The organism is Rhodococcus sp. PBTS 1, assembly GCF_001620025.1.
GTDB lineage: Bacteria > Actinomycetota > Actinomycetes > Mycobacteriales > Mycobacteriaceae > Rhodococcoides > Rhodococcoides kroppenstedtii.
On the sequence record NZ_CP015219.1, the window covers coordinates 2,343,617 to 3,260,659 of the forward strand.

Consider the following 917,043-nt stretch of genomic DNA (forward strand, 5'->3'; position numbering starts at 1 on the left):
TCGACCGTCGCCTCCTTCGCTCGCTCGGCGAGTGCCGTCGTGCACATCTGGTAGTCGATGCGCCATCCGGCGTCGTTGTCGAACGCCTTGCCGCGGTAGGACCACCAGCTGTACGGACCGTCCACCTCGGGGTGGAGTGCGCGCACCACGTCGACCCACGCTCCCCCGTCCCCGACGAGGGCGTCGAGCCACGCCCGCTCCGACGGCAGGAATCCCGACTTGGTGCGGTTGCCCTTCCAGTTCTTCAGGTCCCGCTCGGTGTGGGCGATGTTCCAGTCCCCGCCGACGATCACCTGCTCGCCCGACGCCGCGAGATCGGCCAGATGGTGCTCGAACGACGCCATGAAGCGCTCCTTCACGTCCTGCCGCTCGGTGTTCACCTCGCCCGACGGGAGATAGAGGCTGGCGACGGTCAGCGCCGGATCGACGTCGGTGGCCGCGAACCGGGCCTCGAGATACCGACCCGACTCCGCGAACTCCTCGTCGAAGCCGATCCGGGAGGACACGGACGGAACGCGGGAGAGGATCGCGACTCCGTTGCGGCCCTTGGCCGACGGCTCGGCCGACACGATGGACCAGGCGTCGGCGATGCCGTCGAGGCAGGCGCGGAGTTCCGCATCCGTCGCGCGGGTCTCCTGCAGGCACACCACGTCCGCGGACGAGGTCGCGAGCCAGTCGAGCATGCCCTTGCGGACGGCGGCGCGAACGCCGTTGACGTTGACGGTGGTGACGGTGCGAGACACGGCGACGAGGCTATCGGGCGTCGATCGACACCCCGGCGGGCGATGCGATCTCGCTCGGTCGGGCGCGCTTGTCCAGCGCCACCGACACGCTCAGCACCACCAGACCTGCCACCGCGAGACCCGCGCCGACCGCGGCGGGAGCGGTGTAGCCCAACCCCGCGGAGATGACCGCGCCGCCCAGCGCCGCACCGAGGGCGTTGGCGAAATTGAAGGCCGCGTGGTTCATCGACGCCGCCAGCGTCTGCGCGTCGGCCGCCACGTCCATCAGCCGCGTCTGCAGGCCCGGCACGATCGACGATCCGGCCGCGGCGATGAGGAACACCGTGATCAGCGCCGACACCGGGTGGTGCGCCGCGACGACGAAGCCGGCGAGCACGACCGCCACCGCCGTCATGGCGACGAACAGCCCGCGCACGAGCATGCGGTCGGCCAACCACCCGCCGACGTAGTTGCCCACCACCATGCCGAGCCCGTAGATCGCGAGCCCCAGGGGCACCGCGGCCTTGCTGAGACCGGTCACGTCGGTCAACGTCGTCGCGATGTAGGTGTAGACGGCGAACATGCCGCCGAAGCCGACCATCCCCACCAGCAGCGTCAGGAGCACCTGCGGGCGGCGAAACGCGCCGAGTTCGGTGCGGGTGTCGGTGGTCGGGAGCGCGTCGAGCCGCGGCAGCCACACGGCGAGCGCGGCCACGGTGAGCGCGCCGATGACGGAGACGACGGCGAACGCACTGCGCCACCCGACGGCCTGGCCCATCCACGTCGCCGCGGGCACTCCCACGACGTTGGCCACCGACAGCCCCATCATCACCAGAGCGACGGACCGCGCGCGCTTGCCCGGCTCCGCCAGGTGCGCGGCCACCAGGGCGGCGACACCGAAATAGGCGCCGTGGGGCAGTCCCGCGACGAACCGGGACGCCATCAGTTCGTGGAAGCTCGGTGCGAACACCGTGCCCAGATTGCCCGCGGTGAAGGCGACCATCAGCGCGAGCAGCAGCAGCCTGCGCGGCACCCGCGCGGCCAGCGCGGCGATGACCGGCGCCCCGACGACGACGCCGAGCGCGTAGGCGGAGATCACGTGGCCCGCCGTCGGTTCCGACACCGCCATGCTGCCGGCCATCTCGGGAAGCAGGCCCATCGACACGAACTCCGTCGTCCCGATGCCGAACCCGCCGAGCGCCAACGCCAGCATCGCACCGGTGCGTCGACGCCGTCGGGAGCGAGACGCCTCCACGTCGGTGATCGGGGGCGCGTCGGCCGACAGCACGGCGACGGAGGGGGGTGTCATGGCAGCGGTCCTTCGCGACGGAGGTGGTGGTGGGTGATCATCGGTACTGGATCGATTCAGAGCGTCCTGACGCAACGGACGACGCCCGAAGGGATCAGTCTGCTCGCCGGCGCCGGTCGTTCGCCAGTCGAAAGACCGTGAGATGGCACACCCGGCGGACCCGGGGTGCGTGCGTCCACAGCGCAGGTGTACACGCTAGGATTTCCGGCAAGGTCATGAGCGCCAGCTGTCAGCCCCGGCTAGCTGGCCGGCAACCCTCCAACCGCGGTGGGGTGCCCCGGGTGATGACCGGGTTACTCGACTCCGCGCACCACGCGCGGGACGTCGATGGCAAGCGCGGGTCCGTGTTCTCGGGCCCACCGACAAGGGCCGGCACCGCCGGTCCGCGACCGGCCACCGAACACGGTGGCCTCTCGGAGGTACTCCCATGTGTCGTAGCCCGCGATAGGCCCCGACCCTTCGTTCCCACGAATTCGGTTCGCCTCCGCGGTCTGCTCACGGGTGCCCGATTCGCACCGCGGCCGCGGTGTCCGCCGAGGCGAGTCGCCACCCCGTACGTCCTTCACGAGGAGCACGAGAACACATGACCGACCAAACTCCCGATGCCACCGGTTCCGACGTCGTCGACGCCACCGGCGCCCCCGTCGAGGATCCGGCGCTGAACTGGAGCTTCGAGACCAAGCAGGTCCACGTCGGCCAGGTCCCCGACGTCACCACTCACGCCCGGGCCCTGCCGATCTACCAGACCACGTCGTACACCTTCGACAGCACCGACCACGCCGCGTCGCTGTTCGGACTGGCCGAGCCCGGCAACATCTACACCCGCATCATGAACCCGACGCAGGACGTCGTCGAACAGCGCATCGCGTCCCTCGAGGGCGGTGTCGCGGCGCTGCTCGTGTCCTCGGGTCAGGCCGCGGAATCCCTCGCGATCCTCAACATCGCCGAGTCCGGTGACCACGTGGTGTCGAGCCCCCGCCTCTACGGCGGCACCTACAACCTCTTCCACTACACCCTGCCGAAGCTGGGCATCACCGTCTCCTTCGTCGAGGATCCGGACGATCCCGCCTCGTGGGAACGCGAGGTCCGCCCGGAGACCAAGGCGTTCTACGGGGAGACCATCTCGAACCCGAAGAACGACATCTTCGACATCCCCGGCGTCTCCGAGGTCGCGCACCGGCACGGCATTCCGCTGATCGTCGACAACACCGTCGCGACCCCGTACCTCATCCAGCCGCTGAAGCACGGCGCGGACATCGTCGTCCACTCGGCGACGAAGTACCTCGGCGGTCACGGGACCGCCATCGCCGGCGTGATCGTCGACGGCGGCACCTTCGACTGGACGCAGGGCCGGTTCGCGAACTTCACGACGCCGGATCCCAGCTACCACGGGGTGGTCTTCGCCGACCTGGGCGCACCGGCGTACGCCCTCAAGGCGCGCGTGCAGTTGCTCCGCGACCTCGGTGCGGCCGTCTCGCCCTTCAACGCCTTCCTCATCGGGCAGGGCATCGAGACGCTGAGCCTCCGGCTGGAACGGCACGTGCAGAACGCGACCGCCGTCGCGACGTTCCTGGAGGGCCGCTCGGAGGTGACGTCCGTCGCCTACGCCGGCCTGGAGTCGTCCCCCTGGTACCAGCGGGGTCGCGAACTGGCCCCGCGCGGCGCCGGCGCCATCGTGGCGTTCGAACTGGCCGGCGGGATCGACGCGGGCAAGCGCTTCGTCGACGCGCTGGAACTGCACAGTCATGTCGCTAACATCGGTGACGTGCGTTCCCTCGTGATCCATCCGGCGTCGACGACGCACTCGCAGCTGACTCCGGAGGAGCAGCTGGCGTCCGGCGTCACGCCCGGCCTGGTTCGCCTGGCCGTGGGCATCGAGGGACTGGACGACATCCTCGCCGATCTGGAGAAGGGTTTCCGGGCCGCCTCTTGACACTCGATGTTCGATCACCCGCTCGTCCGGCGGCGACCCTGCCGCCGCCGGACGGGCAGGTGGGTCTCGTGCCCGTCGGCGACGTCGTCCTCGAGAGCGGGGCCGTGATCCCCGATGTCGTTCTCGCCGTCCAGCGTTGGGGCGAGACGAACGCCGACCGGTCCAACGTCGTCCTGGTCGAGCACGCACTGACCGGCGACTCCCACGTCACCGGGCCGGCCGGAGACGGCCACCTGTCCCCCGGCTGGTGGACCGGAATGGTCGGTCCGGGCGCGCCGTTGGACACCGACCGGTGGTGCGTCGTCGCCACCAACGTTCTGGGCGGGTGCTCGGGCAGTACCGGTCCGTCGTCCCCCCATCCCGACGGCGGGTTCTGGGGTTCCCGCTTCCCTGCGATCTCCATCCGCGACCAGGTCGAGGCGGAGAGGCTCTTCGCGGACGCCGTCGGCGTCGACCGTTTCGCCGCCGTGGTCGGCGGCTCGATGGGCGGAATGCGGACGCTCGAATGGGTGGTGGGGCACCCGGACCGTGTCGCCTCCGCACTCGTGCTCGCCGTCGGCGCCCGCGCCTCGGCGGACCAGATCGGCACCCAGACCACCCAGATCGCCGCGATCACCGGAGACCGCGACTGGCACGGTGGCGACTACCTCGCCGCGGGTACCGCGCCCGAGCACGGGCTCGCGATCGCGCGGCGCATCGCCCACCTGACCTACCGGACGGAACACGAACTCGACACGCGGTTCGGCAACGCCTCCCAGAGCAACGAGGACGCGTACCACGGGGGCCGCTACGCGGTGCAGAGCTACCTCGAGCATCAGGCCGCCAAGCTGGTTCGCCGATTCGACGCCGGCAGCTACACGGTGCTGAGCGAGGCCATGAACCGTCACGACGTCGGCCGCGGGCGCGGCGGAGTGGAGGCCGCGCTGCGGTCCGTGCGCCTTCCGGTCGTGGTGGCCGGCGTCGACTCCGACCGGCTCTACCCGCTCCGTCAGCAGCAGGAGATCGCCGACCTGATTCCGTCCTGTGACGGGCTGCGCATCATCGAGTCGCGCGACGGCCACGACGGGTTCCTCACCGAGCCGGACGCCGTCTCCGCATTGTTGATCGCCACGATGACCCTGGCGGACGAGGCCCTGTCCGCACCGTCGCCCTCCTGACATACGAGTCTGTTTCCGGGCCATTCGTTCTGGGACACCTCACAGACCGAACTCCGGGACGGTCTCATAGCCCTCGAAGCAGTCTTCCGGTTTGTTAGCGTGAGGTTCGCAGCGCGCCCGCCGTGCTGTGTCGATCGCGAGTGCCGGGGGGAAGTCGATGACGGAGGGTGGGCCGGGAGTCGACCGCGCGCCGAGCGAGTGGCCCGACGAGCCCGGTGCGGAGTTCGAGGAGACCTTCGACCTCACGACGGCCCAGCGCGACATGTGGTTGCTGCAGGAACTCAACCCCGACGTCACCTTCGCCGTCGCGCACTACATGGAGATCCGCGGCGCCGTCGACATCGAACTGCTCGAGCGGGCCATGCGCATCGCCACCGTCGACACGGGGTCGATGCTCACCACACTCGTCACCGACGACGACGCACCCGGCGACGACGGCACGAGTCCGTCCGCGCCCACGGTGCGTCAGCGCCTCGATCGCGCGGTCATGGACATGGACCTCGACCACATCGACGTCCGCGACGAGCCCGACCCCGCCGAGGCGGCGGCGGACCTGATGACCGAGTTCACCCGGCCCGTGGACATGTACACCGAATCGCTGGGCTACACGGCGATCATCACTCTCGGCCCGGACCATCACTACTGGTACGCCCGTGGTCATCACGTCGCCATCGACGGGTACGGCGCCACCGTGGCCGCCGCGCGCACGGCCGAGGTCTACAACGCCCTGCTCGAGGGCCGCACTCCGCCGCCGTCCCGCGCCCGCCATCCCCGCGCGTTCGTCGAGGCCGAGCGGGCCTACCGGTCCTCGCCGCGGCACACCAAGGACCGGGCGTACTGGGCCGGTGTCGGACCCACCCTGGGCGACCCGGTGTCCCTCGCGGGGCGCACCGCGCCGCCGTCGGCGTACAACCACCGGTGCGACACCCTTCTGGGCACGGCGGCCGATCGCGCGGTCCGCGACGCCGTGGGTCGTTTCTCCACCACGCTCGGCGTGGTCGTGACGGCGGCGTTCGCCGCGTTCCTGTCGCGCGCGACGGACTCCGCGGACGTCGTGGTCACCCTGCCGATGGCGGCGCGGGTGACGTCGTGGATGCGGGAGTCGGCATGCATGACGGCCAACGCGGTCCCCGTCGGGGTGACGTGCGGCGGCGGTCGCACCGTGGGCGAGGTGATCACCGAGACGGGACACCGGGTCAGCGGCGCCCTGCGACACCAGTTGCTCCCCGCGTCGGAGATCGCCGAACTGCTCGGCCTGACCGGGGTGACTCTCGGACCCACCATCAACCTCATGCTGTTCGGCGAGCGCATCGTCCTCGGGGACGTGCCGGCCGATCTCGACCTGCTCACGTCCGGGCCGACCGCCGACATCGCGGTCACCGTCCACGAGAACCGCGCCACCGGACGGCTCCGCGTCGACCTCGAGGCGAACCCGGCGCTGTACACGGCGGACGACCTGGTGCTGCACAGCGAGCGGTTCGCGCGATTCCTGGTGGACTTCTGCACGAGCGACGCCGGGACCGAGGTGCGCTCCCTGCCCATGCTCGGCGACGGGGAGCCCGTCGCCCTCGCGTGGACGGCGCCGCGGGCGGTACCGCCCGCGTTCGCCACGTTCGCCGATCTGCTCTCCCGCGCCGACACCGTGGACGCGCGTGGTCTCGCCGTCGTCGACGGCCGGGTCTCTCTGACCCGCCACGAGCTGCGCCGACGATCGGATGCGCTGGCCCGCACACTGCTCGATCTGGGCGTCGGTCCCGACGTCCCGGTGGTGTCGGTCCTGCCGCGGTCGCACCTGTCCGTGACCGCGGTGCACGCCGTCGCCCGGTCCGGCGGGGTCCACGTTCCGGTCGATCCCGCGCTGCCCGCCGAGCGCATCGCCACCATCGTCGCCGACTGCGGCGCCGCGGTGGGCATCACCTCGCCCGACCTCGTGGACGAGCTGCCTTCCGGAGTGCAATGGGTGACCGTTCCCGCGGGCCCGACCCCGGCCGGGCCCGCACCGGACCTGTCGGACGCCACGCGGCCGGGCCCGGACCATCTGGCCTACGTCGTCTACACCTCCGGAAGTACCGGCACCCCCAAGGGTGTCGGCGTGACGCATCGCGGGCTCGCCGCCATGGCGACCGCGGCGATCGCCGCGCACGGTCTGCGACCCGGTCGACGGGTCATGCACTTCGTCTCCCCCGGCTTCGACGCGTCCGTGCTCGAGCTGGTCCTCGCCTTCGGCTCCGGCGGCACCCTCGTGGTGGTGCCCCCGGGTGTCCACGGCGGCACGGAGCTGGCCGACGTCCTGCGGTCCGGCCACGTCGACGCCGGTTTCGTCACGCCGTCGGCCCTGGCCACCGTGCCGATGACCGATCAGCGGGTGCTGACGGCCGTCGGGGTCGGCGGCGACGCCGTACCGGGCAGCCTGGTGGACGAGTGGTGTCCCGGTCGCCGCATGGTCAACGTCTACGGGCCGACGGAGACCACGGTCGCCGTCACGTTCGGTGAGTTGCAGGCCGGCCGGGAGGTCGAGTTGGGCGCGCCGTTCCCCGGAGTCCGGGCGGTGGTCCTCGACGCCGCGCTCCGTCCCGTCGCGCCCGGATGCGTGGGCGAGCTCTACATCGGCGGCGGCGGGGTGGCCCGCGGCTACCTGGGGCGGTCGGCGCTGACGTCCGAGCGGTTCGTGGCCGACCCGTATCTGCCCGGTGCCCGTCTCTACCGCACCGGTGATCTGGTGCGGCGCACCGCACGCGACACCCTGGTCCACCTCGGCCGTCGGGACCACCAGGTCAAGGTGCGCGGTTTCCGCATCGAACTCGGTGAGATCGAAGAGGCGCTGCGCACCGCGCCGCACGTCGCGGATTCCGCGGCGATCGTTCACGGCGTCGGAACGCGCCGCACGCTCGAGGCCTACGTCAGCCCGGCGGGTGACGAGCGCCCCGATCCCGACGACGTCCTCGACGCCGTGGCCCGGATCCTGCCGCCCTACATGCTGCCCAACCGGGTGACGGTGCTGGACCACATGCCGCTGGGCGTGAACGGCAAGATCGACCGCAAGCGACTTCCGGCGCCCCGCGCCCGCGACACGGCGGCGACGAGGCCGCCCGAGACGGAGCGGGAGATCCTGGTCGCGGAGGTCGTGGGCGAGATCCTGGACCTCGACGACGTGGCCGCCACCGACCACTTCTTCGAACTGGGCGGGAACTCGCTGCTGGCGACGCGGCTCGCGGCGCAACTGACGGAGCGGGCCGGCCGCACCGTCGGCGTCCGCGACGTCTTCACCCTCGCCACGGTCGAACGCCTCGCGCGTCGGCTCGACGACGAGCCCGTCGCGGACGACCGGCGACCGGGCCCGCGCCGCGGCGACCGGGAGGACCCGACACCGGCGTCGGCCGCGCAGCGTGGTCTGTGGTGGATCGAGCAGTTCCACCCGTCGTCGACGTACCACGTTCCGCTGGCCCTGCAGATCACCGGACCGTTCGATGCCGACGCGGCGCGGGCGGCGCTGCGGGACGTGGTGTCGCGGCACGAATCGCTGCGCACCGTGTTCCGCGCTCCCGCCGACGGCGAGACCGGGCCGATGCAGGTCGTGCGAGACGCCGCCGAGGTAACCGACTTGCTCGACGTCGACGGTGTCGAGGTCGAGCGCGCCGCGGACGTGACCGCGGCCCTGGGTCCCGCCACGGCCTCGCCCTTCGACCTCGCGACGGACCTGCCGTTGCGCGCACGGATCGTGCGCGTCCGGTCGGAGCCCGACCGACACGTCCTCGCCGTGGTGCTGCACCACATCTGCGTCGACGGATGGTCGCTCGGCGTGCTCGCCGCCGACCTGGCGACGGCGTACCTCGCGCGCGTCGTCGGCACCGCTCCCGCGTGGCCGGCCCCGGCCGTGCAGTACGCCGACGCCTCGGCGTGGCAGCGACGGGAACTCGGGTCGATCGACGATCCCACCTCCCGCATCTCGACGCTGCTCACGTGGTGGACCCGCACGGTGGCCGATCTGCCGACGCCGTCCGGGCTCGGCGCCGACCGGCCCCGTCCCCTCGTGCCGACCGGCCGCGGCAGCGTGGTGACGGCCCCGATCGGGGACCGGCGTCTCGCGGCCCTCGACGCCCTCACCTCCCGCACCGGCACCTCGCGATTCATGGTCGTGCACGCCGCGCTGGTTCTCGTTCTGCGCGGGCTCGGCGCCGGAGACGACGTCGCCGTGGGCACCGCCGTGGCCGGACGCGGACACGCGGATCTCGACGGCGTCCTGGGCATGTTCGTCAACTCGGTGGTGCTGCGCACCGCCACCTCCGGCGACCGCACCCTGGGTGAGCATCTCGCCGCCGTCCGCGCCACCGACCTCGACGCGCTCACCCGAGCGGACCTGCCGTTCGAGACGCTCGTCGACGCCGTCGATCCCCCGCGGTCGGCGGGCCGACACCCGCTCTTCGACGTCATGATCACCACGCGCACCACCCCCGACCTGCGCACGGCCGTCGGCGACGTCGTTCTCGAGCCGTTTCCTCTGGACGCCGGCCGCGCCAAGTACGACCTCGAGCTGGTGATCGACGAGTCCCCCGGCGCGCCCCTGCGTCTGGACCTCACCTACGCCGTCGACCTCTACGACCGCGGCACGGCGACAGCGCTGCTCGAGCGGGTCGTCGCCGTCGTCGACGCGATGGCCGCCGACCTGACGGTTCCGGTCGGCCGCGTGCCGCTCCTGCTGCCGCACGAGATCGCGGCGACGGTGCCGATGCGATCCCCGGAGCGCGAACCGCGACCGGTCGGGGTCGAGTGGACGCTGGATGCGCTGGTACGTCGGCACGCGGCGCTGACCCCGGACGCGATCGCCGTGATCGACGGTGCGCGCCGCACCACCTACGCCGAATTGGACGCGATGGTGCAGCGCGGCGCGGCTCGTCTGCTGGACAACGGTGTCTCCGCGGACAGCCGGGTCATCGGCCTGGTCCGGCGATCCACCGAGTCGGTCGCCGCCGTGCTCGCGGTCGCCCGCGCCGGCGGCGGCATCGTCCCCGTCGACCCCGACTACCCCGCGGACCGCCGAGCCTTCATGGTGCGCGACAGCAAGACTCTGCACGCGGTCTGCTCGGATCCGGCCGACGTTCCGAGCGACGGGTTCCTCTGGACCACCACCGAGGGGCTCTTGTCCGCCGAGGCCGTCCCCGCCGCGCGGGGTGCCGTGTCGGTGCCCCTGGACTGCACTGCCTACGTCACCTACACCTCCGGCACCACCGGCCGGCCCAAGGGCGTCCAGGTCACCCGACGCGCCTTCGCCAACATCACGCGGGAACTGGTGCGCGCCTACCGAGCCGACGCCACCGCGCGCGTCCTCGCGTTCGCCTCCCCCAGCTTCGACGCGTCGATGCTGGAACTGGGCCTCGCCTTCGGGGCCGGCGCCGCCCTGGTGATCGTCCCCGCCGGGGTCGTCGGCGGCGACGAGTTGACCTCGATCCTCGACGAGCACGCCGTCACGCACGCCTTCCTCACCCCGTCCGTGCTGTCGACGCTGTCCGCCGGCGACGGTCCGGTGCGCCGGCCCACCGTGCTGGGCATCGGCGGCGAGGGCTTCGGTGCCGACCTGCTCGCGGAGTGGGGACCCGGACGCCGGATCGTCGACATCTACGGCCCCACCGAGAGCACCATCTGCTCGCACGCGCCGCATCTCGCGGGCACGGAGGTCTCCATCGGCCTGCCCGTCTCCGGCGTGCGAGCGACCGTGCTGGGGCGCGACCTTGCACCCGTGCCGCCGGGAACCGAGGGCGAGCTGCACCTGTCCGGGGTGCAATTGGCCCGCGGCTACCTCGACCGTCCCGCTCTCACCGCCGCGCGGTTCGTCGCCGACCCCTACGGCCCGCCCGGCTCGCGGATGTACCGCACCGGCGACCTCGCCGTGTGGCGACCGACCCGGGACGGCCGACCCGACGTCCGCATCACCGGTCGCAGCGACTTCCAGGTCAAGATCCGCGGCCAGCGCATCGAACCGGGTGAGATCGACGCCGTCCTCACCGACGCGCCCGGCGTGGCCGGTGCCGTCACCGTCACCGCGCCGGGACCCGCCGGCGAGACCGTGCTCGTGTCCTTCGTCCACCCGGCGCCCGGTGGATCCGCCGCCGACATCGACGTCGCGCAGGTGATCGCCGTCGCCCGTCGCGGCCTGCCGCGACACATGGTGCCCACCGCGGTGGTTCCCGTGGATGCGCTGCCGCTGACTCCCGTGGGCAAGGTGGATCGGGCCGCCCTCCCGATGCCGGAGACCCTCGACACGCCCGCCCCCCACCGCGCACCCGGGACCGCGGACGAGAAGGTCGTCGCCGAGGTGCTCGCCACCGTGCTCGGCCGAGACCGGATCGGGGTGGACGACGACTTCTTCGCCCTCGGCGGGACGTCGCTCTCCGCGACCGTGTTCACCGCCGCACTCACCGAACGCACGGGTGTCCGGGTTCCGGTGCGCGCCGTGTTCGAGCACCCCACCGTGGCGAGTCTCGCCGCGCGGGGCGACCTCGTCGGGATCGGCAGCGCGACCGCGCCCCGACCGGTGCTGGATCCGCCCGACCGACCGGCGTCGGTGCCGCTGTCGTCGTCGCAGCTGGCGATGTGGTTCGCGAACCGCACCCCGGCCGCGTCCGCCTACGTGATCGTCTCCGGGTTGGCCGTGACCGGTCCGCTCGACGACCGCGCCGTCATCGCGTCGCTGAACGACGTCGTCGCCCGTCACGAGTCGCTGCGCACGGTCTACCCCACGGTGAACGGTGTACCGACCCACCGGGTGCTGGGGTCGGTCGAGGTCCCCGTCCGGGTGATCGACGCGTCCGACGTGGAGGTCGGGTCCGGTCCGCCCACCGACCGTCCCGAGGTGCACTCCGCGCTCACCGACCTCGGCGAGCGTCCCCTCGATCTCGCGGAGGGCCCCGTCGTCCGCGCGTGCATCGTCCACCTGGCGGCCGACCGTCACGTGGTGGGCATCGCGGTGCACCACATCGCTGCGGACGGCGAATCGGTCGCGCCCCTCACGGGCGATCTGATGCAGGCCTACGCGGCCCGCACGTCCGGCGCTGCGCCGCAGTGGTCGCGGCCCCCGGTTCAGTACATCGACCACCTCCTCGCCCGACGCGCCGCCCTCGACCCCACTCGAGCCGCCGCCTCGCTCGACTGGTGGCGGACACGCTTGGCGGGCATCGCCCCGGAGCACCCGGTCCGGCCGGACCTCCCCCGACCCGACCGGACGTCGGGGCGCGCGGAGTCGGTGAGCGTCGAGCTGTCGGCGTCGACCCGTCGTGCGGTACAGGCGCTCGCCGCGCAGCACCGCGCCACGGAGTTCATGGTGATCCACGCCGCGCTCGCCGCGGTCGTCGCGGCGGAGAGTCGCGCCGGCACCGACACCGACACCGTCGACGTGGTGATCGGCACCCCGCACGCCGGTCGGCACGCCGCCGGTCTGGAGACGATGGTCGGCATGGCCGTCGAGACGGTCGTCCTGCGCACCGCCGTCGACCGGACGTCGTCGTTCGCCGAGACGGTCGACGCGGTCCGCGACGCCGACCTCGGCGCGCTCGATCACGCCGAGACGTCGTTCGACGACGTCGTCGCCGCGCTCGATCCCCCACGTCATCCCGCGCGTCACCCCGTCGTGCAGATCATGCTGTCGGTGCGGCCCGAGCCTCCCGTTCACGTCGAACTCGGGGAGCAGACCGTCGCGGCCCTCCCGATCGCGCCACGATTCTCGGCCTTCGACCTGGTCGTCACGATGACCGCACGCCGCGACGGCGGCGCCGACATCGAGGTGACGTTCTCGCGCGAACTCTTCCTGCCGGCCACGGCGGGTCGCCTGGCCGCCGCGGTGCGCGACGTCCTGGCCCGGGGCACGACCGCACCGGAGACCGCGGTGGGCGAGCTCGCGGCCGCGCCCGTCGAGCGCGGCTCCACCCTGGCGGATCTCCTCGTCTCCGCCGCCTCGGACCGACCGCACCGGCCCGCGGTCTCCGCGTCGGACGGCCGCCGGACCTACGCCGAGCTGCTCGCCTCCGCCGATGCGCTCGCCGCCCGATTGCGGGCGGCCGGCGCCGGCCCCGGCGAGGTGGTGGCCGTCGCGATGGGCCGGTCCGCCGCGTCCGTCACCGCGTTCTGGGGTGTGGCGCTCTCCGGCGCCGCCGTGCTCCCCGTCGACCCCACCTACCCGCGCGAGCGCCTGCAGTACGTCCTCGGCGACGCCTCGCCCGTCCTCGGTCTGACCCGAGCGGTCGACGCGGTGTCGTTGCCCGACTCCGTGACGTGGTGGTCGCTGGACTCCGCCGGCGTACCCGTGGAGGAAGACGGGTCGGTCGCCGATACGGTGCCGGCACGGCCCGCTCGCGCGGACGACGTCGCGTACCTGATCTACACCTCGGGCACCACCGGTCGCCCCAAGCCGGTCGCGGTGCCGCATCGAGGCCTGGATCGCTTCGCGGCCACCCTTCGGTCCACGTTCGACACCGACCACCGCTCCCGCGTTCTGCACGTCGCGTCCCCCGGCTTCGACGCCGCGGTGCTCGAACTGCTGCTCGCGGTGGGCAGCGGCGCCGCGACGGTGGTCGCTCCGCCCTACGCGTTCGCCGGGTCGGCGCTGGCCGCCGTGATCGATCGGGAGCGGGTGGACACGGTCTTCCTGACGCCCGCCGCCCTGTCCCTGCTCGAGCCCGCCTCGGTGCCCACCGTGCGCACCGTGGGCACCGGCGGCGAGGCCCTGCCCGCCGCCGTGGCCGAGACGTGGGCCGCGAGGCACCGCCTGGTGAACGCCTACGGACCGAGCGAGACCACGGTCGCCGCGACGATGGGTGTCCAGCAGGCCGGTACCGCCCCGCACATCGGAACACCGGTGGCGGGCACGCGGACTCGGGTGCTCGGGCCCACCCTGGCCGAGGTGACGGACGGGGAGACCGGTGAGCTGTACGTGGCGGGCGCCGGTCTCGCCCGCGGCTACCCCGGTCGCCCGGCCGCCACCGCCGCGCGGTTCGTCGCCGACCCGGCGGGGCCGCCCGGCAGCCGGATGTACCGCACCGGTGATCTGGTGCGGACCCGGCTCGCCACCGGCCGCGCGCCGCGCGTTCTCGAGATCCTGGGCCGCTCGGACGCGCAGACCAAGATTCGCGGCGTGCGCATCGAACCCGCGGAGGTCGAGGCCGTGCTCACCGGCCATCCCGCCGTCCTCGGTGCCGCGGTGCTGGTGGAGGCCGGTGCCGACGGGTCGCTCCTCGTCGCCCACGTCTGCGCCCCCGGGGCCGACGAGTCTGCGATCCGGGACCACGCGGCCGCCGCGCTGCCCCGCACGCACCTGCCCGGCCGCATCGTCCTGCACGACCGGTTGCCGCTGACCACCCACGGCAAGGTCGACCGCGCCGCCCTGCGCGCGGTGGGTGCGGCGGTGCCGGAGACGTCGGTATCGGACGAGGTCCCGGTGGCCGTCCCCGCGCCGACGCCTGCGCCGGTGTCGGCGCCGGTGTCGGTGTCCGACGACGACGGGCTTGTACTGGAATCGATGCTCCGGGCCGCGTTCGCGGAGGTTCTCGGGGTGGACGACGTCCCCGCGGACGCCGACTTCTTCGCGCTGGGCGGCAATTCGTTGGCCGCGGTCCGGGTGCTCGACCTGGTGCGCGACCGGATCGGCGACCGGGTGAACCCCGAGGCCGTGGACGTCACATGGTTCTTCGATGCCGCGACACCGGCATCGCTGTCCGCTCGACTACAGGAGGCGATCGTGCTCGACGACGGAATCGACACCCGGGAGCGGGAGGCCGTCGCACCGCCGCCGGCTTCGGCGGCCGTCCAGCCGCCGTCGGCACCCGCGGCCGTCCAGCCGCCGTCGGCACCCGCGGCCGTCCAGCCGCCGACGGTGCCGGGTGCCGCCGCCGGTTCCCACCACCGTGCTCCGCGGCGTGCCTCGCGCTCCGCGCCGGCGGGCGCGTCGTGGGACGTGGTGCTGCCCTTGCGGTCCGGGGCCGACGACGTGGCGCCGCTCGTCTGCGTGCATCCCGCGGTGGGCCTGTCCTGGAGCTACGCGGGGCTGCTGCCGCATCTCGATCCCTCGGTACCGGTCATGGGACTGCAGGCACGCGGAATCGCCACGCCCGCACCGGAACCCGCCTCGCTCGGTGAAATGGCCCGCGACTACGTCAACGTCGTGCGCAGCGAGTTCCCGTCGGGGCCCTACCGATTGCTGGGATGGTCCCTCGGTGGACTCCTCGCTCACGCGATGGCCGTGGAGTTCGAGAAGCTCGACGAGGACGTCGACCTGATCGTGCTCGATGCCTATCCGATCCCGGCCGACATGCCGCGTACCGAGATGACCGTCGCCGCGCTGGTCCGCGACTTCGTGCCGCTCGACGCGGAGGTACCGGACGACCTCGACGTCGAGGGCGCGATCGCGTTGATCCGCGGCGTGGGCGGCCCCACCGCGCACCTGGACGCCGATCGGATGCGTCGTCTGCACGCCCGGTACCGGCTGTTCGTCGACCTCGGACACGCGCACACCCCGGGACGATTCGGCGGTGACCTGCAGGTGTTCTCGGCGGCCGTCTCGTCCTCGGGGGCCGACACCGGGCTCGGTCCGTGGGCGTGGCGCCCGCACGTCGCGGGCTCCATCACCGACACCCCCGTCGACGCGGCCCACAACGCGATGGGATCGGCCGAGGCGTTGGCCGTGGTCGCGCGTCGGCTCGGCGGGTTCCGATCCGCCACCGTCGGCACTCGATGACGGCCGTCGAATCGCGCTGGTCCTCCGACGCGGCGGTCGAGGTGAGGGGTCTGGTCAAGGACTACACCTCGCGGCGCGGCTCCCACCGTGCGCTCGACGGGATCGACCTCACCGCCGCCGCCGGGGAGGTCACCGCGGTGCTCGGTCCCAACGGTGCCGGGAAGACCACCACCGTCCGTATCGTCGGCACGTTGTCCCGGCCCACCGCGGGCACCGTCACCGTCGCGGGAGTGGACGCCGTCCGCGATCCCCGTCGGGTGCGAGGACTGATCGGGCTCTCCGGCCAGTACGCCGCGGTGGACAACAAGCTCACCGGGTACGAGAACCTCCGCATGCTCGCCCGCCTCTACGGGGCGAGCGCTCGCGACGCTCGCGCCCGCGCCCGCCAGCTCCTCGAGAGGTTCCGCCTGGACGACGTCGGGGCACGGCCGGTGTCCACCTATTCGGGCGGCATGCGACGCCGCCTCGACCTCGCCGGAGCCGTGGTCGCGCGCCCGCCGCTGATCATCCTCGACGAGCCGACCACCGGGCTCGACCCGCGGAGCCGTAACGACATGTGGGACATCGTCGCCGAACTGAAGGCCGAGGGCACCGCCATCCTGCTCACCACGCAGTACCTCGAGGAGGCGGACCGGTTGGCGGACGCGATCGTCGTCGTCGATCGCGGCGTCGTCGTCGCCCGCGGCACCCCGACCGAACTGAAGGAGCGGGTACGTCCACCGACCGTCGACGTCCGCCTGAGCCGGCCGGAGGATCTCCGCTTGGCCGCGGACCTGCTGCCCAACATGAATTTCCGCGTCCATCGCAGCACGGTCACGGACGGGTGGTTCACGGTGGACGGTCGGCACGGCAGCGCGGCGCTGGTCGAGGTGCTCGCCCGCCTGCACCGCACCGGAGTGGACGTGCGCGACGCGCGGATGAACGTCCCGGACCTCGACGACGTGTTCTTCGAGTCCACCGGCCGGGCCGCCGAACCGATCGGCGCCGTCGAGGCGGTCGGGTCCGGGAGGCCGACGTGACCGTTCACCGAGCCGAGCCCCGCACACCCGTCAACACCGGCGGCGAACCCCGGCATGCCCGCCGGGCGGCGTCGGAACCCACCATTCCCTCGATGCGTCCGCAGAACGTCCGCAGTTTTCTCGTGGACTGCCTGACCATGACCCAGCGGAACCTGCTCACCATCCTGCGGGTGCCGCAGTTGCTGCTCGGGGCGACGGTGCAGCCGCTGATGTTCGTGCTGTTGTTCTCCTACGTCTTCGGCGGCGCCCTCGGCGGACCGACCTATCGCGAGTTCCTCATGGGCGGCATCTTCACCCAGACGGTGGTGTTCAGCGCAGCCTTCACCGCGATCGGCCTCGCGACGGACAGCAAGGAGGGCATCGTCGACCGCTTCCACTCGCTGCCGATGTCGCGCGTGTCGATCGTGTTGGGTCGCACGCTGTCCGACACGCTCGTCTCGGTGGTCTCGATCGCCGTCATGATCTCGGCCGGATACGCCGTCGGCTGGCGGATACGGTCCTCGGTGGTCGACGCCCTCGGCGCGGTCCTGCTCCTCATGTTCTTCGGCTTCGCGATGTCGTGGCTGGGCGCGGTGGTGGGTCTGGTGGCCGGGACGGCCGAGAGCGCCCAGAGTGCGCTGATGATCGTGCTGTTCCCCATCACGTTCATCTCGTCGGCGTTCATTCCGTCGTCCACGCTGCCGGGACCGCTGCGGGCGTTCGCGCAGTGGAATCCGATCACCTCGGTGGCCAGATCGACGCGAGAGGCCTTCGGGAACCCGGTGTCCCCCTCGCCGGCGGTGCGCGAGCCGATCAACTGGGCGTCGACGCACCCCACGATCTACTCGATCCTGGTGTCGGTGCTGGTGCTGGTGGCTCTCGTGCCGGTGGCGCTGCGGGTGTCGCGATCCTCCGACGGGTGAGCGCCGCCTGACGAGAACGCGCTCAGTCGGTCCCGAGCGGGTCGATGGAGACGGCCAGCCACACCACCGCGCCGCCGACCAGGGCCAGCGAGAAGGTGTCGAACGCGCGCGACCGCACCGCGAGGATGCCCACCCGGTCCTCGGTGAGGAGAAGCCGCAGGCCCGCCGCGACCAGCACGGCGATGCCGAAGACGAAGGCGCCGCGACGCCAGCGGTCCGCGAGCACCAGCACCACCGCCGCGACGATGACGCCGACCACCACGAGGACGGGGATCTGGCGGCGCAACGCGGTCATGATCCGTCGGCGCCCGTACCGGCGGTGCGCTCGGCGCGTTCGACGACGTTGGACAGCAGGAACGCCCGCGTGAGGGGGCCGACCCCGCCGGGGTTGGGCGAAAGGAACCCGGCGACGTCCTCCACGCCCGCGGCGACGTCGCCGCGCAGGCCGTCCTCCGTGCGGGAGACGCCGACGTCGACGACGGCCGCACCGGGCTTGACCATGTCCGGCGTGATGAGCCCGACCACGCCGGCGCCGGCGACGACGATGTCGGCGCGGCGCACCTCGGCAGCCAGGTCGCGAGTTCCGGTGTGGCAGAGCGTCACGGTGGCGTTCTCGGATCGCCGCGTGAGGATGAGCCCCAGCGGTCGGCCGACGGTGACGCCGCGGCCCACCACCACCACGTGGGCGCCGGCGAGCGGCACGTCGTAGCGACGAAGCAGGTGCACGATGCCGCGCGGGGTGCAGGGCAGCGTCGACTCCTCGCCGAGCACGAGGCGGCCGAGGTTGACCGGGTGCAGTCCGTCGGCGTCCTTGTCGGGATCGACCCGCTCGAGCGCGCGGTTCTCGTCGAGGTGCTTCGGCAGCGGCAGCTGCACGATGTAGCCGGTGCAGGCGGGGTCCGCGTTGAGGTCGTCGATGACGGCGTCCAGCTCGTCCTGCGTGATGTCCGCGGGCAGGTCCCGGCGGATCGACGCGATGCCGACCTTGGCGCAGTCGTTGTGCTTGCCGCGGACGTACGCGGCCGATCCGGGATCGTCGCCCACCAGAACGGTGCCGAGCCCCGGGACGATGCCGCGGTCGCGCAGAGCCGACACGCGGGCGGTGAGGTCGACGAAGATCTCGTCGCGGGTGAGTTTGCCGTCCAGTCGCGTCGCGGTCACGGCGTTCAGTTTCCCACGCGTCGTCGGGCGGACGCGACGTGGCAGGCTGATCCGGTGTTTCGTCTGATGTTCCACGAGCCCCGCATCCCGCAGAACACCGGCAACGCCATCCGCCTGGTTGCCGGTACGGGGTGCGAGCTGCATCTGGTCGAACCCCTCGGCTTCGACCTGTCCGAACCGAAGCTCAGGCGTGCGGGATTGGACTACCACGATCTCGCGTCGGTCACGGTGCATCCCGACCTGGCGTCCGCGTGGGAGTCGTTGGCGCCGGACCGCGTCTTCGCGCTCACGGCGCAAGCGACGACGTCCTACGCATCGGTGCAGTACCGGGCGGGCGACGTCTTCCTGCTGGGCCCCGAACCCACGGGGCTCGCCCCCGAGGTGCTTGCCGATCCGCACGTGACGGACCGGCTCCGCATCCCCATGCTGGCGGGACGCCGATCGATGAACATCACCAATGCCGCGTCGGTGGTGGTCTACGAGGCGTGGCGCCAGCTCGGGTTCGAGGGCAGCGTCTGAGCGAGCCGGCTCAGGAGCGGCGGGCGCGGCGGCGGCGACGCAGCCGGAGCACTCCGATCACGAGCCCGACGACTACCGCGACGAGCACCACCCACGGCACCGCGGCGACGAGGAACAACCCCACCGCGGTGAGAGACCGTAGAAGAGCGTCCCAGCCGTCGGCGAAGGCGCCGCCGATGCCACCGCGGCTCGCGGTGTCGGTCTCGGTGATCTGCACCGATACGGCGGCGAGGTCGATCCGCTCCCGCAGGGACTGCTGCTGACCGCGCAGACTGTCCAACTCGCCCTGCCGGTCCGCGAGGGCCGTCTCGGCGGCGAGCAGGTCGGCGGTCGACGACGCGGTCGCGAGGAGGTCGCGCAGTCGGGTCACGGTGGCGTCGAGAGCGGCGATGCGGGCGTCGACGTCGATCACCTGGTCGGTGACGTCCGTCCGGTCCACGCCGACGGCGGTGACGCGGCCGATCGTGCCGAACTCGTCGAGAGCGGCGTCCACCTCGGCGGCCGGGACTCGGAGCGTCAGGGATGCGGAGGCGGGTCCGTCGTCCACCGACGGTGAGTCGGTGCGTGAGTCGACCCGGCCGCCGCGCTGCTCGGCGAGGTCCTGTGCGCGGTCCGCCGCGGCGATCGGATCGTCGGCGACGAGGGAGACGGTGGCGTTCACGACGTCCTCGCGGGTCGAGGGGACCTGCGAGCGCGCGGGGGCGGCCTCCGACAACGCGATGCCGGAGTCGGCGCCCGGGGCGGTGACGGCACTCGCGTCGCGCGATTCTCCGCCCGGCCCGAGTTCCGCGGCCCGCGTGGCACATCCGGCCGCCGTCAGCACACCCGCGATGCACAGGACGGCCAGGAAACTGCGCAGGATCGCCGGTCTCGGGAGCGCGGTTCTCATGGGCGCATCGTAGGCACGAGATCGGGCTCCGGGGACGATCCGCGCCCCGGCTCAGCGGAAGTCACGACTACGCAGCAACACCCGGAGGTCGAGGGGCTCGAGCTTGTCCGCCACCAGGGTGACCACACCCTCGGCGTTCTGCACGATGCCGCGGACGTAGAGCGCCTGCGAGAGCTGCGCGGCCTGTTTGTACTTGTGCCACACCCCCACCGAGCAGACCACGTTGATCATGCCGGTCTCGTCCTCGAGGTTGACGAACGTGACTCCGGCGGCCGTCGCCGGACGTTGCCGGTGCGTGACGGCTCCGGCCACCAGGACCCGGTCCCCGTCCGTCACCGACAGGAGGCGGTTCGCCGGGACCACCTGCAACTCGTCCAGCCGCTCCCGGAGGAACTGCGTGGGGTAGCTGTCCGGGGAGACGCCGGTGGCCCAGATGTCGGCAGCGGCGAGTTCCCAGGCGCTCATGCCGGGCAGCGACGGCGCTCGGATCGACGCCCCCACGGCGGGCAGGCGATCGGGACGCTCCGCGGCGGCGGCACCCGCGGCCCACAGCGCCTCCCGGCGGGTGATGCCGAAACACGCCAACGCCCCGGCCGTGGCGAGCGATTCCGCCTGGGCCACCGTCAGTTCCACCCGGCCGGTGAGGTCGAGCAGCGTGCGGAACTGCCCCTCGGCCCGAGCCGCGACGATCTTCTCGGCCAGGTCGGTGCCGATGCCTCGCACCTCGGCCAGACCGAGCCGGACGTCGAGGCCCGCGTTCTCGACGGTGGCGTGCGCGAGCGAGGCTCGCACGTCCGGGCCGTGCACCACCACACCGTGCCGGCGTGCGTCGGCCACCAGGGACTGCGGTGAGTAGAAGCCCATCGGCTGCGCCCGCAGCAGTCCCGCGCAGAACGCCGCCGGGTGATGGAGCTTGAACCACGACGAATAGAACACCAGCGACGCGAAGCTCTGCGAATGACTCTCGGGGAACCCGAAGTTGGCGAAGGCGTAGAGCTTGTCGAAGATGCGGTCCGCCTTGGGTCCGGTGATGCCGTGCAGGTCGCGCATGCCGGTGTAGAACCGCTCCCGCATCCGGTCCATCTTCTCCGGGCTGCGCTTGGACCCCATGGCGCGGCGCAGCTGATCGGCCTCGGTGGCGGAGAACCCCGCCACGTCGACGGCCATCTGCATCAACTGTTCCTGGAACAGCGGAACCCCGAGCGTGCGTTCGAGGGCGCGTTCGAGCGACGGGTGGTCGAACGTCACGGGCTCGAGCCCGTTCCGGCGCCGGACGTACGGGTGCACCGAGTGGCCCTGGATGGGACCGGGACGGATCAGCGCGACCTCCACCACCAGGTCGTAGAACTCCCGCGGCTTCAGCCGGGGCAGGGTGGCCATCTGCGCCCGCGATTCCACCTGGAACACCCCCACCGAGTCCGCCCGCTGGAGCATCTCGTACACCGCCGCCTCACCGAGGTCGAGCTCGGCGAGGTCCACGTGAATCCCCTTGTGCTCCTTCACCAGGTCGATCATGTAGTGCAGCGCGGAGAGCATGCCGAGACCGAGCATGTCGAACTTCACCAGGCCGACGGCGGCGCAGTCGTCCTTGTCCCACTGCAGGACCGTCCGACCCGCCATGCGCGCCCACTCGACCGGGCACACGTCGGCGATGGGGCGGTCGCAGATCACCATGCCGCCGGAATGGATGCCGAGATGACGAGGGAAGTTCTCGATCTGCGCCGCCAGCTCGAGGACGGGAACGGGGATGGTCGTCTCCCGCGACTCGGCGTCGAGGTCGGTCGCTCCCACGCCGGACCATCGGGTGATCTGCTTGCTCCACGCATCCTGCTGTCCCTGCGAGGCACCCAGCGCTCGCGCCATGTCCCGCACCGAGGACTTGCCTCGGTAGGTGATGACGTTGGCCACCTGCGCCGCGTAATCCCGGCCGTACTTGGCGTAGACGTGCTGGATGGCCTCCTCGCGGCGATCGGACTCGATGTCGACGTCGATGTCCGGTGGCCCGTCGCGTTCCACGGAAAGGAAGCGCTCGAACAGTAGGCCGTTGCGCACCGGGTCGACGTGCGTGATCCCGATGGCGTAGCAGACGGCGGAGTTGGCGGCCGATCCTCGTCCCTGGCACAGGATGTCGGCCCGCTTGCAGAACGCCACGATGTCGTGGACCACGAGGAAGTAACCGGGGAAGTTCAGCTGCTCGACGACCGTGAGCTCGTGTTCGATCTGGGCGTAGGCGGCCGGGTCCTCCTCCGGCGTGCCGTAGCGCCGCGCCGCGCCGCGGTAGGTCAGCTCGCGCAGCCACGAGATCTCGGTGTGGCCGTCCGGCACGTCGAACGGCGGCAGCTGCGGCGCGATGAGGTGCAGATCGAACGCGCACTCCTCCCCCAGTGCCGCCGCGCCGGACACGGCCGTCGGATACGGGGCGAACATCCGGTCCATCTCCGCTCCCGACCGCAGGTGCGCGCCCCCGAGTGGCGGCAGCCATCCCGATGCCTCGTCCAGGCTGCGCCGGGCACGCACCGCCGCCATCGCCATGGCCAATCGGCGGCGGTCCGGGCGGGCGAAGTGCGCGGCCGTGGTGGCGACGACGCCCAGCCCGTACCGGGCCGCGAGGCCGGCCAGCGCGTCGTTGCGCTCGTCGTCCTCCGGAACGCCCTGCGTGGTGAGCTCGACACTCACCCGGTCCGAGCCGAACCGGTCGATCAGATCCCGCAGCGCGGCGTCGGCCCCGGCGAGGCCGTCGCGGGCCAGGCCCGCACGGACACTGCCCTTGCGGCATCCCGTGAGGATCTGCCAGTGACCACCGGCGGCCTCGGTGAGCGCGTCGAGGCTGTACTGCGGGCGTCCCTTCTCTCCGCCCGCGAGATGCGCGGCGGCGATCTGCCGGGACAGCCGCCGGTACCCCTCCTGCCCGCGGGCGAGCACCAGCAGGTGGACGCCGTCGGGATCGACGGTGCCCGCTCTCGACTCCGCCGGGCCCGGGACCCCGGACAGCGCGCCGGACCCCGAGACGGAGTCACCGGCGAGGGACAGCTCGGACCCGAACACCGTCTTCATGCCGAGTTCCTTCGCCGCCTCGGCGAAGCGCACCACTCCGTACATGCCGTCGTGATCGGTCAGAGCGATGGCGCTCAAGCCGAGACGAACGGCCTCCTCGACCATCTCCTCCGGTTGCGAGGCGCCGTCGAGGAAGCTGAAGGACGAGTGCGCGTGCAGTTCCGCGTACGGCACCGCCGCGGCCGGGCGGCGCACCTCGCCCTCGTACGGCGAGCGCTTGCGGGACCACGCGGGGCTGTCCCCGCCGTCGCCCACGAGAGGATCGACCACCCTCGAACGTGGTTGGGGACGGCCGGAGAGCAGCCGTTCCATCTCCGTCCAGGTGGGCGGGCCGTCGTTCCATCCCACGTCTGCCCTCCCGTCTCCCCGCGTATCGCGTCCGGCACCGATTCGAACACGTGTTCGTATCGAGGACACCATTGCAGCACGGCCCACCGACACGTCGCAAACCCCGTTTCGCAACAGGACGAAACGGGCACAGAGGCACGATGGCCACCACCCCGAAGACCCCGACGGCAATGGTGTTCGCACCGTCGCCCCTGTTGACGATCACCCTCGACACCGCGCCGGGGGGCAACACCGAACTGCACGTCCACGCCGGCGGTCAGGGCCATTGGATCGCTCGCATGGCCGCCAACCTCGGTCTCGACGTCACCCTCACCGGCGCCTTCGGCGGCGAGAGCGGCGGCGTGCTGCGTGACCTGATCGCGCGGGAGAACATCACGGTCCGCGCCGTCGACCTCGGCACCGAATCCGGCTCCTACGTGCACGATCGCCGCGACGGGGAGCGTACGGAGATCGCGACCATCGACCCGCCGCCGCTCGCTCGGCACGCGCTCGACGACCTCTTCGGCCTCGCCCTCGAATGCGGCGCCGGTGCCGACATCGCCCTCCTCGGCGGCCCACACACCGACCGGGTCGTCCCGCCCGACTTCTACCGACGCCTCTGCAGCGACCTCCGCTCGCTCGGCACACCGGTGGTCGCCGACCTCTCCGGGGACACCGCCACCGCCGCCCTCGCCGGCGGTCTCACCGTGCTGAAGATGAGCCACGAGGATCTGATCGAGGACGGCCGGGCCGACTCCGAGGACCCCGACGATCTCGTCGGGGCCATGCGGTCCCTGCACGAGGAGGGCGCGGAGACCGTCGTCCTCTCGCGTGCCGCCGAACCGGCCCTCGCCCTCGTCGACGGCACGGTGTTCGAGGTGATCACCCCGCCGCTGGAGCAGACGGACCACCACGGCGCCGGCGATTCCATGAGCGCGGGCATCGCCACCGGCCTGGCGCACGGCGCCTCGATGGAGGAGGCACTGCGGCTCGGCGGCGCCGCCGGAACCGCGAACGTGACGCGGCGCGGACTGGGTACAGGACAGCGTGGACTGGTCGACACGGTCGCGCGATCGGTCGAGGTGCGACCGTTCCGACCGTGACGAGAACCGACGAGCCGACCGGGAGGTCACCGTGCGTGCCCTGATCACCAACGACGACGGCGTGTCGAGCCGCGGGATCGCCGTCCTGACGCGGGTGGCTCTCGCCGCCGGACTCGACGTCGTCGTCGCCGCACCGCACGAGGAACGCAGCGGCGCGTCCGCCGCCCTGTCCGGCCTCGAGGACGGCGGCCGGCTCCGCAGCACGCGCACCGCCGTCGACGATCTGGACGTCGACGCCTTCGCGGTGCACGCCTCCCCCGCCCTCATCGCCTTCGTCGCCTCGCGCGGCGCGTTCGGTCCGCGGCCCGACGTCGTGCTTTCCGGTATCAATCACGGTCCCAACACCGGGTCGGCGGTCCTGCACTCCGGCACCGTGGGCGCGGCGCTGACCGCCGTCACCCACGGCATCCCCGGTCTCGCGGTCTCGCTGGCCGGGTCGCCGGGCCGTGCGCAGGCCGACCCCCGGGACGACCCTCGGGTCGGCACGGACGCGTCCGGCCGATCCTGGGACACCGCAGCCGACGTCGCCGCCCGCGCTCTGCGCTGGTTCCTCGACCATCTCGACCCGAGCCACGTCGTCAACGTCAACGTGCCCGCGGTATCGCCGGCGGAACTGCGCGGCATGCGCTCCGCCCGGCTCGCGACCTTCGGCGCGGTGCAGGCCGAGATCGGCGATCGCGACGACGAGTTCGTCACCGTGCGGTTCGACGAGATCCACACCGAGAACGACGACGACAGCGACGCGAGTCTCGTCGCGCACGGGTGGGCCACGGTCACCGCACTGCGCCCGCCCACCGCGGTGACCGTCGACACTTCCGAGCTGGTCGACACTCCCGACTGACCGTCCGGTCCGAACACGTCACAGAGTTCCCTCGAGTCCGTTCACTACAGTCACGTCGGGGGTCAGTCGACGTACCACCTCGAGAGGGAGAACTGCTGTGACACGTTGGGCATCGTTCGTCGTGTCCCGGCCGTGGTGGGTCCTGATCGCCGCCGTCCTGATCGTGCTGACCGGCGCCACCTGGGGCCTCGGGGTGTTCGGCAAACTCAGCCAGGGTGGTTACGAGGATCCGGGCAGCGAAGCGGTCGCGGTGGCGCGCCAGATCCAGGGCCTGGGAACGGCAGCCCCGGACATCATCGCGATCTACACCGCCCCCGAAGGCCGCACGCTCGACGACATCGGTCCCGAGGTCACCGGGGTTCTCGACGCGTTCGAGGCGGAGGTGCAGCCGGAAAACGTCACGTCCTACTGGACCGCGCCCGCGGCGCAGAAGGAATTCCTCGAGTCGACCGACGGCACCAAGGGCCTCGCCACCGTCTCGCTCGGTGGCAGCACGGGCGTGACGCTCGCGTCGTTCGCCGACCTGCTGCCGAAGCTCGAGGCGCAGGGCATCGAGACGCAGTTCGCCGGAGCGTCCGTCGCCGGCATCTCCTTCAACACCCAACTCCAACAGGACCTGGTCCGTGCCGAGATCATCGCCATTCCGGTCACCCTGATCCTGCTGGTCTTCATCTTCGGCGGCGTGGTGGCCGCCGCGGTGCCGGTCGCCGTGGGCGCCCTCGCCGTGGCCGGCGCGCTGACCGTGCTGCGGGTGTTCACGGAGTTCACCGACATCTCGTCGTTCGCCATCAACGTCGCGTCGCTGCTGGGACTCGGCCTCGCCATCGACTACGGGCTGTTCGTCGTCAGCCGGTTCCGGGAGGAGCTACGCAAGGGCAGCGACGGTCACGAGGCCGCGAGGCGCACGGTCCTCACCGCCGGACGCACCATCGCGTTCTCGGGCCTGCTGCTCATTTGTGCGTTCGCCGGAATGCTGGTGTTCCCGCAAGCGATCATCCGGTCGCTCGGCTACGGCGCCATGGCCGCCGTCGGCTGCGCCGCAATCCTGTCCCTCACCGCGGTGCCCGCCGTCCTCGCCATCCTCGGACCACGCATCAACGCCATCACGTGGTCCCGTACCGCGTCCGATCGTGGCGAGGAACGCGCGCACCGGTTGTGGGGCGGCATCGTCACCCGCGTCATGCGCCGACCGGTGATCGTCGCCGCCGTCATCACCGGCGGCCTGCTGATCGTGGCGAGTCCGCTTCTGAAGACGACGCTCGGCGAGGTCTCCTACACCGCGCTCCCGCCGAACGATCCGGCGCGCGTCGCCTACGAGACGCTCACCGAGGACTTCCGCAGCACCGGCGACAGCGCCACCCTGGTGTTGACCGGCGACACCGCGCGCCCCGACGGGCCCGCGATCAACTCGGTGATCACCGCCACCCGCGGCCTCGAGGGCATCGAGAACGTCCAGTTCGGCACGGCGAGCGGCAACTTCGTGGTCATCGACGCGACCTTCTCGTCCGGCGTCGATTCCACCGAACAGCAGGAGGTGGTCAAGGAGATCCGGGCCATCCCGCAGCCGGCCGGCACCACGCTCACGGTGGGCGGCGCGGCCGCGCTGGTGCTCGACGGCAACACCGCGATCCTGAACTGGCTGCCGGTGATGCTCGCCATCATGGTGGGCTCGACGCTGGTACTGCTCTTCCTCGCGTTCGGCTCGGTGGTGCTGCCGGTGAAGGCGGTGGCCATGGCGGCCCTGAGCATGGCCGCGACGTTCGGCGCGCTGACGTTCATCTTCCAGGAAGGCAACGGCGCGTCCCTGCTCGGCGTGACCCCGGCCCCACTCGAGGCGACGTTCGTGGTGCTCATCCTCGCCGTCGTCTTCGGCCTGTCCACCGACTACGAGGTGTTCCTCATGTCGCGCATGGTCGAGGCCCGCACGGCCGGCGCCACCACGGAGGAGGCCGTGCTGGTGGGTGCGCAGCGCACCGGACGCATCGTCACCGCCGCGGCGCTGATCCTCATCATCGTCACCGGCGCGTTCGCGATCTCCGGCCTGTCGATCATGCGGTTCGTCGGGGTGGGCATGATCATCGCGCTCCTCATCGACGCGACGATCATCCGCATGTTGCTCGTACCGTCCCTGGTCAAGCTCATGGGCGAGGCCAACTGGTGGGCCCCGGCGTGGATGAAGCGGGTGCACGCGAAGGTCGGGATCGGGCACTAGATTTCTTCTCGATGTCACGAACCGACGCCGCATCTCGTCTCTGATATGTCGGCACATCGGAGAGGAACGACCATCGTGAGAATCGCAGTGGCAGGTGGAACGGGAACGACGGGACGACGGGTCGTGGACCACGTCCGGGACGCAGGACACGAGGCCGTGGTGCTGTCCCGGTCCGCCGGGATCGATCTGAGAGCCCCCTCGGGAGCGCTCGACGACGCCCTCACCGGCGTCGCGGCGGTGATCGACGCGAGCAACGTCACCACCCTGTCCCGGCCGGCGTCGGAACGGTTCTTCGGTGCCGTCACGCGCACGCTGCTGGACGCGGAATCCCGACTCGGGGTGGGGCATCACGTGGCGTTGTCCATCGTCGGGTCGGACCGCGTCGACACCGGGTACTACGCCGGAAAACGGCTGCAGGAGAAGCTGATCCGCGAGTCCGACGTGCCGTGGACCGTCGTCCGCGCGACGCAGTTCCACGAGTTCACCGACCAGACCCTGGCCATGACGCGGGGCCCGATCGCCGTGGTCCCGGTGATGCGGAGTCAGCCGATCGCCGTCGACGAGGTCGCGGCGTTCCTCGTCGAGGTGGCCGCGGCCGGGCCGCGGCGGGCCGTCGTCGAGATCGCCGGTCCCGCACCGGAATCGCAGGTGGATCTGGCCCGGCAGGTGCTGCGCGCCCGAGGATCGCGCCGCTTGGTCCTGCCCGTGCGCCTGCCCGGGTCCGCCGGTCGCGGCATGGCCTCGGGCGCCCTGCTGCCGACCGGCGACGTCCGCCGCGGCGAGCAGGATTTCGCATCCTGGCTCGCCGAGACCGCGTGACCGAATCCGCGTCCACCGACCTGGCCGAGGCGTTCCTGCGCGCCCGGCCGCGGTTGGTGCGCGTCGCCTACGCCGTCCTGGGCACCCTGGCCGACGCGGAGGACGTCGTGTCGGACTGTTGGTTCCGACTCGACGCGGCACATCGCGACCGGCCGATCGAGGACGTCGACGCGTGGACGACGGTGGTCGTCGCCCGCGCCGCTCTGGACGCACTGCGGTCCGCCCGGGTGCGTCGGGAGTCCTACGTCGGACCGTGGTTGCCGGAGCCGCACGTGGGCGACCCGATCCGCGCGTACGCCGTCGACGAGCCGGCGGACCGCGTCACGCTGGACGACACGGTGTCCTACGCCCTGCTGGTCGCCCTGGAGGCCTTGACCCCGGCCGAGCGCACGGCCTGGGTTCTGCACGATCTGTTCGCCGTCCCATTCGACGAGGTCGCCGTGACGCTCGGGCGGACGCCGGCGGCGGTGCGACAACTCGCGTCGCGGGCGCGCCGGCACGTCGCGGCGCGCGCACCGCGGATCGACGTCGATCCCCGCGACCATCGCCGCGCCGTCGACGCGTTCGTGCACGCCGCCGGCACCGGTGATCTGGCGTCGCTGATCGCGGTACTCGACCCCGACGTCCAGCTGGTCAGCGACGGCGGCGGCCTGGTCTCCGCGGCGCGTCGTCCGGTGGTCGGGGCGGACCACGTCGCCCGGTTCCTGCTCGGGATCGCGGCGAAGATCGGCCGGGGTTTCCGCGTCGACCCGCGTCGCATCAACGGCTCGACCGGACTGGTCGTCGTCGACGACGAGACGGTGCTCGGCGTCATGTCGATCGTCGCGGACACCACCGGCCGGGTGGTGCGCATCGACCTGATCCGGACCCCCGAGAAACTGCGATCCGTGCGGGCGAACCCGGCGGAGTGATCAGATGTCGAGGTGCTCGAGCACGGTGAGCGTCGGCGGGGCGACCAGCACGGTTCCGAGTTCACTCCGCCCCTCGGGCGACGCACGGAAGGCACGGTAGGCGGCGTCGTGCTCGCGGCTCTCCCACGTCTCGACGACCACGACGTGCGCGGGATCGTCGACGTCCGCGGTCACCTTGACGTTCAGGCAGCCGTCGAATCCGCGGGTGGCGACGAGCGTCTCGGCGAGGACGCGGTGCGCCTCGGGAAGGCGATCGGGATCGAGGCGGACTTCGAGCAGAGCGGTGACGGCCATCGACGACTCCTCGGTGAGTGCTGGGGTATCAGGGCGTGCGCAACCATCCTGGCACTCGGTCCCGAACGGCCCCGAACCACAGGGGCAGGAAGCCGCGCGAGAGGTAGAGCAGTGGGCCGATGGTGCCCGTCCACTTCACCGCTGCCAACACGCTCGACGTCGTGGCGGTGGCGTCGGTGATCCGCCGGGTGTCCTCGTGCATCCAGAGATTCACCACGTTCTCCGCGATGTCGGCCGTGGCGGCGACCGCGGGTGCGGCGAGGAGCACCGAGCGGGTGATCGGGGAGACGGGCAGCAGTTCGGACAGGCGCACGGCGGCGAGCCGCAGCGCCTTCGCGTACAGCACCGGGTGATGAAAGTTGGCGATGTAGCCCTTCCTCAGGTCGCGCGCCGCTCGCGGGCTCAGGTTCTCGATCACCGAGCGGTAGCGCGCACCCGACGGGCACACCTGCAGTTGCACGTACGCGGAGCCACCCGCCCCGGTGACGGTGATGAGGCTGTACTCGGAGACCCAGTACATGGCCGCCCGTCCGGCCAGTCGGGCATCGGTAGCGGTAGGGGTGAACGGCTCGGTCGACCGAGCAGGCAGCGACATGGCGCCGACCGTATCGGCGCGCCCGCCGAGGAACGCCCGGTCGATGCGGAGTCTGGACGGGTCACAGCCCGGCGAGGAACGGCTCCACCGCAGTCCTGAACTCCTCGAACCGATCTCGGTGCACACTGTGCCCGCTGTCGACCACGACCACCCGGCTGCGCGCGAGTCCGGCGACCGCGGCCGCGAGCCGATCCCGGTCGACCATGCCGGTGGGCCCGCCCACCACGAGGAGGACGTCCGCGGTCACGGAGGCCAACGCCGACCACCACGCCGGATCGGGCGTTCGGAACTGCGTGAGCGCGGGCGCCGTCATCGACCGATCGAACGCCAGCACCGCGCGCGGGTGGCGCACGATCGACGACAGCGCGTGCAACAACTACCGCGGCGACGGCGCGGCGCCCATGATCGGCGGCGGGTCGCCGGGACGCAGCGGCAGCGGAGCTTCCTCGACCACCAGCTTGCGCACCGCGTCGCCCCGGCGCTGCGCGACGAGCGTGGCCGTGTGTCCACCGAGCGAGTGCCCGACCAGGTCCACGCGTGTCAGGCGCAGCCGGTCCAGCAGGTCCTCGAGATCGTCCGCGAAGGCGGCGAAGGAGTAGTCCGCGGCGCGGCCACTGCGGCCGTGACCGCGGAGGTCGGGCACGATGACGCGCCGACCACGGCGGATCAGGCTCTGCGCGAACCGGTTCCACGTGGCGCCGTCTCCGCCCATGCCGTGGACGAGAACCACCGGCGAGTCCAGAGCGTCCTCGCCGCCGGAGTCGCGGTAGTACACGTGCGGACGGGTCGGACCGCTGCCGGTCGGGACGTTCTCGCGCGGGGCGTCGTCGGTACTCACCGAGCGTCACTGTACCCGGGGCCGGCGGTCGTCTCAGTCCCCGAGCAGGGGCACCGACGGCAGCTCCCGGCGTCCGAGGAGCACGCCGCGGGTGACGGCGGCGGAGCCGAACCGCCGGTGCACGCCGTCGAGCGCGGCGTCGAGTGCCGCCCGGCCGACGTGCTCGTGGCTGTGCTCCTGCTCGTCGGGAGGCGTGTCGTAGGGCAGTTCCAACTGCAGGGCCGAGCCGTCCTCGAGGTTGGAGACGGCCACGCCGACCAGGGTGAGCCCCTGCATGGTGATGGTGGACATCGCCGCCTCGAGCAAGGACCGCGCGGCCGTGAGCACGATGTGCGTGTCGGCGGTGGCGCGACCGAGGGTGGTCGACCGGGTGGCGCGGCTGAAGTCGTCGAAACGCAGCCGGAGGGTCACCGTCCGTCCCGCGCGGTGCCCCTTACGCATCCGGTAGGTCACCCGGTCCACCAACGCGGTGAGCGCGGCGTCGATCTCCGCGGGGTCCTTGTGCCGCCGCCCCAGCGCGTGCTGCGCGCCCACCGACCGTCGACTCCGGCCGGTGGTGACCCGGCGACTGTCGACCCCGTTGGACAACGCGTGGAGGTGGCGACCGGCGGCGGACCCGAGTACCGCGGCCAGCGCGCCCTCCCGCTCGGCGGCGAGCTCACCGATGGTGCGGATCCCCTGCGCGTGCAACTTGCGGGCGGTGACCTTGCCGACGCCCCACATGCGTTCCACGGGCAGCGGATGCAGGAACTCCAGTTCGCGGCCCGGATCGACCACCAGCAACCCGTCCGGCTTGGCGACGGCACTGGCGATCTTGGCCAGGAACTTCGTCCGCGCCACACCGACGGTGATCGGCAACCCGACGTCCTCGGCAACGGTGCGTCGTAGATCGGCCGCGATGTCGACCGGCGAGCCGGACAGTCGCGCCAGCCCCGTCACGTCGAGGAACGCCTCGTCGATGGAGATGCCCTCCACCAGCGGGGTGACGTTCTCGAACACCTCGAAGACGTCCTTGCTGGCCTGCGAATAGGCGTGCATCCGCGGGGGCACGACGGCGGCCTGCGGGCAGAGGGCGCGGGCCTGCCGACCGCCCATCGCGGTCTTGACTCCGTACGCCTTGGCCTCGTAGCTCGCCGCGAGCACCACGCCGCCGCCGACGATCACCGGCCGACCCCGCAGCGACGGATCGTCCCGCTGCTCCACCGAGGCGTAGAACGAGTCCAGATCCGCGTGCAGGACCGTCGCCTCGTGCAGCCGGTCGCGTGCCCGGGCGGCGCCGGTGACGCTGCGCCGATCGGACGAGTGTTCGTTCATTCGTAGATGCCCTCCACGAACCATCGTCCTCCGTCGTGCAGGACCAGCACCGCGCGCGCGTCCTCGAGCATCATCTGTGCCCGCGCCACCTGCCGCGCCGTGGACGCCGCACCCGGGTCCCACCACCGCTCGTCGACGCACCACGGGCCGGCCCACCCGTGCAGCGACCACGAACTCGACCCCCACGTCAGCACCGCCGGGTCCCGATCGAACATCCCCCGCTCGGTCACCCCGACCGGCTCCCCCGCCGCGCCCACCAGGGTGATCTCCGGACGCGTGGTGGTGAGGGCGGTGGGTGACGGCGACGGCAGCCGACCCGGCCAGGGTGCGGCCGGATCGGCGTCGGGAACCGGCTCGTCGCCCCACGGCACCACCGTCACCCGCTCGGCCGGACCACGGCCGCCGCTGAGCACGCCCACCTGCACCGCCTCCCCACCGAGCAGGCCCTGCACCCGCACCAACGCGCGTCGTGCGCGCTCGTCCTCGTCACCGACCCCACCCCACAGTCCGAGTTGCAGCGCGCCGGCGCTGACCACCTCGACCGGTTCGAGCCGCAGCACCACCACTCCGGCGGTGGGCTTGCTGCCGCTGCGCCCGGTGAGCCACCCGTCGAGTTGCCACCGCACCCGATCCGCGGTGCCCTCCGGGGTGAGCGGCTCGGCGCACCGCCAGGTGCGGGAGAGATGCTCGCCGTTCGCGGTACGGGCCTGCACCAGCAGCCGAGTGCAGGCGACCGCGGCCGCCGACAGCGCGACGTGCAACTTCTCCGCCAGCGCGCGGCCGGCGAACGCGGCGGCGTCCACCCGGTCCAACGGCGGGTCGCAGTGGTACTCGACGTCGAGATCCGGCGGCACCACCCGCGCCGACGGCGGACGTTCCGGTTCCCCCCGCGCGCTGCGATGCGCCGCCACGGCATCGGTCCCGAACCGCGACGCCACGTCGACCGGCGAGAGCGCCGCGAAGTCCCCGATCGAGCGCAACCCGAGCCGCACCAGCAGGTCCACCAGATCCACCCGGTCCGGCGCCGCGAGCGACGGCTCCGCCGACAACTCCGCCACCGGCAGCGGCGCGAGGAATCCGGCGCCGTCGCCGGCGGGCACGATCATGCCGTGCCGCGCGGCGATCACCGCCGTGGAGACCTCGTCGGCGATGCCCACCTGGCACTCCACTCCGACGGCGGCGACCGCGTCGACGAGGCGTTCGGCCGCGCTCTCCTCCGACCCGAAGTACCGCGCCGCTCCCCGCGCCGAGAGCAACAGCAGACCCGGACGCAGCACCTCGATTCCCGGAATCAGCTCGTCCACCGCGGCGGCCACCGGCTCGAACGACCGCGCGTCTCGGTCCGGATCCGCCCGTGCCACATGCAGTTCCGGGCATCGTGCCTGCGACTCGCGGCGCGTCCCGCCGCGCCGGACCCCGGCCGTCCGGGCCGTCGCGGAGCAGGCGACCACCCGATTGGCCGAGACGACGGCCACCGGCGCGGACGCGGGGACGTTCGCCGCGGCCGCCGCCGCGACCGCCGGCCAGTCGGGACACCACACGGCGAGCACCCGGGCGCGTCGTTTCTGCGGGCCGGTCACGAGACCGGTCACGACGACAACGCCGTCATCGTCGGACCGCTCTCCCGAGCGGTCGTCCACTCGACGCCCTCCCCCGCCGACGCGACGACGAGACGACCCGTGCGCGGCCGGATCGCCCGACCCTGCACCTCGACGCCCAACCGCACCGCCCGCACCCGCCCGCGACCGCGGCGATCCCCGGACCCCGGGCCGTCGTACCCGTCGACGCGCGCGGACAGGGTGAGTTCCGCCCCGTCCCACCGACCGTCGGTGACGACGAGCGTGGCGCCCTTGGCGCGGGCTCGCGCCACCACCGCGCGCGCCCGGGACGGCGGCACGGCGGACCCGCCCAGGCCGAGCACCACCAGATCGATACCGTCCAGCAACACGGCCGCCACCTCCACCGGATCCGACCCGGGATCCGGCACCAACGCCAGCCGGTGGAGCTGGGCGCCCATCTCCGCCGCCGCGAGCAGACCGAGCCGCGGCATTCCGATCACCGCCGCGTGCCGCCCGGACGCCGTGACCGACGCCAGGATGCCGGTGAGCAGCGAGCCCGCCCCGGACACCGCGACCACCGATCCGCGGGCCAGTCCGCCCTCCGGCAGCAGCTCCGACAACGCACTCGGGACCGGAAGGACGGGCCGGGTGGGGCGCTGCGCCGCGGTGGGCACGGGCTCGAGAACCGGGGCGGTGGCCGCGGACGTGACAGGGGCTGCAGGGGCTGCAGCAGCAGGGCCGGCCGCACCGCTGATGCGGCGCCGCAGCACGGCGATCCGCTCGCTGCGCGACAGACCGTCGAGACCGTCCAGATCGACGGAAACAGGCATACTCACTCCCCGGATCGAGACTCGGGGGAAGACCGAGAATTCGAACATGTTTTCGAACGATCTCCAGTAAAGCCGTCCGCCGTTCGAACGTCAAGGTGGCCCGTCGACGGGTTGTAGGAGCGGTGTGCGGTGGCCACGATCTCCGCCGCCGTCATCGGTTGGGCGTCGACGGAAACGACTTCGAGGAACTCGACATCGCCGAACAACCGCACGGGGTGACGTGGAAGGACGCCGGACCCGGCCGGGCCCGCACCGAGTGGGGTCACTACCGGCACGACGGCACGACGTCGGTGGTATGGGAGATGGCCGCACCACCGGGAGTCGGTGTTCGCCGACACCGTCCTCAAACCGCTGCTCGCCCCGCACGACGACCTGCCCCGCAAACGCCTCACCCTGATCTACCGGCCGTATTCGGCCGGGGATGCGGCGTAAAAGGTCGAGAAGCAGCACCGAGACGCCCTGCACGCCATCAACTCCCGCGGCGCCAAGATCAGCTGCCCGCGGAGTGTTCGAGTCGATCCTCGCCCGTGACGGCGAAGAACGCGCCGCCACCGAGCACCTACGCGACGGGTTGGCCCGCGCGTCGGACCCGCACCGGTTCCGCGACTACAACTACGACACCGCCGTGGTCAAGCTCGGCGACGCCCACGCCCGGCACCTGCTGTCCGTGACGCTGCCGACCGCCATCCACACCGCCGCGACCGGGCAGCGGGGGTGGGACGCCGCCGTTGCCGGTGTCCGCGACGTCCTCGCGCGCGGCGTCGACCGCAACATGGTTATCGACCTGCTCGGTGACCCCGACCTGCACACCGCCCGCAACGTTCCCGTCGCGATCCTCGCCCGCCTCGAGACCGTCGAGGTGCCCGAGAACGGGTCGACGCTGCCGGTGCTGCCGCCCGAGCACCCCGGCGCCGACTCCGAACTACGCGCGTTCGCCGAGAACACCGTCGCCGCCATCGTCGACCCCCGCGGCGCCGACACCCAGTGGGCGACGGACCTGCACTACACGCACCCGCAGCAGCAGGCGTATCGGAACGCGATGCACGCGCTCGTCGACGCCGACGCCCTCACCGCAGTGCGCCGCGCCGTTCCCGAGCGCGTCGCGGCCGCCCTCACCGACCGAGAATGGGCCGACCTCGCCCGCCGTGTCGTCGACACCGCACTGGGCGCCGACCCCGACACCCTCGATCTGCACCTGACCCGCTTCGACGACGCCGAACGAGACGCGATCCGCGCGGTCGTCGCCGACGTCGCCGAGACCGTCACCGGAACCGACCCGGATCTGACCGCCTACACCGACGAGCTGCGCACCTACCTCGGCCTGACCGACGGCTGCGAATCGACCGCACCTGCGGCCGATCCGGTCGACGCGGGACCGCGGTCCGCCCTCGGTGAGCGACCCGAATTGGTGCGCACCCCCGCGCACGCGGACCTCGACGTCGCCGCCGCTGCTGAGCAGATGCGACGCAACCCGATCCGCGCGCTGGACGACGACCGACTCGGCGCCGCCGCCGCGCAGACCCGCACGCGACTGGCCGGCCTCGACCGCGACGTCCGCCTCGCCGCCGCCGCCAAGACCGCCGCACTCGGAGGAAAGGCCGTCGCCGCCGCGCGCGAGGACATCGCGCAGACCATGGCGGCGGCGAAGGCCGTCCAGACCGCCGTCGACACGCGAGCACGGGCCGAGCGGGCTCAGGCCCGACTCGCGGCAGCTCGAGCGAGCGAACGTGCCGCACGGGAACCGGAGATGGGACGGTTCGGTCGACGCACCGTCGACCAGGACCGTCTCGCCGCCGCGACCGCGGAGACCGCGTTGTGGTCCGAGCGGGCCCGGTCTGCCGCCGCGGCCGCCGGCGCCGACCGCACGACGGGCGCCGCGGTCGAACAGATCCCCACCGCCGAGCTGCAACGCCGTCTGCGCGTGGCCGCCGTCGCCCGCACGCCCGTCAGCGGCGCAGCCGCCGCGCGCAGTGAACGCACCCGGCAGACCTACGGGGACGAGCTCGACCGCCGCAACGCCCTGTCGCCGGCCGACCGGGCCGCCGAGGAGCGAGCGCGCACCGCCACCGCCCACAAGCAGGAGGCCGAGCAACACCTGCGGGACCGCACGACCGGCCTCGACACCGACCGAAGCCGCGACGTCGGACCGGGCCTGTAGCGACCTGCGAGACCAGCTGGACTGTCGGGAGCAGTGTTTACCGTGACGAGGTGACCTCGCCGCCGCCCATACGACTGTCCGAAGCTTTCCGGCGTATGGCAGCGGACGCGTCCGACGTCTCTGTGGCCGCTGCATCACTGTCACTTTCCCGGCGGTCAGGACCGCGTCGACCGCCGCGACACGCTCCGACGCTACGTCACCGACCCACCAAGCCCCGAAGTCGACAACCACCGCCGCCGCCGCCACCGCACCGACGAGCATCAGGCAAGCCGCGACCGTGGTCCAGTTCACGCGGCGAAGCAGCGTCTCCTTCCCGGTGGACGGGTCGCCGGGCGACACGGTCTTGCCGCCCCTGGCCTGATCCGATTCCGCCACGACCTCGCCGTCACCGTCCGTGGGTGGAGCGGGCACCCATGCCTGCACCACGCTGTCGGGATTCGACAGCAGCTCACCGAGCCGCACAAGGCCGGCGCCGGGTACCCCGTCCACAGCGACCGCGTGCGAGACGACGAGCAGCAACCTGAACCGTCCTGGTCCTGATGGAGACTTCGTTCAGGCCACCTCGCGGTCGGAGGCGGCGGTGGAGCTGTTCTGACGGTAGTCGTTCTCGTACTCGATGGGCGAGGTGTAGCCGATCGAGGAGTGCACCCGGGTGGTGTTGAACCAGTGCACCCACGCCGCGGTCTCCCGCTCGACCTCCGCGCGCCCGGTCCACGACCGTTGGCGGTCGATCAGCTCCGACTTGTAGAGTCCGATCGTCGATTCCATCAATGCATTGTCGAGCGCGTCACCGACCGACCCGATAGATCCGGCGATGCCGGACTCGGCGAGAGCCTCGCTCAGGGCAATCGACGTATATTGCGACCCGGCGTCGCTGTGGAACACCAAACCCGTTGCTGTGAAAGCGAAGTCGGCCCGTCGGCGAGTGAACAACGCTTGCTCGAGGACACCGGTCACCAGCGGTGTCGCCTTGGTCGTCATCACCCGCCACCCCAGGATCCGGCGGGAGAACACATCCACGACGAAGGAGGTGTACACGAACCCTGCCAGCGTCCAGCAGTAGGTGAAATCAGCAACCCACCACTGATCCGGGCGGTCCGGCAGGGCCCATCGCCGGTCGATCAGGTCCGGATGCCGCGGCGCCCGGTCGTCGCGTTCGGTGGTGATCGTGCGCCGGCGGCCCCGCACCACTCCGACGGCTCCGCAGATACTCATAAGCCGGCCGACCTGATCACGGCCGACGTCGTGACCGGCACGTTTCATGGTGTGCCACATCTTGCGCACCCCGTATAGGCGCCGGTTCGCCACGAACATCGTGTGGACGGTGTTCGCGGCGTACGCCTCGACCAACGCGGCGGCGGAGACGGTGCCGCGCTTCTTGGCGGCGTAGTAGGTGGACGGGGCGATCTTCGTTCCGTGCTCGGTGAGCACGGAACAGATCGGGGCGACCCCGAATCGGTCGCGGTAGCCGTCGATGTAATCGACGATCACCGCAGTCGGCGGTCGACCTCCGCCGCCGCGAAAAACGCCGATGCTGTCTTGAGAATCTCGTTGGCCCTGCGCAATTCGGCATTCTCACGCTGCAACTTTTTCAGCTCGGCATCGCGATCGGATACCGTCGACGTCCCTTCGGGCAGATCGTCACGATCAATTCTGTCGATCCAATTGCGCAACGTCTCGGGTTTGACATCGAGCAACGCACCGACGTGCTTGCGAGCCGCCAGCTTCGAATCACCGTGCTCGGCGACCCGTTCCCGATACATCCTCACCGCCCGCTGGCGGGTCTCCTCGTCGAACTTCCTCGGTGCTGCCATGACTGCATTCTCCTGGTGAGATCACAGTCTCCACCAGACCCAGGACGGTTCAACCCGCCCTGGCTCGCAATGCGCTCGACGAAAGAACTCGGCGGATCGGTGAGCTGGTATCCGCTGCCCATCCGATCGTCGACGACGACGGTGCCGGTCTCGTCGACGCGGCACGGCACCTCGTCGGGGGGCACCGACGGCAATGCCTGGTCGATGGAGGCGAACCCGCGGTGACGGACGCCGTCCAGCAGCAAGGATGCGGTGTCGGCGATCCTCCACCCGTCGACCGACGGATTGACGGCTCTTCCCAGATGAGGGTGTAGGTCGGCCGGGCGCGTCGGTCCGCAGATAGACGTCGAGGTCTCCCGACGATGGAGGTTCCTACGCCATCCATCCGAAAGACCTCGACGTGACCGACGCTACCCCGCCGGCCGGCTTCGGCCGCCCTGACCTGAGCGCCTTCGCGTCTCATCCCAATCGACCCTGATCGAGTCTGCTGACCCCCTCGACGAGAACGCAGCGACATCACAGCCACCCAACCCCGACCGTCCGGGAAGCCGGGACACGTCACATGACTTGTGCTGCGGGCGTGTCGAGTGGGTCGTCCACGGGCGACGCAGAGGCGTCGACGCGACGTGCTGAGAGGTGGTTCCAGTCGAGCACTAGGACACTGGCTACAGGTATGGCGATAGGTCAGGAACGGCGTCGCTCCCGGCGCAGGAGGGAGCGCAGAGTCTCGGCGTTCGCGTAGCCGACCCGTAGCGCGATCTCGGCGGAGGTGAAGTCCGTGGTTGCTGAGAGGTGCCGAGCTCGTTCGATGCGAAGCCGTTGGACGAAGCCGAGCGGAGTGAGGTTGAGCGCCGCACGGACTCGTCGTTCGAGGGTGCGCCGGCTGGTGCCGAGCGACTGCGCGACGAAGGCGACGTTGAACGGTTCGTCCAGGCGGGCGCGCACGAAGCGTTCGAACTCGACGACGATCGGGTCCTCGTGCCGGAGATGTTCGTAGGCGACGAAGGCCGCCTGCGACGGACGCTCGTCGATGATGAGGAGCTTGGCGACATGTTGGGCCAGGTCGGGGCTGATCGATCGCACGAGTGAGAGCGCGAGGTCGATGTGGGCGAACGCGGCGCCGGCGGTGACGAGGTTCCCGTCGACCACGACCATGGTGTCGAGATCGAGGGCGACGGTCGGATAGCGCTTCAGGAACTCCGGCCCCAGGAACCAGCTGGTCGTCGCCCTCCGATGATGCATCCGTCCGGTCTCGGCGACAGCGAACACGCCGGTGCACGCCGCGGCGATCCGGGTGGTCGCCTCGTCGAGGCGCCCGAGCGAGGCGATGACCGAACGAGCATCTCGGCTCTGGAGGACGTCGTTGGTGGCGGCGGACGTGAGGGTTCCAAGCGCAGGGACGACGACCACGTCGAACTCTGCGGACTCCGACAGCGGGTGCTCCACCGACAGGGTCATCGATGCCGTCGTGGTCACTCGCCGTTTCGGTCCGAGGATGGCGAGTTCGATCGGGTCGATCCGCGGGTCGACATCGCCGCGGGCTCCGTCGGCCACCCGCACGATGTCGATGATCGACGCGATAGCCGAACCGAAGCAGCCGTCGATCGCGATCAGTCCGATACGCATGACGTAAACAATAGCAATACTGCCGTATACGCCACTTCTCACATGCCCTTGCTCGTCATACGCTGAACTCGTCCCACGAAGAATCCCGACTTCAAGGAGAACCCGTCATGTCCACACCCGCATCACTTCCGTATGCCTTCGTCGCCAAGATCGTCGCGGCCGATGGACAGCACGACGCGCTCGCCGATCTGCTCGCCGGCGCTGTCGCACTCGCCAACGAAGAAGTAGGAACGATTGTCTGGTTCGCGGTCAGGACCCACGCCGACACCTTCTGGATCTTCGATGCATTCCCCGACGAGGCCGCTCGCGACGCCCACGCCAACGGCGCCATCGTCGCAGCCCTGACGGCCAATCAGCACCTCCTCGGCGCAGCACCCGAGATCCTGCCGGCCGACGTCCTCGCGTCCAAGCTCCCGTAGTCCGCCCACTCACGTTCGCAACGCGAAGCACAACACGAGCGCTGTCGGTCACAAACTCAACAGGCAAACCGACGGGCGGCTCTGGAGCGGCTCGAGCCACAAAGCGCACGCCACATTCGAAGGAGCAATTGACGCTATCTATTCCTACAATCTCGTTGGACGACGCCAAACGTGTCATCGCGGCAGCAGAAGCTGAATCCAGCACGCAGGGTCAACCCAGTAACATCGCCGTCGTCGATGCCGGCGGCAATCTCGTCGCTCACGTACGGATCGACGGAGCGTGGCTGGGCAGCATCGACATCTCGATCAACAAAGCCTTCACGGCCCGCGCGTTCGACACAGCCACCAAAGACCTCGGCGACCTCGCCCAACCCGGTGAGCAGTTCTACGGCATCCACGCCTCCAACGACGGTCGGGTGATGATCTTCGCCGGTGGCATCCCGCTCGAGCGCGGCGGCCAGGTCGTCGGCGCCGTCGGCGTCAGCGGAGGAACCGGTGACCAAGACCAGGCCGTCGCCGAAGCCGCCGCCAGCGCCTTCTGAGACCGACCCGCACCGAACGCGGCCCCCGGCCGGCAGCCCACCCACCGAAGGAGCCGCACCATGCGTGCTCTCGTGTACCACGGTTGTAAGAACGTCTCAGTCGACGAGGTCCCGGACGCCAAGATCGAGCGACGTCGGTGTCGGGCAGAGCCGTGAGGCCAGCGAATCGCGCGACCACCAGAACCGAACCAGTACCGACCGTTTCACCGGAGCTTGCGGCGGCGTCGAAGCCGAGCAAGCTCCATTCCTTTAGCTCACCGCGCCCTCCTCCTCGCCGGTCCCGTCGTCGTCGAAGACGTTTCATGGGTCTGTGCGGAAGGTGTGCCGGCGCAGCTGTTCGTCAACGACGCGGTGAACTGCGATCACGTCCACTCGAGGCGCGACGCGGAGTATCTCATCAACGCGTTCGTCAACGGTGACGTCGACAGCGCATGGGGGGAGCTTGGCGGCGGCGCCCGGTATACCGTCATTTTTGACACGTGAGGCCGCAGCAGAACTTGCCGGTGGCACGGCTGGCGAGATCGATCCGCAGTAGTGGTGGTCAGATACCTCTGAACTGTGTGCGGGGTATCGGAACAGCATCTGCACTGCGGTTATGTCAATATATTAATTATCGGTAATGATTATCGTGGTCGATACGATGCGGGATCACCTGGCGGCTGCGACACGAAACGCAGGCGTCGACGCGATGTCGATCACTTGGTCGAGCGTCAGCACGCCGTCAGCGTTGACGTCGACCTGGAACCCGCCGGGAGCGTGAACGGTCACGCGCCGTACGTCACCGTGTTGTCGCACATCGAGGACGGTTCCGTCCGGTCGAGAGATGCGTTCGTCGACCTGGCCGGCGAAGCACGGCCCGGCGGATCCGCCAGTGTAGGCGACCTCGACTGTCAGCCATCCGGACCGCCCGTCCGAGTAGATGCTCCCTTGCGCACTCGTGTTGCTGCCGAATGCGGTCAGGGTTAGCGGCAGAAAGCGCAGGTCCGAGCCGAAGTTGTTCGTCGTTCGCACCGTCCCCGGTGGTAACGCCGACGCCAGCGCTGATGTCATGGCCTCGGCGCCGGCCGGAGTCGCCCAAGGTAGCGTCGCGTCGGGGTTCGGGACGGCACCAAAGTCACCACCGCCAGCAAAACCGCTGCCACTGAATGCGAAGTTGACCCGTTCAAACTCGTCCTCCGGAATGACCTCGCTACATCCGGGGATCGCGACCGTGTCGGACTGCAAGTGGTGGGTCAGACCCGCCGCGAGGATCCCGCAGGCGACAATGGCCGTGACTACAGCGACATCGACCTTCGCACCACCGTCACGCAAGATCCCGGCCACGTAAAGACCCTATCCGGCTGGTCCGCGAGTTGCTGGGGCACTTGCGTCGAAACGGCGCCCTGGTGCCCGCATCCTTGATCCCGCACCCACAGATAGCTGCGCCGCCGGCGTGGGCGCAGCAGTTCATCTTCGCAATGACCTCGACCATCGCCGACAGGTTGGGCCGCCTCGGCGACGACCGCGGATTCACCACCGACAGGCCGTCTCATGCTCGGCGCCGCCAGGAGGGTGCAGGGTCCACCCCTAGCTCACGTAGCGTCCAGTGCGCCTCGGCGGAGTTACGCGAACGCGTCGGAGTCGGTGACCGTAACCGAGCGCCACCTCGCGTATGACGTGGATATCAGCTGGCCTCCGGGTTTACCGGTGGCGTGCCGACCACCTCGCGGCCTGGATGAAGCATGGTCTGCAGGTGCGCCAAAGTAGCATTCGTCAGGCTGTCTGGGCCGAGGTTCACAGCGCATGCCCAGTCGGACTCCTGCGTCGACCATGCTCGGATCGGAGTCGGGTAGTGCCGTGTCCAGTTCACGGGGAGGATCCAGTCGTCGTCAGATCGTGCGCGCCGCCACAACCGGCCGGCACCGTTCTCGAAGTCGGCCTCGAAGCTGTCGGGGTGTTCGGGGTCGCGGCGCACCTCTGTCGGTGTGAAGTCGACCAGAACGTGTGCCTGGATACGTTCCGAGCTGACGTTGTCGGTTGCGTCCATCAGAGTGGTGTACGAGCCACAGCTGAATGAGCTTGCTGGCGTGTCGTAACCGAACGAAAGACGGCCACCGCGTGATTCTCGAAGAGACCGACCAAAGTCACTCGAGACAGGACCACACGATGACCACTGCCCACGATATCGACCTGCGCAAGCTTGTCGACGACCGACTCACCGGTGCCAGCCCTGACCTGCTGCGCGAACTGCTGGCGATGTTCCTCGACGCCCTGATGAGCGCCGAAGCCGACGCACTGTGCGGCGCCGGCTACGGCCAACGCTCCGATGAGCGGAGCAATACCCGCAACGGGTACCGGCACCGGGACTTCGATACCCGTGTCGGCACTCTCGACGTCGCCATCCCCAAACTGCGGCAAGGCTCCTACTTCCCTGATTGGCTGCTGCAACGCCGGAAGCGGGCCGAGAGGGCCCTGACCACCGTGGTCGCGACGTGCTACCTACTCGGGGTCTCGACCCGACGAATGGAGAAACTCGTCGACACCCTCGGCATCACGTCGTTGTCGAAATCGCAGGTCAGCGTCATGGCGAAAGAACTCGACGAACAGGTCGAAGCCTTCCGCAACCGGCAACTCGACGCCGGTCCCTACACGTTCGTCGCCGCCGATGCGCTGGTGCTCAAGGTCCGGGAGAACGGGCGGGTCGTCAACGTCCACACCCTGGTCGCGGTCGGCGTCAATGCCGACGGCTATCGCGAGATCCTCGGTATCGATGTCACCTCCGCCGAGGACGGCGCCGGCTGGCTGAGCTTTTTCCGCGGGCTCGTCGCCCGAGGCCTGTCCGGAGTGCAACTCGTGACCTCCGACGCCCACGCCGGCCTGGTGTCCGCGGTCGGCGCGACCCTGCCCGGCGCATCGTGGCAGCGATGCCGGACGCACTATTCGACCAACCTGATGGCGGTGACACCGAAAGCGTCGTGGCCGTGGGTGAAGACGCTGTTGCATTCCGTTTACGACCAACCGGATGCGGATTCGGTTCACGCGCAGTACAACCGGGTGATCGACGCCTTGGAGGAGAAGCTGCCGAAGGTGGCCGAGCATCTCGACGGGGCGCGAGCGGATCTGCTGGCATTCACTGCGTTCCCGAAGCAGATCTGGCGGCAGATCTGGTCCAACAATCCGCAGGAGCGGCTGAACAAGGAGATCCGCCGCAGAACCGACGTCGTCGGGATCTTCCCGGATCGGGCTGCGCTGATCCGGCTGGTCGGTGCCGTGCTCGCCGAGCAGCACGACGAGTGGATCGAAGGGCGACGCTATCTCGGACTCGACGTCCTCGCTCGCTCTCGTAGCGATAGGACCGCTCAGAACGTCACTGAGTCTGACGAGGAGGTGGTACCGGCTTTGACCGCATAACCCGACAACGAGGAATCACGCGACGACGTCGCACACCACCTCACGGGACTTGACCACGTTGTCACGAAACCACTGCATGTCGCGTTGCAATCGTTCCAACGAGTGCGCCTGCTCTTCGGCGAACACGTCTCGGGGCTTTCTCACCGGGCCGGTCCACACGAAAGTCGATTCGGCCACGTCCTCCGACACGATGCAGTCGATGTACGCCGCGCTACCTTCGTCGCTGTCTTGTCGCAGCACCGCCCCAGTCTCGGTGTCTATCGTCAGCACCATCGGTGAACCAGTGGCTCCGGTCTTCAACCCCACTCTCCAGGCTCGCCGCCCGATGAACTCGACCTCCTCGATAGGGCCCGTGGGGCGGGTGAGCCCCGGCCGCGCCCAATGCTCGACCGGCCGTGACACGATCAGATCCCGGCCAGGGTCATGTATCCGGGTGTTCAGTTCATTGGTCTCGATCGGATGGTCCTGACCAGCCTGAAACACCCAACACTTTTCGCCGTCGGCAATGAACAGCGGCTGCCCGTCGAGCAGCTCCATGCGTGTCTTGCGGCCAAGTCGGGTCAGGCGGACCCCGCCAAGTCCGAAACCCACATACGACGGAGCGACACCGTAGTGCCCGTCGTAGACATGTCGCGGACCGGTGTCCGCGTGAACTGCACGCACGACACCCGACACCGGCCGTTGAGGGCCGTCGACGATCTTCAGCAGCACCTCGACCCAATGCGTCACAGGTGCAGACCTTTCGGCCCGTCGGCCATTCCGGCGAGAACTTGCATCCGCTGCGTCATGGTGTCCTCCATAGTCGTTGTGTGCTGTCGGGGCGACAGGATCGGTTTGTCAGTCTGCTGTGCGGCAGGTGTTCTCGTGGTGCTTGACTACGGGAATGGTTCTGCGAGTTCTGGAAGACCCCGCGCCAGCCGTGTGGCTCACCCGCTCGGGGATTGCGTGGGACGTGCTCGCCGCCTTCGGACCCCACACCCTGTTCCCCGCGCATGCCCGCTTGCGATACATCCCCGACGACGGCGACGCCCGAGGCCGGAGATTCCGCCGCGACCCCTCGGCGAGCAGGGCGACGGCCCCGTCATCGCCGAACTGTGCGACCTGCTCTCCTCGGACACCGCGACGCCGCAACTCTGCTACTTCTGCCTGTGGGAAGGGTGGCCGGGAATCGACGAGACCATCACGCCGAATCCACCCGTCGTCGCCATTCCGAATCGCACCTACCACCTGTTCTCCGGCCCGCTGAGCGACGTCGGACAGTGGTGCGCTCAGCCCACTCCCGACATGCCGCCGCCGGCGTTCATCTGGCCGGCCGACCATGCCTGGTGTGTGGCATCGGACGTCGACCCGACGTGGGCCTACATCAGCGGAAACGAGGCGACGATCTTCCGACTCGTCGCCCAGACCCAACTCGACATCGTCGCGGCCGACCCGCCACGAGACCGTTGAGCACGACGAGGGGCGGAGATCCGACTCCTCGTGTCGGTCGGCGTCGCCGACCAGCACTCGTGTCGTGGTCGTCGCGGTTAGGGTGAGTCGATGGGCACGTCGCCGTTGTCGCACGAGCGCGTCTACGCCGCGCTGACCGCCCCGCCGACACCTGCGGATCAGCGTCCTGACGCCCCGTCGTGGTGGGAAGCCTCCGTCGTCGTCGTCATCACCGCCGTTGCTGCGGCAGCCTGCGCCGTCCTGCTGTACTCGCTCACCCCACCAGCGGCCATGATTTGGCTACTCGCCGCATCCGGCTGGCTACTGGTCATCCTCGGTGCAGTGTGGCTCGTTCTGACGATTGTGGGATGGGTTCGGTACCGAGCCTGGAAACTGTCGTCGATCGCCGTCGTCGTCGTGGCTGCGACTGTGGTCCTGGCCGGCATGTCGGTGCCGTTCACCGTCGGGTTCGCGATGTCGAGAAGCTCACTGACCGAGGTCGCAGAGGACTGCACCGCACCCAGCGGCGACCGTATCGGGGCGTACGTCTTTGAACCGTCCTGGGTCTGGTGGAGACTGTGATCTCACCAGGAGAATGCAGTCATGGCAGCACCGAGGAAGTTCGACGAGGAGACCCGCCAGCGGGCGGTGAGGATGTATCGGGAACGGGTCGCCGAGCACGGTGATTCGAAGCTGGCGGCTCGCAAGCACGTCGGTGCGTTGCTCGATGTCAAACCCGAGACTTTGCGCAATTGGATCGACAGAATTGATCGTGACGATCTGCCCGAAGGGACGTCGACGGTATCCGATCGAGATGCCGAGCTGAAAAAGTTGCAGCGTGAGAATGCCGAATTGCGCAGGGCCAACGAGATTCTCAAGACAGCATCGGCGTTTTTCGCGGCGGCGGAGGTCGACCGCCGACTGCGGTGATCGTCGATTACATCGACGGCTACCGCGACCGATTCGGGGTCGCCCCGATCTGTTCCGTGCTCACCGAGCACGGAACGAAGATCGCCCCGTCCACCTACTACGCCGCCAAGAAGCGCGGCACCGTCTCCGCCGCCGCGTTGGTCGAGGCGTACGCCGCGAACACCGTCCACACGATGTTCGTGGCGAACCGGCGCCTATACGGGGTGCGCAAGATGTGGCACACCATGAAACGTGCCGGTCACGACGTCGGCCGTGATCAGGTCGGCCGGCTTATGAGTATCTGCGGAGCCGTCGGAGTGGTGCGGGGCCGCCGGCGCACGATCACCACCGAACGCGACGACCGGGCGCCGCGGCATCCGGACCTGATCGACCGGCGATGGGCCCTGCCGGACCGCCCGGATCAGTGGTGGGTTGCTGATTTCACCTACTGCTGGACGCTGGCAGGGTTCGTGTACACCTCCTTCGTCGTGGATGTGTTCTCCCGCCGGATCCTGGGGTGGCGGGTGATGACGACCAAGGCGACACCGCTGGTGACCGGTGTCCTCGAGCAAGCGTTGTTCACTCGCCGACGGGCCGACTTCGCTTTCACAGCAACGGGTTTGGTGTTCCACAGCGACGCCGGGTCGCAATATACGTCGATTGCCCTGAGCGAGGCTCTCGCCGAGTCCGGCATCGCCGGATCTATCGGGTCGGTCGGTGACGCGCTCGACAATGCATTGATGGAATCGACGATCGGACTCTACAAGTCGGAGCTGATCGACCGCCAACGGTCGTGGACCGGGCGCGCGGAGGTCGAGCGGGAGACCGCGGCGTGGGTGCACTGGTTCAACACCACCCGGGTGCACTCCTCGATCGGCTACACCTCGCCCATCGAGTACGAGAACGACTACCGTCAGAACAGCTCCACCGCCGCCTCCGACCGCGAGGTGGCCTGAACGAAGTCTCCATCAGGACCAGGACGGTTCAAGGTAACTTGCGCCGCGGCGGCGTCGACCGCTGTTTTCCCTCACGCGCAGGCATTATGTATGTGGTTGCAAGACGTGGAACGCAACGTCCTTCGCGGGTATCTGATGCGCCCGGAGATCACGATGGCCGCCGCCGACGGCATCCGCCGGACTGTGCCGACGCACCGCGACTACTTCGACGACTTCCTCTTCACCGCGACAGCCATGGCGGTCGGTGAAGGCGACGGGTACACCTTCGTGCGTGCGTGCCTGGCCTACAGGTCGGTCGTGGGAGCCGAACTCGGCAGCACACCACCCCTCGTCCCGCCCGCCGTCGCCGCGGTCGTCTCGGACGTCGTCGGGAGGTTCGAAGGCCGCTCCCGCGCCGATCAGCGGGTTCCCCACCGCGGCAACATCACTCGCACGCAACTCGACCTCGCCGAGGAGATGTACTGACCCTCGGCGAGGACCTCGGTGACGGCCCCCACGCCGCAGGCGCACGCGTGCACAGCAGGATGCTCTCCGCTCGCATCGCCGACGGGTTCGTCCACCCTGTGGTCGGAGCCCACATCTGGTGCGACACCCCCGCAGCACCCGCCCGCCGGCCCGACTCCGGCCACGCCATCACCATCCTCGACGACGTTGACACCGCGGTCCGCACCTGGGCGGCGTCGCCGGCGGAACGTCCCGAGATCGAACGCGTCATTCTCGCCGCGGCCCACAGCGTGGGATGGAACCGATAACGGGCGACGCGCGAATGGGAGCATCCGGCCGGCCGACGGTGTCGCTGTTCGTCGAGTACGGCTCCGACTTCCCCGTGTGGCTGTTCGACTATCCCTTCGTGGGCCGACGGGGCCCGATGAACGTCGCGACCAACGAACTGCAGCTGAGCGGTGAACTCATTCAGCGGCTTCACCGGTTTCAACGCAACTTCGACGAGAACTACGATGCAGTGACGGGCTGGCGGACAACAGCGGCCGAGAGCTTCCATCACGACGAGGCGTCGGCGCTGCTGGCGACACTGCGCGACGAGGTCAAGCACCTGGACGTCGCCGTCACGGTCGAATTGTGAACGCATATCGCTCGGGTCCGTCACCGCCGATTCGCCGCTCGCACCAGCTCGCTCTGCGGAAGCCATGACGTCGGTGGGTGGTGTCGAGCCTCAGCGGTTGTGCGAACAGGTTCCACAGCGGCACTGTTTCGCGACGGCGGGATTCACTGTCCGTAGGTGTGCCGCAACTGGCCGTTGATCAGCCATCCGAGTCGCTTGCGCATCGTGCGGATCGCGTCATCGTCGGGCAACGGCGGATCGAGTAGCAGCGTGAACTGCAGATCGGTTCCGGACCCGGCGGACGCCAGCTCGAACCGAACCCGGGCGTCAGGACGCGCCGGCCAGATCAACGACCACACGACCACCGACGCGTGCTCGGACACCAGCACTCGCGGGGCCACTTCGTCGGCGAGTAGGTGCAGCCAAGGTCCGATGAGTTGGTCGGCCGGGATGGGCCAGGTCGTCGAACACGACGTGAGGCGGAGGAGGTTGGGTCCTGCGCCTGATTGCCACGGCCTCCATAGAACGAACCGTACGCGCTTGGGCTGACGGGACCTTCGCGCAACCCAGCCGACACACGTAAGCGCTTCTCGGAAACCCTGGCGTGGTCGAGAATGCGTCTAACGGGGCCTGTTCAAGTAGTCCTCGATTTCCTCGTCAGGAATGGTCCTGAAACCGCCGCCACCTTCGATCGGCGTCCATCGCTCCCCCGGGTTTCGGCCGGACTCAGCGTCACGCCTGAATTCTTCGTCCGTTTCGGGCGGCGGGGACTCGTCGACGTATGCCTCCTCCGGATCCGATTCCACCGGAGGACTGCCGCCCGGCTGCTTGTCCACCGACGATTCAGCCGCAGGCGGTGCAGAAGGGACTCCAGTGGGCTCGCCGAGGCCGGAAGAAGCTGTGACGGCGACAGCGCCGGCAACGGCGGCGAGGAGCACCGCTCCGACGGCTACACCCCATCTCGGGATACGAGGCATACCGCCAACTTACCGCGTCGCCTTGCCAATCGTTCGGTCTGCCTGGTTCACGGCGCCACCGGAAGCCCACAATGAGGCATGGAGCAACAGCGCACAGAGCTCGCCGAGAAAGACGTCGTGAAAGGTCAATGTGTTGTGTACACCGGACCTGACAACGCAGAAGAGATATATGAGGAATGGTCGCGTCCTCGAATTCTGACTGCAGGTCATCCCGGGAAAATCTACGATCCGTCCGTTCAACACATTCGTGTTGAGTGGGTAGGTCTAGAGCATGAGCCAATCAGCTACGCCACCGGCTTCTGCACTAACCGATCGGAAGTCGGGTCTGAAGGCCGGGCGTTCATACGTGGTCTGGCGAAAATATCTACAGAGGAGTACGAGGAACTAGCGTCGAAGGTTGTGCGAGGAACCCCGCGCGGAGAGGTTTGACTCTTACGCTGCCGGCGTTTCGAGACCTGCGGCGATCAACAGGCCGGTTCCCGCTCGACACCGCGCACCCGCGCCAAGCAGTGCGAACACTCTCGATCCTGCGTCGATGGGAACGCGACGAAACGGACCGCATGGCATCCTTGTCGCATGACCGAGCGAGTCGAAGAGGGCGCGCCTGCACAAAAGGCCGGCAATGAAGCCGTTGCGGCTGAAGCTTTCGACGCGCAACGGCGGTCGCGTGACGTGGTCTGGTCGCAGGGGGCAGCGCTTGCGCCTCTGTTCTTCTTCGGCATGTCTGTTCCGGCCAACGTCGTCCTCGCCGGTGCCCCAGCACACATCGGTGACGCAGTGACGACGTGGATGGTGCTCGGTGCGTTCTCCTTCGTGGTGTTCTTCGCACTTGCCGCGCTGTCGTTCGTTGGTGCGGCCAGGCTTCGGTCCGCCCATGGTCCTCTGGGCCGATGGCTCGTCTCGATCGCGGCGGCCGCAGCAGTACTGGTGCACACCGGGGTTGTCTTCTCCGTTGTGGAATCCGTTGCCGTTCCGGCGACCCGTAGTCCGGAAAGCTGGGCCCCGGAGCTAACCGCGAATGCTGCTGCGCTGGTCGTATTTCCGTACATCGTGGCCGCCGCGGCCAATGTGTATGTCCTGATTCGACTCTGGCGCCGTCACCGCGCGCCACGCGACGTGAGAGCGATCGAACCCGGGACCGATCCGAGAGCCTCGACCCCTCGCTGAACGAATACAGACCACCGACAGGACGAGGTGCACAACCGATGTGGTGCCACTTTCGCGGCGGAAATCTCGACCAGCACACGCTCGATGTCGACGACGGTGCTATCACCCCGTACCGCGGCACAGCGATGTGCTCACCCGACCAAGACCCGAATATGGTGGACTCGCACGGGATGTGCGTCTACGCCGACACCGGACGCACCGAACAGGTCGACGGGCGCACCGCTCGCGTCTTCGAGCACTACGGCGACTGGCGGAGCGTCAACCCGCCCCCATTCCCCGACGTCGTCGGGTCACAGGTGGACATGAACGGCAGTGCGCACCTGTCCGGCCCGGGGCACTGGTCCTACGCCGACTTGCTCGAGGATGTGTCGGCCGGCGACTGGGTGCGCCAGCACATTCGAGCATTCGACCACACGGTGGCTGCGCTCGTTCCGGGCACCTACGAGACGTACCTGCGCCTGCTGCACCCCGCGTGGGCGTACTGGGACAACAACTTCGACGGCACCCCGGTTCGCTGGAGCACCATCGCCGAGGGGCTCGGCGCGGTGATGCATCAGAGCATCGCATGGGGGTCGATGATCGAAACCGGCGTCCGGTCAGGCCGAGGAACCGGCAAAGGGGACCTTTGGCATCGCTCCCCGACCGCCGGCGAACTCCCCGCGAACGAAATCGCAGCACTCGCTGCTGCCCTCGCCGAACACACAACCACCCCCGAGGACTGCTACTTCGGATTCTGGGAGGGCCTGGGCATGACCGGAGTCCCCGTCAATCACCCCAGACTGACCTTGCCGAGTCGCGAGCACCTGCTGTTTCGCGGGACGGTCGTCGACGCGGGTCGAGAACTGCACGGGTTCACCCCGAGCGTATGGTGGCCCGCCGATCGGGCGTGGTTCGTCGCCTCGGACGTGGACCTCACCTCCACCTACATAGGGGGACCGACCGCGCTGATGAACGCCCTGTACGGGGAGGTCGACCGTTTCGAAGCCGTCGGCTCCTGGCGTGGCGCCCGGATCACGTGGGACTGCGACACCATCAATCCCCGGGCGGCGGGTCCGTACACCTACGGCTGAAGCGGTCGGCCAACATAATCTTTATCATCGGTAACGATCACTTCGTCAATAATTGGTAAGAATCTTAGGTCTGATCGTCCGGTTGTGTCAGAGGTCAAGCAGTGTGACACCGGCCAGGGTGCATCGGACGGTCCCCAATGGAGCCGTTCCGTCGCCGTTGTGAGTCAGTTCATGCTCATGAGGTTGTTCCGTGAGGAAAACGCAGCGTGGCCACGGTGATGAGTCACCGCGGCCACGCTGTCCGTTCCACCCGAATCCAAAAGGTGTCCGTTCCCCGTCGGCCGCAGACATGCATTGTATTGTCCGCGGTGATGCGGGCTGATTGGACGCGACGATCGATTGCACTTAGGCCTCGACGATGAAGAGCTCCATCATCAACCCCGAACGGTCGGCGGGGTTGCCCGGTGTCATGACGCGGTCGATGATGGCGTCGACGGGCAAAGGCTTTGGGATTGCCTCCAATCGATTGACGATCCGACCCAGCCGCAGGACGTCGCTCCGGTCCACGCACTCCAGAACGCGGCGCACATCATCGCCGCTTGCGACGAACGAACTCCTCCCTATCAGGGTGAGAGCGTGAGCAATCGAGATCCAATCGCGGACCTCGTGCATCTCCTGGAGAATCCGCTTCTCCAAGTCATTGTGCGACATGTACCTTCCAGACTTGACTCAACGACGGGACGTTGAAGTCGATCGCGTATCCGCCGGAAGTGCTGGTGGTGCGGAAATACGAAATCGTTCCGTCGTCGAGATCATATCGCGGGCCGGGCTCGATCGACGTGGTGTTGTCGGTGTAGCGAATTGACGCCTCACCGGAGGTGACCCGGCACCACACGTCCCACACTTCGTCGTCGTCGGCGACTTGCCACACCCGTCCATTCCTGGCGTACCAGGAATCGAGGCTGGTTCGGAGACTGTCGAAACTGTTCCAGCCGAAGTACCCGTTGCTGCAGAATCTGCCCCCGACCGAGCGTCTGTCTCCGTCGACGAATCCACCGACCTCGATGAACCCGGGTGACGCGAGGGGATTCGTCTGACGTAGTTGCCCGTTCTGAAACTGTTGCGTTAGTCCGCTGCCCGAGGGCTGCGGAGCGCTGGTCGGGTAACCGAGCGTGCCGCGTTCGTAACTGTCGAACGCCCACGTCAAGAGTCCGAATCCGGTGACCTCATGCGCTCCGTAGCTCGGGTGCCAATAGATGACGCCGCGTTCGAAGCGGGCCATGCGTCCCTGTCCGTCGGGGAGTCCGATCTCGTCGCCGGTGATGTAGCCGAGGACGCTGCCCCCCGGCGCGTTGCCTCCGATGGCGTTCCACTTGTCGCGGATGGGGCCGTTGCGGATGGCGGAGCCGATGGCGTTCTGAAACGAGACGTAGATCGCGCCCTGCTGGAATTCCTGGCGGCGGCCGCCGTCGGGGAGGACGATCTCGTCAGTGGTCGGGTAGCCGAGCCAGCCGCCTTCGTAGCCGTGAATGCCCCAGCGGTTGAGGAAGCTGTTGACGACGGGGTGGGCTCCGCCGGCGGCGGACCAGTAGATGGGTCCGTTGAGGAAGGTGACTCGTTCGCCGGTGTTGCCGGGGTTGACGATGTTTCCGCTGGACGGGTAGGAGAGGAAGCTGCCGGGTCCACCGAGGGAGTTGTACTTGTCGCGGATCTCGCCGCAGACGTTGAACCAGGACGGCCAGTAGACCTGGCACGCCACCGCAGAGCGGGAAGTGCGCAGCCGGGCCTCGGCGATCTCGGCGCGGTCGGCGTCTTCCTTGGTGAACGGTGCCGGGACTTCCTCACGATCGGACCGCATCTGACCGGGCACGATCGTGGACTTGGGATCTTCGGTGGGAGTCCAGTCGCGGTCGGGTTCTGCGGTCTTCGACGACAGCTCCGGATCCGTGGGCGCGACGGGTTCGACCGGGGCGGGGTCGGCGGGCAACGGCGCCGGCGCGAGCTCCGGCTCCGCCGTGGGCGCTGCGGTGGGCGCGGTCGTGCTCGGTGCGGTGCCCTGCGTCGTCGCCGGTGCGGCGGGAGCGGCTGGTGCCGTGGTCGCGGTCGTCGACGGCAGTGCGGCCGACGGGACGGTGGTGCATGCCGCGGGGGTCGTGGTCGCCGTGGTGGTGGCCGGCGGTGTCGTGGTCGTCGAAGTCGACGTGGTGGCCGGTGCACACGAATCCACCGGGGCCGGGACCTGCGGCTGGATCTGCGGTGCGGAGCTCGTCGGTGTGGTGGGGGTGGTTGACGGTTGCGCGGTGGCCACCGCTCCCCCGCCGGTGGCGATCAACGCGGCGATCATGCCCGCGGTCAACACACCGCGCGGGGAGCCGAGTGAGACAACGGTTTCGGCCGTGGCGGCCGACGAAGGATCGACATGAGAGCTGCTCTCTGCAGAAGGAACGCGACCGGTCTTCCCCGACCGTCGCCCCCGCATCCTCAGGGCAGAACCACACGAAGCGCAACTGCATCAATCAACCCGTATCGCCCACAACGTGACGATCGGTACTGAGGTGCGTTAAGAAACCGGCGGCCATTCCATTGGAAGTCCCGAAAAGCTGCGATTGTCAAACGACACGCTGAAATCGGGCTTGACACAGCATGTTTCGCCTCTCGCTGCGTGCGGTACCGCAACGGGCCAGTGACGAGACGCCGAACCCCGCGTGCTGTTACCGTCCGGAATGCCCGACTCCCCCACCGGTGCACCCGATGCCCGGCCCGTCGCCCCAGCGCCGTCTGGTGAGGGGGCTACCACTAGACCCGCAGGAGCTGCACATGACCTCGACGACCACCACCACCGGCAACCGCCGGAGCACTGCGAGTTCGCCTCGTAGCGGCCGCGGCGATCGGCGCCGCGCTCACCTTGACCGGTGCCGGCCAGGCCCTCGCGCAACCCGCACCCACCACCCCGCAGGCCACCTCGGCCGCGACGTGCCAATCGTTCTGGCCCTCCCAGCATCTGGTCTGCGGGGAGATCCTCGACCTCTACAAGTCCCTCGGCGGCCCAGCCGGCACACTCTCCTACCCCCAGGGTTCCGAGGCCCCCGCCGGCGACGGCGTCGGCACCCGCCAGGTCTTCCTCGGCGGCACCGTCTACTACTCCCCCGCCACCAGCGCCTACATCGAATAAACCGTCGGCGCCGTCGCGGTAGCCGGTCAGGCAGACCGAGAAGGAGACCGAGAGGCTCTGATCGTTGCCGACGAGCCGCTTCACATGTCGAAGTCGCAACCTACTTCGGGCCGACTGAGCCTGGGTCTCGTCCCGACCGTTGCGACGGCGGGACACCTAACGCTGACCCCCGCGACAACGCCCGGGCCGGCGGCAGGTCGCTGTTAGAAGCATGCCTCATCAGAATCACGAAAGGTTTACCGATGCGAACGCGCGCACGAACAGTCCTGATTGCCTCGATCGTCGCACCGCTGGCGATTGCCGCCTCCGGCACAGCCGCTGCCGCCGACCCAAGCGACATCACCTACGCCTACGAGGTCGTCGGAAACACCGTCACCAATACGATCACCAGCACGGCGGACGAGACAGTCCGGTGCGCCACGTCCCTCGCCGATGCCCCCGGCGCGGAACTGCCCCCGCTCGAAACCGTTCTGTTCGAACAGCACCAGCTCTCCGCCGCCGGCACCGCGGCCCCGGGGACCACGGTCACCCAAACAGTGCTCGACGTACCGCCCGGCTCCTACGTCGTCCTCGCGACGTGCATGCTCGGCGAGGCGGACACCACCCAAGCATGGTGGCTCTCGGACTACCCGGGACTTGCCGAGTTCGCAGGGAACCTGGTGCCCTGGAGTACCTACACCGTTCAACAGCAATCGACCGTGGTGACTATCAAGGAGGCGGCGCAAGAACCCGTGCTTCCCGAATTCGGAGATCTCACGGACGCGTTCGGGAGCTGACGCCGAGGCCGGGCCGTTCGGATCATTCCCGAGGTGCCCGGCTCGACGCCACCGGGTACGCCACGACCGGGGCGGGTCGACTGGCGCCTAGAGATTGCATTGAGCGGGAACCGCACCGTAAGCGGCGGCGGTGACCATGACGGCGAGCACGCATCCAGCAAAGCGGAACAAGGACCTCGGCAACACGATCGGGCTTCGGAGTCCACCCTACCGCGGGCTACGCCCGCCGGCTCTCGACCGGCTCCCGGCGATCGCCAAACCCGCCACTTTCGGCCCACGTCGACACTCCCCGTTGTCGGGGCTCAGCCTTTCGGGGGGTTCGGATCCTTTTTACCGATGGTGTCGGTGTTCCTGATCTTGTTGTTGTCCTTGCGGTGGTCCCGCACTTCGCCGCCGCCACTGCGTTCGGCGTACCCGGCGGCCGCGTCGTGCGCTTCCGCCTGCGTGTCGTAGCGCCCCGCGGGTCGTGAGGCACCAGCTCTCTTCGCCGTCCAATCACCGGAATCACGGTCGTACTGCACGTCGTAGTCAGCCATTTGCACTCCTCTGCGCGTGAACCTTCGCGCTCAATGTACCGACCGTGTCGTTCGGTGAGCGGTCCAAAACGGCAAGCGGCCAAGCCAGGCGGCGTGATCGTGTAGCAGTCGCCGTTGATCGGGATGTTACCCGAGTGGTCGACGGGCGTTCTCAGCTGCGGCTGCCGCTGTTCGAACCCAGGGTGTTCTCAGGCATCGCTGTCCTCAGCTTGAGGTCGACGGCAAGTTCGCGGGGTTCTCGCATCGCGGTAGAAGAGTCATCTGTACTTGTGGTCGCGTTTCAGCCGCCTACTATTGTAGGCATGCTGATTATTATCGCAGGATCTGGGCTGAGCGACTGTGTGAGCAGCGGCCCTGAATGCTCGGCTGGGCTAGATTGGGCTTTGATGAAACTAGCCTTTGTTGGGGTGATGATTTGCGTATGGTTTTTTCTAGCTGTCTACGTTGCGTCTGTTGCGAACAGCGAAGACATTGGTAAAAAGGGCGTGTTGGTGTCAGTTATTTCCGCCTGGGTAATTCCAGTACTAGGGGCTTTAGTTTACGTCTGGTTGATTAGAAAGAATCGCAGCCGTAAGAATGCAAGACGCAGTAGACATTGATTCAACGAACACATAATGCCTTGGCAGTCACCCTCGAAATCATATAGATTTGCCTGCATCTGGCGATTGCCAGTCGATTGGGCTCCCAACAGCAGCTGATAGGTGCAATGCGCCAGGACCGTCACCCGCGTCTTCGGTCCTGGCGCATCAGGCGCCCGTGCGATTTTACGTCTTACCTAATTTCGCATCACCTGATTCCTTGCGAATAGTAGTCCACGCTCGTGCCGTAGGTCAAGAATGGCTTCGCTATCCCGAGGCGCATTCCTTCGTACGCGTTGTTGACGGCGATCTGTGAAAGCGTGGGATATTCGTTGGTGTTACTAGCGAAGTCATAAATGTCCTGCACGTGACCTGCCTGCCGTGCCGTCCAGGCCTGTTGCCCGACCTGACCCGGAGACGCTATGACCGCGGTGGTTGACGACATCGTGAATCGCCCAAGCGCGAGCACGCAGTCTCCGTCGGAAGAGGCTACGTTCCTGACCCAAGGCCCTGAGACGATTACTTTAACCTTACTATTGAGTCGTCTAGCTTCGGCCACTGCTAATCGCACCGTTTCTAACTGATTGCTGCGCGCGATAATTCCGGTTGGAGTAGGCAGAGGCTCGTCCGGGAAGTTTTGTGTCTCGGAACGTAGGCATCCATACAAGAAATTCGGATCTACTCCGTAGTCAAAACCAGTCTGTTCGTAATAATGATCGAACAGTAGCCGCGTGTTGGGAGCATTTAGATAGGTGGACATAGCCGTTCCGGTGCCGGCCGCAATAGATCGGTTGGCCTCAGCCGCTTTGCCGTCGGGATCAACAAGCACATCATATTCGCTTAGATCCGGCGAGATGTCGTATGCTGGATGCTGTCCTGTGTCATAAGACTTAAATGTCGGGTCCGCTGAATTCGAGGCGGGTATGACAAGTCCCTGGAAAGATTGATCCGGTGAAATATAGATCGATCCGGTAGTAAAAGATTGCTCTGCGGACCCCGATTCCCCAATGCGTGGAACGGTGTCGGAAACTGGAGCCGTATTCGCCCCCTTCGTAGCCTGCTTGACTCCATATGGTCAGTGTTCGACCGTTGACCCAGTGCGCTCCATGGGTGGGATGCCAGTAGATGACGCCGTTCTGGAAGCGGGCCATCTGGCCTTGGCCGTCGGGGAGTGTGCGTTTGTGGTCTTCGGTGAGGTAGCCGAGGAAGCTGCTGCCGGGGGTGAGTCCGCCGACGCTGTTGTACTTGTCGCGCAGGGGCCCGTTCTGGATGGCGGAGCCGATGGCGTTCTGAAACGAGACGTAGATCGCGCCCTGCTGGAATTCCTGGCGGCGGCCGCCGTCGGGGAGGACGATCTCGTCAGTGGTCGGGTAGCCGAGCCAGCCGCCTTCGTAGCCGTGAATGCCCCAACGGTTGAGGAAGCTGTTGACGACGGGGTGGGCTCCGCCGGCGGCGGACCAGTAGATGGGTCCGTTGAGGAAGGTGACTCGTTCGCCGGTGTTGCCGGGGTTGACGATGTTTCCGCTGGACGGGTAGGAGAGGAAGCTGCCGGGTCCACCGAGGGAGTTGTACTTGTCGCGGATCTCGCCGCAGACGTTGAACCAGGACGGCCAGTAGACCTGGCACGCCACCGCAGAGCGGGAAGTGCGCAGCCGGGCCTCGGCGATCTCGGCGCGGTCGGCGTCTTCCTTGGTGAACGGTGCCGGGACTTCCTCACGATCGGACCGCATCTGACCGGGCACGATCGTGGACTTGGGATCTTCGGTGGGAGTCCAGTCGCGGTCGGGTTCTGCGGTCTTCGACGACAGCTCCGGATCCGTGGGCGCGACGGGTTCGACCGGGGCGGGGTCGGCGGGCAACGGCGCCGGCGCGAGCTCCGGCTCCGCCGTGGGCGCTGCGGTGGGCGCGGTCGTGCTCGGTGCGGTGCCCTGCGTCGTCGCCGGTGCGGCGGGAGCGGCTGGTGCCGTGGTCGCGGTCGTCGACGGCAGTGCGGCCGACGGGACGGTGGTGCATGCCGCGGGGGTCGTGGTCGCCGTGGTGGTGGCCGGCGGTGTCGTGGTCGTCGAAGTCGACGTGGTGGCCGGTGCACACGAATCCACCGGGGCCGGGACCTGCGGCTGGATCTGCGGTGCGGAGCTCGTCGGTGTGGTGGGGGTGGTTGACGGTTGCGCGGTGGCCACCGCTCCCCCGCCGGTGGCGATCAACGCGGCGATCATGCCCGCGGTCAACACACCGCGCGGGGAGCCGAGTGAGACAACGGTTTCGGCCGTGGCGGCCGACGAAGGATCGACATGAGAGCTGCTCTCTGCAGAAGGAACGCGACCGGTCTTCCCCGACCGTCGCCCCCGCATCCTCAGGGCAGAACCACACGAAGCGCAACTGCATCAATCAACCCGTATCGCCCACAACGTGACGATCGGTACTGAGGTGCGTTAAGAAACCGGCGGCCATTCCATTGGAAGTCCCGAAAAGCTGCGATTGTCAAACGACACGCTGAAATCGGGCTTGACACAGCATGTTTCGCCTCTCGCTGCGTGCGGTACCGCAACGGGCCAGTGACGAGACGCCGAACCCCGCGTGCTGTTACCGTCCGGAATGCCCGACTCCCCCCACCGGTGCATGGAGCGCCGCGCTCTCCCCCACCATCAATCGTCGCCGCGGCCGACGTCGACCGGATCGACAGATGTGTGCGTGTCCCGAAGCCTGTTCACGCGTCTCCGTGTCGCAGGCCAAAGGCAGGACATTGGGCCAGAGCGAGTGCTCGGAGCTTGCGAGGTGCAGGTGACGTAATCCGCCGTTATCGGCAGTGGTTGCCGGCGGCGTTACGGCCCTCCGATGTCGCCGGAGGTCAGCTCGATCCGGCGTCGACGCCGAGTACCCTTCTCGCAGCGTCGGCGGAGCTACTGCCGCGGGCGTAGGCGTCGGCCCGTAGAAGTGCCTCCGCGTCGGTGGTGCTGACTCCCCGGCGCACGGCCAGGACGCCGATCGCACGGTTCACCACATCGGCATCGGTCCCCGAGTCGCGGACCAGTCCGGACGAGACGGCCGCTCTATCGATCAGGTGGTTGAAACCCAGTATGGGCGGTCAACGACAGCAATGCCCGCGCGCGCGGCACTACGACGACCGCGCGCGCCGAGTACAGCTGCACCGAACCCAACGCGCAGCGCTGACGGGTAGCGTCCCCCACCATCGGCGCGGCGTAGACGCTGCGCACCCCGACGGCAGATAATTCGGTCGTCAGGACAGGCCACGGGTCGAGTTCGGCATCATGGGCAGTGCTCGACACCGAGCACGTCGTCACGGCCGTGTGGTGCGGACCGAACCCCAGGACGAACTGAACGTCGGCCATTGCGGCTGCGATGCTGTCGCTGGCGAACACCACCTGCCGGCCGCGGGTTCCTGCAGGACCGCCCGCGCCCAAACCGATGACGACCGCGGCACCGTCCATTTCGCACCACACCGTGCAGGCCTTGACCCATCGCCGCTCGATGCCGTCCACCTCCGCCTCGGGCCCGACGCCATCGCTCACGGACCAACACCCCCTTGCCACGAGGGACACGCCTCGCATCGTCATACCCGACCGCACGCCGCCAACACGGACACAGGGACGCGCCGAGTCGTCCGGTGTCCGCCCGATCACGGACTCCCGTCTCGGTGCCGGCGATCCCGCAGCTTCCCGGAGAGCCACCCAACGCAACCCATGGCCATCATCGCCTCGGACGGAGGCGGCGGAGGCCGACCCCGAACCGCGCGAGCCTAGTGGTGGATTAGGTTTGGCTTTCCTCATCGAGATGGGATGGTCATGGTTGTAGTGCGGCGCGTAGCAAGTGTGATGGTGGTGGTCGCTTTCCTCGCGGGATGCGGCAGTAACGCCGACGACTCAGGGCAGTCGACGACGCAGGACTCGGTGTCGATCGAGCATCAGTTCGGCACGACGCAGGTCCCGCGCGGCGTCGAGAACATGCGCATCGTGACGCTCACTGCGCCGGCGACCGACGCCGTCCTGGCAATGGGCCTGCAGCCGGTGGCCTACTCCTCGGCCGATGCCGTCGACGCCGCCTCCGCGCGGTACCCCTGGCAGGGCGAACTCGGTGACAACGTCCCGTTCGTACCGATCCCTGCCGCGGACACGCTGCCCGTCGAGGACATCGCCACGTACGCACCCGACCTCGTACTCGGCGACTTCGCCGTGTCGACCCCCGAGTCCTACGCCCGCCTGAGCAGCATCGCCCCCACGGTTCCGGCGATCGGCGCCACCGTCTCCTCCTACGACGCTCTCACCCGAATCCTTGGGGACATCCTCGGCCGCACCGCGGACGCCGACGCCGCCATCGCGCGAACCGACACAGCGCTCGCCGACACGGCCGAGGAATACCCGGCGCTGGCCGACAAGACCGCCCTTCTCGCGCAGTACATCCCGGCGACACAGCAGATCGTCGTGGTCGCCGATCCCGACGACGGAGCCACCAGCTTCTATCGCGCGCTGAACATGCAGATCCCTGACCTCGGAGCAGCCGGAGTCGCCAACGGCCGTCTCGTCGTCGGGCCCGAACGCCTCGACGTCATCACCTCCGACCTGGCGATCATGCTCGTCAACGGCGGCACCGTCGACCAACTCGAGGCGTTACCCGGATACGCTGAACTGCCGTCGGTGCGGAACGGAGCAATGGTGGTCACCGATCTGCCCACCATCGTCGCCCTGAACACCCCCAGTCCGCTCTCACTCCTGTACGCCCTCGACCAGGTGAGGTTGGCGCTGGCCGCTATCGGCCGCGAATGAACCCACCCAGGGTCTCGGCCCGGTCGGCTTGGACGCGGAAGACCTGGGCATCGACCCGCACGCACGGCTACCTCCACACCGCCGTCGCTGCGGCACTTCCGTGCCGACCCAGCGGGCAGCCGAACCGGAGTGCATCGACCCCGAACGCACTGTCGAGAGCGCGAATCACGACTGTCGAGCCGGTCGCGGTCTCGGATCATGTGGCAACATCTGGAGAAGGTGGACGTACCTGCCGCTCGCGCCCCGGTCGGGGGTTCGGTGAACACGTCGTTTCGACGATCGGCCATCGGAATCCGTCGGGAAGCAGCTGACCGCCGGTAATGCGAGCATCCGCAAACCGGCGCGCTTCCAGCGGAGGATCTCTGATGTCCATTCCCATCACCGTCGACGAAGCGAAGTCCGCAGCCCGCTCACTGCGGAAGTCCCTGGCCGAGTCCGGCGCCGCTCGGTTGACACACGCGCAGGCGCTGGAGGCTGTCGCTCGCACCGTCGGATTTCGCGACTGGAACAGCTGCAGTGCAGCGCTGCTGGGACCACGGCCGCTCGCGGCGGTACCGGTCCTGCGGGTGTACGACGAGGCTGCGGCACGACAGTTCTACTGCGACTATCTGGGGTTCGCGGTCGACTTCGAGCATCGTTTCGCCCCAGACTTGCCGCTGTACCTGCGTGTCGCGCGTGGTGGTGTGCAGCTGGACTTGAGTCAGCACCACGGGGACGGGACGCCGGGAACGGTGGTGTGGCTACCGACGGTCGATATCGCCGCGTTCCACCGTGAGCTGCGTCGACGAGACCACCTGACCACCATGCGACCCGGCATCGATCGTTCCGCACCTGGCGGACCGACCGTGGAACTGTTGGACCCGTTCGACAATGCCCTGCGTTTCTGCGAACCCGACGGCTGACACAGCGTCTACCAGCTCGCGAGTCCAGGGACCCGGACCGGTGGAAGTCAGGTGCGAAATTGCGCGTACCCGAAGCAGCGTGAAGAACGCCGGCCGCGTGATAGGCGAACCGGGACGCCGGATCGGGGGTTGTCCGTTGGGCAGCGGTGTCCTCGCTTCCGACGGTGACGTCGACGTTCCGAATCCATGGAAGCCTCGCGAGGTGATCGTCGTCGCCGGCTCTGCAGGGTTCGATCACCCGGGCACGAACACCGGGCGTCGAGCGCCTGCGCGACGAACTCGATCGACAGTCGAACAACGCCGGCGACACCGCTGAAGGACGGAGCGACCGATGACCGATCACGACTCGCCGGACCCCGCGTCGGTGTCCGGAGCGCGCGGCGGCGAACACGACGAGGACCTGAAAGCGGCGCTGCGCCGTGCCGATCCCGCGGGGTCGTTGCCGCCGCTGCCCGACGACGAAGTTCGACACGCCATCAGCGCAGCGTCTTCCTCACCCGCTCTCGCGCCGTCACCGTACGGTGCGGGCGGAAATTCGACCCGCCGCAGGGTCGCCGGGTGGTCCGCTGCCGCGGCGGCTGCTGTCGCCGCGGCCGCTGTTGCCCTGACCGTCACATCGACGGGTACCGATTCCGTGTCGACGACGGTGATCGCGGCGCCCACACCGAGCGTCGATGCGAGTCCGGGGCCGGCCGCGTCGTGCGCGGTCATCACCCCCGAGTCGTTGCGAGACGGTACCGTGCTGGCGTTCGAGGCCACGGTGGACCGTATCGAGGAGACCAGGTGTACCTCAACGTCGACACCCGCTACGTCGGCGACGTCGCGGAAGTTGTTCGCATCCCGCAGCAACGATCGGACCTGCCCTCGGAGATGACGCCGGGCGCTTTCGTGGTGGGGACGTCGTACCTGCTCTCCATCACGCCCGACGGATACATCGCCGCGTGCGGGCAGAGCGGGCCGGCCAGGGACGAACTGCGAGCGGTCTACGACGAGGCGTTCACGCCGCGCTGACGATCGACGGACTCCGGCCGACTCCGGGAAGGTCACGCGCTGCGAGACCATACCAACACGGAGGAACCGTCGAGGCGCGGCGAGGATCGACGGTGGCGTTATGGTGCGATTCATGACGACGCGGCGTTCTGTTCCGCGGCCGGGGGCGCCGGTGCGTGGTTCCCGCTCCGGTCGCCCGATCATGGCCGTGCTGGACCTACTCGGTCGAAGAGGTGCCCTCTCGGTTCTCGTTTCCCTCCAGCACGGCCCCGCGACGTTTCGAGATCTACAGGATCTCGCCGGCGATCTGTCGGCCAGCACGTTGAACACCCGGCTCAAGGATCTGCGTGAGGTCGGGCTCGTCGGACGGTCGGACGCCGGTTACGTGCTGACAGCCGACGGGAACGACCTGATCGAGGCCGGGCAGCCGCTGCTGCGGTGGGCAACCCGGTGGGCGGCGAGCATGGACGGAACATCCACCGTCGATCCGTGACCGGGCGCAAGACTCGTTCTGCTCTTGAAATCGAAGCACTTGTCGGTTTGACTGTCGCGGTGACCACATCGACATCGGGGCCGCGGTTCGTCGGCCTGCTGGGGGCGATCATGGCGTGGAACGTGGTGTCCACGACGTTGCATTACACCCACAACTTCCTCATGGCGGAGGATTACCCTCCGGTTTCGCCGTTCTTCCCCAACGCCACCGCGTACCGCGTGGGCATCGCCGTCTTCTGGCCGCTGCTGACGGCACTCGGCATCTGGGCGTTCCGCCGCTATCGATCGGGCAGGTTCCGTGGCGTCGCCTCCGCGTTGATCGCCTACGCCATGCTTGGATTCACCAGCCCCGGACACTTCTTCGGAGGCGTTCCCGATATCCCGCCGTTCTTCATGGCCACCATTTTCACGGATTTTCTCGGTGGCGCAGCGTTGTTGGCGTTCGCAGCTCATCTGATCGTCGGGGGGCGCCGAGTTCGAACGCAGGGGGCGGTATCGGCATGAGCGCGCGCCGCGTCCTGATCTACGGAGTGACCGGATACACCGGAGCGCTCGTCGCGGAACACGCCCTGGCCTCCGGGTTGGAGGTGGTGTGCGCGGGCCGCGACGAAGCGCGGACCGCTGCTGCCGCTCAGCGACTCGCCGCGCCGTTCACCGTCGTCGATCTCACCGACACCGCCGCATTGCGACGTGCGCTCGACGATGTCGACATCGTCGCGCACTGCGCCGGACCGTACGAACGCACCGCTGCACCGATGATCGACGCGTGCCTGCACACGGGCACGCACTACCTCGATCTGACCGGCGAGGCCGCTGTGTTCGATGCGGTGTACGCACGGCACGAGGAGGCGGTCGAGGCGGGGGTGACGCTGGTGCCCGGGGTCGGTTTCGACGTGGTCCCCACCGACCACCTTGTCGCCGCCGCGTCCGCGCTCCTCCCCTCGGCCACAACTGCCGACATCGCCGTCGTCAGTCGCGGCGGCTTCAGTCGAGGAACACTCGCCACCGTCGTCCTCGGACTGTCCGCGGGTAACCGTGTCCGACGCAACGGGCGCATCGAACCGGTGCCGCATGGACATCGAACGATGACGGTCGACCTTCCGAGGGGGAAACGCGCGTCGGTGGCCTCGAGTCCGCTCGGCGACCTGTCCTCCGCTGTGCGCACCGCAGGTCTGCGCGATGTCACCACTTTCGCCGCTGTCCCGGCAGCGAGGTCACTGCGTCGACTCGATCGACCCCTCCGAGCTCTCTTGGCCCTTCCCGGTGTCGTGCCGCGACTCGAATGCCTCCTCATGCGCGTTCCGGGGCCGTCGTCGAACGCGCGCTCCTCCTCTCGTAGCGCGGGATGGGTGCGACTGTCCGACGAGGACGGTCGCTCCATCGTCCGGTCGATCGAGGTGCACAACACCTACACCTTCACCGCGAGGTCGATGGTCCACGCCGCGGTTCTACTCGGTGCCGGTGGAATCCCCACCGGGTCTCACACACCGTCGTCGGCGTTCGGAGCGAACTTCGTCCACGACATTCCCGATGTGCAGGTGACCGGCGCGGGGCGCATTCCCGAGCCCACTCGGTAATACCGGTGCGGGCCCTGTCGGAGTTACTGGCGCACAGCACCTTCGCTGTCGTCCTCGGCGCTGCGGTCGTGTTGTCGTCACGCCCGTCGACCGACACGCCGCCGCGGGCCTGGCGGCTGGTGGCCATCGCCTCCGCCGGGCACACACTGGCCTGTCTGGTGCTGCTCGGTGTGGTGGCTGCCGAGGTGGCCGGTCACTCGGCCGACCGAGTGACGCTCGGCGACGTCGTGTCCGTTCTGCATTCGCTCGTGCCGGCGCAGGCCGCGCTGGCCGGAGCGGTGACAGGTGTGGTGACGACGGTGATCGCACTCGATGCTCTCGGCGGCGGATCGGGGTGGTCGCCCTGGACCGTGGCCGGGCTCGCCGGAGTGGCCACCGCGGTCTCGGCCACCGGGGGTCATCCCGGCACCGGTGTCGCCGCGATCGGGGCCGCGCTGCACACCGTCACCGCCGCCGTCTGGGTGGGCTCACCCCTGGCGGCGGTGATCACCCTCCGTCACGCCGGTGAGTGGTCGATCTTCCTGCGCCGCTTCACCCGTGTCGCGTTCTGGTGTGCGGCGCTCACCGGCGTCAGCGGCGTCGCACTCGCCGCCGCGTTCCTCACCCACCCGGCCGACATCGTCACCAGCGACTACGGGCGACTCGTCGCGGCCAAAGCCGCGGTATTCGTGCTTCTGCTGTGGGCGGCCCACCGCCTCCGGCGGCACTGGGTCGCGCCCGCGATATCGCCGACCACGCACGTTCCCCCGTCCGTCTCACGCCGCCGGGGCGTCCGACACTCTCTATCCCTCCTTTGCGCTGTCGCACTCGCTGCGTGGCTCGCCGCAACCCCGCTGCCGGCGTGAGGGCTACCCGACCGGGACACGTGAGCGTGTTTCGGCGATCTCCGCTGCCCGACGGCATCGTTCGGTGCAGCGGCTGGCCGGCCGGAACGATGTCACCTGCGCCATTCGTCGGCAGTCCGGGATCGAACAGCAACATAATCTCAATTATCGGTGCCGGTTGCCGAGCTCCTAGCCACGTTGGGTCGTGCGCGGGATGATCTGCGACAGCGGTACCGGCTCGTCTTTGAAGAACGGTTTGGCCCCGACCTCGGTCAGTCTTCCCGGCTGCCCTCCCCCGGACGATGAACCCGCGCAGGCGCGGGATTCGGCTGTTGGGTCGACCCGGGACGCCAGTAGGGCGGCGCAGCAAGCCGCTGCCACGGCGATGACAAACGAGGGCCCGATGTTCAACTGGAGATTGTCACGGTCATTGATCGGTATTAACCAACGTCGCCGCCCTTAGATCGGACACGTGATCGAATGTCGATATCACTGCGTTCTCGAAATTGCGAGGTCGCCAATTACGAAATCAATCGGGGAGGTCGTCACCGGAGACGGAGGAGGCGAGCTCGCGTAGTCGGTCTCGCGATTGGACCAGTTCATCGATCCTGGCGTCCAGACTAGCGAGCTGCTCGTCGATCTGCGACTTGACGTGATCTGGAATGTAGCGACCTGGGTTCTCGTGGGAGGAGGTCAGTTCGTTCATGTGCGGTAGCAACTGTCCGATCTGGTTGCTGTTCAATCCTGCGGCGTAGAGGCGCTGGATCCAGGCGACGCGCAACGGGGCGCAGTCGAGGAACTCGCGGTGATTGCCCGAGGTGCGGCTCGCGACAATCAATCCTTGCTCCTCGTAGTAGCGGAGGCTTCTTGCGCTCACGCCCGATGCCTTCACCAGATCGCCCATACGCACCGGCGGTCACCTTTCCGACTTGATTCTCACATCCATGTCAGATTCTAGGATGTATTCGAGTCACGACGAGTTCGGACTCGACGCCGGTGCGCTTGTCGAATCTGTCCGCGGACAGTGACGATGCGGCGCTGACCCACCCACCCGCGCAAACCGTTGACTCTGTAGGAGGCTGTCATGGGCCGTCACGGGCATTCCCGCGAGCGCGCCGTTGAGTTGGCATCTCAGCTCGAGCTGCGGGAGAAGGTCGGACTGGTGTCCGTCGCCATGACCATCGGTGATGACGCGCCGCGGGACGCGCTAGGGTCTGCCGCGTACTGCCCCGGTGTTCCACGCCTCGGTATCCCCGCGTGGGACGAGAGCGACGCGAGCCTCGGCGTGACCAACCCCAACCAGGTCAGGGGGGAGGAACCTGCCACGGCTTTTCCATCGCTCAGCGCCTTGGGTGCCACATTCGACCGTGACCTTGCGGAGGAGATGGGGCGTGCGCTGGGTGAGGAATCGCGTCAGAAGGGGTTCTCGGTTCAGTTGGCCGGCGGTGTGAATCTCGTGCGTGAGCCACGGGGTGGACGGATCTTCGAATACATCGGCGAGGACCCACTTCTCTCCGGCGTGCTTGCTGGTGCGCAGACCGCAGGCATCCAGGCCGAAGGCGTCGTGTCGACCCTCAAGCACTTCGCGCTGAACCCGCAAGAGACCGGTCGCGTGATGGTCAGTTCGACGATAACCGAGCAAGCTCTGAGGGAATCGGACCTCCTCGCGTTCGAGATAGCCCTCGAAATCGGCGGCGCCATGGCGGTCATGCCGGGATACAACATGGTGAACGGCAAGTACGCCAGTGAGAACCACTTTCTTCTGACCGAGGTGCTGAAGGGCGATTGGCGCTTTCCTGGCTTCGTCATGTCCGACTGGGGTGCCACGCACTCGACGGTCCACGCGGCCATGGCCGGACTGGATCGCCAAAGCGGGAGAGACTTGGACACCGAGCACTTCTTCGGTGATGCATTGATGCAGTCCGTGCAGCGCGGCGACGTGCCCGTGAGCCGCCTCGATGACATGGTGCTGCGCATCCTGACCGCACTCGACTCGGTCGGAGCGCTCTCCGAGCGTCGAAGGCCCGGCCCGGTCTCCTTCGCGAATCATGCGACGGTCTCGCGACGGGTGGCCGAGGCCTCGATCGTCCTGCTCGCCAACGACAGTTGCGCCCTGCCACTCGATCCGCTGGGCGGGCGCATCGCCATCGTCGGCCACTCAGCGCACATCGGCGTACTCGCCGGGGGCGGCAGCACAACCGTGACCCCGCCGGGCTCGGATCTCGCGCAGGGGCTGTCCATACCGCAGATGGATCTCCCCCGAGTTCACCACGCCCCGGCCCCACTGACAACGATCACCGCGGCATTCCCGGATAGGGAGGTGGTGCACGTGAGCCCCGAGGAATTGCATCTGCTCGGTGACGACGACGTCGCCGTCGTCATCGTCGAGAAGTGGTCCAGCGAAGGTGCGGACTGGCCTGACCTGTCACTGGGCGACGGGCAAGACGATGTGATCACGACCACGGCCGCACATGCCGGCACCACCGTCGTCGTTCTCGAGACAGCGGGACCGGTGCTGATGCCGTGGATCGACTCGGTCGATGCGGTATTGGCAGCGTGGTACGGCGGCGATCACGGCGCGGACGCGATGGCCAGGGTCCTCTCGGGTGACGTGTGCCCGGGCGGACGGGTCACGGTCACCTGGCCGCATGCCGAGTGCGACCTGCCCCGGCCTCGGATGACCGACCCGTCGACGACCACCTCGTTCCCGGGTGCACCGCGCAAGGGCGGTTATTTCGGCGTCGACTACGACATCGAAGGGGCCGACGTGGGGTACCGCTGGTACGAACGAGAGCGGCTGAGCCCGCAATTCTGGTTCGGGCACGGGCTTTCCTACACGACGTTCGACTACAGGGACATCTCGGTAGAGATCGGAGCCGGCGGTCTTCCCGTTGTTTCCCTCACGATCGAGAACACCGGGGATCGTGCCGGAGTCGAGACTCCGCAGGTGTACATCGCCCCGCCTGCCGGGCAAGGCCAGGACACCTTCAGGCTGGCTGCGTTCCACCGCGTTCGCCTTCACGCCGGCGAAGCGAGCGCCGTGCAACTGGTCCTCACCGAAGAGCGCGTTTACTCGTCGTACGACCCGGACGGGTCGCGATGGACGCGCGCGGCGGGTGACTACCTGGTTCGCATCGGGCGTCGCGCGGGACACACCGAGTTCGAGGCATGCCTTCGATTGACGTCACGAACTTGGGGATACGCCGATGCCAATTGAGGTCGGCCCACCCTTCGTCGGGGAAGAGTCTCACGAGACTGCCCGACCTTTCGCTCAGACGATGACCACCGCCGGCCCGGCCCCGAGCCGAACGGGAGCGGCCGCGGCCACAGGGTGTCGTCGGCGGGCAATCCGAGCACCCCGGCCGCGAAACCACGGAACCGACGTGGGTTCGCAGTTAGGCCTCCTTCTGGCCGCGTAAATAACGCACCTGGACGACCACTTGTTTCTCAAGCACACAACGAAAGGCAAAGCCATGGCTGCAACGAAACCCGAGGATTGCGATGTTTTACTCTTCCGCTATCTGGGCGAGAACGACCTGGAATCTGCTCTGTCACTTTTCGAAAATGATGCGGTATTCATTCACCCGGACGGTGTTGCCCACGGGCGCGACGCGATACGCGATCAGATCAGTGGGATGCTAACCGCGGACAGCTTGGACTGGCTGGAAGGGCCCGAAGCGTTCGTCGATGCATCAGGAACGCTGGCGTTCGTCCGGGGGAAGTGGTCGACGACGTTCACGAACTCCGACGGGTCTCAGACGATCTCGACAGGTAGGAACATCGAGGTCGTGCGGAAGCAGGCCGACGGAACATGGAAGTTCGTCATCGACCACGGGAACGCGGCCGACTGATCGCACGCAGCTGCGGCCTTGGCGTAGTCGAGCGGGCGCAACGATTGCCCGCTCGACTACGCCGCATCAATCGACCCGATTCGTCTAAACCCGCCGGGCAGCGCGATCGCGTACTCGGCGGGACGCAGACTTGTTGGCGCTCGGTCGACCCCAACCCGCAGCTGGGCAACATCAACGCAGCCCAGTCCGCGCTTGCTACGTGCCCGTCGATACTCGTCGCTCGGTTGCCCGACACCAGCGAGGAGTAGAAATGAACCTCGTTCTGTGGATCGTGGCCGGCGTGCTGGCGGCGACGTTCGGTCTGGCAGGCATCACCAGATCCCTCCGACCACGGGACACAAGCGACCCGAGTGCGCAAGCCACCCCGAATCCGAGACCCGCTCGGCGACCGGCGCCGGAAATCAATGCCCTCTCCATGCATCAACAACTTTCTGGACGTGCCCGTGGTTCGACGACCTACACCGTAGCCGGGGATGCAGTTAGGTTGATGGTCTGAGTGCGAGAGCAGAGGTAGCACTTCGGAAGTGTTCTGACTCCTCCGTAGGCACAGAACGCCCTAGCCGATTGACTGATCGGGGCTCGTCTAGTTCCCTACCACGGCTTACCGTACCTGATGGTTTCCGGGGTTAGAACCAATCTTCTAGTTTTCCTGTGGGCGGAGTTTTGCGACACCGAAGCTCTCAAAACATAAGACATACACGAGGGTCCAGAGCACCCACCAATCTATCCACCCGAGTGCGTTGCCGCTCAGGCGAGCGGTGATCGGCGGTTCATGTAATACGGATGACGCGGCGAAGAAGTAGTACAGAACAAAGGTCGCGATTCCGAGAACGAACGTCGTGACAATACGGGACACCACGTTGCGGGTCGCCGAGGCCGACGCCGGCATATTCCCGAAGCAAATAGCCCACAGGATCATCCAGAGTACCCAGCAGACTCCGATTTGCGCTGAGAAGATCGGCATGGTGGCGCCGAGTTCGGCCACGTCGTTCGGGCCGAGAACGAGGCGCGCCAAGGCTTGCAGTCCCAAGGCCGAGGAGCTCGGCCTGACCTGGCTCGCCGAGATCGGCGCCCACGGCACAACGGCGGCGCCATCGCCATCGGACACCCCCCATCGCTCACCTCGCACCACCTGGTACGGCCCCAGGCGTTCCGGCGGCCCCACCAGGGTTTTGATGCGCACGAACGTACTGTGCACTCCCCCACCGACAAATGCACTTCTTGCTTCGGACAGGGCGCTTCGTACCGTCCATCCAAATTGCTCGACCTCACGGCCTGCTTTCTGCCGGGCTGCGCGCGTACGCCCGACGTCGAACAACAGGTACGCGAAAGCCGTGGTGGAACTCGACAGAGCACAGTTCACCGCGACGAAGAGGACTTGTACCCGTGGCCAAGCAATACGTCGTCGAATTGACCGATGACATCGACGGAACCGCCATCGCCGATGGAACGGGAGAATCGATCAGCTTCTCGGTCAACGGGGTCGACTACAGCATCGACCTCAAGGACAAGAACGCCACCGAGTTCCATCGCAAACTCGACTACTACATTCAGCACGCCGAGCGTGTGGGTGGTCGTAAGCGCAAGGCCACCACACCGAAGCCGTCCGCGGCGGCCGAGTCGGCGCCGTCGACGAAGCGCGATCCCGAGCAGACCCGCGCCATCCGTGAGTGGGCGAACGCGAACGGTTACACCGTCAACTCCCGCGGCCGCATTCCCGCCGAGGTCGTCGAGGCCTACGACGCCGCGAACTGACCCCCGCCGTAACCCCCTTCGTCGCGCCGCGTCGCGACGCGGTGCTCGTGTGGTGGTCGTCGTGGCACCGACCCAGCGGTAGCCACGCCACGGTCAGCGGGCACTCAACGCTCCGGTGACGGTGGTCATCTCCGCGGCCGCGCGCCGCAGGTGCAGCACGGTGGTCTGATCGGGTCCGGCTTCCCACGGCACCGGTGGCCCGGACCGGGACCGCAGGTACCGCACGACGGACTCCACCGTGTCGGCGACCGCAGCCGCGAGCACCCGATACCCGGCGGCCGGGTCCTCGCAGGTGCAGTCGGCCAGTTGGAGCACGTCGCAGAGGTCGTCGAACGCGGCCCGCGCCTCCCACGCCGCGGTGCCGGCGTCGCGCCCGACCGCGGCGTACCAGCTCTCCGCGGCCCGGCACACGTGACCACGAGCGGTCTCGAGCGCGCCGGCAAGCTCCGGGTCGGCGTCGACGGTGCGGTGCACCAGCCGCAGCGCGAACGCCACCGTCTGCACGTCCGCGGGGGCGAGGTGATCGCCCCACGGCACCGACAGCAACGCCGCGGTGGCTGCGGCCACGGCCGCGGTGTCGCACCGGCCCGGTTCGGTGTGCTTGGTCTGCATCGGTCGCCCTCTTCCACGTCGGCCGTCGGAACCATTGTCGTCGATCACAAGGTGCTGCTCAGGATGCGATAGTTCGCCACTCTCCATGCGTCGTCGACCCGGTGCAGGGTGACGTCGGCGGTGTAGGTGGTGAACGGGGTGCTCTCCCGTGAGCGGTGCAGCACCGTCTGGCTGATGGTCACCGGCACCGTCGCCGAGTCCCCGTCGACGACCGTTTCCCCGGACGCCTCGACGGCGGCGGTGACGGTGTCGTCGAGGCGCGCCCACCCCGCCCACTCGCTGATCGGCCGCGGCGCCGGCGTCGGGGGTGTCGCGGCGGCGGTAGCCATCGGCCCGGTCAGGAACGCACTCTGCGCGTGGAGGGCGTCCCAGGTGGAGCCCTGCACCGACGGCTGCCAGGTGTAGATGCCGGCCATGACCACGGTGGCCACCGAGGTCGGATCGCCCAAGACGGGGTCGATCGCAAAGCCGGCGTCGGTACCGCCCCGCTCGCCCTCGCTGCGGGTGGTGCCGGTCAGAACGACCAGCGCGGTGCCGACCGCGATGAGAGCGGCGACGGCGACGGCCGCGAGGACCGCGCCGGCGACACCGGGTGCGCGGGAGGTGGTGCGGGAAGCAGGCATCGGTGTGTCCGTTCTGCTGTGGTCAGCGGGCGAGGTCGTAGGCGGCGGCGGTGCCGGTGATGGTGGTGACGTAGTTCTGTGTTTCTGCATACGGCGGGATGCCGCCGAACTGTTGGACGGCGCCGGGGCCGGCGTTGTAGCCGGCGAGCATCAACGCCACCGGATCACCGCTGATGGCACCGGATTCGATACCCGGCCGCAGCGCGCTCGCGACGGCGCAGTTGTAGCGGCCCTGCGCCATGACGGCGTCGACGACGTCGTTCGGGTCCCCGGCCCCGGCGGGTCCGGTGACCTGCCCGTTCTCGTCGACCGGGTAGCCGTAGGAGGCCCAGGTGCCGGGGAGGAACTGCGCGTACCCCTGCGCCCCGGACGGGCTGGTCAGCCCCGCGGTGAACCCCGACTCCTGTTCCAGTTGCGCGGCGAGGATCGCCGGGGACAGATCGCGGCACTGCGCCGCCGAGAGCGGCAACCACTTGGCGAACTCCGGCGGGATCTGCCCGGCGGCGAGGTCACCCGTGTCGCCCAACCCGCCGCCGGGAGCGGTGGTGCAGGTGCCGTTCGCCTTCGGCGCCGATCCGGTCCCGCCGGGGGCGGGTCCGTAGGTCTGGCCGGGTGCGGGCGGTCCGTGGCCGACGACGGTGACGTGGACGTGGTCGAAGTGGTTCTGCGTCGGTGATCCCCGGTCCTCCATGATGTTCGGCTCACCGGTGGTGGGGATGTATTGCTGACGCCAGATCATGTACTCGATCTGCAACACGTCGCGGTTGGCCCACAGGTAATCCTCGACCTGGTCGCCGAGGGCCTTTCCGTCCTCGGTGGACCAGTCGTCGATCATCACGTCGACCGCGCGGCCGGAAGGGTGGTCGTCGAATCCGCCGCCGTCGGCGCGCCACCCACCGATACGGGTGATCTGCGGAAACTTTGTATGGACGGCGCGGGCGACGCGGACGGTGTCGACCTGGAAGTGCTCCTCCGACCCGACGGAGGCGGGCAGCGCGGCCATCTCCGACGATCCGGAGGCGGAGACCGAGGTGTCCGGGGTGGACGGTTCCGACGGCGGCGACGGTGCCGACCCGGGCGCGCCGGTGCCGGGGTCGGCCGCGGCGGCGTAGTACGGGGCGGGGTCGATCGCGTTGCCGGGTGCCCAGCCGCCGGGGTGGTACTCGAAGTGCAGGTGCGCCCCGGTGGACTGGCCGTCGTTGCCCTCGTTGGCGATGTGCTGCCCGGCGGTGACCCGGTCCCCGACCTTCACCAGCACACCGCCCGAGAACATGTGGCCGTAGACGGTGGAGACGAGTTGGCCGTCGATGTTGTGGTCGAGGACGATCCAGTTGCCGAATCCGGACGCCGGTCCTGCCTTGGAGACGACGCCGTCGGCGTTGGCGTTGGCGTAGATGGGGGTGCCGATCGGGCCGGCGATGTCCATCCCGTTGTGCTGGGTTCCCCACCGCGCCCCGAACGGGCTGGTCACCTGCCCGTCGGAGGTTTTCATCGGCTTGGCGAACGACCCCGCCGGTACTCCACCGGCCGTCGAGCTGCTGCCGCCGCGCGGGATGCACGGATCCTCGGGTTCCGCGTCGATGGTGGTGACGAACAGGATCACGAAGAGCGCCGCCGCGAGGGCGGCGACCAACGCGACCGTTCCGCCCTTCTTCACCGCACGCCGCCGAACGGTGCACCGTCGAACGCACCGGTGCCGGCCTCGGCGGCGATGGAGCGGGGCGAGGCGGCGGCGAGCCGGTCGGACAAGTCACGGTTGACCCGCAGCAGGCGTTCGATCTCCGCTTCGGCGGCGCGGAGCTCGGCGACCACCTCGTCGGCCGCCGGTGCGCGGGAGGGCCCGAATTCGAGCTTGATCCACCGGTTCACGGTGTTGACGTGCGCGCCGATCTGACCGGCGATCGCGGTGACGCATTGGTCCCGTGAGGGGTAGTTCGGGCGGGAGGAGCGATACGTCTCGAGCGCCCACTCCTTGACCTCGGCGGCGTATTCGGCCCTCACCGGAGCACCTGCCCGGTCGAAGCGTCACCTGCAGCGGTGTCGAAGTAGTCGGCGAAGCGGGCGTTGGTGTCGTGGACACCGGAGTCGATCTCGAGGTCGGTGAACACCGTCTGGATAGGGATGCCGGGGGTGTTGTCCTTGGCCACTTTGATCAGGAACTTCCCCCGCCCGATCAGCGAGCGGGCGGTCCGCCGCTCGGCCGAGCGCAGTGCCGCGCCGCGGGACCAGGAGGTCACCATGTCCTGCTCGGCCGAGGTGAACTTCAGCTCGCCGGAGAGGCGTTCGACCTCACCGATGGGCAGGCCGCCGCAGACGACCATGCCGGCGCGGTCGATGAACCCCTTGGCGGTCTTGATGTCCGCTTCGGTGGGCAGGGTTTCGAGGTCGCGGCCGGTGTGGGTGATCATCAGCAGCCCGGTGGCGTCGGTGGGGTTCAGGCGGGAGATCTCGTTGACGCGGGCGACCATGCCGGGTCCGGCGCCGATGACCTGCCACAGCTCGTCGAGGGCGAGCAGGAACAACCGTTGCCGGTCCATGCCGACGTCGGCGAGCAGGTGCGCCGCCTCCACGGTCCCGTAGGCATCGGCCCAGCAGGAGAGCATCACCGCGGCCTTGAGGGCGGTATCGCCCCGGTCGAGGGAGGAGACGTCGATGCAGATCATGGGGGCGTCGAGGTCGAGGGGCTGGGAGGTGTGGTCGGCGAAGATCGTCCCCAACGGACCCGAGATCAGCGCACCGAGCGTCTGCATCAGCTCGGTGATGTGCGCCCGGTATCCGCCGCGGGTGGTTTGGTACGTCGCGCGCAGCATCGCCTCCGAGCCGGTGTCGATGCGCTGGTAGAGATCCCTGATCAGCGGCGGGTTCGCGTAGTCGAATCCACCGTCGGCGCCGTAGAGCTCGTCGAGGGCGATCCCGATGATGGAGTTCTCGAACGCCCGCACCGAATGGGTGTCGTAGCTAATCAGCTCGATCAACGCGCACACGGCGTTGACCTGCCGCGTCCGCACCGTCAGCTCCGCGGTGCCGAGCAGCTCCCCGAGATGCTCGACCCGCGCGGTGTCCCCGGCCGCGGCGGCGTCGGTGCGCGCGCTACGGAGTCGCACGACGGCGTGGCCGAGGGTGCCGGCGGCGAGGGGGTTGAGATGCCCGCCGCCGTGCCCGAGGGTGACGACCTGCCCGCCGAGCATCGTGGTCAGGGCCACGTACTCGGCTTTGATGTCCTCGGCGACGATCGGTGTTTGCCCCCACGCGGTGGCCCCGAGCAGCACTTTCCGGATCAGTGACGACTTCCCCAGCCCGGGGAGGGAGAGGACGAACATCGACGGGTTGGCGATGTGGTTGTCGCGGAAGTAGGCGAACGGATCGCACGCCACCGCTTCTCCGGTGACGGCGTGCTGGCCGACGATGGTGCCCGCGTTCGGGGCGGCCGCGCCGATGGCCCACGGGTTTAGCCCGCACAGCTGCACCGACGACGCCTCGTACTCGATCGGGGCGGGCACCGACGTCATCCGCCCGCCGCCGGCGCCCCGCGCCCCGTCCGCCGTGGTCGCCAGCGCCGACCGCCACGACGGGTCCGCGCGGTGCTTCCCCTGCGGCGCAGCGGTGGTGGAGCCGGAACCGGCATCGTCGCGGTGGGTGTTGCGCCAGCGGGCCAGTCCGATCCCGACACGGCTGAGCTTCGCCGGTTCGGGCGTCTCGCCGGCCTCGATGCGGGCGGCGAGGTCGGCGTAGTCGAGATCCGGGATGAACCCGCGCCGCAGCCGCAGCCGGGCGCGGGCGGCGAGCGATTCGGTACCCGAAAACCCCTGGTCGGACGCCTCGATCGGGACCGAGAGTCACGGAGAGCCACCGTCGGATAACCTCGACGCCGTGACGGATCCCCAGCCTTCCGGTGACGCCGCGACCCCTGCGCGCCGCACCCGCCCGGCCGTCGGACCCGACTATCTCCTGGCCGGTCGCTACCGCCTGGACAGCAAGATCGGCGGCGGCGGCATGGGCGCCGTCTGGCTGGCGAGCGACACCCTTCTCCGGCGCAAGGTGGCGGTGAAACAGGCCACCTCCACCGTCGATCTCGAGCCGGAGGCGGCGCGCGAAATTCGCGACCGCGCACTCCGCGAGGGCCGGATGGCCGCGCAGCTGAACAATCCCCATGCGATCGCCATGCACGACGTCGCGATCGACAGCGGCGAGCCGTGGCTGATCATGGAGTACCTGCCCGCCCGCAGTCTCGCTATGGCGCTCAACATCACCGAGACGTTGCCGCCGACCGAGGTGATCCAGATCGGCGCCCAGATCGCCGACGCCCTCACCGCCGCGCACGCCGCCGGCATCCTGCACCGCGACATCAAGCCCGGCAACATCCTGGTTGCCGACCGCGGCAGCGCCCTCGGCATGGTCAAGATCAGCGACTTCGGCATCTCCCGCGCCAAGACCGACACGCACGAGGAGAACAGCGCCGTCATCACCGGCACCCCGGCGTACTTCGCCCCCGAGGTCGCGCGCGGCGCGGATCCCACCGAGGCCAGCGACGTCTTCTCCCTCGGCGCCACCCTCTACACCGCCACCGAGGGGCAACCGCCGTTCGGCATCGACGCCGATTCCATCGCCCTGCTGCACCGGGTCGCCGGCGGTCGGATCACGCCGCCGCGGCGCAGCGGGCCCATGACGGCCACCCTGCTGCACATGCTCGAACCGGACCCGTCGCGTCGTCCGTCGATGGCCGAGGTCCGCGACCGCTTCGTCCGCCTGGCCGTCGGCAAGAACGGCAGCCCCTCCGCGGTGCTGAACACGCCGCTGCGCGCGCAGGACGGGCAGGTTCCGTTCTGGGCCTCCCGCGGAGCCCGGGTCCCGACGTCCACCCGCCGCGCCGAACGCATCCACGGCCGCACCATGACCGGTCTGCCGGCCGCTCCCACCGCCGTCCCGCTGGACCGGGTTCCGCGGCCGAGCGCCGACGGGACGACCCCCGACCGGGACGCACCCCGGCCCACGTACGCGCCGCCCCCCTTCGAACCGCCGACCCGCCGGTCGGGGCCGCCGGAGAACATGGTGCTGTGGCTCGGTGTCGGCGCGGGTGTCCTGGTGCTGATCCTGGTGCTCGTGCTGGTGCTCTGACCGACCTACCGGAGCATCAGGTCCACCACCAGCCCCCGATGGTCGGACCCGGCGATGTCGACGACGGCCAGGGACGTCGCGCCGACACCCCGCACCAGCACGTGGTCGATCCCCACCAGGGTTGGGTAGCTCTTGTCGGTGGGATAGGTCGGCACGATGCCCGCCCCGACGGCGTCCCCGACGTCCACGTAGCCGTCGGCCAGCAGCGCCCGGAACCGCGCGTGGGCGTGCGTGGCGTTGAAATCGCCGCCCACGATCACCGGCTCGGGAGAGCCTGCGGCCGTGCGGAGTTCGTCGCGAAGCATCGACATCTCCTGCGCCCAGACGGCCGTCGGCGTCGGATACGGCGGTACGGGATGCACGGCGTACACGCGGACCGGTCCCGTGCCGAGGTCCACGCGCGCGGTCACGCTCGAGAGCAGATAGCCGTCCAGTTCCCGGCCGTCGGTCACCGGAACGCGGCTGTAGATCCCGGCCCCCGCGCCGCCGGGGTAGGGCATGACGACGCGGTACGGCAGGACGTCGCCAATGCCCGCGTCGTCGAGGGCGTCGACGAACTCCGGGGTGAGTTCCTGCGCGGTCAGCACGTCGACGCCGCGGTCCCGCACGGACGCCACCAGGGCCGCCGGATCCGCCTCCCCCAGCATGACGTTGGCCTGCATGAGGGTGACCGGCGTGCCGGACGGGGAATTCCCGTCCGCGACGTACAGGGGCACCACGACCGTCGCGGCGATCGCCAGCACCAGCGCGGAGGCCCCCGCGATCCACCAGCGCCGGGCCGTGAGCGCGAGGAGCATCCCGACGACGGTGCAGCACAACAGGATCGGCGCGAACGACGCCGGTCCCACCACGATCATCCGGGGGACGTCGACCCCGGACGTCGCGACGGCCACCACCCCGGCGAGCAGACCGAGCACGGCGAGGACGGTCGCGACCGGGCGCAGTCGCCTCATTCGATCCGGCGGCGGTGGGCCCACCGGGTCAACGCGTTGCGGTTGGACTGCTGCGTCTTCCGCAGCACGTTGGACGCGTGGGTCTCGACGGTCTTGACCGAGATGAACAGCGTCTCCGCGATCTCCCGGTAGGTGTACCCGCGCGCGAGAAGGCGCAGCACCTCGAGTTCGCGCGGGGTCAACGAGTCCAATTCGGGGTCCAGCGCCGGTTCCGGCGCCGAGGACCGACCGGTGAAGGAGTCGAGAACGAATCCCGCCAGTCGCGGTCCGAACACCGCGTCCCCGCCCGCGACGCGGCGTACTGCGTCGGCCAGGTCCGCCCCCGAGATCGACTTGGTCACGTAGCCGCGTGCCCCCGCGCGGATGACCGCGATGACGTCCTCGGCGGCGTCGGACACCGACAGCGCGAGGCACACCGGGCCGTCGTCGATCGCCTGCAGAACCGCGACGCCGCCCCCGTCGGGCATGTGGACGTCGAGCAGCACGACATCGGGCTTCGTCGCGGTGATGCCGCGCACCGCGTCCGCGACGCCGCCCGCCTCGCCCACCACGGTGATGTCGTCGACCCGGCCGAGTTCGGCGCGAACCCCGGAGCGGAAGACCGCGTGATCGTCGACCAGGAAGACGGAGAAGGTGCGGGTGGCCGGGTCGGTCACGCGGATCGATCCTCTCGCTCGTGGTCGTGGTCACGACGGTCGTCGCGGTGGTGGTCCTCGACGGTGTCCTTCCGGCCGAGACCCCGCGGAACGACGATGCCGATCTCGGTGCCGCGGCCGGGAGTCGAGCGCACCTGCACGGTGCCGCCGCGGCGCTCGATGCGCCCCCGCACGCTCTTGGCGAGTCCCTGCCGGTCCGGCGCCACCGCGGCCGGGTCGAACCCGCACCCGCGATCGCGCACGTAGACCTCGACGGACTCCGGAGTCACCTCCGCATACAGGTCCACCGAGGCGACCTCGGCGTGCTTGGCGGCGTTCACCAACGCCTCGCGGGTCGCCCCCAGCACGGCGGTCGCGGCTTCTCGACCCAACCCGCCCGCCTCGGGTGTGTCGTCGAGGGGAAGATCGCCCACCGTCACCGGGTCGACGGTGATGCCGTAGTGGTCCTCGACCTCACCGGCGATGGTGGTGAGCGCGCGCACCAGGCTCGCGTGATCCTCCCGGCCACCGCCGAACAGCCACTTGCGCAGCTCGCGTTCCTGACTGCGTGCGAGCCGCATCACCTCGGCCGAATCGTGCGACTGCTTCTGGATCAGGGCCAGCGTCTGCAGAACCGAATCGTGCAGATGCGACGCGATGTCCTCACGTTCCTCGGTGCGGATGCGCGCCGCCCGCTCGTCACCGAGGGCGCGCCAGAGCCGCATCCACAACGGCACGGTCAGCAGCACGATGCCCACGACCGTGACGGCCACGGCGACGAACGAGGACTGCAGTGCCGCCATGTCCGCACGGGACAGCACGACGACGCACAGTCCGACCACGACGAGCGTGGCGCCGGCGACGATGCGCGCCCAGCCGAGAACCGTCGTGCGCTGTCCACGCGGCGACGCCGATCTCGTTCCGGCCGAATCGAGTTCACGCCACACCACCGTCGCGCCGACCGCGACGACGACCACCGGAACGACGACGGCCGAGGACAGCCCGATCGGGCCCGATCCCAGGACCAGTGCGCCGACGATGCCGAGGGCGGCCAGTCCCCACGCTCGACGCCGTTCTCGGCCAGTGGGTTTCGCGGTGTCGTCGCCCGCGGAGGTGAACACCCACAGCAGGGCGTAGGCGACGATGCCGGCGCCCGCCATCGCGCAGAGCACCGCGAACGTCGCGCGGACGCGGACCACGTCCACGGAGAGGTGATCGGCGAGTCCGCCTGCTACCCCGGCGATGACCCGCCCACCGGCACGGCGTCGCAGCTCCGGCGGTGCCGTGTCCGGGCGCGCCGACCCGGCGGGTACACGGGTCGACCCGGGAACGGGTTCGACGGCGGGCAGCGTGGACACGCCTTCGATCCTGACACGACGGACGGCGGAACGGTATCGGGGTTCACCCCCATGTCGCGGCGTCCGACGCGCGGTCCCGAATTCAGGGTTCGCCCCGATGTGCCGGGCGTCGGCGATCACCAGGATGAATGCCATGACCACGCCCACCGCTTCCGCGCAGCTGTCCGAGATCTGGCGAACCCGACCGTCCCGGCTTCCCGATGCCGGGCCCGGCATCGGCGTCGCCGCGGGTGTCGCGCACCGCTACCGGGTCGATCCGGTGCTGGTGCGCGTCGCGTTCGTCGTCTCCACCCTGTTCGGCGGTTCCGGCCTCGTGCTGTATCTCGCCGCGTGGCTGACGTTCCCCCGAGCGGGCGAGACCACGTCCGCCGCGGAGTCGCTGCTCGGACGCGGACGCAGCTCCGAGTCGCACACCACCGCCGTCGTCCTCGCGGTGGTGCTCGCGATCGCCCTGGTCAGCACCGGCCCGATCGGCGCCGGGTCGGGCCTCGTCTCGACGATCGCCATGCTGGGCGGCTGGTACCTCCTCCATCGTCGGACGCCGGAACCGCCGGCGGGCGTCGGCCCGCTCGTCGACCCCGGCGCGCACTGGCCCGCGACGCCGCCGGCGCCGGGAATGCCGCTGCCGCAACAGCAGTGGCCGGCGCCGCAGCAGCACTGGACGTCGCCGACGCCGCAGCAGTGGTCCCCGTACACCCGTCTCCCCGAGCGCTACGTTCCCGATCCGCAGCCCGCACGCGCCGCCGGGGATGCCCCGGTCTCCCTGAGCAAGGACACCGCCGACACCGCCGGGCCCACCGGCGCGACTCCGGCCGCACCGCCCTCCTGGGACCCGCTGGGCGTCGCGCCCTTCGCCTGGGATCTTCCCGAGCCCCGTCGTGCTGCCGTCCCGGCCGTCGCCGCACCACGGTCGTCGCACCTGACGTCCACCACGATCGGCATCGCCGTCGTCGCGTCGGCCGTCACGGTCGCCCTCGGCGCCGTGTTCGGAACCTCGTGGGTCTCCGCGACCACCGTCGGCGCCGTGGCCCTCGCCGTGATCGGGGTGGGGCTCGTCGTCGGCGCGTTCCGACGACGCGGCTACGGACTGCTCGTCGTCGCCACCCCGCTCGCCGGCTTCGTCGTCGTGTCCGCGTTGGTCGGCATAGACTCCGGTGCCCCGCGGATGGGCAACGTGACGGCGGCGCCGACGAGCATGGCGGCCCTGGCCGGCTCCTACTCGACGTCGGTCGGCAACGTCGACCTCGATCTGCGCGGCCTGACGTTGACAGAGGACCGCCGGATCCGCGTGGACACGTCGGTGGGCAACGCGAGCGTCACCGTGCCGCCGTCGATGAACGTGGTGGTGAACTGCGATTCGAGTGTCGGCAACATGGACTGCATCGGCAGCCCGGGCCAGCGCGTCGACGGAACCGACGGGGCCGACGCCCCGGTGCTCACCATCGACGCCGACACCGCACTCGGCAACGTGGAGGTCACCCGTGGCTGAGCAGACGCCCCGCGTCGGGGACGACTCTCTCGGCGACCCGACGGACGACCGTCGCCGGGGCCCGTCGATCGTGCTGCTCGTCTCCGGCCTGGCGACGACGGCCCTCGCCGCCGTCGTCCTGGCCGGGGTCGATCCGACCCCGTGGTTTCAGTGAGACGTGACCGGACCCGACCGGGCGGGACTCACTCCCACTCGATGGTGCCCGGCGGCTTGCTGGTCACGTCGAGCACCACGCGGTTGACCTCGCGGACCTCGTTGGTGATGCGGGTGGAGATGCGTTCGAGCACGTCGTAGGGCAGGCGGGTCCAGTCGGCCGTCATCGCGTCCTCGCTGGAGACCGGCCGCAGCACGATCGGGTGGCCGTAGGTCCGGCCGTCACCCTGGACGCCGACGCTGCGCACGTCCGCCAGCAGCACCACGGGGCACTGCCAGATCTGGGCGTCGAGCCCGGCGGTGGTGAGCTCTTCGCGAGCGATCGCGTCGGCGTGACGCAGGGTCTCCAACCGATCCGGGGTGACCGACCCGATGATGCGGATCGCGAGGCCGGGACCGGGGAACGGCTGGCGCGCGACGATCTCCTCCGGCAGCCCCAGCTCGCGGCCGACGGCCCGCACTTCGTCCTTGAACAGCAGCCGCAATGGTTCGACCAGGGAGAACTGCAAATCCTCCGGAAGACCGCCGACGTTGTGGTGGCTCTTGATGTTGGCCGTGCCCGTCCCGCCTCCGGACTCCACGACGTCGGGATAGAGGGTGCCCTGGACGAGGAAGTCGATGCTCTCCCCGTGCGCTGCGCTGTCGCCGAGCTCGGCCGACACGGCACCTTCGAACGACCGGATGAACTCGCGGCCGATGATCTTGCGCTTGGTCTCGGGATCGGACACGCCGTCCAACTCGCGCAGGAACGTCTCGACGGCGTCGACGGTCACCAGGCGTGCGCCCGTCGCGGCGACGAAGTCCTGCTGCACCTGCTCACGCTCACCGGCCCGCAGCAGACCGTGGTCGACGAAGACACAGGTCAACCGGTCCCCGATGGCGCGCTGCACCAGCGCGGCGGCGACGGCCGAGTCCACACCGCCGGACAGGCCGCAGATCGCCCGCCCGTCCCCGACCTGCTCACGGACCTGCTCGACGAGGGCGTCGGCGATGTTCGCGGCGGTCCAGGCGGGGGCGATGCCGGCGATGTCGTGCAGGAAGCGCGAGAGCACCTGCTGGCCGTGCGGGGAGTGCAGGACCTCCGGGTGGTACTGAACCCCCGCGAGTCGGCGGGCGCGGTTCTCGAATGCGGCGACCGGCGCTCCGGCGCTGGTGGCCACGACCTCGAAGCCCTCGGGTGCCTCGGTGACCGCGTCGCCGTGGCTCATCCACACCGGCTGCGTGCCGGGGAGCCCGTCGTGCAGGGTGCCGCCGGAGACGGTGAGATCGGTGCGGCCGTACTCGCGCGTGCCGGTGTGGCTGACGGTGCCGCCGAGCGCACCGGCCATGGCCTGGAAGCCGTAGCAGATGCCGAACACGGGAACGTCGAGGTCGAAGATCGCCGGGTCCAACTGCGGCGCGCCCTCGGCGTACACGCTGGACGGGCCACCCGAAAGGACGATGGCCGCCGGCTTCTTCGCCGCGATCTCCTCGACGGACGCGGTGTGGGGCACCACCTCGGAGAAGACCCGAGCCTCCCGGACGCGACGGGCGATCAACTGCGCGTACTGGGCACCGAAGTCGACCACCAGCACCGGGTTCGCGTTCCCAGTGGCTGCGGCAACCGTCTCGGTCTGGAGTGTCTCGTCCGTCTCGCTCACGCGGTCAGTCTAGAGAGCGCCGCATCGCTCACGCCGCGCCGGTGCTGCTGGGGACCCGGGTCTCCTGCTGCACCGCCGGGGTGCGGGACCCACTCGTGATCGCGACGATGGGCAGTCGCAGCGCCGCGGGCGCGTGCTCGGGCACGACGGGGCTGTGCGGGGCGATCGGCTGCAGCCGTCGGTACTCCTCGCCCTGCGCCGGACGCAGGTCCTCCTCGCCCTTGTTCGGCCACAGCGAGGCCGCCCGCTCGGCCTGCGCCGAGATGGTCAGCGACGGGTTGACACCGAGGTTCGCCGACACCGACGAGCCGTCGACGATGCTCAGCGTGGGGTAGCCGTGCACGCGGTGGTACGGGTCGATGACCCCGTCCTTCGCGTCCTCGGAGATCACGGCCCCGCCCAGGAAGTGGGCGGTGAGCGGGATGTTGAAGATCTCGCCCCACGTGCCCCCGGCGACGCCGTCGATCTTCTCGGCGATGCGGCGGGTGGCCTCGTTGCCCACCGGAATCCAGGTGGGGTTCGGCTCGCCGTGGCCCTGCTTGCTGGTGACGCGGCGGCCGAACGGCCCCCGCTTGGTGTAGGTGGTGATCGAGTTGTCGAGGTTCTGCATGACCAGCGCGATGATGGTGCGCTCGCTCCAGTGCCGGGTGTTCATCATGCGCACGAACCGGCGCGGGTTACGGCCCACCTCGCCGAGGAATTTCGCCCAGCGCGGCGTCCGGCCGCCGCCGTCGGTCATCAGCGTCTGCAGCAGGCCCATGGCGTTCGAGCCCTTGCCGTAGCGGCACGGCTCGATGTGCGTGTCCGACGTCGGGTGGAACGACGACGTGATGGCCACGCCGCGCGTGAGGTCCACCGAGGGATCGTGGGTCAGCTTGCCCGCACCGACGATCGACTCGGAGTTGGTCCGCGTCAGCCGGCCCACCGTGGGGGAGAGCTTCGGTAGCGCGCCGGAGTCCTTGTGCGCGTGCAGCAGCTGCTGCGTGCCCCACGTGCCGGCGGCCAGCACCACGTGCCGCGCGGTGTACTGCGTGCGGTCCTTGCGCACGCGGGCGCCGGTCCGCCGGGTGGAGACCACCCACGACCCGTCGGACTGCGGGGCGAGGTCGGTGACCGTCGTCATCGGAATCACCTCGGCCCCACCGCGCTCGGCCAGCCCGAGGTAGTTCTTGAGCAGCGTGTTCTTCGCATTGTGACGGCAGCCGGTCATGCACTCGCCGCACTCGATGCAGCCGCGCCGGTCCGGGCCCACCCCGCCGAAATAGGGGTCCGGGACGGTCTTGCCGGGCTCGTCGCCGAAGAACACGCCGACCGGGGTCTGGATGAACGTCTCCCCCACGCCCATGTCCTCGGCCACCGACTTCATGACCTCGTCCGCCGGTGTCATGTGCGGGTTCTGCACCACGCCGAGCATCTTCTGCGCCTGCTCGTAGAACGGGGTGAGCTCGTCGTGCCAGTCGGTGATGTGTGCCCACTGCTGGTCCTTGAAGAACGACCGCGGCGGCTGGTAGAGCGTGTTGGCGTAGTTGAGCGATCCACCGCCGACGCCGGCGCCCGCGAGGATCAGGCAGTCCCGCAGCAGGTGGACGCGCTGAATGCCGAAGCACCCGAGGGCCGGCGCCCAGAGGAACTTCTTCAGGTCCCAACTGGTCTCCGCGAATTCGTGATCCTCGAACCGCCGACCCGCCTCGAGCACGCCGACGCGGTAGCCCTTCTCCACGAGCCGCAGCGCGGTCACGCTGCCGCCGAAACCGGATCCGACGATCAGGACGTCGTAATCACGTGTGGGGGTCGACTGGCCACGCATGCGGGCACCTTTCGCCGGGATCGGTGAGGAACACCACTGATCCTAGCGTAGGTGTGAACGCCGGTGACAGAAACCGGCGGGGTTCGCGCTGCACTCAGCCGCGGATGTTCAGTCCCACCTTCTGGAACTCCTTGAGATCGGAGTAGCCCGACTTGGCCATGGACCGACGCAGTCCGCCGACCAGGTCGAGCGAGCCGAACGGATCCGTCGACGGGCCGAACAGCACCCGGTCGAGGCTCGGCCGATCGTCACCGAACGCGGCTTCGAGCAGCGCGCCGCGCGGCATCGACGGGTGTGCCGCCGCGGACGGCCAGTACCAGCCGCGGCCCGGAGCCTCCTCGGCCACGGCGAGCGGGGCACCGAGCACGACGGCGTCGGCACCGCACGCGATGGCCTTCGCCACGTGCCCCGACGTCGTGATGTCGCCGTCGGCGAGCACGTGCACGTACCGGCCCCCGGTCTCGTCCAGGTAGTCCCGACGCGCGGCGGCGGCGTCGGCGATGGCCGTGGCCATCGGCACGCCGATGCCGAGGACCTCGCCGGTGGTGGTCGCACCCTCGGTCGAGCCGTAGCCGACGATCACGCCCGCGGCGCCGGTCCGCATGAGGTGCAGCGCGGTGCGGTGATCGCTCACGCCGCCCGCGACGACGGGCACGTCGAGCTCGGCGATGAACGTCTTGAGGTTCAGCGGCTCCTCGCCGCCGGCGGACACGTGCTCGGCCGAGATGATGGTGCCCTGCACCACCAGCAGATCGACACCCGCGGCGACGAGACCCGGGGTGAGCGCGAGCGCGTTCTGCGGACTGACGCGCACGGCGACCGTCACTCCCGCCTCGCGCACCGTCGCGACGGCGGTGGCCAGCAGATCCGGCTGCAGCGGCGCGGCGTGCAGTTCCTGCAGGAACGCCACCGCGGCGTCCGCGTCGACCTCGCGGGAGGCGATGTCGGTGAGCCGCTCGATGGCTGCGTCGACGTTCGCGTGGCGCGCCCACAATCCCTCGCCGTTGACGACGCCGAGGCCGCCTCGCTTGCCGAGCTCGATGGCGAACGACGGCGAGACCAACGCGTCCGTCGGGTGGGCGACGACCGGGATGTCGAACCGGTAGGCGTCGAGCTGCCAGGCCGTCGAGACGTCCTTCGACGAGCGCGTCCGCCGCGACGGGACGATGTCGACGTCCTCGAGTTCGTAGGTACGACGGGCCGTGCGGCCCATGCCGATCTCCACCAGGTCGCGCACGCGCGTGCCTTCTTTCTTCGGGGTCCGACCCCCCAGCGGGTCGCTGTGAGGGTCGCTGTGGGGTCGCTGGGTGCAGCCGGAATCAGCGAGCGGTGTAGTTGGGGGCCTCGACGGTCATCGTGATGTCGTGCGGGTGGCTCTCCTTGAGACCCGCGGAGGTGATCTGCACGAACTGCGCCTCCTGCAGGTGCTCGACCGACGTGGACCCGGTGTAGCCCATCGCGGCCCGCAGACCGCCGGTCAGCTGGTGGATGACCTGCGAGAGCGGCCCGCGGAACGGCACCCGGCCCTCGATGCCCTCCGGCACCAGCTTGTCCTCGGCCAGCACGTCGTCCTGGAAGTACCGGTCCTTGGAGAAGGACTTGGCGGCGCCGCGGCCCTGCATCGCGCCGAGGGAGCCCATGCCGCGGTAGCTCTTGAACTGCTTGCCGCCCACGAGGATCAGCTCGCCGGGCGACTCGGCGGTGCCGGCGAGCAGCGATCCCAGCATGGCGGTCGACGCACCCGCGGCCAGCGCCTTGGCGATGTCGCCGGAGAACTGCAGGCCACCGTCGGCGATCACGGGCACACCGGCCGGCTTGCACACGGCGACGGCCTCGAGAATGGCCGTGATCTGCGGGGCACCGACACCGGCGACGACGCGCGTCGTGCAGATCGAGCCCGGTCCGACACCCACCTTGACCGCGTCCGCGCCGGCCTCGACCAGCGCACGGGCGCCGGCGCGGGTGGCGATGTTGCCGCCGACCACCTGCACCCGGTCGCCGACCTCGGCCTTGACCTTGCTGACCATCTGCAGCACCTGCGAGTTGTGGCCGTGGGCGGTGTCGACCACGAGCACGTCGACACCCGCGTCCGCCAGCAACATGGCGCGGGACCAGGAATCGTCACCGACACCCACGGCGGCACCGACCAGCAGGCGGCCGTCGCGGTCCTTCGTCGCCAGCGGGTGCTGCTCGGTCTTGACGAAGTCCTTGACGGTGATGAGGCCCGTCAGCATGCCCTTGCCGTCGACGATGGGCAGCTTCTCGATCTTGTGGCGGCGTAGCAGACCCAGGGCGGCGTCCGCGGTGACTCCTTCGCGCGCGGTCACCAGCGGCGCCTTGGTCATCACCTCCGCGACGGTGCGGGACTGGTCCACCTCGAAGCGCATGTCGCGGTTGGTGATGATGCCGACCAGTTCCCCGCGCTCGTCGGTCACCGGCAGGCCGGAGATGCGGAACTTCGCGCACAGGGCGTCGACCTCGGCGAGCGTGTCGGTGGGCTTGCACGTGACCGGATCGGTGACCATGCCGGCCTCGGAGCGCTTGACCACCTCGACCTGCGCGGCCTGATCCTGCGCGGAGAGATTGCGGTGCAGCACGCCCATGCCGCCGGCGCGGGCCATCGCGATGGCCATGCGGGCCTCGGTGACGGTGTCCATCGCGCTGGACACGAGCGGCACGCGCAGTCGGATGTCGCGGGTCAGCTGGCTCGAGGTGTCGACCTTGCTGGGAATGAGATCCGACGCGGCCGGAATGAGCAGCACGTCGTCGAAGGTGAGTCCGAGCATGGCCACCTTGTTCGGATCGTCGCCGCCGGTCCGGACCGCGGGTGCGACGTGGTCGGCGACACCGGACCCCGCCGTGCTCGAGATGTCGGGTGTGGTCATGTGAGCGGCCCCTCCTGAAGTGACGACGTGCCGTTCCGGCCGGTCCCGATCGTATCCGCCGCCCATGTCACGGAACGACCCGCATCGGTCCGTAGCGGTGGCGCGGACGGGCCCTCGCTGCGTACCGTGGTCGACGTGCGTGATCAATTGCCCCCCGGTCTCCCCCCGGACCCGTTCGCCGGTGATCCCGCCGACCCGTCGGCTGCTCTCGACGCGATCGAGCCCGGTCAACCCCTGGACCCGCAGGAGCGACTGGCCGTCGAGGAGGATCTCGCCGATCTCGCGGTCTACGAGGCGCTGTTGGCCCACCGCGGCGTACGCGGCCTGGTGGTGTGCTGCGAGGACTGCCAGCAGGACCACTTCCACGATTGGGACATGCTGCGCGCGAACCTGCTGCAGCTGCTGGTCGACGGCACCGTGCGTCCGCACGAGCCGGCGTACGACCCCATTCCCGACGCCTATGTCACGTGGGACTACTGCCGCGGATACGCGGACGCCTCGATGAACGACGCGTTGCACGGCGACGGCTTCGACGCCTGAGCCTCCCCCAGCACGACGAACGCCCACCGACCGCGAGGTCGGTGGGCGTTCGTCGTGTGGGCCGTCTCTAGTTCGGTGTCACGTCGCCGAGGTCCGGTGCCACCGTGGGCACGGTCGGCACGGTGGTGGGCACGACCGGGAGACGAAGGATCTCCGGCGGCACCGTCACGGTGGTGCTGGGCGCGGGCAGTCCCGGCAGCGCCGTGGGCAGCGGGAACGGCAGACCCGTCGGCAACGGCGGCAACGACGGAATCGACGGCAACGTCAGGTCCTGCGTCGGCAGCGGAATGTCGGACGGCAGCGGCGACAGATCCTCGGGGATCTGCGGAGCGTCCGGCACGGCGGTGTCCGGCGTGACCGGGGCCGCGGGCGGCACCGGAATCGCCGGCGGCGTCAGCTTGGACAGCTGCTCGTTGAGTCGGGTCCACCACCCCAGCAGCTCGGCACGCTGCTGCTCGTCCCGCACGGCCGGCGTCCGGGTGGCGGCTTCGGCGAGCAGGGTGCGCGCCTGATCGGCGTCACCACGAGCGAGGGCCGTCTCCACGTTCTGCAGCGCCGACGTGGTCTCCACGCGCGCTGCCGTGGATTGCGCCTCCTGGGTGAACACGACTTCCTTGACCTTCCACAGCGGGTCGCCCGGCTCGGCCCCGAAGGACACCGCGGACACTCCGCCGGCCAGGAACGCGACGGCTGCGGCGGCCCCGACGACCGGGCGCAGAAACCGGAGTCGACTGCGGGCACGGCCGCGGTCGGCCGCGTGGTGTGCTCGGTCCATGGCTGCCTGGATCTCGTCGAGCGAGGGACCGGCCGGCATGGGTGCGGAGACGATGTCCTCCCGCCACTCCGCCAGCAGCGCGGCCAGGCGGTACTCGTCCGCGTCCGCCGTGGCGACCGGGCCGTTCCCGGCGATCGCCTCGATGAGGGCGTCGTCCCTCCGCACGGCCATCAGATCGACGGGATCGTTCTCGTCGTCGAGCGACCGGTCGCGGTCCGCGCCGCGCCCCGTGTCACGGGCCATACTTGTCACCTGCTCCCACTACAGCCGTTTTCAGCTTCGCCAATGCCCGGTGTTGCGCCACACGAACGGCGCCCGCGGTGCTTCCCACCGCGGCTGCCGTCTCCTCCGCCGACAGCCCGACCACCAGGCGAAGCACCAGAATCTCGCGGTGCTTCTCCGGCAGGGTCGAGAGCAGCTCGGTCATGCGGCGTCCTGCCTCCGAGTCCAGCGCCCGTTGCTCGGGGCCTTCCTCGGTGGACATGACATCCGGAACATCGGCCATGGGTTCGGATTTGTTACGCGACGTACTGCGATGGGCGTCGGCGACCTTGTGCGAGGCGATTCCGTAGACGAACGCCATGAACGGCCGGCCCTGATCCTCGTAGCGGGGCAGCGCCGTCATGACGGCGATGCACACCTCCTGAGCGACGTCGTCGGCGGACATCTGCCCACGATCACCGGCGCCGACGCGCGCGCGGCAGTAGCGGACCACCATGGGGCGCACGGTCTCGAGCACGATGGCCATGGCGTTGCGATCGCCGAGGGCCGCCGCCGCGACGGCTGCGTCCAGCCGCTCGTCGGTGACGGTCATGAACTCACCCCCGCGCCGCTGCTCCCGACCCGCCCGTCGACCGGACGTGCTTCCCGGCCGACACCGCCGACCGGGAACAGACTCAGGATAGTCGGCGCGGAAGTTCGTGTGACCGAACAGTCCGCTTCTGCGCCGTAGCTCATCGGAACGGCCCACCCCGCGCACGCAGGATCGCCGCGAACCGGGCGCGATCCGCCGCGGCGATCGGGTCCCCCACCGCGTCTCCGATCGCCGCCGCCGCCCAGGCCAGCGGCAGGAAACCGCCGTCGTCGGCGTCCCGACGGGCTCGCTCCGCCCGTCGCCCCACCCCGTCTCGCCCGGCCACCAGCGCGGCCGCCGCGCCGACCACCGCCGACTTCACCCGGTGCCGCGGTGAGGCGAGGTCCGCGGCCAGTCGAGCGGCGTCGTCGGCCCAGAACTCCGCGGTGGCGCCGTCGCCGCGCGCCATGGCCAGTTCGGCGCGCACCCACCGACACCGCACGCCCGCGCGGTGCGCCTCTTCGTCCGGACCGCAACGGTCGAGGATCGCCACGGCGCGATCCAGCAGGACCTCGGCTCGTCGATACCGGCCGGGTCCGAGAGCGTCCGCAGCGAGACCCACCACCGCGTCCACCGCGGCCACCGTGGCGACGCGCAGCCCCACTTCGGCCACGGCCCGGCCGTCGAGGACGGCGGCCCGCGCGTGATCACCGCCCTGACGCACCAGGGACGCGCTCAGACACCAGGCCGACGACCGGACCACCGGGTCGGGCGAGACACACAGCGCGGCGGCCTCGGTGTGGGCGCGGGCGTACCACCCACGTCCCCCGACCTCCGCCGCGCGCCGCCAGGCCTCGAGATCAGTCACGAGAGCCACGCTAACGAGTCCGCCCTCCGGAGAGTTTTCCCAGTGTTCACACGGGGCGCCCCGAGCCGTGCAGTAACGCACGGTGGTCGCCGATGTGACGGCGGCGTTACGGGCGTGGCGCGGTGTCCGCGGCACCAGATCCACGTGACGGTCACGTTAAAAAATCGGCCGTGGACTGTGGAAATCACCACGAATCCGGACTGTTGACGCTCTTTCGGACCGCTTCGTACGGTTGCTCTGCTCCTGGTGAGAGGCCTCACCGGAGCCGGTGACCGTCGCCCCGCGAGATCCGCACACCACCGGTTGCCACCCGAACGCAGGAGGACGCCATGCCCCAGCCCGAGAACCTTCCCGGACCGAACGCCGACATCTGGGACTGGCAGATGCACGGTTCGTGCCGAGGCGTCGACTCGTCCGTGTTCTTCCACCCGGACGGCGAACGCGGGCGTGCCCGCGCGCAACGCGAGGCCCGCGCGAAGGAGATGTGCCGAGAATGCCCCGTGCTGCGACAGTGCCGGTCGCACGCCTTGGCGGTGAACGAGCCCTACGGCATCTGGGGTGGGCTCAGCGAGACCGAGCGCGACGCCCTCGCCCGCCGCAGTCGCCGACGCATCGCGTCCTGATCCCCCGCACGACGACCGAGACCCCACCGGATGGATCCGGTGGGGTCTCGTCGTACCGAAGGGGAAAGCCCGCCTAGTGGCTGTGGCCGTGCCCGTGGCCCTCGTCGCCCTCGTCCTCGACGGGCTTGTCGACGACGGTGGACTCGGTGGTCAGGATCATCCGCGCGACCGACGCCGCGTTGACGACGGCGGAGCGGGTGACCTTGACGGGGTCGATGACGCCGTCGGCAACCAGGTCGCCGTACGTGAGCGTCGCGGCGTTGAAGCCGGTGGTGTCCTCGGCGTCGGCGAGCTTGCCGACCACGACGGACCCGTCGACACCCGCGTTGGCGGCGATCCAGAACATCGGAGCCCGCAGGGCGAGGCGGACGGCCTCGACGCCGATGGCCTCGTCACCGGTGAGGCCCAGGCCGCCGGCCAGTCCGCGCGAGGCGTGGACCAGCGCGGCACCGCCGCCGGGGACGATGCCTTCCTCGACGGCCGCCTTGGCGGCGTTCACTGCGTCCTCGACTCGGAACTTGCGCTCCTTGAGGTCGGTCTCGGTGGCGGCGCCGACCTTGATGACCGCGACACCGCCGGCCAGCTTGGCCAGCCGCTCCTCGAGCTTCTCCCGATCCCAGTCCGAGTCGGTGGCCTCGATCTCGCGACGCAGCTGGGCGACGCGGTCGGCGATGGCCTCCGCGGTGCCCGCGCCCTCGACGATGGTGGTCTCGTCCTTGGAGACGACGACGCGACGAGCGGTGCCGAGCAGGTCGAGGCCTGCGTCCTTGAGCGTGAGGCCCAGGTCGGCGTTGATCACGGTGCCGCCGGTGACGACGGCGAGGTCCTCGAGGAACGCCTTGCGGCGGTCGCCGAAGAACGGCGCCTTCACCGCGACGGCCTTGACCGTCTTGCGGATGGAGTTGACCACCAGGGTGGACAGGGCCTCGCCCTCGACGTCCTCCGCGATGATGAGGACGGGCTTGCCGGCCTCGGCGATCTTCTCGAGCAGCGGCAGGAAGTCGGGCAGCGACCCGATCTTGTCGCGGTAGAGCAGGACGCGCGCGTCCTCGAGCACCGCTTCCTGGCTGTCGGCGTCGGTGACGAAGTACGGCGAGAGGTAGCCCTTGTCGAACTGCACGCCCTCGGTGACGACGAGTTCGGAGACCAGCGAGCTGGACTCCTCGACGGTGACGACGCCGTCGGTGCCGACACGGGTGAGTGCCTCGCCGACCATCTGTCCGATGACCTCGTCACGCGAGGACACGGTGGCGACCTGGGCGACGGAGGTCTCGCCCTCGACCGGCACCGCCGCGGCGCGCAGCGCCTCGGAGACGTGGTCGACGGCCTTGCCGATGCCGACGCCGAGCGCGATGGGGTTGGCCCCTGCGGCGACGTTCTTCAGACCTTGGCGCACCAGTGCCTGGGCCAGCACCGTCGCGGTGGTGGTGCCGTCGCCGGCGACGTCGTTGGTCTTGGTGGCGACGCTCTTGACGAGCTGCGCGCCGAGGTTCTCGAACGGGTCCTCGAGCTCCACCTCACGGGCGATCGAGACACCGTCGTTGGTGACGGTCGGTCCTCCGAACGCCTTCGCGAGCACCACGTGGCGGCCGCGGGGTCCGAGTGTGACCTTGACGGCGTCGGCGAGCTTGTCGACGCCCTTCTCCAGGCTGCGCCGGGCAGCCTCGTTGAATTCCAGTTGCTTGGCCATACGGCTGACGGCTCCTCGTCGGTCGGACGTAACGCAAGCCGCCCCGGGCCACTAGGGACACCGGGGCGGAGAGCGTGGGGCTTACTTGGAGATGACTGCCAGCACGTCGCGTGCGGACAGGATCAGGTACTCCTCGCCGGCGTACTTGATCTCGGTGCCGCCGTACTTGGAGTAGATGACGGTGTCACCCTCCTTGACGTCGACCGGGATGCGGTTCCCCTTGTCGGTCACGCGGCCTTCGCCGACGGCGACCACGGTGCCCTCCTGGGGCTTCTCCTTGGCCGTGTCGGGGATGACCAGACCGGAGGCGGTCGTCGTCTCGGCCTCGACGGCCTGGACGAGGATCTTGTCCTCGAGCGGCTTGATGTTCACGCCTGCCACGATGAGCCCTCCACTTTCACACGTTCGGTGTCGCGGCCGAGGGTCGTCCTCGGCCGTCGTGTCTTCATGTCCACCTGCGCGAGCAGGATCACTTGCCGTGACGCTGTGGGTCGACGTCCCGTCGTCGCGGGTGCCGGGCCGTCGTCCCTGGCGTCGACTAGCACTCTATACATGCGAGTGCCAGCACTCAACCTCTTCGACTGCCCGATATCTCGGCCATGCGCTCCCGCACGCGCGGGGCCACCTCAGTGCCCAGGAACTCGATGCTGCGCAGCACCTTCTCGTGCGGCAGGGTGCCCACACTGATGTGCAGCATGAACCGGTCCAGACCCAGCAACCGGGACATCGACACGATCTTTTCCGCCACCGTGTCCGGGGATCCCAGCACCAGGGATCCGGCCGGTGACCGCGCCGCGTCGAACTGCCCGCGGCCGAGCGGCGGCCACCCGCGCTCACGGCCGATGTGGGACATCGCCGTGCGGTACGGATCGAAGAACTCGGCCGCCGCGGCGTCGTCGGTCTCGCCGACGTAGCCGTGCGCGTGCACCGCGAGCGGTGTCGGGGGCTTGCCGAACTCGTCCAGCGCCCGGCGGTAGAGGTCGCCGAACGGCGCGAACCGGGCCGGCTCGCCGCCGATGATCGCCAGCGCCACGGGTAGTCCGTAGGACGCCGCCCGGACGACGGACTGCGGGTTGCCGCCCACTCCCACCCAGACGGGCAGCGGGTCCTGGTGCGCGCGCGGGTAGACGGTCTGCTCGGCGAGGGCCGGCCGGTGCCGACCGCTCCAGGTGACCCGGTCGGAGTTCGCGATCGCCACCAGCAGGTCGAGCTTCTCGGCGAACAGCTCGTCGTAGTCCTCGAGCCGGTAACCGAAGAGCGGGAAGGATTCGGTGAAGGAGCCGCGGCCCGCGATCACCTCGGCGCGGCCGGACGAGAGCTGATCGAGCGTCGCGAAGTCCTGGTAGACCCGCACCGGGTCGTCGGAACTGAGCACGGTCACCGCGCTGGTGAGACGAATGCGCGACGTGCGGGCCGCGATCGCCGCGAGCACGACGGCCGGCGCGGACGCCGCGAAGTCCGCGCGATGGTGCTCGCCGACGCCGTAGACGTCGAGGCCGACCCGGTCGGCCAGCTCCGCTTCCTCGACCACCTCGCGGAGCCGCTGCCCGTGGCTGCGAACGGTGTCGACCCCGACCTCGGGGTACGTCTCGGCGAAGGTCGTGATGCCCACCTCGAACGGCGCGGGGTCGGCATTCCGGGGGTCCGACTGTTCTGACACGCGGGTTCCACATCCTTTTTCTCGTCGCGACGAAGGTGCTCGTCGGAGCGGGTTCTCCCGCCGCCGACACCCACAACGTCGCGAAACGGACGCGCTATTTCGCGCGAAGTTCGGTAACGTTCCCATAACGGCGCTCGCGACGTCTCGTCGGCGTGCCCGCGACACGACCCGTCGAACGAATCGAAGGAGGTGCTCACACCGTGCCCCACGCCGGCAGTACTCGGCCCGACCCGGCCGATCGTCCCGCGACCACCCTCGGCGTCTCGGCCGGCTCCGAGGTGGTGTGCTGCGCCGTCCTCACGACCACCGAGACCGGCCGCGAGATCTTCGACTACCGCACCCTCACGGTCGACGGCGTCCGCTCGGACCCCGCGGAACTGGTCACCACCTCGCTCGCCCTGGCCACCGACCACCTGCTGCGTGACGGCGCGGCCGACCGGCCCCGCGTCGGCGTCGCACACCGTCCGTCGTCCCGGACGCGCCCCCTGCTCGCGGCATTGCGCAGGCACGACGCCTCCCTCTCCGGCGACAACCTGGTGACCGACATCGACGCCGCACTGTGCTGGCTCCGGCACACCGGCGAGGTGGCCCGGTTCGGCCACATCCTGCTCGTCGACGTCGGCGCGAGCGGAACCTCCGTCAGCGTCGTCGACCAGGTCGACGGAACCGTGCGCGCGAGCACCCGCACCGACGTGATGAGCGGACGCGTGGTCGAGCGCGCTCTCGCCGCGACGGTCGAGTCCCGGCTGCCGGCCGTGCACGTGCTCGACCGCGCGCTGGTGGCCGCCCGCCTGACCACCGCGAAGGAGCAGCTGTCCTCCGCCGACAGCAGCAGCGTCGACCTGCCCGGCGGCGAGACCGTCACCGTCACGCGTGCCGATCTCGAGGACGCGCTCGCCGCGCCGCTGCGCGTCTTCCGTTCGGCCGTCACCGACCTCGTCGAGACCGCGATCGTCCTCCACGGCGAATCGGCGCGACCGGACGCCGCCGCCGTGATCGGCGGAGGGGCGTTCGTTCCCGCCGTCGTCGACGCCGTCGCCGACACCGTCGACGTTCCCCTCGTCACCACCACCGAACCCGACGCCGCCGTAGCCAAGGGCGCAGCCCTGCTCGCGCGCACGCTGGCTCACCCGGCCCGGTCGACGGCGCCGTCGACGTCCGGCGTGCGGACCGCCGGTGCGGTCGCCGTCGCCTGCGCCGTGCTGGCCGTCGTCCTCGCCTACGGCGTCCAGGCGCTCACGCCGATCGACGGTCCCACCGTCACCACCAGCGCCGCCACCGGTACCGCAGACGAGCCCGCCGTGACCACGTCCACCACCGTGGACACACTGCCCGCTCCCCCGCCCGCCCTCACCGGCGGCTGGGAGGACCCGGGCGCGGCCGCCGCACCGCCCGCCTCCCCGTACGACTACACCGCGCAGCCGCCGCCGACGTACGACTACACCGCGCCCCGGCCGAGGCCGTCGACGCCCGCCCCGGCGACCTCCACGACTACCGCGAGCACGGGTTCGCCGACGCCGACCACCCCCAGCCTGCGACCGGCACCGGACCTGCCGATCATCGAGATCCCCGGATTGCCGGGTCTGCCGCCCTGGTGGGTCACGCCGCCGAGCACCGCCCCGGTCGACCCGGGTCAGGCGACGCCCGATCCGTCGGCCACCGCACCGACCGGCCCGACCCCGGTCACCACCCTCCCCGCGCTGCCGGACGGCGTCACGGCGGTGCCGGTGCCCCAGCCGAACACGGCGACGGTGCCCCTCGATCCCTCGACGCCCGCCCCCACCCCGTAGGAGGCGAGCCGGTCACGGCACGAGCGAGGTGGACACCGGCAGTCCCGGATCCGTCGCCGAGGTCAGCGCGGACGGCGAGGCGCCCGAGGCGGCGATGTGCGCGCCCAGGGTGGCGATCATGACGCCGTTGTCGGTGCACCGCCGCGGCGTCGGCACCCGCAGTGTCACACCCGCTGCGGCACACCGCTCCTCGGCGAGCGACCGGATCCGGGAGTTCGCCGTCGCTCCGCCACCCAATACGAGAGTGTCGATGCCGCGGTCCTCCAGCGCCCGGATCGCCTTGAGTGTCAACACGTCCGCCACGGCCTCCTGGAAGGACGCCGCGACGTCGGCCACGACCACCGGGGTCCCGGACCGCTCCGACTTCTCGATGTACCGCGCGACGGCCGTCTTGAGGCCGGAGAAGGAGAAGTCGTACCGCGCGTCGCGCGGACCGGTCATCCCGCGAGGGAAGGCGATGGCGGTCGGATCCCCCTGTGCGGCCAGGCGATCCAGTACCGGCCCGCCGGGATAGCCGAGACCGAGCAGGCGGGCCACCTTGTCGAAGGCCTCGCCCGCCGCGTCGTCGACGGTGCTGCCGAGTTCGACGATCGGCTCCGCCAACGACGACACCTCGAGCAGGTGGGTGTGGCCGCCGGAGACGAGCAGCGCGACGCACTCGGGCATCGGGCCGTGCTCGAGCGTGTCGACGGCGACGTGGCCGCCCAGGTGATTGACCGCGTAGAACGGCACACCCCACGCCGCCGCATAGGCTTTGGCCGCCGCGACACCCACGAGCAGCGCCCCCGCGAGACCGGGACCGATGGTCACCGCCACGGCGTCCGGGCGCTCGATGTCGGCTGCCGCGAGCGCCCGCCGCATCGTCGGCACGATCGCCTCGAGGTGCGCACGCGAAGCGATCTCGGGCACCACACCGCCGAACCGCGCGTGCTCGTCGACACTGGAGGCCACCTCGTCGGCCAGCAGGTCGCACGTCCCCGCCGCCGGACCGCTCTCGTGATACCGCACGATACCGACTCCTGTTTCGTCACAGGAGCTTTCAATACCCAGGACGATCACGAGGGCTGCCCTTCCGTCGAGCCGCCGGGTTCGCGGCGCATCGTGTACGCGTCCGCGCCCGAGGGGCGGTAGTAATTGCGGCGGGTGCCGACGACGGAGAATCCCGTCGATCGATACAGGGCCAGCGCGGCCTCGTTGTCCGTCCGGACCTCGAGGAACACCGGGCCGCCGTGCGCGTCGGCCGCCGCCAGCGCATCCGTCAGCAACGCCCGGCCGATCCCCCGGCGCTGCGCCGACGGATCGACACCGATCGTGTGGATCTCCGCCTCGGCACCGGACCCCGTGCCCAGCAACGCAATTCCGGCGTAGCCCACCACGCCGTCGTCGTCGTCACGCACGACGCGATATCGCACGTGCGGGCTCCGCAGCTCCCCGAGGAACGCCTCCTCGGGCCACGGCCCGTCACCCGGGAACAGGATCCGCTCGAGCCGAGCACATCCCGCCGCATCCGCCGGAACCATCGGCTCGATACCCGTCACGACCGCGCTGCACGATCGGCCGTGGCCACGGCTGCACGATCGGCCGTCGCCACGGCTGCACGATCGGCAGTGGCCACGGCTGCACGATCGGCCGTGGCCACGGCGTCGGGCCGGCGGAGATACTGCGGCACCGGCTCGTCCGGCCGATCCCCACGGCGAAGCGCGGCCGCCGCCACCGCGACCAGCGACTCGGGCGACGGGCTCTCGACCGGCTCGACGGGCAGGTCCACCATGTCGACGTGCGACGCCGACCCGGCGACCACCTCCGCCGCACCCACCTCGACGTCACCGGGCGCCGACACCGCCGGACCGGCCACCGCACGGCCCCCGACGAACCGAGCCCAGTAGACCTCCTTGCGTCGGGCGTCGGTGATCACCAGCACCTCCCGCTCGCCCGGCACCGCCGCGGCGATCGCGTCCAGACTCCCGACCCCGTGGACCGGCACCCCCACCGCGTCCGCGAACGCCATCCCCGTGGCCATGCCCACCCGCAGGCCCGTGAACGGGCCGGGGCCGATGCCCACCACGACCGCGTCGATGTCGGCGGGACCCACGCCGGCCTCGGCCAGGCACTCGACGATCTGCGGAGTCAACACCTCGGCGTGCAGGCGGGCGTCGACCGTCACCCGCGTGGCCAGGGCGACGGGGGCCGCGGACGGGTCGGCATCGAGCCGCACGAGACCGGCGGTCACCGCGGGCGTGGACGTGTCGACGGCGAGAACAAGCACGGATGTCCAGGTTACTCGCCCGGACCGCGGTTCCAGTGCCAGGTGGCCGTGCGGACGTCCGACTCCGGTTCCCGACGCAAGCGGATCAGCAGGTGGCGATCGGCGAGCGTCTCCGCCAACCCCTCGCCCCACTCGACCACGACCACCGAGTCGGCCAACTCGGTGTCCAGGTCGAGAGCGTCGAGCTCGTCGGTCGCCGACGCTCCGGTGCCCAAGCCCAGGCGGTAGGCGTCGACGTGCACCAGACCCGGACCGGTGTCCGACCCCGGCCGGTGGGTGCGCGCGATCATGAACGTGGGCGAGCTCACCCGGCCGATGACGCCGAGACCGCGCGCGAGACCCTTCGTGAACGTCGTCTTGCCCGCGCCCAGCGGACCGTCGAGCACCACGACGTCCCCCGCGACGAGCTCGGCGGCCAGCCGTTCGCCGAGCTGCTCGGTGTCCTCGGCGGTCGCGAGCACGGCCGTCTCCTGCTCAGCCAACCGTGACCCTCCTCGGCGACGCGTCGATCCGGCCGCTGCGCACCCGCGCGACCAGCCGGTCGAGGGCGTCGTTCACCTCGTCCGGGAACTCCAGCTGCACCAGGTGGCCCGCGCGCCGGACCCGCACCATCTCCGCGTGCGGGAGCATCTCGGACAGCTCGCGGGACTTGTCGAACGGGATCACCCAGTCGTCGTCCCCGCACAGCACCAGCGTCGCCACGTCGGCGATCACCGGGAGCGCCGCCCGCTCGTCGTGCAGCTCGAGTGCCTTCAGGAAATTGACCATGGTGGTGACCGACGTGTCGTGGATCATCTGCTCCGCGAACGCATCCAGCGCCGGAGAGACGGTGGTGCCGAACGACGCCGCCCGCAGCACCGGCGCGATGACCGACCGCACCGCACCCCGACCGAACTGCACCACACCGGGCGCGGAACGCACCGCGAGGCGGAACGCGTCGACGGCCGGGTTCTGCAGATTCCGGCCGAGTCCGGTGGTCGCGATGCCCGCCGCCGTCGTCGACACGAGGGCCACGCCCACCACGCGGTCGGCCACGGCATCGGGGAAGAGACGGCAGGCGGCGAGGACCGACATCCCGCCCATGGAGTGACCCACCAGGATCACCGGGCCCGTCGGCGCCACCGCCCGGATCACGTCCGCGACGTCGGCGCCGAGCCGAGGTATGTCGCAGTCCTCCGGCGCGACGTCCCCGGACCGCCCGTGACCGCGCTGGTCGTAGAACACCATCCGGACGTCGTCGCCCCACCGCGCCGCGAGGTCACGACGCTGGAAGTACCAGCACTCCATCCGCAGGCAGTACCCGTGGACGAAGACGACCGTCAGCGGAGCCGTCGTCGGCCCCACTTCCCGCACCGCCAACGGGACGCCGTCGCTCGCCGCGACGATGCTGCCGCGATCAAACTCCACCGCCGCGAAGTCCTCGGGTCGCTCGACGTCCGGCACCGGATCCCCGACGCGGCGGCGGACCGCGGCGATCCCGGCGACGGCCGCCACCGCCGCGACGCTCGCCGCACCGCCCACGATGCCGACCAGACGTGGGCCGATCACGCGGCACCACCGCGGTACGTGCGCTCGACCCGCCCGCGCACGCCCGTGACCACCTCGTAGTTGATGGTGTCCAGCAGCTCGGCCCAGTCCTGCGCGGACGGCTCATCGTGATCGCCCGGGCCGAAGAAGTAGGCGTCGTCGCCGACCTCGACGTCACCGTCCGGACCGACGTCGATCACCACCTGATCCATCGACACCCGGCCCACCGCGGGGTGTCGGCGACCGCGCACCGCGACCTCGTATCGGCCGGTCAACCCCCGGACGACGCCGTCCGCGTACCCGAGGGGCACCAGGGCGACCACCGTGTCCCGCGGCGCGATCCACTGATGCCCGTACCCGACGCCGCCGCCCGCGGGGACGTTCTTGAGCAACACGACGGTCGCACGCAGCGTCATCACCGGGCGCAGGTCGAACGATCCGAGGTCGGGGGCGGGCGAGAGTCCGTAGACGGCGATTCCCGGACGCACCAGGTCGTAGGCGAGGTCGGGGCGCAGCAGCGTCGCCGCCGAATTGGCCAGATGCCGCACCCGCGGTGCGACGCCCGCCCGCGTCATGGCGTCGACAGCGGCGTCGAACCGTCGCTTCTGCAGGTCGGTCACCGGGTCCTCGGGATCGTCGGCCGCGACCAGGTGAGAGAACGCCCCGCGCACGTCGAGCACGCCCCGCTCGTGCGCGAGGAGGTCCAGAGCCTCGTCGACCACGTCGGGCGCCAGACCCCCGCGGTTCATGCCCGTGTCGAACTTGACGCTCACCGTCGCCCGGCGCCCGGCCGTGCGCGCCGCCTCGGCGACCGCGGCGATCTGACGCGGGGTCGACACCCCGATCTCCACGCCGGCCTCGATCGCCGCACGGAAATCCGCGCCCGGGGCGTGCAGCCAACACAGCACCGGAGCGTCCACTCCGGCCGCGCGCAGGGCCAGACCTTCCCGCACCGTGGCCACACCCAGCTCCGTCGCGCCCGCCTCCAGGGCCGCCCGCGCCACCGGAACCGCACCGTGGTTGTAGCCGTCCGCCTTCACCACGGCCATGACGCCCGCCGCTCCCGCCCGGGCGGCCAGCACCCGCACGTTGTGGGCCACGGAGTCGAGGTCGATCACCGCCTCGGCCTGGGGACGGGCCGTCGTGCCGGCCGTCGGGGTCGCGGTGCTCACCGCGGTGATTCTGCCATTCCCGCCTCGCCCGCTCGTGCCCGCAAGGTGCCCACCGCGTCACGTACGGCGCTCAGCAGGACCGACGCCGAGATCGGTGCCGGGGCCGACCGGGACGATCCGCCGGCCGCGAGAATCGCCGCGAGCGAATGCGCCCGGGCGGCGGCGGTGGCCGCCACCAGCGGGGACAGACCCGCGGCCAACAGCGCCCCGGCCATGCCGGCGAGGACGTCCCCCGATCCTGCCGTCGACGACCACGACGACCCCGCCTCGTCGACCATCACCCGGCCGTCGGGATGCGCGACGAGCGTCGCGCGACCCTTGAGGAGAACGGTCACGCCGCGGTCGGCGGCCAGCGCACGGACGGCCGCCACCCGATCCGGTCCGGGGTCCGAGCCCGTCAGACGCGCGAATTCACCCGCGTGCGGCGTGAGCAGGGTGGGTGCGCCGCGCCCGTCGAGCAACTCGGGGCGCGCGGCGAGAACCGTCAGTCCGTCCGCGTCGACGAGCACCGGCAGATCGGTGGCGAGGATGCCCGCGAGGCGCTCCGCGGCGTCGTCGTCCGTCCCGAAGCCCGGCCCCACCACCCACGCCTGGACGCGCCCCGCCTCGTCGACGGACCGGGCCGTCACCACCTCCGGGTAGTGGTGGAGCACCTCGGCTCCCCCGGTCCCGACGTAGCGCACCATTCCGGCCGTCGCCGCCACCGCCGCGCCGGTGCACAGCACGCCCGCGCCCGGATACTTCTCGCTGCCCGCCAGCACGCCCACGACGCCCTGGCTGTACTTGTCGTCGTGCGGGCCGGGCACCGGCCACACCGCGCCCACCTCCGCGTCGTCGGCGCAGGCGAGCTCGGTCGTCGCGTCCGGCAACCCGATGTCGACCACCACGACCCGGCCGCACCGCGGCGCCGCGAGCAGATGGACCGGCTTGCGCACTCCGAACGTCACCGTCACCGCCGCGGACACCGCCGGGCCGTCGACTGCCCCGGTGTCGACGTCGACCCCCGACGGCAGATCCACCGACACGATCGGCGCCGTCACCGCACGGACGTGCTCGGCCGCGGCCGGCCGCAACGCACCCCGTCCCGACAGACCGACGATGCCGTCGACCACCAGATCCACCGCGCCGAGCCGCGGAACCACCCGGCCTCCGGACGCCGCGAACGCCGCGAGGCCACCGCGATGGGTCCGGTCGGGAGCCAGCAGCACCGCGGTCACCGCCACCCCGCGTCGTCGCAGCATCGCCCCGGCGAACAGGGCGTCGCCGCCGTTGTCGCCCGAGCCCACCAGCAACCCCACCGCACGCCCCGCGACGGCGCCGCACCGCGTCCGTAACTCGGCCGCGACCACCCCCGCCAGGCCGAACGCGGCGCGTCTCATCACCGCGAACTCGGGTGCCGCCGTGACGACGGGACGTTCCAGCGACCGGGCCTCGTCGGCGGTGAACACGTACTCCATGACCCCACCGTAACGAGGTCTAGCGTGGAGACATGGCCCGCTCCGAGATGCCCCACCGTCGCCTCGCCCTCGTCGGAACCGTGGCGGCGCTGGCGATCTCGCTCACCGCCTGCACCGAGGACCCGCCACCCGCCGAACGACCCACGGGACCGAACGTCGTCACCGTCGCCGACATGGCCTACAGCCCCGCCACCGTCACCATCTCCCCCGGCGACACCGTCACCTGGTTCTTCGACGACGACCGCATGGCCCACAACGTCGTCGGCATCGACAACGCGTCGTCGCTGCTGCACAGCCCGATGATCGCGGCCGGGCAGTTCAGCCAGACCTTCGACGACCCCGGCACCTACAACTACTTCTGTACCGTCCACCCCAACATGACCGGGGTCGTCATCGTGCGCTAGCAGCGCTACTCGACCGTGCCCTCGGGTCGATCCGCGCCGCTACTCGACCGTGTTCTCGGGTCGATCCGCTCCGCTATTCGACCGTGTTCTCGGGTCGATCCGCTCCGCTACTCGACCGTCACCGACTTGGCGAGGTTCCGCGGCTTGTCCACGTCGTACCCCCGCGCCTGCGCGACCTCCGCCGCGAACACCTGCAGCGGGATCGTCGACAGCAGCGGCTGGAGCAGCGTCGGCGCGGCCGGGATCTCGATCAGGTGGTCGGCGTACGGCCGCACCGTCTCGTCGCCCTCCTCCGCGATGACCACCGTGCGCGCCCCCCGCGCCTGGATCTCGCGGATGTTGCTCAGCAACTTCGAGTGCAGCACCGCCCGCCCCTTCGGCGACGGCATCACCACGATCACCGGCAAGCCGTCCTCGATGAGCGCGATCGGCCCGTGCTTGAGCTCGCCCGCCGCGAAACCCTCGGCGTGCATGTACGCCAGTTCCTTCAGCTTGAGCGCACCCTCGAGCGCCACCGGGTACCCCACGTGCCGACCGAGGAACAGCACCGTCGGCGACGTCGCCAGCTCGCGCGCGAGCGCCCGGACCGGCTCCACCGTCTCGAGGACCGACGCGACGTGCGCGGGCATGGCCTCGAGATCGCGGTACTCGCGCGCCACCTCGTCGGGGTACTTGGTCCCGCGTGCCTGCGCCAGCGCCAGGCCCACCAGGTAGTTGGCGGTGACCTGCGCCAGGAACGCCTTGGTGGACGCGACACCGATCTCCGGCCCTGCCCGCGTGTAGAGCACGGCGTCGGCCTCGCGGGGAATCTGCGAGCCGTTGGTGTTGCACACCGCCAGCACGCGGGCCTTCTGCTCCTTGGCATGCCGCACCGCCTCGAGGGTGTCGGCCGTCTCGCCCGACTGCGAGATGGCCACCACCAGCGTCGACCGGTCCAGCACCGGGTCGCGGTACCGGAACTCGCTGGCCAGCTCGACCTCGACGGGCAGACGGGTCCAGTGCTCGATCGCGTACTTGGCCACCAGGCCCGAGTGGTACGCGCTGCCACAGGCCACCACGAAGACCTTGTCGACGTCGCGCAGTTCCTGGTCCGACAGTCGTTGCTCGTCGAGGGTGATCCGACCCTTGTCGAAGTGCCCGAGCAGCGTGTCCGCCACGGCCGCGGGCTGCTCCTGGATCTCCTTGAGCATGAAGTAGTCGTGACCGCCCTTCTCGGCGGCCGCGAGGTCCCAGTCGATGCGGAACGGGCGGCCCTGTGCCTCGGTCCCGTCGAAATGCATGATCGAGTACCCGTCGGCGGTGATCACCACCACCTGGTCCTGACCGAGCTCGACGGCGTCGCGGGTGTGCTCGATGAACGCAGCCACGTCGGAACCGACGAACATCTCGTCCTGCCCGACGCCCACCACCAGCGGCGTCGACCGGCGGGCGGCGACGATGGTGTCCGGGTGGTCGACGTGTGTGAAGACGAGGGTGAACGCCCCCTCGAGTCGACGCAGCACCGCCAGGGCGCTCTCGACGAAGTCCCCTGCCGTCGGGCCCTCCGCGTACGCCCGGGCCACCAGGTGGACGGCGACCTCGGTGTCGGTGTCGGACGCGAACTCGACGCCCTCCGCCTCCAACTCGGCGCGCAGCGGGGCGAAGTTCTCGATGATGCCGTTGTGCACCACGGCGACCGTGGCATCGGCGTTGCGATGCGGGTGGGCGTTGCGGTCGGTGGGACGACCGTGGGTGGCCCACCGGGTGTGCCCCATGCCGGCGGTGCCGACGAATGTATCGCGGCCCAGATCGTCCAGTTCGGCGTCGAGGTTGGACAACTTGCCGGCCTTGCGCTCGACGGCCATGCCGCCCGCGCCGTCCAGAACGGCCACACCGGCGGAGTCGTATCCCCGGTACTCCATCCGCCGCAGCGCCTCCACCACGATCGGCAGCGCAGGCCTGTGTCCGACGTACCCGACGATTCCGCACATGGGCGACAGCCTACGTCGGTACGGACCGCCCTCCGGCCACCCACCGCGAGTCCCTCCCCCGCACTCGACGGGCTCGGATACGGTTGACGACGTGCCGAAGACGCAGAAGTTGGTCACCGACCTCGCCAAAACCGGTCCGCATCGCGTGGTCCGGGGTGACCTGGCGCTGGCCGGCCTTCCCGGTGTGATCTACGCACCCAAGGAGGGCACCTCCCTCCCGGCCGTCGCGTTCGCTCACGGCTGGATGTCGTCGTCGAAGAACTACGACTCGACTCTGAAGCACCTGGCCTCGTGGGGCTTCGTCGTGGCCGCGCCGAACACCCAGCGCGGTCCGGTCCCGTCCCACGCCGCTCTGGCCCACGATCTGACCGTCGCGCTCGACATCTGCGCGGGCATCCGTCTGGGCACCGGGGACATTTCCGTGCACCCGGACAAGCTCGCCGTCGTCGGACACGCCATGGGCGCCGGCGCCGCGGTCCTCGCCGCGTCGCAGCGGTCCGACATCCGCGCGGTGGCCGCTCTCTATCCCGCCCCCACCAGTCCGCGCGTCCTCACCGACGGGATCGCCGACGCCGTGACCGCACCGGCCCTCGTGATCGGCGCGCCGACGGAACTGAACTCCCTCACCGCCGAACCGGTGGCTCTCGCGGGCGCCCTCGGCGGCCCCACCGTGCTACGGGTGATCGACAAGTCCGTCGGCGACGGCATCGTCGAGGGCCGCAAGCTCGCGAGCTTCTTCGGTGTCGGCAACGCACAACCGAAGACCCGTAAGACCGTTCGCGCCCTCCTCACCGGGTTCCTGCTGCACCGTCTCGCCCGGCACGAGGACTACGAGGCCTTCTCCGACCCCGAGGTCGAGTTCAAGGGCACGCGGGTCCTCGACCCGAACGAGCCGACCGCCGACGTGCCCGTCAAGGGCGGGGCTCTGCGTCAGCTCAGCCATCTCGCCGGTCGCTGAGGCGCCGGCACCTCCCGACGGGCGTCGTCTCCCGCCACGGGCGTGGCTCGGTCACGCACCGAGCGCATGATGGGCTCGATCGCCGTTCCGTGACCGCCCGCTGCCCCCGGGTCGTCCGAGCGCGCGTCCGCGTCGCGGGCGGCATCGCGCCGTAGCCGCTCCCGCAGGCGCGCGGTGGAGCGACGATGGTCGGCGACCACCTCGTCGATCAGCGCTGCGACGGTCCGGTCGTTCACAGCGGCCCTGCCTCGGCCAGCGCCGGTCGGGGGCCCGCGGCCGGGGCCGGCCCGACCGGCGGGTCCGGCTCCGATCGCGGGGCGGGCGGGGCCGGGGCCGGCACATCCGGAACGCACTCGGCCGGCGCCCCCGGCGATGGCGGTGCGTCGACGGGTGTGGGCTCGGGAGGTGCCGGGTCGACAGGCGGCGCCGGGTCGACGAGCGGTGCCGGGGCGACGGGCGATGCTCGGTCGACGGGTGGTTCCGCAGGGTCGACAGGCGGTGCCTGGGTGGGCTCCGAACCGGCAACGGGGCCTGCTCGGAACTCGATCGACCCGTCGGCGTGCACCTCGAGACGAGCCCGATGACCGGCCCACTCCGCCTCCACCCGACCGAGGTCCGACGCGGGCGTCGCGTCGATCGGACTCCGGGCCCCCGGCTCCGACCCGCACTCCGGCTCCGACACAGGCCGGACCTCTGCGGACTCGCAGGGCGTCTCGACCGCCCCCTCGTCGCTGGACAGCACCAGGGACACGGCCTCGGCCACGGCCGTCCGCACCACGTCGGCCAGGTGATCGTCGGACACGGCGTTCACCGACGCGGCCGGCACCGACACCGACGCGGGTGCGGCGGAGACGGCAGGCACGGTCGACACGACGGATCCTGCCGGCGCCACCGGCCCCGGCTGCTCCGGTGCCGCGACGGCCGGCGCCGAGGGCGATCCGGTCCCCGACGGGACCACACACTGCTCCGCCGCCGCCGGCGTGGTCGGCAGGGGCTCGGTCGGCAGGGGCTCGGTCGGTAGCGTCACGGAGTCGACCACCGTCGGATACGGGTCGGTGCAGAGATCGTCGAGCGCCGCGTCGACCACGTCGAAGATGCGCTCGATCGCGGCGTGGCTCTCCGAGCACAGGTCGTCGAAGCTCGTGGTGGCCTCGTCGACCGCGGGAAGGAACACCCCGTCGACCCAGTTGCGGCACGCCGTCACCACGGCGTCGACCACCTCGGGGCGTTCCCACAGTGCCACCGGACCCCGAGCGGCGGCGGCGCCCAGTTCGGGAACGAGCGCAGTGAGTCGGTCCACGGTGTCGACCGACCACGTCGACGGATCCTGCGTCGCCCCCACCACGGTCGCGTGCGCGTCGTCGAGGTCTCGGCCGGCGACGTCGCGGCGGTCGTGATCGGCGGCCGCGACCGCCTTGTCCTGCACGATGGCGCGAAGCCCCTCGGCCGCGCGGTCGAGCGTGCTCGCGGCCAGCTCGAGGTGGTCGACGTCGAGCGAGGCCCTGGTCGACTGCGCCGCGAGCACGTCACCGGCCGCGGTCGCTGCCGCACCGGTCCAGACCGTCGTCAACCCCGTGGCCGCCTCGGTGCGCGCGGCGAGTTCCGCGCGCAGGGTCGTCGCCACGTCGCGGCACCGAGCGGCGTCCGCACGCAGCACGTCGGTATCGAGTCCGCGTTGCGCGTCGTACCGCGCGCACAAGTCCAGGTAGGAGAGGCCGGTCCCGCCGGCCTCGTCCCGCCAGGGCACCACGCGGTCGAAGAAGCGCAAGCCGACCGCCCCCTCGTCGAGAATTGCCTCGAGCGGGCCGCTCACCGGTCGCCACCCGCCGCCCTCAGCGACGCCGCCCCCGAGGAGTCTGCCGCTTCGGCGGACGCCACCGCCGTCCCGACGGCGTCCGCCGCCGACCGCGTCACGCGGTTCCACGACGCGAGACCGTCCGCGAGTTCGCGCAGTCGGGCGTCGATTCGCACGGCGCGCGCGCCGTGGTCGCGCCCGGCGTGCGCCGCATCGAACGCCCGGTTCGACAGCCCGCTCAGCGCACTCTCGGCCCGGTCCGCCGACTCGGTCATCGCGCGCGCCGCCGCCCTCGCCGCTGCCGGATCCATAGTCGTCTCGTCGCCCATCCACGTCCCCCGTCGTCGCCGACACCCTCGTGCCCCACCCGACTTGGACGCGCCGAGGCACCTCGGCGGTTCCACGGCTCTGCGACCGCCCCCGCACCGTCGCGCTACCGAGCGGTAACGTCCGACGCACAGCGGGTGACCGACACCGGCAAGAGATGTCGAGGAGACTCATGCGAATCGGGATGCAACTCAACTACTCGGGAGGCTTCGAGGAGACCGTCGAGGAGGTCGGCGCGCTCGAACGGGCCGGGATGGACATCGCGTTCGTTCCCGAGGCGTACTCGTTCGACGCGGTCAGCCAGATCGGCTTCCTCGCCGCCAAGACCTCCACCATCGAGTTGGCGTCCGGCATCTTCCAGATCTACACCCGGACCCCGTCGCTGCTCGCCATGACAGCGGCCGGTCTGGACTACGTCTCGGGTGGGCGCTTCGTCATGGGTATCGGCGCGTCGGGACCGCAGGTCATCGAGGGCTTCCACGGCGTCAAGTACGACGCTCCGCTCGGGCGCACCCGCGAGATCGTCGACATCTGCCGTCAGGTGTGGCGCCGCGAGAAGGTGCAGTTCGACGGGAAGTACTACCAGATCCCGCTTCCGGCGGACAAGGGAACCGGCCTGGGCAAGCCGCTCAAGCTGATCAATCATCCCGTGCGCGAGTCGATTCCGATCGTCATCGCCTCGCTCGGGCCGAAGAACGTCGCGTTGACGGCCGAGATCGCCCAGGGCTGGGAGCCGATCTTCTTCCATCCGGAGAAGGCCGAATCGGTGTGGGGCGACTCGCTCGCCGAGGGCAAGGCCAAGCGCGATCCCGCGCTGGGAGAACTCGACGTCTACGCGAGCCCCACGGTGGCCATCGGTGACGACGCCGATCAGTTCCTCCCGTGGATCAAGCCGCAGCTCGCCCTCTACATCGGCGGCATGGGCGCCAAGGGCAAGAACTTCTACAACGACCTCGCCGTGCGCTACGGGTACGAGGCCGAGGCGGAGAAGATCCAGGACCTCTACCTCGCGGGCAAGAAGGAAGAGGCCACGGCGGCGGTGCCCGACGAGTTGGTGCGGTCCATCTCGCTGATCGGCACCGAGAGCTTCGTGAAGGAGCGGCTGGCCGCGTTCGAGGCCGCCGGCGCCACCACCTTGAACATCCACCCGATCGCCTCCGACAGCGCGGGACGGGTCAAGCAGGTCGAACTGCTCAAGTCGCTCATCGGCTGACGCGGGACAGGCGACGGCCCGCGGGCGTCGCCGTCGGTCGGCCGGCTGTCCTCGGGCAGGACCGTCAGCGACCGACGGCGGCGACCCGCTCGGCGATGCGGCCGGCGAGCCGCTCGGCCGTATCGGTGTCGGCCGCTTCGACCATCACGCGCACCAACTGCTCGGTGCCCGACGGACGCAGCAGCACCCGGCCCTCGTCACCGAGCTCGTGCTCGGCCGCGTCGACCGCCGCGGTGACCTCGGCGGCGGCGGTCGCGGCCTGCTTGTCCTCGACCCGCACGTTGATCAGGGTCTGCGGCAACGTCCGCATCACGGAGGCGAGCTCGCGCAGCGACCGCCCGGTGGTCGCCATGCGGCTCATCACCTGCAGGCCGGTCAGGACGCCGTCGCCCGTGCTGCCGAACGCCGGGATCACGATGTGGCCGGACTGCTCGCCGCCCAGACCGTAGTCGCCGGCGCGCAGCTCCTCGAGGACGTACCGGTCGCCCACGGCGGTGGTCCGTACGGTGATGCCGGCCTCGCGCATGGCGAGGTGCAGACCGAGGTTGCTCATGACCGTGGCGACCAGCGTGTTCTGCGGCAGGGTGCCGGCGTCCATCATGGCCAGGGCGAGGATCGCCATGATCGCGTCGCCGTCGACCACGTCGCCGTTCGCGTCGACCGCGAGGCACCGGTCGGCGTCACCGTCGTGGGCGAGGCCCAGATCGGCACCGTGCTCGAGCACGGCCCGCTGCAGGACGTCGAGGTGCGTGGATCCGCAGCCGTCGTTGATGTTCAGCCCCGTCGGCTCGGCGTTGATGGCGACGACGGTGGCGCCGGCGGCGCGGTAGGCGTCGGGCGCCGCGGAGGAGGCCGCGCCGTGCGCGCAGTCGACCACCACGGTGATGCCGTCGAGGGTGGTGGGGACGGTCTTGGCGAGGTGGTCCTCGTAGCGGGACAGCCCGTCGGGGGCGGAGCGCACGCGACCGATGTCGGCCCCGGTGGGCCCGGAGGGGGCGGCGTCGAGCAGGGCCTCGAGGCGGTCCTCCTGCTCGTCGGCCAGCTTGACTCCGCCGGCCGCGAAGAACTTGATGCCGTTGTCGGGCATGGCATTGTGCGACGCGCTGATCATGACGCCGAGGGCAGCGTCGTACGCGTCGGTGAGGTAGGCCAGCGCCGGGGTGGGCACGACGCCGACGGTGAGGACGTCCATGCCGGCGGACGACAGGCCCGCCACGATGGCGGCTTCGAGCATCTCCCCGCTTGCCCGAGGGTCGCGGCCGACGACGGCGACGGGCCGGGACGCGGACCCGTCCGGGGCCGTGCTTGCGTCCGAGGCACCCAGGACGGCGGCGCCCGCGCGGCCGAGGCGAAGAGCGAGATCCGCGGTGACGTCCGCGTTGGCGAGGCCTCGAACCCCGTCGGTTCCGAACAGTCGGCCCATGGCGGTTACCTCTTTCGAGCGGTGGTACGGGTGACGCGAGTGGCGTACGAGCGGGTCCGACACGACGCAGGCGCCCGCAGCCGTCCCGTGAGGGACCGGCCGGAGCGCCTGCGTCGGGTGAAGTGCCGAGGAATCAGCGCTTCGAGTACTGCGATGCCTTGCGGGCCTTCTTCAGGCCGTACTTCTTGCGCTCGACCGCACGCGGGTCGCGCGTGAGGAAGCCGGCCTTCTTCAGCGCCGGGCGATCGTCCGGGGTGGCCTCGATGAGGGCACGGGCGATCGCGAGACGCAGGGCGCCGGCCTGGCCGGAGGGGCCACCGCCGTGCAGGAGACCGGTCACGTCGAAGCTCTCGGCGCGCTCGACCAGCACGAACGGGCTCTTGATGAGCTGCTGGTGCACCTTGTTCGGGAAGTAGTCCTCGAGGGTGCGGCCGTTCAGCGTGAACTGCCCGGTGCCCGGGGTCAGACGCACGCGGACGACGGCTTCCTTACGACGGCCGACGGTGGTGACGGGGCGGTCGATGTAGACGGCCGGACGGGCCGCTGCCTCGATGTCGGAGACGACCTCGGGATCCTCGACGGAGACGAACTCGTCGGCGATCTCGACGTTCTCCTCGGGGGCGAACTCGGCGGTCTCGGTCACGACGTTCTCGTCGACCGACTGCTCGGGGGTCTGCTCGGGGGAGGTCACTGGGCCACCTGCTTGATCTCGAACGGAACGGGCTGCTGAGCCGCGTGGGGATGGTCGGGGCCGGCGTACACCTTGAGCTTGCTGGCGATGGCCGTACCCAGCTTGTTCTTCGGGATCATGCCCTTGACGGCCTTCTCCACGACGCGGTCCGGGTTCTTGTCCATGACCTCACCGATGCTGCGCGCGCGCAGACCACCCGGGTGGCCGGAGTGGTGGTAGTGGAACTTGTCCGTCCGCTTGTTGCCGGAGATGGCAACCTTGTCGGCGTTGATGATGACAACGAAGTCACCGCCGTCGACATTCGGGGCGTAGGTGGGCTTGTGCTTGCCGCGCAGCAAGTTTGCTGCCTGGACGGCAAGGCGGCCGAGAACGACGTCGGTGGCGTCGATCACGTGCCAGGTCCGGGTGGTATCCCCGGCCTTGGGCGCATACGTGGACACGAATGACTTCCTTGTCTCATCGTCGATGTGCTGGCCGACGTCCGATCGGTGGTTCTCGGCGGCCAGTGGAGACCCGAGAGACCGGCAGACACGCATCGAGGTGACTGCATGTATCGAACGCCAACGGAGTACCTTACCGGCCCGCCGGATCGCAGGTCAAAACGCCGTCAGCGGCGAAGGGCATTGCACTCGATGCATCGACGGGCCGCGGGAAGCGCGTCCAGCCGAGCGTCCGCGATCTCGCGTCCGCATTTCTCGCACGTCCCGTAGGTGCCGGCGTCGACACGCCCCTCCGCTTCGTCGAGGTCCCGCAGGTCCTGCCGTGCGTCCCGCAGCATCGACGCCACGGCGGCGCGTTCGAATGCGATGGTGGACCCCTCCGGATCGTGCTCGTCGTCGTCGGTGGTCCAGCGTGAGCCCTCGACGATGGCTCGGTGCTGATCCTCGAGGGATGCGACGCGCGCCGTCGCCTCGGCGCGGGCGTCCGCGAGCCGGGTCCGGGCCACGGCGAGATCGACGGTCATGCAGGCGAGTGTGCCCGCACCGACCGACACGATGGCGTTCGTGACCGGCCCCGCCCCCCGACACGACCGTTCCCGCCGTCCGGCCCGAGATCACCCACCCGGGGCGACCGGGTTCCGAACGGCGGGAACGGTGAGCGACAGCTAGACGAACATTCCCCGATTGGCCGCCTCACGTGCCTGCATGTCGGCGTTCCCGCGGCTCACGGCCGTCCCGACCTGCTCGAGCACCTGATTCAGTTCGAGCGCGGCAGCATCCCACTGCCGCTGCTTGTCCTGGTAGGACTCCGACGCGGCGCCCTCCCAGTCGGCGACGAGCGGGGAGATGATCTGCCGCAGCTCGTCGAGCTTGGCATTGAGCGCGGCCTGCTTCGCATCGATCTGCGCACTGACCTGGTCGATCGCTCCGAACACGTACCTCATGTCGATTCCTTTCTCGATGGTGAACGGGACGCGTCAGAGGTTCAGCGACCCGGCGACGCTGACCGCCCGCGTGTTGTCGTCCTCGGCCGCGGCGTACGCGGTGCCGGACGCCTTGATGGAATCGCCGATGGCTCCCAGGGCGACCTGCAGCTTGTTGGCGCTGGTGTCCCAGCTGTTCATCACGCTCTGGAACGCGACCGCGGCCGCGCCCTCCCAGCTGCCCCCGACGCTCGCAACGTCGCCGCGCAGCTGGTCGAGCAGCGCCTTGACCTCCAGCGTGAGCTGATCGACCTTGCCTGCCGTGACCTGCATGGTCTCGACGGTGGTCCTCATCTGTGACATGTACTCCCCCTCGATGGCGTGGGTTCCGCGGTGTCGCACCCCCCTGCATCTGTATGGACGCCGCCCGCCGCCGAACGGTTCCCTCGGCCCGGCAACGATCCCGGTGGACCTCGAGACACGGAGTCACTGGACCGACAGGCCGGCCAGCAGTGCGTCGCACACCGGGGTGAGCACCGAATGGGTGCCCGGTCCGCCCTGACAGCCGACACTGATCTGCTCGCCGCGCGCGGCGAAGACGGTCCATCCGGCAGTCGTTCCGTCCGGCGCCGATTCGAGGTATTCGAGCTGCTGACGGCCGTGGCCTTCGGTCCGGTGCAAACCGTGGACCTGCCGGGAACCCTTGGACACAGCGTCGAGCTCCGCCTCGATCTCGTCGAGACCGAGGCCGGCGTCGATCTCGCGGACGACGAGAAGGATGCGCATCGGTGCGCCGTCGTCGGGGCGCAGTTCGACCCGGTCTGGACCGGGCTGCAGGTGCCAGCCTGCCGGGATGGACACGCCAAGTGCCCCCACGCGGAACGGCGTGCCCGTCGGTGCCGGCGGCTCGATCGACCGCCGCGGGTCGCTGGTCGGGGCCGGCTCGCTCGTCGGGGTCACCCGGTTCTCGACCGGCGCGGGTGCGGCGGTCCGGGCCGGTGATACGACGCGCTCGACGGCGGACGGCGTGCCCACCGGCCACAGCACCACCAGCGCGCACGCGGCGGCGGCCGCGGCGAGCAGAGCGGCCACCCCGGCCCCGATCCGCAGCGCAGGACGGTGACGGTTCGCCGGTCTCGCGGCCGCGACCCGGTCCGAGAGCCAGGCACCCCGGCGCGGTGTGGCGGCGTCGAGATCGTCGTCCCAGCCGATCGGAGCGTCGCTCCGCGGTCCGCCTGTCCCCGCGGCCGCGCCTCCCGCCGGGTCCGTGGGACGCTCCCCGGCTCGGGGATCGATCACGTGCATGCTCCGGGCGGCGACCGCGAGGGATCCGTCCTCGACCTCGATCACGGGCACCGCCACGAGTTCCGCCACCGAGTCCGTGGACAGCACATCCGCGGGGCCGTGCACGACGGCCCGACAGATCGGCAGCGTCGCAGTGACCTCCTGCCACGCTGCGGTGAGGGCGGCGTCGACAGCCACGTCGTCGACGACGGTCGACGGCACCAGCAGGCGACAATCCGTGAGCACCGGACCGGCCGTGGACGTTGGCTCGGCAACGACCGTCGACAGCGTCACCCGGGCGGGCGTCCTGTCGAGAACGGCTGTGCGACAACCACCATCGTGAGCACAGGGGGACGCCGCGGTCGCCGCGACCACCGCGCCGACGGCACTGTCGACCAACCGCATCTCACGCGCGTGGGGGCGGCCGGCCACCGAGAGCACCCCGCAGCGCACCGGCCCCCAGTGCGGTGGATGCACGAACACCAGGGTGTCCGACACCGAGCCCGCCGACCCTCCGACGCGGCACGCCCGCTCGATCAACGCGCTCAGTGCTTCCGACGCCGGAACGTCGTGGCCGTCCAGCGGTACCGAATCGTCCACCCTGCCGAGCACGTCGACCGTGGGCGCGTCCTCGTCGGCGACGACGACGCCCGCGTAGCGCGTCAGACCCGTCGACATCGATCGGACCGCGGTGCCGTCGGCCCACCACACCGCAGCCACGCCGACGGCCAGGCCGATCACGAGTCCTCCGAGAACACCGTCTGGACGACCCTGGACGACGAGCGGTCGACGAGAGTTCCGCGACCCGGCGGCTGGTCTGACGGGCGCACCGTGCCGAGCAGCACACCCTCGTCGCGGTTGCCGCTCATGATCAGGCCCGGGCTCGCCAGGTCGCGTAGTCGCGCCAGCACCGGCTCGTAGAGCGCCCGCGCCGCGCCGCCGGCCCGACGGGCGATCACCAGGTGGAGCCCGACGTCGCGGGCTACCGAGAGCAGGTCGAGCAGTTCCGCCAGCGGATTGCCGGTGGGCGTGACCACGAGGTCGTAGTCGTCCACCACCACGACGACGTCGGGTCCCGTCCACCAGGACCGCGCCGCGAGTTGTTCCTTCGTGGTGTCGGGTCCGGGCCGCCGGGCGCGGAGGTGCCGCGCGAGTTCGACCACCATCGGGCCGGCCTCCTCGGCCGACGACGCCCGTCCGGCGAGCCGGTCGTCCGGGACGACGTCGAGAAGTGTTCGGCGATAGTCGATCACGAGGACGCGCAGAGATGCGGCGTCGTTCGCCTCGACCAGACCCGCGCACAACGCGCGGAGAACAGCAGTCTTCCCGCACCGCCCGTCCCCGAGGACGAGGAAGTGCGGGTTCTCCGCGAGATCGAGGTGCACCGGGGCCAGGTCGTCCTCGTCGACGCCGATCGGTATGCGCCCGTGGAAGCCGGCCCCCACGGTCGATGGCGGCCACGTGCGTTTCGACCCTCCCCCGAACGCTCCCGCGAGGAATTCGGCGCGAGACAGTCGGTGCGGCAGCAACCGCACCGCGGGCGCGGCGGGGACGTGGGCCCACCGAGCCTGCACCCCGGCGACCGCATCGCCCACCGCACCGGTCAGGCCGGCGACCGTCTCCCTGCCGTCGGTCCGGGGAAGGGCGATCAACAGGTGCAGACCGGTCGAGGTCACACCGCGCCCGGGCCGGGCCGGCACCTTCGACGCCTGCGCCCGACCGATGTCGGAGTCCAGCGGGTCGACCAGCCGGAGCTCCACCCGCGTTCCGATCGCGTCCTTGACCGCGGGCCTGATGTCCGCCCACCGCCCGGCCGTGAGGAGGAGATGCACTCCGTAGGACAGGCCGGTCGTCGCGACGCGGGTGAGCGCGGCCTCGAGGGACTCGAAATCGGATCGCACCGTCGACCACCCGTCGATCACGAGGATCACGTCGGCGGTGTCGACGTCGGGCCGCGCAGGCCGAGAAGCCCGCAGTTCCGCCATGGACGCGATACCCAGCCGACGGAACAACTCTTCGCGGCGCCGGACGACCGCTGCGGTGTCGGCGACGATCCGCCGCACCACCTCGTCCTCGGTCCGACCTGCGACCGCGGCCACGTGCGGTAACCCCCGCAGCAGGGATACCGTGCCGCCGCCGAAGTCGAGCGCGACGATCCGGCATTCGCCCGGTGCATAGCGGCGGGCGAGAGCGAGGAGGACGGTAGCCGCAGCGGTGGACTTGCCCGAGTGGGGTCCACCGACCACGGCCACGTGACCGGCCGCGCCGGTCAAGTCGACCCGCAGCGGATCGCGACGTTGGTCGAACGGCCGATCGACGACGCCGATCGTCGCCGACAGCGAGCCGACTGCGGTGTCCGGCGTCGCGTCCGCGAGGGTGTCGAGCGCGACCGGCCGGTCCAACGGGGGCAGCCACACCCGATGGGCCGGGCGGCCACGACCGCGAACACGATCGACGACGGCAGCGAGAAGCGTCGGCGCCGGACCCGCGGTGGGGGTGTCGGCCGCGGGGCGAACCACCTCGTGGTCGAGACTCGGGGTCGACGCTCGCGGCACCGACCGGTCCGTCGCGGAGAACAGTCGCACCGGCGGGTGTGCACGAGCAGACGACGCTGCAGCCGGTGCGCCGGTGGTCCGTTCGACGGGGCCGGACACGAACGACGCGGTGAAGCGCACCGGATCACCCGCGTCGTTCTTGAGGAACCCGGCGCCGGGACCGCCGGTCAGGTGATACGCGTCGGGGACGCCCAGAACCGATCGGGATTCTCCGGGCGAGAAGGTCTTGAGACCGATGCGGTACGACAGGTGGGAGTCGAGGCCACGGAGACGCCCTTCGTCGAGTCGTTGACTCGCCAACAGCAGATGAATGTGGAGCGATCGACCCAGTCGGCCGATCGCGACGAAGAGGTCCGCGAATTCCGGGAACCGGCTGAGCAGTTCGGAGAATTCGTCGACCACGACGAACAACGCCGGCAGCGGATCCAGCGCCGCACCTCGTGCCCGTGCTGCCGCGTAGTCGGTGACGTTCGCGAAGTTTCCCGCGGATCGAAGCAGTTCCTGACGGCGGTTCATCTCTCCGGCCAGCGCGTCGCGCATGCGCTCGACCATGTGCGCTTCCTCGGCGAGGTTGGTGATCACCGCCGCAACCTGCGGCGCCTCCTCCAGCCCGAGAAACGTTGCGCCGCCCTTGAAGTCGACCAGGACCAGGTTGAGAACGTCCGGGGAATGCGTGGCGATCAAGCCGAGCACGAGCGTGCGCAGCAGTTCCGATTTGCCGGAGCCGGTGGCACCGATGCACAGACCGTGCGGACCCATTCCGCCTTCGGCAGCCTCCTTGAGGTCCAACTCGACCACGCCGTCGTCCTGGTCGAGACCGAACGGCACCCGCAGCCGCGCGCTCCCGGCACGACCGCGCCAGGCGAGGTCCGGATCGAGAAGCTCCGGACGCGTCATGCCGGGAAGGTCCGCCCAGGCACCCGAGGGCCGACGCGTCGAGTCGGCGGCGGTGGCCGACTCGATCCGGTAGCGAGCGATCGCGCGGGCCAGACAGGTCGCCGTCGCCACGTCCAGGGAGTCGGCACGGCCGAACATCTCGACGCCGACGCTGCTGCGCGCACCGAGACGATCCCCGTCCAGCATGAGTTCGAGTGTGCGAGTGGACTCCTCGTCGGCGAGTGCGCCCGGGCCGGTGTCGGCGGTTCCCGCGACCGACGCGAGCACGGTCACACCGCGTCGGCCGAGCACGCCCCGCACGACGTCGGGATCGTCGCCCCACCCGTCCGCGACGAGCAGGATCCGGACCGTGGCCGGAACGCGGGACAGCGCATCGACGGCCTCAGTCGCGGAGTCGAAGCGGAGCGTCTCCCGGGTCGCCCCGCCGATCGACGTCCGGTGGTGCGGAAGCCACTTGATCCAGTCCCACGCGGCGTCCTCGACCGGTGCGACGACGACCACGAGCAGATCGTCGGGCCCGTGAAAGGCCACCGTCTGCGCGACGATCGCGCGCATGACCGCCCGGCCCCGCTCCGACGACGGGACCGTCACCGCCGAGAAGGCCGACAGCGACACCGCGGTGGGCAGCAGCGGAACGATGGCACGCGCACGCACGAGCTCCCGCAGCATGGACGCGCACGCGGGATCGACGTCCTCCGCCGGTCCGGTCTCCGGCGGAACGAGCCGGGTCACGAGCCGTTGGTCGCCCAGGCCCACCCGAGCATGGAGGAAGTCCGGGTCGGCGGCACGCCGCTCCCACATGCGGGCGGATCCGGCCAGCGCGACCAGGGACGCCGGCTCGGGGTGCGCATGGTCGAGAGCGTCTCGTTGCGCCGCGGCGGTGCGCTCGATCTCTGCGCGGATGCGATCGAGATAGACGGCGTAGTCACGACGCGACTCGGCCAACTCGGCCACGCGCGACGACCCGCCTCGTCCTCCACTCGCGAACATCGCGAGCATCGACACGGCCATCATGATCGGGAAGAGCAGCGCCGTGGGATTGGCGGCCGCACCGGACGTCACCATGAAGACGACCGTGCCGACCATCGCGACCACCATCACCACCGGGATCAACCTGGTCACCGGACTCGCCGGAGTCACCCGCGGGACGTCGGGCGGCGCTTCCAGAACGACGTCGCCGGTCGGCACCGACGGCGCCGTCACCCGCGACGGCGGCCGAGCGAACCCCACCCGGGCGCCGTCGGTCGGCGGCGAACCACCCGGTCGTTCCACGTCGAGCGACATGCATTCCCCCCTCGTGATCCGTCGCCCCGTCGACGAATCGGCACGACACTAACCCGACCGTCCGACACGGGCTCGGTGATCGTCGCGGACCCGGGGATCGTTCGACGGCCCCGAACCGACCACTCGGACCGTGTCCGAGCCGTGTCCTATAGTGCTGTCGGGTTCCGTCGGGCGGCGTTCGGCCGCACGGGGACACGAGACCGTTCGGGGGGACAGGTCGATGAGTGGGCAACACGGCACGGGAACGATCGCGCGGGGGTCGACCGCGCCTGCTACCGACAGGGCGGTGGGGTCCGACGGCGCGGTCGGGGCCGGTACCGCGACAGTCGACATGCAGGATTCCGTGAGGGCGACGGTGGTGGGACTCGGCGTCGAAGCGGACGTGAGCATGCCCGCAGGTCTGGCGGTGGCCGCGGTGATCCCCGCGGTGCTGGACATCGTGCGCCCGCCCGGATCCGCACCGGACGAGGGCCCGTCGCGACGTGCGGTGGGCGCCCCCACGGCCCACGAGTTGTGGACCCTGTCGGGTCGGCGTCTGGACCGGTCGTCGTCGTTGACGGACAACGGTATTCGAGACGGGGACGTGCTCGTGCTGCGCCGGGCCGACACGATCTCCGCTCCGGTGGTGGACGATCTCGCAGTCGCGGTCTCGGAGCCTCTCCGCGCGGATCGGGCGCCGCGGCCCGCCGCAGTGACGGGACCGATCGGGGCCGTACTGGCGGCCGCGGCGGCAAGTGTGGTGGCCGTCGGCGACGGTGTCGCCCTGATCGCGCTGGGAGTCGCGATCGCCGTTCTCACCACGATCGCCGCCCACGTCTGCGCCACGATGTCCAGGGACCCGGGCCTGATCTGTTGTGCCCGGGGGTCGGCGTGTCTGCTCGCCTTCGGCGCGGGAGCCGCCGCCGTCCCCGGTCGCGATCTCGGTGCCGACGCCGTCCTGGGCTTCGCGGCGGTGGTCACCGTGTGCGTCCTGACCGCCGTGGCCGCGGGTCCGGTGGGACGGGCGACCTTCACGACGGTCACCACCGTGGCCGTGATCGGGACGATCGTCGGTGCCGTCGTCGCGTTCACGACGTTCCCTGCGGCGTCCGTGGCGGCCCTGACCGCGCTGCTGTGCACCGTCGCGGTCACCCGCGCCCCACGCCTCGCGGCGACCAGGGCCGGCATCCGCATCCCACCGGTTCCGCTCGGCGACGCCGCGGGGGGACCAGTCGGCGGATCGGGGCGCGTCGTGCACCGACACACCCCCGCCACCCGAGCCGCGGCCACCGCGACCGTCGACACCGACATCGACCTCGTCGCCGCCCGCGCCGCCGCAGCACGCGCCTACCTCACCGGGTATGTCACCGCGCTGTCCCTGGCGGCCACCACCGCGGCGGTGATCACGGCGACAGCAGACCTCGGCCGCGACATCGACGCGGCCCGAACCACTTTCGCCGCCCTCGTCGGCGCGGTGTTCTGTGCGCAGAGCCGCGGACACGGCGACCGCACCCGTGCCGCAGTCACGGCCGTGTGCGGCGCCTGCGTCGCGCCGGCGGTGTGCGTGGTCGGCGTGATCCTGCGTCCGGAGCTCGCCCTCGTGTGGCTCGGCGCGACAGCGCCCGTCGCCGCGACTCTCGTGCTCTGGGGGCTGGTCGCGCCCCGACGACGTTTCTCACCGCCAGTACGACGAGCGGCGGATTGGGCCGAGTACGCCGCGACGGGAGCGCTGGTGCCCCTGACGGTCTCGATCGTCGGGGCCCTGTCTGCGGTGCGCGGCCTGTGACGACCCGTTGTCGACAACGGGCCGTCCTGGCGGCCGCCCTGGTGACCGTGCTGACCGCCGCCCCGACGGCGGCGGCAACGCCCCCCGTCGATCCGCGGGCGCTGCCGACCGCGGACCCGATCGGCCCCGATGAGCCGACCGAGCAGCGAACTGCGTGTGCGACGGTTGCGGAGGCGGTGTTTCCCACGGTTCCGCCGCCCGCCCAGCGTGACCTCCGGTTCGCGGACGTGTGGCACCTGACCCGCGGCGCGGGCCAGCTCGTGGCCGTCATCGACACCGGAGTCGCGCGTCATCCGTCGTTGCCCGGTCTGCGCGCCGGTGGCGATTACGTCGATGCCACCGGTGACGGCACACAGGACTGCGACGCGCACGGCACCGTCGTGGCCGGCCTGATCGCGGCGCGCGACGACGCGTCGTCCGGATTCGCGGGCGGGGCGCCGGACGCCCGAGTGCTCTCCATTCGTCAATCGAGCTCCGCCTTCGCCGCCGTGCGCTCGGAACCCGACGCCGAGGACGGATCGACGTCCAGCGGTTACGGCAACGTGGACACGATGGCCCGCGCCGTGGTGGCCGCCGCCGACGCCGGTGCCACGGTCGTGAACATCTCCGAAGTCGCCTGTGCGCGTGCAGGATCACCGCTGGGCGACTCGGCCTTGGGCGCCGCCGTGCGGTACGCCGCCGTGGAGAAGGACGTCGTCGTGGTCGCGGCGGCGGGCAACCTCGACGGCCGCCGGTGTCGCGACCGGAACGACGTGGTCCGCGGCCCACGGGCGGACGACGCTCCGGTGCGCACCGTCGCCTCGCCTGCCTGGTTCGACGACTACGTGCTCACCGTCGCGTCGGTGGACCCGGACGGTCGTCCGTCCGCCTTCACCCTGGGTGGCCCCTGGGTGGATGTCGCGGCCCCCGGCACCGGCATCGTCTCGCTCTCCCCCACCGGACGTGGGTCGGCCACCGGCACGATCGACGCCGACGGGCGGGTCCTGCCGTTCGACGGCACCAGTTTCGCGGCACCGTTCGCCTCCGCGACGGCCGCCCTCGTGCGGTCGCGGTTCCCATCGCTCACCGCGTCGGAGGTGATCGACCGCATCGTCCGCACGGCACATGCACCGGCCGGCGGAGTCGACACCGCCGTCGGGTACGGCACGCTCGACCCGGTCGCGGCGGTGACGTCCACCGCGACGGACGTGACACGCCAGGCCGCGTCCCGGCCGCTCCCCGCCGTCTCGGTGGATCCACCGCCCGACCGTCGAGCGGCTGTCCTCGCCGTGTCCGCGGCCGGAGCCTGCGCCCTCCTCGTCGCCCTCGTCTCCGCACTGCGCGCCCTCCGGCGTCAGCGGCCAACGGACGCCCTCCGGCGTCAGCGGCCCGGCGACGCCGCCTCGAGCGGAGGTCCGTCGTGAGTGCGTCGAGCCGCATCCCCGTCGAGTGTGGGACCCGCCGGGAGCCGCGCGATCATGGACCACGGCACGGGTACGGGTTCGCCGAGGCCCAGCGCCGTGGCGTCCTCGTCCGTCGGCACGCCGTATCGAACCCCGGTGTCCGACACGTAGAACCGGCCGTCGCGCCTGGTTTCCGCGACCAGGGGGTCGGTGGCGATCACGAAGACGCCGGCCCCGGCGTCGAGCTCGACCCGATCGACGGCATCTCCGCCGCCGTCGGCTCCCGGCTGCACCACCGCGTCGGGGCGACCCGCCGGTACGTCGTCCCCCGTGGTCACGACGACCGGACCGGCCGCGGGCGACGACCATGCGGCGCACACGTTCCCGACGGCAGCAAGTTGCGGCGGAGTCTCGGGGAAGGCCGACACGTCCAACGGGCGCTCCGTTCGCGGTGCCCGCGCGATGACGTCCGGAGCGATGGCGTCGAGTCCGACGCGTCCCGCGGAATCCGAGAAGCGCAGGACCTGCGCCACCGCCGGGCCGACCGCCTGGATCCCGTCGGCGAGCGCCACGTAGTGCCGGCTGCGATCACCGAGATCGACCGTGACCACCGAGCCGACGCGTCGGTCGCCCAACGCATACGCCACCGGAGTGCCGACGCCGTCGATACGGGGAACCTCGAGCGGCCGCGACTCGGGCACGGAATCCAGCAGCGCTGCGGACACGCGCACGGGCAGCGCATCGTCGAGTCCGAGCGCGCGCATCAGCACGGTGTCCGCCGGGTCGAGGCGGGACCGGACGCCGTCGTGCAGGAGGTAGGTGATCCCGTCGCGTTGCCAGAGCACCGCCCCGCCGGACTGCCGGGGACCGGGCGTGTTCGGATCGGTCGGATCGGACGTCACCCCGACCGTGGTCGCTCCTGCCTCGCTCGACGTCGCGCCGCGGTCGCACACGGACCACACGGTGGCATCGGTGCGCACCGCGATGGAATGCGGGGCGTCGACGATGCCGACAGCCGCACCGCGCGGGCGCTCGGCGATGCGCTCGGTGGGGACCCCGACGGGGTCGTCGGGCCGACCGACGATCAGGCGCGCGGAGGCGAGCCCCGTCGTGGGATGCAGCACTCCGTCGAGCACGACGTAGAGCGCCCCCGTGTCGTCGTCCCGCACGATGTCGGCGTCGCCGATGGTGGGCGCAGGACGGAGGAAGGCGAGGATCCCGCATCCCGCGAGCACGAGCACCGCGATCACCGCTCCCACGGCCGTGGCGCGCGACGACGCGCGCATCGGATCGTGACGCATCGTCGAATCACCTTGCACGAGAGCGACATCGACTCGTCGTGTCGCAAATCGGTGCGCCCCGACCTGCCACTTCGTGACCGGCTCTCGTCCCATCGTTCCCCCACCTCACCGGCCCCCCGGCCGCCCGCGGACGCCCCCCGAGGCCGTCCGTGTTGAGGGCACAGTACATCGGCTCACCGGCCGCCGACGACGCCGCCGGGGCGGCCGATGCTCGACCGACCGACCACGCGCGGGTGACGACGGCGACTGCGGTGGGCACCCTCGTCGGCCTCGGCTCGGCCTCGATCGGCGCACCGACCTGGGCTGCGTTCACCGTCGGCGCGGCGGTCACCGCCGCAGTCCTGGTCGTCCTGGCCACGATGATGCCTCCGTGGTCGCGGGCGCGGACCACGACCACGCTGTCCCTGAACGTCGGCGGGCGGCCGACGGCCGTCGTCTGGGACGGCGGGACGGCGTCCGTGACGGTGGATCTGGCACCCACCCGCGCCGAAGGGTGGACCGTCCTGGACGGCGACACCGCCGAGCCGGACCTCGCGGTCCCCGTGTCCGCGTTCCTGTCTCGCACCATCGACGGGGACGAGGCCCCCGTCGACCTCGTGCTCGACACCGTCACCCGTCGCCCCGACCCCACGACCCGGCCCGGCGCGACGTACCTCCCGATCACGAGCGCTGCCGGCGCCGTCGCCGGGCGAACGACGCGTTTGACCCTGGTCCTCGACGTGGCGCACGCGGCACCGGCCATCGCCCGTCGTGGGGGCGGGTCGCCCGGCCTCGCGGCCGTACTGGGTCTACACCTTGGCCGACTCGAGCAGGTGGCGGCGGAGCACCACGTCGGATTCCGACCGCTCGACGTCGACGACCTCGATCACCTCGGTGTCGCGTCCGTGCCGTTGCGGTGGTGGACCGCGCCGATACGGCGCCGCACGGAGCGCACTGCGACCACCGCCGTCGCGCAGGCCGAGGCCGCGTCGTGGTGGCTCACCTCCGCGGGGTCGTCACCACGCGGTTGTCTGCTCGTCGGCTCCGACGACGAGGCTCGCAGCCTGCCCGGCACACCCCGAGCCCGAGTGCCCGCGCGCGGAGTCGGTCCCGCACACGGGCGACGCCCCGCGCGACTGCGCCCGCTGCACCCGGACGCGCTGGACACCGTCACCGTTCCCGTGGCCGGCTGCGGACAACTGATCGGGGTGCAGGACGACGGGCGCGGCGTGACCGTTCGTCTGTGGGGTCCGGGAGTGCGCCGTGTCGCCGTCGCGGTCGACACGTTCGTGCTGTTCCAACTCGTGTGGCGCGCCGTGGCCACGGGCGCAAGCGTCGTCGTACTCACCGACCGCCCCGCGGTGTGGAGGTCCGTGATCGCCGCCGCCGGCGACACGACTCGGTTGTCGGTCCGAGCGCCACACCAGGCGCCGGACCCGGGAACGGACCTGCTGGTGCGCGATCACGCGGGCGCCGACGGACCGGACGACCGCACCTGCGTCCTCACCACGACCGGCGACGACGACGTCGCGGACATCGCCCTGGTACAGGAGGGAGGATCCGACCGCGTCCGATGCCGCGTCGGCACCCGCACGACGACGCTGCGCCTGGTGTCCACGGCCGCGGAAACCGAGGTGATCGGCCGCGCGGCCTGGTGACCGCGCGGGCGACTACCGCCCGGCCCAGGTGGCCAGCTGTCCCAACATCCGGTCGGCAGCATCGGGGGCCACCTCGTCCGGAGTGGCCCCGTCGGCATCGAACGCTCGCTTGACCCGCACGAAGGACACAGCGTCGCGCACCGACACCATGTGCAGCTCGGCCACCACCTGCCGGAGCTGCTCCACCGCGCGCACACCACCGGCCATCCCGCCGTAGGACACGAACCCCACCGGCTTGCCGCGCCATTCGTGCTTCACCGAGTCCAACGCCAGCTTGAGCGATGCCGGATAACCGTGGTTGTACTCCGGGGTCACCAGAACGAACGCGTCGCACTCCCCTGCCCAGGCCGCGACCGCGTCGGGCCCGTCACCACCCGACAGATCCAGCGGCAGAACCACATCCGCGAGATCGAGCACGCGGACGTCGAAACGCCCGTCCGCTTCCGCGTGCCGGACGAACCACCGCGCCACCTTCGGGCCGACACGTCCCGCACGGACGCTGCCGACGATCACGCCGAGAACCGGAGCCATGACCCGGACCCTATCCGCAGCAACCGGGCGCCGACGGCCGCACCGCCCGCGTGGTCGCGTTGCGCTCCGCCAGCTCCGACGCCGCCGGATAGTCCACACGCACGAGCGACAACCCGTGCGCGGGAGCCACCGTGATCGCACTGGATCGGTCCGACTCCGCGAGCAGCGACGCCGGCCACGTCACCGCGCGTCGACCCTCCCCGACCGCGAGCACCGCGCCCACGAGAGACCGCACCATCGACCAGCAGAAGGCGTCCGCGCTGACGAACGCCGTCAGGTCGTCGCCGTCCTGCACCCACTCGAAGCGTTGCAGATCGCGGATCGTCGTCGCCCCGTCGCGCCGCCGGCAGAACGCGGCGAAATCGCGCAGGCCCAGCAGCCTCGTCGACGCGTCGTTCATCACCGCCACGTCCACCGACCGCGGCCACCCGACCACGAAGCCCCGCCGCATCGGCGCCACGCCGAACCGCGCGGTCGAGAGCCGGTACTCGTAGTGGCGTCGGAGCGCGGAGAACCGGGCGTCGAACTCCGTCGACACCTCGGTCACGTCCGTCACCCGCACGTCCGGCGGCAGGAAGCGCGACAGGCGCCGCACCAGCACCCCGAGGTCGGGCGACACTCCGGGTCGATGGGAATCGATGCGCAGCAACGCCTCCCGCGGCAGATCGAGATGCGCGACCTGGCCCTCGGCGTGAACCCCGGCGTCGGTGCGGCCGGCGACGACCAAGCGAACGGGCTGCCCGACGACGGTGCTCAGCTTGTCCTCGAGCACCCCGCACACCGTGCGCTGATCGCGTTGAGTGGCCCACCCCGCGAAACCCGTTCCGTCGTAAGCGATGTCGAGGCGTAAACGGACGAGCCCGCCACCGGAATCGGTGGCGGGCTCGTGCGCGGAGTCCGAAACGGACACTTACTTCTTGTCGGCCTCGTCGGCGTTGGACGCGTGGGCGTCCTCAGCCTCGACACCCTCGATGACCGCGTCGGCGTTCTCCACCTGAGCGTCCGTGGCGTCGGCCTCGACGGCCTCCACGACGTTCTGCTCGGCCGCGGCCTCGTCGGCAGCGGTCTCGTCGTTGGTGGCGGCAGCAGCCGGAGCGGCCTGCGATGCCTGCACGCGACGAGCGCGATCCGCCTCGGAGGACACCGTCTGCTCGCGAACGAGCTCGATGATGGCCTGCGGGGCGTTGTCACCCTTGCGGGGGACGGTCTTGATGATGCGGGTGTAGCCGCCGTTGCGCTCCGCGAAGTGCGGGCCGATCTCGGCGAACAGCGTGTGGACGACGTCCTTGTTGCGGATGTCCTTCATGACCTCACGACGGTGAGCCAGCGTGCCGGCCTTGGCGTGGGTGATGATCTTCTCCGCGTACGGACGCAGGCGCTTGGCCTTCGACTCGGTGGTGGTGATGCGGCCGTGCTCGAAGAGCGCCGTGGCCAGGTTGGCCAGGATCGCCTTCTGGTGCGATGCCGAACCGCCGAGACGGCGACCCTTGGTGGGCTTGGGCATGTCAAATTCTCCTGATCAGGTGCTCGGAACGCGTGCGCGTCAGAGCTGTTCGGTCTCGGCGTAGTCCTGCTCGGCTCCGTCGGCGTCGCTCACGCTGCCGTCGGTGTCGCTCCAGGTTCCGGTGGCGGCGTCGTACCCGGCAACGGTGCTGGGATCGAAGGTCGCCGGGCTGTCCTTGAGCGAGAGGCCGAGCGAGTGCAGCTTGACCTTGACCTCGTCGATGGACTTCTGTCCGAAGTTGCGGATGTCCAGCAGGTCCGACTCGGTGCGACCGACCAGCTCGCCGACGGTGTGCACACCCTCGCGCTTGAGGCAGTTGTAGGACCGGACCGTGAGGTCCAGGTCCTCGATCGGCAGACCGAAGGAGGCGATGTGGTCGGCCTCGGCGGGCGAGGGTCCGATCTCGATGCCTTCTGCTTCGACGTTGAGCTCACGGGCCAGCCCGAACAGCTCGACCAGGGTCTTGCCCGCCGAAGCGAGCGCGTCCCGAGCGGTGATGGAGTTCTTGGTCTCGACGTCCAGCACGAGCCGATCGAAGTCGGTGCGCTGCTCGACGCGAGTGGCCTCCACCTTGTAGGTCACCTTGAGCACGGGCGAGTAGATCGAGTCGACCGGGATACGGCCGATCTCGGCGCCCGAGGCCTTGTTCTGCACGGCCGGCACGTAGCCGCGGCCCCGCTCGACGACGAGCTCGATCTCGAGCTTGCCCTTGTCGTTGAGGGTCGCGATGTGCAGGTCCGGGTTGTTCACGGTGACGCCGGCCGGCGGCACGATGTCGCCGGCGGTGACGGTGCCCGGGCCCTGCTTGCGGACGTACATGGTGACCGGCTCGTCCTCGTCGGAGCTCACGACGAGTCCCTTGAGGTTCAGGATGATGTCGGTGACGTCTTCCTTCACCCCGGGGACGGTGGTGAACTCGTGCAGGACGCCGTCGATACGGATGCTGGTGACAGCGGCGCCGGGGATCGACGAGAGCAGGGTGCGGCGGAGCGAGTTGCCGAGGGTGTACCCGAAGCCAGGCTCGAGGGGCTCGATGACGAACTTCGAGCGGTTGTCAGCGATGACCTCTTCGGTCAGCGTGGGTCGCTGAGAAATGAGCATTGATGTCCTCCTGGGATGAGCGTCCGCTATATGACGCTCGTGGTGGGGGCGACGAACCGCCTGCGAGCCTTGCGCGCATCACGGGGATGCGCGCAAGGCTCACAGGGCGGGCACGTCTTACTTCGAGTAGTACTCGACGATGAGCTGCTCCTGCAGCGGGATGTCGATCTGCGCGCGCTCGGGCTCCTGGTGGACCAGGATGCGGAGGCGGTTCGGCACGACCTGCAGCCATCCCGGAACCGGACGCTCGCCGTAGGTCTCACGGGCGATCTGGAACGGGAGGGTGCTCAGCGACTTCTCGCGGACGTCGATGATGTCGTACTGCGAGACGCGGTAGCTGGGGATGTCGACCTTCTTGTTGTTGACCAAGAAGTGGCCGTGCGTGACCAGCTGGCGTGCCTGCCGACGCGTCCGGGCGAGGCCCGCACGGTAGACGACGTTGTCCAGACGCGTCTCGAGGATGCGCAGCAGGTTCTCACCCGTCTTGCCCTTGAGGCGGTTGGCTTCCTTGTAGTACAGGGAGAACTGCTTCTCCATGACGCCGTAGGTGAAGCGTGCCTTCTGCTTCTCCTGCAGCTGGAGCAGGTACTCGCTCTCCTTGATCCGCGCGCGGCCGTGCTGGCCGGGCGGGTAGGGGCGACGCTCGAAGGCCTGGTCGCCTCCGACGAGGTCGACGCGCAGACGACGCGACTTGCGGGTGATGGGTCCGGTATAACGAGCCATGTTCTGTTACTTCCTTCCCGCTAGACGCGACGGCGCTTGGGCGGACGGCAGCCGTTGTGCGGCTGGGGGGTGACATCGGAGATGGTACCGACCTCGAGGCCTGCCGCCTGGAGCGAACGGATCGCGGTCTCGCGGCCGGAGCCGGGACCCTTCACGAACACGTCGACCTTCTTCACGCCGTGCTCCTGCGCCTTGCGCGCAGCGTTCTCGGCCGCGAGCTGAGCAGCGAACGGAGTCGACTTGCGCGAGCCCTTGAAGCCCACGTGACCCGACGACGCCCACGAGATGACGTTGCCACTCGGATCGGTGATCGACACGATCGTGTTGTTGAACGTGCTCTTGATGTGCGCGCTGCCGTGCGGGACGTTCTTCTTGTCCCTGCGGCGCGTCTTCTGGGTCTTCTTCGGACCGGAGGTGCGTGACTTCGGGGGCATTACTTCGCCTTCTTCTTGCCGGCAATGGTGCGCTTCGGTCCCTTGCGGGTGCGCGCATTGGTCTTCGTGCGCTGTCCACGGACGGGCAGACCACGACGGTGGCGAAGGCCCTGGTAGCAGCCGATCTCGATCTTGCGTCGGATGTCGGCCTGCACCTCACGGCGCAGGTCGCCCTCGACCTTGAGCGACTCCTCGATGTACTCGCGGAGCTTGGTCAGGTCCTCGTCGGTGAGGTCCTTGCTGCGCAGGTCCGGGCTGACGCCGGTGGCCGCGAGGATCTCGTGCGACCGGGTACGGCCGATGCCGTAGATGTAGGTGAGTGCGATCTCCATGCGCTTCTCGCGCGGAAGATCCACACCGGCTAGACGTGCCATGTGGCGGTTCCTTCATTCGTGCGGAGGTCTGCTCCCGGTCCGTCCCCATACGTGTGTGCTCGGGGCCCCGGCCTCCGCGGCCGAGGGTGCACCACCCGCGTGTGGGTGGCTGGTGCTGGGAGGTCTTCTTCTGGCGGTGGTGCCAAGTAGATCTTCGAGAGGGGGTCGATCAGCCCTGACGCTGCTTGTGGCGCAGGTTGTCGCAGATGACCATGACCCGGCCGTTGCGGCGGATCACTTTGCACTTCTCGCAGATCGGCTTGACGCTCGGGTTGACCTTCACGTCTGTTCGATCTCCTGGTCGTGCCCGGCCCCCGTGACCGGCGAACCGGTGACGAGCTTCGGACATGGTTGATCCCCGGCCCGCGAGGAACCGGGGACTGCTGTTACTTGTAGCGGTAGACGATTCGTCCACGCGTCAGGTCGTACGGGGAGAGCTCGACCACGACGCGATCCTCGGGGAGGATGCGGATGTAGTGCTGCCGCATCTTGCCGCTGATGTGAGCGAGCACCTTGTGACCGTTCTCCAGCTCGATGCGAAACATCGCATTGGGCAGGGGCTCGACCACTCGACCCTCGACCTCGATTGCGCCGTCCTTCTTTGCCATGTCCTCCGCGATCCTGGCGTGTCACACCTAGAATTGACTTCGTCGTCACCGACTCGTGCAGGCACGCGTGAGCGCACCGACGTTCGATACTACCGGGTCCTCGACGGGCCTACCAAATGCGTCCGAACCGCGCCACCCTGCGGCCACCTTCGGCCACCCGGCGGCCACGGCATGCCGGCCGTCAGCCCGAGTGTCCCGCGTAGGTCCCGACGGACCAGTGCACGCCCTCCGGATCGAGCACGGTGAACCCGCGCCCGCCGTGATCCTCGTCGCGCAAGGCCTCGACGACGCGCCCCGCCGACTGCCGAGCGCGGTCGAAGATCGCCTCGACTGCGTCGTCGTCCACCGCGAGATAGACGGCGCCGATCCCGGCCGGCAGGCCGGCGATGACGCTGTCCTCGCGCACCGAACCGAGCATGACCCCGCCGGGCGCTCCCCCCGACCCGGTCCACCGGAGCTCCGCGTGGTCGACGCGGTCGCCTTCGCCGTACACCGCGACGGCCTCGAATCCGAGGACGTCGGTCAGGAAGGCGATGGCGGCGCGAGCGTCCCGGTAACGCAGGGCCGGCCACGTCGCGAAGCCGGGACGTGTCGTCGATGTCACCACCTCACGGTAGAACGGTGTCGACGGTGACGGAAGTGCGGAACGAGACGGAGCGTGATCGATGGGCGTGGTCGATGGGTGAGCAGCCGGGCCGGGTCGAGCGGGCGGTGTCGTCGGTCCTCGACAACGGGAGCCGGCTCCAGGCCCCGGCCGTCGAGAAGTACGTGTGGCGTCTGCGGCGTGCGCACCCCGAGGAGTCGCCCGAGCAGATCGTTGCGCGCCTGGAGAAGATGTTCCTCACCGCGGTGACGTCGAGCGGGGGCGCCGCCGGGGCGACGGCCGCGATCCCCGGCGTGGGCACCGTGGCCTCGATCGCCGCGATCGGCGGTGAGACCGCGTTCTTCCTCGAAGCCGCGGCACTGCTCACCCTCTCCGTAGCGTCGGTCCACGGGATCTCGGTGACGGACCACGAACGTCGCAAGGCCCTCGTCCTGGCCGTCGCGCTCGGGGATTCCGGCAAGGAGATCGTCCAACGCAGTCTCGGCCGTACCGGCAACGTCGGGAAGATGCTGTCCGCCGGCATCCCCGGCGGCGCCAACCTGTCCGGGTTGAACAAGCGACTGATCAGCTCGTTCGTCAAGAAGTTCGCGGCGCGGCGCGGGGCGGTCATGCTCGGGACCCTTCTGCCCGCGGGCATCGGTGCCGCCGTGGGCGGCGCCGGCAACCGCGCCCTCGGCAAGACCGTGATCGGCAACGCGCGGGACGCGTTCGGACCACCTCCGCCGGACTGGCCGGCCGGCAACCGGCCCGTGGCCACCGGGCCACGGTGACCGGCCCGTACCGGCCCCCGCCGGCTCTGGCAGCACGCGGGTTGAGCAAGGCCTTCGCGGGGATCGACGCCGTCCGCGACGTGTCCTTCGTCGTGCCCACGGGCTCCGTCACGGGTTTGCTCGGACCCAACGGCTCGGGCAAGTCGACCACCCTGCGCATGCTGCTCGGTCTGGTGCATCCCGACGCCGGCGAGGCCGACGTGGCCGGACGTCCGCTCGCGGCGCACGACGTTCCCGGTCGCGTCGTCGGCGCGGTCCTCGACGGCCGCGGCGCGCATCCGCGTCGTACCGCCCGCGCACACCTCCGGTGCCTCGCCCCCGTCGTGGGGGTCTCCGACGCTCGGGTCGAGGAAGTGCTCGCGCTGGTCGGCCTCCACGACGTCGCCCACCGGCGGACCGGCACGTACTCCCTCGGGATGCGGCAGCGGCTGGCCCTCGCGACCGCGCTGCTGGGCGACCCGGCGGTGCTCGTGCTCGACGAACCGGCCAACGGCCTCGATCCGCAGGGCATCGTCTGGCTTCGGGATGTTCTGACGGCCCGGGCCCGGTCGGGGCGGACGGTCCTCGTGTCCAGTCACCTGGTGCGGGAACTCGAGCAGACGGTGGACCATCTCGTGATCATGTCGGCGGGGCGCGTGGCGTTCCACGGCAGCCTGGCCGAGTTGGGCGCGCTCCACCCGCCGCGCACGCTCGTCGCGTCCGCCGACCCCGCGGCACTGGCTCTGGCTCTGGCCGCGGCAGGACACACGGACGCGATCCTGGGGGCCGACGGTCGTCTCGTCGTCACGGGGATGGGCGCCGACGGCGTGGCCTCCGTCGCGCGGACCGCCGGCGTTCCCGTGTTCGGAATCGAGACGGCGACGACGGACCTCGAACGGATCTTCCTGTCCATGACGGGCGCTCCCCCGCCGGTCCCGGCCGGACCGTCGACGGGAGTGCGGCGATGACCGTGGGTGCAGCCGAGCTGCTGCGGTCCGAGTTCCGAAAGGCGTTCTCGCTGCGCACCTGGTGGGCTCTGGGCCTGCCGCCGATCGTCATCGGCCTGCTGTCGGGTGCGATCTACGGCGCGATCGCCTCGTCGGACGTCCTGGCCGGAGTCACCGACGCCGACGTCCTCGCCGTCACCCTGACCGCAGCGGTCACGGTGGGTGCTGTCGTGTTGTTCGCCGCCGTCTTCGGGGCGGTGCACGTGGCCGGCGACCTGCGTCACGGGTCGTGGGCCACCTCCCTGATCGCCGTCCCTCGCCGTGGGCGCGTCGTGTCCGCGCAGCTCACGGTCAGCGCTGCGGTCGGAGCGCTCTACGCACTGCTGTCGGTCACCGCAGCACTGTTCTCGCTCACCGTCGTCGGCGGTGACGCGGTGGCCGTCTCGGGCTCCCTGGTCGCCGGCCTGCTGCCCGCCGCCGTGGTGGCGGGCGTGCTGTGGAGCGCCCTGGGTTGTGGGCTCGGCCTGCTCACCGGATCCCCCACGTGGAGTGCCGTGGCCCTGGTCGCATGGCTCCCGCTCGGCGAGTCGGTGGTGGCCGTCGTCGCGAGCGGGCTCGGCGCGGACGCGGCGGTGCGCCTGCTGCCGGGCCTGGCGACCGTCGGCATGGTCACGCTCGGGCGCGGCCCTACCGACCTCCTGCTTCCCTTCGGCGCCGCGATCGTGTGCCTGCTGCTGTGGGCAAGCGGGATGGCCGGGGCCGGATGGTGGCGCGCGGTGACGCGGGACGTCGAGTGAGCTCCCGAGTGAGGCCCCGAGTGAGCCGAGCACGAGCATGAGCGGGTTCGGTCATCGCGTCTGAGTCCGCCGGATGGATCCGGCGGCTCACCGCGGAGTGCCTGACCCATCGCCGTACCGCGGTGGGGGCCCTCCTCGTGACCTTCGTGGCCGCCGGGATCGACGTCTGCTTCCCGCTGCTCACCCGCATCGCGGTGGACGACGCCGCGGCGTCGCGGACGGAGACGCTCGGGGCCGTCGCCGCCGCGATCGTCGGTCTCGGTGTGGTGCGCTTCGCGTGTCAGTTCGGCCGGCGGCTGCTGGCGGGTGCGCTGTCCGTCGACGTCCAGCACGACCTGCGCCAACGGTTGATGGGAACGCTGCTCCGGCTCGACGGTCCCCGTCAGGACGAGATCGCGGTCGGTCAGGTGGTGTCGCGCTCGATCAGCGACCTGCAACTGGTGCAGGGTCTGCTCGCGATGGTGCCGCTGTCCGCCGGGGCGGTGCTGCAGTTCGTCCTGGCTCTCGGGATCATGCTGACGCTCTCCCCCGCGTTGACCCTGGTCGCGCTGGCGGTGGTGCCGGCCATGTCGATCCTCGTGGTGCGCCGACGGCCGCAGCTCTACGCAGCCACGTGGTCCGCCCAGCAGCGCGCCGCCGAACTGGCCGGTCACGTCGAGGAGACGGTCACCGGCGTGCGGGTCGTGAAGGGCTTCGGCCAGGAGAGTCGGGCGGTCGACGTCCTCGTCGACATCGGCCGACGGTTGTTCGCCGAACGCCTGCGAGCGGCGCGGGTCAACGCCCGGTTCGCTCCGGGCATGGCTGCGCTCCCCCAGCTCGGACTGGTGGGGGTCATCGCCCTCGGCGGGTGGTTCACGCTGTCCGGTGCCATCACGGTCGGCACGTTCCTCGCGTTCGCCAGCTACGTGATCACCCTCGCCGCGGTGACCCGCACGGTGACGTCGGTCGTGGTGATGGCCCAGCTCACGCGCGCCGCCGTCGAGCGGGTGTACGAGGTGATCGACACCCGGCCCAGCGACGACCGGCCCGCCGGCGCCGCTCCGACGCCCGTTCCGGACGGCCCCCTCGGACTCCGCCTGCGGGACGTCCACTTCGGCTACGCCAGTGGTCCACCGGTGCTGGCCGGACTCGACCTCGACGTCGCTCCCGGGGAGACGGTGGCCGTGGTCGGCCCGTCGGGAAGCGGGAAGTCGACGCTGTCGATGCTGGTCCCGCGCTTCTACCGACCGACGACCGGGTCGATCGAGCTGACCTCCCCGGCGGGAACGGCGAACATCGCCGACGTGGACGCCGCGGCCCTGCGCGGCGCGGTCGGCGTCGCGTTCGACGAACCGTTCCTGTTCTCACGGACGATTCGCGAGAACGTCGCCCTCGCCCGGCCGGACGCGAGCGACGACGACGTCCTCGACGCCATCCGTCGCGCCGCGGCCGAGGACGTCCTCGAGACGGTGCCCGGCGGTCTCGACGCGCGTGTCGGCGAGCGCGGGCTGACCCTGTCCGGCGGTCAACGGCAGCGACTCGCGCTCGCCCGCGTCCTGCTGGCCAGACCCCGCGTGATGGTGCTCGACGACGCGACGTCGGCCGTCGACGCGCACACCGAGGCGACGGTCTACGCGCGTCTCCGGGAGACCGGGTCCGGCCGGTCCCGACCCACGATGCTGGTGCTGGCCCACCGACGGTCGACGCTCACGCTCGCCGACCGCATCGTCGTGCTGGACGGGGGCCGGGTGATCGACTCCGGGACCGAGAGAGAACTCGACGACCGGTGTTCGCTGTTCCGGATGCTGATGTCCGCGGACGCCGCCGCCGACCGTGTCGGTTCTGCCGACCCGGACGCCGAGGTCGATCTGTGGCCGGACGCCGCGGTGCCCGACCGTCCGACGGCCACGGCCGGCCCGGCAGGCGGCGCTGGACCCGGCGCCCACGGGCCCGGATCCGCGCTCGGGGGCGCGATGGCCGGCGACGAGATCGCCGCAGCGGTCGCGGCCCTGCCCGAGGCAACGGACCGTCCCGACGTCGACGAGTCGGCCGCGCGCACCGACGAATCGACCTTCACCCTGCGTCGCACGCTGGCACCGGTCGCGGGCCTGCTCGCGCTCGTCGCGACGTTCCTGGCCTTCGATTCGTTCGTCACCGTCGCGTTCCCGTCGATCGTGCGCTTCGCCGTCGACCACGGCGCCGCGGAGCGGAACACCGCGGTCCTCGCCGGTGTCTCCGCGGCGGCACTGGCGTTGGTGGCGGCCGACTGGCTGGTGGTTCGTGCGCTCACCGTGACCACCGCTCGCGCCGGCGAGACGGTGCTGTTCTCGCTGCGGGTCCGCAGCTACGCCCACCTGCAGCGGCTCGGACTCGACTACTACGAACGAGAACTGTCCGGTCGCATCATGACGCGGATGACCACGGACGTCGACGCGCTGTCGTCGTTCCTGCAGACCGGGCTCTCGACGGCGATCGTCGCCGTGCTGACCGTGGTCGGGGTGTCGATCGCGCTCGTCCTCACGGACGGGGTGCTGGCGGCGGTCACGTTGTCGGTGGTGCCGGTGCTGGCGGTCGCGACGGTGATCTTCCGACGCATCTCCTCGCGCGCCTACGCCACGTCGCGCGAGCGCATCTCCTCGGTGAACGCGGACTTTCAGGAGAACGTGTCGGGCCTGCGCGTCGCGCAGGCGGCGCGGTTCGAGGACGAGGCCCGCGAGGCCTTCCGTGCTCGGTCGTGGTCCTACCGCGCGAGTCGCATGCGGTCCCAACGCGCCATCTCCGTCTACTTCCCCTTCATCACCGCCCTGTCGGACGTCGCTCTCGCCGCCGTCGTGCTGGTCGGGGCACGTCGGGTCGCCGACGGCAGCGCGACGCCGGGAACGCTGGTCGCCTTCGTCCTGTATCTCGGGTTGCTCTTCGGGCCGATCCAGCAGCTGTCGCAGGTGTTCGACAGCTACCAACAGGCCACCGTCGGACTCCGACGCATCGCGGCCCTGCTCGCGACGTCGAGCTCCCTCGAGTCGGCTGCCGACGACCTCGGCTCGGCCGAGGCCGACCGACCGGCTCCGGCGACGCGTCTCGTCGGCGACGTCGAGCTACGTGACGTGGGCTTCCGGTACGAGGGGGCCGACCGGGACGCCGTGCGCGACGTGCGCCTGTCGATCCCGGCGGGGTCGACGGTGGCCCTGGTCGGACGTACCGGCGCCGGGAAGTCGACGGTGGTCAAGCTCATCGCTCGGTTCTACGACCCGACCGCGGGTGCCGTCCTCGTCGACGGGGTGGACCTGAGAACCCGGCCACTGACCGCCTATCGCCGACGCCTCGGAGTGGTCCCGCAGGAGGCGCACCTCTTCGGCGGCACGGTGGCGTCGAACATCGCGTTCGGACGGCCCGACGCGAGCCGCGCGGACATCGAGGCGGCCGCGCGGGCGGTGGGGGCGCTGCCGATGATCGCGGCACTGCCGTCGGGCATGAACACCCCGGTCGGTGAGCGCGGTCGGGGCCTGTCCGCCGGCGCCCGACAACTCGTCGCGCTGGCCCGCGCCGAGCTGGTGGACCCGGACGTCCTGCTGCTCGACGAGGCCACCGCCACCCTGGACCCCGCCACCGAGCGCGCCGTACTGGACGCGAGCCGCACGATCACCCGACGCCGCACCGCGGTGGTGGTGGCGCACCGACTGGCGACGGCCGCCCGAGCGGACACCGTGGTGGTGGTGCACGACGGACGCATCGTCGAGAGCGGGCCGCACGCGATGTTGATCCGTTCCGGAGGTTTCTACGCCGAGCTGTGGGACATCACCGAAGGACGCGGATCGGCGATAAGTGATGCAGACCACATCGTCATCGGAGACGATGACTCGACCACACAGCGGTGAAGCCCGTCACACGGCCGACGCGGCGGCGCGAGCACCGACCGGAAGGTCTAACCTGGAGTGGCCGTGCGCTGAGCGAGAACAAGAAGGAAACGAGGCGAACACCTGCCGTGAGCAGCAGTTCTACTACACAGTTCGGACAGAACCAGTGGCTGGTCGACGAAATGTACCAACGTTTCAAGACCGACCCCTCCTCGGTCGACGAGAGCTGGCACGAGTTCCTCGCCGACTACACCCCCGAACAGAACGGTGGCGGCGATCCCGCGACCGGACGCGAGTCCACCAGCGGTGCAGCATCTTCCGGTAACGGCAGCGCTGCCTCCGCCCCGAAGGCCGAGAAGCCGAAGGCCGAGCCGAGCAAGCCCGCGGCCGAGAAGCCCGCCGAGCCGAAGGCCGACAAGCCCTCCGAGCCGAAGGCCGACAAGCCCGCCGCCCCGAAGGCCGAGAAGCCCGCCGTCAAGGCGGAGCCCGCGAAGGCGGCGCTGACGAAGCCCGCCTCCAAGGCCGCATCCGCCACGCCGGCCGCCAAGGCCGGCTCGTCCGACCAGAACGACCAAGCGCCCGCCGAGGACACCTCGAAGGTCCTGCGCGGCGCGGCGGCCGCCGTCGCGAAGAACATGTCGGCTTCGCTGCAGATCCCCACGGCGACCTCCGTGCGCGCGATCCCGGCGAAGCTGATGATCGACAATCGCCTCGTCATCAACAACCACCTCGCCCGCACGCGCGGCGGCAAGATCTCGTTCACCCACCTGCTCGGGTACGCGATCGTGCAGGCCGTGAAGGCGTTCCCCAACATGAACCGGCACTTCGCCGAGGTGGACGGCAAGCCGAACGCGGTGACGCCGGCGCACACCAACCTCGGTCTCGCGATCGACCTGCCCGGCAAGGACGGGTCGCGTTCGCTGGTCGTCGCGGCGATCAAGGGCTGCGAGGACATGTCCTTCACCCAGTTCCACACCGCATACGAGGACATCGTGCGCCGTGCGCGCGACGGCAAGCTCACGGCTGCCGACTTCTCCGGCGTGACCATCTCGCTGACCAACCCGGGCACCATCGGCACCGTGCACTCCGTGCCGCGTCTGATGAACGGCCAGGGCGCGATCATCGGCGCCGGCGCCATGGAGTACCCCGCGGAGTTCCAGGGGTCGAGCGACGAGCGCCTGGCGGAGTTGGGCGTCGGCAAACTGATGACGCTGACGTCGACGTACGACCACCGCATCATCCAGGGCGCGGAGTCGGGCGATTTCCTGCGCACGATCCACAACCTGCTGATCAGCGACGAGTTCTACGACGAGATCTTCCACGGTCTCGCCATTCCGTACGAGCCGATCCGCTGGCGTCGTGACCTGCCGACGGGCACCGTCGACAAGAACACCCGCGTCCTGGAACTGATCGCGGCGTACCGCAACCGCGGTCACCTCATGGCGGACACCGATCCGCTCATGTTCACCAAGGACAAGTTCCGGATGCATCCGGACCTCGACGTCATCAGCCACGGCCTGACGTTGTGGGACCTCGACCGCGAGTTCGCCGTCGGCGGCTTCCACGGCGAGGACCGGATGAAGCTGCGGGACGTCCTCAGCGTCCTGCGCGACTCGTACTGCCGCCACGTCGGCGTGGAGTACACCCACATCCTTGAGACCGACCAGGTGGCCTGGCTGCAGGAGCGGGTGGAGGCCAAGCACGTCAAGCCGACCGTCGCACAGCAGAAGTACATCCTGAGCAAGCTCAACGCGGCCGAGGCCTTCGAGACGTTCCTGCAGACCAAGTACGTCGGCCAGAAGCGTTTCTCGCTCGAGGGCGCCGAGTCGGTCATCCCGATGATGGACTCCGTGATCGACCAGTCCGCCGAGCACACGCTCGACGAGGTCGTCATCGGCATGCCGCACCGCGGCCGGCTCAACGTGCTGGCGAACATCGTGGGCAAGCCGTACTCGAAGATCTTCACCGAGTTCGAGGGCAACATGAACCCGGCGGCCGCGCACGGCTCCGGCGACGTGAAGTACCACCTGGGTGCCGAGGGCAACTACATCCAGATGTTCGGCGAGAACGACATCAAGGTCTCGCTCACCGCCAACCCCTCGCACCTCGAGGCGGTCGACCCGGTGCTCGAGGGCTTGGTTCGCGCCAAGCAGGACCTCCTGGACAAGGGCGACGGTCGCGACGGTTTCTCGGTGCTGCCGCTGATGCTCCACGGCGACGCCGCCTTCGCGGGTCAGGGTGTGGTGGCCGAGACGCTCAACCTCGCACTGCTGCGCGGGTACCGCACCGGCGGAACCGTGCACATCGTGGTCAACAACCAGGTCGGCTTCACGACGGCACCGGAGTTCTCGCGCTCGAGCGAGTACTGCACGGACGTGGCCAAGATGATCGGCGCGCCGATCTTCCATGTCAACGGTGACGATCCCGAGGCCTGCGCCTGGGTCGCGCGTCTCGCGGTGGACTTCCGTCAGAAGTTCCACAAGGACGTCGTGATCGACATGATCTGCTACCGCCGTCGCGGTCACAACGAGGGCGACGACCCCTCGATGACCCAGCCGGCGATGTACGACGTGATCGACACCAAGCGCAGCGTCCGCAAGAGCTACACCGAGGCGCTCATCGGCCGCGGCGACATCTCCCTCAAGGAGGCGGAGGACGCTCTCCGCGACTACCAGGGCCAGCTCGAACGGGTCTTCAACGAGGTACGCGAGCTCGAGAAGTACGCCCCGGAGCCCAGCGAGTCGGTCGAGATGGATCAGCAGATCCCGCACAAGCTCACGACGGCCGTCGACAAGTCGATCCTGCACCGCATCGGCGACGCGTTCGTGAACGTGCCCGACGGCTTCACCGTGCACCCCCGCGTGCAGCCGGTGCTGGACAAGCGTCGCGAGATGGCCTACGAGGGCAAGGTCGACTGGGCGTTCGGCGAGTTGCTCGCCCTGGGCACGTTGATCGACGAGGGCAAGCTCGTTCGCATGTCCGGCCAGGACACCCGCCGCGGCACCTTCACCCAGCGGCACTCGGTGCTCATCGACCGTAAGACGGGCGAGGAGTACACCCCGCTGCACAACATCGGCAGCGACAACCCGGGCAAGTTCCTGGTCTACGACTCCGCGCTGAGCGAGTACGCGGCCGTGGGCTTCGAGTACGGCTACTCGGTGGGCAACCCCGACGCGCTGGTGCTGTGGGAGGCGCAGTTCGGCGACTTCGTCAACGGCGCGCAGTCCATCATCGACGAGTTCATCTCGTCCGGTGAGGCCAAGTGGGGACAGCTCTCGGACGTCGTGCTGCTGCTGCCGCACGGCCACGAGGGTCAGGGCCCGGATCACACGTCCGGCCGTATCGAGCGCTTCCTGCAGCTGTGCGCGGAGGGTTCGATGACCGTCGCGGTGCCGTCGACGCCGGCGAACTACTTCCACCTGCTGCGTCGTCACGCCCGTGACGGCATCCAGCGGCCGCTGGTGGTGTTCACCCCGAAGTCGATGCTGCGCAACAAGGCCGCGGTGAGTAACATCGAGGACTTCACCGACGGCAAGTTCCACTCGGTGTTCGACGAGCCCACCTACGAATCGGGCGACGGCGATCGCTCGAAGGTGGAGCGTGTGCTCATGGTCAGCGGCAAGCTCTACTACGAGCTGCTGGCGTACAAGCAGAAGAACAAGCGGGACGACGTCGCCATCGTGCGCGTCGAGCAGCTCTACCCGATCCCGAACCGTCGCATCGCCGAGGCGTTGGACGGCTACCCGAACGCCACCGAATACCGGTGGGTCCAGGAGGAGCCGGCCAACCAGGGTGCGTGGCCGACCTTCGGTCTCGCGTTCCCGGAGCTGCTGCCCGAGCGCCTGTCGGGCATCAAGCGCGTTTCGCGTCGCCCGATGTCGGCGCCGTCGTCGGGGTCGAGCAAGGTCCACGCAGTGGAGCAGCAGGAGATCATCGAGACCGCCTTCAACGGCTGATCTTCTCGCAGACGAGAAAGGGCCGCACCCTGCGAGGGTGCGGCCCTTTCTCGTGGCGTGCGACGGCCGGTCAGGTCGCCGGCGCGTCCGGCAACGTGACGACCTGTCCGGCGAACGAGAGTCCGGCGCCGAAGCCGAGCAGCAGCGCGGTGTCGCCCTTCTTCGCCTTGCCGGTGCGCAGCAGTTCCTCGACGGCCAACGGAATGGACGCGGCGGAGGTGTTGCCGGCCTCGGCGATGTCGTTGGCCACCGGAATGTCCTCGGCGAGCTCGAGGCTCTTCGCCAGCAGGTCGGTGATGCGCGAGTTGGCCTGGTGCGGAACGAAGACGTCGAGATCGCCGGCCGTGATGCCCGCCTTGTCGAGTGCTTCGCGTGCCACCTTGGCCATCTCGAACGCGGCCCAGCGGAACACGGCGATACCCGTCATCGCGATCCACGGACGATCCGCGGTGGGATCCTCCTTCAGGTCGGCGAAGTACTGCAGCCAGTCCTTGTCCTGCCGGATCGCTTCCCACTGCGAGCCGTCGGAGCCCCACACGACCGGTCCTATGGCGGGCTCGTCGGTGAGGCCGATGACCATGGCACCGGCGCCGTCACCGAAGATCATGCGCGTGCCGCGGTCGTCGGGCCGAGTGGTGACGGACAGCTGCTCGACGCCGATGACGAGCACCTTGTTCGCCGTTCCGCTGCGCACCATGTCGGAGGCCGTGGCAAGTCCGTAGCAGAACCCGGCGCACCCGGCGCCGAGGTCGAACGCGCCGGGACCGTCGAGGCCGAGGGCATCGGCGACGATCGGGGCGGCCGGCGGACTCAGCAGCAGGTGGGTGGACGTCGCGACGATGATGCAGCCGATCTCGGAGGGATCGACGCCCGAATTCTCCAACGCGCGCCGACCTGCCTCGATGGACATGTAGACGACGTTCTCGTTCTCCGCGGCGAACCGACGGGACTCGATGCCGGTGCGCGTACGGATCCACTCGTCGGAGGAATCGATGGTGCGACAGATCTCCTCGTTGGTCACCACACGTTCGGGTCGGAACGCGCCGATCCCGAGAATCCCCGAGTGTCGCGTCTCGCTCGGAACTGTGATCTGCGCGCCCATCGACGGCCGTCCTCTCCTCATCGGTCTTCGGCGTGGACGCCGGAGTTCGTAGTGTGTCTCACGGTACTTCCGCCTCGGGGCACGCGGTGCACCGACGCCACGAAAGACCGCGGCGAGTTCTTCCCCTTGTATCGCTACGCCACGGTCGAGCGTTCCGCCAGCAGCGCCGCCGCGTCATCGGGCCCGAGCGCCACCGCCGGCAGGGCTCGGGTGAGCAGCGCGATCAGTTCGTCACGGGAGAGCAGCTCGTCGCGCAACCAGTGCACGGTGGCCTCCTCGCAGAAGGCGATCCATCCGCGGATGGCGAGGTGGATCAGCGGAGTCGGCTCGATGCCGACGAGCGGCAGCTGCGCGAGCGTGCGATCGACCATGGCGTCCCGCGTGCGTTCGAAGACCGCTCGCGTGGCCGGGTCGCCGCTGGCGGTCCCGCGCAACAGGGAGACGTAGGTGGTGCGGTTGGCGGAGACGTAGTCCACATAGGCGGTGAGCGTGGACATGAGCGTCTCGATCGGCCCGAGGCCGTCCGGGGGTGCAGTGGACTCGAGCATCTCCCGGCTGATGTGCTCGACGATGGCCAGGTGGTACTCGTCCTTCGACGAGAAGTAGTGGAAGAGCAGGCCGCGCGACACCCCGGCCTGATCGGCGATCTCGTCGACGGAGATCTGCGACAAGGGGCGACCGGAGAGCATGGAGACGCCCAGCTCGATCAGCTGCGCCCGACGCTCGTCGGGGCTCAGCCTGGTCCGTTTCATGACCCCATCCTACTGAATGTCGGTCAACAACTGTTGACCATTGCTCAACAAGGCTCTAATCTTCGGTGCATGAGTCATCCAGTAACAGATACCGACGCGGTCGCTGCACGGTACGTCGACACCATCATCATCGGCAGCGGCTTCGCCGGATTGGGCGCTGCGATCAAGCTCAGCCAGCAGGGCAACTCGAACTTTCTGGTGCTCGAGCGAGGCTCGGACGTCGGCGGTACGTGGCGCGACAACACCTACCCCGGTGCCGCCTGCGACGTGCCGTCGCACCTCTACTCCTACTCGTTCGCGCTCAACCCCGACTGGACGCGCTCGTTCTCCCGTCAGCCGGAGATCCAGCGGTACATCGAGAAGGTCGCCCGTGAGCACCGCGTGTACGACCGGCACGTCTTCGACTGCCACGTCGAGTCCGCGCGGTGGAACGAGGCCACGGCGCAGTGGGACCTCGAGACCACGCAGGGCGCGTTCACCGCGTCCAAGCTGGTATCCGCCGTCGGTGCGCTGAGCGAGCCGAACCTCCCGGACATCCCCGGTATCCGGGACTTCCGCGGCGACATCTTCCATTCCGCCCAGTGGGACCACGAGACCAGCCTCCGCGGCAAGCGCGTCGCCGTCATCGGTACCGGCGCGTCGGCCATCCAGATCGTGCCGGCCATCGCTCCCGAGGTCGCGCACCTCGACGTCTACCAGCGCACCGCCCCGTGGGTGCTCCCCCGCCTCGACCGCGAGTACACCGCGCTCGAGCGCGCCGCGTTCAAGTACGTCCCGGGCTTCCAGCGCCTCTCGCGGACGGGCATCTACGCCGCCCGCGAGACACAGGTCGTGGGTCTGGCCAAGGCACCCGCCCTGATGAAGGTGTTCGAGTTCATCGCACGCCGCCAGATCGCCCGCGGCATCAGCGACCCGGAGCTGCGTCGCAAGGTCATGCCGAACTTCCGTATCGGCTGCAAGCGCATGCTCATCTCGAACAACTACTACCCGGCGCTCAGCCGGCCCAACGTCGACCTCGTCACCGACGGCATCGCGGAGGTGCGCGAGCACTCCATCGTGACGAAGGACGGCACGGAGCGCGAGATCGACGCCCTGGTGGTGGCCACCGGGTTCCACGTCACCGACTCGCCGACCTTCCAGGGCATCTTCGGTCGGGACGGTCGCTCGCTCGCCGAGGTCTTCGACGAGCGCGGCCAGCAGGGGTACAAGGGTGCGGCCGTCGCCGGCTTCCCCAACCTGTTCTTCCTCGTCGGCCCCAACACCGGCCTCGGCCACACGTCGATGGTGTTCATGATCGAGTCGCAGCTGAACTACGTGATCGACGCGCTGAACACCATGGATCGTCACAATCTCGGCGTCGTCGAGGTGCGGCGGGACGTGCAGGACCGGTACAACAGTGACCTGCAGCAGAAACTCGGCAAGTCCGTCTGGCTCACCGGTGGCTGTGCCAGTTGGTACCTCGACAAGCACGGCAACAACACCACGCTCTGGCCGGACTTCACCTTCGAGTTCCGCCGCATCACGAAGCAGTTCGACCTCGAGGCCTACGACGCGGTGGCAGCCGCGGACCTGACCTCGGACGAGGCCGAGCCCACTCCGACCGCCGTCGGCACGCCTGCTCCGGACACCACCCGGAATTCCGACGATCCCGCCGACCTCACACCGAAAGCGACTGCACGATGAGCGAATTCCCCGGACGCGTGGCCGTCGTCACCGGCGCCGGCTCGGGCATCGGCCGCGCCCTGGCGCTCGATCTCGCCTCCCGCGGTGCCCGCCTGGCCCTGTCCGACGTCGATTCGGTCGGCCTCGCCGAGACGGTGGCCGCCGTGACGGCCCGCGGCGCCGAAGTCCGCAGCGACCACCTCGACGTCAGCGAACGCGCCGGCGTCCTCGACTACGCGGAGACGGTGCGCAGCCACTTCGGCGTGGTGAACCAGATCTACAACAACGCCGGCATCGCGCATCACGGCGACGTCGAGCGCACGGAGTTCAAGGACTTCGAGCGCATCGTCGACGTCGACTTCTGGGGCGTGGTCAACGGCACCAAAGCGTTCCTCCCCCACCTGATCGAGTCCGGGGACGGCCACGTCGTCAACGTGTCGAGCCTGTTCGGTCTGCTCGCCATCCCCTCACAGTCCGCCTACAACGCGGCGAAGTTCGCCGTGCGCGGGTTCACCGAGGCCCTGCGCCAGGAGATGCTGATCTCCGGCAAGCCCGTGCGGGTGACCTGTGTGCATCCCGGCGGCATCAAGACCGCGATCGCACGCAACGCGACGGTCACCGACGATCACGATCAGCGCACCGTCGCCGAAATGTTCGACCGCAAGCTCGCGCGGACGACCCCCGAGGCCGCGGCGCGCACCATCCTGACCGGCGTGCAGAAGAACAAGGCCCGCGTGCTCATCGGAGCCGACGCGAAGGCGCTGGACATCCTCGTCCGCGTCGCCGGTCCGCATTACCAGGACCTCGTCGCCAAGGTCACCGGACGCATCATGCCCAAGCCCGTGGCCTGACCTGTGCCCGTCCCGCCGATGTCGCTCCCCCTGCCCGTGGTCTCGCGGGCAGTGGGAGCGATCTTCCGTCTCGCTCTGTCGCCGCACCTCCCCACCGCGGTGCACCGACGCGTCCTCGAGCTCCTCGCCGCAGGGCTCCCCCTTCCCGACGGCACCGTGGCGCGCACCGGCCGGCTCGGCGGGGTGCCCGTCGAGTACGTGACGGTGGGCGCCACGACACGGCCGACGACTGTGGTCTACCTGCACGGCGGCGCCTACGTCACCGGATCGCCGCGGACCCACCGCGCACTCACCGCCACGCTCGCGCAGGACAGTGGGGCCCGTGTCGTCGCCGTCGACTACCGTCTCGCGCCGGAACACCCGCATCCCGCTGCCCTGGACGACGCGCTCGCCGTGGTCGACGCCCTGCTCGCCGAGGGGTCGACATCGTCCTCGCTCGCCGTCGCGGGCGACTCGGCGGGCGGCGGGTTGGCCGCGGCTCTCACCGGAGCCCTGGTCGACCGGGGAGTGCGACCGGCGTGTCTGGCCCTGATCTCACCGTGGACCGATCCCGCCGATCGGGACTTCCCCGCCGACCGTGATCTGTTGCTCGATCGCCGGTGGCTCGAGCGGTCGGCGGCCGACTACCGCGGTCATCGCGACGCCGCCGACCCCGGCTACGCGCCCGCGCACCGATCGCCGGTGGGTTTCCCGCCCACGCTGGTGCACGTCGGCGCGGCGGAAATCCTTCACCCCCAGGTCCTCCGCTACGTCGAGGCGCTGCGCGCCGCGGACGTTCCCACCACGCTCACCGAATATCCGGACCTGTGGCACGTCGCTCACCTGCAGGCCACTCTGACCGAACCGGCCCGCGAGGCGGTGCGCGAGCTCGGTGCGTTCGTCCGGGAGCACCTCGCCCGCGCCTGACGCCGACCACCTCGTCGACGAGCCGCGTCAGCGGCCCCCGGCTTCGTCCACCCACCGCTGCGCGACGGCGTCCGCGGGTTCGCCGGCCGCGACCCGCTCGACGGACGCGGCGAGGTCGGCGGTGGTCAACTCGCCCGCGACGGTCTCGAGCGCGGATGCCGCGGAGTCGTCGAGCGCGCCCTTGCGCACGATCGGAACGACCTCCTGCGCGGGAAACGCTTCCCCATCGTCGGTCAACGTCGTCTCGTCGGCCGCCGCCGGCGGAAGCGGCGCGGTGAGCGCGCGCCCCACGAGCACTCCGGCGTCCTCGCCCTCCCCCACCCGGGCACGGAAACGGCAGTCGTAGACGTCGGCCAGCGTCGCGAGCACCGCCTCGCCGTCCGGGACGTCGGTCTCGCCGCTCACTCGCACCGTCGCGTCGGCGCACGACGGGGCGAACGCGGACAGCGTCGCCGCCCCGGTCACCGCCGACGACGTCCGCACGACGACGTCGTCGGCGGCGGTGGCGGAGTCCGCGACCGTGAGCCAGTCCGGAAGCGACCGCGCGAGCGCCTCGTGCACGTCGTCGGACGACCGGGCGTCCGAGGACGGATCGAGCAGGGCGAGGGCCGCGCCGGAGAGGGTGGGCAGCACCGACGCCCGCGTGTCGTCGAGCGCGGCGAGACCGTCCGGCAGCCCGCGGGCGGGGACCACCACCGCGTCCACCCCCGCGCGCGCGAACGCCGCGCGGTAGATCGCGGCGAGAGTCGTCCCCACGGGAGAACCGGTGTCCGCCACGGTGATCGGTGTCGACGCGAGCAAAGCCGCGCCGCTCTGCGGCTCGGCGGTGCCGCAGCCGGTCACCGCCGCCGGGACGACGGCCAGGGTGACGGCCACCGCCACTGCGTGTCGCTTCACTTCGGGCTCCCTCGCCGTCGCGGGCGAATATGCGCCGACGCCTGTGTTTGTCGGTCTCTATCGTTACACTCGCCCGGTGAACACGACACGTCGCACCCGTCACCCTCGTCGCGGATCGGTGCGCCTGGCCACCACCGCCCTCGTCGCGTCCGCCGCGCTCGCGCTGTCGGCCTGCGGCGGTGGCGATTCGAATCCGCTGAGCAGTGGAGGCGAGGGCGGCAGCGGGGGTGACACCAACGCGATCGTGGTCGGTTCGGCCAACTTCACCGAGTCGGAGATCATTGCCAACATCTACGCGGATGCGTTGCGCGCCAACGGGTTCGACGCCAGCACGCGTCTGTCCATCGGCAGCCGCGAGGCGTACATTCCGGCGGTGCAGGACGGCTCGATCGACCTCATCCCGGACTACACCGGCAACCTGCTGCTCTACTTGGACCCCGAGGCGACGGCCACGGCGTCGGACGAGGTCTCCGCGGCCCTGACCGAGGCGCTGCCGGACGATCTGTCCGCCTCGACCCCGGCTCCGGCCGAGGACAAGGACGCGGTCGTCGTCACTCGCGAGACCGCCGAGCGGTGGAACCTGACCAACATCAGCGACCTCGCCCCCTACGCCGGCGAGGTCCGGTTCGGTGGTCCGCCGGAGTTCGCCGAGCGTCCGGTCGGCCTGCCCGGCCTGCGCGACAAGTACGGGGTCGACATCCCCGCGGCCAACTTCGTCCCCATCTCCGACGGCGGCGGGCCGGCCACGGTGGCGGCGCTGGTCTCCGGTGAGATCACGGCCGCGAACCTCTTCACCACCACGCCGGCCATCGTGGAGAACGACCTGGTGCCCCTCGCGGACCCGGACAACAACTTCCCGGCCCAGAACGTGGTCCCGGTCTACAACTCGTCCAAGGCCTCCGACAAGTTGACCGCAGTGCTGAACGCGGTGTCGGAGAAGCTCACCACCGTCGAGTTGCTGGCCCTGAACCAGGAGGTCTCGGGCGCGAACAAGACCGAGCCCGCCGCCGCCGCCAGCGCGTGGGTGGCCGAGCAGGGACTGGACAAGCCCGTCCAGTGATCCGCTTCGACGGGGTCACCAAGCAGTTCCCGGACGGCACGACGGCGGTCGACCGCCTCGATCTCGAGATCGTCGAGGGTGCGTTCACGGTGTTCGTCGGCCCGTCCGGGTGCGGCAAGACCACCTCGATGCGCATGATCAACCGCATGATCGCCCCGTCGTCGGGTCGGATCGAGGTCGACGGCCGTGACGTCGCGTCGGTCGACGCGGTGGCGCTGCGCCGCGGCATCGGCTACGTCATCCAGAGCGCCGGTCTCCTGCCGCATCGCACGGTCGTGGACAACGTCGCCACGGTGCCGGTGCTGACGGGCACGTCCCGCCGCCAGGCACGCCGCGAGGCGATGGCCGTGCTCGAGCGCGTCGGTCTGGACGCGTCCCTCGCCACGCGCTATCCGGCGCAGCTGTCGGGCGGGCAGCAGCAGCGTGTCGGGGTCGCTCGCGCGTTGGCCGCCGATCCGCCGATCCTGTTGATGGACGAGCCCTTCAGTGCGGTCGACCCCGTGGTGCGGGAAGACCTGCAGAACGAGATGCTTCGTCTGCAGGCCGACCTCGAGAAGACCATCGTCTTCGTCACCCACGACATCGACGAGGCCGTGCGTCTCGGCGACCGCATCGCCGTGTTCGGTACGGGTGGTGTCCTGCAGCAGTACGACACTCCCGATCGTGTCCTGTCCTCCCCCGCCACCGATTTCGTCGCGTCGTTCGTCGGTCGGGATCGCGGGTATCGCGGCCTGTCCTTCCGAGACGGATCGTCGGTGCCCCTGCACCCGCTCTCCACCACCCGCGCCGAAGCGGCCACCGAGGTCAGGCTCGAGCCGAGCGAGTGGGTGCTCGTGGTCGACGAGGCCGATCGGCCCCGAGGGTGGATGGACGTCACCGGCCTCGAGGGAGTGCGTGCCGGCCACTCGATCGACGAGTCCACGGCCGCGGGCGGTTCGTTGTTCCCGGAAGGCGGTGATCTGCGCCAGGCACTGGACGCGGCCATCTCGTCGCCCTCCGGCATCGGCGTCGCGGTCCGCCGCGACGGGTCGGTGCTCGGCGGCATCGACGCCACCGAGGTCCTCGCCGTACTCGCCGCGCAGCGCGGCACCGAGGCGAGCGAGCGCAGCCGAGCGTTCACCGAGTCCGGGCCGGCCGCCGGCTGATGCGCTGGTTGATCGACAACATCGACACCGTCCTGGACCTGACCAGGACGCATCTCTACCTCTCGCTGCTGCCGTTGCTGATCGGCTTGATCATCGCGGTCCCGGTCGGCTCGATCGTCCGGGGGTCGCAATGGGCGCGGCGGCTGACGCTGGTGGTCGCCAGCATCGCGTTCACCATCCCCTCGCTCGCGTTGTTCGTGACCGTGCCGCTCATCGCCGGCCTGCGCATCCTCGATCCGCTCAACGTCGTCATCGCGCTCACCGTGTACTCCACGGCGTTGCTGGTACGGGCCGTCCCGGAGGCGCTCGATTCCGTACCGCCGGACGTCGTGGACGCGGCGACGGCCATGGGGTTCGGCCGGTTCCGCCGTACCGTCACCGTGGAACTCCCCCTGGCGCTTCCGGTCCTGACGGCGGGCGTGCGCGTCGTCGCCGTCACCAACATCTCGCTCGTCTCGGTCGGGTCGGTCATCGGCATCGGCGGACTCGGACAGCTGTTCACTCAGGGGTATCAGCGCAATTTCCCGGACCAGATCCTCGCGGGCATCATCGCGATCGTGGTCCTCGCGCTGTTCTTCGATGCGGCGCTCTACCTCGTGGGCCGTCTGCTCACCCCGTGGACCCGGACTCGGCGCAGCAGTGGCAGCCGGGTCGTCACCGAAAGGTCCGCCGTGGGAGAGCCCACATGAGCATCGTGTCCGACGCCGTCGCGTACATCGTCGACGGAGCCAACTGGTCCGGCGGGACGGGAATCGGTACCCGTCTGCTCGAGCATGCCTGGTACAGCCTGGTGGCGGTACTGATCTCGGCGGTGATCGCCGTTCCCCTGGGCCTCGCCATCGGACACCTCCGACGCGGCGAGGTGGTCGTCGTGGGACTGGTGAACAGCCTGCGATCCCTGCCCACCCTGGGTGTGCTGACCTTCGCGGTGCTCGCCCTCGGACTGGGCCTCGTGCCCCCGATTCTCGCGCTGGTCCTGCTGGGCATCCCGCCCATCCTGGCCGGCACCTACGCCGGTGTCGCCAACGCCCCGGCCACCGTCGTCGACGCCGCCCGCGCCATGGGGATGCGAGAGCGCCAGGTGCTCTTCCGCGTGGAGGTGCCGGTCGCGCTGCCGCTGATTCTGGGCGGCCTCCGCAACGCCACCCTGCAGGTCATCGCGACGGCGACGGTCGCGGCCTTCGTCAACCTGGGCGGCCTCGGCCGCTACATCTTCGACGGGCTGGCGCTCTACAGCTACGAGCGGGTCGTGGTCGGCGCCATCCTGGTGGCCGTGCTCGCGCTCGTGGCCGACGGCCTGTGGGCGCTCGCCGTGTGGGCCTCGCAGCCCGGCACGGGACGCCTGCGCCGCACCCCGCGCGTCTGACGCGCGGGGTCGGCGGACCGGATCAGACCACGCCATCCCGTCGAGCCGCCTCGGCGACGGCGGCGGCCACGGCCGGCGCCACCCGAGGGTCGAGGGGGCTGGGCACGATGCGATCCGGCGCGAGGTCGTCGCCCACCACCGACAGGATCGCCCCGGCCGCGGCGAGCTTCATGTTCTCGGTGATACGCCGCGCTCCGGCGTCCAACGCTCCGCGGAACACACCGGGGAACGCGAGCACGTTGTTGATCTGATTCGCGAAGTCGCTGCGTCCAGTGGCGACGATCGCCGCGTGACGACGCGCGTCATCCGGGTGGATCTCGGGATCCGGGTTGGACAGGGCGAAGACGATGGAGTTCGGGGCCATCGAGGCGATCGCCTCGTGGGCGACGGTGCCGGCGGAGACGCCGATGAAGACGTCGGCGTCCGCCAGGGCCTCGGCGGTTCCGCCGCGCAGGCCGCGCGGGTTGGTGCGGGCGGCGAGGTCGGTCTTGACCGGAGTCAGATCGTCACGACCGGACTCGACGATGCCGCGCGAGTCGAGCACGACCACGTCGGCCACACCCGCGGCCAGCAAAATGTCGGCGCACGCGACACCGGCGGCCCCCGCACCCGAGATGACCACCCGCAGCGGCGCGAGGCCGCGGCCCTGCACGCGCGCCGCCCCCTGCAGTGCCGCGAGCACCACGATGGCCGTGCCGTGCTGGTCGTCGTGCATGACGGGGCAGTCGAGGGCGTCGATCAGCTTGCGTTCGAGTTCGAAGCAGCGCGGCGCGGAGACGTCCTCGAGGTTCACCGCGCCATAGCTGGGGCGCAACCGCACGAGGGTCTCGACGATCTCGTCGACGTCGCCGGTGTCGAGCACCAGCGGGATGGAGTTGAGCCCGCCGAACTTCTTGAACAGGGCGGACTTGCCTTCCATGACCGGCAGGGAGGCACGGGGACCGATGTCGCCGAGGCCGAGAACGGCGGAGCCGTCGCTGACGACCACCACGAGCCGCTCGGTCCAGGTGTACTGGTTCACCAGATCGCGGTCGGCGGCGATGGCGCGGCTGACTTTCGCCACCCCCGGCGTGTAGGCGATGGACAGGTCGCGGACCGTCTCGAGGGGAGCGGTGACGCCCACGTCGAGCTTGCCGCCGACGTGGCTGAGGAAGATCTCCTCGTCGGTGATGTCGGCGGTGGAGGTACCGGCGGATTCGGGCGCAGCGGTCATGGCGAACTCCTCGCGGAAGCGTGTCGGGACACGGGACGTGATCGGCATCGAGGCGCACACCGGTGATCGGTAACCCTGGCGGCGGGTGTCGAGCGGGGCGGCGCGGCGGTGGCCGCGCGCTGTCACGCCGCGGGTGGCGGCGCTACGAGTGGGTCCAGTGTGCCAGATCGACGACGGCCTTGTTACCCGAGAGTCAGTTCCGCCGCGACGCGCCCCGTCGGTTCCGCCGCGACGCTCCGCGTCAGTTCCGCCGCGACGCTCCGCGTCAGTTCCACCACTGCGTCCACAGCAGAGCCCCGGCGACGGCGAGGACGCCGAGGGAGCCGAGGACGGACAGAGCCCGGGTCCGGTGGTCGGCGAGGTGCTGGAGGACGAGGGCGGCGACGACGGCGACCACGTGCCAGGCGACGGTCGCGGTACCGGGGCCCGGGAATCCTCGGTCGTCACCGATGACGGCGGCGGCGATCACGACGGCGGTGAGGATCACCAGTCCGGCCGTGACGGATCCGCTGAGCGCCCTCATCGGCTGCTCCCCGGGAGCACCACGTCGATGCCCGTCGCCCGGTCGAGGAGCATGGCGTACTGCTCGGGGTCGGTGGTGCGGGCGGCGAGCGGGGTGGTCTTGTTGGTGCCGTGGTAGTCGCTCGATCCGGTGGTGATCAGGCCGTGCTCGCGAGCGATACCGCGCAGCAACTCGGTGTCGGCCGGGCCGTGATCGGGGTGGTCGACCTCGAGGCCGCCGAGCACCCCACTCCGCGCGAGGTCGAGGATGTGGTCGAGATGCAGGAGTCGACCGCGCTTCCGCGCCCTGGCGTGGGCGATCACGGAGACGCCGCCGGCGGCGGCGATCATGGCGACGGCGTCGTCCAGCGGGGTGTCGGTCTTCTCCACGTAGAACCGCCCACCGGTCTTCAGCAGGTCCTCGAAGGCCTCGCCCACCGTGGACACGACGCCGAGGTCGACCAGCGCGCGGGCGAGGTGGGGACGCCCTGCGCTGGGACCGGCGGCATCGAGGATCGCGTCGGCGTCGACGTCGTACCCGGCGGCCGCCATCTTGCCGATCATCCTGCGCAGCCGCAGTTCTCGCTCCTCACGCAGTCGCCGCCGTTCTTCCTTCAGCGCCGGATCGTCGGCGTCGAAGAGGTACGCGAGCAGATGCACCGTGACCGGGTCACCGTCCTCGCCCCGGCCGGTGCAGGACATCTCCATCCCCCGCACCAACGTCGGCGCGTCGGCGCGCGTGCGCACGGCCTGCTCGGCCTCGGCCCACCCTGCGGTGGTGTCGTGGTCGGTCAGCGCGAGCACCGTGACCCCGGCGTCGATCGCGGCCTCGACGACACCGGCCGGGCTGTCGGTGCCGTCGGACGCGGTGCTGTGGGTGTGCAGGTCGATGCAGTCGGACACGGGGCCCAGTCTGTCAGCCCGCCGGACCGAGGGTGGCCGCGGTCCGGGTGGGGTCGCGCACGTCGATCCCGGCCTCGGCCCAGGCCTCGCGCAACGCGTCGGCTCCGCGCAGTCGGACCCAGGCGGCCTCCGTGGCGGTGACAGGGACGGCGGCGAGGAAGCGCACGGGGTCCATCGGCTCGGCCAGGGGCAGGTCCTCGACGTCCGACTCCCCCAGCAGAACGGCGGTGAACGGGGCGCCCGGCCACAGCGGTTCCCCGGCGTCGAGGAGCGCGTCGGTGGTGAGGACGACCCCCTCCACCGCGGGTGCGGCGGCCAGCACGGCAAGGGTCTTCCAGACGTCGGTGACGGACGGATGGGCCAGGCGCAGCGTCAGAACCAGCTCCGCCCGCGGTCCGCGCACGGGGTCGGTCAGCGCCGCCGTCGGGTCGGTCATCGGGTGTCGGGCACACCCGACGCTGACGAGGCGCAGCAGCCCGTCCGATGCGTGACCGAAGAGCAGGACGTCGACGGGTTCGAGACCGAGGAACGTGCGCGACGCCGTCACCGGCGCGCCGCCCCACCGGGGCGAGACGTGTGCTCGTACTGCCTCGATCGGGGTGCGTCCCGCGTCGTCCACCACCGCTCCATACAACCACCCGCGTGCCGACGCGCCCGGTACGGTCGTCTGCGTGGTGCGAGTCCTGACTGTGTCCGACGAGGTCGTCGAGGGACTGTGGAACGCCCGACGGCTGCCCTTCGAGGTCGATCTGGTGCTGGGCGCCGGCGATCTGCCGTTCGCGTACCTCGAGCACCTGACCAACGTCTCGAACGCGCCCTGCGTGTTCGTGCCCGGCAACCACGACGCCGATCTCACCGGCTACTCGGCGGGCCGCGTCGGCTGGATGCGCGCCGGATTGCCCACGTCGTGGCCGGGTCCCAGCGGGGCGATCAACGCCGACCGGCGCATCGTCGCCGCCGCCGGGCTGCGCATCGCCGGTCTGGGTGGGTCGATTCGCTACCGCAACGGGCCGAATCAGTGGACCGAGCAGCAGCAGCGGCGACGGTCGGGCACGTTGGTGCGCACCGACGCCTGGCATCCACGACTGCGCCGGACCACCGACGCCGACGGGTCCTCTCGCGGGGTGGACATCCTGCTCACCCACAGCCCGCCGGCGGGCGTCGGCGACGGCGACGACGCACCGCACCGCGGCTTCCGCTGCCTGCACACGCTGACCGAGAAGCTCCGGCCGCAGTTGCTGGTCCACGGTCACGTCCACCCGCACGGCACCCGGCCCGTCGACCACGAACTGCACGGCGCGCTGGTGCTCAACACCGTGGGCTACGCCCTGTTCACCTTGACCCCCGGCGGCACGGAGCCGCCCGTGATCGAAAGACGCCGCCATGGTTCGTGACACCGGATTCCCCGCCGCCGACGCGCAGAACGACTTCTCTCGCCAGCGTCGCCGCGCGGACGTGGCGCGCCTGGTCGGGTGGCTCCGTCGGCAGCCCGACGACGTCAACACCATCCTGCCGTTCGACGAGGTGGTCGCCGCCCTCGGCCGAATGGGTGAGCGACGTCTCGGGTTGGAGGTGATCCGCGTCGATTCGATCGTCGGCAGTGTCGATCGCACCCGCGATTTCGACCGCTACTTCCGCCCGACGTCGGCGCGCACGCGAGAGCGCTGGCAACGCTTGGCGACGGCGTGGCGTCGCGGTGAGTCCATGCCGCCGATCCAGGTCTATCGGGTGGGTCCGATGCACTTCGTCATCGACGGTCACCACCGCGTGTCGATCGCGTGCGCCATGCACCACAGCACCATCGAGGCGTACGTGACGGAGATCGTCACCCGGATCTCCCCCGACGGCATCTCGAGCCGTGGGGACCTGCTGGTGAAGGACCACCGCCGGATCTTCCTCAGCCGGGTGCCGCTGACGGGGAAATCGCGCGACGCGATCGAGTTCACGGATCCGTGGCAGTACGCCGAACTGAGTGATGCGGTGGAGGCGTGGGGTTTTCGCCTGATGCAGGAACTCGGCGAGTTCGTCGATCGCCGGACCGTCGCGCGTCGGTGGTTCGGCGAGGAATTCCTGCCCGTGGTCCGCATGGTGCGCTCGGTGGGCGGGATGCTGACCCGTCACACGGACGCCGAGGCGTACATGTGGGTGGCGCGCGAGCGGTATCGCCTGGTGCGCAGCCACATCTGGAACGACGAGATCCTGGCCCAGTTGAAGGACAACGCGCCCCGCTGATCAGTGGGGCGCGTCGTCCTGGTTCACGGAATCAGAGCGTCAGGTTGGCTCCGGACTCGGTGTCGAAGACCTGCACCCGACGCGGGTCGAACCACAGGTCGATCTTCTCGCCGATGCGGGCACGCGACTCGGCGGCGACGCGGGCGACCAGCTGACCGGTGACGTCCGTGCCGGCGTCTGCGGCGAGCTCGTCCAGTTCACGCGAGGAGACGCCGGGGCCCTCGGCGGAGAAGTACACGTACTTGTCCGACCCCATCGACTCCAGCACGTCGACGCGGGCGGAGAACGTGCTGCCGTCGATCCGCTGGTAGGACTCCATGAGTGCCGCGTCCTCGAGGTGCTCGGGCCGGATGCCGACGACCACCTCGCCCTTCGCGTTCTTGCCGGCCACCTTCTGGCGGGCTTCGCCGTCCAGTGCGATGTCGCCGAGCGGGGTGCGCACCCCGGCGTCGGTGAGGGTGCCGGGGAGGAAGTTCATCGACGGCGAGCCGATGAAGCCGGCGACGAACAGGTTGCGCGGGTGGTCGTAGAGCTCCTGCGGCGAGCCGATCTGCTGCACCAGACCGCCGCGCAGCACCACGACCCGGTCCCCGAGGGTCATGGCCTCGGTCTGATCGTGGGTGACGTAGACGGTGGTGGTACCCAACCGGTTCTGCAGTTGCGCGATCTCGGTGCGCATCTGCACGCGCAGCTTGGCGTCGAGGTTGGACAGCGGCTCGTCCATGAGGAAGGCCTTGGGGCTGCGGACGATCGCGCGACCCATGGCGACGCGCTGACGCTGACCGCCGGAGAGGTTGGACGGCTTGCGGTCCAGGTGCTGACCGAGGTCGAGAATCTTGGCGGCTTCCTCGACCTTCTGGTTGATCTCCGACTTGCTCATCTTGGCGAGCGTGAGCGGGAACGCGATGTTGTCGCGCACCGTCATGTGCGGGTACAGCGCGTAGGACTGGAACACCATGGCGATGTCCCGGTCCTTGGGCGCGCGCTCGTTGACGCGCTCTCCCGCGATCCGCAGCTCACCGCTGGAGATGTCCTCCAGTCCGGCAATCATGTTGAGGGTGGTGGACTTTCCGCATCCCGACGGTCCGACGAGGATGATGAATTCCCCGTCGGCGATCGTGATGTCGACGTCGCTGACCGCAGCGGCGCCGTCCGGGTACAGCTTGGTCACCTTGTCGAGAACGATTTCGGCCATGGGTCTATCCCTTCACTGCGCCGGACGTCAGGCCCGCCACGATACGACGTTGGAAGAAGAGCACGAAGATGATGATCGGGATCGTGATGACCACTGCGGCAGCCGCAATGGATCCCGTCGGCTCCTCGAACTGGGAACTGCCGGTGAACTGAGAGATGGCTGCCGGCACGGTGACCGAGCGCTCGGTGGCCGTGAGGGAGATGGCCAGCAGCAGGTCGTTCCAGGCGAAGATGAACACCAGGATCGCGGCGGTGACGATGCCGGGGGCGGCCAGCGGAGCGATGACCTTCCGGAACGCCTGGCCCGGTGTCGCACCGTCCATCTTGGCCGCCTTCTCCAGCTCCCACGGAATCTCGCGGAAGAACGCCGAGAGCGTGTAGATCGCCAGCGGCAGCGCGAAGGTGATGTACGGCAGGATCAGGCCCGGCCACGTGTCGAACAGCCCCAACGCACGCTCGATGTCGAACAGCGGTGTCACCAGGGAGATCTGGGGGAACATCGCGATCAACAGCGCGGAGCCCACCAGCAGCTTCTTGCCGGGGAAGTCCAACCGCGCCACCGCGTACGCGGCCATGGTGCCGATGACCACGGCGATGAGCGTCGTGATCAGCCCGATGCCGATGGAGTTGATCAGGGCGCTGGTGAACTGCGACGTCTGGAAGATGCCCTTGTAGTTGTCCAGGGTCCACGTGGTGGGGATGAACTTGCCGTCCGCGATGTTCGCGACCGGCTTGAAGGACAGCGAGATGATCCACACCAGAGGAATCAACGCGTAGAGCAACACCAGCAGGTTGACGACGGACCAGCCGGCTTTGGTCTTGGTGGTGGCGGCCATGGGTCAGCGCCCTTCCGTGTCCGAGCCGGGTGCGGAGGCCCCGAACAGTTTGATGAAGACGAAGGCGATGATCGCGACGCAGAAGAAGATCAACACGCTGATCGCCGATCCGAGCCCGAGGTTGAACGCCCCGAACAGGTTGTTGTATCCCAGGATCGAGACCGAGCCGGTGTTGTTGCTGCCCCGGGTGAGCACGTAGATGTTGTCGAAGATGCGGAACGCGTCCAGCGTGCGGAACAGCAGCGCCACCAGGATGGCGGGCTTCATCAGCGGAATGATGATGCGCACCAGGCGAGTCCACGCCCCGGCGCCGTCCACCTGGGCTGCCTTGAGCAGATCGTCCGGCACCAACGCCAGACCCGCGAGGAGCAGCAGCGCCATGAACGGCGTCGTCTTCCACACCTCGGCGAGGACCACGATGGCGAGAGACGGGATCTGTTGCGTCAGAGGCGCACTGCCGTCGGGCAGCAGGTTGGCCAGGTAGCCCGTCTCGGGCGTCCAGGCGTAGTACCAGCTGTAGGCCGCGGCGACGGTCACGATGCCGTAGGGAATCAGGACCACGGTGCGGACCAGTCCGCGCCCGAAGATGGTGCGGTGCATGATCAGGGCGACCGCGAGACCGAGCACGAACTCGATGGCCACCGAGATGACCGTGATGACCACGGTGACGGTGAACGCCGTCCACCAGTAGCCGTCGGTGAGGACGGCGACATAGTTGGACAGGCCGACGAACTGCCGCTCGTCGGGGAACGCCAGGTTGTACTTCTGCAGGGACAACCAGAACGCGTAGATGATCGGGTACGCGGTGACCGCCAGCATCATGATGGCGGCGGGCGCCACCAGCAGCAGTCCCAGTCGCCGCTCGGCCTTCTTGCCCTCCGAGCGTGCCTCCTCGGCCTGCTTGGAATGCTTGTGCGGCCGCGCGGTGTCGGCGGTAGCGGTCACGGGATCAGCCCTTCCGAGTTCACGGCCTGCGTCACCAGGTCGGCGAGACGGTCGACGTCACCCACCGGGTCGATGGACTGCGGCGGATGCATCGCGTCGGTCAGCAAGATCGAGATCGCCTGGTACGCGGGCGAGACCGGCCGGACCGCGGCGCTCTCGATCGACCCGAGCACGCCCTCCCACGCCGGGTAGGCGGCCTGGAACTCGGGATCGTCGTACAGGTCCCGAATCACCGGCGGCACACCGCCGTCGACCGCGTTGTTGCGCTGGTTCTCACGGTTCGTGAGGCATTCCACCGCCTCCCACGCCTCGTCGGGATGCTCGGTGGTCTTGGCGACGCCGATGTTGAAGCCACCGATGGTCACCTTCGCCGGCTCACCGGGAACCACCGCCGGGTACGGCGCACTGCGGAAGACCTCGTTCACCGCGGCGTCCTGCTGATCCGCCGGCACCGACGACAGGTCCAGGAACGACACGCCACCGGCCGCGGCGTTCTCCTTCAGACCGGGAAGAACGAAGGGGTAGTTGACCTCCGCGAACATGGAGCCGGCCTCGACGCCGAGGCGGGCGGTGCCCTCGTCGCTCTGCGAGATGGAGGGATCCGCACCGGGCGCCGTCGCGACCGCCTTGATGATCGACAGCGCCTTCTCGGTCGCCGCGCGGTGCTCCGGAGTGTCGTTGAGGTTCTGCGTCGTCCCGTCCTCGCCGACCACCTGACCGCCGGCGCTCTCGAGGAGGGTGTTGAACCACACCATGTAGCCCTCGTACTGCCGCGCCTGGACGCCGATCGCGGCCGGCTGTCCTGCCGACGCGTTCTCGCCGGCGACGGCGACCAGGTCGTCCCACGTGGCGGGCGGCTGACCGTTCGGCACGAGATCCGGCCGGTACCACAGCAACTGGGTGTTGGAGTTCAGGGGAACCGCGAAGAGCTTGGTGCGCTCACCGGTGGCCGGGTCCAGCCACCGCGCCGTCTCCAGCGGGCCCTCGAGCACCGATCCGTCCTGCAGCTTCGCGGACAGATCGTCCGGCACGGGCAGAGCCCACCCCGCCTCGGCGAACTCCGCGGTCCACACGACGTCGAGCGTCATCAGATCGAGGGAGCGATCGTTGCCGGCCAGACGCCGGGCCAACTGCAGCCGTTGATCGTTCGCGCTCTTGGGCAGCGTCATCTGCTGCACGCGATACCGACCGCCGGACGCCTCGGTGCACGCCTGCGCCGCCGCGGCGTACTGCTCGGCGCCGTCGGCCGCGGTGTAGAAACTCAGCACGATGCCGTCGTCGGACGAACCACATCCGGCCAACAGCCCGCCTGCCACCACCACCGCGGCGCCCGTCGCCGCGAGTTTCCTCGCCCTGTACCTCTTCGGCACGACCGCCTCCTCTGCCGCAGAAGGAAGGCACCGGACGGGGCCCCGACTCCGCAGCGTGTGCTTCGTTGGACACGCATTCCCTGCGAAGGGGAACCTAGTCCACAGCAGTGCGGAAAATCGGGGCTTGCGACAAGTCCGTGACCCATTCGGTACACGGAGGGTCGCGGCGGGGCGCCGACGGGGTCAAATGGCCAGTCGCGCCAACAGATCCCGTGCCTTCTCGGCGGTCTTGGGCTCGCAGAGGACGTCGTACCGACCGGCGACCAATTGCATGGTCGAGGCGAAGTCGCGCTGGCCCTTCGTCGCGGCGTACGGGATGGAGGCCGAGATCAGGCCGAACACCACGCCGCCGAGGACGCCGACGAGCAGCGCGCTGAAGTAGTTGGTGTTGGTGATGATCGCCAGGATCAGGCCGAGGAACACACCCAGCCACGCACCCGAGAGGATGCCGCCACCAATGACTTTCGGCCAGGTGAGCCGCCCGATGACACGCTCGACCTGCATCAGGTCCACACCGACGATCGTGACGTCCTGGACCGAGAACTCCTGATCGGAGAGATAGTCGACGGCGCGCTGCGCCTCGGCGTACGTGGGGTAGGACCCGATGGGCCATCCCGACGGCGGTGTGGGCAGTCCCTGACCGGGCCGACCCGGCTGCGACAGAGGATTCGTCATACCGTCATTGTGCCCGGTCAGCATCGGGCGTGCCCTCGCCCGTGACCGACATCCCCGCGGCCCGTCCCGCCGCGGCGACCGCCCGGGCGATCCGGTGCCCGGCCTCGTCGACCATCTCGTCGCCCACCATGACCGCGCCGCGATGCCCGCCCTCCGCCGAGAGGTGCCGCGCGTACGCCTCCACGATCGCGACCGCACGGTCGAAGTCGTCCTGTCGCGGCGCGAAGATCTCGTTCGCGGCTTCGATCTGGGTCGGATGCAGCACCCACTTGCCGTCGTAGCCCAGCGCCGCCGCGTGCCGCGCCGAGGCCGCGAACCCCTCCGCGTCACGCACCTGGACCCACGGTCCGTCGACGGCGGCGATGCCGTGCGAGCGCGCCGCGACGAGGATCGACATCAGGACGTGGTGGTAGGCGTCGCCGTGCGCGAGGCCCGGCGGCTGCGCACCCACGGTGAGGGTGCGCATGCCGATGTCCGCCATGAAATCGCCGGGACCGAAGACCAGCGCCTCGACCCGCGGCGAGGCACCCGCGATCGCGTCGACGTGCAGAAGTCCCCGGGTGTCCTCGATCTGCGCGTCGATGCCGATGCGCCCCACCGGCAGATCCCGCTCGCGCTCGAGCTGGGTGAGGATCAGGTCCAGCGCCTGTACCTCGCCGGCCGAGCGCACCTTCGGCAGCACGATCACCTCGACCCGATCGCCCGCCGGTCCGACCACGTCCGTCAGGTCGCGAAGGGTGTGCGCCGTGGTCCAGTCGTTGACGCGCACCATCCGACGCTGCGGACCCCAGTCGTCGGCGCGGAGGGCCTCCACCACCGAGGCGCGCGCCGCGACCTTGGCCGCCGGCGCCACCGCGTCCTCCAGATCGAGGAACACCGCGTCGGCGGGCAGGCCCCGCGCCTTGCTCATCATCGTCGGGTTGCTGCCGGGGACGGCCAGGACGGAGCGCCGTAGCAGCGCCGAGCGGTCGGAGAGAAGGGTCACGACGCCGACCCTAGTCACCCGTTCGGCAGGTCGGATGCCCCGTCTACTCTTGCGTTCCATGGCTGCTGTGAACAAGGTGTTCGCTGCCCGACTCGCGGGTCTGGTGGTGCTCGGACCCGACGGCGAGTCGATCGGTCGCGTCCGCGACATCGTGATCACCGTGCGTATCGGCCGACAACAGCCGCGCGTCCTGGGCCTGGTGGTGGAGCTGGCCACCCGGCGAAAGATCTTCGTGCCCATGCTGCGCGTGACCGCGATCGAACCCACGTCGGTCACGCTCACCACCGGGAACGTCAGTATGCGGCGGTTCTCGCAGCGCACCGGCGAGGTCCTCGCCCTCGCTCAGGTCCTGGACTCGAAGGTGCGCACCGACGATCCGGACGCCGAGGACCTGCACGGCGTGGACGCCGTCGTCGTCGATCTGGGGATCGAGCAGACCCGCTCGCGCGACTGGGTGGTCTCGCGTGTCGCGGTCCGGCCGCATCGGACCCGCCTGGGCCGGCGCGGCAGCATGCACGTCATCGACTGGCAGAACGTCCAGGGTCTGACGCAGATGGATCTGTCGCAGCCCGGTCAGGGCGTGTCGCAGTTGCTCGCCCAGTTCGACGGGCTGCGGCCGGCGGACGTGGCGGACGCGATCCGCGACCTGCCGGAGAAGCGTCGCCTCGAGGTCGCGTTCGCACTCGACGACCAGCGGCTCGCCGACGTCATCCAGGAGATGCCCGACGACGACCAGATCGATCTGGTCCAGACCCTCGAGCCCGGCCGCGCCGCCGACGTGCTCGAGGCCATGGATCCGGACGACGCAGCGGACCTGCTGGGCGAGCTGCCCGAACCCGAGGCCGAAGCGCTGCTGCGACTGATGGACCCACAGGATTCCGAGCCGGTGCGACGGCTGCTCGAGCACTCCCCCGACACCGCCGGCGGTCTGATGACCCCGGAGCCGGTGGTGCTCAGCGCGTCGGCGACGGTGGCCGAAGCGCTCGCCCGCGTGCGCAATCCGGACCTGACGCCCGCGCTGGCGTCGTTGGTCTTCGTGGTGCGCCCGCCCACCGCCACGCCCACCGGCCGCTACCTCGGGTGCGTGCATCTGCAGCAGCTGCTGCGAGAACCCCCGGCGTCCCTGGTGGGCGGGGTCATCGACACGACGCTCTCGAGCCTGTCTCCCGAGGACGGCCTCGGCGCGGTGACCCGCTATTTCGCCGCGTACAACCTGGTCTGCGGCCCGGTGGTCGACGAAGAGGAGCACCTCATCGGAGCCGTGACCGTCGACGACGTCCTCGACCATCTACTGCCGGACGACTGGCGCGAACAGGAGCACGTGGGTCATGACTGACGGGGGCATCTCCGCGCGGCAGCGGCTGGACACCCCGCGCGGTTCGCGGCGTTTCCGGGTGGACATCGACGTCGACGCGATCGGTCGGACGGGCGAGAACGTCGCTCGGTTCCTCGGCACGGGTCGGTATCTGGCGATCCAGACCATCATCGTGGTGGTCTGGATTCTGCTGAACGTGTTCGCGCTCAGCCTGCAGTGGGATCCGTACCCGTTCATTCTGTTGAACCTGGCGTTCTCGACGCAGGCCGCCTACGCCGCGCCGCTGATCCTGCTGGCGCAGAACCGTCAGGACGACCGCGACCGCGTCTCGCTCGAGGAGGACCGCGCTCGCGCCGCGCAGACCAAGGCGGATACCGAGTTCCTGGCGCGCGAGCTCGCCGCGCTCCGCATCGCCGTCGGTGAGGTGGCCACGCGCGACTATCTGCGGCGCGAACTCGACGATCTCCGAGCGGTTCTTGCCGATCCCGCACTGCGGGACGAGCGCGCGCGCAAGAAGGCGCGTCGACGTGGCGAGGAACCGGACGAACAGACTCGTTTCGACCACAACGAGGACACGCGACGGTAACCTCGGTCACAGTGCGCATCGGGTCCTGTCGAATGCGCGCACGGTGATCGGTGGGGGTTGGTGCGTATGCGAGTCGGCGGCGTCGTGAGTGCGTCCGTGCTCCTGCTCGGGGCGGTCACGGTGGCGGCCGGTGCGGCCACGCCCAGCTCCGCGAACCGGTTCGCGTCACCCCCCACGGCCGTCGTCGCCGCGGCTCCCGTGCCCTCCCGCGACACCGCGGTGGGCCTCGTCGATCCGCCCGAGCGGTCGGCGACCACGTTCCGTTCCCCGGCGCCGGCCGCGCCCGTCGGTGCTCCGATGACGGCGGCCGGGGCACCGGCCGCGAACATTCTGGTCGGCGCCCTCGGCATCCCCGAACTCGTCCTCCAGGCGTACCGCGCCGCCGAGGCGCGCACGGCCGTGACGACGCCCGGATGCAAACTCCCGTGGCACCTGCTCGCCGCCATCGGGCGCATCGAGTCCGGTCACGCGGGCGGCGGCCGGACCGACGTCGCGGGCACCACCCTGACGCCGATCCTCGGACCGCCCCTCGACGGCCGGTCGGCGGCCGACGCGGTCATCACCGACACGGACGGCGGTGCGCTGGACGGCAATTCGACCCACGATCGCGCCGTGGGACCGATGCAGTTCATCCCCTCGACGTGGGCGGCGTACGCCACCGACGGCAACGACGACGGCAAAGCCGATCCCAACAACGTGTTCGACGCCGCCGCCGCGGCGGGAAAGTACCTGTGTTCGGGCGGTCTCGACATGACCAAGGCCGCGGACGCGACGGCGGCCGTCATGCGCTACAACAACTCGGCTGCCTACACCGCGAACGTGCTGTCGTGGTCCGCCGCCTACTCCGGTGGCGCCAGCCCGGTCCCCGGACGCATCGGTGACGTAACGCCGATCCCATCGCCCGTGGACGCGCTCGCGATCGCCGCGGCCGCACCCGGGGCCGCCGACGTCGCGCCGGGCGCCGATCCGACCACGACGAGCGCGCTGCCGACGACGCTGACTCCCGCAACCACCACTGCACCGCCGGCGTTCGGGATCGAGGGACTGCCTCCGCTGCCCACCTTCGAGCTTCCGGTCATCCCGTGCCTGCTCTGCCCGCCGGCACCGCCCGCCGAGGCGGCCACCGCACCGCCCGTCACGGACAGCACCGCCCCCACTCCATAACGGCCGGATAACAGAACGGCAACGGATACGGTACCCTCGCTCCCGGCACGTACACGTCGGAGCAGTCGCTCACGGATCACGAGTTCGGTGAGTGGCGAGGAGGTACATCAGTGGGTCGGCATCGCAAGAAATCGACTTCCGCACTACGCAGGAACTCGGTGATCGCGTTGACCGGCCTGCTCCCCGCGGGAGGTATCGCCGTCGCCAGCAGTTACGCCGCCGGCGCCGACATCCCCTTCCTGCAGACCCGCGCCGCCTCCCACGAGGTGCCGCTGGACGCGAGCCGCGTCGACGCTACCCCGGTCGCCGCCCCCACCAGCTCCGAGGCGCCGTCGCCTGCGCCCGAGCCCGCACCTGCACCCGTCGTCGATCCCGGCCCCGCCCTCCCGGAGAGCGTCGTCGCGCATCCGCTGGGTGTGCCGGCCGTCAACGTCGAGGCCTACCGGAACGCGGAGCGGATCCTGCACGAGACGCTTCCGGGCTGCAACATGTCGTGGTCCCTCCTCGCCGGCATCGGACGCGTCGAGTCCACGCACGCCAACGACGGCAAGGTCGCGCCGGACGGCACCTTGCTCGAACCCATCCTCGGGCCGCGTCTCGACGGCAGCCTGGCCGGCAACAACGTGATCTACGACACCGACGGCGGCGAGCTCGACGGTGACCCGGTCTACGACCGCGCAGTCGGGCCGATGCAGTTCCTACCCGAGACGTGGAAGCGCTACGCCACCGACGGCAACGGCGACGGCAAGGCCGATCCGCAGAACCTCTTCGACAGCGCCGCGACCACCGGCAAGTACCTCTGCGACGGGGGCCTGAACATGGCCGATCCCGTCCAGGCCACGCAGGCCATCCTGCGGTACAACAACTCGATGGCGTACGTCGCCAACGTGGTGGCGTGGTCCGTCGCCTACTCCACCGGAATCGCTCCGGCCGAGGGCGACCTGCCTCGCATCCACTAGGCCCGCATACCATCGGGGTATGCCCGCAGTCATCGAATCGGACGTCCGCAGCGCGCTCGCGCGTGTGAACGACCCCGAGATTCGCAAGCCCATCACCGAACTCGGCATGGTCAAGAGCGTCGCCGTCGGTGACGACGGGTCGGTCGACGTCGGCATCTACCTCACCACCGCCGGCTGCCCCATGAAGACCGAGATCAGCGACCGGGTCCGCACCGCCGTCGCCGACGTCGCGGGAGTCGGCGAGATCCGCGTCGAGCTCGACGTCATGAACGACGAGCAGCGCACCGAACTGCGGAAGTCGCTGCGCGGCGATTCGGCGGAGCCGGTCATCCCGTTCGCTCAGCCGGGTTCGCTGACGCGTGTCTACGCGGTCGCCTCGGGCAAGGGTGGAGTCGGAAAATCCTCCGTCACCGTCAATCTCGCGGCCGCCATGGCCGCCAAGGGCCTGTCGGTCGGCGTGCTGGACGCGGACATCTACGGCCACTCGGTGCCCCGGATGCTCGGAACCGATGCGCGCCCGACTCAGGTCGAGCGAATGATCATGCCGCCCGTGGCGCACGAGGTGAAGATGATCTCGATCGCCCAGTTCACCCAGGGCAACACCCCGGTCGTGTGGCGTGGCCCCATGCTGCACCGCGCACTGCAGCAGTTCCTCGCGGACGTGTTCTGGGGCGATCTCGACATCCTGCTGCTGGACCTGCCGCCAGGCACCGGTGACGTCGCGATCTCGGTGGCGCAGCTGATCCCCGGTGCCGAGATCCTCGTGGTCACCACCCCGCAGCAGGCGGCGGCCGAGGTCGCCGAGCGGGCCGGTGCCATCGCCCTGCAGACCCGTCAGCGGGTGGTCGGTGTCGTGGAGAACATGTCCTGGCTCGAGCTGCCCGACGGCACGCGCATGGACGTCTTCGGCACCGGCGGCGGGCAGGCCGTGGCCGACCGCCTCACCACGGCGGTCGGTGCCAAGGTTCCGCTGCTCGGGCAGATCCCGCTGGACACCGCCGTGCGCGAGGGCGGAGACGAAGGCGTTCCCATCGTTCTCGGCGCACCGGACACTCCGGCCGCTCGTGCCCTCACCGAGGTTGCCGAGAAGTTGTCCGTTCGCAGCCGCGGGCTCGCCGGCATGAGCCTCGGCATCGACACCACGCGTCACCTCTGACCCCGCGCCCCTCAGAACGGGGGTGGGGTGTCGTCCGGTGGGAGGACCCTGCGGAGTCGGTTGCGGTTTCGTTCCTATCGGCGGCGGGCGTGTTTCTGCTCGGTGCGTGGGGCAGGTCGAAGGCGTTCCACCGGTGTCGGTCTCGGTCTGTGTCCGTTCTCGGTGGGTGGGTCGCCGAAGACGATGGCGTCGAGTCCGGGGTGGATGTCGTGGCCGGTGAACGCCGGTCCGAGGACGGTCCGTCCGTCGGGGATGGTGATGGTGCGGATCAGCCGGCTCGGGTCGGTGGGGTCGGGGTATTGGTCGTCGACGAAGTCGGCGAACGTTTTCAGTAGGTGGTGGAAGCGGCATTTGGCGCCGAGTCCGGTCGCGCTGGTGCGCCCGCCCTTCTCGGGGTGGGTGTGGTCGTATTCGGTGATGTGGTCGAGGTCGCCGTCCCAGGCGGGTCGGTTGCAGCCGGGCCAGGTGCAGAACAGATCGCGCGCACGGATGGACGCATCGAGGGCTGCGGAGGGGCGGTAGGGGTTCGATGGTTGCGTCGCCGGCAGTGGGGTGTCGGTGCCGTCACCCAACGGCCGGATGATCGTGCCGGGGTCGGCGGCGAGGTCGCGGACGTGGGCGCCGGAGATGATCCCGATGCCGGGGAGGAACCCGACGCCGTCGACGAAGTCCAGGCCGACAGGCTCCTCGCATCCGTGCGGGCCCTCCTCCGCTTCGTCGCCCGGCTCCTCCTCGCCCGCCGCCTCGTCGTCCGCAATGATGTCGCCCGCCGCGTCGCCGCCCGCCGCTTCGGCGTGCGCAGTGACGTCGGGCTGATCCGGCGACACGGAGCCCGCCGCGACCTCGGCGTCGGGCGACACGGGGCCCGCCGCTACCTCGGCGTCGGGCGACACTGGTTGCGCGGCAACCGGATCGACCGAACCCGATTTCGTCACCACCGATTCCGTGAGGGTCGTGTCAGCGGCGGATTCGGCCTGAACTTCGAAGTCGGCGCCGGACGACACCTGTTGCGCCGCCACAGCTTCCGTCGATACCGAAGCGGCCGATGCCGACGCGGCCGAGCCCGAACCTGCGCCGGCGTCGGACTCGGCCGCAGGAGTGGACTCGGTGGTCGGTCGCGGTAGGTGCTGCGGTGACCGGCACACCCGCTCGTTCTCGGGCGCGGGGACGGGACCGGTGAGAGTGGTGGTGTCGGTGACCAGATGGATCACGATCCGCGGCGCGGTCGCCGCGAACTTGGTCAGGTCGATGTTCTTGTAGCGGCAGTCGGTGATGGGGAGGTCACAGTCGCACCCGAACTCGGTTTGAGTGATCAACGCGTAATGCGCATCGGACGCCCGCGCGGCCTTCGAACGGGTGTCCTTCGGGCACACCTGCGCGGCCAACCGTCGCACGGCCGCGTGGAGCGCGACGATGTCCTCCGCCGGCCGGGTGTCCGTCGCCGACGCCAAACCGTCACGGCCCATCTCGACGGTGAACTCCCGATTCCGCTTCGCCTTCTCCCGCCGGGCGCGGACGGCATCGGGATCACGGCGGTCGACCATCATGTCCACCATGGCCTCCATCCGCGCCGGCGACCACGACCCGGGTCTGCGGAGAGCACGGGCGATGTCGGCGTCCACCAACGCCGCGTAGCACTGCCCTTCGATCAGTTCGGTGCGGGCGACGATGGTGCGAATGTGATGCGGGGTGACCACCCCGTCCCGCAAACATTCCGCCACCCGAGGGAGTCGATCCCGCAGGGCGACGGCGTCGGTGAGCAGGGTGCGGGCCGCCCCCTGCGTGATCGACAACGTGGTGGCGATGGTGGCGGCGCAGCGGGTGTGCGCGTCGAGCTCGCGGCGGTCCTCGTCCTCGAACGGTTCCACCAGTTCGGCGTGCATGGCGGCGGCGAGTTGGTATTCGAACCACTTCAGGTACGCGACGCCGGCGGCAGCGTGGACCAGGGCGTCCAACGCCTGCGACGCGGGAAGGTCACAGGTAGCAGGCAGACCGAGGGCGGCGTGATCGAGCGCGGCCCACGGCACGGTGCTCGTCGCACCCGCCCCCACCTGCACACCCGCCATACCGTCGACCCCCCAGTCGCTCGTATGTTCGAGTGTACCGCCACCCACCGACACGGTCCATGACACCCACGCACGAACCGGGAGGCGTCGCAGATCGGGTGGCGCAGATCAGGTGGCGTCGGGATCGATCGGGGGTCGCTCGTTGCCGGCCAAAGAGTCGCGCGCGGGGTCCTTCGACAGCGACGGGCGCGCCGACGGGGACTGAGATCCGGTGGCGGACGCTCCCCCGGCGGGCTTGTCGAAGTTGCCGGTGAAGATGGAGTCGTCGCCGTCGAGGAGGTGCTTGGTCACCACGGCGCGCGGGGTCATCTTGCGAAGCTGGTTGAGGTCGGCGAGCGGCTTGCGGAGGTCGTCGAAATCGGTTCCCAGCTCGCTCTTGAGCTGAGCGCTGGCGCCGGACGCGTAGTCACGCACCTGACGCAGGGACTTGGTCACCCAGGTGACGGCACCGGGCAGACGCTCGGGCCCGAGGACGACGAGTGCGGCGATGAGGAGGACGAGCATCTCGCCCCAACCGATGTTCGCGAACACCGCTACAGCCTACGGGTCCGAGCCACGATCACGCGTCCGACGTGGGTGTGACGGTGATGTCCACGGTGCGACCCGATCGCACCACCTGTACCGGGATGGACTGGCCGATCTGCTGCTCCTGCACGGCGACCACGAGTTCGTCGGCGCCGGACACGGACCGGTTGCCCACCCGCACGATGACGTCGCCCTCGACGATGCCCGCCTGCTGCGCCGGACCGCCGGCCGTCACGTTGGCCACCCGGGCACCACTGAGTGCGTCGTTGACGACGGTGCGCGCGGTGACCCCGATGTCGGGATGAGTCATCGACCCGGTGCGGATGAGCGACTGCACCACCTCGGTGACGTCGTCGATCGGGATCGCGAACCCCAGCCCGACGGAGCCGCCGCTCTCGCTCCGGATCGCGGAATTGATGCCGATGACCCGTCCCTCGGCGTCGACGAGGGGGCCACCGGAATTGCCCGGGTTGATCGCGGCGTCCGTCTGGACGGCGTCGATGACCGCGTCGGTGTCGGTCCCTTCGCCGGAGAGCCGCACCGGTCGATCGAGCGCACTCACGATCCCTCGGGTGACGGTCTTGCTCAGACCCAATGGAGATCCGACCGCGACGACGTCGTCACCGACCTGAACGTCCTCGGAGCGTCCCAGCTGCGCGACGGTGAGGCCGGCGACGTCGGTCGACAGGACGGCGAGGTCGGTCTTGGTGTCGCGGCCGACGATGCGCGCCGGCACCTTGGTCCCGTCGGAAAAGGTGACCGACAGGGTCGCGTCGGGATTGGTGGCGGCCATCGAGATCACGTGATTGTTGGTGACGATGTACCCCGCGCCGTCGACGACGACGCCGGACCCGGTGCCGGCGTTCTCTCCGAACGTCTCCTGCACCGACACCACCGACGGCAGGACCGCCTCGGCCACCCGGGTGACCTGGCCGGGCGGGAGGTCGCTCCCCTCCTGCGCGAGCGTCACGCGGGAGCTCGTCAGCGACCCCCCGAGATCGGCGGCAATACTGCCGACCACGCCACCCAGCAGGCCGATGACCAGCGCCACCGCGGCGAGGGCGGCGAGCGCACGAGCGCCGACACGACGACCGAACAGCACCTCCCGGACGCCCAGCTTCTCCCCCGGCGCCAGGGGCACCGGATCCGGAGGTACCTCGGCCGGGAATACCGAGGTCACCGGTGCGGCCGGGTCACGCCAGGGATCGACCGGTGCGGGGATCTCCTCGGCCGGACCGTCGTCCGTCGGCTCCCGCATCAGGGACTCGGTCGCCCCCGGCGGACGTCCGAACGCCTCGGCGAGCATCGGGTCGGGCGGTGGCGACGACGGAAGACCGTCGGAGGTGCGATCCGCGGGCGCCGTGAACGAGCCGTCGACGCCGTCGGGACGCCCGAACGCCCGGGACGTGTGGGGATCGACGACGGGTCGATAGAGGGGGCGCGGCGGCAGCCGACGCTCGGCGTCGGTCCGATCGGCCGGGGCGTCCGTTCCGTCAGGCTCCACTCGCGCAGGCTACCGTCGCCGGAATCGGCCGGACAGGCCGGACGCGATCCCCCCGCGGAACGACGGCAGCGCGCCGGGGCGGCTGTCACCGGGAGCGCAGGGATGACGGTCGGGGATCTGGTGGAGGAGTCCCATGAGCGAACTCGGCATGGTCACCTGCTCCGACGACCGCAGCGCGATCCGCGCCTGCTGCTGCGCATCCACCTCGGCCGCGCAGTCCGGACACTGCGACACGTGGTGGGCGGCGCGCAGGTATGCGTTCATCCGCAGTTCGCCGTCGACGTACGCCGCCACGGCCTCGCTGGCGAGGTGATCGGTGGGGTTGAACTGACGACGCTCGCGAGTCATGGTTCTCCTCCACTGCTGTGCGCAAACTGCCGGTGCGGTGACGCTCCCTACGAAGATACTGAACGGACGGCGGGACGGATCAGTTCCCGCGTGACCCGGCCCGCGCACCGCTCTCGGTGCGGGTGGCGGCCAGGTGGTCTCGCAGGGCCTGTCGACCGCGGTGGATGCGGCTGCGCACCGTGCCGAGCTTGACCCCGAGGGTCGCGCCGATCTCCTCGTAGGACAGACCTTCGATGTCGCACAGGACGATCGCCGCGCGGAACTCCGGCGCCAGGGAGTCGAGGGCGGCCTGCAGGTCCGGGTCGAGGCGAGCGTCGTGGTAGATCTGCTCGGGGTCCGGCCGATCCGACGGCACCCGCTCGTAGTCCTCGGGCAGGGCTTCCATCCGGATGCGGCTCCGGCGACGCACCATGTCCAGGAAGAGGTTGGTGGTGATGCGGTGCAGCCAGCCCTCGAACGTGCCGGGCTGGTAGTTCTGCAAGGAACGGAACACGCGGATGAAGGTGTCCTGCGTCAGATCCTCGGCGTCCTGCGCGTTGCCGGAGAGGCGGTAGGCCAGACGGTAGACCCGATCACCGTGCTCGCGGACCAACTCGTCCCAGGACGGCATGGACGTGGCGTCGCCGGTGGCGTCGAAGACCGCGGTTCCGGACAGCGGGGCCTCGGTATGGGAGGTGTCGGCCAGGGAGGTGCCGGGCAGGGCGTCTCCGGACGCGGAGGTCTCGGCGGCATGTTCGCGTGCACTGGTGTTCATGTGATCCTCTGGGTCCTCCTGGTCGGGGGATCGACGATCGGCCGTCGGCTCTGGCCGTGATTCGGTGATGCGGACAACTCGGACTGGTGCCCGTTTGTTCCGGTACCCGTTTCTGCCACGTCCGACGCCGTGCGTGCGCTCCGGCGAACTCGCGTAGTAGAAGCATGACCGCCGCGGGTGTGCGACCCGTGTGAGAAAGCTGAGCGAGCCCTGAGAGTCCGAGCCGCTGCATCGTCCGCCGCGGGCCGGACCCCGTTCGCTACTGTCTGCGCTGTGACTGTCGACGCCGCGACGATGCTGACCTACGCCGAGAACTCCGTCGTCGAGGACGACGTGCTGGTGGCCGCGCGCGAGCGGGCCGACGATCTCGGCGCTGCCCCGGTCCCCCCGTCCGTCGGCGCGGCGCTGAGCATGTTCGCGCAACTGTCCGGCGCCCGCACCGTGGTGGAGGTCGGCACCGGCGCCGGTGTCAGCGGACTGTGGCTGCTCGACGGCATGCGTGCCGACGGCGTCCTGACCACGATCGACAGCGAACCCGAGCACCAGCGTGCGGCGCGGGAGTCGTTCCGCGCCGGCGGCATCGCCCCGTCGCGGACGCGGCTGATCAACGGCCGGGCGATGGACGTTCTCCCCCGGCTCGCCGACGCGTCCTACGACCTGGTCTTCGTCGACGCCACACCGCGCGACCACGTCGGGTTCGTGACCGAGGGCGTGCGCATGCTGCGTCCCGGCGGCGCGCTGATCCTGCACAACGCGTTGCTCGGCGGGCGGGTGGCCGACACGGCCGCGCGTGACGAGGCCACCGTCGCGGTCCGGGCCGCGGCACGGGCGATCGCCGAGAACGAGGCGCTCACCGCCGTCGTCCTGCCGCTGGGCGACGGCCTGCTCTGCGCCTCGCGCCTGCCGGAGTGACGCGCGGGAGCTAGATCCACACGCCCTTGCCGACGGCGACCACGCCGCCCGCCGAGACGGTGAACCGATCCTTGTCGCGTTCGCGGTCGACCCCGATGATCTCGCCGGGGTTCACCACCACATTCTTGTCCAGGATGGCGTTGCGCACCACGGCGTTCCGACCGATGCGCACCCCCGGCATGATGACGCTGCCCTCCACGGTGGCCCCCGCGTCGATCATGACCGACGAGCTGAGGACCGAATTCCGGACCGTGGCGGCGGACAGAATGCTGCCGGCGCCGACGATCGACTCCTGCGCCAGTCCGCCCTGGACGAACTTCGCGGGCGGCAAATTCTCGGCGGCGCCGCGAATGGGCCACCGCTTGTTGTAGAGGTTGAACACGGGGTGCACGGATACCAGATCCATGTGCGCGTCGTAGAACGCGTCGATGGTGCCGACGTCGCGCCAGTAGCCCTTGTCGCGCTCGGTCGCCCCGGGCACCACGTTGTCCTTGAAGTCGTACACCGACGCCATGCCGGCCTCGACGAGAGCCGGAATGATGTTGCCGCCCATGTCGTGATCGGAGTCGGTGTTCTCCGCGTCAGCCTTGATCGCGTCGACGAGCACCTTGGTGGTGAAGACGTAGTTGCCCATCGAGGCGAAGGTCGTCGTGGGATCGTCCGGCGTCCCCGGCGGATCGGCCGGCTTCTCGAGGAACTGCGTGATGTTGCCCGCGGCGTCGCTGTCGATGCAGCCGAAAGCCGTTGCCTCGCTGCGCGGCACGCGAATACCGGCGACGGTGACCCCGGCGCCGGAATCGATGTGCTGCTGCACCATCTGCTCGGGGTCCATGCGGTAGACGTGGTCCGCGCCGAACACGACGATGTACTCCGGATCCTCGTCGTACACCAGGTTCAGGGACTGGAAGATCGCGTCCGCACTGCCGGTGTACCACCGCGGGCCGAGACGCTGCTGCGCCGGCACCGGGGTGATGTACTCGCCGCCGAACCCGGAGAGCCGCCACGTCTGGGAGATGTGCCGGTCGAGCGAGTGGGACTTGTACTGCGTCAGCACGCACAGGCGCAGATAGCCGGCGTTGACGAGGTTGCTCAGGACGAAGTCGATGAGGCGGTAGGCACCGCCGAAGGGCACCGCGGGTTTCGCCCGATCCGCGGTCATGGGAAAGAGTCGTTTGCCCTCGCCGCCGGCGAGCACGATTCCGAGTACATGCGGCTGGGTCCTCACGAGTACCAACCTATCGGGTTGTGACGGGGCAGCGTCGGATATGGATCGAATGGACTCCGACGCGTTACGTTTCTCTCATGCGCGTCGCGATGATGACCAAGGAATATCCCCCGGAGATCTACGGCGGCGCCGGTGTGCACGTCACCGAATTGGTCCGGCGCCTGCGCGATCTGTGCGAGGTCGACGTCCACTGCACGGGCGCCCCGCGGGACACCGCGATCGTCCACTCCCCCGATCCGGCGCTGGCCGACGCCAACCCGGCCCTGACCACCCTGTCGAGCGGGCTGCGCATGGCCGCGGCCGCCGCGGAGGCGGACGTCGCCCACTCGCACACCTGGTACACCGGACTCGCCGGTCACCTGGCGGCGGAGCTCCACGGCATCCCGCACGTGCTCACCGCCCACTCGCTCGAGCCTCGCCGTCCGTGGAAGGCCGAACAGCTCGGCGGCGGGTACCGCGTCTCGTCGTGGTCCGAGCGGAACGCCGTCGAGTACGCCGACGCCGTCATCGCGGTCAGCGACGGCATGAAGGCCGACGTCCTGGACTGCTATCCCCGTCTCGATCCGGGCCGAATCCACGTGGTGCGCAACGGAATCGACACCGCCGTGTGGCACCCCGGACCCGCCGAGTCGAACGACGAGCCCGCCCTGACCTCCCTCGGCGTCCGCACCGACCGCCCCATCGTCGCGTTCGTCGGCCGCATCACCCGCCAGAAGGGCGTCGGGCATCTGGTGGCCGCGGCCCACGCGTTCGACCCGTCGATCCAGCTGGTGCTCTGCGCCGGCGCGCCCGACACTCCCGAGATCGCCGTTGAGACCGAGCGCGCCGTGGCCGAGCTGTCGGAGAAGCGCGGCAACGTCTTCTGGGTGCGCGAGATGTTGCCGACCGAGCAGATCCGCCAGATTCTCACCGCTGCTGCGGTGTTCGTCTGTCCGTCGGTGTACGAGCCGCTCGGCATCGTCAACCTCGAGGCGATGGCATGCGAGACGGCCGTGGTCGCGTCCGATGTCGGCGGCATCCCCGAGGTGGTCGCCGACGGCCGCACCGGCACCCTGGTCCATTACGACGCCGCCGACACCGGCGCCTTCGAGGCCGACCTGGCCGCCGCCGTCAACGCCCTGGTGGCGGACGAGGAGCGCAGCCGGGCCTTCGGCGTCGCGGGCCGCGAGCGTGCCGTCGCCGAGTTCGCGTGGGAATCGATCGCGCAGCAGACGCTGGAGGTCTACACGGCGGCCGGCCGGTAGACCGAGACGGTGACGGCGACGGTGACCTCGATCGGGGTCGGGAGGGCCGCCACGCGGGCCGCCAGGTCGGCGGAGCCGATGTGGCGTGCCGACGGGCCCATGCCGACCACGGCGCCGACCTCCTCCGGCGCCAGGGACATCGTGTAACCGACCGCACGGCGGTCCGCGCGGTCGAAGGTGCCGGCGAGGGAGTCGCCGAGTCGACGCGTCTTGTGCTCGTCCACCCGGATCAGGTCCAGCGCCGTCACCAGCTCCTGCAGGTGTCGCTCGGTGGGAGTGACCACGACCAGTCGGCCGCCGGGCGCCAGGACGCGCGCCAGCTCCGGCACGTTGCGTGGGGAGAAGATCGACAGCGCCGTGTCGATCACGCCCGTGCGCACGGGAAGTGCGGTCCACACGTCGGCGACGACGGACGCGGCACGCGGATGCGCTCGGGCGGCCCGCCGCGCGGCCGCCTTGGACACGTCGACTCCGACCCCCACTGCACTGTCGCCCACGGTGTCGAGGACACGCGCGAGGTACTGGCCCGTCCCGACCCCGACGTCGAGGATCCGGTGACCGTCCGCCACGTCGGCGACGGCATCCATGATCGGGTCGTAGCGGCCCGAGCCGAGGAACCGATCCCGCGCGGCCACCATCTCCGTGCTGTCGCCGGTGAACTTGCCGCCACCGCCGGACAGCAGGCTGACGTGCCCGCCCCGCGCGACGTCGAAGGTGTGGCCGCTCTCGCACAGCAGCGTGGGCGGGTCGGCGTCCAGTCCGGCGCCGCAGTGCGGGCAGGCCAGCAGGGCCACGGCCTCGTCGATCATCGGTGCAGCCTCCTCTCCGCTCGTGCAGGGCCCTGTGCCGGCGGCAGCCCCAGTGACGGCAACAGCCCCGCCGGAACATCCGACGGGGCCGTGCGCGAGTGCAGTTCGCTTCTCAGCCGGTGACGCCCTTGAGCTCGTCGCCCAGTGCGGCCGCCTCGTCGGGAGTGAGCTCGACGACCAGACGTCCTCCGCCCTCGAGTGGAACCCGCATGACGATTCCTCGTCCTTCCTTGGTCGCCTCGAGCGGACCGTCGCCGGTCCGGGGCTTCATGGCCGCCATCCTCTGCTCCCTCCAGATCTGCGCCGACCTGCTCCGCGCATGACATGTTCCTCTCGCGCTCCGCCGGGGTCCGGCGAGGTGCGTCACCATATTCTTCCCTATCGAACGGAACGACGGGGAACGGACACCCCCTTCCGCGCCCTGCGCACATCCCCTCCGCGCCCAGCGCACGCCCAGCGCACACCCCTCAGCGCGTCTGCGGAACCCAGCAGTCCTGCAGGTGGTCGTCGACCATTCCCGTCGCCTGCATGAGGGCGTAGGCCGTCGTCGGACCGACGAAGCGGAAGCCCCGTTTCTTCAGCGCGGTCGCCATCGCGGTCGACTCGGCCGTCACCGCCGGGACGTCGGCAGCGGTGATCGGCCGCGGACGCGGCGGGGGCGCGTAGGACCACAGCAGGGCATCGAGGTCGACGTTCTCCGACACCAGGACACGCGCGTTGGCGACCGTCGCGAGGATCTTCGCGCGGTTGCGCACGATGCCGGCGTCCGCGAGCAGCCGCTCGACGTCGTCGTCGCCGAACGTGGCGACGACGTCCGGGTCGAAGTCTGCGAACGCGGACCGGAACGCCTCGCGCTTGCGGAGCACCGTGATCCACGACAGGCCCGATTGGAACGCCTCGAGGCTGAGGCGCTCGAACAGAGCACGGTTACCGCGCACCGGTTGCCCCCACTCCTCGTCGTGGTAGCGCGCGTAGAGGGGGTTCTCGGCCGGGTCCGGAGACCAGGTGCAGCGGACCCGACCGTCGCTGTGGATCACGGGTCGGCCGGCTCCGGAGGGGGTGCGGTCCTGTCTCGCTCGGCGAGACGCGTTCGCAGCGAGTCGATCTCGTCGGCGAGACGGTCGAGGGCCCAGTCGACCTCGCCGCAGTCGTAGCCGCGCGGGCGCAGCCGGAACCGCAACGCGCGGACGTCGCGCCCCGTGACGCCCTGTGCGGGCAGCGCCGTGGCAGTGGTCTCGGGCGGGAGCGGTTCCATCTCCTCGCCCCGCCCGAACACCACCGAGGCGAGGAGGAACAGCACGACGGCCACGACCGCGATCGAGACGACGTACAGCAGGATCGTCACCATGGCGCCGATCCTGTCACGAGGGATGCGGTTCGAGTCACCGCGTGCGGTCGGCCCACGGTCGGACCGTGCGCATCGGCGGCCTGTCGGCGAGAGAGACGTCGGTGACCGAGGCGACGAATTCGCTTCCCTCCGGGCGGAACTGGGTGATGCCGACGCCGGAATCGGTGATCCCGGACCGGCCGAGCATGGTGCCGACGATCTGCCGACTCATGGCCCCCAACTGGTCGAGCGGGCGGTTCCGGTGCCGCCTCACCCCCAGATCCACCTGTCCGATCGCCCCGAGGCCGTACCGGTCGTAGGTGTCCATGAGCAGCCCGATCTCCACGCCGTACCCCGGCGCGAACGGCACCGCGGTCAACAGCTCGCGGGTGCCGGCGTACTCCCCGCCGAGCGGTTGCACGATGCCCCCCAGCTCCGGCCGCAGCGCGGCGAGCAGGGGACGGGCGACGAGTTCGGTGACCCGCCCGCCACTGTGGGCCTCGCTCGACCCGGCGAGCGGACGACGATAGAACCCTTTCACCAGATGCAGGCCGCGTCGGGTGAGCAACGGCCCGAGCAGCTTCGGGACGAAGCCCGGGTCCGGGTCGATGAGATCGGAGTCGACGAACACCACGATGTCCCCCGTGGTGGCGGCCAGTGACCGCCACAGCACCTCGCCCTTGCCGGGAGCAGTCGCGACCTCCGGGACCGCCTCCTCCCGTGTGACGACGTCCGCCCCGGCCTCCCGCGCGCGGGCGGCGGTGGCGTCGGTGGACCCCGAGTCCAGGACCACCAGTTCGTCGACGAGTCCTCCGACCAGCGGCGAGATGGAGGCGACGACGCCGCCGACGGTGGCTTCCTCGTCGAGCGCGGGCAGCACCACCGAGACGGTTCGATCGCCCTTCGCCGCGACGAGTTCGTCCACGGTCCACCGGGGATCGGACCAGGTGGTGCCGACGTCGGCGAGAGTGGGAACGGCCGACGAGGTCACGCGAGACCCCGCACCGTGCGAGCGGGCGGACGCGTTCCGGCGATCGCGGCGACCATGTCGACGACGCGTCGGGTGGGTCCGACCTCGTGGACCCGGAACATGCGCGCTCCGCGTTCGGCGCTCAGTGCTGTCGCGGCCAAGGTTCCCTCCAAGCGTTCGGCGAGTCCGACTCCCAGAGTCTCCCCCACGAAATCCTTGTTGCTCAGCGCCATCAGGACCGGCCATCCGCTGTTGACCAGACTGTCGACGTGCCGTAACAAGGCGAGCCCGTGGTGGGTGTTCTTGCCGAAGTCGTGCGTGGGATCCACCAGGATGCCGTCCTCGCGCACGCCGGCCTCGGCGGCGGCTTCGGCGGCGCGCGTCACCTCGGTCACCACGTCGTCCACGACGTCGGTGTACCGCACCCGGTGCGGGCGGGTGCGCGGCACGGCGCCACCGGTGTGCGAACACACGATGCCCGCCCCGACCTCGGCGGCCACGCCGACCAGATCGGGGTCGGCCCCCGCCCAGGTGTCGTTGATCAGATCGGCGCCCTCGGCGCAGGCCCGCCGCGCCACCTCGGCGCGCCAGGTGTCGACGCTGATCACCACGGTCGGATACGCCGACCGAATGGCAGCGACGAAGGGCACGACCCGTCGGGTCTCCTCCTCGACGTCCACGACGGCGCCTGGGCCGGCCTTGACCCCGCCGATGTCGAGGACGTCGGCGCCCTCGTCGACGGCACGATGCACGGCGGCCATCGCGGCGTCGTCGCCGAAGGTCGCTCCGCGGTCGTAGAAGCTGTCCGGGGTGCGGTTGACGATGGCCATCACCAACGCGCGGTCGGTTGCGACGGGACGGCCGCACAGAGTCGGGAACGGGTGCACCCGACCATCTTGCCTTCCCGCCGCACCGGCCTCGTTGGGCCCTGCGACGCTCAGCCCTTGGGCAGCTTGCCGCCGCCGACCTCGTCGACGTAGCCGTCGTAGAACTCGACGTAGCCGTCGGCCTTGCCCTTGAGCACGTACAGATCGCCGTCGCCGTCGCCGTACCCGGTCTTGCGCAGCTCGACCTTCTTGCTCTTGAAGGTGGAGGTGGCCTCGAGGGACTCGACCACCCGGACGAAGAGCGGCACCGCGTAGCTGGGCAGCGACTCGTACGCGTGGGCGGCGAGGGAGGCGCCGTCGAACTTCTTGCCGCTGCGCAGCGTCAGCGCCGCCATGCCGGCCTTGCCGTCGGTACCGGGGACGTCGACCCCGAAGACGACGGCCTGGTCGACGTCCGGGTGCGATCCGAGTGCGCCCTCGACCTGCGTGGTGGCGACGTTCTCACCCTTCCAGCGGAACGTGTCACCGAGCCGGTCGACGAACGAGACGTGGCGGAAACCCTGCTGGCGCACCAGGTCTCCGGTGTCGAACCAGCAGTCGCCGTCCTTGAAGCCGTCCTGCAGGAGCTTCTTCTTGGTGGCGTCCTCGTCGGAGTACCCGTCGAACGGTGCGCGGTCGGTGATCTTCGACAGCAGCAGACCCACGCCGCCGGCGGACACCTTGGTGAGCCGGCCGTTGCTGTCACGCTTGGCCTTGCCCGTCTCGTCGTCGTACTCGACCACGGCGTACGGCAGCGGACAGAACCCGGCCGTACGGTCGAGATTGAAGGCGTTGATGAACGCGATGTTGCACTCGCTGGCACCGTAGAACTCGGCGACGCGCGAGATGCCGAACCGGTCCTTGAATTCGTCCCAGATCTCCGGCCGCAGACCGTTGCCGACGATGAGCCGGATGGTGTTGTCCTTGTCGGTCGGCTTCTCGTCCTGGGTGAGCAGGTACCGGCAGAGCTCGCCGATGTAGGTGAACGCGGTGGCCTCGTTGGCCCGCACGTCGTCCCAGAACCGGGAGACCGAGAACTGGCGGCCGATGGCGATCGCCGCACCGGACGCGAGGACCGACGACAGCGACACCGTCAGCGCGTTGTTGTGGTACAGCGGGAGGCAGCAGTACAGCACGTCGTCCTTGCGGAGCCGCACACCCATGCTGCCCAGGCCGGACATCGACTTGAGCCACCGGAAGTGACTCATGAGGCTCGCCTTCGGCATGCCCGTTGTGCCGGAGGTGAAGATGTAGTATGCCTTCTCCTTGGCCTGGATCTCGGCCGTGACGGCGGGGTTCTCCGCACTGGCGGACTCGGCCAGCCGGTCGAGCTCGTCCGCGTGCAGCACCACCTTCTCCGGCAGGGCCTCGTCGAGGGAGTCGAGCGCCTCGAGGCAGTCCTCGTCGATGACGACCACCCGGGCGTCGAGGATGCCGAGGCTGTGCTCGAGGACGTCGCCGCGCTGGTTGAAGTTCAGCATGCCCGCGGTGGCGCCGAGCTTCACCGCCGCCAGGGCCACGAGCAGCGTGCGCATCGAGTTCTTGGCCAGCACGCCCACCACGTCGCCGCGCTGGACCCCCCGGTCCACGAGCACCGACGCGTAGCGGTTGACCAGATCGTTGGCCTGCCCGTACGTCAGGGTGTCACCTTCGAAGCGGACGAAGGGACGCTCGGGGTGCTTGGCCGCGGCACGCTGGAAGATGAAGCCGATGGACTCCTTGTCCGTCGGCTTGCGCAGGAATCCCGGCACTCCCCGGATCACCGTCGGCAGCGCCGGGGCCATCTTCGCTGTCGCGGTGGCGAGATCCAGCAATCCGATCTTGTGACGAGCGTCGGCAGCCATACGTTTCCTCCCTGACGAGCCGGCCTTCGTCTGTGTCCGGCTTGTGACGATGCTTACCTTACCGATTGGTAAGTTTCACCACACGTCACACGACGAGATTGCACGCGTCGAGCGCGGCGTCGACGGTGTCCACCCGAACCAGGCGAGCGAGGGACGACGGGGAGACGAAACCGGTTCCGGACAGACCGTCGAGCCAGTCGAGCAACGGCGCGAAGTGCCCCGTCGGGTCCAACACCACGACCGGCTTGGCGTGCATGCCGAGGTAGCCGGACGTCCAGGTCTCGAAGAGCTCCTCGAGCGTGCCGATGCCTCCGGGGAGAGTTACGAAGGCGTCCGCGCGATCGTCCATGATGCGCTTGCGCTCACGCATGGTCTCGGTGACGACCAACTCGTCGGCGTCGACGTCGGCGACCTCGCGTTCGACCAGCGCACGGGGGATGACACCCACGGTCCGACCCCCCGCCGCCCGGGTGGCACGCGCGACCGCACCCATCATCGAGACGTTGCCGCCGCCCGAGACCAGCGAGCCCCCCCGCCGGCCGATCTCGGTGCCCAGCGCGGTGGCCAGATCGAGGTGCCGTTGCTCGACCGGACCCGACGCGCAGTAGACGCAGACCGCCGTCACTGCCCCGCGCTCTCGTCGATCCACCGGACGACCTCGTCGACGTCGTCGGTGCACCGGATCAAGGCCACGTCGGACTCCGAAACGGTGCCCGCCTCGACCAGCGTCGTGGTGATCCACTCCAGCAGACCACCCCAGAATTCCGTGCCGAACAAAATGATCGGGAAGCGCGTGATCTTGCGGGTCTGGACGAGGGTCAACGCCTCGAACATCTCGTCGAGCGTGCCGAAACCGCCCGGTAGACAGACGAACGCCTGCGAGTACTTCACGAACATCGTCTTGCGCACGAAGAAGTAGCGAAAGTTCACCCCAAGGTCGACCCACGGGTTCAGGGACTGCTCGAACGGCAGCTCGATGCCGAGGCCGACCGAGAGTCCACCCGCTTCGCACGCGCCCTTGTTGGCCGCCTCCATCGCGCCCGGGCCGCCGCCCGTCACCACGGCGTAGCCCGCCTCGGCGAGCGCGGCGCCCAACCTGACGCCCGACTCGTACACCGGCGACTCCGACGGCGTGCGCGCCGAGCCGAACACCGTGACGGCGCGGGGCAGTTCGGCGAGCGCCCCGAACCCCTCGACGAACTCGCTCTGGATGCGCAGCACCCGCCACGGGTCGGTGTGCACCCAGTCCGAGGGTCCCCGATTGTCGAGCAGCCGTTGGTCCGTCGTCGAGTTCGCCCGAGTGCGGCGGTCCAGTATCGGGCCGCGGTAGCGCGCGGCCTGGCGATCCTGCGTCATGAGGGTGAGGTTAACGGCCCGACGCACCGCGTCCTGTGGTGAGGTGTCCGGTGGTGAGGTAGCGACGCAGGACGTCCGTCACGTGCGTGATCTGCTCGGTGGGCACGCGCTCGTCGCGCTTGTGGGCCAGATTGGGGTCGCCCGGCCCGTAGTTCACGGCCGGAATGCCGAGCGCCGAGAACCGGGAGACGTCGGTCCAGCCGTACTTGGCCCGGAACCGTCCCCCGGCCGCCTCCACCAGTGCGGCCGCGGCCGGCGCCGCGAGACCCGGCAGCGCCCCGGGCGACCGGTCGGTCACCTCGAGTCGCACGCCGTCGCCGGCCAGCACCTCCGAGGCGTGCGCCACGGCGTCGTCCACCGAGCGGTCCGGCGCGAACCGGAAGTTGACGTCGAGGGCCGCCTCGTCGGGCACCACGTTGCCCGCCACTCCCCCGACCACCCGAACGGCCTGCAGCCCTTCGCGATACACGCAGCCGTCGATGTCGACGGTCCGCGGCTCGTACGCCGCGAGCCGAGTCAGGACCGCGCCCAGCCGGTGAATCGCGTTGTCGCCCAGCCAGGATCGCGCCGAATGTGCGCGCACTCCCGTCGTCGTCACGCGGATGCGCAGCGTGCCCTGACACCCGGCCTCGATGAACCCGCCCGACGGCTCGCCGAGGATCGCGACGTCGCCGGCGAGCCACTCCGGCAGCTCGCGTTCGATGCGGCCGAGCCCGTTGGCGGTCGCCTCGATCTCCTCGCAGTCGTAGAAGATCAGCGTCAAGTCCGCGGCGGGGTCGGCCACGGTGGCCGCGAGGTGGAGGAACACCGCGTCGCCCGACTTCATGTCGACGGTGCCGCAACCGTGCAGGACGTCGCCCTCGGGTCCCCCACGCTCGCGCCGCGACGGCACGTTGTCGGCGATCGGGACCGTGTCGAGGTGGCCGGCCAGGATCACGCGCGTCGGCAGGCCGCGGTGGGTCCGCGCCAGGACCGCGTTGCCCGAGCGGATCACCTCGAAGCCGGTGGTCTGTTCCCGCAGGGCGTGCTCGACCGCGGCCGCGAGCGTGGCCTCGTCGCGGGAGACGCTCGGGACGTCCACGAGGGCGGCGGTGAGGTCGATCGGGTCTGCATGCAGGTCCAGGACCACGGGTGCGCTCACGATCGTCGACCCTACTGCCGTGCTCTAGGCTCGGGCACCGTGACCACAGGCGCATCGGCAACAGGACTCGCAACCATCACGACCTCGGGCACGGTGCTCGACACCTGGTACCCCGCTCCCGAACTGGGCGAGGTCACCGAGAGCGGTACCACCCGCCTGCAGGGCGCGGACGTCCCCGAGGACCTGGCGTCGCTGGTCGGTGCCGACGACGCGCGCGGCGTCGACGTCGTCGCCGTGCGCACCACCATCGCCTCGCTGGAGGACGCCCCCACCGACGCGCACGACGTCTACCTTCGCCTGCATCTGCTCTCGCACCGCCTGGTCGCGCCGCACGGGGTCAACCTCGACGGACAGTTCGGCCTGCTCGCCAACGTCGTCTGGACCAACCACGGGCCGGCCGCCGTCGACGGGTTCGAGGTCACGCGTGCGCGACTCAAGGCCCGCGGCCCCGTCACCGTCTACGGCGTCGACAAGTTCCCGCGCCTGGTCGACTACGTGGTGCCGACCGGCGTGCGCATCGGCGACGCCGACCGGGTCCGACTGGGCGCGCATCTCGCGTCGGGGACCACGGTCATGCACGAGGGCTTCGTGAACTTCAACGCCGGCACGCTCGGCTCCTCGATGGTCGAGGGGCGCATCTCCGCCGGTGTCGTCGTCGGCGACGGGTCGGACGTCGGCGGCGGCGCGTCGATCATGGGCACCCTCTCGGGCGGCGGCAAGGAAGTCATCTCCGTCGGCGAGCGGTGCCTGCTCGGCGCCAACGCGGGCCTGGGCATCTCGCTCGGCGACGACTGTGTGGTCGAGGCCGGGCTCTACATCACGGCCGGCACCAAGGTGACCGGACCCGACGGCACGGTGGTCAAGGCCGCGGCCCTCAGCGGGCGGTCGAACCTACTGTTCCGCCGAAACTCCGTCTCGGGCGCCGTCGAGGTGGTTCCGTGGAAGGGCACCGGAGTCGAACTGAACTCCATCCTGCACGCCAACGACTGACCGCGGGTACCGCGGTCGACAGATTCGGGGGGACCATGACCGAACCGCGACTCGAGACCGTCGCCACCGAGGACCTGAGCGAGCACGACGCACACCAGGCGGAAGCACTGGTGCGGGCGGTGTTCGGCAGCGAGTTCGAACCGCACGACTGGGTGCACGCACTCGGCGGAACCCACGTGCTGGCGCGGCTGGACGGTCTGGTGGTGGCGCACGCCGCGGCAGTGCCCCGGTTGCTCGTCCACGACGGCAAGGAGATCGACGGACGCTACGTCGAGGCCGTGGCGGTCGACTCCGACCGCCGCGGCACCGGACTCGGCCGCATCGTCCTCGACCGTCTCGAAGCGGTGATCGAGGACGAGGGTGCGCTGGGCGTGCTCAACTCGCTGCCCGGCGCGATCGGTTTCTGGGAGGGCCGCGGGTGGGTGCGGTGGCGTGGCCTGCTCGGGGTGGTCGGGAACGGCGAGGACCCCCGGCCGCCGGCCGACGGCGAGAACGTCATGGTGTTCCGCCCGCCCAGCAGCATCGACGTCGAGGGCACCCTGTGCGTCAACAACCGTGTGGGACCGCGCTGGTAGTCGCCCGTCCCGGCAAAACGTGAATTCCCGTTCCATCCTTGACACGTCCGCGGAACGGGCGTTCACTTCTTGCCGTGGTGTACCGACGAACCGCTGCGGTCCAGGAACGGCTGGACGCCGCCCGATCCCGGATCGTCACGGCCGCACTGTCCCTCGTGGCCGAACGCGGATACGCCGCGTGCGGGGTGGCCGAGGTCGCCGCCCGCGCCGGCATCGGCGTGGGCACCGTCTACCGCTACTTCCCCGGCAAGGGGGACCTGCTCGCCGAGGTCTTCCGTGATGCCTGCACCCGTGAGGTGGCCGCCGCGACGGCGGCCGGGAACCGTGCCGCCGCGACCGGCACCCACACCGACTCCGTGCTCGCCGCGGTCCGCACCTTCTGCGAGCGTGCCTGCCGCGCACCGACTCTCGCCTACGCCCTGCTGGCCGAGCCCATCGACGCCCTCGTCGAGACCGAGCGCCTCACCTTCCGGCGGTCGTTCGCCGACACACTCGCCGCAGCCATCCGCGCCGCCGTCCGAGACGGCGAACTCCCCGAGCAGGACGCGTCCCTGACGGCGGCCTGCCTCGTCGGCGCCATCGGCGAGGCGCTGGTGGTCCCCCTCGCTCGCGGAGACGTCGACGCCCGCGTGATCGACGCCCTCGAGACCGTCACCCTCCGCGCGCTCGGCGCACCGAATCCCGTCGTCAGGAGCACCACATGACCCCCACCCACACCGTCACCAACCAGGTCCCGCCGTTGGTCGAGTACGACGTCGCGGATCAGCCCGTGCTGCTCGAGGCGCTCCACCGCGAGGGGGCGGGCGACGCCGAGGCGGAGTTGCACCGAGTGGGCCGACTGGCCGGAAGCGCCCGCGCGCAGCGGTGGGGTGAGCTGGCCGAGGCCCATCCGCCGGTCCTGCACACCCACGATCGCTACGGCAACCGCGTCGACGAGGTGATCTACGACCCCGCCTACCACGAATTGATGCGCACGGCAGTCGATCTCGGCCTGCACGGCGCACCGTGGGCCGAGGAGTCGCCGCACGCGCACCTCGTCCGCGCCGCGACGTCGAGCGTGTGGAGCGTCGTCGACGCCGGGCACGGCTGTCCGATCTCGATGACCTACGCCGTGGTGCCGGCGCTGCGCGCGAACCCGGACCTCGCCGCGCAGTACGAGCCCCTGCTCACCACGCGGGTCTACGACCCGTCGTTCCGGCCGCCGCTGGAAAAGGGCGGGCTGATCGCGGGCATGTCGATGACGGAGAAGCAGGGCGGCTCCGACGTGCGGGCCAACACCACCACGGCCGTGCCGCGGCCGGACGGCACGTGGTCGCTGACCGGCCACAAGTGGTTCACCTCGGCCCCGATGTCGGACATCCTGCTCGTCCTCGCCCAGAGCGAGAGCGGGTTGTCCTGCTTTCTGCTGCCGCGGATTCTGCCGGACGGCACCCGCAACGCCATGGCCATTCAGCGCCTGAAGGACAAGCTGGGCAACCACTCCAACGCCTCGAGCGAAGTCGAGTACGACGGCGCCACGGCGTGGTTGGTCGGCGAGGAAGGCCGCGGCGTGCGGACCATCATCGAGATGGTCAACATGACCCGACTGGACTGCACGCTGGGCAGCGCGACGGGGATGCGCGACGCCACGGCGCGGGCGATCCACCACGCGACGCACCGGGCCGCGTTCGGCAAGCAGTTGGTGAACCAGCCGGCGATGCGCAACGTGCTCGCGGACCTCGCCGTGGAGGCCGAGGCCTCGACGACGGTGGCCCTGTGGCTCGCGGCACTCACCGACCGGGCCGCGGCGGGTGACGAGCGTGCCGCGCTGCTCCGCCGGATCGGGCTGGCGGTGAGCAAGTACTACGTGTGCAAGCGCGGCCCGGCGCACGCGGCCGAAGCGTTGGAATGCTTGGGCGGCAACGGGTATGCCGAGGAATCGGGCATGCCCAAGCTGTACCGGGAAGCACCGTTGCTCTCCATCTGGGAGGGCTCCGGCAACGTCGCCGCGCTGGACACGCTGCGCGCGGTGGCCCGTCAACCGGAGACGCTGACCGTGCTGTTCGACGAGCTCGACAGCGCGGCCGGCGCCGACGACGCCCTCGACGCGGCGGTGCGCCGGGTCAAGTCGGCGTTCACCGACGTCGCCTCGCTCGAACACCGCGCACGGCGCGTCGTGGGCGATCTCGCGCTGACCCTGCAGGGGTCGTTGCTGGTGCGGCACGGCCATCCCGCGGTGGCGGACGCGTTCACCGCCACCCGGCTCGGCGGCGACTGGGGCACCGTCTTCGGCACCCTGCCCACCGGGGTCGACACCGCCGCGATCATCGAGCGCAACACCCCGAAGGTGGGCGCGTGAGCGAGCGCCCGGCCGCCTGGCGGGACGGGTGGGACGAGGGTGCGGGCAGCGCGTTCGCCGAGCGCACCTCGCCGGCGGACGACCACCGTTACGCGACCCTGACCTACGAGGTCACCGGCCGCATCGCGCGGATCACTTTCGACCGGCCCGAGCGCGGCAACGCCATCACCGCCGACACGCCGCTGGACCTCGCGCACGCCGTCGAACGCGCCGATCTCGATCCGCGGGTCCACGTGATTCTGCTGTCCGGCCGCGGCAAGGGATTCTGCGGTGGGTACGACCTGTCGATCTACGCCGAGAACGGCGCGCGTCCGGCCGACGGTACGGACGGGTCCGGTGCGGAGGGCACCGCCCTCGATGCGACCGTCCAGGCGCGCAACCACGATCCGTCGCGGACGTGGGACCCGATGCTCGACTACGCCATGATGAGCCGCTTCAACCGCGGCTTCGCAAGTCTGCTGCACGCCACCAAGCCCGTCGTCGCCAAGGTGCACGGTTTCGCGATCGCCGGCGGCACCGACATCGCCCTCTACGCCGACCAGATCGTGTGCGCCGACGACGCCCGGATCGGCTATCCCCCGACGCGCGTGTGGGGCATTCCGGCCGCGGGCATGTGGGCGCACCGCCTCGGCGACCAGCGCGCCAAGCGACTGCTGCTCACGGGTGACTGTCTGACCGGGCGGCAGGCCGTGGAATGGGGCCTCGCCGTCGAATCGCACCCGGCAGACGAACTCGACGCGCGGACCGAGCAGTTCGTCGAGCGCATCGCGCAGATGCCGATCAACCAGCTGATGATGGTCAAGCTCGCTCTGAACAGTGCGTTGCTCGCGTCGGGGGTGGCGACGTCCACCATGATCTCCACGGTGTTCGACGGCATCTCCCGGCACACCCGGGAGGGGTACGCCTTCCAGACCCGCGCGGCGACGGTCGGGTTCCTTGAGGCCGTCCGCGAACGTGACGAGCCGTTCGGCGACGCCAAGCCTCAGGCGCGGGCGGCGACCTGACCGATCCGTCGCGGAGCGGCGTCGGTCATGAGGTCGACGAGCACGCGGGACACGCGCGGGTCGGACAGCAGGGCGAGGTGGCCCGTGCCGGGCAGGGTGTAGACCTCGGACACCGGACCACGCGCGCTGCGCAGGGTCACCAGCCCGTCCCCGACGGCGTCGGCCCACCAGGCGTGCGGATCCTCGGCCAGCGTCGCCTGCACGGCGACGTGTCGGATCCCCGGGGCCAGCGGAACGTCGGTGGCGAGCCGGAGGTCGTCCACGCCCCGGCTACGCACGTCCAGCAGGTCGGACCACACGGCGGTCTGCTTCACCCGCCGCAACGCGCGCGACAGGTGGTACACGCCGGTGGCCAGCGGGGCGCCCTCGTGCGGCGTGCCCAGGTAACAGGCCGTGTGCACCAGCGGTAACCAGGTGGCCCGGCTCGCCTCGACACCGCAGGCGCGGCGCAGCACCAGACCGCCCATGGAGTGCCCGACCAGGTCGATGCGCTCCACCGGAACAGGCCACGCCGTGACGACGCGGTCGAGCAGATCGGCCAGCGCCGCGCCGTTGTCGACGATGCCGGTTCCGGTGTTGTACCGCAGGCATACCGCCGAGATGCCGTGGGCGGCCAACGTCTCGCCGTAGCTGCCGCGACCGTCGTGCCGGTAGTACCACGCCTGTTCGGTCTCGCCGAGACCGTGGACGAGCACCGCGAGGTGCCCGGTCGCGAACGGGAACGCCGTCGTGAGCTCCGCCGTCTCGTTCGCGACGACGCGACGTCGGTGGTGCGGCCCCAGCTCGACGGCGAGGTCGTTCGCCTCCGCGACCAACCGGTCGCCGAGCAGCCCGTTCACCGCGCCCACCACCACCGATCCGGCCGCCGACGACGTCACCGCGTGCGAGACGGTCTCGTCCGGCAGCAGCTCGGACCCGACGGCCACCGCCTTCGCGACCGCGGCACTGCCACCCCGCACCGCGGCGTACACGGCGTCGGCGATGCCGTCGTTCAGCGTGCGGATCGGCGAGGCGGGCCGGCCCAGCACCCCGAACACGACGTCGTTCACCGCGCGATGGGTGCCCTGGACCGGCCGGGACAGGATGTCGACGGCCGAGGCCAGGACGGTCGCCGCGCCGGCCACCTCGTTGCGGCGGCGGGCGCGCGGGCTGTTCGAGTGCACACGTGTACTCTAATCGCGGTCGGCGACCTTCACCACGAGCTTGCCGAAGTTGCGGCCCTCGAGCAGTCCGAAGAACGCGTCGGGGGCGTTCTCGAGCCCCTCCACCACGTCCTCCCGGTAGCGGAAGCGACCGTCGGCAACCCACTCCGACACCTCGCGCTGGAAGTTCTTGTAGTGATCGCGGACGAACTCGTTCTGAATGAAGCCGCGCACGGTCAGGCTCTTGGTGAGCACCCGGGTGAAGAAGCCCGGCAGCCGGTCCGGCCCCTCGGGGGCCTGCGTGTCGTTGTACTGGGCGATCAGGCCGCACACCGGGACCCGGGCGTAGGTATTGAGTCGCGGCAGCACGGCACGCGCGACCGCGCCGCCCACGTTCTCGAAGTACACGTCGATGCCGTCCGGTGTCGCCGCCGCGAGCTGCTTCCGGAAGTCGTCGGCACGGTGATCGACCGCGGCGTCGAAGCCGAGCTCGTCGATCAGGTACGCGCACTTCTCCGGGCCGCCCGCGATGCCCACCGCGCGGGCGCCCTTGATCTTCGCGAATTGTCCCACCGCCGAGCCGACCGGCCCACTGGCCGCCGCGACCACCACGGTCTCCCCCTCCTTCGGCTGCCCGATCACGGTCATGCCCGCGTAGGCGGTGAACCCCGGCATGCCGAGCACACCGAGGGCCGTGGAGATCGGCGCGCGCTCGGGATCGAGACGACGCACCGACGCGGCGTCGACCACCTCGTGCGTCTGCCAGCCCGAGTAGGACAACACGACCGAGCCGACCGGCAGTGCGTCGCTGCGGGATTCGACGACCTCCGCGACGGTGCCGCCGCACATCACGTCGTCCAACGCGACGGGCTCGGCGTAGGACTCCGCGTCGCTCATCCGCCCTCGCATGTAGGGGTCGAGCGAGAGGTAGAGAACCCTCAGCAGCACCTGACCGTCACCGACCTCCGGGAGGTCGGCGGTCTCGGTGCGGAAGTTCTCGGCGGTCGGAGCTCCGGCGGGGCGGGAGGCCAGGACGATGCGTGTGGAGGTGGTCATGGCCACCGACGCTACTCCAGCAGTGCCTTGCGCACTTTTCCCATGGCGTTGCGCGGCAACGACTCCACGAACCGGACCTCACGCGGACGCTTGTGCGCCGAGAGTTGCTGCGCCACATGGTCGATCACCGCATCCGGATCGACGTCGGCGCCGCTGTCCGGGACGACGAACGCGACGATGCGCTGCCCGAGGTCGTCGTCCGGGAGACCCACCACGGCCACCTCGCCGACGCCCGGCACGCCGAGAATCGCGGTCTCCACCTCGCCCGCACCCACCCGGTAGCCACCGGTCTTGATCAGGTCGGTCGACTCGCGTCCGACGATGCGGTGGAACCCCTCCGCATCGATCGCGGCCACGTCGCCGGTGACGAACCAGCCGTCGTCGGTCCACGTCGCGGCCGTGGCCTCGGGCCTGCCGAGATAACCGTCGAAGAAGCGCCCGCGCAGCTGCAACGAACCGATGGACTCGCCGTCGTGCGGAATGTCGGTCCCGTCCTCGGCGCGCAGGCGGGTCTCGATGCCGCGCAACGGAAGTCCGACCCAGCCGGGCCGCCGTTCGCCGTCCGCGCGGGTGCTGACGGTGATCAGCGTCTCGCTCATGCCGTACCGCTCGATCGGCGCGATGCCGGTGAATGCGGCGAGCTTCTCGAACACCGGGACCGGAAGAGGCGCACTACCGGACACGAGCAGCCGTGCACGGCTCAGCGCGCGCGCCGACTCCTCGTCCGCCGCGATCCGCGACCACACCGTGGGGACACCGAAGTACACCGTGCCGCGCGTCGCCGCGTAGCGCTCGGGGGTGGGCTTCACGGTGTGCACCACACGGCTGCCGATGCGCAGCGAGCCGAGGATGCCGAGCACCAGTCCGTGCACGTGATAGAGCGGAAGTCCGTGTACGACGGTGTCGTTCGGCGTCCACGCCCACGCCTCGGCCAAGGCGTCCAGCCCCCGGGCCAGCGCGTCTCGGCTCAGTAGAACACCTTTCGGCGGCCCGGTGGTGCCGGAGGTGTAGAGGACCAGCGCAGTGCTTTCCCCCGCGGGCTCGGGATAGCTGTGCCACGACCGTGCGTGCATGCGCACCGGAACCGTCGGCAGTCCGCCGGCGTGCTCCGGCGCCACACCCAGCCAGGCCCGTGCGCCGGAATCGGCCAGCACGTGATCGAGTTCGGCGGGACCGGAATCCGGCGCCACCGGCACCACCGCGACACCCGCGATCAGCGCGCCGACCACGGCGACCACCGTGCGCGCCGTGGGCTCGGCCCACACGGCGACCCGGTCGACGCCGGCGATACGCTCGGCCACCGACGTGGCCGCGCCGATCAGGTCACTGCGCGAGAGGACGGTGTCCCCCACCGTGACGGCGTCCTCGACGTCGTCACCGCGCGCGACCAGGTAGGGGTTCAGCGATCGGAGCAGCACGTCACGACGCCTGCGAGACGGCCACGGAGACCTCGCACGAACACCCACCCGCGACCGCGACGCAGTCGACCACCAACGCGTGACGCTCCCGATGCGCGAGCACACAGCCCGCCTCGGTGCACTCGACGGTGAAGTCGCTGTGAACGACGAGGGTTCCGTGGCAGTGATCCAGCGACCCGGCGCAGTCGAGGCACGCGGGGTCGTGCGGCACGGAGTCGATCGTGACCTGATCCATGACTCCATCAGTACCACCGGCCACCGACACGACCGCCGTCCGACACGGCGGGCTGGTCGGTGACGGTCAGAACAGCACCGTGAGCAGCGTCGCAAGGGTCACGCCACCCAGCATGGCGAGGACCAGCACGGCGGCGACCAGTTTCACGCCGGACCGATCCCGGACCGTCGGCTCGGTCCATTCGTCGAACGCCTCGACGTCGACGCCGTCCTGGGCGACGTAGTGCACCTCGCCCGGCGGCTCCCAGTCGTCCCCCGCCGCGCGGATGCGGGATTCGAGCAGTGCCAGACGTTCCCGCGCCCGCGGTGGGTACGCGCGGGAGGGCGCGTTCATCGGCAGACGCCGCGCCAGCACCACCGACCGGTCGGACGACGCGGCGAACGCGGCCAGGGCGTCCCGCACGACGGGATCGGACTCGTCGCGGTCGGTGAGGAACCACGCCGCGCCGGCGCCGGCCACGTCGTCCATCGCCAGACAGGCGAAAGCGAGGAGGTCCAGCGCGGGTTGCGAGGCCGGTTCCCGCTCGAGCACCGCCCCCAGACGCTTGCGCGCGTTCCACGGTTCACCGCGGGCGAGGTCCTCCTGCACGCGGTCGAGGGCGCCCACGGGCCGCCTCAGACCGTCAGGCGCGCGACGGCGGCGGCGATCCGCTCGTCCGTCGCCGTGAGCGCGATACGCACGTGCTGCTCGCCGTCCGGGCCGTAGAACTCACCGGGGGCGACCAGGATTCCGCGGTCGGCGAACCACGACGCCGAGGCGCGCCCGGACTCGCCGCGCGTCGCCCACAGGTACAGACCGGCCTCGCTGTGGTCGATGCGGAATCCCGCGGCGGTGAGCGCGGCCGCCAGGGCCGTCCGCCGCGCGCGGTAGCGCTCGCGCTGTTCGGCCTCGTGCTCGTCGTCGGACAGGGCGGCCGTCATGGCCGCCTGCACCGGGAGCGGCACCATCATGCCCGCGTGCTTGCGCACCGCGAGCAGCTCGGCGACCAGGGCGCCGTCGCCGGCGACGAAGCCCGCCCGGTAGCTGGCGAGGTTGGACGTCTTGGACAGCGAGTGCACGGCCAGCAGACCGGTGTGGTCACCGCCGCTCACGTCGTCGGCGAGGATCGACACTGCCGGCGCGTCCCAGGACAGCCCCAGGTAGCACTCGTCGGACACCACCACCGCGCCGCGCTCGCGCGCGAACTCGACCACCTTGCGCAGGTGCGCCGCGCCGAGGACGCGCCCGCTCGGGTTCGACGGCGAGTTCACGAAGATCAAGGACGGGTTCTCCGGGCCGAGGCGGGTCAGCCCGTCGGCACGCAGCGTGCGCGCCCCGGCGAGCCGTGCGCCCACCTCGTACGTCGGGTAGGCGAGTTCCGGCACGACCACGAGATCGTCGGACCCGAGAGCCAGCAGCGTGGGCAGCCACGCGATGAGCTCTTTCGTTCCGATGACGGGGAGCACCGCGTCGTCGGCCACGCCCGCGATGCCGTAGCGACGCTGCAGAGCCGCCGTCGCGGCGGCCCGGAGTGCGGTAGTGCCGGCCGTCGTCGGGTAGCCGGCCTGCTCCGCGACCGATGCCAGCGCGTCACGGATGACCGGCGCCACCGGATCGACCGGGGTGCCGACGGAGAGGTCGACGATGCCGTGCGGGTGCGCCGACGCGGTAGTCTTCGCCTCCGCGATCGTGTCCCACGGAAAGACCGGGAGACGGTCCGACACGCGCCGCCGCGACACGCGCGTCGCGAGTCCGGCCGACGGCGCCTCGGTCACGCTCAGCTCTCGCCCATCGGCGGGAGCGACTTGATGAAGGGCGGGTCGTAGTCGGTCTTGCCGACCTTCGCCGCACCGCCGGGCGATCCGAGGTCGTCGAAGAAGTCGACGTTCGCGGCGATGTAGGCGGACCACTGCTCCGGGACGTCGTCCTCGTAGAAGATGGCCTCGACGGGGCACACGGGCTCGCAGGCGCCGCAGTCCACGCACTCGTCGGGCTGGATGTAGAGCATCCGGCCACCCTCGTAGATGCAGTCGACCGGGCATTCCTCGATGCAGGCCTTGTCCAGGACATCGACGCAGGGTTCGGCAATCGTGTACGGCACTGACGTTCTCCTTTAGCCTTTCCGAACTACGGGCGCGGACGTGCTGCGCCGCTCGATCCAGGTTCGACCCGACTTCGCCGCGCGGACGAGTGCGCCGCGCTCGCCGAAGTAGCCGGCCACCGCACCGACCACCGGCAGGTTACCGAGCCATCGATAAACGGTACGGCTGCGGGGTCGCTTGTCCAACTCGTCCGTCACCGCGCGGAGGATCTTGGTGACCGACCACAGCGTGGAGAGCAGTGCGAACGGGGATCGGGACAGCCGCTGCGAGCCGCGCTGCTCCTCCTCCGCGGCTTCCTGCGGAGCGGGGGCGTCCACCGAGGCCCCGACGGGCAACTCGCGGTTGCACAGCACGGACGCCAGCAGGCGGACCTGCTCGTCGCGATCGTCGATGCCGTACTCCCGGGCCACCGCCACCAGGACGATGGCCTGGTTGGCGAAGCCGAGCACGTCGCCCAGCGGCAGTCGCCGGGCCAACACGCCGAAGATGCCGGGGAACGCCACGGCGACCGTGCTGATGCCGCCGACGCGGCGGACCCACCAGTTCACGCGCTGGTCCACCGTCATGGACTCCCACGACTTCGTCCCCGGCGTGTCCGCCGCGTCGAAGACCTTGGCGACGGCGTTCAGGGCCGTGTCCACCGACCCGGTCGAGCCGCCGGTCCCGGCGTCGGTGAAGGTGCGCCGCTTGATGCCCAGCGGATCCCGATCGGCGAGCAGCTCGAGCATCGGGTCGATGACCCGGACGGCCGCCCGCAGCACACCGGCGACGCGCTGGTCACCCAGACGGTCGGGGCTCACGCCGCGGTCCGATCCGCGTAGGCGGTGGTGCGCTGCACCGCGGGCCGTCCGATGCCCGCTGCGATCTCGTGCAGTTCCGCCACCGTCTTCTCCGATCCGTGCTGCGATCCCGCCATCCGGCTGATCGTCTCCTCCATCAACGTGCCCCCCAGATCGTTGGCTCCGCCGGTCAACATCACCCGTGTACCCGCCACGCCCAATTTGACCCAGCTCGTCTGGATGTTGTCGATGCGGCCGTGCAGCATGATCCGCGCCAGCGCGTGGACCGCGCGGTTGTCGCGTTGCGTCGGACCCGGACGGGAGGCCCCGGCGAGGTAGAGCGGCGAGGACTGGTGCACGAACGGCAGCGGAACGAACTCGGTGAAGCCACCCGTCCGGTCCTGAATGCCCTTGAGCACGTTGAGGTGTCCGACCCAGTGCGACGGGTTGTCGACGTGGCCGTACATCATGGTCGAACTCGACTTCAGACCCACCCGGTGCGCGGTGGACACCACGTCGACCCACGTCCGCGCGGGCAGCTTGCCCTTGGTGAGCACCCACCGGACCTCGTCGTCGAGGATCTCCGCGGCGGTCCCCGGAATCGTGTCCAGCCCCGCCTCGCGCAACGCGATCAGCCAGTCCTCCACCGACTGTCCGCCCCGCGAGGCACCGTTGACGATCTCCATGGGCGAGAAGGCGTGCACGTGCATCGACGGCACACGGGCCTTCACCGCGCGGACCAGATCGGCGTATCCGGTGACGGGCAGCTCGGGGTCGATTCCGCCCTGCATGCAGACCTCGGTCGCGCCGAGAACGTGGGCCTCCCAGGCCCGGTCGGCCACCTCGCTCGCCGAGAGCGAGAACGCGTCCTCGTCCCCCTTGCGCTGCGCGAACGCGCAGAACCGGCAACCGGTGTAGCAGATGTTGGTGAAGTTGATGTTCCGGTTGACCACGTACGTGACGTCGTCGCCGACGGTGTCCCGGCGCAGGGCGTCGGCGAACGCCGCCACCGCGTCGAGCGCCGGACCGTCGGCCGTCGCCAACGCGAGGTACTGCTCGTCGGACAGGCCCGCCGGATCGTGCTCGGCCGCCTGCAACGCCGCTGCGACGTCGCGGTCGAGACGCTCCGGCGCGGTGGCCGCGCGCTCGGCCAACGCCGCGACCTGCTCGCGGACCGAGTCCCAGTCGCCGAACGCCGACCCGATGTCGCTGCGCGTCTCCGTGTTCCGGCCGTCGGTGTCGATGGCGGTGTGCAGGTCGGTCCGTCCGGTGGACTCCCAGACCTCGTCCGGTTCCTGCCACGGCAGACCGGTCGGACGGACGTCGGCCGCGAGGCCCGTGGCGGGGTCGGACACCGCGCGCACGTGGGCGGCGATCCGAGGATCGATCCACGGCGATCCGGCGCGGACGTACTTCGGTTGCGCCGCAGTGCGTTCGGTCAGGACGAATCCGGCGGCCGCGCTGATCTCGGCGAGGGTGTCGAGGTTCGGCCACGGCCGTTCGGGGTTGACGTGGTCCGGTGTCAGCGGCGACACCCCGCCCCAGTCGTCCACTCCCGCAGCGAGAAGCGACGCGCACTCGTCCGGCGACACCAGGTTCGGCGGTGCCTGGATACGCATCGCCGGGCCGAGCAGGATCCGGGCGACGGCGATGGTGGCGCGGAACTCCTCGAGGCCCGCGTCGGGCGCCGACCGCATCGCGGTGTCGTGCTTGGCCAGGAAGTTCTGCACGATCACCTCCTGCACGTGCCCGAACTGCTTGTGCGACGCGCGGATCGCGACGATCGACTCGGCGCGGTCCCGCACGGTCTCGCCGATTCCCACCAGGATGCCGGTGGTGAACGGGACGGTGAGACGGCCCGCGTCGGTGAGCACCTGCAGCCGCACCGCGGGATCCTTGTCCGGACTGCCGTAGTGCGCCTGCCCCTTCTCCTCGAACAGCCGACGCGACGTCGTCTCGAGCATCATGCCCATCGACGGCGCCACGGGCTTGAGCCGCGAGATCTCCTCCCAGCTCAGCACGCCCGGATTCAGGTGCGGCAGCAGACCGGTCTCCTCGAGCACCCGGATCGACATGGCCCGGAGGTAGTCGACCGTGGACCCGTAGCCACGGGACTCGAGCCACTCCGCGGCCTCGGGCCACCGGTCCTCGGGGCGGTCCCCGAGCGTGAACAGCGCTTCCTTGCACCCCAGTTCCGCTCCGCGGCGGGCGATGTCGAGCACCTCGTCCGGGTCGAGGAACATCCCTCGTCCCTCGGCGCGCAGCTTCCCCGGCACGGTCACGAAGGTGCAGTAGTGGCACGTGTCGCGGCACAGCCGGGTCAACGGAACGAACACCTTGCGCGAGTACGTCACGGTGCCCGGCCGACCCTCTGCCAGCAGCCCGGCATCGCGGACCCGAGCGGCCGAGGCGCACAGGTCGACCAGGTCCTCCCCGCGCGCGTGCAGCAGGGTGGTGGCCTCGTCGACACTGATCACCACGCCGTCGCGAGCGCGCCGCAGCGCGCGGCGCATCGCCGACGGGGTCGGGGCGGGCACCTCGGTTCGAGATCCCGCGTCGGTGCGTCCGGCGGTGTCGGTGCGCGCGGGTGTGGTCGGATCGGGCAACATCGTCACCGTCCGATCATGCGCCCTCCTCGTAGGGCCCGGCCACAGCAGGGGTGAACGACGTGTCCGACAGCACGACGCGACCGCAGCTCACCGTGCGCGACCCGGCGGAAAGGTTGGGCCCGCGCGCCGTCACGCTGTGGACCGTGGCCGCGGGTCTGCTGTGGGCACCGATTCTCCTCGGGCTCGTGGTGTGGGCCGTGCTCCTGGCCACGGTCGCGACCCGCCCGCTCTGGGCGCCGCTGCTGATCCTCGTCCCGATCGCGCTGGTGGCGGCCGCCGTCCACGTACTCGTCGTGCCCCGCTGGCGCTACGCGGTGCATCGCTGGGAGGTCAGCGACACCGCCGTCTACACCCGGACGGGCTGGTTCGACCAGGAACGGCGCATCGCACCGCTGAACCGGGTCCAGACCGTCGACACCGAGCGCGGGCCCCTCGAGCGCGCGTTGGGCCTGGCGACGGTGACGGTCACCACGGCGTCGTCCGCCGGCGCGGTGCGTATCGCCGCGCTGGACCTCGAGACGGCGGACCGGGTGGTCGCCCGCGTCACCGAGGCGGCGGCGCGCTCGCGGGGGGACGCGACGTGAGCGTGCCGGCACCCGAGAACTCGGCTGCCGCCGAGGCTCGCGAGGACGCGATGCCGTGGGCTCGCCTCGATCGCCGGATGCTGCTGGTGCACCCGGTCACCGAGGTGGTCCGGCTGCTGCCGGTCCTCGTGGTCTCCCTGGTGGTGGGCAGCACCAGCGGCAACCACCTCTGGAGCGCGATCGTGCTGGCCGTCGTGGTGGCTGCCGCGATCGCCCGCTGGGTGACCACCGGCTACCGGCTCGGCCCGGTGCACGTGCAGCTGCGCACGGGTGTCCTCCAGAAGAAGGTGCTCTCGATCCCGCGGGGCCGGATCCGCAGCGTGGACGTGCAGGCGGGGCCCCTGCACCGACTGCTCGGGTTGGCGGTGCTCACCGTGGGGACCGGTCAGCACGCCGGCAAGGGCGAGACGTTCGAACTGAACGCGCTCGACGCGCGCGTCGTTCCGGCGCTGCGCGAGGAACTGTTGGCGACGGCCGTGGCCCCACCACCCGATCCCGACGCCGGCGGAGACGTCCCCGCTCCCGCTGAGCGCGAACTCGCGCGCGTCGACCCGGCGTGGGTGCGGTACGCCCCGTTCACGCTGACCGGTCTCGCCGTCGTCGGGGCCGCGGCGGGACTGCTCGGGCAATCGGGCGCCGCCGGCGCCGTGGCGTCGTCGGCAGTGGTCGACGACACCTACCGCCGCGTCGTGTCGCTGGGCGTCGTCGCGGCGGTCGCGATCGCCGTGGTCGCCGCCCTCGTGGTCTCCAGCGCGATCGCCGCCGCGCGCTACCTCCTCGTCTACGGCAATCTGCGCGTGACCGACGACGGCGAGCGACTCCGGGTCGAACACGGTGTCCTCTCCACCCGTCACGCCAGTTTCGACCGCGCCCGGTTGCGAGGGGCGTCGATCCGCCGGCCGCTGCTGCTCCGGCTGGCCGGCGGCGCGCGCCTCGACGCGGTCATGACCGGGGTCAGCGCCTCCGAGCACGAGTCCTCGCTGATCCTGCCGCCCGCGCCGCGTGCCGCGGTGACGTCGACGGCGGCCACCCTGCTGCCCGACGCCGCGGACGCGGCGACCGCGCCGCTGACGGCGCACGGACCCGTGGCCCGACGACGACGCCTCACCCGCGCCCTCCTGCCGGTGGCGGCGGCCCTGGCGGCGACGGCCGGCTACGCGGTGAGTGGGCGGGCGGTACCGACGTGGGCGTGGATCGTGCTCGGACTCGTCGCCGTCGCCGCGATCGCGCTGGCGCTGGACCGGTACGCGGCCCTCGGTCATCGGGTCCGGCCCGGACTGCTGGTGACCGAGCACGGCAGCCTCGACCGCCGACGAGTCGTGCTCGACGCGCGGGGTGTCGTCGCCTGGACCGTGCGCCAGACCTTCTTCCAACGACGGGCCGGCGTCGCGACGCTCGTCGCCGCCACGGCGGCCGGAACCGGCGCCTACCGGGTTCTCGACCTACCCGTCGACCGCGCGTGGGCCATCGCCGAGGCGGCCGCGCCCGGCGCGACGGACGTCTGGGGCTGCGACCGATGACCCGCACCGGGCCGGCCGAACCTGCTCAGCCGCCGCCGCGCTCTCTCGCCGAACTCGACACCCGCGTGTCCGAGTGCCGCGCGTGCCCCCGGTTGGTGGAGTGGCGGGAGCGCGTCGCGCGCGAGAAACGCGCCGCGTTCCGCGACGAAACTTATTGGGGCCGACCGGTTCCCGGGTTCGGACCGCCCGATGCGCGGCTGCTGATCGTCGGACTCGCCCCTGCCGCCCACGGCGCGAACCGCACCGGCCGCATGTTCACCGGCGACCGCAGCGGCGACGTGCTCTACGCCGCCATGCACGCCGTCGGTCTCGCGTCGCAACCCACCGCGACCGCGATCGACGACGGACTCGAACTCGTCGGCACGCGTATCACGTCCCCGGTGCACTGCGCACCACCGGAGAACAAACCGACGCCGGCGGAGCGCGACCGGTGCCGGTCCTGGCTCGAGAGCGAGCTGCATCTCCTGGCTCCCACGGTGCGAGCCGTCGTGGTGCTGGGCGGATTCGGATGGCAGGCGCTGATGCCGGTGCTCGCCGGCGCGGGGTGGGACGTGCCGCGCCCGCGGCCGCGCTTCGGCCACGGCGCGCAGGTGACGCTCGCCCCGATCGCCCCCGATCTGCCCGAGCTCACCGTGTTCGGGTGCTTCCACGTCAGCCAGCAGAACACCTTCACCGGGCGCCTCACCCCGGCGATGGTCGAGGACGTGCTCGCCCGAGCCGCCGACGCTGCCGGGGTCTCGCGCAGCAGGTGAGTCAGCGCGCCCCGAGGGCGGTCAACCGTCGGAATCGCAGTGCGAAGAGCTGCACCACGGGCGGCAGCAGGCCACCGGCCAGGAGGACCAGCAGGCGCCAGTCGGCGAGCACGAGGACGTCGCCGCCGGGCCCGCCGAGCATCGCGAGGAGGAGGCCGAGGGCGAAGCCACCCAGCGGCAACGCCGCTCGGCCGCCGTTGTGCGAGACGGAGTACGCCACGCGGACGAGCAGAACGTTGACGGCCCCGGCGAGCAGGCCGCTCACCGGAAACGGGGTGCTGCCGAGGTACGCGGGCAGGAACAGGACCGCACCGAGAGCGCACAGGAATCCGTCGAGGGTGAGCGCGGCGAGGATGGCGGCCTTGACGCCCGTCACCACGGACTCTCCGGCGTGGCCGCTCACGCGGTCACCCACTCGCCGCCGGGACGGCGGGTCGTCAGCGCGGCGGGTAGCCGATGGAGGTGAGGAAATTGCTCACGGTGGTGGCGAACCCGGACACCGCGTCGAGGTAGATCGCCCGCTGCAGGTCCGCGGTGGGGCGCAGCGAATCGACGAACGCCACGATGGCGTTCTGCAGGTCGTAGTTGAAAATCACGCGATCTCCTGGTGACGGTAGGGCGAGATGTCGGCGCCGACGCCGGACCCCGCTCCGTGACAGCGCTCACAGCATAACCCGGCAGATTCCCCGTTTCGACGACGGGGTTCACGACACTCCCGCGAAGAGGTCCGTCTCACGGCCGGACGCGTCGACCTCGCCGAGGGTGCCGCGCACCAGCACGTACTGCTCGTCGGGCAGCACCGGCTGGGCGATGTCGTTCGACAGTGCGTAGGCGGTTCCCGCGTCGGAGACGGTGACCTGCGTCGCGTGGGCGCGCAGGGACGCCCGCTTGGCGTCCAGGACGTCCCGGACGTCGATGCTCGTCGTCACCTCACCGTCCGGAACACTCGGCAGCTCACCGGGTTCGGGCATCCGCCAGGTGTCCGGCAGGGGGCCGAGGGCGGCCAGTCCGTCCGAGAGTTGCGAGGCCCCGGTGACCGTCCAGTAGGCCTTGGCCACCGACCACGGCTCGCCCCGATCGGACGACGACGGGTCGGCGGCGCGGTCCAGGGCCGCCCCGGCGAGGCGGTGCACCTGCTGGTGGTCGGGATGGCCGTAGCCCCCCTCCGGGTCGTAGAAGACCACGACCTGCGGCCGAATATCCCGGATGACACCGACCATGGCGGAGAGCGCCTCGTCGACGTCCGCCCGGACGAAGGCCCGAGGGTGCAGCGCCGCCGGGGTTCCCGCCATGCCCGAGTCGCGCCACCGTCCCGCACCGCCCAGGAAGCGCGGCGGCCGCGCCCCAAGCGCCGCGAGCGCCACGGTCAACTCGTGAATGCGGTAGCCACCCAACTGATCCGCGCGATCCGCGGTCAGACCCGCCCAGCGGTCACCGATCACCTCGCCCTCCTCGCCCAGCGAGCAGGTGAGCACGGTGACGTCCACGCCGTCCCGACTTGCCCGGGCGATCGTGCCGCCGGTGGTGATGGATTCGTCGTCGGGATGGGCGTGGATCAGGAGCAGTCGGCGGGTCACGGAACCTCTCTCGCCCAGCGGTCGGCGTCACCGAAGATGCCCACCTCGATCGGACCGGTCAACGCGGCGCCGCTCACTCCGGGCCCCACGGCGACCACGGACGAGTCCTGGACGATCGGCAGCACGGTGTGCAGTGCCCACAGGCCCGGCTGTAGGGCCATCACCGCGGCGACCGGATCGGCCGCTGTCTCGGTCGCCGCGATCGCCGGGCCCAACGCGGGATCGCAGACACCGGACAGCGGGCCGACGACGGCGGCGTCCTCGGCGTCCGGACCGGTCACCTCCACGGGCGGCACAGCGGCGCAGCCGAACCGCGAGGCCAGCGCCGTGGCCGGGTCACCGCCGGCTCGCGACCACCCCACCACCGCGTCCACGGCGCCCGTCGCGAGCGCGGTGCCGTAGAGCTCCTCCGGGTCGAGCGGCGTCACCCGGGCGTCGACTCCCGCGTCGCGCAGTTGATCCGCGGCAGTGTTGGCCACTGCGACCGCGATGGCGTCGTTCTGCGGCGCGCCCAGCGTGAGGCTCAGCGGCTGCGCGCCCGAGACGAGCGGCGGCTCGGTCTCGGTCGTGGTGCTCGCCCCCGACGTCGGGGCCAGGGCGGGCGGCAACGGAACCGGGGTGAATCCCGCCGCGACGAGACCGGCGACGGCCTCCTCGCGCGGCAGCGGCGCGGGACGGGTCGGCGCGTACCCCGGCTGGGACGGGGAGACGATCTGCGCCCGGGCGGCCGAGACCCCCGCAGTGGCGCCCGAGGCCACCGTCGAGAGCAGGTCGACGTCGAGCAGACCCATGACGGACTGCCGCACCGCCGGATCGGCCAGTGCCGGCACCCGACCGTTGAGCGTGAGTTCCAGTGTGCGCGACCGGAATCGAGTGTCCGTCCGCACGTTCGGGATGGCGTCCAGTTGCGCCGTGAGCGACGGCCCACCGCGTACCTCGGCGAGTTGGGCGTCACCGGACCGCAGGGAATCCGCCACCTGCGCATCGGTTCCGCCGCGGCGCAACAGAATTTGGTCCGGCGTCGCGGGCGATCCCCAGAACCGATCGTTGCGCTCGAGCAGAATCTCGTCGCGGCCCCGGTCGACGGTGTCGATCCGGAAGTGACCACCCGAGACGGACACGTTGTCGCGCAGTCCCCGTTCGAACCCACCGGGCAGGTCCTTCAACAGGTGGGACGGAACCAGGTTGGTGAACAGTTCGCGCCACGCGGGATACGGACGCGAGAACACCACCGACACCGTTTTGCCACCGTCACCGGATTGGACGTCCTCGATCGCGGCGTAGCCCGCGGGGTCGACGACCCCGGGCGCATCGATCATCTGTTGCCACAGGTACCGGAAGTCCTCGGCCGCGATGGGCGCGCCGTCCGACCACTGCGATTCGGTCCGCAGCCGATAGGTGACGGTGAACGGCGCCTCGGAGGTGACGTCCGCGGAGACCAGGAGCGACGTGTCCGGCACCCACTCCGTGCGCGCACCGTCGACCGAGCGCACCGGGCGGAACGCGCTCGGAAACACCAGCGTCGACACGGCCGTCGTCGCCGGGGACTGATCGGCCGTCAGGTGCGGGTTGAATCCCGTTCCGACGTCGTCGATGGCGACCACCACCGGGTTGCCGGTGGCGGTCGGTGCGGCCGGGGGCGTGGTCGTCGCCGTCTCGGTGCTCTGGATGGCCGGCGGCGGGTCGGCGGTGCACGCGGTCAGGAGAGCGGCGGTGACCGCCAGCACCCGGACCGCGGGCATCGCCGCACGCGCGCCGACCACGTCAGAGAGCAGCCTTGTCGCGCGACTTCGCCCGCGACCGCTCGCGCGCACGCTCGTTGGAGTCCAGGTGCAGCTTGCGCACCCGCACCACTTCCGGGGTGACCTCGACGCACTCGTCGGCGGCGCAGAACTCCATGGCCATCTCGAGGTCGAGCTTCTTCGGCTTGGCCAGCGTCTCCATGACGTCCGCCGAGGACTGACGCATGTTGGTCAGCTTCTTCTCGCGCGTGACGTTGATGTCGAGGTCCTCCTGGCGCGGGTTGATGCCCACCACCATGCCCTCGTAGGTGTCCGCGCCCGGCTCGACGAAGAACGTGCCGCGGTCGGCCAGCTGGATCATCGCGAACGGCGTCACGCTGCCCTGGCGATCGGACACCAGCGACCCGGTGTGCCGCGCACGGATCTCGCCGGCCCACGGGGCGTACCCGTGGAAGACGGCGTTGGCGATGCCGGTGCCGCGGGTCTCGGTGAGGAAGTCGGTGCGGAAGCCGATCAGGCCGCGCGACGGCACGATGAACTCCATACGGACCCACCCCGCGCCGTGGTTGGTCATCTGGACCATCTTGCCCTTGCGGGCGGCCAGCAGCTGGGTGATGCCGCCGAGGTGCTCCTCGGGGCAGTCGATGGTCAGCTCCTCGTAGGGCTCGTGCGTCTTGCCGTCGACCTGCTTGGTCACCACTTGGGGCTTGCCGACGGTGAGCTCGAAGCCCTCGCGTCGCATCTGCTCCACCAGGATCGCGAGCGCGAGCTCACCACGACCCTGCACCTCCCAGGCGTCGGGGCGGCCGATGTCGAGAACGCGCAGCGAGACGTTGCCCACCAGCTCCTGGTCGAGGCGGGCCTTGACCATGCGGGCGGTCAGCTTGTGGCCCTGCACGCGACCGACGAGCGGGCTGGTGTTGGTGCCGATGGTCACCGAGATCGCCGGCTCGTCCACCGTGATGCGGTGCAGCGCAACGGGATTCTCCGGATCCGCCAGCGTGTCGCCGATCATGATCTCCGGGATGCCGGCCACCGCGACGATGTCGCCGGCCACGGCCACCTCACCGGGACTGCGCTCGACGCCGACCGTCTTGAGCAGCTCGGTGATCTTGACGGTCTTCACGCCGTCCTCGTTCATCCACGCGACGTTCTGACCCTTGCGCAGCTCGCCGTTGTGCACGCGGACGAGAGCCAGACGGCCGAGGAAGGCCGAGGCGTCGAGGTTGGTGACGTGCGCCTGCAGCGGCGCGTCGCTGCTGCCCTTCGGCGCCGGCACGTAGTTCAACAGCACGTCGAACAGCTCGTCGAGATTCTCCGCGTCCGGAGCCTGACCGTTCTCGGGCTGCTTCGTGGACGCCTTGCCCTCACGACCCGACGCGTACAGCACCGGCAGGTCGAGCGCGAGCTCCGCGGCCTCCGACGCCTCGTCGTCGAGATCCGACGCCAGGTCGAGCAGCAGATCGTGGCTCTCGGAGACGACCTCCTCGATCCGCGCGTCGGGACGGTCCGTCTTGTTGACCACGAGGATCACCGGCAGCGACGCGGCGAGCGCCTTGCGCAGCACGAAGCGCGTCTGCGGCAGCGGACCCTCGGAGGCGTCCACGAGCAGCACCACGCCGTCCACCATCGACAGGCCGCGCTCGACCTCGCCGCCGAAGTCCGCGTGACCCGGCGTGTCGATGACGTTGATGACCGTGACCGAACCGTCGGCGTGGTGCCGGTGCACCGCCGTGTTCTTGGCCAGGATCGTGATGCCCTTCTCCTTCTCCAGGTCACCCGAGTCCATGACGCGGTCGACCAGTTCCGCGCGGGCAGCGAACGCGCCCGACTGGCGAAGCATCGCGTCGACGAGCGTCGTCTTGCCGTGGTCGACGTGGGCGACGATCGCGACGTTGCGGAACGACGTGGGGGTGGTGGGGCTGGTCACGCGGGAATCTCCATCGTGTTCGAGTACGGGGCGCGTACGGCGGGTGAAGAGCAGGCGACTACCTCTCCCGGAGCACGCGCTGCGTCGCGAACGAGACGTGCGACTCGAAAAAGTTTACTCGGTCGGACCGGGTGACTGCGCTCACGCGGTCTCCGGTCCCCTCCGACCTGGACGCTCACGCGGTCTCCGGTCCCCTCCGACCTGGACGCTCACGCAGACCCATCACTCAGCAACACCACCAGATCGGCGATCCACTCACGGTCGGCGGGCACCCAGTCCACCTCGTGCAGGTCGCCCGCACCGACCCACCGCACCGCGTCGTGATCGAGCGCGTACGGCGTCCCCGCGACCCGCCGCACGGCGTAGGCCCGCAGGACGTGACCCGACGGCAGCGGCACGTCGACCCCCACCGGGTCGCCGACCGTGACGTCGATCCCGAGTTCCTCCCGCAGTTCGCGGACCAGCGCGTCCTGCGGCGTCTCCCCCGGTTCGATCTTGCCGCCGGGCAGTTCCCACCGGCCGGCCAGCTCCGGCGGCGTGGCGCGCTGGGCGAGCAGAACGCACCCGTTCTCGATCACCGCTCCGGCGACGACGGTCGCGGCGGCGGGCGGCGGTGGCACCATCGCAGTATGGCCGAACTGCTCACCGACGACGACGTCCGCCGCGTGCTCTCCGATCTCCCCGGCTGGTCGCGGGACGGGGACGCGATCACCCGCACCGTCACCTGCGCGTCCTTCCTCGCCGGCATCGACCTGGTGCGCCGGGTGGCCGACGCGGCCGAGTCCGCCGATCATCACCCGGACATCGACATCCGGTGGACGGCGATCACGTTCCGACTCTCCACACACTCCGCCGGCGGCATCACCGACAAGGACGTCACGCTCGCGCGGACGATCGACTCGCTGATTTCCTGACCGAGCGGCCGTGCGCGGCCACCACCCCGAACAGTCCGAGGGTGCCCACCGCGTACGCGGCGCCCGCCACCGCGAGGATCAGCGGACGGTCGATCTCCCAGATGGACGGCTGCAGGAAGCTCAGCACCCACGGCACGCCGACGAGGGTGACCACGAGCCAGTACCCGACCAGCACACGCACTCCCCGCGCGTGGCGCAGCGGCCCGTGCACGAGCCAGATCAGCATCGGCACGATCCACACCCAGTGGTGGGACCACGAGATCGGGGACACCGCGAGCCCCACGAAGGACACGATCACCAGCGTGCCCAGCCGATCGTCCGGTCCGAGCGCGCGCCACGCCGCCAGCGCGGCGAGGAGCAGGATCGCCACGGCGACGAGCCAGATCGGCCCCTGACCGACGTCGTGGCCGACCAGGCGGGAGAGGGCGCCGCGGAGCGACTGGTTCCACACCGATCCCACCGGTCCGATGCGATCGGCGTCGCCGAGCAGGGTGGTGAAGTACTCGGTGGCCGCGGACCCCATGAGCAGGAAGCTGACCCCGACGGTGCCGACGAAGGTCACCGCCGAGAACGCCGCCGCACCCCAGCGCCGCCGCGCGAGGAAGTACAGACCCGTGATCGCCGGGGTCAGCTTCACCCCGGCGGCGAGCCCCACCAGCGCGCCCGACACCCACCAGCGGGCGCTGCGCGCCGCGAGCATCGCCAGGAGAACGAGGAAGACGTTCACCTGGCCGTAGTCCAGGGTGGTCCGCAGCGATTCGGTCCACAGTCCGACGGCGGTCCACAGCAACGCGGCCCGACGCCACTCCACCGTGTTCGCCCGGTCGCCACCCACGAGGCCCAGGGCGATGCGAACGACGGCGTACAGCGCGAGGCCGGTCGCGATCATCCAGAGCGCGCCGACGAGCGGGAACGGCAGGAAGTGCAACGGGTAGAAGACGAGGGCCGCGAACGGCGGGTAGGTGAACGGAAGCGGAAAGTCCGGGGTCTCCTCCGAGTAGGTGAAGTCGTAGAGCGATCCGTCGAAGGCCGACGCCGACCCGTCCACGTAGACGTGCAGATCCACCCAGTTGCTGCCGTTGGGGGTGGCCACCGTCCACAGCACGCGCAGCAGCACCGTCACCACCAGCAGGGCGGGGGCCGCGCGAAGAAGCACGGGGAGCCGCGGGGCGGGGTTCGGAGCACTCACGGCAGGGGGTTCTCACGATCGAGAAGAGGGACAGGACCGTGCGCGAGGGTAGTCGGTGCGGTGACCCGCCCCGAAGGTCACGTCCGACGCACTGTCGCGCGTCACGGGTCCCAGCAGTCACAATCGCATCACTGTTCGCTCAAGCCCCATCCGTCGCTCTTATAACAGGCTAGCGTCGGGTACCCGCGCAACGACACGGTCCGAGCGCCCGAGCACACGCTGTACAACCGTCGAACGGTGTCATTAGAGTGACGTCGCCTGCCCGTCCACGACGGGCGGAGGGGGTCGTGGGCAGTCGTTCGAGCCGGCAGACGAGGAAGCGGGAACACCATGCAGACAACGGATTCGACACGCCGACGGGCCCGTCGACGCACGCGCAGCATGGTGGCCGGCATGGCTGTCGCCGCCGCCTGCGCCGTGGCCGCCCCCGGCGTCGCCGCCGCGCAGCCGGCGCTGCCGATTCCGAGCGACCCGCAGGTCGTCCCCGGCTACGAGGCGCTCGCCGCCCTCGCTCCGTCCCTGCTGGACGCCGCTGCCGTCGATGCCGCGAATCCCCAGAACGAGCTGCTCGCCCGCGCGAAGCAACTGCTCGACACCGCGCCGCTCTCGCCGGACGCCAAGCGGATCCTGACCTCGATCATCACGTTCCTGGACGGCAGCCGCGGCGGTGGTCCGGAGATCCCGCAGGACGGACCCGTCATCGCCCAGTTCCTCTACCCGACGGTCGGACGCGGGTGCATCTCCCCCACGGCCGATTCCGTGGGCGCCGCACTGGCGGTACCCGGCCCGGCCGAGCTGCCCCCGCCCGGACCCGCCGCGGGCACGGCGGGCTTCGTGTTCACGGCCCTCGGCACGGCGCCGCTCGCGGATCGCCAGGCCGCGCCGCTGACCGCCCAGTGGGTCAACGTCGACACCGGGAGGACCGGCGCGACCGTGCTCACCGGGGCCGCGAACATCAACCCCGACGGGCCCGCCACGCTGTCGGCGATCGCGGACACCGGGCGTGGCCGCGTCCTCGCGGCGATCTCGGGCTCCATCTCCACCGACGCCGGGATCACGTGCAGCTTCCTGCCCACGGTCGGCGCCTTCGTCGTGAACTGACGCCCCTGTCCGCAGAACCCGGACCGACGAGAAGACCGGTGGCCGAGTACGGCCACCGGTCTTCTCGTGTCGGGGGTCAGGAACCGAAGTACGCCGAGAACTGCGTGTAGAGCGCGCCGGCGATGGCGTAGAGCACGTCGATGAACGTCATGAGAATGCCTCCAGGGTGCGAATCAGGGTGGATGCAAGATCCGGTCGCGCGGCGGGGTCGCCGACCGGCGTCGTGGGAACCGAGGTGTCCGGTTCGGGCGTGACCACGTCGGCCGCGAGCGACCACTGTCCGTAGTCCGCCTTCAGCACCGTGTTGACGTCGATGCCGACGCCCTCGATGCGGCGCTTGTCGATCTCGATCTGGTGCAGGTGGGCGGCCGGGTGCACGAATCCCTTCGGGGTGCCCCAGTTGTGCTGCCAGTACCAGGATCCGAGTCCGGCCGCGGCGGCGAGGGTGATGGTGGGGGCGTTGGCGTACACCCCGGTGTTCTCCCGGCCGACGACGGAGTGCCAGCCGAGCAGGTAGGGCCCGATCATCGAGGCGAACTCCGCGGCCGTGGGGTTGTCGTCGATCGCGGCGTAGATCGGCCGGTTCGCGGGTCCGCCTGCAGCCATGTGCAATTCGAGTCCACGCGTCGCGTGCGTCACTCCGGCGTCGTACCCGCCGCGCCAGTCGGCGGTGGCCCCCTTGCCGAACTGGTAGCAGGACACCACCTGCAGACCCTCGCCCGTGAGGGCACTCGCCTCGGCGGCGGTCATCGGCTTGCCGGTCATCCACTCGGCGCCGGGGCGGCGGTCGGAGACGTACCGGATCGCTCCCACGTGTCCCGCGGCGGCGATGGCCGCGGCGGACGGAACGCCGGCTGCGTAGTCGACGATGGTGCCGAGACCGGGGTCCGCCGCGGCGACGGACCGTCCTGTCGCTCCGAGGCCGACGGCGACACCACCGACGGCCGCGTAGCGGAAGAGCTGTCGACGGGATACGTGCACGAGCACCTGCCTTCACGACTCGCCCGGCGCGCCTCCCCGGACGGACGACGACGGACTGCTAGCTTTCTCGGTTTCGGTCACTCCAGTGGCGCCGAGCCGCAATTGCACCACACACACCTCGAGGCTCGCCAGTCACTGCAGACACTCGACGACACGCTCCACGGCGTGTCGCAGGCGTGTCGCGTAGGCGTCGGGGTCGACGACTCCCGCGCTCGTCGTCACCGAGAGCGTCACGGTGTCCCCGATCCCGTGGATGCCGTGCGTCAGACCGACCGTCGGAGACAAGGCGGGGAAACCCGCCGTCATCAGGACCGGGTGACCGCCGAGCATCAGATCGGACGCACCGCGGTACACGCTCGACACGACGGTGTGCCCGCCCACCGTGGTCGGGACCGCCTCGAGATCGGCCCGCGCGACGTCCGCGCGGATCACGGCGGCCGGGACCGCCTCCGTCGCCCGGTCCCCCACCCCGAACGCCGGGTGGTCGAGCCGCCGACGTCGGTCGCGCAGCGAGTCGGCGATCGCCTCCGCGCGTCGGGAGAGGTCCTCGACGCCCGGGTGCAGATCGACCCCCGCGACGTGAAATGCGTTGCGAGCAACCGTCGTTCGAGACGCGGGCGGAATACTGATGGTGACCTCGGCGCCGAGGTCGTCGGGCACCTCCGCGCCCACGGCCTCGAGGTGGTCGGCGAGCGCCACCGAGATCGCGGTGAGCGCCGCGACGGTGACAGCGACGGGCCCACCGGACAGAGCGGTCCTCGGCAGGACCAGGCAGCGCAGCGCGAGGTCGCCGGACGCGGGGCGGGACAGCACAGTCGGAGTGCGGCCGACCGGGGGCGCCGGGAGCCGACCCGACGCGGTCGCCTCGCGTCGGTCTCGGTCGGCCGCGGCGGCGTCGCGCGCCCGTCGGGCCGTCCGCGCCACCCGCGCGGGGAATTCGAGCACGCCGAGCGCGGCGGCGATCGCGCCGGTCGGTGCCGCCGGTGGCTGCGCGGGGGTCGGCGGGTCGACGGCGAACAGTGCCCGCGCCGTCGCGGACGCTCGCGCGCCGTCGGCCAGCGCGTGCGCCACCTGCAGCACGGCCACGGAGGCGACGCCCGACGCGCCGGGCACGCCCGTGACCGCGGGAAACAGGTGCAGGCGCCACGGCGAGACGGTGGCGTCCACCTGGTCGGCGGTCGACGCCGCGACGCGATCGAGACACCCCTGCCAGTCCGGGGTGTCGTCGACCCGCACGAGATCGGGGGTCGGGGACCGCGGAACCCAGTACGGGTAGTCGAGCGCGGCCGGCGTCTCCCGCACCCGCACGCAGAGGTCCGCCACCGTCTCGGCCCGCGCGAGCAGCGCGCGCACCACCGACGGACCGTCGACCGCCCCGTCGAACGCGAAGAGCAGGAACTGATCACTGGCCAGCCGTCGGGACAGCCAGAACATCCGCGCGTCGACCGCGGTGAGGCGCGCTCCGGTCAGTCGCGGCGGCACAGGCAGAACAGGTGCCCCACCGGGTCCTGGAAGACGCGAAAGCCGGGATGGTCGGCGTCGTCGTCCACCGTGCGCGCGCCGATTCCGACGGCGTACTCGGAGGCCCCGTCCATGTCGTCCACGATCAGGTCGAGGTGGATGCGAATGCCCTCGCGAGGCCAGTAGAGGGGGACGAACTCGTCGGACTTCTGGAAGGCCAGCCCCTGGCCTCCGGGTCCGCGGACCACCGACCAGTCGGGGTCGTCCCGCTCGGACGGCCACCCCAGCAGGGCCGTGTAGAACCGCGCGAGGGCCTGCGGGTCCGGGCAGTCGAGGACCGTGTAGTCCATCTCGATCGTCGGACGGGACGCCGGGGAACCGGACGCGGACGGGGAGTCGGCAGTCATGTCCGGAGTCTAGGGACGCGGCGGCGGATCCGCCGCGACGCGCGGTCGTTCGGACTCGGTCCGAACATCCGCATCGCCCTCGGCGACGTCTCCCCCGGGCCGTCGCGCGTCGAGCACGATCCAGTCGGACTCCGGCCGCCACGGATCGAGCGACCACGTCGAGAAGCGTTGCACGGCGACGAACCCCACCGCCGCGAGGTCGCGCTGCGCATCGTCCGGCGAGTAGGCGCGATCGGTGGCGAAGCCCGCGATCATCCGGCCACCCGGCCGGAGGGCGTCGTACCACCGACGCAGGACCGTCGCCTCCGTGCCGGGGGCGAGGAAGACCAGCACGTTGCCCGCGGCGACGACGGCGTCGAACGACGCCGGATCGACGGGAACGGTGAGCAGGTCCCCCAGCACGACGTCGATCCCGGCGCGCGTCCGCGCCTCGGCCACCAGAACGGGGTCGAGGTCGACCCCGGTCACGCGGTGACCGCGACGCGCGAGTTCGGCGGCGAGCCGCCCGGTGCCGCACCCCGCGTCGAGAATGCGCGACCCGCGGGCGACGGCCGCGTCGACCATGCGAGCCTCACCGTGCAGGTCGGCGCCGGATCGTTCGAGTTCGCGGAACCGCTCGACGTACGCGTGCGAGTCGGCCGCGGAGCGTTCGAGATGCCACCGCGTCGGCGCGCTCATCGGTCGAGGTAGAAGCGTGCGGTCTCGGTGGCGACCGCCGCGACGACGTCGGCGAGCGGTCGGTCGTCCGGTGTCAGGGCCGCCACGGCGTCGGCCAGGGCGGCGTCGCGCAATCCCTTCTCGCGCAGCAGGTCCCAGGCCCGGCCGATCAGTCGCACCGATTCGGCGTGGGTCAGGTCCGGCCGATGCGAACGCAAGGCGGTGGCCGCCCAGTCGGGATCGAACGTCCCGCCGGGCGGCCCGAACACCCGCTCCCCCGTGGTGTACGGAACGGGGTCCGAAAGCTGCTCGCCGCGCGCGTCGTCCGTCACCCCGCCACGGTAACCCGCGTCAGGCCCCCGCGGCGGTCCCGGCGGACGACTCGGCTCCGGCCGACTTGGCGCCGGCCGACCAGGCGTAGGGCAGATCCTCGCCGTTGAGGACGTGCGCGCCCACCGAGCGGGCCTTGTAGAGCACCGGGTTGTGCACCGAGATGGTGCGGGCGTTGCGCCAGTGCCGATCGAATCCCGTGCGCTCGGAGACGATCGAGGCCCCACCCACCTCGAACAGCTGCGTCGTCGCGGTCAGCACCAGATCGACGACGGTGTTCTGCGCGTGCGCCGTGGACAGTTCGGCGCGGTCGAGTGCCTCGGCCCCGTCTTCGGCCCCGCCGGCCTCGACCGCCCGCGCGACGTCGGCCGCCGCGGCGAGCACCAGGGCGCGGGACGACCACGCCGCCGCCTCCAGTCGGCCGATCAACTGCTGCACCACCGGGTCGTGCCGCGGCAGGTCCGCCGCGGCATGGGTGTAGCTGCGCGTGCGCCCGCGAACCCAGTCGATCACGTCGTCCGCGGCGCGACGCGCGATCCCGGCGAGCACCGCGAGCTGCACCAACTGCAGGTACGCCGTCGCGTAGGTGCGGCCGGGGCCGCCGTAGCCCGGCCCGAGAAGGCGATCCGCCGGCACCTCGACGTCCGTGAAGACCGTGGTGCCGCTGACGGTGAGGCGCTGACCGAAGCCGTCCCAGTCGTCGCGCTGGGTGACGCCCGGTGCGTCCGTGTCGACCAGGACCGACACTCGCTCCCCGTCCAGGTCCGCCGCGACGAGGATGTGGTCGGAGTACAGGCTCCCGGTGCTGTAGAACTTCTCGCCGGTCAAGCGCAGGGTGCCGTCGTCGGCGCGGGTCACCGTAGTGCGGTACCGGTCCACGGCGCCCACACCCGGTTCGGTGATGGCGTTGCCGACGAGGGTGCCGCCGGCCACGGCCCGCAGCCACCTCTCGCGCTCCGGGCTCGGGTCGGCCGCGAGCTGGTCCTCGACGAAGCTCCAGTGCACGCGCAGCGCCTGTGGCAGGTTCGATTCGGCAGCGGCAAGGTCGATCAGGAGCGCGAAGAGCTGCTCCACCGAGGCCCCGAGGCCGCCGAACTCCACGGGGACGCGCAGCGCGCCGAACCCCGCCTCACGGAGCAGGGCGATCTCGTCGTGCGCCAGGCGGCGGTCGCGCTCGCGATCGAGAGCACCGGCCGCGATGCGCTCGAACACGGGCCGGAACCGGGCGGCGAACTCGGCATCGGACGGGCGGGTGGCTGTTCTGCTGTCGGTCACGGCGGGAACGATGCCGTCCCGCCGTGGCCCGTCACAGCATTGTGCTCGAGCCGATTCTTTCCGCCGCCGCGGGCTCTACGGTCCGTGCATGTCCTCGATCGTCGACGTGCTGACCCGGCTGGGCCTGGCCGATCGGGTGCCCGCCGAGGTGCTCGCCGATCCGCATGCGGCGCTGCTCCCCACCCCGATCACGTCCGACCCGTTCTTCGTGGACCCGGCCCCAGCCGACACGCCCTCCTCCGACGTCCCGCCCGGCACCGTGCTGCGCAGCCGCGAGATCACCGGCCTCGTACCCAGGCCGCGCACTCGCCTGCGTCAGTTCGCCGTCGCATCGCGCGACGCGCAGGGCCGCCCGGTCACGGTCACCGCCTCGCTCATGGAACCGCGACGCCCATGGCGGGGGCCGGGGCCACGTCCGGTCCTGGTCCACAACGTCGCGATCGACTCGCTGGGGCTGGCCGCGACGCCGTCGTACCGCCTGGTGCACGGGCTCGGCCAGGACTTTCCGGCGGTGGTTCCGCTGTGGCTGCAACGCGGGTACGCCGTGCTGATCGTCGACCACGAGGGCCCGCGGATGGCCTACGCGGAGGGCACCATGGCCGGGCACGCCGTGCTCGACGGGCTGCGCGGCCTGCCGAGCCTCGACGAGACGTACCGCGACAGTCCCGCCGTCATGTACGGCTACAGCGGCGGCGCCATCGCCACGGTGTGGGCCGCGCAGCTGCAGCCGCACTACGCACCGGAGGTGCCGCTGATCGGGGCGATCGCCGGCGGCACGCCGACGAACGTCGGGCTGTTGCGCGAGACCATGAACGGCACCATCGCGTCGGGACTGTTCGGCGCCGCGGTGATCGGTCTGGCCCGCGAACACGAGGCGCTGGCCCGCGAGTTCGGGCCCCTCGGGCTCTATCTCGCCACGCGCATCAAGAACCTGTCCGTGGTTCCGCTCGCTCTCGGCGGACTGGCGCGGCTGCCCCTGGAGGCACTCGCGCACGATCCGAACGTCTTCGACTCCCCCGTCGCGCGCGCGGTGATCGACGCCAACACTCCCGGAGCCGCCGCGCCGACCGTACCGTTCGCGTTCTACCACGGCGGGCGGGACCGCTGGATTCCCGAACACGGCGTGCGGACCCTGGCCGACGACTGGCGCGCGCAGGGTGCGGACGTCGAAGTCCGCCGCGTCGTCGGCGATCACTTCGTGGGGTCGGTGTCCGCCCTGCCGTTCGTGACGCGGTGGGTGGCCGCGCGATTCACGACTCGGTGAACAATCGAGTCTGCGACTCGGTGATCCACCACGCGGCGTAGGGCGGCATCCAGGACAGACCGGCATCGTCGGGTCCGATGACGTGGTGAGACAACACCTCTCGCGGATCGGCGACGTGGCGGGTGATGACGTCGTACGGCACCGGGCGGTGCTCGCCGGTCACGTTGACCAGGCCGAGCAGGGTTCCACTGGGGTGACGACGCAGGACGCCGAGCACGCCGTCGTCGAGACCGGGAACGAGGTCCACCGGCGCCTCGGCGTGCAGCATGGGCAGGCCGGCGCGGGTTCGCATGATGTGAGCGAGACCGTCGTACGCCCGCTGGGCGTCCGATCCCGGCTCGCGGCACGCGGCACGATCGGCGTCGGTGACGGCCGGTCGATGCACCCATCTGTTGTCGGCGGCGTGCGCGGGGTCGTCGGCCCACGCGGGGTCACCCGGGGACGCGATCTCGTCCCCGCTCCAGATCACCGGGATGCCGCCCCACACGGCGGTCAGCGCGTGGGCGAGGAACAGCCGGGCGAACGCGCCGTCGGGATCGCGACGCGACGGCCCGAGTCCGGTGAGCGCCGCCGTCGTGCCGCTGATGCGCCGGTCACCGGTGTCCGGATTGTGTTGGAAGACCAGACCTTCCGCCGGAGAGCCCGGGAAATCGCCCGTGTACCAGTCCGACAGGAACCGACGATGGCCGTCTCCGCTCAGGCCCACCGCGGCGGCGTCGCCGTCGTCGATGGCCCACCCGATGTCGTCGTGACACCGGACGTAGGTCACCCACGTCCCGCTGGACGGCGTGGGCGGCAGGGCGCCGAGTGCGTGTTCGGCCAGTCGGGTGGAGCCCGACGCCAGCATCGACCAGATCTGCACCATCAGGCTGTTGTGATACGCGACGTCCGATACCCGGCCCGTGTGCCGGCCCTGCCCGAGGTAGGGCAGCAGCTCGCGGGGTCCCACGATGGCCTCGGCCTTGAACAGCACTGCGGGCGCGGCCATTCGAGCCGTGGCGCGCAGTGCCTGCGTGATCGCGTGCACCTCCGGCTGGTTCTGGCAGTCGGTGCCGAGGCGCTTCCACAGAAAGGCGATGGCATCGAGTCGGAGCACCTCGACGCCGAGATTGGCCAGATACATCACGATCTCGGCGAACTCCACCAGCACGGCGGGATTCGCCCAGTTCAGGTCCCACTGCCACGCGTTGAACGTCGTCCAGACCCAGCCGTTCACGTCGTCGTCGAACGTGAAGTTGCCGGGCGCGAAGTCCGGGAAGACCTCGGGCAGGGTGCGCTCGTAGGCGTCGGGCGTCTCGCGATCGGGGTGGATCAGGAAGTAGTCGCGGTACGCGGCCTCGCCGGTGCGGGCGCGTTCGGCCCACTCGTGTTCGCGCGCAACATGGTTGAGGACCAGGTCGACGACGAGAGAGATGCCGCGGGACCGGAGGTCCGTGGCAAGGTCGCGCAGGTCGTCGATCGTGCCGAGGTCCTCGCGGACGGCCCGGTAGTTCCGAACGGCGTACCCACCGTCGTTGTCACCGGGGCGCGGGTCCAGAAGCGGCATGAGGTGCAGGTAGGTCACGCCCAGGTCGGTGAGGTGATCGAGGCGCTCCCCCACCCCCGCCAGCGTTCCGCCGTAGCGGTCGGCGTAGCACGCGTAGCCGACCATGTCGGGGCGGCGGAACCAGTCGGGATTCAGCAAGCGACGGTCGTCCAGGGCGTGCAGCTCGGCGGGCCGGGCCGCGAACCCCGCGGCCGCCGTCGTCACCAGCCGAGCCGCGACGTCGTCGGGCGACGGGTAGACGGCCGCGACGGCGTCGTGCAGGTCCGGCCACCACCGCTCGAGTCGCAGCGCGAACGCGTCGCGACGATGTTGCGGCAGATCGGCCAGAGCGGCGTCGACGAGGTCGGTGATCGCATCCGGAACGGCGCTGCGCGGCATGCGCGGATTCTGTCACTGGTTTGACCGTCGAGGCCGTAGGGGTACTGCGACGCATGGTCAACTTCGGAGAGATCAAACGCAAGCTCGACGCCAACGAGGACAAGGTCGAGAAGGGCCTGGACAAGCTCGGCGACGCGGCGAAGAAGAAGTTCGCGGGCCACGACTCGCAGATCGACCAGGGCATCGACCGCGCCAAGGACGCCATCGGGGAGAAGAACTCCGAGCGTCGCGACGCCCCGCCGGCCTAGTGGTTCCGCTGGGGGGACGCATCGGGGGCGTGCTGGACACCGCGCTCGACCTGGCGATCGTGCCGGGGTACAGCCGTGTCGGCTCCTGGGTGCGGCGTCGATTCTGGGCCGCGGACGCAGCGCCCTTCCCGGCGACGGTCGACGTGGTGGTCACCGGAGGCGGATCCGGGCTGGGTGCCGCGACCGCTCGACGGTTGGCCGAGCTCGGCGCGCGGGTGCATCTGGTGGGGCGCACGGAACGTCGCCTCGACGCGTCGGCGTCGGAGATTCGGCACACGGTGCCGGGTTCCGCCGTCGAGACGCATGTCTGCGACGTCAGTGATCTGGACGCCGTCGCCGCCCTCGGGACGGAGCTCGCGACCCAGGTGACGTCGCTGCATGCCCTGGTGCACTGCGCGGGAGTGATGCCGCCGTCACGGATCGAGACGGCGCAGGGGCACGAAAGCGCCTACGCAACGCACGTCCTGGGCCCGACCCTGCTCACCTACGCCGTGCGGCCACTGTTCGACGCCGGCTCGCGGGTCGTGTTCGTCTCGAGCGGCGGGATGTACGCGGTGCCGCTCACCAACGCGGATTTCGAGTACCGGACCGGCCGATACTCCGGCACGACGGCCTATGCCCGCACCAAGCGCATGCAGGTGGTGATGGCCGGGCTGCTCGGCGACCGCTTCGACGGACCCGACGATCCGGTGGTCCACAGCATGCACCCCGGCTGGGCGGCCACTCCCGGCGTGACCGATTCGCTACCGCTGTTCGACACGGTGATGCGACCTCTTCTGCGCTCGGCCGACGAGGGCGCGGACACCATCGTCTGGCTCACCGCCTCCGACACACCGTTGGCGACGACGGGCGGCTTCTGGCACGACCGAGCCCCGCGCCCGACCCACTATCCCCCGTGGCGACGCGACGATCCCGAGGTGCGCGCCGCTCTCTGGCGCGACGTGACGGCGGCGACGGGAATCGGCTGATCGGTCACCGTGCGCGGCGGACGATGTTCACCACGGTGCCGTCGGGTGCCCCAGCCGAGGTCGAACTCCACCTCGCTCAGGCCGAGGACGTCGCGATAGAAGGGGGGCCGCCGACGGGATGTCGGCGACGGTCAGGTTGGCGGTGATGCGGACGACTCCACGGCGACCTCCTCGCGCTCCGCGGGTCGAGATTGACATGGCGTTCGCGTGATCGACACGGGTTCGTGCGTGCATGTCATGGACTGTGTCGGTGGGTGGCGGTACACTCGAACATACGAGCGACTGGGGGGTCGACAACATGGTCGGGATGCAGGTGGGGACGCAGAACACGGCGGTGCCGTGGGCGGCGCTCGACCACACCGCCCTCGGTCTGCCCGCTACCACCGACCTCCCCTCCCCGCAGGCACTGGACGCGCTGGTCCACGCCGCCGCCGGCGTCGCGTACCTGAAGTGGTTCGAATACCAGCTCGCCGCCGCCATGCACGCCGAACTGGTGGAACCGTTCGAAGACGAGGACCGGCGTGAGCTCGATGCGTTCACCCGCTGCGCCGCCACCATCGCCACCACCATGTCGATCACGCAGGGGGCTGCCCGCACCCTGCTCACCGACGCCGTCGCCCTCCGCGACCGGCTCCCTCTCGTGGCGGAATGTTTGCGGGACGGGGTGGTCACCCCGCATCACATCCGCACCATCGTCTCCCGCACCGAACTCGTCGAAGGACAGTGCTACGCGGCGTTGGTGGACGCCGACATCGCCCGTGCTCTCCGCAGAGCGGGGTCGTGGTCGCCGGCGCGGATGGAGGCGATGGTGGACACGATGGTCGACCGCCGTGATCCCGATGCCGTCCGCGCCCGGCGGGAGAAGGCGAAGCGGAATCGGGAGTTCACCGTCGAGATCGGCCGTGACGGTTTGGCGACGGCGACGGACACCCGGCCGGCGGAGGACATCGTCGCGCTCCACGCGTCCGTGACGAGGTTGGCTGCGCAGGTGTGCCCGAAGGACACCCGCTCCAAGGCCGCGCGGGCCTCCGATGCGCATTACGCGTTGATCACTCAAACCGGATTCGGCTGCAACTGTGACCGCCCCATCACCGACTGCCGCTACAAGAGCGTCGATGTGGAGAAGTTCGCGGCGAATTCTCCGCGGATCTTGATCCACCTCGTCACCGACACCACCACTCTCACCGGCCCCGTCCCCGCCCCCGAGAACGAGCGGGTGTGCCGGTCACCGCAGCACCTCCCCCGACCGGATCTGGCCGTGGACACCTCCGCGTCGGTGACGACCGAACCGTCCGCGGCGGAACCCGTTGCGTCGGAGCCTGCTGCAGCAGAAACTGTTGCGCCGGAGACCGTTGCACAGGGAACCGTTGCTACTGAGCCCGTTGCGTCGGAAACGGCTGCGGCACCGTCGGTGTCACCGGATCGCGTCGACGTCTCTGCGGACCGTGATGCGGCCGCCAGTGACGCTGCGGTGGACCACACGAGGGGGTGCGAGGAGCCCGTGGGCCTGGACTTCGTCGACGGCGTCGGGTTCCTCCCCGGCATCGGCATCATCTCCGGCGCCCACGTCCGCGACCTCGCCGCCGACCCCCACACCGTCATCCGACCCCTCGGCGACGGCACCGACACCCCACTCCCCGCGACACAACCCTCGAACCCCTACCGCCCCTCCGCAGCGCTCGACGCCTACGTGCGTGCCCGAGATCTGTTCTGCACCTGGCCCGGCTGCAACAGACCCGCCCGGGACGGGGACCTCGACCACATCACCGAATACGACCACACCCACCCCGAGAAGGGCGGGCGTACCAGCGCGACCGGACTCGGCGCCAAATGCCGCTTCCACCACCTACTGAAGACGTTCGCCGATTTCGTGGACGATCAGTACCCCGACCCCACCGACCCGAGCCGATTGATCCGGACCATCGCCATCCCCGACGGGCGCACCGTCCTCGGACCGGCGTTCACCGGACACGACGTCCACCCCGGACTCGACGCCATCGTCTTCGGCGACCCACCCGACACGCCAACGCCGCGACGAGCAACGCCGGGCCTCACCGAACGCCGACGACCCGCCCCACGCACCGAGCAGAAACACGCCCGCCGACGACAGGAACGGAATCGCAACCGATTCCGCAGGGTCATCCCACCCGACAACACCCCACCCCCGTTCTGACCTCGGGCGTTCAGGTCGCGGCGGGATGCACCATGGAGACGACCGTCGGGCCGTCGGGAATGTGTGTCGTCGCGGTGAGACCGAAACCGCACCGCTCGTACAGGCGGACGTTGCGCGGGTCCGAGGTTTCTAGCGCGACAGGAATATCGGCCGGTACGGCGTCGAGGGCTGCGCGCACCAAGGAGGCACCGAGGCCGCGTCCGCGACAGCGCGGGTCCACGCCCAGAGTTTCCAGGGTCCACGACCCGGTCGGAGGCGGCGGCGTCACCGCCCCGGCGACCGCCTCCCACCGATCACCGTGCAGGGCCACCACGTCCTGCTGCATGCTCGTCGGCGGCTCCGGCGGATCAGGCGGGAGCAGCGCCACCACACCGGTGACGTCCGCGTCGGCCAGGACGATGCCGTGCTCACGCGCATACTGGAGGTAAAGACACTGCAGTCGAGTCAGTCGGACCGTATGGTCCTGCGCGGGAACGGCCCACCGAGTCCACGGGTAGTTCTCGAACGCGGTCGCGAGCAGCGCCGCGGCGTCGTCGAGGGCAGCGACCGGGAGCGGGCGAAGGGCAAATTCGGTGGAACTCACGAATCCAGTGTCCGACAGGAATAGTTCGTTCGGCAACGAGGTTGAAGCTTCCATGAAGAAGATCGGGTTCCTCTCGTTCGGTCATTGGTCCGACTCGCCGCATTCGCAGACTCGAAGCGCGGCCGACGTCCTGCATCAGTCGATCGACCTTGCCGTCGCGGCCGAAGAACTCGGTGCGGACGGCGCCTACTACCGGGTGCACCACTTCGCGAACCAACTCGCGTCACCGTTCCCGTTGCTGGCCGCCGTGGGTGCCAAGACCAGCCGGATCGAGATCGGCACCGGCGTCATCGACATGAGGTACGAGAACCCGTTCTACATGGTCGAGGACGCGGGGTCGGCGGACCTCATCGCGGGTGGCCGCCTGCAACTCGGCGTCAGCCGGGGATCGCCCGAGCAGGTCATCGAGGGCTACCGCTACTTCGGGTATGCCCCCGCGGAGGGCAAGGATCACGGCGACATGGCCCGTGATCACACCCGCATCTTCCTGGACCTGTTGGAGGGCAAGGGCTTCGCCCAGCCGAACCCGTCGCCCATGTTCCCCAACCCGCCCGGCCTGTTGCGTCTCGAACCGCACTCCGAGGGACTGCGCCAGCGCATCTGGTGGGGAGCCGGGACGCGGGCGACCGCCGAGTGGACCGCCCAGCAAGGCATGAACCTCATGAGTTCGACGCTGTTGAGCGAGGACACGGGTGTGCCGTTCCACGAGCTGCAGGCCGAGCAGATCGAGCGGTTCCGCAAGGCGTGGTCCGACGCCGGTCACCCGTTCGAGCCGCGAGTGTCCGTCAGCCGCAGCATCTTTCCGATCGTCGACGAGACCGACCGTATGTACTTCGGCCGCGAAGGTGGCAGTGGCGATCAGGTGGGCTATCTCGACGGCGGAAAGGCTCGCTTCGGCAAGACCTACGCCGGCACACCGGATCGGCTGATCGAGCAGCTCGCCCAGGACGAGGCGATCGCCGCCGCCGACACGCTGCTGCTCACCGTCCCCAACCAGCTCGGAGTCGACTACAACGCCCACCTGCTGGAGTCGATCCTGACGCACGTGGCCCCGGAGCTCGGCTGGCGGTGAGTCAGGCCGTTCCGACGTCCCGCTGAATCGCCCGGATCACGTCGCCCGGGACACCCCGGGTGAGCAGACCCGCTCCCAGGGGACCGGACGTGCTCGTTCCGAGGGCGGGCAGCCGCGCCAGGGCACGGCGTTCGTCGTCCTTCAGCCGGTCGAGTTGCCACCGCGTCTCCTGCGAGACCGCGTGGGGGTCGTCGGGACGCGCCAGGGCCACCGCCTTGGCCGCGTATCCGGCGGCCCCCAACGCGTGAGCGCCCATGTGCGCCACCGCCGACGCCTGGGCGACGGCCCGCGCAGCGGCCGCACCGGCGGGCGTCGTCGCGGATCGTGCCGCCGTCACCGGCTCCATCCGCCGAGCGATCTCGAGGGCCGCGGTGCTCTCGCCCCGGGCGTAGGCGCGCGTGCGGTCGAGAGCATTCCGCACCACCCCCACCGAGTCGTCGTCGGCGACGAACAGGTCGACCGCTCGACCCGCGCAGTCCGCAGCCCACCGCGCCAGGACGCGTCGATCGTCGTCGGACAGCGTTTGCGGTGACGGCATCCCGCGATCGTCCCACGCGGCACCCACCCGTCGTACCCTGTCACGATGGCGCTCGACGACGGCCCGTTCTACCACGGCACCAAGGCCCATCTGAGTCCCGGCGATCTGCTCACCGCCGGTCGCCGGTCGAACTATCGGCCCGACGTCGTCATGAACCACATCTACTTCACGGCCCTGATCGGCGGCGCCGGCCTGGCCGCCGAATTGGCCGCGGGCGACGGCGACCCCCACGTCTACCGGGTCGAGCCGACGGGCGAGTGGGAGAACGATCCCAACGTCACCGACAAGAAGTTCCCCGGCAACCCGACGCGCTCCTACCGCAGCCGGGACCCGCTGCGCGTCGTCGAGGAGATCCACGACTGGCCGCGTCTCGCCCCGGAAGCGTTGCGGCGGTGGCGCGACCGCATCGCCGTCATGCGAGACGAGCTCGCCGAGATCATCAACTGACCTTGCCCGTCACACGTTGAAGCGGAACTCCACCAATGTTGGTATGTCGACCACTCGCGCCGCCGTTCCACTGAATCCCCTGCGCCGTCTTGCCGGGCGGCGCTCTACCTGCGAATATCGCTCGACGCGACCGGCGGGCGGCTGGCCATCGACGGGCAACGGGACCTGTGCCGAGAGATCGTCGAGCGGCGCGGGTGGACCCTGGTCGGCGAGTTCGTCGACAGCTCGATCAGCGCCTCCGACGCCCGCAAGGTCCGCCCCGGGTGCGACGCCCTCGTCACCGCTTACGCCGAGGGGCAGTTCGACGCTCTCGTCTGTAACGACATTGACCGCCTCACCCGCCAGCCGCGACAGATGGAGGACTGGCTCGACGCCGCCGTCGACCACGGCCTCGCCCTCGTCACTGCGAACGGCGAGGCCGACCTGAGGACCGACGCCGGGCGCACGTTCGTCCGTGTGCGGACGGCGTCCGCACGGGGCGAGGTTGAGCGCAAGAGCGCACGCCAACGCGACGCCGCGTTCCAGAGGCGCATAACGGTCGGCCTCCGCTCGGCGTCAGACTCACCGGCTACACCCCAAGGGGTGAGACCGTGCCCATCGAGGCCGAGATCGTCCGACGAGTGTTCGCGTTGATTTACAGCGGCGAATCGCTCAAGAATATCGCCCGCACCCTCACCGACGAGGCCGCGCCGACGCGAGCTGTCCTGCGCGCCAGAGACAAAGGCCAGCCCGAGCCCGCCGCACGGTGGAACCCGAGCAGCGTCCGCGACATCTTGACCAACCCCCGCTACGCCGGGCGCGTGTTCTACAACGGTCAGGTGCTCGACGGGGTGCGGGGCGACTGGGAAGGTCACCGAGGAGGTGTTCGACGTGGTGGCGGCGCGCATGGCCGACCCGCAACGACGCACTCAGACGGGCACCGACCGCCGACACCTCGGATCCGGCCTGTACGTGTGCGATGTGTGCGGCGAGACCATTCGGGCGTTCGTCGGAGGCCAATATCGATGCAGGGACGCCCACGTCAACCGCGCCCGAACCCAGATCGACAAGTACGTCATCGACGTGATCACCGAGCGGCTGACTCGGCCGGACTTCGGCGCGCTACTCGCGCCCGATGACCCGTCGGTTGCACCGCTGCTCAACGAAACCGCGTCGTCTACGCGCTCGGATCGAGGCGGTGGCGGCTGAGTACGATGCCGACATCATCGACGGCGTACGGAGGCGGAAGAAGACGGACCACCTTAAGGCCGAAATGGCCGACGTCGATCGGCAGCTCGCCGCCCGTCGCAGCGGCTCAGCCCTCGGCGAGACCGCCGCCGCTGACAATTCCGCCGAGGCATTCGAGGCGGCCTCGCTCATGGGCCAGCGCGCGATCATCGACGCGCATTGCGAGGTTCGGCTGCGCCCGGGCACGCGCGGCTCGCGCACCTACCGGCCCGAGACGGTCAAGGTTGTCTGGCGGGGCTTATCGGCGGGCTATCGACGAGGGTTCACGATCCGGCCATTACTGTGCAGGCGTGGCCAGCGAAAACAACCAAGGTCGGGTATTTGCCGTGCGGTTCGTGCCGCCTGAGAGCGGCAGCCTGTTTGAGACGCCGACGGAACAGCTACGCGCACGTCTGACGCCGGGGGCGTCGAGCGAGAGCTACGGCCGAGAGTGGCGAATCGGTCGGGTTCAGACCCGCGACGATGTGTTAACTGGCCGACTTGGATTCTCGGGCGAGGGAGGCGTCGAGGAGATCTGGGACGATGAGGCGAAGGACTTTCGCGACCAAATCTCGTATCGAGGCGTGACCACTGTGTTCGCCGTTCACCTCGAACAGTTCACCGGGCTCGTGCAAGACCGCGCCCCCGCCATCAAGGTCGACAGCGCGATTCGCGCGTTGCGGCTGATCCTCAACGATGGAATCAAGGACAAGACCCTGCACTGGAAGGTCGAGGCATATCGGCGTAAAGCGACTCTGTCAGAGTGGCGTCGTAGTGTCACCCGCGTGACCAAGGTCCGATTCTCCCTCTCCGAGCCCAACCCATCGTGGAAGGGTTCGCGGAACGTCGAGGACCTTTTCAACGAAACCGGGTCGCGTTCGGCTACAGCAATTTTCGAGAATGCGCTCGGTCTCAACGTCGACGCCGAGTTCATCAAGCAGTCCCAGAATCATGTTGATCGCGGGTATGGCGATGGCCGCTACACCGGCGTTAAAGAGGGACCGAACGGCGAAGTCACCGAGTCGAAGTACAACTCAGCGATCGGAATTGAGGAACAGAACGACGAGCTAGCAGCAGACCCCAACGGCGAGGTCAATGTCGAGGTCATGCGATCTCACCTGTTGGAGTTGCCGCCGACGTCGGCCGTGGCGACGCTCGCTGAGTCTGACGAGACCGAGGAAGACGAGACCCCTGAGAGCATCCAGCAGGCCGACGACCACGCCGAAGCCGAGATCGAGGACCGCCTGTTACAGGGAAAGAGGGTCTACGACGAGGCCCACGAAGTGCTGGGCGATGACGACGCTGAAGGCGACTCCGACGAGCCCGACGGGGATGCCGAACGCGAGTTGCGTGAGCTACGAGAGATCGCCGACACCGCTCATCTTCCCGAATTGCCGAGCGCAGGGGACAATGGAGAAGGTGACGACGACAAGTAGCACCGCCCCGACCAAGCGCAGCCGACTGGCCGCGTGGTGGAAGGGCGTCGTGTCTGAGGCGCCTCAGATCGTGGGGTCGTGGGACTTCTACGTCGGCGTTCCCATCGGTATCGCGATCGCCTTGCCGACCGCACTGAGCGACGCCGTCGCCGCGTCGATGGGGTCGGCGTTCATCGCCGCTTGCGGTATCGCGGCGGCCATCGCAACCCTCGTCATCACCGCTATGACGGTCCTGATCGCGATCATCGGCCCCAACTACCGACTCCTGCTCGACAACGTCGCCGGTGGGGTGCCGGGGGTCTTGTGGCCATACAAGGTGGTTGCGGTGGGTGCGGTGCTCGCGAGCCTTTCCGCGCTGTGCCTCGGGATCGTGTGGCCGTTGGTGGTGTCGTTCCCGTGGTGGGCTACATGGGTGCTGGCCGCAATACCCCTGGCGCTGCTCGCGTGGTCGCTACTCGGGTGCGTCCAGGTCGTCCTTCAGGTCGCGCGCCACTTCTCTTACAACCAGCGCGCCGACAAGCTCGCCGCCGAGGTCGCCGACCGGCGCAAGCGGGCATAACGACCGCTACCCCGCATCGGGATTGACGTAGAGCGGCGGCTTCTCCAACCTGGGTCCGCACCACGTAGTGCAGGTTCACCAGGACGGCGATCACCGCGTCACGCAGCGCCTGGTGGCGCAGGTGTTTCGGGGTCACCGTGGCGGTAAGTTTGCCGATGCGGATCGGCTCAAACGGGGCGGCGTCACGGGCTCGCACCAACCACGCCACCATCGCTTTCGCGTCCTCGATCTTGACGTCGGGTTGCCGCCGGTCGGCTGAGTCGGTTGACGCAATACCGAGAGCCGCCTTCATGTTCGCGATGTACCACTCCTCGATCGCCGCCGCGCGGTCGATCGAGGCGGCCTCGATGAGCAGGTCGGACCCCTCTGGGTCCGTGCTCGGCTATGTGCAGGTGCAGCGCGCGCCGGGCGACCCGACCGGCGGACTTCGCCGCCCACGTCTCCAGCTCGGGGGTGCCGCCGAGGTCGCCGTCGGGGTCGAACTGGCGCTTGCGCAGATTGGCGACGACCCGACGCATGTGGAGCTGCGCGGCGTCGTCGAGGGGCACGGACTTGCGCGTGCTGTCCCACAGCTCCAACACCAGTTCGCCGATGCGGTTGTTGTATCCGGTACGCACCTGCGCCGGAACCGGCATACCGTCGCTGTGAACGCCGCGCCGGTACCGAGACTTCACGCTCTCCGGATACGCGAACTCCAGCCGCGCCACGAGCCCCTTGTCGATGAAGCGCTCATCCATCAGCGCCTTCTCGGCGGCGCTCGCTTGGGTCGCGACACACACGGTCAGCGCCGGGGCAACGAGCCGCGTCGAGCCCGAGCCCTTGCGGTCAACGGTGAAGGTTTCGTCGGTGTGTGCCCGCAAGAACACACCCAACGCGGAATCGTTCGAGTACCGACCGCGCAGGATCCCGAAGATCTCGCCCTCGGCGTCCGCGATCATCATCCGCTCGCCCTGGTCGGCCATGACCGCGACCAGCGACTCAGTGGTGCTGTCGGAGGCAATCAGCCTCGGGCAGGCCCCGCCGGGCTCGAATCGCCGACGACGGAGATGCCGTCGGTGTCGGTGTCCTCGCCGTCATCGGCTTCGTCTTCGGTGTCGGCGTCGAGGATCACGAGCGGTGCTTCGTTCCACCGGGCCACCAGGTCCGACTCAGCGGCGTGAAGCGGGTCGGTTACCACGGGCGGTACTACGCCCCCGGCGCTCACGCGATGCTTAGCCGGTCGATCTCGGGTCGACGTCGGCCGGTCACCGAGATCTCGACCAGCTCGCCCGATCTCGCCGACCAACGCTGAGCCGGGGCGTCTGCCTGGGCGAGAGCCGTGGCGAGACGCGCCCGCCCCGCACGTCGTGCGTCTACCTGGAGTCGGTAGCTGATTGATCGACGGTCACCTATCCTAATCGGTGAGCTCAGATAGACAACCTGCAGATCACGATGAGCTCAGGGCAAACCGTTCGTAATCTGAAGGTTTAGACCCTCAACCAGAACGCCGCCCGACGGTTGGACGGGGTTAACCTCGACAAGACCTTCATCGACCACGCGAGCGGCAAAGACACCCACCGCCCCAGCTCGGCGCGTGCCTCGACTACCTGCGCGAGGGCGACGAGCTGATCGTGCACTCGATGGACCGGCTCGCCCGCAACGTCGAGGATCTGCGCCGGATCGTGCGCGACCTGACCGGCCGGGGCGTGCGGGTGCGGTTCATCAAGGAGGGTCTGACCTTCACCGGCGAGGACTCGCCCAAGAGTCAGCTACTGCTCACGATGCTTGGGGCGGTCGCCGAGTTCGAGCGCTCACTCATCCTCGAACGCCAGCGCGAGGGCATCGCCGTCGCCAAGGCAGAGGGAAAGTACAAGTGCCGCAGGCCCGTTCTCTCCCCGGCCCACAGCTCAGCAGCTCGCCGACCGGCTGGCCGGGGGCGAGTCGGCGACGGCGCTGGCCGCTGAGAACGGCGTAAGCCGGGCGACGGTCCACAACGCACATGCGCGAGTGCCGGATAGCGCGTAGCCCCGCGATCTCGTCCGTCTTGTCAGGCCGCGCCCCATAGGATTAGCAGGTGACATCTCCCGGCAACCCTGGACTGTGGGCTGGCTATTGGCTTGACCGCCTGAATCCTTGGTCTCTAGCAGTGGCAGGGATTTCTCTGACCGTCGGCGGCGCTCAACTCCAGTGGCCCTGGTACCGCCTAGTGTTTGGTGGCGCTCTTCTGATTCTCGTCGGTGTCGCTATACCAGCCCGGGCCTATTTCACTGTCGAAGCGGTGTGAGGGGTAGAGGAGCTCGTCGAGCGCGCAATGGGCAAAGGCAGCGGAGCCCTCTACTCCGACGGCGACGACGCGATCAAGCTCTGGCACGCCCAGCCGACGACATGAGCCGGTCGGCGTAGCCGATGAGACTGGTGATCAGCATGAGAACCTGGATGCAGTTGCGCTTACTGAACTGACGCGAGGAGACGCCATGCACGCTCGCATGGCGCGAGTAGTAGTTCGGCACCTTGTCGCCCTTGTGCTTCCAGAACTGCTCGTGGGCGTTCCAGATCGGCAGCCAGACCATCGCCTCGTGGACACCCATCTCGTCGATGGCGCCCGGCACGTCCGCGCCCTTCTTCCGATTCGTGATGAGGCGTCGGGCGGCCTGGTCGGGGTAGAAGCGGTAGATGAGCGTGTCGAGCGTGACGGTGAACATCGCCTGGGCCGAGCGGAAGTGTCCAGAACGCATCGCGCCGAGCCCGTCGAGTACGAACTTCAGCTCGTCGCCGACTACGTCGCGGTTCGCCTGCTCAAGAACGGTAGCGCAGTCGTCGGTGATCGACTCGTAACAGTCGCCCAGCACCCGCCGACGGCCCGAGCGGTCCTGTGCCCGGAGCAGGCGGAGCGCTGTGCGGCCGCGCGGCACCAGGTAGAGCGGGATGCCCTCTTGCTCGAGGAACTCATGCACTTGATGGGCCTGGACCTCCCCTGCGTGGCTCCTCAGATTAGGCGGGAGGAGCGCACGGTTGAACCCGCTCAGTATCTCCGGGTCGAAGAGCGGCTTCAGGGAGCCGCGCAGCCCATCTAGCATCGCGGACTGCTGGCTCGCGATTTGCTTGAGCATCGACTCGATCGATGGGCTGACTCCGACGCCCTTCAGCGCCGGGAAGTCGATCATCGGAGCCGTGAACGTCGGTACGCTCACCACGATTGACGCCACCTGCGACTGGATCCGCTCGCTATACGGTTCGAGCGCATTCTTCACCAGCGCGTCGTAGTCCGGCAGCGCCGACTTCATCTGCTCTCGGATAGGAGCGAGCATCTTCGCGACTGCGGCATCCATGCTGGGCATCAAATACTGCGCGAACCTTGGCGGCAGTCGAAGCCTCGCCCCGACGTCCGCAGCAGAGTCTCGGTCTTGCTCGCTCTCCGAGTTGCGCTCCCTCTCTTGGGCAGGCTTGAGATCGTCCTCTCGATCATCGTCGTCGCGTGTCATGGCACTCTCCTCGTTGCCGCGCTCGCGCAAACAAATGCTGCATCATCGAGGCCGTTGTCAGCACTCTCAGAAACCATTGCGCACTTCAAGTCGCTGAGTCAGTAGCACCCAACTGCGCTGCGACGTGGGCGGCGAAGATCGGGTCGTCGTGGATGCGGGCGACGACGTCGTCGGCGATCTTGTCCACATCAAGAGGCCCGTCTGGGCCGTCGTACTCCACCGACTGCGCGGGCCACTGGAAGTCGATCCGCGGGGTGTATGCGCTCTCTCCGTCGTCGCCATAGGCGGTGAGGACATGATCAAAGACAAGCCGCACCTTCGAGGAGAAGATGTCGAGCGTGTAGGGAGTCTCGGGCAGCTCTTGGTCCAGGACTCGTCGGATCGTGCTATCGACGTCATTCATCACGTCGACCTTGCGACGCCAGTCCTGGACGAGCTTCTCGTGGAGGTGCACGAGAAGCTTCTGGGCGCTGGCCTTGACGGTCTCACGCTCCTCGTCAGTCAGGACGGGATTGGGTTGGGTGAGCAGGTCGAAGATCGCCAGCTCCTCCTCTGTCAGATCCTCGCGAGCGGATCGCTCCTCCTCATGGGTCAGAGTCTTCGACAGCTCGATGAGGCGGCGGAGGTACTCGTCGATGTTCACACTGCCCGCGTTGTAATCATTGATGAGCTGTTCGATCCGCTCCACAAGTTCGTATCGGGTCGGGTTCCGCGTCGCCGATGCGATGGCCTGCTGGCGCAACAGCTGCGCCAGTCGGTCGGTCTCGGCTCGTTCCCGTCCGGCGAGCTTGGCCGACAGACCTTCGAAGTCGATCTGTGACAGGTCAATGAGCGGATCGGGTTTGGTCCCCTCGGCAGCGGCTCGGATGACATATTCCTCGGCACCTACGGAGCGGTCGAGCAGTGCGTCCACCGCATCCGTGACCGAACCGAGGTCCGCCTCGGCCGGCCGTGTGACCTCCGCGATGCGCTCGGCGAGCACCCTGATCGCTGCGACGTTGCGTTGCTGCGCAGCAGCCTTGGGGTCGGGCAGGAGGGCCTTGAAGAGCTTCCGCACCTGGCGTGCCTTCTGCTGGAAGTCGGTGCGTGTGCCCTCGTCGACGAGTAGCGCCTCGACAGCTGCGTCGCGCTTGGCGACGTGGTCGAATCCTTCGGCGTCGCGCATCGCAGCAAGGTCGACTCCGACGCCGGTGCAGAAGGCGAACAGGTCGGCCACGGCAGCGTCCAGCTCGGCGGCGAGGGCGTCGATGATTTCGATCGGTGAGTCGCCGGCGTTCGCGGCCCCGTAGATCGCCAACGCCTTCTCCAGGTTCCGGAAGACACCGACGTAGTCGACGATCAACCCGTTGTCCTTCTCCGGGAAGACCCGGTTGGCCCTGGCGATCGTCTGCATCAACGTATGATTACGCATCGGCCGGTCGAGGTAGACCGTCGAGACACTGGGCGCGTCGAAGCCGGTCATCCACATCGCGCAGACGAACACGAGCCGCAGCGGGTCCTGGGCGTCCTTAAACTTCTCGGCCAGGTCCTCGCGGATCATCCGCTCGCGGTGCGGTCGGATGTCGAGGCCCTGTTCGTCAAGCATCTTCAGCTCGTTCTGGCTCTGCGAGACCACGACCGCCATGTCGGTGGTCTCCATGAGCTCGATCCGCGATGCCAGCCACGGACGCTCGAGCTCTGGCAACGCGTCATGCTCCGCCTTCAGGTCAGCCAGACGCTCGGTCCAGGCTTCTCGGACGAGGTTGTACATCCGCACGGCTGCGGCCTTGTCGAGCCCGACGTACATCGCCTTGCCGGTGAAGCCCCGGCCGACGAAATGGGTCACGAGGTCTTTGGCGATCGTCTTCAGGCGCTCAGGACGTGTCAGCAGCGTGTATTGCGTACCGAACGCCCGAGCGAGCTGGCCCTCGGCGTCCTCGTCGAGCTCGGCCTCCTCGAGGAGTTCGTTGAGTTCCTCGGAGAAATTCTCGTTGACCAGCTGCAGCTCGGGAATGCGGTTCTCGTAGTACAACGGGACCGTCGCGCCGTCCTCGATCGCGTCGCGGAAGTTGTAGACGCTGACGTAGTCACCGAACTGCTCGCGCGTGGCCTGCTCCTCACCGGCGATCAGCGGTGTGCCGGTGAAGCCCATCATCGAGGCGTTCGGTAGCGCAGTGCGCATGTTCAGGGCGAGTGTGTCGTACTGGCTTCGGTGCGCCTCGTCGGTGATGACGATGACATCCGAACGGGTTGAGAGAACCGGCATCTGCCGCTCCCCCAACGCCTTCGACGGCTGGAACTTGTGGATCAACGTGAACACGTACCGGTGGTCAGCCGCCAGCAGCTCACGCAGGTGCGCCACGGAGTCTGCGTGCACCCTGGCCTCGGGCGAGATCGCCCCGGCGTCGGCGAACTCCCCGTGAAGCTGAGTGTCGAGCTCGGTGCGGTCGGTGACCATGACAAACGTCCACCGGCCCGGCACCCGTCGCAGCACCTTCTGGCTGAACCACAGCATCGACAGCGACTTGCCCGAGCCCTGCGTATGCCAGAAGACTCCCAGGCGCTTATCCTGCTCAGCACGCGCCCGGTGCAGGTTCTCGATCGCCGCGTTGACTCCGAGGTACTGGTGGGACCGAGCGATCACCTTGATCAGGCCACCGGGACGCTCCATGTAAGCAACGAAGTTTTCCAGCAGGTCCAGCAGCACCGCCGGGTGGCAGGTGCCGCGCAGCGCGGTCTCCAGTGCGACCGCACCGCGGGTGCCGTGAGCGTCGATGACCTTCCAGTCGTTGAAGAATTCGAAGGACGAGTACGTGGAGCCGACCTTGGCCACGGAACCGTTGGAGAGCACCACGAAGCAGTTCGGGATGAACAGCTGAGGGATGGTGTCGCGGTAGTCCGTCAGATTGTTGTCGTAAGCCGCCTCGACCGACTCGTTTGGCTCCTTGAACTCCATCAGTACCAACGGGATGCCGTTGATGAACAGCGCCAGATCCAGCCGCCGGCTGTGCAGGTTGCCCTTGACCCACATCTGCTGCACCGCCAGCAAGTCATTGTTCGATGAATCCTTGAAGTCGAGGAACCGTAAGGTCTCAATCTGCTTCGTGCCCTGGTCGTCAGTCCACTCCGCCAGATAGCCGTCACGCAGCAGGTCATGGACTTCCCGATTGGCGCGGACCCGGTCCATGGCTGTGCGGTCATTCGTCAGCACCTCGATCGCCTCGTTGATAGCGATATCGGGCACGTATTCAGAGTTGATCTTGCGCATAGCAAGCCGCAGCCGGTGAACGAGCACGACATCACGTTGGGAGTCGCGCCCCAGGCTGCCCTCGGGTCCCAAGATCTCCTGGAAGGCGTCGACCGGAGTCCAGCCGAGCTCCGCCAGAAGCTCGATGCTCGGCTTCTCGACGTACCGGTACTCAGGACCCGTGGGAGTCATTACGCCACCTTCTCCGCGATCAGCGTGTCCAGGTTGAGCGACGACACGTCGATCTGCCCTGTCACGAGTTGGGGTAGCAGTAGATCGCGAATCGCTCCGAGTCGACTAGAGTGCTCCTCCAGTTTAGTTATGAGCGAATGGAGCAAGCCCACTTCACGACCAAATAAATGGGCTAGAGACGGTGGAGTCATCACCATTCTGATGTCCGCAAAAGTAGACTTGTTGATAATTGGTGTAGCCGATCCGGAAGCCATTCCTCTGATCCTCTCAGATGCGTGACTCAAGGCCTCATAAACATAAGACTCGGATGTTACCGAGTGATCAACGACAACTGAGTTCACCTGTTGGTTCGTCACCAACGGCTTAACAGCGAGGGTAACCTTGCCGATCGATCCGATAGATGAGAAGCAAACGGCACCCGCTGGCAGGAGTCGCGATTTGACACTAGCAACGCCCGCGTCTGAGAGATGCCGCGCGGGTCGGGCGTATAAGCGCCGCCATCCCATTTCGGTTGGGGTCAGGAATGGCGTATCATGTGCCTCCCCCCAGTAGCGTGGTTGCTTAGTCGACGGTGTAGCGCCAGTTACAATTCGACCAAAGGAACCGACTCGACCGACATGCCATCCCTCAGGGATTGGACCGAGAGCGGAGTCGACCATGGGCACATCGCCGTGGCCGGGGTAGCGGAACTTCACGAACCATTCTCGGTAAATGGCCCGCGCCATCTCCTCCAGCACCTCGATCCGCCTGCGGTTGTTCTCGATCAGATCGTCGATGCCTCCGAGGACTGCAGCTATGCGCAACTGCGTTGCATGACCAGGAAGACGAACAACCACCTGGGAGAATGTCGACTTGTTAATAATCGGCGTTGCGGCACCACTCGCAGACTGCGCGATAGAAGGAGCCATATGTTTGAGCAGGTAATAAAGGAACCGACCATCAGTGTTGGCATTCGGAATCACCGAGTTGACTTGCTGATTAGTCACCGACTCGGACTCGAGAAGGCAGACCTTCCCGATGGAACCGATACAGACGAAGGCTACTGAGTCGCGTGGTATCAGGCGCGTTCGAAGGCCCGCCAGGCCCTCAGCCGATAGCCATCTCTCAGGTCGCGGACGACGATCGCCTTCCGTCATATCGCTGGGAGTCACGAAGGGAGTCGACTCACCAAACCAGTTTGATTTGCGCGAGGGCGGGGTGCTTCCAGTTACGACCTTACCAAGATCAGCGATCGTCTTGGATTGCCACTCGCTCATATTTCAAGAACCCCTTGAAGGGCCACGTCGACCTTGGATCGCAGCACGTCGGCCTCGTCACTTAGCGCAGTGAATTCCTCGTACAACGCAGTGAGATCACCCATGAAGTCGACATCGCTCTCGTCGACGGCAGCCGTGCCGGTGTAACGGCCCGGGTTGAGGCTCCATCCTTGGGCTTCGATCTCAGCTCGAGTGGCGACCTTGCACAGGCCGCCGACGTCGACATACTTCCCGTCGGGGAAGTTCTCGGCCCCTAGCGCTTCGCTGCCGTCGACGGTCTCGACGTCCTCGCCACGGTAGAGCCGCACCACATTGGCTAGGAACTCGATCTGATCGGCTGTGAAGTCACGGTGGGCGCGGTCGATCTGCCGGAAGATGTGGCGAGCGTCGAGGAACAATACGGTGTCCTCGCGCGGGGTGCCGACCTTAGCCTTGTCAAGGAACCACAATGTCACCGGCAGGGTAACGGTATAGAAGAAGTTGGAACTAATCGCGACCATCACGTCCACGGTGCCGGACTCGATCAGTTGCTTGCGGATCTCCTTCTCAGAGTGGCCCGCGTCGCCTGCGGAGTTCGCCATGACGAAGCCGGCACGGCCGGTCGGGGACAGCGCGGCGTAGAACTGCTGGATCCAGAGGAAGTTGCCGTTATCGGCCCTGGGCAGGCCGAACGGGAACCGCCTGTCACCGGCGAGCTGGTCCTTCTTGATCTTGTCTACGTTGAAGGGCGGGTTGGCCATCACGTAGTCGAAAGCACCTACGGCGCTGTGCGGGTCCTCGTAGTAGCTGTTGGCCTGCCGGATGTCCCCGGACAACCCGTGCAATGCCAGGTTCATCTTGGCCAGCGGGACGGTGTCGTCGGTCTTTTCAACACCGAGAATCGAGAGTTGACGGCTGGCCGACTCGTTGTGGCGCTCGACGAACTTCGCACACTGGACAAACATGCCGCCCGACCCGCAGGCAGGGTCGAACACGCGCCCCTGGAAGGGCTCGAGGATCTCGACGATGAGCCGGACGATGGAGTACGGGGTGAAGTACTCGCCGCCGCCCTTCCCTTCCTGCGCGGCGAAGTTGGACAGGAAGTCCTCGTAGATAAATCCGAAGGCGTCACCCGAGAGCTGGGTGGGCAACGGCGCGAAGAGTCGAAGCAGCTCGATCAAGGTCGAGCGCTCGAGCTTCCGGTACCCGCGCGGCAGGATGTCCTTCAGCTCCGGGTTGGCTGCCTCGATGGCATTGATCGCATCGTCGGTGGCTTTGCCGATGTCATCACCCTCGGGAAGATCGACCAGGCTGGACAGCCGTGACTCGTCGGGGACGTAGAGCACCGATCTGGCCTTGTAGTCGGCGGCCGTCGCCGGGTTCCGAGCACTGGCCTTCGACTCGACCACCCCACGCACGGCCTCAAAGCGGCTCTCCGCGTACGCGAGGAAGACGAGCCCCAGGACGGGGTCGCGATACTGGACCGGGGTGAGCTTAGAGTTGGCCCGTAGTTCGTCGGCAGCCGCCCATAGAGTGGCTCGAACCTTGGCGAGATCGACTGTCTTCACTTCTTGCCCCCAGATGTTAATCCGCTACGGAACTCCACCACGTCTCCGTCGGCCATGACGTAGTCCTTGCCCTCCATGCGCACCTTGCCGGCGGCCTTGGCCGCGGCCATGGATCCGGCGGCGATCAGGTCGTCGTAGGACACCACTTCGGCCTTGATGAAGCCCTTCTCGAAGTCGGTGTGGATGACGCCCGCGGCCTGGGGAGCGGTGTCGCCTCGGTGAATGGTCCACGCCCGCGACTCTTTCGGCCCCGCAGTGAGGTAGGTCTGCAGACCGAGGGTGTGAAAGCCGGCGCGTGCCAGCGCGTGCAGCCCCGGCTCCGACTGCCCGATGCTCTCGAGTAGCTCCATGGCCGACTCGTCGTCGAGCTCGATCAGCTCGGACTCGATCTTGGCGTCGAGGAACACCGCGTCGGCCGGGGCGACGGCGGCACGCAGCTCGGCCACCTTGGACTCGTCGGTCAGCACCGACTCGTCGGCGTTGAAGACGTAGAGGAACGGCTTGGTGGTGAGCAGATTGAGCTCGCGGAGCAGCGACGCGTCGAACGTGTCCTTCACCGAGTACAGGGTCTTACCGCTGTCGAGGATGCTCTGCGCTTCCTTGGCCGCGGCCACCATCGGCGCTCGGTCCTTCTGCGTCCGCGCTTCCTTCTCCAGCCGCGGCACGGCCTTCTCCAGGGTCTGCATGTCCGCGATGATCAGCTCGGTCTCGATGACCTCGATGTCGGCGGCGGGGTCGACACGGCCGTCGACGTGCACCACGTCGTCGTCGGCGAACACGCGCACCACCTGGCAAATGGCATCGGCCTCACGGATGTTGGCAAGGAACTTGTTGCCGAGACCCGCCCCTTCGGACGCGCCCTTCACGATTCCCGCGATGTCGACGAACGTGACCGGCGCGGGCAGGATGCGCTCGGAACCGAAGATCTTCGCCAGCTCGTTAAGCCGCGGGTCCGGCAACGGCACGACACCCTCGTTGGGCTCGATGGTGGCGAAGGGGTAGTTCGCCGCGAGGACGTCGTTCCGAGTCAGCGCGTTGAACAGGGTGGACTTGCCGACGTTGGGCAGACCGACGATTCCGAGAGTGAGGCTCACAGAGAGAAGAGTCTAACGGTCAGTAGCTGTAGCTCGATCCGGCCGACACCGCCACCGCGATGATCACGACGTAGAACAGGATGAACAGCGCGAAGAGCGCCCCGAAGATGTAGAGCGAGTACTTGCCCAGCTGCTTCGTCCGTTCCGACGCGTAGTGCGCGCCCTGGTAGTCGCCGAGCGACCACCGCGGGAAAACGGAACTCGAGTGGTTGAACGCCGAGAACGCGAGCGGCCAGAAGAAGACGAGTGCGGCGACGGCCCACCCGGCGTTGGTGGGAGGCAGCGGCGGCGGACCGTACGGCTGCTGCGGGTACGCGGGCTGCTGCTGCTCGGGGTTCGGGAACGACGGCGTCTGCTGATAGCCCGCCTGCCCGAAGGACCCGGTCCCGACACCGGCGGTCGACCCCGTGCCCGGCGCGCCGCCGTCGGCTCGGTACTCGGGGTTGGGCTTGTACTCGGGGTGATCGGACACGAGGAGCATCGTAGGCCGTCCCGCGGGCGGACGACGCGGCGAAACAGGCGGCGTTGTCAGGTCGTGACACGGGCGCGCGCGAAGACCGCCACGAAATGTCGGTGCCCCTGCTTACAGTGTCCCCGATCACACGATGATCGCCCTTCCGACGCAGGAGCTCCGTAGATGACCGTCGTTTCCGACAGAGACAACCCCCACGTCGAGTTCGTCAAGAACGACGACGATCTGCCCCCGGTCGCGGTGGTCGATCGGACTCCGATGTCCGCGGCCAAGCGCATCATGTTCGTCCTCATCGGCATTCTGGGCGGTGTCGCCTGGACCATCGTCGCCATCGTGCGCGGGGAGAACCCCAACGCGGTGTGGTTCGTCATCGCCGCCGTGTGCACCTACATTTTTGCGTTCCGGTTCTACGCCCGCCTGATCGAGAACCGCGTCGTGCGGCCGCGGGACGATCGTGCGACTCCGGCGGAGATCCTCGAGAACGGCAAGGACTACCTGCCGACCGATCGCCGCGTGCTCTTCGGCCACCATTTCGCGGCCATCGCCGGCGCCGGCCCCCTGGTCGGCCCCGTCCTCGCCGCGCAGATGGGCTACCTGCCCGGCACCCTCTGGATCATCGTGGGCGTCGTCTTCGCCGGCGCGGTGCAGGACTACCTGGTGCTGTGGTTGTCCACGCGCCGCCGCGGCCGCAGCCTCGGCCAGATGGCCCGCGAGGAGCTCGGCGTGGTCGGCGGCACCGCCGCCATCGTCGCCGTGTTCGTCATCATGATCATCCTCATCGCGGTGCTGGCCCTGGTGGTCGTGAACGCCCTCGCCGAAAGTCCCTGGGGCGTCTTCTCGATCGCGCTGACCATCCCCATCGCACTGTTCATGGGCGTCTACCTGCGCTACCTGCGCCCGGGCAAGGTCTCCGAGGTCTCGCTCATCGGTGTGGTCCTGCTGCTGCTCGCGATCGTCGCGGGTGGCTGGGTCGCCGAAACCGACTGGGGTTCGGACTGGTTCACGCTCTCCAAGGTCACCGTCGCATGGCTGCTCATCGCCTACGGCCTTGCGGCGTCGGTCCTTCCGGTGTGGCTGCTGCTGGCCCCGCGCGACTACCTCTCGACGTTCATGAAGATCGGCACCATCGTCCTGCTGGCGGTCGGCATCCTCATCGCGCGTCCGGTGCTGCAGATGCCCGACACCACGTCCTTCGCCAGCACCGGCAACGGCCCGGCGTTCGCGGGATCGCTCTTCCCGTTCCTGTTCATCACCATCGCGTGCGGCGCGCTGTCCGGGTTCCACGCCCTGATCTCGTCCGGCACCACGCCGAAGCTTCTCGAGAAGGAGAAGCAGATGCGGATGATCGGCTACGGCGGCATGCTCACCGAATCGTTCGTCGCGATCATGGCCCTGGTCACCGCGTGCATCCTCGACCAACACATCTACTTCGCCCTCAACGCACCCACCGCGCTCACCGGCGGCACCCCGGACACCGCCGCGGAGTACGTCAACGGACTCGGCCTGTCCGGCGGCGACATCACGCCGGCCGAGTTGTCGCAGGCCGCGGCCGACGTGGGCGAGGAGTCGATCATCTCGCGCACCGGCGGTGCCCCCACCCTGGCCTTCGGCATGTCCGAGGTGCTGCACCAGGTCTTCGGCGGCGAGAGCCTCAAGTCCTTCTGGTACCACTTCGCGATCATGTTCGAGGCGCTCTTCATCCTCACCACCGTCGACGCCGGCACCCGCGTCGCGCGATTCATGCTCTCGGACTCGCTGGGCAACCTCGGTGGCCCGGCCAAGAAGTTCCGCGACCCCTCCTGGCGCGTGGGCGCTTGGATCTGCTCGATCGTCGTGGTCGGCGCCTGGGGCGCCATCCTGCTGATGGGCGTCACCGACCCGCTCGGCGGCATCAACACCCTCTTCCCGCTCTTCGGCATCGCGAACCAGCTGCTGGCCGCGATCGCTCTCACCGTGGTGCTCACCGTCGTGATGAAGAAGGGCCTCTTCAAGTGGGCCTGGATCCCGGGTGTGCCGTTGGTGTTCGACCTGGTGGTCACCATGACGGCCTCCTACCAGAAGATCTTCTCCTCGGTCCCGGCCATCGGATACTGGGCGCAGCACAGCGACTTCAAGGAGGCGAAGGCGCAGGGGCTCACCGAGTTCCGCACCGCCGCCACACCGGAGGCGATCGACGCCGTCATCCGCAACACCTTCATCCAGGGCACGTTGTCCATCGTGTTCGCCGGGCTGGTGCTGGTGGTCGCAGCGGCCGGGGCGATGGTGTGCATCAAGGCGATTCGGCAGGGCGGTCTGCCCAGTACCGAAGAGCCCGACGTGCCGTCGAAGATGTTCGCCCCCAGCGGGTTCGTCCCCACCGAGGCGGAGAAGACGGTGCAGGCCGAGTGGGACCGCCTCATCGAGTCCGGGGTGGTGGACCGTCCCGGCACCAAGCACGGCGGGCACTGAGCGTGGACGTCGTTCTCCGCTCCCTGCGCGGCGTGCACTGGTGGATCACCTCCGTCATGGGAGACCACGACTACGCCCGCTACGTCGACCATCTGCAGCGACGACACCCCGGCGCGCCCGTTCCCTCCGAACGGGAGTACTGGCGTCGTCGTCACGCGGAGGCCGACGCCAACCCGGGAGCCCGATGCTGCTGACGCCGCCGCTGACACCATGAGGTGGTGACCGCACCGCGCTGGACCACCACCGAGGCCGACCTCGACGTCACCGAGCCGTACGACGTCCGGTGGATGAGCTGGTTCCTCGCCGGTCACGCCGTTCCGGGCATGGAGACGGTGGTCGACGGGACCTACCGGCGCTCGCTGCGCCTGGCCCACGGTCCGGCCGTGGTGTCGTGTCGGCTCGACCGGCGCCGGGGTGGGACGGTCCTGCACGTCGCCGTCCGTACCGCGGACGACCGGAACGTCCCGGACGCTCTGGACCGGGTGCGCCTGCTCTACGGGACCGACGTCGATTCCGCCGACGCCGACGCGGTGCTCGCAGCGGATCCGACCCTCGCTCCCTCGGTCGCGGAGGCGCCCGGTATCAGGGTCCCCGGATCCGTGGATCCGTCGGAGACTCTGCTGCGCACCATGATCGGGCAGCAGATCTCCCTCGGCGCCGCGGCCACCCACACCGCGCGGCTGGTCGCGGCGCTCGGCGACCCGGTCGGTGACGACGCCGGGGCTCCCGAGCACGGCATCGTCCGCCTCTTCCCCGCCCCCGCTGCCGTGGCCGACAAGGGCGCGACCGTCCTGACCGGGCCGGCGCGGCGGGTCACCGCCATCGCCGAGACGGCGCGACGACTCGCCGACGGCGCGGTCGAACTGCACCGCGGGCGCCCGGCGACGGAACAGGAGGCCGACCTGCTCGCGCTCCGCGGCGTCGGACCGTGGACGGCCAGGTACGTGTCCATGCGTGTCCAGGGCGATCCCGACGTGCTGCTCGACACCGACCTCGTCGTGCGGCAGGGCGCTGCGCTGCTGGGGGTGGATCTCCGCGAGTCGGGGCGTTGGTCACCGTGGCGCTCGTCGGCCTCGATGCACCTGTGGCGGGTGGCTTTGCTCGACCGGGGCGCCTATCCGGCCGCGACCGGGTGAGGGATGAGAAAGCCGCGCCCGGGTACAGTGCAGGACGCAGGCGACCTTTCTCCTCGGGTCGGTTCGTGACCACCCCCAACGGGAAGGAACACCCCACCGTGGGAGAGAACGACGCAACCTCGTCCGCCGCCGGCGTCGCGGCCGACACCACGACCGACACCGAGGCCGGCCGCCCGCGCCGCGACCGATCCGCGCTCTTCGGCAGCGGCGGTGCGTGGCTCGCCAAGTGGTCGGCGATGCTCCTGGTCATCGCCGGAGCGTTGTGGGTCGGCGGCTGGCTGATCGGTCAGCTCTGGGTCATCGTGTTGCCGGTCCTGCTCGCGCTGATCGTCGCCACCGTGCTCTGGCCGCCCACTCGGTGGCTGCGGCGCATCGGAGCCCCACCCGCGCTCGCCGCGGTGACGTCGTTGCTCGGGTTCTTGGCCGTGCTGGCCGGCGTGGTCGCCTTCATCGTGCCGTCCGTCATGGACCAGGCCCCGGAACTGGCGGACAGCGCCCAGGAGGGCATCAACCAGGTTCAGACGTGGCTCGAGGGCCCGCCGGTGAACCTCGACGACCAGCAGATCGACAGCGCTGTGCAGGCTTTGGGCAATCAGCTGCAGGACAGCGGGGCGATGATCGCGTCCGGCGTGTTCTCCGGCGTCGCGACCGCCGGGTCGATCCTGGTGACGCTCGGCCTGGTGCTGGTGCTGAGCTTCTTCTTCATCAAGGACGGCCCGCGCTTCCTCCCCTGGCTGCACGGTCTCGCCGGACGCAAGGCGGGCGGGCACATCGCCGAGGTGCTCAGCCGCATCTGGGACACGCTCGGCGGGTTCATCCGCACCCAGGCGATCGTGAGCGCCATCGACGCGATCTTCATCGGTATCGGACTGCTGATCCTCGGCGTGCCGCTGACCCCGGTCCTGATGACGCTGACGTTCCTCGGTGGCTTCATCCCGATCGTCGGTGCGTTCGTCGCCGGCGCCCTGGCCGTGTTGGTGGCGTTGGTGGCCAACGGTTTCACCACCGCGGTGATCGTCCTCGTCATCATCCTCGCGGTGCAGCAGATCGAGGGCAACGTGCTGCAGCCGATCCTGCAGAGCAAGTCGATGAAGCTGCACGCGGCCGTCGTCTTGCTCGCCGTCACCGCCGGCGGTTCCGTCTTCGGCATCATCGGCGCATTCCTCGCCGTTCCCGTCGCGGCCGCGGCGGCCGTCCTGGTCCGGTACGTCAACGAGCAGATCGAGCTCCGGTCGGACGAGCACCCGCCCGCCAACGTGATCGCCGAGAAGGTGCACGACGATCTCGGGACCGAGGGGGACGACGCGCCCGTCGTCGTGCACGAGCACGGGACCCGCTTCGCCCCGGATCCGAGCCCGTCCGAGGACACGAACCGCACGACGGACAGCTGATCGTCAGATCGCCGGGGCGTGCACCCGCACCGTCGACCCGGTCCGCCCCCGCATCACCTCGAGTCGACTGGGGACGCGGTCGCGCAGTTCGCTGACGTGACTGACGATGCCGACCGTGCGACCGCCGGACCGCAGGTCGTCGAGCACGCCCATCACGGCGTCCAGCGACTCGGCGTCGAGGGTGCCGAAGCCCTCGTCGACGAACATTGTGTCGAGGGTGACGCCCCCGGCCTCAGCCGCGACGACGTCCGCGAGCCCGAGAGCGAGGGAGAGTGACGCGCAGAACGCCTCCCCACCCGAGAGCGTGCCCGCCGGTCGAACGACACCGGTGTAGTCGTCCCTGATGTCCAGGCCCAAGCCGCCGCGAGTGCCGCGCGGCCCGGCCTCGTCGGAATGCACGAACTCGAAGCGCCCCTCGGACATGCGCCGGAACCGCAACGACGCGGCCGCAGCGACCTCCTCCAGACGCGCGGCGAGGACATAGGACCGAAGCGACATCTTGCGGGCGTTGGCGCCGCGACCGGCGACGACGTCGGCCAAGGCTTCGAGTTCCTGCTGCCGCTGCTGCAGCGGCCCGATCGCGTCCGCCACCGACCACAGCTGAGCCGTCAGGTCCGCGAGTTGACGCGACCGGCGCTCGGCCTCGTCGGCGCTCGCCACGGCTCGGTCCAACGCCTCGCGGGTGGCGACGTCCACCGCGTCGACGGCATCGGTGTCCACCGGGCCGTCTGCCATCGCTGCGGCGACATCGGCATCGGCGAGTGCGGCGCCCGCGGCGGCCTCCTCACGCTCGGCGCGGGCGAGGTCGGCGCGCAGCCGTTCCCGGGCCTCCGCCGTGCGTGCGGCGGCGATCGCCTCGGCTCGTCCGGCGAACCCGGCCTCCGTCACCGCGTCGTCCACGTCCGCGTTCGCCCGGTCCGCCGCGGTGCGTGCCGCGGCGGCGGCGGTCCTGGTGTCGCGCACGGCGAGTGCCGCGTCGATGGCCTCCTCGACACCCCGGCGACGGTCCGCCACCGACGCCGAGGGTCCGATCGCCGACTCGACCCGCGCGGTGTCCTCGGCGATCCGGGTCTCGAGCGCGGTGAGTCGCTCGTGCGTGGACGCCAGCTCGGCCGACACGGCGGTGATGCGAGCCGCGGTCTCGTCGGCCTCGCGGTCGAGGGCCGCCCGCGCGGACGCGACCGCCTCGCGTCGGACCGCCCGCTCCTGCAGCCGCACCACCTCGGCCGTGGCGGCGTCGAGACGCTCGGCGAGCGCCGCGGAGTCGGCCGCGTCGTCGGGACCCAGGGCTGCCAGGGTCTCCCGCAGGTGCTCCACCCGTGCCCGCGCGGACACCTCGTCGGCCTCGGCCGCACTCTTGCGCGCCTCGGCCTCGCGCTCGTCCCGGAGATCGACGTGATCCTCCCGGCGCACGGCCGGCCTCGGGTGTTCGGTCGCACCGCACACGGTGCACGGCTCGCCCGCCGTCAGCCGCGCCGCGAGTTCCGCCGACATGGAGTCGAGTCGCCGTTCGCGCACGTCCAGCCACCGCGCGCGCAGCTCGTCGCAGTTGCGACGCGCAGCGTCGGCCGTCTCGACGGCCTCCGCGAGTCGACGCTCGATCCGTCGACGCTCCAGTCGCGCATCGACCGCGGCGGCGGCCTCCGCCCGACGCGACTCGGCCGACCCCAGAGCGGCCGCGGCATCGATACAGTCGGCGAGCTCGGCGTCCAGGCGCAGGCGGTCGGCCGGCACGGCATCGAGGCGAGCCCGTGCGTCCGCGAGCGTCTCCGTCAGCTCCCGCACGCGGTCGAGCGCCGTACGACGGTCACGGTCGGCACTCGCGCGGTGCCGCTCGACCTCGGCGACGCCGTCGAGAACGGCGATCTCCCCGCTCCAGTCCTGCACGGCTGCGTCGAGCCGCGCCGCGTCGTCCTCGGACGGCGGCCACGACAACGCCGCCACGACGTCGGCGGCGCGAGTCCTCGCGGCCGTGTCGACCCCCGCCGTCATCGCCGTCTCGGCGCGGTCGGCACGCCGGCGGGCCGCGTCGTACGCCGCGAGGCGACCGATCACGGCCTCGGCGCGACCGGCGGCGTCGAGCTCCTCGGCGCGACGCTCCCGGTCGGCACGACCGGCGGACAGCACGGCCAGGGCCGCCTGTGCGGCCTCGCCGCGGCGACGCGCGTCGGCACGGCGGTGCGCGTCCGCGGCCGCGATGCGGGCGGCGTCGTGGTCCGCGCGCGCAGCGGCCAACCTCGCCTGCTCGACGACGACCCGGTCACGGGCGTCCTCCGCCAGACCGGTGGCCCAGTCGACGACGTCGTCACCGACGGCGTGCTCGACTCCCGCCGCGGTGGCCACCTGAGCCGCGAGGCGGTCGAGAGCGTCCGTCCGGCCGGCCAACGCGTCGGCCCCGGCCCGCCGACGCTCGGCGAACCACTGCTCGACGGACGAGAATCGGTCGGTGTCGAAGAGTTGCTCGAGCAGAGCGCCGCGATCCTCGGTGCGCGCGCGCAGGAACCGCGCGAACTCGCCCTGCGGCAGCATCACCACCTGGAAGAACTGGTCGACGCGCATGCCGAGCAGCCGCTCGACCTCTCGCGCCACCTCGTCGATGCGCGTGAGGTTCTCGCCGTCCCCGTCCTCCCACACGAGCGAGGCGGACGCGTTCTGCTTGGTCACGCCGTCGCCTCGACGCTTGGGCCGCAGGTATTCCGGGGTGCGGGAGAGGGTGACGCGGCGGCCGCCCAGGGTGGCCTCGAGCACGACCCGCGGCGCGACACCCGCCTCGGCGTGGTCGGAGAGCAACCGCCGGTTCTCCCGACGGGACCCGGGGAGCACCCCGTAGAGGGCGAACGCGACGGCATCGAGCACCGAGGTCTTGCCCGCACCCGTGGGGCCGTGCAGCAGGAACAGCCCGTCCGCGCCGAGCCGGTCGAAGTCGACGTCGACCGATCCGCCGAACGGACCGAACGCCGTCACCGACAGTGCGTGGAGCCTCACGCCGACATCGCCACCGACCGGTCCTCCGCCGTCGCGGTCGACGAATCCTGCTGCGCCACGGCCGCTTCCACCGCGGCGTCGAGCAGCGCGCACTCGCTGTCCGACGGTGCGCTCCGCATGTCGGTGACGAAACTGCGCACGATGGCGGCGTCCGTCCGGCCGATCACCTTGTCTCGGTACCGGCCGAGGTCGGAGCCCACGGGCCGATGCCACTCGAGATGCACCGCGAACGGAAACCGCTGACGCAGAGCGCGCATGGCGTCCAGCGGCCGCACTGCATCGGTGAGCACCGCCGACACGTAGTGCTCCTCGGCCGCGGCGAACCGCGCGTCGGACACCAACTCGTCCAGCGTGCCCTCGAGCACGGACAGTCCGCGCACGACCGGGAGATCGATGCGCGTCACGTCGGCGAGACCCTGCGCGTCGAGATCGATCAGCCACACCGCCTTGCGGTGCGAACGCTCGCCGAACGAATACGGCACGGGGGAACCGGAATACCGCACATGCGGCTCCACTTCCTGCGGGGAATGCAGGTGCCCCAACGCCACGTAGTCGACCCCGGCGAACGCGCCCGCGGCGACGGTCTCCACACCGCCGACCGAGATGGACCGCTCCGATCCCGTCGCCTCGCCGCCGACCACGAAGGCGTGCGCGAGAACCACCGAGCGTGTCGATGCCGGCCGGTCCTGCATATCGGCCCGCACGCGACCCATCGCCGCCGCCAGGACGCTCGCGTGCGACCGGCCGCCCGCCACCCCGAGTTCCCGTGCGGTGGCGTCCGGTTCGAGGTACGGGATGCCGTAGAACGCGACGTCGCCGTGCTCGTCGGCCACGACCACGGGCTCCCCCACCGCGGCCACCGTGGTGAACACGTGCAGGCCGCCGGCCGCGGCGAACGAGGCGCCGGCGCCGAGACGCGCGGGCGAATCGTGATTGCCCGACGTGACGACGATGCGGGCACCGGCCGCCCGGATGCGCTCGAAAGCTCTGGTGCACAGGCGAACCGCGTCGGCGCTGGGCACCGCACGGTCGTAGACGTCGCCCGGAACGACCACGACGTCGACACCGTGATCACGCACGATGTCCGCCACCGCGTCCAGCGCACGCCGCTGATCGGCCAGCAGGTCGACACCGTGGAAGGTGCGCCCGATGTGCCAGTCCGAGGTGTGCAGGATCTTCATACGATCGACGCTAACGGAGGGGTACGACAGATCCCGGTCGACGCACGGACGGCCGCGAGCGCGACCTCGGTCACCGGTCGCCGTGTCGGTGGTGTCGGCCATGCTGTGCGCCATGACCGCCGTGACCGCACTCGTCGTCCTCGTCGCCCTCGCCGTGGGGATGGCGCTGGGCTGGTGGCTCCGCAGCGCGCGGGGTGACGTCGAACTCGCCCGCGCCGGCGAGCGCCTGGCCGCCGCCGCGGCCGGCGAGGACGCCGTCCGACGCTCGCTCGCGCTGCTCAACGAGGACGCGGCCCGCCGACACTCCGGAGCGATCGGGGAGAGCATCGCGCGGGTGGTCGACCCGCTGCGGGACGCCGTGGACGCCCTCGAGAATCACGTGCGGGTGGCCGAGCGGGACCGGGCGAGCGCCTACGCGGGACTGACCGAGCAGGTGGCCGGGATGCACCGGGCGTCCCGGCATCTCGCGTCGCAGACCGATCAGCTGGTCACCGCGCTCAGGGCGCCCCAGATCCGTGGGCGGTGGGGCGAGATGCAGCTCGAACGGGTGGTCGAACTCGCCGGGATGACGAAGCACTGCGATTTCGACACCCAGGTGGTCGGCGACGGCGTCCGGCCGGACCTCGTGGTCCGCCTCGCCGGCGGCCGCTCGGTCGTGGTCGACGCGAAGGTGCCGCTGGTGGCCTTCCTCGACGCGGCCGCGGAAACCGATCCGGAGACCGTCGACCGGCACCTCGAGCGCCACGCACGGCACCTACGCACCCACGTCGACGCGCTCGCGGACAAGAAGTACTGGCGCGCCTTCGACCCGTCGCCGGAATTCGTGGTGCTGTTCGTGCCGGGGGATCCCTTCCTCGACGCCGCGCTCACCCGCGACCGGGGCCTGCTCGAGCACGCGTTCACCCGCAACGTGGTACTCGCGACGCCGACCACCCTCGTCGCGCTGCTGCGGACCGTCGCCTTCACCTGGCGCCAGGAGAGCCTGGCGGAGGACGCCGCCGCCGTCGTCGCGCTCGGCCGGGAGCTCTACGAGCGCCTGGGGACGGTCGGCGACCACGTCGACAAGGTGGGCAGCCATCTCGGCAAGGCCGTCGACGCGTTCAACAGCGCGGTCGGCTCGCTGGACAATCGCGTGTTCGTGACCGCGCGCCGATTGCACGAGATGTCCCGATTCGACGGGGATCCGCCCACCGCGAGCACCGTCGACGTCCGTCCACGCGGCGTCGTCCGGTCCGCCACGCACACCACTGCGCCGTCGCGTCACGGGCACGCCGCCGAGGCCTCCGGGTAGATCGACGCTAACCTCGGTGTGTGTCGACCACCCAACACGCACGCTCGGGAGTGCCACTCGATCACCGCTCGGCCCTCCCCACCGTGCCCGGAATCCCCGCCTGGGGTGCCGTGGCGCTGGCGGCCGGCGCGTGTGTCCTCGGCTTCGCCCTCGACGCGATGCGAGCCGGGGAACCCGGCGCCACATTCGCCGTCCTCTACGTTCTGGGCTGCGCCCTCGCCGTGGTGGCCGTGCGCCGCAAGGGTCTCTTCGCCGCGATGGTGCAGCCGCCGCTGCTGATGATCGTCGCCGTCCCCGTCGCCTACCAGACCACCGGGGACGACGCCGGCAGCTCGCTCAAGGACCTCGTCCTGACCGTCGCGGTCCCGCTCGTCGATCGCTTTCCCCTGATGTTCCTCACCACGATGCTCGTGCTCGGCATCGGCGCGGCCCGACTCCTCCTCGACCGCCCGCACCCCGCCCGCACCCGCAGCACCGCCCCCCGCAAGACCAAGCCCCGCAAAACCGAGCCCCGCAAAACCGAGCCCCGCTCCCCGGAGAAGACTCGCGCACGGCGACCCGAGAAGACCGACCCGCGGCCCGACACCACCGGCCGCCGTTCGGGCGGCCGTGCGGAAACCCGTCGTGCTCGTGCCGACGCACCGGCGTCACGCCGGATGCGAGGGGCGCCGCGCGACGACGAGCAGGCGCACTCCGCCCCGGAGACCGGCCGTCGACCGCGCGTGGACGGCGAGCGTCGACGCGACCGGGAGCCGCGGCGGCAGGCGGAACCGACACGTCGTGCGGAACCGCGGCGGTCCTACGAACCCCGGCCCTACTCGGAGCCCCGGCCGTACCCCGAAGCCCGGCCGTACCCGGAAGCGCGGTCCTACCCCGAGCGCCGAACGGGGGCGGAGAACGTCACGCCGCATCCGACGCCGCGGGTGCGCTACCGGGACCGAGACCACTAGATCGACCCGGGGACACCGACCGCGGACCAGGTCGGTGTCCCGGAGCGTCAGACTCGAGCGCTGGTCCGCAGCTCTCGCGGCAGAGCGAAGACGAGGGTCTCGTTGGCCGTGGTGACCGGCTCGACGGAGCCGAAGCCGTGGTCGGCGAGCAGATCGAGCACGCCCCGCACCAGCACTTCGGGCACCGAGGCGCCGGAGGTGATGCCGACCGTCCGCACGCCCTCGAGCCACGCGGTGTCGACCTCCTTGGCGTAGTCGACGAGGTAGCTCGCCCGGGCACCCGCGGCCAGGGCGACCTCGACCAGCCGCACGGAGTTCGAGGAGTTCCGCGAGCCGACCACGATCACCAGGTCGCACTCGGGCGCCATCGCCTTGACCGCCACCTGGCGGTTCTGCGTGGCGTAGCAGATGTCGTCGCTGGGCGGGTCCTGGAGCAGTGGGAACTTCTCCCGCAGCCGCGCGACCGTGTCCATGGTCTCGTCGACGCTGAGCGTGGTCTGCGACAGCCAGATGACCTTGCTCTCGTCCCGCACGGTGACGGCGTCGACGCTCTCGGGTCCGTCGACCACCTGCACGCGGTCCGGCGCCTCGCCCGCGGTGCCCTCGACCTCCTCGTGCCCCTCGTGGCCGATGAGCAGGATGTCGAAGTCGTCCCGCGCGAAGCGCTTGGCCTCCTGATGGACCTTGGTGACCAGCGGGCACGTGGCGTCGATGGTGCGCAGGTTCCGTTCGGCGGCCGAGGCGTGCACCGCCGGGGACACCCCGTGGGCGGAGAACACGAGCAGCGCGCCCTCGGGAACCTCGTCCGTCTCGTCGACGAAGACCACGCCCTGATCCGTCAGCGTCTCCACGACGTGGCGGTTGTGCACGATCTCCTTGCGCACGTAGATGGGGGCGCCGTGCTTCTCGAGCGCCTTCTCCACGGTCTCCACGGCGCGGTCGACACCAGCGCAGTACCCGCGGGGCTCGGCCAGCAGCACGCGCTTGGGTCCGGTGTACTCCCCCTCCGTCGTCGCCCGCCGGGCGATGCCGAGGTCGAGAGCGATGGGCGCCGACGGCTCCGACGTCGCCGAAGGCACCGAGGTGGACGGGGTACTGGGCACAGCCGAGGACATGGCTCCAGGATACGTGGCCACCCCGACCGCCACCCGCTCGCGCGGCGACCCGACTGGGAAAACGGCGCGTCGTCGGGCACTCTGTGCATCATGATTCGTCCTCCCTTCGCAGCCCGAGTCGCGCTGGGCATCGCCGTCACGGTGGTGGAAGAGGCGCGGAGACTCCCCACCACGGCGTTCTCGCTGCCGATGACCGCCGTGAGCGAGGTGCTGCAGACCGCGATGCGCTTCCAGCAGACGGTCACCGAGCTCGCGATCAAGGGCGACCAGGTGTTCTCCCTGCTCGGCGGTCGGCCCGAGGAGCAGCCGGAGTGGGCGACGTTCGACGACGACGCGGCGCGTCAACTCGATGACGACCCGGCACGTCCGTCCGACGCCGGCCCGACGCCCGGCCGCTACACCGACGTCGCCGTCGACGCCCCGTCCCGGACCGCCACCGGGAGCGCATCCTCGGCCACCGACACGTCCGACGGCGACGCCCCGACGTCCGGCCGCTTCGCGTTGTACTCGACCCCGCCGTCCGAGGTGCAGCCCGCCGATCACGTGGCCGCCCCGACGCTCACCGCCGCCGACGCCCGGCCCGAGATCGCGGAGTACCTGGACTACGACGCGCTGACCCTCGCTCAGCTGCGCGCCCGCCTGCGGTCGTTGTCCGTCGACGACCTCACGGAGCTGCTCGACTACGAGACGGCCGCCAAGAATCGCGCCCCCTACCGGACCATGCTCGAGAACCGCATCACCACCGCACGCGCCAAGTGACGTCCCCACCGGTCAGTTCGCCGGAGAATCCTCTCCCCGTCCGCAGCGTCGCCACCAAGGTCGCCGGGTGGATCGACCGGCTGGGCAGCATCTGGGTGGAAGGTCAGCTGACCCAGGTGTCGGTGCGGCAGGGCACGCGCACGGCCTTCCTCACGCTGCGGGACCCGGCGGCCGACATGTCGCTGTCGGTCACGTGTTCGCCGATGCTCATCCAGTCCTCCCCCGTGCCGGTGGTCGAGGGCGCGCGCGTGGTGCTGTACGGCAAGCTCTCCTTCTTCACCGGGCGCGGCACCATCTCGTTGCGTGCCACCGAAATTCGCGCGATCGGCGTGGGCGAGCTGCTCGCCCGGATCGAGCGTCTGCGCGGCATGCTCGCGGCGGAGGGCCTGTTCGATCCACGCCTCAAGCGCCCCTTGCCGTTCCTCCCCCGCGCCGTCGGACTGGTCACCGCACGTGCGAGCGCCGCCGAGAAGGACGTGCTGTCGGTCGCCCGACGACGGTGGCCGGCCGTGCGGTTCGAGGTCCGCAACACCCCGGTGCAGGGCCCGTCGGCGGTGCCCGGCATCCTGCGTGCGATCGCCGAACTCGACGAGCATCCCGACGTCGACGTGATCGTTCTCGCGCGCGGCGGCGGCAGCGTGGAGGATCTTCTCCCGTTCTCCGACGAAGCTCTCTGTCGCGCCGTCGTCGCGGCCCGAACGCCGATCGTCAGCGCGATCGGTCACGAACCGGACAGCCCGCTGAGCGACCACGTCGCGGACGTGCGCGCCGCGACGCCCACCGATGCGGCGAAGCGAGTGGTTCCCGACGCCGAGGCGGAGCTGGCCCTGGTGGCGGAGCTCCGCGCCCGGAGTTCCGCGGCTCTACGGGGGTGGGTCGCCCGCGAGGCCCGCGGACTCGACGCGCTCCGGCACCGGCCCGTTCTCGCGGATCCGATGTCGGGACTCGATCGCCGCGGCGAGGAAATCGCGGAGATGCGCCGCGTCGTCCGCCGCGACGTGCGCCGCGCCGTCGCCTCCGAGAGCACCGCCGTCGACCACCTCCGAGCCCGATTGGTGACTTTGGGGCCGGCCGCGACGCTCGCCCGCGGCTACGCCGTCGTGCAGCGAGTGGTGCCGGGTGACGATCCCGAGGTCCTGCGCAGCGTCGCGGACGCGCCGCCGGGCACCCAACTGCGCATCCGGGTGGCCGACGGGTCCGTCACCGCGGTCGGGATGGGCCGGGTCGCCGCGCCGAGCAACGCGTCGGAGAGGATGGACCCATGAGCGAGACCCCGGTCGACGAACTCGGTTACGAGGCCGCCCGCGACGAGCTGGTGGACGTGGTGAAGGTGCTCGAGCAGGGCGGCCTGGACCTGGACGCGTCGTTGGCGCTGTGGGAGCGCGGCGAGGCGCTCGCCGCACGATGCGAGCAGCATCTCGCCGGAGCCCGCGCCCGCATCGAGGACGCGCTCGCCGGTCGCGACGACGACTGACGCGCCTCGACCGACGCGCCTCGCCCGACCGCGCCGTCAGCGCGGGTCGAGCACCGGTGCCGAGACGACGGCCGACGCCAGGGCGAGGAACTCGTCCTGGTTACCGGACCCGGTGATCAGCGCGCGGCTCCTTCCGAGGTCGGCGACCCAGAACGGCTCGGTGTTCTCGCCGCGGTAGACCACCCAGTCGGTCCCGGCCACGGATTCGACGCCCTGCCCCTCGGTCCGCGCGCCGTCCGTGCGGAAGCGCAGCAGGTCCTCCTCGCTCGCGTCGCTCTGCGTCAGGCCGAGGTAGCTTCCCGACGGCGTGACGAAGCCGACGGTGCTGACCGGCGAGTCCGACCCGGGGATCGACGGGCGCGACGCCGAATTGGGGATCCAGTCCGCGGGCACCTCGGGGCGGCGGATCGGGAAGTCGACCGAGTCGGCGTCCGCCTGCAGCGTGGCGCCCAGATCGATGCGGGGGACCTGTCCGGCCTCAGGGCCGCCGACGCGGAGCGAGCACTGCCCGGCGATGGCCGCGATCACCACGCAGGCGAGAAGCAGCGGGATCAGTGACCACGCCATGTCCTTGTTGTTCTGGAGGATCCTGGGTTTCTTCTCGGCCACGGAGTCCACTATCCCACCTGCCGACCTGCCGACGCCGCCGCGCAGGGTGTGATGCGACAATCACGGCACGTATCCCCGCCCGAGGAGGCACCGCGCACATGACGGCCAGCACCGACAGCTCCACCCCGATGGCACCGGACCGCAACCTGGCTCTCGAACTGGTGCGTGTCACCGAGGCGGGGGCACTGGCCAGCGGACGCTGGGTCGGACGCGGCGACAAGGAGGGCGGCGACGGTGCGGCCGTCGACGCCATGCGGCAGCTGGTGTCCTCGGTGTCCATGCGCGGCGTGGTGGTCATCGGCGAGGGCGAGAAGGACGAAGCCCCGATGCTCTACAACGGCGAGCAGGTGGGCAACGGGAACGGTCCCGAGGTCGACTTCGCCGTCGACCCGGTCGACGGCACCACGCTGATGGCGAAGGGCATGCCGAACGCGATCTCGGTCCTCGCGGTCGCCGAGCGCGGCGCGATGTTCGACCCGTCGGCCGTGTTCTACATGCGCAAGCTCGCCGTCGGCCCGGACTATGCCGAGGTCGTCGACATCACCGCCCCCGTTCGGGTGAACATCGAGCGCATCGCGCGGGTCAAGAAGGGATCGACCACCGACGTCACGGTCTGCATCCTCGACCGCCCCCGCCACGCCGAGCTCATCCAGCAGGTCCGCGACACCGGCGCCCGCATCCGGCTCATCTCCGACGGCGACGTGGCCGGCGCCATCGCGGCCGCCCGCCCGAACTCCCCGATCGACATCCTGCTCGGCACCGGCGGCACGCCCGAGGGCATCATCGCGGCGGCGGCCATGCGGTGCCTCGGCGGCACCCTGCAGGGAGCCCTCGCGCCGACCGACGACGCCGAGCGCCAGAAGGCGATCGACGCCGGTCACGACCTCGATCGCGTCCTGGTCACCGAGGACCTGGTGTCGGGCGAGAACGTCTTCTTCACCGCGACCGGGGTCACCGACGGCGACCTGCTGCAGGGTGTGCGCTACTCCGGCGGCGGCGCCCACACGCAGTCGATCGTCATGCGATCGAAGTCCGGCACCGTGCGCATGATCGACGCCTACCACCGCCTGGACAAGCTCCGGGAGTACTCGTCCGTCGACTTCGACGGCGATTCCGGCGCCGTCCCGTCCTTCTGATCCGATCCGCAGCTGTTCCGCAACCGACCCGCAACCGACGAGGCAAAGGTTCATGACTGATTCCGACCAGTTCCGCATCGAGCACGACACCATGGGCGAGGTCCGCGTTCCCGTGAACGCACTCTGGCGTGCCCAGACCCAGCGCGCCGTCGAGAACTTCCCCATCTCGGGACGTCCCCTCGAACGGACGCAGATCCGTGCGATGGGTCTGCTCAAGGCCGCGTGCGCGCAGGTCAACAAGGACCTCGGGCTGCTCGACGCGGAGAAGGCCGACGCCATCGTGGCCGCCGCGACCGAGATCGCCGACGGCAAGCACGACGGGGAATTCCCCATCGACGTGTTCCAGACCGGCTCGGGCACCAGCTCCAACATGAACGCCAACGAGGTCATCGCGAGCATCGCCAAGAACAACGGCGTCGAGGTCCACCCCAACGACCACGTCAACATGTCGCAGTCGTCCAACGACACCTTCCCGACGGCCACGCACGTCGCCGCCACCGAGGCCGCGGTCACCGATCTCATCCCGGCGCTGCAGTACCTCCACGAGGCGCTCGCGGCGAAGGCCACCGAGTGGAAGACCGTCGTCAAGTCCGGTCGCACCCACCTCATGGATGCCGTCCCGGTCACCCTCGGCCAGGAGTTCGGCGGCTACGCCCGCCAGATCGAGGCCGGCATCGAGCGCGTGCAGTCGGTCCTCCCCCGCCTCGGCGAACTGCCCATCGGTGGCACCGCCGTCGGAACCGGCCTCAACGCCCCCGACGGCTTCGGCCCGAAGGTGGTGGCCGAGCTGGTGAAGTCGACGGGTGTCGACGCGCTGACCCCGGCGAAGGACTCGTTCGAGGCCCAGGCCGCGCGCGACGGCCTCGTCGAGGCGTCGGGCGCCCTGCGCACCATCGCGGTCTCGCTGACCAAGATCGCCAACGACATCCGCTGGATGGGATCGGGCCCGCTGACCGGACTCGGCGAGATCCGTCTGCCGGACCTGCAGCCGGGCAGCTCGATCATGCCGGGCAAGGTCAACCCGGTGCTGCCGGAGGCCGCGACGCAGGTCGCGGCGCAGATCGTCGGCAACGACGCGGCCATCGCGTGGGGCGGCGCCGCCGGCGCGTTCGAGCTGAACGTCTACATCCCGATGATGGCTCGCAACCTTCTCGAGTCGCTCAAGCTGCTGGCCAACGTCTCCCGGCTGTTCGTCGACAAGTGCGTGGCCGGCCTCGAGGCCAACGACGAGCACCTCAAGCAACTCGCCGAGTCCTCCCCGTCGATCGTCACCCCGCTGAACAGCGCGATCGGCTACGAGGAGGCCGCGGCCGTCGCCAAGCAGGCGCTGAAGGAGAAGAAGACCATCCGCGAGGTCGTCGTCGAGCGTGGGCTGGTCCCGGACAAGCTGTCCGAGGCCGAACTGGACTCCCGCCTGGACGTGCTCGCGATGGCGAAGGTGCGCGACTGATCGTCCGCGCGGTGGTGTGAGAAGCGCCGAAAGAGGACAGTCGTGTGTGACTGATCACACTCGACGTGAGGACTCCTCATGAAGCGAACGTCCGCTGTCACCCTGCTCGTCCTCACCGCTGCCGGTGCCGCCCTCGCGGCACCGGCAGTGGCGTCTGCGACGCCCCTTCCCCCGGACGGGGTCTACGTCGGAACGGACCCGTCGGGCGCGCCGGTGCCCTTCTGGCAGGGCAAGACCATCACCGGTGGGGGCACGGCGGCGACCAACCGGGTGCTGGGTGCCGACGTCCTGCCGGCGGACGTCTACAGCGCCCCGTCCATCGCCACGGGCGCCGACGTGATCCACGTCGACTACGGGCGCCTCTCGCCCGCGCTGGGCGCTCTGGTGCACGACGAGATGACCGTCGACCCGGCGAACCCGAATCGGTACACCGGCACGGTCTACTTCGTCGGCTTCGGCGGCGCCGCGCCGATCGGCGGATTCACGCTCACACGGTGAGCGCGGTGAGCGCGCGGGCGGTGACCGCTCAGGCGACGCCGACTGCGGAGCGGAGCCGATCGCGCGCAGCCGCGGCGTCGTCGCCGAGACCGTCGAGGTCGAAGATGCCCCACGTCTCGAGCAGCGGCCGGACGACCTGCTCGGTCTGCACGGTCTCGTCGTAGAGACCGGCCTCGGCCAGCAGGGCCGTGCTGTTGCCGCGTCCGGGCAGATCCACCGACGGCAGGGAGAACGAGTCGACGGCGTCCGCGACGGCGAGCACGGTGCCGTCCGCATCGTGCCGGAGGGCCGCGGCGACGAGCGAGGCGAACAACTCGGCCTGCAGCGCGTCGTCGGTGGCGATGCGGTCGAAGATGGCCGACAGCAGGGCGTCCTCGCTGACGTCGGCACTGCGACGGTGGCGGACGGTCGCGGCCTGCTCGTCGAGCGCGAACTTGGCCAGGATGTGGACGGCGTGCAGCGACGGCGACCGGTACCCCGTGGTCATGTGCTCCACGCGAATGCGTTCGAGCTCGACGGGGTCCACGGCGCGCGTGGTCATGAGGTAGTTGCGCAGCACGATCGCGTGCCGGTTCTCCTCGGCCGTCCAGCGACCGATGAGCTTCCACCAGGTGTCGTTCGCCCGCAGCGCGAACGCGAGGTCCCGGTGGTACTCCGGCAGGTTGTCCGCCAAGAGCACGCCGACGGTGGCCGCGAGCACCTCGACGTCGGACAGCGACACCTGGTCCGGCGCCCAGTCCTCGCCGCCCAGGAACGCGAAGTTCCGGCCCGCGTCCCACGGCACGTAATCGTGCGGTTGCCACCCGTCGGCCACCTCGATGTGAGCCTCGAGGACTCGTGCGGCGTCCGATTCCAGGGCGGTCAACACGTCGTGGTCACTGGTGTCCATGCCCCAGAGAATAACGGCCGGACCAGCCCGGCTCGGAATCCTGACGCCCCTCCCCCCGTCTTTGGGTGACTCCCAGTCGACGGGCGCCAGGTTCTGGCCCCGGTCACACCATCCGCGGTGACCGGGGCCCCGGCACGTCCTCGTCCGCCGGCCCGAGATCGAGCCGGCCCGAGATCAGGCCGGTCCGAACTCCTCGAGCATGTCCGTCACCAGGGCGGCGATCGGCGACCGCTCGGACCGCGTCAGCGTCACGTGCGCGAAGAGCGGATGGCCCTTGAGCTTCTCGATCACCGCGGCCACGCCGTCGTGCCGACCGACCCGCAGGTTGTCGCGCTGGGCGACGTCGTGGGTGAGGACCACCCGCGACCCGGAGCCCAGGCGGGACAGCACGGTGAGCAGGACGTTGCGTTCGAGGGACTGAGCCTCGTCGACGATCACGAACGAGTCGTGCAGCGAGCGCCCGCGAATGTGCGTCAGGGGCAGCACCTCCAGCATTCCGCGCGCGGTGACCTCCTCGATGACCTCAGGACTCGCGAGACCGTCGAGGGTGTCGAACACCGCCTGCGCCCACGGGCCCATCTTGTCGCTCTCGCTGCCCGGCAGGTAGCCGAGTTCCTGGCCGCCGACGGCGTACAGCGGACGGAACACCACCACCTTGCGGTGGGTCCGACGTTCGAGCACCGCCTCGAGTCCGGCCGTCAGGGCCAACGCCGACTTGCCGGTGCCGGCCTTGCCGCCGAGGGAGACGATGCCGATGGACTCGTCGAGCAGCAGATCCAGTGCCACGCGCTGCTCCGCCGATCGGCCGTGCAGTCCGAAGGCCTCGCGCTCGCCGCGCACCACCTGAACCTGCTTGTCCGGCGTGACGCGCCCGAGTGCACTGGACGACCCACCGAGCAGACGAACGCCGGTGTGGCAGGGTAGATCTCGCGCCTCGTCCAGATCGACGACACCGTGCGCGAACAGCGTGTCGACGACCTCCCGCGACACCTCGAGCTCCGCCATTCCCGTCCACCCGGAGGGCACGACGTCGTGAGCGTGGTACTCGTCGGCCGGCAGGCCCACCGCACCCGCCTTGACCCGCAGCGGGATGTCCTTGCTGACCAGCACCACGTCTCGGCCGTCGGCGGCGAGGTTGAGCGCGCACGCGAGAATTCGCGCGTCGTTGGCGTCGGTGCGGAACCCGACCGGCAGCACGGTGGGGTCGGTGTGATTCAGCTCGACCTGCAGCGTGCCGCCGTCGACCCCGATCGGAACCGGCTGGTCGAGACGACCGTGCTCGATGCGCAGATCGTCCAGCATCCGCAACGACTCCCGGGCGAACCATCCCAGTTCGTGATGGTGGCGTTTGCCCTCGAGCTCACCGATGACCACGAGAGGCAACACGACGGCGTGCTCGGCGAACCGGGTCACGGCCCACGGATCGGAGAGCAACACCGAGGTGTCGAGGACGTACGTGCGGGTGGTGGCGGAGCGAGTTGCAGTCACTTCGGACTCCTCGAACGCCGCGCGGGCGCGGCGTGGTCGATCGCTGGACCGGAGGGTCTGCCGATGCCGACCGCCGACGTCGACGAGACCGAGAGTCCGGTCCCTTCTCGGGTCGTTGGATTCGACCATGTCGGAGACCTCCCGCACGGACGGCTTCCCCGCCGCCCGCACTGCCGACGCTACTGCCGCCACCGCACCCGCGGCCCGATCCGGCGTCGGGCGTGTCGGTGAACACCGTGTGACGACTTGCCCCCGGAACCGGCGCATTCGGTATTCGCCCCGAAACACGAGCCGACGCTGTTAGCGTCGCCGTCGTGCAGAACGCCCAGGAGATGCAGGAATTCGACGGCGCACAGGGAACGGTGGCGTACCGAGCGTGGCCGGTGCCGCGCCCGCCGCAGTTTCTCGTGCTGATCGCGCACGGGTACGGGGAGCATTCGGGTCGCTACGCGCACCTGGCCTCGACCCTGGTCGCGGCCGGTGCGGCCGTGTTCGCCCCGGACCACCACGGGCACGGCCGATCCGACGGGGACCGCGCCGTGGTCACCGACGTCGACGCCGTGGTGGCGGACCTGCACACCGTGGCCGAGCGTGCCCGCGCCGAGTACCCCGACCTGCCACTGGTGCTGATCGGTCACTCCATGGGCGGCCTGCTGGCCACGCGCTACGCGCAGACCCATCGCGACGAACTGGCCGCGTTGGTTCTCTCCGGCCCCCTCGTGGGGAAGATGGAGGTCTTCGCCGCACTGCTCGAGCTCGACGAGATTCCCGACGTCCCGATCGATCCGTCGGTGCTCTCCCGCGACCCCGAGGTCGGCGCGGCCTATCAGGCCGATCCGCTCGTGTACCACGGTCCCTTCGCCCGCGCGACGCTCGAGACCTTCGGCCGGGCCGTGGACACCGTGGCGTCGTCGGGCACGCTCGGCGACCAGCCCACCCTGTGGTTGCACGGCGGAGACGACCAGCTGGTGCCCTACGAGCCGACCGCCGCGGCCATGCCGTCGCTCCGGGGCGCGTCGTTCCAGGAGAAGGTGTACGACGGCGCCCGCCACGAGATCTTCAACGAGACCAACCGCGACGAGGTCGAGGAGGACGTGCTCGCATTCCTCGCCGAGGCCGGGCTCCCGCTGCGCAACCGGTAGGCGTCAGCCCAGCAGGCCCCAGTCCTCGAGACCGTCGTACAGCGGGAAGTTGCGGGCCAGCGCGGTGACGCGACCGCGGAGAGCGTCGGTGGCCTCGCCGGTGACCAGTGCGGTCGCGATGATGTCGGCCACCTCGGTGAACTCGGTGTCGCCGAAGCCGCGGGTGGCGAGGGCCGCGGTGCCGATCCGCAGACCCGAGGTCACCATCGGCGGGCGCGGGTCGAAGGGCACGGCGTTGCGATTGACGGTGATGCCGACCTCGTGGAGCAGGTCCTCCGCCTGCTGCCCGTCGAGGCGGGAGTTGCGTAGGTCCACCAGGGCGAGGTGCACGTCGGTGCCGCCGGTGAGCACCGAGATGCCCTGCTCGGCCACGTCGGCGCCGGTCAGACGCTCGGCGAGGATCGACGCGCCGCGCAGGGTGCGCTCCTGACGCTCCCGGAACTCGGGGGTGCCGGCGATCTTGAAGGCCACGGCCTTGGCCGCGACGGCGTGCATCAGCGGTCCACCCTGCTGACCGGGGAAGACGGCGGAGTTGAGCTTCTTCGCCCACTCCTTCTTGGCCAGGACGATGCCCGAGCGCGGGCCGCCCAGCGTCTTGTGCACGGTCGAGGAGACGACGTCGGCGTGCGGGACGGGCGACGGGTGCACACCGGCGGCGACGAGCCCGGCGAAGTGCGCCATGTCGACCCACAGGAGGGCGCCCACCTCGTCGGCGATCGACCGGAACGCGGCGAAATCCTGGTGGCGCGGGTAGGCGGACCAACCCGCGATGAGCACCTGCGGCCGGGCGTGGAGCGCCTGCTTGCGCACCTCGTCCATGTCGATGCGGTGGTCTTCCTTGCTCACTCCGTACGACTCGACCTCGTAGAGCTTGCCGGAGAAGTTGAGCTTCATGCCGTGCGTGAGGTGTCCGCCGTGGGCGAGATCGAGACCCATGATCTTGTCGCCGGGCGCGATGAGCGCCATGAGCACCGCGGCGTTGGCCTGGGCGCCGGCATGCGGCTGCACGTTGGCGAATTCCGCGCCGAAGAGCTCCTTCGCGCGGTTCCGCGCCAGGTCCTCGACGACGTCGACGTGCTCGCAGCCGCCGTAGTAGCGACGCCCGGGGTATCCCTCGGCGTACTTGTTGGTGAGCACGCTGCCCTGCGCCTGCAGGATCGCGCGCGGCACGAAGTTCTCCGACGCGATCATCTCGAGGGTGTCGCGCTGGCGGCCGAGTTCGCCGGCCATCGCCGCGGCGACCTCGGGATCGAGCTCCGCGAGGGACGCGGTCTCGATCGTGGACTTCACAGGTGCAGCGGTCATCGCGACGGTTCTCCAAGCAGCAGGACGAGCGGTCATCGGGGTCGAGCAGGCGTGCGACCAGTCTAGGCGCAGCCGATCAGCGCAATCCGGACGGGATCAGGGGTTCGTCGAGAAGTCGGGCGAACCGGGCGCTGCGCTCGTCGGCGGTGTCCGCGCGATCGAGCCACCCCCCGAGCAAGCGGTAGCCCTCGACGTAGGTGGAGATGTACGCCCGCCACAGCGGCGAGGTCAGGAACCGCAACGACTGGCGGGCCCGCTCCGACGTCGTCAGCGACCACCGCTCGAGGAACGACGCGACGTCGTCGTGGCTCCGGTGCTGATCGTGCAGCATCAACGCCGCGTCCTGCCGGACGCCGAGCAGACCCGCGGACGCGGTGTGCACCGCTTCGGCGCGCGCACCGTCGAATCGCAGGCCGAGATCGGCGTAGATCTCCTGCGCCCACGCTCCCCACCCCGGCCCGATCAGAGACTCGAGCGCGAGGTCCGCCAGCCCCTCCGCCATGAGGCACTGCGGGGTGTTGACCAGAAAGATCGTCTGCTCCTGCTGACCGGCCGTCGCCACCAGCCCGGCCTCCTTGCGGCAGTGCTCGGTGTGGTGGCCGGGATAGGACTCGTGTGCGATCAGCCGCGGCAGGTGCGCCATGTGTTGCTTCAGATCCGAGTTGATCGCCACCGTCGACCGGTAGTCGCCGAGGTAGTAGTTGAAGCCGGACCACGGCTTGTCCCCCACCACCTCGTAGGTGACCTGCTCGGTGTCGGGCAGCGGGTACCGGCGCCGCACCTCGTCCCGCAGGGCGCTCGAGAACGCCTCCACACACGCAGCGAGCCGCTCCGGCGGAATCTCGTCCGACGCGCGGTGGGCCCGCATGCGCTCGGTCAGCGAGCCCGCTCCGGGCAGCACCTCGTCCAGACGGTGATGGGCGGCCCGGTAGTCGTCCTGGTCGCCGAGCGCGATGTCGATGTCGAAGTAGGCGCGGACCTCGTCGACGAACCCGATCTCGTCTCCCGCCAGTTTCCGCGCGGAGCACTCGAGCGCCCGTAGATGGGCGTCGAGGAACGACGCGCGGTCGGCCGTGAGGTCGACCGCCGGCAGCGCGGCGCGGAGGTCGCCCGCCCGACGGGCCAGGGTGCGCGGGTCCGGCGTCGGCGCGCTCTCGACCGCGCGGCGCAGCGCCGAGTCACCGGTGAAGGCGTCGACGAAACCCTCTTCGAGCCGGTCGAAGGACAGTCCCAGCGTGAGGTACTCGGTCACGAAATCGTCGGCGTCCACGATGATCGACCCTACGTCGGCCCACCCGGGTTACGCCCGACCGCCGCCACCCGGCACTATTTCCTTCGGCACCGTTCGTGAATGGAGGCAGCGTGTCCCGGATGAGCGAGTCGAGTCCGTACGTGGAGTTCGATCGCCGACAGTGGCGCACGCTGCGCAAGGCGACCCCCCTCGTGCTGACCGAGGACGAGCTGACCGGGCTGCGCGGCCTGGGCGAGCAGATCGACCTGGACGAGGTCGCGGAGGTCTACCTGCCGCTGTCCCGGTTGATCCATTTGCAGGTCGCCGCGCGTCAACGTCTGTTCGCCGCCACCGCGACGTTCCTCGGCGAGCAGACGCCGGACCGCCAGGTGCCCTTCGTGATCGGCATCGCCGGCAGCGTCGCGGTGGGCAAGTCCACGACGGCCCGCGTCCTGCAGGCACTGCTCTCCCGATGGGAGCATCACCCGCGCGTCGACCTCGTGACGACGGACGGGTTCCTCTATCCCTCGGCCGAACTCATCCGTCGAGGCATCATGCACCGCAAGGGTTTTCCGGACTCGTACGATCGCCGCAAGCTGCTGCGCTTCGTCACCGAGGTGAAGTCCGGCGCGGAATCGGCGCGCGCGCCGGTGTACTCGCACGTCTCCTACGACATCGTGCCCGGCGCGTTCACCGAGGTGCGCCAGCCCGACATCCTCCTCATCGAGGGGCTGAACGTCCTTCAGACCGGACCCCGGCTCATGGTGTCGGACCTGTTCGACTTCTCGATCTACGTCGACGCCCGCATCGAGGACATCGAGCAGTGGTACATCAGCCGATTCCTGGCGCTGCGCAAGACGTCGTTCGCCGACCCGGCCTCACACTTCCACCACTATTCGGGGCTGTCCGACGAGCACGCCCGGATGGCGGCGGCGGACATCTGGCAGTCCATCAACCGGCCGAACCTCGTGGAGAACATCCTCCCGACCCGGCCGCGCGCGACTCTGGTGCTGCGCAAGGACTCCGATCACGCGATCAATCGGCTTCGGCTGCGGAAGCTCTGACGAGCCTCAGACGCCGAACCGGCGGTGCCGCCGCGCGAAGTCCCGTAGCGCCCGCAGGAAGTCCACGCGCCGAAACTCCGGCCAGTAGGCCTCGGTGAACCAGATCTCCGAGTAGGCGCTCTGCCACAGCAGGAACCCCGACAGCCGTTGTTCGCCGGACGTCCGGATCACCAGGTCGGGATCGGGCTGGCCCGACGTGTAGAGGTGGGCATCGATGGCGTCGACGGTGATCGAGTCCACCAGCGACCGACCGCCCAGTCCGTCGTCGAGCTTCTCCGTGACGAGGGATCGAACGGCGTCGGTGATCTCCTGCCGTCCGCCGTACCCGACCGCGACGTTGACGTGGGTGCCCGACCGGCCGACGGTCCGCGCGGCGGCGTCCTGCAGCCGGCGCGCCGACTCGGGGGGCAGCAGATCGAGCGTGCCGACGATCTTGACGCTCCAGTTCATCGACGGCCCGGAAATCTCCTCGACGACGTCGGTGATGATCTCGAGCAGCGAGTCGATCTCCTCCGGATCCCGACGCAGGTTTTCCGTCGAGAGGAGGTAGATGGTGGCCATGTCGATGCCGGCGAGGTCGCACCAGGTGAGCAGTTCCGCGATCTTCAGCGCACCCATGCGGTGGCCGTGACTGACGTCGGTGAAGCCGTTCTCGCGGGCCCAGCGGCGGTTGCCGTCGCACATGACCGCGATGTGCCGGGGATGCTGCGCGCCGTCGAGCTGTCGAACCAGACGACGCTCGTACAGCGTGTACAGCAGACCTCGAGCTTTCACCCGACTCCTCACCGTCTTGTCGACCTGGGGCACACGACCGAGGAATCACCCTACGCCCGTACCGGATTCTTCTCGGCCTCCCCGGGTAGTCGGTCCGTCGAGAAGGAACACCGTCGACCGCCCCGTCACCCGAGGAAGTGAGCCCCATGACCGTCGTTCGCGACACCACTGCCGATGTCGATGCCGTGTGGTCGGTGCTGACCGACGGGTGGAGCTACGGCATGTGGGTCGTCGGCGCCTCCCGTATCCGCGCGGTCGATCCGCGATGGCCGCACATCGGGTCCCGGATCCACCATTCGTTCGGGCTCTGGCCGTTCGTGGTCGACGACGTGACGGTGGTGCGCCGCATGATCGACCGCCGGGAGCTGGTCCTGGAGGCGCGGGCCCTGCCGGCCGGGCGGGCGGAGATCATCCTCCGACTGCACCCGACACCGACCGGGTGCCGGATCGAGATGATCGAACATGCCGCCTCGGCGCCCTTCGAGTGGGTACCCGATACCGTGCAACATCTCGCGGTGTACCCGCGCAACACCGAAGCCCTGCGTCGACTCGCCTTCCTCGCCGAACGCGCGACGCGGTGACCCCGGTCGTCACCGCCGACGCCCTCGTGATCGGCGCCGGCCACAACGGGCTGGTCGCGGCCGCGGCGCTCGCGGACGCCGGGTGGGACGTCGTCGTCCTGGAGGCGTCGTCGACACCGGGCGGCGCCATCCGCAGCGCCGAGCTGACGCCGGGCTACGTCAGCGACCTCTACAGCGCGTTCTATCCGCTGGGCGTCTCGTCGCCGGCGATGCTCGCGCTCGAACTCGACCGGGTCGGGCTGCGGTGGACGCACGCACCGCGCGCCTACGGGCACCCGCGCTCGCCCGACGACGAGGACGCGCCCGTCATCCATCACCGCCCGGAGGACACCGCGGCCATGCTGGCGCGGCACGATCCCCGCGACGGCGACGCGTGGATGCAGGTGGTCGAGCAGTGGAACCGGATCCGCGATCCGCTGCTGCACTCGCTGTTCGGCAGCGCGTTCCCCCCGGTCCGCGGCGCGACCCAGCTGTTCCGGCGGCTCGGGACGGCGGAGACGCTGCGATTCCTGCGTTTCGCTCTGCTGCCGGCTCGCGCCATGGCGCACGAGCTGTTCCACAGCGAGGCGGCGCGGTGCCTCCTGCTCGGCAACGCCATGCACGCCGACGTGCCCACGGACGCTCCGGCCAGCGGAATCCTCGGTTACCTGCTCACCATGCTCGCCCAGGACGTCGGCTATCCCGTGCCGGTCGGCGGGGCCGGCGAGTTGGCGGCCGCCCTGGTACGCCGGGCCGAACGACCCGGCGCGCGGGTCGTGTACGACGCGCCGGTGGTGCGTGTCGACGTCTCCGGCGGGGTGGCGACGGGGGTGCGGACCGCGGGCGGCGAGCACTATCGCGCGCGGCGCGCCGTGATCGCCGACGTCTCGGCCCCGGCGCTCTACGGCTCGCTCCTCCCGCACGACGCGGTGCCTGCGCGGGTCCACCGCGACCTCGAGACGTTCGAGTGGGACACCCCCGTCGTCAAGGTGAACTACGCGCTCGACGCGCCGATCCCGTGGCGGTCGGCCAGCCTGAACGGCGCGGGCACGGTCCACGTCGGCGCCGACGACGACGGCCTGGTCCGGTGGAACGCCGACCTCGTGACCGGCCGGATCCCGGAGCGCCCCTTCATGCTGTTCGGACAGATGACGACGGCCGATCCCACGCGCTCCCCGGCGGGCACCGAGAGCGCGTGGGCCTACACCCACCTGCCCCGCGGGGTCGTCGACGACGCGTCCGCCGATCTGTTGGCCGCGCGCGTGGACACCGTACTGGAGGAGCACGCGCCGGGCTTCGCGGCGTCGATCGTCGGCAAGCACGTGCAACGCCCGTCGGACCTCACCCGCTCCGACGCCAACCTGTTCGGCGGCGCCGTCAACGGTGGCACGGCGCAGATCCAGCAGCAGCTCGTGTTCCGCCCGTCGCCGGGCCTGGGGCGCGCCGAGACGCCGGTGCAGCGTCTGTACCTCGGGAGCGCGTCCGCGCATCCCGGCGGAGGCGTGTCCGGCGCTCCCGGCCTGTCCGCGGCGAAGGCCGCTCTGGCCGACTCCGGTCCGGTCGGTGCGGTTCGGCGGCGCGCCGTCGGGGCCCTGCTCGAACTGGTGCTCCGGTGAGCGGAGACACGGCCGCGCCTCGCGAAGTTACGCTAGCGTAGGTTCGTGACTGCTTTCGGGATCGACGAGCTGCCGGTCAAGCCCCGCATGCGGGGCTGGATCCACCTCTACGCCTTCGGCGTCTCCGTGATCTGCGGAATCGTGTTGGTCTCGGTGGCCCTCGCCGCGGGACCCCCCGGCGCCGGCCCCGCCGTGGCCGTCTACGCCCTCGCCACGTGCGGGCTGTTCGGCACCAGCGCCACCTATCACCGCGTGCAGTGGGCGAGGCCGCGGAGCCGCGTGTGGATGAAGCGCGCCGACCACTCGATGATCTTCCTGTTCATCGCCGGGAGCTACACGCCGTTCGCCGTCCTCGGCCTCCCCTGGTCGACCGGCAAGGTGCTGCTGATCGTGGTGTGGGCCGGCGCCGTCGCCGGTGTCGCCCTCAAGATGATCTGGCCCGCGGCGCCGCGGTGGCTCGGCGTCCCGCTCTACCTCCTGCTCGGCTGGGCGATCGTGCCCGTCGCCGGCACCCTGACCGACGCCGTCGGGATCGCGCCGATGGCCCTGCTGCTGGCCGGCGGCATCTTCTACAGCGTCGGCGGCATCCTGTACGCCACCAAGTGGCCCGACCCCTGGCCCACCACCTTCGGTCACCACGAGTTCTTCCACGCCGCGACGGTGATCGCGGCGATCTGCCACTACATCGCGGTGTGGTTGGTCCTGCTGCGCTGACCGTGACCGACGGCCGGTGGGGTCAGGCGCCGAGCAGAGCCCGCAGGTCCACCTCGTCGGTGACCGGCCGGTCGCAGACGAAGCCGCGGCAGACATAGGCGGTGTCGCGGCCGTCGACGGTCGGACGGTCCGCGAGCAGCGGCGTGGACTCCGGGCTGCCCGCCACCACCACCGTGCCGCCGGGGGCCTGCTGTCGGGCGAGGGCCGCCAACGTCGAGCTCGGGGCGGTCGTCGCGACCGCCACCTGCAGCGGTCCCGCCACGGCCGCCTCGGCCACGGCGAGCCAGTGCCCGGCCGACCGCGGAGCCCGTTCGAGCAGGATCGACGCGCGGGCCAGGGACAGGTCCGCCGCCTCGCGGTAGCGGGCCGCTCGCGCGGGATCGGTCAGCGCGGACACCGTCAGCAGGGCCTCCGTGAGGAGGGCCGCACCGGACGGCGTCGCCCCGTCGAGCGGATCCGACGGCCGGGTCACCAACTGCTCCGCGTCGTCGGCGGTGTCGAACCACGCGCCGGGCCGCTCCCGGTCGGCGAAGTGCGCCAGCGCCGTGTCGAGGACGTCCTGCGCGGCCGTCAGCCAGCGTCGCTCACCGGTGGCCTGGTGCAGCGCGGCCAGCGCCGTCGCCAGCGCCCCGTGGTCCTCGAGGACTGCCGCGGCGGCACCGACCTCGCCGCCCAGCGAGGCGCGGCGGAGCCGGCCGTCGACCACGTGACGCGAGACCAACGTCTCCGCGCACCGCGCCGCCGCCTCGACCCACGTCCACTCCCCCAGCGCCGCACCACCTTCCGCGAGCGCGGTGACGGCGAAGGCGTTCCAGGCGGTGACCACCTTGTCGTCGCGGCCCGGCTGCGGACGCGTCGCGCGGACGGCCGCCAGGCGTCCACGCACGTCGTCGAACCACGCGGCGTCGGCCGGATCGGCACGCAGTTGCAGAACCGACGTGCCGTGCTCGAAGGTTCCGTTGTCCGTCACCCCGAACAGCTCGGCGGCCGCCGCACCGTCGGCATCGCCGAGCGCGTCCCGCAGCTGCGCCGGCGTCCACACGTAGGTGAGGCCCTCGACGCCGTCGGTATCGGCGTCGAGCGCCGACGCGAAGCACCCGTCGTCGGTTCCGAGATCGCGAATCAGGAAGTCCGCCGTCTCCGCCGCGGCGCGGGCCGCGAGGGCGTCGCCGCGTCGGGCCGCGTGGGCGAGGACGCGCAGCAGCAACCCGTTGTCGTAGAGCATCTTCTCGAAGTGGGGAACCACCCAGTCCGCGTCGACGCAGTAGCGGGCGAATCCGCCCGCGAGCTGGTCGTACAACCCGCCGCGCACCATCGCCGCCAGGGTGCGGTCGAGCGTGGCCTCCGCCGCGTCCGATCCCGTCCGTTCGACGTGCCGAAGCAGCGCCTCCGCCAGGGCCGACGGCGGAAACTTCGGCGCCGGGCCGAACCCGCCACGCTCGGTGTCCTCGGCGGTGAGAACCCCGGCGACGGCGTGATCGAGCAGCGCGGCGTCCACGGCGCGCTCACCCATCGGCACGCCGGTCGATCCGCGCCGCAGTTCGGCCACGATCGAGGCGGACGCGGTGGTCACCTCGTCACGGCGGGTCACCCAGGTGTCGGTGATCGCGGTGAGCAGCTGCGGGAAGGACGGCATGCCCTGCCGGGGCGTCGGCGGGAAGTACGTCCCGCAGTAGAAGGGCTCGCCGTCCGGGGTCAGGAACACGGTCATGGGCCACCCGCCCTGACCGGTCATCGCGACCGTCGCGTTCATGTACACCGCGTCGAGGTCGGGCCGCTCCTCGCGGTCGACCTTGATGCAGACGAAGTGCTCGTTCATCAGGGCCGCCGTCGCCTCGTCCTCGAAGGACTCGTGGGCCATCACGTGACACCAATGGCAGGCGGAGTAGCCGATCGAGAGCAACACCGGCACGTCCCGCTCGCGTGCCCACGCCAGGGCGTCGTCGGTCCACTGCTGCCAGTGCACCGGATTGTCCGCGTGCTGGCGGAGGTAGGGACTGGTCGACTCGGTCAGCGTGTTGCGCGCGCGGGGATCCACGCCGGAGACGTTCCCCCGTGTGGACACCTCGAACCCGGTCAGCCGCGCGGATCGGGGCCGAGGCCGCCGCGGTCGGTGCCCTCGTCGGCCGCCTGGTCGGGGGTCGGATCGGTCGGCTCGAACGACGACGGCAGCTTCTTCATGTGCCCGTTCATCGACCGTACGAGCAGCGCCGTGCCCACCAGAAGCAGCGCGATGATCACCAAACCGACGGGCGACGCCTTGCCGAATTCCGGTCCCGTGGTGTTCTGGGCCAGGATCGCGAACCCCAGAGCGGTGGTCACGACGCGCCCTCGATTCCGGCGAAGAGGTCGTTCTCGGGCAGGGAGGTCCGCACTCGCGTCCGCGCGAGCTCGTACTCCTCCGTCGGCCAGAGCTTGCGCTGCAGTTCGGTGGGGACGGCGAAGAACCGGCCGTTGGGGTCGATCTGCGTCCGATGTGCGCGCAGCGCGTCGTCCCGGGCGTCGAAGAAGTCCGCGCATTCGACCTGGGTGGTGACCCGGCCCATGATCTCGTCGCGGTCCTTCGACCACTGCTCGAGCCACTCGGCGAACGGGCTCTCCTCCCCGCGGGCGAGCAGTTCGTCGTGGAAGAGCTGCATGCGCTGACGGATGAACCCGTGCGAGTAGTAGAGCTTCGAGACCTCCCACGCCGGGCCGGCGTCCGGGAACTGCTCGGGATCGGCGGCGGCCTCGTACGCCGCGACCGAGACCTCGTGGCACCGGATGTGATCGGGGTGCGGGTACCCACCCTTCTCGTCGTAGGTGGTCATCACGTGCGGGCGGAACTCGCGAACGACCCTCACCAGAGCTTCCGTCGACACCTCGAGCGGGACCAGGGCGAAGCAGTCCTCGGGAAGCGGCGGCAGCGGGTCACCCTCGGGCAACCCGGAATCGACGAAGCCGAGCCAGGTCTGCTGCACCCCGAGAACGGCGGCGGCCGCGGCCATCTCCTCGCGGCGCACCTCCGGGAGTCGCTCGCGGACACCCGGGATGTCCATCGCGGGGTTGAGAATGTCGCCGCGCTCACCGCCGGTGAGCGTCACCACGAGCACCTCGTGTCCCTCGGCCGCGTAACGCGCCATCGTGGCCGCACCCTTGCTGGACTCGTCGTCCGGATGCGCGTGCACTGCCATCAATCGCAGTCCGCTCACGTCAGCTCTCTTTCGCACGATGGTTCGTCCGTGCCCCGACCGGCGCACACTCCGATTGTCCCACTTCCCCACCTCCGGATTCGTCCGGGGCGCGGGGCCGGTAGGTTCGTCGTCGATGAGCACCACGCCCCCGACCGGTCGAGCCCTTCCCGAGGGTCGGTACCCCGAGGACCGCGGCCGCACACCGTCGCGGGTGCTCGCGGTGACGCTGACCCTGCTGGTCGTCGCCCTCGGCGTCGGGATCGCCTACCTCGGCTACACGAAATTCACGACGCCCGACATCGACGGCACCCTGGTGTCCTTCGAGATCGTGTCCGACGATCGGGTGGACGTGCGCCTGTCGGTCACCCGCGACGACCCGTCGGAGCCCGCCGTCTGCATCGTGCGATCCCGTTCGCGCGACGGCTCCGAGACCGGGCGGCGCGAGGTTCTGATCCCGGCGTCGCCGAACGGCACCGAGGACATCCGCACGGAGGTGATCACGTCGGCCCCGCCCGGGCTCGCCGACCTGTACGGATGCAGCCTGACGGTGCCGGAGTACCTCACCCGCGGGTGACGACGACGCGACGGTCCGGTGTCCGACGACGGAACTCCCGGGTCCGATTCGTGGTAAGTTCGTTTCGTACACGGCTCACGGGTTGAGCCGTGTATTGCTGCATAGACGGGTCCCACCGCCACCGTCCTCGACAGACCGGGGACGGCCGACCGGACCGGACGGGCCCGTCACCACGAGCCCGCGCGACGCGCGGGCTCGCTTTTCACGTGTGGGCGGCCCTCGGCCGCCGACGCCGTCCCGGCGCCGGCCGACACCGTCTGACAACGAAGGAGTGATCGAGATGAGCGAGACCCAGGTGACCTGGCTGACCCAGGAGTCGCACGACAGGCTCAAGGGCGAACTCGACCAGCTCATCGCCAACCGGCCGGTCATCGCCGCCGAGATCAACGAGCGTCGCGAGGAAGGCGACCTCAAGGAGAACGGTGGCTACCACGCCGCGCGCGAGGAGCAGGGTCAGCAGGAGGCGCGCATCCGCCAGCTGCAGGAGCTGCTCAACAACGCGAAGGTCGGCGAGGCGCCCACGCGGTCCGGCGTGGCCCTTCCCGGTTCCGTGGTGAAGGTCTTCTACGACGGCGACGAGTCGGACACCGAGACCTTCCTCATCGCCACGCGCGAGGAGGGCGCCCGTGACGGCAAGCTCGAGGTCTACTCCCCCAACTCCCCCCTCGGCGGCGCCTTGATCGACGCCACCGTCGGTGACACCCGGGAGTACACGCTGCCCAACGGCAAGACCATGAAGGTCACGCTCGTCAGCGCCGAGCCCTACCACTCCTGAGCCCCACCCGATCGAGCGCCTCGCCGGCCCCGTGTCCGTCGGACACGGGGTCGGTTCGCGTTCCCGGGGTTTTCCCGGGCATCGGGTCCATCCTGGCCGCACACCGCCGAACGACGACGGTCCGGTTGTGACGAGTCACGAGTCGCCCGGGCGGTGTAACGCTCGGTGGCCGCCGAAGCGATGCGATCTGTGGAGGTGCGACAACACATGACTCTCGCCACGAAGGCATTCGCCGGGTTCGACATCGACGGCCACCACGTCCGCGTGGTCGTCACCGACCCCACGCGCGTCATCGACGCCGCCGCGTTCGCGCGGGCCGAGCTCGACGCCGCCTGCGAGGTCTTCAGCACCGAGCGTTCCACGTCGGAGTTGCAGCGGCTCAACCGCTCCTTCGGCCGCACCGTCCGCGTCGGCGCTGCGTTCGCCGACCACCTGCGCATCGCCCTCGAGGCCGCCGAGTCCACCGACGGCGCCGTCGATCCGGTCCGTGACGCCTCGTTCCGCGAGGTCGAATTCGACGGCACCGCAGTGCGTCTCCCCGGATTCGCCACCCTCGACCTCGCTGCCACCGCACCCGCGGTGGCCGTGGCGCGAGTCGCCGAGACCGTCGCCCGCCGGTTCGGGTGCGGCGTCCTGGTCTCGATGGCCGATCACGTCGCCGCCGCCGGGCCCGAGCCTGTCCAGGGTTGGCAGATCACCGTCGCGGACGGCGCCGACCGCCGCGCCGTCACCCTCGCGTCGGGCAGCGTCGCCCTCACCCGCGAGGCCGCCGAGGTGGCGCGCCGGGTGGCGGAGCAGGCGGCGGCCGCGGTCTTCGCCGCCTGACCCGGCTCGGCCCGCCCTACTCCTGGACGGCGACCTCGAATCCGGCCGTGGCGAAGGCCGCGAGCACGGCTTCCCGGTGATCCGGTCCTCTCGTCTCCAGGGTCATCACGACCTCCACCTCGTCCAAAGCGAGACGCCCCGCGGTGCGGGCGTGGACGACGTCGACCACGCTGGCCGCGGCGTCCCGAGCCACACCGAGCACGCCGAGCAGTCCGCCGGGCCGGTCCGGAATCACGATGCGCACCGTGAGGTAGCGACCGGCGGCGCGCAGTCCGTGCGCCACCACATGGGTGAGCAGCAGCGGGTCGATGTTGCCGCCCGAGAGCACCGCCACCACGGGCCCGTCGCCCGGAATCTCCGACGGATGATCCATCAGGGCCGCGACCGCGGCGGCGCCCGCGGCCTCGACGATGAGTTTCGCTCGCTCCATGCACAGCAGCAGTGCTCGTGACAGGGCGTCCTCGCTGACGGTGAGCATGCGGTCACCGAGAGCGGAGACGTGCGCGAACGGAACGTCGCCCGGCCGGCCGACGGCGATGCCGTCGGCCATCGTGGACATCCGTTCGGCGGGCGTGGGCGTCCCGGCCGCGAGCGAGCTCGGCCAGGCGGCGGCCTGCGCGGCCTGCACACCCACCACCGGCACCGTGCGCTCGTCGAGCGCGACGGCGGCCGCGATGCCGGCGACCAGTCCGCCGCCCCCGGTGGGGACGACGATGGCTCCCACCGACGGCATCTGATCCAGGATCTCCCGACCCACGGTCGCCTGGCCGGCGACGACGTCGAGGTGGTCGAACGGGTGGATCAGCACCGCCCCGGTCTCCTCGGCGAACGCCAAGGCCGCCACCAGCGCGTCGTCCACCGTGGAGCCGACCTGGTGGATCTGCGCGCCGTAGGAGCGGGTGGCCACCAGTTTGGGCAGCGGCGCCCCTTCCGGCATGAACACCGTCGACGCGGCCCCGACTTCGGCGGCCGCCCAGGCCACCCCCTGCGCGTGATTGCCGGCGCTGGCGGCGACCACCCCGCGGGCTCGCTCGGCGTCGGTCAGGCCGGCGATGCGGTTGTACGCGCCGCGCGGCTTGAACGATCCCGTGCGTTGGAGGTTCTCGCACTTGAGCCAGACCTCACGGCCCGTGCGATCGGACAGGACACGGGAGGCCACCAGGGGTGTGCGGCGCATGACGGGGGCCAACCGCGTGGTAGCGCGGTCGAGCCCCTCTCGGGTCAACAGTTCCATGACCCGAACTCTAGAGCCGTCAGACCTGCAGAGCCGTGAGACCTGCAGAGCCGTCAGCCCAGCGCGTTCTCCAGGTCGGCCACCAGATCCGCCGCGTCCTCGATGCCCACCGAGAGCCGCACCAGATCGTCCGGCACCTCGAGCAGCGATCCGGCCGTCGAGGCGTGGGTCATCGCGCCGGGATGCTCGATGAGCGACTCGACACCGCCGAGTGATTCGGCCAGCGCGAACACCTCGGTGCGCTTGCACAGGTCCAGGGCCGCCTCGCGGCCGCCCTTCAACCGCACCGAGACCATGCCGCCGAAGCGGCGCATCTGGCGCGCGGCGACGTCGTGCGACGGGTGCTCCGGCGAGCCCGGGTAGATCACCGACGCGACGGCGGGGTGTCCCGAGAGCAGCTCGACGACACGCTCGGCGTTGTCGCTGTGCTTCTCCATGCGCAGGGCGAGCGTCTTGATGCCGCGCAGCGTCAGGAAGGCGTCGAACGGCCCGGGCACGCCGCCCGCGCCGTTCTGCAGGAAGGCGAACCCGGCGTCGAGTTCCTCGTCGTCGGTGACGAGCGCGCCGCCGACGACGTCCGAGTGACCACCGATGTACTTGGTGGTCGAGTGCAGGACGATGTCCGCGCCGAGGGTCAGCGGCTGCTGCAGGTACGGCGAGGCGAAGGTGTTGTCCACCAACAGCTTCGCACCGGCTCCGTGCGCCACTTCGGACAGCGCGGCGATGTCGCCGACGTTGAGGAGCGGGTTGGTCGGCGTCTCGACCCACACCAGCTTGGTGTTCGGTCGGATGGCCTCGCGCACGGCGTCGACGTTCGAGACCGGCGCCACCGAGTACTCGATGTTCCAGTGCGTGAACACCTTGTCGATGAGGCGGAAGGTGCCGCCGTACGCATCGTTCGGGATCACCAGGTGATCGCCCGGCCGCAGGACCGTCCGCAGGGCGCAGTCCGTCGCGGCCATGCCCGACGAGAACGCGCGCCCGTACCGCCCCTCCTCCAGCGCGGCGAGGTTCGCCTCCAGCGGTCGCCGGGTGGGATTACCGGTGCGCGCGTACTCGAACCCGCTGCGCATCCCGCCGACGCCGTCCTGGGCGAACGTGCTCGAGGCGTAGATGGGGACGTTGACCGCGCCCGTCAGGGGATCCGGCTCATATCCGGCGTGCACGGCACGGGTGGCGAATCCCTGCCCCGCGTTCGTCGACGCGGTCCGATCGGTGGACGCGCTGCTGTCGGTCATCTCGTCTCTCCCTCGTCGTGTGTCGCTCGTGGCGTGTCTAGCTGCCCGCGCTGACGAACCCGAGCAGATCGTGTCGGGTGATGACCCCGACGGGCTTGCCGTCCTCGACGACCATGACGGCGTCGGTGTCCCCGAGCTGCTTGGTGGCCGCGGTGACGGACTCGCCCGCACCGATCAACGGGAACGGGGCGCTCATGTGTTCCGACACCGCGTCGGAGAGGGCCGCGCGACCCTCGAACACGGCCGAGAGCAGATCCCGCTCGCTGACGCTGCCGGCGACCTCACCGGCCATGACCGGCGGCTCCGCCCCGACGACGGGCATCTGCGAGACGCCGTACTCGCGCAGGATCTCGATGGCGTCGCGCAGCGTCTCCGACGGGTGGGTGTGCACGAGGTCCGGCAGCGCGCCGGACTTGCCGCGCAGCACGTCGCCGACGGTCGGCTCGACCTTCTCGCCCTCGAGGGGGGTACGCAGGAAGCCGTAGGAACTCATCCACTTGTCGTTGAAGATCTTGCCGAGGTAGCCGCGGCCACCGTCGGGCAGCAGCACCACGACCAGAGCGTCGGGCCCCTCGCGCTCGGCGACCTGCAGAGCCGCCACCATCGCCATGCCGCAGGATCCGCCGACGAGCAGACCTTCCTCACGGGCGAGGCGACGCGTCATCTCGAACGAGTCGGCGTCGGAGACGGCGATGATCTCGTCGGGAATCGACGGGTCGTACGCCGACGGCCAGAAGTCCTCACCGACGCCCTCGACCAGGTAGGGCCGACCCGTGCCGCCCGAGTACACCGAGCCCTCGGGGTCGGCGCCGATGATCTTGACCTTCCCGCCGGACATCTCCTTGAGGTAGCGACCGGTGCCGGTGATGGTGCCGCCGGTGCCGACGCCCGCCACGAAGTGCGTGATCTTGCCGTCCGTGTCGGCCCAGATCTCGGGTCCGGTGGTTTCGTAGTGACTCTGCGGCCCGCCGGGGTTGGCGTACTGGTTGGGCTTCCAGGCGCCCTCGATCTCGCGCACCAGGCGATCGGAGACGCTGTAGTAGCTGTTCGGATCCTCCGGCGCGACGGCGGTCGGGCACACGACCACCTGGGCGCCGTAGGCGCGCAGGACGTTGCGCTTGTCCTCGCCGACCTTGTCCGGGCACACGAAGACGCACTTGTAGCCGCGTTGCTGCGCGACCAGGGCGAGTCCGACGCCGGTGTTGCCCGACGTCGGCTCGACGATGGTGCCGCCGGGCTTCAGCTCGCCGGCCGCCTCGGCGGCGTCGATCATCTTCACCGCGATGCGGTCCTTCGAGCTGCCACCCGGGTTGAGGTACTCGATCTTGGCCGCCAGCAGGGCCGATCCCGGGGCCACGACGGTGTTCAGCTTCACCAGCGGGGTGTTGCCGATGAGGTCGACGACGCTGTTCGCAATGCGCATGTGGCCATCATCCCAGACTCCGGCGCGCACCTAGAATCGGACACGTGACTGGGCAGGCGGGGCGTTCGACGGGAACCGGGTTCGGAGGCTTCGGGGGGTGGCGTAGCGCTGCGAAGGCCGGCGCGGCGACGGTGGTCGCCGGTTCCGGCGCGACGACCCTCTCGTGGGCGGCCTACCGCCATCTACTGGCCCAGGCCGCCGCCGCGCGCACCGTCATCGGCCGCACCACCGCGAAGCCGCCGGAGGCCGACGGCGTGTACGGGCCGGGCGACGAGCGACCGGAACGGTGGCGCCCCGGCGTGGCCGCGGATCTGCATCTGATGATCTTCGGGGACTCCACCGCGGCGGGCATGGGCTGCACCGCACCGCAGGAGGTCCCGGGCGTGCTGGTCGCGCGCGGTCTGGCGGACGAGACCGGGAAGCGAATCCGCTTGTCGACGAAAGCCATTCCCGGCGCGACGTCGAAAGGTCTCGAGGGGCAGGTCGACGCGATGCTGGTGGCGGGCCGGCCGCCGGACGCCGCGGTGATCTTCATCGGCGCGAACGACGTCACCAAGAAACACGCCGTCGCGGCGTCGGCGGCGCGATTGGGGACGGCGGTGCGCCGCCTCCGCGCCGAGGGCACCGTCGTCGTGGTGGGAACCTGCCCGGATCTCGGGGTGGTGACGGCGATCCCGCAGCCGCTGCGCAGCGTCGTCCGCACCTGGGGCCACCGGCTCGCACGGGCCCAGACGTCGGCGACCCTTGCCGCGGGCGGACATCCCGTCGCCCTCGCGGACCTGCTGGCGCCGGAATTCCTGGCCGCCCCGGACCGCCTGTTCTCCGCGGACCGGTTCCACCCGTCGGCGGCCGGATACGAACTGGCCGCGCGTCAGATCCTGCCCGTCCTCGCCGCCGCCTTGGGAGAGTGGTCGGGCGGTCCCCTGCCGACGCTGCCGGCCAGGTCGGAGGTCGCGGAACAGCGCCGGGTGGTGTCCCGCCTGACCGCCGCGGCCAACAGACGTGTCCTGCGGTGGGGGCCACGGGTTAGTCTCGACTAACAGAACCGTGTTCCACTATCGCGTCACACCACCGAGTTGTTCGAAGACGAAGGGAATCCCATGCCAGAGGCCGTGATCGTGTCCGTCGCCCGCTCCCCCATCGGACGCGCCATGAAGGGGTCGCTCAAGGACATCCGTCCCGACGACCTCGCCGCGCAGATGGTCGCCGCGGCGCTGGCGCAGGTGCCCGCCCTCGACCCCACCGAAATCGACGACCTGATCATGGGTGTGGGCCTCCCCGGCGGCGAGCAGGGCTTCAACCTGGGCCGCAACGTCGCGATCCAGCTGGGATACGACTTCCTGCCGGGCACCACCATCACGCGGTACTGCTCGTCGTCGCTCCAGACCACCCGCATGGCCCTGCACGCCATCAAGGCGGGCGAGGGCGACGTGTTCGTTTCCGCCGGCGTCGAGACGGTGTCGCGTTTCGTCAAGGGCACCTCGGACTCCCTCCCCGACACCCACAACCCCATCTACGCCGATGCGCAGGCCCGCACCGAGAAGCTGGCGCAGGGTGGACAGACCTGGTCCGACCCCCGCGAGGACGGCCTGCTGCCCGACGCCTACATCGCCATGGGCCAGACGGCGGAGAACGTCGCCCAGATCACGGGCATCACCCGCGAGGAGCAGGACCACTGGGGCGTGCGGAGCCAGAACCGCGCCGAGGAGGCCATCGCTCGGGGTCACTTCGAGAACGAGATCACCCCCGTCACCCTGCCCGACGGCACCGTCGTGTCGACCGACGACGGCCCCCGTGCGGGCACCACGTACGAGAAGATCTCGGGCCTGAAGCCGGTCTTCCGTCCCGACGGCACCATCACCGCCGGCAACGCGTGCCCGCTGAACGACGGCGCCGCCGCGCTCGTGATCATGTCGGACACCAAGGCGAAGGAGTTGGGCCTGACCCCGCTGGCGCGCATCGTGTCCACCGGCGTCTCCGGCCTGTCACCCGAGATCATGGGTCTCGGACCGATCGAGGCGTCGAAGAAGGCACTGGCGTTGGCCGGCAAGACGATCGACGACATCGATCTGGTCGAGATCAACGAGGCGTTCGCGGTGCAGGTCATCGGGTCGGCCCGAGAGTTGAAGATCGACGAGGACAAGCTCAACGTGTCCGGCGGTGCCATCGCGCTGGGTCACCCGTTCGGTATGACGGGCGCGCGGATCACCGCGACGCTGCTGAACAACCTCCGCGCGCACGACAAGCAGTTCGGCCTCGAGACCATGTGCGTCGGCGGCGGCCAGGGCATGGCGATGGTGCTCGAGCGCCTCAGCTGACGCGCCGGTCCCACCACCCGGTTCCCGACCAGGGTTGAACGCCTCCGGGACCGGGAATGGTGAGGCTCAGGTGCCCCGCTAGCACCCGGCGCCGGTGCGCGAGTCGAGCCCACGGCTCGGGCATCGCCGTCGCCCGGCTTGCTCCTCCCCCGGAACCACACCCCCGGAACGACACCCCCCGAACGACACCAGCCCCCGACCACGAGGTCGGGGGCTGGTGTGCGTGTGGAGCTAGTCGTTCTGGAAGTAGCTCAGCAGGCGCAGGATCTCGATGTAGAGCCAGACCAGGGTGATGGTGAGGCCGAGGGCCACACCCCAGGCCGCCTTGGCCGGAGCCTGGGCGCGGATGAGCTGGTCCGCCTGATCGAAGTCCAGCAGGAAGCTGAACGCGGCGATACCGATGCAGACGAGGCTGAAGATGATCGCGAGAGTGCCGCCGTCGCGCAGGCCGAGGCCGCCGGGGGTGAAGAACGACGCGATCAGGTTGCCGAGCATGAGCACGACGACGCCGATGAGAGCGCCGACGACCATGCGGGTCAGGCGGGGCGTGACGCGGATGGCACCGGTCTTGTAGACGACCAGCATGCCGAAGAACACACCGAACGTGCCGAGCACCGCCTGCGCGATGAGTGCGCTGCCTCCGACGCCGCCGAACTGGATCGAGGTGAACATCAGCGACAGCGCACCGAGGAAGAAGCCCTCGAAGGCCGCGTAGGCGAGCACGATCGCCGGGTTGTCCATCTTGCGACCGAAGGTGGCCACGAGGACCAGGACGAACCCGATCAGGCCGCCGCCGATGACGAACATCGGGGCCAGACTCGGATTGTTGCTCGCCATGACGTAGGAGATGATCGCCGTCACGGTGAGGACGCCGAGCGTGACACCGGTCTTGGTGACCACGTCGTCGATCGTCATGGCCCGCTGCGAATCCGCGGTGGTGTACGGCTGCGGGGCCGGCTGACCGAACTGCTGGGTGGCCGCTCCGGCACCGGCGGCGGCCGAACCGAAGGAGGCGTACCCGCCCCCCGTCTGCTTGGGCAGATTGCGGAACACCGGGTTGCTGGAAGTGCGCACCGTGTCTCATCCCTTTCGTGTGTGGATCGACTCCGCTCGCCGTCGGCGGCGGTGTCGGTCGCCTGTCGAACCGTTCAACGCCCGGCCCCGCCGGAGAGTTCCCGGCGGCCGGACATCGATCGGACAAAACGGACTGTACTAGGGCGTGGCCCGCCGAGGCGTGTCGAAGCCCGAGTGGGGCGTGGGTTTCGCCCCTCGGCCGACCGGAAACAGAACGGGAATGAGTATCGAAGACGGCGGCATCGAAGACGGCCCGGGCGACACCCTCGATCCGAGCGAGAGCCTGGATTCCGACGAAGTGCGCGGAACCGACGACGTCGACGACGTGGTGACCCCGCCGGACTCCTGGGCCGAGGCGGACAAGTTCGGCACCACGGAACGCGAGGCGCGCGACGGCGAGTCCCTCGACCAGAAGCTCGCCGAGGAGGTCCCCGACGTCCAACCCGAGGACGCACCCGACGTCCCCGTCGCGGCAACGCCCGACGACGACCTGACCGAGGACCTCGTCGACCGCGTCGTGGACAGTCCCGACGAGAACGACTACATCGCAAGAGACGACGGGACCGACGCGGCGGATCCGGAGAAGGACGCCGAGATCGTCGACGGCGTCGTGGTGGAGAACTCGGCGTCGCACCGAGGACAGATCGACGGCACCCCCGAGGACGCGGGGTCCTTCTTCGAGTGACCGTCACACCCGCACGCTCCGCGTGACCGTCACACCCGCACGCTCCGCGTGACGACGAATTTCGGGGTTCGGTCCACGATCTCCGTCGGACCGACGGTGCGCGCCAACAACCCTCGGTAGTGCAGGTGACCGTTGTAAACGGTCCACATCTCCCCACCCGGCCGCAGGACCCGCGCGGCGGCGCGGACGAGTTTCTCCGCGCCGCCGGTGTGGACGGCCGTGTGCTCGTGGAACGGCGGGTTGCACAGCACCACGTCGACACCGGCGTCGGGCTCGTCGGCGAGGGCGTCCTCGCGTCGCACGGTGAGGGTCACCCCCGCCAGGTCGGCGGTCGCCCGCGCGGACGCCACGGCGGCGGCGGACCGGTCGCTCGCGATCACCTCCGCGTTCGGCCGAGCGCGGGCGGCCGCGATCGCGAGCAGCCCGGTGCCGCAGCCGAGGTCGACCACCCGGCGGGCGTCCGGCGCGATGCGATCGACGTGTCGCAGGAGCACGCGGGTGCCGCGGTCGAGGGCGCCGCTGGCGAAGACGGCGCCGTGGGCAACGACGGTCAGCCCGAGTTCGGGCACCGTCGTGCGGGCGGGGTACGTCGGCGGGTCCGTGCGCACCGGTCCGCGCGCGATCAGTCCGCGCGACTTCTGGGCGGCGCGGGTGGCGATCACCTCGCCGAAGCTGCGCGCGAGCACGTCGTTCATCGACCGTGACATGTGCTTGAGCCGGCCCGCGGAGTACACCGTCACCGCCGGGTCGGCCCAGCGCGCCACGGTTTCCGCGATCTCGGTCAGCTCGGCGAGGCTGCGCGGCAACTGCAGCAGGACCACGCGTGCACCCCGCACCAGCGCCTCGTCGAGTCCGTGACTGCGGTACGCCGACGCCAAACCCAGCCGGGCGGCGTTGCGCGCCGTCGCCTGCTCGCCGGTGATCGGATCCTGATGCACCCGCATTCCGGTGAGTCCGTGTGCGGCCGCGGCGCCGAGGGTCAGGGCCCCGTACCGATCGCCGATCACCGCCACGCGGTCGCCGTCCACCTCGGCGAGCGCCGCGTCGGCCTCGGTGAGGATCAGGCGATCGGACGCATCGACGGCGGTCAGATTGTCGGCCTCGACGTCGGGTGCCCGACGCAGGGACGCGAGGACCTCCGCGACGTCTGTCATGACTGCGATCCTCGCACTCGGGATCGCCCGGCTTGAACCGGCTCGTGAGGGGGCATGTCTCGGTGATGGGAATCACCGTGGCCGTCACCGGACCGACCGGCGAGATCGGGATCTCGACCGTCGACGCACTCGAGCGCGACCCGGGTGTCGAGCGGATCCTGGGCATGGCCCGTCGACCGTTCGACCCGGCTGCGCACGGGTGGACCAAGACGGAGTACCGCCAGGGCGACATCCTCGACCGTGCGGCGGTCGAGGATTTCGTGGCCGACGCGGACGTCGTCGTGCATCTCGCGTTCCTCATCATGGGCTCGCGTACCGAGAGCGCCCGCATCAACCTCGAGGGCACTCGGAACGTCTTCGAGGCGACGGTGGCGGCGCCGCGCCCGACGCGTCTGGTCTACACCTCGTCGGTGGCCGCGTACGGCTACCACCCGGACAACCGCACCCCGCTCACCGAGGACACTCCCACGCGCGGGTCCGCGGAGCACTACTACTCCGAGCAGAAGGCCGAACTCGAACGAGTGCTCACCGAGGTGACGGGCGGGTCCGACCTCGAGGTCTTCGTGCTCCGACCGTGCATCGTCGCGGGCCCGAAGGCACCGGCACTCGCGGACTCGATGCCGTGGCGGCAGCTCGCGTCCGCGCTGCCGGGCCCGCTCGGAACGCTGGTCGGCAAGGTCCCGGGGCCCGTCTTCCCCGATCCGGGCCACCCGCTGCAACTGGTTCATCACGACGACGTCGCGGCGGCGATCGCCGTCACCGTCACCACCGACGCCGAGCCGGGCGCGTTCAACATCGCCGGTGACGGGACGGTGACGTTGTCGACGGTCGCCTCCGCTCTCGGCGCGATACCGGTCCGGGTCCCGGCCGTGCTGGGCACCGCGGCCTCGGCGACGCTGCGACGACTGCCGTTCGTTCCGTCGTTGGTCGAGTGGATTCACGTCGCCCGGACGTCCGTGGTAATGGACACCTCGAAGGCCAAGCGCGAGCTGGGGTGGCATCCGCGGTACTCCTCCAAGGCCACGTTGGACGAACTCGTCGCATCGCTCTGATCGGGTCCTGCTAGGTTGAGCCGACTTGAACACCGTTCAAGTCGTCCGTCGACCACCACAGGAGCCCCGGTGTCCTCGTCCCGCTCGACCGCCCGTGACCTCGCGCAGATCGCCGTGTTCGCCGCCCTCATCGCGGCCCTGGGACTCCCGGGCGCCATCACCGTCGGCATCAGCGGCGTCCCGATCACGCTGCAGACGCTCGGCGTGATCCTCGCCGGCGCGGTGCTCGGGGCACGCAAGGGCGCCGGCGCCGTCCTCGTGCTGCTCGCCCTCGTCGCGCTCGGCCTGCCCCTGCTCTCCGGAGGCCGCGGCGGACTGGGCGTCTTCGCCGGGCCGACGGTCGGTTATCTCGTCGGCTGGGTCGTCGGTGCGTTCGTCATCGGTGCCGCGACCCGGCTGATCGTTCCCCGGTACCCGTTGTGGGCCGGGCTGGCCGTCAACGCCGTCGGTGGCATCGTCGTCATCTACGTCTTCGGTGTTCTCGGACTTCTCCTGCGCACCGATCTCGGCGTCGGCGCGGCCATCGCCTCCACCGGCGCCTACATCCCCGGCGACCTGATCAAGGTCGTCGTCGCCACCGTGGTCGCCAAGGGTGTGCACCGCGCCTACCCGGGTCTGATCGCGCCGCGACGCACGACGACCGCGGTGTGAGCGACCCCGTCCTTCTCGCCGCGCGTCGCACCCCCGTCGGCATCGCGGGTCATGCGTTCCGCGATGTCACCGCGGCCGATCTGGCCGCGGCGGTGATCGACGACGTGGTCGGCCGGGTGGCGCACCTCGGCCCGATCGACGACGTCGTGCTCGGCAACTGCCTCGGGCCCGGCGGCGACGTCGCCCGCGTCGCCGCTCTGCAGGCCGGCCTCGGCCATCGCGTCCCGGGAGTCACGGTGGACCGGCAGTGCGGATCGGGACTGGACGCCGTCGGGCAGGCGGCGTCGCGGGTCCGGGCCGGTGATGCGGACCTCGTTCTCGCCGGCGGCGTCGAGTCGGCGAGCTCCGCCCCGTGGCGCTTCCGACCGCCGGTCGGCGACGAACCTCCGACGCGGTACACCCGCGCGCCGTTCACCCCGGCCGGAACGCCCGACCCCGACATGGGTCCCGCGGCCGACGATCTGGCCCGTGTCCTGGGCATCACCCGCGCGCAGCAGGACGCGTACGCGGCCCGCTCGCACAGTCTGGCCGCGGCCGCGAATTTCTCCGCCGAGATCGTGCCGGTGCGCGGCGAGACGCGGGACCGCCGCATCCGTGCGGGACTGACCGCGGAGCGGCTGGCCCGACTGCCCGCCGCGTTCGGCGAGGGCGGGACGGCGACGGCGGGCAACTCCTGCGGGATCTCGGACGGCGCCGCGGTGCTGGCCGTGACGACGCGCGATCGGGCCGAGGGCCCGTGCCTGGCGGTGCGCTCGTGGGCCGTCGCCGGTGCGGACCCGGCGCTGCCCGGCCTGGCGCCGGTGCCGGCGATCGACGCGGCGTTGCGACGGGCCGGCTGCACGGTCGACGACGTCGGCACGATCGAGATCACCGAGGCCTTCGCCTCGGTCGCCCTCGCCGTGATCGATCGGGCGGGCCTCGATCCGGACCGCGTGTGTCAGGGCGGCGGCGCGATCGCGCTGGGTCATCCGTGGGGCGCGTCGGGGGCGCTGCTGCTCGTGCGGTTGGCTGCTCGTATGACGCGTGGCGACGGACTCCCCTCGGCGCTCGGGCTGGCGGCCTGCGCGATCGGCGGCGGCCAGGGCATCGCCATGGTCGTCGAGAGAATCGACGCGTGACGGGGACACGGCATGAGCGAGATCCGGTTCGAGAACGTCCGGCACGGCTACGGCGACCGGCCCGTGCTGCGCGAGGTGACGCTGACGCTCACCGAGCGGCGCATCGGCATCGTCGGCTCCAACGGGTCGGGCAAGTCGACGCTCGCCCGCATGATCAACGGCCTGGTGACACCGACGTCGGGACGCGTGGTGGTCGACGGACTCGACGTGGCGAAGAAGGGGGCCGCGGTCAGGCGACGGGTGGGCTTCGTCTTCACCGACCCCGACAACCAGATCGTCATGCCGACCGTCGCGGAGGACCTCGCGTTCTCGCTGCGCCGCAGCGGCGCGTCGAAGGCCGAGGTCGCCGACCGTGTCGCCGAGACGCTCGAGCGATTCGGCCTGGCCGGACACGCCGATCACCCCGCCCACCTGCTCTCCGGCGGGCAGAAGCAGATGCTGGCCATCGGCGCCGTGGTGATCCGCCGACCGGAGATCCTGGTGGCGGACGAGCCCACCACCCTGCTCGACCTGCGCAACACGCGACTGGTGGGCCGCGTGTTGGCCGATCTCGACCTGCAGCTCGTCGTGGTGACCCATCACCTCGATCTGCTCGCCGGCTTCGATCGCGTCGTCGTCGTGCACGACGGGGGCATCGCGTTCGACGGACCCCCGGCGGAGGCGATACCGGCGTACCGGGGCCTGCTCGAATGATCGGCCTGTACCGGCCGGGCACGTCTCTCCTGCACCGCCTGCCCGCAGGGGTCAAACTGCTGCTGCTCATGGCCGCGGTGATCGCGATCCTGATCCTCGTCCGCCGGCCCGTCGACGTCGCCGTCGCGCTCGCGGGGGTGACCGCCGCGTACGCCGTGGCGGGGTTCGGTCCACGCGTCCTCGTCGCGCAGCTGCGGCCGCTGCTGTGGATGATCCTGATCATCGCGGCGTTCCAGGTGTGGCTGACCACGCCCGCCCGCGCGACCGTCGTGTGCGGCGTCCTCCTGGTGACCGTCGGGGCCGCGGGGCTGGTGACGCTGACCACTAGAGTCACCGCGATGCTCGACACCGTCGGCCGAGCGCTCGGGCCGCTGCGCCGGGTCGGCGTCGACCCCGATCGGGTCGGATTGCTGCTCGCGCTCACCATCCGCCTGGTGCCGGTGCTCACCGACATCGTCCGGGAGGTGTCGGAGGCGCGGAAGGCGCGCGGTCTGCAGTGGTCGATCGCGGCGCTGGCCACGCCCGTCGTGGTGCGGGCGTTGCGGACGGCCGATGCCCTGGGCGACAGCCTCGTCGCGAGAGGCGTGGACGACGGCGTCGAGAACGACCATGACGACGGGGACGGGGACGACGGTGATCGGTGAGCCGATCGACGCCCGCATCGGGCGGTGGGCGCGGAACCGGCCCGACGCGGTGGCCGTGGTGGATGCGGCGGGGTCGACGACGTACCGCGAGCTGTGGGAGGCGTCGGGCCGTCTCGCGGCGAGGTGGGTCGGCCACCGACGTACCGCGGTGTTGCCGTCGTCGGACGTCGGGTCGGTGGCGGCGGTGGTGGGTGCGATCCGGGCCGGGTCGTCGGTCCTGCTGCTGCATCGGCACCTGACCGCGGATCGCCTGGCCTCGGTGTTGTCCGTCGGTGGGCCGCGGGAGGTGGTGGCCGCGCGGCGCCTGCACGCGCGCCTGCGACGGCTCGGGTACGCCGGTCCGCTGGTGACGCCGTCGGATGCGGCGCGGGGCCGGGGCGTCACGCTCTCCTCGGTCGACGAGAGCGCGGAGCTGCTGGCGGGGCTGACGTCGGGAACGTCGGGCCGGCCGAAGGTGTTCGTGCGGTCCCGGTCGTCCTGGTCGCGCACGCTCGATCGCAGCGACGAGGAGTTCACGATCGACGCCGAGTCGCGCGTCGCGACGCCCGGCGTGCTCGACCACACGCACTTCCTGTACGGGGTGGTGCACGCGCTGGGCCGCGGGGCGGCGGTGGACCTGCGCCCACTGTCCCCCGGCGGGGGCGCCGATCCGACCCACCTCTACACGGTGCCCACCCTGGCCGTCGACGTCGTCGCCGGACTCGGCGGCCCACTGCGGTCGGTCCGAGAAGTGTTGTCGTCCGGGGCGTTCTGGCCGGAACCGGCGCGTGCGTCGCTCGCCGCTCGACTCCCCGGTGCGCGCATCGTGCACTTCTACGGGGCCTCCGAACTGTCCTTGGTGTCAATCGCGGCCTCGGACGAGGCGGTCCCGGTCGGGTCGTCGGGACGGGTGGTCTCGGGCGTCGACGTGCGGGTCGCCGACGGCGTGGTGCACGTGCGCAGCGACATGGTGTTCGACGGCTACCTCACCGACGACTCGTCGCTTCCCGTGGGCGGTCCCGTCGGTGGCTGGTTCGACGTCGGCGACCGCGGCCGCGTCGAGGACGGCTGGCTGTTCCTGTCCGGTCGCGTGTCGGACACCATCTCGCGTGGGGCGTTGAAGGTCGAGCCCGCGGACGTCGAACGGGCGCTGCTCTCGCACGCCGGGGTCGTCGAGGCGGCCTGCGTAGGTGCGCCGCACCCCCGGATGGGGGCGGTTCCGGTGGCAGCGATCGTCGCGGACGGACCGGTCGATCGCGCCGCACTGTGGCGACACCTCCGAGAGTCGTTGGACGTGCCGTCGCGACCGACCCGAGTGGTCGTGACCGACGCGCTCCCCCGCACACCGCGCGGGAAGCTGGACCGGCCCGCGGTGCTGGCGCTGATCGATAGGCTGAGCGAGTGACCCCGACCGCGGCGCCCGACGCCGAGATGCCGTCCGACCTCCTCCGCCACGCCCGCGCGGCGCGCGGGTTCATGCCCGACGACGAGGGCCTCGCCCTGCACGCCGCGGCGCGCGAATTCCTCGGTGGCGGTGTCGGTGTCGAGATCGGGACGTACTGCGGCAAGTCGACGATCTATCTGGGCGCGGCGGCCCGCGCGACGGGCGGACGCATCGTCACCGTGGACCACCATCGCGGGTCGGAGGAGCATCAGGAGGGGTGGGAGTACCACGACCGGTCCCTGGTCGATCCGGCCGTGGGCAAGCTCGACACGCTCGGGGCCTTCCGCCGCACGGTCGCCGACGCCGATCTCGAAGACGTGGTGGTGGCCGTCGTCGGCCGGTCGGCCGACGTCGCGTCGTTCTGGCGCACGCCACTGACGTTCCTGTTCGTCGACGGCGGCCACACCGAGGCCGCCGCGTCGACGGACTACGAGGGCTGGGCGCGGTGGGTGCAGCCGGGCGGAGCGCTCGTCATCCACGACGTCTTCCCCGACCCCGCCGACGGCGGACGCCCGCCGTTCCTGATCTACGAACGCGCCCGCGCCAGTGGGCAGTTCACCGACGTGCGCGCCGTCGGGTCGCTGCGGGTACTGGTGCGCACCGACGGTCAGCCGGGCACGCCCGCGGGGTAGGACTCCCCAGCGCACCCGCACCGACGGTGCGCCCCGGACAACCCGGTGGGGAGGTCGTCGCCGCGGAAGATGCCCGACGCCGGGGTGGCGCGGGCGAGCGCGTCCGCGGCGAGGATGACCGCGCCGGCCGTCCACGTGGTCCGTTCGACCGGCCATCGCTTGCCGTCGGCGTAGACGAGGCCGGTCCAGTACGCCCCGTCGTCGTCGCGCAGATGCTGCATGGCGCCGAACAATTCGAGCGCGGCGTCGTCGTCGCCGAGCGCATCGAGGGTCAGGACCAACTCACACGTCTCGGCTCCGGTGACCCACGGCCGGTCGTCGACGCATCGGATGCCGAGGCCCTCCACCACGAAGTCGGACCACCGAGCGCCGATGCGGCGCCGGGCCTCCGGTCCGCGCACCGCGCCACCCAGGATCGGGTAGTACCAGTCCATCGCGTACGTCGTCTTCGGCACGAAGGCGTCGGGATGGTGCCGCAGGACGTGACCGAGCCGGCCGACGGCGACCTCCCAATCCGGTTGCGGGTCACCGATGTACGCGGCGAGCGCCAGAGCGCAGCGCAGACTGTGGTGGATGCTGGCGTTGCCGGTGAGCAGGGCGTCGACGTTCGGTCCGTTGGGCCCGGCCGCCCAGCCGATCTCCCCCCGGTCGGTCTGGAGCGACAGCACGAAGTCGACGGCCCGCTGCACGGTGGGCCACAGCGCGAGCGCGAACGCGTCGTCGCCCGTCACCAGGAAGTGATGCCACACTCCGACCGCGACGTACGCGCAGAAGTTGGTGTCCGAGCCCGCGTCCTCCACGACGCCGGCGCGGGTCTGCAGCGGCCAGGACCCGTCCTCGCGCTGCGTGCGCCGACACCACTCGTAGGCGGCGTCGGCTTCCTCGGTGAAACCGGCCGCCGACAGCGCCATCGCCGCCTCCACGTGGTCCCATGGGTCCTCGTGGCCCGCGGGCGACCAGGGGATGACACCCGACCGGAGCTGGACTGCGGCAATGGATTCGGCGGTGTCACGACACTGCTCGGCCGTGAGCACCCCGGGGACGGCGGGAACGTCGGGGGTCGGCCGGCTCACGACGCCGCCTCGTCTCCGTCGGCCTGCGGGGCCGGCGGCTTGCGGAGGTAGATCACCACCGACTTGCCGATCACCGGGTCGAGCAGGCGCTCCGCCCAGCGCGTCGCCGCGGGGGCTTTCATCATGTCCCACACCAACATCGAGTGGTAGGAGCGCACGAGTCGGTTGTCGTTCTCGTTCACACCCACCGCGCACTTGAGCCACCAGTAGGGAGCGTGCAGTGCGTGGGCGTGGTGCGTGTGCGTGACCTCCAAGCCGGCGTCGCTCAGAGCCTTGCGCAGGTCGCTCGCCCGGTAGATGCGGACGTGGCCGCCCTCGTTCGCGTGGTACTCGTCGGACAGCGCCCAGCAGATGCGTTCGGGCAGCCACCGAGGCACGCTGACCGCCACGGTGCCGCCCGGCCGGACGACGCGGGCGATCTCGGCGATGGCGGCGCGATCGTTCGGAATGTGTTCGAGCATTTCGGAGACGACGACGCCGTCGAAGTGACCGTCCGGGAACGGCAGGGCGAGCGCGTCTCCCACCACCGTCTCCGCGGAGGCCGATGCGGGCACCTGCCCTTCGGCCTCCATCGCGCCGAACATGACCTTCACCTCGTCGAGCTCCGCCGCGTTCTGATCGAACGCCACGACGTGCGCACCGCGTCGGTAGAGCTCGTACGAGTGCCGACCGAGGCCGCACCCGATGTCGATCACCCGGTCACCGGCACCGAAGCCGAGTCGGTCGAAGTCCATCGTCAACATGTGCGGCGTCGCTCCCTCTCGTGCTGCGCGGCGATCGCCGCGCGATAGACCTCCACCGTGGCGGCGGCGACCGCCGGCCACGAGAACGTCGATTCCGCTCGCGCTCGACCGCGCTGCCCCATGGCGACGCGACGGTCGGGGTCGTCCAGTGCGGCGGCCAGCGCCGCGGCGAGCGCCTCGCTGTCCCCCGGCTCGACGAGGTCGGCGCACTCCCCGTCCGGTCCGACCACCTCGGGAATCGCCCCCGTGCGACTCACCACCAGGGGCGTACCGCAGGACATGGCTTCGACGGTCGGCAGCGAGAAACCCTCGTACAGGGACGGAACGCACGCCACCTCGGCCCCCGCCAGGACGGTCGCGAGTTCCTCGTCGGTCAGGCCGGCGTGGACGGTCACCGCGTCGCCCAACCCCAGCCGCTCGATGGTGCGACGCGTCGGGCCCGCCGGATCGATGGTCGACACCAGGTCGACGGTGACGTCACGTTCGGTGCGCAGTTTCGCCACGGCCTCGAGCAGGTGCCGGACGCCTTTCAGGGCGACGTCGGCGCTGGCGACGGCGACGATCCGTCCCGGTACCCGCTCCCCGCGGGGCCGGAACACGGTGGTGTCGACCCCCAGCGGAATCACCGACACCACGTTCTCTCGCACCCCGAACGCGTCGACGATGTCGTCGGCCGAGCTTCGCGACACCGTGATCACGTGTCCGACCCGACGCGCGACTCGCCGCTGCATCGCGAGGAATCCGTACCACCGCCGCAGCGTGATTCGACGCCGCCAGGACGCGGCGGCGAGGTCCAGGTCTCGATCGCGGGTGATCGGGTGATGAATCGTCGCCACCCAGGGTCGCCGGAGGCGCAGCAGTCCGTAGCTCAGCGACTGATTGTCGTGCACCACATCGAAATCCGCCGCGCGACGCCGGAGGAGACGGGCCGCCCGCAGGCCGAACGTGAGGGGCTCGGGGAAGCCCGCGGTCCACATGGTCAGGACCTCGAGCACGTCGATCCAGTCCCGGATCTCGGAGGGCCGGGGCGTGCGGAACGGGTCCGGTTCGCGATACAGATCGAGGCTGGGAACGCGGGTCAGCGTGATCCGGGGGTCGAGCACGGGGTAGGGCTGCCCCGAGAACACCTCGACGGTGTGGCCGGCATCGATGAGCGCCTTGCCGAGCCGAGCGACGTACACGCCCTGACCACCCACGTGGGGCTTGCTCCGGTACGACAGCAGAGCGATGCGCACGAGCCTCCCCGACCGTCGTGGTGCACCGGCACGTCCATGTCCGGTGTGCGACTTGTCTACCACCCGAGCACGGACCGATCGCGCACTCACCCCGGCCTCCGGGACTTTCCGGTCGTCGCCGGGTTCGTGCGTGCGTGTCGTCGACTCTGTCGGTGGGTGCCGATACACTCGAACATACGAGCGACTGGGGGGTCGAAGGCATGGGCAGTGTGCAGGTGGGGGCAGGTGCCGTTCCGTGGGCGGCGCTCGATCACGCCGCGCTCGGCCTGCCCGCCACCACCGACCTCCCCTCCCCGCAGGCGCTGGACGCGCTGGTCCACGCGACGGCGGGGGTGGCCTACCTGAAGTGGTTCGAGTACCAGCTCGCCGCCGCGATGCACGCCGAACTGGTGGAACCGTTCGAGGACGAGGACCGGCGTGAGCTCGACGCGTTCACCCGCTGCGCCGCCACCATCGCCACCACGTTGTCGATCACACAGGGGGCTGCCCGCACCCTGCTCACCGACGCCGTCGCCCTCCGCGACCGCCTCCCTCGGGTGGCGGAATGCCTGCGGGACGGGGTCGTCACCCCGCATCACATCCGCACCATCGTCTCCCGCACCGAACTCATCGAAGGGCAGTGCTACGCCGCGTTGGTCGACGCCGACATCGCCCGTGCTCTCCGCAGAGCGGGGTCGTGGTCGCCGGCGCGGATGGAGGCCATGGTCGACACGATGGTCGACCGCCGTGATCCCGATGCCGTCCGAGCCCGGCGGGAGAAGGCGAAGCGGAATCGGGAGTTCACCGTCGAGATGGGCCGTGACGGTTTGGCGTCGGCGACGGACACCCGGCCGGCGGAGGACATCGTCGCGCTCCACGCGGCCGTGCGACGGTTGGCCGCGCAGGTGTGCCCGAAGGACACCCGATCCAAGGCCGCGCGGGCCTCCGATGCGCATTACGCGTTGATCACCCGAACCGGATTCGGGTGCGACTGCGACCGCCCCATCACCGACTGCCGCTACAAGAACATCGACCTGACCAAGTTCGCGGCGACCGCGCCCCGCATCGTGATCCATCTGGTCACCGACACCACCACCCTCACCGGCCCCGTCCCCGCGCCCGAGAACGAGAGGGTCTGCCGGTCACCGCAGCACCTCCCCCGACCGGATCTGGCCGTGGACACCTCCGCGTCGGTGACGACCGAACCGTCCGCGGCGGAACCCGTTGCGTCGGAGCCTGCTGCAGCAGAAACTGTTGCGCCGGAGATCGTTGCACAGGGAACCGTTGCTACTGAGCCCGTTGCGTCGGAAACGGCTGCGGCACAGTCGGTGTCACCGGATCGCGTCGACGTCTCTGCGGACCGTGATGCGGCCGCCAGTGACGCTGCGGTGGACCACACCCGCGGGTGCGAGGAACCCATGGGCATGGACTTCGTCGACGGCGTCGGATTCCTGGCCGGCATCGGCATCGTCTCCGGCGCCCACGTCCGCGACCTCGCCGCCGACCCCGGCACGATCATCCGGCCGTTGGGTGACGGCACCGACACCCCACTGCCGGCAACGCAACCGTCGAACCCCTACCGGCCCTCCGCAGCCCTGGATGCGTACATCCGTGCGCGGGATCTGTTCTGCACCTGGCCCGGCTGCAACCGATTAGCGTGGGACGGCGACCTCGACCACATCACCGAATACGACCACACCCACCCCGAGCGGGGCGGGCGTACCAGCGCGACCGGACTCGGCGCCAAATGCCGCTTCCACCACCTACTCAAGACGTTCGCCGACTTCGTCGACGACCAGTACCCCGACCCCACCGACCCGAGCCGATTGATCCGCACCATCGCCATCCCCGACGGGCGCACCGTCCTCGGACCGGCGTTCACCGGACACGACGTCCACCCCGGACTGGACACCATCGTCTTCGGCGACCCACCCACCGCGAGCAGGCTGACGCCCAAACCGGTAGAACGCCAACGACCCGCTCCACGCACCGAGCAGAAACACGCCCGCCGCCGACAGGAGCGAAACCGCAACCGACTCCGCAGGGTCATCCCACCGGACGACACCCCACCCCCGTTCTAGAAACGTAGGGCGCTCAGGCGACGTCGTCGATCGTCGGCCGTCGTACAGCTAGAGCGGCAACGCCGTCTCTCTGGCCGCACCGACGGCTGCCGGTGGGGTGACGCGACGGAACCATTCGGTGCCGAACACCACGGCCAGGACGTCACGCTCCATGGCCAGGAAGGGCCCGAAATCGCCGATCTGCGACTCGTGCACCTGCATCGCGGCGCGCTTGGCATCGAGCACGGCCGTCACGTCCACCGCGGTGGTCAGTTCCGACTCCGGCAGCCCGAACGCCTCCACGTCCGGACGCGGGCCCGACTGTCCCGTCTGCCCTGCCTCGGCACCGTCCGGCTGCTCGTTCCAGGCGGGGTTGGCCTCCATCAGCATGCGCATGTGGTCCCGGTTCATGGTTGCCTCGTAGACGTACGGCACTCCGGCGAGGGCACCCGCCCGGGTGCCGACGTGGTGTACCTGCACGTGGTCCGGATGCCCGTAGCCACCGTTCGGGTCGTACACCGTCAGCACGGTCGCACTTTCCTCGCGCAGCACCTCGGCCAGCGTCGCGGCAGCCTCCTCGACGTCCACCGTCGCGAACGCCCCGGGAGCCGTATTGCCTTCCGTCCCGGCCATTCCCGAGTCCGCGTAGCCCAGGTTCACCACGCGATGCACCCCGAGCACCGCAGCCGAGGCCGCCACCTCGGCCTGCCGTCGTTGCACCAGCGTCTCGCCCTCGTCCAGCAGCCCGTCCGGCACCTCGCCCAGCGCCCCGTCGGTGGCGGTCACCAGTACCACCCGGTGACCGGCGTCGGATGCGGACCGCATGACACCCCCGGTGCCGAAGACCTCGTCGTCGGGATGCGCGTGGAAACACACCAGCGTGCTCATCGCCCCATCGAAGCACAGCAGACGGCGGGCGAGGGTTCGACCGCCCGGCGTCCGGGAACGCCGTGTCCATGAGCAACGACACCACGGTCGACGACGTCTGGGACGACTGGAAGGACGCGGTCAATCTCACTGCCAAGCAACTGGACGAGTGGCTCGACACCGACGAATCGAAGTCCGTCGGCGATTCCTCCGACGGCGAGTCCACCGGACACGCCATGGGCCGGGAGATCGTGCGAATTCTCGGCACGAAGAAGGCGGACCTCACCGACGACGACGCTGCGAAGATGAAGAAAGTGGTCGGCTACGTGCACCGCCACAGCGCCCAGGGGCCGAAGAAGGACGTCGAGAACTCGCGGTGGCGGTACTCGTTGATGAACTGGGGGCACGACCCGCTGAAGTAGGCCCGCCCCAGCCACTCTCGTAGGCGAAGCACGGCATCCGACGCCGGTTCGGGCGAAGTATTCGTAGCCGACCCGGCGAAGTATTCGTAGCCGACCCGGCTGTGGATGTTTCCGAAGATCGGATACGGTCAATTCCACGACCACGTCCGGGTGTCGATTCTCCGGTGTCGTGCTTCGCCGTTCATCCACCAGCGGCTGTCCGTTGTCGAGACCGCAGCAGGGATGGATGTCTCATGAGAGTTGCCTTGGTGTCCGCGCACGCCGATCCTCGGGCGCCCCTGGGCGGAATCGATTCCGGCGGTCAGAACGCGCACGTCGACGCGCTGGCGGCGGCGTTGACCGGCCGCGGTCACAGCGTGACCGTGTACACCCGATGCGCCGACCCCACCGCCCCGTCCGAGCTCGACACCGCCGGCGGTTACCGCGTGTCGTACGTCCCCGCCGGGCCGCCGGGGCCGCTGGCGAAGGAAGACCTCGTCCCGCATCTCGGTGATTTCGCCGACGGGCTCGCGAGCCGCTGGGCGATCGAGCGACCCGACGTCGTTCATGCCCACTACTGGACGTCCGCTTTCGCCGCGCGGCTCGCCACCCGCTCGCGTCCCGTGCCGACCGTGGTCACGTTCCACACGTTGGCCGAGGCGGCCCGACGGAACCGCGGTGATCGCAGTCCCGACACCGTCGCCCGCGGCAAGGTGGAGAAGCTCCTCGCGCGCACCGCGACCCGGGTGGTGGCCACCGCGTCGGAGGACGTCGGCGACCTTGTTCGTCTCGGCGTTCCGCGCCGGTCGATCTCCGTGATCCCGGCCGGCGTCGACCTGGACACGTTTCGTCCGGCCCCGATCGCTCCGAGCGGTCGTCCGCCCCGGCGGCACCGTCTCGCCGCCGCGGGACGATTGGTGCCGCGCAAGGGATTCGATCTGACCATCGCCGCTCTGGCCGCGATCCCCGACGCCGAGCTGAGCATCGCCGCGGGTGCGAACACCGACGTCGCGTCCGACCCGGAGGCTCGGCGGCTGACCGACCTCGCACGCACTCACGGCGTCGCCGATCGTGTACGTATCGGTCCCATCCCCCGCGACCGCATGCCGGACTTCTGGCGCGCCGCGGACCTTGCCGTGTTCACCCCCGGGTACGAGCCGTTCGGCATCTCCGCGGTCGAGGCCATGGCCTGCGGGACGCCGGTGGTCGCCTCGGCGGTCGGCGGGTTGCTCGACACGGTCATCGACGGCGTCACCGGGGTCCTGGTTCCGCGGCGCAGCCCGGGTGCGGTCGCCGAGGCTGTCCGCCGTCTGTTTAACGACGACGGCCGTCGCACCGGGTTCGGGATGTCGGCGGCGGACCGGGCGCGGGCGCGGTACTCGCTCGAGCACATCGCCCTGGACACCGAGCGCGTCTACACGGACGCGCTGCCGGAGCCGGCGGCCGACGACGACCCCGAGGGCGCCGAGGGCACCGACCGCGCCGTGGCCCCGACCGGCCGACTCGACCCCGTGCGGTGAGGGCTGCTTGAATGGTTGGTCGAACGCAGAGCCCGTACGTACGGGCCGGGAAAGGCAGGATGTCGATGTCGGTCGCCGAGAACTCCACGGACTCGTTCCGTGTCGACACCGAATTGCAGAACGGGGCAGCGATCCTCACGGTCGTCGGAGAACTCGACCTGGCGACGGCGCCGATCCTGCAGGACGCGGTGGACGCGGTGCGGGGCGAAGCCACCGAGGCGCTCGTCGTCGATCTCACCGGAGTCGAGTTCCTGGCCTCGGCCGGCATGACCGTGCTCGTCCAGTCCCATCAGTCCGTTCCCGACGGCGTCGTCTTCTCCGTCGTGGCCACCGGTGCTGCGACCGCCCGCCCGCTGCAGCTGGTGGGCCTCGACGAGACGTTCCCGATCCACGCGTCCCGGCAGGACGCCCTCGCGGCCACGGGCGACGCCCGTCGGTCCGATTTCGCCTGACCGCCGCTTCGAGGTGAGGGACCCACGATCCGGGGGTACTACTCCCGCTGTGATCGACGCCGAGACCCCGATGCCGGGGCCCGAACCCCTGGTACTGACCGACCTCGACGCCGACCCGCGCCGCATCTCCGACGTCCGTGTCGTCCTGTCCCGGTGGCTGTCGGCCGGAGCCGTCGAGCCCGACCGGGTGCCGGACGTCGTCCTCGCGGTGTACGAGGCCATGGCCAACGTCGTCGAACACGCGTACACCTCGTCGTCCCACCGCGGGGTGTTCGACCTGCGTGCGGAGCACACGGCCGATTCCGGTCGACTCGAGATCGCCGTCCGTGATCACGGTGCCTGGTCGTCCAGCGAACCCGGCCCCCTCCGCGGGCGGGGACTGCCGCTCATCGAGACGCTGACCGACGACGTGACGGTCACGTCCGCGGCCACGGGCACCGAGGTCGTCATGCGCTGGGACCGTGCCGACGCGGTCGGCGTGCGGGGTGCACAAAGCTCCCGCGATCTCGTAGACTGAGGCCGCACGACAGCACGTCGAACTCGCACCGACCGGGGTTCCGCCTCCTCCAGACCCGGGGAGAGCACTCGCTTTCGCTCTCTGTCCACCCTGGAGGCATCATGACCGCTCTGCACGATTCCCCCGTCGACCCTCCCGACCTCGAGGTCCGGTCGTCCACGACGCCCGATCCCGCCGCCGTGGTCGAGACCGCTCGCCTCGCCGCGATCTCCCGCTACGACGTTCTGGGCAACCCACCCGACGGCGCGTTCGATCGCATCGCCCGTCTGGCCGCGCGGTGGATGGGCACAGCGTTCGCGTCGGTCACCATCGTCGACTCGGATCACATCTGGTTCGCCGCCCGCCACGGCGACGGCATTCCGGACCGCGTCCCGCGCGAGGACGGCCTGTGCTCCTCCGCGATCGCGCACGACGGGGTCTACGTCGTCCCCGACGCTCGGTGCCACGGCCCGGCCGCGAGGAATTCTCTCGTGCACGGACAGGCGGGTATCCGGTTCTACGCAGGCGCCCCGATCGTCACGGCAGACGGCCACCGGCTCGGGACCGTCAACGTCTTCGACACCGTGGCCCGCGATCCCGCCGACATCGCCGACGTCGACGTGCTGGCCGACCTCGCCGCCGTCGTGGTGGACGAACTGGAACTGCGCCTGTCCGCGATGACCACGGTGCGGGACGAGCGCGCCCTGCGTACGCGTGCCGAGTCGGACACCGTCGAGATCACCGACTACGCCGCCGTGCTGCAGCGCACCCTGTTGCCGCCGTCGTTGCCCAGAATCGACGGCCTCACCCTCGCGTCGCATTATCACGCGGTCTCCCCGCTACAGGTGGGCGGCGATTTCTACGACGTCTTCGCGCTCGGTGACGGCCGATGGGCGTTCTTCCTCGGTGACGTCCAGGGCCACGGGGCCGGCGCCGCGTCGGCCACCTCGTTGGTTCGGTACACCCTGCGCGCGGCCGCGCTGCACCAGCCGGATCCCGCGGAGGGTCTCGCCGAGCTCAACCAGGTGCTCATGCTCGACCCCACGCAGAACCGGTTCTGCACCGTCCTCTTCGGTATCGCGACACCCGACCCGCGCGGCGGTTTTCGCATCACGTTGGCCACCGGCGGACACCCACCGGCCCTGCTCCTCGATCCCGACACCGAGGACGTTCACGAAATCCGTTCCAGTACCGGCATGTTCGTCGGAGCCCTGGAGAAGGCGAACTTCAGTGCGTGCAGCTTCCGGCTCGCCCCCGGGCAGACGCTGCTGCTCTACACGGACGGCATCACCGAGGCGCGTCCGGACGGGCGCACCATGTTCGGCGAGGAGGGACTCGTCCACTTCGTGCGGCAGCGTCTCGGACGTCCGGTCGACGACGTGGTCGAGGACCTCGTCGACCTCATTCCCGGACTGCGTCCGATCGACGACATCGCGTTGCTCGCCCTCGGCGCCTGACGGTCACTAGCGGGCGCGCTCCCGCCCGTGGTCGCGCAGCAGCCGAAGTGAGTGCTCGATGGTCGCCGCGAGCACCTCGGGCGGATCACCGTCGAACACTACTCGTTCGGCGGTGACCTCACCGTGGTCGGCGAGGCCGAACCACACCGTCCCCGCCGGCACGTCTTCATCGGTGTCCGGCCCGGCCTCGCCCGTCACGGCGACCGCCAGGTTGGCACCGGTCAGGTCAGCCACCCCGGCCGCCATCGCGCGGGCGGATGCCTCGCTGACCACCGGCCCGTCGGGGACGCGCAGCAGACCGTGCTTGACCTCCTCCGCATAGGCGACGACGCCGCCGCGGAACCAGCGGCCCGACGAGGGAGCGCGACCGAGGTTGGCGGCGATGTTCCCCGCGGTGAGCGACTCGGCCGTGGCGATGCGCAGGCCGGCGCGGTCGGCGAGGTCGGCGATCTCCGCACACAGGTCCTCGAGGTCGGCGTCGCTGTCGACCCGTTCCTCCGGCTGCGCGGCGTCTCCCTCGATGCGTTCGGTCGACATTCGGGTCGTTCCTCCTCGGGCGGTGACGTGGCGGGCCGATCGAAGCCCCGAGGCTCACGGCTTCCCCGGCCGACCGAGCGCAAACACCCTCGGCGAATCGCGGCGAACGGCGCTAGCGTTGACCCATGAGCAGCCTTCGAGACACCATTCGCGCCGAACTGAACGTCCGGTCCTCCATCGACCCGGCCGCCGAAATCGACTCCCGCGTGGCGTTTCTCGCGGATTACGTCGCGGCCACCGGGACCGCCGGCTTCGTGCTCGGCATCAGCGGCGGTCAGGACAGCACCCTCACGGGTCGGCTGTGTCAGCTGGCCGCGGAGCGGGCACGCGAGGCCGGACACGACGTCCGATTCCTCGCGGTGCGTCTGCCCTACGGGCAGCAGGCCGACGAGGACGACGCCGTGATCGCCCTCGACTTCATCCGACCCGACGAGACGGTGCGCGTCGACATCAAGGCCTCCGCCGACGGCGCGGGCACCGCCGCGGCCGCCGCGTTGGGCGTCGACCGGCTGCGAGACTTCGTGCGGGGCAACATCAAGGCCCGTGAGCGCATGGTCGCGCAGTACGCCCTGGCAGGCGAACGCAACCTCCTGGTGGTCGGGACCGACCACGCCGCGGAGGCCGTCACCGGCTTCTACACCAAGTACGGTGACGGCGGCGTCGACCTCGTTCCCCTCACCGGTCTCACCAAGCGGCAGGGCGCGGCGCTGCTGCGCGAGCTGGGCGCGCCGGAGAGCACATGGAGCAAGGTCCCGACGGCGGACCTCGAGGACGACCGCCCCGCCCTTCCCGACGAGGAAGCACTCGGAGTGACCTACGCGCAGATCGACGCATATCTGGAGGGCGAGGACGTGCCCGACGACGCCGCGACGACGATCGAGAGCTGGTACGTCAGGACCCGGCACAAGCGCACGATGCCCGTCACCCCGTCGGACACCTGGTGGCGCGAGACGCACTGAACCGATTCCGGTTGCGCAGGGGACGCGGATCGTGTGTCGACACGCCCGAATGCGGGTAACAATCGTGGCGAGCGCTCGAAAAACGTGGCGTCGAAGTCATCCGCCACGCGGGTGCTCGGGAGCTCTTCTCGTTCGGGAGCTGCCGGCGATCACCCGTGCCGACGGATGCGAGGCACGTCGACAGGAGTTCACCCCATGACCCTGCACATCGAAGAACCGTCGCCCCGCGAACCGGGGCGTGCGCCGTCCGGACGTGACACCGCTCGCGAGGTCGAGACGGTGGTCTGGTCGGACGACGGAGCGACCCAAGACTGGTGGGAGAGTGTGATGTCCCGCTGCACGTCGTACGTCCCCCAACGTGACCGCCGACGTCGTGCACCGCGTCCGCCCTCGGATCGCGCCTGACCGACCGCCGACGTACCACCGCTGACGAACGAACGCCCCGGATCCGATCGGATCCGGGGCGTTCGTCGTTCGCGAGCCGTCGCGGGCATCGATCACTCGACGCCGACGACCTCCTTGGCGATGGCGGCGATCCGCGTCTGCGCGGCGGAGACGACGCTGTGGCGGTTCTTGTGCTGCTCCTCGTACGCGAGGACCGTACGGACGTCGGCGGGTGCGTCGAGGTCCTTGATCGCGGCGACGGCCGCGGAGACGTTCAAGTCGTCGTAGCCGTCGACGGGCAGCTCGTCGGCGGACAGCGAACCGGTGGCCGCGCGGGCCTTGTGGATCGCGTCGGCGACGCCCTCGGCGCCACCCTCTCGCGTGGTCTCCTCGGCGGCCTCGAGCGCCGAATCGCGGCTCGCCACCAGCGTGTCCACGGTGAGCTCGCCGGCCTTCTGGCCGCGGCCGAGCAGCTCGGCCACCTTGGTGGGCACCTCGCGTGCGGTGTCGACAGCACGGTCGACGCTGCGAGCGGACCACGTGACCGGCGTGTTGATCAAGCGCACGGCAGCGCCGGTGGCGGCCTGAATCGGCGTACGACGCAGGGCGGCCGGGCCACCGAGGGCGTCTTCGGCCAGGACGGTCGTGAGCCAGTCGACGGTCGCGGAGTGCGCGTCGATCAGGCTGTCGGCCAGCGAGACGACGGCGGTGTCGTTCGTCGCGGTGGCCAGCGCCTTGACGTACCGGGCGCGGTCGAGCAGCTGGTGCTCGAGCGCGAGGTCACCGAGCAGGGCCTCGTCGAAGGGCTGCGCCTGCTCGGCCACGGCCTTCAACGCGGCGGTGAGGCGGCCGAGCAACGGTGCGACGACGTCCGGGGTGCTCCCCAGATCGCGGATAGCGGTCGCGATGCGCTCGGATCGGGTACGTCCGTTGGCGGCGTTCTCCTCGAGCTCGCGACGCACCGCATCGGTTCGGGCCTGGACGACGCGGGTCTCGGCCACCTGCACCTCGGTGTTCGTCAACTGGAGCAGGGCGCGCAGCTGCGCGACGAGGGTTCCGCGCTGGGTGTCGATCGAGATCTGTGCCATGGTTTGCTCGAACTCCTGACGTGTCGTCGGGTGCCGCGCACGACGCGCGGCGTCGAATCGATCGGTCAGGGGTTACCTCTCGGTAGGAACGGGAAAACCCCGGTGTGGTCGACGCCATAGCAGACGGGCGCGTCCACCGCCACACCGGCCCCTGCGGTTCACAGCCGCCCCACGAGAGGTGACCGACATGAGCACCGACAGCACCGACCTCCCCGACCTCGACGCCGTTCAGGACACGATCGACGAGGCGAAGCGCGCCGCGGAGAAGGCCCCCACCGTGGACGCCCCCGACGGTCCCGCCGGCAGCAACAGCACCGATCCAGCCGGCGCGGACCAGGATCGCCTCCACGACACCGACGACGGGCCGGGTGAGCAGACGGCGGACGCCGCCGAGGCGACGCTCGACGAGTTCGGTGGCGGGGAAACGACCTCCGACGAAGGGTCGACCGAGAACGGCGGGGGCGGTCAGGGCGCTGCCTGATCGTCCCGGACCGGTGACGAGTCGAACGATCGGGCCGACAGTCGCGCGAACGCGTCGAGCAACGGCACCTGACCCACGAGGATCTTGCGCCGCGCCGTCTCCAGGTCGAACCACGCGACCCGGTCGATCTCCGGAACGACCATCGTTCGTCCCGACCGCGGGGGCCACACGATCTCCGCGTCGTTCGACCGCAACGTCGCCGGATCGAAGTCCCCGCGGACGGCGAACGCGGTGACGTACTTCGCGCGGGACTGGGCAACGGTCCCCAGGTCGTGCCACGGCCCGGTCGGCGGGGGCGAGCCGAGTTCCTCCTCGAATTCGCGCGCAGCGGCGGCGGCCGGGCCCTCGGCGGCGGGGTCGAACTCGCCCTTGGGCACCGACCAGGCGCCGTCGTCCTTGCGCGCCCAGAACGGGCCGCCCGGATGGGCGAGCAGCACCTCGGGCGCACCCTCCGCGCCGAGACGGTGAACCAGGACGCCGGCGCTGTGCTTCATCTCGTCGATGCTAGGCCCGGTCGATGTCTCCTCCGGCGGGCTCGATCACGATCCCCCCGGGTTTTCCGCGTCGTCTCACGGGTAGGTCGTGCGCGGGCCGATTCTCGCCCGACGAGAACGGCACCGGTAGCACCGATCACCGACGACAGCCGAGGAGCTGACATGACCGACGTCGCCTCACAGGGCTCGCCCCCGTCCGACGACCGCGGACACCTGACCGACCGTCAGGGCCATCCGATCTACGACAACCAGAACCAGCGCACCGTGGGGTCGCGCGGTCCGGCGACTCTGGAGAACTACCACTTCCTCGAGAAGATCAGCCACTTCGACCGGGAACGCATCCCCGAGCGCGTCGTCCACGCGCGTGGCGCGGTGGCCTACGGGTACTTCGAAGCCACGGGCACGTGGGGCGACGAGCCCATCGCGAAGTACACCCGCGCGAAACTGTTCTCCGAGAAGGGAAAACGGACCGATCTCGCGATCCGCTTCTCCACCGTCATCGGCGGGCGGGACTCGTCGGAGGCGGCGCGTGATCCGCGTGGTTTCGCGGTCAAGTTCTACACCGAGGACGGCAACTGGGACCTCGTCGGGAACAACGTCGGCGTGTTCTTCATCCGCGACGCGATCAAGTTTCCCGACGTGATCCACGCGCTCAAGCCGGATCCGGTGACGTTCCGGCAGGAGCCCGCGCGCATCTTCGACTTCATGTCGCAGACCCCCGAGGCCATGCACATGCTCGTCAATCTCTTCTCCCCGCGCGGCATTCCGGCCAATTACCGCACGCAGCAGGGCTTCGGCGTCAACACCTACAAGTGGGTCAATGCCGACGGTGAGACCCACCTGGTCAAGTACCACTGGATCCCCAAGGCCGGGGTGGCGTCGTTCACCGAGGAGGACGCGGCCGCCACCCAGGCGACCGACCTCGGACACGCCTCGAAGGACCTCTACGAGCACATCGAGCGCGGCGATTTCCCGGAATGGGAACTGCGCGTGCAGTTGATGAGCGACGACGAGCACGAGGAGCTGAACTTCGACCCGCTCGACGACACGAAGGTGTGGCCGGAGAACGACTTCCCGCCCAAGGTGGTGGGCCGCATGGTGCTGGACCGGAACGTGTCCAACCACTTCACCGAGAACGAGCAGATCTCCTTCGGCACCGGTGTCCTGGTCGACGGACTCGACTTCTCGGACGACAAGATGCTCGTCGGACGCACGTTCTCCTACTCCGACACCCAGCGGTACCGTGTCGGACCGAACTACCTTCAGCTCCCGGTCAATCAGCCCAAGGCGCGGGTGGCGACCAATCAGCAGGGCGGGTCGATGCAGTACTCCGTGGACGACGTCGGGGCGAACCCCCACGTCAACTACGAACCGTCGATCACCGGCGGGCTGCACGAGGCGCAGTACCCGACGCACGACGAGCAGGGCCCGGAAATCCGTGGCCGGCTCACACGCAAGCGCCTCGAGCGGACCAACGACTACGAGCAGGCCGGTCAGCGGTACCAACTCATGGATGCGTGGGAACAGGACGATCTGGTGGCCAATCTGACCGCCAACATCTCCGAGGCCACCCGCGAGGTGCAGGAGCGCATGGTGTGGCACTTCCTGATGTGCGACGACGAGCTCGGCGCGCGGGTGGGCGACGGCCTCGGCATCACCGCGGACGACGTGCGCGAGCTGCCACCCCTGGCGTCGCAGACACTCTCGGACGTCGAGGAGGAGCGCCGGTCCAACCTCGGAAAGAACGGGCCAGGCGACGTCACCGGTCTCACCATGACCCACTGCGTCCCGAACGAGCACGTGGTCGTGTCCCGGTAAGTCCGGACAACCGATCTCTGGACAACACCGGGGGCCGGGTTTATCGTCGGAAGTGCCCGTACACCTGGTTCTCCTCGAAGGTTGGTGGTGCCCATCGACGAGTCGACATCCGTTGCCGCGCATCGTCTGTCGAGTCCGCCGTGGACGTCGACGGGCCATGGAGCGCAGCGCTGAACCGCAAGAAAAGCAACACCGGAATTCACAACCATCCGATCACCGCGAAGCCCCCCGGTAGCGAGCTACCGGGGGGCTTCGTTCGTGCCGAGTCCGTGCTGCGTGTGCCGGGTCAGCCGGCGTTCGGATCGAGCGTTTCCTTGATGTTGCCCATCACACCCTTCTCCGTCCCGAGCGCGGCGTTCGAGGGCTCGCCCAGACCGCCGTCGTACGTGGCGTACAGCTTGGGATCCGGCGGCGGCCCGCTCTGCACGTTGCCCAGCGGCTGCGGGTCGGCGAGGAACTTGTTCTCGTGCCGCCCGTCCGGTGCGGTGCCGTGTGCCCAGCGACCCTTGTCGGACTCGGTGCCGTCGGACAGGTGCCAGAGCGTGCTCGCGTGCTCCTCGTACTCCTCGTCGAAGAGGTCGTTCGGCGCGACCACGCCCTCGAGGCCGTCGGCCTGCAGTTCCTCGATCGCCGCCAGCCACATGTTCTGGTGGTAGGTGTCGCGGGCGAGGTTGAACTTCAGCATGGCCTTCACGCCCGGATCGTCCGTCATGTGCCACAGACGCGCGGTCTGCACTCGGCCCTGCGCCTCGGCGGCGACGTTGGCGCGAAAGTCGGCAAGGAGGTTGCCGCTCGCGACGATGAAGCGGCCGTTCCAGGGCACACCGTTGCTGTCGGCGAGGTTCGGGCCCCCGCCGGACACGATGGCCTGCTGCGGATCCATGCCGCCCATGACGGCGGCGACGACCGGATCCATCGACGCGTTCTTCGTGGACTCGGTGGCGGGGGCCCCTTCGAGGAGGCGCGCGACCATCGTGGCGATCATCTCGACGTGACCGATCTCCTCGGTCGCGATGTCCATGATGAGGTCCTTGTACTTGCCCTTCATGCGGCAGTTCCAGCCTTGGAACAGATACTGCATGGTGACGGTCATCTCCCCGTAGGCACCGCCGATCAGTTCCTGCAGTTTGCGGGCGTAGACGGGGTCCGGCTTCTCCGGCGCGACGTCGAACTGCAGGTGGTCCGTGTGACGAAACATGGGTGTCTCCCGACTGTGGGACGAACGTGTGATCGTGCTCGGCCTGTCGGGTGGTCTCCATCCAGGCGAGCCTCTCGGACGCGGGGCGGCTACCCGAGGCCGAACCGGGCAAACGGTGCACGACAACGTTTCCTGCGCCGGAGTAACGACCCGATCGTCGGGTACACCCGCCGGATGAACCCTGCCCGACCCGACGCCGATTCCCCTGCGACCGCCCCTGATTCGGCCGACGGGGCGACTCCCCTGAAGTCCGCGATCACCGGGAAACTGCTGTTCGTCTTCATCCTCGGCGACGTCCTCGGTGCCGGTATCTACGCGCTCGTCGGGGAGATCGCCGGTGAGGTCGGCGGCGCGGTCTGGGTGCCGCTGCTCGTGGCTCTCGCGATGGCGCTGCTGACGGCGTCGTCGTACGCCGAACTGGTCACCAAGTATCCGAAGGCGGGTGGCGCGGCGGTGTTCGCCGAGCGCGCGTTCCGTCGCCCGGCGGTCTCCTTCCTCGTCGGGTTCTCCATGCTCGCCGCCGGTGTCACCAGCGCGGCCGGCCTGTCCCTCGCCTTCGCCGGGGACTACCTCGGCGTCTTCCTCGACGTCCCCACCGTCCCGGCGGCGTTGGTGTTCCTCGGGGTCGTGGCCCTGCTCAACGCCCGCGGTATCAAGGAGTCGATGCGCGCCAACGTGGTGATGACCGTCGTCGAGGTGAGCGGGCTGATGCTCGTGGTCGCGTTGGCGGCCATCGTGGTCGGGCGCGGTGACGGCGATCCCGGACGCACCCTGGAGTTCACGGACACCGCGAGCCCGGCGGTGGCCGTCCTGGCCGCGGCGTTGCTCGCCTTCTATTCCTTCGTCGGATTCGAAACCAGCGCCAACATGGCGGAGGAAGTGCGGGACGTGCACCGGGTGTACCCGCGGGCACTCTTCCTCTCGCTCGGCGTCGCGGGCGCCGTCTACGTCGCCGTGGGACTCGCGGTCAGCGCGGTCGTGCCGTCGTCGGACCTCGCCGAGACCTCGGCCCCGCTCCTGGCCGTCGTGTCGGCGGCGGACGTCGGGGTCCCGGACCGGCTGTTCGGCTCGATCGCGCTCGTCGCCGTCGCCAACGGCGCGTTGCTGACCATGATCATGGCGAGTCGGTTGACGTACGGCATGGCCCGGCAGCGGCTGGTGCCGAGCGTCGCGGCCCGAGTCCTGCCGCGTCGCCGCACGCCGTGGGTCGCCATCGTCGCGACCACCGCCGTCGCGATGGTCCTGTGCGCCACCGGCACCGTCGCCGCGCTCGCGGAGACCGTCGTGTTGCTGCTGTTGGTGGTCTTCGTCAGCACCAACCTCGCCGTTCTGGTCCTGCGCCGCGACCGGGTAGACCACCCGCACTTCCGTACCCCGGTGGTTCTCCCCGTGCTGGCGCTGATCAGTTGTGTCGTCCTCGCGACGCAGCAGACCGCAGACACCTGGTTGCGCGCGGGCATCCTGCTGGCCGTGGGCGCGGTGATCCACCTGGGACTGCGCGGTGCACGCGGGCGGAGTTTGGAAAACTCCGAAACCGTCAACTCGTAGCCGCGAGAAGCTTCTCGAGCGACGAAAGGTCTGTGCGATGGCAATCAACGACGACGACATCACCACCTCCGGTTCGGCCGGCGGCGAGGGCCCGGCCGACGGCGGCTCGAACCCCGGCGGCCACGACGGCGGCGCCGACGGCTCGGCCTCGCCCACCGAGGGCCCGGCCGACGGCGGCTCGAACCCGGGCGGCCACGACGGCGGTGCCGACGGCTCCGCGGCGTCCGGTGAGGGCCCGGCCGACGGCGGCTCGAACCCCGGCGGCCACGACGGCGGTGCGGACGGCACGGCTTGAGCCTGCAGCACGACGAGCAGCGCGGACCGGATCACCGGTCCGCGCTGTCTCGTCTCACCACCCTGGAGCGGCGCGACTTCGCCGACCGCCATTGGGGTCGAGCACCGCTGCTGACCCGCGCGGCCGACCTCCCCGGGTCCTTCGACGACCTGTTGACGGCCGACGCCGTCGACGAGTTGATCTCCGAGCGCGGCGTGCGCACGCCGTTCGTTCGCATGGCCAAGGACGGCACCCTCACCGATCGATCCCGGTACACCGGCTCGGGTGGGTTCGGCGCCGAGGTCACCGATCAGTTGGACTCCGCCGGCGTCCTCGCCGCGTTCGCGGAGGGACACACCCTGGTGTTGCAGGGGCTGCACCGGTTGTGGCCGTCGATCATCCGGTTCTCCGGCGATCTGGTCGAGGAGATCGGGCACCCCGTCCAGGTCAACTCGTACATCACCCCGGCGTCGAGCCGCGGCTTCGATCCGCACCACGACGTACACGACGTGTTCGTTCTGCAGATCGCCGGCGAGAAGCGCTGGATCCTGCACCCGCCGGTGCACGAGCACCCGCTGGCGGATCAGCCGTGGACCGATCACCGCGAGGCGGTCGCCGCGCGGGCCGCGGAACCGCCCACTCTCGACACGGTGCTCCGACCCGGCGACGCGCTCTACGTCCCGCGGGGCTGGATCCACTCCGCGCAGGCGCTGGGCGCAACCTCGATCCACCTCACCGTCGGTATGTCCGCGCTCACCCGGCACGACCTGCTGCGCCAGGTCGTCGCAGCACTGGCCGACGACGCCACGTTCCGCGCCCCGCTTCCCCTCGGCTTCGACGCGACCGACCCGGCGGCCGTCACCCCGCACGTGGTGTCCGTCCTGTCCGATCTCGCCGCCGCGGCGGGCGAGGTCGACCCGGCGCTCACCACATCCGTCGCCGAGCGCGTGCGGCGACGTTTCGCCGACGTCACCCGGCCGGCGCCGGTGCGCCCGCTCGCCACCGTCGACGCGCTGGCCGCGCTGGATGCGGCCACACCGGTCCGTCGTCGCCCGGGGCTCGTCGTGCGGACGGACACCGACACCGAACGCGTGCATCTGCGGAGTCGTGGAACGACGATCTCGCTGCCGATCGAGTGCGCCCCCGCGCTGGACGCCCTGCTCGGCGGGAAGACCCTGACCGTCGGCGACCTTCCCGGCCTGGACGGGGACGACGGCGCGGTCGTGGTACGCCGTCTGGTCCGCGAGGGCGTACTGGTGATCGGAGCCGACGATCGCTGAGGTGACCTCTATTCTGGAGCGGGTGAGAACAACCTCGCCGGAGTTGGTGGTCCTGGTCGACGACGACGGAGTCGCCGTGGGAACGCAGGAGAAGGCCACCGTCCACCACGAGGACACACCGCTGCACCTGGCCTTCTCGAGCTACGTGGTCGACGCCGACGGGCGGGTCCTGGTCACGCGGCGGGCCTGGGAGAAGATCACCTGGCCCGGCGTGTGGACCAATTCGTGCTGCGGTCATCCCGCCCCCGGTGAGCCGCTCGACCGCGCCGTGCTTCGGCGTCTCGCGCACGAGCTGGGTATCGACGCCGACGCGGCCGATCCCGTGCTGCCCCGGTTCCGCTACCGCGCCGTAATGGACAACGGGGTGGTGGAGCACGAGATCTGCCCGGTGTTCCTGGTTCGCTACGACGCCGCCGTCGTCGACCCGCGACCAGACGAGGTGGCCGAGCACCGGTGGCAGACCTGGACGGAGATCGTCGACGACGTCGCGAGCGGAACCAGCGAACTCTCGCCGTGGTGTCAGGATCAGGTGCGGCAGTTGCAGCAGCTGGGGCCGGACCCTCGGTCCTGGCCGGTGAGCGACGCGGCGCTGTTGCCGCCCGCGGCGCGGCCGCTGTGACCGACGGCGTCGGCAGTCTTCTCCTCCGGGCGATCGACCGACTCTCGCACGCGCTGGGACGCTCGTCGATTCTGGCCGACAGCACCTTCGACCACGACGCACACCCCTGGCTGCTGACGGCCGAGGAACGCGGGAACCCCGACACGCGCATCCGCCCGTGGACCGAGGGCAACGCCTGCCGCACCCTGGTGCACGGCGCCACGTACTTCCAGGTGCTCGGCGAGCACCTCGCCGCGGCCGGTCCGGGCGATCTGGTGCTGTTCACCGATTGGCGTGGCGACCCCGAGCAGGTTCTCGGCGACTCCGGGCCCACCGTCGAGGACGCCCTGAGCGACGCGGCTCGCCGCGGTGCGGCGGTCCGTGGACTGATGTGGCGCTCCCACAGCGGACTGCTCGGCTACACCGGAGACAAGAATTCGTCGTTGGCGGTGGCGCTCGAGGACGCCGGCGGTGAGTGCGTCCTCGACCAGCGGGTGCTGGCGTTCGGGTCGCATCACCAGAAGTTGGTGGTGCTGCGCTCCCCGGACCGCGCGGACGGCAACGTCGCGTTCGTCGGCGGCATCGACCTCGCACGCGCGCGGCGGGACGACGCACGGCACCACGGCGACCCGCTGTCGCGGCCGTTCCCGCCGGAGTACGGCGAGACCCCGGCCTGGCACGACATCCAGCTCGAGATCACGGGCCCGGCCGTGCGCGACGTCGAGGACACGTTCCGCGAGCGGTGGGAGGACCCGGCTGCGCTCTCCCGCCTGCCGTGGCACGTCCTCACGGATCTGGTGCGCCGGCATCGGCGCGAGCCGTCGGTACTGCCGACGGAGCTGCCCGATCCGCCCGCGTCCGGAACCTGCACCGTCCAGCTGCTGCGCACCTATCCCCGACGTCGCCCCGCGTACCCGTTCGCGACCGACGGCGAACGCAGCGCCGCCCGGGCCTACGCGAAGGCCCTGTCCCGGGCGGAACGCCTCGTGTACATCGAGGATCAGTACCTGTGGTCGGTCGACGTCGCTCGCGTGTTCGCGAGCGCACTACGACGCTCGCCGACTCTGCGCATGATCGTGGTGGTGCCACGCCACCTCGACGACGACAGCGCCGTGACGATTCCCCCGTCACTGCTCGGTCACGCTGCGGCACTGGACATCCTGCGGAGCGCGGGGTCGGATCGCGTCCTGGTCCTCGACATCGAGAACGACGAGAGCGTGCCGGTCTACGTGCACTCCAAGGCGTGCGTGATCGACGACGTGTGGGCCGCGATCGGCAGTGACAACTTCAATCGCCGTTCTTGGACCCATGATTCGGAGCTGACCGCCGCGGTGGTCGACACCGAGCGCGATCCTCGGGAGCCGGTCGACCCCGGCGGGCTGGGTGACGGCGCTCGGGTGTTCGCCCGCGAGCTCCGACTGGGACTGTTGGCGGAACACCTCTCCCGCAAGGGAATCGACGACACGTCCGATCTGCTCGACCCGGACGCGTGCTTCGACGCCGTCGCCCGCAGCGTGTCCGCCCTCGACCACTGGCACGACGGCGGTCGTCGTGGGCCCCGCCCGGCCGGGCGACTGCGTCGACACGCCATCGAGGTTCCCCCGGTGTGGAAGCAGCGGGTGTTCTCGTGGCTCTACCGCGTGGTGGTCGATCCGGACGGACGGCCCTGGCGACTGCGGTTCACGCGACGGTTCTGACGCCGATCGCGGACCGGCTCCGTCGTTTCGCCGGGCCCGCACCGGGTATCAGCCGACGATGAACGCGGCACGGGACATCGATCGGCACGCAGCGGAACTGGGCATCGATCACCTCAAGCCGGATCAACGACGCGCCGTGGAGGCCTTGCTGGCCGGGTGCGACGTGCTCGGGGTGCTCGCCAGCGGGTTCGGCAAGTCCGTCGTGTACCGCGTCGCCGCGACGATGCTCGACGGAGTGACCGTGGTGATCTCGCCCCTCATCGCGCTCCAGCACGATCAGGTTCTCGCCGTGGCCGACACCGATGCCGTCACGGCTGTCGCCATCCACTCCGGACTTTCGGCCTCCCGCACGGAGAAGGCGTGGCGCCGCGTCGCCGACGCCGAGACCGGAGTGCTCCTCTACCTCACGCCCGAGCAGGCAGCTCGGCCCGAGGTGCGGGAGCGTCTGACGTTCCTGTCCGTGGGCGCCGTGGTCGTCGACGAGGCCCATTGCATCGCCGCCTGGGGTCACGACTTCCGCCCGGCCTACCTCCGCATCGCCGAATTCGCGAACGCCGTCGGGCGGCCGCCGATCCTCGCGTTGACGGCCACGGCGCCGCCGCCCGTCCGCGACGAGATCGTCGCGCGGCTCGGGCTGACGGAGCCCTTGCTCGTCCTGGGCGACGTCGATCGCCCCGGCATCCATCTCTCGGTTCGTCATCACGCGCACGCCGACGACGTGGTGAGCGCCGTCGTCCACGACGTGGTCGATCTCGCGCGTGGCGCCGGGACGGGCCTGGTCTACACCGCGACGCGCGCCGCGACGACGCAGTACGCGGACCTGTTCGCCCAGCACGACGTTCGCGCGCTCGCGTACCACGGTGGACTGTCGGCCAGGGACCGGAACGAGGTCCACCGACGCTTCGTGAGCGGCGACGTCGACGTCGTGATCGCCACGTCCGCGTTCGGGATGGGCATCGACAATCCGAACGTCCGCTTCGTCGTCCACGCCGCACCGCCGGATTCTCTGGAGCGCTACTACCAGGAGTTCGGTCGCGCCGGACGAGACGGAGAATCCGCCCGGGCCATCCTGCACTACCGCGCGGAGGATCTCGGGCTGCAGAATTTCTTCGCCGTTCGCCGGCCGAACCAGAAAGTGGTCCGCACGGTTCTGCGCGCCGTCGTCGCCGCGACGGATCCGCTGCCGACGGACGCGATCACCGCGCTGCCGTCGGTCAGCGCCCGCTCGGCGGGAACTGCGCTCGACCTGCTCGAACGCGTCGGCGCCGTGCGGTTGAACCGCGGTGACGACGGGACTGCCGGATGGGTCGACCTCGACTCGGACGTGCGCGCCGTGATGAGTCGGGTCCGCGCCGCTGCCGAGGCGGAGGAGTCGGCCGCCACGTCGCGCGTGGAGATGATGCGGCACTACGCCGAGGCCGGACGCTGTCGGCGACGGATGCTGCTCGAGTACTTCGGCGCGGCACCGGACGACGCGACCGACGACGATCGGTGCGGCCGGTGCGACTCCTGCGAGTCGGGACGCGCCGACCGGACGGCCGCGGCAGCCGGCTCGGGCAGCGCAGACCTCGGTCTGGCGCCCGGTGACCGGGTGCGTCACGAGCAGTGGGGCGAGGGCGAGGTGGTCTCCGTGGAACCGGACCGCGTGACCGCGCACTTCGACGAGCAGGGCTACCGCACGCTGGCCTCCTCGGTCGCCCGTGACCGCGATCTGCTGAAGCCCGCCTGAGCGTAGGAAACCGGCCCCGGGCGCGTCGTGACCCACGCGAACCGTCCGCAGGTTCTTTTGTGCCCGTACCCGAGCGAGGCCCCTCTCAGCTGGCCTAGGTTTCCTGAAGACGGGCCCGTCGAGAGCACGGAGGGCGGCCGTCGGACGAACCCCACCAGTGAGGCGAGGCACGGTACATGACGGATCTGAAGCCCTTCTACAAGAACGTGCAGTCGCACTACGACCTCTCGGACGACTTCTTCGCGCTGTTCCTCGATCCCACCTGGACCTACAGCTGTGCGTACTTCGAGCGCGACGACATGACGCTCGAAGAGGCTCAGCTGGCCAAGATCGACCTGGCACTGGGCAAGTTGGGCCTCGAACCGGGGATGCGACTGCTCGACGTGGGGTGCGGCTGGGGCACCACCATCATCCGTGCGCGCGAGAAGTACGACGTGGACGTGGTCGGCCTGACGCTCAGCGAGCACCAGTTCGGACGGGTGCAGAGCCGGCTCGACGCCCTCGACGGGGACCGCAAGGCCGAGGTGCGACTGCAGGGCTGGGAGGAATTCGACGAGCCCGTCGACCGCATCGTGAGCATCGGCGCCTTCGAACACTTCCGCCGCGCACGCCACGTCCCGTTCTTCGAGAAGGCGTACCGCCTGCTGCCCGACGACGGAACGATGCTCCTGCACACCATCGTCGGCTACGGACTGGACGACCTCGCCGAGATGGGCGTCGCCGTCGACAAGCGCGACGCGGTGTTCATGCGCTTCATCATCCGCGAGATCTTTCCCGGCGGGGAACTGGAGCGACCGAAGACCATCCAGGAGCGGGCGCAGTCCGTCGGCTTCTCCGTCGATCGCGTCCACTCCCTCCAGCAGCACTACGCACGAACCCTCGAGACCTGGACCGAGAACCTCGAGGCCCGCAAGGACGAGGCGCTCGAGATCGGTGGCCAGGAGGTCTACGACCGCTACATGAAGTACCTGAGCGGCTGCGCGAAGCAGTTCCGCCGCGGCACCATCGACGTCATGCAGTTCACCCTGTCGAAGTAAGAGATCCCCAGCCGGAACGGCGCGCAGCAACTCACGCTGCGCGCCGTTTTCGCGTCCCGCGGCGCGGGTAGGCCTCCGGGAGACGGAGACGACCCGAAGGAGCGCACCATGCCCGCCACCGACGACGACGGCAACGCCAAGGAATCCGAGTTGCCCTCGACACTGCAGAAGTCGGACGACAAGGCGCAGCGGACCTACGCCGAGGCGCTCGACTCCGCCGAGGAGCAGTACGACGACGAAGCCCGCGCCCACCGGGTCGCCTACGCCGCACTGAAGCACACCCACGAGAAGGTGGGCGACCACTGGGAGGAGAAGGACGACTACGGGCCCTCCGACGAGCGGGCGAAGAGCGGCGGCCCGAACCCCAGCGGGGAGAGCAAGGAAGGCGTGGACGCCAACGCCTCGAAGAAGCACCTCGAGGACGTGGCGAAGAAACTCGACGTCACCGGCCGCTCACGCATGAACAAGGACGAGTTGGTCGACGCGATCGAGAAGGAGAACCGTCGGCAGACGGACCGGAACCGCTGAGTCGGCGAACTCGTCACCTGGTCAGCGTCGCTCCGATCATCCGGGAACTGTTGCCCACCACCAGAATCGACGACGCGTTGTGCAGCACCGCCGCGAGCACCGGTGACAGCGCCCCGCCCGCCCCGACGATCAGCCCGACGGCGTTGACGGCGATGGCGAGCCCGTAGTTCTGCCGGATCACCCCGACCGAGGCGCGCCCGAGGGCCCGGACGTCCAGGAGGCGCTCCAGGTCGTCGCCGGCCAGCGCGATGTCGGCCGTCTCGACGGCGACGTCGGTGCCGGCGGCGCCCATGGCGATGCCGATGTCGGCCGCCGCGAGCGCGGGCGCGTCGTTGGTCCCGTCGCCCACGACGGCGACCAGGTGACCCTCGGCCTGCAGTCGGCGCACCACCTCGAGCTTGTCCTCGGGCATGACCTCGGCCTGCCAGTCGTCGATGCCCAGCTCGGCGGCCACGGCCGCGGCCGTGTGGGGGTTGTCGCCGGTGAGCATGACGATGCGGCGCACGCCGTCCGCCCGCAGAGCCCGCAGGACGGCGGCGGCGTTCGCCCGGACCTCGTCGCGCAGGCTGATCAGGCCCACCAGCTCGCCGTCCACCGCGAGCAGCAGCGGCGTTTCCGCCCGCTTCTGCAGACGCTCGACCCACTGTGCGGCGTCGGCGGTGACCGCCACCCCTTCCCGTCCGAGAAGGGACGGGCCGCCGAGCAGCAGCGTGCGCCCGTCGGACACGGTGCGCATGCCGAGCCCCACCAGCACCTCGCACTCCTCGTGCGGCGGGATCTCGATGCGCCGCTCCTCGGTGCTGCGAATCACGGCTTCCGCCAACGGATGTCGCGAGTGGATCTCGGAGCTGGCCGCGTAGGCGAGCACCTGTTCCGGCTCCCACGCGGGCGAGAACGCGATCACGTTGGTCACCACGGGCCGCCCGACGGTGACGGTGCCGGTCTTGTCGAAGACCACCGCGTCGATACGGCCGGCGAGTTCGAGATGCGAGCCGCCCTTGATCAGGATGCCGCGTCGTGCACCGTTGCCGATTGCCGCGCTGATCGCCGTGGGGGTCGACAGGCCCACCGCACACGGGCACGCAATCAACAGCATCGTCATCGCACGCCGGACGTCGCGGGTGATCACCAGCGTCACGGCGGAGAGCAGGAACGACGCCGGCACGAAGCGCCGGGAGAAGGTGTCGCCCACGGTCTGGATGGGAGCCCGGTCCTCCTGAGCCTGCTCCACACGCTCGATGATGCGGCCGATGGCCGTGTCGCGGCCGACGGCGGACGCGCGGACCACCAGGCGTCCCCGCACCACCACCGAGCCCGCGGACACGCGGGCGCCGACGGTGGCGGTCACCGGCAGGGTTTCCCCCGTGATGGCGGACTGATCGATCACCGCGTCCCCGTCGACGACGACGCCGTCCACGGGAACGCCGACGTGGTCGTGGACGACGATCTCGTCGCCCACCTCGAGGGTGTCGATGTCCACGGACACCTCGGACCCGTCGGCGAGGCGGACCCACGCGGTGTCGTGCGTGCCGGAGAGCAGCTCGGAGATGGCACGACGGGTGCGGCGCAGCGTGAGTTCCTGGAGGTACTCGCCGATGTTGAGCAGCCAGAGCACGGTCAGGGCCACGACGTTCTCGCGCAGAATCAGGCTGGCGACGGTCGCCGCGGACACGAGCGCGTCCGTCCCGGCCGCCCGCTCGCCGGCCAGCGATCGCACGGCGCCCTTCAGGAAGGGATAGCCGGTGAAGATGGTGACGCCGGTGGCCACCAGACGGCTTCCGGGTCCCAGCATCGGCGGTCGACGCAACCCGTACCGGCGTACACCGAGGAGGAGGAGCGCCGCGCCGCCGATGGCCATGCGCAGCAACTCGGTGGACCCCACATCGGCCGATCGCGGTGTGCGCGAACCGATCTGGGGCACCGGAAGATCACGGACCGCCTCGACCGCCGCCACGACGGTGTCGCGGTCGGTGCGGGTGCGCGAGTACCAGACGACCACCGACGCCGTGCGGGGATAGGCGTGGACCGCCCGAACTCCGACGGCCGCCGCGACCGCGTCCTCGACCGCGATCGCGGCGGCCGCGCTCCCGGCGATCCAGTCGGCGCGCAGGCGCAGTCGCCCCCCGCCGTCGGAAAGAATCACTTCAGTGGTCGTGTCCGTGCCCGTGCGCGTCGGCCGACGGCGGACGCACCTCCTCGCCCATCCGGTCCTTGGCCTCGGCGACCACGTCGGACACCGCGAGCCGAGCCGACTCGGCGCGCACCTCGGCCCGGCGGACGCCGCGCAGCCCGACCTCGGTGACCCGCACCGCGGCCTCGCGCACCGGCGCCCGGTCGTAGGCCTTCTTCACGCCGTTCCAGGCGGCGACTCCCACCACGCCGGTGACGACGGTGGATGCCGCCTTGGCGATCAACGGGCCCAACATGACAAGCGCCTCCTCGTACACGGTCTCGACAACGCGAGACGGACAGTACCGGCCCGCGTCGTGGTTTGCGCGGGCGTCGAGCACACCCTACAATCGACAACGATTGTCACTGTCGTGTGGGGTCGACCGTCCCCGACATCCCCCGGATCTGCGGAAGGACCTCCCCCCGTGCTGGACGTTGCCGACCTGACCGTCTCGGCGGGCCGGACCACCCTCGTCGCCGGTGTGACGTTCTCGCTCTCCGCCGGCGAGCGCGTCGCCCTGGTCGGACGGTCCGGATCCGGGAAGTCCCTCACCGCGTCCGCCGTCGCCGGATGCCTCGCCCCCGATCTCACGGTGCGCGGGTCGGTCCGGGTGAACGGCACCGACGTGGCCGGCGTTCCGATCGCCCGTCGGCCCGCGCAGGCGCGCGCCGCCCTGATCGTCCAGGACTCCGCGGCCGCGCTGGAACCGGTGACCACCGTGCGGCGACATCTGGGTCTGGCGCTGCGCGCACGGCATTCGGACGCCGAGACCCGGACCGCCGCAGCCGAATCCGTGCTCCGCGCCGTGGACCTGGAGCCGGCCGTGATCGGCCCGCGCCGGCCCGCCGAACTGTCGGGCGGCCAACGCCAACGCGTCTGCATCGCCCTCGCCCTGGTCTCCGATGCTCCCCTGCTCGTCGCCGACGAGCCCACCACGGCGCTCGACGTCGTCAGCGCACGTACCGTCGTCGACGCGGTGCGGACCGCCGCCGATCGCGGCCGCGGTCTGGTGTTCGTCACCCACGACCTCGCGATCGCCGCGGCGCTCTGCTCGCGGGTCGTGGTGCTCGACGCGGGGCGCGTGGTCGAGGACGCCCCCGTCCGCGACGTGCTCACCCGCCCGGCACACGCGGTGACGGCGGATCTCGTCGAGCGGGCTCGCGCCCTGTCGCTGCCGTCGTCCACCGCCCTCGCGTCGTGAACCTCGGTCCCGCCGTCCCCGGGTCGACGGCCGACGGGCTCGTCGCCACCCGACTCACCGTGCGCTACGGAACCACGACGGCCGTCGCCGACGTGACGGTCCGACTCGCCCCGGGCGAGCGCGTCGCCCTGGTCGGGGCATCGGGATCGGGCAAGTCGAGTGTTCTGCGCGCGCTGCTGGCGCTGCGCGCGCCGGACGCCGGCGCCGTCACCCTGGACGGTCGGCCCGTCCACCCCGGATCGGCGCGTCGTCTGCGGCCGTTCCGACGCCAGGTGCAGTTCGTCCCCCAGGACCCCGGAGCGTCCCTCGACCCCCGCAGCACGGTGGCCGCCGCGGTGTCCGCGCCGCTCCGCTGGCTGGGCGTTCCGACCGACCGGCGCGCCCGCACCCGCGAGGCGGTGGAGTCCGTGGGCCTCGAGTCGTCGATCCTCGCGGCGCGGATCGATCGGCTGTCCGGCGGACAGAAGCAACGGGTCGCCCTGGCCCGCGCCGTGGCCTGTCGTCCGCGGTATCTGCTGGCGGACGAACCCGTGAGCGGACTCGACGGCGGCACGCGCGACGTCGTGCTGTCCGTTCTCGACCGCCTCGGCACCGGCACCGGCACCGGCACCGGCACCGGCATTCTCCTGGTCACACACGACCTCGCGGTGGCGGCGCGGATCGCGACCCGGCTGATCGTCATGGCGAACGGCCGCATCGTCGACGACGGGCCGACGACCGAGCTGCTGACCGCGCCGACGCACCCGACCACCCGCGCGCTCGTCACCGCGGTCCCCCGCCTCGCCGTCGCGGCACCCGCGCCCTGACCGCCACCGTTCCGGCTTCCGCGCCCTGACCGCGACCCCCCCGATCCGCTCGCTCACCACCCCACCTTCAGGAGAACACCCATGGTCCGGCTCCGCCGACCCCTGCTCGCCACCGTCGCCGGCGGAGCCGCGGCAACCCTGCTCGCCGGCTGCTTCTCGGCCGCCGCGCCGGCCGGTTCCGATGACCGCCTGCGGCTGGCCATGTTGCAGCCACCGCGGTCGGCCCTGTCCCCGTTCAGCGACGACGCCTTCAAGCTGTCCCGGTGGTCGACGGCCGAAACCCTGGTCACACTCGACGATCTCGGTGAGGCGCAGCCCGCGCTGGCCACCGCGTGGAGCCGGGTGGACGAGCGCACCTGGTCGTTCGACCTGCGTCCCGACGTGCGGTTCCACGACGGGTCGACGCTCACCCCCGACGCCGTGGTGACGATGCTGAGCGCAGCCACCGCCGCAGCGCCGAAGCCGCGCATCCTCGACGGAGTCGAACTCACCGCCGACGTCGTCGACGAGGACACGGTGACGGTCGCCACGGCAACGCCGGATCCCCTGGTGCCGCAGCGGTTGTCGAGCCCCCAGCTGGCCGTGCTCGCACCCGCCGCCTACACCGGGGACGGACCGGTGGACCCGATCGGTCACGGCACGGGCCCGTTCGTCCTCACGGCCGTGAACGGGACGTCCACCGCCACCCTCGACCGCAACGACGACTACTGGGGTGAGCCGGCCCGCCTCGCCGGCATCGACGTCGACTTCGTCCCGGACGGCACGGCCCGCGCGGCCGCGTTGCGGGGCGGTACCGCCGACGTGGTGGAAGCGGTCCCCGTGTCGCAGGCCGCATCGGTGGATCCCGCACTGGTGCACGAGGTTCCGATGCCGCGCACCAACACGCTCTACCTGAACAATCGCACCGGGGTCTTCACCGACCCGGCGCTCCGTGCGGCCGCACGGGAATCCGTCGACGCCGCCCGCATCGTCGATCAGGTCTACGAGGGCCGTGCGGACGTCGCGCGCGGACTGCTCGGTCCCGCGATCCCCTGGTCGGCCGACCGCCCGTCGCGCACGCCCGCACCGGCGGGAGATGCCGCGGGACAACGCATCACCCTCGCCACCTTCACCGACCGGGCGGAACTGCCCGAGGTGGCGGTGCTGCTGCAGCAGGCCCTCGAGGCCCGGGGCTTCGTCGTCGAGCAGGTGGTGCGCGAGTACCAGTTCATCGAGGCCGACGCCCTCGCGGGCGCGTTCGACGCCTTCGTGCTGTCCCGCGCGACGGTCCTCGATTCCGGCGACCCCGCCGCGTACCTCTACTCGGACTTCGCGTGCGACGGCTCGTTCGGCATCGCCCAGTTCTGCGACCCGGCGGTCGATCGCGCGCTCGCCGACGCCGCCGCCACCGAACCCGGTCCCGCCCGCCGGTCGGCCGTCCTCGAGGCGGAGCGGCTGATTCTCGAGCGGGACGCGGCGGTGCCGATGCTGCACGAGCGCGTGATCCAGGGCGAGTCGAGCCGGGTGTCCGGAGTGGTTCGCGACCCCCGCGAGCGCGCCCTGATCACGGCCGACACCGCCCTGTCGTGACCGCCACGCTCTCGCGCGTCCTCACCGCCGCGGCGCTCCTCGCCGTCGTCGGTCTCCTGCCGTGGCTGTCCGGTCGCGATCCCGCCCTGTCCATCCTGCGGGCCCGGTCGGCGGAGCAGGAACCCACCCCGGAAGCTCTCGACGCCGTCCGTGCAGATCTGGGGTTGGCCGACGGACCGGTGGCGATCCTGCTGCGGTGGCTCGGCGGCGTCGTGCGCGGCGACTTCGGGACGTCGTGGAACACCGGTCGCGACGTCCTGCCGGGCGCGGTCGCCGCCCTCGGCGTGTCGGCGACGTTGATGGCGTGCGCCGCCGTCGTCGCCGGGCTCGTCGCCGCCGCGCTCGTCGCCCCGGCCCTGCGCGCCGGTGTCACGGGAGCGCCGCGGCGATCGTCCGGTCTCGCCGCCGCCGCACTGACGGCAACGCCGGAATTCCTGCTGGCCTCCGTCGGCGTGGTCGTCGGCAGCCTGTACCTGGCACTGCCGCCCTACGGGTGGACCGGACCGCAGTCGGCGATCCTCCCCGCGCTCGCCCTGGGCCTGCCGGCGGGCGGGTTGATCGGTCGGCTGCTGGCCGACGCCGTGTCCTCCGCCTGCACCGAGCACTGGGTGGTCACCTGGACCGCCGCCGGGATCTCGCGTCGTCGCACGGCCGGGGCCGTCCTCCGTCGTGCCGCCGCCGCGGTCACGTCGCAGGTGGCCCTCGTCGCCGTCGCGCTGCTGGGCGGGGCCGTCGCCGTCGAGCAGGTCTTCGCCATTCCCGGGCTCGGCCGCACGATGCTCGGCGACGCGCGGTCGCAGGACCTGCCCGCCATGCAGGCCGACGTCGTGCTGCTCCTGCTCGTCAGCGTCGCGTTCGGCATCACCGCCGCGGTCGTCCGACGGGCTCTGCTGGGCGCGTCGATCCACGACGCGGCGGTGCCCGTGCCCACGACCCGGTTCGTGCGCCGACGACGCCACGTCGTCGTCCCCGTCGTCGGCGCCCTCGGTGTCCTCGCGATCGTCGTCGCGGGATGGTCGCGCGACCCCTACGCCGCGTCGACGGCGAAATACGCCCGGCCGTCGGCGTCGGCCCCGTTCGGCACCGACGCGTCCGGTCGGGACGTCCTGGCCCGCGTCGCGCACGGTGCCGTCGGCACGATCGGCACGTCCGTGGCCGTGCTCGGGGCGGCCGTCGTGGTCGGACTGGTGCTCGGCTGTGCGCCGCGCCTGTTCGTCGGACCGATCGAGGTCTCCAACGCCGCGCCGCCCGTCGTCACCGGGGTGCTCGTCGCCTCGATCTGGGGGCCGAGCGCCGCCGCCGCGGCGCTGGCGGTGCTGCTGGTGTCCTGGGCACCGCTCGCCGCGCACACGGCCGCCCTCGTCGCGGAGGTCCGCGCCCGCCCGTACGTGGCCGTCCTGCCCTCGCTCGGGGCGAGCCGCGGTCGCATCCTGCTGGGCACGGTGCTCCCGGCCGTGATCCCGACCGTCGTCCGGCACGCTCTGCTGCGACTGCCGGGGGTGGCGCTGGCGCTGGCGGCCCTCGGATTCCTCGGGCTCGGCCCGACGCCGCCCAGTCCGGACTGGGGCCTCGTTCTCGCGGACGGTGTCGCCGCCGTCGAACGCGCCCCCTGGGTCGCGGCCGCGCCGCTGGTGTCGTTGATCCTGGTGTCGATCACCGCTGTCGCCGCGTCGTCGCTCGCGTCCGGTCCGGCCCGGTGGTTCACCGGGCGCGGCGGTGCTTCGGTAGGGTCGGGCGCCGTGCCGACCCCCGCCGCCGCGTCGCTGTGACCCCCGAGACCGCCGAGACCGTGCCGTCGGCGCGTCGTCGATCCCGTTGGGCGCGTGCACTTCCCGTGGCCGATCTGCGCGCCGCGTCGGCCACCGTGCGCCTGCTGGTACTCACGCAGCTGGCGTTCAACGTCGGGTTCTTCATGGTGTTGCCGTATCTGTCGGTGCACCTGACGGGTGATCTCGGACTCGGCGCGGCGACGGTCGGGGTGATCCTCGGCGTGCGCACGTTCTCGCAGCAGGGGTTGTTCTTCCTCGGCGGCACGCTCGCCGACCGGGTGGGCATCAGGCCGGTCGTCCTGACGGGGTGCACGATTCGCGTGGTCGGCTTCGTCGGGCTGGCGTTCGCCGAGTCCCTCGTCGCCGTCCTGGTCGCCACCGTGCTGGTCGGAGTCGCGGCGGCGCTGTTCTCCCCCGCGGTGGAATCCGCCGTGGCCGTGGAGGGTTCGGTCAGCGAACGAGCGGGCGGACAGAGCCGACTGGACGCGTTCGCCCTCTTCACGGTCTGCGGTCAGATCGGCTCCTTCACGGGACCGCTGATCGGGTCACTGCTGCTGCTCGTCGATTTCCGCATCGCGTGCCTGTGCGCCGCCGTCGTGTTCGTCGCCGTCACCGTCACCCACGCGGTGATGCTGCCGGCACGCCGGCCGGCCGAGTCGACGACGTCGTGGTTCGAGGACTGGCGAATCGTCGCGCGGAACCGGCTGTTCCTCGTGTTCGCGCTCGCGACCAGCGTCCAGCTCGTCGCCTACAACCAGCTCTACCTGCTGCTGCCGTTGCAGGTCGATCAGGTGTGGGGCTCGCAGGCCCCTCTCGGCTGGCTGTTCGCGGCGTCGTCGCTGCTGGTGGTCGCGGCGCAGATGCCCCTCACCCGAGCCGCCCGTCGACGGCCGCTGCGGGCGGTCCTCCCCGCCGGGTTCGTCGTCATGGGCGCGGCGTTCGGCGTCGCCGGCGTGGCCGCGATCCTCGGCGCAACCGGATGGGCCGGCTTGATCGGACCGGCACTCTTCGTCGTCCTGCTGACCCTCGGGCAGATGATCGCCATGCCGTTCGCGCGCGACCTCGTCCCCGTCCTCGCGGGTGACCGCACGCTCGGGGCCTACTACGGATTCCTCGCGTCGGCGGGCGGGATAGGCGTCCTGGTGGGGTCGGCGGGGCTCGGCGCGGTGGTCGACGCCGTGCCCGACACCGCGATGGGCCACGCCGCGCCCTGGCTCCTCGGCGCGGCTCTCCCCCTCGCAGCCGCCGCGATCCTGCGGTCCGTCGCGGTGCGCGTCGATCCCGTCAGGCAGCCCTGACACGTCGACACCGTCAGGCAGCCCTGACGATGTCCCGACCGGTGAGCATCTCGGTCTCCGACGCGATGTGGTCCCACACGTCCGGGGTGACGTCCCGGTACAGGCTGTCGCGGTCCCACCACATCATGCGGGTGCGGTAGCGCTCGTCGGGGTAGGCCGCGGGTGCGATGGAGTCGACGACGCGGCCGCCGCCGGACTCCCACCGACGCAGCACGTGGTCGGCTGCCGTCGCCATGACGAAGCGCGCTCCGGTGAAGACCATGGTGGGCAGGGCGGTGCGCGACAGCAGGGCGGACAGCGCACCGGGCGACTCGGCGGACGCCGAGACGAAGGCCGACTTCATCTCGACCACCCCGTCGTGCAGGCGGTCGGAGATCAAGGCCTCCACCTTCGAGCGGTCGGCGTTGCCCTCCCATTCGACCAATGCGTGCGACTGCTGCGCCGACAGGTACGGACCCTGTCCGCGCACGCCGGCCACCACCGCTCCGGACCGGTCGACCGCCGCGAAGAACACCGCGGTGTCCCGTCCGTCGCGGACGCGCGCCGCATCCAGAGCCACCGACACTCCGTGCCGCGAGTAGGAGGCATCCGCCGCGTCGAGATACTCCTCCCACAGGGCGCGGTCCATGGCGGGCGTGCTCATCACGAGCGTCGTCCCGCTGGCGCGATCCTCGAGACGGGTCGCTCCCCGCGACGCGCGGGTCGCGAACCCCGTGGCGCGGGCCGGAAGGGTGAGCGGTGAGAGGGGGGCGAGAACGGTCACGGTGATCTCCTGGCGACAACGGGCACGGACGTGCCGGATCGCCGACATCGGCGCCCGACCGAACAATTCGGGCAGCGCCCGAATGGTTCACACACCGATTGTCCCGCCGACCGGAGGATCGGCCGATTCATAGGGAGATGTCACCAACTCCCGCCAGGCTGCGCGCAGGAAGTCGGGCCGACACCACGGGGTGCTCGCTGATTATGCCCTATAAAACGGGCTGTGTGACTGTTCTGAGGCACCAAAGAAGGACAGCGTTCACCACAATCGAGCAGCGGACCGCCGAACGGTACCGACCCGTGGGAATGGTTCACGGCGCCGGCGGTCGGCGTCGCAGCAATGGCGCGACAAATGCGGCCGGGACGAGCATTTCGCGCACGCCCCGCCGTTCGCGAGGGAACAGCGGCGAGCGGTCAGGACCGGCGGGACACCGGCAGCAGGGGCAGCCGGCGGCGAACACGGCCGACCGATCCCGCCCCGGCGCGCACGGAGTCGGCGATCATGGCGTCGACGGTCGCCTCCGCGTCGGCCTTGTTGTCCCCGATGCCACCGGTGGCACCGCGTTTCGCCCAGCCGACCACGTACGTTCGCGGCACGAGGGAACCGTCTGCCCGCGTCACGCGGCCGTCCTGGTTCCGGACGGTGCCGCGGTCCTCGTCGAACGGCACACCCGGCAGAGGCGCACCGCGGTATCCGGCCGCCTGCAGGACGAGGTCCGCGTCGACGGTCACCGGGGTGCCGTCCGTCGCCTGCGCCGTGAGGCACAGGCCGCCGCCGTCGCCGGTCTCGAGACCGCGGGGGTCCACTCCGAAGGCGAAGACGATACGACGACCGTGGCCGGCGGATTCGAGTGTCCGACCGAGATCGGCGAGCTCGAGGACCGGCGCGTCGGCGAGCGGTGCGGCCGACGCCGAGAACGGCAGCGCCGCGACCGCGTCGGCGGCGCCGGGTCCCGCGATCGACACGGGGACCTCCGTCCGCGAGACCAGGGCCTGGCATTCGGGTCGGGTGAACGCGGCGTGCTCGGGCCCGCGCCGTGCGAGCACGACGACCTCGGCCACGTCGGCCTCGCGCAGGGCCGCCAGGGCGTGCGGCGCGATCTCGGTGTCCACCAGGGACTCCGGGTCCGCGGTGAGGATGCGCGCGGCGTCGAGTGCGACGTTGCCGTTGCCGACCACCACGACACGGCGCACCCCGCGCAGGTCGACGGCATCCGCCGCGACGCCCGGGTGCCCGGTGTACCAGCCGACGAGGGTGCGGGCACTGAAGGGATTCGGGCCGTCCGCCTCGACCCAGGGCAGTGTGCGGTCGCGGTCGGCGCCTACCGCGACGACCACCGCGTCGTGCGCGGCCCGGATCGCGTCGACGGATGTGCCGACGCCGACCTCGACCCCGGTGCGGACCGTCACGCGCGGATGCGCGAACAGCGGCCGGAAGTGTTCACCGATGCGGCGAGTGCCGAGGTGGTCGGGCGCCACGCCGAACCGGGCGAGTCCGCCCGGCACCGCGAGGCGTTCGTAGAAGGTCACCCGCGCGTTCGTCTGACGCAGGATTGCCGTGGCCGCGTAGCACGCAGCCGGACCCGTCCCGATCACGGCCACCGAGTCCAGCGTCACGTCGCCGATGTTCGGCAACGGGAAACGTGGTGCGCCCCAGGCATTGTCGACGGGACGGTCCCGGTAGTAGTCGGCGTTGAGGTCCGCGTACACCTGCTGCTCCGGCGTCAGACGGTTGACCCGCGTGATGGCGTCGACCGGGCACGCATCCGCACAGGCTCCACAATCGATGCACGAGCGCGGGTCGATGTAGAGCAGATCCGTCGTGCCGAAGTCCGGTTCGTCGGGCGTCGGATGAATGCAGTTGACCGGACACACCGACAGACAGGACGCGTCGTTGCAACAGTTCTGGGTGATCGCGAAGGCCATGGGTGACGCCTCAGAGCATGTGCACGGTGCGATAGATCGCTGCCGCCGGCGTGGTGAGCAGTCCGCAGTCGGCGAGGAACGCCATCAGGTGCTGGCTCGAGGTCCGCATCATGACGTGGTGGTGCGTGTTGGCCTTGGCCGCGCGCACGGCACGGTCGACGTCCAGCCCGGCGGCGGCGTAGACGTCGCGGCTGACCATGTTGGACACGATGACTCGCGCCGCGACGGCGATGAGCAGCGCGGCCGACCGGCGACGCAGAGCGGAGGTGCCCACCATGTGCTCGCGCATCTGCGCGCGGGCGAAGGTCATGTGGCGCGATTCCTCGACCACGTGGATCTTGCTGGTGGTGCGCACGAGCGGCAGGACGTTCTCGCCCCGCATCCAGTCCCGCTGCATGACGTCGAGAACTTCCTCGGCGACGAGGATCCCGCCGTACGCGGCCTCGGACACGGCGATGGTCTTGAAGAGGCGGCCCAGCTCACGGCTGGCGCGGCGAGGGACATAGGCCTCGATGCCCATGGTGCGGCACGCCCGGGCGAACATCAGCGAGTGCCGGCATTCGTCGGCGATCTCGGTGAGGGCGAACTGGAAGTCGGACTCGGCGTACTTCCCGCAGTACTGATCGCGGAGCACCATCTGCTGCAGGATCATCTCGAACCAGATGCCGGTGCTCATGATGGACGCGACCTCGTGGCGGGTCAGCGTGATGCGCTGCTCGTGCGTCATCTCGTCCCACAGCGGGGTGCCGTAGAGCGTGCTCCACTCGGGGTTCAGACCGAAGTGGTCGGGGTCCAGCGGGGCCTCCCAGTCCACCTCGGACATGGGGTCGTACGACAGGGCGGCGGCGGAATCGAGCAACCGGGCCGCGACGTCCTCCGGCTCGCGGCCGTGGTCGGCCCCGGTGACGCGGCCGACATCGGCCCGGGTGGCGGGATCGAGCGTGCTGGTCATGAACGCGTCCTTCCGTACGGCACCGGTCGTCTGTAGATGTGACGGACATTATCAGATACTTGCCGTCACGGACACCGGCGCCGCTGACCCGCAGGTCAGCCGGGTCGAGACCTCCCCCGTGACCGTCGCCACCGCTCGATGTCGCGGCCCATCGGCGTCGTCGGCGCGGTGTCGTACAGCCACTCGCGCGCGATGGCGCCCCAGTTCGCCGTCGCGCGCAGCTGTCCGAGAATGCCGAAGGTCAGGAAGTCCGTCCGGCGCGAGAACACGTGCTCGGGCGGCAGCCACTGCTTGGTCATCGCCCCGAAGTTGCCACTGCGCGGGTCCACCGCGAGGACGAAGCAGGCTCCGGCCATCTCGGGCGTGACCGTCACCCGCCGGTCGGTCAGGCTGAGCTCCGCGGCCGCGGACACGTAGTCGAGACAGTCCTGCGGCTCCACCCGGGCCGCGGGATCGAGGATGCCGCGCTCGGCCAGCAGGCGATGCAGATCGTCGCCACGCCCCTCCACGGCGGCGCGGAGACAGTCCCGCTCGAACCTGATGTCCGACGCACTCATGTAGATGTAGAGACCGAAGTCGACGAACGTCACCCGACCGTCCCGAGCGAGGAGCACGTTGCCCGGGTGGGGGTCGCCGCAGAACTCGCCCAGGGTGTGCAGCGATCCCACGTAGAAGCGGAAGATCGTCTCGCCGATGCGGTCCCGTTCCTCGCCCGGCAGCTCGCGGATGCGCTCGAAGGGCACCGCGTCCACGAATTCCGTGGTGAGGACGGCCTCCCCGCAGTGCGAGGCGACGACGTCGGGCACCGCGAAGTGCGGGTGGTCACGGAAGAGATCGGCCGCCCGGCTCTGCGTCCGCGCCTCGGCCGGATAGTCGAGTTCCGCCTCGAGATTGCGCCGCAGTTCCTCGACCACCGCCTTGGAGGACAGCATCGGCATCGACGCCGGCAGCAGCTTGACGTAGAACGACAGGTTCTTCAGGTCCGCCCGCACCGCGGCGTCGATCCCGGGGTACTTGACCTTCACCGCCACCACGCGCCCGTCGGGGAGCACCGCCCGGTGCACCTGGCCGATGGACGCGGCCGCGATCGGGACGGGGTCGAACTCCGCGTAGAGCTCGACCACCGGGGCGCCGAGATCGGCCTCGATCACGGCGCGGACGTCGTCGAACGCCACCTTCGGCGCGCGATCGAGCAGGTCGGCCAACCGTCGCTGGAACTGGTCTCGATGCTCCTCGGGCACGAAGGCCAGATCGAGCGTGGAGAGCATCTGACCCAGCTTCATCGCGGCGCCGCGCAGCCCGCCGAGCACCGTGACCAGGCGTTCGGCCGCGCGCACCGCCTCCTTCTCGGCCAGCGCGTCACGGAGCTCGTCCGTCCGCCCCGCCATGCGTACCCGCAGGACCGCACCTCGGGCGGTCCGTCCCGCGACCAGGCGTCCCACCTCGGCTCCTCTGACCACCCGTGACGTGGGCACCTTGTCCGACACGCGGCCCAGTATCGCCCGGGAGATCACACGAGACGAGGGTCCCCGCCCTCTCGATCGGACAGACAACGCAGACAACGCATTTCGGACGCGTCGTGTCGCAGCTCACATTGGCGCGATCGGCCGCAGCGGGCATACGTTTGCTTAGGTAACGACTTCTGGGAGGGGAAGACATGACCACCACCGCATCGCGCGTGACCACCGCCGCACCGGATCCGGCCGTCTCCGAGCGCCTCGCCGCGGCCGCGCCCGATCTGCACCGCATGATCGAGACGGTCATGACCGAGTACGCCGACCGCCCCGCCGCGGCCGAGCGCGTGCGGCGAGTGGTCACCGACGTGTCCGGACGACGCCGGACCGAACCGGTCGCGGACGTTGTGACCCTCACCTACGCCGACCTGTGGTCGCGCGCCGGCGCCGTGGCTCGCCACCTCGTCGACCACGTGGCGCCGGGGGGTGTTCTCGCCACCCTCGGCTTCGCGAGCAGCGACTACGTCGTCGCGGAGCTGGCGACGGTGCGGCTCGGCGCGGTGGCACTGCCGCTGCAGACCGGCGCGAGCGTCGACCGACTGGTCGACATCGCCGCCGAGGCCGGGCCGACGGCCCTGGTCGTCGACAGCGAGCACCTGCGCACCGCGGCCGCGCTGGCGACCCGATCCGACATCGCCGCCGTGGTCGTCATGAATCACGACGCCCGGGTGGCCGACGATCTCGACCGCCTGGCCGAGGCCCGCGCCGCCGTCCCCGACGGCGTCGAGGTCGTTCCCCTCGTCGACGTTCTCGGCCGCGCCGCGGGAGAGGACGCACCGACTGTCGACCTGCCGACCCTCACCCCCGATCCCGACCGACTCGCCGCCCTCGTCTACACCTCCGGCAGCACCGGAACTCCCAAAGGCGCCATGCACACCGACGCGCTCGTCGCTCGGCAGTGGGCGGCGAACCTGCTCGACGGCACCGGACCGTTCGGCGCACCCGACGCCGGGCCCGGCCCCGTGGTGGCACTCGACTACCTCCCGATGAGCCACCTCGCCGGCCGCGCGCTGGTCACCTCCACCCTGGCGGCGGGCGGCACCGTGCACTTCGCCGCGACGTCGGATCTGTCCACCCTGCTCGACGACTTCGCCCTCGCCCGGCCCACCACCGTCCTCCTGGTCCCCCGGGTGTGCGATCTGGTGCGGTCCGAAGCGGACGCTGCCGTCGACCGGCGCGCCCGCGAGACCGGGCGCACCGCCGACGAGGTGCGCGCGCAGGTGCACGCCGACCTGCGCGATCGTGTCTTCGGCGGCCGGGTTGCGTCCGCCGTGGTGGGCACCGCACCCGCCACGCCCGACGCCGTCGCGACCGTCTCCGACGTCCTCGGCGTGCCGGTCCACGACATGTACGGCTCGACCGAGGCCGGACACGTCCTGGTCGACGGCGTGCTGATGCGTCCCCCGGTACTCGACTACCGCCTCGAGGACGTGCCCGAACTCGGCTACTCCACCGCCGACCGGCCCCACCCGCGCGGCGAACTGCTCCTGCGGACCGCGTCCCTGACGCCCGGCTACTACCGCCGCGCCGACGCCACCGCCGGCGTGATGACCGACGACGGCTTCTACCGCACCGGCGACGTGTTCGCCGAGATCGGCCCGGACCGGTTGCAGTACGTGGACCGCCGCAAGAACGTGGTCAAGCTCGCCCAGGGCGAGTTCGTCGCCCTCTCCCACCTCGACGCCGTCTACGCCGCCTCCGACGCGGTGGACCAAATCCACGTCCACGGCGACGGCACCCGCTCGTACGTTCTCGCCGTCGTCGTTCCCGCCGCCGGACGTACTCCGCGTGACGTGATCACCTCGCTGCAGGAGATCGCCCGCCGCGAGGGGCTCGCGTCCTACGAGGTTCCCCGCGACGTCGTCGTCGCGGACGAGCCCTTCACCACCGCGAACGGACTGCTGTCCGGCGCCAACAAGCAACTGCGACCGGCCATCTCGGCCCGGTACGCCGACGCCCTCGAGGCGCGCTACCGGGAGATCGACGGTGGCGGCCGGGACCGTCTGCAGGCCCTGCGGAGCGACGTGGCGACCACCCCCACCGTCGACGTCGTGCGCCGCGCGGCGGCCGGGCAGCTCGGCCTCGCCGAGGAGGACGTGTCGGCGACGGATCGCTTCACCGACCTCGGCGGTGACTCGTTGTCGGCGGTGTCGTTCGGCGCGATCCTGCGCGACCTGTTCGACGTCGAGGTCCCGGTGACCGCCGTGGTGTCCCCGACGGCCGACCTCGCCGCCGTCGCCGAGTCCGTCGATCGTGCGCGGGCGACCGCCGAGTCCGGCGACACCGCGTCGACGCTCACGTTCGAGAGCGTCCACGGCACCGACCCGGACGAGGTCCTCGCCGACGACCTGACGCCGGAGCGCGTTCTCGGATCCGACTTCTCGGCCGCTGCGCGCAGAGCCGAGGGTCCGCGACAGGACGTCCGGACCGTCCTGGTGACCGGCGCGACCGGGTACCTGGGTCGGTTCCTGCTGCTCGACTGGCTCGACCGCATGGACGCCGTCGACGGTCGGGTGGTGACGCTCGTGCGGGCACGCTCGGTCGAGGACGCCCGCCGGCGGCTCGACGCCACCTTCGGGGCGACCGGCGATGCCCGTGGTGTCGAGGCGGGCGACCACGCGGTCGACCCGGAGCTGATGGACCGGTGGACCTCCCTGGCGGACCGCCGCCTCGACATCGAGGTCGGCGACGTCGCTCGCCCGCGTCTGGGGCTGTCCGACGAGCGGTGGGATCGACTGGCGCACGACGTGGACCACATCGTGCACCCCGCGGCCATGGTCAACCACGCGCTGCCGTACCGAGAGATGTTCTCCCCCAACGTCGGCGGTACCGCCGAGGTGATCCGCCTGGCGACGACCCACCACCTCAAGCCCGTCGACTATCTGTCCACCGTCGCGGTGGCCGCCGGCGTCGCCTCGCTCACCGAGGACGGTGACGTCCGGCTCGAGAGTCCCCGCCGGTCGCTGGGCGGCGAGTACGCGAACGGGTACGCCACGTCCAAGTGGGCGGGTGAGGTGTTGCTGCGCAACACCTTCGACGCGGTGGGTCTGCCCGTCACGGTCTTCCGGTCGAACATGATTCTCGCGCATCCGCGCTGGCGCGGTCAGGTCAACGTGCCGGACGTGTTCACCCGCACCCTCGCGTCCGTCGCGGCCTGCTCACTGGCACCGCGGACCTTCTACGCCGCATCGGGGGCCGAGCGGCCGCGGGCTCACTACGACGGACTACCGGTCGACTTCACGGCTGCCGCGATCGCGGAACTCGGCTCCCGCGACCGTCGGGACTTCCGGACGTACCACGTGGTCAACCCGCACCACGACGGCATCTCGTGGGACGTGGTGATCGACTGGCTCGAGGACGCGGGAGTGTCCGTGGAGCGGATCGACGACCACGACGAGTGGTACCGCCGGTTCCACGACGCGTTGAGCGCACTGCCCGAGCCGATGCGGTCGCACTCCGTGCTTCCCCTGATCCACGCCTACCGGGAGCCGACGCCGCCGCTCGACGGCTCCCCGATCCCGGCCGAGCGTTTCCGCGCCGCGGTTCGCGAGTCTCTCGCCCCGCGGTGGAGCGACATTCCGCACCTCGGACCGGATCTCGTCGCCAAGTACGTGCGAGACCTCGAGGCGCTGGACATCGTCGCGCTGCAGCGGGCCTGACCGGTCGGACAGCCGGGCACACTCAGCCTACGGAGCGGCCGAGCCCGATCAGCCGACGGAGCGGCGGCGCCCGATCAGCCGACGGAGCGGCGGCGCCGAGAGCGGAAGGCGTCGAGGCCGTTGCGGCGGGCGGCGCCCACCAGGGCCCGGACTCGCGAGTGACGCGGGTCCGGGTCCAGCCCGGCGCCCATGCGGTGCAGCTGATCGGTGTGCCACTGCAGGTCGAGCACGCCGTCCACCGTGCGCACCGCGCGGCGGGAGCCGAGGCCGCGCGGTACGGGTACCGACGTGTTCGCACTGGTCAGGGTCGACACCGTGCCGTCGAGCAGGCCGCGCGCGGCGTCGGGGTCGGTGGCGGTGGGTCGGCCGAGGCCGATGACGTCGCAGGCACCCGAGGCGAGGGCCGCATCCATCGCCGCCCGCGTGCGGAACCCACCCGTCACCGCCAACGGCACGGCCCCGGCCAGTTCGCGCACCGTCGCCGCGTACTCGAGGAAGTACGCCTCGCGAGCGACCGTCGATGCCGCCACGCCCTTGCCCACCATCGCCGGGGACTCGTAGCTGCCTCCGCTGATCTCGAGCAGGTCCAGACCCGATGTCGCCAGCATGGCGATCACCGCGCGGGACTCCCCCTCCTCGAACCCTCCACGTTGAAAGTCCGCCGAGTTCAGTTTGAGTCCCACGGCGAACGCCGGGCTCACGCGCTCGCGGACCCGGGCGACCACCTCGAGCAGGAACCGCGCACGGTTCTCGATCGAGCCACCCCACCTGTCCGTGCGGCGGTTGGTGTGCGGCGAGAGGAACTGCCCGATGAGGTAGCCGTGGGCACCGTGGATCTCGACGCCGTCGAACCCGGCGCGCTCGGCCACCGCGGCCGTCGTCGCGAAGCGCTCGACGATGTCGACGATCTCCTCGTCGGTCAGCGCCCGCGGCGCCGGAATGCCCGGGATGTCGAGGCCGACGGCCGAGGGCGCGACCGTGCGCCCCTCCGTGGTGACCGGATTCCCCTGTCGGCCGGGATGATTGATCTGCATCCAGACGGGGGTGCCGTGCGCTCCGGCCACCGCCGCCCAGGACCGCAAGGCGTCCAGATGCCGATCGTCCTCGACGGCGACGTTGCCGGGTTCCCCGAGGTAGCGTGCATCCACCATGACGTTGCCGGTGAGGATCAGACCGTACCCACCCGCACCCCAGCGTCGGTAGAGCCGCTCCAGCCGCTCGTCGGGCGCCCCGGTGGTCGCCGCGAGCGATTCGCTGAGCGCCGCCTTCATCGTGCGATTCGGCAGCACCGCGCCGCACGGCAGGGTCAGCGAGTCGGGCAGGGACACACGCTCGGGCAGGGCGGCGGACACGGGCGACCTCTTTCGGGCGGGGACGGGACGGAATGCGCTCAGTCGGTGGCCACGCCGTGCAGGACAATGTCGACGGCGGCGGCCACGACCTCGTCCGTCGGCGTCTCGCCGTACATGAGCACGGGGCAGATCACGGCGCCCGAGAACATGGCGACGGCCGCGTCCAGGCGGGTGCCACCGGCGACGCGTCCGAGCACCGTGCGTACCACCGACTCGCCGTCGGCGACGAGGCGCGTCCGCACGCGGGCGATGTCGTCCTCGGTCGCGCCCCAGTGCGCGAGGGCCAGCAGGATGCGATCGAGCCGGAGCGAGAGGACGGCGTCGCGGAAGACCGTCATCTCGCCGATCAGGTCGGCGCGCAGGTCGCCGGTGGGCGTGTGGTGCGGCATCTCCCCCAGCACGTCCAGGGCAAGCCCCAGGAGGTCGACGCGGGACGGCCAGTGGGTGTACAGCGTGGTCTTGGAGTAGCCGGCGACGCGGGCGACCGTCGCGTGGGTGACGGCGTCCCACCCCTCGGTGGTCAGGACCTCGAGGGCGGCGGCGGACACGTCGGCGCGGGTTCGCGCGACGCGGGCGTCCTCGGCGGAGGTTTGGTTTCGACGCCGATCGTCGATGCTGTGATCGTCGAGAGATCCGTCCACGCCGTTCGTCACCTCCCTCACCTGCTCGCCTCGTGAGAGACGAAGGTACGCGAATCCCCGACCGACGCCTGTTCGGCATTCTCAGTTGAACGGCTGGTTCAGTACTGTACTGTGAGTCACGATCAACCGACCGTGACTCGAACCGTTTCCACCCCACCACGTTTCGCGGCGCATCGGCGCCGCCGCGCAGGTGTCCTCCGGGGACCGGCGCGTCACCGAAGGAAGGTCCTCGATGTCCGCCATTCTGTTCGGCTCCATCAGCACGCTCGCCGACACGTCCGAACTCCAGCGCACCGCGTTCAACGACGCGTTCTCCCAGCACGGCCTCGACTGGTCCTGGTCGCGCGAGGACTACCGGTCCATGCTCGGATCCAACGGCGGCGCGCAGCGCATCGCCGACTACGCCGAGACCCGCGGAGAGGACGTCGACGCCGCCGCGGTGCACGCCACCAAGTCCGAGAAGTTCCGTAGCCTCCTGTCCGAGCGCGGCGCCACCGCGCGCCCCGGTGTCGCGGAGACCGTCGAGGCGGCTCGCGCCTCCGGCACCAAGCTCGGGTTCGTCACCACCACGTCGGCCGAGAACGTCGAGGCCGTGCTCTCGGCGCTGGCGCCGACGGTCGCCCGCGAACACTTCGACGTGGTGATCAGCGCCGACGACGCGCCGCAGGGCAAGCCGGACCCCGCGTCCTACCAGGTGGCGCTCGAGCGTCTCGGCGAGTCCGCGGACGACTGCGTCGCCGTCGAGGACAACGAGGGCGGCGTCGCGGCCGCCACGGCCGCCGGCATCACCGTCGTCGCCTTCCCCAACGAGAACACCGCCGACGGCACCTTCACCTCGGCCACCGAGAAGGTCGAGTCCTTGGACCCCGCCCGTCTCGAATCCCTGACATCGGCGCGATCCTAGGAGAATCAGCAGTGAGCAACATGCAGGCACAGGTCACCTCGAGCGACCGCAGCTTCCACGTCGAGGGATACGAGAAGATCGAATACGACCTCGTGTACGTCGACGGCGTCTTCGACACCGCGAACACCGAGCTGGCGGACAGCTACCGGCCCTACGGCCGCGTGCTGATGGTGGTCGACGAGTCGGTGCTGGAGCACTACGGCGACCGGATTCGCGCGTACTTCGACCACTTCGGCATCGACCTCACCGTCGTCGAGGTGCACATCGCCGAGACCGCGAAGTCCCTCGAGACGTTCGAGCGCATCGTCGGCGAGTTCGACTCGTTCGGGCTCGTCCGTACCGAGCCGGTGCTCGTGGTGGGCGGTGGCCTCACCACCGACGTCGCCGGATTCGCCTGTGCCAGCTACCGCCGCAACACGCCGTACATCCGCATCCCCACCACGCTGATCGGCCTGATCGACGCCTCCGTGTCCATCAAGGTCGCGGTCAACTACGGCAAGCACAAGAACCGTCTCGGCGCCTACCACGCGTCGCAGAAGGTGTTGCTGGACTTCGGTTTCCTCGCCACGCTGCCCGAGGACCAGGTCCGCAACGGCATGGCCGAGCTCATCAAGATCTCGGTGGTGGGCAACCTCGAGATCTTCGAGATGCTCGAGCAGCACGGACCCGATCTGCTGCGTACACGCTTCGGTCACGTCGACGGCACCCCGGAGCTGCGGGACGTCGCCCACCGCCTGACGTACCAGGCGATCGAGACCATGCTCGAACTCGAGGCCCCCAATCTGCACGAGATCGACCTCGACCGCGTCATCGCGTTCGGGCACACGTGGAGCCCCACACTGGAACTGACGCCGCCGGCGCCGTTCTTCCACGGACACGCCATCAACATCGACATGGCGCTCTCGACCACCATCGCCGAGCAGCGCGGCCACATCACGGCGGCGGATCGCGACCGCGTTCTCGGGGTCATGAGCAGCATCGGTCTGGCACTCGACTCGGACCACCTGACGCCCGAGCTGCTCACCGACGCCACCGCGTCGATCCTCAAGACGCGTGACGGCATCCTCCGTGCTGCAGTGCCCGCACCCATCGGCACCTGCGCGTTCCTCAACGATCTGGGCACCGACGAACTCACCGATGCCCTCACCCTGCACAAGAAGCTGTGCCTCGAGTACGACCGGGACGGCGACGGCGTGGACATGTACACCGCCGCCGAGGACGCCGTGGACGCGACCGCGGGCACCGGCGCTCGGGGTTCGGTCCGGCGTTCGTGACCGACGCGCCCCGGCCCGTCACCCCCGTCTCCCTCGTGGCCGCCGAGCTCACCGACCTCTGTCGGACGCTCGACGACGACACGGTGGGGGCGGAGGCGGCGGGCCGTCTGCGTCGGGTCCGGGACCTCGCAACCGGCCTGGACCCGTACCTCGACGCGATGACCACCCCGCCCTCGTCCGCGCTGGCCGACCTCGAGGAGCGGACGCGACGCCACGTCTGGTCCGAGGGCCCGCTGGAGCAGGAGATGCTCTCCGGCCACCTCGAGGGGTGGTTCCTGCGCTTCCTGGTCGGCATGACCGGCGCGCGGGACGTGCTGGAGATCGGCATGTTCACCGGATACTCCGCACTGGCCATGGCCGAGGAGCTTCCGGACGGCGGACGGGTGGTCGCCTGCGAGGTCGACGACAGCGTCGCCGACTTCGCGCGCGCGTGCTTCGCGGCCTCGCCCGTCGGCGATCGGATCGACGTCCGCGTCGGTCCGGCGGCCGACACGTTGGCCCGCGCCGCTCGGGCGGGCGAGTCGTTCGATCTGGTGTTCGTCGACGCCGACAAACCCGGCTACGCCCGGTACCTGGACCTGCTCCTCACCACCGATCTGCTGAGACCGGGCGGGCTGATCGCGGTGGACAACACGCTGCTGCAAGGCGAGCCCTACTGCGGTGCCACCACCCCGAACGGCCGCGCCATCGCGTCGTTCAACGAGGCCGTCGCCGCCGACCCGCGCCTCGAGCAGGTCCTGATCCCGCTGCGTGACGGGGTGACCCTGATCCGTCGTGCCCGCGTGCGAGAGCAGCCGTCGTGACCGGCGCGGCCCGGACGGTCGCGGTCCTCGCGGCGCTCACCCTCACCGCCCCGGTGGACCTGCTGATCGTTGCCGGCGCACGGGTGTTCGGCCGTCGCACCCCGCTCGCGCCGTCGTCACCGCAGGTGGCGCGCACCGTGCTGGTGAACGGCGGGAAGATGACGAAGTCGCTGCAGCTGGCCCGGTCCTTCCACGCTGCCGGACATCGGGTGGTGCTGGTGGAATCCGCGAAGTACCGGTGGACGGCACACCGCTTCTCGCGTGCGGTCGACGCGTTCCACGTCGTCCCGGAGGCGTCGGACCCCGGCTACGTCGACGCCCTCGTCCGCGTGGCACGCGCGGAGAACGTCGACGTGTTCGTCCCCGTGTCGTCCCCCGCGTCGTCCGTGCCCGACGCGGAGGCGGGCGCCGCCATGGGCCCGTCGGTGGACGTGGTCCACGCCGATCCGGAGACAATCCGACGAGTCGACGACAAGAACCGATTTGCCGACGCCGCACGGGAATTCGGGGTACGGGTGCCGGAATCCCATCGCCTCACCGACGCCGGGCAGATCGCCGAGATCGACCTTCCGCCGGGCCGGGACTTCGTGCTCAAGCGGATCGCCTACAACCCCGTCGGTCGGATGGATCTGACGCCGCTGCGCCGCGAGACCCCCGAGGCCAATCTCGCCTTCGCGCGTGGCCTGGGCATCTCCGAGGACGATCCGTGGATCCTGCAGGAGTTCGTCACCGGGCGCGAGTACTGCACGCACGGCACGGTGCGGAACGGGTCCCTTCAGGTGTACGGGTGCTGCGAATCCTCGGCGTTCCAGATCAACTACGCCATGGTCGACAAGCCCGACATCCTCGACTGGGTGGAGACGTTCGTCGCGAAACTCGGTGTCACCGGCCAGTTCTCGTTCGACTTCATCGAGAACGGGGACGGCGAGGTATTCGCGATCGAATGCAATCCGCGCACCCACTCCGCGATCACGATGTTCCACGACCACCCGGACGTCGCGGCGGCGTACCTCGGGTCCGAACGCGACGTGATCACCCCGCTCCCCTCGTCCCGCCCCACGTACTGGCTGTACCACGAGGTCTGGCGGCTGCTGACCGAACCGCGTCGTCTCTCCCGGCTCCGCACCATCGCACGCGGGCGGGACGCGGTGCTGACCGGATGGGATCCGTGGCCGTGGTTCCTTCTCCACCACCTGCACGTGCCGTCGCTGCTGCTGGCCAACCTGCGCTCCGGACGCGGGTGGAGCCGGATCGACTTCAACATCGGCAAGCTGGTCGAACAGGGCGGTGACTGACGTGGCCGCACCCCGGCGTGACCGCACCACGGTGCTGCATCTCGTCGGCTCCGCCGTGGACGAGTTCCATGCCGACCTCTCCCGCGTCTACGCGGCCGACGCGCTGCGCACGCTCGACGATCCCGCGCGGTTCCGCACGATCGTCGCGTCCGTCGACCCGGACCGGACGTGGCGCTTCGCCGAGGACATGGCGGGACTCGACGGCGCCACGCCGCTGCCCCTGTCCGACGCCGTGGCGCACATCGAGTCCCTGGGCGTCGACGTGATTCTCCCGCAGATGTTCTGTCTGCCGGGGATGACCACCTATCGCGCGCTGGCCGACCTCCTCGGAATCCCGTTGCTGGGCAACGGGGCCGACCTGATGGCCCTGACCGCGGACAAGGCGAGGACACGCGCCGTCGTCGCCGACGCCGGCGTTCCGGTACCCACGGGCCGAGTCCTCACCGCCACCGGCGAGCCCGAGGGGACGCGGCCGACTCCGCCGCTGCCGGCCGTCGTCAAACCGGCCGACTCCGACAACTCGGTCGGGGTCACCCTCGTGCGCACGCCGGAGGAGTTCGACGCCGCCGTGACCGAGGCCTCGCAGTTCTCCTCGCGTGTGCTGGTGGAGGACTACGTCGAGCTGGGCCGCGAAGTACGCTGCGGCGTGGTGGTTCTGGACGGGGAACCGGTGTGCCTGCCGCTCGAGGAGTACGCGGTCGACGCGGCCACGGCGCCCATCCGCACCCGCGAGGACAAGCTCCGGCGCTCGGACGACGGGGAGCTCTACCTCGCAGCGAAGACCGTCGACCGCGCGTGGATCGTGCCCACCGACGATCCGGTGACGGCCCGCGTCCACGACCTCGCCCTCCGCGCCCACGCGGCCCTCGGCTGCCGGTTCTACAGCCTGTTCGACTTCCGCATCGACCCCGAGGGCAACCCGTGGTTCCTCGAGGCGGGCCTCTACTGCTCCTACGCCCGCGGCAGCGTCGTGACCACCATGGCCGCGGCCGCGGGGATCGACGCCCGCACCCTGTTCGATCACGGACTGCGAGAGGTGGAGCGGCTCACCGGATCTCGCGTGCTCCGCCCCGACGACCACGCCGATCGGCCCGAGAAAGGAACCCCGTCATGAAGACCCACGCTCTCGACCCCGTGGGGGTGGACGTCAGCGACGCCCGCATCCAGGACCTCACCGACGACCGGATCGACGAGGTCCGCCACCTCGCGGCCGAACACGGCGTGGTGGTGTTCCGCGATCAGGAGATCGACGACACCGCCTTCGAGGAGTTCCTCCGACGTCTCGGCGCGCCGGTGTTCACGCAGGGCGAGACGCCGGTCGACGGTCACCCGGACCTCAACGTCATCACCAACGCCGGCCGAACCACCGCCCCGACGTCGACGTTCCACGTCGACACCAGTTACGTCGCCGACCCGCCCGCCTACACGGCGCTGCGGGCGGTCACGGTGCCCGAGTCCGGCGGACAGACGCTGTTCAGCAATCAGTACCGAGCCTGGGACACCCTGCCGGAGGACCTGCGTGCGGACCTGTCGACGCGGACGATGACGCACGTCGTCACCGGTCTCGACCTGCCGGACGACGCGGAGACGTCCGCCGAGCATCCCGTGGTGACGGTGCATCCGATCACGGGTCGGTCGTCGCTGTTCCTGTCCACGCCGAAGCGGTGCGCCGCGATCAGCGGGCTGTCGGCGGACGAGACCGCGGAGACCGTGGCGCGGCTCTACGAGCACTCGACGGCCGACGAGAACGTGCACCGTCATTCCTGGCGGCCCGGCGACGTCGTCCTGTGGGACAACCGGTGCGTCATGCACCGCGCGGACCACTCCGGTGTGGTCGGCGAGCGCACGATGCATCGGGGCATGGCCACCGACGGCCGCCTCACCGCAGCACCGCACGCCCCTCGCTGATCACCAGATCACGGAACGCGGCGGCCTGCGGCGGCAGGACGCGGTCGGACCAGACCATCCCGATCCGACGTTCGGCGTGGGCGTCCGACAACGGCAGATCGACGGTGTGCGCCTGCACCGGTTCCGACGGGCGGGCCTCGGGCGGAAGCACGCTGACGCCCAGCCCGGCACCGACCAGCCCCCGGACGGTGTGGATGTCCTGCCCCTGGAAGGCGATGGCGGGAGTACTTCCCGCAGCGCGCCACAGGACTTCGTGCACGGATCGAATGCCGTATCCGTGGGCCATCGTGACCCACGGCTCGTCCGCGACGTCGGTCACGGCGCGCGGAACGTCGGGGCGATCGGCGAGGCGGTGCCCGGCGGGAACCACCAGGACGAGACGTTCGGAGAACAGCTCGGTCGATCGGTCACGGTGCTCGTCGCCGAGCGCGACGAACGCGACGTCGCTCTCGCCTCGATCGAGTCGGGCCAGGCAACGATCACGGGCACCCTGGTCCAGCTCCACCGTGACACCCGAACGGTCCCGTCTGAACCGCTCGATCAGGCGGGGGACCACCCGCTCACCGAGGGTGTTCTGGAACGCGATGGCCACCCGCCCTCGCACACGCGCGTCCTCGTCGGCCATCGCCTCGAGGCCGGTCTCGATCTCGCGGACCGCGCGGGCGAGATAGGGCACCAGCACGTGACCGGCGGGCGTCAGCGCGATGCCACGGCCGCGCCGTTCGACCAGGTCGACCCCGAGCGCGGCGGCGGCGCGCGCGAGGTGGCGGCTCACGGTGGGTTGCGGAACCCCGAGGAGATGGGCGGCGTCGGTGACGTGTTCGGTCTCGGCGACGGCGAGCACCGTACGCACGAGCGGGAGGAGTGCATCGATCTCGGTCCTCATCGACCTCACCGTACGCGACTGAATGGGTTACCGAACATTCATGCATTGGACGTATGCGTCCGAGATACCTACCGTCGGTTGACGTGACCGAACGGACGACGCTCCCCCCGACCGCGGCGGATCGAGACCAGGACTGGGACGGGCACCCGCGGGGCTCGCGCGCCTACCGACGCGTCGTGGTCGCGCTGCTCGCGGCCGGTATCGCCACGTTCGCCCAGCTCTACTCGGTCCAGGGCATCCTCCCGCTGATCGCGTCCGATCTCGGCATCACCCCGTCGCAGTCGTCGCTGGCGGTCGGCTTCGCGACGGTCGGGGTCGCGGTCTCGGTGCTGCCCTGGTCCGTGGTCGCCGACCGCCTCGGCCGGGTTCGCGCGATGAGCCTGTCCGTCGTCGCCGCGACCGTGCTCGGACTGATCGTCCCCCTGTCCCCCTCGTTGCCGATGCTGCTCGGCGTCCGCTTCCTCGAGGGCATGGCTCTCGGCGGGTTGCCCGCCATCGCCATCGCCTACGTCTCGGAAGAAGTGCATCGGCGGCACACCGCGGTCGCCGCGGCCACCTACGTCTCCGGCACCACGATCGGGGGGCTCCTCGGCCGGGTGGTCGCCGCACCCATCGCCGAACACACCGACTGGCGTCTCGGCACTCTCACCGTCTCGGTCATGGCGGCGGCCGCGGCGGCGGCGTTCCTCGCGCTCGCGCCGCAACCGCGTCGTCCGCTTCCCGCCCGCGACGACGACACCCGACTGCGGGACAAGATCCGCGCCAACCTGGCCGACCGCGGCATGCTCGCGCTCTACGGGCAGGCGTTCCTGCTCATGGGCGGATTCGTCACCGTCTACAACTACCTCGGGTTCCGGCTCGAGGCGCCGCCGTTCGGACTTCCCCAGTCGGTCATCGGCCTGCTCTTCGTGGCCTACCTGTCCGGCACGGTGTCCTCACGGGTCGCCGGGCAACTCGCCGGTCGCCTCGGGCGACGCGCGGTGCTCGCGGGATCCACGGCCGTCATGATCGCCGGTGTCGCCCTCACCGCGGCGTCCTCGCTCGCGGTGATCCTCTCCGGGCTCGTCGTGTTCACCGTCGGCTTCTTCGCCGCGCACGCCATCGCGTCGGGCTGGACGGGCCACCGCGCCACGGTGGGCCGCGCCCAGTCCGGGTCGCTCTACAACCTCTTCTACTACGCCGGCTCGTCGGTGATCGGGTGGACCGGCGGCCTGGTGTTCCAAACCGCCGGCTGGACCCCGATGGCCCTGTACGTCGCCGCCCTCGCCGTGATCGCGGCAGGGTGGGCGGCGGTGGCGCTGCGCGCCGATCGCTCCTGAATCAGGACCGCCCGGGTTCGTCGCCCACCAGGTCGAGGGCCGCGCGCACGACGGAATCGGTGTCGATGCCGTGCCAGCGGTAGACCTCGTCGAGCGAGCCGACCTGACCGAACCGGCTGACGCCCAGCGAGATCGACTCGACGCGGTTGACGGTCGCGAGGAAGGCCAGCGTGTGCGGGTGCCCGTCGAGCACGGTCACCATCGGCACGGCGCGCTCCGCCGGGAACACCCGATCGAGAATCCAGGACGATCCGTCCTGCACACCTCGGCGGGCCTGCACCGCCTCGAACAGCAGGCCGGGGCTCGTGACGCAGACGACGTCGGCGTCGATGCCGAGACCGGCCAAGCGATCCGCGGCCGCGAGCGTCTCGGTCATGAGGGCGCCCATGCCCACCAGGGTGACCGCCGGGCGCTCGGCTCGGCGCAGTAGATACGCACCCGCCACGACGTGCCGCCGTCGGCGCTCGCGGGCGGCCGGATCCGTCGGCACCGCGGCGAGCGACTGGTCCACCGGACGGGTCGACAGACGGAGGTACGACGAGGTGCCGTCGGGACGGCCGAGCTGCGCCATCGAGGCGAGCAGCGTCCATTCCACGTCGACGGCGAAGGCCGGCTCCCAGGACACGCACCCGGGCTGCTCCAGGCCGACGGACGGGGTCGTGATGGACTGGTGCGCACCACCTTCGGCGGCGAGGGTGACGCCGGACGGCGTGCCCACCAGAATCGACTGACCACCGGCGTAGATGCCGTAGGACCAGGGTTCGAGGGCTCGCTCGACGAACGGGTCGTACAGCACGCCGATGGGGAACAGCGGCTGACCCCACCGGCTCCACGTGGCGCCGAGCTCACCGATCAACCCCACCAGGTTGGTCTCGGCGATGCCGAGTTCCATGTGCTGACCGGTCGGCTTCTCCCGCCAGTGCATGATCGTCTCGGGGTCGTCGGCGAACCAGTCCTGGCGCTCCTGCGGCGACCACACCCCCACCTTGTTGAGCCAGCCCGCGAGGTTGGTGGTGCTGCTGACGTCGGGACTCACGGTCACCACCCGCGCCGCCGCGTCCGGCGCGGAGCGGGTCAGGTCGAGCAACACCCGACCGAGCGCCGCCTGCGTCGTCGACGTTCCCGCCGGGGTACGACCGAAGTCCGCCGGCACGGTCGGCGGGGCCGCGGCGGATACCGCCGTCCGTCGCAGTCGACCGGCGGTGTCGGCACACAGCCGCCCGGCGCCGGAGTCGGCGTCGGGGCGCGTCCAGGGATTCTGCGGGTCCCGGCCGAGCTCCGCCGCGAGATCCTCGAACTGCTCGACGGTGAGCAGCGCCGAGTGGTTCTGCGGGTGCCCCTCGGTCGGGAGGCGGTGGCCCTTGATGGTGTAGGCGATGATCACCGTCGGGCGGGTGTCGTCGATCGCGTGGAAGGCGTTCCGCAACGCGTCGAGATCGTGGCCACCGAGGTTGCGGAACGCCCGCACCAGCTCGGCGTCGTCCACGTCCGCGACCAGCGCCGAGATAGCCTCGCCGTCGGCGCCCTCGCCGGGCAGTCGGGAGCGCAGTTCGTCGGCGTCGCACCGCAGGAGACGCTGGTACTCGGGATTGGACATGCCGACGATGCGGCGGCGCAGGGCGTCGCCGCCGGGGCGGGTGAACAGCGCCTCGAGCAGCGCGCCGAACGCCACGGTGAGCACCTGCCACCCCGCGGCCCCGAACATCGCTTCCAGGCGCCCGGCGGCGATGTTGGGCACCACTCGGTCCAGCGACTGTCGGTTGAGGTCGACGATCCACACGATCTCGCCCAGCTCGGCCACGGCCGGGTCGAGAATGGCTTCCCAGACCGCGCCCTCGTCCAGTTCCGCGTCGCCGACCAGCGAGTACTGACGGCCGGTCGCGGGCACGTCGTGGCTCACGGTGTCCGGTCCGCCGAACGCGGTGTCGACGTAGCGCCGCGCCATGGCGCCCCAGATCGGTGCGGTGGCACCGATGCCGACCGAGCCCGTGGAGTAGTCCACCGGATCGGGGTCCTTCGCCCGGCTCGGGTAGGACTGCAGCCCGCCGAACTCGCGCAGCGTGGTCAGGTAGCGCTGGTCGAGCTCACCGAGCAGGTAGTTGATCGCGTGCAGGACAGGCGACGCGTGGGGCTTGACCGAGACGCGGTCCTCGGGGCGCAGCTGCTCGAACCACAGCTCGGTCATGATGGTCACCAACGACGCGCTGGACGCCTGGTGGCCGCCGACTTTCATGCCCGAGGGATTCGGACGAACCCGGTTGGCGTGGTGGATCATCGCGGTGGCGATCCACAGCACGGAGTCCTCGACGTCCCGCAGCACGTCGCGCTCGGGCGAGGCCACCCCCGGCCGCGCCCGCACCTCGATCGCGCTGCTCGCGTCCGTCGTGTCCATCGTGTCCGTCATCCCAACCCCCTGATCGTGTACGGCCTGCGCAGAACGCAATCCTCAGTCGATCATTACCGGCCAGTAGGAACAACAGTGCGCGCAACGATTGCGCAGAATGACACACACTGCCGTGGCCCCCGACGGGAAACCACGGCAGTGTGCGCAAGAGGAACGGTTCTCACTCGACCGTCATCTCGCCCATCTCGTTCCACCCGGTGGCCTCGATGGACTCGCTGATGATCTTCGGCGTCGACGCCAGCGCCTTCGGCAGCTCCTCGGTCGCCTTCCGGAAGTGATCGCTGTTCACGTGTGCACCCCCGGCCTCACCATCGCGGAAGGCCTCCACGAGCACGTAGGTGTTCGGCTCCTCGAGACTTTTCGACCACTCGAACCACAGGCAGCCCTCCTCGGCGCGGGTGGCCGCGGTGAATTCGGCAACGTGGTCCGGCCAACGGTCGGTCCAGTCGGGCTTGGTGGTGAACTTGACGACGATGAAGATCACGGGGCGCTCCTGTGGGGTCGGTGTCCGAGCTGTTCTCGACTGAAGGGGATTCGCGGCCGGCGTGACGCTCGGCCGAGTCGGTCACGGTGTGAGAATGGCCCGGCCGCGGACCCGGCCGGCGTCGAGATCGTCGATGGCGGACTGAAAATCGTCGAGGGCGTATTTCGCCGTGTGCAGCACCACCGCGCCGCGCGCAGCGAGTGCCATGAGGTCGCACAGGTCGTTGTAGGACCCGACCAGGTTACCGACGATGTTCAGCTCGGCCGAGACGATGTCGATGGTGGGGACGTCGATGTTCTCGCCGTAGCCGACGACGTAGTAGTCGCCCGCCTGCCGCAGCATCGCGACACCCTCGGCGGTCGCTCCGCCCTCGCCGACGAAGTCGATCACCACCTCGGCGCCGACACCGCCGGTGAGGTCACGCACGGCCTCCACCTGGCCGCCGTCCGCCACGACGCCGTGGTGCGCGCCGATGGTCTCGGCCAACGCCACCGCGTCCGGGTTCCGGTCGACCACCACGATCTCGGCGGGGGTGAGCGCCGTCAACACCTGAATCCCGATGTGCCCCAGTCCACCGGCCCCGATCACGACCACACGGTCCCGCGGAGTCAGAGTGCGCGAGGCCTTGGCGACGGCGTGGTACGCGGTCAGTCCGGCGTCCGCGAGGGCGGCGACGTCGGCGGGTTCGAGCGAGTCGTCGATCTTCACGACGCTGCGTGCCGACGTCCTGAGATATTCCGCGTACCCGCCGTGGGTGTCGATGCCCGGGAACTGGTTCTGCTCGCAGTGGACGTCGTCACCGGATCGGCAGGCGCGGCAGAAACCGCAGGTGATGAGCGGGTGCACGATCACTTTGTCGCCCTCGGCCACGGTCGTGACCGCGGACCCCACCGCGTGTACCCACCCGGCGTTCTCGTGACCGATGGTGTACGGCAGCGTCACCTGCGATTTCTCCGCCCACTGCCCCTCGAGGATGTGCAGATCGGTCCGGCAGACACCGGCCCCGCCGATCCGGACGATCACGTCGAACGGGCCCGTCGGCTCGGGTACGGGCAACTCCGTCATCTGCAGTTTCTCGTGGTAGCCCACGACCTGTACGGCGCGCATCGAGCTCATGGTGTGGTGTGTCCTCTCGGGAGTGAGGCCTGAGTCAGGCCGAGATGGTGGTGCGGTCGGGGTCGTCGTACCGCGTCCGAAGCAGGCCACGGCAGAAATGCGCATTCCCTTCGATCGAAATGCGGGTGGAACGCGCGCGGCGCAGAGCCAGTTGAACGTCGAGGCCGACGTAGCCCGCGCCCAGGTGGTCGACCATGACCGGTGCGTCGGGGCGGGTCGAGAGGCCGATAGCCGACCGTCGGTCCAGCAGTTCGTCCGTGGTGCGCCCCGGCGGCAGATCACCGAGGACGACGGTGGCCATCTCCTGCGGACTGCGCCACGGGTGCGCCGCCATCAGGGCGGTCAGGCTGCGTTCCATCGCCGCCACGTGCGCCTTGCGTCGGAAGATCGTTCGCAGCTCCTCCAAGTCGTCCTCGGCTTCGTGACCGAACGTTCCGCGGTAGCCCGCGTCCGTCGCGAGGCCGGCGTTGATGATCGCCGAATCGTGGTGGTCGTCGAGCGCGACCGACACCGACCGTGTCCAATCCAGCTCCGACAGAGCCGTCTTCGCGTCCGACGCCATGAGGTAGGCGAAGTTCGGCGCACAGAAGGACGTGGGGAGGCGCAGGTGGACGGCAACGTCGCCGTCGTCGGATACCGCCAACGACGCCACGAAGTCGAGATCGGTCACGGGCTCGTCGAGTTCGGGGTCGATCACCGTGTCCAGCGCCCGCCACACGTCCGCCCGGCGAGAGTCCGTGCGCGGGGAGTTCGCGGTCATGCGCCCACCAGGTCGTCGGCGACGCGATCCGCGCCGCGGGGGCCTGTCGCGGTCTCGTCCGCGTCGGCGACCCGCAGATGGGCCGGCACCTCGATGTCGTACATCGCAGCCGCGTTCAGCCCCAGGATCTTGCGCTTCTGGTTCTCGGTCAGCGCCGGGTACTCGGTGAGCTCCGCGGGGATCTCGAAGTCGACGAAGCTCTCGACCAGCCATCGGGGCGTCCACAGGGCGTAGTCGCTGGAGAACTGGATGCGGTCCTCCCCCACCCAGTAGAGCAGCTCGCCGAGAATCTGCCCGAAGTACTTGGGGCGGGTGAACATGAAGGGCATCGCCACGGCGAGACCGGCGTGCACGTTCGGCTCCTGGGTGGCGATCCAGCAGAAGTCTTCGAGGCGGGGCAGACCGCAGTGCTCGACGACGAAGTTCAGATCGGTGAAGTCGGTGGCGATGTGGTCGACGTCCGCGACGTCGAAGGCGTCCCGGTCGAGCGGTCGGATGGTCGGGCCCTTGTGCACGTGGATGTTGCGGATGCCGACCTCCCGGCACACCTCGAGGTAGCGGCGGGTCCAGTCGTCGTCGAGCTTGTATCCGCGGGAGTCGCCGTGCCATTCGGCGGTGTAGAGCTTGACGCCCTTCAGGCCGAACCGTTCCGCATCCGCGCGGAGCTGGTCCAACCCGGCCTCCCCGTTGCGGGGATCGAAATTGTGGTTGTAGGTCAGCTTGCCGGGGTTGGCCTGCGTGAGTGCCCACGCCTCCTCGGTCTGCCCGAAACCGTCGACGTAGAACTCCCCGAGCCGAGCCGGCTGGAAGATCGCGTGATCGACGTAGCCGTCTTCGAACAGGTCCTTCATGAACCGCTCACCGCCCTGGTACAGGTACTCCTCGTACGTCCAGAGCTCGCTGTCCGGCGACAGATTGCGGTGATAGTCGTAGAAGCAGTCGATGAACTGCTTTCCGTGGACGTTGCGTTGGTTCTCCGGTCGCGCGTCCCACAGCGCCACATGCGCGTCGACGATGAAGTAGCTGGTGCCGTCCTTGGTGTACATCCGGGCTTCCCTTCCCGTGTGACTGTCGCCACACCTTCGGGTGCACACGCTAGGAGCCCCCCGCACCCGTCGACAGGCCGTCGGCGTCTCACATTGAGACGGCTCGGAATGCGCGGAACTGTAATGTGGGTCACATGCAGGTAGGGGCATACGACGGGGAGCGGGACGCTGTCGGCGCACCCGTCCCACCGCGTGTGCGGGCGTCCTGGGAACGAAGCCAGTCGTACGGCATCCCGGTGGACGCAGTCGAACCGACGTTCACGGGAACCCGATCTCCCGGATCGCTCTTCCACGAGTGCGGCGACGCCGTCCTCGCGGACCTGCACCGGTCGATGACCACCGAGCCCGTCGGGATGATGCTCACCGACGCCCACGGCGTCGTCATCACCCGCCTCAGCGGCGATCGGGCGCTCCTCCGCGCGCTCGACGCGGTCCACCTCGCCCCCGGGTTCGGCTACTCCGAACGCGAGGTGGGCACCAACGGCCTCGGACTCGCGCTCGCCGACCACGCGCCCACCCTGGTCCGCGCGGAGCAGCACTACTCCCGCACACTGTCCGGATTCACCTGCGCCGCAGCCCCGGTCGTCGATCCGGCGACTGGCCGACTCGACGGCGCCGTCAACCTGACCACGTGGTCTCGGTCCTCCAGCGAGTTGCTGCTCACCCTGGCCCGGGCCGCCGCCGGCACCATCGCGGCGACCATGCTGAGCCGCGGCTCGTCCGGACCGGCTCCCACCCGACCACGTCGCTCGCTCTTCCGCGTCGACCACGGACTCGGCCGCGCCACCGAAAATCTCGGATCCGATTGGACGGCAACCGTCACCGCCACCCGAGCAGCACTGATCGCCGGCCGCGTCGTGGCCGTCGTGGGCGAACCGGGCACCGGACGCGCCACCGCCGCCGAGATCGCGGCCCGGCGCGCCTGGCCCGATCACCGCGTCCTCACCGCGGGCGCACCCGATCCGGACGACGCCGAGTCCTGGTTGTCACTGTGGGATTTCGAGGCCGGACGGGCGGACACCGTCGTCGTCGTCCGCGATGTGGACGCCCTGCCCACGTACGTTGCGGACCGCCTCGCGGCGGTTCTGCTCACCGGTCCCGGAGCCACGATGCCGGTGGTCGTCACGGCGGAGAACCTCGCTGCAATACCGGCCGCGTTCACGACGGCGATCACCGCGGCCGTGCCGCTCTCACCGCTGCGCGAGCGACCCGGCGACGTCGCGCCCCTGGCCCACCGAATCGCGCACGGCGTCCGCGGACGCGACGTCGCCTTCACGGCGGCGGCGATCCGGGTGCTGCAGCAGTTCTCCTGGCCGCAGAACTGCGCCCACCTCCGCCGCGTCGTCGAGGACGTGGTCCGCCGGGTGGACGTCGTCGACGTTCCCGCCCTCCCGGCCGAGCTCGTCGTCGACTCCGGCGGTCGCCGACTGTCGACCATCGAGGCGTTCGAGCGCCGCGAGATCGTGCGAGTCCTGGCCGACGGAGCCACGATGGCCGCCGCGGCCGAGCGACTCGGCATGAGCCGCGCGACGCTCTACCGGAAGATCAAGTACTACCGGATCCCCGCACGCTGACCCCGACCGGGCCCCGACGCACGAAACCCCGCGACGACGGCGCCGCGGGGTTCGGTGACGAGTGACGAGATCAGGCCGTCGCGCGCCGGGGAAGCTTCCAGTCGGGACGCACCCAGTGGCAGGTGTACCCGTTCGGGATGCGCTGCAGGTAGTCCTGGTGCTCGGGCTCCGCTTCCCAGAAGTCGCCCGCCTCCGTCACTTCCGTGACCACCTTGCCCGGCCAGATGCCGGAGGCGTCCACGTCGGCGATGGTGTCGAGGGCGACCTCCTTCTGCTCCTCGCTCGTGTAGAAGATCGCCGAGCGGTAGCTGAGGCCTACGTCGTTGCCCTGTCGGTTCTTCGTCGACGGATCGTGGATCTGGAAGAAGAACTCCAGCAGATTTCGGAACGACGTCCGCGTGGGATCGAAGACGATCTCGACCGCCTCGGCGTGCGTGCCGTGGTTGCGGTAGGTCGCGTTCGGGACGTCGCCACCGGAATAGCCGACCCGCGTCGACAGCACGCCCGGCTGCTTGCGGATGAGTTCCTCGACGCCCCAGAAGCATCCGCCCGCCAGGATCGCGGTCTCGGTCGCCGTTCCCGTTGCCTCGGCCATGTGTGACTCCTCCTCGAAGGTCGGTTGGGTGCACTCGGTTCGTTGCACACTGCGCACCGTCTCCCCGTCGAACGTTCGGACGGGGTCCGCTTGTTCCGCTCCCTCGACCGCCACGCCGCCCGTCGCCGGGCGTGCTAACTTGCTGGCGTCTTCAACGTTCGTTGAGAACTGGTGACGGAGGCCCCGGGGGGGGGAGCTGTGATTCGGTCGACCGCGCACGACGGTGGTGCGGAGCGTGCCCAAGCGCTCCACCTCGACGTCCACGACGTCCCCGTCGCCCAGCAGCCATCGTGGGTCGCGCGCGTACCCGACGCCGGCCGGTGTGCCGGTGGCCAGCAGATCCCCCGATCGGACGCCGACGGTGCGCGAGATCAGCGCGAGCGTGTCGCCCACGGAGAAGATCAGATCGTCGGTCGACGCGTCCTGCACGGTGACGCCGTTGACTCGCGTGCGTATCCGCAGCCCGTCGCGCAGGTCCCCCACCTCACCGGCCGGCACCAGCGGGCCGAGCGGGCCGGATCCCTCGACGTTCTTGCCGAGCGTCCACTGGGACGTCCTCTTCTGCGCGCCACGGGCCGTGATGTCGTCGAAGGTCGAGTAGCCCACCACTGCAGCGAGGGCGTCGTCGGCCGACGCGGCGGCGAGGTCGGCGCCCACCCACGCCACCACCTCCCCCTCCCAGTCCAGCCCGTCCTCGTCGGCGGGGATCTCCACGACACCGTCGCCGACTCCCAACGACGACGTCCATCGCGCGAAGATCGTGGGGAATTCCGGCAGGGGGTCGCCGGAGTAACTCCCCTCGGCGTGATGTCGGGCGTAATTCAGGCCGACGCAGAACACGCGGGCGCTCGGGAGGACCGGGGGAACCAGCACGACGTCGGTTCGGCGAAACGACGGGCCGACGGCGCCGCGCGCGAGATGGCTGCGGGGGTCCGACCAGAACGCGTCGAGTTCGGCGACCACCGCGATCTCGTCGCCGCCCTCGGCACCCCGCAGTTCCGCCACCTCCACCGGACCGCCCGCCGTCCGTCGTATTCCCACGAAGCGCATGTCGTCGTCCCCCGTTCTCCCGGTCGTCGTCTCGACCGTGGTGCGCGGACCCTACGACGCGCCGTCGTCCGATTCGGGTCGTCGACCGTGTCCACCGGGACGAGGTCGCGATGACCGGGGACTTCCGTCGCTATCTCTTTCCGCACGATCATCCCCGGCTGTCCGAGATTCGGGGCCTGGACGCCGCCGAGTACGCGCGGGTCGCGAGCCGCCCCGGGACCTTCACCGGCGGACTGATCGCCGGCTGGACTCCGCTCTACCGCCGCCCGTTCCGCGGCGTCACCGAGAACGGGACACTCCGGCGCGACGTGCACCTGCCGACCCCGGCCCGGCCGTCGGAAGCCGCCCCCGTCGCGGCGATGGTCGACGCCGCCGAGGCCCTGCTGAGCATGCTCGCCGAGAGCGACCGCACGCGACTGTGTCGCGAGGTCGACGCGGTCGAGTGGCAGACCTGGGCCAATCCGGAGTTCCTGCAGTTCGACACCGGCATCCGCCTCGAGCGGACCACCGGCGCGGTGCGCGCCGCCGTACTCGATCTGGTCCGGGCGTCGCTGTCTCCCGACGGATACGAGACCGTGCGGAACACGATGCGTATCAACGGTTTCCTGGGCGAGACCGTCGACCTGCCGACCATCCTCGGCGAGTGGTCCTACAACGTCGCCCTATATGGGCGACCGCACCTCACCGAGCCGTGGGGGTGGCAACTGTTCGGTCACCACCTGGCCGTGAACTGCCTCGTCGTCGACGGACGCATGACCATCGGCCCCGCCTTCCTCGGCGCCGAACCCGACGAGATCGACGCCGGACCGCACGCGGGGGTGCGTACCCTCGGCCGCCACACGGCGGCGATGCGGCGGGTCATGGCGGCGCTCGATCCCGCCCAGCGTGCCCGCGCCACCGTGTACCGGCACATGGTGGACCCCGCGATGCCGCCGGGCCGCGTGCATCCGGGCGACGAGAGGCATCTCGCCGGAGCGTTCCAGGACAATCGCGTGATCCCGTTCGAGGGCATCCGCGTCGCGGACACGACCGAGACCGCCCGGCACGCCGTCCACGATGCCGTCGCGGCGTTCCTCCACCTGCTGCCGGACGGGCCGCGACGTGCCGCGTTGCGGGACATCGCCGTTCACCGCGACGAGACCTGGTTCTGCTGGATCGGCGGCCACGGCGAGCGGGACGTCTTCTACGCCCGCATCCAGTCGCCCGCGATCCTGCTCGAGGTCGACCATCACTGCGGCGTCTTCCTCGACTACGACGAACCGAAGCCGTTCCACGTCCATACGGTCCTTCGCATCCCCCACGGCAACGACTACGGGCGCGCGTGGATCCGACACCGGCGACAGAGCGCGTCGCCACACTCGTGAGGAGAGTCCCCTGGCCGACATAGGACGTGCGTCCCTGATTCTGGACACGCTCGCGGAGAGCCGAACGATGTTGTCGCTCACCGAACTCGCGCGCCGTACCGGGCTGCCCCGGTCCACCGTGCACCGGCTGATCCAGGCCCTCGAGGGCGAACTCTACGTCGTGCGGGATCCCGGCCGACGCGGGTATTCGCTGGGGCCGGGGCTGCTGAAGTTCGGTGTGGCAGCACACTCGCGTCTGGTCTCGAGCAACCGACGCTCGTTGGCGACGCTGGCGCGAACCACCGGGGAGAACGTCGATCTCGCGGTGTTCAGCGGACGCGAGGTGGTCGTCGTCGACCAGGTGGAGTCACCGGACCGGGTCCGCTCGGCGACGGAAGTGGGGCGTGCCTTCTCCCTGCACGCGAGTTGCCTGGGCGTCGCGCTGATGGCCCTGCTCCCGGACGACACCGTGCAGACGTTGCTGTCCGGGCCCCTGACACGCTTCACGGAGCACACCGTCACCGATCCCGACGTTCTGATTCGGCGCATCGAGGACGTCCGCAGCACGCGGATCGCGGTCGACCGGGAAGAGCACGACCTCGGAATCTGCGCCGTGGCCACCGCCTTTCGCGGGCAGACGGGTGCGCTCCAGGCCGTGTCCGTGGTCATGCCGTCGTCCCGCTTCCGGCTCAAGCAGTCCCGGGCCATCGAGGGGCTCGAGCGACTCAATCCGGATCTCGCCTGAGGTCGGCATCCTCGACTTCGTCGTTGCGGTCCCGCCGGCCGGGACGACTTCCGTGACCGATCGAGTTCGCTTCGCCATCCTCGGGGTATGTCTTCCTCCACTCACGATCGCGAATTCGACGCGGCCACCCGGTCATCGGACGATCCACTGCGTGCCGACCACGACGTGCTGGTGGTCGGCTACGGTCCGGTCGGCAAGGTCGTCGCCGCGCACCTCGGCGCGCGCGGTCACCGGGTGCTCGTGGTGGAGCGAGCCGACTCGGCGTATCCGCTGCCCCGCGCCGTCACGCACTGTTCCGACGTCGCCCGGATTCTGCAGTCGGTCGGCCTCGCGCCCGATTCGATCCCGCACATCACCGAGCCGTACGACGCGATGTACGTCTGGACCAACGGCGCCGGCGAGACCCTCGTGGAGGTCGACTGGAGTGGACGCGGCGAATCGGATTGTTACAACACGTATTTCTTCGACCAGCCCTCCCTCGAACACGCTCTCGACGAGGTGGTGGCGTCCGGGCCCCGGGTCGAGGTGGTGCGTGGGGCGGAGGTGACGGCGCTCGTCGACGGTCCCGATGCGGCTGTGGTGACGGTGCGCCGTCGCGGCGCGGAGGGCGGGGACGGCGGGGACAGCGAGGACAGCGAGGTGCGCGCCCGATACGTCGTCGGCGCGGACGGGGCGCACAGCACGGTCCGTGCGGCGATGGGTCTCGGATGGCACGACGACGGTTACGCGCACGACTGGTTGGTCGTCGACGTCGAACCCGGTGCCGGAGCGTCGTGTCCGACGGGCGCGACGCAACGATGCGACACCGATCGTCCGTCCACCATGGTTCCGGGTGGTCCCGGCCGGCGTCGGTGGGAATTCATGCGACTGCCGGGCGAGGACGCGGACACGCTGAACACTCCCGACTCCGCGTGGGCACTCCTCGCGCCGTGGGGGCCGACCCCGGAGACCGCCGAGCTCGTGCGGCACTCCGTGTACACGTTCGAGGCCGGCTGGGCCGAGCGGTGGCGCCGCGGGCGCGTCCTCGTTGCCGGCGACGCCGCCCATCTCATGCCGCCGTTCGCCGGCCAGGGCCTCGGCGCCGGTCTGCGGGACGCCATGAACCTGACGTGGAAGCTCGACGCCGTTCTGCGCGGTGTTGCGTCTCCCGATCTTCTCGACTCGTACACCACCGAGCGACAGCACCACGCACGGGCATTCGTCGACTTCTCGGTCTCGCTGGGGAAGGTCATCTGCATCACCGACCCCGACGAGGCCGCCGAGCGAGACCGACGACTGCAGGCCGATCACCGCGCCGGGGACAGGCCGAGACCACCGCGCCCCGGCCTCGGTCCCGGCCTGCACGTCGGCGAGCACGGCGGCGCGTTGTCCCGGCAGGGGCGGGTGCGGACCCCCAGCGGCACAGGTCGTTTCGACGACCTGCTGGACGGGCCGGGCGCCCTGCTGTTGCGTCGAGCCGAGGACGCGCCGGAGCTATCGCCCCAGGACCGTGTGGACCTCGCCGCACTGCACGTGACCGTGGTGGCCTTGTCCGGAGACGGGTCGGCGGCGCGGACCGCGGACGTCACGGTGGTCGAGGACGTCGACGGCACCTACACCGCGTGGTTGGACGAGCTGGCGGCCGACGTGGTGCTGGTGCGGCCGGACTTCCACCTCTACGGCACCGGGTCCGCGGGTGACGCCGGAGCACTCGTCCGCGGCTTTCTCGAGGGGGTGCGCGAGGGGAGGTCGGTGGATGCTCGCCCATGCGCAGGATCGACCCGATGACAACTGCGTTCGGCCGCGGCCAGTCAGGACGCGTTGTTCGCATGGTGTGCGAGCCCTCGCCGGCCTCCCTCCATCAAGGGCATGGCTGAGTCATCACCGACGCCGACGTGGCGGCTGATCGAGCGCCGGAGAGTGTCGACCGATGACCGCGAACAGTTCGGACCACTGTTCAGGGGAGAGATCGCGCGGTAGTGCCGTGCCCCGGAAGCGTTGCTCCGCGAGCCACTGTCGGACCACGGGTCCGCCTGACCGGCCGGCCACCTGCGGCAGAATCTGCTGTAGTCCGTGGCCCTTGCCCGTGAAGAGAGCGTGGACGAAGGTGCTGTAGTCCCGCCGGAGTGCGGGGGCGACGAGTGGAACGGTTCGCCGCGCAATGGACATCAACCCCGCATCGACTCCGGGCCGTGGAGTGAACGCCGACGCGGAAACACGGCCGACCAGGCCGAACTCGTACCACGGCCACCATTGAGCGGTCATCATCGTCGCGCCACCGACCGCGGCGCGACGACGTGCAACCTCCCATTGCACGAGCAGGACCGCTGCCGTCCAGTGCTCGGCGTGCAGGATGCGCCGCAACATCGCGGTGGTGTGATGGAAGGGCAGGTTTCCCACGATGGTGTGGGGCGCTCGGGGCAGCCGGTATCGCAGAAAGTCGCCGTCCACGACTGTCGTACTCGAATCGACACGATGTCGAAGTTCGTGCGCGTGACGCGGATCGATCTCGATTGCCGTGATCGGCCGGCCCAGCGACTGTAGTGGCAGTGTCAATGCACCACTGCCGGAACCGATTTCGACGATCGGGCCGTCGGTTCGAGATACAAGATCGACGATGATGTCGATTGTCGGGCGGTCGGTGAGAAAGTTCTGGCCGAGCTCGTGGCGGCCGGCTCGATAGGTAGGCACGAGTTACATCACTCCGGGCACTAGTGGGGTAGCCCGGGCAGCTAAAATACGCCGCCCAGCAGATTCGGATGCTGAAGGCGACGGAGGTTACGACTCTGGATCTCCGCCGCTAGAAGCGGCGGATCTTCGTCACTGCGATGCTCGTGATTCCCACGAGCCGGATTTTAACATGACGTCCACTTCTCGACTCGACCGTCGCGATCGACGCCCTGCGGCCTTGCATGCGTGTCGGCAGCTCGAACTGTGATCGATTTTTGTCGGTGGGTCGACCTACACTGGGGTCATGTCGTCGGGGGGCGGCGGGAACGGACCCGCACACACAACACCACCATCGCTGCACGCACCGGTGGATGCACCGGTCTCACCGGTCACCGCGGCGCGAGCCGCCCTGGCCGGGGCGATCGCCGACCTCGCCGCCCTCGACACCCGCGGAACCGGCATCGAAGACCTCCTCGCCCTTGTCATCGACTCCGAACACGCCACCCGCACCCTCACCGGCCTCGGCCAGACCTGGCTGCACCGCTCCGTCCAGGCCGGAGCATTCACCGACACCGGCCTCACCTGCGCCGACGCCCTCTCCGGCCTCCTGCACATCGACCTCCCCGACGCCCGCACCCGCCTGCGCCGCTCGATGCTGCTCACCGACCAGACCACCCTCACCGGAGACCCCCTCCCCGCCCGCATGCCCGGCACCGCCGCCGCCCTCCGCGACGGAGACATCTCCCTCGCCCACGTCACCGTCATCGACAAGTTCCTGCGTGAACTCTCCCCGGCCGTGGACACCGAGACCCGCGAGCGCGCCGAACAGCAACTGGCCGACCTCGCCCGCGGCATCACCCCCGCCACCCTCCGCCAGGCCGCGACCCGCCTCGCTGGCTGGATCGACGCCGACGGCGCCCTCACCGACCCCGCCGACCGACGCCGACGCCGCTCCTTCCGCATCTCCGGCCCCGACCGCCACGGCATGCACACCGTCGTCATCGTCTGCGACGCCGAAGGCGCTGCCACCCTCGAACTCGTCTGCGAGACCCTCGGCAAACCCGGCGTCACCCTCGACAGCAACGGCCACGGCGACACCGAGCACGACGGCGAGACCGGCGACAACGGCGACGGCGACACCAGGGACGCGGCCGAGGCAGCCGCCGCTGCCGCGGCGGCCGCGGCGGAGCGGGTGCGCGACCCCCGCACCGCCGCCCAACGCGACTACGACGCCGTCTTCACCGCCATCACCCGCACCCTCGCCCGCCGCGACCTCGGCACCACCCACCGCGGCCTACCCATCTCCCTCATCCTCACCACCACCGTCGCCGACCTCGCCGCCCGCGCCGGACTCGCCCTCACCGCCGGCGGCACCGCCCTCCCCATCGCCGACCTGCTCACCCTCGCCGGCAACCACCCCGACGACCTCGACACCTGGCTGTGCATCACCGACCTGCACCACCGACCCCTCCACCTCGGCCGCAGCCGCCGCACCGCCAGCACCGACCAACGCCTCGCCCTGTTCGCCACCGACCACGGCTGCACCTTCCCCGGCTGCACCACCCCCGCCACCCGCACCCAGGTCCACCACGTCACCGACTGGGCCGACGGTGGCACCACCGACATCGAGTACCTCACCTACGCCTGCGACCGCCACCACCGACAGATCCACACCGGACCCCTCGGCTGGGCCACCACCACCGCCCCACCCGGCCACCGCTGGGCCGGCCGCACCCTCTGGCACCCACCCGCCCTCGCCGACCCCACCAGAGAAGGCCGCGTCAACCACCACTTCCACCCCGGCGACCTCCTCCGAGACCCCGACCCCGGGCCGATCCCCGACGGCACCTGACCGGCGGGACCTGCACTACCACAACCGAACACGACGAACCCCCGAACCGGAACCCGGTTCGGGGGCAGGAGTCGTGAAGTCTCGGGTCGTGCGGACCGTCGATCAGGCCCGCATGCTGACGTCCTTCGTCTCCGTCAGCTTCAGAGTGCAGCCGATGCTGAGGACCGACAATGCCGCCAGCATGACGCCGACCGCGATGCTGCCGTAGGCCGCGGTGAGCGGCGCGGCCAACAACGGCGGGATCGCGCCACCGAGGACACCGGCCAGGTTGTAGCCCAATCCTGCACCGGTGTACCGGAATCGGGTCTGGAACAGCTCGGGCAACAGAGCGCCGGTGGGACCGTAGGCGATACCGAAGATCGTCAACGTCACGCACATGGCCAGGACGTAGAGTCCGGCGGACCCGGTGTCGAGGATCGGGAACAGCGCCAGCGTCCACGGGACCGCGACCACGCAGGAGATGAGGATGACGCGCCGTCGTCCCACCCGGTCGGAGTACGCCGCGGACAGGGCGATGGCGATACCGAACACCACGGCGCCGATGATGCCGGTGATCAGGACGAACGGTCGGTCGAAGCCGAGGGTCTTGGTCCCGTAGCTCGTGAGGTACGCGGTGCCCATGTAGAAGAGGGAGAAGAGCGACGCCAACGCGCCGGCCGCCAGCAGGACTTCGCGCTTCTGGACGTGCCAGGCGTCCAGGACCGGGAGGCGCCGCGCCGCGGGGGCGGGTGCGTCGGCCACCGCCTCGCGGAACACGGGAGTCTCCTCGATCGCGAGGCGCATGTAGAGGCCGATGAGAACCAGAACGGCGCTGAACAGGAACGGGATTCGCCAGCCGTAGTTCAGGAAGGTCTCGTTGGTGTCCCCGAACACGGCACCGGTCACCAGGAACGTCGCGCTGGAGAGGATGAACGCCGCCGACGGGCCGAGCTGCGGGAACATCGCGTAGAAGCCGCGTCGCTTCGCCGGGGCGTACTCGGCGGTGAGGAGCGTGGCGCCGGCCCATTCCCCGCCGACGGCGAAGCCCTGCCCGAATCGCAGGAGCACCAGGATGATCGGCGCCGCGACGCCGATGGTCTCGGCGCCGGGCAGCAGCCCGATGAGGAAGGTCGAGATGCCCATCAGCAGCAGCGTCGAGATCAGCGTGCGCTTGCGACCGATGCGGTCGCCGAAGTGGCCGAAGAGCACCGCGCCCGCGGGACGGGCGATGAACGCGACCGCGAAGGTGGCGAAGGAGGCCACCGTGCCGGCCGTGGAACCGAGGGCCGGGAAGAACACCGTCGGGAACACCAGGGCGGCCGCGGTGCCGTAGATGAAGAAGTCGTAGAACTCGATCGTGGTGCCGATACCGCTGGCCACGGCCACCTTGCGGACGCTGGTCGTCGGCGGTGTGGTGGGCGGCGTGACCGGACGCGCGGTGGCGTCGTCGGGTGACACAGTCGTCATGGTGCTCCTGCTCGAAGGTGACGGAACGGGCGAAGTGGTCAGGACGGTATGTGAGCCACGCCATACCCCACTACCCCCGGAAGAGGGGGTCCTCCGCACCGCCCGCACGCACCCGCGGCCCGTAATTCGGATGCGCCGAGCACGCACAGTCTGTCAGCATCGTTGTCGTCCGGCTTTCACTCGCAGACAACGAGCCTGCAGCACAACGACATTCGACGAACGGAGGTGCCGCCGTGACCTTCCTGCCACCCGAGTTGTATCTCGCCGAGCATCACGCCGAACGTGAGCGTCACCTGGTCGCCGCCGGCCGCCGGCGGCAAACCCGCGCATCCCGACCGCGCCGGCGCGCAGGCCTGCGCCTCCGCCCCGCTCAGCCGACGGAGGCGTCGGCCTTCGTCGGCGAGCCGGCCTTCACCGGTGACGCGGCGGAGCCGCGACCCGCGCTGTCGGCTTCGTCCGCTCCCTGAGCGATCGGGCGCGACGCCGCCGACCCGCGCCCGACGAAGAACGACGCCCCCACGGCGACCAGGGACACGACCCCGCCGAACAGGAACGCGGTGTGCACGCCGGCCTCCGACGCGGCGACGGCGTCGGCGCCGTCGGTGGCCCGTGCCGTCGCCGTCGTCGACATGACGGTGACGAACAGCGCGGTGCCGGCCGCACCGGCCAGCTGCTGCATGGTCGAGAAGATGGCGCTGCCGTGCGAGTAGAACTGCGGCGGAACGGATCCGAGCGACGACGTCATGAGGGGCGTCATCATCGTCGCGAGTCCGAGCGACATCACCACGTGGATGGCGACGACGGTGCCCTGGGTGGACTGCGCGTCCAGGCTCGTCATCGCCCACAGTGCACCGGACACGACCATCGAGCCCGGGATGACCAGCGGCCGAGCGCCGACGCGGTCGAACGCGCGCCCGACGAAGGGCGCCAGCAGACCCATGGCGAGACCGCCGGGGAGCAGCGTCAGCCCGGTGGCCAGGGTGTCGAGGCCGAGCACGTTCTGCAGGTACATCGGTAGGAGGATGAGCGCGCCGAAGAGTGCCATCATCGAGATGGCGATCATGCCGAGTCCGACGGAGAACGCCGGCGTCGCGAAGGGGCGCAGATCGAGCAGAGCCGTTCCCGCATCCTGGCGGCGACGTTGGCGGATCACGAAGAACGCCAACGCGACCAGCCCTACGCCCAGCGGGATCCAGACGGGCACCGCGGCTCCCTCGGCCGAGTGTCCGATGCTGCTCAGTCCGTAGACGATGCCGCCGAACGCGAAGGCCGACGCCACGACCGAGACCACGTCCAGCGGGGCGCGGCGGGTCTCGGTCACGTTGCGCACGAGCGCGAGTCCGAGGCCGGTGGCCAGGAGCCCGATGGGCAGCACGAGCCAGAACATCCACCGCCACCCCAGCGCGCCCAGAACGACCCCCGAGATGGTGGGCCCGACGGCGGGCGCCACGGCGATCACGATGGAGATGACGCCCATCATGCGCCCACGCCGCGATTCGGGGACGAGCGAGAGAACCGTGGTCATGAGGAGCGGCAACATGATCGCGGTGCCGGCGGCCTGGATCACGCGCGCCGCGAGGAGCACCTCGAAGCCCGGTGCGAGGGCGGCAAGCAGGGTGCCGGTGACGAACGACGTCATGGCGGCGGTGAAGACCTGGCGCACCGTGAAGCGCTGGAAGAGGTAGCCGGTGGTCGGGATGACCACGGCCATCGTCAGCAGGAACGCGGTGGTCAGCCACTGCGCGGTCGACGCGCCGATCGACAGATCCGTCATGAGCGTGGGAAGGGCGACGCTCATGATCGTCTCGTTGAGGATCATGACGAAGGCCGCGACCACCAGCACGCCGATGAGCAGCGCGCTGCCGGGCGCCATCCGCTCGTCGGTCGAGTCCGCGGCCGGTGTCGTGTCGTGTTCGGTGGTGCGCACGCGCGATCCCTCTCCAGTCGTCGAGCCGCGATCCTCGTGGGTCGCCTCGCTCGGTGATAGTCTGCGTCTACCTGACAGTGACTGTCAAAGTGATACTCACAACCGCCGAACACCGATACTGCCCGACAGATTCCCGCCGAGGAGTGGCGATGGACCTCCGCGAACGACGCCGCGAAGCGACGCGCGTCGAGATCACCGACGCCGCCTTGACCCTGGTCGAGCGGCACGGCTTCTCGGCGACCACGGTCGAGGACATCGCCCGTGAGGCCGGCGTCTCCCCGAGCACGTTCTTCCGGCACTACGCCACCAAGGAGGATTCCGTCCTCCGCGGCGACACCCTGTTCGAGGCGGAGATCGACGGCTGGCTCACGGGCGCCGCTGCCGAGGACGTCACGCTCGCCGCACTGGAGGATCTATCCCGGCGATCGTTCGCACGCCTCGCGTCGGAACCGGCGGACGTGCGGGCCCGCCTGCTCCGCACCCGTCGTCTCGTGGCCGCCGATGCTCATCTGCGATCCGCCGCTTTCGCTGCCGACGCGATGGCGATGTGTCGGCTCACCGACCGCGTCGCCGACATCCTCGGCGGCACCGACGCCCGGCGCTACGCCCGGCTGCTCGTCGAGGTGGCCGGCACCACCGCGCGCGTCGCGTTCGACGCGTGGGCCGAGGCCGCCGAGACCGACCCCCGGGCGGACCCCGTCGGGCTCTACGACGGGGCGACGGCGAATCTTCGGCGCCTCGTTTCCGACCTTCCCGGCAAATCGGACGAAGACCGATCACCGGTCTGATTCTCGCCCCGAGGACGGGGGTACCGGCGAGCCATGAGCACCGCCGAGACGCCCGATCGCATCGCCGAACCCTGGGGTGCGCGAACCCCGTTCGCCCGTGGTGGCGTCTGGCCGGCGCGGGTGGACACCGTGCTGGCCGAGGGGGTCACCGAGGACGACGTCGAGAGATGGGTGCAGTCGGCGTCCGTCCTGCATTCCAACGGTGACGCGATGGACATCGCCGTCCGCGACGGGCGCATCGTCGGCGTTCGCGGCCGCGCCGTCGACCGGGTGAACCGAGGACGGCTGGGCCCGAAGGACCTCTACGGATGGCAGGCCAACGCCTCACCGGACCGTCTCACCCACCCCCTGATCCGCGTCGACGGTCGCCTCGTCCCGACGGACTGGGACACCGCGATGAGCCGCATCGTCGATCGCACCCGCGCCCTGCTGAACACCCGAGGACCGGACTCGATCGCCTTCTACACCAGCGGGCAGCTCTTCCTCGAGGAGTACTACACGCTGGGGGTGATGGCCCGCGGCGGTGTCGGCACCAACCACGTCGACGGCAACACGCGACTGTGCACCGCGACGGCGGCGGAGGCCCTCAAGGAGTCGTTCGGCAGCGACGGGCAACCGGGGTCCTACACCGATGTCGACCACGCCGACACGATTGCGTTGTTCGGCCACAACGTCGCCGAGACGCAGTCCGTTCTCTGGTCGCGCATCCTGGACCGGCTGGACGGACCCACTCCCCCGGCCGTGCTGTGCGTCGACCCCCGCCCGACTCCCGTCGCCCGCCGCGCCACCGTCCACCTCGCCCCGCGGCCGGGCACCAACCTCGCGCTGATGAACGGCTTGCTCCGTGAGGTGATCGCGCACGGATGGATCGACGAGGCCTTCGTCCGTGCGCACACCGTGGGGTTCGACGCGCTGCGCCGCACGGTCGAGCCCTGGACGATCGGGAACGTCGCGGCCACCTGCGGGCTGGACCCAGACGACGTCCGTCGGGCCGCGAGACTGATCGGCACCGCGGAGACTCTCCTGTCGACGGTTCTGCAGGGGTTCTATCAGTCGAACCAGGCCACGGCGTCCGCCGTGCAGGTGAACAACCTGCACCTTCTCCGCGGCATGATCGGTCGACCCGGGTGCGGGTTGCTCCAGATGAACGGCCAACCCACGGCCCAGAACACGCGAGAATGCGGGGCCAACGGCGACCTCGCCGGATTTCGCAACTGGGCCAACTCCGACCACGTCGCGCAACTCGCGGAGCTGTGGAACGTCGAGCAGGACTTCCTGACGCACGACGGCCCGCCGACCCACGCGATGGAAATCTTCCGCCTCGCCGAGCAGGGAGATCTCGGCCTGCTGTGGATCAGCGCCACCAACCCGGCGGTGTCGCTTCCCGAACTCGCACGCATCCGACGGATCCTCGGCCGGGAGGGGACGACCGTCGTCGTGCAGGACATGTTCCTCACCGAAACGGCAGCCCTGGCGGACGTGGTCCTCCCCGCCGCCGCGTGGGGCGAGAAGACGGGCGCGTTCACCAACGCCGATCGCACGGTGCATCTGTCCGACAAGGCCGTCGAGCCTCCGGGTGAGGCGCGGGCGGACCTCGACATCTTCCTGGACTTCGCCCGCCGCATGAACTTTCGCGATCACGACGGCGGGCCGTTGATTCCGTGGACGGATCCCGAATCGGCGTTCGCCGCGTGGACCCGCGCCACCGCCGGTCGGCCGTGCGATTACACCGGGCTGAGCCACGACGCGCTGCGCGGCGGCAGCGGAATCCAGTGGCCCGCGACCCCGGACCGCCCCGGCGGCACCGAGCGCCTGTACACCGACGCGGTGTTCCCGACGGCGGCGGACACGTGCGAGACCTACGGGAAGGACCTGATCTCGGGTGACCCGATCGACCCTGCGCGCTACCGCGATCACGATCCCGACGGACGCGCCCTCCTGCGGGCGGTCCGGTACGTGCCGGCCGTGGAGACCCCGGACGCCGAGCACCCGTTCCACCTGATCACCGGCCGCACGATCTACCACTTCCACACCCGCACGAAGACCGGCCGCGCGCCGGAGCTGAACCGGGCGGCCCCGGAGGTGTGGGTCGAGATGAACGACAGCGACGCGGTCCGGCTGGGTATTCCCGAGGGCACGATGCTGGAGGTGTCGTCACCGCGCGGCGCCGTCACCGCCCGGATGCGCCGCACGGACATCCGGCCCGGTGTGCTCTTCCTGCCGTTCCACTACGGCTACTGGGACATCGATGGTCAGGACGCCGACGGCACCGGCGAGCACCCCGAAGTCCGCCGGGCCGCGAACGAGCTGACACCCACCACGTGGGACCCCGCGTCCAAGCAGCCGCAGTTCAAGACCGGGGTGGCGCGGGTGCGGGTGGTCGACGAGGGCTGAGCGGCACCGGTCGAGCAGCACCGACCGAACCGGTCACCCGAACTCCCCCGCCTCGGCCCAGGCCGCCCGCTCGGCGCCGAAGGCCGCGGACTGCAGCGCGCGGAAGTCGTCGATGGGCGCCGCGTTCTCGGCGAGGAACCGCTCGTGCTCGGCCAGGGAGAAGGTGCCGTCGGTGACGTCCACCCCGGGCCCCCGCCCGGCCGCGAGATCCGCCCGCAGATCCGCGAGCTCCTCGGTGGACACCGGATACCAGGAGATCCGGTCGAAGAAGCGCAGCAGCCAGGGCGTGCCCTCCTCGAAACCCGGTGCGGTGGAGGGGTGCCGGTGGTTCCACACCTGGGTGGTGCGCCCGACGAACTGGTAGCCCCCCGGCCCCTCCATGCCGTAGATGCAGAGGTACGCCCCGCCGATCCCGACCGCGTTCTCCGGGGTCCAGGTCCGCGCCGGGTTGTACTTGGTGGTCACCAGGCGGTGCCGGGGATCGAGCGGAGTCGCGACCGGCGCACCGAGATACACGTCGCCGAGACCGAGCACCATGTACTCCGCGTCGTACACGGTGCGGTACACGTCGTCCACCGAGTCGAGACCGTTGACGCGCCGGATGAACTCGATGTTCCACGGGCACCACGGTGCGTCCGCCCGCACACCGTGCATGTACCGCTCCGTGGCCTCCCGCGTGGACGGGTCGTCCCAGGAAAGCGGCAGGCGCACAGTGCGGGACGGCACCACCAGCTCGGTCGCGTCGGGCAGGGCGTCCTCGAGCTCCTCGAGCAGACCGGTCAGCCGCGGGACGGACAGCACGTCGGGGTCGACCTTGATCTGCAGCGAGCGGATACCGGGCGTCAGATCGCGCACGCCCGTCGCACCCTCGGCCACGAGCGCCTCGTGGAGCGCGTGCACCCGCGCGCGCAACGCGAGATCGAGTGTCATGGAGCCGTATTCGACGAGGACGTTGTCGTCACCCGACCGTCGGTACGTCACCGGAACGGCCCCGTCGCGACGCACGAGGACGCCGTCGTCGCCGTCGCCGCCGGCGGAGAAGACCGCGGGTGACGACGCGCGTCGAGCGACCCCCAGCTCGCGGATCGACGCCGCGTGGTCACCGCGCACGGCCACGAAGCGGACGGTGTCCCCCGGACGGAGCTGGCCCAGTTTCCACCGCTCGGCGGCGACGACGGTGACCGGGCAGACGAAGCCGCCCAGCGACGGCCCGTCGGGGCCCAGCAGGATGGGGGTGTCGCCGGTGAAATCCAGCGCGCCCACGGAATAGGCGTTGTCGTGGATGTTCGACGGGTGCAGCCCGGCCTCGCCGCCGTCCTCTCGCGCCCAGGTGGGCCGCGGTCCGATCAGACGGACACCGGTGCGGTCGGAGTTGAAGTGCACCTCGTAGTCGTGCCCCAGGACGGTCGCGATGTCCTCGCGGGTGAAGAACTCCGGCGCCCCATGAGGCCCCTCGGTCACGGCCAGCTCCCACCGGTGTCCCAGCGCGGGAACGTGATCGGACGGGATCCGCCAGGGCGGAGCGACGACCGCGGCGCCCCCGCCGGAGAGGACGTCGCCCGCCGCGAGCACCCGGCCGCGGTGCCCGCCGAACGTGCCCAGCGTGAACGTCGACGCGCTGCCGAGGTGGACGTCGCCGTCGATGCCGCCCCGGACCGCGATGTACATCCGCAGGCCCGCGCCCGTCGCGGTGCCGACGTCGACCACCGAACCGGCGGGGACCGTGACCGGCGTCCACGGATCGACGGCCGTGCCGTCGACGGTGACGGGCGCCGACGCTCCGGTCACGCAGACCGTCGTCGTGGTGTCGAAGCGCAGCGCCGGCCCGGACATGGTGGTTTCCAGACCCGCTGCCCCCGGGTCGTTTCCGACGGCCTGATTGGCCAGGCGGAAGGACAGGTCGTCCATCGGTCCCGACGGCGGGACACCCACCTGCCAGTAACCGGTGCGTCCGGGCCAGTCCTGCACGGTGGTGAGCACGCCGGGGCGCTCCACGGTGATCTTGACGGTCACGATGCCTCCGCCGGGGACGTGACGATCATCCGCACCGGGGTGGGGTCGAAACCGTTACACGGATTGTTGATCTGGGGGCAGTTGGACACCAGCACCAGAACGTCGCGGTCCGCGCGCAGGGCCAGTCGCTTCCCCGGAGCCGACAGCCCGTCGACGATGCCCAGGGCCCCGTCCGGATCGACCGGAACGTTCATGAAGAAGTTGAGGTTCGGCACCAGATCGGCCTTGCCGAGCCCCCACCGCATCCCCTCCGCGAGGAAGTTCTCCACACACGCGTGCTGGTGGGCGGTGTGGTGGCCGTACCGCAGGGTGTTCGACTCCTGCGAGCAGGCGCCACCGAGCGTGTCGTGGCGCCCGACCTCGTCGGCGACGATCGTCACGAGCGGCTCGGACTCGCTGTCGCGCAACACGCTTCCGGTGGTGAGCACGATGCTGCCCTGCGCCGTGATGGTGGTCGCCGCGCTGTAGCGCACGGTGTGGTCCTCGGCGGCGTAGATCAGGGTGTCGACGGCCTGGTTCCCGGCGAGGTCGACGATCGTCAGGACGTCGCCCGCGGCGACGACGGCCGACCACGGTCCCCGCGCCGGAGCGATCTCGTCGCGGACGACGTCGCCGCGAACCAGGGCGAGGTCGACGGCCGGGCGGGTGTCGAGGGTGGCGGTCATGCGTGGGCCTCCAGGGCGGTGACGAGCGCATCGGTGTTGGCCAGAGCGCGGCGGTATTCCGGTTCGGCGAGAGGGAGTTCGGCCTCGGTGGCAGGCGCGACCCATGCGAGCACCTCCAGGTCGGTGGTGTCGTAGGTGAGCGACGGATCGAGCGGGTGCGCGGCGTTCGCGACGGTCACCACCAGCGGCACGTGAATTGCCAACTCCACCATTCGATCCGGGCCGGCGGAGCCGAGACCGATCAGGCGACCGTCGTCGTCCACGCGGACACCGTGGAAGAAGCTCACGGTCGGAGGGAGGTCCCGCGGGGACAGCCCGTTCTTCGCCAACCCGAGCAGCAGCAGCTCGCGTGCGGCGGGAGATGCCGAGTGCGCCTCCCCCGCTCCGTATTTCGCCGTGTTGCCTCGGCGAGTCGAGGCACCGCACAGCGCGTCGTGATGCCCGGACGTGTCGGCGACGACGGTGGCCAGCACGCGACCCTGGTCGCCGAGCAAGGGATGCCCGGCGCCGAGGTACGCCTGCCACGGCACCTTGACCGTGTCGGCGGTGCTCAGCCGCTCCCACGGCGCGTCCGCACGGTGCAGCATCAGGTGGGCGCAGGCGCGGCCGTCCAGGTCGCGCAGACGCAGTCGGGTGCCGCGGCCGAGCACGCGGGTGGTGTACCGGCCGCCCGGCACCGTCTCGGCCCAGGTCAGTGCGGCGGGATCGACGCCGACGGGCGGTGTCGGCCAGTTCCGGGCGGGCACCACGGGCATCGGGCCGGCGCCGAGCGCCTCCTGCTCGCGGGCGTGCGCCTTGGCGGCGGCGGTGGTCGAGGTCATCTCAGGCTCCGATTCGAACGGGGTTGGGGTGGGTGCGGCCGCGCGGGAAGCAGGCGACGCCCACGGCCACGACGACGGCCACGGTCACCGGGGCGGCCCACCGCAGCAGCGGGTACTCGCCGGTGGGGTCGAAGATCTCGGCCCGCGGCCAGGACAGGTTGATCACCATCACCGCGCCGTAGACGACGGCCAGCAGGTTGACCGGCAATCCGAAGCGTCCGAGCGTGAACAGCGGGGCCCCGGCGGAGTCGACGTTCGCCGTCGGGTGCGGCCAGCCGCGCAGTCGCCGCAGCAGGAGCGGCACGGTCACCATCATGTAGGCGAGGTAGATGAGGACGATGCAGACGGACGAGAGCGTCGTGAAGATCGCGGAATTGCCGACGTTGAGGACGAGGACCAGGACACAGGTCGCCCCGATGAGGACCGCCGGCGCGATCGGGGTGCCGGTGGTCGTGTTCACCGTCGACAGCAAGCGCGAGGCCGGCAGGCGCCCGTCGCGCGCCATCGAGAAGAGCAGGCGCGTCGCCGCGGTCTGGATGGCCAGCGTGCAGATGGTGATGGCGATGACCACGTCGATGAGCAGCACCGTTCCCCACGGCGAGGACAGCACGGCCCCGATGACGTAGGGCAGGCCCTCGGCGGCGAGACGACCGTCGGTCAGGCTCGGCGCCGCCATGAGGGCACCGACGATCATCAATCCGCCGCCCAGCGCGGAGGCCGACAACGCCAGTCGAATCGTGCGGGGCGCGACCTTGCGCGGGTTCTTCGTCTCCTCCGCGAGTTCTCCGGCCGAGCCGAATCCCACCATGACGTAGGCGGCCATGAGGCCCGAGACGATCCAGGCCCCGATGTAGCCGGAATCGACTGCGGCACCGCCGGTGTCGAACACCACGGTCGGCGGCCGCTGCGCGTGGGTGAGGAACACGCCGACGATGGCGACGACGCCCACGATCTCGCAGGTCACGCCGATGGAATTGATGCGGGCCATGACGTTCACGCCGATGGAGTTGATCGTCGTGGTGATCACCAGCAACGCCGTACCGAGCACCACCGCGTTGGCGGCGCCGTCGCTCGAGGTCAACGCGGTGTCCGTACCGACGAACTGGAAGCCGCTCCAGATCGACGGCAGTACCACCTGCAGGGCGATCGCCGCCGCGGCCGCGGTGACGATCTGGGCGATCACCATGAACCAGCCGGCGAACCACCCGACGATCTCGCCGCCCATCCGCCTGGACCACTGGTAGATCGCCCCCGAGATCGGGTATCGCGCAGCCAGTTCCGCGAAGCAGAGCGCGACCATGAACTGGCCGAGGAACACCACCGGCCAGGTCCAGAAGAACGCCGGCCCGGCGAAGGAGAAGCCGAGACCGAAGAGTTGGAAGATCGTGGTGAGGATGGAGACGAAGGAGAAACCGGCGGCAAAGGACGCGAACGTGCCCAGACCGCGGTGCAGTTGCTGGTCGTAGCCGAAGTCGCGCAGGTCGTCCGCATCGTCCTGACGTCCCGGCGGGAGTACTGCTCTGCTCATGGTGGGCCTTCTGCGAAATGGTGCGGTACCGAACGGCCTCGTCGCCTCGGTAACTGTCGCTTGACAGTCAAGCGAGGTTCGAGGTCGCAATGGTGACGGCGATGTATCCGTTTCGAGTCCGCGTGTTCCGACTGTGTTACCGCTGTGTCGGTGGTGTCACCGAACCCTCACCGACGGCGCCGGCGGTGGCACGATGGGTCGCGTGACCGCGAGCGCAGGACGTCCCCGCATCGGCGAACGCCGTCGACCCGGCGCCACCACTCGGGACGAGATCCTGGACGCCGCAGCGGAACTCTTCACCATCGGCGGTTTCACCGCGACCAGCACGCGCGCCGTGGCCGACGCGGTCGGCGTGCGCCAGGCCTCGCTGTACAACCACTTCGACAGCAAGGACGCCATCCTCGCCGCGCTGCTCGCCGGCACCGTGGAACCGCCGCTGCACTTCGCGCGGACCGTGTGCGAACGCACCGCCGATCCGGTCACCCGCGTCCACGCGCTGGCGTGGTTCGACGCCCGGCACCTCTCCTCGGGACGGTGGAACCTGGGCGCCCTCTATCTCCTGCCGGAGTTGCGCGCGGACCGGTTCGACACCTTTCGCGCCCGCCGACGCGAACTCCGTGATCTTTACGTCGACCTCTCCGCCGACGCGGTGCGGACGATCGGCCGACTGCCCGCCGACGACGTGGTCGCGCCGACGATGCCGTTCCGCCTCGTCGAATCCGTCATCGCCGCTCGGTGGGACGACGAGCCCGCCCCGGGTGTCGACGCGGCCGCCGGTGTCGACGCGGCCGCCGGTGTCGACGCGGCCGCCGCTGCCGTGGCGGACGCGGCCGTCCGGGCACTCGGCGCTTCCGAATTTCCGGCGGGTCTACGACGACGGTCCGCCGCCCTCGTCGGTGACCTCGCGACCGAAAGCGTCCGGATCGTGCCCACCGACGGGACGCAGGGCGCGCAGGAACACGGGCAGGAACGGGCGGGCTGACGCGGCACCGGACGGCCGGAACGGCGCCGAATCACGCGCGGCCTGCACCCAGTCCGCGCGGGCGACTCCGGACAGATCGAGGCGGTGGTCGGTGCCGCGCAGCAGGTGGTGCAGGAACGTCGTCGCGGCCCGGCCGTTGCCCTCGCGGAACGGGTGGATCTGGTTGAGGTCCGCGTACGTCCGGGCGAGGAGGAAGGCGAGTCGGCCGTGGTCCGCGCCCGCCCAGTCGGCGGCCAGGACGTCGGCGTGCAGATCGATCAGGTGGTCCCAGATCGCCGACGAGCGTACGAACGTCGTTCCGCCCCTGCCGATCTCGACCGTGCGCACCTGCCCAGCCCAGGCGTAGACGTCCTGGAACAGGTGCCGATGCAGCGCGGGCAGTGCGTGGATGCCCTCACCGGGGACAGCAATCCGCCCGCCGTGGAACTGCACCAGCCGTCGCGCGCTCGCGAGCGCCTCGGCTCGATGCAGTTCGTCGTCGTCGGTGATGCCGAGGACGTTGCGGAGCACGGTGCCGGACTTCTGCAGGTACACGTCCCGCCGCCTCAGCCGGTCCCGGAGCGCGACTCGCGGCGCACGCCCCGGCGACGGGAGGTCGACGGCCGACGGCGCAGCCTCGGCGTCGCGACGGAGGACGGCGACCTCCGCCGGTGTCGGCGACCAGCCCTCGAGGCGGACGGCGTCCAGCGCCGCCGCGACCGCGAGCGGCAGGGCGGAACGGCCCGAAGAATCGGGCGGGTCGGAACGGCCCCCACTCATGGAATCGCGAGACCTCGGCGTACCGCCGTGACCTCGCGGGCGGCGCTCGCCAGCACACTGCGGGTGACGGGGGTGGTGTCGGCGACGGGCAGGAGGTCGTCGGCGGGGTGCCCGGCGCGCAGCCGGTCCGCCTGGTGGGTGATGCGGATGCGTTGCACCTGGTCGAAGGCGCGGGCGAGGGTCCGGGCGTCGTCCTCGCGCAGGCCGCCGGACGCGGCGGCGCGGGAGAGACGGGCGGGCGTGCTGCGCGCGGCGTCGGGCGGCGTGTCGGCGCACTCGAGGTCGACCCACCGCGCGAGGGACACGATCGCGGAGATCACCGTGTCCTTGGGATCGACGGCGGTGACGCGACGGAAGAGGCTGTCGCGCAACCGCAGTCGTGGATATTCGCGCGTGGCCTCGCGGCCCATCAGTCGGCGTGCTCGGTCGTCGCCGGACAGCGCGGCTCGCACGTCCACCGGAAACGGTGACGCCGAGCCTCCGACGGCGGTGGCATCCGCGAGCAGCGACAGCATGATCACGGCGCTGTCGTCGAAGGGATCGCTCACCCACCCCCGGACGGCCGCCGCCCAGTCCGAGGCCGTTCGCACGAACCGTCGCTGGGACACCAGGGCATGGTGCGGGTCGGGGCGCAGACCGCAGCGGCCCAGCAGTCGGTGGACCGCGGCGCCGTGCGCCGTCACTCGGCCGACCTCGACGCCGTCGGCGATCACCGCGGCCGTCTCGACGTCGGACGACGGCAGCGATTCCCGACGCCCGACGCTGCCGAGCACGAACCACTCCACCCCCGGTTCGGGACGGAGCGCGACCGCCCGCGCCGTCGCCGTGCGCACCAGATCCGCGTGGGCGGCGGCGACGTCGATCGGCGACGTCCGCACGGCTTCGAGCTCGACGATCACCGGCGCGATCGCGGCGCACGCCGCCAACAGGGCGTCGTCGTCTTCGGCCGTCGCGATCCGCCGGCTCGCCGCACCCCGGGCCGCGTACGCAGCGGCGCGGGCGGAGGAGACGGACACGGTGTCACGCTAGTGCGCGCGGTCGCTGCGCGCCGTCCGGCGCAGTCGGTGACTCGACGCAGTCGATGTCACCTTGCCGACGTCACGTCGACGCGGTGACCTCGTTGCTCTCGCGTCGCCGAGCCTGCAGTCGACGCACCTTCAGCGCCGTCGCCGAGCCGACCAGCAGCACGCCGACCGCGAGAACCGCCCCGCCCACGACGAACATGGTGCGGACCGGATGGGCGTCGTCGAGACGCGCGCCGACCGCCGCCCAGAACACGGCCAACGCGACGAACATCGCGAGGACGTAGAGCGCGGATCTCCGGGTGGTCACAGTGGTCGCTCCTTCGTCACCCCTGATCGGACCCTGCCCCTGATCGGACGGGCCCCTGGTCGGACGGGATCGAGTACCCCCGCGAGCGCCGATCTACCCGGCCGAACCCGGGCCGGTTCTAGACTGCTGGGGCAATGGTCGACCGCAGGCAGTTCCTCCGGGCCGGCGTCGGCGCGTTCGCTGCCGCCGCGCTGTCCGGCTGCGCGTCCACGGCGCCGTGGCAGGCGGCGTCCGGCACTCTGAGGATCGCGGCGGGCAATCCGGGTGCCGTGTTCGACGAGTACGGACGGGCCCTGGCGGACGAGGCCCGGGTGGCCATGCCGTCCCTGGACGCCTCCGCGGTGACCACCGCCGGCTCCGTGGCCAACGTCCGCGACGTGCTGGACGGGTCTGCCGACGTCGGGTTCTGCCTGGGCGACACCGCCACGTCGGCCGTCGCCGGACACGACCCCTTCGACGCACCGATGCCGATCGTCGCGGTGGCGCGCCTGTACGACAGTTTCCTGCAAATCCTGGTCCGGCAGGACTCCCCCGTGCGGACGCCGGCCGATCTGGTGGGCCGGCGGATCGTCGGCGGCGAGGTCGAATCCGGAACGCGGTTGGCCGTGTCACGCTGCCTGGAGGCGGCCGGCCTCGGTCCGGACGACGTGCGCTACGCACCGCGGTCGCTCACCGACGCGGCATCGGACCTCGCGGCCGGCACCGCCGACGCCGTGGCCTTCGTGAGCGGTTTCCCCATCACCGCCCTCGTCGAGCTCGGCACGCGGGTGCCGTTGCGCGCGTTGGACATCGGCGGCCTCGTCGACCCGTTGGTGGAGCGGTGGGGGCCGAGCTACGTCACCGGTCCCCTCCCCCGCGGCCCCTACGGTCTGCCCACGGACGTCACCACGGTGAGTATCAAGACCTACCTCGTCGCCTCCCCCGCCCTCGCCGAGGACACGGTGTACGGGCTGGCCTCGGTCCTGTTCGACCGGCAGGACGCCGTGGCGAGGCGAGCACCGACCGTCCGCCAACCCACCGTCGCCGCCGGGATGTTCACCGCGCCGGTAACGCTGCATCCGGGTTCGCTGCGCTGGTTCCGGGACCGGGACGCGCGGGGAGGGTCGTGACGCACCGCAGCCCCGGGTGCGCGGCCTCGATCACCACGGAGCCGCCGGCGTCGCGCACGCGCAGCACCAGGATGGACAACCCCAGGCCGGTGCCGTCGACGTCGGCGTGACGCGGCAGTCGGTGGAACCGCTCGCCCAATTCCGCCGCCTCGCTATCGGTGAGACCGGTGTCGGTGAGATCGGTGTCGGTGGGACCTGTGCTGGAGGAACCGGTGTCGGTCGGGCCGCCGTGATCGCGCACGGTCACGACGTACCGGCGCGCGTCCCCGGTTCCGGTGCGCTCCAGCGTGATCTCGACGGGCGAATCCGGCGCGTACTTCGCGGCGTTGTCGAGCAGCGTGTCGACGATCGTCGGTACCAGGTCCTCCTCGAGCACGGCCGGAGCCTCGGTCTCGATTCCGGTGACCCGCAGTCGGCCGTCGAAGAGCGGCTCCCACAGCGCGATCCGCTCGCGGATCTGCGCCGCCACGTCCACGGGCACGCGGCGGCGGTCGTGCCCGCCCGCGCGGCTGACCTCGATGACACCCTCGAGGGCGCGCGCCATGCGATCCGCCTCGGCGAGAACGGGTTCGACGGCAGGATCGTCGGCGGCCAGGCCGTCGAGCCGGAGCCGCATGGCCGTCAACGGGTTGGCGAGCTGGTGCGAGACATCCGCGATCAGGTCGCGCTGCTGGCTCCGCGAGTACTCGACGGCGCGGGCCATCTCGTCGAAGGACGTGGCCAATCGTCGCAGCTCAGGCGGGCCGGCGTGCTCCGCCGCGCCCGGACGACGGCCGCTCGCGAGCGTCTGCACCCGTTCGGTGAGCTGGTCCACGGGCCGAACCACCCACGCCACCAACGGAACCCCGACCAGGAACGCCACCAGCGCGAGCAGAGCGATTCCGCCGGCGACGGCGACGGCGAGCCGGGTGGCGACGTCGCCGCGCGGCCCGGCGGTGTCGACGACCATCACCACCGCACCGAGGATCTGCGCGTCCCGCCCGATGGGCGTGGCGACGATCAGCGGGTCGGTTCGCCAGGGCCACAACGCGGACGGCGCCGTGGTGGGGGTACCCGTGAGAGCCCGCTGCACCGCGTCGTCGTACCGCGGGTCCGACCCCACGGGGGCTTCGGCCCCGAATGCGAGAGTGCTGCCGTCGGGACCGATGACGGCGCTGCGCGTGCTGCCGGTGACCGCGTCGTACCGCGCGAGATCGGGACCCAGCAGGGCCGGCGCGCCCGATGCGGAATCGTCCACCAGCGCGGCGAATCGGGTGGCGGCGGCCAGGCGCTGTTCGTGCAGCGTGACCGCCCGCTCCTCCGCGTACGCCGTGACGAGCGGGGCGATCAGCGCCGTCAGGACCGCGGCCGTCAACGTGATCGCCAGGATCAGCAGTCGGCGCCTCATTCCGGTCTCGTACTCGTCTCGTCTCGGTCCGTCGTCACCACGAGTCGGTATCCGACGCCCCGCACCGACTCCACCGCCGCGAGGTCACGCAGTTTCGCGCGCAGCGACGCCACGTGTACGTCGAGGGTGCGCGACGCGCCCACCCACGTCGTGTCCCACACCTCCTCAATGAGCGCCGCCCGGCTCACCGGCCGACCGGGCGTGCGGGAGAGGGCGACCAGCAGTTCGCTCTCCTTCGCCGTCAGCGCCCGCGGCGTCCCGTCGGCGCCCCAGATCTCGCGGGTGTCCGGATCGAAGCGGAACCCGGGGTCCGGCGCCGCCGGAGTCGCGGCCCGTCCCACCGTGCGTCGGACGACGGCGTCCATCCGGGCGAGCAGGACGGGGACGCTGTAGGGCTTGGTGACGTAATCGTCGACTCCGGCCCGCAACGCCCCCACCACGGCGTCCTCGTGACGACGCGCGGTGAGGGCGACGATCGGGACAGCCGAGGTCTCCCGGATCCGCCGACAGACCCACAGCCCGTCGTGATCCGGCAGGCCCATGTCGAGCAGGACGATGTCCGCGTCGGCGACCAGATCGAGTGCCGCGGTGCCGGTCGCGGCGTGACGGACGGACCACCCCTGCCGGCGGAGGGCGTGGGTGAGGGCGTCCGCGACGCCGAGATCGTCCTCGACGACGAGCACCTGCACGGGCTCACCTCCAGGTGTCGAACCTAGCGCACCGTGACCTCGTCGCGACGCGCGAGCTGTTCCCGGTCGAGGTAGGTCTGCTGCCGGTTCTTCAGCACGAAGACGTAGACCAGGAGCGAGATGCCGATGGCGACGGTGACGTAGATACCGAAGGCGTCGAGCGCGTCGTTCTCCTTGGCCGTCTCGTAGATCACCGGAGCCGTGCCGCCGAACATGGAGTTGGCCAGCGCGTATCCGAGGCCCAGCCCCAGAGCGCGGATGTGCGCGGGGAACAGCTCGGCCTTCACGATGGCGTTGATCGAGGTGTAGCCGGTGAGAATGACGTACGTGCCGGCCAGCAGGAGGAACGACACCATCGGCGTCTCCACCTTCGGGAGCAGGTTCAGGAAGGTCCAGGACCACAGGACACCGGCGACGCCGAACCCGACCAGGAGCGGCTTGCGGCCGATCTTGTCGCTGAGCAGACCGCCGAGGGGCTGGATCAGCATGAGCAGCACCAGCGCGGCGAGGTTGATCCACGTGGCGGTCATGCCGCGGTCGGCATAGGTGCTCTTGACGATCAGCGGGCCGTTGACGCTGTAGGTGTAGAAAGCGACGGTGCCGCCGAGGGTCACCAGGAAGCACACCAGCAGCTGCTTGGGGTACGCGGTGAACAGCTCGGTCATGGAGCCGCGGCGCTTGTCCTCGGTGTCGGTCTGCAGCGACTCGTCCATCGCACGGCGGAGGTAGAGCACCACCACGGCGCCGACGGCACCGATGAGAAACGCGATGCGCCAGCCGAACTCGCGGATCTGCTCGTCGGTGAGGAACGCCTGCTGCACCAGCAGGGTGACCTGGGCGAGCACGTGGCCGCCGACGAGGGTCACGTACTGGAAGGAGGAGAAGAATCCGCGCAGGCCCGGAGTCGCGGCCTCGGACATGTACGTCGCGGACGTGCCGTACTCACCGCCGGTGGCGAAGCCCTGCAGCAGTCGGCACAGAACCAGGATCACCACCGCAAGGGAGCCGATGCTCTCCGCGGTCGGGGTGAGCGCGATGAGCAGCGAGGCGCCGGCCATGACCGAGATGGAGAACACCAGCGCGGGCCGACGGCCGTGGCGGTCGGCGAAGCGGCCGAAGAACCAGGATCCGATGGGGCGCATCACGAAGGTGACCGCGAAGATCGCCATGGTGTAGATGCCGGCGTTGGGCTCGCCGTCGGCGAAGAAGCTCGACTGCAGGTACGAGGCGAACACGGTGTAGACGTAGACGTCGTACCACTCGACCAGATTGCCGAGCGAGCCGCGCACGGTGTTGAACACCGCGCGTCGGGTGGACGGTGCCGGGTTCGGAGACCCTGCGGAACGCGCCGGTGCGCTCATGGTGGGTGCCTTTCGGTCCGAGAAGGCCTCCCGGGCGGGCGACCTCGACACCGAACCCTAGGTGTGATCCCGGTCATGCTCCGCGGTCCGTTCGGGGTTCTTTACAGACACTTTGCATTCCGCCGGTGCCCGGTACATGCACTCCGCCGGGGTAGCTCAGATGTCCAGGATCGCCGAGGCGATGGTGAAATACACGATCAAACCGGTGGCGTCGCAGAAGGTCGAGATGAACGGTGTCGAGAACACCGCCGGATCCACCCCGATTGCCTTGGCGCACAGCGGCATCACACCGCCGACGGCGGCGGCGATGGTGCACACCGCCAGCAGCGTCGCGCCGATGACCAGGCCCAGATGCCAGTCGTAGACCAGCCCGGCGACCACGAATCCCAGGGCGCCCAGCAGGGCGCCCATGGACGCGCCGACCCGCACTTCCCGGAACAGGACCCGACCGAGGTCGCGGGTGCGGACGTCGCCGACCGCGAGCGCGCGGGTGACGGTGGTGGCGGCCTGCGACCCGGTGTTGCCGCCCGTGCCCGTGAGCAGCGGAATGAACAGGGCGAGCGTCACCACCGCGGACAACGTGTCCTCGAAGATCTCGAGCACCTGCACGGTGAGCACCGCCGACACGGCGAGGACGAGCAGCCAGACCACGCGCGAGCGCACCAGCGTTCCCACCGGTGTGGACAGGTAGGGCCGGCGCAGCGGTTCGGAGCCACCTGCGCGGGCCGCATCCTCGTCCTCGGCGTCCTCGAGAATCCGGGCGGCGGTGTCGACCGTCAGCACCCCGAGCACGCGACGTTCGGAATCGGTGACGACGACGGCGGCTGTGCGGTACTCCAGGCACAGCCGAGCCGCGACCTCCGCGTCGGTGGTGGCCGTGACGGTCGGCGCGTCGGCGACGAAATCGCCGACGCGAACACCGGGCTCGGCCGTCGCGACGTCGCCGAGCGTGACGGACCCGGTGCACACCAGCGTGTCGTCGGCGACCGGGAGCACGTGGACGGTCGCCGCGTCCCGGCCGTCGCGACGCACCGCAGCGAGCGCCTCGGCGGCCGTCGTGTCGGGCCGTAGCCGGACGTACTCCGGGCTCATGCGCCGGCCGACCGAGCCGCGGGGGTAGCCGAGCATGGGCGCGGTCAACGTGCGCTCCCCGTCGGAGAGCCCGGACAGCAACCGGCGGGCGACCGACGCGGGAAGCTCGTCGAGCAGTTCCACACGGTCGTCCGGGTCGAGGTCCTCGAACAGGGCCACCACGTGGTCGTCGCGCAGCGCGTCGACGAGTTCGCCGCGCAGAGGCGGGTCGAGGCTCTCGAAAACGCCGAGGGCGGTGTCCTTCTCGATGAGCCGGAACAGCACCGCGCGATCGTCGGCGTCGAGACGTTCCAGCAGGCGCGTCACCTCGTGCTCGCGCAGATCGGACAGCAGATCCGCCAGGCCGGCGAGGTCGTGATCGCTCAGCAGGGTGCGCGAGCGGGTGATCCGCTCGTCCAGGGAATCGGTCACCCGGTCAGGCCCAGAACGCGCCGAAGCGGTAGACCACGAGCGCGCCGACAGCGACGAGCCAGGCCACCGGAGGCACGACGGCGTTCACGGGCGCGGTGAGCGCACGCGCCGACACCGGTCGGGACAGCACTCCGTGGTGCAGCGTGCGCAGCGTGACGAACCAGAAGACGGCCACCGTCGACACCCACACGGCCATGCAGTACGGGCACAGCGCGCCGATGACGTACAGGCTCTGGAACAGCAGCCAGTGCACGAAGACGACGGCCGCGGTGAGCCCCACCTGCAGCCCCGCCCAGTACCAGCGGCCGAATCGAGCGCCGGACAGCAATGCCGCCCCGCTGGCGAGCACAGCGGTGAACCCGATGATGCCGAGCAGCGAATTGGGGAAGCCGAACACCGCGGACTGCGCCGAACCCATCACCGACCCGCAGTTCACGACGGCATCGATGCTGCACGACGGCACATAGGTGGCGTCGGCCGCGAGGGCGAACTTCTCCACCGTCAGGACGAACGACGCGACGAGCCCGACGACGCCCGCCACGATCATCAGCCACGGCAGCGCACGAGGGAACGGCGTCGCGGTTCCTGCGTCCGGGCGGGTTCCGGCGTCGGTCGACGCCTCCGGCGGCGTGGCGGTGGTCATGGCACCCATCGTAGGAGGCCCTACGCTGCCGCGGTCTGTCCGCAGATCCCGCACTGCTCGACCGTGACCCGCTTCCACCGCAGAACGGGCACGAAGAACACCGTCAGCTGGTTGTACTGGCGCATGCGCGCCCACTGGCTGGTGTTGTGGCAGCGCGGACAGGTGTGGACGCCGCCGGCGCCGAGCTGTCGGCGCTTGCTGCCGTAGCCGAAGAAGAAGAGCATTCCGCCAGCGTAGGCGTCACCACGGACACCGACCTCAGCTGTGACGGGCTCGCTCCTCGTAGGCGCGCCGCGCCCCCTGGTCGACGGCGCCGAGGAAGACGTCGTCGGCGCCGAGTGCACGGGACATCGCCTCGGCGAGCGGTCGCGGAAGGAACTTCTGACTCACCACGGCCGCCCCGAACAGTCGGGTCACCCGCACGCGGGAACGCGGCCTGTCGACGAGGGACACGACGGCGCGGGCGATCTCCTCGGGCTCGGCGTTGCGAAAACCTCGCGCCCCCGAGGTGCCAGCGGTGAGTTCGGTGTTCACGAACGACGGCATCACCAGCGAGAACTCCACTCCGGTTCCCCGGTGCTCGAGGCGGGCGGCATCGGTGAAGCCGACCACCGCGAACTTGCTGGCGCAGTAGGTCGCGAGACCCGGCGAATAGGTCTCACCGGCCGCGGAGGCGATGTTGACGATGTGCCCGCGTCCGCGCGGAAGCATCCGTCGCGCAGCCAGTTTCGAGCCGGTGATCACGCCGAGCACGTTGATGTCGAGCACACGACGGGTCACGGCGTCGGGCTCGTCGACCACCCGCCCGACCGGCATGATGCCGGCGTTGTTCACCAGCACGTCGAGAGGCCCGAAGGTTGCCTCGACCCCATCGAGGAAGCGGTCGAACGACTCCGGATCGGTGACGTCGAGAGTGTCGTGATGGACGCGGGTGGCGTCGGTGGTCGACTCCAGCGCCGTCGCACCCTCCTTCACCGCGACGTCGTCGATGTCGCCGATCGCCACCCGGGCTCCCCGCGCGAGGAACGCGGCCGCGGTGGCGTGCCCGATGCCGCGGGCACCGCCGGTGATGGCGACGACTCGCCCCGTCAGGTCGGTGGTCATGGGCACGCACTCCTCGGATCGGACGGCGGCGCACGCCTGTGACCTGCGCCATGTTCTAGCATCGTGGCACAACAGGACCCGACCGTTCTTGGCCTCGTCGGTCAACACCGGCCCCTGTTGTTGTACTGGGAGGACAACATGACGCCCGAGCTCGACGACGCCGACCGGTGGGTCCACATCCTGGTCACCGAGACCCTCGCCGACGACGCCGTGGCCGCCGTCGTGGCCCGGTTCGACGCCGCGATCGCGGCCGACGTCGCCGCCCTCACGGTCGATCGGGAACTGCGCCGCGATCTGCACGCCAGCAACGTCGCCCAGGCGCGGGCGTTGCTGGGGTGGATCGTGAGCGACTCCGACGAGGTGACGCCGCCGCCCGCGGCGCACGAGCTGGCCCGGACCGTCGCTCGCCGCGGCCTCCCCCTGAAAGTGCTGATGCAGATCTACCGCGCGGGCCAGACGGTGCTGGTGCGCCACGTCGCCGAGGTCGCGGCCGAGCGCGTCCAGGATCCGAACCTGGTGCCCGGCATTCAGATTCGCCTGCTCGAGCGCGCGAGCCGATGGATCAACGTCTCCCTCGAGATCCTCACCGACACCTACGCCGAGCAACGTGAACGGGACCTGCGCGGTGACGTCGCCCGCCGGGTCGAGACGGTCCGGGATCTGCTCTCCGGCGAGCTCGACGACGCGGAGGTCGCCTCCCGGCGTCTGAGTCACCCCATCGGGACCGAGCATGTCGCGTTCGTGCTGTGGACGGAGGGCACGGAGCCGGTCGATCTCGACGCTGTCGCCCGCCGGATCGTTCCTCCCGACGCGGGCGGGCTGCTCACGACGCCGGCCGGGTCACGAGCCCTGTGGGGGTGGGCGTCCGGTCGGTCGCCCGAGGTACTCGACGCGCCGTCGTCACCCGGGTCCGTCCGTCTCGCCGTCGGCGAGCCGGGTGCCGGCACCGACGGCTTCCGGCGCAGCCACCTCGACGCGGTCGCCGCGCAGTCGGTGTCGGAGACGACGGGCGCGAACCCCACCGTGCGGTATCGCGACGTCGAGATCACCTATCTCCTGCGCGGTCACCGACGCGCGGCCGACGAGTTCGCCGCGCGCCACCTGGCCGGTATCGACGGCGACGATCCCGTTGCCCTCCGCGTGCGCCGGACCCTGTCCGCCTACCTGCGCCACGACCGCAGCCTGGACGCCGCTGCTCGCGAACTGGGCGTGCATCGCAACACGGTGCGCTACCGCGTGCAGCGTGCGGAGAGCCTCCTCGGGCGTCCCGTCGGCGGCCCGAGCCGCCTGGCCGTGGAACTCGCCCTGCTCGTGCGGGACGGCGCGCCACCGAAACGGACATAGGAGACAATCCGGCCGATAGTCTGACGGCACCGCCAGCACGAGGAGGAGCCATGACGAACGTCGAGGCCGACCGATCGGACAGTTCCGGCACCGAAGGCGAGGGCGACACCCGATCCGACGGCGAGAAGGCCGAGGCCCTGCCTGCCGGACGCCGCACGCGCCAGTGGGTCGGACTCGGAGTCGGCCTCGCACTGGCCGTCCTCGTATACGCGGTCATGCCGTCGGATCTCGATCACTCGGCGCGGCTGACCGCCGCCACGGCCGTCCTGATGGGCGTGTGGTGGATGACGGAAGCGATCCCGATTCCCGCCACCGCGCTGCTCCCCCTCATCGTGTTCCCGGTCCTCGACAGCGACGTCGCGGTCGACGACGTGGGCGCGTCCTACGGCAACAACATCATCTTCCTCTTCATGGGCGGGTTCCTCGTCGCACTCGCGATGCAGCGGTGGAATCTGCACCGGCGCATCGCGTTACGCACGGTGCACGCCATGGGCACCAAGCCCACGATGGTCGTCGCAGGCTTCATGATCGCCACCGGGTTCCTGTCGATGTGGGTGTCGAACACCGCGACCGCGGTGATGATGATTCCCATCGGCGTGTCGGTCCTCGTGCTCGTCCTCGACATCGGGGCCGAGGCCGGTGTCGGCTCAGACGCCGAGGACGCGTCGGGCGAGCCCCGGACGTCGTCCGCCGATTCCGTCACCGAGGCCGTCGTGAAGAGCAACTTCGGAACGGCCCTCATGCTGGGCATCGCCTACGCGGCGTCGATCGGGTCGTTGGGCACCATCATCGGGACCCCGCCGAACACCCTCCTCGTCGGGTATCTCCAGGGTGAGGGCATCGACATCGGATTCCTGGACTGGATGATCGCCGGGGTACCGCTCGCCGTGATCCTCCTCGTCATCGCGTGGTTCCTCCTCACGCACGTCCTGTTCCGTCCGGAGATCGACGACATCCCCGGCGGTCGGGAACTCATCGCCGACGAACTCGGGAAGCTCGGTCCGATGGCGACGGCCGAGAAGCGGGTCGCCGCCGTGTTCGCCGCCGCCGCGGGGTCCTGGGTCGCGGTGCCGCTGGTCTTCGACGAGCCACCGGTGTCCGACGCGGGCATCGCGTTGATCGCCGCCGCCCTGCTCTTTCTCCTGCCCGGCGGGTCGGCTCCGGGCGTCCGACTGCTGGATTGGGAGACCGCCGTCAAACTTCCCTGGGGCGTCCTGCTGCTCTTCGGCGGCGGACTCGCACTCTCCACGCAATTCCAGCGCAGCGGCCTGACGGACTGGATCGGCAGTGTCGCCGCAGGCCTGGACACCATTCCCGTCATCGCCCTGGTGGTGGTCGCGACAGCCGCCACGATCTTCCTGACCGAGATCACCAGCAACACCGCCACGGCCGCGACGTTCCTCCCTCTCGCGGGCGGCGTCGCACTCGGCATGGGTCTCGACCCGCTCGTCCTCACGGTGCCGGTGGCACTTGCGGCCACGTGTGCGTTCATGCTGCCGGTCGCCACACCGCCGAACGCCGTCTCCTACGCCAGCGGATACGTCACGATCGGCCAGATGATGCGGGGCGGACTGTGGCTGAACGTCATCGCGATCGGGCTCATCACCGCCTTCTCGTACACGCTGTTCGCCTGGACGCTCGGCGCGTGACCCGCCGCGTCCCGCGCACCATGGGCCGGTAAGGTCGCCGCGTGACGACGACGGGAGGCAGCATGCGCCTGCGCGGCGTCGTCGTCGCCGTCTCGTCCGTTCTCGTCACCGCTGCGGCACATGATCTCGGTGGAGCGTCGGCCCCCTCGCAGTCCGCGGCCGTCGCCCTGCTCGCGGTGTGCCTCGGAGTGGGGTGGATCGCCTCGACGACGCGGCTCGGCACCGGCCGACTGGTCGCAGCCCTCGTCGCGGCGCAGGTGCTCGGACACTTGACCCTCGTCACCGTCGACGGTCATCTGCACGGGCCGCTGCTCGATCCGCGCATGGCCGTCGCCCACGCGGTCGCCGTCGGAGTCTGCGTCGTCGCCGTCCGCGGCGCCGAGGTCGGCCTCATTCGGGCGGCCCGCGCGATGCGCCGCATCCTGCCTGCCGTCCTCGTCGTGGTTCCGGTCGACACCGACACCATCCGACCACCTCTGCCCGTTGCGCGCCGGAGCTCGCCCAGCCGCCTGGTCGATCTCTCGGGCCGAGGCACTCGCGGCCCACCCGCTCGATTCCGCTAGTCACCTTCCCCCTGCACCCGACGCCACCGGCGCTCGGGTGACCTCTCGTGGTCCGGACGTTCTCCCGGCCACGCCCGACGGAATCGAGTCGTACCCATGTCCACACCCGAGAAGATCGAGCCGACAGCCGATCTCGCTCCCCCACCCGCACGCCGCTGGCGGCCGCTGATCCTCCGCCTGCACTTCTACGCCGGCGTCTTCGTCGCCCCGTTCATCCTCGTCGCCGCCGTGACCGGCGGCCTCTACGCGATCGCGCCGACCCTCGAGAGCGTCGTCTATCGCGACCTGCTGCACACCGACACCACCGGCCCTGCGCTCCCGATCTCCGATCAGGTCCTCGCCGCGCAGGCCGAGCGGCCCGACCTCACCGTCGCCGCCGTCCGCCCGGCCACCGAGGCCGGTGACACCACCCGCGTGATGTTCACCGACCCGAGTCTCGGCGAGTCGAAGCGCACTGCCGTGTTCGTCGACCCCGCCACCGCCACCGCCGTCGGCGAGTCGACGGTCTACGGCTCGTCCGGCTCACTCCCCCTGCGCACCTGGCTCAGCGAGTTGCACCGCACCCTCCACCTCGGCGAGGCCGGTCGTCTGTACAGCGAACTCGCCGCGTCCTGGCTCGGCGTCGTCGCGCTCGGCGGGCTGTTCCTGTGGGTGGAGCGCTACCGGCGTCAGCAGTCCCGGTCCGGCGCGCGGTTGTTCACCGTCGATCGCACCACCCGCGGTCGGCGCCGCACCGTGAACCTGCACGGAGCCGGGGGCGCCTGGATCGTCGTCGGGCTGGTCTTCCTCTCGGCCACCGGTCTGACGTGGTCGGCCTACGCGGGGGCGAACATCGGCGACGTCCGCAGTGCGCTGAGCTGGACCACGCCGACCGTCGACACCGACCTCACCGGTCACGCCGGGCATTCCGACGACGAGCACGCGGGCCACGTCGGGCACGGGACGTCGGACGTGGCGACGCCGACCGTGCCGGTCGACGTCCGGCAGATCGACGGCGTTCTCGCCGTCGCGCGGGCGAACGGCATCACCGGCCCCGTCGAGGCGTCCATCCCCGCGTCGAGCGACACGGCGTTCCAGGTGTCGCAGCTCCGAGATCCGTGGGTCTTCTCCACCGATTCGATCGCGATCGACGGTACCTCCGACCGGGTGGTCGACGTGCAACGGTTCGTCGACTGGCCACTGGCCGCCAAGCTGACCACGTGGGGCATCAGCCTGCACATGGGGGTGCTGTTCGGGCTCGTCAGCCAGCTCGCGCTGCTGGCGCTGGCCGTGGTGCTGGTGGCCGTGATCGTGGGCGGATACCGAATGTGGTTTCAGCGCAGGCCCTCTCGATCCGGGGGTGCGCCGGTGGGACGTCCGCCACAGCGGGGCACGCTCCGCCGTCTGTCGCCGGGCGCTCTGATCGGACTGGTCGTGGTCACCGTGGCGATCGGGTGGTTCGTGCCGCTCCTGGGCCTGTCGCTGCTGGCCTTCCTCGCGGTGGACGTCGTGACGGGCCGTCTGCGACGCGCCTGAGACCAGCGGGCTCGCACGGTGATTCACCGTGCGAGCCCGTCTCGGCTCAGGAACGCGGACGGTACCGGCCTCCGCGCATCAGCTGAACGGAGTACCCGAGGACCGCGATCGTGTACGCCACCACGGGAACGACGAGCGCCCACAGCGCCACGGACTTCTCCGTCGTGACACAGACCGCCATGAGCCAGGAGAGCAGCACCACGGTGGCCGTGCCGATCCATTCGAGGTCCTCGGCCAGCAATCGGTGCAGCTCCGTCCTGTTCTCCGGCGCCGTCCAGAAGGCGTGCGCCTCGGCCGACGGGAGGTTGATCAGTCGCGCCGGGACACGCGGCAGAAACCGATGCGCGGAAAGGAAAGTCGCCGCCAGCGCACCGCCGCCGCCACCGAGCACACCCACCAACGTCCAGACGGAACCGACCCTCGTCACCGCGCCGGACCCGTCGACGCGCAAGGCCACCGGGCCGTCCGCGGTCGAGACGGCCCACAACGCCGTCGCGGCGAGTACCACGACCGAGAGCCACAGCGCTCGTCGAGACCACCGGCCCTGGCTCGTGTCCATGATGGAGGTCTATCACAGCGTGCCGCGTGGCCCTCCGATGCAAATGTCCGGCGTTGTCCCGATCTCCGGCTCATGTCGTGGCGGGTGTCGGAGGGTCTCGATACAATCGAACACATGAGCGATCGGGGGGTCGGCGCGGTGGGCGCGGCGCAGGTGTGCAGTGTGCCGTGGCCTGAGCGTGATCACGCCGCGTTGGGTCTGCCGGTGTCGTTCGACTTGCCGGTGGTCGGGCACCTCGACGCCCTGGCCGACCTCGCCGCGGGGGCGGGGTATCTGGAGTGGCGCCGCTACCGGCACGCCGCGGCCCTCCACACCGAACTGGTGGTGCCGGAGGAAGACTACGACGAGCGGGCGGTCGATGCGTACGCCCAGTGCGCCGCCCGCATCGCCACCGCCCTGTCGGTCTCGCAATACGTCGCCGAACGACTCCTCGACAACGCCGTCGCCCTGCGGGACCGGCTGCCGCGGGTGTTCGAGTGCCTGCGCGACGGAGTGGTCTCCCCGACTTTCATTCGCACCATCGTCTCCCGCACCGAACTCATCCACGGCCGCCCGTACCAGGCGTTGGTGGACGCCGACATCGCCGCCGCACTGCGGAAGCCGGGGTCGTGGTCCAAGGCGCGGGTGCGGGACCTGTGCGACCAGATGGTCTACCGCCGTGATCCCGATGCCGTCCGGGAACGGCGGGAGGAAGCGCTCAAGGGGCGGTGCTTCTTCACCGAGGCCGGTCTCGACGGGATGGGAACGGTGGGGGCGACGATGTCCGCCGAACGCGCCGCCATCGTCGCCCGCGTCGTCGAGAGACTGGCCTCGCAGGTGTGCAAGCCCGACAGTCGCACCAAAACAGCGCGGGCATCGGACGCGCTGTTCGCGTTGGTCAAGCACGCCCCGTTCGGCTGCGACTGCGCCCGCCCCGAGTGCGCCTTCCAGGTCGTCGATGCGGACGAGGTGGCGGCGAACGCGGCACGAATCGTGATCCACGTCGTCACCGACACCACCACCCTCACCGGCCCCGTCGCCGCGAACACCACCGCCGCCGCGACCACCACCGCCGAAGCCGCGGCACAGTCGGCTGCGCACCCACAGACTCGCGACGGCAACCCGACCGCAGTTGCGGCAGAACCGGCGGCCGTCGACGCGGCTGCGACGGATGAGGATGCGGCGGTCGCCGCTGCTACGACCAACCAGGTCACGACCGACGAAGCTGTCGTCGACGTGATCGCAGCCGACGAGGCTCCGGTGGAGGAGGCTATCGCCGATGCCGTTGTGGCCACGGCGGTCTCGATCGACGAGGTTGCGGTCGAGGAGACAGCGGCGGTCGAGGAGACAGCGGCGGTCGAGGATCTTCCGGTTGACGAGGCACCGGCGGACGTCGAGCCCGAGCTGGTCGACGGTGTCGGATTCGTCGCCGGGCTCGGCATCATCTCCGGAGCCCATGTCCGCGACCTCGCCGCCGACCCCGACACCCTGATCCGCCCGCTCGGCGACGGCACGGACACTCCACTGCCGGCGACCCAGCCGGCGGATCCGTGCCGACCTTCGACCGCGTTGGACACCTACATTCGCGCCCGAGACCGGTACTGCACCTGGCCCGGCTGCAGCACACCCGCCTGGGACGGCGACCTCGACCACATCACCGAATACGACCATGCCCACCCCGAGCGGGGCGGGCAGACCTCGGCGACCGGGCTCGGCGCGAAATGCCGGTTCCACCACCTGCTGAAAACGTTCGGCGACGTCGTCGACGACCAATACGACGACCCCGACCACCCGGGCCGGATCATCCGCACGGTCACCATCCCCGAAGGCCGCACCGTCCTCGGCCCGGCGCACACCGGGTTCGACACCCACCCGGGCCTGGACATGATCGTCTTTGGCGACCCACCCGCGACCGGGCCGATGCCACCCGGCACCGAACCCACCCGCCCCGCCCCACGCACCGAGCAGAAACACGCCCGCCGCCGGCAGGAACGCAACCGAAACCGCCTGCGCAACAACCTGAGAGGAGTCCGACCACCCGAACCCGACGATGCACCACCCCCGTTTTGAGTAAGCACCGGTCGCGCGGGGAACGCCGACGTGCGAGAGACCTCGCGCGCCACTCCGCCCGGGGTCTCTACGATCGACGACATGACCGGGGGGCGAATTCGACGGACGTGGCTCGTGGCGATCGGCATCGTCGCCGTGCTGATCGCGGCAGGGGTGATCACCGTTGTGGCGGTCTCGGGTGGACTCGGGTCGAACGACGACAGCACGCTCGCCGTGCCCGCCGAACCCCGGCTTCTCGTCGTCGGCGACTCGTACGCCGAAGGCATCGGGGCGGAGGATCCCGCTGCCGACAACTGGGCGCGGTTGGCCACCGACCGCCTGGCGGAACTGGGATGGCAGACACGCATCGACGCGGCCGGTGGCACGGGATGGACGAACGGCGCGGGCGGGCCGAACACGTACGGCGAGCGTCTGGCCCGCGCTGCGCAGAACGACGACTTCGTGCCGAACGTCCTCGTCTTGCAGGGTGGCGCGAACGACTACCAGAGCTCGCCCGACGTCGTCGGTGACGCGGTGGCATCGTCCATCGAGCAGGCCCGGCGCCAGTGGCCGGGAATCGAGGTGGTGGTCTTCTCCTCGTCCGTCCCGTTCGGCCTCACGGACCGGGCGGTGCCGCTCAGCACGGCCATCGCCGACGCCGCCGAGTCCGCAGGCGTGCCCGACATCAACCCCGTTGCGGAGCAATGGATGACGGCGGACACGGCTGCGGACTACACGGCGGGCGACGGGACCCACCTGACCACGGCGGGCTACGCCTACGTCGCGGACCGGTTCGTCGCCGATTTCTCGGCGCTGTTCGGCCTCGACCGGTGAGGAACTACCGGGCGGCGGAGGCGAACGGGTAGTCCGTGTACCCCTCGGCGCCGGAACTGTAGAACGTGCTCTGATCCGGCGTGTTCAGCGGCAGGTCTTCCTTCCAGCGGTGGACCAGATCGGGATTGGCGATCGCGGGCCGACCGACCACCACGGCGTCGCCGACGTTGTCGTCGACGATGGCCAGCGCCTCGTCGCGAGTCGTGATCTCTCCGAAGCCGCTGTTGACCAGGAACGGGCCGCCGAACGCAGTACGCAGGTCCTGGACGAGCTCGCCCGCCGGATCCTTGTGCAGCACACTGAGGTACGACAGGCCCAGGGGTGCGATCCGGTCGACCAACGCACGGTAGGTAGCGCGCACGTCCGCGGGATCGGTCTCGAGCGCGTCCTGAATGTTGTGTTCGGGCGAAATGCGAATGCCGACGCGGCCGGCGCCGATCGCGTCGACGACCGCCTCCACGACCTCGGCCACGAATCGCGCGCGGTTCTCGGGAGAGCCGCCGTAGGCGTCGTCACGCTGGTTGGACGCGGGTGAGAGGAACTCGTGCAGCAGGTAGCCGTTGGCGGAATGAATCTCGACACCGTCGAACCCGGCGGCGATCGCGTTGCGCGAGCCCCGCACGAACTCCTCGATCACGGACGGGAGCTCATCGGTGGTCAGCGCGTGCGGAACGGGGTACGGCTTCTTGCCGTCGTACGTCCGGGTCTCGCCCTCGATCGCGATGGCGCTGGGCCCGACCACCTCGTGGCCGCCGGTCGTCGCCTCGTGCGTCACTCGTCCGGCGTGCATCACCTGCGCGACGATGAGTCCACCCTCGGCGTGCACCGCGTCCGTCACGGCCTTCCAGCCGGCGAGCTGCTCGTCCGTCACCAAGCCGGGCTGGCCGGGGAAGCCCTGACCGGCGTGGCTCGGGTACGTGCCCTCGCTGACGATCAGCCCGAGGCTGGCGCGCTGGCGGTAGTGCTCGGCCACCAGTGGACCGGGGATGCCCTCGGGACCGGACCGCACCCGCGTCAGCGGCGCCATGACCAGGCGGTTGCGCAGGGCGAGGTCCCCGAGGGTGACGGTGGAGAACAGCGACATTGGTTGGCCCTTTTCCTCGACGACGGATCAAAGGTGCGCAAGGCGCACCGAGTCAGGCCAACCCCGCCGCCACGCAAGGCCATTCCCGGACGAGACGGGGGTCACGTCTCGCGACTTACTGAGCATCGGTTCGACGACTTCGCACGGGGAGGGGCCGCACCTACGTGGCCCGTGGACCGCACCCGTGACCTCACCGGTCCGCGCGTCGACATCGGCCCGTCCAGCGAGGGCTCCGTGATGCCCCTCGAGAAATTCGTCTGGCAGTTCGACGGCTACTGGTCCTCACCGGTGATTCTCGGGCACAAGGTCTCTCTGTGGACCCCGATGCGAACCGGCGGGCACAGCCTGATGGCGTACGAGACGTCGGCCGGCGGACCCACCGCCACCGTGACCGTGAATCCCGCAACCCCCATCGGCCCCGTCTGCATCGTGGCGCCCTGACCGTGCCCCCAGTCGGACTCGAACCGACAACACAAGGATTTTAAGTCCTCTGCCTCTGCCAATTGGGCCATGGGGGCCGTCGCGCGCACCCACCCTAGCGGCCGGAGGGCGGCTCAGGTCGAGCGACCGACTCCCAGCAGCCCGTCGAAGGCGCGCATGCAGATGTCGTACACGGTCTCGGCGTCGACGGCCCGCTCGTCGACCCAGTCGATGCACGTGGCGCGCACGAACGCAATCCAGCCGCGCACCGCCAGGGCGACAGCGGGATCGTCCCGCGCATCGGGACCGAGCGCGTCGAGGATGCGTTCCTGCTGCACGCGAAGATCGTCGGCCATGATCGATTGGATGTCCTCGTCCGCCGACAGGGCGCCACGGTTGACCGCGCGAACGCCGTGTTCGTGGGTGTCGACGTGGTGGATGTAGGCCCGCAGACCGTCGCCCACCTGCCGAGCCACGGGCAGCGACGTGTCGGGTGCGGTGGTCTCGAGCATCCGCGCCGATTCCAGGCGGATGATCTCGGCGAAGAAGTCCCGTTTCGACGAGAAGTAGTGGTACATCAGGCCTTGCGACACCCCGGCGAGGTCCGCGACCTCGTCGATGCCGACGTCGTCGTACGGCCGCGTCGCGAACAACCGGGTTCCGACGGCCAGCAGCTGTGTCCGCCGCTCGGTCGGCGTCAGACGCTTACGCGGACTGGTCATGGTGCCGCCGACCCTACTCGGCGGACCCCTTGACAGTCGTGGCCTCCCGAGTAGCGTCCGGTGTTGAACCGGCCTTCAACAAGCCTCGAGAAAGGGCCCGCGCCGTGGTCACCACCCTCGCTCCCGACGTCTCGCTCCCCCACCCGCCCCGCCGTCTCCCGGTGCTCGGCGACGTCATCGGCATGAACGTCACCACCCCGGTGCAGGACGCGGTCCGTCTCGCGCAGGAACTCGGGCCGATCTTCGAGCGGGTCGTGATGGGCAACCGGTTCGTCGTGGTCAGCGGAGTCGATCTGGTGACGGACCTCAACGACGACACCCGCTTCACCAAGCATCTCGGTCCGGCGGTCGAGGGCCTGCGTTCCATCAGCGGCGACGGGCTGTTCACCGCGTACTCCGACGAACCGAACTGGCGCAAGGCGCACGACCTGCTCCGGCCCGCCTTCACCCAGGCGGCCATGCGCACGTACCACGACACCATGGTCGAAGTGACCCGGGATCTGTTGTCGTACTGGCGCACTCGCGACCGAGTCGACGTGTCTGCGGACATGACCAAACTGACGCTCGAGACCATCGGCCGCACCGCCTTCAGCTACTCCTTCGACGCCTTCACCCGGTCCGAACCGCACCCGTTCGTCGGCGCCATGGTGCGGACGCTCACGCACAATCAGCGGCGCGAGGTCATCCGCGTGCCCATCCTCACCGACCTGTGGTTCCGGAACCGCGACCGTCGCAACGAGGAGGACAAGGCCTTCCTTGCCGGTGTCATCGACGACATCGTGCGCACCCGACGCGATCACGGCGTGGGCCAGGAGAACGACCTGCTCGACATCATGCTCACCGCCGCTCGGGACGCGGACCCCAATGCGCTCGACGAGGTCAACATTCGTCACCAAATTCTGACATTTCTCATTGCAGGCCACGAAACGACCTCCGGCGCATTGTCGTTCGCGCTGTACTACCTGTCCCGCGACCCGGAACTGTGGGCGCAGGCGCGCGCCGAGATCGACGAGGTCTGGGGCGACGGGCCGCCCGCGTTCGAGCAGGTGGCCAAGGCCCGCCTGGTCCGACGCATCCTGGACGAGGCCCTGCGACTGTGGCCGACCGCACCCGGATACGCGCGGCAGGCGTTGACGGACACCGTCATCGGCGACGGCTACCGCATGAAGAAGGGCGACTGGGCGATGATCCTCATCCCCGGCCTGCACCGTGACCCCGTGTTCGGGGAGAACACCGAGGAGTTCGACCCGGACCGCTTCCTCTCCGCGGCCGTACGCGCTCGGCCGGCGCAGGCGTACAAGCCGTTCGGCACGGGTGAGCGCGCCTGCATAGGCCGACAGTTCGCGGTGCACGAGGCGATGATCGCGCTCGGCACGGTCCTCCAGAACGTGGACGTGCGGCCCGATCCGGACTACCGACTCCGCATCGAGGAGCGCCTGACGCTGATGCCCAAGGGCTTCGAGCTGTCGATCTCGCCCCGCAGGCGGTGAATGGAACTCACGGCGAGTAGAACCGCTGACACGTCGACCGCCGTCGAGAAGTCTGCACGGGAGCCCGTCCCCTCCCGTCAGGAGAACCCGTGTCCCGCGAATTGCACCTCGCCGGCTTCCTCATCGCCTCCCACGTCACGCATTCCCACGCCGCGTGGCGCCACCCGGCGTCGGAAACCGACTATCTGAGCCCGGACTACTACACCCGCGTCGCCCGCACGCTCGAGCGCGGCACCTTCGACTTCCTCTTCTTCGCCGATCTGTTGGCGACGCCCGTCCGCTACGGCGACGACATCGCGGTTCCGCTCCGCAGCGGCACGCAAGCGTCGGCGACCATCGACCCGTCGTTGGTGGCGGCCACACTCGCGTCGGTGACCGAGCGCATCGGACTCGCGATCACCACGTCCACCACCTACTTCCATCCCTACGAGGTCGCCCGCATCTTCGCGACGCTCGACCACCTGTCGCGAGGTCGGGCGGGATGGAACGTGGTGACGTCCCTGAATCAGGCCGAAGCACAGAACTTCGGGCAGCTCGACCATCTGCCGCACGATCAGCGGTACGACCGCGCGCACGAGTTCCTCGAGCTCGCCTACGACCTGTGGGGCAGCTGGGACCGTGACGCGCTGGTGCAGGACAAGGGCACCGGGGTCTTCGCCGACCCGAGCAAGGTGCGCACCGTCGATCACGACGGGCGGTTCTACAGGAGCCGCGGCCCGCTGACGGTGCCGCATTCCCCGCAGAGCCGGCCGGTGATCTTCCAAGCCGGATCATCCTCGACCGGGCGGGATTTCGCGGCGCGATGGGCGGATGCGATCTTCGAGATCGACCCGACCCCCGAGGGACGACGGGCGTACTACGACGACGTGAAGTCCCGCGCGTCGAACCTCGGCCGGAACCCCGACCACCTGAAGATCTTCCCGTCGTTCGTTCCGTTCGTCGGCGAGACCGAGTCGATCGCCCGAGAGAAGCAGGCCTTTCACAACGAGTTGGCCGATCCCATCTCCGGACTGATCACCCTCTCGGTCCACACCGATCACGACTTCTCGCAGTACGACCTCGACGCCCCGGTCACCGACGTCACCGTGCCCGGCAGTCAGGGGCTGTTCGACCTCGCGCGTCGCCTGAGCGATCGGGACTCGTTGACCCTGCGGGACGTCGGCAAGCTCTACGCGCAGGGGGTGCTGCTGCCGCAGTTCGTCGGCACCGCCTCCGACATCGCCGATCTGATCGAGGAGGGCTTCCACGGCGGCGAGGCGGACGGCTACATCCTGTCGGCCACGCAGGCGCCGGGCACGTTCGACGACTTCGTCGATCAGGTGGTGCCGGAGCTGCGGCGGCGCGGTTTGTTCCGCACCGAGTACACCGGAACGACCCTGCGCGAGCACCTCGGCCTTCCCGCCGCGAGCCTCACCCCCACGCCCCGGGCGGTGGCGGCTCCGGCCTAGGACGAATCGTGGACTCCGAGCCCCGGATCGCAGGGCTCGGATTCCACGACCACGCGGTCAGTCGGCGTCGGGGTGCGGCACGTTCTGCTCGTCGACGACGGCGCCGCGCTCCTCCTCGTGCGACGAGTCCCGCGGGCCGTCGTTGCTCCCGCTCGACGGAACGGCGTCGGCAGCGTCACTGGGCATGGTCATCGGAGCCTCCTGGTGCGATGGGGTACTGCACTGTCATGCCCGCGGACCGGTAGGACGAACCGCCACGGCCGTCAGAGACCTGCCCGATCCGCCCCGTAGGTGGCTTGCGACAAGGTGAAACCCTCGTACATCAGCTGATCGATGAGGCCCTGCCGGGAGAACGACGTGAATTCCAGATAGTTCTCGGCCGACTTCGCCGCCTGTTCGTCGTAATCCGGCGAGAGGTAGTCGACGGCGAACGTCGCGTCGGCAGTCGAGAAGTCCTCGTACTCGAGTTGGTCGATGAGACCCGACCGTGAGAAGGCGGTGAAGGACAGGTAGTTCTCGGCCGACCGGACGGCATTACGCTGCGCGGCAGTCATGCCCGACGACGGCGCGGCGGTCGGTGCTGCCGCGGGGGCCGTCGAGCGAGGGGGCGCCGTCGTCACCGGGACGGTCGTCACCGGCACGACGGGGCGAACCGGTTCCGTCGTCACCGGACTCAGGGGCGGTGTGGTCGTCGTAGTGGGCACGCTCGACGAGGTCGTCGTGACCGCCGAACGCGACGTGGTCGCCGAGGCGGCCGCCGTGACATCGGTGTCCGCCGGTCCGCCCACGGCGGCACCGATCGCGACGGCCACCAACGCCGCCGCCGCAACACCGCCCGCGATCCACGGCCACTTCTGGCGCCGCCGCGCAGCAACCGGCGGTGGGAAGGTGCTCCCCTGGTCGGCCGCGTGCAGAGCGGCGGTCCACTGCTGCCCGTCCCACCATCGGAGATAGGGCGAACCTTCGGGATCCGGGTGCCAGCCCGGTGGCGGTGTCATGCCGGATTCACACCCGATAACGAACCAAACGTTACCGTCGGGCTCACTCCGGACCCGTGGCCACCGGGCGGTCCGGGTCCGACGACCACGCCGACCAGGATCCGGGGAAGAGGGCGGCGTCGATCCCGGCGAGGGCGAGCGCGGCCACCTCGTGCGCGGCCGTGACCCCCGACCCGCAGTAGACCCCGACGGTGTCCCCGGCTCGAATTCCGATGTCGGCGAATCGTTCTCGCAGCTCCGCCGGGGAGCGGAACCGTCCGTCCGCGCCCACGTTGTTCGCGGTCGGGGCGCTCACGGCCCCGGGGATGTGACCCGCCCTCGGGTCCATCGGCTCGACCTCACCGCGGTACCGCTCCCCCGCCCGCGCGTCGAGCAGCACGCCGGGAAAATCGGCTGCGTCGTCGGCCGTCAGCGTCGGCATCGCCCCCGGCCGGAGCACCACGTCACCCGTCGCACGCGAGGTCTCGTCGCCGGACCGGATTGGCAGGCCCGCGTCCTGCCAGGCGGTCAGTCCGCCGTCCAGCATCCGCACGTCGTCGTGCCCCGCCCACCGCAGCAGCCACCAGGCGCGGGCCGCGGCCTGGTTGCCGGTCGCGTCGTAGACCACGACGGGTGTGTCCGCGCCGATCCCCCACCGCCGCGCCGACGCCTGCAGCTCGGTGATGTCGGGGAGGGGATGCCGTCCGTCCGTTGCGACGCCGGCGCCCGAAAGTTCGGTGGGTAGGTCGACGTAGATCGCGGTGGGGATGTGATTGTCGCGGTAGCGCTCGTGGCCGTCGGTGCGCCCCAGAGCCCACCGGACGTCGAGCAGGACGGGTGGGTTCCGATCGATCGACGACGCCAGCTCGGACACGCTCACGAGGATGTCGGTCATGGCCCCGAGCCTAGGACGCGCCAGGCGTCCGCGCCCGGCCGCTTGCCAAGACGGAAAGTCGGTGGTTCACTTTCCGTATCGGAAAGACACTGTTCCAGACCGAGGAGGCACGATGAGCGACGACTTCTCCCCCGCCGACGCCCTCGCCGCAGTGCAGGCCCAACGCGACAAGCTGGCCGAGGATGCGGCGTCGCCGCGCGGCTACCACCTGATCCTCGCGCTGGCGGCCGGCGTTCTGATCGCCTCTCCGTTCTGGGACAGCCTCTGGGTGGTCGCCGTGGTCTACGTGGCGTTCTTCCTGATCCTGTGGGGTCTGGTCACCTGGTACAAGCGCGCCAAGGGCATGTGGATCAACGGTCTCGACCAGCGCCCCGCACGCGTGTACTCGGCCACGGCCGGCGCGATCGGTGGCGGCGGGTTCGCGGCGTCCCTGGTGGCGGAATGGTTCCTGCACTTGCACGGCGCAAGCCTGGTCCTCGCCGTGATCGCCGTGCCGACCATGACCTGGCTCGGCTACCGCTGGGACGCGGCCTACGAGCAGGAACTGCGGGAGTCGGCGTGACGGTCACCCCCGCATTCGATCCCGTCATCCACGCGCCGCTCCGGCTCCGGATCTGCGCCCTGCTCGCGCCGGTGACCTCGATGGAGTTCGCCACCCTGCGCGGTCACCTGGACGTCAGCGAATCCGTGCTGAGCAAGCACCTCAAGACGCTCGAGGACGCCGGCCACATCCGGATTCGCAAGGCCACCAGCAACTCCCGTGTCCGCACCAGCGCCGCGATGACACCGGAGGGCAGAGCTGCGTACGACGCACACGTGGCCGAACTCCGACGCATCGTGGGAAGCTGACCCGATCGTCCATCGCCGACAGGGCACCGTTCGCGTACCCACCCAGAGATGCGCCGTGGGCGACCCGCGGTCTCTGTTACCGTACTCGTCGGTCGGTACCCCGGCTTTCGTTTCTCGGAGCCATCACACACTTCGTCGAGGATCACGTGGCGCGCAAGCACATCAGCAACACAACTGGCCCCCTTACGGTTCGCGATTTCCGCGCCACGTCTCGCCGGACCGAGGTAACGGTCGACCTGGGATCGCGATCGGTGGACGTCTGGACCGAGAGCAACGTACCCGTCGACACCACCGCCACCCCCTGGCTTCCGACTCTGACGGTCACGATGTCCGACCACGACATCGACACGCACTGGCCCGCCGACACCGAGGTGGACGGTGACGCGTTGGACGGGGCGGGTCGCGCGCTCGACCTGCTGACCACGTGGTATCCCGATGCCCACGGCGGACGCCACGTCGGCGTTCGCCGGAGGGCCGGCGTACCCACGCCCGAACACCGCGGCGTCGCCTGCTTTTTCTCCGGCGGCGTCGATTCGTTCTATTCGACCCTCCGCAACCTCGACGAGATCACCCATGTCGTGCTGGTGCACGGACTCGACATCAGCCTCGACAACACCGAGTTGTGGGACGAGACGGTGCGTCGAACCGCCATCGCCGCAAGAGATCTTGACAAAGAGTTGATCCTGGTCCGCACCAATATCAGGAAGCTGCATCACAAATTCGGTCCGAATTGGCAGCATCGAGCGCACGGAGCGTTTCTGGCGCACATCGCGCTCGTCCTCGCACCGCACGTTCATCGCGTCTACATCCCGGCATCAAAGGACGACAGCCGACTCATTCCCTACGGCACCCACCCCGAACTCGACCCTCTGTGGTCGAGTTCGGACGTCGACATCGTGCACGACGGCACCGACCGGCGGCTTCGGAAGTTGGAATTGCTGGCCGAGTCCGCCCCGGCCATGGCCCATCTGCGAGTGTGCTGGTGGAATCTGTCCACCGACTACAACTGCGGTCGGTGCGAGAAATGCCTGCGAACGATGATCGGGCTCGACATTCTGTCGGCCCTCGACAGATGCAGCACCCTTCCGCATCGCATCGACCCACGGGAAGTGCGGCGCATGTACCTCACAGCCGGTGGCGACGGTGGACGGATCTACGCCGGCGAGAATCTCGAGGATCTTCAAGCGCGCGGAGCGGGCGACTCCGAGATCGCGCATGCACTGTCCTTCGCACTGCATCGCGGGCGCATCCGCAATGCGCTGGTGACGGCCCGTTTCGTCCGTCAGATCATCAGCGGGATCCTCGGACACTGGTGCCGGAACGCTTTCCACTGGGCGCGGTACGGCACCGCACACGGTGAACCGCTCGCAGACGGACCTCCGTCGACCTGACGGCTTGCCCGTCTACCGCACCGCCAGTTCCAGGGCGATCCCGTCGAGAATGTCGTGCTCGCTGACCACCAACGAGTCGATCCCCGACTCGGCACCGATGTGGTCGGCCAGCGCGGCGGTCACCAGCGACCCACCACCGATCACGTCGACCCGGCCCGGATGCATCGACCCGATGGCCGCACGCTGCTCCCGCGTCATGCCCACCAGCCGGTCGCACACCTCGTGCAGCTCTCCGAACCCGATGCGCGACAGGTGAATACGGTCCGGGTCGTAGGACGGCAGATCCTGCGCGACCGCCGCGATGGTCGTCATGGTGCCGGCCACGCCCACCCAGGTCCGCGCCTGCGCGACCGGTACCGCCTGGAACGCCGGCGCCAGACGCTCGGCGACGAACTCCCGCGCCGCACCGATCTCGGCCGCAGTGGGCGGGTCGGACGCGAGGCACCGCTCGGTCAACCGCACGCATCCGATGTCGGCCGAGTGGGCCGCGCTCACACCGGACGCGTCGCCGAGAACGAGCTCAGTGGATCCCCCGCCGAGATCGACCACCAGGAACGGGCCGTCGGCCGAATCGAGATCGCCGACCGCGCCCGCGAACGACAATCGCGCTTCCTCGTCGCCCGTCACCACTTCGGCGACGGCGCCGGCGGCCACAGGTTTCAACAGCCGAGAGGTCATGTCGAAGAACAGGTCTCGGTTCGCAGCATCGCGGGTAGCGGACGTCGCCACCATCCGCACCGCGTCGACCCCACCGAGCCCGCCGATGATGTCGACGTACTCCGCCAACGCCACGCGCGTGCGCTCGATCGCCTCGGGGACGAAGGCACCCGTGGCGTCGACTCCCTGCCCGAGCCGCACGACGCGCATCTCGCGCGCCAGGTCACGCAGCCCGGTGGCGCCGGCCTCGACGTCGGCCACCAACAGTCGGATCGAATTGGTGCCGCAGTCGATCGCCGCGACCCTCACGAGCGGAGGTCCTCGATCGTGGGCCACTCCGCCGGCAGCGCGGTCCCGCGCAGCGGACCCTCCGCGGCCAGAGCCACCGACTCGTCACCCAGAGGGTTCACCCCCGGCCCCTTGGCCAGTGAGTGGGCCATGAGCACGTGCAGGCACTTGACACGGTCCGGCATACCGCCGCCGGTGAAGGTGGTTCCGAGAGAACCGATCTCGTCGCGCTCGGCGAGGTACGACTCGTGGGCGCGGCGATAGTGCGCCGCGAGATCGGCGTCGGTGCCGAGACGCTCGGTCATCTCTCGCATGACACCGGCGGACTCCTGACGGGACGCTTCGGCGGTGAGCCGCGGGTCCGTCAGGTAGTAGAGCGTGGGGAACGGCGTGCCGTCCGGCAGCGTCGGCGCCGTCTTCACGACGGCCGGCCGACCGTCCGGGGTGCGATAGGCCACCGCGAGCACACCACGAGGCTCACGGCCCAGTTGCTGCGCGACCACCGCCAGATCCTCGGGGGACACGTCGGTCATGACGAGAGAACTTCCTTCGATCGAACGGGCATGAGCGCCGGTCGGCACTGTCAGCGCGGCACGGTCGCGGTGGACCACAACTCGCTGTACCAGGGGCCGGGGGGAGGCGGAGGCGGATCGTTCGCGATGTCGGATCGTGCTCGCGCGCCGGGCAACTGCACCTGGTACGGCGTCTCGCCGGGCATCACGAAGCCGAGCCGCTCGCGCGCCTGGGCGGTGATGTACGCGGGGTCGTCGCTCTGGTCCTTGCGAATCTGCAGGTCCCGCACCCGTTCCTCGAGCACGACCCGCTCGGCGGCGACGTCGGCCGCATCCGACCGCTGGGAGACGTAGGTGCGCAGCGGGTACGCGAGGGTCAGCGCCAGCGCGCACACCACCACGGCGAGAATCACGGCTTTGCCGGTGGACAAGCCGAGGAAAGTGCGTTCGCCGCCCCCCTCGGCGCGTCCCTGCCGACCTCGTCGGCCGACCAGGGCCGCGCCGTCGGTGAGGACGTCGTCGACCAGCCCGGCCACACCCCGCGCGCCCGAGCCCCGCCGCCGGGTGGACCGACCGGGACGGTCCCCGCGCCGCGACGATCGGCCCTCGGGCCGCGCCGCGGGACGGTTCCCGTTCCGGTCGGACGTCACCGCGATCAGTCCTTGGCGAAGTCGAGACGCGGGAACGCCAGGTCCCCGGCGTAGCGCGCGGCGTCGCCGAGCGCTTCCTCGATGCGCAGGAGTTGGTTGTACTTGGCGACGCGCTCGCTGCGGGCGGGCGCGCCGGTCTTGATCTGCCCGCTGCCCACGGCGACCGCGAGGTCGGCGATGGTGGTGTCCTCGGTCTCGCCGCTGCGGTGGCTCATCATCGTGCGGTAGCCACTGCGGTGCGCGAGCTCGACGGCATCGAGGGTCTCGGTGAGGGTGCCGATCTGGTTGACCTTCACCAGCAGTGCGTTGGCGGCACCCTTGACGATGCCCTCCTCGAGGCGCTCGGGATTGGTGACGAACAGATCGTCGCCCACCAGCTGCACGCGCTCGCCGATGCTGTCGGTGAGGGCGACCCAGCCGTCCCAGTCGTTCTCGTCCAGCGGGTCCTCGATGGACACCAGCGGGTACTGATCGAGCAGCCCGGCGTAGAACGCGGACATCTCCTCCGACGAGCGGGTGGTCCCCTCGAAGGCGTATCCCGTTCCGGCGGTGTAGAACTCGGTGGCGGCGACGTCGAGCGCCAGCGCGATGTCGGAGCCCAGCGTCAGCCCCGTCTTGCCGATGGCCTCGGCGATCAGATCGAGCGCGGCCGTGGTACCGGCGAGGTCGGGCGCGAAGCCGCCCTCGTCACCGAGACCCGTCGACAGTCCCTTGCTCTTCAGCACGGACTTCAGGGCGTGGTAGACCTCGGCGCCCCAGCGCAGCGACTCCTTGAAGGTGGGTGCGCCGACGGGCGCGATCATGAACTCCTGGACGTCGACGCCGCTGTCGGCGTGCGCGCCACCGTTGATGATGTTCATCATCGGCACCGGCAGGACGTGGGCGTTCGGTCCGCCGAGGTAGCGGAAGAGCTCGAGGCCGGCGGACTCCGCGGCACCCTTGGCGACGGCGAGCGAGACGCCGAGCAGCGCGTTGGCGCCCAGCCGCGACTTGTCGGGGGTGCCGTCGAGGTCGAGCAAAGTCTGGTCGACGGCGCGCTGCTCGATGGCGTCGAGACCGATGACGGCCGGAGCGATGTCGTCGAGCACCGCGTTCACGGCCTTCTGCACACCCTTGCCGCCGTAGCGATCGCCACCGTCACGCAGCTCGACGGCCTCGTGCTCGCCGGTGGACGCACCGGACGGGACGGCGGCGCGGGTGAGCGTGCCGTCGTCGAGCGCGACCTCGACCTCGACCGTGGGGTTGCCACGGGAGTCGAGAATCTCGCGAGCTCCGACCTGTTCGATGATGGCCACGACTGAACTCCTAGCAAAGCGATGGGCGGACCTGACACGGTTCGCAGACAGACTAGCCGCCACGCCGTCCCGCCCGACGCCCGACGCGCAGGGCCGTCGACCCCGCTACGGCGACGTCCCCACCGAGTACGCCGCCGCCGCGTCGCGTACGTCCCGCGCGTAGGCGCCGGATCGGTTGTAGGCCAGCAGCGCTCGCTGCCACCCCTCCGGGGTGGTCAGGTCCCCGCCCGACGCGCAGAGATACCGGCCGGCGGACAACGCCGCGTCGTCGAGGGTGTCGGGATCGGCCCGACCGTCGCCGTTGGCGTCGACTCCCCACTTCCGCCACGTCTCCGGGATGAACTGCATCGGCCCCATTGCCCGGTCCAGGACCGGGTCACCGTCGAGTTCGCCGCCGTCCGTGTCACGAATCTCGGCGTTCCCCGCGGTGCCGTCCAGCGGAACCCCACGGATGGGCGGCGACACCACCGAGTCGGGCCCGACGGTCGACCCGCGGAAGGTGCCGTGCCGGGACTCGACGTAGCCGATGCCCGCGAGCGTGGTCCACGCCAGTCCGCACTCGGGCGCCGAGCGCGCCATCACGGCGGCGGCGTGGCCATACGCCTCGATCGCGGTTCGCCCCACCCCCGTCGAGTCGGCGATGGGAGCGGCCCAATCGGCGAGCAGGTCCGCGGTGCGACCGGGCCCGTCGACGTCGATCGCGGGGACGGGAACGCCGGGCGCGGGCGGGACGCCCTCGGGAATCTCGACGCGCGGCCCGGTGGTGGTTCCGCATGCCGTCAGCACCAGCGTGCCCGTCACGACCGCGACGAGCGCCGCCCGGGATCGGTGGGGGCCGACAGGGTCACGGAATCGGTCGCGGCGGCGGGATGCGGGCACGGTCCCATCATCCCGAGCGAAGGTAATAGGACCCTAAAGAGAAGCAAAAAACCAGGTCCAGGGCTGTTTTGACGGGCCCGACCGTGTAGCTTCCTCGCTCGGACAAGGTTTGCCTAACCTCCGATCTCTCCGATCCATCTCCGTCAGCCCATCGTCGATCCCCCCGGGAGCCGCAGTGTCCGTCGTCCTCGCCGCCGCGTCGACACCCGGCGTCGCCACCCAGATCGCCGGCAGCGCCCTCATCGGGCTCCGCGAGGGCCTCGAAACCGGCATCGTCGTGACGATCCTCGTGGCGTTCCTGGTGAAGTCGAACCGTCGCGACGCTCTGCGGTGGGTCTGGACCGGCGTGATCGCCGCCGTCGCCATGGTGATCGGCGTGTTCGCCGTCATCCACTGGGGGACCTCGACCGTCACCGGCCTGACGGCCGAGATCGTCGCCGGCGCAGCATCGCTGGTCGCGGTCGCGATCGTCACCACCATGGTCCTCTGGATGCGCCGGGCCGCCGCGACGATCTCCGGGACCCTGCGCACCGGGCTCGCCCGCGCCCTCGACGTCGGCCCCGCCGCCCTGGTGTCGCTGTCGTTCCTGGCCGTCGGCCGCGAAGGCATCGAGACCGCCCTGCTCATGGTCGGGTACGCCGAGAACGCGGCAAGCAGTCCCTGGCCGCTCGTGGGGCTGCTCGTCGGCATCGCGATCGCCGCCGCCCTCACTGTCGCTCTCTACGCCGGCGCCATCCGCATCGACCTCGCCCGTTTCTTCCGTTGGACCGGAGTCGCGTTGATCGCGGTCGCCGCCGGCATCCTCGGCTACGGCGTCCGCGCACTCCAGATCGGCGGCGTCGTGCCCGGCGGTGACGCGATCGTATTCGACCTCGGTTCCTGGTGGGACGCCGGCAGCTGGTACGGCACCCTCGTCGCCGGCGTCCTCAACCTGCGTCCCGATCCGACGGTGCTGCAACTTCTCGCGTGGGCGACCTACCTCGTCGTCGTCCTCGCTCTCTTCCTCCGGCCGACGCCCGTGCCCGCCGCACGCTCGGCCGCGCCCGCCCCCGCCGCGTCCTGACCGCACCACCGAGCACTTCCCACCCGCTCCGCACCCGCCCGAGTCCCTCCCACCCGCTCCGCACCCCGCCCGAGTCCCTCCCACCCGCTCCGCACCCCGCCCGCCTCGAAAGGCATCACCCATGTACGCCGCCCGTCGACGGACCGCCCTGGCCGTCTGCCTCGCCCTGCCCGTCGTCATCGCCGGCTGCACCGCCAAGACCCCTGCGGACGCCTCCGCCGACGGCGAGATCGCCGTCGAGGCCACCGACTCCGCCTGCACCGTCGCCCGCTCGGAGGCCGCCACCGGCCCGTCGACCTTCCGCATCACCAACAGCGGGTCCTCGGTCACCGAGTTCTACGTCTACGGCGAGGGCGACCGGGTCATGGGCGAGGTCGAGAACATCGGCCCCGGCCTGTCACGGCAGCTCGTCGTCTCCCTCCCCCAGCCGGGGACGTACCGCACCGCATGCAAGCCCGGCATGGTGGGCGACGGGATCCGCGGCGACTTCGTCGTCACCGGCGACGCCGTGACCAGGGACGACGACGGCGCGCTCGCCGATGCCGCCGACGGCTACCTGCGGTACGTGCGCGCGCAGACCACCGCCCTGCGCGAGACGACGGGCGGGTTCGTCGACGCCGTCGTCGCCGGGAACGTCGACTCCGCGAAGGCGCAGTACCCGCTGGTCCGGACGTACTACGAGCGCATCGAACCCGTGGCCGAGAGCTTCCCCGACGACCTCGATCCGCGCATCGATCTGCGCGAACCCGACGTCGAGCCCGGCGATCGGTGGACCGGCTTCCACCGCCTCGAGAAGGATCTCTGGGCGCAGGGCCTCCAGCCCGACACCGCCGAGATCGCCGAGCAGTTGCGGTCGGACGTCGACGAACTCGTGCGCGGAGTCGACTCGGCCGACTTCGTCCTCGACCCGGTCACCGTCGCCGGCGGCGCGCAGGGCCTGCTCGACGAGGTGGCCCAGACCAAGATCACCGGTGAGGAGGACGTGTACTCGCACACGGACCTCTACGACTTCCAGGCCAACGTCGACGGGTCGCAGGCGGCCGTCGCGGCCCTCGACCCGATCCTGCGCGCGAAGGACGCCGAGCTCGCCGACACCATCGCTGCGCGCTTCGCGGATCTCGACGCGGAGTTGGCCCGATACCGCACGGGCGAGACCTTCGTCTCGTACGACACCGTGACCGAGCCGCAGCGCCAGCAGCTCTCGCAGAAGATCGACGCGCTGTCGGCGTCGGTGAGTCGGGTGCAGGGAGTCGTCGCCGGTGCCTGAGCTGTCCCGGCGCTCCGTCCTCGCCGGCGCCGGGCTGGGCGCGGTCGCCGTCGGGGCGGGGGTCGCTCTGGGACGCGGAACCGCCCCCGACCCGGCGACCGTCGCGACGGCCGGCGCGGCCGACACCGTGGTGCCGTTCCGCGGCGCCCATCAGGCGGGCATCGTCACCCCCGCGCAGGACCGCATGCACATGACGGCGTTCGACGTCACCACCACCTCGCGCGCGGACCTTCTGGACCTGCTGCGCACGTGGACCCGGATGGCCGAGCGGATGACCCTCGGCGCGGAGGCCGAGCCCGGCGGCGTCGTCGGCGACGGGCCGTACTCCCCGCCGAGCGACACCGGCGAAGCCCACGGCCTCGCCGCGGCGCACCTGACTCTGACCATCGGATTCGGACCGAGCCTGTTCGACAAGCTCGGCCTCGCCGACCGCAGACCGGCGGCGCTGCAGGAGCTTCCGCGCTTTCCCGGTGACGCGCTCGACCCGGCGCGCAGCGGCGGCGACCTGGTGATCCAGGCCTGCGCCGACGATCCGCAGGTGGCCGTGCACGCCGTCCGCAACCTCGCCCGCGTCGCCTTCGGTACGGCGTCGGTGCGGTGGTCGCAACTCGGGTTCGGCCGCACGTCGTCGACGTCGACCACGCAGGCGACTCCGCGAAACCTCTTCGGCTTCAAGGACGGGACCAACAACGTCAAGGCAGAGGACATCGCCGCCGTCGAGCAGCACGTGTGGGCGCGATCGGGCGACGGCATGGACGGCGGCAGCTATCTCGTCGCGCGGCGCATCCGCATGCGTATCGAGCCGTGGGATCGGTCCGTGCTGGGCGAGCAGGAACGCGTGATCGGGCGCAGCAAGGGCACCGGCGCGCCTCTCGGATCCACCGACGAGTTCGATCCCGTCGACCTCGCGTCCACCGCGATCGACCGCGACGCGCACGTCCGGCTCGCCTCGGCCGAGGCACTGGGCGGCATCCGCATCCTGCGCCGGGGGTACAACTTCACCGACGGCACCGACGGATTCGGCCATCTCGACGCCGGGCTGTTCTTCGTGGCCTTCTGCGCCGACCCCGGCGCGCAGTTCGTCCCCATGCAGCAGGCCTTGGCGCGCCACGACGCGCTGAACGAGTACATCTCGCACGTCGCGTCCGGCGTCTACGCCTGCCCACCCGGTGTCGCGGAGGGGCGTGACGACGACTTCTGGGGTGCCTCGCTACTCGCCTGACACACCGTGGCCGGGAACGTCACCGGGCCAGTACTTGGTCCACGCCGGGCCGTCCAGATCCGTCGGACGGAGGCCGTCCATCGCGGCGGCGCGTTCGGCCGCACGCACGTCGGCGGCGAACGCGGTGACCCGGCGACGCAACCCGTCCTCGGCACTGTCGCCGCCGTGGTCGGGCGAGACGTCGATGCGCACGGCCAGGACGTCCTCGGGAACCAGCTCGGTAGGCAATCCCGCCCGGACCGCCCGAGTGGTCACCTGCTGGGCCAACGCGAGCGCCGGCTGACCGAACGCCACCCCGTCGAGGCAGGAGCCGCGCACCTTCTCCGCTGCCTTGCGCTCCTCCCATGCCCGTTCCTGCGCCGCGATGTCCACCGGTGCGCCCGAGGTGTCGGACAGGTGGGGACTGCGATGGGTCAGCTTGGCCACCAGTGTCGCCGCGACGTCCTCGATGTCGAACGCGTCGCTCTCGGCGTCGGCGGCGATGCGGGCATGGAACAGCACCTGCAAGAGCAGGTCGCCGAGTTCCTCCCGGACCGCGACGGCGTCGCCCGACTCGATGGCGTCGAGGAGTTCGTAGGTCTCCTCGAGGAGGTAGGTGCGGAGGGAGTCGTGGGTCTGCGTCGCCTCCCATCCACCGAGGGTGCGCAGCCGATCCATCACGTCCACGGCCTCCGCGAGCGCACCCGGCCGACGCTCGGCGGTCGGCCGATCACGAGCCTCGACGACGTCCTCGCCTCGATCGATGCGCTCGCGCACGTCGGGGTTGTCCCGGCTGGTGCTGACGAGTACCTCGGGTCGATCGTCCGGGGTCGTGGACGTGTGCGCGGCCAGCCGCCAGCGCACCGAGACGGGAACCTCCTCGGTGAACCCGACGGGCTGGTTCAGCAGCGCGATGGCCTGCACGGGAACGAGGGTGGGTCGCAGCGGGTCCAGCAGCAGAACCGTCACCGATCACACCCCACTCGGCTGCTCCACCCGGACGGAGCCCGCCGGTCGCCCGTCGAGTGCGAGCAACGCGTCGGCGACGAACTGGAGCAATTCCTCGTCGCGCACACGGGCCGAACCGACTCCACCGCCCGCGACCCGCGGGATGGGGATCTGCACCGTGCCGGTGGTGGCGCGGTACTGCGCACTGGGGTAGAGCCGCTTCAACCGTAACTGCTTGGAGTCCGGCAGGTCCATCGGCGCGATCTTGACCATCGTGCCGGCCACCGAGACGTCGACGATGCCGTACTCGCGGCACAGCATCCGGAGGCGCGCCACGGCGACCAGACGCCCGACCTCGTCGGGGATTGGCCCGTACCGGTCGGTGAGCTCATCGATCACCGCCCCGATCTCCTCCTCGTTCTGCGCCGCCGCGAGCTTCCGGTACGCCTCGAGTCGCAGCCGATCGCTGGTGACGTAGTCGGGCGGGATGTGCGCGTCGACGGGCAGGTCGATGCGCATCTCCTTCGGCGCCTCGTCGGTGGTGACGGGCCGGCCGTCCGCCACCGCGCGGTAGGCCTCGACCGCCTCCCCCACCAGCCGGACGTACAGATCGAATCCGACGCCGGCGACGTGACCCGACTGCTCCGCGCCCAGAACGTTGCCCGCGCCGCGGATCTCGAGGTCCTTCATCGCGACGGCCATGCCGGCGCCGAGGTCGGAGTTCTGCGAGATGGTGGCCAGGCGGTCGTACGCCGTCTCGGTGAGCGGCTTCTCCGCCGGATACAGGAAGTACGCGTAGCCGCGATCACGACTGCGCCCCACGCGACCGCGGAGCTGGTGCAGCTGCGACAGCCCCAGGGAATCGGCTCGCTCCACGATCAGCGTGTTGGCGTTGGAGATGTCCAGACCGGTCTCGATGATCGTGGTGCACACCAGAATGTCGTACTCGCGCTGCCAGAAGCCCTGCACGGTCTGCTCGAGCGTGTCCTCGTTCATCTGGCCGTGCGCGACCACCACCCGCGCCTCGGGCACGAGCTCGCGGATCCGCGCGGCGGCCTTGTCGATGCTGCTGACCCGGTTGTGCACGTAGAACACCTGACCGTCGCGCAGCAGTTCGCGGCGGATGGCCGCGGCCACCTGCTTGTCCTGGTACGCCCCGACGTAGGTGAGCACGGGGTGCCGCTCCTCGGGCGGGGTCAGGATGGTCGACATCTCACGGATCCCGGCCATGCTCATCTCGAGCGTGCGGGGAATCGGCGTCGCCGACATGGTGAGCACGTCGACGTGCGTGCGGAGCGCCTTGATGTGCTCCTTGTGCTCGACGCCGAAGCGCTGCTCCTCGTCCACGACGACCAGGCCGAGGTCCTTCCACCGCACACCCGTCTGCAGCAACCGATGCGTACCGACGACGATGTCGACGGTGCCCTCGGCCAGTCCCTCGAGAATCTCGCGGGACTGGGCGGGATCGGTGAAGCGGGACAGCCCTCGCACGGTCACGGGGAAGTTGGTCATGCGCTCGGTGAACGTCTGCAGGTGCTGCTGTGCGAGCAGCGTCGTCGGCACCAGCACCGCGACCTGCTTGCCGTCCTGGACGGCCTTGAACGCCGCCCGCACCGCGATCTCGGTCTTGCCGTAGCCGACGTCGCCGATCACCACGCGGTCCATGGGCACCGGCTTCTCCATGTCCGCCTTGACCTCCGCGATGACCGTCATCTGATCGACGGTCTCGGTGAAGGCGAAGGCGTCCTCCATCTCCTGCTGCCACGGCGTGTCCGGACCGTATGCGTGACCGGGCGCCGCCTGGCGCGCGGCGTAGAGCTGCACCAGCTCGCCAGCGATCTCGCGAACGGCCTTGCGCGCCTTGCGTTTGGTGTTGGTCCAGTCGGACCCGCCCAGCTTGCTCAGGCTGGGCATCTCGCCGCCGACGTAGCGGGAGAGTTGGTCGAGCGACTCCATGGGGACGAACAGTCGGTCGCCCGGGTGGCCGCGCTTGGACGGCGCGTACTCCACGACCAGGTACTCACGCCGGGCGCCGCCGACGGTGCGTTCGACCATCTCCACGAACCGGCCGATGCCGTGCTGATCGTGCACCACCATGTCCCCGGCGGTCAGGGCCAGCGGATCGACCTGGTTGCGACGCTTGGCGGGCAGGCGGCGGCCGTCACCCGCGGCGGCCACTCGGTTGCCGGTGAGATCGGCCTCGGTGACCACGACCAGTCCCGCGTCGCGCAGGATCACACCGCTCTGCAGCGATCCGCAGAGCACCGCGACGGTGTCCGGGGTCGGTTCCATACCGGGCTCGAGGTGGGTGCCGGGGACACCGGCCTCCCGCAGCCGTTCCACGGTGCGTTGCGCCGTGCCCGCTCCGGCCACGACGACGGCGACGCGCCCGCCCGTCGCCAGGTGGGCCGAGAACTGCTGGAACAGCGCGGCCAGCGCCTCCTCCGACCCGCGCACGTCGGGCGCGGTGTCGACGGGCAGGACGATCTCCTCGTCCGACCCGGACGCCAGCGGGCCGAGCGTCCACCAGGGGCGCCCCGTCGCCTCCACGGACTCGCGCACCTGCCGCAGCGAGCGGTACGCCGACGCGCTGAGGTCGAGCCCCGACGCCGGCGCGCCGTCCTGCTCGCCGTGCAGGCCACTGGTATCGAGAGCCTCCGTGTCGAGCGGCGCCGCGGCGCCGATGCTCGCGGCCGTCCACGACGCCTCGAGGAATTCGCGACCCGTTCGCACCAGATCGGTCGCGCGCGTCCGGACCTTCTCCGCGTCGCACACCAGCACGTGCGCACCGGTGGGCAGAGCGTCGGTGAGCAGTTCCAGGCCGCCCGCCTTGAGCACGGGCAGCAGCGCCTCCATACCCTCCACCGGGATACCGGCGGAGATCTTGTCGAGCATCTCCACCAGAGCGGCGTCGGACGCGTTGTTCTCGGCGAGCAGGGCGGCGCGACGGCGCACGTCCTCGTCCAGGATCATCTCGCGGCACGGCGGCGCGATGACCGAATCGACCGGAGCGTCCGGAATGGAACGCTGGTCGGCCACCGAGAAGGCCCGCACGTCGGTGACCTCGTCGCCCCAGAACTCCACGCGCACCGGATGATCCGCCGTCGGCGAGAAGAGATCGAGAATGCCGCCGCGGACCGCGAACTCGCCGCGCTTGCCCACCATGTCGACGCGGGTGTAAGCCAGCTCCACCAGCCGGGTCTGCAGGTCCTCGAAGTCGGTCTCGGTGCCGACGCGCAGTCCGATCGGTTCGATCTCGCCGAGACCGCGCGCGATCGGCTGCAGGACCGAGCGCACGGTGGTGACGACGACGCGCAGCGGTACGCCGTAGTCCGGGTCCTGTGGACGCGCGAGCCGCCGCAGCACCTCGATGCGGCGGCCGACCGTGTCGGCTCCCGGCGACAGGCGCTCGTGCGGCAGGGTCTCCCACGACGGGAACTGGGCGACGGCGTCGCCGAACATCTCGCCGAGCTCCGCCGTGAGGTCGTCCGCCTCCCGTCCGGTGGCCGTGACGACGAGCACCGGTGCGGCCTGCGCGACGGCGGCCGCGACGAACGAGCGGGCGGCCGTCGGCGCGACGACGGTGGCGGTGGGCCGCCCCGCGAGCTCGGTGATGCGGCGGAAGGACTCGTCGGACAGCGCGAGGCGGACCAGCCCGGACAACCGGCCGTCGGCCACCGGCGGTGAGGTGTCCGCAGCGGTCGGCGCAGGAGAGGACGAGGAAGAGGACAAGAACGAGCTCCTGACGGACATCGACGTGGCGCGGCCCGCACCTCACGCAGCACGCGGTGCGGCGTGCCGTGCTGCGTCGGGCGGTACCACGATTCTAGGAGCCCACACCGACAGCCCGACAACGGCGATCGGGTGCCGTCCTCGAGACAGCGGCGATCAGTTGCCGTACTTCAGCACCCGGCGCGCGGCGAACTCGCGGAAGTAGTCGAGCTTGGTCGGCGGCACCAGGGACGGCAGCAGGTAGTGCCACAGCCGTTCCATCCGACTGGACATGCGGTCGGTGCTGTCGGTGGCCACCGCCACCATGTGCGCCCCCACGATCACCTCGAGGAAGAGCATGCCCGTGGTCTCCGCGTCGAGGTCGGGCAGCAGATCGCCCTCCTCGAGGGCCCGGCGGGCGAGTCCGGTGTGGTACTCGGTCCACGTCTCCAGGATGTTCTCGCCGGTACCGCGGTAGTCGCCGATCTGGTACTCGAGCCGGAACATCGCCGCCACCATCGGATCGGTCACGGCCATGTCGACGGTGATGTAGGAGACGCCGATCTCGGCCTCGAGGGCCGGCACTCGGCCGTCGTCGAGCGTCGCGCACGCCGCGGTGAGGCGGCGGACGCCCTCGTCGATGACCGCCCTTGCCAGCTCTTCCTTCGATCCGAAGTGGAAGTAGAGCGCACCCTTGGTCACCTGGGACTGCGAGATGATCTCGCTGAGGCTGGCGTTCGCGTAGCCGAGGCGCAGGAACACCGTCGCGGCACCGGCCAACACCGTGTCCCGGGTGATCTCGGCGCGTGCCTGTCTGACCATGCGATCCGCCTCGAAAGTGTCTGCAACGAACGGTGGGTCCGATCGGACGCCGTGTTCGACACCCGTCGGCACACCGAAACTGTGAACGGTGCCAGAAAACGGTACCACTGCACCTGTACCGGACCCGAGCACTCGTCCCTCGGTCTCGGCCGACATGTCGGAGCGTGCGCGGCGTTCGGATCCAACCTGCGCCTTACGCCGGACGACCCGATCAGGCCCCCAACTGCGGATCCGCCTCCAGGTTGGTCAGACCGTTCCAGCACAGGTTCACGATGTGCGCGGCCACCGCCTCCTTCGACGGCGTGCGGTCGTCGAGCCACCACTGCGCCGTCATCGACACCATGCCCACGAGGGCCTGGGCGTAGAGAGGCGCGGTGTCCGGATCGATGCCGCGGCGGGAGAAGTCCCCCGCCAGGATGTGGCCCACCTGGCTCACGGCGTCGTTCAGCAGCGAGGAATAGGTGCCCTCGGCGGCCGCCACGGGCGAGTCCCGGACGAGGATGCGGAACCCGTCGGTGTGATCCTCGACGTACGTGAGCAACGCCAGCGCCACCCGTTCCACCCGGACACGCGATCTGTTCTCCGTGAGCGACGACGTGATCATCGACAGCAGCGTCGACATCTCCCGATCGACGACGACGGCGTACAGGCCCTCCTTGCCGCCGAAGTGTTCGTAGACGACGGGCTTGCTCACCTGCGCGCGCTGGGCGATCTCCTCGATCGACGTGGCCTCGTACCCGCGCTCGGCGAAGAGCGTGCGGCCGATCTCGATCAATTGCGCCCGGCGTTGCGTCCCGGTCATCCGCACCCGCGGGCCGCGCTCGGGAGTCCCGGCGTTCGACGACGTCATGGGTTCACTGATACACCACACGGGTCGCGTCGGGGTTTTACCCGCCGGGGCACTTCGTGCGAGACTCCTTCCGCTCGGTGCACGCCGGCCGAGGCTGTGATCCGCCGTGGTGTAATGGCAGCACCTCTGATTTTGGTTCAGATAGTTCAGGTTCGAGTCCTGGCGGCGGAGCTCACTGTCTGAACATCCCCGAGGAGTTTCATGTCGTCGAAGGTCGCCGTCGTCGTGCTCGCCGCAGGTGCGGGGACACGGATGCGATCGAAGACACCCAAGGTGCTTCACCGACTGGCCGGTCGCTCCATGCTCGCCCACGCCCTGCACGCCGCGGACGGCGTGGATCCCGATCATCTGGTGACCGTGGTCGGCCACGACCGCGAGAAGGTCGGCGCCGCGGTCGGTGAGCTCGCCGAGTCCCTGGGGCGGACCATCGACATCGCTGTGCAGCACGAGCAGCACGGCACCGGTCACGCCGTGCAGTGCGGACTCGCCTCACTCCCCCGGGACTTCTCCGGCACCGTCCTCGTCACCGCGGGCGACGTTCCCCTCCTCGACGCCCACACTCTCCGGGCGCTGCTGCACGACCATCGCTCCTCCAGCGAGACCGTCGCCGTGTCGGTACTGACGTTCGTCCCGGCCGAGCCCAACGGCTACGGCCGCATCGTGCGGGACGCGCAGGGCCGGGTCGCCGAGATCGTCGAGCACGCCGACGCCACCCCCGAGCAACTGCGCATCACCGAGGTCAACTCCGGCGTCTACGCGTTCGACGCCGACGCCCTGCGGACGGCGCTGGCCTCGCTCGGCACGGACAACGCCCAGCACGAGCTGTACCTGACCGACGTCTTGAAGATCTCCCGCTCCCACGGGCTGCCGGTGTTCAGCACCCAGCTCACCGATCCCGATCTGGTGCGCGGGGTCAACGACCGCGTGCAGCTCGCCGAGGTCACCCGCACCTTGAACGAGCACATCCTGGCCCGCCACATGCGCGCCGGGGTCACCGTGATCGACCCGGCATCGACCTGGATCGACATCGGGGTGATCATCGGGCGCGACGCCGTCCTGCACCCGGGCACCCAGCTGCACGGCACCACCGAGATCGGCGAGGACGCCGTCGTCGGACCCGACACCACCCTCACCGACGTGTCCGTGGGACCCGGCGCCAGCGTGGTGCGCACCCACGGCAGCGAGTCGACCATCGGACCGGGCGCCGTCGTCGGGCCGTACACCTACCTCCGGCCGGGTACCGAGCTGGGCACCGCCGGCAAGCTGGGGGCGTTCGTCGAGACCAAGAACGCGGCCATCGGTGCTCACTCGAAGGTCCCGCATCTGACCTACGTCGGCGACGCGACCATCGGCGAACACTCGAACATCGGCGCGTCGAGCGTCTTCGTGAACTACGACGGCGTCGGCAAGTCCCGTACCGAGATCGGATCGCACGTGCGGACCGGCTCGGACACGATGTTCATCGCCCCGGTGCGGGTGGGCGACGGGGCCTACACCGGCGCCGGGACCGTGCTGCGCCATGATGTACCCGCAGGTGCGCTGGCCGTGTCCGGTGGTCCGCAACGGATCATCGAGGGCTGGGTGCAGAAGAAGCGTCCGGGAACGCCGGCGGCGGAGGCCGCCGAACGCGCCCGTTCGACCGAGGATCCACACGTGCACGAATCGAAGGACGGCGAGTAGAGCAGTGACCACAGCCAACTGGACCGACAACCAGAAGAACCTGATGCTCTTCTCCGGTCGCGCTCATCCCGAGCTCGCCGAGCAGGTGGCGAAGGAACTGGGCATCGAGGTCACCCCGCAGACCGCCCGCGACTTCGCCAACGGCGAGATCTTCGTGCGCTTCGAGGAGTCGGTCCGCGGATCGGACGCCTTCGTCCTGCAGAGCCACCCGTTCCCGCTGAACCAGTGGCTCATGGAGCAGCTCATCATGATCGACGCGCTCAAGCGCGGCTCCGCCAAGCGCATCACCGCGATCCTGCCCTTCTACCCCTACGCCCGGCAGGACAAGAAGCACCGCGGCCGCGAGCCCATCTCGGCCCGACTGGTGGCCGATCTGCTCAAGACCGCCGGTGCCGACCGCATCATCACCGTCGATCTGCACACCGATCAGATCCAGGGCTTCTTCGACGGCCCGGTCGATCACATGCACGCTCACAGCCAGCTCGCCGACCACATCCGCGAGGGCTACAGCCTCGAGCACATCACCGTCGTCTCGCCGGACTCCGGACGCGTGCGCGTGGCCGAGAAGTGGGCCGACTCGCTGGGCGGCGCTCCCCTCGCCTTCATCCACAAGACGCGTGACCCGTTGGTGCCCAACCAGGTCAAGTCCAACCGCGTGGTCGGCGAGGTCGAGGGACGCACCTGCATCCTCATCGACGACATGATCGACACCGGCGGCACCATCGCCGGCGCGGTCAAGGTGCTGAAGGAAGCCGGCGCGGGCGACGTGGTCATCGCCGCCACGCACGGTGTCCTCAGCGACCCGGCCGCCGAGCGACTCGCGTCGTGCGGCGCCAAGGAGGTCGTGGTCACCAACACCTTGCCGATCAGCGACGACAAGCGCTTCGACACCCTCACCGAGCTGTCGATCGCACCGCTGCTGGCCCGCACCATCCGCGAGGTCTTCGAGAACGGCTCGGTCACCAGCCTGTTCAACGGCAGCGCATAGTCCGTCCGCGGCTCGGCGCGGGGGGGTCGCCCTCGCGCCGAGCCGCGCTCAGCCCTCCCGACGCGCCGCGAGGACGGCGAATCGACGATCTGCGTCGGTCCAGAAGCGGTCGACCACGAAGCCGGCCGCGGCCAGTTCGCCCGTGATGGACTCCTCGCGGAACTTGGCGGAGATCTCGGTGCGCATCTCCTCGCCCTCGTCGAAATGCACGTCGAGCCCCAGGGCCTCGATCCGAACGTCCTGTGCGCGGGACGATCTCAGGCGCATCTCGATCCACTCGTGCCGGTCGTCCCACACCGCGACGTGTGCGAAGGACTCGGGATCGAACGTCGCGTCCAGAGAGCCGTTCAGGACCGACAGCACGTTGCGGTTGAACCGCGCGGTCACGCCTGCGGCGTCGTCGTACGCCGGCACCATCACCGCCGGATCGACCACCAGGCCCACACCGAGCAGCAGGAACTCCCCGGCGTGGACGGTGCGTCCGATCTCGGCGAGGAACTCGGCGCGCTCCTGCGGCACCAGGTTGCCCAGGGTGCCGCCCAGGAAGGCCACGGTTCGCCGTCCTCCGGCGGGCAGCGATCGCAGGGTGTCGGTGAAATCGCTGACCACACCGTGGATCTCGAGCTCCGGGTAGTCGCGGACGAGATCCTCCATGGCCCCGGTCAGCGCCGACGGGGACACGTCCTGCGGGACGTATCGCCGCAGCGATCCCTCCGCGGTGCCCGCCGAGAGCAGCAGCCGGGTCTTGTCGGACGATCCCGACCCGAGCTCGACCAGGACCTCGGCGCGGGTGAGCGCGGCGATCTCGTCGGCGTGCTCGGTGAGCAGGCCCCGCTCGGTGCGCGTGGGGTAGTACTCGTCCAGCTCGGTGATGAGCTCGAACAGCTTGCTACCGGTGGCATCGTAGAACCACTTGGGCGGCAGCCACTTCGGGGTGGCGGTGAGACCGCGCAGGACATCCGCGCGCAGTGACGCACGCACGTCGGCATCGGTGAGGTGAACGTCGAGCGTCGGCGCAGCCATGGTGGAACCCTTCGGGTCGGTCGAGACGGTGGGAGGCGGGGGCAGAAGTCGAGGTGAGCAGCGGGGTCAGCGATCGAGTGGTGTGACCTCCAGCGCGCCGACCGCGGCGGTCACGATCGACCGATCCGGAACGGCACGCCAACTCGGGTCGTCGTCGGTCGGTTCGGACGCGACGACGGCCGACTCACCGTCGACGCGAACCGAGAACGCATGATGCACCGCCGTGGCCCACAGCGTGCGGCCGTCGGAGAGCAGCAGGTTGAGCCGGGATCCGGGGGCGGCGGCGTCGACGTCCCGCACGAGACCCGCGAGCGCCTCCCCCGGTTCCTGCCGACCGAGCCTGTGCTGCAGCACCGTCCAGAGCGCGGCGGCGTCCGTCGGAGCTGCGAGGCGAAGGAGGTCGACCGTCGGAACGTCGGCGGCAAGGGCGGCGAGACTGTGCGGCCACCCGGTGACCACGCCGTTGTGGCTGAACGCGAACGTTCCGGCCACGAACGGAGCGCACGCCGAGCGGTCGACCGGCATGCCGACCGTCGCCGACCGGATCGCCGCCAGTACGGCCGTGGACCGCACCGACGTCAGTGTGTCGGTCACGGCGGGGTCGGTCCAGATCGGCATCGGATTGCGGTAGTGCCCGACACCGCCGTCCGTCCACCACGCCGCGCCGAACCCGTCGGCGTTGACGGTGCCGCCGCCGCGCATGTCGCGCGGCGCCCACGACTGCTGCATCAGGGACGAGGTGCCGGCGGTGAGGACGTCACCGACCGATCGGGCGGGACCGAGGTAGCCCAGGTGGCGACACACTCAGGCGACTCCCACGTCCCGCGCACACCGGAACCCCGAGAAGATCTGCCGACGGATGGGGTGGTCCCAGTTGCGGAACGTCGACCGGATCGCCGTCGGATCGGTGCCGAAGGATCCGCCGCGCAGCACCTTGTAGTCGCCGCCGAAGAACACCTCGGAGTACTCCGGGTACGGGAACATCTCGAATCCCGGATACGGCTCGAAGTCCGACGACGTCCACTCCCAGACGTCGCCCATCAGCTGCTCGACCCCGAGCGCCGACGCCCCGTCCGGATACGCACCCACGTCGGCCGGTTCGAGGTGTCGCTGACCCAGATTGGCGTGGTGCGAAGCGATCTCGTCGTCTCCCCACGGGAAGCGACGCGAGCCGCCGTCGGCCGGATCGAGGCGAGCGGCCTTCTCCCACTCCGCCTCGGTGGGCAGGCGTTTGCCGGCCCAGCGCGCGTAGGCGTCGGCCTCGAACCACGACACGTGTACCACGGGCTGCGCCGGACGGACCGGCACGCGGCGGCCGAACACCCGCCGCCACCACGTCCCGTCCGGGTCCTGCTCCCAGAAACCGGGCGCGATCAGACCCGCCTCGCGGCGGTGCTGCCAGCCGCGCTCGGTCCACAGCTCCTCGCGGTCGTAGCCGCCGTCCGCCACGAACCGCAGGAAGTCGCCGTTGGTGACCGGCACCGCGTCGATCGCGAAGGTCTCCACGTGCACGGTGTGGGCGGGACGTTCGTTGTCCAGCGCCCACGGATCGGTGTCGGTCCCCATCTCGAACGGCCCGCCGGGGACGATCACCTCGAGGTCTCCGTCGGCGGGAACCTCCGCCCGCGGCGCGTCCGGCGCGTGCAGGACCGCCGGACCGGTCCGGAGTTGGTGGGTGGCGAGCATGGTCTCGTCGTGCTGCTGTTCGTGCTGGGCCACCATGGCGAAGACGAACCCGTTCTCGGTGAGCCGACGCTCGTCGAACGTCGTGTCCTGCAATGCCTCTCGCGACAGCTCGCGTACCCGCGCCACGTACTCGCGCGCCGCGTCGGGCGTGAGGAGCGGTAGTCCCGGTCGCGTGGACCGGGCGTGCCGGAACGCGTCGTACAGATCGTCGATGTCCCCGAGCAGCGGGGCGTGTCCGCCGACGTCCCGCGCCAGCCACAACTCCTCCTGGTTCCCGATGTGCGCGAGATCCCAGACCAACGGACTCATCAGCGGCGACACCTGTTCGCGCAGACCGTCGTCGTCCAGGCAGTCGGTCAGCGCGGCCGTGCGGGCACGGCTGCGATCGAGCATGTCCTGCAGTCGCTCTCGCAGGACCTCGGTGTCGGTGGTCCGGACGGGGTCGGTGGTGGTCACCGGGCGGCCTCCTTCGTGAACGCGTGGGTGGACGAACGGGACTCTCCGGGGGCGAGACGGGCAGCACAGCGCTCGGCCGCGGCCTGCAGACGGTCGGCGACGAGGCCCACCGACGCGGCCGCCGCCACCGCGAGCACGGCGGACGCCGCGTCCGCGAGCGCGGCGTCGGCCAGACCGAACCGGGCGGCGTCCTCCCACCGGTTCTCGGTGCCGAGCACGGCCGCGCGCGCCGCGGCGCGGACGGACTCGTCCGCGACGAGGGCGGCCACGGCATGGATCGGTACGTCCCACAGCCCGTCGGGCTGACCGTCGAGGTAGCGCACCTCGAGGTGACCGCCGGCCCGGACCAGCGGGAACAGCGTGGTGAGGTGGTAGTCGAGATCCGCCGTGGTGGGGCGGCGCTCTCCAGGGCCCACCACGTCGTCCAGCGCGCCCGCCATCCACTGCGCGAACGTGGTCTCGCGCGGCGGAGACTGCAGTCGGCTGCCCACGCGGATGCACAGCAGCGGGACGTCGAGGGCCCACCGCGCGTAGTCGACGACGGGGTCGACACCGAGTGGCACCCGCGTCCGGGTCCGGTCGAGTTCGAACCACGTCCGCATGCGCTGTGACGCCCACGGCTCGGCGGGCACCCCGGCCAACACGGGTGTGGCGGCGAACGCGGCGAGGAGCGCCGGCCCCACCGCGTGCAGGGTTTCCCAGCGATCCCGAATCTCGGCTCGATCGCGCCCCGCGTCCACGCTGATCTGCACGGCTGCGGTGTTGCACATCATCGCGCGCCCGAACGGTCCGACCGTGTCGAAGCGCGACTCCATCGCGCAGTAACGCGGCAAGGTCAGCAGACGCTCGGGATCTCGCGCGACGTCCGCGCCGCCGGTGCCGAGGGTCACGCCGTAGGGCGCGAGCAGATCCTGCAGGCGGTCGGTGTCGCGCCGCACGGCATCGACCACCAGGTCGGCCGACGCGGCCGGGGCGGAGGACAGTTCGAGTTGGCCACCCGGCTCGACGGAGACGACGTTTCCGGAGCGGAGGGGCAGGGCCGGGGAATCCGGACGCAGTGACGCGGGGGTGTGATCACCGAGCGCGGCGGCCAGCAGATCGAGCGACGGGCGGGACCCGTCGGGAAGGGACGTGAAGAACTCGAGTTCGGCACCGACCAGCGCGGGCGGGCCGATCTTGAAACACACTCGCTCGAGGTAGGCCTCGGCGACGGGGCGCGAACCGAGTTCGCTCGACGCGGTCATGCCTCGACGCTAGCGCGCCGGACCGACATAGTCTTCGAGGCGATGGAAAAGAACTCGTCGTCCGTAGTCGACACCGTGCTCGCCGAGACACCCGCGGCCGCCCGCGGCGTCTTCCTCGACAGCGCCGGCTCGTCCCTGCCGCCGCGGGTGGTCACCGACACCGTCGTCGACCACCTTCGTCGCGAAGCGGAGATCGGCGGGTACGCCGCGGCCGCCGAACGCGCGGACGACCTTCTCGCCGTCCGCGGCTCGGTCGGTCGTCTGCTCGGCGCGCCCGCCCACACGATCGCCCTGTCCGACTCCGCGACCCGCGCCTGGTGCGACGTCTTCTACGCCGTGCCGCTCGCACCCGGTGACCGCATTCTTCTCTCGCCCGTCGAGTACGCCACCGGGGCCGTCGCGGCCCTCCAGCGCGCCCACGCCACCGGAGCGGTGGTGGAGCAGCTGCCCGCCGACGACACCGGGGCGATCGACGTCGCGGCGCTGGGGCGCGTGTTGGACGAGCGGGTGAAACTCGTGTCGTTGGTGCACGCCCCGACCAACAGCGGCCTGATCAATCCGGTGCGCGAGGTGGTCGACGCGGCCCACGCCGTCGGGGCACTGGTCCTGCTCGACGCCTGCCAATCGGTGGGGCAGGTCGACCTCGACGTGCGCGAGCTCGGTGTCGACGCACTCTCGGCCACCGGCCGCAAGTGGCTGCGCGGACCGCGCGGGACCGGGATGCTGTACGTCGCCGAGCACCTGCTCGACGGGCTCGAACCGCGATCGCTGGATCTGCACAGCGCCACCTGGACCGGGCCCACCTCCTACGAGATCGTCCACGACGCACGACGATTCGAGACCTGGGAGCACGACGTCGCCGCCCGGCTCGGCCTCGGCGCCGCCGCGGACCACCTCCTCGCTCTCGGTCCGGACGTCGTCGAGGCCGCGGTCCGCGACCGGGCGGACCATCTGCGCGCCGAACTGGACGCGCTCCCCCGCGTCACCGTGCAGGACGCCGGGTTCCGCCGCCCGGGCACGCAACTGTCCGGCATCGTGACGTTCACCGTCGACGGCGTCGACCCCTACGAGGTGAAGTCCCGCCTGGCGGAGCAGGGTGTCACCGTCACCGTCAGTCCGCGGTCGTCGACACTGCTCGACATGACGGCGCGTGGTCTGGACGCGGTGGTGCGGGCGTCGCCCCACTGCTTCCTTCGGACCGACCAGCTGGACGCGGCCGTGTCGGCCGTGGCGGCGCTGCGGTAGGTGCGCGCAGCACCAGCGCCACGGCCACCGCGCACAGCGCGAGACCCGGGACCGTCGCGAGGCCGAGCCTGTCTCCGAACATCGCCCAGCCCCAGATCATCGTGACGGGCGGGGTCAGGTACAGCAGGGCGCTCGCCGCGGTGGCCCCGCGGCGTCCGATGACGACGAAGTAGCTGCCGATCGCGAAGAAGGTCGAGAGCACCACGGTCCACCCGACGGCGAACCAGAACCCGCCGTCGGCCGGGGGCAGGGCGTCGCCCGCCGCGAGGCTCCATGCGAGGAAGAAGACCGCGGCGGTGGCGGACTGCACGGCGAGTCCCACCGTGATCGGCACCGGCTCGGAATTTCGGGACTGCAGCAGGGTGCCGACCGACAGCGAGACGGTCCCCCCGACGGTAAGGGCGTACGCCCACCACGGCGCGTCGCCGCCGAGATTGCCGCCGACCACCACCGCCACCCCGACGATGCCGAGGAGCAGTCCCGCCGCGGTGCGCCCGCCGATGCGTTGGGCGAGGAACGCGGCGGCGAGGGCGGCCACCACCATCGGCTGCAACGCGGCGATCAGCGCACTGAGTCCGGCGGACACCCCGTACTGGACGCCGGTGTAGATCCCGCCCAGGTACAGACACTGCATGACGACGCCGAGTCCGATCTGGCGGCGCACGGCCGCGCGGGACACGCGCTGCGCTCGAACGAGGACCACGGCCCCGAGGACGAGGGCGGCGACGACGAAGCGCCACGCCAGCACGGCGTGCGACGAGGCGGTGCGTGTGCCGAGCTCGGCGCCGACGAAGCCCGAGCTCCAGGTGACGACGAGCAGGGCGGCCAAGGGGGCGTCTCGTGGGTTCACGCCAAGAGGTAACCATACAGGTCTGTATACTCGCAGTGTCCTGTTATCTCGACCGACGGGAGCCTCCCCGGTGCGCACGATTCCCGACCCCGCCGCCGCCCTCACGCCGGCCGGCGAACGCATCCACGACGTCGCGGCCCGGTTGTTCTACGAACGCGGCATCCGCGCCACCGGAGTCGATCTCGTCGCGGACGAGGCCGGCACTACCAAGAAGACCCTCTACGACCGGTTCGGCTCGAAGGACGGGCTGGTGGCCTTCTATCTCGGTCGTCGCCGACTGCGGTGGCAGCGGTTCGTCCTGGACCGGCTGGACGGCGTCGCCCCGGGACTGCCACGCATCCGGGCCATGTACGACGCGCTCGAGGAGTGGCTCGCGGATGCCTCCCGCGGGTGCGGATTCGTCAACGCCCACGCCGAGATCGCCGGCACCGACCACCCCGGCCTGGCCGTCGTGCACGCCGAGAAAGCTTGGGCGCGTGCGCTGTACGTCGAATTCTCCCGCGACGCCGGAGTGGCCGACCCCGAGATCGTCGGCACCGGACTGTTCCTCCTCCACGAGGGGGCGGTGGTGGCGTCGACCGCCGGCGGCGTCGCCGACGCAATCGCGGTCGCTCGGCAGTCCGCGCGAGCGCTGATTGCCGGGGCCGTCGCGGCGGCGTCGCCCGGGGCGGCGGATTCGGTGGTCGCCGAGCCCGTCCGGTAAGGTGTTCCAGGTTGTCTCGGCGAGGGTGCCCGGGCCACGGACCCGTCCGAGGACCGACACCGTGATCGACGCAGGCACGGCCCGTCTCTCGGCCGTCCTCGTCCGTGTCCGCGCCGGACAAGTCGTACCGCCGCACACGCCGTCATTCGAGGAGTTCCACCATGGCTGACACCAACGTTCTCACCGCTGCGCTGCGCACCGAGTTCGGCAAGGGCGCTGCCCGCCGCACCCGTCGCGACGGCCAGGTTCCCGCCGTCCTGTACGGCCACTCCACCGATCCGAAGCACCTCGCCCTGCCCGCTCGGGAGTTCGCGGCCGTGCTGCGCGCCGACGGCGTGAACGCCGTCGTCGAGCTCGACATCGACGGCGAGAAGCAGCTGGCTCTGACCAAGTCGGTCGTCGTCCACCCGATCAAGAACTACATCGAGCACGCCGACCTGCTGGTGATCCGCCGCGGCGAGAAGGTCACCGTGGAGATCGCCGTCACCACGACCGGCGACGCCGCCCCCGGCACGCTGGTCACGGTCGACACCAACGCCGTCGAGATCGAGGTCGACGCCACGCAGATCCCCGAGCAGTTCGAGGTGTCGGTCGAGGGCGCCGAGATCGGCACGCAGATCCTCGCCTCCCAGCTCGAGCTGCCGTCGGGCGCCACCCTGGTCACCGACGGCGAGACCCTGCTGGTCAACGTCGTCGAGGCCCCCACCGAGGCCGAGCTCGAGGCCGAGGGTGCCGGCGACCTCGCGTCGAACGTCGCGGCCGAGGAAGAAGAGGCCGTGGAGGACTCCTCCGCTGCCGACGAGGCCGCCGCGGCGGACTCCGACAACTGATCTCAGCCCCACCCGCACGGCGCGCTCTCCGCACGGAGAGCGCGCCGTGCGTCGTTCCCACCCGAGACGAGGCGACATCATGAGCAGTTCCGCAGCCGGACCGATGGTGGTGATCGGCCTCGGCAACCCGGGCTCGCAGTACGCGAAGACGCGCCACAACATCGGCGCCGTCGTGCTGGACACCCTCGCGGCCAGGGCGCACGGGTCGTTCTCGGCGCACAAGCGCAGCAACTGCGACGTGCTGTCGGCCCGGCTGGGCGACCGCGCGGTGGTGCTCGGCAAGCCCCGCTCGTACATGAACGAGTCCGGCGGCCCGGTGGTCAACCTGGCCCGGTTCCATTCGGTGGCTCCGACCGACGTGATCGTGGTGCACGACGAGCTCGACCTGGACTTCGGCGTCGTCCGACTCAAGCGCGGCGGCGGCGAGGGCGGCCACAACGGGCTGCGCTCGATCTCGAAATCGCTGGGCACCAAGGACTACGTCCGGGTGCGCGTCGGTATCGGCCGCCCGCCGGGTCGCATGGATCCCGCGTCGTTCGTCCTGAAACCGTTCGCCGCCGCCGAACGCGACGAGATCGCGGTGAGCGTCGAGGACGCTGCCGACGCGGTCGAACTGGTGGTGCGCCTGGGCCTCGAGGATGCCCAGAACCGCCTCCACGGCCCCTGATCGGCCCGTCCGTTCCGCGTAGTCTGCAGATGCCGCCGTCGTCTCCTCGACGGCGCGCGCCCGATCGAGAAAGGCCCCCGTGAGCACCCCGTCCGATCTGTCACCGACCGCCGAGAGCGCCCCCGCCGCACCGAAGAACCTGCGTCGGGAGGTCGACCGCCGACGGACGTTCGCGGTCATCTCGCACCCGGACGCGGGCAAGTCGACGCTGACCGAGGCGCTCGCGCTGCATGCCCGCAAGATCTCCGAGGCGGGGGCCATCCACGGCAAGGCGGGCCGCAAGTCGACGGTCTCGGACTGGATGGAGATGGAGAAGGCCCGCGGCATCTCCGTCAGCTCCACCGCCCTGCAGTTCGACTACGCCGATCACACCATCAACCTCGTCGACACCCCCGGCCACGCCGATTTCTCGGAGGACACCTATCGGGTTCTCACCGCCGTGGACGCGGCGGTCATGCTGATCGACGCCGCCAAGGGTCTCGAGCCCCAGACCCTCAAGCTCTTCCAGGTGTGCCGCCACCGCGGCATCCCCGTGGTGACGGTGATCAACAAGTGGGACCGTCCGGGCCGCACGCCCCTCGAACTGCTCGACGAAATCGACGAGCGCATCGGTCTGACCCCCACCCCGCTCTTCTGGCCGGTGGGCATCGCCGGCGACTTCCGCGGACTGCTGGACGTGACCGCCGGCGAGTACATCCACTTCACCCGGACCGCCGGCGGCGCGACCATCGCGCCCGAGGAGTTCCTGGACGCCGACGCCGCTGCGGCGCGTGAGGGCGACGAGTGGACCACGGCGCTCGAGGAGAGCGAGCTGTTGGTCGAGAGCGGTCAGCAGCACGACGAGGAGGCGTTCCTCGCCGGGCGCACGTCGCCGGTCATCTTCGCGTCGGCCATGCTGAACTTCGGCGTCCACCAGATCCTGGACACCCTGGTCTCCTTCGCCCCGCCGCCCGGGCCGCGTCCCGACGTCGCCGGCGGCGCCCGCGACGTCACCGACCCGTTCAGCGCCGTGGTGTTCAAGGTCCAGGCGGGCATGGACACCGCACACCGCGATCGCCTGGCGTTCATGCGGGTGGTCTCCGGTGTCTTCGAGCGCGGGATGGTGGTCACCCACGCACAGACCGGCAAGCCGTTCACCACGAAGTACGCACTGACCGTGTTCGGGCGCGAGCGCACCACCGTGGAACACGCCTATCCCGGCGACGTCGTGGGTCTGGTCAACGCGACGGCCCTCGCGCCGGGCCACACGCTCTACGCCGACCGCAAGGTCGAGTTCCCTCCCATCCCCTCGTTCGCGCCGGAGCACTTCTCCATCCTGCGAGCCGAGAGCGCCGCCAAGTACAAGCAGTTCCGACGCGCGGTGGACCAGATGGATTCCGAGGGCGTGGTGCAGATCCTGCGCAACGACCTGCGCGGCGACGCCTCGCCCGTGCTCGCCGCCGTCGGCCCCATGCAGTTCGAGGTGGTCGCGGCGCGCATGAAGTCCGAGTTCGGCGTCGAGGCCCGCATGGAGCCGCTCGGCTACTCGCTGGCCCGCCGGACCGATGCCGAGTCCGCCGACGAGCTGGGCCGTCAGCGTGGGGTCGAGGTGTTCACGCGCAGCGACGGGGTGTTGCTTGCCCTGGTCAGCGACAAGTGGCGGTTGCAGTACATCGAGAAGGAGCTGCCGCACCTCACGCTCGAGCCGTTGGTGGCTGCCGCGGACTGAGGGGGTCGGGGGGCGCGGGGGTTCGGGGACGCGGGGGCGCGTGGCTCGAACCCCATGCCTCACTGCACACAGGTCGGACGTCTCGGCGGGATCCCGGCAAACCGGACGACTGCTGTGCAGCCCGGCAGGTGGGGCTCGACGGACCACGGCCCGTCGTCGTGTGATGTCACCACGAGACATCCCGTGAGTTGGGCTCATTACCAGCCATTGGCTGCATATCTCGGACGAATAACGCGCCCGTGGTACTTTTTGCCGTGTCGAACGTACTCGAAGTCCGTTTTCGTGCGTCGACACGGCGGGGGACCACGTGGTCGTCCGCCCCGCGACACCGCACACCTCACGACGATGGAGCACTCCAAGCATGAACGACGGATCAGGTGGGCCCCTCACGGGCGTCAAGATCGGCAAGGCCCCGGCCCACAGGTCCACCAGGACGCCCTCCACCACCGCAACCCCGACCAACACCAGCGAGGCCGACGTGACCACCAGTGACCAGATCTCCGAGCACGCTCTGCCGGGCAGTTCCTCGGCGACCAACGGCGGATCGAACGGGAGCAGCTTCTCCGGCGCATCCCGCCACCCCAGCCCGGATCGCCGCACCGCGATGGGTATCGCGTCCATCCGCATCGCCGGCCGGCTCACTCAGAACGAGCTGACCAGCCGCGACACGCGTCCGATGGACACCTCCAACGGACCCGACGAGCTGCTGCAGCTGCTCGGCGAGTACCTCACCTCCGGCGGTCTCTCCAGCCCCGAGCTGCACGTCCGGTCCAACGGCACCACCGTCGTGCTGGACCTCACCAACCCCGCGAAGGGCTTCCGCTGATCCGAGCGAGTCACCGCATGCGAACGGCCCCCGGTTCCACTGGAACCGGGGGCCGTTCTGCTACGAGAGTCGGGTCCGAAAGCTACCCGTCATCGCGAGGGGATCAGGCCGGGGGCATGAGCACCGAGTCGATGAGGTAGACGGTCGCGTTGGCGGTCTGGACGCCACCGCAGACGACGTTGGCGTCGTTCACCTTGAGGGCGTCGGTCTCGCCGGTGACGTTGACCTGCTGGCCCTCGACGGTGGTCTGCTCGCCGTCGATGTCGGACGGTGCGATCTGGCCGGGCACCACGTGGTAGGTCAGGATCTTGGTGAGCAGCGCCGAGTCGGTCTTCAGCGTCTCGATGGTGGCCGGGTCGATCTTCGCGAAAGCGTCGTCGGTCGGCGCGAAGACGGTGAACTCGCTGCCGTTCAGCGTGTCGACCAGGTTGACCTGCGGGTTCAGCTGGCCGGAGACGGCCTGCGTCAGCGTGGTCAGCAGCGGGTTGTTCGACGCGGCCACGGCGACCGGGTCGGCAGCCATGCCGCTCACGGAGCCGGCGCCGTCCGGAACCTGCTCGGCGTACGCGGCGCAGCCGGGTCCGACGAGGTTGGAGGCGGGGTCGGCGGAGCCGGACGCCATCGCACTCGAGGTCATCGACTGTGCGGACGTGGTCATCTCGGCCATCGACGACGTGGCGGCGTCGGTGGTGCTGCCGCCGTCGTCGGAGGAACAGGCGGACAGGCCGAGAACGGCCACCGCCGCGAAGCCGACGGCCATTGCGCTCTTGCTCTTCGTGACGCTCATTGCGAAACCCTTCTCGTTGTGTGAACCGAGTGCTCAGTGGCCCGTGTGCTCGGTCACTGTCGGTTGTGTCATCTACTCTTCGGAGCATCCCCACAGGGGGGATTGGTGCATCTGTCGGAAAAAACTCGAGCCGCTCCGAATCGGACGAGTCGGACATACATCACCGCAGGTGGAGGCAATTTTCCTCCCCCGCAGTCGATCTCATTTTCTGGGATCCACCCGGTTCGGACCGACGCCCGCGGGCAGGTTCTCGGGCGGGCAGTTCTCCTGCACGGCGGTGAACCATCCGCTGTAGTGGAACAGGCGTCCCAGTGTTCGTCCGCGCACCTCGATGTCGATTCTGTGCCGCCCCTCCTTCTCGTCCCACCACTCTCGGCCGAAGGTCTCCGCCGACAGGAGAGCGGGCGGCTTGATCGATCCACGGGGCGCGAGGAAACGCGGTGTGCCACTGGTCAACCGGAGGCCACCCTCCTCGTCCGCCGCGCACGACGTCGAGACCACCATGTCCGGTCCGGCCCCGATGTAGTCGAGCGCGTCGCCCTCGGGATCTCGCACCATCACCGAATCGAGCGACACCTCGCGCCCGGGAAACTGGAACCGTCGGACGAAAGCCAGTGTCTCCCTTCCCAGCTCGTCCACGTAGGCATAGTTGGCGATCGTGAAGGGGATGTTCTCCCCCGCGCTCGCGGGCACCATGCGCCGCGCACCACCGAGCCACAGCGCCGGCGGCGGGAGCAACCGTGAGTGCTCGATGGTGTCCATGACCCCGGTGCCGAACTGAGCGACGTGATCGTCCGAACCGAACCCGAAGCGCCACTGCACTTTCGGATGCAGGCGATCGAATTCCGGCCCCATCACCGCGGACACGACGGACGGCATCGGCACACTCCTCCTCCGCGCGACCGACCGGACACGCGACGATGGTGTACCCCGTCTGGTTCGAAACGACACGGCGCCCGACACCGCACCGACGCACGGCGCCGTGAGAACGGGCCTCAGCCCAGCTCGTCCGCCAGTTCCATCCAGCGTTCCTCGACGGCGTTCTTCTCGGCGACGACGGTGTCGAGCTCGGCTCCGAGGGTCTGCACTCGGACGGGATCGGTGGCCGCCTCCGCCAACGCCGCGTGCAACGCCTTCTCGCGATCGTCGAGCTTGACCAGGGACCGTTCGAGCCGCGACAGCTCCTTGCGGGCGGCGCGTTCGTCCGCACTGCCCTTGACGGACGACGCCGACGCCGCCGCCGACGCGCTCGCGGCAGGTGCCGAGGCCCCGGCGGACCGCCCGGAGCCGGCGTCGACCGCGTCGGCGAGCTGTGCCCGACGGCGGAGGTACTCCTCGATGCCCCCGGGCAGGTTGGTCAGTCGACCGTCGCCGAACAGCGCCCACGTGGAGTCGCAGATGCGCTCGACGAGGTACCGGTCGTGGCTGATGACCACCAGCGTCCCCGCCCACGAATCGAGCAGGTCCTCGAGCTGCTGGAGGGTGTCGATGTCGAGGTCGTTGGTGGGCTCGTCGAGCAGGAGCACGTTCGGCTCGGACATGAGCACGCGCGTCAGCTGCAACCGTCGGCGCTCGCCGCCGGACAGGTCACCGACGGGCGTCCGCTGCCTCGCCGGGGTGAAACCCAGCCTCTCGGCGAGCTGGCCGGCACTGATCTCCTTGTCGCCCAGTTGGATTCGCTCGGCTACGTCCTGCACCGCCTCGAGCACCCGCATGTCCACCGGGAGATCGTCCAGTTCCTGCCGGAGCCAGCCGATGCGCACGGTCTGCCCTTCGATGCGGCGACCGGCCGCGGGATCGAGCTCCCCGGCCAGGGTGCGCAGCAGCGTCGTCTTGCCCGAGCCGTTGACGCCCACCAGGCCGACTCGCTCCCCCGGCGCGAGACGCCAGGTGAGGTCCTCGACGAGAACGCGGCCGTCGGGCGTCGTCAACGTGGCGTCCTCGAGTTCGACGACGACCCGCCCGAGGCGCGTTCGGGCGAAGGAGGCCAGCGCAACCGAATCGCGCGGCGGGGGCACGTCGGCGATCAGCGCCTCGGCCGCCTCGATCCGGTAGCGCGGCTTGGACGTGCGCGCGGGCGGACCGCGGCGCAGCCAGGCCAGCTCCTTGCGGGCGAGGTTACGACGCCGGTCCTCGGCGGCGTCCGCCTGTCGCGCGCGTTCGGCGCGGGCGAAGATCCAGTCGCCGTAGCCGCCCTCGTACGTCTCGACGCGCCCGCCCACGACCTCCCAGGTGCGGGTGGCGACGGTGTCGAGGAACCACCGATCGTGTGTCACGACCACCAGCGACGACCGGCGTCCGCGCAGATGCTCGGCCAGCCACTGCACACCCTCGACGTCGAGGTGGTTGGTGGGCTCGTCGAGCACCAGGAGGTCGAGGTCGCGCACCAGCGCCGCGGCCAACGCGGTGCGCCGCCGCTCGCCTCCGGAGAGTTGCTCGACGGGCGCGTCCAGCCCGAGGCCGGTGATCCCGATGCCGTCCAGCACGCTGCGGATGCGGGCATCGCCGGCCCACTCGTGCTCCGCGACACCGAGCGGAGCGAGCACGACGTCTCCGACGGTGGAGCCGGGCGGCAGCACACCGCGCTGGGTGACGACGGCCATGCGGAGGCCACCGACGCGGCTGACCCGGCCCGAGTCGGGCTCCTCGATGCCCGCCAGGACCTCGAGCATGGTGGTCTTGCCGCCGCCGTTGAGACCGACGACGCCGATGCGCTCGTTCTCCTGCACGCCCAGCGACACGCGTTCGAGCAGCGGCTTGACCCCGAACGACTTCGAGACCTGTTCGAGGTTGACGAGATTGGCCATCAGGAACGTCCTCGTTCGTCTCGGGTGACGCGGGCGCCGGGCACCGGCCCGGACGCGACGCGCACCGTGCGGCACACCCCGGCGCCGGACAGTTCGGCGCCGACCTCGACGGCGTCGTCGGCGGACGCGCACAGGAACGCGCAGGTGGGACCGGAACCCGACACGATGCCGGCGATGGCGCCCGCGTCGATGCCGGCGCGCAGCGTCCGGCGCAGGTCCGGGCGCAGGGACAGGGCGGCCGCCTGAAGATCGTTCACCAGCAGCGGACCCACGCGGGTGGGGTCACCCGACGCGAGCGCCTGCATCAGTTCGTCCGGATCGCCGGCGCGCGGCGGGGTGCCGCGCTCGCGCAGCCGATCCAGTTCGCGATACACCGATGGGGTCGACAAGCCGTCCTTCGCCAGGGCCAGAACCCAGTGAAACGTATTGCGGGACAGCACCGGAAGCAGCTTCTCCCCGCGTCCCGTTCCGACGGCGGTCCCGCCGGCCACCGAGAACGGCACGTCGCTGCCGAGCCGGGCCGCGAAACCCATGATCTCGGCGCGGGACAGGCCCAGTTCCCACAGTTCGTCGAGCGCGACGAGGGTGGCGGCGGCGTCGGCGCTCCCCCCGGCCATGCCGCCCGCGACGGGAATGCCCTTGTCGATCGTGATCGCGACGCCGGGCGCGCGGCCCACGGCCTCGGCGACCATGACGGCGGCCCGCCAGGCGAGGTTGCCCGAATCCACGGGTACCGACGCGGCGTCGTCGCCCCGCACGGTGACCGACATGCTCGGAGCGCTGACCACCGACACGTCGTCCACCAACGACAGGGCGTGGAAGACGGTGGTGAGATCGTGATAGCCGTCCGCGCGCAGATCACCGACGGCCAGGTGCAGGTTGACCTTGGCGGGGGCGCGAACCCGGACGGGCCGCGTGACGACGGTGAGCACGACGAACCACTCTAGTCGGGGCCGGGTCCGGGACCCGCATCAGGCGGAGTCGGGGCCGGGTCCGGGACCCGCATCAGGCGGAGTCGGGGCCGGGCCCGGGACCCGCATCAGGCGGATCCCGAGTGCCGCCCCGGTCAGGACGAGGTGGCCGCCAGCCGCACGAACGCGGCGGCGTCGAGCGTCTCGCCGCGCGCCGACGGGTCGATCCCGGCCTCGACGAGGCGACGCTCCGCCGCGGCGGCTCCGCCGGCCCATCCGGCCAACGCCGCCCGCAGGGTCTTGCGGCGCTGCGCGAAGGCGGCGTCGACGACGGCGAACACCGCCCGTCGGGTGTCCTCGTCCTGTGGCCACGGCGGCGTCGCGTAGCGGTCGATGCGCACCAGACCGGATTCCACCTGCGGGACGGGCCAGAACACGCTGCGTCCCACGGCTCCGGCGCGGCGAACGACACCGAAGAACGACGCCTTCACCGACGGGACGCCGTAGATCTTGGACCCCGGGTCGGCGGCCAAGCGGTCGGCCACCTCCGCCTGGACCATCACCAGCGCGGTGCGCAGGCTCGGCAGGGTCGAGAGCAGGTGCAACAGCACCGGCACGGCCACGTTGTAGGGCAGGTTGGCCACCAGCGCGGTGGGGTTGCCCGGCACCTCGTCCGGCCGCACGCGCAGCGCGTCGGCCTCGATCACGGTCAGCCGGTCCGCCCGCGAGCCCGCGCGCTCCGCGGCCGTGATCGGCAGGCGCGCAGCGAGAGGAGGGTCGATCTCGACGGCGACGACGCGGTCGACCACGTCCATCAGGGCCAGCGTCAGGGACCCGAGTCCCGGACCCACCTCGAGCACCGTGTCGTCCGGCCCGACGCCGGCCGCGGCGACGATGCGCCGCACGGTGTTCGCGTCGTGGACGAAGTTCTGGCCGAGCGTCTTGGTGGGCCGCACGCCCAGCTCTGCGGCCAGGGTGCGGACCTCGGCCGGGCCCAACAGGCGCACTTCGCTCGACGACACGGGTGCCGAGCCTACTGCGCCGAGAGCCGACCGCTCGCGGCTCAGCGCAGACCGAGCTTGCTGGAGCAGGACGGCCAGGCGCCCCAACCCTGCGTCTGCTGCGTTCGGGTTGCGACGGCGATCTGCTCCTCGCGGGTGGCGAGGTCGGCGCGGGGGGCGTACTTGAGACCACCCTGCCGCTCCCAGGTGTTCTGGTCGAACTGCACGCCGCCGTAGAACCCGTTGCCGGTGTTGATGGCCCAGTTACCGGTCGCCTCGCACTGGGCGAGGGCGTCCCAGGTGGCGCCGTTCTGCACGGGCGGTACCTCCGTGCCCGGCTTGGCGCCGACGCGCACGACCTTCGGCACGGCGGGAACGGTGACGTCCGCGTCGACGAGCGTGCGGCCGGTCTCGACGCCGTTGACCAGCGTCACCTCGTACGTCGCGTTCTGCTCGCCGGGCGCGCCGGCCGATTCCTCGACGGTCCGCGACATGTTCATCGTCGGGTCCTCGATACGCTGGTCCGGCGGCGGCACGGCCTCGGTGAGCGTGCGCACTTCGGTGCGCTGGCGGGTCACGGCGATCTGCTGGCCGTCGGTCAGCGGGGTGTCGGCGGAGGGCTCGACGGTGTCCTGCTGTTCGAGCGGTGCACCGGCGGCCGCGAGGAACTCGCCCACGGTCGGGGCCGCGAGGCGCAGCGGCGCGGGCTGCGCGGCACCGTCGACGAGTGTGACGGACTTGGGCAGAACCACCTCGACGGTGCCGCCCTCGAGCGGGATCTGCTGATCCTCGGGCTGGTCGATGTGCACGTCCGGAGCGATACCGAGCTCGCCCTTGGCCTCGGCGACGGTGCTCGCCGTGGTCCACACCGACGACGGCGCACCGTCGACGAGCAGCGTGACCTCGCGGGCCCGCTTCAGCGTCACCGTGTCGCCGTCGGTGATGGCCGCGTCCGCGGCGGGTTCGACGACGTCGCGCTCGGCCGGGACGTATCCGGCCGCGGCGAGCGCGCCGCGGGCGTCGGTGCTCATGGTCGACAGCGAGATGCGCTGCCCGTCGACGTCGACGGTGACAGTCTTGTGCCGGACGACGGCGACGGACGCACCCACCACGAGGGTGAGGAGGAGTGCGGCGACGGTGGCGTACAGCAGTCGCGAGCGTGCGGAGTTGAGGCGGGCTACGTGAGACATGTGCTCACGGCATCGCGAAGGGTCACGAGAAGATCACGCACGAGAGGTCCTTGCCGGTGAAACGATCCCGCTCGCGTCGCGGCGGACACGAACCAGGGCTTGCGGTCACGATACGGTAACGGACGTGCGTCGCCCCGGCAACTTCGGACGGTGCGCGTACGCTCCGCGGCTTCTTACCGATCGGTAATAAGAGTCGTGGCCCCGGAGGGGTTTAGTGTCCGACCCGTGAACTCGACCATCCCACCCGTGCGTCGACTGTCCGTGGTCGCCGCCCTCGTCGCCCTCCTCGCGCTCGTGCTGGGCCCGACCGCGCAGGCGCAGCCCGCGCCGCCGAGTCCCGTCGAGGGCCGCACGTTCACGATCGCCACCGACGTCACGTTCGCGCCGTTCGAGTTCCAGAACGCCGACGGGCAGTTCGTCGGTATCGACATGGACCTCATCCGGGCGATCGCCGAGGATCAGGGGTTCTCCGTCGACATCCGGCCGCTCGGCTTCGACGCGGCGCTCCAGGCCGTCCAGGCCGGCCAGGCCGACGGCGTGATCGCCGGCATGACCATCACCCCGGCTCGTGAAGCGGTGTTCGACTTCTCCGAGCCGTACTTCGAGTCGGGCGTTCAGATGGCCGTCCTCGAGAACTCGTCGATCACGTCGTACGAGGACCTCGCCGGCCAGCAGGTGGCGGTCAAGAACGGCACCGAGGGCGCGGACTTCGCCGAGTCGATCAAGGACCGGTACGGGTTCACGACGCGCTACTTCGCCGACTCGGCGAGCATGTACGACGAGGTGCGGACCGGGAACTCCGTCGCCGTCTTCGACGACTACCCGGTGCTGCAGTACGGCATCACGCAGGGCAACGGACTGAAGACGGTCACCGAGAAGGAATCGCCCAGCAATTACGGATTCGCCGTCAACAAGGGCGCGAACGCCGATCTGCTCGCGGCGTTCGACACCGGTCTGGCCAATCTGCGCTCGTCCGGTCAGTACGACGAGATCCTGAACACCTACATCGGCGCGGGCGCCGAGGAGACCGACAACTCCATTCCGGGGCTGATCAAGACCGAGTACAAGGAGCTGCTGAAGGGTCTGTGGCTCACCGTGGTCCTCACGGTGATCTCCATCGTCATCGCCCTGATCCTCGGTGCGATCTTCGGCCTCTTCCGCGTCAGCACCAAGGCCTGGCTGCGGGCGATCGGGGCGACCTACGTTGCGATCTTCCGCGGGACCCCGCTGCTGGTCCAGGCGTTCTTCATCTACTTCGGCATCCCGGCCGCGCTCGGGTTCACGATGACGGCCTTCACCGCGGGCATCATCACGCTCTCGCTCAACGCCGGTGCGTACATGGCCGAGATCGTGCGCGGCGGCATCCTGTCGGTGGACAAGGGCCAGATGGAGGCCTCGCGCAGCCTCGGCATCTCCTACCTGACGTCGATGCGCAAGGTGGTCATGCCGCAAGCCATCCGCACCATGATCCCGTCGTACATCAACCAGTTCGTCATCACACTCAAGGACACCTCGATCCTGTCCGTGATCGGCCTGGCCGAGCTCACGCAGTCCGGGCGCATCATCATCGCCCGCAACTTCCAGTCCTTCAACATGTGGCTGATCATCGCCGTCATGTACTTCGTCATCATCATGGCGCTGACGATGCTGTCGAACCGTCTCGAGAAGAGGATCAACAAGTGACCAGCACGGAGAAGTCGGACGCGGGACAGTCGGCCGCCGAGGTCAAGATCCGCGCGACCGGCCTGAAGAAGGCGTTCGGCGACCTCGAGGTGCTCAAGGGCCTCGACGTCGACATCCACTCCGGCGAGGTGGTGTGCGTGATCGGGCCGTCGGGCTCGGGCAAGAGCACGTTCCTGCGCTGCCTGAACAAGCTCGAGGACATCACCGGTGGCACCGTGGTGGTCGACGGATTCGATCTGACGAACCCGAAGGTCGACCTGGACGAGGTGCGTCAGCACATCGGGATGGTGTTCCAGCACTTCAACCTGTTCCCGCACATGTCGGTGATCGAGAACGTCATGCTCGCGCCCGTCGAGACCAAGCGGGCCGACAAGAAGTCGGCGCGGGAGAACGCCCTGCGGCTGCTCGACCAGGTCGGTCTGGCCGAGAAGGAGAACGCCAAGCCGGCCCAGTTGTCGGGTGGGCAGAAGCAGCGCGTCGCGATCGCCCGCGCGCTGGCGATGAATCCCGACATCATGCTGTTCGACGAGGCCACCTCCGCCCTGGACCCCGAGATGGTCGGAGAGGTGTTGCAGGTGCTGCGCGATCTCGCGAAGGGCGGCATGACCATGGTGGTCGTGACGCACGAGATGGGTTTCGCCCGGGAGGTCTCGGACCGTGTGATCTTCATGGCCGACGGGTACATCGTCGAGGAGGGCACGCCGGAGCAACTGTTCGGTGACCCGCAGAACGACCGCACCAGGGACTTCCTGAACAAGGTTCTCTGACGACAACCACGGTGCCGCCGGGCCGATCCCGTCCGGCGGACACCACGAAAGGCGCGCCATGACCGACGAGCAGGAACTCATGCAGAAGATCGTCGCGACGATCGACGCCCGGCTGGGACAGGAGACGTCTGGCCTGCAGAACGAGGTCCCGCCCGGTGCCAGCGCGCAGTCCGACGACGAGGACGGTGAGCGCGGCCCCCTCGGCCGCGACTACCACCTGGCGGGCAAGTACGCCCAGGCTCTCGCGATCGGTGAGGCGCAGGTGATCGACCGGGCCGAGTTCGACCGCCTGGTCGAGACCTATGGCGAGGACGCGAAGTAGGTCGCTCGTGGCCCGATCGTGACCTTCGGGTTGCTAACGATCGGCACGTGACCGGCGACACATCGGTCATGACCATCACCACCGGTGCCGTTCGAGTCGTCGTGCTCGCGGCCTGCGCGGCCGTCGCCGCGGCCTGCGGCGGCCAGACGGGCGGAACCGCCCTACCGGCCCCGGCCGACCCGACGACGTCCGTCGCTGCGGCCCCCTCGTCGACTCCCGCCGCCGCGCCGTCGGCGTCGGACGTCCCCACGCCGGGGCCCACGTTCACCGAGACCGTCACCGTTCCCGCCCCGGCTCCCGCCGGTCCCGTGCCGTGCGTGGACCCGTCGTCGTCGAACGTCCGGGCCGCGGTGGCCGACCTCGGAACCGATTCGCAGGGCGGGCGTTTCGTAATCGACGATCACACGACGGGCATCAGCTCCGACGGGTGCCCGTCACTGGAATGGGCGCGCGCCACGGGCACCGGCATCCAGAACGGCACCGTGCAGTCCCACGTCCTGTTCTTCACGAACACCGGGTCCTACCTGGGTACGGCCACGTCGGATGCGTACAGCTACACCTCGGTGGTCGGGGCCTCCGACGACACGGTCACCGTGCGGTACCGGTGGCTCTCCCCCGACGACGCCAACTGCTGCCCGTCCAACGAGTCGTACGTGACGTTCAGCCTGGTCGGCGGAAACACCATCGTGCCCGACGGGCAGTTCCCGCCGCGGCCGTGACCGGCCGGCCCTGCGCGGCGCGTCAGAGCCGCAGGTAGATCTCCTCGTTGACCCGCTCGGCGATGCCCTGCAGGCGGCTGCGTCGGTGGGCGCCGGCGATCGCGTCGTCGAGGGCGGCGAGCACGGACGGGTCGTCCCCTTGCTCCCGGAGCCGATCGCGGATCCACTCCACGCGATCCGTGTGCTCGGGGGCGAGGGGCATGGCGCGGATGGTCTCCGGGGACACGTCGGGTGAGAGGGCCGCGCTCGATCCGCCCGCCACCCGGATGCACAGAGCCGTGCTGACGCACTTGAAACAGCGCTCGCAGTTGTAGGTCTCGGCCTGCTCCTGATAGCAGACGCGCAGGAACCGCATCGCCGGCGCCCAGTCCGCGATCTCGGCGATCTTGGTGGGCCGCCATGCATCGTCGTCGTCGTGCACGATGCGCACACGCGACGACGACCACAGCGGATCGACGTACGGGTGCGATCCGTGGCGGCTCGTTATCGGCGGGCTGCTGGGCACGATCACCGCCGACAGGGTCGGGGCGAGGCACAGCGCGACATGGGCCAGAGCCGGACCGAAGTACAGCCGGGGCCACGGCACGCGCAGGGGATCGCTGACCCGTCGCACCGTCGTCCGGACGACGATCAGCTCCTTGCCCAGCTCCGTCGCGGCTGCTCGGGCCCGCTCGGTGGCCAGTGCCGCCGCCGACCCGTCGTGCTCGTCGAGGTCCATGCCCAGCACGAAGATCAGGTGGGTGATCTCGTCCCGGTGCTTGCGCACGGCGTGGAAGGAGTCGACGCCGAGGCTGAAGAAGCAGCCGACGCCGCGCCCGTCGCGGGGGACGCGGACGATGTCGTTCCCGGCGAGGCCCGCCTCCATCGGCACGGCGTCCACCTCCGGGAACCAGGACGCGAACATCGCACCCGCCGCGGCGGCGCCCGCGCGCTGCTCGCGGTCGACGTGCCCGGTCACGCCCGTTCCCGCCCGCAGCTCGAGGGAATCCGCCACCCGCATCGCGAGGGCGTAGGTAGCGGGAACCCAGGGCGCGACCCCGGTGTCGATGGGCACCGAGGCCGAGGTCTCCGCGGTGAAGTGGCCGCGTCCGGTGTCCAGACGCACCGCGGTGCCGTGGGCATCGCGCTGCTCGACCGTGGCGATCATCGGTCGGCGCGGGCGGCGAAGGGGAATCACGAGCTGTGTTGTATCACAACGGCAGGGTGGGCCGGACGGCGAAACCGACCGGTCAGGTCAGCCGGTACACCCGCTCCGCCGTGGCCGTCGCGGACGCCGCCGCGGCCTCCGGATCCCGCCCGGTGATCCCCGCGAAGGCACGGGCCGTGTAGGGCAGACAGTAGGGCTCGTTCGGCGCCCCGCGGAACGGGTGCGGAGTGAGGAACGGTGCGTCGGTCTCGAAGAGGAACTGCCCGTCGGGAACCAGCTGCGCGGCTTCGCGCAACTCGTGCGCGTTGCGAAAGCTGACGGTGCCGGAGAAGCTCAGAACGTATCCGGCCTCGACGCAGGCCTCGGCCATCTCCGGACCGGAACTGAAGCAGTGGAAGATCACCGTGTCCGGGGCGCCCTCGTCCAGCAGCACCGCCAACAGGTCGTGATCGGCCTCGCGGTTGTGGATCATCAACGGCTTGTGCAGTCGCTTCGCGAGGTCGATGTGCCACCGGAAGCCGTCGACCTGCTCCTCGACGGTCGCGCAGCCGTCGAGCTTGCCCGGCCAGTAGTAGTCCAGTCCGGTCTCCCCCACCGCGACCACGCGACGATCCCGGGCGAGCGACTCGATCTCCGCCTTCACCTCGTCGGTGAGGACGTTCGCGCGTGTGGGATGGATGGCGACGGCGGCCCACACCCGTGTATCCCAGTGCGCCGCCTCGACCGCGAAGCGTGCGGCGTCGAGATCGTCCGCCACCGTGACCACGCGCGAGACCCCGACCGCCTCGGCGCGGTCGAGAGCCGCGGCCACACCGGCCGCGTCCGTCGCACCACAGGCGTCGAGGTGGGTGTGCGCGTCCACGAGCGGGACCAGCGGGGCAGGGGCATCCGGGGCGGGACGGTCTTTCGGCACGAAAGATAGAGTATGCGCACCATGACTGCTACTTCCGATGCTCCGGTGAACGCCGCCGGCCGCCCGCCGTTCTACATCACCACCGCGATCGCGTACCCGAACGGCACCCCGCACATCGGGCACGCCTACGAGTACATCGCGACCGACGTGCTGGCGCGGTTCAAGCGTCTCGACGGCTACGACGTCCGGTTCCTCACCGGCACCGACGAGCACGGGCTGAAGATGGCGCAGACCGCGGCGAAGGAGGGTCTGAGCACGGCGGATCTCGCGCGACGCAATTCGGACGCCTTCCAGGCCATGCAGGAATCGCTGGGCATCACGTTCGACCGCTTCATCCGCACCACCGACGCGGACCACCTCGAGGCGAGTCGCACTCTGTGGCAACGCATGGCCGACCGGGGAGACATCTACCTCGACACCTACAGCGGGTGGTACTCCGTGCGGGACGAGGCCTACTACGCGGAGAGCGAGACCACGCGGCTGGACGACGGGTCGCGCATCGCGACCGAGACCGGAACGCCGGTGGAGTGGACCGAGGAGTCGACGTACTTCTTCCGACTCTCGGCGTACCAGGACAAGCTGCTCGCGCTGTACGAGGAGCGTCCCGACTTCGTGCTCCCCGCCACCCGGCGCAACGAGGTGGCGAGCTTCGTCGCGAGCGGACTGAAGGATCTGTCGATCTCCCGGTCGACGTTCGACTGGGGTGTTCCGGTGCCGGGCGACGAGGCACACGTGATGTACGTGTGGGTCGACGCCCTCACGAATTACCTGACGGGCGTGGGCTATCCGGACGTCGAGGGCGACGCGTTCCGCACCTACTGGCCCGCGGACGTGCACATGATCGGCAAGGACATCGTGCGTTTCCACGCCGTGTTCTGGCCCGCCTTCCTCATGTCCGCGGGTATCGAACTGCCGAAACGGGTGTTCGTGCACGGCTTTTTGACCAACAAGGGCGAGAAGATGTCCAAGTCGGTCGGCAACGTGGTCGATCCCGCGGCGCTGATCGCCGACTACGGCCTGGACGCCGTACGGTTCTTCCTGCTGCGCGAGGTCTCGTTCGGCCAGGACGGCAGCTACAGCCACGAGGCCATCGTCACGCGCATCAACGCCGACCTGGCCAACGAGTTGGGCAATCTCGCGCAGCGATCCTTGTCGATGGTGGCGAAGAACTGCGACGCACGCGTACCGACGCCGGGGGACTTCACCGACGCCGACGAGGCCATGTTCGCGCACGTCGCCGGTCTCGCGGATACCGTTCGGGCACACATGGATCGGCAGGAACTGCACCTCGCGCTGGAGGCGATCTGGTCCGTTCTGGGCGAGACCAACCGCTACTTCTCCGCGCAGGAGCCGTGGGTGCTGCGCAAGACCGACCCCGAGCGCATGGCCACGGTCCTCTACGTGACGCTCGAGGTCCTGCGCGTCGCGGTGATCCTCACTCAGCCGTTCATGCCCGATTCCTGCGCGCGCCTGCTCGACCTGCTGGGGGTGTCCGATCGCGACTTCGCTTCTCTCCCCACCCGTCTCACCGCGGGTGTCGAGTTGCCGAAACCGACGGGCGTCTTCCCGCGCTACGTCGAGCCCGACGTGGACTAGACCCGTGTAAATCCGTCAGGCGAGCTTCTCGAGCTCCTCGAGGGCCGTGTCGAGGTGAGTCAGCATGCGCTGCAACGACGGAACGCTCCGGCGGTCTCCCACCAGCCCGAAGTTGACGTTGTCGGCGTTGGTGGCCAGCGTGATGTTGAGCGCCTGCCCGTCGAGCACGATCGACGCCGGGTAGACGCCGTCGAGACGCGCGCCGTTCCAGTACATCTCGGTCTTCGGCCCGGGAACGTTGGAGATGATGACGTTGAAGGGCGGCGGGGTGTTGCGCACGAAGCCCGGCACCGGCGTGAGCAGAAGCGGAGCCATCACCGCGGCACCGTATCCCAGCGCCTGCAGGGGGCTGAGGTTCCGCATCATCGCCTTGGAGTCGTTCATCGACCGTACGACGGCCGCGAGCCTGCGCTCGGGATCGGGCTGATCGGTCCCGAGATTGCAGAGCACGGTGGTCACCGCGTTGCCGCCGGAGGCGTCCGCGCCGGCCTCGCGCATCGACACGGGCACCATGGCCACGAGGGGCTGGTCCGGTAGTGCGTTGCGGTCGATGAGGTAGGACCGGAGCGCGCCCGCGCACATGGTGAGCACGACGTCGTTCAGCGTGACGCCCAGTGCCGAGGCGACGTCCGTCATGCGCGTCTTCGACCACTGCTGCGACGCGAAGCGCCGCGCACCGCCGATGGGAACGTTGAGCATGGTGTGCGGCGCGGTCAGCGGCAACACCATGTCGTTGCCGCGCAACTTGTTCCACCCGATGCGGGCCGCCGCCGGCCCCATCCCCGCGAGCTCACCGGCCGCTTTGACACCGGTCGAGACCGCCGCGAGGGCGCCGCCGCCCGTCGTCGCGACCGCCGAGCTCTTCTTCTTCCTGAACAGGGCGGGATCCCAGATGGGACCGCAGTCCCGACGGTCCGGATCCGGCGTCAGGGTCTTCTCGAACAGCTTCAGGGCCGACACCCCGTCGACGAGGGAGTGGTGGATCTTGCTGTAGAGCGCCAGGCGACCGTCCGCCAACCCCTCGATGATGTGCAGCTCCCACATGGGGCGGTGCCGATCGAGGGGCGCGCCGTGTTCGGCGGAGACGTAGCGCAGCAGCTCGCGCACACGCCCGGGTCGGGGCAGCATGATGCGGCGAACGTGATGTTCGAAGTCGAGATCGTCGTCGAAGATCCACCGCAGGGTGCCCATGACATTGACCGGCGGGGCCGGACGTTTGCGGAACAACTCGTAGACATCGGTGGCCGCTTCGAAGGTCTCGTAGACCTTCTGCCCGAACGTCTCCTCCTCGCCGTCCGGCGGCACGAAGAGTTGGAGCCCGCCCACGTGCATGGGGTGCTCTCGCGTCTCCGCCACCAGGAACATGGATTCGGTGACCGGCATGAACGGCATCGACGCACCCTCTCTCGGCCCGGCGGCACGGCGCGATCGCCCCGCTCACCTGCCCCTTCACCATGCTCTCCGCAGATAACGAACGCGCAACGGAACGGTCGACGCACGGTCACGGTGTGACCCCGATTACAACGGATGTCTCGAAACGTGTTTCATGGTGGCGTGCCGGTGCGATCCCCTCTGCAGAGAAGGACCAGAAGGATTCGACGGAGCACCCGGACGAGCACGCACCGGATGAGCAGACAACGGAGGGCCGCCAGATGAGCATCGCCTCGGCCGAGATGACCACGTCCCTGCGACGGAACGCCGGACGCGCGGCGTCGCACGGCTACGGGGTCACACCCGTCGACCGGCAGGACTTCGTCGGCACCAGCGTGCAGGGCAGGGCCCTGGCCACGTATCTGCGCACCACCGTCCGTCCGTTCCTGGGCCTCTGGGCCCACACCCACTCGCTTCCCTGGCCCACCGGGCTCGTCGATCAGGCCGGGCGCCTGCTCCCGCCGGTGGGAACCACCCGCTGCACCCCGGTGAAGCTCGACAACTGCCGCGCCGAATGGGTTCACAGCGACCGTCCTCGCCGCCTCGGTCCCACCGGTCGGTCCGAGACTCCCCGTCGCCGCGCCGATCGGGACCGCGTGATCCTCTACCTCCACGGCGGTGCGTTCGTCGTGTGCGGACTCAACAGCCATCGACGCCTGACGTCGCGCATCGCCCACACCACGGGCGCCGACGTCCTGTCGATCGACTACCGCATGATGCCGCGCAACCCCATCTCGCACGCCGTCGAGGACGGCGTCGACGGCTATCGCTACCTGCTCGACTCGGGGTACCTGCCGGAACAGATCTTCATCGCGGGCGACTCCGCCGGTGGCTACCTGTCCTTCATGGTCTCGCTCGCGCTCACCTCGCTGGGGCTGCCCCAGGCCGGCGGCATCATCGCCCTCTCCCCCCTGACGGACCTCGATCCGAGCCGGAAGATGGCCCACCCCAACGCCGCCCGCTGCCCGGTGTTCCCGGCCGGTGCGGTCCCCGCGCTGACCGCGCTGGCGGACAGCGTGGAGGCGCGCATCGTCGTCGAAGGAAAGCGCGGACCGCGTGTCTGTCCGGTGAACGCCGATCTGAGCGACATGCCGCCGGTGCTGTTGCAGGTCGGGTCGAACGAGATGGTCTACGCGGACTCCGAACTCATGGCGGATCGCCTGGCCGAGGCCGGTGTCGACTGTCGACTTCAGGTGTGGGAGAACCAGGTTCACGTCTTCCAGGCCGCCGATTTCGTCCCCGAGAGCGGACGGGCCATTCGTGAGATCGCCGCGTTCGTCGACGAGCGTGTCGCCTCGCGGGGACGGACGTCCGCCATCCGGCCGGGCGCATAAGCGCCCCGGTACGGGTCACCGTCGGTTACATTCACGCGCATGGCAGTCAGTGGCAGCAGAGAAGTCGACATCGAGGCTCCCCCGGCGGACGTGCTCGCCGTGATCGCCGATCTGGAGGGCCTCCCCGCCTGGTCCTCCATCCACAAGAAGGTCTCGGTCCGAGAGCGTGACGACGCCGGACGCCCGCTCGTCGCGGAAATGACAGTGGCCGTCATGGGCATCACGGACGAGCAGGTGCTGGAGTTCGCCTGGACCGACACGTCCGTGTCGTGGAAGGTCGTGGAGTCGACCCAGCAGAAATCCCAGACCGCACGCTACGACCTCACCGAGACCGACCGCGGCACCCACCTGACCTTCGAGATCACGCTCGACCCGAAGATCCCGGTCCCCGGTTTCATCGTCAAGCGTGGCACCAAGACGGTACTCGAAACCGCGACCGACGGGTTGCGCCAGCAGGTCGTCGGCTGAGCGGCACCGACTACCGAGACCGGGCGGCCAGAACCGCTTCGTAGAGAGCGCGTTTCGACACCGTGCCCGTTCCCTCGGCCTGCTCCTCGGCCGCCACGCGTGCGCAGGCGTCTTTCAAACCCACCCCCTGGCTCACCCACTTCTCCACCGCGTCGACCAGGTCCTCCGGATCGGCCGCGGTGGGCGTCGCTCCGGCAAGCACCACGGTGATCTCGCCCCGCACCCCCTCCGCGGCCCACTCGGCCAGGTCTGCGAGGGTGCCGCGCCGGACCTCCTCGTAGGTCTTGGTCAGTTCGCGGCAGACGGCGGCGAGGCGCTGGGGACCGAGAACCTCCACGGCGTCCGCCAGGGTGTCGGCCAGGCGGTGCGGCGCCTCGAAGAACGCCACCGCACGCTGTTCGGCGACCAGCGTGCGCAGCCACGCCTGACGCGGACCCCGCTTGCGCGGAGGAAACCCGTCGAAGCAGAACCGCTCGACGGGCAGACCCGAGAGCGCCAACGCCGTCGTCACCGCCGACGGTCCGGGCAGGCACGTCACCGGCAGATTCGCCTGCGCGCAGGCCGCCACCAGGCGGTACCCGGGATCGCTGACGGACGGCATCCCGGCGTCCGTCACCAGCAGCACCCGCTGCCCGGCCCTGATCTCCTCCAGCAGGCCCGGGATCCGATCGGTCTCGACCTGGTCGTAGAAGCTGACGACCCTCCCGGCGATCTGCACGCCGAGGGCCGATGCCAACGCCTTGGTGCGGCGGGTGTCCTCGGCCGCGACGACGTCCGCGGTGGCGAGCGCCTCCCGCAGCCGCGGCGACGCGTCGTTCGGATCGCCCATGGGGGTGGCACCGAGGATCAGCACGGCCGTCCTCTCTCGTCGTCCGGTCGACCGGTCGGGCCCGGCGACACTCGTCCTCCCTAGCCTACGATCGAACGGTGACCCTGCTGACCGCGCGCACCGATCCTGCGCCACGGTCGACCCCGGCGGCCGTCGCCCCCGGCCCCCTGACGCCCGTCGAGACGTTCGGTCCCACCGATCGTCTGCGCGGCTGGGTGGTGACCGTCGTCGTCACGGCGATCGCGGCGGTCACACGCCTGGTGATGCTGGGCTACCCCACCGACGCCGGCACCCCCGTCTTCGACGAGAAGCACTACGCACCGCAGGGGTACCAGGTGCTCACCGGAGGCGGGATCGAGGACAACCCCGGCTACGGGCTGGTGGTGCACCCGCCCGTCGGCAAGCAGTTGATCGCCGTCGGCGAGGCCGTCTTCGGCTACACCGGGTGGGGCTGGCGTCTGTCGTCGGCCGTCTTCGGCATTCTTCTCGTCCTGATGGTGGTCCGCATCGTGCGACGGATGACGCGCTCGACCCTCCTGGGCGCGATCGCCGGCCTCCTGCTGATCGTCGACGGCGTCGCCTTCGTCTCGTCCCGCGTGGGGATGCTCGACATCTTCATGACCCTGTTCGTCGTGGGTGCGTTCGGGGCGCTCGTCCGCGACCGTGACGACGTGCGCGAGCGACTGGCTCGCGTCGCCGCGCAGGGCCGCATCGAGATGTCCACGCTCGGGCCCCGCCTCGGCGTGCGCTGGTGGCGTTTCGGCGCGGGCGTCCTGCTCGGCCTCGCCTGCGGCACGAAGTGGTCCGGGCTGTACTTCGTCGCCTTCTTCGGCCTGCTGAGCGTGGCGTTCGACCTCGCGGCCCGGCGGCGGTACGGAGTGGTCCGGCCGTGGCGCGGCACGGCCGTCCGCGACGTCGGCCCGGCCCTGTACGCGCTGGTGGCCGTTCCCGTCGTCGTCTACCTCGCCACCTACACCGGGTGGTTCGCCAGCGAGACGGGCGTCGATCGTCACGCCGTGGGCACCGACGTCGGTGCGGGAGGGCCGTTCTCGTTCGTTCCCGACGCCCTGCGCTCGCTGTGGTACTACAGCGGCAACGTCCTCGAATTCCATGCGGGCCTGACCAATTCGGCCGGCAACCGCCATCCGTGGGAGTCCAAGCCGTGGACGTGGCCGATGGGGCTGCGGCCGATGCTGTACTACTACGCCGACGGTGACACCGTCGCCGGCTGCAGTACGCCGGGCAGCTGCGTCAAAGCGGTGATGCTGATCGGGACACCGGCCCTGTGGTGGCTCGCGCTACCGATGCTGGCGTGGGCGCTGTGGTGCACGGTCGCGCGACGGGACTGGCGCTACGCCGCCGTGCTGGTCGGCTACGGCGCCGGCATCCTGCCCTGGTTCCTCTCGCTGGACCGGCAGATGTACTTCTTCTACGCGACCGCGCTCTCGCCGTTCCTCGTCATGGGCCTGACGTTGGTGATCGGGGAGGTGATCGGCCGCGCCCGAACGGGACGGCGACGTACCCTCGGCCTCGCCCTGGCCTCGGGGTACGTCGCCGTCGCGATCGCGAACTTCGTGTGGTTGTGGCCCGTTCTCACCGGCCTGCCGATCACCGAGACGCTGTGGCAGCAGCAGTTGTGGCTGCCCAGCTGGCGGTGAGAGCGGCCGTCAGAGCTCGAGAACGCCGTCTTTCTCCCGGCGTCGGCGCCGTCGCACGTGGGTGAGCACGGCGGGATCGTGGGAGAGGTCGCGATAGAGCGAGACCGACAGGCCGATCATGACCACCACGAACGGGGCGGCCGCGATGATGGTCATGGTCTGCAGACCGTTCAGCGCGTCCGACCCGCCCGTCCACAGGATGATCGCGGCGGTGGCGCCGGTAATGGCACCCCAGAAGACGACGACCCAACGGCTCGGTTCGAGGGTGCCGCGCTGGCTCAGCGTGCCCATCACCATCGACGCGGCGTCGGCTCCGGAGACGAAGAAGATGGCGACGAGCACCATCACGACCACCGCGGACAGCCCGAAGAGCGGCAGGTGCTCGAGCATGCCGAACAGCTGCGACTCGCTCGAGCCACGGGCTGCGAGGTCGATGCCGTCGCGTTGCTCGGAGATCCCGGCGCCGCCGAACACCGAGAACCACAGCAGGCTGACGACGCTCGGCACCAGGATGACGCCCACGATGAACTGGCGCACGGTGCGGCCGCGGCTGATGCGGGCGAGGAACATGCCGACGAAGGGGGTCCAGGACACCCACCAGGCCCAGTAGAAGATGGTCCACGACGACAGCCACGACGCGGTTTCGGGGTTGCTCGACGCCGCGGTGCGCGCCGACATGTGGAAGAGCTGGCTGACGTAGTCGCCGATCGTCGTCGGGATCAGGTTCAGGATCAGCACGGTGGGCCCGAGCACGAACACGAAGATCGCGAGCACGAGCGCGAGCACCATGTTGATGTTGGACAGCCACTGGATGCCCTTGGCGACGCCGGACACCGCGGAGGCGACGAAGGCCAGCGTGAGCAGCGCGATGACGGCGACCAGCAGCAGGGTGCCGGGCTCACCGAGCCAGCCGAGCACCTCGACGCCCGAGCCGATCTGCAGGGCACCGAGGCCGAGCGACGCGGCGGTGCCGAAGAGCGTCGCGAAGATCGCGAGGATGTCGATGACCTTGCCGATCGGGCCCTCGGATCGACGGCCCAGCAGCGGGAAGAACGCCGACGAGATCAACTGCCGACGGCCGCGGCGGTAGGTGCTGTACGCCACCGCGAGACCCATCACCGCGTAGATGGACCACGGATGCAGACTCCAGTGGAACATGGTGGTGGCCATGGCGTTTCCGACGCCACCGTCCGTTCCCGGCGGCGGGGTGACGAAGTGTTCGAGCGGCTCGGCGACACCGTAGAACATCAGGCCGATGCCCATGCCGGCGCTGAACATCATCGCGATCCAGCTAACGGTGCGAAATTCCGGCTTCTCGCCGTCCTTGCCCAGCGGGATCCGTCCGTACTTGGACACGGCCAGGTAGAGACAGAAGAGCACGAATCCGGTGGCGGCGATGATGAACAGCCAGCCGAGGTTCGTGACCAACCAGTCGAGGACGGATCCGGTCACGCTCTCGAGGTTCGCGGGTCCTGCGAGACCCCACACGATGATCGCGGCGACGACGGCGGCCGTCACGCCGAACACCGTCCGGTCCAGACGTGGAGCGGTCGCCGCGGGTGGGTCGACCGGTGGCGAGTCGGTGGGCCCGAACGACGCCGACGGCACCGACGGGGCAGTCGGCGCGGGAGCGTTACCGGACGGATCGGTCTCCTTGGACATGGTCATGACATGTCACGGTGCTCGCTCCCGCGGCGGTAATCAAGTCACCGTGCGGCGCGGGACCGGGACCGCCCGCGCCCGAACACTCCGTCGAGGCTGAAGGACCCGGCGCCGACGACGGCCAGCAGGAGCGCGCCCGCACCCAGTCCGACCACCAGTTCCCAGCCGCCGTCGGTGACGAAGACGCCCTTGTCGAGGTGAACGAACACCAGTGCGCCGATCATGTCGATCAGGAGGAGCAGTCCGACCACCGGAGTGAGCAGACCCACGATCAGCAGTCCGCCGCCGACGAGCTCGACGAAGGTGGCGAAGTACGCGGAGAACGTCGGGAACGGGATGCCCATGCCCTCGAACCCGGCGGTCGTGGCGTCCAGTCCGTTGGTGTTCAGCTTCTGCCAGCCGTGGGCCACGAAGATGACACCGAGGGCGACACGGGCGACCAGGGCGGCGAGGTCTCTGACGACAGGACTGTTCACGGGAGTTCCTTCGGGATCGGGGATGCGAGCGGGTACACCGTGGCACAGCTGAGTTGAAGCGTCAACTTCGACCGAACATCGCGTCGCCGGGGACTACTGCGCCGCGTCGAACGCCGTCCGCACCCACCGCACGGCCTCGTCGTCCTCCACCCCGGCTCGACGCGCAGCTCGCGCGTACTCCGTCGCCGCGGTCTGCACCGCGGCGACCGCGGGGTCGTCCCCTGCGGCCACGAACGTGCCCGACCGGCCCCGCGTGACGACGACGCCGTCCTGCTCCAGCTCGCGGTACGCCTTCGCGACGGTGTTGGGGGCCAACCCCAGATCGGCCGCGAGGGCCCGCACCGTGGGGAGCCGGGAACCGGAGATGAGTACGCCGGAGCGCACACCCCGGACGATGCCCGAGCGCACCTGCTCGAAGGGAGCCTCGTCCGTCGACAGGTCGATCGGCAGACTCGCCCCGTGCGGGGCCTCACGCTGGGTCACGACTCCTCCTGCTGCATCATCCCGGTCCGGCGTCCCGGCCCGGCGTCATACTGGTGCGGTGACCGTCACCGTCTACCACAATCCCCGCTGCTCCACCTCGCGCACGGTCCTCGCCACGGTGCGCGAGTCCGGCGTCGAGCCCACCGTCGTGAAGTATCTCGAGACGCCGCCGGACGAGGCCACCCTCCGGCGCCTGATCGACGATGCCGGGCTCACGCCGCGCACCGCTGTCCGCACGCGCGAGAAGCTCTACGCCGAGCTCGGTCTGGCCGACGCGGACGACGAGACCGTGCTGCGTGCGATGCTCGAGCACCCGATCCTCATCGAGCGCCCCTTCGTCGTCTCGGACACCGGAACCGTCCTGGCCCGGCCGGCCGCCACGGTGTCGACCGTGCTCTGAGTAGTTCTCTCTCCGGCGCCGTCAGCTCCGCAGGCTGTCCCTCGACACCGGGCACGACATGCAGCGCGGTCCACCGCGGCCGGAGCCCAGCTCCGATCCCGCGATGCGCAACACCTCGATGCCCGACGCCTCGAGGCGGGCATTGGTCTCGACGTTGCGCTCGTAGGCGACGACCACCCCGGGCGCGAGGGCAAGAGTGTTGTTGCCGTCGTCCCATTGCTCGCGCTCGGCGGTGACGCTGTCGAGCCCGGTGTCGATGACGCGGAGTTTCCCGATGCCCATGGCGTCGGCAGCCGCGCCGAGGAACGGGTCGGCACCGGTGATGCTGACGCCGTCGTCCTCGCGGCGAATGGTGAAGGCCGACAGGGAGTCTCGGATCGCGGGGTACATCACGACGGCGTCGGTGTCGACCATGGTGCACACCGTGTCCAGATGCATCGACGCGCGCTCCTGGGCGATGGGCACCACCAACACGGTGTGCGCGAGGTCGTCGTCGAAGAGGCTGCGCGCCAACGCTTCCGCGCCGGCGGGGGTGGTCCGCTCCCCCACCCCGACGGCCACCACTCCGGGCGCGAGCAGCAGGATGTCGCCGCCCTCGACGGGTGCGGTGTGGGACTCGTAGGCGCGGCGGACGCCGAGGAAACGCGGGTGGAACGCGTAGACGATGTCGGTCAGCGACGTCTCCCGTGACCGCGCCCGCAGCGCGAGCGACGTGATGGCCACCCGCGAGCCGATCCAGAAGGACGAGTCGCGAGTGAAGAGCAGATTGGGCAGCGGCTCGATGACGAAGTCGGCGCCGTGGTGCATCCGCCGCACCAGCGAGATGCCGGCGCCGTCCCCGACCGGCAACTCGTCGAAGGTCATGCCCGCCATGAGGACCGTCGCCAACTCCGCCGCCGGAAGTCCCCGCAGGTAGGTGGTGAGATCGCGGGCGAGCACGTGGCCGAGCCGTCGGGGATCGACCGCCGCCGCCACGCCCTGCACTCGGGCCGCGCCGCTGTGGTCGAGCGTCTCGGTGAGCAGGTCGCCGAGCAGCAGCACCTCCACGCCGCGCGAGGCGAGCAGTTCGGCGAAGGCGTCGTGCTCGTCGCGGGCGCGGTCCACCCACGGCAGCCCGTCGAAGAGCAGCTGATCGTTGTTCCGTGGGGTCAGGCGACGCAGCTCGTCGCCGGGTCGATGCAGCAGCACCGTCCGCAGCGTGCCCACCTCGGAATCCGCCCCCAGCGGGGCGCCCGGCCTGTCGGGTGCGGTCATGCACCGACGGTAGTCCGTCGGTGCCGCCCTCACACGGCGGACGTCACTTCAACAGGCGGGTGAAGTAGTCGTTCGCCGCCTGCATCGCGATCTCGTACGGCAGGGCGAACTTGCGCTGCACCCAGAACGCGAAGCGAATGTCGTTGCCGGAGTAGACCAGGAAGTGCCCCCGCTCCATGCCGCGGAGGATGGCCAGGGCCACGTCCTGCGGTTCGGCGGCCCGGTCGTGGAAGTGGTCCTCGAGTCGGCGCACCTTCGGATCGGCGCGATCGACACCGGCGATGCGCACGGTCTCGACCAGTGGAGTACGGACCGCGCCGGGGACCACCAGCGAGACCCCGATGCCGTGCCGAGCGAGATCGAAGCGGAGCACCTCGGAGACGCCGCGCAGCCCGAACTTGCTGGCGCTGTAGGCCGCGTGCCATGGGAACGCCAGCAGGCCGGCCGACGAGGAGACGTTGACCAGGTACCCGCCGCGCCCGGCCGCGATCATCGCAGGGACGAAGGTCTGGATGACGTGGATCGGGCCCATGAGGTTGACCTCGACCAGCTGGCGCCACTGCTCGTGCGGCATGGTCTCCACGGTCCCCCACGCCGAGATCCCCGCGACGTTCATCACGACGTCGACGGCACCGTGCGCCGCGTGGACGTCCCCAGCGAAGGCGGCGACGTCGTCGTACTGCGAGATGTCCAGCGCGCGAGAGAAGTCGACGACGCCACCACTCGCCTCGACGTCGCGCACCGTGGCGGCCAGGCCGGCCTCGTCGATGTCGGTGAGGATCAGGCGACCGCCGCGCTGCGCCACCGCCTGCGCGGTGGCCCGCCCGATTCCGCTGGCGGCACCGGTGACGAGCACGCGGCGGCCGTTCACCGTGCGCCGCTTCCGCGTCGCGCCGCGACCTCGCAGCCTGCCCAGGACCACCACCGGTTCACCCCTCCTCGTCCACCGCCGCGCGTGCCGGCGGCCGCGTCGACCCTACCGAGCCGACGCGTCCCGGCGGGCCGACTTGTCAGACGCACCAAAGGGGGCGAAACTCGGACGCACCATGGCACTCGTCTCGAAAGGCTTCGTCGGGCGTCGACGCGACGACGACGGCCGTACCCCACCGGGTCAGTATCTGACCAAGGATTTCCCCGTGCTCGCGATCGGGCCGTCACCGTCCGTCGCGACCGACACGTGGACGTTCCAGATCACCACCGAACGCGGCGAGAGCCGCACGTGGACGTGGGACGAGATGGCCGCGTTGCCGCACGAGCGGCCCACCGTCGACATCCACTGCGTGACCAAGTGGTCCAAGCTCGACACCACGTGGACCGGCGTCTCCCTCGACGTGCTCCTCGGCGGGCTCGAGACCGACGCACAGTACGTCGTCGTGCACGGGTTCGACGGGTACACCACCAACCTCCCCCTCGAGGACCTCCTGGGCGGAAAGGCATGGCTGGTCACGGAATTCGACGGCGCGCCCCTCGCCCGCGAGCACGGTGGCCCCGCGCGTCTGCTGGTGCCGCACCTCTATTTCTGGAAGTCCGCCAAGTGGGTCTCGCGCATCGAACTCACCGAGCAGAACGAGCAGGGATTCTGGGAACGCGGCGGCTACCACGACTACGGCGACCCCTGGCGCGAGCAGCGCTACCAGGGCGACTGATCGCCCCATGGCCACTGCCCTCTCCGGCGCCAAGCCCTGGCTGGTCGCCACCGTGGTCGAACGGCGTGCGGAAACGCCCACCGCCGCCACCCTCGTCCTCGACGTCGACGGGTGGACCGGTCATCACGCCGGACAGCACCTCGACGTCAAACTCACCGCCGAGGACGGATACAGCGCGCAACGCAGCTACTCGATCGCCTCGGCGCCCGACGGCACGCCGCGCATCGAACTCACGGTACAGACCGTCGGCGACGGCGAGGTCTCGCCCTATCTCACGTCGGCGCTCGAACCGGGCGACCGAGTCGAGGTCCGCGGGCCCATCGGGCGCTGGTTCGTGTGGCGTCCTGCGGCGCCCACCGGCCCACCGTCCCCGCCGGTGCTGCTGGTGGGCGGCGGATCGGGCATCGTCCCGCTGCGCGCGATGGTCCGAGCCCGCACGGCGGCGGTGCCGTTCCGGGTGCTCTACTCGGTCCGCGAACCGGCCGAGGTGTACTACGCCGACGAGTGGGCGCACCCGCGCCCTGGTGTGGACGTCACGCTGATCCACACCCGGCGCGCTCCGGTCGCGTCACGCCGACCCGTCGGCCGGATCCAACCGGCGGACCTCGACGCCCACGGGTGGCCGGCCGAGTTCGAGCCCGACTGCTACGTCTGCGGACCGACGAGCTTCGTCGATGCCGTCGCGGACATGCTCGTCGACCGCGGGCACGCCCCCGGCCGGATTCGCACGGAACGCTTCGGACCGAGCTGACGGCTCACGTCCGGGCTCAGAGCCGGGTGGCCATCTCCTCACGGAACTCGTTCACCGTGGCCTCCATGCGGTCGGCGTCCTCGGTCTCGCCGCGACGTCGTGCGTCGTCGGCGCGGGACTGCATGACGGCGATGGCCTTGCGCAACTCCGCATCCGACATCCGGTGCGTGCTGTTCGTGGTGGCGGTGGGGTTCACGACGACCTCCTGACGGCTGATCTGCGACCTGCCGTCCAGTGTCCTCCGTCACAGCGCACCGCGCCAGAGGTCGCGCCGGGTCAGCTGTGCGCGTCGGCCTCCGCGCGCGCGTCCTCCTGGCGACGGACGAAGCTCGACAGGCTGCGCGAGGCGAACTCGCGGAAGTACGGCAGCTTCGCCGGCGGCACCAACGACGGCAGGATGGTGTGCCAGACCTGCTCCATACGGACGGCGGCGCCGTCCAGACGAGCCGTGCCCTCGGCGACCATGAGAACGCCGCTGAGCATCTCGGACACGAGGCACGACGCCGTCTCCGCGTCCAGCGAGTCGATGACGTCGCCGTGCTCGATGGCCCGCTCGAAGAGGTGGGAGAAGATGTTCTGCCACGTGGCGAAGACGCTGCCGCGGCTGGGATCCGGCGCGTCCACCTCGAGCTGCAGGCGGTACATGATGCGGACCAGGTTGTCCGTGTTGGCCAGATCGAGCACCGAGTACGTGATGCCGATGACGGATTCGAGTGCGGGCGAACGGCTGTCGACCATGCCGGAGCACGCGGCGGTCACTCGCTCACGGCCCTCGTCCACCAGTGCACGCGCCAGTTCCTCCTTGGAGGCGAAGTGGAAGTACAGCGCGCCCTTGGTCACTCCCGATTCGGCCGAGACCTGGCTGAGCGTCGCGGTCGCGTGACCGACACGGAGGAAGAGATCGGCTGCCGCTCGCAGCGCTGCCGACCGTGTCGCCTCTGCCCGAAGTTGCCTGACCATCTTCCGTCTCCCCACTCTGCTCGCGTCCGCGATCGCGTCCATCACCGGAGCGATGCTCGCGTCGATCCCGGAGCGAACGTTCTGCTCGCGGCCCGACGCCGCGTTCGCATAGTTTAGGCACAACAGTCCGAGAATCACGGATCGTGAATGGAAGACTGGATGGCGTCACAACAGCTACCGCGTGAAAACAATCGTCGATACCGATTCGCGGCGAGATACCGGTCACGGCGTCGGAAATCGACTCTCGATTTGAATTCGATGAGGTTTCGAGCGGGACAGCGACGGCTACCGTAACAGTACGGACACGAAGATCTCCACGTTGCCGTCCGCCGCCAGACACTCGAATTCCGGCCCGCCGGCGCGCGTCACCCCACCGTCCGCGACGGCCTCCTCGACCTGCGACCACGCGTCCTCCGTGCGGTCGGGCAGGGTCATCGAGGCCTCGAAGACCGCGAACGCACCGGCGGGGACGGTGACGAACACGTCGCCCACCGGCACGTCCTGCACCTCGGCCCGCGGGACACCGACCACCACGTTCGAGACGCCGCGCTGGTCCGGCAGGTACACCGTCCAGATGTCGGTGCCCGCGGGCTCGCGCTCACGGATGCGCTCACGGAGGAACGTCACCAGATCGCTCGCGCTGCTCTCCGGTCCGGGCTCGACACCCGGCGCGACCAAGCCCGCGACGATCGTGGTCGGCCGAGCCACCAGACGGAATGCCATCACCGACTCCCGGAGGTGTCGACGGGGACGAACATCTCGATCTTGTACGCGTGCGGATACACCTCGAATTCACCGGTGTACGCGCGTCGGAAAGAACGGTTTTCCTCCGCGTGGGAAATGTCCTTCCAAATGGTTGTCAGGACCCGCGGAAAATTGCCCACGGCCGAGAACTTGGCATAGGTTCCGGCGGGAATTCGGGCCACCACGTGTCCGTCGCGTACGTTCCCGGCCGCGGTGCGATACCCGACGATCTGAGTGCTGTAGGAACCGATCGCCGGGACGTAGTCCGTATAGATCGATCCGAGCGGTTCACCGATGTCCTGGTTGAGAATTCCCGACCAGGCACGTTCGAGATTCGTGTCGTAGAGCGACCCCAGGGCGCGTTTCGGGCTCCGGACGGGGAGTCCCGCGACCCACGTCTCCTCCAGATCCACGAATTCGACTGACATGACGTACTCCCGGGGACGAGGTGGCAACGCGCGACGTGATCACCCGCTCCGAACGCTCGGTTCGCCCTTCGGCCCCGCGCGACGGGACGAACCGAGACCGTGGAATCACGACGCGCCCACACCATACCGCGCAGAGTCCCGAGAGAAGGGACCGCCCGTTACGAATCAGGCCATTCTCGATGCCACCGGAACCAACTCCGGCGCCGGCGGCACCGAACGGCGCGACTGCACCACCGCGGCGCCCGCGAGAATGGCTGCGCCGCCTGCGATCTGGGTGAGCGAGACCGTCTGTCCGAGCAGCCACCACGCCGAGAGGACAGCGCAGACCACCTCGAGCAGAGCCACCACCGACGCCGTCGACGCACCGAGGCGACGCGTTCCCATGATGCCGAAGACGTAGGCGAGCACACCGCTCACGGCGGCCAGGATCGCGGCCGCCACCCACCAGGGAGCGACGTGGCCGCCGAGGGCGACGTCCGACGTCGACGCGCGAAGAGGGACCAGACCGACCACCCCGGCCACGGCCACGAACACCGAGCCGACGACGAGGCCGCCCGCCGAGAGCACCAACGGGTCGACGGCGTCGTCCTGGCGCGCGGAGATCACGAAGTAGAAGGCCAGGCACACGGCGGCGCCGAGGCCCCACGCCACGCCGATCGGGTCGAGCACGGCGCCCTCGAACACATCGAGCACCACCAGGGCGCCGCCGAACGCCAGGGCGACCCCGACCAGCGTCGTCGGATGCGGCCGTCGACGCGTCGTGGCCCACAGCCAGCCGATCACGAGCACCGGGCCCAGGTACTCGAGCATGAGCGCGACCCCCACCGAAAGATGCTGGATCGCGTTGAAGTAGCAGACCTGGGCGCCGGCCACGGCGATGACGCCGTAGGTGACGACGACGGCCGGGGCACGTCGGATCGCCGCCAGGGCGCGGCGGCGAACCAGCAGGACGATCGGGACCAGGAGGAGCGCACCGCCCACGATGCGGGCGAGGACGGCGGACTCGGGCGACCAGCCGGCGTCGGTCAGACCCTTGGCGATCGGCCCCGACATCCCGAACGAGACGGCGGAGATCAGCGCGAAGGCGAGGCCCGAGCGAGAGGAGAGCATGCGACGACCTTTCGAGCCCGCAGGGCATGTCATGACCGAACCGGTAGATTGGTCATGACAGTACGGTCGACCCGAGTCAGGAGTCAAATGCTTTTTGCTCATGACACCCGTGCGGCGCTGGTCTGGGCCGCCGCGCTGGTCAACACGGCCGCGAACGGCGAGGAGGGCCTCCCGGACGTTGCGGCCCTCACGGCCGTGCTCGACGAACACGAGTGGACCGGTCGACGGGACGGCACCGACGCCGAACTCGTCGCCGTGCGCTCGGTTCGGCCCGCTTGGCGGGAGCTGTGGGCGGAAACCGACGCGGACACCTTGGCGCCGCGGGTGAACGACCTGCTCGAGAGCTCGCGGGCACGACCCCGCCTCACCCGCCACGGAGACTGGGGCTGGCACCTGCACGTCAGCGACGACGACGCCCCACTGTCGGACCGCATGAACGCCGAACTGGCCGTCGCGCTCGCCGACCTCATTCGTGCCGACGAACTGGGCCGGCTCCGCTTCTGCGAGTCGCCGGACTGCGACGCGGTGTTCGTCGACCTCTCACGCAATCGCTCGAAGCGGTACTGCGACACGGGAAATTGCGGCAACCGCGCGAACGTCGCGGCGTACCGGGCGCGGAAGCGGGGCTGAGTCTGTCGGTGGGGTCTGCTTCCCTGTCGGCCATGGTCACTCGGGGTGGGGAGCCGGCGCTGCCGGAGGCATGTGTCAGGTGGTGCGGGTCGCGGTCCTACGAGGTCGACGTGCTCGACGACATGGCGCACGTCGAACTCGAATGGTGGAACCGCCACCTGCGGCAGCACCGCATTCCGGTGCACCTTCCCGGCCGCACCGCGGACGGCGCCTGGACGAGCGAGGGCGACGCCCATCTCCCCCGACGCGACCTCCGCGCGTCGGCGTCGACGTTGCGTCGGTACGGCGATCCGGAGTTGGTGCGCCTCTACCTCTGCCTCGCGTGGTTGGCCGGAACGCGCGAAGTCCGCCGCGTCCGGCGTTTCGCCGACGTCCGCGCGCTCGGCGTGCCGTCGCCGCTCGCGCCGATTCGCGACGGGCTGGCCATGTTCCGGCGAGAACCGGCACTGGTGGACGTCGGCCCGCACCGCACCTGGTCGGGGTGGCCGCAGACCCCGGGCGTGGGACCGGTGCCCATGTCGCTCTACGCCTGGGCCGTCTGCGACGACGGCACCGCCGGCTGCCCGCAGGTGGTCGCACAGGACGGACTCTCCGCGCTGGTCCGACACGGATGGTCGGAGAAACCCTCCATCGAGGGACTCACCCTGACGCGCTACCACCGCTACTGCAGCGTGCTCGAGCGTTGGGCTCGACAGGCGGCAGTCCGGCCCGAGCTGGTCGAGATGTGGTTGGTGCGGTCGTGGCAGGACAGGGCGCCGACCCTCCACGACTCGGTGCCGCGGTTGATGTTCTGAGAATGGGGCCGGGTCGGCGCCGTTCACTCGACACGTCGTCGACGCAGTCGAGCGTTCATGCACAACAACAAGGGGGGAATACCGTGAATGCCCAAGCCTGGGTGACGCTGGTTGTCGGGGTTCTTGCCGTCGTCGGGGTTGCTATGACGGTCCGACAGCGCACCGTTGCCGACAGGCGCGCGCAAGCGTGGCAACGGATTGCCTGGTGCCTTGATCACACTGTGGGGGACAAACCGGTCGAGGTCGAGCTGGGTTGGGACATCTACGGCACAGTTACCGAATCCCCGCTCGTCACGAACACGGAGAAGGGGCTGTTGAAAGTCATTGCGGAGCGCGCCGCTCTTGCGCTGGCGGACGGCGTCGAAACCGAGGACACTCGGATTGAGAACGACCGAGAGGGGAGCCTCGATGACAACAGCTGAAAGTCGCCGCAGTTGGACACCCGAGGAGCGTCGCCGCGTTGCTGCTGCCGCTGCACGCGCCTCGATCACCATGCGTGAGCGCGATGGGGACGTTGTTCCTCAGTGGCTCCGCGACGTCGTGGACGGGAAGCCCATCTCCAAGACTGATGTCCCACGCTGAACCGCCCCTCACTGGTTCCCTCGAATATTGGCCGACTGCTCAGAGCCGGTCCAAAGGTGGCGCCCATGAGCTTCTCCGAACGGTGGCGGGCCTCGGATGAATCGCAGAAGGTCACTTGTTTCCACCAAGGTATTCGAGCGAACCCAAGTCCCGCGAGTCACACTCCTCTGCCCAGCCCGGGAAGCCCACCGCCTAATGCTCTGATGCTGACCGATTTCAGCTCGCCGACAGGTGCCGTCGTCTTGGCCCGACCGTTTTCGTCCAACTTGCCGCCGGGGTCGCGGCGTTCGTATCGCAATCCACCAGGGCCCGGTGAACGGAGTGACTCGAGCGCCCGCCGACGGGCGGCCACCAGTTGCTGTTCCCGCGCCTGTTCCCGACGTGCTCGCGCGTCCGGTCGGCCGTCGAGCGCTGCCAACAGGCCCCTGATCTCGGACAACATCCTGCGACGGTGAACTTTGCCCACGTTCTTGGCTCGGGCCACGTCTCCACGGAGCAGCAGCAGGTCTCGACGCATCGTGTTGATGTGACCCCGCCGCTTGTCGTGCGAATCAGGCGGCTGCTTCAGATCCCGCACACGTCGCCGAGCATCGCCGATGGCAGTGCTCAACGTTTCCGCTTCCGTACTGGCCTGACGCATGAGCTGGACCATAGGCGAGATCGCTGCCGCAACCGTACGAAACGGTCAACCGGCCTGGTACTTTTTCGTACGAATGTCGGGGGACCGCCGCGCGCGTCACCGATCCCCGAGCCTGCTGGCAAGCCGCGGAGCCGCCGCACAGAAAAACCGCTGCCCGACTCGCGGACAGCGGTTTTGATCTGGTGGAGCTGAGGGGAATCGAACCCCTGACCTTCTCGATGCGAACGAGACGCGCTACCAACTGCGCCACAGCCCCTGGTACTTCTGCCCGGCGGACCGGACGAGAAGAACTGTAGCAGCCCGTCCGGGCCGCTTGTGAACGCGTCCCTACTCTCCGGCCGCCCGACGCATCCGGACGTCGAGGTGCTCGTCGCCCACCGCGTCGTCGTAGTGGTCCAGGTGGTCGAAGGCCGGGTCCTCGTCGTCGACCTCGAGCACCACGGCGCCGGGGCGACGCAGACGCTCGGGGGTGAGGCGCAGCTCCGGATCGGTGGCCGACTCGACGCCGAGGCGGGAGCGCTGCAGGCGCTGCATCCGTCGTCGACGAATGTCTTCCTCGATGCGCACCTGACGGCGGAGGTAGAACAGGTACGCCCCCAGCCCGACGACGGTGACGCCGAAGACCCACCAGAACAGCGGCGCCGCAAGGAAACCCAGCGCCGCGGACATCACGATGACGAACACCGAACCGAGAACAGCCCGCTGACGGAACGAGTAGCGAGCAGCGCGGGCGATGGCGTCGGCCTCGGGGTCGAAGCCGCCGCGACCGCGACGCCGGGGCACGAAGTCGTCGGCGAAGTACTCGTCGTCGTGCTCGGCCTCGTGCTCGTCGGTCTGCATGGCTTCCTCCGGATCGGGCGAGTCGGTGGGGTCGTCCGAGATGCGGACATCGCTGGAGTGCGTGTCGGTGGGTTCCCAGTCCGGGTCACTGCGATGACCGGCGGCGGGTCCGCGCTCCCCACGCAGAACCGCCCCACCCCGGTGAAGGACGCGGGTGGCGAGCGCGACATCGGTGGTGCGGCGAATCCGAGGCCGCGACTTCACCAGCATGGGCACCAGCACGAACAGCCAGATGGCGACGAGGCCGATCCAGATCACCGAATTGGGCACGTACACCACCTCCTGCCGCCGAATGACACTCGTGTGAGATTCGCTCGTCAGCGTAGTGGGGGCGCCGCGACACGCCACGCCGACGCGCCGGGTCCGAGTGCACTCATGTCACATCAGTCACAGGGAGGACAGATCCGCATATTCCCGCGCTGCCACCTCGCTCCGGCGCTGCACGTTTCCAGCGCGCGAGCACAACCGCAGCGCGGGAACCTCTGGGGGGCCGCTGGAACCGTCAGGGGGAACGCGAGGGGGGAGAACGACCCGTCCTACCGCGGCCAGGACGCCCGACCGCTCCGCACGAGCACGTCGCACACCGTCCCCGGCACCTCCCCGACGGTCATGGCGACCAGCAGGTGGTCCCGCCAGGCCCCGTCGACGTCGAGGTAGCGCTTCAGCAGCCCCTCCTGGCGAAAGCCGACGTTCCGCAGAACCGCTTGCGACGCTTGGTTCTCCGGCCGCACGGTCGCCTCGATGCGGTGCAGCTTCGCCGGCCCGAAGCAGTGGTCCAAACCCATCGCGAGGGCGGCGGTGGCCACTCCCCCGCCGCCGGCGTCGCGCGCCACCCAGTACCCGATCCACGCGGAGCGCAGCGCGCCGCGCACGATGTTGCCGACGGTCAACTGCCCGCAGAAGGCGCCGTCGAGCTCGATCGCGAAGGGCATCATGGTGCCGCGCCGGGCCTCCGAACGCAGCGACGAGTACAGCGGCGGCCACGACGACATCGCGTGCCGAATCTCCCAGGGCGCTTCCCCGGTCGGCTCCCAGGGTTCGAGGTGGGCGCGATTGTCGAGCCGTGTCCGCGACCAGGCCGACGCATCTCGCAGTCGGACGGGTCGCACCGTCACCGACCCGGCGGACACCACGAGGGGTCCCAGTTTCGCCGGCCACCCGGGGTGAGCCGACCACGATCGCGCCATGGACCGAAAGCTACCGCTCAGCCCCGCTGCGCGAGGAAGGCGACCTCGACTTCTTCGCCGGTGCGCACCTCGGTGACGTCGGCGTCGACCATCACCAGACAGTTGGCCTCGGCGAGGGTCGCGAGGAGGTGGGACGAGCTGCCGGGCGCCCCGCCGAGTGCCTGGACCAGGTATTCGCCCGTCCCCTCGTCGCGCATGAGCTGGCCGCGCAGGTACGCGCGACGCCCGGCGATCGACGTGATCGGTCCGACGGTGCGGGCGGTGACGATGCGTCGCATCGGTTGCCGACGACCGAGGGCGATGCGCACCAGCGGACGCACCATCACCTCGAACACCACCAGCGCGCTGACGGGGTTGGACGGCAGGAGGAACGTGGGGACCTCGTCCCGGCCGAGCTGGCCGAAGCCCTGCACCGATCCCGGATGCATGGCGACGCGGCCCACCTCGATGTCGCCGAAATCCTCGAGCGCAGCGCGGACCGTGTCCGACGCGGTGCCGCCGACGGCACCGGCGATGACGACGATCTCGGACCGAATGAGCTGGCCCTCCACCACTTCTCGCAATCGAGTGGGGTCGGAGGAGACGATGCCGATGCGGTTGACGTCGGCGCCCGCGTCCCGTGCCGCGGCGGCGAGGGCGTAGCTGTTGACGTCGTACACCTGGCCCTGACCGGGGGTGCGTTCGATGTCGACGAGTTCGCCGCCGAGCGAGATCACCGAGAGCCGCGGGCGGGGATGCACCAGCACCTTGTCGCGGCCCACGGCGGCGAGCAGGCCCACCTGCGCCGCCCCGATGATGGTGCCGGAGCGCACGGCGACGTCGCCGGGTTGCACGTCGTCGCCGATGCGCCGCACGTAGTCGCCGGACCGAACGGGAGCGAGGACCTTGATGCGGCCGCGCACCAGTTCGGCGTGGTCGGTCGGGAGGACGGCGTCGGCGAGGGTGGGCAGCGGAGCGCCGGTGTCGACGCGGACCGCCTGGCGCGGCTGGAGCCGAATGGGTTGACGCGAGCCGGCGGCGACGTCGCCGACGACGGGCAACGTGATGTCCACCGGCTCGTCGTTCTCGTCGACGGCGGATCCGGCGGCCGCGATGTCGACGCTACGAACGGCGTACCCGTCGATGGCGGCCTGATCGAAGCCGGGCAGTGGGCGCTCGGTGACCACTTCCTCCGCGCAGAGCAGGCCCTGCGCCTCGGAGATGGCGACCCGCACCGGCCGGGGAGCTACCGCCGCAGCCGTCACTCTCGACTGCTGCTCTTCGACCGAGCGCATCCGCACCTTCCATCCGTCGACCGGCGCGTCACTCGTAGGTGGTGAGCTCCGGTGCCCAGCTGTCGCTCAAGCGCTCCTGGAGCCACTCGCGCAGTGCCGGGCCGTAATCCTCGCGTTCCAACGCGAAGTCAACCGCAGCACGAAGGTATCCCCCGGGATTTCCGAGGTCGTGTCTCACCCCACGGTGGACGACGACGTGGACCGGGTGGCCTTCCTCGATGAGGAGGGCGATGGCGTCGGTGAGCTGCAGTTCACCGCCGGCGCCGGGCTCGATGCGTCGCAACGCGTCGAAGATGGCCCGGTCCAACAGGTATCGGCCCGCGGCGGCGAAATTGGACGGCGCCTCCTCCTTCGCGGGCTTCTCCACCATGCCGTTCACCTTGAGCACGTTGGGGTTCGACGCGTCGGGCACGACCTCGGTGTCGAAGACGCCGTACGACGAGACCGCGTCCTCGGGTACCTCGATGGCGCACAACACCGACCCGCCGCGCTTGGCGCGCACGCGGGACATGACGTCGAGCACGCCGCGCGGCATCACCAGATCGTCCGGCAAGAGCACGGCGATGGCGTCCTCGTCGTCGTCGAGCGCCTCCTCGGCGCACGCCACCGCGTGCCCGAGTCCCAGCGGCTTCTGCTGGACGACGGACTTCACGTCGAGCAACTTGGGCGCGACGCGCACCTTCTCGAGCAGCTTGAGCTTGCCGCTCTCCTCGAGCTTGTTCTCGAGCACCAGGTCCTCGACGAAGTGGGCGACCACACCGTCCTTGCCGGGCGAGGTCACGATGACCAGCCGCGCGGCCCCACCTTCGGCGGCCTCGCCGGCGACCAGTTCGATACCGGGTGTGTCCACCACGGGCAGCAGTTCCTTCGGCACCGTCTTGGTGGCGGGCAGGAAGCGCGTGCCCATACCGGCGGCGGGCACGACGGCTGTCCGGAAGGGCGGATTCTTGCCGCCGGTCTCGGACCCACTGCCTGCTGCACTCATGCGCCTGTTTCCCATCCTTGTAGAACGCGAACTCCGTTCGCGAAGCCCGATCGCGAAGACCCTAGGGTTTCCCCCGTGACCGACGACGACAAACGCGCCTGGCGAGACCGCATCCGGGCCGCTCGACGGGGCCTGGACGACGGGTACCGCGCGGACGCGTCAGACGCACTCTCTCACGCCGTCGGGACTTTGGCCTCCCGTGTCCGCGAGCGTGGTGACGGAGCCCTGGCAGCGTACGTACCGATCGGTCGAGAGCCCGGGTCGACGGCCATGCTCGACGCCGCGATGCGCACGGGCGTCGCCGTGCTGCTGCCGATCGCGGGTGATTCGGGCCCGATGTCCTGGGCTCGCTACACCGGCCCGAACTCGCTGGTCCTCGCGCGCCACGGTCTGCTCGAGCCGTCGGGGCCGATCCTGCCGCCGGCCGCGATCGGCGATGCCGCGGTGATCCTGGTGCCGGCCCTCGCGGTGGATCGCCGAGGCGGACGACTCGGCCGCGGGGCGGGCTTCTACGACCGCACGCTGCACCTCGCGGCGTCCGATGCGTGGCTGGTAGGCGTGGTGTACGACGACGACCTGGTGGACCGGCTGCCCACCGAGGACCACGACGTGCGGATGACCCACGTCCTGACGCCGGGCGGCGGCCTGCGACCGCTGCCGCTGGAATGAGCGGAATGCATCGCCGCTGGTGAGCGTTGCTCGATTGCCGGGGTTGGCACTGTCGGTTGTAGAGTGCCAATCAGGTCCGACCACGGAGGAAACGTGCCTACCTACTCTTACGCCTGCACCGAGTGCGACAACCGGTTCGACATCGTCCAGTCGTTCAGCGACGACTCGTTGACGGTCTGCCCCCAGTGCTCCGGCAAGCTGCGCAAGCTGTTCAACACCGTCGGCATCGTCTTCAAGGGCAGCGGCTTCTACCGCAACGACAGCCGCGGCAGCTCGAGCAGCAGCGAGTCCGCCGGGTCCGACTCCAGCAGCAGCAAGGAATCCTCGTCGAGCAGCGACAAGTCGTCGGGGTCGTCGGCGTCCTCCACCTCGAGCTCGAGCGGCAGCACCGGCAGTTCGAGCAGCAGCTCCAGCACGAGCAGCACCGCCGCCGCAAGCTGATCCTCCGCGTCCCGGGGACAAGCCGTCGGTTGTCCCCGGGCACCTCGGACCGACCGCGACGAGCCGTGGCCGTCTCCTAGCGTTCGGCGCGTGACGCCCCGCTCTCCGCTCTCGCCCCGCCTCCTCGATCGCCTCCCGGCCCTGTCGCCGCGGCTGACCTCGCCCGCGTCGCGACGGGTGATCGCCGGTCTTCTCGTCGTCCTCGCCCTCGTCGCGGCGGTGCGCCCCGATCCCGACCGCCGGACGATCACCGTGGTCACCGCGACCGACGACCTGACGCCCGGCGTCGTCGTCACCGCCGATCAGGTGCAGATGACGGCCGTCGAGGACGACACCGCGCCGACCGCTCCCCTGACCGCCCTCGCCGATGCCGTCGACCGCACCGTCGCCGGGCCGGTTCGCGCCGGGGAGATCCTCACCGACGTCCGGCTGCTCGGCCCGGAGCTCGCTGCCGCGGGCACGACGGACGACGACGCCCGCATCGTCCCGGTGCGCCTCGCCGATCCTTCGGTGGCCGACGTCCTGCGGATCGGTGACGTCGTCGACGTCGTCCGGGGCGCCGGTGACGTGTCCAGTGGTGAATTGCCCTCGACCCCCGACGTGCTGGCCGACCACGCCCTCGTCGTGCTCGTCTCGGAGGCCGGCACCGCGACGTCCCGACGCGAGCGGGTGGTGTTGATCGCCCTGCCGGCGGCCGCGGCCACCCGCGTCGCCGCGGCGTCGTTGACCGACGCTCTCACCGTGGTGGTGCGCTAGGCTTCTCGCGCCGTTCGGATCGGGTCCGAACTTCCCGATCCCACAGACGCAGTCCTAGCGAGGGGTGAGGTGCATGCTCAAGGGTTTCAAGGATTTCCTGCTCCGCGGGAACGTGGTTGACCTGGCGGTCGCCGTGGTGGTCGGCGCGGCGTTCACCGCGATCGTCACGGCCTTCACCAGCAACATCGTCAACCCCCTGATCGCGTCGATCGGGGCGAGCAGCGATCTCGGATGGGGTTTCTGGATCCGCGCGGGCAACGACGCGACGTTCGTCAACCTCGGCGCGGTGATCACCGCGGTCATCAACTTCGTCATCATCGCCGCGGTGGTGTACTTCGTGCTGATCCTGCCGGTCAACACGGCCAAGAAGCGCTTCGCCTCCAAGAAGGAGAAGGCGCTCAGCGATCAGGACATCCTCATCCAGATTCGCGACCTGCTCGCCGAGGGGCGCGCCGACGGCGTCACCACCACCAAGGACGGCGGCACCGGCCGGTCCGCCGGTGGCACGACGCCGGGCAGCACCCCCACCAGCTGACCCCGAGACGGACGAAGGCCCGATCCCGCTGCGGCGGGATCGGGCCTTCGTGTGTTCGGGTCTCGGCTCGAGCTCAGTTGAAGCTCAGCAGCGGGAAGTCGTTGAGTTGGATCGGAGTTCCGTCTGCGGAGCAGGCGTCGGCCACCGCAGTCGAGTTGGCGACGAAGGCCTTGCCCGACTCGCTGTCCGGCTCACTCAGCTCCAGCGAGTCCTGCGGAAGGGCACCGATGAGCGTGCTCAGGGCGCCCTCGACGTTGCCGGTGGCGGTGTCGGCCAGCGGCTGGAACTTCTGCAGTTCCTCGGTCTTCGCGTCGGTCCACAGCTGCACGTCGGAGTCGGCGGGGCCGGCCTTCACGAGGGCCGTGAACTCGTTGTAGGTGGTCTCGAATTCGCTGCAGGCCGACGCGTTCTCGCTGTTGCCGCCGGACCCGGAGTCACCGCCCCCACAGGCCGCCAGGCCCAGGACGGCGACCGAGGCGACGCTCGCGGTGAGAAGACGAGTGGACAGAGAAGTCATGTCACCCATTCAACCTCACCGACTCGGGCCCGAAGACGGTGGGGCGGTGCAGGATCGGGCACCTCGTGACCGTCGACGACGAGCGCTGCGCACCGTTGTCGAGTGTCCTCGAGCGCCGGTCGGCCGGTCCCCGTCGACACAGCCCCGAACGCGACGAAGCCCCACCGATGATTCGGATGGGGCTTCGTGCGGTGTTCGAGTTCTGCTGCAGCAGAGGACTACTCAGCAGCCGATCCGGCCGAGGGCTGGATCAGTTGAAGCGCCACGGCTGGCCGAACGTGGTGGCGACGTCACCGTTGTCGGAGACGACCTGCACGTAGGGGCGGACCGAGACGTTGCCGGCGATGTTGGTGGCGGTGCCGTGCAGGTTGGCGATCTGGATCTCGGTGTGAGCACCGGACGCAGCACCCGACGCGACCTCGACGGTCTCGATGCCGGGGCCCGGCTCCAGGGTCACGCCGACGCCGGCCTGCGGGAGGACGTCGGACAGCGTGAAGTCATCCGAGGAGATCGACAGACCGGGGGTCGTGTAGTCGAAGGTGAGCTCGCCACCGAGCGAGGCCGGGTAGCCGACCTGGTAGCCGATGGTGACGGTGCCGGAGAAGTCCTCGGCGTCGGGGCCGGTGACGTCGACGATCGCGCGACCGTTGTGGAACCACTCGCGGGTCAGCGGGCTGCCGTCCAGCGGGAAGACGGAGTTGATGAAGGTGTCGCTCTGCGAGACCGTGATGGTGTTGCCGCCACCGTCGACCACCGAGTTGGAATCGTCGACAGCTGCCGAGGCCGAACCGGAGCCGACGACCAGGCCGACGACTGCGGCGCTGGCAACCACTGCTGCACGCACGGACTTCTGAATCCTCATGTATTTCCTCATCATGTTCGTCCCGGCACGTGTGTGCGCCGGGTGCGCTGTCGGGCTCTCGGATCCTCCCGAACGGCCGCTGGCGAGCAGACCGTATCAGGCGGCGACGGCGAGTTCTTGACTCGCGCGTCGTGTCTGAGCAGGACCACGAATCCGACGCAGTCTCGTATCGATTCAGCGTCGGCCGATGAACCTGAACGGAACCTTAGAGGGCAGGCGGGGGGCTGACAACACCTACGACGCGACACGACGACGCAAAGTCACGCCCGTGTGTTTCGCCCTTGTGAACTCCCGACACAACGTCTTTCGTTGCGCAACGACGGGTGCACGAACGCGGCCGATCGGAAAGAACACGGGGTCTTTTTCGGGTCACGGCGCGTGACATGCGACTTTTTTGGGTCACGAGTGAGCGGAAGTGCCGTCACGCTGCGGTCACGAGTCCCATGAGTCACATCTACCCCCCGGTAGGTTCGACCTGAACGCCTCGCTTCCGGAAAACATTCGGTGAACTCCGGCGGAATCGCCGGGGTCACTGTGGCACCTCACAGTGACGCACATCACACCACAATCAATCATTCGTAGTGCGGCGGCCGCTGCGAACGCCACCAGTCGTCGCCGCCGCGCGCCCGCTCCGACGCCTCCGGAGCGTCGTCGGACGTGGGCTCGGGAAGGACGTCGCCGAAGACGCGATCGAGCCGGGCCCGTCGTGCACGGGCCCGGCTCGCATCGTTCGTCCGGTCGCCGGTCTCGTCCGGCTCGTGATCGGGAATCTCAGCCGTCCAGGCTCGACAACTCACCGATGACATGAGCGGCCAGGGGCGTGAGGGTGGCCATGCCGTCGCGGACCGCGGCGCGGCTCCCCGCGAGGTTGACCACGAGAGTGCTGCCGGACACTCCGGCGAGTCCGCGCGACAGACCTGCGTCGAGAGAGCCGGCCGCCAGACCGGAGGACCGCAGCGCCTCGCTGATGCCCAGCAGTTCGCGGTCCAGGACCTCGGCCGTCGCGTCGGGCGTGACGTCGCGCGGCGACGTCCCGGTTCCGCCCACCGAGACCACCAGGTCCACCCCGCCGATCACGGCGGTGTTCAGAGCGTTGCGCACGTCGACCTCGTCGTTGCTGACCACCACGACACCGTCGACCAGGAAGCCGGCCTCGGTGAGCAGTTCGGTCACCAGCGGTCCGGTCTGGTCCGCCTCGCCGTTGGCGGTGCGGTCGTCGACGACGACCACCAGAGCACGACCGGCGACGGGTGCATCCATGTTCATATCGCTCACCGTAATGCCCGGGCCGTCGGGCGCAGAACCCGAGACGAACTCCACGTGCCCGACCACCGGCGTCAGATGCCCGCTGTCACGGACGAAGCGCGGCCCTCGCATCAGTTGCCTCCGCTCGGAGCGGTCCCGAGGGTCACCGAGACGGTGTTGGACCGGCCGCCCTGCTCGTAGGTGACGGAGACCTGATCACCCGGCGCGTGGGAGCGCACGGCCGCGATGAGGGCGTCGCCGCTGGAGATGACGCGGTCGTCGACCTTGGTCACCACGGCACCGGTGGGAATCCCTGCCTGCGCCGCGGGCCCACCGTCGGTCACACCGAGCACGGTGGCTCCATTGGCGTCGTCCCGACTGGGCACGCTGATGCCGATGATCGCCTGTGTCGCCTTGCCGCTCTGGACCAACTCGTCGGCGATGCGGCGCGCCTGGTCCACCGGGATCGCGAAGCCGAGGCCGATCGACCCGCTCTGCGACTCCGCCGAACTCGCGCCGGCGCCCAGGGTGGCGATGGCGCTGTTGATGCCGACGAGCTTGCCGCTCATGTCCACCAACGCGCCGCCGGAGTTACCGGGGTTGATGGCGGCGTCGGTCTGGATCGCGTCGATCACGGTCGTCTGGTCGGTCGACTGCCCGGACGTCGCGACGGGACGGTTCAGCGAGGAAATGATGCCGGAGGTGACCGTGCCGGCGAGTCCGAGCGGCGAGCCGACTGCGACGACGCCCTGGCCCACCTGCAGGCCGTCCGACGTTCCCAGCTCGATGGGCTGCAGGTCGCTGCGACCCTGCGCCTTGATCACGGCGATGTCGGAGGACGGATCGGTGCCGACGACGGTGGCGCCGGCCGTGCTGCCGTCATTGAAGCTGACCTCGAGCCGAGCACCCGCGCCGGCGCCGGACACCACGTGATTGTTGGTGAGGATCAGTCCGTCGGAGGACAGAATCACGCCGGACCCCTCCCCCTCGCCGGTGCGTCCGGTCACCTGGATCTGCACGACGCTGGGAACGACCTTCGCCGCGACCGCCTGCACCGACCCGTCGGGGGCGTTGGCCGCCTGATTCGCTTGCGTGACGGGCTGATTCAGCGCGTTGGTCACGCCGCCGTTCGACGAGCCGGTCGCGAGCGCGCCCACCGCGCCGCCGACACCACCGCTCAGAAGAGCGAGTGCGACAGCACCGGCGACCAGCGCAGTGCGCCCCGGCTTGCGCTGGGACGGCTGGGGAGTCGTGGCCGGACCGGGCGCGCCGTAGTACTGCGGCGCCTGCTGGTACGGGCCGAACTGCTGAGTGGGGTGCTGCTGAGTGGGGTGCTGCTGACCGTAGGCCGAACCGCCGTACTGCTGGGTGCGGGGGTCGGACCCCCCGTAACCGCCCCACCCACCCTGCGGGTGCTGCTGCGGGGATCCCGTACCGGACGTCCGGTCGTCGGATCCACCCTGCGCGGGGTTCCCGGGGGCACCGGACGCGTTCTCGCGGTTGCCCTCACCGGTGTTGCGGTCGTCGCTCATGTCTCACTCCATCGTCCTACCGGCTGTCGTTCTTCGACGCGGGCCGGTCAGTTCACCTCGTCTGCAGTCGACGATGCCGGGTCGCCCTGAGAGGGGACTGAGCCCGCCCTGTCGGGGTCCTGTGAGTTCACGGTCCCGCCCGGTCGCCCCACGGTCGCTGATTCCCCGGGGAGCACGATCCGAATCAGCGTCCCGCCCCACCGGGAGTCCTCGACGGCGATGGTCCCGCCGTGCTTGAGCACCACCTGACGCACGATCGCCAGACCCAGCCCGGACCCGGGCATCGACCGCGACGCGGTGGATCGGTAGAAGCGCTCGAAGACCAACTCGCGCTCGTCCGGTGCGATGCCGGGACCGGCGTCGGCGACGGTGAGTTCGAGCAGCCCGTCGTCACGCGCGAGCATCTGTAGATCGACGGTCGCCCCGGCCGGACTCCACTTGGCGGCGTTGTCGAGCACGTTCAGCACGGCGCGCGAGAGTCCCGCGCCGTCGCCGTAGAGGATCCAGGGCGTCACGACGGCGTCGAACGTGACCTCGTTGCGACGCCGACGGACGCGTTCCAGGCTGCGTTCCACCACGTCGGCCATGTCGACGCGTTCGAAGACGTCCTCGGGAGCGTCCTCGCGCGCGAGATCGACGAGGTCCCCGACGAGGGTGGACAGTTCCTCGATCTGGGCGACGACGTCGGCCCGCAGTTCGGCCATGTCCTGCTCGGGGATGCGCGGCGCGCCGGGCTGACCGGAGGCGATGAGCAGTTCCATGTTGGTGCGCAGCGACGTCAGCGGAGTGCGGAGTTCGTGGCCCGCGTCGGCGACCAGCCGGCTCTGCCGTGCCCGCGACTCGGCCAGTGCCCGCAGCATCGTGTTGAAACTCTCGGTGAGCCTGGCCAACTCGTCGTTGCCCGTCACCGGAATGGGGGTGAGGTCGTCGGTGCGGGCGACCCGCTCGGCGGCGGCGGTGAGACGGCCGATCGGCCGAAGTCCCGTGCGCCCCACCGTGGTTCCTGCGACGGCGGCGAGGCCGATGCCGCACCCACCGACGATGAACAGCACCCAGGCGAGGCGCTCGAGCACCTCCCCGGTCGGCTGGAGCCGCTGCGCGATGACGATGGTGCTGCCGTCCTGCGTGCGGTCCGCGAGCACCCGCGCGCCCGCGACGGTCCGGAGCGAGGTGTCGCTGCGGCCGAGGGCGACGTCCATCTCCGGCTCCCCGATGGGCACCGTCGATCCCGGCGGGGTGTACTTGGTCAGGTCCGAGAAGATCAGCGCGACACTGACATCGGTGCTGTAGAGCGTCGCCCCGGCGACGTAGCGAGGATCGAAGGCGACCAGGTTGGTGTCGATCAGCGAGTCCGCGCGCGTCCGAAGTTGATTGTCGACGTCGTCGTACAGGGCGCGCGAGACCACCGCGTACGCGGCGAGGGCCATGACGGCCACGGCGACGGCGACCACGGAGGCCGCCAGCAGGGTGACGCGCCACCGCAACGAGACCGACCGGGTGAGCGGCATCGGCGGGCGCATGTGCGGCGACGCAGCGTCACCGCGGCGGCCGTGGGCGGCCCGGCCGAACGGTGGGCGCAGGCTCACGGCGGCGTTTCGCGCAGCACGTACCCGACGCCGCGGACAGTGTGGATGAGTCGCGGTTCACCGTCCGCCTCGGTCTTGCGTCGCAGATACCCGACGTAGACCTCCAGGGCGTTGCCCGACGTCGGGAAGTCGTATCCCCAGACCTCCTCGAGGATGCGGCTGCGCCCGAGCACCCGGCGGGGGTTCGCGAGCAGCATCTCGAGCAGCGAGAACTCGGTGCGAGTCAGGCTGATCGGCCGCTCGCCGCGGCGCACCTCACGCGTGACGGGATCCAACGAGAGGTCCGCGAACGTCATGGTCTCGCTGTCCGGCCCCAACTCTCCCCCGGTACGGCGCAGCAGCGCCCGCAAGCGAGCGAGCAGTTCCTCGAGGGCGAACGGCTTGGGCAGGTAGTCGTCCGCGCCGGCGTCGAGGCCGGCCACGCGCTCGGACACCGAGTCCCGCGCGGTGAGCACCAGGATCGGCAGGTCGTCGCCGGTGCTGCGCAAGCGGCGACACACCTCGAGACCGTCGAGACGCGGCATCATCACGTCGAGAACCAGTGCGTCGGGTCGGTCGGACGCCACCTTCTCCAATGCGTCGAGACCGTCGGACGCGAGTTCGACGGTGTAGCCGTTGAACGTCAGCGAGCGGCGCAGCGACTCGCGCACCGCACGATCGTCGTCGGTCACCAGAATGCGCATGGGATCAGTGTGGCCCGAGCGACTGAGACATCGCTGAGAGGGCCCCGCCCGAACACGACATCGCTGAGAGGGTTGGAGCTCAGGGTCGGGCCCGGCCGAAGAGTCCGTTTACGAAGGCGATGGCGTCGGGCTGCGAGTCCCGGAACGCGGCACTGTGGTCGCCGGGGTAGGTCCGGAACGTGAGCGGCTCTCCGTTGGCCGTCATCGCCGCGGCGAGCGAGAGCGCACTCGGCGCGGGGACGTCGACGTCTGCGAGGCCCTGACCGATGAACACCGGCCGGTCGTAGCCGGACGTCGGCACCCCCATGTAGCCGTTCAGGACTCCGTAGAGATCGGGAAGCTGCGCGAGAGGCCGCGAGAACAGATCTCCGAGCCGTAGCCCGCGGACCTCCTCCTCGAACGGGACGGCGCACACCGTCTCCGCACGGTCGACCCACTCGCGTCCGAGCGGGGTCAGGTAGGAGTCGAGGTCGATGTCCGGGCGCGCGCTGCGCAGCCCGGCGAGGATGTAGAGGACGTACTCCGTCAGTCCGTCGGAGATCGCGACGGGCGGCACGCCGGGGCCCAGCGGCAGCAGGGCGAGCTCGATGTTGGCGGGTACGCCGGTGCCGACCGCGCCGCGGAAGTCGAGGTCCGGGGCCTGGAACTGCGTCGCGTAGCGCGCGGTGGTCACCGCGGCGCCGCCGCCCTGCGACTGGCCCACCACCGCCCAGCGGTTCGACAGCTCGGGATGCAGAGCGCGGGCCGCGGCGACACTGTCGACGACGCTGTGGGCCGAGGTCTTCCCGTCGAGATACGGATGGACACCCGGCGTGCCGAGGCCGACGTAGTCGGTGGCAACGATCGCGTACCCCTCGTCCAGCCACCGCTGCAGGTACGGGTAGTCCCGCTCGGGGAGGGTCGGACCGATGACGGACGGTGCGCAGTCGTCTCCGAGACCGGACGTGCCGTGCGCCCAGGCCAGCACCGGCCACCCGCCCTCGGGCGGGGTGCCGGCGGGCAGGTAGACGCCGCCCGTGCTCAGGGCCGGCCGGTCCTGCGGGCCGACGGTCCAGTAGGTGATGCGCCGCGCATCGGCGCTGCCCGGGATCGGCGCCGGGGACGGTGCCGACGCGACGAGCGTGCCGGGCGGTGCGGTCGGTTCGGCGGCAGCCACGGACACCGGGACGAGGGCGAGCGCCGCGGTCGCGGCGGTCACGAGCAGGGCTGATGCGACGCGGTTCGGCACGGCGTCACAGTATCGCGTCGGTGGCGAGGGCGGGCCGGCTCTGCGACTCTGAACGCCATGGGGGAACGGAACATCGAGTGGTACGACAGGCCCGCCGCGAAGCGGGCGCTTCTTCTTCTGGCCGCGGCCGCATGGGCGGCGATCTCGCTGCCCTCGGCGGTCGACCGCGCCCTGACCGAACGCACACCGTGGACCGTCGGCATGGCAACGCTCGGCGTGGTGCTGGCGATCGTTCTGGTCGTCTCGCTGTGGCGCCGCGCCGAACCCGTCCCGACGCTGCCTCCGGCCGTCGATCCGGCGCGGGTGCCGACGGCCGATGTCGATCGAGCGATCTCGTCGACCGCGTCTCGGGTCGAGGCCGTCTCCGCTCTCCGTGCGCGGCACCGCGGATTGGGCATCGCCGAGGCCTCGCTGCTCGTGAACGACCGTCACCCGGGGGCCGTCGACTACTAGAACAAGTGTTCGATTGTCGGTACCCTGAGGACATGGACGTCGCAGCGCATCAGGTGGCAGTGAAGGTCGCGGAACTGCAGGCCGTCGCGGCGGAACTCGGCGCGCTCGACGATCATCGGGTCGAGCTCGGCGCCCGCCTGGTGGACCTCGAACACTGGTTCCGCCGGGTGGGGTGCGCGGAACTGTCCGACTCCGCTCTGGAGGTCTTCACGCGGCGTTACGTGGGTCGCGCGTGCGAACTGGCCGACGGGCTGCGCGAGTAGACCGACCACAGGGGTAACCGTGACCGCGCGACACACCTATCGTGACGCGCGTCATGCCGACCGAGGCGGGGTGGAGTCGCCCTCAGTTCGATGAAAACCACCGCGCCGCGGGCAATCATGTGAGCAGAGCGGTGGCCGCCACGGCGCCGCCGACCCGCACACCAGGAGGCACCCATGATCGCATTCGCACTGTTCGGTGCGGCCGCGCTGGCCGTCGCCCTGCTGTCCGGTGGACGCGATCTCGACTTCGCCGGACGCCAGACAGCGGAGCAGTACCGTCGTCGCTGAGGGTCACCGACCGGCGTTCGGTGGATACCGCCGGGTAAAATCCCGGACTTCGGCCAGCGCCGGTTTCGGCGTGTAATCGCGCCGCACGATGCCAAAATTGTCGTCGAGAACCGACTCGTCCGTTCCGTTGTCCCGAATTGCGTAGACGAACGACGGCCCCAGCCACGAATTCCCGACGGTCGCATTCAGCAGAATGCGGACGGTCGTCGCCTGCGCGTCCTCCGACACCGCGCCCTCGGCCGAGCCGGTCGGCGCTCCGACGGCCGTCATCCACACCGGCTTCGCGGCGTCGCCGCGGGCGACCATGACGTCGCGTATCGGCCACAGCACCATCGCCGAATTCCCTCCCGCGTCACCGGCGGCCGGCGCGTCGCTCGGCAGGCCGGGGAACGTGAACGGGTGCACGTTGAGCGCATCGGCGTACCGCACCGCCCCCAGCTCGTACAGCGCTAGAACGAACGCGACGGCCGGTATGCCACCGCCCGCAGCGGACCCGGGTGCCATCCCGCCCGACACCACCACGGCATCCGGATTCGCGCGCGTGATCGCGCGATGAGCCCCACGCAGCATCAAGGCGTAGACGACGGGATCCGGCGCCGGCTTGAAGTAGGTCGAGAGGTTGGGCTCGTTCCACACCTCCCACAACGAGATTCGGTCGCGGTAGCGCTCGGCGGCGGCCCCCGCGAACTCGGCGAAACGGCGGGGGTCCGCAGGACGCCCGTACTCCTCCTCGACGGCCGTGGCCACGCGCGCCCACTCCGGCGCATAGGTGACGATGCCGAGAACACACATGCCGCGCGCGGTGATCGCGTCGACCATGCGGTCGGGAACACCCCAATCACGGTTGCCGCGAACCGGTTCGACCACCGACCAGTCGACGTCGATACGCACCGCGAACATGCCCGCGTCCCGCGCCAGCTCGAGTTCCCGCGCCAGATCCGCATCGGAGAGACCACCGAACAACGCTCCGGGTGATCCCCCCACCTGCGTGGACCCCGACGCCGTGGTGCAGTTCGTCGGAGCCTGCGCGGCCGCGAGGCCCGGGCGAAGCGGGGAGAGCGCCGCGAACGCAACCAGGAATGCCGTGAGGACGACGCAGACCCCCACGCGTCCACGCCGCGCTGTCACGTCGCCGATGCTACCGCGCCGTGTCACGGCAAATGTTCACCGCAGAATGCACGGAGTCTGCATTAGCATCGGAGCAATGACATCCGGAATGGCCGGCTTCGACGACCGCCTCAACGAGGTACTCGCCCAGCAAGCCGACAAGAGCGGTGAATCCGTGGACGCCTACGTGCGACGTGCCGTGGTCACGCGACTGGTCAAGGAACTGGCGGACGACGCCGATTCGGACCTCGGCCGCATGCTCCGCGCGATGCGGGACGCGCAGGACGCGGCGCCCACCGACGGCACCGACGGCACCGACGCCGCCGGCGACACCGACGACGGTATTCCGTTCGACTCCGTCATTCGTGACGCCGCTCGCCTGCAGGCGCTCCGCGACACGGGCCTGCTGGACACTCCGCCGGATCCGAAATACGACCGACTGGTCGCCATGGCTGCGGACGCACTCGGGGTGCCGATCGCAGCCGTGTCCCTGGTGGACGACAAGCGTCAGTTCTTCAAGGCGGCAGTCGGTCTCGGTCCCAACGACGACCGCATCACGGAGATGCCCGTGGGCCGGTCGGTGTGCCGCTACGCGGTGGAGTCGGGTCAGCCGCTCGTGGTGGAGGATGCCCGCTCCGATGAGATGTTCGCGGACCATCCGGGGGTTCTGGACGACACCTGGGTGTCGTATCTGGGCATTCCCCTGCTCGACGACAGCGGTCATGCCCTGGGCACGCTCTGCGTGTGGGATCAGCAGCCGCGGCAGTGGACCACCGGCCACATTCAGATCCTCAAGGATCTCGCGTGGATCGTTCGGGAACAGATCTTCGACTGACCGTCGTTCCCGACCCGAAGCCGATCACCAGCGGCTTTTTCTGTCTTCCGGTCCTTTTCTCGTAATGGCCTCGTGACCATTCATGGGCGTGTCCCATCCTTTATGGGATAAGCTACGAATTGTTGTGAGGCCATCGACGAACCCGTACGGAGAAAAGCTGGTGTCCGACACACTGGAGTCGCGAAAGACGTTGTCAGACAACGGCTTCTTCACGACAGAACCGAGAGTTCACTCGCTCGCGGATCGACTCCGGGCCGACCCTGCCTACACCGCGCTGTCGGTGGCCGGGGACGTCGTGGCCGCCATCCTCGCCATCCTCGTGGCGCGGAACTGGCCCGGCTCGGGCGGCATCGACCACGGCTGGGTGCCGTGGCTCTTCGTTCCGCTCCTGCTGCTCCTGCTCGCGTCCCGGTCGATGTACCGGCGAGGGCTACGGCGCAACTTCCTCGACGAGATCGGGCCGGTGCAGACGTCGGTCGCCCTGTCCGTTCTGTTGATCCTCGCCCTCCTCATCACCCTCGGCACCGAGTACCGCCCCGGCGTGTTCATGGTCCGGGTCTGGATCGCCGCCGCCGTCCTGGTCGCCCTGGCCCGCTTCCTCCGCACGACGATCCAGCGTTACCTGCGCGTCCGGGGCAAGTCGAAGGCGCCGACGTTGATCGTCGGCGGCGGACCGATCGTGCACCAGCTCGCCGCACGCATGAAGCAGTTCCCCGAGTACGGCCTCGACCCGGTCGGCGTCCTGGACAAGGCGCCCGTCCACGGCGTCCCGTCCGATGCGCCGGCAGAGTTCACCGTGCCCTACCTCGGGATGCCGAGCGACCTCGACGCCGCCGTGAAGGCCACGGGGGCGGAAGAACTCATCGTGGCCTTCGCCGACGTTCCGACCGAGCAGTTGGTCAAGACGATCAGGGCGGCGCATCGCAACAAGATGCGGGTCTGGGTGGTTCCCCGCCTCTTCGACACGGTGGGTGTGCGCACCCGCGTCGAGCACCTCGGCGGCCTCCCGCTCATGGTTCTCCCGCACGTCGACCCCAAGGGCTGGCAGTTCCTGTTCAAGGGCGCCATGGACCGCACCCTCGCGGGCCTCGGAGTCCTGGCGCTCTCCCCCGTCTTCCTCACGCTGGCGATCCTGGTCAAGCTCAGCTCACCGGGCCCGATCTTCTTCTCCCAGGAGCGCATCGGCCGCGACGGAGTGCCGTTCGGCTGCTTGAAGTTCCGGTCGATGCGACCGCCCCGCGCGTCCGACGCCGACTTCCAGCTGACCGAGGGGGCCGCCCCCGGTGGCGTGGAGGGCGTGGATCGACGGACGAAGATCGGCAAGCTCATGCGTCAGACGTCCCTCGACGAGCTGCCCCAGCTGCTCAACGTGCTGCGAGGCGACATGTCCCTGGTGGGGCCGCGCCCGGAGCGACCTGCCTACGTCGACCTGTTCGAGATGCAGATCCGTCGCTACGGCGAGCGGCACCGCGTCAAGGCCGGGGTGACCGGGTGGGCGCAAGTGCACGGCCTGCGCGGGCAGACCTCGATCGCGGACCGCGCGGAGTGGGACAACTACTACATCGAGAACTGGTCGCTGGCGCTCGACATCAAGATCCTGTTCCTCACCGTCGCGGCCGTGTTGAAGAAGGCCGAGGACTGACGGTGATCCGGTGATCACCACGGCGATCGCCGTCCTCGCCGCCCTGCTCGTCGCGATCGCCGCCGTGATCGTGGCCAGGGCGGTGTACTTCCGTCCGCAGCTCGGCGTCCTGCTGCTGGCGGCGTTCGTCCCGCTGAACGGACTCCTGGTGATCCTGCCGCTGCCGGGGATCGTGTCCGGGTGGAAGGAGGGCTTGCTCCTCTACACCTTGATCTGCGCCTGGCTCCGCCGCCGCCGTGTTCCGGCCGGCGAGGTGGTCGCCCCGACCATCCTGCTGCCCTGGTGGCCGGCCGCGGCGGTGTTCGTCGTCTTCGGCGTCGCCTCGGCGCTGATCTCGTTCGGCGTCATCGGATTCGTCGGTATCAAGGTCACGTTCTTCTACCTGCTGCTCGTCGTCGTGCTGTGGCTCGCGCCGTTCGACGCGCGTGACCGCGACCGTCTGGTGAGCGTCCTCATGGGCATGGGCGCCTTCACCTCGCTGGTCGGCATCGCCCAACTGCTCGCGGGACCGGCCTTCCTGGTCTCCCTCGGTTACGAGTACGGCACCCAGGTCCGCACGTCGGGCGGGTTGCTGCGCGTGTTCTCGACGTTCAACCTGCCCTTCCCCTTCGGCCTCTACGTGATGCTCTCGCTGCTCGTCGGTGGTGCGGTGGCGCTGGCGAATCCGTCACGACGACGGAACCTGCTGTTCCTGTGCTTCGCCCCGGTCATGGTGGTGGCCATGTCCACCGCGATCGTGCGCGCGGCCATCCTGGGACTCGCGGTCGGCGCGATCTACATGATCGTCATCCGCTTCCGGGCGCTCGCCGCCCCGGTGATCGCGGTCGCCGTGCTCATCGGGGCGATCCTGCCGTTCGTCCCCACGATCACGTCCGTCTTCTTCTCCTCGTCCAGCCTGAACGAACGGTCCGGGCGGTGGAACGAGGTGATCGAGAAGATTCGGACCCACCCGTTCGGGGAAGGCCTGGGGTCGAGCGGCGCTGCGGCGGACCGGATCTCGACAGCGCAGGGCACCGTCTTCTCCGGTCTGTCCACGAACTACCAACCGGACAACTACTACGTGAAGACGGCGCTCGAGCTGGGCCCGATCGGTCTGTGGGCCGTGATCGCCCTGCTGCTGTCCTCGCTGCTCTGGTGCACCCGACTGTCCCGGACCCTGCCGGGACAGGACGGCGCGCTCACGCTGGGCGTCGGAGCGTCCATCGTGGCGTCGCTCTTCGCGTCCCTCGTGGCGACGTACTTCGAGATCTTCCCCATCGACGTGTATTTCTGGCTGTTGTTAGGAGTAGTGGGATGCGCCGCAGCACAACACGAATCGTCTACGGGGCGCTCGCCCTCCGACCGGGCGGCTCCGGCGTCCAGACCTACATTCGCGAGCTCCTGAACGAGCTGCCCGGCAAGCTGCCGGACGCCGAGCTCGCGGCGGTGGTGCAGAAGGACGCCGTCGGCGACCTGCCCGCCGGCATCGAGCCCCTGCCGCGGCCGGTGAGCGACGGCGTCGTTCGAGCCGCCCTGGGCGCGTTGCCCGTCGGGGCGCACGACATCGTGCACGGTCTCGACGTCGACCTGCCGTTCGGCACCCGCGGCGCGACGGTGGCGACGGTGCACGACGTGTCCGTCATCGACATGCCGTCGGCGTCGTCCCGGCTGCGCGCCGCGGGCGAGCAGCGCTTGGTGCGTCGATCGCTGCGCCGAGCGGATCTGCTGATCGCGGTGTCCCAGTTCACCGCCGACCGCATCGAGGCGGTGTCCGGCCGTCGGGCCGCCGTCGTGGAGCTGGCTCCCGCGGCCTGGGCCACCCCGCCGGAGCCCGCCGCGATCGAGGCGGTGCGGGCCAAGTACGGCCTTCCGGAGACCTTCGTGATGCAGGTCGGCACGGTCGAGCCCCGCAAGAACGTCCAGCTCGTGGCCGACGCCGCCGAACAGCTCGGGGTGGCGTGTCTGCTGGCCGGTGCCGGGTCGACCGGGCCCTCGAAACCGCGGTACGCGACGGGTCTGGGATACGTCGACGTCGAGGACCTGCCCGCCCTCTACGCCGCGGCGACCGTCACCGCCTACGCCTCTCGGTACGAGGGCTTCGGGCTGCCGCCGGTGGAGGCCATGGCCTGCGGCGGCGCCGTCGTCGCCAGCGCGGTCGGCGCCTTGCCCGAGGTCGTCGGCAAGGGGGCGGTGTTACTCGAGAACGAGCGGCCCAGCGCCTGGGCGGAAGCAATGGGGCCGTTGCTGTTCGACGAGACCGCCCGCGCCGACCTCGTGACCGAGGCGGGCCGGGCGATGGCCGACCTGACATGGGAGCGGACCGCCGAGCGCACCGTGCAGGCCTACCGCGACGCCGGTCTGATCGCGTAGGACGACGGCCGTGGACGAGAACCCCGATCAACTGCCACCGGACGTCACCGCCGAGGCGGAGCGCACGTCCCCGGACTACCGCGCGCTCGCCGCCGATCCGAAGGCCGCGGCCCGCGCCACCGCCGCGGTGCTGGCGTCGCGCGTGATCGTCGCCGGTCTGGGCTGGGCCGGCAGCGTCGTCGTCGCCCGATCGCTCGGCGCCGAGGAGTGGGGCCAGTTCAGCTTCGTCTTCGCTTTGCTGGGCCTGATGTCGGTGGTGACCGACCTCGGCGTCGGACGCGTGGTGCTGGCGAAGCTGATCGACGACGATCCCGACGAGATCGCCCGCACCGCATCGTCGTTCCTCGCGTTGCGGACCGTCCTCGGGCTCGTCGGCTACGTCCTGGCGGTCGGCTACGTCGTGGTGCTCGGCTACCCGGGCGAGGTGGTCCTGGCGACCGTGCTCGGTGGCCTGGTGGTGGTGTTCGCGACGCCGTCGCACGCACTGTCCGTGCTGTTCCAGGCACGCCACCGCATGCTGCTGGTGGCGGTGGCCGAATCGGCCGGTCAGGTACTCCAACTCGCCCTGACGGTGCTGGCCGCGGTGTTCGCCCCGACCCTGTTGATCTTCGTCCTCCCCGCGGTGGCCAACGAGGCGTTCCGCGTGGTCACCAAGGGACTCGCCGTGCGGCGACGCTCGGTCGGACTGCGCCCGTCTCGGCACCTCGACGTCCACCGGTGGGGTCCCTATCTGCGCGAGGCGATTCCGCTCGCCATCGGCTTCGCGCTGACTATCGCGATGCTCAAGATCGACGTGCTCATGCTCAGTCTGCTGGACACGTTCGACGCCGTCGGTCTCTACTCCATCGGCTACAAGTTCTCCGACATGATGGACACCATCGCACTCGCCGCCGTGGCTCCCGTGAGCACCCTGCTGGTGGCCGCGTGGCCGTCGGAACTGCCGACCTTCCGCAAGCGAACTCGCACGGCCGCACTGGCGTTCGCGACGTTCGGCGGGGTGGCGGTGGCCGCGTTCTGGCCGTCGGCGGATCCGCTGATCCGCCTGCTGTACGGCGATCGCTTCGTCCCCGGCGCCGACGCGGCGAGGTTGCTGGTGCTCGGCGCCGCGGTGATGAGCCTGATCCTGCTCGGCGTGTTCCTGCTCGCGTCGGCGTCGAAGCAGCGCCACTACCCGGCCGTGGCCCTCGCCGGACTGATTCTCAACGTGGTGCTCAACCTGGTCCTCATCCCCCGCTACTCCTACACCGGGTCCGCCGTGGCGACGGTGGTGACGTTCGCCGTGACCGTGGTCGCGCTGTGGGTGGTCATCGGCCGGACGATGCCGGTGTCCGGGTTGCTGCCGGTCGCGTCGATCGGCGTCGTCGCCGTCGTCACCGCCGCGGTGGCGGCGCTCGGGTCCCTGCTCGAATCCGCCGCTCCCGCCTGGTGGTTCCCGATCTCGGTGGTGGGCGCCGCCGTCGTCGGCGGCACGGGATTCCTGCTGCTGCGGAGGCAGTCGTGACGGCGCCGGTGATCCTGGTGGCTCACACCGCCAACGTCTCGGGCGCGGAGAAGATGCTGCTCGCGGTGCTCGGGGAAGCCCGGCGAGCCGGCCGTCCGGTGACCGTGCTGTGCCCGCCGGGCGCGCTCGCCGACGCCCTGCCCCCCGAGGTGCAGCACGTGTCGATTCCCGACCTCGGTCTCGGCGGCCAGGGCGGTGTCGCGCGCGTCGCCGCCGGCGGACGCATGCTCGCGCGGTGGGCAACCGCTGCGCGCGTCCTCCGGCGCACCGCGCGTCCGACCGCCGACGGCACTCGGCCCGTCGTGGTGGTCAATTCGCTCTTCGCCCTGCCCGCGGCGCGGCTGGCCGGCCGGGGCGGCGGGCTGCCCGGCGGGGTCTCCTGGCTGGTGCACGACGCGGTGCCCGGCGGTCGGCAGCGCGCGGTCGCGAGACTCGGTCTCCCCGGTATCGACCGCGTGGTGGCCTGCACGGAGGCCGCTGCGGCCCCCGTCCGCGCGTTGGGCGCCGACGTGCGGGTGGTCCCCTACGGGGTGCGGTGGCCGGTGGCGGACTTGCGCGGTGCGCGCCACCGTCCGCCGGTGGTGGGAATGCTGGCCCTGCTCACGCCGTGGAAGGGACACCGAGTTCTGCTCGACGCCGTCGCCCGGTTGGACGGCGTGATCGTGGAACTGGCCGGTGGCAGCTTCTCCGGCGACCAGGCGTACGTCGACGAATTGCGCTCGCGCGCAGAGCGACCGGACCTGGCCGGCCGCGTCCGCTTTCTCGGCCACGTCGATCCCGACACGGTGATGGCCGGGTGGGACGTGGTCGTGTCCTCCTCGGTCCTGCCGGAGGCCGGCCCGCTCTCGGTGCTCGAAGCCATGGCGCACGGCCTGCCCGTGGTGGCCTCCGCTCACGGCGGGCCCACCGAATTCCTCACCGACGGTGCGGGCGTGCTGGTTCCGCCGGGCGACGCCGACGCCCTCGCCCGGGAGATCGCGGCGCTCCTCGCCGACGACGAACGCCGGGCGACGATCGGCGGACGCGCTCGCGCCGCCGTCGCCGACCGTCACGACGTGGCGACGACACTCCCGCACCTGCTGGACGCCCTGACGGCGGTGAGCCGATGAGGACCGACGGCACGGCTCCCGAAACCGGTCGACTCGGCGGTTTTGCCGACCGTTTCCGACCGGCCACCGACGGCGGGCCGACGGGGCGGTTCACCTACCGCGAAAGCCCTGTGCCCCTGCGTAGTATCGGCGTTGCACACGTGCTGTCCCGTGCGACACGAGACGACGCTGCGCGGCATCGTACGACGCCCAGACCAGTGACGGACAACCCCGGGAGATTCGGTTGGCGCCCATAGACGATCCCGTTCACCGCGGTGACGTGCCGCCGCCGATCGACCTGGCCGGGCACATGAAGGAACTGGGTCGCGCCGTCGTGCCCGCCCTGCTGATCGCGCTGCTCGTCGGCGCCGGCGTCTACGGCCTGCGTGCGTTCGCCACCGAGAAGCAGTACGCCGCCACGGTCACCACCGAGATCGTGCCCTCGGGCGAGGTCATCCCCGGCGACGCGTTCATCGAGCAACTCCGCGCGCCGTTCATCGGGCTCGCCGCCGACAACGACGTCCTGCAGCAGGTGGTCTCCCAGACCGACACCGGATGGACCGCAGCGGAACTGGCCTCGCACCTCGAGCTGGCGCCCGGAACGTCACCGGCCCTGCTGGACTTCACCGTCACCGCCGACTCCCCCGAGCAGGCACTCGACGTCGCCCGCACCACGGTCACCACCGTGGCGCAGGCGGCCGGCGCCAACGCCGCTCGGGACTCGCAGAGCAGCCTCGAACAGGTCCAGGCCTCCATCGCGGCGGAGGAAGCACGCATCGCCCAGCTCATCCCGGGCGACCCGTCGCGGACGGCCGCCGAGCAGTCCCTCTCCCAGCTGCGCGACCAGGCGACGCAGTTGCAGACCACCGGGAGCGGCGACCGGCTCGTGGTGCTCGCCGTGCCGGAACCCAGCGACACCCCGGTCTCGCCGTTGCCGGTCTCGGAGGCCTCGGTGGCCGCGATCGCCGCGTTCATCGTGGCGGCGGAACTGATCGTGCTGATCCGCAGCCGCATCGGGCGCAAGCCCCGTCGAGCCTGGGCGCGCCGCATCGCGCGCAAGTACCGCGCCCGCTTCGATCCCACCGTCCGCGAAGGCCTTCCGCCCGTCGTCGCCGCAGCCGTCGCCACGGCGGAACGGGGCAACGGCAGCGGCGCGCGCCACGCCCGGCACGGCTCGTCGCCCACCATTCTCGTTCTCGTCGGCGACGACGCCCGCTACCCCGCGCCGATGTCGACGGGCCCGGACGGGCACGCCCGCCACCCCGACGCCCTGGTGGGTGCCGACCTCACGGGTCAGTGGTGGACGTACGTCGACGCGAGCAGTGTCGACACCGCCGTGGTGCTCGTCTCGGAGGGCGGGTCGGACCGCAAGGCCGCCGAGGCCGCGCTGCGCCGCCTGTCCGAGTTCCAGATCCCCACCCATCTGGTGGTCCAACCCGCCGGCAGCGCGAGCCGGCCCGCTCCCGCGTCCGTGCGACGCCCCGACAGACAGGTCGAGGACAATGCCCAACGATCGTAGAATCGCCGTCGTCCACGAGCGGCTCACCGAGATCGCCGGCTCCGAGCACGTCGTCGAGCAGTTGTCGATCCAGTGGCCGCAGGCGCAGGTGCACGCGCCCATCGCGCGTCCGGAAGGCATTCCGGCCGGGCTGAGTTCGCCGCCCCACACCACGTGGCTCAACCGCATCTACGACGGGATCGGGCAGCGTTCCTACGCCCCGGTGCTGCCGCTCATGCCGCTCGCGTTCCGGCGTCTCCCGCTTCGCGACGTCGACGCCGTCGTGGTCAGCCACCACGCCTTCGCGACGCAGACCGTGCACGCCACGGACGCCCCGGTGATCGCGTACGTACACAGTCCGGCGCGGTGGGCCTGGGACAAGGAGTTGCGCGCCGGCGAGGGCGGCGGGAAGGCGGGTGCGGCCATCCTCACCGGCCTGTCCGCAGTGGCTCGCCGCTGCGAGATCGGCGCCGCGCCACGGCTGCGCACGGTGGTGGCGAACTCGTCGGCGGTCGCCGAGCGCATCGCGAACTGGTGGGGACGCGACGACGCGCTCGTCGTCCATCCGCCCGTCGACACCGAGGGCTTCACGCCGGATCCGTCCGTCGAGCGCGAGGACTTCTTTCTCCTCGCCGGCCGGCTGGTTCCCTACAAGCGCCCCGACATCGCCATCCGCGCGGCGGCGAAAGCCGGTGTGCGACTGGTGGTCGCGGGCGACGGCCGGGCGATGGATCAGTGCCGTGCTCTCGCGGGCCCGGACACCGAGTTCCTCGGCCGGGTCTCGCACGAGACGCTGCTGCACCTGCACCGCAGTTGCCGCGCCCTGCTCATGCCGGGCATCGAGGACTTCGGCATCGTGCCGGTGGAATCGATGGCGACGGGCACGCCGGTGATCGCACTCGGCGAGGGCGGCGCACTCGACTCCGTCCTCGACGGACGGACCGGCATCCACGTGGCACCGGGCTCCGACGAGAAGATCGTCGACGGGTTCGCGGAGGCGATGCGGTCCTTCGACCCGTCGACGTTCGACCGGGCCGACATCCGGTCGTGGGCGGAAGGGTTCTCGCGGGCCGAGTTCCGCCGCAAGATGCAGGAGGTCGTCGATGCCGCGCTCTGATCGACCCCGGTACACCTCCACTCCCCTGGATCGCACCTTCGTGCCGGCCCGGTCCATCGCCGTGCTCGGGCCGATCTCGGGCGTCACCGCCGACGCCGTGCGCGGCGTTCTGACCGCGGCCCGGTCCGCGTCCCCGACCTCCCGCATCGCGCTCGATCCTCGTGCGGATCAACGCGTTTGGGCGTATCGCGACGACGTCGCCGGTGGGGTCGCCGTGACCGAACGGCCCGATCTGCCGACCGACGATCTCGGCGAGCTCATGAACCGCATCCGCGAGCGAGACGGCGCGCGACTGCCCGTCGAGGTGATCCTCTGCGGGGACTACACGGTGGTGGACTACTCCCACGGCGTCGGGGACGGGCAGTTCGGCACCCTGCTGGTCGGAGTCGCCGCCGGCGATCCCGACGGCACTCTCGCCCCGACCCTCGCACCCGCGTTGCCGGCCGGCGCCACCCGGCGTGCCCTGTGGCGCCACTTCCGCGAGAACCCCCGCGCCGTCCGGGATCTGCGCCGCGTCCGCGCGGACCACGCCCGCCCCGACACCGCCGACGACGGGGTGCCCACCCGCACCGTCGACAACTGGGCGAAGACCAAGACCTGCCGTGCCGAGTTCATGACCCCCGAGGTCTCGGCCGCACTGGAGGCGTGGGCGCGCGAGCACGCCCCGGGCGCGACGGCGGCGTCCGTCACCGTCGCCCTGGTGAACGCGGCGCTGCGCGCCGAGCAGGTGGCGCTCGACGATCACGTGATGATCCTCTTCAACTGCCGGCGCTACCTCGCCGAGAAGGACCGGACGGGCCACGGCAACTTCGCCATCGGCATTCCCGTGCGCGTCGGCGCCGGTGCGACGCCGGGCCTCGTGGCCACCGTGATGAAGGACGTCATCGACTCCGGCTGGCCCCTGGCCGTTCTCGGGGCCTCGGAGGCCCGGAGCGCGCTCACCCGGCACCGGATCGCTCCGGTGGCGGACGACACCGGCACCGTCACCGTGCCGGACCGACTGCGCCTCGCGGTCAGCGACCTCGGCAACCTCACCGGCCTGTACCGCCACCTCGACTTCGCCGACGACGGACGCCCGGCGCAGATGACGGCGACGCTCGAACCCGACGGTCCGGACGGCATCACCGTCCTGGTCTCCCGGCTGAACAAGGGACGCACCCTCGCCGCGACCTTCTGCGCCGACATGATCGACCCGAACGTGGTCACGCGAGCGTTGCGGCGGGCGTGCCTCGATCCCGTCGCCCTGCTGCGTCACGGGGAGTGAGCCGTGGGGTCGCCGGTTCGGGTGCTCGCCGCAGTGGCGACGCTCGTGCTGGCGGCGTCCTGCACACCCGGCGGCGAGGTACGGCCACCGAGTTCGACCACCCTGTCACCGGCGGCCGCAGACCCCGGTGAGTTACTCGAACCGCCGGAGGACTTCGTCGGGTACGCCGCACTCGACGACCTGACCTCCGCGGCGGTCACCGTCCGTTATCGCTCGACCTCCGCGCGTGACGGCTCGCCGACGGCCGTGACCGGAGTGGTGTTCGTGCCCAACGGAATTCCGCCCGCCGGCGGGTGGCCGGTGGTCGCCGTCGGGCACGCCACATCGGGGACGGCGAGTCGATGCGCCCCGTCCACGCACACCGGCCTGCTGGGGTCGCTGCCGACGGTGTTGCCCTTCCTCGCCAACGGCTATCTCGTCACCATGACCGACTACGAGGGGCTCGGCACCTCCGACGAGCACCCATACCTCGACGCCCGCACGGCCGGCTACAACGTGCTCGATTCGGTGCGTGCGGCGCGCGCCGTGACCGGCGACGCCGGGGCGCGCTGGGTGGGCTACGGGGTGTCCCAGGGCGGTCAGGCCGTCTGGGCCGCCAACGAAGCCGCGGCGAACTATGCCGGCGAGCTCTCTTTGCTGGGCACCATCAGCGCGTCGCCGGCCACCGACCTGTCCCCCATCGTCGACGAGATGACGGAGGGCACGCTCACCGAGGAACAGATCGTCGTCCTGCCCTCGCTGATTCGCGGACTGCAGGTGGTCCATCCCGACCTCGTCCGATCCGATTACCTCCGGGGGCAACTCGCGGATCGAGCCGACGTGTTCGCCGCGTGCGAGGGCGAGAACACGGCCCTGCAGGCCGACATCGCCGCACGCACGACGCCGGCCGACTACGCGCCCGTCGACGACGCTGCGGCCGACCGCCTACGGGATTGGCTACGCCAGGCCCGAGTGCCGACGTCGACCGCGTCGGCGCCGATGTTCGTCGGCTACGGCGAGGAGGATCGACTGACGTTGCCGCAGTGGACCATCGACGCGGCGCGCGAGGCGTGCGAGCGGGGTTCGACGGTGTTGTTGCGGGGCGCACCAGGCCAGGGACACGGCATTCTCGACTTCGGGGTGGCCCCGGCCGAGTGGCTCCGGGACCGCTACGCCGGGACGCCCGCGCCGTCGTCGTGCGCCGAGGTGCGCTGACGCGCCCGGTGTCGCTACTCGCGCCACTGCCCCGATGGTGTCGCTACTCGCGCCACTGCCGCTCGAACGGCAGGCGCCAGGTGTGCGGGGCGACCAGACCGTGAATTGCGTTGGGCCCCCACGACCCCGGCTGATACGTCCGCACCGGCGGCGGGTTCTCCACCAGCGGCGTGGAGACCTCCCACAGCCGTTCGATGCCCTCGGCCGTGGTGAACAGCGTGTGGTCGCCGAGCATCGCGTCGAGGATCAACCGCTCGTAGGCCTCGAGGGCGTCGTCGGCGGACTCGGTGTCCTCGAGGGCGAACTGCATGCTGGCCTTGTCCAGGCGCATGCCGGGGCCCGGGCGCTTGCCGTAGAAGGACAGCGAGACCTTCGAGTTGTCCGTCAGATCGAACGTCAGATGGTCCGGACCCTGTGCTCCCACACCGGAATTCGCCGGGAACATCGACTTGGGCGGTTCCCGGAACGCGATGGAGACGATGCGCTGGCCCTCCGCCAGCTTCTTTCCGGTCCGCAGGTAGAACGGCACGCCCGCCCAGCGCCAGTTGTCGATGTGCACTCGCAGGGCGACGAAGGTGTCGGTCTCGGAGTCCGGCGCCACGCCCTCCTCGTCGCGGTACCCGGCGTACTGCCCGCGCACCACGTCGGACGGCTCCACCGGCAGCATCGACCGGAAGACCTTGTTCTTCTCCTCGCGGATGGCGTCGGGTTCGAGCGCGGTGGGCGCCTCCATCGCCACGAACGCCAGAACCTGGAACAGGTGGGTGACCACCATGTCCTTGAACGCGCCGGTGGCCTCGTAGAACCCGATGCGACCGTCTAGACCCAGCGTCTCGGGCACGTCGATCTGCACGTGCTGAATGAACGTGCGGTTCCAGATGGGTTCGAAGAGGCCGTTGGCGAAGCGGAAGGCCAGGATGTTCTGCGCCGGCTCCTTGCCCAGGAAGTGGTCGATCCGGAAGATTTGGTCCTCGGCGAAGGTCTCGTGCACCGCCGCGTTGAGGTCGCGGGCGCTCGCGAGGTCGGTGCCGAACGGCTTCTCCATCACGATGCGGGACCGCTCGACCAGCTTCGCCCGACCGAGCATCTCCACCACCGACAGCGCGGCCGCCGGCGGAACCGACAGGTAGTGCAGGCGCTCCACCCGCATGTCATTGTCGCCACCGTCCGCTCGCAGCGCCTCCTCGGCCCGCTCGACGGCCGCGGCGAGTGCCTCCGGCCCGTCCTGCTGCGAGACGTAGGTCAGGCGCTCCTCGAACCGGTCCCACTCTTCCTGCGACGGCGACCGCGCCGAGAACGTCTCCACGGCCGTTTCCGCCAACGCCCGGAACTCCTCGTCGGTCATCGATTCGAGCGAGGTGCCCACGATGCGCAGGCGGGGAGCGAGATCCGACAGAACCAGATGCATCATGCCCGACAGCAGCTTGCGTTTGGCCAGGTCACCGGTGGCTCCGAAGAGAACGACCACCTGCGGGCAGGGAGCGGACAGCGGTGGGGCGAACCGGGAGGACGTCACCGCCCACATGGTTCCACACAACCCGCGGACGGGCCGGTCGTCGGATCGTCACCCGGGGGTCCGCGAACGCTTTACACTGTACGAGTAACCGATATCGGAAGGGAACGCACAGAATCATGGCCGGGATGTCCACACACCGGTCGCACCGCGCATGACGGTCGACGCAGCATGACGACCCGGGACGAGTTGTTCCCCGGTACCGATCCCACGGCGACCGCGCACCGCGAGTTCGACTGGTCCTCCACCTCGCTCGGGCCCGTCGAGCAGTGGCCCGCGGCCCTCGTCTCCGCCATCCGCACCGTGCTCCCGTCCGAGGTGGGCATGCTGCTGTGGTGGGGCGACGATCTGGTGCAGATCTTCAACCACGCCTACACGCCCATGGCCGGCGAGCTGTTCCCCAAGGCCGTCGGACAGCGCGCGCAGGACTGCTGGAACTTCGCGTGGGACGCCATCGGCCCGCTCGCGGACGAGGCGCTGAGCGGCACGGCCGTCCACCGGCGCCGGGAGAGGTTTCTCCTGAACCGCTTCGGCTACGTCGAGGAAACCTACTTCACGTTCTCCTACAGTCCCATCTTCGGTGACGACGGCGGCGTGAACGGAGTCTTCGTCGCGACGTCCGACGTCACCCAGGAGGTTCTGACCGAACGTCGGCTCGCCACGCTCCGCGATCTGGGGACCGTGTCGGTCACCGCGGACGCCGGGGTGGCCAGCGTGTGTCGTGCTGCGGTGGCTCGGCTGTCCGAGAACCCGGACGACGTTCCCTACGCTGCTGCCTTCCTCGGCACCGACGACGGGCCGGCGCAGGTGGCCTCGTTCGACACCGCCGACGGGGTCCTGCGCACCGCGGACCTCCGCGAGGTGACGTCCCGCGTCGCCGCGTCGGGCGTCGCCGAGACCGTCGCCATCGGCCCGACCTCGGCGCTGGTGCAGCCTCTGCTGGCGTCGTCGGACGCGCCCACGGGCGTGCTCGTCACGGGAACCAGCGAACTCCGACGCGTCGACGACCAGTACCGCGTCTTCCTCGAACTCGTCGCCGCGCGCATCACCACCGCGCTCACGGACGCCCACTCCTACGCGGCCGAGCGGCGTCGTGCCGAGCAGCTCGAGGAGCTGGACGCGGACAAGACCCGCTTCTTCGAGAACGTCAGCCACGAGTTCCGCACCCCGCTCACCCTCATGCTGGGACCGCTCGACGCGGTGCTGTCCGACGCGTCCGGCCACCTCGACGACCGCCACGTCCAGGCCCTGCAGTCCGCCCGTCGGTCCGCCCTGCGCCTGCAGAAGCTGGTCGACACGCTGCTCGACGTGGCCCGCGCCGACGCCGGGGAGATGCGCCCCGATCCCGAACCGACGGACGCCGCCGCATTGATCGGCGACGCCGTGGGCCTGTTCCGGGACAGCACCGACCGCGCCGGGCTGGAGTTGACGGTCGACACCGACACCGGGGGCGCCCTGCTGGACCTCGATCGCGCACTGTGGACGCACCTGGTGATGAACCTGGTGTCCAACGCGGTCAAGTTCACCACCGAGGGATCGATCCGCGTCACGCTTCGTTGCCCCGTGGCGGACGACGGATCACGACGACTCGTCCTCGAGGTCGCCGACACCGGACCCGGCGTCCCCGAGTCGGACCGACGGAGGATCTTCGAGCGCTTCTATCAGGTGTCCGGGGTCACCGGCCGCAGTCGCGAGGGATCCGGCGTCGGGCTGTCCCTGGTGTCGGACATCGTCACCGCCCTCGGCGGCACCGTCGAGGTCACCGAGAACGTCCCCCGCGGAACGGTCTTCACCGTCGCGGTTCCGGCGACGGTCGCCACCGCTGGGCCGGACGCCGTGACGCCGACGGATCTGGTCACCGAACTCGGTGCGCGCTACGTCGGCGAGGCCGAGCAGTGGCGGCCGGTCGGGTCGGACGAGGCGCGATCGACGCAGGCCCCGCCGACGGACGGACAACGACGGGTCCTTCTCGTCGAGGACAACGCCGACATGCGCCGGTACGTCACCGGCCTGCTCGAGGACCAGGGGTGGCACGTCACCGCGACCGACGAGGTCGACACCGCCCTCGCGACCGCGCGGGCGACTCCGCCCGACATCATCGTCAGCGACATCATGCTGCCGGGGCGCAGCGGACTGTCGCTCGTGGACGAGGCACGCTCGGACGGGCGGTTGGTCCGCGTGCCGATCGTGCTGGTGAGCGCCCGCACCGGGTCCGCGCAGGTGATCGAGGGTCTGCGCATCGGGGCCGACGACTACGTGGTCAAGCCGTTCCAGCCGGCCGAGTTCGTGGCCCGGGTGCGGGTGCATCTGGAGCTGGCGCGACTGCGCGAGCAGTTGCTGGGCGACGCGCAGCGCGAGATCTCGTCCCTGCGCATCGCGTTGGACAGTCGCAGCGTGCTGAGCCAGGCGGTGGGCCTGATCATGGCTCAGGAGAACGTGGGACCGGACCGCGCGTTCGAGATCATCGCCAAGCGCAGCCAGACCGACAACGTGAAGGCCCGCATCCTCGCCGCGCAGGTGGTGGACGACTTCGTGCGCGAACTGGACTGACTCGGCAGGCGCGATGACCGACCGCAAACCCCACGACATCTCGATCGAGACCTGGGTCGACCGGCAGATCCGGTCGGCGCAGGAGGCGGGTGCGTTCGAGAACCTGCCCGGGGCGGGCAAGCCGATCCCCGCGTCGAGTACCGACGAGTTGGCCTGGGTGCGGGGGTATCTGCGGCGGGAGAATCTGCCGTCCGACGCGCTGCTGCCCACCCCGCTGCGGCTGCGCAAGGAGATCGAGAACCTGCGGGACACGGTCGCGGGTCTGCGGACCGAGGACGCCGTACGGGCCGAGGTGCGCGAGCTGAACCGGCGCATCATGGACTACCTGCGCATCCCGGTCGGGCCGGTGATTCCGGTGTCGCGGGTCGACGTCGACGCCGTTGTCGCGCAGTGGCTTCGAGACCGGGACGCGCTGGTCCGCGCTAGGGCGGAGGCGCGGCGCGCGCAGCCAGCACCCGCTCCGTCACCGGCTCGACGACGCGGGCTGCGATGGGGCCGACGACGGCCATGATCAACACGTAGGCGGTGGCGAGGGCGGCCAGATCGGGCGGGACCGCACCTGCTGCGACCGCGAGACCAGCGATGACGATGGAGAATTCGCCCCGCGCGATCAAGGCGGCTCCGGCACGCATCCGGCCGAGCGGCCCGACGCCGAGACGACCGGCGGCCCAGGCACCGGTGACCATCTTGGTGATCGCGGTCAGCACGGCCAGGGCGGCCGCGTAGCCCAGCACGGGCGGGATCGCGCGAGGGTCGGTGTTGAACCCGAACACCACGAAGAAGACGGCCGCGAACAGATCCCGCAGCGGTTCCAGGACGCGGGTCGCCGCCTGCGCGGTGGTGCCGGACACCGCGATACCGAGCAGGAACGCCCCGACCGCGGCCGAAACCTGCAGGGCGGACGCGAGTCCGGCGACGAGCAGCGCGGCCCCGAACACTTTCAGCAGCATCACTTCTCGGTCCGGGCCGGCGAGCAGCGCGGACACCACGCGTCCGTATCGCAGGGCCACGAGAAGCACCACGGAGACCACCAGCAGGGAGATCCCGACGGCCTCGGCACCGCCGAGGAGCGTCACCCCGCCGACGACGGCGGTGAGCACGGGAAGGTAGAGCGCCATGGTGAGGTCTTCGAAAACGAGGATCGACAACACCACCGGCGTTTCCCGGTTGCCGAGACGGCCGAGATCGGTGAGTACTTTCGCGACGATGCCCGACGACGAGATGTACGTGACGCCCGCGAGGACCAGGGCGCCGACCGGACCCCACCCGAGCATCAGGGCCACCACCGCGCCGGGGCCCGCGTTGAGGACGATGTCCACCACGCCCGCGATCCACGAGCGGCGCAGTCCCGTCACCAGTTCCGCCGCCGTGTACTCGAGACCGAGGAGCAGGAGCAGCAGGACCACGCCGATCTCGCTGGCGAGTTCGGTGAACTCGTCGATGCCGTCGAGGTCGACGATCCCGCCCTTGCCGAAGAACAGGCCCGCCACCAAGTAGAACGGGATCGGCGAGAGGCCGACGCGTGTGGCCAGACGCGCGAGCAGGCCGAGCGCGAAGAAGACCGCCCCGAGCTCGGTGAGCCCCAGCGCGGTCTCCCCCACGGTCAGCAGCCGAGGATCTTGGCGGCGTGATCGAGCCCTTCGGTGGTGCCGACGGCGACCAGCAGGTCACCGGCGACCAGGGTGAAGTCCGGAGCGGGCGACGGCTGCACCTGCCCGGCCCGCATGACCGCCACCACCGACACCCCCGTGCGGGTGCGCATCGCCGTCTCCCCGAGCGTCCGGCCGTCGAACCGCGAACCCTCCTGCACGGGAAGCTGCCGCGTCCGGATGCCGGGGAGCTCGCGGTGTTCCTCGCCGAGCTGCGCGACGAGCTGCGGCGCGCCGAGCAGGTTGCCCAGCGCCGCCGCTTCCTCGTTGCTCAGCGTGATCGATGCCTGCGTGGTGTCCGGATCGTCGCGCTTGGACACGATCAGCTCGTTGGTGCCGTCCTTGCGGGTGATCACCCCGATGCGCCGACCACCGGCCAGTGCGAAGTCCTTGCGCACCCCGATACCGGGCAGCAGGGTGACGTCGACGTTCATGCGGTGATGCTAGCCCTCACCGCCGCAGCGTCAGCGTGGATCGACAGGCGTCAGCGCGGATCGACCAGCCCCAGCCGGACGGCCTTGACCAGCCGTCGGGGAACGCGGTGGGTCACCCCGTCGACCGTCACGGTCACCAGGTCGGGCGGCGTCGCCTTCCACTGGGCGCGTCGGCTGCGGGTGTTGGACCGCGACATCTTCCGTTTCGGAACGGCCATGGCTCAGCGCCGCTTTCCGTAGCGCCGCTCGAACTTCTCCACGCGGCCCTGGGTGTCCATGACGCGCGCCGCACCCGTCCAGAACGGGTGCGACTCGTTGGTGACGTCGACGACCACCAGCGGGTAGGTGCGGCCGTCGGTGTACTCGACCGTGCGGTCGCTGGTCATGGTGGATCGAGTGAGGAACATCGAGCCGGTGCCCGAGTCCTGGAAGACCACCGGGTGGTAGTCGGGGTGGATGCCGTTCTTCATTCGCGTGCCTTTCCGGTGTTGCGCGGGAGGGTGGATTCGGTGGTGCTCGCGCGGGGCTCGTCGGTCTCGCACGGGTCCTCGTGGTACTGGCCGAACGGGTCCTCCCAGGTGGTCCAGCTCCCCGGATCGGCCAGTTCGGCGTCCGTGAGCAGCGCGTCGGTGAGGACGCGATGCACGTGCTCGGGGTCGGCGCCGGCGAGCAGCACGACGAGCGACTGGGCGCGGTCGCCGTACTCGTCGTCCCACCCCAGCGCCGCCATCGCCCGTCGGGCGACGGACACGTCGTCGTACTCGGGGGCGTCCATCGCCGCGAGCCACCGCCCGGCGGCGGCGATGCGCAGACCGCCGCCGGCGGACTCGAGCCAGAGCACCGCGTCGGGCTGCGTGGCCACCCAGAGTCGGCCGCGGGCGTGGACGACGTCGTCGAGCAGGACGTCGACCGCCTCGTGCAGTCGGCCCGGATGGAACGGACGACGATCGGAGATCTCGAGCAACTGCACTCCGCAGTCCTCGGTGAGCGGCGGGGCGCCGTCGAGCAGCGGGGCGTGCGCGTCGTCCACCGCACCACGACGTGACGACGCCGGCACCGCGGCGAGCAGGTCGGCAGGCGTCTCGTTCACCGCGATCCACGTGGTGGCCGCCCGCGGCGCGAGGCGAGCGAGGACGGCGGTGAGCCGGGCCGCGGTCCAGCGATCCGGCGCGGTATCGGCGACCACCAGCACGTCGGCGTGACGCGCGTTGCCCACGGTCACCTGCGCGACGGTGCGGTCGTCGTACGCCGACATCGGCTCGTCGCCGGTCGCGTCACCGAGGAACGACGCCGCGTCGACGCATCCGACCACGGCCTCGATCCGGACGTCGTGACCCGCGGGGGCGTCCACCCGGCCGACCATGCCCGTGACGACGGTGTTCTCGATCGCCCAGCACAACGCCTCCGCTTCCAGCAGGGGGTCGAGGCGCACGACGATGCGGCGCACCGCGGCGTCGTCGGCGAGCGTGCGCAGCAGCGGCAGCAGATCCATACGCAGCATGCAGTCGACGCAGCAGCCCGCGACGCCGAGAGCGACGTCGCGCACGCGGGCCTGGCCGTCGGCGTCGACGCGCGTGGTGCGCCGGGTGACGACGCCGGCCTCGACGCCGCTCAGATCGTGGTGGACGACGGCGGTGCCGGGCTCGGCAAGGGACGTGGTCACCGCCTCGAGCGGCCCGCGCGGTCCACAGACCAGCACGAGCGGGGTGCGATCGACCGTCATGGCATCCTTTCGACAACGATTGTCATTACCGACGGTTCAGCGTACAGTCCACCGACCGAAACGACAATCGTTGTCGACAAGGAAGGCTCGACCATGTCCGCGCACTGCGACGTCACCGGACGCGCACCCGGCTTCGGGAAATCGGTGTCGCATTCTCACCACCGCACCTCACGACGCTGGAACCCCAACATCCAGAAGAAGACGTACTTCGTCCCCAGCCTCGGCCGCCGCGTCACCCTCACCGTGTCCGCCAAGGGCATCAAGACCATCGACCGCGACGGCATCGACGCCGTGATCGCCCGCCTGCGCGCCGACGGACGGAAGGTCTGACATGGCGAAGAGCACCGACATCCGGCCCGTCGTGAAACTGAAGTCCACCGCCGGGACCGGCTACACCTACGTCACCCGCAAGAACCGACGCAACGACCCCGACCGGTTGGTGCTGAAGAAGTACGACCCCGTCGTGCGTCGGCACGTCGATTTCCGCGAGGAGCGCTGATGGCCAAGAAATCCAAGATCGCCCGAAACGCTCAGCGCAGCGTCGTCGTCGAGCGGTGGGCCGAGCGTCGTCGCGAACTGAAGGAGACCATCCGGCGCCCCAGCACCTCGGACGCGGACCGCACCGCCGCCCTCGCCGCCCTGCAGCGTCTGCCGCGTGACGCGAGTCCGGTACGATTGCGCCGACGCGACGCTGTGGACGGACGCCCTCGCGGGCATCTTCGCCAGTTCGGACTGTCCCGCATTCGCGTTCGCGAGATGGCACACCGTGGAGAACTCCCCGGCGTCCACAAGAGCAGCTGGTGACAGCGCACGCACCGACACGAGCCGGGAAGTAGGAGCACCACATGGCAGTCAAGCGAGGCCCGTCCAAGAAGGACCGCGCCGAGGCGAACCGCAAGCCCAAGAAGAACCCGCTCATCGCGGCGGGCATCACCGAGGTCGACTACAAGGACGTGAACCTGCTCCGCCAGTTCATCTCCGACCGCGGCAAGATCCGCAGCCGCCGCGTCACCGGCCTCACCCCGCAGCAGCAGCGGCAGGTGGCCACCGCCGTGCGCAACGCCCGCGAGATGGCGCTGCTGCCGTTCACCACTCGGTGACACCGACGACGTAGGAGGGTGTGGCCGGCGACGTGTCGGGAGTAGTCGCCGGGTTCACCGTCATCTTCGTGGTCATCGCCGTGGGCTACGTCGTGGCCCGCACCGGGGTGCTCGGCGCCCACGGCGAGTTCGTCCTCGGCCGCACCGTCTTCTTCGTCGCCACCCCGGCGCTGCTGTTCGACACTCTGTCCACCTCCGACCTGTCGGTGGTCTTCTCGTCCACCCTGGCCATCACCGCGGTCAGCGCGTCGGCGATCGGTGTCCTCGCCTTCGTCGTCGCGCTCCTGCGGCGACGCCCGGCACCCGAGGCCACGGTCGCCGCCCTCTCCGCGTGCTACGTCAATGCGGCCAATCTCGGCATCCCCATCGCGGTCTTCGTCCTCGGTGACGCATCCTTCGTCGCCCCGTTGCTGCTCTTCCAGATCATGGTGCTTTCCCCCGTCGCACTCGGCATCCTCGACGTCACGACGTCACCCGGGCGCGCCTCGGCCCTGTCGATCGTCGCCGCGCCGTTCACCAACCCCATCGTGCTCGCCGGGCTCGCCGGCCTCGCCCTCGCCGTCACCGGTGTCACCCTGCCCGCGCCGGTCGCGGAACCGTTCGCCCTTCTCGGCGCCGTCAGCGTCCCCGGCGCACTCCTGGCGTTCGGCATGTCGCTGCGCGGCGCACGCGTACTCCAGCGCGGCGGGGGCACCCCACGATCGGACGTCCTGCTGGCAGCCGGGCTCAAGACCGTCGCCCTGCCCGTCCTCACCTACGTCCTGGCACGGTGGGTGTGGGGAGTCGAGGGTGACCAACTCTTCGCCGTCGTCGTCATCGCCTCGCTCCCGACGGCGCAGAACGTGTTCGTCTACGCCTCCCGCTACGGCCGCGGCGTCGTCCTCGCCCGCGACACAGGCTTCGTCACCACCGTGCTCGCCATCCCCCTCATCGCCGCCGTGGCCGCCCTGCTCGCCTAGGGGCGCGAAAAACTTTCGCTACGGTGGAGGTCATGAAGGCGCTCGCGGTCGGACTCCTGCTCTGCCTGGCGCTCGCCGCCTGCAGTTCCGGCTCCGCCGAAACCGCCGACCCCGACGGCGCGGGAGCCAGCCCCACCGACATGGTGCCGGTGCCCGGCGCCCCTCCCGTGCCGCACGAGGTACCGATCGATCAGTCCGGCACCACGTTTCGCCCCGAGCCCGCCCTCGTCTTGGCGCAGTCGACACCGTTCGAGGCCTGGACCCCGCTGCCCGGCAATCGCATCGCGGTGCACTTCGTCACCGGCTCCCCCGAGTGCTACGGGGCCGACGCGACCGTCGCCGAGACCGAGCGTGACGTGACGATCACCGTCCGTACCGGCCGCCTCGCGGCCGCGCAGGACAAGACCTGCATCATGATCGCCGTCGTCGGCACCATGGAGCTCGACCTCTCCGCCCCGGTGGGCGACCGCACCGTGCGGAACGGAACCTGACCTACCTCCGCTTCCGCGACGACAGGTAGTCGCTGACCACCGCGGCACCCAGACCGTCGAGGTCCGGGGCGATCACGCGGCCGCCCACCCGGTGGGCCATGCGATCCACCACACGCGCCAACCCCGGATCGTCCCCGAGCCGGAAGATGGTGACCTGCGCGCCGATTCGGGCCACGGTGTCGAGTTCGCGCACCGTCAATCCCAGCGTGCGCGCACTCGGCGGATAGTCGAACATCGCGTTGCCGTCCGGCTCGAGGTGCGCCGTCGGTTCGCCGTCGGTTACGATCAGCACCACCGGCTGCGCGTTGGGGTGCCGACGCAGGTGGCGCACCGCGAGCATCAACGCGTGGTGCAGGTTGGTGCCCTGGTCCCAGGCGCCGTCGAGTCCCGCCAGCTCAGACGGGGTCAACGTCTGTGCGTGGCGACCGAATCCGATCATCGTCAGCGCGTCGCCCCGGAACCTGGTGGACACCAGATGGTTCAGGGCCAGGGCCGTCTGCTTCATCGGCACCCACCGACCCTCCATGACCATGGAGAACGAGGTATCGACGAGGAGCGCGACCGCGGCCTGGGACCGCTGCTCGGTCTCGGTGATCTCGACGTCCGTCACCGCCAGCCGCACGCCGACCGCCCCCGTCTCGGACCGCGGTTCCGCCGCGGTGCGCAGGACGGCGTTAGTGACCGTCCGCACCACGTCCCAGGGTTCGGTGTCGCCGAACTCCCACGCGCGGGACGCGCCCGTGGGCTCGCCCATCGCACCCGCCCTCCGGGTGTCGCGCTCGCCGCGTCGCGACGCGAGGGATCCGGCCACGTCGCGCAGGGCGGCCTGACCCAACTGCCGCATGGCTTTCGGGGACAGGCGCCACTGACCGTCGGCACCCTTGTCGAGGAATCCTTCCTGTTGCAGCGCCTTCTCCAGGTCGGCCAGCATGCGTGCGTCGGCGGCAGCCTCGGGCCCGAGTTGCCGCAGGAGCGCGTCGGCGTCGATGTCGTCCAACGCCGCACCGTTGTACTGCTGGGAGAGTTGATCTCCCAACTCCTCGAGCTCGGCGATGTCCTGCAGCATGCCGGTCCCGTCGCCGAGCCCCATGCCCTGCTGCCCCCGGAAGTTCTGCGACCCGTCCCAGTCCTCACCGGGCCGGGCGGACTGCAGATTCGCGTCCAGTCGAGCGAGCTGGTCCATCAGGTCCGGACTGCCGAAGGCCTGCTGCGCCAACGCATCCAGCTCGGCACGCTGATCCGCCGAGAGGGAATTGCGCAGCCGCTGCGCCGCCGCCGACCGCTGGGCCAGGGCGTCGATCAGCTCGTCCACGCTCTGCGGGTTCTCCGGGAAGAACTCGCCGTGCTCGGCCATGAAGTCACGGAACTGCTGGTCGGTGTCCTCCCCGCGCGCGTGGGCGTCGAGCAGATCGTTGAGGTCCGAGAGCATCTGCTGCACTCGGGCGCGGTCCTCCTCCGTGGCGCCCTCGAGCGCCTGCTTCATGCCCTGGAAGCGTTGGTCGAGCACCTCGCGGCCGAGCAGGTCCTTGATCTTCTCGTAGTTCTCACGGGCCTCGGAGCTGCGCCAGCCGTAGTCGGTGAGCTCCTGCACGGCCTGCGCGGTCGACGGCGGCAACTCGGCGAGCTGCATCTCCGCGAATCGGGCGTCGTCGTCCAGCGCCCTCGCCAACGCCTTGCGCTCCTCGAGCACCGCCTTGTCGAGCAGCTCGCGGACCTCCTGGAGGGTGCCGTCGAGGTTGCGGTTCTTCAACAGTTCCCGGCGCTTCCGGTTTGCGCGCGCCGCGAGATCGTCGAGCCCCCGCATCGATCGTGTTCCGCGGCGGAGCATCTCCTGCAGAGCCCGCCGCGGCGACGAGCCCTCGAGCACGTCGCGGCCGATGGTCTCGAGCGCTTCGCGCAGATCCACCGGCGGCGCAAGAGGATCCGGACCGTCGACGTACGGGCCGTAGCGGGTCGACCGGGTCGGCCGGTCGGGTGAGCGGGCCATCAGCTGTACACCGTCTGCCCGTCGTCGGCGGTGTCCTTGCCGATACGCCGCGCGAGATACAGACCCTCCAGAGCCAGTTCGAGGGCGGACGCCCGCTCCCCCACCGAGGTCGCGCCGAGCCGCTGGGCGACCTCGTCGACCACCGGGAGGTCGGGAAGCGCGTCGAGCAACGCCTTCGCCGTCACGCGGGCGCCGGTGACCACCGGCTCGCCCTGGTCGATCGCAGTCACCAGCGGGCCGAGATCGATGCCGCCCAACGACTCTCGCGCCGTGTCCGCGGTGGCACGACGCAGCAGGTGAGTCAGCACCTCTATCTCGCGACCTTCCTCGCCGGATTCGAACTCGACCTTGCCGCGTAGGACGTCGACGACCGTCGTCGTGTCCACCGGCCGTGCCACAGGGTCGTCCTCCCCCAGCACGGCGGCGCGGTGGATCGCGGCCGCGCCCACCGTCTCCGCCGCGGCGACGGCGAATCGCGCCGAGACGCCGGACCGTTGGTCCACCGAGGGCGATTCGCGCAGCAGCCTCGTGAAACGGGCCAGGACCTCCAGAACGTGCGGCGGCACGTCGGCGGACAGGTCCGCCTCCTGCTCGATCACCGAGATCTCGTCGGTGAGCAGAAGCGGGTAGTGCGTGCGGATCTCCGCACCGAACCGGTCCTTGAGCGGGGTGATGATGCGGCCGCGGTTGGTGTAGTCCTCGGGGTTCGCGCTGGCCACCAACAGCACGTCGAGCGGCAGCCGCACGGTGTAGCCGCGGATCTGGATGTCGCGCTCCTCCATGACGTTGAGCAACGACACCTGGATGCGCTCGGCGAGATCGGGAAGCTCGTTGATGGCGACGATGCCCCGGTGCGTGCGCGGCACCAGGCCGTAGTGGATGGTCTCGGGGTCGCCGAGGCTGCGGCCCTCGGCCACCTTGACGGGGTCCACGTCGCCGACGAGGTCGGCGACCGAGGTGTCCGGCGTCGCCAACTTCTCGGAGTACCGCTCGCTGCGGTGACGCCAGGCGACGGGAAGGTCGTCGCCCAGTTCGGCGGCGCGGCGGATCGACGCGGGCGTGATCGGCTCGTACGGGTGCTCGCCGAGCTCGGATCCGTCGATGACGGGAGTCCACTCGTCGAGCAGGGTCACGAGGGTGCGGAGAAGTCGGGTCTTGCCCTGGCCGCGCTCGCCGAGCAGCACGACGTCGTGCTGCGCGAGCAGGGCGCGTTCGAGTTGCGGGAGGACGGTGTCCTCGAAGCCCAGGATGCCGGGCCAGGCGTCACGCCCGTCGCGGAGGGCGGCGAGCAGGTTCTCACGAAGTTCGGTCTTCACAGATTTCTGGACATGGCCCGACGCGCGGAGTTCACCGAGTGTGGTCGGACGGTCGATGCTCGAGGTCACATCTCCAACGTACGAGCCGGACGGCGATCCGGCACGCCCGCGCTCAGTGACCGGTCTGATCCATCAGGTCCTTGCCCTCCGCGTTCTTCACGCGCTTGCGTTCGAACAGGACGAGGGCGAGGCCGGCCGCCCACAGGACGACGGTCGCGGGAAAGAGAATCATTGCCCACCCCGAGAAGCCGTAGCCGGCCGCGACCAGGGCGGATCCCAGCGCACCCAACCCCAGGGCGATGAGGAAGTATCCCGGCCAATTTCGCGCGTCGGCGATCGCCTCGCCCGCGTGGGCACGCATCGTCCGTTCGTCGTCCCGCGGTTCGCGCTCCTCGCTTCCCTCGGCTTCGCCGTCTGGCGCCACTCGGTCCGGAGTCATGCGCCGCGTCTACCCTGGCGAAAACCGGACCAAACCCCCTGCGACGGTTCTTCGGTAGCGTCGTCGGATGTGACCACGACCAGTGCCTACGACTTCACCGCCACCACCATCGACGGCGAGCCCGTCGACCTCGCGGAGTACCGCGGGAAGCCGCTGTTGATCGTCAACACCGCCTCGCAGTGCGGATTCACACCGCAGTACGAAGGCCTCGAAGCGCTGCACCGCACCTACGGCCCGCGCGGGCTCGTGGTGCTGGGGTTCCCGTGCGACCAGTTCGGCCACCAGGAGCCGGGTGATGCCGAGGAGATCAAGAACTTCTGCTCGCTGCGGTACGACGTCACGTTCCCCCTTCACGAGAAGATCGACGTGAACGGCGACGACGCCCACCCGCTGTACCAATGGCTGCGGAAGCAGAAATCCGGGGTGCTCGGCAACCGCATCAAGTGGAACTTCACCAAGTTCCTGGTGGACGCCGACGGTCAGGTGGTGGATCGCTTCGGACCCACCACCAAGCCCGAGAAGCTCGCCGACCCGATCGAGAAGGTGCTGACGGCCTGATCATGGCCGGATCCGATCCGACGATGGAGGCGATCACCGCCGCCGTCGTCCGCGGTCGCGGTGGCGACGTCGACGGCGCGCGGTCCGACCTCGAAGCCCTGTGGTCCGAGATCGGGGTGGGCGGCGACCCGTTCCATCGGTGCACGCTGGCGCACTACCTCGCCGACCTGTACGACGACGCCGCGGTGGCCCTTGTGTGGGACGTACGCGCCCTCGACGCTGCCGACGCGCTCGGCGACGAGCGGGCGCAGCAGCACCACGCGAGCCTGCAGGTGGCAGCCTTCTATCCGAGCCTGCACCTCAATCTTGCGGACAATTTCCGCCGACTCGGCTCCTTCGATGCTGCCGCGGACCACCTCGCCCGAGCCGAGGATCGCTGCACGGCGCTGCCCGACGACGCGTACGGGGAAATGATCCGGTCCGCCGTCGCGGACGTGCGACGGGCCGTGGTCGCGAGGAGCACCGAACGCCGCGGGAGTGCGCCCGGTCCCTGATACCTGATTCCGTCCCGGTTTCCGGTCGTTGGGGCGGCGGGTGTCGGTGGGGGCCACTACAATCGAACACATGAGCGATCGGGGGGTCGGCGCAGCAGGCGCGGCGCAGGTGGGGGGTGTGCCGTGGCCGGCGCGTGACCCTGCCGCGCTGGGTCTGCCGGCGTCGTTCGACCTGCCAGTGGATGGGCATCTCGACGCCCTGGCCGACCTCGCTGCGGGGGCGGGCTATCTGGAGTGGCGCCGCTACCGGCACGTCGCCGCCCTGCACACCGAACTGGTCGTCCCCGAGGAGGACCGCGACGAGCGGGCGGTCGACGCGTACGCCCAGTGCGCCGCCCGCCTCGCCACCGCTCTGTCGGTGTCGCAGTACGTCGCCGAACGCCTCCTCGACAACGCCGTCGCCCTGCGGGACCGCCTGCCGCGGGTGTTCGAGTGCCTGCGCGACGGGGTGGTCTCCCCGACTTTCATTCGCACCATCGTCTCCCGCACCGAACTCATCCACGGCCGCCCGTACCAGGAGCAGGTGGACGCCGACATCGCCGCCGCGTTGCGGAAGCCGGGGTCGTGGTCGACGGCGCGGGTGCGGGACCTGTGCGACCAGATGGTCTACCGCCGCGACCCCGACGCCGTCCGCGAACGCCGCGACGACGCACTGAAAGGGCGGTGCTTCTTCACCGAAGCCGGACTCGACGGGATGGCGACCGTGGGAGCGACGATGTCCGCCGAACGCGCCGCCATCGTCGCCCGCGTCGTCGAACGCCTGGCCGCGCAGGTCTGCAAGCACGACAGTCGCAGCACGGGTGCGCGGGCGTCGGATGCGCTGTTCGCACTCGTCAAGCACGCCCCGTTCGGCTGCGACTGCGCCCGCCCCGAGTGCGCGTTCGCGGCGGTCGATGCGGACGAGGTCGCAGCGAACGCAGCACGCATCGTCATTCACGTGGTCACCGACACAACCACCCTCATCGGACCCGTCCCCGCGAACACGGCGGCGCACCCGCAGGCGCAGAACGTGGAGACGACGGCAGTCGCGGCAGATCAGGGCGTCGCCGACGAGGTCACCGTGGAAGAGGTCGTGGTCGACGAGGCTGCAGCCGTTGCCGTAGAGCCCGAGGCGGTCCCGGTCGACGAGGCAGCGGTCGGGGAGGCTGCGGCGGAGCCCGAACTGGTCGACGGGGTCGGGTTCGTCGCCGGGCTCGGCATCATCTCCGGAGCCCACGTCCGCGACCTCGCCACTGACCCCGGCACGATCATCCGCCCGTTGGGAGACGGCACCGACACCCCACTGCCCGCGACCCAACCCGCCGACCCGTACCGACCCTCAGCCGCGCTCGATGCGTACGTTCGCGCCCGAGACCGGTACTGCACCTGGCCCGGCTGCAACCGACCAGCGTGGGACGGCGACCTCGACCACATCACCGAATACGACCACACCCACCCCGAGCGGGGCGGGCAGACCAGCGCGACCGGACTCGGCGCCAAATGCCGCTTCCACCACCTACTCAAGACGTTCGCCGACTTCGTCGACGACCAATACGACGACCCCGACCACCCCGGCCGGATCATCCGCACGGTCACCATCCCGGAAGGACGCACCGTCCTCGGACCCGCGTACACCGGGTTCGACACCCACCCCGGCCTCGACGTGATCGTCTTCGGCGACCCACCCACCAACGGCAAGAACACGTCTTCAACACACCGCACCCCGACACCGGACAGCACAGAACCCACCCGCCCCGCCCCACGCACCGAGCAGAAACACGCCCGCCGCCGACAGGAACGCAACCGAAACCGACTGCGCAACAACCTGAACGGGGTCCGACCACCCGAACCGGACGACGCACCACCCCCGTTCTGACGCGCCGCTCGGCGGCGCGTCGGAACGGGCGTCGGCTAGTGCGCGAAGTGGCGTGAGCCGGTGAGGTACATCGTGACGCCCGCATCACGGGCGGCGGCAATGACCTCGTCGTCGCGAATGGATCCACCCGGCTGCACCACCGCGGTGACGCCGGCCGCAGCGAGGATCTGGAATCCGTCGGGGAAGGGGAAGAACGCATCGGACGCTGCCACCGCACCGCGGGCGCGATCACCGGCCCGACGCACGGCGAGTTCCGCCGAGTCGACCCGGTTCACCTGCCCCATACCCACACCGACGGACGCCCCACCCGAGGCGAGGAGGATCGCATTGGACTTCACTGCGCGGCAGGCGCGCCACGCGAACTGCAGATCGGCGAGTTGCGCCTCGTTCGCGGGCTCGCCGACCGCGAGGGTCCACCCCGACGGGTCGTCGCCGTCGGCGTCGAGGAGGTCGCGATCCTGAACCAGCAGACCGCCGGAGATCTGCCGGATCTCGGGAACGGCCGCCGGCGCCTCCGCGATGAGGACACGAATGTTCTTCTTGCGCTGCAGAACCGGCAGTGCACCGTCGGCGTAGGACGGCGCAATGATCACCTCGGTGAAGATCTCGGCGACCTGCTCGGCCATCTCGACGGTGACCTCGCGATTCGCGGCGATGACGCCGCCGTAGGCACTCACCGGGTCGCAGGCGTGCGCGTTGCGGTGCGCCTCGGCGATGGATCCGCTGTGCGAGACGGCGATGCCGCACGGGTTGGCGTGCTTGATGATCGCGACAGCGGGCGCATCGTGGTCGAACGCCGCACGCCACGCGGCGTCACCGTCGGTGTAGTTGTTGTACGACATCTCCTTGCCGTGCACCTGCTCGGCCTGCGCGATGCCGGAACCGGACGTCGCGTCCACGTACAGCGCCCCGCCCTGATGCGGGTTCTCGCCGTAACGCAGCACCGAGGCGCGCTCGTAGGTGGCGCCGGTCCACGTCGGGAACGCCTCGTCGGCGGCCGAGTACTCCGTCATCCAGGACGCGACGGCCACGTCGTACGCGGCGGTGTGCTGAAAAGCCTGCGCCGCGAGCCGGATTCGCTGCTCAAGGGTGAAGCCGCCCGTCGTCACCGCGGTGAGGACGTCGTCGTACCGAGCGGGGTCGACCACCACGGCGACCGACGGATGGTTCTTCGCCGCGGCGCGGACCATCGACGGACCACCGATGTCGATCTGCTCGATGCACTCGTCCGCCGACGCGCCCGACGCCACGGTGTCGGTGAACGGGTAGAGGTTCACCACCACGAGCTCGAACGCGGGGACACCCAATTCCTCGAGCTGCGCCACGTGCTCGTCGCGACGGGTGTCGGCGAGGATGCCGGCGTGCACACGCGGGTGGAGGGTCTTGACCCGGCCGTCGAGCGTCTCGGGGAACCCGGTCAGCTCCTCGACCGGCGTCACCGGAACGCCGGCATCCGCGATGCGCTTGGCGGTCGACCCGGTGGACACGATCTCGACGCCCGCGGCGTGCAGGCCCGCGGCCAGCTCGTCGAGGCCGCTCTTGTCGTACACGCTGACCAGAGCGCGCCGGACGGCTCTGCGGTTCACGGGGCTAGTCACTGGGAATCTGGGCCTTTCGTCCATCGATGATGACTCCGCGGGCGGCGACGGCGGCGACCACCTCGATCAGTAGACGCCGCTCGACGATCTTGATGCGCTCGTGCAGCGACGACTCGTCGTCACCCACGAACACCGGAACGGCTTCCTGGGCGAGGATGGGGCCGGTGTCGACCCCCTCGTCCACCAGGTGCACGGTGGTGCCGCTGACCCGCACGCCGGCGGCGAGGGCGTCCCGCACAGCGTGCGCTCCGGGGAACGACGGCAGCAACGCGGGATGCGTGTTGAGGACCCGACCGCCGAAGCGGGCCAAAAAGGTCGGGCCCAGGATGCGCATGAATCCCGCGCTCACCACGTAATCCGGCTCGAAATCCGCCACTGCAGTGGTGATCGCGCGGTCCCACTCGGCGCGGTCGGCATAGTCCCGCGGACAGATCCGGGTCGCTCCCAGAACGGTCTCGGCCGGGCACTCACGGTCGACGACGACGCCCACCACCTCTGCGGAGAAGTCGGGCTCGGCCGCGGCGTCGACGAGCGAGCGGAGCAGCGACCCGGCGCCCGACGCCAACACCACCACGCGAGCCGCGGAGGCTCGGTGGGACGTCGCGGGCGGAGCAGACAGCGCTCTTCTCCTCGGCTTCGAACGACGGTACGGGGCGTCCCGAAGCCTAGACGCCCTTCGATTCCGGCTCGTCGGGGAGGTCGACCACCTCGGCATCGACGACGTCGGTCGTCCCGTCGGCAGAGACGACGTCGGTCGTCGCGTCGGCGCCGGCCGGGTCGGACTCCTCGGTGTCGGACTCCTCGGTCTCGGAGGATTCGACGGGTTCCGCGCTCTCCGGCTGCTCGACGGCCGGGCCGGCAGGCAGCGCGGCGATCGCGTCGCGGGGTTCCGACGCACGGTCGGCGTCGGACGCCTCGTCGGCCGGGTCGTCCCACCCGTGCACGTCGTGCCGACGCAGGAGGTACGCCGCGATGCCCGCGGCGACGACGCCCACCACGAGGCACCAGGTGAAGGCCGTGACGGCGAACAATGCGACATCCGCACCGAACCGGCCGAAGGTTCCGACGACGCCCCCGGACACCGCCGACACCGCCGCGCACCCCAGCGCCACCAGAACAGCGGCCAGAGAGGCTGCGCGGAGCGCGTCCGGGAGGGTCGCGGTCGCACGTGCGGCCGCCCGTCCGAGCACGATCGCGGCCACCGCGGGGATCACGAGCAGAACCGGCCACCAGATCGGGGCCGACGATTCCGGCAACGCCGCCAGCACGGGCACCGCGGGGAGCTCACCTCCGGTGGTCTCGAACACGCTGACCGACGCGGCACCCGCGGCCGCCGACGCCCCGCTCACGACGGACGCCGCGGCGACGACGACGTTCGGCAGATAGAGAACGGACAGCGCGGTCAGTCCGAGCGCTCCGCCGACACCGCCTCCGGCCTCCAGGACGGCACCCATGGTGGACATCGACAGCGCGAGCGACACGACCACCGTCACAGCGCCGCCCGCGACCAGAACCGCTCCGGCACGAGCCGCCGGGCCGGCGGCCGCGAGCGCCCAGGCCGGGAGATCGAGGCGGTGCACCGGCGTCGGCCACGTCCCGCGTACACATCCCAGAGCGGCGCCCAGGCCGTGGACCAGCAGGACCCACCCGACCGTGGCCAGGAAGCCGGGGGTGCTCATCGCGATCACGGTGGACGCGTCGCCGATCATCGCCAGCATCACCACCGCCATCGCGAGCGGTCCGCCGAGCGCGGCGGCGACCACCCACACCACGTCGCGGCGTGACGACGACGGCGTCACCGCACGCGCCACCTGGCGCGCCACGCCGCGGATCAGCAGTGCGGTGGGGAGAATCGGCAGCAACGACAACGTGGCGCCCGCGATGCCCAGCGGCACCTGATGGACGGCCAGCCAGGTCCCCGCGAGCGCGCCGAACGTGCCCGTCAGATCGCTGCCCGCCAGGACCAGCGTCAACACCACGACCACCGACACCACGGCCAACAACACGCCCGACGGCCGGAACGCGACCCCCAGGAGCATGCGGGCATCGTCGGGCGACGGCATCAGACGGGTGCGCGCAGAGGCGTCACGATCGAGTAGCGAAGTCATCGCGGACCAGAATCCCACCGACGGCGGCCCGGGTGGTCCAGGCGCGCCGTCGGTGGTCGAGCGTCAGGGGCGGTCGCGGTCCTCGACCGGTTCGAACGCCCGAGTGGAGTCCGAGGACGGGCCATCGGACGGCCCGGCCGAACCCGACTCCGTCGGGCGGGGTGCGTACCCCGGCTGGCCGTAACTCTGCGGCCGGCCGTAGCTGCCGGACGGCTGGTCGTAGCCGCCCTGCGGTTGCCCGTAGCCCTGCGGCTGACCGTAGCCACCCTGCGGCTGTCCGTAGCCCTGCGGCTGCCCGTAACCACCCTGCGGCTGGCCGTAGCCCTGCGGCTGACCGTAACCCTGCGGCTGACCGTAGCCACCCTGCGGCTGCCCGTAACCCTGCGGCTGACCGTAGCCACCCTGCGGCTGCCCGTAACCCTGCGGCTGACCGTAACCCTGCGGCTGACCGTAACCCTGCGGCTGCCCGTAACCCTGCGGCTGCCCGTAGCCACCCTGCGGCTGCCCGTAACCCTGCGGCTGCCCGTAACCCTGCGGCTGGTACCCCTGCGACCGATCGAACGCCGACCCACCGCCAAATGGAGACTGCTTCGGCGTCCGCTTGTTCGGCAGGCTCACCACGCCGGCGTCGAGAAGCACCAGGGCCACCGACGACGCCGCCTGCACCAGGCCGAGGATCAGCACGAGGATCGCGCCGATGCCCACCCCCACCTCGATGGTGGTGAACGGCGTCTCGATCGAGCCGGCATTGAACAGCTGAAAGACCAGGGTGAACACGCCCGCCACCGACAGGCCGGCGACGACCGGCCACGGTGCGACCTGCTTGGGCAGGAGCGACAGACCGACCACGACGGCCGCGGCGAGGAACAGGGCTACCGATGTCGCATCACCGACACTGCGCTCGAAGAAGTTGCTCGACTCGCCCTCGAGCGTGAACTGGGCGGCGAGCCCGAGCACGAACGCGAGCACGCCGGTCCCGAGCACCGCGAACGAGGCGATCCGCCGCACGGACCGCAGGGCCGCGTCCTTTCTTTCGGCGGTCGACGCGTCGTCGTCCGCGCTGCTTGCGCCGTCGGTCCCGCCGTCGTGACGCTCGGATGACGACGCACCGGCGTCGCCGTGATCGGCACGGCCCGGGTCCGTGGTGGGCACCGAGGACGTCGGCACCGACGCGGTGGGCACCGACACCGTCGGCTCGGAGCCGACCGGGGGCTGCGTCGAGCCGGTCGGCTCGTCCCCCGGTCGGCGGTCCGATTCACCTGGCTGAAGACTCATCCGAGTTCGTCCTCCTGTTCGTGGGGCGGCCCCGTGATCGGGAAATGTCGTCCGCCACCCTACGGAACATTCGGAGGCGAGGTCAGGCCGCGCCGACTCGCTCGCGATCGGTCGACCGGGCTGCCTCGATCTCCCTGACCAGCGGCAACACCCGCTCGCCGAAGTACTCGATCTCCTCCTGGAAGTGCAGGAATCCGCCCAGGATCAGGTCGACGCCCCGATCCCGATAGTCGACGATGCGCTCCGCGACCTGCTCGGGCGTTCCGATCAGCTGCGTCTTGAAGCCGTCGTTGTACTGCACCAGGTCCTCGAAGGACGAGTCCGCCCACATACCCTTCTTGTCGCCGGTGGAGTTGCCGGCCTGCTGCACGGCGCCGCGGAATCCCTCCACCGCAGGGCGATTGGCTTTCTCCACGATCTCCCGGAGCACGTCGCGCGCCTCCTTCTCCGAGTCGCGCGCGATGATGAAGCCGTTCAGCCCGAACTTGACCTCCCGATCGTGCGCCCGAGCCACCTCACGAACGTCGTCGATCTGTTCGGTGATGCCGTCGAAGTCCTTGCCGTTGGAGAAGTACCAATCGGAGTACCGACCGGCGTTCTGCCGTGCGGCCGTGGAGTTTCCGCCCTGAAACAGCTCGGGGTTCGGCCGCTCGGGCGTGTTGAGCGGCTTGGGCTTGAGCGTGAAGTCGTGGATCCGGTAGAAGTCGCCGCGGAAGTCGACGTCGTCCTCCGTCCAGATCTTGCGCAGCACCTGGAGGAATTCGGCGCTGCGGCGGTATCGCTCGTCGTGCTCGAGCCACGGCTCGCCGAGGTGGGTGAATTCGTCCTTGAACCAGCCGCTCACGACGTTGACCGCGAAGCGCCCGCCGGACAGGTGGTCCGCCGTCGCACCGAGCTTCGCCAGAACCCCCGGCTGCCACAGGCCGGGGTGAACGGCCGCGATCACTTTCAGCCGCTCGGTGGCCAGCAACAGGGCGAGGCTGAAGCTGGTGGACTCGTGCTGATACTCGGCGCCGTAGCTCGCCTCGTACCGCACTTGGCTGAGGGCGTACTCGAAGCCGTTGTTCTCCGCGGTCTGCGCGAGCTTCTTGTTGTACTCGAACTCCCAGCTGGTGCGCTGCTCGATGTCGCTCGTGACCAGGCCCCCGCTGACGTTGGGGACCCAGTACGCGAACTTCACGGCGTCGGCAATCTTCTCGGTGCTCATGTCTCTCGTTCTCGTCGGTGATGAAAGTCGTTGCTGGACAGCGGTTCAGGAGTACCAGGTGGGTGTCGGCAGTTCGCCGGTGAGCACGTGGCGACCGACCTCCCGACGCTTGTAGAACACCGGATCGTGCAGCGTGTGCGTCCGCACGTTGCGCCAGAACCGGTCGAATCCGTGACTGGAGGCGGTCGCCCGCGCGCCCAGGGCCTCGAAGATGCCGGCGGTGATCTCGAGGGCGACCTCCGTCGCGCGCGCCTTGGCCGCCGCGACGCGGACCTCGTGCTCCCCGCGCTCGGCCTCCGTGACCGAGTCGGCGCGGTCGTGGAGCTGTTGCTGTTCCGCCGCAACGGCATCCGCCAGCGCCTCGACTGCCCACAGCTTGGCGGTGTAATCGCCGTAGAGGTCGACGATGTAGGGCTCGTCGAGAGCGTTGTCGACCGTCGAGTGCAACCACGCCCGCGTGGTGGTGCGGGTGTACTCGGCGGCGCTGTCGAGGGCGCCGCGCGCGATGCCCAGGTAGAAGTTGACGAAGACCAGCTGAATGATCGGCACGTTCAGCGTGTTGTAGACGCGCGGCTGGAACACCTTGTCGACGAAGCCCGCCGCCGAACTCCAGTCCGTGCGTACGTTATCGATGGTGACGCTGCCGCTCTCGGTGCGCCGCTGACCGATGTTGTCCCAGTCGTCGTGGAAGGTCAGACCCTCGGAGTTCGACGGCACGATCGCGAAGATGTGGGTGTCCGTGCCGGACAGGACGCCCTCGAGAACCGTGACGTCGGAGACGCGGCTGCCCGTGGAGAACGTCTTGGCACCGTGGTAAACGAGGGTGTCGCCCTCGTCCGCGATCTCGACGTCGTTGTCGCGCGGATTGACCGCGCCGCCGAAGAACCACCGGCTCTCTGTAGCGGCCTGCTCGACCGCGGCGATCTGCTCGGGCGTGCCCACCAGTCGGGCCGCCCAGAACCACAGCAGGTGGTAGCCGTACAGCTGGCCGATCGAGCCGTCGGCCGTCGCCACCTCACGAATGAGTCGGTACGCCGTCTCCCAGGTCTGGCCGCCCCCACCGAACTCCACCGGCCCCAGCACCGTGGCCAGTCCGGAATCCTTGAGCAGCGCCACCTCGGCAAGCGGTGGTTCCGTGCCGCGGTCGCGGGCGACGGCATCCTCCGCCAGGATCGTCGCCACGTCGCGTGCGCGGTCGATCCACTCCTCGGGTGTGGTCGGTGTGGTGGTCCAGCGCCCCCCGGCACCGGTCCCGCTCGGTCGGTTCTCGGTGATCGTCATGCCCGGCAGTACACCGGGAAACGGCCGCCCGGCGACAGCATTGCGATCGGGGTGATTCGTACTGTTCGCCAGAGCGCCGAAGGCCGGTCCCCCTTGTGGGAAACCGGCCTTCGCGCGTCGCAGACGGTGGAGCTGCTTACTTCTTCTCGAGGATCTCCCGCGCCAGAGCGGCGGTCTCGGACGGCGTCTTGCCGACCTTGACGCCGGCCGCCTCGAGGGCGTCCTTCTTGGCCTGGGCGGTGCCCGACGAGCCGGAGACGATGGCACCGGCGTGGCCCATGGTCTTGCCCTCCGGTGCGGTGAAGCCGGCGACGTAGCCGACGACCGGCTTGGTCACATTGGCCTTGATGTAATCGGCCGCACGCTCTTCCGCGTCGCCACCGATCTCGCCGATCATGACGATGATCTCGGTCTCGGGGTCCTTCTCGAACGCCTCGATGGCGTCGATGTGGGTGGTGCCGATGACCGGGTCGCCGCCGATGCCGATGGCGGTGGAGAAACCGAAGTCACGGAGCTCGAACATCATCTGGTAGGTCAGGGTGCCCGACTTCGAGACCAGGCCGATGGGGCCCTTGCCCGCGATGTTGGCCGGGGTGATGCCGACCAGCGCCTCGCCGGGAGTGATGATGCCGGGGCAGTTCGGCCCGATGATGCGGGTCTTCTCGCCCTTCTCCACGTTGTAGGCCCACGCGTAGGCGCTGTCCTGCACCGGGATTCCCTCGGTGATGACGACGAGCAGCGGGATCTCGGCGTCGATGGCCTCGACGATGGCGTCCTTGGAGAACGCCGGCGGCACGAACGCGATGGAGACGTCGGCGCCGGTCTTCTCCATGGCCTCGGCGACGGAGCCGAAGACGGGGAGCTCGACGTCGGAACCGTCGGCTGCCTTGTGCGACACGGTGGTTCCGGCCTTGCGGGCGTTGACGCCGCCCACGACCTGCGTACCGGCCTTGAGCATGAGGGCGGTGTGCTTGGTGCCCTCGCCGCCCGTGATGCCCTGGACGATGACCTTGTTGTTCTTGTTCAGGAAGATCGACATTGTGTGTTCAGCCCTCTACTTCGCAGCCAGCTCGGCGGCCTTGTCGGCGCCCTCGTCCATGGTCTCGGCGAGCGTCACCAGCGGGTGCGCGGCGTCGGCGAGAATCTTGCGGCCTTCCTCGACCTTGTTGCCGTCGAGGCGAACCACCAGCGGCTTGTTGGCGTCGTCGCCCAGCTTCTTCAGCGCACCGACGATGCCGTTGGCGACGGCGTCGCATGCGGTGATGCCGCCGAAGACGTTGACGAACACGCTCTTGACCTGGTCGTCGCCGAGGATGACGTCGAGACCGTTGGCCATGACCTCGGCCGAGGCGCCGCCGCCGATGTCGAGGAAGTTGGCGGGCTTGACGCCGCCATGGGCCTCACCGGCGTACGCGACGACGTCGAGGGTCGACATGACCAGCCCGGCGCCGTTGCCGATGATGCCGACCTGTCCGTCGAGCTTGACGTAGTTCAGGTCGTTGGCCTTGGCCTTCGCCTCGAGCGGATCGGCCGCGTCGGCGTCCTCGAACTCGGCGTGGGCCTTCTGGCGGAAGTCCGCGTTGGCGTCCAGGGTGACCTTGCCGTCGAGGGCGAGGATCTGATCGTCCGGCGTACGCACGAGGGGGTTGACCTCGACGAGGAGGGCGTCTTCCTTGATGAAGACTTCCCACAGCTTCTGAATGGTGTTGGCGGCGGCGTCCAGCACCTCGGCGGGCAGCTTGCCGGCCTCGGCGATCTGTCGCGCGAACGCCAGATCGACACCCTTGACGGCGTCGACGGGGATGCGAGCGAGGGCGTCCGGGTTTTCCTCGGCCGTCACCTCGATCTCGACGCCACCCTCGACGGAGCACATCGCCAGGTAGGTGCGGTTGGTGCGGTCGAGCAGGAAGGAGATGTAGTACTCCTCCGCGATGTCGCTCGCCTCGGCGACGAGGAGCTTCTTGACGACGTGGCCCTTGATGTCCAGGCCCAGGATCGCCTCGGCGTTGGCTTCCGCCTCCGCGACGTCCTTCGAGTACTTGACGCCGCCGGCCTTGCCGCGGCCACCGACCTTGACCTGCGCCTTGACCATGACCGGCTTGCCGATTTCCTCGGCGATCGCGCGGGCACCGGCCACCGTGTCGGTGACACGTCCGGCCGACGTCGGAACTTCGTGCTTGGCGAAGAGTTCCTTCGCCTGGTATTCGAAGAGATCCATCAGCTCACCATCTCGTCTGCGTTGACGCCCGCTCGAGGGGTAGGAGCGGGTCCGACCAACGACAATAACGACCGGCCCGGAGGCCCGGACAACACCCCGTGTCCGTTGTGCTCCATCTCACCGACCAGCGCGAATGCTACTCGTCGGTACGAGTGAGCAGGCCGCTGAGCAGGGCCGACACGATTGCACCGACGCCCGTGATCGCGGCGCCGACCGCAGCGCCGTCCACGATCGCCGCGAGGGCGAGGCCGCCCGCTCCCACCGTCGTACCGACGGCCGCCGCCACGGCGCGAGAACGCCGCGCGCGCAGCAGGATCGCCGCCGTCGTCACCACGACGGCCGCGAACACCACGCGGCCCCACACGTCCCATCCCCACGGCCACGTCCCGATCCAGCCGCCGAGCCGTCCGTCGACCGACCGCGCCGGCAGCAGCGACCCGACGACGATCAGGACGGCCGACGTCCAGGCCACCGCGCGGACGAGCAGTGGCCGCTCGGCGGCATCGGAGTCGACCGGATCGGAGCCCCCCGCGGCGGCGAGTGCCGGCGCAGCCACGACGGCGGCGAGTACGGACAGCCCGAGGAGCCATCCACCGAGCCCGGGCCGCACCCCGTCGACGCCGACGCCGAGCACCACCGCCTGCAGCACCACCGCCACGAGAGCGACGTGTGCCGCCAGGATCGGTGCCGATGCCGGGCGGACCGACGGGGCGAACTCCGACAGACACAGCAGCACCCCCACCGTGGCCACGACGACGCCCGACACGGCCACCGCGCCCAGCCCCGCGATGCGCGGAATCGGCCCGCTCGCGGCCAGGACCGGCAGCACGGACCCGGCCCCCGCCGCGGCCGCCGAGAGCAGGAGGAGTGAGCCGGCGACCAGGCGGGCGTTCGGTGCTCGTCGCGGCCGCTCGGCTGCCCGTCGACGCTCCCCCGCCGCGTCGGTGCGATTCGGCCGAGCGGCGGTGCGATCCGGGCGAGCCGCGGCGAGGAGGAGCGCCGCCCCGACGAGCCCGAGCCAGGTCCCCGGTCCGACGTCGATGCGATCGCCGGCCGTGGCGGCCGCCGGGACACGCGGGACGACGACGAGGAGCACCGACAGCGCGACGCCCACCAGCGCTCCACGGGTGACGTCCCGTCGTGGCGACGTGGCCGCCAGGGCGACGACCACGAGCACCGCGAGCGCGGCGAGGACGTACCCCAGGGCGAGCGAGAGCGGCGCACCCAGAACGGACGGCGCCAGGAAGACGGAGTCGGTGCTGACATAGGCCGGCGACACCACGGCCGCGGCCGCACCCGCCGCACCGAGAAGGACGAGCACCCCGCGCCGGGGTGCGTCGTCGACCGCGACGGACGGACGACGGGCCAGGGCGACCGCGGCCAGAACGCCGGCCACCACGTACGCGGCGTGGCCGGCGAGGAGCGCCACCGAACCGACCGTCGGGGACGGCGCCGCGGCCGCCGTCGGCCGGAAGAGGTCCAGTCGGTCCGCGTCGAGGGCTCGGGCGAACAGTTGCAGATCGGTCACGGCGAGGCCGAGAGCGACGGCTCCGACGGCGGCCGTCGCGGCGAGGCCGAGATCGGGCCGTGACCGACGGCTCCCGAGCACCAGCGCGAACACCAGCGCCTGACCGACGACGATCGCAACGGTCGAGCCGATCACCGGCCCGGCGAGGACGGGCGACGCGACGCCCACGACGGACGCGGCAGTCACCGCGACGGCACCGACCAGGACGAGGGCGGCGGACCACGGTTCGAGCGGCTTCGTCACGATCGACGACGGTATCGGTGACCCGATCGCTTCGGTCGTTCTCTCGAGTTCCACCAGGTGGCCTTGTGAGCCACCTCACATATTCGGGCGGGACAGCGGATCGGCTTGCGCAGCCTGCGACCGTTTCGTTACCGTCGCCGAGGCTCACATCACGAGCAGGTCACGGCTGAACCACCGCGACATTCCACGGGTTCACGATCAGGAGGACGGCAGCTCTTGCAGCACCACCGCACTCCGTTCACACCCAGCCGCTTCGTCGGCGACAACGCCTCCGGCGTTACTAACGTTCCCGATCTCTCCCCCGTCGACACCTCCAGTCCGTGGGACCGCGATCACGAAGGCGACGACTACGACGCCACGACCCCCGCCTGGTCCGCGGCCACGCGTATCGACGACGCACCGCGTCGCCGCCGGTCCGTCCCCGCCACCCAGTTCCTCGTGGCGGCCACCGACCCCGACACCGTCGACGAGGTCGCCCCGCGTCGTACCGGCGCCCACCGCATTCCCGCTCCGCCGACCGCCCTCAAGGGCCGGGTTGCCGTCGTGGCCGTCGCCGCCGGCGCCGTGGTCTCCGCCGGGCAGGCCGCCGTGGCCGGGAACCAGCCCGCCGAGCGCAGCGACGTCTCCGAGTACGCCCTCGCCGCCGGTCAGGCTCCGGCCGCCGCAGCCGGGGTCGTCGACGCCGGCGCTCCTGCGATCCTCGACACCGCAGCGCCCACGTCGGACAGCCTGCCCACCGCCACGTCGACCGGAGCGCCCATCTCGGCGCCGTCGAAGTCCGCGGCACCGCAGATCCTCAACGTCGCCGCACCCGTGGACCTGAGCCAGTTCGATCAGCTTCTGGCCAAGGGGCAGCGTTTCCTGGCCGAGCGCGAGGCGCGCGAGGCCGCCGCCCGGCGCCCGCTCTTCGCTCTCCCGGCCCTCGGTACCTACACGTCCGGCTTCGGCGCCCGCTGGGGCACCCTGCACGCCGGCGTGGACATCGCCAACGCCATCGGTACCCCCGTCTACGCGGTGGCCGACGGCACCGTGATCGATTCCGGCCCGGCGGCGGGCTTCGGACTGTGGATTCGCCTGCAGCACGCCGACGGCACCATCACCGTCTACGGCCACATCGACTCGTCCGAGGTCCAGGTGGGTCAGACGGTCATGGCGGGCGACGAGATCGCGAAGATGGGCAACCGCGGCCAGTCCACCGGCCCGCACCTGCACTTCGAGGTGCACCTGCCGGGCGAGAACAAGATCGACCCGCTCCCCTGGCTGGCCACCCGCGGCATCAGCCTGGGCCCGGCCGGCGACTGATCGCCGGCCCGCTCCCCTCGTCTACAGCTTGACCATCGGCACGCCGCCGATCAGCATCATCTTCACCCGTCCGGCCGTGCCGAAGTCGATGAGCACCATCGCCCGCTGACCGGTTCCCTCGGATTCCACCACCGTGCCCAACCCGTACTTGTCGTGGCTCACGCGATCGCCGACGGCCAACGACAGCACGGTGTTCGACGCGCGCGCCTTGCCGAAGCCGGGAGTCGGCGTCGAGGACGGCGACGAACCACCCGACCAGCCCCCGCGGGGATTGGCCGTCCAGTCGCGCTGACGGCCAGAGCCGAAACCGCCGCGCATTCCGCCACCACCGACGCCGGGATCCTCCCGCTTCCAGTCGATCAGGTGCTGCGGAACCTCCTGCAGGAAACGCGATTCCGGGTTCTGGATGGGCTGTCCCCATGCCGAGCGCATGATCGCGCGAGTCAGATACAGCCGATGGCGAGCGCGGGTGATGCCCACGTAGGCCAATCGGCGTTCCTCCGACAGCTCGGCCGGGTCGCCGAGCGCGCGCATGTGCGGGAACTGGCCGTCCTCCCACCCGGTGACGAAGACGACGGGGAACTCGAGCCCCTTGGCCGTGTGCAGCGTCATGAGGGTGACCACGCCGTCCCCGTTGTCGGGGATCTGGTCGGTGTCCGCCACCAGCGACACCCGCTCGAGGAACGCCGCCAAGGACCCCGGCTCGGCCTCGCCCTCGGTGTCGCGGTCGGAGTCCGTCTCGGCGTCCAGGTCCTCGAGACCCTCGGCGTTGCGCGCGTCCGCGCTGAATTCCCGCGCAACGGAGACGAGTTCGTTGAGGTTGTCGAGCCGCGCCCCGTCCTGCGGATCGGAGCTGGCCTCGAGCTCCGCCCGGTAGCGCGTGCGATCCAACACCGCTTCGACCACGTCGCCGATGTCGGCGACGTCGTTGCCGTCGGCGTCGACCTGGTTCATGGTCGACCGCAGTTCCTCGATCATCTCGACGAACGAGCCGATGGCGTTCTGAGCGCGGGTGCCCAGCAGCGAGACCTGTCCCGCCGCCGCGTCGAGCAACGCCTGGTTGAAGCTGATGTTCTTCCGCTCGGCGTGCACGGCGACGCAGGCCTCGGCCCGATCACCGATACCGCGACGCGGGGTGTTGAGGATGCGGCGCATACTCACGGTGTCGTCCGGATTGGCGAGCACCCGCAGGTAGGCCACGATGTCGCGGACCTCCTTGCGCTCGTAGAACCGCACCCCGCCGACCACCTTGTACGGCAAGCCGAGCCGCACGAAGATCTCTTCGAGCGCACGCGAGTTGTTGTTGGTCCGGTAGAAGACGGCGACGTCGGAGTACTTGAGGTCGGTGCCGTCGACCAGACGGTCGATCTCCGATGCGACGAACCGCGCCTCGTCGTGCTCGTTGTCGGCGACGTACCCGACGATCTGCTCGCCCTCGCCGGTGTCGGTCCACAGCCGCTTCTCGCGCCGACCGGTGTTGCGCGCGATGACCGCGTTGGCCGCCGACAGGATGGTCTGGGTGGAGCGATAGTTCTGCTCGAGCAGGATGGTCCGGGCGTCCGGGTAGTCGCGCTCGAACTCCTCGATGTTGCGGATGGTGGCGCCGCGGAACGCGTAGATCGACTGGTCCGCGTCACCGACCACGCAGAGCTCGCTCGGCGGCACACCCTCGCTCGACTCGCCGTCCGTTCCCACCAGTTCCCGCACCAACATGTACTGCGCGTGGTTGGTGTCCTGGTACTCGTCGACCAGGACGTGCCGGAACCGCCGACGGTAGTACTCCGCCACGTCCGGATGCGTCTGCAGCAGCGCGACGGTCTCGCCGATCAGATCGTCGAAGTCGAACGCGTTGGCCGCCCGGAGCCGCTGCTGGTAATGCGTGTAGACCTTCGCCACGATCGCGGGCAGCTCCGCCGTGTCCTGCTGGGCGTCCGCGACGGCGCGATCCGGATCGATCAACTCGTTCTTGAGGTTGGAGATCTGCGTGGCCAGCAGACGGGCCGAGAACTTCTTCGGGTCCAGCTCGAGATCCTTGCCGATCATCGTGAGCAGGCGACGCGAATCGTCGGCGTCGTAGATGGAGAAGTTGCTGTTGACGCCGGGAAGCAGCGCCGCCTGCGCACGCAGGATGCGCACGCAGCTCGAGTGGAAGGTGCTCACCCACATGTAGTGCGCGCGCGGACCCACCAGCTGAGCCACCCGCTCGCGCATCTCCGCGGCGGCCTTGTTGGTGAACGTGATGGCCAGGACCTGACCGGGAGCGACGTCCCGCTCCGCCAGCAGATAAGCGATGCGCCGCGTGAGCACCGCCGTCTTGCCCGACCCGGCGCCGGCCACGATGAGCAGCGGCGACCCGGTGTGCACCACCGCCTCGCGCTGCTGCGGATTGAGGCCCTCGAGAAGGTGCTCGGAGGACGGGGCCGACCGGTGGGTGCGCGCAGGAGACGTCGTGTTCATCGTGCGTCCAGGCTACCGCCGCCCACCGACACCCCGATCCCGCCCGTGCGAGGGGCATACTGGTCGAGGCTCGGTAACGGAGTCACCGAGACGCGCGACACACGTCGTGACAGGAGGAATCGACATGAGTACTTCGCACACCACCCACGACACCGGCGTCGACGTTCCCACCACCGAGGCCGAGATCACCGAGCTGCGCAAGGAGATCGACCGCCTCGACGCGGAGATCCTCGCCGCCGTCAAGCGCCGGTCGGAGGTTTCCCAGATCATCGGACGCACCCGCATGGCGCAGGGCGGACCCCGCCTGGTCCACACCCGCGAGATGGCCGTGCTGCAGCGCTTCAGCGACCTCGGCCAGGAGGGCCACACCCTCGCGATGCTGCTGTTGCGCCTCGGCCGAGGTCGCCTGGGCTGAGCGCCCCCGATCAGGGCAGCGCGATGTACTTGGTCTCCAGGTACTCCTCGATGCCCTCGCTGCCGCCCTCCCGGCCGAAGCCGGAGGCCTTGATGCCGCCGAACGGCGCGGCCGCGTCGGAGATGACGCCGCGGTTGACGCCCACCATGCCGGTCTCCACCGCCTCCGCCACCCGTAGTGCACGGTCGAGGCTCTCGGTGTAGATGTACGACGCCAGGCCGAACTCGGTGTCGTTGGCCGCGGCGATGCCGTCGTCCTCGGTCTCGAAGCCCTGTACCGCGAGGACCGGTCCGAAGACCTCCTCGGCGAGGATGCGCGCGTCGCCCGGAACGTCGGTGATCACGGTGGCCGGATAGAACCAGCCCGGGCCGTCGGGGACGGACCCGCCGAGCGCGACCGTCGCCCCCTTCGACGCCGCGTCGTCGACCAGTTCCGCGACAGTGTCGCGCTGGTCGGAGTTGATCAGCGGGCCGAGCTTGGTGTCCGGATCGCTGCCGCGCCCCAGCGTCATGTCCTTCATCTTCTCGGTGACCTTCGCGACGAACTCCTCGCGCACCGAGTTCTGGACGTGGAAGCGGTTGGCGGCCGTGCAGGCCTCGCCGCCGTTGCGCATCTTCGCCAGCATCGCGCCCTCGACGGCCGCGTCCAGATCGGCGTCGTCGAACACCACGAACGGCGCGTTCCCGCCGAGCTCCATCGACGTCCGCAGCAGGTTCGCCGACGACTTCTCCACCAGCATCCGGCCCACCTCGGTGGATCCGGTGAACGTCAGCTTCCGCAGCCGCGGGTCCTCGAGCAACGGCCCGGTGACCGCCGAGGACTTCGACGTGGGCAGGACCGACAGCACGCCGGTGGGCAAACCCGCGTCCTGGATCAGCTTCGCCAGGTAGAGCATGGTGAGCGGGGTCTCGGAGGCGGGCTTGACCAGAATCGTGCAGCCGGCGGCGAGAGCGGGACCGATCTTGCGCGTGCCCATCGCCAGCGGGAAGTTCCACGGCGTGATCGCGAGCACCGGGCCGACGGGCTGCTTGGTCACCAGGATGCGACCGTTCCCGGCGGGCGCCGGGGTGTACCGGCCCGCGATCCGGACGGCTTCCTCGGAGAACCACCGGAAGAATTCGCCGCCGTACTTCACCTCGGCCTTGCTCTCGGCCAGCGCCTTGCCCATCTCGAGCGTCATCAGGAGCGCGATGTCGTCCGCGTGCGCCGAGATGGACTCGAAGACCGCGCGCAGGATCTCGCCGCGCTCGCGGGCGGGCGTCGCGGCCCATCCCTTCTGCGCGGCGACCGCGGCGTCGAGCGCCCGAGCGGCATCGGCGGGACTCGCGTCGGCCACCGAGGTGAGCACCTCGCCCGTCGACGGGTCGCGCACCTCGAACGTCGCACCGTTCTCGGCGTCGACCTGCTCGCCCCCCACCCACAGCTTGGTCGGCACCGACGCGATCAACTCGCGCTCCCGTCGGCTCTGCTCCTCGGTCACCTCGGCCGTTGCTGACACACCGTCTCCTCACGTCGTGCAGGTGGGCACCGCGTTCGCACACCACCCTCGTACCGCAGTCATACCCCGACCGCTCGCGGCGAACACGATTAGGGTCGAGTCATGAGCGCCGACACCCCCACCGATGCCGTCCGTGCCCGACTCGCCGACCACCACGCCGCGCTGGCCGACCGCCATCTCCGGGACCTCTTCGCCGACGATCCCGCGCGCGGCGCCGACCTCACCGTCACCGTGGGCGATCTCTTCGTCGACTACAGCAAGCACCGCGTGGATCGCGAAACCCTCTCGGCCCTGGTCGATCTCGCGCGGGCCGCCGACGTGCCCGGTCGTCGCGACGCCATGTTCGCCGGTGAGCACATCAACGTCTCCGAGGATCGCGCGGTGCTGCACACCGCGCTGCGGCTGCCGCGCGAGGCGACCCTCGAGGTCGACGGCCAGGACGTCGTCGCCGACGTCCACGAGGTGCTGGACCGGATGAGCGACTTCGCCGATCGGGTGCGCAGCGGCGAGTGGACCGGCGCGACGGGCGAGCGCATCCGCACCGTGGTCAACATCGGCATCGGTGGGTCGGACCTCGGTCCCGTGATGGTCTACGCCGCGCTGCGTCACTACGTCGACGCGGGCATCACCGCACGCTTCGTCTCCAACATCGACCCGGCCGATCTCGTCGGCACCCTCGCCGATCTCGACCCGGCGACGACGCTGTTCGTCGTCGCCTCCAAGACGTTCGGCACCCTCGAGACGCTCACCAACGCGACGGCGGCGCGGCGGTGGCTGACCGACGCGCTCGGTGACGACGCCGTGGCGCAGCACTTCGTCGCCGTGTCCACCAACGCCGAGAAGGTCGGGAACTTCGGCATCGACACCGCGAACATGTTCGGCTTCTGGGATTGGGTCGGCGGGCGCTACTCCGTGGACTCCGCGATCGGGCTGTCGGTGATGATCGCCGTGGGACCCGACCGGTTCCGGGAGTTCCTGGACGGCTTTCACCGCGTCGACACGCACTTCCGCGAGGCCCCGCTCGAGGAGAACGCGCCGCTGATCCTGGGCATGCTCGGCGTCTGGTACTCCGAATTCTTCGGCGCGCAGTCGCGGGCGGTGCTGCCGTATTCCGACGACCTCGCCCGCTTCCCCGCCTATCTCCAGCAGCTCACCATGGAGTCCAACGGCAAGTCGGTCCGGCTCGACGGGTCCCCGGTGGTCGGCGACACCGGCGAGATCTTCTGGGGCGAGCCCGGCACCAACGGCCAGCACGCGTTCTACCAACTGCTGCACCAGGGCACCCGGCTGGTTCCCACCGATTTCCTCGGATTCGCCGAACCCACCGACGACCTCCCGACGGCCGACGGCACCGGAAGCATGCACGACCTGTTGATGAGCAACTTCTTCGCGCAGACGAAGGTGCTCGCGTTCGGGAAGACGGCGGAGGAGATCGCCGCCGAGGGCACCCCGGCCGAGCTGGTGCCGCACAAGGTGATGCCCGGCAACCGGCCGTCGACGTCGATCCTCGCGCCGCGCCTCACGCCGTCCGTGGTCGGCCAGCTCATCGCGCTGTACGAGCACCAGGTGTTCGTCGAGGGCGTGATCTTCGGGATCGACTCGTTCGACCAGTGGGGCGTCGAGCTGGGCAAGACGCAGGCGCAGGAACTCACGCCCGTCCTGACCGACGAGGCGGGGCCGGGAGACGATCTCGATTCCTCGACCGCGTCGCTGGTCCGGTGGTACCGGGCGGCCCGCGGGCGCTGAACGAGACGAGACCGCGCCGGTCCGTCGGGTCGGGGGTCTGACGGACCGGCACGGTCTCGCTCACCATGTCGTCACGGCGTGGCCCCGCGTTACACCCCGCGGCGAACACGTCGGAAACCGTTCGTGAACAGTCACGTTGGATGGCGGTCGGCGGTACGGTCGTGTCATGAACGTGACCGTCGAACGCCGTGGCCCGGTGGTCACGGTCATCCTGGATCGTCCCGACGTCCGGAACGCCGTCGACGGGCCCACCGCGGCGGAACTGGTCGCCGCGTTCGAGGACTTCGACGCCGACCCCACCGCCGCCGTCGCCGTCCTCCACGGTGCGGGTGGCACTTTCTGCGCGGGCGCCGATCTCAAGGCGCTGGGGACCGACCGATCGAATGTCGCCACCGAGCACGGTGACGGACCGATGGGACCGACCCGGATGGAGCTGTCCAAGCCGGTGATCGCCGCGGTCGCCGGCCACGCCGTCGCCGGCGGTCTGGAACTGGCGCTGTGGTGCGACCTGCGGGTGGTCGAGGAGGACGCCGTCTTCGGGGTCTACTGCCGTCGGTGGGGGGTGCCGCTGATCGACGGCGGCACTGTCCGGCTCCCGCGGCTCATCGGCGAGTCGCGCGCGATGGACATGATCCTCACGGGCCGCTCGGTGGACGCCGCCGAGGCATTGTCGTTCGGGCTGGCCAACCGCGTGGTCCCGACGGGCACCGCGCGCGCCGCGGCCGAGGAACTCGCGGAGCAGCTCGCCGCCCTCCCCCAGACGTGCCTGCGTCGTGACCGCCTGTCGGTGCTCGAGCAGAACGGACTGAGCACCGCCGACGCGATCGTCGCCGAGTTCCGGCACGGGGCGATCTCGCTGGCCGACGCCGCCGCCGGCGTGCAGCGATTCACCGCCGGGGCCGGTCGGCACGGAGCGCCCGCCGAGTGACCCGACTGTCCGTCGTCGACGAGATCTTCCTGCGCACCCACCGCGGATACGGCATACCCGTTGCCATGCAGGGCATCTGGGTGTTCGACGAGCCCATCGACCGTGCGGCGCTCGACCGGGCCGACCTCGAGCTCGGCCAGGGCGCGCTCGGAGTGCGCATCGTGCGCCCCCGGATTCCCGGCGCGCGGCGACGCTGGGTGCGCGCGACCGACCCGGCCGGGGTGACGTGGAGCGACCCGATCACCGACGTCGCGGCCTGGGCGGACCACTGCGCCGACGTGCCGCTCGACCCGGAGTTCGGTCCGGGGTGGCGACTGTCGGCCGCGCCCCACGGCACCGGGACGGCGGTGTCCGTGGTCTGCTCCCACGTGGTCGCCGACGCCCGCGGCCTGATCGCGGCCGCCACGGCGGCCGTCTCCGACGCCCGTCCCGAGCCGAGCCACCTGGTCGACGACGAGCACTCCGACGAGACCGGAGCCGCTGATCTCCGGGACGCCGCGACCGTGCTCGGGCGGGTGATCGGGCGGACCGCCGCGGCGTCGGCATCGTTGGGGGTCGATCCCGACCGCCGTGCTGACCTGCGCCGATACCTGGCCGCGTCGCGCAGCACCCCTGGCGCCGCCGGTCGGAGTGTCCCCCGCACGCCGCCGGTGGGCTGGGCGCCCGTCTCCGTCGTCGCGGACGTGTCGGCGGCCGATTTCGAGGCGCGGGCACAGGGCGACGGCGGCACCCCCAACGTGCTGTTCCTCTCGATCGTCGCCGGGGTGGTGGACCTGCTGCGGCGCGGACACGGTGCGCCCGTCACGCTCGGGGTGCCGATACGGGTCGAGGCCGGCGGCGCCAACGCCCTGTCCGTCACCGCCGTCCGCGCGGCGCCGGACACCCCGCTGCCGGACGTGCGCGCTGCGGCCCGCACGGCCTACCGGCACCCGCTGACGGCCCCCGCCGGATTTCCCGACGAGTTGCTCCACGTCGTCCCCGATCGGTGGGCCGCGGCGTTGGCGCCGTCCACCGGTCGTCGGGATGCGTTGTGCTCGAACATCGGCGACCTCCCGGACGCGGTGCGGCACATCGGTGGGATCACCGCCCAGCGGGTGGCCACTCGGGCGATCCACCCGGGGCTGCGCTGGGACCAGGCCGCAGCGTCGCCGACGGTGCTCTCCGCATACGTCAGCCGATGCGCGGGTACGTACACGGTGTCGGTGGTGGTCACCGACCCCACGGCGGCACACACCTCGGCCGCCGTACGCGAGGCCGTCACCGCTGCCGCCGCGCGGCACCAGTTGACGCCACGGTTCTGGTGAGCGGACCGTCCGCTCACTCTCGACGGAAGGACCCCCTCATGGCCGAGCAGGATCTGCACGCCCGGATCACCGAGCTGATCGACACCGAGCATCGGCTCCGCGCACGCGCGGAATCCGGGGAGATCGACCCGGCCGAGGAGCGCGCGGAGCTGCAGCGTATCGAGGAGTCGCTGGACCAGTGCTGGGACCTGCTGCGTCGGCGGCGCGCACGCCGCGACGCCGGGCTCGCGCCGGAGGACGCGGAGGCGCAACCGGTCACGCAGGTGGAGAACTACCTGCAGTGACGGCTCGGTCAGGCGGATCCGACCAGGCGATCCGTCAGACGCCGGGGCAGCACCCGCAGGACGACGTCCACCGCCCGCCAGGTGAGTCCCGGCAACGCCGCCCGCGTGACTTCCTTCTCGATGGCGTCGACCATCGCGGACACCCCGGCGTCGAGCGTCGACATCATCCGGCCCGTGTCGCCGGCGCGCGCCGACATGTCGGTCGCGACGTATCCGGGCAGCAGCGTGGTGACGCGGATCGGCGTGCCGCGCAGTTCGGCGACCAGCGCTTCGCCCAGGGCCGAGACCCCCGCCTTCGACGCCGAGTACACCGCCTTCGAGCCCGGGAGCCCGCGGTCGGCACTGATGGACGACACCAGGACCAGGTGACCGGCGTTCTGCTCCCGGAACACCGCCAGCGCCGCCTCGATCTGGGAGATGGCGCCGACGAAGTTCGTGCGTGCGGTCTCGAGGTTCGCGTCCGCGCGTCCCGTGCCCAGGCGCGCACCCTTGCCCAGCCCGGCGTTCACGATCACCCGATCGATGCCGCCCAACTCCCGGCGCAGCGCCGCGAACCCGTCGACCACCGAGTCGTGGTCGGTGACGTCCACGGCCGCCACCGCGACGGTGATGCCGGGGTGAGCGCGGACGAGCTCGTCCCGCAGCGCGTCCAGCCGATCCAGGCGCCGAGCGCACAGCCCCAGGTCACGGCCCTCGGCGGCGAACCGCCGGGCCATCCCTTCGCCCAGTCCCGAACTCGCTCCCGTGATCACGATTCGCGTTCTCCCCATCGGGCGAACCTATACCGACGCCCGATCCACCATCCGCCCGATCGACACGGAGGACTCCTGAGATGACCGACACCTACGACGTGATCGTGCTCGGTGGTGGGCCGGTGGGCGAGAACGCCGCCCAGTACGCCGTCGCGAATTCCGATCGCACCGCCGTGATCGTCGAGCACGAACTGGTGGGCGGCGAGTGCTCCTACTGGGCATGCATGCCGAGCAAGGCGCTGCTGCTGCCGGGGTCGGTGCTGGACCAGGCGCGCAACATGCCGGGGGTGGCCTCGCTGGTCGGGGACCGCACCCTCGACGTGGACGCGGTGCTCGCACGCCGCGACTCCTACACGCACCGTCTGGACGACTCGTCCCAGGTGGAGTGGGCGGAGAGCGCCGGCATCGACGTGGTCCGCGGGCACGGCCGGCTGGCCGGCGAGAAGACGGTGACCGTGGGTGACCGCACGCTGACCGCGCGTCACGCGGTGGTGCTGGCCACCGGTACCACCGCCGCCGTGCCCCCGATTCCGGGTCTGCGGGAGGCGCGTCCGTGGACCTCGCGTGACTCCACCAACCTGAACGAGGTGCCGGACCGGGTGCTGATCCTCGGTGGCGGCGTCGTCGCCTGCGAGTCGGCCACGTGGCTGCTGGCGCTGGGCGCACGGGTGACGATGGTGGTGCGCAGCGGACTGCTCGGGACCTCCGAACCGTTCGCCGGGACCGCGGTGGCCGACGCGCTGATCGCGGCGGGCGCCGACATCCGCACCGGAGCCACGATCGCGCGAGTCGACCGACCCGACGCCCGCGACACCGGCTACGGCCATGTCCACGGCGGGCCGGCCACGGTGACGATCGAGTCCGACAACGGCACCGACACCCTCGAGGTCGACGAGATCCTCGTGGCCGCCGGACGTCGTCCGGCGACCGACGATCTCGGACTCGACACCGTCGGGCTGACCCCGGGCGGGTCCGTGCCGGTGGACGACGCGTTGACCGCCGTCGGGGACTGGCTGTACGCCGCAGGGGACGTCAACGGACGTGCGCTGCTCACCCACATGGGCAAGTACCAGGCCCGCGTCTGCGGCGACGTGATCGCAGCGCGCGCGGACGGCCGCCCCACCGACTCCCGTCGTCACCGGGCGACGGCCGACCACGGCCAGGTTCCGCAGGTGGTGTTCACGACGCCGGAAGTGGCGTCGGTGGGGCCCACGGAAGGGGCAGCCCGCGAAGCGGGTCGGGACGTGCGGACCGTCGAGACCGACATCGCCGTGGCCGGCTCGTCGCTCCGGCAGGACAACTTCTCCGGTCACGCCAAACTGGTGATCGACCGGGCGTCGGACACCCTGCTCGGTGCGACGTTCGTCGGGCAGGGGGTGGCCGAGATCCTGCATTCGGCCACCGTCGCCGTCGTGGGCGCGGTTCCCCTGGACGTGCTGTGGCACGCGGTTCCGTCCTACCCGACGACGAGCGAGATCTGGTTGCGGCTCCTCGAGGAGGCGCGCGAGCAGTAGACCGGCTAGTGCCTCAGCGGCTGCGCACGCCGCACCGAGTCCGCGGCGCGAGCGGCGTCGAGCGGCACGGGCGAGTGCACGACGCCCGGACCGACGCGGAGAACGCCGGATCCGAGGACGCCGGCGCGCAGCCCGCCCCGGCCGATCAGGGCCTTGCGGGTGCCGTCGACGACCATGCGGTCCATCCACGCGCAGGGGTGCGCCGGGCGTCCGCCGCGGAACCGCACCGGACCGTCGCCGGTGTCGACGGCAAAGTCCTCGCCGCGGAGCGGATCCAGCTCGAGGCCACGCGTGACGATGTTGCGTCGGGCCACGGACACTGCGCCGTTCTCGCCGTTCTCGCCGTTCGCGGCAGTGATCGCCGCCTCCCACGCCTCGATCGCCAGGAAACTGACGGCCGCCTCGGTGTGCGCACGCACTCCGAAGAACCGGTCGCCCCGGATGCCCTTGCCCTCGACGACCTCGACGGATTCCGGGAACAGGGTGGGGACGTCGGCGGGCCCGTCCGCGCTGCGTCCGAAATAGGCATGTGACGGCGCCACGAGCAGCTGCACGATCTCGAGCGGATAGGTGAACGTCATCGTCGGTGAATGTAACGCAGCATCACGTACAGTCGGCCGAATGGGGCAGGGAGACACCGAGACCATCGTGACCACCGCCGACGGGCCGATCCGCGGACTCACCCGCGGGTCGCTCTCGCTCTTTCGCGGCATTCCGTACGCCGCGCCGCCGGTCGGACCGCTGAGATTCCGTGCGCCCCGGCCCGTGGAGCCGTGGACGGAGGTGCGCGACGCCACCCGGTACGGCGACGCGTCGATCCAGGACACTGCGCGCTCCCCCGTCGGCCCGGTCCGCGGGCAGAAGGCCAGCGAGGACTGCCTGACCCTCAACGTCACGGCACCGACGACGCGCTCCACCACGCCGCGACCGGTGATGGTGTTCGTGCACGGCGGCGCGTACCTGGTGGGGACGTCCGCGACGTCGCTGTACGACGGCTCGTCGCTGGTGCGGCGGGGCAACGTCGTCTACGTGTCGATGAACTACCGCCTCGGCGCTCTCGGATACCTGAACTTCGGGCAGTTCTCGACGCCCGAGCGTCCGTTCGAGGGCAACCTGGGTCTGCGCGATCAGATCGCCGCGCTCGAGTGGGTGCAGCGCAACATCGCCGCGTTCGGCGGCGATCCGGACAACGTCACCCTCTTCGGCGAGTCCGCCGGCGGCAACGCCGTCACCACGCTGGTGGCCACCCCGTCGGCGCGCGGTCTCTTCCACCGCGCGATCTCGCAGAGTTCCGCGCCCGGCATGGTCGCCACCCGCGAGCGCAGCGAGGGCTGGGCCCGTGACTTCGTCCGCCTGCTCGGCGGGACCGAGGAGACCGCGGTCGGCGTGCTGCAGAACGCGTCGAGCAAGGATCTCGTGGACGCGTCGCGTCGCCTCAACGCGAAGGTTTTGAAAGAGACGCCGGGACTGATCCCGTTCGGCCCCAACGTCGACGGCGACGTGGTGCCCACCGCTCCGCTCGAGGCGTACCGGTCCGGCGCGGCGCACGACGTTCCGATGATCATCGGCAGCAACGAACACGAGGGCACTCTCTTCTCGCGCTTCCTCGACGCGCTGCTCACCAAGGCTCCCCGGATCGACGCCTTCTTCGCCGCCACCGATCCGTCGGCGAAGGACCGCATCCTCGCGCAGTACCCCGGATACCCGAAGGGCTTGTCCGCCATCGACTTCGGCGGTGACATCACGTTCTGGCGACCGTCGCTCGAACTCGCGGACGCGCACTCCGAGCACGCACCGACGTGGGTCTACCGCTACGACTACGCGCCCCGGCTGTTCGACCTGCTGAAGTTGCACGCCACCCACGGGTCCGAACTCCTCGCCGTGTTCGGCGCGTATCGGTCGCGGTTCGGCAAGCTGATGACGATTCTCGGCGACTGGGGCAGTGCCCGCCGCATCACCGACGAGGTGCAGCGTCAGTGGCTCGCATTCGCCGCCACCGGCGAGCCGGGGGCGGAGTGGACCCGGTACGAGGTTCCCCGGCGCGCCACCCGCATCCTCGACACGACCTCGCGGATGGAAAACGATCCGCTCGGGGAGCGCCGTGCGGCGTGGGAGGGCTTCGACGGCTGGGACGCGGCGTCCGACGAGTCGTCCCAGGACTTCCGGTCCAGTTCCGCCGGGTAGCTACTTGACCAGGCGGGAGAGCCGGCGGTCGGCCAGGATGCGGCCGCCGGTCTGACACGTCGGGCAGTACTGGAACGAGCGGTCGACGTAGGACACCTCGCGCACGGTGTCGCCGCACACCGGGCACGCCTCGCCGGTGCGGGCGTGCACGGCCATGCCGGACCGCTTCTCGCCCTTGAGCCGGGCGGCGTCCTGACCCACCGATCGCGCGACCGCGTCGAGCAGGATCCGCCGCATGGTCTCGTACAGCTCGTGCACGGCCTCGTCGGTCAGGGATCCGGTCGTGGCGAACGGCGACAGCCGCGCCGCGTGCAGGATCTCGTCGCTGTAGGCGTTGCCGATCCCGGCCAGCACCTGCTGGTCGACCAGCACGGTCTTGAGCCGAGAGCTCTTCGCGCGCAGCAGATCCGCGAACTGCGGCTCGCCCACCGCGAGCGCGTCGGGACCGAGGCGGGCGATGCCCGGCACCTCGTTCGGGTCCCGCACCACCCACACGGCCAACCGCTTCCGGGTTCCCGCCTCCGTCAGGTCGAACGCGGGTGTCGACCCTTCGGGGGTGAACAGGTGCACGCGCAGCGCCAGCGGCCCCTTGCCCGGCTTGGGCGCGGCCGACGACGGGTTGTCGGTCCAGCGCAGCCACCCGCCGCGCGAGAGGTGGGTGATCATCCACAGGCCCCCGGCCTGCACCCCGAGGTGTTTGCCGAACCGGGCGGCGTCGGTCACGTCCTGGCCCTGCATCGCGGTCAGTGGCGGATCGAACGTTTTGAGGACGCTGAGAGCGGCGACGTCGATGCGCCCGATCACGGCTCCGAGGGCGTGATCGCGCAGGAAGCTCGCGAGAGCCTCCACTTCGGGTAATTCCGGCACCGACCCGAGGTTAACGGCCGATCGGCCGCCTGACCAGGTACGTGTCCATGACCCACCCCGCGCGTCGGCGCAGGTCCGCGCGCGCCCGCATGATCTCCTCGCCGACGTCCGACACCCGACCGGCCAGCACGACGGCGTCCGGCGTGCCGAGGTTGGCTCCCCAGTGGACGTGCCAGTCCGGCAGTGCCAGGAATCCGCAATCCGAATCGAGCATGACGACGACGGCGTCGACACCGTCCGGCACGCCGTCCTCGCGCAGCCGCCGCCCGGTGGTGGTGAGCACCGGCTCGCCGACGCGATTGAGGACCGTGCCGTGGGCGGCGGCGAGGGCGGACGGACTGGTCACCCCCGGGGTGACGCGGACCTCGAACGGATCGTCCAGCCGGGCACGGACCCGGTCGACGACGCGCAGGGTGCTGTCGTAGAGCGACGGGTCACCCCACACGAGCATGCCGCCGACGGCATCGTCGGGCTCCGCGGCGAGGAGGTCGCCGAGGGCCCGCGCCCGCGCTTCGTGCCAGGTGTCGACGGCGGCGTCGTAGTCCCGCGGCGTGCGGTCGCGCGGCGGGTCGACGAACTCCACCACCCGATGAGGACGACGCACGTGCTCGTCGAGGATGCGGGTGCGGACGTCGACCAATTCCTGCTTGGCCGAACCCTTGTCGATCAGCACGAAGACGTCGACTTCGTTCATCGCCTTCACGGCCGCCACCGTCACCTGGTCCGGATCGCCGGCGCCGATACCGATGACGTGCAGGAGCCTCATTCGGGCCAGCCTAGGGTGCGCGCCTGATTCTTTGGCTGCGCGCCTAGTCTGGTCGCATGGCCGCCACGCCCTACGAGGATCTGCTCCGCCACGTTCTCGACCACGGCACCCCGAAGTCCGACCGCACGGGAACCGGCACGCGCAGTGTCTTCGGTCATCAGATGCGGTTCGACCTCGCCGAGGGGTTCCCGCTGGTGACCACCAAGCGGGTGCACCTCAAGTCCATCGTGCACGAGCTGCTGTGGTTCCTGCGGGGCGAGTCGAACGTGGCGTACCTCCGTGAGCACGGGGTGAGCATCTGGGACGAGTGGGCCGACGCCGACGGCGATCTCGGCCCCGTCTACGGGGTGCAGTGGCGCAGTTGGCCCACCCCGTCGGGCGAGCACATCGATCAGATCTCGCAGGTGATCGACACGATCCGCCGTGATCCCGATTCCCGACGCATGGTCGTCTCGGCGTGGAACGTCGCGGACATCCCGCGGATGGCGCTGGCGCCGTGCCATGCGTTCTTCCAGTTCTACGTCGCCGACGGCAAGCTCTCCTGCCAGCTCTACCAGCGCAGCGCCGACATGTTCCTCGGGGTGCCGTTCAACATCGCGAGCTACGCGCTGCTCACCCACATGGTCGCGGCGCAGACGTCGCTCGAGGTGGGCGAGTTCGTGTGGACCGGCGGGGACTGCCACATCTACGACAACCACGTCGACCAGGTGCGTGAGCAGCTCACCCGGGCGGCGTACCCGTTCCCCACGCTCCGGCTGGCGCCGCGGGACTCGATCTTCGACTACACCTACGAGGACGTCGAGGTACTGGACTACCGGCACCATCCCGCCATCAAGGCACCGGTGGCGGTGTGACCGTCGGGCTGATCTGGGCGCAGGATCGCCACGGCGTGATCGGCCGGGACGGCGGCATCCCCTGGCGTGTGCCGGAGGACATGGCGCACTTCCGCGAGGTGACCGCCGGCGGCCGCGTCGTCATGGGCAGACGCACGTGGGACTCGCTGCCCGACCGCTTCCGACCCCTGCCCGGCCGCACCAACATCGTGCTCAGTCGGGACGCGTCGTGGGCCGCCGAGGGCGCGGCCCGGGCGGCGTCGCTCGAGGAGGCGCTCCTCGGCGGCACCGACACCTGGATCATCGGCGGCGCCGAGATCTACGCCCTCGCCCTCCCGCACGCCGACGTGCTCGAGGTGACCGAACTGGATCTGGAGGTCGACGGCGGCGACGCGGTCGCTCCCGAAATTCCGGACGAGTTCGTCGCCGACGCAGGCGACCGGCAGGAGAGCACGTCGGGCGTCGGGTATCGATTCGTGCGCTACCACCGTCGTTCTCGCTGATTGCGGCGCGCCGTCCGTGATACTCGGACGGTATGGACAAGAAATCGTTGACCGCCGTGGCGCGGCAGCAGCTGAAGCTCGCGCAGTCCGCCACGAGTGGCCGCAGTTCGCAGACGGTGTACGGCGGCCACCAGCGCAGCCTGCGTCAGACCGTGGTGGGACTGTCCGCCGGGCAGTCGCTCGCCGAGCACGATCTCAACGGCGAGTCGACCGTCCTGGTCCTCAGCGGTCAGCTTCAGCTCCGCAGCGGTGACAAGTCGTGGAAGGGTTCGGCCGGCGACCTCCTCGTCGTCCCCGACGCGCGGCACAGCGTCGAGGCCGTCGAGGACGTCGCCTTCCTGTTGACCGTCGCGATGTAGGTCGCGAACCGGCTCAGACCGACAGCACCTCACCGCGTTCGCGCTCGCGGGCGAGCGCGCGGTCGCGGGACTCCTCGAACTTCACCGCTTGCTTCTCGAGGTCGGCCAGGAAGTCCGCGACCACCTCGCGCAGACGCTCGCCCTCGGGCCCGAAGTCGGTGCGCTCGAACAGCTTCCACTTGCGCAGCACGGGCATGATGACCTCGTCGAGGTGCTGGCGCAGGTCGTAGATGCCGTACTTCGCGATCAGCACCGCGTTGCGGCGGAAGTCCGGCTGGTTCAGTCCCGGCATCTGGAAGTTCATGACCACGTCCGCGATCGCCTTCATCGTCTGATCGGGCGCGAGCTCGATCGCCGACGCGCACATGTTTCGGTAGAAGATCATGTGCAGGTTCTCGTCGGCCGCGATGCGTGCGAGCAGTGCATCGGCGATGGGATCGTTGCAGGCCTTGCCCGTGTTGCGGTGGCTCACCCGCGTCGCCAACTCCTGGAACGTCACGTAGGCGACGCCGTGAAGCAGGTTCGCGCCCTCCATCGGCGAATCGATGCCGACCGTCATGTGCTCCATGCGGGCCTGCTCCAGAGCCACGGGATCGACGCTGCGGGTCACCACCAGGTAGTCGCGCATGGCGATGCCGTGGCGGTTCTCCTCCGCGGTCCAGCGCCCCACCCACGTGCCCCAGGCGCCGTCCATCGAGAAGTTCTCGGCCAGGCCGCGGTGGTAGGACGGCAGATTGTCCTCGGTCAGCAGGTTGGTCACCATCGCCGCCTTGGCCACCTTGGACAGGGTGGACTGCTCCGGAGACCAGTCGTCCCCACCCAGCATGGCGAAGTTCCGGCCGTCGCTCCACGGGATGTAGTCGTGCGGGTTCCACGGCTTGGCCAGGTCCAGGTGGCGCTCGAGATTCGCCTCGGCCACCGGCTCCAGCTCGCGCAGCAGTTCGATCTGAGACAGCGGTCGCATGTCGTCTCCCCCGGATTGTCGTCAGCGCCGAGAACAGGCGCCGACACTCGACGCTAGGAGCGGGTGACGACGCGCATCGAGACCTTGCGGTGATGTTGGGAAACATCGCAGCACGCGCGCAAGGCCGCTGGACGCCATCACAGCCACCCCGTCAATCGGACGTTAACCACTTTACGTCCCGGTATTACCCCTACAATCTGAACCAACGCCCCGTTTCAGGCCGTCGGGACCGCCTCCGGTCCCGGATGCCGATGATCCCGGTCGACGGAAGGAACCCTGCACGTGAGTGTCGACAACACGCTGGACAACGCCCCTCGCCGCACCGCCGCGCCCGCACCCGCCTCTCGTGGCACCTCGGCCGGCGTGTCGCTGCGGGCCGACGTGACCGAGTTGACCGCCGCGTGTCTCTCGCTGGCCGTGGGGGCCGCCGACAGCACCGCACCGACCGACCAGGACATCGCGGAGCTCGGTGCGCGCGCCGCCCAGTGGGCGCGTGAGGGCGTCCCGCTAAGGGCGGTACTCGCGGCGTACCACGAGGGCGTCCAGATGGGGTGGGATCTGGTGGCCGAGCGGGCGGCGAACAACGGCACCGCGCAGCTGGCCAAGGCGGCCAAGGCCTTCGTCGGGCTGTTCGATCGCATCTCCACCGCGGCGTCCGCCGCGTACGTCGACGAGCTGCAGGCCGTGGCCAGCGAGCACCACACGGCAGCCCACACCGTCGTCACCGCACTCCTCAGCGGCCACAACGCACGCTCGGTCGCCCGCCAGTCCGGTATCGAGCTGGCCGATTGCTACACCGTGCTCGCGGTCTCGATCGGCGCGCACGCGGACGAGTCCAACCCCTCGCTCCCGCGGCCCATCGTCGCGCGTCGCAAGCTGCGCCGCGTTCAGGCGGAGTTGGCGACGGCCTGCGAGCGCTCGCCGTTGTCGATGCTCAGCTCCGAGGGCGGCACCATCCTCATCCCCGGCGAACACGACGACGAGTGGGTGTCCTCCCTGGTCTCCCGCCTGTCCGCCGCCGCGGACGCGCCCGTGACCGCGACCGTCGCCGTCAGCGCGGCCAACGACGTGCCCACCAGCTCCGACCAGGTCCACGAGCTCCTCGATCTCGCCCAGCAGCTGCGCCGGCCGCCCGGCGTCTACCGCATGACCGACCTGGTGCTCGAGTACCAGCTCACCCGCCCCGGACCGGGCCGGGCGTACCTCTCGCGGGTGCTGACGCCGCTCGACAACTCCCCCGAACTGCTCGAGACCCTCGAGATCCACATCCACCACGACCTCAACCGCCAGCGGTCGGCGCGGCAGTTGCACCTGCACACCAACACGGTCGACTACCGGCTCAAGCGCATCGCTCACCTCACCGGTTTCGATCCCACCCGCCCGTCCGGCATGCGCCACCTGCAGGCGGCATTGGTGGCACGGAAGCTGGAAGCCATCGCGCCCAGCGCATGATCGGGGCTGCGCCGACCCGGTAGAGTGCGATGCGCACGCCGGGTCGGCCCTCGTAGCTCAGGGGATAGAGCAACCCTCTCCTAAAGGGTAGGTCGCAGGTTCGAATCCTGCCGAGGGCACCACCAAAGTCTTGTTCGGTGCAAGAAAAACTTGTTAGCGGGGACCCGCGCACACACCCACCCCCGGTACGCGGAGGCGTCAGTCTGGGTCCGATTTGTCGGTACCGCTCGGTACGATTCCCCCATGGCATTCGACGCGCACGTACTCGAGATCATGATTTCGACCCCCGGTGACACCGCCGATGAGGTGGCCACCGTGAAGGACGCCCTGCACGGCTGGAACGCGGACCGCGCTCCAGGTGCACAGACGATTCTGCTGCCGAGGTTCTGGAAGACGGACTCGGTCCCCGGGCTCAGCCCCAGTGGCGGGCAGAGTGTGATCAACTCTCAATTGGTGGACAACGCCGACATCGTCATCGCGCTGTTTGACAGACGGTTGGGGCAAGAGACGGACACTGCCGTGTCGGGGACCGCCGAGGAAATCGCGCGCGCTGCTGATGCAGGCAAGCCGGTGCATGTGTACTTCTCAGATGAGCCGATTGACCGGAGCAAGTTTGATGCTGACGAGTACGCAAGGCTTGAAAAGTTCCGAGCAGAGCTGCAGGCCAAGGGCCTGCTAGGGGTCTACAGCAGCCTGACCGATCTCGCGTACAAAGTGCGCAGCGCCGTAGAGAGCGACTTAGGTGGCTTGGGGTTGGGCGCACCCTCTGTGGTGCGCAAGGGCGAGCACGCGCTGCCACGCGTGCGGGTGGAAAAGGAGAAAGAGCAGTACTCCGACAGCAAAGGCAGGGTGAAGACGCGGACGAAATCATTCCTGGTGCTAGAGAACAAGAGCCAAAGTCTCACCGCTGAAGGTCTCACGATGAAACTCGGAGACGAGTTGCGGAGCACCCTGATTAGGGACAGCGACGACCCGATCGACCTGCCGCCTTTTGCGGAACTTCGTTGGCCGCTAGTTCTGCATATGGGAATGCCCGACCAGGTAATTGTAGAGCTGAAGTGGACCGAAAACGGGACGGCGGAATCCCTCAAGCAACCAGTCACATTGTGATGCCTCCACCGCGACTGGCGCTAGTCCTCGGCGACTAGTACACCGAGCTATGCGCCGTTTGTCAGCGCTACGAACACGTTCCGGAAAGGGACGAGGAGCACGACGCCCAGATCGAGTTCGACGGCGACTGGCACGGCTTCGTCCCAGAGGCTGTTGATGGGCACGCCGTCCATCGTCTTGACCACCACGTCACCGGTCTGGTGCTAATCGCCGGGATCGCCACAGAAGATCGGCTCAATGCACTTTGCAGGAATGCGGCCTGGGCCGGTGGTCCACGGGTCGGGTTGAACCGTCCTGGGTCTGGTGGAGACTGTGATCTCACCAGGAGAATGCAGTCATGGCAGCACCGAGGAAGTTCGACGAGGAGACCCGCCAGCGGGCGGTGAGGATGTATCGGGAACGGGTCGCCGAGCACGGTGATTCGAAGCTGGCGGCTCGCAAGCACGTCGGTGCGTTGCTCGATGTCAAACCCGAGACGTTGCGCAATTGGATCGACAGAATTGATCGTGACGATCTGCCCGAAGGGACGTCGACGGTATCCGATCGCGATGCCGAGCTGAAAAAGTTGCAGCGTGAGAATGCCGAATTGCGCAGGGCCAACGAGATTCTCAAGACAGCATCGGCGTTTTTCGCGGCGGCGGAGGTCGACCGCCGACTGCGGTGATCGTCGATTACATCGACGGCTACCGCGACCGATTCGGGGTCGCCCCGATCTGTTCCGTGCTCACCGAGCACGGAACGAAGATCGCCCCGTCCACCTACTACGCCGCCAAGAAGCGCGGCACCGTCTCCGCCGCCGCGTTGGTCGAGGCGTACGCCGCGAACACCGTCCACACGATGTTCGTGGCGAACCGGCGCCTATACGGGGTGCGCAAGATGTGGCACACCATGAAACGTGCCGGTCACGACGTCGGCCGTGATCAGGTCGGCCGGCTTATGAGTATCTGCGGAGCCGTCGGAGTGGTGCGGGGCCGCCGGCGCACGATCACCACCGAACGCGACGACCGGGCGCCGCGGCATCCGGACCTGATCGACCGGCGATGGGCCCTGCCGGACCGCCCGGATCAGTGGTGGGTTGCTGATTTCACCTACTGCTGGACGCTGGCAGGGTTCGTGTACACCTCCTTCGTCGTGGATGTGTTCTCCCGCCGGATCCTGGGGTGGCGGGTGATGACGACCAAGGCGACACCGCTGGTGACCGGTGTCCTCGAGCAAGCGTTGTTCACTCGCCGACGGGCCGACTTCGCTTTCACAGCAACGGGTTTGGTGTTCCACAGCGACGCCGGGTCGCAATATACGTCGATTGCCCTGAGCGAGGCTCTCGCCGAGTCCGGCATCGCCGGATCTATCGGGTCGGTCGGTGACGCGCTCGACAATGCATTGATGGAATCGACGATCGGACTCTACAAGTCGGAGCTGATCGACCGCCAACGGTCGTGGACCGGGCGCGCGGAGGTCGAGCGGGAGACCGCGGCGTGGGTGCACTGGTTCAACACCACCCGGGTGCACTCCTCGATCGGCTACACCTCGCCCATCGAGTACGAGAACGACTACCGTCAGAACAGCTCCACCGCCGCCTCCGACCGCGAGGTGGCCTGAACGAAGTCTCCATCAGGACCAGGACGGTTCAAGTTTACCGAACACAGGGCGGCAAAATGAGGGCGGGTCGTCGTCACTGAGGTCTCCAAGAGGCAAGGGGTTGGTCAACTTTGCCGCACTGCGGAATTACCGGTCGACCCCTGGCCTGACGGTTTGAATCGACGACCCTCCATCGGCACCAGGCGGGCCCGCCGCTGCCCCAGCGCTGTGCGGGCCACAATAAGCACCCCGGCGGCACAGAACCACCCCGGTCACCGGCCGCGTGCCTCAGTCGGACCCAAGTATTCCTCACACTAGACCACGCAACATCAGTGCACTTGAGACCGGTTTTTGCGACTATGCGCAGTGCGTCACCGCCGGTGGCTGTTACTAGAAAATTACCCAGCGGCACTCTGCTGGAGGGTAGGTCGAAGGTTCGAATCCTGCCGAGGGCACCACGTTCTGTGCTTACGATGCGGCGATGACGCGACTCGCCGCTCTTCTTGCCTCCGTGGCCGTTCTGTTGGGTCTGTGCACTGCTGTCGCGTCCGCCGAACCGGCGACCACCACGTGGCTCTGTCGGCCCGGCGACACCGGACCGTGCGGCGGGGGCAGCGACAAGCCGGTCGACTGCTTCTACGTCTACCCCACGGCCTCACTGCAGCAATCGGTCAACGCCGATCGCGCGCCGTCGCCCGAACTGGCTGCTTTGGCCGCTGTCCAGGCGCGGCCCTTCGACGACGTGTGCAACGTCTGGGCACCCACCTACCGTCAACTGACGCTGCGCAACCTGGCGACGCTCGACGGTCCGTCTCGCGACGCCGCCCTTGCCCTGGCGTACACCGACATTCGAGCGGCGTGGGACGAGTACCTGGCGATCCGTGGCGACGATCGGCCCGTCGTCCTGGTGGGCCATTCACAGGGAACCAGGATGTTGCGAAACCTGCTGCGGGACATCGAGTCCACCCCCGCACGAGACGCGCTCGTGTCGGCACTGCTCATCGGCGCAACGATCACCGACGACGACTTCAGCACCCTCGCACCGTGTTCCGCGCCCGGGGACACCGGATGCTTCGTGGCCTACTCCACCTACAACCGCCCGCGTCCCGCCGACGCACGCTACGGCGGCCCGACGGCCGTGTGCACCAACCCGGCTGCGCTCGGATCCACCGCCCCTGCAGCACTGCGTGGCCCGATTCCCGGCATCACAGCGCGGTGCGACGCGGACAACGTCCTGCGCGTGGAGGGTGGAATCAGCGGAAGTCTCCCGACCGTGCCCGACGCAACGTGGGGACTGCATCTGCTCGACATCACCCTGGCGCAGGACAGTCTGGTCGACCTGGTCCGGACCCAGAGCGCGGCGTTCCTCGCGCGGTAGGCGGCTCGACGCGGTGTTTGTCGTACCCCTGTGTCATGGTGTCGGTGACACGAATTCGGGGGGATTCACGTGGACCAACTGCTTGCCGGTGACGGGTTGTCGCCGAACGACATTCGACGGTTCCTGACCCGCATCGCGGCCATCGTCGTCGACGAGGTAGTCCAGGACGGTGGGGCCGTGGGGACTACAGACGACGCTGCGACGGCGATCGACACCATCACCGCGCTCGAGGAGTTGAAGGCCGCCGCAGCGGGCGCGCAAGCCGTCCTCACCACCCGGGTCGCCGACACCATCCGCCAGCAGCGCCGCGACGCCCCCATCCGCCACCACGACCACATCCGACCGCACGAGGACGGCGGCCCCACCACCGCCGACAACGGCCTCGGGCTGTGCGCCGCCTGCAACCACGCCAAGCAGGGCGACGGGTGGACCACCACCAGAACCAGCGACCCCGACGGGAACGACCGGCACACCGTCGAGTTCCGCACCCCCACCGGCCATACCTATCGGTCCATTTCCCCGTCCCTTCCGATCCCCTGGAAACGGGCGGGCTGAATGACGAAGGAAAACGGGTGGCCTGATTGTTCCGGCGTGCATAATGCCCCGGTGAGTCCATTGTCGGCCAAGGATGCGGCGTTCTTCTATCCCTGGGTTCACGGGTCGCCGTCCTCGACCGACCAGCATCTGGTGTACGCCTTCGCCTGGCCCGAGAACGGCGGGAGTCCGGTCGACGCCGTTCGCGACCAATTCGCCCGTCGGTACCACCTGGCGCCGTTCTTTCATCGGCGTCTGGAACGGGTGCCGGGGGACCTCGGCCATCCTTTGGTGCGAGTTGACCCGACCTTCGACCCCGCACGGGTGGTCGGTCGCCGCGTCGACAGCTGGCGGGACGCTCTGTCCGCCGTGGGCGACATCGTCCGCGTGCCGCTGGACGTGCGCTACCACCTCTGGGAGGTGACCGTGCTCGACGGATTCACCGACGGCCCCGAGGGCGCGACGATGCTGGTGGTGGTGCATGCGTCGCACTCCCTGTGCGCCGGCTTCGGGCTGTCCCTCTCGGTGCAGACGGTGCTCTTCGACGCCGACGTTCCGACGCCCGATCTGCCCGACCCCGACGTCCGATCGCCACGCCGGGCCGCACTGCGCGGTGCCGCTCGAATCCCGGCGGACGCGGCTCGATCGGCACGGTCGGCGCTCGCGTTCCGCCGGCACGGGGACGTCGACCCGCCCCGGACCACGTCGCCACTGGTCTTCACCGCCGTGCCCGGCCGCGACCGGGCCGTGGAGATTCTGGCCGTCGACGCCACGGGCGTCACCGATCCGCTGTCGAAGACCCTGGCCGCGATCTCGTCGTCGATGGCCGACCACGCTCGACCCACGGTGACGTGCAGGCGGCCGCGTCGCTCGGTGCGTACGTGACTCTGGTTCTGCCGCCGTCGATTCCATGGTCGTCCACCAACCGCTTCGTCTCCGCGGCCATCCCGTTCCACGCGGACGTCGAGGACACCGTCGACCGTGCCCGCGCGATCCGCGCCTCCGTCTCGGAGACCCGCAAGCGGATGTTCACGCCGGAGTATCTCGCTCGGTACGAGGTGGTGGAACATCTCCCACCCGCAGTGGTGTCCCGGCTGATCCGTCGCGGCGTCCGCCGACCGCACGCGGACGGACCGGTCGGCGGGCACACCGTCGTCAGCACGGCGGTGCGACCCGCGACGGCACTGGGCGGACTGGGACCGGCCTATCGTTTCTCCACGGGCTTCCCCATGCTGACACCCGGAATCGTGTTGACGCACAGCGTCGCCGTGATCGGCGACCACGTCACGATCGGCCTGCTGACGGACCCGAAAGTCCTGCCCGATTTCGCCGGATACTGCGCGCGCCTGCGCGAGGCCGTTCGGCGAGACGTCGGTCACATCCACTGACGGGCTACACTGGGTCTCGCTGCCGCGCTCTCGTTCGCGGCGTACGTCGTGGAATCAGCACGAACTTTTCTTACGGCGATCGATACTGCCCACCGGCAGTCTCGCCATTCTGTGCCCCGTCAGCGGGGCGCTCCGATGCCCGAAAGGCACTCGAAATCTTCATGACTGTCACTTTTGCCGACCTCGGCGTGAACGACCGCCTCGTCCGCGCCCTCACGGCCGCGGGTATCACCGCGCCGTTCCCCATCCAGGCCGACACCCTGCCCGACACCCTGCGTGGTCGCGACGTCCTCGGACGCGGAAAGACCGGCAGCGGAAAGACTCTCGCGTTCTCCATCCCGATGGTGGCGCGCCTGTCCGAGACCGCGTCCCGGTCGCGGACCCCCAACCGCCCGCGCGGCCTGATCCTCGCTCCCACCCGTGAGCTCGCCACCCAGATCGCGGCCACGCTCGAGCCGCTGGTGCTCGCGTCGAATCTCCGCGTCACCACCATCTTCGGTGGGGTGTCGCAGAACCGTCAGGTGACGGCCCTCGATCGCGGCGTCGACATCGTCGTCGCCTGCCCGGGCCGCCTCGAGGATCTGATGAAGCAGCGCCACGTGTTCCTCGACGAGGTCGAGATCACCGTGCTCGACGAAGCAGACCACATGGCCGATCTCGGCTTTCTGCCCGGCGTGACGCGCATCCTCAAGGCCACCCCGTCGCAGGGGCAGCGTCTGCTCTTCTCCGCGACGCTCGACAACGGCGTCGACAAGCTGGTCAAGCAGTTCCTGTCCAACCCGGTCCAGCACTCGGTGGACGAGGAGAACTCCCCCGTCGCGGCGATGACGCACCACATCTTCGAGGTCGGCGGCGCCGATGCGAAGAAAGTCCTGGTCCAGCGCCTCGCGTCCGGTGAGGGCCGCCGCATCCTGTTCATGCGTACCAAGCACCAGGCACGCAAGCTCGCGCGGCAGCTGACCGAGGCCGGCATTCCGTCGGTCGATCTGCACGGCAACCTCTCGCAGGCCGCCCGTGACCGGAACCTCGCCGCGTTCTCGGCCGGCGACGCCCGCGTCCTCGTGGCCACCGACGTGGCCGCCCGCGGCGTGCACGTCGACAACGTCGAGCTGGTGGTCCACGTGGATCCGCCCGCCGAGCACAAGGCGTACCTGCACCGCAGCGGTCGTACGGCCCGCGCCGGCAGCGCCGGTGACGTGGTCACCGTCGTGCTGCCCGAGCAGCGTCGTGACGTGGCAGTGCTGCTGCGCAAGGCGAAGATCGACGCCGCACCGCAGCGTGTGACCGTCGACACCCCCGCCGTGGCGGAGCTCGTCGGTCCCCTCGCCGCGTACGTGGCACCGGCCCCCAAGGAGCCGGCGCCCGCGCCCAAGACTCGGGGTCCGCGTACCGGCGGCGGCCAGCGGTCCGGTCAGCCGCGCACGGGACAGCAGCCGCGGTCGCGCTCCTCCCGCGGCGGGCATGCCGGCAACTCCGGTCGCCGCGGCGGACGTCCGACGTCGGCGCGCAGCGAATCAGCCGGTTACCGGGGCTGATCGCCGCGCGATTCCGACGCTGAGCACCGCCGCCACGGCGCAGAGCCCTGCGGCGCCGAACCAGGCGGCGGTGTACTCACCGGTGGCGTCCCGAATTGCCCCCGCGGCGACGGACGCGGCGCCCGCACCGATCTGGTGCGCGGCGAAGACCCACCCGAACACCAGGGGCCCGCGGTCGCCGAACACCTCGCGACACAACGCGATGGTGGGCGGCACCGTGGCCACCCAGTCGAGTCCGTAGACCACGACGAACACCACGATCGACGGGTGCAGCGCGTCCGACAGCAGGGTGGGCAGGAACAACAGCGCCACCCCGCGGAACGCGTAGTACGCGCCGAGGAGCAGGCGCGGATCGACCCGGTCAGTGAGCCATCCCGACGCAATGGTCCCCGCGATGTCGAAGATGCCGACCACCGCGAGCAACGTCGCCGCGGTGGTCTGCGGCATGCCGTGATCGTGCGCGGACGGCACGAAGTGCACGCCGACGAGCCCGTTGGTGGTGGCCCCGCAGATCGCGAACCCGACGACCAACGCCCAGAACGTCCGCACCCGTGCGGCGTCGAGCAACGCCCGTACCGCGCGTCGGGCCGGGTTGCCGACGACGGCCCGCGCGGGCGGCTCCTCCGTCGCCCCGTACGGCAGCACCCCGACGTCCGACGGACGGTCGCGCAGGAACCGCGCGACGAGAGGAACGACGGCGAGCGCACCCCCGGCCACCACGAGCGAGGCGGTGCGCCACCCTGCTCCCTCGGCGAGCCAGGCGACGACGGGCAGGAAGATCAGCTGGCCGGTCGCGCTGCCCGCGGTGAGGATGCCGGAGACCAACCCGCGCCGGGCGACGAACCATCGGTCGGTGACCATCGCCGCGAACACCAGAGCCATGGAGCCGGTGCCCAGCCCGATGAGCAGCCCCCAGGTCAGCAGAATCTGCCACGGCGAGGTGACCAGCACGCTCAGCGCGCTGCCCGCGGCGACGACCGTCAGGGCGATCGTCGTGACCCGGCGGATGCCGAAGCGCTCCATGAGGGCGGCCGCGAAGGGCGCCGTGAGCCCGAACAACAGCAGGTTGATACCGACCGCCGCGGACAGGACCGCCCGCGACCACCCGAACTCGTCCGTGATCGGCACCATGAGCACGGACGGCGCCGCGCGGAAGCCGGCCGCACCGACCAGGGCGAGGAACGCGACGGCGGCGACGATCCACGCGGGATGGAGGCGTCGGTCGGTGCCTCGGCGGGCGACGACGGTCACACACCGCTCCTTCCAGCTCCGGCGATTCGGACACTCGGTGGCACACTCGACGGAGTGACGGTTCGGGCTGACAGGAGACTACATCCGGAGGAAACGGCCACCGGCTCGGTCATGACGGCCCTCGCCGTCGCGTTCACCGTCATCGGCGCCGTGATCCCGGTGGCGGGTGCCCTCCAGATCGTGGCCATCGTCCCGCTCGCCGTCGTCGCTCAACGCCATCGCCTGCGCGCGCTCGCCGTCGCGGGAACCGGCGGGGTGCTGGTGGCGTTCGTCGCCGGCGGGTTCTCCTCCGCGCTCACCATGACGGTCACCGCCGTCCTCGGCGGTGTGGTGGGCAGTGCCGTGCGTCGCCGTCGAGGATTCGGCACCGTGCTGCTGTGGTCGACGGTCACCGGCACGGTGGTCGGCGGGCTCTCCGTCCTCATGCTCCTCCTGCTGTCCGGACTGCGCGACCTCTTCCTCGGAGTCCTCGAGAACAGCATCCGCGGCACGGCCGACCTTCTCGGCCGGGTGCTGTCCGCCGACCGGGTGTCGCAGATCGTCGGCGACGCGGTCGCGGTCGGCATCGGGTACTGGTGGGCCTTCGTCTTCACCTCCGCCGTCTTCTCCACCGCCGTCAGCGGCGCCGTCGCGTGGTGGGTCCTGCGCGCCACCCTGACCCGACTCGGCGAGCTGGAATCCCGCGGCGTCCTGCCCGACGCCGCCACCGCGGAGTCCACGCCCGATCCCGTGCCGCTGCGCCTGACGGGAGCGACTTACCGCTATCCCGGCCACGATGTCGACGCGCTCGGTCCGCTCGATCTCACCGTGGTGCCGGGCCGCTTCTACGCGGTGGTGGGCGCCAACGGTTCCGGCAAGTCGACCCTGGCGCGCATCCTCGTGGGCGCGAGGCCCACCGGCGGCCGCGCCGATCGGCCGGGATCCACCGGGCTGGGCGCCGTCGGCGGGACGGCGATGATCCTGCAGCATCCCGAATCGCAGATCCTCGGCACACGCGTGGCGGACGACGTCGTGTGGGGACTCCCGCCGGCGTCCGCGCCGTCGCGCGAGCGTGTCGACGCCCTCCTCGCCGAGGTCGGTCTGGCCGGCTACGGCGATCGCGACACCTCCGGGCTGTCGGGCGGCGAACTCCAGCGACTCGCCGTCGCCGCGGCCCTGGCCCGTGAACCGAAACTCCTGGTGGCCGACGAGGCCACCGCCATGATCGATCCCGCCGGCCAACGCGAGTTGGTCGCGCTCCTGGCCGAGCTGCCGCGTCGTCGACACCTGGCCGTCGTCCTCATCACCCATCGCGCCGGCGAAGCCGCCTTGGCCGACGAGGTGGTGCGACTGCATCGCGGCCGCCGCGTCGTACACGATCCGACCTGGATGTCCGGGACCGCACCGCCCTACGGCGCCGTTCCGGTTCTCGGCCCCGACGTGCTGGTCCTGCGCGGCGTCGGGCACGTCTACAACCGCGGAACCCCGTGGGAGCGCCGCGCGCTGGCGGGTGTCGACCTCACCGTGCGACGGGGCGAGGGCCTGGCCGTCGTGGGCGGCAACGGATCCGGCAAGTCGACGTTGGCGTGGATCCTGGCCGGCCTGACCACGCCCACCGAGGGCACGTGCGAGGTGAACGGCAAGTCCACGTCGAAGGCGGTGGGGACGGTGGCGCTGTCCTTCCAGCACGCGCGTCTGCAGCTGCAGCGTCGCACGGTCGCCGAGGACATCGAGGCGGCGGGCGGCGCCGGCACCAGCGGGACCGACGTCTCGGCGGTGCTCGACACGGTGGGACTGCCGCGGGAGATCGCGGGCCGACGCGTCGACGAACTCAGCGGCGGTCAGATGCGGCGCGTCGCACTCGCCGGCCTGTTGGTGGGCAAGCCCGACGTGCTGGTTCTCGACGAGCCGCTGGCCGGACTGGATCCACCCGGCCGCCGCGAGATCACGTCGCTGCTGGCCCATCTGCGGTACCGCGGCCTGACTCTGGTGATCATCTCGCACGATCTGGAGATGCTGGACACCGTGCGCTCCCGCACGGTGGTCCTGGACCAGGGCGTGCTGCGACCCGCGGGTCAGGAGGCGCGTCGATGAAAGGCACGCTGCTGCGGGAGCTTCCGCTCTCGACTCCGATGCACCGACTCTGGGCGGGCACCAAACTGGTGGCCGTCGCCGTGATCTCGGTGTCGCTCCTGGTGTGGCCGACGTGGCCGATGGTGGGCGCGATCGCCGGACTGCTGCTGGTCGCCGCGGTGGTGGCACGAGTTCCGTTGCGCGCGGTACCGATTCCGCCGTGGTGGCTGTGGGGACTGGTCGCGTTCGGCGCGGCGGTGAACGCCGTCGTCTCCCCCGAGGCGGTGTGGCTCTACGCCCGCGGCATCCTGTTCGCGGTGGTCCTGCTGTGGGCGACGATCACGATGGCCTGGACGACGGCGATGGCCGACGTCGCCCCCGCGTTCGCGACCCTGCTCGCACCGCTCCGTAAACTCGGTGCGCCGGTGGACGATTGGGCCGTCTCGACGGCCCTGCTGCTGCGTGCCCTGCCGATGCTGCTCGACGACGTCCAGGTACTGGTGGCCGCCCGACGCCTACGTCCGCGGAAGGGAACGCGCAACGGCAAGGCCCAGGACACGTTCCTGATCGACATCATGGCGGCGATCGTCTCCGTGGCGATCCGGCGGTCGGCGGACATGGGCGAGGCCATCGCGGTGCGCGGCGGCACGGGATCGATCACCGCGACCCGCGCACGGCCCGGTCTGCGCGACGCCGCGGCCACGGCGATCGTGATCGCGGTCTGCGTCGCGGGAGCGGTGTCGTCCTAGAGCCTGACCCTCCCGACGGCGGGTCAGGCGAACAGGCGCTCGAACGTGTCGAGCGACGAGTCGATGTCGCCCTTCAGCGCGCGTGCCACACCCGATCCGACGGGGCCGAACAGCGGTGCGCCGCCGAGGTCGATGCGCATGGCCAGTTCCGTACCCGCGCTCTTCTCCGCGACGGTCAGCGTGAGCGAGACCTTGACCCCGCCCTTGCCGGACCCCTTCAGCGCCAGTTCGCGAGGGGGCGCGTACTTCTGGACGGTCCACGCCACCCGGTTGCGCAGACCCTTCACCGAGACCACGGACGAGATCTGCGTGCCCTCACCCAACTCGTCGGGAATGTCGCTGCGCCAGCCGTCGTGAATGGAGAGCCACTCCTCGTACCGGGAGAGATCGGACGCCGCGGCCCAGGCCGCGTCGGGGGACAACGGAACGACGCGGACCACCTCGAGTTTCGCCACGGCCGCAACACTAGCCGGTGGGGGAACTCGCGGTGGCCCGCGTCGCGAGAACTCGAGCTAGTGCGCCACGACCTTCTCCACACCGACACCGGTGAACGAGCGCACCTCCATCTCGGCGGCCTTTTCCTTGCTCTCGTTGTCCTTGCTCGTCAGCGTGCCGATGGCACCGAGCAGGAACGCGAGCGGGATGGACACGATGCCGGGGTTCGACAGCGGGAACCAGGCGAAGTCGGAGCCGGGGATCATCGCGGTCTTCGAGCCGGACACGGCCGGGGAGAAGACGATGAGCACGATCGTCGAGATCAGGCCGCCGTACATGCTCCACAGCGCGCCGCGGGTGGTGAAGCGTCGCCAGAAGAGCGAGTACAGGATGGTCGGCAGGTTCGCTGCCGCCGCCACCGCGAAGGCCAGGGCCACGAGGAACGCGATGTTCTGACCGTTGGCCAGGATGCCCAGGCCGATCGCGAGAAGGCCGATCACGACGGCGGTGATGCGCGAGACCTGGACCTGCTTGCGGTCGTCCACCTCGCCCTTCTTGATGACGCTCGCGTAGATGTCGTGCGCGAACGACGCCGAGGCGGTGATGGTGAGGCCGGCGACCACGGCGAGGATCGTCGCGAACGCGACGGCCGAGATGATGCCGAGCAGGATCACCCCGCCGAGCTCGAAGGCGAGCAGCGGTGCGGCGGAGTTCTGACCACCCGCCGCGGCGAGGATGCGGTCCGGGCCGACGATGGCCGCGGCGCCGTAGCCGAGGACGAGCGTGAACAGGTAGAAGGCACCGATGAGGGCGATGGCCCAGACCACGCTGCGTCGTGCTTCCTTGGCCGTGGGCACGGTGTAGAAGCGCATGAGCACGTGCGGCAGACCGGCGGTGCCGAGCACCAGGGCCAGGCCGAGCGAGATGAAGTTCAGCTTGGAGGTCTCGGATCCGCCGTACTGCGCACCGGGAGCAGCGACGTCGCGGGCGGCGACGGCCTCGCTCGCGGAGCCGGACACCATCTCCTGTGCACTGCCGATGATGGTCGAGATGTTGAAGCCGAACTTGGCCAGCACCAGGATCGTCATCAGTCCGGCGCCGGTGATGAGCAGCGCGGCCTTGATGATCTGCACCCAGGTGGTGCCCTTCATACCGCCGACCAGGACGTACACGATCATGAGGACGCCGACGACGGCGATGACGATGGACTGACCGGTGCGGTCGGAGATGTCGAGCAGCAGTGCGACCAGACCGCCCGCGCCGGCCATCTGGGCCAGCAGGTAGAACAGCGAGACGGTCAGCGTCGACAGTGCGGCCGCGGTGCGGACCGGGCCTTGCTTCAGACGGAAGCTGAGCACGTCGGCCATGGTGAATCGGCCGGTGTTGCGGAGCATCTCGGCGACCAGGAGCAGGGCCACGAGCCACGCGACGAGGAAGCCGATGGAGTAGAGGAAGCCGTCGTACCCGTAGACGGCGATGGCGCCGGCAATACCGAGGAAGCTCGCCGCCGAGAGGTAGTCACCGGCGATGGCGACGCCGTTCTGCGGGCCGGAGAATCCGCCGCCGGCGGTGAAGAATTCGGCGGAAGTTGAGTTCTTCTTGCTGGCCCGGATGACCACGACCATCGTGACGATCACGAAGACCGAGAAGATGGAGATGTTGACCAGGGGGCTGCCGACGGTCTCGGCGGCCGGCGCCTGCGCGAGCAGACCCACGCGATCGGAGAGTGTCACTGGGGGGTTCCTTCGAGTTCGGCGCGGATGGCGGCCGCCTTGGGATCGATCTCACGGTTGGCGAACCGGACGTAGATGCCGGTGATCACGAACGTCGTGACGAACTGAGCGAGGCCCAGCAGGAGCCCGACGTTGATGTTGCCGAACACCTTGGTCGCCATGAAGTCGTGCGCGTAGGCGCCGAGGAGAACGTAGGCGAGGTACCAGACGAGGAAGAACGCGGCCATCGGAAAGACGAAGCCGCGCAGACGGTTCCGCAACTGCTGGAACTCCGGGGAGTTCTGCATGTCGACGAAATCCTGCGGGGTGGGGGTGCGGCGCTCGGGCGTCGCTCCGGGTCGAGCATCGGCGGCTGTCACAGGGACTCCTACGGGTGAGGAAAGCTACTGCGCAGAACCTAGTGAGACCGCGGTCACACGAACAAGACCGTGGCCCGTGTCACACGCCGAAGGGCAGCGCGGTGCGCCGAGCGGTCGGCGAGCCACGGTGAACGGTCACCGCTCGTCACCGCCCTCGGAGCCGCTCCTCGCCCAGACCGAGTCGCTCGGGAGCATGCATGGCGGACATGATGCGACCGATCCCGGCCGGCACGGTCCGCCGCGTCAGCACCGACACCGCCACCATCACCGCAAAGGCCGTGGGCACGCTGACGGCCGCGGGGTAGTCGACGACGGCCCGCGCCCAGCCTCCCAGCACGGTGTCCGGCACTCCGCCGAGCACGGCCGCCGTGGCGGCGCCCGTCGAGAGCAGCCCGCCCACGACCAGTCCGGCCGCGGCGCCGGCGGGCGTCAGGCCTCGCCACCAGATACCGAGCACCAGCAGCGGACAGAGCGTCGAGGCCGCGACCGCGAAGACGAGCCCGACCGTGCGGGACAGGTCCAACGTCACCAGTCCCACCGACAGGGCGAGCGGCCCCGCACCAGCGACGATCGCGGCGATCCGAAAGTCCCGCACTCGTCCGCGGAGCACGTCCGTGCTCAGCACGCCGGCGATGGTCACCAACAGACCCGACGACGTCGACAGGAACGCCGCCATCGCCCCCGCCGCCACCAGCGCGGCGAGGGCCGTGCCGACCGCCCCGCCGATCGCCGCGGACGGCAGCAGGAGCACCGCCGCGTCGGACGCCCCGGTGATGAGCAGCTGCGGGACGTACAGGCGGGAGAACACGCCGAGCAGGGTCGGGAAGAGATAGAAGAGCGAGAGCAACCCGACGACGGTGAGGGCCGTGCGCCGCGCTGCCGGGCCGTCGGGATTGGTGTAGAAGCGCACCAGCACGTGCGGCAGACCCATCGTGCCGAGGAACGTCGCGAGGATCAGCGAATAGACCTGATAGAGCGGGAACGGCCCGCCGAAACCGTTGCCCGGAGCCAGCCACGAGGACCCTTCGACCGGTGCGCCGGAGACCACCGGCACCGGCGACCCGGCCGGAAGCTCCAGCGTGGTGCCCGACGCCAGCGTGTGGTCACCCGCCGCGAGCGTGACCGGGCCGTCGACCGCGGCGTCGTCGATCGTGCCCCGCACGACGACGGGAAGGTCCGACGCCACCTGCACCACCACGTCGGTACTGATCTCGACGGTGGTGGCCGCCTCGACGGACGGCGGTGCGGGCGTGCCCATCTCGCGTGCGTCGCCCACGAAGTGGACGGCGAGGACCAGCGCCGGAACGGCGACGGCGGTGAGCTTGAGCCAGTACTGAAACGCCTGGACGAACGTCACCGACCGCATCCCGCCGCCGACGACGTTGGCGATGACGATCAGGCCGATGGCGGCCGCCCCGACCCAACTCGGTACGCCCAGAAGGATGTTCAGCGTCAGACCCGCACCCTGGAGCTGCGGGACCAGGTACAGCGCGCAGATGCCCGCGACCACCAACATCGCCAACGTGCGCACACGCCGTGACTCCAACCGGAACTCGGCGAAATCCGGCACCGTGTAGGCGCCGGACCGGCGAAGCGGCGCGGAGACGAAGAGCAGCAATCCGAGGTAGCCCGCCGTGAAACCCAGTGGGTACCAGAGCGCGTCGGCACCGTACTTCGCGATCAATCCGGCCACGCCGAGGAACGACGCCGCCGACAGGTACTCCCCCGACACCGCGGCCGCGTTCCAGCGGGCACCGACACTGCGGGAGGCGACGAGGAAATCCGACGTCGTCCGCGCGAGCCGCACCCCGTACACACCGACGGCGACGGTGGCGACGGCGGACGCGATCACCGCCGCCACGGTCGCGGCGCTCACCACGTCAGGGCCACCGGTCGTCGACCAGATCGGCGAACTCCTGCTCGTTGCGTCCCGCCGCCCGCACGAACGCCACCCCTACCACGAGCAGCACGGGATAGGCCGCAACGGCGAGGATCCACCAGGGCACTCCCACACCCCACAGGCGCGCGGTCCCCGCCGCCGGCGCGACCACCCACAGCAACGGAATCAGCCCGACGAGCAGCACCACCACCGTGGCCATGCGCAGGGCGAGCGCGAGCTGGGCACGAATCAATCCGCGCACCATCGCCTCGCCGACGGCGGTCTGCTCCTCGACCTCCACCCGGGTGCGCACGATGCGAGCACCGCGGCGCGTGGCGAGCACGACGCGTTCGCGCGGCGGCGGCACGTCAGCTCCCGCGACCGACGAGCGCAGCACGCGGCCCCCGCACCACGCGGTCGCGCAACTCCCGGGTGTGCCGCCGACTGACCGGCAGCTCGACGGGCGGGCACTCCCCCTGACCGCGCAGGCACACCACCACGCCGGAGCCGACCGTTCGGGTGCCGCCGATGCGAGCCACCGACACCAGGTACGAGCGGTGCACGCGCAGGAACCCGTGATCGGCCCAGCGCGCTTCCAGTGCGGACAGTGCGATGCGCACCAGATGCGTGCCCGTCGTGGTGTGCAACCGGGCGTAGTCGCCCTCCGCCTCCACCCACAGGACCGTCGACCGCGGCACCATCGTGGTCACGCCGCCCAGTTCCACCGGGATGACGTCGTCCGCGTCGGCGGCGGGCGCTGTGGAGGTGGGCCCGGGCGCGGACCCGGCACGCTCGACGATGCGGCCGACCGCCTCCGCCAACCGGGCGTCGCGGAGGGGCTTGAGCAGGTAGTCCACGGCGCCGATCTCGAACGCGGCCACTGCGCGATCGTCGTGCGCGGTGACGAACACGACGGCCGGCGGCGTCGCGAAGTTCCGCAGCACCCCGGCCAGCTCGAGACCGTCGAGACCGGGCATGTCGATGTCGAGGAACACCGCGTCGACGGGCTCGTCCCGCAGGAGTCGCAGCGCGGTGGTCGCGTCGGACGCACCCTGCACGGCCTCGACCGACGGGTGCCGACGCAGCAGGTACAGCAACTCGTCGAGGGCGGGCCGTTCGTCGTCGACGGCGAGCAGGCGAAGTCCGTGATGGTCGGTCACAATGCGTCGATCGTGCCATGTCCTCTCGTACCGAGTGAGTGACTCGGCGGGTTTGCCGTGCGCGCTCGGACGGTCGGCGGATCAGGGCGCGCGACGACCCAGCAGGGCAATGCCGATTCCGGCGACCAGGACGGTCCCGACGACGATGCCCAGCGGCAGCACGACGTCGCCGAGCAGCGAGGTGGTCGGGGCGTCGAGTGGGGTGTAGGCCGTCCACCCGACGTCGCGGACGGCGGGAACGGAGACCGCGAGCGGGACGGCCAGGCCGAGCGCCCATCCTGTCGCCGTCGGCGTGCGCACGACCGAGGCGAACAGGAAGGCCGCCGCCGCGGGGAGCACCAGCAGGCCCGCGACGAACCAGAGGTTGTCCCACGGCGGGCCGTCGGCAAGCGAGGTCAGGCAGACGAGGACGAGCACCCCGATACCGACACTCGGACGCGGCCACCGCCGGCCCAGCGCCGCCCCGAGCACGATCAGTGCCAGCAGCACGACGATGCTGCCGATCGTCCATGCCGGGCCGGCCGCGACGTCGATCGCGACACCGGCCGCCGTCGACGCTGCTGCGAGCACCGCCGTGCCCGCCAGGATCGGCACGACGACACGGCCCGGAATCGGAGTGGATCGTCGGTCGGGAGCCGCCGGAAGGTCCGACCGCAGCGTCGTCCACACCCACGCCACCGCGGTCAGCGCGGCCACAATCGGCACGACGACGGGCGTCGGCTGTTCGGAGGCGAGGACGTACTCGGCGTAGCGGCCCGGGACCTCGCGTCGGCCGGGGTCCAGGCTCTCGACGAGTCCCCCGACGAACAGCCCGCCGACGGTCGCTGCGGCGAGCCAGGCGCGCCGAGCGGACGTCGCCCCGGCCAGGACCGACGCCGCGCCCAGCAGTACGCCGCCGGCAATCGTGCCGATCGGCACCGCCATGTCCGGAGACGCGGCCAGGAGCGACGCTCCGGCCGTCAGTGCTGCGCCGATCCCGGTCGCACTCGCCAGCGCCGCCCGCCGGACGAGTGCGGCCACCAGACCGGCGGCGATCACGGCGCCCGCGAGGACGACGACACCCGAGTCCACCCCGCCGATCGATCCGGCGGCGACGACTCCAGTCGTCGGCTCCCGCGTCAGGAGAACGGCCGCGAGGAATCCGGACAGGACGAGGGCGACCGTCGCTCTCACGCCCGCACCCCGGGCCGGAACTTCGGCACTCGCATGCTCACCTTCGTCCCGGCGTCGGGCGCCGTCTCCACGACCAGGCCGTAGTCGTTTCCGAAGGCCGCGCGCAGCCGGTCGTCGACGTTGGACAGGCCCACGTGCACACCGTCGGCGGCGCCGAGGTCGCCGGAACGCAGGAGTTCGGGATCCATGCCCACCCCGTCGTCCTCGACGCTGATCGCGGCGTCCGTGCCGGCGTCGGCGGCGACGATGGTGATGCGCCCTCGCCCGCGTCCGGCCACACCGTGCCGCACGGCGTTCTCCACCAGCGGCTGCAACGCGAGGAACGGCACGACGACGCCCAGGACCTCCGGCGCGATCTGCAGAGTCACGTCGAGCGAGTCACCGAAGCGGGCGCGTTCGAGGGTGAGGTAGCGATCGATGTTGCGCAGCTCGTCCGCCAACACCGTGTATTCACCGGCGGACCGGAAGGAGTAGCGGGTGAAGTCGGCGAACTCGAGCACCAGCTCGCGCGCGCGGTCCGGGTCGGTCCGCACGAACGACGCGACCGTGGTCAGGGCGTTGTAGATGAAGTGCGGGCTGATCTGCGCCCGCAGTGCGCGGACCTCGGCACGGTCGAGGCGCGCCCGGCCGGCGTCGAGTTCGGCCAGCTCGAGCTGCTCGCCCACGTACCGGGCCACTTCGGTGCAGACGCCGAGCAGGCCCGGTCCCGGTTCGGCCGCCGTCACGACGCCCAGCACGCACACCACCCCGGCCGACTCGGTGAGCACCGGCTGGACGACGACGGACCGCGTGGCCCGTCGGACCAGCACCCGACGTTCGGTGTCGATCGCCCGACGCGCGGTGGCCGGGAAGTCCGCGGTCTCCTCGTCGGCGGGCCCGTTCACCGCCAGCACCGTGCCGTCCGGGCCGGCGACGATCACCGCGTGGGCGCCGGTCAGGGTGCGCAGGTGGGGTGCCGCGTCGGCGGCGGAATCGGCGTCGAGTCCGCGGCGCAGCGGACGCGCGGCGGACGACGCCGTCGACAAGGCCGCGTGCACGGCGCGTTCGGTGGTCGTGGTGAGCGGCCGCGTTCCTCGCCGCGTGATGACGACGACGGCGGCGACCACCGCCGCGACGATCGCGACGAGCACCACCGCCGTCGTCGCGGTCACGAGAGCAGGTCACACGTGTTCGCCGACGGCGTCCCGACGAAGCGGTCCGTCACCCACGACACCGCCTCACCGGTGGCGGCGGAATCGGCGTGGCCCTGATCGGGTCGGAAGCGGAAGTCCAGGCGGTCACCCCCCGCACACGCGGCACGCGACGCCTCCTCCGTCCAGTCGGGTTCGATGAGAGTGTCCCGGCCGCCGACCAGCACCATCATCGGGGCGGTGGCACCGGACTGCGGAAGTGCGTTGCGACCCAACCACTCCCGCATGGCGGCGTAGGCCTCCGGCGAACTCGGGCGAACGTCGTCGGGACCGATGGCGGCCACGGCCGTCAGCTTCTCGGCGGCCAGCGGACCGGTGCAGGCGAGCAGGACGTCCTTGCCCGCGAGCAGCCCACCGGACAGGAAGTCCGAATCCCGGAACTGCGGGTAGGACACCAGGAATCCCTCGACGACGAACGGCAGGATCCCGCGCTGCGGCAGCGTGAGGTCGCCGAGCCCCTCCGGCGGGGCGATCGCACGGAGGTCGGCCGCGGGCGAGAGGTTGGCCGTCCCCACCAGTTCGAGGCCGTCGCCGTACGTGGCGGCCATCTCGTTGGCCGCCCACGAGGCCTGTCCACCCTGCGAGACGCCGACGGCCGCCCAGCGAGTCCCGGTGCCGGGCACCACGTTCCGCGCCGCACGCACCGCGTCGATGACGTCGTACCCGGCGGAGGGCGCATCGAGGTAGGGATGCGGTCCGGGGCTGCCGAGTCCCTGGTAGTCGCTCACGGTCACCACGGCGCCGCGCTCGAGGAACGGCGTGACCATACCGATGGCGCCCAACAGGTTCGGGTACAGCGACGGCGCGCACTCGTCCGTCACGCCGGTGGTGCCGTGCGCGATGGACACCACGGGCCATCCCCCCGCGGGGGGCAGACCACCGGGGACGAAGACGGTGCCCGTGACGTCCACGCCGCTGCCGTCGATCCCGGAGGTCGACCGATAGGTGATGCGATGCGCAGTGGCGCCCAGCGCCGTGACGCTCTGATCCACCTGACCCAGCACCACGTCCGAGGTGACGGCTCCGCGCTCGTCACCCTGCGGCGCAGGCGTGGTGGGGGCGGCCGTGGTCGTGCCGGAGGACGACCCGGCGGCGGACGACGACGTCGAATCCGCCCCGCACCCCGCCACGGCCAGCACCGCGGCCGCCGCGATCGTCCCGAACGTCCGGCGGTACCGCACTTCCGTCAGCCCCTCTCGGTGGTGAATCGCTGCAACCGGGTCTCGGTGGCCGCCTGCTCGATGTCGAGCCCGTCCAACACGGTACGCAACACCTCGTCGTCCAGTTCGCCGCGATCCCGCGCGTCGAGCAACGCCTCGCGCTGACGGACCAGCACCGTCCGTCGCCAGCGATCGAACGCGGCGCTGGTGGCCGAGAACCGGTCCGCGGGCTGCTCCTCGTCCTCCGTCTCGTCGGCCTCGAGGCGGGCGAGGGTGACCCGTCGCACGCGGTCGACCACGCCCTCGGCGTCGGTGCCCTTCAGCGATCGCCGTGCCTCGTCGAGGCAGTCGACGACGGCCCGTCGGGAGATGCGGCGGGCCAGGGCGCGTTGCTCCTCGACGTACCGGATCTCGGCGGGGTCGGCGATGTCGAGGCGCCGGATGACCATCGGCAGGGTGATGCCCTGGATCAGCAGGGTCCCCACCGCCACGGTGAACGCGATGGCGGAGATGACGCCGCGGCCGGGGAAGTCGGCGCCCGAGGCGGTCACGAACGGCACACCGGCCGCCGCTGCCAGGGTGACCACCCCGCGCATGCCGGCCCAGGACAGCACCAGGGTCTGCGTCCAACTCAGCTCGGAGTGCGGTCGAGACCGAATCCTGCCCACCACCCGTCGCAACGCGGTGCCGACGAACAGCGCGAGGGGCCGGACCGCCATGACCAGGAGCAACACGAGCAGGCCATACAGGAAGACGTGGTGGACGGGGAGTCCCTCCCCGCGCAGATCGTCGACGACGAACTTCAGCTGCAGACCCATGTACGCGAACACGAACGTCTCGAGCACCAGGTCCAGCGTCCGCCACACCTGCCGTTCCTGGATGCGGGTGGGGATGGCGTCGGAACTGCGCGCCGACCCCAGAACGAATCCCGCCGTGACGACGGCGAGCACACCGGAGGAGTGCACCTGCTCGGCCGCGAGGTACGCGGCGAAGGGAACGATGATGCCCAGAACGGTCTCGAGGGCGCTGTCGGCCAGGTGCCGCCGCACGAAGCGCACGACCCGCCCGACGATCCACCCGACGCCGATACCCGCGGCTACCTCGTAGGCGAAGAACAACACCGGCGGTTCGAGGTCGATGCGATTGCCCGTCACGGACGCGACGGCAATGGTGAAGAGCGTCAGCGCGGCGGCGTCGTTGACCAGCGACTCCCCCGTGAGGATGGACATCATGCGGTGCGGGAGGCCGAGCCGCCGCCCGACGGCCACGGCCACGGCCGACACTGCGTCGGGAGGCGCGACCACCGCCCCCAGGACCAGGGCGGCGCCCAGCGTGAGTTCGGGAACCAGCCAGGACGAGAAGAAGCCGACCGCGACGGTGGTGATCACCACCAGGCCGACGCCGAGTCGCACGATCGCCCGCAGGTTGCGACGGAAGGACGCGAAGGAGAAGTCGATCGCCGCCGAGTACAGCAACGGCGGAAGGATCACGCCCAGAAGCAGTTCCGGGTCCAGAGCCGGCCGCGGCAGGCCGGGGACGAACGAGGCGACCGAGCCCACCGCCACCAGGACCAGCGGCACCTGAAGGTCGAGCCGACGCGCGAAACCCGCGACGACGACGGCGCCCGCGACCACGAGAAGCAGGAGCCAGCCGTCCATGCGGATCGACTACCCGAGCGCCGGTGATCTACCGGGTCACTTGTCCGGGATCGCCTTCTTCGCGGCGTCCTGCACCTTGTCGATCTGCTGGGCGTACTTGCCGCCGGTCTTCTTGTCCGCGAAATCGGCGGCCTTGTCCACGGCCTGCTCGATCTTGTCGGAGTTCTGCGCAGCGGCCTGCTTGCCCTTGCCGATCAGCTTCTTCAACTCGTCCGCGAATGCCATGGCGCCCAGTTTACGTCGTCCACCACCGGCGACCCGGTTGCGGCCGGATCAGATCCACGCGCTGGCCCACCATCGGAACCACCACGGGCGTCGACACCGGGTCCGCCGCGGCGAGCAGCCGCTCCACCGGTTCGGCCCAGGAGTGGAACGCCAGGTCGAACGTGCCCCAGTGGACGGGGAGAAGGACACCGGCGTCCGATCGACCGCCCTGAAGGTCTGCGTGCGCCCGGACGGCCTCCTCGGGGTTCATGTGGATGTCCGGCCACCGCACGTCGTACGCACCGATGGGCAGGAGCGTGAGATCGAACGGTCCGAGGCGGGATCCGATGTCGCCGAACGCCTCGGTGTACCCGGTGTCCCCACCGAAGAACGCGCGATGCTCGGGACCGACCACCGACCACGACGCCCACTGGGTGGTGTCGCGCGCGAAGGTGCGGCCGGAGAAGTGCCGGGCCTCGAGACAGGTGATGCGCAGCCCGGCGACGGCACTGCCGTCGTTCCAGTCCAGTTCGACGATCCGGTCCTCCGGCACCGCCCACCGCCGCAGGTGCGCGCCCACGCCCAGGGGAACCAGGAACGGCGCCTGCTGGGTTCGGACCAGCGTGGTGACGGTGTCGCGGTCCAGGTGGTCGTAGTGGTCGTGGGAGATCAGGATCGCGTCGATCGGGGGAAGCGCTTCGAGCGCAACGGGAACGGGATGCAGACGCGAGGGTCCCACCACGCGCGACGGGGACACGCGGCGACTCCACACCGGATCGGTCAGCACGCGGCGGCCGTCGATCTCGACGATCACCGACGAGTGCCCGAACCAGGTGGCCGCGAGATCCGCGGCGTCGGCCGGTGCGAGCGGGGTGGCCAGTGGGACCGGACGCGGAGGCTTGCCGCGATCGCCGCGACGCAGCATCGCCATGCCGATGCTCGCCTGCTCGGCCGGATCGACGACGGACGCGGGCGCGGTGTTGTGGAATCTGCCGTCCCGATAGTGGGACGACGCGGCCGCGTAGGGCCGCACCGCCGCCCGGCTCGCCCCGAGCGACGACGGCACTCCCCGCGCCGCCGATGCCACCCATGCCGCGCCTGCCGCCGCCACCGCGGCGGCCACGGCCGTTGCGATCCTCACCTGCTACCTCCCCTGGAACACCGGGTCGCGCTTCTCCCGACGTGCGGTGCGCGCCTCGACGGCGTCCTCGCTGGCCCAGGCGGCCCGATACGCCTCCTGCTGGGCCTCGGTGTCCGGGGCGCGGGTGCCGTCGTCGTTGAACACGAGCTTGAGGTGCCGCAGCGACAGCGGCGCGAGGGTCGCGATGCGGTCGGCCCACTCCTGAGCGTCGCTCGGCTCGCCGAGGCGGTTGGCGAGTCCGCAGGCCAGGGCCTCCTCCGCGGTGAGCCGCTCCGCCCCCAGGAGCACGGTGCGCGCCGGGCCTCCGCCGGCCAGCGACGTCAACCGGCGCACCGTCCAGGAATCGACCGCGATCGCGAGCCGGGTGGAGGGAATCGCGAAGAACGCCGACGGCGACACCACCCGCAGATCCGCCGCCAGTGCGAGTTGCGTGCCCGCGCCCACCGCCGGTCCGTTCACGGCCGCCACCACGGGAATCGGCAGCGTCTCGATCGAACGGTGCAGCGCCACCAGTGCTTCCGGGAACTCGGTGGCGGCGATGTCCCCGCTCAGGTCCGCTCCGGCGCAGAAACTGCTGCCCTGACCGGTGATCACGACGACACGGACCGCGTCCGCCGGCGCGGCTTCGACCGCCGCGCGCAGTTCCCGGCACAGCTCGGCGTTCAAGGCGTTGCGCCGCTCCGGCCGTTGCAACTCCACCGTCAGGACGCCTCCGCGCCGACTCGTTCCGATCACGTGCCGAACCTACCTGCTGTACTGAACGCATGCAGGAGGCTGTGCGCGAGGTCGAGGTGGCGGTGATCGGCGCCGGGCAGGCAGGACTGTCGGCGTCGTACTTCCTGCACCGCGCGGGCCTGACCGGACCGGACGGCCACGTCGTCCTCGACGGCTCGCCGGGGCCGGGCGGGGCGTGGCAGTTCCGGTGGCCGTCCCTCACGCTGGCCACCGTCAACGGCGTGCACGACCTGCCCGGGCTGCCGTTCGCCGAGACGCTCGGCGAGCACGACGATCCCGCCGCCGTCCCCGCGTCCAAGGCGGTTCCTAACTACTACGCCGAGTACGAGCGACGGTTCGATCTGCCCGTCCGGCGGCCCGGCCGGGTGTCGGTGGTCTGCGATCGCGAATCCCGCTACCGCGTCGAGGCCGAGGGTGGGGTGGTGTCGGCCCGCGGGCTGATCAACGCCACCGGAACGTGGGAGCACCCCTTCGTTCCCGTCTACCCGGGCGCGGCGACCTTCCGCGGACGCCAGCTGCACACCAAGGACTACGACACCGCCGAGGAGTTCCGCGGACAGCGCGTCGTCGTGGTCGGCGGAGGCATCTCGGCCGTCCAGCTGCTCGACGAGATCTCGCAGGTCACCACCACCACGTGGGTGACCCGCCGCGAACCGCGGTTCACCGAGGGCGAGTTCGGCCCCGAGCAGGGGCGGGCCGCCGTCGCCCGGGTGGAGGAACGGGTGCGCGCCGGTCTGCCTCCCGGGTCCGTCGTGTCGGTGACAGGTCTGCTCCTCACCCCGGCACTGCGCGCGGCCCGTGATCGCGGTGCGCTGCAGCGGCTCCCGATGTTCGACGAGATCACGCCGACGGGGGTGCGGTGGGCCGACGGATCGACGCGTGACGCCGACGTCATCCTGTGGGCCACCGGATTTCGCAGCGCGCTCGACCACCTGGCGCCGCTGCGACTGCGGGAACCCGGCGGGGGCATCGTGCTCGACGGGGCCGTTCCCACCCGCGTCGCCGCGCGACCGACTGTCCATCTGATCGGCTACGGTCCCTCCGCGAGCACCATCGGCGCCAACCGCGCCGGCCGGGTCGCCGTCCGAGAACTACTGACCGAGTTGGGGATTCGATGACCGCCGTTCTGCGCCTCGACGGACTGGCCGCGTACCGCGGCGAGCGCACCCTGTTCTCGGGCCTCGACCTGACCGTCGGACCGGGTCAGGTGGTCGGACTGGTCGGCGCCAACGGTGCCGGCAAGTCGACCCTGCTGACCATCGCGGCGGGGGTGTCCGACGCCGAGTACGACGGCAGCGTCACCCTCACCCCGTCCGACGCCACGGTGGGCTACCTCGCCCAGGAACCGGGCACCGTTCCGGACGAGACGGTCGCGGCGTTCCTGCAGCGGCGCACCGGTGTTCGCGGCGCCGAGGATGCGATGAACGCCGCCGCCGACGCGCTGGGCAACGGCGACGGCGAGGACACCTACACCCCCGCTCTGGAACGCTGGCTCGCGCTCGGCGGTGCGGATCTGGCCGAGCGGACGGACGCGGTGCTCGCCGAACTGGGCCTCTCGGTGGACGTCGACGCGCCTATGACCTCGCTCTCCGGCGGTCAGGCCGCTCGGGTGTCGCTCGCGGCGATCCTGCTCGCCCGCTACGACGTTCTCCTGCTCGACGAGCCGACCAACGATCTCGACCTCGCCGGACTCGACCGGCTCGAACGGTTCGTGGCCGACGCCCGGTGCGCCGTCATGATCGTCAGTCACGACCGAGAGTTCCTCGCCCGCACCGTCACCGGCATCGTCGAGCTCGACCTCGCCCAGCAGCGCATCGCGGTGTACGACGGCGGGTACGAGGCCTACCTCGTCGAGCGCGCCGTCGCCCGGCGTCACGCCCGCGAGGAGTACGAGGCGTACGCCGACACGCGTGCGGGACTCGAGGACCGCGCCCGCATGCAACGCAACTGGCTCGAACACGGCGTGCGCAACGCGCGTCGCAAAGCCACGGACAACGACAAGGCCGGACGCAAGGTCCGGGCCGAGTCGACCGAGAAGCAGGCGGCGAAAGCCCGTCAGACCCAGCGCCGCATCGAGCGACTCGAGGTGGTGGAGGAGCCGCGCAAGGAATGGGAACTGCGGATGGAGATCGCCGCCGCGCCCCGCAGCGGATCCGTGGTGGCCACGCTGCGCGACGCGGTGGTCGCGCGTGATCGATTCCGGCTCGGGCCCATCACCGCGCAGATCGACGCCGGCGACCGCATCGTCGTCACGGGCGCGAACGGATCCGGGAAAACGACTCTGCTGCACCTGATTCTGGGGCGGGTGGCGCCGACGTCGGGCTCGGTGAGCCTCGGATCGGGTGTGGCGATCGGGGAGATGGACCAGGCACGGTCGGCCTTCGCCGGCGATAGGTCGGTGGCCGAGGTGCTTTCCGCCGCGGTGCCGGAGTGGCCGGATGCGGACGTGCGCACGCTCGTCGCCAAGTTCGGGTTGCGGGGCGACGCGGCGCTCCACCCGGCGCACACCCTCTCCCCCGGTCTGCGGACCCGGGCGAGCCTCGCCCTGCTGCAGGCGCGCGGGGTCAACCTGCTGGTGCTCGACGAGCCGACCAATCACTTGGACGTTCCCGCGATCGAGCAGCTCGAGGCGGCGCTGACGACGTACGAGGGCACGCTGCTGCTGGTGACCCACGACCGTCGGATGCTGGACGCGGTGACCAGCACGCGGCGCTGGGTCGTCGACGAGGGGCAGCTGCGCGAGAACTGACCGTTTCGCCGCACTGCTTGACAAGTCGTTGTGTTTTTACAACACTTCGATACATGAGCCCGGTCAAACGGGGAACAACCCTCCCCATTCACAACCGCATCGGCGTCCTGCGCGCCGAACGGCACATGACGCGAGCGCAGCTTGCCGACCTGGTGGAGGTCAATCCCCAGACCGTCGGCGCGCTCGAGCGTGGTGATCACTACCCGAGCCTCGACCTCGCCCTGCGCATCTGCGACGTCTTCGACCTCCCCGTCGAAGCCGTCTTCTCCCGGACCGAGTTCGGCCCCCTGTCGGCCGAGGTCTACCGACGCCCGACCACGACGGAAGGTGACCGATGAGCGACACCGCGTTCGAGCGCTACCAGGCACGACGCGCTCGGAAGTACCTGCAGCGCCAGGAACAGACCGCACGCTGGCTGCCCGGGTGGCGCACGCACGCCCGGCGTCGGCTGCTCGTCGTCCTGCTGGGCGTCGTCTTCGCCGCCATGATCGTCTCGGGGGTGATCGCGGCGCTCGCCCCGACTCCCGGAGTCCTGATCTTCGCCGGACTGTGCCTGGTCTTCACTCCGGTGTGGACGTCGCTGCAGATCGTCTCCGACCGCGGAGACAGCCCCACCGGCGCGCTCGACGAGCGAGAGTTGGCTCAGCGCAACGAAGCTCGCTCGCTCGCACTGACGGTCACCCAGACCCTCACCCTGATCCCCGCGTTCTACCTCTACCTCGGGTCCCGGTGGGAATGGATGGACGGCACCACCCTCGCGACGTCGGGTTCGATCCTGGTGCTCGCGTGCCTGTTGATCGGCGGCTGCAGCGCCACCGCCGTGTTGGCGTGGACACGACCCGATCCGGACCCCGAGGATGAATCGGACACCTATCGAAAGGGCACGGCATGAACGGCTCCACCCTCGAGATCGACGGACTGCGCAAACGTTACGGAGACACCGTGGCGCTCGACGGCGTCGGCTTCACCGTCCACCCCGGCGAGGTCTTCGGGTTCGTCGGCAGCAACGGCGCCGGCAAGACCACCACGATGCGCATCACCCTGGGCGTCCTCTCCGCCGACGCGGGCGAAGCTCGGATCGACGGGCGACCCATCGACCTCGAGGTGCGCCGCACCGTCGGCTACATGCCCGAAGAACGCGGTCTCTACCCGAAGATGAGGGTGGGCAACCAACTTCGGTACCTGGCCGAGCTGCACGGACTGTCCCGGTCCGACGCCACCGCGGCCGTTCAGCGGTGGACCGAGCGCCTCGGCATCGAGGGCCGCGTGAACGACACCGTCGACTCGCTGTCCCTCGGCAACCAGCAGCGCGTCCAGCTCGCCGCCGCCCTGGTCCACGACCCGGCCGTCCTCGTGCTCGACGAGCCCTTCTCCGGACTCGACCCTGTCGCCGTCGACACCATGAGCGACGTCCTGCTCGAGAAGGCGAACGCCGGTGTGCCCGTGCTGTTCTCCAGTCACCAACTCGACCTCGTACAGCGTCTCTGCCACCGCGTCGGCATCATCGGCGGCGGACGCATGAAGGCCGTCGGGCCCGTCGACGAACTGCGCGGCCGGGACGGCACCACCCTCACCGTCCACGCCCCGGACGCCCCGGCCGGCTGGGCCGACCACCTGCCCGGCGTCACCACCGTCTCGCACGAAAACGGGCGCACCGCACTGGCACTCGGCGAGAACGCCGACGACCAGGCGATCCTCGCCGCCGCGCTCGCCACCGGACCCGTGCACGAATTTGCCCGCACCCTGCCCTCCCTCACCGATCTGTACCGAGAGGTCGTCGCATGACCGAGCAACTGTCCTCGCGCCGCGCCATCGCGCTGGTGGCCCGTCGTGAATTCGACGTCCAGGTCCGCAAGAAGAGTTTCCTGGTCTCCAACGCCATCGTGCTGCTCGTCATCGTCGGCGGCATCGTCGCCTTCTCCCTCTTCTCCGGCGGCGACGGCGACACCGAGCGCACCCCCGTCGGCGTCGTCGGCAACACCGCCCTCGGCGCCACCATCACTGCCGTCGGCGACCAACTCGGCACGCCCGTCGACGTCCGCGCTCTGACCGACGCGGACGACGCCCGCGCTCAGGTCGAGAACGGCTCCGTCGACGTCGCCGTCGTTCCCGGACAGGCCGGGGCCGTCACCGCCGTCACCAAGGAGGACGTGACCGGCGGCCTGAAGACGGTGCTGGACACCGCCGTCGCCACGCAGGCGCAGAACGACGCACTCACCGCCGAGGGCGTCGATCCTGCCACCGTGGCGAGAGCAGCCGCCGGAGCCACCGTCACCGTCGACGCCCTCGACCCGCCCGACGAGGACCGCGGCCAACGCCTCGCCCTCAGCTTCGTCGCCGTCATCCTGCTCTACACCCAGATCATCACCTTCGGCATGTACGTCGCCATGGGCGTGGTCGAGGAGAAGTCGTCCCGCGTGGTCGAACTGCTGCTCTCGACCGTGCGGCCGCTGCAGCTGTTGTGGGGCAAGGTGCTCGGCATCGGGGCCGTCGGCCTGGTGCAACTCGCCGCGTACGGTGCCGCGGGCCTGATCGCCGGCACCGCCACCGGAGTCCTCACCGTCACCGGCGCCGCCGTCGGCGTGTTCGTCTCCACCCTCGGCTGGTTCGTCCTCGGCTACGCGTTCTTCGCGGTGCTCTACGCCGCCGGTGGGTCCATGGTGTCCCGGCAGGAGGACGTCAACTCGACCACCATGCCGTTGCTGATCGTCATCCTCGCCATGTTCTTCGCCGCCTTCACCTCCATCGACGACCCCTCCGGCACCCTGCCGACCGTGCTGTCCTGGATCCCGCCGTTCTCCGCGATCCTCATGCCGCTCCGCATCGCCGCCGGGGTGGCCGAGCCCGTGCAAATCGTGGGCACCATCGCGCTGATGATCCTCGCGACCCTCCTCCTCGCCGTCGTCGCCGCGAAGGTCTACCAGCGCTCCATCCTGCGCATCGGGCGGACCGTGTCGTGGAAGGAAGCACTCGGGCGCTGAGCCGTGTGGTCGGGTCGCGGTCGGTGGTGCCGGCCGTGGTCCGGGTGGGGGTCCCGCGCAGGTTGCAGTCACCTTCACCGGTTGCAACCTGCGCGCGTGACCAGAACCCGCGCAGGTTCCGCCACCCCCGGTGGCTGTGGTTCAGTCTCAACAGGGCGCGCCCGGCGCCCGGATCGGAGGCGTGGTGGTGAGGCCCACCGTTCTCGTGGTGCAACCCGACCCGCGGGTCGGCCTCGACAGGTTCGAGGCGTGGCTGCGGCAGTTGGGGGTCGACCTGGACGTGGTGCGCCCCTACGACGACGAGGTCGTCCCCGAGGTCGGGGTGCACGACGGCATCATCGTGCTCGGCGGGTACATGAACGCACTCGACGACGAGCGGTATCTCTGGCTGGCGAGCATTCGCGCGCTGATCCGTGCGGCCGCGGCGACGGACGTTCCCACCCTGGGCATCTGCCTCGGTGGTCAACTGGTCGCGGACGCGCTCGGCGGGCAGGTGACGGTGGGCGACGGGCCGTCGGAGATCGGGGCGGTGCGGCTGGACCTGACCGACACCGACGACGATCCGCTGTTCTGCGAGTCGGGGCCGTCGATCCTCGTCGCCGAGCACCACTACGACCGCATCGCGCGACTGCCCGACGGCGCCCAGCTACTGGCCTCGTCCGACCGGTACGAGAACCAGGCGTTCCGAGTGGGTCGGGCCGTGTGGGGAGTGCAGTTTCATCCGGAGGTCTCGCCCGGGCGCTTCGAGCGCTGGGTCGCGGACTCCCGCACGGCGGCACCCGACGACGCGGACCGGCTCACCGCCGCGTTCGCGGACCTGGTGGCGAACGACGCGCTGATCGAATCGGATTCGGCCGTCCTCGCGCGCCGGTTCGCCGACGTCGTGCGAACTCACCGACACGCCCGGGCGTCCGCGTCGGTCGGTGCCGGAGCGGAGCGATGACCGGACAGAAGGCGCGGATGCTCGCGGGTGAGCCGTACCGCGCGGACGATCCCGAGCTGCAGGCCGACGCACTGCGGGCGGCGGAACTGCTGCACACCTACAACCACTCGGCGCCCGGGGATCCCGCCGCACGCCGGGCGCTGCTCGAGGAACTGCTGGACGAGGTGGGAGACGACGTCGAGATCCGGCCACCCCTGCAGGTGGACTACGGATACGGAATCCGTATCGGGCCAGGCACGTTCGTGAACTTCGGCGCCGTGTTGCTCGACGTCGGCCGCATCACGATCGGGGCGGACTGCCAGATCGGGCCGAACGTGCAACTCCTCACCGCGACCCATCCCCTCGAGCCCGCGGCCCGACGTGCGAAGTGGGAGTCCGCGGAGCCGATCACGCTGGGCGACAACGTGTGGCTGGGCGGCGGCGTCATCGTGTGCGCGGGCGTCACGATCGGGGAGAACACCGTGGTCGGGGCCGGGGCCGTCGTGACGACGGACCTGCCGCCGAACGTGGTCGCGGTCGGCACGCCGGCGCGGGTGGTCAAGGACCTCCCGACGGACTGATCAGGACCCGCGGAGCGACGCCACCACGGCCTCCACGCGGCGGGCGCGGGTATCCGCCCGCTTCGCGTCCGCGACGGAGCGGGCGTGTTCCTTGCGGGCCGACGGGGCGAGCGCGTCGAACGCCGCCCGCAAGCCTTCCGCGTCCAGGGCCTCGGCGAGTTCGGTGGGGACGTCGACCTCGCGCGGTTGTTCGTCGAGTTCGACGAGCGCGTCGACGGTCTGTCCCGCCTCGACTCCGAGTTCCGCACGCACGGCCTTGTTCAGCCCGACGAGATTCTCCCCGCCCATGCGGCCGATCCGGACACGGACGGTCACTCCCCCGATGGTCACCCGCACGGGCGGGGTCTTGGCAGCGCCGAGCGTCGCGACCTGCTCGTCGGTCAGGACGATCGCCGCGGCCGGACCGCGACGGGCGAGTTCGGTGGTCAGACGGAGGCCGGTCACGCGGCACAACCTAGCGGAGCCGACGCCACCGCGCGCGGGATACTGCTTCCCGTGACGGTCTCCGCGCGCGCACTGATCGACCTCGTCGTCGACCCCGGCACCTACGTCTCGCTCGACGAGCCCCCGACGCACGGGTCCGCGTCCGACGCCTACCGCGCCGATTTGCGACGCGCCCGCGAGCGCAGCGGAGTCGACGAGTCCGTCCTCACCGGCGACGCGACCGTCGGCGGGACGGCGGTGACCCTGATCGTCGGCGAGTTCTCCTTCCTGGCGGGCTCGATCGGGCACGCCGCGGCGGAACGCATCACCGCCGCGATCGAGCACGCCACCGCCCGGGGTCTACCGCTGATCGCCTCGCCGTCGTCGGGCGGAACCCGGATGCAGGAGGGCACGGTCGCGTTCGTCCGGATGATCACCGTGTCCGCGGCGGTTACCGCGCACCGGGCCGCGGGGTTGCCGTACCTGGTCTATCTCCGCCATCCGACCACCGGCGGGGTGTTTGCCTCCTGGGGGTCGCTGGGGCATCTGACGTTCGCCGAACCCGGTGCGCTGGTGGGCTTCCTGGGTCCCCGCGTCTACGAGGCTCTGTACGGCGCACCGTTCCCCGAGGGCGTGCAGACGGCGGAGAACCTGGCCCGGACGGGCGTGCTCGACGCGGTGATAGAGCCGGCGGCGCTCCGCGACACGCTCCGCCGCGTGCTGGCCGTCACGACGCCGGGCGGGCTGCCATCGGCCGATGCGACACCGCCGCCGACAGACGACACCGTGCACGCCGCCTCGGGGAGCGCCTGGCAGTCCGTGCTCGAGAGTCGTCGACCCGACCGTCCCGGGCTGCGGGAGTTGCTCGCCGTCGCGGCCGACGACGTGACCCTGCTCAGCGGCACCGGCCACGGCGACGTCGACAGCACCGTGGTGTCCGCGCTGGCACGGTTCCGCGGCCGTCCGTGCGTCGTCTTCGGGCACGACCGCGCGGGCCAGACACCCGATCGCACGATGGGCCCCGGCGCGCTGCGCGAGGCTCGTCGGGCGATGCGGCTGGCGGAGGAGCTGCGGTTACCACTGGTCACGGTGATCGACACGCTCGGCGCGTCGCTGTCCCGCGAGGCGGAGGAGCGCGGTCTGGCGCCGGAGATCGCCCGGTGCATCGCCGATCTGGTCACCCTGCGCACGCCGACGGTGTCGGTCCTGCTCGGACAGGGCACGGGCGGCGGGGCCCTCGCCCTGCTGCCGGCGGACCGCACCGTGGCGGCCGCCCACGCCTGGCTCGCCCCGCTGCCGCCGGAGGGGGCGAGCGCGATCGTCCACCGGGACACCGCTCATGCCGCGGAACTGGCCGAGGCACAGGGCATTCGGGCCACGGATCTGCGGGCGACCGGGATCGTCGACACCGTCGTGGACGAGGGCACCGACGAGGGCACGGCCGCAGGGGACTTCCTCACCCGGATGGGCGACGCGGTGGCGCGCGAACTCGCCGCGACGACGGCGCTGGGCGAGGACGCGCGCGCGGCGTCACGACGACGACGCTTCAGGCACCTCGGCGTCAGGCCCGCGCCCGGTGGCGCCTGACGGCGTCTCGGTTGGAACACACGGTGCCGCAATACCGTTGGCGGCCGGTCCGGGAGAAGTCGGCGTAGACCCGGGTGCAGTCGGCCGCGGCGCAGCGCCCCAAGCGGTGCATCCCGCGGCCCACCAGGTGCAGCGCGGTGCCGACGCTGACGAGCGCGCGGACCACGTCGGCGAGCGGTAGATCCGGGTCGCGGTAGTGCAGATGCCACCCGTCGCCGGCGTGATCGGTCAGGCGCGGGTACGCCGAGGTCTGCGCGAGCAGGGCGTTGAGCGCCTCGGCGCGCCGGGTGTCCGTGGGGGCGTCGACGACGCCGAGCCACTCGTCCAGGAACGCGCGGGCGCGGCCCAGATCGGTGTGGGCGGAGACGGTGTCGTCGGACATGCCGGCGGCGAGACACCGCTGTTCGAAGTCGGCGACCGTCGCGGGCGGATCGTTCACCAGATCGACGGCCATCCGCACCGCGTACTCGCCGTAAGGGTTGAGATGCACAAGAACATTACAGCAGACTCGGCGTCATGACCACCATCGCCTGCCTGCATCGTTGGACCGAGCTGTCCCGGCACCCGACCAGCGAGGGTGTCGTGATCTACGAACGGTGCCACTGCGGCGAGAACCGCATCGTGACAGCAACTCTCGTGCGGTCGGTCACGACGGCGTAGGACCGGTCAGGAGGACGTCGTGGCACGACAGATCAGGACGACGTGGTCACGATGGTCGGGACCATCACCGCCACCGCCACGGCGGACCACACGTCCTCGACGGCCTTGCGCACGGCGTCCGAGGCCCACTGCCCCTCGGCGATCTCCGCCGCCCGCTTCTTGATGGACCGCTTGTCCGCACCCGGGAAGACCTTCGGCACCGCGTCGATGGACGACAGCAGTGCCACCAGCGCGCAGGTCCGCGCGTCGGGGTCCCGGCCGTCCACCAGCACCCAGTGCAGCGTCTCGCGAACCTGCGCCTCGTGCGCCGTGTCCCGGGCGGGCCAGGACGTGGTGGGGAAGAGCCCGAGCACCCGCCCCTTCTGCTCGTCGACGAAGCCGCGGTCGATCACCCGCGTCAGCACTCTCTCGTGCATAGCCTTGTGCAACTTCTCCACGGCGCTCTTCGGCGTCATGGGCCGTTTGGCCCCGTCGATCGCGGCCACGGCCTCCTGGAGGATCGGCTCGTCCGGTCGCGGACCCCGCACGGCGAGTCGCCCCTTCTTCACGTCCTCGCCGTCCTGCGCGACCGTGACCACGCCGGACATCGCGAGTTCGAGGATCACGGCTCCCGCCACCGCCCGCGGAAACTTGGTGCTGTCGACCACGGGCTTTCCCGAGCCGTCGTCCAGCAGAAGCAGCAGCAGATCCTCGGCGATCAGGGTCATGGCTCGACCATACGGACCCCCGACGCGGAACGGGAGGACTCGACGCGACGGACCGGCCGACGCGATCCGGACGACGCCGGCGCGAAACGGATAGTGCCCTCGCCGGGCCGTCCGTAACGTCCGCCGCCATCAGTGATCCACGACACGTGATCGGCCCCGATCGCGTCGTCACACGGATGGAGGAGGACGAATGACAGCAGTCGATCTCACCGGGCGGACCGCCGTCGTCACCGGCGGCGCCACCCTGCTCGGGCGGGGCGTCGTCGCCGCCCTGGCCGAGTCGGGTGCCACCGTCGTGATCGCCGACATCGACGACGAGAACGGCGAGCGCGCGGCCGCCGAGGCCGGTGAGTCGGTGACGTTCCGGCACCTCGACGTCACCGACGACGCGGCGGTGACGGCGTTCGTCGGCGCCGTCGTCGATGCGCACGGAGGACTCGACATCGTGGTCAACCTCGCCGCCGTCTACCTCGACGACGGGTTCGCCACCCCGCGGGCCGACTGGCTGACCGCCCTCGACGTCAACGTGGTGTCCATGGTCGCGCTGGTCCAGGCCGCCCACCCGCACCTGGCGGCCTCACCGCACGCCGCCGTCGTCAACTTCACGTCGATCTCGAGTTCGGTCGCGCAGACCGGGCGCTGGGTCTATCCCGCGTGCAAGGCCGCGATCGCGCAGCTCACCCGCTCGATGGCCATGGACCTCGCCCCCGACGGCATCCGCGTCAACTCGGTCAGCCCCGGGTGGACGTGGTCCGCGATCATGGACGGCCTCTCGGGCGGCGACCGCGCGAAGACCGACCGCGTGGCCGCACCTTTCCATCTGACCGGGCGCGTGGGCGATCCGCGGGAAGTCGGCAACGTCGTCGCCTTCCTCGCCTCCGACGCCGCCTCCGTCGTCACGGGGGCCGACTGGGCCGCCGACGGCGGCTACTCCGCCATGGGCCCGGAACGTGCCGTGCCCGCCATTCCCCAACTCGCCGAACAGGATCCCGCATGACCACCACACCTCGACTGCTCGTCGGCATCGTCGGCGCCGGTTTCGCCGGCCTGTCCTCCGCGCGCGTCCTCAGCGAACTCGGCCACGATGTCGTCGTCTGGGAGAAGGCCCCCGACGTCGGCGGCGTGTGGAGCGCCACCCGCCGCTACCCGGGCCTGAAGACCCAGAACAACAAGGGCACCTACGCCCTGTCCGAGATGCCGATGCCGAAGCACTACCCGGAATGGCCCTCGGGAGAACAGGTTCAGGCCTACCTCGAGGACTACGCCCGGAAGTTCGGCATCCTCTCCGCCGTCGAATGCGACACCGAGGTGGTCTCCGCAACCCCCGCGGCGACCGGCGGCTGGGACGTGACGACGGCGAGCGAGAGAGGCAGCGACACACGCCACGTCGACCACCTCGTGCTCGCCAGCGGCATCTTCTCCGAGCCGTTCGTCCCGCCGTTCGAGGGCCGGGAGGACTTCCTCGCCGCCGGTGGCGAGATCATGCCCGCGGGCGATCTCCACCACCTCGGTCAGGTGGCCGGCAAGCACGCGATGGTGGTGGGCTACGGAAAGTCCGCCTGCGACATCACCGTCGAGGTCGCCGGCGTCGCCGCGTCGACCACCGTCGTCGCCCGCGAGCTGCTGTGGAAGCTCCCCCGCAAGATCAAGGGCGTCCTGAACTACAAGTACCTCATGCTCACTCGGCTCGGCGAGGGCATCTTCCGCTATCACACGGTCAGCGGTGTCGAGCGCCTGCTGCACGCGCGGAACTCCCTGATCGCCGGCGGCATGGTCGACAGCGTGGGCTCGGTGACCACCAAACAGTTGCAGCTCGAGAAGCTCGGCCTGATTCCTCTGGGCACGTTCGCCGACATCGCCCGCGCCACCGTCTCGTTGGTCAGCGAGGGCTTCTTCGAGGGCGTCGCCGACGGGCGCATCGACGTTCGTCGTGACACCACCGTCACCCGACTGCTCGAGAAGGACGGACACCCGCACGCCGAACTCTCCGACGGCTCGGTGATCCGCACCGACGTGATTCTGGCCGCGACGGGGTGGCGCCAGACCATCCCGTTCCTGCCGGACGAGGTGTTGAACCGGTTCACCGACGAGCGTGGCGATTACGTGCTCTACCGCCAGATCCATCCGGTGGGGGTGGAGGATCTGAGCTTCGCCGGCTACAACTCGTCGTTCTTCTCCCCGCTGTCCGCCGAGGTGTCGGCGCTGTGGATCGGCTCCTTGCTCGGCGGCAACCACACCTTGCCGAGCGACGACGACATGCGTCAGCAGGTGGCCACCCGTCTCCGGTGGATGCGCGAACGCACTCGTGGGAACCACGCGCGTGGCACCAACGTCATTCCGTTCTCCGTGCACAACATCGACGAGACGCTGTCCGACATCGGCCTCGGTGTCTCGCGGCTGACCAAGGCGAAGGAATGGCTCCTGCCGGTGAACCCGAGTGACTACCGTGACATCGTGCAGAAGCTGAAGAAGCGAGTGCGGCGGTGACAGCAGCCCGGACCGGTCCCGCGGCGGCGGAGACGGTCGACGCCGTCGTCGTCGGGGCGGGCATCAACGGCATGGTCGCCGCCGCGGAACTGGCGGGCGCCGGATGGTCGGTGGCGCTGGTCGACGAGCGAGATCGGTTGGGCGGCTTCGTCGCCTCCGACGAACTGACGCTCCCCGGTCACGTCCACGACACCTTCAGCTCCTGGCATCCGCTGTTCGTCACCGGCGGTGCGTACGCGGACCTCGGACCCGATCTGCACCGCCACGGCCTGGCGTATTCCAACACCGACGGTGCGGTCACCGCCGGGATCTCCGACCGCGGCACGGTGGTGGCCCACCGCGATCCGACGGTGACGGCGCAGTCCTTCGAGCACGACGACGACCGACGCGCGTACGCCGACATGCTGGCCGAGCTGGAGTCGTGGGCACCGCACGCGTTCGGTGCGCTGGGATCGGAACTGCGGCCGGTCGACCTGGCCCGGCTCGGCGCCGGCGCAGTGCGCGCGCTCGGACGCGACGGCAGCACGGACTTCGTCCGGGTCGCGCTGCAGAGCGGACGAGGTTACGTCCGAGAACGGTTCCGCGGCCGGGAAGTCGACCAGTTGTGGTCGCCGTGGCTCCTGCACGCAGGCCTGTCCCCCGATCACGCGACCGGCGGGCTGATGCTGCCGATCATGGCGTTCAGCATGCACGCCGCCGGCCTCCCGGTGGTCACCGGCGGCGCCGGGGAGTTCACCGCCGCGTTCGGACGGCTGCTCGCCGAGCGGGGAGTCACCGTGGTCACGGGAGAGCCGGTGTCGCACATCGACGTCGCCGACGGCCGGGCGGTCGGGGTCCGCGTCGGCGACCGCCGCATCGCCGCCCGGCGGGCCGTGCTCGCGTCGTCCTCCACGCCGCGTCTGTACCAGGAGATGCTGGGTACCGACGTCGCTCCGACCGCCGGCCGACGCGCCGCGGCGCGCCATCGTCCCGGCCGGGCCGCGATGCAGATCCACCTCGCGCTCGACCGCCCGGTCGAGTGGACGGATCCGCGTCTGCGGGAGGTTCCGCTGATCCACGTCGGCGACGGCGCCGGGAGCACCGGAATCGCCTGTGCTCAGGCCGAAGCCGGGCTGCTGCCCGCCGATCCCACCGTGGTGGTCGGTCAGCAGGACGTGCTCGATCCGTCTCGCAGCCCGGCCGGCGCGGCCACCCTGTGGGTGCAGCTGCAGGAGGTGCCGTGGGCGCCGATCGGCGACGCCGCCGACTCCGTCGCCGCCGACGGGACCTGGACCGAGACCGTCACCGCCGCCTACGTCGACCGGGTTCTGGGCCGCATCGAGCGGTACGCCCCGGGCCTGCGCGAGTCCGTGACCGGCACGGCGGTGCTGACGCCGGCGGACCTCACCGCCGCCAACGCCAATGCGGTGCACGGCGATCCGTACGGCGGCGCGGCCGAGATCGACCAGTCCCTGCTGTGGCGGCCCGGGACCGGCACCGGGCACCGCACCGGCATCGACGGACTGTTCCACATCGGGGCGTTCACCCACCCGGGTCCCGGATTGGGCGGGGGCTCCGGCCATCTCGTCGCCCAGCAGCTGATCGCCCCCTCCCCGACCACCCGCGTCGCCACCCGGCTGCGCGGTCTGACCGAAAGGTTCCGACCATGACCACCACCCTGGACAGCCTGCTCACCGACCTCGCCTCGGGTGCCGTCCACGTCGTCGACCTCACCGCCCCGCTGTCGCCCTCGACGCCGGTCCTGCAGTTGCCGGCGCCGTTCGCGAACACCATCCCGCTCTCCCTCGAACCGGTCAGCAACTTCGACGACGACGGTCCCGGCTGGGGCTGGAACAACATCCACACCGGTGAGCACACGGGAACGCATGTCGACGCGCCGGCACACTGGGCGACGGGCCGCGACGGACACACCGTCGACACCATTCCGCCCGGCCGGTTGGTCGGCCCCGCGGTGGTGCTCGACTTCCGTGACGAGGTCTCCCGCGATCCCGACTTCCTGCTGGAGCCCGCTCATCTCGACGCGCACGTCGCCGAGCACGGTCCGTTGCCGGACGGCGCCTGGCTGGTCTTCCGGACCGGCTGGAGCGCCCGCAACCACGACGCCGACGCGTTCCTCAACGCCGACGACTCCGGTCCCCACACCCCCGGCGTCTCCGTGGCGGGCGCCGAGTGGCTGGCGGCGTCGTCGATCACCGGTTTCGCCGTCGAGACCGTCGGGGTCGACGCCGGCCAGGCGGGCGGCATGGACCCGATGTTCCCGGTGCACTACCACCTGCTCGGCGCCGACAAGTACGGCGTGACGCAGCTGCAGAACCTCGACCGTCTGCCCGCCACCGGCGCCGTCCTGGTGGTCTCCCCGCTGCCGATCGTCGGCGGAACCGGTTCGCCCGCACGCGTTCTCGCGTTCGTTCCGGGGGCGGCATGAGCACCGCGACGACCCCCGCGACGTCGGCCGTGAAGCCCGCCGTGTCCACCGCCACGGTCGCCGACGTCGTCGCGGAGGTGCTGACCGAGTTGGGGGTCGGCCACGCGTTCGGGGTGGTGGGCAGCGGCAACTTCGCCGTCACCAACGCCCTCATCGCGCGAGGCGTGCCGTTCACCGCCGCCCGGCACGAGGGCGGCGCGGCGTCGATGGCCGACGGCTACAGCCGCTTCGCCGCCCACCCGGGCGTTCTCACCCTGCACCAGGGATGCGGACTGACCAACGCCGTCACCGGAATCGGCGAGGCGGCGAAGAGCCGCACACCGATGATCGTGCTCACCGCGGACGTCGCAGCGTCGTCACGCCTGTCGAACTTCCGTATCGATCAGGACGCGCTGGCCCTGTCGGTGGGCGCGGTGCCCGAGCGCGTGCATTCCGCCGAGACGGCGGTCGCGGACGTCACCCGGGCCTGGCAGACCGCCGTGCACGGACGCCGCACCGTCGTGGTGAGCCTGCCGCTCGACGTGCAGGCCGCACCGGCCCCGGCGTCGACGACGGTGCGCCGACCCGTCGCCCCCGCCCCGATGCGGCCTGCGGAGTCGGCGGTCCGGGAGTTCGCCCGGCTGATCGCGGAGTCGGAACGACCGGTCTTCGTCGCCGGCCGCGGCGGTCGGAACGCGGGAGCCGAGATCGCCGCGCTGGCCGATCACGTCGGCGCGCTCGTGGCCACGTCGGCCGTCGCGAACGGCCTGTTCCGCGGGCACGAGTTCGATCTCGGCATCTCGGGCGGGTTCTCCGCGCCGCTGACGGCCGAGTTGATCTCGAACGCCGACCTGATCGTGGGGTGGGGGTGCGCGCTGAACATGTGGACGATGCGGCACGGGTCGCTCATCGGGGCCGACACGGCGGTGGTGCAGATCGACGACACCGCCGAGGCTCTCGGTGCGCACCGCCCGGTGACGCTCGGCATCCACGGGGACTGCCGGACGACGGCCGTCGACGTGCTGTCCGCCGTCGGTGACACCGCGCAGCGCTACCGGACGTCGGACGTGTCCGCCCGCCTCACCGAGAGTCGCTGGTGGAACGACACCCCCACCGAGGACCTGTCCACCGCGGACACGATCGACCCGCGCGTGTTCTCGGCCGAGTTGGACCGGCTGCTGCCGGCCGAGCGCCTGGTCGCGATCGACTCGGGCAATTTCATGGGGTACCCGTCGACCTACCTGCGCGTGCCCGATCACCACTCGTTCTGCTTCACGCAGGCCTTCCAGTCGATCGGGCTGGGGCTGGCCAGCGGGCTCGGCGCGGCGCTCACGCGTCCCGACCGGCTGCCGGTGATCGGCACCGGTGACGGCGGGTTCCTCATGGGGATCGCCGAGCTCGAGACCGCGGTGCGGCTGGGCACCCCGCTGGTGATCGCGGTGTACGACGACGCCGCGTACGGCGCCGAGGTCCACCACTTCGCCGGGCCCGAGCACGCCGACGACGACGTCGACCTGTCGACCGTCACGTTCCCGGACGTCGACCTCGCCGCGGTGGCGCGCGGCTACGGCGCCACGGGCGTCACCGTGCGGACGACGGCCGACCTCGCCGCGGTGGCCGCATGGCTGCAGTCCCCGAAGGGTGTCCTGGTGATCGACGCCAAGATCGCGCCGGACGGCGGCGCCTGGTGGCTCGCGGAGGCGTTCCGAGGGCACTGACCGTGCGCTGTATGACAGCTTTTCGACGATCGAAACATCGACGCAACAGTCGCTTGGTATGATCGGGGTCACACTCGAGGAGATCGAGGGAGGACCATGACCACGCTGCTGCGTCGCCACCCGGTGCTGGCCACGACCGATCTGGACGAGGCCCGCACCTCCGTCGGCGAAACCTTCTGTCCGCACGGTCTCACCGTCACCGACCGACGCGGCGCCTTGTCGCTCGTGCACAACGCCGCGTCGGTCGGCTCCATCGGCATCAACTACCTCCGTTACGGCGACGAAGTGCGCATCACCCCGGGCACCTTCGGCTCGTTCTACCTCGTCCAGATCCCGCTCAGCGGTCGCGCTCGGGTGCGCGTCGGCGACACCGACGTGGTGTCGGACCGACGGTTCGCGTCCCTCCCCTCGCCCACCCTGCCCGTCGACATGGTGTGGTCCGCCGACTGCGAGCAACTCCTGGTTCACATTCCGCGCGACGCGGTGCAATCCGCGGCCGGCACGGACGAGCCGGTGATCTTTCACCCGCTCGTGGATCTGGCCGCGCCGACGGTGGCAAGTTGGATGCGGTTGGTGCGCTACGCCTGCGACGAAGTGGACGGCGAGTCGGGGCTGTTGAACTCACCCCTGGCCGCCCGGCATTTCGAGCAGGTGATGGTCGGCGGACTGCTGGCCGCTCAGCCCAACACCAGCACGCACGGGCCGCGAGCGGACGAGACCGTGGTGACCTCGCGTGCGGTCCGGCACACCCTGTCTCTCATCGAGGAGCATCCCGAGAAGTCCTGGCGCGTGGCCGATCTGGCCGCCGAAGCGGGGGTGAGCGCCCGGACGCTCCAGGCGTCCTTCCATCGGGAGCGCGGCACCACCCCGCTCGAGGAGCTGCGCCGCGTTCGGCTGACCAGAGCCCACCAGGACCTCGTCGCCGGCGGACCCGGCGCGGAGAGCGTCACCGAGGTCGCGGCCCGCTGGGGCTTCTTCCACCTCGGCCGGTTCTCACAGGCCTACCGGGCCGAATTCGGCGAAAGCCCCTCGCGCACACTGGCGAGCTGACCGCCGAAGCGTTCCGCCCACTCGGGCGGCCAGGCGCACGCCTGCCCGGTGGACCGATCGATGTGCACCACGACGTAGGAGCCCCGGGCGGCCACCACGGCCTCGCGGCCGTCGAACGCCGCACCCCGCACGGTGAAGTCGAATCGCAGGGACGACGATCCGACGCGGGCGACGGAGAGCTCCGTGGTCACCTCCTGCCCGAAGTACAACGGGGCGAGAAAGTCGACCTCGTACCGCACCCGCGGAACCCGCGGGAAATACACCGAGCCGAGGCCCCACTCGCGGACGAGTGCGGCCTCGGCGGATTCGACGAATCGAACGACGGTGCTGTTGTGGTAGATCCCGGCGGCGTCGGTGTCCATCCACTCGACTCGGGACCGGTAGGAGAACGTCACGGCACGTTCCTACCCGACGGGGACGGCCGTTCGCGCCGGCGCCGGGGTCCACCGCACGTGCGTCGTGTCGTCGGCACCGTCCCGCAGCAGCGACAGCCGCGGCGGCACCTTGTCGGTGCGCGACGTCGGCGGCCGGCGCCGGCCCGCCTTCCACGGCAGCGGCCACGACGCGCCCGCTCCCGTCCAGTCCTGTTCGGCCGCCGCGTGCAGCGTCCAGTTGGGGTCGTAGAGATGCGTGCGGCCCAGGGCGCAGAAGTCGGCGCGGCCCGCCAGGAGAATGGAATTGACGTCGTCGTAGGACGAGATCGCCCCGACGGCGATCACGGCCACGCCGGCCTGCGCGGCCACCTCGTGACGGATCCGATCCGCGAACGGCGTCTGGTAGGACCGCCCGAACGCCGGCGTCTCGTCCTTCGTCACCTGCCCGGTGGACACGTCGATCGCGGCGGCGCCGTGCGCGACGAACGCCCGCGCGATCTCCACGGCGTCGGTGACGGTGTTGCCGTCCGGCGCCCAGTCCGTCGCAGACACGCGGACCGTCACCGGGATCGACGACGGGACCGCGGCGCGGACGGCGTCGAACACCTCGAGCGGGAAGCGGAGTCGATTCTCCAGCGACCCACCGTAGGAGTCGGTGCGGTGGTTGGCGATCGGCGAGAGGAACGACGACAGCAGGTAGCCGTGCGCCGCGTGCACCTCGATCAGATCGAAGCCGGCCGCGACGGCCCGCTCGGCCGTGGCGACGAAGTCCCGCACCACGGCGTCGAGATCGGCACGCGTGGCCTCCCGCGGCACGTGGCACCCGTCGCCGTAGGGCAGTGCGGACGGGCCGATCACCTCCCAGTTGCCGTCCTCGAGCGGCTGGTCGATGCCGTCCCACATGAGCTTGGTAGAGCCCTTGCGGCCCGAATGTCCGATCTGCACACCGATCTTCGCGGCGCTGTTCTCGTGGACGAAGCGCGTCACCCGCGCCCACGCGTCCCGCTGCTCGTCGGTCCAGAGGCCGGGGCACCCGGGGGTGATGCGGCCCTCGGGCGAGACGCAGGTCATCTCCGTCATCACCAGTCCCGCGCCGCCGAGCGCCTTCGAGCCCAGGTGCACCAGGTGGAAATCGGACGGCACACCGTCCGTCGCGACGTACATGTCCATGGGCGAGAGCACGATGCGGTTCGCCAGCTCGAGCTCGCCGATCCGGCCCGGGACGAACATGGCGGGAGCGGACTCGACTCCGTTTCCGGCCGCGAACCGCGACTGGACCAGCGCCGCGAAGTCCGCGTCCCGCTCCCGCAGGTTGTCGAACGTGATCCGGCGCGAGCGCGTCAGCAGGTTGAAGACGAATTCCGTGTCCGCCTGATCGGCGTACAGGCCGATGTTCTCGAACCACTCGAGCGAGGCCTGCGCCGCGCGCTGCGTGCTCTCGACCACCGGCTTGCGCTCCTCCTGGTAGGCGGCGAGCGCGGTCTCGATGTCGGCGTGCTCGTGGACGCACGCCGCCAGGGCCAGGGCGTCCTCCATCGCGAGCTTCGTCCCGGAGCCGATGGAGAAGTGTGCGGTGTGGGCGGCGTCGCCGAGCAGCACGACGTTGCCGTCGAACCACCGCTCGTTGCGCACCGTGTGGAAGTTCAGCCACTTCGAGTTGTTGGTCAGAATCTCGTGGCCGTCCAGCGTGCCGGCGAAGATCTCGCGGATGCGCTCGACCGCGTACTCGTCGGAGACCCCGGGCGGGAAGTGCTCGTGCTCGGTGCGATCCAGACCCGCACGGCGCCAGACGTCCTCGTGCATCTCCACAATGAACGTGGAGCCCTGGTTGGAGTACGGATACCCGTGGATCTGCATGGTGCCGAACTCGGTGTGGGCGACGATGAACTGGAACGCCTCGAACACCTTGTCGGTGCCGAACCAGATGTACTTGTTGTCCCGGCGGTCGAGGGTGGGCCGGAAGACGTCCTCGTACCGCGTGCGGACCGCGGAGTTCAGTCCGTCGGAGGCGATCACCAGATCGTAGGTCCGCCGCAGCGTGTCCGGATCCGGCGCCTCCGTCGAATACTGCACGGTGACACCGAGATCGGCGACCCGCCGCTGCAGTACCTTCAGCAGTTCCTTGCGGCTCATCGCGGCGAAACCCTGGCCGCCGACGGTGTAGGACCGGCCGTCGACCTCGACGTCGATATCGGTCCATCGAGCGAAGAGTCGCTCCATCTCGTCGTGGACCACCGAGTCCGCGCCCTCGATGCTGCCGAGCGTCTCGTCCGAGAACACGACGCCGAAGCCGAAAGTGTCGTCGTGAGCGTTGCGCTCCCACACGTCGATGCGGTGGGTGGGGTCGAGCTGCTTGGCGAGAGCGGCGAAGTAGAGCCCACCGGGCCCGCCGCCGACGATGGCGATCCTCATGACCGTGCCTCCTGGTCCGCCGGCGCCTCGAGGGCCTGCCGGAGCTTGAAGTGTTGGAGTTTGCCGCTCGAATTGCGCGGCAGGGTGTCGACGAAGCGAATCCGGCGCGGGTACTTGTACGGCGCCAGTTCGGCTTTCACGTGATCCTGGATGGACCGCACCGTCTCCTCGGTGCCCGATACGCCGTCGCGCAGGACGACGAAGGCACTGACGATCGATCCGCGATCCGGGTCCGGCTCGCCCACGACGGCCGCTTCCATCACCGCCGGATGGCCGTCGATGCAGGCCTCCACCTCGGGTGCGCCGATGTTGTACCCGGACGAGACGATCATCGAATCGGTGCGGGCGCAGTAGAAGTAGTACCCGTCCTCGTCCCGGTAGAAGGTGTCCCCGGTGATGTTCCACCCGTTCTCGACGCGCTCGAACTGACGGTCGTCGGCGAGGTACCGGCATCCGACGGGCCCGATTACCGCGAGCCGACCGGGCGTTCCGTCCGGCACCGGCTCGCCGTCGTCGCCCAGGATCGCCGCGCGGTACCCGGGCAGCGGCTTGCCGGTGGAGCCGGGGCGAGGCGCGTCGGCCGCCGCCGTCGACAGGAAGATATGCAGCAGTTCGGTGGCCCCGATGCCGTCGATCACCTCGAGGCCGATCTCGTCGCGGATCCGGGTCCACACGCCGGTGGGGATGTGCTCGCCGGCGCTGACGGCGACGCGCAGGCCGGCCAGCCTGGACAGTTTGTCGGCCTTGATGATCTGCCGGTACGCGGTGGGCGCGGTGGCCAGCACGGTGACCTTCTCCGCCTCCACCAGATCGGCGAGGGCCGGCGGGGTGACGGCGTCGGTCAGCAACGCGCACGCCCCCGCACGCAACGGGAAGACGACCAACATGCCGAGGCCGAAGGTGAACGCGAACGGTGCGGTGCAGGCCACCACGTCGTCGCTGCGCAAGCGCAGACCCCGAGACCCGAACGTGGCGTCGATGGCCAGGACGTCGCGGTGGAAGTGCATGCAGAACTTCGGCGTTCCGGTGCTGCCGGACGTCGGGGCGAGCAGGGCGACGTCGTCCGCCGCCGTCTCGACCGGCACGAAATCCGTGGGCTTGCCCGCCGCTCGGGCCACCAGATCGTCGGCGTCCGGTCCACCGACCGGCACCACCACCAGATCGGGAGCGGAGTCGTCACGCACCGTCCGGACGTCGTCGACCGCCCGGTGGTCCACCAGTGCCACGGTGGGGCGTGTCTTCTCGACGATCGGCCCGAGCTCACGCGCTCGAAGGGCGCTCATGACCACGACGGCGACACCGCCGGCCTCGAGCACCGCCAGCCAACAGGCCACGGCCAGAGGGGTGTTCGGGGATCGGAGAAGAACGCGGTTGCCGGGCTGCAGGTTCAGGTCCTCGGTGAGCACCCGCGCGATCCGATGGGTGTGGTCGCGCAGGTCCCCGAGCGTCCATGCGGTGCCGTCGGGAGTCCGCAGGGCCGGGCGGTCCGCACCGAAGCGCTCCACGGCGCGCTCGATCAGTTCCGCCCCGGCGTTGAGCCGATCCGGGAACTGCAGCTCGGACGTGGTGAATTCGAGCGTCGGCCACAGCTCGGCGGGGGGCAGGTTGTCGCGAGCGAAGGTGTCGACGTACGCGCTCGGCGACAGCGCGTCGGGGCCGGTGGTCCCGGTGGGGACGGTCACTGTCGGGTCGGTGTCGATGACCCGCGCTGCGGGGTCGGTGTCGATGACCCGCGCTGCGGGGTCGGCGGCGAAATCCGTGCTCATGTCACGGCTCCTTCCGAGTCGGGTCGATCATGCCTTCCTGGACGACAGTGGCCAGGTGAATACCGTCCGGGGTGAAGAATCGTCCGAGTCCGACACCGCGACCGGCGTCGGCGGACAGGGCCTCCTGTGTGTAGAGCAGCCACCCGTCGAGATCGCCGGGGGCGGGAGCGCGGTGGAACCACATGGCGTGGTCGAGGCTGGCGGTGACCAGACCCGGCTCGGCCCACGGGTGACCGAGAGCGCGCAGGACGGGCTCGAGAATCGTGTAGTCACAGGCGTAGGCCAGGGCCGCGACGTCGCGCTGCGCGTCGGTCAGGCCCGGCACCGGACGCAGTGCGTCGAACGGACGAATCCACAACGCCTGGTGCGGATCCCGCCCCCCGTCGACCTCGAGGTAGATCGGCCCGGGCACGTGGCGCATGTCGACCCCGCGCCCGCCGCTCCAGTACTGCTTGCTCACCTCGGTCATCGACGCGTCGTGGGTCACGGGGCGGTCCGCGAGGTACTGCGCGGACGACGGGAGGTCGTCGGGAGACGGGAGGTCCACGGGGGCGACGCTCGCCGTCGAGCCGCTCTCGCCGCCGGCGGCGAACGAGGCCAGGGCCAGATACGCCGTCTTGCCGTTCTGCAGTGCCCGCACCTGCCGCGTCGCGAAGCGCCGTCCGTCGCGCACGATCTCGACGTCGTAGTGCACCGGTGCCCCGATGTCGACCGGGCGCAGGAAGTACGAGTGCATGGAGTGCAGCGTCTTGCCGTCGGTGACCGAGCGGAGCGCCGCCGCGGCTGCGGCCGCGACCATGTCGCCGCCGTACGCCTTGGGCCACGGGCACGGTTGCGTCACCGCGGTGAACGCCAGATCCGCCGCGACCGGGTCCGCCGGCGTCAGGGTGATGGCGTCGGTGACGACGGCGGAGGTCGGGGCATCGACGGTGGTCACGGCCGGTCCAACCAGTTCGGCAGCGACTCGTCGGCGACCGCGGGGAGGTTCACCACGATGTTGTCGGGGGTGCGGGTGGTGAGCCAGTGCAGCGGCTCGGTGCGGGAAAGGTTGCATTCGATGTGGGGCATGAACGGCGGCACGAAGACCCAGTCGCCTTCGTCCATGTCGATGTAGTCCTGGTAGTCCTCGCCGAAGTAGATGCGGGCGCGGCCGGAAAGGACGTAGCCGCCGGTCTCGGCCTCACCGTGGTGGTGGGCGAGGGAGCGGTAGCCCGGCTCGTTGCTGACCTTGCCGTACCAGATCTTCGTAGCGGGGGTGTGCTGCGGGCCGACGCCGGAGATGCGCGTGGCCCCCTCCGTCTGGCCGGTGCGGCCGTCCTCCTCGCCGGCACGGGTGACCACGGGGATCACGCGTCCGCCCTCGCTCGCGTACTGCGAGTTGTCGCCCTCGAGGACGTAGTCGGTCTGTGCGGTCATGGCTGGTCTCCTTCGGTCGGCGAATTCTGTCGGGTGGTGCGAATGACGTTGCGGAGCAGTCCGATCCCTTCGATCTCCGTCTCGAGGACGTCGCCGTCGGCGAGCCAGCGGGCCGGGTCGCGGGACATGCCCACGCCGCCCGGCGTGCCGGTGAGGATCAGATCCCCCGGCCGCAGCACGGTGAAGGTCGAGACGTACGCGAGGAGATCGGCACTGTCGAAGACGAGGGTCTTCGTCGAATCCCGTTGCACCTCATCGCCGTTGACCCGGCAGGTGATGGTCAGGCCGGCGGCGGGATCGACTTCGTCGGGAGTGGCGACGACGGGCCCGACGGGCGTGGTCGCGTCCCAGGCCTTGCCCTGGAACCACTGGAGGGTGCGTCGCTGCCAGTCACGCATCGAGATGTCGTTGGCCACGGTGTATCCGAGGATCGCGGCCTCGGCCTCGGCCCGGGAGGCATGCCGAATCGGTCGGCCGACCACCACGGCGAGCTCGGCCTCCCAGTCCACCTGCGCGTCGTCCGGCACGACGATGTCGTCCGTCGGGCCGATCAGCGTGTCGGCGAACTTCGCGAACAGGGTGGGGTACTGCGGGCGATCGCGGCCGGTCTCGGCGATGTGGTCGCCGTAGTTCAGGCCGCAGCAGATCACCTTGGTGGGAGTCGGGACCGGCAGCGTCATGGCGTCTCCCGGTCGATGGGGTCGCGGCGGTTCATGTAGCGAGTTTTGCACGACCGTCGCAAGTACGCAATAGATCGGTTAGGCTCGATCCGACGGCACCCCACCGAGACGAAGGATCGACATGACGCACCTGCCCGTGAACCCCGCCGCCCTGCCCGCCCCCAGCGGCTACTCGCACGGCACCCTCGCCGGCAACACCCTCTACCTGGGCGGTCAGACGGCGCTGGACAAGAACATGCGCATCGTTCCCGGCGGCATCGTCGAGCAGTTCCGGCAGGCGTTCGGCAACGTCCTCACCACGCTCGCCGAGGCGGGCGGACAGCCCGAGGACCTCGTCAGCATCACGATCTTCCTCACCGACATCCCCGACTACCAGGCGCAAGGCCGGGAGATCGGACGCGTGTGGCGGGAGCTCGCCGGCCCCGTCTACCCCGCGATGGCGGGCATCGGCACCACCGGGCTATGGCAGCCCGAGGCGCTCATCGAGATCATGGGCACCGCCGTCATTCCGGAGGATCGGGTGCAGCGGCCCACAAATTGAACTCCACCTCACGACCGAACGGTGGTGCACTCTTCCTTCACTGTCGAAGACCGCTCGTGCTCACTCCACTCGTCATCACCGGCGGAGGACTGCTGATCCCCCATGTTCGCCACCTCGCCGACACCGGCCGCGGTGTCGTCGGGTTGGTCGCCAACGCACTCGTCATAGTCGGTGCGATCGCCGTCGGCGCTGTCGTCACAGGCGGACTCGTCGCGGGCGCGGCCGTGCTCGCGCTGATCGCGTCCGCATGCCTGTTGGCCATCCCGCTCGCGCTAGTCGGACGGCAACGGCAGCAAGGGCACCTTGCGCGCCGCTACTACCGACCCTCGCGCCACCCCACCAGGTGACGCTTGTCGAACAAGTCCCGTGAGTAGATCGCGGACGCCACGACCGCGACCGCACCGATGCCCACCGCGTACCGCCAGTAGTCGGCCACCGCCGTCTCCTCCTCCCCGATCCACGCCATGAACACCAGCACCATCACCGCGACACCGACACCGGTCGGGACAGCCACCATTACGGCGCGCACCCAACTCGGCGCGGTCGGGGCCAGCACGCGCATCACCGCCCGGACTGCGAGCCCGACGAGAACGGCTGTTCCTCCGAGGAGTGTGCACACCACGACCACCAGGACTGGGACGCCCGCGGCCACCAGCACGACGAGTCTGCCGAACTCCCCGAGGTCGATCCCGTTCGACACGATGACAACACCGATCGCGACCAAACACGCGGCGATGGTGCAGAACGCCGGCCAGAGCATCGCCTGCACCCGCCAGCTCAGCCCGGTGCGGCGATAGCGAGGGTCGTCGGGGTCGGGCACGCCTTCGAGCCTTCCATGCCGCCGCGCGATATCGTCGGTATCCGACCGTCGACGAGGGTCACGGTCGACATCACAGGTCGTCGCATACCGCGCGTCCAAGCCGCCGCTGCTGCGGTAGTGCATGGTCGGCCCATGTGTGCGGCCATCGACGCTCACACGAGGGCCCTCACGTCCTCGATCACCACGCTCGACAACGACACCGTCCTCGCGCGCGCTCACGCCGCGGGCGACACCCGCACCAGTTACGTCGAACCTTTCTTCGACGCCGCAGTAGCCGCCTTCGCTTTGCACTTTGCGGCAGACACCGCACTGGCGAAGACATACAACGACGCCGTCGAAGCCGGCCGAATCGCAATCCGCCGGACCGCCCGCGCCGCGCAAAACGACGCGGCGGGCGGCGAGACGCCCCGCCCGCCCGGCGAGGGACACACAATTTCACACTCATGCGCCGGCGACTGCGCAGTGCGGGAAAAAGCCCGCCGACCAGGGGGTGGTCAGCCGGCTCGACTAGGTGCTACCGCGGCGAGGGTTCGTCGTCAGGCGGGTCGGGCTTCCGATAGTCGTCCAATGGCTGCGCCCAACGAGCACGCATGGCTCGATCTTCTTGCAACCAGCGGAGCACCATTCTCGATGTCTCCCTGTCGATCTCCTCGGTGCTCGCTCCCTGCTCTATCAACTTTCTCCGCACCTGGCGTATCTCCTCGCTCCGCTCAGCATTCAACTCGAACGAACGTTGCTCGTTGACAACGCGCCGAGCGTCGGCCACCGCGACCCGCTGCTGCTGAATGCGGGCCCGTCGAGACTTTCGGAGAACAGACGATACGGAACTCGCAAGAGCAACAAGAATCGAGACCAGGGATCCCACCAACGAAAACACAGTGCCCGCCAGTCTGTCCGTGACCGCAAACGAGAAGGCGATCACGAACAGAAATAAGCCTACAGATATGGACCAGCCATAGATCGCGCCGCCATTCTGAACAAAGCGCTCTTTCCAGCGCGCCCGAAACGTACTCTGGTCGGCCTTGAGTCGTCGATCGAAGTCAACCAGCTCCCGCGCGATAGCGCCGATGACGACGTCGTTCCGATCGACCCCCGCCGGCATGTTCTTCGCAATGTCCACTAGGTTCTTCAACCGCTCGTGCGGCGTCTTCCGAGCGTTGCGCGTCGCAATCCACGCCGTCACCAGTACGAACACCGCCGGCGCGACCACGAACCGCACCCACTCGCCCCACCCGTTCATGCGCGCATCATGGCAGAACGGTTCGACAGTCGCCGCCGAGCGGATCGACCGTGCGCAGCGATGCGCAGTGGGGGCTGCCCCCCCGGTCCCGGACCCCAGTTGAACGCTGCCGAACGAACACCCCTCCCACGCTCAACTTCACGCCCCCGAACCGTCAGCGGTGTTCTCAGCGCCCCGAATCCACCCCACTAGGGTTCGACCCAAAACATTCCACGAATCTGCGCCATGTTCTCCGCACGCCGAGCATCCGACACCGGCTGAGCACGCTTGAGCGCCAGCTATCACACCGGTGCAGGTTGCCGACGACGAACACGCATAACCGCGCAAAGTTGGCCGGGCGTCAGGTACTCAGTGCTGTTGACCCGGCGGCATTCCCAAAAGTCGGTTACACTTTTGGGTGTGCGGATCACGGTGTTGTCCAGTGCCCTGGCGCATGGCATCACCGACGACGAGATCCGCGCCGTGATGTCGTTTTACGTCGCGCGGATCGCGTTGACGCCGCGAATGGTGGGGGCACAGCCGTTCCTCTACATCGCACCGGCGGCCGCCGACGAACCGTGGATCGAGGTCATCGCCGACCTGCTCGACCCCGAAGTGGCGGTGGTGTTCCACGCGATGATGCTGCGCCCCGCTCTCGTCGCCAACCTCGAGCTCGACCAGCTCATCACCCCGATCTACAGCCGCCAACGACGATGACGAGGAGAAAGCTCATGGCAGACCCGGTACGCGAGGAGGACTACGGGGCAATGGCTGACGACTACGCCACCACCCCACCCACCTCCGACGAAGTCGTCGCCATCGACGTCAACCCAGCAGCACTGGCCATGGGGCGCCCCCGTGACGGCGCCGGCAAAGGCCGCAACACGCCGGCTATGTCCGTCCGATTCCCCGCCACCATGCGCGCCGACATCCACCGCCGCGCACAAGCCGACGACGTCCCCGACGCCGATATCGTCCGACGGGCCGTCGACGAATACCTCCACCGCCATCCCGTCACCTGAGACGCCACAAAAGTGTCGTTCACCAGGTCACCGACCACGTACCCGCACCGCACCCGCGGCGGCCGACGGGTGCCGACGTGACGGGTCGGCTTCGGACACCGTGGCGGCGCGTCGCCGCGGTGACGCCGGCCATCGTGGTGGCCCTGCTTCTCTGGGTCTACTTCCAGGACATCGTGGGCAACGGCCTGAACCCGGGGACGTGGTGGTGCATCGAGCACTACGGGTTCCCCGCGAACTTCGACTACATCGCGCACACCGGTGCGGAGCGGATCTGGTCCGGTGTCGCCGACTGGTGGAGCTGGACACGGCCGGGGATGACGTGCAGGTTCACCGACGTCGTCACCAAGGCCTCGGTCGAGGTTCGACCGCCCGCGTCGCGGAGCGTAGCGGCGGCGGTGCTCTGGCTGGCTCTGGCCGGCGCCACCGCTGTTCTCATCGTTCTGCGGCGGACGCGACGGAGTTGATGTGCCGATCCGATAACTCACCTGCCGAGCGCATCGGGCTGTGCGGCCATCATCGACACCACGTCGTGAGGAGTGAACCGTACGGAGTGCTCGTCGGATTGGGAGCGTCGACGACCACCTTCTCATGGTCGTCGGTCGGGCTCTACCCATAGGTGGGGCGCTGATCCTCGTCGGTGTGACCGCCCCGGGACGCGAGTCGATGCAGCGGCGGTCACGCCGCCGAACCGGTGATCGCTGACCGTCCGGCCAGTACACGGAAGCGCAGAACAGCGCTGATCGCACCGACCGTGGCGACGAAGATCAACGGTGCCAATCCGGTCTGGTCGTCGTCCGGAAGCACCCGATGGTACGCGAACATCGCGGCGGCGGTGACCGCGCCGACGACCACACCGCCTGCGAATCTGCACAGGTGCTTCGAACGCCCGGGTCGGTCGAATAGCCCGACCTTCTCGACGCCGGCACACGCGAGCGCCGACGCCAAACCGACAGGAATGCCCTGGAAGACACCGAAGAAGACGAAGCCGAGGGCGAGCAGGACGGCGCCGGGGCTGGACACGATCCCCGACCAGCCGTGCCCCGCCACAACGAGCGAGACGCTGTAGGCGACAGCGACGGGTAGACCCACCGTCGTCCCCCGGCGCAACTGCCCTGTAGCCACATGGTGAGCGTACGGACAGGCCCGGCATCGTGACCCGAACAAACCCGCTTGGACAGCAGCATCCATTCGTGTCGACGCTGCGTTTCGGGTGGCTGAACGGAACTCGGGGGCGGTCCTGCGCGGCGGCGATCTCGCCGGCCGACTGCGGGGGGGCGTGCCGGCCCGAGGCCAGGGGCGTCGGACGGCGAGGCGTCCCCGTGTGCTGCAGGCCTTCTCACACGACGGCAGGGCGTGGCGAGAGGCGCACAGCTACCGCGGCGCGGGAGCCTCGTCCACGTAGGCGTGCGCCGGCTTCTCCAGCAGCTCGCGAATCGACCCGAAGAGGTTCCTGGCCGCGGCGCCCGGCCACGGATCGGGCAGCAGGCTCGCGGGGAGGCCGGGATCACGGTAGGGCAGCCGTCGCCACGCGGTGAGCACGCGCACGTAGTCGGCGAACGCGGAGGCAGGGTCCGCGGCGGGATCTGCAGCACGCCACCGCTCCGCGATCGGGGTGACGCGGGAGACGAAGCGTCGATAGGACGAGGCGAGCTCGTCCAGGTTCCACCACTGTCCGACACGGTCGGCGGCCTCACCGGACATCAGACTGCTGCCGGTGAAGACGTCGGCGTAGCTGTCGAGTCCCGCCCGCGCGAGGACGACGCGGCAATCCTCGGCCAAGTGAACCGGGGCGATCCACACTCCCGACGTGACGTTGCCGAAACCCATGCCGGACAACCGGGTTCGGAGTGCGTGCCGGTTCTTGCGTTCGCTCTCGGGCACCGAGAACACGACCATGACCCACTCCTCCCCCGTCTCGGGGGGCGGCGAGAAGATGCGGCGATCACCGAGGGCGAGGATCTCACGCGCGACGTCGGACAGCGCGTAGCCGGCGGTGGTGCCCCGCTTCTCGGCCACGAGGATGCCCCGTCGCTTCAGGCGCGAGACGGCCGAGCGCACCGCCTGGGCGTCGACCCCGAGCGGTTCGAGCAGCCGGATCAGCGTGCCGACCCCCACCCAACCGCCGAACTCGCGTACGTAGAGGCCGAACACGGTGACGATGAGGGACCGCGGAGGCGCCCCCTCGGGGCTGCCGTAGGCGCCGTCGGTGTCGGCAGCGAGGCCGGTCGCGAGATCGTCGGCGGCGGCGAACTCGGCCTCCGCAGCGCTCTCTCGGACACCGGTCATGCGAACATCGAACCACGCGCGCTCCCGGCAATTACAGTCGGAGTCATGACCGAATCGGGTGCCTACCGCCGGGCGTACGACGCCGCCGCCGCCGATCCGGACGCCTTCTGGCTGGACGCCGCGACGGCCGTCGATTGGGACGTGCCGCCCACACGCGCCCTCGATTCGTCGCGTCCGCCCTTCTACCGCTGGTTTCCGGACGGCCGGCTCAACACCTGCGTCAACGCCCTCGATCGCCACGTCGCCGGTGGTGCCGGTGACCGGGTCGCCCTGATCCACGATTCGGCGATGACCGGCACCCGGGCGTCGTACACCTACGCCGAGTTGCTGGACCTCGTCGCCCGCTTCGCCGGCGTGCTGCGCGAGCACGGTGTCGGCACCGGTGACCGCGTGGTGATCTACCTGCCGATGATTCCGGAGGCGGTGATCGCCATGCTGGCGTGCGCCCGCCTGGGCGCCGTGCATTCCGTGGTCTTCGGCGGATTCGCCGCCAAGGAACTCGCCGCCCGTCTCGACGACGCCGCACCGGTCGCCGTCGTCACCGCCACCGGCGGCCTCGAACCCGGCCGCACCGTCGACTACGTCGAGCCCGTCCGCACAGCGTTGAACCTGTCCACGGCCTCGCCCTCGGCGGTGATCGTCAAGCGGCGCACCGAGATTCCCGCGGACGTGCCGGACGACTGGGTGGACTTCGACGACGCCCTGGCCGCCGCGTCGCCCGCCGATCCGGTCTCGGTGGCGGCCACCGATCCGCTCTACGTGCTCTACACCTCCGGCACCACGGGCAAGCCGAAGGGCGTGGTGCGGGACAACGGTGGTCACGCCGTCGCCCTGACGTGGTCGATGCGCGCGATCTACGACATCGGGCCCGGCCAGGTCATGTGGACCGCGAGCGACGTCGGGTGGGTCGTCGGCCACAGCTACATCGTCTACGGCCCGCTGTTCGCCGGGGCGACGACGGTGCTGTACGAGGGCAAGCCCGTCGGTACCCCGGACGCCGGGGCGTTCTGGCGGGTGATCGCCGATCACGGTGTGCGCGTACTGTTCACGGCTCCGACCGCACTGCGGGCGATCCGCAAGGTCGACCCCGATGCCGCCTTGCTGGCCGACCACGACACCAGCTCGCTCGACGCACTGTTCGTCGCGGGCGAGCGCCTCGACCCGGACACCTTCGCGTGGGCGTCGCGGGTCCTGGACCGGCCCGTCGTCGACCACTGGTGGCAAACCGAGACCGGGTGGCCCATCTGCGCCAATCTTCGTGGCCTGGAACCCATGCCGATCAAGGCCGGTTCCCCCACCGTGCCGGTTCCCGGCTTCCGGGTCGCCGCGGTCGACGCCTCCGGTGACCCCGTGCCCGCCGGGACCGAGGGATCCATCGTGGTCGAACTCCCCCTGCCGCCCGGCACGCTCACCGGACTGTGGAACGACGACACACGCTTCGTCGAGTCGTACCTCTCGGCGTTCGACGGGTACTACCTCACCGGCGATTCCGGGCTGATCGACGAGGACGGGTACCTGACCGTCCTGGGCCGCACCGACGACGTCATCAACGTGGCCGGGCACCGATTGTCCACGGGCAGTATCGAAGCCGTCGTCGCCACGCATCCGGCCGTCGCGGAGTGCGCGGTGATCGGCGTGCACGACGAGACCAAGGGGCAGAAGCCGTCGGCCTACGTCGTACTCAAGGCCGGCGCCGACATCACCGAGGACCAGCTGCGGACCGACCTGATCGCGGCCGTCCGGGCGGACATCGGCGCCGTCGCCTCGTTCAAGGACGTCACGGTCGTGGCCGCGCTGCCGAAGACGCGCTCGGGGAAAATTCTGCGCAACACCATGCGGCAGATGGCCGACGGCGCGGAGGTGGTGGTCCCGTCCACCATCGAGGACGCCTCCGTGCTCGACGCTCTGGCCGAGGCGTTCCGCGGGCGGGTGTGAATCCTGTGCAGTAATCCGCGTTCAGTGCCGATTACTGCACACGATCGGTCGGTACCCTCGGTCGCCATGGACACCTCGTGGTGGGAGCTGCCGGACGTCCTCCCGGTCACCGTGAACGGGGCATCGGTCGCCACCGTAGCGCTCGGTCCGGACGCGCGGGACGCTGCGGGCGACGTGGTGTTCTGTCACGGCACCCCGTGGTCCTCGGCGGTGTGGGGAGCGGTCGCCCGCCGCGTCGCCCGCACCCACCGGGTCTTCCTCTGGGACATGCCCGGTTACGGCCGATCGACGATGCACCCCGACACCCCGATCGACCTCGCGGCGCAGGGATCGAGACTCGCTGCGCTGCTGGACCACTGGGGGCTCCATCGCCCGCACCTGGTGGCGCACGACGTCGGCGGCGCCGTGGCCCTGCGCGCGCATCTGCTCCACGACCGAGACGCCGCGTCCGTGTTCCTGTGGGACGTGGTGACGCTGGACCCGTGGGGCTCACCGTTCTTCGCGCTCGTCCGCGACCACGTCGACGTGTTCTCCGCCCTTCCCGAGCGACTGCACGGCGCGCTGGTCCGCGAGTACATCGCGGGGGCGGGCGCCCGGCTGACGACGGAGTCGATCGAGCGTCTGGCCGCCCCGTGGCTCGGTGACGCGGGCCGACTCGCCTTCTACCGCCAGATCGGCGCGTTGCGTCCCGAGCACACCCGCCCGGTGGTCGCGCGGCTGGCGGACACGCGGTGCCCGGTGAGCATCGGGTGGGGCGAGGACGATCCGTGGATCCCGGTCGAGCAGGCGCAGCGCCTGGCGGACGCGCTGCCGGGGGATCCGCCGGTGACCATCCTGCCCGGCGTGGGGCACCTCGCCCCGGTCGAGGCGTCCGAGCAGGTGGCCGAGACCCTCCTGGCCCACCTGCGCCGCGTCAGTCCTTGATGGCCGCGAACCGCCGCAGCGCCTCCTCGCGCTCGTGCTTGTGGTCGACGATCGGCTCCGGGTAGTCCTCCGGCCGCCCGTCCTTCAGGGCGTGAACCGCTTTGCCCTCGACGCCGCGCAGTTCCGGCACCCACCGGCGCACGTAGTCACCCTGCGGGTCGAACTTCTCCCCCTGCGTGGTGGGGTTGAACACGCGGAAGTACGGCGAGGCGTCGGTGCCCGTGCCCGCCGTCCACTGCCACCCGTGCTGGTTGCTCGCGATGTCGCCGTCCATCAGGTGCTGCAGGAAGAATCGCGCACCGCGCCACCACGGCAGGTGCAGATCCTTGACCAGGAACGACGCGACGATCATGCGCACGCGGTTGTGCATCCAGTTCTCCGACACCAACTGGCGCATCCCGGCGTCGACGATCGGGAAGCCCGTGCGGCCCTCGCACCACGCGTCGAACAACTCGTCCGCGTGCTTGCCGGAGTCCAGTTCGATCTTGTCGAACCGCTTGTCGTAGTTCTCGCGGGCGCTGTCGGGACGCTGGAACAGCACGTCGGCGTAGAAGTCGCGGAAGCACAGCTCGCGCCGATACGGTTCGGCCGCTTTGCCTTTCAGGTCCGCGAGCAACGTCCGCGGGTGGATCATCCCGTACTTGAGGTACACCGACATGCGGCTGGTGCTGTCGAGATCGGGCCGGTTGCGCTCGTCGCCGTAGCCGCTCGCCCGATCGTCGACGAAGTCCTTCCACGCCGAGAGCGCTTCCTTCTCCCCGATCTCGGCGTCGACGTGATGCTTCTCGCTCGGAACCTTCACGCGCCGAGGCCCTCCCGAGACGTCGCCGGGGTCGATCCACGACGCCGTGGACGCCGACGTGTCCGCCGGGTCCCGCCAGCCGTGTTCCTGCCACCGCTTGTAGAACGGCGTGAACACCTTGAAGGGGTCGCCGTCGTCCTTGGTGATCCGCCCCGGGGAGACCGTGTACGGCGAGCCGGTGAAGACCAGGTCCACCTTCTCCCCCACCTGCTCGTCCCGACGTCGTCCGTACGGTCCGAAGTCCTCGCTCGCGTGCACGGCCTCGGCCCCGACGGCCTTCGCGACCTTCGGCACCGCCGTCCCCGGGTCGCCCTTCACCACCAGCAATCGGCCGTCCAGCGCCTCGTCGAGGGACCCCAGGGCGCGGTAGAGCACGTCGCGGCGCGCGGCGCCGGCGGGATCGAGCAGCGCCGGGTCGAGCACGAACAGCGCCAGCACGTCGCCCCCGGCCTCCGCGGCGTGCGCGAGCGCGGGGTGGTCGCCCAGCCGGAGGTCGCGACGAAACCACAGGACGGTGGGCGCGGTGCTCATGATGGGAGTTCGTACCCGAAATCCCCGCGCGACGAACACGGCAGAATGGCCCCGTGCCCGATTCCGCCACCGTCCTCGTCGTGGACGACGACGCCGACGTCCTCGCCTCCCTCGAACGCGGACTCCGCCTCAGCGGGTTCACGGTGATCACCGCCCCGGACGGCGCCGTGGCACTCGACCTGGTCGAGGCGCGGCGACCCGACGTGGTGGTCCTGGACATGAACATGCCGGTGCTCGACGGCAGCGGGGTGGTCTCCGCGCTGCGCGCCCGCGGCAACGAGGTACCGGTGTGCGTGCTCAGCGCGCGCAGCTCGGTCGACGACCGGATCGCCGGCCTCGAGGCCGGTGCGGACGACTATCTGACCAAGCCGTTCGTTCTCGCCGAACTCGTCGCCCGCATCAACGCGATGCTCCGGCGCCGGACGGTCCCGGCCGAGGAGCCCGACGGCGCCGTCGTCGTGGGACCGCTCACCGTGGACGAACCGGGTCACCGCGCGATCATCGCCGGTCGCACCCTCGACCTGACCAAGCGGGAGTTCGAGTTGCTCGCCGTGCTCGCCCGCAACCACGGTGTCGTCCTCAGCCGCGAGCGCCTGCTGGAACTCGTCTGGGGTTACGACTTCGTGGCCGACACCAACGTCGTCGACGTCTTCGTCGGCTACCTGCGCCGCAAGATGGAGGCCGACGGCACGCCGCGCGTTCTGCACACGGTCCGCGGCGTGGGGTTCGTGCTGCGGCCCGGAGCATGAGGCGCGCGTTCTCGCTGCGCGCCCGTGTGGCGGCGGCGACCGCCCTCGGGGCGATCATCATCGTCTCGCTCATCGGCTGGTACGTGGCCGCGGCGATCTCCCGGAACAACGTGCTCCAGCTGGACCGGCGGCTGGAACTGGCGTCCGACGTGGTCGTGCCGCGGGCGCAGACGTTCGAGATGTTCCTCGGCTTCCTCGGCGAGTCCGAGGCGTTCGGCATCACCATTCGGCAGAACGGCACCGTCCGGGCGAGCACGCAACCGGAGCTGCCGGCGCTCGGACCCGGGTCGACGACGGTGGACGTCGACGGGGTGCCGTTCCGCGTCTACACCGCCGACGTCCCCACCCGCGCGGGCGCGACCGTGTCGATCGCGGTGCCCCTGTCGGAGGCCCAGGACATCACGGACGACCAGCAGTGGCAGGTGCTGCGGGCCGGCGTCCTCGCCGTCGGCGCGTCGACCGTGCTGGGCTGGCTGCTCGGCGGCCGCGCCGTGCGGCCGCTGATGCGGCTGACCCGCGACGTCGCGCGCGAACCTCCCGTCCCGCCGCGGCGGTCCACCGGGGTGCGGGAAGCGGACGAGCTCGCCGCCGCCGTGGCGGACATGCTTCAGCGCGTGGAGGACGCCCGCGCGCGCACCGAGAGCGCCCTCGAGACGGCCCGTGACTTCGCGGCGGTGTCGGCACACGAACTGCGGACGCCGCTGACGGCCATGCGCACCGACATCGAGGTCCTGCGCACCCTCGATCTCTCCGACGAGCAGCGGCAGGAGATCCTGGCCGACCTGCAGCGCACCCAGGGACGCGTGGAGACGACGCTCGGAGCGCTGGAGAAGCTGGCCTCCGGCGAATTGACGACGGCGGCCGAGCGCGTCCCGATGGACGCCGTGGACGTGGCCGATCTGGTGGCGCGGGACGCGGCCCGCTCGGTGCCCGGCGTCGCGGTGCGGGTGGAGGCGACGGAACCCGTTCCGCTGCACGGCCATCCGGCCGGTCTGCGGCTGGCCCTGGACAACGCCGTGCGCAACGCGGCCCGTCACGGCCGAGCGAGCACGGTGGTGATCGGCGTCGAGCGCACGTCGACCGGTGCACGGATCGTGGTCGACGACGACGGCACGGGCATCCCGGAGGCCGAACGGGAGCGCGTGTTCGGCCGCTTCGAGCGGGGCGCGGGAGCGGCGCCGGGCGGCTCGGGACTGGGGCTGGCCCTGGTGGCCCAGCAGGCTCACCTGCACGGCGGAACCGCACGAATGGAGGAGAGCCCGCTGGGCGGGGCACGCGTGGTGCTCGAGGTCGGTGAGGACCCCGGGCCGATCAGGCGTTCAGCAGATCGATGACGAAGACGAGCGTCTTGCCGGACAGCCGGTGGCCGGCGCCGGCGGGACCGTAGGCGAGCTCCGGCGGGATGGTCAGCCGGCGACGGCCGCCGACCTTCATGCCGGGAATGCCGTCCTGCCACCCCTGGATCAGACCGCGCAGCGGGAAGGTGATGGACTCGCCGCGGTTCCAGGACGAATCGAACTCCTCGCCGGTGTCGAACTCGACGCCCACGTAGTGGACCTCGACGGTGCCGCCGGGCTTCGCCTCCGCACCGTCGCCGACGGTGATGTCCTCGACCACGAGATCGGTGGGCGGCGGGCCGGGCTGGAACTCGATCTCGGGCTTGGTCACGACATTCTCCTCGTCTGACCGGGCGGGCGCCCGATCGCGAACTGCGGTGTTCGTACCGAATCACCCTAACGCGGTTGTCGTCAGCCGATCGGCGACGGCATGCGTTCGACCGTGTAACCGCAGGTCGAGCGGCGGTCCAGGACCGGATCGTGCAGCTCGACGCGCCAGGACGAGGCGAACTGCTCGACCCCCGGAGCCATCTGGACGGTGCCGGAGAGCAGGACGGTGCCGGCGCGGAAGAGATCGCGCTCGGCGAGCGCGTCGAGCCAGTGGTCGGGCGTCAGCAGGTCCGCGAGCGACGCGTCCTGGATGAGGACGTCGTCCGCCCACGCGCGCAGTGTGATGCGGTCGAGATGGTCCGCGACCTCGGTGAGTTTCCACGCCGTCTCGCCGAGGACGTCGGGCGAGGCGTTCTTGCTCCACGCCACCCCGTGCACCTCGAGCTCGCGGTCGGTGTGATCGCACGCCACGGTCAGCAGGACGTCGTCCCGAGTGTCGCCGGTGACGATCAGCGCCCACTCCGCCTCGCCGGACGTGCGCCCGTGCTGGACCGCCACCGACGACGTCTGCTGCGCCAGGTAAGGCGAGACGGGGTAGAGCGCCGGCGTGGTGGTGGGAGCGGGCACACCGAGCTCCGCCAGTTCGGCGATGTGGGCGGCCACCTCCTCCTGGTTCCGGCCGGCGTATCCGGCGTTGAGGAGGGCGTGGACCTCGACCGTCCGGGTACTGCCGTCGGGCAGAGCGAAGGTGAGGGTGGTGGCGTCGGTCATGAGCGGTCTCCGTTCAGGTGTTCGTCAGAGCTGGAATCTCGTGAAAACTCTGTGTTTCGTCTGCGCCCGGGGCTTGCGCATACGTTCTGTATACAGCAAGTATATGACCTACGACACCCCGAAAGGAACTTCATGGACGCCACCACACACGACGGAAGGCAGACAGGGCGGCCCGACCGCAAGTCCCTGACCAAGGCTTTCGCGGCCAGCCTGACCGGCACGGCCCTGGAGTGGTACGACTTCGCGGTCTACTCCGCCTCCGCCGCGCTGATCTTCCCGATCATCTTCTTCCCCGAGTCCGACCCGCTCACGGGAACTCTGCTCGCGTTCTCCACCTATGCCGTCGGCTACGTCGCGCGCCCCGTCGGCGGATTCGTGTTCGGCCGGCTCGGCGACGTCATCGGACGCAAACAGCTGCTGGTGATCACCCTGCTGCTCATCGGCGTCACGACGTTCCTCATCGGACTCCTGCCCGGCTACGCCAGCATCGGCGTCGCCGCACCAATCATCCTGGTGCTGCTGCGCTTCGCCCAGGGTGTCGCCGTCGGCGGCGAATGGGGCGGCGCCGTGCTGCTGTCCAGCGAGTACGGCAATCCTCGGCGCCGCGGATTCTGGTCCTCGGCCGCTCAGATCGGCCCGCCCGCCGGCAACCTCATGGCCAACGGCGCTCTCGCCGGCCTCACGTTCGCCCTCACCGAGGAGCAGTTCGAGTCCTGGGGCTGGCGCGTGGCGTTCCTGTTCTCCGCGGTGCTGGTCGGCTTCGGACTCTGGATCCGCCTCAAGCTCGAGGACACCCCCGTCTTCAAGGCCATCCAGGAGAGCGGCGACCGACCCGAGGCGCCGGTCACCGAGGTCTTCCGCACGCAGACCCGTCCGTTGATCGCGGCGATCCTCTCCCGCATCGCGCCCGACGTGATCTACGCGCTCTTCACCGTCTTCTCCATCACCTACGGCGTGTCCAAGCTCGGGTTCGTCCGCAGCGAGGTGCTGACGGCCATCCTCATCGGCTCCGCCTTCCAGCTCGTCACCATTCCGCTGGCCGGTGCCGTCAGCGACGTGATCAACCGCCGGCTGGTCTACGCCGTGGCGGCCGTCGGCGGCGTCGTGTGGGTCGCCGTGTTCTTCCTGCTCATCGGCGGCAACTCGTTCGGCATGCTCGTGCTCGGCGTTGTGGTGGGCCTGACGTTCCACTCGTTCATGTACGGCCCGCAGGCGGCCTTCGTCACCGAGCAGTTCTCGCTGCGCCTGCGGTCGACGGGCGCGTCCCTGGCCTACACCATCGCCGGAGTCTTCGGCGGCGCCATCGCACCGCTGATGTTCACGTTCCTGCTGGACCGCTTCGACAGCTGGGTCCCGGTGTTCTTCTACATCGTGGTGACCGGCGCACTGACCGTGGCCGGACTCGTGCTCGGGCGCGGTCCCGACCCGGCCGAGGAAGAGCAATACGTCGCGCGGAAGCTCAGCCCCGCAACAGAATCCGCGTCGTGACCGTCAGGTGTGCATCGATCGCCTCCGCCGACGCGGCGGCATCGCCGGAGCGAAGGGCGTCGACGATGGCCCGGTGCTCGGTGCACACCTGATGTTTGCGGTCCGGAGCGCCGAACAGGGCCGACAGACCGGCCCGCAGCTGCCGCGCGCGCAGTCCGGCGTACGTGTGGGAGAGCAGTTCGCTGCCCGCCGCGTCGATGAGGTGTTGATGGAACGCGCCGTCGAGGGCGATGAACGTGCGGGCATGATCCTCGGCGGCGCCCTCGCTCAGCGCTTCCTGCTGGTCGAGGGTGTCCGACATCCGCTCCACCGGAACGGTTCCCGCCGTCAGACACAGATCGGCCGCGTGCCGTTCGAGCACACCGCGCAGATCCATCAGCTCCCCGATCTGACGGCCGGACATCGGCGGGACGTACGCCCCGCGACCGCGGACCATCTCGATCAGCCCCTCGGACACGAGCAGCAGGAGCGCCTCGCGCACCGGCGTCCGCGAGACGCCGATCTGCGACGCCAGCTCACCCTCGTTGAGAAAAGTCCCCGTCGCGGCCGGCGACGACAACACCTGGTCGCGCAGGTAGGCGTACGCGCGCTCGCGGCCCGACAGTTCGTGCATACAGTATGTATACCCGAGCATCCACCACCCGTGGTCGGTCGTCGACCGTCCGTCCCCACGTCAGGAGTGTTCCATGAAGATTCGTCTCGCTCAGGTCACCACGTCGCGCGACCCGAAGGAGAATCTCGACATCGTCCGCGACGCGGTGCGCAGCGCGGCCGACGCCGGGGCCCGACTGTGCGTGCTCCCCGAGGCGACCATGCGCCGCTTCGGTGGGTCCATCGTCGACGTCGCCGAGCCTCTCGACGGGCCGTGGGCGACGGCGGTGCGCGCGGCCGCCGACGAGGCCGGCATCACCGTGGTGGCGGGCATGTTCACCCCCGCCGCCGACCACGGTGACGGCGAGTCGGGTGCCGCCGAGCGGGTCCGCAACACCCTCCTGATCACCGGCGGCGGTGTCGAGGCCTCGTACGACAAGATCCACCTCTTCGACGCCTTCGGATTCGCCGAATCCGACACCGTCGCACCGGGATCGGATCCCGTGGTGGTCGACGTCGACGGCGTCGGCGTCGGCTTCGCGACGTGCTACGACATCCGGTTCCCCGGCCTCTTCCAGACCCTCGCCGATCGCGGCGCCCAGCTGATCGTCGTCCCGGCGTCGTGGGGTCGCGGACCCGGCAAGGTCGACCAGTGGACGTTGCTCGCCCGCGCCCGCGCGCTGGACTCGACGACGTTCGTCGCCGCGTGCGGCCAGGCCGACCCGGCGGCGTCGGGCATCGAGATCACCGGCACCGCCCCCGTCGGGATCGGGCATTCGATGGTGGTCTCCCCCACCGGGGAGATCCTCGACGAGCTCACCGACGCACCCGGCGAGCTGACGATCGACCTCGACGTCACCGACCTCGAGGCCGTGCGCCGGAACCTCCCCGTCCTCGCGAACCGCGTCTTCTGACCCACCGCACACGGATAAGGGGGCACCGGCCGAAGCCGGTGCCCCCTTATCCGTGTCGCGCGTGGTGTCAGCTGCGCCCGTCGATGCCCTCGTAGGCACGCTCGGTGTAGCCGGTGTAGATCTGACGCGGACGGCCGATCTTGCCGTTCGGGTCCTGGTGCATCTCCTGCCAGTGCGCGATCCAGCCGGGCAGGCGGCCCAGCGCGAACAGCACCGTGAACATGCGCTCCGGGAAGCCCATCGCGCGGTAGATCAGACCGGTGTAGAAGTCGACGTTCGGGTACAGCTTGCGCTCGACGAAGTAGTCGTCGTTCAGGGCGACCTCTTCGAGCTTCATCGCGATGTCGAGCAGCTCGTCACCGGAACCCAGCTTCTCGAGGATCGAGTGCGCGGTCTTGCGAACGATGGCCGCACGCGGGTCGTAGTTCTTGTAGACGCGGTGGCCGAAGCCCATGAGCTTGACCCCCGCCTCCTTGTTCTTCACCCGGTTCAGGAAGTCGGCGCTGTCGCCGCCCTCTCCCTGAATGCGGTAGAGCATCTCGAGCACGGCCTGATTGGCACCGCCGTGCAGCGGGCCCCACAGCGCGTTGATGCCGCCCGAGATGGACGTGAACAGGTTGGCATCCGAGGACCCCACCAGGCGCACCGTCGACGTCGAACAGTTCTGCTCGTGGTCGGCGTGCAGGATCAGCAGCATGTCGAGGGCCTTGACCAGCTCCGGATCGGCCTCGTACGGCTCGGCCGGGAAGCCGAACGTCATGCGCAGGAAGTTCTCGACGTAGCTCTTCGAGTTGTCCGGGTACAAGAACGGCTGACCGACCGACTTCTTGTACGCGTACGCCGCGATGGTCGGCAGCTTGGCCAGCAGACGGATGGTCGAGAGCTCGACCTGCTCGGGATCGTCCGGGTCCAGCGAATCCTGGTAGTACGCCGACAGGGCGTTGACCGCCGAGGACACCACCGGCATGGGGTGCGCGTTGCGCGGGAAGCCGTCGAAGAACCGCTTGAGGTCCTCGTGCAGCAGCGTGTGCCGACGGATGCGGTCGGTGAACGCGTCCAGCTGCTCGGTGGTGGGGAGCTCGCCGTAGATCAGCAGGTAGCTGACCTCGATGAACGAGGACTTCTCCGCCAGCTGCTCGATCGGGTACCCGCGGTAGCGCAGGATGCCCTCGGCACCGTCGATGTACGTGATCGCCGACTTGGTGGACGCGGTGTTGACGAACCCGCCGTCCAGCGTCGTGTATCCCGTGTTCGCGAGCAGCTTGCCCAGCTCGATACCGTCGTTGCCTTCGGTGGCTCGCGCGATGGTCATCTCGTGTTCGCCACCGGGGTAGATCAGCTTGGCGGTGGCGGCGTTGTCGGCATTCTCAGCGGGCACGAAGGGTCCCTCTCGAGCTCGGTGGTAACGGAACTTGTGGTGTCGGAGATAAAACCTAGCCGTCGGTGACCTCGGACGCCCACGGAGGGTCCGCCCCCGGCCGCGAAACGGTGATCGCGGCGGCGCGAACCGCGAACTCCGCGGCCCGTCGCCACGCGTCGTCGTCCAGCCCGCGCAGCGCGTCCGGACCGTCCACGCCGTGCCCGGTGAGGTGGTGCAGCATCGCGCCGTGCACCGTGTCGCCGGCGCCGATGGTGTCTGCGACCTCGACCGTCACCCCGTCCACCGACACCTCGCCGCCCGCGGTGACCACCGTGATGCCGTCACCGCCGCGGGTGATCACCACGGCGGTGACGCCCGCCGCCAGCCAGTCCGCCGGCGTCGTTCCCGACGGGCCCTCCGCCAGCCACGCCGCGTCCTCCACGGACACCTTGAGCACGTCCACCGACGGCAACCACCCGCGGAACCGCAGTCGATACCCGTCGCCGTCGGTCATCGCGGCCGGTCGGATGTTGGGATCGAGCATGGTCACGACGCCGTCGTCGTGCAGGCGGGCGAGCAGCGCGGCGTAGACCGACGCGCCGGGCTCGTAGAGCAACGACAACGTCCCGAACGACGCCGCGGTCACCGACTTCGGAATCGTCGCGGGCTCCTCGACCAGCCGGTCCGCCGTGCCCTCGGCGTAGAACGAGTACTCCGCCGAGCCGTCGGAGCCGAGCGTGGTCAACGCCAGCGTCGTGAGCTCCGGGCCGCGCTGCAGCACGTCCAGGCCGACGTGCGACGCCTCGAGCCACGCGACGAGGTCCCGCCCGAACGGGTCGGTGGAGATGCGCGAGAGGAACTGCACGTCGGACCCGAGACGGCCGAGGGCGACCGCGACATTGAACGGTCCGCCGCCGAGCCGCGGCGCGAGCGTGGGGCCGCCGTCCTGCGGCACCAGGTCGACCAGGGCCTCGCCGCACACCAGGATCGTCACGACGCGCTCCCTGCTCCGTCGGTCGCGACGCCCAGTCCCCACGCGCCCGTCCACGTCTCCCCCGGTGTCAGGACGACGAGGTCGACGCCGGAGTTCAGGGCGTCCGGCGGGCACGTCATGGGCTCGATCGCGAGCGCCCGGCCGCGATCCGGATACGCCTGATCGTGCGCGGGGTCGGCCGTGAAGACCTGCACCCACGGGAACTGTGCGTCGGTCCACACGACCGTGGCCGGGCCGTCGGGCGGCGTGAGGTACTGGCGCGACCTCCCGTCGGCGTCCGGCACCAGCGCGCTGAACGGGGTGTCGAGCCACACGCCCGCGAGGCGCCGTGGCGTGGCGAAGTCGGCGTCGGTGCCGCCGACGGGGACCGGGCCGCCGGCCGGCAGGTTCCGCTCCGGATCGAGCGGCAACCGCACCCCGGCCGACAGGTGCAGCGTGCACTCGTCGAGCGGCGCGTCCCCGGCCCGGGCGAAGGCGTGGACGCCGAGGCCGAACGGCGCCTCGGTGTCGCCGAGGTTGGTCGCGGTGTGCGTGACGGTCAGCCCGTCGTCGGCCAGCGCGTGGCGGACGGTCAGGCGCAGCGGGAACGGCCATCCCGGCTCACCGCCCACCTCGATGGCGTGCGTGACGGACGAGTCGGTGCGGTCGACGACGTCCCAGTCCCGACGGCGGACCAGACCGTGACTGGCGTTGTTCCGCGCCGCCTCGGTGATCTCGAGACGGTGCGTCGTACCGCCGAAGGCGAACTCGCCGTCACGCGTGCGGTTGGGCCACGGCGCCAGGACCAGACCGGCCGACAGCGGCGGCTTCTCCCCGGCGGGCCAGGTCTCCGTCAACGCCCGCCCCGACCGCTCGAGCAGGCGCAATCCCGCTCCCCGCCTCGCGACGTCGGCGCGGTACTCGCCGTGGGCCAACGCGGTGGTCGCGTCCTCCGGTGCCATGGCAGCACGCTACCGCGATCGCTACAGTCGACGCGGTGTCCCTTGCTCTTCCCGCACCCGGTCCGGTCGAGTCCCCGGCCGTGACCCCGCGGTGGTTCGACCGCACCGTCGTCGACATCGTCGTCGTCGTGGCCGCGCTGGTCGTCTTCAACCTCACCGCCCACTTCGCTCCCACCCCCGTCGCGGTCGCGGCCGTGCCGGTGGGTGCGCTCCTGCTCGTCGCCTTCGCCCGCGCCCGCGGGGTCCAGTGGGCCGATCTCGGACTGCGCAATCTCGGCCGGGGTGCCCGACACGGCGCCGCCGCTGCAGCCGTCACGCTGGCCGTCGTCGCGATCGCGGCCTCGATTCCCCTCACGCAGAGCGCATTTCTCAACGAGCGCTACGGCGTGAACGTCGGCGCCACCCTCGTGGCCGCGCTGATCATCATTCCCCTGCAGACCGTCATTCCCGAGGAGCTCGCGTTCCGCGGCGTCCTCCACGCGAAACTGTCCCGGCGCTTCGGTTTTCGCGGCGTGGCGATCATCGGGTCCCTGCTGTTCGGGCTGTGGCACGTCGCGTCGTCGCTCGGTCTGACGGTGGGCAACGACGGGTTCTCGGCCGTGCTCGGCACCGGGCTGTTCGGCCAGATCGTCGGCGTCTGCGGCGCCGTCGCCGGCACCACGATCGCCGGTTTCGTCTTCACCTGGCTGCGCCATCGCGGGCGCAGCGTGCTCGCCCCCATCGGTCTGCACTGGGCGCTCAACGGCGCCGGCGCGCTCGCAGCACTCACCGTGTGGCAGATGACGCACTGACCTCCGTTCCGGACAGCTCCAGCCGGTTCGCCAGATCCTCGACGACCCGGTCGAAATAGCGATCGGTGTCCGCCGTGACACCCACCAGATGGCCGAACCGGTCGAACGACACGGCACCGAAGACGGTGATCCACGCGCTCAACGTGCGTTCCACCAGGTCGTCGTCCAGGACCGCCGCGCTCGCCTCGCCGCTGGTCTCGCGCACGAACGCGCGCACGGGTTCGTACAGATCGGTGCGCGCGCCGGACCCGTCCCGCGGCCGAGCCAGCCGGTCCTCCACGACGATGCGCACCAGTACCGCGGTGGGGCGTGTCGCCGGGCCGACGGTGTCCCGCGGGGCGGAGTAGCCGGGGACGGGTGAGCCGTAGAGCAGGGCGTACTCGTGCGGGTGCGCGGCCGACCAGTCCCGGATGGCCGCGCACGCCGCACGCCACCGGTCCCGCGGCGATTCCTCGGGGCGATCCGCGGCCTCGACGGCGGCGCCCAACTCGTCGTAACACGCGACGATCAACGCCGTGAGCAGGTCGTCCCGGCTGGCCACGTAGCGGTACACCGCCGACGAGACCTTGCCGATGTCCCGCGCCACCGCCCGCAGCGAGAGCGCCGCCGGACCCACCTCGGCCAGCTGCCGCCTCGCCGACGCCAGGATCTCGGCGGTCAGCTCGTCGCGGGCCCTCTCCCGTGCCGTGGTCATGGACCGAGCCTAACCGAGAGCAGTGCTCTTGACACTCGAGAGCAGTGCTCTCATTCTGGTGCCGAGAGCAGTGCTCTCCCTTTCCGAACAGGAGCTCACCATGTCCGATCGTCACGTCGTCGTCGGGGCCGGTCCCGTCGGCACCCACCTCGCCCGCCTGCTCGTCGCGCGCGGATCCGAGGTGGTCCTCGTCAGCCGCCGCGGAGTCGGCGTCCCCGGCGCCACCGCCGCGGCCCTCGACGCCGCCGACACCGACGGCCTCACCGCCCTCACCGAGAGCGCCGTCGCCCTGTACAACTGCGTCAACCCCGCCGACTACACGCAGTGGCGCGCGGTGTGGCCACCGATCGCCCGGTCGCTGCGGACGGTCGCCGAACGCACCGGCGCCGTCCTCGCCGTCACCGGGTGCCTCTACCCCTACGGGCCGGTGCCCGGCGGCGTCATGCGCGAAGGCATGCCCGATGCCGCCACCGACGCCAAAGGCGTTCTGCGCGCGCAGATGTGGGCCGAGCTTGCCGACGCGCACCGGGCCGGCACCCTGCGCGCCGTCGAGGTACGCGCGTCCGACTACATCGGCACCGGCGTCGGCGCCAACGGCCACGTGACCCGCGTCCTGCCCGCCGCCCGCGCCGGCCGGACGGCATGGGTGATCGACGCCGCCGACGTTCCGCACTCCTTCACCGACGTCCTCGACGAGGCCCGCGCCCTGGTCGCCGTCGTCGACGACCCGTCGACCTGGGGACAGGTGTGGCACGCGCCCACCAACCCGCCCGTGACGCTGCGACGCGCGATCGGCGACGTTCTCGATACGGCCGGGATCCCGCCGGTGCCGGTGCGCGTGATTCCGCGCGTCGTCACGCGGGCCGGTGGGCTCGTCGTCCCGATGATGCGCGAGCTGAACGAGCTGTCCTACCAGCGCACGCGGCACTACGAGATCGACTCGACCCGGTCGCAGGAGGAGCTCGGCCTCGCGCCGACGCCGTGGAAGGAGGTGTGCCGCCGGACGGGCCTGTGAGTCAGGCCGCGGCACCCACCCGGTACTTCACGAACGCCGGGATGGCGAACGCCGCCACCGTCACGCCCACGATCACCAGCACGCCGCCGCCCGCCGCCGCGGCCGCCGTCCCCACCAGGAACGCGGCCGCGCCGTGCAGGACGTCGCCCACCCGAGGCCCGCCGGCGACCACCACGATGAAGACGCCCTGGAGCCGACCGCGCATGTCGTCGGTGGCCACGGACTGGAGCATCGAGCTGCGGAAGGCCGCGGAGATCATGTCCGCGCCGCCGCCGAGGGCGAGGAATCCCAGCGCCGCGTACAGCGCCCAGCCCCGCTCGCCGACCGTGGCCAACGCGATCGACACACCGAACCCGATCATCGCGACGCCCCACACGACGATGCAGGCGATCACAGCGACCCCCTGGCGTCGTACTCGCGGGAGCCAGCCCGAGAACACGCCGCCCAGCACCGCACCCGCCGACAGCGACGCGAACAGCAGGCCGAGCACCAGACCACCTTCCGCGGGATCCCCGAACGTCTCGGTGGCCACCTCCGGGAACAACGCCCGCGGCATACCGAAGACCATCGCGACGATGTCGACGACGAACGACGCCAGCAGCACCTTCTGGGTGGCCAGATACGCGAAGCCCGCGATCACCTCGCGCAGACCCGCGCGGCGGACGTCGCCGGTGGGCGGAATCGGCGGCAGCCGCAGGACCGCCCACAGCGTCACCGCCAGGGCGACGGTGTCGATCAGGTACAACGTCGGCAGGCCGAACGCGGGGATGAGTGCACCCGCCAGCATCGGACCCGCGATCGCGCCGAAGTTGAACACGGTCATGTTCAACGAGTTCGCGGCGGGCAGATCCTTCGCGTCGATCAGGCGCGGGATGATCGCACTGCGCGTGGGCTGGTTGACCGCGAAGAATCCCTGTTGGACGCCGAGGAGGATCAGGACGACCCAGACGTTGTTCGTCCCCAGATGCGCCTGCAACCAGAGCAGGAACGAGGTGGTGCCGACGCCGATCGTGGTGATGGCGAGGAGCGTGCGGCGGTCCATCACGTCGGCGAGCGCGCCGCCCCACAGACCGAAGACGATCAGCGGCACCAACGCGAACGCGCCCGCCAGCCCCACGTATGCCGAGCTGGAGGTGATCCGGAAGATCTGCTGCGGCACCGCGACCACCGACAACTGTGCCCCGATGACGGTGACCACGCCGGACGCCCACAGCCGCCGGAAGTCCCGGTTCCTCAGTGGAGTGGTGTCGGCGAGAACGCGACTCACGGCTGGAGGCGGACCACGGCGCCGTCTCGGGGCGTGATCCGCAACCGGTTGTGCAGCCTGTTGTTCCGTCCTTGCCAGAACTCCACCGTCTCGGCCGCGATCAGGTAGCCGCCCCAGTGCGGCGGCACCGGGACCTCGCCGCCCTCGAACCGTCGCGTCACCTCGGCGAGTTGCCGTTCCAGCTCTGCCCGTGAGGCGATGGGCCGCGACTGCTCCGACGCCCACGCCCCCAGCTGCGACCCCCGCGGGCGGGTCGCCCAGTACGCCGCCGTCTCCTGCTCCGACACCCGCGTCACCGGGCCGCGCACGGTGACCTGCCGCTGGATCCCGATCCACGGGAACGTCGCCGACGCGACGGGACGACCCGCGAGGTGACCACCCTTCTCCGAGGTGTGGTTGGTGTAGAAGACGATGCCGTCGTCACGCATCTCCTTGCACAGCACCGTCCGCGTGGCGGGCCGCCCCTCCCCGTCCACCGTGCCGAGCACGATCGCGTTCGGCTCCGGCAGCCGCGCGTCGATCGCCTGCTGCAGCCACGATCGCGCGAGCGCGAGCCACCCGCCGGCCAGATCCGCCTCGGTGACATCGGCGTCGCCGCCGTAGGCGACCCGCATGTCGGCGAGGTCGACGCGCTGGGATTCGTCGTTCACTCGTCGGAAGGTACTCCCGGCGTCCGACACGCGAAGCGCAGCACTAGGGTGCGATTCATCGGGCCTGTCCGCCGGCCCCACGCACGAATCGAGGTCTTGCGATGGCACCGACGTTGCCCGAGAACTTCTCCCCCGGTCTCGAAGGCGTCGTCGCCTTCACCACCGACATCGCCGAGCCCGACAAGGACGGCGGCGCACTGCGCTACCGCGGCGTCGACATCGAGGACCTCGTGGCCCGCGGCGTGACGTTCGGCAACGTGTGGGCGCTGCTGGTCGACGGCCGCTTCGGCCCCGGACTGCCGCCCGCCGAGCCGTTCCCGCTGCCCATCCACACCGGCGACGTCCGCGTCGACGTCCAGGCGGGACTCGCGATGCTGGCCCCCATCTGGGGGTACCAGCCGCTGCTCGACATCGACGACGACACCGCCCGCGAGAACCTCGCCCGCGCCTCCGTCATGGCCCTGTCCTACGTCGCGCAGTCCGCCCGCGGCATCTACCAACCCGCCGTTCCCCAGTCGCGGATCGACCAGTGCGCCACCGTCACCGAACGGTTCATGACCCGATGGAAAGGCGACCCGGACCCCGCCCACACCGAAGCCGTCGACGCCTACTGGGTCTCCGCCGCCGAGCACGGCCTCAACGCATCCACCTTCACCGCGCGCGTGATCGCCTCGACGGGCGCCGACGTCGCCGCGTCGCTTTCCGGAGCCATCGGCGCCATGTCCGGACCGCTGCACGGCGGTGCGCCGGCCCGCGTGCTGCCGATGATCGAGGAGGTCGAGCGCACCGACGACCCCCGCGGGCTGGTCAAGGGCATCCTCGACCGCAAGGAGAAGCTCATGGGCTTCGGGCACCGGGTCTACCGGGCCGAGGACCCCCGCGCCCGCGTCCTGCGCGCCACGGCCCAGCGACTGAACGCTCCGCGCTTCGAGGTGGCCGCGGCGCTGGAGCAAGCTGCCCTCGCCGAGCTGCGCGAGCGGCGCCCGGACCGCGCCATCGAGACCAACGTCGAGTTCTGGGCGGCGGTGATCCTCGACTTCGCCGAGGTGCCGGCGCACATGATGCCCGCCATGTTCACCTGCGGCCGGACCGCCGGCTGGTGCGCGCACATCCTCGAGCAGAAGCGGCTGGGGCGGTTGGTGCGGCCCGCCGCCGTCTACACCGGCCCCGAGCCCCGCTCCCCCGAGTCCGTGGAGGGGTGGGCCACCATCGCGTAGGGCGGCTCCCCGGTTGTGGTGCGGCGCCCCGGATCGGGGGCGCCCGATCGGAATCGGGGCGCCGTTCACCAAGTCCGAGGGTCCGGCAACGCGGCCGCGAGCTCGAAAGCACGACGGATACGCTCGGCCAGGGCGTGCGGCGCCGCCAGATCCGCCCACACCCAGCGGACGACCACCCAGCCGTGAGAGCGGAGGAGGTCTTCCCGGCGCTTCTCCTCGAACAGCACCCGCCTCGGCGTACTCCCCGTCGGTACCAGCTCCGAGTACTTCACGAAACCGTCGAACTCCCCGATGACGCCCACGTCCCAGAGGAAGTCCGGTCGTGCGAGGAAGCGGCCCGACTCGTCGTACAGCGCCACCTGCAGCCGTGGTGGCGGGAACCCCATCGCATGCAGCATGACTCGACTGCGCGACTCACCGACGCTGCCGCTCAGTCCGTCGAGGAACGTCACGACCCGAGTCGCCGCCCGCCGCCCCGCGCGAGAGCCGACCGCCACCGCGTCGTGCACCTCGGCAGCCGTCACCGCGCCCGATCGCACTGCGGAGTCGCCGACGCAGACGGCCGCTTCGAACGACAGGGTCCGACCGAGATCCGCCACGGTGCGTGCGACGGTCGTGACCGGGAGGCCGTCGACCGTCGTCACGTGGTCGCCGGGCAGAGACGCAGCATGCAGGTGCCGGCGCGTGGTGCGCTTGCCTCCGCGCGGACGGTCGACGGTCGTGTGCACCAGCGTGAGGTCGGGATTCCACAGACCGAGACGGTGCACGACCGCCGCCGACTGATGACTGACCACCGAGCGATCGCCCGTCACGGCGGCCCGGATGTCGTCGAGGTGCCTCTGCTCCGGAGACATCCCCTCCCGACGAGCGGCGTCCGCGTAGACACCGGGCCGAAGGCGGACCAGGGTGCCGTCGCCAACCGCGCGCCTGATGCCGTCGTCGGTGGTCCCCAGCGCCAATAGTTCCCGGCGCGTCCACAGCTCGCCGTCCCGTGTTCCCATGTACTCAGCCTGAGCCGCCGCGGTCGTACGGCGGGCTCGCCCGAACCGACCTGTGGAACGGCTCCCCGGTTGTGGACCGGCGAACCCGATCGGAGGCGCCGGAACGAAACAGGGGTGCCGTTCACCCGACCCGGGGCGGACCGCACCGGGGCGCGGGACCTGCACCGACTACCCTGAGGGCGCCGGTACCGCCACGACCATAAGGACTCATCGACACATGGCCGACAACCTGACCATTCCTGCCGACCTCAAGCCCGGCGACGGACGCTTCGGGTGCGGCCCGTCGAAGGTTCGTCCGGAGCAGTTGCAGTCCCTGGTGGACGCGGGGGCGTCGGTGTTCGGCACCAGCCACCGCCAGAAGCCGGTCAAGGACGTGGTGGGACGCGTGCGGGACGGCTTGCGCGAGCTGTTCGCCCTGCCCGACGGGTACGAGGTGGTGCTGGGCAACGGCGGCACGACGGCGTTCTGGGATGCGGCCGCGTTCGGCCTGATCCGCGAGAAGTCGCTGCATCTGAGCAACGGTGAGTTCAGCAGCAAGTTCGCGTCGGTGGCGAAGGCCAACCCGTTCGTCGGGGACCCGATCGTGGTGACCGCGGAGCCGGGCAGCGCGCCCGAGCCGACGTCGGACCCGTCGGTGGACCTCATCGGCTGGGCCCACAACGAGACGTCGACGGGTGTGGCCATTCCGGTCTCGCGTCCGGCCGGGTCGGAGAACGCGCTGATCGCGATCGACGCGACGTCGGGTGCGGGCGGTCTGCCCGTGAACGTCGCGGACTCGGACGTCTACTACTTCGCGCCGCAGAAGAACTTCGCCGCCGACGGCGGTCTGTGGGTCGCGCTGATGAGCCCGGCCGCGCTGCAGCGCGTCGAGGAGATCGCCGCGAGCAAGCGCTGGGTGCCGGACTTCCTGTCGCTGCCCATCGCGATCGACAACAGCACCAAGAACCAGACGTACAACACCCCCGCGGTCGCGACCCTGCTGCTGTTCGCCGACCAGATCGAGTGGCTTAACGGCAAGGGCGGCCTGGACTGGGCCGTGCAGCGCACCGCGGATTCGTCGTCGCGCCTGTACGACTGGGCGGAGAAGTCGGAGTACGCAACGCCGTTCGTCACCGACCCGGCGCACCGCTCGCAGGTGGTCGGCACCATCGACTTCGACGAGAAGGTCGACGCCGCCGCCGTCGCGAAGACGTTGCGCGCCAACGGCATCGTCGACACCGAGCCGTACCGCAAGCTGGGCCGCAACCAGCTGCGCGTGGGCATGTTCCCGGCGGTGGAGCCGGACGACGTCAGCGCCCTGACGGCCTGCATCGATCACGTGGTCTCCCACCTGTCCTGACGGGTCTGCGTGTCCCCCCGGCGGATGCATCGAGGTGCATTACAGTCGGGGGGAGGTGCAGTGCGAGGGCCCGAGCCGAAGGAGTGATCGTGCGAGAGATCCACGTGATCGGCCTGGCGTCCGACGGCAAGTTCATCGTGTGCGCCGATTCCTCCGGCGAGAAGTTCCGTCTCCCGGCCGACGAGAAGTTGCGTGCCGCCGCTCGCGGTGACGCCGCGCGACTCGGACAGATCGAGATCGAGATGGACTCTCTCATGCGACCGCGCGAGATCCAGGCGCGTATCCGATCCGGCGCCTCCATCGAGCAGGTGGCCAAGGAATCCGGCATGCCGGCCTCGAAGATCGAGCGCTACGCGCACCCCGTGCTGCTCGAACGGTCCCGTGCAGCCGAACTGGCGCAGCAGGGCCATCCGGTGCGCCCCGACGGCCCGGCGGTGATGACCCTCCTCGAGATCGTGACGCAGGCCTTCCGGGGCCGCGGCCACACCATGGAGTCCGCCGAGTGGGACGCCTGGCGGGACGAGGACGGACACTGGATCGCGCAACTGACCTGGCCCGCGGGGCGTCACACCAACACCGCGCACTGGCGGTTCCAGCCCGACGCGCACGGCGGAAGCGTCACCCCGCTCGACGACGCCGCCTCCGAGCTCGTCGACCCCGATTTCGGTCGGCAGTTGCGCGGCCTGGCGCCGGTCGCGGCCGTGCAGGATGCGCCCTCGCAGCAGACCCTGGACGACTACTACGGCGTCGATTCCGACAGCGACCGGGAGGACGCGGCCGTCCTGGACGCCGCGGCGGCCCCCTCCCCGAGCGAGGACGCGTCCGCCGGCGCGGAGACGGCGGACGACTCCGCCGAGGACGCATCCGACCGCGATCCTCGCCCCAAGCCCGCACCCGCGCACCCTGCAGCGAAGGACAAACGGGGCAAGCCGTCGATGCCGTCGTGGGAAGATGTGTTGCTGGGAGTCCGCAGCAACGGTCGCTGACGCGCCGAGACATCCGGACGACGAGGAAGGGGCGCCCGGTGGGGGTGGGTACAGCAGCGTTGTGGTTCGTCGATGCGGTGGATCCGAGTGCGATCCTGCGGCCGGGAGTCCGGTCGAGTCACGACGCCGCGGCGGCCGTCGCGCGACGCCTGCATCCCGGCCTCGAACCGGACCTGGTCGGCATGGCGCCGCTCACGGCGTTCGGGGTGGCGTCCGAGCCGGATCGGGTCCTGGTCGGGTGCTTTCCGGGAGTGACCGTGGTGTGCGCGGCGGAACCCGCCGCGGTGCGCCCGTCGACGGTGTCCGAGACGTGGCGCACGCTCTCCCCCGCCCGCACGGTGTACCTGGTGGCCTCCGAGCGCGAGCACGCCTGGGGTGCGTTCGCGCAATGGACCGACGGCACGCTGCGCCGGTCGTTCAGCGCGGGCCCGACGTACATCTTCGAGGACGAGGGCCTGCCGCAGCCATGGGAGCGTCCGTTCTGGTCCGGCGAGCACCCGCTGCGCTTCGACGGCGACTACCCGGATCCGCAGGCGCTGCCGTTCCACCCGCAGGAGTTCGCCGATGCGGCGGGCGCGCAGTGGCTCGGCGTCCGCATGATCGGTGGCGCGCAGGACGGCGACGTCGATCCGACGTCGGTTCTGTTGTGCGACTTCGTGATGCGTGATCCGGCCGCGCGGCCCGCACCGAACTCGGCGCCCGCGTCGTCGGGGACGCAGTCGACCACGGACGACCAGCCCCGCAAGCGCGGGCTGTTCCGACGGCTGGTGGGCTGACCTACCCCGTCCGCACGCGCTCGTAGAACGCCATCGCCGCGGCGGTCGCGACGTTGAGCGAATCGGTTCCCGGCGCCATGGGAATGCGGGCTCGAATGTCCGTGGCGCGCATGGCATGTTCGGTCAGGCCGGGTCCCTCCGCGCCGAGGAGGAGTGCCACCTTCTCGCCCGTCATCGCCTCCGCCAGCGGCACGGCCTCCGGGTTCGGCGTCAACGAGATCAACTGGAATCCGGCGTCACGCACCTGCCCCAGACCGCGCGGCCAGTCCGGCACGGTGGCGAACGGCACCCGCAGCACGTGGCCCATCGACACGCGAACGGACCTGCGATACAACGGATCAGCCGTCGCACCTCCGAACAGGACGGCGTCGGCGCCGAGACCCGCGGCGTTCCGGAACATCGACCCGAGGTTCTCGTGGTCGTTGACTCCCTCGAGCACGGCGACCGTCCGCGCCCCGTCGAGCACGGCGGCCAGCTCCAGCGGCGGCGGGCGGTGCGCCGCGGCGAGCACGCCCCGATTCAAGTGGAAGCCGACGGCCTCGGCCATGATCTCGGCGGTGGTCCGGTAGAACGGCACGTCGACCCCGTCGAGGTCCTCCGCCAACTCGGTCAGCCGCCGGTCCACCCCCAGCAGCGAGATCGGCTCGAAGCGGGACGCGAGGAGTCGCTGCACCACCAGCACCCCCTCGGCGATGACCAGGCCCTTGCCGCCGGGCAGATCCGGCCGGCGGTCCGAGGAGTTGAGATCCCGGAAGTCGTCGAGGCGGGGATCGGCGGGCGAGGTGATGTCGACGACGTGGACCACGCAGGTGATTCTCCCACCGGACGATCCACCCGACGCACGCGCCCGATAGTGTTCCGTCTCGATGACTACCGACGACACGATCACCCTCCGCCTGGCCACCGAGGACGACTGGGACGCCATCGCGCTGCTCGATGCGCACGCCTTCGGCGAGCACCAGAACAGCGAGGACATGGCGGAGACCAAGCTCCTCACCGCGTCGTCGGAGATCTTCCTCGCCTGCGACGGCGATCTGCCGGTGGGCGTCACGATGCACTTCCCCATGGACGTCACGGTTCCGGGCGGCACCACGCTGCCCGCGACGGGCGTGTCCTGGGTCTCGGTCGCGCCCACGCACCGTCGTCGCGGCATCCTGCGCCGGATGTTCACCGCGCAGCACGAGCGGTTCGAGGAGGCCGGCAAGCCGCTGTCGGTGCTCACCGCGAGCGAGGCCACCATCTACGAGCGGTTCGGATACGGCCCGGCGACGCAGGGGGTCACGTACTCGATCGACCGCCGATTCGCCGCGTTCCGCCCGGACCTCCCCCCGCCCGTCGGCGCGCGTCTGGTGACCAGCGAGCAGGCCCGCGAGCTGCTCCCGGACATCCACCGCCGGTGGCAGCAGCGCACCCCGGGCGCCCAGCCGATGCCGCAGACCCGGTGGCAGCGCTTCTTCGCGGACCGGAAGAACGCCCGCGGCGGCTTCTCCAAACTGTTCTTCGTGGTCCATCCCGACGGCTACGTGGCGTTCCGGCGCGGGTACCGGGTGGGGACGGCGGGAGCGCAGGACGCGCGCATCGTCGACTTCCGGGCCGTGACCGACGAGGCCCGGTCGGCGCTGTGGCAGGTGCTGTGCGGCATCGACCTGGTGGAAACGTTCGAGGTGACCCTGCCGGTCGGCGATCCGCTGCTGACCCTGCTCACCGATCGGCGGGTGCCGCAGGTCCAGTCGGTGAAGGACGGCCTCTGGGTGCGCCTCATGGACGTGCCGGCGGCCCTGTCCGCGCGGACGTACGCGGTGGACACCGATCTCACCGTGGCGGTGGAGGATCCGTTCCTCAACGCGGGTGGGGTGTTCCGAATGGTCGTGCGCGACGGTCACGCCGACGTGGTGCGGACCGACCGTGAACCGGACATCACCGTGTCCTCGTCGGTCCTGGGCAGCCTCTACCTCGGGGCGCATCGCGCGCGGCAGTTCGCCGCCGCGAACCGAGTGCAGGCCACCAGCGAGCGGGCACTGCACGAGTTCGACCTGACGTTCGGCACGCCCCGTCAGCCCGAGATCGGCTGGTTCTTCTGATCCGGTACGGCCACTCCAGCCGAGTCCGCTGACGTCGCGCGCGCCCCGCGGGTGACGACGACGGCCGCCACGGTTCCGGCGACGACAGAGACGATGCCGCCGAGGACCAGCGGTGCGCGCGGGTCGAGGACGTCCGCGGCCCAACCGAGGATGGGACTGCCGATCGGGGTGCCGCCGAGGAAGCACAGCATGTAGATGCCCATGACCCGCCCCCGCATGTCCGACGGGACGGTGGCCTGCAGAATGTTCATGGCCACGGTGGAGAACGTCAGCTGGACCAACCCGGCCGGAATCAGCAGGGCCGCCACCGCCCAGAACGCGGGAGCCAACCCCGCCGCCGTCTCGAAGATCCCGAACACGATGGCCGAGGCGACGAAGAGGCGGAGCCCGGGCGTGCCGCGTCGCCGGGCGGCGAGGGTGGCGCCGATGAGCGTGCCGACGGCGAGCACCGTCGAGAGCAGCCCGTAGGCGTCGGCGTCGCGGCCGAAGGTGTTGCGCGTGATCACCGACAGCGCGAGCGGAAAGTTGATGCCGAAGGTCGACACGACGGACACGGTCGCGAGCACCACACAGAGATCGCGCCGGCTCGCGACGTAGCGGAACCCCTCGCGCACCTGCCCGGACTGTCGGGGCGCGCGGTCGACGCGGAAGAGTTCGTCGGTCCGCATCGCCGCCAGACCGGCGAAGACGGCAGCGAAGGACACCGCGTTGGCCAGGAAGACCCACCCGGTGCCGACGGCGGTGATGGCGACGCCGGCGATGGCGGGACCGACTATGCGGGCGAGATTGAACGTCATCGAGTTCAGACCGATGGCGTTCGGCAGTCGGTCCGGTCCGACCATCTCGATGGTGAACGACTGCCGCACCGGGGCGTCGACGGCGGACGAGCATCCGAGCAGCAGGGCCAGCACGTAGACGTGCCAGAGTTCGACGACGCCGCCGACGTCGAGCAGGCCCAGCACCAGACCGAACACGGCGGCGGCGGCCTGGGTGCCCATGAGCAGCCGACGCTTGTCGTAGCGGTCGGCCAGCACGCCGCCCCACACGGAGAGCACCAGGGTGGGGCCGAACTGCAGGGCCATCACGATGCCGACGGCGACGGCGTTGCCGTCGGACAGCGTCAGGACCAACCAGTCCTGGGCGATGCGCTGCATCCATGTCCCGATGAGCGAGACGATCTGCCCCGAGGCCCAGAGGCGGTAGTTCCGGGTGTGCAACGCGTCGAAGAGCGACGGGCGGTCTGTGGCCCCCGACGATCCCCGCCACAGCCGGAGTCGAGGAGATCGTTGCACTCCCTAAATATTACTCCGACTCGTTGACGATGGCCGACATGATGTCGACCGTCCGTCGCACCGCCGCGAGCTGCTCGGCGTCGAGTCCGCGCAGTTGCTCGGTGAGCCACGCCTCGCGCGCGTTGACCTCGTCCTCGATGACCTGCCGACCGGCATCGGACAAGGACACGATGATCTGCCGCCCATCGGTGGGATGCGGAATGCGGTCGACCAGCCCCAGCTCCCCGAGCGAGGCCACCACCCGCGTCATCGACGGCGGCTGCACCCGTTCTTTCGCCGCGAGCGTGCCGGGCGTCATCGCCCCTTCTCGCGCGAGCGTGGCGAGCGCGGACAGCTGCGTCAGGGTCACCTGGCTGGTGCGACGGCCCCGCAGGTGACGCGTCAGGCGCACCACGGCCAGGGAGAGGTCGCCGGCCAGTTGGCGCAGTTCCTGAGGCATCGCAACAGAATAGCGGGACGACTCAGGCCAGGGCGTCACGGATCGGGCCGACGGCGAAGTACAGCGCGAACAGGACGGCGACGATCGCCATCAGCGGGTGCACCGAGCGGATCTTCCCGCGCCCGATCGCCAGCACCACCCAGGTGACGAAGCCGACGCCGATGCCGTTGGCGATGGAGTACGTGAACGGCATGACGACGATCGTGAGGAACGCGGGCAGCGCGATGTGGAACTTCGAGAAGTCGATGTCGGCGACCTGGCCGATCATCAGCGCGCCCACCACGACCAGCGCGGGCGCGGCCGCCTCGATCGGCACCACCGAGTAGAGCGGGGTGAGGAACATCGCCGCCAGGAAGAGCACGCCGGTGACCACGTTGGCCAGTCCCGTGCGCGCCCCCTCCGCGATGCCCGACGCCGACTCGACGAAGACCGTGTTCGACGACGCCGATCCCGCGCCGCCCGCGACGGCGCCGACACCCTCGACGACGAGGGCCTTGCCGACGCCCGGCAGCGTGCCGTCCTTGTCGGTCAGCCCCGCTTCCTTGCCGAGTCCGGTCATCGTCCCCATGGCGTCGAAAAAGTTGGCGAGCACCAGCGTGAACACCAGCAGGCTGGCGGCCAGCACCCCGATGCGCGTGAACGCGCCGAGCAGGTCGACGTCGCCCACCAGCGACAGATCCGGCAGATCGATCACCACGTCCGGCAGCTGCGGCACGCTGAGGTTCCATCCCTTGGGGTTCACCCCCGCCGACGCGCCGGTGTCGGTGACGGCCTCGACGATCGCGGCGACGACGGTGGTGACGACGATGCCGATCAGCAGACCGCCCCGCACCCTGCGCGCCACCAGGATTCCCATGAGCAGCAGTCCGAAGACGAACGTCACCGTCGGCCACGACGCGATGGACCCGTCGATACCGAGCCCCACCGGCACGGTGGTCCCGGCGGCGTCGGGAATGCGGCGGACGAAGCCCGCGTCGACCAGACCGATGAGGGCGATGAACGCGCCGATGCCGGCAGCGATGGCCGCTTTGAGTTCGCGGGGAATGGCCTCGAAGACGGCGGTGCGGAACCCGGTGAGGGCCAGGATCACGATGATGATGCCGTCGATGACCACCAGGCCCATCGCCTCCGGCCACGTCACCTGCGGCGCGATGGTGACGGCCAGCAACGTGTTGATGCCCAGGCCGGCGGCGATGGCGAAGGGATAGTTGGCGACGACGCCGAACAGGATGCTCATGACGCCGGCGACCAACGCGGTCACGGCCGCGACCTGCGGCACCGGAAGAATGTTGCCGAGCACGTCGGTCTTCGCCGCGGCGTCGTCGGCGGAGAAGCTGCCCAGGATCAGCGGATTGAGCACCACGATGTACGCCATGGCCACGAACGTGACGACGCCGCCGCGGATCTCCGCCGAGAGCGACGATCCTCGATCGGTGATCTTGAAGTACGAATCGACGAAGGAGGTCGCTCGAGACATGGAGAGCAGAGTAGGCCACGAGTAGCGTTGCCGCCGTGTCGGTACCAGGTGACGGCCTCACTCCTCCGCCCGCGATGCCCGCCCGGTGGACGGACCCGGCGCCGGTGATCGGCGGGGGCACCGTGGCCTTCGCCGCCGCGGCCGTCGCGGCCACCGTCGCCGAGTGGTCGATCGCGCCCACCGCGTGGGCGGGAACGGCGTTGGGCGCCCTGGGTTTCGGGCTGTTCGCTCTGCAGCGCCGGGCGGCTCGCCGCGGCCGTCGGACCGCGCAGAAGGGGCTCGTTCCCCCGCCGGTGTGATCGGCCTCATGTGATCGGCGGCACGGCGAAATGCCCTCTGACGTGCGCAAACTCACCCCTGTGCGCCTTGAGTAACCTGCCGGAAACATCGAGAATGGTTATGTCAGTTCGGGAACCGGACGGGCACCGTCACACACGAAATCAACCATGAGGTCAGCAGAAGTGAAGTACATCGACACGTTCCTCAACCGCCGCCGCCACGTTCGCGCGCTCCGCGATCTCTACGCTCGCGCGAATTCCGTCGGCAGCCCCTCGATGCGGGACGAGCTCCTCGTCATCGCACAGCGTCGCTGACGCTCTATGTCACAGCGTCGCTGACGCTCTATGTCACAGTGTCGCTCGATGTCGCAGCGCCGCTGAGCGACGCACGGAGGGCGAGAGTCCCCCACAGCGCCCCGAGCGCCCACCCGGCCAGCACGTCCGTGCACCAGTGGGCGCCCAGGTAGAGGCGCGAGAATCCGATGAGCAGCGTTGCCGCCGTGAGAACGGCGGCCGCTGCTCTTCCTCGTTTCCGGGCCCGGTCACCGGGTGACCCGACCGACCGGCGAGCGAGCAGACCGCGACCGATCAGCACGATCGCGACCGCGGCCACCATCGCCGACATCATGGCGTGTCCGGACGGGAACGACCAGGTCGACAGGTCCACGAGACGTTCCGGAGTCGGAGGCCGAGTCCGGCGCACCGCGTACTTGATCCCGTTCATCAGTCCCCAGCCGAGCAGCATCACCGCCAGGGTGGCCAGAGCCGCCCGGCGGCTCCCCCGCCGCCACACGATCGCCGCGAGGATCACGGTGAGGACGGCGACGCCCACGGTGTTGCCGACCGTGGTGACGACGGTCATCACGTCGGTCACCCACGGCGTGCGGTGGTCGACCATCCACGTCAGGACGGCAGTGTCGAGCCCGTTCATGCCGTCGGTCATCGCATTCTCTCCAGGTGCATCGTGCCGTCGGGGTCGACCCAGTACGGCACCCGCCGCTCCCCGATGCCCGCCGCGGTGACCAGCAGTTCGTCGTGGACGACGACGTCGGACGGCAGAGTGAGGGACGGCAGCGCCCGGGTCGCGGCGGCAGCGTACGCCGCCAACATCGGATCGTCGGCCACGGCGACGACGTCACCGGCATCTCGAACCGTCACCGCCACGGCGTCGGTGGTGTCGAGGTCGAGCAGGTCCGCCACCGCGTCCGGATGCGCGCCACCGGGAACGGCGCGGTCGGGCGGAATCACCGCGATCCAAGCCGGTCCGCCGAGCACCGTCACGTCGTCGGCGGACACCACCAGGCCGGCGAGGGTGCGGACCTCGGCCGGAGGGTCGACGTCACGCACGTCGACGCGGCCGGCCGCGACGGCTTCGCCCAGCGCGGCATAGGCCGCGAGGACGACGCCGGGACGCACCGCACGATCAGGGTCGGCGAGTCGTGCGAGCAGGGCGCGCGCGGTGGCGGCGTCGTCGACGCGGTCGTGGGCCCACAGCGCGGGGACGGCGGTGGCGCGCACCGCGGGAGCGACGTCGAGGACACCCGCGAAGACGTCGTCGCCCGGTCGGCGCAGCAACCCGAGTGGTGTGCCGTCGATCTCGGCGTGGCGCCGGAGCCACCACGCGGTGTACCCGTTCCGGTCCGTCAGCAGCGGCGCGAGGGTCGAGTCGCCCACCAGGAGGTCGAGCGCGGCACCCCACCGGTCGGGATCGACCCACTCGAGGTCGCGGACGGCCCGCACGTCCGCGGGCTCGCCGTCGACGGAGTCCCACCAGGCGTCCTCGTCGTCGAGGTCGTGGTCGGGGCCCAGCGGCGTGTCGTCGACGACGGTGCCGAAGGTGGTCCCGACGCCCACCACCCGGAGGGCGTGCGCGCCGTATCGCTCCACCAGGCTCGGCTCGACCACGCCGAACGGATGGTCGTCGCTCAGCACCGCCAGGACGGGCGCGTCGGGCAGCAGCAGTTCGTCCGCCGCGCGGTCCGCGCCCGCCGCGTCGCGCAGCGGGAGTTCCCCGAGCCCGGCGACGACGGTGTGCTCGGGCACCAGACTCGCGACGGCGAGCACCTCGTCCACCAGGGCGTCGGGAACCCCGTCCGGGTCGACGAGCCGCTCGGCGAGAACGGGGTCCGCGAGCAGATCCACCGCCCGCGCGGGGGTCGCGCCCAGGCGTCGCAGCAGGGGATTCACCGCGTCGGGGTGGGCCACCCGCGCCCAGCTCACCGCCCCCACCCGTTCCTCGGCGACGACGACGGTGCGGGGCCCGGTGACCGTCCGACCGTCGGTGAGCGGCACCGGCATCGCCGCGCACTCGGCCACCTCGCTGCCGGGCAGCAGCACGTCGACTGCCGCGTACACCGAGCGCCACCACGCGGGCGCGCGATCCAGACCGGACAGCGCGTCGACCACCTCCGCGGGGCGCAGGACGCGGACCCCGACACGCGCGAGCGTGCGCGCGGCATCGCCGTCCGACACGGCGGGGTCGACGAGGCCGGGAATCACGTCGGCGAGCAGCGCGGCGAGCTCGTCGGTCAGGCGGTCGACGACGGTGGCCGCGCCGGGCCGATACGCCCGACCGTCGACACCCGGGACCCAGGCGGTCTCCGCGAGCTCGGCCGCGAGGGCCTCGCGAAGGGCCCCGTCGACGACCGACGCGGGCACCCCCGGTCGGGGGACGGCGAGGGGACGCTCCGCCGGCGGCAGGTCCGCCACCAACGCGCCGTACCCGTCCGCGAGCGGTCTCGGATCGACGCCGGGGAGGATCCGGCGACGATCGGGCTGCATCGCCACGTCCGCGACGACGACGGCGGGCAATGTCGTCGTCTCGTCGGAGCGGGTCGGTGCGCGCAGCACGTCGGTCTCGACCGGACGGACGTCGCCGTTCGCGCTCACGGGCAGGTACCAGGTGGCGTGCGGGGCGGCGCCGCGAAGGTAGGACCGCTCCCCGACCGTGACCGTGGTCCAGGCACCCGGTCCGTCGGTCTCGACGCGGCGACTCTCGCGCTCCCCGACGGTGATTCGGCCGATGGCCGGCAGTTCGAGAAGCAGGTCGGGCGCCTCCGCGGACGCGGCGTCCAGGACCGCCTCGGCGTCGGCGACGTCATGAAGGACGATCTCGGTGTCCCACCCCGAGTCCGGTGCCGCGTCGCTCGGCCAGGGCAGGCGGAACATCGGCACGTCGAGACCGCGTGCAGCGAGGACGGACTGGTCGATCCCGTTCTCCTGCAGCGTGTCTCGCGTGGCATCGGCATCGAAGACGACGGACCCGGCGCGCGAGCGCACCTCCACCCGAGCGGTCAGGGCGCGCACGGCGGTGAATCCGACGCCGTACCGCCCGACGTCGCCACCGCCCTTGTCGGACGCGCGCAGCGCCGACAGTGCCCGCACTCCCGAGACGGTCAGCGGCGCACCGACGTTCGCGCAGTGCAGGGTCGAGCCCACGAGTCGCAGCGCCACCCGGCCGGGGACGGCAGCGCGACCGGCGGCGTCGGCCGCGTTCTGGACGAGCTCGGTGACGGCGCGGTCGCGATAGCCGCCGACCACCAGATCGTGCTCGGCCGCCGCGTCCTCGATCAGCCGGGTCGGCGACGACGCCCAGGCGTCCAGCACGGCGCGACGCAGCGCGGCCGTACCGAACGGGTCGGTCACTCCGCGGAAGTACCGGCGTCGGACGGGGTGGACTCGGCAGCGGCGGACTCGGCAGCGGCAGGCGCGGCCTCGGCGGGTGCGCTGTCGGCGGCTGCGGTCCGCGGCAGGGACACCACCTCGAGCGCCCCGTCGTCGTACGCGTCGAACGCGGGAGAGCCTGCGCCCGTGGGCATCTCGGTGTCCGAGTGCGCGCCGCAGCCGTACTCGGCATGCACCACCCGACCGTCGGCGGCGAGCTCGTTGCCGCATACCCCGAACGCCGCGCTCAGCGAACCCTGCAGCAGCAGGAAGAACCCGCACGTCCCGCAGTGGGCGGGGGCCGATCGAGCCATCGCCGCCTCGGGGCCGAACTCGCTCTCGGCCCACCGCTCTGCGGTCTCCAACCGACCCTCGCGGCTCATCACCTGCGGCCGGCCCAACCCCAGCTCGAGGGCGACGTCGTCGACCGCCGGATCACCCGTCGCGCGATAGCCCGGCACCAACCGGACGTCGTCGTGCCGCGGCGGCAGCAGATCACCCGGGGACAGGTCACCCGGGCGAATGCGCTCGTCCCACGGCACCCATCCCGGGGCCACCAGGGCGTCGGGACCGGGCAGCAACGCGAGTTCGCTGACCGTGACCGCCTCGGCGTCCGCGGGGGCGGCGACGACGACGGCCCACTGCCACCCGCCGTACCCGGGCAGGTCGGCGGCGAAGCGGTGGATGGCGGCGGCGTCGTCGACGGCCTCCACGCCGAGGTGCGCTCCCACGGGGCCCTCGCCGGCATCGACCGCGGCGGCGCGCGCCACGTCGACCGCGTCGGCGAGCAGCGGGCGGATCTCGGTCACGGACGGAGCAGTCACGTCGACCATTTTGCAGCATCGCTGCTTGGATGGACCGATGCGGTCCGGCAACCATGCTCCCCCGACGCGGGCCCGTGCCCTCGTCCGTGCCCTCGCCCGCGTCGTCACGACCCTCGTCGCGGGTCCCGTTCTCGTCGCCGGATGTTCGCCGGCGAGCACGCCCGCCACGCCCGTCGGGCAGGCCGAGCGCCTCGAGGTCCGCATTCTCGCCACCGAGCCACACGATCCGACCGCGTTCACCCAGGGCCTCGAACTCGACGGCGACCGACTGCTCGAGGGCACGGGCCGCTCGGGGCAGTCGCGCATCACGGCGACCGACCGCGCGACCGGCGAGGTGCTCGCCCGCGACGACCTCCCCGCACCCCTGTTCGGCGAGGGCATCACCCGCGCCGGCGACGTCGTCTGGCAACTCACCTGGCGCGACGGGATCGCCGTGGTGCGCGATCCGGACACGCTGACGGAGCTGCGGCGGGTGACCTACGACGGCGAGGGCTGGGGCATCTGCGCCACCGACGACGCATTGATCACCAGCGACGGGTCGGACACTCTCACCGTGCGCGACCCGGTGTCGTTCGCCGTCCGCTCCACCCAATCGGTCACCTCCGCCGGGCAGCCGGTCACCGCACTCAACGAACTCGAGTGCACGCCGGACGGCGTGTGGGCCAACCGCTGGAAGACCGACGAGATCGTCCGCATCGACCCCGACTCGGGCGAGGTGACCGCCGTCGTCGACGCCGCACCGCTGCGCGCGTCGCTCGATCCGGACGCCGACGTCGACGTGCTCAACGGGATCGCCGCCGTGGACGGCACCGACCGCTTCCTCGTCACCGGCAAACTCTGGCCGACCATGTTCGAGGTGCAGTTCGTTCCCGCCGACGCGTGACGGACTCCGCCGGGGCATCGGTGACACCGGGCTCGCATGGGGAACAATGGAACCCGTGACAGGCCAGGGAGGTGACCACCCGCAGAACCCGGAGCGCCATCCGGGATGGGACAACTACTCGCCCGCCGAGCCGCGACCGACTCGCGGCGCGCGGCGCACCCCGTTGCCGCCCCTGCATCCCGTCGGCGAGACCCCCACCCCTCCCGAGTCGGGGACGCACCGCGACGAGGGAGCAGCCGGTCCGCGACGGCCCGCTATGCCGCGCAAGTTGACCGTCACCCGCGTCGCCGCCCTCCGCAGCCGCGAGATCACCGGCAAGGGCATCGCCACCTTCCGCCGGGCGGCCACCGCCGACGGCGCCGACAAGTCGGGCCTGACCGCCCTGACGTACGCCACCATGGCCAACTTCGCGTGCGACGCCGCCATGGCGGTCGCGCTCGCGAACACCCTGTTCTTCTCCGCCGCCACGGGCGAGGACAAGACCAAGGTCGCGCTCTATCTCCTCATCACCATCGCGCCGTTCGCGGTGATCGCGCCGCTGATCGGACCGATGCTCGACCGGCTGCAACGGGGCCGTCGGATCGCGCTGAGCACGTCGTTCGCCCTGCGCGCGGTCCTTGCGGTGGTGCTGGTCTTCGAGTTCGACTCCTGGCTGCTCTATCCGGCAGCCCTCGGCATGATGGTGCTGAGCAAGTCCTTCTCGGTGCTCAAGTCGGCGGTGACCCCCCGTGTGCTGCCGCCGGACATCGACCTGGTGCGGGTCAATTCCCGCCTCACCGTCTTCGGCCTGGTCGGCGGCACCATCACCGCCGGGGCCGTCGCCGCCGCCATCGCGTTCGCGCTGGGCTCCGCCGGGGCGCTGTGGTTCACGTTCGCGCTCGCGCTCTTCGGCGCGTGGCTCGCGATGCGCATCCCGTCGTGGGTCGAGGTCACCGAGGGCGAGGTGCCCGCCACCCTCGGCTATCACGCCGACGCCGACACCGAGTCCCTCGGTGTGGTCCCCGCGCCGTCGAAGCGACGCCAACCCCTGGGCCGCGAGGTCCTCACGGGCCTGTGGGGCAACGGCACCATCCGCGTGCTCACGGGCTTCCTCACCCTCTACATCGCGTTCGTAGCCAAGTCGAAGACCGAGCACGAACCACTGCAGCAGGCCCTCATGCTCGCCCTCGTCGGCGCGGCGGCGGGCCTGGGGAACTTCGCCGGCAACGCCGCCGGCGCGCGGGTCAGGCTGGGTCGACCGTCGGTTCTGGTGGTGCGGTGCACCGTCGCGGTCACCGTCGTCGCCGTCCTCGCCGCCGTTCTCGACGGCCTCGCCACCGCCGCCGTCGCGGCCCTCGTCGCGGCCGCCGCGAGCGCGCTGGCGAAGGTCTCGCTGGACGCGTCGCTGCAGAACGACCTGCCGCCCGAGTCGATCGCGTCGGGCTTCGGACGCAGCGAGACGGTGCTCCAGCTCAGCTGGGTCCTCGGCGGCACCCTCGGTGTGCTGTTGCCCACCGAGTACTGGATCGGCTTCACGGTGGTCTCCGTGGTCCTTACCATCGGGCTCGTGCAGACACTCCTGACCCACCGGGGAACGACGATGCTCCCCGGATTCGGCGGCAACCGACCCGTTCGCGCGCATCAGGAGGTGGCGCGGCCCGACCACGTCACGCACCCGACGACCGACCGCGGCGGCGTTCGATGACCACCCGGCGCGTCCTGCTGGCCGTCGGCGCCCTCGTGGCCGTGGTCGGCGTCGCGTTCGTCTGGGTGGTCGGCCGCGCGATCGTCGACGCGCCGGAACGGACGCCGCGGATTTCGGCGTTCGCCGACGGCCGCTTCGCCGAAGTCGAGCCGTTCCGGTACTGCCCGGTGCAGGAACCGCTGTGCGAGTACGAAGGCAGCACCGCGGTCCTGCCGGTGCGCCCCGGTCACCCGCTGCAGCTGTCCCTGCCCGGCGAGATCTCCGACAGCCCCTGGGGTTTCGCGGCCGTCTACCAGGACCCCGAGACCGGCGAGGCCCTCGAGGCGGACGACTACTTCGCCCCCGGAACACGGAACACCCTCACGGTCGAGCCCACGCGGGACGGCCTCGACCTGGTCGGCGTCGAGGTGCGTCTGCCGTCCGGCGTGATCGACGTGGACACCAATCAGGAGGAGATCGTCAGCCACGCGATCTGGTCCATCGCCACGACCCGCGAGGGCCAGGGCGGCGACAGCGGGGACGGCGGGACCGGAACCGCCGAGGACGGCTAGGTCAGCTGTCGAGCTCGCGCGCGACCGCCCGGACCACCTCGGAGATCTTCTGGGCGGTCTTGCGGTCGGGGTAGCGCCCCTTGCGCAACTCCGGCTGCACCGTCGCCTCGAGCAGCGTGATCATGTCCTCGACCATGCCGTGCAGCTCGTCCGGCGAGTGCCGCTTGGCCGCTGCGTCCTTGCGCGCCGCGGCCGCCGCGTTCTGGCGGAGCGACGGAGTGGGATCGAGCACCTTCAGCGACAGCGCCTGCGGCCCGCGACGGCCCGCGGCCATCCCGAACTCCACGCGCTGGCCGGCCTTGAGCGAGTCCACACCCGCCGGCAGCGCGGACGCGCGGACGTAGACGTCCTCGCCCTCGTCCTGCGCGAGGAAGCCGAAGCCCTTGTCGACGTCGTACCACTTCACCTTGCCGGTCGGCACCGCTCTCACCCGTTCGTCTCGTCGTGTTCGACCGGTTGTGCTCGTCCGGTCGTGATCGTCCTGTCGTGTTCCGCACTGCTCGCCGACCGCAGTACGACTGCGGCGCAACGACAAAGCGCGCCTCACGCGCCGACCGGGGTCGGCGGGAAGACGCGACTGTGATCATGGTACTCCGGCCCCGACTAGGCTCTGCCGCGTGACCGCCTCGACCCGCACTCCCCCGTTGCTCCTCGCCGCGCTGATCAGCTTCGGCCTGGGTGTCCTCGCGATCGTGTCGATGTTCGTGATCATGCTGGTGTCCGACCTCTCGCCCGGCATCTGGCTCTACCTCGCCGCGATGCTGTGCCCCCTGGGGCTGCTGCTCGGACTGGTGCACGCGCTGCGTTCCGGTCGTCGCGCTCGGTAACCCGCCCGCCGACCCGCCCGCCGACCCGCCCGCCGACCGGCCCGCCGACCCGCCCGCCGCGCGGCATACTGGACCGATGCGGCTGCTGCTCAACATCGTCTGGCTGATCTTCGGTGGGCTGTGGTTGGCCCTCGGCTACTTCCTGGCCGGCATCGTCTGCTGCATCCTGATCGTCACCATCCCCTTCGGACTGGCGGCGTTCCGCATCGGCGCGTACGCCCTCTGGCCGTTCGGCCGCACGGTGGTCGACCGCCCCACCGCCGGGGTCGCGTCGCTGATCGGCAACGTCGTCTGGATCGTCGTCGCCGGGATTTGGCTCGCGATCGGGCACGTGATCACGGCCGTCGCGATGGCGATCACCATCATCGGGATCCCGCTGGCGCTGGCGAACCTCAAGATGATCCCGGTGTCGCTCATGCCGCTGGGCAAGGACATCGTGAACACCGACGCGTACGGGCCCGGCGCGGTGCGGCCCGGACCGTCCTACGCGAAGGGTCGCGTCGGGTAGAAGAGCCGGTCTCCCGCGCCCGTCGCGCTGCGCGAAAAACCCGCACGTACGGTCTAGAGTGCTGTGCGTGATACCGAAGTCCTCGCCGATCCGTACCTTCGAATCACATCGAGTCTTCGTCGCCGCGACGATCGTCGGCGCGGTCGTGGCGGTGATCGCGCACGATCGACTGATCCCGTTCGACGTCCCCAAGTTCGGGCTCTTCCGCTTCGGTATCGACGCCCTGGTCTACCGCGCCGGCGGCGCGACCGTGTGGACGTCGGCGCCGCTCTACGCGCACGACCTGGTCGGCGAACTGCCGTTCACCTATCCCCCGTTCGCGGCCGTCGTCTTCGCCCCGCTGGGCCTGGTGTCCGAGGCCACCACACACCTGATCTTCTGGCTCGGCAACCTCGTGCTGATCTACCTGATCGTGCGGTTCTGCTGGCTGCACCTGGGGTTCCGCGACGACCGCAGCCTGCACGTGGTCTCCGCGGCGCTGACGGTGATCGTCACCTGGCTCGAGCCGGTGCGCATGACGATCTGGCTGGGACAGATCAATCTGGCTCTGCTCGCCCTCGTCCTCTTCGACCTCGGCCGGGGCGAGCGCAGCCGGCTCCGCGGCATCGGCGTCGGCATCGCCACCGGGATCAAGATGACGCCGGGGTTGTTCCTGATCCACCTGGGTCTGACCCGGCAATGGGGCGCGCTCGTCACCGCGGTGGTCACCGCGGCCGCCACCGTCGTCGTCGGCTTCGTCGTCCTGTTCTCCGACGCCGCGACGTACTGGTTCGGCGCGATCTCGGATTCCTCCCGGATCGGAGACATCACCTCGGGAGCCAATCAGTCGCTGCGGGCGTCGGTGCCGCGATGGTTCGGCGTGGCCGACTCGAACACGGTGGCGTGGATCCTCGTGGCGGCCGTCGTCGCGATCGCCGGACTGCTGGTCGCGGCCGCCGCCCACCGCCGGGGCCTGCCACTGCTCGGCCTGATCGTCTGCGGCCTGACGGCGCCGCTGATCTCCCCGTTCTCCTGGGGCCACCACTGGGTGTGGCTGCTCCCGCTGTTCCTCGTCTGCGTGGACGTGGCCCTGCGCTCCTCGTCGCCGCTCGCGTGGTTGCTTCCGGCGGTCGCCGCCCTGCCACAGATCGCGTGGTTCTGGGTAGCCCCCGGTGACGTCTACGCCATCGGGACGTTCATGCTGCCGCCGTCGTCACGTCTGGAGGGCGTCGCCTTCCAGACGGTCTACCCCACCACCGGGGTCCTGGTGATCATGGTGGTCGCTCTCGTCCTTCGCTTCTGTGACTTCCCTCACATCACGAGTCGGTCACGGAGCGATGACGAGACGGGTGTCGACGCCCTCACGGGCTCTCATCTGCACGAACCCGTACCCACTCCTCACAACGCCCGCGCGACGCGCCGACCAGCGGACGTTATGGAACGGTGACATCACTGCCCGTTTCGTAATAGTGTCCCCTTCGGCCGGAACACACGGCCACGTTCGACCCGCCGCGCTCAACCTCGTCCCGCGGGAATCGAACGGACATCACGGACCGAAGTCAGGGGCGAGGGCGGGGGACCCACCACGTCCTTCTTAGATGACCGGCCGACCGTCGCACCCCACCGGGAGCGGCGCGGCCTCGGGGTGAAGCCTCGCCCGTTCCAAGCCGGGAACGACGCGGGGCCGGGCTACCTCTCAGCCCGAATCCGACAGCTGACCTCGCAGGCGCGTGTGGAGAGGAAACAACGAACATGGGACGTCACCGCAAGCCGAGTACCGCAGGCAAGACCGTCGCCAAGGTCGCCGTCACCGGCGCCCTGGTCGGCACCGCCGGCGTTGCCTTCAGCGGCACCGCCACCGCGGCACCCGACTCCGACTGGGACCGGCTCGCACAGTGCGAGGCGGGCGGCAACTGGGGCATCAATACCGGCAACGGTTTTCAGGGCGGACTGCAGTTCTCGCCCAGCACCTGGACCGGACACGGCGGCGGCGAATTCGCTGCCACCGCCAACCAGGCCTCGCGCGAAGAGCAGATCGTGGTGGCCGAGCGCGTGCTCGAGTCGCAGGGCTGGGGCGCCTGGCCCTCCTGCTCCGCCAAGCTCGGCCTGTCGAGCGCCCCCACCCAGCGTGACGCACCGGCCCAGACGGCGCCCGTGCCCGCGCCGGCTCCCGCCCTCCCGGACCTGACCAGCGTCCCCTCCACCGAGCAGGCGCTGCAGGGACTGACCGACCTCGTCCGGACCGTCACCGACGATCCCGCCGTCGTCGAGTTCGTGCGCTCCGCCGTCGCCGACCCCCAGGTGTCGGCGTTCATCGAGGCGAACCAGAACCTGCTGCCGCGCTGATCTCCCGCGACACGACGACGAAGGCCCCGCACCGATCGGTGCGGGGCCTTCGTCGTGCCGACTGCTCGGCGGGCTGCGCGTTCGTGCCGACTGCTCGTCGGGCTGCGGATCAGCGGTTGATGACGGTGTGCGGGTGCGCGTAGGGCAGGGACTCGGGCGGCAGCGGGAACTCGATCTCCTCGCCGTAGGGAGAGAGATTGCCCGCCCGGGCCGAGGTCAGTTCCGTCACCGCGTGGTCGTCGTCGCCGTTGCCCTGCGGCCAGCCCGGATCGACGTAGCGCTTCTTCTCGTTCTTCGCCATACCTCATTCTGGCATCGACCGGTCCCGGCGTGGGTAACGACCCGGTCACTCCCGGACCGGGGAGTCCCGGCCCCGGCCGGGCATGTCGCACCCACGTTCTACGCTCGATCACGATGAGCACCGATCCGGGCGAGACGCCCCCGCTCGCGGACTGGCTGGCCGCGCGCAGCGACGAGGAGCTGGGCGAGCTGCTGCGCCTGCGTCCCGACCTCAGCGTTCCGCCCCCGGCGACGTTCGACATCCTCGCCGTGCGCGCGGAACAGCGCGCGTCGGTGCTGCGCGCGGTCGAGGACCTCGACACCCCCACCCTGACGGTGCTCGAACTGCTGCTCTTCGAGCAGGGCGACACCGCCGCCGTCCCGCGGAAGCGCCTCGACGCGCTCGTGAACAAGCAGGCCACCAAGAAGGCCGTCGACGCCGCGCTGGCCACCCTGCGGTCGCTCGCGTTGGTGCGCGGGACGACGGACCTGCGGACCGTGTCCGCGGCCCGGGACGCACTGCCGTGGCGCGTCGGTCGTTTCGTGACCGCCGATCGCGGCCTCACCGAGGAGTCCGTCGCCGCGGCGCTCGAGCAGATCGACGACCGCCGGCGTGAGCTGCTCACCACCCTCTCGCGGTCGAGCAACCTCGGTCGCACCCGCGACGCCGCACCGGGCACCCCGTCGGACCGTCCCGTCCAGCAGTTGCTCGCGGCCGGGCTGCTCGGTCGCGTCGACCACGAGACGGTCGAGCTCCCCCAGCAGGTGAGCCAGGTGCTGCGCGGCGAGCCGGTCTCCGACCCGACCAGGCTCACCCCACCGCCCGCCGAGCGCGAGATCCAGAACCCGCGGGACGTCGACGCGGCTGCCGCGGGCGAGGCGCTGGAGTTGCTGCGGCTGTGCGAGAACGTGCTGGCGGCGCTCGGCAGCACGCCCGCTCCCGCACTGAAGGCGGGCGGGCTCGGAGTGCGCGAGCTCCGCCGGATCGCCAAGACCTGCGACCTCGACGAGACGCAGGCCGCGTTCCTCGTCGAGCTCCTCGCCGCGGCGGGCCTGCTCGCCTCCGGCGCCCCGGACCCGTCGCCGCCGTCCGACACCGACGATCACTGGGCGCCCACGTCCGCCGCCGACGCCTGGCTCGCCTCCCCGCCCGCGGTGCGGTGGGCGGCGCTGGCCGGTGCCTGGCTCGACCTGCCGCGGCTCCCGTGGTCGGTCGGCATGCGCGACGCCAACGACAAGCCGATCGCCGCGCTGTCCGACGAGGCCCGGTCCGTCGCCGCGCCCCGTGACCGCCGCGTCGTCCTCGGCGTCCTCGCCGACCTCGACGCCGGCGTCACCGTCGGCCGGGACGACGTGGTCCGCATCGCCACGTGGCGACGGCCGCGTCTGGCCGGCCGGCTCACCCGGCACGCGGTCTCCCGCTACCTCGACGAGGCCGGGGGTCTGGGCATCCTCGGCCGCGGAGCGGTGTCGACGCCCGGACGCGCTCTGCTCGCCGACACCGACCGCGACGCGGCCGCGGCCGCGATGGCGGACGCCCTCCCCGATCCCATCGACCACGTCCTGGTCCAGGCCGACCTCACGGTCGTCGCGCCCGGCCCGTTGACGCCCGAGTTGGCCCACACCATGGCCACCGTGGCGGACATCGAATCGGCCGGCGCCGCCACGATGTACCGGGTCGACGAGAACACGTTGCGCCGGGCGCTGGACGCCGGCATGTCCGCCGCCCAGCTGCACGGGTTCTTCGGCGCACGGTCCCGGACGCCCGTCCCGCAGGCTCTGACCTACCTGATCGACGACGTCGCCCGCCGGCACGGCCGCCTGCGCGTCGGCATCGCGTCGTCGTTCGTCCGGTGCGAGGATCCGGCGCTGCTCGCCGAGGTCCTCGCCTCGCCGGCCGCCGAGGCGCTCGCGCTGCGCGCGCTCGCTCCCACCGTGGCGGTGTCGCAGGCCCCGCTCGGCGACGTGCTCGAGGCCCTGCGCAGCGGGGGTTTCGCGCCCGCGGGCGAGGATTCGTCGGGCACCATCGTCGATCTGCGTCCCCGCGGCGCCCGGGTCCCCGTGCGCCGGAACCGGTCCGCGTATCGCACTCCGGTGGTGCCCACCGCGGACCAACGGGGACGGTTGGTCGCCGAGATGCGGGCCGGCACCAAGGCCGCCACCGCCCGGCGCACCGAGGGCGTCCGAGCCGACGGCACGCGGGCGAGCGGCGCGGCCACCATCTCCCTGCTCCAGCGCGCCGCGATCGCGCGGGCCGCGGTGACCATCGGGTACGTCGACGCCGCCGGGGTGTCGAGCCAACGCGTCGTGGCCCCGGTCAGCGTCGGCGGGGGTCGGCTCGACGCCTGGGACGAGGACGCTGGGACCATGCGGCAGTTCACCCTGCACCGCATCACCTCGGTCGATCTCGTCGATCGGTGATCGGTCACACGGTCGTCGTCCGTCCGTGAACGGGCACAATGGAGTGGTTGCGCTGCGACCGGACCCGGTCGCGCGTGTGAGGAGAGTGAATCAGTGACCGACGGACCACTCATCGTCCAGTCCGACAAGACGCTCCTGCTCGAGGTGGATCACGAGCTCGCCCCGCAGGCCCGCGCCGCCATCGCCCCGTTCGCCGAACTCGAGCGTGCGCCCGAGCACGTCCACACCTACCGCGTCACCCCGCTCGCGCTGTGGAACGCGCGCGCCGCCGGGCACGACGCCGAGCAGGTGGTCGACGCCCTGGTCACGTACTCGCGGTACGCCGTGCCGCAGCCGCTGCTGGTCGACGTCGTCGACACCATGGCGCGCTACGGCCGCCTGCAGCTCGTGAAGTCGCCCGTCCACGGCCTCTGCCTGGTGAGCCTCGACCGCGCCGTGCTCGAGGAGATCCTGCGCCACAAGAAGATCGCCCCGATGCTCGGCGGACGCGTCGACGAGGACACCGTGCTGGTGCATCCGAGCGAGCGGGGCCGCCTCAAGCAGATGCTGCTCAAGGTGGGCTGGCCCGCCGAGGACCTCGCGGGGTACGTCGACGGCGAGGCCCACCCGATCGACCTCGACTTCACCGGCGGTCACTGGGAACTGCGCGACTACCAGCAGATGGCCACGGACTCCTTCTGGGCCGGCGGATCCGGCGTGGTGGTCCTGCCCTGCGGCGCCGGCAAGACCATGGTCGGTGCGGCCGCGATGGCGAAGGCACAGGCCACGACGCTCATCCTCGTCACCAACACGGTGGCGGGCCGGCAGTGGAAGCGCGAACTGATCGCGCGAACCTCGCTCACCGAGGACGAGATCGGCGAGTACTCGGGCGAGCGCAAGGAGATTCGCCCGGTCACCATCGCGACCTACCAGGTGATCACGCGCCGCACCAAGGGTGAGTACAAGCACCTCGAGCTGTTCGATTCGCGCGACTGGGGCCTGGTGATCTACGACGAGGTGCACCTGCTCCCCGCGCCCGTCTTCCGGATGACGGCCGACCTGCAGTCCCGCCGTCGGCTCGGTCTCACCGCCACGCTGGTCCGCGAGGACGGCCGCGAGGGCGACGTGTTCTCGCTGATCGGGCCGAAGCGGTACGACGCACCGTGGAAGGACATCGAGGCGCAGGGCTGGATCGCGCCCGCGGACTGCATCGAGGTGCGGGTGACGCTCACCGACGCCGAGCGGATGGCGTACGCCGTGGCGGAACCGGAGGAGCGGTACAAGCTCTGCTCCACCGCGCACACCAAGATCGCCGTGGTGAAGTCCATCCTGGACAGGCACCAGGACTCGCCGACGCTGGTGATCGGCGCGTACCTCGACCAGCTCGACGAGCTCGGCGCGGCCCTCGACGCCCCCGTCATCCAGGGATCGACCAAGAACAAGGAGCGCGAGGTGCTGTTCGACGCGTTCCGACGCGGAGAGATCAGTCGACTCGTGGTGAGCAAGGTGGCCAACTTCTCCATCGACCTGCCCGAGGCCTCGGTGGCCGTGCAGGTGTCGGGGACGTTCGGATCCCGCCAGGAGGAGGCCCAGCGGCTCGGTCGACTGCTGCGTCCCAAGCACGACGGCGGCCAGGCACACTTCTATTCGGTGGTCTCCCGCGACACGCTCGATGCCGAGTACGCCGCCCACCGGCAGCGATTCCTCGCCGAACAGGGGTACGCCTACCGGATCACCGATGCGGACGACTTGCTGGGACCGGCGATCTGACCGTTCTGGCAGGATCGTCTGTCGACCCAACAGCGCGAGGAACGGCGAGCGAGTGCGGCATTTCGAGTTTGCGGTGGACCACGGACACGCCAAGGCGGTGAACGAGACCCTCGGGGACGTCCGGCGTCTCCGCGTGTCGTCGATCATCGTCGGGTTGCTCTTCGCGGCCGGCGCGGTGTGGCTCTACCTGCGGCACTCCCCCTGGTCGTACATCCTGGCCGCCGTCCTCGCGGTGGCCGCCGTGATGTCGTGGTGGGTGTCGGTGTGGGCACCGCGGAAGGTCGGATCCATCGAGGACCTGTACCGTCGCGGCCCGCTGGTTCCGGCCATGGTGTCCGAGACCCGCCCGCGTGGCGCGACCATCCTCGCCCTGATCGACATCGCCAAGCCCGAGACGGCGGTGCCGCACTACGCCCTGGTGGTGCGCAACGTCCGCGCTCTGCCGGGGCACACTCTCACCGAGGGCGAGCGGGTGCCGTCCGTGGCCGTGCTGAGCGATCGCAACACCTCATCGACCGCCGAGACGTGGCAGTTGGTCAGCCCCATGCCCATCGCGTGGGGGACGCGGGACCGCGGGGTGCTCCGCCGGGCCGTCGACGCCGTCGACCCGGTCGAATGGCAACTGCTGCGGAAGAACCTGGCCGTGTCGGAGAAGGTGCGCGGAGCCGAGAACGAGCGCATGCTGATCGACCCCCACGACCTGCCGGCCGAGCTCCTCGAACGGGGCGACGACGCATGACCGCAGCTCGCACCGTCCCCCGCCTGCGCCCCTTCGCCTCCACCGTCTTCGCCGAGATGACCGCCCTAGCCGGCCGGTACGACGCCGTCAACCTGGGCCAGGGTTTTCCGGACACCGACGGGCCGCCGCGCATGCTCGAGGTGGCGCGCGAGGCCATCGCCTCGGGATTGAACCAGTACCCGCCGGGACCGGGCATGCCCGTGCTGCGTCACGCGATCGCCGACGACCGCCGACGCCGCTACGGCCAGGACTTCGACCCGGACACCGAGGTGCTGGTCACCGTGGGTGCCACCGAGGCGATCAGCGCCACCGTGCTCGCGCTCGTCGAACCGGGTGACGACGTCCTGCTGATCGAGCCGTACTACGACGCCTACGCGGCGGCGGTCGCCCTCGCCGGGGCGACCCGGCGGACGGTGCCGCTGGTGTCGGACGGCGACCGATTCGTGCTCGACGTCGACGCGTTGCGCGCCGCGGTCACCCCCGCGACCCGCATGATCGTGGTGAATTCGCCCCACAACCCCACCGGCACGGTCTTCTCGCGCGCGGAGCTGACGGCGATCGCCGAGGTGGCCTGCGAGCACGATCTGATCGCGCTCACCGACGAGGTGTACGAGCGGCTGGTCTTCGACGACGCCGAGCACGTGCCGCTGGCGACGCTGCCGGGCATGGCGGACCGCACGATCACGGTCTCCAGCGCGGCCAAGACCTTCAACGCGACCGGGTGGAAGACGGGCTGGGCGTGCGGACCGGCGCCGTTGATCGCCGCGGTCAAGACGGCCAAGCAGTTCCTCACGTTCGTCGGCGGCGCGCCGTTCCAGCCCGCGGTAGCGCACGCGCTGACGGAGGAGGGTGACTGGGTGGAGACGCTGCGCACCGACCTGCAGCGCAAGCGCGATCTGCTGTCCACGGCGCTGACGGAGGCCGGCTTCGGCGTGAAGCAGAGCGCGGGAACGTATTTCGTGTGCGCCGATATCGCACCCCTCGGCGAGACCGACGCGGACGCCTTCTGCCGTGCGCTGCCCGAGCGCATCGGCGTGGTCGCCGTTCCCGTCGACGCGTTCGTCGACCACCGCGAATCCTGGTCCACCCTGGTGCGATTCGCTTTCTGCAAGCAGGACGAGGTGTTGCGGGACGGCGCTCGCCGCCTCGCTTCCGTGCGACGGGCCGACTAGGCGCGCGATGGAGAACCCGGCGGCACCGACGGTCTCGGTCGAGTTCGTTCGTATCCCCGTGCTGCTGGCCGGCGAGACGGGCGTGGACCTGTCGTCGTGCCTGCGCGCCGCCGACATCGATCCTCGGATCCTCGATCGGCCCGACGCCCGGCTGACGGCCGACCAGGTCACGCGGCTCACCCGCGCCCTGTGGCAGATGACGGGCGACGAGCTGATGGGACTCGGCGCGGAACCCGTGCGCCGCGGCACGTTTCGGGTCATCTGCCTGACCATGATCCATCGGCCCGACCTCGGACGGGCACTCGAGCGCATGGTGGACGTCAGCCGCGTGTTCGCCGGTGTTCCCCGATCGGTGCTGCTCCGGGGCGGCGGGCGCGCGCGGCTCGAACTGGCGCCGACGCCGCCGATGATCGGGGCGCACCTGTCCCCGGAATCGGCCGCGGCGGCCAGCCGCCTGCAGGCAGAGTTCGTCCTCATCCTCTGGCATCGCTTCTCGGCGTGGCTGATCGGACGTCGTCTGAAGCTGACCGCGGTGCACCTGCCCTTCCCCGAGCCGGGCTACCCGTCGTGGCGGACGTACGACGACATCTTCGGCGTCCACGTGACGTTCGGCGCGGAGGTCGGCGCCCTCGAATTCGACGAGGCGGTCCTCGCGTCCCCGCTGGTGCGGAACGAGGCCGATCTGGAGGACTACCTCCGAGAGTCGCCGAATCTCCTGTATTCCGAACGGGATTACGGCTCGTCGGCGTCCGCGGTGGTCCGACGCGCCCTCGCCCTCGGGGCGTCGGGTCGGGCGACGAGCACGGCGGACATCGCCGCGATGCTCTCCATCAGCGTCCCCCACCTGCGGCGGGTCCTGCGTCAGGAAGGCACGTCGCTGGGCCGACTGCGCGAGGACGTGCTGCGCGACGCCGCGATCGCCGGACTCGAACGGGGGGAGACCGCCGAGGAGCTCTCGGCGCGGCTCGGGTTCTCGGAACCGAGCGCCTTCCGCCGCGCGTTCAAGCGGTGGACCGGCCGGACGCCCGGCTCCTACCGGGACGGCGCGAGCGCCGACAGCACGAACTCCGCGGCCTTCTCGCCGATCAGCACCGACGGGGCGTGAGTGTGGCCGCGGATGATCGTCGGCATGATCGACGCGTCCGCCACCCGGAGCCCGTCGAGACCGCGCACCCGTAGCTGCGGGTCCACGACCGACCGCTCGTCCGTGCCCATCCGGCAGGTGCCGACCGGGTGGTAGAGCGTGTGCGACATCGTCGCCACCGCCAGCTCGACGACCTCCTCGATGCTCGCGCCCGCCGGCGCGACGGGCCGCACCAGCTCGCCGAGGCGTGACCGGAGGGGCTCGGTGGCCGCGATCTCCGCGCTGCGCAGCAGTCCCGCCGTGAGCGCGGCGTGGTCGGCGCCGTCGGGATCGGAGAGGTAGCGGGGATCGATTACGGGCTTGTCCGCGGGATCGGCGGACCGCAGGGAGATCGTGCCGGTGCTCTTCGGCTTCAGCAGGATCGCGCCGAGAATCGCGGCGTGGGCGGTGGCGGGGACGAGGCCCTCGTCGAAGAACGGGGCCGGAGCGAACAGCAGTTCCAGGTCCGGCAGGTCCAGTCCGTCGTGGCTGCGCACGAAGCCGTAGGCCTCGGCGACGTTCGAGGTGAGCATGCCGCGCCGCCGCACCAGGTAGTTGACCAGCGACGGCACCTTCTCCACGGCGAACAACGTGTCCGACTGCACCCCGTACCCGAGAGCCGAGACGAGGTGGTCGAGCAGGTTCTCCCCCACCTCGGGCACGTCACGCACCACCTCGATGCCGTGCTCGCGCAGGTGTGCCGCCGCGCCGACGCCGGAAAGCATGAGCAGCTGGGGGGTGTTGACTGCGCCGCCGGAAAGGATCACCTCGCGCCGGGCGCGGACCACCTGGCGTCGCCCGTTGCGCTCGTACTCCACCCCGACGGCGCGTGTCCCGTCGAAGACGACCCGCGTCACCAGGGCCTCGGTGATCACGTCGAGGTTCGGCCGCGACGACGCCGGGCGCAGGTAGGCGTCGGCGCAGCTGAAACGGGCGCCGCGCTTCTGCGTCACCATGGTCTGCGTCATGCCCTTTGGTGTCGGGAGGTTGGCGCGCTCGGTGGACAGACCGAGAGCGGACGCCGCCTCGAGGTACGCCGCCGTGATCGATCGCGGGCTGCGCTGGGCGGACACGCGCAGCGGACCGCCGCGCCCCTCGTCGTTCTCCGTCGCCCCCTCGATGTCCTCGATGCGGCGGAAGACCTCGACCGCCGACTCGAACGACCAGTCCGCGCCGGCCGCCTCGGCCCACTCGTCGTAGTCCGCGGCGAACCCGCGCACCCACATCATGGCGTTCAGCGAGGACGATCCACCCAGCATCTTCCCGCGTGGCCAGAAGATGCTGCGGCCGGCGAGTCCGGGCTGCGGTTCGGTGTCGTAGTTCCAGTCCAGCTCGGACCGGAACAGTTTCGAGAAGCCCGCGGGAATGTGGACGAACTTGTTCTTGTCCTCCGGCCCCGCCTCGAGCACGACCACGTCGATGTCCGAGGCTGCACTGAGCCGGTTCGCCAGCACGCAGCCCGCGGATCCGGCACCGACGACGACGTAGTCCGCGATGCGGGTGGTGTCCACCATGGGTCGAGTCTGCACTCCGCGTCCCGTCCCGGTACCCGGAATCGCGCGATCCGAACATTCGTTCGATCGAGCGCGTATCATCGGTCGCATGACGTACGCACTGCAGGCGTCGCTGTTCGACGACGCCGCCGCGGGCCCGTCGCTCGCCGCCCTCGCGGACGCGCGGCGCACGCACCTCGGCGACGGCGCCTGGATCGACCTGCTCCCCGGGTGGATGAGCGGGTCCGACGCGGTGTTCGACGCACTGGTGGCCGACGTGCCGTGGCGCACGGAGAGACGGCCGATGTACGACCGGGTGGTGGACGTGCCGCGGCTCGTCTCGTTCTTCCCCGACCCGGACCGGCTTCCCCACCCCGCGCTGACGGACGCACGCGCGGCCCTCGACCGGCACTACCGTGCCGAACTCGGGGAGGACTTCGCGACGGCGGGACTGTGCTTCTACCGCGACGGCCGGGACAGCGTGGCCTGGCACGGTGACGACGTCGGCCGCGGCGCGACCGAGGACACGATGGTGGCGATCCTCTCGCTCGGCGCGGCGCGATCCCTGCTGCTGCGACCGCGCGGCGGCGGGCCGTCCCGGCGGGCCACGCTGGGCCACGGCGACCTGGTGGTGATGGGCGGCTCCTGCCAACGCACGTGGGAGCACTGCATCCCCAAGTCCACCAGGCCCACCGGCCCGCGGATCAGCGTGCAGTTCCGTCCGCACGGCGTGCGCTGACGGCATCCGCCAGCATCCGCAACGCGTCCTCGGTGGCCGCCCAGCCGAGGCAGGCGTCCGTGATCGACTGTCCGCGAACGAGAGTCGACACGTCCGCGGCCAGGTCCTGACGGCCCTCGACCAGGAAACTCTCGATCATGACCCCCGCGACGAAGCGATCGCCGGCAGCGAGACGATGCGCAACGTCGCCGAGCACGTCCGTCTGGCGGCGGTGGTCCTTGGCACTGTTGCCGTGACTGGCGTCGATCACCACGCGCGGACGGCGTCCTGCGGAGATCAGCCGGCGGGCGGCGTCGTCGACCGAGGCGGCGTCGTAGTTCGGGCCGGACGCACCGCCGCGCAGGATCACGTGGGCGTCGTCGTTGCCTCCCGTGGCGACGACGGCGAGTCGGCCGTCGTCGTCGACGCCCGGATGGACGTGCGGAGCCGCCGCCGACCGGACGCCGTCGACGGCCACCTGGACGTCGCCGTCGGTGGCGTTCTTGATTCCGACGGGGAGAGGAAGCCCGCTCACCATCTGGCGGTGGATCTGACTCGCCGCGGTGCGGGCGCCGATCGCGCCGTAGGCCACGAGGTCGGCCAGGTGCGGGGCGAGTGTCGGGTCGAGGAATTCGGTGGCCACCGGCAGTCCCCGCTCGACCACGTCGGCGAACACCCCACGGGCCGTGGCCAATCCGGCCCCGAGATCGTGCGATCCGTCGAGGCGAGGATCGGACAGCAGACCCTTCCAGCCCACCGTGGTGCGAGGTTTCTCGACGTAGACGCGCATCGCGACCACCAGCCGGTCGCCGAGCGTCGTCGCGATCGGCGCGAGGCGGTCGGCGTACTCGAGGGCGGCGGGGACGTCGTGCACGGAGCACGGACCGACCACGACCGCGAGGCGGTCGTCGTCCCCGCGCAGGGTCCGACGCAGGGCGGATCGTGCGTCGTCGACCCGGGCGGCCGCGGCCGCCGACAGCGGGACGGCACGACGCAGGTCGCGCGGAGAGGGCAAGGGCACGGCGGCCAGGCGCGGAGCCTGGTCGAGCAGAACGGTCACGGTGGAATCCTCAGGGAAAGGACCGGACACGAACCGGATCACACACGCCGAGCGCGAGCCGGTTCAGCCGGCTCGTCGGGTGGGAAGGGGTCAGCGCAGCAGTTCGCCAACCGTGCCCCCGAGGGCCGGCCTGTCGAACCAAAAATATGCGCGCTGCACGGAAGGGACAGTACACGACGGGCCGCGTGGGAGGATCGGTCGATGACGGCCTCGGGCACCTCCTCGCTTTCCCGCATGCAACGCAGCACGGCGTTCGAGCGCGCGGCCCGCGCCGGTCACGCCGTGAGCGGCGTCCTTCATCTGCTCATCGGGTGGATCACGATCCGCCTGGCGTTCGGACAGGGTGGCAACGCCGACCAGTCCGGGGCGCTCGCGGAGCTCGCGTCGAAACCCGGTGGGCGCGTGGCCCTCTGGGTTGCCGTCGTCGCCTTCGTGGCGTTGGCGCTGTGGCGCGTGACCGAGGCGGTGGTCGGCAAGAAGCGCGAATCGGGGTCGGACACGGGCGATCGCCTGAAGGCGGCGGCACTGGCCGCCGTCTACCTGGCGTTCGCGTGGTCCGCGTTCGGGTTCGCGCGCGGATCGGGTCGATCGAGCGGGGAACAGAACGCGGGCATCACAGCTCGCCTGATGCAGTCGACCCCCGGCAAGGGCGTCCTGCTGATCGCCGCCGCCGTGATCGTGGGGGTGGGCGTCTACCACGTCTACAAGGGGGTCTCGACGAATTTCCGGGACGACCTCGACGGGTCCGTCGGGCGCGGCCTGACGTGGCTCGGCATCGCCGGATACACCGCGAAGGGGATCGCCCTCGCCGGGGCCGGTCTGCTGGTCGCCGTCTCGGTCTTCACCGCGGATCCGAGCAAGGCCACCGGCCTCGACGGCGCGGTGAAGACTCTCGGCGCGCAGCCCTACGGACAGGTGCTCCTGGTGCTCGCCGGACTCGGCATCGGCTTGTACGGGATCTACGCCTTCGTGCTGGCGCGGCGCGCCACGATGTGACCCGTCGGAGCGCGGGAAAGGTAGATCGGTTGTGCACAACTGAATTGTGCGCTACCTTCATGGAGTGACCGACGCCCTCGCCCTCGACGCGCAGCTCTGCTTCGCGCTGTACTCGGCATCACGGGCCACCACGGCGGCGTACCGGCCGCTCCTGGAACCGATGGGCCTGACCTACCCGCAGTACGTGGTCATGCTCGCGCTGTGGGAGCACGACGGCGCCTCGGTCCGGGAGCTCGGCGACCGCCTGGCTCTCGATTCCGGCACGCTCTCGCCGCTGCTCAAGCGCATCGAGAGCCTCGGGTTGATCACCCGTCGACGCGACAGCGCCGACGAACGACGCGTCGGCATCCACCTCACCGACGCGGGACGCGCGCTGCGCGAGCAGGCGCTGCCCGTCCCCGAGTGCATCGCCCGGCAGTCCGGCCTCACCGCCGAGGAAGGCGCGCAGTTCGTCCACCTGCTCCGGCGCGTGGCGACGTCGTTACGCGCGCAACCCGACAACACCCACCCCGACACCCCCCACCCCGACACCCCCCACCCCGACACGACGGAGGAACCCCGATGAAGACGCTCTACACCGCAGAGGCCCTGGCCACCGGCGACGGCCGCAACGGACACGGCCGCACCACCGACGGTCGCATCGACGTCGACCTCGCCACCCCGAAGGAACTCGGCGGCGCCGGCAACGGCACCAACCCCGAGCAGCTCTTCGCCGTCGGCTACGCCGCGTGCTTCCACTCGGCGCTCCGACTGGTGGCCGGGCAGCAGAAGGCCGACGTCAGCGATTCCTCCGTGGGCGCGAAGGTGAACATCGGCCCGACCGACGCAGGCGGTTTCCAGCTCTCCGTCGAGCTCGAGGTGACACTGCCGAACCTCGACCACGACACCGCGCAGGCGATCGCCGACAAGGCGCACGAGGTGTGCCCCTACAGCAACGCCACCCGCGGCAACATCGACGTGACGGTCACCGTCACCGACGACTGAGACGCCGTCACCGACGACTAGAAGGTGTAGGTCACGCCCGTGAGCTTCTCGGACCTCTCCCAGAGCTCACGGGCGGTCCGCTCGTCGCGGGACGCCTTGTTGGACCCGACTTTCTTCGGGTGCCCGGCGACCTCGAACAGTCCGTCCGGCCCGTAGTACCCGCCCGGCGTCACCGAGGGGTCCGTGGCCGCGAACAGCGCCGGCAGCGATCCCATGTACGCGCTCTGCGCGAAGAGCTTGTCGCTGATGTTCGAGAAGAAGTCCTGATACGACTCGGTCCGGCCGGTCAGCTCGGTCTTGGAGTACCCGGGGTGCGAGGCCACCGCGGTGATCGACGATTCGGCCGCGCGCAGGCGACGGTCCAGCTCGTACGTGAAGAGCAGGTTGGCCAGTTTGGACTGCCCGTAGGCCGCCCAGCGGCTGTACTTCCGGTGCTCGAAGTTCAGGTCGTCGAGCTTCAGGCCGGGGATCTGGTGGGCGAAGCTGCTCATGGTGACCACGCGATCCTTCACGCGATCGAGCAGCAGGCCCGTGAGGGCGAAGTGACCCAGGTGGTTCGTGCCGAACTGCATCTCGAACCCGTCGGCCGTCCGCCCGAACGGCACGGCCATGATGCCCGCGTTGTTGATCAGCACGTCCACCTCGCCGGTGTTCTCCGCGAACTCGCGGACCGACGCGAGGTCCGCCAGATCGAGGCGACGCACCTGCGCACGGTCCCCGATCTCGGCGGCCACCGGCTCGGCCTTGGCGACCGTCCGGCACGCCAGGATCACCGTCGCGCCGGCGCGGCCGAGTGCCTTGGCCGCCTCCGCTCCCAGTCCCGAATTGGCCCCCGTGACGAGGAACGTCCGCCCCTTCTGGTTCGGAATGTCCGTCTCGACCCACTTGTGTTTCGCCACTGCGTCCCCCTGATCGTCGGTATCGCACCGCAGCAACGCTGCCGCGGGCGGTCTCGACCCTACCCGGGGAGGCCGCTGTTCGGGGCGGACCTGCCCGACCCACGGCATCGGGGCAGCGCGCGCCTAGGGTCGTCGAATGCCCGCTCCGCTGCCCGTGCGCGACGGGCTCAACCCCACCCGCATTCGCATGCCCGACCCCCCGGCGTCGTACCCGACGGTCGTGGCCTACCTGAAGGCGCGCTTTCCCGACGACGCCGACGCCCTGGCCGCGAAGATCGACGCCGGCGAGGTGGTCGACGCGCGGGGCACCCCGATCACCGCGACCACGCCCCTGGTCCCCCGCGCCGACGTGTGGCTCCACCGTGACCCGCCCGCGGAGCCGGAAGTGCCGTTCGCTCTGCCGGTGCTGCACGCCGACCGCGACCTGGTGGTGGTCGACAAGCCGCACTTCCTGGCGACCACCCCACGCGGGCGGTTCGTCGTCCAGTCCGCTGTGGTACGCCTGCGTCGAGAACTCGGCAACGACGAGCTCTCCCCCGCGCACCGCCTCGACCGACTCACCGCCGGCGTACTCGTCTTCACCGCCCGCCCGGACGTCCGCCGGGCCTATCAGGAGATGTTCGCCGCACGCGCGGTGACCAAGGTCTACGAGGCGGTCGCCCCGGTCGGCGACGTCCCGAGCCTGATGCGCAGCCGCATCGTCAAGACCAGGGAATCGCTGCAGGCCCGCGAGGTGCCCGGTGAGGTGAACGCCGAGACCCGCGTCGAAATTATCGACACCGCAGGCGATCTCGCGCTGTACCGGTTGCGTCCGACGACCGGGAAGACGCATCAGCTTCGGGTGCATCTGGCGTCGGCGGGAATCCCGATCGTCGGGGACTCCCTGTATCCGGTGCCTCGCGAGGTGGCCGTCGACGACTACCGCGATCCGCTGCGTCTGCTCGCGCGCAGCATCGCGTTCGACGATCCGATCACAGGCGCACCGCGACGCTTCGAGTCCGCGCGGACCCTTCCGCCGTTTGGACCGCCAACCGATGGGAGATCGCCGCGAGGGTGACCAGCCCGAGCGCGAGGTTCGTCAGCGCGGCGAAGCCGATCTGCGCGAAGTCCACGAGCGCGCCCAACAGCGCGTAGATCAATGCGGCCACTCGCAACCACCGCAACGGCCAGAGGGCATCGGTGCGGTGCAGCGCGATCACGGCCGGCAGTCCCAGCGCCACGGTCAGACAGGCGGTGATCCACAGAATCCCGCCGGACACCGTCATGCGCTCGACCGTCACCTCGAGATCGTCCGTCGCGACGTCGACGCCGCCCGTCGCCAGGGCCACCGCTCCACCGATCACCCCGACGATCGCGCTGATCACCATCAGCCACGCGAGCACCGGCACCCACCGCGGACTCCGCACCCAGCGCGGCAACCGCCGACGCAGGTGGTAGCGCAGTCCGGCCGCACCCGCCGACACCGGTGCGCTGCGGCGCAGCAGCACCTCGAGCCCGGCGACGACGTCGGGGTCCGCCCCGGCCTCGCGTGCCCGGCCCAGCAGTTCCAACCCCTTCTCGCGGCGGTGCGCGGGGAGCCCGCCGGCGACACCGTCCGCGGCGATGGCCGCGGCGTTCGCGAGACATTCACGCGGCGTCGGCTCCGCCGCGTCCCGCAGCAACCGCGTCGCCACCAGGACCAGCACCACGGTGACGTACATGATCTCGGCCGCCGGTCCGTAGAAGTAGTCGTTGTCTCTCGTGACGAACTTGCCGACCTCGTCGAGGAACAGGCCGAACCCGATCCCGCCCAGCACCACCGCGACCACGCGCGCCCCGAAACCGAGGAACAGCCAGCCGATCACCAGCGCCGCCATCATCCCCGCCCCGCCCCACAGGGCGTGCGCGATGTGCAGGGTGCCGTTTCCCACCTGCGGGTAGTCCATGATCTCGAGGTAGGCCCGCGTGATCAGGATGGTGGCGACGGCGACGATCACGAAGGACTCGACGGCGGAGGTCCCGTGGGCACTGCGCACCACCGTGCGTCCGCCGCCCCGCGTCCGTCCCCGCGGAGTGGACCGGGTGTCGTCGACCGGGGTTGTGGTCATCGCCAATTATGGGCACCGTTCTCGCCCGACGGTCTCGATCCGGTGAGTCCGGCGTCGGTAGACTGCGCCGATGAAACTCGCCGCCACCGTCGTCACCGCCGCAGCCGCCCTCACGCTCGTCCTGTCCGGGTGCAGTTCCGAAGACCAGCAAGCCGCGCAGGACACGGCGGGCAACATCGCCGAGAGCGCCCAGAACGCCGCCGAGGGCGCGGTGAGTTCGGCCCGCTCCGCCGCGCCGGGCCTCGGATCCAGCGCGGAAAGCCTCGGCGACCGAGCGGGATCGGTGTTCGACGACGCCAAGCGGGCCACCTTCGTCGCCGCGTACAAGGCCCAGTTCTCGGCACTGTCCGAGGGCAAGTCCGACGAGGAGATCGAGGCCTTGCTGGGCGGGATCTGCCAGCAGATCTCGGACGGCAAGGACGAGGCCGAGATCAAGACGGACATCGAGGCGCAGGCCACCAACAACGGCAACGCCCCCAGCGCGGACGAGGCCGGCCGCATCTTCGACCAGGCGAAACTCGCCTGCCCCTGATCGTCGCCGCGAGGTTGTCGGCGGGGCGGGTTAGCGTCGCAGCATGACCGCCCACCCCGCCCGCGCAGCATGACCGCCCACCCGGCCGCCTCGTGCACCGTCCGCCCCTCCGCAGGGTGTCCGGGAGTCGTGCCCCCGTACCTGCTGCAGCGGCTCGCGTCCGCACCCGCCGAGCGCAGCGCGCGGCTCGACACCGCGCCGTCCGTCGCGGAACGCACGCTCGCACTCGACGCCGAACTGCGGCTGCGCCGTGACGGGGTGCGCGCCGGGGCGGCACTCGGGTCCCGCGGCGCCGTGGCGGGCCGTCTGCAGCGCACCGTCGCCGACGCGAAGGGAACGCAGACCCTGCCCGGCGACGTCGTCCGTCGGGAAGGCGAGCCCGCGGTGGGCGATCCGGCCGCGGACGAGAGCTACGACGGGCTCGGCGTCACCTACGCGTTGTTCGACGAGGTGTACGGCTGGTCGAGCCTGGACGGTCGCGGACTGCCCCTCGATGCGACGGTGCACTACGGCGAGCAGTACGACAACGCGTTCTGGGACGGCAGCCGCATGGTGTTCGGCGACGGGGACGGCGAGGTGTTCACCCGCTTCACCGTCTCGCTGTCGGTGATCGCGCACGAACTCGCGCACGGGTTCACGCAGTACACCTCGCAGTTGGAGTACTCCGGACAGTCCGGAGCGCTCAACGAGTCCATCTCGGACGTCTTCGGCGTCCTCGCCGAGCAGCGTGCGCGGAACGAGAACGCCGAGGACGCGTCGTGGCTGGTCGGCGAGGGCCTGTTCCTCCCCGACGTGCAGGGCAGCGCACTCCGGTCGATGCTGCGCCCCGGCACCGCGTACGACGACGACGTGCTGGGGCGCGATCCCCAGCCCGCGGACATGGCCGGGTACGTCGAGACCGCCGAGGACAACGGCGGCGTCCACATCAACTCCGGCATCCCCAACCGCGCGTTCGCCGAGGCCGCCGTGGCCCTCCGCGGACCGGCCTGGGACCGTCTCGGCCAGGTGTGGTTCGACACCTGCACCGGCGGGACCCTGACGCCCACCGCGGACTTCTCCGCCTTCGCCGCCGCCACCGTCGCCGCGGCGACGACGCGGTACGGGGCCGGGTCCGACGTTCACCGGGCCGTCCTGCAGGGGTGGACTACCGTGGGCCTCGGGCAGGGTCTCGAGCAGGGCGGATCCGACGCTCCGGACGAGGTGAGCAGGAGGACGTGACGTGGACATCGTGGTGGTGCGCAGCGGCGGCGTGGCGGGGATGACCCGACGCGCAGCGGTGGACACGACCACGCTGGGCGACGCCGCCACCGAGTGGGAACACCTCGTACAACAGGCGATTCCGCAGATCGTCGACCTGCCCGCGCAGGCCGATCAGCGCGTCCGGGACGCCTACTCCTGGACGCTGGAGATCGGCGAACACCGATGCGAGACACCGGATTCCGCCCTCACCGGTGCACTCCGGGAATTGGCCGAGCGCACCCTGCGCGAGGGCCGTCGGCCGCGCTGACCCGCTCGCCCGGCTCGCGTCAGCTCAGCAGCCGGGCCACCTCGGCCGCCGCGCGCCCACCCGAGACCAGGGCGCCTTGAATCGAGGGTGTGTCCCGATGATCGCCGGCCACGAGCACGCGCTCACCCGTCCGCAGCGGTCGTCGGAGCGGCGTTCCGGCGGCCTGGACCGGCAGCGCCCGTGTCACGTCGTGATGGACGATCACCCGCCACGAGGCGGTCGAGGTGGCCCAGAGGCGGGTCAGTTCGGCGCGCACGGCGGCCTCCTCCGCGGGACCGGCGTCACCGAGCAGCGTCGTCGCCTCCACGAGGGTGCGGCCGGGTGGCGCGTAGCCCGGGGCGATGGCGCTCAGCTGCGCGGTGTTGACCACGACACCCCCCGCGCCCGAAATGCGGAGGAACGCATCGGGTTCCAGCCCGTCGGCGTCGAACCACCACGTCGACAGACCTCGCATCGGCGACGTCGCCGCCGCCGTCAGATCGGCGGCGTCGCTCGCGTCCGTCGCGATCACCACCGCCCGGGCCCGTAGCGTCGCGCCGTCGGCGACACCGACTTCCGGCACCGCGCCGTCGGTGACCCGCTCGACGCGGGCGGAGTACGTCACGTCGACGCCCTCGGCCCGCGCGAGCTGCTCGGGGAAGGCCTGCATGCCGCGGTCGGGAACACCGGGCGTCGCCAGCAGGAAGCTGCGCAGCACCAATCGGACGTAACGATCCGAGGTGTCGCCGACTCCGTCGGCGAGGACGCCGCTGAGGAACGGCGACAGAATCGACTCACGGAGGGGTCCGCGCACGCCGAGACGGTCCCAGTCCGCGGCGAGGGCAGCGTCCGGAGCGGACTCGAGCCGCCGAACCGGGCCCAGCGCCGGCAACGCCCACCGCGCGGCGCCGACCACCGCCCGGGGGCGCACGAGCCCCAGGCCGACGGCCGAGCGCACCGTCGCAGCGAGCAGTCCGGGGTGGCGAGTGGGGTCGGCGAGGGTGCGGGACCGACCGGACCCGTCGACCACCCGCACTCCCCGTCCGGCGGTGCGCAGATCGAGAGCGTCGACGTCGACGTGGCGCCGCACGGCCGGATACGACGGGTTGAGCAACTGGAAGCCGCGGTCGCACCGGAACCCGTCGACGACGTCGGTACGGATCCGTCCGCCGGGGGCGGTGTCGGCCTCGAGAACGCGGGCGGTGAGTCCTCGGCGGTGCAGGGCGGCGGCGCAGCGAAGTCCGGCGATGCCCGCCCCCACCACGATGACGTCGGCGTCGATGTCGCTCATGGGATGTCGATACCCCGCCGGCGCTGTCGGCTATCGAACCCGGATCCAACCCCTGAACGACGAACGACCACCTGCGCGAGCAGGTGGTCGTGGATCGTGGTGGCCAGAGCCGGGATCGAACCGGCGACCTTCCGCTTTTCAGGCGGACGCTCGTACCAACTGAGCTACCTGGCCGAGGATGTCCGATCGAACTGCTGGACACCGGTTGTGCACATGTCTTGCGACCCTGACGGGACTCGAACCCGCGACCTCCGCCGTGACAGGGCGGCGCGCTAACCAACTGCGCCACAGGGCCTTGCTGTACTGCTGGTGAAACCGAACTGTTGTGTAACTCGAACTGCTGTCGTGCTCGCCCGGAGAACCTTACTGCATCTCCCGGCCGGAACAAATTCGCTCCGTGTCGGGGGTTCCCGACCATCTCGGTGCTGTCACCACACCGACACGTACCCCCTACGGGATTCGAACCCGCGCTACCGCCTTGAAAGGGCGGCGTCCTAGGCCGCTAAACGAAGGGGGCCCGCCGGATTGCTCCGGCCTCACCCTCCGGCGCGTGCCGTTGGGAGCTTCGATAGCTTAGGACACCGCCGCTTCGACTTCCAAATCTGCAGGTCGGAGGGCAATTCGGGGGTCGGGACCCCCGCAGGCGTCAGGCGTCCGCGCCCACGGGGGCGAGCACGTCACGCCACCCGCGGGAACGCCAGCCGTCGAGCCACTCCGGCGACGCCATGGCCATCAGGAGGACCTCCAGTGACTCCTCGAACAGTGCGGCCAGATCGGTCTCGTCGGCCGTCAGGTCGGACATGTACCGCTGGCCGGCGAGGGAGGTCACCAGAACGCGGGTGAACTGCCGGGGATCGATGTCCGGACGCAGCAGGCCCTCGCGGTGCGCTTCCGCGGCGAGATCGGACGCCGTCTGCCCCCAGATCGCCCCGGCACCCTCGCGGATGGTCGCGTAGAACTCCGGCTCGATGATGAGACGGAACTCCGCGCGCACGACGACACTCTCGTCGAAGGATCGCGCCAGTTCCACGATGCGGGAATGCAGCCACTCGAGGGCGTCCACACCCGCGGGGCGTGGGGTCGACATGACCTCGCGGTACTTCTCGCTCGCGGTCTGCAGCACCGCGCGCGCCAGGTCTTCCTTGGAACTGAAATGGAAGTACATCGCGCCTTTCGTGGCGCGGGACCCTTCCAGAATCGTGTTCACCGACGCGGCGGTGTACCCGCGCTTGCTGAACTCGTGGGCCGCGGCCTCGACGATCGCCGCACGGGTCCGTCGGGCGCGTTCTTGCTGTGCCATTGCGCGTGTGCCTCCGAATTGGGCGCCTCGCGGCGCCGTGAAAGTGACGCGAGCGTAACCGACAATCCTGAGAACTCCCTCGAACCCGCCCGAAAACAGCCCGAGTGTGCCAATTGATCGGTCGGCCCGGTCGATGCATTCGGTTCCGCGGTCACATTCGAGAACGATTCGTCGTGTCCGGAAAGTCCGAATACCGATGCGCGCGAACGGCTGTGTGCGCGTATCCGACTTCAGAGTACGCGCCCGCCCCGGCCGTCGCGGGCGTCCGCGCGATGCGCCGGCGCCGCGTCCCGCCAGGACCGATCGGACAAGCCGCGGGCGCCGATCGGTCCGACCGTGGCGATGAGTACACTTCTGCCACGTCCGCCCCTGCGGCGGCGACGTCGGCCCCTATAGCTCAGTTGGTAGAGCTACGGACTTTTAATCCGCAGGTCCCAGGTTCGAGCCCTGGTGGGGGCACCGTGAACGGCGGCCGGACCGAGGTGCGCACACCCCCGGCCGCTCCTCGATCGCACAGCGCCGATCGTCGGTCTTACGGATATTTCACAGCCGATTCGGCTGGTCGGCCGGGCTTATACTCGAACCGGTCGGCACGCAGCCCCGTAACCGAACTCGGCGCCCGTTCGACGAGTGTTATCGAGACACGCATTCGGGTCGCCGGCGCGGCGCACGTCGCACAGCGAGGCCCGACGAGACGCCCCACGGCGCGGTTACGGTGCCGTAGGCTGTTTCGGATCGACATCGACACGGAGGATTGGCATGGCACGGGATCTGACCCAACTCGAGCTGCTCAGCGAGTTGCAGCCGGTTGCGGAGGAGAACTTGAACCGGCACCTCTCCATGGCCAAGGAATGGCACCCCCACGACTACGTCCCGTGGGACGAGGGGCGTAACTTCGCCGCGCTCGGCGGCGAGGACTGGTCGCCCGAGCAGTCGCAGCTGGACGAGGTTGCCAAGGCCGCCATGATCACGAACCTGCTCACCGAGGACAACCTGCCCTCGTACCACCGCGAGATCGCGGAGAACTTCTCGCAGGACGGCGCGTGGGGCACCTGGGTGGGCCGGTGGACGGCCGAGGAGAACCGCCACGGCATCGTCATGCGCGACTACCTGGTGGTGACTCGCGGTGTCGATCCCGTCGCCCTCGAGAACGCCCGTATGGAGCACATGACCAACGGCTTCGCCTCCCCCGCCGGGGAGAACGGCGACCAGATGGGCTTCCTGCACTCGGTCGCCTACGTCACGTTCCAGGAGCTCGCCACCCGCGTCAGCCACCGCAACACCGGCAAGGTCTGCAACGACCCCATCGCCGACCGCATGCTCCAGCGCATCGCGGCGGACGAGAACCTGCACATGATCTTCTACCGCAACCTCTGCGGGGCAGCGCTCGATCTCTCGCCCGACCAGGCGCTGAAGGGTGTGTCGGACATCGTGCAGAACTTCGTGATGCCCGGCGCGGGCATGCCGAACTTCCGACGCAACGGTGTCCTCATGGCCAAGCACGGCATCTACGATTTGCGCCAGCACCTCGAGGACGTGGTCATGCCGGTCCTGCGCAAGTGGAAGATCTTCGAGCGCACCGATTTCGGCGCCGCCGGCGAGCAGACCCGCGACGAGCTCGCGGCGTTCCTCGAGAAGCTCGAGGGCCAGGTGCTCAAGTTCGAGGAGCAGCGCGACCGCATGCTCTCTCGAGAGGCGGCGAAGCGGCAGGCCGCTCAGGCCTCCTGACCTCCGGCCACCGGGCGTCGTCTCGGCCGAACTGGCCGTGACCGCCCCGTGACCCGTATTCTCGGTGATGCCCGGCCCCCGTCCGACGGCGGCCGGGCATCGTTCTGTCGACACGCCGACTCCCCCGTCGGCCCCCGAGTGCGTTTGGTGCGTGATGTCCCCATGGCTTTGCAGATCGGTTCGTTGACGCTGCGCAGTCCGGTGGTCCTCGCCCCCATGGCCGGCGTCACCAACGTCGCGTTCCGCACCCTGTGCCGCGAGCTCGAGGACGAGCTGACGGGGTCGACGTCGGGGCTGTACGTGTGCGAGATGGTCACCGCGCGCGCACTCGTGGAACGTCAGCCCGCCACGCTGCACATGACCACGTTCGGCCCCACCGAGACGCCGCGATCCCTGCAGCTCTACACCGTCGACCCGCAGACCACGTACGACGCCGCGAAGATGATCGTCGACGAGGACATGGCCGATCACATCGACATGAACTTCGGCTGCCCCGTGCCGAAAGTGACCCGCAAGGGCGGCGGCGCGGCCCTGCCGTACAAGCGCTCGCTGTTCGGCGCCATCGTCGCCGCGGCGGTGCGCGCCACCGAGGGCACCGACATCCCCGTCACGGTCAAGTTCCGTATCGGCATCGACGATGCGCACCACACTCACCTCGACGCCGGACGGATCGCGGCAGGCGAGGGCGCGGCCGCAGTGGCCCTGCACGCACGGACCGCCGCTCAGCGGTACTCCGGCACGGCCGACTGGTCGGAGATCGCGCGGCTCAAGGACCACGTGCGCGACGTGCCGGTCCTCGGCAACGGCGACATCTTCCACGCCGACGACGCCGCCCGGATGATGACCGAGACCGGGTGCGACGGCGTCGTCGTCGGGCGGGGGTGCCTCGGTCGTCCGTGGCTCTTCGCCGAACTGTCCGCCGCGCTGCGCGGCACGGAGCGCCCGACGCCGCCGACCCTCGGCCGAGTCGCCGACATCATGCGTCGGCACGCGGAACTGCTCGCCGACCACCACGGCGAGGACCGCGGACTGCGAGAGATGCGCAAGCACGTCGCCTGGTACATGCGGGGCTTCCCCGCGGGCTCGGATCTGCGGCAGAAGATGGCCACCGTCTCCACGCTGGTGGAGCTCGACGGTCTGCTCGACCAGCTCGATCCCACCGTGCCATTCCCCCCGGACGCCGAGGGTCCCCGCGGACGGCAGGGCTCGCCTTCGTCGGTCGCGCTGCCCGACGGGTGGCTGGACGACCCGGAGGACTGTGCCGTCCCCGCGGGCGCCGATCTGATGCACTCCGGCGGATGATCGCTAGGATTGCGTCGATCGCGCGACCTGCGGTCGGTGCACGAGAGGGAGACCGCACGCGTGGGTGACGACGACGAGACGCGCGCACCCGGCGTCGGCCGACGTGCCCCGTGGGAACGTCCGATCTCCCGGCTTCACGATCCGGAGTCCGGCACGAACTCCTCGCCGGAGTCGTCCCGCGACGACGAGGCGAGTGCCGACGTCCCGGCGCCGACTCCTCGAAACGGCCCCGCCGACACCCCTGCCCCGACCGACGATGCGGACGCCCGCCTGTCCGTCGCGGAACTGGTCGACAAGGTCGCCCGCATCACCTCCCGCCGTCGGGACGGTGCGGGCGAGGACGCACCCGCCACCACCCCGCCTCCCACCCCGGCACCACCCGCGCCGACCCCGACTCCCGCACCGCCGGTCGAGAACGGGTCCGCATCGGCGACCGAGGACGACCCCACCGTCGTGCTTCCGGCCGCCGCGCCCCCGCGCAAGGGACCCGAAGCGGTGGGCACCGTCGCACCGCCCGCCCTCACCCGGCTCGCCCTGTCGAAGGCCCGCAAGCGGGCGCGGATGCGGCTGGCCGGCCGCGTGTCCGTCGCCTTGGTCTCCGTGCTCGCTCTGCTGCTCACCGGCATCGTCTGGGGCTACCTGCGCGCCACCGACCGCGGCTTCGCCCAGGTGTCGGCGCTGGACACCGAGTCGACGGACGTCGTCGACGCGCCGGGTCAGTACGGCGACGAGACCTATCTCATCGTCGGCACCGACACCCGTGCCGGTGCCAGCGGTGAGGTCGGCGCCGGCACCGAGCTCGATGCCGAGGGCGCCCGGTCCGACACCGTGATCCTCATCAACATTCCGGCCGATCGCAGCCGCGTGGTCGCGGTGTCGTTCCCCCGCGACCTCGACGTGACGCGACCGGAGTGCCAGGCCTGGGACTCGACCACCGGCGACTACACCGACGAGGTCTATCCGGCGGCGGACGGCGACAAACTGAACGCGACCTACGCGCTCGGCGGCCCGAAGTGCCTGGTCAAGGTCATTCAGAAGATGTCCGGTCTGCGCATCGGGCACTTCGTCGGCATCGACTTCGCCGGTTTCGAGTCCATGGTGGACGAGGTCGGCGGCGTGGACGTGTGCACCACGCAGCCGCTGATCGACGACGAGCTCGGCACCATCCTCGCCACGACCGGCGAGCAGCGGGTGGACGGGCGCACCGCGCTGAACTACGTCCGTGCCCGGAAGGTCGAGGCCGAGGGGACGGGCGATTACGGCCGCATCAAGCGTCAGCAGGTCTTCCTGTCGTCGCTGCTCCGCTCGGTGCTGAGCAACCGCGTGCTGTTCGATCCGGGCAAGCTCAACGGGTTCGTCACCGCGTTCACGCGTGACACCTTCGTCGAGAACGTGAAGACGGCGGACCTGCTCACGCTCGGCAAGTCTCTGCGCGGGGTCGACGCAGGGGCGGTCACGTTCCTCACCGTTCCGACGGCCGGCACCACGTACTACGGCAACGAGATTCCGCGGACCGACGACATCGACGCCATCTTCCGCGCGATCATCGACGATCAGCCGCTGCCGGGTGAACAGCGCGCACCCGAGACCGCTCCGACGACTCCGGATTCGACGGACACCCGCGCCGTCGCCACGACGCCGCAGGTCTCCCTCGATCCCACCGCGGTGTCCGTGCAGGTGTCCAACGGCTCCGAGGTCGGCGGGCTCGCGGCTACCACGGCGGACTCGCTCGCGGCATACGGCTTCCAGATCGTGGGCACGGGCAACGCCGACGCCACGACGACCGGCCCGACGGTGGTGCGCTACGGACCGGGCTCGATCGCGGAGGCCGCGACGGTTGCGAGCGCTCTTCCCGGTGCCGTCCTGCAGGAGACGACGTCGCTCGGCGGCATCGTCGAGGTGATCCTCGGCGGCGCCGACGCCGGCACCGTGACCGCGCCCACCCCGGTCGGCGAGACGCTGCCGACCTTCGACACGGCCGTCGACGGCGCCCCCACCGACGTGGCGCTGCCGAGCGACCTCACGGTCACCAACGCCGCCGACGCGACCTGCATGTAGTCGGCTGCGCGGCATTCACCCGCCGTTCACCGCCTGCATCCCGGCCCGATCATCACCCGGGCCTAGAATCGGACCATGCGCGTGGCTTACAACGAACAGATGACCGAGCTCGCCGACCTGCTCGGCGAGATGGCCGGGCTCGCCGGTCAGGCCATGGAGCGGGCCACGCAGTCCCTCCTCCAGGCCGATCTCCGCATCGCCGAACAGGTGATCGGCGACCACGAGCGCATCACCGATCTCAGCGCCCAGGCCGAGGAGCGCGCGTTCGCGCTGCTGGCCCTGCAGGCCCCCGTCGCCGGCGATCTCCGGTCCGTGGTGTCCGGCATCCAGATCGTCGCGGACATCGACCGCATGGGTGCACTCGCCCTCCACGTCGCGAAGATCGCCCGTCGTCGCCACCCGGCGCACGCCCTCCCCGAAGAGGTCAACGGTTACTTCGCCGAGATGGGACGCATCGCCGTCGCGCTCGGCGCGTCGGCGCGCGAGGTCCTCGAGACGCGCGACCCCGAGCGGGCCGCGAAGCTCCGCGAGGAGGACGAGGCGATGGACGATCTGCACCGGCACCTCTTCAGCGTCCTGATGGACCGTGAGTGGAAGCACGGCGTGGCCGCGGCCGTCGACGTGACGCTGCTCGGCCGGTTCTACGAGCGTTTCGCCGACCACGCCGTGGAAGTCGGTCGTCGCGTGATCTTCCTCGTCACCGGTGAACTGCCCTCCGACATGCCGACGCCGCCGGCGCAGCACGTGGGCTAGGTCACCCACCCGGTCCGGCTCGTCCGGGCCGGGCCCGCCGGTTCGCCGGCCGCCACGAGCACGAGAAAGGGCGCCCCTCGCGAGAGGGGCGCCCTTCGTCGTCGAGTGTCTAGCCGAAGCGGCCGGAGATGTAGTCCTCCGTGGCCTTCTTCGAGGGGTTGGAGAAGATCTTCTCGGTGTCGTCGATCTCGATGAGGTTGCCGGGCTTGCCGGTGGCCTCGAGGTTGAAGAACCCGGTCTGGTCGCTGACGCGGGCCGCCTGCTGCATGTTGTGCGTGACGATCACGATGGTGAAGTCCTTCTTGAGCTCACCGATCAAATCCTCGATCGCGAGGGTCGAGATGGGATCGAGCGCCGAGCAGGGCTCGTCCATCAGCAGGACGTCCGGCTGCACGGCGATCGCGCGCGCGATGCACAGACGCTGCTGCTGACCGCCGGAGAGGCCGCCGCCCGGCTTGTCGAGCCGGTCCTTGACCTCGTTCCAGAGGTTCGCGCCCTTGAGGGAGTTCTCGGCGATCTCGTCGAGTTCCTTCTTGCTCCGGCCACCCTGCAGCTTGAGCCCGGCCACCACGTTGTCGCGGATCGACATGGTGGGGAACGGGTTCGGGCGCTGGAACACCATGCCGATGGTGCGGCGGACGCCGACCGGGTCCACGCCCGCGCCGTAGATGTCCTCGCCGTCGAGCTTCACCGAGCCCTCGACGCGGGCACCCGGAGTCACCTCGTGCATGCGGTTGAGGGACCGCAGCACGGTCGACTTGCCGCAACCGGACGGACCGATGAAGGCCGTCACACTGCGCGGCGGAACGGACAGCGTCACGTTCGACACGGCGTGGAACTTGCCGTAGTAGATATTGACGTTGTCGAGATCGAGACGTTTGGCCATGACGAAGTCCTTCGGTCAGAAACTCTTGGGGGCGAAGAAGCGGGAGACCAGCTTCGCGCCGATGTTGAGCACCGCGACGATGAGGATGAGGGTGAGTGCAGCGCCCCACATCCGCTCGCTGGTGAGCGCGGCCGTACCGGCCTTCTGCAGGTCGACCATCATGAGCGGCAGCGAGGTCTGCGGCCCGGCGAACAGGTTGAAGTTGATGGCGGTGGCCGATCCCACCAGGATCAGGACCGGCGCCGTCTCCCCCATCACGCGCGCCAGCGCGAGCATGATGCCGGTGACGATGCCGGAGAGCGCCGTCGGCAGCACGATCTTGGCGATCGTCTTCCACTTGGGCACCCCCAGGGCGTACGAGGCCTCACGGAGGTCCTGCGGCACGATGCGCAACATCTCCTCGGCGGACCGCACGATCACCGGGATCATGAGGAGCACGAGCGCGAGGGACACCGCCAGACCGGAGCGGTCGAAGCCGAACGTGGCGATCCACAGCGCGTAGACGAACAGCGCGGCCACGATGGACGGCACGCCGGTGAGGATGTCGACCATGAAGGTGGTCGCGCGGGCCAGGCGGGTGCCCTGCCCGTACTCCACCAGGTAGATCGCCACGAAGATGCCGATCGGGATGGAGATCAGTGCGCAGAACAGGCCCTGGAGCAGGGTGCCGACGATCGCGTGGTACGCGCCGCCGCCCTCGCGGAACGGCGTGACGCCGGCCTGCGAGTACGTCCACCAGTCGGCCGTGGCGACGGCGCTGATCCCCCGCGAGACGACGGTGTAGAGCACCCACACCAGCGGAACGAGGGCGATCAGGACGGCCAGGGAGACCAGAACCGTCGCAGCGCCGTCGGACGCCTTGCGACGGGCGGACACACCCTGGAAGGTCGGTTCCTTGACGGGCCGGTCCATGGTGGCGGTTCCACCGGTTGTGCTCGTGTCGGCCACGGTCAGTCCTTCTTTCCGGCGATGGCGGCGCGGGCGCCGGCGTTGACGAGGAAGGTCAACACGAACAGCACGAGTCCGGCGGCGATGTACGCACCGGCCTGCAGCTCGTTGTTGAACTCCGCCGCGGCCAGGGCGATCTTGGTGGCGAAGGTGTTACCGCCGTCGAAGAGCGTCCAGCCGAACGTCTGCTGCGTGCTGCGGATGATGATGTAAAGCGCGATGGTCTCGCCGAGCGCGCGGCCCAGGCCGAGCATCGACCCACTGACGAAGCCGGACTTGCCGAACGGGATCACCGTGGTGCGCACCACTTCCCACCGGGTGGCACCCAGGGCGAGCGCGGCCTCGATCTGCCCCTTCGGGGTCTGCACGAACACCTCGCGGGTCACCGCGGCGATGATCGGCAGGATCATCACGGCGAGGACGATCGCGCCGGTGAAGATGGTGCCGCCACCGGCGATGGACACGGAGCCGGTGGCGAACAGCGGGATCCACGACAGGTTCTCGTTCAACCACTCCGCGACGGGCGAGATGGCCGGAGCCAACACGTAGAGGCCCCAGAGGCCGAACACGATGGACGGCACCGCGGCGAGCAGGTCGATGACGTATCCGAGCGGACCGGCCAGACGCTTCGGCGCGTAGTTGGTGAGGTAGATCGCGATGCCGAGAGCGACGGGCATCGCCAACACGAGCGCGACGATCGACACGGTCGCGGTGACCAGGAAGAGGTCACGGACACCGAACAGCATCGCCGAGGTGTCCGACGTCGACCACTGGCCGTTGTAGGTGAAGAAGTTGACCGTGTTGTTCTGCAGCGCGGGGATCGCCCGCCACAGCAGGAACGCGCCGATGGCCGCGATGAGAACGATGACGAACACACCCGAGCCGGTGGCCAGAGTGGAGAAGACACGGTCACCCGGGCGGGTGACCGTCTTGTTGCTCTTGGTGTCGGGCACTGGCGTCGGCGCTTCCGTCCTTCGAGCGACGCCGGCCGTGGTCGACGTGGCCGGAGTGACGTCGCTGATCGAATGAGTGTCGCTCATACCGCTCACAGTCTCGTGTCGTGGGGGTACGGCGTCGCCTGCACCGTGATCCGTGGTGTCGGGCACGGTGCAGGCGACGACCAGTGTGTCAGGAAATGGCGTTGATCGCGGTCACCAGACGCTCCTTGAAGGCGTCCGGCAGCGGCACGTACCCGGCCTCCTCGAGGCCTTCCTGGCCCTCGTTGGCGGCGCTGAGCAGGAACGACTTGACCGCAGCCGAGGTGTCGGCGTCGTAACCGGCCGAGCACACGATCTCGTAGGTGGCGAGCACCAGCGGGTAGGAATCGGCCTCGCTCGAGGTGAAGAGCGCGTCGGTGTCGAGCACGAGGTCGTTGCCCTCGCCCGAGAAGGTCACGGCGTCGATGGCACGTGCGGCGGTCTCGCTGCTCAGCTCCACGGGGCCGGAACCGAAGTCGAGGCGCGCGGTGGCGAGGTTCTCCTGGTCGGCGAAGCCCTTCTCGACGTAGGTGATCGAGCCCGGGGTCGCGGCGGCGGCCTGGGCGACACCGGACGAACCGTTGGCGCCTTCGCCGACTCCACCGGCCCAGTCGGAGCTGTGGTCGAGGGTCCAGGACTCGGGCGCCGCGTCGGAGAGGAAGCGCTGGAAATTGTCGCTGGTGCCCGAGGAATCGGAGCGGTAGATCGGGGTGATGGCCGTGGACGGCAGGGACACGCCCTCGTTGACCGCGGCGATCGCCGGATCGTTCCACGTGGTGATGCGGCCGGTGAAGATCTGGGCGACCAGATCCGGCGTCAGCACCAGATCGTCCACACCGTCGAGGGTGTAGGCGACGGCGACGGGGCCGAAGACCAGCGGGAGGTTCCAGGCGGGGTTGCCGGCGCAGCGCGTGGCGGCGTCGGCGGCCTGCTGCTCCTTGATGGCGGAATCGGAGCCGGCGAAGTCGACCAGGCCGGCGACGAACTGGGTCCGGCCGTTGCCGGAACCGCTGACGGTGTACTCCACGGCCTGACCGGCGCAGACGCCCGAGTAGACCGAGGTGAAGTTGGACATCGCGTTCTGCTGGGCCGACGAACCCTCACCGGTGATCGGACTCTTGCCCTCACAGGTCGCCGCGGACTCGCTGCCGCCGGCGGCCTCGACGTTCGCGTCGCTGCCACATGCGGCCAGCGTCATGCCGCCGGCGGCCAGGACACCCAGAAGGGCAATGCTGCGCTCGAGCTTCACCTGTCTCCTCCAAGACCAGCCCGCTGCGGTCGGTTGTCGACCGGCGGGCGCGAGAGATGCGGTGACGTGACCGCAACGGACAACACGCGCTGCCCGACGCGAAAGGTAAGGGGCCTGCGTGGACGAATTCCCGCGCGCATGTGAACGGAAGGTGAACAGGCGGACGTCGAGCCCGATTCCGGGTGCGATCTCCGTCTCAGCGACGGGCGTACGCGGTGTCCGTGTGGAAGCGGGTGAAGCCGAGCCGATCGTAGGTGTGCACGGCCGCGGCGTTGTCGGCCTCGACGTAGAGCAGCACCGCGGGCAGACCCGCGTCGACGAGGTGGCGAACACCGGCGAGCGTCAACACCCGCCCGAGTCCCCTGCCCTGCTCGGCCGGGTCGATCCCCACGACGTACACCTCGCCGAGCGCCGGGTCGGACCCCTCCGGCGGATGCACCTTGGTCCAGTGGAACCCGAGCAGCCGGGTGTCGTCGTCCGCCGGGGTGGCGACGAACAGTCCGGCCGGGTCGAACCACGACTCGGCCTTGCGCTCGTCGATGTCCTCCTGAGTCCACCCGCCCTGCTCCGGGTGCCAGGAGAACGCGGCGTTGTTGACCCGCAGGATCTCGGCGTCGTCACCGGGGCGGTAGGTCCGCACGACGATGCCCTCGGGCGTCGTCGGCTCCGGCAGCGCCTCGGTGGACGGGCGACGCATCTGCAGCAACTCCCGCGCGACCACGAGATCGAGCCGCTCGGCGACGCGCTGCGCCGCGGGCAGGTCACCGTGCGCCCACACCCGCGCCGCCGGGCCGTCCAGGACGTGGTCGACCAGGCGGGTCCCGACGCCGTGACCCCGGTGATCGGGGTGGACGACCAGTTCGGCGATCTGCGGCGCCGAGTCGGTCGCCGGGGCGACGACGGCGTACCCGACCGGCACGTCGTCCCGGACGGCGATCACGTGGCGGTCGTCGCCTCGGCCGTCCAGTGCCCGCACGGCCTGCTCGGAGAGCGGGGCGGTGCCGTCCACGGCCGTCGCGCGCCCGATCGCGTCGCGGATCGCGGCACGCTCGTCGTCGGTGGGGCGTCGGTCGGCCAGGGCGACGGTCACGTGAGCAGCTCGTTCCGGGGGTCGGTGCGGGCGTCGGTGCGGGATTCGTCGGAACCCGCGAGATCGTCGTCGGCGACAGCATCGGTGCCGTCGTCGTCCGCCGGGTCGGCGCCGCCCTTGCGGGCCGACGGCCGCACCGCCTTGTAGCCGACGTTGCGGACCGTGCCGATGAGCGACTCGTACTCCGAGCCGAGCTTGGCGCGCAGCCGTCGCACGTGCACGTCGACGGTGCGGGTGCCGCCGAAGAAGTCGTATCCCCAGACCTCCTGCAGCAGCTGAGCGCGCGTGAAGACACGGCCGGCGTGCTGGGCCAGGTACTTGAGGAGCTCGAACTCCTTGTAGGTCAGGTCGAGCGGCCGTCCCCGCAGTCGGGCCGTGTAGGTGCCCTCGTCGATCACCAGCTCGCCGAGGGTGATCCTGCCGGTCGCCTCCGTGTCCGCCACGCCGCCGTGCCGACCGGCCGACAGCCGCAACCGCGCGTCGAGCTCGGCGGGACCCGTGGTGGGCAGCAGGATGTCGTCCACACCCCACTCGGAGTTGACGGCCACGAGCCCGCCCTCGGTGAGCACGGCCACCACGGGAACGGAAGATCCGGCCGCCCCGAGCAGACGGCAGAGGCCGCGCGCCGCCGCGAGGTCGGTCCGGGCGTCGACCACCGCGACATCCGCGTTGCCCGCCTCGAGCAGCGACGACACGTCGGCCGGCACGGGGCGGACGTGATGGGCGAGCAGGGACAGGGAGGGCAGCACCGAATCCGGGTTCGCGTCGGAGGTCAGCAGCAACAGCTCCATGCGGCCCTCCTCTCCCGGTGTGTGCGCCGAGGGACAGACTAGCCTGTGGCACGGGCGATGCCGGGTCACGGCAGCCCCGCCCGACCGAGCCGGACGGGTGCACGGCCGAAGAGGAAGGACCGCAGTGCGCAAACTGATCGTCGGGCTCGTCGCCCTGGTGGCCGTTCTCCTGGCCGTCGATTTCGGCGCCGCGGCCTACGCCGAGTACCGCGTCTCCCGGGCGCTGCGCGACGGCGGCGATCTCGTGTCCGATCCCGACGTCACCGTGCACGGTTTCCCGTTCCTCACGCAGTTCGCCGACGGCCGGTACTCCCGCGTGGAGATCCGCGCCCGCGAGGTCCCGACGCCGTACGTCGAGAAGACCACGATCGAGGCCACCCTGCGTGACGTGCGCATTCCGCCGTCCGACCTGGTCGACGGCGCCGTGCGCACCGTGCCCGTGGGCGAACTCGACGCCCGCGTTCGGATCGACGCCACCGACCTCGGTCGCTTCCTGGACATCCCCGATCTGCAGGTCTCGGCACCGCCCGCCGACCGCTCCGACGGCACGGGCGGCTCGGGCGGATCCGGCGAGACCACGGCGGGCGCGGTGGTCCTCTCCGGCACCGTCCCGGTCGGACCGATCGACACCGCCGTCAGCGTGACCGCCGAACTCCTGCTCGACGGCGACGGTGTGTCGATCGTCGCAACCGATCTGTACTTCGGCCCGGAGGGCCGGGCGGACTACACCGTTCCCGACTTCCTGAAACCGGCCGTGCTCGGTCTGTTCACGCGCACCATCGACACACAGCAGCTTCCCTTCGGTCTGCGCCCCACCGAGGTGCGAGCCGAGGGCGGACAGATCGTCGTCGAGGGCGAGGCCGACGACGTGACGGTCGACCTCAGCGAGATCGGGACCTCGTGACCGGGATCCTGGTGCTCCTCGCGGTCGTCGCGATCGCCGTGCTGATCGGGCTGATCGTCCGGCGACGCGACGGGGCCGTCCGCGCGGGCCGAGGCGCCGGGCCGGACGACGCCCGTCGGCGGGCCCTGACCGCCGCCGGTGCCGCCGAGGGGTCGGTGACCGTGCTGCACTTCTCCGCCGACTGGTGCGGACCCTGCAGCGCGGTGCGCCGCGTGGTGGCCGCGAGCGTGCAGGCCCTCACCGACGACGGCCACCGCGTCCGCGACGTCGAGGTCGACATGGAGGACGACCCCGCCCTGGCCCGCGATTTTCGCGTCATGTCCCTGCCCACCACCGTCGTGCTGGATGCGAACCTGCGCGAGCGCTTCCGCGCGTCCGGCGTGCCCGGCTCGGCCGATCTGCGGGCCGCCGTCCTGGCCGCCGCGGCGCCCGAGCGGGACTGACCGAGAGACGGTGGTCACCACCCGCACTGCCGGGACGGCGCGGACGTGCGTACGATGGGCGCCGTGATCGCCAGCCGCGAGCTTCTGCTCACCCGACGCCGCACAGTGGATCTGTGCCGCCTCGGCGGCTGTTGCTGCCGCTGCCGCTGAATCACCGGCTCTCCCCGCCGACCGCACTCGCGTGCGACGCGCCCCGATCGGGCCCCTCCCGCGACGGCCTCGGTGTCCCGGGGACGAGCATCCCGACACCCCGCCGCACGGCCGTGTGTCCCCTCCCGGTTCGCAGCCCATCCCGCAGGAGCATCCCGCAGTGTCTCTTCATCACCCCGACTCGACCCGACTGGAGTCGTCCCGTTCCGTCCCCCGCGTCGACGTGCGCGGTCCCCGTACCGTCGCGTGGGTCACCACCGCGGTGCTGGCCGTCGTCCTCCTCCTCGCCGGCGGGAGCACCGTCGCCGCGGCCGTTCTCCTCGGCGTCCAGGCCGTCGTCTTCGCGATCGGCGCGCTCCGCGGCCCCGCCGGGCACCCCTACGGCGTCGTGCATCGCACCCTCGTGGCCCCCCGGCTCGGTCCCGTGACCGAGACCGAGCCGGTCCCGCCGCTGAAGTTCGCGCAGGCCGTCGGGTTCGTGTTCGCCGCCGTCGGCACCGTCGGTTACGCGGTCGGCGTCCCGGCTCTCGGCTACGTCGCCACCGGCTTCGCCCTGGTCGCGGCCATCCTCAACGCCGCCTTCGGCGTCTGCCTGGGCTGCAAGCTCTACCCGCTCGCGAGCCGGCTCCTCCCGGCGCGCACCACCGCTGTTCCCTCCTGACCCGACTCCACCTCCCGAGCACCGACCGCATCACCGAAAGGAAAACCATGGCCCGCTCCGACGTCCTGGTCTCTGCCGACTGGGCCGAGCAGAACCTGAACGCCCCGAAGACCGTGTTCGTCGAGGTCGACGAGGACACCAGCGCCTACGACGGCGGTCACCTCGAGGGCGCCGTGCGCCTCGACTGGAAGAAGGATCTGCAGGACCCGGTCCGGCGTGACTTCCTCAACCAGGAGCAGTTCTCCGATCTGCTCTCCGAGCGCGGCATTGCCAACGACGACACCGTGATCCTCTACGGCGGCAACAACAACTGGTTCGCCGCGTACGCCTACTGGTACTTCAAGCTCTACGGCCACCAGGACGTCAAGCTCATCGACGGCGGCCGCAAGAAGTGGGAGCTCGACGGCCGGCCGCTGTCCAAGGACACCGTGGAGCGCGAGCGCACCCAGTACGAGGCGCAGACCCCGGACCTGTCCATCCGCGCGTTCCGCGACGAGGTCATCGACGCCATCGGGACCAAGAACCTCGTCGACGTGCGCTCCCCCGACGAGTTCTCCGGCAAGATCCTCGCCCCCGCGCACCTTCCGCAGGAGCAGGCGCAGCAGCGCGGCCACGTCCCCACCGCCATCAACATCCCGTGGAGCACCACCGCCAACGAGGACGGCACCTTCAAGGACGACGATGCCCTCGAGGCGCTGTACAAGGAGAAGGGCTACGACGACGAGAAGGCGACCATCGCCTACTGCCGCATCGGCGAGCGCTCCAGCCACACCTGGTTCGTGCTCAAGGAGCTGCTCGGCAAGCAGGATGTGAAGAACTACGACGGCAGCTGGGTCGAGTACGGCTCCCTCGTCGGCGCCCCCATCGAGCTGGAGGTGCGCTGACCATGTGCGGAGCACCCGTCCAGGGACAGACCCTGCCCGCCGGAGTCGACGTCGAGAAGGAGACCGTGATCGTCGGTCGCGTCCTCTCGGCCGAGGACCAGCAGCCCGTCGGCGGCGCGTACGTGCGCCTGCTCGACGAGTCCGGTGAATTCACCGCCGAGGTGGTCGCCTCCGGAACCGGCGACTTCCGCTTCTTCGCCGCCCCCGGCACGTGGACCCTGCGTGCACTGTCCTCCACCGGCAACGGCACGGCCACCATCGCGCCCGAGTCCGCCGGCGTGCACAGCGCCGACGTGCTCGTCGCCAAGTAGCTCGACCGTCACGGCAGCTTCACCAACGCGGCAGCTTCACCAACACAGCAGCCCCGCCCCGAACGATCGGGGCGGGGCTGCTGTGCTTCCCGGGTCGGCGCTATTTACCCGGCTCCGCCGGGATGCCGAGCGACTTCAGGATCTCGTCGAACGTCGTCGGGATCGATTCCTGCTCCGGCGCCGGCGGCGCGAGGTAACCCGGGTTGACGGGCGGGATCACCCGCGGCGCACCGGATTCCGACGGCGCAGCGGATTCTGCGGGCGCGGCGGGAGCGGGCGGGGCCTCGCTCTGCTCGCGGGCGAGGTCGGTGATCCAGCGGATCATGCGCTCGCTCTCCCAGTCACGGCCGTTGTCGGGGAAGTTGTCCCAGTAGTAGAGGTGCTGGACGAACCCCAGTTCGAGGTACGGCTTCTCCCACAGCTGCGGGATGTCGGCGTTGTCCTCGGCGAATCCCTCCGCCTCGGCGGCCAGCTTGGCCTCGACGATCGGGCGGCCGGGACCGAGCGCCCACTGCACGGCGTCGGACACCTCCTGCGGCGACGGCAACGGTGGTGTCGGGCTGGTGTCCTCCGTCCGATCGGACACGCGGAGCATCACGTCGAGGACCGACTCGTCCGAGGTGGCGAAGTCCGGATCGGTGAACACGTGGGCGATGGTGCGTGCCGCGAGGTCGGACGCCGCGGCCGCGAAGTCCGTGAGCAGCAGACCGGGCGCCGCGAAGGTGAAGTGCATCTGCCCGAAGACGTTCGCCGCCAGCGGAAGGATGCCGAGCCGCAGCGGAGCGTCGCAGGCGATGTCGCCCGGCCGGCAGAACCACTTCATCTTCGGCGTGAGAGTGCCGTAGTCCTTGGGCTCCGACGACATGAAGCCGCCGCCGGACGGTCCCGGCTGCCCGAGCGACGGCGTTCCGGCCGGCCGGTAGGGATCACCGACCAAGGCGACGCCCGCGATGTCGTCACTGGTCACCGAAGCGGTGGCGGGGCGGGAGCCGATGTCGACGGCGAGCCGCTCCATCACTTCCGCGCCCACGCTGTAGCCGAGCAGGACGAACTTGGTGGAACTGCCGCACTTCGCCTTGTTCTCCTCCAGGAACCGGTTGGTGCCGGCCAGAGCCTCGCGCACCGACTCCTGGTAGGTCGGCACGATCTCGGTGGGGCTGACACCGTAGGTCGAGGAGTAGGGAACGTAGACCCAGCCGACGCGCCCCGGGTGATCGGCGTTGGCCTCGCCCGTCGGGACCGTGACGTTGCCGGTCCAGTTCGACCACGGCAGCCGGTCCACCTCGTCGAGCGGGTTGCGGGTCGACTCGGAATCCGTGGCTCCGGTGACGGCGACGATGAGCACGTCCGGGCAGTCGAGGGCGTAGTTGTTGGGGTCGACGTCGATCTTCGTCCCAGCCCCGAAGACGTCGAGGATCGACTCCACCGGATCGTCCCCGAGACCCAGGGGGTCGGACGGCGTGATCGGTGCCGCGAGCGCCGTCGCGCCCCCCGCCGACAGCAGCAGCGTCGCGGCGACGACCCCCGTCCGTCGTCCCGCCGCCGTCCACCACGTCCTCGTCACGCGCATCGAAACCGATCGTCCTTTCCGGGATACACCTCGGGCGCGAACGGGCCCGCGGCCGGGCGCAGCGCCCGATCGGTTCGAACCCTATGAGAGATGCAGGGGCGACGGATGCGAGCCGATTTGTCAGATGACACAAGGTTCACGACTCGAGGTTCGATCCGGCCGATCAGGGAAACGAGCCCCGCGACCGACCTCGGCCGGGCCGTACGGCCGTGGGTGTCTACACTGGGACCGTGGTCATCTTCTTCGAGGTACTCCTGGTACTGGCGTCGATCCTCATCGCCTGGTTCTCGCTCTACGTCGTCTACCGCTTGGTCACCGACGAGTCGTGAGTGACCGGCTGAGCGGCGACGAGGCAGTCGCTCGCGCCGAGGAGCGCGCCAAGCAGACCGCGACGCGCAACATCCCGTCGCTTCCGGACCTGCCCGCGCCCGCCGATACGGCGAACCTGCGCCTGGGCGAGGACATCTCGCCGGCGATGCTGGCGCTGCTTCCGCTGGTCGGGGTGTGGCGCGGCGAGGGCGAGGGCCATGACGAGCAGGGTGACTACCGGTTCGGTCAGCAGGTCGTCGTGAGCCACGACGGCGGCCCGTACCTCGTCTGGGAATCCCGGAGCTGGCGGGTGACCGACGACGGCGCCTACGCGGCCCCCGATCTGCGCGAGTCCGGCTTCTGGCGCGTCAGCGGCAGCGACGCCGCGGGCGCCGAGAACCCCGAGACACTCGAACTGCTGCTCACCCACTCCTCGGGTGTGGTCGAGCTCTACTACGGCCACGCCCGGAACCAGTCGTCCTGGGAGCTGGCCACCGACGTCGTGATCCGCAGTACGTCCGCCGCGTTGGTGGGCGGAGCCAAGCGGCTCTACGGCATCGTCGAGGGCGGCGATCTCGCCTACGTCGAGGAGCGCGTCGGACCCGACGGCGACCTCTCTCCCCGGCTGTCCGCGCGCCTGGAGCGCTACGCGGGCTGACCGTCTTCGGCGTCGGCCTGCTCGGTGTCGGTCTGCTCGGTGCTCTCGTTCTCGATCTTCCCGTCCTCGTCGACCATGTCCGCGAAGGCGGTGCCCGACACCGTGCCGTCGGTCCCCGGGAGCGTGACGGTCTTGCGCGCCCCGGTCTCGTAGCGCTCGTTGAGGCCGTCCATCTTCTCCCCGGCCCTGTCCAGATCCTCCTGTGAGAGTTCGGGTCCCACCGTCTCGTCGGTCTTCTCGGTGCTGTTCTCCCGGGTCTGCTGCTCGTCGGCGCTCATGAGACGAGCGTGACACACGCACGCACCGGACGGAGGCGATTGCTCGGTCTGCGATGACCGGGCACAGCCCGGGCGAGCCCGAACAGGAAGCGGCCCCCGAGCCGTACCGGGTGGGCATCTTGCGAGAAGACGCGCACCGGGTCTCGGTCTGGACGGACCGAGGGCTCGGGGGCCGGGTAGCTACCTGGTATTCGCCCGCCGCTCGCGCGGAGATTCCGGTGAATACCGTCAGCGGGTGCGGCTAGCGGGCAGCCACCTCACGTGTCCATAAGTCATACAACTTCGAACCACCTCCTCTCTCGTGTACCGACGACGCTACGCCCGCCCGAGCGGAGTCGGCAACGACTTTTTCTCCCGGTGAACAGGAGAGGGTCCGCACTCCGGCCGGAACCGGACGGTGGGTGATCACCACCGCCGTGGTCGCCGGATCCAGCAGGCCGGACCCCGGGTCGAGCAGTGCGGCGAGCAACCGCGCCGAGCTCGCGTCGTCGAGGTGCTCGGTGGGCTCGTCGACGATGACGACGGGTGCGCGGGACACCACGACGCGGGCCAGCAGCAACCGGCGACGTTGCCCTCCCGAGAGGGACCGGTCACCCCCGACGAGAACCGTGTCCGGCCCGTCGGGCAACGCACGCACCCACGCGCCCAATCCCGTCGCGTCGAGGGCGGCGAGCGCCTCGTCGACGCCGAGGTCGCCCCGGACCACTCGAAGATTCTCGAACACCGACGTCTCGAAGACCCGCGCATCCTCCGCGAAGAAGGTCACCGCGGCGCGAACGTCGGCCGGGTCGAGGTCGGACAGGGTGCGTCGACCGGTGGTGGCGTCGCCGAGGCTCACCGTGCCGGCCACGGCGGGCAGCAGGCCGGCGGCCGTCAGCGCCACCGAGGTCTTTCCCACCCCGCTGGGACCCACCAGGGCCACCCGCTCGCCCGCAGCGATCGTCGTCGTCATCGGCGCGGTCCCTCGGTCGGTCGCATATCCGGCGACGACGCCGTCGAGCACCAGCTCGGGACGCGCCGTGGCGAGCCGCGCACCGGGAACCGGCGGCTCCGGCGTCGTCGTACCGCTCCCGATCAGGTCCACGATGCGCCGCGCCGCCAGTCGGCCGCGCGTCACGGCGACCGCGGCGGCGGGGAGGACCGACGTGGCCTCGAACGCGGCCAGCGGCACGAGGACGACGATCGCGAGCGACATCGGGGACGTGCCCCCGGCGAAGGCCGTGCCGGACCCGTACGCGACCGTCCCGACCAGCAAGGCCCCGACGACCGCGACGCCCGTCGCGAGCGGCCCCGCCGCAGCAGCGAGAGCGGACCATCGCGCGGCGCGATCCTCCGCGGCCGCGACGTCACATCGGGCGGCCGCGGCGCGGGCGCGGACGTCCGCCAGTCGACCGGCGACGCGCAGTTCGGCGGCGGACTCGATCGCCAGGACCGTGGACGCTGCGGCGTCCGCACGGGCGCGGGCGTGATCGGCGTCGTCGTCGGTCTGCGCGCGGGCGGTGAGGATCGGCGCCACGACGCCCGCGAGGAGAAGACACCCCGCGAGGATCGCCGCGGCGGCCGGCGAGAACGCGGCGAGCAGTCCGACCGACGCGACGGCGAGCACGGCGGCGACCGCGGCCGGCACGAGCGCGCGCACGACGACGTCCCCGATCGCGTCGACGTCGTCGCCGGTGCGGACCACGAGATCCCCGCGGCGCAGTCGCCAGGCCGCCGTCGACTCCCTCTGAGCGAGAGCGCGATACAGCGCTGCGCGCAGGGCGACCGTTCCGCGGAGTGCGACGTCGTGGGTCGCCAGCCGTTCGAGATACCGGCAGATCCCGCGGCTGATGCCGAGCGCGCGCACCGCCACGACGGCGACGGACAGGTGCAGGACGGGCGGCATCTGCCACGCCCGGAGGATCAGCCACGCGGACAGCGCCGACAGGGCGAGCGCGCTGCCGAGCGTCGCGACCCCGGCGAGCACGGACCACGCGATGCGGCGACCGTCGAGATCGGCCAGGGCGAGGACGCGGCGGAGGTCGGTCATCGCGAACTCCACACCGGTGCGTCGGTCACGCTCACCACCCGGTCCGCGGCGGCCAGCACGTCGGGGGTGTGCCCCACGATCACCACCGTGCGCCCCGCGGCGGCGAGGCGGACCAGCGCCGCGAGAACAGCTGCGGCACCGGCGGAGTCGAGGTGAGCGGTGGGCTCGTCGAGCAGCAGAACCCGCGCCGACGACGCCAGGGTCCGCGTCAGGGCCAGGCGTTGCCGCTCCCCCAGCGACAGGCCGTCGCCGCCGTCGCCCAACCGGGTGGCCCACCCGTCCGGTGCGGACGCCACCACGGCGTCGAGACCGGTGGTCGCCGCGGCGGCGGTGACGAGGTCGTCGTCGTCGCACCACACGTTGTCGCGGATGGTGCCGGCCGTGATCGCGGGGCGTTGGGGCAACCACGCCACCGACGCCCACCACCGCTCGAGGTCGAGGTCCGCGACGTCCACGTCGCCCACCGTGACGCGGCCGCGATCGGGTTCGGTGAGGCCGAGCGCGACGGTGAGCGCGGTCGATTTGCCGGACCCGTTGGGGCCGGTCAGCACGGTGACCTCGCCGGGCCGGCACTCGGCGGACAGCTCGTGGGGTGCCGGGCCGTCCCATCCGTCGACCGTGACGCCGTACCATCGAAGCGGTTGTCCGACAGGCGGATCGACGGTCCCCGTTCGTGGTCGTTCGGCGTCCTCGTCGAGCAGCGCGAACACGCGATCGGCCGCCTCCGCGCCGTCCTCCGACGCGTGGAAGGCGGCACCCACCGCGCGCAGCGGGAAGTAGATCTCCGGGGCGAGGATCAGCGCGACGATGCCGGGGGCGAGCTCCATCTCACCGCGCACCAGCCGGAGACCGATCGTGACCGCCACGAGCGCGACTCCCAACGACGCGAGCAGTTCCAGCACCATCGAGGACAGGAACGCGGTGCGCAGCGCGCGCATCGTGGTGCGGCGGTGGCGATCGCCGAGCTCGGCGACGCGCTCCTCCGGACCCTGCTCGCGTCCGAGTGCGCGGAGCGTCGGGACGCCGGCGAGCAGGTCGAGCTGGCGCCCGGCCAGTGCGGCGGTGGCGTCCAGCGTGCGACGCGAGCGTCCCTCGGTCAGCCGGCCGATGAGAATCATGAACACCGGGATCGTCGGCAACGTCACCGCGACGACGACGGCCGAGAGCGGGTCGAACCACGCCACCACCGCCAGCGCCGCCGGTGTCACCGTGGCGGCGAGGAGCAGCGACGGGACGTAGTCGGTCAGGTAGGGCCGCAGGCCGTCGAGGCTGCGCGTGAGCACCGTGGTCCATTCCGCGCGCCGGTGGTCGAGACGCCGGTCGGGCACACGCGCCGCGGCGTCCAGCGCGTCGGCCGTGAGGTCCTGCACCACCCGCGTCGCCGAGCGGTGCGCGGTGCGGGCACGCAGATGCGTCGCGACGACACGGCCGAGCACCGCGACACCCAGGATCGTGAGTTCGACGGTCCAGGCGCCGGGCGTCCGTCGTGCCGGATCGGTGACCACGCCGGCGAGGATCGTGCCCACCGCGATGGCAATCACGACCACGCAGACGGTGGTGACCAGGGACAGCCCGGTCGACACGAGCAAGTAGCGACGACCCGCCGCGGACCGGCTCCACAGACGCGGGTCGACGGGCCCGCGCCGGCGACGTCGGGTGGTCATCGGGCCAGCCCGATGGACTTCGGAATGTCGGCGACGGACAGTCGGCGCCGGAAGACCCAGTAGGTCCACGCCTGGTATCCGAGCACCACCGGGGCGACGATCACGGTCGCCCACCCCATCACCCGCAGCGTGTACTCCGACGACGACGCGTTCTCGACGGTCAACGACCAGGCCGGATCGAGGGTCGACGGCAGCACCGCGGGAAACAGCGAGGCGAAGAGCAGGACGACGGCGCCGGCGATGGTGACGGTGGTGCCGAGGAACGCCCACCCATCCCGGCCGGCGTGCGCGGCGACGACGGCGGCGAGCAGCGCGGCCACCGCGACGCCGACCAGCCACCAGGTCCAATCCTTGCCGTACGCCAGCTGGGTCCAGAGCGCGAAGGCGCCCGTCGCGGCCGTCGCGGGCAGGGCGAGTCGCCCGGCGAGCGCGGCCGCGTCGCGGTGCACGTCGCCGGACGTCTTGAGCGCCACGAACACCGCGCCGTGGAACAGGAACAACAGTGCCGTCGTCGCGCCGCCGAGCAGGGCGTAGGGGTTCAGCAGATCGAGCAGTCCGGAGACGATCTTCTTGTTCTCGTCGACGGCGACGCCGCGCACGATGTTCGCGAACGCGACGCCCCAGAGCACCGCCGGTACCCAGGAGCCGATGCCGATGCCCAGATCGCAGCGGCGCCGCCAGACGGGGTCGTCGATCTTCCCCCGGTACTCGATGGCGCAGATGCGCAGAATGAGGGCGACCAGGATCAGCAACAGCGGCAGATAGAACCCGGAGAAGAGCGTGGCGTACCACTCGGGGAAGGCGGCGAACAGGACGCCGCCCGCGGTGATCAGCCAGACCTCGTTGCCGTCCCACACCGGGCCGATCGTGTTGAGTACCACGCGTCGTCGCTTCTCGGTGATCTCGGCCGTCGGGCCGCGTCCCAGCATCGGCATGATCATGCCGACGCCGAAGTCGAAGCCCTCCAGCACGAAGTAACCGACGAACAGGACGGTGACGAGGACGAACCAGAACTCGGGGGTGGCCATGGCGGTGCTCCTAGTACGCGAACGACAGCGGGCGGGCCGTGCCGTCGGAATCGTCGGTGTCGTCGGCCTCGGCGTGCGGGTGACGATCGTGTTCCAGCGGCCCGGCCTGCACGTAGCGGCGCATGAGGCCGAACCACACGGCCCCCAGCGCCGCGTAGACCACCGTGAACGTCGCGAGCGAGGCGACGACGAGGCCCACCGGGTGGTCCGACACGCCCTGGTCCACGGTCAGTCGGATCGCGTCGACGCCCGTCGGGTTGGGGGCGACGATCCAGGGCTGACGACCCATCTCGGTGAAGATCCACCCGGCGCTGTTGGCCAGGAACGGCGTCGGGATCGCGAGCAGCGACAGGCGAGAGAACCAGCGCTGGTCGGGAATTCGGCCGCCCCGCGTCACCCACAGCCCGGCGAGCGCCAGCGCGGCCGAGCCGGCAGCGAGGCCGATCATGGCGCGGAACGCCCAGTAGGTGACGAAGAGATTGGGCCGGTAGTTGCCCGGTCCGTACATCTGCTCGTATTGCGCCTGCAGTTCGGTGACGCCCTGCACGGTGGCACCGGTGTCGCTCTCGGCCAGGAACGAGGTCAGGCCGGGGATGGCGACGATGTGCTGCACGCTGTCGCAGTCGTTGTGCGTGCCGATGGTGAGGATGGAGAAGGACGCGCCGGTCTCGGTGTGGCACAACGATTCCGCGGAGGCCATCTTCATGGGCTGCTGGTCGAACATGAGCTTGCCCTGGATGTCGCCGGTGACCGCGAGGGCGGCTCCGGAGACGATCATGACGACGAAGGCCAGGCGTGCGGCGGGCCGGAACATGCTGCGTGCGTCGAACTCCGGGCCCGTCTCACCGCGACGGGCGCTGCGCACCATCCACCATCCGGCGATCCCGGCGACGAAAGTCGCTGCCGTGAGGAAGGATCCGGCCACCGCGTGCGGGAACGCGGCCAGCGCGGTGTTGTTGGTGAGCATGGCAACGATGTCGACCAACTCGGCCCGCCCGGTATCGGGGTTGTAGATCGCCCCCACCGGATGCTGCATCCAGCTGTTGGCGGCGATGATGAAGTACGCGGAGGCGTTGACGCCGATCGCGACCAGCCAGATCGTCGCCAGGTGCACGAGTTTCGGCAACCGGTTCCACCCGAAGATCCACAGCCCCAGGAAGGTCGACTCGAGGAAGAACGCCACGAGTCCCTCGAGGGCGAGCGGCGCTCCGAAGACGTCGCCGACGAAGCGCGAGTACTCCGACCAGTTCATGCCGAACTGGAACTCCTGCACGATGCCGGTGGCGACGCCGAGTGCGAAGTTGACCAGGAAGAGCTTGCCGAAGAACTTGGTGAGTCGGTACCACGAGTCCTTGCCCGTGATCACCCACATCGTCTGCATGGCGGCGACCAGCGGGGCGAGCCCGATGGTCAACGGAACCAACAGGAAGTGATAGACGGTGGTGATGCCGAACTGCCACCGGGAGACATCGAGTGCGTCCATGGCCAACTTCTCTCGCGGACCGCAGGTCAGGGCTGTCGGCCTGCACTCCGGACGCTACTACTACGCGTAGTAGTAAAGCGACGGACTGTGTCCGCGGTCATGGGCGACGCGCGTCACCTCACGGGTTGCGACGCGCGGGAGTCAGCGGGAGATCGCCGTGTCCACCAGCTCGCGCACGGTCGCGTCGAGCGCCGTCTCGCCGTACACCGTGTCGCCCAGCGTGTGGACCTTCGCGGCCAGGGTGATGGACGACACCATCCAGACACTGTCGGCCAAAACGAGATCCGCGACGCGGAGCGGCGCCCGACGGCAGGTGAACCCGGCCGACCCGGCGACGTCGTAGAGCGCGTCGACGGTGGTCCCCGGCAGCACGCCGTGCTCCACCGGTGGCGTGGTCATGACCCGGTCCGTCACGGCGACCACGGTGGAACGCGGCCCCTCGAGGACGTAGCCCTCGGCGCTGCGGAAGATCACGTCGTCGAATCCCGCACGCTGCGCGTGCCGCAGTGCGGCCATGTTCACCGCGTAGGACAGCGTCTTCGCCCCCAGCAACGTCCAGGGCGCGGCGCCGGCCACGTCCACCGAGTACCCCCGAGCCAGCGTCAGCGCCGACACCCCGGTCGTGCGTGCCGACGCCACGCGCGCGGGGACCGCCGAGACCGTCAGCAGCGCGGTCTCGCCGCCGTCGCCGTCCTCCCGGCCGCGGCTGAGGTAGAGCCGCATCGCGCCCTCCTCGGCGGCGCCCCAGGCCGTCGCGGCGATGCCGATCGCGCGAGTCCAGGCGTCGACGTCGGGCTCGGCGAGGTCCACGGCCGCCGCCGACCGCCGCAGTCGCGCCAGGTGGGCGTCCACCCGGCAGGCCTTCCCGCCGCGTACCAACAGGGTCTCGAACACCCCGTCGCCTCGGACGGCACCCAGGTCGTCGGCGTGCAGGACCGGACGGGTCGGATCGAGGACGTCGCCTGCCAGGGTCACCACGACGCGGGAGCTCATGGCGTCAGGGTAGTGCCGGGCGACCGACGCCCCCTCCACCCGACCACGACACGCTTCTAGACTGGGGCCGTGGCCGCCGCTTCCGATCGCCCGTTAGAGCCCTCTCCCGTTCTCGGCCGTCCGGGGGCCGTCGCCTCCCCGGCCGAACTTCCCGACCACGGCACCGCCTGGCACTACGGCGACCCGTTCGGTGAGCAGCGTGCTGCCGCGACCTCGGTCGCGGTAATCGACCGCAGCACCCGCGCGGTCCTCGCCGTCACGGGCGAGGAGCGCCTCACCTGGCTGCACACCATCTCGTCCCAGCACATCGCGTCGTTGCCCGACGGACGCTCGGCGGAGAACCTGAGCCTGGACGTCAACGGACGCGTCGAGGACCACCTGGTCCTCACCGACCTCGACGGAACCACGTGGATCGACACCGAGGCCGCGCGCGGTCCCGCCCTGCTCGGGTTCCTGACGAAGATGGTGTTCTGGTCCAAGGCGGAGCCGCGGGACGGCGGCGAGCTGGCCGTGCTGTCCCTGATCGGCCCGCAGGCCCCGTCCGTGTTGAGGGCGGTGGGGGCGCCGGTGCCGGAGCTGCCGTACGACGCAGCGAAGCTGCCGGGTACAACAGCGGCGGTATTGCCGGACGGCGGCTTCGTCCGCCGCATGCCGTGGCCCTCCCGCACCGACTCGTTCGACGTGCTCGTTCCGCGAGATCGTCTCGAAGAATGGTGGGCGACGTTCGTCGTCGCCGGTGCGCGGGAAGCGGGCAGCTGGGCGTACGAGGCGTTGCGGGTGGAGACGGTCCGCCCCCGCCTCGGTCTCGACACCGACGAGCGGACCATCCCGCACGAGGTGGGCTGGATCGGCGGCGTCACCGAGTTCGGCGCGGTGCACCTGGACAAGGGCTGCTACCGCGGGCAGGAGACCGTCGCCCGCGTGCACAACCTGGGCAAGCCTCCCCGCCGACTGGTGCTGCTGCACCTCGACGGGTCCGCGGACGGTCGCCCCGAGACGGGTGACGACGTCACCGCGGAGGGCCGGACGGTCGGCCGCGTCGGCACGGTGGTGGACCACTTCGAACTCGGCCCGATAGCACTCGCCCTGATCAAGCGCGCTGTCCCGGTGGACACCGCGCTGACCGCGGGCCCCTGCGCGGCCTCGATCGATCCGGACTCCTACGCCCCGGACACCGCGATCCAGGCCGGGCGCGCCGCCGTCGACCGACTGCGCGGGCGGTGACCACCTCCCAATCGACGGATCCGGTGCCGACGGGCCGTCTGCTGGACGTCTGCGTGGTGCACACGCTCCACCCGCTCTCGCGGCCTGCCGTCGTCGACTCGGCGATCGACAAACGTCCCGTCGCGGGACCGGTCGAGGTCACGGAACTCGGACTCGTGGGCGACCGTTCGATCGACGTGAAATTCCACGGTGGAGCCGATCAGGCCGTGTACGCCTACGACGACGCCGAAGCCTCGCGGTGGGCGACCGAGCTCGGCCGGCCGGTGCCCGCCGGCTGGTTCGGGGAGAACCTGCGCGTGTCCGGTGTGCCGGTGACCGACGCCGTCGTCGGCTCCACGTGGGCCGTCGGCACCGCCGTGCTCGAAGTCACCATTCCGCGTCGGCCGTGCGCGACGTTCGCCCGCTGGACCGAGGAACCGCGCTGGGTGAAGCGCTTCACCGAGCGGGGCGACGTGGGGACCTACCTCCGCGTCGTCCGCCCCGGACACGTCGGCCCGGGTGACCTCGTCGAGGTCACCGGCGTGCCCGATCACGGCGTCACGGTGCGCGATCTGTTCGTCGGCAGCTCGGTCGCGGCGATGGACGCCCTGCTGGACATCGAGGGTTTCGCCCCCAAGGTGCACCGCGAGGCGCGGGACATGGCGGCGCGGGCGAGACGACGCGCGGCGCCACTCGATCCGGTGTGAGCGCGTCGGACTTTCGCACGCTATTGTGTGGGACAGGAAGAACACACAATCAGACGGGGCCGCCAAAAAATCCCAGGCCGCCCCGCTATTCGCGAGGGGGTTAGCCATGGGCCGCGGCCGGGCTAAGGCAAAGCAGACCAAAGTTGCACGTGAGCTCAAGTACAGCTCACCGTCGACGGACTTCGAATCTCTCCAGCGAGAGCTCGCAGGCTCCCCCGACTCGCACCGGAACGGACTCGCCGACCGGGAGCCGTCCCGGTACGAGGACGACGAGTACGAAGATTGGCGGCGCTGACTCCCCCATACCGACGCACCACGTGCGGGGCACTCCCTGGAATTTCAGGGGTGCCCCGCACGTCGTCGTGAGACGGCCCGTCCGTCAGATCGCGTAGTCCCGACGGGTGTGCTGCACGCCGATCCAATGGTCGGTCGTGAACTCGTCGATGGCCCACTCGCCGCCGAATCGGCCGATGCCGGAACCCTTCTCACCGCCGAACGCGGTGTTGGGCTCGTCGTTGACGGTCGTGTCGTTGACGTGGGTCATGCCGGCGTCGATGCGCAGCCCCACCCGCACCGCACGCTCGACGTCGCGCGAGAACACCGCGCTCGACAGCCCGTACTCGGTGTCGTTCGCGATGCGCACCGCATCGTCGTCGTCCCGCGCACGGATCACGGTGGCGACGGGGCCGAACACCTCCTCGGCGGCGGTGGCGAAGTCGTTGGTCCCCAGCAGCAGATGGGGGCCCAGCACGCGTCCGGCGGGACCGGACCGTTCCCCACGGACGCGGACGTCGGCGCCGTCCTTCTCGGCGCGCTCGACGAGGTCGAGGACGTGGCCGAGCTGATCGTCGTCGATGATCGGACCGATCTGCGTCGCCGGGTCCTTCGGGTCGCCGGTGACGAGCGCCCGCACCCGCTCGGTGAGACGGTCCACCACCTCGTCGTACACGGCGTCGGCGACCACCACGCGATTGGTGGCCATGCAGATCTGGCCCTGGTGGAAGAAGGAGCCGAACGTGGCGGCGTCGACGGCGGCCTCGAGGTCGGCGTCGTCCAGAATCAGCAGCGGGCCGTTGCCGCCGAGTTCGAGCGCGCGCCGCGTCATCGGGGCCGTCGTGGCGATGTGCTCGCCGACGGGCGTCGACCCGGTGAAGGACACGAACCGGGTGAGCGGGTGGGTGACCACCACGTCGCCGAGTTCGCGGCTGGGCCCGATGACCACCGACAGGACGCCGGGTGGGAGTCCCGCTTCCTCGAGGATCTTGGCCAGGAGCAGACCCCCGGTGATCGGGGTGGTACTCGCCGGCTTGAGCACCACGGCGTTGCCGAGCGCGAGGGCAGGAGCGACGGACCGCGCCGACAGTTGCAGCGGGAAGTTCCAGGGGCTGATGACGGTGACGACCCCCAGCGGCCGCTTGTACACCCGGTTCTCCTTGCCGGGGATCAACGCGGCGGGCAGGATCGCGCCGGCCGCCCGCGTGGGATAGCTCGCCGATTCCAGCAGAACGGCCCGGACCGCCGTCCATTCCCACTCCGCACGAGGCCGGATACCGCCGGCCTCGCGGATCAGCCAGTCGACGATCTCGTCCCGGCGGTCCTCCATGATGCGCGCCGCGCGGTGGAAGACCTCGGCCCGTTCGGTGGGCAGGGTGGCGGCCCAGTCCGGCTGCGCGTCGGCGGCGCCGCGGAAGGCCGCGTCGGCGTCGTCGGCGTTGGCCAGCGGAAGGCGCACGAGAACGTCGTCGGACCAGGGGTCGACGTCGTCCGCCGTCTCACCCAGCCGGCCGACGCGCCACTGGCCGGCGATGGGCATGGTGTCGAATCCGTCGTAGGTCATGGCCGACGGGTGCCCGTGAGGTCGGCCGGGAAACGGCCGGCCGCACCCTAGAAGCGCGGGTGGTTGCCCACGAGGACGGCCCGCTCGTCCGCCCCGTTGTCGGCCTTGCGCACCGTGCCGAGGGTCCAGCAGTCGATATGGCGGGCCGTGAGCACGGCCATCGCGCGGTCGACATCCTCAGGAGCGACGACGGCGACCATGCCGACCCCCATGTTGAACGTCTTGTCCATCTCGGCGCGGTCGACACGGCCGCGCTGGGCGATCATCGCGAAGATCGGCGCGGGCGACCACGTGCCTCGATCCAGCTCGGCGACCAGGCCCTTCGGCATGACACGGGCGAGGTTGGCGGCCAGTCCACCGCCGGTCACGTGGCAGAAGGTGCGCACGTCGGTCTCGGCGGCGAGCGCGAGGCAGTCCTTGGCGTAGATGCGGGTGGGCTCGAGCATCTCCTCGCCGAGCGTGCGGCCGAACTCCTCGACGTGCCCGGTCAGCGACATCCGGCTGATCTCGAGCAGCACCTTGCGGGCGAGCGAGTAGCCGTTGGAGTGCAGACCGGAGGAGCCCATGGCGATCACCACGTCGCCGGGCCGCACCCGGTCCGGACCCAGCACGTCGTCCGCCTCGACGACGCCGACGCCGGTCGCGGAGAGGTCGTACTCACCGTCGGCCATCATGCCCGGGTGCTCGGCGGTCTCGCCGCCGAGCAGGGCGCAGCCGGCCTGGACGCAGCCGTCCGAGATACCGGCGACCAGCTGGGCGACGTGCTCGGGGACGACGCGGCCGACCGCGATGTAATCCTGCAGGAACAGCGGTTCGGCCCCGCACACCACGAGGTCGTCGACCACCATGGCGACGAGGTCGATGCCGACGGTGTCGTGCTTGTCCAGGGCCTGGGCGACGGCGAGCTTGGTGCCGACGCCGTCGGTCGAGGCGGCGAGCAGGGGCTCGCGGTACCCGCCCTTGAGCGCGAACAGGCCCGCGAACCCGCCGAGACCACCCATGACCTCGGGCCGCGTCGCCCGCTTGGCCAGCGGCGCGAACAACTCGACGGCGCGGTCACCCGCCTCGATGTCCACCCCCGCTGCCGCGTACGACGCGCCTCCCGAGGACGGGGCGCTGCCGTGCTGGTGGGTCTCGTCGGTCATGGGTGTGGCGCTCCGTAACTGCTGTCGTGGTGCGACCCGGAATCCGAGCCGAATGCGCCCTTACGGTACCGGAGCACCCTCACGGGCGGTCCCGCGTGACCCTCGGCTCGGGAATCGCCGCGATCAAGCGGCGGGTGTACTCCTCGGCGGGCTCGCGCAGGATGCGCGCGGGCGTGCCCAGTTCCACGACGGCACCGTGACGCAGCACCGCGACCCGGTGGGCCAGGCGATCGACGACGGCCAGGTCGTGGCTGACGAACAGGCACGCGAACTGCAACTCCGTCTGCAGCTCCTCGAACAGGTCCAGCACCGCCGCCTGAACGGAGACGTCGAGGGCACTGGTGGGCTCGTCGGCCACCAGCAGGTCCGGCTTCAGCACCAGCGCGCGAGCGAGCGACGCGCGTTGCCGCTGACCGCCGGAGAGCTCGTGGGGATATCGGGCGTCGGTGCCGGACGGCAGCTTCACGGCATCGAGCCACTCCCGCACGGTGCGCTCGATCTCGGCCTTGCCCACCCCGTGCACGATCAGCGGCTCGGCCACCGCCTTCCCGACCGTGAGCCGAGGGTTGAGGGAGGTCGACGGATCCTGGAAGACGAAGCCGAACCGCTTGCGCAGCGCCTTCAGGTCCTTGCCGCGCAGTCGACCGACGTCCTGGCCGAGCACCTCGACGGTGCCCGACGTCGGCTTCTGCAGGGCTGCGACGCAGCGCCCGATGGTCGACTTGCCGGAACCCGACTCCCCCACCAGGCCGAGCGTCTCGCCGCGGTGCAGGTCGAACGTGACGTCGTCGACGGCGCGGAACACCGGTTGGCCGATGCCGCCCGGGAACTGCACGGTGAGGTCGCGCACCGAGAGCACCACCTCGTCGGAGACGGCGCGGTCGGCCACCACCGGGTCGAGGGTCGGCACGGCGGCGAGCAGCGTGCGGGTGTACTCGGCCGACGGGGACTCGAACAGGTCGTGCACGGTGGCCTCCTCGACCACTTCCCCGTCCTTCATCACCACGACGCGATCGGCGATGTCGGCCACGACGCCCATGCTGTGCGTGATGAGGACGATCGCGCAGCCCAGCCGGTCCTTGAGGTCGCGCAGGAGGTCCAGGATCTCGGCCTGCACGGTGACGTCGAGGGCCGTCGTCGGCTCGTCGGCGATGATCACCTTGGCCTCGCAGGAAATGGCGATCGCGATCATGACCCGCTGCTTCTGCCCGCCGGACAGCTCGTGCGGGTAGTAGCCGAAGCGACGCTCCGGGTCGGGCAGGCCGACCAGCTCGAGCAACTCGACCGCGCGGCGGCGTGCGGCCTTCTTGTCCATCCGGTTGCCGTCGGGACCGGGATGGGCGCGCAGCGCCTCGACGATCTGGTAGCCGACGGTGAAGAGAGGGTCCAGCGCGCTGCCCGGCTCCTGGAACACCATCGCCACGTCGCGGCCGCGCAGCTGCGCCCACTGCTTGTCGCCGAGTCCGGTCACCTCGCGGTCGCCGAGGGTGACCGAGCCACGTACCGATGCCGTGGAGGGCAGGAGCCCGATGGCGGACCGCACGCTGACGGACTTGCCGGACCCGGACTCCCCCACCACGGCGAGCACCTCACCCGGGCGGACGTCGAAGGAGACCCCGGAGACGGCGCGGACGGCGCCGGCGTCGGTGGCGAAGGTGACCGACAGGTCCGTGAGGGTGAGGGCTGGCGTGGTCATGATCCGTCCTTTGCCCGACGGCGCGTACGCAGCACGGGATTGAGAGTCTCGCTGACGGATTCGCCGACCATGGTCATGCCGAGCACCACGAGCACGATGGCCGTGCCGGGGAAGATCGACGTCCACCAGATGCCGTTCGAGATGTCCGGCAGTGCCTTGTTGAGGTCGTATCCCCACTCCGACGCCGACGTCGGTTCGATGCCGAACCCCAGGAAGCCCAGTCCGGCGAGCGTGAGGATGGCCTCCGCACCGTTGAGCGTGAGGATCACCGGCAGCGTCTGCGTGACGTTGGCGAGGATGTGCCGGAACATGATGCGCAGCGGGCTCGCCCCGGTGACCCGGGCGGCGTCGACGTACGGCTCGGTCTTCACCGACACCGTGGCGTTGCGCACCACCCGGAAGTACTGCGGCACGAACACCGCGGTGATCGCGACCGCCGCCGACAGCACGCCGCCGAAGCTGCTGGACTGCCCGCCGGCCACGACGATCGAGACCACCACGGCCAGCAGCAGACTCGGAAAGGCGTACATCGCGTCCATGAACAACACCAGCACGCGGTCGACCCAGCGCCCGATGTAGCCGGACAGCAGTCCCAGGGGCACCCCGACGGCGATGGAGAGCACCAGGGACACGCCGATCACCAGCAACGCCGTGCGGGCGCCCCACACGACGCGGGAGAAGACGTCCTCCCCGCGCACCGACGTGCCGAAGAGGTGGTCGGCGCTCGGTCCCGCCTGCCGGGCGAACTCGACTCCGTCCGAGGACGTCTGGGAGAACCCGTAGGGCGCGATGATCGGGGCGAAGACGGCCATGATCACGAACGCGGCCACGAGGATCAGGCCGATGACGATGGTGGCCTTCTGCAGTCCGGCGCTCGACCGGACGATCGCCAGACCCGGCACCCCGCGCCGACGCTTCGGCGCCTCGATCTCGCCGACGGTTACTTCGATGGTCATCAGAACCTCACTCGCGGGTCGACGAGCGCCACGATCGCGTCGGTGAGGAAGCTGATCACCGCGACGACGATGGCCAGGAAGGTGACGATGCCCTGGACGGCGACGAAGTCCCGCGCCTGCAGGTAGCGGGCGAGCTGGTAGCCCAGGCCCTGCCACTCGAAGGTGGTCTCGGTGAGGACGGCGCCGCCGAGCAGCATCGCGATCTGCAGTCCCATCACGGTCACGACGGGGATGAGCGCGTTGCGGAACGCGTGCCGACGGGCGACGGTGCGCGCCGCGAGTCCGCGGGCGCGCGCGGCGTCGACGTACCCGGCCTGCAGGGTCTGCAGCAGGTTGACGCGCACCAGACGCAGGAACACCCCGGCCGTGAGCAGTCCGAGCGCGATCGCCGGAAGGACGGCGTGCTTCAGCACGTCGACGGTGTAGGAGGGCTCGCCGTAGAGGATGGAGTCGATCAACAGAATGTTGGTCTTCGGCGAGACGTTCTGCAGCGCCAGTTCGACGTCGGTGCTCGCCCGACCGGCGACGGGAAGCCAGCCCAGTTTCACGGCGAACACCAGCTTGAGCAGCATGCCGACGAAGAACACCGGCGCGGCGTAGAAGAGGATGGCGAGGATGCGCAGGGTGCCGTCCGAGAAGGAATCCCGACGCGTGGCGGCGTAGAACCCGAGCGGGATCCCGACGGCGAAGGCCACGAGCAGCGCCCAGAACGCGAGCTCGAGCGTGGCGGCGCCGTTGGTGATCAGCACGCTGCTGATCTCCTGGTTGTTGGTCGCGGCGCGACCGAAGTCACCACGCACCAGACCGGTGAGGTACTCCCAGTACTGGACCAGGATGGGCCGGTCGTAGCCCGCGGCGGCGCGGCGCTCGGCGATCTGGTCGGCGGGCAGCCGCCCGCCGAGGGCGGCACTGATGGGGTCTCCGAGCACGCGCATGAGGAAGAAGACCACCGTGACCAGGATCCACGCCGTCGGCACGATCAGCAGGAACCGGATCACGAGATAGCGGGCGAGCGCGCCGTAGCGTGACGACGCGCTCGCCCGTGACTGCTTCCCCACCGACGCCTCGTTCGGCGTGGTGGCGGTCATGCTCAGCCCTTCGCGATGGGCGTGAAGCGGAACTTGAACGACGCGTCGAGGGTCTCGTCGACGCCGCTGACGGAGTCGGTCGAGACCGCGATCTGCTTGCCTTCGAGCAACGGCAACGTCGAGACGTGGTCCTGCGCCATCTTGGTCTGGATCTCCCCGATGATCTCGCTGCGACGAGCCTCGTCCGTCTCGGTGCGCTCGGCGTCGATCAACGCCGTGATCTCGGGGTTGTCGAAGTGGTTCTGCAGGAAGTTGTCCGGCGCGAAGAACGGCGTCAGGTAGTTGTCGGCGTCCGGGAAGTCCGGGAACCAGCCGAGCTGGTACACGGGGTAGGTGTCCGCGACGCGCTCCTTGTTGTAGGTGTTCCACTCGGTCGACTGCAGGTTGACCGTGAACAGGCCGGTGTCCTCGAGCTGCGCCTTGACCGCGGCGTACTCCTCGGACGAGCTCGAGCCGTAGTGGTCCGGGTTGTACTGCAGGTTCACCGCGACGGGCGTCTGAACGCCGGCGTCGGACAGGAACTTCGCGGCCTCGTCCGTGTTCGGCGACTCGCCGTAGATGTCCTTGAACGCGGTGTTGGCACCCTCGAGTCCGCTGGGGACCACCGACCAGGCCGGGGTGAACGTGCCCTTGTAGACGTTCTCGGACAGTGCGTCACGGTCGACCGACGCCGCGACGGCCTTGCGGATCGCCAGCTTCTGCTCCGGGGTTCCGCCGGGCATCGTGTTCAGGTTGAACACGACGTAGCGCAGCTCGCCGCCGGGTCCCTCGTGCACCGTCAGGCCCTCGGTGCCCTCGAGCGACTCGATGTCGGTCGGGGTGAGCGACCGCCACGCGACGTCGATGGACTTGTTCTGCATGTCCAGCTTGAGGTTGTCCGCGCTGGTGTAGGTGCGCAGCGTGACCGCCGACGTCTTCGGTGTGCCGAGCGCGCCCTGGTAGCCGTCGAATGCGGAGAAGCTCACCAGGGAGTTCTTCTCGTAGCTGTCGATCGAGTACGGACCGGCGAACGGCTTGCCGGCCACCACCGCGTCGTCGTCGAGGATCGCGTCGGCCGAGAACACCTGCGAGTCCACGATGGGTCCGGTGTTGGTGGCGAGCACCTGCGGGAAGGTCTGGTCGTTCGGCGCCTTCAGCGTGAACTCGACCGTGCGGTCGTCCGGAGCGGCCACGGAGTCGAGGTTCGCGAGCAGCGAGGACGGCCCGTTGGGGTCGTCGATGGAGACGATGCGGTCGAAGGAGAACTTCACGTCCTCACTGGTCAGGGCGTTGCCATTGGCGAAGGTCAGCCCCTCCTTCAGCGTGCACGTGTACACGGTGGGCTGGCTGAACTCGCAGTTCTCCGCGGCATCGGGCTGCAGCTCGTCGCTGCCGGGCGCGTAGTTCATCAGGAACGGATAGACCTGGTTCATGATGGTGAACGAGCCGTTGTCGTACGAGGCGGCCGGATCGAGCGAGTAGACCTGGTCGGTGGTGCCCACCACCAGGGCGTCGCCGGCGGCCTCGCCACCCTCGCCGCCGCCGTCGGTACGGCCGGAACCGCAGGCCGCCGCCGTGAGGGCGGCTACGGACATGAGGGACACGGCGGCGGTTCGGGTGCTGAACACGCGCGCGGTGCGTCCTCGGGAGGGCACGCTCATGGTGGGTGATCCTTCGTTCGTCGTCGCACGGCAGACGGATGTCGTACGACAGTGCGTTTCGGTGAACGGGAGATTACCGAGACGGTGTGACAGCCGTGTGTCGAATGCGTAATTCAGTCATGACCGGTCCCTACCGGTAGGGCTGTCGGCCTGTCCGACCGGAGGCGTCGACCACCCGCTCCCCCCGCGGCGACAGCCGGTAGCCGATCCGCAGGCTCTCCGTCAGACCGAGCGCCTTCAGGCGCCGCACCCGCGGCTTGAACACGTCGCGCTCCAGCCCCAGCCGCGCTCCGAGATCCGCCGACAGCACCGCCGGGTGATCGCGAATCAACTCCAGCGTCGCCCACGCCCACGGGGTCTCCGCTCGCGCGTCCATCGCGTCGACCTTCGCGCGCAGGGCGGCCAGCTCGTCGTCGGTGAGATCGTCCTCCTCGCGCAGGGCGATCCGCGGATCCTCCCCGCCGAACGACACCTCGATCCGCCACACGGGATCACCGTCGCCGCCGCGAAAACCCTTGCGCAGCTGCGCAACCGACGTCTCCCCGGCCGCCCGGGCGTCGTCGTCGGTCAACGTCGCGGGGTCGACCTCCGTGATCGCGTCGACGACGATCACGCCGGCCGGCGTGTGGATCCACGTCCCGACCTTGACGCGACGTTTCGACCACCGCCGGTACTGCACGCGCACCGTTCCGGCGGCGATGGCCTCGGCGACGGCGCGACGGATCAGCACGGCGTCAGGGGCGGGAGAGCGCGCTCACGTTGTCGTCGTCGGCGGGAGCGTCCAGCCCCGAGGCCGAGGCGAACAGCTTCTCGAGCACGCTCTTGCCCATCGCGGTCTCCTTCGGGAGCGGGATGGGGTAGTTGCCGTCGAAGCACGCCGCGCACAGCCGGGTCGAGGGCTGCTCGGAGGCGCCGATCATGCCGTCGATGGAGATGTAGCCCAGCGAGTCCGCACCGATCGCCTGACGCACGCCCTCGAGCATGCCGTCCTCGGAGTCCATGCCGTTGGCGATCAACTCGGCGGGTGAGGCGAAGTCGATGCCGTAGAAGCAGGGCCACCGCACGGGCGGGGAGGCGATGCGCACGTGGATCTCGAGGGCGCCGGCCTCACGCAGCATCCGAACCAGGGCGCGCTGGGTGTTGCCGCGGACGATCGAGTCGTCCACCACCACGAGACGTTTACCGCGAATGACCTCGCGCAGCGGATTCAGCTTGAGCCGGATGCCGAGCTGGCGGATGGTCTGCGAGGGCTGGATGAAGGTGCGGCCCACGTAGGCGTTCTTCATCAGACCCTGACCGTAGGGAATGCCCGACCCCTGCGCGTACCCGACGGCCGCGGGCGTGCCGGACTCGGGAACCGGGATGACCAGGTCGGCCTCGGCCGGGTGCTCCTCGGCCAGGCGTCGGCCGATCTCGACGCGCGTCGAGTGCACCGACCGACCGCCGATGACGCTGTCAGGGCGCGCGAGGTAGACGTACTCGAAGACGCACCCCTTGGGCTCGGGGGCGGCGAAGCGCGACGAGCGGACGCCGTCGGCGTCGATGGCGAGCAGTTCGCCCGGCTCGATGTCGCGGACGAACGAGGCACCGACGATGTCGAGCGCCGCCGTCTCGGATGCGACCACCCAGCCGCGGTCGAGGCGACCGAGCGAGAGCGGGCGCACCCCGTGCGGATCGCGAGCCGCGTAGAGGGTGTTCTCGTCCATGAACGTGAGGCAGAACGCACCCTCGAGGGTGGGCAGCAGCTCCATCGCGGCCTGTTCGATGGTGCTGTCGGCCGCGCCGTGGGCCAGCAGCGCACCCACCACGTCGGAGTCCGAGGTGGCACCGGTGCCGCGAGGGCGACCCATGATGCCCGCCTCCCGCGCCCGGTCGGACAGGGCCGCGGTGTTGACCAGGTTGCCGTTGTGGCCGAGCGCCACGCCGCTGCCCGCGGCGGTGGTCCGGAAGATCGGCTGCGCGTTCTCCCACGTGGTGGATCCGGTGGTGGAGTAGCGGCAGTGTCCGATGGCGACGTGGCCGTTCATGGCGGCGAGGGTCTGCTCGTCGAACACCTGGCTGACCAGGCCGAGGTCCTTGAACACCAGCACCTGCGCGCCGTCGGCGACGGCGATGCCGGCCGCCTCCTGGCCGCGGTGCTGCAGCGCGTAGAGGCCGTAGTAGGTCATCTTGGCGACGTCCTCGCCGGGCGCCCACACACCGAAGACGCCGCACTCCTCGCGGGGCTCGTTCTCCGGTCCCTCGAGATCGGGCGTGCTCAGCAGGTTGGGGCTGTGGACCGAGAGATCGGCACGGGTCACGACAAGCTCTCCCTAGGGGCCGGCGAGGGGTTGGGACGATGGTCGCACGTGGACAGCGCAGAAGCGATTCCAGTGATCGAGTCTACGGCGCTCGCCGGGCGCAACCGTCGGACCGCCCGACTTGTTCCCCGTGTGCCCGATTCCGGCAGGCATGATGGAGACCATGGTCGGCAGACTTCCCCTCGGCGTGACGCCCGAGCAGCCCGGCGAGGGCCAGGAATCGGTGTGGGACTACCCCCGCCCGCCCCGACTCGAATCGTCGACGCGGCACCTGGTGGTGCGGTTCGGCGACGCGGTGATCGCGGACAGCACGTCCGCGTATCGCGTTCTCGAGACCAGCCACCCTCCGACGTGGTACGTCCCGCGTGACGACGTCGATGCCGCGCGTCTGCGTCGATCCCGCGCGCGATCGACGATGTGCGAGTGGAAGGGCGCCGCCACCTACTGGGACGTGCTGGGCGACGACGGCGCCGTCCTCGAGGCCGGCGCGTGGAGCTACGAGACGCCGACTCCAACGTTCGCGGACATCGCCGGCGCCCTGTCCTTCTCCCCCGCCCAGCTGACGTGCGAACTCGACGGGGAGGTCGCCCGGGCCCAGGAGGGCGGCTTCTACGCCGGGTGGATCACCTCGGACGTGGTCGGCCCCTTCAAGGGGATTCCGGGCAGCTGGGGGTGGTGACGATCGGCGAGTCCGGCGCGAACGACCGCTACGCGCACTCCGACGTCGCCGAGCGGTCTCGACGCGAGAAGGCCGTCGCATTGGCGCGCTACTTCTGGGACCGCGGCATCGATTCCGGTGAGCTCGCCACGATGCCGGCGGCCACCCGTCGCAAACTGGCGCGCGCGGCCGACCTCAATCCACCGAGTACCGACGAGACCTGGACGGTGGTCGCCGGGCTCCTCGACGAGAAGGACGCATGGGCGGCCGGGCGAGCCGAGGAGACGCGGCCGCACCGGGACGAGAAGATCCTCTGGGTCAAGCCCCCCGTCCGTCCCTGGTGATCACGCCGCACCCAACAGACGCAGCACCGCCGTCACCGCGGCCGCGCCGACCACGACGACGACGAACGGGGCTCGGCGCCAGGCGAGGACGGCGGCCACGAGCACACCGGCCGGGAGGGCGAATCCCGACGCCGTGACGCCGGCCGGAAACGCGGACGTCGCGACCAGCGCGACGAAGACGACGGCCACCGCGACGTCCAAGGTCCGTTCCGCGGCGGGAGTCAGAGTCCGCCTGCCGCGCAACACGATTCCGCCCAGCCGGAGCAGGTAGGTGCCGGCCGCGAGTCCGAGTACGCCGAGGACCAGGACCGTGGCGCTCGCCGTGCTCACGATGCGCTCCGCTCTCGGCGGAGCACGATCGGCACCACCACGGCCAGCGCGACCACCACCGACACCCCCGCGGGCACCACCGTGTTCGCGAGGAGCGCGACGACGGCTCCGGCGAGCGCCGCGCGCCGTGTGATGCGGTCGCGCAATGCCGGCATCACCAGGGCGAGCACGACGGCGGGGAAGGCGGCGTCGAGTCCGAGGGCGTCGGAATCGGCGACGACGGACCCCACCGCGGTGCCGACCAGCACCCCGAGATTCCACAGCACGAACAGCACGATCGAGGAGAACCAGTAGGTGCGACGTCGCCCGGCCGTTGTGGTCGCCGCGGTGGCGAAGGCGACGGACTCGTCGGTCACCAGATGGGCCCCGAGAAGACGGGTGGCCGCCTTGTCTCCCAGCAAGGGAGCGACGGAGAACGCCAGCGGGGTGAGACGGCCGTTGATCAGGAGCGCGCCGAGCGCGGCGGCGAGCACGGTTCCGCCCGAGGCGAGGACCCCGACGAAGACGAATTGCGACGCGCCCGCGAAGACGACCACCGAAAGCAGGACCGGAAGCCACCACGGGAGGCCCGAGGCCACGGCGATGGCGCCCAGCGACGCTCCCACCAGGGCGTCGGCCAGGCACACCACCAGGATGTCTCGCACCGCGACGTCCGGATCGTGCCGGATCGTTCGCATCATCGAACGCATGACTCCTACGATGAACGGTAGCGGCCCGGTTCGTCAAGACGAACGATCGACGCATGTGCCGAACGGTGTGCCAGAATGGTCGCCGTGCCGTCCGACCGCGCCCCCATCGCCGCGATCGCCGCCTCCCTGGTGCGCGAGCGGCGTCGTACCGGCCTGTCCCTCGCGGAGGTCGCCCGCCGCGCCGGAATCGCCAAATCGACTCTGTCGCAGCTCGAATCGGGCACCGGCAACCCCAGCGTCGAGACGCTCTGGGCGTTGTCGGTGACCCTCGACGTCCCGTTCGCCCGGTTGGTCGAACCGACCCGCCAGGAGGTACGCCTCGTGCGCCGCGGCGAGGGTCCGGCCATCGCCTCCGACGCGGCCGAATACAGCGCCACACTGCTGACGTCCTGCCCGCCGAATGCGCGTCGGGACGTCTACCTCATCGCCGCCGATCCCGGCAGCCCCCGCCTGTCCGATCCCCACATGCACGGCGTCGTCGAACACGTGGTGCTCGGCACCGGCCGCGCGCGCCTCGGGCCGGTGGACGACCCGGTCGAGCTGCTCCCGGGCGACTACCTCTCCTACCCCGGCGACGTGCCCCACGTCTTCGAGGCTCTGGAACCGGGTACCACCGCGACCATGATCACCGAGCAGTACTGACGCGCCGGGGTCACACCCGGACGAGCGGCAACCAGTGCGCCACCTCGCCGGCCCGCCCACCGGACGCCGTCACCCCCGCACCCCGCACGGCGTCGGCGAACTCGGTCCGGCCGGTCACGAGCAGCAGCCACGTCCGCGGATCGCACTCCACCACGTTGGGCGGCGTGCCGCGCGTGTGCCGGGGCCCGACGATGCACTGCACCGCGACGAACGGCGGTACCCGCACCTCGACACTCGATCCCGGCGCGGTCTGCTCGAGCGTCCGGGCGCTGAGCCGCACGGCGGCCGCGAGCTCGGCGCGAGGAGGCTTCGGGACCGACGGGTCGTCGAGCCAGGCGGACACCGCGATCAGCGACGCTCGGAGTTCGGCCGGGTCCACGGTTTTCGAGGGTGCCACGGCTCCGAGTGTTCCACCCCCGCCGATCGACCTGCGTCACCGTCCACATATCGGTCGAATTGACGGGATCCCGTCTATCAGGCGCAGTTGTGGACGCTCAGGCATGCCGCACGGTGCCCACCGGGATGTCGAACCACACCCAGCGGGCGAGCGAGACCTCCCCCGCGCTCGTCACACCCGCTCCTACTTCTCCGGGCCGTCGGCGTCGGCGTACTCGACCATGACCGCGCGGATGCGCTCGGTGTCGGCCTGCGTCCAGCCCTCCGGCGCCGCGACGGCCGCGAATCCGTCGAGCACCGTGGTGCCGTAGTTGTGCCCGTGGCCGTCGGGCACCCCGGCCGCGTTGGTCAGATCGGCACTCACCTGCCAGAACGTGACGAACGGGAACCACCGCATGCTGGGCAGGCGGTCGTACCCGGGCGGTTCGGCCAGCCAGTCGGGCCGCTGGAACAGCAGGTCCGGCGTCCACCACACGATTGGGTCGGACGGGTGCTGGATGTACAGCACGCGTGGGAACGGCCACTCGCCGGACAGCGCCTCGACGTCACGGGTGCTGTCCGCGAAGCGCATGAGCAGGCCGCCGGCGTACACGGGTTCCACCTCGGGGGTCCCCGGGTCGCGGCGGTCGACGTAGGTGGACCAGATGCGGTTGGAATTGGGCGGCCCCACCCACAGCACGCCGTCGACGGTGCTGCGGATGTCCGCGATGTCGGCGAAGGCTCCCTCGCCGGCCTGCGTGCCGAGGCTCTCCCCGTAGACGTACAGCTTGGGCCTGGTCGGGGCGGGCTCCTGTTCCCAGCGCGCGTGCACCCGGTCGATGAGGTTCTTGCCCGCGGCGGCCGCCTTCTCCCGGTCGGCGAGGAAGGAGATCCAGCTCGGCAGGTAGGAGTACTGCGACGCCACGAGAGCCACGTCGCCCTCGTACATCAGCTCCACCGCGCGCGCCGCCGTCGGGTTGACCCAGCCGGTGCCCGTGGTCGGGATGACGACGACGGCCCGACGGGAGAACGCGTCCGTGCGGTCGAGCTCCTGGATCAGCAGATCCATACGCTCGTCGGACGTCTCGGCGCTCTCGAGGCCCGCGTACACCCGGATGGCCTCCTTCGACTCACGCCCGGTGGCGCGGCGCATCTCGTCGGCGTCGAGTCCGCCGGAGACGAAGTTGCGGCCCTCGAAACCCAGTGTGTCCCAGTCGACCACCGAGCCGGGCCCGCCGGACCGCTCCGGGACCGTCGGCTGTTCGGCGCCGTCTCGGGTGTTGCCGTTCTGCGTGCTGAACACCGAATTCGCGATGCTCATGGTGCCGCGCAGCAGCACACCCTGCACCAGCGTCACCAGGACCACGATCACCAGGACGAAGCCCACCAGGTTGGCCACCCACTGCGGCAGACGGATCAGACGCAGCAGGTTCCGCACCAGGAAGCGACGGAAGTCGCGGATCACCCGCCAGAGTCCGATGAGCACGCCGGCCACGACCACGCTGATGATGCCGGTGCGGATGAACCCGGTGCTGGTCAGCCCCTCGGCGTTCATGAGCGCGGCGAGTTGGCGCTGCCACTCGGCGGAGGCGTAGAGCATGACGGCACCCGCCACGAACCCGACGATCGGCACCGCCACCACGATCGCGCGCTCGACACGTGCGGGGAGCGGCCACCAGGGTTGCTGCCGCAGCACGGTCCGCAACATCACCCAGCCCACGGCCACACCGACGCCGTAGCCGATCGCGGCGGTGATACCGCTGACGATCCCCTGGAACAGCCACCCGCGCGGCAACAGCGACGGCGTCAGGGACCAGCAGAAGAACAGCGCTGCGAAGGCGATGCCGGTGACGTCCAGCCGAAGGAGTCCCCAGGCCCACACCACCGCGGGATGCTTGCGCACCGTGTGCGTCGCCGTGGCGAGCACGTAGGCGGGCAGCTCCTCGAACGAGTGCGGCCGGGGGATCTCGTCCTCGGCGCCCGCCCCACCCCGTTCCGGTGACCGCGTGGAGGTGTCGGTCACCGGACGGCTCGGGTCGGCCGGAACCCTCGACTCAGCCGAACAGCTTCGGCAGTGTCGATCAGCCGAACAGCTTCGGCAGTGTCCCCTCGAACGCCTCGCGGAGCTCGGCCAGCGGCACGGTGAACTGCCCCTGGAACTCCACCTCGTCCGACCCCTCGTCGGCCACGCCGATCCGCACCCACGGCAACCCCCTCGCACTGCACATTCCCGTGAACCGGGTCTCCTCGGTTCGAGGAACGGCTACGAGTACCCGCCCGGACGATTCCGAGAACATGGTCACGAACGGGTCCACGTCCTCGGGCAGCAGAATGCGGCATCCGGACTCGCCGGCGAGCGCGGCTTCGACCACGGCCTGGGCCAACCCGCCCTCGGACAGATCGTGCGCGGCGCTCACCAGGCCGTCGCGGCTGGCCGCGGTGAGGATGTCGGCCAGCAACTGCTCCCGGGCCAGGTCGACCCGCGGGGGCACGCCGCCGAGGTGGTCGTGGATCACCTGCGCCCAGATGGAGCCGTCGAACTCATCGTGCGTGTCACCGAGAAGGATCAGCGTCTCCCCCGGCTCGAGGCCGAGTCCCGTGGGGATGCGGCGATGAACGTCGTCGAGCACACCCAGGACGCCGACGACGGGGGTCGGCAGGATCGGCGTCGATCCGGTCTGGTTGTAGAAGCTGACGTTGCCGCCCGTGACCGGAATGCCCAGTGCCACACAGCCGTCGGCGAGTCCGCGCACCGCCTGCTGGAACTGCCACATCACGCCCGGGTCCTCGGGCGAGCCGAAGTTCAGGCAGTTGGTGACGGCCTTCGGCGTCGCGCCGGTGGTGGCCACGTTGCGGAACGCCTCCGCGAGCGCCAACTGCGCACCGCGGTAGGGGTCGAGGGCGGTGTAGCGGCCCGAGGCGTCCGTCGCGAGCGCGATGCCGCGGCCGGTCTTCTCGTCGATCCGCACCACACCGGCGTCGGCGTGCTCGGCCAGAACGGTGTTGCCGCGCACGTAGCGGTCGTACTGCTCGGTGATGAGCCGACGGCTGCAGAGCTGCGGCGAGGAGATCATGCGCAGCAACGTCTCCCGCAGCTCCACGGGGGTCGACGGGCGCGGCAGTCCCTCGGTGGTGTTCGCCACCAGCGCATCCTGAGCCGCCGGGCGCTGCACGGGCCGCTCGTAGACCGGACCCTCGTGCGCCACGGTGCGCGGCGGGACATCGACGACGGTCTCGCCGTGCCAGGTGATCTGCAGGTTCTCGCCGTCGGTAACCTCACCGATGACGGTGGCCAGGACGTCCCACTTGGCGCAGACGGCCATGAACGCGTCGACGTTCTCCGGCGTGACCACGGCGCACATGCGCTCCTGGGACTCGCTCGAGAGCACCTCCGCGGGCGTCATTCCGGTGGCGCGCAACGGAACGCGATCGAGCTCGATGTGCATGCCGCCGTCGCCCGCGGACGCCAGTTCCGAGGTGGCGCAGGACAATCCGGCGCCGCCGAGGTCCTGGATGCCGACGACGAGCTTCTGCTGGTAGAGCTCGAGGCAGCACTCGATGAGCACCTTCTCGGTGAACGGATCGCCCACCTGGACAGCGGGCAGCTTTCGCCGACCCTGTGTCTCGTCGAAGGTCTCCGAGGCCAGGACGGACACGCCGCCGATGCCGTCGAGCCCGGTGCGCGCGCCGAACAGGATGATCTTGTTGCCGGTGCCCGACGCGAACGCCAGGTGCAGGTCCTCGGTGCGCATGACGCCCGCGCACAGGGCGTTGAGGAGCGGGTTGCCGGCGTACGAGGCGTCGAAGACGGTCTCGCCGCCCACGTTGGGCAGGCCCAGGGAGTTGCCGTACCCGCCGACGCCGCGCACGATGCCCTCGAGCACCCGGCGGGTGTCAGGCGCGTCCGCCGCACCGAACCGCAGCTGGTCCATGACCGCGATGGGCCGTGCGCCCATGGCCATGATGTCGCGAACGATGCCGCCGACGCCGGTGGCGGCGCCCTGATACGGCTCGATGTACGACGGGTGGTTGTGGCTTTCCACCTTGAACGTGACGGCCCAGCCGTCCCCGACGTCGACGACGCCGGCGTTCTCGCCGATGCCGGCGAGCATTCCGGCCCGCATCTCGTCGGTGGTGGTCTCGCCGAAGTACTTCAGATGCACCTTGGAGGACTTGTAGGAGCAGTGCTCGCTCCACATCACCGAATACATGGCCAGCTCGGCGTCCGTCGGGCGGCGACCGAGGATCTCCTTGATGCGGGCGTACTCGTCGTCCTTCAGGCCCAACTCGGCGTACGGCTGCGCCACGTCCGGATCGGCGGCAGCGGCGGCGACGGTATCGACCCGAGGGGTCGACTCGACAGACACGATGGGTGGGTCCTTCCCTCGGGCAGGAAATGCCGGTACGCGAGAACGACGGTGATTCTACGGCCCCGGTCCGACGGTCTCGCAGCCCGTCAGACGCCCAGGAACGCGGCGAGCGCGTCGGAGTACATCTCGACGTCGTGCGCACCCATCAGTTCCCGGGCCGAGTGCATGGCCAGCTGCGGTGCGCCGACGTCGACCGTCGACAGACCGGTGCGCGACGCGGCGATGGGACCGATGGTGGATCCGCACGGCAGGTCCGCCCGGTGGACGTACCGCTGCAGCGGGACGTCGGTACGCTCGCACGCCTGCGCGAACGCCGCCGCCCCGACGGCGTCCGTCGCGTAGCGCAGGTTCTGGTTGACCTTGAGGACGGGCCCGCCGTTGATCTCGATGCGATGCGACGGCTCGTGCCGCGCCACGTGATTGGGGTGCGTGGCGTGCGCCATGTCGCCGGAGGCGTGGATCGAGGCGGCCATGGTCCGGAAGAAGTCCTCCCGAGAACCGCCGCGCGCCAACACGATCCGCTCGAGGACGGTGTTCATCAGATCGGAGTGGGCGCCGCGGTCGGACATGCTGCCGACCTCCTCGTGATCGAACAGCGCGAGAACCGGCACCACGTCGTCGGCCTGGGCGGCGGCGGTCACCAGCGCCTCCGTGCCCGCGTAGCAGGTGCCCTGGTTGTCCAGTCGCGGCGAGCTGACCAGGTCCTCCGACAACCCCACGACCGCAGCCGGATTCAGGTCGTGAGTCATCAGCTCCCACCCGAGCACGTCGGCGTCGTCCACCCCCGCCTCGTCCGCCACGAAGGCCAGGAAGGAGCGCGGGGAGCGACCCGTTCCCCACACCGCGTCGAGATGATTCTGCGGGTCGGGATGTACGCCCTTGCGGTCCTCGGACAGGTGGATGGCGAGCTGCGGGACCCGCAGGATGGGCCGGTCGATCCGCACGGCCACCTCCCGCACCCCCGCGCCGTCCCGGACGCCGAGGCGGCCGGAGATCCCGAGATCGCGGTCCAGCCAGGAGTTCAGCCAGGCGCCGCCGTAGGGCTCGAGGGCCACCATCTGCCAGCCGGCGGAGTCCCGATCGGGATGCTGCTTCACGCGCAGGTTGGGGCTGTCGGTGTGGCCGCCGACGATGCGGAAGGGGGCGTCGGGCGCCCGCTCGGTGGACCACGCGATCAGCGAGCCGCCGCGCACCACCAGATAGCGGCCGGGGTCGGTGGGCCAGGCGTCGGCTTCGGCGAGTTCGACGAATCCATGCGCGGCCAGTTCGGCGGTCACCGTGGCGACGACGTGGAAGGGCGAGGGCGACGCGTTCACGAAGGAGCAGAGGCCGGACGCGGTCGCGGAGGTGAGGGACGCCATGAGCACCGATCGTAGAGAGGACAGGCCGGGAAACGACGATGCCGGGTCCACCACGAGGGTGGACCCGGCATCACCGAGAGACGGAGGCTCAGCTGAAGAAGCTCAGTCCGTCGAGGAAGCTGCCGGCGCCGCCGAAGATGTCGGAGAGGGCGCCGAGGAAATCGACGAAGTCAGCGAGGTCGGTGATCATGATGTCTCCCTTTGTGAGGTCGGTGGGCTTGTGCCCGCACATAAGTAATTCACAGGAATGGCGAGCTCGCAACAGAACGCGTGTCGCCCATGTGTGACCTGAGTCACCTCATGAGTCGATCCGTGTCCCGCCCGACTCACCACACGGTCAGCTGAAGAAGGACAGCGCCGAAACGATGGTGCCGAGCGCGGTGACGAAGTCCGAGAGATCTTCGAAGGACGAGAAGAGGTCGGTCAGGGAGGACGACACGGGCGGGCTCCTTCTGTGGAGGTCGGGGCGAGCACCACGCTCGCCTGCGTCAGTAAGTCACACGAAGATCACTGCCGCAACAGCAATATCTTCTGTTCACTTTCACAACACGTCGTCGCCACCGACTACCGTCGTGCTCGCGCCCACACACCCTCGATCAGTTCCAGGAGACAGCCGTGTCCGACCACCCGGCCCCACCCGCGTCGACCGAACCGGACTGGGTGGCCCACGCCGTCTGGTGGCAGGTCTTTCCGCTGGGCTTCACGGGCGCCGAGCGGGAGAGCGCGCCGCTGACTCACCGGCTGCCGCACGTGGAGTCGTGGCTCGACTACCTGATCGACCTCGGCTGCAACGGGCTCGCGCTCGGCCCCGTCTTCGCGTCGTCGACGCACGGGTACGACACCGTGGACCATCTGACCGTCGATCCTCGCCTCGGGGACGACGCGGACTTCGACCACCTCGTCGCGGCCGCCCGCGAGAAGGGCGTCCGGATCCTGCTCGACGGCGTGTTCAACCACGTCGGCCGTGACCACCGGTGGGTGGTCGACGCCCTGCGCGACGGGCCCGATTCGTCGGCGGGACAACGTATTCGGTGGTCCGGCGACCACCCCGAGTCGTTCGAAGGGCACGACATCCTGGTGGCGTTGAACCACCGGAATCACGAGGTGCGCGATCACGTCGTCGAGATCATGACCCACTGGCTCGCCCGCGGGGCTGACGGGTGGCGACTGGATGCGGCGTACGCCGTCGACCCGTCGTTCTGGGCCGCGGTACTGCCGCGGGTGCGCGCCGAGCATCCGGACGCCTGGTTCGTCGGCGAGATGATCCACGGCGACTACGCCGCGTACGTCGGCAAGTCGGGCGTGGACTCGGTCACCCAGTACGAGCTGTGGAAGGCCACCTGGAGCGCCTTGCGCGACGGCAACTTCTTCGAACTCGCCCACGCCCTCGGCCGGCACGACGCGCTGCTGCCGACGTTCGTGCCCGCCACGTTCGTCGGCAATCACGACGTCACCCGCATCGCGTCGACCCTCGGCGACGACCGGGACGTCGACATCGCGACCGCGCTGCTGTTCTTCGTTCCCGGCACGCCCACCGTCTACTACGGCGACGAGCAGGGGTTCCGCGGCGTGAAGGAGGACCGCGTCGGGGGCGACGACGAGATCCGCCCCACGTTCCCCGCCACGCCCGCCGAGCTGTCCCCGCTGGGCCTGCCGCGCTACCGGGTGCACCAGACGATGATCTCGCTGCGCCGCCGCTTCCCGTGGCTGCGCACCACCACCGTCGACGTCGAAACGCTGACCAACACCGCGCTCACGCTGCGCGCGACGCACGACGGCACGACTCTGCGGCTCGCCTCGAATCTCGGTGACGACGCAGTCACACGCCCGGGCGGCGACGTCCTCGCCGCCGCGGACGGCGTCGCCGACACCCTCCCGCCCCACACGTGGGCGGTCGTCCAAAGCTAGCTCAGGCGGATACCACCGCGTCGAGCGCGGAGTAGAAGATGCCGAGCCCGTCGTCGCTGGGGCCGGTGAGGGCCTCGGTGGCGTGCTCCGGGTGCGGCATGAGGCCCACCACGCGTCCGTTCTCCGAGGCGATGCCGGCGATGGCGCGCTGGGAGCCGTTGGGGTTGTCACCGGCGTAGCGGAACACCACGCGGCCCTCGCCCTCCAGTTCGTCGAGTACGGCCTGCGAGGCCTGGAAGCGGCCCTCCCCGGACTTGAGCGGAACCAGGATCTCGGCGCCCGCCTCGTACCGCGACGACCATGCGGTCGCCGTGTTCTCGACCGTCAGCCACTGATCACGACAGGTGAAGTGCAGGTTGGCGTTTCGCGTCAGTGCACCGGGCAGCAACCCGGCCTCGCACAGCACCTGGAACCCGTTGCAGATGCCGAGCACGGGCAGCCCGCCCCGGGCGGCGTCGACCACGGCGGTCATGACGGGCGCGAACCGGGCGATCGCGCCGGCGCGCAGGTAGTCGCCGTAGGAGAAACCACCGGGCACGACGACGGCGTCCACGCCCTTCAGGTCGGCATCGCCGTGCCACAGGGCGACGGCCTCGCCACCGGCGAGGGTCACCGCCCGGGCTGCGTCGATGTCGTCGAGCGTGCCGGGGAAGGTGATGACGCCGATGCGGGCGCCCGTCGCAGCAGTCACAGCCGGGTCACCTTCCACTCCTCGATGACCGTGTTGGCCAGGAAGGTCTCGGCGATGGACTCGAGCGTGGCGTCGTCCACGTCGTCTCCTACCTCGAGCTCGAACCGCTTGCCCTGGCGGACGTCGGAGATGCCGGCGAAACCGAGACGCGGGAGCGCCCCGACGATGGCCTGCCCCTGGGGGTCGAGAATTTCCGCTTTGGGCATGACGTCGACTACGACACGGGCCACGGTGGGTGCTCCTGAACATCGGGGGTGAGCGTGCAGGCAAGTTTAACCGCCGCGCACACCACCTCGCGTCCGCGGTCCGCCGCGCCCGACCCGGCGCATACTCGGGTGATGGAGCTGACTCACTTCGGACATTCGTGCATCCAGGTCTCGCTCGAGGGATCCACCGTGTTGTTCGACCCCGGGGCGTTCTCGCACGGGTTCGAGGGCATCACCGGGCTCGACGCCATCCTGATCACCCACCAGCACGCGGACCACGTGGACACCGATCGGCTGCCGGCACTGCTCGAGGCCAACCCGGGTGCCGCGCGGTACGCGGATCCGCAGACGGCGGAGCAGCTCGGGGACGGCTGGACAGCTGTGCACGCGGGTGACGTCCTGTCGGTGGGCGATCTGCGGATCACCGGCGCGGGCGGCACCCACGCCACCATCCATCCCGACGTCCCGCTGATCGACAACATCGCGTTCCTGCTCGGGTCGGCGGACCGTCCGGGGCAGCTGTATCACCCCGGCGATTCGCTGTTCGTGCCCGACACCGCCGTCGAGGCACTGGCACTGCCCGCCGCCGCGCCGTGGATGAAGCTCAGCGAGGGCGTGGATTTCCTGCGTGCCGTCGCACCGCGTGTGGCGTTCCCCATCCACCAGGCCGTCGTCTCGCCCGAGGCGCGCGGTTTCTGGTACGGCCTCTACGACCAGTTGTCGCCCGAGGCAACCGAATTCCGCACCGTCGACGAGGAATCCGGCGTCACGATCTAGCGGGCCAGCGCGCGGCCGGCGGCGCGACCGGAGAAGATGCAGCCCCCGAGGAACGTCCCCTCGAGGGAGCGGTATCCGTGCACGCCGCCGCCGCCGAACCCCGCCACCTCACCGGCGGCATAGAGCCCGGGGAACACCGATCCGTCCGCACGCAGGACCTGAGAGTCGAGGTTGGTCTCCAGGCCGCCCAACGACTTTCGGGTCAGCAGGTGAAGCTTGACGGCGATCAGCGGTCCGTTCGTGGGGTCGAGCATCTTGTGGGGCGAGGCGATGCGGGCCACCCGATCACCGCGGTACTTGCGTGCGGCGTGGATCGCCGAGACGGACAGGTCCTTGCCGAAGTCGTTGTCCATCTCGCGATCCCGGGCCACGAGCAGGGCTTCGATCGCCGCGGGGTCGAGCTCGACGTCACCGATCTTGTTCATCCCGGCGACGAGTTCGGCGACGGAGTCGGCCACCACGAAGTCCTCGCCGCGAGTCTTGAACGCCTCCACCGGGCCCGGGGCGCCGGGTCGCACCCGTTCGAGAAGCTTGCGCACGTCGCGGCCGGTGAGATCGGGGTTCTGCTCCTGCCCCGAGAGCCCGAACTCCTTCTCGATGATCTTCTGGTCCAGCACGAACCACGTGTAGTCGTGGTCGGTCGAGACGATGTGCTCGAGCGTGCCGAGGGTGTCGAATCCGGGGAAGAGCGGCGCGGGCAGCTGGTGTCCGGTCGCGTCGAGCCACAGTGAGGACGGGCCCGGCAGAATGCGGATGCCGTGGTTCGGCCAGACGGAATCGAAGTTGGTGATGCCCTCGGTGTAGTGCCACATGCGATCCTCGTTGATCACGTGACCGCCTGCGCGCCCGGTGATCTCGAGCATGCGACCGTCGACGTGCGCGGGGACGCCGGAGAGCATGTGCCGCGGCACCCGACCCATGCGCGTCGGCCAGTTCTTCTTCACCAGCTCCCAGTTTCCCCCGATGCCGCCGGAGGTGACCAGGACGGCGTCGGCCCGGATCTCGAAGTCGCCCACCACGGTTCGCGACGACGACACCCCGCGTGCGACCGTCGTCGGCTCCAGGACCGCCCCACGGACGCCCGTCGCGGCGCCGTCGGTGACCACGACCTCGTCGACACGATGGCGGAACGCGAAGGTCACGGAGCCGCGCTCGACACCCTCGCGCACGATGCGCTCGAAGACCTCGACCAGGCCCGGTCCGGTTCCCCAGGTCAGGTGGAAACGCGGGACGGAGTTGCCGTGGCCCGTCGCCCCGTAACCGCCGCGCTCGGCCCACCCGACCAGCGGGAAGACCTTCCAGCCCCGCTCTCGAAGCCAGCTGCGCTTCTCCCCCGCCGCGAAGGCGACGTAGGCCTCCGCCCACTGCCGCGGCCAATGGTCCTCGGGGCGATCGAACGTCGCCGCGCCCATCCAGTCCTGGAGCGCCAGATCGTACGAGTCCTTGATGCCGAGGCGCCGTTGCTCGGGGCTGTCGACCAGGAAGAGACCACCGAAGGACCAGAACGCCTGGCCGCCCACATTCGCCTCGTTCTCCTGGTCCACGAGGATCACCCGCTTGCCCGCCTCCACCAGTTCCGCGGTGGCCACCAGCCCCGCGAGTCCGGCCCCCACCACCACGACGTCGGCGTCACGTGTCATGTCACCCAGCGTAGAACGTCATCGCGGCGGGTACTGGGCGGTCAGATGCATCCGCTCGCCCTGGGGGCCGAAGATGCCGAGGTACTCCACCGGCCGAGCGTCCGCGGAACCGAACCAGTGCGGCAGGTGGGTGTCGAACTCGGCCACCTCCCCCGGCTTCAGCACGACGTCGCGGTCCCCGAGAATCATGCGTAGTCGCCCGCTGAGGATGTAGAGCCAGTGGTAGCCCTCGTGGGAGTGCAGGGTCGGCTCCGCGACGGGCGGACCGGCCGGGACGATGGTCTTGTACGCCTGCAGGCCGCCCGGTCGGCGGGTCAGCGGCACCACGATCATCCCGTTGTGGCGCTTCTCCGGCTTCAGGTGGACCCGCGGGTCACCGGTCTCGGGGGCCTCCACGATCTCGTCGAGCGGCACCTCGTACACCTTCGCCAGGGGCAGCAGCAGTTCGAGGCTGGGCTTGCGCTGACCCGACTCGAGCCGCGACAGCGTGCTCACCGGGATGCCGGTGCGCTCGGCGACGACGGAGAGTGTCACGTCGGCCTTGCGTCGCAACGCCCGTAGCCGAGGCCCGATCGCCGAGAGCACCGCGTCCACGTCGTCCGTACCGTCGTCCATGCGTCCATTGCAGTTTCGGCAACAAAGTTTGTCAAATGCGCGATACGTCGTCAGAGTGGCAGCCATGACCGCACACACCCAGTCCGCCCCCCACTCCCTGTCCGACGCCGACGTTCTGGTGATCGGCGGCGGCGCCGCGGGCCTGAGCGCAGCACTCATGCTGGGCCGTGCCCGTCGCCGCGTCGTCGTCCTCGACAACGGCACCCCGCGCAACGCGCCCGCCTCGCACATGCACGGCGTGCTCGGCCGCGACCACACCTCCCCGCTCGACTACCTGAAGCACGGGCGGGCCGATCTGGACCGGTACGACGTCCGCGTCGTCGACGCCACCGTCACCGATCTCGGCGGCCACGCCGGCCACTTCACCGCCACCACCGACGACGGCACGACGTTCACCGCCCGCCGGCTGATCGTCACCACCGGACTCACCGACCACCTGCCCGACGTGCCCGGCCTGGCCGAGCGGTGGGGTCGGGACGTCGTCCAGTGCCCGTATTGCGACGGCTGGGAGGTCCGGGACCGCCGCATCGGCGTCCTCCGCACGTCGCCGATGAGCCTGCATCACGCCACGCTGTGGCGGCAGTGGACGGATCGCATGGTCTACCTGACCGACGGCGCGGAGCCGACCGAGGACGAGCGCACGCGACTCGGCGCGCGCGGTGTCGACATCGTCACCACGCCGGTCACGTCCGTCGAGACCGCCGACGACGCCCTCAGCGGTGTCACCCTGGCCGACGGCACCGTCGTTCCTCTCGACGCGCTCGCCGTGGGGCTGCGCTTCAGCGCCCGGAGCGAACTGCTCGCCTCGCTCGGCCTGCACGCGGTTCCCCACACGATGGGTCTCGGCGAGGTGATCGAGGCGGATCCGACGGGTGCGACGTCCGTCCCCGGAGTTCGCGTGGCGGGCAACGTGTCCGACCCGTCGGCCACCGTGATCGCCGCGACGGCGCAGGGCTCGTTGGTCGGTGCGCACACCAACCTCGAACTCGTGATGGAGGAGACGGACGCCGCGGTCGCCCGCAGCGGCGAGAGGCCGACGCTCGACGGGGCGTTCTGGGACGAGCTCTACCGCGAATCGGACCGTCGATGGAGCGGAAATCCCAACCCGCCGTTGACCCTGGTGGCCGCGCCGCTGACACCGGGGAGGGCTCTGGACGTCGGCTGCGGCGAAGGTGCCGACGCCGTGTGGTTGGCCCAGCAGGGCTGGGAGACAACGGGTGTGGACATCTCGGCGGTGGCGGTGGACCGGGCGCGAGACCTCGACGATTCCGTCACCTGGGAGACCCGCGACCTGGTGCACGATCCGCTGCCCGAGGAGTCGTTCGACCTGGTGACGATGCACTACTTCGGCATTCTCCGCTCCGACGGAGACGACGCGGTGCGTAGGCTGGCCGCGACCGTCGCGCCGGGCGGCACGCTGCTCATGGTGAGTCACGCTCGCGTACAGGGTCATTCGTGGATCGGCTTCGAGCCGACGGACTTCTGGTCACCCAGCGAGGTGGGCGCCGTCCTCGACCCGGCCGAGTGGGAGATCCGGGTCGACGAGACCAGGCCCCGTCCCGCACCGCCCGCCGGAGCGGGTGGGCATCACGTGGACGACGAGATTCTGGTGGCCGTGCGGCGCACGCGGTGATGACAGCCGTGCGTCGCACGCGATAAAGACAGCCGTGCGGCGCACGCGGTAGTTCTCGGTCAGGCGGCCGACGACCGGGTCCGCGAGATCCATTCGTAGCGAGCGGATTCGGCGCCGTGGAAGCACGCGAGGTCCACGGCGTCGAGCATCGCGGTCCTGGGGCCTGGCCGGCCGAGTTGCTTGGCGCTGACGGACAGTCGCACCACGCCGCCACGACGCGCGACCCGGCCCGCACCCATCACGAGGGCGCGGCACCACCACGGCTCGGACGTTCCCGGCTCCCACACGTAGCCACCGGACCCGGCGCCGAATCCCTCCCCGATGCCGAACACGCGGCTGCGCACCACGGTGCCGCGGTCGAGGTCGGAGATTCCGGTCAGGCCCGCGTACAGGCGGAATCCGACCGCCGGGAGTGCGGAGATCGCACCGGGCGAGGCGACCCACCGCGGCGGGGCGAAGGCGCGGGTGCGCAGGCCGATCTCCTCCATGACGCGGTCGGCAGCCCGCAGACGAAGGCCTGCCTCGTGCGCGGGAAGGACGGCGAATTCGGCGCGACGACGCTTGGTCGCTGCCTGGTCGTACCCGTGCAACACGATCGCATCACCGTGCTCGCGTCGGGCCCGGAGCCAGTCCTGCGTCTCGGGGTCGCGAGTCAGCCGGTACTTGTCCTTGAGGCGCGGCGCCACGAGCAGCGAGAGGGACAGGTTGCGACGGTCCATCTCGGCGGCGAACTCGGCGGCGGCGTCGCAGGTCTCGTCACGGATTCCGGAGACGGACACGATCAGACGTGCGGTCATGAGAAAACCGTCGCACACCGAGGTGTACGACGGTTCGTCTCACGCGTGAACTCCCGACGAACGCCGGGAGGACGTCGGCGCCGGTCAGAGCGTCGGGACCGGGAGCACCTTGTCGATCGCGGCCAGCACCTCGGGGGCGTCCGGCTCCGTGCGGGGACGGAAGCGGGCCACTACTTCGCCCTCCGGCGAGACCAGGAACTTCTCGAAGTTCCACTGGACGTCGCCGGCCTCGCCGTCGGCGTCCGGTGTCTGCACCAGATGCTCGTAGACGGGGTGCCGGTTCTCCCCGTTGACGTCGATCTTCTCCATCAGCGGGAAGGTCACGCCGTAGGTGGTCGAGCAGAAGGTCTCGATCTCCTCCGCCGAGCCGGGCTCCTGGCCGCCGAACTGGTTGCACGGGAAACCCACGACCGAAAGGCCGCGGTCGGAGTAGTCCTTCGCCAGCTTCTCAAGGGCGGTGTACTGCGGCGTCAGGCCGCACTTCGATGCCACGTTGACCACGAGCACCGCTCGGCCGCTGTACTCGTCGAGCGACGTCGGCGCCCCACCCAGGGTGGTGATGCCGATGTTCTGCAGTTCTGTCATGCGGTCACAGTACCGATGAGTAACCCCCGGGACGACCGGGTGGTGCCGCAGACCCTGGCGGGCCGTCGATTCGTGCGTGCGTGTCATGGACCGTGTCGGTGGGTCCCGGTACGCTCGAACATACGAGCGACTGGGGGGTCGAGAACATGGTCACGACGCAGGTGGGGGCAGGTGCGACGCCGTGGGCTGCGTTGGACCACATCGCGCTCGGCCTGCCCGCCACCACCGACCTCCCCTCCTCGCAAGCGCTGGACGGGCTCGTCCACGCCGCCGCCGGGGTCGCGTACCTGAAGTGGTTCGAATACCAACTCGCTGCGTCGATGCACGCGGAGTTGGTGGAGCCTTTCGAGGACGAGGACCGGCGTGAGCTCGATGCGCACACCCGCTGCGCCGCCACCATCGCCACCACCATGTCGATCACGCAGGGCGCCGCCCGCACCCTGCTCACCGACGCCGTCGCCCTCCGCGACCGGCTCCCTCTCGTGGCGGAATGTTTGCGGGACGGGGTCGTCACCCCGCACCACATTCGCACCATCGTCTCCCGCACCGAACTGATCGAAGGGCAGTGCTACGCGGCGTTGGTGGACGCCGACATCGCCCGTGCTCTCCGCAGAGCGGGGTCATGGTCGCCGGCGCGGATGGAGGCCATGGTCGACATGATGGTCGACCGCCGTGATCCCGATGCCGTCCGCGCCCGGCGGGAGAAGGCGAAGCGGAATCGGGAGTTCACCGTCGAGATCGGCCGTGACGGCTTGGCGTCGGCGACGGACACCCGGCCGGCGGAGGACATCGTCGCGCTCCACGCGTCCGTGACGAGGTTGGCCGCGCAGGTGTGCCCGAAGGACACCCGATCCAAGGCCGCGCGGGCCTCCGATGCGCATTACGCGTTGATCACTCAAACCGGATTCGGCTGCAACTGTGACCGCCCCATCACCGACTGCCGCTACAAGAACATCGACCTCACCACATTCGCGGCGACCGCGCCCCGCATCGTGATCCACCTCGTCACCGACACCACCACCCTCACCGGCCCCGTCCCCGCCCCCGAGAACGAGCGGGTGTGCCGGTCACCGCAACACCTCCCCCGACCGGGTGTGGACCACGCAGCGGTCGAGGGCGATCCCGTAGCGAGCCCGACCTCGGCCGAGTCGGTCGCGGCCGAACCGATTGTGTCGAAACCCGTTGCTACGGGCTCCGCCTCGGCCGAGTCGGTCGCGCCTAAAACGTCCGGGACAGAACCCGCTGCTGCCACGGAACCGTCCGCGTCGGAACCCGTTGCTACGGAAACGGTTGCGGCGCCGTCGGTGTCACTGGATCGCGTCGACGTCTCCGCGGACGCTGATGAGACCGCCGCCGTCCCTGCTCATACCTGCGATGCGGACGCCGCCGACGATGCGGAGGACCACACCCGCGGGTGCGAGGAACCCATGGGCATGGACTTCGTCGACGGCGTCGGATTCCTGGCCGGCATCGGCATCGTCTCCGGCGCCCACGTCCGCGACCTCGCCGCCGACCCCAGCACGATCATCCGGCCGTTGGGTGACGGCACCGACACCCCACTGCCGGCAACGCAACCGTCGAACCCCTACCGGCCCTCCGCAGCCCTGGAGGCGTACATCCGTGCCCGCGATCTGTTCTGCACCTGGCCCGGCTGCAACCGACCAGCGTGGGACGGCGACCTCGACCACATCACCGAATACGACCACACCCACCCCGAGCGGGGCGGGCGTACCAGCGCGACCGGACTCGGCGCCAAATGCCGCTTCCATCACCTGCTCAAGACGTTCGCCGACTTCGTCGACGACCAGTACCCCGACCCCGCCGACCCGAGTCGGCTGATCCGCACCATCACCATCCCCGACGGGCGCACCGTCCTCGGGCCGGCGTTCACCGGGCACGACGTCCACCCCGGACTGGACGCCATCGTCTTCGGCGACCCACCCACCGAAACCGGACACAGACCGAGACCGACACCGGCAGAACGCTTCCGACCCGCCCCACGCACCGAGCAGAAACACGCCCGCCGCCGACAGGAACGGAACCGCAACCGCCTCCGCAACGCGATGAAGCACCACCCACCCGACGACACCCCACCCCCGTTCTGAGGGGTTGGGGCCACCACGCCGAACGTGGAAACGGCGGGTGCACCCTCCGATCGAGGGTGCACCCGCCGTGGTTCGGTGCGGTCCCGGCTCGTGGCCGGGCGGTGGACCTAGCTCTTGACCAGGTCCGGCTTGGTCTCCGGGTCGCGGGCTTCGCCGTGTCCGTCGTCGACCATCGTGGTCTCGTCGAACGGGAGCTTGCCGTCGAGCACGTCCTTGACCCGAGCGTTGTCGATGGTCTTGGTCCAGGTGCCCACCAGCATCGTGGCGACAGCGTTGCCGGAGAAGTTGGTGACGGCGCGAGCCTCGGACATGAACCGGTCGATACCGACGATCAGGCCGATGCCGTCGAGGAGCTCGGGGCGGTGGCTCTGCAGGCCGCCGGCCAGGGTGGCCAGGCCGGCACCGGAGACGCCGGCTGCACCCTTCGAGGCGATGATCATGAACAGCAGCAGCGAGACCTGCTCGCCGATGGAGAGCGGGCTGCCCATGGCGTCGGCGATGAAGATCGACGCCATCGTCAGGTAGATCGCGGTGCCGTCCAGGTTGAACGAGTACCCGGTGGGGACGACGACGCCGACGGTCTGACGCTGGACACCGACGTGCTCCATCTTGGCGATGAGGCGGGGCAGAGCCGACTCGGACGACGAGGTGGCGACGATGAGCAGGTACTCGCGGCCCAGGTACTTGCAGAGCTTGAAGATCGAGACGCCGGAGACGAAGCGCAGGATCGTGCCGAGGATGCCGAAGACGAAGATGGTGCAGGTCAGGTAGAAGGCCAGCATCAGGGTGGCGAGCTGGATGACCGCGTCGATGCCGGTGTCCCCGACCACCTTGGCGATGGCACCGAAGGCGCCGATCGGGGCGAGCCACAGGATGCCGGCGAGGATGCGGAAGACGAGCTTCTGGATCGAGCCGATGCCCTTGAGGATGCCCTCGCCCTGCTTGCCCATGGCCTGCAGACCGAAGCCGACGAGCAGTGCGACGAAGAGCGTCTGCAGCACGCTGCCCGCGGTGAGCGACGAGAGCAGCGAGGTCGGGATGATGCTCTGGATGAAGTCCATGGTGCCGCCGGCGCCCTCGGCCTGGCCGACGAGCTTGTCGACGGCGGCGCTGTCCGACTGGATGTTCAGGCCGTTGCCGGGCTGGATCAAGTTGCCGACCACCATGCCGATGGCCAGGGCGAAGGTGGACATCGCGATGAAGTAGCCGAGCGCCATGCCGCCGACCTTGCCGACGCTGGCGGCTGCCTTCACCGAGCCGATGCCGAGCACAATGGTGCAGAAGATGACGGGGCTGATCATCATCTTGATCAGCGAGACGAACATGGTGCCGAGGACACCGAACTCGGACGCGGTGTCCGGGGCGACGAGGCCGAAGATCACACCGCCGACGACGGCGACGATCACGGCGCTGTAGAGCCAGTGGGTCTTGTCTCGCTTCTTCTTCGGCGGCGGAGTCGGCGAGGCGGGTTCGACGTCGTGCGTGGTGGTCATGTTCTCGTCCTTAGAATCGAGGCGTGAGGTGAGTCACGCGGTCTGCAGAGAACTGTGGTGCACCGCGTGATCCCAGTCACGAATCTGTTCATTACGTTCACGTTGCGCGGGGTTGCACACAACCCCACCGGTGAACGACGACTCACCGAAAGGTCGTCTTGACCAGCACGAATGCCCGACGGCGACGTCGGTCGCGCAGCGTTGCCCGGAGATTGTTCCTGGGGCAGCTCGCCGTGGTGACAGTGCTCGTGGCCATCGGTGGCATCGCCGTCGTTCTGGACGAGCGTGCGCTCAGCGACGAGGCGACGCGTCACGAGGTGACCGCGATCGTCGAGTCGCTCGCGACGTCCCCGTCCACGGCGGAGGCCATCGAGTCCCCCGATCCCACCGCGATCCTGCAACCCGTCACCGAGGAGATCCGGCGCGCCACGTCCGTCGACTTCATCGTGGTCATGGCGCCCGATCGCACCCGCTTCACCCACACCAACCCGGAACTCATCGGCGGACAGTTCACCGGGTCGATCGACCGGGCCCTGGCGGGCGAGACGTTCACGGAGTCCTACGAAGGTTCGCTGGGCCCGTCCATCCGGGCGGTCACCCCCGTGATGGACGACGGCGGCACCCTGGTCGGGTTGGTGTCCGCGGGCGTCACCCGCGCGCGCATCTCGGACCGCTTCGTCGCCGGCCTGCCCGTCGTCCTCGCGGTGGTGGCGGCGGCGCTGGCCGTCGCCGTCGGTGCGTCGTGGATTCTGAACCGTCGGCTGAAGAGTCAGACGATGGGACTCGCCCCGGACGAGCTCCGCAGCATGTACGACCATCACGACGCCGTCCTGCACTCCATCGGCGAGGGCCTGCTCGTGTGGGGACACGGCGACGAGGCGGAGGTGGTCAACGACGAGGCGCGGCGCCTGCTCGACCTCGAGAGCGACACCGTCTCCCGCCGGGACCTGCCGGAATCGCTGCGCGGACTGGGCGATTCCTCCGTGCGCGACGAGATGCACCTGACGTCGACCCGCGTCCTCGTGGTCAACCAGAACCCGGTGATTCGCGGCTCGCGACGCCTCGGCACGGTGACCACCGTCCGCGATCACACCGAGCTGCAGCGCGTGCTCGGTGAACTGGACTCGATGACGTCGTTCGCCGAATCGTTGCGCTCACAGGCGCACGAATCCGCCAACCGGCTGCACACGGTGATCACGATGGTCGAACTCGGTCGCACCGAGCAGGCCGTCGAGTTCGCCACCCAGGAACTGGCGTTGTCGCAGAACCTCATCGACCGCCTGATGAGCACGGTGCAGGAACCGGCGGTGGCCGCGCTGCTGCTCGGCAAGGTCAGCCAGGCCGCAGAGCAGGGTGTCGAACTCACCGTCACCGAGGACACCGCGCTCGCGGACACCGACGCCGTCGCGCGTCGGGAATTGGTCACCCTGGTCGGCAACTTGATAGACAATGCGATCGACGCGGCCAAGCAATCCGACGAGGCGTGGGTAGAGGTGAGTGTGCGCGAGACCGACACCGATGTGGTGGTGGAGGTGGCCGACAGCGGGCCCGGTATGGATGCCGACGCTCTGGCCCGCGCACGCACCCGCGGCTACTCCACCAAGTCCGGATCCCGCGGCCTCGGCCTCGCCCTGGTCTCCCAGGTGATCCACCGTCACGGCGGCACCCTGTCCTCGGACGCCTCCGCCGGGTCCGTCGTGACCGCCACCGTTCCGCTCGGATCGCTGCGGTGAGCAACGGTGACGTGCGGGTCCTGGTGGTCGACGACGAACCCCTGATCGCCGAAGCCCACTCGAGCTACGTGGGGCGCGTCCCCGGTTTCACCGTGGGTGCGGTGGCGCACTCGGGCGCGGGCGCCCTCCGCGCCGCGACGACGGCCATCGCCGACGGCGATCCGTTCGACCTGGTTCTCCTGGACATCGGGCTGCCCGACGCGAGCGGGATCGACGTCGCCGCCGCCCTCGGCGGTCTGCGGCCCGGTCCCGACGTCATCGCCATCACGTCCGAGCGCGATCTCGCGGTGGTACGTCGGGCCGTCGCCCACGGCATCGTGCTCTACCTGCTCAAGCCCTTCACGTTCGCCGCGTTCCGGGACAAGCTCGAGCGCTACGGGGAGTTCCGCTCGGCCCTGCAGGGCGGCGAGACGGCCGTCAGCCAGCGCGACATCGATCGGGCGATGGCGTCGCTGCGGACCGCGGACGAGCGGGCATCGACGCCGAAGGGCATCGCCCCGCAGACCCTGACCGAGATCTCGAACACCGTCCGCGCGACCCCCGACGGCGTGGGCGCGTCCGACGCCGCCGCGGCGGTCGGCGTCTCCCGCGTCACCGCGTGGCGTTACCTCGAGCGCCTGGCCGACGACGGGTTGGTGGAGCGGCACACCGAGTACGGCCGGGCGGGGCGCCCGCAGGTGCGCTACCGCTGGCGTTAGACGGGCACGACCCGACGCAGGAAGGCGAGCTGGTCCGCGATCACCGTCTCGAACGCGTCGCCGAGGTAGATGTCGAAGTGGCCGTAGGGGTAGAGGAGCACCTCACCGCGCGGCGCCTTATCCACGTGTCGGAGGGTGGCGCGTGCGGGAGCCACGGTGTCGGTTCCGCACACGCAGAACAGGGCCGGGCAGGACAGCTTCCTCGCCGACCGACCCGGGAAGTACCGGGTAATCTGCAGCGCGAAGCGTGCGGCGACCGCATCGACGAAATCGAGTCCCTCGGGCCGGAGCGCACGGTAGCCGCTGTCCGCGTCGTCGGCGGCCATCAGCGCCTTGCCGCCGCGCGGGGCGGCGAGCGGGACCAGCACCGGCGGGGCCTTCCGCGCCGCGGCCACCACGTCGCGCACCACGGACGGCGCGATCTTCAGGGTGGAGACGAACGGGGTGGCCAGGGCGGAGGCGAGCCCGTCGGTGAACGGGCACTGCGAGACGACGGCGGCGATCCGACCGTCCCGAGCGGCCACCTCGATGACGTGGCCACCACTGAAGGACGAACCCCAGAGAACGACGCGGGACGAATCGACGCCGTCCAGCCGGCGGGCGTACCGCACCGCCGCCGCCCAGTCCGCGAGTTGACGCTCGATGTCGAGAAGTTGCCGCGGCTCTCCCTCGCTGGCGCCGAAGTGGCGGTAGTCGAACACGAGGCACGCGTACCCGTCCGCGGTGAAGCGCTCCGCGTACGCGTCGAGACGCATTTCCTTGACCCCGCCGAGGCCGTGGGCCAGCACCACGATGGGGACGGACGCGTCCGCCGCCGCCTCCGGCCGGTAGAGCCAGGCCGCGCACCGATCGTCGCCGGAGGGGAACTCGACGTCGATTCGTGTCACTGCGGCACCCTCCCGATCGGAACTTACTCGGGAGTCAGTTTGACCCCTCCTGCGCCGGATCGGCAACCTGCTCGGCCCCGGTTCGGGAGATCACCCAGGCGTACTCGAATGCGACCTCGCGCCATTGTTCGTACCGTCCGCTGACCCCACCGTGGCCCGCGTTCATCTCCGTCTTGAGTAGAACGGGTTCGCTGCCGGTGTTCCTCGCCCGCAACGCCGCCACCCACTTGGCCGGCTCGACGTAGAGCACGCGAGTGTCGTTCAACGAGGTCACGGCCAGGATGGCCGGGTAGTCCTTCGCCTCGACGTTCTCGTACGGCGAGTACGACTTCATGTAGTGGTAGACCTCGGCGTCGTGCAGCGGGTCACCCCACTCGTCCCACTCGATCACCGTCAGGGGCAGGGACGGATCGAGGATCGACGTCAGCGGATCCACGAACGGGACATTGGCGAGAATCCCAGCGAACAGCTCCGGCGCCATGTTGGCCACCGCGCCCATGAGCAGGCCGCCGGCGCTGCCGCCGTCGGCGACCAACTGCGCCGGGGTGGTGACGCCGGTGTCGATCAGGTGGTGGGCGGCGGACACGAAATCGGTGAACGTGTTCTTCTTCCGCAGCATCTTGCCGTCGTCGTACCACCGGCGTCCCATCTCGCCGCCGCCGCGCACGTGCGCGATGACGAACACGATGCCGCGATCGAGCAGCGACAGGCGCGACACCGAGAACCCGGGGTCCATGCTGGCCTCGTAGGAGCCGTAGCCGTAGAGCAACGTCGGCGCCGGACCCGTCACGTCGCGACGGGCGATGACGGACAACGGGATTCGCGTGCCGTCCGCGGCCGTCGCCCACTCCCGCTTCTGGGTGTACCGCGCCGGGTCGAAGTCACCGAGCACCGGCTGCGACTTGCGCAGGATGCGCTCGCCCGTCGCCGGGTTCAGGTCGTAGACCTGGGAGGGCGTGATGAACGAGGTGTAGCCGAACCGGAGCAGCGGAGCCGACCACTCGGGGTTGGCGCCGAGACCCACCGAGAACAGTTCCTCCTCGAACTCGAGCTCGGCCGGCTCGCCGTATCCGTCCGGGCCGAGCGGCCACAGCGCCATCCGCGGCACCGCGCCGCGGCGGTACGAGAGCACGAGATGCTCGGCGAACGCGTCGACGTCCTCGAGCCGGACGTCGTCACGGTGCGGCACCAGCACCGTCGTCGCCGTCGGGTCGCTCACCGGGGCGTCCACCAGGACGAAGTTGTCCGCCTTGGTCCCGTCGACCTCGTCGTTGTGCAGGATGAGGAAGCGGTCCTCACCGGCGACCACAGCGTGCTCGACGTGGTATTCGACGCCCGTGCGACGGGGCAGGATCACCCGGAACTCGCCGCTCGGATCGTCCGCCTCGAGGTAGTGCATCTCGGTGGTGATCTTCGAACCCACCGAGATCAGCAGGTACTTCTCGCTCCGGGTGGCGCCGAAGGAGACCCAGAACGCCTCGTCCGGCTCGTGGAACACCACCACGTCCTCCGACGTCGGGGTGCCGACGCGGTGACGCCAGACGCGGTCGGGCCGCCAGGACTCGTCGACGGTCTGATAGAAGAGGAACTCCCGGTCTCCCGACCACGTCGCGCCGGGCGCCGCACCCTCGATGACGTCGGGCAGCAGGTCGCCGGTGCCCAGGTCCTTGATCCGCAGCGTGTACCGCTCGTCGCCCGTCGTGTCCTCCGAGTAGGCCAGCAGCGAGCCGTCGCGGGTGAGCGCGAACGCCCCGAGGGAGAAGAAATCGTGTCCCGCGGCGAGCACGTTGCTGTCGAGCACCACCTCTTCGCCGGGGATGTCGACCCCCACCTCGAGCACGGGCGGATTCCAGTCGTCCGGCGCGGCGACCGGGCAGCGGCACTGCACGCCGTAGCTCTTGCCCTCCGCCGTGCGGCCGTAGTACCACCAGTCGCCGCGGCGGGTGGGGACGGACAGATCCGTCTCCTTGGTCCGCGACTTGATCTCCTCGAACACCGCGTCCCGCAGCGGCTGCAGGTGCGCGGTCTGCGCCTCGGTGTACGCGTTCTCCGCCTCGAGGTAGGCGATCACCTCGGGATCGGACTTGTCGCGCAGCCACTCGTAGGGGTCGACGACGACGTCGCCGTGGTGGCGTCGCTCGGTCGGGACCGTGGCGGCGACGGGCGGCTGCAGGGGTGTCACGGGCGGACCCAATCGTCGAAGGACAGGCCCGAGACGGTCTCGTAGGCCTCGATGTACCGAGCGCGGGTGCGCTGCACCACGTCGTCCGGCAGTGGCGGCGGCGGCGCGTCACCCGTTCTGTCCCAGCCCGATTCGCCGGTCAGCCAATCGCGGACGATCTGCTTGTCGTAGCTCGGTTGCGTCCGGCCGGGTTCGTACCCCGCCCGCGGCCAGTAGCGCGACGAGTCGGGCGTGAGCACCTCGTCGGCCAGGATCAGCGTCCCCGTGGCGTCGACCCCGAACTCGAACTTGGTGTCGGCGAGAATGATTCCGCGCGACTCCGCGTGGTCGGCCGCGCGGCGGTAGATGTCGAGGGTCGCGGTGCGGAGGGCGTGTGCCCGGTCCGCACCGACGGTCGCGACGACGGTGTCGAAGTCGACGTTCTCGTCGTGCTCGCCGAGCGCCGCCTTCGCCGCCGGAGTGAAGATGGGCTCCGGCAGCGCACTGGACTCGACCAGGCCGTCGGGCAGCGGCACACCGCAGACACCGCCGGTGGCGCGATAGTCGATCAGGCCCGAGCCGGTGAGGTATCCGCGGGCGACGCACTCCACCGGCACCATGTCCAGCGAGCGCACCACCAGCGCGCGGCCGAGAACCTCCTCCGGAATCCGCGGGTCGTCCGGCCCGCCGGCGAGGTGGTTCGGCACCCCCAGCAGGTCGAAGAAGAACACGCTCATCGCGGTGAGCACCCGACCCTTGTCCGGAATCGTCGTCGGAAGCACGTGGTCGTACGCCGAGATGCGGTCCGACGCGATCAGCAGCAGGTGCTCGTCGTCGATCCGGTGCAGCTCGCGCACCTTGCCGGCGGCCAGATGGGGATAACTCGACAGTGAGGGTCGCACGTCGACCGACACTAGTCGCGGGGCGCGCGGGACCGCGGTTCGGGCGTCTGCCACTCTCGGGTGCGTGGCGAGCGAATCGGGAACGGCCGACGTCGGATTTCGGTCCGAACGCGGGCCGATCCTGGCGGCCCTGATGCTCTGCAACTTCCTGGTGGCCCTGGACACCACGATCATCGCGACGTCGGTCCTGACGATCGTGGGCGAACTCGGCGGCTTCGGGCAATTCCCCTGGCTGTTCTCGGTGTATCTGCTCGCGCAGGCGGTGACCGTCCCGCTCTACGGCAAGCTCGCCGACCTGTTCGGCCGCAAACGTCTGGTGCTGTTCGGCATCGCGGTCTTCCTCGCCGGGTCGATCCTGTGCGGACTGGCGTGGTCCATGCCGTCGCTCATCGTGTTCCGTGCGATCCAGGGCATCGGCGCCGGCGCGGTGCAACCGATGGTGCAGACCATCGCCGGGGACATCTACACCGTCCGCGAACGCGCGAAGGCCCAGGGCTACCTCGCCAGCGTCTGGGCCGTGGCCTCGCTCGCCGGCCCGAGCCTCGGCGGACTCTTCTCGGAATTTCTGTCCTGGCGGTGGATCTTCTTCGTCAACGTGCCGCTCTGCATCGTCGCCGCCGTCGTCCTGGCGCGGCGTTTCGACGAGACCGCTCGGCCCCGCGTCGCGCACCGCATCGACTACGCCGGCGCGGCGCTGCTCACCGTCGGCGCGGGCGCGGTCGTCCTCGGGTTGCTCGAGGGCGGACGGTCCTGGGCGTGGGCCTCCGGCACCTCGGTGGCGGTGTTCGGACTCGGGGTGGTGACGCTGCTCGCCTTCGTCGCCGTCGAAACTCGGGCGCCGTCGCCCGTCCTCCCACTCTGGGTGCTCACCCGCCGGGTGCTGCTCGCCACGAGCGCCGTGGCCGCCGTCATCGGGTCCGTCGTCCTGGTGATCACCACGTACGTGCCGACGCTCGTCCAGGGCGTCCTCGGCCTCGGCGCGCTGGCGGGCGGATTCACCCTCGCGCCGTTGATGCTCGCGTGGCCGGCCATGTCGTCCCAGTCCGGCCGCGTGTACCTGCGCATCGGGTTCCGCCGCACGTCGGTGATCGGCGCGTCCGTCGTGGCACTGGGTTCTCTGCTCACGCTCCGCTGGTCGGAGTCGTCGTCGGTGTGGGAGGTGGCCGCGGGGTGCCTCGTCCTCGGTACCGGCATGGGGCTCGTCGCGAGCCCGGCGCTGATCGCCGCGCAGTCGTCGGTCAGCTACGCCGAGCGCGGGGTGGTCACGTCGACCAACACCTTCGCCCGCAACATCGGTAGCGCGGTGGGCATCGCGGTGTGCGGGGCCATCGTCAACGCGACCGTGGGCGACGATCCACGGCCCGACGTTCTGGCCGACGGTCTGCACCTGGTGTTCTGGACCGTGGTCGGCGGGGCGGTGCTGCTGCTCGTCGCCGCGGCGGCGATGCCGGGCGGACGCGTGGCGTCACCGGAGAGCCGGGACTGACGGGGGCGCTGCGGGACTAGAGACCGACGCGCTCGAGGAGTGCTTCGAACTCCTCCTGCGCCTGCGCCTCGCTCCGCCCCTCGCGCAGCGCGCGGTTGTAACCGGCGAGTGCCATGCGCTCGTACCGCTTGTACTTGGCCAGCCACTCCTCGGCGCGCTCACGCCAGTAGCCGATGGACGAGCAGTGCTTGGTGTCGAATCCCCACTGCTTCCGGGCGATCGCGCGCACCGCACGCGACGCGCCGGCCTCACCGGCGAACCACAGGTAGCCGACGCCGTCGGGACGCTCGAACGACGACACGGCGTCCACGAGCGCGGTCGGCGTCACGCCGTTGCCGGTGCCGACGATCCACTCGACGGTCACGTCGCCGCGGGTGACGAAGTCCTGACGGTCGGCCTCGTCGAGAATCTCCAGGACGACGTGGGCGCGATCGCCGGGGGGGAGCTGCTCGAGGGCGCGACCGACGGCCGGCAGGCCGGTCTGGTCGGCGACGAGAAGCTGCCAGTCGACGTCCCCCGGAACGCGATACCAGGACCGCGGACGGGACAGCACCACCTGATGGCCGGGCCGGGCGGCGCGCGCCCACTCGGCGGCCACACCCACCTCGTGCAGAACGAAGTCGACGGTCATCGTGGTGGCGGTCCGCGACCGCACCGTGTAGTTGCGGCACTCCGGGCGCACCGCGAGGTCGTGATAACCCCACACGCCGCCCACCTCGGTCATCCTCGGCAGGACGTCGTCGACAGTGGGCGGGAAGTAGACGGTGACGCATTCGTCCGGAGCGGACAGGCCGACGTAGTGCTCGAGGTCCGGGCCGCCGAACACGACGCGGATCATGGAGGGCGACAGTTGCTCGACGTACTGGACGATCGCCGGATAGCACCCCGGTTCCGTCTCGGTGATCGCGTCGAGCTCCAACGCTGTGGACATCGCACCTCCCCCGTCTGCTGGGCTACCGCCACCGGATGCCCGGCTGCAAGGTAAGCCTAACCATCGCCGGGCGGCTCGTGCAATGGGGCGCCCTCACGGGTGGGTACCCGCGCGTCAGTTCTCCGAACAGTCCGGGACGTCCACGGTCGCGGTGCCGTCGAGGGTCTGCGGCTGCATCGGCACGCGAGCCGCCCCCGGCGCCGTCGGTTCCAGGAGCTCGAGCACCACCTCACGCGTCTGCCCGGGCTCGACCACCAGCGGGGTGTAGAACGCGGGATGATTGCGCTCTGCGCCGGTCAACATCACCACCGGACGACCGTCGATGGTCGCGCGCGCCAGGGCGGACCCGGTGGTCGTGTAGATCGTCACCACCGACCTGTTGGTGCCGGGCGGACCCTCGTAGGCCGTCGTCTCGTTCTGCCGACCCGCGATGTACACGGGATAGTCCTGCGCCGGCGCCGTGTTGGTCACGGTCGCCGTCACCCGGGTCCGACGACGGTCGCCCGCACACCCTTCGGCGGTGTAGGTCACGTCGCGCTTCAAGTAGTAGTCGAGCTTGCCGCCGGCGCCGTTGTTGACGACCACCGAGGCGTACGGGGCCGGATCGTCCGGCACCTCGTGGGCGATCTTCGTGCCCGACAGCACCTGCTGGACCTGCTCGTCGGCGCTCCACACCGCGGTGTGCCCCTCGCCGACCCCCCGGCCGATCGCGTCGAGCAACGCCTGGGGGTTCGACACCGACCCGTCGAGCTTCGCGAAGACCCGTGCCGCGATCTGCTGCAGGTACTCCTTGCGCGCGGCGTTGTCGTCCTGGAACCGGAAGTAGGCCTCGGACTGCGTCTTGTTCACCACGTTGTCGCCGGTGATCTGTTCGCCGTCGGCCAACGTCACCGGACCGACCACGCTCAGGATGTAGCTCAGTGCCACCGGGTCGGTCGCCACCACACCGTCCACGACCTGGCCGGATTCCTGTTGCCAGATGGACTGCAGGATTCGCCCGGTGTAGGGGAAGTGCGGGCTCAGATTGGCGTTCTGCCAGTTGGTGGTCGCGTCGTACTGATTTCCGTACGCGCGCTGGAAATCGGGGCCGAGGTCGATCGGCTGGTAGCGGCCGCGCAATTCGGTGTTCGGTGCCAGCTCGTCGAGCGAGATCTTGCCGCGGTCCGCCGTCACCACGGCGAAGCCGCCCATGAGCCCGCCCGTGCCGCGCGACTCGGCGTTGGTCTGGAAGGCGAAGAAGTAGTTCTTCGGGCCGTCCTCCCCCAGCATCGTCGGCAGCACCTGCGCAGCGAGCGAGGTGTTGGTGACCAGACCCGCGAGATCGGCCACCTGATCCTTGAGCTGCACCCCGGCGTCGGAGACCTGCGGAATCCAGGTGTCGGTGGGCGTCTGCTCCAGATCCGCGTTCACCCGGACCGTCGCCGCGGCGATGGACTCGAGCGCCGGTGCGGCCGTGCGGAGAGCTGCCAGGTCGATGGTGCCGTCGTCGGCCCGCAGTTCCGTCGGGTTGAGAGCGGACCCGACCTCGCTTGCCGGACGCAGCACGTCCGCGGTCAGCGACCGGACGGAGTCGGCGAGCGAACCGACCACCGTCAACGGCTCACCGAGCCCCGGCACGGCTGCGACGACGCGCCAGATGGGCGACGTCGTGGCGTCGACCGCCGTCGTCGACGACTCGACGGCGGCATCGGCCGCGGCTCGGCCCTCGTCCGGATCCCCCTGCAGGATCGCCGTTTTCGCCCGCTGCGCCTCGTCCCGCGCCGCAGTCAGTCCGCTGTACGCGGAGTACAGCGTCCACGCGAACCAGAGCAGCAGCGCCACCAGGACGACGAGGATGCCGACCACCCACCATCGCCGACGAGGACGGGGACCGCGGTCCGAACGGCCCGACCTCGAGTGCGCTGCAGTGGTCACGGACGACCCAGTCCGCGGTAGGTCCACCCGGCGTTCCGCCACAGTTCGGGGTCGAGGCAGTTCCGCCCGTCGACGATGCGCTTCTCGCGTACGACACCGTCGAGGTCGGCCGGGACGAGGTCGCGGAATTCGCGCCACTCGGTGAGCACGAGTACCACGTCCGCACCGCGGCACGCCTCGAGCGTCGACGCCGAGTAGCCGAGCGTGGGGAACAGCGTGCGCGAGTTGTCCATCGCCTTCGGGTCGAACACCGAGACGCCCGCACCCTGCAGCTGCAGCTGACCGGCGACGTTGAGCGCCGGAGAGTCGCGCACGTCGTCGGAGTCCGGCTTGAAAGCGCAGCCCAGCACGGCCACCCGAGCCCCGAGCAGCGTGCCGACCTGCTCGCGCACCACGTCGACCATCGCGGTCCGCCGCCGCATGTTGATGGTGTCGACCTCGCGCAGGAACGTCAGCGCCTGATCGGCGCCGAGTTCACCGGCGCGGGCCATGAACGCCCGAATGTCCTTGGGCAGGCACCCGCCGCCGAAGCCGATGCCTGCGTTGAGGAACTTGCGGCCGATGCGGTCGTCGTGACCGATCGCGTCGGCGAGAACGGTGACGTCGGCGCCGGCGGCCTCACACACCTCGGAGATGGCGTTGATGAAGGAGATCTTGGTCGCGAGGAACGCGTTGGCGCTGGTCTTGACCAGCTCGGCGGTCGCGAGGTCGGTCACCAGGAACGGGATGCCCTCCCCCAGCAGCGTCGCGTAGACCTCACGGGCGACGTCCTCGGCGCGGCCAAGACGGTCGCGATCGACGCCCAGCACCAGCCGGTCCGGGTGCAGCGTGTCCTGCACCGCATGGCCCTCCCGCAGGAACTCCGGGTTCCACGCCACCTCGAGCTGGTCACCCGCGGGCGAGAGCTCGCGGGCCCGGGCGCCAAGCCGCGCGGCCGTGCCGACGGGCACGGTCGACTTGCCGAAGATCACGGCCGGACCGCTGATCAGGGGCGCGAGATTCTCGATCACCGAGTCGACGTAGGTGACGTCGGCGGCGAACTCGCCCTTGCGCTGCGGCGTGCCGACCGCCAGGAAGAAGACGTCGCCGAACTCGGCGGCCTCGGCGTACGACGCGGTGAAGCGGAGCCGTCCCGCCTCGATGTTCCGGGTCAGGACCTCCGGCAGACCGGGCTCCCAGAAGGGAACCTCCCCCGCCTCGAGTTTGGCCAGCTTGCTCGGGTCGACGTCCACTCCCAGGACCTCGTGCCCCAGGTCCGCCATGCAGGCGGCGTGCGTCGCCCCCAGGTACCCGGTTCCGATGACGACGATGCGCGTACTCACCCGAGAACCGTAAGGGGTGCGCGCCGGGCTTTCCACCGGAGCGGTCGGTTCTCGGGCAGCCCCTAGAGAATCGGCGCCGGGGTGTAGCGAGCAGCCTCCGGATATGCCTCGGTGAGCCGGGTGACGGCGTCGACCACGGCCGAGACCTGCGCGGGCGCCGCGCCGACGAAGACGGTGCGGTCGGCCAGGGCCGCGTCCAGTTCCGCGCGGTCCAACGGCAGTCGATCGTCGTTCGCGAGTCGGTCCAGCAGGTCGGGCTCGCGGCCCTCCTCGCGCATCGCCAGCGCGACGGCGACGGCATGTTCCTTGATGGCCTCGTGGGCCGTCTCCCGGCCGACACCCGCACGCACGGCGGCCATGAGGACCTTGGTGGTGGCGAGGAACGGCAGGTACCGATCGAGCTCGTTGGCGATGACGGCCGGGTAGGCCCCCAATTCCGCCAGCACCGTCAGGAAGGTCTCCATCATCCCGTCGACGGCGAAGAAGGCGTCGGGCAACGCGACGCGGCGCACGACGGAGCAGAAGACGTCGCCCTCGTTCCACTGCGCACCGGCCAGTTCGGCGGCCATCGACGCGTAGCCGCGCAGGACCACCTGCAGACCGTTGACCCGCTCGCACGAGCGGGTGTTCATCTTGTGGGGCATTGCGGACGAACCGACCTGGCCGGTCTGGAAGCCCTCGGTGACCAGCTCGTGGCCGGCCATGAGTCGCACGGTGTGAGCGAAGGACGACTGCGCGGCGCCGATCTGCACCAGCGCGGAGACGACGTCGTGGTCGAGCGAGCGGGGGTAGACCTGGCCGACGCTGGTGAAGACGTGTGCGAAGCCGAGGTGCTCGGCGACCGCGGTCTCGAGGCGGGCGAGCTTGTCCGCGTCGCCGCCGAGGAGGTCCAGCATGTCCTGAGCGGTCCCCATCGGCCCCTTGATGCCGCGGAGGGGGTAACGGTCGATCAGCTCGCGCAGCCGCGTGAGCCCGACGAGCATCTCGTCCGCCGCCGAGGCGAACCGCTTGCCGAGGGTGGTCGCCTGGGCCGCGACGTTGTGACTGCGGCCCGCCATCACGACGTCGCTGTACTGCGCGGCGTGCTCGGCGAGACGCGCGGCCACGGCGACGCCGTGGGCGTGCACGTGCTCGAGCGAGCGCAGAATCTGCAGCTGCTCGACGTTCTCGGTGAGGTCCCGGCTGGTCAGACCCTTGTGGACGTGCTCGTGTCCGGCGAGCGCGTTGAACTCCTCGATGCGCGCCTTGACGTCGTGTCGGGTGACGCGCTCCCGGTCCGCGATGGAGTCCAGGTCGACCTGCCCCAGCACCCGCTCGTAGTCCGCGACGGCCTCCGCCGGAACGTCGACACCCAGCGTCGCCTGGGCGCGGAGCACCGCGATCCACAGCTGGCGCTCGAGGACGATCTTGTGCTCCGGCGACCACAGCCGCACCATCTCGGGGCTGGCGTAGCGGTTGGCGAGGACGTTGGGGATGCGGCTCACGTGGCGGAAGTTTACGGTCCGAGCACGCCGCCGGGTTCCAGCGGTGCGGATCCCTCGACGGCGCCGCGGAGAACGTCGTGGATCCTCGCGCGCGGGTCGACGCCGTCCTCCCCCAGCGCGCCGAGAACCAGACCGTCGACCAGGGCGAGCAACAACCGCACGTGCTCCCGGTCCGACCGGCGGCCGGCGGCCGCCAACGCATCGGCCACCATGTCCTCGAGTTCGGCGCGCAGCCGGCAGTGCAGCCCCTGCAACTGGGGGTGGCGAGCCGCCGCCAGCACCCGCTCGTACCGGGCCACCAGCAGATCGTGCCGCTCGCCGTCGCCGTCGACGGGCCCGATCAGCAGGTCGGTCACCAACGTCACGGGGTCCTGTCCCCCGGCGGCGACGCGATCGCGCATCTGCTCGCGGATCAGTTCGATCTCCCGGCGCCCGTTCACCTCCGCGGCGTGCGCGACGAGATCGTCGAGCGAGTCGAAGTAGTAGGTGGTCGACGCCAGCGGCAGCCGGGCGCGCGCGGCGACGCTGCGGTGGCGTACCGCGTCGTACCCGCCGGTGAGCAACAGTTCCGCCGCCGCGGTCACCAAGGCCTCGCGTCGACGCCGCCCTTTGGGCGTCGACCGCGGTTCGGAGACGCTCGACATGGGACGACATGCTGCCACCGCGACGCCGTCCGCACGGGCGAAATGGGCCCCCAACCGTGTGACAGGGTTAATCGGTGGCTGCCCTCCCGCGAATCGACCTCCGCTCCGACACCGTGACCGTCCCCGACGACGAGATGCGCCGCGCCATGGCCGCGGCCGACGTCGGCGACGACGTTCTGGACCACGACCCCACCATGGCAGCGCTCGAGGAGGAGGTCGCCGCGGTCCTGGGGATGCCGGCCGCCCTGTGGATGCCCAGCGGCACCATGGGCAACGTCGCGGCGCTGATGATGCATCTGCAGCGCGGCGACAAGTTCCTCGCTCCGGAGCACGCGCACGTGCTCGGCTCGGAACTCGGTTCGGCCGCCTGGCTCGCGCAGGGCATGCCGGACGTGCTGCCGCACGACGGCGGCCCCGGCCGGCCGACACCCGCGTCGGTCCGGGCCCACGTCGCACCCGGCCCCTACTTCTCGCTGCGCACCACGCTGTTGTGCCTCGAGAACACCCACAACTTCGCGGGCGGCACCGTCACCCCGGTGAGCGAGTGGCGCGCGCTCACGGCCGCGGCGACGGAGAGCGGGCTCGTGGTCCACCTCGACGGGGCTCGGCTGTGGAACGCCGCCGCGGCTCTGGGCGTCGACCCCGCGGAGCTGACCACCGGGGCGGCGACCGTCCAGGTGTGTCTGAGCAAGGGCCTCGGCGCCCCGGTGGGCTCGGTGCTCGTGTCCGACGCCGTGCGGATCGCGGAAGCCCGCCGCATCCGGAAGATGCTCGGCGGCGGGGTGCGCCAGGGCGGTGTGCTCGCGGCGGCGGGGCTGGTGGCCCTGCGCTCGCGGGACCGTCTGGACGACGACCACGCGCACGCTCGACAGCTCGCCGACGGCCTGCGCGAGCGCGGCTGGGCCGTCGACGAGCCGGAGACGAACATCGTCCTGGCCACCACGGAGGATCCCGCGGCCACGGTCCGGGCGCTCGCCGCGGCGGGCGTGGGTGCGGTGACGGTGGCGGGCCGAGTGCGCTTCGTGACCCACCGGGGCATCTCGGCCGAGGACATCGACGCGGCGCTGGCCGCGTGCGCTGCGCTGCCGACGGCGTAGTCCTACCGGCGCAGGTGCGGCGCCACCCGCGTGAGCGCCTCGTGCATGTCCTCGGTGGACCCCGCGAACGAGAAGCGCACGCTACGACGACCGTCCACGGTGTCGAAGTCGAGCCCGGGCACGACCGCGACGCCCGTCCGATCCAACAGCTCGGCGCACCAGGCTGCGGAGTCGTCGGTGAGGTGGCCGAGGTCGGCGTAGACGTAGAACGCGCCGTCGGCGGGTGCGGTGCGGGTGATGCCGAGGTCCGCGAGTCCGGTCAGCAGCACCTCGCGGTTGCGGGCGTAGCGCTCGACGTGGCCGTCGAGCTCGATGATCGACTCGTCGTCGAACGCGGCGAGTGCGGCCACCTGCGACACCGTGGGCGGGCATACCGTCATGTTCGAGGCGAGCCGTTCGACCGCCCGGAGCAGGTCCGGCGGCACGACGGCCCAGCCCAGTCGCCACCCCGTCATGGAGAAGTACTTCGACACCGACCCCACCACGACGGCCCGGTCGGAGAACGCGCGGGCGGACCGGCACCGAACGCCGTCGTAGGTGATGCCGTGGTAGATCTCGTCGGAGATCAGCAGGGTGCCGTGCTCGTCGCACCAGCGGGAGAGCGCCGCCAGCTCGTCGGGGTCGATCACGGTGCCGGTGGGGTTGGCAGGGCTCGCGACGATCAGCCCGGCCGGTGGGGCGGGGAGCGCGTCGAGCATGGCCACGGTCGGTTGGAACCGCACGCTCGCGTCGCAGTCCAGCTCGATCACCCGGCACCCCAACGCGGCCAACGTGTTCCGGTACGCGGGATATCCGGGCCGGGCGACGACGACGGTGTCCCCGGCGTCGAACGCCGCCAGGAAGAGCAACGTGAAGGCCCCCGACGATCCGGTGGTGACGACGACGTCGTCCGCGGGGATCGTGACGTCCTCGTTCCGGGAGAGGTAGGCCGCGATGCGCTCGCGGAGGTCACGCAGACCGAGGGTCTCGGAATACCCGAGCGTGTTCTCTTCGAGTGCGTGCCGCATGGCGTCGAGCACGGGACGCGGTGCGCGCGTGGACGGTTGGCCCGCGGCCAACGACACCACGTCACCACGGGTGCGCTGCCGCCGCGCCGCGGCGGCGACCACGTCCATGACGTGGAAGGGTTCGACGCGGGACCGGACCGACTCGCCCGTCACGGGATCGCGATCCGGCCCTCGGTCGCCGCGAGTCCGATGTCGGAGCGGAAGTGGCCGCCGGGCAACGACACTCGCGAGAGCACGTCGTACGCCTCGGTGCGCGCGGCCGCGAGGTCGGCACCGACTCCGACCACGCTGAGTACGCGGCCACCGGCCGAGACCAGGGCGCCGGCGTCGTTGCGCGCCGTGCCCGCATGCAGCACGCCCGGCCCGTCCGCGCCGGTGATCACGTCGCCGGTCCGCGGCCGACCGGGGTAGTTCTCGGCGGCGACGACGACGGTGACGGCCGAGCCGTCCTTCCACTGCAGAGGCGGGAGCGCGTCGAGCGTGCCGGTGGCGGTGGCGTGCAGCGCGGCCCCGAGCGGGGAGTCGAGCAGCGCGAGGACGGCCTGGGTCTCGGGATCGCCGAAGCGACAGTTGAACTCGATGACGGCGGGGCCGTCGGCATCGACGGCCAGACCGGCGTAGAGCAGGCCGGAGAACGGGCAGCCGCGGCGCACCATCTCCGCCGCGACGGGGGCGACGACCTCGTCGACGATGCGCGTGACCATGTCCGCGGGCAGCCACGGCAAGGGGGTGTAGGCGCCCATGCCGCCCGTGTTGGGTCCGGTGTCGCCGTCGCCCACCCGCTTGTGGTCCTGCGCGGGCAGCAGCGGGACCACGGACTCGCCGTCGACGAGGCAGAAGAGCGAGACCTCGGGACCGGAGAGGAACGATTCGAGCAGGACCGGGTGGCCGAGTTCGAGGAGTTCGGCGGCATGGTCGCGCGCCGCCCGGCGATCGGCGGTGACGACGACGCCCTTGCCGGCGGCCAGTCCGTCGTCCTTGACCACCCAGGTGGGCCCGAAGCGGTTCAGCGCGGCGTCGAGTACGGCCGGGGTGTCGACGACCTCGCTGTGGGCGGTCCGCACCCCCGCCGTCGTCATCACGTCCTTGGCGAAGGCTTTCGAGCCCTCGATGCGGGCGGCGGCCGCGGAGGGACCGAAGCAGGCGATGCCGGCGTCGCGGACGGCGTCGGCCACCCCGAGCACCAGCGGAACCTCCGGTCCGATCACGACGAGGTCGGTGCCCAGTTCACGGGCGAGCTCGACGACGGCGGCGCCGGACGCGACGTCGACGGCGTGCACGGGCACGACGGCGGCGATGCCGGCGTTGCCGGGCGCGCACGCCACGGTGTCGACGCCGACGTCGGCGAGCAGGGCGGTGATCAGGGCATGTTCACGGGCTCCGGAGCCGATGACGAGTACGCGCACGACGAGCAGCGTACTGGCCGTGGTCTGGACAGTCGCTGTCCGATCGCGCTAATCTTCGCTTGTCCGGAAATACGGAAAACCGGAGGAAGCCGATGCGACGCCCGATGATCCTGATGTCCACCCTCACCGTCACCGCCCTCGTCGCAACGGGATGCGCATCGGCCGAACCGGCCACCGCAGCCCCGTCACCGGCTCCCGCCGACGACTGCCCTGCTCCCCCCGCCGCCGGGTTCGACACCCCCGACGGCTGGATCGGCCTGGCCGCCGAGCGCCCCGAGGACATCGCGTTCGTCGTCGACACCGGAGACTCCTCGGTGGCGGCGCGAGCCGACCGCGATCAACCCCTTGCCAGCGCCGTCAAGGTCGTGCATCTGGTCGCCTACGCCCGTGCCGTCGCCGACGGCACGCTCGATCCCGACGAGCAGGTGCCCGTCCTGGACTGGCAGCGCTGGTACGCACCGGGCACCGACGGCGGCGCCCACATCGCCGCCCTGAACCGTCTCGGCATCCCGAACGACGGGACGAGCCCGCTCGACCCGGCCGCGACCGTGCGTCTCGACGACATGGTCTCGGCGATGGTCCGCGAATCCGACAACGGCGTGCCGGACTACCTGCGCTACCGACTCGGCGACGACGCCCTCCGCGCCGCGGCGTCGGCAGCCGGGTGGACGGACTTCACCCCGCCCACCCTCGTCGGCACCAACCTCGGGGCACTGGATCCGACCGTCGACCGCGACGACCTGTGGTCGCTCGCCCAGCGCTTCGCGTTCGACGCCGACTTCCGCGCCGGGTACGCCCAGAACGTCACGCCGCCGGACGAGGCCGCGATCCTGGCGTACTACGACCGCTACGGGCCGCGAGGATCGGCGGACGACCTCGCCCGCGTGTACCGGGCCGTCGCCGACGGATCCCTCGGCGCCGGCGTCGACGACGTCCGTCGTCAGCTGGAATGGCAGTCCGCACCGGAGCCCTTCACCGCCATGGGGTTCAAGGGCGGCAACCTGCCGGGCGTGCTCACCCACGGATTCGAGTTCCGCGGCGACGACGGCCGGACCGCCGTCGTGGTCTGGTTGACGCACGGTCTGGACGCCGCGGACTACGGTGCGGCCATGGAGAATCTCGCGGCCCACCAGCAGCTGCTGGTCGACGCGGCTACCGACCCCGCCGTCGTGCCCCGATTGGCGTGCGTGGCGTGAGCGACGTCGCCGACCGGCTCGCGGCGCTCGAGGCACGGGTCGCGGCCCTCGAGGCGGCCGGCGGCCCCGACGCCTCGGTGTCGGCGTCCGACCCGCACCCGCCCACCGGCGGCGCGGTCGGCTACTCGGGCGAGGTCCACCTGGCCGGGGACGTCTCGTGGTCCATGACGTACTCCCCCGACGGCGTGCTCGGCCTGCCGCCGGAGCGCTCCGTCGAGGTCTTGGCGGCGCTCGGACATCCGGTGCGCTTCGCGATCGTCCGGGCGCTGCTGCGGGGACCGATGTCGGCGACGGCGCTGCAGGAGTCCCTCGACTCGACGTCGGCGGGTCGGCTGTACCACCACCTCAAGGCGCTCACGGGCGCCCGCATCGTGGACCAGCAGGCGCGCGGCGACTACCGCCTCGCGCCCCGCACCGTCGTTCCCGCGCTGGTGCTCATGATGGCGTCGGCCGACATCGCGGGCGAGTTGCGCTGAGCGCCTAGGCTCACGCGCATGGCAACCCTCTTCTCGTCGATCATCGCCGGCGACATCCCCGGTCGCTTCGTCTGGGAGGACGACGACGTCGTCGCGTTCCTCACCATCGCCCCCGTCACGCAGGGCCACACCCTGGTGGTCCCCCGCGCCGAGATCGACCAGTGGCAGGACGTGGATCCCGTGACGTTCGGGTCGCTGACCAACGTTGCCCAGACCGTCGGCAAGGCGGTGCGGTCGGCGTTCGACGCACCGCGAGCCGGGTTGCTGATCGCCGGACTCGAGGTCCCGCACCTGCACCTGCACGTCTTCCCCGCCTACGACATGGGGAACTTCGACATCTCCGGCGCCGATCCGTCGCCGACGACGGAGTCGCTCGACGAAGCACAGGAGAAGATCAAGGCCGCGCTGACGGCCCTCGGCCACGGTCAGCACGTCCCGGCGCGCTGACCGACGGGAGCCCGCGGGCCGTATGACCTCCTTCGCGCTCGGTGTCGGCATCGGGCTCTCCCTAATCGTCGCCATCGGCGCGCAGAACGCCTTCGTGCTGCGCCAGGGCATAGCCCGCCGACACGTCGCCCTCGTCGTCGCCATCTGCGCGGTGTCCGACGCCGTCCTCATCACCGCGGGGGTGGCCGGCGTCGGGGCCGTGGTCGACCGACTCCCCGTTCTCGTCACCGTCGTCACCGTGGCCGGCGCGGTGTTTCTCCTCACCTACGGAGCCCTGGCGTTCCGGCGTGCGCTGCGCCCGTCGGCGCTCGTCCTCGGTGACGACCGCGCCATGGCGTCGAGGCGCACCGTGGCGCTGACCGCGCTGGCCCTCACGTGGCTCAACCCGCACGTGTACCTCGACACGATGGTGTTCCTCGGCTCGGTCGCCAACCGCGAAACCGGCTCGGGCCGTTGGTGGTTCGCCGGTGGTGCCGTCGTCGCGAGCCTGGTGTGGTTCTCGACTCTCGGCGTCGGCGCCCGGTTCCTGACCCCGGTGTTCGCCCGGCCCGGCGCCTGGCGCGTCCTCGACCTCGCCGTCGGCGTGGTGATGGTCGTGATCGCGGTGGTCCTGATCACCGGGCTGTGACCGTTCCGCTTGCTACCGTGGATGCAAGCCCGTGCACGACGGGCCCGGACGAGCGCACCGTACCCGGCAGGCGACAAGACGGTGCAGGAGAGTCGTCATGGCCTGGATCGTTCTGCTCGTGTCCGGAATCCTCGAAGCCGTGTGGGCCACCGCCCTCGGCCGGTCCGCAGGATTCACCCGCCTTACCCCCACCGTCGTCTTCGCGGTGGCCCTGGTCCTCAGCATGATCGGGCTGGCCGTCGCCATGCGGTCCATCCCCACCGGCACCGCCTACGCCGTCTGGGTGGGCATCGGCGCCTCGCTGACGGTGGCCTACGCCATGATCACCGGTGCCGAGACGGCGTCGCTGCTGCGCATCGCGCTGATCGTCGGCCTGGTGGGGTGCGTGATCGGGTTGAAGCTGGCGCACTGACGCTCGGCTCTCGATCCTCGTCCCGACGGTGTGCACCAGCGGTTACAGTGACCGCATGAATTGGGTGACCGCCGTGACGATGCCGGTGCGGGTGGGCCTCGCGGTCGCCGAATCCGCTGTCGGCGTTGCCGAATCGGCCGTCGCTACCACCCGCATGGCTCTCGCCGCGGGCGCGTCCGGATCCTTGGACGCGGTGGCGCTGGCCAACCCACGCGGCGGCCCGCTTCAACTGCTGGCACAGCTGGCCGAACTGACGTCGGACGACCGCGCGCTCGGCCACGCGCTGCGCCCCGGCGGGCCGTTGGACCGGCTGCTCGAACCGGGCGGTGCGGTCGATCGGCTGACCAGCCGCGGCGGCACGCTCGACCGGCTGCTCGAGCCGGGCGGTCCGCTCGAGCGCATCATGGCGGAGGACGGTCCGCTGGTGCGCATCCTCGCCGAGGACGGCCCGCTCGATCGACTGCTGGCCGAGGGTGGCCTGCTGGACCGCATGACGGCTCCCGACGGACCGCTCGAGCGGCTCACCGCCTCCGACGGGCCCGTCGAACTCCTCACCAAGGAGAACGGCGTGCTCGAGACCCTCATGCGTCAGGACGGCGTGGTCGACCGAGCGATCCGCGACGGCGGCCTCCTCGAGACCTTGATCGGTGACGACGGCGCCATCGCCCGCCTCACCGCCAAGAACGGTCCGCTCGATCAGTTGGTGACCGTCGCCGAGTCGCTCAGCTCCCTGGCGCCGAACCTCGAGCGCATGAGCGTGAGCGTGGAGATACTGCAGGACACGGTCGACGTGCTGGCCGCCGCGGTCAATCCGCTGGGTGAACTGGTGGGCAAGCTGCCGAGCCGGTGGGTGAAGTCGCGGGGAGCAGTGGAGCCGCGGACCGGAGAGGTGCGCGGCGCGCTGAAGGGTCCCGCCGTCGGGCGCTGATCTTCACCCGAAACGTGTGCAGTCGTCCGCGTCCGGCGCGGACTACTGCACAGGATTGCCGGAGCGGATCGCCTCGACGGCCGCCGCACGGTCCGGCCAGGACTGCGCCTCACGGTCGAGCCCGCTGAGGGTGATGGGCCGGCGCGCGGCCGGATGCGGTGCGACGAACGCCGCAGTCGCGCCGGTCGGGAGATGTCCGAGCGTGCGCAGCAGCACCGTGATGCCGCTCGAGGACAGGAAGGACACCCCGGCGAGGTCGACGACGAGTCCACCGTCCGCCGACGAGGCGGCCTCGAACGCGACGTCGGCCAATCGGCGCGCCGAGATCATGTCGACTTCCCCGTCGACGACGACGACGGACACCCCGTCCTCGTCGGTCACGGCGACGTCGAAGACGCCGCGCGTCGGGCTGTCGGTCATGATGGCGAGGTTACATCGATCACGCAGCGGTGCGGACCACCCACGGTCCGCACGGCCGCAACCGACCGATGACGACGGCCGACGATGGGGTACAGGACTTTCATGGACAGCGCTCGCGGACAGCAGATCGACCACCGGAACACGAACGGGGTCGCATCGTCGTCGTGGGCACAGTCCGATATCGCCACCGCCGAGACCGCGCGGCACCTGCGGTCCACGATGGCCGCGTGGCTGGACTCTCGACCGGTCGGGGACCTCGGCAACGACATCGTGCTCGCGATGTACGAGGCCGTCGCCAACTGCGTCGAGCATGCTTACTCGGGCGCCGCGCCGGGGCCGGTCTCGGTGACCGCCACACACGCGGACTCGACGTTGACGCTCACGGTGTCCGACGCCGGCACGTGGCAGCAGCCCATCGATCGCCCCCTCCGCGGCCACGGACTGGGACTGCTGCGGGCCGTCGCCGACACGGTGGCCGTGGACCACGACGGGCCACACGGCACCACGGTGACCCTGACGTGGAATCTGTCGGACACCTCGCCTCGAGGACGGGGATCGTGACGGCATTCTCCGACGACCGCGCCGATCTCGCGGACCATCTGGAGACGGCGCCGCTGGCGTACCTCGTCGTGCGCGCCGACGACCACACCGTCGTCTACGCCAACGCCGTGGCGCGTCGTCTGTTCACGCGACCGGTCGTCGGAGCCGCGGTCGGCTCGCTCGTCGACGGCGCCGACGGACCCGTCCTCGACGCCCTGATCGCCGCCGCACCCCGCGCGGACGACGAAACCCCGGCCACGTCGGCCACCGTTCGTCTCCGCACGGCGTCGGGTCCGGTGAGCGCGGATCTCGCGGCCAATCGCGGTCCGGACGCCACCGTGCGGATCGCGGCGTCGGTCTCCGGCGCCGACCGGGTCCGCGATCGCGCCCTGGCCGAGGCGTTGTCCGCCCGGTCGGCCACGGCAGCGGCGCTGACCCGGTCGCGCGACGCGCTCGTCGAGTCCGAGCGGGCACGCGCCAGCGAGCACCTCGAGGGAGCGCAGATCCGGTCGTTGGCGACCGTTCTCCAACGGTCGCTCCTGCCGCCCGTCCTGGCTTCCCCGCCGGGAATGGAGACCGCGGCGTACTACCACCACGCGTCGCCGGACGAGGTCGGCGGCGACTTCTACGATGTCTTTCCCCTCGACGGGCAGGCCTGGGGGTTCTTCCTCGGCGACGTGAGCGGCAAGGGCGCGGGCGCCGCCGCCGTCACGTCCCTCACCCGCTACACGCTGCGCGCAGCCGCGGTGTTCGACCGGAACCCGATCTCCGTTCTGCAGAACCTCAATGCCGTCCTGCTCCCCGAGTTCCGCGGCGACGACCCCCGGTTCTGCACCGTCGTCTACGGCACGGTCGTCCCGTCCGCCGAGGGTGCCGTGGTCGACCTGGCGGGTGGTGGGCACCCGCCCCCGTTGCACGTCCGCGCGGACGGCACCGCCCGCTACGTCGACGATCTGCTCGGCGGTCAGTTGGTCGGGGGCCTGCCCACGCCGCACTTCACGTCGCACCGTCTCGTCCTGTCCCCCGGCGACGTCCTGCTCCTCTATTCGGACGGGGTCACCGAGGCGCGGGTCGGCGGCGGTCGGTACGACGACGGCGGCGACTTCCGCACCTACGTCGAGGACTCCGCGCCGACCACGGCCACCGCCCTCGTCGACCACGTCACGACGCTCGTCGAGGGATTCGGCGACGGTCTTCAGGACGACGCCGCGTTGTTGGCTCTCGGAATGCCGCACGGCGCGTCGTCCGATCGCTGACGGCGTGCGCTCCGGACCACACTTCGCGGTCCCATCCGGTCGTACGAGGATTCCGAATACCGAGAGACCAGCAGGAGAGACGTAGGCGCGACGCCGGGGCCTCGAGAATGCCGCCTCCACCTGACCAGACCCTCGTGACCGGGAGGACGTGCGAGATGAACGACCGTGCGCCGCGTACCGACGGACGCTTCGCCCCCGGCCGGCGTGAGCCCGATCCGGACCTGGTCGACCTCGCTTACCTCTGCGCGCTGGATGCCATGTCCGCGTCCGAGCGGTTCGAGACGATGACGCGTCTGGGTGACGACGACGTCACCCGGCAGCGTTTCGACGACATCGTGCGCGACATCCGCGAGACCATGGCGATCTCCGCGTACAGCACCGAGACACCGGCCCCGCCGGACCTGCGGACGCGCATCCTCGGGGCGGCGGCCGACACCGCCCAGGTGGCACCGGACGGGTCGTCCGATTCCGTTGTCGTGCCGCTGTCCTCGTCGCCCGGTCGACGCCGGGGTGGTGTCGACCGGCCCGGCCGTCTCCGCTGGGCCGCGGCCGCCGCGGCGGCGGTGGTCGTCGTGGGCGTCGGCGGCGCGATCGCGGTGCAGACCGACACCGACCCGTCGGGGCCGGCCGCAGTGACCGCATTGGAAGCGCCCGTGACCGGCGGCGGCACGCTCGAGGTGGAGTACACGCCCGGCAGCGATCGGGCGATCGTGCAGATGGACGGCGTGGACGCTCCTCCCGCCGGCTCGGTGTATCAGCTCTGGATCATCGACGGAGGGCCCGTCTCGGCGGGGACGATGGACGCGACGACGGTCGACGAGGCCGCGTCCGTGCCCGTCGCGGGTGCGTCCGCCGTGTCGGTGACGGTCGAACCCACCGGCGGCTCGCCCTTCCCCACCTCCGCGGCCATCGCGCGCGTCGATCTGACCTGACGTTTCGAACACAGGTTCGATTCTTGGTAGGCTGACGGCAGTCCGCAGCCGCCCCGACGTCAGACCTTCCCTCGTGACGTGTGAGCTCCTCGAGGAGTCGTCATGATGAACCGCCGACGCCGCCTGCACCTCATGCCGGACGGCAACTGGCACGAGGAAGCGCCGCACACCTGCGCCAACGGCCATGTGCTGCAGGCCCGTTCGGTGCTGGTGGGCGCCCGGGCCTGCGGGTGCGGCATCGGTCACCATCGCACCCATCACTGTCGGACGTGTGGTGACACCGTGTTCTCCCCGCCGCTCGGGGAGACGTGTACGGACGGCACCTTCGACGGGCGGGCGGGGCGGGCGACACGGGCAGACCGGACGCCGGGCCTAGCTGCGGGTGAGGAGTGACCGCAGGAAGAACGTGAGGTTGGCCGGACGCTCGGCGAGGCGCCGCATGAAGTAGCCGTACCACTGCGTGCCGAAGGGCACGTAGACGCGGACGTGGTTGCCCACCTCCACGAGTCGTCGTTGTTCGGCGTCCCGAATGCCGTAGAGCATCTGATATTCCATCCGGTCGGCCGAGCGTCCCGTGCGGGCGGCGGCGTCAATCATGCGTGGGTCGTGGGTGGCCACCATGGGGTAGCCCTCCCCCTCTGCCAGGATGCGCAGGCACCGTTCGTAGGACGCGTCGACCTCGTCGGTGGACTGGTACGCGACCGAGGCCGGTTCGCGGTACGCGCCCTTGCAGAGCCGTACGCGGGAGCCGGGGCCGGCGAGGTCGCGGCAGTCCTGTTCGGTGCGGCGCAGGTACGCCTGCACCACCACGCCGAGGCTCGGGAAGTCGCGGCGGAGTTCCTGCACGATCGCGAGGGCGCCGTCGGTGGTGGTGTGGTCCTCGGCGTCGACCGTGACCCACACGCCCGCAGCATCGGCGGCGGCACAGATCTTCTGGGCGTTGGCCAGGGCGACCGCGTGCCCGTCGCCGGTCAGCGAGCGGCCCAGTGCGGACAGTTTCAGCGAGACCTCGAGCGGCCGGATCGGCGCCGACGACGTCACGGGCAGTCCCGCGAACGCCTGCAGGAGCGAGAGGTAGGCGTCGACGGTGGCGGTGGCCGCGGCGGCGTCCGTGGTGTCCTCGCCGAGGTGGTCGACGCTGACGTACCGGCCGGAGTCCAGCAGGTCGCGGACCGCGGTCAGGACCTCGGTCTCGGTGCTGCCGGGCACGAAGCGGTCGACCACCGGGCGGGTCAACCGCGAGGTGGAGACGACGCGCTCGAGGCGGGGTGAGCGGCCGGCCGCGAGCAGGACCGGGCGCAACGGATGCGTGGTCATCACTGGACTCCCTGGTGGGGGTAGGTGTGGTCGATCGGCGGGACGAACGTCTCCTTGAGCGTGCGGGCCGATGCCCAGCGCAGGAGGTTCTGCGGGGATCCCGCCTTGTCGTTGGTGCCGGAGGCGCGAGCGCCGCCGAACGGCTGTTGCCCGACGACGGCGCCCGTGGGCTTGTCGTTGACGTAGAAGTTGCCGGCGGCGAAACGCAGCGCGTGCGTGGCCTTCTCGACGGCCGTGCGGTCGGTCGCGATCACCGATCCGGTCAGGGCGTAGCGTGACCCGCCGTCGACGGCGCGCAGGATGTCGGCGAAGGCGTCGGGCTTCGCGTCGTCGTAGACGTGGACGGCGAGGATGGGGCCGAAGTACTCGGTGGAGAAGGCCTCGTCGGTGGGGTCGTCGCCGAGCAGCACCGTGGGGTCGACGAAGAATCCTTCGCTGTCGTCACACGCGCCGCCGGCGGCGACGGTCAGACCGGGCACCTGCTTGGCCCGCTCGAGGGCGGCGGCGTTGCGCGCGAACGCCTTCCGGTCGATCACGGCGCCGCCGAAGTTCGACAGGTCGGCGACGTCGCCGTAGCGCAGCGAGGACGCGGTCTCGATCAGCCGGTCGCCCATGACCTTCCACACCGAGGCCGGTACGAACGCGCGCGAGGCGGCCGAGCACTTCTGCCCCTGGTAGTCGAAGGCCCCGCGGATCAACGCGGTGGTGAGGACGTCGGGATCGGCGGAGGCGTGGGCGACGACGAAGTCCTTGCCGCCGGTCTCCCCGACCAAGCGCGGGTAGCTGTCGTAGCGGGCGATGTTCTCGCCGACCGTGCGCCACAGGTGCTGGAAAGTGGCCGTGGATCCGGTGAAGTGGATCCCCGCGAGTCGACGGTCGTTCAGGGCGACCTCGGAGACGGTGGGGCCGTCGCCGTGCACCAGGTTGATCACCCCCGGCGGAAGCCCGGCGGCTTCGAGCAACTGCAGCGTCAGGTAGGCGGCCACCGACTGCGTGGGCGACGGCTTCCACAGCACGGTGTTGCCCATGAGAGCGGGCGCGGTGGGCAGGTTGCCGGCGATCGCGGTGAAGTTGAACGGCGTGATCGCGTAGACGAATCCCTCGAGCGGCCGGTACTCGACGCGGTTCCACACGCCGGGGCTCGACACGGGCTGGTCGGTGAGGATCTGCCGGGCGAAGGACACGTTGAAGCGCCAGAAGTCGATCAGCTCGCAGGGCGAATCGATCTCGGCCTGGTACGCGCTCTTCGACTGCCCGAGCATCGTGGCGGCGGCGATCGTCTCCCGCCACGGCCCGGCGAGCAGGTCCGCGGCACGCAGGAACACGGCCGCGCGATCGTCGAAGGACAGGTCGCGCCACGCCGGCGCCGCGGCTGCGGCCGCGTCGATCGCCCGCGCGACATCCTCCCGAGTGGAGTGGGCGAACGTCCCGAGCACGGCGGCATGGCGGTGCGGTTGGACCACGTCGGTGCGCTCACCGCCGCCGTCGGAGTGCACTCCCCCGACGACCTGCTTGATCTCGGTGCGGTTCGCGGACAGGTGTGCGAGCCGGTCGACGAGCCGGTCGCGTTCCGGCGAGCCGGGTGCGTAGGTGTGCACCGGCTCGTTGGTCGGGGCAGGAACGGCGGTGACGGCGTCCACGGTGGGCCTCCAGGGGTCGGGGGTATGACGCGTTCCACTTCATCGCAGACCCTCCACCGCCGTATTCGGCCGATCGGACGAACTTCGCGCCGTAGTCTTGTCTGATCGGACGGACGTCGACGAGTACCGTCGATCCATGGCCGTGACCCTCGACGAACTCCTGCGGACGGTGCACGTCTTCGCGGACGTCGTCGTCCCGTCGCCGCATCGGCACGCCCGGATCGCCGTCGTGACCCTGGCGGACGCCGATGATCTCGCCGGAGAGGCCGCCGCCGCCGACCTCCACCTCCTGGCCGGCGTTGCCGCGGACGACGCCGCCGCCTGGCTGGCCCGCGTACGCCCCGCCCCCGTCGCCGTCCTCACCAAGGCCGTGTCGCCGACGCTCGAGCAGGCCGCGCGGGATGCCGGCACCGCCCTGCTCGCGGTGCACCCGGGCTCACGCTGGGACCGCGTGCTGGCGATGATCCGAGGTCTGCTCGACCACGCCCCCGACGACCGGTCCGAGGATGCCCGCACTATGGCCTCCGGAGCCGACACCGACCTGTACGAGTTGGCGCGCACCGTCGCCGCCCACACGCACGGGTTGGTCAGCATCGAGGACGAGCACGCCCACGTGCTCGCGTACTCCGCGACCGACGATCAGGCCGACGAGCTGCGGCGGCTGTCCATTCTCGGCCGAGAGGGCCCGGCGGAGTACCTCCGTCGACTCGAATCGTGGGGTGTGTACGACGCGGTCCGCCGGTCCGACGACGTGGTCGACGTGCCGAGCCACCCCGACCTCGGGATCGAGCGACGACTGGTCGCCGGAATACGTTCCGGCGGAACGGAACCGGGCACGACGGGCGCGACCCTGGTGGGCACCCTGTGGGTGCAGGAGGGACGCCGACCGTTGACCGACGACGCCGGTCCGGCGGTGCGGGGTGCGGCGGCGGTCGCCGCACGCCTCATCGCTCGTCGACGTGCTGCCCCGACCACCGAGGCGATGCAGATCCACCGCCTGCTGGGCCTGCGCGGCGGCGGCGTGGACGTACCGTCGCTGGCCGCCGCGCTCTCGCTGCCCGACGGCGGACCCGCCGCGGTGATCGGGCTGACGTCGACACGGCCCGGCGCCGCCGCCGAGACCGCGGGCATCGTCGAGCTCGCGTCGTCCGTTCGCCTGCACGCCAGCGCCTTTCACCGGTCTTCGTTGGTGACGGCGTCGGCCGACCGCATCTACGTCCTGCTCCCCCGCATGCACACCGCCGAGAGCACCGCCGAGACCGTCACCGCATGGACGGGGCGCGTGTTGGAGCGACTGGACGCGCGATCACCGGTGCGACTCCGCGCCGCGGTCGCCGTACCCGTGGACGGGCTGGCGGAGGTGGCGGCCGCCCGCGGCGAGGTGGACCGGGTGCTCGACGGCACGAGCGGCGGCGCCGATCCGGTCGCCCGCGTCACCACGCTCGCGTCGTCGCGGACGCCCGTGCTGCTGGCCGAGATCGCGCGAGTGGTCGCGGCGGATCCGACGCTGCGCGACCCCCGGCTCGACGTGCTGGTCGACTACGACCGTCGGACGTCGTCGGACCTGTGCGCGAGCGTCGCGGCGTATCTCCGGAATCCCGACGACGTGCGCCGCGCCGCCGCGGCGGTCCACGTCCACCCGAACACGTTGCGGTACCGGCTCCGTCGCGCGCAGGCGCTGAGCGGACTCGACCTGACCGATCCGGACACCCGCCTGCTCACCGGCATTCAGCTGGCGCTGGGTGATCACAGGACCTGACGGCACCACTCCACCAGTGGCGCCATCTCGCGCCACGCAGCCGCCACGTGCTCGACGCAGGCCGGCGTGGACAGCCAGGGCGGACACCCGAACTGCCGACTCACGGTCAGCGTGCGGTGACGAAGGAGATCGATCCGCGGGTGCGTCGGCGCGATGCCGCGGGGCGACGTCTTCAGCCGGTCCCCGCCCCGCTCGTAGCCGGCACGCTCGAGGTCGGTGACGATGCGAACGAGTTCCGCACCGCGGACGTCGTCGTCGACCGTCGCTCGGTACTGCGCGACGGCCTCGGGCGTCGCCGCGTAGAAACCGCCGGCCACCATGAGTCCCGACGCGTCGACCTGCACGTACCACCCGGCCGACGGACCGACCGCCACGAAGGCGCCCTGGTGGGTCTTGTACGGCGTCTTGTCCTTCGAGAAACGGACGTCGCGGTGCGGCCGGAAGATCTTGGCGGGACCGAACTCCGCGAGCGCCTCCGCGAGCGCGGCCACGGGTGCCCGCACCGCCTCGTCGTAGACGTGCTTGTGCTCGGCCCAGAACGTCTTGCTGTTGTCCGCCTCGAGGTCCTCGTAGAAGTCCAGAGCCGCCTCGGGGATGCCGCCGAACGTCGGTGTGCCCATGACCGACGAGCCTACGGTCCGGCCCTACGTCGCGAGGGACCGCGAGATGACCAGCCGCTGGATCTGATTCGTGCCCTCGAAGATCTGGGTGATCTTCGCTTCCCGCATGTATCGCTCGACCCGGAAGTCGCGGGTGTAGCCGTAGCCGCCGTGCACCTGGACCGCGTCGGTGGTGACCTTCATGGCGGCGTCGGTCGCCACCAGCTTGGCGACGGACGCCTGACGGGAGTACGGCAGGCCCGCGTCGCGGCGCCGCGCGGCGTCGAGGTACGTCGCGCGGGCGGAGTCGACCGCCGCCGCCATGTCGGCGAGCACGAAGCCCAGGCCCTGGTGGTCGATGATTCTGCGGCCGAACGTCTCTCGCTCGGTGGCGTACCGCACCGCGTCGTCGAGGGCGGCCTGCGCGATGCCGACCGCGACGGCGGCGATGCCCAGGCGGCCGGCGTCGAGAGCACTGAAGGCGATGGCCAGGCCCTGCCCCTCCGACCCGACCAGCCGGTCGCGATCCACCCGGGCGCCGTCGTAGTGGGCCGCCGCGGTGGGGACGGCGTGCAGGCCCATCTTCTCCTCGGGCGCACCGAAACTCAGACCCGGCGTGTCCCCCGGCACGAGGAAACAGGAAATGCCCTTCGACCCCTCCCCGGTCCGGGCGAAGAGGGTGTAGAAGTCGGCGATGCCGCCGTGCGTGATCCACGCCTTGGACCCGGTGATCGTGTACCCGTCCGGTCCGGACACGGCCTTGCAGGCGAGCGCGGCGGCGTCGCTGCCGGCCTGGGGCTCGGACAGGCTGTACGCCCCGATCGTGCTGCCGCCCAACATCTCCGGCAGCCACCGCTGCTTCTGCTCGTCGGTCCCGAAGGTGAACAGGGGGTGGCACGACAGTCCGTGCACGCTCACCGCGACGGCCACCGCGGCCCACCGAGCGGCGAGTTCCTCGAGCACCTGCAGGTAGACCTCGTACGGCTGCCCGCCGCCACCCCACTCCTCCGGGTACGGCAGAGACAGCAGCCCGGCCTCGCCGAGGGTCGCGAAAAGCCCGTCGGGATAGGTCTCGGCCTTCTCGTGCTCGTCGACGATCGGATCCAGCGCCTTGTCCGCGATGTCGCGGGTCAGCTGGATCAGCTCACGCGCCTCGTCGGTGGGCAGCAGGCGGTCGACGGCCATGGTCGGTCCTTTCAGGGCGATGCGGGGCTGATCAGTGCGAGCAGTACTGACGCGCTCGCCTCAGTACTGCCGACAGTACTGCAGAGCGCGCTCCAGTACCATCGGCGTCCGTGACCAGCGCCCATGCGACCGCCCGGCGGGCCGAGCTGTTCGACGCCGTCGTCGCCCTCTTCCTCGCGGACGGGTTCGCGCACCTCACCCTCGACGAGATCGCCGGGCGGCTGCACTGCTCCAAGTCCACGCTCTACACGCTGGCGCCCAGCAAGGACGAGTTGGTCGTCGCCGCGGTCCGGCACTTCTTCCGCGCCGCCACCGACGCGGTCGACGCGGCGGATCGCGCCGCGTCCGACGCCGGCGGTGAGCGCGTGACGGCTCGGCGCCTGGCCGCCTACCTCGGCGCCGTCGGCGAGGCCCTCGCGCCGGCCTCGGAGTCCTTCGTGAGCGATCTCGCGGCGTTCGAGCCCACCCGCTCGGTCTACGAGCGCAATACCGCGGCGGCCGCCGCCCACGTCCGCGCCATTGTCGACGACGGCGCGCGGGCCGGGGACGTCCGCGACGTCCACGCGACCTTCGTCGCCGACGTCGCCGCGTCGGTGATGGTGTCCATTCAGACCCGCGCCCTCGCCCGTCGTACCGGCTTGGACGACGCCACCGCCTATCGAGAACTCGCCGACTTGCTGACCCGCGCCGTCACGCGATGACTTTCCGTCTCCACTCCGGTCGACACCGGTGATACTCACCGCTGCGGGGCGTCCTGGCCCCGGCCGAGACAGGAGCCCGCTGTGCCCACGATCGACTCCACGACCGCCCAGAAGATCGTTCCCACTCTGTGGTTCGACGACCAGGCCGAGGAGGCCGCCCGCTTCTACGTCGATCTGTTCGACGGGTCGATCCTGAACGTCAGCCGGTACGGCGAGGGCGGGCCCGGAAAGGCCGGGAGCGCCATGACCGTCGACTTCGAGTTGTTCGGCCAGCGGTTCACCGGGCTCAACGGCGGACCGCACTTCCAGTTCACCGAGGCCGTCTCGCTGGCGGTGAGCTGCGCCGATCAGGACGAGGTGGACCGCTACTGGGATGCCCTCACGGCCGACGGCGGCGCCGAGTCGCAGTGCGCGTGGTGCAAGGACCGTTTCGGTCTGTCCTGGCAGATCGTGCCGACCCGGCTGATGGAGCTGATGAGCGACCCCGACCCGGAGAAGTCCGGCCGCGTCATGCAGGCGATGCTGCAGATGCGCAAGATCGTCGTCGCCGACCTCGAGGCGGCGTACGCCGGCTGATTCCTCGGCCGATCGTTTCCGTTCGGCCGGGCCGGGAACTCGGTCGTCGTGACCTCCCTCCCCGCTCGCCTTCTCGCGGTTCCGTTCGGTGTCGGCTCGGCGCTCCGTCGCGCCAAGCTGTTCCACCCGGACGGCGCGGTCCTGCACGGCCGGCTCGTCCGGACCGCGCCGGTCGGCCGCGGCCTCCCTCTCGAGGACGACGACGTGCTGGTCCGGCTGTCGCGGGCGATCGGGCTGCCGTCGCCGATTCCCGACGTGCCGGGGTTCGCGATGCGGATTCCGGCGGCCGGATCGGACACCGGGTCCTGGGACGTCCTGCTCGCCGGGGCCGGCCGGGACGTCGTCACCCGCAGCCTGCCCTTGCCGGCGGCGTCGTTCGCGTCGGCGTCGCTCTCCTCGCTCATGCCTCTGGCGCACGGCGGACGGCACTGGTGGGTGTCGGCACGATTTCCGGGCGGCCCGGACACACTCGACCCGGCGGAGGCGGCCGCGGGGTTGGCGGCGGGGCCGATCACGGTGGTGCTCGAGCAGGCGGCGGGGACGGGGCCGCGGGAGCCGCTGGCCGAGGTGATCCTCGATCGTGCCGAGAAGGAGGACGGCGTGGATCCGTCGTTCGACCCGATCGTCAACACCCCGCGAGCGGTGCGGCCGAGCCCGGAGTGGCTACGCGAGCTGCGGGTGCGGGCGTACCGGGACAGCAGACTCGGGCGGGGGGCGGGAGAGTGACAGGGCGGGGGGCGGGGGCGTGACAGACGGGCTCGATAGGCTCGTCTCACAGTCCCGCGAAAGGTCCCCTGTGAACGATCAGCGTTTCGACCGCACGCTCCAGCTGGTCGGCCAGGTCTACGTGATGCCCGACTACTACGAGGTCGGCCGCGAGAAGATCCGCGAACTCAGCCGAGCGCTGCAGAACGATCACCCGGCGCACCACCGGGAGGACGCCGCCGCCGAGCTCGGCTACCGAGGTCTCGTGGCGCCCGCCACCTTCGTCAGCGTCGTCGGTTCCGTCGCGTTGGACTACCTGTTCTCCTACATTCTGGTCGAGTACGAGATCACCGCGGTGCTGCAGACGGAGCAGAAATTCGTCATCCACCGCCCGCCGGTTCCGGGTGACCAGCTGGTCTCGTCGCTGACGCTGCAGTCGATCCGTCAGGCGGCCGGCGCCGACATCATGGTGGTGGAGAACCACGTCACCGCCGACGGCGAAGACGTCGTCACCAGCACCACCACGTTCATCACGAAGACCGACGCCGAGGTCGATCCCGCGGCGGTGGCGTTGGTGGACGCCGTGCTGCCCGCGGGTGTTCCGCGCGTGGGTCCGACGGCGAGGCCGGTTCCGAGCAGGACGTGACCGGCGACGGCAGCACCGTCGTCGACGGCGAGCGATTCCACGACGTCGACCCGGGAACGCAGTGGCGTGGTCGCACCTTCACGTCGTGTTCCTTCGTCGATGCGGACCTGACCGGGCTGATCACCGAGGCCGTCGTGTTCGACGGCTGCGATTTCACCGGCGCCCTGCTCTCCGAGTCCGTCCATGCCGGGTCGGCGTTCCGCAACTGCGAGTTCCGGCGCGCCCGGCTGTGGCACGCGGAGTTCCGCGGCGTCAGCCTGCTGGGGTCGTCCCTGAGCGAGGCGAGCCTGCGGCCCGCGAGGTTCGAGGACGTCGATTTCACGCTCGCGTCGCTGGCCGGCGTCGATCTGCGCGACAGCACCCTCGACGGGTGTCGGTTCCGCGATGCCGACCTGGCGCGGACCGATCTGGGCGGCGCGACGCTACGCGGCGCCGACCTGGGCGGGTCCCGCACTACCGGAATCCGGCTCGTCGGCGCGGATCTGCGCGGCGCCGTCGTCGATCCGAGCCTGTGGACCGGCGCCGAGATCGCCGGCGCCACGGTCGACCCGGCGCAGGCGCTGTCCTACGCGCAGGCACACGGCCTGTTGGTGGACTGACGACTTTCGCGCCGGGTGCGCCGAACCCTCCCCGCCGCGGGGTCGGGTGGCGCACGATGGGACGAGTCCCCCGTCACCCCAGCAGACAGGTCACCATGAGCGACAACGTCTATCGCGTCACCGAGATCGTCGGCACGTCCACCGAGGGCGTCGACGACGCCATCCGCAAGGCCATCGCGCGCGCCAACGAATCACTGCGCGAACTGGATTGGTTCGAGGTGGTCGAGACCCGCGGCCATATCGAGAACGGCGCCGTCGCGCACTTCCAGGTCACCCTCAAGGTCGGTTTCAAGCTCGAGGCCTGATCACACTCGATGCCGTCGATCGGCCGTCGGCGGCATCGACTCGACCGTGGAATGCCCCCGTGAACGGCGCGGGCGGCCTCGACGCGATCGTCGCGATGCGGCGGGTACGCAACCGCATCGACCGGGAGTACGCACAGCCCCTCGACCTCGAGCGGCTCGCTCGCGGCGCCCACATGTCGTCGGGTCACCTGAGGCGGGAGCTCCGCCGGGTCTACGGCAATTCGCCCTACTCGTACCTGATGACCCGCCGCATCGAGCGCGCGATGGCGCGCCACCGTTCACGAGTGCTCCATACACCCACAACCCGATCGAGCCCTCACCGACAGCGTCAGCCATCGAACGGTGTTCGGCGCCGTCCGGACACAGGCGCCGGGTTGCCGCCGGTGCCGGCAAGGGGCGGCGTGGGCGAGTGGGAGATTCTAGGATTGCAGGTGTGCCGCTGCCTTCTCATGTCGCCGATCTGAGGAGTGTGGAGTTGTTGGTGTCGGTGGCCGAGGTCGGCAGTATCGGCGGCGCTGCACGCGTGCACGGGATGTCGCAGCCGGCTGCGAGCGCGCGAATCCGGGACTTCGAGAAACGTGTCGGGGCGCCATTGCTGCAGCGTGGGAGCCGGGGAGCTGTTCTGACCGAATTCGGTGTGTTGGTGTGCAGTTGGGCCGAACCGGTTCTTCGTGCTGCCGCCGAGCTCGCCACCGCGACGGCCTCGCTGCACATCGAACGCGCCGGCCAGCTACGGATCGCGGCCAGCTTGACCGTCGCCGAGTACCTGTTGCCGCGGTGGCTGGTGCAGATGCAGACCCGTCACCCGCAGCTCGCCCCCACCTTGGTGTCCGGCAACTCCGCGTTCGTCGCCGAACAGGTGACGACGGGACAGGTGCAGGTGGGGTTCGTCGAAAGCCCGGAGATCCCGCCGGAGACCACGGGTAGAGAAGTCGCCCGCGATCACCTGATACTGGTGGTGGCCTCCGGCCATCGATGGGTCGCACAGCCCCCCACCCTGGCCGAGCTCGCCGGCACCGCGTTGGTGAGCCGGGAGCCGGGATCGGGCACCCGCTCGGCATACGAACACGCCCTCGCCGAATCGGCGCCCACCACCGACCGCGCCGCACCGATGCTCGAACTGTCCTCGACGACGGCGATCAAGTCCGCTGTCGAGAACGGCGGCGGCGCCGCGGTGTTGAGTTCGCTGGCCGTCGAGACGGAACTCGACCGTGGATCGCTGCACGCGGTCACCGTCCCCGGCCTGCACATCACCCGGTCGTTGTCGGCGATCTGGCCCACCGGTGCCGAACCGACCGCCCACGCCGCCGACCTCATCCTCACCGCACTGTCCGGTCCCGCCGCCCCGATCCGCCCTACGCGGCAACACCTCGGCCCCGCCACTCCACCTCCGGCATAACCATTGCTTATGCATTGCCAGGGAAAAGAGGTCTACCGGCACCGATGCGGCAGGTGGACAGTGAAACCCATGACCGCCGCACTGCACCGCAGCCACACCACGACCGGACCGGACCACCTCGGCGCCGACCGCGAGGCCCTGCGCCAGCGCCCGACGCGTCGGGTGCTGTCGGCGTTGGAGCATCCCGGTCAGGTGTTCGAACACATCACCCCGAACTGGTTCGCCTCGGTGATGGGCACCGGCATCGTCGCCAACGCCGCCGTCACCCTGCCCATCCACATCCCCGGTCTGCACACCTTCGCGATCGCGGTCTGGATCGCGGCGTCGACCGCGCTGGTCACACTGACGGCCGCCTTCGCGGTGCACTGGACTCGCCACCGCACCCACGCTCGCACTCACGCCGCGCACCCGGTGATGGTGCAGTTCTACGGCGCACCGCCGATGGCGCTGCTGACCGTCGGCGCCGGCACCATGCTCCTGGGCAAAGACCTGATCGGACCCGGCGCGGCGACGGCCGTCTTCGCCGTGCTGTGGACAGTCGGTACCGCCCTCGGACTTCTCACAGCGGTTCTGGTGCCGTATCTGATGATCACCGCCCACGATCACGACACCGCCGTCGCGCTCCCCGCATGGCTGATGCCCGTCGTGCCGCCGATGGTCTCCGCGTCCACCGGCGCCCTGCTGCTGCCACACATCACCGACGGGCAATGGCGTCTGACGATGCTCGCGGGCTGCTACGCGATGTTCGGATTGTCCCTGCTCATCGGCATGCTGACGATGACGCTGATCTATGGCCGCCTCGTCCACGGCGGCATCCCTGCTGTCCAGGCGGCGCCGACGGTGTGGATCACCCTCGGCATGATCGGCCAATCCATCACCGCAGCCACCCTCCTCGGCAACGACGCCCCGCTTGTGTTCACCGGAGACAACGCTGCCGTCGCGACCGGACTGCACGTCTTCGGCATCGTCTACGGATTCGCCATGGGCGGCTTCGGCGTCCTCATGTTCGTCCTCGCCGCCGCCCTGACCGTCCACGCTGCACGCAGAGGACTTGCCTTCTCGCTGACCTGGTGGTCGTTCACCTTCCCCGTCGGCACCTGCGTCACCGGCGCATCCGCCCTCGGCGCAGCCGTCGGTTCGAACGCCGTCGACATCGCCGCCGTCGGCCTCTACGCCGTGCTCCTCATCGCCTGGGGCACCGTCGCCGCCCACACCCTGCGCGGCAGCCTCCGCGGACACCTGTTCCTCGCCTCGTAGCTCCAGTCCCTCGCGTCGTAGTTCGGTGCGAACCGTGCAGTCCGCTCGATACCGTGACCCGCATCATCCCTGGTCCAGGTGGGCAGCGACGGACGTCGCTGCGTTGATCAGCCGTTGCCGTGCCACAGCCGTCGCGTGCGCGTTTCGGGCCGATGGGTGAGGTGCCGCCACCACCGGGACGAGCCGGGCAGGGGCCGACAGGGTCGTCGTGCGCATGTAACCATCGAGAGCCTTGGCCCCCAGAACGAGCACCACCTCGAGGTCGGGCAGCCGAACCAGTATCTCCTGGAGAAACGGCGCGGAGTCGGCCAGTATCGATGACGTCGGGGCCGCAGGGTGGCCGTCGGGGTCGAGGACGGCCCACGGCACGACGTTCCACTTCACACAGGACGTTCTGTCGACACCCGCACGGTCGAAGGCGGATTTGAGCGCCGGGTTGGTGGTATCCGGGTTGTCGAACGAACACATCATCGTTCCGCCTGCACGCACAGTCTTCGGCCCGGGCGACTCGAGCAGGACCAATACCCGAGCAGACACACCACCGTCGTCGGGATCGAACCACGGAATCGAGGCCTGCCGCGCGCGCGTCCAGCGGTCCACGACCGCATTCAGCTCCGCGACCGGTGCGCCGTGAACACGGGCCCTCTTGCCCGACCAGTCGATGCCCTCGGACATCAGCGGCCCCTTCCACGACGTTCCCGTACCCGGCGGACGGCACTCTCCGAGCCTACGGACGACGTGTTCCGACGACCTCCCGGGCGGGCCAGGGCGAGCGACCCGGCGCTCACGCGATCACGTCTCCGAATCGGAATGTGTCGAGACGCTGCCACGCTGCCCGCTGCTGACGGCCGAGTTCGACCATGTAGTCGAACAGTTCGTCCTCGGGCCCCTGTTCGGCGGCCTGCATGATTCGACGCCCGACGATGTGGAAGGACCTTCGGTAGGACTGGGAATGCACGATGCCGGCGTAGTGCACGGCCGCGAAGGATCCGGCACTGTCGGCGGTGACCACGTCCGCCGGCGCCCGTCGCAGCGGTGCGTCCTTCTGCCCGTGCGGGTCGAGCTCCCGGCGATCTGTGGCTCCGACCTGCACCTCTACCACGGCATGATGCCGGACACCCGCGTCGGCACCACGTTCGGCCACGAGTTCGTCGGCGTCGTGGAGGAGGTCGGCCCCTCCGTCCGATCCCTGGCGCCTCCGTCGTCACGCGCGCGGTGCGGGCGCTCTCCCGGCGTCGGTGATCGGCGCTGCCGTCGGTCGCCGGGCGAGCACCACCCTGATCACCTCGAGCATCACGATGCCCACGGCCGCGGAGGCGAAGGCGATCGCCGTGTACGGCAGATTGGTCGGGTCCAGCTGGAAGAACCGGCCGAGCACCGGCACGGTGAACAGCACGACGTAGCCGAGCACCGATCCCACCAGCAGGATCACCTTCCACCACTCGAGCGGCCTCGCCACCGTCATCAGCACCCACATCGCCACGACGATCAGCGTGATCAGGGCCGACGTACTCGACTGCACCACCTGGTCCGTCGACGCGTTCGGCCCCTCGTAGGTCGCGAGGTAGGTGGTGAACGTCGCCGCTCCCACCACCGCGCCGGCCGGAACTGCCTTGCGCAGAACGCGTCCGACGAATCCGGACCGCGCGCGCTCGTTGTTGGGGGCGAGGGACAGCAGGAAAGCCGGGATGCCGATGGTGAACCACGCCGCGATGGTGACGTGGCGCGGCAGGAACGGGTACGGCAGCGGCTCGATCGCCGCGATCTGCGAGAGCACCCCCGACGCCCCGACCAGGATCGCCAGCAGGACCGAGTAGACGGTCTTGGTGAGGAACAGCGTCGAGACGCGCTCGATGTTGCCGATGACCCGGCGTCCCTCCGCGACGACGTGCGGCAGGGTGGAGAAGGCGTTGTCCAGCAACACGATCTGCGCGACGGACCGCGCGGCCGGACTGCCCGCGCCCATCGCGACGCCGATGTCGGCGGACTTCAGGGCCAGCACGTCGTTGACGCCGTCCCCCGTCATGGCGACGGTGTGACCGCGGCTCTGCAGCGCGGTCACCATGTCCCGCTTCTGTTCCGGCTTCACCCGGCCGAACACCGCGTGCGTGTCGAGGGTGTCGGCCAGGGCGTCCGACCCGGCCGCCGGAAGTGTGCGTGCGTCGACCGGGGACGACGCGCCCGCCACGTCGAGACCGCTCGCCACGGCGCCGACGGAGGCCGCGTTGTCACCGGAGATGATCTTCAGGTCCACGTGCTGACCGGCGAAGTATGCCAACGTTTCCGCGGCGTCGTGACGGATCTTCTGCTCGAGCACCACCAGGGCGCGCGGCGTGATCCGTCCGGGCGCCGAGGCGTCGTCGACCGGGACGTCCGACTCGGCGAACACCAGCACCCGTAGTCCCGACGCCGCGAGGTCGGCTGCCGCACGGGCGGTCTCGTCGTCGGCGGGCAGGAGCATGTCGGGTGCGCCGAGGATCCAGTGCCCGTGGCCGGCGAACGACACACCGCTCCACTTCTTCTCGGACGAGAAGGGCGCGGTGCCCGATTTCTCCCACCCCGGAGGATCGGACATGGCCGCAGCGACGGCGAGCACGCTGGCATTCGGCCGAGGATCGTCGGCGGCCACGGCGGCCAGTGCGCGGCGCACCGCCTCCACGTCGGAGTCCCCCACCGGGCGCAGTTCCGCCAGCACCATCGCGTTCTCGGTGAGCGTGCCGGTCTTGTCGGCGCACACCACGTCGATCCGCGCCAGCCCCTCGACCGCGGGCAGTTCCTGAACGAGGCACTGCCGCTTGCCCAGTCGCACGACACCCACCGCGAACGCCAGCGAAGTCAGCAGCACCAGACCCTCGGGCACCATCGGTACGAGCGCCGCGACCATGCCGTTCAGCGCCGGCCTGATCGACTGCCCGGACGAGAACAGCTGGTTGTAGACGATGAGAACACCGGCGGGGATCATCACCCAGGTGACGAAGGTGAGGATGCGGTCGATGCCGGACCGCAGCTCGGAATGGACGAGCGTGAACTTGCCCGCCTCCTCGGCGAGCTTGGCCGCGTAGGCCTCTCGGCCCACCTTCGTCACCCGGTAGGCGCCGCTGCCGGCCACCACGTAGGTACCGGAGAAGACCTGTGTGCCCGGCGTCTTGTCCATCGAGTCCGATTCACCGGTGAGCAAGGATTCGTCCACGTCCAGCGAGTCGGACTCGACCACCTCGCCGTCGACCACGATCTGGTCGCCCGGACCGAGTTCGACGATGTCGCCCAGCACCACCTCGTTCGGCGCGATCTCGCGCGCGACGCCGCCGCGGCGCACGATCGGGCGGCTCTGGCCGACGATGGCGAGCGCGTCGAGCGTGCGCTTCGCGCGGATCTCCTGCACGATGCCGATTCCGCTGTTGGCCACGATCAGCAGACCGAACATCGCGTCGACGATCGACCCCGTGGACAGCACGATGACCAGCAGCACGGTCAGGATTGCGTTGATGCGCGTGAAGACGTTGCCACGCACGATGTCCAGGGTCGACCGGCTCGCGCGGGCCGGGACGTCGTTCGCCTTGCCCTCGGCGCGCAGGGCGTCGGCCTGCGCGTCGGTCAGTCCCGTCGTCGTCTCCAGATCACCCGTGCGCACCCGACGAGCCTAAGTCGTCGTCGAACCCGATTTTGCCTGGCGGCCCGAGTACCCATGTCCATGCACGCTCGGTTCTGGGCGTTGCGTGTTCGTTGCATACCCCTACGGGGTATACAAGAGTGGCGGCGCACCTACTCGACACGAGGACCACGATGACCGACCAGACATCGACCGCGACGCGGGCGGACTCACCCCGGGAGCACGGCCACCACGACATGCACAGCGGGCACGGGGATCACGTCGGTCGGTTCCGCAGGCTGTTCTGGGTCATGGCGGTGCTGGCTGTTCCGGTGATCGTCGCCTCGGACATGTTCGCGATGATCGTCGGCTACTCCCTGCCGGCCGAGTCCTGGATCGGGTGGGTCTCCCCCGTTCTCGGGACGGTGATGTTCGTGTGGGGTGGTTCGCCGTTCCTCACCGGGGCACTCGGCGAAATCCGCGGCCGCACTCCGGGGATGATGCTGCTCATCGCGTTGGCAATCACGGTCGCCTTCGTCTCCTTACTGGGTGCCAGCGTCGGCATCCTCGATCACCAGCTCGACTTCTGGTGGGAGCTGGCTCTGCTGATCGTGATTATGTTGCTGGGCCATTGGATCGAGATGCGGTCGCTCGCGCAGACGACGTCAGCCCTCGACTCGCTGGCGGCGCTACTCCCCGACACCGCCGAACGGGTCGACGACGACGGCGACGTGGTCACCGTGGACCCGGCGCAGCTGCAGGTGGGAGACGTAGTGGTCGTGCGGCCCGGCGGCCGTGTTCCCGCCGACGGTGTCGTCGTCGCGGGCACCGCGAGCATGGACGAATCGATGATCACCGGCGAATCACGCACCGTCCGCCGCGGCGACGGGGACACCGTCGTCGCCGGTACTGTCGCCACCGACTCGGGTGTGCGGGTGCAGGTGTCGGCCACCGGTGACGACACCACCCTCGCCGGCATCCGGCGGCTGGTCAGCGACGCGCAGAACTCGACGTCGCGGGCGCAGCGGATCGCGGACATCGCGGCGGCGTGGCTGTTTTGGTTCGCCCTCGGTGCCGCCGTTCTCACCGCAGCGGCGTGGACGCTGCTGGGGTCCCCCGACGATGCGGTCGTCCGCACGATCACCGTCCTGGTCATCGCCTGCCCTCACGCGCTCGGGTTGGCAATTCCGCTGGTGGTGTCCATCGCCACCGAACGTGCCGCCCGTGCCGGCGTGTTGATCAAGGACCGCCTCGCGTTGGAGTCGATGCGCACCGTCGACACCGTGCTGTTCGACAAGACCGGCACCCTCACCCGCGGCGAACCCGCCGTGACCGCCGTCCACGCCGCCGGGGGCAGAAGCGACGAGGACGTGCTCACGCTCGCCGCGGCGGCCGAAGCGGACTCCGAACACCCACTGGCTCGCGCCATCGTCGCCGCGGCCGACCGCCGCCACCTCACCGCGCGCACCGCCACCGACTTTCGGTCGTCGCCCGCAGTCGGGGTGTCCGCCGACGTCGACGGCGTCCCTGTCCGGGTGGGCGGTCCGGCCATGCTCGAGGAGGAAAGCCTCGCCGAGCTCGACGTCGACGGCTGGCGCCGGGAGGGAGCGATCATTTTGCACGTGGTCGCCGACGGCGAGGTCATCGGAGCGCTGAAACTGGCCGACGAGATCCGACCGGAGTCTCGCGACGCAGTGGACGAACTCCACGCCCGCTCCGTGCAGGTGGTGATGATCACCGGCGACGCCGACGCCGTCGCGAAGGCGGTGGCCACCGAACTCGGCGTCGACCGCTACTTCGCCGGGGTGCGCCCCGAGGACAAGGCCCAGCGAGTAGCGGACCTGCAGGATGAGGGCAGGAAGGTCGCCATGGTCGGCGACGGCGTTAACGACGCCCCCGCCCTGGCCCGCGCCGACGTGGGCATTGCGATCGGAGCGGGCACCGATGTGGCGATTGCGTCCGCCGGCGTCATCCTCGCCAGTGACGACCCGCGGTCGGTGCTGTCGGTGGTCGACCTCTCCCGGGCGGCGTATCGCAAGATGAAGCAGAACCTCTGGTGGGCAGCGGGATACAACCTGATCTCGGTGCCCCTCGCCGCCGGCGTTCTCGCCCCGATCGGGTTCGTCCTCCCCATGTCCGTCGGAGCGATCCTGATGTCCCTGTCGACCATCGTCGTCGCCGCCAACGCCCAACTGCTGCGCCGACTCGACCTGCGACCCGGCCGCTCTCGCGAGTCCTGACCCGCACCGCCCTGGCGTCCCCGCAACCGAGCACTGCAGCCCCGCACCGAACGGTGCGGGGCTGCAGTGTCGATCGAATCGCTCGAATGGCTGTCGGCGGCGGGAGGTGTCAGCCCAGCAGTTGCTGCATACGAGCGATCTCCTCGTTCTGGGTCTCGACGATGGTCCGAGCCAACGCGACCGCATCCGGGTTCCGACCGTCCGCGATTTCCTTCTCCGCCATCGTCACCGCGCCCCGGTGGTGCTCGATCATCATCGTCAGCCACTGCCGATCGAAGTCCGACCCCGACGCGGCCATCAACGACTCCATGTCACCGTCGGTCATCATGCCGCTGCCCGACCCGTGGTCCATGCCGCTCATCGAACTCGCATCCGACGACGGCGCCGGCTGACCCCACTGCGACAGCCACGCCGAGAACTGGTCCATCTCGGGCTTCTGCGCTGCCGCGATCTCGCCGGCCAAGGCGATCACGTCCGGGTCGGTCGTGCGCCCCTCGACCATGTCGGCCATCTCGACGGCCTGTGCATGGTGCGGATACATCATCGTCGCGAACATGACGTCGGCGTCGGAGAAATTCGCCGCAGCATCCGCGGACGGTGCCGACGACTCCATCGCCGTGGCCGAGCCCATCGAGTGGCCCTCCATCGACGACGACGAACTGTCGTCACTACAACCGGCGACGAGGGCGACACCCATCGCCGCGGCAGCGAGAACGGTGGCAGTCCGGGTGGTGATGTGCATTGCAGTACTCCTGGGTGTGTAGGTGGAAGCAAGACAGGGTGAATCGACGTGCGATCCGCCGGAGCACGACGGCTCCGGTCTCCCTGTCACACCCGAAGAAGTACCGATTCGTCCAACGCGGACACCGCCCATGGCGGTGCCCGACCCGACCGGCCCATCACCGCAACCATGCGCGTGGACACCGGATCCGAGACCGGCAACGCGGTGACGACACCCGAGGGCATCGATATCGCGGACCAGGACACCGGCGTCGCCATGCAGGGATGCGTCATCGGATGGCCACCGGGACACGGCGTGGGTTCGACGACCACCGAGGACGACACGACGGGGTCGTGCGCCTCGCCGCCGTGATGGTCCGAACCGGTGACCACCGTCGATGCGGTGGCCGCGGCCATCGCCTGATGCGAGGCGGACGGAAACATCGGAACCGAATGCATCGAGAGCACACCCAGCACCGTGAGCACGGTCAGAACTGCGAGCGGGATGGTTCCGCGCAGTCGTCGACCGGTCGCCGTCATCTCTCCATCCTAACAAGGGATACCCCTGCGGGGTATGCGCCCGCGGGTCCGCGCACGAGCCTCCCGCAGGTCGACCGTGTCGGTCAGCGCGACTCGAGCCGCGCCAGCAGCTCGGTGAATTCCTCGGCGTAGGCGAGGCGCTTCCGCAGCGTCGCGCACCGTTCGTCGGCCCGCTCGCGGAACGCGGTGATGACGGCCGCGGCTGCGTCGAGGTCCCCCGTGCCGGCGGTGAGCGTGTCGGACGCCGCGAGGACCTCGGCCATCTCGGCGAGGGTGAACTCGAGCGGCTTCATGCGGCGCACGAGCAGCAGGCGGGCGACGTCGTCGTCGGTGTAGAGGCGGAACCCGCCGGCCGACCGCGCCGACGGCGTCACCAGGCCCACCTCGTCCCAGTGCCGCACCGTGCGCACGGACAGCTCGATGCGTCGGGCCACCTCCCCGATCTGCATGTGCTCGCTCATCCGCCCATCGTCCCCGTGAGCCGCGCGTGGCGATGGGCCGAGGCGGCGTTCGCACCGACGATGCGCACCGTGGTGCCGCGTCGGGCGTACTTGGCCTCGACGGCGTCGAGCGCGGCGACGGTGGAGGCGTCCCAGATGTGCGAGGCGGACAGGTCGATGACGACCTCCGCCGGGTCGTTCGCGTAGTCGAACCGATGCACCAGATCGTTGCTCGACGCGAAGAAGAGATCGCCGGTGACGGTGTAGACGCGGGTGCCGTCCGCGGTGTCCTGCGCAGTCACCTCGGTGAGATGCGCGACGCGTCGGGCGAAGAGCACCGTGGCGGTGAGGACGCCGGCGAACACGCCGTAGGCGAGGTTGTGGGTGGCGACGGTGACCGCGACGGTCACCAGCATCACCGCGGTCTCGCTGCGCGGCATGCGGCGCAGGGTCGACGGACGAATGCTGTGCCAGTCGAACGTCGCGACCGACACCATCACCATGACCGCGACCAGCGCCGCCATGGGGATGACGGCCACGACGTCGCCGAGTCCGACCACGAGAATCAGCAGGAACGTCCCGGCGAGGAAGGTCGAGATGCGGGTCCGTGCGCCGGACACCTTCACGTTGATCATGGTCTGGCCGATCATCGCGCAACCGCCCATGCCGCCGGTGAAACCGGTGACGACGTTGGCGACGCCCTGACCCCATCCTTCGCGCGTCTTGTCCGAGCGCGTGTCGGTGATGTCGTCGACCAGCGTCGCCGTCATCATCGACTCGAGGAGGCCGACCAGCGCGATCGCCACCGCGTACGGCGCGAGGATCGTCAGTGTTCCCGTCGTGAACGGCACATCGGGAATCAGGAAGGCGGGCAACGACGTCGGCAACTCTCCCTGGTCGCCGACGTCCGGGACCTGCCAGGCGAAGACGACGGTGGCCACCGTGAGCAGGACGATCGCGACCAACGGGCCGGGTACCGCCGTCGTCAGGCGGGGCAGCAACACGATCACGGCGATGCCGACGGCCACCATCGGGTAGACGAGCGCCGGGACGCCCAGCAGGTAGGGAACCTGCGCCGAGAAGATCAGAATGGCGAGGGCGTTGACGAAGCCGACCATCACGCTGCGCGGCACGAAGCGCATGAGCTTGGCGACGCCGAGCAGGCTCAGCACGATCTGCAGGACACCGCCCAGGATCACCGCGGCGATCAGGTAGTCGAGCCCGTACTCCCGGGCCAGCGGTGCCACCACCAGCGCGATCGCACCCGTGGCCGCGGAGATCATCGCCGGTCGGCCGCCGACGATCGCGATGGTCACCGCCATCGTGAACGACGCGAACAGCCCGACCCGCGGGTCGACGCCCGCGATGATCGAGAACGAGATGGCCTCGGGGATCAGCGCGAGCGCAACGACGAGGCCGCCGAGAACTTCGGTCTTCAGGCGGCGGGGAGAGCGAAGCGCGCCGAGGACGGACACGTCCGTGGCGGAGGGGGAAGAAGGCACGTAGGACAACTCTACCCTCACGTGAGAGTAGAGTTGACCACCGCGCGCCGTCGGACCCTACTGAGCGATCGCGCGGTGGTAGCCGAAACGGATGTGCGATCGCATCGCCGCCTCGACCCAGTCCTCGTCGCGTCGTGACAACGCGTCCACGATGTCCAGATGGTGCATCGCGCTGCGCCGCATCTCGTCCGGCGTGTAGTTGCGGAAATTCCGCGACACCACGATGGGTTTGACCAGGCTTCCGACCAGGTCTCGAAGCCGGGCGTTGGGGCAGTGGGAGAGCACCAGCGCATGGAACTCGTTGTTGGCGGCGGCGATGTCGGCGACGGAGGCCGACGCCACGACTTTCTCGTGCATGTCCTCGGCGGATCGACGGAGTGCGTCCACAGCGTCGTCGTCGACCGTGGCGGCGGCCAGTCTGGCCGCGTGCGACTCCATCAACGCCCGCGCCGAGTACAGGGCCGCGACGTCCTCCCGCGAGTACTGGGTGACACGCGCACCCTTGTTGTGCTCGACCGTGACGACCCCGGACGACGCGAGGCGCCGCAATGCATCTCGAATCGGCGTACGACTGACCCCGAAGCGCGCGGCCAACTCGAGCTCGTTGAGCTTCTGCCCGGGTCGGTAGGTCTCGGTGAGGATGAGATCGAAGATCGCATCGTCGAGATCGGTCACGTCGGGTCGCCCCTTGCAGTCGGACGCGTCAGCGCGTCACGGGTGGAGAGTCCGGCCAGCTCGCCGCGGCGAGAGCGTCGCGCGTACCCCCGCGGGCCACGAACGAGTATGCGGGAACGCCGGTGATCTCTGCTGCGCGGGCAACCACGTCGCCGTACCGCGCCTCGTCGATCCCGGTGTCGATGCCGAGGCCGTGCAGCAGGACCAGGAGGTCCTCCACCGCGGCGTTTCCCAGCACGGAGTCGTCACCGGGGAACCACAGGTCGCCGCCCAGCCCACCGAAGGATCCTTCGATCCAGTCGGCTCCTGCCGCCAGAGCGGCCAGGGCGTCGACCGTCGACAGCCCGTTGCGGTTGTGCAGGTGGACACCGATCGGAAGGCCCGGGTGCTGCGCACGGTAGCGGCGGACGCCGTCGAAGAACTCACCCGGAGTCTCCATACCCGTCGTCCCGGCGAGGTACAGGGCGTCCGCCCCGCCGTCGACGACCCGCTGAACGACACGGGCGAGGTCGGATTCGGGCACGACGCCTCGGCAGGGCGCGAAGAAGGCGGTCGCAACGGCAGCGACGGCGGTCTTGCCCGCGGCGTGCGCGAGCTCCACGGCGCTGTCGAACTCGGTGAGGAGACGGTCCGGCGTCGAATTCTGGTTCTTCGCGGCCATTCCCGGATCGACGGGCACGACCATGACCACCTCGTCGATCGCCGTGTCGCAAGCGCGTAGTGCACCAAGCAGATTGGGCACCAGAGCCCGATACCGCACACCGGGCCGACGGGGGGCCTGCGCGACGACGTCCGCTGCGTCGGCGAACTGCGGCAGCACCCGAGGATGGGCGAACGACGTGATCTCCACCGTGGTGACGCCGGCGTCGACGAGCCCGTGCAAGATTTCCAGTTTGGCGTCCGTCGGCACCACCGATGTCACCGCTTGCAGGCCGTCGCGAAGACCGACGTCGACGAGGTTCGCCCGAGTCGGCAGGCCGTCGATGGCCGACGCGAAGGAATCCGCCATCAGATGACGCCGTCCGCCGCGAGTCGAGCGAGGTCGTCGGCGTCGTAGCCGGCCACCTTGGTGAGGACCTCCCGGGTGTGCTCCCCGAGGGCGGGGCCGGGCCACCGGACGGAACTGTCGGTCCGACTCAGTCGAGGGAACGCGTTCTGCATCGGGACCGTGCCCAGGACCGGGTGTGCGGTCTCGACGATACTGTCGCGAGCCGCGAACTGCTTGTCCGACAACATGTCCGCGGGTCGGTAGATCTTCCCGACGGGCACCGCGTGGTCCTGAAGCAGGGATTCGAGCGCGTGCGCGTCGTACCGGACGGTGAAGTCCGCGACCATCGCGTCGAGTTCCTGCTGCCGCTCGCCGCGAGCAGTATGGGTTCGAAACCGGTCGTCGGTGGCGAGTTCCGGTTGCCCCATGGCGTCGGCCAGACGCGCGAAGACGGTGTCCTGGTTCGCCGCCACCAGGATCCAGGCCCCATCGCGGGTGGGATAGACGTTGCTCGGAGCGATTCCCGGCAGCGTCGCGCCACTGCGCTCACGCTGATAGTTGGCGACGACCCACTCCGGGACGATCGACTCCATGACACCGAGCACCGCCTCGTAGATCGCCGAGTCGACCACCTGTCCGCGACCGCTCCGCGTGCGTTCGTAGACGGCACCGAGCGTGCCGATCGCGGCGAACAGCGCCGCGAGGGTGTCTCCGATGGAGATCCCGACCCGCGACGGCGGAGTCGACGGATCGCCCACGACGTAGCGCAGCCCTCCCATGGCTTCACCGATGGATCCGTACCCGGCACGCGACGAGTACGGGCCCGTCTGCCCGAAGCCCGACACCCGCGCGAGCACCAAGCCCGGGTTGGCGCTCGACAACGTCTCGTAGTCCATCCCCCATCGCTCCAGGGTGCCCGGCCGGAAGTTCTCGGTTACGACGTCGGAGGACGCGATGAGTCGTCGAGCGACGTCCTGCCCGTCCGGGGTGCGCAGGTTCACGGTCACCGACTTCTTGTTGCGACCGACCACCGCCCACCACAGCGACTCACCCCGCGGCCGCGACTGGCCCCACTCCCGCATCGGATCGCCGGTGCCGGGCTGCTCGAGCTTGATCACCTCGGCACCGAGGTCACCGAGGATCTGTCCGCAGAACGGGCCGGCGATGAGCTGGCCCATCTCGACGACGCGGACGCCGGCGAGGGGTCCGGTGGCGGTGGGACGGGGGCCGTCAGCTGTCATGTCGCTCTCCTCGAGAAGGCGGGGACCGGAGTCGCCGGTCTGGGTTCGTCAGAATGTATGCAATCCGAGGCCTAAGCGCCAGCCATGATGAATTCGAAGCCTCGCATGCATACATTCGGTTGACGTCCGTGATCGGCGACACATACGCTCCTCGACGTGCCACGGACCACCATGGTGTCCGGAAGCGCTCGAACCACATCCGATCCCACGCACCCCGGAGGCGCGCCATGACCACCGCACGTGAGTCCGAAGCCGAATCCGAGTCGCCCGACGGCCCGCCCGCCTCCGGTCGGGACATGACCACCAGCCTCGGGCTGCCCTACACCTGGTTCGTCCCGGCCGCCGCAGTCGTCATGGTGATCGCCTACCTGGTCACCCCGTCCACAGGCATGACCGCAGGCTTCGCCATCACGATGGCGGCCGGCGGACTGCTGATGATCGTCGGCAACGCCATCCCGGGGCTGAACAGAATCGGCGGTGGCGTCATTCTTGCGATCCTCGCGCCGGCCGTGCTCTACGCCTACGGCCTGATGCCGGAGCACACGGCCACGGCGATCTCGGACTTCTACTCGCTGTCGTCCTTCGGCGAATTCGTGGTGGCGGCGCTGATCGTCGGCAGCATCCTGGGCATGAACCGCTCCCTGCTCATTCGAGCCGGTTCCCGCATCATCGTGCCGATCCTCGCGACACTCCTCTTGTGCTTCTCGCTGTTCGCTCTGATCGGGTGGGTGACCGGATACGGCGTGGGGACCATGCTCTTCTTCGTCGTCGGCCCCGTGCTGGGCGGCGGCGTCGCTGCGGGCGCGATTCCCATTTCCGAACTCATCGCGCAGAACAGTGGGGGCGACTCCGCCGATTACCTGTCGCAGCTGGTCCCGGCCGTCGTCGTCGCCAACGTCGTCTGCATCGCGGTGGCTGCGATGTTGGCCTGGTTCGGGCGCAAGCGGCCCGACTTCTTCCGCAACTTCAACGGCCGCGGCCAACTCGCGGTGACCGACAAGGCCTTGCCGGTTCCGATCGCGCGCAAGGTGGCGCCGGCGGATGCGGTGCACAGCACGGTGGTGGGATTGTTCGCCGCCGGCGCGCTGTTCATGGTCGCCGACCTGATCGCGAGCGTCGTGCCCTCGGTGCACACGTACGTCTTTCTCATCCTGCTCTGCGCTGTCCTCAAGGTGTTCGTCCCTCTGCCGGAGAGCATCGTTCAGGCCGCCGACCTCTGGTACCGCCTGGTGGCGGCCGCGTTCATTCCCGCCATCCTGGTGTCGGTCTCCATCGTTGCCATCGACTTCCAGGAGGTGATCACCCTCGTGCACGACCCGATCTACATGATCTCGACGGTCGCGGTCGTACTCGTGGCCGCCCTCGCTGCGGGCATCACCGGGTGGCTCATCAAGCTGAACTTCATCGAATCGTCCATCTCCGGCGGGCTGGGTCTGGCCGACTTCGGTTCGAGCGGTGACCTCGCCGTCCTGGGCGCCGCCAATCGACTCGAACTGCTCCCGTTCTTGTCGATCTCCTCCCGAATCGGCGGTGGACTCGTGGTGCTCATCCTGTCGCTACTGGGCCCGTTCGTCCTCTGACCCGCAGACACGAGAAGGGACCTGCGTCGATCACCGACGCAGGTCCCTTCTCCTTCGCTCACACGTCGGCGAGCGCGACCCCCTTGGTCTCCTTCATGAACCACGCCGCCACGCCGGTCAGAGCGGCGAGCGCCATGATGTAGACGCCGAAGACCCAACCCAGGTCGAGGTTGAGCAGCAGCTGGTTCAAGTACGGCGCCGTGCCACCGAAAACGGCCACGGAGAACGAGTAGGCGAAACCGATGGCCTGCGTACGCAATCGGGTGGGGAAGCTCTCCGACAAAGTGGACGAGAGGATCGATGCGGGAGCGGCGACCACCAACAGGGCGGCGGTGGTGGCGAGCAACAACGTCCATCCGTCGTCGGTGATCATCATCGTCAGCGGCACCTGCAGAGCGAACATGCCGACGGCGAACGCGGCGAGCATCGGGCGACGCCCGATCGAGTCCGACAGACGGCCGAAGAACGGCAGCGAGATCAGCGCGATCACCTGAGCGATCACGAGCATCCAGTACGCCGTGTCGGGATTCATTCCCTTCTGCGTGATGGCGTAGGTCGAGACGTACGACGTCCAGGTGTAGTGCGCGGCGGTGATTCCCGACGTCATGCCGATCATGAGCACGATGGCTCGCACCACGGTCCGACGGGGGATCGGCGTCGCCTCGGTGGCCGCCTGCTCGCCGTGGAACACGTCGGACTCGTCCATGCTGCGTCGCAGGTACAGCGCAACGAGCGCGAGAACGGCGCCGAGCAGGAACGGGATACGCCAACCCCACTGTCCAACAGCCGATTCCGACAGCGTCGAGGTGATGACACCACCCAGCGAGTACGCGATCACCGATCCGCCGAAGATCGCGATGAACGCGACGCTGCCCCACATCCCACGGCGGTTCGCGGGCGCGATCTCTCCGACGTACGAGTACGCCGTGGCGGATTCGCCGCCGTGGGCGAAGCCCTGCATCACGCGGGCGAGCAGCAACAGGACCGACGCCCACGCGCCGACCGCGGCGTAGGTGGGCATGATGCCGATGAGCAGACTGCCCGCCGCCATGGTCAGCATCGTGGTGACCAGCACGAACTTTCGGCCACGCTTGTCCGCGATACGCCCGAAGACGATGCCGCCGAGCGGCCGCATGAGGAACCCGACGGCGAACACCGCCAGGGTGGACAGCAGCGCCGAGACGGGATCGCCCTTGTCGAACATCGCCGCGGCGATGAAGGGAGCGAACACGGCGTAGGCGCTCCACTCGTACCACTCGAGCACGTTGCCGACGGCACTGGCCAGCAACGACTTCTTGCGCGAGGCGAGAGTGGGCGCCGGGGGCGCCGAGGAACTGACGGTCATGACGACTCGCTTCCGGTGCGGGTGGGGAGGGCCCGGTCCGCGAGTGCGGCCCGGCGAATCTTGCCCGTGAGGGTCTTGGGGAGATCGGTGACGACGTGAACGGTGCGGGGGCGCTTGTACGCGGCGAGCCGGGACCGGGCGAACTCGACCAACTCGTCGCCGGTCGCGGCCACGTCGGCTCGCAGGGCGACGTACGCCACGACGGACTCGCCCTGGTAGTCGTCGGGTCGCCCGACGACCGCGGCTTCGAAGACGGCGGGGTGCTCGTAGAGCACGTCCTCCACCTCGCGCGGCCACACCTTGTAGCCGGACACGTTGATCTGGTCCTTCAGCCGGTCCACGAGGTAGACCCACCCGTCGGCATCGATCACCGCGACGTCGCCCGTACGCATACGGCCGCCCGGCATCGCAGAGGCCGTGGCGTCGGGCTTTCTCCAGTATCCCGAGACCACCTGCGGCCCCGCGACTTCCAGCTCGCCGGGAACGCCGGGCGCGGTCGGGGCACCGGAGTCGTCCACCGTGCGGACCTGCGCTCGGGGCAGGGGCCGGCCGACCGAGAGGGAGCCACTGCCCGGATCCACCGGCGCGCGCTCCCCCGGCGGCACCGCGATCACGCCGGCCGTCGTCTCGGTCATGCCGTACGCGTTGTGGATGTAGTGACCGAACCGCTCCTCGAATGCGGCGACCGTCGCGGGTGGGATGGGCGCACCACCCGAATACACCGTCTCGAGAGAAGCGAAATGGGACCGCGTCGCGTCCGGGTGGGCCGACAATGCGTTGAAGACGGTGATCGAGCCGATCGTGTACGTCACGCGGTGCTCCACCAGGGCGTCGAGGGTGACGCCCGCATCGAACCGTCCCGCGAACACCAACGTCGTGTCTCGCACCAGCGCGACCGCCGCGTTCAGGACGGCACCCGTGATGTGGAACAGCGGCGCGGCGGCGAAGACCACCGCACCGTCCCGTACGCGCGCACGGTCGCCGAAGTCGGTGGCGGTCGCGAGCAGGTTGGCGTGAGAGACCATGGCGCCCTTGGGCGGTCCCGTGGTCCCGGAGGTGTAGGCGAGCAGGGCCACTTCCTCCGACGCCGGATCGGGTCCGTTCGGCCGGCCCGGCGCCACGGCGGTCAGCAGGTCGTCGTCGCGCGGCTCGGATGCCGGCCGGGTGAACACGCGCTCGTCGTCCCGCGTCTGGAAGTCCCGCGCGTTCACGCTGAGGACGCCCCGCACCGTCGTGTCACGGCATTCCGCGAGCAGGGCGTCGGCGTCGTAGTCGGCGCACACCAGCAGCACCGGCTCGGAGTCGTCCAGCAGCACCCGCAGTTCGCGTCCTCGGTACATCGGGTTGACCAGCACGGCCGCGGCGCCGAGCTTCCAGATCGCGAGGAACAGGAGTGCGTAGTGGGGCACGTTCTGCAGGTGGAGCGCCACCCGGTCGCCACGCACGACGCCGCGGTCGGCCAGCGCCGCAGCGATGCCGTCGGAGAGGTCGTCGACCTCGCCCGCCGTGAGCACGGCGTCGAACCAGGCCAGCGCCGGCGCGTCCGGATGCCCGTCCACACGTCGACGCCAGGCGTCGATCACCGTCCCGTTCGTCTGCATCCACGCACCGACCCTTTCGTCCTTCGCGCGAACGGACCGCCCCGACGACAGTCCGATCCCGACCGATCACTCGCTCGGGATGCTGAGTGTCACGGATCACACGTCGGGGTGTCAACCCGTCCGATCGGCGAACCCCGCCGGCCGTGACCCCTCTACGCTCGACGCCATGACTGCCGACGGGTCCTGGCGCACCTACGAGGGCGAGGCGTTTCCCCCGGTCCTCACCGCTGCCCTCTCCGCGTTCGTCGACCAGGGCTACCACGGCACCTCGGTACGGGAAATCGCTTCTCGGGCAGGCCTCTCCGTTCCCGGCCTGTACCACCACTACCCCTCGAAGCAGGCGATGCTCGTCGGCATCACGTCGAGCGCCATGGCCGAATTGCTCGATCGGTCCTCCCGTGCCGAGAGCGAGGCCGGCCCGGCACCGGCGGACCGATTCGACGCCGTCGTCGAGTCCCTCCTGCTTTTTCACGTCCACCGTCGCGATGTGGCGTTCGTCTGCTCGACGGAGATCAGGAGCCTGGACCCCGCCGAGCGTGAGGCGTACGTGGGCCAACGCGACGCCCAGCAGCGCATGCTCGACCGCATCGTGCTGGACGGTGTCGATGCCGGCGTCTTCGGCACCGCCCACCCGCTGGACGCCAGCCGCGCCGTGACGACGATGTGCGTCGGCGTGGCCACCTGGTACCGCCCCGGCGGCCGCCTCGACCCCGCCGCCCTGGTCGACGTCTACTCCGAGCTCGCCCGAGGGACGGTGCAGGCGACGGCCCGGCCCTGACCGTCGCCGAGCCTTGACCCAGCCCACCGCGTCTGCCAGTCTCGAAGGCACCGAGCGAGTGATCGGTCGGGACCCTGAACGGCGACGAGAGGCGACCCACCGTGGCGATCGACCTGACCTACGACCCCGACGTGCGCGGCTGGATCGACCGCACCCGGACGTTCACCCGCGAGCACGTACTGGCGATCGAGGACAAGTTCCTCGGCGACGCCACCGCAGCCGGCGGCGACGACCTGCGCCGCGAATTGCAGAGCGCCGCCCGGGAAGCGAACGTCTTCGCCCCGCACGCCCCCGTCGAGTACGGCGGCGGCGGGCTGTCGATGAGCGACCGATCGCCCGTGTTCGAGGAAGCCGGATATTCGCTGTTCGGTCCGATCGCCTGCGGCATCGGCGCACCCGACGAGGGCAACGTCCACCTCCTCGCCCACGTGGCGTCGGGACCGCAGAAGGAGCAGTTCCTCGCCCCGCTGGCCCGCGGCGAGGTGCGCTCGGCCTTCGCGATGACCGAGCCCGCGCCCGGCGCCGGGTCCGACCCGTCGGCCCTGACCACCGTGGCCACCCGCACCGGCGGCGGCTGGACCGTGGACGGCCGCAAGTGGTTCATCACCGGCGCCGACGGCGCGGCGTTCTTCATCGTCATGGCCCGCACGTCGGGCGCCCCCGGCGACCGCGGCGGCGCCACGATGTTCCTCGTCCCCGCCGACACCCCGGGCATCACGGTGGGCCGCCACATCGGCACTCTCGATCGCGCCATGATCGGCGGACACTGCGAGGTGACCTTCGACGGCGTCTTCGTGCCCGAGGAGAACGTCCTCGGCGCCGTCGACGAGGGGTTCACCTACGCGCAGGTCCGACTCGGCCCCGCGCGCATGACCCATGTCATGCGCTGGCTCGGCGCCGCCCGCCGCGGGCACGACGTCGCGGTGGCCCGTGTCGCCGAACGCGAGGGCTTCGGCCAGCGACTCGGTGATCTCGGCATGGTGCAGAAGATGATCGCGGACAACGAGATCGACATCGCCGCGACCCGCGCGCTGCTCACGCAGGCCTGCTTCGAACTCGACCGCGGCAACCCGGCGAGCAACGAGACCTCGATCGCCAAGACCTTCGCCGCCGAGGCCGTGTTCCGCATCGTCGACCGTGGCATGCAGATGTGCGGCGGCATGGGGGTGTCCGACGATCTCCCCCTCGCCCGACTCTCCCGCGAGGTTCGCCCGTTCCGGGTCTACGACGGCCCGTCCGAGGTCCACCGCTGGGCCATCGCCAAGCGCGCTGTCGGGGCCGCGCGTCGGGCCGCGGCGGCCGCCTCGCCCGCGGTGCAGTCGTGACCGTCGACACCGGAGCACTCGCGACCTTTTTGCGCGACAACGGTGTTCCGGTCGCGGGCGAGCTTCGCGTCGACCGCATCAGCGGCGGACGATCCAACCTCACCTTCCGCGTGGACGACGCCGAGTCCTCCTGGATCGTGCGGAGGCCGCCGACGAGCGGTCTCACCCCGTCGGCGCACGACATGGCCCGCGAGTGGTCGGTGACCAGCGCCCTGCAGTCGACGGACGTCCCCGTCGCCGGCGCCGTCGCGTTCGATGCGGATGGCCGCGTGCTCGGTGCCCCGATGACCGTCGTCGAGTTCGTCCCCGGCCGCGTGGTGCGGACGGCCGACGACCTGAACGACCTCACCGACGCCGAGGTCGCCGCCAACGCCACCGAACTCGTGCGCGTTCTCGCCGCCCTCCACGCCGTCGACCATCGGGTGATCGGACTGAGCGACTTCGGGCGGCCCGACGGGTTCGTCGCCCGCCAGGTGGCCACGTGGGGTCGGCAGTGGCAGCGGGTCAAGACCCGCGACCTCGCCGACATCGATCGGCTGCAGGCGGTGCTGGCCGAGTCGGTGCCGGCGCGGTCCGACGCCGCGATCGTGCACGGCGACTTCCGTGTCGACAACGTCATTCTGGACCGGTCGGACGCCGGTCGCGTTGCCGCGGTGGTCGATTGGGAGATGTCCACGCTCGGTGACCCGATCACCGACGTCGCCCTTCTCTGTGCGTACCGTCGGCCGATCTTCGACACCGTGCTCGGTGTCCCGGCCGCAGCATGGACGTCGCCGCGTTATCCCTCGGCCGACGCTCTCGCCGAGGAGTACGCCGCCGTCTCCGGTCGGGATCTCGGCGACTGGCCGTTCTACCTGGCGCTGGCGAACTACAAGATCGCCGTCATCGCCGAGGGCATCACGCACCGCTCGCTCGCCGACGGAGGGTCCGACGAGTCCGCCACCGCCGCAGCCGAAGCCACGGCCGAGTTCGCGGCCGCCGGGTTGCAGGCGTTGGCCGGGGTGTCGCGATGACGCGGGCTGCGCTGGTCACCGGTGGGTCGCGAGGTATCGGTCTGGCCGTCGCGCGCCGACTGGCGTCGCAGGGCTGGTCGGTGCTGCTCACCGGGCGCCGCCAGGACACGCTCGACGACGCCGCGGCGACGGTTCGTGGCGACGGCGCCGCGGAGGTCCGCACGGTGGCCTGCGACATGGCCGACCCCGACGTCGCCGACGTTCTGGTGCGCGAGTTCGCGCAGCTCTCCCCCACCATGGACGCGCTCGTCCTGAACGCGGGTGTCGGGACCGCTGGTCCGATCGAGTCGTACTCGACGACGCGGTTCGACAAGACGGTGGACGTGAACCTGCGTGCCCCGTTCCGCATCCTGCAGGCGTCGATGCCGTTGCTGCGCAGCGCAGCCGAGGCCGACCCCGCCCGCGGCGCCAAGGTGATCGCCCTGGCCTCGCTCGCCGGGGTGTACCCCGAGGCCGGCCTCGCCGCGTACGGGGCCACGAAGGCCGCGCTGCTGTCGCTGATCGACACCCTGAACGCCGAGGAAAGCGGCTCCGGCATCACCGGTACCGCCATCGCCCCCGGCTACGTCGACACCGACATGAGTGCCTGGATCGCCGACCGCATCCCGCCCGACACCATGATCGCGGTGAACGACCTGGTCGAACTGATCGACGGCGTCCTTCGCCTGTCCCCTCGCGCGGTGGTGTCGCGGATCGTCGTCACCCGGGCCGGGGCTGGTCTCGGGGCCTGACGCACGACATTCCCGCGGACCGTTCCTGCTCCTGCTGACAATGCATCCTCAGCAGGAGCAGGGATCGTCAGCGGGAATGGACTCCCCCGGTCACACCGGCAGCGCGCTCCGCGAGGTCTCCTTGATGGTCGACACCGTGATCACACCGATCAGGCAGACGCCGACCACCCAGAACGCCGGCGCCATGCTGTTGCCCGTCGACTCGACGAGCTGCGCGGCGACGTACGGCGCCGTTCCACCCGCAGCGATCGTGCCGATGTTGAAGCCCAGGGACACCCCGGTGTAGCGCACCGCTCGCGGGAACAGTTCGGTGAACAACGGGAACGCCGGCACCTGCACGATGCCGTTGAGCACCATGTAGACGAAGTACACGAGGCCGACCACCAGGATGCTGCCGGTGGCGCCGAGAATCATGAACGCGGGGAACGCGAGCAGCACGTACGCGACGTACCCGGTGAGCAGCACCGGCTTTCGGCCTAAGCGGTCCGTGGCCGCACCCGCCAGGGGGAACGTCGCACACGCCAGTGCGATGCTGACGGCCGAGGTCCAGTAGACGGCGTCCTTGGAGAAGCCCAGGTCCTTGATGAGGTACACGCTGAAGTACGTCAGGCCGATGTAGCCGGACCCGTTCATGGCGATCGCGATCCCCACTACTCGCAGCACCGACCACGGGTTTCGCTTCACGACGTCCCCGAGCGGGCTCTTGACCACTTCCTGCCTGTCCGCCATCTCCTCGAACTCGGGGGTGTCCTCGAGCTTCAGTCGCACGCGCAGGCAGACGTAGGCCAGCGGCAGCGCCAGCAGGAACGGAATGCGCCAACCCCAGGAGGCCATCTGCTCGTCGGTGGTCACCAGCGTCACGACACCGACCACCGCGGCGGCCACGGCGAATCCGAGAGTGGACCCGACCGGCGTGAAGGACCCGAAGAATCCTCGCTTGCTCGGTGGTGCGGACTCGGCGATGTACGTGGCGGCGCCGCCGATCTCACCACCGGCCGAGAATCCCTGCGCCAGTCGGACCGCGACCAGGAGGATCGGCGCGAGCACGCCGACGGACGAGTGCACCGGCAGCAAACCGAGAATGCCGCAGGCGACACCCATGCTGACGACGGTGATGACCAGCGCCCGACGACGTCCCCGGCGGTCGCCCAGCCGACCGAAGAAGATGCCGCCCAGCGGACGGGCGACGTACGCGACGCCGAACACCGCCAGCGTGGCGAGGATGGAGACGCCGGGTGAGGTCGACGGGAAGAACAGGGGCGCGATGACCACGGCGAGGAAGCCGTAGACCGCGAAATCGTAGTATTCGATCAGGGTTCCGACTCCGCCGGCGATCGCCGCACGGCGGGCCGTCGCGGTCGACGCACCCTGCTGCCGCCGGGCGCCGTCCGGGACGTGACGCTCGTTCTCGACATCGGTCATGCTCGTGGTCCTTGCTGTGCGGAGGAATGTTCGTGCAGGAGAAGCTCGTAAGCGCCGCCGGCCTCGATGACCGCGACGGTGCGGGCCGACGGCGGGGAACCCACCACGACGGTCCCGTCGGCGAGGGCGACCGTCGCAGCACGCCAGTCCACGGTCACCGCGTCACCGGTGACGACGGCCGTCGAGATACCCGGAACCGTCAGGAGCGGCATGCCGTTGAAGGTCTCGCCCCGCCAGAACCCGGGTGAGAAGGACTCGGCGACCACCGCGGCGATCCCGAGATTGCGGAGCGCCACCATCGGCGGATAGTGCGGATGGCCGTACCCGAAATTGCGACCGCCGACGACGATGTCGCCCGGACGCACCCGATCGACGAACGTCGGGTCGAACTCGGCCATGCACACCGAGCGCAGATGATCGGGGTCGTAGCTCTTGATGTTGGCGACGCCCACGACCAGATCGATGTCGAAGTCGTCGCCGAACACCCAGGCGACCGACCCGCGGACGATGTCCGGTGGCGGCGGATACGCACTCATCGTGTGCTCGCTTCCTGGATCGACCCGGCGACGGCGCTTTCCGCGACGGTGAACGGAGAGGCCATGTAGATGTTGGCGTCGACGCTGCCCATGCGGCCGGAGATGTTGAGAACGCCGGTCGAGATGCAGTTCTCCCCGGCGGCCAGCGGCTTCTGGTAGCCGAAGCAGAAGTCGCAGCTCGACCGCACGATCGTGGCTCCGGCGGATCGGAGCACGTCGAGAATGCCCTCGCGCTCGGCTTGATCGTGCACCGCGGACGACGTCGGCACCACGTTCAGTTCCACGCCCGGCGCCACCTTGCGACCGTCGAGAACGAGCGCCGCGGCGCGGAGGTCCTCCATGCGGCCGCTGGCACAGGAACCGATGAACGCTCGCGTGATGGGCGTTCCCGCCATGGTCTTCGCCGTCGAGGTGTTGGCTGCGCGCGCGGAACCCGGTTGCACCACACGGGGAACCACCGCTCCGAGGTCCACGGTGTGCACGGCGGCGTAGGTGGCGTCGGCATCCGGATACACGGGATCGAACGGGGTCCGAGCGACCGCAGTCGAGTACGCCAGCGACGTCTCGTCCGGCTCGAAGATCGCCGACACGGCGCCGGTGAACATCGCCATGCCACAGAGCCCCTGGCGGTGGTCGATGCTCATGGCCCGTGCCCCCGGGCCGCCGAATTCCATCACCTGATGCGCGCATCCGTCTGCGCCGACGAGGTCGATGATGGTGTGCACCAGATCCCGGCTGTCGACTCCGGGCGCGAAGTCGCCGATCAACTCGAACCGCGTCGTCGCCGGCACGTCCACGTGCACCCGCCCGGTGACCCAGGCCTCGATGAGGTCACGTCGGATACCCCATCCGAGAGCGCCGAACGCGCCCACACCGCTGATGTGGCCGTCGAAATGCACGAGGAAGTCTCCCGGCGGCGCGAGTCCGAGTTCGGCGGTCAGCTGATGACCGATGCCTCGACCGACGTGCAGTTCGATGCCGTAGAACTCACACCACCGTCGGGTGACGTCGTGCACCTCGTCCTCGCGGGCGTCGCCCTTGGTGAGCATGTGGTCCACGAACACCACGTAGCGCTCGGGGTCGGTCAGGGACGTGATGCCGAAATCGTCGTGCATCTGACGGAACATGACATCGGTGTAGCCGGGGAAGTCGTACGCGATCATGCGCGACGGGGCCACCGCGTGATTCTCCCCGGCGCGCACGGTGTCCGGCCCCGCCGCCCGCGCGAGGATCTTCTCGGCCATCGTGAATCCCATCGGAGTCACGCCTCCGTCCGAGCCGGGAGATACTTCCGCTGCATCTGTTCGACCTCGGGGAAACCGATCAGGTCGACGAAGTCGTGGTGCGGCAACGCGTCCGCGCTCACCTCGGCGGGCGGCTCACCGGATGCCAGGCGGCGCAGGGCCTGGCGCGCCGCGCCGGTCACGGCCATCAGGACCTGAGTCGGCAGCAGCGCGAGCCGAACGCCGATCTGCCGCAGGACATCTGGCGTGAACTCGCGCTCGGTCCAGGTCGAGGCCGTCAGGGTCGCCATGAGCGGAACACCGACCGCTGCGTGGCACCGCTCCCAGTCCTCGATCGAATCGAAGGTCTTGGTGACGGGCATGATCATGTCCGCCCCGGCCGCCACGTAGGCCTCGGCCCGAGAGATGGCCTCGTCGCCACGAGCGTCCGTCCGGGCGATGAGCAGCACGTCGTCGGGCATCGCGTCGCGCACGGCGCGGATCTTTCCCACGGCGGTCGGGACGTCCACCAGGTCGACGGGGTCGCCGACGCAGATCGGGCACGCCTTCGGCGAGACCTGGTCCTCCATGAAGACGCCACCGACGCCGGCGGCCGCGAACGCCGTGGCCGTACGGGCCGCGTTGACCGCGTTCCCGTATCCGGTGTCGATGTCGGCGACCAGCGGGAGCGTCGACGCCTCGCGGATGACGCGGACGGCGCCCAGATTCTCCGACATCGTGTACAGCTCGGCATCGGGCAGCCCCAGCGCCGCCGACACGGCGAACCCGGACGCGCACAACGCATCGAAGCCTGCTTGTTCCGCCAACCGGGCGGTCAGTCCATCCCACACCCCGGGCGCGTAGACCAGCCCGCGCTCCGTCAACTCCCTCAAGGTCACTGCGCTGTCCATACCGACTCCATCGCTCATATCCGTCGCGTTCCGCATTGCGGAATGCATTCCGTCATGCGATACTGAACGTAGAGTGGGCCGCGTCACAAAGTCAAGAGGTCACACATCGTCGGTCCTCGTACGATGGCGTCGCCCGACACGATCGAAGGAGTCGAATTCGGTGAGCAGCGAATCGGCCGGCGCCGTGACCCGAGACGTGGTCGGCGCCGTCCTCAAAGCGTGCGCCCTGCTCGAACACTTCGACACGGCGCGCCCCGTCTGGTCGCTGAACGAGCTGACCGTCGCCAGCGGCATGAACAAGACCACCGTGCACCGGCTCATGACCACGCTGATTCACGCGGGCTGGGTGGCGCGCACAGCGGACGGCGGCTACCGAATCGCCATGCCGCTGTTCGAGATCGGGTCCGCTGCCGTGTCGCGGCTCGACATCAGGGACGCAGCGAAACCTGTTCTGCAGGAGCTCGCCGCCGCGTTCGGGGACACCGCGTATCTCATGGTTCCGGCCGAATCCGGCGCGGTGTGCATCGATCGGGTCGAGGGGAACAACTCACTGGTGGTCGCCGGCATCTCGATCGGCTCGGTCATTCCGTACCACGCCGCCGCGGGACCGACCGTAATGCTCGCGTACTCGCCGGAGCTGCGAGCGGACTGGCTCGAGCGTGACCTTCCGGCCTTCACCGACCGCACCACCACCGATCCGACCGCCCTGCGCGAGCACCTCGATCGGGTGGTCGCGCAGGGCTATTCGATCAGCGATGCCGACTACCTCGACGGCGTCGCCGCCGTGGCCGCACCGATCCTGGGCCAGCGCCGCGAACTCGTCGCGTCCGTCAGCGTCGGCGGACGGCGGGACGCGTTCGACGGGGACGGGCTCGTCGCGCGGGTCGACGCCGTCCGCGCGGCGGCCCGTCGGCTGTCACGGGTGGCCGAAGCGCTGCACGACCCCACCGACGCCTGACACGGGCATTCCCGCTGACCGCTCCTGCATGTGCTGACGGTGCACCGTCAGCAGGAAGAGGAATCGTCAGCGGGAGCGTTCTACGTGACCTTGGTCGAGCGCTCCACCGTCTCGGCGAACCGAGTGAGCCAATCGGCGTACTCGGCATAGGTGTTGGGGCGCTTGTCGTCCCAGTCCACCACCTGTCCCGCCTCGACACCCGGCAGCGATCCGTACACGGGCGCGGACGCGAGAACATCACGGCTCGCGGGGTACTCCAGGACGATGTCGGCGGGGTATTGCGCGACGTTCTCCCAACTGACCGTCGCCCACGGTCCGTCCGTGGGCGGGCCCGCCAGGCGTACCCCGAGCCCGGAGAGCAGGCCGAGCACGGTCAGTTCGGGGGTTCCGAGGTACACCCCGTCCGCACTGGCGTTGAGCGGCAACACCGTCAGGTCCGGCGCCGCGGTGACCGCCCGGCGTACCCGCTCCTTCGCGTCCTCGTAGGCCGCGCGCTGCTCCTCGATCGCGGGACCCTCGGTGTCACCACCGAGAGCCTCTGCCAGAGAACGGTATTGATCGAGCGTCGTGTCGAGGGTGCTCGACGGGTCGATCCCCAGAAACGGGGCGACGGCGTTGATCTGCTGCGCCTGCGCCGAGTCCCACCAGATCCAGGAGGTCGGATCCTCCTCGGAGGAATACCCCACGACGAGGTCCGCCCCGAGGCTCGCCGCCGTCTCGGTTCCGAACGTGGCGTCGGTGCCCACCACCGTCATGGTCGACGGGTCGGCGGTGCCGAGGCCGAGGCCGTTGCTCAGCCCGTATCCGTAGACCCCGGCGGGCCGAATGCCGTAGTCCCACAACGCTGCAGCCGAGTACGCGTCGACCACGAGCGCGTGCGGGGCCTCGTCGAGCGTGACAGTGTTGCCGAAGGCGGTGGTGTAGAACCACCCGCCGTCACCCGCGTCGTTCCCGCCCGCGCCCCCGCACCCCGCCAGAGCGAGGGCGAGGACTGCCGAAGCAGCACCGACACGGACGGGAAGCGACGTCGTCATGCAGCGAAGTTAGCACAGGCTAACCTCAGCAGGTCATCGGGCTCGGTCGAGCGGGAAGTACCTCCCCCACAGCCGCCGCACGGTGGCGACGGCATCCTCGACGGCATCGTCGGCCCCGGCGGTGGACCGCCACACGATGTGCCCGTCGGCCCGCACCAGCAACGCCCCCCGCTCCCCCACCCGGTAGAGGTCCACGGCGCCCGGGGCCGCATCCTCGGCGGGCCCGAGGTCGAGGACGTCCACCCGCAACGGCGAGAGACCGTCTCGATGCTTGTCGACGGCAGCCTGCCAGGCGTCGGCGTCGAACGTCACCAACGTCAGGGCGTTCGGATCGCGGCCGACGCTCCGCAGCGCCGACTCCCCGGTCGCCGGGAGGATCGAATGTGGCAGGCGCCCACCGGGATCGGTTCGCGGCCGGTACTCGACGACGTCGTCGAGGCCGTCGTCGTTCGCCGTCACGCCACGGCCGTCCGTCAGCGGTCCACCGTAGCGGTAGCCGAACTCCAGACCCGTCGACACGAAGTGCGCCAGCTGCCCCGGAATGTCGCTCGCCATCTTGTCCCGAGCACGAACCGCACGACGCCCCGTACCGGCGATGACCTGCGTGCGCCCGAGACCGAGTCCCACGACGCGATCCGCCAGCGCGGCGGCCCGGCTGCCCGGCAGCCACGCGAAGGGTGGACGCGACATCGCCGAGGTCGCCCGCTGCAACATCCGGTTGGTGGCGCCCACGTGCCGGGTGACGTCGTCGAGTTTGAAGTGGTTGGCGACGCTGTGTCGCGCGAAGAGGTCGACGACGGGGCGACGTTCGACCTCGTAGGTGTCCAGGAGCGTCGGCTTCGCGACGCCCGACAGCACCGCCTCCAGCTTCCAGGCCAGGTTGTGCGCGTCCTGCACACCACTGTTCAGTCCGTATCCCCCGGTGTGCGGGAAGCGATGCGCGGCATCGCCCGCCAGGAGCACCCGTCCGCGGCGGAAGGTATCGGCGGTCTGGGTGGTCATCTCCCACTTGCCGGTCGAGACGACGTCGTACGCGTGGTCGGCTCCGAGCACCGCCGGCAACGTGTCGCGCCAGTACGGGCCGGGCTCACGTGACATCCGCTGTGCCGGATGCAGATACGTTCCCATCAGCACGTAGTGATGGTCCGCGTGCGCGATCAACACACCGGCGAAATTCGGCTGGTAGATCCAGGTGAGCAATGGCCTTTCCGACGCCGGGTACAGCGTGTCGCACCGGAAGAACGCGCTACCCATCTTGGCCAACGTCGGCCCGTGCATCTCGACGCCCACCATGTCGCGGACGGCGCTGTTGGCCCCGTCGGCGCCGATCGCGAAGCGGGCCTGCAGCGTGGCGCCGTCACCCCCGGCTCCGGAGGTGTGGACGACCACGGAATCGTCGCGTTCGCTGATGCCCGCCACCGAGGTGCCGTACCGGACCTCGACGAGCGGCTCCCGATCGAGCCACGACCACAGCACCGGCATCAGCAGGTGCTGCCCCACGTGGGAGACCAGGTAATCGCTGTGCGATCGAACGCGATCGAGTTGTTCGGGTCGGGATGCGAGGTCGATGTGGCCGATCGGATTCGAGTCGAAGGACGACTGCCACCGAATGAGATTGACCTCCTCGATGGGCGGCGCCAGCGCGAAGACCTCGTCCGACAAGCCCTGATCGATGTCCCGCCAGATTTCGAAGGTCCGAGCGTTGATCACATGAGCGGCGGGATGCGTCAGCGGCGTGGTCCGCCGATCGAGGACGACACTGCTGATTCCGCGCCGGGCGAGCAGTAGAGCCAGCGTGGCACCGGTCGCGCCGGCACCGCAGACGACGACGGGGACGTCGACGTGGTCGGGCGTCGTCGTCGGGGACGTGGCGCTCACAGCGTGCGGAAGGTGATGGCCCGACGGTTCACCCGCGGACGCGTACCCGGTCGGACACCCGCGTCGCGGCGCGTCAGGGATTCGAGAGGCGCCCCGGCCCGCAGACGCTCGAGCAGGTACGACGGGTCGAACGTCACGCCGATCGGATTCTGTGCGAACTCGGGACTGCTGAAGAAGGCCGCGGTCTCCTCCGGCGTCGGGAAGTTCTCGGTCTGGAACTCGAGCCGGGTGCCGTCCGGATCCTCGTAGTAGAGGGACGTGGTGGGCCCGTGGTTGATGGACCACACCGGCTCGATGCCGAGGCCGGCGAGCCGCTCGTAGTTGAGCAACAGCCTTTCCAGCGAGTGATAGGTGAAGGCCAGGTGATCCACCCCGTAGACCTTGCGCTTGAAGCGCGCCAGCGGGAACACGAACCGGGTGGGCGGCGGGATCTTCACCAGAGCGAGCCGGTGGCTCTCCTCGTCCCACGTGAGGAACGCGATCTGCTCGTCCTCGTGCACCACCACCGCGCCCATCACCGTGCGATACCACTCGATCATCTCGGTCGCCCGTGCGGTCTTGACCACGAAGTGCGCGAGGAGATCCGGCGGTAGGGCGGTGGAGACCGGGGCCGGTGAACGATCGGCGGTGGACACCATGGCGAGCACTCCTCGAGTGGTGGGGTCGGTGGGATGGGTCGGGCTCACGAGCCCGGTGCGACGATGGGCGTGCGTTGGGTACCGAGGTCGAGACGACCGTCCTCGGTACGAATCGATGCCGTGACGACGCTGCCGGGGCGCAGGAACGGGCCTCCACGGCTGCGTCGGATGAACTGCTTCCACAGCACGTGTTCCGGGAGTACCGCAGTGGCGACACGGCGGAGAATCGCCGGCGGCGTCTTGGCCGCGGTGCCGTGCGGCGTTCCCGTGAGCACGACGTCACCCGGATCGAGGTTGCAGAACTGGGAAAGCTCGCTGAGCGTCTCGGCCGGGCGGTAGAGCCAGTTCGCGGTCGAATCCTGCTGCCGCAGTTCGCCGTCGACCTCGAGACGCAGAGTCAGACGGTCGATCGCCGCGTAGTCGTCCGCATCGAGCACGGCGAGGACCGGCCCGACCGGGCAGAAACCGCGGTAGCTCTTGCCCTTCAGGTACTGCCCCTGGGGCAGTTGCACGTCGCGGGCGGAGAGATCGTTGCCGATGGTGATCGCGGCGACGTAGGACGGCAGCGTCGAGTCGGTGATCGTGACCGGCGCGTCGACCGTCTTTCCGATCACCAGACCCAACTCGATCTCGTAGTCGAGGAGTTCGACGTGCGCCGGCCGGGTCACGGAGTCGAACGGACCGGTGACCGAGGCGTCGGTCTTGTCGAAGAAGAGATTGAAGGCGCGATTGTCGGGATCCATCCCGGACTCGATGGCGTGCTGCCGGAAGTTCGCGCCCTGACACATCACTCGGCACGGCACCGTGATCGGCGACAGGGTGCTCACGGCCTCCGGCCGGTGCGTCGCCGACCCGCGGGCGGCGGCCGCGATGTCCCCGCGACCGTGCGTGAGCAGGTCCCCCGTCGTCGCGTACGAGTCGGTGAGCGCGGTCAGCCCCTGGTCCGACGACACCGCCCACAGCACGCGATCTCCGTCGTCGTATCGACCCACGTACGTGGCCACTGCGTCCTCCCCCGAGCTCGGTCCCTGTCGTTCGATCCGACAGTAGCCGCCACGTTGACCGTCGGTCAACGATTCGGAATCGGTGACCGAATGCGGACGTGCGCCAGTAAGCTCCCCGGTGTGCACACCGACCTGATGGAGACCGGACGTTCCTCGGTGCCCGCCACGCGCGCCGCCCGCAAGGCCGCATCACGGGCACGGATCCTCGCCGCGGCCCGCGAGCTCTTCGAGGATCGGGATTTCGACGCCGTCACCGTCGGCGAGATCGCCGATCGCGCCGGCGTGGCCCACGGATCCGTCTTCCACCACTTCGAGAGCAAGAAGGGTGTCTATCGGGCCGTTCTCGACGCCGTCGTGGACGAGATGGATGCTGCGTTCGACGGCAGCGCGGACACGACGGATCTCGACGCGGTCCGTCGCGGACTGCGCGCGCATCTGACGTACGCGGCGCAGCACCGCGGGCTGACCACTCGGCTCGTCCTCGGGCGCCGCAGCCCGGATCCGGACGTGCGCGCCGCGTCCGAACGCGGGCGCGAGCGAGTGCTGACCGCGATCGCCCTCGCCCTCGAGGTCGATCCGACCCGGGAGGCGAACATCTTCGTGGGCCGGGTCATGGCGACGGCGTTCGACGAGGCGACCGTGCTGTGGCTCGAGAGCGACGGCACCCTGCTCGCGCACGCCGTCGTCGACTGGATGATCGAGATGATGGAGGCCGCGATCGACGCCGTCCCGGCACTCGAGGGTCGCGCGGGTCGGCGGAACCTCCCGTCGCTCTGACCGTCAGGCCTCGGTGATCAACACGGTTGCCGCGGAGACGTTCTCGGTGTCGGGCAGCGGACGAGCGACCAGCTGCGTCGCCTCGTCCACCGATACTCCGAGGGCACGGAGCACGCGCACCGCGGTGTTGTCGACCGCCTCCTCGGCGTTGCGGTCGGGTCGGTCCAGCAGCACCCGTCCGAGCGCCGTCAGCGTGCCGGCGACGAGCGCCAGCGCCAACTCGGTGTCCTCGACGTCGAACCTGCCGGACCGCACCGCCTCCTCGATGTCGCGCAGGGACCTCGGCGCGAGCCCGCGTTCCGTCGTGATCGCCTGCGCGACCGCGGAATTGACGAACACGCGACTGAGGTTCGGCTCGGCGCGGAAGAGGCGGCCGGTCAACCGGAAGGACTGCGTGAACTTCTCCACCGGATCGGTCATCCCGACGGTCAGTGTGTCGAGGTAGGCGCCGAGCGCTTCGAGCGCGTCGTCCACCGCGGCCTCGAACAACTCCTCCTTGCTGGCGAAGTGGTTGTAGAAGGACCCCATCCCGACGTCCGCCACCTGCGTGATCTCGAGGACGGGCGCCGTCAGCCGTCCGTCGGCGAGGAAGGTCTGCGCCGCGCGTACCAGCGCGGCCCGGGTCCGAGCCTTCCGCCGCTCGAGCCTGTCCGCTGCCATCGTGCCCGCCACCTCCGTCACCCACGTCGTCTGCCGAATCGGCAGAAGTGTAACGCCATCACAGAACCGACGACATCGTCGAAAACGTTGACGACGAGCCCGACCGTGTGTGACGATTTCGTCAGAGATTCCGAAGGGGGGATCGTCATGGCAGTAGTGGACGCACCACGGCACGACCGTCGGGTGCCAGGAGGCCACGCGACCGACCGCCACGAGGACGGGCATCGCGGTCTGCACGTCGATCAGGGCGCCCGCCCCGGTGAGCACCCCGGCCGCGTCCGGGATCCGATCGTCAAGGTGCACGACATCGCCTGGCTCGAGTTCACCAAGCCCGACCTCACTCGCGCGCGGGCATTCGCCGAGGCCTTCGGCTTCACCGTCACCCTCGCGACGGACGACGAGCTGCATCTCCGCGGCCTGGCCGCCGGCTCACCCTGCGTGCTGATTCGGCGCGGGCGCCGGACGGCGTTCGCCGCGGCAGCCTTCCGCGCCGCCGAGACCGCCGACGTCATGACCCTGGCCGAGGCCACCGGTACCCGCGTGGAACGGCTTCCGGACGCGCTCGGCGGCATCGGCGTGACGCTCACCGACCCCGGCGGCCAAGCGGTTCGGGTGGTCGCGGGGGTGGACGAGGCCCCGGAGATTCCGGGACAACGGGTGCACGAGTACAACTTCGGCGCGCTCGACCCGTGGAAGATCAGCCGGGTCAACGCCACGCAACGGCCGCCGCGCGAGCCGGCGATGGTCGAGCGGCTCGGACACGTGGTCGTCCAACGCAACCGCTACCTGGAGAATCTCACCTGGTATCTCGAACACCTCGGGTTGATCGTCAGCGATTTTCTCTACTACGACGGGCAGCGTGATCGAGGGCCGGTCATGGCGTTCATCCGCTGCGATCGCGGGAGCGAACCCACCGACCACCACACCCTCGCCATGGCCCTCGGTCCGTCCAACCGGTACGTGCACTCGGCCTATCAGGTGTGCGACCTCGACGCCATCGGCGCCGGCAGCCGGTACCTCACCGAGCGTGGTTACCGGCACTCCTGGGGCGTGGGCCGCCACATCCAGGGCAGTCAGATCTTCGACTACTGGCGCGATCCCGACGGGTTCCTGGTCGAGCACTTCGCCGACGGAGACCGCTTCGACTCCTCGCTCGAACCCGGGTGGGCACCGATGACCGCGTCCGGCCTCGCGCAGTGGGGTCCACCGGCCAGTCGCGACTTCCTCGGGGTCACCGTCGATCGCCGCGGTCTCGCCGAGGCGCGCTCGATTCTGTCCGCTCTGCGTCACGACACCGAATTCGACCTCCACCGCCTCCGCGGTCTCATGAAAGTCGCCTCCACGTGATTCCTGTTCTCCGTACCGCCGATGCCTGGTGGGTTCGCCACGACGACGGCGCCTCGCGCGTCGACACCGCCGCCACCACCACGGCCGAGCTGCTGGCCGACCGCACCGCTCTCACTGCCGCCTCGTCGTCGTCGGAGCGAGTGTCGGTGCACACGCTGGAGCTCGTCTCCCCCGTCACCGCGCCCTGTCGTGTGGTCGCTCAGATGACCAACTACCGCTCGCACGTGAAGGATTCGGGGATGAACCCCGAGACCGTGCCCCTCACCTTCTTCCGGAAGGCCTCGGGGTCGATCAGCGGCCCGACGGACGACGTGATCAAGCCCGCCCACGTGGGCCTGCTGGACTACGAGGTGGAGATCGGTCTGGTCGTCGGGGAACCCCTCGAGGTGGGCGCGTCGGTCGGTGAGGGCGATCTGGCTCGTCACATCGCTGCCCTCGTCGTCACCGACGACGTGTCCGCCCGAGACGTGCAGCTGCCCAAAACCCAGTTCTACGAATCGAAGTCGTATCCGACGTTCACCCCCGTGGGCCCCGTGCTCGGCGTTCTCGAGGACGGTGATCTGCGTCGATTCGAGCATCTTCGCCTGACGCTGCGTGTCAACGGAGAGGTTCGCCAGAACAGCACCGTGGCGGACATGATCTACCCACCGCTGGAGGCGTTGCGCGCGCTCGCACGCTTCCAGCGCCTGGACACCGGTGATCTCGTGCTCACCGGTACACCCGGCGGGACGGCGCTGACGGCCCCGCCGAAGCCGATCGAGATCGCGGGTGCGTTCCTGCCGCCGGCACTGAAGTGGAAGATCTTCTTCGGCAAGCAGGGGCGAAATCCGAAATACCTGAAGGACGGCGACGTTCTGGAGTTGACGGTGGGCACCGACGACGGCGCTCTCGACCTCGGTGTCCAGCGCACCCGGGTGCGGGAGGCGTAGGTGTCCGTCCCGGCGAGAGACACCGCTCGGCCACCGGTTGTCGTGGTGGGAGCCGGCCCCACCGGCACCGTGGCCGCGCTGCTGTTGGACCGATTCGGCGTCGACACCCTCGTCCTGGATCGGTGGGAGGACGTGTTCCCGCAGCCTCGCGCGGTCCACCTCGACGACGAGGTGTGCCGCATCCTCGACGGCGTCGACGCGGCCGACGACTTCCTCGCCGCCTCGCGCCCCGGCAAGGGCCTGCGGCTCGTCGACTCCGAGCTGCGCACGCTGGCTCAGTTCGACCGCGACCCGGACGAACGGCCGCACGGTTTCCCGCCCGCCAACATGTTCGACCAACCCGATCTCGAGCGCATCCTGCGTCGGCGACTGGAGAAGGCCGGGTCCGTCACGTTCCGCGGTGGTGTCGAGGTCGAGGACGTCGTGCACGACGGCGACCACGTCGTCGTGGTCGTGCGGGACGTCGAGACCGGGCGTCGTGAGGCGATCACGGCCGACGTCGTCCTCGGCTGCGACGGCGCCAACAGTGCCGTGCGCACCGCCATCGGATCGTCGATGACCGATCTCGGCCCCTCGCAACGATGGTTGGTGATCGACGTCGAAACCGAGGCGCCGCTCGCTCACTGGGAGGGCGTTCATCAGCTGTGCGATCCGCAGCGCGCGGCGACCTACATGCGCATCGGCGCGACCCGGCATCGGTGGGAGTTCGAACTGGTCGACGACGAGTCGCCCGACGACTACGCCGACCTCGCATCGCTGGAGCCCCTGATGCGGCCCTGGCTGGCGGACGTGTCGGTGGACGACCTCGAACTGATCCGGACGGCGGAGTACACGTTTCGCGCCCAGGTCGTGGATCGGTGGCGGGACCGGCGGGTGTTCCTGCTCGGCGATGCGGCGCATCTGACGCCGCCCTTCATCGGGCAGGGGCTGGGCGCGGGTCTGCGCGACGCGAGCAACCTCGCGTGGAAGGTGGCGGCAGTACGCCGCGGCCTGCTCCCGGAATCGGCGTGGGAGACCTACCAGCAGGAGCGAGAACCGCACGCACGCTCCATGATCGGACTGGCCGTCATGGTCGGCCGGTTGATGGTCGGCGGCGGCGAACGCACGATGACGATTCGTCGCGGCATACTCCCCGTGCTGTCCAGGGTGCCGGGCCTGGCCTCCCTGGTCACCGACAGCACGACGCCGGCGCTGTCCGCGTCGCCGTTCGTCCGGACCGGACCGGTGCGCTCCCGTCTCACCCGCACCGCACTCGTCGGCACTCTCGTGCCCAACGCGGTCCAGGGCGATGGGGCGCGTCTCGATTCGACCGTCGCGCACCGATTCTCGATCGTCACGACCGCGACACCGACCGCGCAGCAGAGCCGTGATCTCGACCGTCGCGGGTGCGTGGTCGTCGTGGTGCCCCCCGCATCCCCGCTCGGACGATGGCTCGCCCGCGGCCGGGTGAGCGCCGCACTGGTGCGGCCGGACCGCACGGTGATGGCCGCCGGGACCTCGCTCGCCGCGTTGTTCACCCGCGTACCCACGTCTCCCACCGCCGGCGTCGGGAAATCCGACGCTCCCTGATTCACCACGACCTCGTCCACCCATCGACCGACCCGCCCCACAGCCCGGTGGCGGCGAAAGGAGACACACCATGAGGATCGACGTCGATTACGACCGTTGCGAGGGCCACGGCCTGTGCGAGGACCAGGCGCCGGAGGTCTTCCGACTCGACGACGCCGGCGATCTGCACTTGCAGCACGAGGAGATCCCCGCAGATCAGGTAGCTGCAGTGCAGTCGGCCGTGGCCGCCTGTCCGGTGGCCGCACTCCGCGAACGCTCCTGACCCGGCGTGGTCGACGGTGGCGCGAAAGCCGGGCGATTCGTGCGAATCGAACCGAGCCTTTTCCCCGTTTTGTTAGGGTGAACGCCACCATTCATCCGGCTGTGCGGGGGGCCCCGTGGCTACGATCTCGACCTCGTGGGTCGACCGTCTCCGCAGCGTGCTCGGGGAACACGACGACGCGACCGGTGTGTCGTTCGATCGATCGGGTCCGAACACCCTGACCCGTGTCGTGGTCGGCATCGGCACCATCGTCATCGGTGTCATCGGCCTGCTCTCGGCCCCCTCGGAGGAATACAGCGGGTGGGGTGCGGTCGCGACGGCGATCATCTCGCTGACGAGCCTGCCCGTCGGAGTATGGGTCTGCTTCACCCGCCGGTTCCGCGGTCGCGTCGTCGTCGCGTTCGTCGCCTGGGCCGACGTATCCGTCACCGTGTGCATGCTGCTCAAGGAGGAGCGGCTCACGGCCATCGGCGGCACGGCTCTGTTCGCCGTTCTGACGACCCTCGCCGTCATCGCGACTCCACTCGCCGCCTGTCTGACACACATGCTCTACAGCACCGTGATTCTCGCGGTGATCGCCGTCAACGCCGTGCTCTGGCAGGCCGCCAGCCTGTGGGTCATCGCCGCACACACCTTGACGATGTTGCTGGTGTTCCTGACGCCGTTCGTCCTGCTGGTGCATCTCGGTGAGCTGCGCGGCCAGGCTCGACAGTCACTCCTCGACCCCCTGACGGGCCTGCTCAATCGCCGCGGACTCGAGGACGCTCTGCTCCGCCTCGCCCACCGCGTCGACGGCGACACCACCCTCCTGGAGACGGTCGTGGTCGACGTCGACGATTTCAAGTCGGTCAACGACAGGTGGGGTCACCACGTCGGCGACACCGTCCTGACCGACCTCGCCCGTCATCTCACCGTCGTGACCGCCGGCCGGTGGGTGGTCGCGCGGCTCGGCGGGGACGAGTTCGCCTGTACGCGGGTCACCGACGGGCCGGGCGCGGCGGACGAGCTGGCCGCGTCCCTGACGCGGGTGTCCATGGTCGCCGGCTACACGATGAGCGCGGGAGCGGCCGACGTCCCGCTGCCCGACCGCTCACCGGCCGCGGTCACCGAGGCCATGACCGCGGCCCTGCGTGCGGCGGACAAGCGTCTCTACGATTCGAAGAGCCGGAAGGCGCGCGGGGCGGACGACCACGCACGCGGTCACCGAGGACGACGCGGAGACGACGCGAACGCGACCGGCTGACGGGCGGACGGGTTGACGGGCCCGACGACGTCACAGCCCCAGCGAGACCATGCGCTCCGTGATGCGCGGGTCCGTCGTCACCACGGGAGCTTCCGTGTGCACCCAGCCCTCGCCACCGAAGTACGTGGCGAGGATCGTTTCCGCCGTCCGAGTCGCGAACGCCTGGGTGGTGAGAGTGGGATTGGGTCCGCCGAGCGAGTTGGCGAGCATCGAATTGTCGGCCAGGAAGAGTCGGTCGACGAACCGCGCTTCACCGGTGGGTCGGGTGACGGAGTTCGTCTCGGACTCGCCCATGCGCATCGAGGAATGGACGTGCAATTGCAGCGGTGCCCAGTCGACGCGGTAGATCGACCGGGCGCCGGCGGCGCGCAGGAGTTCGGCTGCCCGCGTGGCGACGAACTCGCGGTTCCGTTCGGTGGCCGGCAATCGTCCACGGGACTGCAGGTCGTACTTGGCGACGGCGCCGTTCTCGTCCGCCGGGAGCAAGGACGGCACGATGCGCTGCTCCGGATCGACGTGATCGTCGGTGATACACAGAACGTTGAGCATGCGGTCGATGCCGTGCGACATGAACTCCCGCAGTTCGGCGCCGGCGAGGCGCCCGGCCGGGCCGTCCCAGGCGCCCGTCCTGCCGCGACCGTTCGTGTACTGCCCGCGGATCCCGCTCTCGGACAGGTTCATGGTGAACGCCTGGATGCCCGGTGTCAGTCCGGCGTTCTCGAGGCCGCCGTATCCCGGGTATTCCACTCGAGCGCAGGAATTGCCGCCGCGGGAATTGCCGGTGTCGTCGTCGAACAGGCCGACCACCCAATCGAACCAGTGGTCGGTGTGGCCGCGGCCCACCCATCCGTTGGGGTTCGGGAGGGCGCTGTTGAACCAGAGACGGGGCGACTCGGCTGCTCCCGCGGCGAGGACGACCACGGTCGCGTCCTCGCGGAAGCTCTCCCCGGTTTCGTTGTCGCGGAACGTCACTCCGGTCGCGCGGGTGCGCCCGCCGGACGTCTCGTGGTGGATCTGCGTGACGAACGAGTCGGCCCGCAGTTCCATGGCTCGGCCGCCCGGATGCACGGCGTCCGCGGCGAGCCCGAGCGGGACGTAACTGTTGTCGGTGGACCGGCGCGCGAGTTGGTTGCGCGGTGCGCGCAGTGGGAGGTAGCAGCCCTGGAAGCAGTGTCCGCAGAAGGTGCACCCCGTGGCATCGGGGTAGACGAGCAGAGAGCTGTCGTCGGTGCGGCCGGCGTTGCCACCGGGGTGAAGAATGGCGTTCGGTTGCGGCCGGTAGGCGAAACCGGTGGTGTCTCTCGATGTCTGGAGTGGGAGACCCAGTCCTTCACACCCCTGGAAGAACACCTGTTCCTTGCGTCCCATCGGTGCCGGCTTGACCGGGAGCGTCGCCTCCACCCACTCGAGGTACGGGACCAACTCGGCGTACGTGAGGGGGAATCGGTACGCCGTGTCGTACAGAGCCGCGTCCGCGCCCTGATACCCGGCGAACACCCCGGGATAGGGCCGAGGACAGTTACCGAAGTAGTGCTGTGTGGTGCCGCCGACACCGGACAGTTCCCACACGAAACTGTTCTGCGACCACTCTCGATACCACCCCGGCTTGTCTCGGTTCTCCGGACCGAAGCGGAGGTAACCCGACGTCGGATCGTTGGCGTCGAACTCCAGGTGCGACCATTCCGAATCCGGATTCGCGTGTCGCGGACCGCCTTCCAACAACAGAACGTCCAAGCCTCGACCCGCCAGTTCCGCGGCCACCACCGGACCGCCCCCTCCGGCACCCACCACGATCACGTCACGCACAGCGCGTACTCCCCCTCGTCGAACCGACCGCGATCGCGGTCAGAAGCTGTCGATGCCCCGGTGGAACCCGAGGAACTCCGCGTGTCCGTCCACCGGCCCCTTCGGCCGATAAGCGGCGATGTCCCACGCCACCGGGCGAGCGGAGAGTACGCGAGTGCGGCGATCCCACAGATCGTGTTCGCTCCAGGCAGTGAAGGCGGACCCGTCCAACAGGATCCCGCCGAAGAAGCGAAGGACGCCGGACGCGCTCCCCGTCAGCGGTTGCGGCAGCGCCTCGTCGACGATCGAGATCAGCTCCGGCAGAGGTGCTTCGAGCGCCTCGAACACTCGACACTTGGTCTCGTACCGCGCGTTGGCGAACGCCGAGGCGAACGGCCCGGCCACGGTGCGCGGATCCAGCAGCACCGCCGTGACGTCGAGCAGGATGGCGGCGAGCAACGACGCGGGGAACGTGCTGTCGGTGAAGCGGTAGCCGAGGGCGCGGTCGACTGCGGCGGTGACGGCGGGGTCGGGAAGGCCGCCGGCGGCGCGTGCCGCGGAATCACCTGCGTCGGCAGCCGTGGCCATCAACGCGACCGCGACGGGACGCAGCAGCTGGTCCGCATGGGGGACGAAGCGGTCGATCAGGGCGCCGAAGGCCTCGGGCGACCGCTGGTCCAACGGCCCGGGGCCCGTCGCCGTGACGCCCTGCTGCACCGAGTACGGGTCACCCGCGGGCATCATCATCACCACGACGCCGCGCATCGCGTCCGCGGATTCCGCCAGCAGCCGATCCAGGACGGCGTCGGCCCACGGGGGCAGATCGGGATAGCCACCGAGCGGCTCGGCAACAGCGGCACCGCCTCCGGCCGCCATCGCAGCCGCGAGGAGGGACGCGAAGCCGCCGGCGCGGAGAGCGCCGCGGCGGCTCAGGGTTGGTGACACCTCGACAACAGTAGGGGTCTTTTGCGGACTATGTCACATTTGCATCCTCATGGCCGCCCCCCGCTGCCGCGGGAACCATCGCCACCAATCGCCCCACCGATCGAACGGCGACCGCGGGGTCGGCCCCGTCGAAGACGGCGGCGTGGATGCCGCGCATGGCCCCGGCGATCACGCGGGCGGTGGCGTGCACGTCGACGTCGGCCGCGAGCTCACCGCCGGCGATCCCCGCCGAGATCAAGGCGGCCACGGCGTCGACGAACGCGGAGTGCCAGTCCTCGGCGGGCCCACCCTGCCGCGGAACGCCGACGTCCCGGAACAGCACGTGGGCGGCGGACGTCGCGTAGATGGAGCGGGCCGCGATGGTGAGAAACACGCCGAGTTGGCCGACCGGCTCGGCCGGCCAGGTCGCCTCCGCGGAGGCGGCGGCGATCGCGGCGATCAATTGAGTCGCCGCGTCGTCGACGGCGGCCTGGAACAGATCCGCCTTGCCGGCGAAGGTGTGGAACGCGGTGCGCGGCGCCACGGAGCTGCGGGCGGCGACGGCCTCGACGGTGACCGACGTGTACGTGTGATCGCGCAGCATGTCCTGCGCCGTGCGGATCAGCCGCAGGCGCGTGGATTCGCCCGCGTCCCGGTGCGACTCCTTGGCCCAGCGATACAGCGTCGCCGCATGCACACCCAGTTCCTCGGCCACCGACTCGACGTCCTCGGAGCCCTCGAACGCACGCAGGACCGCCGAATGTCGTTGGGCGGCTGTGAACCGCGACTGTCGAGCCACGCCCGACAACCTACGAGCGGGGCACGGATCGCGCCACCGGTAAATGCGAGGTATTGCGTAATTACTGCAAGTTTTGCATGATTGCGTGGTTCGATTGCCGCGTCACTCCTGGAGGCACTGTCATGGTTTTCACGCCGAAGCGATCTCTGATCACCGGAGCCAGCGCAGGAATCGGACTGGCACTGGCGCGCACGCTCGCCGAACGGGGGTCCGACCTCGTCCTGGTCGCGCGGCGGGAGGACCGCCTGACGGAGCTGGCCGAGGAACTCGAAGCGGCGCACGGAATCCGATGCGAGGTCGTCGCGCACGACCTGTCCACCGAACGCCCCGGCCACACCCTGCGCTCCCGCGTCGAGGGGGACGTCGACCTGGTGGTGAACAACGCCGGCATCGCCACTCAGGGGGCCTTCGTCGACGCGGATGCCGAGGACCTCGACCGCGTCATCGCCGTCGACATGGCCGCGCTGGTCGACGTGTGTCACGCCTTCCTCCCCGACATGGTCGCGCGCCGGTCCGGCACCATTCTCAACGTCTCCAGCACCACGGCGTTCCAGCCGGTGCCCTCCCTCGCGGTGTACGCCGCGGCGAAGGCGTTCGTACTGAGCTTCACGCAGGCCCTGTGGTGCGAGGCCCGGCCCCACGGCGTCCGGGTGATGGCTCTGGCGCCCGGCCCGACGAAGACCGAGTTCTTCGACGTCATCGGCGAGAACGCCGCGATCGTCGGTTCGATGCAGACGGCGAACCAGGTGGCCCGGACGGCCCTGTCGGCGCTCGATCGACGGCGCCCCCCGCTCTACGTGGTCTCCGGGCGCCGCAACACCCTCGCGGCCGCGGGAGCTCGCATCGTCCCCAACCGGCTGCTGCTGCCCTCGCTCGCCCGCTCCATGCGCCGATTCACCTGACCCACCTCATCTCTCGAACTTCCCTGCTCGCGAAGGAGTACCGCTATGTCGACCGTTCTCGTCACCAGCGCCGCCGGCGGTGTCGGCCGCCCTCTCGTCCGTGCGCTGGCCGCGCAGGGCGTCACCGTCCGCGCTCTGGTCAAGAACCAGGCCCAGGCAGCCATCGCACGGCGCGACGGTGCCACCGAGATCCGGGTGGGCGACATGCGCCAGGACTCCGTCCTGGCCGAGGCGGTGAAGGGCGCCGACAGCATGTACCACGCGGCGCCCACGCAGATCATCGACGAAGGCCCCATCGCCGAGCGCATCATCGACCTGGGCACCCGGCACGGGTTGTCCCACTTGGTTTTCCACTCCGTGATTCATCCAGAGATCACCGAGTTGCCGCACCACACCCAGAAGGAGAACGTCGAGAAGCTGCTGGCCGACCAGCCCGTCCCGACGACGATCCTGCGTCCCTCGCACTACATGCAGAACTACCTCGAATTCTGGGAGTTCATCCGCGGTGGATTGATGCCCTACCCCGTGTCGACGACCAGCCCCATGGGTGTCGTCGACGTGGAGGACGTCGCCGAGGCCGCCGCCGCCGTCTTCCTCTCACCGGACGAGCACGTCGGGAAGACCTACGACCTGTCGACGGAGACCATCGACCGGAACGCGATGGCCGCCGCCTTCGCGGACGCACTCGGCTACCCGGTGACGGCGATCCGCCTGCCTCCGACCGTGCTGCTCAACCCTCTGTCCGCGGCAAGTTCCGTCGTCGGCGGAGCGGCGCGCGCGATCACGACGCTGTCACCGCGCCGGGTTTCGCACCTGATCAAGGGTGCCAAGGAAGCGCAGAACGCCCGCGGGATCAAGACCTGGTCGCCGCAGGCGCGGGACAACTACGTGCAGATGATGACCTACTACGACTCCCACGGCCTGCCCGTCGGAGACCTGTCCCACCTGCCGTCACTGCTCGGCCGCACCCCTACCAGCTACGCCGACTTCGCCCGACGCGAGGTCACCCGACGCACTCGATGACGTCGGGCCGTCGTCGATCGGGTCAGGAAGCGGCAAGCCCCAGCCTCTCGGCTCCGATCAGGTCGACCGAGGTGGTCCACACCCAGCGTGCCTCGGCGTCGTCTCGCAGAGGTGCGTAGAGCTGCTGCGGTCCCGGCCGTCCACCCACGTGTCCGAGTCCGCGAGGGCCGTGAAAGCTGCCGGATTCGACATCCGGGGCGGTGGCGGCGACCAGCGCCGGCAGCGCCGCGGTCTCCGCGGTGCCGACGAGAATGCCGCGCCGGGACAGGACGCCGATGACCCGGCGCGCCACCGTCTCGGAGGACCGATCCAATTCCGGCCGCGCCGCGAGCAAGCTGGTCGGGGCCACGCCGGGATGCGCGAGGTGACTGGTGATGCCCCAGCCGCGCTGCGCGGCCACCCGGCCGAGTTCGAGCCCGAACAGGCCCATCGCGATCTTCGACTGCGCGTACGCGCGCATGCCGTCGTAGGACCGTTCCCCCTGCAGGTCGTCTCGAGCGATCTCCCCGCTCCTGGCGGCGATGCTGATCTGATGGACCACCCGGGCGCGGCCTGCCTGCAGTAACGGCAGAAGACCGTCGACGACGGCGACGTGGCCGAGGTGGTTGGTGCCGAACTGCATCTCGAATCCGTCGGCGGTGGTCTGCCGTGTCGGCGGGGTCATGACGCCGGCGTTGTCGACCAGGATGCCGATCGGGTCGCCTTCGTCCCGCATGGTGCGGGTGAACGCGGCCACCGACTCGAGCGAGGACAGATCGAGCGTGCGGAGCGACACGGACGCGGCCGGGTGCGCCTCGTGAATCGTCGTCAGCGCCGCCGCTCCCTTGTCCGGGTTGCGTACGGGCAGAACGACGTCGGCGCCCGCAGCCGCGAGGCGACGGGCGATGACCAGGCCGACGCCGTCGCTTCCTCCGGTGACGACGGCGCGCGTGCCGGCCAGCGGGGGCACGGTGATGTCAGGGGTGCGGTTCATGGGAACTCCCGTGGGTGGACGACGTGGTCCCCTCACCCTGCCGGGCGGTGCCGACCTCGACCAGGACTCGTCGATCCCCCGATCGACGATCACCGCACGGCCGCAGGGAGGGACCGGGGAACCCTGGTTCTCCCCCGTCCCGGTGGGTCAGGATCGGGCATGACCATCGATCGGGACGGGCTCGCGCAGTTCCTCCGCGGCCGACGTACGGCGTTGCAACCGGAGGACGTCGGCCTGCCGCGCACTGCGCGGCGCCGCACGGCCGGCCTCCGACGGGAAGAGGTTGCCTCGCTGTGTCACATGTCCACCGACTACTACTCGCGTATCGAGCAGGGCCGCGGACCGCAACCCTCCTCCGAGATGGTCGCCGCGATCGCTCAGGGGATGCATCTCTCGCTCCCGGAGCGCGACCACCTGTTCCGACTCGCCGGTCACCATCCGCCGATCCGCGGTGCAACCGGCGATCACATCGGCCCCGGCCTGCTGCGAATCTTCGACCGCTTGGGTGACACCCCCGCCGAGATCGTCACCGAACTCGGCGAGACGCTGCGCCAGACTTCGCCGGCGCGGGCGCTGGTCGGCGACACCACGGCGTACGACGGACCGTCGCGCAGCATCGGCTACCGGTGGTTCACCGACGTCACCAGCCGCGACATCTACCATCCGGCGGACCACGAGTTCCTCACCAGAATGTGGGTGAGCGGACTCCGTGAGGTGGCGACGCTGCGCGGACCCGGTTCTCGCGCAGCGGAATTACGCGATCTCCTCCTGGAGAGCAGTGCCGAGTTCCGAGCCACGTGGGACCGACACGAGGTCGGTGTCCGACCGAGCGAGACCAAACGCTTCGTCCATCCCGAACTCGGTGAGCTCGACCTCGCGTGCCAGACCCTCGTCGACCCCGGACAGTCGCACTTCCTCCTGGTCTACACCGCGGTTCCGGGCAGCCCGAGCCACGAGAAGTTGGGGATGCTGGCCGCGGTGGCCCTCCCACACAGCGTGGTGTGAGGTGCACCGGCGTAACGCGCCGGCCCTACGCCGTCAGCCGGCTGCGGGTACGCGATCGCCGAGAGTGGCCGCCGCTCGCCGGACCTCGGCTACCGCCGCGGACACGGCCGCGTCGTCGAGCTTGTCGGACGACCCGGTGATGCTCAGCGCCGCGACGACGTCGGCGCCTCGGGCACGCACGGGGGCCGCCACCGAGGCGATTCCGACCACGCGCTCCCCGACCGAGACCGCGTAGTCGTCACGGGCGATGGACTCGAGCTGCCGGCGGAGTTCGTCGAGGTCGAGCGTGCCACCACGAGCCAACGGCACTTCGGTGATCGAGGACAGCACGAGGTCCCTCCGGTCGGCGTCCATGCCGGCCAGGAGAACCTTGCCGGCGCCGCCGAGGTGGAGCGGGAGCCGTTCACCCACGGGCAGAACGTAACTCAGGGGGTTGTCGCTCTCGACCCGAGTGATGAGCACGCGGGAGAGTTCCACCCGAACGTAGAGCGATGCGGTGAACCCGGTGCTCGCGGCCAGTTGCTGCATGATCGGCTGAGCCAGCACCGACAACGGGTCGGTCACCATGAACGCGTGCGCCACCGCCAGGGCCGCCGGTCCCGCCGTGTATCCGTCGGCCGTGCGGGCCGCGTATCCGCGGTCGACGAGAACACCCAGAATCCGCTGAGTCGTGGCGATGTGCAGAGACGACGCGCGGGCGACGTCCGCCAGGCGCAGCGGGCGCTTCGTCGTCTGCAGCACGGTGAGAACGTCGAAAGCGCGGTCGAGGGACCGCATGTTGCTCGCCGGTGCCGACATCGTCACTCCTGTGGTTCTCGCACGCTGATCGAGAAAAACTATCACCGTGCGAGAACCGGAGTCTCAGCGCACCGCGGTCGCGTTGCAGGGCGAACCGACCCCGCCCACGATCGCCAGCGGCTTGATCGTCACCATCGCATCCCATTGCCCGTGGGTGCGACTGTCCTCCACGAGCGCGGTGAGGTTCCACAACTCTCCGAGCGGCACACCGAGTTTGGCGATCAGCTCCTGGTGCATCATGCCGGCGTCCTCGGGTGCGGTGTCGCGGAACGGCGACGTCGGCGCCACGGGGAGCACCTCGACGGCGAACGTATCGGTTCCGAACACCGCGATCCTGTGGTTCCACACCCACGACAGAAGATCGTGGTGTTGAGCGAACCCGGTCGAGCGCCGGCCCTCGCGAACCGCGGTCCGATCCGCCGCCGACGCGTCGAGAAACCACCGTGCCCACCCGGTGTGCACGAGCACGATGTCACCCTCCTCGACGGTGACACCCTGGCGTGCGGCAGCACGGTCGAGCGCCGCGGCGTCCAGGGCCGGACCGTCGAGGTGGTGCAGCGGGGCCCCGTCCGCCTCGAACAGACCCTCGAGGTCCAACACCACGCCGCGGCCCACGATCGGATGCTCCGCCCAGGCCTGGATGCCGAGTCGCGGTTCACCCTCGACGACGGCGTCGTCGGGGACGCCGTCGTAGAAGCCGTAGCCCGACACGCGACGATGACGCAGACCGTCGAGATGGCTGCTCGCCTGCAGGAAGAAGCCGTCGAGCAGGTCGTCTCGTGACTGAGCGTGGGCGGAGACGATGGTGTGGCGCGGGGCGGACCTCGACCGCGACATCGGCGGATCGAACGCGCCCAGGGCATGGTCGAGACCGAACACGACTCCGCGTCGCACCAGCCCGGCCGCCTCGCGCACCTGCCGGGGACCGGCGAAGTTCGCCGTCCCCCGATCCGGCTCGGAGAACACCCCCCAGCTCGACCCGGGAGGGGCGCCGTCGTGTCGCGACGCCAGATCTCGGTAAGTCGAGCCGGGATGAATGCCCGACGCGGTCGTCGTCATGCGTGTTCCGGGGTGACGACGGTGTCCGCGTCGGCCGGCGCCTCGGCATCCGCACGGTGGAAGTAGGACAACGCGAAGGCGAGCAGCCCGGCCACGCCGGCGGAACCGTAGGCCCAGGGCGCGAGCGCCTCCTCGCTCCCGGTGACGAAGTCCCCGTCACCCAGAACGAGTCCGACGCCCTGCAGAATCACGATGACCAGACCGCCGAGCAGGAACAGGGCGACGCTGATACGGAAAACGGTGGAGATGACTTTCTCGACCATGACGAGTGCTCTTTCGATGGGATGGCGTGGGATCAGCTGACGGGGAGCAGGCCGAGTGCGATGAGCACTCCGACGCCCAGGATGGGGACGCAGTAGTACTTGAGCAGCGGGGCGAACATCTTGCCCGGATCGACGCGGGCGATGCCCGCGGCGACGTAGATCGGGGCTCCCGACGGCGGGGAGGCACCCTCGGTGGAAGCGAAGACGAGCACGGCTGCCGCCGCGACCGGGGCGGGGATTCCGACGCCGACCAGCGCGGCCACGGCCACTCCGCCGACGGCTGCCATGGTGGCCGACGCTGTGAGAGGGATGGCGATGACGACGATGATGACGCCGACGAGGATGGCCATCAACCAGGCCGGGGCACTGAGGCTTTCGAGGACCGTGGTGAGCTGCTCGGGCAACCCGATGTCACCGAGGACGTTCGAGGCGGAGAAGGCGGCGACGATGGTGACGCCGATGACGCCGAACTGGGGAGCGGTCTCGCCGAGAATCTTCCACCATCCGCGACCGGTCCGCGGCAGATGCCGACGGCCGAGGAAGAACACCAGCAGGATCATCAACACCGGGATCCAGGTGATGAGGCTGATCGCGCTCGACATCGCCAGATCGGTGTACTCGGCGATCGGGACGGCGATGGGTCCACGGGTCAGGAGCAGCGGGACGATGATCGGGACGAAGAGAAGGAGAGACGTCCAGCCGGCGCGTAGGCTGCGCTTGGCGGGAATGCGGTCCTCCGGTGCGATGGGCTGCAGGCCGTTCTTGCGCACCAGGTAGTAGTTGAGCAGCAGGCGGTAACCCAGGCACCAGAGGCCGGCCAGCGCGAGCGGCAGGATGATCTCGTCCGGCTCCATCAGTCCGGTGACCGTGGTGGACCCCACGAGGATGAACATGGTCGCGCTGAACGGGAAGGTGACGCCCATGCCCGCGCATCCGGCGACGACGGTGGCCGACAGCTCTCCGCTGACACCCGAGCGCTTCATCCAGGGCACCGTCACGGATCCGACGGCGGCGGTGACCGAGGCACCGACGTGGGCGATGGCACCGAACATGCCGCCGGCCACGGTGGAGGTGTAGATCGGCCCGCCTCGCAGCCGTCCGAGGAAGCTGTTCAGGATGTCGATCAGCCGGTCGAGGACGGGCGTCTTGGCCAGAACGAAGCTCATGAAGATGAATGCGAGCCCGGCGAACGTCACCTCCTCCTGCATGGAGTCGAGGAATCCGTGCCACATGTATTCGGGCGCCTGCCGACCTGCGAAAGCACCGACGACCAGGAAGCCGACGATCATCGACTCACCGATGTTGCGCTTGAGAACCGCGTTCCAGAAGACGATGGCGACGATGAAGGCCACCAACGCCCAGATGGCGATCACGACGCCGTCCGCTCGGCGACGATGGCGGCGCGGCGGCGCGCCTCGTCGGCCTCGACCGCTCGTCCGCCGTCGAGACTGGTGAAGACCTCGGCCGCCGGGACGACGATGACGCCGTCGTCGTCGGCGACGACGAGATCGCCGGGGTTGCAGACGACGCCACCGACCGCGACCGGGATGTCGTTGTAACCGGGTCCGTTCTTGTAGGGCCCGGCGGGACTGGCCGCACGAGCCCAGACACCGAACCCGATCTCCTCGAGGACGTCGATGTCGCGGGCGGCGCCGTCGATGACCATGCCGACGCAGCCGCGGTTACGCGCTCGCTCGGCGAGGAGCTCACCCATGAGTGCGCGGTCGAGGTGACCTTGACCGTTGATCACGATGACCTCCCCCGGCAGCACCTTGGCAACGGCCGCCTGCAGTGCCTTGTTGTCTCCGCCGCGGGTCCACACGGTACGGGCTCGGCCGACGACTCGGGCGCCCTTCCACATCGATCGGATGCCCGAATCGAGCATCCCCATGCGATCGCGGGCGTCGCCGATGTTGGCGACCGGAAGTCCGGCGTACGCCGCGGCGAGCCCGTCGGTGTCGCGTCCGTTCGCATCCGCCAGCGCGGCGTGCAACTCGGTGGCGGCCGCGGCGAGCACCGGACGAACGCCGATCTCGTCGAGCAGCGCCACCGACGCGGCGGCCTCGATCGCGCGGCGGCCCGCGTGCTTGCGAGTCCCGTCGCGGAGGCGGTCGAGCGACTCGAACCCGCCGCTCAGTTCCGAGGCGATCTGGGTGCGGATCCACTGCTCGGCACCGGCCGCCACGCCGGCCTCGGTGGATTCGACGATGAGTGCGCCGAGTCCCTTCATGAAGCTGCTGCGCAGCAGCTTGCGACGCGAGGCGTCGCCGGGAGCGCCGCCGATGTCGTCGACGGGCGCACCGAGGGATTCGAAGTGAGCCGCGGCGGCGGTGGAGCCGGAGCCGCTGATGACCAGGGCGGTCCGTGCACCGTTCGCGGGAACGGACCCGACGACCGCGACGTCGGCGAACAGCACGCCCCCCGCGGTGTCCACCGCTCGGGCGACGGCGGTCTTCACCGCTGCACTGGCCGAGTTCATGTCGGCGTAGGTCGCGCCGGACCGCAGGTGCGGCGCCGCCGCCGCGGCCGCGCGTTCGGACACGGACGAGCTGGTCAGGCTGAGGACCAGTTCGGCTCCGTGGACGGCGTCGGCCACGTCGTCGAACCGCTCCACGCCCGACGGGGTGGAGATGTCCGCCGGGTCGAACCCGGTCACGGTCCAGCCGGCCGCCAGGAACCCCGCGGCGTAGAGGGTGCCCGCTTCACCGAGCCCCAGAATCGCTACCTTCATGCTTGCCTCTCACAGTGTGATAGTTGCTATCATTTGGTGCTGTAAGCGTGATCACAAAAGTGGTCGATGTCAAGAGGTCGTCACTCGGCGCGCTGCACGTGCCGATCGCGAAGGACAGATTCGGCGAGGGGGTACCGAGGTGGAGGTTCCGGCCATGACGCGTCAGTTCGAGTACGTGCGCTCCGATGTCGCGTTCGAGTCCGGCGGCACCCAATGCGCAGCGTGGCTCTACCGGCCGAGTGACGTCGTGAACCCACCGATCGTCGTGCTCGCACATGGATTCGCCGCGTTCCGAGAACTTCGTCTCGACGCGTACGGCGCGCGATTCGCCGAAGCCGGCTACGCAGCACTCGTCTTCGACTACCGCCATTGGGGTGCCAGCGCAGGACTACCTCGACGCATCCTCGACATCGGTAAGCAACAGGCGGACTGGGAGGCCGCGATCGAGTTCGCCCGCCGCATCGACGGCGTCGACACCACGCGGGTCGTGGCCTGGGGGGTCCTCCTTCGGCGGCGGACACGTCCTCCGGTTGGCCGCCCGGGATCGGCGCCTCGCCGCCGCGATCGTGCAGGTCCCCCACGTGAGTGGACCCGCGTCGGCGTTCGCTCGGAACCCGAGAGCGGTCGCACGGCTGATCGCCGAGAACGACGTCGCCGCCCGCGTCGCAGTTCGTGTGCCGTTCTACTCCCCCGGACGCCACGCCACCGCCATCGACGTACCCGTTCTCGCCCAACTCTCGGCCCACGACGACGTCACGCCGATCGACACGGCCCGGGCCGTCGCCCGCCGCATACCGAAGGGTGAGGTGCGCACCTACGAGTGCGGCCACTTCGAGCCCTATCTCGATCCGTTCTTCGACACAGTCGTCGCCGTCAGATCCACTTCCTCGACCGCCACGTAGGAGACGCACGATGACCACGCCTCAACCCCGCCGTACCGCCCTCGTCACCGGCGCCTCCGCCGGGATCGGCGCCGCCTTCGCCCGGCATCTCGCCGCCGACGGTCACGACCTGATCCTGGTGGCGCGGCGATCCGACCGACTCGAGACGCTGGCCACCGAACTCCGCCGTGATCACGGGGTGCGCGCCGAGACGGTGACGGCCGACCTGACCGACCGCTCTGCTCCCGCCGCGATCGTGGATCGCGTCGACGGCCTCGGCATGACCGTCGACGTCCTCGTCAACAATGCTGGGCTGTCGAAGACCATGTTCTCCGACACCGAGTGGGACACGCTCGCCGCCGAACTCCAGCTGATGGTCACCGCGGTGACGGAGTTGACCCATCGCGTGCTTCCCGCCATGAAGGCTCGTCGGTGGGGACGCATCGTCAACCTGTCGTCCGTGGCCGCGGTCTCCCCTCCCTGCGCCGGACTGCTCTACACCGGCATCAAGTCTTACGCGCTCAACATGTCCCAGTCGCTCGACATGGAGCTCAAACCGCACGGGATTCACGTCACCGCGTTGTGCCCCGGCTTCACGCGCAGCGAGTTCCACGACGTGATGGGCACCCGCGACGTCGCCGACCGTCTGCCAGGATTCCTGTGGCAGCAGCCGGAAGACGTCGTCCGCGAGGGCTGGGACGCCGTGCGCGCCGGCAAGCCTGTCTGCATCACGGGCGTCGTCAACAAGGTCTCGGCGGCAGCCATGCGTCCCATTCCCGGACGCATCGGCTACTTTCTCGGCCGCACCCTCAATCCGTTCAAGTAGCAGGAGTTTCACTCACACTCTCGGCGCGTCTGCCGTGTCGCCCGTGCGTGGTCGGTTCGCCCGGCCTCACTCGGCGCGACGGGTGAAGGTGAGGTGGGTGACGCCACTCGGGGTGGACACGACCTCGACGTCGTACCCCGACTCCATTCCTTCCAGACCGTCCCACAGACGAACGCCTCTCCCCAGAACGATCGGGACCTGCACGAGGTGAAGGTGGTCGACGAGGCCGGCGGCGATGAACTGCCCCGCGGTCGTCGCGCCGCCCCCGATCCGGACGTCGAGGCCACCGGCCGCGTCGCGAGCGACCACCAGCGCCTCGGCGGGAGGAACATCGAGAAAATGGAAGACGGTCCCACCCGCCATCTCGATCGGCGCACGGGGCCGATGAGTCAGGACGAACACCGGGGTGTGGAAGGGCGGGTTGTCGCCCCACCACCCCGTCCAGTCCGGATCGTCCTGCCATCCGGGTGGACCGAACTTGTTCGCGCCCATGATCTCCGACCCGATACCGAGTTCGTGCCGGTGCGCCACTGCGTCGTCGACGCCCGTACTGCCGCCGTCACCGCCCATCATCCGGGTGCCGAAGTCCGTGGCGATCATCCATCGATGCAGCCGCTGACCCGCGTGGCCCATCGGCGTCTCTGCGCTCTGCCCCTCCCCCGCGGCAAAGCCGTCGAGCGAGATGGACAGATTGTGAATCCGAGTGCGCGACATGAGGGTGCCTCTTCTTTCGGTGGTCGAGTTGCCGAGCACTGTAGGCGCGGGCCCGGGGAAGGTCGACACCTCGGTCATCCCCCGAGGTGGTCGTGCACGCTCCCCCGGCCGGTGAGAACCAGGACGATCGTCGTTGCCGGCAGGACCAGGGTGTCACCGTGTCCGATTCGGAAGTCGAGGTCGGATGCCTGGAGTGCATGTCCGGCGAGGTCCGCGCCGAAATAGTCCATCCGATTCTTCGTCCTCATCGTGCGCAGGACGAGGTCGAGCTGCTCCGCCGTGGCGGTCGTGGGCCTTCCGAGTCCTTCTGTCAGGTCGAGGCCGTGAACGACGTCGTGGCACAACGCATCGACGAGGTCGCCGCGCGGTGGACTCCAGGCGGTGGAGATGTTGTTCCGAAGCGCGGCAACGAGATCCGCGTGATCCATCCGCGCCACATCGTCACGAGCGAGGCGGTCCGCCGCGCGGTCGAAGTTGCCCCGTTCGCGAATCATCGTGAACACCAGCTTGGGCATACCGACCCGAAACGACATCGACATGTGCGCCACCAAGTGGGCCACGGTCCACCCCTCGCACGGGGTCGGTCGATCCCAGTCGGAGGGCGACAGCCCGTCCAGTACCGCGACGGTCGCCTGCCTTTGCATCGCGGTCAGCGCCGAGACGTGGTCGGTGTCGTGCTCGTCGGACATGCGGCTCCTGTTCGTCGTCGTGCTCGAGAACCTTCACTGGGCAGACACGTCGACGGACCGAAACTCATCGCGCGATCAGAAGTCCCCCGAGGAACCACCGTCGGCGGAGCCGATTCGCTGCATATGTAGACGTCGGCTCGGGCAAACCACGGGTCGGGCGAGGGGCGTCGTCGACGAGGTCTCGGCAGCAGCCATGCGTCCCATTCCCGGACGCATCGGCTACTTTCTCGGCCGCACCCTGAACCCGTTCGAGTAGCGGGAAGCTCACTCCGCGTGGCGGATTCCGTTCACTCCGTGTGGGGCTGACCCGTCGAGGCACTGGTGCCACCGTCGACGGCGAGCAGCGCGCCCGTGATGTACCGCGCGTCGTCGGAGGCCAGGAAGAGCACGGCGGGGGCGATGTCGTCGGGCTCCCCGGGACGGCCCAGGGCGATTCGGTCGACGAACGGCGCCAGGGACTCCTCGTCCGTCGCCATCCCCGCGGTCATCTCGGTCAGCGTGAACGCGGGCAGTACCGCGTTGACGCGCACACCGCGACCGCCGTAATCGAGTGCGAGAGAACGCACGAACCCCGTCATCGCATGCTTGGACGCGTTGTAGGCAGCCTGCCCCCAGTCCCCGGCGATGCCCGATACCGACGAGACCGCGACGAGATTCCCACCCGACCGCGCCAATTCGGGCAGCGTCGCCCGTGCGAGGTGGAGGAAGCCGTCGATGTTGACCCCGCGCAGGAGGGCCCAGTCCTCGTCGGTGAGGTCGGTGATGTCGCCACCGCCGTCGTGAACTCCTGCGTTGGAGACGACGACGTCGATTCGCCCGAACGCTTCGAGGACCGTCGCCACCAGCGTCTCGACGTCGTCGCGACGCGAGACGTCTCCCGCGACGACGAGCGTATGCCCGTTGCGGGCGTCCGTGACGGTCTCCTCGAGGGGCTCGCGGCGGCGGCCGGTGACGACGACGATCGCGCCGTTGTCGAGGAAAGCACGCGCGATGGCTCGTCCGATCCCCGATCCGGCGCCGGTGACGACGACGACCTTGTCCTGCACTGCGTACTCGTTGGTGGTGCTCATGCGCTCGGTGCGCCTCCCTGTCGTCGGTGATGACCGCCGAGGACGGACCCGGCGGTGACCACCGAATGCCTCGTCGTCGCTGTTCTCAATCCCTCGCGAACCGTCCCGGCGACGCCGGCCCGTCGAGCCGCGGAGCTACAGAACAGCGATCGTCACCGCGGGGCGCGCCAGCCGCCATCGAGAGCAACCCTGACGGAGGGCTTCGTCCACCGCGTGCACGATGGAGTCGAGCCGGTCGATCGAGAGCGGAACCACGGCGCCGGCGGACCGGCTCAGCACGATTCTGTGGGCGGGAGTTCCCAGGGTCTTCGCCTGAGCGGTCCGGCAGAGCGCGTGCTCGGCAGCGTCGGCCCACTCGGTGGGTGTCCCCCACGGGTCGACGGCACCGTGGAGGCCGACCACGACGATCCTGCGAGCGGGCGCCACGGTGGGGAGGCTCGGTGCGAGATGGACGAACGTCGTTCTCCGCGCGTACTCGACCAGGTGATCGACGTGCTCCTGCCTGCCCACGATGAACCGCGTGATTCCGTGATGCACCGCCCGACGGATCGAATCCGGGCAGTCACCCGCGCGGAACACGACCTGATTCGGACGCACGCTCACCGACTGCACCAGGTCGAGACCGGTGTCGTCGAGCACGAGAACGGTGGTGGCGCTGCGCTGGACCCAGAGCAGGACGTCCCGGTCGACGAGCGCGTGGGCGGACACGGCGCAACCGACAGCGGGAATGACGCGGCGCATCCGGTGTACCGGATCACCGTACGAAGCGACAGCGAAGGCGTCGACGAAACTCGTTGTCATGCACCGTTTCTAGCGTCGATGTCGGCGCAGCTGGTCGACCCTTGTCGTCGCCCTGACGCATCGCCGCGTTTTCTTACGCAACCCTGACGGAACCGCCCGTGAGCGCTTTCGCGTGCCGATCGAGCTGCCGGACCTGCAGTTCCAGAGCCCTCGACCGACTGCTTCGGTCGACACCGACGGGGGTACAGCAGGTCCATGCCAGCACCGCATCGTCCCCGTCTCCACCGGCCCGTCCTGCTCGCGGCCGCCGCCGTATCCGCGACCGTCGCGCTGACCTCGTGCTCCGCCGCCGACACCGCGCGAGAAGCCGACACCGACGGTCCGTCCGTCGGGGCGGTGGAGATCCGCGACACGAGCATCGACGCCGAACTGACGGGCGCGACACCCGACGATCCGTCGTCGGCTTACGGCGATGCGACGTTGAACTTCACCGCGATCAACACCGACTCGGCGGAATCCGACACCCTGGTCTCGATCACCTCCCCCGCGGCGTCGTCGGTGACCCTGGACGCCACCGCCGAGCAACTCGTCGTCGAACCGGGCACCTCGATCGCCGCCGGGCAACCGGTGGAGAACGTCGGCGGCGACGGCAGCGGTGCGGACCGGCCCTTCACCGTGGCGATGGAGCTGACGGACGGCGAGTTGCAGCCCGGAACCTCTGTCACGGTGACGTTCCGGTTCGAGCGAGCGGGCGACGTCACCGTCGACGTTCCGTTCGACGTCGTCGAGCCCGCCGACATGGATCGCAGCAGTCGCCCCCTGCCGCCCGCGGTCGAACCCGGCTGATCCGGAGCGACAGCGCTGTCTCCCTCGTCGAGACGAACGTGGAGGTCGGACCTCGGGAGCGGCGTCGGCGACGCACCGCACGATCAGAAGTCGGCCGACGCCCCTCCGTCGTCGGAGCCGATGCGCTGCAGATGAACACGCCGACTCAGGCGGATCACGGGCCGGGCAAGGAACTGCAGGCTCCCCACCAGAAAGAACCACGTGGCCGTCGTCGTGGTGGACTCCCAGAAGAACAGGACGCTGCCGATCACGAACCACAGCGCGACCAGGACGTCGTTGACGATGCTGGCGGTCTCCCACTTGCGGCGGATCACGAGCTCGTCGTGACCGAGGTGGAGGGTGAGGGTGCGACCGTTGTCTGCCATGACCGGTGGATGCCCCGCATCGATCGCAGTCGAACCGGACCGCGTGTTCCCGGCACGGCGCGTGCCGCTCTCGGTCGCGGCGGCCGCAGACTGTGCGGATGAGACAACGGTGGCTTCGGCTGCGTGAGACGTTCTGGTTCGTGCCGGCCGTGCTCGGCGTGGTCGCACTCCTGGTGGCGCAGGCCCTGGTTCGGCTGGACCGCGCCCTGCTCGATCGCGGCGTAGTGATCGGCGACTCCCTGCTGTATCACGTCGGCGCCAGCGGGAGCCGGGATGGTCCTGCGGTCGATCCGTTCGCTCGATGCGGACGGCGACACCGTCGTCCCCGACATCGCGGTCAACGTCGCGGTGCTGCTCGCCGTCGTCGACGTGGGGGTCCTCGTCTATTTCATCCACCACATCGCGCAATCAGTTCAGGTGGGCACGCTGTCCGCACGGGTGCGGCAGGAGCTCCGTGACGCGGTCGATGTGCTGCATCCCGACGAACCGCCGACGGGTCTCTCCGGTGACGTCGTCGCCGTGCCGATGCGCTCCGCCGCGCGGATGCCGGCGCGGACAACCAGGGGACTGCTCATGACGTAGAGGCGCACCGCGTCGAGAACGTGGTCGACGCACTCGGTGACGCGGACGGGACCGACCCGAGCGAGCGCGCCGACTGCATCGCCGCGGCAGTCGAGGCCGTCGAGCGGATCCGGCACCCCACGCCTGCCCTCCTCGGTGAGGCGAGCACACCGCGGCGACGCCGCCGACCGTGAGCCGTTTCCGCGGACCGCTCCTGCCGTTGCGGGCGGTGCGCCTTCCGCACGAGCACAGGCTGTCCGCGGGAACGGGTTCGCGGCACAGGGGATTCGAGGGGTCGTGGCTGTGCGACCGTTCCGGATTCACCTCCGTGTGACGCCTGTCGCACATCCTGATATGTTCGGACATAAGTACATTTCCGAACGAGGGACGACATGGACACTCGAGGCAGCACTCCGGTCGGTGGACTTCCGCCGGACAGCGCCGGACCCCACTCCCGCCGGCTGGGCATCATCGCGGTCGTCGCGACCTTCGGCGGTCTGCTGTTCGGCTACGACACCGGCGTCATCAACGGTGCCCTCGAACCACTGAAGGACGACCTGTCCTTGACGGCGTTCACGGAGGGGTTCGTCGTCAGCATCCTGATCTTCGGCGCGGCGATCGGCGCCTTGGTGGGCGGACGCCTGTCGGACCGTTTCGGGCGTCGGCACAACATTCTTCTCCTGGCCGGGGTGTTCGTCGTCGGCACGCTCGGCTGCGTCCTCGCTCCCAACTGGGAAGTACTCGCCGTGTTCCGCTTCGTGCTCGGTCTCGCCGTCGGCGGGGCGTCGGCCACGGTGCCGGTGTACCTCGCCGAGGTCTCGCCCTTCGAGAAGCGCGGGTCGCTGGTGACCCGTAACGAGGTCATGATCGTCAGCGGCCAGTTCGCCGCCTTCGTGATCAACGCGATCATCTTCAACGTCTGGGGTGAGCATCAGTCGGTGTGGCGGTTCATGTTGCTCGTCGCCGTGCTCCCCGCGATCGCTCTCTTCATCGGCATGCTGCGTATGCCCGAGAGTCCTCGGTGGCTCGTGGCGCAAGGACGGGACGACGAGGCCCTCGCGGTCCTGCGTCAGGTCCGCTCGCCCGAGCGAGCCGAGGCCGAGATGGCCGAGGTGTACGCGCTCGCGGAGGAGGAGAAGGTCTCGCAGACCGGGGGCACCACGGATCTGTCGGTGCGCTGGATCCGGCGTCTGATCGTCATCGGCGTGGGCCTGGGGGTGTTCCAGCAGTTCACGGGCATCAACTCGGTGATGTACTACGGGACCCAGCTGTTGGCCGACGCGGGTTTCGACAGCAACTCGGCGATCATCGCCAACACGCTCAACGGCCTCTTCAGCGTGCTCGGCATCACCGTGGGTCTGCTCATCATGAACAAGGTCGACCGCCGCACCATGCTGATCGCCGGCTTCTCGCTGACCACCTTCTTCCACCTGCTGGTCGGCCTCTCCGCCCTGCTTCTTCCCGACGGAACGGCCAAGGCCTACTTCATCCTGGTGTTCGTGGTGCTGTTCGTCTTCTGCATGCAGGGCACCATCGGTCCCCTCGTCTGGCTGATGCTGGCCGAGATCTTCCCGCTGAAGATTCGCAGTTTCGCCATCGGCATCTGCGTCTTCATGCTGTGGATCGCGAATGCCGCAGTGGCTCTGGCGTTCCCGCCCGTGGTGAATGCGCTCGGCATCGCTCCGACGTTCTTCGTCTTCGTGGCCCTCGGACTCCTGGCCCTGCTCTTCATCACCACGCAGGTGCCGGAGACCCGCGGTCGGACGCTCGAAGAACTCGAGGATCAGTTCCGCCGCGAGTACTCCTGATCGTGCGACGAGATCGTCCGGCTCCGACACCCCGCCTCTCGAACCGACGACGAAAGGACCCCCGATGACCGTGCTGGTGGCCGTCACCGACAACGACGAGGGACGTGCAGCGTTGCGCGCGGCGGTCGAGGAAGCCGCGATGATGAGCACGACCGTTCTCGCGATGAATCTCGGCCTGGTCGACCTGGACGTCTCCGAGTACGGCGGTTCGATCGAGGTGATTCACCGCGTCGGTCGCGAGGATCGAGATCCCGTGGTGGCGGTGCTCGACGAACTGGACGAGCACCCCGACGTCACCCGTCTGGTGATCGGCATCCGGAAGCGGAGCCGGGTCGGGAAAGCCCTGCTGGGCAGCACGAGTCAGCGGCTGCTCATGCTCTCGCCCGTCCCGGTGCTCACCGTCCGTCCGCAGTAGGCGCCCGTCGTCCTGTCGTGCCGTCGCAGGGACGCACCACCCGGCCCGACCTGCGTGGCAGCACACGACAGCTCCCCGTCGCCGGGAAACCGCCGATCGAGGCGTCCTGTGAACCACCGGGCATGGGGTTCGAGCCCCCAGCACGTCACGCACGAGGCCGACACGCAGGACGTCAGACGCCGTCCCACGGTGGGCGGGGCCGACGGCCGGTGGGTGAGTTCGTCACGATCAAGGCCCTCCTGCGCAGCTCGGGCGGGAGCATCGCGCGCCAGCGGCGGGCGGTCTCGGGGTCGGCCGTGGTCCACAGCGCGGTCACCAATTCGGGGTGGACGCGGAACCTCGGGTGCACTCACGCCCAGGGCTACCTCTACGGCCGCCCGTCCGCCGATGTGCGCGGCCGAACGGACAAGCCGACGACGGCGCGGTGATCGGAGGTTAGACTCCGACCGTCATCGGAGGGTCCAGCAGAACGCGCGTCTGCACCGGTCGCCAGAGAGCAGCTCGAGGCGGGGCATCCGAACCGATTGCGAGGCGCTGTGGTCCGGCCCTTCTCCCGTGCTGTCCTCCCCATCTCGGCCTGCGTGCTCGTCTCCGTGTCGGGGTGTTCCCTCGGCGACGACGCGGACGCCGGACAGGGCGACGACACCGTCACCGCCGACACCACCGGCAGTTCTGTCGTCGGCCACGGCGGTGTCACGCTGCCGCTCCCCGGCTCCGCGTTCGACTACCAGCTCGGCGGAGGGTATCCCCCGCCGCCCGGCGTGACGGTGGTCGCCCGCGATCGCATGGATGGACCCGCGAACGCCGGGTACGACATCTGCTACGTCAACGGTTTCCAGACGCAGCCGGCGGAGTCCGAGTCCTTCGCCGACGCGAATCCCGATCTGGTGCTGCGGGTCGACGGCGAGCCGCTGGTGGACCCCGGGTGGCCGGACGAGTACGTCTACGACACCTCCACCGACGCCAAGCGTTCCGCCCTCGCGGCCGTCGTCGCTCCGTGGATCGAGCAATGCCGGACCGACGGCTACGACGCGGTGGAGATCGACAACCTCGACTCCTACACCCGCTCGAACGGCATGCTGAGCGCCGATGACAATGTGGCAATGGCTCGACTGTTCGCCGACACCGCTCACCGGGCGGGCCTGGCCATCGCCCAGAAGAACACGGCCGATCGGGCGGGCGAACTTCGGAGCGCAGGATACGATTTCGCGATCACCGAGTCCTGCATCGAGTTCGAGGAATGTGCGGACTACACGGAGCACTACGACGTCGTCCTGGACATCGAGTACACGGACGAGCTGGGTCGTGACTCCTTCGACATGGCGTGCGCGAACACGGACCCTGCGCTCTCGGTGATCCTGCGCGATCACGACCTCGTGCAGCCCGGCGACGAGGGCTACGTCTTCGACCGCTGTCCCTCTTCCTGATCGGCGGCGCCAGGAGCAGTTGCCGACCGTCGAATCACGGAGTGCCGCAGATCGTGTCGTCGTCGAACACCCACGGCCCGCCGGTCACGAGCGAGAATCGACGAGTCTCTGCGCAACTGCGATCAACGCGTCGATGTCGTCGGGCGTCCGGCCGTTCGGGCCGGCCGATGCGGCGGCGAAGTAGAGGCCGTCCCCCATGAGCAGCACGGCCTCGGCCACGGCAGGATCGGCGATTTGCTCGTTCAACGCATCGAGCCACGATTGCCGGATCCGCTGCAGGGTCTGCTGCGCGACCGCATTCGCCCCTTGACTGAGCCGCATGGTGGCCACCACGGCACGGTCGACGGGGGTGTCGTGGAACGTCGAGGTCCGGAGGTGGTAGACCGCTGCGCCCTCGGGGTGAGCTCGCATCCGTCGAACGTCTTCGGCCGCCAGTTCCTCGACGACTCCCATCAGCCCGTCCACCAGGGCTTCCTTGCTGGGAAAGTGGTACATCAGGCCGCCCTTCGAGATCCCGGCCGCGGCTGCCACCGCATCCAGCGTCGCTGCCTTCTCGCCCTGCTCGAGGACGAGCTTGACGAAAGCGTTCAGCGACTTCTCACGCGCGACGGGAGGAGGGGGCACGGGCCGATGTTACGGGTCGAGCACGGCGTTGGATCGTTACTACGCCATCTGGTCGGTACAGTAACGGAGACACCCACTCACCGAGGACGGCGGCACATGTCAGAACTCACCCATCCCCCGACCGAGACCCGGCAACCCCGGGGCAGAACAGCCGGACCGCGCGAATGGTGCGCCCTCGCCGTCCTGATGCTTCCCGTGCTGATCATCGCCATCGACAACACGGTGCTGTCCTTTGCTCTACCTTCGATTGCCGAATCCCTGCAACCCACAGGGACGCAACAGCTCTGGATCATCGATGCCTACCCGCTGGTGTTGGCGGGGCTGCTCGTCGCGATGGGAAGCCTGGGCGATCGCATCGGACGGCGTCGACTGCTTCTCGTCGGCGCGACCGGCTTCGCGGCCGTATCCGTTGTCGCGGCTTACTCCCAGTCCGCGGACATGCTGATCGCCGCGCGCGTCGGCCTCGGCCTGTTCGGTGCCACCCTGATGCCCGCGACCCTGTCGCTGCTGCGCAACCTGTTCACCGATCGATCCGAGCGCCGCCTGGCCATCGCGATCTGGTCGGCCTCGATCGGTGCGGGAGCGGCCATGGGGCCGGTCGTCGGCGGGTTCTTGCTCGAACACTTCTGGTGGGGCTCGGTGTTCCTGTTCGCGGTCCCCCTTCTCGTTCCCCTGTTGCTGCTGGCCCCCGTTCTGGTGCCCGAATCCAAAGATCCGGATCCCGCCCGTGTCGACGCGGTCAGCATCGCCCTGTCCCTGCTCGCGCTGACCCCGATCGTCTACGCGATCAAGGATTCGGCGAACGGTGGAAGTTGGTCGGGGACCGCCGTACCCGCGCTGATCGGCGCGCTGGCCGCATGGCTGTTCGTTCGCCGTCAGCTCCGGCGACCCGACCCCATGTTCGACGTCCGCCTGTTCACCGTGCCGGCCTTCGCCGGGGCCGTGGTGGTCAACCTGCTCTCGATCTTCGCGCTCGTCGGCTTCCTGTACTTCGTCTCGCAACACCTTCAGCTCGTCGTCGGGCTGAGCCCGATGCAGGCGGGTCTTCGCTTGGTGCCCGGCATCCTGGCGATGATCGCTGCCGGTCTTCTGGCGGTGCCCCTGGCGCGGGTACTGCGGCCGGCGGTGATCATCTCCGGGGGAATGACCCTGGCGGCGCTCGGGTACGGAACGATCGCGGTGTTCGCCGAGCCGACAGCGCTGTGGCCCTTCGTGATCGCGTTCGCGATCCTCGGTGGAGGTATCGGAGTGGCCGAGACCATCTCCAACGACATGATCCTGTCGACGGCTCCCCCGGAGAAGGCCGGTGCCGCGGCCGCGATCTCCGAGACGGCCTACGAGATCGGTGCCGTCACGGGCACGTCGGTACTCGGCGCGATCCTGCTGGCGAAGTACCGCGCCGACGTCGACACACCCGAGAACTCCGGAGCGGACACGTCGGCGGCGAGGGAAACTCTCGGTGGCGCCCGCACCGTGGCGGACCGACTGCCGACCGACCAGGCCGACGGACTGCTCGACTCGGCCGCGAACGCCTTCACCGGCGGAGTGGTCGTCACGTCTGCCGTCGCCGCATGCCTGATGGTCGTCGCCGGCGGCGCCGCGTGGCTGATCATGCGGGCGATCCCTGCCGGCCAACGGGCCGATGCCGGGGAGAACGTCGTGTGATGGGTGTCCCGGGTGGCCGATCGGATCGCGCGAGCGCGGATCCCGAGGAAGAACAGTATGGCGGCCGGGTGCGCGGCCACCATGATCACGACCAGCGCGCCCGCGGGTAGGGAGGTCGACGCGACGAGTAGTGCGCGCCGGGAGGCCACGACCACGAACACGCCCGGCAATACTCACGAGACGATGGATCCCGCTGCACGAACCGCGAGCACGATCGAGCCGGCGCCCCAGGGGCACCGCAACGAGTACCGGCCGTACCCATCGACCGTCGCGGTTCGTGCGCGCTCACCGGACATCGCGCCTCGGCCTCACGGGCCGGCGGGACGATCGATGCTGCCCACCGGAGCTCTGGGCGCACGCCGGGCCGGGTCACCTCTATCGAAGACGTTGAATTCGTTCTCGGTGACCGGCGTGGTGACGCGGCCGTGCAGCAGCAGATACACCTTGGCCGTTCCTTCAGTTCTTCGAGTGCGTCGGCGGCAGAGTGGAGATCGACGCCGGCAACGACGGGTCCGTGAGCCAAGCACGACACGGCGACCGAGTGTGTGCTGGGGGTGTGCACGACCGCCCCGGAGCCCGGTCGCGCCCGGTACATCGCGAGGTGGAGGAAGGACTCCTTGGTGGGCGCGGCGCCGTCGTGGTGGCGGCTCGGACGAGTAGATCGGGCGGCCGAAGTCGCCGGACTCGAGCAGCAGAGCGATCGGAGCTCCATCCACGGTGGCCGTGCACCAGAGCACCCCGTCGTCGGCGGCCCGTCGGTCGGTCGGCGCGGCTACGTCATCCGGTACCTCCAGGCTCGAGATGTGCTGCGAGGAAGGCCGTCTGATCGGCGACGAGCTCGTCGAACACCACACCGGTGTAGAAGTCGAAATGACCCGCCACGTACCGTTTCACCCGGGCCCGCCGTGCCGTCGTGGCGTAGCGCAAGGTCGGGCCGGCGGGTGTGACCGAGTCGGAGTTGCTCACACAGACGAACACCGGAAACGTGATCGAGCGAAGTCGTCGTCCGGGCCGGTAGCCGAGAATCGTCGGAACCACCCTCGCGGCGGCGGCATTGACGAACGGGACGTCCGCCGGGGAGATCTCGGCGTAGCCGGGCAACGCGTCCGGTGCAGTCATCAGACCGACCTCTCCGGGCCGGGCGGCGATCGGAACGGTCACCGGCCGTCGGCCCGACACCGTGGCGATCAGATCGCTCACCACGTACGGCAGCAGCTTCAGTGTCTCGGCGGGTCTCGTCGCCATCGCCGATGCAACACCGTCGGTGAACGGGCACTGCGCCACCACGGCGCGGAGTTCCGGGTGCCGCGACGCGACGGTGAGAGCGTGACCGCCGCCGAACGAGCTGCCCCACAGAGCTACTCGTGATCCGTCCACGTCCGAACGGCCCCGCACGAAGGCGAGCGCCCCCTCCCAGTCCTGAAGTTGGCGGCGGATAGACAGCAACTGCCGAGGTGCACCGTCGCTGTCACCGAAGTGGCGGTAGGTGAAGGCCAATGCCGCGATTCCCGCCTGCGCGAAGCGTTCGGCGAAAGCGTCGAGGCGCATCTCTCGCGTGCCCCCGAGACCGTGTCCGAGGACGACCACCGGGGGCGGTGTGACGGCACCGGTCGGCAAGTACAGCCACGCGCGGCAGCGCTCGCCCCCCGACAGGAACGAGACGTCGATTCTGGTGGTGGACGCGGTCATCGGTCCCGCTCCGCCCTCTGCTTCGGGACGTACCCCGCGGCCAGGGCCTGTGCATAGACCTCGGAATCGTAGAGGGGTAGCTCGCCCAGCGCCTCCGTCGATGCCATGTAGTCGAGCATCAACTCCTGCGCGCGCGCCGACGGCATGAGAGAGATGAACTCGGCGTTCTCTTTCGCGAGTCCGTCCTCGATCGGCATCGAACCACCGAGGTAGACGGACCGTTTGATCGCCCCGATGGCCTCTTTCGACCGTGCCCCGAAGTGCTGGGCCAACTCGAGAGCCTTGTCCATCAGCTGCTCGCGCGGGACGACTGCGTCGACCGCCCCGACTTCGAGCGCCGTCGCCGGGGTGAACGGCTTTCCCTCCATGATCGCCGTGAGCGCGCGATGCTGCCCGATGAGCCGGGCGAGACGTTGCGTTCCACCGCCACCGGGCGGAAAGCCGAGCAAGACCTCGGGCTGACCGATCACCGAGTCGTCGTCGACCATCACACGCAGGTCACAGGCCCACGCGAGTTCGGCGCCGAGCCCGAGAGCGGAGCCGTTCAGCGCGGCGACCACCACCACACCACTCGAATTCATCTTGAGGAACGTCGCATGCAGGCGATCCAGCTGCACTGCTCCCCAGATCGGCGTTCTACTGACCACCCCTTCGAGGAGGCGTCCGCGGTCGGCATGCCTCGCCGTCCGCATGAGTGCCGACGCCACCGTCGGGCTGAGCTTCGGTGTTGCCGCACCCTCCGACTGCAGCCAGAAGACGTCGGCGTGACTGGCGAACCGGGTGGGGTGGTTGCCGGTGAGGATCATGGCGTGAATGGACGGGTCGGCGTCCGCCCGCTCGACCAGGACATCGAGCTGGTTGGCCAGTTCGAGGCCGAACAGCTGATGCTCGCCCCCGTCGATCGTGACGACCATGACCGGTCCGCACCGGTCGACCGTCAACGTCCCGCCGGAATGATCGGACATTGCTGTCCCCTCTCGTGACCCCCGCCCGGGCGGTGGGGTGTCGAGTCACGATAATTTGGTTATCGGCTTCCGCGCAAGCTCTTTGGTGGAGTACGGGTGATAGCGTCGAGCCGCATGTCAACCGAGAACTCCCGAATCCCCGACGCAAGGGATCGCCTCCTCGATGCCGCTGTCGACATTCTCGCGACCGATGGCCCCGGCGAGATCAAGGCACGGCGACTCGCCGGCGCCACGGGAATGTCCACGATGATGGTGTATTCGACGTTCGGCGGAATTCCCGGCCTCATCGATGCAGTACGCGAGCGCGGGTTCGTCGATCTCTGTGAAGCTTTCGCCCGAATCGCCCCTACCGAGGATCCCGTCGCCGACCTCTTCGCCCAGGCTCTGACCTGTCGGGAGTTCGCCAAGAGCAATCCGCATCTCTACGACCTGATGTTCGGACTCTCGGTGCGCTTCTACCGCCCCGTCGCCGACACGGGTGCCCGCAGTGGGCGTTCGACGGCCTTCGCCGAGGCGAACGCGCTCGTGATCGCCGTCGCGAGAAGACTCGTCGCCGCGCGCCCTTGCATCGACGAGTCGCCCGAAGCCATCACCGCGCAACTATGGTGTTTCGTCCACGGCTTCGTCTCCCTCGAGGTCGCCGGCCACTTCGCAGAATTCGGCGACCCCGTTGCCGAGGTGTTCGTCCCGCTGGGCATCAAGTTCGTCGTCGCCATCGGCGACGACCCCGCGTCGGCTGCCTCCTCCCACCGCGCCGGGCGGATGGCGTGGGAGAGCGCCACCGGCTGAAGCCCCACCCGGGCGAGGACCAAAACCTCTTGCGGACAATCTATAACAAGATTATTGTGCGGTGGTGGCACAGTCTTCGCACGACCTGACCGGCACGAGAATCATCGTCACCGGCGCCGCGCGCGGTCTGGGCGAACACATCGCGCGCCGAGCGGTGGCCCGCGGCGCACGCGTCGGACTCATCGGACTCGAGCCCGACGCTCTCGAGAAGCTGGCCCACCCCCTGGGTCCGGCCACGGTTTGGCGCGAGGCCGACGTCCGTGACGGTGTCGCGCTGAGACGGGCCATGGACGAGTGCGCCTCCGAGCTCGGCGGTGTCGACGTCGTCGTCGCCAATGCAGGCGTTCTCGCCTACGGCACGATCGCACAGATCGACGAGACGGCGTTCGAGCGCGTCATCGACATCAACCTGACCGGAACCTTCCGCACCGCGAAGTACGCCACACCTCATTTGATCGCATCGCGAGGTCACCTGCTCGTGGTTGCCTCGGCGTTGTCGTTCCTCGCCATCGGGTCGATGGCGAGCTACAACGCGAGCAAGGCAGGTGCGGAAATGCTCGCTCTCGCCTACCGAACGGAGGTCGCTCACCACGGTGTGACGGTCGGCATCGCCCACCCGTCTTGGGTCGACACGGACATCACACGCGGTATCGACTCCGACATCCCGTCGTTCGCGGAACTCAAGCGCCGCCTGCCCTACCCCGGCAACGCGACGACGACGGTCGACGCGGCCGCGACGTCGATCGTGGACGGCCTCGCCGGTCGCAAGAGTCGCATCTACGTGCCACGGGCGACGATTCTCGCAGCCGTGGGGAAGTCGTTTCTGCACTCACCGGTCGTGTGGCCGCTGGCTCGTCGACTGGCCATCGCGACCATTCCCCGAATCGAGGCCGACATCGACCGCCTGGGGCGCGTCGACCAGCACCTGCCCACGGCACCATCGCCGACATCGACGCAGTGCCCGACCTCGACCGGCACATCGTGTCCCCGCCCGTGATCGGGGGTTGAATTCCCACCGCCATCGGAGAGCCCAGCAGACAGGATGCCGTCACCGCCGACGCCACCTGGACTCACAACGCCTCAACCGACAACGACATCGACGCCGCTCGACGAGCAAGTCTGACGGACGACGAGATCTGGGACCTGGGTGCGATCACGGCGTTCTTCGCTGCGTCGAACCGTCTCGCACATCCGGCCGGGGTCAAGCTCAACGCCGAGTTCCACACCATGGGCCGGTGAGATCGACCGCGACACCCGCCCTTGCGTCAAGCTCGCTTGACATGCGACCCTGTCGGCGAGCGTCAAGCACGCTTGACATCGAACGAAGGGGACCGCAGTGGACGACGAGCCGGGAACCGACACCGCGTCGACAGCAGACGCGTCACAAAGCCGTTGGGGCCGAACGACGCTCGGCCCCAAACACGTGTCCGCCCTGTGGTTGGCGATTCCGACCGGTGCCGTCGTCGCGGTGGTGGTCGCGGTCGTCGTCGTGGACACCGGTTCCATCGGCACTCCCGCCGGCGTCGGACAGCTCGCCATGGCGTTCGCCTTCGGCTGGGCCGCAGCCGGCCTGGCCTGGGTGGTGGCGGTCGACAGGAACACGATCTCCGGCGCTCCGCGAGATCCCGATCGGTCGATCGAGAGCGTCTGGCACGATCGTGCGGCGAGCGGGGCGTTCACCGACGTCCTGCTCGTCACCGGAACGGCGGCGACCGTGGTGTCCTTGACCGGTTTCGACATGCCCGCCTCCGTGGCGCTCGCGTCGGTCCTCGTCGTGGCCATGGGCTCGTTCGGGCTGCGATACCTCGTCCTGCGGCGGCGAGGCTGAGGCGGAGTGCGGAACCGCGTCCCCGAGCTCCGGCGCGAGCGGGCCTGGTCGCAGCAGCAGTTGGCCGACGTTCTCGGCGTCTCGCGCCAGACCGTCATCTCCATCGAGCGCGGGCGCTTCGACCCCTCGCTCCCCCTGGCATTCCGTCTCGCTCGCGTCTTCGAGTGTCCGATCGAGGCCATATTCGACGACGGCGGAGCCACGGACATGTGACTGTCCGCCGGGATGCGATCCACCGACCCCTACTGGGGCGGCGACGCCAGGTGAGAGTCGATGGCCGTTCGGAGCCATCGCGCGACGGCGTCCGTCGACCAGCGCCGTTCGACGGTGAAGTAGCGGTGGGTCTGTGGACTGGTCAGATAGGAGAGCACGTCCGCGAACTCGTCGGTGTCGTCCGGGGGCAGTAGCTGCCGGCCCACGAACCACGGCATTCCGCGACGGATGTCGTCGATGCGGCGCAGTTCGCTGCGCTCGAGCTCCTCGCCGATCGAATGATCCGAATCCGCTGCGAGCGCAGCTGCGTGATGAAGATCGGCGATGCGACTGTTCGCCGAGACCACGAACTCGACGTACCCGTCGAGGGCGCGAGAGGTGTTCTCCTCCGCCATGATCGCGGCGAACTCCGGACGCGCGAGCAGCGAGACGTGCTCCTCGTCGCCGGTGAACGCACGCTGCAGGATCGCCGTCATCAGCGACGCTTTGCTCCCCTGGCCGTACACCGTCTGCACCGACACCCCGGCGGCAACCGCGACCTGCTGCAGCGTCGTCGAGGAATAGCCCTGGTCCACGAACAGCCGCTGTGCGGCGTCGAGCACGTCCGTCCTGGTCTGCGCTGCGGACTGCGCGCGGACCCGGGACTCGTACCTGCGAGTGCTCATCGCCCCCCTCCGTCCGCGGCGACGACAGCCGCCGCTCGACACAGTCCATCGTATCCGTTGCGCGAGGGCTTCTCCAACCAATAGAGTCCGACTCTATCGAACCGCCGACGCCCCGCCGCGACACCCGAGAAAGCCGGGAAGATGACCGCGATCCTGCTCTGCGCCACCCCCCTCGCCGGCCATGTCGGGCCGCTGACCACCCTCGGCGCGGACCTACGACGCCACGGATACGAGGTCCATCTCCTCACCGGGTCGAGGTTCGCCACGTCCGTCGACGCCGCCGGTCTTCACCACCACTCTCTCTCCGGAGCAGCCGATTTCGACGAGCGTGACCCCTCGACGTTCGTTCCTCACGCCGACCGGTACACCGGTCTGGCCCTCTCGCGCTACCAAGTCGAGCAGACCTTCGTCCGCCCGATCCCGGACCAAGCCGCAGCCGTCGAGCGTCTCGTCGGCGACCATCACGTCGACGCCGTCCTGACCGATGGAACGTTCGCCGGAGCACTCCCGCTGCTGAGCGTGCCGGCGCACCGTCGACCGCCCGTCCTCGGTGTCGGGGTCATGCCGCTCGTGCTTGTGTATGACCGGTCAATGACCACTGCGGTCTGCATTGGTGGCAACGATGTCTCATGGGTTGAACCTGCTGCCTTGGCCTAATAGCCCTGGTGTTCCCTGTGCCGTGCGGTCCGTTGAGAATGCTGGATCCAAGTGGACGATGCACGTACGCGTCCGGGCCTATCGTGAGATCGGAGGTGGATTGTATGGCGGCGTCGCACTCACGACCGGATCTCGATGCGTATTCCGAAGCAGCGTTGATGGGCCCCGCTGAGTTGACCGGAGCGCTCCGCGAAGTGCTCGGAGCAAAGCTGGTTGCCTACCTCGGTGGAGTGAGCGAAACCCGGATCACTAGGCAGTGGGCAGAGGGCGCCGTCGAGATAGACAGCCACGAGGTTATCGAGCGACTTCGGTTCGCGTATCGCGTCGCGCGACTGATTGCCGACCGCGACAATAAGGCGGTCGCGCAGGGCTGGTTCCAAGGGATGAACTGTGAACTCGACGATCGGTCGCCCGCCCAGGTGGTCCAACAAGGCCGCACCCTGGAGGACTGGTCGCTTGTTCTAGCCGCGGCCCGGAAGTTCGTGGCATAGCCCGCTGCACCGATACCGCTGCGTTCGAGTGGCAGGACTTCGCAGTGGTGCCGGTCGGCATACTTGTCGACCCGCACCACTGTCACGGCGGCGGGCCATGCCACGAAACGGCAGTAGCGGCTACAAGCTATGAAGCGTTTCGTCCGGCAACTTCGTCACGCCAGGTGTCGACGAGGTCGGGACGCAGCGCGGCCGGGCCGGTGAACCTAGGCCGGCTTCCTCGCTCAATCTGATTGCAGTAGTCCGCGAGGTGGTTAGCGTTCGCTGCACGCCAACCGTGGCCGATTGCCCAGGACCGGACCCCTTCCGCGGGCAGGGAGTACCCGGCGTCGCGGAGGGCGAGCAGGACCCCGACGACATCGCGCTTCTCATATCCTGCCTTGATCGTGTTGCTGTGGTTGATGACCAGCGTCATGCTCTCCAGTCCGCGAACGACGACCGGATCGAGATCGGTGCTCGCGCCATCGTCCTTCGCCCAGTCGCTCCCGTCACCGATGATCTCCGCTCCGGGTTGCGTCCATCAGAGTGGTGTACGAGCCACAGCTGAATGAGCTTGCTGGCGTGTCGTAACCGAACGAAAGACGGCCACCGCGTGATTCTCGAAGAGACCGACCAAAGTCACTCGAGACAGGACCACACGATGACCACTGCCCACGATATCGACCTGCGCAAGCTTGTCGACGACCGACTCACCGGTGCCAGCCCTGACCTGCTGCGCGAACTGCTGGCGATGTTCCTCGACGCCCTGATGAGCGCCGAAGCCGACGCACTGTGCGGCGCCGGCTACGGCCAACGCTCCGATGAGCGGAGCAATACCCGCAACGGGTACCGGCACCGGGACTTCGATACCCGTGTCGGCACTCTCGACGTCGCCATCCCCAAACTGCGGCAAGGCTCCTACTTCCCTGATTGGCTGCTGCAACGCCGGAAGCGGGCCGAGAGGGCCCTGACCACCGTGGTCGCGACGTGCTACCTACTCGGGGTCTCGACCCGACGAATGGAGAAACTCGTCGACACCCTCGGCATCACGTCGTTGTCGAAATCGCAGGTCAGCGTCATGGCGAAAGAACTCGACGAACAGGTCGAAGCCTTCCGCAACCGGCAACTCGACGCCGGTCCCTACACGTTCGTCGCCGCCGATGCGCTGGTGCTCAAGGTCCGGGAGAACGGGCGGGTCGTCAACGTCCACACCCTGGTCGCGGTCGGCGTCAATGCCGACGGCTATCGCGAGATCCTCGGTATCGATGTCACCTCCGCCGAGGACGGCGCCGGCTGGCTGAGCTTTTTCCGCGGGCTCGTCGCCCGAGGCCTGTCCGGAGTGCAACTCGTGACCTCCGACGCCCACGCCGGCCTGGTGTCCGCGGTCGGCGCGACCCTGCCCGGCGCATCGTGGCAGCGATGCCGGACGCACTATTCGACCAACCTGATGGCGGTGACACCGAAAGCGTCGTGGCCGTGGGTGAAGACGCTGTTGCATTCCGTTTACGACCAACCGGATGCGGATTCGGTTCACGCGCAGTACAACCGGGTGATCGACGCCTTGGAGGAGAAGCTGCCGAAGGTGGCCGAGCATCTCGACGGGGCGCGAGCGGATCTGCTGGCATTCACTGCGTTCCCGAAGCAGATCTGGCGGCAGATCTGGTCCAACAATCCGCAGGAGCGGCTGAACAAGGAGATCCGCCGCAGAACCGACGTCGTCGGGATCTTCCCGGATCGGGCTGCGCTGATCCGGCTGGTCGGTGCCGTGCTCGCCGAGCAGCACGACGAGTGGATCGAAGGGCGACGCTATCTCGGACTCGACGTCCTCGCTCGCTCTCGTAGCGATAGGACCGCTCAGAACGTCACTGAGTCTGACGAGGAGGTGGTACCGGCTTTGACCGCATAACCCGACAACGAGGAATCACGCGACGACGTCGCACACCACCTCACGGGACTTGACCCCGCTCCGACGGCGCGAACCCAGCCTGCGAGCCGTTCGGGCACCCAGGGCACCAGACACATAGCGGTTGGCCGGCCCATCGGCATCCTGGCCAGATCCGCAGTGTCGTGCCAGAGCCCGAGTACCGGGCCTTCGCTCCAGTCGGAGGAGTACCGGCCTCGCGAGGTTCCGACAACGACATCTCTCTGGCGGGAGATGGCCTCGACCTCACGATTCCTGGCGATGCTGCTCTTCTGGGGCGTCCACAGCAGGATTGTCTGTCCGGGCTGTGCGTGCTGACGCACCCAGCGGTGGGCCAGCGCGATGGCTGTCGGATCTCCTGCGCTGCTGTTGGTGACAGCGCACGGATAGTTGCAGTTCTGCTCGAACATCACTTGCTCCGCCGGTTGTACGGCGACTGGTTCGTCGGCTTCAGGCTGACCCCGAGATCGGACGCGTGCGACCGTACGGCGTCTTCGGTGCGTCCGAGCTTGAGCCCCATCACGCGGGTGGGGGTGTTCTGTTGCGCGAGTTGCCGCAGCTGCTGGTTGTCGCCGCGTGACCATGCCTTGCCGTGGTTGCCGGGTGTTTGCTCATGTCGGTGCCCCTCCCTCGAGGGCGTGCGACGTCAGCGACATCGAGTCGACAACGCACTGCCGGGGGACTCCCCGAGCGGAGGCGCTCTGTGCGCTGTGCGTTACGGTGGCCGAACAAGGCTCCAATCTTGTACAGGCCCCGTCTGTCGGCTCACCCCGATGGTCGGGGCTTTGCTGTCGACGCGCGTATCCATTAGCCACCCGCTCCGAGATGTCCATATCTTGTGCACTTCGGGGTGAGTGACCACTAGATGTATGAACTATATCGGATTGTACCGACAAGTCTGTATGCCCTAGTTCGACCCATGCTGAGGCTGCCAGCCTGATCCCCGGCGTCGCCAAGCCCGCCGCACCGATCGAATTGCAGACGGCGACTGCGCGCGGCCTCGACGCGTTGTTCCTCCACCTGATACTGCGCTGTGCCACTGCTGGGGCGGCGCCCACATGTTCGAGGTAGCAGCGGGCCCCGCCGGAACCGGCGACGAGTGTCTTGCGTGTTTCGTTCCAGGCGGTACTGCGATCGAACGGGGGCGCCTACCAGGCTTGGCTCAGTCCCTTCGGCGAAGAACCGATCCATCGCAAACCCGGAGTCAACTCAGCGTCCGCGATGCCGACTTGCCGCGTGAGGGTGTTGAGCTAGGCGACGAGGTTCTCGTCGAGGTGCTTGGCCAACGCCGTCACAAGCGGTGGGCAACGGGCGCAGCGCTTTCGACCTCCGACTATGAGTCGGCGCCTCGAACTTCACCCCCGAACCGTGTGTGGCGCACACCCCGTCGGGACGCTAGGTCAGTGCCCGCAACGCGTTGATCCCGACGGGTTCGGTCGGCATCATCGGCACGATCGCACTCCGGCTGTGTGTGCTCGTGATGGCATCGATTTCGGCGAGCTCGGTGCCGGCGCGTCGTTGGAGAAGCGGTGATGTGGGGTGGGCTGCGGCGATGGAGTTGTTGACCACCCAGGCCCAGGGGTGGATGCCCGCACGTTGAAGGTCGGCGTGGAGGCCTTCGGCTTCGAGACGGGGCGTCGTTTCGGCGAGGGTGACGATGAGGATCTTGGTCTCGTCGGGGTTCTGCAGCCGCATGAGTGGGGTGGTGAAGTTCGTGTTCTCGCCCATCTGGCGGGCGATCTCGCGGTGGTAGGAGCCGGTCGCATCGAGCAGGAGCAAAGTGTGGCCGGTGGGGGCGGTGTCGACGACGACGAAGTGCCGTCGGGATTCGTGGATGATGCGGGAGAAGGCCTGGAAGACAGCGACTTCCTCGGTGCACGGGGATTTCAGGTCCTCGGCGAGGTTGGCGCGGCCCTGTTCGTCGAGGGCGGCGCCCTTGCTGGTAAGGACCCGTTCCCGGTACGCGGCGGTGGCCTCGGCCGGATCGATCCGCGAGACGGTGAGGTTGTCGAGGGTGCCGGCGAGGGTGTCGGTGAGGTGCGCGGCCGGGTCGGTGGTGGTCAGGTGGACCTGGTGGCCGCGTTCGGCGAGCGCGACGGCCACCGCGGCAGCGATGGTGGTCTTCCCGACTCCGCCCTTGCCCATGCACATGATCAGGCCGTGGTCGTCGGCGGCGAGTTCGTCGACGAGCGCGGACAGCGGCGCATCCGGAACTGCGGCAGCGGACACGGAATCCTGGTGGGCCGGAGCGGTGCTCGACTCGGTGGTGAACAGGGAGCCCAGGGCGTCGATGCCGACCATGTTGGTGGCCTTGAGCTCGACCTGATCGAGGGGCAGCTTCCGCAGGTCGCCCGGTAGCGCGGCCAGGGCGGCCTGTTCACGGTCGTAGATCGCGGCGGCCAGGGCGTCGCCCCTGTCGGGGGCGGGGAGGACTCCGTTGATGACGACGTGCTGTTCGGTCAGTCCGATGTCGGCGAGTTCGGTGTGGGTGCGGGCGATCTCGGCCAGCGGGGAGCGCTGCGGCCGGGCGACCAGCACGAGGCGGGTGCGCTGCGGGTCCGCGAGGGCGGCGACGGCGCCGGCGTAGATGGTGCGCTGCTTCTCGAGCCCGGACAGAGGGCCCAGGCAGGAGGCGTCGCCCTTGGCGTCGTGGAGGAAGTCGGTCCACGACCCGGGCAGCTGCAGCAGCGGGATGGTGTGGCCGGTGGGGGCGGTGTCGAACAGGACGTAGTCGAACCCGGCGATCGTGGTCTCGTCGGTGAGCAGCGCGGTGAACTCGTTGAACGAGGCGATCTCGGTGGTGCACGACCCGGAGAGCTGTTCGGTGATCGACGCGAGTTCCTTCTCTGGGAGCAGCCCGCGGACGGGCCCGATGATGCGTTCGCGGTACGCATCAGCTGCCTGTTCGGGGTCGATCTCGAGCGCCGAAAGCCCCGGGACGGCAGGAACGTCGGTGATGGTGTTGCCGATGCTCAGCCCGAAGACCTGCCCCACGTTGGAGGCGGGGTCGGTACTGACGAGCAGGACCTTCTTGCCCTCGCGGGTGAGGGCGATGGCGGAGGCGCAGGCGATCGAGGTCTTCCCGACTCCGCCCTTGCCGGTGAAGAACAGGAATCGGGGTGCACCGTCGAGGAACTTCATGGGTCGACCTTTCAGCAGCAGCTGGTGTTGTCCGGGCCGTCGCTGCAGCACGATCCGGCGTCGGTGGTGTCGGTGAGGGCGAGCATCTGGATGCCGGTGGGAGCGGCCGCGGGTTCGGCGGCGATGCCGGCCCACTTGGCGAGCTGGGCGCGGTCGGGGTAGCGGCCGGTGACGGCGGTGACGCCGTCGACCAGGACCAGCGGCAGGCCCTCGGAGCCGGAGAGCTGCAGGAACGCCTTGACCGGCTCCCGCTCGGCGAAGGCAAGCGGCGCATTGGCGAGGTTGAAGCGGGCGATGTCGCCGCCCTGGGTGTTGATCCAGTCCATGTCGGCGGTGAAGGTGACCAGGGCCTGGTCGACGTCGTCGCCGCACACTCCGGTGTTGCAGCACAGTGCGGGCTCGAAAACCTCGATACGGGTCATCAGGGGGTCCTCTCAGTTCTCAGGGGTGGATGGGGTGGTGAGCTGGGCGGCGAGCTGGGCGACGCGGGCGGCGATGTCGTCGCGGACCAGGCGCATGCGTTCGATGCCGTCGATGCCGCGTTCGGACGGCTCGTCGGTGTCCCAGTTCTCGAACCGGGTCCCCGGGACGGGATCGACGTGGGCCTCGCGGCCGAGGGTGACCACCACGTCGACGCCGCGCACCAGCTGCGGGTCGATCGCCTTCGGGGTCTCGGCGGTGATGTCGACCCCGACCTCGAGCAGCGACTGCGCGGACAGGGCGTTGACCGCGGCGCCCGGCTTGGTGCCGGCCGAGTGCACCTCGACCTCGTCGCCGGCGGCCTTGCGCATCAGCCCGGCCGCCATCTGGGACTTGCCGCCGTTCTTCACGCAGACGAACAGCACCGAAGGTTTGTTCACGCTCGGGTCCTTCCCGGGGTGGCCGTGTTCACCGGCCGTTCGGTTGACGAGTTGAATCGATAAGAGTCAATATAGACGTATGTCGAATCAATCGTCGAGCGGGGTCGAGGCCTGCTGCTCGCCCATCACGCGGGAGCCGTTGACCTCGGATTGGGCCTCTGACCTGGCCCGGATGTTCAAGGCGCTCGGTGATCCGGTGCGCCTGCGGATGCTGAGTCTGATCGCCAGCCACGAGAACAGCGAGAGCTGTGTGTGCGACATCTCCCCGGCGTTCGACCTGTCGCAGCCGACGATCTCGCACCACCTGAAGGTGCTGCGCGAGGCTGGTCTGCTCGACTGTGAGCGCCGCGGAACCTGGGTGTACTACCGGGTGATCCCGTCTGCGCTGGCGCAGCTCTCGGCGGTGCTGGCGTCCGAGGTCGGTGTCGTCGAAGGCTCGACGTGCGCGTCGGCCGACGCTGTCGTGGCCGCGGAGGTGGCCCGGTGACCGAGACGACCACCCACCCCGCTGTCGTCGGCAAGCTCTCGACCCTGGACCGGTTCCTGCCGGTGTGGATCGGTGTCGCGATGGTCGCCGGCCTGCTGCTGGGCCGGATGATTCCCGGGCTCGGGGACGCGCTCGGCGCCGTCGAACTCGACGGAATCTCACTACCGATCGCGCTCGGCCTGCTGATCATGATGTACCCGGTGCTCGCGAAGGTCCGCTACGACCGACTCGACACCGTCACCGGCGACCGCAAACTCCTCCTCGGATCCCTGCTGCTGAACTGGATCCTCGGCCCGGCGCTGATGTTCGCCCTCGCCTGGATCTTCCTGTCCGACCTGCCCGAATACCGGACCGGACTGATCATCGTCGGCCTCGCCCGCTGCATCGCCATGGTCATCATCTGGAACGACCTCGCCTGCGGCGACCGCGAGGCCGCCGCGGTGCTGGTCGCGATCAACTCCGTCTTCCAGGTGATCATGTTCGCCGTCCTCGGCTGGTTCTACCTCTCGGTCCTGCCCGGCTGGCTCGGACTCGAGCAGACCACCATCGACACCTCCCCGTGGCAGATCGCGAAATCCGTGCTGATCTTCCTCGGCATCCCGCTGCTCGCGGGCTTCCTCACCCGCCACTTCGGTGAGAAGGCCAAGGGCCGCGAATGGTACGAGCAGCGGTTCCTGCCCCGGATCGGACCCTGGGCGCTCTACGGCCTGCTGTTCACCATCGTGATCCTCTTCGCGCTCCAGGGCGACCAGATCACCTCGCAGCCAATCGATGTCGTGCGGATCGCGATCCCGCTGCTGGCGTACTTCGCGATCATGTGGGGCGGCGGCTACCTGCTCGGCGCCGCGATGGGCCTCGGCTACGAGCGCACCACCACCCTCGCGTTCACCGCGGCCGGCAACAACTTCGAACTCGCCATCGCGGTCGCGATCGCCACCTACGGCGTCACCTCCGGCCAGGCCCTCGCCGGCGTCGTCGGCCCGCTGATCGAGGTCCCCGTCCTCGTCGGCCTGGTCTACGTCTCCCTCGCGCTGCGCAAGCGGTTCACCCGCACCCCCGCACCGGCGCAGCTTCCCTCGTAATCGCACGACCGACTTTTCTGACCTCCGAAAGGTTCTCGATGACCACCGATTCCCCGAACATCACGCCGTCGGTCCTGTTCGTCTGCGTGCACAACGCCGGCCGCTCCCAGATGGCCGCCGGATTCCTCACCGCGCTGGCCGGTGATCGGATCGAGGTCCGCTCCGCGGGCAGCGCCCCGGCCGACCAGGTCAATCCCGCCGCGGTCTCCGCGATGGCTGAGGTCGGTATCGATATCTCGACGCAGTCCCCGAAGATCCTCACCGTGGACGCGGTGCAGGCTTCCGACGTGGTGATCACGATGGGCTGCGGTGACACCTGCCCGGTGTTCCCCGGAAAGTCCTACCGCGACTGGGTTCTCGAGGATCCGGCCGGGCAGGGTGTCGACGCGGTGCGCCCGATTCGCGACGAGATCAAGGCGAAGGTCGAGGCGCTGATCGCCGAACTCACCGCCGAGCCCGCCCGCTCCTGACCGGCAACGTCCACCTCTACGCCCCTGCGGGGGCCGCACGGAAGGCTCCTCATTGAGTACTGACGCGACCATCCACGACCTGATCATCGTCGGCTCCGGACCCGCCGGATACACGGCCGGCGTCTACGCCGCCCGTGCGGAGCTCGAGCCCCTGCTCTTCGAGGGCACCCAGTTCGGCGGCTCGCTGATGACCACCACCGAGGTGGAGAACTTCCCAGGCTTCCGCGAGGGCATCATGGGCCCCGATCTCATGGACGAGATGCGCGAGCAGGCCAAGCGTTTCGGCGCGGACATCCGCACCGAGGACGTCGAGGAGATCGAGCTGGACGGCCCGATCAAGAAGGTCGTCGCGAACGGCGAGACCTACTACGCGCGCGCCGTCATCCTCGCGATGGGTGCCGCCGCCCGCTACCTGGGCATCCCGGGGGAGGAGAAGCTCCTCGGCCGCGGCGTCAGCGCCTGCGCCACCTGCGACGGCTTCTTCTTCCGCGACCAGGACATCGTCGTGGTCGGCGGCGGCGACTCCGCGATGGAGGAGGCCACCTTCCTCACCAAGTTCGCCCGCAGCGTCACGCTCGTGCACCGCCGCGAGGAGTTCCGCGCGTCCCGGATCATGCTCGAGCGCGCCAAGGCGAACGAGAAGATCCGCTTCGTCACCAACGCGGAGCCGGTCGAGGTGCTGGGCGAGAACAGCGTCACCGGCCTGGTGGTCCGCGACACCGTCACCGGCGAGCAGTCCACGCTCGACGTCACCGGCATGTTCGTCGCGATCGGTCACGATCCGCGCAGCGAGCTCGTCAAGGGCCAGGTGGACGTCGACGACGCCGGCTACGTCCAGGTGCAGTCGCCGACCACCGCCACCTCCACCGCGGGTGTCTTCGCGGCCGGCGACCTGGTCGACCACACCTACCGTCAGGCCATCACCGCCGCCGGCACCGGCTGTGCCGCCGCGATCGACGCCGAGCGCTGGCTGGCCGACCAGGGTGACATCACCAGCAACACCCTCGCCGCCGCGGGCGAGCCCGTCACCGCCTGAGCGTGATGGAGCAGGGATCGGTGACCGACGTGGATGTGGTCGTGATCGGCGGGGGCCAGGCAGGTTTGGCCGCGGGCTACTACCTGCGGCGAGCCGGGCACCGGTTCGTGATCCTCGACGACCAGCCGATCGCGGGCGGGGCATGGCCACACACGTGGCCGTCGCTGCGGCTGTTCTCCCCGGCGGAGTTCGCGGCCCTGCCGGGATGGCCGATGCCGCCGTGGCCGGACGGATTCCCGCCCGCCTCGCATGTGGTCGACTACTTCACCGCCTACGAGGAGCGCTACGACCTGCCGATCGAGCGGCCCGTCCGGGTCGCCGGTGTGGACCGCGGCGGGCAGCACCTCGCCGTCACCACGAACCGGGGGATCTGGCGGGCCCGGCGGGTGATCAGCGCGACCGGCACCTGGCAGCAACCGTTTTGGCCGCTCTACCCGGGTGCGCGGGAGTTCACCGGCCGCCAACTCCACACTGTCGACTACCGCCGAGCCTCGGACTTCGCGGGCGCTCGGGTGGTGATCGTCGGGGGCGGTAACTCCGCCGCCCAGCTCGTCGCCGAAATCTCCAGCGTGGCCGCCACCACGTGGGTGACGACCCGGCCACCCCGCTTCCTCGCCGACGACGTCGATGGGCGGGTGCTGTTCCAGGTGGCGTCCGAGCGTGCCGCGGCGATCGCCGCCGGGAAACCCGATCCCGGCGGACCGGCGTCGCTCGGCGACATCGTGATGGTGCCTGAGGTGCACGAGGCCCGCGATCGTGGTGTCCTGCAGGCGTTACCGATGTTCGACCGCCTCACCCGAGACGGCGTGGCCTGGGGAGACCTAGAGCAGCACGCGGATGTCATCGTGTGGGCCACCGGCTTTCGGCCCGCGCTGGCCCACCTGCGTCCGCTGCGGTTGCGCGAGCACGACGGCACGATCGCAGTCTCGGGCACGAAGGCGCTGAAGGAGCCCCGCCTGCACCTGCTCGGCTACGGCGACTGGACCGGTCCCGGATCGGCGACCATCCTCGGCGTCGGGCGCACCGCCAAAGCCGCTGTCGCCGAACTCGACCTGGACTGAGCGTCCGGCGGTCAGTGTCGCCGCAGCTCGGCCCGGCGGATCGCTGCGACGAGGTCGGCCACTGTCGGTGCCCCGGCCGGGCCGTCGGCAGTGGGGTAGACCCTGCAGGTCAGTCCCACCCCGGTGGCCGGTGCGCAGGCGTCGACTCCGTCGATGCGGATGGTGGGCGAACCCGGAAACGCTTCGCGTTCTGCCTCATCCGGGGTGTCGATCGTGCGGAGCGTAATCGGTGTGCCGGCGTTCCCGGTCTCAGCGAGGGCCTGCGCGATCCGATCCCGGGCGACCTGCCAGTGGGGGCAGCTGTCGAAGTAGAGCAGCTCGATGTCCACGACCGTCAGCACGCCGCACAGCCGGCGGGGGCCCCGGCCTCGGATCGCCGTTCGAGCAGGACGGTGTCGCGCCACTCGCCGCCGAGCTGGGCGATGCGTTCGCGGACCCCGACGGTGCGGAACCCGGCCGAGTGGTGCAGCGCGATCGCCGCCCGGTTCTCCGGGAAGACCGAGGTCTGCAGCGTCCACAGACCGGCCTGATCGGCGGCGATCACCTGCGTCCGGAGCAGGGCCTTGCCGACGCCGCGGCCGCGCCAGCCGTCGGCGACACAGACCGCGCTTTCGGCGACCCCGCGCAAGTGCTCGTGCGGCGACGCCGCGGTCAGGGCGGCCCAGCCGACGACGGTGCCGTCGATCTCGGCGACCCACCGGTGATCCAGGAGCCACTGGGTGTCCAGCGTCTTCCGCGGCGGCACCTCGGTGGCGAAGGTGGTGAGACCGGTGGCGATGGCGTCGCCGTAAATGCGGCGCACCGCCGGCCAGTCCTCGTCGGTCATCGGCCGAACGGTGACGTCACCGGGAAGATCGTCGGGGCAGCACGGGCGCTGGGTGAGCAGGCCCATGACCGCGTCGGCCGCGCTCGGCAGACCGGTGCAGCACGCCGGGTTGACCACCACGACCGAGCTGGTGCCGTCCTTGTGGACGGTCACGAAGCCGACGTCGGCGAGCTTGCGGACGTGGTGCGAGATGGTCGGCTGGCCGATGCCCAGCCGTGTGGCCAGCTCCCCGATGCTGACCCCGGCCGGGGTACTGGCGACCTCGTGGAGAAGCCGGACACGGGTCGGTTCGGCCAGGCAGGCGAACCAACCCGCATAGGTGGCCGCGTCCTCGGCCGCCAAACCTGCCGACGGATGCCCGGCACCAGCGCGGGGCGGGACACGGCACTCGGCGGACTCAGTGGACGTAACCATGAACTCAGTATATCGATCGGCATCGATGGTTGCATTCATCGATGACCATCGATACTGTGGCATTGATCGAAGAACATCGATGAAAGGTCGAATGATGAACGACTTGCCCGTCGTCGTGATCGGTGCCGGACCCATCGGTCTGGCCGCCGCCGCAGAACTGCGCGAACGCCAGCTCACCCCGCTGGTCTTCGAGCGGGGCCCCCGCGCAGGAGCTGCCGTGGCCGAGTGGAACCACGTGCGACTGTTCTCCCGCTGGGCCGAGGTCATCGACCCCGCCGCCCGCCGCCTGCTCGACCAGACCGGCTGGAATGCCCCCGACGATGAGGCGTATCTGACCGGGCAGGAGTGGGTCCGCGACTACCTCGTCCCGCTCGCCGCCGCGCTCGGTGACGCCGTGCAGTTCGGCACCGAGGTCATCGGCGTCGCCCGCCGCGGCCGCGACCTCGTCGTCGACTCCGGCCGCGACACCGAACCGCTGTCCGTGCACATCCGCCGCGCCGACGGCACCGAGGAACGTGTGCTCGCGCAGGCGGTCATCGACGCCTCCGGCACCTGGGGCACCCCCAACCCGCTCGGCGGCGAAGGACTACCGGCACTCGGCGAGAAGGCCGCGGCCGACGTCATCTCCTACCGCGTCCCGGACCTCGACGACCGGGAAGTGCGCGCGCAGTACGCGGGCAAGCACACCGCGATCGCCGGCGGCGGCCACTCGGCACTGAACGCCATCGTTGCTCTCGCCGCGCTCGAGAAGGAAGCACCCGGCACCCGGATCACCTGGATCCTGCGCCGCGGCGACGTCGCCTCCACGTTCGGTGGCGGCGAATCCGACCAGCTGCCCGCCCGCGGCGCCCTGGGCCTGAAGGCGAAGAAGGCAGTCGACGACGGCCTGCTGAACGTCGTCACCGGCTTCCGCACCGCCGCAGTCGAACCCACAGGCCAGGACCAGGTTGCCCTGACCTCCGACAACGGTCAGCGAGTCGACGGTGTCGACCGCGTCGTGGTGCTCACCGGCTTCCGGCCCGAGCTGTCCTTCCTCTCGGAGATCCGCCTCGGCCTCGACCCGGTCCTGCAGGCGCCGACCGAGCTGGCCCCGCTGATCGACCCGAACGTGCACTCCTGCGGCACCGTCTACCCGCACGGCGCCAAGGAACTCAGCCACCCCGAACCCGGCTTCTACCTGGCCGGCATGAAGAGCTACGGCCGCGCACCGACGTTCCTGGCCATGACCGGCTACGAGCAGGTCCGCAGCATCGCCGCCGCCATCGCCGGTGACCACGAGGCCGCCGCCCGCGTCGAGCTGATCCTCCCCGAAACCGGGGTCTGCGGCGGCGCAGGGGTATTCGACGAGCCCGACGCCGACGCCGACGCCTCCGAGGGCGGCTGCTGCGGCGCGCCGCAGCCGGAGTTGGTGACCCTGACCGCACCCGGCGGGGCACGCTAGCCCGATGACGGACACCAAGACCCCGCCGCAGACCGACACCCTTCCCGCGGCCGGTCTGCGGCGGGTCTTGGCGATCCTGTGCCTGACGGAGATCACCAGCTGGGGCATCCTCTACTACGCGTTCCCCGTGCTGTCGGTCTCCATCGCCGACGACACCGGCTGGTCCCTGCAGACGATCATGGCCGCGTTCTCGATCGGCCAGCTCGCCGCCGCATTCACCGGCATCCCCGTCGGCCGCATCATCGACCGCATCGGCCCGCGCGCCATCATGACCGCCGGCTCCGTACTCGCCGTGCCCGCACTGCTTCTCATCGCGACCGCACACAACCTGCCGACGTTCTACGCCGGCTGGATCGTCGCCGGCATCGCGATGGGCGCCGTTCTCTATCCGCCCGCGTTCGCGGCCCTGACCCGCTGGTACGGCGACAGCTACGTCAAGGCGCTGATGATCCTCACCCTCGCCGCGGGCCTGGCGAGCACTGTCTTCGCCCCGCTCGCCGCCACTTTGGTCGAGCGAACCGACTGGCGCGCCACCTATCTCATCCTCGCGGCGATCCTCGCCGCCATCACCATCCCCGCCCACCTGTGGGGACTGCGCGGACGGTGGCCGCACCCACCCGCACCTGCGCACGGCGAGACGGCCGATCACCGCGACGCCTCCCGCAGCCCCGCGTTCCTCGCCCTCGTCGTCGCACTGAGCCTCGGAGCGTTCGCCGCCTTCGCCGGCGTGTTCAACCTCGTCCCGCTACTCATCGAACAAGGCTTCTCCCCATCCCTGGCGGCCCTGATTCTCGGCCTGAGCGGGGCCGGACAGCTCCTCGGCCGCATCGGCTACCTGCCCCTCGCCGCCCGTACCTCGGCCCGCAGCCGGGCCATCGGCGTCCTCGTCGCCACCGCCGTCAGCACCGCACTGCTGGGCGTCGTGACCACGGTCGCCACCCTGATCACCGTCGCGATCGGCGCCGGACTGATCCGTGGACTGTTCACCCTCGTCCAAGCCACCGCCATCACCGACCGGTGGGGCGCCACCCACTACGGCCGCCTCAACGGCCTGATGTCCGCACCCATCGTCATCGTCATGGCACTCGCCCCCTGGGCCGGAACCGCCCTGTCGAACTGGACCGGCAGCTACGCCCACGCCTACCTCGTCCTCGGCGCCATCGCACTCCTCGCAGCCCTCGTCGCGGCCGCCAGCGTCCCCCGCCGCCCCGCCGCCACCTGACCTTCAAGGACCCCACATGTCCCACTACGACGCCCTCATCGTGGGCGCCGGCCAGTCCGGCCTGGCCGCAGCCCACGCCCTGCGCCAGCGCGGCCTGACCGCCGCACTCCTCGAAGCCTCCGACGACACCGCCGGATCCTGGCCGCACTACTACGACAGCCTCACCCTGTTCTCGCCCGCGAAATACAGCTCCCTACCCGGGCTTTCCTTCCCCGGCGACCCCGACCACTACCCGCACCGCGACGAAGTCGTCGACTACCTCCGCCGCTACGCCAAGGGCCTCGACGTCGACATCCACCTCAAGCACCGGGTCGACGCCGTCGACCACGACGGACACACCTTCACCGCCCACACCGACACCGGAACCGCCTTCACCGCACCCCGGCTCGTCGCCGCCACAGGCGGATTCGGCTCACCCCACCTCCCGGCACTGCCAGGACAAGACACCTTCACCGGAAAACTGCTGCACGCCAGCACCTACCGCACCCCCGCCGACCACACCGGCGAGAACGTGATCGTCGTCGGCGCCGGCAACTCCGCGGTCCAGATCGCCGCGGAACTCGCCGCCACCGCCACCGCCACGGTCACTCTCGCCAGCCGTGCACCGGTGAAGTTCGCCCCGCAACGTCCCCTCGGCCGCGACATGCACTTCTGGTTCACCATCACCGGCATCGACGCCCTCCCCATCGGACACCGGATCACCAACCCGCCCACCGTGCCGGTCTTCGACACCGGCCGCTACCGCGCCGCCCTCACCGCATCCCAACCCGCTGCCCGCGAGATGTTCACCAGACTCGACGGCAACACCGCCGTATGGCCCGACGCCACCACCACCGACGTCGACGCGATCATCCTCGCCACCGGATACACCCCCCACCTGCCCTACCTCGCCGGTATAGGCGCCCTCGACCCGGCCGGACGCCCCCTGCAACGGAAAGGCCTGTCCACAACCCACACCGGACTCGGCTACATCGGGTTGGAATGGCAACGCAGCCTCGCCTCTGCCTCTCTGCGAGGAGTCGGCCGCGACGCCCACCACCTCGCTCGTCACCTGTCCCACGAGTAGACGCTGACAGCGCATTCGAGTGTCGGTGCCCGCAGATACGATCTTGATCACTCAAGTGCAACCACAGGGGGACGACATGGCGGGATTCACGATGGATCCGAACTTCGAGAAGAAGCTCGCGAAGCAGGTCGCGGGAAACCTGCAGCGGGAAGTCGACGCCGTCTACCGGCAGTGCAAGGGGCAGCCTGTCGCCACGGTCAAACGTGCGCTGCAACGCAAGCTTGGCACCGCCCTCGTCGAGCCGACGTTGACCAGCATCGCCGAAGCAATCAGCCGCGGTGACAACGTCAAGATCAAGCTCTAACAGGGCTTGAGTCCTGCCTCGATGGCCGGTCCGGTACCGACTGTCGCTCTGAAAGTGCTAGTGCCGGAACGCGAGTCCTCATCTGTCCAGATTTGGGTGAGCTTTGAGTGGCGGTCCCTGGTGGCTGTGGATCTGATTGGTCCGCCCGGGCCCGCGCATAGTTCTGGTTCATGCCGAGATCGTTGTGGGGGTTCCATCTCACGGCAAACTGCACTGCAGTGCGCGGCCCGAGGCGAGCGACGAGCGGTGAACCGCGATGCCGTAGTCGATGGAGATACTCAAGTTAGTGGAAGGTGAGCGTGGCAACTCCGGTCCAGATGTCCCAGATTATCCGGCTCGCGCTAGGCACACTGTCTGCGGACAACGCGCATCATTCGTTTGAGCATATGTGCCGCCACGTCGCCAAACGTCGCATCGCCAGCAATGTCCTGCCGGCCACTGGGCCGGTGTCGGCCGGGGGCGACCAAGGACGTGACATCGAGACGTTCCGCACCTACCTGGCCGATGAACTGCCATTTGCTCTCGGGTTCCTTGCGTTGGCTTCCACTGACGTTGTCGTGTTCGCGTGCACCATTCAACGAGACGGACTACGCGCAAAGTTCGAGGGCGACATTGGGTCGATCTGTACGCAAGGCACTCGGGTCGACAGGATCTACATCTTCGCCACCGCGAACGTGCCGACACGGTTGCGGCACGATTTGCAGGAATGGGCGACGCAGCAGTATGCCGTTGCGCTCGATATCATCGATGGGTCGGCGTTGGCTGAATTCCTGGCGGAGCCGGAGCTCTATTGGATTGCCCAGGAGTACCTACATCTACCCTCCGAGCTTGCACCGCAGGTTGACCACGTCGAGAGCGATTCGCAGTTGCCGTCCTGGTACGTCGACTTGCGTGCGTACTGGCAGGAGCCCAGCCGGAAGGCGGTGAACCTCGGTGACCTGTTCGACCTTCGGAACGGCCTGAAGCACGCCATTCCGGCGGGGCCGGCGCGTGCAGACCTCGACGGCTGGCTGATGCTGATGACCCAACTGGCCGAGCTGAGTCCGGACGCGGAAGCTCGCCTGCACGCGATCTACGAGATCGTGGTGGCCCGTAGCCGGGGCACTGCTGACCTGCGCCCCGCCGAGACGCTGATCCGTCAATTCATCGATGAGGTTCAGGGCAGTGACGATCCGACTCTGCTGTTCAACGCCAGCCTGCTGATCCAGTTCTGCACAAGCGCGGCCGCATTGGGGCTCACCGACATTCCGATGTCCGAGGCCGTCGGTTGGATAACGCCACTCCGCCGCCACGTCGACGAGTTGATGGAACGCGACTGGGGCTCGAACACACGGGCCGCCCTGCTCCAGGTCGCCGCGCACCTGGCATTGCATGTCGACTACACGGGCGCCGAGGTCCGGGGTACTGCGACGCTCGATGACATCGACCATCTGTACGAGTCGCTTACCCAGGCGATGGAGCGTGGCACGCTGCAAACACACCTGGAACCCGCGCCGGTAGTCGACCTCGAGGCTGCCATGCAGCATCTAGTCGATCTGGTTGAACTGCTGCCGGATGCTCCCGCGTACCCAATCGAGGTGTTCGGCGTGACTGTCGATCTACTCACGCCGATCTTGTGGGACCATCCGCTTTATCGGCATGTGTGTGATGGCCTGGACCGGGCTGTCGCCCGTCAAGTAGGTGACATTGAGGCTGGTGACAGGTGCCGTCAACGGGCCGAAGCTCTTCAGAAGTCAGGCAGGTTGCTCGACGCGCTCCGCGAGTTCCACCAGGCCAAGGTCAATTGGTTTCATGGCGACACCCTCTATGGAGCACTTCGAGCGATGGGCAACATCGTTGACATCTACTGCGCCCTGGGCATGTATCTGGCGGCCAAGAAGTACGCACTGGCGATGGCCGCTCTTGCCCACGGCAGCGCAGAGCCCGCCGACCGCGAATTCGTGCCGATGGCGTTGTTCTCAGCCGCCAATATGGACCATTTGGTAGGGGCCTGGATCTCGTCCGCAGAGATCGCAACGATCGCCGGCGAGGCCCACCTTGCCTGGGCGCCCGACGCGGGCAGCCTCGAACGCCACCCGTATGTGTCGGAAGCCATGAAGTACCAAGCATTCACCGCGGTGATAGCCGCGCAGACCCGCCCCGAGTTCGTATCGACCATGCATGATCTCTTCAGCGGTGGCCTGTTCGACGGCCTCACACATACTCGTGAAGCACGTCCTTCGGGGGTAGTGCGTTCCGAGCAAGAGTGGACGAACTGGCTATCAGACATGGCCGGCGCCCCGTTCAGCGACGTCGGACCACGCCGAAATGTTGCCTTCCACGCCCTCGGCGTGCGGTGGACTATCCACTGCCGTAATGAACGGGACACCGTTCTCGCGCTCGAGGACTTCACGTCCACCATTCAGATTCTGCTGGTCGAGTTCGCTTCCCTGGACCCAGTTCTCATCGTTCAAGACGTCGACATCGAGGTCCGCACTTATCCTCCCGGTCGACGGCCCGATGAGACCTTCCTGACCCGTACCAGCGAGGGTCGGCGATCGTGTCTGCTGTTCCTGCCGGCCGATCCAACGGGTGAAGTCGACGACGAACGACACTCGAGCAACGACGTCTTGCACTTGGCTTTCCAGGTTCTGGTCGGAAACTCGCTACTGAACCAACAACAGTTCAGGCATGTCATGGACCAAGCGGCCAGGAACGGCCTGTTCTCCAATCTGGAGATCGGACGTCCGTACCGGGAACTTGCGCAGTTCCGCACCCGAGTTGCCACGCCGCTCGCCGACCCGCGGCACCGCCCGCTTGCGAATGCCACGCATCCCAACCCGCGAGCCGCGGCACCTCATATGCAACCGCGCGCAGGGGCTGGACCGGGTTACAGCCTTGAAAAGGCGCACGCGGTTCTCGCCGAGCGCTACGAAATCTTGCCGAGGTCTATTCGGCACACCATCCCCGAGCTGATTTCCGCCCCACACGTGCGAGAAATCTTCCGCGATCTACGCGACAAGGGTTGGAAAGACTGGCACATCCTCAACGTCGTGGTGAATCTGACCGTCAACCACCGCATTGCCCTTCGCCACGGCGCAATCATGGAAGATCGTGCCGAGGAGATGACGGCGGCGTTCCATGCAGAAGCGATGCGTGCCGATCAGCCCAATGACCCTCAGATCTCAGCCGATGAAATCACCCGGGATGCCATGGAGCAGGGCATCCAACTCGTAGCCGTGAGCAGCCTCCACCGTTGGGGACTGGAGTTGCACCACGGCACCACTGACTTGACCGCGATCATGCAACTCCTCGCCGAGCGCTACATGTTCTGGGACGACGACATACCGCACCCCGACCCATTCGACGGGCGACTTCCAAGTGCTGAATAGCGGCGACAAACGACTTGTGGGTGAGGCTGGCCAGAGTTCCTGACGGTCAGTCAGACCCCGCCAGTGACTATTGAATGAGAACCTGCAGTCGGTCCGGAATCAGTTCGCCCCAAACACGAGCCAAGCCAGGCAAGATTGCGGGGTGCGCGATCAGAGATTTGACCAGAAGTTTGCCGAGCAGCTCGGCTATGTACGGCGCTCATCGAAGTCATACGACGAAGGCCATGAGGATGAAGCGATTCGCCTAGCCACGTCGTTGCGGGTTCTCCTTCACGACAAGCGGCGAAACGTATCGCTCTTCACGCATACCGGTCGCCGCGAAGGTCAGCTGCTCTCGTCTTCGCGTGGTCTCGGAGACTGGAAGGACTACCTGGCTCACGAGATCAAGCCGCTCGCTCTCGAGCCGATCCGAATGTCGCCGCTCATAGGCACCGAGTTCCACGAGCTGCCAGTCGAGGAATGGTGGTCCGGCGAAACGGTCTTCGTTCATGACGAAGTCCAGTACACCCGAAAGCTGATCGTGCTTAGCGCTGCGGACAAAGACGGAGGCGCGCACGTCGACGAGGATCTTGAGGACTACTACGAGGTACTGCGCGCCGGAGAGTACGCAATTGGCATCTCCCGCGACTTCGATCCCCCAGGGGTGACGATCTACCCGACGAATGCCCACCTCGCGCTACTGAGGCAGTTTGCTCACGAGATGCTCGCCTCGGCTACCCACTACGGGTGGATGTAGGCCACAAGCTGAACCTCTATGACCTGTCGGTGTTCCAAGCGAAACGATGACCAAGGCCGAGCAAGATGTACCTCGTCGACCAATAGACCAGCCCCCCAACTATGCGGGGGAGATCCGGCCTATAGCGCGTTCTTCAACGTTCCCACTTGCCGAAATTCTAGTGGCCCAAAGGACTCCACCGATGGTCGGATGCACATTCAGCCTGTTGACGTGTTGCGCCACGTGACTCGCTATTGCGAAGTAGTCCGCGTCGTCGTCACTCGTCAGGTCGGCCGGCGTGGATGCGAGGACTGCTTGCTCGACTCTCGGTACTGCAAGACCCACGCGTGCGCTCCACGATGGAGCGAAGCCGTTTCGCGAAGACATCTCAAGCCGCATCGAGATCCCGTCCATGAAGCCAAACCCGAACAGGGTTGCGTACCCGGAGTTCATTGCAGGACTGTACATCTGCCACTGTTCTAACAAGTGTGTCGAACCCGCCGCAACATCTTCCAGGCTGGAGTACCGGCGGTTCTCGACGCGGTCTAACCAAGGCACGATTAGATCGGCGGCGCCCATACCAGTGACCAGGAAGCGGTCCTTAGCGTTGATCCAGTGCTTCCGAACCTCGGCATCGGCAACGACTCCTTGTCCTGACGCAAGCGAATCGACGATGACCGTCAACTCGTCGCCGTTCAGCCGATAGATGATCAGCGTCACAGCAAGCGCTCCATGCCAAGGTTCATGCGGCTACGGTGTGTGTCAGCACCGGCCACCGCCTGGTTGGGAGTGCTGTTCTGGTGTAGTCCGGGAACCCTTCGGTCCGCCAGAGGTGCTGGTGTTGCGTGGGGAAGCGAAACCGAACCTCACTATTTGCGTAGAGCGGTTCGGTGTCACAGTGGAGGCCGTACGACGTAGCCGAAGTACGCGCGATGGTCGAAATGACGAAACCGCTTGTATGTGCTGTCCTCGGCGGACATGTAGAGCGCAACCACTGCCGATTCGGTGACATCACCATCGCCGACGGACCACTCCAACTGCACGGGTTCACCGGCCTTGGAGACCTTCGAGTCCAGCGTCAGCCCATTCTGTGAGCTCATCAGATCCCAGCGGAGCGGACGATCCTGGGGGTCGGTGCCGGTTGCGATGAACCCCACTCGATCGCCGGGACGAAGGATCATTCCGGTGATCTGGTGCCCGACGACCTCACCCACGACCGGTCCGCTGCCGTCGATCCGGTGGCCCAGACTGTCGATGACTGACTCGATTCGAGGGTAGTACTCGCCCGCGGGATCTTGTTTGCTCATGTAGTGCGTCACCTGGTTTCGTATCTGGCCGGCGATCCCCGGAGAGCAAGTCCTGCTCGAATGCGAGCAGAGTGCGCCCGTGCGCGACAGCATTGCGCAGTTGTTCGAATCTCTCCAACAGTCGATAGGTGACCTGCTTCTTGTCGAGCGCCGGCATGAGCTGCTCCCAGTGCTTGTCGGCGATGGCGAGCAAATCGAAGAACTGTGCGTACGAAAGACCTGGGCCGTCGACGGCGGCAACTCCACGTTTGGTGCGAGCTGTCTCTGCTTCTGCTCGCTCGACCCACTGATCCTGCTGCTTCTCGGTCGAGACCTTGTTTAGCCAGTGATCACCGTAGTGTTCGCGATAGACATAGGCCATCAACTCGCGCAAAGCATTCTCGCAAGTCGTCAACGCGATTGTCGGCTCAAGGGTGGGCACTGCGACAGGATTCCACAACCGGCGACTGTCGCGATCACAGGCGTGGGACTACCCCTGCGGTCAGCTCAGGCTATTGGCGAACACCTGTCACCGGGTTGTTGTGTCGATCGAGCCGACCTGCCGCGAGATCGCTTTGCGCAGAGTCTGTCATCTTGCTGATGGCGGGCGTCTCGTTCTGCTGTACTCGTGCATCACTAGTAGTGCTGAGGTACGACGGCGGAATACGGAGGGCGCAACGCGAATGGCGAGGAATGTTGCGAGGAAGAACTTTGAATGGCCCCAGGCATTCAGCGATGAGATGGCTGAGCGCCGACTCGACTGGAACCTCGACGATCCGTCGCGAGTGCGTGCTCGGCAGGGCTTGACCAGCGAGAACACCTTTGTCATCGCGATGTTGAAACTGGCGCTCGAATCGCTCGATCAGCCGCGGAGCTCGAGGCGCTTGTGGGAGATAGTCCAGGAGATCGAGCTAGCCAAGCATCGTTGACCGCGAGCATCGATGACCAAGGCTTCAGGCCAACGCGTGATCATGACTCACTCGTCGACCTGCAGGAGTCTGCTGGCCGGCACTCCCAGTACCTCGGCGATGTCGAAGAGTCGTTCGTACAGAAGGCCTCTACGTCCGTGCTCGACTTGGATCAAGACGTTTCGCGTGACGCCCGACTCGAGTGCGAGGGATTCCTGGGTGAGGCCTCTCTCCAGTCGGAGGGTTCGAATCGTCAATCCCACGTGCGTCCTGTGCCGGGCCCAGGTGTCGACCCGAGCGGGGTCATTCTGGCTTGGTCGCGTCGGCACCCATCTAGTACCGGACAGTGGTGCAGGAAAGTCTGCCCTACTAGTAGTGCATCGGTAGTGCTACGCATGGAATCGCTGGATGCGGCCCATGTACAGATCGACAGGCTGAGCGGTTCGGGTAGGAGTTCAACGGTTCACTGGAGGTTGCCTTGTGCAGGCATGCGTTGTTGTCCTCGTGCCAGATTTGTCGAAATACGTGGCCGGCGTGGGTGCGCTGGGTAGGTTGCTGTCGTGACGAAGTCGAGGTGGCGCCTCTATCGCACAACGCACGACGCAATCCCCTCGCGGATGAACCTATCGTCGCTCGTCGACCAGCCTCCGCCCCGCGATGTTCCACCCGGGACTCCGTTTCTGCTTGGTCCTGACTTCGACTACGACGTCGATTTGAACCGGTTCTTTGCGTCTTCCTCAATGTTGTTGATGTCAGTCAACACTCAGGTCGGCTACGCGCGAGACATCGGTCAGTTCCTCACCTTCCTGTCGTCCGCTCGAGGACAACACGACTGGAAGAAGGCTCTCGAGACTGACTTCATCGCCTACTACTTCTGGCGATGTCGGGATGAGAGTGGGCCACGGGTCAGTGCAAGCACCTGGAATCGTGAGGTCGCGGCAATTAACAAGTTCTACCGCTGGCAACTGGCAGTTGGCATCGTCGATGGAAACCCGGTGCCCCAAAGAGTCGTTGGATCGACAAGTGCGGTCGATCGTCGGACACAGCGGGACGTGCCCGCCGCCGTGATGCACGGAGGCCGCCGAACCCGGATGCGCTGGCTACCGTCTGATTCGTACCGAAGATGGCGCGACGTGGGTATCCGGGGCTTTGACCCCAATGGGATGCCATCAACGGACTTCCGTGGCAGGTGGGCATCGAGGAACGCGACCTTCTGCGACTTGATGGTCCGCACCGGTTTGCGTCTATCTGAGCAAGCTGCCCTTCTAGTATCCGACGTGCCAAGAGACCCAACGAAGTCCGGCTATCAGCGATTTTGGTTGCCCGCCGCCGTGTCGAAGAACGGAGCGGCGCGATGGGTCTACGTGCCCTCTTCCGTCGCGAGAGACCTCGACGGCTACCTTCGATTCGACCGCTCCGAGGCGGTCGCTGAGGCGCGTGACGCACGCCGATACGAGCGAACTCCCGGTGCGATGGTGTTCGCCGGTGGCAAGGTGACTGTGTACCAGTCGTCCGGTGCGACAACCAGGCCGGCGAAGCTGGATGCCATGGATCGCGCTGAACGTCGGCGCATCCTCATCGAGACTCCCGAGGGGCTGGAGCCAGCAGCCCTCTGGCTCTCGGAGCGCGGTTTGCCAGTGGCGGTGCCGACGTGGAAATCCATGTTCAGGGCAGCGAATGCTCGTTGTGAAAGACAGGGTGTCTCGCTGCATTGCAGCGCACACACCCTGCGTCACTCCTTCGCGGTTCTCACCCTGGAGCAGTTGCAGCGTGGTCACATCAGCAAACTGTCGGAATTCAATCCGCAACAGCGCCAACACTATGTTCAGATCTTCGGTGACCCACTCGACTGGGTTCGACGATGCCTCGGCCACCGGTCGGTCGAGACGACACAGATCTACCTCCACGCTCTCGCCGAGTTGGAAATGGAAACCAGGATGGCGCTGATCTCCGATGCTTGGGATGACCCACGATTGTCGGCAGTCGGTACGGTCCAGTCGGAAATGGTGCCCGCATCGTGACGGGGCGAGGAGCCACCGGGCGCAGTCGGCCTGCTCGCATGCCCGGCCAGGGGTACGAACCTCCGTCAGCGGTCACTGGCATCGGCGCTGGGCTGAAGGCCGAGTTCATGAACCGTCCTGGGTCTGGTGGAGACTGTGATCTCACCAGGAGAATGCAGTCATGGCAGCACCGAGGAAGTTCGACGAGGAGACCCGCCAGCGGGCGGTGAGGATGTATCGGGAACGGGTCGCCGAGCACGGTGATTCGAAGCTGGCGGCTCGCAAGCACGTCGGTGCGTTGCTCGATGTCAAACCCGAGACGTTGCGCAATTGGATCGACAGAATTGATCGTGACGATCTGCCCGAAGGGACGTCGACGGTATCCGATCGCGATGCCGAGCTGAAAAAGTTGCAGCGTGAGAATGCCGAATTGCGCAGGGCCAACGAGATTCTCAAGACAGCATCGGCGTTTTTCGCGGCGGCGGAGGTCGACCGCCGACTGCGGTGATCGTCGATTACATCGACGGCTACCGCGACCGATTCGGGTCGCCCCGATCTGTTCCGTGCTCACCGAGCACGGAACGAAGATCGCCCCGTCCACCTACTACGCCGCCAAGAAGCGCGGCACCGTCTCCGCCGCCGCGTTGGTCGAGGCGTACGCCGCGAACACCGTCCACACGATGTTCGTGGCGAACCGGCGCCTATACGGGGTGCGCAAGATGTGGCACACCATGAAACGTGCCGGTCACGACGTCGGCCGTGATCAGGTCGGCCGGCTTATGAGTATCTGCGGAGCCGTCGGAGTGGTGCGGGGCCGCCGGCGCACGATCACCACCGAACGCGACGACCGGGCGCCGCGGCATCCGGACCTGATCGACCGGCGATGGGCCCTGCCGGACCGCCCGGATCAGTGGTGGGTTGCTGATTTCACCTACTGCTGGACGCTGGCAGGGTTCGTGTACACCTCCTTCGTCGTGGATGTGTTCTCCCGCCGGATCCTGGGGTGGCGGGTGATGACGACCAAGGCGACACCGCTGGTGACCGGTGTCCTCGAGCAAGCGTTGTTCACTCGCCGACGGGCCGACTTCGCTTTCACAGCAACGGGTTTGGTGTTCCACAGCGACGCCGGGTCGCAATATACGTCGATTGCCCTGAGCGAGGCTCTCGCCGAGTCCGGCATCGCCGGATCTATCGGGTCGGTCGGTGACGCGCTCGACAATGCATTGATGGAATCGACGATCGGACTCTACAAGTCGGAGCTGATCGACCGCCAACGGTCGTGGACCGGGCGCGCGGAGGTCGAGCGGGAGACCGCGGCGTGGGTGCACTGGTTCAACACCACCCGGGTGCACTCCTCGATCGGCTACACCTCGCCCATCGAGTACGAGAACGACTACCGTCAGAACAGCTCCACCGCCGCCTCCGACCGCGAGGTGGCCTGAACGAAGTCTCCATCAGGACCAGGACGGTTCATCATGGGAGAAGACGGCCGAAGCCTGGTGGTCCCCGTTGGGGCTCTCCCGTTGGAAGGCTGGCATAGACCGCTTGCGCAGACGATTGTCTGGATGGCCGCACCGACCGGAACATGGCGCACGGTGGCAACTGCGCGGCACAACTGGGGTGTATGGCGCGACTTCATCCTGTTCCTCGCCGAATTGCCTGTTCCCCCTGTACGGCCCGATGCTCTCACTGTCGAGCATGTCAAGGCCTACCACGCGTATCGACAGTCCCGATCTAGTGAGGCATATGCCTGGAAGGATCGGCAGTGTGTCGGGGTCTTGCTCCGGTCGGGTGAGATGAAGAGGTTGGTTCCAGCAGATGTTCTCGCGTTTGCGCGAGCTCGTGGGGTGGGGCAGGTGCCAGTACCGAAATCTGGTTACTCGGACGGAGAGCTGCACCGGCTCGTCACAGCCGCGAGGAGTGACGTGGTGGCGATTCGAAATCGTTTCGCCAAATCGTGCGTTCTCATCGAGAAGTTCCGTGAGGCCCCTGGTCAACTCGACGAGCCCGACCGTCGCGCGGCGTCGCTGCTCGTCGAGATCGCTGCAACGGGCGAGGCGCCACGCATCGTGCCGAAAGACCGACGCGAGCTGATGTCCAAACAGTTCGTGGTCTTGCCTGATCTTGTTCCGCTCCTGGTGTTGATGGTCGCTGTCACGGGATTGAACGTCGAATCGGTGAAGGAGTTGCCGGCGGCGCATCGCATCCTGGGCGACCGCGCCGTCGAAGTGGAGGTACTCAAGCGACGGCGCGGGTCAGGGCGCTGGCACACGACCGTGACTTGGGAAGTCGGCCAACCCGGCCGTGAACTCCACACGCCTGGGGGTCTGTATCTGTTGCTGCACAGACTCATGGGCCCTGGCAGGGACTGTTCCCAGACGGAATCGCTATGGTCCATCTGGCGAAACCCCACCGGTACACGCGACGGCAGTCGGCTCGCCTCCCACGTGGCGCCGTTCGCGACGCGACTCGACTCGACGTTCAACAACGCCAAATGGACTCGCCGGCATGGACTGCTGGCAGATCAGCTGTCACCACCGTCCGACGGAGATGGAGTCCAATCGTCCGCGAAGGAGCTTCTCCTCGAATTCAATCGCCTCAAGACTTCCGTGGACGTGCGCCGCACCAAAAGTCTCGGCGGGTATCTGCCTTCCGCGGCTCGCACCAACACGGTTCCGGTCTTGTACCGCAACTACCTTCGCAACGATCCCTATACGAGGGACTGGGCAGAGGAGATAATCGCCGAAGCGATGGTGGATGCGGAACAGGTCGCTCATGTCACCGCCCGGCGAGAGACGGTGGGCGGGAAAACCTCGCGCCGCTTCACCGGGACCGTGATTGTCGGCCAAGACAACCACGTCGCCACAGGGACAAACGCCGAAGGGTGCGTGGACGCGACTGAAGCGGCATGGTCAGCGTGCAGGAACCCAGCCCGCCACCCCGCATCGGAAAAGCCGTGCACAGTCAGCTTCATCGATTGCTTTTCGTGCGAGAACAGTGTCGTGAGCGGCCATCATCTACCTCAATTGATAGCGCTCTCCGACGATCTCGCGAATCGACGAGGCATGCTGTCGTCCGACGAGTGGGGTCACCGCTACGGGAGCGCGTGGGATGCGATCCACCGTGACATCCTGCCGAAGTTCACTCCCGCCGAAGTTGGACGAGCACGCGAACTTGCCGGCGAGTCAAGCCTGGAGCTAGTTGAAGAACCGTGGGAGTCGCCATGACGAGACCAGCCCAAACGTCGGTCGGTGGCGACGAACCGTCGATCGACCCGGACGAATTCGTGCTCCGCAAGCGCAGGCTTCGGGAGGACTTCAGCCTCGAGGAGACCCCACGTTTCCGCGACGCGGAGTGGCGCCTGGATGCCGCAATTCTCCAGAATCAAGCCGTAAGGCTCAAACTCCGATTCGACGGGATCCCTGAGCGGTATCGAAACACTGCGAAGGAGTTCATGCGAGCGCTATTGCTCGACAGTCCTGTAATTGGGGAAATGCCCCGAAGTATAACGACCATTCGATCAGACTTTGCCGGCCTTAAGGTCTTCCTGGGTTGGCTTCACGACCGTGAGGAAGCTAGCTGTAGAGATGGCCTGTCACTCCGGGACGTCAGGGCGGAGCACCTGCTGCTGTTCCAGATCCATCTCGTGTCGACCGTACCTGATTTTATTTTGCGACAGTCGCGACGCGCTCTGGTGCGGAGACTGTGGACGTACAGGCAGTACATGCCGACCGACCACCTCGCGATCGACCCGGCGACGATCAGCGTCGGGTGGCGTGAACCTCAGCCGCCCCGCCGCTTGGAGAACTCGACACCAAGAATCCCGGAGGAGATTCTGTCTCCCTTGCTGGATTGGTCAATGCGATTTGTCGACGAATTTTCTCCAGACATCATTGAGGCGCATTCGATTCGATTAAGGTGGGAAAATTCGAGGACGGGGGGCCTGCGCGGGGAGATGCTTGATGAGGCGTTGAGCCGCCTACTGCGAGAGCATGTCGATGGCGGAATTCCGCTTCCCGGCAATTCTGGCGCAGTGAACTTTACGCACATCAGCCGAATGATCGGATGCTCGCGGATTAGTGTTGCGCGACGAAGCGGGCAGATTCAGAGCACCGTTGAAACTGTGGGATTGGGAGAGTCACGCTACATATTTCCTCTGAACGGCACGATCGACGGCCATCAGTGGATCGACTACGTGCGAGTAAATTTGGATAGCCCTTATGGTCTACCGAAACTCACGCGAAGCCTCATTGCAGCCTGCTATGTAGTGATAGCGTTCCTTTCGGGTATGCGCGACAGTGAAGTCAAGCATCTCAAGCGCGGGTGCGTGCGTACGGTGCGTGACGAGAGGGGCGTCGCGTACAGGTGGTACGTTTCGGGCACCGCCTTCAAAGGGGAGCGGGATGCTGCGGGAACACCAGCTACTTGGGTGGTTGGCGAGCCGGTTGCGCGTGCCATCGCAGTCCTCGAACGGCTGCAGCCGAAGTCCCGAGACTGGCTTTTTGCGCATCTGGACGTTTCCTGCAGATATTCATCTAGCGAAAATAGAGTCTATTCATCGAAGGCGACGTGCAGTCAGGTGAAATCGCTGACTCTCTGGGTGAATGCGTACGTCGAAAGTCGCGCTCGGGATGACGGTATTCCCGACTGGCATTTCACTACGCGGCAGTTCCGTAGGACGCTTGCCTGGTTCATTGCGCGCCGTCCGGGCGGTTCGCTCGCCGGCGCGATTCAGTATCGACACCTAAGCGTTCAGATGTTCGAGGGGTACGCCGGAACCTCGGATAGCGGGTTCCGGGCGGAGGTGGAGGCCGAAGAGGCGCTCGCTCGTGGAGAGCACCTCCTTGCAATGATCGATAGTCATCAACACGAAGGCTTGGCGGGCCCCGCAGGTCAAGAAGCGATGACCAGGCTAAAGGGCTTCTCGGTCGAATCCGGGTTCGCTGGTCAGATAATCAATGACCCAAACAGGCTTAAGCGGATTATGAAGAAGGGCGGCCCCGAAGTGTATCCGGGGAGGTATGCCACCTGCGTATTCAATCCAGAAAAGGCACTGTGCAGGCATAAGACGGACCTGCATGGTTTTTCGCATCCGACCACCGAGGAATGCAAGCCATTGCACTGTCGGAACGTTGCCCTCACATCGGACAATATCGATACCTTGAGCGCGGAGGTGGCCAAGCTGCGGGCCGAGTTAGTGCGAAGTCAATTCCCGCCGCTCCTGCTCGATCGGCTTGCTCGCCGAGCTGAGCAGATTGAAGAATTCCTCGAGAAGAATGTCCGGAGCAAATCGTGAAGCCACGTGGTTCGATTCCTGACATTGATGACGTGCGGGTAGTGGTGCGGGACCTGAGCCGAGGAGAGGGAAGTGCGAGATTGAGCGTCCTGTCGATCGCGCGCCATTTTGGATTGTCCAACACAACGTTCCGCCGCCACTTCGCAGATGTCGTCGACGAGATCCGAACGATCAACAACATCGAACCCGTGTCCCGTGGGGGTGGTAGTCGGTCGACCGGACCTTGCCATGACTGTGATCGGCTTCGGAAAGAGAACTCGGTCCTGCGAGCCGACGTGGAGGCTGCTGCTGCCAGCGTGCAGCGCCTGGCCCTCGAGAACTACCGTTTGCGCCGCGAGCTCGAAGCGCTGAGCGGAGTCGTCAACATCGCGTCACGGAATCAAACGGGAGTGGTGTCCGAGGCGGTCGAATGAGGTTGTGACACAGTACTTCCTATGCCGATGATTCAGATCACTCAAACACCGGGGCTTACGAAGGAACGGAAGCGTGCGGTGATCGAAGCGGTCACCAGGGCGTATGCCGAGGCTGCCGGGAAGAACCCGGACAAGGTCTGGGTGACGATCACCGAGGTTCCCGGCGAGAACTGGGGGGTTGGGGGAGTGCCCTTGAGTTGAGGTCGTGGAACCCCTCAGCGCACCACGATAGCGGCGGCGGGCCGTACGGCGTCCGAGGTATTTCTCTGGTCATTGGTCAATCCGAAAGTACCGACACAATCGCGCAGACCAGCGCGGACGTCGCCCCCTTCAACAGCGGGATGCGTCATCGCACCGGGCGCTCCGCCCACCTCCGCAACCGCCTCGCCCACGCCGCGGTACGCCACCTTCTCTTCCGCCGCACACAGCAACTCGCGGCCCGGCTCGTCGCCGACGCGGGCGGTTCCCTGGACACGTTCGTCCTCGATTACTCGACCCTGTGCGATCGGTTCCTGCAGATGGGTCCGTCCGAGTTCGAATATGCCCGTTCCGATCTCGCCCCGAACACCGTCTTCGCCGGACCCGTCCCATCCCGACCCGGCCCACCGACGCCGCCACCGGGCTGGTGGGACGACATGGTCGCCGACCCCCGGCCTCTGATCCACGTCACCCAGGGAACCCTCGACAACCACGACCTGTCCCAGCTGATCGAGCCGACGCTGCACGCGCTGGCCGACGCCGACGTCCAGGTCGTCGTCAGCACCGGCGGCGCCCCCGTCGACACCATCGCGCAGTCGCTTCCGAACAACGCCCGCGCCGCGTCGTACCTCGACTACGACGCCCTCCTGCCGAGGACCGCGGTCATGATCACCAACGGCGGATACGGCGGCGTCCTCACAGCCCTGCGACACGGCGTGCCCGTCGTCGTCGCACCAGGAGCCGAGGACAAACCCGAGGTCGCCGCCCGCGTCCACCACGTCGGCGTCGGGATCGACCTGCGCACGCGGCGACCGACACCGTCCGCCATCCGTACCGCCGTCGACACCGCACTGACCTCACCCGACATCCGCCGCGCCGCCACAGGACTGCAGCACGCCATCGCTACCTACACACCACTCGAGACCGTGCGCACCGAACTCGCCGCCACCCTCACCGACCACGCAGCACGCACCGACTGGAGCCCGACATGACCGAAGCCCGCACCGTGATCGACCGCCACGTCGACGCGTTCAACAACCGCACACCCGACGCCGATCCCTGGGCCGACGACGCCGAGCTCGTCGCACCCGACGGTCCATTCACCGGCCGCGACAACGTCATCGCGTTCCTCGCCGCGTTCCAGTCCGCCTTCGGCGATGCCACCCTGACCATCGAGAGCGCCGTCACCGACGGTGGCCGTGCCGCGGTCGAGGGAACGTTCACCGGCACCCACGACGGACCCCTCCACACCCCGTCCGGCCCGGTCACCGCCACCGGCAAGACCGTGACGTTCCGCTGGAGCGCCACCTACTCCGTCGACCTCGACGCGAAGCTCCTGCGTTCCGAGCACCTGTACTTCGACCGACTCGACTTCCTCGCCCAGCTCGGACTCGTACCGAGCTGACAGTCGGGGGTAACGACCGACGACCACGGGCGGTGCCGGGAAGCATCACCCCGTCGACGCCGTGATGAAATGACCCCATGACTGCGGACGTCACGCGAGAATCGGTCGATCTTCGTATCGGCGGTGTCGTCCGCGAGATCGCGCGGCTCGGCGACGGCGACGACCACGTCGCCGAACTCCTCGATCGGCTGGTCGGCGAGACGGTCTCGTGCATCGAGGCCGCCGATCACTGCGGCATCGCCGTCGTCTTCGACGGGAGAACGTTCACCGCTGCTGCGTCGGCCCCGGCAATCGAACCGATCAACGACGAGCAGTTCGCGGTGGACGAGGGCCCGTGCCTCCACGCCGCCCGTACCGGGCGCGTCATCGAGGCGGACTGCACCCGGGCGGACGAGCGGTGGCCCGAATTCGGCGGTGCCGCTCGACAGGCCGGAGTGCGCTCGATGCTGTGTGCCCCCATTCACGTCGGCAAGGCCCCCGTCGGCTCGCTGACGTTGTTCTCCCTCTCGTCCGATTTGCTCGCCGAGCGGGAGGGTCGGGTTCTCGAACTGCTGGCGAACGCGGTGGGCGACGCCCTCGACCGACAGCGCCGACGCAGAACCCTCGAAGAGACCATCGCCGGTCTCCATGACGCGATGGACCACCGCGCTCCCATCGAGCAAGCCAAAGGCATCCTGATGGCCCTACGGTCGATCGATGCCGACGCGGCGTTCGCCGCGCTGTCCACCGAATCGCAACGCACCAACCGCAAACTACGAACGGTGGCGGCGGAGTTCGTGCAGTCGGTCAGCGCGGCTGCGCCGACAGGCGACGATCCGGGTGGGACGCCCGTGGCGTGAGCGGCGGTGCGGAGGGAGCCGAGCTGACGTGATCACCGTGCTCATGCGTCGAGCACCAGTTTGGTGGACCTCGCGCGGGAAACGCAGATCATCATCCTGTCTCCCGTCCGACGTTCGTCGTCGGTCAGGACGGAATCTCGGTGGTCGGGTTCGCCGAGCAGCACCGCGGTCTCGCACACGCCGCAGGTCCCCTCTTCGCAGGAGTACACGATGGGCACCCCCGCTTCGTCGGCGACATCGATGATCGAGCGGTTCGCGGGGACGGTGAGTGTGACGCCGGATTGCGCGAACTCCACCTCGAAGTCGGAGTCTTCGCCGGTCGGAGCAGGGTGCGCGACAGGTGCGAACCGTTCGGTGTGCAGCGAACCGGTCGGCCAGTGCCTGCTCGCGGCGTCGACGGCGTCGAGAAGTGGACCGGGGCCGCAGCAGTAGACGGCGGTGCCGTTCGTGGGTGTGGCCAGCAACTCGTCGAGGTCGAGAAACCCGTATTCGTCCTGGGGGCGTATCACTACCCGTGGACCACGAGCCTCCAGAAGATCGTGCGCGAAGGCCATCGAGGTACGGGTGCGTCCGCCGTAGACGAGCGTCCAGTCGGCTCCTGCGGCGTCCGCCGCCTCGATCATCGGGACGATCGGTGTGATGCCGATTCCTCCCGCGATGAACAGGTAACGCGGCGACGGTACGAGGACGAAGTGGTTGCGGGGCGCACTGACGGACACGGTGTCACCGGGTTCGAGTTCGTCTGCGATGTAGGAGGATCCGCCCCGGCCGGCGGGTTCCCGCAGGACCGCGACCTGGTACTGGTGGCGGTCCGCGGGCGAGGAGCACAGTGAGTACTGCCGGATCAGAGCCGGGGGTTTGCCCACGTGCAGATCGATGTGCGCGCCGGGTTCCCAAGGCGGGAGCATGTCGTGGTCCGGGCGTGCCAGGGTGAGACGGACGATTCCGTCGGCGACGCTGTCCTTGTCGAGGACGACCACGTCGAGGGTGTCGGGTGTAGGCATGGGGTCAACTCGTTCGTCCGAGGGAGCGGCGTCGATCGCCGGTCCGCTGGTAGAAGTCCATCGAGTCGGGCCGATCGATGGCGGTGCTCTGCGCCGGTGAGAGGGGAAGTCCACGCAAGGCGTTCTTGACCGGAACCTCCAGTTTCTTGCCGGTCGGAGTGTGCGGAATTCCGGGCGCGTGGATCACGTCGTCGGGCACGTGTCGTGGGGACACTCTGTCCCGCACGGCTTCCCGAATCTTCGCGGTCAGCGTCTCGTCGAGTTCGACGCCGTCGGCGAGGGTCACGAACATCGGCATCCAGTAGCCGCCGCCCGATTCCTCAAGTCCGACGACGAGCGCCTCGACCACGTCGGGGAGATCCTCGGCGGCCTGGCAGATGTCGGCGCTGCCCATGCGGATTCCGTGGCGGTTGAGTGTGGCGTCGGACCGACCATGGACGACGACCGATCCTCGACCGGTCACGGTGATCCAGTCGCCGTGCCGCCACACACCGGGAAGATACTCGAAATACGCTGCACGATAACGTTTGTCATCCGGATCGTTCCAGAACCCGGTGGGCATCGACGGCATCGGGCTGGTGATGACCAGCTCGCCGACCTGATCGGTCAGTGCCTCGCGCTCGTCCGACCATGCGTGCATGTCGACGCCGAGCCAGCGCGCAGCAATCTCGCCGGGCCTGCTGTCGACCCCCGGGACGCCGCCGGCGAATCCGCTGACCACGTCGGTTCCGCCGGTGGTGGAGCTGACAGCGACGCTCTCGCCCAATTGGTCGGCGACCCAGTGGTGAACGGCAGCGGTGAGGACGGATCCGGTACATCCGAGCACGCGCAGCGAACGTAGGTCGAATTCCGCTGCGGGGCGCAGTGCGACATCGCGGGAGGCGCTGAGGTATCCGGGGCTGACACCCAAATGGGTGATCCGGCCGCGTTCGGCGACGTTCCAGAGTGCGCGAACGGTGGGCGCTCCATCGAAGCAGTGCACGGTGGCTCCACAGAGGAGGCCGCCGAGGCGGAGGTTCCACATCATCCAGTTGAGCGTGGTGTACCAGAAGAACTGATCGCCGCCGTTCATGTCGAAGAACAGACGCAGGGTCTTCAGGTGCTCCGCGACGACCCCGGCGTGGCTGTGGACGATGCCCTTCGGGGGCCCGGTCGTGCCGGAGCTGAAGAGGACCCACAGTGGGTGCTCGGACGCCACCGAGGTCGGAGCGAACGCCCCACCCGGTTGACCGACGACGGCGGACTCCCAGGTCATGGCGTCGCTGCCCGGCACCGGTTCGTCTCCCACCACGATCGTCGCGCGCAGGCTCGGCAGACCGGCGCGGAGCGCGTCGACGTCGCGGATGCGGTCGATCCACCGGCCACGGTGGTGATGCCCGGATGCGGCGATCAGACAGACAGGTTCGAGTTGGTCGAACCGGGTGAGGGCCGCGTCCGCGGCCAGATCGGTTCCGCAGCCCGCCCAGACGGCTCCGAGACTGGCGGTGGCGAGAAACGCGACGATGGCTTCGGGGCGATCCGGCAGGTAGCCGACGACGCGGTCACCGATGGTCACCCCGGCGCGCGTCAACGATGCCGCGAGGGCGCTCACCTGCGCTTCGAGTTCGGTCCACGACACCGTCCGCGTCGTCCCGGTCTCGTCGTGGCCGACCACCGCGATTCCGGCACGCGGACGTGCGAAGACTCGGGACACGTAGTTCGTGCGTCCGCCGGGGAACCACGCGGCCCCGGGCATCGCCTTCCCGTCGGTGATCGCGCGGGGCGGCACGTCCCAGAACATGTCGCAGAACTCGGTGACCGCAGTCCAGAAGGCGTCGATGTCGCGGACGGACCACTCCCACAGGTCTGCATACGGCGCCCCGGGTTCGGGTCCACCGTGCGAGGCCGCCACGCGGGCGAAGTGGTGCAGAGCCGGTTCTCTCATCGGTTGCTCCTGACCGGGGTCCAGTCGCGATGCCGGCGGGTCCGACCGACCCGTGCTCGCGGCAGTGGTGTGGCGCCGACGCCCGCGACGACGGTGTTGCTCATGGCACCGATGCCGTCGGCGACGAGGGTGACGACGTCGCCGGGCCGCAGCGGGGGAACGTCGTCGGCGCTCGTGTGCGCCCAGTATTCGAGAAGGCAACCGCCGCCGCAGGTTCCGGATGCCAGGACGTCGCCGGGTCGGAGCTCGGTACCACGGGAGGCGAACGAGACCATCTCCTCGAAGGACCAGGCCATGTTCGCCGAATTGTCCCCGCCGGCCGGTAGCGGGACACCGTTCAGCTTCGCGTGGAGCTCGAGCGCGAGTCGGTCGTCCCGGCGATAGGGCTCCAGTTCGTCGGGGGTGACAATCCAGGGCCCGATCGAGTTGGCGAAGTCCTTGCCTTTGACCGGACCCATCCCGAACGGCACGACCGGGGCCATCAGGTCGCGGGCCGACCAGTCGTTGAACAGCGTGTATCCGCCGATGTGGTCGCGGGCTCGCTCCGGGGTCAGATCTCGCCCGGGCTTGCCGATCACGACGGCCAGTTCGAGTTCGAAGTCCAGCAGCTCGCAACCGGGTGGGACCGCGACCGTGGCGTCCGGCCCGACGACTGCATTGGTGTTGGAGAAGTAGAACAACGGCATCTCGTACCAGACCGGCAGGGGCGCGTGGGCACCGAGAAGCTTCAGACTGCCTTCGAGGTGTTCCTCGAAGGTCAGGAAATCGCGCAGGGTGGGGGGATCGACCGGTGCAAGCAGTCGAACCTCCGACAGCGGCAGCACCGGACCATCGGCGTTGCGTACGACCACGTTCCGGGCTTCGGATGGGGACGCGACGAGAAGATCCGTCGTCGAGACTGCGGTGGTGAGGGGCTGCACGTGGTCGCGATCGACCACCGCGACGCGGGCAGTGCCGCCCAGATCGATTCGAGCGATCTTCATCGGTTCACCGCGTCCTGTGCAGTGGCGGCGGCATGGAGTTCGAAGTCGGCGATGCGGCCGAATTGCTGCAGCCTGTTCTCGCGGGGGCGCGTGGGGTCCAGCTCCTGGTAGACGTTGAGAACGTTCGCGGCGATTCGACCCTGCTCCGACATGTCGGCGAACAGGCTCATGTCGATCGAGGCGACAGCGTCCTCCACGGTCAACCCTTGCTCGAAGCGTTCGACCGATTCCGCGTGGACGAAGTCGAGGTAGTCGCGCACCCGCGCCACCCCGGTCTTGTCGGTGAGGGGGCCGTGACCGGGGACGATCGCGACGAGCTCGAGGTCGAGGATCAGGTCGCACGCGGCGATGCACCGGCTGATGGGGCCTGCCCACACCAGTGGCGCGCCGCCGATGAAGAGGATGTCCCCCGTGTACACGACCTGCGCGTCGGGCACGTGGACCAGCAGGTCGCCCGGGGTGTGGGCGGGCCCGACCTGGATCAGTCGGACCTCGCGTCCACCCACGTCGAGAGAGAGTTCGTCGGTGAACGTTCGCGTGGGTGGGGTGGCGACGATGCCGGCGTGGTCGAAGTGTCCGCCGACTTGCCGGATGAAGTCGCCGACGTGGTCGTCGCGCCCCGACATCGCCACCATCTCGCTCACCGACGACGGCGTCATCAGTTCCGCGGCTGCCCGGGTGGCGACGATCTCCACACCGGGTCCCGCGACGAGTTGGTTGCCGAACCAGTGGTCACCGTCGGAGTGGGTGTTGACCAGCGTTCTGATCGGATGGCCCTGCAGCAGTGGCTTGTAGGCGGCGAGCATCTCGGCGGTGTGGGGCAGGTCGTAGAGGGTGTCGATCAGCAACGACGAGCCGGATCCCCGCACGAGCCCGGTGTTGCTCTCGCCCCATCGCCCCTCCGGTAGAAGCCAGGAGTGGCAGTCATGTCCGAGGTCGTACGGGCCCTTGGCGTAGGTCATTTCGACTCGCCCTCCGCCGGAACGACACGGACCGGCAACGTGTCGAACTTGTGCACCGTTTGGCTCGGGCTCCGGCGCGCCTCACCGGCCCGCTCGAATCGCGCCACCCGGCGCGCGAGTTCCGCCAACAGCGAGACCACCTCGAGTCGCGCGAAGGGCGAACCGAGGCACACGTGCAATCCGTTGCCGAACGCCAGGTGCGACTTGGCGTTCTCCCGCGTGATGTCGAGTCGATGCGGATCCGGGAACTGCAGTGGATCGCGGCTGGCGGCGGCGAGCATCACCGCGACGCGCGCGCCGGCCGGGATCTCGGCCCCGTCGACGTGCGCGGTGGTGCGGGTGCGGCGGAAGAATGCCTTGAACGGCGCACCGAAACGCAGCAGCTCCTCGGCGGCGTTCGGAATCAGATCGGGCCGGGACCGCAGCAGATCCCACTGATCGGGGTGGTCGACGAAGGCGTCGATCGCGTTGCCCAGCAGCGCGCCCGTGGAGTCGATTCCGGCCAACCACATCGACGCCAGCGTCATCAGTCGCTGGGAACCGTCCTCGTCGAGACGCCCGTCGTGACCCCCGGAGTCGACGATCAGGCGCCCGAGGCAGTGCGCGGGCATCGCCGGCAGCCCTTCCGTCGCCAACCAGGTCAGCGCTTCCATCACCGACTCCGAGTGCTGTTGCGTGCCGGCGGGTTCCTCTCCCCTGCTGGTGGCGTCGCTCCACTCCGCCAAGGCCTCGGCGGACGGTGGAGTGATTCCCGTCAACAGGGTCATGGCCTGATCGGGCATCGCCCGGGCGATCACCTCCACGGCATCGAACTCCCCCAGTTCGACGGCGTCGTGGGCGATCTCGGACGCGGCGTTCTCGACGCCGGGTGCGAAGGACTCGATGGCGCGCTTGGTGAACGACGGCTGCACCGACCGGCGAATCCGGTCGTGGAGCGGGGGGTCGTTCTCGATCAACGGGTAGCGCTCGGTCCGGGTGGACGGGACATTGAAGGTGACTCCGTCCCCGGAGACGAAGTCGGCGTGGTTGCGCAACACGGCAACGGCCTGCGCGTAGCCGGAGACCAACCAGACGTCGCGCCCGGGAACGTACACCACCGGGCCCTGCTGACGAAGGCGGTCGTAGAAGGCGTGCGGATCGGCCTGCGCACGAGGGGAATACGGATCGAGATCGCTGTTGGACGCGTCGATCGTCGAGGTTGCAATGGTCATGGGGTCCTGTCCGAACGTAAGTTGCACCCGAGTGCAGATGTGGGGTCGGTCATAGTTTGCACCTGGGTGCAACTACGATGCAAGGGACCCTTAAGAAAAGGTGGAAAATGGCACTCGAGCCGCCGCTACCGCTGACGAATCCGCGCGCAGCGCGGACGCGACGTTCCCTCTACGACGCCGCCGCGCGACTGTTCGTCGAGCAGGGGTACGAGGACACGACGATGGCCGAGATCGCGGCCGCAGCCGGGACGTCTCGGCGCACCGCGTTCAACCACTTCCCCAACAAGGGCGACATTCCGATGGTGTGGGTGCGGCAGATGGCCGACCGCGCCCTCGGCGAGATCGCCGACGCACCACGCGGTGACGTCGTCGACCGCATTCACGGCTACTTCCGGGTGATCAGCCGGTCGGTGGAGGCCGAGCCCGAGCTCAGTCGGCAGATGATGCTCGGGTGGACGGCGGCGCTCGGGCCGGCCCTGTACGAATCGCAACTACTCGCCGACGTCACCCCACTGCTGCATCAGGCGCAGGACGACGGGCAGATTCCCCGGGACGTGGACATTGCCGTGGCCGCTCGGGCGCTCAGCGACGTCCTTCAAGGTGCCGTATTCAGGTGGGTCCGCGAACCCGGAACCGACCTCGGCGATCGAGTCGACAGCGCGATCGCGCTGGTCCTCCGCGCCGTCGCCGCGCAGACCCCCGGCTCATAGCGGACCCACCGACGCGCCCGACCCGCACCGCCGTGACTCACGACGGACCGACCGACTCCGGGCCGGGATTCTCAGCTGTGGTGGTCAGGTCTTTCGCCGAACCGCTCCGCGTCACATACCCGACCCGAGACGATCACTGCGGATCCGGCCACGGCACGGTTGCCTGCAGCACTGCCTCGGACAACGCTTCGGTCCGCCACGCCGTCACACGCTGGTACTCCGGATCGGCGACCATCGCCGAGAACGCCGCACGAGAGGGGTACCGCACGAGCAGAACCGCATCCCACTGCCGACCGTTCTCGGCCACGAGTGCCGTGGAACAGTCGCCGGCATACAGAACCTCGGCTCCGCACTCGGGCAGGAACCTCTCGTGCAGCGCGGCAGCGTAGCGGTCGTAGAGCTCACGACCGCCTTCGGCGAAACGCAGCAGGTTGAGCATCACCACCGGTCCGCCGTCGTCGTCTGCAAGAAGTTGCTTCAGGTCCTTGCCACGGGGGTCGACAGCCATGACTCGATCCTGGCATCCGGGCGGCCACTCCGTGCGGACTTCCGAGGCACGAATGGAGCCCGCTGCCACGATCGAACCGACGACTCACCAGGCAGTCGGAACGGGTGGCACCACTGAATCGACCGTCGCAGCCCGCCACCGACGACCGCGCAACGCTGCGCGTACGAGCCGCCCCCACCGCCGCGACCGCCATCGGCCCGAAGGAGGAGAGGACACGCCCGCAGGTCGGATGTCACGGACTACGCACTAATTCGTCGATGGGCGGTGTCTGCGCCCTCCCGGTCGACAGTTGAAGCGCCGTCGCCGGCCGGCGCGGCTGCCGCGGAGGTGAGGAGTCCGGCGCCGCGAGAGGCTCTCTCGGCGGTCCGCGTTGCGGCGGCCGGCTTGCTGCGGGTCTGTCAGGATCGGCGTTGTGCCGAGTTCGAGCGCTTCCACGCGCGCCATGGTTGTGTCGGTGTTCGCGCGTCGGCCGGTCCAGCTCTATGCCCTCGGCATGGTGCTGGCGAACGTCATCGGAGCGTTCATCGTCTTCGGGCTGATCCGCTTCGTCCTCCCGCTGCCGATCGACTACCGGGACGTGCTGTCGGCCCGCAACTACATCACCTTCGCCGCGTACCTGCCCGTCGCCGTGGTCATCGGATTCGCCCTCGGAGTTCGCGCGGCCGAGCCTCTGTTCGGCTGGCTCGACCGCGGCGGTGAGCCGCACCTGCGCGAGTACCGCACCGCGCTGCGGCTGCCGATCCGTCAGGTGGCGGTGAACGGAACACTGTGGGTGGCCGGCGTACTGGTGTTCGTCGTCGTCAACGGCGCCGCCGGCGGGGGCCGCGATCTCCTGGTGGTGATCGCGATCGCCGTCGGCCTCGGCGGCGCGGCGACCTGCGCGATGGGATACGTGGTCGCGGAACGAACCCTGCGACCGATCGTCGCCGAGGTCATGGTGCGCGGTGTCCCGGGCCGCGCCACCGCCCCCGGTGTCACAACCCGCCTGCTGGCAATGTGGGGCCTGTCGACGGTGATCCCGCTGCTCGGATCCGGGTTGATCGCACTGGGGAGCATCCTGCACATCGTCATCCGACCCGGCGACGACATCGCCGGCGCCGTCCTGGCCCTGTCCCTGATCTCCCTCGCCGTCGGCGCCGGCGGCATGACGCTCACCGCGAAATCGATCGCCGATCCCGTCGACCAGATCACCACAGCCATGACGCGAGTGGAGGACGGCACGTACGACGTCCGAGTCCCGGTCTACGACGGCTCCGAAGTGGGCCGACTCCAGGTCGGCTTCAACCGCATGGCCGCGACGATCGGTGAACGCGAACACGTCCGCGAACTGTTCGGCATGCACGTCGGCGACGCCGTCGCCGCACGAGCGCTGGCCGACGAGCCCACCCTGGGCGGTGAGATCCGGTCCGTTGGTGTCCTGTTCATCGACGTCGTCGGCTCCACCGCACTGGCGCAACGACTCTCGCCGGAGGAGGTCGTCGACCTGTTGAACGGGTTCTTCGACCGCGTCGTCCAGGTCGCGGCCGACCACGACGGGTTCGTCAACAAATTTCAGGGGGACGCTGCGCTGGTGATCTTCGGTGCTCCGCTCCCCCACCCCGATGCGGCCGGAGCGGCGATGCGGGCCGCCCGCGATCTGGCGCGCCTGGTGCCCTTCGGCGGGCGACTCGACGTCGGCATCGGCGTGACCTACGGACCGTGCCTGGCCGGCAACGTCGGCGCGGCAAAGCGATTCGAATACACCGTCATCGGCGACCCGGTGAACGAAGCTGCCCGCCTGAGCGATGCCGCCAAGACCACGGACGCGCGGGCACTGGCGTCGTCGGACGCCGTCGACGCAGCGGACCCGACCGAGGCATCGGAGTGGGACGACGACGCCGAGCTCGAACTACGCGGGCGCGCGGGGCCCACGAGGACGGCCCGCCCACGCACCGCTCCATGACGTCCGTCTCGTTCGTCGACGCGACGGATGAGGATGGACCACGGTTCGTCGTGAGTGGGGTGATCGACGGCCGGCCGGAGTCGAAGACGCGGATGAGCATGAGCTTCACGGCCTGGAGCAGACTCGACGTCACCGACGGACCGCGCCGACGTGGGTTGTGGGCGAGCGAAGCGACGCGCCGGGTCGATCCGCAGGGATCGATGCGGTCAGGCCGGCGTCCGACCCGCGCACTTGGACGTCGTGGATCCCCACGTCCAGTCCTTCACCTCGGGCATGTCTTCGAGATGCTCGACGACGTAGGACCGGTGGCGCTCCAACTGGGTTCGGCAGTAATCGGCCAGATCGGTACTACGTTCGGGAACGCGTCGGGAGCGTCGCAGTGCGTCGAGTACGAGGTGGTAGCGGCTCATCTCGTTGACGACCACCATGTCGAACGGCGTGGTGGTCGTCCCCTGTTCGCTGAAGCCGTGCACGTGGAACCGTGCGGCACCCGTGCGTCCATGCAGGAGTTCGTGCACCGCGCGGGAATACCCGTGGAAGGCGAAAATCACATCGGTGTCCGCCGTGAAGAGCTCGATGAACGCCACCTCCGACAGACCGTGGGGGTGATCCCGCACCGGCATCAGCGCCAGCAAGTCGACCACGTTCACCACCCGCACCCGGAGATACGGAACCCATTCGCGCAGCAGTTCCGCTGCGGCCAGGACCTCCTGCGTCGGAACGTCACCGGCGCTCGCGAGCACGATGTCCGGACTGTCTGGCACCTCGGGCCGATCGGCGGTCGTCGCCTCGGTTCCTGCCCATTCCCAGATCGACGCCCCGCGGGCACAGTGCTCGTGGGCCTCCTCCAGGGTGAGATACTGCAGGTGCTCCTGCTTGTCCACGACGATGAGATTCACGTGGTCGCGGCTGCGCAGGCAGTGATCGGAGATGGACAGGAGCGTATTGGCGTCCGGCGGCAGCCACACGCGGACCACCTCGGACGAGAGCGGGATGGCGGCGTCGATCATGCCGGGGCCCTGGTGGCTGAACCCGTTGTGGTCGTTGCGCCAGCAGGTACTGGTCAGCAGGATGTTGAGCGACGCGACGGGTTCCCGCCAGCGCAGGTCGCGGGCGTGCTGAAGCCACTTGACGTGCTGGATCATCATCGAGACGCTCACCATTGCAAAGGCCTCGTAGCTGGCGAAGAGACCGTGCCCGCCTGCGAGCAGGTATCCCTCCAGCCATCCCTGACACAGGTGTTCGCTGAGCACCTCCATCACCCGGCCGTCCGGCGAGAGCGCCGTGTCCCACTCGGTGGTCGGCAGCTGCCAACAGCGATCGGTCGCGTCGAACACGGCGTCGAGTCGGTTGCTGGCCGTCTCGTCGGGACAGAAGAGTCGGAAGGAGCCGCCGCCGTCCTTGGTGGTGTTGCGCGAGTAGATGTCTCGTAGCAGTTCGCCGAGGACCTTGGTCGTCCCGTGGAACGTGGTGCCGGGTGCGGGTACGTCCAAGGCGTAGGCGTCCAGCGGGGGGACGGTCAACGGTGTGAGGAGTCGTCCGCCGTTCGCGTAGGGAGTCGAGCCCATGCGCTTGTCGCCCGACGGTGCCAGCGCGGCAAGTTCGTCCACCAGCGTGCCGTTCTCGTCGAAGAGCGTCTCCGGGCGGTACGACGCCAACCAGTCCTGCAGGAGCCGTAAGTGTTCGGGGTTGTCCCGCACCCCGGACAGGGGAACTTGATGCGCCCTGTTCGTTCCCTCCACGAGAACGCCGTCCACCTCGTGCGGACCGGTCCACCCCTTGGGCGTACGCAGTACGATGGCCGGCCAGCGCACGCGCTCCCCGGATCCGGATCGTGCGGCGTGCTGAGCCTCCCGAATCGTCTCGTGGGCTTCCCGGACGGCCCGCTCCAGATTGCGGAACACCCGGTGCGGATCGTCGCCTTCCACGACGACGGGTGCCCATCCCTGTCCCGAGAGATAGTGCGCCACATCCTCGTCCGAGGTCCGACCGAGGACGGTCGGTCCCGCGATCTTCGCATCGTTGAGATGCAGAATCGGGAGTACCGCGCCATCGCGACGGGGGTTGAGAAAGGCCGGCAGTTTCCACGACGCCGACAGCGGACCTGTCTCCGCCTCGCCGTCCCCGATGACGCATGCGACGGTGAGGTCCGGCCGGTCGAAGGCGGCGCCCGCGGCGTGCACGAGGGCGTAGCCCAGTTCGCCGCCCTCGTGGATGCTGCCCGGCGTGGGCACGCTGACGTGGCTGGGAATTCCACCGGGCGAGGAGAACTGGCGGCACAGGACGCGGACGCCCTCGGCGTCGCGAGCGACCGTCGGGTAGATCTCGCTGTACGTGCCCTCGAGGTACGTCGAGGCGACGAGTGCGGGACCGCCATGGCCGGGACCGGTGACGTAGAGCCAGTCGGTATCGGTGCGGCGGATGTGCCGGTTCAGGATCGTGTAGATCATCGACAGGCCGGGGCTGGTGCCCCAGTGCCCGAGAAGCCGGGGCTTGATGTGCTCCGGCCGCAGTGGTTCCCGGAGCAGCGTGTTGTCCTGCAGGTAGATTTGCGCGACTGTCAGATAGTTCGCTGCGGCCCACCAGCGCAGGTCGAGCTCCAGGTCATGGTCCTCGTACGGCATGTGCAGTCCTCTCCCGATCGGGCGGACCCGCTCGTCGGACAGTGGCCTACCCTCCGTGCACGGTTCCATGCATCACGACGAGTGCAGGTCATCGTCAGCAGCTGTGGGCATCGTGGATTTCACTACGACGCAGAGTCGACCACCGCGGAGGTGATCGACTGCTGCCGTGCGGGATCTGCGCAGCAGAGTTCGCGCGACAGCAGCCAACCTCCGATGAATGTCGGCCCGGGTGTGCATCGAACCTCCTCACGCCGTGACGAGTACGAGCGATGCGCTGCCCACGGCCGCGCCGCCGGTGAGCCCCATCGCCTCGACGCCGTCGACACAGCCCACTCGACACCCGAATCCACCGCGACAGCGCCAGGGCTCCATCTCGACCGAGACCGTCACTGGTGACCGCCCACCTCGGCGGCGTGTTTGGGACCGACGAGGCGTGCAAGCCCCGAAGCGCCGCCGCCCTCCGTGCGGCGTCGAACGGAGCACCGAGCGGTGCTCGGCAACGATTCGAGGCGGTGAGAAACAGTGGCCGGTGTCCCGACAGTGGGCGTCGAAGAAGAGTTCTTCCTGGTCGACCCCGTGACATCTCGCCTAGTCGACTGCAACGGCGCTGTCGCCGACCGAGGCCGGGCCACCGGTGTCGACGTCGTCAGCGAGCTGACTCGGTACCAGGTGGAGACCAACTCCCGTCCCGAACGCGACATGCATCGGCTACGCCGGCTTCTCGCCGCCTCCCGTCGCGGCCTGTCGGCTGCGGCGCACAGTTGCGGTGTCGCGGTGCTCGCCGCGGGGGTGTGCCCCACTCCCGCGCCCGAGCGTGGGCCGGCAGCGATCAGTGACACCTCTCGGTACCACCGCCTCGCCGAGACTCACGGTGCCCTCGCGTTCGCGGATCCGTGCTGTGGATGCCACATCCACGTCGAGATGCCGGACAGAGCGACAGCGATCGGAGTCAGCAATCATCTGCGGCCCTGGCTTCCGGTATTGCTGGCGCTCACGGCGAACTCGGCCATCCACGACGGGGTCGATACCCGGCACCGGAGTTGGCGTTCGGTGCTGTGGGGTCGATGGCCCACAGCAGGCCCTCCGCCGGTCCATCGCTCACCGGAGCATTTCGACGAGACCGTGCGGATGCTGATCGACTGCGGCGCGATCCTCGACGAGGCGTCCCTGTACTGGGATATCCGACCCAGCGCACACCACCCGACCATCGAGATACGCGTCAGTGACATTCCGGCCACCGTCGAGGAAACCGTCCTGCTGGCCGCGTTGGTGCGTGCGCTCGCCACGACCGCTCGGTGGGCGCACGACGCCGGTCGACCAGCACCCGAACCGCAATTCCTCGACATGGCCTACCGCTGCGCCCAACACGGTGGAATGGACGGCACAGCACTCGACCCGATGACCGGCACCGCTGTCACCCCCACACAGATGCTCGATCGACTGCTGGCCACGGTGCGCCCAGCGCTCCTCGCAACAGGCGACGACATCATCGTCCGCGAGCTGTCAAGAACGATCGCTCGCCGCGGTGGCACCGGCGCTGCTCGGCAGCGGGCGATCTACACCGAAACGAAGGACAGCGCCCGGGTCGTGCGTTCGGCTCTCCTGCCCACGCCTGAGAGGCCATCGGCGCGGCGGGCCCCAGCACCCGATACGTGAGACAGCGCAGCTCACGACGCATCCAGTCGACGAAAACCACCGTGGTGACCGACGAGATGGGCGGTGGAGTCGTCTTCGTCCGCGACAGTGTCGTGACGGGCTCCCTGCCCGCCGGCCCGGTACAGCCGGGCGGCGTCGCCGTCGGCGACTACGCAGCAGCCGCGGACGTGCAGGGCAACGGCATCTGGATCTACAGCGGGCCGAAGCAGGAACTGGTCGGGCAAGGGCCTCTGGGGACGACGCTGACGCAGCGACGTCGCTCGGCACCGACCTCGCCCCGCATCGTGACCGATCTGCCGTCGGTGCGCCGGGCGAACTCCGTGGCGGTGGATCCGCGGTCCGGAAACATCCTGGTGACGGGCAGCGACCCGGGCTCCGAGTCGAGTCTGCAGATCATCCCTGCCGGCAGTGTCGACGTCCCGTGACACGAACTCGTCACGGCGTTCGGCTCACCCGATCATCCCGTGGTGAAGACTCTCCTCAGACCGACGAAGCGCACCACCGTGGCCACGATGTTCGCGGCAACGAGAACGGTCACCTCCACTGCACGTGACGGGTCGAGCACCCACCCGTGCAGAGCAACCAGTGAGCCGCTGGTCACCGCCAGGCCGAGGGCGAACACGACGAGCCCCTGAGCGTAGTGACGGGCGATGCCGGCGTTCCCCCGGATCCCGAAGGTGAACCGCCGATTGGCCGCCGTGTTCGCGAGGGCAGACAGCAGCAGCGCGAGCACATTCGCCACCTGGGATGACATGACGGTGCGGAACGCGACGAACAACACCAGATACGCGGCGGCACTTGCGCCACCGACGAGGTAGAACCGGAACAGCACGCTGCGGTACCAGGGGCCGGTCACCGATCTCTCACTGATCGCGACTCGTCGACCAGGGGTCCGGTCAGCGCGGCCACGGAGCGGGCGAATTCGCTGTCCGGGCGGCACAGTCGTGCAATCGGGGCGAGATCGTCGAGTTCATCGGCGTCGCGCAGAGTCGGTGCGTCGCCGACGACTAGTCCGGCTCGCTGCAGAGCATCCTCGGTGTCGTCTCCGGTCCGGTCGGTGGACATCCGCACAGCTCGCAACGCGTGTGCTCGGGATGCGTCGTGCAGTCCGAGCACCCACCACCCCCCGTCCTCGGCGCGGCCCAGAATCGCGGACAACGGTGCCAGCGCTTCGCCGACGCCGGCCAACATCGCCGACTGAACCTGCGGGGTGTCCATGCCGATCTGCACGACGGGGCCGGACCCGGCGGCGTCGATGTGCGCATGGATCAGCCGGTCCGCGAAGTCGTCCCCGCGCTGATCGACGATCCTGAAGTCGGCCAACGACTTCCGGATGTCCCGGCTGCGTACGGCGTCGTCGAGGTCGCCGGTCATCGCGACGACCTTCCGAGCGAACGGGGCCTGCCGCGCCGCTGCCAGTGTGTCGAGCAGAGCGGCCGCCGCGACGGATGCGGCGTCCACGGCGGTCATCGACGCCATCAGCCGAGTCTTGGCGAAACCCGGGACCGGCGCTTTCGCGATGACGAGCAGCGTCGCGTCGATCACGGGATCACCTTCGCGAAGTCGTAGACGGCGACGACGGTGCCGCGGACGGACCCCGACACCTTCGACACGCCCCCGGTCCGAGGACGGTAGGTGATATCGCGTTCCGCGATCACCCACCCGGCGCGGGCAGCGAGAACCAGCAGCTGCAGCGGATAGCCGGAACGTCGGTCGCGAATGTCGAGGGCGAGCAGATCATCGCGGCGGGCCACCCGAACAGCGCCGATGTCGTGAACATCGATGTGCAATCGCGAGCGCAGACGCCGAGCGATCACCGCATTGCCCAGACGGGCGTGCCAGGGCCAGCCGCTGCGGTGCACCGGGCGGCGCCGCCCGACCACGAGCTGCGCGGCACCCAGCGCCGCGACGAGGTCGGGCAGTTCGGCCGGGTCCATCGACCCGTCCCCGTCCATGACGGCCACGACCGTCGTTCGCGCGGCGGTGACGCCGGCGTGCACGGCGGAGCCGTACCCGGGCACCGCCTCCGCGACCACGTCGGCCCCGTGTGCGCGGGCCACGTCCGCTGTGCCGTCGGTCGAGCCGTTGTCGACCACCAGTCGGTGATAGCCGTCGGGCACGGCGCCGAGAACACCGGGGAGAGACTGCGCTTCGTTGCGGCACGGGAACACGACGGTGACATCGGACGGGTCGGTCATCGTCACACCACCGGAGCCGAGCCGTCGGACGCCGCACGGAGCGGGGCGAAGGCGAAACGCGTCAGACCCTCCTCCGGACCGATGGCGGCTCGGAAACCGAGAACGTCGTCGGCCAGGACGGCGCCGGCAACGATGTGGCGTACGTCCCCGGGCCGAAATTGTCCGGTCACCGTCGGTTCGATGCCCCCGCCGTGCGCGCGGCAGAGGATGCGAGCCACGTCGCCGATCGAGATCGGGTGTCCCGAACAGACGTTGCAGGCCACGAATCCCTCACCGGCCCTGTCGAGTGCGGCGACGTTGGCGGCGGCGACGTCTCGGACATCGACGAAATCGCGCATCTGCGCTCCGTCCTCGTACACCGTCGGCGGCTCGCCGGATTCGAGCGAGGACCGGAACATCGCTGCCACCCCCGAATACGGTGTGTCGCGGGGCATTCGGTCGCCGTAGACGTTGTGATACCGCAGCGCCGTGACCGTTCCACCCGTCGCCAGCGACCACGCGAGGGCGTAGTTTTCCTGCGCGAGTTTGCTTGCTGCGTAGAGACTCCGGGGTTCCAGGGGCGCGCTCTCGTCGACGGTCTCCCACGTCACCTGCTCGCCGCCCTCCGGACATGTCGCGTCGAAGACGCCGTTCCGCAGATCGGACGGTTGCCGGTGCCGTGGTCGCACGATGCCGTGCGTCGGGCAGCGGTAGCGACCTTCCCCGTAGACGACCATGGACGAGGCGAGCACGAGGTTCCGACACCGGGCTCGGGTCATGGCGGCGAGGACTTCGGCGGTGCCCAGATCGTTGTGGCTGGCGTAGGCGGGGGCATCGGCCATGCTCACACCGGCGCCGACGACGGCGGCCTGATGGCACACCGCGTCGACTCCCACCATGACCTCGTCCAGAGCGTCGGGGTCACGGACGTCGACCGTCGTGACCCTCGACGTCCGGCGCGGCGCCGAGCCGTGGGCCGAGGGCAACAATGCATCGACCGCCGTGACGTCGTGCCCGGCGGCGAGGAGCGCCTCGTGGATGTGCTCACCGATGAAACCGGCTGCGCCGGTCAGTAATACGTGCACTGTGTGCTCCTGTTCTCGTTCGGGGAAGCGGCGCTGGTCACCAGTTCGTGTACGTCAGGTGGTTGATCGCCAAGGCCAGCGCGACCTGTGCCGACAACCAGAACCTCACGGAACGGTCCCCGATCGAGACCGTGGCAACCGTCAGCCACACCTGGAACGGCAACCAGATACGTTCGGTCTCCGCCTTGCTCAGCCTGCTCAGATCGGCGAAGGCCACCGCCAGCAGTGCCGCGGCCACGAGCAGCGTCACCGGCTCGGCCCGTCGCAGACGGGGCAGGGACACCACCCGCGACAGCGCGGCGGGCACCGCGAGCCCGACGGCGCACACCAGGGCTGCGATGTTGGCCCAGCTCCAGTACTGGAACGGGCGTGCGGAGGCGATTCCCTGCCAATACCGCTCCTGGACGGCTACGTATCCGTCGAACCACCAGAAACCCGACGCGGTGAAGATGGCGGCGACGACGAGTGCGCCGCCGACTGCCGGTATCAGAGGGCGGACGCGGCGAGAGGCGATCAGAACCGCCACAGCCGGCAGGGCCATCAAAGTGAGCCCGTAATTCAGATAGACCGCGAATCCGAGCAGGACACCCGCCGCGACGCCCGCGACATCGTGTCGCGGGCGTCGCCCGGTGGCTGCGACAGCGAGAAGCGCGACACCCCAGGCAGAGACGCCCGTGAAGAACCCATCCGCGGAGACACCGATCCAGATCGCACTCGGCGCAATCACGGCGAACGGAACCAGCCGTCGAGCTCGATCGCGGCCGACGAGTGCGGCCACCGCGACGGCAGTGGCGACAGCAGCGGACGACCCGACGATCACGCACAACCACGCTGCCGCCGCACCTCCCCCGAGTCCGAGACGGTCCAACCACACGAACGTCAGAATCGCGCCGGGCGGATGACCGGAGACGTGGGTGGCCCAGGAGTCGGCCTGGCCGTCGACGATGCGGTCGGAGAAGCCGCGCAGCATCGCACCGATGTCGTCGATCCCACCGACCTCGGACAGGTACTCGTCGCGGGAGGTCAGCCGGTCGACGAAGCCCCGCTGCCAGCCGTCCACCGCCGCGAGACCGACGATCCAGACCAGGGACGCAGCCCAAACCGACGCCATGAGCGGCCACCACGACAGACGCGACGCCACCGACGGACCGGCGATCACCACCAGAACGCCCACGACGACCGCGACCGGGGTCCCCGGCCCCACGTGGGCGCCCCACTGTCCGAAGAGCGGTGCCAACGCGGCGAAGTCGTCGAAGGTGAAACCCATTCCGTCGAGCAGCGGGGTGACGACCTCGTTTCGCCGTTGTGCCACCACGACCGCAGCGACGACCAACACGGCGGCGAGGACGGCACCGATCAGCTCCGGAACGCGCGGAGTCCACCCCCGGCGCACTGCGAGACCGCGGCTCGACCGAGTACGGGTGTCGGCGTCCGTCACGCGATGGTTCCGCCGACCGCGTCGTGAGGAGGCTTGACGAACCGAACGAAGTGCCGCCGGGAGACCGACACGGATTCGCTGTACGCCAGTCCGGCCGCGGCAGCGAGGGGGATCAGCGCCGCGGCGTCGATACGGGCCCAGTCGTACCACGGCCCCACCGAACCATGGCCTTCGATACGAAGGCACTCGGTGACCGAACCCGTTCCCGGGGAGTCGACTTCGACGAGCACGGAGCCACTGTCGCACGCGATCTCGTACGCCCGACCGATGACACGGCCGGGGTCGCCGTCGATACCGATGTTGCCGTCGACGAGAAGCACCGTGTCCCAGTGCCCTTCGTGCGGGACGGTATCGAAGATGTCCGCCAGCACCGTTTTGGCTCCGCGCTCTCGGCCCAGCGCTACAGCCGCCGGCGAGGTGTCCACCCCCATGGCCGAGATTCCTCGACGTCGCAGTTCCTCGACCAACCGGCCAGGCCCGCACGCCAGGTCGATCGTCCGACCACGACACAACCCGAGCAACATTTCGTCCACGGCACGGTCGTCCGCGTTGGCACGGTCACCGCCGAGCCAGCGGTCGATCGGCAACTGGTGCCGGGGTCCGTCTCGATGGCGCACCCACCAGACGCCACCGGTGACCGCGGGGTCGAACAGCGCGTCGAAACAGCTGGGATCTTCACCTGCCGATGTCGTCGTCACAGTGCCCTTTCATGAAGCATCGAACCCCGACGCCGACATGGTCCAGCTCACACAGATCGAATGGTTTTCGATGCCCATTAGGCGGCCCGGGCAAACCCGAGGAACGCGCCGGACTGCGTCGAGTCCGCTGCGCATACGCCTGCTGGTCGTGCGGACATCTCGCGAGGGGTTGTGTCATATTCGCGACGACGGCCCGCGCGGATGGTGTTCGTCCTCGGCCCCGGCGGAGCGTGGTCGGACGCCGGCCAGGAGCACCCGCAGCAGGAACACCGCGACGCTGGCCGCGATCATCGCGGCGGTGAGCCACAGCCACCGCTCGAGGTAGGGGTCACGGTCCATGCCGGTGGCTGCAATGATGGCCGCGTCATCGGTGTTCAGGATGCCGGGGAAAAAGATCAGCAGGGTCAACGCGGCGGCGAGGACCGGCACCCTGATGTGCTGACGAATGGGGACTCGTCGCACCGTCCGGGACCGCGTCGGGAGCGATGCTCGATCGGCCAGCGAGTACAGCGGGTAGAGGACGAGGTCGTGCAGGACCGCCGCACCGACGAACCACACGGCAACCGATTGCCACCACCTGTCCGGGTTCCACAGCCCCTCCACCCCGAGACCCCACACGGCGGCACCCGCGAGGACGAAGGACACCACCATGACGGCCGCGTGCGCGACGCCGGCCCCGTACAGGCGCGTCATCGGGCGGCCTCGCCGACGAAGTCGATGCGTGCCACCCACTTGGTGTTGTGGACACCGGGGAGGCCTGGAACGATCACTCGCGCCGGGTAGCCATGGTCGAGCGACAATGTCGCACCGTTGACGGTCAGTGCGAGCAGAGAGTCCGGATGCCACACCTGGTTCTCCCCCAGCGTTGCCCGGGCGAACGCGCCGTTCCGTTCGAGAGAGCTCACGGTCGCGGTGCCCTCGGACACTCCGGCCAGTGCCGCGAGGTCACGCAGTCGCACCCCGGTCCATTCCTGGGTGGTCGACCATCCCTCGACGCACGCGATCGGCAGCACGGCGGTGTGCTGCTCCATGCTCTCCAGCGCCGCGCGATCGAGACCGACGGCCCTCGTCCCGGACAATTCCATGCGCCACGAATCACCGGTGGATGCCGGGTCGATGCCCGCGGCGACGGCGGTGCGATTGATCTGGAAGTCGTTCGGCCCATCGCCGTACGTACGGCCACGCGGGAGCAACAGGGCCGTGGATCGCAACGGTCCGTCGACGGTCTGGCCGATGGTCAGTGCGGCCAGCAGTCCACTCCCGCCGGCGACGAGCGCGAGAGCGCCGCGCCGGGAGATCCCCTTCGGCGCTGTCTCGTCGTCCGGTCTTGTTTCGGCCGCGCCGTTGCGCTCCCGTAGTACGTCGGACAGCGGCGTCTGCCGCAGCGTTCTCCACATCACCGGAACCTTGATCGCCGCGTGGGAGAGAAACCCCGCGATGAACACCCAGGCCCCGAAGTAGTGCGCCGCGTAGAAATCGAAGCCGAAGATGTAGTCGTACTGGATGTTGAGCACTCCGGTGACGATCTCGAACAGCACACCGCCCACGAGCATCAGCACGGTGAGTCGTTCGAGCGCCTGCGCCGGTGACCGAACCGGGGGCCACTGCACCAATTTCGGCATCACCGACCACAACTTCGCGAGCACCAACGGGATGACAACGATGCCGAGCGTCACGTGCAAGCCCTGATTCAGGCGGTAGATCCACGACGGATCGGTCGGCCACGCGAACGACGGCAATCGCAACCATCCCACCTCGGCCGGGCGGGCCTGCCCGAATTGGGGGCCGTAGGCGATGTAGGACAACAACCCGGTCACCGTGATCACCGGCAGGGCCACCAGCAGGACTGCGCCGAAGGCAGAGGTCAACCACGGACCACGAATGGTGCTGCGAAACGGGGGCAGATGAGGCAACGACAACACCCTTCAGACAACCCCGACGGCCAATCGTTCCACCATGACACGACAACTGCCCAGAGGTGCCTCGGACGCGTCACACGGCGGCCGCGTCATGTCGAGCCGGTGTTGACCAACTCGATCCGGCCGTCGTAGTGGTCGAGAAGTCTGGGGTCCATGATTCTGCGCCACAACGGCGGCACCCAGGCCAGGAGCACCATGGCTGCATAGCCGGCGGGAAGCTGCGGCGCGTCCGGCATCGACCTCAACGTCTGGTAACGGCGCAGGGGATTGGCGTGATGGTCGCTGTGACGCTGCAGGTGGTACAGAAAGACATTGCTGAAGCGGTGGTTGCTGTTCCAGCTGTGCCGCGGGGCGACCTTCACCCAGGTGCCGTCAGGGCGACGCTCACGGAGCAGGCCGTAGTGCTCGAGGTAGTTCGCGGATTCGAGAAAGACGACCGCGAGTGCGGCCTGCAGGGCCAACCAGGGCAACACTGCCGGACCGAACAGTGCGACCACGACGACGACCAGCACGACGCTGGGGACGAGCGAGACCAACACTCGATTGCCTCTGTGCATCGGTCCGTGACCGCGACGCCGAAGGCGGGCGGCTTCGTGGTTCCACGCCCCACGTGCTCCGCCGACGATCGAGCGCGGCAGAAAGGTCCAGAACGATTCGCCGTAGCGGGACGACGCCGCATCCTGCGGTGTCGCGACGTGGAGATGGTGACCGTGATTGTGCTCGATGTAGAAATGCCCGTAGAAGGACGGTCCCAGCGCGATCACGGCGAATGCACGCTCGTGCGCCGTGCGCTTGTGCCCCAACTCGTGGGCGGCGTTGATGCCGATGCCGGACACGACGCCGACCGACAGGGCCAACCCGATGCGCTCCGGGGTACCCATCGGGGCATGCGTCCACGCCCAACACGCGAACACCACGGCGCCGTACTGCAACGGCAGATACAGGTACGTACACCACCGATACCAGCGGTCGCGTTCGAGCTCGCGCATCATCGAGTCCGGTGGGTTGCGATCATCCGTGCCGGCTATCACATCGACGAGCGGTAATACCACGACCACGAGGAGCATGCCGGTCGCCCAGAACAGACCAGGACCGACAGTCGCCACCAGGGCAGCGCCGATGAACGGCGACAACGGCACGAGAAGGGCGCACGGCCACAACAGTCGGTTGGGGTCGGTCCACTTCACCAACAGATCATCGTGCACGAATGCCCGACCCACGCCATTTGTGATGTGTAACAACGCTCACAGTTCGCGAGGGTCAGGTCAGTTCGCTGAATCGCTCCGCATCACGGACCTGACCGGAGACGATGATCGTGTCACCGGCTTCGATGACGGTGTCGGCGGTCGCGTACGTGAGCCCGCGTCCGGGTCGCTTGATCGCCACGACCGTCACTGCGGTCGGCGTCGGCGACGTTCTGAGCGAGCGACGACGGCCGCTGTTACCGTTCCGGCCGGTCGGTGGCCGCAAGAACACCACGGTCAGAAACAGTCCGCCGTCGGCGGCGGCGAGGTTCCTACCGATGCGAACCCGCGGTCTGTGGTCGTGTTGAAGAGCACTTCACCGAGCACATCGCAATCACCAGGACGAGCAGGGTGAGGGTCAGCTTGGTCAGCAGCGGCATCGAAGTGGTGGCCTTACGGAAGTCGGGCACAGGGAGATATCTCTTTCGTCTGTGCGGTCGGACGATGCCACGGGGCACCGACACAGAGCCGGCCGCCGGTGGGCGGCGCACGTCGGGTGGAGAACTGCGCTGGTCAGGTGTTGACGAGCTGGCTGACGCGTTGGAAGGTCACCCCGAGCAGGGTTCCGATGTCGCGGACGGGGACCTGGGCGGCGGCGAGTTCGCGAGCGAACGCAGCGGTGTCGGCGCGGACCTGCGCCTCCTCGGCTTCGAGGCGATCGCGGCGGGCGCGGATGTCGGCCACGCGGGCGGTGAGGTCACCGTCCCCGGGGACCTCGAAGGAGTCTGCGGAGATCAGAGGCTCAAGGCCGAGATTCGGCAGTTGCGCGAGGACGTCGCGATTCTGAAAGCGGCGACGACTTTCTTCGCGGGGGAACTCGACCCCCGCAACCGATGATCATCGGATTCATAAATTCGTTGCGCACAAACGGTTTTGCGGTCGAGTCGATCTGCCGGGTCCTGCGCGAGCAGGGCGTGGCGATCGCCGCGAGAACCTATCGGGCCTGGAAAGCGCGCCGCCCAGCAGCACGGACCGTCTCCGACGCCAGGGTCGTCGACGCGGTGCGGTCGGTCGTGTGGAAAGTCAACGACGACGGGCGGCGGACGATGACACCGGAGGGGTTGTGCGGGCGGGTGAAGATGCGCGCCCACCTCGACCGCACCGTCCTGCCCGGCGTATCCCCCGGCGCAGTGGACCGGGCGATGAAAACGCTGCGGCACAACGGTGTTCGGCGCGCCAAAGGGAACCGGACGACGATCCCGTCGAAGGACGGAGTTCGCGCCGGGGATCTGGTGAACCGGCACTTCCGCGCCGACGAACCGAACCGCGTCTGGGTCACCGACTTCACCTACGTCCGAACCTGGGCGGGGTGGGTATACGTGGTGTTCATCGTCGACGTGTTCTCCCGCCGCATCGTCGCGTGGCACGCGTCGACATCAAAGACCGTGGACCTGGTGACCGTGCCGCTGCGGATGGCGCTGCGGCAACGCCGCCGCGAAGGTCATCCCGTGAAAGGCACTGAGCTGATCCATCATTCGGATGCAGGAAGCCAGTACACGTCGTTGAAGCTGACCGAACGATTGAATCTCGAGGACATCGCGGCGTCCGTCGGATCGGTGGGCGACGCCTACGATAACGCGCTCGCCGAGTCGGTGAACGGGTTGTACAAAACCGAGTGCATTCGCACCACGATCTTCCACTCCGGGCCCTACCGGACGAGCTCCGATGTCGAGTTCGCGACCGCTGGTTGGGTCGACTGGTACAACGTGAGGCGGTTGCATTCGAGCATCGGACAGATGCCCCCGATCGAGTACGAAACGCTCCACTACGCTGACCTCAGCACCGAGGATCAGCGCCCATTGGAGGCGGCACAGAACCTAGGGTGATTCGTGACAACGAGCCGACGTGCTCCGCCACCCGTTCTGGAAGACGACACGCCCGTACTCCCGTACTTAGTAACAGGCTGGCCCGACAACCTCGCAACCGGCTGACAGCAGGGGCTCAGGCGACTAGGCGACAGAATCTCCTATGGTTGCAAGTTACGAGACGGGGGAGCGTGTTTCGCATTGTTGTGGCGGCCGAAGCGAGCGAGGCAGTGCCAAAGTTGTTTGAGTGTCTGTGCGGGGTACGTGCCTGCGTGTGCGGCATCGCCGATGATTCTGGGGGTGAGTTCGGTACCGAGCCGACGCGCCAGTTCGACGATGTGGGCGCCGCGGTATTCGGGGTCGAGGGCGTCTGGCGAGGCTGTGAAGCCGGCATGGAATTCAATCGGGCAACCCAGTTGATGCGCTGCGGCGTGGACGGCTGTGCCGACGAAGCTAGGGTCGAGCACGATGGCAGCGACATCGGTACTCACTCGGACAGCACCGTGAATGTGGGTCTCGACGTAGTCGTCTAAATCATCGAGACCGGACTGGTCAGCCAGAGCGCGCAAGTATGGCAGCAGCTCGGCGCCTCCAACGTCAACCGGTTCAAAGACTGAGTCCGGGAAACAGAACGTCGCTCTGTCGATCGCAGCGGTATGCAGACGCAGGTAGGACGAGCCGAAGCGGATAGCGGCGCCGTATGGATCGGCCCGCCGGTTCCAGGCGCCGTACACCGGACGGTTGGTAGCTGCGTCGCGGTCGTATCGCCCGGCAAACAACCGCGATTCCCATTTCCAGCGGTCCCCACCAGCAAACGCCGTAAGCCCGCCGTTGGAGACGCCGGTCGCGAACTGTGACCGGTAGTAGCCCTCGGCGGCGATCGATTCGATCACCCGCCCGTCGACGTGCGGCCAGTCGGGGTGGAACTGCACCGTAATCGCCTCGACACGGCCAGCCGGTGGCCTTGCATCCTGGCCAGAAGGATAGTTCTGCACGGTTCGACCCATCCTCGAATTGTCCCCGAACCCACCCGCCGGGCACGACGGTCCGCACCGAGTTGCCCGACCGTGCCGACGCGGATGCCGCGGCCGCGGGACGCCCCGGATTCGCCGAGGCCTATGCGAACGCCTTCAACCAGCTCGTGACCGTCCTCGCGGTAGCCCTCGTCGTGACGTCGACAGCGGTCTACCTGCTGTTGCGAACGCCGCGCCGATGCACGGGAGCGACCCGAGTCCGTAGCGCGAGGTCGATTCGTTCCTAGGGTCGGTTCTGTGCGCGCACCGACGGAGCTTGCGCGACCGACCACCCCGGCGACCGCGCCATTCCTTCCTGCGACGCCAGCCGGGAGGGCGCACGCCGCCCGCGCCCATACTCCTCGATGTCGAACCAGGCCGGACGGCCGCGGACCTGCGCGAACGGATCTCGCTCACCATGGACTCACCCTGGTCCACCTCCGTCGGGACCGAGTTGTGACGACCCGAACCCCCGAGAGTCCGGCGGCGCGACATGGAGCTAGCCGCGACGCGTGGCGGACGGCGGCACCCCGTACTTGCGGCGATACGCAGCAGCGAAACGACCGGTGTGCAGCAGACCCCACCGCGCGGCGACCTCCGTGACCGTCGAGTCGTCGTCGGCTCGCAGCAGGTCGGCATGGATGTGACCGAGGCGCACGTCCAACAGGTATTCCATCGGGGTCATGCCGACGTACTCGCGGAAACCCTGTTGGAGACGCCGGGCTCCGACGGCGGCGATCTGGGCGAAGTCACCGGCCGTCCAGCCGCGGGCCGGATCGGCTTCGACGGCGTCCATGACTCGCTTGACGATGCGCGGACGGGGCGCGACGCCGTCGCTCTCCTCGGGCGGCAGCGCCACCAGGATCAGTGCGGTCGTCAGCATGTCGGACAGCTGTCGGGCCATCACATCGTTGCGGAGCAGGGTGCTCTCCCGGAAGGCCTGCCTGCTCGCGGCGGTCACCAGGGCACGCCACTCGGCCCCCGCACCGCTGCTCAGGTCCAGCTGACTCGGCAGCCTGCGTCCCGGTTGGCCGGCGATACGGTCGATCTCGCGGCCGAGGTGGTCGCGGTCGACCTTGAACCCGATGATCTGGCAGGACTCGCTCCAGTCGCTGATCACGGTGCGGGTGTCCGGGGGGTTGATCGTGGCCTGACCGGGCGTGGAGACGACGTCACGGCCCGCGACCCGGGTGATCAGGTGTCCGGTCAGCGGGATGTTGATGCCGAAGGCGCCGGGATGATCGGACTCGATCGACACAGCGGATCCGAATCCGATGCGGGCGAGGACCGACGGACCGAGCGTCGAGGATTCGAGCCGATAGCCCGACGCGTCTCCCCTGCCGAGCGGACGCAGCTCGTGGGGGAAGTAGGCGTCGGCGACGACGTCGTGCACCTCGTCCCAGTCGGTCGGCCGGCGCGATTCGGGGCTCTGATTCACCGCGACGTGCCTCCCCTCTGCAACTCGACTCTCCCGTTCCGACACGGTCCACTCTAGGTGTGACCCGTATCACCCGGGGTGGAGAAGTTCGCATCCCCGAAGCCCGTTTCGCAATGCGGATCGCCCCTTCGCCTCGAGGATCGCTCGTCGTGTGATCCCGCTCATATGGTTTCGGTCACAGCGGAACGGACCCGCACTTTTCGGACACCGCCTCGACCCGGAACGGAGACGATCCATGGATCAACGAACTCTGCGAAACCTGTTCGGACAGTTCGCCAGCGGCGTCACGGTCATCACGTGCACCAACGCCGAGGGCACCCCGCACGGCGCCACGGTCACCGCCTTCACCTCGATCTCGCTCGAGCCGCGGCTGTGCCAGGTCACGCTGACCAGGAAGTCGAAGGCCTGCGGCTACCTCGATGCCGCGCCCTTCGCCGTCAACATCCTCGCCGCGGACCAGCTGGAGACCGCGCTGCACTTCGCCGGCAAGCCGCAGAACCCGGCACCGGAGTGGACCGAGGTCGGCGGTGTCCCCGTTCTGGTCGGTAATGCCGCCACGCTGGTGTGTTCGCCGTGGGCTTCCTATGACGGCGGTGACCACGTCATCTTCGTCGGCGAGATCGACGATGCCTCGATCGACGAGTCCGTCGATCCGTTGTTGTTCCACCGCAGCACCTTCCGTGACATCGGTCCCAAGTCCGGTTCCGCCGCCTACAACGGCTGCCTCGACGACCCCCACGGCGGATGGTTCGACGCCACCGCCACCTTCATGCCTCTGCCCGCGCCGATCTCGGCCTGAGCACCTTCTCGACCCACCCGAAAGGACACACTCGTGACCACCACCGAAGCCCGACCCACAGAGACCGTCGGCGAGAGCGTGGACCGCACCAAGGTCAACGTCGCCGAGAACTACGACGTCAACAAGCAGGCCAACTTCGCCACGAAGCCCATGACCGGCGACGAGTACATCGAGTCTCTCCGGGACGACCGGGAGATCTGGCTCCACGGTGAGCGTGTGAAGGACGTCACCACCCATCCCGCGTTCCGCAACCCGGTGCGCATGACCGCGCGGCTGTACGACGCGATGCACACCGGCGAGCACGTCGACACCCTGACCACCCCCACCGACACCGGCAGTGGCGGCGTGACCATGCCGTTCTTCCGGGCAGCGACCTCCAGCGACGACCTGATCAAGGACCGCGACGCCATCGCGACCTGGGCGCGCATGACCTACGGGTGGATGGGCCGGTCGCCCGACTACAAGGCGTCGTTCCTCGGCACCCTGCACGCGAACAAGGACCTCTACTCGCCGTTCCAGGCCAATGCCGAACGCTGGTACAAGGAATCCCAGGAGAAGGTCCTCTACTGGAACCACGCCATCATCAACCCACCGGTCGATCGGCACCTGCCTCCCGACGAGGTCGGCGACGTCTTCATGAAGGTGGAGAAGGAGACCGACGCCGGCCTGATCGTCAGCGGCGCCAAGGTGGTCGCCACCGGGTCTGCCATCACCAACTACAACTTCGTCGCGCACTACGGCCTGCCGATCAAGAAGAAGCAGTTCGCCCTCATCTGCACCGTGCCGATGGACGCGCCCGGCGTAAAGCTCATCTGCCGCGCGTCGTACACCCAGCAGGCCGCCGTGATGGGCAGCCCGTTCGATTACCCGCTGTCGAGCCGTATGGATGAGAACGACACCATCTTCGTCTTCGACAAGGTGCTGGTGCCGTGGGAGAACGTGTTCATGTACGGCGATGTCGACAAGATCAACGCCTTCTTCCCCCAGTCGGGCTTCCTCCCGCGATTCACGCTGCAGGGCTGCACCCGACTCGCGGTGAAGCTCGACTTCATCGCCGGACTCCTGCTCAAGGCGCTCGACGCCACCGGAGCCGGCGGGTTCCGTGGCGTGCAGACACGAGTCGGCGAGGTCATCGGCTGGCGAAACCTGTTCTGGTCCTTGACGGAGTCCATGGTGCGCGATCCCGAGCCGTGGGTCGGCGACACGATGATCCCCAAGCTCGAGTACGGCCTGACCTACCGGATGTTCATGCAGCAGGGCTACCCGCGTATCAAGGAGATCATCGAGCAGGACGTGGCCTCCGGCCTGATCTACCTGCCCTCCTCGGCAGCCGACTTCAAGAACCCGAACGTCCGCCCCTACCTGGACAAGTACGTCCGCGGCTCCGAGGGCATGGCCGCCGTCGATCGGGTGAAGGTCATGAAGGCCCTGTGGGACGCCGTCGGCTCCGAATTCGGTGGGCGCCACGAGCTCTACGAGCGCAACTATGCGGGCAATCACGAGGGCGTCAAGGCCGAGCTGCTGCTGTTCGCCGAGAACCGCGGCACCGTGTCGTCCATGAAGGGCCTCGCCGAGCAGTGCCTGAGCGAGTACGACCTCGACGGCTGGACCGTGCCCGACCTCATCGGCAACGACGACGTGTCGTTCTTCCGCAACCGCTGACACCACGTTCTCCCACGACCCGAAGGACAGTGTTATGACCGTCATCGACAGCCCCACCGCGGCCGGCTCGGGCAGCGCCGCCACCGACCAGTTCAAGGGCGCCCGGTTCACTTCCGACACCTCCCCGGAGCGGTTGGCCGCCATCGCAACCGACACGTTTCGCGGACTGTCCAAGGTGATCCACGACCACGGCGTCACCTACGACGAATACCGCGTGCTCAAGCAATGGCTCATCGAGGTCGGGGAGGGCGGCGAGTGGCCGCTGTTCCTCGACGTGTTCCTCGAACACGATGTGGAGGAGGTCAACTCGACGAAGTTCGAAGGAACCAAGGGCAGCATCGAGGGCCCCTACTACCTCCCCGGCGCACCTCGGCTGCCGGCGACCTGCACGCTGCCGATGCGTCCGGAGGATACGGCGGAGACACCCTTCGTGCTGCACGGGCGAGTGACGGATCTGGCGGGCACGCCCCTCGGCGGCGCGACCGTCGAGATCTGGCACGCGGACGCCGAGGGCTACTACTCGGGTTTCGCTCCGCACCTGCCCGACTGGAACCTGCGGGGCCTGGTGGCGGTCGACGAGGACGGGCGGTATTCGATCACTACCATTCGACCTGCGCCGTACCAGATTCCGACGGACGGGCCGACGGGCGAGATGATCGAGGCCGCGGGATGGCACCCGTGGCGGCCGGCGCACTTCCACCTGCGGGTGAGTGCACCGGGCAAGCATCCCATCGTCACGCAGCTGTACTTCCAGGGCGGTGACTGGATCGACGACGACGTCGCGACGGCCACCAAGCCCGAGCTGATGCTCGATCCGGCGACGGACGAGCAGGGTCGCGACGTGGTCGAGTACCACTTCGTGCTCGACCCCGAGTAGCAGCGCCCAGCGGCGGGTGCAGGTCGATCCTGCACCCGCCGTTCGCCATCCGACGCACGACCAGAAGGACCGCCACGCCATGAGCACGATGATCGCCCCGTACGGCCCCATCGACCTGGTGTCGATGCTCGACGGACACCCCTACCCGGTAGCCGCGGCCGATCCGCTCCCCGACACCGCTCCGACCCCGGATGTCACGGCAGCAGAGCGGTGAACCGCCAGTCGAGGACCGGGTTCTCGACGCCGCCGCGGTGAGAGTGCACGATCGACCGGAGGTCGACGGCCCGACCCGATCCGTGCGGGCGAACGGCGAGCACCTCGAGAGTGCTGGTGAGGGTGTCGCCCTCGTGCACGGGCCCGGTGTGATCGCAGGACCGCCACCCGAGCACCGTGATCAGGTCCGGCAGAGCGCGGGTCGCCTGCGCGAGCGCGAGTCCGATCGTGTGTCCGCCGTAGACGAGCCGGCGGCCACTCACGCGCTCGTCGTGGTGGACGGCGGCCAGATTCAGGGACAGTCGGGCCAGCTCGGGCGCACCGGTGACCACGTCACCGCTGCTGCGCACGACGTCTCCGACCGCCGGATCGTCGCCGACGGATCGAGTTCGGACGGGGTCGAGGTTCCACCCGGGGTCGGCATCGACGGTCGGCGCGTCGGCGCCCACCGCGGACAGGTCGTCCCCGTGCACGACACGGTCGGGCCCGGCGTCCGGACCCAGGGGCAGCATGGCGCACCGATGGAAATCCAGCACGATGCGATCGTGCTGATCGGTGGTGACCATGCGCAGCGCGGCGAGACCCGTGGCCGGGCGACCCGGCCGAACGGTGTTCTCCTTCAGTCCGACCACCTCGGTTCGGGTGGACAGAGTGTCGCCGAGGTGCGGGAAGCGACGAAAGATCAAGCCGCGGTAGAACAGATTCGCCTTGACGTGGTGGGTGGCCAGGGTCGACTGGCCGATGGCCACATCCCAGACCAGCGCTGGATGCGCGATCGGCTCGGATTGGCCTGTGACCTTCGCGGCCAGGTGGCGATCGAGCGGCAGTCGCTGTCGATCGCCGAGGATCGACTGGTGAACGGCGGCGAGGCCGTCGGTCAGGGTGACGCCGGGGGCGGTGTCGAACACCTGCCCGTGCACCAACTCGTCGAACCATGGCCCGCCCGCGAACCGCGTCGTCCCGCTCATGTTCCGTTTCCTTCGGTCTCGGCGCCGGCGCGTGCCAGCGTTCGTCGTGCGGCGACCACCACCGCCTCGTCCAGCATGCGTCCGTCCAGCGCGACGGCGCCCCCGGCCGCGGCGGCCATGGTCTCCAGCACCCGGCGCGCGTAGGCGACGTCGTCGTCCGACGGCGTGAACGTCGCACGAGCGAAGTCGATCTGGGCAGGATGGATGACCCACGTTCCGTCGAAGCCGAGATCGCGCGTCCAGGTGGTGGCGACGCGGAACTCGGCATCGTCACGCACTCCCAGGTAGGGGCCGTCGACCGCCTGGATGCCGGCTGCGCGCGCCGCGATCAGCACGCGGTCCTGCACGTGCAGCCAGCTTGCGGGAGAACATGTTCGGGCGCGTCCGAGATCGGCACCGAGATCGGCGTAGCCGAGCACCAGTGCCTGCAGGCGCGCGTGAGCGGCGGCGATCTCGCCGACCGTGTCGAGTCCCCGCGCCGTCTCGATCAGCGCCTGCACCCCGGTCGGCGCGTCGCCCAGCCGTCGAACGGCGTCGCGCACATCGTCGGGCCCGTCCACCTTGGGCACCATGACGGTCGCGGGGTGCGCCGACGCCATCGCGTCGAGATCGTCGTAGTACTCGTTGGTCCCGCGTGCGTTGATCCGCACCGACACCGTCGGCGCGGCAACGGTGCGCGTGGCGAGGACCGACACGGCCCGTGCACGAGCGTCGGTCTTGGCCGCAGGAACCACCGCGTCCTCGAGATCGAGCATCACCTCGTCGCAGTCCGCCCGCAGGGCGGAGAGCACCTTCCGCTCGTCGGACGCGGGAACGACCAGTACGACGCGGCGTCGCGGCGTCCCCGTCGACCGAACGGACGCGGCGGTCCCGCCCGTCACGATGGGCCTCCGACCACGCCGTCTGCGGCGAGCTCCGCGATGCGGGTGTCGTCGTACTGCATCCACTCGGAGAGAACCTCGCCGGTGTCGCCGCCGAGGACCGGAGCCGGTGCGGCGTCGGCATAGCGGCCGGACCACCGCATCGGAGAGCGCGGGGAGAGCATGGAGCCGATTCGAGGATGGTCGACCCGTTGAACGACCGTGTCGCCTCGGGCGACCTCGACCACGACGTCGGTGAGGTCGCGGTAGGGACTCCAGAGCACCCGAGTGCCCGTGAACGAGGCCGTGACCTCGGAGAGGGTGCGTGCGCCGAACCACGGCCGCAGGATCGCACCGATCGCGTCGCGGGCCGCGTAGCGGTCCGCCTCGCGGGAGAAGTCGGCGTTCAGGTAGGTCTGCAGGGCAGCGAGCACCGCACCGGTGTCGGTCACCTCCACCAGAGCCGCCCACTGCCCGGGGGTCAGCCCGACCACCATGACCGCGTGCCCGTCCGCGGTGGCGAAATCGTCACCGTAGCTGCCGAACAAGGCATTTCCCTGGCGGGGGCGCGGCGAGCCCGTGGCCTCCGCTTCGGCGATCCAGCCGAGACTCGCGACAGCGGATGTCGCCACGTCCGCCAAGGCGAGGTCGACGTACGCTCCCTCCCCGGTACGGGTCCGTCGATGCACGGCGGCGACGACGGCCAGTGCGGCCTGGGCACCCGTGAGCAGATCCCACGCGGGGAGAACGTGATTGACGGGGCGAGTCGAGTCGGTGTGTCCCGTCATGCGGGGGATGCCGAGTCCGGCGTTGACGGTGTAGTCCACGGCAGGCGAGCCGTCCGCGGTGCCCGAGATGTGCACGTGGATCAGGTCCGCGCGCCGAGCACGCAGTGCCTCGTCCGCCAACCACGGTGCGTGCGCGGCATTGTCGAGGACGATCCCTCGGTCGGCACCGGGGCCCGTGATCAGCTCCACCACCAGCGCGCGGCCGGCGTCACTGCGCAGATCGACCGTCAACGACTTCTTGGCCTGGTTCAGGCCCGCCCAGTAATAGCTGGCGCCGTGATCGTCGACGGGCCAGCGATCACCGTCCACGGCACCGCGAATCGGATCGACACGAACCACCTCGGCACCGAGTTCGGCCAGGGTGCGCCCGGCGGTGGGGCCGGCGACGAAACTGCAGAGGTCCACCACACGCACCCCGGACAGCGGCAGGCTCCGGTCGGTCATGCGATGCGCTCGAACACTGCCGTCAGACCCTGACCGCCGCCGATGCACATCGTCTCGATCCCGAACCGCACGTCGCGACGGCGCATCTCGCGCACCAGGGTGGTGAGGATCCGGACACCCGTGGCGCCGACGGGGTGCCCCAGGGAGATGCCCGACCCGTTCACGTTGGTCCGCTCGAAATCGGCTGTGCCGAAGCCCCATTCGCGGGTGCAGGCGAGAGCCTGCGCGGCGAAGGCCTCGTTCAGCTCGATCAGATCGATGTCGGCCAGGCTCAGCCCGGCGCGGCCGAGGGCACGCTCGGTCGCCGGGACGGGCCCGATACCCATCCGGGACGGCTCGACACCGGCTGTCGCCCAGGTGACCAGACGCACGTAGGCGTCGAGGCCGAGCCGCTCAGCGGTGGCACGGGTGGTCACCAGACAGGCTGCGGCACCGTCGTTCTGGCCGCTGGCGTTGCCGGCGGTGACGGTCGCATGCTCGTCCTCTCGACCCATGATCGGCCGCAACCGGGCGAGGGATTCGGCGGTGGTGTCGCGACGGGGGTGCTCGTCCCGGTCGACGACGACGTCCGCACCGCGCCGCTGCGGAACCGAGACGGGTACTATCTCCTCGCCGAACGCACCGCTGTCGATCGCGGCGACGGCGCGTCGGTGCGATTCCGCGGCGAGGCGGTCCTGTTCCTGGCGTTCGATCGCGTACTCCCGACGCAGGTTCTCCGCGGTTTCCAGCATGCCGCCGGGCACCGGATGATGACGGCCCCCGGCCGTGACCCGGCCCCGGGCGAGGCGATCGTGCAGCGCGGCAGGCGCCCCCTCGGCTCCCCACCGCATCGACTCGGTGTAGTACTCCGCGCGGCTCATCGATTCGACGCCGCCGGCGATCACCACGTCGGCGACCCCCGTCTGCACCCGCATCGCGGCGTCCAACACGGCCTGCAAGCCGCTCCCGCAGCGGCGATCGAGTTGCAAGCCCGGCACGGTCACCGGAAATCCCGCGTCGAGCGCAGCGACGCGACCGATCGCCGGGGCCTCGCCGTTCGGGTAGCACTGGCCGAACAGGACGTCATCCACGACAGCCGGATCGATCGCGGTGCGCTGCACAAGCTCTCGGAGAACCGTGGCGGCCAGATCGGCGGCGGGAACGTCGGTGAAGACGCCGCCGTACCGTCCGACGGCCGTGCGGATGGGTTCGCAGACGACGACGTCGTCTCCGGATCGTTCAGTGACGCGCTGGGGCGACATGTCGGCAGTCCCTTTCCTCGTCGATCCACTGGCGGGCCCACTCGCGGAGTTCCACGGCCCTGATCTTGCTTCCGTTGCCGCCCACAGTGGTCGGCATGCGCTCGATCACGTGCACGGCGCTCGGCACCTTGAAGGCTGCCAGTTCGTCACCGCACCACCGCTTGAACTCGGTGGCGGTGGCGGTGGCGCCGGGACGCGGCACCACGAAGGCCACCGCCTCGGTGTAGCCGCCGCGTCCGTCGATCCCGACGACCTTGGCGGTCACGACGTCCGGGTGGTCCGCGAGTCGGTGCTCGATCTCCGCCGGATCGACGAGGAATCCGCGCAGGCGCAGCGCGTCCCCCATCCGGCAGACGTAGGTGACACCGCCGTCTCCGGTGGCGATGCCGAGGTCGCCGGACCGGAACCAGCCGTCGTCGGTGAAGGCCCGAGCGGCCGCTTCGGGATTGCCGAGGTAGGCGTCCACGACCGTCGGCCCCCAGACCTGGATCTCGCCGCGGCTACCCACCGGGACCGGTGTGTCGTCCACCGGGTCGACGATGCGTACCGCGATGTCGTCGGACACCGGCCGACCCCCGCCGTTCCAGCGGACGTGGTCCGGGTCGACCTGGTGCCAGAACAGCAGCAGCGCGAAGACTTCCGAGGAGCCGAACACCCCGGTGGTCACGGTTCCGAAGGACTCGCGGGCCCACGTGGCCAACGCGTGGGACCGGCCCAGGAAGTCCGCGATGCCGATCCAGCGCAGGGCGCCGAGGTCGCTGCGGGGGTTCTGTTCCTGCCACACGTCGTGGATCCGCCCCATCAGATCGTCTCCGCCGACGGCGTGGGTGACCCCCACCGCCGCCATTCGCCGCACCACGGCATCGGCGTCGAAGACCGATTCCATCAGGACGGCGCCGCCGCCGGCGAGAGCGGCCATCGCGGTGCTGAACCCGAAGACACCCGACAGCGGGAGAACGCAGAGAGCCACGTCACCGGGACGCACCCCCATGCCGAGAGCATCCGCCACCGCGTGCGCGACGACCGCGGACTCGCGGTGAGCTGCGAGTTTCGGCGTGCCGGTGGACCCGGACGTCGTGAACGCGACGGCGAGACGGTCCGCGGACGTTCCACGGCGACCGGCCGCGGTGAATGCCGCGGTGTCGACCGGCGGCGGCGTTCGCAGGGTGTCGACGACGCCGGACTCCGCCGTCCAACACCCTGCACCCACGTCGAAGGTCGAGATGTCCTGCGGTGCAGACGCACTCGGTCCGGGCACGACAGCGAGGACGGGAGCCGGGATCTCGACTGCGTCGAGGGCGGTACGGAGGCGGCCCAGCAGATCGAGATCGTGGAAGTTCGGGGCGATGGCGACGACGGCGGGACGCGCGGAGGTGAGGATGTGGGCGATCTCGCCGGAGTTGTAGCGCGTGTTCACGCCGATGACATGCGCCCCCACCGACGCCGCGGCGAACTGCCAGACGACGGTGTCCGACCAGTTGGGGAGATGGACGGCGATACAGTGCCCGCCGGCGACCCCGGCTCGGCGGAGTTCGTCGGTCAGCACCTCGACGCGAGCGCGCAGTGCAGCCCGGTCGATCACGACGACGCCGCCGTCCGTGACGTCGTACAGCGCGGGCGCGGCGGGGTCGAGGGTGACCAGATCGTCGAGCAGGGCGGCGAGCGTACGGGCGGTCACGGCGCACTCACCGCGGAGTTCGAGGTGAGGGCGGTGAGCCATCGGTGTGCGAGGGCGCCGAAGTTCTCGATCTCCTCCATGGGGTAGTGGCCGACGGCTTCGAGAGGCGTGAACCGGACCGGATGTGTCGAGGCCGCAGCGATTGTCGCCGCGGTGCGCTCGATGGCGTCGGCGTCGACCCAGCAGTCCTGGTCGCCCACGGCCAGGTGGAGGGGGCAGGTGAGTCGGTCGTGGCGGGCACGGAGGTCGTGCGTTCCCCAGCCGATCAGATCCGACGAGGAGATTTCGGGGTCCTCGCGCTTGTGCATCGTGGCGATGCGGCGGGCGACCTCGTCGGTGACGCACCCCCCGACGGAGGCCAGTGTGCCGAGGTACGTTCTGTCCGCCCGCGACGGCGACGCGATGTCGTCGAGCTCGCGTCGGAGACCCCGGACGTTGACGTGGCCGGGGGCCGTGTCGGCCTCGAGTGCGACGGCACCGGCCAGGGGCCGCTCCGGGCGCAGCGCCAGATCGAGCGTGATCTTGCCGCCGATGGAGCACCCGATGACGAACGGGCGATCGACGCCGAGCACGTCCAGGAGATCGCCGATCGTGTCGGCGTACACACCGAGGTCGGTGACCGGTCCGTCGACGGCCGGCTCGGACCGTCCGTGCCCGGGCAGATCCGGAACCAGGACCCGGTATCCCGCGCGCGCCAGGTCCGGGGCGGCGTGGCGCCACTGGACGCCGCTCTGCCCGGCGGTGTGCAGGCACACCACGGTGGGCAACTCCCCGATGCCGACGTCGTCGGGTGTGTGGATCTCGACGAACAGCAGGGCGTTCCGAATCGGAACGTAGCGCGCCTCGATCATGACTGTGTTCCTTCCTCGCGGCGGTGGCCGAGCGCCGTCCCGCCGTCGCGGCGGCCGACGAGCGCCCGAACGTGCGACACGATCACCGAGAGCGCTCGGGTGAGGCGCACGTACTCGTAACCGTTGCCGGCGGAGGAGTACTCACCGGCGATGGCGCGACGCAGGAAATCGTCGCGTGGGGCGAACGCGATGTCGCACCACTGCTCGGCGGTGGCCACGAACGTGAACGTCGCACCCGCGGGGGTTCGGGCCGCCACGTCGATCACCGACCCTCGATAGATGCGCAACTGCACCTCGCGTGCCCCGTCGATATCGTTGCAGCGCAGTGCAATCGATCCGTCCCAGGTGGAGAGCGGGAGGGTGAAGTCGGGGTCGGCGGCGAGGGACTCGCGCACCAGCTGTGCCCACGCGGTGGTGCAGAAGTCGGTGGTCGGCGACGGCGTCAGCGAGGTCGGCCACTGGAGGGTCTGCTGTCCCCGAGCGACCACCGATCCGCTGGGGCCGACGAGCGTCACGGTGCGATCCACCGTCGCGCCCGCCCGAACCCGAGTAATCAGGGTGGTGGCCCCGATGGTGCCCGTTCCGATCGATTCGGGCTCGGTTCCGGACACCCAGTGGGAGGCGACGACGCGAGCGCCGGCGGGCGGCGGGACCAGGGCGTCGGCGAGCAACGCGCCGAGGGCAGACGAGGACGAGCGCACCGTGATGCCGACGCCGCCGAGAATGTCGGCGACGGACCGTTCGGCGGCGACGGTGTGTCGTTCGCCGACGGTCGCGGTGGCGGCGCCGGACAGTGCGGCGGTCATCCCTGCCGTCCCAGCAACTCGTCGGAGATGATGCGCATCTGGATTTCGCTGGTGCCTTCGAAGATCTTGGTCAACCGGGCGTCGCGCCAGTGCCGTTCGACCTGGAAGTCGGTGGTGTATCCGGCGCCGCCGTGGATCTGGACGGCCTCGCTGGTGACCCTCTCGGCCATCTCGGTGGCCACGAGCTTGCACATCGAGGCTTCGAGCGAGCACCGTCGTCCGGTGTCGATGTCGGTGGCGACCGAGTACATGAGCTGCCGTGCCGCCTCGATGTCCGCGGCCATGGCGGCCAACTTGAAGCGCAGGTGCTGAAAGTCCGCGAGCGGCTTGCCGAATTGCCGCCGCGTGTGCAGGTAGGCGATCGAGTCCTCGAGTGCCGCGCGCGCGAGACCGATGGCACGGGCGGCGGTGTGGGCTCGGCCGACCTCGAGTCCACTGACCGCGAGGTAGAAGCCCTTGCCTTCCTCGCCGAGCATGTTCGCGGCCGGCACACGGAAGCCGTCGAACGACAGTTCCCAGGTGTTCCACCCGAAATAACCGATCTTGCGAATCTTGGTGCCGCTGATGCCGTCCGGCAGGACCCCGCGTTCCTTGTCGACCAGGAAGGCCGAGATGCCGCGGTGCGGCTTCGCGGGGTCCTTCGCGGGATCGGTGCGGGCGAACAGCACGAGGTAGTCGGCCTCGTCGGCGTAGGTGCACCACATCTTGGTGCCGTTCACCACCCAGTCGTCACCGTCACGCACCGCTCGGCAGGAGATGTTGGCGACGTCGGACCCCGCCTCGGCCTCGGACAATGCGTAGGCGCCGAGGTAGTCGCCGGCGGCCACCCGAGGAAGCAGCGCCGCTTCCTGCTCGGGGGTGAATCCACCGCCCATGCCGTTGCCGCGCGCGAGGAGTCCGGACACGCTCATCCATGCGCGGGAGAGTTCCTCGGCCACCAGGCAGTACTCGAAGACGCCGAGACCGAGACCCCCGTGCTCCTCCGGAATCATGATCCCGAAGAACCCCATTTCGGACATCTCCTTCTTCAGAGAGACCGGGATGGTGCCCTGGACCGGGTCGAGTTCATTGGCCACGGGGAGGACGCGCTCCATCGCGAATTCCCGCGCCAGGTCGCGGATGGCCAGCCGGTCCTCGGTCAGGTACCGCGGTGAGTCGGTTCGTGGTTGCGACGGCCGGTGGGTCATGGCGCGCTCCTTCGGGCTCGAACGCCAGGGACTGACGTGGGCGGACGCCGAGATTAACGCCCGTTCACCTCATGAGAGCATGTCGGCTGCCTCGGCGTCAACGGGTGCGGCGCCGCTCCCACCCGGGAAACCGACCAGGCTCAGGGCGTAACCCGCGTACGTGTCGGCGACCTGCACGGCCGTCAACGGCCCGTCGGCGCGGAACCACAGAGCGATCCCGGCACACATCGACAGGACCGCGGTGACGGCCGTGTGGACACGGTCGATCCGGAAGTCCCCGCTGCTCACGCCAGCTTCTGCCAGCATCACGAACTGATGTTCCTGGGCGTCGCGTGAGCCGACCACGCGTTTGCGGTCGACTTCCTGGAGGTAGCGAAGCTCGGTGTTCGCCACTAGGCATTCTCGCGAGTTGGTCGCCGTGTACAGCGCGTGCGCTCGCACCGCGGCCGCCCAGCGAGCCGGGGGCGTCGGCGACGCACGGCGAACGGCGTTCCGGGTGGCGGTGAACTGCTCGTCGCTGGCCGAACGCAGGATCTCGACGAGGATCTCGTCCTTGTTCTCGAAGTGGTTGTAGACGTTGGCAGCACTACAACCAGCATGTTTGGCGATGTTTCGCACGGTGGCGGCATGGAAGCCGGACTCGTGAAAGTCCCGAAGGGCGGTGTCGAGAATACGTTGCCGCACGCCCCCGGAACCCGCATCGGGTGTTCGTGTGTTCATGACCGAACTGTAGATCCCGGCTGCCGGGTCGGCTACCGGCGCCGATGCCGAGGGTTGACCGCGCGCCGCACTCAAGGTTACGGTGCCGCCAAGTGAACGATCGTTAACCTTACAGCGCACCGACCTCCTTGCCGACGTGCGCGACGATCGGCGACGCACCATTCGAGAAAGCGACCTCATGACTCACCCCGACACCGTGGCCGAGCGGCTCACCCGCCTCGAGGATCTCGAGGCGATCCGGCTGCTCGACGCGCAGTACTGCCGCCATCTCGACGACGGGAACTGGGACGATCTGTTGTCCCTTTTCACCGAGGACGGCGAGTTCGACGGGCTCTCCCATCCGGTCGGCAAGCCGGCGATGGCCGAGTTCTTCGCCGGACTGGAGTCCGGCGGGCTCACCGAGTTCTGGCACTTCGTGACCAACCTCGAGATCGAGCTCGAGGGTGACACTGCCGTCGCTCGATCCTTCCTCTGGCAGCCGTGCGCCCTCGACGGCACCGCAACCATCGCCGCGGGCCGATACACCGACAGCCTCGTCAAGGTCGACGGCCGGTGGCTCTACCGCGTCAAGCAGGTGCGGTTCCACTTCTTCGGTCCGCTCGCGGACGGGTGGGCCGACGGCAGGTTCGGGCTCGAGTCGGCACGCGCTGCGGCGGTGACGCGATGACGACGACGTGGTCGGAGGTCCTGCGCCTCCCCGAGTTGGTCGAGCTGCGTCGTCGGCGCCGCGTCCTGACCGCGACGCTCGGCGCCGTCGCTGCACTGTTGTTCGCCGGATTCCTCGTCGGATTCGCGGCATTCCCGGAGGAACTGGGCGAGACGCGTCCGTTCGACGTCCCGCTCTCCCTGTGGATCGTGTTCTCCCAGTTCGCCGGCACCTGGGTTCTCGTGTGGGCGTACTTCCGGTTCTCCCGGACCTATGTGGGCCCGGCGGTCGACGCCGCGGTCGACGCCCTCACCGACCACCGCACCGACTCCACGCGCATCACCGCCCTCACCTCGGAGCTCGGAGGCCCCCGATCATGAACTCGGACACCAATTTCCTCGCCGTCGGCGTCTGTGTTGCCGTCATCTCCCTGACGCTCTGGGTGACGTTCGCCGCCTCTCGGCGCTCTCGAAGCGCCGACGGATTCTTCGCCGCCGGACGGTCGATCACCGGGTGGCAGAACGGATTCGCGATCGCCGGCGAGTTCATCTCGGCCGGCAGCTTCCTCGGAACCACCGGGCTGATCTTCTACCAGGGCATCGACGGGGCGGTGATTCTCTGCACGTCGGTGGTCTCGTTCCTCCCGGTGCTGTTCTTCCTCGCCGAGAAGATGCGCAACGTCGGAAAGTACACGCTCGCCGACGTTCTCGTCTTCCGCACCGGCGCACGGCGGGTGCGCGTCGTGGTCGCACTGAGCACGATCACCACCGGCACCTTCGTCCTGCTGGCACAGCTCGTCGCGGCCGGGGTCCTGCTGCAGTCGGTGTCCGGTATCCCGTTCGGGCTGTCCGTGGTGGTCGCCGGGACGCTGATGGGCGTCTACGTGTTCGTGGGCGGCATGCTCGCAACCACGTGGGTCCAGGTGATCAAGTCCACGATCCTCGCCACGCTGGCGATCGTCGTCGGCGCCGGCGTACTGGCGCGCTTCGGTTTCGGCATCCCCGCCATGCTGGACAACGCGACCCGCAACGCCGCAGCCGGGGATGCGATCCTCACTCCCGGGTTGATATTCGGCGAGACGGGAGTGCTGAACCTCGTGTCCTACTCGCTGGCCTTCGCATTGGGCACGGCGGGCATGGCGCACATCCTCATTCGGTTCTTCACCGTTCCGGAGGCGAGCACCGCGCGCAAGTCCATCGGCTGGACCGTGGGCCTGTGCAGCATGTTCTACCTCATCGTCATCGTCATGGGCTTCGGCGCCGCGGCCGTGCTCGGGCCCGACGGTCCGCAGCAGGTCGGCCCCGGTGGCAACCTCGCCGCCCCGGTGCTGGTGACCGAACTGGGCGGCGGGCCCGGAACCGTCGGCGGATCCATCGCACTCGCCCTGGTGGCGGCCGTGGCCTTCGCTAGCATCGTCGCGGTCGTGGCCGGCGTCGTCATCTCCGCCGCAGGAACGTTCGCGCGGGACGTCTGGCCCAGTCTGTCTCGTCGCGAAAGGACCCGCGTCGTCGCGGGATCCACCGCGGAGCCGTCGAGGAACGACGACGCCCGCGACGCGCGGATCGCCCGCTACGGGGCCGTGGCGATCAGCGCCCTCGCCGTCGTCCTGACCATGATGATCGGCGATTCCACCAACATCACATACTTCATGGGCATGGCGTTCATGGTCGCCGGCAGCGCCCACCTGCCGAGCCTGTTGCTCTCGTTGAACTGGCGCGGGTTCACCAGCAGCGGTGCCGTCTGGGGAATTTCGGTGGGACTGGTGTCGACCGTCGTCAGTCTGATGTTCACCGAGGCTCTGTGGTTCGGCGACGGCCCCGCTCCGCTGGGCCTCCAACTTCCCGTCGTCATCACGATGCCCCTCGGCGCCGCGGCCGCCATCGTCGCCTCGCTGGTGCAGACACGACGCCAGGGCAGCGATCTCGATCGAGACGAGCGCTTCGCCGAGATGGTCGTCCGCGCCGAGACCGGATGGGGTGCCGAACGCTCCTCGGTGGCCTGACCCCACCCGGTGTGTCCGCGTGGTCCTCGCCGACGCTCGCACGGCCGTCGGCGGGGACCGTGCTCCGAGTTACGCTCCGCACCACGCGTGCTAAGCATGCGCGGTGTCTCCCGATCCCACCCTCTTCACCGTCCTCGACCTCTCGGGAACGTTCGTCTTCGCCCTGAACGGCGCGCTGACTGCCATCCGCGCCACGAGACTCGACGTGGTCGGGGTCGTCGCCCTGGGCATGACCACGGCGCTCGGCGGCGGCGTGATCCGCGACCTCTGTCTCGGTGAGGCCCCACCGGCCACCTTCCGCGACTGGCGATACTTCGCGTTGGCGATCGCCGGAGCTCTCATCGCCTACCTGCTGAACCGACTGCTCGACAGAATCGGTACGTCGATCCTGCTGTTCGACGCGGTGGGTCTGGGGGTGTTCGCGGTCCTGGGTGCGAGCAAGGCACTCGACACGGGCCTCGGAGTGGCACCCGCGCTCGCGCTCGGGGTCATCTCGGGCGTGGGCGGTGGAACGATCAGAGACGTCATGACGGGGCAGGTCCCCACGGTCTTTCGTGCCGAGCTCTACGCCATCCCGGCCATGATCGCTGCCGCACTCGCCGTCCTGTCCGTGCGTCTCGAGGTGTACGGCACCCTGTCCGCCGTCGGTGCGGTACTCGTCTGCGTCGTCATCCGCGTCGTCAGTGCCCGGCGCGAGTGGAACGCCCCGCCGCCCCCGTCGATCTGGCGCACGCCCGGCGGGGACCGCTAAGCAGTTCCGCCGTCGGACTCGCCCAGCCACGCCATGCCGGCGACCACGAGTGCAGCCGTGCCCGTGTCGAGCGTCGGCTGGATCACCGGCGCGAAATTCGCGGCGTGATTGACCGGGATGTCCGACCCGACGGTGCCTTTCGCTAAGGCGGACTCGTAGAGGTCGGCGTCGATGCCCCCGAGTCCCCAGTAGGTGTACGGCACACCGAGCGCGACCGGGATGTCGCTGAAATCCTCACTGGCGGACTGCGGTGCCATCTCGACCACCGCGTCGCCGAAGTGGTCCGCGAAGGCCGCTGCGACTCGGTCCGTCGTCGCGTCGTCGTTCTCGGTGAGAGGGAACGAGTCGAACAGCTCGAAGTCCGGCCGACGCGGCGATCCCGACGCGTCGCACTCCGCGACCACGATGCGCTCGATGGCGGCCAATACCGCGGCGCGTACCGCGTCGCTGTACGTGCGGATGTTCAGCTCCAGCACGGCGCGATCACTGATGACATTGCTCTTGGACCCCGCCCGCACGCTCCCGACGGTGACCAGTGCCGTCTCGGTCGGTGCGACCTCGCGCGACACGATGGTCTGCAGCCTGATCACGATCATGGCCGCGAGGACGACGGGATCGACGGCCGCCTGCGGCATCGAACCGTGCGAGCCGCGGCCGTAGACCGTGATGCGCATGCTGTCTGCGGCCGAGAGCACCGCGCCCCTGCGGGTGCCGAGACGCCCTGCGGGAGCGGGCAGTACGTGCTGCGCGAGCGCGACGTCCACCGGCGGAAGCAGCTCCGCCAGGCCACCGTCGACCATGCTCGTCGCACCGACGGCGGTCTCCTCGGCCGGCTGGAACAACGCGACGACGGTCCCGTTCCACGCATCTCGCGTGGCGGAGAACAGAGCGGCCGCACCCAGCAAACAGGCGACATGGACGTCGTGACCGCAGGCATGCATCACCGGCACGGACTCGCCGTCAGCGTCGGTCGTCGTGACGGAACTGGAGTAGTCCAGGCCGGTGTCCTCTCGCACCGGGAGAGCGTCCATGTCCGCACGCAGGAGCACGGTCGGGCCCTCACCGTTGCGAAGCACGCCGATCAACCCGGTACCGCCGATGTTCTCGGTGACCTCGAGACCGTCGCGGCGAAGCCGTTCGGCGACCCGCCCCGCCGTCCTCGTCTCCTGACCCGACAGCTCCGGATGGGCGTGCAGGTCCCGGTAGAAGTCCTCCTGCCAGGCCCGTACGTCGTCGAGTCCGCGCAGAAGCTTCTCGGTGGTCATGGCCGTCGACCCTACGCCCGGCGCGCGCTTGCACCGACCGCCGCGGTCGGGGTCCGAAGACATCGTCGTCCGCGCCGGTGGTTTCGATGGAGTGGAGACGCGACACCGTCTGAACCGCTGGTGACAGGCGCAATGGAGCCCCCTGTCAGGATTGAACTGACGACCTTTCGCTTACAAGGCGAGTGCTCTACCACTGAGCTAAGGAGGCGCGCCCGGCGAACCGGACGCGGCCATCATAACGGCCCGTCCGTCGCGCCTGTCCCGTCGACCACGACGTTGTTGCCCCCGTCCCGCTTGGCGCGGTACATGGCGAGGTCGGCGCGGTCGAGCAGTCGGCCGAGCATGGTGGGACACAGTCCGTCCCAGTCGGCGACGTCCTCGACGGCGACGCCGACGGACGCCGTCACCGGGGTACGGTCGTTCGCCCGGTGGATCTCGGTGACCAGGGACCGCGCGAAGGCTCGGGCGTCGTCGCCGGGCACCACGACGGCGAACTCCTCGCCGCCCAGTCGCGCGGAGACGGCGCCGGGTGGGCTGAGTTCCTCGATCCGCGCGGCCGTGGCGCGCAGAACCTCGTCGCCGACGGCGTGGCCGAATCGGTCGTTGACGGATTTGAACGCGTCGAGGTCCAGGCAGAGGACGGACAGGTGGTCCGGTCGGTGGTCCCTCATCAGCGCCGCGACGGCGGTGTGCATCCCTCGTCGGTTGCGCAGACCGGTCAGCTGATCGAACAAGGCGCGCGAGGCGTCGTTCCGCAGCGCCGTGAGGAAGACGTGGTTGAGAGTCGACGCGGTGAACAGCAGTCCGAGCACCAGAACGAATGTGGCGATCACCTCGGGGGCCGGTGCGACACCGGCGGAAAGCACCCGGGCGAAGACCACCACGGCCACGAGGAGCGACCACGCCTCCTGCGCCACGAACACCCGCGCGTCGTGCATCGCCGTCACGTAGTTGCCGACGGTCACCATGATCGCGACCGCGTAGAGACTGAGGGTGCTCGGTGGCGTCGACAGAATGCCGACGGGGATGGTGATGCCGGCGTAGGCGATGAAGGCGAGCGAGCCCCGGCGGCTCGGGAACGTCCCGCGCGCCCACCAGCAGCCGGCCCCGACGGCGCTCGCCGCAGCGATCAACAACTGGACCGTCGCTCCGTTGGCCACGGGCGAGAACACCAGAACGACGGCGATGATCGCGACGAGGAAACACCCGGCCGCCGTGACGTACGGCGCCCGACGCAACAGCGGATGGGCGCGATGGTAATCGCGGATCCAGTCGTAGTCGGGCGTCGCCGACCACCAGTCCCTCAGTGCGCTCACGCCGCCACCAGTTCTCCTCGCGGGCGCCCGACGGGCGCGCTGTTGCACCCGCACCACAGTCTCGTGTTCGGGATTCAAGCACACGGAACAACGGCCCGAGCCATTTCGGTACCAGGTCCGGGTTTCGCACCGGAAACCGTCACCGAGCCCGCCCCGTCGAGCGGGTCACGGCGGGCGCCGAGACGACGCCCCGGACCAGGGAACACACAGGCGGGGCCGGTACCTTCTCCAAGCGAGAGCACCTTCAGCGATCACCCCCGCACACCCCTTCGACGGCCGAGAGAGAGGCATGACGTTCCTGCAGGGCCTGACGTCGACATTGCGCCGGATGACCGGCGAACGACGGGCCATCGTCGACACCCCGGCGGGCGCTCCGAGCCCGCTCAAGCCCATCGATCTCACGGACGATGCGTCCGTGGCCGAGGTTCTCGACCTCGCCGTCCGTGTCGGCGAGGTGACGCTTGCGGCGGGCACCGGCGCCATCGACACCGCGGCCCAGGTGCAGTTCGTCGCCGCGACGTACGGGTTGAACCGCTGCGACGTGGACGTGACGTACAACTCGATCACCATCAGCGCCTACCGTGGCCCCACGCTCCCGCCGGCGAGCACCATGCGCATCGTCCACTACCGGTCGATGGACTTCACGCGCCTGGCCGCCGTCGACGGCCTCGCGCGCAAGATCCGCTTGCAGGTGCCGACGCCGTCGGACGCCCTGGCGGAGCTCGACGACATCATCACCGCCCCCCATCCCTACAACCGCTGGATCGCCACGCTCGCCTGGGCGGGGATGGCGGCGTCGATCTCGGTGCTGCTCGGCGGTGGGGTTCTGGTGGCCGTGGTCAGCTTCCTCACCACGATGGTGATCGATCGAGTCGGCCGCGTCCTCAACCGCGCCGGTCTCCCGTTCTTCTTCCAGCAGGTGGTGGGCGGGTTCATCGCCTCGGCGCCGGCGATCACGCTCTACTCGTATCAGGCCGAGCTGGGCATCTCGATCTCCCCGTCGCAGATCATCGCGGCCGGAGTGACCGTGCTGCTCTCGGGTCTGTCACTGGTGGGCTCGGTGCAGGACGCCATCACCGGCGCTCCCATCACCGCGGCGGCCCGGTTCTTCGAACTCCTCATGATGACCGGCGGCATCATCGCGGGCGTCGCGACGACGCTCCGGCTCGCCGCCCTGCTCGGCGCGGAGCTTCCCGTGCTGAGCAACGTCGCTCCCCCGGACATCACCGAGGTGCCGACGAAGGTGCTCGCGGGTGCCGTGGCGTCGGCGTTCTATGCCCTGGCCTGCTATGCGGAGCAGCGGGGTCTCTCCGCGGCGTTCGCCGGCGGATTCGCGGGCGCGTTGTTCTTCCTGATCGCGCAGCAGGTGGGGTTCGGCCCCGTGCTCTCGAGCGCGATCGCCGCGACGGTGGTCGGCTTCGTCGGCGGTCTGCTCGCCCGTCGCGCGCTGATTCCGCCGCTGATCGTGGCCGTCGCGGGCATCACGCCGCTGCTGCCCGGCCTCTCGGTCTACCGAGGGCTGTTCGCCCTCCTCGGCGATCAGACGCTGCTGGGCATGAGCGCCCTGCTGGCCGCGCTGGGAACGGGCGGTGCGCTGGCGGGTGGAGTCACCCTGGGGGAATGGGGGGCGCGGACGCTGCGCCGGCCGCGCATCGTCGAGCGGGCCGGATCGCTGCGTCGCCCGTCTCTGAAACTGGTGCGTCCGGACGCTCGACGGATCAAGCGCCCGGACGCCGTGCGATCACTGCTGCCCATCCGCAACCGGAAGCCCATGGACGGCCGGTGGGACGGAGAGCGCTGACGGATCAGCTGGAGGGATTCTCCGCGCGCTGACGCGCGTCCTCCTCCATGGCCTCACGCAGGCTGCGGGGGCGCATGTCGGTCCAGTTCTGCTCGACGTACTCGAGGCACGCCTTGCGGCTCTCCTCGCCGAACACCACGCGCCAACCCTGCGGAACCTCGGCGAACGTCGGCCACAGCGAATGCTGATCCTCGTCGTTGACCAGAACGTAGAAGCGTCCGTCTTCGTCGTCGAACGGGTTGGTGCTCATCGTGCCTCGCTCACTGCAAAAGTCGGCGCCGGGCGATCCCGACGGTCTGCGGTCCGGTCGACCCTAGCAAGGGTCGCCGACCCGGCACGTCGCACGAGGACGGAGTGGAGAATTTCACCGGACCGCACCGCGACGTTGGAGAGCAGGGACGACGTGATCCCGTGCGTCGATTCCGTGCCGCCCTGGAGGTAGACGGCGGTACGACCGTCGTCGGCAGCGCCGACTCCATCGACTCCGTCACCGTCCTCACCTGCGACCAGCCGGTAGTCCCGCGTGACGACGCGCGGCGCGTCGTCGTCGGGAGCCAGGTCGCCGAGCAGGGGACGCAGCGGCGACGGTCGGAATCCGGTGGCGAGCACCAGGGCGTCGCAGACGAGGGTGTCGGCGATGCCGTCGATGCCGTCCCGCACGGTGACCTCGATGCCGTCGGCGGTCTCGACGGCGGCGTCGATCGTGGACGCGCGGCGCATGAACAGCCTGCGATGACCGCTCACCCGTTCGGCGTACTCGGTGCGGTAGAGCTCCTCGATGAGTTCGAGATCCACCACCGAGTAGTTGGTGCTGCGGTGCAGCGCGAGCAATCGGGCGCGCTCGTCCGCCGGGGCGCGGTGCAGCTCGTCGACCGCCTCCGGGTCGAAGATGCGGTTGGCGTAGGGGCTGTCGTCGGCCGGGCTGTAGCCGTACCGCGCGAAGATGCTGTGCACCTCCGCGTGCGGGTGGTGCGCGTGGAGGTACTGCACCACCTCGGCCGCGGATTGCCCGGCGCCGAGCACCGCGAAGCGTCCGTGCGTGGGGCGGGGCAGCTCGGCCATTCGGCCGAGGAAGTCGTGGTTGTGGAAGCACCGCGCCGAGAGAGTCGCCCACTCGGGCACCCGCTGCTGCAGGCCGGCCCCGACCGCGACGTTGCGGGTGTGGAGGACCCGGCCGTCGTCGCACTGCACGACGAGCTCGTCGCCGACGCGCCGCACGGCGGTGACGGACGTGCCGTAGCACACGTCGGCGTCCACGCGATCCGCAGCCCACGACAGGTAGTCGTGGAACTCGAGCCGGGTGGGGAAGAACGTCTGGTGGTTGACGAAGTCGACCAACCGACCGCGCGCGAACAGGTACTGGAAGAAGGTGTACTCGCTGCTGGGGTTGCGGAACGTCGCGAGGTCCTTCGGGAAGGCGATCTGCATGGTTGCGCCCTCGAGCAGCATGCCGGGGTGCCACCCGAAGGCGTCCTGCCGTTCGACGAAGATTGCGCGCACCTGCTCGCCGGGGGCGCAGGACCGGTTGTGTTCCTCGATCGCGATGGCCAACGCGAGGTTGGCCGGGCCGAAGCCGATACCGACCACGTCCAGCGTGTCGTCACCCGTCATGTGTCCACCCCTTCGGCTGCGATTGCACCCGGCGAGCTTAGCGTAGCCTTGCCTTTCCCACTAGAGCGTGCGCGCCTCCTCGAGCCGGGCCGTGAGCAGGTCCACGAACCGACCGATCGCCTTGCTGTCCGTTCCGCCCGGAACGACCAACTGGACGAACAAGGCTGCGCCCGTGGGTGGTTCGTGCACGCTCAGCGTGAGGTCCGCATCGGGTCGGCCCACCGGGATCGGAAGTACCGACAGGCCGCCGAGATCGGCGACGCGGTGGTGCACCACCGCGAGCGGCGGCCGCAGGAGGTCCGGCCGATCGGCCGCGTCCACGATGTCTCGGTACGACGGGCCCGGTCGATCGAGCGCGTCGATCGTCGCGTCGCGCACCGCGCGGGTGACCTCGGTCAGATCACCGATCGCGTTCACCCGCAGGGGAACCCGGTCCGCGAACCCGCCCACCATCGGATGCGTGCGGGCGTCGTCGCGGCCGGCCACCAGCGTTGCCACGGTGACGTCTTCGCCGCCGCCCGCGTCGGCGACCGCGAGCGCGAACGCCGCGTGCATCACCGAGGCCAGTCCCGTTCCGGCGGCCGCGGCGACCCGGTCGAGCGACGCCCGCAACTCGGCGTCGACGTCGACGATAACGGCGTCGGTTCCGTTCTCGCCGAACGTGATCGGCAGGGTCGGCGATGGCGCGTCCGCGAGATGCTCACGCCAGTAGCGCGTGGCGTCGTCCGCCGCGGCGCGACGGTCCACCGCCCACCGCGCGACGTCGGAGTACGCCAGCGGCAGGTCGTCGCCGCTCCCCGAGAGCATCTCCGTGAGCAGCGGGACCACCGACCACTCGTCCACCGCGGCGTAGTGCATGACCAGCAGCAGGCCGCGACGATCTCCGTCATCGAGCAGGACCGCCCGCAGTCCGGGCCGCGCCGTCAGGTCGAGTGGTTCCTGCGCGATCTCGAACGCTCGTCTGCCGAGGTCACCGGAAACGTCGATCCGCTCCAGGGCAACCGGATTCGCGAACGCGGTTGACGCCGCGTCGGGTGCGATCACCGATCGCAGCGGCTCGTGACGGGCGGCGACGGCTGCCAACGCCGCGGCGAGCTCGTCCCCGGTCCGGTCACCCGGGTCGACCAGCAGGGCGTGATGCGCGGGCGCCGCCGAGACATTCTGCGGCAGCACGGCTTCCTGCATCGGTGCGAGCGGCACACGGACCGGCCGGTCCGACCGCGGCGTCAGCATCGGCGCCGTCGACGCCGACCGTCCCGTCAGCCGCTCGGCCAACGCCGCCGCGGTGGGTGCGTCGAACACGTCGCGCACGGTCACCTCGACCCCGAGCCGCGATCGAAGGGCGGACACCCATCCCATGGCGGCCATGGAATGTCCACCGACGTCGAAGAAATCGTCGTCGATGCCGAGTTCCGCACCGCCGGGACGATCCGCGAGCCCCAGCACCTCCGCGGCAGCCGCGAGTACCACGCGCTCGGTCTCCGTCCGCGGCGGTCGACCGCCCAGCAGGCCCCCGAGATCGGGGTCCGGGAGCGCCGCGCGGTCGAGCTTGCCGTTGGGGGTCAACGGCAGCGATCCCGGCAGCACCATCACCACACTGGGCACCATGTAGTCCGGCAGCGCGGTCGCCGCGTGGGCGCGGACGTCCTCGCCGCGCAGCCCGTCCGCCCCGGTCACATAGCCGACCAACCGGGTGGCGGGACCGTCGCCCACGGCGATCACGGCCGTCTGGTCGACGCCGTCCGCCGACGCCAGGGCCGCCATCACCTCACCGGGCTCGATGCGGAAACCGCGGACCTTGAGCTGATCGTCTGCGCGACCGAGGAAGTCGAGCGATCCGTCCGTGCGCCAGCGGGCACGGTCCCCGGTGCGGTACATCCGACCGGCGCCGTGCGGATCGGCGACGAACCGGTGCGCCGTGAGATCCGGCCGTCCGAGGTAGCCGCGCGCGAGTCCCCGTCCGGCGATGTACAACTCGCCCGCCACCCCGATGGGCACGGGACGCAGCCGCGCATCGAGCACGTAGGCCTGCTCGTTGGGGTCCGGGACGCCGATCGGCACCGCGGCGGTCCAGCCCGGCCGCGCCTGCCACAGCGTGTTGTTGACGGTGGCCTCGGTGAGTCCGTACGCCGCGAGCAGGTTCAGCCGCTCCGACCAGGCCGAGATCACCGCCGGCGGCACGGTTTCCGTGCCCACGAGCACCGTGCAGTCCTCGGGCAGCAGGCAGTCCGGCGGCAGGGCCGCCATCAGCGACGGCGGCAGAATCGCGTGCGTCACCGCATGGCGGGCACAGAATTCCGTCAGCTCCGGGCCCGCGACCCGCGCGTCGTCGGGCACCACGACCAGCCGAGAACCCGTGCACAGAGCCATGGCCAGTTCGAAGACGGCCACGTCGAACCCGATGGACGCGAACTGCAGCACCACCGAGCCCGTCGTCAGCCGCATCCGGTCCTCGGCCGTCGCCACCAACGACGAGATGCCCTCGTGCGGAACGACGACGCCCTTGGGACGCCCCGTGGACCCGGAGGTGTAGATGACGTACGCGGCCGAGTCCAGCGCGGCCGGGCCGTCCGGTTCGTCCACCGAATCCCGTTCCGGCAGTGCGTCGATCGCCAGGTGGGGGACACCGCTCGGCATCGAGCCGGACGCCTCCTCGGTGGTGAGCAACATTGCCGCCCCGGAATCGTCCAGCATGAACTCGAGCCGATCCACGGGGTGTCGGCCGTCCAGCGGCAGGTACGCCGCGCCGACGGCGAGGACGGCGAGCGTGGCGACGACGGTGCCCACCGACCGCGGCACGCCGATGCCGACGATGTCCTCGTCACCGATGCCCCGCTCGCGTAGATGCGCCGCGAGACCGACGACCCGCGCGTGCAGCTCGGCGTAGGTGACGGTCTCGTGCTCGTCCGCCACGGCCACCGCGTCGGGGGTCGCCGACACCCACCGGCGGTACGACGCGTAGAGGGTCTCCTCCGGCACCTCCCGTGCGGTGTCGTTGAACTCGGACACCACCCTGTGCCGCTCCCCCGGCAGGAACAGGTCGAGATCGTCGACCCGCATCTCCGGTGTCCGCGCCAGCGCGGCCAGCACGAGAAGGAAGCGGTCCGCGAGCGTGCGGGCCGTCGCCGCGTCGTACAGGTCGGTGGCGTATTCCAGCTGGAGCGTGAGCCGTTCGCCCGCGGTGTCCTCGGTGGCGTTGAACACCACGTCGAACTTCGCCGGCGTCTCGGGCAGCCGATCGGCTGCGGCCCCCTGGTCGCCTCCGGCGAGTGAGACGAGCGGACCGGTGTGATGACTGACCATGACCTGGAACAGCGGGTGTCGTGCCGCACTGCGCTCGGGCGCCAGGTGGGCGACCACCTCGTCGAACGGCACGTCCGCGTGAGCGAACGCCGCCAGATCCGCATCCCGCACGGTGCGGAGGGTGTCGGCGAGCGACGCCGACCCGGTGACCTCGGTTCGCAGCGCCAGGGTGTTGACGAAGAACCCGACGAGGTCCGTCAACGCCTCCTCGTCCCGGCCGGCCACCGGCGCACCGAGCACCACGTCCGACGACCCCGTCACGGCCCGCATCAACACGGCCGCCGCGGCGTGCAGCGCCATGAAGACACTCGCCTCGGTCGATCGCGCCACGCCGCGCAGGCCGCGGACCACGGCGGGCTCGACGTCGACCTGCACGACCGCTCCGGCGTGACTCGGCCGGGGCGGACGGGGTCGATCGGTGGGCACCTCGAGATCGGGTGCGCCGGCCAGCGTGTCGCGCCAGAAGCGCAGCTGGCGGGCGGCGAGGGACCGCTCGTCGCGGGCGTCGCCCAGCAGCTCCGCGTGCCACAGGGTGTAGTCGGCGTACTGCACCGGCAGCGGCACCAACGGCGAGGGTTCACCGGCCAGGCGGGCGGTGTAGGCCGCGAGCAGATCGGCCAGGAACGGGCGGTCGGACCACTCGTCCGTGGTGATGTGGTGCAGGACGACCACCAGGACGGTGGCCTCCTCGGTGCGAATGACGTGGGCGCGCAACGGAATGTCGCGACGGAGATCGAAGGGTGCGCGGAGCGCATCCGCGATCGCGTCCGCTACCTCCGCACCCTCGGCGGCCTCGACCACGCGCACAGCGGGCTGCACGTCGGTGAGGATGCGTTGCACCGGCAGTCCGTCGACCTCGTCGAACACCGTCCGGAGCGCCTCGTGACGCTGGGTCACGTCGGCCAGGGCGCCGGTCAACGCCGGGGCGTCCACCGCCCCGTCCAGCGGGATCACCAGCGGGAAGTGGTACTCGGTCGAGCGTGGATCGAGGTTGTGCGCCAACCACAGTCGCCGCTGCGCGGCCGACATCGGGATGTGCTCGGGCCGCTCGCGTGGCGCAAGGGCGGGCCGCGCGGACCCGAACCGGTTCTCGGCGACGGCGGCGAGCCGAGCCACGGTGGGGGCGTCGAACAGGTCGCGCACCGCCAGCTCGCACCCGAGAGCGGTCCGCGCACGGCCGATCACGCGGGTGGCGAGCAGCGAATGACCGCCACGGGCGAAAAAGTCGTCCGTCACGCCGATCGGGACACCGAGGACGTCCGAGACGATGTCGACCAGCACCCGCTCGGTCTCGGTGCGGGGCAGGGTGATCGGCGCCTCGTCCTCCTCCGGCGCCGGCAGCGCCGCGACGTCGAGCTTGCCGTTCACCGTCATGGGGAACTCGTCGGTCCGCACGACGGTGGGCACGAGATAGTCCGGCAGAGTCCGGGCACAGGCGTCCCGGACGTCCGCCGCCCGAGGGGCGTCGACGTAGGCGATCAGCCGGGCCAGACCACCCGGACCGGTGCCGACGACGACGGCGCTGCGCCGTACGCCCGGCACAGCCGCGACCGCGGACGCCACCTCGCCGATCTCCACCCGGTGTCCACGGATCTTCACCTGGTCGTCGGTGCGGCCGAGGTAGTCCAGCAGCCCGGACCCATCGGTGCGACGACGGACCAGGTCACCCGTGCGGTAGCGCCGCGTTCCGTTCGGGCCGGCGACGAATCGGTCCGCCGTGAGTGCGGCCCGGTTCGCGTAACCGCGCGCGAGACCCGCTCCGGCGACGTACAACTCGCCGGCCACGCCGTCCGGCACGGGCCGCAGCCACCCGTCGAGAATCACGGCGTCGGTGGCGCGAATGGGCAGGCCGACCGTGGGGGTCGCGCTGTCCTCGGTGCCCCCGCCGAGGGTGTTGATCGTGTACTCGGTGGGTCCGTAGAGGTTGTAGCCGAGCACGCCGTCCGCGGCGCGCAGAGCCGACCACACGTCGTCGCCGACGGCTTCGCCGCCGAGCAGGACCAACGCGGGCCGATACCCGTCCAGCAGTCCCCGCTCGAGCAGGATCGAGGCGTAGGTGGGCGTGACGTTGACGACGTCGACGCCGTGGCGATCGCCGTACGCCACCAGGGCATCCGCGTCACGTCGCAGCGTCTCGTCCGCGACGTGCACCTCGTGTCCCTCGACGAGCCAGAGCAACTCCTCCCACGACATGTCGAAGGCGAACGACACCGTGTGCGCGATGCGCAGGGTGCGACCGCCCGCCGCCCGGGTCACGGGATCGAAGATCTCGCGTCGGTGATTCAGCTGCATGTTGGTCAGCCCGCGGTACGGGGTCACGACGCCCTTCGGCCGACCCGTCGACCCGGACGTGTAGATGACGTACGCCGGGTGGTCCAGCCGGCCCGGCCGCCCCGGGGCGAACCCTGTGCTGTCGACGCTCCTGCCGCTCGACACCGTCTGTGCCGCCGACGCCAACGGGTCCGCGGCCCAGTCGAGGACGAGGACTGCGCTGCGATCGGCGAACCGCGTCGCGACGCTCGGACCCACGATCAGGCACTGTGGGTCGGCGTCGTCCATCACGGCATCCAACCGCGCGTCCGGGTGGTCGAGCTCGAGCGGCAGGTAGGCCGCGCCGGTCCGCAACACTGCGAACAGCGCCACCACGGTGTCGACGCTGCGGGGAATCGCCAGTGCCACCACCTGTTCCGGTCCCACCCCGCGGTCACGGAGCACGCGGGCCAGTGTCTCGATTCGAGCCGCGAGCTCGCGGTAGGTCAGGGACACCGTGCCCGAGACCAGGGCGACGGCGTCGGGCCGACGCTGGGCGGTCGCCAGGAGCATCTCGGTGACGGTGACATCCGGAACCGGCTCGGCCACGCGGACCGGCGGCGTCGGGTCGGCGAGCAAGCCGACGACGGGACGCTCGGCCTCGCGCGCCGCGGCGCGCAGCACCGCCACGACGTCGTCGGCCACGCGCAGCGCCCGAGCGTCGTCGACCATCTCGGGCCGGTGCTCGACGGTGACCGCCATCGTCGCCCCCGGTGTGACCACGACGGTGATCGGATAGGTCGTGTGGTCGATGCTGTCGCCGCCGCGAACCCCCTGACCGCCCAACGACGTCGCCTCGTCGCCGTCGGTGAAGTTCTGCACCACGCACAGGGTGTCGAACAACGTCCGATGGCCCGTGGCCGCGCCGATCTCCGCCAGGCCGAGATGGTCGTGATCGGCCAGTGCCCACCGCTGGTCCTGCACGGTCCGCGCGAGGCCGATCAGCGTCTGCGCCGGGTCCAGGGTCACCCGCGCCGGAACCGTGGTGAGGAACATGCCCGGCGCCGTGTCGAGGCCGGGCACGTCGGTCGGACGACCGGCGACGGTGATGCCGAACGTCACGTCGTCGCGTCCGGTGCTGCGCGAGAGTGCCAGTGCCACCGCGGCGGTCACCACGGCGTTCAGGGTGACGCCGTGCGCGCGAAGCGCGTCGCGCAACGCCGCCGTCTCGTCGCGGCCGAACTCGATGCGGCGACGCGCCGGAAGGTCCGGTCCCGCTGCGGTTCCCGGCCGGGCGAGCAGGGTGGGCTCGTCGAGACCCGCCATCGCCCGAACCCACGCCGCCCGGGCGCCGTCCTCGTCACGATCGGCCAGCCATCCCAGGTACCGCGCGAACGCGGTATCCGGGGTGGTCGGGACGGACGCGGGATCGGCGTACCGAGCGAGCAGCTCGGCGACCACCAGACCGTTGGACCAGCCGTCCCACACCAGGAACTGGCGGTTGACCGCGAGGGCATCGGTGCCGTCGGGCCGGCGCACCAGCAGCAGCCGCCACAGCGGCGGCGTGGTGAGGTCGAACGGGGTGCGACGGTCGGCGGCCAGCGCTGCGCCCACCTCGTCGTCGGACGCCGCCTCCACCACCGTGATCGCCACGACTGCGGCGTCGGGCACCGCTACCACCTGCGCGGGCGTGCCCGAGGGCAGGGACACGAAGGCCGTCCGCAGCGTCGGGTGGCGGCGGACCAGACCGTCCGCCGCGCGGCGCAGGCGATCGAGGTCGACCCGATGGTCGAAGTCCAGCACGAACTGGGCGGTGTAGACGTCCTGCCCGGGCGCCGTGAGGGCCTCGAAGTACAACCCCTCCTGCAACGGCGTCAGCGGCCAGACCGTCTCTGCTCCACCCGCGACGACGCTCGCGGCGGCAGCGAGGTCGTCGTCGGTGAGGTCGAGCAACGGCGCATCGCTGCGGGTGAGGACCGGAGCGGACGACACTGCGGCAGTAGCGAGCTCGCGGAGCGCGTCCAGCCATCCGTCGACGATCGTGTCGATGTCCTGACGCGACAGGTGCGACGCCGACCACGCCAGCGAGGCCACGAGCGCGGCGCCGTCGGCGCCGGGCTCGACTGCGGTGTTGACGATCAGCCGGTACGGCCCGCCCATGTCGGCGTCGGGTGCGGTGCGCAAGGCGTCCGATTCCGGCGCCGGCTCGAACGGTCCGGTCCCGGACGCGGGAACCCGACCGAGGTGGTTCACCAGGATCTGGGACCGTTCACCGCCCGCGAGAACACCTGTGGTGCGGGCGTTTCCGTAGCGCAGCATGCCGTAGCCGAGGCCACCGTCGGGCGCCGCCCGCAGCCGGTCCTTCACGTCCGCCAGCGTGGCCACGACGTCGTCGTGATGCGTGGTCCGGACGGGGGCGATCGAGGTGAACCAGCCGGTGGTGCGGGACAGGTCCCCCAGCGCGTCGTGACGCCCGTGGCGCTCGAGGTCGATCAGCACGTCGTGGTCCGCGCCCCAGCGGGACACCGCCACCCGCAGCGCGGCGACGATCACGTCCGTCGCGTCGCCCCGGACCAGGTCCGCGACGGGACCCACCGCGGCCGACGTGAGGTCGACGGGGACGCGCACGCGGAGGGTGTCGCCGTGCGCGACGGTGGCGTCCGTAGCATCGGCAGTCGTATCAGGTGGGACGAGGGCTGCGCCCGGCGCCGTCACCGCCTGCCAGTAGGGCAGTTCGGCGAGCCGCTGCGGACTGTGCGCGTCCTCGTCGACGCGTCGGGAGAACTCGCGGAGCGACGTCCGGACCGGTGCCAGGACGGGAGCGTCACCGGATTCGACCGCCACCCAGGCGACGGCGAGGTCCTCGACGAGGATCGACCACGAGACACCGTCGACGACGAGGTGGTGGGCGACCAGCAGAAGGCGGCCGGGATCGTCGCCGCGGTCGAACCATACGACCGACAGGACGGCCCCGCCGTCCGGATCGAGAGCGTCGGTGGCACGGTCGGATTCGCGTCCCACGACCTCGCGCAGCGCCCCGTCGTCGAGACCGCGAGCGTCGACCCGGTGGAACGACGGCACACCCTGGGCGCGCACCTCGGTGGTCCACACGCCCGGAGCGTGCCGCATGCGGCGTAGACGGAGGCTGTCGTGGTGCCGCACCAGGGCGTCGACCACGGCCGTGACGGTGGTCTCCGCGGTGGGCGGAACCACCAGCAGCGCTGCCTGACAGAACCGGTCGGTGGTGCCGGACCACTCCGAGAGTCGGTGCACCACAGGCAGACTGCGCACGCTGCCCACCGAGCTCTCGGCAGCGGGCGCGGAAGCGACGGTGGGGCCGTCGCCGATCGCCGCCGCGAGCGCGCGCGGAGTGCGCAGGTCGAAGATCTGCCGCGGTGACAGCTCGAGGCCGGCAGCGCGCGCGAGGTTGACCACCCGAATCGCGAGAATGCTGTCCCCGCCGCGAGCGAAGAAGTCGTCGTCCGGCCCGACGGTCTCGCCGAGCACGGTGCCGATGTGCGACTGGAGCGCGGCGGTGACGTCGTCCGGGGACGGTTCTTCGGCCGGCAGGCTCGCGGCGTCGGGCGCCGTCGTGGGCACCGCGTCGCGCACCCTGGCGAGCAGCGCACCCCGATCGAGCTTGCCGGACGGCCCGGTGGGGAGATCGTCGACCACGGTGATCGACGACGGGATCATGTGCTCGGGCAACCGCTCTCGGACGAAGGCGGAGACGGACGCGTCGTCGGTGGGGCCGACCACGAAGGACACCACCTGTGCGGAGCCGCGGTTGGTCCGCACCACGGTCGCGGCGCGATCGACCGCGGGATGCTCGCGGAGGACGGCGTCGATCTCCGCGAGCTCGATGCGGAACCCGCGGACCTTCACCTGATCGTCGGCGCGTCCGAGATACTCGAGCCCGGCGCGCTCGGACCAGCGCACCACGTCCCCGGTGCGGTACCGCCGCTGCCCGTGCGGTGCCGCGACGAAGCGGGTCGCGGTCAACGCCGGGCGTCGCAGGTACCCCTGTGCCAGTTGCGGTCCCGACAGGTACAGCTCACCCGGCATGCCCGGTCCGACCTGCCCGAGCCACCCGTCGAGGACCCGAGTCTCGACGCCGGCCATCGGGTGGCCGAGGGGAACGGAGTCCGCCCCGGTGCCCTGCACCCCCTGAGCCGCCGTCACGTCCACGGCCGCTTCGGTGGGTCCGTAGAGATTGTCGAGCCGAACCTGCGGGAGCAGCCGAGCCACCCGACGGGCCGACGCGGCGGGCAACGCCTCACCGCTGCAGGTGATCACGCGCAGCGACGTGCACGACGAGACCTCGGGGTCGGTGAGGAAGGCGTCCAGCATGGAGGGCACGAAGTGCACCCAGGTCACGTGCTGCGCGCGGATGGTGGCCACCAGGTGGGCGGTGTCGCGGTGCCCGTCCGGGTCCGCCAGCACCAGTGCGGCACCGGATATCAGGGGCCCGAAGAACTCGCTCACCGAGACGTCGAAGCTGGACGGCGTCTTCTGCAGAACCACCTCACCGGGGCCGAGCGGCGAGTGCTCGCGCATCCACTCGAGGCGGGGCACCACGCTGCCGTGCGTGACCACGACGCCCTTCGGCCGGCCGGTCGATCCGGAGGTGTAGAGCACGTATGCGGGATCGGCGGCGCTCGGGCGCACCAGCGGCCGCGGGTCCTGCTCGGGCAGGGGGCCGTCGAGCACGACGGCGGGCTGTGCGTCGTCGATCATGTACCGCAGGCGGTCGGCCGGGTAACCGGGGTCGAGCGGCAGGTACGCGGCCCCGGACTTGAGCACGGCGACGAGGGCCACCACCAGGTCGATCGACCGCGGAAGGGCCACGGCCACCAGCGTTCCCGGACCGGCACCCCGGTCCGCGAGGGCCGCCGCGACGCGGTCGGTCCGCACCTGCAGGTCGGCGTACGTGAGACGCGTGTCGCCGTGGACGAGCGCCGTCGCGGCGGGTGTCGCCGCGGCCTGCCGGTCCAGCAGGTCGACGACGGTGGCGCTGCCCGGCTGGCCCGCAGACCCCAGCGCAGCCGGCGCGGGCGTCACGCCTGCGGTCACGACCGGCGTGTGGGCGGGTGCCGTGGCGACGGCCACCAGCATCTCCACCATTGCGGCGACGGTCTCCTCGGCGACGGCACTGCGTTGGAATTTCAGATCGACGGTCAGCCGGTCACCGGGAATCACGATGAGCGTCAACGGGTACGCAGGATTCTCGTCGACGCGAACACCGGTGATCTCGAGGCGTCCGGCGGAGGAGGACGCCGCCGCCGCGACCAGATCGCCGATCGGGTAGTTCTCGACCACGACGAGCGTCTCGAACAACGACGCCACGCCGGCGATCCGGCGCAGCTCGGGCAGACCCACGTGGTGATGGTCGAGCAGGTCGGCCTGGTCGCGCTGCCAGCGCCGCGCCACGTCCCCGACAGTGACAACGGCGTCGACGGTGTCGACGGTGTCATCGGTGTCCAGTCGAACGCGCGTGGGCACGGTGTCGATGAACAGTCCCACCATGGCATCGAGGCCGGGTACCGGCGCGGTGCGGCCCGACACGGTGGACCCCACGGTGACGTCGCGACGGCCCGTCACCCGAGCGAGTACCACGCCCCAGGCCGCGTGCAGCAACGCGCCCACCGTGACCCCGGCGTCGCGCGCGGTGCGCTGCACGGCCGCGGTCGTCGCGGGATCGACCTCCACCCGGTGCGACCCGGTTCCGGTTCCCGACGCGCCGTGGCTCGGCACCGGCACGTCGTCACGCACGCCGTCCAGCGCCTCTCGCCACCGCTGCAGGGACGTGGCGCGGTCACGGGTGGCGAGGTGGCGCAACCACTCTCGCGGAGAGGCGGGCGTCGGGAGCGGCGCCGGGTCCCCGTAGGACGCGAGCATCTCGCGCAGCATGACGGGGATGGACCACCCGTCCGCGACGAGGTGATGAATCGACTGCACCAGTGCAGCACCGGAGTCCGTCGGAACCAGGGTGTACCGGAGAAGCGGCGCGTGGTCGAGGGCGAGGCCCTGCCGACGATGATCCGCGAGAACGCCCTCCACCGACCGCGACTGCACGTCGAACGGTACGGCGACGGCGGTGTGGACCACCGCCACGATCCGGCCGCTCGACACCGGACGGAACGAGGTGCGCAGCGCCGCATGTCGATCCACCACTCGCTGCACGGCAGCGCGGAGCAGGTCCGCATCGACCGTGCCTCCAAGGTCTATCACCTGCTGCACCACGTAGGGGTCGTCGTCGGCGAAGGCGGAATGGAAGTGGATGCCGTCCTGGACGGCGGTGGTCGGCAGGACGTCCTCCACGTCACCGGGCAGGCCGGCCACGTCGTCGTCCGTCAGCTCCACCAGCGGGAAGTCGGTCGGGGTGTGCCGCACGTCGGGTCCGACGGCGGCGAGCCGCGCGAGCGCGTCGGTCCACCGGTCGACGAACGACGCGGCGTCGTCGTCGGTCAGGACGGCCGGGGACCACCGCAGGGTGGTCTCGAGGCGTGCACCCGACGGTCCCTCCGCCGCGAGGATGTCCAGTATCAGGGCGTGGGTGGCCGGTGCGGTGGGGTCGTCCGCACCGTGGAACGTCAGCGTTCCGGCTCCGCCGAGCCGGCCGAGGTAGTTCACCAGAATGCGCGGCGCGGGCGCCGCGGTGAGGACCGGATCGGACCGAAGCTCCTGCAGGACACCGTGGCCGAGTGTCGAGGCCGGGGCTCGACGCAGCTCGTCGCGCACGGCCAGCAGCGTCTCCGCGGGATCACCGGGCCGATCGGTCGGCAGCGGGACGGGCCGGACCGTGGTGAACCACCCGACTGTTCGGGTGAGGTCGATCCCTGCGGTGCCGACGGCGTCCTCTTCGCGGCCGTGGCCCTCCACCTCGACCACCGTGCGAAAGCCGTCGAAGGCGGACCAGGCGCCCAGCGCGAGGGCCAGCGCGGCGAGAACGACCTCGGTCGGGCCGGTGCCGTAGGCGGACGGAACGTCCTGCAGGACCGCCTCGGTGACCGGTTCGGCGGTGACGACGGTTCGCCGCTGCAGGTCGCCGGCGAGCCCGGGGTCGGCGTCGCTGGGCAGCGAACCGAGGGGCGTGCGCGCGACACCGTGCCAGTACGGCAGCTCGGCATCGATGTCTTCCGCCGCGGCGTAGTCGGTCAGCGCCTGCGCCCACCGGCGGAAGGACGTGCTCGCCGGAGGCACGTCGCCACCGGACAGGGCGATTGCCAGGTCGCTCAGCAGGATTCGCCACGACACCCCGTCGACCACGAGGTGGTGCAGGGCCAGGACGGCGGTGTCGTCGGTCAGCGCCACGGCCACCGCGCCGCCCGACCGACGGTGGTCCAGACGCGCGACGGCGCCGTCGACGGACGCCGCCGGGTCGTGCACCACGTCGATGCGCGGCGCCGTCTCGGGCACCAGCAGCGCGCCGTCGTGCCAGGACGCCCAGAGCGCCGGGTGGCGATCGACGACGGCCTGCACGGCGTCCCGCAGGCGACCCGGGTCCGTACCCGACGGCAGCGGAACACACGCCGTCTGGTGGAAGCGTGGCCGAATCGCCCCGTGCCGCAGCGCCCGAGCGACGACGGGGGTGAGGGGAACGGCCCCCGTGGGCTCGTCCGCCACGGCGGTGACGGTGTCCGGCGTGGCCGCCGCGATCGCTTCCGGTGTCCGCAGCGAGAAGACGTCGCGCGGACCGATCGCGATGCCCCGCGCGCGGGCCTTCGCCACCACGGCGAGTGCGACGATGCTGTCGCCGCCGAGAGCGAAGAAGTCGTCGGTGACTCCGACCTCGGGCAGACCGAGGGCCTCCGCCACCACGGCACACAGCTCGCGTTCGCGCTCGGTGCGCGGGGCCACCGCGCCGGCGACGGTCTGCTCCGGATCGGGCAGCGCACGCCGATCCACCTTGCCGTTCACCGTGAGCGGCAACGCATCCAGCACGGTGACGGTGCTCGGCACCATGTACTCCGGCAGGACCGTCGCAGCGTGGTCCAGGACGGTCGACGCGTCGAGGACCGACCCCGCGTCGGGCACCACGTACGCGGCGAGGAAGGCCGAACCCGCGGGCGAACGGCGAACGTCCACCACGACCCGGCGCACCCCCGGCGTTCCGGACAGCGCGGCCTCGACCTCCTCGAGTTCGAGGCGCATGCCGCGGATCTTCACCTGGTTGTCGGCGCGACCGAGGAAGTCGAGCGTCCCGTCCTCGGTCCACCGAGCCAGATCGCCGGTGCGGTAGAGCCGAGCGCCCGGCTCGTCGGGCCCGGCGAACGGGTCGGCGACGAATCGCGACGCGGTGATCCCCGGGGCGCCGACGTACCCGCGCCCCAGCAGGAACCCGGCCGCGTACAGCTCGCCGGTCACCCCGATGGGCGTCGGCGAGAGGGACGAATCGAGGACGTAGAGACGGGTGTTCGGGTTCGGCCGACCGATGCTCGTCGCGATGCGGGGAGCGTCGCCGGTGTAGACGACGTGCGACACCCCGATGGTCGCTTCGGCGGGTCCGTACCCGTGGTACAGCGTCGTCGACAGGCGAGAGCGGAAGCGCGCGAACAACTCCGGGGTGAGGACCTCACCGCCGCACCACACGTGCTTCAGCCCGGCCAGCGCCGGCCGGTCGGGATCGTCGAGCGCGAGCAAGGCGTCGAGCATCGACGAGACGAGGTAGACGAACGTGACCCGCCGACGTCGGATCACGTCGAGCAGGTACAGCCCGTCGCGCTCCCCACCGGGTTCGGCGACCACCAGTCGTCCCCCGGTCAGCAGCGGCAACAGGATCTCGTTGATCGAGATGTCGAACGCCAACGGCGCCTTGAAGAGCGAGGCGTCACCCGGCCCGAACCCGAGGATCCGATCGCGCTGCCACGCGATGCGCGCGCAGATGGCCTCGTGCCGTATCACCGCGCCCTTGGGCGTGCCGGTGCTGCCGGAGGTGAAGATGACGTACGCGGCCCGCGCGCCGTCGATCGTCACGTCGGGCGCCGTGCTCGGGCGGTCGCCGTACGCCCAGTCGTCCAGTGCCACCGGGTGTTCCGGGCCGCCGAGGACCATCCTGGCGCGGCAGTCCGCGAGCACGCGGGCCCGGCGGTCGGCCGGCCACTCCGGATCCACCGGCACGAAAGCGCCACCGGCCGCCGTGACGGCGAGCAGTGCAATCACCATCTCGATCGACCGCGGCATCGACACCGCGACGATCTCCTCGGGAGCGAGCCCGTCGGCGAGCAGGTGGTGCGCCACCTGGTACACCCGGTCCGCGAGCTCGGAATAGGTGAGCGACCGCTCCCCCGACTCGATCGCGACGTCGTCCGGCGCGGAAACGACTCGACCCGCGAACATCGCGGGGACGGTCTCGCGCGTCACGGGCTCGGCGGTGTCGACGAACTCGACGAGAAGGCGTCGTCGGTCGTCCTCGCTCAGGAGCGTCAGCGACGACAGTGACCGCGTCGGGTCGGCGAGCAATTGGTCGAGCACCACCCGGAATCGGTCCCGGTGGCCGCGCATCGCCGGGACCGCGCCCGGTCGGCAGCGCAGGTCGAACATCACCGGCTCGCCGTCGAGGCCGCCCGTCACGGTCACGTCGAGATCGCGCACCGGCCCGGTGTCCATGCTGTGCATGCGCGCCGGCACTCCGCCGAGGTCCACGCCGTGCGGGAGCATCAGGACGTTGAGCCCCGGCCCGACCACACGCCGGTGCGGCTCGACCTCCCGCACGGCCCGCACGACGTCCTCGCCGCGGAAGCGGCCGTGGCGCACGGTGCCGATGGTGGCGCGCTCGAAGGCGCGCGCGACGTCCACGAGCGTCATCGACGGAGACAGGCGCAGACGCAGCGGCAGGATCGTCGACGCCATCGACGGCGTACTGCGCTGGCGCCGTCCGACCCGACCGGTGGCGGGCAGGGAGACGGTGAGGTCGTACGACCCGGTGGCGACGGCCAGGTACGCGAGCCACAGCGCCGGGATCACGCGGGTCCGGCGCACGTTCGCCTGCGCGGCGAGCGCGTGCAGACGCGCGGCGTCGTCCGTCGACACCTCGACACGCTCGGTGACCGCGCGACCGACGTCGGGGACGTCGGGCAGCAGGACGGGTGGTTCCGCCGCGCCGATGAGCTGGGTGGTCCAGAACGCCTTGTCGACGGCGAAGGCCGGCGAGGAGCGGTAGTCGCGATCGGCCTCGACCAGCAGACCGAGCGCCCAGGCGTCGTCCGTCGTCCGGCGGGTGGGATCGACGTAGCGGGCGCGGACCTCGTTGAAGATCAGGGACATCCCGAAGCCGTCGACGATCCCGTGGTGATAGCGCTGATGCCAGAACAGGTGGTCCTCGGCGAGGATCAGCAGGGCGGTGCGGAACAGCGGTCCCGCGCCGGTGACGTCGGCACCCGCGACGTCGTCGGCGATCCAGGCGTGCGCCGCCGCGACGGGGTCGTCGTCACCGGACAGGTCGACGACGTCGACGTTCCAGTCCCGCGCGACGGGCCGCTGGACCGGGTGCTCGCCGGAGAAGTCCATCCGCACGTGGAGGGCCTCGGCGTCGGTGAGGGTGGTGCGGACCGCGTCGCGCACGCGCGCGAGGTCCACCGTGCCCGTGACCTCCACCAGCAGGGTGATGACGAAGTCTCGTCGATCGCCGAGGATGTGCTGCGCGGTCCAGACCTCGGACTGGGCAGCGGTGAGCGGCAGCGTGTCGGTGTCGACGACCCGGAACATGAACGAAGGCTAACCTAAGCCGGGCCGTCGTTCGGCGGCGACTACCCCCGGAGGAAATCCAGGATCGCGCGGTTGAACTCCTCCGGCTTCTCCAGGTAGCCGTAGTGGCCCGCGTCGGCGATCTCGACGTACCGCGCGCCCGGAATCACGTCCGCCACCTCGCGCGACAGGTACGCCGGGATCATCCGATCGTCGGCGAACCCGATCGACAGGCAGGGAACCGAGATGCGCCCGTAGTCCCGGCGACGGTCGAACGTCTCGTCCATCGTCAACTGCGCTCGCTGCCCCGGCGTGAGCGGCTGCACCGAGAACTCGAAGAGGTCGAGCCAGTCCCGCGCCGCGGCCTCGTCGCGCAGGGACGCCGGCGACAGGTTCATCACGGCGGCGACGGCGGCCGCGTACTTCGGCGGCACCGTGACCCCGCTGTCGGCCAACTGCCGCTCCCCTTCGCCCAGTACCTGCTGGAACGCGTCGAGGCGTGCGTGCCCGGCGGAGAACACCGCGCGCGAGACCAGATCGGGACGGGCGAGCGCCAGCTCCTGCGCCACCCGCGCCCCCATCGACGTACCCACCACCACGGCCTTCTCGGCGGCGTCGGTGCGCACGTGCTCGATCAGTCCCGCGGTGTCGGCCACCAGGTCCGAGATCTGCATGCCCTCGAGGGACTCGTAGCTGGGGGCGATGCCGCGGTTGTCGAAGGTGCACACCCGGTACCCCGCGGCCACGATGGCGGGCACCTGGTGCAGCGCCCACACCCGTCCCGGACTGCCCGTGCCCATGATCATGACCACCAGCGGGCCCGATCCCGTCACGGTGTGGTTCAGCGGGATCCCGTTGACGGTCACCACCTCGTTGGCTGGCACAGGGGGCATCGGCGGTCCTTTCCCGATCGGTGGCGGCTCATGACTGTGCTGACGCGTGACAGGCGACTCGTGACAGGTGACGCGTGACAGGCGACTCGTGACGCTACCGGGGAGTCCGGTACGCCCCCTCACGCTGCGCCCGATCACGGGATTTTTGCGAGCACCGGGCGAGTTCTCCTAGAGTG

866 protein-coding genes, 9 tRNA genes, 13 pseudogenes, 3 riboswitches and 4 other annotated features (1 of these 895 running past the window's edge) are annotated in these 917,043 nt (G+C 70.0%); of the genes and pseudogenes, 420 read left to right on the top strand and 468 right to left on the bottom strand.

Annotation, left to right across the window (positions count from 1 at the left end):
* Positions 1–743: the 5' portion of an exodeoxyribonuclease III gene (locus A3Q40_RS10555; RefSeq protein WP_068102090.1), read on the bottom strand. The gene continues 64 nt to the left of window position 1, outside the view; 743 of the gene's 807 nt are visible here — the first part of the coding sequence; its start codon is at positions 741–743; the stop codon falls past the left edge of the window.
* Positions 744–753: 10 nt separating this feature from the next.
* Positions 754–2,031 (bottom strand): MFS transporter, encoded by a 1,278-nt coding sequence (locus A3Q40_RS10560; protein WP_371831469.1) that lies wholly within the window; start codon positions 2,029–2,031, stop codon positions 754–756.
* Between the two features lie 211 nt (positions 2,032–2,242).
* Positions 2,243–2,374, top strand: a riboswitch (SAM riboswitch).
* A gap of 240 nt (positions 2,375–2,614) precedes the next feature.
* On the opposite strand from A3Q40_RS10560, the gene A3Q40_RS10565 reads away from it, so the two are divergent.
* The 5 genes from A3Q40_RS10565 (at position 2,615) to A3Q40_RS10585 (ending at position 17,762) form a co-directional block, all read left to right on the top strand.
* The gene (locus A3Q40_RS10565; protein WP_074921760.1) at positions 2,615–3,964 is read left to right on the top strand and encodes a bifunctional o-acetylhomoserine/o-acetylserine sulfhydrylase; all 1,350 of its coding nucleotides are present in this window, start codon (positions 2,615–2,617) and stop codon (positions 3,962–3,964) included.
* The gene (metX, locus tag A3Q40_RS10570) at positions 3,961–5,121 is read left to right on the top strand and encodes a homoserine O-acetyltransferase MetX (RefSeq protein ID WP_082833865.1); all 1,161 of its coding nucleotides are present in this window, start codon (positions 3,961–3,963) and stop codon (positions 5,119–5,121) included. Before A3Q40_RS10565 ends, metX begins: the two co-directional genes overlap by 4 nt.
* Positions 5,122–5,278: 157 nt before the next feature.
* Positions 5,279–15,841 (top strand): non-ribosomal peptide synthetase, encoded by a 10,563-nt coding sequence (locus A3Q40_RS10575; RefSeq protein WP_068102095.1) that lies wholly within the window; start codon positions 5,279–5,281, stop codon positions 15,839–15,841.
* A complete protein-coding gene (locus A3Q40_RS10580) occupies positions 15,838–16,860 on the top strand; it encodes an ATP-binding cassette domain-containing protein (RefSeq protein WP_068102096.1) in 1,023 nt (340 codons plus the stop codon). Before A3Q40_RS10575 ends, A3Q40_RS10580 begins: the two co-directional genes overlap by 4 nt.
* Positions 16,857–17,762 carry an ABC transporter permease gene (locus tag A3Q40_RS10585; protein WP_235606265.1) on the top strand — a complete coding sequence of 302 codons (906 nt, stop codon included), beginning with the start codon at positions 16,857–16,859 and terminating at the stop codon, positions 17,760–17,762. Before A3Q40_RS10580 ends, A3Q40_RS10585 begins: the two co-directional genes overlap by 4 nt.
* Before the next feature lie 22 nt (positions 17,763–17,784).
* On the opposite strand, the gene A3Q40_RS10590 is transcribed toward A3Q40_RS10585, so the two are convergent.
* Both A3Q40_RS10590 and A3Q40_RS10595 read right to left on the bottom strand, forming a co-directional pair.
* On the bottom strand, positions 17,785–18,057 hold the full coding sequence (locus A3Q40_RS10590; RefSeq protein ID WP_068102098.1) for a DUF3017 domain-containing protein: 273 nt from the start codon (positions 18,055–18,057) through the stop codon (positions 17,785–17,787).
* Positions 18,054–18,923: a bifunctional methylenetetrahydrofolate dehydrogenase/methenyltetrahydrofolate cyclohydrolase gene (locus A3Q40_RS10595; protein ID WP_201132835.1), complete on the bottom strand. Its 870-nt coding sequence runs from the start codon at positions 18,921–18,923 to the stop codon at positions 18,054–18,056. The genes A3Q40_RS10590 and A3Q40_RS10595 overlap by 4 nt, the downstream gene beginning before the upstream one ends.
* Positions 18,924–18,977: 54 nt before the next feature.
* On the opposite strand from A3Q40_RS10595, the gene A3Q40_RS10600 reads away from it, so the two are divergent.
* Positions 18,978–19,442 (top strand): tRNA (cytidine(34)-2'-O)-methyltransferase, encoded by a 465-nt coding sequence (locus tag A3Q40_RS10600; RefSeq protein ID WP_068105922.1) that lies wholly within the window; start codon positions 18,978–18,980, stop codon positions 19,440–19,442.
* 10 nt (positions 19,443–19,452) lie between these two features.
* Here the strand turns inward: A3Q40_RS10600 and A3Q40_RS10605 are convergent, their stop codons facing one another.
* Positions 19,453–20,331: a DUF4349 domain-containing protein gene (locus A3Q40_RS10605; RefSeq protein ID WP_068102100.1), complete on the bottom strand. Its 879-nt coding sequence runs from the start codon at positions 20,329–20,331 to the stop codon at positions 19,453–19,455.
* 51 nt (positions 20,332–20,382) lie between these two features.
* A complete protein-coding gene (locus A3Q40_RS10610; RefSeq protein ID WP_068102102.1) occupies positions 20,383–23,733 on the bottom strand; it encodes an error-prone DNA polymerase in 3,351 nt (1,116 codons plus the stop codon).
* 140 nt (positions 23,734–23,873) lie between these two features.
* Here A3Q40_RS10610 and A3Q40_RS10615 point away from each other — a divergent pair, with 140 nt between their 5' ends.
* The 5 genes from A3Q40_RS10615 (at position 23,874) to sigJ (ending at position 29,598) form a co-directional block, all read left to right on the top strand.
* Positions 23,874–24,815 carry a 1-phosphofructokinase family hexose kinase gene (locus A3Q40_RS10615; RefSeq protein WP_068102104.1) on the top strand — a complete coding sequence of 314 codons (942 nt, stop codon included), beginning with the start codon at positions 23,874–23,876 and terminating at the stop codon, positions 24,813–24,815.
* 31 nt (positions 24,816–24,846) lie between these two features.
* On the top strand, positions 24,847–25,656 hold the full coding sequence (gene surE, locus A3Q40_RS10620; RefSeq protein ID WP_068105924.1) for a 5'/3'-nucleotidase SurE: 810 nt from the start codon (positions 24,847–24,849) through the stop codon (positions 25,654–25,656).
* A gap of 97 nt (positions 25,657–25,753) precedes the next feature.
* On the top strand, positions 25,754–27,868 hold the full coding sequence (locus tag A3Q40_RS10625) for an MMPL family transporter (RefSeq protein ID WP_068102106.1): 2,115 nt from the start codon (positions 25,754–25,756) through the stop codon (positions 27,866–27,868).
* Between the two features lie 75 nt (positions 27,869–27,943).
* Positions 27,944–28,687: an SDR family oxidoreductase gene (locus A3Q40_RS10630; protein ID WP_068105929.1), complete on the top strand. Its 744-nt coding sequence runs from the start codon at positions 27,944–27,946 to the stop codon at positions 28,685–28,687.
* Entirely contained in the window at positions 28,684–29,598 is a 915-nt protein-coding gene (sigJ, locus tag A3Q40_RS10635; RefSeq protein WP_235606266.1) for an RNA polymerase sigma factor SigJ, read from the top strand. The genes A3Q40_RS10630 and sigJ overlap by 4 nt, the downstream gene beginning before the upstream one ends.
* Here the strand turns inward: sigJ and A3Q40_RS10640 are convergent, their stop codons facing one another.
* The 6 genes and pseudogenes from A3Q40_RS10640 to A3Q40_RS10665 form a co-directional block, all read right to left on the bottom strand.
* Entirely contained in the window at positions 29,599–29,892 is a 294-nt protein-coding gene (locus A3Q40_RS10640) for a putative quinol monooxygenase (RefSeq protein WP_068102108.1), read from the bottom strand.
* A 28-nt stretch (positions 29,893–29,920) separates the two neighbouring features.
* Entirely contained in the window at positions 29,921–30,487 is a 567-nt protein-coding gene (locus A3Q40_RS10645) for a hypothetical protein (protein WP_069972927.1), read from the bottom strand.
* Between the two features lie 61 nt (positions 30,488–30,548).
* Positions 30,549–31,262: pseudogene (locus A3Q40_RS10650) on the bottom strand (alpha/beta fold hydrolase).
* A 96-nt stretch (positions 31,263–31,358) separates the two neighbouring features.
* Entirely contained in the window at positions 31,359–32,639 is a 1,281-nt protein-coding gene (gene dinB / locus A3Q40_RS10655) for a DNA polymerase IV (protein ID WP_082833867.1), read from the bottom strand.
* Positions 32,636–34,231, bottom strand: a complete 1,596-nt coding sequence (locus A3Q40_RS10660; RefSeq protein ID WP_235606267.1) for a DNA polymerase Y family protein — start codon at positions 34,229–34,231, stop codon at positions 32,636–32,638. Before A3Q40_RS10660 ends, dinB begins: the two co-directional genes overlap by 4 nt.
* Positions 34,228–35,028 carry a hypothetical protein gene (locus tag A3Q40_RS10665; protein WP_068105940.1) on the bottom strand — a complete coding sequence of 267 codons (801 nt, stop codon included), beginning with the start codon at positions 35,026–35,028 and terminating at the stop codon, positions 34,228–34,230. Before A3Q40_RS10665 ends, A3Q40_RS10660 begins: the two co-directional genes overlap by 4 nt.
* Before the next feature lie 505 nt (positions 35,029–35,533).
* On the opposite strand from A3Q40_RS10665, the gene A3Q40_RS10670 reads away from it, so the two are divergent.
* Positions 35,534–37,186 carry a hypothetical protein gene (locus A3Q40_RS10670; RefSeq protein ID WP_068102115.1) on the top strand — a complete coding sequence of 551 codons (1,653 nt, stop codon included), beginning with the start codon at positions 35,534–35,536 and terminating at the stop codon, positions 37,184–37,186.
* 552 nt (positions 37,187–37,738) lie between these two features.
* Here the strand turns inward: A3Q40_RS10670 and A3Q40_RS10675 are convergent.
* Both A3Q40_RS10675 and A3Q40_RS10685 read right to left on the bottom strand, forming a co-directional pair.
* Positions 37,739–39,000 (bottom strand): IS3 family transposase gene (locus A3Q40_RS10675; protein ID WP_157889537.1). Its coding sequence is split into 2 segments (ribosomal slippage): positions 37,739–38,706 and positions 38,706–39,000, totalling 1,263 coding nucleotides; the frame shifts between segments, so codons are not numbered across the junction.
* Positions 38,585–38,716 (bottom strand) — a sequence feature (AL1L pseudoknot). It overlaps the preceding gene by 132 nt.
* 684 nt (positions 39,001–39,684) lie before the next feature.
* Complete coding sequence (locus tag A3Q40_RS10685) at positions 39,685–40,626, bottom strand: GlxA family transcriptional regulator (protein WP_068102116.1); 942 nt, start codon at positions 40,624–40,626, stop codon at positions 39,685–39,687.
* A 107-nt stretch (positions 40,627–40,733) separates the two neighbouring features.
* On the opposite strand from A3Q40_RS10685, the gene A3Q40_RS10690 reads away from it, so the two are divergent.
* From A3Q40_RS10690 to A3Q40_RS20210, 3 genes are all read left to right on the top strand, one after another.
* Complete coding sequence (locus tag A3Q40_RS10690; RefSeq protein WP_068102119.1) at positions 40,734–41,045, top strand: putative quinol monooxygenase; 312 nt, start codon at positions 40,734–40,736, stop codon at positions 41,043–41,045.
* A gap of 149 nt (positions 41,046–41,194) precedes the next feature.
* Positions 41,195–41,587 carry a GlcG/HbpS family heme-binding protein gene (locus A3Q40_RS10695; protein WP_371831137.1) on the top strand — a complete coding sequence of 131 codons (393 nt, stop codon included), beginning with the start codon at positions 41,195–41,197 and terminating at the stop codon, positions 41,585–41,587.
* 321 nt (positions 41,588–41,908) lie between these two features.
* A complete protein-coding gene (locus A3Q40_RS20210; RefSeq protein ID WP_157889545.1) occupies positions 41,909–42,070 on the top strand; it encodes a hypothetical protein in 162 nt (53 codons plus the stop codon).
* A 165-nt stretch (positions 42,071–42,235) separates the two neighbouring features.
* Here A3Q40_RS20210 and A3Q40_RS20215 read toward each other — a convergent pair whose 3' ends face one another.
* Positions 42,236–42,910 carry a hypothetical protein gene (locus tag A3Q40_RS20215; RefSeq protein ID WP_069972928.1) on the bottom strand — a complete coding sequence of 225 codons (675 nt, stop codon included), beginning with the start codon at positions 42,908–42,910 and terminating at the stop codon, positions 42,236–42,238.
* Positions 42,911–43,250: 340 nt separating this feature from the next.
* Positions 43,251–43,613 (bottom strand): hypothetical protein, encoded by a 363-nt coding sequence (locus A3Q40_RS10705; protein WP_068102124.1) that lies wholly within the window; start codon positions 43,611–43,613, stop codon positions 43,251–43,253.
* 119 nt (positions 43,614–43,732) lie between these two features.
* Between A3Q40_RS10705 and A3Q40_RS10710 the strand changes: the two genes are divergently transcribed.
* Positions 43,733–44,977 (top strand): IS256 family transposase, encoded by a 1,245-nt coding sequence (locus tag A3Q40_RS10710; protein WP_068102126.1) that lies wholly within the window; start codon positions 43,733–43,735, stop codon positions 44,975–44,977.
* A gap of 15 nt (positions 44,978–44,992) precedes the next feature.
* Here the strand turns inward: A3Q40_RS10710 and A3Q40_RS10715 are convergent, their stop codons facing one another.
* On the bottom strand, positions 44,993–45,706 hold the full coding sequence (locus tag A3Q40_RS10715) for a hypothetical protein (RefSeq protein ID WP_157889546.1): 714 nt from the start codon (positions 45,704–45,706) through the stop codon (positions 44,993–44,995).
* A 216-nt stretch (positions 45,707–45,922) separates the two neighbouring features.
* On the opposite strand from A3Q40_RS10715, the gene A3Q40_RS20815 reads away from it, so the two are divergent.
* From A3Q40_RS20815 to A3Q40_RS10750, 6 genes are all read left to right on the top strand, one after another.
* Complete coding sequence (locus tag A3Q40_RS20815; protein WP_235606268.1) at positions 45,923–46,426, top strand: hypothetical protein; 504 nt, start codon at positions 45,923–45,925, stop codon at positions 46,424–46,426.
* A gap of 90 nt (positions 46,427–46,516) precedes the next feature.
* Complete coding sequence (locus A3Q40_RS10725) at positions 46,517–46,987, top strand: hypothetical protein (protein ID WP_068102130.1); 471 nt, start codon at positions 46,517–46,519, stop codon at positions 46,985–46,987.
* Positions 46,988–47,008: 21 nt separating this feature from the next.
* Positions 47,009–48,270 (top strand): IS3 family transposase gene (locus A3Q40_RS10735; protein ID WP_157889537.1). Its coding sequence is split into 2 segments (ribosomal slippage): positions 47,009–47,303 and positions 47,303–48,270, totalling 1,263 coding nucleotides; the frame shifts between segments, so codons are not numbered across the junction.
* Positions 47,293–47,424: a sequence feature (AL1L pseudoknot), on the top strand. Its footprint overlaps the gene before it by 132 nt.
* A gap of 105 nt (positions 48,271–48,375) precedes the next feature.
* On the top strand, positions 48,376–48,735 hold the full coding sequence (locus A3Q40_RS10740; protein ID WP_157889547.1) for a hypothetical protein: 360 nt from the start codon (positions 48,376–48,378) through the stop codon (positions 48,733–48,735).
* Between the two features lie 59 nt (positions 48,736–48,794).
* Complete coding sequence (locus A3Q40_RS10745) at positions 48,795–49,022, top strand: hypothetical protein (protein ID WP_068102134.1); 228 nt, start codon at positions 48,795–48,797, stop codon at positions 49,020–49,022.
* A gap of 38 nt (positions 49,023–49,060) precedes the next feature.
* The gene (locus A3Q40_RS10750) at positions 49,061–49,351 is read left to right on the top strand and encodes a hypothetical protein (RefSeq protein WP_157889548.1); all 291 of its coding nucleotides are present in this window, start codon (positions 49,061–49,063) and stop codon (positions 49,349–49,351) included.
* 143 nt (positions 49,352–49,494) lie between these two features.
* Here the strand turns inward: A3Q40_RS10750 and A3Q40_RS10755 are convergent, their stop codons facing one another.
* Positions 49,495–49,731, bottom strand: a complete 237-nt coding sequence (locus A3Q40_RS10755) for a hypothetical protein (protein WP_235606269.1) — start codon at positions 49,729–49,731, stop codon at positions 49,495–49,497.
* A 1,152-nt stretch (positions 49,732–50,883) separates the two neighbouring features.
* On the opposite strand from A3Q40_RS10755, the gene A3Q40_RS20225 reads away from it, so the two are divergent.
* Together A3Q40_RS20225 and A3Q40_RS10760 are read left to right on the top strand one after the other, a co-directional pair.
* Positions 50,884–51,474, top strand: a complete 591-nt coding sequence (locus A3Q40_RS20225; RefSeq protein WP_157889549.1) for a hypothetical protein — start codon at positions 50,884–50,886, stop codon at positions 51,472–51,474.
* A 152-nt stretch (positions 51,475–51,626) separates the two neighbouring features.
* Positions 51,627–52,544 carry a hypothetical protein gene (locus A3Q40_RS10760; protein WP_068102139.1) on the top strand — a complete coding sequence of 306 codons (918 nt, stop codon included), beginning with the start codon at positions 51,627–51,629 and terminating at the stop codon, positions 52,542–52,544.
* A 345-nt stretch (positions 52,545–52,889) separates the two neighbouring features.
* Here the strand turns inward: A3Q40_RS10760 and A3Q40_RS10765 are convergent, their stop codons facing one another.
* Positions 52,890–53,195, bottom strand: coding sequence for a hypothetical protein (locus tag A3Q40_RS10765; RefSeq protein ID WP_068102140.1), 306 nt, complete (start codon positions 53,193–53,195; stop codon positions 52,890–52,892).
* A complete protein-coding gene (locus A3Q40_RS10770; protein ID WP_082834134.1) occupies positions 53,182–54,342 on the bottom strand; it encodes an LGFP repeat-containing protein in 1,161 nt (386 codons plus the stop codon). Before A3Q40_RS10770 ends, A3Q40_RS10765 begins: the two co-directional genes overlap by 14 nt.
* Positions 54,343–54,376: 34 nt before the next feature.
* Here A3Q40_RS10770 and A3Q40_RS10775 point away from each other — a divergent pair, with 34 nt between their 5' ends.
* From A3Q40_RS10775 to A3Q40_RS10785, 3 genes are all read left to right on the top strand, one after another.
* Positions 54,377–54,907 (top strand): hypothetical protein, encoded by a 531-nt coding sequence (locus A3Q40_RS10775; RefSeq protein ID WP_157889550.1) that lies wholly within the window; start codon positions 54,377–54,379, stop codon positions 54,905–54,907.
* Between the two features lie 482 nt (positions 54,908–55,389).
* Positions 55,390–55,656, top strand: a complete 267-nt coding sequence (locus A3Q40_RS10780; RefSeq protein ID WP_068102147.1) for an LGFP repeat-containing protein — start codon at positions 55,390–55,392, stop codon at positions 55,654–55,656.
* Positions 55,657–55,898: 242 nt separating this feature from the next.
* On the top strand, positions 55,899–56,432 hold the full coding sequence (locus A3Q40_RS10785; RefSeq protein ID WP_068102148.1) for a hypothetical protein: 534 nt from the start codon (positions 55,899–55,901) through the stop codon (positions 56,430–56,432).
* A 302-nt stretch (positions 56,433–56,734) separates the two neighbouring features.
* Here the strand turns inward: A3Q40_RS10785 and A3Q40_RS10790 are convergent, their stop codons facing one another.
* From A3Q40_RS10790 to A3Q40_RS20820, 3 genes are all read right to left on the bottom strand, one after another.
* The gene (locus A3Q40_RS10790; protein WP_068105945.1) at positions 56,735–56,968 is read right to left on the bottom strand and encodes a DUF2188 domain-containing protein; all 234 of its coding nucleotides are present in this window, start codon (positions 56,966–56,968) and stop codon (positions 56,735–56,737) included.
* Positions 56,969–57,754: 786 nt separating this feature from the next.
* Complete coding sequence (locus A3Q40_RS20230) at positions 57,755–58,375, bottom strand: hypothetical protein (RefSeq protein WP_157889551.1); 621 nt, start codon at positions 58,373–58,375, stop codon at positions 57,755–57,757.
* Between the two features lie 61 nt (positions 58,376–58,436).
* Complete coding sequence (locus A3Q40_RS20820) at positions 58,437–59,288, bottom strand: LGFP repeat-containing protein (RefSeq protein ID WP_235606270.1); 852 nt, start codon at positions 59,286–59,288, stop codon at positions 58,437–58,439.
* A 22-nt stretch (positions 59,289–59,310) separates the two neighbouring features.
* Here A3Q40_RS20820 and A3Q40_RS20825 point away from each other — a divergent pair, with 22 nt between their 5' ends.
* On the top strand, positions 59,311–59,841 hold the full coding sequence (locus A3Q40_RS20825; protein WP_157889550.1) for a hypothetical protein: 531 nt from the start codon (positions 59,311–59,313) through the stop codon (positions 59,839–59,841).
* Between the two features lie 553 nt (positions 59,842–60,394).
* Here A3Q40_RS20825 and A3Q40_RS20235 read toward each other — a convergent pair.
* Together A3Q40_RS20235 and A3Q40_RS10805 are read right to left on the bottom strand one after the other, a co-directional pair.
* Positions 60,395–60,544, bottom strand: coding sequence for an ANTAR domain-containing protein (locus tag A3Q40_RS20235; RefSeq protein WP_157889552.1), 150 nt, complete (start codon positions 60,542–60,544; stop codon positions 60,395–60,397).
* A 52-nt stretch (positions 60,545–60,596) separates the two neighbouring features.
* The gene (locus A3Q40_RS10805) at positions 60,597–61,046 is read right to left on the bottom strand and encodes a hypothetical protein (protein WP_157889553.1); all 450 of its coding nucleotides are present in this window, start codon (positions 61,044–61,046) and stop codon (positions 60,597–60,599) included.
* Positions 61,047–61,379: 333 nt separating this feature from the next.
* Here A3Q40_RS10805 and A3Q40_RS10810 point away from each other — a divergent pair, with 333 nt between their 5' ends.
* Positions 61,380–62,327 carry an ABC transporter substrate-binding protein gene (locus tag A3Q40_RS10810; protein ID WP_157889554.1) on the top strand — a complete coding sequence of 316 codons (948 nt, stop codon included), beginning with the start codon at positions 61,380–61,382 and terminating at the stop codon, positions 62,325–62,327.
* Between the two features lie 365 nt (positions 62,328–62,692).
* Positions 62,693–63,229, top strand: a complete 537-nt coding sequence (locus A3Q40_RS10815; protein ID WP_069972930.1) for a glyoxalase superfamily protein — start codon at positions 62,693–62,695, stop codon at positions 63,227–63,229.
* A 339-nt stretch (positions 63,230–63,568) separates the two neighbouring features.
* Here the strand turns inward: A3Q40_RS10815 and A3Q40_RS20505 are convergent, their stop codons facing one another.
* Complete coding sequence (locus tag A3Q40_RS20505; protein ID WP_162269844.1) at positions 63,569–63,940, bottom strand: hypothetical protein; 372 nt, start codon at positions 63,938–63,940, stop codon at positions 63,569–63,571.
* Positions 63,941–64,012: 72 nt separating this feature from the next.
* On the opposite strand from A3Q40_RS20505, the gene A3Q40_RS10825 reads away from it, so the two are divergent.
* The 5 genes from A3Q40_RS10825 to A3Q40_RS10845 all read left to right on the top strand — a co-directional run bounded on the left by A3Q40_RS10825 (position 64,013) and on the right by A3Q40_RS10845 (position 67,133).
* Positions 64,013–64,240, top strand: coding sequence for a hypothetical protein (locus A3Q40_RS10825; RefSeq protein WP_068102159.1), 228 nt, complete (start codon positions 64,013–64,015; stop codon positions 64,238–64,240).
* Positions 64,241–64,352: 112 nt separating this feature from the next.
* Entirely contained in the window at positions 64,353–64,712 is a 360-nt protein-coding gene (locus A3Q40_RS10830; RefSeq protein WP_068105951.1) for a winged helix-turn-helix transcriptional regulator, read from the top strand.
* Positions 64,709–65,215 carry a hypothetical protein gene (locus A3Q40_RS10835; protein WP_157889555.1) on the top strand — a complete coding sequence of 169 codons (507 nt, stop codon included), beginning with the start codon at positions 64,709–64,711 and terminating at the stop codon, positions 65,213–65,215. The genes A3Q40_RS10830 and A3Q40_RS10835 overlap by 4 nt, the downstream gene beginning before the upstream one ends.
* Entirely contained in the window at positions 65,212–66,288 is a 1,077-nt protein-coding gene (locus tag A3Q40_RS10840; protein WP_068102161.1) for a saccharopine dehydrogenase family protein, read from the top strand. Before A3Q40_RS10835 ends, A3Q40_RS10840 begins: the two co-directional genes overlap by 4 nt.
* A 68-nt stretch (positions 66,289–66,356) precedes the next feature.
* Positions 66,357–67,133: a CopD family protein gene (locus tag A3Q40_RS10845; RefSeq protein WP_157889556.1), complete on the top strand. Its 777-nt coding sequence runs from the start codon at positions 66,357–66,359 to the stop codon at positions 67,131–67,133.
* A gap of 508 nt (positions 67,134–67,641) precedes the next feature.
* On the opposite strand, the gene A3Q40_RS10850 is transcribed toward A3Q40_RS10845, so the two are convergent.
* A complete protein-coding gene (locus A3Q40_RS10850; RefSeq protein ID WP_068102165.1) occupies positions 67,642–68,016 on the bottom strand; it encodes a MerR family DNA-binding transcriptional regulator in 375 nt (124 codons plus the stop codon).
* A 180-nt stretch (positions 68,017–68,196) separates the two neighbouring features.
* Between A3Q40_RS10850 and A3Q40_RS10855 the strand changes: the two genes are divergently transcribed.
* Positions 68,197–70,329 (top strand): beta-glucosidase, encoded by a 2,133-nt coding sequence (locus tag A3Q40_RS10855; RefSeq protein WP_069972932.1) that lies wholly within the window; start codon positions 68,197–68,199, stop codon positions 70,327–70,329.
* Between the two features lie 256 nt (positions 70,330–70,585).
* Positions 70,586–70,963, top strand: a complete 378-nt coding sequence (locus A3Q40_RS10860) for a YybH family protein (protein WP_068102167.1) — start codon at positions 70,586–70,588, stop codon at positions 70,961–70,963.
* 640 nt (positions 70,964–71,603) lie between these two features.
* Here the strand turns inward: A3Q40_RS10860 and A3Q40_RS10865 are convergent.
* Entirely contained in the window at positions 71,604–72,146 is a 543-nt protein-coding gene (locus A3Q40_RS10865; RefSeq protein WP_157889557.1) for a hypothetical protein, read from the bottom strand.
* A gap of 203 nt (positions 72,147–72,349) precedes the next feature.
* Here A3Q40_RS10865 and A3Q40_RS10870 point away from each other — a divergent pair, with 203 nt between their 5' ends.
* Positions 72,350–72,718 carry a histone-like nucleoid-structuring protein Lsr2 gene (locus A3Q40_RS10870; protein ID WP_068102171.1) on the top strand — a complete coding sequence of 123 codons (369 nt, stop codon included), beginning with the start codon at positions 72,350–72,352 and terminating at the stop codon, positions 72,716–72,718.
* 93 nt (positions 72,719–72,811) lie between these two features.
* Here the strand turns inward: A3Q40_RS10870 and A3Q40_RS10875 are convergent, their stop codons facing one another.
* The 5 genes from A3Q40_RS10875 to A3Q40_RS10895 are packed head-to-tail and all read right to left on the bottom strand — an operon-like array spanning position 72,812 to position 77,453.
* Entirely contained in the window at positions 72,812–73,330 is a 519-nt protein-coding gene (locus A3Q40_RS10875) for a hypothetical protein (RefSeq protein WP_068102173.1), read from the bottom strand.
* Positions 73,331–73,374: 44 nt separating this feature from the next.
* Positions 73,375–73,953 (bottom strand): hypothetical protein, encoded by a 579-nt coding sequence (locus A3Q40_RS10880; protein WP_068102174.1) that lies wholly within the window; start codon positions 73,951–73,953, stop codon positions 73,375–73,377.
* Positions 73,954–73,975: 22 nt separating this feature from the next.
* Positions 73,976–75,610, bottom strand: a complete 1,635-nt coding sequence (locus A3Q40_RS10885; protein ID WP_068102175.1) for a peptidoglycan DD-metalloendopeptidase family protein — start codon at positions 75,608–75,610, stop codon at positions 73,976–73,978.
* The gene (locus A3Q40_RS10890; protein WP_068102177.1) at positions 75,607–75,954 is read right to left on the bottom strand and encodes a transposase; all 348 of its coding nucleotides are present in this window, start codon (positions 75,952–75,954) and stop codon (positions 75,607–75,609) included. The genes A3Q40_RS10885 and A3Q40_RS10890 overlap by 4 nt, the downstream gene beginning before the upstream one ends.
* Positions 75,951–77,453, bottom strand: a complete 1,503-nt coding sequence (locus A3Q40_RS10895; protein ID WP_157889558.1) for an ATP/GTP-binding protein — start codon at positions 77,451–77,453, stop codon at positions 75,951–75,953. Before A3Q40_RS10895 ends, A3Q40_RS10890 begins: the two co-directional genes overlap by 4 nt.
* A gap of 370 nt (positions 77,454–77,823) precedes the next feature.
* Here A3Q40_RS10895 and A3Q40_RS10905 point away from each other — a divergent pair, with 370 nt between their 5' ends.
* A complete protein-coding gene (locus A3Q40_RS10905) occupies positions 77,824–79,068 on the top strand; it encodes a serine/threonine-protein kinase (RefSeq protein WP_235606271.1) in 1,245 nt (414 codons plus the stop codon).
* A 5-nt stretch (positions 79,069–79,073) separates the two neighbouring features.
* Here the strand turns inward: A3Q40_RS10905 and A3Q40_RS10910 are convergent, their stop codons facing one another.
* Genes A3Q40_RS10910 through A3Q40_RS10920 form a run of 3 tightly spaced genes read right to left on the bottom strand, consistent with a single transcriptional unit; the run spans position 79,074 to position 82,014 of the window.
* Positions 79,074–80,021, bottom strand: a complete 948-nt coding sequence (locus A3Q40_RS10910; RefSeq protein ID WP_068102183.1) for an endonuclease/exonuclease/phosphatase family protein — start codon at positions 80,019–80,021, stop codon at positions 79,074–79,076.
* Positions 80,018–80,677 carry a response regulator gene (locus A3Q40_RS10915; RefSeq protein WP_068102185.1) on the bottom strand — a complete coding sequence of 220 codons (660 nt, stop codon included), beginning with the start codon at positions 80,675–80,677 and terminating at the stop codon, positions 80,018–80,020. The genes A3Q40_RS10910 and A3Q40_RS10915 overlap by 4 nt, the downstream gene beginning before the upstream one ends.
* Positions 80,674–82,014: an ATP-binding protein gene (locus tag A3Q40_RS10920; protein ID WP_371831145.1), complete on the bottom strand. Its 1,341-nt coding sequence runs from the start codon at positions 82,012–82,014 to the stop codon at positions 80,674–80,676. The genes A3Q40_RS10915 and A3Q40_RS10920 overlap by 4 nt, the downstream gene beginning before the upstream one ends.
* Positions 82,015–82,147: 133 nt before the next feature.
* On the opposite strand from A3Q40_RS10920, the gene A3Q40_RS10925 reads away from it, so the two are divergent.
* Complete coding sequence (locus A3Q40_RS10925; protein ID WP_069972934.1) at positions 82,148–83,503, top strand: PspC domain-containing protein; 1,356 nt, start codon at positions 82,148–82,150, stop codon at positions 83,501–83,503.
* Positions 83,496–83,657, top strand: coding sequence for a hypothetical protein (locus A3Q40_RS20240; protein ID WP_157889559.1), 162 nt, complete (start codon positions 83,496–83,498; stop codon positions 83,655–83,657). Before A3Q40_RS10925 ends, A3Q40_RS20240 begins: the two co-directional genes overlap by 8 nt.
* 28 nt (positions 83,658–83,685) lie before the next feature.
* On the opposite strand, the gene guaA is transcribed toward A3Q40_RS20240, so the two are convergent.
* The 4 genes from guaA to guaB all read right to left on the bottom strand — a co-directional run bounded on the left by guaA (position 83,686) and on the right by guaB (position 89,889).
* Positions 83,686–85,230: a glutamine-hydrolyzing GMP synthase gene (gene guaA, locus A3Q40_RS10930; protein WP_068105960.1), complete on the bottom strand. Its 1,545-nt coding sequence runs from the start codon at positions 85,228–85,230 to the stop codon at positions 83,686–83,688.
* Positions 85,231–85,324: 94 nt separating this feature from the next.
* The gene (locus A3Q40_RS10935; protein WP_068102190.1) at positions 85,325–87,103 is read right to left on the bottom strand and encodes an FAD-dependent oxidoreductase; all 1,779 of its coding nucleotides are present in this window, start codon (positions 87,101–87,103) and stop codon (positions 85,325–85,327) included.
* 94 nt (positions 87,104–87,197) lie between these two features.
* Positions 87,198–88,340: a GuaB3 family IMP dehydrogenase-related protein gene (locus A3Q40_RS10940; RefSeq protein ID WP_068102191.1), complete on the bottom strand. Its 1,143-nt coding sequence runs from the start codon at positions 88,338–88,340 to the stop codon at positions 87,198–87,200.
* Positions 88,341–88,422: 82 nt separating this feature from the next.
* Positions 88,423–89,889 carry an IMP dehydrogenase gene (gene guaB / locus A3Q40_RS10945; RefSeq protein WP_068105962.1) on the bottom strand — a complete coding sequence of 489 codons (1,467 nt, stop codon included), beginning with the start codon at positions 89,887–89,889 and terminating at the stop codon, positions 88,423–88,425.
* Positions 89,890–90,123: 234 nt separating this feature from the next.
* Between guaB and A3Q40_RS10950 the strand changes: the two genes are divergently transcribed.
* The gene (locus A3Q40_RS10950) at positions 90,124–90,528 is read left to right on the top strand and encodes a DUF5319 domain-containing protein (RefSeq protein WP_068105965.1); all 405 of its coding nucleotides are present in this window, start codon (positions 90,124–90,126) and stop codon (positions 90,526–90,528) included.
* A 67-nt stretch (positions 90,529–90,595) separates the two neighbouring features.
* Here the strand turns inward: A3Q40_RS10950 and A3Q40_RS10955 are convergent, their stop codons facing one another.
* The 3 genes from A3Q40_RS10955 to A3Q40_RS10965 form a co-directional block, all read right to left on the bottom strand.
* Positions 90,596–91,546 (bottom strand): anti-sigma-D factor RsdA, encoded by a 951-nt coding sequence (locus A3Q40_RS10955; protein WP_068102192.1) that lies wholly within the window; start codon positions 91,544–91,546, stop codon positions 90,596–90,598.
* Positions 91,536–92,117: a sigma-70 family RNA polymerase sigma factor gene (locus A3Q40_RS10960; RefSeq protein WP_068102193.1), complete on the bottom strand. Its 582-nt coding sequence runs from the start codon at positions 92,115–92,117 to the stop codon at positions 91,536–91,538. Before A3Q40_RS10960 ends, A3Q40_RS10955 begins: the two co-directional genes overlap by 11 nt.
* A gap of 139 nt (positions 92,118–92,256) precedes the next feature.
* On the bottom strand, positions 92,257–92,964 hold the full coding sequence (locus A3Q40_RS10965; protein WP_157889560.1) for a hypothetical protein: 708 nt from the start codon (positions 92,962–92,964) through the stop codon (positions 92,257–92,259).
* 329 nt (positions 92,965–93,293) lie between these two features.
* On the opposite strand from A3Q40_RS10965, the gene A3Q40_RS10970 reads away from it, so the two are divergent.
* On the top strand, positions 93,294–93,587 hold the full coding sequence (locus tag A3Q40_RS10970) for a WhiB family transcriptional regulator (protein ID WP_068102197.1): 294 nt from the start codon (positions 93,294–93,296) through the stop codon (positions 93,585–93,587).
* Between the two features lie 73 nt (positions 93,588–93,660).
* Here the strand turns inward: A3Q40_RS10970 and groL are convergent, their stop codons facing one another.
* The 3 genes from groL to A3Q40_RS10985 form a co-directional block, all read right to left on the bottom strand.
* Positions 93,661–95,277: a chaperonin GroEL gene (groL, locus tag A3Q40_RS10975; RefSeq protein WP_068102200.1), complete on the bottom strand. Its 1,617-nt coding sequence runs from the start codon at positions 95,275–95,277 to the stop codon at positions 93,661–93,663.
* An 81-nt stretch (positions 95,278–95,358) separates the two neighbouring features.
* Positions 95,359–95,658 (bottom strand): co-chaperone GroES, encoded by a 300-nt coding sequence (gene groES / locus A3Q40_RS10980; RefSeq protein ID WP_027503792.1) that lies wholly within the window; start codon positions 95,656–95,658, stop codon positions 95,359–95,361.
* A gap of 187 nt (positions 95,659–95,845) precedes the next feature.
* Positions 95,846–96,937 (bottom strand): LLM class flavin-dependent oxidoreductase, encoded by a 1,092-nt coding sequence (locus tag A3Q40_RS10985; protein ID WP_068102205.1) that lies wholly within the window; start codon positions 96,935–96,937, stop codon positions 95,846–95,848.
* A 200-nt stretch (positions 96,938–97,137) separates the two neighbouring features.
* On the opposite strand from A3Q40_RS10985, the gene A3Q40_RS21010 reads away from it, so the two are divergent.
* Positions 97,138–98,727 (top strand): Hsp70 family protein, encoded by a 1,590-nt coding sequence (locus A3Q40_RS21010; RefSeq protein ID WP_068102208.1) that lies wholly within the window; start codon positions 97,138–97,140, stop codon positions 98,725–98,727.
* Between the two features lie 12 nt (positions 98,728–98,739).
* Here the strand turns inward: A3Q40_RS21010 and tsaD are convergent, their stop codons facing one another.
* Genes tsaD through A3Q40_RS11025 form a run of 7 tightly spaced genes read right to left on the bottom strand, consistent with a single transcriptional unit; the run spans position 98,740 to position 105,149 of the window.
* A complete protein-coding gene (gene tsaD, locus A3Q40_RS10995) occupies positions 98,740–99,786 on the bottom strand; it encodes a tRNA (adenosine(37)-N6)-threonylcarbamoyltransferase complex transferase subunit TsaD (RefSeq protein ID WP_068102210.1) in 1,047 nt (348 codons plus the stop codon).
* Positions 99,783–100,247 (bottom strand): ribosomal protein S18-alanine N-acetyltransferase, encoded by a 465-nt coding sequence (rimI, locus tag A3Q40_RS11000; protein WP_068105968.1) that lies wholly within the window; start codon positions 100,245–100,247, stop codon positions 99,783–99,785. The genes tsaD and rimI overlap by 4 nt, the downstream gene beginning before the upstream one ends.
* Positions 100,248–100,261: 14 nt before the next feature.
* Entirely contained in the window at positions 100,262–100,993 is a 732-nt protein-coding gene (tsaB, locus tag A3Q40_RS11005; protein WP_082833874.1) for a tRNA (adenosine(37)-N6)-threonylcarbamoyltransferase complex dimerization subunit type 1 TsaB, read from the bottom strand.
* An 11-nt stretch (positions 100,994–101,004) separates the two neighbouring features.
* Positions 101,005–101,475 (bottom strand): tRNA (adenosine(37)-N6)-threonylcarbamoyltransferase complex ATPase subunit type 1 TsaE, encoded by a 471-nt coding sequence (gene tsaE / locus A3Q40_RS11010; protein WP_068102211.1) that lies wholly within the window; start codon positions 101,473–101,475, stop codon positions 101,005–101,007.
* Positions 101,468–102,541 (bottom strand): alpha/beta fold hydrolase, encoded by a 1,074-nt coding sequence (locus tag A3Q40_RS11015; RefSeq protein WP_371828475.1) that lies wholly within the window; start codon positions 102,539–102,541, stop codon positions 101,468–101,470. Before A3Q40_RS11015 ends, tsaE begins: the two co-directional genes overlap by 8 nt.
* Positions 102,538–103,692 carry an alanine racemase gene (gene alr, locus A3Q40_RS11020; protein WP_068102215.1) on the bottom strand — a complete coding sequence of 385 codons (1,155 nt, stop codon included), beginning with the start codon at positions 103,690–103,692 and terminating at the stop codon, positions 102,538–102,540. Before alr ends, A3Q40_RS11015 begins: the two co-directional genes overlap by 4 nt.
* Positions 103,689–105,149 carry an NAD(P)H-hydrate dehydratase gene (locus A3Q40_RS11025; RefSeq protein WP_068102217.1) on the bottom strand — a complete coding sequence of 487 codons (1,461 nt, stop codon included), beginning with the start codon at positions 105,147–105,149 and terminating at the stop codon, positions 103,689–103,691. Before A3Q40_RS11025 ends, alr begins: the two co-directional genes overlap by 4 nt.
* Before the next feature lie 32 nt (positions 105,150–105,181).
* Here A3Q40_RS11025 and A3Q40_RS11030 point away from each other — a divergent pair, with 32 nt between their 5' ends.
* Complete coding sequence (locus A3Q40_RS11030; protein ID WP_235606272.1) at positions 105,182–105,553, top strand: cupredoxin domain-containing protein; 372 nt, start codon at positions 105,182–105,184, stop codon at positions 105,551–105,553.
* 107 nt (positions 105,554–105,660) lie between these two features.
* Here A3Q40_RS11030 and glmS read toward each other — a convergent pair whose 3' ends face one another.
* Complete coding sequence (glmS, locus tag A3Q40_RS11035) at positions 105,661–107,523, bottom strand: glutamine--fructose-6-phosphate transaminase (isomerizing) (RefSeq protein ID WP_068102219.1); 1,863 nt, start codon at positions 107,521–107,523, stop codon at positions 105,661–105,663.
* A 91-nt stretch (positions 107,524–107,614) separates the two neighbouring features.
* Between glmS and A3Q40_RS11040 the strand changes: the two genes are divergently transcribed.
* The gene (locus A3Q40_RS11040) at positions 107,615–108,481 is read left to right on the top strand and encodes a dienelactone hydrolase family protein (protein WP_068102220.1); all 867 of its coding nucleotides are present in this window, start codon (positions 107,615–107,617) and stop codon (positions 108,479–108,481) included.
* On the opposite strand, the gene A3Q40_RS11045 is transcribed toward A3Q40_RS11040, so the two are convergent.
* From A3Q40_RS11045 to A3Q40_RS11055, 3 genes are read right to left on the bottom strand one after another with little or no spacing between them, the layout of a single operon-like run.
* Complete coding sequence (locus A3Q40_RS11045) at positions 108,454–108,717, bottom strand: hypothetical protein (RefSeq protein ID WP_068102222.1); 264 nt, start codon at positions 108,715–108,717, stop codon at positions 108,454–108,456. The two genes, A3Q40_RS11040 and A3Q40_RS11045, sit on opposite strands and share 28 nt — an antisense overlap.
* Positions 108,714–110,294, bottom strand: a complete 1,581-nt coding sequence (locus A3Q40_RS11050; protein ID WP_068102224.1) for a hypothetical protein — start codon at positions 110,292–110,294, stop codon at positions 108,714–108,716. The genes A3Q40_RS11045 and A3Q40_RS11050 overlap by 4 nt, the downstream gene beginning before the upstream one ends.
* A complete protein-coding gene (locus tag A3Q40_RS11055) occupies positions 110,291–110,587 on the bottom strand; it encodes a hypothetical protein (RefSeq protein ID WP_068102227.1) in 297 nt (98 codons plus the stop codon). Before A3Q40_RS11055 ends, A3Q40_RS11050 begins: the two co-directional genes overlap by 4 nt.
* A 188-nt stretch (positions 110,588–110,775) precedes the next feature.
* Between A3Q40_RS11055 and A3Q40_RS11060 the strand changes: the two genes are divergently transcribed.
* Positions 110,776–111,816 carry an LLM class F420-dependent oxidoreductase gene (locus A3Q40_RS11060; protein WP_068102229.1) on the top strand — a complete coding sequence of 347 codons (1,041 nt, stop codon included), beginning with the start codon at positions 110,776–110,778 and terminating at the stop codon, positions 111,814–111,816.
* 64 nt (positions 111,817–111,880) lie between these two features.
* Here the strand turns inward: A3Q40_RS11060 and glmM are convergent, their stop codons facing one another.
* From glmM to eccCa, 8 genes are all read right to left on the bottom strand, one after another.
* Entirely contained in the window at positions 111,881–113,239 is a 1,359-nt protein-coding gene (gene glmM / locus A3Q40_RS11065) for a phosphoglucosamine mutase (protein ID WP_068102231.1), read from the bottom strand.
* A gap of 133 nt (positions 113,240–113,372) precedes the next feature.
* Complete coding sequence (gene rpsI / locus A3Q40_RS11070; RefSeq protein WP_139203828.1) at positions 113,373–113,882, bottom strand: 30S ribosomal protein S9; 510 nt, start codon at positions 113,880–113,882, stop codon at positions 113,373–113,375.
* Positions 113,883–113,926: 44 nt separating this feature from the next.
* Positions 113,927–114,370: a 50S ribosomal protein L13 gene (rplM, locus tag A3Q40_RS11075; protein WP_068105976.1), complete on the bottom strand. Its 444-nt coding sequence runs from the start codon at positions 114,368–114,370 to the stop codon at positions 113,927–113,929.
* Between the two features lie 167 nt (positions 114,371–114,537).
* Entirely contained in the window at positions 114,538–114,894 is a 357-nt protein-coding gene (locus tag A3Q40_RS11080) for a TraR/DksA family transcriptional regulator (protein ID WP_068105981.1), read from the bottom strand.
* A 141-nt stretch (positions 114,895–115,035) separates the two neighbouring features.
* Positions 115,036–115,314, bottom strand: a complete 279-nt coding sequence (locus A3Q40_RS11085; protein WP_068102233.1) for a WXG100 family type VII secretion target — start codon at positions 115,312–115,314, stop codon at positions 115,036–115,038.
* Positions 115,315–115,347: 33 nt separating this feature from the next.
* Positions 115,348–115,647 (bottom strand): WXG100 family type VII secretion target, encoded by a 300-nt coding sequence (locus A3Q40_RS11090; RefSeq protein ID WP_235606273.1) that lies wholly within the window; start codon positions 115,645–115,647, stop codon positions 115,348–115,350.
* Positions 115,648–115,779: 132 nt separating this feature from the next.
* The gene (locus A3Q40_RS11095) at positions 115,780–117,318 is read right to left on the bottom strand and encodes a type VII secretion-associated protein (protein ID WP_068102235.1); all 1,539 of its coding nucleotides are present in this window, start codon (positions 117,316–117,318) and stop codon (positions 115,780–115,782) included.
* Positions 117,315–121,313: a type VII secretion protein EccCa gene (gene eccCa, locus A3Q40_RS11100; RefSeq protein WP_068102237.1), complete on the bottom strand. Its 3,999-nt coding sequence runs from the start codon at positions 121,311–121,313 to the stop codon at positions 117,315–117,317. The genes A3Q40_RS11095 and eccCa overlap by 4 nt, the downstream gene beginning before the upstream one ends.
* 331 nt (positions 121,314–121,644) lie before the next feature.
* On the opposite strand from eccCa, the gene eccD reads away from it, so the two are divergent.
* On the top strand, positions 121,645–123,078 hold the full coding sequence (gene eccD / locus A3Q40_RS11105; RefSeq protein WP_157889561.1) for a type VII secretion integral membrane protein EccD: 1,434 nt from the start codon (positions 121,645–121,647) through the stop codon (positions 123,076–123,078).
* On the top strand, positions 123,075–124,481 hold the full coding sequence (mycP, locus tag A3Q40_RS11110) for a type VII secretion-associated serine protease mycosin (protein WP_157889562.1): 1,407 nt from the start codon (positions 123,075–123,077) through the stop codon (positions 124,479–124,481). The genes eccD and mycP overlap by 4 nt, the downstream gene beginning before the upstream one ends.
* On the opposite strand, the gene eccB is transcribed toward mycP, so the two are convergent.
* On the bottom strand, positions 124,439–125,854 hold the full coding sequence (eccB, locus tag A3Q40_RS11115; RefSeq protein ID WP_069972937.1) for a type VII secretion protein EccB: 1,416 nt from the start codon (positions 125,852–125,854) through the stop codon (positions 124,439–124,441). The genes mycP and eccB overlap by 43 nt on opposite strands.
* Before the next feature lie 56 nt (positions 125,855–125,910).
* Between eccB and A3Q40_RS11120 the strand changes: the two genes are divergently transcribed.
* A complete protein-coding gene (locus A3Q40_RS11120; RefSeq protein WP_068102242.1) occupies positions 125,911–127,398 on the top strand; it encodes a type VII secretion protein EccE in 1,488 nt (495 codons plus the stop codon).
* Between the two features lie 12 nt (positions 127,399–127,410).
* On the opposite strand, the gene A3Q40_RS11125 is transcribed toward A3Q40_RS11120, so the two are convergent.
* The 10 genes from A3Q40_RS11125 to A3Q40_RS11170 all read right to left on the bottom strand — a co-directional run bounded on the left by A3Q40_RS11125 (position 127,411) and on the right by A3Q40_RS11170 (position 133,277).
* A complete protein-coding gene (locus A3Q40_RS11125; protein ID WP_068102243.1) occupies positions 127,411–127,929 on the bottom strand; it encodes an NADPH-dependent FMN reductase in 519 nt (172 codons plus the stop codon).
* A 10-nt stretch (positions 127,930–127,939) separates the two neighbouring features.
* The gene (gene truA, locus A3Q40_RS11130; protein ID WP_068102245.1) at positions 127,940–128,839 is read right to left on the bottom strand and encodes a tRNA pseudouridine(38-40) synthase TruA; all 900 of its coding nucleotides are present in this window, start codon (positions 128,837–128,839) and stop codon (positions 127,940–127,942) included.
* On the bottom strand, positions 128,840–129,433 hold the full coding sequence (gene rplQ, locus A3Q40_RS11135; RefSeq protein ID WP_068102247.1) for a 50S ribosomal protein L17: 594 nt from the start codon (positions 129,431–129,433) through the stop codon (positions 128,840–128,842).
* A 39-nt stretch (positions 129,434–129,472) separates the two neighbouring features.
* A complete protein-coding gene (locus A3Q40_RS11140; RefSeq protein WP_068102248.1) occupies positions 129,473–130,534 on the bottom strand; it encodes a DNA-directed RNA polymerase subunit alpha in 1,062 nt (353 codons plus the stop codon).
* Positions 130,535–130,651: 117 nt separating this feature from the next.
* Positions 130,652–131,257 (bottom strand): 30S ribosomal protein S4, encoded by a 606-nt coding sequence (rpsD, locus tag A3Q40_RS11145; RefSeq protein WP_068102250.1) that lies wholly within the window; start codon positions 131,255–131,257, stop codon positions 130,652–130,654.
* 20 nt (positions 131,258–131,277) lie between these two features.
* A complete protein-coding gene (gene rpsK, locus A3Q40_RS11150; RefSeq protein WP_068102252.1) occupies positions 131,278–131,691 on the bottom strand; it encodes a 30S ribosomal protein S11 in 414 nt (137 codons plus the stop codon).
* Positions 131,691–132,065, bottom strand: coding sequence for a 30S ribosomal protein S13 (gene rpsM, locus A3Q40_RS11155; RefSeq protein ID WP_068102254.1), 375 nt, complete (start codon positions 132,063–132,065; stop codon positions 131,691–131,693). The genes rpsK and rpsM overlap by 1 nt, the downstream gene beginning before the upstream one ends.
* A gap of 169 nt (positions 132,066–132,234) precedes the next feature.
* Entirely contained in the window at positions 132,235–132,348 is a 114-nt protein-coding gene (rpmJ, locus tag A3Q40_RS11160) for a 50S ribosomal protein L36 (RefSeq protein WP_013127970.1), read from the bottom strand.
* A 103-nt stretch (positions 132,349–132,451) separates the two neighbouring features.
* Positions 132,452–132,673, bottom strand: a complete 222-nt coding sequence (gene infA, locus A3Q40_RS11165) for a translation initiation factor IF-1 (protein ID WP_005140011.1) — start codon at positions 132,671–132,673, stop codon at positions 132,452–132,454.
* 181 nt (positions 132,674–132,854) lie between these two features.
* A complete protein-coding gene (locus tag A3Q40_RS11170) occupies positions 132,855–133,277 on the bottom strand; it encodes a VOC family protein (protein WP_068105985.1) in 423 nt (140 codons plus the stop codon).
* 74 nt (positions 133,278–133,351) lie between these two features.
* On the opposite strand from A3Q40_RS11170, the gene A3Q40_RS11175 reads away from it, so the two are divergent.
* From A3Q40_RS11175 to A3Q40_RS11195, 5 genes are all read left to right on the top strand, one after another.
* Positions 133,352–134,047, top strand: coding sequence for a hypothetical protein (locus A3Q40_RS11175; protein WP_068105987.1), 696 nt, complete (start codon positions 133,352–133,354; stop codon positions 134,045–134,047).
* Complete coding sequence (locus A3Q40_RS11180) at positions 134,044–134,994, top strand: ABC transporter ATP-binding protein (protein ID WP_068102256.1); 951 nt, start codon at positions 134,044–134,046, stop codon at positions 134,992–134,994. Before A3Q40_RS11175 ends, A3Q40_RS11180 begins: the two co-directional genes overlap by 4 nt.
* On the top strand, positions 134,991–135,770 hold the full coding sequence (locus A3Q40_RS11185) for an ABC transporter permease (RefSeq protein ID WP_068102258.1): 780 nt from the start codon (positions 134,991–134,993) through the stop codon (positions 135,768–135,770). Before A3Q40_RS11180 ends, A3Q40_RS11185 begins: the two co-directional genes overlap by 4 nt.
* A gap of 53 nt (positions 135,771–135,823) precedes the next feature.
* On the top strand, positions 135,824–139,624 hold the full coding sequence (locus A3Q40_RS11190) for an ABC transporter ATP-binding protein (protein ID WP_201133071.1): 3,801 nt from the start codon (positions 135,824–135,826) through the stop codon (positions 139,622–139,624).
* A 107-nt stretch (positions 139,625–139,731) separates the two neighbouring features.
* Positions 139,732–143,559, top strand: a complete 3,828-nt coding sequence (locus tag A3Q40_RS11195; protein WP_082833877.1) for a multifunctional oxoglutarate decarboxylase/oxoglutarate dehydrogenase thiamine pyrophosphate-binding subunit/dihydrolipoyllysine-residue succinyltransferase subunit — start codon at positions 139,732–139,734, stop codon at positions 143,557–143,559.
* Between the two features lie 70 nt (positions 143,560–143,629).
* Here A3Q40_RS11195 and A3Q40_RS11200 read toward each other — a convergent pair whose 3' ends face one another.
* Both A3Q40_RS11200 and A3Q40_RS11205 read right to left on the bottom strand, forming a co-directional pair.
* Positions 143,630–144,661: a beta-ketoacyl-ACP synthase III gene (locus tag A3Q40_RS11200; protein ID WP_068102263.1), complete on the bottom strand. Its 1,032-nt coding sequence runs from the start codon at positions 144,659–144,661 to the stop codon at positions 143,630–143,632.
* Positions 144,662–144,795: 134 nt separating this feature from the next.
* On the bottom strand, positions 144,796–145,413 hold the full coding sequence (locus A3Q40_RS11205; RefSeq protein ID WP_068102265.1) for a TetR/AcrR family transcriptional regulator: 618 nt from the start codon (positions 145,411–145,413) through the stop codon (positions 144,796–144,798).
* 69 nt (positions 145,414–145,482) lie between these two features.
* Here A3Q40_RS11205 and A3Q40_RS11210 point away from each other — a divergent pair, with 69 nt between their 5' ends.
* The 3 genes from A3Q40_RS11210 to A3Q40_RS11220 are packed head-to-tail and all read left to right on the top strand — an operon-like array spanning position 145,483 to position 148,832.
* Positions 145,483–147,096, top strand: coding sequence for a flavin-containing monooxygenase (locus A3Q40_RS11210; RefSeq protein WP_068102267.1), 1,614 nt, complete (start codon positions 145,483–145,485; stop codon positions 147,094–147,096).
* Entirely contained in the window at positions 147,093–147,926 is an 834-nt protein-coding gene (locus tag A3Q40_RS11215; RefSeq protein WP_068102269.1) for an SDR family NAD(P)-dependent oxidoreductase, read from the top strand. The genes A3Q40_RS11210 and A3Q40_RS11215 overlap by 4 nt, the downstream gene beginning before the upstream one ends.
* Positions 147,927–147,944: 18 nt before the next feature.
* The gene (locus A3Q40_RS11220) at positions 147,945–148,832 is read left to right on the top strand and encodes an alpha/beta hydrolase (RefSeq protein WP_068102271.1); all 888 of its coding nucleotides are present in this window, start codon (positions 147,945–147,947) and stop codon (positions 148,830–148,832) included.
* 27 nt (positions 148,833–148,859) lie between these two features.
* On the opposite strand, the gene A3Q40_RS11225 is transcribed toward A3Q40_RS11220, so the two are convergent.
* Positions 148,860–149,729, bottom strand: a complete 870-nt coding sequence (locus A3Q40_RS11225) for a glycine betaine ABC transporter substrate-binding protein (RefSeq protein ID WP_082833878.1) — start codon at positions 149,727–149,729, stop codon at positions 148,860–148,862.
* Between the two features lie 76 nt (positions 149,730–149,805).
* Here A3Q40_RS11225 and A3Q40_RS11230 point away from each other — a divergent pair, with 76 nt between their 5' ends.
* Genes A3Q40_RS11230 through A3Q40_RS11245 form a run of 4 tightly spaced genes read left to right on the top strand, consistent with a single transcriptional unit; the run spans position 149,806 to position 153,300 of the window.
* Positions 149,806–150,789 carry an ABC transporter substrate-binding protein gene (locus A3Q40_RS11230; RefSeq protein WP_201132837.1) on the top strand — a complete coding sequence of 328 codons (984 nt, stop codon included), beginning with the start codon at positions 149,806–149,808 and terminating at the stop codon, positions 150,787–150,789.
* Positions 150,786–151,934, top strand: a complete 1,149-nt coding sequence (locus tag A3Q40_RS11235) for an ABC transporter ATP-binding protein (protein ID WP_068102275.1) — start codon at positions 150,786–150,788, stop codon at positions 151,932–151,934. Before A3Q40_RS11230 ends, A3Q40_RS11235 begins: the two co-directional genes overlap by 4 nt.
* Positions 151,934–152,623, top strand: coding sequence for an ABC transporter permease (locus tag A3Q40_RS11240; RefSeq protein WP_068102277.1), 690 nt, complete (start codon positions 151,934–151,936; stop codon positions 152,621–152,623). Before A3Q40_RS11235 ends, A3Q40_RS11240 begins: the two co-directional genes overlap by 1 nt.
* Positions 152,620–153,300: an ABC transporter permease gene (locus A3Q40_RS11245; RefSeq protein WP_068102279.1), complete on the top strand. Its 681-nt coding sequence runs from the start codon at positions 152,620–152,622 to the stop codon at positions 153,298–153,300. Before A3Q40_RS11240 ends, A3Q40_RS11245 begins: the two co-directional genes overlap by 4 nt.
* Positions 153,301–153,322: 22 nt before the next feature.
* Here A3Q40_RS11245 and A3Q40_RS11250 read toward each other — a convergent pair whose 3' ends face one another.
* The 4 genes from A3Q40_RS11250 to A3Q40_RS11265 all read right to left on the bottom strand — a co-directional run bounded on the left by A3Q40_RS11250 (position 153,323) and on the right by A3Q40_RS11265 (position 156,536).
* On the bottom strand, positions 153,323–154,513 hold the full coding sequence (locus A3Q40_RS11250; RefSeq protein ID WP_068105993.1) for an NAD(P)-dependent malic enzyme: 1,191 nt from the start codon (positions 154,511–154,513) through the stop codon (positions 153,323–153,325).
* A 265-nt stretch (positions 154,514–154,778) separates the two neighbouring features.
* Positions 154,779–155,036: a hypothetical protein gene (locus tag A3Q40_RS11255; RefSeq protein WP_068102280.1), complete on the bottom strand. Its 258-nt coding sequence runs from the start codon at positions 155,034–155,036 to the stop codon at positions 154,779–154,781.
* A complete protein-coding gene (locus A3Q40_RS11260; RefSeq protein ID WP_235606274.1) occupies positions 155,033–155,917 on the bottom strand; it encodes a PHP domain-containing protein in 885 nt (294 codons plus the stop codon). The genes A3Q40_RS11255 and A3Q40_RS11260 overlap by 4 nt, the downstream gene beginning before the upstream one ends.
* A gap of 13 nt (positions 155,918–155,930) precedes the next feature.
* The gene (locus tag A3Q40_RS11265) at positions 155,931–156,536 is read right to left on the bottom strand and encodes a suppressor of fused domain protein (protein ID WP_235606275.1); all 606 of its coding nucleotides are present in this window, start codon (positions 156,534–156,536) and stop codon (positions 155,931–155,933) included.
* A 52-nt stretch (positions 156,537–156,588) separates the two neighbouring features.
* Between A3Q40_RS11265 and A3Q40_RS11270 the strand changes: the two genes are divergently transcribed.
* Both A3Q40_RS11270 and A3Q40_RS11275 read left to right on the top strand, forming a co-directional pair.
* On the top strand, positions 156,589–157,311 hold the full coding sequence (locus tag A3Q40_RS11270; protein WP_068102282.1) for a metallophosphoesterase family protein: 723 nt from the start codon (positions 156,589–156,591) through the stop codon (positions 157,309–157,311).
* Positions 157,301–158,149: a chromosome partitioning protein ParB gene (locus A3Q40_RS11275; RefSeq protein WP_068102283.1), complete on the top strand. Its 849-nt coding sequence runs from the start codon at positions 157,301–157,303 to the stop codon at positions 158,147–158,149. The genes A3Q40_RS11270 and A3Q40_RS11275 overlap by 11 nt, the downstream gene beginning before the upstream one ends.
* Before the next feature lie 31 nt (positions 158,150–158,180).
* On the opposite strand, the gene A3Q40_RS11280 is transcribed toward A3Q40_RS11275, so the two are convergent.
* From A3Q40_RS11280 to A3Q40_RS11305, 6 genes are all read right to left on the bottom strand, one after another.
* Positions 158,181–159,344, bottom strand: coding sequence for an ABC transporter ATP-binding protein (locus A3Q40_RS11280; protein WP_068102285.1), 1,164 nt, complete (start codon positions 159,342–159,344; stop codon positions 158,181–158,183).
* A gap of 4 nt (positions 159,345–159,348) precedes the next feature.
* Positions 159,349–160,179 (bottom strand): carbohydrate ABC transporter permease, encoded by an 831-nt coding sequence (locus A3Q40_RS11285; RefSeq protein WP_068102286.1) that lies wholly within the window; start codon positions 160,177–160,179, stop codon positions 159,349–159,351.
* 3 nt (positions 160,180–160,182) lie between these two features.
* Positions 160,183–161,124: a carbohydrate ABC transporter permease gene (locus A3Q40_RS11290; RefSeq protein ID WP_068102288.1), complete on the bottom strand. Its 942-nt coding sequence runs from the start codon at positions 161,122–161,124 to the stop codon at positions 160,183–160,185.
* Positions 161,121–162,494: an extracellular solute-binding protein gene (locus tag A3Q40_RS11295; protein ID WP_201132841.1), complete on the bottom strand. Its 1,374-nt coding sequence runs from the start codon at positions 162,492–162,494 to the stop codon at positions 161,121–161,123. Before A3Q40_RS11295 ends, A3Q40_RS11290 begins: the two co-directional genes overlap by 4 nt.
* Before the next feature lie 183 nt (positions 162,495–162,677).
* The gene (locus tag A3Q40_RS11300; protein ID WP_068102291.1) at positions 162,678–163,169 is read right to left on the bottom strand and encodes a general stress protein; all 492 of its coding nucleotides are present in this window, start codon (positions 163,167–163,169) and stop codon (positions 162,678–162,680) included.
* A gap of 4 nt (positions 163,170–163,173) precedes the next feature.
* The gene (locus A3Q40_RS11305; protein WP_068106000.1) at positions 163,174–164,082 is read right to left on the bottom strand and encodes an HpcH/HpaI aldolase/citrate lyase family protein; all 909 of its coding nucleotides are present in this window, start codon (positions 164,080–164,082) and stop codon (positions 163,174–163,176) included.
* A gap of 130 nt (positions 164,083–164,212) precedes the next feature.
* Between A3Q40_RS11305 and A3Q40_RS11310 the strand changes: the two genes are divergently transcribed.
* The 5 genes from A3Q40_RS11310 (at position 164,213) to A3Q40_RS11330 (ending at position 169,334) form a co-directional block, all read left to right on the top strand.
* Complete coding sequence (locus A3Q40_RS11310) at positions 164,213–165,490, top strand: magnesium transporter MgtE N-terminal domain-containing protein (protein ID WP_068102293.1); 1,278 nt, start codon at positions 164,213–164,215, stop codon at positions 165,488–165,490.
* Entirely contained in the window at positions 165,483–166,055 is a 573-nt protein-coding gene (locus A3Q40_RS11315; RefSeq protein ID WP_068102294.1) for a DUF1003 domain-containing protein, read from the top strand. Before A3Q40_RS11310 ends, A3Q40_RS11315 begins: the two co-directional genes overlap by 8 nt.
* An 84-nt stretch (positions 166,056–166,139) precedes the next feature.
* Positions 166,140–167,219 carry a lytic transglycosylase domain-containing protein gene (locus tag A3Q40_RS11320; RefSeq protein ID WP_235606276.1) on the top strand — a complete coding sequence of 360 codons (1,080 nt, stop codon included), beginning with the start codon at positions 166,140–166,142 and terminating at the stop codon, positions 167,217–167,219.
* 110 nt (positions 167,220–167,329) lie between these two features.
* Positions 167,330–168,178: a lytic transglycosylase domain-containing protein gene (locus A3Q40_RS11325; protein ID WP_068102298.1), complete on the top strand. Its 849-nt coding sequence runs from the start codon at positions 167,330–167,332 to the stop codon at positions 168,176–168,178.
* A 19-nt stretch (positions 168,179–168,197) separates the two neighbouring features.
* Positions 168,198–169,334 (top strand): Mrp/NBP35 family ATP-binding protein, encoded by a 1,137-nt coding sequence (locus A3Q40_RS11330; RefSeq protein ID WP_068102300.1) that lies wholly within the window; start codon positions 168,198–168,200, stop codon positions 169,332–169,334.
* Between the two features lie 74 nt (positions 169,335–169,408).
* On the opposite strand, the gene A3Q40_RS11335 is transcribed toward A3Q40_RS11330, so the two are convergent.
* The 5 genes from A3Q40_RS11335 to sigE all read right to left on the bottom strand — a co-directional run bounded on the left by A3Q40_RS11335 (position 169,409) and on the right by sigE (position 174,531).
* A complete protein-coding gene (locus A3Q40_RS11335; RefSeq protein ID WP_157889563.1) occupies positions 169,409–171,466 on the bottom strand; it encodes an HNH endonuclease signature motif containing protein in 2,058 nt (685 codons plus the stop codon).
* Positions 171,467–171,508: 42 nt separating this feature from the next.
* Positions 171,509–171,931 carry a Sec-independent protein translocase protein TatB gene (gene tatB, locus A3Q40_RS11340; RefSeq protein ID WP_068102303.1) on the bottom strand — a complete coding sequence of 141 codons (423 nt, stop codon included), beginning with the start codon at positions 171,929–171,931 and terminating at the stop codon, positions 171,509–171,511.
* A 28-nt stretch (positions 171,932–171,959) separates the two neighbouring features.
* The gene (locus A3Q40_RS11345) at positions 171,960–173,429 is read right to left on the bottom strand and encodes a S1C family serine protease (protein ID WP_068102304.1); all 1,470 of its coding nucleotides are present in this window, start codon (positions 173,427–173,429) and stop codon (positions 171,960–171,962) included.
* A 9-nt stretch (positions 173,430–173,438) separates the two neighbouring features.
* Complete coding sequence (locus A3Q40_RS11350) at positions 173,439–173,777, bottom strand: hypothetical protein (RefSeq protein ID WP_068102306.1); 339 nt, start codon at positions 173,775–173,777, stop codon at positions 173,439–173,441.
* Positions 173,778–173,856: 79 nt separating this feature from the next.
* Positions 173,857–174,531, bottom strand: coding sequence for an RNA polymerase sigma factor SigE (sigE, locus tag A3Q40_RS11355; RefSeq protein ID WP_068102308.1), 675 nt, complete (start codon positions 174,529–174,531; stop codon positions 173,857–173,859).
* 294 nt (positions 174,532–174,825) lie between these two features.
* On the opposite strand from sigE, the gene A3Q40_RS11360 reads away from it, so the two are divergent.
* Positions 174,826–175,443, top strand: a complete 618-nt coding sequence (locus tag A3Q40_RS11360; RefSeq protein ID WP_068106002.1) for an O-methyltransferase — start codon at positions 174,826–174,828, stop codon at positions 175,441–175,443.
* 10 nt (positions 175,444–175,453) lie between these two features.
* Here A3Q40_RS11360 and glgC read toward each other — a convergent pair whose 3' ends face one another.
* Positions 175,454–176,668, bottom strand: a complete 1,215-nt coding sequence (gene glgC, locus A3Q40_RS11365; protein WP_068102310.1) for a glucose-1-phosphate adenylyltransferase — start codon at positions 176,666–176,668, stop codon at positions 175,454–175,456.
* A gap of 77 nt (positions 176,669–176,745) precedes the next feature.
* On the opposite strand from glgC, the gene glgA reads away from it, so the two are divergent.
* Positions 176,746–177,912: a glycogen synthase gene (glgA, locus tag A3Q40_RS11370; protein ID WP_068102312.1), complete on the top strand. Its 1,167-nt coding sequence runs from the start codon at positions 176,746–176,748 to the stop codon at positions 177,910–177,912.
* Here the strand turns inward: glgA and A3Q40_RS11375 are convergent.
* From A3Q40_RS11375 to dapE, 10 genes are all read right to left on the bottom strand, one after another.
* On the bottom strand, positions 177,891–178,721 hold the full coding sequence (locus A3Q40_RS11375) for a methyltransferase domain-containing protein (protein ID WP_068102313.1): 831 nt from the start codon (positions 178,719–178,721) through the stop codon (positions 177,891–177,893). The two genes, glgA and A3Q40_RS11375, sit on opposite strands and share 22 nt — an antisense overlap.
* A gap of 112 nt (positions 178,722–178,833) precedes the next feature.
* A complete protein-coding gene (locus tag A3Q40_RS19575; RefSeq protein ID WP_008714277.1) occupies positions 178,834–179,001 on the bottom strand; it encodes a DUF3117 domain-containing protein in 168 nt (55 codons plus the stop codon).
* Positions 179,002–179,188: 187 nt separating this feature from the next.
* Complete coding sequence (locus A3Q40_RS11380) at positions 179,189–179,755, bottom strand: DNA-3-methyladenine glycosylase I (protein ID WP_068106005.1); 567 nt, start codon at positions 179,753–179,755, stop codon at positions 179,189–179,191.
* A complete protein-coding gene (locus A3Q40_RS11385; protein WP_068102315.1) occupies positions 179,755–180,069 on the bottom strand; it encodes a DivIVA domain-containing protein in 315 nt (104 codons plus the stop codon). Before A3Q40_RS11385 ends, A3Q40_RS11380 begins: the two co-directional genes overlap by 1 nt.
* Positions 180,070–180,103: 34 nt before the next feature.
* Positions 180,104–181,039: a glucosyl-3-phosphoglycerate synthase gene (locus A3Q40_RS11390; protein ID WP_068102318.1), complete on the bottom strand. Its 936-nt coding sequence runs from the start codon at positions 181,037–181,039 to the stop codon at positions 180,104–180,106.
* Positions 181,036–181,848: a dihydropteroate synthase gene (gene folP / locus A3Q40_RS20835; RefSeq protein ID WP_235606591.1), complete on the bottom strand. Its 813-nt coding sequence runs from the start codon at positions 181,846–181,848 to the stop codon at positions 181,036–181,038. Before folP ends, A3Q40_RS11390 begins: the two co-directional genes overlap by 4 nt.
* A 107-nt stretch (positions 181,849–181,955) precedes the next feature.
* Positions 181,956–183,728, bottom strand: a complete 1,773-nt coding sequence (locus A3Q40_RS11400) for a long-chain-acyl-CoA synthetase (protein ID WP_068102321.1) — start codon at positions 183,726–183,728, stop codon at positions 181,956–181,958.
* 85 nt (positions 183,729–183,813) lie between these two features.
* Complete coding sequence (locus tag A3Q40_RS11405; protein WP_068102323.1) at positions 183,814–184,353, bottom strand: TIGR00730 family Rossman fold protein; 540 nt, start codon at positions 184,351–184,353, stop codon at positions 183,814–183,816.
* Positions 184,350–185,084 carry a TIGR00730 family Rossman fold protein gene (locus tag A3Q40_RS11410; RefSeq protein WP_068102325.1) on the bottom strand — a complete coding sequence of 245 codons (735 nt, stop codon included), beginning with the start codon at positions 185,082–185,084 and terminating at the stop codon, positions 184,350–184,352. The genes A3Q40_RS11405 and A3Q40_RS11410 overlap by 4 nt, the downstream gene beginning before the upstream one ends.
* 10 nt (positions 185,085–185,094) lie before the next feature.
* Positions 185,095–186,225: a succinyl-diaminopimelate desuccinylase gene (gene dapE / locus A3Q40_RS11415; protein ID WP_068102326.1), complete on the bottom strand. Its 1,131-nt coding sequence runs from the start codon at positions 186,223–186,225 to the stop codon at positions 185,095–185,097.
* Between the two features lie 39 nt (positions 186,226–186,264).
* Between dapE and dapD the strand changes: the two genes are divergently transcribed.
* From dapD to A3Q40_RS11440, 5 genes are all read left to right on the top strand, one after another.
* Positions 186,265–187,215, top strand: coding sequence for a 2,3,4,5-tetrahydropyridine-2,6-dicarboxylate N-succinyltransferase (gene dapD / locus A3Q40_RS11420; RefSeq protein WP_235606277.1), 951 nt, complete (start codon positions 186,265–186,267; stop codon positions 187,213–187,215).
* A gap of 35 nt (positions 187,216–187,250) precedes the next feature.
* A complete protein-coding gene (locus A3Q40_RS11425; protein ID WP_068102328.1) occupies positions 187,251–187,790 on the top strand; it encodes a GNAT family N-acetyltransferase in 540 nt (179 codons plus the stop codon).
* Between the two features lie 74 nt (positions 187,791–187,864).
* Positions 187,865–188,494 (top strand): TetR/AcrR family transcriptional regulator, encoded by a 630-nt coding sequence (locus tag A3Q40_RS11430; RefSeq protein WP_068102329.1) that lies wholly within the window; start codon positions 187,865–187,867, stop codon positions 188,492–188,494.
* Complete coding sequence (locus tag A3Q40_RS11435) at positions 188,491–190,128, top strand: acyl-CoA dehydrogenase family protein (RefSeq protein WP_068102331.1); 1,638 nt, start codon at positions 188,491–188,493, stop codon at positions 190,126–190,128. Before A3Q40_RS11430 ends, A3Q40_RS11435 begins: the two co-directional genes overlap by 4 nt.
* Positions 190,125–191,132, top strand: a complete 1,008-nt coding sequence (locus A3Q40_RS11440; RefSeq protein WP_068102333.1) for a crotonase/enoyl-CoA hydratase family protein — start codon at positions 190,125–190,127, stop codon at positions 191,130–191,132. Before A3Q40_RS11435 ends, A3Q40_RS11440 begins: the two co-directional genes overlap by 4 nt.
* Here the strand turns inward: A3Q40_RS11440 and A3Q40_RS11445 are convergent.
* From A3Q40_RS11445 to A3Q40_RS11485, 9 genes are all read right to left on the bottom strand, one after another.
* Entirely contained in the window at positions 191,111–192,295 is a 1,185-nt protein-coding gene (locus A3Q40_RS11445) for a lipase family alpha/beta hydrolase (RefSeq protein WP_068102335.1), read from the bottom strand. The two genes, A3Q40_RS11440 and A3Q40_RS11445, sit on opposite strands and share 22 nt — an antisense overlap.
* 9 nt (positions 192,296–192,304) lie before the next feature.
* Positions 192,305–193,330, bottom strand: coding sequence for an NADP-dependent oxidoreductase (locus A3Q40_RS11450; protein ID WP_082833881.1), 1,026 nt, complete (start codon positions 193,328–193,330; stop codon positions 192,305–192,307).
* A gap of 11 nt (positions 193,331–193,341) precedes the next feature.
* On the bottom strand, positions 193,342–194,748 hold the full coding sequence (locus A3Q40_RS11455; RefSeq protein ID WP_068102338.1) for an acyl-CoA synthetase: 1,407 nt from the start codon (positions 194,746–194,748) through the stop codon (positions 193,342–193,344).
* 1 nt (position 194,749) lies between these two features.
* Positions 194,750–194,983, bottom strand: a complete 234-nt coding sequence (locus A3Q40_RS11460; RefSeq protein ID WP_068102340.1) for a hypothetical protein — start codon at positions 194,981–194,983, stop codon at positions 194,750–194,752.
* Positions 194,984–195,049: 66 nt separating this feature from the next.
* The gene (locus tag A3Q40_RS11465) at positions 195,050–195,589 is read right to left on the bottom strand and encodes a DUF6584 family protein (RefSeq protein WP_068102342.1); all 540 of its coding nucleotides are present in this window, start codon (positions 195,587–195,589) and stop codon (positions 195,050–195,052) included.
* Between the two features lie 8 nt (positions 195,590–195,597).
* Positions 195,598–196,701: a succinyldiaminopimelate transaminase gene (dapC, locus tag A3Q40_RS11470; RefSeq protein ID WP_068106009.1), complete on the bottom strand. Its 1,104-nt coding sequence runs from the start codon at positions 196,699–196,701 to the stop codon at positions 195,598–195,600.
* Between the two features lie 38 nt (positions 196,702–196,739).
* Positions 196,740–197,063, bottom strand: a complete 324-nt coding sequence (gene fdxA / locus A3Q40_RS11475) for a ferredoxin (protein ID WP_068102344.1) — start codon at positions 197,061–197,063, stop codon at positions 196,740–196,742.
* 12 nt (positions 197,064–197,075) lie between these two features.
* On the bottom strand, positions 197,076–197,864 hold the full coding sequence (locus A3Q40_RS11480; protein WP_235606278.1) for a hypothetical protein: 789 nt from the start codon (positions 197,862–197,864) through the stop codon (positions 197,076–197,078).
* On the bottom strand, positions 197,861–200,452 hold the full coding sequence (locus A3Q40_RS11485; RefSeq protein WP_068106014.1) for a bifunctional FO biosynthesis protein CofGH: 2,592 nt from the start codon (positions 200,450–200,452) through the stop codon (positions 197,861–197,863). Before A3Q40_RS11485 ends, A3Q40_RS11480 begins: the two co-directional genes overlap by 4 nt.
* A 59-nt stretch (positions 200,453–200,511) precedes the next feature.
* On the opposite strand from A3Q40_RS11485, the gene A3Q40_RS11490 reads away from it, so the two are divergent.
* Genes A3Q40_RS11490 through A3Q40_RS11500 form a run of 3 tightly spaced genes read left to right on the top strand, consistent with a single transcriptional unit; the run spans position 200,512 to position 203,308 of the window.
* Positions 200,512–201,036: a PH domain-containing protein gene (locus tag A3Q40_RS11490; RefSeq protein WP_068106016.1), complete on the top strand. Its 525-nt coding sequence runs from the start codon at positions 200,512–200,514 to the stop codon at positions 201,034–201,036.
* Between the two features lie 50 nt (positions 201,037–201,086).
* On the top strand, positions 201,087–202,556 hold the full coding sequence (locus tag A3Q40_RS11495) for a PH domain-containing protein (protein WP_082834141.1): 1,470 nt from the start codon (positions 201,087–201,089) through the stop codon (positions 202,554–202,556).
* A complete protein-coding gene (locus tag A3Q40_RS11500) occupies positions 202,553–203,308 on the top strand; it encodes a uracil-DNA glycosylase (protein ID WP_068106020.1) in 756 nt (251 codons plus the stop codon). Before A3Q40_RS11495 ends, A3Q40_RS11500 begins: the two co-directional genes overlap by 4 nt.
* Before the next feature lies 1 nt (position 203,309).
* On the opposite strand, the gene A3Q40_RS11505 is transcribed toward A3Q40_RS11500, so the two are convergent.
* The 6 genes from A3Q40_RS11505 to A3Q40_RS11525 form a co-directional block, all read right to left on the bottom strand.
* Positions 203,310–203,711 (bottom strand): hypothetical protein, encoded by a 402-nt coding sequence (locus A3Q40_RS11505; RefSeq protein ID WP_068106023.1) that lies wholly within the window; start codon positions 203,709–203,711, stop codon positions 203,310–203,312.
* Positions 203,712–203,745: 34 nt separating this feature from the next.
* Positions 203,746–203,904 (bottom strand): hypothetical protein, encoded by a 159-nt coding sequence (locus A3Q40_RS20245; protein WP_156511667.1) that lies wholly within the window; start codon positions 203,902–203,904, stop codon positions 203,746–203,748.
* Between the two features lie 108 nt (positions 203,905–204,012).
* The gene (gene mshB / locus A3Q40_RS11510; RefSeq protein ID WP_068102350.1) at positions 204,013–204,885 is read right to left on the bottom strand and encodes an N-acetyl-1-D-myo-inositol-2-amino-2-deoxy-alpha-D-glucopyranoside deacetylase; all 873 of its coding nucleotides are present in this window, start codon (positions 204,883–204,885) and stop codon (positions 204,013–204,015) included.
* On the bottom strand, positions 204,882–206,627 hold the full coding sequence (locus A3Q40_RS11515; RefSeq protein ID WP_068106026.1) for an ABC transporter family substrate-binding protein: 1,746 nt from the start codon (positions 206,625–206,627) through the stop codon (positions 204,882–204,884). The genes mshB and A3Q40_RS11515 overlap by 4 nt, the downstream gene beginning before the upstream one ends.
* Positions 206,628–206,649: 22 nt before the next feature.
* Entirely contained in the window at positions 206,650–208,557 is a 1,908-nt protein-coding gene (typA, locus tag A3Q40_RS11520) for a translational GTPase TypA (protein WP_068102352.1), read from the bottom strand.
* A 209-nt stretch (positions 208,558–208,766) separates the two neighbouring features.
* Positions 208,767–209,180 carry a (deoxy)nucleoside triphosphate pyrophosphohydrolase gene (locus tag A3Q40_RS11525; protein WP_068102354.1) on the bottom strand — a complete coding sequence of 138 codons (414 nt, stop codon included), beginning with the start codon at positions 209,178–209,180 and terminating at the stop codon, positions 208,767–208,769.
* Between the two features lie 6 nt (positions 209,181–209,186).
* Here A3Q40_RS11525 and A3Q40_RS11530 point away from each other — a divergent pair, with 6 nt between their 5' ends.
* The gene (locus A3Q40_RS11530) at positions 209,187–209,471 is read left to right on the top strand and encodes a 4a-hydroxytetrahydrobiopterin dehydratase (RefSeq protein ID WP_068102356.1); all 285 of its coding nucleotides are present in this window, start codon (positions 209,187–209,189) and stop codon (positions 209,469–209,471) included.
* On the opposite strand, the gene A3Q40_RS11535 is transcribed toward A3Q40_RS11530, so the two are convergent.
* Positions 209,434–210,660: a mannosyltransferase gene (locus A3Q40_RS11535; protein ID WP_068102358.1), complete on the bottom strand. Its 1,227-nt coding sequence runs from the start codon at positions 210,658–210,660 to the stop codon at positions 209,434–209,436. The genes A3Q40_RS11530 and A3Q40_RS11535 overlap by 38 nt on opposite strands.
* 393 nt (positions 210,661–211,053) lie before the next feature.
* Here A3Q40_RS11535 and A3Q40_RS11540 point away from each other — a divergent pair, with 393 nt between their 5' ends.
* Positions 211,054–211,761: an Rv1157c family protein gene (locus A3Q40_RS11540; protein WP_068106029.1), complete on the top strand. Its 708-nt coding sequence runs from the start codon at positions 211,054–211,056 to the stop codon at positions 211,759–211,761.
* A 147-nt stretch (positions 211,762–211,908) separates the two neighbouring features.
* Here the strand turns inward: A3Q40_RS11540 and A3Q40_RS11545 are convergent, their stop codons facing one another.
* The 6 genes from A3Q40_RS11545 to A3Q40_RS11570 all read right to left on the bottom strand — a co-directional run bounded on the left by A3Q40_RS11545 (position 211,909) and on the right by A3Q40_RS11570 (position 216,872).
* Positions 211,909–212,742, bottom strand: coding sequence for a DUF1906 domain-containing protein (locus A3Q40_RS11545; RefSeq protein WP_082834142.1), 834 nt, complete (start codon positions 212,740–212,742; stop codon positions 211,909–211,911).
* 132 nt (positions 212,743–212,874) lie between these two features.
* Entirely contained in the window at positions 212,875–214,224 is a 1,350-nt protein-coding gene (locus tag A3Q40_RS11550) for a WS/DGAT domain-containing protein (protein WP_068102359.1), read from the bottom strand.
* Positions 214,209–214,610, bottom strand: a complete 402-nt coding sequence (locus A3Q40_RS11555) for a VOC family protein (RefSeq protein ID WP_068102361.1) — start codon at positions 214,608–214,610, stop codon at positions 214,209–214,211. The genes A3Q40_RS11550 and A3Q40_RS11555 overlap by 16 nt, the downstream gene beginning before the upstream one ends.
* 9 nt (positions 214,611–214,619) lie before the next feature.
* Positions 214,620–215,288 (bottom strand): class I SAM-dependent methyltransferase, encoded by a 669-nt coding sequence (locus A3Q40_RS11560; protein ID WP_069972938.1) that lies wholly within the window; start codon positions 215,286–215,288, stop codon positions 214,620–214,622.
* Complete coding sequence (locus A3Q40_RS11565) at positions 215,285–215,599, bottom strand: hypothetical protein (RefSeq protein WP_068102363.1); 315 nt, start codon at positions 215,597–215,599, stop codon at positions 215,285–215,287. Before A3Q40_RS11565 ends, A3Q40_RS11560 begins: the two co-directional genes overlap by 4 nt.
* A gap of 19 nt (positions 215,600–215,618) precedes the next feature.
* A complete protein-coding gene (locus A3Q40_RS11570) occupies positions 215,619–216,872 on the bottom strand; it encodes an acyl-CoA dehydrogenase family protein (RefSeq protein ID WP_068102366.1) in 1,254 nt (417 codons plus the stop codon).
* A gap of 88 nt (positions 216,873–216,960) precedes the next feature.
* Here A3Q40_RS11570 and A3Q40_RS11575 point away from each other — a divergent pair, with 88 nt between their 5' ends.
* Positions 216,961–218,136 (top strand): lipase family protein, encoded by a 1,176-nt coding sequence (locus A3Q40_RS11575; protein ID WP_069972939.1) that lies wholly within the window; start codon positions 216,961–216,963, stop codon positions 218,134–218,136.
* Here the strand turns inward: A3Q40_RS11575 and A3Q40_RS11580 are convergent.
* Positions 218,123–220,060, bottom strand: coding sequence for an alpha-amylase family protein (locus tag A3Q40_RS11580; protein ID WP_068102368.1), 1,938 nt, complete (start codon positions 220,058–220,060; stop codon positions 218,123–218,125). The genes A3Q40_RS11575 and A3Q40_RS11580 overlap by 14 nt on opposite strands.
* Before the next feature lie 20 nt (positions 220,061–220,080).
* On the opposite strand from A3Q40_RS11580, the gene A3Q40_RS11585 reads away from it, so the two are divergent.
* From A3Q40_RS11585 to A3Q40_RS11595, 3 genes are all read left to right on the top strand, one after another.
* Positions 220,081–220,308, top strand: a complete 228-nt coding sequence (locus A3Q40_RS11585) for an antitoxin (protein WP_235606279.1) — start codon at positions 220,081–220,083, stop codon at positions 220,306–220,308.
* Between the two features lie 29 nt (positions 220,309–220,337).
* Positions 220,338–221,276, top strand: coding sequence for an SDR family NAD(P)-dependent oxidoreductase (locus tag A3Q40_RS11590; protein WP_235606280.1), 939 nt, complete (start codon positions 220,338–220,340; stop codon positions 221,274–221,276).
* A gap of 298 nt (positions 221,277–221,574) precedes the next feature.
* Positions 221,575–223,449, top strand: coding sequence for an HNH endonuclease signature motif containing protein (locus A3Q40_RS11595; RefSeq protein ID WP_162269846.1), 1,875 nt, complete (start codon positions 221,575–221,577; stop codon positions 223,447–223,449).
* Positions 223,450–223,459: 10 nt separating this feature from the next.
* Here the strand turns inward: A3Q40_RS11595 and A3Q40_RS11600 are convergent, their stop codons facing one another.
* The gene (locus tag A3Q40_RS11600) at positions 223,460–224,032 is read right to left on the bottom strand and encodes a GNAT family N-acetyltransferase (RefSeq protein WP_068102375.1); all 573 of its coding nucleotides are present in this window, start codon (positions 224,030–224,032) and stop codon (positions 223,460–223,462) included.
* Positions 224,033–224,084: 52 nt separating this feature from the next.
* Here A3Q40_RS11600 and A3Q40_RS11605 point away from each other — a divergent pair, with 52 nt between their 5' ends.
* Positions 224,085–225,104, top strand: a complete 1,020-nt coding sequence (locus A3Q40_RS11605) for an LLM class flavin-dependent oxidoreductase (RefSeq protein WP_068102377.1) — start codon at positions 224,085–224,087, stop codon at positions 225,102–225,104.
* Position 225,105: 1 nt separating this feature from the next.
* On the opposite strand, the gene A3Q40_RS11610 is transcribed toward A3Q40_RS11605, so the two are convergent.
* A complete protein-coding gene (locus tag A3Q40_RS11610) occupies positions 225,106–225,642 on the bottom strand; it encodes a putative immunity protein (protein ID WP_068106038.1) in 537 nt (178 codons plus the stop codon).
* A gap of 45 nt (positions 225,643–225,687) precedes the next feature.
* Here A3Q40_RS11610 and arr point away from each other — a divergent pair, with 45 nt between their 5' ends.
* From arr to A3Q40_RS11630, 7 genes and pseudogenes are all read left to right on the top strand, one after another.
* Positions 225,688–226,089 carry an NAD(+)--rifampin ADP-ribosyltransferase gene (gene arr, locus A3Q40_RS11615; RefSeq protein WP_068102378.1) on the top strand — a complete coding sequence of 134 codons (402 nt, stop codon included), beginning with the start codon at positions 225,688–225,690 and terminating at the stop codon, positions 226,087–226,089.
* Between the two features lie 147 nt (positions 226,090–226,236).
* On the top strand, positions 226,237–226,722 hold the full coding sequence (locus A3Q40_RS20840; protein ID WP_235606592.1) for a recombinase family protein: 486 nt from the start codon (positions 226,237–226,239) through the stop codon (positions 226,720–226,722).
* Positions 226,710–226,850: pseudogene (locus tag A3Q40_RS20845) on the top strand (hypothetical protein); the annotation flags it as partial. The gene A3Q40_RS20840 and the pseudogene A3Q40_RS20845, both read left to right, overlap by 13 nt.
* A gap of 100 nt (positions 226,851–226,950) precedes the next feature.
* Entirely contained in the window at positions 226,951–227,277 is a 327-nt protein-coding gene (locus A3Q40_RS20850) for a hypothetical protein (protein ID WP_069972941.1), read from the top strand.
* A complete protein-coding gene (locus A3Q40_RS20855; RefSeq protein ID WP_069972942.1) occupies positions 227,267–227,662 on the top strand; it encodes a hypothetical protein in 396 nt (131 codons plus the stop codon). The genes A3Q40_RS20850 and A3Q40_RS20855 overlap by 11 nt, the downstream gene beginning before the upstream one ends.
* Entirely contained in the window at positions 227,607–228,731 is a 1,125-nt protein-coding gene (locus A3Q40_RS11625; RefSeq protein WP_157889564.1) for a hypothetical protein, read from the top strand. Before A3Q40_RS20855 ends, A3Q40_RS11625 begins: the two co-directional genes overlap by 56 nt.
* A 49-nt stretch (positions 228,732–228,780) precedes the next feature.
* The gene (locus tag A3Q40_RS11630; protein WP_157889565.1) at positions 228,781–229,290 is read left to right on the top strand and encodes a hypothetical protein; all 510 of its coding nucleotides are present in this window, start codon (positions 228,781–228,783) and stop codon (positions 229,288–229,290) included.
* A 182-nt stretch (positions 229,291–229,472) separates the two neighbouring features.
* Here A3Q40_RS11630 and A3Q40_RS11635 read toward each other — a convergent pair whose 3' ends face one another.
* Positions 229,473–230,252 (bottom strand): DUF3987 domain-containing protein, encoded by a 780-nt coding sequence (locus A3Q40_RS11635; protein WP_068102382.1) that lies wholly within the window; start codon positions 230,250–230,252, stop codon positions 229,473–229,475.
* A gap of 535 nt (positions 230,253–230,787) precedes the next feature.
* Between A3Q40_RS11635 and A3Q40_RS11640 the strand changes: the two are divergent.
* Positions 230,788–231,294, top strand: a pseudogene (locus A3Q40_RS11640) (recombinase family protein).
* Positions 231,295–231,626: 332 nt separating this feature from the next.
* On the opposite strand, the gene A3Q40_RS11645 reads toward A3Q40_RS11640, so the two are convergent.
* The 6 genes from A3Q40_RS11645 to A3Q40_RS11665 all read right to left on the bottom strand — a co-directional run bounded on the left by A3Q40_RS11645 (position 231,627) and on the right by A3Q40_RS11665 (position 240,538).
* Positions 231,627–232,751, bottom strand: a complete 1,125-nt coding sequence (locus A3Q40_RS11645; protein WP_068106041.1) for a hypothetical protein — start codon at positions 232,749–232,751, stop codon at positions 231,627–231,629.
* A gap of 85 nt (positions 232,752–232,836) precedes the next feature.
* Entirely contained in the window at positions 232,837–236,169 is a 3,333-nt protein-coding gene (locus tag A3Q40_RS11650) for a type I restriction endonuclease subunit R (RefSeq protein ID WP_068102383.1), read from the bottom strand.
* The gene (locus A3Q40_RS19805) at positions 236,169–237,425 is read right to left on the bottom strand and encodes a restriction endonuclease subunit S (RefSeq protein ID WP_082833886.1); all 1,257 of its coding nucleotides are present in this window, start codon (positions 237,423–237,425) and stop codon (positions 236,169–236,171) included. The genes A3Q40_RS11650 and A3Q40_RS19805 overlap by 1 nt, the downstream gene beginning before the upstream one ends.
* On the bottom strand, positions 237,422–238,972 hold the full coding sequence (locus A3Q40_RS11655; protein WP_157889566.1) for a type I restriction-modification system subunit M: 1,551 nt from the start codon (positions 238,970–238,972) through the stop codon (positions 237,422–237,424). Before A3Q40_RS11655 ends, A3Q40_RS19805 begins: the two co-directional genes overlap by 4 nt.
* The gene (gene ychF, locus A3Q40_RS11660) at positions 238,969–240,066 is read right to left on the bottom strand and encodes a redox-regulated ATPase YchF (RefSeq protein WP_068102386.1); all 1,098 of its coding nucleotides are present in this window, start codon (positions 240,064–240,066) and stop codon (positions 238,969–238,971) included. Before ychF ends, A3Q40_RS11655 begins: the two co-directional genes overlap by 4 nt.
* Positions 240,067–240,085: 19 nt before the next feature.
* Positions 240,086–240,538, bottom strand: a complete 453-nt coding sequence (locus A3Q40_RS11665; protein WP_235606281.1) for a CD225/dispanin family protein — start codon at positions 240,536–240,538, stop codon at positions 240,086–240,088.
* 165 nt (positions 240,539–240,703) lie between these two features.
* Between A3Q40_RS11665 and A3Q40_RS11670 the strand changes: the two genes are divergently transcribed.
* The 4 genes from A3Q40_RS11670 (at position 240,704) to A3Q40_RS11685 (ending at position 245,513) form a co-directional block, all read left to right on the top strand.
* On the top strand, positions 240,704–242,986 hold the full coding sequence (locus A3Q40_RS11670) for a carbon starvation CstA family protein (protein WP_068102389.1): 2,283 nt from the start codon (positions 240,704–240,706) through the stop codon (positions 242,984–242,986).
* 56 nt (positions 242,987–243,042) lie between these two features.
* Positions 243,043–243,180, top strand: a complete 138-nt coding sequence (locus tag A3Q40_RS11675) for a CstA-like transporter-associated (seleno)protein (RefSeq protein ID WP_074922290.1) — start codon at positions 243,043–243,045, stop codon at positions 243,178–243,180.
* Positions 243,181–243,204: 24 nt separating this feature from the next.
* Positions 243,205–244,122, top strand: a complete 918-nt coding sequence (locus A3Q40_RS11680; RefSeq protein ID WP_235606282.1) for a DNA-3-methyladenine glycosylase family protein — start codon at positions 243,205–243,207, stop codon at positions 244,120–244,122.
* Between the two features lie 98 nt (positions 244,123–244,220).
* Positions 244,221–245,513 carry an AI-2E family transporter gene (locus A3Q40_RS11685; RefSeq protein ID WP_371829422.1) on the top strand — a complete coding sequence of 431 codons (1,293 nt, stop codon included), beginning with the start codon at positions 244,221–244,223 and terminating at the stop codon, positions 245,511–245,513.
* Between the two features lie 3 nt (positions 245,514–245,516).
* Here A3Q40_RS11685 and A3Q40_RS11690 read toward each other — a convergent pair whose 3' ends face one another.
* Both A3Q40_RS11690 and A3Q40_RS11695 read right to left on the bottom strand, forming a co-directional pair.
* Positions 245,517–248,498 carry an AAA family ATPase gene (locus A3Q40_RS11690; RefSeq protein WP_069973032.1) on the bottom strand — a complete coding sequence of 994 codons (2,982 nt, stop codon included), beginning with the start codon at positions 248,496–248,498 and terminating at the stop codon, positions 245,517–245,519.
* Positions 248,495–249,679, bottom strand: a complete 1,185-nt coding sequence (locus tag A3Q40_RS11695) for a metallophosphoesterase family protein (protein WP_068106044.1) — start codon at positions 249,677–249,679, stop codon at positions 248,495–248,497. Before A3Q40_RS11695 ends, A3Q40_RS11690 begins: the two co-directional genes overlap by 4 nt.
* 112 nt (positions 249,680–249,791) lie before the next feature.
* Between A3Q40_RS11695 and A3Q40_RS11700 the strand changes: the two genes are divergently transcribed.
* Entirely contained in the window at positions 249,792–250,970 is a 1,179-nt protein-coding gene (locus A3Q40_RS11700; RefSeq protein ID WP_068106048.1) for a DNA recombination protein RmuC, read from the top strand.
* Positions 250,971–250,990: 20 nt separating this feature from the next.
* Complete coding sequence (locus A3Q40_RS11705; protein WP_069972943.1) at positions 250,991–251,920, top strand: DUF6542 domain-containing protein; 930 nt, start codon at positions 250,991–250,993, stop codon at positions 251,918–251,920.
* A 47-nt stretch (positions 251,921–251,967) separates the two neighbouring features.
* Here the strand turns inward: A3Q40_RS11705 and A3Q40_RS11710 are convergent, their stop codons facing one another.
* Positions 251,968–253,035, bottom strand: a complete 1,068-nt coding sequence (locus tag A3Q40_RS11710; protein WP_068102399.1) for a 4-hydroxy-3-methylbut-2-enyl diphosphate reductase — start codon at positions 253,033–253,035, stop codon at positions 251,968–251,970.
* 90 nt (positions 253,036–253,125) lie between these two features.
* On the opposite strand from A3Q40_RS11710, the gene A3Q40_RS11715 reads away from it, so the two are divergent.
* The 3 genes from A3Q40_RS11715 to A3Q40_RS11725 are packed head-to-tail and all read left to right on the top strand — an operon-like array spanning position 253,126 to position 255,268.
* Positions 253,126–253,794, top strand: coding sequence for a lipid droplet-associated protein (locus tag A3Q40_RS11715; protein ID WP_068102401.1), 669 nt, complete (start codon positions 253,126–253,128; stop codon positions 253,792–253,794).
* Positions 253,791–255,059 carry an exodeoxyribonuclease VII large subunit gene (xseA, locus tag A3Q40_RS11720; RefSeq protein ID WP_068102403.1) on the top strand — a complete coding sequence of 423 codons (1,269 nt, stop codon included), beginning with the start codon at positions 253,791–253,793 and terminating at the stop codon, positions 255,057–255,059. The genes A3Q40_RS11715 and xseA overlap by 4 nt, the downstream gene beginning before the upstream one ends.
* Entirely contained in the window at positions 255,056–255,268 is a 213-nt protein-coding gene (locus A3Q40_RS11725) for an exodeoxyribonuclease VII small subunit (protein ID WP_068102404.1), read from the top strand. Before xseA ends, A3Q40_RS11725 begins: the two co-directional genes overlap by 4 nt.
* A gap of 36 nt (positions 255,269–255,304) precedes the next feature.
* Here the strand turns inward: A3Q40_RS11725 and A3Q40_RS11730 are convergent, their stop codons facing one another.
* Entirely contained in the window at positions 255,305–255,877 is a 573-nt protein-coding gene (locus A3Q40_RS11730; protein ID WP_074922295.1) for a DUF4245 domain-containing protein, read from the bottom strand.
* 98 nt (positions 255,878–255,975) lie between these two features.
* Here A3Q40_RS11730 and glpX point away from each other — a divergent pair, with 98 nt between their 5' ends.
* The 3 genes from glpX to A3Q40_RS11745 all read left to right on the top strand — a co-directional run bounded on the left by glpX (position 255,976) and on the right by A3Q40_RS11745 (position 258,961).
* Entirely contained in the window at positions 255,976–257,013 is a 1,038-nt protein-coding gene (gene glpX, locus A3Q40_RS11735; protein ID WP_068102406.1) for a class II fructose-bisphosphatase, read from the top strand.
* 52 nt (positions 257,014–257,065) lie between these two features.
* Positions 257,066–258,463 carry a class II fumarate hydratase gene (locus tag A3Q40_RS11740; RefSeq protein WP_068102408.1) on the top strand — a complete coding sequence of 466 codons (1,398 nt, stop codon included), beginning with the start codon at positions 257,066–257,068 and terminating at the stop codon, positions 258,461–258,463.
* A 78-nt stretch (positions 258,464–258,541) separates the two neighbouring features.
* Positions 258,542–258,961, top strand: a complete 420-nt coding sequence (locus A3Q40_RS11745) for a hypothetical protein (protein ID WP_068102410.1) — start codon at positions 258,542–258,544, stop codon at positions 258,959–258,961.
* Between the two features lie 28 nt (positions 258,962–258,989).
* Here the strand turns inward: A3Q40_RS11745 and A3Q40_RS11750 are convergent, their stop codons facing one another.
* Both A3Q40_RS11750 and A3Q40_RS11755 read right to left on the bottom strand, forming a co-directional pair.
* Positions 258,990–259,850 carry an acyl-ACP desaturase gene (locus A3Q40_RS11750; RefSeq protein ID WP_068102411.1) on the bottom strand — a complete coding sequence of 287 codons (861 nt, stop codon included), beginning with the start codon at positions 259,848–259,850 and terminating at the stop codon, positions 258,990–258,992.
* A 174-nt stretch (positions 259,851–260,024) separates the two neighbouring features.
* Entirely contained in the window at positions 260,025–261,338 is a 1,314-nt protein-coding gene (locus tag A3Q40_RS11755) for a PhoH family protein (RefSeq protein WP_068106052.1), read from the bottom strand.
* 314 nt (positions 261,339–261,652) lie between these two features.
* Between A3Q40_RS11755 and A3Q40_RS11760 the strand changes: the two genes are divergently transcribed.
* Positions 261,653–262,480, top strand: a complete 828-nt coding sequence (locus A3Q40_RS11760; RefSeq protein ID WP_235606284.1) for an alpha/beta hydrolase — start codon at positions 261,653–261,655, stop codon at positions 262,478–262,480.
* Between the two features lie 3 nt (positions 262,481–262,483).
* Here the strand turns inward: A3Q40_RS11760 and glyA are convergent, their stop codons facing one another.
* Both glyA and A3Q40_RS11770 read right to left on the bottom strand, forming a co-directional pair.
* The gene (gene glyA / locus A3Q40_RS11765; RefSeq protein WP_068102413.1) at positions 262,484–263,785 is read right to left on the bottom strand and encodes a serine hydroxymethyltransferase; all 1,302 of its coding nucleotides are present in this window, start codon (positions 263,783–263,785) and stop codon (positions 262,484–262,486) included.
* 76 nt (positions 263,786–263,861) lie between these two features.
* Positions 263,862–265,055 (bottom strand): hypothetical protein, encoded by a 1,194-nt coding sequence (locus A3Q40_RS11770; protein ID WP_068102414.1) that lies wholly within the window; start codon positions 265,053–265,055, stop codon positions 263,862–263,864.
* Between the two features lie 92 nt (positions 265,056–265,147).
* Here A3Q40_RS11770 and coaA point away from each other — a divergent pair, with 92 nt between their 5' ends.
* A complete protein-coding gene (gene coaA / locus A3Q40_RS11775; protein ID WP_068102416.1) occupies positions 265,148–266,080 on the top strand; it encodes a type I pantothenate kinase in 933 nt (310 codons plus the stop codon).
* 6 nt (positions 266,081–266,086) lie between these two features.
* On the opposite strand, the gene A3Q40_RS11780 is transcribed toward coaA, so the two are convergent.
* A complete protein-coding gene (locus A3Q40_RS11780; protein ID WP_068102418.1) occupies positions 266,087–266,854 on the bottom strand; it encodes an isoprenyl transferase in 768 nt (255 codons plus the stop codon).
* A gap of 146 nt (positions 266,855–267,000) precedes the next feature.
* Here A3Q40_RS11780 and A3Q40_RS11785 point away from each other — a divergent pair, with 146 nt between their 5' ends.
* Genes A3Q40_RS11785 through trhA form a run of 3 tightly spaced genes read left to right on the top strand, consistent with a single transcriptional unit; the run spans position 267,001 to position 269,744 of the window.
* Positions 267,001–267,435 carry an SRPBCC family protein gene (locus A3Q40_RS11785; protein ID WP_068102420.1) on the top strand — a complete coding sequence of 145 codons (435 nt, stop codon included), beginning with the start codon at positions 267,001–267,003 and terminating at the stop codon, positions 267,433–267,435.
* A complete protein-coding gene (locus A3Q40_RS11790; RefSeq protein ID WP_068102422.1) occupies positions 267,432–269,030 on the top strand; it encodes a phytoene desaturase family protein in 1,599 nt (532 codons plus the stop codon). The genes A3Q40_RS11785 and A3Q40_RS11790 overlap by 4 nt, the downstream gene beginning before the upstream one ends.
* A gap of 45 nt (positions 269,031–269,075) precedes the next feature.
* The gene (gene trhA / locus A3Q40_RS11795; protein ID WP_068102423.1) at positions 269,076–269,744 is read left to right on the top strand and encodes a PAQR family membrane homeostasis protein TrhA; all 669 of its coding nucleotides are present in this window, start codon (positions 269,076–269,078) and stop codon (positions 269,742–269,744) included.
* A 22-nt stretch (positions 269,745–269,766) separates the two neighbouring features.
* Here trhA and A3Q40_RS11800 read toward each other — a convergent pair whose 3' ends face one another.
* From A3Q40_RS11800 to mca, 3 genes are read right to left on the bottom strand one after another with little or no spacing between them, the layout of a single operon-like run.
* Positions 269,767–271,782 (bottom strand): thioredoxin domain-containing protein, encoded by a 2,016-nt coding sequence (locus tag A3Q40_RS11800; protein ID WP_068102425.1) that lies wholly within the window; start codon positions 271,780–271,782, stop codon positions 269,767–269,769.
* A gap of 38 nt (positions 271,783–271,820) precedes the next feature.
* Positions 271,821–272,066 carry a hypothetical protein gene (locus A3Q40_RS11805; protein ID WP_235606285.1) on the bottom strand — a complete coding sequence of 82 codons (246 nt, stop codon included), beginning with the start codon at positions 272,064–272,066 and terminating at the stop codon, positions 271,821–271,823.
* Positions 272,063–272,917: a mycothiol conjugate amidase Mca gene (gene mca, locus A3Q40_RS11810; RefSeq protein WP_068106061.1), complete on the bottom strand. Its 855-nt coding sequence runs from the start codon at positions 272,915–272,917 to the stop codon at positions 272,063–272,065. The genes A3Q40_RS11805 and mca overlap by 4 nt, the downstream gene beginning before the upstream one ends.
* Positions 272,918–273,050: 133 nt before the next feature.
* Between mca and A3Q40_RS11815 the strand changes: the two genes are divergently transcribed.
* The 3 genes from A3Q40_RS11815 to A3Q40_RS11825 all read left to right on the top strand — a co-directional run bounded on the left by A3Q40_RS11815 (position 273,051) and on the right by A3Q40_RS11825 (position 275,091).
* On the top strand, positions 273,051–273,491 hold the full coding sequence (locus tag A3Q40_RS11815; RefSeq protein WP_068102427.1) for a DUF4307 domain-containing protein: 441 nt from the start codon (positions 273,051–273,053) through the stop codon (positions 273,489–273,491).
* 280 nt (positions 273,492–273,771) lie between these two features.
* Positions 273,772–274,266, top strand: a complete 495-nt coding sequence (greA, locus tag A3Q40_RS11820; protein ID WP_068106064.1) for a transcription elongation factor GreA — start codon at positions 273,772–273,774, stop codon at positions 274,264–274,266.
* Positions 274,267–274,473: 207 nt separating this feature from the next.
* Positions 274,474–275,091, top strand: coding sequence for an FAD:protein FMN transferase (locus A3Q40_RS11825; RefSeq protein WP_068102429.1), 618 nt, complete (start codon positions 274,474–274,476; stop codon positions 275,089–275,091).
* Between the two features lie 16 nt (positions 275,092–275,107).
* Here the strand turns inward: A3Q40_RS11825 and ilvA are convergent, their stop codons facing one another.
* Genes ilvA through A3Q40_RS11840 form a run of 3 tightly spaced genes read right to left on the bottom strand, consistent with a single transcriptional unit; the run spans position 275,108 to position 278,986 of the window.
* Complete coding sequence (gene ilvA / locus A3Q40_RS11830; RefSeq protein WP_068102431.1) at positions 275,108–276,325, bottom strand: threonine ammonia-lyase; 1,218 nt, start codon at positions 276,323–276,325, stop codon at positions 275,108–275,110.
* 53 nt (positions 276,326–276,378) lie between these two features.
* Positions 276,379–277,563 (bottom strand): cystathionine gamma-synthase, encoded by a 1,185-nt coding sequence (locus tag A3Q40_RS11835; protein ID WP_068102433.1) that lies wholly within the window; start codon positions 277,561–277,563, stop codon positions 276,379–276,381.
* A 37-nt stretch (positions 277,564–277,600) separates the two neighbouring features.
* Positions 277,601–278,986: a cystathionine beta-synthase gene (locus A3Q40_RS11840; protein WP_068102435.1), complete on the bottom strand. Its 1,386-nt coding sequence runs from the start codon at positions 278,984–278,986 to the stop codon at positions 277,601–277,603.
* A 44-nt stretch (positions 278,987–279,030) separates the two neighbouring features.
* On the opposite strand from A3Q40_RS11840, the gene A3Q40_RS11845 reads away from it, so the two are divergent.
* Positions 279,031–280,026 carry an SGNH/GDSL hydrolase family protein gene (locus A3Q40_RS11845; protein WP_068102437.1) on the top strand — a complete coding sequence of 332 codons (996 nt, stop codon included), beginning with the start codon at positions 279,031–279,033 and terminating at the stop codon, positions 280,024–280,026.
* A gap of 60 nt (positions 280,027–280,086) precedes the next feature.
* Positions 280,087–281,304 (top strand): acetyl-CoA C-acetyltransferase, encoded by a 1,218-nt coding sequence (locus A3Q40_RS11850; RefSeq protein WP_068102439.1) that lies wholly within the window; start codon positions 280,087–280,089, stop codon positions 281,302–281,304.
* A gap of 231 nt (positions 281,305–281,535) precedes the next feature.
* On the opposite strand, the gene A3Q40_RS11855 is transcribed toward A3Q40_RS11850, so the two are convergent.
* Positions 281,536–282,378 (bottom strand): Bax inhibitor-1/YccA family protein, encoded by an 843-nt coding sequence (locus A3Q40_RS11855; RefSeq protein ID WP_068102441.1) that lies wholly within the window; start codon positions 282,376–282,378, stop codon positions 281,536–281,538.
* A gap of 220 nt (positions 282,379–282,598) precedes the next feature.
* Between A3Q40_RS11855 and A3Q40_RS11860 the strand changes: the two genes are divergently transcribed.
* Positions 282,599–283,063 (top strand): hypothetical protein, encoded by a 465-nt coding sequence (locus A3Q40_RS11860; protein WP_068102443.1) that lies wholly within the window; start codon positions 282,599–282,601, stop codon positions 283,061–283,063.
* A 29-nt stretch (positions 283,064–283,092) separates the two neighbouring features.
* Here the strand turns inward: A3Q40_RS11860 and A3Q40_RS11865 are convergent, their stop codons facing one another.
* On the bottom strand, positions 283,093–284,217 hold the full coding sequence (locus A3Q40_RS11865; RefSeq protein WP_068102444.1) for a class I SAM-dependent methyltransferase: 1,125 nt from the start codon (positions 284,215–284,217) through the stop codon (positions 283,093–283,095).
* 65 nt (positions 284,218–284,282) lie between these two features.
* Here A3Q40_RS11865 and A3Q40_RS11870 point away from each other — a divergent pair, with 65 nt between their 5' ends.
* From A3Q40_RS11870 to A3Q40_RS11900, 7 genes are all read left to right on the top strand, one after another.
* Positions 284,283–285,269: an NAD-dependent epimerase/dehydratase family protein gene (locus tag A3Q40_RS11870; protein ID WP_068102446.1), complete on the top strand. Its 987-nt coding sequence runs from the start codon at positions 284,283–284,285 to the stop codon at positions 285,267–285,269.
* A gap of 69 nt (positions 285,270–285,338) precedes the next feature.
* The gene (locus A3Q40_RS11875; RefSeq protein WP_068102448.1) at positions 285,339–285,920 is read left to right on the top strand and encodes a biotin transporter BioY; all 582 of its coding nucleotides are present in this window, start codon (positions 285,339–285,341) and stop codon (positions 285,918–285,920) included.
* Entirely contained in the window at positions 285,917–287,038 is a 1,122-nt protein-coding gene (locus tag A3Q40_RS11880) for a thiolase family protein (RefSeq protein WP_068102450.1), read from the top strand. Before A3Q40_RS11875 ends, A3Q40_RS11880 begins: the two co-directional genes overlap by 4 nt.
* Before the next feature lie 12 nt (positions 287,039–287,050).
* Positions 287,051–287,731 carry an energy-coupling factor ABC transporter ATP-binding protein gene (locus tag A3Q40_RS11885; protein ID WP_068102451.1) on the top strand — a complete coding sequence of 227 codons (681 nt, stop codon included), beginning with the start codon at positions 287,051–287,053 and terminating at the stop codon, positions 287,729–287,731.
* On the top strand, positions 287,728–288,375 hold the full coding sequence (locus A3Q40_RS11890) for an energy-coupling factor transporter transmembrane component T family protein (RefSeq protein ID WP_068102453.1): 648 nt from the start codon (positions 287,728–287,730) through the stop codon (positions 288,373–288,375). The genes A3Q40_RS11885 and A3Q40_RS11890 overlap by 4 nt, the downstream gene beginning before the upstream one ends.
* Positions 288,341–289,759 carry an AMP-binding protein gene (locus tag A3Q40_RS11895; RefSeq protein ID WP_162269847.1) on the top strand — a complete coding sequence of 473 codons (1,419 nt, stop codon included), beginning with the start codon at positions 288,341–288,343 and terminating at the stop codon, positions 289,757–289,759. Before A3Q40_RS11890 ends, A3Q40_RS11895 begins: the two co-directional genes overlap by 35 nt.
* A gap of 26 nt (positions 289,760–289,785) precedes the next feature.
* Entirely contained in the window at positions 289,786–290,430 is a 645-nt protein-coding gene (locus tag A3Q40_RS11900) for a class I SAM-dependent methyltransferase (protein ID WP_068106069.1), read from the top strand.
* Here A3Q40_RS11900 and A3Q40_RS11905 read toward each other — a convergent pair.
* From A3Q40_RS11905 to A3Q40_RS11915, 3 genes are read right to left on the bottom strand one after another with little or no spacing between them, the layout of a single operon-like run.
* On the bottom strand, positions 290,406–291,503 hold the full coding sequence (locus tag A3Q40_RS11905) for a prenyltransferase (RefSeq protein ID WP_068102454.1): 1,098 nt from the start codon (positions 291,501–291,503) through the stop codon (positions 290,406–290,408). The genes A3Q40_RS11900 and A3Q40_RS11905 overlap by 25 nt on opposite strands.
* Entirely contained in the window at positions 291,500–292,246 is a 747-nt protein-coding gene (locus A3Q40_RS11910) for a class I SAM-dependent methyltransferase (protein ID WP_068102455.1), read from the bottom strand. Before A3Q40_RS11910 ends, A3Q40_RS11905 begins: the two co-directional genes overlap by 4 nt.
* Complete coding sequence (locus tag A3Q40_RS11915) at positions 292,240–293,481, bottom strand: glycosyltransferase family 4 protein (RefSeq protein ID WP_068102457.1); 1,242 nt, start codon at positions 293,479–293,481, stop codon at positions 292,240–292,242. The genes A3Q40_RS11910 and A3Q40_RS11915 overlap by 7 nt, the downstream gene beginning before the upstream one ends.
* Positions 293,482–293,681: 200 nt before the next feature.
* Between A3Q40_RS11915 and A3Q40_RS11920 the strand changes: the two genes are divergently transcribed.
* Positions 293,682–295,541, top strand: coding sequence for an HNH endonuclease signature motif containing protein (locus A3Q40_RS11920; protein ID WP_068102458.1), 1,860 nt, complete (start codon positions 293,682–293,684; stop codon positions 295,539–295,541).
* 48 nt (positions 295,542–295,589) lie between these two features.
* On the opposite strand, the gene A3Q40_RS11925 is transcribed toward A3Q40_RS11920, so the two are convergent.
* Positions 295,590–296,408, bottom strand: coding sequence for a PIG-L family deacetylase (locus tag A3Q40_RS11925; protein WP_068102459.1), 819 nt, complete (start codon positions 296,406–296,408; stop codon positions 295,590–295,592).
* Positions 296,409–296,476: 68 nt separating this feature from the next.
* Between A3Q40_RS11925 and A3Q40_RS11930 the strand changes: the two genes are divergently transcribed.
* The 5 genes from A3Q40_RS11930 to A3Q40_RS11950 all read left to right on the top strand — a co-directional run bounded on the left by A3Q40_RS11930 (position 296,477) and on the right by A3Q40_RS11950 (position 300,713).
* Positions 296,477–296,809: a DUF3140 domain-containing protein gene (locus A3Q40_RS11930; RefSeq protein WP_068106071.1), complete on the top strand. Its 333-nt coding sequence runs from the start codon at positions 296,477–296,479 to the stop codon at positions 296,807–296,809.
* Positions 296,810–297,042: 233 nt separating this feature from the next.
* A complete protein-coding gene (locus A3Q40_RS11935) occupies positions 297,043–298,308 on the top strand; it encodes a glycosyltransferase (RefSeq protein ID WP_069972944.1) in 1,266 nt (421 codons plus the stop codon).
* A 65-nt stretch (positions 298,309–298,373) separates the two neighbouring features.
* Entirely contained in the window at positions 298,374–298,760 is a 387-nt protein-coding gene (locus A3Q40_RS11940; protein ID WP_069973033.1) for an STAS domain-containing protein, read from the top strand.
* A gap of 49 nt (positions 298,761–298,809) precedes the next feature.
* The gene (locus A3Q40_RS11945; protein ID WP_235606286.1) at positions 298,810–299,277 is read left to right on the top strand and encodes an ATP-binding protein; all 468 of its coding nucleotides are present in this window, start codon (positions 298,810–298,812) and stop codon (positions 299,275–299,277) included.
* A gap of 101 nt (positions 299,278–299,378) precedes the next feature.
* Positions 299,379–300,713, top strand: a complete 1,335-nt coding sequence (locus A3Q40_RS11950; RefSeq protein WP_082833888.1) for a PP2C family protein-serine/threonine phosphatase — start codon at positions 299,379–299,381, stop codon at positions 300,711–300,713.
* A 6-nt stretch (positions 300,714–300,719) separates the two neighbouring features.
* Here A3Q40_RS11950 and A3Q40_RS11955 read toward each other — a convergent pair whose 3' ends face one another.
* The gene (locus A3Q40_RS11955; RefSeq protein WP_068102460.1) at positions 300,720–301,250 is read right to left on the bottom strand and encodes a CinA family protein; all 531 of its coding nucleotides are present in this window, start codon (positions 301,248–301,250) and stop codon (positions 300,720–300,722) included.
* Positions 301,251–301,375: 125 nt separating this feature from the next.
* Here A3Q40_RS11955 and nadE point away from each other — a divergent pair, with 125 nt between their 5' ends.
* Positions 301,376–302,209: an ammonia-dependent NAD(+) synthetase gene (gene nadE, locus A3Q40_RS11960; RefSeq protein WP_068102462.1), complete on the top strand. Its 834-nt coding sequence runs from the start codon at positions 301,376–301,378 to the stop codon at positions 302,207–302,209.
* Positions 302,210–302,706: 497 nt separating this feature from the next.
* Here nadE and A3Q40_RS11970 read toward each other — a convergent pair whose 3' ends face one another.
* A complete protein-coding gene (locus tag A3Q40_RS11970; protein ID WP_068102466.1) occupies positions 302,707–303,681 on the bottom strand; it encodes a hypothetical protein in 975 nt (324 codons plus the stop codon).
* Between the two features lie 187 nt (positions 303,682–303,868).
* On the opposite strand from A3Q40_RS11970, the gene A3Q40_RS11975 reads away from it, so the two are divergent.
* Complete coding sequence (locus A3Q40_RS11975) at positions 303,869–304,162, top strand: hypothetical protein (protein ID WP_157889568.1); 294 nt, start codon at positions 303,869–303,871, stop codon at positions 304,160–304,162.
* Here A3Q40_RS11975 and A3Q40_RS11980 read toward each other — a convergent pair.
* Positions 304,147–304,656 carry an NUDIX domain-containing protein gene (locus tag A3Q40_RS11980; RefSeq protein ID WP_068102470.1) on the bottom strand — a complete coding sequence of 170 codons (510 nt, stop codon included), beginning with the start codon at positions 304,654–304,656 and terminating at the stop codon, positions 304,147–304,149. The two genes, A3Q40_RS11975 and A3Q40_RS11980, sit on opposite strands and share 16 nt — an antisense overlap.
* A gap of 162 nt (positions 304,657–304,818) precedes the next feature.
* Here A3Q40_RS11980 and A3Q40_RS11985 point away from each other — a divergent pair, with 162 nt between their 5' ends.
* A complete protein-coding gene (locus A3Q40_RS11985; RefSeq protein ID WP_068102471.1) occupies positions 304,819–306,474 on the top strand; it encodes a catalase in 1,656 nt (551 codons plus the stop codon).
* A gap of 286 nt (positions 306,475–306,760) precedes the next feature.
* Here the strand turns inward: A3Q40_RS11985 and A3Q40_RS11990 are convergent, their stop codons facing one another.
* Positions 306,761–307,672 carry a manganese catalase family protein gene (locus A3Q40_RS11990; protein WP_068102473.1) on the bottom strand — a complete coding sequence of 304 codons (912 nt, stop codon included), beginning with the start codon at positions 307,670–307,672 and terminating at the stop codon, positions 306,761–306,763.
* A gap of 174 nt (positions 307,673–307,846) precedes the next feature.
* Between A3Q40_RS11990 and A3Q40_RS11995 the strand changes: the two genes are divergently transcribed.
* The 8 genes from A3Q40_RS11995 to A3Q40_RS12030 all read left to right on the top strand — a co-directional run bounded on the left by A3Q40_RS11995 (position 307,847) and on the right by A3Q40_RS12030 (position 316,363).
* Complete coding sequence (locus A3Q40_RS11995; RefSeq protein ID WP_068102475.1) at positions 307,847–309,220, top strand: APC family permease; 1,374 nt, start codon at positions 307,847–307,849, stop codon at positions 309,218–309,220.
* Between the two features lie 37 nt (positions 309,221–309,257).
* Positions 309,258–309,515 (top strand): BatC protein, encoded by a 258-nt coding sequence (locus A3Q40_RS12000; RefSeq protein ID WP_068102477.1) that lies wholly within the window; start codon positions 309,258–309,260, stop codon positions 309,513–309,515.
* Positions 309,512–310,774, top strand: a complete 1,263-nt coding sequence (locus A3Q40_RS12005; RefSeq protein WP_371831459.1) for a cupin domain-containing protein — start codon at positions 309,512–309,514, stop codon at positions 310,772–310,774. The genes A3Q40_RS12000 and A3Q40_RS12005 overlap by 4 nt, the downstream gene beginning before the upstream one ends.
* Positions 310,775–310,784: 10 nt before the next feature.
* Positions 310,785–311,393, top strand: a complete 609-nt coding sequence (gene idi / locus A3Q40_RS12010) for an isopentenyl-diphosphate Delta-isomerase (RefSeq protein WP_201133076.1) — start codon at positions 310,785–310,787, stop codon at positions 311,391–311,393.
* Positions 311,390–313,069 (top strand): phospholipase D family protein, encoded by a 1,680-nt coding sequence (locus A3Q40_RS12015; protein ID WP_068102480.1) that lies wholly within the window; start codon positions 311,390–311,392, stop codon positions 313,067–313,069. The genes idi and A3Q40_RS12015 overlap by 4 nt, the downstream gene beginning before the upstream one ends.
* A gap of 58 nt (positions 313,070–313,127) precedes the next feature.
* The gene (locus A3Q40_RS12020; RefSeq protein WP_068102482.1) at positions 313,128–314,798 is read left to right on the top strand and encodes a RecQ family ATP-dependent DNA helicase; all 1,671 of its coding nucleotides are present in this window, start codon (positions 313,128–313,130) and stop codon (positions 314,796–314,798) included.
* 176 nt (positions 314,799–314,974) lie between these two features.
* Positions 314,975–315,835, top strand: a complete 861-nt coding sequence (locus A3Q40_RS12025) for a cyclopropane mycolic acid synthase family methyltransferase (protein WP_068102485.1) — start codon at positions 314,975–314,977, stop codon at positions 315,833–315,835.
* A gap of 108 nt (positions 315,836–315,943) precedes the next feature.
* Positions 315,944–316,363, top strand: coding sequence for a ChaB family protein (locus A3Q40_RS12030; protein WP_068102487.1), 420 nt, complete (start codon positions 315,944–315,946; stop codon positions 316,361–316,363).
* 13 nt (positions 316,364–316,376) lie between these two features.
* On the opposite strand, the gene A3Q40_RS12035 is transcribed toward A3Q40_RS12030, so the two are convergent.
* The gene (locus A3Q40_RS12035; RefSeq protein WP_068102488.1) at positions 316,377–318,506 is read right to left on the bottom strand and encodes a heavy metal translocating P-type ATPase; all 2,130 of its coding nucleotides are present in this window, start codon (positions 318,504–318,506) and stop codon (positions 316,377–316,379) included.
* Position 318,507: 1 nt separating this feature from the next.
* Positions 318,508–318,789 (bottom strand): DUF1490 family protein, encoded by a 282-nt coding sequence (locus A3Q40_RS12040; protein WP_068106087.1) that lies wholly within the window; start codon positions 318,787–318,789, stop codon positions 318,508–318,510.
* 168 nt (positions 318,790–318,957) lie between these two features.
* Between A3Q40_RS12040 and A3Q40_RS12045 the strand changes: the two genes are divergently transcribed.
* From A3Q40_RS12045 to A3Q40_RS12065, 5 genes are all read left to right on the top strand, one after another.
* Positions 318,958–319,734, top strand: coding sequence for an ATP-binding cassette domain-containing protein (locus A3Q40_RS12045; protein ID WP_068102491.1), 777 nt, complete (start codon positions 318,958–318,960; stop codon positions 319,732–319,734).
* Positions 319,731–320,540: an ABC transporter ATP-binding protein gene (locus A3Q40_RS12050; RefSeq protein ID WP_201132847.1), complete on the top strand. Its 810-nt coding sequence runs from the start codon at positions 319,731–319,733 to the stop codon at positions 320,538–320,540. Before A3Q40_RS12045 ends, A3Q40_RS12050 begins: the two co-directional genes overlap by 4 nt.
* A gap of 81 nt (positions 320,541–320,621) precedes the next feature.
* Positions 320,622–322,109 (top strand): ABC transporter substrate-binding protein, encoded by a 1,488-nt coding sequence (locus tag A3Q40_RS12055; RefSeq protein WP_068102492.1) that lies wholly within the window; start codon positions 320,622–320,624, stop codon positions 322,107–322,109.
* Positions 322,106–323,878 carry an ABC transporter permease subunit gene (locus tag A3Q40_RS12060; RefSeq protein WP_069972946.1) on the top strand — a complete coding sequence of 591 codons (1,773 nt, stop codon included), beginning with the start codon at positions 322,106–322,108 and terminating at the stop codon, positions 323,876–323,878. The genes A3Q40_RS12055 and A3Q40_RS12060 overlap by 4 nt, the downstream gene beginning before the upstream one ends.
* 65 nt (positions 323,879–323,943) lie before the next feature.
* Entirely contained in the window at positions 323,944–325,176 is a 1,233-nt protein-coding gene (locus A3Q40_RS12065; protein ID WP_235606287.1) for an MFS transporter, read from the top strand.
* A gap of 13 nt (positions 325,177–325,189) precedes the next feature.
* On the opposite strand, the gene A3Q40_RS12070 is transcribed toward A3Q40_RS12065, so the two are convergent.
* From A3Q40_RS12070 to A3Q40_RS12085, 4 genes are all read right to left on the bottom strand, one after another.
* Entirely contained in the window at positions 325,190–325,939 is a 750-nt protein-coding gene (locus A3Q40_RS12070; RefSeq protein ID WP_201132850.1) for a hypothetical protein, read from the bottom strand.
* 413 nt (positions 325,940–326,352) lie between these two features.
* Entirely contained in the window at positions 326,353–327,864 is a 1,512-nt protein-coding gene (locus tag A3Q40_RS12075; RefSeq protein ID WP_068102493.1) for an FAD-dependent oxidoreductase, read from the bottom strand.
* A 10-nt stretch (positions 327,865–327,874) separates the two neighbouring features.
* Positions 327,875–328,816 carry an AurF N-oxygenase family protein gene (locus A3Q40_RS12080; protein WP_068102495.1) on the bottom strand — a complete coding sequence of 314 codons (942 nt, stop codon included), beginning with the start codon at positions 328,814–328,816 and terminating at the stop codon, positions 327,875–327,877.
* Positions 328,817–328,911: 95 nt separating this feature from the next.
* Positions 328,912–330,303, bottom strand: a complete 1,392-nt coding sequence (locus A3Q40_RS12085; protein WP_068106098.1) for an ABC1 kinase family protein — start codon at positions 330,301–330,303, stop codon at positions 328,912–328,914.
* Positions 330,304–330,473: 170 nt separating this feature from the next.
* Between A3Q40_RS12085 and car the strand changes: the two genes are divergently transcribed.
* Positions 330,474–333,989 (top strand): carboxylic acid reductase, encoded by a 3,516-nt coding sequence (car, locus tag A3Q40_RS12090; protein ID WP_069972947.1) that lies wholly within the window; start codon positions 330,474–330,476, stop codon positions 333,987–333,989.
* Positions 333,990–334,063: 74 nt separating this feature from the next.
* Here the strand turns inward: car and A3Q40_RS12095 are convergent, their stop codons facing one another.
* Positions 334,064–335,341 (bottom strand): NADH:flavin oxidoreductase/NADH oxidase family protein, encoded by a 1,278-nt coding sequence (locus A3Q40_RS12095; protein WP_235606288.1) that lies wholly within the window; start codon positions 335,339–335,341, stop codon positions 334,064–334,066.
* 38 nt (positions 335,342–335,379) lie between these two features.
* Positions 335,380–335,994: a TetR/AcrR family transcriptional regulator gene (locus A3Q40_RS12100; protein ID WP_068102496.1), complete on the bottom strand. Its 615-nt coding sequence runs from the start codon at positions 335,992–335,994 to the stop codon at positions 335,380–335,382.
* Positions 335,995–336,214: 220 nt separating this feature from the next.
* Here A3Q40_RS12100 and A3Q40_RS12105 point away from each other — a divergent pair, with 220 nt between their 5' ends.
* From A3Q40_RS12105 to A3Q40_RS12130, 6 genes are read left to right on the top strand one after another with little or no spacing between them, the layout of a single operon-like run.
* The gene (locus A3Q40_RS12105) at positions 336,215–336,886 is read left to right on the top strand and encodes an HAD family hydrolase (RefSeq protein WP_068102498.1); all 672 of its coding nucleotides are present in this window, start codon (positions 336,215–336,217) and stop codon (positions 336,884–336,886) included.
* Positions 336,887–336,906: 20 nt separating this feature from the next.
* Positions 336,907–338,160: a sedoheptulose 7-phosphate cyclase gene (locus A3Q40_RS12110; RefSeq protein ID WP_235606593.1), complete on the top strand. Its 1,254-nt coding sequence runs from the start codon at positions 336,907–336,909 to the stop codon at positions 338,158–338,160.
* Entirely contained in the window at positions 338,157–338,963 is an 807-nt protein-coding gene (locus A3Q40_RS12115) for an O-methyltransferase (protein WP_068102503.1), read from the top strand. The genes A3Q40_RS12110 and A3Q40_RS12115 overlap by 4 nt, the downstream gene beginning before the upstream one ends.
* Complete coding sequence (locus A3Q40_RS12120; protein WP_068102505.1) at positions 338,960–340,258, top strand: ATP-grasp enzyme; 1,299 nt, start codon at positions 338,960–338,962, stop codon at positions 340,256–340,258. Before A3Q40_RS12115 ends, A3Q40_RS12120 begins: the two co-directional genes overlap by 4 nt.
* A gap of 1 nt (position 340,259) precedes the next feature.
* Entirely contained in the window at positions 340,260–341,372 is a 1,113-nt protein-coding gene (locus tag A3Q40_RS12125) for a D-alanine--D-alanine ligase family protein (protein WP_201132853.1), read from the top strand.
* The gene (locus A3Q40_RS12130) at positions 341,369–342,166 is read left to right on the top strand and encodes a TauD/TfdA dioxygenase family protein (protein ID WP_068102506.1); all 798 of its coding nucleotides are present in this window, start codon (positions 341,369–341,371) and stop codon (positions 342,164–342,166) included. The genes A3Q40_RS12125 and A3Q40_RS12130 overlap by 4 nt, the downstream gene beginning before the upstream one ends.
* Here A3Q40_RS12130 and A3Q40_RS12135 read toward each other — a convergent pair.
* Positions 342,138–343,052: a LysR family transcriptional regulator gene (locus tag A3Q40_RS12135; protein ID WP_068102508.1), complete on the bottom strand. Its 915-nt coding sequence runs from the start codon at positions 343,050–343,052 to the stop codon at positions 342,138–342,140. The two genes, A3Q40_RS12130 and A3Q40_RS12135, sit on opposite strands and share 29 nt — an antisense overlap.
* Positions 343,053–343,135: 83 nt before the next feature.
* On the opposite strand from A3Q40_RS12135, the gene A3Q40_RS12140 reads away from it, so the two are divergent.
* The gene (locus A3Q40_RS12140; RefSeq protein ID WP_068102510.1) at positions 343,136–344,371 is read left to right on the top strand and encodes an MFS transporter; all 1,236 of its coding nucleotides are present in this window, start codon (positions 343,136–343,138) and stop codon (positions 344,369–344,371) included.
* Between the two features lies 1 nt (position 344,372).
* Here the strand turns inward: A3Q40_RS12140 and A3Q40_RS12145 are convergent, their stop codons facing one another.
* The 5 genes from A3Q40_RS12145 to A3Q40_RS12165 all read right to left on the bottom strand — a co-directional run bounded on the left by A3Q40_RS12145 (position 344,373) and on the right by A3Q40_RS12165 (position 350,181).
* Positions 344,373–346,763, bottom strand: coding sequence for a transketolase-like TK C-terminal-containing protein (locus tag A3Q40_RS12145; RefSeq protein WP_235606594.1), 2,391 nt, complete (start codon positions 346,761–346,763; stop codon positions 344,373–344,375).
* Between the two features lie 172 nt (positions 346,764–346,935).
* Entirely contained in the window at positions 346,936–347,259 is a 324-nt protein-coding gene (locus A3Q40_RS12150; RefSeq protein WP_068102514.1) for a putative quinol monooxygenase, read from the bottom strand.
* Positions 347,260–347,340: 81 nt separating this feature from the next.
* A complete protein-coding gene (locus tag A3Q40_RS12155; protein WP_068106108.1) occupies positions 347,341–348,366 on the bottom strand; it encodes an NAD(P)-dependent alcohol dehydrogenase in 1,026 nt (341 codons plus the stop codon).
* 43 nt (positions 348,367–348,409) lie between these two features.
* On the bottom strand, positions 348,410–349,135 hold the full coding sequence (locus A3Q40_RS12160) for an iron-sulfur cluster assembly protein (protein WP_068102516.1): 726 nt from the start codon (positions 349,133–349,135) through the stop codon (positions 348,410–348,412).
* Positions 349,132–350,181 (bottom strand): amidohydrolase family protein, encoded by a 1,050-nt coding sequence (locus tag A3Q40_RS12165; protein WP_068102518.1) that lies wholly within the window; start codon positions 350,179–350,181, stop codon positions 349,132–349,134. The genes A3Q40_RS12160 and A3Q40_RS12165 overlap by 4 nt, the downstream gene beginning before the upstream one ends.
* Before the next feature lie 134 nt (positions 350,182–350,315).
* On the opposite strand from A3Q40_RS12165, the gene A3Q40_RS12170 reads away from it, so the two are divergent.
* Positions 350,316–351,755, top strand: coding sequence for a helix-turn-helix domain-containing protein (locus tag A3Q40_RS12170; protein ID WP_068102520.1), 1,440 nt, complete (start codon positions 350,316–350,318; stop codon positions 351,753–351,755).
* 70 nt (positions 351,756–351,825) lie between these two features.
* On the opposite strand, the gene msrA is transcribed toward A3Q40_RS12170, so the two are convergent.
* The gene (gene msrA, locus A3Q40_RS12175) at positions 351,826–352,350 is read right to left on the bottom strand and encodes a peptide-methionine (S)-S-oxide reductase MsrA (RefSeq protein ID WP_068106111.1); all 525 of its coding nucleotides are present in this window, start codon (positions 352,348–352,350) and stop codon (positions 351,826–351,828) included.
* A 276-nt stretch (positions 352,351–352,626) separates the two neighbouring features.
* Positions 352,627–353,400: pseudogene (locus tag A3Q40_RS19810) on the bottom strand (fumarylacetoacetate hydrolase family protein); the annotation flags it as partial.
* Between the two features lie 110 nt (positions 353,401–353,510).
* On the opposite strand from A3Q40_RS19810, the gene A3Q40_RS12185 reads away from it, so the two are divergent.
* The 3 genes from A3Q40_RS12185 (at position 353,511) to mhpA (A3Q40_RS12195) (ending at position 357,255) form a co-directional block, all read left to right on the top strand.
* Complete coding sequence (locus A3Q40_RS12185) at positions 353,511–354,764, top strand: DUF3500 domain-containing protein (protein ID WP_068102522.1); 1,254 nt, start codon at positions 353,511–353,513, stop codon at positions 354,762–354,764.
* A gap of 67 nt (positions 354,765–354,831) precedes the next feature.
* Positions 354,832–355,488, top strand: a complete 657-nt coding sequence (locus A3Q40_RS12190) for an IclR family transcriptional regulator (RefSeq protein ID WP_235606289.1) — start codon at positions 354,832–354,834, stop codon at positions 355,486–355,488.
* A gap of 87 nt (positions 355,489–355,575) precedes the next feature.
* Positions 355,576–357,255 carry a bifunctional 3-(3-hydroxy-phenyl)propionate/3-hydroxycinnamic acid hydroxylase MhpA gene (gene mhpA / locus A3Q40_RS12195; RefSeq protein ID WP_068102524.1) on the top strand — a complete coding sequence of 560 codons (1,680 nt, stop codon included), beginning with the start codon at positions 355,576–355,578 and terminating at the stop codon, positions 357,253–357,255.
* A 93-nt stretch (positions 357,256–357,348) separates the two neighbouring features.
* Here the strand turns inward: mhpA (A3Q40_RS12195) and erm(46) are convergent, their stop codons facing one another.
* A complete protein-coding gene (gene erm(46), locus A3Q40_RS12200; protein WP_068102526.1) occupies positions 357,349–358,158 on the bottom strand; it encodes a 23S rRNA (adenine(2058)-N(6))-methyltransferase Erm(46) in 810 nt (269 codons plus the stop codon).
* Positions 358,159–358,504: 346 nt separating this feature from the next.
* Between erm(46) and A3Q40_RS12205 the strand changes: the two genes are divergently transcribed.
* The gene (locus tag A3Q40_RS12205) at positions 358,505–359,989 is read left to right on the top strand and encodes an HNH endonuclease signature motif containing protein (protein ID WP_068102528.1); all 1,485 of its coding nucleotides are present in this window, start codon (positions 358,505–358,507) and stop codon (positions 359,987–359,989) included.
* A gap of 102 nt (positions 359,990–360,091) precedes the next feature.
* Here the strand turns inward: A3Q40_RS12205 and A3Q40_RS12210 are convergent, their stop codons facing one another.
* Together A3Q40_RS12210 and A3Q40_RS12215 are read right to left on the bottom strand one after the other, a co-directional pair.
* On the bottom strand, positions 360,092–361,435 hold the full coding sequence (locus tag A3Q40_RS12210; protein ID WP_068102530.1) for an MFS transporter: 1,344 nt from the start codon (positions 361,433–361,435) through the stop codon (positions 360,092–360,094).
* A 370-nt stretch (positions 361,436–361,805) separates the two neighbouring features.
* Positions 361,806–363,308: an MDR family MFS transporter gene (locus A3Q40_RS12215; protein WP_201133082.1), complete on the bottom strand. Its 1,503-nt coding sequence runs from the start codon at positions 363,306–363,308 to the stop codon at positions 361,806–361,808.
* A gap of 203 nt (positions 363,309–363,511) precedes the next feature.
* On the opposite strand from A3Q40_RS12215, the gene A3Q40_RS20620 reads away from it, so the two are divergent.
* Positions 363,512–364,150 (top strand): TetR/AcrR family transcriptional regulator, encoded by a 639-nt coding sequence (locus tag A3Q40_RS20620; RefSeq protein WP_068102532.1) that lies wholly within the window; start codon positions 363,512–363,514, stop codon positions 364,148–364,150.
* Positions 364,151–364,183: 33 nt separating this feature from the next.
* Positions 364,184–366,544: a molybdopterin oxidoreductase family protein gene (locus tag A3Q40_RS12225; RefSeq protein WP_068102534.1), complete on the top strand. Its 2,361-nt coding sequence runs from the start codon at positions 364,184–364,186 to the stop codon at positions 366,542–366,544.
* Positions 366,545–366,577: 33 nt separating this feature from the next.
* Here A3Q40_RS12225 and A3Q40_RS12230 read toward each other — a convergent pair whose 3' ends face one another.
* Genes A3Q40_RS12230 through A3Q40_RS12245 form a run of 4 tightly spaced genes read right to left on the bottom strand, consistent with a single transcriptional unit; the run spans position 366,578 to position 371,571 of the window.
* Positions 366,578–368,557, bottom strand: coding sequence for a 5-oxoprolinase/urea amidolyase family protein (locus tag A3Q40_RS12230; protein ID WP_068102535.1), 1,980 nt, complete (start codon positions 368,555–368,557; stop codon positions 366,578–366,580).
* The gene (locus tag A3Q40_RS12235) at positions 368,554–369,222 is read right to left on the bottom strand and encodes an urea amidolyase associated protein UAAP2 (protein WP_068102537.1); all 669 of its coding nucleotides are present in this window, start codon (positions 369,220–369,222) and stop codon (positions 368,554–368,556) included. The genes A3Q40_RS12230 and A3Q40_RS12235 overlap by 4 nt, the downstream gene beginning before the upstream one ends.
* Positions 369,219–370,043, bottom strand: a complete 825-nt coding sequence (locus A3Q40_RS12240) for an urea amidolyase associated protein UAAP1 (RefSeq protein ID WP_068102539.1) — start codon at positions 370,041–370,043, stop codon at positions 369,219–369,221. The genes A3Q40_RS12235 and A3Q40_RS12240 overlap by 4 nt, the downstream gene beginning before the upstream one ends.
* A gap of 1 nt (position 370,044) precedes the next feature.
* The gene (locus tag A3Q40_RS12245) at positions 370,045–371,571 is read right to left on the bottom strand and encodes an amino acid permease (protein WP_068102541.1); all 1,527 of its coding nucleotides are present in this window, start codon (positions 371,569–371,571) and stop codon (positions 370,045–370,047) included.
* Between the two features lie 193 nt (positions 371,572–371,764).
* Here A3Q40_RS12245 and A3Q40_RS19815 point away from each other — a divergent pair, with 193 nt between their 5' ends.
* Positions 371,765–372,553, top strand: coding sequence for a TetR/AcrR family transcriptional regulator (locus A3Q40_RS19815; RefSeq protein ID WP_082833893.1), 789 nt, complete (start codon positions 371,765–371,767; stop codon positions 372,551–372,553).
* Here the strand turns inward: A3Q40_RS19815 and A3Q40_RS12255 are convergent.
* From A3Q40_RS12255 to A3Q40_RS12265, 3 genes are all read right to left on the bottom strand, one after another.
* Positions 372,440–373,312 (bottom strand): Fic/DOC family protein, encoded by an 873-nt coding sequence (locus tag A3Q40_RS12255; RefSeq protein WP_068102545.1) that lies wholly within the window; start codon positions 373,310–373,312, stop codon positions 372,440–372,442. The genes A3Q40_RS19815 and A3Q40_RS12255 overlap by 114 nt on opposite strands.
* Positions 373,309–374,328 carry a DUF294 nucleotidyltransferase-like domain-containing protein gene (locus tag A3Q40_RS12260; protein ID WP_068102547.1) on the bottom strand — a complete coding sequence of 340 codons (1,020 nt, stop codon included), beginning with the start codon at positions 374,326–374,328 and terminating at the stop codon, positions 373,309–373,311. Before A3Q40_RS12260 ends, A3Q40_RS12255 begins: the two co-directional genes overlap by 4 nt.
* 82 nt (positions 374,329–374,410) lie before the next feature.
* Positions 374,411–374,644: a hypothetical protein gene (locus A3Q40_RS12265; RefSeq protein WP_068102549.1), complete on the bottom strand. Its 234-nt coding sequence runs from the start codon at positions 374,642–374,644 to the stop codon at positions 374,411–374,413.
* A 134-nt stretch (positions 374,645–374,778) separates the two neighbouring features.
* On the opposite strand from A3Q40_RS12265, the gene A3Q40_RS12270 reads away from it, so the two are divergent.
* Positions 374,779–375,753, top strand: a complete 975-nt coding sequence (locus A3Q40_RS12270; RefSeq protein ID WP_068102551.1) for a TAXI family TRAP transporter solute-binding subunit — start codon at positions 374,779–374,781, stop codon at positions 375,751–375,753.
* On the opposite strand, the gene A3Q40_RS12275 is transcribed toward A3Q40_RS12270, so the two are convergent.
* The 7 genes from A3Q40_RS12275 to A3Q40_RS12305 all read right to left on the bottom strand — a co-directional run bounded on the left by A3Q40_RS12275 (position 375,680) and on the right by A3Q40_RS12305 (position 382,440).
* The gene (locus tag A3Q40_RS12275; RefSeq protein ID WP_068102552.1) at positions 375,680–377,140 is read right to left on the bottom strand and encodes a sensor histidine kinase; all 1,461 of its coding nucleotides are present in this window, start codon (positions 377,138–377,140) and stop codon (positions 375,680–375,682) included. The genes A3Q40_RS12270 and A3Q40_RS12275 overlap by 74 nt on opposite strands.
* Positions 377,137–377,829, bottom strand: coding sequence for a response regulator transcription factor (locus A3Q40_RS12280; RefSeq protein WP_068102553.1), 693 nt, complete (start codon positions 377,827–377,829; stop codon positions 377,137–377,139). Before A3Q40_RS12280 ends, A3Q40_RS12275 begins: the two co-directional genes overlap by 4 nt.
* 23 nt (positions 377,830–377,852) lie before the next feature.
* Positions 377,853–379,190: an MFS transporter gene (locus A3Q40_RS12285; protein ID WP_068102554.1), complete on the bottom strand. Its 1,338-nt coding sequence runs from the start codon at positions 379,188–379,190 to the stop codon at positions 377,853–377,855.
* A gap of 156 nt (positions 379,191–379,346) precedes the next feature.
* Entirely contained in the window at positions 379,347–380,693 is a 1,347-nt protein-coding gene (gene mgtE / locus A3Q40_RS12290) for a magnesium transporter (RefSeq protein WP_068102555.1), read from the bottom strand.
* 4 nt (positions 380,694–380,697) lie between these two features.
* Positions 380,698–381,336, bottom strand: a complete 639-nt coding sequence (locus A3Q40_RS12295; protein WP_068102557.1) for a vitamin K epoxide reductase family protein — start codon at positions 381,334–381,336, stop codon at positions 380,698–380,700.
* Positions 381,337–381,356: 20 nt separating this feature from the next.
* Positions 381,357–381,560: a zinc-ribbon domain-containing protein gene (locus tag A3Q40_RS12300; RefSeq protein ID WP_068102558.1), complete on the bottom strand. Its 204-nt coding sequence runs from the start codon at positions 381,558–381,560 to the stop codon at positions 381,357–381,359.
* A 34-nt stretch (positions 381,561–381,594) separates the two neighbouring features.
* Positions 381,595–382,440: an SDR family oxidoreductase gene (locus A3Q40_RS12305; protein ID WP_068102560.1), complete on the bottom strand. Its 846-nt coding sequence runs from the start codon at positions 382,438–382,440 to the stop codon at positions 381,595–381,597.
* A gap of 138 nt (positions 382,441–382,578) precedes the next feature.
* Between A3Q40_RS12305 and A3Q40_RS12310 the strand changes: the two genes are divergently transcribed.
* From A3Q40_RS12310 to A3Q40_RS12325, 4 genes are all read left to right on the top strand, one after another.
* The gene (locus tag A3Q40_RS12310; RefSeq protein WP_069973034.1) at positions 382,579–383,784 is read left to right on the top strand and encodes a PucR family transcriptional regulator; all 1,206 of its coding nucleotides are present in this window, start codon (positions 382,579–382,581) and stop codon (positions 383,782–383,784) included.
* Positions 383,785–383,834: 50 nt separating this feature from the next.
* Entirely contained in the window at positions 383,835–385,433 is a 1,599-nt protein-coding gene (locus A3Q40_RS12315) for an SLC13 family permease (RefSeq protein ID WP_068102564.1), read from the top strand.
* A gap of 41 nt (positions 385,434–385,474) precedes the next feature.
* Positions 385,475–385,996 carry a hypothetical protein gene (locus tag A3Q40_RS12320; RefSeq protein ID WP_157889570.1) on the top strand — a complete coding sequence of 174 codons (522 nt, stop codon included), beginning with the start codon at positions 385,475–385,477 and terminating at the stop codon, positions 385,994–385,996.
* A gap of 96 nt (positions 385,997–386,092) precedes the next feature.
* Positions 386,093–387,511 (top strand): PepSY-associated TM helix domain-containing protein, encoded by a 1,419-nt coding sequence (locus A3Q40_RS12325; RefSeq protein WP_068102567.1) that lies wholly within the window; start codon positions 386,093–386,095, stop codon positions 387,509–387,511.
* A gap of 46 nt (positions 387,512–387,557) precedes the next feature.
* On the opposite strand, the gene A3Q40_RS12330 is transcribed toward A3Q40_RS12325, so the two are convergent.
* Positions 387,558–388,070 carry a hypothetical protein gene (locus A3Q40_RS12330; protein WP_068102569.1) on the bottom strand — a complete coding sequence of 171 codons (513 nt, stop codon included), beginning with the start codon at positions 388,068–388,070 and terminating at the stop codon, positions 387,558–387,560.
* 114 nt (positions 388,071–388,184) lie between these two features.
* Between A3Q40_RS12330 and A3Q40_RS12335 the strand changes: the two genes are divergently transcribed.
* Together A3Q40_RS12335 and A3Q40_RS12340 are read left to right on the top strand one after the other, a co-directional pair.
* Positions 388,185–390,119 carry an HNH endonuclease signature motif containing protein gene (locus A3Q40_RS12335; RefSeq protein WP_068102571.1) on the top strand — a complete coding sequence of 645 codons (1,935 nt, stop codon included), beginning with the start codon at positions 388,185–388,187 and terminating at the stop codon, positions 390,117–390,119.
* A gap of 81 nt (positions 390,120–390,200) precedes the next feature.
* Positions 390,201–390,932: an SGNH/GDSL hydrolase family protein gene (locus A3Q40_RS12340; RefSeq protein ID WP_068102573.1), complete on the top strand. Its 732-nt coding sequence runs from the start codon at positions 390,201–390,203 to the stop codon at positions 390,930–390,932.
* Between the two features lie 4 nt (positions 390,933–390,936).
* On the opposite strand, the gene A3Q40_RS12345 is transcribed toward A3Q40_RS12340, so the two are convergent.
* Positions 390,937–392,016, bottom strand: a complete 1,080-nt coding sequence (locus A3Q40_RS12345) for an alkene reductase (protein WP_068102574.1) — start codon at positions 392,014–392,016, stop codon at positions 390,937–390,939.
* 171 nt (positions 392,017–392,187) lie between these two features.
* On the opposite strand from A3Q40_RS12345, the gene A3Q40_RS12350 reads away from it, so the two are divergent.
* On the top strand, positions 392,188–392,457 hold the full coding sequence (locus tag A3Q40_RS12350; RefSeq protein WP_068102576.1) for a hypothetical protein: 270 nt from the start codon (positions 392,188–392,190) through the stop codon (positions 392,455–392,457).
* A gap of 3 nt (positions 392,458–392,460) precedes the next feature.
* Here the strand turns inward: A3Q40_RS12350 and A3Q40_RS12355 are convergent.
* A tRNA-Leu gene (locus A3Q40_RS12355) sits at positions 392,461–392,534 on the bottom strand.
* Positions 392,535–392,570: 36 nt separating this feature from the next.
* Positions 392,571–393,158, bottom strand: coding sequence for a TetR/AcrR family transcriptional regulator (locus A3Q40_RS12360; protein ID WP_068102577.1), 588 nt, complete (start codon positions 393,156–393,158; stop codon positions 392,571–392,573).
* A 104-nt stretch (positions 393,159–393,262) separates the two neighbouring features.
* Here A3Q40_RS12360 and A3Q40_RS12365 point away from each other — a divergent pair, with 104 nt between their 5' ends.
* The gene (locus A3Q40_RS12365; protein WP_068102579.1) at positions 393,263–394,648 is read left to right on the top strand and encodes a cytochrome P450; all 1,386 of its coding nucleotides are present in this window, start codon (positions 393,263–393,265) and stop codon (positions 394,646–394,648) included.
* 89 nt (positions 394,649–394,737) lie between these two features.
* Positions 394,738–396,096, top strand: coding sequence for an LLM class flavin-dependent oxidoreductase (locus tag A3Q40_RS12370; RefSeq protein WP_068102581.1), 1,359 nt, complete (start codon positions 394,738–394,740; stop codon positions 396,094–396,096).
* 57 nt (positions 396,097–396,153) lie between these two features.
* Here the strand turns inward: A3Q40_RS12370 and A3Q40_RS21015 are convergent, their stop codons facing one another.
* Positions 396,154–396,288: a hypothetical protein gene (locus A3Q40_RS21015; protein WP_256365857.1), complete on the bottom strand. Its 135-nt coding sequence runs from the start codon at positions 396,286–396,288 to the stop codon at positions 396,154–396,156.
* Positions 396,289–396,359: 71 nt separating this feature from the next.
* Positions 396,360–396,650 carry an Ltp family lipoprotein gene (locus tag A3Q40_RS20860; RefSeq protein WP_235606290.1) on the bottom strand — a complete coding sequence of 97 codons (291 nt, stop codon included), beginning with the start codon at positions 396,648–396,650 and terminating at the stop codon, positions 396,360–396,362.
* Between A3Q40_RS20860 and A3Q40_RS20865 the strand changes: the two genes are divergently transcribed.
* Positions 396,649–397,050, top strand: a complete 402-nt coding sequence (locus tag A3Q40_RS20865) for a hypothetical protein (protein WP_235606291.1) — start codon at positions 396,649–396,651, stop codon at positions 397,048–397,050. The genes A3Q40_RS20860 and A3Q40_RS20865 overlap by 2 nt on opposite strands.
* On the opposite strand, the pseudogene A3Q40_RS21110 reads toward A3Q40_RS20865, so the two are convergent.
* Positions 397,032–397,094: pseudogene (locus tag A3Q40_RS21110) on the bottom strand (DUF2510 domain-containing protein); the annotation flags it as partial. The gene A3Q40_RS20865 and the pseudogene A3Q40_RS21110 overlap by 19 nt on opposite strands.
* Before the next feature lie 43 nt (positions 397,095–397,137).
* Positions 397,138–397,968 carry a sulfurtransferase gene (locus A3Q40_RS12380; RefSeq protein WP_068102583.1) on the bottom strand — a complete coding sequence of 277 codons (831 nt, stop codon included), beginning with the start codon at positions 397,966–397,968 and terminating at the stop codon, positions 397,138–397,140.
* A gap of 112 nt (positions 397,969–398,080) precedes the next feature.
* Here A3Q40_RS12380 and A3Q40_RS20870 point away from each other — a divergent pair, with 112 nt between their 5' ends.
* From A3Q40_RS20870 to A3Q40_RS12395, 3 genes are all read left to right on the top strand, one after another.
* A complete protein-coding gene (locus A3Q40_RS20870; RefSeq protein WP_068102585.1) occupies positions 398,081–398,530 on the top strand; it encodes a hypothetical protein in 450 nt (149 codons plus the stop codon).
* Positions 398,527–398,817: a transcriptional regulator gene (locus tag A3Q40_RS12390; protein WP_068102586.1), complete on the top strand. Its 291-nt coding sequence runs from the start codon at positions 398,527–398,529 to the stop codon at positions 398,815–398,817. Before A3Q40_RS20870 ends, A3Q40_RS12390 begins: the two co-directional genes overlap by 4 nt.
* A 251-nt stretch (positions 398,818–399,068) precedes the next feature.
* A complete protein-coding gene (locus A3Q40_RS12395) occupies positions 399,069–400,208 on the top strand; it encodes a hypothetical protein (protein ID WP_069972948.1) in 1,140 nt (379 codons plus the stop codon).
* Positions 400,209–400,220: 12 nt separating this feature from the next.
* Here the strand turns inward: A3Q40_RS12395 and A3Q40_RS12400 are convergent, their stop codons facing one another.
* The 5 genes from A3Q40_RS12400 to A3Q40_RS12420 all read right to left on the bottom strand — a co-directional run bounded on the left by A3Q40_RS12400 (position 400,221) and on the right by A3Q40_RS12420 (position 404,489).
* A complete protein-coding gene (locus tag A3Q40_RS12400) occupies positions 400,221–401,174 on the bottom strand; it encodes a Ppx/GppA phosphatase family protein (RefSeq protein ID WP_068102588.1) in 954 nt (317 codons plus the stop codon).
* Positions 401,171–401,686, bottom strand: a complete 516-nt coding sequence (locus tag A3Q40_RS12405; RefSeq protein ID WP_068102589.1) for a DUF501 domain-containing protein — start codon at positions 401,684–401,686, stop codon at positions 401,171–401,173. The genes A3Q40_RS12400 and A3Q40_RS12405 overlap by 4 nt, the downstream gene beginning before the upstream one ends.
* Before the next feature lie 50 nt (positions 401,687–401,736).
* Entirely contained in the window at positions 401,737–402,315 is a 579-nt protein-coding gene (locus tag A3Q40_RS12410; protein ID WP_068102592.1) for an FtsB family cell division protein, read from the bottom strand.
* 5 nt (positions 402,316–402,320) lie between these two features.
* Positions 402,321–403,610, bottom strand: coding sequence for a phosphopyruvate hydratase (eno, locus tag A3Q40_RS12415; RefSeq protein WP_068102594.1), 1,290 nt, complete (start codon positions 403,608–403,610; stop codon positions 402,321–402,323).
* 105 nt (positions 403,611–403,715) lie between these two features.
* A complete protein-coding gene (locus A3Q40_RS12420) occupies positions 403,716–404,489 on the bottom strand; it encodes a lytic transglycosylase domain-containing protein (RefSeq protein WP_068102595.1) in 774 nt (257 codons plus the stop codon).
* Between the two features lie 175 nt (positions 404,490–404,664).
* Here A3Q40_RS12420 and efeU point away from each other — a divergent pair, with 175 nt between their 5' ends.
* The 3 genes from efeU (at position 404,665) to efeB (ending at position 408,041) form a co-directional block, all read left to right on the top strand.
* Positions 404,665–405,552, top strand: a complete 888-nt coding sequence (efeU, locus tag A3Q40_RS12425) for an iron uptake transporter permease EfeU (RefSeq protein WP_068102597.1) — start codon at positions 404,665–404,667, stop codon at positions 405,550–405,552.
* A gap of 121 nt (positions 405,553–405,673) precedes the next feature.
* Positions 405,674–406,819, top strand: a complete 1,146-nt coding sequence (efeO, locus tag A3Q40_RS12430; RefSeq protein ID WP_068102598.1) for an iron uptake system protein EfeO — start codon at positions 405,674–405,676, stop codon at positions 406,817–406,819.
* Positions 406,812–408,041 (top strand): iron uptake transporter deferrochelatase/peroxidase subunit, encoded by a 1,230-nt coding sequence (efeB, locus tag A3Q40_RS12435; protein WP_068102600.1) that lies wholly within the window; start codon positions 406,812–406,814, stop codon positions 408,039–408,041. The genes efeO and efeB overlap by 8 nt, the downstream gene beginning before the upstream one ends.
* Here the strand turns inward: efeB and A3Q40_RS12440 are convergent.
* The 4 genes from A3Q40_RS12440 to A3Q40_RS12455 all read right to left on the bottom strand — a co-directional run bounded on the left by A3Q40_RS12440 (position 408,030) and on the right by A3Q40_RS12455 (position 414,351).
* Positions 408,030–408,989 (bottom strand): MazG family protein, encoded by a 960-nt coding sequence (locus A3Q40_RS12440; RefSeq protein ID WP_068102601.1) that lies wholly within the window; start codon positions 408,987–408,989, stop codon positions 408,030–408,032. The two genes, efeB and A3Q40_RS12440, sit on opposite strands and share 12 nt — an antisense overlap.
* A gap of 3 nt (positions 408,990–408,992) precedes the next feature.
* Complete coding sequence (mfd, locus tag A3Q40_RS12445) at positions 408,993–412,721, bottom strand: transcription-repair coupling factor (RefSeq protein ID WP_082833898.1); 3,729 nt, start codon at positions 412,719–412,721, stop codon at positions 408,993–408,995.
* 135 nt (positions 412,722–412,856) lie between these two features.
* Positions 412,857–413,501, bottom strand: coding sequence for a ScbR family autoregulator-binding transcription factor (locus A3Q40_RS12450; protein WP_068106119.1), 645 nt, complete (start codon positions 413,499–413,501; stop codon positions 412,857–412,859).
* 211 nt (positions 413,502–413,712) lie between these two features.
* Positions 413,713–414,351 (bottom strand): TetR/AcrR family transcriptional regulator, encoded by a 639-nt coding sequence (locus tag A3Q40_RS12455; RefSeq protein WP_068102605.1) that lies wholly within the window; start codon positions 414,349–414,351, stop codon positions 413,713–413,715.
* A 100-nt stretch (positions 414,352–414,451) separates the two neighbouring features.
* Here A3Q40_RS12455 and A3Q40_RS12460 point away from each other — a divergent pair.
* The 3 genes from A3Q40_RS12460 (at position 414,452) to A3Q40_RS12470 (ending at position 417,019) form a co-directional block, all read left to right on the top strand.
* Positions 414,452–414,522: transfer RNA gene (locus tag A3Q40_RS12460), tRNA-Gln, on the top strand.
* Between the two features lie 30 nt (positions 414,523–414,552).
* Entirely contained in the window at positions 414,553–416,031 is a 1,479-nt protein-coding gene (gene glmU / locus A3Q40_RS12465; RefSeq protein ID WP_068102607.1) for a bifunctional UDP-N-acetylglucosamine diphosphorylase/glucosamine-1-phosphate N-acetyltransferase GlmU, read from the top strand.
* Between the two features lie 43 nt (positions 416,032–416,074).
* Positions 416,075–417,019: a ribose-phosphate diphosphokinase gene (locus A3Q40_RS12470; protein WP_068106122.1), complete on the top strand. Its 945-nt coding sequence runs from the start codon at positions 416,075–416,077 to the stop codon at positions 417,017–417,019.
* Between the two features lie 48 nt (positions 417,020–417,067).
* On the opposite strand, the gene egtD is transcribed toward A3Q40_RS12470, so the two are convergent.
* From egtD to egtA, 4 genes are all read right to left on the bottom strand, one after another.
* A complete protein-coding gene (egtD, locus tag A3Q40_RS12475; RefSeq protein WP_068102609.1) occupies positions 417,068–418,042 on the bottom strand; it encodes an L-histidine N(alpha)-methyltransferase in 975 nt (324 codons plus the stop codon).
* 66 nt (positions 418,043–418,108) lie between these two features.
* Positions 418,109–418,846, bottom strand: coding sequence for an ergothioneine biosynthesis protein EgtC (gene egtC, locus A3Q40_RS12480; protein WP_068102611.1), 738 nt, complete (start codon positions 418,844–418,846; stop codon positions 418,109–418,111).
* Complete coding sequence (gene egtB, locus A3Q40_RS12485; RefSeq protein WP_082834148.1) at positions 418,847–420,121, bottom strand: ergothioneine biosynthesis protein EgtB; 1,275 nt, start codon at positions 420,119–420,121, stop codon at positions 418,847–418,849. It lies immediately after the preceding gene.
* Between the two features lie 59 nt (positions 420,122–420,180).
* Positions 420,181–421,428: an ergothioneine biosynthesis glutamate--cysteine ligase EgtA gene (egtA, locus tag A3Q40_RS12490; RefSeq protein ID WP_068102615.1), complete on the bottom strand. Its 1,248-nt coding sequence runs from the start codon at positions 421,426–421,428 to the stop codon at positions 420,181–420,183.
* Between the two features lie 42 nt (positions 421,429–421,470).
* Between egtA and A3Q40_RS20875 the strand changes: the two genes are divergently transcribed.
* On the top strand, positions 421,471–422,673 hold the full coding sequence (locus A3Q40_RS20875; protein WP_068102617.1) for an aminotransferase class V-fold PLP-dependent enzyme: 1,203 nt from the start codon (positions 421,471–421,473) through the stop codon (positions 422,671–422,673).
* A 67-nt stretch (positions 422,674–422,740) separates the two neighbouring features.
* Here the strand turns inward: A3Q40_RS20875 and A3Q40_RS19820 are convergent.
* Positions 422,741–423,646, bottom strand: a pseudogene (locus tag A3Q40_RS19820) (DMT family transporter); the annotation flags it as partial.
* On the opposite strand from A3Q40_RS19820, the gene A3Q40_RS12500 reads away from it, so the two are divergent.
* From A3Q40_RS12500 to A3Q40_RS12520, 5 genes are all read left to right on the top strand, one after another.
* On the top strand, positions 423,594–424,226 hold the full coding sequence (locus A3Q40_RS12500) for a TetR/AcrR family transcriptional regulator (RefSeq protein ID WP_068102618.1): 633 nt from the start codon (positions 423,594–423,596) through the stop codon (positions 424,224–424,226). The pseudogene A3Q40_RS19820 and the gene A3Q40_RS12500 sit on opposite strands and share 53 nt — an antisense overlap.
* A gap of 161 nt (positions 424,227–424,387) precedes the next feature.
* A complete protein-coding gene (locus A3Q40_RS12505; protein ID WP_068102620.1) occupies positions 424,388–425,056 on the top strand; it encodes a 50S ribosomal protein L25/general stress protein Ctc in 669 nt (222 codons plus the stop codon).
* 79 nt (positions 425,057–425,135) lie between these two features.
* Positions 425,136–425,723, top strand: a complete 588-nt coding sequence (pth, locus tag A3Q40_RS12510; protein WP_068102622.1) for an aminoacyl-tRNA hydrolase — start codon at positions 425,136–425,138, stop codon at positions 425,721–425,723.
* 79 nt (positions 425,724–425,802) lie between these two features.
* On the top strand, positions 425,803–427,431 hold the full coding sequence (locus A3Q40_RS12515) for a peptide chain release factor 3 (protein ID WP_068102624.1): 1,629 nt from the start codon (positions 425,803–425,805) through the stop codon (positions 427,429–427,431).
* Between the two features lie 361 nt (positions 427,432–427,792).
* Positions 427,793–428,257: a hypothetical protein gene (locus A3Q40_RS12520; protein ID WP_068102626.1), complete on the top strand. Its 465-nt coding sequence runs from the start codon at positions 427,793–427,795 to the stop codon at positions 428,255–428,257.
* 103 nt (positions 428,258–428,360) lie between these two features.
* On the opposite strand, the gene A3Q40_RS12525 is transcribed toward A3Q40_RS12520, so the two are convergent.
* The 6 genes from A3Q40_RS12525 to A3Q40_RS12550 form a co-directional block, all read right to left on the bottom strand.
* A complete protein-coding gene (locus tag A3Q40_RS12525; protein WP_068102628.1) occupies positions 428,361–429,044 on the bottom strand; it encodes a fasciclin domain-containing protein in 684 nt (227 codons plus the stop codon).
* A gap of 201 nt (positions 429,045–429,245) precedes the next feature.
* A complete protein-coding gene (locus A3Q40_RS12530; RefSeq protein WP_068106126.1) occupies positions 429,246–429,923 on the bottom strand; it encodes a DUF4166 domain-containing protein in 678 nt (225 codons plus the stop codon).
* Positions 429,924–430,039: 116 nt separating this feature from the next.
* Positions 430,040–431,851, bottom strand: a complete 1,812-nt coding sequence (locus tag A3Q40_RS12535; RefSeq protein ID WP_068102630.1) for an ABC-F family ATP-binding cassette domain-containing protein — start codon at positions 431,849–431,851, stop codon at positions 430,040–430,042.
* A complete protein-coding gene (locus A3Q40_RS12540; protein ID WP_068102632.1) occupies positions 431,851–432,783 on the bottom strand; it encodes a 4-(cytidine 5'-diphospho)-2-C-methyl-D-erythritol kinase in 933 nt (310 codons plus the stop codon). The genes A3Q40_RS12535 and A3Q40_RS12540 overlap by 1 nt, the downstream gene beginning before the upstream one ends.
* A gap of 134 nt (positions 432,784–432,917) precedes the next feature.
* A complete protein-coding gene (gene rsmA, locus A3Q40_RS12545; RefSeq protein ID WP_068102634.1) occupies positions 432,918–433,784 on the bottom strand; it encodes a 16S rRNA (adenine(1518)-N(6)/adenine(1519)-N(6))-dimethyltransferase RsmA in 867 nt (288 codons plus the stop codon).
* A 41-nt stretch (positions 433,785–433,825) separates the two neighbouring features.
* Positions 433,826–434,953 (bottom strand): resuscitation-promoting factor, encoded by a 1,128-nt coding sequence (locus A3Q40_RS12550; RefSeq protein WP_068102636.1) that lies wholly within the window; start codon positions 434,951–434,953, stop codon positions 433,826–433,828.
* Between the two features lie 225 nt (positions 434,954–435,178).
* Between A3Q40_RS12550 and A3Q40_RS12555 the strand changes: the two genes are divergently transcribed.
* From A3Q40_RS12555 to A3Q40_RS12570, 4 genes are all read left to right on the top strand, one after another.
* Positions 435,179–436,636, top strand: a complete 1,458-nt coding sequence (locus A3Q40_RS12555; RefSeq protein WP_068102637.1) for an amino acid ABC transporter substrate-binding protein/permease — start codon at positions 435,179–435,181, stop codon at positions 436,634–436,636.
* On the top strand, positions 436,633–437,403 hold the full coding sequence (locus tag A3Q40_RS12560; RefSeq protein WP_082833901.1) for an amino acid ABC transporter ATP-binding protein: 771 nt from the start codon (positions 436,633–436,635) through the stop codon (positions 437,401–437,403). Before A3Q40_RS12555 ends, A3Q40_RS12560 begins: the two co-directional genes overlap by 4 nt.
* Positions 437,404–437,461: 58 nt before the next feature.
* Positions 437,462–437,725, top strand: coding sequence for a modification methylase HgiDII (locus A3Q40_RS12565; protein WP_068102639.1), 264 nt, complete (start codon positions 437,462–437,464; stop codon positions 437,723–437,725).
* Positions 437,726–437,793: 68 nt separating this feature from the next.
* Positions 437,794–438,444, top strand: a complete 651-nt coding sequence (locus tag A3Q40_RS12570) for an LppP/LprE family lipoprotein (protein ID WP_157889572.1) — start codon at positions 437,794–437,796, stop codon at positions 438,442–438,444.
* Positions 438,445–438,466: 22 nt separating this feature from the next.
* Here the strand turns inward: A3Q40_RS12570 and A3Q40_RS12575 are convergent, their stop codons facing one another.
* Both A3Q40_RS12575 and A3Q40_RS12580 read right to left on the bottom strand, forming a co-directional pair.
* Entirely contained in the window at positions 438,467–439,621 is a 1,155-nt protein-coding gene (locus A3Q40_RS12575; RefSeq protein WP_157889573.1) for a hypothetical protein, read from the bottom strand.
* Positions 439,622–439,673: 52 nt separating this feature from the next.
* The gene (locus A3Q40_RS12580; RefSeq protein ID WP_068102645.1) at positions 439,674–440,504 is read right to left on the bottom strand and encodes a TatD family hydrolase; all 831 of its coding nucleotides are present in this window, start codon (positions 440,502–440,504) and stop codon (positions 439,674–439,676) included.
* Positions 440,505–440,525: 21 nt separating this feature from the next.
* On the opposite strand from A3Q40_RS12580, the gene metG reads away from it, so the two are divergent.
* Positions 440,526–442,100, top strand: coding sequence for a methionine--tRNA ligase (gene metG / locus A3Q40_RS12585; protein ID WP_068106129.1), 1,575 nt, complete (start codon positions 440,526–440,528; stop codon positions 442,098–442,100).
* A 15-nt stretch (positions 442,101–442,115) separates the two neighbouring features.
* Here metG and A3Q40_RS12590 read toward each other — a convergent pair whose 3' ends face one another.
* A complete protein-coding gene (locus A3Q40_RS12590) occupies positions 442,116–443,492 on the bottom strand; it encodes a WS/DGAT/MGAT family O-acyltransferase (protein WP_068102647.1) in 1,377 nt (458 codons plus the stop codon).
* Positions 443,493–443,773: 281 nt separating this feature from the next.
* On the opposite strand from A3Q40_RS12590, the gene A3Q40_RS12595 reads away from it, so the two are divergent.
* Positions 443,774–444,865 carry an alpha/beta hydrolase gene (locus A3Q40_RS12595; RefSeq protein WP_068106132.1) on the top strand — a complete coding sequence of 364 codons (1,092 nt, stop codon included), beginning with the start codon at positions 443,774–443,776 and terminating at the stop codon, positions 444,863–444,865.
* 39 nt (positions 444,866–444,904) lie between these two features.
* Positions 444,905–445,333 carry an SRPBCC family protein gene (locus A3Q40_RS12600; protein ID WP_068102648.1) on the top strand — a complete coding sequence of 143 codons (429 nt, stop codon included), beginning with the start codon at positions 444,905–444,907 and terminating at the stop codon, positions 445,331–445,333.
* Positions 445,334–445,343: 10 nt separating this feature from the next.
* Here A3Q40_RS12600 and rsmI read toward each other — a convergent pair whose 3' ends face one another.
* Positions 445,344–446,162 (bottom strand): 16S rRNA (cytidine(1402)-2'-O)-methyltransferase, encoded by an 819-nt coding sequence (gene rsmI / locus A3Q40_RS12605; protein ID WP_068106135.1) that lies wholly within the window; start codon positions 446,160–446,162, stop codon positions 445,344–445,346.
* A 98-nt stretch (positions 446,163–446,260) separates the two neighbouring features.
* Between rsmI and A3Q40_RS12610 the strand changes: the two genes are divergently transcribed.
* The gene (locus tag A3Q40_RS12610) at positions 446,261–447,820 is read left to right on the top strand and encodes a dolichyl-phosphate-mannose--protein mannosyltransferase (RefSeq protein WP_068102650.1); all 1,560 of its coding nucleotides are present in this window, start codon (positions 446,261–446,263) and stop codon (positions 447,818–447,820) included.
* A gap of 9 nt (positions 447,821–447,829) precedes the next feature.
* On the opposite strand, the gene A3Q40_RS12615 is transcribed toward A3Q40_RS12610, so the two are convergent.
* From A3Q40_RS12615 to A3Q40_RS12625, 3 genes are all read right to left on the bottom strand, one after another.
* Positions 447,830–449,488 carry a BCCT family transporter gene (locus A3Q40_RS12615; RefSeq protein ID WP_082833902.1) on the bottom strand — a complete coding sequence of 553 codons (1,659 nt, stop codon included), beginning with the start codon at positions 449,486–449,488 and terminating at the stop codon, positions 447,830–447,832.
* A 38-nt stretch (positions 449,489–449,526) separates the two neighbouring features.
* Positions 449,527–449,958, bottom strand: coding sequence for a DoxX family protein (locus A3Q40_RS12620; protein ID WP_068102652.1), 432 nt, complete (start codon positions 449,956–449,958; stop codon positions 449,527–449,529).
* Between the two features lie 93 nt (positions 449,959–450,051).
* Positions 450,052–450,441: a GntR family transcriptional regulator gene (locus A3Q40_RS12625; RefSeq protein WP_235606294.1), complete on the bottom strand. Its 390-nt coding sequence runs from the start codon at positions 450,439–450,441 to the stop codon at positions 450,052–450,054.
* Positions 450,442–450,499: 58 nt separating this feature from the next.
* Here A3Q40_RS12625 and arsC point away from each other — a divergent pair, with 58 nt between their 5' ends.
* Positions 450,500–450,841 (top strand): arsenate reductase (glutaredoxin), encoded by a 342-nt coding sequence (arsC, locus tag A3Q40_RS12630; protein WP_068102654.1) that lies wholly within the window; start codon positions 450,500–450,502, stop codon positions 450,839–450,841.
* 21 nt (positions 450,842–450,862) lie between these two features.
* Here the strand turns inward: arsC and arcA are convergent, their stop codons facing one another.
* Complete coding sequence (gene arcA, locus A3Q40_RS12635) at positions 450,863–452,095, bottom strand: arginine deiminase (RefSeq protein ID WP_068102656.1); 1,233 nt, start codon at positions 452,093–452,095, stop codon at positions 450,863–450,865.
* Positions 452,096–452,138: 43 nt separating this feature from the next.
* Complete coding sequence (locus tag A3Q40_RS12640) at positions 452,139–453,011, bottom strand: SDR family oxidoreductase (RefSeq protein WP_235606596.1); 873 nt, start codon at positions 453,009–453,011, stop codon at positions 452,139–452,141.
* Between the two features lie 130 nt (positions 453,012–453,141).
* Between A3Q40_RS12640 and A3Q40_RS12645 the strand changes: the two genes are divergently transcribed.
* Both A3Q40_RS12645 and A3Q40_RS12650 read left to right on the top strand, forming a co-directional pair.
* A complete protein-coding gene (locus A3Q40_RS12645) occupies positions 453,142–453,741 on the top strand; it encodes a sulfite oxidase-like oxidoreductase (RefSeq protein WP_068102658.1) in 600 nt (199 codons plus the stop codon).
* A gap of 7 nt (positions 453,742–453,748) precedes the next feature.
* Positions 453,749–454,492, top strand: coding sequence for a ferredoxin reductase (locus A3Q40_RS12650; RefSeq protein WP_068102660.1), 744 nt, complete (start codon positions 453,749–453,751; stop codon positions 454,490–454,492).
* A 16-nt stretch (positions 454,493–454,508) separates the two neighbouring features.
* On the opposite strand, the gene A3Q40_RS12655 is transcribed toward A3Q40_RS12650, so the two are convergent.
* The 5 genes from A3Q40_RS12655 to A3Q40_RS12675 all read right to left on the bottom strand — a co-directional run bounded on the left by A3Q40_RS12655 (position 454,509) and on the right by A3Q40_RS12675 (position 457,734).
* Complete coding sequence (locus A3Q40_RS12655; protein WP_068102662.1) at positions 454,509–454,688, bottom strand: hypothetical protein; 180 nt, start codon at positions 454,686–454,688, stop codon at positions 454,509–454,511.
* An 80-nt stretch (positions 454,689–454,768) separates the two neighbouring features.
* Positions 454,769–455,452: a TetR/AcrR family transcriptional regulator gene (locus tag A3Q40_RS12660; RefSeq protein WP_068106148.1), complete on the bottom strand. Its 684-nt coding sequence runs from the start codon at positions 455,450–455,452 to the stop codon at positions 454,769–454,771.
* A 285-nt stretch (positions 455,453–455,737) separates the two neighbouring features.
* The gene (locus tag A3Q40_RS12665) at positions 455,738–456,175 is read right to left on the bottom strand and encodes a GyrI-like domain-containing protein (protein WP_068102664.1); all 438 of its coding nucleotides are present in this window, start codon (positions 456,173–456,175) and stop codon (positions 455,738–455,740) included.
* Positions 456,175–456,624 (bottom strand): effector binding domain-containing protein, encoded by a 450-nt coding sequence (locus tag A3Q40_RS12670; RefSeq protein ID WP_068102665.1) that lies wholly within the window; start codon positions 456,622–456,624, stop codon positions 456,175–456,177. Before A3Q40_RS12670 ends, A3Q40_RS12665 begins: the two co-directional genes overlap by 1 nt.
* A 165-nt stretch (positions 456,625–456,789) precedes the next feature.
* The gene (locus tag A3Q40_RS12675) at positions 456,790–457,734 is read right to left on the bottom strand and encodes an EamA family transporter (protein ID WP_068102667.1); all 945 of its coding nucleotides are present in this window, start codon (positions 457,732–457,734) and stop codon (positions 456,790–456,792) included.
* A gap of 87 nt (positions 457,735–457,821) precedes the next feature.
* Here A3Q40_RS12675 and A3Q40_RS12680 point away from each other — a divergent pair, with 87 nt between their 5' ends.
* The 3 genes from A3Q40_RS12680 to A3Q40_RS12690 all read left to right on the top strand — a co-directional run bounded on the left by A3Q40_RS12680 (position 457,822) and on the right by A3Q40_RS12690 (position 459,580).
* Positions 457,822–458,364 (top strand): CGNR zinc finger domain-containing protein, encoded by a 543-nt coding sequence (locus tag A3Q40_RS12680; RefSeq protein ID WP_068102669.1) that lies wholly within the window; start codon positions 457,822–457,824, stop codon positions 458,362–458,364.
* 32 nt (positions 458,365–458,396) lie between these two features.
* Positions 458,397–459,158, top strand: coding sequence for an 8-oxoguanine DNA glycosylase OGG fold protein (locus tag A3Q40_RS12685; RefSeq protein WP_069972950.1), 762 nt, complete (start codon positions 458,397–458,399; stop codon positions 459,156–459,158).
* A 101-nt stretch (positions 459,159–459,259) separates the two neighbouring features.
* A complete protein-coding gene (locus tag A3Q40_RS12690; protein WP_235606295.1) occupies positions 459,260–459,580 on the top strand; it encodes a hypothetical protein in 321 nt (106 codons plus the stop codon).
* Between the two features lie 317 nt (positions 459,581–459,897).
* On the opposite strand, the gene A3Q40_RS20255 is transcribed toward A3Q40_RS12690, so the two are convergent.
* From A3Q40_RS20255 to A3Q40_RS12715, 6 genes are all read right to left on the bottom strand, one after another.
* Positions 459,898–460,380, bottom strand: coding sequence for a hypothetical protein (locus A3Q40_RS20255; RefSeq protein WP_157889575.1), 483 nt, complete (start codon positions 460,378–460,380; stop codon positions 459,898–459,900).
* Positions 460,381–460,560: 180 nt separating this feature from the next.
* Positions 460,561–460,636: transfer RNA gene (locus tag A3Q40_RS12695), tRNA-Ala, on the bottom strand.
* 71 nt (positions 460,637–460,707) lie between these two features.
* Positions 460,708–461,490 (bottom strand): divisome protein SepX/GlpR, encoded by a 783-nt coding sequence (gene sepX, locus A3Q40_RS12700; protein WP_068106151.1) that lies wholly within the window; start codon positions 461,488–461,490, stop codon positions 460,708–460,710.
* A gap of 266 nt (positions 461,491–461,756) precedes the next feature.
* Positions 461,757–462,407 (bottom strand): GNAT family N-acetyltransferase, encoded by a 651-nt coding sequence (locus tag A3Q40_RS12705; protein WP_068102674.1) that lies wholly within the window; start codon positions 462,405–462,407, stop codon positions 461,757–461,759.
* Between the two features lie 17 nt (positions 462,408–462,424).
* Positions 462,425–463,681: a molybdotransferase-like divisome protein Glp gene (glp, locus tag A3Q40_RS12710; protein WP_068102676.1), complete on the bottom strand. Its 1,257-nt coding sequence runs from the start codon at positions 463,679–463,681 to the stop codon at positions 462,425–462,427.
* 28 nt (positions 463,682–463,709) lie between these two features.
* Complete coding sequence (locus A3Q40_RS12715; RefSeq protein ID WP_068102678.1) at positions 463,710–464,666, bottom strand: UTP--glucose-1-phosphate uridylyltransferase; 957 nt, start codon at positions 464,664–464,666, stop codon at positions 463,710–463,712.
* Positions 464,667–464,741: 75 nt separating this feature from the next.
* Between A3Q40_RS12715 and A3Q40_RS12720 the strand changes: the two genes are divergently transcribed.
* The 4 genes from A3Q40_RS12720 to mscL all read left to right on the top strand — a co-directional run bounded on the left by A3Q40_RS12720 (position 464,742) and on the right by mscL (position 467,067).
* Complete coding sequence (locus tag A3Q40_RS12720) at positions 464,742–465,335, top strand: 5-formyltetrahydrofolate cyclo-ligase (RefSeq protein ID WP_068102679.1); 594 nt, start codon at positions 464,742–464,744, stop codon at positions 465,333–465,335.
* 93 nt (positions 465,336–465,428) lie between these two features.
* Positions 465,429–465,776: an FmdB family zinc ribbon protein gene (locus A3Q40_RS19825; RefSeq protein ID WP_082833903.1), complete on the top strand. Its 348-nt coding sequence runs from the start codon at positions 465,429–465,431 to the stop codon at positions 465,774–465,776.
* A 90-nt stretch (positions 465,777–465,866) separates the two neighbouring features.
* The gene (locus tag A3Q40_RS12725) at positions 465,867–466,532 is read left to right on the top strand and encodes an SAF domain-containing protein (RefSeq protein WP_068102681.1); all 666 of its coding nucleotides are present in this window, start codon (positions 465,867–465,869) and stop codon (positions 466,530–466,532) included.
* A gap of 73 nt (positions 466,533–466,605) precedes the next feature.
* Positions 466,606–467,067, top strand: coding sequence for a large-conductance mechanosensitive channel protein MscL (gene mscL / locus A3Q40_RS12730; protein WP_068102683.1), 462 nt, complete (start codon positions 466,606–466,608; stop codon positions 467,065–467,067).
* Between the two features lie 73 nt (positions 467,068–467,140).
* On the opposite strand, the gene A3Q40_RS12735 is transcribed toward mscL, so the two are convergent.
* The 7 genes from A3Q40_RS12735 to A3Q40_RS12770 form a co-directional block, all read right to left on the bottom strand.
* Positions 467,141–467,584 (bottom strand): hypothetical protein, encoded by a 444-nt coding sequence (locus tag A3Q40_RS12735; protein ID WP_068106153.1) that lies wholly within the window; start codon positions 467,582–467,584, stop codon positions 467,141–467,143.
* A gap of 250 nt (positions 467,585–467,834) precedes the next feature.
* Positions 467,835–468,446, bottom strand: coding sequence for an MspA family porin (locus A3Q40_RS12740; RefSeq protein WP_235606296.1), 612 nt, complete (start codon positions 468,444–468,446; stop codon positions 467,835–467,837).
* A gap of 771 nt (positions 468,447–469,217) precedes the next feature.
* Positions 469,218–469,712 (bottom strand): MogA/MoaB family molybdenum cofactor biosynthesis protein, encoded by a 495-nt coding sequence (locus A3Q40_RS12750; protein WP_068102685.1) that lies wholly within the window; start codon positions 469,710–469,712, stop codon positions 469,218–469,220.
* 110 nt (positions 469,713–469,822) lie between these two features.
* On the bottom strand, positions 469,823–471,223 hold the full coding sequence (locus A3Q40_RS12755) for a S1C family serine protease (RefSeq protein WP_082833906.1): 1,401 nt from the start codon (positions 471,221–471,223) through the stop codon (positions 469,823–469,825).
* A gap of 47 nt (positions 471,224–471,270) precedes the next feature.
* Positions 471,271–472,743, bottom strand: a complete 1,473-nt coding sequence (locus tag A3Q40_RS12760; RefSeq protein WP_082834154.1) for a HAMP domain-containing sensor histidine kinase — start codon at positions 472,741–472,743, stop codon at positions 471,271–471,273.
* A gap of 62 nt (positions 472,744–472,805) precedes the next feature.
* Positions 472,806–473,492 (bottom strand): response regulator transcription factor, encoded by a 687-nt coding sequence (locus tag A3Q40_RS12765; RefSeq protein WP_068102687.1) that lies wholly within the window; start codon positions 473,490–473,492, stop codon positions 472,806–472,808.
* A 79-nt stretch (positions 473,493–473,571) separates the two neighbouring features.
* Complete coding sequence (locus A3Q40_RS12770) at positions 473,572–474,720, bottom strand: lipase family protein (RefSeq protein WP_068102689.1); 1,149 nt, start codon at positions 474,718–474,720, stop codon at positions 473,572–473,574.
* 57 nt (positions 474,721–474,777) lie between these two features.
* Between A3Q40_RS12770 and A3Q40_RS12775 the strand changes: the two genes are divergently transcribed.
* Complete coding sequence (locus A3Q40_RS12775; RefSeq protein WP_068102691.1) at positions 474,778–475,173, top strand: hypothetical protein; 396 nt, start codon at positions 474,778–474,780, stop codon at positions 475,171–475,173.
* A 32-nt stretch (positions 475,174–475,205) separates the two neighbouring features.
* Positions 475,206–475,436: a hypothetical protein gene (locus tag A3Q40_RS12780; protein WP_068102692.1), complete on the top strand. Its 231-nt coding sequence runs from the start codon at positions 475,206–475,208 to the stop codon at positions 475,434–475,436.
* 291 nt (positions 475,437–475,727) lie between these two features.
* Here the strand turns inward: A3Q40_RS12780 and A3Q40_RS12785 are convergent, their stop codons facing one another.
* Positions 475,728–476,852, bottom strand: a complete 1,125-nt coding sequence (locus A3Q40_RS12785) for a beta-xylosidase (protein ID WP_157889576.1) — start codon at positions 476,850–476,852, stop codon at positions 475,728–475,730.
* A 76-nt stretch (positions 476,853–476,928) separates the two neighbouring features.
* Between A3Q40_RS12785 and A3Q40_RS12790 the strand changes: the two genes are divergently transcribed.
* From A3Q40_RS12790 to A3Q40_RS12835, 10 genes are all read left to right on the top strand, one after another.
* On the top strand, positions 476,929–477,666 hold the full coding sequence (locus A3Q40_RS12790; RefSeq protein ID WP_068102694.1) for a GAF domain-containing protein: 738 nt from the start codon (positions 476,929–476,931) through the stop codon (positions 477,664–477,666).
* Positions 477,667–477,826: 160 nt separating this feature from the next.
* A complete protein-coding gene (locus A3Q40_RS12795) occupies positions 477,827–479,308 on the top strand; it encodes a sugar transferase (RefSeq protein ID WP_308125015.1) in 1,482 nt (493 codons plus the stop codon).
* Positions 479,309–479,318: 10 nt separating this feature from the next.
* A complete protein-coding gene (locus A3Q40_RS12800) occupies positions 479,319–480,692 on the top strand; it encodes an O-antigen ligase family protein (protein WP_068102695.1) in 1,374 nt (457 codons plus the stop codon).
* A complete protein-coding gene (locus A3Q40_RS12805; protein ID WP_068102697.1) occupies positions 480,602–481,657 on the top strand; it encodes a glycosyltransferase family 4 protein in 1,056 nt (351 codons plus the stop codon). The genes A3Q40_RS12800 and A3Q40_RS12805 overlap by 91 nt, the downstream gene beginning before the upstream one ends.
* Before the next feature lie 10 nt (positions 481,658–481,667).
* Positions 481,668–483,158 carry a flippase gene (locus A3Q40_RS12810; RefSeq protein ID WP_235606297.1) on the top strand — a complete coding sequence of 497 codons (1,491 nt, stop codon included), beginning with the start codon at positions 481,668–481,670 and terminating at the stop codon, positions 483,156–483,158.
* Complete coding sequence (locus A3Q40_RS12815) at positions 483,155–484,267, top strand: glycosyltransferase family 4 protein (RefSeq protein ID WP_068102699.1); 1,113 nt, start codon at positions 483,155–483,157, stop codon at positions 484,265–484,267. The genes A3Q40_RS12810 and A3Q40_RS12815 overlap by 4 nt, the downstream gene beginning before the upstream one ends.
* A 259-nt stretch (positions 484,268–484,526) precedes the next feature.
* Positions 484,527–485,765: a hypothetical protein gene (locus A3Q40_RS12820; RefSeq protein ID WP_069972952.1), complete on the top strand. Its 1,239-nt coding sequence runs from the start codon at positions 484,527–484,529 to the stop codon at positions 485,763–485,765.
* Positions 485,749–486,861 carry a glycosyltransferase gene (locus A3Q40_RS12825; RefSeq protein ID WP_068102701.1) on the top strand — a complete coding sequence of 371 codons (1,113 nt, stop codon included), beginning with the start codon at positions 485,749–485,751 and terminating at the stop codon, positions 486,859–486,861. The genes A3Q40_RS12820 and A3Q40_RS12825 overlap by 17 nt, the downstream gene beginning before the upstream one ends.
* Entirely contained in the window at positions 486,848–488,125 is a 1,278-nt protein-coding gene (locus A3Q40_RS12830) for a hypothetical protein (RefSeq protein WP_068102703.1), read from the top strand. The genes A3Q40_RS12825 and A3Q40_RS12830 overlap by 14 nt, the downstream gene beginning before the upstream one ends.
* A gap of 3 nt (positions 488,126–488,128) precedes the next feature.
* A complete protein-coding gene (locus A3Q40_RS12835) occupies positions 488,129–489,319 on the top strand; it encodes a lipase family protein (RefSeq protein ID WP_068102705.1) in 1,191 nt (396 codons plus the stop codon).
* A 43-nt stretch (positions 489,320–489,362) separates the two neighbouring features.
* Here A3Q40_RS12835 and zwf read toward each other — a convergent pair whose 3' ends face one another.
* Entirely contained in the window at positions 489,363–490,844 is a 1,482-nt protein-coding gene (zwf, locus tag A3Q40_RS12840; RefSeq protein WP_157889577.1) for a glucose-6-phosphate dehydrogenase, read from the bottom strand.
* A gap of 159 nt (positions 490,845–491,003) precedes the next feature.
* Here zwf and A3Q40_RS12845 point away from each other — a divergent pair, with 159 nt between their 5' ends.
* Positions 491,004–493,382: an ATP-binding protein gene (locus A3Q40_RS12845; protein ID WP_068102707.1), complete on the top strand. Its 2,379-nt coding sequence runs from the start codon at positions 491,004–491,006 to the stop codon at positions 493,380–493,382.
* 13 nt (positions 493,383–493,395) lie between these two features.
* A complete protein-coding gene (locus A3Q40_RS12850) occupies positions 493,396–493,893 on the top strand; it encodes a J-domain-containing protein (RefSeq protein ID WP_068102709.1) in 498 nt (165 codons plus the stop codon).
* Here the strand turns inward: A3Q40_RS12850 and A3Q40_RS12855 are convergent.
* Genes A3Q40_RS12855 through mrf form a run of 5 tightly spaced genes read right to left on the bottom strand, consistent with a single transcriptional unit; the run spans position 493,805 to position 497,188 of the window.
* Positions 493,805–494,983, bottom strand: a complete 1,179-nt coding sequence (locus tag A3Q40_RS12855; protein WP_068102711.1) for a cation:proton antiporter — start codon at positions 494,981–494,983, stop codon at positions 493,805–493,807. The genes A3Q40_RS12850 and A3Q40_RS12855 overlap by 89 nt on opposite strands.
* A gap of 2 nt (positions 494,984–494,985) precedes the next feature.
* Positions 494,986–495,465, bottom strand: a complete 480-nt coding sequence (locus tag A3Q40_RS12860; protein ID WP_068102713.1) for a cation:proton antiporter regulatory subunit — start codon at positions 495,463–495,465, stop codon at positions 494,986–494,988.
* Positions 495,466–495,515: 50 nt separating this feature from the next.
* A complete protein-coding gene (rpmF, locus tag A3Q40_RS12865; protein ID WP_068102716.1) occupies positions 495,516–495,683 on the bottom strand; it encodes a 50S ribosomal protein L32 in 168 nt (55 codons plus the stop codon).
* 3 nt (positions 495,684–495,686) lie between these two features.
* Positions 495,687–495,935: a type B 50S ribosomal protein L31 gene (locus tag A3Q40_RS12870; RefSeq protein ID WP_068102718.1), complete on the bottom strand. Its 249-nt coding sequence runs from the start codon at positions 495,933–495,935 to the stop codon at positions 495,687–495,689.
* Positions 495,932–497,188 carry a ribosome hibernation factor-recruiting GTPase MRF gene (gene mrf, locus A3Q40_RS12875; protein ID WP_068102720.1) on the bottom strand — a complete coding sequence of 419 codons (1,257 nt, stop codon included), beginning with the start codon at positions 497,186–497,188 and terminating at the stop codon, positions 495,932–495,934. The genes A3Q40_RS12870 and mrf overlap by 4 nt, the downstream gene beginning before the upstream one ends.
* 93 nt (positions 497,189–497,281) lie before the next feature.
* On the opposite strand from mrf, the gene rpmB reads away from it, so the two are divergent.
* From rpmB to A3Q40_RS12905, 6 genes are read left to right on the top strand one after another with little or no spacing between them, the layout of a single operon-like run.
* Complete coding sequence (gene rpmB / locus A3Q40_RS12880; protein ID WP_068102722.1) at positions 497,282–497,518, top strand: 50S ribosomal protein L28; 237 nt, start codon at positions 497,282–497,284, stop codon at positions 497,516–497,518.
* Between the two features lies 1 nt (position 497,519).
* Positions 497,520–497,687: a 50S ribosomal protein L33 gene (gene rpmG / locus A3Q40_RS12885; RefSeq protein ID WP_068102723.1), complete on the top strand. Its 168-nt coding sequence runs from the start codon at positions 497,520–497,522 to the stop codon at positions 497,685–497,687.
* On the top strand, positions 497,687–497,992 hold the full coding sequence (gene rpsN, locus A3Q40_RS12890) for a 30S ribosomal protein S14 (RefSeq protein ID WP_068102725.1): 306 nt from the start codon (positions 497,687–497,689) through the stop codon (positions 497,990–497,992). The genes rpmG and rpsN overlap by 1 nt, the downstream gene beginning before the upstream one ends.
* Before the next feature lie 41 nt (positions 497,993–498,033).
* Entirely contained in the window at positions 498,034–498,288 is a 255-nt protein-coding gene (gene rpsR, locus A3Q40_RS12895) for a 30S ribosomal protein S18 (RefSeq protein ID WP_068102727.1), read from the top strand.
* 32 nt (positions 498,289–498,320) lie between these two features.
* A complete protein-coding gene (locus A3Q40_RS12900) occupies positions 498,321–499,247 on the top strand; it encodes an AEC family transporter (RefSeq protein WP_068106173.1) in 927 nt (308 codons plus the stop codon).
* A 32-nt stretch (positions 499,248–499,279) separates the two neighbouring features.
* Positions 499,280–499,738: a hypothetical protein gene (locus A3Q40_RS12905; protein WP_068106175.1), complete on the top strand. Its 459-nt coding sequence runs from the start codon at positions 499,280–499,282 to the stop codon at positions 499,736–499,738.
* Between the two features lies 1 nt (position 499,739).
* Here the strand turns inward: A3Q40_RS12905 and A3Q40_RS12910 are convergent, their stop codons facing one another.
* From A3Q40_RS12910 to A3Q40_RS12920, 3 genes are read right to left on the bottom strand one after another with little or no spacing between them, the layout of a single operon-like run.
* On the bottom strand, positions 499,740–501,725 hold the full coding sequence (locus A3Q40_RS12910) for a vWA domain-containing protein (RefSeq protein WP_068102729.1): 1,986 nt from the start codon (positions 501,723–501,725) through the stop codon (positions 499,740–499,742).
* Positions 501,725–503,110, bottom strand: a complete 1,386-nt coding sequence (locus tag A3Q40_RS12915; protein ID WP_068102731.1) for a sigma 54-interacting transcriptional regulator — start codon at positions 503,108–503,110, stop codon at positions 501,725–501,727. The genes A3Q40_RS12910 and A3Q40_RS12915 overlap by 1 nt, the downstream gene beginning before the upstream one ends.
* A 43-nt stretch (positions 503,111–503,153) precedes the next feature.
* On the bottom strand, positions 503,154–503,480 hold the full coding sequence (locus A3Q40_RS12920) for a hypothetical protein (RefSeq protein ID WP_068102733.1): 327 nt from the start codon (positions 503,478–503,480) through the stop codon (positions 503,154–503,156).
* A 69-nt stretch (positions 503,481–503,549) separates the two neighbouring features.
* On the opposite strand from A3Q40_RS12920, the gene A3Q40_RS12925 reads away from it, so the two are divergent.
* The 3 genes from A3Q40_RS12925 to A3Q40_RS12935 all read left to right on the top strand — a co-directional run bounded on the left by A3Q40_RS12925 (position 503,550) and on the right by A3Q40_RS12935 (position 506,387).
* Positions 503,550–504,038, top strand: a complete 489-nt coding sequence (locus A3Q40_RS12925; protein ID WP_068102735.1) for a glutathione peroxidase — start codon at positions 503,550–503,552, stop codon at positions 504,036–504,038.
* Positions 504,039–504,040: 2 nt separating this feature from the next.
* Complete coding sequence (locus A3Q40_RS12930) at positions 504,041–504,532, top strand: hypothetical protein (RefSeq protein ID WP_068102737.1); 492 nt, start codon at positions 504,041–504,043, stop codon at positions 504,530–504,532.
* Between the two features lie 70 nt (positions 504,533–504,602).
* Positions 504,603–506,387, top strand: a complete 1,785-nt coding sequence (locus A3Q40_RS12935) for a DUF222 domain-containing protein (RefSeq protein ID WP_068102740.1) — start codon at positions 504,603–504,605, stop codon at positions 506,385–506,387.
* Between the two features lie 35 nt (positions 506,388–506,422).
* Here A3Q40_RS12935 and purH read toward each other — a convergent pair whose 3' ends face one another.
* The 9 genes from purH to A3Q40_RS12980 all read right to left on the bottom strand — a co-directional run bounded on the left by purH (position 506,423) and on the right by A3Q40_RS12980 (position 517,845).
* Positions 506,423–508,009 carry a bifunctional phosphoribosylaminoimidazolecarboxamide formyltransferase/IMP cyclohydrolase gene (gene purH / locus A3Q40_RS12940; RefSeq protein ID WP_068102741.1) on the bottom strand — a complete coding sequence of 529 codons (1,587 nt, stop codon included), beginning with the start codon at positions 508,007–508,009 and terminating at the stop codon, positions 506,423–506,425.
* The gene (gene purN / locus A3Q40_RS12945; RefSeq protein WP_068106188.1) at positions 507,978–508,604 is read right to left on the bottom strand and encodes a phosphoribosylglycinamide formyltransferase; all 627 of its coding nucleotides are present in this window, start codon (positions 508,602–508,604) and stop codon (positions 507,978–507,980) included. The genes purH and purN overlap by 32 nt, the downstream gene beginning before the upstream one ends.
* A 46-nt stretch (positions 508,605–508,650) precedes the next feature.
* On the bottom strand, positions 508,651–510,093 hold the full coding sequence (locus A3Q40_RS12950) for a cell division protein PerM (RefSeq protein WP_069973039.1): 1,443 nt from the start codon (positions 510,091–510,093) through the stop codon (positions 508,651–508,653).
* 63 nt (positions 510,094–510,156) lie between these two features.
* Complete coding sequence (locus tag A3Q40_RS20260; protein WP_157889578.1) at positions 510,157–511,368, bottom strand: DUF5336 domain-containing protein; 1,212 nt, start codon at positions 511,366–511,368, stop codon at positions 510,157–510,159.
* Positions 511,369–511,450: 82 nt separating this feature from the next.
* Entirely contained in the window at positions 511,451–512,575 is a 1,125-nt protein-coding gene (sfnG, locus tag A3Q40_RS12960; protein ID WP_068102746.1) for a dimethylsulfone monooxygenase SfnG, read from the bottom strand.
* Between the two features lie 45 nt (positions 512,576–512,620).
* The gene (locus A3Q40_RS12965) at positions 512,621–513,856 is read right to left on the bottom strand and encodes an acyl-CoA dehydrogenase family protein (RefSeq protein ID WP_068102748.1); all 1,236 of its coding nucleotides are present in this window, start codon (positions 513,854–513,856) and stop codon (positions 512,621–512,623) included.
* A 136-nt stretch (positions 513,857–513,992) separates the two neighbouring features.
* Positions 513,993–514,895 carry a succinate--CoA ligase subunit alpha gene (gene sucD / locus A3Q40_RS12970; RefSeq protein WP_068102750.1) on the bottom strand — a complete coding sequence of 301 codons (903 nt, stop codon included), beginning with the start codon at positions 514,893–514,895 and terminating at the stop codon, positions 513,993–513,995.
* 15 nt (positions 514,896–514,910) lie between these two features.
* Positions 514,911–516,074: an ADP-forming succinate--CoA ligase subunit beta gene (gene sucC, locus A3Q40_RS12975; protein ID WP_068102752.1), complete on the bottom strand. Its 1,164-nt coding sequence runs from the start codon at positions 516,072–516,074 to the stop codon at positions 514,911–514,913.
* A 136-nt stretch (positions 516,075–516,210) separates the two neighbouring features.
* Positions 516,211–517,845 (bottom strand): hypothetical protein, encoded by a 1,635-nt coding sequence (locus A3Q40_RS12980; RefSeq protein WP_157889579.1) that lies wholly within the window; start codon positions 517,843–517,845, stop codon positions 516,211–516,213.
* 216 nt (positions 517,846–518,061) lie between these two features.
* On the opposite strand from A3Q40_RS12980, the gene A3Q40_RS12985 reads away from it, so the two are divergent.
* Complete coding sequence (locus tag A3Q40_RS12985) at positions 518,062–519,147, top strand: M23 family metallopeptidase (RefSeq protein ID WP_157889580.1); 1,086 nt, start codon at positions 518,062–518,064, stop codon at positions 519,145–519,147.
* 21 nt (positions 519,148–519,168) lie between these two features.
* Here the strand turns inward: A3Q40_RS12985 and pcrA are convergent, their stop codons facing one another.
* The gene (gene pcrA / locus A3Q40_RS12990) at positions 519,169–521,604 is read right to left on the bottom strand and encodes a DNA helicase PcrA (RefSeq protein ID WP_068102757.1); all 2,436 of its coding nucleotides are present in this window, start codon (positions 521,602–521,604) and stop codon (positions 519,169–519,171) included.
* 124 nt (positions 521,605–521,728) lie between these two features.
* Here pcrA and A3Q40_RS12995 point away from each other — a divergent pair, with 124 nt between their 5' ends.
* Positions 521,729–522,019, top strand: a complete 291-nt coding sequence (locus tag A3Q40_RS12995; RefSeq protein ID WP_068102759.1) for a chorismate mutase — start codon at positions 521,729–521,731, stop codon at positions 522,017–522,019.
* A 10-nt stretch (positions 522,020–522,029) separates the two neighbouring features.
* On the opposite strand, the gene A3Q40_RS13000 is transcribed toward A3Q40_RS12995, so the two are convergent.
* Complete coding sequence (locus A3Q40_RS13000) at positions 522,030–523,517, bottom strand: NAD-dependent succinate-semialdehyde dehydrogenase (protein WP_235606299.1); 1,488 nt, start codon at positions 523,515–523,517, stop codon at positions 522,030–522,032.
* 102 nt (positions 523,518–523,619) lie between these two features.
* Here A3Q40_RS13000 and pgi point away from each other — a divergent pair, with 102 nt between their 5' ends.
* From pgi to A3Q40_RS13020, 4 genes are all read left to right on the top strand, one after another.
* Positions 523,620–525,263 (top strand): glucose-6-phosphate isomerase, encoded by a 1,644-nt coding sequence (gene pgi, locus A3Q40_RS13005; RefSeq protein ID WP_068102763.1) that lies wholly within the window; start codon positions 523,620–523,622, stop codon positions 525,261–525,263.
* Positions 525,264–525,429: 166 nt separating this feature from the next.
* A complete protein-coding gene (locus A3Q40_RS13010) occupies positions 525,430–526,191 on the top strand; it encodes a crotonase/enoyl-CoA hydratase family protein (protein WP_068102764.1) in 762 nt (253 codons plus the stop codon).
* Positions 526,188–527,495: a hypothetical protein gene (locus tag A3Q40_RS13015; protein WP_068102766.1), complete on the top strand. Its 1,308-nt coding sequence runs from the start codon at positions 526,188–526,190 to the stop codon at positions 527,493–527,495. Before A3Q40_RS13010 ends, A3Q40_RS13015 begins: the two co-directional genes overlap by 4 nt.
* A 38-nt stretch (positions 527,496–527,533) precedes the next feature.
* Complete coding sequence (locus tag A3Q40_RS13020) at positions 527,534–527,779, top strand: DUF2630 family protein (protein ID WP_068102768.1); 246 nt, start codon at positions 527,534–527,536, stop codon at positions 527,777–527,779.
* Between the two features lie 8 nt (positions 527,780–527,787).
* Here the strand turns inward: A3Q40_RS13020 and A3Q40_RS13025 are convergent, their stop codons facing one another.
* Positions 527,788–528,549: an SDR family oxidoreductase gene (locus A3Q40_RS13025; RefSeq protein ID WP_068102770.1), complete on the bottom strand. Its 762-nt coding sequence runs from the start codon at positions 528,547–528,549 to the stop codon at positions 527,788–527,790.
* Positions 528,550–528,611: 62 nt separating this feature from the next.
* Here A3Q40_RS13025 and A3Q40_RS13030 point away from each other — a divergent pair, with 62 nt between their 5' ends.
* Positions 528,612–530,045 carry a dihydrolipoyl dehydrogenase family protein gene (locus A3Q40_RS13030; protein ID WP_068102771.1) on the top strand — a complete coding sequence of 478 codons (1,434 nt, stop codon included), beginning with the start codon at positions 528,612–528,614 and terminating at the stop codon, positions 530,043–530,045.
* 5 nt (positions 530,046–530,050) lie between these two features.
* Here A3Q40_RS13030 and A3Q40_RS13035 read toward each other — a convergent pair whose 3' ends face one another.
* Complete coding sequence (locus A3Q40_RS13035; protein ID WP_068102773.1) at positions 530,051–530,626, bottom strand: molybdenum cofactor biosysynthesis protein; 576 nt, start codon at positions 530,624–530,626, stop codon at positions 530,051–530,053.
* Positions 530,627–530,666: 40 nt separating this feature from the next.
* Between A3Q40_RS13035 and A3Q40_RS13040 the strand changes: the two genes are divergently transcribed.
* Positions 530,667–532,229 carry a carboxylesterase/lipase family protein gene (locus tag A3Q40_RS13040; RefSeq protein ID WP_068102775.1) on the top strand — a complete coding sequence of 521 codons (1,563 nt, stop codon included), beginning with the start codon at positions 530,667–530,669 and terminating at the stop codon, positions 532,227–532,229.
* Here A3Q40_RS13040 and A3Q40_RS13045 read toward each other — a convergent pair whose 3' ends face one another.
* Both A3Q40_RS13045 and cobF read right to left on the bottom strand, forming a co-directional pair.
* Complete coding sequence (locus tag A3Q40_RS13045) at positions 532,230–533,096, bottom strand: Fpg/Nei family DNA glycosylase (RefSeq protein ID WP_068102776.1); 867 nt, start codon at positions 533,094–533,096, stop codon at positions 532,230–532,232.
* A 10-nt stretch (positions 533,097–533,106) separates the two neighbouring features.
* On the bottom strand, positions 533,107–533,862 hold the full coding sequence (gene cobF / locus A3Q40_RS13050) for a precorrin-6A synthase (deacetylating) (RefSeq protein ID WP_068102778.1): 756 nt from the start codon (positions 533,860–533,862) through the stop codon (positions 533,107–533,109).
* A gap of 56 nt (positions 533,863–533,918) precedes the next feature.
* Here cobF and A3Q40_RS13055 point away from each other — a divergent pair, with 56 nt between their 5' ends.
* The 3 genes from A3Q40_RS13055 to A3Q40_RS13065 are packed head-to-tail and all read left to right on the top strand — an operon-like array spanning position 533,919 to position 535,557.
* Positions 533,919–534,716, top strand: a complete 798-nt coding sequence (locus A3Q40_RS13055) for a thymidylate synthase (protein ID WP_068102780.1) — start codon at positions 533,919–533,921, stop codon at positions 534,714–534,716.
* Positions 534,713–535,198, top strand: a complete 486-nt coding sequence (locus A3Q40_RS13060; RefSeq protein WP_068102782.1) for a dihydrofolate reductase — start codon at positions 534,713–534,715, stop codon at positions 535,196–535,198. The genes A3Q40_RS13055 and A3Q40_RS13060 overlap by 4 nt, the downstream gene beginning before the upstream one ends.
* A gap of 32 nt (positions 535,199–535,230) precedes the next feature.
* A complete protein-coding gene (locus A3Q40_RS13065; protein ID WP_068102784.1) occupies positions 535,231–535,557 on the top strand; it encodes a cupin domain-containing protein in 327 nt (108 codons plus the stop codon).
* A gap of 13 nt (positions 535,558–535,570) precedes the next feature.
* Here the strand turns inward: A3Q40_RS13065 and A3Q40_RS13070 are convergent, their stop codons facing one another.
* A complete protein-coding gene (locus A3Q40_RS13070) occupies positions 535,571–536,521 on the bottom strand; it encodes an acyl-ACP desaturase (protein ID WP_068102785.1) in 951 nt (316 codons plus the stop codon).
* Between the two features lie 282 nt (positions 536,522–536,803).
* On the opposite strand from A3Q40_RS13070, the gene A3Q40_RS13075 reads away from it, so the two are divergent.
* From A3Q40_RS13075 to A3Q40_RS13085, 3 genes are all read left to right on the top strand, one after another.
* On the top strand, positions 536,804–537,973 hold the full coding sequence (locus A3Q40_RS13075) for a PucR family transcriptional regulator (protein ID WP_068102787.1): 1,170 nt from the start codon (positions 536,804–536,806) through the stop codon (positions 537,971–537,973).
* Positions 537,974–538,019: 46 nt separating this feature from the next.
* A tRNA-Arg gene (locus A3Q40_RS13080) sits at positions 538,020–538,095 on the top strand.
* 121 nt (positions 538,096–538,216) lie between these two features.
* The gene (locus A3Q40_RS13085; protein WP_068102789.1) at positions 538,217–539,083 is read left to right on the top strand and encodes a hypothetical protein; all 867 of its coding nucleotides are present in this window, start codon (positions 538,217–538,219) and stop codon (positions 539,081–539,083) included.
* Between the two features lie 47 nt (positions 539,084–539,130).
* Here A3Q40_RS13085 and A3Q40_RS20265 read toward each other — a convergent pair whose 3' ends face one another.
* Complete coding sequence (locus A3Q40_RS20265; protein ID WP_157889581.1) at positions 539,131–539,271, bottom strand: hypothetical protein; 141 nt, start codon at positions 539,269–539,271, stop codon at positions 539,131–539,133.
* Positions 539,272–539,420: 149 nt separating this feature from the next.
* Between A3Q40_RS20265 and A3Q40_RS13095 the strand changes: the two genes are divergently transcribed.
* The 6 genes from A3Q40_RS13095 (at position 539,421) to A3Q40_RS13120 (ending at position 545,496) form a co-directional block, all read left to right on the top strand.
* A protein-coding gene (locus tag A3Q40_RS13095; RefSeq protein WP_157889537.1) for an IS3 family transposase occupies positions 539,421–540,682 on the top strand; the annotation gives its coding sequence in 2 pieces (ribosomal slippage) (positions 539,421–539,715 and positions 539,715–540,682; 1,263 coding nt in all).
* Positions 539,705–539,836: a sequence feature (AL1L pseudoknot), on the top strand. (Overlaps the previous gene by 132 nt.)
* A gap of 460 nt (positions 540,683–541,142) precedes the next feature.
* Entirely contained in the window at positions 541,143–542,039 is an 897-nt protein-coding gene (locus A3Q40_RS13100; RefSeq protein ID WP_068102791.1) for a DUF3089 domain-containing protein, read from the top strand.
* 69 nt (positions 542,040–542,108) lie between these two features.
* On the top strand, positions 542,109–542,594 hold the full coding sequence (locus tag A3Q40_RS21115) for an HNH endonuclease (RefSeq protein ID WP_068102793.1): 486 nt from the start codon (positions 542,109–542,111) through the stop codon (positions 542,592–542,594).
* A 51-nt stretch (positions 542,595–542,645) separates the two neighbouring features.
* Positions 542,646–543,458, top strand: a complete 813-nt coding sequence (locus A3Q40_RS13110; protein ID WP_157889582.1) for a wax ester/triacylglycerol synthase domain-containing protein — start codon at positions 542,646–542,648, stop codon at positions 543,456–543,458.
* Positions 543,455–543,961, top strand: a complete 507-nt coding sequence (locus A3Q40_RS20270) for a WS/DGAT domain-containing protein (RefSeq protein ID WP_157889583.1) — start codon at positions 543,455–543,457, stop codon at positions 543,959–543,961. The genes A3Q40_RS13110 and A3Q40_RS20270 overlap by 4 nt, the downstream gene beginning before the upstream one ends.
* A gap of 161 nt (positions 543,962–544,122) precedes the next feature.
* Positions 544,123–545,496: a DEAD/DEAH box helicase gene (locus A3Q40_RS13120; RefSeq protein ID WP_082833912.1), complete on the top strand. Its 1,374-nt coding sequence runs from the start codon at positions 544,123–544,125 to the stop codon at positions 545,494–545,496.
* On the opposite strand, the gene A3Q40_RS13125 is transcribed toward A3Q40_RS13120, so the two are convergent.
* On the bottom strand, positions 545,476–546,747 hold the full coding sequence (locus tag A3Q40_RS13125; RefSeq protein ID WP_068102798.1) for an MFS transporter: 1,272 nt from the start codon (positions 546,745–546,747) through the stop codon (positions 545,476–545,478). The genes A3Q40_RS13120 and A3Q40_RS13125 overlap by 21 nt on opposite strands.
* Positions 546,748–546,858: 111 nt before the next feature.
* Between A3Q40_RS13125 and A3Q40_RS13130 the strand changes: the two genes are divergently transcribed.
* Complete coding sequence (locus tag A3Q40_RS13130; protein ID WP_068106192.1) at positions 546,859–548,820, top strand: ABC transporter ATP-binding protein; 1,962 nt, start codon at positions 546,859–546,861, stop codon at positions 548,818–548,820.
* Positions 548,817–549,548 (top strand): energy-coupling factor transporter transmembrane component T family protein, encoded by a 732-nt coding sequence (locus A3Q40_RS13135; protein ID WP_068102800.1) that lies wholly within the window; start codon positions 548,817–548,819, stop codon positions 549,546–549,548. The genes A3Q40_RS13130 and A3Q40_RS13135 overlap by 4 nt, the downstream gene beginning before the upstream one ends.
* Positions 549,549–549,571: 23 nt before the next feature.
* Here the strand turns inward: A3Q40_RS13135 and A3Q40_RS13140 are convergent, their stop codons facing one another.
* From A3Q40_RS13140 to A3Q40_RS13200, 13 genes are all read right to left on the bottom strand, one after another.
* The gene (locus A3Q40_RS13140) at positions 549,572–550,003 is read right to left on the bottom strand and encodes a type II toxin-antitoxin system Rv0910 family toxin (protein WP_068102801.1); all 432 of its coding nucleotides are present in this window, start codon (positions 550,001–550,003) and stop codon (positions 549,572–549,574) included.
* A 57-nt stretch (positions 550,004–550,060) separates the two neighbouring features.
* Positions 550,061–551,698: a solute symporter family protein gene (locus A3Q40_RS13145; RefSeq protein WP_068106195.1), complete on the bottom strand. Its 1,638-nt coding sequence runs from the start codon at positions 551,696–551,698 to the stop codon at positions 550,061–550,063.
* Positions 551,699–551,712: 14 nt separating this feature from the next.
* Positions 551,713–552,075 (bottom strand): DUF485 domain-containing protein, encoded by a 363-nt coding sequence (locus tag A3Q40_RS13150; RefSeq protein WP_068102802.1) that lies wholly within the window; start codon positions 552,073–552,075, stop codon positions 551,713–551,715.
* Positions 552,076–552,220: 145 nt separating this feature from the next.
* Positions 552,221–553,951, bottom strand: coding sequence for a sodium/solute symporter (locus A3Q40_RS13155; RefSeq protein WP_235606300.1), 1,731 nt, complete (start codon positions 553,949–553,951; stop codon positions 552,221–552,223).
* A gap of 4 nt (positions 553,952–553,955) precedes the next feature.
* Entirely contained in the window at positions 553,956–554,321 is a 366-nt protein-coding gene (locus A3Q40_RS13160; protein WP_068102805.1) for a hypothetical protein, read from the bottom strand.
* Position 554,322: 1 nt separating this feature from the next.
* Positions 554,323–555,114, bottom strand: coding sequence for a LytR/AlgR family response regulator transcription factor (locus A3Q40_RS13165; RefSeq protein ID WP_235606301.1), 792 nt, complete (start codon positions 555,112–555,114; stop codon positions 554,323–554,325).
* An 81-nt stretch (positions 555,115–555,195) separates the two neighbouring features.
* Positions 555,196–556,287 carry a hypothetical protein gene (locus tag A3Q40_RS13170; protein WP_068102808.1) on the bottom strand — a complete coding sequence of 364 codons (1,092 nt, stop codon included), beginning with the start codon at positions 556,285–556,287 and terminating at the stop codon, positions 555,196–555,198.
* Positions 556,284–557,438 (bottom strand): sensor histidine kinase, encoded by a 1,155-nt coding sequence (locus tag A3Q40_RS13175; protein ID WP_082833914.1) that lies wholly within the window; start codon positions 557,436–557,438, stop codon positions 556,284–556,286. Before A3Q40_RS13175 ends, A3Q40_RS13170 begins: the two co-directional genes overlap by 4 nt.
* Positions 557,435–558,658 (bottom strand): lipase family protein, encoded by a 1,224-nt coding sequence (locus A3Q40_RS13180; RefSeq protein WP_069972953.1) that lies wholly within the window; start codon positions 558,656–558,658, stop codon positions 557,435–557,437. Before A3Q40_RS13180 ends, A3Q40_RS13175 begins: the two co-directional genes overlap by 4 nt.
* Positions 558,659–558,663: 5 nt before the next feature.
* Complete coding sequence (locus A3Q40_RS13185) at positions 558,664–560,295, bottom strand: Na+/H+ antiporter (RefSeq protein WP_068102812.1); 1,632 nt, start codon at positions 560,293–560,295, stop codon at positions 558,664–558,666.
* A gap of 36 nt (positions 560,296–560,331) precedes the next feature.
* Positions 560,332–560,520 (bottom strand): antitoxin, encoded by a 189-nt coding sequence (locus A3Q40_RS13190; protein ID WP_068102814.1) that lies wholly within the window; start codon positions 560,518–560,520, stop codon positions 560,332–560,334.
* A gap of 10 nt (positions 560,521–560,530) precedes the next feature.
* Positions 560,531–561,640: an MBL fold metallo-hydrolase gene (locus tag A3Q40_RS13195; RefSeq protein ID WP_068102816.1), complete on the bottom strand. Its 1,110-nt coding sequence runs from the start codon at positions 561,638–561,640 to the stop codon at positions 560,531–560,533.
* 3 nt (positions 561,641–561,643) lie between these two features.
* Positions 561,644–562,375: an enoyl-CoA hydratase gene (locus tag A3Q40_RS13200; protein ID WP_068102817.1), complete on the bottom strand. Its 732-nt coding sequence runs from the start codon at positions 562,373–562,375 to the stop codon at positions 561,644–561,646.
* Positions 562,376–562,404: 29 nt separating this feature from the next.
* On the opposite strand from A3Q40_RS13200, the gene A3Q40_RS13205 reads away from it, so the two are divergent.
* From A3Q40_RS13205 to A3Q40_RS13240, 8 genes are all read left to right on the top strand, one after another.
* Complete coding sequence (locus A3Q40_RS13205; RefSeq protein WP_068102818.1) at positions 562,405–563,493, top strand: NAD(P)-binding domain-containing protein; 1,089 nt, start codon at positions 562,405–562,407, stop codon at positions 563,491–563,493.
* Positions 563,490–565,124: an ABC-F family ATP-binding cassette domain-containing protein gene (locus A3Q40_RS13210; protein ID WP_068102819.1), complete on the top strand. Its 1,635-nt coding sequence runs from the start codon at positions 563,490–563,492 to the stop codon at positions 565,122–565,124. The genes A3Q40_RS13205 and A3Q40_RS13210 overlap by 4 nt, the downstream gene beginning before the upstream one ends.
* A 53-nt stretch (positions 565,125–565,177) precedes the next feature.
* Positions 565,178–565,462, top strand: coding sequence for a helix-turn-helix transcriptional regulator (locus tag A3Q40_RS13215; protein ID WP_068102821.1), 285 nt, complete (start codon positions 565,178–565,180; stop codon positions 565,460–565,462).
* Entirely contained in the window at positions 565,459–566,016 is a 558-nt protein-coding gene (locus tag A3Q40_RS13220) for a hypothetical protein (RefSeq protein ID WP_068102823.1), read from the top strand. Before A3Q40_RS13215 ends, A3Q40_RS13220 begins: the two co-directional genes overlap by 4 nt.
* Entirely contained in the window at positions 566,013–566,909 is an 897-nt protein-coding gene (locus tag A3Q40_RS13225; protein WP_068102825.1) for an ABC transporter ATP-binding protein, read from the top strand. Before A3Q40_RS13220 ends, A3Q40_RS13225 begins: the two co-directional genes overlap by 4 nt.
* Positions 566,906–568,105, top strand: a complete 1,200-nt coding sequence (locus tag A3Q40_RS13230; protein WP_068102827.1) for an ABC transporter permease — start codon at positions 566,906–566,908, stop codon at positions 568,103–568,105. Before A3Q40_RS13225 ends, A3Q40_RS13230 begins: the two co-directional genes overlap by 4 nt.
* Before the next feature lie 187 nt (positions 568,106–568,292).
* A complete protein-coding gene (locus A3Q40_RS13235) occupies positions 568,293–569,048 on the top strand; it encodes a type 1 glutamine amidotransferase (protein ID WP_069973041.1) in 756 nt (251 codons plus the stop codon).
* Complete coding sequence (locus tag A3Q40_RS13240; protein ID WP_068102832.1) at positions 569,045–569,608, top strand: sugar O-acetyltransferase; 564 nt, start codon at positions 569,045–569,047, stop codon at positions 569,606–569,608. Before A3Q40_RS13235 ends, A3Q40_RS13240 begins: the two co-directional genes overlap by 4 nt.
* Here the strand turns inward: A3Q40_RS13240 and A3Q40_RS13245 are convergent, their stop codons facing one another.
* Positions 569,609–570,052 carry a YdeI/OmpD-associated family protein gene (locus A3Q40_RS13245; RefSeq protein ID WP_068106203.1) on the bottom strand — a complete coding sequence of 148 codons (444 nt, stop codon included), beginning with the start codon at positions 570,050–570,052 and terminating at the stop codon, positions 569,609–569,611.
* Positions 570,053–570,103: 51 nt separating this feature from the next.
* On the opposite strand from A3Q40_RS13245, the gene A3Q40_RS13250 reads away from it, so the two are divergent.
* Positions 570,104–571,618, top strand: coding sequence for a carboxyl transferase domain-containing protein (locus tag A3Q40_RS13250; RefSeq protein ID WP_082833916.1), 1,515 nt, complete (start codon positions 570,104–570,106; stop codon positions 571,616–571,618).
* Here the strand turns inward: A3Q40_RS13250 and A3Q40_RS13255 are convergent.
* Positions 571,593–572,108, bottom strand: a complete 516-nt coding sequence (locus A3Q40_RS13255) for a CGNR zinc finger domain-containing protein (protein ID WP_068102834.1) — start codon at positions 572,106–572,108, stop codon at positions 571,593–571,595. The two genes, A3Q40_RS13250 and A3Q40_RS13255, sit on opposite strands and share 26 nt — an antisense overlap.
* A gap of 26 nt (positions 572,109–572,134) precedes the next feature.
* On the opposite strand from A3Q40_RS13255, the gene A3Q40_RS20625 reads away from it, so the two are divergent.
* Positions 572,135–572,278, top strand: a complete 144-nt coding sequence (locus tag A3Q40_RS20625; protein ID WP_167323051.1) for a hypothetical protein — start codon at positions 572,135–572,137, stop codon at positions 572,276–572,278.
* 32 nt (positions 572,279–572,310) lie between these two features.
* Here the strand turns inward: A3Q40_RS20625 and A3Q40_RS13260 are convergent, their stop codons facing one another.
* Positions 572,311–572,985 carry a GOLPH3/VPS74 family protein gene (locus A3Q40_RS13260; protein WP_068102836.1) on the bottom strand — a complete coding sequence of 225 codons (675 nt, stop codon included), beginning with the start codon at positions 572,983–572,985 and terminating at the stop codon, positions 572,311–572,313.
* A gap of 190 nt (positions 572,986–573,175) precedes the next feature.
* On the opposite strand from A3Q40_RS13260, the gene A3Q40_RS13265 reads away from it, so the two are divergent.
* The 6 genes from A3Q40_RS13265 to A3Q40_RS13290 all read left to right on the top strand — a co-directional run bounded on the left by A3Q40_RS13265 (position 573,176) and on the right by A3Q40_RS13290 (position 580,644).
* Positions 573,176–573,982 (top strand): SDR family oxidoreductase, encoded by an 807-nt coding sequence (locus A3Q40_RS13265; RefSeq protein WP_068102838.1) that lies wholly within the window; start codon positions 573,176–573,178, stop codon positions 573,980–573,982.
* Positions 573,979–575,472, top strand: a complete 1,494-nt coding sequence (locus tag A3Q40_RS13270) for a flavin-containing monooxygenase (RefSeq protein WP_069972954.1) — start codon at positions 573,979–573,981, stop codon at positions 575,470–575,472. The genes A3Q40_RS13265 and A3Q40_RS13270 overlap by 4 nt, the downstream gene beginning before the upstream one ends.
* Positions 575,469–577,121 carry a phytoene desaturase family protein gene (locus A3Q40_RS13275; RefSeq protein WP_235606302.1) on the top strand — a complete coding sequence of 551 codons (1,653 nt, stop codon included), beginning with the start codon at positions 575,469–575,471 and terminating at the stop codon, positions 577,119–577,121. The genes A3Q40_RS13270 and A3Q40_RS13275 overlap by 4 nt, the downstream gene beginning before the upstream one ends.
* Positions 577,118–577,897 (top strand): cyclase family protein, encoded by a 780-nt coding sequence (locus A3Q40_RS13280; RefSeq protein WP_068102839.1) that lies wholly within the window; start codon positions 577,118–577,120, stop codon positions 577,895–577,897. Before A3Q40_RS13275 ends, A3Q40_RS13280 begins: the two co-directional genes overlap by 4 nt.
* On the top strand, positions 577,894–579,594 hold the full coding sequence (locus A3Q40_RS13285; protein ID WP_068102840.1) for a thiamine pyrophosphate-binding protein: 1,701 nt from the start codon (positions 577,894–577,896) through the stop codon (positions 579,592–579,594). The genes A3Q40_RS13280 and A3Q40_RS13285 overlap by 4 nt, the downstream gene beginning before the upstream one ends.
* 96 nt (positions 579,595–579,690) lie before the next feature.
* Positions 579,691–580,644 (top strand): AraC family transcriptional regulator, encoded by a 954-nt coding sequence (locus tag A3Q40_RS13290; protein WP_069972955.1) that lies wholly within the window; start codon positions 579,691–579,693, stop codon positions 580,642–580,644.
* Here the strand turns inward: A3Q40_RS13290 and A3Q40_RS13295 are convergent.
* The 6 genes from A3Q40_RS13295 to A3Q40_RS13320 are packed head-to-tail and all read right to left on the bottom strand — an operon-like array spanning position 580,596 to position 587,292.
* Complete coding sequence (locus A3Q40_RS13295; protein WP_068102841.1) at positions 580,596–581,039, bottom strand: acyl-CoA thioesterase; 444 nt, start codon at positions 581,037–581,039, stop codon at positions 580,596–580,598. The two genes, A3Q40_RS13290 and A3Q40_RS13295, sit on opposite strands and share 49 nt — an antisense overlap.
* A 9-nt stretch (positions 581,040–581,048) precedes the next feature.
* Entirely contained in the window at positions 581,049–583,430 is a 2,382-nt protein-coding gene (locus A3Q40_RS13300; RefSeq protein WP_068102843.1) for a bifunctional salicylyl-CoA 5-hydroxylase/oxidoreductase, read from the bottom strand.
* Positions 583,427–585,196, bottom strand: coding sequence for an AMP-binding protein (locus A3Q40_RS13305; RefSeq protein WP_082833917.1), 1,770 nt, complete (start codon positions 585,194–585,196; stop codon positions 583,427–583,429). The genes A3Q40_RS13300 and A3Q40_RS13305 overlap by 4 nt, the downstream gene beginning before the upstream one ends.
* A gap of 1 nt (position 585,197) precedes the next feature.
* Positions 585,198–586,133, bottom strand: coding sequence for an acyl-CoA thioesterase (locus A3Q40_RS13310; protein ID WP_068102845.1), 936 nt, complete (start codon positions 586,131–586,133; stop codon positions 585,198–585,200).
* A complete protein-coding gene (locus tag A3Q40_RS13315; protein ID WP_068102848.1) occupies positions 586,130–586,612 on the bottom strand; it encodes a cupin domain-containing protein in 483 nt (160 codons plus the stop codon). The genes A3Q40_RS13310 and A3Q40_RS13315 overlap by 4 nt, the downstream gene beginning before the upstream one ends.
* Positions 586,609–587,292: a fumarylacetoacetate hydrolase family protein gene (locus A3Q40_RS13320; RefSeq protein ID WP_082833918.1), complete on the bottom strand. Its 684-nt coding sequence runs from the start codon at positions 587,290–587,292 to the stop codon at positions 586,609–586,611. The genes A3Q40_RS13315 and A3Q40_RS13320 overlap by 4 nt, the downstream gene beginning before the upstream one ends.
* Positions 587,293–587,413: 121 nt before the next feature.
* Here A3Q40_RS13320 and A3Q40_RS13325 point away from each other — a divergent pair, with 121 nt between their 5' ends.
* Positions 587,414–587,833: a RidA family protein gene (locus A3Q40_RS13325; protein ID WP_068102850.1), complete on the top strand. Its 420-nt coding sequence runs from the start codon at positions 587,414–587,416 to the stop codon at positions 587,831–587,833.
* A 56-nt stretch (positions 587,834–587,889) separates the two neighbouring features.
* The gene (locus A3Q40_RS13330) at positions 587,890–588,180 is read left to right on the top strand and encodes a hypothetical protein (protein ID WP_068102851.1); all 291 of its coding nucleotides are present in this window, start codon (positions 587,890–587,892) and stop codon (positions 588,178–588,180) included.
* Here A3Q40_RS13330 and A3Q40_RS20275 read toward each other — a convergent pair.
* Both A3Q40_RS20275 and A3Q40_RS13340 read right to left on the bottom strand, forming a co-directional pair.
* Positions 588,150–589,082 carry a hypothetical protein gene (locus A3Q40_RS20275; protein WP_157889587.1) on the bottom strand — a complete coding sequence of 311 codons (933 nt, stop codon included), beginning with the start codon at positions 589,080–589,082 and terminating at the stop codon, positions 588,150–588,152. The genes A3Q40_RS13330 and A3Q40_RS20275 overlap by 31 nt on opposite strands.
* 85 nt (positions 589,083–589,167) lie before the next feature.
* Positions 589,168–589,863: a hypothetical protein gene (locus A3Q40_RS13340; protein WP_162269849.1), complete on the bottom strand. Its 696-nt coding sequence runs from the start codon at positions 589,861–589,863 to the stop codon at positions 589,168–589,170.
* A gap of 429 nt (positions 589,864–590,292) precedes the next feature.
* Between A3Q40_RS13340 and A3Q40_RS13345 the strand changes: the two genes are divergently transcribed.
* The 3 genes from A3Q40_RS13345 to A3Q40_RS13355 all read left to right on the top strand — a co-directional run bounded on the left by A3Q40_RS13345 (position 590,293) and on the right by A3Q40_RS13355 (position 591,358).
* Positions 590,293–590,589: a hypothetical protein gene (locus A3Q40_RS13345; protein WP_068102856.1), complete on the top strand. Its 297-nt coding sequence runs from the start codon at positions 590,293–590,295 to the stop codon at positions 590,587–590,589.
* Between the two features lie 14 nt (positions 590,590–590,603).
* Positions 590,604–590,894 (top strand): hypothetical protein, encoded by a 291-nt coding sequence (locus A3Q40_RS13350; RefSeq protein WP_068102858.1) that lies wholly within the window; start codon positions 590,604–590,606, stop codon positions 590,892–590,894.
* A gap of 77 nt (positions 590,895–590,971) precedes the next feature.
* On the top strand, positions 590,972–591,358 hold the full coding sequence (locus tag A3Q40_RS13355) for a hypothetical protein (RefSeq protein WP_068102859.1): 387 nt from the start codon (positions 590,972–590,974) through the stop codon (positions 591,356–591,358).
* Between the two features lie 211 nt (positions 591,359–591,569).
* Here the strand turns inward: A3Q40_RS13355 and A3Q40_RS13360 are convergent, their stop codons facing one another.
* Together A3Q40_RS13360 and A3Q40_RS13365 are read right to left on the bottom strand one after the other, a co-directional pair.
* A complete protein-coding gene (locus A3Q40_RS13360) occupies positions 591,570–592,016 on the bottom strand; it encodes a hypothetical protein (protein WP_157889588.1) in 447 nt (148 codons plus the stop codon).
* A 249-nt stretch (positions 592,017–592,265) separates the two neighbouring features.
* On the bottom strand, positions 592,266–593,180 hold the full coding sequence (locus A3Q40_RS13365; protein WP_068102862.1) for a PaaX family transcriptional regulator: 915 nt from the start codon (positions 593,178–593,180) through the stop codon (positions 592,266–592,268).
* A gap of 45 nt (positions 593,181–593,225) precedes the next feature.
* Between A3Q40_RS13365 and A3Q40_RS13370 the strand changes: the two genes are divergently transcribed.
* The gene (locus A3Q40_RS13370; protein WP_068102863.1) at positions 593,226–595,115 is read left to right on the top strand and encodes an AMP-binding protein; all 1,890 of its coding nucleotides are present in this window, start codon (positions 593,226–593,228) and stop codon (positions 595,113–595,115) included.
* A gap of 66 nt (positions 595,116–595,181) precedes the next feature.
* Positions 595,182–596,039 carry an alpha/beta fold hydrolase gene (locus tag A3Q40_RS13375; protein ID WP_068102864.1) on the top strand — a complete coding sequence of 286 codons (858 nt, stop codon included), beginning with the start codon at positions 595,182–595,184 and terminating at the stop codon, positions 596,037–596,039.
* Here A3Q40_RS13375 and A3Q40_RS13380 read toward each other — a convergent pair.
* Positions 596,029–597,372: a cryptochrome/photolyase family protein gene (locus A3Q40_RS13380; protein WP_068102866.1), complete on the bottom strand. Its 1,344-nt coding sequence runs from the start codon at positions 597,370–597,372 to the stop codon at positions 596,029–596,031. The genes A3Q40_RS13375 and A3Q40_RS13380 overlap by 11 nt on opposite strands.
* Before the next feature lie 53 nt (positions 597,373–597,425).
* On the opposite strand from A3Q40_RS13380, the gene A3Q40_RS13385 reads away from it, so the two are divergent.
* Together A3Q40_RS13385 and A3Q40_RS13390 are read left to right on the top strand one after the other, a co-directional pair.
* Positions 597,426–598,121: a response regulator transcription factor gene (locus A3Q40_RS13385; protein WP_068102868.1), complete on the top strand. Its 696-nt coding sequence runs from the start codon at positions 597,426–597,428 to the stop codon at positions 598,119–598,121.
* Complete coding sequence (locus tag A3Q40_RS13390) at positions 598,118–599,455, top strand: sensor histidine kinase (RefSeq protein ID WP_082833919.1); 1,338 nt, start codon at positions 598,118–598,120, stop codon at positions 599,453–599,455. Before A3Q40_RS13385 ends, A3Q40_RS13390 begins: the two co-directional genes overlap by 4 nt.
* Here A3Q40_RS13390 and A3Q40_RS13395 read toward each other — a convergent pair.
* Both A3Q40_RS13395 and A3Q40_RS13400 read right to left on the bottom strand, forming a co-directional pair.
* Complete coding sequence (locus A3Q40_RS13395; RefSeq protein ID WP_068102869.1) at positions 599,433–599,789, bottom strand: FKBP-type peptidyl-prolyl cis-trans isomerase; 357 nt, start codon at positions 599,787–599,789, stop codon at positions 599,433–599,435. The genes A3Q40_RS13390 and A3Q40_RS13395 overlap by 23 nt on opposite strands.
* A gap of 80 nt (positions 599,790–599,869) precedes the next feature.
* Positions 599,870–600,559 (bottom strand): DUF2848 domain-containing protein, encoded by a 690-nt coding sequence (locus A3Q40_RS13400; protein WP_068102871.1) that lies wholly within the window; start codon positions 600,557–600,559, stop codon positions 599,870–599,872.
* 132 nt (positions 600,560–600,691) lie between these two features.
* On the opposite strand from A3Q40_RS13400, the gene A3Q40_RS13405 reads away from it, so the two are divergent.
* Positions 600,692–602,047 (top strand): MFS transporter, encoded by a 1,356-nt coding sequence (locus A3Q40_RS13405; protein WP_068102873.1) that lies wholly within the window; start codon positions 600,692–600,694, stop codon positions 602,045–602,047.
* Here the strand turns inward: A3Q40_RS13405 and A3Q40_RS13410 are convergent.
* Positions 602,019–602,660 (bottom strand): GntR family transcriptional regulator, encoded by a 642-nt coding sequence (locus A3Q40_RS13410; protein ID WP_068102874.1) that lies wholly within the window; start codon positions 602,658–602,660, stop codon positions 602,019–602,021. The two genes, A3Q40_RS13405 and A3Q40_RS13410, sit on opposite strands and share 29 nt — an antisense overlap.
* 73 nt (positions 602,661–602,733) lie before the next feature.
* Between A3Q40_RS13410 and A3Q40_RS13415 the strand changes: the two genes are divergently transcribed.
* A complete protein-coding gene (locus A3Q40_RS13415; RefSeq protein WP_068102878.1) occupies positions 602,734–603,552 on the top strand; it encodes a carbon-nitrogen hydrolase family protein in 819 nt (272 codons plus the stop codon).
* A 67-nt stretch (positions 603,553–603,619) separates the two neighbouring features.
* On the opposite strand, the gene A3Q40_RS13420 is transcribed toward A3Q40_RS13415, so the two are convergent.
* Genes A3Q40_RS13420 through A3Q40_RS13430 form a run of 3 tightly spaced genes read right to left on the bottom strand, consistent with a single transcriptional unit; the run spans position 603,620 to position 606,847 of the window.
* Complete coding sequence (locus A3Q40_RS13420; RefSeq protein WP_074922243.1) at positions 603,620–604,930, bottom strand: citrate synthase; 1,311 nt, start codon at positions 604,928–604,930, stop codon at positions 603,620–603,622.
* A 55-nt stretch (positions 604,931–604,985) separates the two neighbouring features.
* Entirely contained in the window at positions 604,986–605,906 is a 921-nt protein-coding gene (locus A3Q40_RS13425; RefSeq protein WP_068102879.1) for a carbohydrate kinase family protein, read from the bottom strand.
* Positions 605,903–606,847: an aldose 1-epimerase family protein gene (locus A3Q40_RS13430; RefSeq protein ID WP_068102880.1), complete on the bottom strand. Its 945-nt coding sequence runs from the start codon at positions 606,845–606,847 to the stop codon at positions 605,903–605,905. The genes A3Q40_RS13425 and A3Q40_RS13430 overlap by 4 nt, the downstream gene beginning before the upstream one ends.
* Positions 606,848–606,927: 80 nt before the next feature.
* On the opposite strand from A3Q40_RS13430, the gene A3Q40_RS13435 reads away from it, so the two are divergent.
* Positions 606,928–607,638: a CPBP family intramembrane glutamic endopeptidase gene (locus tag A3Q40_RS13435; protein ID WP_068106225.1), complete on the top strand. Its 711-nt coding sequence runs from the start codon at positions 606,928–606,930 to the stop codon at positions 607,636–607,638.
* Here the strand turns inward: A3Q40_RS13435 and A3Q40_RS13440 are convergent.
* The gene (locus tag A3Q40_RS13440) at positions 607,613–608,332 is read right to left on the bottom strand and encodes a TetR/AcrR family transcriptional regulator (RefSeq protein WP_068102881.1); all 720 of its coding nucleotides are present in this window, start codon (positions 608,330–608,332) and stop codon (positions 607,613–607,615) included. The two genes, A3Q40_RS13435 and A3Q40_RS13440, sit on opposite strands and share 26 nt — an antisense overlap.
* 100 nt (positions 608,333–608,432) lie before the next feature.
* Here A3Q40_RS13440 and A3Q40_RS13445 point away from each other — a divergent pair, with 100 nt between their 5' ends.
* Positions 608,433–609,347, top strand: coding sequence for an NAD-dependent epimerase/dehydratase family protein (locus A3Q40_RS13445; protein WP_068106229.1), 915 nt, complete (start codon positions 608,433–608,435; stop codon positions 609,345–609,347).
* Position 609,348: 1 nt separating this feature from the next.
* Here A3Q40_RS13445 and A3Q40_RS13450 read toward each other — a convergent pair whose 3' ends face one another.
* Both A3Q40_RS13450 and pdxH read right to left on the bottom strand, forming a co-directional pair.
* Positions 609,349–610,614, bottom strand: coding sequence for an MFS transporter (locus A3Q40_RS13450; protein WP_068102885.1), 1,266 nt, complete (start codon positions 610,612–610,614; stop codon positions 609,349–609,351).
* Complete coding sequence (gene pdxH, locus A3Q40_RS13455) at positions 610,611–611,228, bottom strand: pyridoxamine 5'-phosphate oxidase (RefSeq protein ID WP_068106232.1); 618 nt, start codon at positions 611,226–611,228, stop codon at positions 610,611–610,613. The genes A3Q40_RS13450 and pdxH overlap by 4 nt, the downstream gene beginning before the upstream one ends.
* A 137-nt stretch (positions 611,229–611,365) precedes the next feature.
* Here pdxH and A3Q40_RS13460 point away from each other — a divergent pair, with 137 nt between their 5' ends.
* Positions 611,366–612,481 carry a citrate synthase 2 gene (locus A3Q40_RS13460; protein WP_068102888.1) on the top strand — a complete coding sequence of 372 codons (1,116 nt, stop codon included), beginning with the start codon at positions 611,366–611,368 and terminating at the stop codon, positions 612,479–612,481.
* Between the two features lie 65 nt (positions 612,482–612,546).
* Here the strand turns inward: A3Q40_RS13460 and A3Q40_RS13465 are convergent, their stop codons facing one another.
* Positions 612,547–613,482 carry a type IV toxin-antitoxin system AbiEi family antitoxin domain-containing protein gene (locus tag A3Q40_RS13465; protein WP_068102889.1) on the bottom strand — a complete coding sequence of 312 codons (936 nt, stop codon included), beginning with the start codon at positions 613,480–613,482 and terminating at the stop codon, positions 612,547–612,549.
* Between the two features lie 217 nt (positions 613,483–613,699).
* Here A3Q40_RS13465 and serC point away from each other — a divergent pair, with 217 nt between their 5' ends.
* The 3 genes from serC (at position 613,700) to A3Q40_RS13480 (ending at position 616,583) form a co-directional block, all read left to right on the top strand.
* The gene (gene serC, locus A3Q40_RS13470) at positions 613,700–614,821 is read left to right on the top strand and encodes a phosphoserine transaminase (RefSeq protein WP_068102890.1); all 1,122 of its coding nucleotides are present in this window, start codon (positions 613,700–613,702) and stop codon (positions 614,819–614,821) included.
* Positions 614,822–614,910: 89 nt separating this feature from the next.
* Positions 614,911–615,807 carry a septation protein SepH gene (gene sepH / locus A3Q40_RS13475; RefSeq protein WP_068106235.1) on the top strand — a complete coding sequence of 299 codons (897 nt, stop codon included), beginning with the start codon at positions 614,911–614,913 and terminating at the stop codon, positions 615,805–615,807.
* 38 nt (positions 615,808–615,845) lie between these two features.
* Entirely contained in the window at positions 615,846–616,583 is a 738-nt protein-coding gene (locus A3Q40_RS13480; RefSeq protein ID WP_069972956.1) for a DUF6928 family protein, read from the top strand.
* Between the two features lies 1 nt (position 616,584).
* Here A3Q40_RS13480 and A3Q40_RS13485 read toward each other — a convergent pair whose 3' ends face one another.
* On the bottom strand, positions 616,585–617,388 hold the full coding sequence (locus A3Q40_RS13485) for a TrmH family RNA methyltransferase (RefSeq protein WP_068102894.1): 804 nt from the start codon (positions 617,386–617,388) through the stop codon (positions 616,585–616,587).
* Positions 617,389–617,449: 61 nt separating this feature from the next.
* Between A3Q40_RS13485 and A3Q40_RS13490 the strand changes: the two genes are divergently transcribed.
* Complete coding sequence (locus A3Q40_RS13490; protein WP_068102895.1) at positions 617,450–618,664, top strand: GNAT family N-acetyltransferase; 1,215 nt, start codon at positions 617,450–617,452, stop codon at positions 618,662–618,664.
* Here A3Q40_RS13490 and A3Q40_RS13495 read toward each other — a convergent pair.
* The 3 genes from A3Q40_RS13495 to A3Q40_RS13505 are packed head-to-tail and all read right to left on the bottom strand — an operon-like array spanning position 618,637 to position 621,872.
* Positions 618,637–619,932, bottom strand: coding sequence for an MFS transporter (locus A3Q40_RS13495; RefSeq protein WP_082834160.1), 1,296 nt, complete (start codon positions 619,930–619,932; stop codon positions 618,637–618,639). The two genes, A3Q40_RS13490 and A3Q40_RS13495, sit on opposite strands and share 28 nt — an antisense overlap.
* A 34-nt stretch (positions 619,933–619,966) precedes the next feature.
* The gene (locus tag A3Q40_RS13500) at positions 619,967–620,395 is read right to left on the bottom strand and encodes a MarR family winged helix-turn-helix transcriptional regulator (RefSeq protein ID WP_068102897.1); all 429 of its coding nucleotides are present in this window, start codon (positions 620,393–620,395) and stop codon (positions 619,967–619,969) included.
* Between the two features lie 22 nt (positions 620,396–620,417).
* Positions 620,418–621,872, bottom strand: coding sequence for an NCS2 family permease (locus A3Q40_RS13505; RefSeq protein WP_068102899.1), 1,455 nt, complete (start codon positions 621,870–621,872; stop codon positions 620,418–620,420).
* A 35-nt stretch (positions 621,873–621,907) separates the two neighbouring features.
* On the opposite strand from A3Q40_RS13505, the gene A3Q40_RS13510 reads away from it, so the two are divergent.
* Together A3Q40_RS13510 and A3Q40_RS20280 are read left to right on the top strand one after the other, a co-directional pair.
* Positions 621,908–622,171: a DUF2530 domain-containing protein gene (locus A3Q40_RS13510; RefSeq protein WP_371829411.1), complete on the top strand. Its 264-nt coding sequence runs from the start codon at positions 621,908–621,910 to the stop codon at positions 622,169–622,171.
* Positions 622,172–622,318: 147 nt separating this feature from the next.
* Positions 622,319–622,465, top strand: coding sequence for a hypothetical protein (locus A3Q40_RS20280; RefSeq protein WP_156511664.1), 147 nt, complete (start codon positions 622,319–622,321; stop codon positions 622,463–622,465).
* Positions 622,466–622,493: 28 nt separating this feature from the next.
* Here the strand turns inward: A3Q40_RS20280 and A3Q40_RS13515 are convergent, their stop codons facing one another.
* From A3Q40_RS13515 to A3Q40_RS13525, 3 genes are read right to left on the bottom strand one after another with little or no spacing between them, the layout of a single operon-like run.
* Positions 622,494–623,093 (bottom strand): phosphatase PAP2 family protein, encoded by a 600-nt coding sequence (locus A3Q40_RS13515; protein ID WP_235606303.1) that lies wholly within the window; start codon positions 623,091–623,093, stop codon positions 622,494–622,496.
* Complete coding sequence (locus tag A3Q40_RS13520; RefSeq protein WP_068102901.1) at positions 623,090–625,795, bottom strand: sacsin N-terminal ATP-binding-like domain-containing protein; 2,706 nt, start codon at positions 625,793–625,795, stop codon at positions 623,090–623,092. The genes A3Q40_RS13515 and A3Q40_RS13520 overlap by 4 nt, the downstream gene beginning before the upstream one ends.
* Positions 625,792–626,646 carry a DUF3027 domain-containing protein gene (locus A3Q40_RS13525; protein ID WP_068102902.1) on the bottom strand — a complete coding sequence of 285 codons (855 nt, stop codon included), beginning with the start codon at positions 626,644–626,646 and terminating at the stop codon, positions 625,792–625,794. The genes A3Q40_RS13520 and A3Q40_RS13525 overlap by 4 nt, the downstream gene beginning before the upstream one ends.
* A 28-nt stretch (positions 626,647–626,674) precedes the next feature.
* On the opposite strand from A3Q40_RS13525, the gene A3Q40_RS13530 reads away from it, so the two are divergent.
* From A3Q40_RS13530 to A3Q40_RS13540, 3 genes are read left to right on the top strand one after another with little or no spacing between them, the layout of a single operon-like run.
* Positions 626,675–627,520, top strand: coding sequence for a glutaminyl-peptide cyclotransferase (locus A3Q40_RS13530; RefSeq protein WP_068102904.1), 846 nt, complete (start codon positions 626,675–626,677; stop codon positions 627,518–627,520).
* A 46-nt stretch (positions 627,521–627,566) separates the two neighbouring features.
* Entirely contained in the window at positions 627,567–629,204 is a 1,638-nt protein-coding gene (locus tag A3Q40_RS13535) for an MFS transporter (RefSeq protein WP_082833921.1), read from the top strand.
* The gene (locus tag A3Q40_RS13540) at positions 629,201–629,755 is read left to right on the top strand and encodes a DUF2771 family protein (RefSeq protein WP_069972957.1); all 555 of its coding nucleotides are present in this window, start codon (positions 629,201–629,203) and stop codon (positions 629,753–629,755) included. The genes A3Q40_RS13535 and A3Q40_RS13540 overlap by 4 nt, the downstream gene beginning before the upstream one ends.
* Before the next feature lies 1 nt (position 629,756).
* Here the strand turns inward: A3Q40_RS13540 and A3Q40_RS13545 are convergent, their stop codons facing one another.
* Positions 629,757–630,176 (bottom strand): cold-shock protein, encoded by a 420-nt coding sequence (locus A3Q40_RS13545; RefSeq protein WP_068102906.1) that lies wholly within the window; start codon positions 630,174–630,176, stop codon positions 629,757–629,759.
* Positions 630,177–630,372: 196 nt separating this feature from the next.
* On the opposite strand from A3Q40_RS13545, the gene A3Q40_RS13550 reads away from it, so the two are divergent.
* From A3Q40_RS13550 to A3Q40_RS13565, 4 genes are all read left to right on the top strand, one after another.
* Positions 630,373–630,582 (top strand): hypothetical protein, encoded by a 210-nt coding sequence (locus tag A3Q40_RS13550; RefSeq protein ID WP_068102908.1) that lies wholly within the window; start codon positions 630,373–630,375, stop codon positions 630,580–630,582.
* A gap of 76 nt (positions 630,583–630,658) precedes the next feature.
* Positions 630,659–631,090: a YccF domain-containing protein gene (locus A3Q40_RS13555; RefSeq protein WP_068102909.1), complete on the top strand. Its 432-nt coding sequence runs from the start codon at positions 630,659–630,661 to the stop codon at positions 631,088–631,090.
* Between the two features lie 67 nt (positions 631,091–631,157).
* A complete protein-coding gene (locus tag A3Q40_RS13560) occupies positions 631,158–632,516 on the top strand; it encodes a glycosyltransferase 87 family protein (RefSeq protein WP_157889589.1) in 1,359 nt (452 codons plus the stop codon).
* Between the two features lie 147 nt (positions 632,517–632,663).
* Positions 632,664–632,814: riboswitch (cyclic di-AMP (ydaO/yuaA leader) on the top strand.
* Between the two features lie 7 nt (positions 632,815–632,821).
* Positions 632,822–633,415, top strand: coding sequence for a transglycosylase family protein (locus tag A3Q40_RS13565; RefSeq protein ID WP_068102912.1), 594 nt, complete (start codon positions 632,822–632,824; stop codon positions 633,413–633,415).
* A gap of 109 nt (positions 633,416–633,524) precedes the next feature.
* Here the strand turns inward: A3Q40_RS13565 and A3Q40_RS13570 are convergent, their stop codons facing one another.
* Positions 633,525–633,716 (bottom strand): hypothetical protein, encoded by a 192-nt coding sequence (locus tag A3Q40_RS13570; protein ID WP_068102913.1) that lies wholly within the window; start codon positions 633,714–633,716, stop codon positions 633,525–633,527.
* Positions 633,717–633,829: 113 nt separating this feature from the next.
* On the opposite strand from A3Q40_RS13570, the gene A3Q40_RS13575 reads away from it, so the two are divergent.
* From A3Q40_RS13575 to A3Q40_RS13595, 5 genes are all read left to right on the top strand, one after another.
* On the top strand, positions 633,830–636,115 hold the full coding sequence (locus tag A3Q40_RS13575; protein WP_068102914.1) for a helicase-associated domain-containing protein: 2,286 nt from the start codon (positions 633,830–633,832) through the stop codon (positions 636,113–636,115).
* A gap of 93 nt (positions 636,116–636,208) precedes the next feature.
* Positions 636,209–637,864: a DNA repair helicase XPB gene (locus A3Q40_RS13580; RefSeq protein ID WP_068102916.1), complete on the top strand. Its 1,656-nt coding sequence runs from the start codon at positions 636,209–636,211 to the stop codon at positions 637,862–637,864.
* A 52-nt stretch (positions 637,865–637,916) separates the two neighbouring features.
* Positions 637,917–638,603, top strand: a complete 687-nt coding sequence (locus tag A3Q40_RS13585) for a DUF3239 domain-containing protein (protein WP_068102918.1) — start codon at positions 637,917–637,919, stop codon at positions 638,601–638,603.
* Positions 638,600–639,775 carry a pyridoxal phosphate-dependent aminotransferase gene (locus tag A3Q40_RS13590; RefSeq protein WP_068102919.1) on the top strand — a complete coding sequence of 392 codons (1,176 nt, stop codon included), beginning with the start codon at positions 638,600–638,602 and terminating at the stop codon, positions 639,773–639,775. The genes A3Q40_RS13585 and A3Q40_RS13590 overlap by 4 nt, the downstream gene beginning before the upstream one ends.
* Positions 639,776–639,782: 7 nt before the next feature.
* A complete protein-coding gene (locus A3Q40_RS13595) occupies positions 639,783–640,880 on the top strand; it encodes an AraC family transcriptional regulator (RefSeq protein WP_069972958.1) in 1,098 nt (365 codons plus the stop codon).
* Here A3Q40_RS13595 and A3Q40_RS13600 read toward each other — a convergent pair.
* Complete coding sequence (locus A3Q40_RS13600; protein ID WP_068102921.1) at positions 640,808–642,412, bottom strand: GMC family oxidoreductase; 1,605 nt, start codon at positions 642,410–642,412, stop codon at positions 640,808–640,810. The genes A3Q40_RS13595 and A3Q40_RS13600 overlap by 73 nt on opposite strands.
* 88 nt (positions 642,413–642,500) lie before the next feature.
* On the opposite strand from A3Q40_RS13600, the gene A3Q40_RS13605 reads away from it, so the two are divergent.
* Positions 642,501–643,130 carry an alpha-ketoglutarate-dependent dioxygenase AlkB gene (locus A3Q40_RS13605; RefSeq protein WP_068106238.1) on the top strand — a complete coding sequence of 210 codons (630 nt, stop codon included), beginning with the start codon at positions 642,501–642,503 and terminating at the stop codon, positions 643,128–643,130.
* Here the strand turns inward: A3Q40_RS13605 and A3Q40_RS13610 are convergent.
* Positions 643,096–644,169, bottom strand: a complete 1,074-nt coding sequence (locus tag A3Q40_RS13610; RefSeq protein WP_235606305.1) for a 3-deoxy-7-phosphoheptulonate synthase — start codon at positions 644,167–644,169, stop codon at positions 643,096–643,098. The genes A3Q40_RS13605 and A3Q40_RS13610 overlap by 35 nt on opposite strands.
* A 201-nt stretch (positions 644,170–644,370) precedes the next feature.
* On the opposite strand from A3Q40_RS13610, the gene A3Q40_RS13615 reads away from it, so the two are divergent.
* The 3 genes from A3Q40_RS13615 (at position 644,371) to A3Q40_RS13625 (ending at position 646,149) form a co-directional block, all read left to right on the top strand.
* Entirely contained in the window at positions 644,371–645,165 is a 795-nt protein-coding gene (locus A3Q40_RS13615) for a DUF1206 domain-containing protein (protein ID WP_068102923.1), read from the top strand.
* A 64-nt stretch (positions 645,166–645,229) separates the two neighbouring features.
* The gene (locus tag A3Q40_RS13620) at positions 645,230–645,730 is read left to right on the top strand and encodes a MarR family winged helix-turn-helix transcriptional regulator (protein WP_068102925.1); all 501 of its coding nucleotides are present in this window, start codon (positions 645,230–645,232) and stop codon (positions 645,728–645,730) included.
* A complete protein-coding gene (locus A3Q40_RS13625) occupies positions 645,727–646,149 on the top strand; it encodes an organic hydroperoxide resistance protein (protein WP_068102927.1) in 423 nt (140 codons plus the stop codon). Before A3Q40_RS13620 ends, A3Q40_RS13625 begins: the two co-directional genes overlap by 4 nt.
* A 17-nt stretch (positions 646,150–646,166) precedes the next feature.
* Here the strand turns inward: A3Q40_RS13625 and A3Q40_RS13630 are convergent, their stop codons facing one another.
* Entirely contained in the window at positions 646,167–647,048 is an 882-nt protein-coding gene (locus tag A3Q40_RS13630) for an oxidoreductase (RefSeq protein WP_068102929.1), read from the bottom strand.
* A gap of 136 nt (positions 647,049–647,184) precedes the next feature.
* Between A3Q40_RS13630 and A3Q40_RS13635 the strand changes: the two genes are divergently transcribed.
* Complete coding sequence (locus tag A3Q40_RS13635; protein ID WP_068102931.1) at positions 647,185–648,105, top strand: pseudouridine synthase; 921 nt, start codon at positions 647,185–647,187, stop codon at positions 648,103–648,105.
* Here A3Q40_RS13635 and A3Q40_RS13640 read toward each other — a convergent pair.
* Complete coding sequence (locus A3Q40_RS13640; protein WP_235606306.1) at positions 648,020–649,135, bottom strand: hypothetical protein; 1,116 nt, start codon at positions 649,133–649,135, stop codon at positions 648,020–648,022. The genes A3Q40_RS13635 and A3Q40_RS13640 overlap by 86 nt on opposite strands.
* 70 nt (positions 649,136–649,205) lie before the next feature.
* Here A3Q40_RS13640 and A3Q40_RS13645 point away from each other — a divergent pair, with 70 nt between their 5' ends.
* From A3Q40_RS13645 to A3Q40_RS13655, 3 genes are all read left to right on the top strand, one after another.
* Positions 649,206–649,667, top strand: a complete 462-nt coding sequence (locus A3Q40_RS13645) for a hypothetical protein (RefSeq protein ID WP_068102933.1) — start codon at positions 649,206–649,208, stop codon at positions 649,665–649,667.
* A gap of 129 nt (positions 649,668–649,796) precedes the next feature.
* Positions 649,797–650,885: a M4 family metallopeptidase gene (locus A3Q40_RS13650; protein ID WP_235606307.1), complete on the top strand. Its 1,089-nt coding sequence runs from the start codon at positions 649,797–649,799 to the stop codon at positions 650,883–650,885.
* A 1-nt stretch (position 650,886) separates the two neighbouring features.
* Positions 650,887–651,174 (top strand): protealysin inhibitor emfourin, encoded by a 288-nt coding sequence (locus A3Q40_RS13655; protein ID WP_068102937.1) that lies wholly within the window; start codon positions 650,887–650,889, stop codon positions 651,172–651,174.
* Between the two features lie 19 nt (positions 651,175–651,193).
* Here the strand turns inward: A3Q40_RS13655 and A3Q40_RS13660 are convergent, their stop codons facing one another.
* The 5 genes from A3Q40_RS13660 to A3Q40_RS13680 form a co-directional block, all read right to left on the bottom strand.
* The gene (locus A3Q40_RS13660; RefSeq protein ID WP_069972959.1) at positions 651,194–652,444 is read right to left on the bottom strand and encodes an FAD-dependent oxidoreductase; all 1,251 of its coding nucleotides are present in this window, start codon (positions 652,442–652,444) and stop codon (positions 651,194–651,196) included.
* A 97-nt stretch (positions 652,445–652,541) separates the two neighbouring features.
* Positions 652,542–652,618: transfer RNA gene (locus tag A3Q40_RS13665), tRNA-Phe, on the bottom strand.
* A 47-nt stretch (positions 652,619–652,665) separates the two neighbouring features.
* A tRNA-Asp gene (locus A3Q40_RS13670) sits at positions 652,666–652,739 on the bottom strand.
* Positions 652,740–652,888: 149 nt separating this feature from the next.
* Positions 652,889–652,961 (bottom strand) — tRNA-Glu (locus tag A3Q40_RS13675).
* Between the two features lie 129 nt (positions 652,962–653,090).
* Entirely contained in the window at positions 653,091–653,744 is a 654-nt protein-coding gene (locus A3Q40_RS13680) for a ScbR family autoregulator-binding transcription factor (RefSeq protein ID WP_068102939.1), read from the bottom strand.
* A 386-nt stretch (positions 653,745–654,130) separates the two neighbouring features.
* Here A3Q40_RS13680 and A3Q40_RS13685 point away from each other — a divergent pair.
* The 5 genes from A3Q40_RS13685 (at position 654,131) to phoU (ending at position 659,585) form a co-directional block, all read left to right on the top strand.
* Positions 654,131–654,203: transfer RNA gene (locus A3Q40_RS13685), tRNA-Lys, on the top strand.
* Positions 654,204–654,503: 300 nt separating this feature from the next.
* Positions 654,504–655,472, top strand: a complete 969-nt coding sequence (locus A3Q40_RS13690; RefSeq protein WP_068102941.1) for an acyl-ACP desaturase — start codon at positions 654,504–654,506, stop codon at positions 655,470–655,472.
* A 162-nt stretch (positions 655,473–655,634) separates the two neighbouring features.
* On the top strand, positions 655,635–656,774 hold the full coding sequence (gene dusB, locus A3Q40_RS13695; RefSeq protein WP_068102942.1) for a tRNA dihydrouridine synthase DusB: 1,140 nt from the start codon (positions 655,635–655,637) through the stop codon (positions 656,772–656,774).
* Positions 656,775–656,834: 60 nt separating this feature from the next.
* On the top strand, positions 656,835–658,832 hold the full coding sequence (locus tag A3Q40_RS13700) for an LCP family protein (protein ID WP_068106250.1): 1,998 nt from the start codon (positions 656,835–656,837) through the stop codon (positions 658,830–658,832).
* Positions 658,833–658,907: 75 nt separating this feature from the next.
* A complete protein-coding gene (gene phoU / locus A3Q40_RS13705; protein WP_068102944.1) occupies positions 658,908–659,585 on the top strand; it encodes a phosphate signaling complex protein PhoU in 678 nt (225 codons plus the stop codon).
* Between the two features lie 109 nt (positions 659,586–659,694).
* Here the strand turns inward: phoU and pstB are convergent, their stop codons facing one another.
* The 6 genes from pstB to A3Q40_RS13735 all read right to left on the bottom strand — a co-directional run bounded on the left by pstB (position 659,695) and on the right by A3Q40_RS13735 (position 665,526).
* Positions 659,695–660,471, bottom strand: a complete 777-nt coding sequence (pstB, locus tag A3Q40_RS13710; RefSeq protein WP_068102946.1) for a phosphate ABC transporter ATP-binding protein PstB — start codon at positions 660,469–660,471, stop codon at positions 659,695–659,697.
* 15 nt (positions 660,472–660,486) lie between these two features.
* The gene (gene pstA / locus A3Q40_RS13715) at positions 660,487–661,383 is read right to left on the bottom strand and encodes a phosphate ABC transporter permease PstA (RefSeq protein ID WP_068102948.1); all 897 of its coding nucleotides are present in this window, start codon (positions 661,381–661,383) and stop codon (positions 660,487–660,489) included.
* Positions 661,384–661,421: 38 nt separating this feature from the next.
* On the bottom strand, positions 661,422–662,459 hold the full coding sequence (pstC, locus tag A3Q40_RS13720) for a phosphate ABC transporter permease subunit PstC (RefSeq protein WP_068102949.1): 1,038 nt from the start codon (positions 662,457–662,459) through the stop codon (positions 661,422–661,424).
* An 88-nt stretch (positions 662,460–662,547) separates the two neighbouring features.
* Positions 662,548–663,645 carry a phosphate ABC transporter substrate-binding protein PstS gene (gene pstS / locus A3Q40_RS13725; protein ID WP_068102952.1) on the bottom strand — a complete coding sequence of 366 codons (1,098 nt, stop codon included), beginning with the start codon at positions 663,643–663,645 and terminating at the stop codon, positions 662,548–662,550.
* A gap of 196 nt (positions 663,646–663,841) precedes the next feature.
* Positions 663,842–664,723, bottom strand: coding sequence for a mycothiol synthase (gene mshD / locus A3Q40_RS13730; protein WP_068106251.1), 882 nt, complete (start codon positions 664,721–664,723; stop codon positions 663,842–663,844).
* Between the two features lie 8 nt (positions 664,724–664,731).
* Complete coding sequence (locus tag A3Q40_RS13735) at positions 664,732–665,526, bottom strand: winged helix-turn-helix transcriptional regulator (RefSeq protein ID WP_068102953.1); 795 nt, start codon at positions 665,524–665,526, stop codon at positions 664,732–664,734.
* A gap of 124 nt (positions 665,527–665,650) precedes the next feature.
* Here A3Q40_RS13735 and A3Q40_RS13740 point away from each other — a divergent pair, with 124 nt between their 5' ends.
* The 5 genes from A3Q40_RS13740 to A3Q40_RS13760 all read left to right on the top strand — a co-directional run bounded on the left by A3Q40_RS13740 (position 665,651) and on the right by A3Q40_RS13760 (position 668,879).
* Positions 665,651–666,430 carry an LmeA family phospholipid-binding protein gene (locus A3Q40_RS13740; RefSeq protein WP_068102955.1) on the top strand — a complete coding sequence of 260 codons (780 nt, stop codon included), beginning with the start codon at positions 665,651–665,653 and terminating at the stop codon, positions 666,428–666,430.
* Positions 666,427–666,873: a thioredoxin family protein gene (locus A3Q40_RS13745; protein ID WP_068102956.1), complete on the top strand. Its 447-nt coding sequence runs from the start codon at positions 666,427–666,429 to the stop codon at positions 666,871–666,873. The genes A3Q40_RS13740 and A3Q40_RS13745 overlap by 4 nt, the downstream gene beginning before the upstream one ends.
* Positions 666,874–667,183: 310 nt before the next feature.
* Positions 667,184–667,684: a DUF4395 domain-containing protein gene (locus A3Q40_RS13750; RefSeq protein ID WP_068102958.1), complete on the top strand. Its 501-nt coding sequence runs from the start codon at positions 667,184–667,186 to the stop codon at positions 667,682–667,684.
* Positions 667,685–667,731: 47 nt separating this feature from the next.
* Positions 667,732–668,568 carry a sulfurtransferase gene (locus A3Q40_RS13755; RefSeq protein ID WP_068102961.1) on the top strand — a complete coding sequence of 279 codons (837 nt, stop codon included), beginning with the start codon at positions 667,732–667,734 and terminating at the stop codon, positions 668,566–668,568.
* Between the two features lie 2 nt (positions 668,569–668,570).
* Positions 668,571–668,879 carry a DUF1416 domain-containing protein gene (locus A3Q40_RS13760; RefSeq protein WP_068102964.1) on the top strand — a complete coding sequence of 103 codons (309 nt, stop codon included), beginning with the start codon at positions 668,571–668,573 and terminating at the stop codon, positions 668,877–668,879.
* A 100-nt stretch (positions 668,880–668,979) separates the two neighbouring features.
* Here the strand turns inward: A3Q40_RS13760 and A3Q40_RS13765 are convergent, their stop codons facing one another.
* Positions 668,980–670,449, bottom strand: a complete 1,470-nt coding sequence (locus A3Q40_RS13765; protein ID WP_068102966.1) for a cutinase family protein — start codon at positions 670,447–670,449, stop codon at positions 668,980–668,982.
* A 325-nt stretch (positions 670,450–670,774) separates the two neighbouring features.
* Between A3Q40_RS13765 and A3Q40_RS13770 the strand changes: the two genes are divergently transcribed.
* On the top strand, positions 670,775–671,416 hold the full coding sequence (locus tag A3Q40_RS13770; protein ID WP_235606308.1) for an FABP family protein: 642 nt from the start codon (positions 670,775–670,777) through the stop codon (positions 671,414–671,416).
* Here A3Q40_RS13770 and A3Q40_RS13775 read toward each other — a convergent pair.
* The 6 genes from A3Q40_RS13775 to A3Q40_RS13800 form a co-directional block, all read right to left on the bottom strand.
* Entirely contained in the window at positions 671,404–671,694 is a 291-nt protein-coding gene (locus A3Q40_RS13775) for a hypothetical protein (protein WP_068102968.1), read from the bottom strand. The genes A3Q40_RS13770 and A3Q40_RS13775 overlap by 13 nt on opposite strands.
* Positions 671,695–671,935: 241 nt before the next feature.
* Positions 671,936–673,723, bottom strand: coding sequence for a thiol reductant ABC exporter subunit CydC (cydC, locus tag A3Q40_RS13780; RefSeq protein WP_082834162.1), 1,788 nt, complete (start codon positions 673,721–673,723; stop codon positions 671,936–671,938).
* Positions 673,720–675,387 carry a thiol reductant ABC exporter subunit CydD gene (gene cydD / locus A3Q40_RS13785; RefSeq protein ID WP_068102971.1) on the bottom strand — a complete coding sequence of 556 codons (1,668 nt, stop codon included), beginning with the start codon at positions 675,385–675,387 and terminating at the stop codon, positions 673,720–673,722. The genes cydC and cydD overlap by 4 nt, the downstream gene beginning before the upstream one ends.
* Positions 675,384–676,415 carry a cytochrome d ubiquinol oxidase subunit II gene (gene cydB / locus A3Q40_RS13790; protein WP_068102974.1) on the bottom strand — a complete coding sequence of 344 codons (1,032 nt, stop codon included), beginning with the start codon at positions 676,413–676,415 and terminating at the stop codon, positions 675,384–675,386. The genes cydD and cydB overlap by 4 nt, the downstream gene beginning before the upstream one ends.
* Positions 676,416–676,425: 10 nt before the next feature.
* The gene (locus A3Q40_RS13795) at positions 676,426–677,898 is read right to left on the bottom strand and encodes a cytochrome ubiquinol oxidase subunit I (RefSeq protein WP_068102975.1); all 1,473 of its coding nucleotides are present in this window, start codon (positions 677,896–677,898) and stop codon (positions 676,426–676,428) included.
* 141 nt (positions 677,899–678,039) lie between these two features.
* Positions 678,040–678,891, bottom strand: coding sequence for an aminodeoxychorismate lyase (locus A3Q40_RS13800; RefSeq protein ID WP_068102977.1), 852 nt, complete (start codon positions 678,889–678,891; stop codon positions 678,040–678,042).
* Between the two features lie 69 nt (positions 678,892–678,960).
* Between A3Q40_RS13800 and ygfZ the strand changes: the two genes are divergently transcribed.
* The 3 genes from ygfZ (at position 678,961) to A3Q40_RS19835 (ending at position 681,096) form a co-directional block, all read left to right on the top strand.
* Positions 678,961–680,115, top strand: a complete 1,155-nt coding sequence (gene ygfZ / locus A3Q40_RS13805) for a CAF17-like 4Fe-4S cluster assembly/insertion protein YgfZ (protein WP_068102979.1) — start codon at positions 678,961–678,963, stop codon at positions 680,113–680,115.
* Complete coding sequence (locus A3Q40_RS13810) at positions 680,112–680,801, top strand: MOSC domain-containing protein (protein WP_082833926.1); 690 nt, start codon at positions 680,112–680,114, stop codon at positions 680,799–680,801. Before ygfZ ends, A3Q40_RS13810 begins: the two co-directional genes overlap by 4 nt.
* Positions 680,802–680,907: 106 nt before the next feature.
* Positions 680,908–681,096, top strand: coding sequence for a DUF3073 domain-containing protein (locus tag A3Q40_RS19835; RefSeq protein WP_072681144.1), 189 nt, complete (start codon positions 680,908–680,910; stop codon positions 681,094–681,096).
* Between the two features lie 84 nt (positions 681,097–681,180).
* Here the strand turns inward: A3Q40_RS19835 and A3Q40_RS13815 are convergent, their stop codons facing one another.
* The 8 genes from A3Q40_RS13815 to purF form a co-directional block, all read right to left on the bottom strand.
* Positions 681,181–682,638: an aldehyde dehydrogenase family protein gene (locus A3Q40_RS13815; protein WP_068102980.1), complete on the bottom strand. Its 1,458-nt coding sequence runs from the start codon at positions 682,636–682,638 to the stop codon at positions 681,181–681,183.
* Positions 682,639–682,685: 47 nt separating this feature from the next.
* Entirely contained in the window at positions 682,686–683,783 is a 1,098-nt protein-coding gene (purM, locus tag A3Q40_RS13820) for a phosphoribosylformylglycinamidine cyclo-ligase (protein WP_068102982.1), read from the bottom strand.
* Between the two features lie 79 nt (positions 683,784–683,862).
* On the bottom strand, positions 683,863–685,479 hold the full coding sequence (locus A3Q40_RS13825) for an ABC transporter ATP-binding protein (RefSeq protein ID WP_068102984.1): 1,617 nt from the start codon (positions 685,477–685,479) through the stop codon (positions 683,863–683,865).
* Complete coding sequence (locus A3Q40_RS13830; RefSeq protein WP_068102988.1) at positions 685,476–686,435, bottom strand: ABC transporter permease; 960 nt, start codon at positions 686,433–686,435, stop codon at positions 685,476–685,478. The genes A3Q40_RS13825 and A3Q40_RS13830 overlap by 4 nt, the downstream gene beginning before the upstream one ends.
* A complete protein-coding gene (locus A3Q40_RS13835; protein WP_082833927.1) occupies positions 686,435–687,523 on the bottom strand; it encodes an ABC transporter permease in 1,089 nt (362 codons plus the stop codon). Before A3Q40_RS13835 ends, A3Q40_RS13830 begins: the two co-directional genes overlap by 1 nt.
* 2 nt (positions 687,524–687,525) lie before the next feature.
* Entirely contained in the window at positions 687,526–689,097 is a 1,572-nt protein-coding gene (locus tag A3Q40_RS13840; protein WP_068106263.1) for an ABC transporter substrate-binding protein, read from the bottom strand.
* A gap of 196 nt (positions 689,098–689,293) precedes the next feature.
* A complete protein-coding gene (locus tag A3Q40_RS13845; protein ID WP_068102989.1) occupies positions 689,294–689,893 on the bottom strand; it encodes an ASCH domain-containing protein in 600 nt (199 codons plus the stop codon).
* Between the two features lie 4 nt (positions 689,894–689,897).
* Entirely contained in the window at positions 689,898–691,463 is a 1,566-nt protein-coding gene (purF, locus tag A3Q40_RS13850; protein WP_068102990.1) for an amidophosphoribosyltransferase, read from the bottom strand.
* A 151-nt stretch (positions 691,464–691,614) separates the two neighbouring features.
* Here purF and A3Q40_RS13855 point away from each other — a divergent pair, with 151 nt between their 5' ends.
* Complete coding sequence (locus A3Q40_RS13855; RefSeq protein ID WP_235606309.1) at positions 691,615–692,142, top strand: DUF427 domain-containing protein; 528 nt, start codon at positions 691,615–691,617, stop codon at positions 692,140–692,142.
* Entirely contained in the window at positions 692,139–692,465 is a 327-nt protein-coding gene (locus A3Q40_RS13860) for a hypothetical protein (protein ID WP_235606310.1), read from the top strand. The genes A3Q40_RS13855 and A3Q40_RS13860 overlap by 4 nt, the downstream gene beginning before the upstream one ends.
* On the opposite strand, the gene A3Q40_RS13865 is transcribed toward A3Q40_RS13860, so the two are convergent.
* Both A3Q40_RS13865 and A3Q40_RS13870 read right to left on the bottom strand, forming a co-directional pair.
* Complete coding sequence (locus tag A3Q40_RS13865; protein WP_170851491.1) at positions 692,466–692,795, bottom strand: AzlD domain-containing protein; 330 nt, start codon at positions 692,793–692,795, stop codon at positions 692,466–692,468.
* The gene (locus A3Q40_RS13870; RefSeq protein WP_371831479.1) at positions 692,792–693,475 is read right to left on the bottom strand and encodes an AzlC family ABC transporter permease; all 684 of its coding nucleotides are present in this window, start codon (positions 693,473–693,475) and stop codon (positions 692,792–692,794) included. Before A3Q40_RS13870 ends, A3Q40_RS13865 begins: the two co-directional genes overlap by 4 nt.
* An 84-nt stretch (positions 693,476–693,559) precedes the next feature.
* Between A3Q40_RS13870 and A3Q40_RS13875 the strand changes: the two genes are divergently transcribed.
* Positions 693,560–694,126 (top strand): helix-turn-helix domain-containing protein, encoded by a 567-nt coding sequence (locus A3Q40_RS13875; RefSeq protein WP_068102996.1) that lies wholly within the window; start codon positions 693,560–693,562, stop codon positions 694,124–694,126.
* 10 nt (positions 694,127–694,136) lie between these two features.
* Here A3Q40_RS13875 and A3Q40_RS13880 read toward each other — a convergent pair whose 3' ends face one another.
* From A3Q40_RS13880 to A3Q40_RS13895, 4 genes are all read right to left on the bottom strand, one after another.
* Positions 694,137–694,523 (bottom strand): sterol carrier family protein, encoded by a 387-nt coding sequence (locus A3Q40_RS13880; RefSeq protein WP_068102998.1) that lies wholly within the window; start codon positions 694,521–694,523, stop codon positions 694,137–694,139.
* 183 nt (positions 694,524–694,706) lie between these two features.
* Positions 694,707–696,524 carry an alpha/beta hydrolase gene (locus A3Q40_RS13885; protein WP_068103001.1) on the bottom strand — a complete coding sequence of 606 codons (1,818 nt, stop codon included), beginning with the start codon at positions 696,522–696,524 and terminating at the stop codon, positions 694,707–694,709.
* Between the two features lie 58 nt (positions 696,525–696,582).
* Complete coding sequence (purL, locus tag A3Q40_RS13890; protein ID WP_068103003.1) at positions 696,583–698,868, bottom strand: phosphoribosylformylglycinamidine synthase subunit PurL; 2,286 nt, start codon at positions 698,866–698,868, stop codon at positions 696,583–696,585.
* Positions 698,869–698,957: 89 nt separating this feature from the next.
* Positions 698,958–700,232 (bottom strand): M18 family aminopeptidase, encoded by a 1,275-nt coding sequence (locus A3Q40_RS13895; protein WP_068106274.1) that lies wholly within the window; start codon positions 700,230–700,232, stop codon positions 698,958–698,960.
* A 615-nt stretch (positions 700,233–700,847) separates the two neighbouring features.
* Here A3Q40_RS13895 and A3Q40_RS13900 point away from each other — a divergent pair.
* Entirely contained in the window at positions 700,848–702,140 is a 1,293-nt protein-coding gene (locus A3Q40_RS13900) for an alpha-amylase family glycosyl hydrolase (protein WP_068103004.1), read from the top strand.
* A 1-nt stretch (position 702,141) separates the two neighbouring features.
* On the opposite strand, the gene purQ is transcribed toward A3Q40_RS13900, so the two are convergent.
* Together purQ and purS are read right to left on the bottom strand one after the other, a co-directional pair.
* A complete protein-coding gene (gene purQ, locus A3Q40_RS13905) occupies positions 702,142–702,831 on the bottom strand; it encodes a phosphoribosylformylglycinamidine synthase subunit PurQ (protein ID WP_068103006.1) in 690 nt (229 codons plus the stop codon).
* Positions 702,828–703,061, bottom strand: coding sequence for a phosphoribosylformylglycinamidine synthase subunit PurS (gene purS / locus A3Q40_RS13910; RefSeq protein ID WP_068103008.1), 234 nt, complete (start codon positions 703,059–703,061; stop codon positions 702,828–702,830). Before purS ends, purQ begins: the two co-directional genes overlap by 4 nt.
* Positions 703,062–703,169: 108 nt before the next feature.
* Here purS and A3Q40_RS13915 point away from each other — a divergent pair, with 108 nt between their 5' ends.
* Positions 703,170–703,814, top strand: a complete 645-nt coding sequence (locus tag A3Q40_RS13915) for an MBL fold metallo-hydrolase (protein WP_068103011.1) — start codon at positions 703,170–703,172, stop codon at positions 703,812–703,814.
* On the opposite strand, the gene A3Q40_RS13920 is transcribed toward A3Q40_RS13915, so the two are convergent.
* Entirely contained in the window at positions 703,811–705,454 is a 1,644-nt protein-coding gene (locus tag A3Q40_RS13920; RefSeq protein ID WP_068103013.1) for an FAD-binding dehydrogenase, read from the bottom strand. The two genes, A3Q40_RS13915 and A3Q40_RS13920, sit on opposite strands and share 4 nt — an antisense overlap.
* Before the next feature lie 18 nt (positions 705,455–705,472).
* Positions 705,473–706,069: a helix-turn-helix domain-containing protein gene (locus A3Q40_RS13925; protein ID WP_068103015.1), complete on the bottom strand. Its 597-nt coding sequence runs from the start codon at positions 706,067–706,069 to the stop codon at positions 705,473–705,475.
* Positions 706,070–706,133: 64 nt separating this feature from the next.
* Between A3Q40_RS13925 and A3Q40_RS13930 the strand changes: the two genes are divergently transcribed.
* Positions 706,134–707,702: an FAD-dependent oxidoreductase gene (locus A3Q40_RS13930; protein ID WP_068103016.1), complete on the top strand. Its 1,569-nt coding sequence runs from the start codon at positions 706,134–706,136 to the stop codon at positions 707,700–707,702.
* 59 nt (positions 707,703–707,761) lie between these two features.
* Here A3Q40_RS13930 and A3Q40_RS13935 read toward each other — a convergent pair whose 3' ends face one another.
* Together A3Q40_RS13935 and A3Q40_RS13940 are read right to left on the bottom strand one after the other, a co-directional pair.
* Entirely contained in the window at positions 707,762–708,499 is a 738-nt protein-coding gene (locus A3Q40_RS13935) for a DUF2334 domain-containing protein (protein ID WP_068103018.1), read from the bottom strand.
* 84 nt (positions 708,500–708,583) lie between these two features.
* Positions 708,584–709,084 carry a glutathione peroxidase gene (locus A3Q40_RS13940; RefSeq protein WP_068103019.1) on the bottom strand — a complete coding sequence of 167 codons (501 nt, stop codon included), beginning with the start codon at positions 709,082–709,084 and terminating at the stop codon, positions 708,584–708,586.
* 146 nt (positions 709,085–709,230) lie between these two features.
* Between A3Q40_RS13940 and A3Q40_RS13945 the strand changes: the two genes are divergently transcribed.
* The gene (locus A3Q40_RS13945; RefSeq protein ID WP_157889590.1) at positions 709,231–711,189 is read left to right on the top strand and encodes an HNH endonuclease signature motif containing protein; all 1,959 of its coding nucleotides are present in this window, start codon (positions 709,231–709,233) and stop codon (positions 711,187–711,189) included.
* A 107-nt stretch (positions 711,190–711,296) separates the two neighbouring features.
* Here A3Q40_RS13945 and A3Q40_RS13950 read toward each other — a convergent pair whose 3' ends face one another.
* Complete coding sequence (locus A3Q40_RS13950; RefSeq protein ID WP_068103022.1) at positions 711,297–712,682, bottom strand: cation:dicarboxylate symporter family transporter; 1,386 nt, start codon at positions 712,680–712,682, stop codon at positions 711,297–711,299.
* Positions 712,683–712,915: 233 nt separating this feature from the next.
* On the opposite strand from A3Q40_RS13950, the gene A3Q40_RS13955 reads away from it, so the two are divergent.
* Entirely contained in the window at positions 712,916–714,415 is a 1,500-nt protein-coding gene (locus A3Q40_RS13955; RefSeq protein ID WP_308127624.1) for a sensor histidine kinase, read from the top strand.
* A complete protein-coding gene (locus tag A3Q40_RS13960; RefSeq protein ID WP_235606311.1) occupies positions 714,412–715,113 on the top strand; it encodes a response regulator in 702 nt (233 codons plus the stop codon). Before A3Q40_RS13955 ends, A3Q40_RS13960 begins: the two co-directional genes overlap by 4 nt.
* Here A3Q40_RS13960 and A3Q40_RS13965 read toward each other — a convergent pair.
* From A3Q40_RS13965 to A3Q40_RS13975, 3 genes are read right to left on the bottom strand one after another with little or no spacing between them, the layout of a single operon-like run.
* Positions 715,110–716,000, bottom strand: a complete 891-nt coding sequence (locus A3Q40_RS13965) for an alpha/beta hydrolase (RefSeq protein ID WP_068103024.1) — start codon at positions 715,998–716,000, stop codon at positions 715,110–715,112. The genes A3Q40_RS13960 and A3Q40_RS13965 overlap by 4 nt on opposite strands.
* A gap of 34 nt (positions 716,001–716,034) precedes the next feature.
* Positions 716,035–718,173: a S9 family peptidase gene (locus A3Q40_RS13970; RefSeq protein WP_068106284.1), complete on the bottom strand. Its 2,139-nt coding sequence runs from the start codon at positions 718,171–718,173 to the stop codon at positions 716,035–716,037.
* A gap of 5 nt (positions 718,174–718,178) precedes the next feature.
* Entirely contained in the window at positions 718,179–719,063 is an 885-nt protein-coding gene (locus A3Q40_RS13975) for a phosphoribosylaminoimidazolesuccinocarboxamide synthase (RefSeq protein WP_068106281.1), read from the bottom strand.
* 64 nt (positions 719,064–719,127) lie between these two features.
* Between A3Q40_RS13975 and A3Q40_RS13980 the strand changes: the two genes are divergently transcribed.
* Positions 719,128–720,549, top strand: a complete 1,422-nt coding sequence (locus tag A3Q40_RS13980; protein ID WP_068103025.1) for an MDR family MFS transporter — start codon at positions 719,128–719,130, stop codon at positions 720,547–720,549.
* Between the two features lie 16 nt (positions 720,550–720,565).
* On the opposite strand, the gene A3Q40_RS13985 is transcribed toward A3Q40_RS13980, so the two are convergent.
* The 5 genes from A3Q40_RS13985 to A3Q40_RS14005 all read right to left on the bottom strand — a co-directional run bounded on the left by A3Q40_RS13985 (position 720,566) and on the right by A3Q40_RS14005 (position 726,844).
* Positions 720,566–721,480, bottom strand: coding sequence for a siderophore-interacting protein (locus A3Q40_RS13985; protein ID WP_068103027.1), 915 nt, complete (start codon positions 721,478–721,480; stop codon positions 720,566–720,568).
* 114 nt (positions 721,481–721,594) lie between these two features.
* Positions 721,595–723,325 (bottom strand): DUF4012 domain-containing protein, encoded by a 1,731-nt coding sequence (locus A3Q40_RS13990; RefSeq protein ID WP_068103030.1) that lies wholly within the window; start codon positions 723,323–723,325, stop codon positions 721,595–721,597.
* A 65-nt stretch (positions 723,326–723,390) separates the two neighbouring features.
* On the bottom strand, positions 723,391–724,716 hold the full coding sequence (locus A3Q40_RS13995) for a UDP-glucose dehydrogenase family protein (protein ID WP_082833928.1): 1,326 nt from the start codon (positions 724,714–724,716) through the stop codon (positions 723,391–723,393).
* Between the two features lie 62 nt (positions 724,717–724,778).
* On the bottom strand, positions 724,779–726,200 hold the full coding sequence (gene purB / locus A3Q40_RS14000; protein ID WP_068103033.1) for an adenylosuccinate lyase: 1,422 nt from the start codon (positions 726,198–726,200) through the stop codon (positions 724,779–724,781).
* A gap of 11 nt (positions 726,201–726,211) precedes the next feature.
* Positions 726,212–726,844: a TetR/AcrR family transcriptional regulator gene (locus tag A3Q40_RS14005; RefSeq protein WP_068103034.1), complete on the bottom strand. Its 633-nt coding sequence runs from the start codon at positions 726,842–726,844 to the stop codon at positions 726,212–726,214.
* A gap of 74 nt (positions 726,845–726,918) precedes the next feature.
* Here A3Q40_RS14005 and A3Q40_RS14010 point away from each other — a divergent pair, with 74 nt between their 5' ends.
* Positions 726,919–727,941, top strand: coding sequence for a threonine aldolase family protein (locus A3Q40_RS14010; protein WP_068103035.1), 1,023 nt, complete (start codon positions 726,919–726,921; stop codon positions 727,939–727,941).
* 2 nt (positions 727,942–727,943) lie between these two features.
* Here A3Q40_RS14010 and A3Q40_RS14015 read toward each other — a convergent pair whose 3' ends face one another.
* Together A3Q40_RS14015 and purD are read right to left on the bottom strand one after the other, a co-directional pair.
* Positions 727,944–729,056, bottom strand: coding sequence for a pyridoxal phosphate-dependent aminotransferase (locus A3Q40_RS14015; protein WP_068106291.1), 1,113 nt, complete (start codon positions 729,054–729,056; stop codon positions 727,944–727,946).
* Positions 729,057–729,097: 41 nt separating this feature from the next.
* Positions 729,098–730,354: a phosphoribosylamine--glycine ligase gene (purD, locus tag A3Q40_RS14020; protein WP_068103037.1), complete on the bottom strand. Its 1,257-nt coding sequence runs from the start codon at positions 730,352–730,354 to the stop codon at positions 729,098–729,100.
* Between the two features lie 92 nt (positions 730,355–730,446).
* Here purD and A3Q40_RS14025 point away from each other — a divergent pair, with 92 nt between their 5' ends.
* From A3Q40_RS14025 to A3Q40_RS14050, 6 genes are all read left to right on the top strand, one after another.
* Complete coding sequence (locus tag A3Q40_RS14025) at positions 730,447–731,550, top strand: serine hydrolase (RefSeq protein WP_068103039.1); 1,104 nt, start codon at positions 730,447–730,449, stop codon at positions 731,548–731,550.
* The gene (locus A3Q40_RS14030) at positions 731,547–732,026 is read left to right on the top strand and encodes an ArsR/SmtB family transcription factor (protein ID WP_068106294.1); all 480 of its coding nucleotides are present in this window, start codon (positions 731,547–731,549) and stop codon (positions 732,024–732,026) included. The genes A3Q40_RS14025 and A3Q40_RS14030 overlap by 4 nt, the downstream gene beginning before the upstream one ends.
* An 18-nt stretch (positions 732,027–732,044) precedes the next feature.
* Positions 732,045–732,473, top strand: a complete 429-nt coding sequence (locus A3Q40_RS14035) for an HIT family protein (protein ID WP_068103041.1) — start codon at positions 732,045–732,047, stop codon at positions 732,471–732,473.
* 22 nt (positions 732,474–732,495) lie between these two features.
* Entirely contained in the window at positions 732,496–733,101 is a 606-nt protein-coding gene (locus A3Q40_RS14040) for a LysE/ArgO family amino acid transporter (RefSeq protein WP_068103043.1), read from the top strand.
* A 23-nt stretch (positions 733,102–733,124) separates the two neighbouring features.
* Positions 733,125–733,189: riboswitch (guanidine-III (ykkC-III) riboswitch) on the top strand.
* Positions 733,190–733,198: 9 nt separating this feature from the next.
* Positions 733,199–733,513, top strand: a complete 315-nt coding sequence (locus A3Q40_RS14045) for a DMT family transporter (RefSeq protein ID WP_068103045.1) — start codon at positions 733,199–733,201, stop codon at positions 733,511–733,513.
* Positions 733,514–733,568: 55 nt separating this feature from the next.
* On the top strand, positions 733,569–734,441 hold the full coding sequence (locus A3Q40_RS14050; RefSeq protein WP_068103047.1) for an ABC transporter: 873 nt from the start codon (positions 733,569–733,571) through the stop codon (positions 734,439–734,441).
* A gap of 42 nt (positions 734,442–734,483) precedes the next feature.
* Here A3Q40_RS14050 and A3Q40_RS14055 read toward each other — a convergent pair whose 3' ends face one another.
* On the bottom strand, positions 734,484–734,861 hold the full coding sequence (locus A3Q40_RS14055; protein WP_068103049.1) for an STAS domain-containing protein: 378 nt from the start codon (positions 734,859–734,861) through the stop codon (positions 734,484–734,486).
* A gap of 102 nt (positions 734,862–734,963) precedes the next feature.
* Between A3Q40_RS14055 and A3Q40_RS14060 the strand changes: the two genes are divergently transcribed.
* The 4 genes from A3Q40_RS14060 to A3Q40_RS20510 all read left to right on the top strand — a co-directional run bounded on the left by A3Q40_RS14060 (position 734,964) and on the right by A3Q40_RS20510 (position 737,982).
* Positions 734,964–735,422, top strand: a complete 459-nt coding sequence (locus A3Q40_RS14060; protein ID WP_068103051.1) for an ATP-binding protein — start codon at positions 734,964–734,966, stop codon at positions 735,420–735,422.
* A complete protein-coding gene (locus A3Q40_RS14065) occupies positions 735,419–736,657 on the top strand; it encodes a PP2C family protein-serine/threonine phosphatase (protein ID WP_068103054.1) in 1,239 nt (412 codons plus the stop codon). The genes A3Q40_RS14060 and A3Q40_RS14065 overlap by 4 nt, the downstream gene beginning before the upstream one ends.
* A 155-nt stretch (positions 736,658–736,812) precedes the next feature.
* A complete protein-coding gene (locus tag A3Q40_RS14070) occupies positions 736,813–737,589 on the top strand; it encodes an anti-sigma factor (RefSeq protein WP_068103055.1) in 777 nt (258 codons plus the stop codon).
* 102 nt (positions 737,590–737,691) lie between these two features.
* A complete protein-coding gene (locus tag A3Q40_RS20510) occupies positions 737,692–737,982 on the top strand; it encodes a hypothetical protein (RefSeq protein ID WP_162269851.1) in 291 nt (96 codons plus the stop codon).
* Here A3Q40_RS20510 and A3Q40_RS14075 read toward each other — a convergent pair.
* Both A3Q40_RS14075 and pruA read right to left on the bottom strand, forming a co-directional pair.
* Positions 737,962–738,906, bottom strand: a complete 945-nt coding sequence (locus tag A3Q40_RS14075; protein WP_068103057.1) for a proline dehydrogenase family protein — start codon at positions 738,904–738,906, stop codon at positions 737,962–737,964. The genes A3Q40_RS20510 and A3Q40_RS14075 overlap by 21 nt on opposite strands.
* Complete coding sequence (pruA, locus tag A3Q40_RS14080) at positions 738,906–740,546, bottom strand: L-glutamate gamma-semialdehyde dehydrogenase (protein ID WP_068103059.1); 1,641 nt, start codon at positions 740,544–740,546, stop codon at positions 738,906–738,908. The genes A3Q40_RS14075 and pruA overlap by 1 nt, the downstream gene beginning before the upstream one ends.
* A gap of 136 nt (positions 740,547–740,682) precedes the next feature.
* On the opposite strand from pruA, the gene A3Q40_RS14085 reads away from it, so the two are divergent.
* A complete protein-coding gene (locus tag A3Q40_RS14085; RefSeq protein WP_068103061.1) occupies positions 740,683–742,305 on the top strand; it encodes a PucR family transcriptional regulator in 1,623 nt (540 codons plus the stop codon).
* On the opposite strand, the gene A3Q40_RS14090 is transcribed toward A3Q40_RS14085, so the two are convergent.
* Together A3Q40_RS14090 and A3Q40_RS14095 are read right to left on the bottom strand one after the other, a co-directional pair.
* On the bottom strand, positions 742,293–742,925 hold the full coding sequence (locus A3Q40_RS14090; protein ID WP_068103062.1) for a DUF2461 domain-containing protein: 633 nt from the start codon (positions 742,923–742,925) through the stop codon (positions 742,293–742,295). The genes A3Q40_RS14085 and A3Q40_RS14090 overlap by 13 nt on opposite strands.
* 24 nt (positions 742,926–742,949) lie before the next feature.
* Positions 742,950–744,089 carry an acyl-CoA dehydrogenase family protein gene (locus A3Q40_RS14095; protein ID WP_068103064.1) on the bottom strand — a complete coding sequence of 380 codons (1,140 nt, stop codon included), beginning with the start codon at positions 744,087–744,089 and terminating at the stop codon, positions 742,950–742,952.
* 110 nt (positions 744,090–744,199) lie between these two features.
* Here A3Q40_RS14095 and A3Q40_RS14100 point away from each other — a divergent pair, with 110 nt between their 5' ends.
* The 9 genes from A3Q40_RS14100 to A3Q40_RS14140 all read left to right on the top strand — a co-directional run bounded on the left by A3Q40_RS14100 (position 744,200) and on the right by A3Q40_RS14140 (position 750,277).
* On the top strand, positions 744,200–744,790 hold the full coding sequence (locus A3Q40_RS14100; RefSeq protein WP_068103066.1) for a TetR/AcrR family transcriptional regulator: 591 nt from the start codon (positions 744,200–744,202) through the stop codon (positions 744,788–744,790).
* 81 nt (positions 744,791–744,871) lie between these two features.
* Complete coding sequence (locus A3Q40_RS14105; RefSeq protein ID WP_235606312.1) at positions 744,872–745,366, top strand: VOC family protein; 495 nt, start codon at positions 744,872–744,874, stop codon at positions 745,364–745,366.
* A gap of 48 nt (positions 745,367–745,414) precedes the next feature.
* Complete coding sequence (locus A3Q40_RS14110) at positions 745,415–746,092, top strand: hypothetical protein (protein ID WP_068103068.1); 678 nt, start codon at positions 745,415–745,417, stop codon at positions 746,090–746,092.
* Positions 746,093–746,162: 70 nt separating this feature from the next.
* Positions 746,163–746,717, top strand: a complete 555-nt coding sequence (locus A3Q40_RS14115; RefSeq protein ID WP_068103070.1) for an FAS1-like dehydratase domain-containing protein — start codon at positions 746,163–746,165, stop codon at positions 746,715–746,717.
* On the top strand, positions 746,714–747,316 hold the full coding sequence (locus A3Q40_RS14120; protein ID WP_068103072.1) for a pentapeptide repeat-containing protein: 603 nt from the start codon (positions 746,714–746,716) through the stop codon (positions 747,314–747,316). The genes A3Q40_RS14115 and A3Q40_RS14120 overlap by 4 nt, the downstream gene beginning before the upstream one ends.
* A 95-nt stretch (positions 747,317–747,411) precedes the next feature.
* Positions 747,412–747,621, top strand: coding sequence for a dodecin (locus A3Q40_RS14125; RefSeq protein WP_068103074.1), 210 nt, complete (start codon positions 747,412–747,414; stop codon positions 747,619–747,621).
* 95 nt (positions 747,622–747,716) lie between these two features.
* Positions 747,717–748,085, top strand: a complete 369-nt coding sequence (locus tag A3Q40_RS20885; protein WP_235606600.1) for an AraC family transcriptional regulator — start codon at positions 747,717–747,719, stop codon at positions 748,083–748,085.
* Positions 748,055–749,020, top strand: coding sequence for a LysR family transcriptional regulator (locus tag A3Q40_RS14135; RefSeq protein WP_157889592.1), 966 nt, complete (start codon positions 748,055–748,057; stop codon positions 749,018–749,020). Before A3Q40_RS20885 ends, A3Q40_RS14135 begins: the two co-directional genes overlap by 31 nt.
* Positions 749,021–749,089: 69 nt before the next feature.
* Complete coding sequence (locus A3Q40_RS14140) at positions 749,090–750,277, top strand: TDT family transporter (protein ID WP_157889593.1); 1,188 nt, start codon at positions 749,090–749,092, stop codon at positions 750,275–750,277.
* Positions 750,278–750,340: 63 nt separating this feature from the next.
* Here the strand turns inward: A3Q40_RS14140 and A3Q40_RS14145 are convergent, their stop codons facing one another.
* Positions 750,341–750,952 (bottom strand): uracil-DNA glycosylase, encoded by a 612-nt coding sequence (locus tag A3Q40_RS14145; protein WP_068103075.1) that lies wholly within the window; start codon positions 750,950–750,952, stop codon positions 750,341–750,343.
* A gap of 376 nt (positions 750,953–751,328) precedes the next feature.
* On the opposite strand from A3Q40_RS14145, the pseudogene A3Q40_RS19840 reads away from it, so the two are divergent.
* A pseudogene (locus A3Q40_RS19840) lies at positions 751,329–751,475 on the top strand (alcohol dehydrogenase catalytic domain-containing protein); the annotation flags it as partial.
* 6 nt (positions 751,476–751,481) lie between these two features.
* Here A3Q40_RS19840 and A3Q40_RS14155 read toward each other — a convergent pair.
* Positions 751,482–753,908 (bottom strand): HAD-IC family P-type ATPase, encoded by a 2,427-nt coding sequence (locus tag A3Q40_RS14155; RefSeq protein WP_082833930.1) that lies wholly within the window; start codon positions 753,906–753,908, stop codon positions 751,482–751,484.
* Between the two features lie 152 nt (positions 753,909–754,060).
* On the opposite strand from A3Q40_RS14155, the gene A3Q40_RS14160 reads away from it, so the two are divergent.
* Positions 754,061–756,106 carry a heavy metal translocating P-type ATPase gene (locus A3Q40_RS14160; RefSeq protein ID WP_082833931.1) on the top strand — a complete coding sequence of 682 codons (2,046 nt, stop codon included), beginning with the start codon at positions 754,061–754,063 and terminating at the stop codon, positions 756,104–756,106.
* A gap of 109 nt (positions 756,107–756,215) precedes the next feature.
* Here A3Q40_RS14160 and A3Q40_RS14165 read toward each other — a convergent pair whose 3' ends face one another.
* From A3Q40_RS14165 to A3Q40_RS14195, 7 genes are all read right to left on the bottom strand, one after another.
* A complete protein-coding gene (locus A3Q40_RS14165) occupies positions 756,216–756,848 on the bottom strand; it encodes a DUF305 domain-containing protein (RefSeq protein ID WP_068103080.1) in 633 nt (210 codons plus the stop codon).
* An 86-nt stretch (positions 756,849–756,934) separates the two neighbouring features.
* Complete coding sequence (locus A3Q40_RS14170) at positions 756,935–757,366, bottom strand: DUF6153 family protein (RefSeq protein WP_068103081.1); 432 nt, start codon at positions 757,364–757,366, stop codon at positions 756,935–756,937.
* An 83-nt stretch (positions 757,367–757,449) separates the two neighbouring features.
* Positions 757,450–757,827, bottom strand: a complete 378-nt coding sequence (locus A3Q40_RS14175) for a MerR family transcriptional regulator (protein WP_068103086.1) — start codon at positions 757,825–757,827, stop codon at positions 757,450–757,452.
* Positions 757,824–759,308, bottom strand: a complete 1,485-nt coding sequence (locus A3Q40_RS14180) for a SulP family inorganic anion transporter (RefSeq protein WP_201132859.1) — start codon at positions 759,306–759,308, stop codon at positions 757,824–757,826. The genes A3Q40_RS14175 and A3Q40_RS14180 overlap by 4 nt, the downstream gene beginning before the upstream one ends.
* A gap of 57 nt (positions 759,309–759,365) precedes the next feature.
* Complete coding sequence (locus A3Q40_RS14185; RefSeq protein WP_068103090.1) at positions 759,366–759,983, bottom strand: GntR family transcriptional regulator; 618 nt, start codon at positions 759,981–759,983, stop codon at positions 759,366–759,368.
* Between the two features lie 28 nt (positions 759,984–760,011).
* Positions 760,012–760,992: a pyruvate carboxyltransferase gene (locus tag A3Q40_RS14190; RefSeq protein WP_068103092.1), complete on the bottom strand. Its 981-nt coding sequence runs from the start codon at positions 760,990–760,992 to the stop codon at positions 760,012–760,014.
* Positions 760,992–762,212, bottom strand: a complete 1,221-nt coding sequence (locus A3Q40_RS14195; protein ID WP_068103094.1) for a CaiB/BaiF CoA transferase family protein — start codon at positions 762,210–762,212, stop codon at positions 760,992–760,994. The genes A3Q40_RS14190 and A3Q40_RS14195 overlap by 1 nt, the downstream gene beginning before the upstream one ends.
* Before the next feature lie 227 nt (positions 762,213–762,439).
* On the opposite strand from A3Q40_RS14195, the gene A3Q40_RS14200 reads away from it, so the two are divergent.
* On the top strand, positions 762,440–763,792 hold the full coding sequence (locus tag A3Q40_RS14200; protein ID WP_068103096.1) for a 2-hydroxycarboxylate transporter family protein: 1,353 nt from the start codon (positions 762,440–762,442) through the stop codon (positions 763,790–763,792).
* Positions 763,793–763,850: 58 nt separating this feature from the next.
* On the opposite strand, the gene A3Q40_RS14205 is transcribed toward A3Q40_RS14200, so the two are convergent.
* Both A3Q40_RS14205 and A3Q40_RS14210 read right to left on the bottom strand, forming a co-directional pair.
* Positions 763,851–765,137 carry an MFS transporter gene (locus tag A3Q40_RS14205; RefSeq protein WP_068103098.1) on the bottom strand — a complete coding sequence of 429 codons (1,287 nt, stop codon included), beginning with the start codon at positions 765,135–765,137 and terminating at the stop codon, positions 763,851–763,853.
* Positions 765,134–766,738, bottom strand: coding sequence for a class I adenylate-forming enzyme family protein (locus A3Q40_RS14210; protein WP_068103100.1), 1,605 nt, complete (start codon positions 766,736–766,738; stop codon positions 765,134–765,136). Before A3Q40_RS14210 ends, A3Q40_RS14205 begins: the two co-directional genes overlap by 4 nt.
* Before the next feature lie 166 nt (positions 766,739–766,904).
* Between A3Q40_RS14210 and A3Q40_RS14215 the strand changes: the two genes are divergently transcribed.
* From A3Q40_RS14215 to A3Q40_RS14230, 4 genes are all read left to right on the top strand, one after another.
* Positions 766,905–767,516 (top strand): TetR/AcrR family transcriptional regulator, encoded by a 612-nt coding sequence (locus A3Q40_RS14215; protein WP_068103102.1) that lies wholly within the window; start codon positions 766,905–766,907, stop codon positions 767,514–767,516.
* A gap of 101 nt (positions 767,517–767,617) precedes the next feature.
* Positions 767,618–768,841, top strand: coding sequence for an acyl-CoA dehydrogenase family protein (locus A3Q40_RS14220; RefSeq protein ID WP_068103104.1), 1,224 nt, complete (start codon positions 767,618–767,620; stop codon positions 768,839–768,841).
* The gene (locus A3Q40_RS14225; RefSeq protein WP_068103106.1) at positions 768,838–769,854 is read left to right on the top strand and encodes a phosphotransferase family protein; all 1,017 of its coding nucleotides are present in this window, start codon (positions 768,838–768,840) and stop codon (positions 769,852–769,854) included. The genes A3Q40_RS14220 and A3Q40_RS14225 overlap by 4 nt, the downstream gene beginning before the upstream one ends.
* The gene (locus A3Q40_RS14230; protein ID WP_068103109.1) at positions 769,851–770,585 is read left to right on the top strand and encodes an SDR family NAD(P)-dependent oxidoreductase; all 735 of its coding nucleotides are present in this window, start codon (positions 769,851–769,853) and stop codon (positions 770,583–770,585) included. Before A3Q40_RS14225 ends, A3Q40_RS14230 begins: the two co-directional genes overlap by 4 nt.
* Positions 770,586–770,675: 90 nt before the next feature.
* Here the strand turns inward: A3Q40_RS14230 and A3Q40_RS14235 are convergent, their stop codons facing one another.
* The 4 genes from A3Q40_RS14235 to A3Q40_RS14250 are packed head-to-tail and all read right to left on the bottom strand — an operon-like array spanning position 770,676 to position 774,677.
* A complete protein-coding gene (locus A3Q40_RS14235) occupies positions 770,676–772,007 on the bottom strand; it encodes an MFS transporter (protein ID WP_068103111.1) in 1,332 nt (443 codons plus the stop codon).
* Positions 772,004–772,543 carry a 3-isopropylmalate dehydratase gene (locus A3Q40_RS14240; RefSeq protein WP_068103113.1) on the bottom strand — a complete coding sequence of 180 codons (540 nt, stop codon included), beginning with the start codon at positions 772,541–772,543 and terminating at the stop codon, positions 772,004–772,006. Before A3Q40_RS14240 ends, A3Q40_RS14235 begins: the two co-directional genes overlap by 4 nt.
* Entirely contained in the window at positions 772,540–773,799 is a 1,260-nt protein-coding gene (locus A3Q40_RS14245; RefSeq protein WP_201132861.1) for a 3-isopropylmalate dehydratase large subunit, read from the bottom strand. The genes A3Q40_RS14240 and A3Q40_RS14245 overlap by 4 nt, the downstream gene beginning before the upstream one ends.
* A 5-nt stretch (positions 773,800–773,804) precedes the next feature.
* The gene (locus A3Q40_RS14250; protein WP_068103115.1) at positions 773,805–774,677 is read right to left on the bottom strand and encodes an isocitrate lyase/PEP mutase family protein; all 873 of its coding nucleotides are present in this window, start codon (positions 774,675–774,677) and stop codon (positions 773,805–773,807) included.
* Positions 774,678–774,837: 160 nt separating this feature from the next.
* Between A3Q40_RS14250 and A3Q40_RS14255 the strand changes: the two genes are divergently transcribed.
* A complete protein-coding gene (locus A3Q40_RS14255) occupies positions 774,838–775,635 on the top strand; it encodes an IclR family transcriptional regulator (protein WP_068103116.1) in 798 nt (265 codons plus the stop codon).
* 80 nt (positions 775,636–775,715) lie between these two features.
* Here the strand turns inward: A3Q40_RS14255 and A3Q40_RS14260 are convergent, their stop codons facing one another.
* From A3Q40_RS14260 to A3Q40_RS14275, 4 genes are read right to left on the bottom strand one after another with little or no spacing between them, the layout of a single operon-like run.
* On the bottom strand, positions 775,716–776,669 hold the full coding sequence (locus A3Q40_RS14260) for an ABC transporter substrate-binding protein (protein WP_068103118.1): 954 nt from the start codon (positions 776,667–776,669) through the stop codon (positions 775,716–775,718).
* 33 nt (positions 776,670–776,702) lie between these two features.
* The gene (locus tag A3Q40_RS14265; protein WP_068103120.1) at positions 776,703–778,547 is read right to left on the bottom strand and encodes an FAD-dependent monooxygenase; all 1,845 of its coding nucleotides are present in this window, start codon (positions 778,545–778,547) and stop codon (positions 776,703–776,705) included.
* A complete protein-coding gene (locus A3Q40_RS14270) occupies positions 778,544–779,185 on the bottom strand; it encodes a VOC family protein (RefSeq protein WP_068106305.1) in 642 nt (213 codons plus the stop codon). Before A3Q40_RS14270 ends, A3Q40_RS14265 begins: the two co-directional genes overlap by 4 nt.
* Positions 779,186–779,229: 44 nt before the next feature.
* Entirely contained in the window at positions 779,230–780,189 is a 960-nt protein-coding gene (locus A3Q40_RS14275; protein WP_068103121.1) for a fumarylacetoacetate hydrolase family protein, read from the bottom strand.
* A gap of 120 nt (positions 780,190–780,309) precedes the next feature.
* Between A3Q40_RS14275 and A3Q40_RS14280 the strand changes: the two genes are divergently transcribed.
* Entirely contained in the window at positions 780,310–780,966 is a 657-nt protein-coding gene (locus A3Q40_RS14280) for a TetR/AcrR family transcriptional regulator (protein WP_068103124.1), read from the top strand.
* A 3-nt stretch (positions 780,967–780,969) separates the two neighbouring features.
* On the opposite strand, the gene A3Q40_RS14285 is transcribed toward A3Q40_RS14280, so the two are convergent.
* Positions 780,970–781,626: a TetR/AcrR family transcriptional regulator gene (locus A3Q40_RS14285; RefSeq protein ID WP_201132863.1), complete on the bottom strand. Its 657-nt coding sequence runs from the start codon at positions 781,624–781,626 to the stop codon at positions 780,970–780,972.
* Between the two features lie 147 nt (positions 781,627–781,773).
* On the opposite strand from A3Q40_RS14285, the gene A3Q40_RS14290 reads away from it, so the two are divergent.
* The 5 genes from A3Q40_RS14290 (at position 781,774) to A3Q40_RS14310 (ending at position 786,976) form a co-directional block, all read left to right on the top strand.
* Positions 781,774–782,973: a VOC family protein gene (locus tag A3Q40_RS14290; protein ID WP_082833934.1), complete on the top strand. Its 1,200-nt coding sequence runs from the start codon at positions 781,774–781,776 to the stop codon at positions 782,971–782,973.
* Positions 782,970–783,902, top strand: coding sequence for a fumarylacetoacetate hydrolase family protein (locus A3Q40_RS14295; protein WP_068103128.1), 933 nt, complete (start codon positions 782,970–782,972; stop codon positions 783,900–783,902). The genes A3Q40_RS14290 and A3Q40_RS14295 overlap by 4 nt, the downstream gene beginning before the upstream one ends.
* On the top strand, positions 783,903–785,471 hold the full coding sequence (mhpA, locus tag A3Q40_RS14300; RefSeq protein ID WP_068103129.1) for a bifunctional 3-(3-hydroxy-phenyl)propionate/3-hydroxycinnamic acid hydroxylase MhpA: 1,569 nt from the start codon (positions 783,903–783,905) through the stop codon (positions 785,469–785,471).
* 70 nt (positions 785,472–785,541) lie between these two features.
* A complete protein-coding gene (locus A3Q40_RS14305) occupies positions 785,542–785,733 on the top strand; it encodes a ferredoxin (RefSeq protein ID WP_068103131.1) in 192 nt (63 codons plus the stop codon).
* Positions 785,734–785,848: 115 nt separating this feature from the next.
* On the top strand, positions 785,849–786,976 hold the full coding sequence (locus A3Q40_RS14310; protein WP_068103133.1) for a GGDEF domain-containing protein: 1,128 nt from the start codon (positions 785,849–785,851) through the stop codon (positions 786,974–786,976).
* A gap of 30 nt (positions 786,977–787,006) precedes the next feature.
* On the opposite strand, the gene A3Q40_RS14315 is transcribed toward A3Q40_RS14310, so the two are convergent.
* From A3Q40_RS14315 to A3Q40_RS14325, 3 genes are read right to left on the bottom strand one after another with little or no spacing between them, the layout of a single operon-like run.
* Positions 787,007–788,782 carry a GMC family oxidoreductase N-terminal domain-containing protein gene (locus tag A3Q40_RS14315; protein ID WP_068103134.1) on the bottom strand — a complete coding sequence of 592 codons (1,776 nt, stop codon included), beginning with the start codon at positions 788,780–788,782 and terminating at the stop codon, positions 787,007–787,009.
* A 39-nt stretch (positions 788,783–788,821) separates the two neighbouring features.
* The gene (locus A3Q40_RS14320) at positions 788,822–789,706 is read right to left on the bottom strand and encodes a hypothetical protein (protein WP_068103136.1); all 885 of its coding nucleotides are present in this window, start codon (positions 789,704–789,706) and stop codon (positions 788,822–788,824) included.
* A gap of 28 nt (positions 789,707–789,734) precedes the next feature.
* Positions 789,735–790,484 carry a transposase gene (locus tag A3Q40_RS14325; protein ID WP_068103138.1) on the bottom strand — a complete coding sequence of 250 codons (750 nt, stop codon included), beginning with the start codon at positions 790,482–790,484 and terminating at the stop codon, positions 789,735–789,737.
* A gap of 122 nt (positions 790,485–790,606) precedes the next feature.
* Between A3Q40_RS14325 and A3Q40_RS14330 the strand changes: the two genes are divergently transcribed.
* Both A3Q40_RS14330 and A3Q40_RS14335 read left to right on the top strand, forming a co-directional pair.
* Positions 790,607–791,386, top strand: a complete 780-nt coding sequence (locus tag A3Q40_RS14330; protein ID WP_068103139.1) for an SDR family NAD(P)-dependent oxidoreductase — start codon at positions 790,607–790,609, stop codon at positions 791,384–791,386.
* 45 nt (positions 791,387–791,431) lie between these two features.
* Positions 791,432–792,409, top strand: coding sequence for an SDR family oxidoreductase (locus A3Q40_RS14335; protein ID WP_068103141.1), 978 nt, complete (start codon positions 791,432–791,434; stop codon positions 792,407–792,409).
* 22 nt (positions 792,410–792,431) lie between these two features.
* Here the strand turns inward: A3Q40_RS14335 and A3Q40_RS14340 are convergent, their stop codons facing one another.
* Positions 792,432–793,382 (bottom strand): SDR family oxidoreductase, encoded by a 951-nt coding sequence (locus tag A3Q40_RS14340; protein ID WP_068103143.1) that lies wholly within the window; start codon positions 793,380–793,382, stop codon positions 792,432–792,434.
* Positions 793,383–793,541: 159 nt separating this feature from the next.
* Between A3Q40_RS14340 and A3Q40_RS14345 the strand changes: the two genes are divergently transcribed.
* Positions 793,542–794,387: a helix-turn-helix transcriptional regulator gene (locus A3Q40_RS14345; RefSeq protein ID WP_068103145.1), complete on the top strand. Its 846-nt coding sequence runs from the start codon at positions 793,542–793,544 to the stop codon at positions 794,385–794,387.
* 33 nt (positions 794,388–794,420) lie between these two features.
* Here A3Q40_RS14345 and A3Q40_RS14350 read toward each other — a convergent pair whose 3' ends face one another.
* The 5 genes from A3Q40_RS14350 to A3Q40_RS14370 form a co-directional block, all read right to left on the bottom strand.
* A complete protein-coding gene (locus tag A3Q40_RS14350) occupies positions 794,421–795,185 on the bottom strand; it encodes an IclR family transcriptional regulator (protein WP_068106310.1) in 765 nt (254 codons plus the stop codon).
* 63 nt (positions 795,186–795,248) lie between these two features.
* On the bottom strand, positions 795,249–796,244 hold the full coding sequence (locus tag A3Q40_RS14355; RefSeq protein ID WP_068103147.1) for a cyclase family protein: 996 nt from the start codon (positions 796,242–796,244) through the stop codon (positions 795,249–795,251).
* Positions 796,241–796,507, bottom strand: coding sequence for a hypothetical protein (locus A3Q40_RS14360; RefSeq protein WP_068103149.1), 267 nt, complete (start codon positions 796,505–796,507; stop codon positions 796,241–796,243). Before A3Q40_RS14360 ends, A3Q40_RS14355 begins: the two co-directional genes overlap by 4 nt.
* A gap of 32 nt (positions 796,508–796,539) precedes the next feature.
* Positions 796,540–797,880, bottom strand: a complete 1,341-nt coding sequence (locus A3Q40_RS14365) for a TRAP transporter large permease subunit (protein WP_068103151.1) — start codon at positions 797,878–797,880, stop codon at positions 796,540–796,542.
* Positions 797,877–799,238 carry an NAD(P)-binding domain-containing protein gene (locus tag A3Q40_RS14370; protein ID WP_068103153.1) on the bottom strand — a complete coding sequence of 454 codons (1,362 nt, stop codon included), beginning with the start codon at positions 799,236–799,238 and terminating at the stop codon, positions 797,877–797,879. The genes A3Q40_RS14365 and A3Q40_RS14370 overlap by 4 nt, the downstream gene beginning before the upstream one ends.
* Positions 799,239–799,392: 154 nt before the next feature.
* On the opposite strand from A3Q40_RS14370, the pseudogene A3Q40_RS14375 reads away from it, so the two are divergent.
* Positions 799,393–800,154 (top strand): annotated as a pseudogene (locus tag A3Q40_RS14375) (alpha/beta hydrolase).
* Positions 800,151–800,945 (top strand): SDR family NAD(P)-dependent oxidoreductase, encoded by a 795-nt coding sequence (locus A3Q40_RS14380; RefSeq protein ID WP_068103155.1) that lies wholly within the window; start codon positions 800,151–800,153, stop codon positions 800,943–800,945. Before A3Q40_RS14375 ends, A3Q40_RS14380 begins: the two are co-directional and overlap by 4 nt.
* 66 nt (positions 800,946–801,011) lie before the next feature.
* Here A3Q40_RS14380 and A3Q40_RS14385 read toward each other — a convergent pair whose 3' ends face one another.
* A complete protein-coding gene (locus tag A3Q40_RS14385) occupies positions 801,012–801,659 on the bottom strand; it encodes a dihydrofolate reductase family protein (RefSeq protein ID WP_068103157.1) in 648 nt (215 codons plus the stop codon).
* A gap of 74 nt (positions 801,660–801,733) precedes the next feature.
* Positions 801,734–802,348 carry a maleylpyruvate isomerase family mycothiol-dependent enzyme gene (locus tag A3Q40_RS14390; RefSeq protein ID WP_068103159.1) on the bottom strand — a complete coding sequence of 205 codons (615 nt, stop codon included), beginning with the start codon at positions 802,346–802,348 and terminating at the stop codon, positions 801,734–801,736.
* 163 nt (positions 802,349–802,511) lie between these two features.
* Between A3Q40_RS14390 and A3Q40_RS21075 the strand changes: the two are divergent.
* Positions 802,512–802,604, top strand: a pseudogene (locus A3Q40_RS21075) (SDR family NAD(P)-dependent oxidoreductase); the annotation flags it as partial.
* A 31-nt stretch (positions 802,605–802,635) separates the two neighbouring features.
* Here A3Q40_RS21075 and A3Q40_RS14400 read toward each other — a convergent pair.
* Positions 802,636–803,418 (bottom strand): SDR family NAD(P)-dependent oxidoreductase, encoded by a 783-nt coding sequence (locus tag A3Q40_RS14400; protein ID WP_068103162.1) that lies wholly within the window; start codon positions 803,416–803,418, stop codon positions 802,636–802,638.
* A 135-nt stretch (positions 803,419–803,553) separates the two neighbouring features.
* Positions 803,554–804,219: a hypothetical protein gene (locus A3Q40_RS14405; RefSeq protein WP_068103163.1), complete on the bottom strand. Its 666-nt coding sequence runs from the start codon at positions 804,217–804,219 to the stop codon at positions 803,554–803,556.
* 195 nt (positions 804,220–804,414) lie between these two features.
* Here A3Q40_RS14405 and A3Q40_RS14410 point away from each other — a divergent pair, with 195 nt between their 5' ends.
* Positions 804,415–805,005 (top strand): copper chaperone PCu(A)C, encoded by a 591-nt coding sequence (locus tag A3Q40_RS14410; RefSeq protein ID WP_068103165.1) that lies wholly within the window; start codon positions 804,415–804,417, stop codon positions 805,003–805,005.
* 83 nt (positions 805,006–805,088) lie between these two features.
* Here the strand turns inward: A3Q40_RS14410 and A3Q40_RS14415 are convergent, their stop codons facing one another.
* Complete coding sequence (locus A3Q40_RS14415; protein WP_068103167.1) at positions 805,089–805,370, bottom strand: YrhK family protein; 282 nt, start codon at positions 805,368–805,370, stop codon at positions 805,089–805,091.
* A 273-nt stretch (positions 805,371–805,643) separates the two neighbouring features.
* Here A3Q40_RS14415 and A3Q40_RS14420 point away from each other — a divergent pair, with 273 nt between their 5' ends.
* The 5 genes from A3Q40_RS14420 (at position 805,644) to A3Q40_RS14440 (ending at position 809,581) form a co-directional block, all read left to right on the top strand.
* Positions 805,644–805,952 (top strand): DUF2254 family protein, encoded by a 309-nt coding sequence (locus tag A3Q40_RS14420; RefSeq protein WP_068103169.1) that lies wholly within the window; start codon positions 805,644–805,646, stop codon positions 805,950–805,952.
* Positions 805,953–806,323: 371 nt separating this feature from the next.
* A complete protein-coding gene (locus tag A3Q40_RS14425; protein WP_068103171.1) occupies positions 806,324–807,739 on the top strand; it encodes a sugar porter family MFS transporter in 1,416 nt (471 codons plus the stop codon).
* Positions 807,740–807,803: 64 nt separating this feature from the next.
* Entirely contained in the window at positions 807,804–808,154 is a 351-nt protein-coding gene (locus tag A3Q40_RS14430) for a universal stress protein (protein WP_068103173.1), read from the top strand.
* 209 nt (positions 808,155–808,363) lie between these two features.
* On the top strand, positions 808,364–808,582 hold the full coding sequence (locus A3Q40_RS14435) for a hypothetical protein (RefSeq protein ID WP_068103174.1): 219 nt from the start codon (positions 808,364–808,366) through the stop codon (positions 808,580–808,582).
* 153 nt (positions 808,583–808,735) lie between these two features.
* Positions 808,736–809,581 carry an endo alpha-1,4 polygalactosaminidase gene (locus A3Q40_RS14440; RefSeq protein WP_235606313.1) on the top strand — a complete coding sequence of 282 codons (846 nt, stop codon included), beginning with the start codon at positions 808,736–808,738 and terminating at the stop codon, positions 809,579–809,581.
* An 84-nt stretch (positions 809,582–809,665) separates the two neighbouring features.
* On the opposite strand, the gene A3Q40_RS14445 is transcribed toward A3Q40_RS14440, so the two are convergent.
* The gene (locus A3Q40_RS14445; protein ID WP_068103176.1) at positions 809,666–810,205 is read right to left on the bottom strand and encodes a TetR/AcrR family transcriptional regulator; all 540 of its coding nucleotides are present in this window, start codon (positions 810,203–810,205) and stop codon (positions 809,666–809,668) included.
* A gap of 96 nt (positions 810,206–810,301) precedes the next feature.
* Between A3Q40_RS14445 and A3Q40_RS14450 the strand changes: the two genes are divergently transcribed.
* Positions 810,302–811,870 (top strand): MFS transporter, encoded by a 1,569-nt coding sequence (locus A3Q40_RS14450; RefSeq protein ID WP_068103178.1) that lies wholly within the window; start codon positions 810,302–810,304, stop codon positions 811,868–811,870.
* Between the two features lie 308 nt (positions 811,871–812,178).
* On the opposite strand, the gene A3Q40_RS21020 is transcribed toward A3Q40_RS14450, so the two are convergent.
* The 4 genes and pseudogenes from A3Q40_RS21020 to A3Q40_RS14460 all read right to left on the bottom strand — a co-directional run bounded on the left by A3Q40_RS21020 (position 812,179) and on the right by A3Q40_RS14460 (position 814,524).
* Positions 812,179–812,313: a hypothetical protein gene (locus A3Q40_RS21020; protein WP_256365862.1), complete on the bottom strand. Its 135-nt coding sequence runs from the start codon at positions 812,311–812,313 to the stop codon at positions 812,179–812,181.
* 89 nt (positions 812,314–812,402) lie between these two features.
* A pseudogene (locus tag A3Q40_RS21120) lies at positions 812,403–812,582 on the bottom strand (class II aldolase/adducin family protein); the annotation flags it as partial.
* A 65-nt stretch (positions 812,583–812,647) separates the two neighbouring features.
* The gene (locus A3Q40_RS14455; RefSeq protein WP_068103180.1) at positions 812,648–813,559 is read right to left on the bottom strand and encodes an alpha/beta hydrolase; all 912 of its coding nucleotides are present in this window, start codon (positions 813,557–813,559) and stop codon (positions 812,648–812,650) included.
* Complete coding sequence (locus tag A3Q40_RS14460; protein WP_068103181.1) at positions 813,556–814,524, bottom strand: enoyl-CoA hydratase/isomerase family protein; 969 nt, start codon at positions 814,522–814,524, stop codon at positions 813,556–813,558. Before A3Q40_RS14460 ends, A3Q40_RS14455 begins: the two co-directional genes overlap by 4 nt.
* A gap of 114 nt (positions 814,525–814,638) precedes the next feature.
* Between A3Q40_RS14460 and A3Q40_RS14465 the strand changes: the two genes are divergently transcribed.
* The 4 genes from A3Q40_RS14465 (at position 814,639) to A3Q40_RS14480 (ending at position 817,354) form a co-directional block, all read left to right on the top strand.
* Entirely contained in the window at positions 814,639–815,313 is a 675-nt protein-coding gene (locus tag A3Q40_RS14465) for a TetR-like C-terminal domain-containing protein (RefSeq protein WP_068103183.1), read from the top strand.
* Positions 815,314–815,377: 64 nt separating this feature from the next.
* On the top strand, positions 815,378–816,310 hold the full coding sequence (locus A3Q40_RS14470; RefSeq protein ID WP_082834169.1) for a short-chain dehydrogenase/reductase: 933 nt from the start codon (positions 815,378–815,380) through the stop codon (positions 816,308–816,310).
* 426 nt (positions 816,311–816,736) lie between these two features.
* The gene (locus A3Q40_RS14475; RefSeq protein ID WP_068103185.1) at positions 816,737–817,141 is read left to right on the top strand and encodes a hypothetical protein; all 405 of its coding nucleotides are present in this window, start codon (positions 816,737–816,739) and stop codon (positions 817,139–817,141) included.
* Positions 817,142–817,147: 6 nt separating this feature from the next.
* Entirely contained in the window at positions 817,148–817,354 is a 207-nt protein-coding gene (locus A3Q40_RS14480; protein WP_068103187.1) for a helix-turn-helix transcriptional regulator, read from the top strand.
* A gap of 29 nt (positions 817,355–817,383) precedes the next feature.
* On the opposite strand, the gene A3Q40_RS14485 is transcribed toward A3Q40_RS14480, so the two are convergent.
* On the bottom strand, positions 817,384–818,019 hold the full coding sequence (locus tag A3Q40_RS14485; protein WP_068103189.1) for a TetR/AcrR family transcriptional regulator: 636 nt from the start codon (positions 818,017–818,019) through the stop codon (positions 817,384–817,386).
* 213 nt (positions 818,020–818,232) lie between these two features.
* Positions 818,233–818,484, bottom strand: a complete 252-nt coding sequence (locus A3Q40_RS20890) for a hypothetical protein (RefSeq protein WP_157889595.1) — start codon at positions 818,482–818,484, stop codon at positions 818,233–818,235.
* A gap of 296 nt (positions 818,485–818,780) precedes the next feature.
* On the opposite strand from A3Q40_RS20890, the gene A3Q40_RS14495 reads away from it, so the two are divergent.
* Entirely contained in the window at positions 818,781–819,167 is a 387-nt protein-coding gene (locus A3Q40_RS14495; RefSeq protein ID WP_068103192.1) for a hypothetical protein, read from the top strand.
* A gap of 127 nt (positions 819,168–819,294) precedes the next feature.
* Here A3Q40_RS14495 and A3Q40_RS20300 read toward each other — a convergent pair whose 3' ends face one another.
* Positions 819,295–819,582, bottom strand: coding sequence for a hypothetical protein (locus tag A3Q40_RS20300; protein WP_157889596.1), 288 nt, complete (start codon positions 819,580–819,582; stop codon positions 819,295–819,297).
* A 225-nt stretch (positions 819,583–819,807) separates the two neighbouring features.
* Here A3Q40_RS20300 and A3Q40_RS14500 point away from each other — a divergent pair, with 225 nt between their 5' ends.
* Positions 819,808–821,052, top strand: coding sequence for an IS256 family transposase (locus tag A3Q40_RS14500; RefSeq protein ID WP_068102126.1), 1,245 nt, complete (start codon positions 819,808–819,810; stop codon positions 821,050–821,052).
* Between the two features lie 1,410 nt (positions 821,053–822,462).
* Here A3Q40_RS14500 and arsA read toward each other — a convergent pair.
* From arsA to A3Q40_RS14515, 3 genes are read right to left on the bottom strand one after another with little or no spacing between them, the layout of a single operon-like run.
* A complete protein-coding gene (arsA, locus tag A3Q40_RS14505) occupies positions 822,463–824,208 on the bottom strand; it encodes an arsenical pump-driving ATPase (protein ID WP_068103193.1) in 1,746 nt (581 codons plus the stop codon).
* An 11-nt stretch (positions 824,209–824,219) separates the two neighbouring features.
* The gene (gene arsD, locus A3Q40_RS14510; protein ID WP_068103194.1) at positions 824,220–824,630 is read right to left on the bottom strand and encodes an arsenite efflux transporter metallochaperone ArsD; all 411 of its coding nucleotides are present in this window, start codon (positions 824,628–824,630) and stop codon (positions 824,220–824,222) included.
* A gap of 12 nt (positions 824,631–824,642) precedes the next feature.
* Positions 824,643–825,068 (bottom strand): arsenate-mycothiol transferase ArsC, encoded by a 426-nt coding sequence (locus A3Q40_RS14515; protein ID WP_068103195.1) that lies wholly within the window; start codon positions 825,066–825,068, stop codon positions 824,643–824,645.
* A 79-nt stretch (positions 825,069–825,147) separates the two neighbouring features.
* Between A3Q40_RS14515 and A3Q40_RS14520 the strand changes: the two genes are divergently transcribed.
* The 5 genes from A3Q40_RS14520 to A3Q40_RS14540 are packed head-to-tail and all read left to right on the top strand — an operon-like array spanning position 825,148 to position 829,204.
* Positions 825,148–825,555 (top strand): ArsR/SmtB family transcription factor, encoded by a 408-nt coding sequence (locus A3Q40_RS14520; RefSeq protein WP_068103196.1) that lies wholly within the window; start codon positions 825,148–825,150, stop codon positions 825,553–825,555.
* Positions 825,552–826,637 carry an ACR3 family arsenite efflux transporter gene (gene arsB / locus A3Q40_RS14525; protein WP_068103197.1) on the top strand — a complete coding sequence of 362 codons (1,086 nt, stop codon included), beginning with the start codon at positions 825,552–825,554 and terminating at the stop codon, positions 826,635–826,637. The genes A3Q40_RS14520 and arsB overlap by 4 nt, the downstream gene beginning before the upstream one ends.
* Before the next feature lie 38 nt (positions 826,638–826,675).
* The gene (locus A3Q40_RS14530) at positions 826,676–827,107 is read left to right on the top strand and encodes an arsenate reductase ArsC (protein ID WP_068103198.1); all 432 of its coding nucleotides are present in this window, start codon (positions 826,676–826,678) and stop codon (positions 827,105–827,107) included.
* 52 nt (positions 827,108–827,159) lie between these two features.
* Complete coding sequence (trxB, locus tag A3Q40_RS14535) at positions 827,160–828,143, top strand: thioredoxin-disulfide reductase (RefSeq protein ID WP_068103199.1); 984 nt, start codon at positions 827,160–827,162, stop codon at positions 828,141–828,143.
* A gap of 5 nt (positions 828,144–828,148) precedes the next feature.
* Positions 828,149–829,204, top strand: coding sequence for an ArsO family NAD(P)H-dependent flavin-containing monooxygenase (locus A3Q40_RS14540; protein WP_068106316.1), 1,056 nt, complete (start codon positions 828,149–828,151; stop codon positions 829,202–829,204).
* 11 nt (positions 829,205–829,215) lie between these two features.
* On the opposite strand, the gene A3Q40_RS14545 is transcribed toward A3Q40_RS14540, so the two are convergent.
* Positions 829,216–829,533: an alkylmercury lyase gene (locus tag A3Q40_RS14545; RefSeq protein ID WP_068106319.1), complete on the bottom strand. Its 318-nt coding sequence runs from the start codon at positions 829,531–829,533 to the stop codon at positions 829,216–829,218.
* Between the two features lie 5 nt (positions 829,534–829,538).
* The gene (locus A3Q40_RS14550) at positions 829,539–830,444 is read right to left on the bottom strand and encodes a GNAT family N-acetyltransferase (RefSeq protein ID WP_068103201.1); all 906 of its coding nucleotides are present in this window, start codon (positions 830,442–830,444) and stop codon (positions 829,539–829,541) included.
* 94 nt (positions 830,445–830,538) lie between these two features.
* Between A3Q40_RS14550 and A3Q40_RS14555 the strand changes: the two genes are divergently transcribed.
* The 6 genes from A3Q40_RS14555 (at position 830,539) to A3Q40_RS14580 (ending at position 838,584) form a co-directional block, all read left to right on the top strand.
* Positions 830,539–831,885 (top strand): NAD(P)-binding domain-containing protein, encoded by a 1,347-nt coding sequence (locus A3Q40_RS14555; protein WP_068106318.1) that lies wholly within the window; start codon positions 830,539–830,541, stop codon positions 831,883–831,885.
* Between the two features lie 4 nt (positions 831,886–831,889).
* Positions 831,890–833,107: an MFS transporter gene (locus A3Q40_RS14560; RefSeq protein WP_068103203.1), complete on the top strand. Its 1,218-nt coding sequence runs from the start codon at positions 831,890–831,892 to the stop codon at positions 833,105–833,107.
* A gap of 16 nt (positions 833,108–833,123) precedes the next feature.
* Positions 833,124–834,173, top strand: a complete 1,050-nt coding sequence (locus A3Q40_RS14565; protein ID WP_068103204.1) for a flavin-containing monooxygenase — start codon at positions 833,124–833,126, stop codon at positions 834,171–834,173.
* Positions 834,174–834,228: 55 nt separating this feature from the next.
* Complete coding sequence (locus A3Q40_RS14570) at positions 834,229–834,477, top strand: hypothetical protein (protein WP_157889597.1); 249 nt, start codon at positions 834,229–834,231, stop codon at positions 834,475–834,477.
* 299 nt (positions 834,478–834,776) lie between these two features.
* The gene (locus tag A3Q40_RS14575) at positions 834,777–837,848 is read left to right on the top strand and encodes a hypothetical protein (protein ID WP_157889598.1); all 3,072 of its coding nucleotides are present in this window, start codon (positions 834,777–834,779) and stop codon (positions 837,846–837,848) included.
* A 142-nt stretch (positions 837,849–837,990) separates the two neighbouring features.
* Positions 837,991–838,584 (top strand): hypothetical protein, encoded by a 594-nt coding sequence (locus A3Q40_RS14580; protein WP_068103210.1) that lies wholly within the window; start codon positions 837,991–837,993, stop codon positions 838,582–838,584.
* A gap of 99 nt (positions 838,585–838,683) precedes the next feature.
* Here the strand turns inward: A3Q40_RS14580 and A3Q40_RS20305 are convergent, their stop codons facing one another.
* Positions 838,684–839,283 (bottom strand): hypothetical protein, encoded by a 600-nt coding sequence (locus A3Q40_RS20305; RefSeq protein ID WP_157889599.1) that lies wholly within the window; start codon positions 839,281–839,283, stop codon positions 838,684–838,686.
* A gap of 173 nt (positions 839,284–839,456) precedes the next feature.
* Positions 839,457–839,870: a hypothetical protein gene (locus A3Q40_RS14585; RefSeq protein WP_162269852.1), complete on the bottom strand. Its 414-nt coding sequence runs from the start codon at positions 839,868–839,870 to the stop codon at positions 839,457–839,459.
* A gap of 79 nt (positions 839,871–839,949) precedes the next feature.
* Here A3Q40_RS14585 and A3Q40_RS14590 point away from each other — a divergent pair, with 79 nt between their 5' ends.
* A complete protein-coding gene (locus A3Q40_RS14590) occupies positions 839,950–840,192 on the top strand; it encodes a hypothetical protein (RefSeq protein WP_068103213.1) in 243 nt (80 codons plus the stop codon).
* A 633-nt stretch (positions 840,193–840,825) separates the two neighbouring features.
* On the opposite strand, the gene A3Q40_RS14600 is transcribed toward A3Q40_RS14590, so the two are convergent.
* Positions 840,826–841,086, bottom strand: coding sequence for a helix-turn-helix domain-containing protein (locus A3Q40_RS14600; RefSeq protein ID WP_068103216.1), 261 nt, complete (start codon positions 841,084–841,086; stop codon positions 840,826–840,828).
* A 231-nt stretch (positions 841,087–841,317) separates the two neighbouring features.
* On the opposite strand from A3Q40_RS14600, the gene A3Q40_RS14605 reads away from it, so the two are divergent.
* The 9 genes and pseudogenes from A3Q40_RS14605 to A3Q40_RS14635 all read left to right on the top strand — a co-directional run bounded on the left by A3Q40_RS14605 (position 841,318) and on the right by A3Q40_RS14635 (position 850,908).
* On the top strand, positions 841,318–842,778 hold the full coding sequence (locus A3Q40_RS14605; protein WP_235606314.1) for a tyrosine-type recombinase/integrase: 1,461 nt from the start codon (positions 841,318–841,320) through the stop codon (positions 842,776–842,778).
* Between the two features lie 160 nt (positions 842,779–842,938).
* A pseudogene (locus tag A3Q40_RS14615) lies at positions 842,939–844,199 on the top strand (IS3 family transposase).
* Positions 843,223–843,353, top strand: a sequence feature (AL1L pseudoknot). (Overlaps the previous pseudogene by 131 nt.)
* A gap of 123 nt (positions 844,200–844,322) precedes the next feature.
* On the top strand, positions 844,323–845,984 hold the full coding sequence (locus A3Q40_RS20310) for a hypothetical protein (protein ID WP_157889600.1): 1,662 nt from the start codon (positions 844,323–844,325) through the stop codon (positions 845,982–845,984).
* The gene (locus tag A3Q40_RS20315; RefSeq protein ID WP_157889601.1) at positions 845,981–848,053 is read left to right on the top strand and encodes a hypothetical protein; all 2,073 of its coding nucleotides are present in this window, start codon (positions 845,981–845,983) and stop codon (positions 848,051–848,053) included. Before A3Q40_RS20310 ends, A3Q40_RS20315 begins: the two co-directional genes overlap by 4 nt.
* Positions 848,050–848,466: a hypothetical protein gene (locus A3Q40_RS20320; protein ID WP_157889602.1), complete on the top strand. Its 417-nt coding sequence runs from the start codon at positions 848,050–848,052 to the stop codon at positions 848,464–848,466. Before A3Q40_RS20315 ends, A3Q40_RS20320 begins: the two co-directional genes overlap by 4 nt.
* 21 nt (positions 848,467–848,487) lie before the next feature.
* Positions 848,488–848,667: a tautomerase family protein gene (locus tag A3Q40_RS14620; protein WP_068103220.1), complete on the top strand. Its 180-nt coding sequence runs from the start codon at positions 848,488–848,490 to the stop codon at positions 848,665–848,667.
* A gap of 140 nt (positions 848,668–848,807) precedes the next feature.
* Positions 848,808–849,656: a glycosyltransferase gene (locus A3Q40_RS14625; protein ID WP_068103222.1), complete on the top strand. Its 849-nt coding sequence runs from the start codon at positions 848,808–848,810 to the stop codon at positions 849,654–849,656.
* Positions 849,653–850,069 carry an ester cyclase gene (locus A3Q40_RS14630; protein WP_068103224.1) on the top strand — a complete coding sequence of 139 codons (417 nt, stop codon included), beginning with the start codon at positions 849,653–849,655 and terminating at the stop codon, positions 850,067–850,069. The genes A3Q40_RS14625 and A3Q40_RS14630 overlap by 4 nt, the downstream gene beginning before the upstream one ends.
* A gap of 77 nt (positions 850,070–850,146) precedes the next feature.
* Positions 850,147–850,908, top strand: a complete 762-nt coding sequence (locus A3Q40_RS14635; protein WP_068103226.1) for a GAF and ANTAR domain-containing protein — start codon at positions 850,147–850,149, stop codon at positions 850,906–850,908.
* Between the two features lie 41 nt (positions 850,909–850,949).
* On the opposite strand, the gene A3Q40_RS14640 is transcribed toward A3Q40_RS14635, so the two are convergent.
* Genes A3Q40_RS14640 through A3Q40_RS14660 form a run of 5 tightly spaced genes read right to left on the bottom strand, consistent with a single transcriptional unit; the run spans position 850,950 to position 856,992 of the window.
* The gene (locus A3Q40_RS14640) at positions 850,950–851,912 is read right to left on the bottom strand and encodes a PDR/VanB family oxidoreductase (RefSeq protein ID WP_068103227.1); all 963 of its coding nucleotides are present in this window, start codon (positions 851,910–851,912) and stop codon (positions 850,950–850,952) included.
* 4 nt (positions 851,913–851,916) lie between these two features.
* On the bottom strand, positions 851,917–853,836 hold the full coding sequence (locus A3Q40_RS14645; RefSeq protein WP_068103229.1) for an acetoacetate--CoA ligase: 1,920 nt from the start codon (positions 853,834–853,836) through the stop codon (positions 851,917–851,919).
* Positions 853,833–854,819 carry a fumarylacetoacetate hydrolase family protein gene (locus A3Q40_RS14650; RefSeq protein ID WP_068103231.1) on the bottom strand — a complete coding sequence of 329 codons (987 nt, stop codon included), beginning with the start codon at positions 854,817–854,819 and terminating at the stop codon, positions 853,833–853,835. Before A3Q40_RS14650 ends, A3Q40_RS14645 begins: the two co-directional genes overlap by 4 nt.
* Positions 854,816–855,781, bottom strand: a complete 966-nt coding sequence (locus tag A3Q40_RS14655) for an MBL fold metallo-hydrolase (protein ID WP_068103232.1) — start codon at positions 855,779–855,781, stop codon at positions 854,816–854,818. Before A3Q40_RS14655 ends, A3Q40_RS14650 begins: the two co-directional genes overlap by 4 nt.
* A complete protein-coding gene (locus A3Q40_RS14660; protein ID WP_068103234.1) occupies positions 855,778–856,992 on the bottom strand; it encodes a cytochrome P450 in 1,215 nt (404 codons plus the stop codon). Before A3Q40_RS14660 ends, A3Q40_RS14655 begins: the two co-directional genes overlap by 4 nt.
* Positions 856,993–857,099: 107 nt before the next feature.
* On the opposite strand from A3Q40_RS14660, the gene A3Q40_RS14665 reads away from it, so the two are divergent.
* On the top strand, positions 857,100–857,702 hold the full coding sequence (locus A3Q40_RS14665; protein WP_068103236.1) for a TetR/AcrR family transcriptional regulator: 603 nt from the start codon (positions 857,100–857,102) through the stop codon (positions 857,700–857,702).
* A 133-nt stretch (positions 857,703–857,835) separates the two neighbouring features.
* Here A3Q40_RS14665 and A3Q40_RS14670 read toward each other — a convergent pair whose 3' ends face one another.
* Entirely contained in the window at positions 857,836–858,210 is a 375-nt protein-coding gene (locus tag A3Q40_RS14670) for a DUF1330 domain-containing protein (protein WP_068103238.1), read from the bottom strand.
* A gap of 454 nt (positions 858,211–858,664) precedes the next feature.
* On the opposite strand from A3Q40_RS14670, the gene A3Q40_RS14675 reads away from it, so the two are divergent.
* Positions 858,665–860,152: an adenylate/guanylate cyclase domain-containing protein gene (locus A3Q40_RS14675; RefSeq protein ID WP_162269853.1), complete on the top strand. Its 1,488-nt coding sequence runs from the start codon at positions 858,665–858,667 to the stop codon at positions 860,150–860,152.
* Positions 860,153–860,358: 206 nt separating this feature from the next.
* Here A3Q40_RS14675 and A3Q40_RS14680 read toward each other — a convergent pair whose 3' ends face one another.
* Together A3Q40_RS14680 and A3Q40_RS20895 are read right to left on the bottom strand one after the other, a co-directional pair.
* Positions 860,359–862,776: a phosphoketolase family protein gene (locus tag A3Q40_RS14680; RefSeq protein ID WP_068103242.1), complete on the bottom strand. Its 2,418-nt coding sequence runs from the start codon at positions 862,774–862,776 to the stop codon at positions 860,359–860,361.
* Positions 862,777–863,022: 246 nt separating this feature from the next.
* Positions 863,023–863,166 carry a hypothetical protein gene (locus A3Q40_RS20895; RefSeq protein ID WP_235606315.1) on the bottom strand — a complete coding sequence of 48 codons (144 nt, stop codon included), beginning with the start codon at positions 863,164–863,166 and terminating at the stop codon, positions 863,023–863,025.
* A 150-nt stretch (positions 863,167–863,316) separates the two neighbouring features.
* Here A3Q40_RS20895 and A3Q40_RS14685 point away from each other — a divergent pair, with 150 nt between their 5' ends.
* Both A3Q40_RS14685 and A3Q40_RS14690 read left to right on the top strand, forming a co-directional pair.
* Positions 863,317–864,432, top strand: a complete 1,116-nt coding sequence (locus tag A3Q40_RS14685; protein ID WP_068103244.1) for a carboxylate-amine ligase — start codon at positions 863,317–863,319, stop codon at positions 864,430–864,432.
* A gap of 41 nt (positions 864,433–864,473) precedes the next feature.
* Positions 864,474–864,857, top strand: a complete 384-nt coding sequence (locus A3Q40_RS14690) for a hypothetical protein (RefSeq protein WP_157889603.1) — start codon at positions 864,474–864,476, stop codon at positions 864,855–864,857.
* A 32-nt stretch (positions 864,858–864,889) separates the two neighbouring features.
* Here the strand turns inward: A3Q40_RS14690 and A3Q40_RS14695 are convergent, their stop codons facing one another.
* From A3Q40_RS14695 to A3Q40_RS19855, 10 genes and pseudogenes are all read right to left on the bottom strand, one after another.
* On the bottom strand, positions 864,890–865,288 hold the full coding sequence (locus tag A3Q40_RS14695) for a GtrA family protein (RefSeq protein WP_068103247.1): 399 nt from the start codon (positions 865,286–865,288) through the stop codon (positions 864,890–864,892).
* Complete coding sequence (locus A3Q40_RS14700) at positions 865,285–865,977, bottom strand: TIGR04282 family arsenosugar biosynthesis glycosyltransferase (RefSeq protein WP_068103249.1); 693 nt, start codon at positions 865,975–865,977, stop codon at positions 865,285–865,287. The genes A3Q40_RS14695 and A3Q40_RS14700 overlap by 4 nt, the downstream gene beginning before the upstream one ends.
* Positions 865,974–866,630 carry a glycosyltransferase family 2 protein gene (locus A3Q40_RS14705; protein ID WP_068103251.1) on the bottom strand — a complete coding sequence of 219 codons (657 nt, stop codon included), beginning with the start codon at positions 866,628–866,630 and terminating at the stop codon, positions 865,974–865,976. The genes A3Q40_RS14700 and A3Q40_RS14705 overlap by 4 nt, the downstream gene beginning before the upstream one ends.
* A 2-nt stretch (positions 866,631–866,632) precedes the next feature.
* Complete coding sequence (locus A3Q40_RS14710) at positions 866,633–867,694, bottom strand: NAD-dependent epimerase/dehydratase family protein (RefSeq protein ID WP_068103252.1); 1,062 nt, start codon at positions 867,692–867,694, stop codon at positions 866,633–866,635.
* Between the two features lie 37 nt (positions 867,695–867,731).
* A complete protein-coding gene (locus A3Q40_RS14715; protein ID WP_068106324.1) occupies positions 867,732–869,087 on the bottom strand; it encodes a hypothetical protein in 1,356 nt (451 codons plus the stop codon).
* Positions 869,088–869,128: 41 nt separating this feature from the next.
* Entirely contained in the window at positions 869,129–869,749 is a 621-nt protein-coding gene (locus A3Q40_RS14720; protein ID WP_157889604.1) for a class I SAM-dependent methyltransferase, read from the bottom strand.
* A 255-nt stretch (positions 869,750–870,004) separates the two neighbouring features.
* Positions 870,005–870,523 carry a hypothetical protein gene (locus A3Q40_RS14725; RefSeq protein ID WP_069972966.1) on the bottom strand — a complete coding sequence of 173 codons (519 nt, stop codon included), beginning with the start codon at positions 870,521–870,523 and terminating at the stop codon, positions 870,005–870,007.
* Positions 870,520–871,752, bottom strand: coding sequence for a molybdopterin-dependent oxidoreductase (locus A3Q40_RS14730; protein WP_201132868.1), 1,233 nt, complete (start codon positions 871,750–871,752; stop codon positions 870,520–870,522). The genes A3Q40_RS14725 and A3Q40_RS14730 overlap by 4 nt, the downstream gene beginning before the upstream one ends.
* 86 nt (positions 871,753–871,838) lie before the next feature.
* Entirely contained in the window at positions 871,839–872,954 is a 1,116-nt protein-coding gene (locus tag A3Q40_RS14735) for an alkane 1-monooxygenase (RefSeq protein ID WP_068103255.1), read from the bottom strand.
* 55 nt (positions 872,955–873,009) lie between these two features.
* Positions 873,010–873,147: pseudogene (locus A3Q40_RS19855) on the bottom strand (TrkA C-terminal domain-containing protein); the annotation flags it as partial.
* Positions 873,148–873,588: 441 nt separating this feature from the next.
* On the opposite strand from A3Q40_RS19855, the pseudogene A3Q40_RS14740 reads away from it, so the two are divergent.
* Positions 873,589–874,819 (top strand): annotated as a pseudogene (locus tag A3Q40_RS14740) (IS3 family transposase); the annotation flags it as partial.
* Positions 874,820–874,959: 140 nt separating this feature from the next.
* Here A3Q40_RS14740 and A3Q40_RS19865 read toward each other — a convergent pair.
* Both A3Q40_RS19865 and A3Q40_RS14755 read right to left on the bottom strand, forming a co-directional pair.
* Positions 874,960–875,805 (bottom strand): DUF3626 domain-containing protein, encoded by an 846-nt coding sequence (locus tag A3Q40_RS19865; protein WP_082833938.1) that lies wholly within the window; start codon positions 875,803–875,805, stop codon positions 874,960–874,962.
* Positions 875,806–876,310: 505 nt separating this feature from the next.
* Complete coding sequence (locus A3Q40_RS14755; protein WP_068103258.1) at positions 876,311–877,249, bottom strand: AraC family transcriptional regulator; 939 nt, start codon at positions 877,247–877,249, stop codon at positions 876,311–876,313.
* A gap of 235 nt (positions 877,250–877,484) precedes the next feature.
* On the opposite strand from A3Q40_RS14755, the gene A3Q40_RS14760 reads away from it, so the two are divergent.
* The 4 genes from A3Q40_RS14760 to A3Q40_RS21025 all read left to right on the top strand — a co-directional run bounded on the left by A3Q40_RS14760 (position 877,485) and on the right by A3Q40_RS21025 (position 880,801).
* The gene (locus A3Q40_RS14760) at positions 877,485–878,048 is read left to right on the top strand and encodes a flavin reductase family protein (RefSeq protein ID WP_068103260.1); all 564 of its coding nucleotides are present in this window, start codon (positions 877,485–877,487) and stop codon (positions 878,046–878,048) included.
* A 33-nt stretch (positions 878,049–878,081) separates the two neighbouring features.
* Positions 878,082–879,710, top strand: coding sequence for a 4-hydroxyphenylacetate 3-hydroxylase family protein (locus tag A3Q40_RS14765; RefSeq protein WP_068103261.1), 1,629 nt, complete (start codon positions 878,082–878,084; stop codon positions 879,708–879,710).
* A gap of 34 nt (positions 879,711–879,744) precedes the next feature.
* Positions 879,745–880,587: a catechol 1,2-dioxygenase gene (catA, locus tag A3Q40_RS14770; protein WP_068103263.1), complete on the top strand. Its 843-nt coding sequence runs from the start codon at positions 879,745–879,747 to the stop codon at positions 880,585–880,587.
* Between the two features lie 79 nt (positions 880,588–880,666).
* A complete protein-coding gene (locus A3Q40_RS21025; protein WP_256365864.1) occupies positions 880,667–880,801 on the top strand; it encodes a hypothetical protein in 135 nt (44 codons plus the stop codon).
* On the opposite strand, the gene A3Q40_RS14780 is transcribed toward A3Q40_RS21025, so the two are convergent.
* From A3Q40_RS14780 to A3Q40_RS14820, 9 genes are all read right to left on the bottom strand, one after another.
* Complete coding sequence (locus A3Q40_RS14780) at positions 880,782–881,768, bottom strand: MaoC family dehydratase (RefSeq protein WP_068103266.1); 987 nt, start codon at positions 881,766–881,768, stop codon at positions 880,782–880,784. The genes A3Q40_RS21025 and A3Q40_RS14780 overlap by 20 nt on opposite strands.
* Positions 881,765–882,649 carry an HpcH/HpaI aldolase/citrate lyase family protein gene (locus A3Q40_RS14785; protein WP_068103267.1) on the bottom strand — a complete coding sequence of 295 codons (885 nt, stop codon included), beginning with the start codon at positions 882,647–882,649 and terminating at the stop codon, positions 881,765–881,767. The genes A3Q40_RS14780 and A3Q40_RS14785 overlap by 4 nt, the downstream gene beginning before the upstream one ends.
* A complete protein-coding gene (locus A3Q40_RS14790; RefSeq protein WP_068103269.1) occupies positions 882,646–883,860 on the bottom strand; it encodes a CoA transferase in 1,215 nt (404 codons plus the stop codon). Before A3Q40_RS14790 ends, A3Q40_RS14785 begins: the two co-directional genes overlap by 4 nt.
* On the bottom strand, positions 883,857–885,101 hold the full coding sequence (locus A3Q40_RS14795; protein ID WP_068103270.1) for an acetyl-CoA C-acetyltransferase: 1,245 nt from the start codon (positions 885,099–885,101) through the stop codon (positions 883,857–883,859). The genes A3Q40_RS14790 and A3Q40_RS14795 overlap by 4 nt, the downstream gene beginning before the upstream one ends.
* Positions 885,079–886,821 (bottom strand): AMP-binding protein, encoded by a 1,743-nt coding sequence (locus tag A3Q40_RS14800; protein WP_068103272.1) that lies wholly within the window; start codon positions 886,819–886,821, stop codon positions 885,079–885,081. Before A3Q40_RS14800 ends, A3Q40_RS14795 begins: the two co-directional genes overlap by 23 nt.
* A complete protein-coding gene (locus tag A3Q40_RS14805) occupies positions 886,776–887,630 on the bottom strand; it encodes an alpha/beta fold hydrolase (RefSeq protein ID WP_068103274.1) in 855 nt (284 codons plus the stop codon). Before A3Q40_RS14805 ends, A3Q40_RS14800 begins: the two co-directional genes overlap by 46 nt.
* On the bottom strand, positions 887,627–888,436 hold the full coding sequence (locus tag A3Q40_RS14810; RefSeq protein WP_068103276.1) for a hypothetical protein: 810 nt from the start codon (positions 888,434–888,436) through the stop codon (positions 887,627–887,629). Before A3Q40_RS14810 ends, A3Q40_RS14805 begins: the two co-directional genes overlap by 4 nt.
* The gene (locus A3Q40_RS14815) at positions 888,433–889,623 is read right to left on the bottom strand and encodes an acyl-CoA dehydrogenase family protein (protein ID WP_068103277.1); all 1,191 of its coding nucleotides are present in this window, start codon (positions 889,621–889,623) and stop codon (positions 888,433–888,435) included. The genes A3Q40_RS14810 and A3Q40_RS14815 overlap by 4 nt, the downstream gene beginning before the upstream one ends.
* A 69-nt stretch (positions 889,624–889,692) precedes the next feature.
* Positions 889,693–890,343: a TetR/AcrR family transcriptional regulator gene (locus A3Q40_RS14820; protein WP_068103279.1), complete on the bottom strand. Its 651-nt coding sequence runs from the start codon at positions 890,341–890,343 to the stop codon at positions 889,693–889,695.
* 178 nt (positions 890,344–890,521) lie between these two features.
* Between A3Q40_RS14820 and A3Q40_RS14825 the strand changes: the two genes are divergently transcribed.
* From A3Q40_RS14825 to A3Q40_RS14840, 4 genes are all read left to right on the top strand, one after another.
* A complete protein-coding gene (locus A3Q40_RS14825; protein ID WP_068106335.1) occupies positions 890,522–891,010 on the top strand; it encodes a nuclear transport factor 2 family protein in 489 nt (162 codons plus the stop codon).
* Positions 891,007–891,369: a DUF485 domain-containing protein gene (locus A3Q40_RS14830; protein ID WP_068103281.1), complete on the top strand. Its 363-nt coding sequence runs from the start codon at positions 891,007–891,009 to the stop codon at positions 891,367–891,369. Before A3Q40_RS14825 ends, A3Q40_RS14830 begins: the two co-directional genes overlap by 4 nt.
* Entirely contained in the window at positions 891,366–892,991 is a 1,626-nt protein-coding gene (locus tag A3Q40_RS14835; protein WP_068103282.1) for a solute symporter family protein, read from the top strand. The genes A3Q40_RS14830 and A3Q40_RS14835 overlap by 4 nt, the downstream gene beginning before the upstream one ends.
* A gap of 103 nt (positions 892,992–893,094) precedes the next feature.
* Positions 893,095–893,742, top strand: a complete 648-nt coding sequence (locus A3Q40_RS14840) for a trimeric intracellular cation channel family protein (protein WP_068103284.1) — start codon at positions 893,095–893,097, stop codon at positions 893,740–893,742.
* Here the strand turns inward: A3Q40_RS14840 and A3Q40_RS14845 are convergent.
* The 3 genes from A3Q40_RS14845 to A3Q40_RS14855 form a co-directional block, all read right to left on the bottom strand.
* A complete protein-coding gene (locus A3Q40_RS14845) occupies positions 893,739–895,007 on the bottom strand; it encodes an amidohydrolase (RefSeq protein ID WP_068103286.1) in 1,269 nt (422 codons plus the stop codon). The two genes, A3Q40_RS14840 and A3Q40_RS14845, sit on opposite strands and share 4 nt — an antisense overlap.
* A 133-nt stretch (positions 895,008–895,140) precedes the next feature.
* A tRNA-Thr gene (locus A3Q40_RS14850) sits at positions 895,141–895,215 on the bottom strand.
* A 25-nt stretch (positions 895,216–895,240) separates the two neighbouring features.
* Positions 895,241–896,323, bottom strand: coding sequence for a GGDEF domain-containing protein (locus tag A3Q40_RS14855; RefSeq protein WP_068103288.1), 1,083 nt, complete (start codon positions 896,321–896,323; stop codon positions 895,241–895,243).
* Positions 896,324–896,621: 298 nt separating this feature from the next.
* Here A3Q40_RS14855 and A3Q40_RS14860 point away from each other — a divergent pair, with 298 nt between their 5' ends.
* Positions 896,622–898,124, top strand: a complete 1,503-nt coding sequence (locus A3Q40_RS14860; RefSeq protein WP_201133089.1) for a threonine/serine ThrE exporter family protein — start codon at positions 896,622–896,624, stop codon at positions 898,122–898,124.
* A 4-nt stretch (positions 898,125–898,128) separates the two neighbouring features.
* On the opposite strand, the gene A3Q40_RS14865 is transcribed toward A3Q40_RS14860, so the two are convergent.
* From A3Q40_RS14865 to A3Q40_RS14880, 4 genes are read right to left on the bottom strand one after another with little or no spacing between them, the layout of a single operon-like run.
* Positions 898,129–898,374 carry an MbtH family protein gene (locus A3Q40_RS14865; protein WP_068103290.1) on the bottom strand — a complete coding sequence of 82 codons (246 nt, stop codon included), beginning with the start codon at positions 898,372–898,374 and terminating at the stop codon, positions 898,129–898,131.
* Positions 898,371–899,735: a lysine N(6)-hydroxylase/L-ornithine N(5)-oxygenase family protein gene (locus A3Q40_RS14870; RefSeq protein WP_068103291.1), complete on the bottom strand. Its 1,365-nt coding sequence runs from the start codon at positions 899,733–899,735 to the stop codon at positions 898,371–898,373. Before A3Q40_RS14870 ends, A3Q40_RS14865 begins: the two co-directional genes overlap by 4 nt.
* A gap of 60 nt (positions 899,736–899,795) precedes the next feature.
* The gene (locus tag A3Q40_RS14875; protein WP_068103293.1) at positions 899,796–915,995 is read right to left on the bottom strand and encodes a non-ribosomal peptide synthetase; all 16,200 of its coding nucleotides are present in this window, start codon (positions 915,993–915,995) and stop codon (positions 899,796–899,798) included.
* 41 nt (positions 915,996–916,036) lie between these two features.
* The gene (locus tag A3Q40_RS14880) at positions 916,037–916,867 is read right to left on the bottom strand and encodes an alpha/beta fold hydrolase (RefSeq protein ID WP_068103295.1); all 831 of its coding nucleotides are present in this window, start codon (positions 916,865–916,867) and stop codon (positions 916,037–916,039) included.
* Positions 916,868–917,043 lie beyond the last annotated feature (176 nt).

What these genes read in the sequence shown, in the direction of transcription:
- A3Q40_RS12780 (WP_068102692.1), top strand. Translation starts at nt 475,206, where the DNA reads ATGGACGTCGCAGCGCATCAGGTGGCAGTGAAGGTCGCGGAACTGCAG.
- A3Q40_RS12760 (WP_082834154.1), bottom strand. Translation starts at nt 472,743, where the DNA reads ATGCGCCCGCCGATGCCGCTCACCCGGTCGGTCTCGTTGCGGTGGCGC.
- A3Q40_RS11215 (WP_068102269.1), top strand. Translation starts at nt 147,093, where the DNA reads ATGAGCGAATTCCCCGGACGCGTGGCCGTCGTCACCGGCGCCGGCTCG.
- A3Q40_RS11025 (WP_068102217.1), bottom strand. Translation starts at nt 105,149, where the DNA reads ATGGAGTACGTGTTCACCGCCGACGAGGCCCGGTCGCTGGAACGTCCC.
- A3Q40_RS13640 (WP_235606306.1), bottom strand. Translation starts at nt 649,135, where the DNA reads ATGACCACAACCCCGGTCGACGACACCCGGTCCACTCCGCGGGGACGG.
- A3Q40_RS13265 (WP_068102838.1), top strand. Translation starts at nt 573,176, where the DNA reads ATGACAGCAGTCGATCTCACCGGGCGGACCGCCGTCGTCACCGGCGGC.
- A3Q40_RS10855 (WP_069972932.1), top strand. Translation starts at nt 68,197, where the DNA reads ATGGGCCGTCACGGGCATTCCCGCGAGCGCGCCGTTGAGTTGGCATCT.
- A3Q40_RS14090 (WP_068103062.1), bottom strand. Translation starts at nt 742,925, where the DNA reads ATGGGCACACCGACGTTCGGCGGCATCCCCGAGGCGGCTCTGGACTTC.
- glpX (WP_068102406.1), top strand. Translation starts at nt 255,976, where the DNA reads ATGACGGCCAGCACCGACAGCTCCACCCCGATGGCACCGGACCGCAAC.
- rpsK (WP_068102252.1), bottom strand. Translation starts at nt 131,691, where the DNA reads ATGCCCCCGAAGTCACGCACCTCCGGTCCGAAGAAGACCCAGAAGACG.
- A3Q40_RS14060 (WP_068103051.1), top strand. Translation starts at nt 734,964, where the DNA reads ATGGACAGCGCTCGCGGACAGCAGATCGACCACCGGAACACGAACGGG.
- A3Q40_RS14680 (WP_068103242.1), bottom strand. Translation starts at nt 862,776, where the DNA reads ATGCCGTACGAGGACCATGACCTGGAGCTCGACCTGCGCTGGTGGGCC.
- A3Q40_RS11285 (WP_068102286.1), bottom strand. Translation starts at nt 160,179, where the DNA reads ATGGCCGCCACCACCAAGACCAAAGCCGGCTGGTCCGTCGTCAACCTG.
- A3Q40_RS13895 (WP_068106274.1), bottom strand. Translation starts at nt 700,232, where the DNA reads ATGGCGTCCCTCACCTCCGCGACCGCGTCCGGCCTCTGCTCCTTCGTG.
- A3Q40_RS10580 (WP_068102096.1), top strand. Translation starts at nt 15,838, where the DNA reads ATGACGGCCGTCGAATCGCGCTGGTCCTCCGACGCGGCGGTCGAGGTG.
- A3Q40_RS10665 (WP_068105940.1), bottom strand. Translation starts at nt 35,028, where the DNA reads ATGCCTGTTTCCGTCGATCTGGACGGTCTCGACGGTCTGTCGCGCAGC.
- A3Q40_RS12845 (WP_068102707.1), top strand. Translation starts at nt 491,004, where the DNA reads ATGACGACCCGGGACGAGTTGTTCCCCGGTACCGATCCCACGGCGACC.
- A3Q40_RS13660 (WP_069972959.1), bottom strand. Translation starts at nt 652,444, where the DNA reads ATGAGCGACATCGACGCCGACGTCATCGTGGTGGGGGCGGGCATCGCC.
- A3Q40_RS11635 (WP_068102382.1), bottom strand. Translation starts at nt 230,252, where the DNA reads ATGGCCGACCAGGGCGAGCGGATGATGATCGCGGACGCCGAGGGCGAG.
- A3Q40_RS12775 (WP_068102691.1), top strand. Translation starts at nt 474,778, where the DNA reads ATGGGGGAACGGAACATCGAGTGGTACGACAGGCCCGCCGCGAAGCGG.
- dinB (WP_082833867.1), bottom strand. Translation starts at nt 32,639, where the DNA reads ATGAACGAACACTCGTCCGATCGGCGCAGCGTCACCGGCGCCGCCCGG.
- A3Q40_RS19835 (WP_072681144.1), top strand. Translation starts at nt 680,908, where the DNA reads ATGGGCCGCGGCCGGGCTAAGGCAAAGCAGACCAAAGTTGCACGTGAG.
- A3Q40_RS13440 (WP_068102881.1), bottom strand. Translation starts at nt 608,332, where the DNA reads ATGACCACGGCACGGGAGAGGGCCCGCGACGAGCTGACCGCCGAGATC.
- A3Q40_RS12765 (WP_068102687.1), bottom strand. Translation starts at nt 473,492, where the DNA reads ATGCGCATTCTGGTGACCGACGACGATCGTGCGGTGCGCGAGTCGCTG.
- A3Q40_RS12660 (WP_068106148.1), bottom strand. Translation starts at nt 455,452, where the DNA reads ATGGTCAGGCAACTTCGGGCAGAGGCGACACGGTCGGCAGCGCTGCGA.
- A3Q40_RS13755 (WP_068102961.1), top strand. Translation starts at nt 667,732, where the DNA reads ATGGCCCGCTCCGACGTCCTGGTCTCTGCCGACTGGGCCGAGCAGAAC.
- A3Q40_RS12615 (WP_082833902.1), bottom strand. Translation starts at nt 449,488, where the DNA reads ATGACCATGTCCAAGGAGACCGATCCGTCCGGTAACGCTCCCGCGCCG.
- A3Q40_RS12325 (WP_068102567.1), top strand. Translation starts at nt 386,093, where the DNA reads ATGTCCACACCCGAGAAGATCGAGCCGACAGCCGATCTCGCTCCCCCA.
- A3Q40_RS10605 (WP_068102100.1), bottom strand. Translation starts at nt 20,331, where the DNA reads ATGAGAACCGCGCTCCCGAGACCGGCGATCCTGCGCAGTTTCCTGGCC.
- A3Q40_RS11955 (WP_068102460.1), bottom strand. Translation starts at nt 301,250, where the DNA reads ATGTCGACCGAACGCATCGAGGGAGACGCCGCGCAGCCGGAGGAACGG.
- A3Q40_RS10645 (WP_069972927.1), bottom strand. Translation starts at nt 30,487, where the DNA reads ATGTCGCTGCCTGCTCGGTCGACCGAGCCGTTCACCCCTACCGCTACC.
- A3Q40_RS13220 (WP_068102823.1), top strand. Translation starts at nt 565,459, where the DNA reads ATGAGCGACACCGCGTTCGAGCGCTACCAGGCACGACGCGCTCGGAAG.
- greA (WP_068106064.1), top strand. Translation starts at nt 273,772, where the DNA reads ATGAGCGAGACCCAGGTGACCTGGCTGACCCAGGAGTCGCACGACAGG.
- A3Q40_RS13070 (WP_068102785.1), bottom strand. Translation starts at nt 536,521, where the DNA reads ATGCGACCGCTGTCTCAGATCGAACTGCTGCGCGAGCTGGAGCCGGTG.
- A3Q40_RS14410 (WP_068103165.1), top strand. Translation starts at nt 804,415, where the DNA reads ATGCCAGCACCGCATCGTCCCCGTCTCCACCGGCCCGTCCTGCTCGCG.
- A3Q40_RS13590 (WP_068102919.1), top strand. Translation starts at nt 638,600, where the DNA reads ATGACCGCAGCTCGCACCGTCCCCCGCCTGCGCCCCTTCGCCTCCACC.
- A3Q40_RS12860 (WP_068102713.1), bottom strand. Translation starts at nt 495,465, where the DNA reads ATGAACGTCGACGTCACCCTGCTGCCCGGTATCGGGGTGCGCAAGGAC.
- A3Q40_RS12750 (WP_068102685.1), bottom strand. Translation starts at nt 469,712, where the DNA reads ATGAACATGGATGCACCCGTCGCCGGTCGTGCTCTGGTGGTCGTCGTC.
- A3Q40_RS12405 (WP_068102589.1), bottom strand. Translation starts at nt 401,686, where the DNA reads ATGACCGACGTGTCCCCCGAGGATCTGGCGGTGGTCGCGCAGCAACTG.
- cydC (WP_082834162.1), bottom strand. Translation starts at nt 673,723, where the DNA reads ATGACCGACCTCCGCCGCGTCCTCGCCCTGGCCGATCTCGACGGTCGC.
- A3Q40_RS13260 (WP_068102836.1), bottom strand. Translation starts at nt 572,985, where the DNA reads ATGACCCTGATCGCCGAGGATCTGCTGCTGCTTCTGCTGGACGACGGC.
- A3Q40_RS12080 (WP_068102495.1), bottom strand. Translation starts at nt 328,816, where the DNA reads ATGACCAGCACGCTCGATCCCGCCACCCGGGCCGATGTCGGCCGCGTC.
- pstC (WP_068102949.1), bottom strand. Translation starts at nt 662,459, where the DNA reads ATGAGCGACACTCATTCGATCAGCGACGTCACTCCGGCCACGTCGACC.
- A3Q40_RS12310 (WP_069973034.1), top strand. Translation starts at nt 382,579, where the DNA reads ATGACGCCCGAGCTCGACGACGCCGACCGGTGGGTCCACATCCTGGTC.
- A3Q40_RS13035 (WP_068102773.1), bottom strand. Translation starts at nt 530,626, where the DNA reads ATGACGTTCACCTATCCGCTCGAGATCGTGCAGCTGCTCGTGGCGCCG.
- A3Q40_RS13600 (WP_068102921.1), bottom strand. Translation starts at nt 642,412, where the DNA reads ATGGTGGACACCACCCGCATCGCGGACTACGTCGTCGTCGGTGCCGGA.
- A3Q40_RS14250 (WP_068103115.1), bottom strand. Translation starts at nt 774,677, where the DNA reads ATGGACAGCGCAGTGACCTTGAGGGAGTTGACGGAGCGCGGGCTGGTC.
- A3Q40_RS12160 (WP_068102516.1), bottom strand. Translation starts at nt 349,135, where the DNA reads ATGACCGCGAACTCCCCGCGCACGGACTCTCGCCGGGCGGACGTGTGG.
- A3Q40_RS12665 (WP_068102664.1), bottom strand. Translation starts at nt 456,175, where the DNA reads ATGGCATTCCGTCTGGTGGCTCGGCCGACCACGATCGTCGCGGGCTTG.
- A3Q40_RS14350 (WP_068106310.1), bottom strand. Translation starts at nt 795,185, where the DNA reads ATGTCGGCACCGGCGAGCAACATGCGGTCCCTCGACCGCGCTTTCGAC.
- A3Q40_RS12105 (WP_068102498.1), top strand. Translation starts at nt 336,215, where the DNA reads ATGTCCGCCATTCTGTTCGGCTCCATCAGCACGCTCGCCGACACGTCC.
- A3Q40_RS13120 (WP_082833912.1), top strand. Translation starts at nt 544,123, where the DNA reads ATGACTGTCACTTTTGCCGACCTCGGCGTGAACGACCGCCTCGTCCGC.
- A3Q40_RS13950 (WP_068103022.1), bottom strand. Translation starts at nt 712,682, where the DNA reads ATGACCACCACGCACGACGTCGAACCCGCCTCGCCGACTCCGCCGCCG.
- A3Q40_RS12470 (WP_068106122.1), top strand. Translation starts at nt 416,075, where the DNA reads ATGCTCTTCTCCGGTCGCGCTCATCCCGAGCTCGCCGAGCAGGTGGCG.
- A3Q40_RS14555 (WP_068106318.1), top strand. Translation starts at nt 830,539, where the DNA reads ATGAACGACTTGCCCGTCGTCGTGATCGGTGCCGGACCCATCGGTCTG.
- A3Q40_RS14075 (WP_068103057.1), bottom strand. Translation starts at nt 738,906, where the DNA reads ATGACCACGCATCCGTTGCGCCCGGTCCTGCTCGCGGCCGGCCGCTCA.
- A3Q40_RS12530 (WP_068106126.1), bottom strand. Translation starts at nt 429,923, where the DNA reads ATGCCGTCCGTCGTGTCCGCGGTGATGGGGCCGGAATTCGATCGCCTG.
- A3Q40_RS12245 (WP_068102541.1), bottom strand. Translation starts at nt 371,571, where the DNA reads ATGAGCAGAGCAGTACTCCCGCCGGGACGTCAGGACGATGCGGACGAC.
- A3Q40_RS13875 (WP_068102996.1), top strand. Translation starts at nt 693,560, where the DNA reads ATGGTCGCCGTGCCGTCCGACCGCGCCCCCATCGCCGCGATCGCCGCC.
- A3Q40_RS12930 (WP_068102737.1), top strand. Translation starts at nt 504,041, where the DNA reads ATGGCCGGATCCGATCCGACGATGGAGGCGATCACCGCCGCCGTCGTC.
- A3Q40_RS11970 (WP_068102466.1), bottom strand. Translation starts at nt 303,681, where the DNA reads ATGGCACAGATCTCGATCGACACCCAGCGCGGAACCCTCGTCGCGCAG.
- mca (WP_068106061.1), bottom strand. Translation starts at nt 272,917, where the DNA reads ATGGCAGTGCACGCGCATCCGGACGACGAGTCCAGCAAGGGTGCGGCC.
- A3Q40_RS13020 (WP_068102768.1), top strand. Translation starts at nt 527,534, where the DNA reads ATGGCCGAGCAGGATCTGCACGCCCGGATCACCGAGCTGATCGACACC.
- A3Q40_RS12505 (WP_068102620.1), top strand. Translation starts at nt 424,388, where the DNA reads ATGGCTGACACCAACGTTCTCACCGCTGCGCTGCGCACCGAGTTCGGC.
- glmS (WP_068102219.1), bottom strand. Translation starts at nt 107,523, where the DNA reads ATGTGCGGAATCGTCGGGTACGTCGGACACAGGCCTGCGCTGCCGATC.
- A3Q40_RS13815 (WP_068102980.1), bottom strand. Translation starts at nt 682,638, where the DNA reads ATGACCTACGACGGATTCGACACCATGCCCATCGCCGGCCAGTGGCGC.
- A3Q40_RS12225 (WP_068102534.1), top strand. Translation starts at nt 364,184, where the DNA reads ATGAGCACCGCCGAGACGCCCGATCGCATCGCCGAACCCTGGGGTGCG.
- A3Q40_RS14550 (WP_068103201.1), bottom strand. Translation starts at nt 830,444, where the DNA reads ATGGTTACGTCCACTGAGTCCGCCGAGTGCCGTGTCCCGCCCCGCGCT.
- A3Q40_RS11125 (WP_068102243.1), bottom strand. Translation starts at nt 127,929, where the DNA reads ATGGCTCCGGTTCTCGGCGTGATCGTCGGCAGCGTCCGTGCGGGACGT.
- A3Q40_RS13505 (WP_068102899.1), bottom strand. Translation starts at nt 621,872, where the DNA reads ATGTCTCGAGCGACCTCCTTCGTCGATTCGTACTTCAAGATCACCGAT.
- A3Q40_RS13835 (WP_082833927.1), bottom strand. Translation starts at nt 687,523, where the DNA reads ATGACCGCCACCACGCCGAACGAGGCGTCGGTGGGGAAGCAGTCACGG.
- A3Q40_RS14175 (WP_068103086.1), bottom strand. Translation starts at nt 757,827, where the DNA reads ATGAGCGAGCACATGCAGATCGGGGAGGTGGCCCGACGCATCGAGCTG.
- A3Q40_RS11865 (WP_068102444.1), bottom strand. Translation starts at nt 284,217, where the DNA reads ATGACAGACGTCGCGGAGGTCCTCGCGTCCCTGCGTCGGGCACCCGAC.
- A3Q40_RS14360 (WP_068103149.1), bottom strand. Translation starts at nt 796,507, where the DNA reads ATGGTCGAGAAAGTCATCTCCACCGTTTTCCGTATCAGCGTCGCCCTG.
- A3Q40_RS13925 (WP_068103015.1), bottom strand. Translation starts at nt 706,069, where the DNA reads ATGGACGACGGTACGGACGACGTGGACGCGGTGCTCTCGGCGATCGGG.
- A3Q40_RS14630 (WP_068103224.1), top strand. Translation starts at nt 849,653, where the DNA reads ATGACCGAAGCCCGCACCGTGATCGACCGCCACGTCGACGCGTTCAAC.
- A3Q40_RS14455 (WP_068103180.1), bottom strand. Translation starts at nt 813,559, where the DNA reads ATGACCGCGTCCACCACCAGAATCGACGTCTCGTTCCTGTCGGGGGGC.
- A3Q40_RS13350 (WP_068102858.1), top strand. Translation starts at nt 590,604, where the DNA reads ATGGCAGACCCGGTACGCGAGGAGGACTACGGGGCAATGGCTGACGAC.
- A3Q40_RS12255 (WP_068102545.1), bottom strand. Translation starts at nt 373,312, where the DNA reads ATGAGTGGGGGCCGTTCCGACCCGCCCGATTCTTCGGGCCGTTCCGCC.
- A3Q40_RS10760 (WP_068102139.1), top strand. Translation starts at nt 51,627, where the DNA reads ATGGTGGACTCGCACGGGATGTGCGTCTACGCCGACACCGGACGCACC.
- A3Q40_RS10575 (WP_068102095.1), top strand. Translation starts at nt 5,279, where the DNA reads ATGACGGAGGGTGGGCCGGGAGTCGACCGCGCGCCGAGCGAGTGGCCC.
- A3Q40_RS11740 (WP_068102408.1), top strand. Translation starts at nt 257,066, where the DNA reads ATGACTGATTCCGACCAGTTCCGCATCGAGCACGACACCATGGGCGAG.
- A3Q40_RS13300 (WP_068102843.1), bottom strand. Translation starts at nt 583,430, where the DNA reads ATGAGGATCGCCATCGTCGGCGGCGGGCCCGGTGGGCTCTACTTCGCC.
- mrf (WP_068102720.1), bottom strand. Translation starts at nt 497,188, where the DNA reads ATGACGGTCGATCGCACCCCGCTCGTGCTGGTCTGTGGACCGCGCGGG.
- A3Q40_RS11385 (WP_068102315.1), bottom strand. Translation starts at nt 180,069, where the DNA reads ATGGTGACGATCCTGCTGTACGTCGTCTCGATCGCGGTCGTGGCCGTC.
- A3Q40_RS12850 (WP_068102709.1), top strand. Translation starts at nt 493,396, where the DNA reads ATGACCGACCGCAAACCCCACGACATCTCGATCGAGACCTGGGTCGAC.
- A3Q40_RS14165 (WP_068103080.1), bottom strand. Translation starts at nt 756,848, where the DNA reads ATGCACATCACCACCCGGACTGCCACCGTTCTCGCTGCCGCGGCGATG.
- A3Q40_RS13135 (WP_068102800.1), top strand. Translation starts at nt 548,817, where the DNA reads ATGAAAGGCACGCTGCTGCGGGAGCTTCCGCTCTCGACTCCGATGCAC.
- A3Q40_RS12040 (WP_068106087.1), bottom strand. Translation starts at nt 318,789, where the DNA reads ATGTTGGGCCCGTTGATCGCCAAGGCGGCATCCACCGTCGTCACCGGC.
- A3Q40_RS13410 (WP_068102874.1), bottom strand. Translation starts at nt 602,660, where the DNA reads ATGCACGAACTGTCGGGCCGCGAGCGCGCGTACGCCTACCTGCGCGAC.
- A3Q40_RS13380 (WP_068102866.1), bottom strand. Translation starts at nt 597,372, where the DNA reads ATGAGCACCGCGCCCACCGTCCTGTGGTTTCGTCGCGACCTCCGGCTG.
- A3Q40_RS12380 (WP_068102583.1), bottom strand. Translation starts at nt 397,968, where the DNA reads ATGACCGACATCCTCGTGAGCGTGTCCGAGCTGGCGTCGTCGATCGAT.
- A3Q40_RS10785 (WP_068102148.1), top strand. Translation starts at nt 55,899, where the DNA reads ATGCGAACGCGCGCACGAACAGTCCTGATTGCCTCGATCGTCGCACCG.
- A3Q40_RS11085 (WP_068102233.1), bottom strand. Translation starts at nt 115,314, where the DNA reads ATGAGGTACGTGTTCGGAGCGATCGACCAGGTCAGTGCGCAGATCGAT.
- A3Q40_RS14215 (WP_068103102.1), top strand. Translation starts at nt 766,905, where the DNA reads ATGACTGCCGACGGGTCCTGGCGCACCTACGAGGGCGAGGCGTTTCCC.
- A3Q40_RS20255 (WP_157889575.1), bottom strand. Translation starts at nt 460,380, where the DNA reads ATGCGTCAGGCCAGTACGGAAGCGGAAACGTTGAGCACTGCCATCGGC.
- A3Q40_RS12185 (WP_068102522.1), top strand. Translation starts at nt 353,511, where the DNA reads ATGACCGGGGACTTCCGTCGCTATCTCTTTCCGCACGATCATCCCCGG.
- A3Q40_RS20225 (WP_157889549.1), top strand. Translation starts at nt 50,884, where the DNA reads ATGACCGAGCGAGTCGAAGAGGGCGCGCCTGCACAAAAGGCCGGCAAT.
- ilvA (WP_068102431.1), bottom strand. Translation starts at nt 276,325, where the DNA reads ATGGAACTGTTGACCCGAGAGGGGCTCGACCGCGCTACCACGCGGTTG.
- A3Q40_RS13465 (WP_068102889.1), bottom strand. Translation starts at nt 613,482, where the DNA reads ATGGGAACACGGGACGGCGAGCTGTGGACGCGCCGGGAACTATTGGCG.
- A3Q40_RS11930 (WP_068106071.1), top strand. Translation starts at nt 296,477, where the DNA reads ATGAGCAACGACACCACGGTCGACGACGTCTGGGACGACTGGAAGGAC.
- rpmG (WP_068102723.1), top strand. Translation starts at nt 497,520, where the DNA reads ATGGCGAAGAGCACCGACATCCGGCCCGTCGTGAAACTGAAGTCCACC.
- A3Q40_RS11700 (WP_068106048.1), top strand. Translation starts at nt 249,792, where the DNA reads ATGACCGCCGTGACCGCACTCGTCGTCCTCGTCGCCCTCGCCGTGGGG.
- rpsR (WP_068102727.1), top strand. Translation starts at nt 498,034, where the DNA reads ATGGCAGTCAAGCGAGGCCCGTCCAAGAAGGACCGCGCCGAGGCGAAC.
- pdxH (WP_068106232.1), bottom strand. Translation starts at nt 611,228, where the DNA reads ATGCGGGTCGCCTACGGCGGCGACGCCGATGTCACCGAGGCGGATCTG.
- A3Q40_RS14200 (WP_068103096.1), top strand. Translation starts at nt 762,440, where the DNA reads ATGACCACCGCACGTGAGTCCGAAGCCGAATCCGAGTCGCCCGACGGC.
- A3Q40_RS13945 (WP_157889590.1), top strand. Translation starts at nt 709,231, where the DNA reads ATGGTCACGACGCAGGTGGGGGCAGGTGCGACGCCGTGGGCTGCGTTG.
- mfd (WP_082833898.1), bottom strand. Translation starts at nt 412,721, where the DNA reads ATGTCCGTCAGGAGCTCGTTCTTGTCCTCTTCCTCGTCCTCTCCTGCG.
- A3Q40_RS14815 (WP_068103277.1), bottom strand. Translation starts at nt 889,623, where the DNA reads ATGACCCACCGGCCGTCGCAACCACGAACCGACTCACCGCGGTACCTG.
- A3Q40_RS11220 (WP_068102271.1), top strand. Translation starts at nt 147,945, where the DNA reads ATGTCGCTCCCCCTGCCCGTGGTCTCGCGGGCAGTGGGAGCGATCTTC.
- A3Q40_RS14420 (WP_068103169.1), top strand. Translation starts at nt 805,644, where the DNA reads ATGGTCCTGCGGTCGATCCGTTCGCTCGATGCGGACGGCGACACCGTC.
- A3Q40_RS14380 (WP_068103155.1), top strand. Translation starts at nt 800,151, where the DNA reads ATGACCACGCCTCAACCCCGCCGTACCGCCCTCGTCACCGGCGCCTCC.
- cydB (WP_068102974.1), bottom strand. Translation starts at nt 676,415, where the DNA reads ATGGCCACCCCCGAGTTCTGGTTCGTCCTCGTCACCGTCCTGTTCGTC.
- sigE (WP_068102308.1), bottom strand. Translation starts at nt 174,531, where the DNA reads ATGAACACCAGTGCACGCGAACATGCCGCCGAGACCTCCGCGTCCGGA.
- A3Q40_RS11210 (WP_068102267.1), top strand. Translation starts at nt 145,483, where the DNA reads ATGAGTCATCCAGTAACAGATACCGACGCGGTCGCTGCACGGTACGTC.
- A3Q40_RS12330 (WP_068102569.1), bottom strand. Translation starts at nt 388,070, where the DNA reads ATGGACACGAGCCAGGGCCGGTGGTCTCGACGAGCGCTGTGGCTCTCG.
- mscL (WP_068102683.1), top strand. Translation starts at nt 466,606, where the DNA reads ATGCTCAAGGGTTTCAAGGATTTCCTGCTCCGCGGGAACGTGGTTGAC.
- A3Q40_RS13325 (WP_068102850.1), top strand. Translation starts at nt 587,414, where the DNA reads ATGACGCACCTGCCCGTGAACCCCGCCGCCCTGCCCGCCCCCAGCGGC.
- A3Q40_RS13190 (WP_068102814.1), bottom strand. Translation starts at nt 560,520, where the DNA reads ATGGCATTCGCGGACGAGTTGAAGAAGCTGATCGGCAAGGGCAAGCAG.
- A3Q40_RS10850 (WP_068102165.1), bottom strand. Translation starts at nt 68,016, where the DNA reads ATGGGCGATCTGGTGAAGGCATCGGGCGTGAGCGCAAGAAGCCTCCGC.
- arcA (WP_068102656.1), bottom strand. Translation starts at nt 452,095, where the DNA reads ATGACCGCACCCGACAGGCCGGGCGCCCCGCTGGGGGCGGATTCCGAG.
- A3Q40_RS11715 (WP_068102401.1), top strand. Translation starts at nt 253,126, where the DNA reads ATGATTCGTCCTCCCTTCGCAGCCCGAGTCGCGCTGGGCATCGCCGTC.
- A3Q40_RS14370 (WP_068103153.1), bottom strand. Translation starts at nt 799,238, where the DNA reads ATGAAGGTAGCGATTCTGGGGCTCGGTGAAGCGGGCACCCTCTACGCC.
- A3Q40_RS19575 (WP_008714277.1), bottom strand. Translation starts at nt 179,001, where the DNA reads ATGGCGGCCATGAAGCCCCGGACCGGCGACGGTCCGCTCGAGGCGACC.
- A3Q40_RS11670 (WP_068102389.1), top strand. Translation starts at nt 240,704, where the DNA reads ATGACCGTCGTTTCCGACAGAGACAACCCCCACGTCGAGTTCGTCAAG.
- A3Q40_RS20280 (WP_156511664.1), top strand. Translation starts at nt 622,319, where the DNA reads ATGAGGTCAGCAGAAGTGAAGTACATCGACACGTTCCTCAACCGCCGC.
- rpsN (WP_068102725.1), top strand. Translation starts at nt 497,687, where the DNA reads ATGGCCAAGAAATCCAAGATCGCCCGAAACGCTCAGCGCAGCGTCGTC.
- A3Q40_RS19805 (WP_082833886.1), bottom strand. Translation starts at nt 237,425, where the DNA reads ATGAGCGAGTGGCAATCCAAGACGATCGCTGATCTTGGTAAGGTCGTA.
- A3Q40_RS14050 (WP_068103047.1), top strand. Translation starts at nt 733,569, where the DNA reads ATGAATTGGGTGACCGCCGTGACGATGCCGGTGCGGGTGGGCCTCGCG.
- A3Q40_RS12790 (WP_068102694.1), top strand. Translation starts at nt 476,929, where the DNA reads ATGACATCCGGAATGGCCGGCTTCGACGACCGCCTCAACGAGGTACTC.
- A3Q40_RS10830 (WP_068105951.1), top strand. Translation starts at nt 64,353, where the DNA reads ATGACGACGCGGCGTTCTGTTCCGCGGCCGGGGGCGCCGGTGCGTGGT.
- A3Q40_RS12830 (WP_068102703.1), top strand. Translation starts at nt 486,848, where the DNA reads ATGCCGCGCTCTGATCGACCCCGGTACACCTCCACTCCCCTGGATCGC.
- A3Q40_RS13285 (WP_068102840.1), top strand. Translation starts at nt 577,894, where the DNA reads ATGAGCACCGCGACGACCCCCGCGACGTCGGCCGTGAAGCCCGCCGTG.
- A3Q40_RS13085 (WP_068102789.1), top strand. Translation starts at nt 538,217, where the DNA reads ATGGCATTCGACGCGCACGTACTCGAGATCATGATTTCGACCCCCGGT.
- A3Q40_RS12315 (WP_068102564.1), top strand. Translation starts at nt 383,835, where the DNA reads ATGACGAACGTCGAGGCCGACCGATCGGACAGTTCCGGCACCGAAGGC.
- A3Q40_RS11350 (WP_068102306.1), bottom strand. Translation starts at nt 173,777, where the DNA reads ATGACTCGCGAGCGTCGTCAGTTCAACCCCACCGATCACCTCGCCAGC.
- A3Q40_RS11090 (WP_235606273.1), bottom strand. Translation starts at nt 115,647, where the DNA reads ATGAGGACCACCGTCGAGACCATGCAGGTCACGGCAGGCAAGGTCGAT.
- A3Q40_RS10860 (WP_068102167.1), top strand. Translation starts at nt 70,586, where the DNA reads ATGGCTGCAACGAAACCCGAGGATTGCGATGTTTTACTCTTCCGCTAT.
- A3Q40_RS11080 (WP_068105981.1), bottom strand. Translation starts at nt 114,894, where the DNA reads ATGACCGTCGATCTCGCCGTGGCCCGGACCCGGCTCGCGGACGCCCGC.
- A3Q40_RS11650 (WP_068102383.1), bottom strand. Translation starts at nt 236,169, where the DNA reads ATGACTCCCACGGGTCCTGAGTACCGGTACGTCGAGAAGCCGAGCATC.
- A3Q40_RS12535 (WP_068102630.1), bottom strand. Translation starts at nt 431,851, where the DNA reads ATGGCCAATCTCGTCAACCTCGAACAGGTCTCGAAGTCGTTCGGGGTC.
- A3Q40_RS13830 (WP_068102988.1), bottom strand. Translation starts at nt 686,435, where the DNA reads ATGACCATCGAAGTAACCGTCGGCGAGATCGAGGCGCCGAAGCGTCGG.
- A3Q40_RS12130 (WP_068102506.1), top strand. Translation starts at nt 341,369, where the DNA reads ATGAAGACCCACGCTCTCGACCCCGTGGGGGTGGACGTCAGCGACGCC.
- A3Q40_RS12525 (WP_068102628.1), bottom strand. Translation starts at nt 429,044, where the DNA reads ATGAGCGTCACGAAGAGCAAGAGCGCAATGGCCGTCGGCTTCGCGGCG.
- pgi (WP_068102763.1), top strand. Translation starts at nt 523,620, where the DNA reads ATGAGCGCCGACACCCCCACCGATGCCGTCCGTGCCCGACTCGCCGAC.
- A3Q40_RS11060 (WP_068102229.1), top strand. Translation starts at nt 110,776, where the DNA reads ATGCGAATCGGGATGCAACTCAACTACTCGGGAGGCTTCGAGGAGACC.
- A3Q40_RS14805 (WP_068103274.1), bottom strand. Translation starts at nt 887,630, where the DNA reads ATGATCGAGGCGCGCTACGTTCCGATTCGGAACGCCCTGCTGTTCGTC.
- zwf (WP_157889577.1), bottom strand. Translation starts at nt 490,844, where the DNA reads ATGTGGGCGGTGACGTCCTCCCGGTTCGCCCCACCGCTGTCCGCTCCC.
- A3Q40_RS14780 (WP_068103266.1), bottom strand. Translation starts at nt 881,768, where the DNA reads ATGAGCGGGACGACGCGGTTCGCGGGCGGGCCATGGTTCGACGAGTTG.
- A3Q40_RS14845 (WP_068103286.1), bottom strand. Translation starts at nt 895,007, where the DNA reads ATGACCACCGAGAAGCTTCTGCGCGGACTCGACGACGTACGGGCCTGG.
- A3Q40_RS14645 (WP_068103229.1), bottom strand. Translation starts at nt 853,836, where the DNA reads ATGAGAGAACCGGCTCTGCACCACTTCGCCCGCGTGGCGGCCTCGCAC.
- A3Q40_RS11885 (WP_068102451.1), top strand. Translation starts at nt 287,051, where the DNA reads ATGAGCGAGATCCGGTTCGAGAACGTCCGGCACGGCTACGGCGACCGG.
- A3Q40_RS12905 (WP_068106175.1), top strand. Translation starts at nt 499,280, where the DNA reads ATGAAGGCGCTCGCGGTCGGACTCCTGCTCTGCCTGGCGCTCGCCGCC.
- arsD (WP_068103194.1), bottom strand. Translation starts at nt 824,630, where the DNA reads ATGACCCGTATCGAGGTTTTCGAGCCCGCACTGTGCTGCAACACCGGA.
- A3Q40_RS14400 (WP_068103162.1), bottom strand. Translation starts at nt 803,418, where the DNA reads ATGAGCACCACCAACGAGTACGCAGTGCAGGACAAGGTCGTCGTCGTC.
- A3Q40_RS20510 (WP_162269851.1), top strand. Translation starts at nt 737,692, where the DNA reads ATGATGAACCGCCGACGCCGCCTGCACCTCATGCCGGACGGCAACTGG.
- A3Q40_RS10615 (WP_068102104.1), top strand. Translation starts at nt 23,874, where the DNA reads ATGGCCACCACCCCGAAGACCCCGACGGCAATGGTGTTCGCACCGTCG.
- A3Q40_RS11530 (WP_068102356.1), top strand. Translation starts at nt 209,187, where the DNA reads ATGGCCGAACTGCTCACCGACGACGACGTCCGCCGCGTGCTCTCCGAT.
- A3Q40_RS10935 (WP_068102190.1), bottom strand. Translation starts at nt 87,103, where the DNA reads ATGCGTGGCCAGTCGACCCCCACACGTGATTACGACGTCCTGATCGTC.
- A3Q40_RS13595 (WP_069972958.1), top strand. Translation starts at nt 639,783, where the DNA reads ATGGAGAACCCGGCGGCACCGACGGTCTCGGTCGAGTTCGTTCGTATC.
- A3Q40_RS13930 (WP_068103016.1), top strand. Translation starts at nt 706,134, where the DNA reads ATGACCGCACACACCCAGTCCGCCCCCCACTCCCTGTCCGACGCCGAC.
- A3Q40_RS12520 (WP_068102626.1), top strand. Translation starts at nt 427,793, where the DNA reads ATGAACGACGGATCAGGTGGGCCCCTCACGGGCGTCAAGATCGGCAAG.
- infA (WP_005140011.1), bottom strand. Translation starts at nt 132,673, where the DNA reads ATGGCAAAGAAGGACGGCGCAATCGAGGTCGAGGGTCGAGTGGTCGAG.
- A3Q40_RS14035 (WP_068103041.1), top strand. Translation starts at nt 732,045, where the DNA reads ATGGCAACCCTCTTCTCGTCGATCATCGCCGGCGACATCCCCGGTCGC.
- A3Q40_RS11675 (WP_074922290.1), top strand. Translation starts at nt 243,043, where the DNA reads ATGGGAGACCACGACTACGCCCGCTACGTCGACCATCTGCAGCGACGA.
- rpmF (WP_068102716.1), bottom strand. Translation starts at nt 495,683, where the DNA reads ATGGCCGTTCCGAAACGGAAGATGTCGCGGTCCAACACCCGCAGCCGA.
- A3Q40_RS12600 (WP_068102648.1), top strand. Translation starts at nt 444,905, where the DNA reads ATGGCAGTCAGTGGCAGCAGAGAAGTCGACATCGAGGCTCCCCCGGCG.
- A3Q40_RS11890 (WP_068102453.1), top strand. Translation starts at nt 287,728, where the DNA reads ATGATCGGCCTGTACCGGCCGGGCACGTCTCTCCTGCACCGCCTGCCC.
- A3Q40_RS13130 (WP_068106192.1), top strand. Translation starts at nt 546,859, where the DNA reads ATGACGGCCCTCGCCGTCGCGTTCACCGTCATCGGCGCCGTGATCCCG.
- eccD (WP_157889561.1), top strand. Translation starts at nt 121,645, where the DNA reads ATGCAGGATTCCGTGAGGGCGACGGTGGTGGGACTCGGCGTCGAAGCG.
- A3Q40_RS12155 (WP_068106108.1), bottom strand. Translation starts at nt 348,366, where the DNA reads ATGCGCGCCGTACAGGTCGTGGGCTACCACGAGAAACTGCAGATGACG.
- A3Q40_RS12275 (WP_068102552.1), bottom strand. Translation starts at nt 377,140, where the DNA reads ATGAGGCGCCGACTGCTGATCCTGGCGATCACGTTGACGGCCGCGGTC.
- A3Q40_RS14460 (WP_068103181.1), bottom strand. Translation starts at nt 814,524, where the DNA reads ATGTCCGATCATTCCGGCGGGACGTTGACGGTCGACCGGTGCGGACCG.
- A3Q40_RS12360 (WP_068102577.1), bottom strand. Translation starts at nt 393,158, where the DNA reads ATGACCAGTCCGCGTAAGCGTCTGACGCCGACCGAGCGGCGGACACAG.
- A3Q40_RS12950 (WP_069973039.1), bottom strand. Translation starts at nt 510,093, where the DNA reads ATGACTTCGCTACTCGATCGTGACGCCTCTGCGCGCACCCGTCTGATG.
- A3Q40_RS13525 (WP_068102902.1), bottom strand. Translation starts at nt 626,646, where the DNA reads ATGGTCGACGTGACTGCTCCGTCCGTGACCGAGATCCGCCCGCTGCTC.
- A3Q40_RS14195 (WP_068103094.1), bottom strand. Translation starts at nt 762,212, where the DNA reads ATGACAGCTGACGGCCCCCGTCCCACCGCCACCGGACCCCTCGCCGGC.
- A3Q40_RS11940 (WP_069973033.1), top strand. Translation starts at nt 298,374, where the DNA reads ATGTCGGTCGCCGAGAACTCCACGGACTCGTTCCGTGTCGACACCGAA.
- A3Q40_RS14660 (WP_068103234.1), bottom strand. Translation starts at nt 856,992, where the DNA reads ATGACCATTGCAACCTCGACGATCGACGCGTCCAACAGCGATCTCGAT.
- A3Q40_RS14835 (WP_068103282.1), top strand. Translation starts at nt 891,366, where the DNA reads ATGAACTCGGACACCAATTTCCTCGCCGTCGGCGTCTGTGTTGCCGTC.
- A3Q40_RS21025 (WP_256365864.1), top strand. Translation starts at nt 880,667, where the DNA reads ATGAGCACGATGATCGCCCCGTACGGCCCCATCGACCTGGTGTCGATG.
- pstA (WP_068102948.1), bottom strand. Translation starts at nt 661,383, where the DNA reads ATGGACCGGCCCGTCAAGGAACCGACCTTCCAGGGTGTGTCCGCCCGT.
- A3Q40_RS13775 (WP_068102968.1), bottom strand. Translation starts at nt 671,694, where the DNA reads ATGAGCGCCGACGAGCAGCAGACCCGGGAGAACAGCACCGAGAAGACC.
- A3Q40_RS10970 (WP_068102197.1), top strand. Translation starts at nt 93,294, where the DNA reads ATGCCCCAGCCCGAGAACCTTCCCGGACCGAACGCCGACATCTGGGAC.
- A3Q40_RS13840 (WP_068106263.1), bottom strand. Translation starts at nt 689,097, where the DNA reads ATGTCCGTAGCCGCCCTCACGGCGGCGGCCTGCGGTTCCGGCCGTACC.
- A3Q40_RS11750 (WP_068102411.1), bottom strand. Translation starts at nt 259,850, where the DNA reads ATGGACACCAGTGACCACGACGTGTTGACCGCCCTGGAATCGGACGCC.
- A3Q40_RS13795 (WP_068102975.1), bottom strand. Translation starts at nt 677,898, where the DNA reads ATGGACGCACTCGATGTCTCCCGGTGGCAGTTCGGCATCACCACCGTC.
- A3Q40_RS14665 (WP_068103236.1), top strand. Translation starts at nt 857,100, where the DNA reads ATGGCACTCGAGCCGCCGCTACCGCTGACGAATCCGCGCGCAGCGCGG.
- A3Q40_RS11055 (WP_068102227.1), bottom strand. Translation starts at nt 110,587, where the DNA reads ATGGATCCGGCAGCGGCGAGGGCGGCGGCGCGCGCGATGACCGAGTCG.
- A3Q40_RS11935 (WP_069972944.1), top strand. Translation starts at nt 297,043, where the DNA reads ATGAGAGTTGCCTTGGTGTCCGCGCACGCCGATCCTCGGGCGCCCCTG.
- A3Q40_RS12215 (WP_201133082.1), bottom strand. Translation starts at nt 363,308, where the DNA reads ATGGCGCCCGGCAGCGCGCTGCTCATCGGCGTGCTGGTGGTCGCGGCC.
- A3Q40_RS12825 (WP_068102701.1), top strand. Translation starts at nt 485,749, where the DNA reads ATGCCCAACGATCGTAGAATCGCCGTCGTCCACGAGCGGCTCACCGAG.
- A3Q40_RS14620 (WP_068103220.1), top strand. Translation starts at nt 848,488, where the DNA reads ATGCCGATGATTCAGATCACTCAAACACCGGGGCTTACGAAGGAACGG.
- eccB (WP_069972937.1), bottom strand. Translation starts at nt 125,854, where the DNA reads ATGGGACGAGAGCCGGTCACGAAGTGGCAGGTCGGGGCGCACCGATTT.
- A3Q40_RS14425 (WP_068103171.1), top strand. Translation starts at nt 806,324, where the DNA reads ATGGACACTCGAGGCAGCACTCCGGTCGGTGGACTTCCGCCGGACAGC.
- A3Q40_RS12550 (WP_068102636.1), bottom strand. Translation starts at nt 434,953, where the DNA reads ATGTCTCACGTAGCCCGCCTCAACTCCGCACGCTCGCGACTGCTGTAC.
- A3Q40_RS19815 (WP_082833893.1), top strand. Translation starts at nt 371,765, where the DNA reads ATGGGTCGCGTGACCGCGAGCGCAGGACGTCCCCGCATCGGCGAACGC.
- sucD (WP_068102750.1), bottom strand. Translation starts at nt 514,895, where the DNA reads ATGTCGATCTTCCTGAACAAGAACAACAAGGTCATCGTCCAGGGCATC.
- A3Q40_RS14880 (WP_068103295.1), bottom strand. Translation starts at nt 916,867, where the DNA reads ATGCCCCCTGTGCCAGCCAACGAGGTGGTGACCGTCAACGGGATCCCG.
- A3Q40_RS13065 (WP_068102784.1), top strand. Translation starts at nt 535,231, where the DNA reads ATGGACAAGAAATCGTTGACCGCCGTGGCGCGGCAGCAGCTGAAGCTC.
- A3Q40_RS12645 (WP_068102658.1), top strand. Translation starts at nt 453,142, where the DNA reads ATGGCACTCGTCTCGAAAGGCTTCGTCGGGCGTCGACGCGACGACGAC.
- arr (WP_068102378.1), top strand. Translation starts at nt 225,688, where the DNA reads ATGGCGCTCGACGACGGCCCGTTCTACCACGGCACCAAGGCCCATCTG.
- A3Q40_RS12455 (WP_068102605.1), bottom strand. Translation starts at nt 414,351, where the DNA reads ATGACGTCGTCGAACGCCGGGACTCCCGAGCGCGGCCCGCGGGTGCGG.
- A3Q40_RS13940 (WP_068103019.1), bottom strand. Translation starts at nt 709,084, where the DNA reads ATGACAGAACTGCAGAACATCGGCATCACCACCCTGGGTGGGGCGCCG.
- dusB (WP_068102942.1), top strand. Translation starts at nt 655,635, where the DNA reads ATGGCTTTGCAGATCGGTTCGTTGACGCTGCGCAGTCCGGTGGTCCTC.
- glmU (WP_068102607.1), top strand. Translation starts at nt 414,553, where the DNA reads ATGTCGTCGAAGGTCGCCGTCGTCGTGCTCGCCGCAGGTGCGGGGACA.
- A3Q40_RS10815 (WP_069972930.1), top strand. Translation starts at nt 62,693, where the DNA reads ATGTCCATTCCCATCACCGTCGACGAAGCGAAGTCCGCAGCCCGCTCA.
- rsmI (WP_068106135.1), bottom strand. Translation starts at nt 446,162, where the DNA reads ATGGGCGATCCGAACGACGCGTCGCCGCGGCTGCGGGAGGCGCTCGCC.
- A3Q40_RS14655 (WP_068103232.1), bottom strand. Translation starts at nt 855,781, where the DNA reads ATGACCTACGCCAAGGGCCCGTACGACCTCGGACATGACTGCCACTCC.
- A3Q40_RS13010 (WP_068102764.1), top strand. Translation starts at nt 525,430, where the DNA reads ATGAACGTGACCGTCGAACGCCGTGGCCCGGTGGTCACGGTCATCCTG.
- A3Q40_RS14825 (WP_068106335.1), top strand. Translation starts at nt 890,522, where the DNA reads ATGACTCACCCCGACACCGTGGCCGAGCGGCTCACCCGCCTCGAGGAT.
- A3Q40_RS14260 (WP_068103118.1), bottom strand. Translation starts at nt 776,669, where the DNA reads ATGACGACGTCGCTTCCCGTCCGTGTCGGTGCTGCTTCGGCAGTCCTC.
- car (WP_069972947.1), top strand. Translation starts at nt 330,474, where the DNA reads ATGACCACCACCGCATCGCGCGTGACCACCGCCGCACCGGATCCGGCC.
- metG (WP_068106129.1), top strand. Translation starts at nt 440,526, where the DNA reads ATGACTGCTACTTCCGATGCTCCGGTGAACGCCGCCGGCCGCCCGCCG.
- eccCa (WP_068102237.1), bottom strand. Translation starts at nt 121,313, where the DNA reads ATGTCGCTCGACGTGGAACGACCGGGTGGTTCGCCGCCGACCGACGGC.
- A3Q40_RS14520 (WP_068103196.1), top strand. Translation starts at nt 825,148, where the DNA reads ATGTCGAATCAATCGTCGAGCGGGGTCGAGGCCTGCTGCTCGCCCATC.
- A3Q40_RS11895 (WP_162269847.1), top strand. Translation starts at nt 288,341, where the DNA reads ATGACGACGGGGACGGGGACGACGGTGATCGGTGAGCCGATCGACGCC.
- guaB (WP_068105962.1), bottom strand. Translation starts at nt 89,889, where the DNA reads ATGCTCGGACTCACCTTCGACGACGTGCTGCTCATTCCGGCCGCGTCG.
- A3Q40_RS10810 (WP_157889554.1), top strand. Translation starts at nt 61,380, where the DNA reads ATGGTGGTGGTCGCTTTCCTCGCGGGATGCGGCAGTAACGCCGACGAC.
- A3Q40_RS14705 (WP_068103251.1), bottom strand. Translation starts at nt 866,630, where the DNA reads ATGACCGACCCGTCCGATGTCACCGTCGTGTTCCCGTGCCGCAACGAA.
- A3Q40_RS14820 (WP_068103279.1), bottom strand. Translation starts at nt 890,343, where the DNA reads ATGAACACACGAACACCCGATGCGGGTTCCGGGGGCGTGCGGCAACGT.
- A3Q40_RS12755 (WP_082833906.1), bottom strand. Translation starts at nt 471,223, where the DNA reads ATGAGCGACGACCGCAACACCGGTGAGGGCAACCGCGAGAACGCGTCC.
- serC (WP_068102890.1), top strand. Translation starts at nt 613,700, where the DNA reads ATGGCCGACAACCTGACCATTCCTGCCGACCTCAAGCCCGGCGACGGA.
- A3Q40_RS12210 (WP_068102530.1), bottom strand. Translation starts at nt 361,435, where the DNA reads ATGACGACTGTGTCACCCGACGACGCCACCGCGCGTCCGGTCACGCCG.
- A3Q40_RS11920 (WP_068102458.1), top strand. Translation starts at nt 293,682, where the DNA reads ATGGGCAGTGTGCAGGTGGGGGCAGGTGCCGTTCCGTGGGCGGCGCTC.
- A3Q40_RS12685 (WP_069972950.1), top strand. Translation starts at nt 458,397, where the DNA reads ATGGTCACTCGGGGTGGGGAGCCGGCGCTGCCGGAGGCATGTGTCAGG.
- A3Q40_RS14145 (WP_068103075.1), bottom strand. Translation starts at nt 750,952, where the DNA reads ATGTCCGAGGGCATCGACTGGTCGGGCAAGAGGGCCCGTGTTCACGGC.
- A3Q40_RS20860 (WP_235606290.1), bottom strand. Translation starts at nt 396,650, where the DNA reads ATGACTGCCGCGCAGCGTAATGCCGTCCGGTCGGCCGAGAACTACCTG.
- A3Q40_RS10565 (WP_074921760.1), top strand. Translation starts at nt 2,615, where the DNA reads ATGACCGACCAAACTCCCGATGCCACCGGTTCCGACGTCGTCGACGCC.
- A3Q40_RS14160 (WP_082833931.1), top strand. Translation starts at nt 754,061, where the DNA reads ATGACCGACCAGACATCGACCGCGACGCGGGCGGACTCACCCCGGGAG.
- A3Q40_RS14800 (WP_068103272.1), bottom strand. Translation starts at nt 886,821, where the DNA reads ATGGCTCACCGCCCTCACCTCGAACTCCGCGGTGAGTGCGCCGTGACC.
- A3Q40_RS12570 (WP_157889572.1), top strand. Translation starts at nt 437,794, where the DNA reads ATGACCATCACCACCGGTGCCGTTCGAGTCGTCGTGCTCGCGGCCTGC.
- A3Q40_RS13400 (WP_068102871.1), bottom strand. Translation starts at nt 600,559, where the DNA reads ATGACCGACGCCACCACCCTCACCTTCGCTCTGCCCGACGGCAGTACC.
- A3Q40_RS14725 (WP_069972966.1), bottom strand. Translation starts at nt 870,523, where the DNA reads ATGACGCGCCTGTACGGGGCCGGCGTCGCGCACGCGGCCGTCATGGTG.
- A3Q40_RS11995 (WP_068102475.1), top strand. Translation starts at nt 307,847, where the DNA reads ATGAACCCTGCCCGACCCGACGCCGATTCCCCTGCGACCGCCCCTGAT.
- A3Q40_RS14670 (WP_068103238.1), bottom strand. Translation starts at nt 858,210, where the DNA reads ATGGCTGTCGACCCCCGTGGCAAGGACCTGAAGCAACTTCTTGCAGAC.
- A3Q40_RS14495 (WP_068103192.1), top strand. Translation starts at nt 818,781, where the DNA reads ATGGCGGCGTCGCACTCACGACCGGATCTCGATGCGTATTCCGAAGCA.
- A3Q40_RS10560 (WP_371831469.1), bottom strand. Translation starts at nt 2,031, where the DNA reads ATGACACCCCCCTCCGTCGCCGTGCTGTCGGCCGACGCGCCCCCGATC.
- A3Q40_RS11575 (WP_069972939.1), top strand. Translation starts at nt 216,961, where the DNA reads ATGTCCTCGATCGTCGACGTGCTGACCCGGCTGGGCCTGGCCGATCGG.
- A3Q40_RS13555 (WP_068102909.1), top strand. Translation starts at nt 630,659, where the DNA reads ATGCGGCTGCTGCTCAACATCGTCTGGCTGATCTTCGGTGGGCTGTGG.
- A3Q40_RS20505 (WP_162269844.1), bottom strand. Translation starts at nt 63,940, where the DNA reads ATGACCGCGCACGACGCGGCCGGCCCCGGACTCGCATCGACGCTCGGT.
- A3Q40_RS20315 (WP_157889601.1), top strand. Translation starts at nt 845,981, where the DNA reads ATGACGAGACCAGCCCAAACGTCGGTCGGTGGCGACGAACCGTCGATC.
- A3Q40_RS20885 (WP_235606600.1), top strand. Translation starts at nt 747,717, where the DNA reads ATGCGGCGGGTACGCAACCGCATCGACCGGGAGTACGCACAGCCCCTC.
- A3Q40_RS13185 (WP_068102812.1), bottom strand. Translation starts at nt 560,295, where the DNA reads ATGGACGGCTGGCTCCTGCTTCTCGTGGTCGCGGGCGCCGTCGTCGTC.
- A3Q40_RS11595 (WP_162269846.1), top strand. Translation starts at nt 221,575, where the DNA reads ATGGTCGGGATGCAGGTGGGGACGCAGAACACGGCGGTGCCGTGGGCG.
- A3Q40_RS14795 (WP_068103270.1), bottom strand. Translation starts at nt 885,101, where the DNA reads ATGTCGCCCCAGCGCGTCACTGAACGATCCGGAGACGACGTCGTCGTC.
- A3Q40_RS10745 (WP_068102134.1), top strand. Translation starts at nt 48,795, where the DNA reads ATGCTCTCCGCTCGCATCGCCGACGGGTTCGTCCACCCTGTGGTCGGA.
- A3Q40_RS11605 (WP_068102377.1), top strand. Translation starts at nt 224,085, where the DNA reads ATGAAGAAGATCGGGTTCCTCTCGTTCGGTCATTGGTCCGACTCGCCG.
- A3Q40_RS11825 (WP_068102429.1), top strand. Translation starts at nt 274,474, where the DNA reads ATGACTCTCGCCACGAAGGCATTCGCCGGGTTCGACATCGACGGCCAC.
- A3Q40_RS14810 (WP_068103276.1), bottom strand. Translation starts at nt 888,436, where the DNA reads ATGACCGCCGCACTGTCCGGCGCCGCCACCGCGACCGTCGGCGAACGA.
- A3Q40_RS10925 (WP_069972934.1), top strand. Translation starts at nt 82,148, where the DNA reads ATGACCACGCCCACCGCTTCCGCGCAGCTGTCCGAGATCTGGCGAACC.
- A3Q40_RS11425 (WP_068102328.1), top strand. Translation starts at nt 187,251, where the DNA reads ATGACCGAACCGCGACTCGAGACCGTCGCCACCGAGGACCTGAGCGAG.
- A3Q40_RS11250 (WP_068105993.1), bottom strand. Translation starts at nt 154,513, where the DNA reads ATGACCGCTGCGCCCGAATCCGCCGGTACCTCCACCGCCGACATCACC.
- A3Q40_RS11485 (WP_068106014.1), bottom strand. Translation starts at nt 200,452, where the DNA reads ATGTTGCCCGATCCGACCACACCCGCGCGCACCGACACCGCCGGACGC.
- A3Q40_RS14005 (WP_068103034.1), bottom strand. Translation starts at nt 726,844, where the DNA reads ATGTCGAGCGTCTCCGAACCGCGGTCGACGCCCAAAGGGCGGCGTCGA.
- A3Q40_RS11980 (WP_068102470.1), bottom strand. Translation starts at nt 304,656, where the DNA reads ATGAAGCACAGCGCCGGCGTCCTGGTTCACCGTCTCGGCGCGGAGGGT.
- A3Q40_RS10955 (WP_068102192.1), bottom strand. Translation starts at nt 91,546, where the DNA reads ATGGCCCGTGACACGGGGCGCGGCGCGGACCGCGACCGGTCGCTCGAC.
- A3Q40_RS13240 (WP_068102832.1), top strand. Translation starts at nt 569,045, where the DNA reads ATGACCGGACAGAAGGCGCGGATGCTCGCGGGTGAGCCGTACCGCGCG.
- A3Q40_RS12055 (WP_068102492.1), top strand. Translation starts at nt 320,622, where the DNA reads ATGGTCCGGCTCCGCCGACCCCTGCTCGCCACCGTCGCCGGCGGAGCC.
- A3Q40_RS12190 (WP_235606289.1), top strand. Translation starts at nt 354,832, where the DNA reads ATGTTGTCGCTCACCGAACTCGCGCGCCGTACCGGGCTGCCCCGGTCC.
- A3Q40_RS14760 (WP_068103260.1), top strand. Translation starts at nt 877,485, where the DNA reads ATGGATCAACGAACTCTGCGAAACCTGTTCGGACAGTTCGCCAGCGGC.
- A3Q40_RS13040 (WP_068102775.1), top strand. Translation starts at nt 530,667, where the DNA reads ATGGGGCAGGGAGACACCGAGACCATCGTGACCACCGCCGACGGGCCG.
- A3Q40_RS11860 (WP_068102443.1), top strand. Translation starts at nt 282,599, where the DNA reads ATGAGTATCGAAGACGGCGGCATCGAAGACGGCCCGGGCGACACCCTC.
- A3Q40_RS10880 (WP_068102174.1), bottom strand. Translation starts at nt 73,953, where the DNA reads ATGCCTGCTTCCCGCACCACCTCCCGCGCACCCGGTGTCGCCGGCGCG.
- A3Q40_RS11315 (WP_068102294.1), top strand. Translation starts at nt 165,483, where the DNA reads ATGACTGACGGGGGCATCTCCGCGCGGCAGCGGCTGGACACCCCGCGC.
- rplQ (WP_068102247.1), bottom strand. Translation starts at nt 129,433, where the DNA reads ATGCCCAAGCCCACCAAGGGTCGCCGTCTCGGCGGTTCGGCATCGCAC.
- A3Q40_RS11305 (WP_068106000.1), bottom strand. Translation starts at nt 164,082, where the DNA reads ATGATGAGCAAGGCGCGGGGCCTGCCCGCCGACGCGGTGTTCCTCGAT.
- A3Q40_RS10685 (WP_068102116.1), bottom strand. Translation starts at nt 40,626, where the DNA reads ATGCGTATCGGACTGATCGCGATCGACGGCTGCTTCGGTTCGGCTATC.
- A3Q40_RS14045 (WP_068103045.1), top strand. Translation starts at nt 733,199, where the DNA reads ATGGCCTGGATCGTTCTGCTCGTGTCCGGAATCCTCGAAGCCGTGTGG.
- A3Q40_RS13460 (WP_068102888.1), top strand. Translation starts at nt 611,366, where the DNA reads ATGGCACCGACGTTGCCCGAGAACTTCTCCCCCGGTCTCGAAGGCGTC.
- A3Q40_RS14205 (WP_068103098.1), bottom strand. Translation starts at nt 765,137, where the DNA reads ATGACCGTCAGTTCCTCGGCGCCCCCGGCGCCCACTCTCGCCTCGCGC.
- A3Q40_RS20865 (WP_235606291.1), top strand. Translation starts at nt 396,649, where the DNA reads ATGCCCGACGACGGCGCGGCGGTCGGTGCTGCCGCGGGGGCCGTCGAG.
- A3Q40_RS11255 (WP_068102280.1), bottom strand. Translation starts at nt 155,036, where the DNA reads ATGAGGGCGCTCAGCGGATCCGTCACGGCCGGACTGGTGATCCTCACC.
- A3Q40_RS13210 (WP_068102819.1), top strand. Translation starts at nt 563,490, where the DNA reads ATGACCGCCGTTCTGCGCCTCGACGGACTGGCCGCGTACCGCGGCGAG.
- A3Q40_RS20625 (WP_167323051.1), top strand. Translation starts at nt 572,135, where the DNA reads ATGACCACCATCGCCTGCCTGCATCGTTGGACCGAGCTGTCCCGGCAC.
- A3Q40_RS10910 (WP_068102183.1), bottom strand. Translation starts at nt 80,021, where the DNA reads ATGAGGCGACTGCGCCCGGTCGCGACCGTCCTCGCCGTGCTCGGTCTG.
- A3Q40_RS14390 (WP_068103159.1), bottom strand. Translation starts at nt 802,348, where the DNA reads ATGTCCGACGAGCACGACACCGACCACGTCTCGGCGCTGACCGCGATG.
- A3Q40_RS11910 (WP_068102455.1), bottom strand. Translation starts at nt 292,246, where the DNA reads ATGTTGACGATGGACTTCGACCGACTCGGCTTCGGTGCCGGTGACCGG.
- egtA (WP_068102615.1), bottom strand. Translation starts at nt 421,428, where the DNA reads ATGACCGCGTCGAGCGAACTCGGTTCGCGCCCCGTCGCCGAGGCCTAC.
- efeO (WP_068102598.1), top strand. Translation starts at nt 405,674, where the DNA reads ATGTACGCCGCCCGTCGACGGACCGCCCTGGCCGTCTGCCTCGCCCTG.
- A3Q40_RS11460 (WP_068102340.1), bottom strand. Translation starts at nt 194,983, where the DNA reads ATGGATCAGGTCACGATCGACTCCGTGCCGCACGACCCCGCGTGCCTC.
- A3Q40_RS13430 (WP_068102880.1), bottom strand. Translation starts at nt 606,847, where the DNA reads ATGGCACCGGAGGACGCGACCACCGCGTTGGCCCACGGCGAGTACCGC.
- A3Q40_RS13280 (WP_068102839.1), top strand. Translation starts at nt 577,118, where the DNA reads ATGACCACCACCCTGGACAGCCTGCTCACCGACCTCGCCTCGGGTGCC.
- A3Q40_RS11185 (WP_068102258.1), top strand. Translation starts at nt 134,991, where the DNA reads ATGACCGTGGGTGCAGCCGAGCTGCTGCGGTCCGAGTTCCGAAAGGCG.
- A3Q40_RS11280 (WP_068102285.1), bottom strand. Translation starts at nt 159,344, where the DNA reads ATGGCCGAAATCGTTCTCGACAAGGTGACCAAGCTGTACCCGGACGGC.
- A3Q40_RS20620 (WP_068102532.1), top strand. Translation starts at nt 363,512, where the DNA reads ATGGACCTCCGCGAACGACGCCGCGAAGCGACGCGCGTCGAGATCACC.
- A3Q40_RS10590 (WP_068102098.1), bottom strand. Translation starts at nt 18,057, where the DNA reads ATGACCGCGTTGCGCCGCCAGATCCCCGTCCTCGTGGTGGTCGGCGTC.
- A3Q40_RS13225 (WP_068102825.1), top strand. Translation starts at nt 566,013, where the DNA reads ATGAACGGCTCCACCCTCGAGATCGACGGACTGCGCAAACGTTACGGA.
- A3Q40_RS14210 (WP_068103100.1), bottom strand. Translation starts at nt 766,738, where the DNA reads ATGCAGACGAACGGGACGGTGATCGACGCCTGGCGTCGACGTGTGGAC.
- A3Q40_RS13690 (WP_068102941.1), top strand. Translation starts at nt 654,504, where the DNA reads ATGGCACGGGATCTGACCCAACTCGAGCTGCTCAGCGAGTTGCAGCCG.
- A3Q40_RS11840 (WP_068102435.1), bottom strand. Translation starts at nt 278,986, where the DNA reads ATGCGCATTGCGAACAGCGTCGTCGACCTCATCGGCAACACCCCGCTG.
- A3Q40_RS13055 (WP_068102780.1), top strand. Translation starts at nt 533,919, where the DNA reads ATGGCCGCCACGCCCTACGAGGATCTGCTCCGCCACGTTCTCGACCAC.
- A3Q40_RS11645 (WP_068106041.1), bottom strand. Translation starts at nt 232,751, where the DNA reads ATGACACGCGACGACGATGATCGAGAGGACGATCTCAAGCCTGCCCAA.
- A3Q40_RS13370 (WP_068102863.1), top strand. Translation starts at nt 593,226, where the DNA reads ATGACCGAATCGGGTGCCTACCGCCGGGCGTACGACGCCGCCGCCGCC.
- A3Q40_RS13570 (WP_068102913.1), bottom strand. Translation starts at nt 633,716, where the DNA reads ATGGCGAAGAACGAGAAGAAGCGCTACGTCGATCCGGGCTGGCCGCAG.
- A3Q40_RS20310 (WP_157889600.1), top strand. Translation starts at nt 844,323, where the DNA reads ATGGCCGCACCGACCGGAACATGGCGCACGGTGGCAACTGCGCGGCAC.
- A3Q40_RS13500 (WP_068102897.1), bottom strand. Translation starts at nt 620,395, where the DNA reads ATGCCTCAGGAACTGCGCCAACTGGCCGGCGACCTCTCCCTGGCCGTG.
- A3Q40_RS13025 (WP_068102770.1), bottom strand. Translation starts at nt 528,549, where the DNA reads ATGGGGAGAACGCGAATCGTGATCACGGGAGCGAGTTCGGGACTGGGC.
- A3Q40_RS11580 (WP_068102368.1), bottom strand. Translation starts at nt 220,060, where the DNA reads ATGCCGCGCAGCGCCGTTCCGGATGCGATCACCGACCTCGTCGACGCC.
- A3Q40_RS10725 (WP_068102130.1), top strand. Translation starts at nt 46,517, where the DNA reads ATGGGCACGTCGCCGTTGTCGCACGAGCGCGTCTACGCCGCGCTGACC.
- A3Q40_RS11850 (WP_068102439.1), top strand. Translation starts at nt 280,087, where the DNA reads ATGCCAGAGGCCGTGATCGTGTCCGTCGCCCGCTCCCCCATCGGACGC.
- A3Q40_RS14830 (WP_068103281.1), top strand. Translation starts at nt 891,007, where the DNA reads ATGACGACGACGTGGTCGGAGGTCCTGCGCCTCCCCGAGTTGGTCGAG.
- A3Q40_RS12965 (WP_068102748.1), bottom strand. Translation starts at nt 513,856, where the DNA reads ATGACGATCACCGAGAACCGACCGAGCGGGACCGGTGCCGGGGGGCGC.
- A3Q40_RS13645 (WP_068102933.1), top strand. Translation starts at nt 649,206, where the DNA reads ATGAAACTCGCCGCCACCGTCGTCACCGCCGCAGCCGCCCTCACGCTC.
- A3Q40_RS13305 (WP_082833917.1), bottom strand. Translation starts at nt 585,196, where the DNA reads ATGAGCACGGATTTCGCCGCCGACCCCGCAGCGCGGGTCATCGACACC.
- A3Q40_RS14640 (WP_068103227.1), bottom strand. Translation starts at nt 851,912, where the DNA reads ATGCCTACACCCGACACCCTCGACGTGGTCGTCCTCGACAAGGACAGC.
- A3Q40_RS10710 (WP_068102126.1), top strand. Translation starts at nt 43,733, where the DNA reads ATGACCACTGCCCACGATATCGACCTGCGCAAGCTTGTCGACGACCGA.
- A3Q40_RS12595 (WP_068106132.1), top strand. Translation starts at nt 443,774, where the DNA reads ATGACCACGTCCCTGCGACGGAACGCCGGACGCGCGGCGTCGCACGGC.
- pth (WP_068102622.1), top strand. Translation starts at nt 425,136, where the DNA reads ATGAGCAGTTCCGCAGCCGGACCGATGGTGGTGATCGGCCTCGGCAAC.
- A3Q40_RS14585 (WP_162269852.1), bottom strand. Translation starts at nt 839,870, where the DNA reads ATGAGCAAACAAGATCCCGCGGGCGAGTACTACCCTCGAATCGAGTCA.
- A3Q40_RS12170 (WP_068102520.1), top strand. Translation starts at nt 350,316, where the DNA reads ATGCAGGTAGGGGCATACGACGGGGAGCGGGACGCTGTCGGCGCACCC.
- A3Q40_RS12075 (WP_068102493.1), bottom strand. Translation starts at nt 327,864, where the DNA reads ATGGCCTTCGCGATCACCCAGAACTGTTGCAACGACGCGTCCTGTCTG.
- A3Q40_RS13405 (WP_068102873.1), top strand. Translation starts at nt 600,692, where the DNA reads ATGGACGCCACCACACACGACGGAAGGCAGACAGGGCGGCCCGACCGC.
- A3Q40_RS10875 (WP_068102173.1), bottom strand. Translation starts at nt 73,330, where the DNA reads ATGCAGACCAAGCACACCGAACCGGGCCGGTGCGACACCGCGGCCGTG.
- glmM (WP_068102231.1), bottom strand. Translation starts at nt 113,239, where the DNA reads ATGGGCCGACTGTTCGGAACCGACGGGGTTCGAGGCCTCGCCAACGCG.
- A3Q40_RS14865 (WP_068103290.1), bottom strand. Translation starts at nt 898,374, where the DNA reads ATGAGCACCAACCCGTTCGACGACGAAGACGGACGCTTCTACGTTCTG.
- A3Q40_RS20300 (WP_157889596.1), bottom strand. Translation starts at nt 819,582, where the DNA reads ATGACGCTGGTCATCAACCACAGCAACACGATCAAGGCAGGATATGAG.
- A3Q40_RS12995 (WP_068102759.1), top strand. Translation starts at nt 521,729, where the DNA reads ATGAGTACTTCGCACACCACCCACGACACCGGCGTCGACGTTCCCACC.
- A3Q40_RS14055 (WP_068103049.1), bottom strand. Translation starts at nt 734,861, where the DNA reads ATGACCGACAGCCCGACGCGCGGCGTCTTCGACGTCGCCGTGACCGAC.
- A3Q40_RS12270 (WP_068102551.1), top strand. Translation starts at nt 374,779, where the DNA reads ATGGTCGACCGCAGGCAGTTCCTCCGGGCCGGCGTCGGCGCGTTCGCT.
- A3Q40_RS11360 (WP_068106002.1), top strand. Translation starts at nt 174,826, where the DNA reads ATGCTGACCTACGCCGAGAACTCCGTCGTCGAGGACGACGTGCTGGTG.
- A3Q40_RS13920 (WP_068103013.1), bottom strand. Translation starts at nt 705,454, where the DNA reads ATGACACGTGACGCCGACGTCGTGGTGGTGGGGGCCGGACTCGCGGGG.
- A3Q40_RS14230 (WP_068103109.1), top strand. Translation starts at nt 769,851, where the DNA reads ATGACGCGGGCTGCGCTGGTCACCGGTGGGTCGCGAGGTATCGGTCTG.
- A3Q40_RS14040 (WP_068103043.1), top strand. Translation starts at nt 732,496, where the DNA reads ATGACCTCCTTCGCGCTCGGTGTCGGCATCGGGCTCTCCCTAATCGTC.
- purM (WP_068102982.1), bottom strand. Translation starts at nt 683,783, where the DNA reads ATGACCGACGAGACCCACCAGCACGGCAGCGCCCCGTCCTCGGGAGGC.
- A3Q40_RS14500 (WP_068102126.1), top strand. Translation starts at nt 819,808, where the DNA reads ATGACCACTGCCCACGATATCGACCTGCGCAAGCTTGTCGACGACCGA.
- A3Q40_RS20260 (WP_157889578.1), bottom strand. Translation starts at nt 511,368, where the DNA reads ATGAGTCTTCAGCCAGGTGAATCGGACCGCCGACCGGGGGACGAGCCG.
- A3Q40_RS14540 (WP_068106316.1), top strand. Translation starts at nt 828,149, where the DNA reads ATGGAGCAGGGATCGGTGACCGACGTGGATGTGGTCGTGATCGGCGGG.
- pcrA (WP_068102757.1), bottom strand. Translation starts at nt 521,604, where the DNA reads ATGAACACGACGTCTCCTGCGCGCACCCACCGGTCGGCCCCGTCCTCC.
- glyA (WP_068102413.1), bottom strand. Translation starts at nt 263,785, where the DNA reads ATGACCGCTGCACCTGTGAAGTCCACGATCGAGACCGCGTCCCTCGCG.
- A3Q40_RS11710 (WP_068102399.1), bottom strand. Translation starts at nt 253,035, where the DNA reads ATGTCCTCGGCTGTGCCCAGTACCCCGTCCACCTCGGTGCCTTCGGCG.
- A3Q40_RS10765 (WP_068102140.1), bottom strand. Translation starts at nt 53,195, where the DNA reads ATGTCGCACAATGACTTGGAGAAGCGGATTCTCCAGGAGATGCACGAG.
- catA (WP_068103263.1), top strand. Translation starts at nt 879,745, where the DNA reads ATGACCGTCATCGACAGCCCCACCGCGGCCGGCTCGGGCAGCGCCGCC.
- A3Q40_RS14140 (WP_157889593.1), top strand. Translation starts at nt 749,090, where the DNA reads ATGACCGCCGCACTGCACCGCAGCCACACCACGACCGGACCGGACCAC.
- A3Q40_RS11950 (WP_082833888.1), top strand. Translation starts at nt 299,379, where the DNA reads ATGACCGCTCTGCACGATTCCCCCGTCGACCCTCCCGACCTCGAGGTC.
- A3Q40_RS13855 (WP_235606309.1), top strand. Translation starts at nt 691,615, where the DNA reads ATGATGGAGACCATGGTCGGCAGACTTCCCCTCGGCGTGACGCCCGAG.
- glgA (WP_068102312.1), top strand. Translation starts at nt 176,746, where the DNA reads ATGCGCGTCGCGATGATGACCAAGGAATATCCCCCGGAGATCTACGGC.
- A3Q40_RS14240 (WP_068103113.1), bottom strand. Translation starts at nt 772,543, where the DNA reads ATGAGTGCGTATCCGCCGCCACCGGACATCGTCCGCGGGTCGGTCGCC.
- A3Q40_RS14290 (WP_082833934.1), top strand. Translation starts at nt 781,774, where the DNA reads ATGGCAGTAGTGGACGCACCACGGCACGACCGTCGGGTGCCAGGAGGC.
- A3Q40_RS11555 (WP_068102361.1), bottom strand. Translation starts at nt 214,610, where the DNA reads ATGACTGCCGACTCCCCGTCCGCGTCCGGTTCCCCGGCGTCCCGTCCG.
- A3Q40_RS12935 (WP_068102740.1), top strand. Translation starts at nt 504,603, where the DNA reads ATGAGCGATCGGGGGGTCGGCGCAGCAGGCGCGGCGCAGGTGGGGGGT.
- A3Q40_RS19865 (WP_082833938.1), bottom strand. Translation starts at nt 875,805, where the DNA reads ATGGGTCGAACCGTGCAGAACTATCCTTCTGGCCAGGATGCAAGGCCA.
- A3Q40_RS12680 (WP_068102669.1), top strand. Translation starts at nt 457,822, where the DNA reads ATGCTTTTTGCTCATGACACCCGTGCGGCGCTGGTCTGGGCCGCCGCG.
- A3Q40_RS10690 (WP_068102119.1), top strand. Translation starts at nt 40,734, where the DNA reads ATGTCCACACCCGCATCACTTCCGTATGCCTTCGTCGCCAAGATCGTC.
- A3Q40_RS12715 (WP_068102678.1), bottom strand. Translation starts at nt 464,666, where the DNA reads ATGAGTGCAGCAGGCAGTGGGTCCGAGACCGGCGGCAAGAATCCGCCC.
- A3Q40_RS11300 (WP_068102291.1), bottom strand. Translation starts at nt 163,169, where the DNA reads ATGACGAATCCTCTGTCGCAGCCGGGTCGGCCCGGTCAGGGACTGCCC.
- A3Q40_RS14125 (WP_068103074.1), top strand. Translation starts at nt 747,412, where the DNA reads ATGAGCGACAACGTCTATCGCGTCACCGAGATCGTCGGCACGTCCACC.
- A3Q40_RS13375 (WP_068102864.1), top strand. Translation starts at nt 595,182, where the DNA reads ATGGACACCTCGTGGTGGGAGCTGCCGGACGTCCTCCCGGTCACCGTG.
- A3Q40_RS11200 (WP_068102263.1), bottom strand. Translation starts at nt 144,661, where the DNA reads ATGGGCGCGCAGATCACAGTTCCGAGCGAGACGCGACACTCGGGGATT.
- A3Q40_RS13515 (WP_235606303.1), bottom strand. Translation starts at nt 623,093, where the DNA reads ATGACCGACGGCATGAACGGGCTCGACACTGCCGTCCTGACGTGGATG.
- purH (WP_068102741.1), bottom strand. Translation starts at nt 508,009, where the DNA reads ATGGACGAAAGGCCCAGATTCCCAGTGACTAGCCCCGTGAACCGCAGA.
- A3Q40_RS13870 (WP_371831479.1), bottom strand. Translation starts at nt 693,475, where the DNA reads ATGATGCGAACGATCCGGCACGATCCGGACGTCGCGGTGCGAGACATC.
- A3Q40_RS14415 (WP_068103167.1), bottom strand. Translation starts at nt 805,370, where the DNA reads ATGGCAGACAACGGTCGCACCCTCACCCTCCACCTCGGTCACGACGAG.
- A3Q40_RS13915 (WP_068103011.1), top strand. Translation starts at nt 703,170, where the DNA reads ATGGAGCTGACTCACTTCGGACATTCGTGCATCCAGGTCTCGCTCGAG.
- A3Q40_RS11560 (WP_069972938.1), bottom strand. Translation starts at nt 215,288, where the DNA reads ATGAGCGCGCCGACGCGGTGGCATCTCGAACGCTCCGCGGCCGACTCG.
- groL (WP_068102200.1), bottom strand. Translation starts at nt 95,277, where the DNA reads ATGGCCAAGCAACTGGAATTCAACGAGGCTGCCCGGCGCAGCCTGGAG.
- A3Q40_RS13315 (WP_068102848.1), bottom strand. Translation starts at nt 586,612, where the DNA reads ATGACCGCACAGACCGACTACGTCCTCGAGGGCGACAACTCGCAGTAC.
- A3Q40_RS13490 (WP_068102895.1), top strand. Translation starts at nt 617,450, where the DNA reads ATGACTACCGACGACACGATCACCCTCCGCCTGGCCACCGAGGACGAC.
- A3Q40_RS14385 (WP_068103157.1), bottom strand. Translation starts at nt 801,659, where the DNA reads ATGTCGCGCACTCGGATTCACAATCTGTCCATCTCGCTCGACGGCTTT.
- A3Q40_RS14305 (WP_068103131.1), top strand. Translation starts at nt 785,542, where the DNA reads ATGAGGATCGACGTCGATTACGACCGTTGCGAGGGCCACGGCCTGTGC.
- folP (WP_235606591.1), bottom strand. Translation starts at nt 181,848, where the DNA reads ATGGCCATCGTCAACCGCACCCCGGACAGCTTCTACGACCGCGGAGCG.
- A3Q40_RS11540 (WP_068106029.1), top strand. Translation starts at nt 211,054, where the DNA reads ATGGCTGTCGCCGCCGCCTGCGCCGTGGCCGCCCCCGGCGTCGCCGCC.
- A3Q40_RS11330 (WP_068102300.1), top strand. Translation starts at nt 168,198, where the DNA reads ATGCCCGCAGTCATCGAATCGGACGTCCGCAGCGCGCTCGCGCGTGTG.
- A3Q40_RS11435 (WP_068102331.1), top strand. Translation starts at nt 188,491, where the DNA reads ATGACCCCCACCCACACCGTCACCAACCAGGTCCCGCCGTTGGTCGAG.
- A3Q40_RS11745 (WP_068102410.1), top strand. Translation starts at nt 258,542, where the DNA reads ATGAAGCGAACGTCCGCTGTCACCCTGCTCGTCCTCACCGCTGCCGGT.
- A3Q40_RS11785 (WP_068102420.1), top strand. Translation starts at nt 267,001, where the DNA reads ATGACCGTCGTTCGCGACACCACTGCCGATGTCGATGCCGTGTGGTCG.
- mhpA (WP_068102524.1), top strand. Translation starts at nt 355,576, where the DNA reads ATGTCTTCCTCCACTCACGATCGCGAATTCGACGCGGCCACCCGGTCA.
- sfnG (WP_068102746.1), bottom strand. Translation starts at nt 512,575, where the DNA reads ATGAGCACCGAGAAGATTGCCGACGCCGTGAAGTTCGCGTACTGGGTC.
- A3Q40_RS14565 (WP_068103204.1), top strand. Translation starts at nt 833,124, where the DNA reads ATGTCCCACTACGACGCCCTCATCGTGGGCGCCGGCCAGTCCGGCCTG.
- A3Q40_RS13615 (WP_068102923.1), top strand. Translation starts at nt 644,371, where the DNA reads ATGACGGCCTCGGGCACCTCCTCGCTTTCCCGCATGCAACGCAGCACG.
- pstB (WP_068102946.1), bottom strand. Translation starts at nt 660,471, where the DNA reads ATGGCCAAACGTCTCGATCTCGACAACGTCAATATCTACTACGGCAAG.
- A3Q40_RS11450 (WP_082833881.1), bottom strand. Translation starts at nt 193,330, where the DNA reads ATGACCACCTCCACACGCATCGTCCTGGCCTCCCGCCCCGCCGGAGCT.
- msrA (WP_068106111.1), bottom strand. Translation starts at nt 352,350, where the DNA reads ATGGCCGAGGCAACGGGAACGGCGACCGAGACCGCGATCCTGGCGGGC.
- A3Q40_RS12285 (WP_068102554.1), bottom strand. Translation starts at nt 379,190, where the DNA reads ATGAGCGCACCGGCGCGTTCCGCAGGGTCTCCGAACCCGGCACCGTCC.
- A3Q40_RS12920 (WP_068102733.1), bottom strand. Translation starts at nt 503,480, where the DNA reads ATGACTCCGGACCGAGTGGCGCCAGACGGCGAAGCCGAGGGAAGCGAG.
- A3Q40_RS10640 (WP_068102108.1), bottom strand. Translation starts at nt 29,892, where the DNA reads ATGGCCGTCACCGCTCTGCTCGAAGTCCGCCTCGATCCCGATCGCCTT.
- A3Q40_RS13985 (WP_068103027.1), bottom strand. Translation starts at nt 721,480, where the DNA reads ATGTCCACAGCGTTGGAGCTCGACGCGATCACCGAGACGGAACCGGGG.
- A3Q40_RS14285 (WP_201132863.1), bottom strand. Translation starts at nt 781,626, where the DNA reads ATGGCAGCGGACAGGCTCGAGCGGCGGAAGGCTCGGACCCGGGCCGCG.
- A3Q40_RS10770 (WP_082834134.1), bottom strand. Translation starts at nt 54,342, where the DNA reads ATGCGGTCCGATCGTGAGGAAGTCCCGGCACCGTTCACCAAGGAAGAC.
- A3Q40_RS11900 (WP_068106069.1), top strand. Translation starts at nt 289,786, where the DNA reads ATGCCGTCCGACCTCCTCCGCCACGCCCGCGCGGCGCGCGGGTTCATG.
- A3Q40_RS12565 (WP_068102639.1), top strand. Translation starts at nt 437,462, where the DNA reads ATGACCGACGAGCAGGAACTCATGCAGAAGATCGTCGCGACGATCGAC.
- A3Q40_RS13540 (WP_069972957.1), top strand. Translation starts at nt 629,201, where the DNA reads ATGACCACCCGGCGCGTCCTGCTGGCCGTCGGCGCCCTCGTGGCCGTG.
- A3Q40_RS12340 (WP_068102573.1), top strand. Translation starts at nt 390,201, where the DNA reads ATGACCGGGGGGCGAATTCGACGGACGTGGCTCGTGGCGATCGGCATC.
- A3Q40_RS14635 (WP_068103226.1), top strand. Translation starts at nt 850,147, where the DNA reads ATGACTGCGGACGTCACGCGAGAATCGGTCGATCTTCGTATCGGCGGT.
- A3Q40_RS11985 (WP_068102471.1), top strand. Translation starts at nt 304,819, where the DNA reads ATGACCGACGTCGCCTCACAGGGCTCGCCCCCGTCCGACGACCGCGGA.
- A3Q40_RS14095 (WP_068103064.1), bottom strand. Translation starts at nt 744,089, where the DNA reads ATGGCCGTCGACCGCCTGCTGCCCACCGACGAGGCGCGTGAGCTGATC.
- egtD (WP_068102609.1), bottom strand. Translation starts at nt 418,042, where the DNA reads ATGGCTGCGCCGACGCTCGACGTTCACCTCACCGATGCCGACGTGCGT.
- A3Q40_RS12675 (WP_068102667.1), bottom strand. Translation starts at nt 457,734, where the DNA reads ATGCTCTCCTCTCGCTCGGGCCTCGCCTTCGCGCTGATCTCCGCCGTC.
- A3Q40_RS12000 (WP_068102477.1), top strand. Translation starts at nt 309,258, where the DNA reads ATGGCAATCAACGACGACGACATCACCACCTCCGGTTCGGCCGGCGGC.
- A3Q40_RS12240 (WP_068102539.1), bottom strand. Translation starts at nt 370,043, where the DNA reads ATGACCTCGACCACCGCCGCCGCCAAGGCGCACGCCCGCGAGCAGGAG.
- A3Q40_RS12025 (WP_068102485.1), top strand. Translation starts at nt 314,975, where the DNA reads ATGACGGATCTGAAGCCCTTCTACAAGAACGTGCAGTCGCACTACGAC.
- A3Q40_RS14430 (WP_068103173.1), top strand. Translation starts at nt 807,804, where the DNA reads ATGACCGTGCTGGTGGCCGTCACCGACAACGACGAGGGACGTGCAGCG.
- A3Q40_RS10705 (WP_068102124.1), bottom strand. Translation starts at nt 43,613, where the DNA reads ATGGACGCAACCGACAACGTCAGCTCGGAACGTATCCAGGCACACGTT.
- A3Q40_RS12805 (WP_068102697.1), top strand. Translation starts at nt 480,602, where the DNA reads ATGCGCCGCAGCACAACACGAATCGTCTACGGGGCGCTCGCCCTCCGA.
- A3Q40_RS12145 (WP_235606594.1), bottom strand. Translation starts at nt 346,763, where the DNA reads ATGGACACGACGGACGCGAGCAGCGCGATCGAGGTGCGGGCGCGGCCG.
- A3Q40_RS14625 (WP_068103222.1), top strand. Translation starts at nt 848,808, where the DNA reads ATGCGTCATCGCACCGGGCGCTCCGCCCACCTCCGCAACCGCCTCGCC.
- A3Q40_RS14025 (WP_068103039.1), top strand. Translation starts at nt 730,447, where the DNA reads ATGCGACGCCCGATGATCCTGATGTCCACCCTCACCGTCACCGCCCTC.
- A3Q40_RS13270 (WP_069972954.1), top strand. Translation starts at nt 573,979, where the DNA reads ATGACCACCACACCTCGACTGCTCGTCGGCATCGTCGGCGCCGGTTTC.
- A3Q40_RS14530 (WP_068103198.1), top strand. Translation starts at nt 826,676, where the DNA reads ATGACCACCGATTCCCCGAACATCACGCCGTCGGTCCTGTTCGTCTGC.
- A3Q40_RS13825 (WP_068102984.1), bottom strand. Translation starts at nt 685,479, where the DNA reads ATGACCACGCCAGCCCTCACCCTCACGGACCTGTCGGTCACCTTCGCC.
- A3Q40_RS13030 (WP_068102771.1), top strand. Translation starts at nt 528,612, where the DNA reads ATGACCGACACCTACGACGTGATCGTGCTCGGTGGTGGGCCGGTGGGC.
- A3Q40_RS13205 (WP_068102818.1), top strand. Translation starts at nt 562,405, where the DNA reads ATGCAGGAGGCTGTGCGCGAGGTCGAGGTGGCGGTGATCGGCGCCGGG.
- A3Q40_RS14070 (WP_068103055.1), top strand. Translation starts at nt 736,813, where the DNA reads ATGAACGACCGTGCGCCGCGTACCGACGGACGCTTCGCCCCCGGCCGG.
- A3Q40_RS14335 (WP_068103141.1), top strand. Translation starts at nt 791,432, where the DNA reads ATGTCGACCGTTCTCGTCACCAGCGCCGCCGGCGGTGTCGGCCGCCCT.
- A3Q40_RS13215 (WP_068102821.1), top strand. Translation starts at nt 565,178, where the DNA reads ATGAGCCCGGTCAAACGGGGAACAACCCTCCCCATTCACAACCGCATC.
- rpsM (WP_068102254.1), bottom strand. Translation starts at nt 132,065, where the DNA reads ATGGCACGTCTAGCCGGTGTGGATCTTCCGCGCGAGAAGCGCATGGAG.
- A3Q40_RS11610 (WP_068106038.1), bottom strand. Translation starts at nt 225,642, where the DNA reads ATGCCGTCACCGCAAACGCTGTCCGACGACGATCGACGCGTCCTGGCG.
- A3Q40_RS14405 (WP_068103163.1), bottom strand. Translation starts at nt 804,219, where the DNA reads ATGACAACGAGTTTCGTCGACGCCTTCGCTGTCGCTTCGTACGGTGAT.
- A3Q40_RS14015 (WP_068106291.1), bottom strand. Translation starts at nt 729,056, where the DNA reads ATGGACGTGGTCGCCGCCGCGGCGCGGCGGCAGCGCACCCGTGGTGAC.
- A3Q40_RS13605 (WP_068106238.1), top strand. Translation starts at nt 642,501, where the DNA reads ATGACGTACGCACTGCAGGCGTCGCTGTTCGACGACGCCGCCGCGGGC.
- rpmB (WP_068102722.1), top strand. Translation starts at nt 497,282, where the DNA reads ATGTCCGCGCACTGCGACGTCACCGGACGCGCACCCGGCTTCGGGAAA.
- A3Q40_RS14270 (WP_068106305.1), bottom strand. Translation starts at nt 779,185, where the DNA reads ATGGTGTCCACCGCCGATCGTTCACCGGCCCCGGTCTCCACCGCCCTA.
- A3Q40_RS14235 (WP_068103111.1), bottom strand. Translation starts at nt 772,007, where the DNA reads ATGACCGATGTCGAGAACGAGCGTCACGTCCCGGACGGCGCCCGGCGG.
- A3Q40_RS13100 (WP_068102791.1), top strand. Translation starts at nt 541,143, where the DNA reads ATGACGCGACTCGCCGCTCTTCTTGCCTCCGTGGCCGTTCTGTTGGGT.
- A3Q40_RS14650 (WP_068103231.1), bottom strand. Translation starts at nt 854,819, where the DNA reads ATGAAGATCGCTCGAATCGATCTGGGCGGCACTGCCCGCGTCGCGGTG.
- sucC (WP_068102752.1), bottom strand. Translation starts at nt 516,074, where the DNA reads ATGGATCTCTTCGAATACCAGGCGAAGGAACTCTTCGCCAAGCACGAA.
- A3Q40_RS11525 (WP_068102354.1), bottom strand. Translation starts at nt 209,180, where the DNA reads ATGGTGCCACCGCCGCCCGCCGCCGCGACCGTCGTCGCCGGAGCGGTG.
- A3Q40_RS11245 (WP_068102279.1), top strand. Translation starts at nt 152,620, where the DNA reads ATGAGCATCGTGTCCGACGCCGTCGCGTACATCGTCGACGGAGCCAAC.
- A3Q40_RS13230 (WP_068102827.1), top strand. Translation starts at nt 566,906, where the DNA reads ATGACCGAGCAACTGTCCTCGCGCCGCGCCATCGCGCTGGTGGCCCGT.
- A3Q40_RS14485 (WP_068103189.1), bottom strand. Translation starts at nt 818,019, where the DNA reads ATGAGCACTCGCAGGTACGAGTCCCGGGTCCGCGCGCAGTCCGCAGCG.
- A3Q40_RS11975 (WP_157889568.1), top strand. Translation starts at nt 303,869, where the DNA reads ATGAGCACCGACAGCACCGACCTCCCCGACCTCGACGCCGTTCAGGAC.
- A3Q40_RS14190 (WP_068103092.1), bottom strand. Translation starts at nt 760,992, where the DNA reads ATGGCGGATTCCTTCGCGTCGGCCATCGACGGCCTGCCGACTCGGGCG.
- cobF (WP_068102778.1), bottom strand. Translation starts at nt 533,862, where the DNA reads ATGAGGCTCCTGCACGTCATCGGTATCGGCGCCGGCGATCCGGACCAG.
- A3Q40_RS13765 (WP_068102966.1), bottom strand. Translation starts at nt 670,449, where the DNA reads ATGCGCGTGACGAGGACGTGGTGGACGGCGGCGGGACGACGGACGGGG.
- A3Q40_RS11725 (WP_068102404.1), top strand. Translation starts at nt 255,056, where the DNA reads ATGAGCGAGACCCCGGTCGACGAACTCGGTTACGAGGCCGCCCGCGAC.
- A3Q40_RS11870 (WP_068102446.1), top strand. Translation starts at nt 284,283, where the DNA reads ATGGGAATCACCGTGGCCGTCACCGGACCGACCGGCGAGATCGGGATC.
- A3Q40_RS13680 (WP_068102939.1), bottom strand. Translation starts at nt 653,744, where the DNA reads ATGGCACAGCAAGAACGCGCCCGACGGACCCGTGCGGCGATCGTCGAG.
- A3Q40_RS12705 (WP_068102674.1), bottom strand. Translation starts at nt 462,407, where the DNA reads ATGGCGCGATCGTGGTCGGCTCACCCCGGGTGGCCGGCGAAACTGGGA.
- A3Q40_RS11495 (WP_082834141.1), top strand. Translation starts at nt 201,087, where the DNA reads ATGCCGTGGGCTCGCCTCGATCGCCGGATGCTGCTGGTGCACCCGGTC.
- A3Q40_RS14790 (WP_068103269.1), bottom strand. Translation starts at nt 883,860, where the DNA reads ATGACCGACCGGAGCCTGCCGCTGTCCGGGGTGCGTGTGGTGGACCTC.
- A3Q40_RS13625 (WP_068102927.1), top strand. Translation starts at nt 645,727, where the DNA reads ATGAAGACGCTCTACACCGCAGAGGCCCTGGCCACCGGCGACGGCCGC.
- A3Q40_RS13935 (WP_068103018.1), bottom strand. Translation starts at nt 708,499, where the DNA reads ATGACCGCACGTCTGATCGTGTCCGTCTCCGGAATCCGTGACGAGACC.
- A3Q40_RS14465 (WP_068103183.1), top strand. Translation starts at nt 814,639, where the DNA reads ATGTCAACCGAGAACTCCCGAATCCCCGACGCAAGGGATCGCCTCCTC.
- A3Q40_RS12165 (WP_068102518.1), bottom strand. Translation starts at nt 350,181, where the DNA reads ATGTACACCAAGGACGGCACCAGCTACTTCATCGTCGACGCGCATGTG.
- A3Q40_RS11815 (WP_068102427.1), top strand. Translation starts at nt 273,051, where the DNA reads ATGAGCACCACGCCCCCGACCGGTCGAGCCCTTCCCGAGGGTCGGTAC.
- A3Q40_RS21015 (WP_256365857.1), bottom strand. Translation starts at nt 396,288, where the DNA reads ATGACCATGCCCAGTGACGCTGCCGACGCCGTTCCGTCGAGCGGGAGC.
- rpsD (WP_068102250.1), bottom strand. Translation starts at nt 131,257, where the DNA reads ATGGCTCGTTATACCGGACCCATCACCCGCAAGTCGCGTCGTCTGCGC.
- A3Q40_RS12910 (WP_068102729.1), bottom strand. Translation starts at nt 501,725, where the DNA reads ATGGCCCGCTCACCCGACCGGCCGACCCGGTCGACCCGCTACGGCCCG.
- A3Q40_RS13635 (WP_068102931.1), top strand. Translation starts at nt 647,185, where the DNA reads ATGCCCGCTCCGCTGCCCGTGCGCGACGGGCTCAACCCCACCCGCATT.
- A3Q40_RS14560 (WP_068103203.1), top strand. Translation starts at nt 831,890, where the DNA reads ATGACGGACACCAAGACCCCGCCGCAGACCGACACCCTTCCCGCGGCC.
- A3Q40_RS11175 (WP_068105987.1), top strand. Translation starts at nt 133,352, where the DNA reads ATGGGTGAGCAGCCGGGCCGGGTCGAGCGGGCGGTGTCGTCGGTCCTC.
- A3Q40_RS13290 (WP_069972955.1), top strand. Translation starts at nt 579,691, where the DNA reads ATGACCACGCTGCTGCGTCGCCACCCGGTGCTGGCCACGACCGATCTG.
- A3Q40_RS12590 (WP_068102647.1), bottom strand. Translation starts at nt 443,492, where the DNA reads ATGCCGTTCATGCCGGTCACCGAATCCATGTTCCTGGTGGCGGAGACG.
- phoU (WP_068102944.1), top strand. Translation starts at nt 658,908, where the DNA reads ATGCGCGTGGCTTACAACGAACAGATGACCGAGCTCGCCGACCTGCTC.
- A3Q40_RS14170 (WP_068103081.1), bottom strand. Translation starts at nt 757,366, where the DNA reads ATGACGGCGACCGGTCGACGACTGCGCGGAACCATCCCGCTCGCAGTT.
- A3Q40_RS14450 (WP_068103178.1), top strand. Translation starts at nt 810,302, where the DNA reads ATGTCAGAACTCACCCATCCCCCGACCGAGACCCGGCAACCCCGGGGC.
- A3Q40_RS13365 (WP_068102862.1), bottom strand. Translation starts at nt 593,180, where the DNA reads ATGACCGGTGTCCGAGAGAGCGCTGCGGAGGCCGAGTTCGCCGCCGCC.
- A3Q40_RS12345 (WP_068102574.1), bottom strand. Translation starts at nt 392,016, where the DNA reads ATGTCGCTGTTCTCCACCGTCACCCTCGGGGACCTCGCCCTGCGCAAC.
- A3Q40_RS12235 (WP_068102537.1), bottom strand. Translation starts at nt 369,222, where the DNA reads ATGACCGCCACCCTCGACACCCGCCCGGCCGTCGACCTCGCCCTGGTT.
- A3Q40_RS10960 (WP_068102193.1), bottom strand. Translation starts at nt 92,117, where the DNA reads ATGACCGTCACCGACGAGCGGCTGGACGCAGCCGTCGCGGCGGCGGCC.
- A3Q40_RS12735 (WP_068106153.1), bottom strand. Translation starts at nt 467,584, where the DNA reads ATGACTTCTCTGTCCACTCGTCTTCTCACCGCGAGCGTCGCCTCGGTC.
- A3Q40_RS12670 (WP_068102665.1), bottom strand. Translation starts at nt 456,624, where the DNA reads ATGTCAGTCGAATTCGTGGATCTGGAGGAGACGTGGGTCGCGGGACTC.
- glp (WP_068102676.1), bottom strand. Translation starts at nt 463,681, where the DNA reads ATGCGCTCGGTCGAAGAGCAGCAGTCGAGAGTGACGGCTGCGGCGGTA.
- A3Q40_RS14340 (WP_068103143.1), bottom strand. Translation starts at nt 793,382, where the DNA reads ATGAACCGCACCCCTGACATCACCGTGCCCCCGCTGGCCGGCACGCGC.
- A3Q40_RS11500 (WP_068106020.1), top strand. Translation starts at nt 202,553, where the DNA reads ATGACCCGCACCGGGCCGGCCGAACCTGCTCAGCCGCCGCCGCGCTCT.
- A3Q40_RS13735 (WP_068102953.1), bottom strand. Translation starts at nt 665,526, where the DNA reads ATGGAGCTGTTGCTGCTGACCTCCGACGCGAACCCGGATTCGGTGCTG.
- A3Q40_RS14875 (WP_068103293.1), bottom strand. Translation starts at nt 915,995, where the DNA reads ATGTTCCGGGTCGTCGACACCGACACGCTGCCGCTCACCGCTGCCCAG.
- A3Q40_RS11990 (WP_068102473.1), bottom strand. Translation starts at nt 307,672, where the DNA reads ATGTTTCGTCACACGGACCACCTGCAGTTCGACGTCGCGCCGGAGAAG.
- A3Q40_RS13320 (WP_082833918.1), bottom strand. Translation starts at nt 587,292, where the DNA reads ATGACGCTGCCGGTCCCGACTCCCACCAAGGTGATCTGCTGCGGCCTG.
- A3Q40_RS20870 (WP_068102585.1), top strand. Translation starts at nt 398,081, where the DNA reads ATGAGCGACGACTTCTCCCCCGCCGACGCCCTCGCCGCAGTGCAGGCC.
- A3Q40_RS12135 (WP_068102508.1), bottom strand. Translation starts at nt 343,052, where the DNA reads ATGAGGACCGAGATCGATGCACTCCTCCCGCTCGTGCGTACGGTGCTC.
- A3Q40_RS11275 (WP_068102283.1), top strand. Translation starts at nt 157,301, where the DNA reads ATGGTTCGTGACACCGGATTCCCCGCCGCCGACGCGCAGAACGACTTC.
- A3Q40_RS11925 (WP_068102459.1), bottom strand. Translation starts at nt 296,408, where the DNA reads ATGAGCACGCTGGTGTGTTTCCACGCGCATCCCGACGACGAGGTCTTC.
- A3Q40_RS12300 (WP_068102558.1), bottom strand. Translation starts at nt 381,560, where the DNA reads ATGCTCTTCTTCTTCGGCTACGGCAGCAAGCGCCGACAGCTCGGCGCC.
- A3Q40_RS13565 (WP_068102912.1), top strand. Translation starts at nt 632,822, where the DNA reads ATGGGACGTCACCGCAAGCCGAGTACCGCAGGCAAGACCGTCGCCAAG.
- A3Q40_RS14085 (WP_068103061.1), top strand. Translation starts at nt 740,683, where the DNA reads ATGGCCGTGACCCTCGACGAACTCCTGCGGACGGTGCACGTCTTCGCG.
- A3Q40_RS12650 (WP_068102660.1), top strand. Translation starts at nt 453,749, where the DNA reads ATGGCCACTGCCCTCTCCGGCGCCAAGCCCTGGCTGGTCGCCACCGTG.
- A3Q40_RS14355 (WP_068103147.1), bottom strand. Translation starts at nt 796,244, where the DNA reads ATGACGACGACCGCGTCGGGCATTCATCCCGGCTCGACTTACCGAGAT.
- A3Q40_RS13445 (WP_068106229.1), top strand. Translation starts at nt 608,433, where the DNA reads ATGTCCGATCGTCACGTCGTCGTCGGGGCCGGTCCCGTCGGCACCCAC.
- A3Q40_RS11400 (WP_068102321.1), bottom strand. Translation starts at nt 183,728, where the DNA reads ATGGCTGCCGACGCTCGTCACAAGATCGGATTGCTGGATCTCGCCACC.
- A3Q40_RS10790 (WP_068105945.1), bottom strand. Translation starts at nt 56,968, where the DNA reads ATGGCTGACTACGACGTGCAGTACGACCGTGATTCCGGTGATTGGACG.
- A3Q40_RS11695 (WP_068106044.1), bottom strand. Translation starts at nt 249,679, where the DNA reads ATGAAGATCCTGCACACCTCGGACTGGCACATCGGGCGCACCTTCCAC.
- A3Q40_RS11205 (WP_068102265.1), bottom strand. Translation starts at nt 145,413, where the DNA reads ATGAAACGGACCAGGCTGAGCCCCGACGAGCGTCGGGCGCAGCTGATC.
- A3Q40_RS12295 (WP_068102557.1), bottom strand. Translation starts at nt 381,336, where the DNA reads ATGACCACCGCCACGCCGCCGGAGGCGTCGACCGACGCCGGAACCCGC.
- A3Q40_RS11240 (WP_068102277.1), top strand. Translation starts at nt 151,934, where the DNA reads ATGCGCTGGTTGATCGACAACATCGACACCGTCCTGGACCTGACCAGG.
- egtB (WP_082834148.1), bottom strand. Translation starts at nt 420,121, where the DNA reads ATGCTCGATCGCAGCCGTGCCCGCACGGCCGCGCTGACCGACTGCCTG.
- cydD (WP_068102971.1), bottom strand. Translation starts at nt 675,387, where the DNA reads ATGACCACCCGACGTCGCCGGCGCGGGCCCGTCGACCCGCGTCTGTGG.
- A3Q40_RS11375 (WP_068102313.1), bottom strand. Translation starts at nt 178,721, where the DNA reads ATGATCGACGAGGCCGTGGCCCTGCTGGCCTGCCCGCACTGCGGCGCC.
- A3Q40_RS14345 (WP_068103145.1), top strand. Translation starts at nt 793,542, where the DNA reads ATGACCATCGATCGGGACGGGCTCGCGCAGTTCCTCCGCGGCCGACGT.
- A3Q40_RS12740 (WP_235606296.1), bottom strand. Translation starts at nt 468,446, where the DNA reads ATGAGGATTCAGAAGTCCGTGCGTGCAGCAGTGGTTGCCAGCGCCGCA.
- A3Q40_RS13415 (WP_068102878.1), top strand. Translation starts at nt 602,734, where the DNA reads ATGAAGATTCGTCTCGCTCAGGTCACCACGTCGCGCGACCCGAAGGAG.
- A3Q40_RS12305 (WP_068102560.1), bottom strand. Translation starts at nt 382,440, where the DNA reads ATGACCACCGACCTGACGGGGCGAGTCGTCGCCATCACCGGCGGTGCC.
- A3Q40_RS20875 (WP_068102617.1), top strand. Translation starts at nt 421,471, where the DNA reads ATGGAAAAGAACTCGTCGTCCGTAGTCGACACCGTGCTCGCCGAGACA.
- nadE (WP_068102462.1), top strand. Translation starts at nt 301,376, where the DNA reads ATGAGCAGCCTTCGAGACACCATTCGCGCCGAACTGAACGTCCGGTCC.
- A3Q40_RS12450 (WP_068106119.1), bottom strand. Translation starts at nt 413,501, where the DNA reads ATGGTCAGACAGGCACGCGCCGAGATCACCCGGGACACGGTGTTGGCC.
- A3Q40_RS13535 (WP_082833921.1), top strand. Translation starts at nt 627,567, where the DNA reads ATGGAACCCGTGACAGGCCAGGGAGGTGACCACCCGCAGAACCCGGAG.
- A3Q40_RS11515 (WP_068106026.1), bottom strand. Translation starts at nt 206,627, where the DNA reads ATGCCCGCGGTCCGGGTGCTGGCGGTCACCGCCGCTCTCCTGACCGCG.
- A3Q40_RS12110 (WP_235606593.1), top strand. Translation starts at nt 336,907, where the DNA reads ATGCAGGCACAGGTCACCTCGAGCGACCGCAGCTTCCACGTCGAGGGA.
- A3Q40_RS14330 (WP_068103139.1), top strand. Translation starts at nt 790,607, where the DNA reads ATGGTTTTCACGCCGAAGCGATCTCTGATCACCGGAGCCAGCGCAGGA.
- A3Q40_RS13800 (WP_068102977.1), bottom strand. Translation starts at nt 678,891, where the DNA reads ATGAGCTCCCGCGTCGTGGTGACCCTGGCAGGCGACGTCCTCGATCCG.
- A3Q40_RS13530 (WP_068102904.1), top strand. Translation starts at nt 626,675, where the DNA reads ATGCGGTCCGGCAACCATGCTCCCCCGACGCGGGCCCGTGCCCTCGTC.
- A3Q40_RS14870 (WP_068103291.1), bottom strand. Translation starts at nt 899,735, where the DNA reads ATGACGGGTGACGACACGCTGGACGTGGTCGGTATCGGCTTCGGCCCG.
- A3Q40_RS11835 (WP_068102433.1), bottom strand. Translation starts at nt 277,563, where the DNA reads ATGACCGACAGCAGCGCGTCCACCGATCGGACCGCGTCGACGAACGCG.
- A3Q40_RS11140 (WP_068102248.1), bottom strand. Translation starts at nt 130,534, where the DNA reads ATGCTCATTTCTCAGCGACCCACGCTGACCGAAGAGGTCATCGCTGAC.
- A3Q40_RS13760 (WP_068102964.1), top strand. Translation starts at nt 668,571, where the DNA reads ATGTGCGGAGCACCCGTCCAGGGACAGACCCTGCCCGCCGGAGTCGAC.
- arsA (WP_068103193.1), bottom strand. Translation starts at nt 824,208, where the DNA reads ATGAAGTTCCTCGACGGTGCACCCCGATTCCTGTTCTTCACCGGCAAG.
- A3Q40_RS11310 (WP_068102293.1), top strand. Translation starts at nt 164,213, where the DNA reads ATGGCTGCTGTGAACAAGGTGTTCGCTGCCCGACTCGCGGGTCTGGTG.
- A3Q40_RS12030 (WP_068102487.1), top strand. Translation starts at nt 315,944, where the DNA reads ATGCCCGCCACCGACGACGACGGCAACGCCAAGGAATCCGAGTTGCCC.
- rimI (WP_068105968.1), bottom strand. Translation starts at nt 100,247, where the DNA reads ATGGTTCCGGCGGATGCGGCGGGATGTGCTCGGCTCGAGCGGATCCTG.
- A3Q40_RS13390 (WP_082833919.1), top strand. Translation starts at nt 598,118, where the DNA reads ATGAGGCGCGCGTTCTCGCTGCGCGCCCGTGTGGCGGCGGCGACCGCC.
- A3Q40_RS11030 (WP_235606272.1), top strand. Translation starts at nt 105,182, where the DNA reads ATGGCCCGCTCCGAGATGCCCCACCGTCGCCTCGCCCTCGTCGGAACC.
- A3Q40_RS12870 (WP_068102718.1), bottom strand. Translation starts at nt 495,935, where the DNA reads ATGAAGAACGGCATCCACCCCGACTACCACCCGGTGGTCTTCCAGGAC.
- A3Q40_RS12335 (WP_068102571.1), top strand. Translation starts at nt 388,185, where the DNA reads ATGAGCGATCGGGGGGTCGGCGCGGTGGGCGCGGCGCAGGTGTGCAGT.
- A3Q40_RS14245 (WP_201132861.1), bottom strand. Translation starts at nt 773,799, where the DNA reads ATGGGATTCACGATGGCCGAGAAGATCCTCGCGCGGGCGGCGGGGCCG.
- A3Q40_RS10840 (WP_068102161.1), top strand. Translation starts at nt 65,212, where the DNA reads ATGAGCGCGCGCCGCGTCCTGATCTACGGAGTGACCGGATACACCGGA.
- A3Q40_RS13575 (WP_068102914.1), top strand. Translation starts at nt 633,830, where the DNA reads ATGAGCACCGATCCGGGCGAGACGCCCCCGCTCGCGGACTGGCTGGCC.
- A3Q40_RS11410 (WP_068102325.1), bottom strand. Translation starts at nt 185,084, where the DNA reads ATGACGCAGGATCGCCAGGCCGCGCGCTACCGCGGCCCGATACTGGAC.
- A3Q40_RS12020 (WP_068102482.1), top strand. Translation starts at nt 313,128, where the DNA reads ATGAACGCGGCACGGGACATCGATCGGCACGCAGCGGAACTGGGCATC.